Source organism: Xanthobacter sp. 91, from assembly GCF_000702385.1.
Lineage (GTDB): Bacteria > Pseudomonadota > Alphaproteobacteria > Rhizobiales > Xanthobacteraceae > Xanthobacter > Xanthobacter aminoxidans.
Genome location: NZ_JNIB01000001.1, coordinates 4,338,930 through 5,237,539, shown reverse-complemented (window position 1 = coordinate 5,237,539; position 898,610 = coordinate 4,338,930). Strand labels below are relative to the sequence as shown.

The 898,610-nt window shown below is 67.9% G+C and carries 824 protein-coding genes, 15 tRNA genes, 5 pseudogenes and 3 riboswitches (2 of these 847 cut by a window edge); of the genes and pseudogenes, 433 read left to right on the top strand and 411 right to left on the bottom strand.

Annotated features, from left to right (window positions below; genetic code table 11):
• The 6 genes from A37E_RS0124485 to A37E_RS0124460 form a co-directional block, all read left to right on the top strand.
• Positions 1 to 38: the final stretch of a HupE/UreJ family protein gene (locus A37E_RS0124485; RefSeq protein ID WP_024278378.1), read on the top strand. 574 nt of this gene lie to the left of the window's left edge; 38 of the gene's 612 nt are visible here — the last part of the coding sequence; the start codon falls outside the window, past its left edge; it ends in the stop codon at positions 36 to 38.
• Positions 35 to 700, top strand: a complete 666-nt coding sequence (locus A37E_RS0124480) for a HupE/UreJ family protein (protein ID WP_051679311.1) — start codon at positions 35 to 37, stop codon at positions 698 to 700. Before A37E_RS0124485 ends, A37E_RS0124480 begins: the two co-directional genes overlap by 4 nt.
• A 140-nt stretch (positions 701 to 840) precedes the next feature.
• Positions 841 to 2,424 (top strand): Do family serine endopeptidase, encoded by a 1,584-nt coding sequence (locus tag A37E_RS0124475; RefSeq protein WP_029559009.1) that lies wholly within the window; start codon positions 841 to 843, stop codon positions 2,422 to 2,424.
• Between the two features lie 209 nt (positions 2,425 to 2,633).
• A complete protein-coding gene (locus A37E_RS0124470; RefSeq protein ID WP_024278381.1) occupies positions 2,634 to 3,353 on the top strand; it encodes a response regulator transcription factor in 720 nt (239 codons plus the stop codon).
• A gap of 74 nt (positions 3,354 to 3,427) precedes the next feature.
• The gene (locus A37E_RS0124465) at positions 3,428 to 4,807 is read left to right on the top strand and encodes an ATP-binding protein (RefSeq protein WP_029559008.1); all 1,380 of its coding nucleotides are present in this window, start codon (positions 3,428 to 3,430) and stop codon (positions 4,805 to 4,807) included.
• A gap of 156 nt (positions 4,808 to 4,963) precedes the next feature.
• Positions 4,964 to 7,927 (top strand): bifunctional [glutamine synthetase] adenylyltransferase/[glutamine synthetase]-adenylyl-L-tyrosine phosphorylase, encoded by a 2,964-nt coding sequence (locus tag A37E_RS0124460; protein ID WP_029559007.1) that lies wholly within the window; start codon positions 4,964 to 4,966, stop codon positions 7,925 to 7,927.
• 160 nt (positions 7,928 to 8,087) lie between these two features.
• Here A37E_RS0124460 and pepN read toward each other — a convergent pair whose 3' ends face one another.
• Positions 8,088 to 10,718: an aminopeptidase N gene (pepN, locus tag A37E_RS0124455; RefSeq protein ID WP_029559006.1), complete on the bottom strand. Its 2,631-nt coding sequence runs from the start codon at positions 10,716 to 10,718 to the stop codon at positions 8,088 to 8,090.
• Positions 10,719 to 10,820: 102 nt separating this feature from the next.
• Positions 10,821 to 11,642: a sulfite exporter TauE/SafE family protein gene (locus A37E_RS0124450; RefSeq protein WP_029559005.1), complete on the bottom strand. Its 822-nt coding sequence runs from the start codon at positions 11,640 to 11,642 to the stop codon at positions 10,821 to 10,823.
• Positions 11,643 to 11,849: 207 nt separating this feature from the next.
• Here A37E_RS0124450 and A37E_RS0124445 point away from each other — a divergent pair, with 207 nt between their 5' ends.
• On the top strand, positions 11,850 to 12,122 hold the full coding sequence (locus tag A37E_RS0124445; RefSeq protein ID WP_029559004.1) for a hypothetical protein: 273 nt from the start codon (positions 11,850 to 11,852) through the stop codon (positions 12,120 to 12,122).
• Positions 12,123 to 12,179: 57 nt separating this feature from the next.
• Here A37E_RS0124445 and hisG read toward each other — a convergent pair whose 3' ends face one another.
• Together hisG and A37E_RS0124435 are read right to left on the bottom strand one after the other, a co-directional pair.
• A complete protein-coding gene (hisG, locus tag A37E_RS0124440) occupies positions 12,180 to 13,157 on the bottom strand; it encodes an ATP phosphoribosyltransferase (protein WP_029559003.1) in 978 nt (325 codons plus the stop codon).
• Positions 13,154 to 14,317, bottom strand: a complete 1,164-nt coding sequence (locus A37E_RS0124435) for an ATP phosphoribosyltransferase regulatory subunit (protein ID WP_029559002.1) — start codon at positions 14,315 to 14,317, stop codon at positions 13,154 to 13,156. The genes hisG and A37E_RS0124435 overlap by 4 nt, the downstream gene beginning before the upstream one ends.
• A gap of 161 nt (positions 14,318 to 14,478) precedes the next feature.
• On the opposite strand from A37E_RS0124435, the gene A37E_RS0124430 reads away from it, so the two are divergent.
• Positions 14,479 to 14,754, top strand: coding sequence for an exodeoxyribonuclease VII small subunit (locus A37E_RS0124430; protein ID WP_029559001.1), 276 nt, complete (start codon positions 14,479 to 14,481; stop codon positions 14,752 to 14,754).
• 96 nt (positions 14,755 to 14,850) lie between these two features.
• Here A37E_RS0124430 and A37E_RS0124425 read toward each other — a convergent pair whose 3' ends face one another.
• Positions 14,851 to 15,441, bottom strand: coding sequence for a protein-S-isoprenylcysteine O-methyltransferase (locus A37E_RS0124425; RefSeq protein WP_029559000.1), 591 nt, complete (start codon positions 15,439 to 15,441; stop codon positions 14,851 to 14,853).
• Entirely contained in the window at positions 15,438 to 16,814 is a 1,377-nt protein-coding gene (locus A37E_RS0124420; RefSeq protein WP_029558999.1) for a hypothetical protein, read from the bottom strand. The genes A37E_RS0124425 and A37E_RS0124420 overlap by 4 nt, the downstream gene beginning before the upstream one ends.
• Positions 16,815 to 16,945: 131 nt before the next feature.
• On the opposite strand from A37E_RS0124420, the gene A37E_RS0124415 reads away from it, so the two are divergent.
• The 3 genes from A37E_RS0124415 (at position 16,946) to dxs (ending at position 21,205) form a co-directional block, all read left to right on the top strand.
• Positions 16,946 to 18,217, top strand: coding sequence for a glycosyltransferase family 9 protein (locus A37E_RS0124415; RefSeq protein WP_029558998.1), 1,272 nt, complete (start codon positions 16,946 to 16,948; stop codon positions 18,215 to 18,217).
• A gap of 7 nt (positions 18,218 to 18,224) precedes the next feature.
• On the top strand, positions 18,225 to 19,142 hold the full coding sequence (locus A37E_RS0124410; RefSeq protein ID WP_051679310.1) for a glycosyltransferase family 2 protein: 918 nt from the start codon (positions 18,225 to 18,227) through the stop codon (positions 19,140 to 19,142).
• A 119-nt stretch (positions 19,143 to 19,261) separates the two neighbouring features.
• Positions 19,262 to 21,205 carry a 1-deoxy-D-xylulose-5-phosphate synthase gene (dxs, locus tag A37E_RS0124405; RefSeq protein WP_029558996.1) on the top strand — a complete coding sequence of 648 codons (1,944 nt, stop codon included), beginning with the start codon at positions 19,262 to 19,264 and terminating at the stop codon, positions 21,203 to 21,205.
• A gap of 213 nt (positions 21,206 to 21,418) precedes the next feature.
• On the opposite strand, the gene A37E_RS0124400 is transcribed toward dxs, so the two are convergent.
• From A37E_RS0124400 to A37E_RS0124355, 10 genes are read right to left on the bottom strand one after another with little or no spacing between them, the layout of a single operon-like run.
• The gene (locus tag A37E_RS0124400; RefSeq protein WP_029558995.1) at positions 21,419 to 23,044 is read right to left on the bottom strand and encodes a gamma-glutamyltransferase family protein; all 1,626 of its coding nucleotides are present in this window, start codon (positions 23,042 to 23,044) and stop codon (positions 21,419 to 21,421) included.
• A gap of 25 nt (positions 23,045 to 23,069) precedes the next feature.
• Positions 23,070 to 24,152 (bottom strand): PLP-dependent cysteine synthase family protein, encoded by a 1,083-nt coding sequence (locus A37E_RS0124395; protein ID WP_029558994.1) that lies wholly within the window; start codon positions 24,150 to 24,152, stop codon positions 23,070 to 23,072.
• Complete coding sequence (locus A37E_RS0124390) at positions 24,149 to 25,690, bottom strand: class I adenylate-forming enzyme family protein (protein WP_038193674.1); 1,542 nt, start codon at positions 25,688 to 25,690, stop codon at positions 24,149 to 24,151. Before A37E_RS0124390 ends, A37E_RS0124395 begins: the two co-directional genes overlap by 4 nt.
• Complete coding sequence (locus A37E_RS25640; RefSeq protein WP_245279415.1) at positions 25,687 to 26,469, bottom strand: VOC family protein; 783 nt, start codon at positions 26,467 to 26,469, stop codon at positions 25,687 to 25,689. The genes A37E_RS0124390 and A37E_RS25640 overlap by 4 nt, the downstream gene beginning before the upstream one ends.
• Before the next feature lie 11 nt (positions 26,470 to 26,480).
• A complete protein-coding gene (locus A37E_RS0124380) occupies positions 26,481 to 26,900 on the bottom strand; it encodes a PaaI family thioesterase (protein ID WP_029558991.1) in 420 nt (139 codons plus the stop codon).
• A gap of 11 nt (positions 26,901 to 26,911) precedes the next feature.
• Positions 26,912 to 27,928, bottom strand: coding sequence for a zinc-binding dehydrogenase (locus A37E_RS0124375; RefSeq protein ID WP_029558990.1), 1,017 nt, complete (start codon positions 27,926 to 27,928; stop codon positions 26,912 to 26,914).
• Positions 27,929 to 27,977: 49 nt separating this feature from the next.
• Entirely contained in the window at positions 27,978 to 28,955 is a 978-nt protein-coding gene (locus A37E_RS0124370) for an ABC transporter substrate-binding protein (RefSeq protein ID WP_029558989.1), read from the bottom strand.
• 50 nt (positions 28,956 to 29,005) lie between these two features.
• Positions 29,006 to 29,797, bottom strand: coding sequence for an ABC transporter permease (locus tag A37E_RS0124365; protein WP_197023041.1), 792 nt, complete (start codon positions 29,795 to 29,797; stop codon positions 29,006 to 29,008).
• Between the two features lie 56 nt (positions 29,798 to 29,853).
• Positions 29,854 to 30,600 (bottom strand): ABC transporter ATP-binding protein, encoded by a 747-nt coding sequence (locus A37E_RS0124360; protein WP_029558987.1) that lies wholly within the window; start codon positions 30,598 to 30,600, stop codon positions 29,854 to 29,856.
• Entirely contained in the window at positions 30,597 to 31,367 is a 771-nt protein-coding gene (locus tag A37E_RS0124355) for a GntR family transcriptional regulator (RefSeq protein WP_051679309.1), read from the bottom strand. The genes A37E_RS0124360 and A37E_RS0124355 overlap by 4 nt, the downstream gene beginning before the upstream one ends.
• A gap of 345 nt (positions 31,368 to 31,712) precedes the next feature.
• Between A37E_RS0124355 and A37E_RS0124350 the strand changes: the two genes are divergently transcribed.
• The 6 genes from A37E_RS0124350 to A37E_RS0124325 all read left to right on the top strand — a co-directional run bounded on the left by A37E_RS0124350 (position 31,713) and on the right by A37E_RS0124325 (position 37,632).
• A complete protein-coding gene (locus A37E_RS0124350) occupies positions 31,713 to 32,216 on the top strand; it encodes a MarR family winged helix-turn-helix transcriptional regulator (protein WP_051679308.1) in 504 nt (167 codons plus the stop codon).
• Positions 32,217 to 32,652: 436 nt separating this feature from the next.
• Positions 32,653 to 34,257: a UbiD family decarboxylase gene (locus A37E_RS0124345; RefSeq protein WP_029558984.1), complete on the top strand. Its 1,605-nt coding sequence runs from the start codon at positions 32,653 to 32,655 to the stop codon at positions 34,255 to 34,257.
• Between the two features lie 214 nt (positions 34,258 to 34,471).
• Complete coding sequence (locus tag A37E_RS26215) at positions 34,472 to 35,443, top strand: ABC transporter substrate-binding protein (protein ID WP_024278408.1); 972 nt, start codon at positions 34,472 to 34,474, stop codon at positions 35,441 to 35,443.
• 8 nt (positions 35,444 to 35,451) lie between these two features.
• The gene (locus A37E_RS0124335) at positions 35,452 to 36,261 is read left to right on the top strand and encodes an ABC transporter permease (protein ID WP_197023040.1); all 810 of its coding nucleotides are present in this window, start codon (positions 35,452 to 35,454) and stop codon (positions 36,259 to 36,261) included.
• On the top strand, positions 36,252 to 37,055 hold the full coding sequence (locus tag A37E_RS0124330) for an ABC transporter ATP-binding protein (protein ID WP_029558981.1): 804 nt from the start codon (positions 36,252 to 36,254) through the stop codon (positions 37,053 to 37,055). The genes A37E_RS0124335 and A37E_RS0124330 overlap by 10 nt, the downstream gene beginning before the upstream one ends.
• A gap of 4 nt (positions 37,056 to 37,059) precedes the next feature.
• Positions 37,060 to 37,632: a UbiX family flavin prenyltransferase gene (locus tag A37E_RS0124325; RefSeq protein ID WP_029558980.1), complete on the top strand. Its 573-nt coding sequence runs from the start codon at positions 37,060 to 37,062 to the stop codon at positions 37,630 to 37,632.
• 10 nt (positions 37,633 to 37,642) lie between these two features.
• Here the strand turns inward: A37E_RS0124325 and A37E_RS0124320 are convergent, their stop codons facing one another.
• The 7 genes from A37E_RS0124320 to A37E_RS0124285 all read right to left on the bottom strand — a co-directional run bounded on the left by A37E_RS0124320 (position 37,643) and on the right by A37E_RS0124285 (position 48,422).
• The gene (locus A37E_RS0124320; RefSeq protein WP_029558979.1) at positions 37,643 to 38,536 is read right to left on the bottom strand and encodes an MBL fold metallo-hydrolase; all 894 of its coding nucleotides are present in this window, start codon (positions 38,534 to 38,536) and stop codon (positions 37,643 to 37,645) included.
• Positions 38,533 to 40,689 (bottom strand): methylmalonyl-CoA mutase, encoded by a 2,157-nt coding sequence (scpA, locus tag A37E_RS0124315; RefSeq protein WP_029558978.1) that lies wholly within the window; start codon positions 40,687 to 40,689, stop codon positions 38,533 to 38,535. Before scpA ends, A37E_RS0124320 begins: the two co-directional genes overlap by 4 nt.
• Before the next feature lie 15 nt (positions 40,690 to 40,704).
• A complete protein-coding gene (locus A37E_RS0124310; protein ID WP_029558977.1) occupies positions 40,705 to 41,088 on the bottom strand; it encodes a hypothetical protein in 384 nt (127 codons plus the stop codon).
• 36 nt (positions 41,089 to 41,124) lie between these two features.
• Positions 41,125 to 42,966 carry a methylmalonyl-CoA mutase subunit beta gene (locus A37E_RS0124305; RefSeq protein ID WP_029558976.1) on the bottom strand — a complete coding sequence of 614 codons (1,842 nt, stop codon included), beginning with the start codon at positions 42,964 to 42,966 and terminating at the stop codon, positions 41,125 to 41,127.
• Positions 42,967 to 43,183: 217 nt separating this feature from the next.
• Positions 43,184 to 44,413: a cyclopropane-fatty-acyl-phospholipid synthase family protein gene (locus A37E_RS0124300; protein WP_029558975.1), complete on the bottom strand. Its 1,230-nt coding sequence runs from the start codon at positions 44,411 to 44,413 to the stop codon at positions 43,184 to 43,186.
• A gap of 191 nt (positions 44,414 to 44,604) precedes the next feature.
• Positions 44,605 to 46,632 carry an acetyl/propionyl/methylcrotonyl-CoA carboxylase subunit alpha gene (locus tag A37E_RS0124290; protein WP_029558973.1) on the bottom strand — a complete coding sequence of 676 codons (2,028 nt, stop codon included), beginning with the start codon at positions 46,630 to 46,632 and terminating at the stop codon, positions 44,605 to 44,607.
• Between the two features lie 257 nt (positions 46,633 to 46,889).
• Positions 46,890 to 48,422 (bottom strand): acyl-CoA carboxylase subunit beta, encoded by a 1,533-nt coding sequence (locus tag A37E_RS0124285; protein WP_029558972.1) that lies wholly within the window; start codon positions 48,420 to 48,422, stop codon positions 46,890 to 46,892.
• A 273-nt stretch (positions 48,423 to 48,695) separates the two neighbouring features.
• On the opposite strand from A37E_RS0124285, the gene A37E_RS0124280 reads away from it, so the two are divergent.
• Positions 48,696 to 50,120, top strand: coding sequence for a short-chain fatty acyl-CoA regulator family protein (locus tag A37E_RS0124280; protein ID WP_029558971.1), 1,425 nt, complete (start codon positions 48,696 to 48,698; stop codon positions 50,118 to 50,120).
• An 87-nt stretch (positions 50,121 to 50,207) separates the two neighbouring features.
• Here the strand turns inward: A37E_RS0124280 and A37E_RS27675 are convergent, their stop codons facing one another.
• A complete protein-coding gene (locus A37E_RS27675) occupies positions 50,208 to 52,100 on the bottom strand; it encodes a hypothetical protein (RefSeq protein WP_280938451.1) in 1,893 nt (630 codons plus the stop codon).
• 19 nt (positions 52,101 to 52,119) lie between these two features.
• On the opposite strand from A37E_RS27675, the gene A37E_RS0124265 reads away from it, so the two are divergent.
• The gene (locus A37E_RS0124265; RefSeq protein WP_029558968.1) at positions 52,120 to 53,514 is read left to right on the top strand and encodes a glutamate--tRNA ligase; all 1,395 of its coding nucleotides are present in this window, start codon (positions 52,120 to 52,122) and stop codon (positions 53,512 to 53,514) included.
• A gap of 223 nt (positions 53,515 to 53,737) precedes the next feature.
• Here the strand turns inward: A37E_RS0124265 and A37E_RS0124260 are convergent, their stop codons facing one another.
• The 6 genes from A37E_RS0124260 to A37E_RS26675 all read right to left on the bottom strand — a co-directional run bounded on the left by A37E_RS0124260 (position 53,738) and on the right by A37E_RS26675 (position 58,575).
• Positions 53,738 to 55,228 carry a DegQ family serine endoprotease gene (locus tag A37E_RS0124260; protein ID WP_029558967.1) on the bottom strand — a complete coding sequence of 497 codons (1,491 nt, stop codon included), beginning with the start codon at positions 55,226 to 55,228 and terminating at the stop codon, positions 53,738 to 53,740.
• Positions 55,229 to 55,580: 352 nt separating this feature from the next.
• The gene (locus A37E_RS0124255; protein ID WP_024278426.1) at positions 55,581 to 55,769 is read right to left on the bottom strand and encodes a DUF2065 domain-containing protein; all 189 of its coding nucleotides are present in this window, start codon (positions 55,767 to 55,769) and stop codon (positions 55,581 to 55,583) included.
• A gap of 17 nt (positions 55,770 to 55,786) precedes the next feature.
• Positions 55,787 to 56,701, bottom strand: a complete 915-nt coding sequence (gene hflC, locus A37E_RS0124250; protein WP_029558966.1) for a protease modulator HflC — start codon at positions 56,699 to 56,701, stop codon at positions 55,787 to 55,789.
• Positions 56,698 to 57,831: an FtsH protease activity modulator HflK gene (gene hflK / locus A37E_RS0124245; RefSeq protein WP_029558965.1), complete on the bottom strand. Its 1,134-nt coding sequence runs from the start codon at positions 57,829 to 57,831 to the stop codon at positions 56,698 to 56,700. The genes hflC and hflK overlap by 4 nt, the downstream gene beginning before the upstream one ends.
• A gap of 290 nt (positions 57,832 to 58,121) precedes the next feature.
• Positions 58,122 to 58,400, bottom strand: coding sequence for a ribbon-helix-helix domain-containing protein (locus A37E_RS0124240; protein WP_024278429.1), 279 nt, complete (start codon positions 58,398 to 58,400; stop codon positions 58,122 to 58,124).
• Positions 58,381 to 58,575 (bottom strand): DUF4169 family protein, encoded by a 195-nt coding sequence (locus A37E_RS26675; protein WP_229647000.1) that lies wholly within the window; start codon positions 58,573 to 58,575, stop codon positions 58,381 to 58,383. The genes A37E_RS0124240 and A37E_RS26675 overlap by 20 nt, the downstream gene beginning before the upstream one ends.
• Before the next feature lie 266 nt (positions 58,576 to 58,841).
• Here A37E_RS26675 and fumC point away from each other — a divergent pair, with 266 nt between their 5' ends.
• From fumC to rplQ, 39 genes and pseudogenes are all read left to right on the top strand, one after another.
• A complete protein-coding gene (gene fumC / locus A37E_RS0124230; RefSeq protein ID WP_029558964.1) occupies positions 58,842 to 60,230 on the top strand; it encodes a class II fumarate hydratase in 1,389 nt (462 codons plus the stop codon).
• 105 nt (positions 60,231 to 60,335) lie between these two features.
• Complete coding sequence (locus tag A37E_RS0124225) at positions 60,336 to 60,935, top strand: ParB-like protein (protein WP_051679306.1); 600 nt, start codon at positions 60,336 to 60,338, stop codon at positions 60,933 to 60,935.
• Positions 60,936 to 61,028: 93 nt separating this feature from the next.
• The gene (locus tag A37E_RS0124220) at positions 61,029 to 61,640 is read left to right on the top strand and encodes a LemA family protein (RefSeq protein WP_024278433.1); all 612 of its coding nucleotides are present in this window, start codon (positions 61,029 to 61,031) and stop codon (positions 61,638 to 61,640) included.
• A 28-nt stretch (positions 61,641 to 61,668) separates the two neighbouring features.
• A pseudogene (locus tag A37E_RS25630) lies at positions 61,669 to 62,513 on the top strand (TPM domain-containing protein).
• A gap of 316 nt (positions 62,514 to 62,829) precedes the next feature.
• Complete coding sequence (locus A37E_RS27730; protein ID WP_348550901.1) at positions 62,830 to 63,258, top strand: TPM domain-containing protein; 429 nt, start codon at positions 62,830 to 62,832, stop codon at positions 63,256 to 63,258.
• A 92-nt stretch (positions 63,259 to 63,350) separates the two neighbouring features.
• A complete protein-coding gene (locus tag A37E_RS27105) occupies positions 63,351 to 63,734 on the top strand; it encodes a hypothetical protein (RefSeq protein ID WP_156026415.1) in 384 nt (127 codons plus the stop codon).
• A gap of 149 nt (positions 63,735 to 63,883) precedes the next feature.
• Entirely contained in the window at positions 63,884 to 64,867 is a 984-nt protein-coding gene (locus A37E_RS0124200) for a malate dehydrogenase (protein ID WP_024278436.1), read from the top strand.
• 540 nt (positions 64,868 to 65,407) lie between these two features.
• Positions 65,408 to 65,779 (top strand): 30S ribosomal protein S12, encoded by a 372-nt coding sequence (rpsL, locus tag A37E_RS0124195; protein ID WP_012113697.1) that lies wholly within the window; start codon positions 65,408 to 65,410, stop codon positions 65,777 to 65,779.
• 17 nt (positions 65,780 to 65,796) lie between these two features.
• Complete coding sequence (gene rpsG, locus A37E_RS0124190; protein WP_024278437.1) at positions 65,797 to 66,267, top strand: 30S ribosomal protein S7; 471 nt, start codon at positions 65,797 to 65,799, stop codon at positions 66,265 to 66,267.
• 17 nt (positions 66,268 to 66,284) lie between these two features.
• Positions 66,285 to 68,360: an elongation factor G gene (fusA, locus tag A37E_RS0124185; RefSeq protein ID WP_024278438.1), complete on the top strand. Its 2,076-nt coding sequence runs from the start codon at positions 66,285 to 66,287 to the stop codon at positions 68,358 to 68,360.
• Positions 68,361 to 68,425: 65 nt separating this feature from the next.
• Complete coding sequence (gene tuf / locus A37E_RS0124180; RefSeq protein WP_029557786.1) at positions 68,426 to 69,616, top strand: elongation factor Tu; 1,191 nt, start codon at positions 68,426 to 68,428, stop codon at positions 69,614 to 69,616.
• A 65-nt stretch (positions 69,617 to 69,681) separates the two neighbouring features.
• Positions 69,682 to 69,990, top strand: a complete 309-nt coding sequence (rpsJ, locus tag A37E_RS0124175) for a 30S ribosomal protein S10 (RefSeq protein ID WP_012113701.1) — start codon at positions 69,682 to 69,684, stop codon at positions 69,988 to 69,990.
• Positions 69,991 to 70,012: 22 nt separating this feature from the next.
• On the top strand, positions 70,013 to 70,741 hold the full coding sequence (gene rplC, locus A37E_RS0124170; RefSeq protein WP_024278440.1) for a 50S ribosomal protein L3: 729 nt from the start codon (positions 70,013 to 70,015) through the stop codon (positions 70,739 to 70,741).
• A complete protein-coding gene (gene rplD, locus A37E_RS0124165) occupies positions 70,741 to 71,361 on the top strand; it encodes a 50S ribosomal protein L4 (protein ID WP_024278441.1) in 621 nt (206 codons plus the stop codon). The genes rplC and rplD overlap by 1 nt, the downstream gene beginning before the upstream one ends.
• Entirely contained in the window at positions 71,358 to 71,663 is a 306-nt protein-coding gene (locus A37E_RS0124160) for a 50S ribosomal protein L23 (protein WP_024278442.1), read from the top strand. The genes rplD and A37E_RS0124160 overlap by 4 nt, the downstream gene beginning before the upstream one ends.
• Before the next feature lie 25 nt (positions 71,664 to 71,688).
• Entirely contained in the window at positions 71,689 to 72,522 is an 834-nt protein-coding gene (rplB, locus tag A37E_RS0124155; protein WP_029558960.1) for a 50S ribosomal protein L2, read from the top strand.
• Between the two features lie 11 nt (positions 72,523 to 72,533).
• Complete coding sequence (rpsS, locus tag A37E_RS0124150; RefSeq protein WP_024278444.1) at positions 72,534 to 72,812, top strand: 30S ribosomal protein S19; 279 nt, start codon at positions 72,534 to 72,536, stop codon at positions 72,810 to 72,812.
• A gap of 6 nt (positions 72,813 to 72,818) precedes the next feature.
• Positions 72,819 to 73,199, top strand: a complete 381-nt coding sequence (gene rplV, locus A37E_RS0124145) for a 50S ribosomal protein L22 (RefSeq protein WP_038193664.1) — start codon at positions 72,819 to 72,821, stop codon at positions 73,197 to 73,199.
• A complete protein-coding gene (rpsC, locus tag A37E_RS0124140) occupies positions 73,199 to 73,951 on the top strand; it encodes a 30S ribosomal protein S3 (protein ID WP_024278446.1) in 753 nt (250 codons plus the stop codon). The genes rplV and rpsC overlap by 1 nt, the downstream gene beginning before the upstream one ends.
• 29 nt (positions 73,952 to 73,980) lie before the next feature.
• Positions 73,981 to 74,394, top strand: coding sequence for a 50S ribosomal protein L16 (gene rplP, locus A37E_RS0124135; RefSeq protein WP_024278447.1), 414 nt, complete (start codon positions 73,981 to 73,983; stop codon positions 74,392 to 74,394).
• Between the two features lie 10 nt (positions 74,395 to 74,404).
• A complete protein-coding gene (gene rpmC / locus A37E_RS0124130) occupies positions 74,405 to 74,617 on the top strand; it encodes a 50S ribosomal protein L29 (protein WP_024278448.1) in 213 nt (70 codons plus the stop codon).
• Between the two features lie 7 nt (positions 74,618 to 74,624).
• Entirely contained in the window at positions 74,625 to 74,873 is a 249-nt protein-coding gene (gene rpsQ / locus A37E_RS0124125; protein ID WP_024278449.1) for a 30S ribosomal protein S17, read from the top strand.
• Between the two features lie 192 nt (positions 74,874 to 75,065).
• A complete protein-coding gene (gene rplN / locus A37E_RS0124120) occupies positions 75,066 to 75,434 on the top strand; it encodes a 50S ribosomal protein L14 (RefSeq protein WP_024278450.1) in 369 nt (122 codons plus the stop codon).
• Positions 75,434 to 75,751: a 50S ribosomal protein L24 gene (rplX, locus tag A37E_RS0124115; protein WP_029558958.1), complete on the top strand. Its 318-nt coding sequence runs from the start codon at positions 75,434 to 75,436 to the stop codon at positions 75,749 to 75,751. Before rplN ends, rplX begins: the two co-directional genes overlap by 1 nt.
• Positions 75,744 to 76,301, top strand: a complete 558-nt coding sequence (gene rplE / locus A37E_RS0124110) for a 50S ribosomal protein L5 (RefSeq protein WP_029558957.1) — start codon at positions 75,744 to 75,746, stop codon at positions 76,299 to 76,301. The genes rplX and rplE overlap by 8 nt, the downstream gene beginning before the upstream one ends.
• 145 nt (positions 76,302 to 76,446) lie before the next feature.
• Positions 76,447 to 76,752, top strand: coding sequence for a 30S ribosomal protein S14 (gene rpsN, locus A37E_RS0124105; RefSeq protein ID WP_024278453.1), 306 nt, complete (start codon positions 76,447 to 76,449; stop codon positions 76,750 to 76,752).
• A gap of 10 nt (positions 76,753 to 76,762) precedes the next feature.
• Positions 76,763 to 77,161, top strand: a complete 399-nt coding sequence (gene rpsH, locus A37E_RS0124100) for a 30S ribosomal protein S8 (protein WP_024278454.1) — start codon at positions 76,763 to 76,765, stop codon at positions 77,159 to 77,161.
• Positions 77,162 to 77,175: 14 nt separating this feature from the next.
• Positions 77,176 to 77,709: a 50S ribosomal protein L6 gene (gene rplF / locus A37E_RS0124095; RefSeq protein ID WP_024278455.1), complete on the top strand. Its 534-nt coding sequence runs from the start codon at positions 77,176 to 77,178 to the stop codon at positions 77,707 to 77,709.
• Positions 77,710 to 77,721: 12 nt separating this feature from the next.
• Positions 77,722 to 78,084, top strand: coding sequence for a 50S ribosomal protein L18 (rplR, locus tag A37E_RS0124090; RefSeq protein WP_024278456.1), 363 nt, complete (start codon positions 77,722 to 77,724; stop codon positions 78,082 to 78,084).
• A 17-nt stretch (positions 78,085 to 78,101) separates the two neighbouring features.
• Positions 78,102 to 78,659, top strand: a complete 558-nt coding sequence (gene rpsE / locus A37E_RS0124085) for a 30S ribosomal protein S5 (protein WP_024278457.1) — start codon at positions 78,102 to 78,104, stop codon at positions 78,657 to 78,659.
• Between the two features lie 30 nt (positions 78,660 to 78,689).
• Positions 78,690 to 78,872, top strand: coding sequence for a 50S ribosomal protein L30 (gene rpmD / locus A37E_RS0124080; RefSeq protein ID WP_024278458.1), 183 nt, complete (start codon positions 78,690 to 78,692; stop codon positions 78,870 to 78,872).
• A gap of 10 nt (positions 78,873 to 78,882) precedes the next feature.
• Complete coding sequence (gene rplO / locus A37E_RS0124075; protein WP_029558956.1) at positions 78,883 to 79,359, top strand: 50S ribosomal protein L15; 477 nt, start codon at positions 78,883 to 78,885, stop codon at positions 79,357 to 79,359.
• Positions 79,360 to 79,874: 515 nt separating this feature from the next.
• Complete coding sequence (gene secY, locus A37E_RS0124070; protein ID WP_029558955.1) at positions 79,875 to 81,209, top strand: preprotein translocase subunit SecY; 1,335 nt, start codon at positions 79,875 to 79,877, stop codon at positions 81,207 to 81,209.
• Position 81,210: 1 nt separating this feature from the next.
• Positions 81,211 to 81,798 carry an adenylate kinase gene (locus A37E_RS0124065; RefSeq protein WP_024278461.1) on the top strand — a complete coding sequence of 196 codons (588 nt, stop codon included), beginning with the start codon at positions 81,211 to 81,213 and terminating at the stop codon, positions 81,796 to 81,798.
• A gap of 149 nt (positions 81,799 to 81,947) precedes the next feature.
• Positions 81,948 to 82,205, top strand: coding sequence for a hypothetical protein (locus A37E_RS0124060; protein WP_051679305.1), 258 nt, complete (start codon positions 81,948 to 81,950; stop codon positions 82,203 to 82,205).
• Between the two features lie 263 nt (positions 82,206 to 82,468).
• Complete coding sequence (gene rpsM, locus A37E_RS0124055; RefSeq protein WP_024278462.1) at positions 82,469 to 82,837, top strand: 30S ribosomal protein S13; 369 nt, start codon at positions 82,469 to 82,471, stop codon at positions 82,835 to 82,837.
• 122 nt (positions 82,838 to 82,959) lie between these two features.
• On the top strand, positions 82,960 to 83,349 hold the full coding sequence (gene rpsK, locus A37E_RS0124050; protein WP_024278463.1) for a 30S ribosomal protein S11: 390 nt from the start codon (positions 82,960 to 82,962) through the stop codon (positions 83,347 to 83,349).
• 156 nt (positions 83,350 to 83,505) lie between these two features.
• Positions 83,506 to 84,522, top strand: a complete 1,017-nt coding sequence (locus A37E_RS0124045) for a DNA-directed RNA polymerase subunit alpha (RefSeq protein ID WP_024278464.1) — start codon at positions 83,506 to 83,508, stop codon at positions 84,520 to 84,522.
• Between the two features lie 103 nt (positions 84,523 to 84,625).
• The gene (rplQ, locus tag A37E_RS0124040; protein WP_024278465.1) at positions 84,626 to 85,042 is read left to right on the top strand and encodes a 50S ribosomal protein L17; all 417 of its coding nucleotides are present in this window, start codon (positions 84,626 to 84,628) and stop codon (positions 85,040 to 85,042) included.
• Between the two features lie 130 nt (positions 85,043 to 85,172).
• Here the strand turns inward: rplQ and A37E_RS0124035 are convergent, their stop codons facing one another.
• Positions 85,173 to 86,768, bottom strand: a complete 1,596-nt coding sequence (locus A37E_RS0124035; protein ID WP_051679304.1) for a DUF2235 domain-containing protein — start codon at positions 86,766 to 86,768, stop codon at positions 85,173 to 85,175.
• A gap of 262 nt (positions 86,769 to 87,030) precedes the next feature.
• Between A37E_RS0124035 and A37E_RS0124030 the strand changes: the two genes are divergently transcribed.
• The 5 genes from A37E_RS0124030 to crcB all read left to right on the top strand — a co-directional run bounded on the left by A37E_RS0124030 (position 87,031) and on the right by crcB (position 90,799).
• Positions 87,031 to 88,482 carry a DegQ family serine endoprotease gene (locus A37E_RS0124030; RefSeq protein ID WP_029558952.1) on the top strand — a complete coding sequence of 484 codons (1,452 nt, stop codon included), beginning with the start codon at positions 87,031 to 87,033 and terminating at the stop codon, positions 88,480 to 88,482.
• Between the two features lie 8 nt (positions 88,483 to 88,490).
• Complete coding sequence (locus A37E_RS0124025) at positions 88,491 to 89,801, top strand: replication-associated recombination protein A (RefSeq protein WP_029558951.1); 1,311 nt, start codon at positions 88,491 to 88,493, stop codon at positions 89,799 to 89,801.
• Positions 89,802 to 89,884: 83 nt separating this feature from the next.
• Positions 89,885 to 90,112, top strand: a complete 228-nt coding sequence (locus A37E_RS0124020; RefSeq protein ID WP_029558950.1) for a hypothetical protein — start codon at positions 89,885 to 89,887, stop codon at positions 90,110 to 90,112.
• A complete protein-coding gene (locus A37E_RS0124015; RefSeq protein ID WP_029558949.1) occupies positions 90,112 to 90,390 on the top strand; it encodes a type II toxin-antitoxin system RelE/ParE family toxin in 279 nt (92 codons plus the stop codon). The genes A37E_RS0124020 and A37E_RS0124015 overlap by 1 nt, the downstream gene beginning before the upstream one ends.
• A gap of 19 nt (positions 90,391 to 90,409) precedes the next feature.
• On the top strand, positions 90,410 to 90,799 hold the full coding sequence (gene crcB / locus A37E_RS0124010; RefSeq protein ID WP_029558948.1) for a fluoride efflux transporter CrcB: 390 nt from the start codon (positions 90,410 to 90,412) through the stop codon (positions 90,797 to 90,799).
• Between the two features lie 10 nt (positions 90,800 to 90,809).
• On the opposite strand, the gene A37E_RS0124005 is transcribed toward crcB, so the two are convergent.
• Positions 90,810 to 91,610 carry a peptidoglycan-binding protein gene (locus tag A37E_RS0124005; protein WP_051679303.1) on the bottom strand — a complete coding sequence of 267 codons (801 nt, stop codon included), beginning with the start codon at positions 91,608 to 91,610 and terminating at the stop codon, positions 90,810 to 90,812.
• A gap of 121 nt (positions 91,611 to 91,731) precedes the next feature.
• On the opposite strand from A37E_RS0124005, the gene A37E_RS0124000 reads away from it, so the two are divergent.
• From A37E_RS0124000 to A37E_RS0123965, 8 genes are all read left to right on the top strand, one after another.
• Positions 91,732 to 92,877 (top strand): RluA family pseudouridine synthase, encoded by a 1,146-nt coding sequence (locus tag A37E_RS0124000; protein WP_245279414.1) that lies wholly within the window; start codon positions 91,732 to 91,734, stop codon positions 92,875 to 92,877.
• On the top strand, positions 92,874 to 93,572 hold the full coding sequence (locus tag A37E_RS0123995) for a hypothetical protein (RefSeq protein WP_029558945.1): 699 nt from the start codon (positions 92,874 to 92,876) through the stop codon (positions 93,570 to 93,572). Before A37E_RS0124000 ends, A37E_RS0123995 begins: the two co-directional genes overlap by 4 nt.
• Before the next feature lie 167 nt (positions 93,573 to 93,739).
• The gene (locus A37E_RS0123990) at positions 93,740 to 94,363 is read left to right on the top strand and encodes a TRAP transporter small permease subunit (protein WP_029558944.1); all 624 of its coding nucleotides are present in this window, start codon (positions 93,740 to 93,742) and stop codon (positions 94,361 to 94,363) included.
• Positions 94,364 to 94,469: 106 nt separating this feature from the next.
• On the top strand, positions 94,470 to 96,326 hold the full coding sequence (locus A37E_RS0123985) for a TRAP transporter large permease subunit (RefSeq protein ID WP_029558943.1): 1,857 nt from the start codon (positions 94,470 to 94,472) through the stop codon (positions 96,324 to 96,326).
• Between the two features lie 247 nt (positions 96,327 to 96,573).
• Entirely contained in the window at positions 96,574 to 97,245 is a 672-nt protein-coding gene (locus A37E_RS0123980; protein ID WP_029558942.1) for a zinc ribbon domain-containing protein, read from the top strand.
• On the top strand, positions 97,242 to 97,961 hold the full coding sequence (locus tag A37E_RS0123975; RefSeq protein WP_029558941.1) for an HAD-IA family hydrolase: 720 nt from the start codon (positions 97,242 to 97,244) through the stop codon (positions 97,959 to 97,961). Before A37E_RS0123980 ends, A37E_RS0123975 begins: the two co-directional genes overlap by 4 nt.
• 12 nt (positions 97,962 to 97,973) lie before the next feature.
• Positions 97,974 to 98,744, top strand: coding sequence for an ATP12 family protein (locus A37E_RS0123970; protein WP_029558940.1), 771 nt, complete (start codon positions 97,974 to 97,976; stop codon positions 98,742 to 98,744).
• 178 nt (positions 98,745 to 98,922) lie between these two features.
• Positions 98,923 to 99,423, top strand: a complete 501-nt coding sequence (locus A37E_RS0123965; RefSeq protein WP_081837753.1) for a TfoX/Sxy family protein — start codon at positions 98,923 to 98,925, stop codon at positions 99,421 to 99,423.
• Positions 99,424 to 99,496: 73 nt separating this feature from the next.
• On the opposite strand, the gene A37E_RS0123960 is transcribed toward A37E_RS0123965, so the two are convergent.
• Positions 99,497 to 101,086 carry a DEAD/DEAH box helicase gene (locus tag A37E_RS0123960; protein ID WP_029558938.1) on the bottom strand — a complete coding sequence of 530 codons (1,590 nt, stop codon included), beginning with the start codon at positions 101,084 to 101,086 and terminating at the stop codon, positions 99,497 to 99,499.
• 339 nt (positions 101,087 to 101,425) lie between these two features.
• Here A37E_RS0123960 and A37E_RS0123955 point away from each other — a divergent pair, with 339 nt between their 5' ends.
• Positions 101,426 to 102,595 carry an MFS transporter gene (locus tag A37E_RS0123955; protein ID WP_038193657.1) on the top strand — a complete coding sequence of 390 codons (1,170 nt, stop codon included), beginning with the start codon at positions 101,426 to 101,428 and terminating at the stop codon, positions 102,593 to 102,595.
• Positions 102,596 to 102,626: 31 nt separating this feature from the next.
• On the opposite strand, the gene A37E_RS0123950 is transcribed toward A37E_RS0123955, so the two are convergent.
• Both A37E_RS0123950 and parE read right to left on the bottom strand, forming a co-directional pair.
• On the bottom strand, positions 102,627 to 102,929 hold the full coding sequence (locus A37E_RS0123950; RefSeq protein WP_156026414.1) for a hypothetical protein: 303 nt from the start codon (positions 102,927 to 102,929) through the stop codon (positions 102,627 to 102,629).
• A gap of 104 nt (positions 102,930 to 103,033) precedes the next feature.
• Positions 103,034 to 105,103 (bottom strand): DNA topoisomerase IV subunit B, encoded by a 2,070-nt coding sequence (gene parE / locus A37E_RS0123945; RefSeq protein WP_029558935.1) that lies wholly within the window; start codon positions 105,101 to 105,103, stop codon positions 103,034 to 103,036.
• A gap of 189 nt (positions 105,104 to 105,292) precedes the next feature.
• On the opposite strand from parE, the gene recJ reads away from it, so the two are divergent.
• Together recJ and A37E_RS0123935 are read left to right on the top strand one after the other, a co-directional pair.
• On the top strand, positions 105,293 to 107,092 hold the full coding sequence (gene recJ, locus A37E_RS0123940) for a single-stranded-DNA-specific exonuclease RecJ (RefSeq protein ID WP_029558934.1): 1,800 nt from the start codon (positions 105,293 to 105,295) through the stop codon (positions 107,090 to 107,092).
• Between the two features lie 10 nt (positions 107,093 to 107,102).
• On the top strand, positions 107,103 to 107,792 hold the full coding sequence (locus tag A37E_RS0123935) for a YoaK family protein (protein ID WP_029558933.1): 690 nt from the start codon (positions 107,103 to 107,105) through the stop codon (positions 107,790 to 107,792).
• Positions 107,793 to 107,801: 9 nt separating this feature from the next.
• On the opposite strand, the gene A37E_RS26205 is transcribed toward A37E_RS0123935, so the two are convergent.
• The 4 genes from A37E_RS26205 to A37E_RS0123915 all read right to left on the bottom strand — a co-directional run bounded on the left by A37E_RS26205 (position 107,802) and on the right by A37E_RS0123915 (position 112,240).
• Positions 107,802 to 108,287 (bottom strand): hypothetical protein, encoded by a 486-nt coding sequence (locus A37E_RS26205; RefSeq protein WP_051679302.1) that lies wholly within the window; start codon positions 108,285 to 108,287, stop codon positions 107,802 to 107,804.
• On the bottom strand, positions 108,280 to 109,203 hold the full coding sequence (locus A37E_RS0123925; protein WP_029558931.1) for an AAA family ATPase: 924 nt from the start codon (positions 109,201 to 109,203) through the stop codon (positions 108,280 to 108,282). Before A37E_RS0123925 ends, A37E_RS26205 begins: the two co-directional genes overlap by 8 nt.
• A 60-nt stretch (positions 109,204 to 109,263) precedes the next feature.
• Positions 109,264 to 110,655 (bottom strand): GntP family permease, encoded by a 1,392-nt coding sequence (locus A37E_RS0123920; protein ID WP_029558930.1) that lies wholly within the window; start codon positions 110,653 to 110,655, stop codon positions 109,264 to 109,266.
• A gap of 193 nt (positions 110,656 to 110,848) precedes the next feature.
• Positions 110,849 to 112,240, bottom strand: a complete 1,392-nt coding sequence (locus A37E_RS0123915) for a GntP family permease (RefSeq protein ID WP_029558929.1) — start codon at positions 112,238 to 112,240, stop codon at positions 110,849 to 110,851.
• 202 nt (positions 112,241 to 112,442) lie between these two features.
• Between A37E_RS0123915 and A37E_RS27550 the strand changes: the two genes are divergently transcribed.
• A complete protein-coding gene (locus A37E_RS27550) occupies positions 112,443 to 112,754 on the top strand; it encodes a metalloregulator ArsR/SmtB family transcription factor (protein ID WP_169124321.1) in 312 nt (103 codons plus the stop codon).
• A 15-nt stretch (positions 112,755 to 112,769) separates the two neighbouring features.
• The gene (locus tag A37E_RS27545; RefSeq protein WP_029558928.1) at positions 112,770 to 113,126 is read left to right on the top strand and encodes a hypothetical protein; all 357 of its coding nucleotides are present in this window, start codon (positions 112,770 to 112,772) and stop codon (positions 113,124 to 113,126) included.
• Positions 113,127 to 113,200: 74 nt separating this feature from the next.
• Here A37E_RS27545 and argC read toward each other — a convergent pair whose 3' ends face one another.
• From argC to A37E_RS0123880, 5 genes are all read right to left on the bottom strand, one after another.
• A complete protein-coding gene (gene argC / locus A37E_RS0123900) occupies positions 113,201 to 114,253 on the bottom strand; it encodes an N-acetyl-gamma-glutamyl-phosphate reductase (protein WP_029558927.1) in 1,053 nt (350 codons plus the stop codon).
• A gap of 328 nt (positions 114,254 to 114,581) precedes the next feature.
• Entirely contained in the window at positions 114,582 to 115,601 is a 1,020-nt protein-coding gene (gene glpX, locus A37E_RS0123895; protein ID WP_051679301.1) for a class II fructose-bisphosphatase, read from the bottom strand.
• A 37-nt stretch (positions 115,602 to 115,638) separates the two neighbouring features.
• Entirely contained in the window at positions 115,639 to 116,934 is a 1,296-nt protein-coding gene (locus A37E_RS0123890; RefSeq protein ID WP_029558925.1) for a homoserine dehydrogenase, read from the bottom strand.
• A 137-nt stretch (positions 116,935 to 117,071) separates the two neighbouring features.
• Positions 117,072 to 118,292, bottom strand: coding sequence for an LL-diaminopimelate aminotransferase (locus A37E_RS0123885; protein WP_024278493.1), 1,221 nt, complete (start codon positions 118,290 to 118,292; stop codon positions 117,072 to 117,074).
• 165 nt (positions 118,293 to 118,457) lie between these two features.
• Entirely contained in the window at positions 118,458 to 118,748 is a 291-nt protein-coding gene (locus tag A37E_RS0123880) for a hypothetical protein (protein WP_029558924.1), read from the bottom strand.
• A gap of 533 nt (positions 118,749 to 119,281) precedes the next feature.
• Here A37E_RS0123880 and phaC point away from each other — a divergent pair.
• The 4 genes from phaC (at position 119,282) to A37E_RS0123860 (ending at position 124,744) form a co-directional block, all read left to right on the top strand.
• Complete coding sequence (gene phaC, locus A37E_RS0123875; protein WP_029558923.1) at positions 119,282 to 121,006, top strand: class I poly(R)-hydroxyalkanoic acid synthase; 1,725 nt, start codon at positions 119,282 to 119,284, stop codon at positions 121,004 to 121,006.
• A 368-nt stretch (positions 121,007 to 121,374) separates the two neighbouring features.
• Positions 121,375 to 122,787: a threonine synthase gene (gene thrC, locus A37E_RS0123870; RefSeq protein WP_029558922.1), complete on the top strand. Its 1,413-nt coding sequence runs from the start codon at positions 121,375 to 121,377 to the stop codon at positions 122,785 to 122,787.
• Positions 122,784 to 124,049 (top strand): pitrilysin family protein, encoded by a 1,266-nt coding sequence (locus A37E_RS0123865; RefSeq protein ID WP_029558921.1) that lies wholly within the window; start codon positions 122,784 to 122,786, stop codon positions 124,047 to 124,049. The genes thrC and A37E_RS0123865 overlap by 4 nt, the downstream gene beginning before the upstream one ends.
• A 41-nt stretch (positions 124,050 to 124,090) precedes the next feature.
• Positions 124,091 to 124,744 (top strand): GNAT family protein, encoded by a 654-nt coding sequence (locus A37E_RS0123860; RefSeq protein WP_029558920.1) that lies wholly within the window; start codon positions 124,091 to 124,093, stop codon positions 124,742 to 124,744.
• Positions 124,745 to 124,980: 236 nt separating this feature from the next.
• On the opposite strand, the gene A37E_RS0123855 is transcribed toward A37E_RS0123860, so the two are convergent.
• The 7 genes from A37E_RS0123855 to A37E_RS0123825 form a co-directional block, all read right to left on the bottom strand.
• Entirely contained in the window at positions 124,981 to 126,783 is a 1,803-nt protein-coding gene (locus A37E_RS0123855; RefSeq protein WP_029558919.1) for a methanol/ethanol family PQQ-dependent dehydrogenase, read from the bottom strand.
• A 268-nt stretch (positions 126,784 to 127,051) separates the two neighbouring features.
• Positions 127,052 to 129,655, bottom strand: coding sequence for a plasma-membrane proton-efflux P-type ATPase (locus A37E_RS0123850; RefSeq protein ID WP_029558918.1), 2,604 nt, complete (start codon positions 129,653 to 129,655; stop codon positions 127,052 to 127,054).
• 14 nt (positions 129,656 to 129,669) lie between these two features.
• Positions 129,670 to 130,851: an acetate/propionate family kinase gene (locus A37E_RS0123845; RefSeq protein ID WP_029558917.1), complete on the bottom strand. Its 1,182-nt coding sequence runs from the start codon at positions 130,849 to 130,851 to the stop codon at positions 129,670 to 129,672.
• Between the two features lie 11 nt (positions 130,852 to 130,862).
• Positions 130,863 to 132,224, bottom strand: coding sequence for a bifunctional enoyl-CoA hydratase/phosphate acetyltransferase (locus tag A37E_RS0123840; protein ID WP_197023037.1), 1,362 nt, complete (start codon positions 132,222 to 132,224; stop codon positions 130,863 to 130,865).
• Between the two features lie 111 nt (positions 132,225 to 132,335).
• Positions 132,336 to 134,663, bottom strand: a complete 2,328-nt coding sequence (locus tag A37E_RS0123835) for a DUF3141 domain-containing protein (protein ID WP_197023036.1) — start codon at positions 134,661 to 134,663, stop codon at positions 132,336 to 132,338.
• Positions 134,664 to 134,979: 316 nt separating this feature from the next.
• Positions 134,980 to 136,236, bottom strand: a complete 1,257-nt coding sequence (locus A37E_RS26200; RefSeq protein WP_051679299.1) for a DUF2778 domain-containing protein — start codon at positions 136,234 to 136,236, stop codon at positions 134,980 to 134,982.
• A gap of 340 nt (positions 136,237 to 136,576) precedes the next feature.
• Positions 136,577 to 137,203, bottom strand: a complete 627-nt coding sequence (locus tag A37E_RS0123825; protein WP_038193646.1) for a TetR/AcrR family transcriptional regulator — start codon at positions 137,201 to 137,203, stop codon at positions 136,577 to 136,579.
• A gap of 396 nt (positions 137,204 to 137,599) precedes the next feature.
• On the opposite strand from A37E_RS0123825, the gene A37E_RS0123820 reads away from it, so the two are divergent.
• The 9 genes from A37E_RS0123820 to A37E_RS0123780 all read left to right on the top strand — a co-directional run bounded on the left by A37E_RS0123820 (position 137,600) and on the right by A37E_RS0123780 (position 146,684).
• Positions 137,600 to 138,460: a xanthine dehydrogenase family protein subunit M gene (locus A37E_RS0123820; protein ID WP_029558912.1), complete on the top strand. Its 861-nt coding sequence runs from the start codon at positions 137,600 to 137,602 to the stop codon at positions 138,458 to 138,460.
• Positions 138,461 to 138,465: 5 nt separating this feature from the next.
• Positions 138,466 to 138,954: a (2Fe-2S)-binding protein gene (locus tag A37E_RS0123815; protein ID WP_029558911.1), complete on the top strand. Its 489-nt coding sequence runs from the start codon at positions 138,466 to 138,468 to the stop codon at positions 138,952 to 138,954.
• Positions 138,951 to 141,344, top strand: coding sequence for a xanthine dehydrogenase family protein molybdopterin-binding subunit (locus A37E_RS0123810; RefSeq protein WP_029558910.1), 2,394 nt, complete (start codon positions 138,951 to 138,953; stop codon positions 141,342 to 141,344). Before A37E_RS0123815 ends, A37E_RS0123810 begins: the two co-directional genes overlap by 4 nt.
• Positions 141,345 to 141,387: 43 nt before the next feature.
• Positions 141,388 to 142,635 (top strand): ABC transporter substrate-binding protein, encoded by a 1,248-nt coding sequence (locus A37E_RS0123805; RefSeq protein ID WP_029558909.1) that lies wholly within the window; start codon positions 141,388 to 141,390, stop codon positions 142,633 to 142,635.
• A gap of 166 nt (positions 142,636 to 142,801) precedes the next feature.
• Complete coding sequence (locus A37E_RS0123800) at positions 142,802 to 143,674, top strand: branched-chain amino acid ABC transporter permease (RefSeq protein ID WP_029558908.1); 873 nt, start codon at positions 142,802 to 142,804, stop codon at positions 143,672 to 143,674.
• Positions 143,675 to 143,705: 31 nt separating this feature from the next.
• Entirely contained in the window at positions 143,706 to 144,713 is a 1,008-nt protein-coding gene (locus A37E_RS0123795; RefSeq protein WP_029558907.1) for a branched-chain amino acid ABC transporter permease, read from the top strand.
• Positions 144,710 to 145,462 carry an ABC transporter ATP-binding protein gene (locus A37E_RS0123790; RefSeq protein ID WP_029558906.1) on the top strand — a complete coding sequence of 251 codons (753 nt, stop codon included), beginning with the start codon at positions 144,710 to 144,712 and terminating at the stop codon, positions 145,460 to 145,462. The genes A37E_RS0123795 and A37E_RS0123790 overlap by 4 nt, the downstream gene beginning before the upstream one ends.
• On the top strand, positions 145,455 to 146,156 hold the full coding sequence (locus A37E_RS0123785; RefSeq protein WP_029558905.1) for an ABC transporter ATP-binding protein: 702 nt from the start codon (positions 145,455 to 145,457) through the stop codon (positions 146,154 to 146,156). Before A37E_RS0123790 ends, A37E_RS0123785 begins: the two co-directional genes overlap by 8 nt.
• 54 nt (positions 146,157 to 146,210) lie before the next feature.
• Positions 146,211 to 146,684: a carbon monoxide dehydrogenase subunit G gene (locus A37E_RS0123780; protein WP_029558904.1), complete on the top strand. Its 474-nt coding sequence runs from the start codon at positions 146,211 to 146,213 to the stop codon at positions 146,682 to 146,684.
• A gap of 67 nt (positions 146,685 to 146,751) precedes the next feature.
• Here A37E_RS0123780 and A37E_RS0123775 read toward each other — a convergent pair whose 3' ends face one another.
• On the bottom strand, positions 146,752 to 147,099 hold the full coding sequence (locus A37E_RS0123775; protein WP_029558903.1) for an ArsC family reductase: 348 nt from the start codon (positions 147,097 to 147,099) through the stop codon (positions 146,752 to 146,754).
• Positions 147,100 to 147,253: 154 nt separating this feature from the next.
• Here A37E_RS0123775 and A37E_RS0123770 point away from each other — a divergent pair, with 154 nt between their 5' ends.
• Positions 147,254 to 147,550: a DUF6166 domain-containing protein gene (locus tag A37E_RS0123770; RefSeq protein ID WP_024278516.1), complete on the top strand. Its 297-nt coding sequence runs from the start codon at positions 147,254 to 147,256 to the stop codon at positions 147,548 to 147,550.
• A 73-nt stretch (positions 147,551 to 147,623) separates the two neighbouring features.
• Complete coding sequence (locus A37E_RS0123765) at positions 147,624 to 148,448, top strand: GntR family transcriptional regulator (RefSeq protein ID WP_024278517.1); 825 nt, start codon at positions 147,624 to 147,626, stop codon at positions 148,446 to 148,448.
• Between the two features lie 48 nt (positions 148,449 to 148,496).
• Here the strand turns inward: A37E_RS0123765 and A37E_RS0123760 are convergent, their stop codons facing one another.
• The 6 genes from A37E_RS0123760 to A37E_RS0123735 are packed head-to-tail and all read right to left on the bottom strand — an operon-like array spanning position 148,497 to position 154,330.
• Positions 148,497 to 149,606, bottom strand: a complete 1,110-nt coding sequence (locus A37E_RS0123760; protein WP_029558901.1) for a Zn-dependent alcohol dehydrogenase — start codon at positions 149,604 to 149,606, stop codon at positions 148,497 to 148,499.
• A 3-nt stretch (positions 149,607 to 149,609) separates the two neighbouring features.
• On the bottom strand, positions 149,610 to 150,332 hold the full coding sequence (locus A37E_RS0123755; RefSeq protein ID WP_029558900.1) for an ATP-binding cassette domain-containing protein: 723 nt from the start codon (positions 150,330 to 150,332) through the stop codon (positions 149,610 to 149,612).
• Positions 150,326 to 151,147 (bottom strand): ABC transporter ATP-binding protein, encoded by an 822-nt coding sequence (locus A37E_RS0123750; RefSeq protein WP_051679298.1) that lies wholly within the window; start codon positions 151,145 to 151,147, stop codon positions 150,326 to 150,328. The genes A37E_RS0123755 and A37E_RS0123750 overlap by 7 nt, the downstream gene beginning before the upstream one ends.
• 3 nt (positions 151,148 to 151,150) lie before the next feature.
• Positions 151,151 to 152,167, bottom strand: a complete 1,017-nt coding sequence (locus tag A37E_RS0123745; protein WP_051679297.1) for a branched-chain amino acid ABC transporter permease — start codon at positions 152,165 to 152,167, stop codon at positions 151,151 to 151,153.
• Positions 152,164 to 153,045 (bottom strand): branched-chain amino acid ABC transporter permease, encoded by an 882-nt coding sequence (locus tag A37E_RS0123740; protein ID WP_024278522.1) that lies wholly within the window; start codon positions 153,043 to 153,045, stop codon positions 152,164 to 152,166. Before A37E_RS0123740 ends, A37E_RS0123745 begins: the two co-directional genes overlap by 4 nt.
• Positions 153,046 to 153,055: 10 nt before the next feature.
• Entirely contained in the window at positions 153,056 to 154,330 is a 1,275-nt protein-coding gene (locus A37E_RS0123735) for an ABC transporter substrate-binding protein (RefSeq protein WP_029558897.1), read from the bottom strand.
• A gap of 420 nt (positions 154,331 to 154,750) precedes the next feature.
• On the opposite strand from A37E_RS0123735, the gene A37E_RS0123730 reads away from it, so the two are divergent.
• From A37E_RS0123730 to A37E_RS0123715, 4 genes are read left to right on the top strand one after another with little or no spacing between them, the layout of a single operon-like run.
• Positions 154,751 to 155,548, top strand: coding sequence for a sterol desaturase family protein (locus A37E_RS0123730; protein ID WP_029558896.1), 798 nt, complete (start codon positions 154,751 to 154,753; stop codon positions 155,546 to 155,548).
• 4 nt (positions 155,549 to 155,552) lie between these two features.
• Positions 155,553 to 155,945, top strand: a complete 393-nt coding sequence (locus A37E_RS0123725) for a hypothetical protein (RefSeq protein ID WP_029558895.1) — start codon at positions 155,553 to 155,555, stop codon at positions 155,943 to 155,945.
• Positions 155,946 to 155,988: 43 nt separating this feature from the next.
• Entirely contained in the window at positions 155,989 to 156,174 is a 186-nt protein-coding gene (locus tag A37E_RS0123720) for a hypothetical protein (RefSeq protein ID WP_024278526.1), read from the top strand.
• A 32-nt stretch (positions 156,175 to 156,206) separates the two neighbouring features.
• Complete coding sequence (locus A37E_RS0123715; RefSeq protein ID WP_029558893.1) at positions 156,207 to 156,581, top strand: antibiotic biosynthesis monooxygenase; 375 nt, start codon at positions 156,207 to 156,209, stop codon at positions 156,579 to 156,581.
• 3 nt (positions 156,582 to 156,584) lie between these two features.
• On the opposite strand, the gene A37E_RS0123710 is transcribed toward A37E_RS0123715, so the two are convergent.
• Genes A37E_RS0123710 through A37E_RS0123695 form a run of 4 tightly spaced genes read right to left on the bottom strand, consistent with a single transcriptional unit; the run spans position 156,585 to position 160,925 of the window.
• Entirely contained in the window at positions 156,585 to 157,745 is a 1,161-nt protein-coding gene (locus tag A37E_RS0123710) for a CaiB/BaiF CoA-transferase family protein (protein WP_029558892.1), read from the bottom strand.
• Positions 157,745 to 158,872: an acyl-CoA dehydrogenase family protein gene (locus tag A37E_RS0123705; protein WP_029558891.1), complete on the bottom strand. Its 1,128-nt coding sequence runs from the start codon at positions 158,870 to 158,872 to the stop codon at positions 157,745 to 157,747. The genes A37E_RS0123710 and A37E_RS0123705 overlap by 1 nt, the downstream gene beginning before the upstream one ends.
• A 49-nt stretch (positions 158,873 to 158,921) precedes the next feature.
• On the bottom strand, positions 158,922 to 160,112 hold the full coding sequence (locus A37E_RS0123700; RefSeq protein ID WP_029558890.1) for an acetyl-CoA C-acyltransferase: 1,191 nt from the start codon (positions 160,110 to 160,112) through the stop codon (positions 158,922 to 158,924).
• A gap of 45 nt (positions 160,113 to 160,157) precedes the next feature.
• Positions 160,158 to 160,925 carry a 3-hydroxyacyl-CoA dehydrogenase gene (locus tag A37E_RS0123695; RefSeq protein ID WP_029558889.1) on the bottom strand — a complete coding sequence of 256 codons (768 nt, stop codon included), beginning with the start codon at positions 160,923 to 160,925 and terminating at the stop codon, positions 160,158 to 160,160.
• A gap of 130 nt (positions 160,926 to 161,055) precedes the next feature.
• Here A37E_RS0123695 and A37E_RS0123690 point away from each other — a divergent pair, with 130 nt between their 5' ends.
• From A37E_RS0123690 to A37E_RS0123640, 11 genes are all read left to right on the top strand, one after another.
• On the top strand, positions 161,056 to 162,042 hold the full coding sequence (locus A37E_RS0123690; protein WP_029558888.1) for an AraC family transcriptional regulator: 987 nt from the start codon (positions 161,056 to 161,058) through the stop codon (positions 162,040 to 162,042).
• 114 nt (positions 162,043 to 162,156) lie between these two features.
• Entirely contained in the window at positions 162,157 to 162,858 is a 702-nt protein-coding gene (locus A37E_RS0123685; protein WP_029558887.1) for a phosphatidylserine decarboxylase, read from the top strand.
• Complete coding sequence (gene pssA, locus A37E_RS0123680; protein ID WP_029558886.1) at positions 162,858 to 163,706, top strand: CDP-diacylglycerol--serine O-phosphatidyltransferase; 849 nt, start codon at positions 162,858 to 162,860, stop codon at positions 163,704 to 163,706. Before A37E_RS0123685 ends, pssA begins: the two co-directional genes overlap by 1 nt.
• Before the next feature lie 241 nt (positions 163,707 to 163,947).
• Entirely contained in the window at positions 163,948 to 165,570 is a 1,623-nt protein-coding gene (locus tag A37E_RS0123675; RefSeq protein ID WP_029558885.1) for an ABC transporter substrate-binding protein, read from the top strand.
• 191 nt (positions 165,571 to 165,761) lie between these two features.
• Positions 165,762 to 166,775 (top strand): ABC transporter permease, encoded by a 1,014-nt coding sequence (locus tag A37E_RS0123670; protein ID WP_029558884.1) that lies wholly within the window; start codon positions 165,762 to 165,764, stop codon positions 166,773 to 166,775.
• Positions 166,772 to 167,659, top strand: a complete 888-nt coding sequence (locus tag A37E_RS0123665) for an ABC transporter permease (protein WP_029558883.1) — start codon at positions 166,772 to 166,774, stop codon at positions 167,657 to 167,659. Before A37E_RS0123670 ends, A37E_RS0123665 begins: the two co-directional genes overlap by 4 nt.
• Before the next feature lie 11 nt (positions 167,660 to 167,670).
• Entirely contained in the window at positions 167,671 to 169,422 is a 1,752-nt protein-coding gene (locus A37E_RS0123660) for an ABC transporter ATP-binding protein (protein WP_051679491.1), read from the top strand.
• 8 nt (positions 169,423 to 169,430) lie between these two features.
• Positions 169,431 to 169,640: an AtzG-like protein gene (locus A37E_RS0123655; protein ID WP_024278539.1), complete on the top strand. Its 210-nt coding sequence runs from the start codon at positions 169,431 to 169,433 to the stop codon at positions 169,638 to 169,640.
• A 7-nt stretch (positions 169,641 to 169,647) separates the two neighbouring features.
• Complete coding sequence (locus tag A37E_RS0123650; RefSeq protein ID WP_051679490.1) at positions 169,648 to 171,081, top strand: AtzE family amidohydrolase; 1,434 nt, start codon at positions 169,648 to 169,650, stop codon at positions 171,079 to 171,081.
• 11 nt (positions 171,082 to 171,092) lie between these two features.
• Complete coding sequence (gene hpxZ, locus A37E_RS0123645; RefSeq protein ID WP_029558880.1) at positions 171,093 to 171,482, top strand: oxalurate catabolism protein HpxZ; 390 nt, start codon at positions 171,093 to 171,095, stop codon at positions 171,480 to 171,482.
• A 105-nt stretch (positions 171,483 to 171,587) separates the two neighbouring features.
• A complete protein-coding gene (locus A37E_RS0123640; protein ID WP_156026477.1) occupies positions 171,588 to 172,280 on the top strand; it encodes a GntR family transcriptional regulator in 693 nt (230 codons plus the stop codon).
• A gap of 14 nt (positions 172,281 to 172,294) precedes the next feature.
• On the opposite strand, the gene A37E_RS0123635 is transcribed toward A37E_RS0123640, so the two are convergent.
• Entirely contained in the window at positions 172,295 to 173,176 is an 882-nt protein-coding gene (locus A37E_RS0123635; protein ID WP_029558878.1) for a LysR substrate-binding domain-containing protein, read from the bottom strand.
• Between the two features lie 277 nt (positions 173,177 to 173,453).
• On the opposite strand from A37E_RS0123635, the gene A37E_RS0123630 reads away from it, so the two are divergent.
• A complete protein-coding gene (locus A37E_RS0123630) occupies positions 173,454 to 173,789 on the top strand; it encodes a DUF1127 domain-containing protein (protein WP_051679296.1) in 336 nt (111 codons plus the stop codon).
• Positions 173,790 to 173,897: 108 nt separating this feature from the next.
• Here A37E_RS0123630 and A37E_RS0123625 read toward each other — a convergent pair whose 3' ends face one another.
• The 3 genes from A37E_RS0123625 to A37E_RS0123615 form a co-directional block, all read right to left on the bottom strand.
• Complete coding sequence (locus A37E_RS0123625; protein WP_029558876.1) at positions 173,898 to 174,953, bottom strand: DUF937 domain-containing protein; 1,056 nt, start codon at positions 174,951 to 174,953, stop codon at positions 173,898 to 173,900.
• A 616-nt stretch (positions 174,954 to 175,569) separates the two neighbouring features.
• A complete protein-coding gene (locus tag A37E_RS0123620; protein ID WP_029558875.1) occupies positions 175,570 to 177,411 on the bottom strand; it encodes a monovalent cation:proton antiporter-2 (CPA2) family protein in 1,842 nt (613 codons plus the stop codon).
• A gap of 195 nt (positions 177,412 to 177,606) precedes the next feature.
• Positions 177,607 to 178,188, bottom strand: a complete 582-nt coding sequence (locus A37E_RS0123615) for an invasion associated locus B family protein (RefSeq protein ID WP_081837751.1) — start codon at positions 178,186 to 178,188, stop codon at positions 177,607 to 177,609.
• Positions 178,189 to 178,747: 559 nt separating this feature from the next.
• Between A37E_RS0123615 and coxB the strand changes: the two genes are divergently transcribed.
• From coxB to A37E_RS0123570, 9 genes are all read left to right on the top strand, one after another.
• Entirely contained in the window at positions 178,748 to 179,602 is an 855-nt protein-coding gene (gene coxB / locus A37E_RS0123610) for a cytochrome c oxidase subunit II (protein WP_038195007.1), read from the top strand.
• Between the two features lie 123 nt (positions 179,603 to 179,725).
• A complete protein-coding gene (gene ctaD / locus A37E_RS0123605; RefSeq protein ID WP_024278549.1) occupies positions 179,726 to 181,351 on the top strand; it encodes a cytochrome c oxidase subunit I in 1,626 nt (541 codons plus the stop codon).
• Positions 181,352 to 181,466: 115 nt separating this feature from the next.
• Positions 181,467 to 182,459, top strand: a complete 993-nt coding sequence (locus A37E_RS0123600; RefSeq protein WP_029558872.1) for a heme o synthase — start codon at positions 181,467 to 181,469, stop codon at positions 182,457 to 182,459.
• Complete coding sequence (locus A37E_RS0123595) at positions 182,456 to 182,644, top strand: hypothetical protein (protein WP_024278551.1); 189 nt, start codon at positions 182,456 to 182,458, stop codon at positions 182,642 to 182,644. The genes A37E_RS0123600 and A37E_RS0123595 overlap by 4 nt, the downstream gene beginning before the upstream one ends.
• A gap of 77 nt (positions 182,645 to 182,721) precedes the next feature.
• Positions 182,722 to 183,363 carry a cytochrome c oxidase assembly protein gene (locus A37E_RS25620; protein WP_051679295.1) on the top strand — a complete coding sequence of 214 codons (642 nt, stop codon included), beginning with the start codon at positions 182,722 to 182,724 and terminating at the stop codon, positions 183,361 to 183,363.
• 127 nt (positions 183,364 to 183,490) lie between these two features.
• The gene (locus A37E_RS0123585; RefSeq protein WP_024278553.1) at positions 183,491 to 184,315 is read left to right on the top strand and encodes a cytochrome c oxidase subunit 3; all 825 of its coding nucleotides are present in this window, start codon (positions 183,491 to 183,493) and stop codon (positions 184,313 to 184,315) included.
• A gap of 87 nt (positions 184,316 to 184,402) precedes the next feature.
• Entirely contained in the window at positions 184,403 to 184,783 is a 381-nt protein-coding gene (locus A37E_RS0123580; RefSeq protein WP_029558870.1) for a DUF983 domain-containing protein, read from the top strand.
• Positions 184,780 to 185,568 (top strand): SURF1 family protein, encoded by a 789-nt coding sequence (locus A37E_RS0123575; protein WP_245279413.1) that lies wholly within the window; start codon positions 184,780 to 184,782, stop codon positions 185,566 to 185,568. The genes A37E_RS0123580 and A37E_RS0123575 overlap by 4 nt, the downstream gene beginning before the upstream one ends.
• Positions 185,569 to 185,807: 239 nt before the next feature.
• Positions 185,808 to 186,662: a MipA/OmpV family protein gene (locus tag A37E_RS0123570; RefSeq protein ID WP_029558868.1), complete on the top strand. Its 855-nt coding sequence runs from the start codon at positions 185,808 to 185,810 to the stop codon at positions 186,660 to 186,662.
• A gap of 144 nt (positions 186,663 to 186,806) precedes the next feature.
• Here A37E_RS0123570 and A37E_RS0123565 read toward each other — a convergent pair whose 3' ends face one another.
• The gene (locus tag A37E_RS0123565) at positions 186,807 to 187,217 is read right to left on the bottom strand and encodes a hypothetical protein (protein WP_029558867.1); all 411 of its coding nucleotides are present in this window, start codon (positions 187,215 to 187,217) and stop codon (positions 186,807 to 186,809) included.
• Between the two features lie 3 nt (positions 187,218 to 187,220).
• A complete protein-coding gene (locus A37E_RS0123560) occupies positions 187,221 to 188,066 on the bottom strand; it encodes a MoxR family ATPase (RefSeq protein WP_029558866.1) in 846 nt (281 codons plus the stop codon).
• Between the two features lie 319 nt (positions 188,067 to 188,385).
• Between A37E_RS0123560 and dksA the strand changes: the two genes are divergently transcribed.
• Positions 188,386 to 188,802, top strand: coding sequence for an RNA polymerase-binding protein DksA (gene dksA / locus A37E_RS0123555; RefSeq protein ID WP_024278561.1), 417 nt, complete (start codon positions 188,386 to 188,388; stop codon positions 188,800 to 188,802).
• A gap of 116 nt (positions 188,803 to 188,918) precedes the next feature.
• On the opposite strand, the gene A37E_RS26195 is transcribed toward dksA, so the two are convergent.
• A complete protein-coding gene (locus A37E_RS26195) occupies positions 188,919 to 190,469 on the bottom strand; it encodes a flagellar biosynthetic protein FliO (protein WP_029558865.1) in 1,551 nt (516 codons plus the stop codon).
• A 294-nt stretch (positions 190,470 to 190,763) separates the two neighbouring features.
• Here A37E_RS26195 and A37E_RS0123545 point away from each other — a divergent pair, with 294 nt between their 5' ends.
• The 20 genes from A37E_RS0123545 (at position 190,764) to A37E_RS0123450 (ending at position 214,102) form a co-directional block, all read left to right on the top strand.
• Positions 190,764 to 193,484 carry a PAS domain-containing sensor histidine kinase gene (locus A37E_RS0123545; RefSeq protein ID WP_051679294.1) on the top strand — a complete coding sequence of 907 codons (2,721 nt, stop codon included), beginning with the start codon at positions 190,764 to 190,766 and terminating at the stop codon, positions 193,482 to 193,484.
• 228 nt (positions 193,485 to 193,712) lie between these two features.
• Entirely contained in the window at positions 193,713 to 195,389 is a 1,677-nt protein-coding gene (locus A37E_RS27670; RefSeq protein ID WP_051679293.1) for a DUF3300 domain-containing protein, read from the top strand.
• Between the two features lie 556 nt (positions 195,390 to 195,945).
• Complete coding sequence (locus A37E_RS0123535) at positions 195,946 to 196,311, top strand: NADH-quinone oxidoreductase subunit A (protein ID WP_024278565.1); 366 nt, start codon at positions 195,946 to 195,948, stop codon at positions 196,309 to 196,311.
• Positions 196,302 to 196,886 (top strand): NADH-quinone oxidoreductase subunit B, encoded by a 585-nt coding sequence (locus A37E_RS0123530; protein ID WP_024278566.1) that lies wholly within the window; start codon positions 196,302 to 196,304, stop codon positions 196,884 to 196,886. The genes A37E_RS0123535 and A37E_RS0123530 overlap by 10 nt, the downstream gene beginning before the upstream one ends.
• Before the next feature lie 15 nt (positions 196,887 to 196,901).
• Positions 196,902 to 197,531, top strand: coding sequence for an NADH-quinone oxidoreductase subunit C (locus tag A37E_RS0123525; protein WP_024278567.1), 630 nt, complete (start codon positions 196,902 to 196,904; stop codon positions 197,529 to 197,531).
• A gap of 32 nt (positions 197,532 to 197,563) precedes the next feature.
• Positions 197,564 to 198,751, top strand: a complete 1,188-nt coding sequence (locus A37E_RS0123520; protein ID WP_029558862.1) for an NADH-quinone oxidoreductase subunit D — start codon at positions 197,564 to 197,566, stop codon at positions 198,749 to 198,751.
• A gap of 74 nt (positions 198,752 to 198,825) precedes the next feature.
• Positions 198,826 to 199,515: an NADH-quinone oxidoreductase subunit NuoE gene (gene nuoE / locus A37E_RS0123515; RefSeq protein ID WP_029558861.1), complete on the top strand. Its 690-nt coding sequence runs from the start codon at positions 198,826 to 198,828 to the stop codon at positions 199,513 to 199,515.
• Between the two features lie 5 nt (positions 199,516 to 199,520).
• Positions 199,521 to 200,825 carry an NADH-quinone oxidoreductase subunit NuoF gene (gene nuoF / locus A37E_RS0123510; RefSeq protein WP_029558860.1) on the top strand — a complete coding sequence of 435 codons (1,305 nt, stop codon included), beginning with the start codon at positions 199,521 to 199,523 and terminating at the stop codon, positions 200,823 to 200,825.
• Positions 200,826 to 200,942: 117 nt separating this feature from the next.
• The gene (nuoG, locus tag A37E_RS0123505; RefSeq protein WP_029558859.1) at positions 200,943 to 203,021 is read left to right on the top strand and encodes an NADH-quinone oxidoreductase subunit NuoG; all 2,079 of its coding nucleotides are present in this window, start codon (positions 200,943 to 200,945) and stop codon (positions 203,019 to 203,021) included.
• A 50-nt stretch (positions 203,022 to 203,071) separates the two neighbouring features.
• Positions 203,072 to 204,091: an NADH-quinone oxidoreductase subunit NuoH gene (nuoH, locus tag A37E_RS0123500; RefSeq protein ID WP_029558858.1), complete on the top strand. Its 1,020-nt coding sequence runs from the start codon at positions 203,072 to 203,074 to the stop codon at positions 204,089 to 204,091.
• A 43-nt stretch (positions 204,092 to 204,134) separates the two neighbouring features.
• Positions 204,135 to 204,623: an NADH-quinone oxidoreductase subunit NuoI gene (gene nuoI / locus A37E_RS0123495; RefSeq protein WP_024278573.1), complete on the top strand. Its 489-nt coding sequence runs from the start codon at positions 204,135 to 204,137 to the stop codon at positions 204,621 to 204,623.
• A 196-nt stretch (positions 204,624 to 204,819) separates the two neighbouring features.
• Positions 204,820 to 205,428, top strand: coding sequence for an NADH-quinone oxidoreductase subunit J (locus A37E_RS0123490; RefSeq protein ID WP_029558857.1), 609 nt, complete (start codon positions 204,820 to 204,822; stop codon positions 205,426 to 205,428).
• A gap of 11 nt (positions 205,429 to 205,439) precedes the next feature.
• Positions 205,440 to 205,748: an NADH-quinone oxidoreductase subunit NuoK gene (gene nuoK / locus A37E_RS0123485; RefSeq protein ID WP_024278575.1), complete on the top strand. Its 309-nt coding sequence runs from the start codon at positions 205,440 to 205,442 to the stop codon at positions 205,746 to 205,748.
• A 4-nt stretch (positions 205,749 to 205,752) separates the two neighbouring features.
• Complete coding sequence (nuoL, locus tag A37E_RS0123480; protein WP_029558856.1) at positions 205,753 to 207,678, top strand: NADH-quinone oxidoreductase subunit L; 1,926 nt, start codon at positions 205,753 to 205,755, stop codon at positions 207,676 to 207,678.
• Positions 207,679 to 207,680: 2 nt separating this feature from the next.
• A complete protein-coding gene (locus tag A37E_RS0123475) occupies positions 207,681 to 209,192 on the top strand; it encodes an NADH-quinone oxidoreductase subunit M (protein ID WP_029558855.1) in 1,512 nt (503 codons plus the stop codon).
• A gap of 16 nt (positions 209,193 to 209,208) precedes the next feature.
• Positions 209,209 to 210,639, top strand: a complete 1,431-nt coding sequence (gene nuoN / locus A37E_RS0123470) for an NADH-quinone oxidoreductase subunit NuoN (RefSeq protein ID WP_029558854.1) — start codon at positions 209,209 to 209,211, stop codon at positions 210,637 to 210,639.
• 3 nt (positions 210,640 to 210,642) lie between these two features.
• Positions 210,643 to 211,410, top strand: coding sequence for a biotin--[acetyl-CoA-carboxylase] ligase (locus A37E_RS0123465; protein ID WP_029558853.1), 768 nt, complete (start codon positions 210,643 to 210,645; stop codon positions 211,408 to 211,410).
• Positions 211,411 to 211,621: 211 nt separating this feature from the next.
• Positions 211,622 to 213,292 (top strand): ribonuclease J, encoded by a 1,671-nt coding sequence (locus A37E_RS0123460; protein ID WP_029558852.1) that lies wholly within the window; start codon positions 211,622 to 211,624, stop codon positions 213,290 to 213,292.
• Positions 213,293 to 213,377: 85 nt separating this feature from the next.
• The gene (gene mce, locus A37E_RS0123455) at positions 213,378 to 213,782 is read left to right on the top strand and encodes a methylmalonyl-CoA epimerase (RefSeq protein ID WP_029558851.1); all 405 of its coding nucleotides are present in this window, start codon (positions 213,378 to 213,380) and stop codon (positions 213,780 to 213,782) included.
• A 50-nt stretch (positions 213,783 to 213,832) separates the two neighbouring features.
• Positions 213,833 to 214,102, top strand: a complete 270-nt coding sequence (locus A37E_RS0123450) for a DUF1467 family protein (RefSeq protein ID WP_029558850.1) — start codon at positions 213,833 to 213,835, stop codon at positions 214,100 to 214,102.
• Between the two features lie 15 nt (positions 214,103 to 214,117).
• On the opposite strand, the gene A37E_RS26190 is transcribed toward A37E_RS0123450, so the two are convergent.
• A complete protein-coding gene (locus tag A37E_RS26190; RefSeq protein ID WP_156026412.1) occupies positions 214,118 to 217,900 on the bottom strand; it encodes a bifunctional diguanylate cyclase/phosphodiesterase in 3,783 nt (1,260 codons plus the stop codon).
• Positions 217,901 to 218,180: 280 nt separating this feature from the next.
• Here A37E_RS26190 and A37E_RS0123440 point away from each other — a divergent pair, with 280 nt between their 5' ends.
• The 7 genes from A37E_RS0123440 to A37E_RS0123410 all read left to right on the top strand — a co-directional run bounded on the left by A37E_RS0123440 (position 218,181) and on the right by A37E_RS0123410 (position 222,970).
• Positions 218,181 to 218,579: an iron-sulfur cluster assembly accessory protein gene (locus A37E_RS0123440; protein WP_024278584.1), complete on the top strand. Its 399-nt coding sequence runs from the start codon at positions 218,181 to 218,183 to the stop codon at positions 218,577 to 218,579.
• Positions 218,580 to 218,713: 134 nt separating this feature from the next.
• Positions 218,714 to 219,139: a DoxX family protein gene (locus tag A37E_RS0123435; protein ID WP_029558848.1), complete on the top strand. Its 426-nt coding sequence runs from the start codon at positions 218,714 to 218,716 to the stop codon at positions 219,137 to 219,139.
• Positions 219,140 to 219,269: 130 nt separating this feature from the next.
• Positions 219,270 to 219,354 (top strand) — tRNA-Leu (locus A37E_RS0123430).
• Between the two features lie 160 nt (positions 219,355 to 219,514).
• A complete protein-coding gene (locus A37E_RS0123425) occupies positions 219,515 to 220,252 on the top strand; it encodes an AzlC family ABC transporter permease (protein ID WP_245272239.1) in 738 nt (245 codons plus the stop codon).
• The gene (locus tag A37E_RS0123420; protein WP_024278587.1) at positions 220,249 to 220,596 is read left to right on the top strand and encodes an AzlD domain-containing protein; all 348 of its coding nucleotides are present in this window, start codon (positions 220,249 to 220,251) and stop codon (positions 220,594 to 220,596) included. Before A37E_RS0123425 ends, A37E_RS0123420 begins: the two co-directional genes overlap by 4 nt.
• A 193-nt stretch (positions 220,597 to 220,789) precedes the next feature.
• Positions 220,790 to 220,866, top strand: a tRNA-Met gene (locus tag A37E_RS0123415).
• Positions 220,867 to 221,083: 217 nt separating this feature from the next.
• Positions 221,084 to 222,970 (top strand): sensor domain-containing phosphodiesterase, encoded by a 1,887-nt coding sequence (locus tag A37E_RS0123410; protein WP_081837748.1) that lies wholly within the window; start codon positions 221,084 to 221,086, stop codon positions 222,968 to 222,970.
• Between the two features lie 7 nt (positions 222,971 to 222,977).
• Here the strand turns inward: A37E_RS0123410 and A37E_RS0123405 are convergent, their stop codons facing one another.
• Positions 222,978 to 223,553: an ABATE domain-containing protein gene (locus A37E_RS0123405; protein ID WP_197023035.1), complete on the bottom strand. Its 576-nt coding sequence runs from the start codon at positions 223,551 to 223,553 to the stop codon at positions 222,978 to 222,980.
• Positions 223,554 to 223,751: 198 nt separating this feature from the next.
• Between A37E_RS0123405 and A37E_RS0123400 the strand changes: the two genes are divergently transcribed.
• The gene (locus A37E_RS0123400; protein ID WP_038193637.1) at positions 223,752 to 224,654 is read left to right on the top strand and encodes an alpha/beta hydrolase; all 903 of its coding nucleotides are present in this window, start codon (positions 223,752 to 223,754) and stop codon (positions 224,652 to 224,654) included.
• Positions 224,655 to 224,727: 73 nt separating this feature from the next.
• Positions 224,728 to 225,759: an alpha/beta hydrolase gene (locus tag A37E_RS0123395; protein ID WP_029558844.1), complete on the top strand. Its 1,032-nt coding sequence runs from the start codon at positions 224,728 to 224,730 to the stop codon at positions 225,757 to 225,759.
• 59 nt (positions 225,760 to 225,818) lie between these two features.
• Here the strand turns inward: A37E_RS0123395 and A37E_RS0123390 are convergent, their stop codons facing one another.
• Both A37E_RS0123390 and A37E_RS0123385 read right to left on the bottom strand, forming a co-directional pair.
• Complete coding sequence (locus tag A37E_RS0123390) at positions 225,819 to 226,457, bottom strand: DUF1109 domain-containing protein (protein WP_029558843.1); 639 nt, start codon at positions 226,455 to 226,457, stop codon at positions 225,819 to 225,821.
• On the bottom strand, positions 226,454 to 227,005 hold the full coding sequence (locus A37E_RS0123385) for a sigma-70 family RNA polymerase sigma factor (protein ID WP_024278687.1): 552 nt from the start codon (positions 227,003 to 227,005) through the stop codon (positions 226,454 to 226,456). Before A37E_RS0123385 ends, A37E_RS0123390 begins: the two co-directional genes overlap by 4 nt.
• A 247-nt stretch (positions 227,006 to 227,252) precedes the next feature.
• Between A37E_RS0123385 and A37E_RS0123380 the strand changes: the two genes are divergently transcribed.
• Complete coding sequence (locus A37E_RS0123380; RefSeq protein WP_029558842.1) at positions 227,253 to 227,522, top strand: hypothetical protein; 270 nt, start codon at positions 227,253 to 227,255, stop codon at positions 227,520 to 227,522.
• Between the two features lie 66 nt (positions 227,523 to 227,588).
• Here A37E_RS0123380 and A37E_RS0123375 read toward each other — a convergent pair whose 3' ends face one another.
• The 3 genes from A37E_RS0123375 to A37E_RS0123365 are packed head-to-tail and all read right to left on the bottom strand — an operon-like array spanning position 227,589 to position 231,080.
• Positions 227,589 to 229,613, bottom strand: a complete 2,025-nt coding sequence (locus A37E_RS0123375) for a hypothetical protein (RefSeq protein ID WP_156026411.1) — start codon at positions 229,611 to 229,613, stop codon at positions 227,589 to 227,591.
• Positions 229,614 to 229,632: 19 nt separating this feature from the next.
• Positions 229,633 to 230,424, bottom strand: a complete 792-nt coding sequence (locus A37E_RS0123370; RefSeq protein ID WP_029558839.1) for a molybdopterin-dependent oxidoreductase — start codon at positions 230,422 to 230,424, stop codon at positions 229,633 to 229,635.
• 14 nt (positions 230,425 to 230,438) lie between these two features.
• Positions 230,439 to 231,080 (bottom strand): cytochrome b/b6 domain-containing protein, encoded by a 642-nt coding sequence (locus A37E_RS0123365; RefSeq protein ID WP_245279412.1) that lies wholly within the window; start codon positions 231,078 to 231,080, stop codon positions 230,439 to 230,441.
• A 140-nt stretch (positions 231,081 to 231,220) separates the two neighbouring features.
• On the opposite strand from A37E_RS0123365, the gene A37E_RS0123360 reads away from it, so the two are divergent.
• Entirely contained in the window at positions 231,221 to 231,691 is a 471-nt protein-coding gene (locus A37E_RS0123360; RefSeq protein WP_029558836.1) for a PRC-barrel domain-containing protein, read from the top strand.
• Positions 231,692 to 231,707: 16 nt separating this feature from the next.
• Here A37E_RS0123360 and mtnK read toward each other — a convergent pair whose 3' ends face one another.
• The 7 genes from mtnK to A37E_RS0123325 all read right to left on the bottom strand — a co-directional run bounded on the left by mtnK (position 231,708) and on the right by A37E_RS0123325 (position 237,965).
• The gene (mtnK, locus tag A37E_RS0123355) at positions 231,708 to 232,970 is read right to left on the bottom strand and encodes an S-methyl-5-thioribose kinase (protein WP_038193635.1); all 1,263 of its coding nucleotides are present in this window, start codon (positions 232,968 to 232,970) and stop codon (positions 231,708 to 231,710) included.
• Between the two features lie 13 nt (positions 232,971 to 232,983).
• Positions 232,984 to 233,874 (bottom strand): nucleoside phosphorylase, encoded by an 891-nt coding sequence (locus A37E_RS0123350; RefSeq protein ID WP_029558834.1) that lies wholly within the window; start codon positions 233,872 to 233,874, stop codon positions 232,984 to 232,986.
• Between the two features lie 9 nt (positions 233,875 to 233,883).
• The gene (locus A37E_RS0123345; protein WP_029558833.1) at positions 233,884 to 234,612 is read right to left on the bottom strand and encodes a glycosyltransferase family 2 protein; all 729 of its coding nucleotides are present in this window, start codon (positions 234,610 to 234,612) and stop codon (positions 233,884 to 233,886) included.
• On the bottom strand, positions 234,613 to 235,680 hold the full coding sequence (locus A37E_RS0123340) for a radical SAM protein (protein WP_029558832.1): 1,068 nt from the start codon (positions 235,678 to 235,680) through the stop codon (positions 234,613 to 234,615). It lies immediately after the preceding gene.
• Between the two features lie 38 nt (positions 235,681 to 235,718).
• A complete protein-coding gene (locus tag A37E_RS0123335) occupies positions 235,719 to 236,537 on the bottom strand; it encodes a TIGR04282 family arsenosugar biosynthesis glycosyltransferase (protein WP_051679289.1) in 819 nt (272 codons plus the stop codon).
• 98 nt (positions 236,538 to 236,635) lie between these two features.
• On the bottom strand, positions 236,636 to 237,283 hold the full coding sequence (locus A37E_RS0123330; protein ID WP_029558830.1) for a pyridoxamine 5'-phosphate oxidase family protein: 648 nt from the start codon (positions 237,281 to 237,283) through the stop codon (positions 236,636 to 236,638).
• 139 nt (positions 237,284 to 237,422) lie between these two features.
• On the bottom strand, positions 237,423 to 237,965 hold the full coding sequence (locus A37E_RS0123325; RefSeq protein WP_348550900.1) for a carboxymuconolactone decarboxylase family protein: 543 nt from the start codon (positions 237,963 to 237,965) through the stop codon (positions 237,423 to 237,425).
• Between the two features lie 152 nt (positions 237,966 to 238,117).
• On the opposite strand from A37E_RS0123325, the gene A37E_RS0123320 reads away from it, so the two are divergent.
• The 5 genes from A37E_RS0123320 to A37E_RS0123300 all read left to right on the top strand — a co-directional run bounded on the left by A37E_RS0123320 (position 238,118) and on the right by A37E_RS0123300 (position 242,195).
• Positions 238,118 to 239,065 carry a LysR family transcriptional regulator gene (locus A37E_RS0123320; RefSeq protein ID WP_029558828.1) on the top strand — a complete coding sequence of 316 codons (948 nt, stop codon included), beginning with the start codon at positions 238,118 to 238,120 and terminating at the stop codon, positions 239,063 to 239,065.
• A 128-nt stretch (positions 239,066 to 239,193) separates the two neighbouring features.
• Positions 239,194 to 240,162, top strand: coding sequence for a metallophosphoesterase (locus A37E_RS0123315; protein ID WP_051679288.1), 969 nt, complete (start codon positions 239,194 to 239,196; stop codon positions 240,160 to 240,162).
• A gap of 68 nt (positions 240,163 to 240,230) precedes the next feature.
• The gene (locus A37E_RS0123310; protein WP_038193634.1) at positions 240,231 to 240,578 is read left to right on the top strand and encodes a cupredoxin family copper-binding protein; all 348 of its coding nucleotides are present in this window, start codon (positions 240,231 to 240,233) and stop codon (positions 240,576 to 240,578) included.
• A gap of 52 nt (positions 240,579 to 240,630) precedes the next feature.
• On the top strand, positions 240,631 to 241,368 hold the full coding sequence (locus A37E_RS25600; protein ID WP_038193632.1) for a sigma-70 family RNA polymerase sigma factor: 738 nt from the start codon (positions 240,631 to 240,633) through the stop codon (positions 241,366 to 241,368).
• Positions 241,365 to 242,195, top strand: a complete 831-nt coding sequence (locus tag A37E_RS0123300) for an anti-sigma factor (protein ID WP_029558823.1) — start codon at positions 241,365 to 241,367, stop codon at positions 242,193 to 242,195. The genes A37E_RS25600 and A37E_RS0123300 overlap by 4 nt, the downstream gene beginning before the upstream one ends.
• Positions 242,196 to 242,206: 11 nt before the next feature.
• Here the strand turns inward: A37E_RS0123300 and A37E_RS0123295 are convergent, their stop codons facing one another.
• Together A37E_RS0123295 and A37E_RS0123290 are read right to left on the bottom strand one after the other, a co-directional pair.
• Positions 242,207 to 242,794 carry a TetR/AcrR family transcriptional regulator gene (locus A37E_RS0123295; protein ID WP_029558822.1) on the bottom strand — a complete coding sequence of 196 codons (588 nt, stop codon included), beginning with the start codon at positions 242,792 to 242,794 and terminating at the stop codon, positions 242,207 to 242,209.
• Between the two features lie 66 nt (positions 242,795 to 242,860).
• On the bottom strand, positions 242,861 to 243,559 hold the full coding sequence (locus A37E_RS0123290) for a glutathione binding-like protein (RefSeq protein WP_029558821.1): 699 nt from the start codon (positions 243,557 to 243,559) through the stop codon (positions 242,861 to 242,863).
• A gap of 163 nt (positions 243,560 to 243,722) precedes the next feature.
• On the opposite strand from A37E_RS0123290, the gene A37E_RS0123285 reads away from it, so the two are divergent.
• From A37E_RS0123285 to A37E_RS0123260, 6 genes are all read left to right on the top strand, one after another.
• Entirely contained in the window at positions 243,723 to 244,430 is a 708-nt protein-coding gene (locus A37E_RS0123285; RefSeq protein ID WP_029558820.1) for a glutathione S-transferase N-terminal domain-containing protein, read from the top strand.
• A gap of 16 nt (positions 244,431 to 244,446) precedes the next feature.
• Entirely contained in the window at positions 244,447 to 245,253 is an 807-nt protein-coding gene (locus tag A37E_RS0123280; protein WP_029558819.1) for an SDR family oxidoreductase, read from the top strand.
• 278 nt (positions 245,254 to 245,531) lie between these two features.
• Positions 245,532 to 246,617, top strand: a complete 1,086-nt coding sequence (gene recA, locus A37E_RS0123275; protein WP_029558818.1) for a recombinase RecA — start codon at positions 245,532 to 245,534, stop codon at positions 246,615 to 246,617.
• A gap of 264 nt (positions 246,618 to 246,881) precedes the next feature.
• On the top strand, positions 246,882 to 249,533 hold the full coding sequence (gene alaS / locus A37E_RS0123270) for an alanine--tRNA ligase (protein ID WP_029558817.1): 2,652 nt from the start codon (positions 246,882 to 246,884) through the stop codon (positions 249,531 to 249,533).
• Positions 249,534 to 249,738: 205 nt separating this feature from the next.
• Complete coding sequence (locus tag A37E_RS0123265) at positions 249,739 to 251,481, top strand: cation:proton antiporter (protein ID WP_051679287.1); 1,743 nt, start codon at positions 249,739 to 249,741, stop codon at positions 251,479 to 251,481.
• Positions 251,482 to 251,488: 7 nt separating this feature from the next.
• A complete protein-coding gene (locus A37E_RS0123260; RefSeq protein ID WP_081837746.1) occupies positions 251,489 to 252,652 on the top strand; it encodes a cyclic nucleotide-gated ion channel in 1,164 nt (387 codons plus the stop codon).
• 88 nt (positions 252,653 to 252,740) lie between these two features.
• Here A37E_RS0123260 and A37E_RS0123255 read toward each other — a convergent pair whose 3' ends face one another.
• Entirely contained in the window at positions 252,741 to 253,955 is a 1,215-nt protein-coding gene (locus A37E_RS0123255) for an NADP-dependent isocitrate dehydrogenase (protein ID WP_029558814.1), read from the bottom strand.
• Between the two features lie 297 nt (positions 253,956 to 254,252).
• On the opposite strand from A37E_RS0123255, the gene A37E_RS25595 reads away from it, so the two are divergent.
• The gene (locus tag A37E_RS25595) at positions 254,253 to 255,071 is read left to right on the top strand and encodes an RNA methyltransferase (RefSeq protein ID WP_245279411.1); all 819 of its coding nucleotides are present in this window, start codon (positions 254,253 to 254,255) and stop codon (positions 255,069 to 255,071) included.
• Between the two features lie 93 nt (positions 255,072 to 255,164).
• On the opposite strand, the gene glnA is transcribed toward A37E_RS25595, so the two are convergent.
• Together glnA and A37E_RS0123240 are read right to left on the bottom strand one after the other, a co-directional pair.
• On the bottom strand, positions 255,165 to 256,580 hold the full coding sequence (gene glnA, locus A37E_RS0123245; RefSeq protein ID WP_024278715.1) for a type I glutamate--ammonia ligase: 1,416 nt from the start codon (positions 256,578 to 256,580) through the stop codon (positions 255,165 to 255,167).
• Positions 256,581 to 256,641: 61 nt separating this feature from the next.
• Positions 256,642 to 256,980, bottom strand: coding sequence for a P-II family nitrogen regulator (locus A37E_RS0123240; protein ID WP_012115561.1), 339 nt, complete (start codon positions 256,978 to 256,980; stop codon positions 256,642 to 256,644).
• A gap of 249 nt (positions 256,981 to 257,229) precedes the next feature.
• On the opposite strand from A37E_RS0123240, the gene A37E_RS0123235 reads away from it, so the two are divergent.
• Positions 257,230 to 258,693 carry a bifunctional ADP-dependent NAD(P)H-hydrate dehydratase/NAD(P)H-hydrate epimerase gene (locus A37E_RS0123235; RefSeq protein ID WP_029558813.1) on the top strand — a complete coding sequence of 488 codons (1,464 nt, stop codon included), beginning with the start codon at positions 257,230 to 257,232 and terminating at the stop codon, positions 258,691 to 258,693.
• Between the two features lie 131 nt (positions 258,694 to 258,824).
• On the opposite strand, the gene A37E_RS0123230 is transcribed toward A37E_RS0123235, so the two are convergent.
• On the bottom strand, positions 258,825 to 260,066 hold the full coding sequence (locus A37E_RS0123230; protein WP_081837745.1) for a multicopper oxidase family protein: 1,242 nt from the start codon (positions 260,064 to 260,066) through the stop codon (positions 258,825 to 258,827).
• A gap of 457 nt (positions 260,067 to 260,523) precedes the next feature.
• Between A37E_RS0123230 and A37E_RS0123225 the strand changes: the two genes are divergently transcribed.
• The 8 genes from A37E_RS0123225 (at position 260,524) to A37E_RS0123190 (ending at position 268,816) form a co-directional block, all read left to right on the top strand.
• A tRNA-Leu gene (locus tag A37E_RS0123225) sits at positions 260,524 to 260,608 on the top strand.
• A 156-nt stretch (positions 260,609 to 260,764) separates the two neighbouring features.
• Positions 260,765 to 262,117: a trigger factor gene (gene tig / locus A37E_RS0123220; protein WP_029558810.1), complete on the top strand. Its 1,353-nt coding sequence runs from the start codon at positions 260,765 to 260,767 to the stop codon at positions 262,115 to 262,117.
• Positions 262,118 to 262,216: 99 nt separating this feature from the next.
• On the top strand, positions 262,217 to 262,852 hold the full coding sequence (gene clpP, locus A37E_RS0123215; protein WP_024278719.1) for an ATP-dependent Clp endopeptidase proteolytic subunit ClpP: 636 nt from the start codon (positions 262,217 to 262,219) through the stop codon (positions 262,850 to 262,852).
• Between the two features lie 477 nt (positions 262,853 to 263,329).
• Positions 263,330 to 264,598 (top strand): ATP-dependent Clp protease ATP-binding subunit ClpX, encoded by a 1,269-nt coding sequence (clpX, locus tag A37E_RS0123210; RefSeq protein ID WP_024278720.1) that lies wholly within the window; start codon positions 263,330 to 263,332, stop codon positions 264,596 to 264,598.
• A gap of 417 nt (positions 264,599 to 265,015) precedes the next feature.
• Complete coding sequence (lon, locus tag A37E_RS0123205; protein ID WP_024278721.1) at positions 265,016 to 267,436, top strand: endopeptidase La; 2,421 nt, start codon at positions 265,016 to 265,018, stop codon at positions 267,434 to 267,436.
• 325 nt (positions 267,437 to 267,761) lie between these two features.
• Entirely contained in the window at positions 267,762 to 268,040 is a 279-nt protein-coding gene (locus A37E_RS0123200) for an HU family DNA-binding protein (RefSeq protein ID WP_024278722.1), read from the top strand.
• A 355-nt stretch (positions 268,041 to 268,395) separates the two neighbouring features.
• Positions 268,396 to 268,471 (top strand) — tRNA-Val (locus A37E_RS0123195).
• 268 nt (positions 268,472 to 268,739) lie between these two features.
• Positions 268,740 to 268,816, top strand: a tRNA-Asp gene (locus tag A37E_RS0123190).
• Between the two features lie 327 nt (positions 268,817 to 269,143).
• On the opposite strand, the gene A37E_RS25590 is transcribed toward A37E_RS0123190, so the two are convergent.
• The 7 genes from A37E_RS25590 to A37E_RS0123155 form a co-directional block, all read right to left on the bottom strand.
• Entirely contained in the window at positions 269,144 to 271,213 is a 2,070-nt protein-coding gene (locus A37E_RS25590; RefSeq protein ID WP_051679285.1) for an EAL domain-containing protein, read from the bottom strand.
• A gap of 100 nt (positions 271,214 to 271,313) precedes the next feature.
• Positions 271,314 to 272,864: a glycosyltransferase family 39 protein gene (locus A37E_RS0123180; protein ID WP_029558807.1), complete on the bottom strand. Its 1,551-nt coding sequence runs from the start codon at positions 272,862 to 272,864 to the stop codon at positions 271,314 to 271,316.
• 8 nt (positions 272,865 to 272,872) lie between these two features.
• A complete protein-coding gene (locus tag A37E_RS0123175) occupies positions 272,873 to 274,075 on the bottom strand; it encodes a glycosyltransferase family 2 protein (RefSeq protein WP_081837743.1) in 1,203 nt (400 codons plus the stop codon).
• A 315-nt stretch (positions 274,076 to 274,390) separates the two neighbouring features.
• Entirely contained in the window at positions 274,391 to 275,998 is a 1,608-nt protein-coding gene (locus A37E_RS0123170) for an acyl-CoA synthetase (RefSeq protein ID WP_029558805.1), read from the bottom strand.
• A 117-nt stretch (positions 275,999 to 276,115) separates the two neighbouring features.
• Positions 276,116 to 277,105 carry a class 1 fructose-bisphosphatase gene (locus tag A37E_RS0123165; RefSeq protein WP_029558804.1) on the bottom strand — a complete coding sequence of 330 codons (990 nt, stop codon included), beginning with the start codon at positions 277,103 to 277,105 and terminating at the stop codon, positions 276,116 to 276,118.
• A 67-nt stretch (positions 277,106 to 277,172) separates the two neighbouring features.
• On the bottom strand, positions 277,173 to 277,637 hold the full coding sequence (folB, locus tag A37E_RS0123160; RefSeq protein WP_245279410.1) for a dihydroneopterin aldolase: 465 nt from the start codon (positions 277,635 to 277,637) through the stop codon (positions 277,173 to 277,175).
• Between the two features lie 55 nt (positions 277,638 to 277,692).
• Entirely contained in the window at positions 277,693 to 278,658 is a 966-nt protein-coding gene (locus tag A37E_RS0123155; protein ID WP_029558801.1) for an ATP-grasp domain-containing protein, read from the bottom strand.
• Positions 278,659 to 278,694: 36 nt separating this feature from the next.
• Between A37E_RS0123155 and A37E_RS0123150 the strand changes: the two genes are divergently transcribed.
• Positions 278,695 to 279,399, top strand: a complete 705-nt coding sequence (locus A37E_RS0123150) for a HisA/HisF-related TIM barrel protein (protein ID WP_029558799.1) — start codon at positions 278,695 to 278,697, stop codon at positions 279,397 to 279,399.
• 184 nt (positions 279,400 to 279,583) lie between these two features.
• Positions 279,584 to 283,054 carry an autotransporter outer membrane beta-barrel domain-containing protein gene (locus tag A37E_RS0123145; protein ID WP_051679284.1) on the top strand — a complete coding sequence of 1,157 codons (3,471 nt, stop codon included), beginning with the start codon at positions 279,584 to 279,586 and terminating at the stop codon, positions 283,052 to 283,054.
• An 88-nt stretch (positions 283,055 to 283,142) separates the two neighbouring features.
• Here A37E_RS0123145 and A37E_RS0123140 read toward each other — a convergent pair whose 3' ends face one another.
• The 8 genes from A37E_RS0123140 to A37E_RS0123105 form a co-directional block, all read right to left on the bottom strand.
• The gene (locus A37E_RS0123140) at positions 283,143 to 283,976 is read right to left on the bottom strand and encodes a triphosphoribosyl-dephospho-CoA synthase (RefSeq protein WP_029558796.1); all 834 of its coding nucleotides are present in this window, start codon (positions 283,974 to 283,976) and stop codon (positions 283,143 to 283,145) included.
• 19 nt (positions 283,977 to 283,995) lie between these two features.
• Positions 283,996 to 285,132, bottom strand: a complete 1,137-nt coding sequence (locus A37E_RS0123135; protein ID WP_024278733.1) for an ATP-grasp domain-containing protein — start codon at positions 285,130 to 285,132, stop codon at positions 283,996 to 283,998.
• Positions 285,133 to 285,239: 107 nt separating this feature from the next.
• A complete protein-coding gene (locus A37E_RS0123130; RefSeq protein ID WP_038193619.1) occupies positions 285,240 to 286,220 on the bottom strand; it encodes a beta-ribofuranosylaminobenzene 5'-phosphate synthase family protein in 981 nt (326 codons plus the stop codon).
• Positions 286,221 to 286,228: 8 nt separating this feature from the next.
• Positions 286,229 to 286,663 carry an HIT family protein gene (locus tag A37E_RS0123125; protein WP_024278735.1) on the bottom strand — a complete coding sequence of 145 codons (435 nt, stop codon included), beginning with the start codon at positions 286,661 to 286,663 and terminating at the stop codon, positions 286,229 to 286,231.
• Between the two features lie 80 nt (positions 286,664 to 286,743).
• Complete coding sequence (gene pstB, locus A37E_RS0123120) at positions 286,744 to 287,595, bottom strand: phosphate ABC transporter ATP-binding protein PstB (protein ID WP_081837742.1); 852 nt, start codon at positions 287,593 to 287,595, stop codon at positions 286,744 to 286,746.
• 170 nt (positions 287,596 to 287,765) lie between these two features.
• Positions 287,766 to 288,605: a transglutaminase family protein gene (locus tag A37E_RS0123115; protein ID WP_029558788.1), complete on the bottom strand. Its 840-nt coding sequence runs from the start codon at positions 288,603 to 288,605 to the stop codon at positions 287,766 to 287,768.
• A gap of 109 nt (positions 288,606 to 288,714) precedes the next feature.
• Positions 288,715 to 289,665, bottom strand: coding sequence for an alpha-E domain-containing protein (locus A37E_RS0123110; protein WP_024278738.1), 951 nt, complete (start codon positions 289,663 to 289,665; stop codon positions 288,715 to 288,717).
• 293 nt (positions 289,666 to 289,958) lie between these two features.
• Positions 289,959 to 291,374 carry a circularly permuted type 2 ATP-grasp protein gene (locus A37E_RS0123105; RefSeq protein ID WP_024278739.1) on the bottom strand — a complete coding sequence of 472 codons (1,416 nt, stop codon included), beginning with the start codon at positions 291,372 to 291,374 and terminating at the stop codon, positions 289,959 to 289,961.
• Between the two features lie 170 nt (positions 291,375 to 291,544).
• On the opposite strand from A37E_RS0123105, the gene A37E_RS0123100 reads away from it, so the two are divergent.
• A complete protein-coding gene (locus tag A37E_RS0123100) occupies positions 291,545 to 292,297 on the top strand; it encodes a molybdopterin-binding protein (protein ID WP_029558784.1) in 753 nt (250 codons plus the stop codon).
• A 6-nt stretch (positions 292,298 to 292,303) separates the two neighbouring features.
• Here A37E_RS0123100 and A37E_RS0123095 read toward each other — a convergent pair whose 3' ends face one another.
• Together A37E_RS0123095 and A37E_RS0123085 are read right to left on the bottom strand one after the other, a co-directional pair.
• Positions 292,304 to 293,344, bottom strand: coding sequence for an NAD-dependent epimerase (locus A37E_RS0123095; protein ID WP_029558782.1), 1,041 nt, complete (start codon positions 293,342 to 293,344; stop codon positions 292,304 to 292,306).
• 733 nt (positions 293,345 to 294,077) lie between these two features.
• Positions 294,078 to 295,646, bottom strand: coding sequence for an undecaprenyl-phosphate glucose phosphotransferase (locus tag A37E_RS0123085; protein WP_156026410.1), 1,569 nt, complete (start codon positions 295,644 to 295,646; stop codon positions 294,078 to 294,080).
• A gap of 811 nt (positions 295,647 to 296,457) precedes the next feature.
• Here A37E_RS0123085 and A37E_RS0123080 point away from each other — a divergent pair.
• From A37E_RS0123080 to A37E_RS0123055, 6 genes are all read left to right on the top strand, one after another.
• The gene (locus A37E_RS0123080) at positions 296,458 to 297,513 is read left to right on the top strand and encodes a DMT family transporter (protein WP_081837741.1); all 1,056 of its coding nucleotides are present in this window, start codon (positions 296,458 to 296,460) and stop codon (positions 297,511 to 297,513) included.
• A 125-nt stretch (positions 297,514 to 297,638) separates the two neighbouring features.
• Positions 297,639 to 297,929: a hypothetical protein gene (locus tag A37E_RS0123075; RefSeq protein ID WP_029558776.1), complete on the top strand. Its 291-nt coding sequence runs from the start codon at positions 297,639 to 297,641 to the stop codon at positions 297,927 to 297,929.
• Positions 297,930 to 298,148: 219 nt separating this feature from the next.
• Positions 298,149 to 300,401 carry a polysaccharide biosynthesis tyrosine autokinase gene (locus A37E_RS0123070; protein WP_029558774.1) on the top strand — a complete coding sequence of 751 codons (2,253 nt, stop codon included), beginning with the start codon at positions 298,149 to 298,151 and terminating at the stop codon, positions 300,399 to 300,401.
• On the top strand, positions 300,385 to 301,254 hold the full coding sequence (locus tag A37E_RS0123065; protein ID WP_029558772.1) for a hypothetical protein: 870 nt from the start codon (positions 300,385 to 300,387) through the stop codon (positions 301,252 to 301,254). The genes A37E_RS0123070 and A37E_RS0123065 overlap by 17 nt, the downstream gene beginning before the upstream one ends.
• On the top strand, positions 301,245 to 302,741 hold the full coding sequence (locus A37E_RS0123060; protein WP_029558770.1) for an O-antigen ligase family protein: 1,497 nt from the start codon (positions 301,245 to 301,247) through the stop codon (positions 302,739 to 302,741). Before A37E_RS0123065 ends, A37E_RS0123060 begins: the two co-directional genes overlap by 10 nt.
• A 174-nt stretch (positions 302,742 to 302,915) precedes the next feature.
• A complete protein-coding gene (locus A37E_RS0123055) occupies positions 302,916 to 303,686 on the top strand; it encodes an SGNH/GDSL hydrolase family protein (protein ID WP_029558769.1) in 771 nt (256 codons plus the stop codon).
• Between the two features lie 12 nt (positions 303,687 to 303,698).
• On the opposite strand, the gene A37E_RS0123050 is transcribed toward A37E_RS0123055, so the two are convergent.
• From A37E_RS0123050 to rfbC, 5 genes are all read right to left on the bottom strand, one after another.
• Complete coding sequence (locus A37E_RS0123050; RefSeq protein ID WP_029558767.1) at positions 303,699 to 304,472, bottom strand: ferredoxin--NADP reductase; 774 nt, start codon at positions 304,470 to 304,472, stop codon at positions 303,699 to 303,701.
• Positions 304,473 to 304,640: 168 nt separating this feature from the next.
• Entirely contained in the window at positions 304,641 to 305,513 is an 873-nt protein-coding gene (rfbA, locus tag A37E_RS0123045) for a glucose-1-phosphate thymidylyltransferase RfbA (protein WP_029558766.1), read from the bottom strand.
• On the bottom strand, positions 305,510 to 306,472 hold the full coding sequence (gene rfbD / locus A37E_RS0123040; protein ID WP_081837740.1) for a dTDP-4-dehydrorhamnose reductase: 963 nt from the start codon (positions 306,470 to 306,472) through the stop codon (positions 305,510 to 305,512). Before rfbD ends, rfbA begins: the two co-directional genes overlap by 4 nt.
• Positions 306,469 to 307,554: a dTDP-glucose 4,6-dehydratase gene (gene rfbB / locus A37E_RS0123035; RefSeq protein ID WP_029558764.1), complete on the bottom strand. Its 1,086-nt coding sequence runs from the start codon at positions 307,552 to 307,554 to the stop codon at positions 306,469 to 306,471. The genes rfbD and rfbB overlap by 4 nt, the downstream gene beginning before the upstream one ends.
• Before the next feature lie 4 nt (positions 307,555 to 307,558).
• Positions 307,559 to 308,143 (bottom strand): dTDP-4-dehydrorhamnose 3,5-epimerase, encoded by a 585-nt coding sequence (rfbC, locus tag A37E_RS0123030; protein WP_029558763.1) that lies wholly within the window; start codon positions 308,141 to 308,143, stop codon positions 307,559 to 307,561.
• A gap of 234 nt (positions 308,144 to 308,377) precedes the next feature.
• Here rfbC and A37E_RS0123025 point away from each other — a divergent pair, with 234 nt between their 5' ends.
• Entirely contained in the window at positions 308,378 to 309,523 is a 1,146-nt protein-coding gene (locus A37E_RS0123025) for an AGE family epimerase/isomerase (protein WP_245279409.1), read from the top strand.
• A gap of 31 nt (positions 309,524 to 309,554) precedes the next feature.
• Here A37E_RS0123025 and A37E_RS0123020 read toward each other — a convergent pair whose 3' ends face one another.
• Both A37E_RS0123020 and A37E_RS0123015 read right to left on the bottom strand, forming a co-directional pair.
• The gene (locus tag A37E_RS0123020) at positions 309,555 to 311,012 is read right to left on the bottom strand and encodes a mannose-1-phosphate guanylyltransferase/mannose-6-phosphate isomerase (protein WP_051679281.1); all 1,458 of its coding nucleotides are present in this window, start codon (positions 311,010 to 311,012) and stop codon (positions 309,555 to 309,557) included.
• A gap of 85 nt (positions 311,013 to 311,097) precedes the next feature.
• The gene (locus A37E_RS0123015) at positions 311,098 to 312,417 is read right to left on the bottom strand and encodes a UDP-glucose/GDP-mannose dehydrogenase family protein (RefSeq protein ID WP_029558760.1); all 1,320 of its coding nucleotides are present in this window, start codon (positions 312,415 to 312,417) and stop codon (positions 311,098 to 311,100) included.
• A 926-nt stretch (positions 312,418 to 313,343) separates the two neighbouring features.
• On the opposite strand from A37E_RS0123015, the gene gmd reads away from it, so the two are divergent.
• The 9 genes from gmd (at position 313,344) to A37E_RS0122970 (ending at position 325,581) form a co-directional block, all read left to right on the top strand.
• Complete coding sequence (gene gmd / locus A37E_RS0123010) at positions 313,344 to 314,426, top strand: GDP-mannose 4,6-dehydratase (protein ID WP_029558759.1); 1,083 nt, start codon at positions 313,344 to 313,346, stop codon at positions 314,424 to 314,426.
• A 1-nt stretch (position 314,427) separates the two neighbouring features.
• Positions 314,428 to 315,384, top strand: a complete 957-nt coding sequence (locus A37E_RS0123005; protein ID WP_029558758.1) for a GDP-L-fucose synthase — start codon at positions 314,428 to 314,430, stop codon at positions 315,382 to 315,384.
• 38 nt (positions 315,385 to 315,422) lie between these two features.
• Positions 315,423 to 316,703 (top strand): WcaI family glycosyltransferase, encoded by a 1,281-nt coding sequence (locus A37E_RS0123000; RefSeq protein ID WP_081837738.1) that lies wholly within the window; start codon positions 315,423 to 315,425, stop codon positions 316,701 to 316,703.
• 246 nt (positions 316,704 to 316,949) lie between these two features.
• Positions 316,950 to 318,434, top strand: a complete 1,485-nt coding sequence (locus tag A37E_RS0122995) for a hypothetical protein (RefSeq protein ID WP_029558756.1) — start codon at positions 316,950 to 316,952, stop codon at positions 318,432 to 318,434.
• Positions 318,435 to 318,489: 55 nt separating this feature from the next.
• Positions 318,490 to 320,244 (top strand): hypothetical protein, encoded by a 1,755-nt coding sequence (locus A37E_RS0122990; protein WP_156026409.1) that lies wholly within the window; start codon positions 318,490 to 318,492, stop codon positions 320,242 to 320,244.
• A gap of 72 nt (positions 320,245 to 320,316) precedes the next feature.
• Positions 320,317 to 321,780: a D-glycero-beta-D-manno-heptose-7-phosphate kinase gene (rfaE1, locus tag A37E_RS0122985; RefSeq protein ID WP_029558754.1), complete on the top strand. Its 1,464-nt coding sequence runs from the start codon at positions 320,317 to 320,319 to the stop codon at positions 321,778 to 321,780.
• A gap of 133 nt (positions 321,781 to 321,913) precedes the next feature.
• Complete coding sequence (locus A37E_RS0122980; RefSeq protein WP_051679280.1) at positions 321,914 to 322,906, top strand: glycosyltransferase family 9 protein; 993 nt, start codon at positions 321,914 to 321,916, stop codon at positions 322,904 to 322,906.
• 73 nt (positions 322,907 to 322,979) lie between these two features.
• Positions 322,980 to 324,266 carry a hypothetical protein gene (locus A37E_RS0122975; RefSeq protein ID WP_051679279.1) on the top strand — a complete coding sequence of 429 codons (1,287 nt, stop codon included), beginning with the start codon at positions 322,980 to 322,982 and terminating at the stop codon, positions 324,264 to 324,266.
• A gap of 115 nt (positions 324,267 to 324,381) precedes the next feature.
• Positions 324,382 to 325,581 (top strand): glycosyltransferase, encoded by a 1,200-nt coding sequence (locus tag A37E_RS0122970; RefSeq protein ID WP_029558751.1) that lies wholly within the window; start codon positions 324,382 to 324,384, stop codon positions 325,579 to 325,581.
• Positions 325,582 to 325,665: 84 nt separating this feature from the next.
• Here the strand turns inward: A37E_RS0122970 and A37E_RS0122965 are convergent, their stop codons facing one another.
• Positions 325,666 to 326,154: a disulfide bond formation protein B gene (locus tag A37E_RS0122965; RefSeq protein WP_029558750.1), complete on the bottom strand. Its 489-nt coding sequence runs from the start codon at positions 326,152 to 326,154 to the stop codon at positions 325,666 to 325,668.
• Between the two features lie 336 nt (positions 326,155 to 326,490).
• Here A37E_RS0122965 and irrA point away from each other — a divergent pair, with 336 nt between their 5' ends.
• Entirely contained in the window at positions 326,491 to 326,976 is a 486-nt protein-coding gene (irrA, locus tag A37E_RS0122960) for an iron response transcriptional regulator IrrA (protein WP_197023077.1), read from the top strand.
• A gap of 66 nt (positions 326,977 to 327,042) precedes the next feature.
• Here the strand turns inward: irrA and A37E_RS0122955 are convergent, their stop codons facing one another.
• The 3 genes from A37E_RS0122955 to acnA all read right to left on the bottom strand — a co-directional run bounded on the left by A37E_RS0122955 (position 327,043) and on the right by acnA (position 331,518).
• Positions 327,043 to 327,414, bottom strand: coding sequence for a DUF2794 domain-containing protein (locus tag A37E_RS0122955; protein WP_024278775.1), 372 nt, complete (start codon positions 327,412 to 327,414; stop codon positions 327,043 to 327,045).
• Between the two features lie 483 nt (positions 327,415 to 327,897).
• Entirely contained in the window at positions 327,898 to 328,629 is a 732-nt protein-coding gene (locus A37E_RS0122950) for a DUF1223 domain-containing protein (RefSeq protein ID WP_051679278.1), read from the bottom strand.
• Between the two features lie 192 nt (positions 328,630 to 328,821).
• The gene (gene acnA / locus A37E_RS0122945; RefSeq protein WP_029558747.1) at positions 328,822 to 331,518 is read right to left on the bottom strand and encodes an aconitate hydratase AcnA; all 2,697 of its coding nucleotides are present in this window, start codon (positions 331,516 to 331,518) and stop codon (positions 328,822 to 328,824) included.
• 176 nt (positions 331,519 to 331,694) lie between these two features.
• Between acnA and ccmA the strand changes: the two genes are divergently transcribed.
• Entirely contained in the window at positions 331,695 to 332,303 is a 609-nt protein-coding gene (gene ccmA / locus A37E_RS0122940; protein WP_029558745.1) for a heme ABC exporter ATP-binding protein CcmA, read from the top strand.
• Positions 332,304 to 332,565: 262 nt separating this feature from the next.
• Positions 332,566 to 333,234 (top strand): heme exporter protein CcmB, encoded by a 669-nt coding sequence (ccmB, locus tag A37E_RS0122935; RefSeq protein WP_029558744.1) that lies wholly within the window; start codon positions 332,566 to 332,568, stop codon positions 333,232 to 333,234.
• Between the two features lie 25 nt (positions 333,235 to 333,259).
• On the opposite strand, the gene A37E_RS0122930 is transcribed toward ccmB, so the two are convergent.
• The gene (locus A37E_RS0122930; RefSeq protein WP_029558743.1) at positions 333,260 to 333,616 is read right to left on the bottom strand and encodes a winged helix-turn-helix domain-containing protein; all 357 of its coding nucleotides are present in this window, start codon (positions 333,614 to 333,616) and stop codon (positions 333,260 to 333,262) included.
• A gap of 142 nt (positions 333,617 to 333,758) precedes the next feature.
• Between A37E_RS0122930 and A37E_RS0122925 the strand changes: the two genes are divergently transcribed.
• The 3 genes from A37E_RS0122925 to A37E_RS0122915 all read left to right on the top strand — a co-directional run bounded on the left by A37E_RS0122925 (position 333,759) and on the right by A37E_RS0122915 (position 336,707).
• Positions 333,759 to 334,679 (top strand): LysR family transcriptional regulator, encoded by a 921-nt coding sequence (locus A37E_RS0122925; protein WP_029558742.1) that lies wholly within the window; start codon positions 333,759 to 333,761, stop codon positions 334,677 to 334,679.
• A 236-nt stretch (positions 334,680 to 334,915) separates the two neighbouring features.
• Positions 334,916 to 336,121, top strand: a complete 1,206-nt coding sequence (locus tag A37E_RS0122920) for an NAD-dependent formate dehydrogenase (RefSeq protein WP_029558741.1) — start codon at positions 334,916 to 334,918, stop codon at positions 336,119 to 336,121.
• 79 nt (positions 336,122 to 336,200) lie between these two features.
• Positions 336,201 to 336,707, top strand: a complete 507-nt coding sequence (locus tag A37E_RS0122915; protein WP_081837737.1) for an HPP family protein — start codon at positions 336,201 to 336,203, stop codon at positions 336,705 to 336,707.
• A 136-nt stretch (positions 336,708 to 336,843) separates the two neighbouring features.
• Here the strand turns inward: A37E_RS0122915 and A37E_RS0122910 are convergent, their stop codons facing one another.
• Complete coding sequence (locus A37E_RS0122910; protein WP_245279408.1) at positions 336,844 to 337,266, bottom strand: hypothetical protein; 423 nt, start codon at positions 337,264 to 337,266, stop codon at positions 336,844 to 336,846.
• Between the two features lie 65 nt (positions 337,267 to 337,331).
• A complete protein-coding gene (locus tag A37E_RS0122905; RefSeq protein ID WP_081837736.1) occupies positions 337,332 to 337,949 on the bottom strand; it encodes a TetR/AcrR family transcriptional regulator in 618 nt (205 codons plus the stop codon).
• 83 nt (positions 337,950 to 338,032) lie between these two features.
• Here A37E_RS0122905 and A37E_RS0122900 point away from each other — a divergent pair, with 83 nt between their 5' ends.
• From A37E_RS0122900 to A37E_RS0122890, 3 genes are all read left to right on the top strand, one after another.
• Entirely contained in the window at positions 338,033 to 338,728 is a 696-nt protein-coding gene (locus A37E_RS0122900; protein WP_029558737.1) for a DUF4336 domain-containing protein, read from the top strand.
• A gap of 120 nt (positions 338,729 to 338,848) precedes the next feature.
• Positions 338,849 to 339,751, top strand: coding sequence for a glutamate racemase (gene murI, locus A37E_RS0122895; protein WP_081837735.1), 903 nt, complete (start codon positions 338,849 to 338,851; stop codon positions 339,749 to 339,751).
• Positions 339,752 to 339,766: 15 nt separating this feature from the next.
• Positions 339,767 to 341,035 (top strand): lytic murein transglycosylase, encoded by a 1,269-nt coding sequence (locus A37E_RS0122890; RefSeq protein WP_029558735.1) that lies wholly within the window; start codon positions 339,767 to 339,769, stop codon positions 341,033 to 341,035.
• A 271-nt stretch (positions 341,036 to 341,306) separates the two neighbouring features.
• On the opposite strand, the gene rpmG is transcribed toward A37E_RS0122890, so the two are convergent.
• The 5 genes from rpmG to rnr form a co-directional block, all read right to left on the bottom strand.
• Positions 341,307 to 341,474, bottom strand: coding sequence for a 50S ribosomal protein L33 (rpmG, locus tag A37E_RS0122885; RefSeq protein WP_012115832.1), 168 nt, complete (start codon positions 341,472 to 341,474; stop codon positions 341,307 to 341,309).
• 165 nt (positions 341,475 to 341,639) lie between these two features.
• Positions 341,640 to 342,785 (bottom strand): MFS transporter, encoded by a 1,146-nt coding sequence (locus A37E_RS0122880; RefSeq protein ID WP_245279407.1) that lies wholly within the window; start codon positions 342,783 to 342,785, stop codon positions 341,640 to 341,642.
• A 41-nt stretch (positions 342,786 to 342,826) separates the two neighbouring features.
• Complete coding sequence (locus A37E_RS0122875; RefSeq protein WP_024278788.1) at positions 342,827 to 343,561, bottom strand: NUDIX hydrolase; 735 nt, start codon at positions 343,559 to 343,561, stop codon at positions 342,827 to 342,829.
• A gap of 5 nt (positions 343,562 to 343,566) precedes the next feature.
• Positions 343,567 to 344,106, bottom strand: a complete 540-nt coding sequence (locus tag A37E_RS25585; RefSeq protein WP_348550891.1) for a DUF983 domain-containing protein — start codon at positions 344,104 to 344,106, stop codon at positions 343,567 to 343,569.
• A gap of 64 nt (positions 344,107 to 344,170) precedes the next feature.
• Complete coding sequence (gene rnr, locus A37E_RS0122865; protein WP_029558731.1) at positions 344,171 to 346,474, bottom strand: ribonuclease R; 2,304 nt, start codon at positions 346,472 to 346,474, stop codon at positions 344,171 to 344,173.
• Between the two features lie 823 nt (positions 346,475 to 347,297).
• Between rnr and A37E_RS0122860 the strand changes: the two genes are divergently transcribed.
• Together A37E_RS0122860 and purB are read left to right on the top strand one after the other, a co-directional pair.
• Entirely contained in the window at positions 347,298 to 348,266 is a 969-nt protein-coding gene (locus A37E_RS0122860) for a hypothetical protein (protein ID WP_029558730.1), read from the top strand.
• A gap of 74 nt (positions 348,267 to 348,340) precedes the next feature.
• Positions 348,341 to 349,648, top strand: coding sequence for an adenylosuccinate lyase (purB, locus tag A37E_RS0122855; RefSeq protein WP_029558729.1), 1,308 nt, complete (start codon positions 348,341 to 348,343; stop codon positions 349,646 to 349,648).
• 482 nt (positions 349,649 to 350,130) lie between these two features.
• On the opposite strand, the gene A37E_RS0122850 is transcribed toward purB, so the two are convergent.
• Positions 350,131 to 351,399, bottom strand: coding sequence for a threonine ammonia-lyase (locus A37E_RS0122850; protein WP_051679277.1), 1,269 nt, complete (start codon positions 351,397 to 351,399; stop codon positions 350,131 to 350,133).
• 22 nt (positions 351,400 to 351,421) lie between these two features.
• Positions 351,422 to 352,468: a porphobilinogen synthase gene (gene hemB / locus A37E_RS0122845; protein ID WP_024278794.1), complete on the bottom strand. Its 1,047-nt coding sequence runs from the start codon at positions 352,466 to 352,468 to the stop codon at positions 351,422 to 351,424.
• A 242-nt stretch (positions 352,469 to 352,710) separates the two neighbouring features.
• Between hemB and A37E_RS0122840 the strand changes: the two genes are divergently transcribed.
• From A37E_RS0122840 to A37E_RS0122830, 3 genes are all read left to right on the top strand, one after another.
• A complete protein-coding gene (locus A37E_RS0122840) occupies positions 352,711 to 353,781 on the top strand; it encodes an enoyl-CoA hydratase/isomerase family protein (protein WP_029558727.1) in 1,071 nt (356 codons plus the stop codon).
• The gene (locus A37E_RS0122835; protein ID WP_024278796.1) at positions 353,778 to 354,209 is read left to right on the top strand and encodes a DUF6163 family protein; all 432 of its coding nucleotides are present in this window, start codon (positions 353,778 to 353,780) and stop codon (positions 354,207 to 354,209) included. Before A37E_RS0122840 ends, A37E_RS0122835 begins: the two co-directional genes overlap by 4 nt.
• A gap of 74 nt (positions 354,210 to 354,283) precedes the next feature.
• The gene (locus tag A37E_RS0122830) at positions 354,284 to 354,949 is read left to right on the top strand and encodes an O-methyltransferase (RefSeq protein WP_029558726.1); all 666 of its coding nucleotides are present in this window, start codon (positions 354,284 to 354,286) and stop codon (positions 354,947 to 354,949) included.
• A gap of 323 nt (positions 354,950 to 355,272) precedes the next feature.
• Here A37E_RS0122830 and A37E_RS0122820 read toward each other — a convergent pair whose 3' ends face one another.
• From A37E_RS0122820 to A37E_RS0122810, 3 genes are all read right to left on the bottom strand, one after another.
• Entirely contained in the window at positions 355,273 to 355,560 is a 288-nt protein-coding gene (locus tag A37E_RS0122820) for a helix-turn-helix transcriptional regulator (RefSeq protein ID WP_051679276.1), read from the bottom strand.
• Between the two features lie 87 nt (positions 355,561 to 355,647).
• The gene (locus A37E_RS0122815; RefSeq protein WP_029558724.1) at positions 355,648 to 356,355 is read right to left on the bottom strand and encodes an SDR family NAD(P)-dependent oxidoreductase; all 708 of its coding nucleotides are present in this window, start codon (positions 356,353 to 356,355) and stop codon (positions 355,648 to 355,650) included.
• Between the two features lie 84 nt (positions 356,356 to 356,439).
• Positions 356,440 to 356,772 (bottom strand): Rieske 2Fe-2S domain-containing protein, encoded by a 333-nt coding sequence (locus A37E_RS0122810; protein WP_024278800.1) that lies wholly within the window; start codon positions 356,770 to 356,772, stop codon positions 356,440 to 356,442.
• A gap of 231 nt (positions 356,773 to 357,003) precedes the next feature.
• On the opposite strand from A37E_RS0122810, the gene A37E_RS0122805 reads away from it, so the two are divergent.
• From A37E_RS0122805 to folD, 6 genes are all read left to right on the top strand, one after another.
• Positions 357,004 to 357,822 (top strand): indole-3-glycerol-phosphate synthase, encoded by an 819-nt coding sequence (locus A37E_RS0122805; RefSeq protein ID WP_029558723.1) that lies wholly within the window; start codon positions 357,004 to 357,006, stop codon positions 357,820 to 357,822.
• Between the two features lie 172 nt (positions 357,823 to 357,994).
• Positions 357,995 to 358,222 (top strand): zinc ribbon domain-containing protein, encoded by a 228-nt coding sequence (locus A37E_RS0122800; RefSeq protein WP_029558722.1) that lies wholly within the window; start codon positions 357,995 to 357,997, stop codon positions 358,220 to 358,222.
• Between the two features lie 152 nt (positions 358,223 to 358,374).
• On the top strand, positions 358,375 to 359,445 hold the full coding sequence (locus A37E_RS0122795; RefSeq protein ID WP_029558721.1) for a hypothetical protein: 1,071 nt from the start codon (positions 358,375 to 358,377) through the stop codon (positions 359,443 to 359,445).
• 142 nt (positions 359,446 to 359,587) lie between these two features.
• A complete protein-coding gene (locus tag A37E_RS0122790) occupies positions 359,588 to 359,935 on the top strand; it encodes an STAS domain-containing protein (protein WP_051679275.1) in 348 nt (115 codons plus the stop codon).
• 357 nt (positions 359,936 to 360,292) lie between these two features.
• Positions 360,293 to 362,500, top strand: coding sequence for an EAL domain-containing protein (locus A37E_RS26185; protein ID WP_051679274.1), 2,208 nt, complete (start codon positions 360,293 to 360,295; stop codon positions 362,498 to 362,500).
• Between the two features lie 202 nt (positions 362,501 to 362,702).
• Positions 362,703 to 363,575, top strand: a complete 873-nt coding sequence (gene folD, locus A37E_RS0122780; protein WP_197023076.1) for a bifunctional methylenetetrahydrofolate dehydrogenase/methenyltetrahydrofolate cyclohydrolase FolD — start codon at positions 362,703 to 362,705, stop codon at positions 363,573 to 363,575.
• A 60-nt stretch (positions 363,576 to 363,635) separates the two neighbouring features.
• Here folD and A37E_RS25580 read toward each other — a convergent pair whose 3' ends face one another.
• The 8 genes from A37E_RS25580 to purC all read right to left on the bottom strand — a co-directional run bounded on the left by A37E_RS25580 (position 363,636) and on the right by purC (position 369,244).
• A complete protein-coding gene (locus tag A37E_RS25580; protein WP_038193580.1) occupies positions 363,636 to 363,950 on the bottom strand; it encodes a hypothetical protein in 315 nt (104 codons plus the stop codon).
• A 43-nt stretch (positions 363,951 to 363,993) separates the two neighbouring features.
• The gene (gene grxD / locus A37E_RS0122770; protein ID WP_024278808.1) at positions 363,994 to 364,332 is read right to left on the bottom strand and encodes a Grx4 family monothiol glutaredoxin; all 339 of its coding nucleotides are present in this window, start codon (positions 364,330 to 364,332) and stop codon (positions 363,994 to 363,996) included.
• A gap of 168 nt (positions 364,333 to 364,500) precedes the next feature.
• The gene (locus A37E_RS0122765; protein WP_024278809.1) at positions 364,501 to 364,737 is read right to left on the bottom strand and encodes a BolA family transcriptional regulator; all 237 of its coding nucleotides are present in this window, start codon (positions 364,735 to 364,737) and stop codon (positions 364,501 to 364,503) included.
• 31 nt (positions 364,738 to 364,768) lie between these two features.
• Positions 364,769 to 366,976 carry a phosphoribosylformylglycinamidine synthase subunit PurL gene (gene purL / locus A37E_RS0122760; protein WP_029558716.1) on the bottom strand — a complete coding sequence of 736 codons (2,208 nt, stop codon included), beginning with the start codon at positions 366,974 to 366,976 and terminating at the stop codon, positions 364,769 to 364,771.
• Between the two features lie 37 nt (positions 366,977 to 367,013).
• Entirely contained in the window at positions 367,014 to 367,712 is a 699-nt protein-coding gene (gene purQ, locus A37E_RS0122755) for a phosphoribosylformylglycinamidine synthase subunit PurQ (RefSeq protein ID WP_024278811.1), read from the bottom strand.
• 6 nt (positions 367,713 to 367,718) lie between these two features.
• Positions 367,719 to 367,982: a hypothetical protein gene (locus tag A37E_RS0122750; RefSeq protein WP_029558715.1), complete on the bottom strand. Its 264-nt coding sequence runs from the start codon at positions 367,980 to 367,982 to the stop codon at positions 367,719 to 367,721.
• A gap of 58 nt (positions 367,983 to 368,040) precedes the next feature.
• Positions 368,041 to 368,283 (bottom strand): phosphoribosylformylglycinamidine synthase subunit PurS, encoded by a 243-nt coding sequence (gene purS, locus A37E_RS0122745; protein WP_024278813.1) that lies wholly within the window; start codon positions 368,281 to 368,283, stop codon positions 368,041 to 368,043.
• A gap of 166 nt (positions 368,284 to 368,449) precedes the next feature.
• Positions 368,450 to 369,244, bottom strand: coding sequence for a phosphoribosylaminoimidazolesuccinocarboxamide synthase (purC, locus tag A37E_RS0122740; RefSeq protein ID WP_024278814.1), 795 nt, complete (start codon positions 369,242 to 369,244; stop codon positions 368,450 to 368,452).
• 384 nt (positions 369,245 to 369,628) lie between these two features.
• Here purC and A37E_RS0122735 point away from each other — a divergent pair, with 384 nt between their 5' ends.
• On the top strand, positions 369,629 to 369,952 hold the full coding sequence (locus A37E_RS0122735) for a DUF1476 domain-containing protein (RefSeq protein ID WP_029558714.1): 324 nt from the start codon (positions 369,629 to 369,631) through the stop codon (positions 369,950 to 369,952).
• Positions 369,953 to 370,049: 97 nt separating this feature from the next.
• Here A37E_RS0122735 and rpsD read toward each other — a convergent pair whose 3' ends face one another.
• Both rpsD and A37E_RS0122725 read right to left on the bottom strand, forming a co-directional pair.
• Entirely contained in the window at positions 370,050 to 370,667 is a 618-nt protein-coding gene (gene rpsD, locus A37E_RS0122730) for a 30S ribosomal protein S4 (protein ID WP_024278816.1), read from the bottom strand.
• 228 nt (positions 370,668 to 370,895) lie between these two features.
• On the bottom strand, positions 370,896 to 371,453 hold the full coding sequence (locus tag A37E_RS0122725) for a manganese efflux pump MntP family protein (protein WP_029558713.1): 558 nt from the start codon (positions 371,451 to 371,453) through the stop codon (positions 370,896 to 370,898).
• Positions 371,454 to 371,830: 377 nt separating this feature from the next.
• On the opposite strand from A37E_RS0122725, the gene A37E_RS0122720 reads away from it, so the two are divergent.
• A complete protein-coding gene (locus A37E_RS0122720) occupies positions 371,831 to 372,538 on the top strand; it encodes a type 1 glutamine amidotransferase (RefSeq protein ID WP_029558712.1) in 708 nt (235 codons plus the stop codon).
• Between the two features lie 207 nt (positions 372,539 to 372,745).
• On the opposite strand, the gene rimO is transcribed toward A37E_RS0122720, so the two are convergent.
• The gene (rimO, locus tag A37E_RS0122715) at positions 372,746 to 374,068 is read right to left on the bottom strand and encodes a 30S ribosomal protein S12 methylthiotransferase RimO (RefSeq protein ID WP_029558711.1); all 1,323 of its coding nucleotides are present in this window, start codon (positions 374,066 to 374,068) and stop codon (positions 372,746 to 372,748) included.
• Between the two features lie 192 nt (positions 374,069 to 374,260).
• Entirely contained in the window at positions 374,261 to 375,511 is a 1,251-nt protein-coding gene (tyrS, locus tag A37E_RS0122710) for a tyrosine--tRNA ligase (protein ID WP_029558709.1), read from the bottom strand.
• 102 nt (positions 375,512 to 375,613) lie between these two features.
• On the opposite strand from tyrS, the gene A37E_RS0122700 reads away from it, so the two are divergent.
• On the top strand, positions 375,614 to 376,723 hold the full coding sequence (locus A37E_RS0122700; protein WP_029558707.1) for an anhydro-N-acetylmuramic acid kinase: 1,110 nt from the start codon (positions 375,614 to 375,616) through the stop codon (positions 376,721 to 376,723).
• 206 nt (positions 376,724 to 376,929) lie between these two features.
• Here the strand turns inward: A37E_RS0122700 and A37E_RS0122695 are convergent, their stop codons facing one another.
• Complete coding sequence (locus A37E_RS0122695) at positions 376,930 to 377,592, bottom strand: alpha/beta hydrolase (protein WP_024278822.1); 663 nt, start codon at positions 377,590 to 377,592, stop codon at positions 376,930 to 376,932.
• A gap of 309 nt (positions 377,593 to 377,901) precedes the next feature.
• On the opposite strand from A37E_RS0122695, the gene A37E_RS0122690 reads away from it, so the two are divergent.
• The 11 genes from A37E_RS0122690 (at position 377,902) to A37E_RS0122640 (ending at position 389,955) form a co-directional block, all read left to right on the top strand.
• Entirely contained in the window at positions 377,902 to 379,152 is a 1,251-nt protein-coding gene (locus A37E_RS0122690) for a cysteine desulfurase family protein (protein ID WP_348550890.1), read from the top strand.
• Between the two features lie 107 nt (positions 379,153 to 379,259).
• On the top strand, positions 379,260 to 380,732 hold the full coding sequence (gene sufB, locus A37E_RS0122685; RefSeq protein WP_029558703.1) for a Fe-S cluster assembly protein SufB: 1,473 nt from the start codon (positions 379,260 to 379,262) through the stop codon (positions 380,730 to 380,732).
• A 92-nt stretch (positions 380,733 to 380,824) separates the two neighbouring features.
• Complete coding sequence (gene sufC / locus A37E_RS0122680) at positions 380,825 to 381,574, top strand: Fe-S cluster assembly ATPase SufC (RefSeq protein ID WP_029558702.1); 750 nt, start codon at positions 380,825 to 380,827, stop codon at positions 381,572 to 381,574.
• Positions 381,575 to 381,585: 11 nt separating this feature from the next.
• Complete coding sequence (gene sufD, locus A37E_RS0122675; protein WP_029558700.1) at positions 381,586 to 382,914, top strand: Fe-S cluster assembly protein SufD; 1,329 nt, start codon at positions 381,586 to 381,588, stop codon at positions 382,912 to 382,914.
• 205 nt (positions 382,915 to 383,119) lie between these two features.
• A complete protein-coding gene (locus A37E_RS0122670; RefSeq protein WP_029558699.1) occupies positions 383,120 to 384,367 on the top strand; it encodes a cysteine desulfurase in 1,248 nt (415 codons plus the stop codon).
• Entirely contained in the window at positions 384,364 to 384,738 is a 375-nt protein-coding gene (locus A37E_RS0122665) for an SUF system Fe-S cluster assembly protein (RefSeq protein WP_024278828.1), read from the top strand. Before A37E_RS0122670 ends, A37E_RS0122665 begins: the two co-directional genes overlap by 4 nt.
• Before the next feature lie 9 nt (positions 384,739 to 384,747).
• Complete coding sequence (locus A37E_RS0122660) at positions 384,748 to 385,191, top strand: VOC family protein (protein WP_029558698.1); 444 nt, start codon at positions 384,748 to 384,750, stop codon at positions 385,189 to 385,191.
• A 575-nt stretch (positions 385,192 to 385,766) separates the two neighbouring features.
• Positions 385,767 to 387,089 carry a proline--tRNA ligase gene (gene proS, locus A37E_RS0122655; protein ID WP_029558697.1) on the top strand — a complete coding sequence of 441 codons (1,323 nt, stop codon included), beginning with the start codon at positions 385,767 to 385,769 and terminating at the stop codon, positions 387,087 to 387,089.
• Positions 387,086 to 388,387 (top strand): lipoprotein-releasing ABC transporter permease subunit, encoded by a 1,302-nt coding sequence (locus tag A37E_RS0122650; protein WP_051679273.1) that lies wholly within the window; start codon positions 387,086 to 387,088, stop codon positions 388,385 to 388,387. Before proS ends, A37E_RS0122650 begins: the two co-directional genes overlap by 4 nt.
• Before the next feature lie 85 nt (positions 388,388 to 388,472).
• Positions 388,473 to 389,123 (top strand): ABC transporter ATP-binding protein, encoded by a 651-nt coding sequence (locus A37E_RS0122645; RefSeq protein WP_348550889.1) that lies wholly within the window; start codon positions 388,473 to 388,475, stop codon positions 389,121 to 389,123.
• Positions 389,124 to 389,154: 31 nt separating this feature from the next.
• Positions 389,155 to 389,955: a YdcF family protein gene (locus tag A37E_RS0122640; protein WP_029558694.1), complete on the top strand. Its 801-nt coding sequence runs from the start codon at positions 389,155 to 389,157 to the stop codon at positions 389,953 to 389,955.
• A gap of 14 nt (positions 389,956 to 389,969) precedes the next feature.
• On the opposite strand, the gene A37E_RS0122635 is transcribed toward A37E_RS0122640, so the two are convergent.
• On the bottom strand, positions 389,970 to 390,272 hold the full coding sequence (locus A37E_RS0122635) for a DUF3253 domain-containing protein (protein ID WP_029558693.1): 303 nt from the start codon (positions 390,270 to 390,272) through the stop codon (positions 389,970 to 389,972).
• Positions 390,273 to 390,492: 220 nt separating this feature from the next.
• Here A37E_RS0122635 and A37E_RS27270 point away from each other — a divergent pair, with 220 nt between their 5' ends.
• The 4 genes from A37E_RS27270 to A37E_RS0122615 all read left to right on the top strand — a co-directional run bounded on the left by A37E_RS27270 (position 390,493) and on the right by A37E_RS0122615 (position 393,570).
• Entirely contained in the window at positions 390,493 to 390,630 is a 138-nt protein-coding gene (locus A37E_RS27270; RefSeq protein WP_197023034.1) for a hypothetical protein, read from the top strand.
• A gap of 219 nt (positions 390,631 to 390,849) precedes the next feature.
• Positions 390,850 to 391,863, top strand: a complete 1,014-nt coding sequence (locus tag A37E_RS27665; protein WP_029558692.1) for a hypothetical protein — start codon at positions 390,850 to 390,852, stop codon at positions 391,861 to 391,863.
• 10 nt (positions 391,864 to 391,873) lie between these two features.
• Positions 391,874 to 392,308, top strand: a complete 435-nt coding sequence (locus A37E_RS0122620) for a DUF1489 family protein (protein WP_029558691.1) — start codon at positions 391,874 to 391,876, stop codon at positions 392,306 to 392,308.
• 104 nt (positions 392,309 to 392,412) lie between these two features.
• Positions 392,413 to 393,570, top strand: a complete 1,158-nt coding sequence (locus tag A37E_RS0122615; protein ID WP_029558690.1) for a hypothetical protein — start codon at positions 392,413 to 392,415, stop codon at positions 393,568 to 393,570.
• Between the two features lie 34 nt (positions 393,571 to 393,604).
• Here A37E_RS0122615 and A37E_RS0122610 read toward each other — a convergent pair whose 3' ends face one another.
• Together A37E_RS0122610 and thiD are read right to left on the bottom strand one after the other, a co-directional pair.
• Positions 393,605 to 394,219, bottom strand: coding sequence for an XRE family transcriptional regulator (locus A37E_RS0122610; RefSeq protein ID WP_024278838.1), 615 nt, complete (start codon positions 394,217 to 394,219; stop codon positions 393,605 to 393,607).
• A gap of 105 nt (positions 394,220 to 394,324) precedes the next feature.
• Positions 394,325 to 395,137 (bottom strand): bifunctional hydroxymethylpyrimidine kinase/phosphomethylpyrimidine kinase, encoded by an 813-nt coding sequence (gene thiD, locus A37E_RS0122605; RefSeq protein WP_029558689.1) that lies wholly within the window; start codon positions 395,135 to 395,137, stop codon positions 394,325 to 394,327.
• A gap of 124 nt (positions 395,138 to 395,261) precedes the next feature.
• Here thiD and A37E_RS0122600 point away from each other — a divergent pair, with 124 nt between their 5' ends.
• From A37E_RS0122600 to A37E_RS0122575, 6 genes are all read left to right on the top strand, one after another.
• Positions 395,262 to 395,498, top strand: a complete 237-nt coding sequence (locus tag A37E_RS0122600) for an Lrp/AsnC ligand binding domain-containing protein (protein ID WP_024278840.1) — start codon at positions 395,262 to 395,264, stop codon at positions 395,496 to 395,498.
• 237 nt (positions 395,499 to 395,735) lie between these two features.
• A complete protein-coding gene (locus tag A37E_RS27530) occupies positions 395,736 to 395,960 on the top strand; it encodes a hemin uptake protein HemP (protein WP_024278841.1) in 225 nt (74 codons plus the stop codon).
• Between the two features lie 195 nt (positions 395,961 to 396,155).
• On the top strand, positions 396,156 to 397,889 hold the full coding sequence (locus tag A37E_RS0122590; protein WP_051679271.1) for a glycosyltransferase family 39 protein: 1,734 nt from the start codon (positions 396,156 to 396,158) through the stop codon (positions 397,887 to 397,889).
• Positions 397,886 to 398,848 carry a phosphatase PAP2 family protein gene (locus tag A37E_RS26180; RefSeq protein WP_051679270.1) on the top strand — a complete coding sequence of 321 codons (963 nt, stop codon included), beginning with the start codon at positions 397,886 to 397,888 and terminating at the stop codon, positions 398,846 to 398,848. The genes A37E_RS0122590 and A37E_RS26180 overlap by 4 nt, the downstream gene beginning before the upstream one ends.
• A complete protein-coding gene (locus A37E_RS0122580; protein WP_029558686.1) occupies positions 398,845 to 399,591 on the top strand; it encodes a glycosyltransferase in 747 nt (248 codons plus the stop codon). Before A37E_RS26180 ends, A37E_RS0122580 begins: the two co-directional genes overlap by 4 nt.
• Entirely contained in the window at positions 399,591 to 399,920 is a 330-nt protein-coding gene (locus tag A37E_RS0122575) for a lipid-A-disaccharide synthase N-terminal domain-containing protein (protein WP_029558685.1), read from the top strand. The genes A37E_RS0122580 and A37E_RS0122575 overlap by 1 nt, the downstream gene beginning before the upstream one ends.
• Positions 399,921 to 400,026: 106 nt before the next feature.
• Here the strand turns inward: A37E_RS0122575 and A37E_RS0122570 are convergent, their stop codons facing one another.
• The 4 genes from A37E_RS0122570 to A37E_RS0122555 all read right to left on the bottom strand — a co-directional run bounded on the left by A37E_RS0122570 (position 400,027) and on the right by A37E_RS0122555 (position 404,663).
• On the bottom strand, positions 400,027 to 400,743 hold the full coding sequence (locus A37E_RS0122570; RefSeq protein ID WP_155982441.1) for an amino acid ABC transporter ATP-binding protein: 717 nt from the start codon (positions 400,741 to 400,743) through the stop codon (positions 400,027 to 400,029).
• Positions 400,744 to 400,817: 74 nt separating this feature from the next.
• On the bottom strand, positions 400,818 to 402,227 hold the full coding sequence (locus tag A37E_RS0122565; RefSeq protein ID WP_029558683.1) for an amino acid ABC transporter permease: 1,410 nt from the start codon (positions 402,225 to 402,227) through the stop codon (positions 400,818 to 400,820).
• A gap of 1 nt (position 402,228) precedes the next feature.
• The gene (locus A37E_RS0122560) at positions 402,229 to 403,524 is read right to left on the bottom strand and encodes an amino acid ABC transporter permease (RefSeq protein ID WP_029558682.1); all 1,296 of its coding nucleotides are present in this window, start codon (positions 403,522 to 403,524) and stop codon (positions 402,229 to 402,231) included.
• A gap of 128 nt (positions 403,525 to 403,652) precedes the next feature.
• On the bottom strand, positions 403,653 to 404,663 hold the full coding sequence (locus tag A37E_RS0122555) for an amino acid ABC transporter substrate-binding protein (protein WP_024278849.1): 1,011 nt from the start codon (positions 404,661 to 404,663) through the stop codon (positions 403,653 to 403,655).
• 178 nt (positions 404,664 to 404,841) lie between these two features.
• Between A37E_RS0122555 and metC the strand changes: the two genes are divergently transcribed.
• Both metC and A37E_RS0122545 read left to right on the top strand, forming a co-directional pair.
• Positions 404,842 to 406,056: a cystathionine beta-lyase gene (metC, locus tag A37E_RS0122550; RefSeq protein ID WP_029558681.1), complete on the top strand. Its 1,215-nt coding sequence runs from the start codon at positions 404,842 to 404,844 to the stop codon at positions 406,054 to 406,056.
• Positions 406,057 to 406,138: 82 nt separating this feature from the next.
• A complete protein-coding gene (locus A37E_RS0122545; RefSeq protein WP_029558680.1) occupies positions 406,139 to 406,333 on the top strand; it encodes a hypothetical protein in 195 nt (64 codons plus the stop codon).
• A 16-nt stretch (positions 406,334 to 406,349) separates the two neighbouring features.
• Here the strand turns inward: A37E_RS0122545 and panC are convergent, their stop codons facing one another.
• Positions 406,350 to 407,195, bottom strand: a complete 846-nt coding sequence (panC, locus tag A37E_RS0122540) for a pantoate--beta-alanine ligase (RefSeq protein ID WP_029558679.1) — start codon at positions 407,193 to 407,195, stop codon at positions 406,350 to 406,352.
• 153 nt (positions 407,196 to 407,348) lie between these two features.
• Between panC and A37E_RS0122535 the strand changes: the two genes are divergently transcribed.
• Both A37E_RS0122535 and A37E_RS0122530 read left to right on the top strand, forming a co-directional pair.
• Positions 407,349 to 408,083, top strand: a complete 735-nt coding sequence (locus A37E_RS0122535; protein WP_051679269.1) for a hypothetical protein — start codon at positions 407,349 to 407,351, stop codon at positions 408,081 to 408,083.
• A gap of 74 nt (positions 408,084 to 408,157) precedes the next feature.
• Positions 408,158 to 408,877 carry a DnaJ domain-containing protein gene (locus A37E_RS0122530; RefSeq protein WP_245279406.1) on the top strand — a complete coding sequence of 240 codons (720 nt, stop codon included), beginning with the start codon at positions 408,158 to 408,160 and terminating at the stop codon, positions 408,875 to 408,877.
• A 15-nt stretch (positions 408,878 to 408,892) separates the two neighbouring features.
• Here A37E_RS0122530 and A37E_RS0122525 read toward each other — a convergent pair whose 3' ends face one another.
• Positions 408,893 to 410,929, bottom strand: a complete 2,037-nt coding sequence (locus A37E_RS0122525; RefSeq protein ID WP_038193558.1) for a D-alanyl-D-alanine carboxypeptidase — start codon at positions 410,927 to 410,929, stop codon at positions 408,893 to 408,895.
• Between the two features lie 295 nt (positions 410,930 to 411,224).
• Here A37E_RS0122525 and A37E_RS0122520 point away from each other — a divergent pair, with 295 nt between their 5' ends.
• The 3 genes from A37E_RS0122520 to clpA all read left to right on the top strand — a co-directional run bounded on the left by A37E_RS0122520 (position 411,225) and on the right by clpA (position 415,077).
• Positions 411,225 to 411,557, top strand: coding sequence for a phasin family protein (locus A37E_RS0122520; protein ID WP_024278856.1), 333 nt, complete (start codon positions 411,225 to 411,227; stop codon positions 411,555 to 411,557).
• 497 nt (positions 411,558 to 412,054) lie between these two features.
• Complete coding sequence (gene clpS / locus A37E_RS0122515; protein ID WP_169121436.1) at positions 412,055 to 412,381, top strand: ATP-dependent Clp protease adapter ClpS; 327 nt, start codon at positions 412,055 to 412,057, stop codon at positions 412,379 to 412,381.
• 245 nt (positions 412,382 to 412,626) lie between these two features.
• On the top strand, positions 412,627 to 415,077 hold the full coding sequence (clpA, locus tag A37E_RS0122510; protein ID WP_029558674.1) for an ATP-dependent Clp protease ATP-binding subunit ClpA: 2,451 nt from the start codon (positions 412,627 to 412,629) through the stop codon (positions 415,075 to 415,077).
• Positions 415,078 to 415,150: 73 nt separating this feature from the next.
• Here clpA and A37E_RS0122505 read toward each other — a convergent pair whose 3' ends face one another.
• Positions 415,151 to 415,657 (bottom strand): sterol desaturase family protein, encoded by a 507-nt coding sequence (locus tag A37E_RS0122505; protein ID WP_024278859.1) that lies wholly within the window; start codon positions 415,655 to 415,657, stop codon positions 415,151 to 415,153.
• A gap of 148 nt (positions 415,658 to 415,805) precedes the next feature.
• Between A37E_RS0122505 and A37E_RS0122500 the strand changes: the two genes are divergently transcribed.
• Together A37E_RS0122500 and A37E_RS0122495 are read left to right on the top strand one after the other, a co-directional pair.
• Positions 415,806 to 416,186 (top strand): 4a-hydroxytetrahydrobiopterin dehydratase, encoded by a 381-nt coding sequence (locus A37E_RS0122500; RefSeq protein ID WP_029558673.1) that lies wholly within the window; start codon positions 415,806 to 415,808, stop codon positions 416,184 to 416,186.
• 42 nt (positions 416,187 to 416,228) lie between these two features.
• The gene (locus A37E_RS0122495) at positions 416,229 to 417,284 is read left to right on the top strand and encodes an aminotransferase class III-fold pyridoxal phosphate-dependent enzyme (protein ID WP_197023033.1); all 1,056 of its coding nucleotides are present in this window, start codon (positions 416,229 to 416,231) and stop codon (positions 417,282 to 417,284) included.
• A 6-nt stretch (positions 417,285 to 417,290) separates the two neighbouring features.
• On the opposite strand, the gene A37E_RS0122490 is transcribed toward A37E_RS0122495, so the two are convergent.
• From A37E_RS0122490 to A37E_RS0122470, 5 genes are read right to left on the bottom strand one after another with little or no spacing between them, the layout of a single operon-like run.
• Entirely contained in the window at positions 417,291 to 418,010 is a 720-nt protein-coding gene (locus A37E_RS0122490) for a (5-formylfuran-3-yl)methyl phosphate synthase (protein WP_029558671.1), read from the bottom strand.
• Positions 418,007 to 418,576: a DUF447 domain-containing protein gene (locus A37E_RS0122485; RefSeq protein ID WP_029558670.1), complete on the bottom strand. Its 570-nt coding sequence runs from the start codon at positions 418,574 to 418,576 to the stop codon at positions 418,007 to 418,009. The genes A37E_RS0122490 and A37E_RS0122485 overlap by 4 nt, the downstream gene beginning before the upstream one ends.
• Positions 418,573 to 419,991 carry a DUF6513 domain-containing protein gene (locus tag A37E_RS0122480; protein WP_029558669.1) on the bottom strand — a complete coding sequence of 473 codons (1,419 nt, stop codon included), beginning with the start codon at positions 419,989 to 419,991 and terminating at the stop codon, positions 418,573 to 418,575. Before A37E_RS0122480 ends, A37E_RS0122485 begins: the two co-directional genes overlap by 4 nt.
• Before the next feature lie 3 nt (positions 419,992 to 419,994).
• Complete coding sequence (locus A37E_RS0122475) at positions 419,995 to 420,573, bottom strand: flavoprotein (RefSeq protein WP_029558668.1); 579 nt, start codon at positions 420,571 to 420,573, stop codon at positions 419,995 to 419,997.
• Positions 420,570 to 421,208 (bottom strand): aspartate kinase, encoded by a 639-nt coding sequence (locus tag A37E_RS0122470; protein WP_245279469.1) that lies wholly within the window; start codon positions 421,206 to 421,208, stop codon positions 420,570 to 420,572. The genes A37E_RS0122475 and A37E_RS0122470 overlap by 4 nt, the downstream gene beginning before the upstream one ends.
• A 214-nt stretch (positions 421,209 to 421,422) precedes the next feature.
• Between A37E_RS0122470 and A37E_RS0122465 the strand changes: the two genes are divergently transcribed.
• The 6 genes from A37E_RS0122465 (at position 421,423) to A37E_RS0122440 (ending at position 429,029) form a co-directional block, all read left to right on the top strand.
• Positions 421,423 to 421,815: a cytochrome c family protein gene (locus A37E_RS0122465; RefSeq protein WP_024278867.1), complete on the top strand. Its 393-nt coding sequence runs from the start codon at positions 421,423 to 421,425 to the stop codon at positions 421,813 to 421,815.
• A 289-nt stretch (positions 421,816 to 422,104) separates the two neighbouring features.
• Positions 422,105 to 422,830 (top strand): 16S rRNA (uracil(1498)-N(3))-methyltransferase, encoded by a 726-nt coding sequence (locus A37E_RS0122460; RefSeq protein WP_029558666.1) that lies wholly within the window; start codon positions 422,105 to 422,107, stop codon positions 422,828 to 422,830.
• 251 nt (positions 422,831 to 423,081) lie between these two features.
• On the top strand, positions 423,082 to 424,203 hold the full coding sequence (locus A37E_RS0122455; RefSeq protein WP_245279405.1) for a carboxylate-amine ligase: 1,122 nt from the start codon (positions 423,082 to 423,084) through the stop codon (positions 424,201 to 424,203).
• A 116-nt stretch (positions 424,204 to 424,319) separates the two neighbouring features.
• Positions 424,320 to 426,938, top strand: a complete 2,619-nt coding sequence (gene mgtA / locus A37E_RS0122450) for a magnesium-translocating P-type ATPase (RefSeq protein ID WP_051679482.1) — start codon at positions 424,320 to 424,322, stop codon at positions 426,936 to 426,938.
• A 29-nt stretch (positions 426,939 to 426,967) separates the two neighbouring features.
• The gene (locus A37E_RS0122445; RefSeq protein WP_081837861.1) at positions 426,968 to 427,375 is read left to right on the top strand and encodes a DCC1-like thiol-disulfide oxidoreductase family protein; all 408 of its coding nucleotides are present in this window, start codon (positions 426,968 to 426,970) and stop codon (positions 427,373 to 427,375) included.
• On the top strand, positions 427,368 to 429,029 hold the full coding sequence (locus A37E_RS0122440) for an SDR family oxidoreductase (RefSeq protein ID WP_029558661.1): 1,662 nt from the start codon (positions 427,368 to 427,370) through the stop codon (positions 429,027 to 429,029). Before A37E_RS0122445 ends, A37E_RS0122440 begins: the two co-directional genes overlap by 8 nt.
• Positions 429,030 to 429,063: 34 nt before the next feature.
• Here A37E_RS0122440 and A37E_RS0122435 read toward each other — a convergent pair whose 3' ends face one another.
• The gene (locus A37E_RS0122435) at positions 429,064 to 429,912 is read right to left on the bottom strand and encodes a fumarylacetoacetate hydrolase family protein (protein WP_029558660.1); all 849 of its coding nucleotides are present in this window, start codon (positions 429,910 to 429,912) and stop codon (positions 429,064 to 429,066) included.
• A gap of 617 nt (positions 429,913 to 430,529) precedes the next feature.
• On the opposite strand from A37E_RS0122435, the gene A37E_RS0122430 reads away from it, so the two are divergent.
• Genes A37E_RS0122430 through A37E_RS0122415 form a run of 4 tightly spaced genes read left to right on the top strand, consistent with a single transcriptional unit; the run spans position 430,530 to position 434,615 of the window.
• Positions 430,530 to 431,342 carry a UDP-2,3-diacylglucosamine diphosphatase gene (locus A37E_RS0122430; protein ID WP_024278874.1) on the top strand — a complete coding sequence of 271 codons (813 nt, stop codon included), beginning with the start codon at positions 430,530 to 430,532 and terminating at the stop codon, positions 431,340 to 431,342.
• Positions 431,342 to 432,409, top strand: a complete 1,068-nt coding sequence (locus tag A37E_RS0122425; RefSeq protein WP_029558659.1) for a glycosyltransferase family 1 protein — start codon at positions 431,342 to 431,344, stop codon at positions 432,407 to 432,409. The genes A37E_RS0122430 and A37E_RS0122425 overlap by 1 nt, the downstream gene beginning before the upstream one ends.
• Positions 432,406 to 433,407 (top strand): threonine/serine dehydratase, encoded by a 1,002-nt coding sequence (locus A37E_RS0122420; RefSeq protein WP_029558658.1) that lies wholly within the window; start codon positions 432,406 to 432,408, stop codon positions 433,405 to 433,407. The genes A37E_RS0122425 and A37E_RS0122420 overlap by 4 nt, the downstream gene beginning before the upstream one ends.
• Before the next feature lie 5 nt (positions 433,408 to 433,412).
• Positions 433,413 to 434,615: an MFS transporter gene (locus A37E_RS0122415; RefSeq protein WP_051679264.1), complete on the top strand. Its 1,203-nt coding sequence runs from the start codon at positions 433,413 to 433,415 to the stop codon at positions 434,613 to 434,615.
• On the opposite strand, the gene dgcA is transcribed toward A37E_RS0122415, so the two are convergent.
• Positions 434,567 to 435,547, bottom strand: a complete 981-nt coding sequence (gene dgcA, locus A37E_RS0122410; protein ID WP_029558656.1) for an N-acetyl-D-Glu racemase DgcA — start codon at positions 435,545 to 435,547, stop codon at positions 434,567 to 434,569. The two genes, A37E_RS0122415 and dgcA, sit on opposite strands and share 49 nt — an antisense overlap.
• A gap of 313 nt (positions 435,548 to 435,860) precedes the next feature.
• On the opposite strand from dgcA, the gene A37E_RS0122405 reads away from it, so the two are divergent.
• The 4 genes from A37E_RS0122405 (at position 435,861) to A37E_RS0122390 (ending at position 439,448) form a co-directional block, all read left to right on the top strand.
• Positions 435,861 to 436,973, top strand: a complete 1,113-nt coding sequence (locus A37E_RS0122405) for an MlaE family lipid ABC transporter permease subunit (protein WP_280938303.1) — start codon at positions 435,861 to 435,863, stop codon at positions 436,971 to 436,973.
• A gap of 6 nt (positions 436,974 to 436,979) precedes the next feature.
• A complete protein-coding gene (locus A37E_RS0122400) occupies positions 436,980 to 437,786 on the top strand; it encodes an ABC transporter ATP-binding protein (protein ID WP_024278880.1) in 807 nt (268 codons plus the stop codon).
• A gap of 92 nt (positions 437,787 to 437,878) precedes the next feature.
• The gene (locus A37E_RS0122395) at positions 437,879 to 438,802 is read left to right on the top strand and encodes an MlaD family protein (protein WP_029558655.1); all 924 of its coding nucleotides are present in this window, start codon (positions 437,879 to 437,881) and stop codon (positions 438,800 to 438,802) included.
• Positions 438,803 to 438,809: 7 nt separating this feature from the next.
• Positions 438,810 to 439,448, top strand: a complete 639-nt coding sequence (locus A37E_RS0122390) for an ABC-type transport auxiliary lipoprotein family protein (protein WP_024278882.1) — start codon at positions 438,810 to 438,812, stop codon at positions 439,446 to 439,448.
• A gap of 45 nt (positions 439,449 to 439,493) precedes the next feature.
• Here the strand turns inward: A37E_RS0122390 and A37E_RS0122385 are convergent, their stop codons facing one another.
• Positions 439,494 to 440,960, bottom strand: a complete 1,467-nt coding sequence (locus A37E_RS0122385) for a YcjX family protein (protein ID WP_029558654.1) — start codon at positions 440,958 to 440,960, stop codon at positions 439,494 to 439,496.
• Between the two features lie 2 nt (positions 440,961 to 440,962).
• Complete coding sequence (locus A37E_RS0122380; RefSeq protein WP_024278884.1) at positions 440,963 to 441,484, bottom strand: histidine phosphatase family protein; 522 nt, start codon at positions 441,482 to 441,484, stop codon at positions 440,963 to 440,965.
• 190 nt (positions 441,485 to 441,674) lie between these two features.
• Here A37E_RS0122380 and A37E_RS0122375 point away from each other — a divergent pair, with 190 nt between their 5' ends.
• Positions 441,675 to 443,195 (top strand): FAD-dependent oxidoreductase, encoded by a 1,521-nt coding sequence (locus A37E_RS0122375; protein WP_081837732.1) that lies wholly within the window; start codon positions 441,675 to 441,677, stop codon positions 443,193 to 443,195.
• On the opposite strand, the gene A37E_RS0122370 is transcribed toward A37E_RS0122375, so the two are convergent.
• The 3 genes from A37E_RS0122370 to A37E_RS0122360 form a co-directional block, all read right to left on the bottom strand.
• Positions 443,183 to 443,707 carry a hypothetical protein gene (locus A37E_RS0122370; protein WP_029558652.1) on the bottom strand — a complete coding sequence of 175 codons (525 nt, stop codon included), beginning with the start codon at positions 443,705 to 443,707 and terminating at the stop codon, positions 443,183 to 443,185. The two genes, A37E_RS0122375 and A37E_RS0122370, sit on opposite strands and share 13 nt — an antisense overlap.
• An 84-nt stretch (positions 443,708 to 443,791) precedes the next feature.
• Entirely contained in the window at positions 443,792 to 444,784 is a 993-nt protein-coding gene (locus A37E_RS0122365) for a P1 family peptidase (protein ID WP_029558651.1), read from the bottom strand.
• 131 nt (positions 444,785 to 444,915) lie between these two features.
• Positions 444,916 to 449,286 carry a hypothetical protein gene (locus A37E_RS0122360; RefSeq protein WP_029558650.1) on the bottom strand — a complete coding sequence of 1,457 codons (4,371 nt, stop codon included), beginning with the start codon at positions 449,284 to 449,286 and terminating at the stop codon, positions 444,916 to 444,918.
• Between the two features lie 382 nt (positions 449,287 to 449,668).
• On the opposite strand from A37E_RS0122360, the gene A37E_RS0122355 reads away from it, so the two are divergent.
• Entirely contained in the window at positions 449,669 to 449,989 is a 321-nt protein-coding gene (locus tag A37E_RS0122355; protein ID WP_024278889.1) for a 2Fe-2S iron-sulfur cluster-binding protein, read from the top strand.
• A gap of 31 nt (positions 449,990 to 450,020) precedes the next feature.
• Here A37E_RS0122355 and A37E_RS0122350 read toward each other — a convergent pair whose 3' ends face one another.
• On the bottom strand, positions 450,021 to 450,569 hold the full coding sequence (locus tag A37E_RS0122350) for an SH3 domain-containing protein (protein ID WP_024278890.1): 549 nt from the start codon (positions 450,567 to 450,569) through the stop codon (positions 450,021 to 450,023).
• Positions 450,570 to 450,725: 156 nt separating this feature from the next.
• On the opposite strand from A37E_RS0122350, the gene A37E_RS0122345 reads away from it, so the two are divergent.
• A complete protein-coding gene (locus A37E_RS0122345; RefSeq protein WP_024278891.1) occupies positions 450,726 to 451,727 on the top strand; it encodes a D-glycerate dehydrogenase in 1,002 nt (333 codons plus the stop codon).
• 12 nt (positions 451,728 to 451,739) lie between these two features.
• On the opposite strand, the gene A37E_RS0122340 is transcribed toward A37E_RS0122345, so the two are convergent.
• From A37E_RS0122340 to A37E_RS0122305, 8 genes are all read right to left on the bottom strand, one after another.
• Positions 451,740 to 452,687, bottom strand: a complete 948-nt coding sequence (locus tag A37E_RS0122340; protein WP_051679263.1) for a glycosyltransferase domain-containing protein — start codon at positions 452,685 to 452,687, stop codon at positions 451,740 to 451,742.
• Positions 452,688 to 452,690: 3 nt separating this feature from the next.
• The gene (locus A37E_RS0122335) at positions 452,691 to 453,509 is read right to left on the bottom strand and encodes a HesA/MoeB/ThiF family protein (protein WP_081837731.1); all 819 of its coding nucleotides are present in this window, start codon (positions 453,507 to 453,509) and stop codon (positions 452,691 to 452,693) included.
• Between the two features lie 33 nt (positions 453,510 to 453,542).
• A complete protein-coding gene (locus A37E_RS0122330) occupies positions 453,543 to 454,139 on the bottom strand; it encodes a DsbE family thiol:disulfide interchange protein (protein WP_029558647.1) in 597 nt (198 codons plus the stop codon).
• Entirely contained in the window at positions 454,136 to 454,306 is a 171-nt protein-coding gene (gene ccmD / locus A37E_RS0122325; protein WP_029558646.1) for a heme exporter protein CcmD, read from the bottom strand. The genes A37E_RS0122330 and ccmD overlap by 4 nt, the downstream gene beginning before the upstream one ends.
• Positions 454,307 to 454,316: 10 nt before the next feature.
• Entirely contained in the window at positions 454,317 to 455,048 is a 732-nt protein-coding gene (locus tag A37E_RS0122320; RefSeq protein ID WP_029558645.1) for a heme ABC transporter permease, read from the bottom strand.
• Between the two features lie 77 nt (positions 455,049 to 455,125).
• The gene (locus tag A37E_RS0122315; RefSeq protein ID WP_038193546.1) at positions 455,126 to 456,316 is read right to left on the bottom strand and encodes an ABC transporter permease; all 1,191 of its coding nucleotides are present in this window, start codon (positions 456,314 to 456,316) and stop codon (positions 455,126 to 455,128) included.
• Positions 456,313 to 457,287: an ABC transporter ATP-binding protein gene (locus A37E_RS0122310; protein WP_051679262.1), complete on the bottom strand. Its 975-nt coding sequence runs from the start codon at positions 457,285 to 457,287 to the stop codon at positions 456,313 to 456,315. The genes A37E_RS0122315 and A37E_RS0122310 overlap by 4 nt, the downstream gene beginning before the upstream one ends.
• Positions 457,284 to 458,333: a polyprenyl synthetase family protein gene (locus tag A37E_RS0122305; protein ID WP_051679261.1), complete on the bottom strand. Its 1,050-nt coding sequence runs from the start codon at positions 458,331 to 458,333 to the stop codon at positions 457,284 to 457,286. The genes A37E_RS0122310 and A37E_RS0122305 overlap by 4 nt, the downstream gene beginning before the upstream one ends.
• 225 nt (positions 458,334 to 458,558) lie before the next feature.
• Between A37E_RS0122305 and fni the strand changes: the two genes are divergently transcribed.
• Positions 458,559 to 459,590, top strand: coding sequence for a type 2 isopentenyl-diphosphate Delta-isomerase (gene fni / locus A37E_RS0122300; protein WP_029558640.1), 1,032 nt, complete (start codon positions 458,559 to 458,561; stop codon positions 459,588 to 459,590).
• A gap of 153 nt (positions 459,591 to 459,743) precedes the next feature.
• Here fni and A37E_RS0122295 read toward each other — a convergent pair whose 3' ends face one another.
• Together A37E_RS0122295 and ribB are read right to left on the bottom strand one after the other, a co-directional pair.
• Positions 459,744 to 460,586 carry a DUF1194 domain-containing protein gene (locus A37E_RS0122295; RefSeq protein ID WP_029558639.1) on the bottom strand — a complete coding sequence of 281 codons (843 nt, stop codon included), beginning with the start codon at positions 460,584 to 460,586 and terminating at the stop codon, positions 459,744 to 459,746.
• 212 nt (positions 460,587 to 460,798) lie between these two features.
• Complete coding sequence (ribB, locus tag A37E_RS0122290) at positions 460,799 to 462,106, bottom strand: 3,4-dihydroxy-2-butanone-4-phosphate synthase (protein ID WP_029558638.1); 1,308 nt, start codon at positions 462,104 to 462,106, stop codon at positions 460,799 to 460,801.
• Between the two features lie 345 nt (positions 462,107 to 462,451).
• Here ribB and A37E_RS25575 point away from each other — a divergent pair, with 345 nt between their 5' ends.
• A complete protein-coding gene (locus tag A37E_RS25575; protein WP_156026402.1) occupies positions 462,452 to 462,919 on the top strand; it encodes a hypothetical protein in 468 nt (155 codons plus the stop codon).
• Positions 462,920 to 463,032: 113 nt separating this feature from the next.
• Here the strand turns inward: A37E_RS25575 and A37E_RS0122280 are convergent.
• Positions 463,033 to 463,108 (bottom strand) — tRNA-Lys (locus tag A37E_RS0122280).
• Positions 463,109 to 463,260: 152 nt separating this feature from the next.
• Here A37E_RS0122280 and A37E_RS0122275 point away from each other — a divergent pair.
• On the top strand, positions 463,261 to 464,427 hold the full coding sequence (locus A37E_RS0122275; protein WP_029558637.1) for a M20 aminoacylase family protein: 1,167 nt from the start codon (positions 463,261 to 463,263) through the stop codon (positions 464,425 to 464,427).
• Between the two features lie 196 nt (positions 464,428 to 464,623).
• Here the strand turns inward: A37E_RS0122275 and A37E_RS0122270 are convergent, their stop codons facing one another.
• Positions 464,624 to 464,863, bottom strand: a complete 240-nt coding sequence (locus A37E_RS0122270) for a sulfurtransferase TusA family protein (protein WP_029558636.1) — start codon at positions 464,861 to 464,863, stop codon at positions 464,624 to 464,626.
• Positions 464,860 to 466,275 carry a glutamate--tRNA ligase gene (gltX, locus tag A37E_RS0122265; RefSeq protein ID WP_029558635.1) on the bottom strand — a complete coding sequence of 472 codons (1,416 nt, stop codon included), beginning with the start codon at positions 466,273 to 466,275 and terminating at the stop codon, positions 464,860 to 464,862. The genes A37E_RS0122270 and gltX overlap by 4 nt, the downstream gene beginning before the upstream one ends.
• A 236-nt stretch (positions 466,276 to 466,511) precedes the next feature.
• On the opposite strand from gltX, the gene A37E_RS0122260 reads away from it, so the two are divergent.
• On the top strand, positions 466,512 to 468,686 hold the full coding sequence (locus A37E_RS0122260; protein WP_051679260.1) for a ComEC/Rec2 family competence protein: 2,175 nt from the start codon (positions 466,512 to 466,514) through the stop codon (positions 468,684 to 468,686).
• Between the two features lie 120 nt (positions 468,687 to 468,806).
• On the opposite strand, the gene lexA is transcribed toward A37E_RS0122260, so the two are convergent.
• The 9 genes from lexA to A37E_RS0122215 form a co-directional block, all read right to left on the bottom strand.
• Positions 468,807 to 469,517: a transcriptional repressor LexA gene (gene lexA / locus A37E_RS0122255; RefSeq protein ID WP_024278908.1), complete on the bottom strand. Its 711-nt coding sequence runs from the start codon at positions 469,515 to 469,517 to the stop codon at positions 468,807 to 468,809.
• Between the two features lie 158 nt (positions 469,518 to 469,675).
• Positions 469,676 to 470,890 (bottom strand): gephyrin-like molybdotransferase Glp, encoded by a 1,215-nt coding sequence (gene glp / locus A37E_RS0122250; RefSeq protein WP_029558633.1) that lies wholly within the window; start codon positions 470,888 to 470,890, stop codon positions 469,676 to 469,678.
• A gap of 55 nt (positions 470,891 to 470,945) precedes the next feature.
• Positions 470,946 to 471,431 (bottom strand): cyclic pyranopterin monophosphate synthase MoaC, encoded by a 486-nt coding sequence (gene moaC / locus A37E_RS0122245; RefSeq protein ID WP_029558632.1) that lies wholly within the window; start codon positions 471,429 to 471,431, stop codon positions 470,946 to 470,948.
• Between the two features lie 117 nt (positions 471,432 to 471,548).
• Positions 471,549 to 471,962 (bottom strand): DUF2147 domain-containing protein, encoded by a 414-nt coding sequence (locus A37E_RS0122240; protein ID WP_029558631.1) that lies wholly within the window; start codon positions 471,960 to 471,962, stop codon positions 471,549 to 471,551.
• Between the two features lie 89 nt (positions 471,963 to 472,051).
• On the bottom strand, positions 472,052 to 472,843 hold the full coding sequence (gene trpC / locus A37E_RS0122235) for an indole-3-glycerol phosphate synthase TrpC (protein ID WP_029558630.1): 792 nt from the start codon (positions 472,841 to 472,843) through the stop codon (positions 472,052 to 472,054).
• The gene (trpD, locus tag A37E_RS0122230) at positions 472,840 to 473,874 is read right to left on the bottom strand and encodes an anthranilate phosphoribosyltransferase (protein ID WP_029558629.1); all 1,035 of its coding nucleotides are present in this window, start codon (positions 473,872 to 473,874) and stop codon (positions 472,840 to 472,842) included. The genes trpC and trpD overlap by 4 nt, the downstream gene beginning before the upstream one ends.
• A gap of 20 nt (positions 473,875 to 473,894) precedes the next feature.
• Entirely contained in the window at positions 473,895 to 474,527 is a 633-nt protein-coding gene (locus A37E_RS0122225) for an aminodeoxychorismate/anthranilate synthase component II (protein WP_051679259.1), read from the bottom strand.
• 1,288 nt (positions 474,528 to 475,815) lie between these two features.
• The gene (gene trpE, locus A37E_RS0122220) at positions 475,816 to 477,327 is read right to left on the bottom strand and encodes an anthranilate synthase component I (RefSeq protein ID WP_029558627.1); all 1,512 of its coding nucleotides are present in this window, start codon (positions 477,325 to 477,327) and stop codon (positions 475,816 to 475,818) included.
• A gap of 12 nt (positions 477,328 to 477,339) precedes the next feature.
• On the bottom strand, positions 477,340 to 479,232 hold the full coding sequence (locus tag A37E_RS0122215; RefSeq protein WP_029558626.1) for a peptidylprolyl isomerase: 1,893 nt from the start codon (positions 479,230 to 479,232) through the stop codon (positions 477,340 to 477,342).
• A 175-nt stretch (positions 479,233 to 479,407) separates the two neighbouring features.
• On the opposite strand from A37E_RS0122215, the gene tpiA reads away from it, so the two are divergent.
• From tpiA to A37E_RS0122185, 6 genes are all read left to right on the top strand, one after another.
• A complete protein-coding gene (gene tpiA, locus A37E_RS0122210; protein WP_029558625.1) occupies positions 479,408 to 480,157 on the top strand; it encodes a triose-phosphate isomerase in 750 nt (249 codons plus the stop codon).
• A gap of 226 nt (positions 480,158 to 480,383) precedes the next feature.
• On the top strand, positions 480,384 to 480,680 hold the full coding sequence (locus tag A37E_RS0122205) for a succinate dehydrogenase assembly factor 2 (protein ID WP_029558624.1): 297 nt from the start codon (positions 480,384 to 480,386) through the stop codon (positions 480,678 to 480,680).
• Between the two features lie 63 nt (positions 480,681 to 480,743).
• Positions 480,744 to 484,253, top strand: coding sequence for a transcription-repair coupling factor (gene mfd, locus A37E_RS0122200; protein ID WP_029558623.1), 3,510 nt, complete (start codon positions 480,744 to 480,746; stop codon positions 484,251 to 484,253).
• Between the two features lie 136 nt (positions 484,254 to 484,389).
• Positions 484,390 to 485,895: an EAL domain-containing protein gene (locus A37E_RS0122195; RefSeq protein ID WP_038193544.1), complete on the top strand. Its 1,506-nt coding sequence runs from the start codon at positions 484,390 to 484,392 to the stop codon at positions 485,893 to 485,895.
• 58 nt (positions 485,896 to 485,953) lie between these two features.
• Positions 485,954 to 486,886, top strand: coding sequence for a MoxR family ATPase (locus A37E_RS0122190; RefSeq protein WP_029558621.1), 933 nt, complete (start codon positions 485,954 to 485,956; stop codon positions 486,884 to 486,886).
• Positions 486,883 to 488,094 carry a VWA domain-containing protein gene (locus A37E_RS0122185; protein ID WP_029558620.1) on the top strand — a complete coding sequence of 404 codons (1,212 nt, stop codon included), beginning with the start codon at positions 486,883 to 486,885 and terminating at the stop codon, positions 488,092 to 488,094. The genes A37E_RS0122190 and A37E_RS0122185 overlap by 4 nt, the downstream gene beginning before the upstream one ends.
• Here the strand turns inward: A37E_RS0122185 and A37E_RS0122180 are convergent.
• Entirely contained in the window at positions 488,057 to 488,923 is an 867-nt protein-coding gene (locus tag A37E_RS0122180) for a DUF296 domain-containing protein (protein WP_051679258.1), read from the bottom strand. The genes A37E_RS0122185 and A37E_RS0122180 overlap by 38 nt on opposite strands.
• Entirely contained in the window at positions 488,916 to 490,010 is a 1,095-nt protein-coding gene (locus A37E_RS0122175) for a lysine-2,3-aminomutase-like protein (RefSeq protein WP_051679257.1), read from the bottom strand. The genes A37E_RS0122180 and A37E_RS0122175 overlap by 8 nt, the downstream gene beginning before the upstream one ends.
• 62 nt (positions 490,011 to 490,072) lie before the next feature.
• On the opposite strand from A37E_RS0122175, the gene A37E_RS0122170 reads away from it, so the two are divergent.
• The 3 genes from A37E_RS0122170 to A37E_RS0122160 all read left to right on the top strand — a co-directional run bounded on the left by A37E_RS0122170 (position 490,073) and on the right by A37E_RS0122160 (position 492,826).
• On the top strand, positions 490,073 to 490,396 hold the full coding sequence (locus tag A37E_RS0122170) for an XdhC family protein (RefSeq protein WP_029558617.1): 324 nt from the start codon (positions 490,073 to 490,075) through the stop codon (positions 490,394 to 490,396).
• 82 nt (positions 490,397 to 490,478) lie between these two features.
• Positions 490,479 to 491,177 (top strand): XdhC family protein, encoded by a 699-nt coding sequence (locus A37E_RS0122165; protein ID WP_029558616.1) that lies wholly within the window; start codon positions 490,479 to 490,481, stop codon positions 491,175 to 491,177.
• On the top strand, positions 491,174 to 492,826 hold the full coding sequence (locus A37E_RS0122160) for a molybdopterin-binding/glycosyltransferase family 2 protein (protein ID WP_038193542.1): 1,653 nt from the start codon (positions 491,174 to 491,176) through the stop codon (positions 492,824 to 492,826). The genes A37E_RS0122165 and A37E_RS0122160 overlap by 4 nt, the downstream gene beginning before the upstream one ends.
• On the opposite strand, the gene A37E_RS0122155 is transcribed toward A37E_RS0122160, so the two are convergent.
• A complete protein-coding gene (locus tag A37E_RS0122155) occupies positions 492,798 to 493,265 on the bottom strand; it encodes a DUF488 domain-containing protein (RefSeq protein ID WP_029558614.1) in 468 nt (155 codons plus the stop codon). The two genes, A37E_RS0122160 and A37E_RS0122155, sit on opposite strands and share 29 nt — an antisense overlap.
• Before the next feature lie 205 nt (positions 493,266 to 493,470).
• Here A37E_RS0122155 and A37E_RS0122150 point away from each other — a divergent pair, with 205 nt between their 5' ends.
• Both A37E_RS0122150 and A37E_RS0122145 read left to right on the top strand, forming a co-directional pair.
• Complete coding sequence (locus tag A37E_RS0122150; protein ID WP_029558613.1) at positions 493,471 to 494,643, top strand: putative zinc-binding peptidase; 1,173 nt, start codon at positions 493,471 to 493,473, stop codon at positions 494,641 to 494,643.
• Between the two features lie 140 nt (positions 494,644 to 494,783).
• Positions 494,784 to 496,283 (top strand): MDR family MFS transporter, encoded by a 1,500-nt coding sequence (locus tag A37E_RS0122145; RefSeq protein WP_029558612.1) that lies wholly within the window; start codon positions 494,784 to 494,786, stop codon positions 496,281 to 496,283.
• A 28-nt stretch (positions 496,284 to 496,311) separates the two neighbouring features.
• Here the strand turns inward: A37E_RS0122145 and topA are convergent, their stop codons facing one another.
• Complete coding sequence (topA, locus tag A37E_RS0122140; RefSeq protein WP_029558610.1) at positions 496,312 to 498,999, bottom strand: type I DNA topoisomerase; 2,688 nt, start codon at positions 498,997 to 498,999, stop codon at positions 496,312 to 496,314.
• 328 nt (positions 499,000 to 499,327) lie between these two features.
• On the opposite strand from topA, the gene A37E_RS0122135 reads away from it, so the two are divergent.
• A complete protein-coding gene (locus tag A37E_RS0122135; RefSeq protein WP_024278933.1) occupies positions 499,328 to 499,540 on the top strand; it encodes a hypothetical protein in 213 nt (70 codons plus the stop codon).
• Between the two features lie 12 nt (positions 499,541 to 499,552).
• Here A37E_RS0122135 and dprA read toward each other — a convergent pair whose 3' ends face one another.
• From dprA to A37E_RS0122115, 4 genes are read right to left on the bottom strand one after another with little or no spacing between them, the layout of a single operon-like run.
• Complete coding sequence (gene dprA / locus A37E_RS0122130) at positions 499,553 to 500,701, bottom strand: DNA-processing protein DprA (RefSeq protein ID WP_051679256.1); 1,149 nt, start codon at positions 500,699 to 500,701, stop codon at positions 499,553 to 499,555.
• A gap of 6 nt (positions 500,702 to 500,707) precedes the next feature.
• Positions 500,708 to 501,313: a glycerol-3-phosphate 1-O-acyltransferase PlsY gene (plsY, locus tag A37E_RS0122125; RefSeq protein WP_029558608.1), complete on the bottom strand. Its 606-nt coding sequence runs from the start codon at positions 501,311 to 501,313 to the stop codon at positions 500,708 to 500,710.
• 58 nt (positions 501,314 to 501,371) lie between these two features.
• Positions 501,372 to 502,688, bottom strand: coding sequence for a dihydroorotase (locus A37E_RS0122120; protein WP_029558607.1), 1,317 nt, complete (start codon positions 502,686 to 502,688; stop codon positions 501,372 to 501,374).
• A complete protein-coding gene (locus A37E_RS0122115; protein ID WP_024278937.1) occupies positions 502,681 to 503,628 on the bottom strand; it encodes an aspartate carbamoyltransferase catalytic subunit in 948 nt (315 codons plus the stop codon). The genes A37E_RS0122120 and A37E_RS0122115 overlap by 8 nt, the downstream gene beginning before the upstream one ends.
• Positions 503,629 to 503,873: 245 nt before the next feature.
• Here A37E_RS0122115 and A37E_RS25570 point away from each other — a divergent pair, with 245 nt between their 5' ends.
• On the top strand, positions 503,874 to 504,299 hold the full coding sequence (locus tag A37E_RS25570) for a hypothetical protein (protein WP_038193539.1): 426 nt from the start codon (positions 503,874 to 503,876) through the stop codon (positions 504,297 to 504,299).
• A gap of 67 nt (positions 504,300 to 504,366) precedes the next feature.
• Here A37E_RS25570 and A37E_RS0122105 read toward each other — a convergent pair whose 3' ends face one another.
• A complete protein-coding gene (locus A37E_RS0122105) occupies positions 504,367 to 505,302 on the bottom strand; it encodes an AEC family transporter (RefSeq protein ID WP_024278939.1) in 936 nt (311 codons plus the stop codon).
• 178 nt (positions 505,303 to 505,480) lie between these two features.
• Entirely contained in the window at positions 505,481 to 505,999 is a 519-nt protein-coding gene (ruvX, locus tag A37E_RS0122100) for a Holliday junction resolvase RuvX (protein WP_024278940.1), read from the bottom strand.
• A 91-nt stretch (positions 506,000 to 506,090) separates the two neighbouring features.
• Here ruvX and A37E_RS0122095 point away from each other — a divergent pair, with 91 nt between their 5' ends.
• From A37E_RS0122095 to gatA, 4 genes are all read left to right on the top strand, one after another.
• On the top strand, positions 506,091 to 506,333 hold the full coding sequence (locus A37E_RS0122095) for a type II toxin-antitoxin system ParD family antitoxin (RefSeq protein WP_029558606.1): 243 nt from the start codon (positions 506,091 to 506,093) through the stop codon (positions 506,331 to 506,333).
• 6 nt (positions 506,334 to 506,339) lie between these two features.
• On the top strand, positions 506,340 to 506,639 hold the full coding sequence (locus A37E_RS0122090) for a type II toxin-antitoxin system RelE/ParE family toxin (protein WP_029558605.1): 300 nt from the start codon (positions 506,340 to 506,342) through the stop codon (positions 506,637 to 506,639).
• A 79-nt stretch (positions 506,640 to 506,718) separates the two neighbouring features.
• A complete protein-coding gene (gatC, locus tag A37E_RS0122085) occupies positions 506,719 to 507,006 on the top strand; it encodes an Asp-tRNA(Asn)/Glu-tRNA(Gln) amidotransferase subunit GatC (protein WP_029558604.1) in 288 nt (95 codons plus the stop codon).
• On the top strand, positions 507,003 to 508,487 hold the full coding sequence (gene gatA, locus A37E_RS0122080; protein WP_029558603.1) for an Asp-tRNA(Asn)/Glu-tRNA(Gln) amidotransferase subunit GatA: 1,485 nt from the start codon (positions 507,003 to 507,005) through the stop codon (positions 508,485 to 508,487). Before gatC ends, gatA begins: the two co-directional genes overlap by 4 nt.
• A gap of 132 nt (positions 508,488 to 508,619) precedes the next feature.
• On the opposite strand, the gene A37E_RS26175 is transcribed toward gatA, so the two are convergent.
• Complete coding sequence (locus A37E_RS26175) at positions 508,620 to 509,681, bottom strand: glycosyltransferase family 2 protein (protein WP_081837729.1); 1,062 nt, start codon at positions 509,679 to 509,681, stop codon at positions 508,620 to 508,622.
• 258 nt (positions 509,682 to 509,939) lie between these two features.
• Here A37E_RS26175 and gatB point away from each other — a divergent pair, with 258 nt between their 5' ends.
• On the top strand, positions 509,940 to 511,430 hold the full coding sequence (gene gatB, locus A37E_RS0122070; RefSeq protein WP_029558601.1) for an Asp-tRNA(Asn)/Glu-tRNA(Gln) amidotransferase subunit GatB: 1,491 nt from the start codon (positions 509,940 to 509,942) through the stop codon (positions 511,428 to 511,430).
• A 231-nt stretch (positions 511,431 to 511,661) separates the two neighbouring features.
• On the opposite strand, the gene lipB is transcribed toward gatB, so the two are convergent.
• The gene (gene lipB, locus A37E_RS0122065; RefSeq protein ID WP_081837728.1) at positions 511,662 to 512,390 is read right to left on the bottom strand and encodes a lipoyl(octanoyl) transferase LipB; all 729 of its coding nucleotides are present in this window, start codon (positions 512,388 to 512,390) and stop codon (positions 511,662 to 511,664) included.
• Between the two features lie 203 nt (positions 512,391 to 512,593).
• Here lipB and A37E_RS0122060 point away from each other — a divergent pair.
• Positions 512,594 to 512,678: transfer RNA gene (locus A37E_RS0122060), tRNA-Leu, on the top strand.
• 75 nt (positions 512,679 to 512,753) lie between these two features.
• Here the strand turns inward: A37E_RS0122060 and A37E_RS0122055 are convergent.
• The 3 genes from A37E_RS0122055 to aroC all read right to left on the bottom strand — a co-directional run bounded on the left by A37E_RS0122055 (position 512,754) and on the right by aroC (position 515,413).
• Complete coding sequence (locus A37E_RS0122055; protein ID WP_029558599.1) at positions 512,754 to 513,410, bottom strand: LysE family transporter; 657 nt, start codon at positions 513,408 to 513,410, stop codon at positions 512,754 to 512,756.
• Positions 513,411 to 513,515: 105 nt separating this feature from the next.
• Complete coding sequence (locus A37E_RS0122050; RefSeq protein ID WP_051679254.1) at positions 513,516 to 514,283, bottom strand: polysaccharide deacetylase family protein; 768 nt, start codon at positions 514,281 to 514,283, stop codon at positions 513,516 to 513,518.
• A gap of 14 nt (positions 514,284 to 514,297) precedes the next feature.
• A complete protein-coding gene (gene aroC / locus A37E_RS0122045) occupies positions 514,298 to 515,413 on the bottom strand; it encodes a chorismate synthase (RefSeq protein ID WP_029558597.1) in 1,116 nt (371 codons plus the stop codon).
• A 163-nt stretch (positions 515,414 to 515,576) separates the two neighbouring features.
• On the opposite strand from aroC, the gene A37E_RS0122040 reads away from it, so the two are divergent.
• Positions 515,577 to 516,905, top strand: a complete 1,329-nt coding sequence (locus A37E_RS0122040) for a hemolysin family protein (protein WP_029558596.1) — start codon at positions 515,577 to 515,579, stop codon at positions 516,903 to 516,905.
• Between the two features lie 33 nt (positions 516,906 to 516,938).
• Here A37E_RS0122040 and A37E_RS0122035 read toward each other — a convergent pair whose 3' ends face one another.
• From A37E_RS0122035 to fabI, 4 genes are all read right to left on the bottom strand, one after another.
• Positions 516,939 to 517,691, bottom strand: coding sequence for a hypothetical protein (locus A37E_RS0122035; RefSeq protein ID WP_029558595.1), 753 nt, complete (start codon positions 517,689 to 517,691; stop codon positions 516,939 to 516,941).
• A 142-nt stretch (positions 517,692 to 517,833) separates the two neighbouring features.
• Positions 517,834 to 518,421 (bottom strand): histidine phosphatase family protein, encoded by a 588-nt coding sequence (locus tag A37E_RS0122030; protein WP_024278952.1) that lies wholly within the window; start codon positions 518,419 to 518,421, stop codon positions 517,834 to 517,836.
• 35 nt (positions 518,422 to 518,456) lie between these two features.
• Positions 518,457 to 518,969, bottom strand: a complete 513-nt coding sequence (locus A37E_RS0122025; protein WP_051679253.1) for a hypothetical protein — start codon at positions 518,967 to 518,969, stop codon at positions 518,457 to 518,459.
• Between the two features lie 31 nt (positions 518,970 to 519,000).
• Positions 519,001 to 519,828, bottom strand: a complete 828-nt coding sequence (fabI, locus tag A37E_RS0122020) for an enoyl-ACP reductase FabI (protein WP_024278954.1) — start codon at positions 519,826 to 519,828, stop codon at positions 519,001 to 519,003.
• A 166-nt stretch (positions 519,829 to 519,994) separates the two neighbouring features.
• On the opposite strand from fabI, the gene A37E_RS0122015 reads away from it, so the two are divergent.
• Both A37E_RS0122015 and A37E_RS0122010 read left to right on the top strand, forming a co-directional pair.
• Positions 519,995 to 520,071 (top strand) — tRNA-Pro (locus A37E_RS0122015).
• 210 nt (positions 520,072 to 520,281) lie between these two features.
• Entirely contained in the window at positions 520,282 to 520,944 is a 663-nt protein-coding gene (locus tag A37E_RS0122010; RefSeq protein WP_197023032.1) for a DUF1796 family putative cysteine peptidase, read from the top strand.
• A 13-nt stretch (positions 520,945 to 520,957) separates the two neighbouring features.
• Here the strand turns inward: A37E_RS0122010 and A37E_RS0122005 are convergent, their stop codons facing one another.
• Both A37E_RS0122005 and A37E_RS0122000 read right to left on the bottom strand, forming a co-directional pair.
• On the bottom strand, positions 520,958 to 522,130 hold the full coding sequence (locus A37E_RS0122005; RefSeq protein ID WP_347881303.1) for an MFS transporter: 1,173 nt from the start codon (positions 522,128 to 522,130) through the stop codon (positions 520,958 to 520,960).
• Positions 522,127 to 523,494 carry a protease gene (locus A37E_RS0122000; protein ID WP_197023031.1) on the bottom strand — a complete coding sequence of 456 codons (1,368 nt, stop codon included), beginning with the start codon at positions 523,492 to 523,494 and terminating at the stop codon, positions 522,127 to 522,129. The genes A37E_RS0122005 and A37E_RS0122000 overlap by 4 nt, the downstream gene beginning before the upstream one ends.
• A 155-nt stretch (positions 523,495 to 523,649) precedes the next feature.
• Here A37E_RS0122000 and A37E_RS0121995 point away from each other — a divergent pair, with 155 nt between their 5' ends.
• Positions 523,650 to 523,910, top strand: a complete 261-nt coding sequence (locus A37E_RS0121995) for a hypothetical protein (RefSeq protein ID WP_029558590.1) — start codon at positions 523,650 to 523,652, stop codon at positions 523,908 to 523,910.
• 4 nt (positions 523,911 to 523,914) lie between these two features.
• Here A37E_RS0121995 and mgtE (A37E_RS0121990) read toward each other — a convergent pair whose 3' ends face one another.
• Together mgtE (A37E_RS0121990) and A37E_RS0121985 are read right to left on the bottom strand one after the other, a co-directional pair.
• On the bottom strand, positions 523,915 to 525,255 hold the full coding sequence (gene mgtE, locus A37E_RS0121990) for a magnesium transporter (protein WP_029558589.1): 1,341 nt from the start codon (positions 525,253 to 525,255) through the stop codon (positions 523,915 to 523,917).
• Positions 525,256 to 525,457: 202 nt separating this feature from the next.
• Positions 525,458 to 526,069, bottom strand: a complete 612-nt coding sequence (locus tag A37E_RS0121985) for a carbonic anhydrase (protein WP_024278960.1) — start codon at positions 526,067 to 526,069, stop codon at positions 525,458 to 525,460.
• Between the two features lie 618 nt (positions 526,070 to 526,687).
• Here A37E_RS0121985 and urtA point away from each other — a divergent pair.
• The 13 genes from urtA (at position 526,688) to ureG (ending at position 538,890) form a co-directional block, all read left to right on the top strand.
• Positions 526,688 to 527,998 (top strand): urea ABC transporter substrate-binding protein, encoded by a 1,311-nt coding sequence (gene urtA / locus A37E_RS0121980; protein ID WP_029558588.1) that lies wholly within the window; start codon positions 526,688 to 526,690, stop codon positions 527,996 to 527,998.
• Between the two features lie 187 nt (positions 527,999 to 528,185).
• A complete protein-coding gene (urtB, locus tag A37E_RS0121975) occupies positions 528,186 to 529,844 on the top strand; it encodes an urea ABC transporter permease subunit UrtB (protein WP_081837727.1) in 1,659 nt (552 codons plus the stop codon).
• Positions 529,841 to 530,974, top strand: coding sequence for an urea ABC transporter permease subunit UrtC (urtC, locus tag A37E_RS0121970; protein WP_029558586.1), 1,134 nt, complete (start codon positions 529,841 to 529,843; stop codon positions 530,972 to 530,974). Before urtB ends, urtC begins: the two co-directional genes overlap by 4 nt.
• Before the next feature lie 116 nt (positions 530,975 to 531,090).
• A complete protein-coding gene (gene urtD, locus A37E_RS0121965; protein ID WP_029558585.1) occupies positions 531,091 to 531,837 on the top strand; it encodes an urea ABC transporter ATP-binding protein UrtD in 747 nt (248 codons plus the stop codon).
• Positions 531,838 to 531,841: 4 nt separating this feature from the next.
• Positions 531,842 to 532,537: an urea ABC transporter ATP-binding subunit UrtE gene (gene urtE, locus A37E_RS0121960; RefSeq protein ID WP_029558584.1), complete on the top strand. Its 696-nt coding sequence runs from the start codon at positions 531,842 to 531,844 to the stop codon at positions 532,535 to 532,537.
• Positions 532,503 to 533,360 (top strand): urease accessory protein UreD, encoded by an 858-nt coding sequence (locus A37E_RS0121955; protein ID WP_348550888.1) that lies wholly within the window; start codon positions 532,503 to 532,505, stop codon positions 533,358 to 533,360. The genes urtE and A37E_RS0121955 overlap by 35 nt, the downstream gene beginning before the upstream one ends.
• Before the next feature lie 22 nt (positions 533,361 to 533,382).
• Positions 533,383 to 534,003 carry an urease subunit gamma gene (locus tag A37E_RS0121950; RefSeq protein WP_081837726.1) on the top strand — a complete coding sequence of 207 codons (621 nt, stop codon included), beginning with the start codon at positions 533,383 to 533,385 and terminating at the stop codon, positions 534,001 to 534,003.
• A gap of 1 nt (position 534,004) precedes the next feature.
• On the top strand, positions 534,005 to 534,361 hold the full coding sequence (locus tag A37E_RS0121945; protein ID WP_024278968.1) for a GFA family protein: 357 nt from the start codon (positions 534,005 to 534,007) through the stop codon (positions 534,359 to 534,361).
• A gap of 38 nt (positions 534,362 to 534,399) precedes the next feature.
• Complete coding sequence (gene ureC, locus A37E_RS0121940; protein ID WP_029558581.1) at positions 534,400 to 536,112, top strand: urease subunit alpha; 1,713 nt, start codon at positions 534,400 to 534,402, stop codon at positions 536,110 to 536,112.
• Positions 536,113 to 536,219: 107 nt separating this feature from the next.
• Positions 536,220 to 536,741, top strand: coding sequence for a DNA starvation/stationary phase protection protein (locus A37E_RS0121935; RefSeq protein WP_029558580.1), 522 nt, complete (start codon positions 536,220 to 536,222; stop codon positions 536,739 to 536,741).
• Positions 536,742 to 536,805: 64 nt separating this feature from the next.
• Entirely contained in the window at positions 536,806 to 537,594 is a 789-nt protein-coding gene (locus tag A37E_RS0121930) for an urease accessory protein UreE (RefSeq protein ID WP_029558579.1), read from the top strand.
• Entirely contained in the window at positions 537,587 to 538,270 is a 684-nt protein-coding gene (locus A37E_RS0121925; RefSeq protein ID WP_029558578.1) for an urease accessory protein UreF, read from the top strand. Before A37E_RS0121930 ends, A37E_RS0121925 begins: the two co-directional genes overlap by 8 nt.
• Positions 538,267 to 538,890: an urease accessory protein UreG gene (gene ureG / locus A37E_RS0121920; protein WP_029558577.1), complete on the top strand. Its 624-nt coding sequence runs from the start codon at positions 538,267 to 538,269 to the stop codon at positions 538,888 to 538,890. Before A37E_RS0121925 ends, ureG begins: the two co-directional genes overlap by 4 nt.
• 37 nt (positions 538,891 to 538,927) lie before the next feature.
• Here the strand turns inward: ureG and A37E_RS0121915 are convergent, their stop codons facing one another.
• Positions 538,928 to 539,416: a hypothetical protein gene (locus A37E_RS0121915; protein ID WP_038193536.1), complete on the bottom strand. Its 489-nt coding sequence runs from the start codon at positions 539,414 to 539,416 to the stop codon at positions 538,928 to 538,930.
• Positions 539,417 to 539,489: 73 nt separating this feature from the next.
• Entirely contained in the window at positions 539,490 to 540,062 is a 573-nt protein-coding gene (locus tag A37E_RS0121910) for a hypothetical protein (protein ID WP_156026401.1), read from the bottom strand.
• Positions 540,063 to 540,289: 227 nt separating this feature from the next.
• Between A37E_RS0121910 and A37E_RS0121905 the strand changes: the two genes are divergently transcribed.
• The 3 genes from A37E_RS0121905 to A37E_RS0121895 all read left to right on the top strand — a co-directional run bounded on the left by A37E_RS0121905 (position 540,290) and on the right by A37E_RS0121895 (position 543,083).
• Positions 540,290 to 541,009 (top strand): TlyA family RNA methyltransferase, encoded by a 720-nt coding sequence (locus A37E_RS0121905; protein WP_245279404.1) that lies wholly within the window; start codon positions 540,290 to 540,292, stop codon positions 541,007 to 541,009.
• Complete coding sequence (locus A37E_RS0121900; RefSeq protein WP_245279403.1) at positions 541,006 to 542,226, top strand: RNA methyltransferase; 1,221 nt, start codon at positions 541,006 to 541,008, stop codon at positions 542,224 to 542,226. Before A37E_RS0121905 ends, A37E_RS0121900 begins: the two co-directional genes overlap by 4 nt.
• Before the next feature lie 83 nt (positions 542,227 to 542,309).
• Entirely contained in the window at positions 542,310 to 543,083 is a 774-nt protein-coding gene (locus A37E_RS0121895; RefSeq protein WP_024278978.1) for a queuosine precursor transporter, read from the top strand.
• A 48-nt stretch (positions 543,084 to 543,131) separates the two neighbouring features.
• Here A37E_RS0121895 and A37E_RS0121890 read toward each other — a convergent pair whose 3' ends face one another.
• The 4 genes from A37E_RS0121890 to A37E_RS0121875 form a co-directional block, all read right to left on the bottom strand.
• Positions 543,132 to 543,458 (bottom strand): hypothetical protein, encoded by a 327-nt coding sequence (locus A37E_RS0121890; protein ID WP_029558571.1) that lies wholly within the window; start codon positions 543,456 to 543,458, stop codon positions 543,132 to 543,134.
• A 23-nt stretch (positions 543,459 to 543,481) separates the two neighbouring features.
• Positions 543,482 to 544,600 (bottom strand): trypsin-like serine protease, encoded by a 1,119-nt coding sequence (locus tag A37E_RS0121885; RefSeq protein WP_197023029.1) that lies wholly within the window; start codon positions 544,598 to 544,600, stop codon positions 543,482 to 543,484.
• 289 nt (positions 544,601 to 544,889) lie between these two features.
• Positions 544,890 to 544,964 (bottom strand) — tRNA-Glu (locus tag A37E_RS0121880).
• A gap of 185 nt (positions 544,965 to 545,149) precedes the next feature.
• Positions 545,150 to 545,572 carry a VOC family protein gene (locus A37E_RS0121875; RefSeq protein ID WP_024278979.1) on the bottom strand — a complete coding sequence of 141 codons (423 nt, stop codon included), beginning with the start codon at positions 545,570 to 545,572 and terminating at the stop codon, positions 545,150 to 545,152.
• 65 nt (positions 545,573 to 545,637) lie between these two features.
• On the opposite strand from A37E_RS0121875, the gene A37E_RS0121870 reads away from it, so the two are divergent.
• The 3 genes from A37E_RS0121870 (at position 545,638) to A37E_RS0121860 (ending at position 547,604) form a co-directional block, all read left to right on the top strand.
• A complete protein-coding gene (locus A37E_RS0121870) occupies positions 545,638 to 546,408 on the top strand; it encodes a Sir2 family NAD-dependent protein deacetylase (protein ID WP_029558569.1) in 771 nt (256 codons plus the stop codon).
• A 99-nt stretch (positions 546,409 to 546,507) separates the two neighbouring features.
• Positions 546,508 to 547,083, top strand: coding sequence for a cold-shock protein (locus A37E_RS0121865; protein ID WP_024278981.1), 576 nt, complete (start codon positions 546,508 to 546,510; stop codon positions 547,081 to 547,083).
• The gene (locus A37E_RS0121860; protein WP_029558568.1) at positions 547,083 to 547,604 is read left to right on the top strand and encodes a DUF192 domain-containing protein; all 522 of its coding nucleotides are present in this window, start codon (positions 547,083 to 547,085) and stop codon (positions 547,602 to 547,604) included. Before A37E_RS0121865 ends, A37E_RS0121860 begins: the two co-directional genes overlap by 1 nt.
• 42 nt (positions 547,605 to 547,646) lie before the next feature.
• Here A37E_RS0121860 and A37E_RS0121855 read toward each other — a convergent pair whose 3' ends face one another.
• From A37E_RS0121855 to A37E_RS0121845, 3 genes are read right to left on the bottom strand one after another with little or no spacing between them, the layout of a single operon-like run.
• Positions 547,647 to 548,195 carry a chromate transporter gene (locus A37E_RS0121855; RefSeq protein WP_029558567.1) on the bottom strand — a complete coding sequence of 183 codons (549 nt, stop codon included), beginning with the start codon at positions 548,193 to 548,195 and terminating at the stop codon, positions 547,647 to 547,649.
• Positions 548,192 to 548,809 (bottom strand): chromate transporter, encoded by a 618-nt coding sequence (locus A37E_RS0121850; RefSeq protein ID WP_029558566.1) that lies wholly within the window; start codon positions 548,807 to 548,809, stop codon positions 548,192 to 548,194. The genes A37E_RS0121855 and A37E_RS0121850 overlap by 4 nt, the downstream gene beginning before the upstream one ends.
• Positions 548,810 to 548,863: 54 nt before the next feature.
• Positions 548,864 to 549,700 carry a hypothetical protein gene (locus A37E_RS0121845; RefSeq protein WP_029558565.1) on the bottom strand — a complete coding sequence of 279 codons (837 nt, stop codon included), beginning with the start codon at positions 549,698 to 549,700 and terminating at the stop codon, positions 548,864 to 548,866.
• Positions 549,701 to 550,257: 557 nt separating this feature from the next.
• Between A37E_RS0121845 and A37E_RS0121840 the strand changes: the two genes are divergently transcribed.
• Positions 550,258 to 551,112: a transporter gene (locus tag A37E_RS0121840; protein ID WP_024278986.1), complete on the top strand. Its 855-nt coding sequence runs from the start codon at positions 550,258 to 550,260 to the stop codon at positions 551,110 to 551,112.
• Positions 551,113 to 551,303: 191 nt separating this feature from the next.
• Here A37E_RS0121840 and A37E_RS0121835 read toward each other — a convergent pair whose 3' ends face one another.
• Positions 551,304 to 551,588: a hypothetical protein gene (locus A37E_RS0121835; RefSeq protein WP_024278987.1), complete on the bottom strand. Its 285-nt coding sequence runs from the start codon at positions 551,586 to 551,588 to the stop codon at positions 551,304 to 551,306.
• Positions 551,589 to 551,799: 211 nt separating this feature from the next.
• Between A37E_RS0121835 and A37E_RS27260 the strand changes: the two genes are divergently transcribed.
• Complete coding sequence (locus A37E_RS27260; RefSeq protein ID WP_197023028.1) at positions 551,800 to 551,946, top strand: hypothetical protein; 147 nt, start codon at positions 551,800 to 551,802, stop codon at positions 551,944 to 551,946.
• A gap of 28 nt (positions 551,947 to 551,974) precedes the next feature.
• Here the strand turns inward: A37E_RS27260 and A37E_RS0121825 are convergent.
• The 5 genes from A37E_RS0121825 to A37E_RS0121805 all read right to left on the bottom strand — a co-directional run bounded on the left by A37E_RS0121825 (position 551,975) and on the right by A37E_RS0121805 (position 555,650).
• A tRNA-Pro gene (locus tag A37E_RS0121825) sits at positions 551,975 to 552,051 on the bottom strand.
• Positions 552,052 to 552,293: 242 nt separating this feature from the next.
• A tRNA-Asn gene (locus A37E_RS0121820) sits at positions 552,294 to 552,369 on the bottom strand.
• Positions 552,370 to 552,492: 123 nt separating this feature from the next.
• Positions 552,493 to 554,343, bottom strand: a complete 1,851-nt coding sequence (locus A37E_RS0121815; protein ID WP_051679479.1) for an ABC transporter ATP-binding protein — start codon at positions 554,341 to 554,343, stop codon at positions 552,493 to 552,495.
• A gap of 169 nt (positions 554,344 to 554,512) precedes the next feature.
• Positions 554,513 to 554,586: transfer RNA gene (locus tag A37E_RS0121810), tRNA-Cys, on the bottom strand.
• 83 nt (positions 554,587 to 554,669) lie between these two features.
• On the bottom strand, positions 554,670 to 555,650 hold the full coding sequence (locus tag A37E_RS0121805; protein ID WP_081837723.1) for a glycosyltransferase family A protein: 981 nt from the start codon (positions 555,648 to 555,650) through the stop codon (positions 554,670 to 554,672).
• A 418-nt stretch (positions 555,651 to 556,068) separates the two neighbouring features.
• Here A37E_RS0121805 and A37E_RS0121800 point away from each other — a divergent pair, with 418 nt between their 5' ends.
• Positions 556,069 to 557,754 (top strand): fibronectin type III domain-containing protein, encoded by a 1,686-nt coding sequence (locus A37E_RS0121800; protein WP_081837722.1) that lies wholly within the window; start codon positions 556,069 to 556,071, stop codon positions 557,752 to 557,754.
• Positions 557,755 to 557,805: 51 nt separating this feature from the next.
• On the opposite strand, the gene A37E_RS0121795 is transcribed toward A37E_RS0121800, so the two are convergent.
• Positions 557,806 to 558,261 (bottom strand): group III truncated hemoglobin, encoded by a 456-nt coding sequence (locus A37E_RS0121795; RefSeq protein ID WP_029558561.1) that lies wholly within the window; start codon positions 558,259 to 558,261, stop codon positions 557,806 to 557,808.
• 243 nt (positions 558,262 to 558,504) lie between these two features.
• Here A37E_RS0121795 and A37E_RS0121790 point away from each other — a divergent pair, with 243 nt between their 5' ends.
• The 5 genes from A37E_RS0121790 (at position 558,505) to A37E_RS0121770 (ending at position 566,076) form a co-directional block, all read left to right on the top strand.
• Positions 558,505 to 559,167, top strand: a complete 663-nt coding sequence (locus A37E_RS0121790) for a protein-L-isoaspartate O-methyltransferase (protein WP_029558560.1) — start codon at positions 558,505 to 558,507, stop codon at positions 559,165 to 559,167.
• A gap of 157 nt (positions 559,168 to 559,324) precedes the next feature.
• Positions 559,325 to 560,713: a TolC family outer membrane protein gene (locus A37E_RS0121785; protein WP_029558559.1), complete on the top strand. Its 1,389-nt coding sequence runs from the start codon at positions 559,325 to 559,327 to the stop codon at positions 560,711 to 560,713.
• Between the two features lie 149 nt (positions 560,714 to 560,862).
• On the top strand, positions 560,863 to 561,717 hold the full coding sequence (locus A37E_RS27660; protein WP_081837721.1) for a DUF2497 domain-containing protein: 855 nt from the start codon (positions 560,863 to 560,865) through the stop codon (positions 561,715 to 561,717).
• Between the two features lie 172 nt (positions 561,718 to 561,889).
• Positions 561,890 to 564,679, top strand: coding sequence for a valine--tRNA ligase (locus A37E_RS0121775; RefSeq protein WP_029558557.1), 2,790 nt, complete (start codon positions 561,890 to 561,892; stop codon positions 564,677 to 564,679).
• Between the two features lie 491 nt (positions 564,680 to 565,170).
• Complete coding sequence (locus A37E_RS0121770) at positions 565,171 to 566,076, top strand: tetratricopeptide repeat protein (protein ID WP_051679249.1); 906 nt, start codon at positions 565,171 to 565,173, stop codon at positions 566,074 to 566,076.
• Between the two features lie 3 nt (positions 566,077 to 566,079).
• On the opposite strand, the gene A37E_RS26650 is transcribed toward A37E_RS0121770, so the two are convergent.
• Together A37E_RS26650 and xth are read right to left on the bottom strand one after the other, a co-directional pair.
• The gene (locus A37E_RS26650; RefSeq protein ID WP_029558555.1) at positions 566,080 to 566,496 is read right to left on the bottom strand and encodes a GFA family protein; all 417 of its coding nucleotides are present in this window, start codon (positions 566,494 to 566,496) and stop codon (positions 566,080 to 566,082) included.
• 7 nt (positions 566,497 to 566,503) lie between these two features.
• Positions 566,504 to 567,292 (bottom strand): exodeoxyribonuclease III, encoded by a 789-nt coding sequence (xth, locus tag A37E_RS0121760; protein ID WP_029558554.1) that lies wholly within the window; start codon positions 567,290 to 567,292, stop codon positions 566,504 to 566,506.
• Between the two features lie 122 nt (positions 567,293 to 567,414).
• On the opposite strand from xth, the gene A37E_RS0121755 reads away from it, so the two are divergent.
• Together A37E_RS0121755 and A37E_RS0121750 are read left to right on the top strand one after the other, a co-directional pair.
• Entirely contained in the window at positions 567,415 to 568,863 is a 1,449-nt protein-coding gene (locus A37E_RS0121755; protein ID WP_245279402.1) for an MBOAT family O-acyltransferase, read from the top strand.
• A gap of 10 nt (positions 568,864 to 568,873) precedes the next feature.
• A complete protein-coding gene (locus A37E_RS0121750; protein ID WP_029558552.1) occupies positions 568,874 to 570,040 on the top strand; it encodes a hypothetical protein in 1,167 nt (388 codons plus the stop codon).
• A 43-nt stretch (positions 570,041 to 570,083) separates the two neighbouring features.
• Here A37E_RS0121750 and erpA read toward each other — a convergent pair whose 3' ends face one another.
• Positions 570,084 to 570,461: an iron-sulfur cluster insertion protein ErpA gene (erpA, locus tag A37E_RS0121745; RefSeq protein WP_081837719.1), complete on the bottom strand. Its 378-nt coding sequence runs from the start codon at positions 570,459 to 570,461 to the stop codon at positions 570,084 to 570,086.
• Positions 570,462 to 570,606: 145 nt separating this feature from the next.
• Between erpA and A37E_RS0121740 the strand changes: the two genes are divergently transcribed.
• From A37E_RS0121740 to A37E_RS26165, 3 genes are all read left to right on the top strand, one after another.
• The gene (locus tag A37E_RS0121740) at positions 570,607 to 571,812 is read left to right on the top strand and encodes a deoxyguanosinetriphosphate triphosphohydrolase (protein WP_029558550.1); all 1,206 of its coding nucleotides are present in this window, start codon (positions 570,607 to 570,609) and stop codon (positions 571,810 to 571,812) included.
• Positions 571,813 to 571,848: 36 nt separating this feature from the next.
• Positions 571,849 to 573,609 (top strand): arginine--tRNA ligase, encoded by a 1,761-nt coding sequence (argS, locus tag A37E_RS0121735; RefSeq protein WP_029558549.1) that lies wholly within the window; start codon positions 571,849 to 571,851, stop codon positions 573,607 to 573,609.
• A gap of 258 nt (positions 573,610 to 573,867) precedes the next feature.
• The gene (locus A37E_RS26165; protein ID WP_029558548.1) at positions 573,868 to 575,589 is read left to right on the top strand and encodes an SPOR domain-containing protein; all 1,722 of its coding nucleotides are present in this window, start codon (positions 573,868 to 573,870) and stop codon (positions 575,587 to 575,589) included.
• 53 nt (positions 575,590 to 575,642) lie between these two features.
• On the opposite strand, the gene A37E_RS0121725 is transcribed toward A37E_RS26165, so the two are convergent.
• Together A37E_RS0121725 and A37E_RS0121720 are read right to left on the bottom strand one after the other, a co-directional pair.
• On the bottom strand, positions 575,643 to 576,131 hold the full coding sequence (locus A37E_RS0121725) for a nicotinamide-nucleotide amidohydrolase family protein (RefSeq protein WP_029558547.1): 489 nt from the start codon (positions 576,129 to 576,131) through the stop codon (positions 575,643 to 575,645).
• Positions 576,132 to 576,133: 2 nt separating this feature from the next.
• On the bottom strand, positions 576,134 to 577,330 hold the full coding sequence (locus A37E_RS0121720; RefSeq protein WP_029558546.1) for a bifunctional 2-C-methyl-D-erythritol 4-phosphate cytidylyltransferase/2-C-methyl-D-erythritol 2,4-cyclodiphosphate synthase: 1,197 nt from the start codon (positions 577,328 to 577,330) through the stop codon (positions 576,134 to 576,136).
• Between the two features lie 169 nt (positions 577,331 to 577,499).
• Between A37E_RS0121720 and dusB the strand changes: the two genes are divergently transcribed.
• The 11 genes from dusB (at position 577,500) to hflX (ending at position 591,765) form a co-directional block, all read left to right on the top strand.
• The gene (gene dusB / locus A37E_RS0121715) at positions 577,500 to 578,519 is read left to right on the top strand and encodes a tRNA dihydrouridine synthase DusB (protein WP_280938450.1); all 1,020 of its coding nucleotides are present in this window, start codon (positions 577,500 to 577,502) and stop codon (positions 578,517 to 578,519) included.
• 182 nt (positions 578,520 to 578,701) lie between these two features.
• Positions 578,702 to 579,787, top strand: a complete 1,086-nt coding sequence (locus A37E_RS0121710; RefSeq protein WP_156026471.1) for a nitrogen regulation protein NR(II) — start codon at positions 578,702 to 578,704, stop codon at positions 579,785 to 579,787.
• 7 nt (positions 579,788 to 579,794) lie between these two features.
• The gene (gene ntrC / locus A37E_RS0121705; RefSeq protein WP_029558543.1) at positions 579,795 to 581,237 is read left to right on the top strand and encodes a nitrogen regulation protein NR(I); all 1,443 of its coding nucleotides are present in this window, start codon (positions 579,795 to 579,797) and stop codon (positions 581,235 to 581,237) included.
• Between the two features lie 119 nt (positions 581,238 to 581,356).
• Positions 581,357 to 582,172 (top strand): substrate-binding domain-containing protein, encoded by an 816-nt coding sequence (locus A37E_RS0121700; protein WP_029558542.1) that lies wholly within the window; start codon positions 581,357 to 581,359, stop codon positions 582,170 to 582,172.
• Between the two features lie 308 nt (positions 582,173 to 582,480).
• Entirely contained in the window at positions 582,481 to 584,646 is a 2,166-nt protein-coding gene (locus A37E_RS0121695) for a PAS domain-containing sensor histidine kinase (protein ID WP_245279401.1), read from the top strand.
• Between the two features lie 3 nt (positions 584,647 to 584,649).
• A complete protein-coding gene (locus A37E_RS0121690) occupies positions 584,650 to 586,017 on the top strand; it encodes a sigma-54 dependent transcriptional regulator (RefSeq protein WP_024279012.1) in 1,368 nt (455 codons plus the stop codon).
• A gap of 108 nt (positions 586,018 to 586,125) precedes the next feature.
• The gene (trkA, locus tag A37E_RS0121685) at positions 586,126 to 587,502 is read left to right on the top strand and encodes a Trk system potassium transporter TrkA (RefSeq protein WP_029558540.1); all 1,377 of its coding nucleotides are present in this window, start codon (positions 586,126 to 586,128) and stop codon (positions 587,500 to 587,502) included.
• 24 nt (positions 587,503 to 587,526) lie between these two features.
• Positions 587,527 to 588,939, top strand: coding sequence for a hypothetical protein (locus tag A37E_RS0121680; protein ID WP_029558539.1), 1,413 nt, complete (start codon positions 587,527 to 587,529; stop codon positions 588,937 to 588,939).
• 14 nt (positions 588,940 to 588,953) lie between these two features.
• The gene (locus A37E_RS0121675; RefSeq protein ID WP_029558538.1) at positions 588,954 to 589,811 is read left to right on the top strand and encodes a D-amino-acid transaminase; all 858 of its coding nucleotides are present in this window, start codon (positions 588,954 to 588,956) and stop codon (positions 589,809 to 589,811) included.
• 149 nt (positions 589,812 to 589,960) lie between these two features.
• Positions 589,961 to 590,215, top strand: coding sequence for an RNA chaperone Hfq (hfq, locus tag A37E_RS0121670; protein WP_024279016.1), 255 nt, complete (start codon positions 589,961 to 589,963; stop codon positions 590,213 to 590,215).
• 170 nt (positions 590,216 to 590,385) lie between these two features.
• Entirely contained in the window at positions 590,386 to 591,765 is a 1,380-nt protein-coding gene (hflX, locus tag A37E_RS0121665; protein ID WP_029877129.1) for a GTPase HflX, read from the top strand.
• A gap of 15 nt (positions 591,766 to 591,780) precedes the next feature.
• Here the strand turns inward: hflX and mazG are convergent, their stop codons facing one another.
• The gene (gene mazG / locus A37E_RS0121660; RefSeq protein WP_029558536.1) at positions 591,781 to 592,629 is read right to left on the bottom strand and encodes a nucleoside triphosphate pyrophosphohydrolase; all 849 of its coding nucleotides are present in this window, start codon (positions 592,627 to 592,629) and stop codon (positions 591,781 to 591,783) included.
• A gap of 126 nt (positions 592,630 to 592,755) precedes the next feature.
• On the opposite strand from mazG, the gene A37E_RS0121655 reads away from it, so the two are divergent.
• Entirely contained in the window at positions 592,756 to 593,220 is a 465-nt protein-coding gene (locus A37E_RS0121655) for an SAM-dependent methyltransferase (protein WP_038193521.1), read from the top strand.
• A 187-nt stretch (positions 593,221 to 593,407) separates the two neighbouring features.
• On the opposite strand, the gene A37E_RS0121650 is transcribed toward A37E_RS0121655, so the two are convergent.
• The gene (locus A37E_RS0121650; protein ID WP_029558534.1) at positions 593,408 to 594,271 is read right to left on the bottom strand and encodes an MBL fold metallo-hydrolase; all 864 of its coding nucleotides are present in this window, start codon (positions 594,269 to 594,271) and stop codon (positions 593,408 to 593,410) included.
• Positions 594,272 to 594,701: 430 nt separating this feature from the next.
• Positions 594,702 to 594,779: transfer RNA gene (locus tag A37E_RS0121645), tRNA-Pro, on the bottom strand.
• A gap of 328 nt (positions 594,780 to 595,107) precedes the next feature.
• Here A37E_RS0121645 and A37E_RS0121640 point away from each other — a divergent pair.
• Positions 595,108 to 595,401 carry a septal ring lytic transglycosylase RlpA family protein gene (locus A37E_RS0121640; RefSeq protein WP_245272375.1) on the top strand — a complete coding sequence of 98 codons (294 nt, stop codon included), beginning with the start codon at positions 595,108 to 595,110 and terminating at the stop codon, positions 595,399 to 595,401.
• Between the two features lie 2,338 nt (positions 595,402 to 597,739).
• Here A37E_RS0121640 and A37E_RS27515 read toward each other — a convergent pair.
• The 6 genes and pseudogenes from A37E_RS27515 to A37E_RS0121605 form a co-directional block, all read right to left on the bottom strand.
• Positions 597,740 to 598,012, bottom strand: a pseudogene (locus A37E_RS27515) (MerR family transcriptional regulator); the annotation flags it as partial.
• A 159-nt stretch (positions 598,013 to 598,171) separates the two neighbouring features.
• The gene (locus A37E_RS0121625) at positions 598,172 to 598,489 is read right to left on the bottom strand and encodes an integration host factor subunit alpha (RefSeq protein ID WP_024279023.1); all 318 of its coding nucleotides are present in this window, start codon (positions 598,487 to 598,489) and stop codon (positions 598,172 to 598,174) included.
• A 208-nt stretch (positions 598,490 to 598,697) separates the two neighbouring features.
• Complete coding sequence (locus tag A37E_RS0121620; protein ID WP_029558531.1) at positions 598,698 to 599,672, bottom strand: beta-ketoacyl-ACP synthase III; 975 nt, start codon at positions 599,670 to 599,672, stop codon at positions 598,698 to 598,700.
• Positions 599,669 to 600,739, bottom strand: a complete 1,071-nt coding sequence (gene plsX, locus A37E_RS0121615) for a phosphate acyltransferase PlsX (protein ID WP_024279025.1) — start codon at positions 600,737 to 600,739, stop codon at positions 599,669 to 599,671. Before plsX ends, A37E_RS0121620 begins: the two co-directional genes overlap by 4 nt.
• 175 nt (positions 600,740 to 600,914) lie before the next feature.
• Complete coding sequence (locus A37E_RS0121610) at positions 600,915 to 601,421, bottom strand: DUF177 domain-containing protein (protein WP_024279026.1); 507 nt, start codon at positions 601,419 to 601,421, stop codon at positions 600,915 to 600,917.
• A complete protein-coding gene (locus A37E_RS0121605; RefSeq protein ID WP_029558530.1) occupies positions 601,418 to 601,981 on the bottom strand; it encodes a ubiquinol-cytochrome C chaperone family protein in 564 nt (187 codons plus the stop codon). The genes A37E_RS0121610 and A37E_RS0121605 overlap by 4 nt, the downstream gene beginning before the upstream one ends.
• Before the next feature lie 224 nt (positions 601,982 to 602,205).
• On the opposite strand from A37E_RS0121605, the gene A37E_RS0121600 reads away from it, so the two are divergent.
• The 5 genes from A37E_RS0121600 to A37E_RS0121580 all read left to right on the top strand — a co-directional run bounded on the left by A37E_RS0121600 (position 602,206) and on the right by A37E_RS0121580 (position 605,586).
• Positions 602,206 to 602,637, top strand: coding sequence for an outer membrane protein assembly factor BamE (locus A37E_RS0121600; RefSeq protein ID WP_038193518.1), 432 nt, complete (start codon positions 602,206 to 602,208; stop codon positions 602,635 to 602,637).
• 160 nt (positions 602,638 to 602,797) lie between these two features.
• A complete protein-coding gene (gene cobS, locus A37E_RS0121595; protein ID WP_029558528.1) occupies positions 602,798 to 603,586 on the top strand; it encodes an adenosylcobinamide-GDP ribazoletransferase in 789 nt (262 codons plus the stop codon).
• A gap of 105 nt (positions 603,587 to 603,691) precedes the next feature.
• The gene (locus A37E_RS0121590) at positions 603,692 to 603,883 is read left to right on the top strand and encodes a DUF1289 domain-containing protein (protein WP_024279030.1); all 192 of its coding nucleotides are present in this window, start codon (positions 603,692 to 603,694) and stop codon (positions 603,881 to 603,883) included.
• 6 nt (positions 603,884 to 603,889) lie between these two features.
• A complete protein-coding gene (locus tag A37E_RS0121585) occupies positions 603,890 to 604,606 on the top strand; it encodes a TIGR02281 family clan AA aspartic protease (RefSeq protein ID WP_024279031.1) in 717 nt (238 codons plus the stop codon).
• 68 nt (positions 604,607 to 604,674) lie between these two features.
• On the top strand, positions 604,675 to 605,586 hold the full coding sequence (locus tag A37E_RS0121580; RefSeq protein ID WP_029558527.1) for a cation transporter: 912 nt from the start codon (positions 604,675 to 604,677) through the stop codon (positions 605,584 to 605,586).
• A 49-nt stretch (positions 605,587 to 605,635) separates the two neighbouring features.
• On the opposite strand, the gene A37E_RS0121575 is transcribed toward A37E_RS0121580, so the two are convergent.
• The gene (locus tag A37E_RS0121575) at positions 605,636 to 606,472 is read right to left on the bottom strand and encodes an aldo/keto reductase (RefSeq protein WP_029558526.1); all 837 of its coding nucleotides are present in this window, start codon (positions 606,470 to 606,472) and stop codon (positions 605,636 to 605,638) included.
• A 147-nt stretch (positions 606,473 to 606,619) separates the two neighbouring features.
• Here A37E_RS0121575 and A37E_RS26160 point away from each other — a divergent pair, with 147 nt between their 5' ends.
• Both A37E_RS26160 and A37E_RS26155 read left to right on the top strand, forming a co-directional pair.
• Complete coding sequence (locus A37E_RS26160; protein WP_051679246.1) at positions 606,620 to 606,997, top strand: hypothetical protein; 378 nt, start codon at positions 606,620 to 606,622, stop codon at positions 606,995 to 606,997.
• A 77-nt stretch (positions 606,998 to 607,074) separates the two neighbouring features.
• A complete protein-coding gene (locus A37E_RS26155; RefSeq protein WP_197023026.1) occupies positions 607,075 to 607,659 on the top strand; it encodes a DUF983 domain-containing protein in 585 nt (194 codons plus the stop codon).
• Between the two features lie 60 nt (positions 607,660 to 607,719).
• On the opposite strand, the gene A37E_RS0121560 is transcribed toward A37E_RS26155, so the two are convergent.
• The 11 genes from A37E_RS0121560 to A37E_RS0121505 all read right to left on the bottom strand — a co-directional run bounded on the left by A37E_RS0121560 (position 607,720) and on the right by A37E_RS0121505 (position 628,111).
• On the bottom strand, positions 607,720 to 608,403 hold the full coding sequence (locus A37E_RS0121560) for an energy-coupling factor ABC transporter permease (protein ID WP_029558523.1): 684 nt from the start codon (positions 608,401 to 608,403) through the stop codon (positions 607,720 to 607,722).
• Positions 608,404 to 608,439: 36 nt separating this feature from the next.
• Positions 608,440 to 608,683: riboswitch (cobalamin riboswitch) on the bottom strand.
• A 91-nt stretch (positions 608,684 to 608,774) separates the two neighbouring features.
• Positions 608,775 to 609,266 carry a copper chaperone PCu(A)C gene (locus tag A37E_RS0121555; RefSeq protein WP_029558522.1) on the bottom strand — a complete coding sequence of 164 codons (492 nt, stop codon included), beginning with the start codon at positions 609,264 to 609,266 and terminating at the stop codon, positions 608,775 to 608,777.
• A 152-nt stretch (positions 609,267 to 609,418) separates the two neighbouring features.
• Positions 609,419 to 609,868 carry a hypothetical protein gene (locus A37E_RS0121550; protein ID WP_029558521.1) on the bottom strand — a complete coding sequence of 150 codons (450 nt, stop codon included), beginning with the start codon at positions 609,866 to 609,868 and terminating at the stop codon, positions 609,419 to 609,421.
• Between the two features lie 15 nt (positions 609,869 to 609,883).
• Complete coding sequence (locus tag A37E_RS25545) at positions 609,884 to 618,931, bottom strand: autotransporter outer membrane beta-barrel domain-containing protein (RefSeq protein WP_038193513.1); 9,048 nt, start codon at positions 618,929 to 618,931, stop codon at positions 609,884 to 609,886.
• Positions 618,932 to 620,196: 1,265 nt separating this feature from the next.
• Positions 620,197 to 620,991, bottom strand: coding sequence for a TIGR03084 family metal-binding protein (locus A37E_RS0121535; RefSeq protein WP_029558519.1), 795 nt, complete (start codon positions 620,989 to 620,991; stop codon positions 620,197 to 620,199).
• The gene (locus tag A37E_RS0121530) at positions 620,988 to 622,184 is read right to left on the bottom strand and encodes a CoA transferase (protein ID WP_029558518.1); all 1,197 of its coding nucleotides are present in this window, start codon (positions 622,182 to 622,184) and stop codon (positions 620,988 to 620,990) included. The genes A37E_RS0121535 and A37E_RS0121530 overlap by 4 nt, the downstream gene beginning before the upstream one ends.
• Positions 622,185 to 622,233: 49 nt before the next feature.
• Entirely contained in the window at positions 622,234 to 623,214 is a 981-nt protein-coding gene (locus tag A37E_RS0121525; RefSeq protein WP_197023025.1) for a tripartite tricarboxylate transporter substrate binding protein, read from the bottom strand.
• 480 nt (positions 623,215 to 623,694) lie between these two features.
• Positions 623,695 to 624,561, bottom strand: a complete 867-nt coding sequence (locus tag A37E_RS0121520; protein WP_051679243.1) for an NADPH-dependent oxidoreductase — start codon at positions 624,559 to 624,561, stop codon at positions 623,695 to 623,697.
• Positions 624,562 to 624,606: 45 nt separating this feature from the next.
• On the bottom strand, positions 624,607 to 626,019 hold the full coding sequence (locus A37E_RS0121515) for an LLM class flavin-dependent oxidoreductase (RefSeq protein ID WP_029558515.1): 1,413 nt from the start codon (positions 626,017 to 626,019) through the stop codon (positions 624,607 to 624,609).
• A gap of 11 nt (positions 626,020 to 626,030) precedes the next feature.
• Positions 626,031 to 627,242, bottom strand: a complete 1,212-nt coding sequence (locus A37E_RS0121510) for an acyl-CoA dehydrogenase family protein (RefSeq protein WP_029558514.1) — start codon at positions 627,240 to 627,242, stop codon at positions 626,031 to 626,033.
• A 35-nt stretch (positions 627,243 to 627,277) separates the two neighbouring features.
• Positions 627,278 to 628,111 (bottom strand): MetQ/NlpA family ABC transporter substrate-binding protein, encoded by an 834-nt coding sequence (locus tag A37E_RS0121505; RefSeq protein WP_029558513.1) that lies wholly within the window; start codon positions 628,109 to 628,111, stop codon positions 627,278 to 627,280.
• 226 nt (positions 628,112 to 628,337) lie between these two features.
• On the opposite strand from A37E_RS0121505, the gene A37E_RS0121500 reads away from it, so the two are divergent.
• A complete protein-coding gene (locus A37E_RS0121500) occupies positions 628,338 to 629,567 on the top strand; it encodes an acyl-CoA dehydrogenase family protein (RefSeq protein ID WP_029558512.1) in 1,230 nt (409 codons plus the stop codon).
• Between the two features lie 64 nt (positions 629,568 to 629,631).
• Here A37E_RS0121500 and A37E_RS0121495 read toward each other — a convergent pair whose 3' ends face one another.
• From A37E_RS0121495 to A37E_RS0121455, 9 genes are all read right to left on the bottom strand, one after another.
• Positions 629,632 to 630,234, bottom strand: a complete 603-nt coding sequence (locus A37E_RS0121495; protein ID WP_029558511.1) for a nitroreductase family protein — start codon at positions 630,232 to 630,234, stop codon at positions 629,632 to 629,634.
• 25 nt (positions 630,235 to 630,259) lie between these two features.
• Positions 630,260 to 631,429 (bottom strand): LLM class flavin-dependent oxidoreductase, encoded by a 1,170-nt coding sequence (locus tag A37E_RS0121490; protein ID WP_029558510.1) that lies wholly within the window; start codon positions 631,427 to 631,429, stop codon positions 630,260 to 630,262.
• 115 nt (positions 631,430 to 631,544) lie between these two features.
• Positions 631,545 to 632,909 (bottom strand): LLM class flavin-dependent oxidoreductase, encoded by a 1,365-nt coding sequence (locus A37E_RS0121485; RefSeq protein WP_029558509.1) that lies wholly within the window; start codon positions 632,907 to 632,909, stop codon positions 631,545 to 631,547.
• Positions 632,910 to 632,964: 55 nt separating this feature from the next.
• Positions 632,965 to 634,101: an aldo/keto reductase gene (locus A37E_RS0121480; RefSeq protein ID WP_051679242.1), complete on the bottom strand. Its 1,137-nt coding sequence runs from the start codon at positions 634,099 to 634,101 to the stop codon at positions 632,965 to 632,967.
• Positions 634,102 to 634,112: 11 nt separating this feature from the next.
• Complete coding sequence (locus A37E_RS0121475; RefSeq protein WP_029558507.1) at positions 634,113 to 635,063, bottom strand: oligopeptide/dipeptide ABC transporter ATP-binding protein; 951 nt, start codon at positions 635,061 to 635,063, stop codon at positions 634,113 to 634,115.
• On the bottom strand, positions 635,044 to 636,060 hold the full coding sequence (locus A37E_RS0121470; RefSeq protein WP_029558506.1) for an ABC transporter ATP-binding protein: 1,017 nt from the start codon (positions 636,058 to 636,060) through the stop codon (positions 635,044 to 635,046). Before A37E_RS0121470 ends, A37E_RS0121475 begins: the two co-directional genes overlap by 20 nt.
• Positions 636,061 to 637,101, bottom strand: coding sequence for an ABC transporter permease (locus A37E_RS0121465; RefSeq protein WP_081837715.1), 1,041 nt, complete (start codon positions 637,099 to 637,101; stop codon positions 636,061 to 636,063).
• On the bottom strand, positions 637,101 to 638,087 hold the full coding sequence (locus A37E_RS0121460) for an ABC transporter permease (RefSeq protein WP_029558504.1): 987 nt from the start codon (positions 638,085 to 638,087) through the stop codon (positions 637,101 to 637,103). The genes A37E_RS0121465 and A37E_RS0121460 overlap by 1 nt, the downstream gene beginning before the upstream one ends.
• Positions 638,088 to 638,089: 2 nt before the next feature.
• Entirely contained in the window at positions 638,090 to 639,736 is a 1,647-nt protein-coding gene (locus tag A37E_RS0121455; RefSeq protein WP_051679241.1) for an ABC transporter substrate-binding protein, read from the bottom strand.
• Positions 639,737 to 639,939: 203 nt separating this feature from the next.
• On the opposite strand from A37E_RS0121455, the gene A37E_RS0121450 reads away from it, so the two are divergent.
• The 4 genes from A37E_RS0121450 to A37E_RS26635 all read left to right on the top strand — a co-directional run bounded on the left by A37E_RS0121450 (position 639,940) and on the right by A37E_RS26635 (position 642,915).
• The gene (locus A37E_RS0121450; RefSeq protein ID WP_081837714.1) at positions 639,940 to 640,914 is read left to right on the top strand and encodes a TauD/TfdA family dioxygenase; all 975 of its coding nucleotides are present in this window, start codon (positions 639,940 to 639,942) and stop codon (positions 640,912 to 640,914) included.
• A 104-nt stretch (positions 640,915 to 641,018) separates the two neighbouring features.
• Complete coding sequence (locus tag A37E_RS0121445) at positions 641,019 to 641,363, top strand: DUF3088 domain-containing protein (RefSeq protein WP_029558501.1); 345 nt, start codon at positions 641,019 to 641,021, stop codon at positions 641,361 to 641,363.
• A gap of 60 nt (positions 641,364 to 641,423) precedes the next feature.
• Positions 641,424 to 642,479 carry an aldo/keto reductase gene (locus tag A37E_RS0121440; RefSeq protein WP_029558500.1) on the top strand — a complete coding sequence of 352 codons (1,056 nt, stop codon included), beginning with the start codon at positions 641,424 to 641,426 and terminating at the stop codon, positions 642,477 to 642,479.
• A 121-nt stretch (positions 642,480 to 642,600) separates the two neighbouring features.
• The gene (locus A37E_RS26635; RefSeq protein ID WP_348550887.1) at positions 642,601 to 642,915 is read left to right on the top strand and encodes a cysteine-rich CWC family protein; all 315 of its coding nucleotides are present in this window, start codon (positions 642,601 to 642,603) and stop codon (positions 642,913 to 642,915) included.
• 215 nt (positions 642,916 to 643,130) lie between these two features.
• Here A37E_RS26635 and metE read toward each other — a convergent pair.
• The 3 genes and pseudogenes from metE to A37E_RS27510 all read right to left on the bottom strand — a co-directional run bounded on the left by metE (position 643,131) and on the right by A37E_RS27510 (position 646,593).
• Positions 643,131 to 645,487 (bottom strand): annotated as a pseudogene (gene metE / locus A37E_RS25540) (5-methyltetrahydropteroyltriglutamate--homocysteine S-methyltransferase).
• A 116-nt stretch (positions 645,488 to 645,603) separates the two neighbouring features.
• Positions 645,604 to 645,802: riboswitch (cobalamin riboswitch) on the bottom strand.
• Positions 645,803 to 645,820: 18 nt separating this feature from the next.
• A complete protein-coding gene (locus tag A37E_RS27095) occupies positions 645,821 to 646,336 on the bottom strand; it encodes a hypothetical protein (RefSeq protein WP_156026398.1) in 516 nt (171 codons plus the stop codon).
• A gap of 152 nt (positions 646,337 to 646,488) precedes the next feature.
• Positions 646,489 to 646,593, bottom strand: coding sequence for a short-chain fatty acyl-CoA regulator family protein (locus A37E_RS27510; protein WP_245279400.1), 105 nt, complete (start codon positions 646,591 to 646,593; stop codon positions 646,489 to 646,491).
• Between the two features lie 3 nt (positions 646,594 to 646,596).
• Between A37E_RS27510 and A37E_RS0121430 the strand changes: the two are divergent.
• From A37E_RS0121430 to A37E_RS0121395, 7 genes and pseudogenes are all read left to right on the top strand, one after another.
• A pseudogene (locus tag A37E_RS0121430) lies at positions 646,597 to 647,394 on the top strand (citrate/2-methylcitrate synthase); the annotation flags it as partial.
• An 11-nt stretch (positions 647,395 to 647,405) separates the two neighbouring features.
• The gene (gene prpB, locus A37E_RS0121425) at positions 647,406 to 648,323 is read left to right on the top strand and encodes a methylisocitrate lyase (protein WP_029558498.1); all 918 of its coding nucleotides are present in this window, start codon (positions 647,406 to 647,408) and stop codon (positions 648,321 to 648,323) included.
• A gap of 130 nt (positions 648,324 to 648,453) precedes the next feature.
• Positions 648,454 to 648,653, top strand: a riboswitch (cobalamin riboswitch).
• Between the two features lie 101 nt (positions 648,654 to 648,754).
• Positions 648,755 to 650,737 carry a TonB-dependent receptor gene (locus tag A37E_RS0121420; protein ID WP_029558497.1) on the top strand — a complete coding sequence of 661 codons (1,983 nt, stop codon included), beginning with the start codon at positions 648,755 to 648,757 and terminating at the stop codon, positions 650,735 to 650,737.
• Positions 650,731 to 651,651: an ABC transporter substrate-binding protein gene (locus A37E_RS0121415; RefSeq protein ID WP_081837713.1), complete on the top strand. Its 921-nt coding sequence runs from the start codon at positions 650,731 to 650,733 to the stop codon at positions 651,649 to 651,651. The genes A37E_RS0121420 and A37E_RS0121415 overlap by 7 nt, the downstream gene beginning before the upstream one ends.
• A gap of 269 nt (positions 651,652 to 651,920) precedes the next feature.
• A complete protein-coding gene (locus tag A37E_RS0121405) occupies positions 651,921 to 652,664 on the top strand; it encodes a hypothetical protein (protein WP_051679240.1) in 744 nt (247 codons plus the stop codon).
• Between the two features lie 295 nt (positions 652,665 to 652,959).
• Positions 652,960 to 653,952 (top strand): tRNA dihydrouridine(20/20a) synthase DusA, encoded by a 993-nt coding sequence (gene dusA, locus A37E_RS0121400; protein WP_081837712.1) that lies wholly within the window; start codon positions 652,960 to 652,962, stop codon positions 653,950 to 653,952.
• Between the two features lie 134 nt (positions 653,953 to 654,086).
• Positions 654,087 to 654,923 (top strand): sulfite exporter TauE/SafE family protein, encoded by an 837-nt coding sequence (locus tag A37E_RS0121395; protein ID WP_024279065.1) that lies wholly within the window; start codon positions 654,087 to 654,089, stop codon positions 654,921 to 654,923.
• A 9-nt stretch (positions 654,924 to 654,932) separates the two neighbouring features.
• On the opposite strand, the gene A37E_RS0121390 is transcribed toward A37E_RS0121395, so the two are convergent.
• Positions 654,933 to 655,586, bottom strand: coding sequence for a hypothetical protein (locus A37E_RS0121390; protein WP_029558492.1), 654 nt, complete (start codon positions 655,584 to 655,586; stop codon positions 654,933 to 654,935).
• Between the two features lie 234 nt (positions 655,587 to 655,820).
• On the opposite strand from A37E_RS0121390, the gene A37E_RS0121385 reads away from it, so the two are divergent.
• Positions 655,821 to 656,705 carry an ATP-binding protein gene (locus tag A37E_RS0121385; protein ID WP_029558491.1) on the top strand — a complete coding sequence of 295 codons (885 nt, stop codon included), beginning with the start codon at positions 655,821 to 655,823 and terminating at the stop codon, positions 656,703 to 656,705.
• A gap of 69 nt (positions 656,706 to 656,774) precedes the next feature.
• On the opposite strand, the gene recQ is transcribed toward A37E_RS0121385, so the two are convergent.
• The 4 genes from recQ to ssb form a co-directional block, all read right to left on the bottom strand.
• Positions 656,775 to 658,592 carry a DNA helicase RecQ gene (gene recQ / locus A37E_RS0121380; RefSeq protein ID WP_029558490.1) on the bottom strand — a complete coding sequence of 606 codons (1,818 nt, stop codon included), beginning with the start codon at positions 658,590 to 658,592 and terminating at the stop codon, positions 656,775 to 656,777.
• Between the two features lie 55 nt (positions 658,593 to 658,647).
• Complete coding sequence (locus tag A37E_RS0121375) at positions 658,648 to 659,259, bottom strand: LysE family translocator (protein WP_029558489.1); 612 nt, start codon at positions 659,257 to 659,259, stop codon at positions 658,648 to 658,650.
• A 39-nt stretch (positions 659,260 to 659,298) separates the two neighbouring features.
• Positions 659,299 to 662,058: a DNA gyrase subunit A gene (gene gyrA, locus A37E_RS0121370; protein WP_029558488.1), complete on the bottom strand. Its 2,760-nt coding sequence runs from the start codon at positions 662,056 to 662,058 to the stop codon at positions 659,299 to 659,301.
• 337 nt (positions 662,059 to 662,395) lie between these two features.
• On the bottom strand, positions 662,396 to 662,956 hold the full coding sequence (gene ssb / locus A37E_RS0121365) for a single-stranded DNA-binding protein (protein ID WP_029558487.1): 561 nt from the start codon (positions 662,954 to 662,956) through the stop codon (positions 662,396 to 662,398).
• Positions 662,957 to 663,399: 443 nt separating this feature from the next.
• Here ssb and uvrA point away from each other — a divergent pair, with 443 nt between their 5' ends.
• A complete protein-coding gene (uvrA, locus tag A37E_RS0121360) occupies positions 663,400 to 666,525 on the top strand; it encodes an excinuclease ABC subunit UvrA (protein WP_029558486.1) in 3,126 nt (1,041 codons plus the stop codon).
• Between the two features lie 30 nt (positions 666,526 to 666,555).
• Here uvrA and A37E_RS26150 read toward each other — a convergent pair whose 3' ends face one another.
• Positions 666,556 to 667,272: an FkbM family methyltransferase gene (locus A37E_RS26150; protein ID WP_051679239.1), complete on the bottom strand. Its 717-nt coding sequence runs from the start codon at positions 667,270 to 667,272 to the stop codon at positions 666,556 to 666,558.
• Between the two features lie 311 nt (positions 667,273 to 667,583).
• Here A37E_RS26150 and A37E_RS26625 point away from each other — a divergent pair, with 311 nt between their 5' ends.
• From A37E_RS26625 to A37E_RS25535, 5 genes are all read left to right on the top strand, one after another.
• Entirely contained in the window at positions 667,584 to 667,745 is a 162-nt protein-coding gene (locus tag A37E_RS26625; RefSeq protein ID WP_081762634.1) for a DUF1127 domain-containing protein, read from the top strand.
• A gap of 194 nt (positions 667,746 to 667,939) precedes the next feature.
• Entirely contained in the window at positions 667,940 to 669,385 is a 1,446-nt protein-coding gene (gene trmFO / locus A37E_RS0121345) for a methylenetetrahydrofolate--tRNA-(uracil(54)-C(5))-methyltransferase (FADH(2)-oxidizing) TrmFO (RefSeq protein WP_051679238.1), read from the top strand.
• 9 nt (positions 669,386 to 669,394) lie between these two features.
• On the top strand, positions 669,395 to 670,498 hold the full coding sequence (locus tag A37E_RS0121340; protein ID WP_051679237.1) for a serine/threonine protein kinase: 1,104 nt from the start codon (positions 669,395 to 669,397) through the stop codon (positions 670,496 to 670,498).
• 129 nt (positions 670,499 to 670,627) lie between these two features.
• Positions 670,628 to 671,800, top strand: a complete 1,173-nt coding sequence (locus A37E_RS0121335) for an isovaleryl-CoA dehydrogenase (RefSeq protein WP_029558482.1) — start codon at positions 670,628 to 670,630, stop codon at positions 671,798 to 671,800.
• Between the two features lie 167 nt (positions 671,801 to 671,967).
• Positions 671,968 to 672,309: a hypothetical protein gene (locus A37E_RS25535; protein WP_197023024.1), complete on the top strand. Its 342-nt coding sequence runs from the start codon at positions 671,968 to 671,970 to the stop codon at positions 672,307 to 672,309.
• An 83-nt stretch (positions 672,310 to 672,392) separates the two neighbouring features.
• Here A37E_RS25535 and A37E_RS0121325 read toward each other — a convergent pair whose 3' ends face one another.
• Complete coding sequence (locus A37E_RS0121325; RefSeq protein WP_051679236.1) at positions 672,393 to 673,001, bottom strand: TMEM175 family protein; 609 nt, start codon at positions 672,999 to 673,001, stop codon at positions 672,393 to 672,395.
• Positions 673,002 to 673,267: 266 nt separating this feature from the next.
• Here A37E_RS0121325 and A37E_RS0121320 point away from each other — a divergent pair, with 266 nt between their 5' ends.
• A complete protein-coding gene (locus A37E_RS0121320) occupies positions 673,268 to 674,797 on the top strand; it encodes an EAL domain-containing protein (RefSeq protein WP_029558479.1) in 1,530 nt (509 codons plus the stop codon).
• 12 nt (positions 674,798 to 674,809) lie between these two features.
• On the opposite strand, the gene A37E_RS0121315 is transcribed toward A37E_RS0121320, so the two are convergent.
• From A37E_RS0121315 to A37E_RS0121300, 4 genes are all read right to left on the bottom strand, one after another.
• Positions 674,810 to 675,610: a xanthine dehydrogenase family protein subunit M gene (locus A37E_RS0121315; protein ID WP_029558478.1), complete on the bottom strand. Its 801-nt coding sequence runs from the start codon at positions 675,608 to 675,610 to the stop codon at positions 674,810 to 674,812.
• 9 nt (positions 675,611 to 675,619) lie between these two features.
• Positions 675,620 to 677,998, bottom strand: a complete 2,379-nt coding sequence (locus A37E_RS0121310) for a xanthine dehydrogenase family protein molybdopterin-binding subunit (RefSeq protein ID WP_029558477.1) — start codon at positions 677,996 to 677,998, stop codon at positions 675,620 to 675,622.
• A gap of 76 nt (positions 677,999 to 678,074) precedes the next feature.
• Complete coding sequence (locus tag A37E_RS0121305; protein ID WP_029558476.1) at positions 678,075 to 678,593, bottom strand: (2Fe-2S)-binding protein; 519 nt, start codon at positions 678,591 to 678,593, stop codon at positions 678,075 to 678,077.
• A 145-nt stretch (positions 678,594 to 678,738) separates the two neighbouring features.
• Positions 678,739 to 679,803: a bile acid:sodium symporter family protein gene (locus A37E_RS0121300; RefSeq protein WP_245279399.1), complete on the bottom strand. Its 1,065-nt coding sequence runs from the start codon at positions 679,801 to 679,803 to the stop codon at positions 678,739 to 678,741.
• A 364-nt stretch (positions 679,804 to 680,167) separates the two neighbouring features.
• Here A37E_RS0121300 and A37E_RS0121295 point away from each other — a divergent pair, with 364 nt between their 5' ends.
• The 8 genes from A37E_RS0121295 to A37E_RS0121260 all read left to right on the top strand — a co-directional run bounded on the left by A37E_RS0121295 (position 680,168) and on the right by A37E_RS0121260 (position 687,839).
• Positions 680,168 to 681,085: a branched-chain amino acid ABC transporter permease gene (locus A37E_RS0121295; RefSeq protein WP_029558474.1), complete on the top strand. Its 918-nt coding sequence runs from the start codon at positions 680,168 to 680,170 to the stop codon at positions 681,083 to 681,085.
• Positions 681,085 to 682,539: a high-affinity branched-chain amino acid ABC transporter permease LivM gene (gene livM / locus A37E_RS0121290; RefSeq protein ID WP_029558472.1), complete on the top strand. Its 1,455-nt coding sequence runs from the start codon at positions 681,085 to 681,087 to the stop codon at positions 682,537 to 682,539. The genes A37E_RS0121295 and livM overlap by 1 nt, the downstream gene beginning before the upstream one ends.
• Entirely contained in the window at positions 682,539 to 683,474 is a 936-nt protein-coding gene (locus A37E_RS0121285) for an ABC transporter ATP-binding protein (RefSeq protein WP_029558471.1), read from the top strand. The genes livM and A37E_RS0121285 overlap by 1 nt, the downstream gene beginning before the upstream one ends.
• A complete protein-coding gene (locus A37E_RS0121280) occupies positions 683,471 to 684,244 on the top strand; it encodes an ABC transporter ATP-binding protein (protein ID WP_029558470.1) in 774 nt (257 codons plus the stop codon). Before A37E_RS0121285 ends, A37E_RS0121280 begins: the two co-directional genes overlap by 4 nt.
• A gap of 1 nt (position 684,245) precedes the next feature.
• Positions 684,246 to 684,704 carry a DUF6867 family protein gene (locus tag A37E_RS25530; RefSeq protein ID WP_029558469.1) on the top strand — a complete coding sequence of 153 codons (459 nt, stop codon included), beginning with the start codon at positions 684,246 to 684,248 and terminating at the stop codon, positions 684,702 to 684,704.
• A gap of 124 nt (positions 684,705 to 684,828) precedes the next feature.
• Positions 684,829 to 685,929: a branched-chain amino acid ABC transporter substrate-binding protein gene (locus tag A37E_RS0121270; RefSeq protein ID WP_029558468.1), complete on the top strand. Its 1,101-nt coding sequence runs from the start codon at positions 684,829 to 684,831 to the stop codon at positions 685,927 to 685,929.
• Between the two features lie 239 nt (positions 685,930 to 686,168).
• Positions 686,169 to 687,269, top strand: coding sequence for a branched-chain amino acid ABC transporter substrate-binding protein (locus A37E_RS0121265; RefSeq protein WP_029558467.1), 1,101 nt, complete (start codon positions 686,169 to 686,171; stop codon positions 687,267 to 687,269).
• Between the two features lie 156 nt (positions 687,270 to 687,425).
• On the top strand, positions 687,426 to 687,839 hold the full coding sequence (locus tag A37E_RS0121260) for a rhodanese-like domain-containing protein (RefSeq protein ID WP_029558466.1): 414 nt from the start codon (positions 687,426 to 687,428) through the stop codon (positions 687,837 to 687,839).
• Here the strand turns inward: A37E_RS0121260 and A37E_RS0121255 are convergent.
• The 12 genes from A37E_RS0121255 to A37E_RS0121200 form a co-directional block, all read right to left on the bottom strand.
• On the bottom strand, positions 687,821 to 688,279 hold the full coding sequence (locus A37E_RS0121255; protein WP_029558465.1) for a type II toxin-antitoxin system RatA family toxin: 459 nt from the start codon (positions 688,277 to 688,279) through the stop codon (positions 687,821 to 687,823). The two genes, A37E_RS0121260 and A37E_RS0121255, sit on opposite strands and share 19 nt — an antisense overlap.
• Position 688,280: 1 nt before the next feature.
• A complete protein-coding gene (gene lipA, locus A37E_RS0121250; protein ID WP_024279093.1) occupies positions 688,281 to 689,234 on the bottom strand; it encodes a lipoyl synthase in 954 nt (317 codons plus the stop codon).
• Between the two features lie 124 nt (positions 689,235 to 689,358).
• Entirely contained in the window at positions 689,359 to 689,637 is a 279-nt protein-coding gene (locus A37E_RS0121245; protein WP_029558464.1) for a GlsB/YeaQ/YmgE family stress response membrane protein, read from the bottom strand.
• 269 nt (positions 689,638 to 689,906) lie between these two features.
• A complete protein-coding gene (gene lpdA, locus A37E_RS0121240; RefSeq protein WP_024279095.1) occupies positions 689,907 to 691,322 on the bottom strand; it encodes a dihydrolipoyl dehydrogenase in 1,416 nt (471 codons plus the stop codon).
• The gene (locus tag A37E_RS0121235; protein ID WP_081837711.1) at positions 691,315 to 691,950 is read right to left on the bottom strand and encodes a nucleoside 2-deoxyribosyltransferase; all 636 of its coding nucleotides are present in this window, start codon (positions 691,948 to 691,950) and stop codon (positions 691,315 to 691,317) included. Before A37E_RS0121235 ends, lpdA begins: the two co-directional genes overlap by 8 nt.
• Positions 691,951 to 692,048: 98 nt before the next feature.
• A complete protein-coding gene (locus A37E_RS0121230; protein ID WP_024279097.1) occupies positions 692,049 to 692,285 on the bottom strand; it encodes a DUF465 domain-containing protein in 237 nt (78 codons plus the stop codon).
• 147 nt (positions 692,286 to 692,432) lie between these two features.
• Positions 692,433 to 693,797: a pyruvate dehydrogenase complex dihydrolipoamide acetyltransferase gene (locus A37E_RS0121225; RefSeq protein WP_029558462.1), complete on the bottom strand. Its 1,365-nt coding sequence runs from the start codon at positions 693,795 to 693,797 to the stop codon at positions 692,433 to 692,435.
• Positions 693,798 to 693,827: 30 nt separating this feature from the next.
• Positions 693,828 to 694,535, bottom strand: coding sequence for a class I SAM-dependent methyltransferase (locus tag A37E_RS26145; protein ID WP_051679235.1), 708 nt, complete (start codon positions 694,533 to 694,535; stop codon positions 693,828 to 693,830).
• Positions 694,532 to 695,911 carry a pyruvate dehydrogenase complex E1 component subunit beta gene (locus tag A37E_RS0121215; RefSeq protein WP_029558460.1) on the bottom strand — a complete coding sequence of 460 codons (1,380 nt, stop codon included), beginning with the start codon at positions 695,909 to 695,911 and terminating at the stop codon, positions 694,532 to 694,534. Before A37E_RS0121215 ends, A37E_RS26145 begins: the two co-directional genes overlap by 4 nt.
• Before the next feature lie 5 nt (positions 695,912 to 695,916).
• Complete coding sequence (locus tag A37E_RS0121210; protein ID WP_024279101.1) at positions 695,917 to 696,273, bottom strand: hypothetical protein; 357 nt, start codon at positions 696,271 to 696,273, stop codon at positions 695,917 to 695,919.
• 10 nt (positions 696,274 to 696,283) lie between these two features.
• Positions 696,284 to 697,294, bottom strand: a complete 1,011-nt coding sequence (gene pdhA / locus A37E_RS0121205; protein ID WP_024279102.1) for a pyruvate dehydrogenase (acetyl-transferring) E1 component subunit alpha — start codon at positions 697,292 to 697,294, stop codon at positions 696,284 to 696,286.
• 161 nt (positions 697,295 to 697,455) lie between these two features.
• Positions 697,456 to 697,770, bottom strand: a complete 315-nt coding sequence (locus A37E_RS0121200; protein ID WP_029558459.1) for a septum formation initiator family protein — start codon at positions 697,768 to 697,770, stop codon at positions 697,456 to 697,458.
• Positions 697,771 to 697,895: 125 nt separating this feature from the next.
• Here A37E_RS0121200 and recO point away from each other — a divergent pair, with 125 nt between their 5' ends.
• Positions 697,896 to 698,627: a DNA repair protein RecO gene (recO, locus tag A37E_RS0121195; RefSeq protein ID WP_029558458.1), complete on the top strand. Its 732-nt coding sequence runs from the start codon at positions 697,896 to 697,898 to the stop codon at positions 698,625 to 698,627.
• On the opposite strand, the gene A37E_RS27085 is transcribed toward recO, so the two are convergent.
• Positions 698,615 to 698,866 (bottom strand): hypothetical protein, encoded by a 252-nt coding sequence (locus A37E_RS27085; protein ID WP_156026397.1) that lies wholly within the window; start codon positions 698,864 to 698,866, stop codon positions 698,615 to 698,617. The genes recO and A37E_RS27085 overlap by 13 nt on opposite strands.
• A 293-nt stretch (positions 698,867 to 699,159) precedes the next feature.
• On the opposite strand from A37E_RS27085, the gene parC reads away from it, so the two are divergent.
• Together parC and A37E_RS0121180 are read left to right on the top strand one after the other, a co-directional pair.
• The gene (gene parC / locus A37E_RS0121185) at positions 699,160 to 701,397 is read left to right on the top strand and encodes a DNA topoisomerase IV subunit A (RefSeq protein WP_029558457.1); all 2,238 of its coding nucleotides are present in this window, start codon (positions 699,160 to 699,162) and stop codon (positions 701,395 to 701,397) included.
• Between the two features lie 3 nt (positions 701,398 to 701,400).
• Complete coding sequence (locus tag A37E_RS0121180; protein WP_038193507.1) at positions 701,401 to 703,197, top strand: chloride channel protein; 1,797 nt, start codon at positions 701,401 to 701,403, stop codon at positions 703,195 to 703,197.
• Positions 703,198 to 703,212: 15 nt separating this feature from the next.
• Here the strand turns inward: A37E_RS0121180 and A37E_RS0121175 are convergent, their stop codons facing one another.
• Both A37E_RS0121175 and A37E_RS0121170 read right to left on the bottom strand, forming a co-directional pair.
• Positions 703,213 to 704,700, bottom strand: a complete 1,488-nt coding sequence (locus A37E_RS0121175; RefSeq protein ID WP_051679234.1) for a sensor domain-containing diguanylate cyclase — start codon at positions 704,698 to 704,700, stop codon at positions 703,213 to 703,215.
• A 72-nt stretch (positions 704,701 to 704,772) separates the two neighbouring features.
• Entirely contained in the window at positions 704,773 to 705,915 is a 1,143-nt protein-coding gene (locus A37E_RS0121170) for an AI-2E family transporter (RefSeq protein WP_051679233.1), read from the bottom strand.
• A gap of 244 nt (positions 705,916 to 706,159) precedes the next feature.
• On the opposite strand from A37E_RS0121170, the gene A37E_RS0121165 reads away from it, so the two are divergent.
• Complete coding sequence (locus tag A37E_RS0121165; protein WP_024279109.1) at positions 706,160 to 706,351, top strand: hypothetical protein; 192 nt, start codon at positions 706,160 to 706,162, stop codon at positions 706,349 to 706,351.
• A 102-nt stretch (positions 706,352 to 706,453) separates the two neighbouring features.
• Here A37E_RS0121165 and A37E_RS0121160 read toward each other — a convergent pair whose 3' ends face one another.
• Positions 706,454 to 707,251, bottom strand: a complete 798-nt coding sequence (locus A37E_RS0121160; protein ID WP_024279110.1) for a hypothetical protein — start codon at positions 707,249 to 707,251, stop codon at positions 706,454 to 706,456.
• Between the two features lie 183 nt (positions 707,252 to 707,434).
• Here A37E_RS0121160 and A37E_RS0121155 point away from each other — a divergent pair, with 183 nt between their 5' ends.
• Both A37E_RS0121155 and A37E_RS0121150 read left to right on the top strand, forming a co-directional pair.
• Entirely contained in the window at positions 707,435 to 707,758 is a 324-nt protein-coding gene (locus A37E_RS0121155) for a hypothetical protein (RefSeq protein ID WP_155982306.1), read from the top strand.
• Positions 707,759 to 707,948: 190 nt separating this feature from the next.
• Entirely contained in the window at positions 707,949 to 708,299 is a 351-nt protein-coding gene (locus tag A37E_RS0121150) for a cupin domain-containing protein (RefSeq protein WP_029558452.1), read from the top strand.
• An 82-nt stretch (positions 708,300 to 708,381) separates the two neighbouring features.
• On the opposite strand, the gene rpsI is transcribed toward A37E_RS0121150, so the two are convergent.
• The 3 genes from rpsI to A37E_RS0121135 form a co-directional block, all read right to left on the bottom strand.
• Positions 708,382 to 708,861 (bottom strand): 30S ribosomal protein S9, encoded by a 480-nt coding sequence (gene rpsI / locus A37E_RS0121145; protein ID WP_038193505.1) that lies wholly within the window; start codon positions 708,859 to 708,861, stop codon positions 708,382 to 708,384.
• A 1-nt stretch (position 708,862) separates the two neighbouring features.
• Entirely contained in the window at positions 708,863 to 709,324 is a 462-nt protein-coding gene (rplM, locus tag A37E_RS0121140; RefSeq protein ID WP_024279114.1) for a 50S ribosomal protein L13, read from the bottom strand.
• A gap of 198 nt (positions 709,325 to 709,522) precedes the next feature.
• Positions 709,523 to 709,969: a PaaI family thioesterase gene (locus A37E_RS0121135; protein WP_029558450.1), complete on the bottom strand. Its 447-nt coding sequence runs from the start codon at positions 709,967 to 709,969 to the stop codon at positions 709,523 to 709,525.
• A 99-nt stretch (positions 709,970 to 710,068) separates the two neighbouring features.
• Between A37E_RS0121135 and A37E_RS0121130 the strand changes: the two genes are divergently transcribed.
• Together A37E_RS0121130 and A37E_RS26140 are read left to right on the top strand one after the other, a co-directional pair.
• Positions 710,069 to 710,893, top strand: coding sequence for an enoyl-CoA hydratase (locus tag A37E_RS0121130; protein ID WP_038193504.1), 825 nt, complete (start codon positions 710,069 to 710,071; stop codon positions 710,891 to 710,893).
• A gap of 83 nt (positions 710,894 to 710,976) precedes the next feature.
• Positions 710,977 to 712,446: a hypothetical protein gene (locus A37E_RS26140; protein WP_156026396.1), complete on the top strand. Its 1,470-nt coding sequence runs from the start codon at positions 710,977 to 710,979 to the stop codon at positions 712,444 to 712,446.
• Positions 712,447 to 712,571: 125 nt separating this feature from the next.
• Here the strand turns inward: A37E_RS26140 and A37E_RS0121120 are convergent, their stop codons facing one another.
• Positions 712,572 to 712,781 carry a DUF2842 domain-containing protein gene (locus A37E_RS0121120; RefSeq protein WP_024279119.1) on the bottom strand — a complete coding sequence of 70 codons (210 nt, stop codon included), beginning with the start codon at positions 712,779 to 712,781 and terminating at the stop codon, positions 712,572 to 712,574.
• Between the two features lie 145 nt (positions 712,782 to 712,926).
• On the opposite strand from A37E_RS0121120, the gene A37E_RS0121115 reads away from it, so the two are divergent.
• The gene (locus tag A37E_RS0121115) at positions 712,927 to 714,006 is read left to right on the top strand and encodes a COX15/CtaA family protein (RefSeq protein WP_029558447.1); all 1,080 of its coding nucleotides are present in this window, start codon (positions 712,927 to 712,929) and stop codon (positions 714,004 to 714,006) included.
• Here A37E_RS0121115 and A37E_RS0121110 read toward each other — a convergent pair.
• On the bottom strand, positions 714,003 to 714,698 hold the full coding sequence (locus A37E_RS0121110; RefSeq protein WP_029558446.1) for an LrgB family protein: 696 nt from the start codon (positions 714,696 to 714,698) through the stop codon (positions 714,003 to 714,005). The genes A37E_RS0121115 and A37E_RS0121110 overlap by 4 nt on opposite strands.
• The gene (locus A37E_RS0121105; protein WP_029558445.1) at positions 714,685 to 715,125 is read right to left on the bottom strand and encodes a CidA/LrgA family protein; all 441 of its coding nucleotides are present in this window, start codon (positions 715,123 to 715,125) and stop codon (positions 714,685 to 714,687) included. The genes A37E_RS0121110 and A37E_RS0121105 overlap by 14 nt, the downstream gene beginning before the upstream one ends.
• A gap of 97 nt (positions 715,126 to 715,222) precedes the next feature.
• Here A37E_RS0121105 and A37E_RS0121100 point away from each other — a divergent pair, with 97 nt between their 5' ends.
• Entirely contained in the window at positions 715,223 to 716,122 is a 900-nt protein-coding gene (locus tag A37E_RS0121100) for a LysR family transcriptional regulator (protein WP_029558444.1), read from the top strand.
• Between the two features lie 74 nt (positions 716,123 to 716,196).
• Here the strand turns inward: A37E_RS0121100 and A37E_RS0121095 are convergent, their stop codons facing one another.
• From A37E_RS0121095 to A37E_RS0121085, 3 genes are all read right to left on the bottom strand, one after another.
• Positions 716,197 to 717,501 carry an O-acetylhomoserine aminocarboxypropyltransferase gene (locus tag A37E_RS0121095; protein ID WP_029558443.1) on the bottom strand — a complete coding sequence of 435 codons (1,305 nt, stop codon included), beginning with the start codon at positions 717,499 to 717,501 and terminating at the stop codon, positions 716,197 to 716,199.
• A gap of 71 nt (positions 717,502 to 717,572) precedes the next feature.
• A complete protein-coding gene (locus tag A37E_RS0121090; protein WP_029558442.1) occupies positions 717,573 to 718,112 on the bottom strand; it encodes a CoA-binding protein in 540 nt (179 codons plus the stop codon).
• Positions 718,113 to 718,144: 32 nt separating this feature from the next.
• Positions 718,145 to 718,921: a TatD family hydrolase gene (locus A37E_RS0121085; RefSeq protein WP_029558441.1), complete on the bottom strand. Its 777-nt coding sequence runs from the start codon at positions 718,919 to 718,921 to the stop codon at positions 718,145 to 718,147.
• 151 nt (positions 718,922 to 719,072) lie between these two features.
• Between A37E_RS0121085 and A37E_RS0121080 the strand changes: the two genes are divergently transcribed.
• A complete protein-coding gene (locus A37E_RS0121080) occupies positions 719,073 to 719,669 on the top strand; it encodes a biotin transporter BioY (protein ID WP_210165121.1) in 597 nt (198 codons plus the stop codon).
• A 9-nt stretch (positions 719,670 to 719,678) separates the two neighbouring features.
• Here A37E_RS0121080 and A37E_RS0121075 read toward each other — a convergent pair whose 3' ends face one another.
• The 6 genes from A37E_RS0121075 to A37E_RS0121050 form a co-directional block, all read right to left on the bottom strand.
• Positions 719,679 to 720,188, bottom strand: a complete 510-nt coding sequence (locus tag A37E_RS0121075) for a hypothetical protein (RefSeq protein ID WP_029558439.1) — start codon at positions 720,186 to 720,188, stop codon at positions 719,679 to 719,681.
• Positions 720,189 to 720,280: 92 nt separating this feature from the next.
• Complete coding sequence (gene metG / locus A37E_RS0121070; protein ID WP_029558438.1) at positions 720,281 to 721,834, bottom strand: methionine--tRNA ligase; 1,554 nt, start codon at positions 721,832 to 721,834, stop codon at positions 720,281 to 720,283.
• A 58-nt stretch (positions 721,835 to 721,892) separates the two neighbouring features.
• Positions 721,893 to 722,924 (bottom strand): DNA polymerase III subunit delta', encoded by a 1,032-nt coding sequence (locus A37E_RS0121065; RefSeq protein ID WP_029558437.1) that lies wholly within the window; start codon positions 722,922 to 722,924, stop codon positions 721,893 to 721,895.
• Positions 722,921 to 723,619, bottom strand: coding sequence for a dTMP kinase (tmk, locus tag A37E_RS0121060; RefSeq protein ID WP_038193488.1), 699 nt, complete (start codon positions 723,617 to 723,619; stop codon positions 722,921 to 722,923). Before tmk ends, A37E_RS0121065 begins: the two co-directional genes overlap by 4 nt.
• Positions 723,616 to 724,854: a D-alanyl-D-alanine carboxypeptidase family protein gene (locus A37E_RS0121055; protein WP_029558435.1), complete on the bottom strand. Its 1,239-nt coding sequence runs from the start codon at positions 724,852 to 724,854 to the stop codon at positions 723,616 to 723,618. The genes tmk and A37E_RS0121055 overlap by 4 nt, the downstream gene beginning before the upstream one ends.
• A gap of 168 nt (positions 724,855 to 725,022) precedes the next feature.
• A complete protein-coding gene (locus A37E_RS0121050; RefSeq protein ID WP_081837709.1) occupies positions 725,023 to 725,883 on the bottom strand; it encodes a septal ring lytic transglycosylase RlpA family protein in 861 nt (286 codons plus the stop codon).
• A gap of 351 nt (positions 725,884 to 726,234) precedes the next feature.
• On the opposite strand from A37E_RS0121050, the gene A37E_RS0121045 reads away from it, so the two are divergent.
• Together A37E_RS0121045 and A37E_RS27080 are read left to right on the top strand one after the other, a co-directional pair.
• Positions 726,235 to 726,324 (top strand) — tRNA-Ser (locus tag A37E_RS0121045).
• Between the two features lie 262 nt (positions 726,325 to 726,586).
• On the top strand, positions 726,587 to 727,240 hold the full coding sequence (locus tag A37E_RS27080; RefSeq protein ID WP_156026394.1) for a hypothetical protein: 654 nt from the start codon (positions 726,587 to 726,589) through the stop codon (positions 727,238 to 727,240).
• 59 nt (positions 727,241 to 727,299) lie between these two features.
• On the opposite strand, the gene A37E_RS0121040 is transcribed toward A37E_RS27080, so the two are convergent.
• The 3 genes from A37E_RS0121040 to A37E_RS0121030 all read right to left on the bottom strand — a co-directional run bounded on the left by A37E_RS0121040 (position 727,300) and on the right by A37E_RS0121030 (position 730,406).
• Complete coding sequence (locus A37E_RS0121040; RefSeq protein ID WP_029558433.1) at positions 727,300 to 728,379, bottom strand: TIGR03032 family protein; 1,080 nt, start codon at positions 728,377 to 728,379, stop codon at positions 727,300 to 727,302.
• Positions 728,380 to 728,516: 137 nt separating this feature from the next.
• Complete coding sequence (locus tag A37E_RS0121035) at positions 728,517 to 729,320, bottom strand: SDR family oxidoreductase (RefSeq protein WP_029558432.1); 804 nt, start codon at positions 729,318 to 729,320, stop codon at positions 728,517 to 728,519.
• A gap of 99 nt (positions 729,321 to 729,419) precedes the next feature.
• Entirely contained in the window at positions 729,420 to 730,406 is a 987-nt protein-coding gene (locus A37E_RS0121030; RefSeq protein WP_029558431.1) for a GlxA family transcriptional regulator, read from the bottom strand.
• A gap of 230 nt (positions 730,407 to 730,636) precedes the next feature.
• Here A37E_RS0121030 and A37E_RS0121025 point away from each other — a divergent pair, with 230 nt between their 5' ends.
• From A37E_RS0121025 to A37E_RS0121005, 5 genes are all read left to right on the top strand, one after another.
• Complete coding sequence (locus A37E_RS0121025; protein ID WP_024279139.1) at positions 730,637 to 731,038, top strand: MarR family winged helix-turn-helix transcriptional regulator; 402 nt, start codon at positions 730,637 to 730,639, stop codon at positions 731,036 to 731,038.
• Positions 731,039 to 731,173: 135 nt separating this feature from the next.
• Complete coding sequence (locus A37E_RS0121020; RefSeq protein ID WP_029558430.1) at positions 731,174 to 732,355, top strand: thiolase family protein; 1,182 nt, start codon at positions 731,174 to 731,176, stop codon at positions 732,353 to 732,355.
• Positions 732,356 to 732,363: 8 nt separating this feature from the next.
• Positions 732,364 to 733,761 carry an MATE family efflux transporter gene (locus tag A37E_RS0121015; RefSeq protein WP_029558429.1) on the top strand — a complete coding sequence of 466 codons (1,398 nt, stop codon included), beginning with the start codon at positions 732,364 to 732,366 and terminating at the stop codon, positions 733,759 to 733,761.
• Positions 733,762 to 734,238: 477 nt separating this feature from the next.
• Positions 734,239 to 735,927: an L-lactate permease gene (gene lldP / locus A37E_RS0121010; RefSeq protein ID WP_156026393.1), complete on the top strand. Its 1,689-nt coding sequence runs from the start codon at positions 734,239 to 734,241 to the stop codon at positions 735,925 to 735,927.
• Between the two features lie 212 nt (positions 735,928 to 736,139).
• Positions 736,140 to 736,886, top strand: coding sequence for an FCD domain-containing protein (locus A37E_RS0121005; protein WP_038194848.1), 747 nt, complete (start codon positions 736,140 to 736,142; stop codon positions 736,884 to 736,886).
• On the opposite strand, the gene A37E_RS0121000 is transcribed toward A37E_RS0121005, so the two are convergent.
• The 23 genes from A37E_RS0121000 to A37E_RS0120890 all read right to left on the bottom strand — a co-directional run bounded on the left by A37E_RS0121000 (position 736,883) and on the right by A37E_RS0120890 (position 759,206).
• A complete protein-coding gene (locus A37E_RS0121000; RefSeq protein WP_029558426.1) occupies positions 736,883 to 737,512 on the bottom strand; it encodes a 2-dehydro-3-deoxy-6-phosphogalactonate aldolase in 630 nt (209 codons plus the stop codon). The two genes, A37E_RS0121005 and A37E_RS0121000, sit on opposite strands and share 4 nt — an antisense overlap.
• A gap of 17 nt (positions 737,513 to 737,529) precedes the next feature.
• The gene (locus tag A37E_RS0120995) at positions 737,530 to 738,435 is read right to left on the bottom strand and encodes a 2-dehydro-3-deoxygalactonokinase (protein WP_029558425.1); all 906 of its coding nucleotides are present in this window, start codon (positions 738,433 to 738,435) and stop codon (positions 737,530 to 737,532) included.
• Positions 738,436 to 738,441: 6 nt separating this feature from the next.
• Entirely contained in the window at positions 738,442 to 739,224 is a 783-nt protein-coding gene (locus A37E_RS0120990) for an amino acid ABC transporter ATP-binding protein (protein WP_280938449.1), read from the bottom strand.
• Between the two features lie 205 nt (positions 739,225 to 739,429).
• On the bottom strand, positions 739,430 to 740,299 hold the full coding sequence (locus A37E_RS0120985) for a transporter substrate-binding domain-containing protein (protein WP_348550886.1): 870 nt from the start codon (positions 740,297 to 740,299) through the stop codon (positions 739,430 to 739,432).
• Positions 740,300 to 740,308: 9 nt separating this feature from the next.
• Positions 740,309 to 740,962: an amino acid ABC transporter permease gene (locus A37E_RS0120980; protein WP_029558422.1), complete on the bottom strand. Its 654-nt coding sequence runs from the start codon at positions 740,960 to 740,962 to the stop codon at positions 740,309 to 740,311.
• Positions 740,963 to 740,975: 13 nt separating this feature from the next.
• Complete coding sequence (locus A37E_RS0120975) at positions 740,976 to 741,650, bottom strand: amino acid ABC transporter permease (RefSeq protein WP_024279149.1); 675 nt, start codon at positions 741,648 to 741,650, stop codon at positions 740,976 to 740,978.
• Positions 741,647 to 742,825 carry a LacI family DNA-binding transcriptional regulator gene (locus tag A37E_RS0120970; protein WP_197023023.1) on the bottom strand — a complete coding sequence of 393 codons (1,179 nt, stop codon included), beginning with the start codon at positions 742,823 to 742,825 and terminating at the stop codon, positions 741,647 to 741,649. Before A37E_RS0120970 ends, A37E_RS0120975 begins: the two co-directional genes overlap by 4 nt.
• Before the next feature lie 152 nt (positions 742,826 to 742,977).
• Positions 742,978 to 743,454: a transcription elongation factor GreA gene (greA, locus tag A37E_RS0120965; RefSeq protein WP_024279151.1), complete on the bottom strand. Its 477-nt coding sequence runs from the start codon at positions 743,452 to 743,454 to the stop codon at positions 742,978 to 742,980.
• 117 nt (positions 743,455 to 743,571) lie between these two features.
• The gene (locus A37E_RS0120960) at positions 743,572 to 744,069 is read right to left on the bottom strand and encodes a heme-binding protein (protein WP_347881306.1); all 498 of its coding nucleotides are present in this window, start codon (positions 744,067 to 744,069) and stop codon (positions 743,572 to 743,574) included.
• A 104-nt stretch (positions 744,070 to 744,173) separates the two neighbouring features.
• Positions 744,174 to 744,794 (bottom strand): response regulator, encoded by a 621-nt coding sequence (locus tag A37E_RS0120955; RefSeq protein WP_029558420.1) that lies wholly within the window; start codon positions 744,792 to 744,794, stop codon positions 744,174 to 744,176.
• On the bottom strand, positions 744,791 to 746,368 hold the full coding sequence (locus A37E_RS0120950) for an ATP-binding protein (protein WP_029558419.1): 1,578 nt from the start codon (positions 746,366 to 746,368) through the stop codon (positions 744,791 to 744,793). The genes A37E_RS0120955 and A37E_RS0120950 overlap by 4 nt, the downstream gene beginning before the upstream one ends.
• Positions 746,369 to 746,522: 154 nt before the next feature.
• The gene (locus A37E_RS0120945; RefSeq protein ID WP_029558418.1) at positions 746,523 to 747,431 is read right to left on the bottom strand and encodes a LysR substrate-binding domain-containing protein; all 909 of its coding nucleotides are present in this window, start codon (positions 747,429 to 747,431) and stop codon (positions 746,523 to 746,525) included.
• 38 nt (positions 747,432 to 747,469) lie between these two features.
• On the bottom strand, positions 747,470 to 749,059 hold the full coding sequence (gene ahpF / locus A37E_RS0120940) for an alkyl hydroperoxide reductase subunit F (protein ID WP_029558417.1): 1,590 nt from the start codon (positions 749,057 to 749,059) through the stop codon (positions 747,470 to 747,472).
• A 167-nt stretch (positions 749,060 to 749,226) separates the two neighbouring features.
• Positions 749,227 to 749,790 carry an alkyl hydroperoxide reductase subunit C gene (gene ahpC, locus A37E_RS0120935; RefSeq protein ID WP_024279157.1) on the bottom strand — a complete coding sequence of 188 codons (564 nt, stop codon included), beginning with the start codon at positions 749,788 to 749,790 and terminating at the stop codon, positions 749,227 to 749,229.
• Between the two features lie 304 nt (positions 749,791 to 750,094).
• A complete protein-coding gene (locus A37E_RS0120930) occupies positions 750,095 to 750,544 on the bottom strand; it encodes a MarR family transcriptional regulator (RefSeq protein ID WP_051679473.1) in 450 nt (149 codons plus the stop codon).
• 117 nt (positions 750,545 to 750,661) lie between these two features.
• The gene (locus tag A37E_RS0120925) at positions 750,662 to 751,366 is read right to left on the bottom strand and encodes an ABC transporter ATP-binding protein (RefSeq protein ID WP_024279159.1); all 705 of its coding nucleotides are present in this window, start codon (positions 751,364 to 751,366) and stop codon (positions 750,662 to 750,664) included.
• Positions 751,363 to 752,145, bottom strand: coding sequence for an ABC transporter ATP-binding protein (locus A37E_RS0120920; protein ID WP_029558415.1), 783 nt, complete (start codon positions 752,143 to 752,145; stop codon positions 751,363 to 751,365). Before A37E_RS0120920 ends, A37E_RS0120925 begins: the two co-directional genes overlap by 4 nt.
• Positions 752,145 to 754,028: an ABC transporter permease gene (locus tag A37E_RS0120915; protein ID WP_029558414.1), complete on the bottom strand. Its 1,884-nt coding sequence runs from the start codon at positions 754,026 to 754,028 to the stop codon at positions 752,145 to 752,147. The genes A37E_RS0120920 and A37E_RS0120915 overlap by 1 nt, the downstream gene beginning before the upstream one ends.
• Before the next feature lie 310 nt (positions 754,029 to 754,338).
• The gene (locus A37E_RS0120910) at positions 754,339 to 755,535 is read right to left on the bottom strand and encodes an ABC transporter substrate-binding protein (protein WP_029558413.1); all 1,197 of its coding nucleotides are present in this window, start codon (positions 755,533 to 755,535) and stop codon (positions 754,339 to 754,341) included.
• A gap of 52 nt (positions 755,536 to 755,587) precedes the next feature.
• Entirely contained in the window at positions 755,588 to 756,172 is a 585-nt protein-coding gene (locus tag A37E_RS0120905; RefSeq protein ID WP_029558412.1) for an amino acid synthesis family protein, read from the bottom strand.
• Positions 756,169 to 756,753: an amino acid synthesis family protein gene (locus A37E_RS0120900; RefSeq protein ID WP_029558411.1), complete on the bottom strand. Its 585-nt coding sequence runs from the start codon at positions 756,751 to 756,753 to the stop codon at positions 756,169 to 756,171. The genes A37E_RS0120905 and A37E_RS0120900 overlap by 4 nt, the downstream gene beginning before the upstream one ends.
• A complete protein-coding gene (locus A37E_RS0120895; RefSeq protein WP_038194831.1) occupies positions 756,746 to 757,666 on the bottom strand; it encodes a UPF0280 family protein in 921 nt (306 codons plus the stop codon). The genes A37E_RS0120900 and A37E_RS0120895 overlap by 8 nt, the downstream gene beginning before the upstream one ends.
• A gap of 58 nt (positions 757,667 to 757,724) precedes the next feature.
• On the bottom strand, positions 757,725 to 759,206 hold the full coding sequence (locus A37E_RS0120890; RefSeq protein ID WP_029558409.1) for a 6-hydroxynicotinate reductase: 1,482 nt from the start codon (positions 759,204 to 759,206) through the stop codon (positions 757,725 to 757,727).
• Positions 759,207 to 759,511: 305 nt separating this feature from the next.
• On the opposite strand from A37E_RS0120890, the gene A37E_RS0120885 reads away from it, so the two are divergent.
• From A37E_RS0120885 to A37E_RS0120865, 5 genes are all read left to right on the top strand, one after another.
• On the top strand, positions 759,512 to 759,997 hold the full coding sequence (locus A37E_RS0120885) for a (2Fe-2S)-binding protein (protein WP_029558408.1): 486 nt from the start codon (positions 759,512 to 759,514) through the stop codon (positions 759,995 to 759,997).
• Positions 759,994 to 763,542, top strand: a complete 3,549-nt coding sequence (locus tag A37E_RS0120880; protein WP_029558407.1) for a molybdopterin cofactor-binding domain-containing protein — start codon at positions 759,994 to 759,996, stop codon at positions 763,540 to 763,542. The genes A37E_RS0120885 and A37E_RS0120880 overlap by 4 nt, the downstream gene beginning before the upstream one ends.
• 264 nt (positions 763,543 to 763,806) lie before the next feature.
• Positions 763,807 to 764,139 (top strand): ferredoxin FdxA, encoded by a 333-nt coding sequence (gene fdxA, locus A37E_RS0120875; RefSeq protein WP_029558406.1) that lies wholly within the window; start codon positions 763,807 to 763,809, stop codon positions 764,137 to 764,139.
• A gap of 18 nt (positions 764,140 to 764,157) precedes the next feature.
• Positions 764,158 to 764,931 (top strand): ferredoxin--NADP reductase, encoded by a 774-nt coding sequence (locus tag A37E_RS0120870; protein ID WP_029558405.1) that lies wholly within the window; start codon positions 764,158 to 764,160, stop codon positions 764,929 to 764,931.
• Between the two features lie 103 nt (positions 764,932 to 765,034).
• Positions 765,035 to 766,234, top strand: a complete 1,200-nt coding sequence (locus A37E_RS0120865) for an amidohydrolase family protein (RefSeq protein ID WP_029558404.1) — start codon at positions 765,035 to 765,037, stop codon at positions 766,232 to 766,234.
• A gap of 6 nt (positions 766,235 to 766,240) precedes the next feature.
• On the opposite strand, the gene A37E_RS0120860 is transcribed toward A37E_RS0120865, so the two are convergent.
• The 7 genes from A37E_RS0120860 to secG all read right to left on the bottom strand — a co-directional run bounded on the left by A37E_RS0120860 (position 766,241) and on the right by secG (position 773,724).
• Positions 766,241 to 767,167: a DMT family transporter gene (locus A37E_RS0120860; RefSeq protein WP_051679231.1), complete on the bottom strand. Its 927-nt coding sequence runs from the start codon at positions 767,165 to 767,167 to the stop codon at positions 766,241 to 766,243.
• Positions 767,168 to 767,360: 193 nt separating this feature from the next.
• Entirely contained in the window at positions 767,361 to 768,731 is a 1,371-nt protein-coding gene (locus A37E_RS0120855; protein WP_029558402.1) for a glutamate--cysteine ligase, read from the bottom strand.
• Positions 768,732 to 768,905: 174 nt separating this feature from the next.
• The gene (gene kdsA / locus A37E_RS0120850) at positions 768,906 to 769,772 is read right to left on the bottom strand and encodes a 3-deoxy-8-phosphooctulonate synthase (protein ID WP_029558401.1); all 867 of its coding nucleotides are present in this window, start codon (positions 769,770 to 769,772) and stop codon (positions 768,906 to 768,908) included.
• Positions 769,773 to 769,985: 213 nt separating this feature from the next.
• Entirely contained in the window at positions 769,986 to 770,303 is a 318-nt protein-coding gene (sugE, locus tag A37E_RS0120845; RefSeq protein WP_029558400.1) for a quaternary ammonium compound efflux SMR transporter SugE, read from the bottom strand.
• Between the two features lie 133 nt (positions 770,304 to 770,436).
• Complete coding sequence (locus tag A37E_RS0120840) at positions 770,437 to 771,309, bottom strand: VOC family protein (protein ID WP_029558399.1); 873 nt, start codon at positions 771,307 to 771,309, stop codon at positions 770,437 to 770,439.
• Positions 771,310 to 771,533: 224 nt separating this feature from the next.
• A complete protein-coding gene (locus tag A37E_RS0120835) occupies positions 771,534 to 773,162 on the bottom strand; it encodes a CTP synthase (RefSeq protein ID WP_029558398.1) in 1,629 nt (542 codons plus the stop codon).
• Between the two features lie 127 nt (positions 773,163 to 773,289).
• Positions 773,290 to 773,724, bottom strand: a complete 435-nt coding sequence (gene secG, locus A37E_RS0120830) for a preprotein translocase subunit SecG (protein WP_029558396.1) — start codon at positions 773,722 to 773,724, stop codon at positions 773,290 to 773,292.
• A gap of 376 nt (positions 773,725 to 774,100) precedes the next feature.
• On the opposite strand from secG, the gene A37E_RS0120825 reads away from it, so the two are divergent.
• Positions 774,101 to 774,916, top strand: a complete 816-nt coding sequence (locus A37E_RS0120825; RefSeq protein WP_029558394.1) for an FkbM family methyltransferase — start codon at positions 774,101 to 774,103, stop codon at positions 774,914 to 774,916.
• Between the two features lie 37 nt (positions 774,917 to 774,953).
• Here A37E_RS0120825 and A37E_RS0120820 read toward each other — a convergent pair whose 3' ends face one another.
• The 4 genes from A37E_RS0120820 to A37E_RS0120805 form a co-directional block, all read right to left on the bottom strand.
• On the bottom strand, positions 774,954 to 776,252 hold the full coding sequence (locus A37E_RS0120820) for an NCS2 family permease (RefSeq protein ID WP_197023022.1): 1,299 nt from the start codon (positions 776,250 to 776,252) through the stop codon (positions 774,954 to 774,956).
• Between the two features lie 62 nt (positions 776,253 to 776,314).
• Positions 776,315 to 776,944: a trimeric intracellular cation channel family protein gene (locus tag A37E_RS0120815; protein ID WP_038193482.1), complete on the bottom strand. Its 630-nt coding sequence runs from the start codon at positions 776,942 to 776,944 to the stop codon at positions 776,315 to 776,317.
• A gap of 91 nt (positions 776,945 to 777,035) precedes the next feature.
• The gene (locus tag A37E_RS0120810) at positions 777,036 to 779,177 is read right to left on the bottom strand and encodes a sodium-translocating pyrophosphatase (protein WP_029558390.1); all 2,142 of its coding nucleotides are present in this window, start codon (positions 779,175 to 779,177) and stop codon (positions 777,036 to 777,038) included.
• Between the two features lie 193 nt (positions 779,178 to 779,370).
• Positions 779,371 to 782,874 (bottom strand): DUF3971 domain-containing protein, encoded by a 3,504-nt coding sequence (locus tag A37E_RS0120805; protein ID WP_051679230.1) that lies wholly within the window; start codon positions 782,872 to 782,874, stop codon positions 779,371 to 779,373.
• Between the two features lie 259 nt (positions 782,875 to 783,133).
• On the opposite strand from A37E_RS0120805, the gene A37E_RS0120800 reads away from it, so the two are divergent.
• Positions 783,134 to 783,607: a peroxiredoxin gene (locus A37E_RS0120800; RefSeq protein ID WP_029558388.1), complete on the top strand. Its 474-nt coding sequence runs from the start codon at positions 783,134 to 783,136 to the stop codon at positions 783,605 to 783,607.
• A gap of 61 nt (positions 783,608 to 783,668) precedes the next feature.
• On the opposite strand, the gene A37E_RS0120795 is transcribed toward A37E_RS0120800, so the two are convergent.
• The 3 genes from A37E_RS0120795 to A37E_RS0120785 are packed head-to-tail and all read right to left on the bottom strand — an operon-like array spanning position 783,669 to position 786,423.
• Positions 783,669 to 784,445, bottom strand: a complete 777-nt coding sequence (locus tag A37E_RS0120795; RefSeq protein ID WP_029558387.1) for a heme ABC transporter ATP-binding protein — start codon at positions 784,443 to 784,445, stop codon at positions 783,669 to 783,671.
• Positions 784,446 to 784,447: 2 nt separating this feature from the next.
• Complete coding sequence (locus A37E_RS0120790; RefSeq protein ID WP_029558386.1) at positions 784,448 to 785,533, bottom strand: iron ABC transporter permease; 1,086 nt, start codon at positions 785,531 to 785,533, stop codon at positions 784,448 to 784,450.
• Positions 785,530 to 786,423: an ABC transporter substrate-binding protein gene (locus tag A37E_RS0120785; RefSeq protein WP_245279397.1), complete on the bottom strand. Its 894-nt coding sequence runs from the start codon at positions 786,421 to 786,423 to the stop codon at positions 785,530 to 785,532. The genes A37E_RS0120790 and A37E_RS0120785 overlap by 4 nt, the downstream gene beginning before the upstream one ends.
• 393 nt (positions 786,424 to 786,816) lie before the next feature.
• On the opposite strand from A37E_RS0120785, the gene A37E_RS0120780 reads away from it, so the two are divergent.
• From A37E_RS0120780 to A37E_RS0120770, 3 genes are all read left to right on the top strand, one after another.
• Positions 786,817 to 789,024 carry a TonB-dependent hemoglobin/transferrin/lactoferrin family receptor gene (locus tag A37E_RS0120780; RefSeq protein ID WP_081837707.1) on the top strand — a complete coding sequence of 736 codons (2,208 nt, stop codon included), beginning with the start codon at positions 786,817 to 786,819 and terminating at the stop codon, positions 789,022 to 789,024.
• 41 nt (positions 789,025 to 789,065) lie between these two features.
• Positions 789,066 to 789,401 carry an antibiotic biosynthesis monooxygenase gene (locus A37E_RS0120775; RefSeq protein ID WP_029558383.1) on the top strand — a complete coding sequence of 112 codons (336 nt, stop codon included), beginning with the start codon at positions 789,066 to 789,068 and terminating at the stop codon, positions 789,399 to 789,401.
• Positions 789,402 to 789,584: 183 nt separating this feature from the next.
• Entirely contained in the window at positions 789,585 to 791,090 is a 1,506-nt protein-coding gene (locus A37E_RS0120770) for a carboxypeptidase M32 (protein ID WP_029558382.1), read from the top strand.
• A gap of 66 nt (positions 791,091 to 791,156) precedes the next feature.
• Here the strand turns inward: A37E_RS0120770 and A37E_RS0120765 are convergent, their stop codons facing one another.
• From A37E_RS0120765 to A37E_RS0120755, 3 genes are all read right to left on the bottom strand, one after another.
• A complete protein-coding gene (locus A37E_RS0120765) occupies positions 791,157 to 792,332 on the bottom strand; it encodes a M23 family metallopeptidase (protein ID WP_245279396.1) in 1,176 nt (391 codons plus the stop codon).
• 218 nt (positions 792,333 to 792,550) lie between these two features.
• The gene (locus tag A37E_RS0120760; RefSeq protein ID WP_038193479.1) at positions 792,551 to 793,825 is read right to left on the bottom strand and encodes an alpha/beta hydrolase; all 1,275 of its coding nucleotides are present in this window, start codon (positions 793,823 to 793,825) and stop codon (positions 792,551 to 792,553) included.
• 101 nt (positions 793,826 to 793,926) lie between these two features.
• Positions 793,927 to 794,586, bottom strand: coding sequence for a protein-L-isoaspartate(D-aspartate) O-methyltransferase (locus A37E_RS0120755; protein ID WP_024279193.1), 660 nt, complete (start codon positions 794,584 to 794,586; stop codon positions 793,927 to 793,929).
• Between the two features lie 143 nt (positions 794,587 to 794,729).
• On the opposite strand from A37E_RS0120755, the gene recG reads away from it, so the two are divergent.
• The gene (gene recG, locus A37E_RS0120750; protein ID WP_029558379.1) at positions 794,730 to 796,823 is read left to right on the top strand and encodes an ATP-dependent DNA helicase RecG; all 2,094 of its coding nucleotides are present in this window, start codon (positions 794,730 to 794,732) and stop codon (positions 796,821 to 796,823) included.
• Positions 796,824 to 796,915: 92 nt separating this feature from the next.
• A complete protein-coding gene (locus A37E_RS0120745) occupies positions 796,916 to 797,305 on the top strand; it encodes a YbaN family protein (RefSeq protein WP_245279395.1) in 390 nt (129 codons plus the stop codon).
• Between the two features lie 11 nt (positions 797,306 to 797,316).
• Here A37E_RS0120745 and A37E_RS26135 read toward each other — a convergent pair whose 3' ends face one another.
• The 13 genes from A37E_RS26135 to A37E_RS0120680 form a co-directional block, all read right to left on the bottom strand.
• Positions 797,317 to 798,495, bottom strand: coding sequence for a GGDEF domain-containing protein (locus tag A37E_RS26135; protein WP_051679226.1), 1,179 nt, complete (start codon positions 798,493 to 798,495; stop codon positions 797,317 to 797,319).
• Between the two features lie 153 nt (positions 798,496 to 798,648).
• Positions 798,649 to 800,472 (bottom strand): glutamine--fructose-6-phosphate transaminase (isomerizing), encoded by a 1,824-nt coding sequence (gene glmS, locus A37E_RS0120735; protein ID WP_029558375.1) that lies wholly within the window; start codon positions 800,470 to 800,472, stop codon positions 798,649 to 798,651.
• Positions 800,473 to 800,635: 163 nt separating this feature from the next.
• Entirely contained in the window at positions 800,636 to 801,985 is a 1,350-nt protein-coding gene (gene glmU, locus A37E_RS0120730) for a bifunctional UDP-N-acetylglucosamine diphosphorylase/glucosamine-1-phosphate N-acetyltransferase GlmU (protein ID WP_029558374.1), read from the bottom strand.
• A gap of 104 nt (positions 801,986 to 802,089) precedes the next feature.
• Positions 802,090 to 802,668, bottom strand: a complete 579-nt coding sequence (locus A37E_RS0120725) for a flavodoxin family protein (protein WP_029558373.1) — start codon at positions 802,666 to 802,668, stop codon at positions 802,090 to 802,092.
• A gap of 122 nt (positions 802,669 to 802,790) precedes the next feature.
• Positions 802,791 to 803,927, bottom strand: a complete 1,137-nt coding sequence (gene era / locus A37E_RS0120720; RefSeq protein WP_245279394.1) for a GTPase Era — start codon at positions 803,925 to 803,927, stop codon at positions 802,791 to 802,793.
• On the bottom strand, positions 803,927 to 804,664 hold the full coding sequence (gene rnc, locus A37E_RS0120715; protein ID WP_051460874.1) for a ribonuclease III: 738 nt from the start codon (positions 804,662 to 804,664) through the stop codon (positions 803,927 to 803,929). The genes era and rnc overlap by 1 nt, the downstream gene beginning before the upstream one ends.
• On the bottom strand, positions 804,634 to 805,386 hold the full coding sequence (lepB, locus tag A37E_RS0120710; protein ID WP_029558371.1) for a signal peptidase I: 753 nt from the start codon (positions 805,384 to 805,386) through the stop codon (positions 804,634 to 804,636). Before lepB ends, rnc begins: the two co-directional genes overlap by 31 nt.
• Positions 805,387 to 805,543: 157 nt before the next feature.
• Complete coding sequence (gene acpS, locus A37E_RS0120705; RefSeq protein WP_029558370.1) at positions 805,544 to 805,951, bottom strand: holo-ACP synthase; 408 nt, start codon at positions 805,949 to 805,951, stop codon at positions 805,544 to 805,546.
• Complete coding sequence (locus tag A37E_RS0120700) at positions 805,948 to 806,718, bottom strand: pyridoxine 5'-phosphate synthase (RefSeq protein ID WP_029558369.1); 771 nt, start codon at positions 806,716 to 806,718, stop codon at positions 805,948 to 805,950. The genes acpS and A37E_RS0120700 overlap by 4 nt, the downstream gene beginning before the upstream one ends.
• Positions 806,719 to 806,744: 26 nt before the next feature.
• Positions 806,745 to 808,955, bottom strand: coding sequence for a bifunctional (p)ppGpp synthetase/guanosine-3',5'-bis(diphosphate) 3'-pyrophosphohydrolase (locus A37E_RS0120695; protein WP_024279205.1), 2,211 nt, complete (start codon positions 808,953 to 808,955; stop codon positions 806,745 to 806,747).
• Between the two features lie 187 nt (positions 808,956 to 809,142).
• A complete protein-coding gene (locus tag A37E_RS0120690) occupies positions 809,143 to 810,117 on the bottom strand; it encodes a quinone oxidoreductase (protein WP_029558368.1) in 975 nt (324 codons plus the stop codon).
• Between the two features lie 68 nt (positions 810,118 to 810,185).
• Positions 810,186 to 810,941, bottom strand: a complete 756-nt coding sequence (locus A37E_RS0120685; protein ID WP_029558367.1) for an SDR family oxidoreductase — start codon at positions 810,939 to 810,941, stop codon at positions 810,186 to 810,188.
• Entirely contained in the window at positions 810,938 to 811,693 is a 756-nt protein-coding gene (locus A37E_RS0120680) for a TerC family protein (protein ID WP_029558366.1), read from the bottom strand. The genes A37E_RS0120685 and A37E_RS0120680 overlap by 4 nt, the downstream gene beginning before the upstream one ends.
• 172 nt (positions 811,694 to 811,865) lie before the next feature.
• On the opposite strand from A37E_RS0120680, the gene A37E_RS0120675 reads away from it, so the two are divergent.
• Positions 811,866 to 813,044, top strand: coding sequence for a UbiH/UbiF family hydroxylase (locus A37E_RS0120675; RefSeq protein WP_029558365.1), 1,179 nt, complete (start codon positions 811,866 to 811,868; stop codon positions 813,042 to 813,044).
• A gap of 17 nt (positions 813,045 to 813,061) precedes the next feature.
• Here the strand turns inward: A37E_RS0120675 and A37E_RS0120670 are convergent, their stop codons facing one another.
• Positions 813,062 to 814,018 carry an AEC family transporter gene (locus A37E_RS0120670; RefSeq protein ID WP_024279210.1) on the bottom strand — a complete coding sequence of 319 codons (957 nt, stop codon included), beginning with the start codon at positions 814,016 to 814,018 and terminating at the stop codon, positions 813,062 to 813,064.
• Between the two features lie 95 nt (positions 814,019 to 814,113).
• Entirely contained in the window at positions 814,114 to 814,929 is an 816-nt protein-coding gene (locus A37E_RS0120665; protein WP_245279393.1) for a gamma-glutamylcyclotransferase family protein, read from the bottom strand.
• A 142-nt stretch (positions 814,930 to 815,071) separates the two neighbouring features.
• Here A37E_RS0120665 and A37E_RS0120660 point away from each other — a divergent pair, with 142 nt between their 5' ends.
• Together A37E_RS0120660 and hspQ are read left to right on the top strand one after the other, a co-directional pair.
• Complete coding sequence (locus A37E_RS0120660) at positions 815,072 to 816,112, top strand: CoA ester lyase (RefSeq protein ID WP_029558363.1); 1,041 nt, start codon at positions 815,072 to 815,074, stop codon at positions 816,110 to 816,112.
• A gap of 200 nt (positions 816,113 to 816,312) precedes the next feature.
• Positions 816,313 to 816,636, top strand: a complete 324-nt coding sequence (gene hspQ, locus A37E_RS0120655; protein ID WP_024279213.1) for a heat shock protein HspQ — start codon at positions 816,313 to 816,315, stop codon at positions 816,634 to 816,636.
• Between the two features lie 96 nt (positions 816,637 to 816,732).
• Here hspQ and A37E_RS0120650 read toward each other — a convergent pair whose 3' ends face one another.
• On the bottom strand, positions 816,733 to 817,668 hold the full coding sequence (locus A37E_RS0120650) for a peptidylprolyl isomerase (protein WP_029558362.1): 936 nt from the start codon (positions 817,666 to 817,668) through the stop codon (positions 816,733 to 816,735).
• Positions 817,669 to 818,051: 383 nt separating this feature from the next.
• Between A37E_RS0120650 and rpmF the strand changes: the two genes are divergently transcribed.
• Both rpmF and A37E_RS0120640 read left to right on the top strand, forming a co-directional pair.
• Complete coding sequence (gene rpmF / locus A37E_RS0120645; RefSeq protein WP_024279215.1) at positions 818,052 to 818,237, top strand: 50S ribosomal protein L32; 186 nt, start codon at positions 818,052 to 818,054, stop codon at positions 818,235 to 818,237.
• Between the two features lie 406 nt (positions 818,238 to 818,643).
• The gene (locus A37E_RS0120640; RefSeq protein ID WP_024279216.1) at positions 818,644 to 819,051 is read left to right on the top strand and encodes a hypothetical protein; all 408 of its coding nucleotides are present in this window, start codon (positions 818,644 to 818,646) and stop codon (positions 819,049 to 819,051) included.
• Positions 819,052 to 819,144: 93 nt separating this feature from the next.
• Here the strand turns inward: A37E_RS0120640 and phaR are convergent, their stop codons facing one another.
• Positions 819,145 to 819,834, bottom strand: a complete 690-nt coding sequence (gene phaR / locus A37E_RS0120635) for a polyhydroxyalkanoate synthesis repressor PhaR (protein WP_024279217.1) — start codon at positions 819,832 to 819,834, stop codon at positions 819,145 to 819,147.
• A 298-nt stretch (positions 819,835 to 820,132) separates the two neighbouring features.
• On the opposite strand from phaR, the gene A37E_RS0120630 reads away from it, so the two are divergent.
• On the top strand, positions 820,133 to 821,311 hold the full coding sequence (locus A37E_RS0120630) for an acetyl-CoA C-acetyltransferase (protein WP_029558360.1): 1,179 nt from the start codon (positions 820,133 to 820,135) through the stop codon (positions 821,309 to 821,311).
• A 225-nt stretch (positions 821,312 to 821,536) separates the two neighbouring features.
• Entirely contained in the window at positions 821,537 to 822,259 is a 723-nt protein-coding gene (phbB, locus tag A37E_RS0120625; RefSeq protein WP_029558359.1) for an acetoacetyl-CoA reductase, read from the top strand.
• 59 nt (positions 822,260 to 822,318) lie between these two features.
• Here the strand turns inward: phbB and A37E_RS0120620 are convergent, their stop codons facing one another.
• Together A37E_RS0120620 and A37E_RS0120615 are read right to left on the bottom strand one after the other, a co-directional pair.
• Entirely contained in the window at positions 822,319 to 822,792 is a 474-nt protein-coding gene (locus A37E_RS0120620) for a thioesterase family protein (protein WP_051679225.1), read from the bottom strand.
• Between the two features lie 87 nt (positions 822,793 to 822,879).
• Positions 822,880 to 823,791: a methyltransferase domain-containing protein gene (locus A37E_RS0120615; RefSeq protein WP_029558357.1), complete on the bottom strand. Its 912-nt coding sequence runs from the start codon at positions 823,789 to 823,791 to the stop codon at positions 822,880 to 822,882.
• Between the two features lie 163 nt (positions 823,792 to 823,954).
• Between A37E_RS0120615 and A37E_RS0120610 the strand changes: the two genes are divergently transcribed.
• Together A37E_RS0120610 and A37E_RS0120605 are read left to right on the top strand one after the other, a co-directional pair.
• Positions 823,955 to 825,250, top strand: coding sequence for a glycerate kinase (locus tag A37E_RS0120610; protein WP_051679224.1), 1,296 nt, complete (start codon positions 823,955 to 823,957; stop codon positions 825,248 to 825,250).
• A 261-nt stretch (positions 825,251 to 825,511) separates the two neighbouring features.
• Positions 825,512 to 826,132: a GNAT family N-acetyltransferase gene (locus A37E_RS0120605; protein ID WP_024279223.1), complete on the top strand. Its 621-nt coding sequence runs from the start codon at positions 825,512 to 825,514 to the stop codon at positions 826,130 to 826,132.
• A 153-nt stretch (positions 826,133 to 826,285) separates the two neighbouring features.
• Here the strand turns inward: A37E_RS0120605 and A37E_RS0120600 are convergent, their stop codons facing one another.
• Entirely contained in the window at positions 826,286 to 827,080 is a 795-nt protein-coding gene (locus tag A37E_RS0120600) for an invasion associated locus B family protein (protein ID WP_051679223.1), read from the bottom strand.
• A gap of 320 nt (positions 827,081 to 827,400) precedes the next feature.
• Here A37E_RS0120600 and A37E_RS0120595 point away from each other — a divergent pair, with 320 nt between their 5' ends.
• Positions 827,401 to 829,236 carry an extracellular solute-binding protein gene (locus A37E_RS0120595; protein WP_245279392.1) on the top strand — a complete coding sequence of 612 codons (1,836 nt, stop codon included), beginning with the start codon at positions 827,401 to 827,403 and terminating at the stop codon, positions 829,234 to 829,236.
• A gap of 4 nt (positions 829,237 to 829,240) precedes the next feature.
• On the opposite strand, the gene A37E_RS0120590 is transcribed toward A37E_RS0120595, so the two are convergent.
• Positions 829,241 to 829,729, bottom strand: a complete 489-nt coding sequence (locus A37E_RS0120590) for a hypothetical protein (RefSeq protein WP_029558352.1) — start codon at positions 829,727 to 829,729, stop codon at positions 829,241 to 829,243.
• Positions 829,730 to 830,167: 438 nt separating this feature from the next.
• Here A37E_RS0120590 and A37E_RS26620 point away from each other — a divergent pair, with 438 nt between their 5' ends.
• Complete coding sequence (locus A37E_RS26620) at positions 830,168 to 831,013, top strand: SH3 domain-containing protein (protein ID WP_197023021.1); 846 nt, start codon at positions 830,168 to 830,170, stop codon at positions 831,011 to 831,013.
• Positions 831,014 to 831,200: 187 nt separating this feature from the next.
• Here the strand turns inward: A37E_RS26620 and A37E_RS0120580 are convergent, their stop codons facing one another.
• Positions 831,201 to 832,502 carry a DNA polymerase IV gene (locus A37E_RS0120580; protein WP_038193475.1) on the bottom strand — a complete coding sequence of 434 codons (1,302 nt, stop codon included), beginning with the start codon at positions 832,500 to 832,502 and terminating at the stop codon, positions 831,201 to 831,203.
• Between the two features lie 27 nt (positions 832,503 to 832,529).
• Positions 832,530 to 832,856 carry a DUF3572 domain-containing protein gene (locus A37E_RS0120575; protein WP_029558349.1) on the bottom strand — a complete coding sequence of 109 codons (327 nt, stop codon included), beginning with the start codon at positions 832,854 to 832,856 and terminating at the stop codon, positions 832,530 to 832,532.
• Positions 832,857 to 832,969: 113 nt separating this feature from the next.
• Between A37E_RS0120575 and A37E_RS0120570 the strand changes: the two genes are divergently transcribed.
• The 5 genes from A37E_RS0120570 (at position 832,970) to A37E_RS0120550 (ending at position 836,875) form a co-directional block, all read left to right on the top strand.
• On the top strand, positions 832,970 to 833,338 hold the full coding sequence (locus tag A37E_RS0120570) for a response regulator (RefSeq protein WP_024279231.1): 369 nt from the start codon (positions 832,970 to 832,972) through the stop codon (positions 833,336 to 833,338).
• 324 nt (positions 833,339 to 833,662) lie between these two features.
• On the top strand, positions 833,663 to 834,202 hold the full coding sequence (locus A37E_RS0120565) for an RDD family protein (RefSeq protein ID WP_156026392.1): 540 nt from the start codon (positions 833,663 to 833,665) through the stop codon (positions 834,200 to 834,202).
• A gap of 79 nt (positions 834,203 to 834,281) precedes the next feature.
• On the top strand, positions 834,282 to 835,031 hold the full coding sequence (locus A37E_RS0120560; protein WP_029558347.1) for an arginyltransferase: 750 nt from the start codon (positions 834,282 to 834,284) through the stop codon (positions 835,029 to 835,031).
• A gap of 32 nt (positions 835,032 to 835,063) precedes the next feature.
• Positions 835,064 to 835,735: a MarC family protein gene (locus tag A37E_RS0120555; RefSeq protein WP_029558346.1), complete on the top strand. Its 672-nt coding sequence runs from the start codon at positions 835,064 to 835,066 to the stop codon at positions 835,733 to 835,735.
• A 102-nt stretch (positions 835,736 to 835,837) separates the two neighbouring features.
• On the top strand, positions 835,838 to 836,875 hold the full coding sequence (locus tag A37E_RS0120550) for a 3-hydroxyacyl-CoA dehydrogenase NAD-binding domain-containing protein (protein ID WP_029558345.1): 1,038 nt from the start codon (positions 835,838 to 835,840) through the stop codon (positions 836,873 to 836,875).
• Between the two features lie 91 nt (positions 836,876 to 836,966).
• Here A37E_RS0120550 and eno read toward each other — a convergent pair whose 3' ends face one another.
• A complete protein-coding gene (gene eno / locus A37E_RS0120545; RefSeq protein ID WP_029558344.1) occupies positions 836,967 to 838,250 on the bottom strand; it encodes a phosphopyruvate hydratase in 1,284 nt (427 codons plus the stop codon).
• A 284-nt stretch (positions 838,251 to 838,534) separates the two neighbouring features.
• Between eno and queF the strand changes: the two genes are divergently transcribed.
• Entirely contained in the window at positions 838,535 to 838,987 is a 453-nt protein-coding gene (gene queF / locus A37E_RS0120540; protein ID WP_029558343.1) for a preQ(1) synthase, read from the top strand.
• 93 nt (positions 838,988 to 839,080) lie between these two features.
• Positions 839,081 to 840,091, top strand: a complete 1,011-nt coding sequence (locus A37E_RS0120535; RefSeq protein WP_038193471.1) for a DUF1835 domain-containing protein — start codon at positions 839,081 to 839,083, stop codon at positions 840,089 to 840,091.
• Between the two features lie 18 nt (positions 840,092 to 840,109).
• Here the strand turns inward: A37E_RS0120535 and A37E_RS0120530 are convergent, their stop codons facing one another.
• The 3 genes from A37E_RS0120530 to dnaE all read right to left on the bottom strand — a co-directional run bounded on the left by A37E_RS0120530 (position 840,110) and on the right by dnaE (position 845,558).
• Positions 840,110 to 841,105, bottom strand: coding sequence for an AI-2E family transporter (locus A37E_RS0120530; protein WP_197023020.1), 996 nt, complete (start codon positions 841,103 to 841,105; stop codon positions 840,110 to 840,112).
• 97 nt (positions 841,106 to 841,202) lie between these two features.
• On the bottom strand, positions 841,203 to 842,027 hold the full coding sequence (locus A37E_RS0120525; protein ID WP_051679221.1) for a sulfotransferase family protein: 825 nt from the start codon (positions 842,025 to 842,027) through the stop codon (positions 841,203 to 841,205).
• Positions 842,028 to 842,093: 66 nt separating this feature from the next.
• Positions 842,094 to 845,558, bottom strand: coding sequence for a DNA polymerase III subunit alpha (gene dnaE, locus A37E_RS0120520; RefSeq protein ID WP_029558338.1), 3,465 nt, complete (start codon positions 845,556 to 845,558; stop codon positions 842,094 to 842,096).
• Between the two features lie 149 nt (positions 845,559 to 845,707).
• Here dnaE and A37E_RS0120515 point away from each other — a divergent pair, with 149 nt between their 5' ends.
• A complete protein-coding gene (locus A37E_RS0120515; RefSeq protein WP_029558337.1) occupies positions 845,708 to 846,145 on the top strand; it encodes an EamA family transporter in 438 nt (145 codons plus the stop codon).
• 9 nt (positions 846,146 to 846,154) lie between these two features.
• On the opposite strand, the gene thiL is transcribed toward A37E_RS0120515, so the two are convergent.
• The 12 genes from thiL to groES all read right to left on the bottom strand — a co-directional run bounded on the left by thiL (position 846,155) and on the right by groES (position 856,911).
• The gene (thiL, locus tag A37E_RS0120510; RefSeq protein ID WP_029558336.1) at positions 846,155 to 847,150 is read right to left on the bottom strand and encodes a thiamine-phosphate kinase; all 996 of its coding nucleotides are present in this window, start codon (positions 847,148 to 847,150) and stop codon (positions 846,155 to 846,157) included.
• A gap of 2 nt (positions 847,151 to 847,152) precedes the next feature.
• Positions 847,153 to 847,662: a transcription antitermination factor NusB gene (gene nusB, locus A37E_RS0120505; RefSeq protein ID WP_029558335.1), complete on the bottom strand. Its 510-nt coding sequence runs from the start codon at positions 847,660 to 847,662 to the stop codon at positions 847,153 to 847,155.
• A 5-nt stretch (positions 847,663 to 847,667) separates the two neighbouring features.
• Entirely contained in the window at positions 847,668 to 848,159 is a 492-nt protein-coding gene (ribH, locus tag A37E_RS0120500) for a 6,7-dimethyl-8-ribityllumazine synthase (protein ID WP_029558334.1), read from the bottom strand.
• A 52-nt stretch (positions 848,160 to 848,211) separates the two neighbouring features.
• Complete coding sequence (locus tag A37E_RS0120495; RefSeq protein ID WP_029558333.1) at positions 848,212 to 848,826, bottom strand: riboflavin synthase; 615 nt, start codon at positions 848,824 to 848,826, stop codon at positions 848,212 to 848,214.
• Position 848,827: 1 nt separating this feature from the next.
• On the bottom strand, positions 848,828 to 849,976 hold the full coding sequence (gene ribD, locus A37E_RS0120490; RefSeq protein ID WP_029558332.1) for a bifunctional diaminohydroxyphosphoribosylaminopyrimidine deaminase/5-amino-6-(5-phosphoribosylamino)uracil reductase RibD: 1,149 nt from the start codon (positions 849,974 to 849,976) through the stop codon (positions 848,828 to 848,830).
• A complete protein-coding gene (gene nrdR / locus A37E_RS0120485; protein ID WP_029558331.1) occupies positions 849,973 to 850,503 on the bottom strand; it encodes a transcriptional regulator NrdR in 531 nt (176 codons plus the stop codon). The genes ribD and nrdR overlap by 4 nt, the downstream gene beginning before the upstream one ends.
• Before the next feature lie 27 nt (positions 850,504 to 850,530).
• Complete coding sequence (gene glyA / locus A37E_RS0120480; protein WP_081837705.1) at positions 850,531 to 851,844, bottom strand: serine hydroxymethyltransferase; 1,314 nt, start codon at positions 851,842 to 851,844, stop codon at positions 850,531 to 850,533.
• A gap of 284 nt (positions 851,845 to 852,128) precedes the next feature.
• Positions 852,129 to 852,968 (bottom strand): TonB family protein, encoded by an 840-nt coding sequence (locus tag A37E_RS0120475; RefSeq protein ID WP_051679220.1) that lies wholly within the window; start codon positions 852,966 to 852,968, stop codon positions 852,129 to 852,131.
• Positions 852,965 to 853,471, bottom strand: a complete 507-nt coding sequence (gene exbD / locus A37E_RS0120470; protein WP_038193467.1) for a TonB system transport protein ExbD — start codon at positions 853,469 to 853,471, stop codon at positions 852,965 to 852,967. The genes A37E_RS0120475 and exbD overlap by 4 nt, the downstream gene beginning before the upstream one ends.
• A 6-nt stretch (positions 853,472 to 853,477) precedes the next feature.
• Positions 853,478 to 854,572: a tonB-system energizer ExbB gene (gene exbB, locus A37E_RS0120465; protein ID WP_029558326.1), complete on the bottom strand. Its 1,095-nt coding sequence runs from the start codon at positions 854,570 to 854,572 to the stop codon at positions 853,478 to 853,480.
• 285 nt (positions 854,573 to 854,857) lie between these two features.
• Positions 854,858 to 856,489, bottom strand: a complete 1,632-nt coding sequence (groL, locus tag A37E_RS0120460; protein ID WP_029558325.1) for a chaperonin GroEL — start codon at positions 856,487 to 856,489, stop codon at positions 854,858 to 854,860.
• A gap of 107 nt (positions 856,490 to 856,596) precedes the next feature.
• A complete protein-coding gene (groES, locus tag A37E_RS0120455; RefSeq protein ID WP_029558324.1) occupies positions 856,597 to 856,911 on the bottom strand; it encodes a co-chaperone GroES in 315 nt (104 codons plus the stop codon).
• Between the two features lie 396 nt (positions 856,912 to 857,307).
• Between groES and A37E_RS0120450 the strand changes: the two genes are divergently transcribed.
• The 4 genes from A37E_RS0120450 (at position 857,308) to tgt (ending at position 860,679) form a co-directional block, all read left to right on the top strand.
• Positions 857,308 to 857,586, top strand: a complete 279-nt coding sequence (locus A37E_RS0120450; RefSeq protein ID WP_029558323.1) for an usg protein — start codon at positions 857,308 to 857,310, stop codon at positions 857,584 to 857,586.
• A 236-nt stretch (positions 857,587 to 857,822) separates the two neighbouring features.
• The gene (locus A37E_RS0120445) at positions 857,823 to 858,425 is read left to right on the top strand and encodes an exopolysaccharide biosynthesis protein (RefSeq protein ID WP_029558322.1); all 603 of its coding nucleotides are present in this window, start codon (positions 857,823 to 857,825) and stop codon (positions 858,423 to 858,425) included.
• A 14-nt stretch (positions 858,426 to 858,439) separates the two neighbouring features.
• Positions 858,440 to 859,528: a tRNA preQ1(34) S-adenosylmethionine ribosyltransferase-isomerase QueA gene (queA, locus tag A37E_RS0120440; protein WP_029558321.1), complete on the top strand. Its 1,089-nt coding sequence runs from the start codon at positions 858,440 to 858,442 to the stop codon at positions 859,526 to 859,528.
• Positions 859,525 to 860,679: a tRNA guanosine(34) transglycosylase Tgt gene (tgt, locus tag A37E_RS0120435; RefSeq protein ID WP_029558320.1), complete on the top strand. Its 1,155-nt coding sequence runs from the start codon at positions 859,525 to 859,527 to the stop codon at positions 860,677 to 860,679. The genes queA and tgt overlap by 4 nt, the downstream gene beginning before the upstream one ends.
• 51 nt (positions 860,680 to 860,730) lie before the next feature.
• Here tgt and A37E_RS0120430 read toward each other — a convergent pair whose 3' ends face one another.
• The 14 genes from A37E_RS0120430 to nagZ all read right to left on the bottom strand — a co-directional run bounded on the left by A37E_RS0120430 (position 860,731) and on the right by nagZ (position 873,364).
• Positions 860,731 to 861,621, bottom strand: coding sequence for a phytoene/squalene synthase family protein (locus tag A37E_RS0120430; RefSeq protein WP_029558319.1), 891 nt, complete (start codon positions 861,619 to 861,621; stop codon positions 860,731 to 860,733).
• Between the two features lie 3 nt (positions 861,622 to 861,624).
• On the bottom strand, positions 861,625 to 862,005 hold the full coding sequence (locus tag A37E_RS0120425; protein WP_029558318.1) for an Mth938-like domain-containing protein: 381 nt from the start codon (positions 862,003 to 862,005) through the stop codon (positions 861,625 to 861,627).
• Positions 862,006 to 862,014: 9 nt separating this feature from the next.
• On the bottom strand, positions 862,015 to 863,109 hold the full coding sequence (gene secF / locus A37E_RS0120420) for a protein translocase subunit SecF (protein WP_029558317.1): 1,095 nt from the start codon (positions 863,107 to 863,109) through the stop codon (positions 862,015 to 862,017).
• Between the two features lie 13 nt (positions 863,110 to 863,122).
• Positions 863,123 to 864,730, bottom strand: a complete 1,608-nt coding sequence (gene secD, locus A37E_RS0120415) for a protein translocase subunit SecD (RefSeq protein ID WP_029558316.1) — start codon at positions 864,728 to 864,730, stop codon at positions 863,123 to 863,125.
• 38 nt (positions 864,731 to 864,768) lie between these two features.
• Positions 864,769 to 865,119, bottom strand: a complete 351-nt coding sequence (yajC, locus tag A37E_RS0120410; protein WP_024279263.1) for a preprotein translocase subunit YajC — start codon at positions 865,117 to 865,119, stop codon at positions 864,769 to 864,771.
• A gap of 154 nt (positions 865,120 to 865,273) precedes the next feature.
• On the bottom strand, positions 865,274 to 866,041 hold the full coding sequence (gene surE / locus A37E_RS0120405; RefSeq protein ID WP_029558315.1) for a 5'/3'-nucleotidase SurE: 768 nt from the start codon (positions 866,039 to 866,041) through the stop codon (positions 865,274 to 865,276).
• A 190-nt stretch (positions 866,042 to 866,231) separates the two neighbouring features.
• Positions 866,232 to 867,734: a serine--tRNA ligase gene (gene serS, locus A37E_RS0120400; protein WP_029558314.1), complete on the bottom strand. Its 1,503-nt coding sequence runs from the start codon at positions 867,732 to 867,734 to the stop codon at positions 866,232 to 866,234.
• A 212-nt stretch (positions 867,735 to 867,946) separates the two neighbouring features.
• Positions 867,947 to 868,756, bottom strand: coding sequence for a twin-arginine translocase subunit TatC (tatC, locus tag A37E_RS0120395; RefSeq protein ID WP_029558313.1), 810 nt, complete (start codon positions 868,754 to 868,756; stop codon positions 867,947 to 867,949).
• Entirely contained in the window at positions 868,756 to 869,265 is a 510-nt protein-coding gene (tatB, locus tag A37E_RS0120390) for a Sec-independent protein translocase protein TatB (protein WP_051679219.1), read from the bottom strand. The genes tatC and tatB overlap by 1 nt, the downstream gene beginning before the upstream one ends.
• 60 nt (positions 869,266 to 869,325) lie before the next feature.
• Positions 869,326 to 869,562: a twin-arginine translocase TatA/TatE family subunit gene (locus tag A37E_RS0120385; protein WP_029558311.1), complete on the bottom strand. Its 237-nt coding sequence runs from the start codon at positions 869,560 to 869,562 to the stop codon at positions 869,326 to 869,328.
• Between the two features lie 67 nt (positions 869,563 to 869,629).
• On the bottom strand, positions 869,630 to 870,754 hold the full coding sequence (locus tag A37E_RS0120380; RefSeq protein ID WP_245279391.1) for an ABC transporter ATP-binding protein: 1,125 nt from the start codon (positions 870,752 to 870,754) through the stop codon (positions 869,630 to 869,632).
• Positions 870,738 to 871,481 carry an SMC-Scp complex subunit ScpB gene (gene scpB, locus A37E_RS0120375; protein WP_029558309.1) on the bottom strand — a complete coding sequence of 248 codons (744 nt, stop codon included), beginning with the start codon at positions 871,479 to 871,481 and terminating at the stop codon, positions 870,738 to 870,740. Before scpB ends, A37E_RS0120380 begins: the two co-directional genes overlap by 17 nt.
• Positions 871,478 to 872,302 carry a ScpA family protein gene (locus tag A37E_RS0120370; protein ID WP_029558308.1) on the bottom strand — a complete coding sequence of 275 codons (825 nt, stop codon included), beginning with the start codon at positions 872,300 to 872,302 and terminating at the stop codon, positions 871,478 to 871,480. Before A37E_RS0120370 ends, scpB begins: the two co-directional genes overlap by 4 nt.
• Before the next feature lie 48 nt (positions 872,303 to 872,350).
• Positions 872,351 to 873,364: a beta-N-acetylhexosaminidase gene (gene nagZ, locus A37E_RS0120365; RefSeq protein ID WP_029558307.1), complete on the bottom strand. Its 1,014-nt coding sequence runs from the start codon at positions 873,362 to 873,364 to the stop codon at positions 872,351 to 872,353.
• Between the two features lie 142 nt (positions 873,365 to 873,506).
• On the opposite strand from nagZ, the gene A37E_RS0120360 reads away from it, so the two are divergent.
• The 3 genes from A37E_RS0120360 to A37E_RS0120350 all read left to right on the top strand — a co-directional run bounded on the left by A37E_RS0120360 (position 873,507) and on the right by A37E_RS0120350 (position 875,664).
• Positions 873,507 to 873,893 carry a YciI family protein gene (locus A37E_RS0120360; protein ID WP_029558306.1) on the top strand — a complete coding sequence of 129 codons (387 nt, stop codon included), beginning with the start codon at positions 873,507 to 873,509 and terminating at the stop codon, positions 873,891 to 873,893.
• Entirely contained in the window at positions 873,890 to 875,143 is a 1,254-nt protein-coding gene (locus A37E_RS0120355) for an RNA polymerase sigma factor (RefSeq protein WP_029558305.1), read from the top strand. Before A37E_RS0120360 ends, A37E_RS0120355 begins: the two co-directional genes overlap by 4 nt.
• Before the next feature lie 83 nt (positions 875,144 to 875,226).
• Positions 875,227 to 875,664: a VOC family protein gene (locus tag A37E_RS0120350; protein WP_051679218.1), complete on the top strand. Its 438-nt coding sequence runs from the start codon at positions 875,227 to 875,229 to the stop codon at positions 875,662 to 875,664.
• 18 nt (positions 875,665 to 875,682) lie between these two features.
• Here A37E_RS0120350 and A37E_RS0120345 read toward each other — a convergent pair whose 3' ends face one another.
• Complete coding sequence (locus A37E_RS0120345) at positions 875,683 to 877,638, bottom strand: ABC transporter ATP-binding protein/permease (RefSeq protein ID WP_029558303.1); 1,956 nt, start codon at positions 877,636 to 877,638, stop codon at positions 875,683 to 875,685.
• Between the two features lie 6 nt (positions 877,639 to 877,644).
• Complete coding sequence (locus A37E_RS0120340) at positions 877,645 to 878,022, bottom strand: metalloregulator ArsR/SmtB family transcription factor (RefSeq protein WP_029558302.1); 378 nt, start codon at positions 878,020 to 878,022, stop codon at positions 877,645 to 877,647.
• 149 nt (positions 878,023 to 878,171) lie between these two features.
• Between A37E_RS0120340 and A37E_RS0120335 the strand changes: the two genes are divergently transcribed.
• Positions 878,172 to 878,780: a TIGR00730 family Rossman fold protein gene (locus A37E_RS0120335; RefSeq protein ID WP_029558301.1), complete on the top strand. Its 609-nt coding sequence runs from the start codon at positions 878,172 to 878,174 to the stop codon at positions 878,778 to 878,780.
• Between the two features lie 610 nt (positions 878,781 to 879,390).
• A complete protein-coding gene (locus A37E_RS0120325) occupies positions 879,391 to 880,188 on the top strand; it encodes a hypothetical protein (RefSeq protein ID WP_029558300.1) in 798 nt (265 codons plus the stop codon).
• Positions 880,189 to 880,388: 200 nt separating this feature from the next.
• Here A37E_RS0120325 and A37E_RS26615 read toward each other — a convergent pair whose 3' ends face one another.
• The gene (locus A37E_RS26615) at positions 880,389 to 881,561 is read right to left on the bottom strand and encodes a glycosyltransferase family 4 protein (RefSeq protein WP_081837704.1); all 1,173 of its coding nucleotides are present in this window, start codon (positions 881,559 to 881,561) and stop codon (positions 880,389 to 880,391) included.
• A gap of 514 nt (positions 881,562 to 882,075) precedes the next feature.
• Here A37E_RS26615 and A37E_RS0120320 point away from each other — a divergent pair.
• The 5 genes and pseudogenes from A37E_RS0120320 (at position 882,076) to A37E_RS0120300 (ending at position 888,388) form a co-directional block, all read left to right on the top strand.
• Positions 882,076 to 883,002 (top strand): LysR family transcriptional regulator, encoded by a 927-nt coding sequence (locus tag A37E_RS0120320; RefSeq protein WP_348550885.1) that lies wholly within the window; start codon positions 882,076 to 882,078, stop codon positions 883,000 to 883,002.
• 146 nt (positions 883,003 to 883,148) lie between these two features.
• Positions 883,149 to 884,036, top strand: a pseudogene (locus A37E_RS0120315) (NAD(P)-dependent oxidoreductase); the annotation flags it as partial.
• The gene (locus A37E_RS0120310) at positions 884,036 to 885,574 is read left to right on the top strand and encodes an aldehyde dehydrogenase family protein (RefSeq protein WP_029558297.1); all 1,539 of its coding nucleotides are present in this window, start codon (positions 884,036 to 884,038) and stop codon (positions 885,572 to 885,574) included. The pseudogene A37E_RS0120315 and the gene A37E_RS0120310, both read left to right, overlap by 1 nt.
• A gap of 204 nt (positions 885,575 to 885,778) precedes the next feature.
• Positions 885,779 to 887,146, top strand: a complete 1,368-nt coding sequence (locus A37E_RS0120305; protein ID WP_081837703.1) for a DUF3100 domain-containing protein — start codon at positions 885,779 to 885,781, stop codon at positions 887,144 to 887,146.
• An 81-nt stretch (positions 887,147 to 887,227) separates the two neighbouring features.
• Positions 887,228 to 888,388, top strand: coding sequence for a M20 aminoacylase family protein (locus A37E_RS0120300; protein ID WP_029558295.1), 1,161 nt, complete (start codon positions 887,228 to 887,230; stop codon positions 888,386 to 888,388).
• Between the two features lie 261 nt (positions 888,389 to 888,649).
• On the opposite strand, the gene A37E_RS0120295 is transcribed toward A37E_RS0120300, so the two are convergent.
• The 4 genes from A37E_RS0120295 to mgtE (A37E_RS0120280) form a co-directional block, all read right to left on the bottom strand.
• Positions 888,650 to 888,726, bottom strand: a tRNA-Arg gene (locus tag A37E_RS0120295).
• Between the two features lie 73 nt (positions 888,727 to 888,799).
• Positions 888,800 to 889,105 carry an ETC complex I subunit gene (locus tag A37E_RS0120290; RefSeq protein WP_029558294.1) on the bottom strand — a complete coding sequence of 102 codons (306 nt, stop codon included), beginning with the start codon at positions 889,103 to 889,105 and terminating at the stop codon, positions 888,800 to 888,802.
• A 114-nt stretch (positions 889,106 to 889,219) separates the two neighbouring features.
• A complete protein-coding gene (locus A37E_RS0120285; protein ID WP_024279282.1) occupies positions 889,220 to 889,474 on the bottom strand; it encodes a hypothetical protein in 255 nt (84 codons plus the stop codon).
• 118 nt (positions 889,475 to 889,592) lie between these two features.
• Positions 889,593 to 891,023, bottom strand: a complete 1,431-nt coding sequence (gene mgtE, locus A37E_RS0120280) for a magnesium transporter (protein WP_029558293.1) — start codon at positions 891,021 to 891,023, stop codon at positions 889,593 to 889,595.
• 242 nt (positions 891,024 to 891,265) lie between these two features.
• Here mgtE (A37E_RS0120280) and A37E_RS0120275 point away from each other — a divergent pair, with 242 nt between their 5' ends.
• Positions 891,266 to 891,664 (top strand): hypothetical protein, encoded by a 399-nt coding sequence (locus A37E_RS0120275; RefSeq protein ID WP_024279284.1) that lies wholly within the window; start codon positions 891,266 to 891,268, stop codon positions 891,662 to 891,664.
• On the opposite strand, the gene A37E_RS0120270 is transcribed toward A37E_RS0120275, so the two are convergent.
• Complete coding sequence (locus A37E_RS0120270) at positions 891,624 to 893,249, bottom strand: glycosyl hydrolase family 17 protein (protein ID WP_197023019.1); 1,626 nt, start codon at positions 893,247 to 893,249, stop codon at positions 891,624 to 891,626. The two genes, A37E_RS0120275 and A37E_RS0120270, sit on opposite strands and share 41 nt — an antisense overlap.
• A 137-nt stretch (positions 893,250 to 893,386) precedes the next feature.
• On the opposite strand from A37E_RS0120270, the gene A37E_RS25520 reads away from it, so the two are divergent.
• The 4 genes from A37E_RS25520 to gltA form a co-directional block, all read left to right on the top strand.
• The gene (locus A37E_RS25520; protein ID WP_245279390.1) at positions 893,387 to 893,953 is read left to right on the top strand and encodes a hypothetical protein; all 567 of its coding nucleotides are present in this window, start codon (positions 893,387 to 893,389) and stop codon (positions 893,951 to 893,953) included.
• Between the two features lie 404 nt (positions 893,954 to 894,357).
• The gene (locus A37E_RS0120260; protein WP_245279389.1) at positions 894,358 to 896,982 is read left to right on the top strand and encodes a glycosyltransferase; all 2,625 of its coding nucleotides are present in this window, start codon (positions 894,358 to 894,360) and stop codon (positions 896,980 to 896,982) included.
• Positions 896,983 to 897,080: 98 nt separating this feature from the next.
• The gene (gene mobA, locus A37E_RS0120255; RefSeq protein WP_029558289.1) at positions 897,081 to 897,731 is read left to right on the top strand and encodes a molybdenum cofactor guanylyltransferase MobA; all 651 of its coding nucleotides are present in this window, start codon (positions 897,081 to 897,083) and stop codon (positions 897,729 to 897,731) included.
• Positions 897,732 to 897,900: 169 nt separating this feature from the next.
• Positions 897,901 to 898,610 carry the 5' portion of a citrate synthase gene (gene gltA / locus A37E_RS0120250; RefSeq protein WP_024279289.1) on the top strand. It continues 601 nt past the right edge of the window, so 710 of the gene's 1,311 nt are visible here — the first part of the coding sequence; its start codon is at positions 897,901 to 897,903; the stop codon falls past the right edge of the window.

The following is an 898,610-nucleotide window of genomic DNA, read 5'->3' as shown; positions in this document are numbered from 1 at the left end:
TCTACTTCCTGCTCGGTGCCATCGGGATCATCGAATGACACGCCTTGCCCGTCGCGCCGGCATTGCCGGCGCGGTTGCCCTGGTTCGTCGCGCCGGCTCCGTCGGCGCGCTTGCTCTCGTCTTCGCGCTCACCCCCGGCCTCGCCCATGCCCATCTCGTGGACACGCGGCTCGGCGATTTCTATTCCGGCGCGCTGCACCCGCTGACGGATTTCGAGCAGGTGCTGCCCTGGCTTGCGCTGGCGGTGCTCGCCGCCTTCCAGGGGCCGCGCACGGCGCGCTGGGTGGTTCTGGTCTTCCCGCTGGCGCTGGCCGCCGGTGGCGCGCTGTCGCTGGTGCTGCCGCCGCCGCCGTTCGCGCCGGTGGCGGGCGTGACGCTGGTGGCGCTCACCGGCCTTGCAGTTGCCGCGCAGCTGAGGCTGCCGCTCGTCGCGCTGCTGGTGCTGGCGGTAGGCCTTGGCCTGCTGGACGGATACCAGAACGGCGCCGCCATGGTCGCTACCACGGACCAGTTCCTGTTCCTGTCCGGCGTGACGGTCATCGGCTACGCCTTCGTCACCCTCGCGCTCGGCTGCGCCATCGCCTTCCTCGCTGGCGTCGGCGGCTGGCGGCCCATCGCGCTCCGGGCGGCGGGAAGCTGGGTCGCGGCGGTGGGCATCATGGTGCTCGGCCTGCATCTGGTGTCGCGCGGGGTCGGCTGATCCCGCGCCGGAGCGTGGTTCACGGCATCGCGAGCGACATTACGGAAGCTTAATCCGGCCGCCAGATTGCCGTAACGATCCAACGCATAGGTTGCGTCTCGAACCTGCCCGGCATGGCAGGCAACAGAGAGACGCGACGCATGACCCGCTCCCCCTCCACCCCTTCCGTGACGAAGCGCAACCGCCGTGCCATGCTCGCGAGCGTTTTCGGTCTCGCCCTCGCCGGCGTCGTTGCCGGCCAGTTCATCCCGCCTGCCAATACGCCTGCCCTCGCGCAGATCACCACCAGCCAGCCGGCCAACACCTTCTCCTTCGCCGACATCGTCGAGAAGGTCTCGCCCGCCGTCGTCTCGGTGAAGGTGAAGAAGGACATCGGCGACCAGCAGATGGCCATGGGTGGCGAGGGCCTCGGCGGCAACGTCCCGCCCCAGATCGAGGAATTCCTGAAGCGCTTCGGCTTCGGCCAGGGCGGTCCCGGCATGGGTCCCGGCGGCCCGGGTGGTCCCGGCATGGGCCCGCGCGGCGGCATGGGTCCGAAGGGTGAGCGTCCCGTGGTGGGCCAGGGCTCCGGCTTCATCATCTCGGCTGACGGTTATGTGGTCACGAACAACCATGTGGTGGACGGCGCCGACGAGGTGGACGTGACCACCACCGACGGCAAAGAATACGTCGCCAAGGTGATCGGCACCGATCCGCGCACCGACGTGGCCCTGCTCAAGATCGACAACGTCACCAACATGCCGTGGGTGAAGCTCGCGGATGGCGCCCCGCGCGTCGGCGACTGGGTGATCGCGGTCGGCAACCCGTTCGGCCTCGGCGGCACCGTGACCGCCGGCATCGTCTCGGCCCGCGGCCGCGACATCGGCTCCGGCCCCTATGACGACTTCATCCAGATCGACGCCCCCATCAACCGGGGCAACTCGGGCGGCCCGACCTTCTCGCTGAACGGCGAGGTGATCGGCATGAACACCGCCATCGTCTCCCCCTCGGGCGGCAACGTGGGCATCGCCTTCGCCATCCCCTCCGAGACGGTGAAGACCGTGGTGACCCAGCTGCGTGACAAGGGCTCGGTGGCCCGCGGCTACATCGGCGTCCAGATCCAGCCGGTGACGGAGGATCTCGCGTCCGGCCTCGGCATCAAGAGCGCCGAAGGCGCCCTCGTCGCCCAGGTTCAGCCCAACACCGCCGGCGCCAAGGCTGGCCTCAAGGCCGGTGACGTGGTGGTCAAGGTGAACGGCGAGCCGATCAAGGAAGCCCGTGAGCTGTCCCGCAAGGTGGGCATGATGAAGCCCGGCGCCGAGGTCCAGCTCTCGGTGATCCGCGACACCAAGCCCATGGACATCAAGGTGGTGCTCGATCAGCTGCCCAATGAGCAGGTGGCCTCCCGCACCAACACCCCGCAGGGTGAGGACGACAGCGCCGGCAACAAGGACATGCCGCGCCTCGGTCTGCAGCTCGCCCCTTCCAAGAGCGTGCAGGGTGCTGGCGGCGAGGGCGTGGTGGTCACCGGCGTCGAGCCCAACGGCCCGGCGGCCCAGCGCGGCCTGAAGACCGGCGACGTGATCCTGAAGGTCGGCGACAAGACCGTCGCCACCCCCAAGGACGTGCGCGACGGCCTTGCCGCCGCCAAGGCCGAGAACCGCAAGGCAGTGCTCATCCAGGTGAAGAGCGGCGAGGGCGTGCGCTTCGTCGCCATCTCGCTGGAAGGCAAGGCCAAAGGCTGAGCCCGCTCAGCCGGCCTGAGACAAGGCCCGACCGCATGACACGCCGGGGGCAATCCCCCGGCGACGGGCCTCCGGACCGAGGTGGATATCGCCATCGCCCCTGATGCCGCTTCGGCTCCGCAGGCGCGGGAAGCTCCAGAGGGCTTCCCGCGCCACTTTTTTCGGTGCGCACCCCTCGCATGGACCTGCCTGAAAGGTGAGCTAGAGTGATGACAACGAATCTCGATCCGGGTCCGCTCTCCGCCATGCGCCTTCTCCTGGTCGAGGACGACCGCGACGCCGCCGAATATCTGCGCAAGGCCTTCCGCGAGGCCGGTCACGTGGTGGACCATGCCGCAGACGGCGAGGAGGGACTCGCCCTCGCGCTCGACGGCAAATACGACGTGATGGTGGTGGACCGGATGCTCCCTGCCCGCGACGGCCTCTCCCTCGTCACCGAGCTGCGCGGGCGCGGGCACACGACGCCGGTGCTGATCCTCTCGGCGCTGGGGCAAGTGGACGACCGGGTGCAGGGCCTGCGCGCCGGCGGCGATGACTATCTGCCCAAGCCCTACGCCTTCACCGAGCTTCTGGCGCGCGTCGAAGCCCTCTCCCGGCGCGGCGTCAGCCAGGGCGCGGAAACGGTCTACAAGGTGGCGGACCTCGAACTCGACCGCCTTGCCCATCGCGTCACCCGCTCTGGCAAGGAGATCCCGCTCCAGCCGCGCGAGTTCCGGCTGCTGGAATATCTGATGCGCCACGCCGGGCAGGTGGTGACGCGCACCATGCTGCTCGAAAACGTCTGGGACTATCATTTCGACCCCCAGACCAACGTCATCGACGTCCACGTCTCCCGCCTCCGGTCCAAGATCGACAAGGGCTTCGACGTGCCGCTGATCCACACCGTCCGCGGCGCCGGCTACATGGTGCGGGCGGGGCTGGTGGCGTGAAGGGGGAAGGCGCCCCGGCGGGTGCGGGTCCGCTCGGCAACGGGGGGAGGGCGCACGGCGCGATCGCCAGCCCCATCGCCCACGCGGCGCGCCTGGTGCGCACCACCGCGTTCAAGCTGCTCGCCGCCTATCTCGTCGTCTTCGCGCTGTTTGCGGTCTCCGTCATCGTCTACACCGCGTGGCACACCCGCGCCCTGATCCAGGGGCAGGTGGCGGACGACCTCGACCGCGAGGTCGTGGGGCTCTCCGACCAGTACCGCATCGGCGGCATCCAGCGGCTGGTCTATGTCATCGACCGGCGGACGCGGCGGCCGGGCTCGTCCATCTACGTGCTCTCCAATTTCCAGGGCGAGGTGCTGGCCGCCAACGTGACGGACCTGCCCATCGGCCTCCTCGACAAGGAGGGCACCCGCTTCACCACCTACAACCGGCCGGACGATCCCGTGGCCAAGAGCCATGTGGCCTTCGTGCAGACCATGTTCCTGCCCGGCGGCTATCGCCTGCTCGTCGGCCGCGACATCGAGGAGCGCGATACCCTGCGCGATCTCGTGGCGCGGCCGGCTCAATGGGCGGTGGTGCTGATCGTGGTGCTGGGCCTCGCCGGCGGCGTGTTCGTGACGCGGCGGGTGCTGAAGCGCATCGATTCTATGACAGCGACGGCCGAAACCATCATGGCCGGCAACCTCTCTGGCCGGCTGGCGCTGGCCGGCACCGAGGATGAGTTCGACCGCCTCGCCCACTCCCTCAACGCCATGCTCGATCGCATCGAGGGGCTGATGGTGGGGCTGAAGGAAGTCTCCGACAACATCGCCCACGATCTGAAGACCCCGCTCACCCGCCTGCGCAACCGCGCCGAGGAGGCGCTGCGCACCGCCCGCACCGAGGAAGCCTGGCGGGCGGCTCTGGAGGCCACCATCGAGGAGAGCGCCGGCCTCATCCGCACCTTCGATGCCCTCCTCATGATCGCCCGCGCCGAGGCGGGGCAGGGGCGGGCGACCATGGGCGATGTGGATCTCGCCGAGATCGCCGAGGCGGTGTCCGAGCTTTACGAGCCGCTGGCGGACGAGCAGGGGCTCGACCTCACCGTCAGCGCCGTGCCGGCCACCGTCCACGGGGTGAAGGAACTGCTGGCGCAGGCCCTCTCCAACCTCATCGACAATGCCATCAAATACGGCCGCCCGGCCGATGGGGGCCGGGGGCGCATCGCCGTGACGCTGACGCGCGACGGGGCAGAGGCGGTGCTGGCGGTGGCGGACACCGGTCCGGGCATCCCGGCCGCCGACCGGGAGCGGGTGGTGGAGCGATTCGTGCGGCTGGAGGCGAGCCGCACCCGTCCCGGCTCCGGCCTCGGCCTGTCGCTGGTGGGGGCGGTGGCGCGGCTGCACGGGGGTACGCTGGCCTTTTCCGACAACAAGCCGGGGCTCGTGGCGACCTTCCGTTTGCCGACAAAATGACAGCGGGGCGTGAACCAAGCCGTCGGCGCGGGCGTTAACCTCCGTAATGACCTCTTCATTCCCCACTCACTATGATGCGTGCCGTGCCTCCCGCTGCGGCACTTCGATGAAAGAAGGCTTGCGCGCGGCAAGTCGCTGGTGCCTTTAGACCTGACCATGCGTTGGCCCACGGAACCGGATTCGGCGGACCGGCCGCCCCTCGCCCTGCAGATGCGGGAAGCGCCCGTCGTGGCGGATGCGAAGGCGGCAAAGATTAAGCTTTCCCACGCCATCGAACGGCTGGCGCCGGAGGCGCGCGCCGCCCTTGATGCGCTGTTCGCTGAGGCGCCCTGTGCCGAACAGGTCTGTCTCGGGATCGCCGAAAGTTCGCCCTTCCTCACCGAAGTGGTCCGCGCCGAGCCGGAGCGGCTGTTGCGCGTGCTCGGACGCTCGCCACACGCCCACCTCGATGCGCTCATCGCCGAATGCGCGGCAGTCGAAGGCTCGGAAGCCGATGTGATGCGCGCGCTGCGGCGGATGCGCAGCGAGGCCGCCCTGCTGATCGCCATCGCCGACATGGGTGGCGTGTTCGGCCTCGTGGAGGTGACGGCGGCGCTGACCGACGTGGCCGACGCGGCGGTGCGCAAGGCACTGTCCTTCCTCCTCGGCGAGGCGGTGAAGGCGGGGCGGCTCATGGTACCCGATCCCGCCGATCCGCAGGCCGGCTCCGGCCTCGCGGCGATTGCCATGGGCAAGCACGGCGCGCGGGAACTCAACTATTCCAGCGATATCGACCTCGTTGTGGTCTACGACCGCGAGAAGGCGCAGCTCTCCGACAGCGTGTCCGCCTCGCCCTTCTTTGTGAAGATCACGCAGGGGCTGGTGCGGCTGCTGCAGGAGCGCTCCGCCGACGGCTATGTGCTGCGCGTGGACCTGCGCCTGCGCCCCGATCCCGGCTCGACGCAGGTCGCCCTCTCCACCGTCTCGGCCCTCGACTATTACGAGCGCGAAGGCGCCACCTGGGAGCGCGCCGCCTACATCAAGGCGCGCCCCGTGGCGGGCGATGCGGAGGTGGGGCGGCAGTTCCTCGCCGATCTCTCGCCCTTCGTCTGGCGCCGCGTGCTGGACTTCCAGGCCATCGCCGACGTCCATGCCATGAAGCGCGAGATCCACGCCTTCCGCGGCCATGACGTGGTGGCGGTGGAGGGGCACAATGTGAAGCTCGGCCGCGGCGGCATCCGCGAGATCGAGTTCTTCGTCCAGACCCAGCAACTCATCGCCGGCGGGCGCGATCCCCTGCTGCGCACCAGCCGCACGCTGGACGCCCTCGATGCGCTCACTGCCCATCGCTGGATCGAGCCCAAGGTGCGGGACGACCTTGCCGAGGCCTATCTCTTCCTGCGCCGGGTGGAGCACCGCATCCAGATGGTGGCGGATGCGCAGACCCATTCCCTACCGGAAAGCCGCGAGGCCATGGAGGGCTTCGCCCGCTTCATGGGCTATCCCGACCGGGACGCCTTCGCTGCCGCCCTCGTCCAGCGCCTGACGACGGTTCAGGGCCACTATGCCCATCTGTTCGAGGATGCGCCGCCGCCGGCCGTGCTCGACGCCGACCTGCTCTTTCCGCCGGACGAGAACGACCGGCCGACGCTCGCCGCCCTTTCGCGCCTCGGTTTCAAGGACCCGGCGGCGGCGAGCGGCATCGTCCGGCGCTGGCTTGCCGGAGGGCCGCGCGCGCTGAAGACCGAGCCCGCCCGCGCCCATCTCGCCCGCATCGTGCCGCTGATGCTGGAGGCGCTCTCGCGCGGCGGCGACCCGGACGGCGCGCTGATCGCGGCCGACCGTTTCCTCACCGAGCTGCCGGGACCGCTCCTGCTCACTGCTTTGGACCGCCACCCGGACCTCGTGCGGCTGCTCGCCACCATCCTCACCGCCGCCCCGCGCCTCGCCGAGACCCTGGCCCGCCGCCCCTCCCTCACCGACGCACTGCTCGATCCCGCCTTCTTCGACGTGCTGCCCGACGAGGCGAGCCTCTCCGAGCATCTCGAACTGCTGCTGGACACGGCCGAGACCGATGAGGAGCAGTTCGACCGCGCCCGCCGCTTCCGGCAGGAGCAGCATGTGCTCATCGGCGTGCGCATCGCCTCCGGCACGCTGCCGGCGGCGCGGGCGGGCGAGGCCTATGCGACGCTCGCCGAGGTCATCATCCGCGCCCTGCACCGGCGCGTGTGGGAGCGCTTCTGCGAGGCCCACGGCCGCATTGCCGGCGCCGAGACGGCCGTGCTCGCCATGGGCAAGCTCGGCGGCCGCGAGATGACGGCGGGGTCCGACCTCGACCTCATCGTGCTCTACGATTTCGATCCCGAGGCCGATCCCACCTCGGACGGTCCGCGCCCGCTCACCGGCGCGCAGTATTTTGCCCGCTTCACCCAGCGCCTCGTCACGGCGCTGACCTCCCTGACCAATGCCGGCAAGCTCTATGACGTGGACCTGCGGCTGCGCCCCTCGGGCCGCTCGGGTCCGCTGGCGACGCGGCTCTCCTCCTTCGCCACCTACCAGCAGGCGGATGCCTGGACGTGGGAGCACATGGCGCTGACCCGCGCCCGCGTGATCGCCGCCACGCCGGAGTTCGGCGCCATCGTGCGCGACGTCATCGGCGGCATCATGGGCCAGGCGCGCGACCAGCGCCGGCTGGCGGGCGACATCCTCGACATGCGCGGCGCCATCGCCGCCGAGAAGGGCGCGGATGACCGCTGGAACCTGAAGCACGCGGCCGGCGGGCAGGTGGATGTGGAGTTCCTCGCCCAATATCTCGTGCTGGCCCATGCCCACGATCATCCCGAGATCGTGGACACGGCCACCGCCCGGGTGCTCGCCACCGCCGAGCGGCTGGCCTTGCTTGAGCCGGAAGACGCGCACGTGCTGCTGCGCGCCTGCCGGCTCTACCAGAACCTGACGCAGGTGCTGCGCCTGTCGGTGGACGCCCACGTGGTGCCGCAGGACGCGAGCCCGGCGCTGCGCGCACTCCTCGCCCGTGCCGGCGAAATGCCGGACTTCGCCACGCTGGAAGCCGATCTGTTCGAGACCGAGCAGAAGGTCCGCGCCATCTTCGAGCGTGTGCTGGAGATGGCGGCGGAGTAGGGGCGGCGGCGCCAAAAATGACCGTCATCCCCCGGCTTGTCCGGGGGATCCACCGTTCCGCCCGCGCGTTGCCCGGAAACCCCAACCCGCCCAACCGTGGATCGCCCGGACATGCCGGGCGATGACCATGCCGAAGGTTTGCGGGCCCGAAGCCCCGCTTTCACCCCAGCGCGCGGGTGGCGATGTCGGCCACATCAGGCGAGAGGCCGGGCGTCTCCGCAACCTTGCGCAGGGCCCGCTCCGCGCTGGCGCGGCGCGTCGGCTCCAATTGGCGGAAGGTCTTGAACGAGGCGAGGAGACGGGCCGCCACCTGGGGGTTCTTGCTGTCGAGCGTCAGCACCACGTCGGTGACGAAGTCGTGCCCGGCGCCGTCCGCCCGGTTGAACTGGGTGGGGTTGGTGGCCGCGAAGGCGCCCACCAGCGAGCGCACCCGGTTGGGATTGCCCAGCGAGAAGGCGGGATGCAGCATCAGGTCCTTGATGCGCTCAAGGGTGCCGGGAGCTGCGATCTGCGCCTGCAGGGTAAACCACTTGTCGATGACCAGCGCATCCCGCTCGAAACGGTCGTAGAAGGCCTGAAGCGCCGCTTCGCGCTCCGGCACCTCGTGCTGCGTCAGAACGGCGAGGGCGGTGATGCGGTCGGTCATGTTGTCCGCCGCCTCGAACTGCGCCTTGGCCCGCGCAATGCCCTCCGCCGCGCCGGTGACGGCGAGGAAATCCAGTGACAGGTTGCGCAGCGCGCGCCGCCCGGCGGAGGCCGCATCTGGCGAGAAGGGGCCGGTGGCGGCCATGGCCGCATAGGTGGTGGCGAAGGCGCCTTCCAGCGCGGTGCCCACGGCGAGGCGCAGCGCCTTGCGGGCGGCGAACACGGCGTCCGGGTCCACGTCCTTCGCCAACTCCCGGGCCACCTCGCCCTCGCCGGGCAGGGCCAGCGCCTGCGCCTTGAAGGCGGCGTCGAGCGTGGTGTCGGCGAGGATGGCGCGGGCGGCCGTCACCAGCGCCTCGGTCGCCGGAAGGCTGCCGGTGCGGGCACCGGTCTTCAGCATTTCCAGTGCGATGCGCTGGATGGCGTCGAAGCGGTTGAACGGATCCGCATCATGGGCGGCGAGGAACACCCGGTCGGCCTCGGTGAGGTCGCTCACGAGGTTCACCGGGGCCGAGAAGCCGCGGTTGAGCGAGGGCACGGGCCGCGCGTCGAGGCCGGTGAAGAGGAAGCTCTGGCGCGCCTCGCTCACCTCCACCACGCCGTTCCCCACCGGCACGTTGCCGAGCGTCAGCGGCTGGTCGCGCCCGTCCGGGCCGACGAGGCCGAGGGCGAGGGGAATGAGCATGGGCTTCTTGGTGGGCTGGCCCGGTGTGGGCGGCACCTCCTGCGCCACGTCGAGGCGATAGGTGCCGGCCTCGGCATCCCACGCGCCGCTCACGGTGAGCACCGGCGTGCCGGACTGCGCGTACCACAGTGCGAACTGCGAGAGGTCGCGGCCGGTGGCATCGGCGAACGAGGCGACGAAATCCTCGATGGTCGCGGCCTCGCCGTCATGGCGCTCGAAATAGAGGTCCATGCCCGCCCGGAACCCGGCTTCGCCGAGCAGGGTCTTCAGCATGCGCACGACCTCGGCGCCCTTCTCGTAGACGGTCGCCGTGTAGAAGTTGTTGATCTCGCGATAGGTTTCCGGCCGCACGGGGTGCGCCAGCGGGCCCTGGTCCTCGGTGAACTGGGCGGCCTTGAGCGCCCGCACGTCGGCGATGCGCTTCACCGGGCGGGAGCGCTCGTCGGAGGAGAATTCCTGGTCGCGGAAGACGGTGAGGCCTTCCTTCAGGCACAGCTGGAACCAGTCGCGACAGGTGATGCGGTTGCCGGTCCAGTTGTGAAAGTATTCATGGGCGATGACGCCCTCGATCCCCGAATAATCCGCGTCGGTTGCGGTCTCCGGGGTGGCGAGGACGTACTTGTCGTTGAAGACGTTGAGGCCCTTGTTCTCCATGGCCCCCATGTTGAAGTCCGACACGGCGACGATGTTGAACACGTCGAGGTCGTACTCGCGGCCGAAGGCCTCCTCGTCCCAGCGCATGGAGCGCTTCAGCGCGTCCATGGCATAGCCGGCGCGGGCCTCCTTGCCGTGCTCCACATAGATGCCCAGCTCCACCTCGCGCCCCGAGCGCGTGAGGAAGCTGTCCGAGATCTTGGCGAGGCGCCCGCCCACGAGGGCGAACAAATAGGACGGCTTCGGCCACGGATCATGCCACACGGCATAATGGCGGCTGGTGTCGTCCACCTTCCCGCTTTCCACCAGATTGCCGTTGCCGAGCAGCACGGGCGCCTCGGCCTCATCCGCCTCGACGCGGGTGGTGAAGACGGAGAGCACGTCCGGCCGGTCGGGATAATAGGTGATGCGGCGGAAGCCCTCGGGCTCGCACTGGGTGCAATAGTTGCTGGAGGTGCGATAGAGCCCCATCAACTGGGTGTTGGCGGTGGGGTCCACCAGCGTCTCCACCTCCAGCACGAAGGCGTCGGCCGGGGGATGGGCGAGGGTGAGGCGGTCCGGCGTCGCCTCGAAGCTCGGGCCGGCCACCGGCTTGCCGTCGATGGCGAGGCGCACGAGCGTGAGACCGTCGCCATTGAGCACCACCGGCGCGCCGGGGGCGCCCGCCGGGTTGCGGCGCAGGGACAGCTTCGACGTGACGCGGGTCTGCGAGGGGTGCAGGGAGAAATCAAGGTCCACCTTGTCCACCAGCCAGTCCGAGGCGCGGTAGTCGGAAAGGTGGATGGCCTTGGGTTCGGCATCACGCATGAACATGAACTCCCCGCGCGCCGCCGCATTGGGCGCGTCGCCTTGTGCGATGTGATCTTGGGCGGAGAGTAAGGCCCGGCGCGCCGGGAGGGAAGCGCGCCGCTATGCGCCCGAGGCCGAGCCGTGCCGCCAGATCTTCCATGCCGACATCACCAGGATGGCCCCGAGCAGCGGCAGCAGCATGGAGGCCGGCACGACGCCGAGCACCTGCCCGCCGAGAAACGCGCCCAGCATGGAGGCGGCCGTCATCACCCCGAGAAACGTGAGGTTCTCCCGCACGACGCCGAGGGTGTTGTCGCGGCCGAAACGGGCGAAGCCGACGATGAGGGTGGGCAGGCTCACCGCCAGCGCGACGCTGCCCGCGAGCTTCACCGGCAGGGCGAAGAGCAGAACCAGCGTCGGCACCAGCAATTCCCCGCCCGAAACCCCCATGAGCGCCACCGCGAGCCCGATGATGAAGCCCGCCAGCACCCCGACCACCAGCCGCACGGTGCCGTCGATGGCCATGTGCTTGAGATCGGGATCGTCCCCCAGCACCAGCAGGATGGCGGTGAAGACGAGCATGGCCGCAATGGTGCGGAACAGGGTGCGCGAGGCGAACCGGGTGGCGTAGGTCGCCCCCATCCAGGCCCCCGCGAGACTTCCGGCCAGTAGGGTCGCGATCACCCGCCAGTGCTCGGCCACCTCGGCGAAGGGAATGGTCGCGGCGCGGGACGGCAGGGCGAAGGCCACCACCACGAGGCTGAGAACCCGATTGATGATGATGGCGGGCAGCGCCTCGAACCCCAGCGCGATCAGCACCGGCAGCCGTATTTCCGCGCCACCGAGGCCGATGAGGCCGCCGACGGTCCCGATGGCCAGCCCAGCCAGTGATCCGTGCATCAGGCGACGCCGCAGGGACGTTGCGGAAGGCTCGAAAGACATGCCGATCACGCTCCCTTGAACGGGCCGCTTCGCACCGTCACCTCGGCCTCAGAATAGGACGTGAGCCGTTGAGATCAAAGAATTCTCGTCGATTGTCCAGAAATCCCCACCGATTGTTTCGCTAAGGGAGCCTTATCGAATTTTGCGGCGCACCCTAGCTCCTAGCCATCAAAGGGCGTGGTGGGGTTGGTATTTAAGGAGATCAACATGCGTAATCTGACTTTTAGCGCCGTCGCGCTCGCCGCCCTCCTTGCTTCCGGCGCGGCCTTCGCGGGTGACGAACCGTCCCTCTCCGCTGCCGATGCTGAGGCGCAGGCCGCTGCGACCCTCCATTCGCAGGTGCAGCCGCTCGGCTATGCGACGCCCCGCGCCGGCCATCCGGCCTTCGTGGCGCTCTCCGCCGGTCAGGAGCGGAGCTCGCTCTCGGAAGCCGACCGCCTGTTCCTGGCGCAGGGTGACCGCGGCCTCGGCACCAACTGACGAAAACCCCCGGCCGGCGTCCTGTGCCGGCCGGGGGCATTCACGAAGGTCAGCTGTTCAGCCGTTCAGCCGCGCGTCCAGCGCCTCGTAGAGCGGATTGTCGGCGGCGAAGACGTATTCGATGGGGCCGACCGTCACCATGCTGGCGCCGCGCTGGCGCAGGAAGGTGGCGAGAGCGTGCAGCGTGTCCGGCGGGCAGTGCAGGGTCAGCATGCCGGACGATGTCGGGCCGCCGAAGGGCGCAACGCAACGATAGGCCGCCACCGCCTCGTCCACCAGCGAGGCATCGCAATCGGCAAAGCGCGTGCGCACCTCCCGCATGGTCCGGGCGCGCTTCTCGGCTCCCAGCCGGTCGAACATGGCGCGGGCCGCCGCGAGGGGGCCGCCGCTCCAGTTGGCGGTGAGGGAGGCGACGAGGTTCGCCTCGGACTTCAGGATGATGCCGTCGTCCACCACCTTCAGCGCATTGGCGGCGAGCGTCGCCCCTGTGGTGGTGATGTCGACGATCAGCTCCGCCGTGCCGGCGGCGGGCGTGCCCTCGGTGGCGCCGGCGCTCTCCACGATGCGGTAGTCGATGATGCCGTGGCGGGCGAAGTAGCCGCGCGTCAGGTTCACATATTTGGTGGCGACGCGGATGCGCCGGCCGGTGCGGCCATGGAAGTGGCTCGCTACGTCGTCGAGATCGTCCATGGTGCGCACGTCGATCCAAGCCTGCGGCACCGCGACCACCACATTGGCATGGCCGAAGCCGAGCTTCTCCAGCAGCGCCACGCGGCTGTCCGCCTCATGGATGTTCTCGCGCACCAGATCCTCGCCGGTGACCCCAAGATGGGCGGTACCGGAGGCCAGCGCCGCGGCGATTTCCGAGGCGGAGAGATAGGCGACCTCCACCCCTTCCACCCCGCCCAGCGCGCCGCGATAGTCGCGGGCACCGCGGGCCTGCGTCAGCGGCATGCCGGCGCGGGAGAAGAAGGCGTGGACATTTTCCTGAAGCCGCCCCTTGGACGGCACGGCGAGGATGAGCGGCGTGGTCATCGGGCGTCCTCCGCGGCACCTGAGAGGCCGGCGAGGCGCTCCACCCAGGCGGCAAGCCCGACGCCGGGGATGGCACCTTCCGCACCGAGCCGTGACAGCAGCCGGTCATAGCGCCCGCCCGCCACCAGCGGGCCGGCGCCGGGACGGGCTGGGTCGTGCAGCTCGAACACCATGCCGCTGTAATAATCGAGCGGCCGCCCGAAGGCGGTGGAGAAGCGCACGGACGACAGGTTCACCGCATAGGCGGTGAAGAAGCCGGTGCGGCGGTCGAACAGATCGAGGGCGGCGTTGAGGTCGATGCCCGCATCTGTCGCCAGCGCCCGCATCCGGGCCGAGGCGTCGTCCGGCGTGCCGGAGATGGCGAGGTAGCGCGAGAGGATTTCCGAGGTTTCCGTCGAAAGCCCGCCGCCTGCGTCGAGGGAGGACTGCTCCAGGAACCGCTCGGCAATTTCCGACACGCTGCGCCCGCCCACCGTCGAAATGCCGGCGATGGAGAGCAAGTCGGTAATGAGCGCGCGCGCCGCCGCCGGGTCCGCGCCATCGAGCGCGGCCAGCACGCCGGCATGGGCGGGGGCGCCCTCGCGGCTCTTGTCGTTGAGCTGGGCGAGATCGAGGTTCACCCGTCCCTGGCCGAAATCCTTCAGCAGCCGGCGGCGCATGGCCGGCGCCAGCGGCAGGGCATCGAGCAGCGCCGTGAACAGGCCCACATCGCCGAGCCGGATGTCCGGCTGGGGCAGGCCGTAGAGCGCGCAGGCATTGAGGCCGAGGGACAGGATTTCCGCGTCCGCCGCCTCGATGTCGGTGCGGCCGAAGGATTCCACGCCGGCCTGCCGGAACTCGCCGGGGCCTTCGCCACGGAAGCGGAAGACGGGGCCGAGATAGCTCACCCGTGCCGGCATCGCCATGCCCTCGGCCAGCACCGCGCGGGCGACCGGGATGGTGAGGTCCGGCCGCAGGCACAGCTCGTGGCCTTCGGCGTCCGCCGTCAGATACATGCGGCGGCGGATGGATTCGCCCGAAAGGTCGAGGAATACGTCGGCCGGCTGGAGGATGGGCGGATCGAGGCGCGCGAAGCCGGCGGCCGCGAAGGTGGCGACCAGCGCCTCCTCGAGGCTCGGGGACGTGCGGGAGGTGAGGGGCGCGGGCGCCGCGGGCGACATGGGTGCAAGGTTTCCGTGAGGTCTTGCGGGCTTCTAGCAAAGCCGGCGCCTTACGGCCACCCCGGCGCCGACTTCGCCCGCCTCCCGGGGACTGAAGCGCCGCGCTTCGGGTGGCGGCGGGTGTCGTCTATGGTGAGCGCCTGTCGAATCAGGAGGCGGCCATGGCAGGCGCGAGCGGAGCAAAGGGCGGCACGGCGGTGGCCGGCGTCGAAAATCTCTCGTTCGAGCAGGCGCTTGCCGAGCTGGAGGCCATCGTCGCCAATCTCGAACGGGGCAACGTGCCGCTGGAGGAATCCATCGCCATCTACGAGCGCGGCGAAGCCTTGAAGCAGAGGTGCGAGGCCTTGCTGAAGGCCGCCGAGGCGCGGGTGGAGACCATCACCCGCGACGCCGCCGGCCGCCCTGCGGGCACCCAGCCGCTTGATCCGGACGCCTGACAAGCGTCCCGAAACGGGACGGTTGCAGGATTTGTCGAGGACAGTGGGGGAACGCAGCGGGACCGAATCGCTGCCGTGCCCGTTTTCCCGGTCTGTTCAGTAGATGCCCGGAATGACGCGCCTGGTGCGCCGGGCATAGGCGTCATACTCGGCGCCAAAGACTTCCCGCATCATCTGCTCCTCGCGCCCGACGCGGAAGAAAAAAAGGATGCCGAAGCCGATCAGGCCGGCTGGTCCGGCGATGAAGTTCGGCAGGAGCAGCGCCTGCGCCAGAGCCCACAGAAAGAAGGCCGAATACATGGGGTGGCGTACCTTCTGATACACCCCCGAGGTGATGAGCTCGTGCTTGTCCTTGATCTCCAGCGTCACCGACCAATACTTTCCAAGCTGCCGGTGGGTGCGCCAGAACAGCAGGAGGGAGCCGGCGAACACCACCACGCCCGCCACCACCTGAAGCACGGTCGGCGGGTAGGAGGCGAACCTGGGGAAGCCCGTCGCCGCATAGATCGCGGGGATGATTCCAAGCCCCAGCGTGGAGATGGACAGAAGGATCATCTCCCGCAGATTGCGGTGCCGCGCATCCGCCACGCGCTGGCGTTTTGCCTTTCGCTCGAAAGGGATACGCAGGACGTACCAGGATACAACGCCCACGGCCCAGGCGATCTTGGCGAAGGTCAGGAGGCTCATGCGGCGGTCTCGGGTTCCGGGAGGGCGAGGATGCAGCCGGCGTCGTCATAGACGAGCGGGCGCAGGGTTCCGTCGGGCAGCAGATAGGCCCGTAAGCTGTTGGTATGCGAGGCCAAAACGTCGAACGACAGGGGCCCGCACACATAGGCGTAGAAATCGTGGGTGGAGCGGATGTCGCCGGCGAGGAAGCACTGGCAGTGCAGGCGCATTACGTCGAACCAGTGGCGGCGGTAGATGGCCGGCGAGATCATCTGCCGGATTTCCACATGCCGGATCAATGGCTTGAGGGAATAGTCGCCGGGCGGCAGCAGCACGGGGGCGAAGCTCGCGGGGCCGAGGGTGACCGGGTTCACCTTGTAGAAGGAGACGATGTCGTCGCGCGACTGCACCTCCACCCAGCCGATCTGCTCGGCCGCCGCAACCCGTTCTGCTGCCTCGCGAAAACGTCCGCCGGCCGGGTGCAGGGCAAACTTGGCGGTGGTCGAGCCGAGGGTGAGGATGCGCACCCGGGCGCGGGTGCCGAAGGCGGGATCGGCGGCCAGCGCCGCGGCCACGGCGCTGACCGCGAGCATGGCGCCAAGGCTATGGCCTGCAACGATAATCTCGTCGACACCCTGCGCCGCCGCCTCCGCTTCCACCGCCCGCAGGCGATCGGCGAAGGCGCGGATGCGGGATTCCACCTCGGGATGCCGCCCGCGGACGAAATCCACTGAGAATTCAGCGAGATCCAGCGATTGCTTCAGCCGGAAGCGGCGCCCCGGCCAGCGCATCAGGAGGAGCCCGCCGGCGAGGGTTACGGCAAGACCGGCGATCGTCGCCACCACAGCGCCGAATGGCGCAAGCCATTGATGAACAAGGAAACCTGCTGCCGCCGCCACCCCCCAGAACAGGGCGAGCAGCATGTAGGTGAAGAGGAAGAACAGGCCGTAGCGCCGGCTGGAGCGGAAGTAGTTGGCGATGGTGCCGCTCGACACCATGTCCGCTATGGCCCGTACCGAGCCCTTCATGTGGCTCCAGACTGAACGGCCCATGTCAGCCCGAGTCAGGTCATGCCACCCCAGGTTTTCGAACTTGGTTTCGGTATGCCAGTTGGGGCCGTCAGCTTCGGTTCGCCAGAATCCGCCCGTGGCGGTCGGCACGGGTGCCGAGTCGCGGCAGTGGGTCCGCACATTCCACACGTCGCCGAAGCGTTTTAGCTCGCGCACGAAGATGCGGTGGTGCCCCTCCACCGCCATGGGGTCGAAGCCGGCGATGAAGAAGACGTGGCGGCGGCGGACCCGGGCGCGCGCGTCCGCGTCCTGGGGCGGGATACCGCGCGCTTCGGCGTCGGTCCCGGCGGTGGGGCCTGCGAGCGTTCCCTCGGCGTCGTGCATGGGGCGCCTTCTAGCGAAGATGGCCGGGCGTGGCTAGTTGCGGCAACGGCAGGCGCCGGGATAATGGAGCCGTCCCACCTCGGCAGGGCAGGGGGCGGCGGGCCCCTCATCGCGGCGGGCATGGAGAGGGCATGGCGAGGCTGCGGGATCTGCTGACCGCCATGTGGAAGCCATCGGCGCCCGTGGGTGGCGACGCGGCCGCTCCCTTGGTGTCCGAGCCTCCGGCGCTGCCCCAGGCCGAGGCGGAGCCGGTACAGCCCGTCCTGCAAACTTCCCCCAGCTTCGCGCCCGGCCTTTGGGATAGCCCCCTGTCCCGCCTCGCCGCGCTGGGTCCGGCGCCGTCGCTGCTGGTGGTGAAGCTCGATCATGCGGGGGATTTCGTCACCGCGCTGCCGGCGATCCGGCGGCTCCGGGAGGCGTTTCCCGCATCGCGCCTGACGCTGCTGTGCGCGCCCTTCATGTGCGATTTCGCCGCCGCGACCGGCCTCTTCGATGCGGTGCACGGCTTCGATTATTATCCGGCGCGGGGCCATCCGCCCGCTGCCGTGCCGGACGCGGCGCTGGCGGCGGTCGCGGCGCTGGATCTGCCGCCCGTGGACATCGCCATCGACCTGCGCCACGCCGACGATTCCCGCGCGCTGCTGGCGGCGCTGCCGGTGCGGTTTCGCGTCGGCTTCGCCGGGCTCGGCGCCCGCCATGCTCTCGACCTCGCCTTGCCGGAGATGGAGGCCTCGGCCCGCGCAGGCGGCCTGCTGGCGCCGCTGCCGGCGGGGGCGCGCCTCTGCGCCCTTGCCGAGGTGCTGGCCAGCGCCTTTCGGGCCGTCCACGGCCAAGGGGCGCCCATCCCTCTCGGTGCCCCGCCGGCTCTGCCGGATTTTCCCGAGGGCTATGTGGTGCTCGCCCCCGGCGCCCGCCTCGCCATCAAGCTCTGGCCCGTGGAGAACTGGCGGGTGCTGGCGGAGCGGCTGCTGGACGCCGGCGCCCTCGGCCTCGTGCTCACCGGCACGGCGGAAGAGGAGCCGCTGTGCGCCGCCATCGCCGCCGGGCTGCCGGCGGATCGCGTGGTCAACCTGGCGGGAAGGCAGGATCTCGCCGGGCTCGCCGCCATCATCGGCGGGGCACGGGCCGTGGTGGCGCTAGATTCCGCCCCGGCCCACCTTGCGGCGGCGCTCGGACGACCGACGCTGTGCCTGTTCTCAGGCCTTGCGGATATCCATAGCTGGGCGCCTGCCGGCCCGCGCGTGGCGGTGCTGAGCGCCCATGCGAGCTGCGCGCCGTGCTTCCTGAACGATGTGGCCGACTGCACCCACGGCCACGGCTGTATGACGCGCCTCACGCCGGACCATGCGCTGGCGGGGCTCGCCGCCCTCGGCCTTGAGTTTGCCGGCGTTCCGCTGCACTAGAGCGCCCATGATGCGCCCCTTTCCGACCGTGGCGGAGGCCCCGTCCGATGAGGACGGCCCACGGCCCGCTCCCGCCGACGTGACGGTCGTGTTCGTCACCTACAACAGCTCGGCCGTCATCGGCCGTGCGGTGGCGAGCGTGCCGGCGGAATGCCCGGTGGTGGTGGTGGACAATGCGAGCCCCGAGGGCACGGCGTGGGCGGCGGCCCTCGCGCGGCCGGTCGATTTCGTCGCCATGCCTGCCAATGCCGGCTTCGGCACGGCCTGCAATGCCGGCGCCCGGCGGGCGGCGACGCCCTATGTCCTCTTTCTCAATCCCGATGCGGTGCTGGGGCCGGATACCATTCTCCGTCTGCTGGCGGCGGCCCGGCTCTATGGCGAGCCGTCCATCCTCATGCCGGCCATCATGGGCGAGAACGGCCGGCTCATGCGCAAGGAAGGCTCCATTCTGGAGAAGGTCCCGCGCAGCGCCCGCCTCGCGCCGGAGGAGATCGCGGGGGATTATTGCACCCGCTTCGTCCACGGCGCCGCCTTCATGGTGTCCCGCGCCGCCTTCCTCGATCTCGGCGGCTTCGACGAGGCCATATTCCTCTACCACGAGGACGATGACCTCTCGCTCCGCGTGCTGGCCCGCCGCATCCCCATCGTGGTGGTGACGGAAGCACGGGTGACCCATGCGGGCGGGCGCTCCAGCACGCCCTCCTTCGGCCAGACCTTCCGCATCAACCGCGCCAAGATGCACTCGGAACTCTATGTGCGGGAGAAGTACGGCGCCGCCGGCGGGCGGGCCTCTCGGCTCCTCTGGCTGGGGGCCGGCTGCGCGCTGGCGCTGGCGTTGTTCGACCTCCACAGGGTGGCCATCCGGGCGGGAAAATTCGCCGGCTGCCTCGATGGAGTGCGCCGGAATGCCCCGCCGCACGTATAGGTTTCAGGTGTAGACGAAGGTCGCCCGAGCGTCGCCGCAAGGTCAGCCTTTGTACGTTGCATACCAGCGAGCCCGTGTGTAAGGCTCGGTTTCCCGGTTCGTTCCGGTCGGAGTGGTCCGTGACTTTGCTGAAGACCCCGTTGCTCGATACCATCCGCGAACCCGCAGATGTGCGGCGGCTGCCCCAAGAGAAGCTGGCCCAGCTTGCGGCCGAGCTGCGCGCCGAGACCATCGATGCGGTTTCCGTCACCGGCGGGCATCTGGGCGCGGGCCTCGGCGTGGTCGAGCTGACGGTGGCATTGCACCACGTCTTCAACACCCCCCACGACCGGCTGATCTGGGACGTGGGCCACCAGTGCTATCCCCACAAGATTCTCACCGGGCGGCGCGAGCGCATCCGCACGCTGCGCACCGGCGGCGGCCTCTCCGGTTTCACCAACCGGGCCGAGAGCGAATACGACCCCTTCGGCGCCGGCCATTCCTCCACCTCCATCTCGGCCGGCCTCGGCATGGCGGTGGCGCGCGACCTCGGCGGTGGCGAGCGGAACGTGGTGGCGGTGATCGGCGACGGCGCCATGTCGGCGGGCATGGCTTATGAGGCCATGAACAATGCCGGCGCCATGGATTCGCGCCTCATCGTCATCCTCAACGACAACGACATGTCCATCGCCCCGCCCACGGGCGCCATGTCGGCCTATCTGGCGCGGCTCATTTCCGGCCAGACCTACCGTTCGCTGCGCGAGATCGGCAAGCAGATCGCCGGCCACCTGCCCAAGTTCGTGGAGCGCGGCGCCCAGCGGGCCGAGGAGTTCGCGCGCGGCTTCTGGACCGGCGGCACGCTGTTCGAGGAGCTGGGCTTCTATTATGTGGGCCCCATCGACGGGCACAATCTCGACCACCTTCTGCCCGTTCTGAAGAACGTGCGGGACGCCAAGACGGGGCCGATCCTCGTCCATGTGGTCACCCAGAAGGGCAAGGGCTACGGCCCGGCCGAGCAGAGCGCGGACAAGTACCACGGCGTCGTGAAGTTCGACGTGGTGACGGGCGCGCAGGTGAAGGCCAAGTCCAACGCCCCGTCCTACACCCGCGTGTTCGCCGAGAGCCTGATCTCCGAGGCGCGGCGCGATCCCAAGATCGTCGCCATCACCGCCGCTATGCCCTCGGGCACGGGCATCGACCTGTTCGGGCAGGCCTATCCCGACCGCACCTTCGACGTGGGCATCGCCGAGCAGCATGCGGTGACGTTCGCGGGCGGCCTCGCGGCGGAGGGCTTCAAGCCCTTCTGCGCGCTCTATTCCACCTTCCTCCAGCGGGCCTATGACCAGGTGATCCACGACGTGGCGCTGCAGGGCCTGCCCGTGCGCTTCATCGTCGACCGCGCCGGCCTCGTGGGGGCGGACGGGGCGACCCATGCGGGCGCCTATGATCTTGCCTATCTCGGCTGCCTGCCCGGCATGGTGCTGATGTCGCCCGCCGACGAGGCGGAGCTGATGCACATGATCGCCACCGCCGTCGCCTATGACGACGGTCCCTCCGCCGTGCGCTTCCCGCGCGGCGAGGGCGTGGGCGTGGAGCGGCCGGACCGGGGCGAGGCGCTGCCCATCGGCAAGGGGCGCATCGTGCGCGGAACCGGGGAGGGCGATGTCGCCATCCTCTCGCTGGGCACCCGCCTTGCCGCCGCGCTGGACGCCGCCGAGCGGCTGGAGGCGGCCGGCTTTGCCGTGACCGTGGCCGACGCCCGCTTCGCCAAGCCCATCGACCGCGGTCTCGCGCTGAAGCTGGCCTCCGGCCATGCCGCGCTGGTGACGGTGGAAGAGGGCTCGATCGGCGGCTTCGGCAGCCAGGTGCTGCAATTCCTCACCGACGAGGGCGTTCTGGATCGCGGCACCGTCAAGGTGCGCTCCATGGTGCTGCCGGACATCTACATCGACCACGACACCCAGGCCCGCCAGATCGCCGAAGCCGGCCTCGACGCCAACGCCATCGTGGCGAAGGTGGAGGGGCTGCTGGGCACGGCCAAGGCGGCGGGGCTCTCCGGGCGCGAGCTGTCGCGGGCGGGGTGAGGGGCGGGGGCTCCTTGGGGCCGTCCAGATCGGCGCATTCCGCCCTCACAGGTGTCATGGCCGGGCTTGTCCCGGCCATCCACGTCGTGACGCTAGCATCAACGTCCGAATGCCGGTCCCGGCCTAACCACGTGGATGCCCGGCACGAGGCCGGGCATGACGGGTGTTATGGTGGCGCGGCCTACTCGGGTCTCCGGTTCGGCTCGCTCCCTCTCAGCTCACCGCCGCCTGACCATCCCGGCGCGGGTCGCTCGCCGCCGCATAGCCTTCCACCGCCGGATTGCCCATGCGCCAGATGAACTGGCCGGCGCCGAAATCCTGATAGGTGTCGTTGAGCACGGCCACCTCGTGGCCCAGCGCCGCGAGGCCGTCCAGAAGCTCCGGCGTGTTGCCCGGTTCGAGGTTGATGGAGAGGCCCTCGTCGAAGCGCCAGCGCGGGGCGTCGCAGGCGGCCTGGGGGTTCTGGGCGAAGTCGAGCATCCGCACCAGCGTCTGCACATGGCCCTGCGGCTGCATGTTGCCGCCCATCACGCCGAAGCTCATCACCGGCTGACCGTCCCTGGTGAGGAAGCCGGGAATGATGGTCTGGAACGGCCGCTTGCGCGGCGCCACCACGTTGGCGCGCTCCGGGTTGAGGCTGAAGCCGAAGCCGCGGTTCTGGAGCGACACGCCCCAGTCCGGCAGCACCACGCCGGAGCCGAAGCCCTGATAATTGCTCTGGATGAAGCTCACCATCATGCCCGACGCATCCGCCGCCGTGAGGTAGATGGTGCCGCCGCGCACCGGATTGCCCGGCGCGAACCGCTGGGCGCGGCGCGGGTCGATGAGGCGGGCGCGGCCGGCGATATAATCCTTGTCCAGCATGTCCGCCGGGCTGATCTCCATGGCCCGGGGATCGGCCACGTAGCGATAGACGTCGGCGAAGGCGAGCTTGATGGCTTCGATCTGGAGGTGCTGCGCCTCCACGCTGTCCGCCGACAGGCCCGAAAGATCGAAATGGGAGAGGATGCCCAGCGCCATCAGCGCGGTGATGCCCTGCCCATTGGGCGGAATCTCGTGCACCGTATAGCCGCGATAGTCCTGCGCCACGGGCGTCACCCAGTCCGGCGCATAGGCCGCCATGTCGGCGGCGGTGAGGGCGCCGCCGTTGGCCTTGGCATTCGCTTCCAGCGCGTCGGCGATCTCGCCGCGATAAAAGGCCTCGCCCTTGGTCTCGCCGATCAGCCGCAGCGCGCGGGCGGCGCCCGGCATGGTCACGTGCTCGCCCACGAAGGGCGCGCGGCCCTTGTGTAGGAACACTTCTTTGAAGCCCGGCTGGCTCGTGAGCTGGGGCAGCGTCGCGGCGGCGGCCCACTTGTGCTGCACGTTGGTGGAGACGAGGAAGCCGCGCTCGGCGATGGCGATGGCCGGCTCCAGCAGGTCCGCGAACGGCAGCTTGCCGAAGCGCTCGGAGAGGGCGACCCAGCTCGCCACGGCGCCGGGCACCGTCACCGCGTCCCAGCCGCGCTGGGGCAGGGTCTTGGCATCGGCGCCGTACTTGGCGCGGAAGTATTCGGGCGTCCAGGCGGCGGGAGAGAAGCCCGAGGCGTTGAGGCCGTGCAGGCCCTTGCCGTCCCACAGGATGCAGAAGGCGTCCGAGCCGAGGCCGTTGCTGCACGGCTCCACGATGGCCATGACGGCGGCGGCGGCGATGGCGGCGTCCACCGCATTGCCGCCCCGCCCGATCATGGAGAGCCCCGCCTGCGCCGCCCGGGGATGGGAGGTGGAGACCACATTGTTGCCGAACACGGGCAGGCGCCGCGAGGGATAGCCGGCGGACCAATCGAACGACGCAGTCATGGTGCAGTCCCGCAAGAAGAGAAGCTCAGCGCTCAGGGCCGAACACGGCATCGAGCCGTGCGATGTGGGGCTTAAGGTCGATGCCGTGCTCGGCGAGCCAGGCATCGTCATACAGGGTGGAGCGGTAGCGCGCGCCGGAATCGCACAGCAGGGTCACGATGGACCCGCCTTTCCCCTCTGCCGCCATCTCCTCGATGAGATCGACGCAGGCAGAGATGTTGGTGCCGGTGGAGCCGCCGCAGGCGCGGCCGATGACGGCGCTGATCCGGCGGGCGGCGGCGATGCTCGCCGCGTCGGAAATGACCGCCATGCGGTCCACCACCGAGGGGATGAAGGAGGGCTCCACCACCGTGCGCCCGATGCCCTCGATGACGCTCTTGCAGGCGTCCACCTGCATCACCGAACGGTCGGCATAGTGGCGGTGGAAGACGGACGCCTCCGGGTCCGCCACGCACAGCCGCGTGGGGAACTTGCGGTAGCGGATGAAGCGCCCGATGGTCGCCGCCGTGCCGCCCGTGCCGGCGCTGCACACCACCCAGTCGGGGATCGGATACGGCTCCCACGCCATCTGCGAGAAGATGCTCTCGGCGATGTTGTTGTTGCCGCGCCAGTCGGTGGCCCGCTCGGCGAAGGTGAACTGGTCCATGTAATGGCCGTCCAGCTCCTCGGCGAGGCGACGGGCTTCTTCCGACGTGTTCCAGCCGTCGATGAGGTGGGGCTCGCCGCCCTCGAAGGCGATGGCCGCCACCTTCTCCGCCGAGGTGCGCCGGGGCATCACCGCGATGAAGCGCAGGCCCAGCAGCCGGGCGAAATAGGCTTCCGAAATGGCGGTGGAGCCGGACGAGGATTCGATGATGGTCGTGTCCGGCCCGATCCAGCCGTTGCACAGGGCATAGAGGAAGAGCGAGCGCGCCAGCCGATGCTTGAGGCTGCCGGTGGGGTGGCTCGATTCGTCCTTGAGATAGAGCGTGATGCCGGGCACGCGCGGCAGGGGGATGCGGATGAGGTGGGTGTCGGCCGAGCGGTTGATGTCCGCCTCGATGCGCGCGATGGCCTCGGCCACCCACGCCTGATCGGGGACCGCGCGGGGCGGGGCAATGACGTTCATGCCGGGCTCCCTGCGGGGCTCATCTCGGCCGCGCTCACATCGGCGATCGCGCGCCGCTTCAGCGCACTGCGGTCGATCTTGTTGGTGGTGGCGAGCGGCATCTGGTCGAGGAACCAGATGCGGCGGGGATGCTGGTAGGCGGGGGCGTTGGCGAGCATGAACTGCTTCAAGGCCTCCTCCCCGATGTCGGCGCCCGCGCGGCGCACCACGAAGGCCACGGGCTTCTCGCCCTTGATGTCGTCGGGCACCGGCACGACGCAGGATTGAAGCACCTGCGGGTGCTTGTCGAGCACCGCTTCCACCTCGCCGGGGAAGATGTTCTCACCGCCGCAGACGAACATGTCGTCGGTGCGGCCGAGGAAATAATAGAAGCCGTCCGCATCGCGCCGGAACACGTCGCCGGTGCGGTAGAAGCCGTCCGCCGTGAGGGGCGAGCGCACGTCCGGGCGGTTGTGATAGCCGAGCATCACCGCCGGGCTCTTCATCTCCAGCTCCCCGCTCTCCGGCGCCTCCGGTCCCACGAGGCGTACGGCGACCTGAGGATGGGGATAGCCTACCGAGCCCATGGGCACGGGCCGCCCGTCCGGATGGCCGGAGAACACGATGGGGCCGCCCTCGGTGGTGCCATAGGCGTTGATGATGGCGGCGTTGGGCAGCAGCTGGCGGATCTGCTGGGCCAGCGAATCCGTCACCGGCGCCGAGCCCATGCGCAGCATGCGTACGCCGGAGAGGTCGGCCTTCGCCAGCGCCGCCTTTTCCCGCAGCATCATGGCGATCATGGGCGGCACGGCGGTGAGGAAGGTGCAGCCGTGGCTGGCGATGGCCTCGATATAGGGCACCGCGCGGAACTGGGGCAGCAGCACCGCCGTGCTGCCGGACGCGCAGGTGAGCAGCGCCAGCGCCAGCGCGTTCATGTGGTAGAGCGGCGCGGCAATGAGCATCCGTTCGCGGGAGAGATCGGTCTCGGTGCGGCGGGTGTCCGCCACCCACCGGTGCGCGGCGTGGGAGAGCAGCACGCCCTTGGGCCGTCCGGTGGAGCCGGAGGTGTAGAGGCTGAGCGCCGGTTCGTCGGGCACGGGCACCACCGGCTCGAACGCGCCGGGATCGAGGAGGGCGGCGAGCGTGCCCGGTCCGGTGCCGTCGAAATCCACGAAGGCGACGCCCTCGGGCGGTTCGGCGGGCAGGAGCGCGCGGCGCTCGGCGTCGTGGACCACGAGGCGCGCGCCGCAATCGGCGATCACGTCGGCGATGGTCGCGGCCGGGAACTTGAAGTTCACCGGCACCGGCACGATGCCGGCGCGCATGGCCCCCATCACCACCGCCACATAATCCGGCCGGTTGGCGGCGAGGATGGCGATGCGGTCGCCGCGCACGAGGCCGTGGGCGAGCAGGCCACGGGCCACGGCGTCGGCGAGGGCATCGAAGGCGGCGCGGGTGAGCACGGTGGTGCCGCCGTCGAAATCGAGGCCGATGAACAGGGGATGGTCCGACGCGTTGGTGCGGCAGACGAAATCCCCGAGGTTCGCGGGCAAGCTCATCGGCTGCTCCTGCAGGTCAGGTTCAGGTCAAAGGCGGGCAGGCTGAGCAGGCCCGCATCGGGGGAAAGGGGCTGCCAGCCGGCATCGTCGCGCGCGGCGGCGCGGGCCGCGATGTCGTCGAGGCTGGCGAAACGCAGCGTCGCGGTGCGGAAGGCGGCTGTCTCGCCCGGCACCACCAGCACGTCGGCATCGTCCAGCGGCACGCGCCAGCCCTCGGCGTGGGGCATTGCGGTGCTGTCGAAGGCCGTGGCGAGGCGGCGTGCCTCGGCGTCCGGGTCGGTCGAGGCGATGGTGAAGGCGTCGATGGCGACGAAGCCGTTGGGATGGGTCATCCATTCCGGCCGCCAGACCAGTTCCGGCGTCAGGTGCTCGCAGAAATAGACGCGCCCTGCCGGGAAGGTTTCCGGCGGCAGGCGCACGGTGCGGAAGCGGGCGTCGTGCTCGACGCCCTCCACGTCCACCGGCCGCGAGAAGGCCACCGGTCCGGTCGGGGCGAATCCAGCGGCCGCGAGGCGGTCGCGGGTGGCGTCGGCGTCGAAGGTGCGCAGCACGAGGCCGTTGAGGCCGAAGGGACTGTCCAGCACCTCCTGGCGCTGGCGGCCGGTGTCCGGCACCCCCACCAGCTCCAGATAGGCGCCGGGCGTCATCATCAGATGGTTGATGGACCCGAGCGAATGGTACCCCCGCGGCGTGAGCGTGAAGCCCAGCGCCGCAAAGAGGTCCGCGGCCGCGTCCATGGACTTGAGGGTGTTGATCACCACATGGTCGAGCGCGGCCACGGGTTTCCTCCTCAGGCCTTGGGCGGGATCATGTAGACCCCGCGCCCGGAGGCGAGCAGCTTGCCGTCCTCGTCCAGGACCTGCGCCTCGGAGACGCAGAGCTGGCCGCCGAACTTGATGACCTTGCCCACGCAGATGAGGTCGTGCTGCATGGCGGCGCGGTGGTAGTCCACCCGCAGGTCCACGGTGGGCACACCGCGCCCGGTCTTGGACACCAGCGCCCAGTCGGCGGTGAGATCCACCAGCGTGGCGAGGATGCCGCCGTGGGCATAGCCCTTGTCGGCGTTCACCACCCATTCCGGGCGCCACTTGGCGCGCAGGCGGATGGTGCCCTCGCCCACGTCCTCGACAGTGAGGCCGAGCCACTGGTGGAAGGGGCCCTTCAGCAGAAGAGCCTGGACCTGTTCCTTGGTCAGGGGAGCGTCAGACATGGTGCGGCCTCTCAGGGGGTGACGACGATCTTGCCCATGACCTCGCGGTCGCGGATCATGCGCAGGCCCTCGGCGGCCTCTTCGAGGGGGAGAACCTTGTCCACCACCGGCTTCAGCTCGCCCTTCTGGATCATGTCCATGAGGGCGGAGAGGTTCTCGTGGTAGAAGCTGTTGGAGCCGATGACCTTCAGCTCGAAGCTCCAGATGTAGCGAAGATCTTCCTTCGGATCGTGGCCGGCGGTGGCGCCGCACACGAGGATGGTGCCGCCGCGCTTCACGCAGCGGAGCGAGGGCACCCAGGTGTCGCCGCCGGTGAAGTTCACCACCACGTCCACGCCGCCCTCATAGGTGCGGCGCTGGGGCTTGCCGTACTTCTCGACTGCCCATTTGGAGAAGTCGGTGGTGCGGTAGTTCACGACGTGATCCGCGCCGAGTTCCTTCAGGCGGGCCATCTTGTCGTCGGAACCGGCGCAGGCGATCACCTCGCAGCCCATCTGCTTGGCGAGCATCACGCAGCCCGTGCCCACGCCGCCCGAAGCGCCGAGGATGAGCACCTTGTCGCCCGCCTTCACCGTGTTGTGGGTGACGAGCATGCGGTGGGCGGTGCCGTAGGCGACCGGCAGGGAGGCGGCGTCGGTGAAGCTCACGCCGTCGGGCATCTTGATGAGCTGGCCGGCGGTGACGGCGCAGTATTCCGCCATGCCGCCGTCCATCATCTCGCCCATCAGCCCCACCTTGGGGTTGAGCGGGTTCACCAGCACTCGGTCGCCCACCGACCAGCCGGTGACGCCCTCGCCCAGCTCCACGATCTCGCCGGCCATGTCGAGGCCGATGATGACGGGCAGCGGCACCTTGATGCCGGGCATGCCCTTCACCGTGAACACGTCGTGATAATTGAAGGACGACGCACCGACCCGGATCACCACCTCGCCCGGCTTCGCGCTGGGGACGGGATAGTCGTTGACGACCACGAGATCGCTCACGTCGCCATGTTGCTTCAGCAGCAGGGCCTTCATGGTTTTTGTCATTTCACTTCTCTCTGCTTGGAACGTTTCGGCGGCTTGAGCGCCAGGGCGACTACTTGATGGCCTTGGAAGCCTGGTAGGGGGCGGGGTCCAGAGCCGCGTCGGGCAGGTCGCCCTTTACTGCGCCGACGCTTTTGAAGACTTCGAACTCCGCCTTCATCGACGCGATGTCGGCGGGTTCCATGGAGACGGTGTAGATGCCGTCCCAAAGGGCGGCGTAGGCCTTGGCGTCGTCTTCCGGGATGTTGCCGGCGGCCATCAGGGCCTTGGCGACGGCGGCCTTGTCGGCCTTGCCGGCCTCGTAGGCGCCGCGCATGCCCGCGATGACCTTGGCGGCGCCCTCGGGATTTTCCTTCATCCACGCGTTGCGCATGAGGCCGACGCCGAGCACGGGCGGGGCCTCCTTGCCGGTGACTTTCGCCCACTCGCCACGGAAGGAGGCGAGCTTGCGCAGCTTCACGTCGGGCAGGAGGGCGATGGTGACGGTGCGCAGCGCCGCGGCGTCGATGTTCTTCTGCACCAGGAACTGCGCGAGGCGCGGATCAGCGCCCGGCACGGCCTCGAAATCCGAGGCGGTCATGCCGTAATTCTTGATGAGGATGGCCGCGCTGATGGCCGCCGTGGCGCTGCCCGACGGCGACATGCCGATCTTCTTGCCCTTCAGCTCCTCCATCTTGGTGATGGGGGAATCCGCCATCACCACGAAGTCGAGATCGGCCACCTGCGTTGCGAGCACGATGGTCACGGGCAGGCCATCGGCGGCGACCGAGAAGGCGCTGCCGGCGCTGGCGCCGATGGCGAAGTCGATGGCGCCGGCGGCCATGGCCTTGGTGGGGGCGTTCACATCCGGAAACTTCACGAACTCGGCTTCGAGCCCCTGCTTTTCCATGAACTTGCCGGCTTCCAGAAAGGAGCCGAAGCCGAGGCTGACGCCGGAGCTCCAGTATCCGATCCGCACTTTCGCGGCCTCGGCGGGAAGAGATGACAGGCCGATTGCGACTGCGGCGGCCAGTAAAGCAAGACGCTTCATATCGAAATCCCCGTGATGGAAGGTTGTATTGTTTTTTTGCTTTATGGGTTTCAGGCCGGGCGCGGCTTGCGCCAGGCGAAGAGATGCGTTTCGAGGGGCTTCAGCAGGACCGCCTCGATGAAGATCATCAGGATGACGAGGGTGAGGGTCCAGGCGAACACCTGGTCCGTCTGCACGAGGTCTGCCGCCTGCCGCAGCCGGTAGCCGATGCCGCTCGACGCGCCGAGGGCCTCCGCCACGATGGAGACGCGGGCCCCGAAGCCGAAGGCGAGGCGGGCGCCGGCGAAGAACTGGGGCAGGATGGTGGGCAGGTAGATCTTCAGAAGAACCTGCAGCCGCGACATGCGGAACGTCTGCGCCAGCTCGATGAAATCGCGGTTCACCGTGCTCGTGCCCTGCCAGACATTGGTGAGGATGAGCGGCATCGCGGTCATGAACACCACGAAGATGGTCGACCAGTTGGACAGGCCGAACCAGATGAGCGCGAAGATCGCCCAGATTGACGAGGACACCGTGTTGATGACCACCAGCAAAGGCTGGAAGAAGTCGCCCAGCGTGCGGCTCGCCCCGAGCAGGAGGCCCAGCACCACGCCCACCACGGTGGCGAAGATGAACCCCATGGCGATGCGGTAGAAGGTGATGCCGAAATCCGCCCAGAAGCCGGGCGTGACCACGAGCTGCGTCCACACCCCGAACACCCGGCGCGGGCTCGGCAGGATGAAGGCGGGCGCGCCCAGCGAGCCGATGCCCCAGAGGCCGACCACGATGATGATGAGCAGCAGCCTGAGGCCGATGAGGCGCAGCCGGCGGTCCTGGGTCATCTGGAGGGGGGAGCGCTTCATCTGGCTCGGCTTCTGCGAAGGAGGACGGACGCGGCGGAACGCGGCAGGGAACGTATTCACAGGCTGAGGCGCAGCAGGCGCACCTCTTCGGCGACCTCGGGCGAGAGCGGATTGCGGGGGTAGGGCAGGGCGATCTCGCGGGTTTCCTTCACCCGTCCGGGGCGCGGCATCAGCACCACGATCTTGTTGGCGAGGACCACCGCCTCCTCCACGTCGTGGGTGACGAACAGCACCGACATCTGCCGCAGGCCGGCGATGCGCAGCACCTCGTCGTGCATCTGCGTGCGGATGGAGGGATCGAGCTTGGAGAAGGGCTCGTCCATGAGCAGGATCGACGGCTCGGTGACGAGGCTGCGGCCCAATGCGGCGCGCGAGCGCATGCCGCCGGACAGCTCGTGGGGGAAGGAGTCGGCGAACTTCTCCAGCCCCACCAGCTCCAGCACCTGCATCACCCGATCGCGCCGCTCCTTGCGCGGCATGCCGGCGGCTTCGAGGCCGAGGGCGACGTTCTGGGCCGTGGTGCGCCAGGGGAACAGACGGTCCTCCTGGAACATGTAGGTCATGGTGCGCCAATCCTTGAAGGCGCTGGATTTCTGGCCGTTCAGGAACACCGTGCCCTGATCCGGCGGGATGAGGCCGGCGACGATGTTGAGCAGAGTGCTCTTGCCACAGCCCGAGGCGCCGACGAGGGCGACGATGGAGCGCTCCGGCACGTCGAGATCGATGTTGCGCAGCACTTCGAGCTGCTCGCCGTCGCGGCGCATGAAGCTCTTGCCGACGCTTTCCAGTTGGACGACGCTCACCGCTCCCTCCCGCTCAGGCTGGAGAGCGGGGCGACGGGAACCACCGCGGCGGAATCCCGGAGCGAGGCGATGACCTTCTCCATGGTCATCTCGCGGAACGTCTCCACATGCCGCCGCGCCACTTCGGCGGCGGCCGCGGCATCGCCGGCGGAGAGATAGTCGATAAGCAGGACGTGATCGTTGGCGATGTTGGGGCGCACGCCCTGCACGCCGAAGCCGAGCGCCACGAGGCGCGTCATCTCGTCGAGGAGGCCGGAGAGCGAGCGGCACAGGCGCTGGTTGCCGGCGGCCTCGGCGATGGCCATGTGGAAGCTGCGGTTGGCTTCGAGGAAGAAGTCGATCTGGTTGCCCACATCGGTCGTCAGCTTTACCCGGCAGGCCTCTTCGAGCCGCTCCAGATGCGCCCTGTTGACCCGCCCGGCGGCGCCGCGCGCGGCCAGCGGCTCCAGCACCAGCCGGAGCGCAAAGACCTCTTCCACATCCTTCACGGTGATGGGCGTGACGCGGTAGCCGTGGCGCGGCATGGAGGCGACGAAGCCGTCCTGGATGAGCCGCTGGAGGGCGATGCGGCAGCTGGCCTTGCCGATTTCCAGCCGCTCCATCAGCTCCGCCTCGGTGAAGCGGGTGCCCGGCAGGATGCGGCAGGAGACGATCTCGCGCCGGAGCAGGTCGTAGGCCTGCCGGCCTTTCAGGGTCGCGCTCGGAATTTCGAGGACATGCCCCGCATCCGATCCCCGGTCGCTGTCGCGCTCCTCGGTCACGCTCATCACCTCTCGGCTGACTGGTGAGAAGCCTACAGAACGACCTGGCTGGGGAGAAGGCTAAATAGATAGCACGCTATGAAAAAATTTATCGGTGTAAATCAACCATATGGTGTCCATCTGTCGCAAAAGCGGGCGGTTTTGGTGGGAGGCTCACAGGGCGCTGCCCAAGAAAGGGCCAGTCCCGGCCCCGGCGGTTGGCTCTGGAGGGGGCGTGAGCGTGGGGCCTTGGAAACTTGGCGTCTCTCCCTCTAAAACCGAAAGGGGTTCGCGGCCCGGAGGGTTGCGGAAGATGGTGCGCGGCGCTCGACGCCCGCCCGGACGGGTCTGCAGGCGAGCGGAGGGGTGGTGATGGCGGCCAAGAGCAAGCATCAGGCGCAGGAGATGGCGGCGCCGGAGAGCTTCGAGGTCGCCCCGCTGCACCGGATGACCCTCGGCTATCTCATCAGCCTGCTGGCGCGGCTGCTTGCCCAGTCCCTGAAGGTCCGCAACGGGCCGGATGGAATCCTCCCTGGCCAGTATCCCATCGCCGTGGAACTGCTCGCCCAGGACGGCATGAGCCAGCGCGATCTGTGCGAGGTGGTGCGCATCGAGCAGGCCACCATGGCCAACACCCTGAAGCGCATGGAGCGCGACGGCCTCATCACCCGCCGCCAGAGCGCCGAGGATGGCCGGCTCGCCACCATCCATCTCACCGAGGCGGGCGTGCGGCTCGCCCGCGATGCCGTCCGCAACGCCGCCGAAGTCAACAGCGTGGCGCTGGAAGGGCTCGATCCGGTGGCGCAGAAGGCTCTGCGGGACATGCTGATCGATCTCACGGAGCGGCTGGAGGCCGATATCCAGCAGCGCGACTAGGGCTTTGCCTAAAATTAGCGCATGACCATTCTGTAGACTTGCATACCAAGCTATGTATTATGTCTTCCGTGGTCGCTGGGCTCCGGCGTGTCCGCCCCAACGTGACAGTGTGTTGATGGTGTAGAGCACAGCACCTCTCGAGGCCATTCGGCATCGGAAGGTGAACGGCTCGCCATGGGCGGCGTTTCCGAGGGGTTCCGTATCATGAATGATGCGATAACTGCCGTAGGGTTAGAGTTCAGCAGCTCGAATTGGCTGCGAGTGCCCTGAACAACTGCAAATAAGCTTGGCATTTCTGTCGCGGCATCCGGCGCGCGTGTGGCCGATGTTCGCGATGGCGGCGTGAAAAAGTCCATCAAATCGGGAGGGGCGCGGCGTCATGCCGTGCCTGTTCAGTGGCGTGGCCACGGCACGTGGCGCGCGTGGAGCGTGACAGATGCGGCACGATACCGAGACGTTTCGCGAGTTCCTGGGCCGGCTTCGCGATCAGGGCGAATTGATCGACCTGCATCAGCCGATCGACATCCGCCACATCGCCACGCTCGTGGACCAGTCCGACAAGGCGTTGTTCTTCCATGACGTCATCGGCTACGACGTGCCCGTCGTCTCCGGCATCATCCGCTCGCAGAGGCGGGCGATCATGTCGCTCGGCTGCACCGCCTATCCCGAAATCGAGATGAAGCTGAGGGCCGCCATCGACCGGCCCGTCAGCCCCAACATCGTCAACACCTCGCCCACGCAGGAAGTGGTGATGGAGGGCGATGCGGTCGACCTCTACAAGCTGCCCATCCCCATGAGTTCCATCTATGACGGCGGCCCGATGATCACCGCCGGGGTGGTGATCGCGCGTGATCCGGAATTCGGCCTCAACGCGGGCATCTACCGCTTCATCGTCAAGGAAAAGAACCTCACCGGCATCGACATCGTCACGCCCAACAACATGCGCCTGTTCGCGCAGCGGGCCTACGAGGCGGGCCGGCCGTGCCCCATCTCCATCTCCATCGGCACCCATCCCTACGAGATCATGGGCTCGGGCTTCCGCGCCCCTCTCGGCGTGGACGAGATGGCCATTTCCGGTGGCCTGCGCGGTGGCCCCGTGGACCTGGCGCCGTGCCGCACCATCGACGTGCCCTACATCGCCGACGCCGAGATCGTGCTGGAGGCGGAGATCCTGCCCCACGGCTGGATCTATCCGGAAGGCCGCTTCGGCGAGTTCACCCGGCTCATGGGCGGGCTGCACTGGAACCCCATCGTGCGCATCAAGTCGGTCTCCATGCGCAAGGATGCGGTCTATTACGCGCTCCACATGCCGTGGGAGAACACCTGGCTCGCCGCGCCCACCCGCTACGCCCTCATCCGGCAGGCGCTGAAGACCGCCGGCGTGCAGGTGAAGGACATCAACGTCACCCTCGGCGGCTGCGCCTTCTGGCACGCCGTCATCTCCATCAAGAAGCAGCCGGGGGAGGGCAAGAACGCTTTGCTCGCCGCCCTCTCGGTGATGGACCTGAAGCATGTGGTGGTCGTGGACGACGACATCGACGTCTTCAATCCCATGGACGTGGAATGGGCCATCGCCACGCGCGTGCAGGGTGACAAGGACATCATGATCGTCACCGGCGCGCGCGGAAAGCCGCTGGACCCGAGCCTGCGGCCGACTCCGCCCGGCGTGGTGCCCACCACCGCGAAGGTGGGCATCGATGCAACCATCTCCGAGGGCATCCCGAAGGAGCGCTACGAGCGCATCGCCTATGCCTATGCCGACACGGCCAAGATCGGCGACTACGTGTCCGGCAAGGCGGATGAGCCCGGTGCGGTGGCGGGCGAGGAAGATGTCGCCGAGCTGGCCGAGAAAATCGCGCAGATGATCGGCGAGGCGCCGCGCTATTACACGGATATCGCGGAAGCGTTCAGCGACTACAACTTCGCCATTGTCGCCCGTGCCCTCGGCCATCTGCACGCCACTGAACGCCTGTGGCAGGACGCGAAGGGCGCCATGTGCCTGCGCGGCTCGCGCTTTGCCGCCAAGCCGCCGGGCGCGTGAGCCGGGCGGGCGAGACGATGGGCGTGGTGGCTGCGGGGACATCACGCCCATCGTTTTCAGATCGGAAAAGACCAGCTTTCCGGCAAGTCCGGTCCGAAGAACGTCCGGCCCGAAGAAAGCCCGGCCCGAAGAAAAAACATCGCCCGGAAAAGAGAAGCGGCGAGAGCGTTTGAGGTTGGTGAAGCATTCTTCCACTCTTCCAGAGGGTGAACACATGCGTCGCAGGTTCCAGTCTCTTCTTTTCGCGGCGGCGCTTCTGCCGCTGGCCGGCCTGTCGTCCATGGCCGCCTCCGCCGAGACGCTGCTCAAGATCGGCGTCGCCCAGCTCTCGGCCGGCGGCCTGCCGGTCCTTGTGGCGGACCAGAAAGGCTTCTTCGCCGAAGAGGGCCTCAAATATGAGCGCCTCGACTTCAAGGGCGGCGGGCCGGTGGCGCAGGCCCTCGCCTCCGGCAGCATCGATCTGTGCATCTGCGCCGCCGACCATGCGGTCCATCTCCAGGATCGCGGGCTCGGCGGAAAGGTGCTGGTGGCGCTTGCCGAGCAGCACAGCTACGCGCTGATCGGCAAGGCGGATTCCACCGCCAAGAGCATCGCCGACCTCAAGGGTGAGAAGATCGGCATCACCACGGCCGGCAGCCTCACCGACACCACGGTGCGCTATGCCATCCGCAAGGCTGGGCTCGATCCGGACAAGGACTTCGTGCTGCTCTCGGTGGGCCGGGCGGGCGCGCAGAAGGCGGCGCTGCAGGCCGGCGCCATCGCCGGCGGCATGTTCTCGACGCCGGACATCCAGATCGTCATGGCCGAGAAGGGCGCCTACCGGATCATCGAGGATTTCCGCAAGCTGCCCTATCCGGCGCAGGATCTCATCGCCACCGATACCTGGCTGAAGGCCCACCCGGAAGATGCGCGCAAGGTGGCGCGGGCGGTGGTGAAGGCGCTGCGCCTCATCCAGCAGGACAAGACGGTGCTCTATCCCGCCATCAAGTCCCTGTTCCCCGAGATGAAGGACGACGCCATGGTCGCCCAGCTCGCCGATGACCTGGCCGCCGGCTATCTCTCCAAGGACGGCGTCATGTCGCCGGAGAGCTTCAACTTCCTCATGGCCATGATGACGATCGCCGAGCCGAAGCTGAAGCCGATGCCCTACGCCGACATCGTGGCCCTCTCCTATCTGCCCAAATGAGGCGCCGCATGAGCGACAGCATCACCACGCGCGGGCCGGCCTTCGCCCGGCCGGGACGGCGGAGCTTTTCCTTCGGGATCGGCGCGACGGGGCTGCGGCAGATCGGCCTCATCGCCGTCCTGCTCGGCCTGTGGGAACTCGCCTCCCATACCCTCTTCAATCCGTTCTGGAGCAGCCGGCCGAGCCTGATCGCGGCGCGGCTGTGGGAGCTCGCCCTCAACGGCGAATTGTGGCTGCACACCAGCACCACGTTGCAGGAGGCGGGCGCCGGGCTCGTGCTCGCGGCGGTGATCGGCATCCCGCTCGGCATTGTGCTGGCCCGCGCGCCGGAAGTCGCCCGCACCCTCGATCCGGTCATCATGGGGCTCTACGGCCTGCCGCGCGTGGCGCTGGCGCCGCTGTTCATCCTGTGGTTCGGCATCGGCCTGTTTTCCAAGATCATGATGGCCTTCACCATGGTGGTGTTCATCTTCCTGATGAACGTCATGGAGGGCATCCGCACCATCGATCCCGACCATCTGGACCTCATGCGGTCCATGCGCGCCGGGCGGTTCTATCTGGTGCGCCGGGTGCTGCTGCCGGCGGTGACGCCGTGGATCCTCGCCTCGTTCCGCATCGGCATCGGCCTCGCCCTCATCGGCGCGGTGGTGGGCGAGCTGATCGGCGCCAATCGCGGCCTCGGATGGTACGTGGAAAGCCGCGGCGGCCAGCTCGACACAACAGGCGTGTTCACCGGCCTCATCGTGCTGATGGTGCTGGCCATGCTGGCCAATCAGCTTGTCGGCTTCGTCGAGCGGAGGATGATCACATGGCGCTGACCAATCTGGCGCTGACCGCCGAAACGCCGAGGCCCCGTGCCGCACTGAAAGACCTCTGCATCTCCTTCCCCCGGCCGGACCTGCCGCCGCTGGAGGTGGTCTCGGGCATCTCGCTTGATGTGGCGGAGGGCGAGTTCGTCGCCGTGGTGGGGCCGTCGGGCTCGGGCAAGTCCACCATCCTGCGCGCCATCAGCGGGCTGCTGAAGCCCTCCGGCGGGCGGGTCGAGGTGGATGGGGTGGCGGTCACGTCGCCGCCGCCCAAGGTCGGCTTCATGTTCCAGAAGGACGCGCTGCTGCCGTGGCGGACGGTGGCCGAGAACATCCGCGTCGGCGCCGAGCTGGGTGGCACGCCCTCCGGCGAGCAGGCGGCGCAGGTGGCGAGGCTCATCAAGCTGCTGCGGCTCGACGGCTTCGAGAATGCCTGGCCGAAGCAGCTTTCGGGCGGGATGCGCCAGCGCGTGTCGCTGGGGCGCCTCCTGGCCTATCGCCCGTCCCTCATGCTGATGGACGAGCCCTTCGGCGCGCTCGACTACCAGACCAAGATCGCCATGGGCCTCGAACTGCTGAGGGTGTGGGAGGCGGAGCGCCGCTCCATCATCTTCGTCACCCACGACATCGAGGAGGCGGTGGCGCTGGCCGATCGCGTGGTGGTGTTCAGCGCGCGCCCGGCCCGCATCCTCGCCGAATACAAGGTCCACCTGCCGCGGCCCCGGCACATGCGCACCATGCGCAGCGATCCCGCCTTCACGGACCTGACCGAGGCGATCTGGTCGGATCTGGCGCTGCCGGATTGATGACATGAAACGTCTCGTGGTGGCCATCACCGGCGCGTCGGGCGCCATCTACGGCATCCGCGCGCTCCAGCTTCTGCGCGAGCGGGGCGGGGTCGAGACCCATCTCGTGCTCTCCGCCTCCGGGGCGCGCACCATCATCGCCGAAACCGACTTCACGCCGGATGCGGTGCGCGCCCTCGCCCACCACGTCCACAATCCGAAGGACATCGGCGCCTGCGTGTCCTCGGGCTCGTTCGTCACCGAGGGGATGCTGGTCGCGCCCTGCTCCATCAAGACGCTGAGCGGCATCGCCCATTGCTACAATGACGAGCTGGTGGTGCGCGCCGCCGACGTGTGCCTGAAGGAGCGGCGCCGCGTGGTGCTGCTGCTGCGCGAAACCCCGCTCCACGCCGGCCATGTGGAGCTGATGGCGCAGGCCACCCGCAACGGCGCCATCCTCATGCCCCCCGTGCCGGCCTTCTACCACCGGCCGACTTCCATCCTGGAGATCGTGGACCAGACCGTCGCCCGCGCCCTCGACCTGTTCGGCCTCGACCTGCCGACGACGAAGCGCTGGAACGGGAAGGGCGTGGATTGAGCGGGGGCGCTCAGTCGAGCGTCATCACCGCCTCAACGTTGCGCCGGTGCACGGCCTCATAGGGCTCGAAGTACGAGATCGCCCCGGTAGCGAACGCCTCTGCCGCGAACGCGCGCAGGTCGAGCCCCGCCAGCGCCGGCTCGTCCTTCAGCCTGAGCAGCTTCTCCACATAGAGCCGCGTCGCGTCGATGAGCGCCGGGCCGTAGCCGCCGTCGGCGATCACGTCGGGGGCGCCGTGGCAGGGCAGGATGCGTGTGGCGCCCAGCGCCGCGAGGCGCTCAAGGCCAATCAGGTGCGCGGCGAGGCGGTCGGGCTCGTCCACATAGGTGATGGGGTCTTCCAGCGTGTCGCCGGCGAGGAGGATGCCGCCGGGCAGCAGCGCGACGGTGCCGTCGCGGCTGTGGATGTCCACATGGACCAGCTCGACGGGCAGGCTGCCGACCATCAGCGACAGCCGGTCCTCGAACAGAAGGTTGGGCAGGATGAGCGGATTGATGGGCGGGTCCGCCGCCTCCAGCCGGTTGCGGTTGGCGCGGAGCAGCGCGTCGGTCTCGCGATTGGCGATGATCTCGCAATCGGCGAACACTTCGTTGCCGGCCACGTGGTCGTCGTGCCAGTGGCTGAGCACCACGCGGATGCGCCGCGCGCCCCGCTCTTCCAGCATCGCGCGGATAAGGCGGGCGTGGGCGAGGGTGATGTGGGTGTCGTAGACGAGGGCGTCGTCCCCATCGATCACCGCATAGGAGGCAATGCCGAGGGCGAAGGCGCCATCATCCAGCCAGTTCTCCTGCGACCCATGCAACCGCACGCCGGGGATGCGCCCGTCATAGAAGGCGAGCACGCCGGGCGCGGGCTCCAGCACCTTGAGGGTGGAGCCCGGCGCGATGGCCTGCGCCCCGTTCACTCCGCCGCTTCGAGAGTGTGCCCCAGCCGGTGGGAGAGCGTGTGCAGCAGCTCCTTCGCCGCGTCGGCGATGACGGTGCCGGGCGGGAAGATGGCTTCGGCGCCGAAGGCCTTCAGGGCTTCATAGTCCTGCGGGGGCACGACGCCGCCCACCACCACCATGATGTCGCCGCGCCCTTCCGCCTCCAGCGCCGCCTTCAGCGCCGGCACGAGGGTGAGGTGGCCGGCGGCCAGCGAGGAGATGCCGACGACATGCACGTCGTTCTCCACCGCCTGCCGGGCGGCTTCCTCGGGGGTGGCGAAGAGGGGGCCGATGTCCACGTCGAAGCCGAGGTCGGCGAAGGCGGAGGCGATGACCTTCTGGCCGCGGTCGTGGCCGTCCTGGCCCACCTTGGCGACGAGGATGCGCGGGCGGCGGCCTTCGGCGGTCTCGAAGGCTTCCACCAGCTTCTGCACCTTGCCCACCTTGTCCGTCATGGCGGAAGCCTCGCGCTTGTAGACGCCGGAGATGGCGCGGATCTCCGCGCGGTGGCGGCCGAACACTTTCTCCAGCGCGTCGGAAATCTCGCCCACAGTGGCCTTGGCCCGCGCCGCCTCGATGGCGAGTGCCAAAAGGTTGCCGTTGCCGGCGGCGCCGTTGGTGAGGGCTTCGAGCTTGGAAGCCACCTCGGCCGGGTTCCGCTCGGCCTTGAGGCGGTTCAGCTTGTCGATCTGCGCGGCGCGCACGGTGGCGTTCTCCACCTTCAGCACGTCGATGAGGCGGTCCTTGAGCGGCTTGAACTTGTTGACGCCCACCACGGTCTGCGCCCCGCCGTCGATGCGGGCCTGGGTGGTGGCGGCGGCCTCCTCGATGCGCAGCTTGGGGATGCCGGCCTCGATGGCCTTGGCCATGCCGCCCAGCGCCTCGACTTCCTGGATGTGCGCCCACGCCTTGGCGGCGAGATCGGCGGTGAGCTTTTCCACGAAATAGGAGCCGCCCCACAAATCGATCTGGCGGGTGGTGCCGCTCTCCTGCTGGAGCAGGATCTGGGTATTGCGGGCGATGCGGGCGCTGAAGTCGGTGGGCAGCGCCAGCGCCTCGTCAAGCGCATTGGTGTGCAGAGACTGGGTCTGGCCCTGGGTGGCCGCCATGGCCTCGATGGCCGTGCGCATGACGTTGTTGAACACGTCCTGCGCGGTGAGCGACCAGCCGGAGGTCTGGGAATGGGTGCGGAGCGGCAGGGACTTGGGGTTCTTGGCCCCGAGGTCGGTCATCAGGCGCGTCCACAGGAGGCGGGCGGCGCGCAGCTTCGCCACCTCCATGTAGAAGTTCATGCCGATGGCCCAGAAGAAGGAGAGGCGCGGCGCGAACACGTCGATGGGCAGGCCGGCGGCGGCACCGGCGCGGCCGTATTCCACGCCGTCCGCCAGCGTGTAGGCCAGCTCCAGGTCCTGCGTCGCGCCGGCTTCCTGCATGTGGTAGCCGGAAATGGAGATGGAGTTGAAGCGCGGCATCTCCTTCGAGGTGAAGGCGAAGATGTCCGAGATGATGCGCATGGAGGGTGCGGGCGGATAGATATAGGTGTTCCGCACCATGAATTCTTTGAGAATGTCGTTCTGGATGGTGCCCGAAAGCTTGGAGGCCGCCACCCCCTGTTCTTCCGCCGCCACCACATAGAGCGCGAGGATCGGCAGCACCGCGCCGTTCATGGTCATGGACACGCTCATCTGGTCCAGCGGGATGCCGGAGAACAGGGTGCGCATGTCGTAGATGCTGTCGATGGCGACGCCCGCCATGCCCACGTCGCCGGCGACGCGGGGGTGGTCCGAGTCATAGCCGCGATGGGTGGCGAGGTCGAAGGCCACAGAGAGGCCCTTCTGGCCGGCGGCGAGGTTGCGCCGGTAGAAGGCGTTGGAATCCTCCGCCGTGGAGAATCCCGCATATTGGCGGATGGTCCAGGGCTGGGTGGCGTACATGGGCGCATACGGCCCGCGCAGGAAGGGCGCGATGCCGGGGTAGGTGTCGATGTAGCCGAGCCCCTCGATGTCCGCCGGGCCGTAGAGCGGCTTCACCGGAATACCCTCGGGCGTCGTCCACGCCTCGGCGGCGGCGGACGGGACGGCGGGGGCGGCGGCGCGCCAGTCGATCTCGGCGAAATTGGGGATCCGGCTCATGGCATCCATCCTAGCTCAAATGGACTCGGGTCGCGACGGCGCAGGCCTGAGCGGCGACCGGGTCCGGGATTTCATCTCGTCCAGAATGTCCTGCATCTCGCACAGCGCCAGATGCAGCCGGATGCGCGGCAGGCGTGACACCACATCCGCAAGGGAGGTGTTGGCGGCGAAGGCGGAGAGCAGGATCTCCAGCTCCTCCGCGCTGCTGCCGCGCACCATGGCCCAGAACAGATAGGCGCGCGGGTGACGCACCGGGCCGCGCCAGCGCGGCGAGGTGCGGATCGTTCCGCGGTCGTCCTGCATCTGATCCACATCGGCCCAGATGGCGTCGCACCTTTGCGCCAGCTCCGCATCGGTGAGCCGGGCCAGATCGAACCTGAGATTCAAGGCCAGTGTCATTGCGTCCCTGCCCTGAGGGGATGAATGCCAGTGGAGTCATTCTAGGCCGGCCGCAACCTGTGCGCGAGTCAGTGTTTCCAGCGCGTCGCAGCCGGCGAAGATGAAGTCGGTGACGCCCGCGGGCGCAAGCGTCGCCTGAAGCTCTGCGGCGGGCTTGCCAGCGAGCCAGACGGCGGTGGCGCCGGCGGCCTTCAGCGCCTCGGCCGCCGCCACGCCCTCGGCGCCGTAGACCTCATCGGAGGAGACGAGGCATGCGAAGGGCGTGCCCGACGCCTTGAAGGCGGCGACCAGCGCGTCGCGGTCGGCGAAGCCGTCCGGCACCGGGGCGGCAATGCCGCCGGCCTCGAAGAAATTCTTGGCGAAGGTGGCACGGGCGGTGAAAGCGGCCACCGGGCCGAGGGCCGCGAGGAACACCACCGGCGCCTTGGGTGCGGCCTCGGCAGCATCGCGCAGGGCCTCGAAGGCCTCGGCGATGCGGGTGGGGGCAAGCGCGCCATCCGCCACCGGAGCGGTGGGCGGCAGCGGCGCCAGCACCTCCGGCACCTCCTGCACCAGAATGGGGAATTCCGAGGTGCCGGTGATGGGGGCCTTGCGGGTGGCGACGTCGGCGTCGCGCTTGGCCTTCACCTCGGCGATCTCGGCCTTGAACCAGCGGTCCTCCAGCACGTCGGCCATGCCGCCGCGCTTCTCGATGGTGCGGAACAGGTCCCACGCTTTGGCCGCGAGGCCATCCGTGTGCGCCTCCATGGCGCCGGCGCCGGCGGCGGGATCGGCAACGCGGTGGACGTTGCTCTCCTCCAGCAGCATCACCTGCGTGTTGCGGGCGAGGCGGCGGGCGAAGGCATCCGGAAGGCCCAGCGCCTGGGTGAAGGGCAGCACCGTCACGCTGTCCGCCCCGCCGACGCCGGCGGCAAAGGCGGCGACCGTGTTGCGCAGCAGGTTCACGTAAGGATCACGGCGGGTGAGGGAGCGCCACGCGGTGGTGCCGTGCAGCTTCAGCGGCCTTTCCGGCAGGCCGCATTCGCGCAGCACGGCGGCCCAGAGCAGGCGAATGGCGCGGAACTTGGCGATGGTGGCGGTCTGGTTCACGTCGGCCACCAAAGCTGCCTCGATGCGGCCAGAGGCCTCTTCCAGCGCGATGCCGGCCTCGGCATAGGCCTTGAGGTAGGCGACCATGGTGGCCAGCACCGCCGCCAGCTCCTGCGCATCGGACGCGCCGGCCGCGTGATAGACGCCGCCATCCGCCCGGGCGAAGGGGCCGGCGAAGCCGCGGGCTTTGAGGATGGCCGAGGTTTCCGCGAAGCGCTTGGCGAGCAGCGGCCATGCCATGGGCAGGGTGCCGTGGGCGGCGAAATCGCTCAGGGGATCGAGGCCGAAGGAGACGGAGACGCCCTCCGGCTTGAAGCCGCGCGCCTCCACGAGGTCGGCGAAGGCGAGGGCATCCTCGCGCCCCTGGAAATTGCCGCTCTCGATGCGCACGTCGATGAGGTCGAGCAGCACGTCCTTCAGGACGAGCGAGAGGTCGGCGCCCTCCGGCAGGCCGAAGCCGTGGGCTGAGGGGGACGCAGAGAAGACGAGGGACAGGCCGGAGGCGCCGCCATCGAGGTCTTCCAGCGCCTGCGCATTGGCCTCGGCCGCATCCGGCTGGTCCACCCGCATGGAGATGACCCAGGGCGCGCCAGCCGGCCGGCCGGCGACGATGGGCGCATCGGCCTTGCGCTCCGGCAGGGCATCGAGCGCCAGCCCCTCATAGGTGCGCGTCACCAGCCGCTTGTCATAGGGCGCGCCCTTCAGCACGCCTTCCACCAGCTTCAGCCAGTCCGCGCGGGTGACGGGAGCGATGTCGGTTGCGAAGGGGAGGGCGGTGGCGTCGGTCATGTCAGGACCTCGGGAGGGAAGGGGTCGGTCGCATCCCGGCCGACTGGAGCGGAGCAAAGCGGAGCGGAAGGAGAGCCGGGATCCAGCGCGAGACTGCGCCGAAGGCGGCCTGCCCCTTGCCGCGCGGGGGAATGGACCGCTGCGCGGGAGCTGTGCGCTGGGCCCCGGATCAGCACTCCGGCTGCGCCGTCGCTTGTCCGGGGCACGGGAGTTTCCATCACCGCCGCTCCCGCGCGGCGAGCGCGCGCTCGGCGTCCACGATGTAGTCGCGGATCACCGGCACGTCGTCGCGCTTCTCGGAGAGGAGGAGCTGGAACACCATGTTGGAGCCGTGCAGGAAGCCCAGCTCCACGGCGGCGAGGTAGAATTCCCACATGCGGCCGAAGCGCTCGCCCATCATGGCATCGGCTTCCGCGCGACGGGCCATGAAGTTCCGGCGCCAGGCGCGGATGGTCCAGTAATAGTGCAGCCGCAGCACCTCGCAGTCGTCCACCCACAGGTGGGTGCGCTCGGTGGAGGCGAACACCTCGGAGAGCGCCGGCACATAGCCGCCGGGGAAGATGTATTTGCGGATGAAGGGCGCCGTGGTGCCGGGAGGCGACATGCGGCCGATGGCGTGGATGAGCGCGAAGCCGCCCGTGTCCAGCAGGTTGCGGATGGTGGTGAAATATTCGTCGAAATGGGCGACGCCCACATGCTCCATCATGCCGATGGAGACCACGCGGTCATACTTGCCCGTGAGGTTGCGGTAATCCACCTCGCGGAAGTCGATGGAGTCCGCCACGCCCGCCGCCTCCGCAAGCCGCCGGCTCTCGGCCAGCTGCTCGGGCGAGACGTTGATGGCGGTGACGTGCGCGCCGCATTCCTTCGCCATGTAGATGGCGAGGCCGCCCCAGCCGGAGCCGATCTCGGCCACCCGCATGCCGGGGGAGATGTTCAGCTTGGCCGCGATATGGCGGAACTTGTTGCGCTGGGCGTCAGCCAGCGGCTCGTCGGGATGGGTGAAGTAGGCGCAGGAATACGCCATCGTCTCGTCCAGCCACAGCCGGTAGAAGTCCGCCGGGTGGTCGTAGTGGGAGGAGACGTTCTCCTTCGCCTTGGAAACGGGGTTGGCCTGCTGGAACCGCCGCACCGAGCGCCACGCCTTGCGCAGCGCCTGCTGCACCGGGTGGGAGCCGAGGCCCTTGCGGTTCACCGAGAACAGGTTGAGCAGCTCGAACGCGCCGGCCCCATCCTCGAAGGAGAGGCGGCCGTCCATATAGGCCTCCGCCGCCACCAGCTCCGGATTGAAGAACAGGTCGCGCTCCAGCTTCTTGTCGTGCATCCGCACCGTGACGGACGGGCCGTCCTTGCCCGAGCCGAACACGTGGCGCTTGCCATCGGCCGTGATGACCGTGAGCTGGCCTTTTTCCACGAAGCGGCTGAGGAGGTGGGAGAGGAGGCGCATTCAGAGATCTTTCCGGGCGATCGCCATAATGAAGGAACCGTCATGGCCGGGCTTGTCCCGGCCATCCACGTGGATGGTCCGGGAGCATACCCGAGCACAGTGCGCCAGCGACGCGACGTGGATGCCCGGGACAAGCCCGGGCATGACGATCCCCTGACGCAGGCCGAAAATAGCCTGACGCCCGCCCGGCATCACGCGAATTCCAGGATCACCGCATCCACCGCGAGGCTGTCGCCCGCCTTGGCGTGGACGGCCTTGATCATGCCGTCGCGCTCGGCGCGCAGCACGTTCTCCATCTTCATGGCTTCGACGATGGCGAGGATCTCGCCGTTCTTCACCTCCTGGCCGGGCACCACGGCGACGGAGACCACGAGGCCGGGCATGGGGCAGAGCAGCTCCTTGCCGCCGCCGGCATTCTCCTTCTTCGGCATCAGCGCCGCCAGCGAGGCGGACAGCTCGGTGTAGACCTGCGCCTTGGTGGAGATGCCGCGATGGGCGAGCACGTAGCCGTTGGGGATGGGGCGCACCTGCACCGCCACCTGATCGGCATCGATGGTGCCGGTCCACACCACGTCGCCGGGCTTCCAGGTGGAGCGCAGCAGGTGGATGTGGCCGGGGGTGCCGTCCGCCTCGAAGATCTGCACCTTGAAGCCGCCGTCCACCGCCTCGACCTCGCACGGGGTGGAGATCGTCGCCTCGCCGGCCGAGAGGTTCACGATGCGGCGCTTGGCGATGCGCCACGTCACGCCGGAGGTCTGGCCGGAGATCTGGCGCTTGCGGGTGTTCTGGATGTGGTCGATCACCGCCGCCACGGCCGAAAGCGTGTGCGTCAGCTCGCCTTCCGGGGCGCGGGCGACGAAGCCCTCGGGATATTCCTCGGCGATGAAGCCGGTGGAGAGGTTGCCCGACTGCCAGCGCGGATGGGACATCAGCGCCGAGAGGAACGGGATGTTGTGGCCGATGCCGTCGATGGCGAAGGCATCCAGCGCATCCGCCTGCGCCTCGATGGCGATGGCGCGGGTGGGGGCGTGGGTGACGAGCTTCGCGATCATCGGATCGTAGAAGATGGAAATCTCCCCGCCCTCATAGACGCCCGTGTCGTTGCGCACGGTGATGGGGCCATCCTTGCCTTCCGCCGGGGGCCGGTAGCGCACGAGGCGGCCGGTGGAGGGCAGGAAGTTGCGGTAGGGGTCTTCCGCATAGATGCGGCTTTCCACCGCCCAGCCGGTGAGCTTCACGTCGTCCTGAGTGATAGTCAGCGGCTCGCCGGCGGCGACGCGGATCATCTGCTCCACAAGGTCGATGCCGGTGATGAGCTCGGTGACGGGATGTTCCACCTGCAGGCGGGTGTTCATCTCCAGGAAGAAGAAGCTCTTGTCCTGCCCGGCGACGAACTCCACCGTGCCGGCGCTGTCGTAGCCCACCGCCTTGGCGAGGGCGACGGCCTGCTCGCCCATCTTCTTGCGGGTGGCTTCATCGAGCAGCGGGGAGGGGGCTTCCTCGACCACCTTCTGGTTGCGGCGCTGGATGGAGCACTCGCGCTCGCCGAGATAGATGACGTTGCCGTGCTTGTCGCCCAGCACCTGGATCTCGATGTGGCGCGGATCGACGATGAACTTCTCCACGAACACGCGGTCGTCGCCGAAGGAGGACTTCGCCTCCGAGCGGGCGCGGTCGAAGCCGTCCTGCACCTCGTCGCGGGAATAGGCGATGCGCATGCCCTTGCCGCCGCCGCCGGCGGAGGCCTTGATCATCACGGGATAGCCGATCTCGTCGGCGATCTTGGCCGCTTCCTCGCCAGTCGCGATCTCGCCGAGATAGCCGGGCACGGTGGAGACCCTGGCCGCGGCGGCCGCCTTCTTGGACTCGATCTTGTCGCCCATGGCCTCGATGGCATGGGGGTTCGGGCCGATGAAGACGATGCCGTGCTCGGCCAGCAGCTTGGGGAAGGAGGCGCGCTCGGAGAGGAAGCCGTAGCCGGGATGCACCGCCTCGGCCCCGGTCTTCTTGCACGCCTCCACGATCTTCTCGGCGATGAGATAGGACTGGGCGGCCTGCGGCGGGCCGATATGCACCGCCTCGTCCGCCATCTCCACATGGAGGGCGTCCTTGTCGGCGTCGGAATAGACGGCGACGGTCTTGATGCCCATCTTGCGCGCCGTCTTGATGACGCGGCAGGCGATCTCACCCCGGTTCGCGATCAGGATCTTCGAGAACATGGCGTTCGTTCCTTTGCGCCAGCGGCGCTGAATTCTTTGCGGTCCTCTCCGGGTTTCCCCTCTCCCCAACGAAGTCGGCTTTTGCCGTCTTCGTCATTTCTGACCGATCTCGGCGGCTGCCGTGATCGGGCGGGAGAGGGTGCCGGAGCGCAGCGGAGGCGGGTGAGGGGGCTGCCCGGCGCCTGGCGCAGCGGCGCGATACCCCTCACCCCGGCCCTCTCCCGCAAGGGGAGAGGGAGATCACCGAAATCCCGGCCTCACACCGGCATGTTGTCGTGCTTGCGCGGGGGCTGCTCCAGCTTCTTGGTGCGGAGCATGGCGAGCGCGCGGGCGAGGCGTCGGCGGGTGGAGCGGGGGGTGATCACCTCGTCGATGAAGCCCCGCTCGGCGGCGACGAAGGGCGAGAGGAAGCGCTCTTCGTAATTCTTGGTCTGGGCGGCGATCTTGTCCGGGTCGCCCATGTCCTGGCGGAAGATGATCTCCACCGCGCCCTTGGCGCCCATCACCGCGATCTGGGCGGTGGGCCAGGCATAGTTCACGTCGGCGCCCACATGCTTGGAGGCCATCACGTCATAGGCGCCGCCGAACGCCTTGCGGGTGATGACGGTGACGAGGGGAACCGTCGCCTGCGAATAGGCGAACAGCAGCTTGGCGCCGTGCTTGATGAGGCCGCCATACTCCTGCGCGGTGCCGGGCAGGAAGCCGGGCACGTCCACGAAGGTGACGATCGGGATCTCGAAGGCGTCGCAGAAGCGCACGAAGCGGGCCGCCTTGCGGGAGGCGTCACTGTCGAGCACGCCGGCGAGCACCATGGGCTGGTTGGCGACGAAGCCCACCGTGCGCCCTTCGATGCGGCCGAAACCGGTGAGGATGTTCTTGGCGTAGGCCGCCTGGATCTCGAAGAAATCGCCCTCGTCCACGACCTTCAGGATCAGCTCCTTCATGTCGTAGGGCTTGTTCGGATTGTCCGGCACCAGCGTGTCGAGGCTGGCGTCGGTGCGGCCCGGATCGTCGAAGGAGGGCCACTCGGGCACGCCGTCGATATTGTTGGCGGGCAGGAAGTCGATGAGGCGCCGGGTCTCCAGCAGCATCTCCACGTCGTTCTCGAACGAGCCGTCGGCCACCGAGGACTTGGAGGTGTGCACCTTGGCGCCGCCCAGCTCCTCGGCGGTGACGGTCTCGTTGGTCACCGTCTTCACCACGTCGGGGCCGGTGACGAACATGTAGGAGGTGTCGCGCACCATGAAGATGAAATCGGTCATGGCGGGGGAGTAGACGTCGCCGCCGGCGCAGGGGCCCATGATGAGCGAGATCTGCGGGATGACGCCCGAGGAAATCACATTGCGCTTGAAGACCTCGCCGTAGCCGCCGAGCGCCGCCACGCCTTCCTGGATGCGGGCGCCGCCGGCATCGAACAGGCCGATGATGGGGGCGCGGGTCTTCAGCGCCATGTCCTGGATCTTGGTGATCTTGCGCGCATGCTCCTCGGAGAGGGAGCCGCCGAACACCGTGAAGTCCTTGGCGAAGATGAAGACCTTGCGGCCGTTGACGGTGCCCCAGCCGGTGACGACGCCGTCGCCGGGGACCTTCTGGTCCTCCATGCCGAAGTCGACGCAGCGGTGCTGCACGAAGGTGTCGTATTCCTCGAACGTGCCGCGATCGAGCAGCAGGCTGATGCGCTCGCGGGCGGTGAGCTTGCCGCGGGCATGCTGCGCCTCGATGCGCTTGATGCCACCGCCGAGGCGGGCGACACCCCGCCGGCTCTCGAGCTCCTCAAGGATGTCCTTCATGCCGAGCGCCTTTCAATGAGGCCAGAGGTAAATTTGAGACTAGCGGGTTCCCGCGCGCTCGCCAGCGCTTTCGCGCCGGCTTTCCCGCAAGGCCCGCAGGCGTTTCCCGCAAGTGCGTCGCAACTCGGCTAACAGGAGTTGCGATGCATTGGAATATGTGAAAAATTGACATTGCGAATTGTAAATCATTCACATTCCGGAACTCGAAGCTCTGGCGGTACAGGACGTTAGGTCAGTCGCGGCCGACGACCGCTGAGAGGTGCGGGAGGGGACATGCGCCAGAAGGTGTTTGCCGGCCACGCGGTGCGCCGGCTGCGCGAGAAGCTGGGGCTGAAGCAGGGCGAGCTGGCCCAGCGCCTCGCCGTCTCGCCCTCCTACATCAACCAGATCGAGAGCAACCAGCGTCCGCTCACCGCCTCGGTGCTGATCGCCATCTCGCGCACCTTCGCGGTGGACATCACCTCCTTCGGCGCGGAAGACCTCGACCGGTTGGTGGCCGACCTGCGCGAGACGGCGGCCGACCCCCTGTTCAAGGATCTCGACCTCGGCCTTCAGGACATGAAGGCTGTGGCGAACCTCTCGCCCGCCTTCGCCCACGCCTTCCTGCGGATGCACGTCGCGCTGCGCCGCACGGCGGAATGGCGGGCGTCCCTCGACGATATGATCACGGCCGGCGTCACGCCGGGCGCGGACGAGTCCAAGCTGATCCCCTATGAGGAGGTCCGCGACTTCTTCCATTACATTGACAATTACGTGGATGGCCTTGATCGCGCGGCAGAAAATGCCGCAACGTCACTCGGCATCATGGAAGGGGGCGAACCCGGCGCGGCCATCGCCGCCCATCTCGCCCGCCGCCATCAGGTGCAGGTGGAGATCGGCCCGGCCGACCCCGACGCGCCCCTCTCCCGCTACGATCCGCGGGCGCGGCGGCTGGTGCTCTCCGGCGTGCTGCCGGCGGCGACGCGGGCCTTCCGCATGGCCGTCACCATGGCCCAGCTGGAGCATGGGGCGCTGGTGGAGCACACGGTGTCCTCCGGCGCTTTCCGCAGCCAGACGGCGGGAGAGATCTGCCGGCTGGCGCTGCAGAACTATTTCGCAGGTGCGTTGATACTTCCTTATCGCCGCTTCCTCGAACTCGCCCGCCGCCTGCGGCACGACCTCGACCGCATGGCGCTGGAGACCGGGGCGAGCCTGGAGCAGGTGTGTCACCGCCTCTCCACCCTCCAGCGGCCGGGGGCGAAGGGCGTGCCCTTCTATTTCGCCAAGGTCGACCGGGCCGGCAACATCACCAAGCGGCATTCGGCGACGCGCTTCCAGTTCGCCCGCCACGGCGGGGCCTGCGCGGCGTGGAACGTGCACGAGGCGTTCGAGGTGGCGGGCCGCACTTTGGTGCAGGTGGGCGAGATGCCGGACGGCGCCCGCTACATCTGCCTCGCCCGCGCTGTGTCGAGCCCGGCGCTGCGCCATGGCCAGCCGGCGCGGGCCTATGCCTTCGGCCTCGGCTGCGAGGTCTCTTTCGCCCACGATATCGTCTATGCGGACGGGCTGGACCTGAAGGCGGCGCCGGTGGCGAAGCTCGGCGTGTCCTGCCGCATCTGCCCGCGCCGGGACTGCGATCTCCGGGCCTTTCCGCCCCTCGACCGCGACATCCGCATCGACGAGAACGTGCGCGATATCGTCCCGTTCACCATCTCCTGACGCAATTCGGCCGCGCCTGCGCTTGCGAAACGCCTTGCCTGCGCACACGAAACGCCATGAGGGCGGGTTTAAAGTATCCTCATCGGCTCAATGCGAGTCGCATGGGAGTGGTCCATGAGGGTGCTGAAGCTGACCGGCTGGGTAGCCGGGTTGGCCATGGCGGGGATCGTTTCGGCGCAGGCCGCGCCGGCCTTCTCCACGGCAAACGTCAACATCCGGACGGGGCCGGATACCGAATTCCCCAGCCTCGGCGTCATCCCCGATGGCTCGCCCATCGAGGTGGAAGGCTGCCTCCAGGACGAGTCCTGGTGCGATGTGATCTGGCAGGATTTCCGTGGCTGGGTGTACAGCGAGTACATCGGCTACGAGCAGCAAGGCCGCACCGCCGTGCTGCCTGACTGGGGCGTCGCCGCCATCGGCGTGCCGGTGGTGGCTTTCGCCGCCTCCCAATACTGGAACACCTATTACGTCAACCGGCCCATCTATGTGAACCAGCCCTGGTATGCGGATCGCTACCGCTGGGAGGTCTATAACCCGCGGCCGCGTCCCGGCTGGGGCCCGCCGCCTCCCGGCCCGCGTCCGCCCGGCTGGTGGCGCACCGGCTACGTACCGCCTCCCGGCATGCGGCCGCCGCCGGATGCCCCGCGCCCGCCGCCCAATTGGGGCCAGCCCGGCTACCCCGGCAGCCCCGGCTATCCCCCCGGACGTCCCGGCTATCCCGGTGGACCGGGCGGTCCCGGCTATCCCGGTGGTCCCGGTGGTCCGGGTGGTCCGGGTGGTCCCGGCTACCCCGGTGGTGCCGGTCAGCCCGGCGGTCCTGGCGGTCCCGGTCATCCCGGTGGTCCCGGTGGACCGGGTGGTCCCGGCTATCCCGGCGGCCCGGGCCAGCCCGGTGGTCCTGGCGGTCCCGGTCATCCCGGTGGTCCCGGTGGACCGGGTGGTCCCGGCTATCCCGGTGGTCCCGGTCAGCCCGGCGGTCCGGGCGGTCCTGGCAATCCGGGAGCTCCCGGCCAGCCCGGTGGTCCGGGACAGGTGCAGCCCGGCCAGCCCGGTCAACCCGGCGGTCGACCGGGTCAGCCCGGTGTGCCTCCGGGACAGGTCCAGCCCGGCCAGCCTGGTCAGCCCGGCGGTCGTCCGGGGCAGCCCGGTGTGCCTCCGGGACAGGTCCAGCCCGGCCAGCCCGGCCAGCCCGGCGGTCGCCCGGGTCAGCCCGGTGTGCCTCCGGGACAGGTCCAGCCCGGCCAGCCTGGTCAGCCCGGCGGTCGCCCGGGTCAGCCCGGTGTGCCTCCGGGGCAGGTCCAGCCCGGCCAGCCCGGTCAGCCCGGCGGTCGTCCGGGGCAGCCCGGCGTGCCTCCGGGGCAGGTCCAGCCGGGGCAGCCCGGCCAGCCGGGTGCGCGTCCGGGGCAGCCGTCGCCGGCCGAGCGCCAGCAGCAGCTGCGCCAGCAACAGCAGGAACTGAACCAGCAGCGCCAGCAGCAGCAACAGCAGTTGAAGCAGCAACAGCAGGAGCAGATCCAGCAGCGTCAGCAGCAGATGCAGCAGCGTCAGCAGGAACAGATCCAGCAGCGCCAGCAGCAGCAACAGCGCCAGCAGGAACAGGTCCAGCAACGCCAGCAGCAGCAACAGCAGATGCAGCAGCGCCAGCAGGAGCAGATCCAGCAGCGCCAGCAGCAGATGCAGCAGCAGCGTCAGCAACAGCAGCAGCAGATTCAGCAGATGAATCAGCAGCGTCAGCAGGAGATGCAGCAGCAGCGTCAGCAGTACCAGCAGCAGCGCCAGCAGCTGATCCAGCAGCAGCAACAGCAGCGCCCGCCGCAGCAACAGGCGCAACCTCCGCAGCAGCGGCCGCAGCCGCAGCAGGGCGGCGGCAACCGGTGCCAGGGCCCGGACTGCCCGCAACCGCGCTGAACGAACAGGAGAGCCCGGCCGCAAGGCCGGGCTCTTCGCTTTCGGGGCCCCGCCCATCGACGCGCGCCGCAAGGCGGGTTATGGGCTCCTCATGTCCGCTCCCCTGCGAAATCCCGCGCCCGTGCTGCGCTTCGCCCCGTCGCCCACCGGCCTGATCCATGTGGGCAATGCCCGCACCGCGCTCCTCAATGCGCTGATCGCCCGCCGCGCCGGCGGCACGTTCATCCTGCGCTTCGACGACACGGACGCCGCCCGCTCCCGGGCCGAATATGCGGATGCCATCGCCGCCGACCTCGCATGGCTCGGCATCGCGCCGGATGTCACCGTGCGCCAGTCGGACCGGCTCGCGGACTATGCGGCGGCGGCGGAGCGGCTGAAGGCCATGGGCCGCCTCTATCCCGCCTACGAGACCGAGGAGGAGCTGGACCTCAAGCGTGGCCTCCAGCGCGCCCGCGGCCTGCCGCCGGTCTATGACCGCGCCGCCCTCGCGCTCTCGCCCGAAGATCGCGCGCGGCTGGAGGCCGAGGGCCGCCGCCCGCACTGGCGGTTCCGGCTCGACCATCGCGTGGTGGCATGGGACGACGGCGTGCGCGGCCCGCAGCAGGTGGACACCACCACCCTCTCGGACCCCGTGCTGGTGCGCGCCGACGGCAGCTTCCTCTACACGCTCCCCTCGGTGGTGGACGATCTGGCGCTGGGCGTCACGCAGGTGATCCGGGGCGAGGACCACGTGACCAACACGGCGGTGCAGATCGAGATTTTCGAGGCGCTGGGCGGCCCGGTGCCCGGCTTCGCGCACCACAATCTGCTGACCCTTCCGTCCGGCGAAGGCCTCTCCAAGCGGCTCGGCCACCTCTCCTTGTCGGCGTTGCGCGAGGCGGGGCAAGAGGCGCTGGCGGTGGCCGCGCTCTCGGTGCTGGTGGGCACCTCCCATGCGGTGGAGGCTGTCGAAAGCCTCGATGCGCTGGCGGCGATGGTGGACCTTGCCGCCATCTCCCGCGCGCCCGCCCGCTTTGATCCGGCGGATCTCGACGCGCTGACCGCCCGCACCCTGCACCTCATGCCCTTCGCCGCCGCCGCCGCGCGGCTTGAGGCGGAAGGCATAGGCGGCGGAACGCAGTTTTGGCACGCCATGCGGACAAACCTTGCCCGCTTCGATGATGCAAGGGTGTGGTGGGAGATCGTGTCCACGCCGCAGGCGGGTGTTATCGCGGACGCCGATCGCGCCTTCCTCGTTGAGGCCGCCACTCTCTTGCCGCCTGCGCCCTGGGATGGTGGCCCGTGGCAGGCGATCCCTTGGGAAGGCAGTCTCTGGAAGGCGTGGACGGGTGCCGTAAAGGCCGCCACTGGCCGCTCGGGCCGGGGCCTCTTCCACCCGCTGCGCCTTGCGCTGACCGGCCGCGAGACCGGCCCCGAGCTCGCCGCTTTGCTGCCGCTGATGGGCCGGGCGCGGGCTGAGGCACGGCTCAAGGGCGACGTGGGGTGAGGGGGCGCCGAGACTAAAGAACCGCCGTCATGGCCGGGCTTGTGCCGGGCATCCACGTCGGGCCGATGGCGCCAAAGGCGGAAAGCTATTCCCAGCCGATCCACGTGGATGCCCGGGACAAGCCCGGGCATGACGATGCATCGGAATGGAGGGGATCGCTCCCGTCCCCTGACGCCGTGATGGGCACCCGGGTCGAGGGCGCCAAAGTCGGGACAGTGCCCCCTCAGTTCAGCGGCACCGTCACGAACTCCTGCTTGCCCTCGCCATCGGAGACGAGGAACAGGGCGGAGCGCTTGCCGGCCTTGCGCAGGGCGTCGATCTGCTTCTCCACGTCGGCGGGGCTCGCCACCGCTTCCTGGCCCACCTGCACGATGACCTGACCCGCCTTCAGCCCCTTGTCTGAGGCCGGCGAAGAGCGGTCCACGTCGGTGATGACCACGCCGGAAATCTCGCTCTTGATCTTGAAGCGCTTGCGCAGGTCGTCGCTCATGGCGGAGAGCTCGATGCCGAGCGCCTTCTTCGGCGGCACCTTCTGCGCCTCGGGGGCAGGCTTCGAGGCCTCCGGCTTGTCGTCCTCCGGCATGCGGGCGACCTTGACGCGCAAGGTCTCCTCCTTGCCCCTGCGGATCACCACCACCTCCACCTCGCTGTCGGCCATGGTGTCGGCCACCGTGCGGGTGAGGTCGCGCACTTCCTTGACGTCGCGGCTGTTGAACTTGACGATCACGTCGCCGGCCTTGATGCCGCCCTGGGCGGCCGGGCTGTTCTCCGTCACCACGCCGATGAGCGCGCCGCGCGGCTTGCCGAGGCCGAGGCTCTCGGCGATGTCCTCGGTGACGGGCTGGATGCGCACGCCGATCCAGCCGCGCCGCACTTCCTTGAACTGCTCGATCTGGGCGATCACCGGCTGGGCGGTGGCCGAGGGCACGGCGAAGCCGATGCCGATGGAGCCGCCTGAGGGGGAGATGATGGCGGTGTTGATGCCGATCACCTCGCCATTCATGTTGAACAGCGGGCCGCCGGAATTGCCCCGGTTGATGGCCGCATCCGTCTGGATGAAGTTGTCGTAGGGGCCGGAATTGATATCGCGGTTGCGAGCGGAGACGACGCCCACCGTCAGCGTGCCGCCGAGGCCGAACGGGTTGCCGATGGCCATCACCCAGTCGCCCACGCGCAGCTTCTCGCTGTCACCGAACTTCACCGCCACGAGGGGCTTGGGCGGGTTCACCTTGAGCAAGGCGAGGTCGGTCTTGGTGTCGCGCCCGACCACCTCGGCCTTCAGCTTCGAGCCGTCGTTGAAATTGGCGAAGATCTCGTCGGCATCCGAGATGACGTGGTTGTTGGTGACGATGAAGCCGGACGGATCGATGACGAAGCCGGAGCCCAGCGAGGAGACGCGGCGCGAACGCTGCTCGCTGCCATCCTCCGGGCGGCGCTTGAAGAATTCGTCGAAGAAATCCTCGTAGGGCGAGCCGGGCGGCAGTTGCGGGGCGGGCACCGAGCGGGAGGGGGCGACGTTCTGCGAGGTGGAGATGTTCACCACCGCGTCCATCACCTTCTCGGCCACGTCCGCCACCGTATCCGGCCCCTTGCCGGGCGCGGCATGGAGCGGCGCGCTGCCGATGCCGGTGAAGGCCACCGCCGCCGCCAGCAGCAGCGCGGGCAGCCGGGACAGGCCGGGAAGGAGACGGGAAGGCACGAACGGTGCAGGCATGGCTGTCCTCGAGATCATCCCCAGAGGCTGCGACGCCAGCGCTCCGGGCGCAAGCCCCGCGATGCTCACGATCCGGCGGGGGAGGGCGCACAGTCAGGGACGATTGCGGCAATCTCACCGCCGGCAGCCTGCAACAGGGGCCGCCATGCCGACCCTGGTCGTTTCCCGTTCAGTTGCCGGGCGTCTGCGTTCCTCACCTTTCGTCATCCCCCGGCTTGTTCGGGGGATCCACGGCGCCGCGTGAGTGCTCCCGGCCAGCGGGCACACCTGCGGCCCGAAAGTGGATCGCCCGGACAAGCCGGGCGATCCCGTGGATGGATGGATTGGAAAACGGGGCCGGAAAGCCCCGCCTTCAGAAGCTGCGCACCAGAAACACCACCAGCACCCCCAGCGCGCCGACGCCGAGGCCGGCGAGGCGCATGGGGGTTTCCGGCGCGTGGAGGACCGCCCGCATGGCCTTGCGCCACGCCCCCGGGAAGGCGGCGAGGCACAGGCCCTCGATGGCCAGCATGAGGCCGAGGGCGGCCAGGAGGTCCTTCATGCCGCCTGCCGGGCCGGTCAGTTGCCGGCCGCCGGCAGGGCGACGGGCGCACCTGCCGCGGACACTCCGGTGGGGCTCTGGAAGAAGCGGAAGAAGTTCGAATCCGGCGCCAGCAGCATGCGGGTGTCAGACGACTTCATGCTCGCCTCATAGGCCTGCATGGAGCGGTAGAAGGCGAAGAAGTCCGGGTCGCGCTGGTAGGCATCGGCGAAGATGCGGTTGCGCTCCGCGTCGCCTTCGCCGCGCAGCTGCTCGCCCTTGGAGGTCGCCTCCGCCACCACGATGGTGACCTCGCGATCGGCGCGGGCACGCAGGCGCTGGGCGGCCTCGTTGCCCTGGGCGCGGATTTCCGCCGCTTCCCGCTGACGCTCGGTCTGCATGCGCTGGAACACCGCCTGGCTGTTGGCTTCCGGCAGATCGGCGCGGCGAATGCGGACATCCACCACGGTGATGCCGAAGTTGGCGGCCTCGCGGTTCACCTGCTCATTGATCTGCCGCATCAGCCCTTCGCGCTGGTCGCGCACCACGCTGATGAAGGTGTTCTCGCCGAGCACCCGGCGCAGCGCCGAGTTGAGCACCGTGGAGAGGCGGGAATTGGCGCCCTGCACCGTGCCCACCGACTGGTAGAAGCGCAGCGGGTTGGTGATGCGGTAGCGCGCGAAGGCGTCCACCACGAGGCGCTTCTGGTCCGCCGCGATCACTTCCTGCTGGGGGTTTTCCAGGTCGAGGATGCGGTTGTCGATATAGACCACGCTGTCGATGAACGGCACCTTCCAGTGCAGTCCGGGCGAGGTCACGGGCGCCAGCGGCTCGCCGAGGCGCAGCACCAGCGCCTGCTGGGTCTGGCTGACGATGAAGGCGGACGAATAGACGAGGACGAGGGCGATGACGCCGAGGACGGCGAGGACGCCGCCGAAGACCGGATTTCTCATCGGGCGGCTCCCTGGGGCTGCGTGGCCGGCGCCGGGGCGCGGCGGATCGTGTCGGTCAGGGGCAGGACGGGCACGACGCCGCTGCCGCCCTGTCGGGCCGCGGAGGGATCGACCAGCACCTTGTCCACGCTGCCGAGCACGCGCTCCATGGTTTCGAGGTACATGCGCTGGCGCGTGACCTCCTTCGCCTTCTGGTACTCGTCATAGACCTTGAGGAAGCGGGCGGCCTGGCCGCGAGCCTCCACCACGGTCCGCTCGCGATAGGCCTGGGCCGCATTCTCGATGCGGGAGGCCTCGCCGCGGGCCTCGGGCAGCACGCGGTTGGCGTAGGTCTGCGCCTCGTTCTGGGCGCGCTCGGCGTCGGCGCGGGCGGCCTGCACGTCGCGGAAGGCGTCGATGACCTGGCTCGGCGGATCAACCTTCTGCATCTGCACCTGGGTGACCTGCACGCCGGCCTTGTAGCCGTTGAGCACCTGCTGCATCAGCTCCTGCACGCCGGTCTCGATGCCCTGGCGGGCGCCGGTGAGGATGGGCTGGATGTTGGTGCGGCCGATCACCTCGCGCATGGCGCTCTCGGCCACGGCCTTGATGGTGCCCTCGGGGTTCTGCACGTTGAACAGGTATTCCTCGGCGTTGTTGATGACCCAGAACACCGAGAAGTCCACGTCGACGATGTTCTCGTCGCCGGTGAGCATCAGGCTCTCCTCGGCCACATCGGTGGTCCGGGTGCCGTTGCGGCGGGGGTCTTCGCTCACCCGCATGCCGATGTCGATGCGGTTGACGAACGTCACCTTGGGGGTGAGCACGGTCTCGACGGGATAGGGCCAGTGATAGTTGAGGCCCGGCTGGGTGATGCCGACGAACTTGCCGAAGCGCAGCACCACGCCCTGCTCGTCGGGCAGCACGCGATAGAAGCCGGAGAGGAACCAGCCGGCCACCACGAGCGCGATGACGAGGATGATGCCGTTGGTCCCGAAGGATCCGGGCATGATGGAGCGCAGGCGGTCCTGGCTGCGGCGGATCAGGTCTTCAAGGTCTGGCGGCGTCGGTCCCGATGAAGAGGGTCCCGAACCCCAGGGACCCCGCGGCCCATTACCCCATGGGCCGCCACTCTGATTCTTCCACGACATCCGTCGTCTCCCGTGGGCGGTGCCGCCACCGGCACCCGCGTCGCTGATCCTGCCACCGGCGCGGATGCGGACTGGCCGCACGCTAGCACGCCGCCCGCAGCGGGTCGCCCGAGGCAAACGACTCCTCTGGGGAGCACATCTGCCGGACAAACCCGTTCGGCGGGAAGGACCTGGACGTGGCACGCCGCGTCAGGCCTGCCCCGCCGGGCCAGGTGGTTATAGGAAACCGCGCACCGCCTTTCAACGCGATGCGCGGTCAGCTCAGTCCGCAGATAAGGTTGACCTCGCGCTTACGCAACGGGAGGGCTGGAGACCTGGAGACGTTCTCCTGCGGCCTGGGCGCGCGCCTGGGTGGCGGCGCCGCGATAATGGTCGAGCACGAACAGGCGGATGGCGGAGGAGAGATTCCCCTGCGAACGGCCGGAATCGATGGTCGCCACGAGATCGGACAGGGTAAGCCGGCGGCCGCTCGCAATCTCCTTCAGAGCCTCCCAGAAGGCATCCTCGAGACTGACGCTGGTCTTGTGCCCGGCAATGACGATGGATCTTTTAACCACGGGGCTTTTCATGTTCATCCCTCTCGGTCAGGGCGTGGCCCTCAAGGTGGCGCTCTTGCCGCGCGTGCTCGTCCGCTTGTTGCTGACGCTCAGCCTTGGTCCGACCGAATCGGATCCGATTCTGGCTGGCTGCCGCATCAGCCGCCTGACGGGCCCGCGCCTTGCGCGCCCGGTGAAGATTGACCACGTCGCCCAACGCTTGCCTCACCTTGCCGTCGGATTCCTCCGCGCCGACGGCAGATGATCTTCTGTACGGCCGGCGTCACGCGTCAGGCCACTTAGCCCGCAGAGGAATTTTACCTCATTGAGCACGGTCAAGATATGGCTAAATTCCAAGGAGGTAACATCCCTCCGCTACCTCTCTGGAACTATTTTAGGGTGGAGGTCCGCCTCCCCCAGCGGGCGTGAGCTGTGCTAAGAGCCGCGCGCCCGCGTCTTAAGGAAAGGCCCGCCATGACCACCCGCACAGAGACCGACACATTCGGTCCCATCGAGGTTGAATCCGACCGCTACTGGGGCGCGCAGGCGCAGCGCTCGCTCGGCAACTTCAAGATCGGCTGGGAGAAGCAGCCGCTGCCGGTGGTGCGCGCCCTCGGCATCGTCAAGCGCGCCGCGGCGGAAGTGAACCGCGATCTCGGCCGCCTCGATCCCAAGCTCGCCGACGCCATCGTCGCCGCCGCCCAGGAAGTGATCGAGGGCAAGCTCGACGCCCACTTCCCGCTGGCCGTCTGGCAGACCGGCTCCGGCACCCAGTCCAACATGAATGCCAACGAGGTGATCTCGAACCGGGCCATCGAGATGCTCGGCGGGGAGATGGGCTCCAAGAAGCCCGTGCATCCCAACGATCACGTCAATATGAGCCAGTCGTCCAACGACACCTACCCCACCGCCATGCACATCGCCTGCGCGGAGGAGATCGTCCACCGTCTGCTGCCGGCGCTGAAGCACCTGCACGGCGCGCTCGCCGCCAAGTCGGCCGAGTGGAAGGACATCATCAAGATCGGCCGCACCCACACCCAGGATGCGACGCCCCTGACGCTGGGCCAGGAATTCTCCGGCTACACCCAGCAGGTCGAGAACGGCATCAAGCGCATCGAGATGACCCTGCCGGCCCTCATGGAGCTGGCGCAGGGCGGCACCGCGGTGGGCACCGGCCTCAACGCCCCGGTCGGCTTCGCCGAGAAGGTGGCGGCGCAGATCGCCGGCATCACCGGCCTGCCCTTCACCTCGGCGCCCAACAAGTTCGAGGCGCTCGCCGCCCACGACGCCATGGTGTTCTCGCACAGCGCCATCAACACGGTGGCGGCCTCCCTGTTCAAGATCGCCAACGACATCCGCCTGCTCGGCTCCGGCCCGCGCTCCGGCCTCGGCGAGCTGTCGCTGCCGGAGAACGAGCCCGGCTCCTCCATCATGCCGGGCAAGGTGAACCCCACCCAGTGCGAGGCGCTGACCCAGGTCTGCGTGCAGATCTTCGGCAACAACGCCGCGCTCACCTTCGCCGGCAGCCAGGGCCATTTCGAGCTCAACGTCTACAATCCGGTGATGGCCTACAACTTCCTCCAGTCGGTGCGCCTGATGGCCGATGCGGCCATCAGCTTCACCGACAATTGCGTGGTCGGCATCGAGGCCCGCGAGGACAACATCAAGGCGGCGCTGGAGCGCTCGCTGATGCTCGTCACCGCGCTCGCCCCGAAGATCGGCTACGACAACGCCGCCAAGATCGCCAAGACCGCGCACAAGAAGGGCACGACCCTGCGCGAGGAGGCCGTGGGCGGCGGCTATGTGACCAACGAGGAATTCGACGCGGTGGTGCGGCCGGAGAAGATGATCTCCCCCGGCTGATCGCTCCCCGGTCGTTGAAGCTTGGCGGCGGCACCCGGCATGGGTTGCCGCCGCCTTCGTTTTCGGGCCTGCTCCAGCCGTCGCGCAGGCAGGGCAGGGAATCGAATGGCGGACCTCACCGAGATCGACATCGCGGCGCTCAATCCCACCCAGCTGACGCTGGGCTTGCAGGAGGTGGAGCGGCGGGCCGCGCTGATGCGCAAGCTCTCCCGTCGCGAGCTGAGGACGCTCAAGGAGAGCCGGCCGGTGCCCTACGTGGTGGGGCCGAAGCGCCGGCTCTACATCATCGATCATCACCATCTGTGCCGGGCGCTCCTCGCCGTCGGCGACGAGACCGTGCTGCTCGGCGAGGCGCGGGCCGACTGGTCCAGCCTCGACCTCAAGGCCTTCTGGCACCGCATGGAGACCGAGGGCCTGTGCTGGCCCATCGACGTGGACGGCAACCGCCGTCCCTGCCTGAAGATTCCTGGCCATGTGAGCGAGCTCACCGACAATCCCTGGCGCACGCTCGCCCGCGGCGTGCGCGGGAAGGCCTATGCCAACGAGGACACCCCGTTCCAGGAATTCATGTGGGGCAATTACTACCGCTCCTTCATGACCACGCGGCTGCTGGAGACCGATATCGCGCTGGCCGAGAAGCTGGCGGTGAAGGTGTCTCTGCTGGACGAGGCGCAGGATTTGCCGGGGTATCTGGGCAAGGCGTGAGCAGGGCATCCGGATTGTCCCGGAACCTTTCTCGACCTTTGCCGTGTTATAAGCACGCCGCTGCCGGGATGCGGCGACAGGGGAGGGGCCACCATGTCCATCGTTCTTCGTGAATTTGCCCGCCTGCGGGCGCCGCTCTTCGCCATGCTGGCCGCGCTGACGCTGGCGGGCTGCGGCATCAATGTGATTCCCACCGAGGAGGAGCGCGCCAAGGCGGCGTGGAGCGAGGTGCTGAACCAGTACCAGCGCCGCTCCGACCTCATTCCCAATCTCGTCGAGACCGTGAAGGGCTACGCCGCCCAGGAGAAGGACGTGCTGACCTCGGTGATCGAGGCGCGCGCCAAGGCCACCTCCATCAAGGTCGATGCCTCCACCGTCACCGACCCGGCCCAGTTCAAGCAGTTCCAGGATGCGCAGGCGGGCCTGTCCTCCGCGCTGGGGCGGCTGATCGCGGTGTCGGAGGCCTATCCGGACCTGAAGTCCAACGCCAACTTCCTCGCCCTGCAATCGCAGATCGAGGGCACGGAGAACCGCATCGCGGTGGCGCGGCGCGATTATATCGAGGCGGTGCGGGTCTATAACACCGAGCTGAAGACCTTCCCGGGCGCCCTGTGGGCCGCCACCCTCTATCGCGCCTACAAGCCCATGGAGACCTTCACCATCTCCGAGCAGCAGATGCAGGTACCGAAGGTGAAGTTCAACTGAGCGGGGAGCGACGGCGATGGGCCACCAGATGGGCCGGCCGCGCGCCTTTGCGGTCCACAGACCGGTCGCGGGCTTCGCGCTCGTGCTGGCCGGCCTTCTGGCGCTGTGTCTCGCCGTCGCGCCCGTAGGCGTCGCCCCCGCCTGGGCGGAACTGACCTTCCCGCCCCTCACCGGGCGGGTGGTGGACGCCGCCCATGTGCTCGACCCCGCCACCCTTGCCGCGCTCGATGCCAAGCTGGCGGCGCAGGAGGCGAAGGCCACCGACCAGCTGGTCGTGGCCACCGTTCCTTCGCTGCAGGGCACCTCCATCGAGGATTACGCCAACCGCCTGTTCCGCACCTGGCAGATCGGGCAGGCGAAGAAGAACAATGGCGTGCTCCTCCTCGTCGCCCCCGCGGAGCGCAAGGTGCGCATCGAGGTGGGTTACGGCCTCGAAGGCATCCTGACCGACGCGGTGTCGGCCACCATCATCCGCAACGCCATCGTGCCCGCCTTCAAGTCCGGCGACATGGCGGCGGGCATCGTGAAGGGCACGGACGCCATCCTCGAAATCCTGAACCTCGACCCGGACGAGGCGAAGGCGCGGGCGAAACAGCTGGAATCCTCCGACTGGACCGAGGAGGAGGTGGACAACCTCATCTTCTTCGCGGTGATGGTCATCTTCATGGGCTTCATCATCTGGCGCGTCATGCGCGGCGGCGGGCCGGGCGGCCCTGCGGCCCGCAGGCGGCGCGGCGGCGCGGTGGCTGGCGGTCCGATCTCGTGGGAATGGGGCACCGGCAGCGGCTCCGGCTGGTCCGGCGGTTCCTCCGGCGGGGCTGGTCGGGCGGCGGCGGCTCCTCCGGTGGCGGCGGCGCGTCTGGGGATTGGTAGGCCCGCCCTTGCGATTTTACCGCGCACCTGCAAACTTCGGGCGCGCCAGTGCAGGGGAGGGGCTCGCGTGAACCAGCAATCCGCCACGACCGCCACGAGCACGACGACCACCACCCAGGATGCGGGCCGCTACGGCCTGCCGCAGCACGCGCTCCAGCGCATCGCCGAGGCGGTGACGCTGGCCGAGGGGAAGACATCGGCCGAGATCCGCGTGGTGGTGACGCGGGCGCCGCTGGTGCAGCACCCCTTCTTCTCCATCCTGTGGGCCTCGCTGGCGGCGCTGGTGCTGCCGTGGCTCATCGTCCTGGCCTATCCCATGCCGGCGCTCTCGGCGCTGGCGCTGCAAGCCACGCTGTTCGTCATTCTCGCCGCCGCGCTCCTCATGCCCGGAATGGCCGAGAAGGCGGTGCCCCGCCTCGCGCTCAAGGCGGCCGCCCGCAACGCGGCCATCGAGACCTTCCTGAGCTACGGCATCCCGCAGACCAAGGGCCGCACCGGCATCCTCATCTTCGCCGCCGCGCGCGAGCGCCTGGTGGAGGTGGTGGCGGACGATGCCGCGCACGGCCCGCTGGGCGCCGCCGCGTGGCGCGACATCTGCGATGCGGTGGCCGCCCGCGCCCGGCAGGGGAGCCTCGCCGAAGGGCTGGTCGCCGGCGTCGAGAAGGCCGGCGACCTCCTCGCCGGCCCCCTCCCGCGCAAGCCCGACGACCGCAACGAGATGCCCAATCACGTGGTGGTGCTGTAACAGCGGCGCCCTCGTCGGTTGTTTTATTTCTCGACGCTCTTTTTGGTTGTATTGTCCGGCCTGGCCGCCTTGAGGTGGTGGGGGAGGACATCATGCTGGTTACAGTCAATCCAGTGGACGCCAAGGGTCAGCGCTACAGCATCACGCTGGAGAAGACGGCGGGCGACAAGGGCTTCATCCGCATCGATCCCGATGGGCCCAAGGACGTGACCATCATCAAGCTCTACGACCTGAGGGCCAGCGGGCCTGCCGCCATTCTCTGCCGGGGTGATGTGTCGGGTCCCGACGTCACCGTCGCCTGCCGCCTGCTGCCCGCAGGGACGGACACGCCGCCGAAGCTCCATGTGGAGATCAGCGGCAGCCTCTTCGGGCTGTATGACGGCGTCTACGACTACGCGGTGACGCCGGAAGAGCTTGAGAGCACGCTCGCCTTTCTCAAGGCCGCCGCCTTTCCGCCGGTCCCGGCCAACGTCTGAAAGGGAAGCCCCGGCCCCGAGGCGCTTAGCCGAAGGTCGTGCGGCATGGCCGATTGAGGGGCCCGCGAGCGCCTTTCCATCGGCCGCGCCGCAGCATAGATTGCGCGCCCGAGCCTTCGGGGCTCATCCAAGGCAAAGGGCTTCTTCTCATGACCAAACCCGCCGTTCGCGTCGCAGTCACGGGCGCCGCCGGTCAGATTTGCTATTCTCTCCTTTTCCGCATCGCCAACGGCGACCTGTTCGGCAAGGATCAGCCGGTCATCCTCCAGCTTCTCGACCTCCCGCAGGCGCAGGGTGCCGTGAAGGGCGTGGTGATGGAGATCGAGGATTGCGCCTTCCCGAATTTCGCGGGCGTGGTCATCACCGATGATCCCAAGGTCGCCTTCAAGGACATCGACGCCGCGATTCTCGTGGGCGCCCGTCCCCGCTCGAAGGGCATGGAGCGCGCCGACCTCCTCTCCGCCAACGCCGAGATCTTCAAGGTCCAGGGCAAGGCGCTGAACGAGGTGGCCAAGCGCGACGTGAAGGTGCTGGTGGTCGGCAACCCGGCCAACACCAACGCCTACATCACCGCCAAGAGCGCCCCGGACCTGCCGGCCCGCAACATCACCGCCATGCTCCGCCTCGACCACAACCGCGCGCTGTCGCAGTTCGCGGCCAAGGCCGGCGTCGAGAGCAAGGACATCGAGAAGGTGGCGGTGTGGGGCAACCACTCCCCGACCATGTATGCCGACTACCGCTTCGCCACCGTGAAGGGCAAGCCGCTGCCGGAGCTCATCAACGACGAGACCTGGTATCGCGAGACCCTGCTGCCGACCGTCGGCAAGCGCGGCGCCGCCATCATCGAGGCCCGTGGCCTGTCGTCCGCGGCCTCCGCGGCCAATGCCGCCATCGACCACATGCATGACTGGATCCACGGCACCGCCGGCAAGTGGGTGTCCATGGGCGTGGCCTCCGATGGCTCCTACGGCGTGCCCGAGGGCATCGTTTTCGGCATGCCTGCCATCTGCACCGCGGGCGAGTACGAAGTGGTCCAGGGCCTGCCCATGGACGACTTCTCCAAGACCCAGTTCGACAAGACCCTCAAGGAGCTGCTGGAAGAGCGCGACGGCGTCGCCGCCCTCCTGGCCTGATTCCTTTCAGATCGCCCCCTCCCGCGCCGCGGGCGGGGGCATTTGTTAAAAAAACATGAATTGCCGGCAGGGTGGCGGCGATTTATGACGGCGGTCACGGCTTCGTAAGCCTCAAAGCCGCGTAATTACGGGAAAGTCGGCGCGTTCCTTATTGACGTTCGGCGACTCTCCGGTTAGAAGCAGCCCACTTTCGCGGCAGGCGGTCGGCGTCTGAGTGATTGTTCCCTTCGAAATCAGCGCTTCCAAGTGCTTGAAGGGCCAATCTTGAAGCCGAAACGCTGCCAGGAACAGCACTGCGATAACTTCAGGTGCATGATCGCGGCGCCGGCCGGGAAAAAAGCCCCGGTATAGCGCGTTGTGATCCTCTGTCGCGAGAAAGGCGTGTCTGCCCCCTTTTGGGCGGTGGACGGCGCCTTTCGTGTTCGTTGGTGCGAAGGGAATTCAGGCCCTTTCGGGGCCAGTCGTGGCGATCCTTCAAAAGGGTCGTCGAAATGAAGGAATGCGGCCGAGGCCGCAGATCAGGACGAGGCGAAGGCGTACATGCCGACGATCAACCAGCTGATCCGTAAGCCGCGCGAAGCGCAGAAGGCGCGCGACAAGGCGCCGGCGCTCCAGGCGAGCCCGCAGAAGCGCGGTGTTTGCACGCGCGTTTACACGACGACCCCGAAGAAGCCGAACTCGGCTCTTCGTAAGGTCGCCAAGGTGCGGCTCACCAACAGCTACGAAGTGATCGGCTACATCCCCGGTGAAGGTCACAACCTTCAGGAGCACTCCGTGGTGATGATCCGTGGCGGCCGCGTGAAGGATCTTCCCGGCGTGCGCTACCACATCCTGCGTGGCGTGCTGGATACCCAGGGCGTGAAGAACCGCAAGCAGCGCCGTTCGAAGTACGGCGCGAAGCGGCCGAAGTGATAGTGAGGATCTGAACGATGTCCCGTCGTCACAAGGCCGAGCGCCGCGAAGTCATCCCGGACGCCAAGTATGGCTCCACCACCCTGTCGCGCTTCATGAATTCCGTCATGCGCGACGGCAAGAAGTCGGTCGCCGAAGGCATCGTCTACGGCGCTCTCGACGTGGTTGAGGCCAAGGCGAAGCACGATCCGGTCGAGGTCTTCATCCAGGCGCTCGAGAACGTTGCTCCCGCGGTGGAAGTTCGCTCCCGCCGCGTCGGTGGCGCGACCTACCAGGTTCCGGTCGAGGTGCGCACCGAGCGTCGCCAGACCCTCGCGATCCGCTGGCTCATCGCCTCGGCCCGCGCCCGCAACGAGAAGACCATGGTGGAGCGTCTCTCCGCCGAGCTGCTCGATGCTGCCAACAATCGCGGCTCCGCCGTGAAGAAGCGCGAAGACACGCACCGGATGGCCGAAGCCAACCGCGCGTTCTCGCATTACCGCTGGTGATCGGAGAGGACTGAGCGATGCCCCGTACTCACGCGATCGAGGACTACCGCAACTTCGGCATCATGGCCCACATTGATGCCGGCAAGACCACGACCACCGAGCGGATCCTCTATTACACCGGCAAGAGCCACAAGATCGGTGAAGTCCATGATGGCGCTGCCACCATGGACTGGATGACCCAGGAGCAGGAACGCGGCATCACCATCACGTCTGCCGCGACGACCGCTATCTGGCAGGGCAAGCGCCTGAACATCATCGACACCCCCGGGCACGTGGACTTCACCATCGAGGTGGAGCGTTCGCTCCGCGTGCTCGACGGCGCCGTGTGCGTGCTGGACGGCAACCAGGGCGTCGAGCCGCAGACCGAGACCGTGTGGCGCCAGGCAGACAAGTACAACGTGCCGCGCGTCGTGTTCGTCAACAAGATGGACAAGATCGGCGCCGACTTCTACCGCTGCGTCGAGATGATCGTGGACCGAGTCGCCGGCAACCCGGTGTGCTGCCAGCTCCCGATCGGTTCCGAGAGCAACTTCAAGGGTATCATCGACCTCGTCCGCATGAAGGCGGTCGTGTGGGAAGATGAAGCCCTCGGCGCGAAGTACCATGACGAGGAGATCCCCGCGGATCTCGCCGACAAGGCCGCCGAATACCGCAACAAGCTGGTGGAAGCCGCCGTCGAGCTCGACGACGACGCCATGGCTGCCTATCTCGACGGCACCGAGCCGGACGAGGCGACCCTCAAGCGCCTGATCCGCCTCGCCGTCATCGGCCGCAAGTTCAATCCCGTGTTCTGCGGCTCTGCCTTCAAGAACAAGGGCGTGCAGCCCCTGCTCGACGCGGTGGTGGACTATCTGCCGTCGCCGATCGATCGCGGCGCGATCAAGGGCATCGACTTCAAGACCGAGGAAGACACCGTGCGTCTTCCCTCGGACGACGAGCCGACCTCCGTCCTCGCGTTCAAGATCATGGACGACCCGTTCGTCGGCACCATCACCTTCTGCCGCGTCTACGCCGGCAAGATGGAAACCGGCATGGGCCTGCTCAACTCCACCCGCGACAAGCGTGAGCGCGTCGGCCGGATGCTGCTGATGCACGCCAACAACCGGGAAGACATCAAGGAAGCCTATGCGGGCGACATCGTCGCCCTCGCCGGCCTCAAGGATGTGCGCACGGGTGATACCCTCTGCGATCCGGCCAAGGCCGTGATCCTGGAGAAGATGGAATTCCCCGAGCCGGTCATCGAGATCGCGATCGAGCCGAAGTCCAAGGCCGACCAGGAGAAGCTGGGCATCGCCCTGTCGAAGCTGGCTGCCGAGGATCCGTCCTTCCGCGTGTCGACCGACTTCGAGAGCGGCCAGACCATCCTCAAGGGGATGGGCGAACTGCACCTCGACATCAAGGTCGACATCCTGAAGCGCACCTACAAGGTGGACGCCAACATCGGCGCTCCGCAGGTCGCCTATCGTGAGACCCTCACGAAGAAGACCGAGGTGGACTACACCCACAAGAAGCAGACCGGTGGTACCGGCCAGTTCGCGCGGGTGAAGTTCACGGTGGAGCCGAACGAGGCCGGCAAGGGCTTCGCCTTCGAGAGCGCCATCGTCGGTGGCGCGGTGCCGAAGGAGTACATCCCGGGCGTCCAGAAGGGCCTCGAGAGCGTGCTTGGCGCCGGCGTGCTGGCGGGCTTCCCGGTGGTGGACGTCAAGGTGACGCTCACCGACGGCGCGTTCCACGAAGTGGACTCGTCGGCCCTGGCGTTCGAGATCGCGTCCCGCGCGGCGTTCCGTGAGGCCCTGCAGAAGGGCACCTCGGTGCTGCTGGAGCCGATCATGAAGGTCGAGGTGGTGACCCCGGAAGACTACACCGGCTCGGTCATCGGCGACCTGAATTCCCGTCGTGGCCAGATCCAGGGCCAGGACATGCGTGGCAATGCGAACGTCATCAACGCGATGGTGCCGCTGGCCAACATGTTCGGCTACGTGAACACCCTGCGCTCCTTCAGCCAGGGCCGCGCCACCTTCACCATGCAGTTCGACCACTACGAGCAGGTGCCGTCGAACGTCGCTCAGGAGGTCCAGGCCAAATACGCTTGAGCGTAGAGGCCTGAACCCCACCTCACCCTTTCGGATCCCGCCAGCGAGACCCAACGGAGAGTCCCATGGCCAAAGAGAAGTTCAACCGCTCGAAGCCGCACTGCAACATCGGCACGATCGGTCACGTTGATCACGGCAAGACGTCGCTGACGGCAGCGATCACGAAGATCCTTGCGGAGTCTGGCGGCGCGACGTTCACGGCGTACGACCAGATCGACAAGGCGCCGGAAGAGAAGGCGCGCGGCATCACGATCTCGACCGCTCACGTTGAGTACGAGACCAACAACCGCCATTACGCGCACGTCGACTGCCCCGGGCACGCCGACTATGTGAAGAACATGATCACCGGCGCGGCGCAGATGGACGGCGCGATCCTGGTGGTTTCGGCCGCCGACGGCCCGATGCCGCAGACCCGCGAGCACATTCTGCTCGCCCGTCAGGTCGGCGTTCCGGCGCTGGTGGTGTTCCTGAACAAGTGCGACATGGTCGACGATCCGGAGCTCCTGGAGCTCGTGGAGATGGAGGTGCGCGAGCTCCTCTCGAAGTACGACTTCCCCGGCGATGACATCCCGATCATCCGCGGCTCGGCGCTGGTTGCGCTGGAGAACGGCGATCCGGAGCTGGGCAAGAACGCGGTGCTGAAGCTGATGGAGGCGGTCGACGCCTACATCCCGCAGCCCGAGCGTCCCATCGACCTGCCGTTCCTGATGCCCATCGAGGACGTGTTCTCGATCTCCGGCCGTGGCACCGTGGTGACCGGCCGTGTCGAGCGCGGCATCATCAAGGTCGGCGAGGAAGTCGAGATCGTCGGCATTCGCCCGACCGTGAAGACGACCGTGACCGGCGTCGAGATGTTCCGCAAGCTGCTCGACCAGGGCCAGGCTGGCGACAACGTCGGCATCCTGCTGCGCGGCACCAAGCGCGAGGACGTGGAGCGTGGCCAGGTCGTGTGCAAGCCGGGTTCGGTGAAGCCGCACACCAAGTTCAAGGCCGAGGCCTACATCCTGACGAAGGAAGAGGGTGGTCGTCACACCCCTTTCTTCACCAACTACCGCCCGCAGTTCTACTTCCGCACGACGGACGTGACCGGCGTGTGCACGCTGCCCGAAGGCACCGAGATGGTGATGCCGGGCGACAACGTGTCGATGGACGTGCACCTGATCGTTCCGATCGCCATGGAGGAGAAGCTGCGCTTCGCCATCCGTGAAGGCGGCCGCACCGTCGGCGCCGGCGTCGTCGCTGCCATCATCGAGTGATCAACAAGAACGAAACGCGCTGCGCACCGGCGTGCGCGTTTCCTCTTCCTGGAGCCAATTGAGCCATGAACGGCCAGAACATTCGAATTCGCCTGAAGGCGTTCGATCACCGCATCCTCGATGCGTCGACGCGCGAGATCGTCGCCACGGCCAAGCGCACGGGCGCGCAGGTGCGCGGCCCGATCCCGCTGCCCACGCGGATCGAGAAGTTCACCGTCAACCGTTCGCCTCACATCGACAAGAAGTCGCGTGAGCAGTTCGAGATGCGCACCCACAAGCGCCTGCTCGATATCGTCGATCCGACGCCCCAGACGGTGGACGCGCTGATGAAGCTCGACCTCGCCGCCGGCGTTGACGTCGAAATCAAGCTCTGACGTGGTGCGAGGAGACACGACCATGCGGTCAGGCGTCATCGCACAGAAGGTCGGCATGACCCGCATCTTCACCGATGCTGGCGAGCACGTGCCGGTCACTGTGCTGAAGGTTGAGAGCTGCCAGGTGGTTGCCCACCGCACGCTCGACAAGAATGGCTACGTTGCGGTCCAGCTTGGTGCTGGCCGTCGCAAGCCCAAGAACGTGACCCGCGCCGAGCGCGGCCACTTCGCCGTGGCTCAGGTCGAGCCCAAGCGGAAGATGGCCGAGTTCCGCGTGCCGGAAGACGGGCTCATCCCCGTCGGTGCCGAGATCACCGCTGACCACTTCGTCGTGGGCCAGTATGTGGACGTCACCGGCACCACCATCGGCAAGGGTTTCGCCGGCGGCATGAAGCGCCACAACTTCGGTGGTCTTCGCGCGACGCACGGCGTTTCTATCTCGCATCGTTCGATCGGTTCGACCGGCGGTCGTCAGGACCCCGGCAAGACCTTCAAGAACAAGAAGATGCCCGGCCACATGGGTGACGTCACCGTCACCACCCAGAACCTGAAGGTCGTGATGACCGACGTCGAGCGCGGCCTCATCGCCGTCGAAGGCGCCGTTCCCGGCCATGCGGGTGGCTGGATCACCGTTCGCGACGCCGTGAAGAAGAGGTTGCCCGCCGAGGCCCCCAAGCCCGGCGCGTTCAAGCTCGGCAACGGTTCGGACGCGGCCCCCGCCGCCGAAGCCGCCAATGAGGAGGGCGCGTGATGGAACTCACCGTCAAGACGCTCGACGGCTCCGAAGCCGGCTCCGTGACCCTGTCGGACGCGATCTTCGGCCTCGAGCCGCGCGCCGACATCCTGCACCGTTGCGTCACCTGGCAGCTCTCGCGCCGCCAGGCCGGCACGCACCGCACCAAGGGCCGTTCGGAAATCAACCGCACGTCCAAGAAGCTGTACAAGCAGAAGGGCACCGGCAACGCCCGTCACGGCGCCGCGTCCGCTCCGCAGTTCCGCGGCGGCGGTCGTGCCTTCGGCCCGGTGGTGCGCTCGCACGCCATCGACCTGCCGAAGAAGGTCCGTGCCCTCGCGCTGAAGCATGCGCTCTCGTCGAAGGCGAAGGCCGAGCAGATCATCGTGCTCGACACCGCCAACCTCGCCGATCCCAAGACCAAGGCGCTCAAGGAGCGGCTTGAGAAGCTCGGCATCTCGTCCGTGCTGTTCGTGGACGGCGCCCAGGTGGAGCAGAACATCGCGCTCGCGGCGCGCAACCTGCCCTACGTGGACGTGCTGCCAATCCAGGGCATCAACGTCTATGACATCCTGCGCCGCGACACCCTGGTCCTGACCAAGGCCGCCGTGGATGCGCTGGAGGCGCGCTTCAAATGAGCTCGCGCAATATCGAACCGCGTCATTACGACGTGATCGTCTCGCCCGTCATCACCGAGAAGGCGACGACCGCGAGCGAGCAGAACAAGGTTGTCTTCAACGTCGCGAAGACTGCCACCAAGCCTTCCATCAAGGAGGCCGTGGAGAAGCTTTTCGACGTGAAGGTGAAGAGCGTGAATACGCTGGTCCGCAAGGGCAAGACGAAGATCTTCAAGGGCCGCAAGGGCGTCCAGAGCGACGTCAAGAAGGCGGTCGTGACCCTCGAAGAGGGCCAGAAGATCGACATCACCACGGGCCTCTGAGAGCCGAGGGGAACGGAATAAGACCATGGCGCTGAAGCATTTCAAGCCGGTCACGCCGAGCCTTCGCCAGCTCGTGATCGTGGACCGCTCCGGCCTCTACAAGGGCAAGCCGGTCAAGACCCTGACCGAGGGCAAGAGCTCCTCGGGCGGACGCAACAACAATGGTCGCATCACCGTCCGCTTCCGCGGCGGCGGCCACAAGCAGACCTACCGTCTGGTCGACTTCAAGCGCCTCAAGCGCGGGATGCCGGCGACGGTGGAGCGGCTGGAATACGATCCGAACCGCACCTCGTTCATCGCCCTCCTCAAGTACGAGGACGGTGAGCTCGCCTACATCCTGGCGCCGCAGCGTCTGGCGGTGGGCGATCAGGTGATCGCCGGCGACAGCGTGGACGTGAAGCCCGGCAATGCCGGCCCGCTGTCCTCGCTCCCGGTGGGCACGATCGTGCACAACGTCGAGCTGAAGATCGGCAAGGGTGGCCAGATCGCCCGCTCCGCCGGCACCTACGCGCAGATCGTGGGTCGCGACGAGGGCTACGTGATCGTGCGCCTGAACTCCGGCGAGCAGCGCCTCGTGCACGGTGCGTGCTACGCCACCGTGGGCGCGGTCTCCAACCCGGACCACATGAACATCTCGCTGGGCAAGGCGGGTCGCAGCCGCTGGCTCGGGCGGATGCCGCATAACCGCGGTGTCGTCATGAACCCGGTCGATCACCCGCACGGCGGCGGCGAAGGCCGTACCTCGGGCGGCCGTCATCCGGTCACGCCCTGGGGTATCCCGACCAAGGGCAAGAAGACCCGCAGCAACAAGGCGACGGACAAGTTCATCGTGTCCAGCCGCCACAAGCGCAAGAAGTGAGGGCCTGAGCTATGTCTCGCTCTGTCTGGAAGGGCCCGTTCGTCGACGGCTACATGCTGAAGAAGGCGGAAGCTGCCGCGGGCTCGGGCCGCCGCGATGTGATCAAGATCTGGAGCCGGCGCTCCACCATTCTGCCCCAGTTCGTGGGCTTAACCTTCGGCGTCTACAACGGTCACAAGCACGTGCCCGTGAATGTCACCGAGGACATGATCGGCCAGAAGTTCGGCGAGTTCGCTCCGACGCGGACTTACTACGGGCACGCGGCCGACAAGAAGTCGAAGCGGCGGTGATCGGTCATGGGTAAGCAGGCAAAGCCCCGCGCGCTCGCGGACAACGAAGCCAAGGCGGTGGCGCGCAACCTGCGCGTCTCGCCCCAGAAGCTCAACCTGGTCGCGGGCCTGATCCGCGGCAAGAAGGTGGCAACGGCGCTCGCCGATCTCGAGTTCTCTCACAAGCGGATCGCCCGCGACGTGAAGAAGTGCCTCGAGAGCGCGATCGCCAACGCCGAGAACAACCACGAGCTGGATGTCGACGATCTCATCGTCGCCGAGGCCCACGTGGGCAAGGGACTGGTCATGAAGCGGTTCTCGCCGCGGGCGCGCGGTCGCGCCTCGCGCATCGAGAAGCCCTTTGCCCACATCACCATCGTGGTGCGGGAAGTCGAGGAGCGGGCCTGATGGGTCAAAAGGTCAATCCGGTCGGGCTCCGGCTCGGCATCAACCGCACGTGGGACAGCCGCTGGTTCGCCAACAAGGGCGAGTACGGCAAGCTGCTCCACGAGGACATCAAGATCCGCGAGATGCTGATGAAGCAGCTCAAGCAGGCGGCGGTGTCCAAGGTGGTGATCGAGCGCCCGCACAAGAAGTGCCGCGTGACCATCTACTCGGGTCGTCCGGGCGTGGTCATCGGCAAGAAGGGCGCGGACATCGACAAGCTGCGCAAGAAGGTCTCCGAGATGACCAACTCGGAAGTCTTCATCAACATCGTCGAGATCCGGAAGCCGGAAATCGACGCGCGCCTTGTCGCCGAGTCCATCGCCCAGCAGCTGGAGCGCCGCGTGGCCTTCCGTCGCGCCATGAAGCGCGCCGTGCAGTCCGCCATGCGCCTCGGCGCGGAGGGCATCCGCATCAATTGCTCGGGCCGTCTCGGCGGCGCTGAGATCGCGCGCCTCGAATGGTACCGCGAAGGCCGCGTTCCGTTGCACACCCTGCGTGCGGACGTGGACTACGGCACCGCCACCGCCTTCACCACCTACGGCACCTGCGGTGTCAAGGTGTGGGTGTTCAAGGGCGAGATCCTCGAGCACGACCCCATGGCGCAGGACAAGCGCCAGGCCGAACAGGAAGCTGGTCCGTCGTCGCGTCCCCAGCGTCGCGAGCGCGGTGACCGCGATCGTGGCGACCGCGGCGACCGCGGCTCCCGGGCTTGACGGCCGGCTAGAGAGAAGGCGATCAAGCCATGCTGCAACCCAAGCGCACCAAGTTCCGCAAGCAGTTCAAGGGACGCATTCACGGCGTTGCCAAGGGCGGCACGGAATTGAACTTCGGCGAGTTCGGCCTCAAGGCCGTCGAGCCGGAGCGCGTGACTGCCCGCCAGATCGAGGCGGCCCGCCGCGCGCTCACCCGCCACATGAAGCGCGCCGGACGCGTCTGGATCCGGGTGTTCCCCGACGTCCCGGTGTCGGCCAAGCCCACGGAAGTCCGTATGGGCAAGGGCAAGGGCGCGCCCGAGTATTGGGCGGCCCGCGTCAAGCCGGGCCGTATCATGTTCGAGATCGATGGGGTAAGCGTCGAGCTCGCTCGCGAGGCGTTGACCCTCGCGGCGGCCAAGCTGCCCATCAAGACGCGCTTCATCCAGCGCATCGCCGAGTGAGGAGAGGCTCATGAAAGCCGAGGACGTTCGGGCCCTCAGCCCCGATCAGCTCGCTGATGAGCTGCTGAAGCTGAAGAAGGAGCAGTTCAACCTGCGCTTCCAGAAGGCGACAGGCCAGCTCGAGAATACCGCGCGGTCCAAGCAGATCCGCCGCGACATCGCGCGGATCAAGACCGTGCAGACCGACAAGCGCACCGGTTCGCCGGTGCAGAAGGCGAAGTGAGGAAGCGATGCCGAAGCGCGTGCTCCAGGGCGTCGTGGTGAGCGACAAGACTGACAAGACCGTGGTGGTCCGGGTGGAGCGGCGCTTCACCCACCCGCTGCTCAAGAAGACCGTGCGCCGGTCCAAGAAGTATCATGCCCACGATGAGGCCAATAACTGGCACGTGGGCGATACGGTGTGGATCGAGGAGCACCGTCCGATCTCGAAGCTGAAGAACTGGATCGTGATCCAGGGCGAAAAGCGCGCCGAGGTCTGATAAGAGAATTTCCCGTCCGGATGGATCGTCCGGCCGGGAGGGCTCCGGTGCCGGGTCCGTCGATCGTCCCAAGGGGGGATCGAGTGGAGACCGCACCGCGGCAACACCGTGTTCCGATGAGCGGGCACGGCGAACAAGGGTTGAGGCAATGCCGGTGCGCCGGCGGCGCTGGATGACGAGAACAGGTGCGTCATGATCCAGATGCAGACCAATCTCGACGTGGCGGACAATTCCGGCGCCCGTCGCGTCATGTGCATCAAGGTACTTGGCGGCTCGAAGCGGAAGTATGCCCACGTCGGCGACATCATCGTGGTGTCCGTCAAGGAGGCGATCCCGCGCGGCCGCGTGAAGAAGGGCGACGTGATGAAGGCCGTGGTGGTTCGCACCGCCAAGGACATCCGTCGCGTGGACGGCTCGGTCATCCGCTTCGACAAGAACGCGGCCGTGCTGATCAACAACAACAAGGAGCCGGTGGGCACCCGCATCTTCGGACCGGTTCCGCGCGAGCTGCGCTCCAAGAACCACATGAAGATCATCTCGCTGGCGCCGGAGGTGCTGTGATGGCCGCGAAGATCAAGAAGGGCGACAAGGTCGTCGTCCTCGCCGGCCGCGACAAGGGCCGCACCGGCGAGGTCATTCAGGTGATGCCGAAGGACGAGAAGGCTCTCGTGCGCGGCGTGAATATCGTGAAGCGTCACCAGCGCCAGTCGGCGAACCAGGAAGGCGGGATCATCTCCAAGGAGGCTCCCATCCACCTGTCGAACGTCGCCATTGCCGACCCCAAGGACGGCAAGCCGACCCGCGTCGGCTTCGAGGTGCTGGATGACGGACGCAAGGTCCGCGTGGCCAAGCGTTCCGGGGAGAGGATCGATGGCTGAGGCGACCTACAACGCGCGGCTGCGCACCTTCTATGAAGAGGTGGTGCGGCCGAAGATGATCGAGCAGTTCGGCTACAAGAACCCCATGGAAGTGCCGGTCATCGACAAGATCGTCATCAACATGGGCGTGGGCGAAGCCACCGCCGACACCAAGAAGGTGACGACCGCCGCTGCGGACCTCGCCCAGATCGCCGGCCAGAAGCCGGTCATCACCCGGGCCCGCAAGGCGATCTCGAACTTCAAGCTGCGCGAGAACCAGCCGGTCGGCGCGAAGGTCACCCTTCGCAAGACCCGCATGTACGAGTTCATGGACCGGCTCGTGACCGTGGCTCTGCCCCGCGTCCGCGACTTCCGCGGCCTGAACCCGAAGAGCTTCGACGGCCGCGGCAACTATGCCATGGGCGTGAAGGAGCACATCGTGTTCCCCGAGATCAACTACGACCGCGTCGAGCAGATCTGGGGCATGGACATCATCGTGTGCACCACGGCGAAGACCGATGAGGAAGCCCGCGCGCTTCTGAAGGCCTTCAACTTCCCCTTCCGCCAGTGAGCGGGTATGAGAGGCGCTTCGCTCGAAGCGCCTCTTCGGTTCCGGCTCATGGCCGGGGCCGGACGACGAGACGAGTGAGGATGTGATTTTCCGGCCGTGAGGGGCTCAGGTCGAGCTGCTCAGACGCGGAGAACAGGAGCTTAAGATGGCGAAGAAAAGCGCGATCGAGACGAACGAGCGCCGCCGCAAGCTGGCCACTGGCCAGGCGGCGAAGCGCGCGCGTCTGAAGGCGATCGTGAATGACAAGACCCTGCCGATCGAGGAGCGCTTCCAGGCGACCCTCAAGCTGGCGGAAATGCCGCGCAACGGCGCGAAGATCCGGATCCGCAACCGCTGCGAGGTGACTGGCCGTCCGCGTGCCTTCTACCGCAAGCTCAAGATGAGCCGTATCGCGCTGCGCGAGCTGGGTAACCAGGGCATGGTTCCTGGCCTCGTGAAGTCGAGCTGGTGAGGAGGGAACGATGGCTGTAACTGATCCCATCGGCGATCTGATCACCCGCATCCGCAACGCCCAGATGCGCCGCAAGGACAAGACCTCGACCCCCGGCTCGCGTCTGCGCGCCTCGGTCCTCGATGTCCTGCGCGACGAGGGCTACATCCGCGGCTACACCTCGACCGATCACGGCAATGGCCGGACCGAGTTCGAGATCGAGCTGAAGTATTTCGACGGAACGCCGGTGATCCGCGAGATCTCCCGCGTGTCGAAGCCCGGCCGTCGCGTCTATGCGGCGGTCAAGAACCTTCCCCGCGTCGCCAACGGTCTCGGCATCGCCGTCGTCTCCACGCCCCAGGGCGTGATGGCCGACCACGAAGCCCGCGACAAGAACGTCGGCGGCGAAGTGCTCTTCACCGTGTTCTGACGACGGAGGACAAGATGTCGAAGATCGGCAAGCTGCCCGTCGCCATTCCGGCCGGCGTCACCGCCAGCCTGGACGGACAGACGGTGAAGGTAAAGGGCCCCAAGGGCGCCCTGGAAGTGATCCTGGTGGAAGAGATCGCCGCCAAGATCGAGGGCTCGGAAATCAAGCTCTCGATGAACGGCGAGACCTCCCGTCACAAGGCCATGTGGGGCATGTCCCGCACGCTGGTCTCCAACCTGGTCGAAGGCGTGACCAAGGGCTTCGAGAAGAAGCTCGAGATCACCGGCGTCGGCTACAAGGCGGCGGTGCAGGGCAAGAACCTGAACCTCTCGCTCGGCTACAGCCACGACGTGATCTACGCGATCCCCGAGGGCATCCAGATCGTCACCCCCAAGCCCACCGAAGTGGTGGTCACGGGCATCGACCGCCAGAAGGTCGGCCAGGTGGCGGCGGAGATCCGCGAGTTCCGTGGCCCCGAGCCCTACAAGGGCAAGGGCGTCAAGTATGCCGGCGAATTCATCTTCCGCAAGGAAGGCAAGAAGAAGTGACGGAGGCGAACCATGGCTAAGGATTTGGAGGCGCAGGCGCGCCGCAAGGCCAAGGTGCGCCGTGCGATCCGCGTTGCTGCGAACGGGCGTCCGCGCCTGTCGGTGCACCGGACCTCGCAGCACATCTATGCGCAGGTCATCGACGATGCGAAAGGCGAGACTCTCGCCGCCGCGTCGAGCCTTGAGAAGGACCTGCGCGGGTCGCTGAAGACCGGTGCGGACACCGAGGCCGCCAAGACGATCGGCAAGCTTGTTGCCGAGCGGGCGATGGCCAAGGGCGTGACTGCGGTCGTCTTCGATCGTGGCGCATACATCTATCATGGGCGCGTCAAGGCGCTCGCTGAGGGCGCCCGCGAAGGCGGCCTTCAGTTCTGACGCAAGGACGAGCGAACATGGCCCGTGAACGGGAACAGCGCCACGAGCGCGAGGACCGCGACAATACGTTCGTGGACAAGCTGGTCCACATCAACCGCGTCGCCAAGGTGGTGAAGGGCGGCCGTCGTTTCGGCTTCGCTGCCCTGGTGGTGGTGGGTGACCAGAAGGGCCGCGTCGGCTTCGGCCACGGCAAGGCCCGTGAGGTGCCGGAGGCGATCCGCAAGGCCACCGAGAGCGCCAAGCGCGCTCTCATCCGCGTGCCGCTGCGCGAAGGCCGGACCCTGCATCACGACGTGCATGGTCACCACGGCGCCGGCAAGGTGGTGCTTCGCGCCGCCCCGGCGGGTACCGGCATCATCGCCGGCGGCCCGATGCGCGCGGTGTTCGAAACCCTCGGCATGCACGATGTGGTGGCGAAGTCCTTCGGGTCTTCCAACCCCTACAACATGGTGCGCGCCACCTTCGACGCCCTGAAGAACCAGGACTCGCCGCGCTCCGTCGCTGCGCGTCGCGGCATCAAGGTCTCCCAGCTCCAGTCCCGCCGCCGCGTCGAAGACGCGGAAGCGACCGACTGAGCGGCGCAGGCCGAAGGATAGGATTGCGCCATGAGCGACAAGACCATCACCGTGGAGCAGATCGGCTCGCCGATCCGCCGCCCGTTCGACCAGGAGGCCACTCTCGTCGGTCTCGGGCTGAACAAGCGGCACCGCCGCTCCACTCTCAAGGATACCCCGGCCGTCCGCGGCATGATCGCCAAGGTCGCCCACCTCGTCCGTGTGGTCGAGTGAGGAGCGGGACATGAAGCTCGACGAAATCAGGGACAATCCCGGCGCCCGCAAGAAGCGGATGCGCGTGGGCCGGGGCATCGGCTCCGGCAAGGGCAAGACCGCAGGTCGCGGCGTGAAGGGCCAGAAGGCCCGGACCGGCGTCGCCATCAAGGGCTTCGAGGGCGGCCAGATGCCGCTGCATCGTCGCCTGCCGAAGCGCGGCTTCCACAACATCTTCCGTCTGGACTACAACGAGGTCTCCCTCGCCAAGATCCAGGCTGCGGTCGATGCCGGCCGTCTCGACGCGGGCCAGCCCGTGACCGAGGCCGCCCTCGTCACCGCCGGCGTGCTGCGCCGGGTGAAGGATGGTGTGCGCGTGCTCGGCACCGGTGAGCTCTCCGCCAAGGTGACGCTGGAGGTGGCCTACGCCACCAAGTCCGCCGTCGCCGCCGTGGAGAAGGCCGGTGGCTCGGTGAGCATGCTCGCGGCGGCCGTCGAGGCCGAGTGAGCCGAGGCTGATCCGGAACAGGGGACGGCGCGGGGCTTCATGCCGCCGCGCCGAACCCATGTTCGGACCAACCTCTTGCGGATGCCCGGCACAAGGCCGGGTCTTCGCGTCTCGGGCGTCCGTTCTGGCGCTCGGGTTCAGGTGACGCTCCGGTGCCGCCGAAGGTGTGACGGGCGCGATGGCCCTCTTGGCCTCAAGCGCCCGAGTCGGGATCGCTCCCGCGCGCCCGGGTGGCGCGCCACCGGGCGGAACCGGCTTTCCTGCCGGCCTGCGGCCTTCCGTCGCGCCGGCCCCAGTTTGCCCCAACGCTCCGTTCCGGACCTTCCGTCCAGGACGCGCCCGGGCAGCGGCCCATGGCACTCCCGCCAAGGGTCCAGCGCCTCGGCAAGGGAGCCTGGTACCGGACCGTCGGCGGGGAGCCCTTGTCCCTCCGCCTGGCCCCTCTGCCTTGGCACCCGAGCGTTGCGCCCTCATATAAGGGCCGCCCACCAGGGTGGCGTCCATCGGAGCAAGGCATGGTCTCGGCGGCGGAACAACTCGCGGCGAACCTCAATTTCGGTGCCCTCGGCAAGGCCGAGGAGCTGAAGAAGCGCATCTGGTTCACCCTCGGCGCGCTTCTCGTCTATCGGCTCGGCACCTACATCCCCATGCCCGGCATCAATCCGGACGCGCTGGCGGACGTCTTCAAGAACGCCCAGCAGGGAATCATCGGCCTCTTCAACATGTTCTCGGGCGGCGCCGTGCAGCGCATGGCCATCTTCGCCCTGAACATCATGCCGTACATCTCCGCCTCCATCATCATCCAGCTCCTCACCAGCGTCTCGCCGACGCTGGAGGCGCTGAAGAAGGAAGGCGAGGCGGGCCGCAAGCAGCTTAACCAGTACACCCGCTACCTCACCGTCGTGCTGGCCCTGTTCCAGGCCTACGGCATCGCCGTCGGCCTCGAGGGTTCGGGCAGCGTGGTGGCGGAGCCCGGCTGGTTCTTCCGCATCTCCACGGTCCTGACGCTCACCGGCGGCACCATGTTCCTGATGTGGCTGGGTGAGCAGATCACCTCGCGCGGCATCGGCAACGGCACCTCGCTCATCATCTTCGCCGGCATCGTCGCCGAGCTGCCAGGCGCGTTCGTGCGCACGCTGGAACTCGGCCGCGAGGGCGCCATCTCCACGGTGGTGATTCTCGGCATGCTGGTGATGGCCGTGGTGGTCATCGCCTTCATCGTGTTCATGGAGCGCGCCCAGCGCCGGCTGCTGATCCAGTATCCCAAGCGCCAGGTGGGCAACCGCATCTACGAGGGCCAGTCCTCGCATCTGCCGCTGAAGCTGAACACGTCGGGCGTCATCCCGCCGATCTTCGCCTCCTCGCTGCTGCTCATTCCCACCACCATCGCCAGCTTCATGCAGGGCTCGGGGCCGGAGTGGCTGCAGACCGTCACGACCTACATCGGCCACGGGCGCCCGCTCTACATGGTGCTGTATGTGGCGCTGATCGTGTTCTTCTGCTTCTTCTACACCGCGATCGTGTTCAATCCGGTGGAGACGGCGGACAATCTGAAGAAGCACGGCGGCTTCATTCCGGGCATCCGTCCGGGCGAGCGCACGGCCGAATACATCGACTATGTGCTCACCCGCATCACCGTCGTGGGCGCCGCCTACATTGCGGCGGTTTGCCTCTTCCCCGAACTGCTGATTTCCTACGCCTCTCTTCCGTTCTATTTCGGAGGAACGTCGCTTCTGATCGTGGTCAGCGTGACCATGGACACCGTGTCCCAGATCCAGGGACATCTGTTGGCCCACCAGTACGAAGGACTGGTCAAGAAGGCCAAGCTGCGCGGGGGGAGGAGGAAGTAATATGAGGCTGGTGCTGTTGGGCCCGCCCGGGGCAGGCAAGGGAACTCAGGCACAGCGGCTGGTGGCCCGTCACGGCATCGTCCAGCTTTCCACCGGAGACATGCTGCGCGCGGCGGTTGCCGCGGGTACGCCGGTGGGGCTGAAGGCGAAGGCGGTGATGGATGCCGGCGGGCTGGTCTCCGACGAGATCGTCATCGGCATCATCGCCGAGCGCATCGGCGAGGCGGACGCGAAGAATGGTTTCATCCTCGACGGCTTCCCGCGCACGGTGGCGCAGGCCGAGGCGCTGGACCATCTGCTCACCGAGAAGGGCCTCAAGCTCGACGCGGTGATCGAGCTGGTGGTGGACCAGGAAAAGCTGGTCAACCGCATCCTCAACCGTGCCGCAGAGGCCGCCGCCAAGGGCGAGCCGGTGCGCAAGGATGATGATCCGGTGGTCTTCAAGACCCGCCTGGAAGCCTACAATCGCGACACCGCTGTCGTGGCGCCCTACTACAAGGCGCGCGGCCAGCTGAAGCAGATCGACGGCATGGCGCCCATCGATCAGGTCACCGCCGCCATCGACGGGGTGCTCGCCGAGGCGGTGTGAGGGCAGGGGGGTCCTGCCCTCGTGTCATGGATCAAGCTGTCATGGATCAGGGCCCCTTCCGCCGGACGGCGGGAGGGGCCTTTCCGTTTGGCGGGCTTGTCGGGGCAAGGGCGAAGGGGCACCTTGCCTGCCGGCGCGAGGGTATGGTTATGGACGGCGTGAAAGCCGTGATGGGCTCGATCCGGCAGATCCTGATCGAAGTTTGGGACCCGATCGGCGTGCGAGGCATCCCGCAGGCGCGCGACGAATACGACGGCTATGTCGGCGTGGTCGCCCGGGCGTGGACGGAAGGGGCGGACGTGGCCGCCCTGCGGGCGCTGCTCGAGGGCATCACCGAACGCGAGATCGGGCTTCCGGCCGGTTCCGGCGATGCGCAAGGGGCGGCCGAGCAAATCGCGGCTCTCTGACTCGGCAGGTCCTCACGGACTTGGCAGGGCTGGAGCGGGGCCGAAGCGCCTTACGCCCTTGACCCATCGTGGAATCTCCGCTATGGGCACTCCCTCGCTTCGGAACAGGTGCCGTTCGGTCCACCCGGAAGGGTCGGACAGGGCGGTAGCTTTGTCGTATCCGGGGCAGCTTTCGTCAATATCCCGCATGGGCCGGCCTCCACCGGACGCGGGGACAACAACCGGCCGGCGGTCTTCGGGCTCCGGCGCACATGGAGAGCGCAGTGGCTCGTATTGCAGGCGTCAACATCCCGACCAACAAGCGCGTCGTCATCGCGCTCCAGTACATCCACGGCATCGGCCCCAAGAAGGCTGAAGAGATCGTCGAGAAGGTGGGCATTCCCGCCGAGCGTCGCGTGAACCAGCTGACCGACCAGGAAGTGCTGCAGATCCGCGAGACCATCGACCGCGACTACATCGTGGAAGGCGACCTGCGCCGCGAAGTGGCGATGAACATCAAGCGCCTCATGGACCTCGGCTGCTACCGCGGCCTGCGTCATCGCCGCGGCCTGCCCGTGCGCGGCCAGCGCACCCACACCAACGCCCGTACCCGCAAGGGTCCGGCGAAGCCGATCGCCGGCAAGAAGAAGTGATCGGCCGCAAGGCTTGAGAATTGGGGAGGCCGGCCAAGCCGGCCTTTCCCCGTTGACCGGCCCGTCAAGGGCCATCCCGAGCGCCTGGAGTTACGGGCGCGCCTGAAGGATCTGAGAGACAGATGGCTAAAGAAGCAACACGCGTGAAGCGCCGCGAGCGCAAGAACATCGCCTCCGGCGTGGCGCATGTGAACGCCTCGTTCAACAACACCATGATCACCATCACCGACGCCCAGGGCAACACCATCTCCTGGTCTTCGGCCGGCGCCATGGGCTTCAAGGGTTCGCGCAAGTCCACCCCGTACGCCGCGCAGGTCGCGGCCGAGGATGCGGCCCGCAAGGCGGCCGAGCACGGCATGCGCACCCTGGAAGTGGAAGTCTGCGGTCCGGGTTCCGGCCGTGAGTCCGCTCTTCGCGCGCTGCAGGCGGCGGGCTTCCTCGTCACCTCCATCCGCGACGTGACGCCGATCCCGCACAACGGCTGCCGTCCGCGCAAGCGCCGTCGCGTCTGATCCGCTCTTCGTTCCTCCGCGGACCCGGTCCGCGGGGATCAAGCCCGGTTTCTCCTCCCCCGAGCGGGACGGGCCAGGCTTCTGGTGGACGGCCTCCGGTTGAGGCTCACCACCCCGGCAGCTGCCGTGGCCCGGCGAGAAAGCAAGGTGAAGCAAGTGATTCAGAAGAACTGGCAAGAGCTGATCAAGCCCGAGAAGCTGCAGGTCAATCCGGGCCACGATCCCAAGCGCCTGGCGACCGTCGTCGCCGAGCCGCTGGAGCGTGGCTTCGGCATGACCCTCGGCAACGCCCTGCGCCGCATCCTCCTGTCGTCGCTGCAGGGCGCGGCGGTGACCTCGATCCACATCGACGGCGTGCTGCACGAGTTCTCGTCGATCCCCGGCGTGCGTGAGGACGTGACGGACATCATCCTCAACGTGAAGGATGTGGCCATCAAGATGCAGGGCGATGGCCCCAAGCGCATGGTGGCCAAGAAGACCGGCCCCGGCGTGCTGGTGGCCGGCGACATCCAGACCGTCGGCGACGTGCAGATCCTGAACCCGCATCTGCCCATCTGCACCCTCGACGAGGGCGCGGAGCTGCGCATCGAGTTCACGGTCGACACCGGCAAGGGCTACGTGGCCGCCGACCGCAATCGTCCCGAGGACGCTCCGATCGGCCTGATCCCGATCGACAGCCTCTACTCGCCGGTGCGCAAGGTCTCCTACAAGGTCGAGAACACCCGTGAGGGCCAGATTCTCGACTATGACAAGCTGACGCTCCAGATCGAGACCAACGGCTCGATCACGGCCGAGGACGCGCTGGCCTATGCCGCGCGCATCCTGCAGGACCAGCTGGAGATCTTCGTCAACTTCGAGGAGCCCAAGCGCGAGAGCGAGGCGACCGCGATCCAGACGCTGCCGTTCTCTCCGGCGCTGCTGAAGAAGGTGGACGAGCTCGAGCTCTCCGTCCGTTCGGCCAACTGCCTGAAGAACGACAACATCGTCTACATCGGCGACCTGATCCAGAAGAGCGAGACGGAGATGCTCCGCACGCCGAACTTCGGCCGGAAGTCGCTCAACGAGATCAAGGAGGTGCTCGCCTCCCTCGGCCTGCATCTCGGCATGGAAGTGCCCGGCTGGCCGCCCGAGAACATCGAAGAGCTGGCCAAGCGCTTCGAGGAGCACTACTGATCCGCAATCCGGGGCGGCCCGCCGCCCCGACCCCTTTCGAGCGGCCCGAGCCGCGCAACCCATCGACCGGCTCGTCCGTCGCCATCTTCAGGAGTTCGCCGTCATGCGTCACGGCAAGGTACACCGCAAGTTCAACCGCACCTGGGAGCATCGCAAGGCGATGTTCTCCAACCTCGCGGGCGCCCTCATCACCCACGAGCAGATCGTGACCACCCTGCCCAAGGCGAAGGATCTTCGCCCGGTGGTGGAGAAGCTCGTGACCCTCGCCCGTCGCGGCGACCTGCACGCCCGCCGCCAGGCGATCGCCGAGCTGAAGGACCAGGCCGTGGTCAAGAAGCTGTTCGACGTGCTGGCGCCCCGTTATGCGGCCCGTCCGGGTGGCTACACCCGCATCGTCAAGGCCGGCTTCCGCTATGGCGACAACACCGCCGTCGCGGTGATCGAGTTCGTGGATCGTGACGTGGACGCCAAGGGCGCCGCCGACCACGCCCGCACCGCCGCTGCCGCGGAAGCTGCGTGAGCTTCAGCTGATTTGAGGCTATGAAAAAGGGCGGTCCTCGGACCGCCCTTTTTTCGTTCGAAGCACCCTACCCGAGGGAGAGCCGCACACCTATCGGCCAGTGGGGCTGGACGTGCTCGTGGCCCACAATTCAGAGGCCTTTGCGCGACAGCCGGTGTTCTGGTGGCCGGACCTTCCGCGCCTTGGGGCGTGGAGGATAAATTTTGCGCGGGGTCGGATTGGAAGAGGCATTGGGCAGGGCCCAGGCCTGCGATCGCGTAGCTTTCGGCGGGACGCTCGACTTGGTGTCGAGATAGAGGTGGGCAACGTCGATGTGGCCCGCTAGTGCCGCTGGTCTGTAGGGCTCGATCCGATCGTAAATTGGAACGCCAGCGGCGTCGAAGCGGTCGTATACCGAGGGATGGAGGATGGCAGCGGGGGGTGGATCGCGTCGTCCGAGTGGGTATGTGAAGCCAAGCTTGCGCGTGACCCACGGAAACCCGTCCTTGCGAGCGTCGTGTTGATAGCCGTGCGGGTCGGGATAGGTGCGGAGGAGGCCTGGGTCGCACTTCAATCCATTCGGAATGTCCGTGGCACAATCCACCATCCACTTCAGTGCGATGTCGGAGAGGCGGGATTCTTGCTCCTCATAGCTGCCACCGATGTCGGAATGGACGCCGCTGAACCAAATCTGCTCGAATCGGATCCGGCCCTGATCGTCTCTTTCGCCGTGGACGGGCTGCTCGCTCGGATCCCACTTGACCCGGGCGAAGGGCTTGCGATTCTCGTCAATTGAAAGGGCGTGCTTGGCATAGGCGACATGGGAATCGAGCGACTTGTCGTCGAAGGTAAGGAAGAGGTCGGTGAAGTGGATGGTCCTGAGACTGTCCTTGCAATCGTACCCCGGGACCCGGAAGTCGAACTTCAAATGGGTGTACACGAGAGCGATGAAGGCGATCGCGGTACCGATGAGGCTCGCTACCAGCAGAGCAAGTGTCCATGACAGGGCGAACAACCAGACGCCGGCTCCTGCGGCAGCCACTATGGCGATTATGACGGCCGGTATGAACAGTGCGAACTTGGCTGGATCGATCAGCGAGGCCACGGTGTCGAAGACGCCGATGAAGTAGGGCGCGACGTTGGGGCGGTCGGGCAACTCCAGATGTTGCGAACCGTGCTCCGCACGGAAGCGAGCTGCGATGGCCGAGCGTGTATCCAGCAGGAACTTCTGGCGCTCGTCCGCTCGCTCCTTAGTCCTCGATGTGGTGAACTGGTAGACGTGCTTGACGGCATAAGTGGCCAGTTCGCGGGTGGAATAACCGTCGAGCGGGACGGGTGAGCCGTCCGGCATGCGGGTTGGGATTCCGCACTGTCGGATGACGCCAGACAGGCAGCGAACGGTGTACGCGCCGCGGCTGAAGCCAAAGAGGAAGATGCGATCACCCGGGCGCCAGAGGCGGATGAGTGCTGCGTAGCAATCGATGATATTGGCGGTGATGCCGAAGCCGGTCGCTTGGCTCACAAATTTGTAGAGCCATCTCATCGGGCCGCCATAATGGCTCGCACCATCCAGTTCGGAGCCAAGCCCCGGATCGTAGAACGCAGCCTGATCGTTCGGATCGACCGAAGTGTCGGGCCCGCAGCGCATGGCTCGGTACATCTTGTAGATATTGGATCGGCGCTCGTCGAAATGAACGCCGCTACCTTGGCCAGTGCCGTCGGAAAAAATGATGATGTTCCGGCCCATCGCCCGCCCCCGACGTGATCCCGCGCCCAATGCGCAGGTTCAGTTTACAAGGGATAGTTTTGAGTTCAATTCAGGGTTGTCGATTTTGAAATTCAAAGCTCCTGCGAGCCTGTCGCTTGGTCATGCTGGCCATCACGTGAGCTATGACTATGTAGGTAAGGCGCCAGATTATCGCCCGGTTCGGAATGCCATCTATTCACGGTGCAAACGGATGATCGCTTCTTCCCACTTCCGCGTCTGGATAATCGCGCTCAAGGGCACGATGCGCAGGGGTGTTCCGGTAGTCGGCGTCGTAAGCCTCGTCCTCCTCGCCACGGGCGCCTTCGCCCAGCCGGCGGCGCAGCAGCGTGTTCCGGCGTCCCAGGCGGAGGTGACCCTCACCTTCGCGCCTGTGGTGGCGAAGACGGCGCCGGCGGTGGTGAACGTCTATGCGCTCAAGACGGCGCAGCAGCGCGTGAACCCGATCTTCGACGATCCCTTCTTCCGCCGCTTCTTCGGCATGCCCGGCCCCGGAGGTCCCGGTGGCCCCGGAGACGGACCGGGGCTGCGCGCGCCGGAGCGGGTGCAGCGCTCGCTGGGCTCGGGCGTGATCGTCGATCCCTCGGGGCTGGTGCTCACCAATTACCATGTCATCGAGGGGGCGGACGAAATCCGCATCGCTCTCAATGACCGGCGCGAATACGAGGCCGAGGTGCTGCTGCGCGACCAGCGCACGGACCTCGCCGTGCTGCGCATCAAGACCGAGGCGAAGGAGCGCTTCCCCTTCCTGGAGCTGGGCGATTCGGACGGGCTCGCGGTGGGCGACCTCGTGCTCGCCATCGGCGATCCCTTCGGCGTCGGCCAGACGGTGACGCAGGGCATCGTCTCGGCGCTGGCCCGCACGCAGGTGGGCGTCTCCGACTATCAGTTCTTCATCCAGACCGATGCCGCCATCAATCCCGGCAATTCGGGCGGCCCGCTGGTGGATATGGCGGGGCGCGTGGTGGGCATCAATTCCGCCATCTATTCGCGGTCCGGGGGCTCCCACGGCATCGGCTTCGCCATTCCCGCCAACATGGGCCGAGTGGTGGTGGAGCAGGCCAAGAGCGGGTCCAAGTCCGTGCGCCGGCCGTGGCTGGGCGCCCGGCTCCAGCGCGTGACGCCGGACATCGCCGAAAGCCTCGGCCTGCCGCGCCCCACCGGCGTGCTGGTGCAGAGCGTCACCGCCGGGAGCCCCGCCGCCAAGGCCGGGCTCAAGACCGGCGACCTCGTGGTGTCGGTGGAAGGGCAGGGGATCGATGATCCCGAATCCCTCAACTACCGCCTCGCCACCCGCCCCATCGGCGGCAAGGCGGCGCTGCTGGTGAACCGCTCCGGCAAGGAGCAGACCCTCGTGGTGGTGCTGGAGGTGGCGCCGGAGACGGTGCCGCGCGAGGAGCTGCTGCTGCGCGGCCGCTCGCCCTTCGCCGGGGCGACCATCGTGAATCTCTCCCCCGCCGTGGCGGAGGAGCTGAAGGTGGACGCCAACGCCACCGGCGTCGTGGTCTATGACGTTCAGGACAATTCCCCCGCCGCCGCGGCGGGCTTCCGCCCCGGCGACGTGATCGTCGAGGTGAACAACGAGAAGGTGGGACGCACCGGCGATCTCGGCCAGCTTTCCGCCGTGCCCCAGCGCGGCTGGCGGGTCACGGTCCTGCGCGGCGGGCGCAGCATCACCGCCGTCCTGCGCGGCTGAGGGCTCCGATGGGCGATCTGTTCGAGGTAGCGGGACTGGGAGAGGGAGTGGCACGGCCACTCGCCGACCGGCTGCGCCCGTCGCGCCTGTCCGAGGTGGTGGGGCAGGATCATCTGGTGGGGCCGGATGGCGTTCTCTCGCGCATGCTGGAGACGCGCTCCCTCGGCTCGCTGATCCTGTGGGGGCCGCCGGGCACCGGCAAGACCACCGTGGCGCGCCTGCTCGCCTCGGCGACCGACCTGCATTTCGAGCAGATCTCCGCCATCTTCTCCGGCGTCGCGGACCTCAAGAAGGTGTTCGAGCAGGCTCGCGGCCGCCGCCTATCGGGCACGGCGACGCTCTTGTTCGTGGACGAGATCCATCGCTTCAACCGCGCCCAGCAGGACAGCTTCCTGCCCGTCATGGAGGACGGCACGGTGACGCTGGTGGGCGCCACCACGGAAAACCCCTCCTTCGAGCTGAATGCGGCGCTTCTCTCCCGCGCGCGGGTGCTGGTGTTCCGCTCCCTCGATGCCGAGGCTGTCGCCAAGCTGCTTTCCCGCGCCGAGGAGGTGGAGGGCCGGGAGCTGCCGCTCACCGAGGACGCGCGCGTGGCGCTGGTGAACATGGCCGATGGCGACGGCCGCGCCTCCCTCACGCTCGCGGAAGAGGTGTGGCGCGCCGCGCGGCCGGGCGAGGTGTTCGACGTGGCGGGCCTGAGCGAGGTGGTGCAGCGCCGCGCGCCCATCTACGACAAGAGCGAGGACGGCCACTACAACCTCATCTCCGCCCTGCACAAGGCGGTGCGCGGCTCCGACCCGGACGCCGCCCTCTATTATCTCGCGCGGATGCTGGATGCGGGGGAGAGCCCGCTCTTCCTCGCCCGGCGCATCGTGCGCATGGCCATCGAGGACATCGGCAATGCCGATCCGCAGGCGCTTGTCGTCGCCAATGCGGCCAAGGAGGCCTACGACTTCCTGGGCTCCCCCGAGGGCGAGCTGGCACTGGCGCAGGCGGTCGTCTATGTGGCCACCGCGCCGAAATCCAATGCCGTCTACACCGCCTTCAAGGCCGCCATGCGCGTCGCCAAGGAGGGCGGCTCGCTGGTGCCGCCCAAGGTCATCCTGAACGCGCCGACCAAGCTGATGAAGGCCGAAGGCTATGGCACCGGCTATCGCTACGACCACGACGAGCCGGACGCCTTCTCCGGCCAGAACTATTTCCCCGAGGCGTTGGGCCGCCAGAATTTCTACCGCCCGGTGGAGCGCGGCTTCGAGCGCGAGATCAGGAAGCGCCTGGAATATTGGGCGCGCCTGAGGGCCGAGCGGGGCGGGAAATAGCGGGGCAGATAGCGTGGGCAAATAGCGTGGGTTTGGGCCTTCGTATATGATCCGCCCACAGGCTGGCACCGACGAAGACCACCATGACCCGGCTGATGCGCGAACTCATCGAGAAGCTCGAAGCCCTGCCCGAGGCGGAGCAGGACGCGCTCGCCCGCGAATTCCTCCATGTGATCGAGGCCGGCGCTGCGGAAGGCGATGTCTATGTCCTCACCCCCGAGCAGGAGGAGGAGGTCCGCCGCGCGCTGGAGGACGGGGAGCCGAACGCGTCCCCTGAGGAGGTCGAAGCCTTTTTTGCCCGCTTCCGGTGATGAAGGTCACCTTCCGTGCCCGCGCCCTTGGGCACCTCAGGCAGATCGAGCGCTACGTCGCCGCCGACATCCCCGCGGCCGCGGGCCGCCTTGTCGCACGCATCGAGCGCGCGATCCTCAATCTGGCAGACCACCCTTTGTCCGCGCCTGCGGGTATCGTGCCGGGCACGCGGCAACTCGCCATCGCCGATACCCCCTACCTTGTCATCTATCGTGTGGATGCGGATGGCATCACCATCCTCGCCGTTCTCCATGCCGCGCGCCGTGCGCGATCCTGATCTGCTGCGGAACCTGCCCATGATCCTGCCCCCCGCCCTCATCGTCTTCCTCGGCGCCGGTCTCGGCGGCACCATCCGGCATTTCGTGAACATGGCGGTGCCGCGGCTGCTGGGGACGGGCTTTCCCTTCGCCACCTTTCTCATCAACGTGTCGGGCAGCCTCATCATGGGGCTGATGGCGGGCTATCTCGCTTTCAAGGACGGGGAAGGATGGACACAGCCGGTGCGGCTGTTCCTCACCACCGGGGTTCTGGGCGGCTACACCACCTTCTCCGCCTTCTCGCTGGATTTCCTCTATCTCGCCGAGCGGGGCGAACTGGGGATGGCGCTGGCCTATGCCCTCGGCTCGGTGCTGCTCGGCTTCGGCGGCGTCTGGGCCGGCATCATGCTGGTGCGCAGCCTGACGTGATCCGTGCGCCTTAGCTGGCCGAGCCTTCCAGCGCCTCGCGCGTCGCGGCATCGGCTTCACCCGTGAGGGGCAGGCCCTTGCGGCGCTGAAACTCCAGCACGGCGGCGCGGGTCTGCGCGCCGAATATGCCGTCGGTATCGAGATCGAACGCGAGCGCGAGGTTCAGCGCCACCTGCAACTCCTCGATCGCCTTCCCCCGGTCGCCGAAGGTCAGGGTGGCACCGAGCGAGGGGATGCGGCCCGCCGCCTTGCCGAAGGCGCCATCCTTGGCCCATTGGCGCATCAGCTCGTCGGACGCCTCGAAATGCATGGAGTCCTCGGTGGGGAAAGCGGCGCCCCAGAAGAAGCCATGGGCATTGAAGATGGAGTAGATCTCCAGCAGCCCTGCCTGGGTCTTTCCATCGCCGCGCGTGTCCAACTTGCCCTCAAGTGTGAGGTCGATGGCCGTGCCCCATGAGTGATTGCTGATGGCGCTCCGGCTGCCGCGCACGAACCGCGCGCACAGCATGCCCTCGTGGCCGAGCACCGCATGGATCTGGGGAACCGACGACTTGATCTCGTTGAGGATCTTCTCCAGCGCGTCGACCGCTGGCCGAAGACCGGTGACGTTTTCGAGCGGCCCGAGGGTCGTGCGCCGGACGAGCAACTCCGTGATGCGCGGGTTGTTGGGCCATTGGCATTCGTCGCTGTAACTCCCGCGCGGATTGCCGAGCAGGGACAGCATGGTGGCGTTGCGCGCGCCGGACAGGTTCGGTCCGTTGATCGCGTAGCGGCTGGTGGGGAAGGGGACGGGAGTGGAGAGCCTGGACATGCATCGCCTCCAATGGCCACAGCTTGGCCTTGTAGAAAGCAATCACATGGACCTAAAGTTGTAAATGGTCATCGACGCTCTTTAAGGTCGTGCGCGGGTGACGTTGCCTTCAGCTTCCATTATGTGTCTGGCCTCAACGCGAAACCCGAGAGGCTCTGCGACCATGGCTGTCGTGACCAGAACCGTGGCCGAGGACGAGGCGGGCATGCGCCTCGACCGCTGGTTCAAGGTGCATTATCCGGACCTCTCCTTCGGGCACCTGCAGAAGCTGGTGCGCACCGGGCAGGTGCGGGTGGACGGCGGCCGGGTGAAGACCTCTTCCCGCGTCGAGCCCGGCCAGAGCGTGCGCATTCCTCCGCTCGGCATGGAAGAGCCCGAGGCGGCGCACGCCCCCGCGAAGGGGGCGCGCGGCGAGGCCGGCAAGGAGGGCGCCCGCACGGCCTCCGTCGAGCCAGGCGCCAATCCGTCGGCCAGTCCGCCGGCAAAGCCCCGCGCGTCGAAAGACCCTGCGGTACGCAAGCTGGAGGAGGACCGGGCCTTCATCAAATCCATCACCCTGTTCGAGGACAAGGACGTGATGGTGCTGAACAAGCCCTTCGGCCTTGCTGTGCAGGGCGGCTCCGGCACCTATCGCCATGTGGACGGGCTCCTGGAGGCACTGAAGGACAGGGACGGGCAGAAGCCGCGCCTCGTCCACCGCATCGACAAGGACACCTCCGGCTGCCTGCTCATCGCCAAGTCGCGGCTTGCCGCCTCGGTGCTGGCCAAGAGCTTCCGCTCGCGCGAGGCGCGCAAGGTCTATTGGGCCGTGGTGCCCGGCGTGCCGAAGCCCCGGCAGGGGCGCATCTCCACCTATCTCGCCCGCGACGAGGACGAGGAGAAGATGCGCGTCGCCCGCCATGGCGAGGACGAGGCGAGCCACGCCATCACCTATTATGCGGTGGTGGACCAGGCCGCGCAGAAGATGAGCTGGCTGTCGCTGAAGCCGGTCACGGGCCGCACCCACCAGCTGCGCGCCCATCTCGCCCACATCCACCACCCCATCCTCGGCGACCCCAAGTATTTCGACATCGAGAACTGGGAACTGCCCGGCGGCCTGCAGAATCGCCTGCACCTGCTGGCGCGGCGGCTCGTCATTCCACATCCGCGCGGGCAGGGGGTGATCGACGTGTCCGCGCCGCTGCCGCAGCACATGGCGCAGACTTTCGCCGTGCTCGGCTTCGACGCCTCCCAGTACGATCCGATCCTGGAAGCGCCCGAGGGATGAGGCGCACCGCCCTGCTGTGGCTTGTTGCGGCGGCATTGGCCGTCGCGCCGGCGGCGGCGGGCGGTACAGGGGCCGGGCGGGACGGCGTGCTCTACTGGTTCCGTGATCTCCAGATCGCCCAGGCGACCGGCTTTCCCGACTATGAGATCAGCGGGGAGGGCGTCGGCGCCACGGCCTCGGGCGGCCGCCTTTACGGGCCGCGGGCGCGGGTGACGCTCACCCTTGATGTTCCGCACGGATATCTGCGCATCGACGACCGGGGCGATGGCGACGGGGCGGCGCACTTCGTCACCGAAGTCGCCGTGTGGTTCGACCGGGAGGGGTTTCCGCTGCTCGGCCTCAGCGAGCGCGCGCTGCGTGGCGGCGTGCCGTTCGGCGGGCGGGTGCGCTTCTATTCCCATGCGTCCGGGCGGTGGAATCTGGTCACGGACGCGGTGATGCCGTCGCAGGACCAAAGCCTCTGCCGCACTGAGCCGCAGGAGGTGGAGGAGAGCACGGCCGCGTTCGAGGGCCTCGGCCGCGCCATCACCCTGCTGCCACGCCAGGGCACCGACCTTGCGGTGTGGTGCGTGGCGCCCAGCCCCGTCGCGGGAACCGGCCGGGTGCTGGAATGGGATCAGGCCACGGCCCGCTTCACGCAAGGGCAGCTTTTGCCCGGTCCGCCGCCCTGGCCGGATGCGCCCACGCCGCGCTGAAGCCGGCGTCTTCGACTTTGGTCTGAGCCTTGCCGCATTCGGCAGTCTGGTAACCGCCTCCGGCTTGAAGTCACGTCATCTTCCCCTATGGTGCGCGCCAAGGCCTGAAGGCCAAAGAAGAAGCAATCCGGAGCCATCTCCGGCCGCGCCCGAGGGAATTGATCTCGATGACAGCCCTTCTCGCCCTCTCGCGGGGGATCGATGCCGTCAACACCCGCATCGGCAAGGCCGCCGCGTGGCTGATCCTCCTGTCCATCCTTGTGTCGGCGCTCAATGCGATCATCCGCAAGCTGTTCGACATGAGCTCCAATTCGTGGCTGGAGCTGCAATGGGTGCTGTTCGCCGCGGTGTTCCTGCTGTGCGCGTCCTGGACGCTCATCGACAACGAGCACATCCGCATCGACATCGTGAATTCCCGGCTGCCCAAGCGTACCCGCGACGGCATCGACATCTTCGGCCACATCTTCTTCCTGCTGCCGTTCTCGATCCTGTTGCTGTGGACCTCGTGGCCCTTCTTCCTCGCCTCCTTCGAGATCAACGAGCAGTCGCTGAACGCCGGCGGCCTGCCCCAGTGGCCGGCGAAGCTGCTGGTGCCGGTGGGCTTCTTCTTCCTGACGCTCCAGGGCATCTCGGAGCTCATCAAGCGCGTCGCCATCTTCACCGGAAAGATGGAGGACCCCCACGAGGGCGCGGGCGGCAGCCACGCGGCGCTGGCGGCCGAGGCCGAGCGCCTGCTGGCCGAGGCCGAACTTCCCGATGGGGCGCCCGGCGTCTCCGCGGTCAAGAAGTAGGAGCGCGTTCATGTCCTTCGTCCGCACGCTCCTGAAGCGCCGCCCCCTCGCCGCGCTCGCCGTCGCGCTCCTTGCCGTCCTGCTCATCGCCCTGCCCGACGTGGCGATGGCGGCGGAGCCCGGCTTCCGCGGCTGGTTCATCCACAACATGGCGCCGATCATGTTCGGCGCGCTGGTGCTGTTCCTGCTGCTCGGCTACCCGGTGGCCTTCTCGCTGGCGGCCAACGGCCTGATCTTCGGCCTCATCGGCATCTGGCTCGGCCTGTTCGAGCCCAAGTTCCTGCAGGCGCTGCCCGAGCGCGTGTACGGCACCATGAATAACGAAGTGCTCCTCGCGGTGCCCTTCTTCACCTTCATGGGCCTCATCCTCGAGCGCTCCGGAATGGCCGAGGACCTGCTCGACACCATCGGCCAGGTGTTCGGCTCTATCCGCGGCGGCCTCGCCTATGCGGTGATCTTCGTGGGCGCGCTGCTCGCGGCGACCACCGGCGTGGTGGCGGCCTCGGTGATCTCCATGGGCCTCATCTCGCTGCCCATCATGCTGCGCTACGGCTACGACCGGCGGGTCGCCTCGGGCGTCATCGCGGCGTCGGGCACGCTGGCGCAGATCATCCCGCCTTCCCTCGTGCTCATCGTCATGGCCGACCAGCTGAACCGCTCGGTGGGCGACATGTACGAGGGCGCGTTCGTGCCCGGGCTGCTGCTCGCCGGCCTCTACGCGGTCTACATCTTCATCGTCTCCTCGATCTTCCCGAGCGCCGCGCCCGGCCTGCCGCTGGAGGCGCAGACCCTGCGCGACCCCGAGCAGAAGATGATGCCCTCGCGCATTCTCGGCGCGGTGGCGGCGGCGGGCTTCGCCTACCTCATCGCCACCGGCTCCCTGCCGGGCCTCACGGCCGGCGCCATTCCCGGCGTCGCCAACGTGGCGGTGTGGGGCATCGTGGCGTTCGTGCTGCTCTATTTCGTCATGTCGGGCACGGCGAAGCTGCTGACGCCGTCCCTCTTCATCGCGCTCGCCTTCTCCATCGCCGGCGGCATCGTGCTGATGGAGCGCAGCCATGTGAAGTTCGGCGCGGACTATGTGGTGCTCACCATGTCGGCCACGGTGGGCATTGCCTTCGTGGTGGCGGTCATCAACCGCCTGTTCCGGCTGAAGCTGATGTCCAAGCTCGCCGAGCAGGTGGTGTTTGTGATGGTGCCGCCGCTGGCGCTCATCTTCCTCGTGCTCGGAACCATCTTCATCGGCGTCGCGACGCCGACGGAGGGTGGCGCCATGGGCTCGCTCGGCGCGGTCATCCTCGCCTTCGCCCGCGGCCGGCTGAAGTTCGACCTGCTGCGGCAGGCGACCTATTCCACCGCCAAGCTTTCCGCCTTCGTGCTGTTCATCCTGCTCGGCGCGCGCGTGTTCTCGCTCACCTTCTACGGGGTGGACGGGCACAAGTGGGTGGAGGAGCTGCTGGTGTCGCTGCCCGGCGGGCAGACCGGCTTCCTCATCGCGGTGAACGCGCTGGTGTTCGTGCTGGCCTTCTTCCTCGATTATTTCGAGCTGGCCTTCATCATCATCCCGCTGCTGGGGCCTGCGGCGGACAAGATGGGCATCGACCTCATCTGGTTCGGCGTGATGCTGGCGGTGAACATGCAGACCTCGTTCATGCATCCGCCGTTCGGCTTCGCCCTGTTCTTCCTGCGCTCGGTGGCGGCCAAGGTGCCCTATGTGGACCGGGTGACGGGCAAGATGATGCAGCCTGTGACCACGGGCCAGATCTACTGGGGCGCGGTGCCGTTCGTGTTCATCCAGCTCATCATGGTGGCGCTCATCCTGATCTTCCCGGGCATGGTGACCCACTACAAGAGCGGCGGCATCCAGCTGGACCAGAAGCAGATCCAGCAGCAGTTCGAGAACCTTTCGCCGGGCCTCGATGCCGCGCCGCCGCCCCCCCTCGACCTCGGCTTCGGGAAATAGCGGGCGCCGGCGGGCTGGCCTTGCCCTCCTAAGGGCGCATTCGGAATGGAGATGACGGGGTGGAGGGCTTCAGTTCCTCCGCCCCGTCGTGCATTCGTGGTGACGGGGGAGGCCTTGCGATTCGCGGCGCGCCGCGGGACCCAGGGCCCATCGATCGATCAAGGTGCTGGACCGGCCGGGGCGACCGCCAGCGTGGCGCAGCCAGGCGACCGAAACGGACTCGGCCGAGCGTGCGGAGGTGATTGCGATGAACCCGAGGCCCGACTTCTGTCCCGGCTGCGGGGCGCAGGTCTATCCCGAGGAGGCCCATTGCCCCTTCTGCGGCCGCAAGCTCCATACGAGCTATGTAATGCCCTTCCTCGTGGGTCTGGGCGGCACCGTGGTGGCGCTGATCTCGGGCGGCCTCGTCTGGTGGGTCATGTCGGCCGAGCCGGGCGAGACGTCCGATGCGCAGCCGCAGGTTCAGGCCACGGCTCCCGCCCCCGCGACCCCCGCCCCGCAACAGCCTGCGCCCGCGCAGCCTGCCCCTGCCCAGCCTCCGGCGCAGGCCGCTGCACCGAGCCCGACCGAGCCGCCCGCGGCCGCGCCGGGACAGGAAGCCTCCCTGCCGCTGCCCACGGTGAACACCCCCGTCGCGGCTCCGGCGGCGGATGCCGCCGCGCGCCGGGCCTTCGCCAAGAGCAAGCAGGACAGCTTCGCCCAGAACGGCCTCGACCTCACCGTGACGGCCGGCGGCAACGACGCGACGCTCCTCACCATCAAGTTCAACTTCCCGGCAAAGGAGGCGGCCGAGCTGATCGTCGGCGGCCCCTTCCCCAAGCAGTGCGAGCAGCGCGGCTTCCGGCAGGTGTTTTTCGTCGATCCGTCCGGCACCACATGGGTTTATGATATCGCCACCCAGCAGATGACGCAGAAATGAGCGCAGCAGGCGACACCGATCCTTCCCCCGCCGCCGGCCTGAAGCTGGTGCTGTTCGATTGCGACGGCACGCTGGTGGACAGCCAGCACCTCATCGTCTCCGCCATGCACGATGTCCACGCCGCCTACGGCGTGCCGGTGCCCGACCGGGAGAAGCTGCTCTCGGTGGTGGGGCTCTCGCTGCCGCAGGCGTTCGCCGTGCTGTCGCAGGGGGATGCGTCCTATCCCATTCAGGCGATGGTCGATGCCTACAAGGTCGCCTTCAACCGCATGCTGAATGCCGATGCCCCCGAGCCCATGTTCGACGGCGCCCGCGAGGTGCTGGAGGGGCTGCGCCAGCGCGAGGACGTGGTGCTGGGCATCGTCACCGGCAAGTCGCGGCGGGGGGTGAACCGCATCCTCGCTGTGCAGGGCATGGAAGGCTGGTTCTCCACCATCCAGACCGCCGACGATGCGCCGTCCAAGCCCCATCCGGCCATGGTGTTCCAGGCCATGGGCGAGGTTGGTGCGCGGCCGGAGGACACGGTGGTGATCGGCGATACCACCTACGACATCTCCATGGCCCTGCAGGCCGGGGCCTCGGCGCTCGGCGTCGCCTGGGGCTATCATGAGGTTCCGGCACTGGAGCGGGCGGGCGCGGACCGGATCATCCGGCATTTCAGCGAGGTGCCCGAGGCCATCGCCGAGCTTCTGGCCCGCCGCCGCGTCGTGATCTGAGGACAGCTCGATATGCGTGAGTTCCTGGAAGATGTGGAGAGCGGCGATCCGGGCGATCCCGTCGCCCGCGCCCGCGCCGCCCAGAAGGCGCCTCTGCCCAAGCGCTTCTACAAGGAAGTCAGCGTGGGCGAGGGGGAGGGCGGTTTCACCATCCTCCTCGACGGCCGCCCCGTGCGTACCCCCGCGCGCGGCCTGCTGAAGGCGCCGAGCCGCGCGCTGGCCGAGGCCATGGCGGCCGAATGGGCGGCTCAGCAGACCGAGATCGACCCTTTCAGCATGCCGCTCACCCGGCTCGTCAACGTCGCCCTCGACCGGGTGACGCCGGAGGCGCAGGCGGTGGCGGACGAGGTGGTGAACTACGCCGGCACCGACATGCTCTTCTATCGCGCCGACGGCCCGCAGAAGCTGCTGGACCGGCAGGCGAAGCACTGGGATGCCGTGCTGGACTGGATGGGCGCCACCCACGGTGCGCGCTTCTTCCTTGCCGAGGGCATCACCCATGTGAAGCAGCCGGAGGAGGCGCTGGCGAAGGTGCGGGCGCTGGTGCCGGCCGATCCGCTGCGCCTCGCGGCCGTGCATTCCATCACCACGCTCACCGGCTCGGCCCTCCTCGCCCTTGCGGTGGCCGAGGGCGCGCTCTCCGCCGACGCGGCGTGGACAGCGGCCCATGTGGACGAGGATTTCAACCGCGAGCAATGGGGCGAGGACGAACTCGCCACCGCCCGCCGCGCCGCCCGCCGCACCGAGATGGACGCGGCGGCACAGGTGCTGGCGCTGGGCTGAGCCGCCTTTCAAGCCCCCGCGGCGTCTGAGCGGAGCGACGCGAGAAATCCGCGCGGCGTTTGAGAGAGGCAACGGGCAAAGCCCGCGCGGCGCTTGAGCGAAGCAACGCGGGACTCCCGCGCGGCGTCTGAGCGAAGCAACGCGGGACTTCCGCGCGGCGCTGGAACGGGGAGGGGGAATGGACGAGGACGCGATTGCCGATCTCTTCGCTGCCTTCGGCCCGGTGGCGGTGAAGCGCATGTTCGGCGGGGCCGGGCTCTATGCGGACGGGCTGATGTTCGCCTTGTGGGCGGGTGAGACCTTCTACCTCAAGGCCGATGCGGCGCTCGCCGAGGATCTGAAGGGGCGGGGCTCGGTCCCCTTCAGCTACGAGGCCAAGGGCGTCGTGCGCACCATGGGCGGCTACTGGTCCGTGCCCGAGGCGGCACTCGACGACGCCGAAGACCTCGCCGCCCTCGCCCGCCGTGCCCTCTTCGTGGCGCACGCGGCCAGCGAGGCCAAAGCCAAAGCCCGGCCGGCAGGCCGGGCGTCCGCGAACAAAGCGAAGCCGGCAGGCCGGGCGTCTGCGAACAAAGCGAAGCCGACAGGCGGAGCGCCTGCGAAAATGCCGAAGCCGACAGGCGGAGCGGGCGGGAAGACGCCCGCCGCCAAAAAGAAAAGCGCGCCGGCCCAAGATTGAGCGGCGCGCTGATCCATCAGAACATTTGACAGGATGCGCCGGCCCGGAGGTCGGCGCAGACTTCAGCCTGCCATCACGCGCCGGCCTTCACACGCACGGGGCGCAGAAGGAAGGCGGGGAGGTGGGACATGTCGGCCGGCTCGTTGGCGGGCGCCCGCTCGCGGCGCGGGGGACGCGCCTCGGCAGCATCCTCGCGGGCGGGACGGCGGTTGCGCTCGGGGCGGTCGCCACGCTCGGCGGTCCGTTCCGGACGTGCGGCGCGTTCCCGCTCCTGACGCTCGGGACGTTCGGTGCGCTCGGGACGCTCCGTGCGCTCGGGACGATCGGCGCGTTCGGGACGCTCCGCCCGTTCAGCCCGCGGCTGACGCTCGGCACGCTCCGCGCCTTCGGCCCGGGGCTCGCGCTCACGGCGCGGCTCGCGCTCGCCGCGACCTTCGCGATCACCACGGCCCTCGCGGGGCTCCTTGTCCATGCGGCGCTTGCCGCGCAGACGGCCATCCTCGCGCCCGCGGCGCTCGGAGGCCGGCGGGGCGTCGCCCAGGGGCGCGCCATGCCAGGGGATCGGATTGCCGATCAGCTTCTCGATGGCCGAGAGGGACTTGGCATCGAGGTGCGTGACCATGGTGTAGGCCGTGCCGGCGCGGCCGGCGCGGCCCGTGCGGCCGATGCGGTGGACGTAATCCTCGGCGTGGTGCGGCACGTCATAGTTGAAGACGTGGCTCACCGCCGGAATGTCGAGGCCGCGTGCGGCCACGTCGGAGGCAACCAGCAGGGTCGCCTCGCCATTGCGGAACTCGTCCAGCGCCTTGATGCGGGCGTGCTGGTCCATGTCGCCGTGCAGGGCGACGGCATTGAAGCCGTGCTTCTGCAGCGAGCGGTGGAGCACCGCCACGTCGCGCTTGCGGTTGCAGAAGATGATGCCGTTCTGCAAATTCTCGCAGCCTCGGATCAGCTCCCGCAGGACGTCGCGCTTCTCGTAGTCCTCGCGGCCGGAGGCGACCAGTTCCTGCGTCACCGTGGTAGCGGTGGACGCGGGCTTGGAGACCTCCACCCGAACCGGGTTGGAGAGGAACTGCGAGACGAGGCGCTGGATCTCCGGCGGCATGGTGGCCGAGAAGAACAGCGTCTGGCGGGTGAAGGGCACGAGCTTGCAGATGCGCTCGATGTCCGGGATGAAGCCCATGTCCAGCATACGGTCGGCTTCGTCGATGACGAGCACTTCGATGCCGGAGAGGAGCAGGCGGCCGCGCTCCACATGGTCGAGCAGGCGGCCGGGGGTGGCGATCAGCACATCCACGCCGCGAACGAGCTTGGTGTCCTGGTCGCCGAAGGAAACGCCGCCAATGAGCAGGGCGACGTTGAGCTTGCTGTACTTGCCGTAGCGCGTGAAATTCTCTTCCACCTGGGCCGCGAGCTCGCGGGTGGGTTCCAGGATGAGAGTGCGCGGCATGCGGGCACGGGCGCGGCCCTGCTCCAGCAGCGTCAGCATGGGGAGCGTGAAGGCGGCGGTCTTGCCGGTACCTGTCTGCGCGAGGCCGAGAACATCCCGGCGCGCGAGAACATGGGGGATGGCCTGGGCCTGGATGGGGGTCGGGGTCGTGTAGCCAGTATCGGCGACAGCCGCGAGAACCTTATCGCTCAGGCCGAGCTCGGAAAATGACATTGCATCTTTTGGATGCGGCGGCGCGCCGCTGATCGAACGTCCCGTGCCGTACGGGGTCAGACGAGTGGTCGTCGGTCGGCGCGCTTGGATTCGACATATCTCGGACGACGCATAGCAACATAAGAAAATGATGCGCCGTGTCAATGTTTTCCGCCCGGTCTCGCCGATTCGGAGGGCATAAAGCGCCGTTCTTCCGGCGCTGGCGCGGAAATGCACGCTTTGCGGGCAGTCGCCATGCGCGCGGCGAATGAGTGTGCGCTGCACCCATGCGGCCTTGTCGGGTTGACCCGATCCGGCCGACGCCGCACGGATGGCATTCCTGTCGCCGTTCCGGATCCCATGCCTTTCCTTCTCGTCCTCGGCCTCGCGGCGTTCGCGAGCGCGTTTTCCATGCGCGTCGTCGATCCCATGCTGAACATCCTGGCGAGCGAGCTTCAGGTGACGTTGCAGCAGGTGGCGATGCTCGCCAGCGCCTTCACCTTTCCCTATGCGCTGATGCAGCTGGTGTTCGGCCCCATCGGCGATGCGGTGGGCAAGGTGCGGCTCATCCGCGTGAACCTCGCCATGCTCTCCATCGGCCTCGTGGTCTCGGCGACCGCCACCAGCCACGAGATGCTGCTCGCCTCCCGCGTCTTCTGCGGTGCCTTCGCCGGCGGCATCATTCCGGTGGTGCTGGCGACGGTGGGCGACCGGGTACCGTTCGAGCGGCGGCCCCTGGCCCTCAGCCGCGTGCTGCTCGCTTTGGTGCTGGGGCAGCTCTCCGGCTCGGCGCTGGCCGGCTTCATCGCCGAGCTGGTGGGGTGGCGCGAGGTGTTCTGGTGCGCCCTCGCCGTCGCGGCGCTGGCGGCGCTCGCGACCACCTTCGGCCTGACAGAGGAGGGCGAGCGCAAGCCTTTGTCCTTCGCCGCCTCCATCGCCCGCTATGGGCTGGTGCTGCGCAACCCGCTGTCCATCAAGGTCTACGGCGTGGTCGCGATCGAGGGTGCGCTGAGCTTCGGGGTGTTCCCACTGGTGGCGCCGCTGATGGTCCATCAGGGCATCGGCAATGCCAAGGAGGCCGGCATCGCGCTCGCGGCCTTCGCCATCGGCGGCGCCGTCTATACCTTCGCCGTGCCGCTGCTGGTCCGCTATCTCGGCCTCAGCGGCATGGTGCGCTGGGGCGCGGCGGGGGTGGGCGTGCTGCTCATTCTCGCCACCCGCGCCCATGGGCTGGTGCTCATGGCGGCGATCTTCGCCGGGGCGGGCTTCGCCTTCTACATGATCCACAACGTGCTGCAGATCCTCGCCACGGAACTGGCTCCCGAGGCGCGCGGATCGGCGCTGGCGCTGTTCGCCTCCTCCTTCTTCATCGGCCAGGCGTTGGGCGCGCTGGGGCTGACGCAGGCGGCGGGTTTCGCCGGGGTGGTGGCCATGTTCATCACCGCCGGCATCGGCATGCTGCTGCTCGCCGGCCCCGCCGGGCTGCTCCAGCCGAGGCGGGGCCAGATCTCACCCCCCGAGACGCTTTGAGATGCGGACCTCGTGAGGGCGGCGGCTCCCGTCAGATGTTGATCCTCACCGACGCGCCCTGCTTGGCGCAGCGGGCGGTGACGCCGTTGCGGTGGACCTGCGGCGCCCTGGACATGGATTGCGCCGACTGGCCCATGCACCATTTGGTGTGGCGCATGGGGTCGATCAATTCGTTGGCGCGCCTCCAGTCGCAGCCCTGGCTCGCCGCCAGATAGATGACGGACACCGCCCAATAGCCATAAGAGACGCAGGACTGCTCGTCATTGCCGAACGACTGCGCCCGCGCCGCCCCCGGCAGCAGGGTGGCAAGCGCAAGGCCAGTAGCCAGAGTCATCCGCATGCCGCGCCCCGCGCGTGTCACTCTCGTTTCATCCCCCATGATCTTCCCCCTCCGGTGCCGCGATGGCGGCGTTAATCGCCCGCCGCCCCCGCGCCGGCTCAGATGTCCAGCATCTCCTCGCCGGCGAAGGCGGCGCGCTCGGAGATGAAGGCAAAGCGGGCTTCCGGCTTGTTGCCCATGAGGCGTTCCACGAGATCCACGGTGGCGGCGCGCTCTGCGTCCTCCACGGAGACGCGCTGCAGGGTGCGCGTCCTCGGGTCCATGGTGGTTTCCTTGAGCTGCGCCGGCATCATCTCGCCGAGGCCCTTGAAGCGGCCCACGTCCACCTTGCCCTTGCCGTTGAATTCCTTCTTCAGCAGCCGCTCGCGGTGGGCGTCGTCGCGCGCATAGAGGGTCTTGGCCCCCTGCGTGATGCGGTAGAGCGGCGGCACGGCGAGGAAGAGGTGGCCCTCCTCGATCAGCTTCGGCATCTGGCGGAAGAAATAGGTGACGAGGAGGGAGGCGATGTGCGCCCCGTCAACGTCGGCGTCGGTCATGATGATGACCTTCTCGTAGCGAAGGTCCGTCTCGCGGTAGTGGGCGAGGGTGCCGCAGCCCAGCGCCTGGCCGAGGTCGGCGAGCTGCTGGTTGGCGGCGAGCTTGTCGCGGGTGGCGTTGGCGACGTTGAGGATCTTGCCGCGCAAAGGCAGCACGGCCTGCGTCTTGCGGTCCCGCGCCTGCTTGGCCGAGCCGCCGGCCGAGTCGCCCTCGACGATGAAGATCTCGGAGCCAGCCGCCTCGGTGTTGGAGCAGTCGGCGAGCTTGCCGGGCAGGCGCAGCTTGCGCACGGCGGTCTTGCGGGAGACCTCCTTCTCCTGCTTGCGGCGCAGCCGCTCCTCGGCGCGGTCGATCACATGGTCGAGCAGGCGGCTCGCCTGCACCGGATTGGCGGCGAGCCAGTGGTCGAACGGGTCGCGCAGCGCCTGCTCGACGATGCGGGCGGCCTCAGCGGTGGCGAGGCGGTCCTTGGTCTGGCCCTGGAATTCCGGCTCGCGCACGAACACGGAGAGCATGGCGGCGCAGCCGGTGATCACGTCGTCGCCGGTGATGACGGAGCCGCGCTTGCCCTGTCCGGCACGCTCCGAATAGTCCTTCAGGCCCTTGAGCAGAACCGCCTTGAGGCCGTTCTCATGGGTGCCGCCATCGGGGGTGGGGATGGTGTTGCAATAGGAGGAAATGCTGCCATCGGCATCCGCCACCCACGCCACCGCCCATTCCACCGAGCCGTGCCCGCCGGTCTTCTGGATGCGGCCAGCGAAGATGTCGGGATGGACCAGCGTGTTGCCTTCGAGGTCCGCCGCCAGATAGTCCTTCAGGCCGCCGGGGAAGCGGAAGACCGTCTTCTCCGGGATGTTCTCGCCGGCCTTCAGCAACTCGGGGTCGCACGACCAGCGGATTTCCACGCCGCCGAACAGGTACGCCTTGGAGCGGGCCATGCGGAACACGCGGGCCGGCTCGAAATGCGCGCCGGCGCCGAAGATTTCCGGATCGGGATGGAAGCGCACGCGGGTGCCGCGCCGGTTGGTGATGCGGCCGACTTCCTTGAGCGGCCCCTGCGGCACGCCCTTGGAGAAGCTCTGACGATAGAGGGTCTGGTTGCGCGCGATCTCCACCTCCAGATCGTCGGAGAGCGCGTTCACCACCGAGACGCCGACGCCGTGCAGGCCGCCGGAGGTCTCGTAGACCTTGCTGTCGAACTTACCGCCGGCGTGCAGCGTGGTCATGATGACCTCCAGCGCCGACTTGCCGGGAAACTTGGGGTGCTCCTCCACCGGGATGCCGCGGCCATTGTCCGAGACGGTGAGGTAGCCGTCGGCGCCGAGCTGCACTTCGATGAAGGTGGCGTGGCCGGCCACGGCCTCGTCCATCGAATTGTCCACCACTTCGGCGAAGAGGTGGTGCAGCGCCTTGGAATCGGTGCCGCCGATATACATGCCCGGGCGGCGCCGCACCGGCTCCAGCCCTTCCAGCACCTCGATATGGGCGGCGGTATAATCGCCCGCCATGGCGGGCACGACGGCGGCCTTGCCGCGCGCGCTCTCCCTGCCGGTCGATTCCCGCGCAGGCGACTTGCTGGCACCGCGCGGGCGGGCGGCGAAGAGATCGTCGGAATTATCGCTGTCGGACATGGGTCTCTGAGGTCGGAGGTTTGGGCGCCAGATAGCAGAACGGCAGGGCCGGCGCGAATCGGGACGGCGCCGCGGCCCCTGATTTCCCCATAGTGACAGAGCCGGAGGGCGAGGGGAACAGAATGGCAACAATTGAGCCATGCCCGGCCCGTGCTCGACGCCGCGCCTCTCCTCTGGCTTCATGCGCGCGTGAACATCGCCGTGCCGAATCGCCTCTTCCTCGACGTCGCCCGCTCCGCCACCGGCCGCACCTGGCGGGAACGGCTGGACGTGCGCGGGGGGCAGACGGCGCTCGCCATGGCCCAGCGCTTCGGCATCAGCGAGCTTCTGGCCCGCGTGCTCGCCGCCCGCAACGTGCAGCTGGACGAGGTGGAGCGTTATCTCGACCCCTCCATCCGCACCCTTCTGCCCGATCCCGACACGCTCACTGACATGCCCGCCGCCGTGGCGCGCCTCGCCCGCGCGGTCACGACCGGCGAGCAGGTGGCGGTGTTCGGCGACTATGACGTGGACGGCGCCTGCTCCACCGCCCTCATGGTGGGCGTGCTCCAGGCCGGCGGGCTCGATCCCTTCTTCCACATTCCCGACCGCATCTTCGAGGGCTACGGGCCGAACGTTCCGGCCATCGAGCAGCTCGCCGCGCGCGGCGTGACCCTGCTGGTGACGGTGGATTGCGGCACCACCTCCCTCGAACCGCTGGTGGCCGCGAAAAGGCTCGGCATGGACGTGGTGGTCATCGACCATCATCAGGCGGGGGAGACCCTGCCGCCCGCCACCGCCATCGTGAACCCGAACCGGGAGGACGACCTCTCCGGCCTCGGCCATGTCTGCGCGGCGGGGCTCGCCTTCGTGGTGGCGGTGGGGCTGGTGCGGGCGCTGCGCCAGAGCGGGCATTTCAATGCCGAACGGCCCGCGCCGGACCTGCTGGAAGCCCTCGACATCGTGGCGCTGGCCACCGTGGCGGACGTGGTGCCGCTCATCGGCCTCAACCGCGCCTTCGTGGCGAAGGGGCTCCTCGCCATGCGCCGGCGCACCCGCATCGGCCTCACCGCGCTGATGGACGCGGCGCGGCTCGATGGGCCGCCCCGGCCGTTCCATCTCGGCTTTCTCATCGGCCCGCGCATCAATGCCGGCGGGCGCATCGGCGAGGCGACGCTGGGGGCGCGCCTGCTGCTGACCCAGGACCCCGCCGAGGCGCGCGGCATCGCCGCCGAGCTGGACCGTCTCAATGCCGAGCGGCAGGAGGTGGAACGCGCCATCCTCGCCGCCGCCGAGGCGGAGGCGCAAGCGGCGCTGGGCATCTCGGAGGAGGGCGCCGTGGTGGTGGTGAGCGGCGAGGGCTGGCACCCCGGCGTCGTCGGCCTGGTCGCGGCGCGGCTGAAGGAGCGCTTCCAGCGCCCGGCCTTCGCCATCGCCTTCAATGGCGAGACCGGCACCGGCTCCGGCCGCTCCATTCCCGGCGTGGACATCGGCCGCGCGGTGCGCGGGGCGGTGGAGAGCGGGCTCCTTGTGAAGGGGGGCGGCCATGCCATGGCGGCCGGCCTCACGGTGGAGCGCCGCCAGCTCGGGGCGCTACGCGCGGAACTGGAGCAGCGCCTCGCGCCGGACGTGGAGCGCGCCCGCGCCGAGGGCACCCTTTCCATCGACGGAGCGATGACCGCGCGCGGGGCAACGGTGGACATGGTGGAGACCGTTTCCCGCGCCGGCCCGTTCGGCGCCGGCAATCCCGAGCCGGTGTTCGCCTTTCCCGGCCACCGCATCAGCTATGTCGAGAGCTTCGGCGCCGGCCATGTGCGCGCCCGCATCTCCTCGCCGGACGGCACGACATTGAAGGCCACCGCCTTCCGCTGCGCCGAGGAGCCGCTGGGCCGGGCGCTCTTGGCCGGGCGCGGGCGCAATCTGCACGTGGCCGGGTGCCTCGACATCGACACCTGGCAGGGCGAGACGCGCGTGGCGCTGCGCATCCGCGATGTGGCCGAGGCTGGATGAGGTCGCCGCTGTGAAGGTCCTGCTCGCCGTCCTCCTCTGCTTCAACGCCGGCTTCGTGGATGCGGCGGGCTTCGTCGCGCTCGGCGGGCTGTTCGCGGCCCATGTCACCGGCAATTTCGTCACCATCGCCGCCTCGCTGGCCCACGGGGATACGCCTTCGCTGACGAAGGTCCTGGCGCTGCCCGTGTTCGCCATCGTGGTGTTGTGCGCGCGGGAGCTGAGCCTGTTTCTCGCCCGGCGGGGGCGGGACGATTTCCGCATCCTGATGGCGACAAAGCTCGTGCTGCTCGCCCATGCGGCGCTGGTGGCGGTGCAGAACGGGCCGTTCTACGACCACGACTCTCCCGCTGCCGTGATGATGGGCATGACGCTGGTGGCGGCCATGGCGCTGCAGAACGCGCTCCACCGCACCCACCTCACCGACTCGCCGCCCTCCACCGTGATGACCGGCACGTTCACGCAGGTGCTGGTGGACATCGCCAATCTCTTGCGACCGTTGGAAGGCACCAACATTCCCGCCACCCGCGCCCGTCTCGGCCGGATGAGCGCGTACCTCGCCGCCTTCCTCTTCGGCTGCCTTTCGGCCGCGCTGCTCTATCGCGCGGTGGGCATGTGGTGCCTGTTCGTGCCCACCTTCGTGGCGGTGGCGGAAATCTTCACGCTGGGGCCGGACCCGGCGCCGCAGAAGGACAAGGCGTAATCCTGCGCCTCAGCGCTCTTCCGACACCCGCAGCGCCGTCCGCCCGGTGATCTTGCGCTTGCGCGGCGCGGGCTTCCCATCGGTCGGCGCGGTCTCTACGGGGGCGGCGGGCGCTGGAGCTGCCGCCTTGCGCGAAGACGCCTTCTTCGCCGGCTTCGCGGCCGGTGCGGCCGGGGCGCGGCTGCCATCGGCGAGGGCAAGCAGCGCCTTCACCCGGTCGCCGGGCTGGGTGAGGGCAGGGGCGTTCGGATCGATGCGTGTCAGCAGCGCCTTGGTCTTGGGCGCCGGCACACCATCCAGCGCCTCGGCGAAGGCGGCGGGACCGAGCAGAGCGCGGATGGCGCGCAGGGCCTCAAAGTCCGTGCCCTCCGCCACCAGTTGCGCGCGGACGATCTCGTTCACTGCCTTGCGCGCGAGATTGCCGCCGGCCGGAAACAGGCCGGCCTTGCCGCCGATGGCCGCGAGCAAAGCGAAGAAATCCGAAGCCTCAGCCATTAAGCCGCCTCCGCGTCTCGTTCACCAGATCGCGCACAGCATCCACCGCGTTGTACCATTTCTGCTCGAAAGAGGGCGCGTAGGGAAAGTTTTCCGGGTCCATGGCCCGCTCGATGGCGGCCTGATTGCGGACTTCCGTGTCGAACATCTCATAGACCGCATCGGCGTCCTCCGCCTCGTCCCGCAGGCTGATGAGCGTATCGCGGTGCTGGATCTTCTGCGCATGCACCCGGCTCGCCAGCACCAGCGGCCGGCGCTTCGGCTGGGGCAAGGCGGAGCGCGTGACGTGGGCGTTCTCCCACACCGAGGCGCGGAAGGCGTCGAAGCCGAGGGTGGAGAGATAGTCGGGAATGGTGGGCACGATCACCATGTCGGCGAGGCGGATGGCCACCTCGGTGAAGGCGGAGATGCCGGGCGCGCAGTCGAACAGCACCACGTCATAGTGCGCGCGCAGGTAGCCGAGCGCCTCGTCCAGCACCTTCAGGGACTGGCCCTCCAGAGAGCGCAGCCCGTAATTCTTCTCTGCCAGCCGCAGCACGATCTCGCGCTCCAGCAGGCGCAGGCGGGGGCTCGCCACCACCATGTCGATGGCCAGTTCCTCGCCCGCCTTCATCACATGGCAGATGCTCGGCGAGATGTACTGGGCGATGGAGGTGCGGTCGCCATAGAGGAGCCGGTCGGCGAGGAAGGATGTCACGGACTGGCGGCGGTCGAGGATCGCGCGCAGCTCGTCGTCATGGGCGAAGCAGTAGGAGGCGTTGGCCTGGGCGTCGAGATCGACCACCACCACCCGCGCGCCCTGTTCCGCAAAGCCTTCCGCCAGCATGACCACGGTGGTGGTCTTGCCCACGCCGCCCTTCATGTTGGCGACAGCGATCACCCGCCCCCCGGCGTCGGCCTCCCCCACTTCGGCCATGTCCGCACCACCCCTCGCAGCCCATGTTGCGCCGCAACCTAAAGGCGATGCTGCACCTGCTCAATAGAGGCCGGTCAAATAATAGAAGCCGATCACGACGAAGGCGGCGGTGGTCTTGATGATGGTGACGGCGAAAATGTCACCGTAGGACTGACGATGCGTCAGCCCGGTCACAGTGAGGAGGGTGATGACCGCGCCGTTGTGGGGCAGCGTGTCCATGCCGCCGGCGGCCATGGAGGCGACGCGGTGCATCACCTCCAGCGGGATGCCATAGGCCTGCGCCTCGGCGATGAATTGCTGCGCCATGGCCCCCAGCGCGATGGAGAGGCCGCCCGAGGCCGAGCCGGTGATGCCGGCCAGCGTCGTCACCGTGATCGCCTCATTGATGAGGGGATTGGGGATGGAGGTGAGCGCCGCCTTGATGACGAGGAAGCCCGGCAGCGCCGCGATGACCGCGCCGAAGCCGTATTCCGTCGCCGTATTCAGGCCGGCGAGCAGCGCGCCGCCCACCGCTTCCTTGGAGCCGCCGGCAAAATGGCCGGCGATGGCCCGGTAGCCGAACGCCACCACCGTGAGGATGCCGAGCAACAGCGCCGCTTCCACCGCCCAGATGCCGGCCCAGACGTGGGTCTCAACGCTCACCGCCGTGCCGCCCTCCACAAGCGTCGCGCTCGCCTGCGGTCCGAACCAGCCGGGGATGTGCCAGGCGAAGAACAGGTTCGCGAGGCCCACCACAACCAGCGGCATCACCGCGAGCAGCGGCGGCACGGGGGGAACGGCGTCGTCCGGCAGGCTCTCGTTGAGGTGGCCGGTGCCGTAGCCCTCGCCGGCGCGGTGGGCCTGCATCCGGCGGAATTCCAGATAGGTGATGCCCACCACGAAGATGAAGATGGAGCCGACGATGCCGAGGATGGGCGCCGCATAGGCCGTCGTGCCGAAGAAGGCGGTGGGGATGATGTTCTGCAATTGCGGCGTGCCGGGCAGCGTATCCGCGGTGAAGGAGAAGGCGCCGAGCGCGATCACCGCCGGCAGCAGGCGCTTGGGGATGCCCACCTGCCGGAACATCTCGGCGCCGAAGGGATAGAGCGCGAACACCACCACGAACAGCGAGACGCCGCCATAGGTGAGCACCGCGCCCACCAGCACGATGGAGACGATGGCCCGCCTCGGCCCCAGCAGGTTCACCACCGCCGAGACGATGGAGCGCGAGAAGCCGGCCAGCTCGATGAGCTTGCCGAAGATGGCGCCCAGCAGGAACACCGGGAAGTAGAGCTTGATGAAGCCCACCATCTTTTCCATGAACAGGCCGGAAAAGATCACCGGCACCGCCGCCGGATCGGTCAGCAGCACCGCGCCGATGGCGGCGACGGGCGCGAACAGGATGACGCTGAAGCCGCGATAGGCCACGAGCATCAGGAAGAAGAGCGCGGCGAGGCAGACGACGAAGCTCATGGCGGTCAATCCGGCGCAGGTAGGGCGGTCCCTCAAGCGGGACAGTAGTGCGCCCTACGGCCGAGCACCAGCTTCGGAATTCATAAGAGTTGTTGCACTGCAATGGCTTGCCGCCGCCCCGGCATCCGCCGGGTCGGCCTCATTCCCTGCCAGCCCCTATGGCGCCGCGATCTGCGCGCGACGCTGCACCCGCTCAATAGAGCCCGGTGAGATAATAGAAGCCGATCACGAAGAACACCGCGGCGGTCTTCACCAGCGTGATGGCGAAGATGTCGCCATAGGCCTGCCGGTGGCTCAGGCCGGTCACGGCGAGCAGGGTGATGACGGCGCCGTTGTGGGGCAGCGTGTCCATGCCGCCGGAGGCCATGGAGGCGACGCGGTGCAGCACCTCCATGGGGATGCCGGCGGCATTGGCCTGGGCGATGAACTGCTCCGACATGGCCGCGAGCGCGATGGACAGGCCGCCCGAGGCCGAGCCGGTGATGCCGGCCAGCGTGGTCACGGTGATGGCCTCGTTGACCAGCGGATTGGGGATGGCCGACAGCGCCGACTTGATGAGAAGGAAGCCGGGCAGCGCCGCGATGACCGCGCCGAAGCCGTACTCGGTGGCGGTGTTGAGGCCCGCGAGCAGCGCGCCTGACACGGCATCCTTGGAGCCGGTGGAGAACTTGCCGGCGATGGATTTGAAGCCGAACACCGCGACCGTGAAAATGCCGAGAAGCAGCGCGGCTTCCACGGCCCAGATCGCCGCCCAGGTGCTGGTCGGCACGCTGACGGGGGCCGCGCCCGGAACCAGCGTGGCGGTCGCGGTGGCCCCGAACCATTGAGGGATGAGGCGGGCGAAGATCAGGTTGGCGATGCCCACCACCACCAGCGGCAGCAAGGCGAGAATCGGGGAGACGAGCGGCACGGTCTCGTCCACCACCACCTCGTTGAGGTGGCCGGTGCCGTAGCCCTCGCCGGCCTTCGCCGCCTGGCGGCGGCGGAACTCGAGGTAGGACAGCCCCACCGCGAGGATGAAAGCGGTTCCCACCAGGCCCAGGATGGGCGCGGCATAGGCGGTGGTGTGGAAGAAGGTGGTGGGGATGATGTTCTGGATCTGCGGCGTGCCGGGCAGCGTGTCCATGGTGAAGGAGAACGCCCCGAGCGCCACCACCGCCGGCAGGAGCCGTTTGGGGATGCCCACCTGACGGAACATTTCCGCGCCGAAGGGATAGACGGCGAACACCACCACGAACAGCGAGACGCCGCCGTAGGTCAGCAGGGCGCCCACCAGGACGATGGACAGGATGGCGCGGCCCGGCCCCAAAAGCTTCACCACCGAAGCGACGATGGACCGCGAAAAGCCCGACAGCTCGATGAGCTTGCCGAAGACGGCGCCCAGCAGGAACACCGGGAAGTAGAGCTTGATGAAGCCCACCATCTTTTCCATGAAAAGTCCGGAAAAGACGACCGGCACCGCGGCCGGATCGGTGAGCAGCACCGCGCCGATGGCGGCGACGGGGGCGAACAGGATGACGCTGAAGCCCCGATAGGCCACGAGCATCAGGAAGAAGAGCGCCGCAAGGCAGACGACAAAGCTCATGGGACGAATCCGGCGGAGGTAAGAATGCGATCGGGCCGGACACTAGTGCGGCCCGCGACCGGACACAGCTTGTCCTTTGGTATGGGGGACCTGACGGACCTTGCGGTAGCCGGCAGAAGGCGCACGATGAAGCCTGGGCCGAGTCGAAAAGGTCCCCGATACCTCTTGACTTTAACACTTCAACGATTGATAGAGTGTTCACATGAGTTTCGACGCGCAGCGTTCGCTCACGGGCCGGCAGGTGGATGAGGCGGCGGGGATGTTCTCCGCGTTGGCCGACCCCCAGCGCCTGCGGCTGCTGATCCTGCTGGCCGGTCGCGAGGCTTCGGTGACGGAGCTGGCGGAGGCCCAGGGGGAGAAGCTCTCGACGGTGTCGGTGCGGCTGAAGGTGCTTCACGCCGCGCGCCTCGTCGGGCGGCGGCGCGAGGGCAAGTCGATCCTCTATCATCTGGCGGACGACCATGTGCTCGCCCTCGTGGCGAGCGCGGTGGAGCACGCCTGCGAGAATCATTGAAGTGAGGAGCAAGCCATGTCCGGGACCTGCAAGATCCATCCGAACCACGACCACCAGCACGGCCCCGGCTGCGGCCACACCGCCATCCGCCATGATGGGCATGTGGACTATCTCCACGGCGGCCACCTGCACCACATGCACGGCGACCATGTGGATGAGCACGTGATCGCGGTGAGCGAGACCAATCCCGACCGCTGCACCCCCAACCACACCTGCGCGGGCCACGAGCCCGGCCATGTCCACGGCCCCGGCTGCGGCCATGAGGCGGTGCCCCACGGCGACCATGTCGACTATCTGGTGGACGGCCACCTGCACCACCCGCACGGCGGCCATTGCGACGACCATGGCCCGGTCGAGGTGGTTCGCGGCTGATCCTCGGGATCGGGATCGCAGATACAAAAAGGCCGCGCCTGATGAGGGCGCGGCCTTTTCGCGTCAGGTCGGGATCACGGCATCAGCGCGATCTGCTCCAGGCCCTCGGTCTCGGGGAAGCCCATGACGAGGTTCATGTTCTGCACCGCCGAGCCGGACGCGCCCTTCACGAGGTTGTCCAGCGTGGAGATGATGACGGCCCGGCCGGGCACGCGGTCGGCCACCACGCCGAGGAACACCATGTTGGACCCGCGCACATGGCGCGACTGCGGGACCTGGCCGAACGGCAGAACGTGGACGAAGGCCGCGCCTTTGTAGAAGTCGGTCAGGATGCGGTGCAGGTCCTCGGCGGTGGCGCCGGTGGTGCGCACGTAGATGGTGGCGTAGATGCCCCGGTTCATGGGCGAGAGCACCGGCACGAACATGGGCTTCACCGGCCGGCCGGCGGCCTTGGAGAATTCCTGGTCCAGCTCGCCCATGTGGCGATGGCCGGAGACCGCATAGGCGTGGATGCCCTCCGACACCTCGGAGAACAGCATCGCCTCCTTGGCCGAGCGCCCGGCGCCGGACATGCCGGTCTTGGAATCCACGACGATGCTCTCCGGCTCCAGCGCGCCGGCTTCCAGCAGCGGCACGATGGGCAGGATGGCGGTGGAGGAATGGCAGCCGGGATTGGCGACGAGCCGGGCCTTGCGGATCTCGTCGCGATAGATCTCGGCGATGCCGTAGGCCGCCTCCTTCTGGAGGTCGAGCGCCTGGTGGGGATGGCCGTACCATTCCTCGTAAGCGCCGGGATCGGACAGGCGGAAGTCGGCGGAAAGGTCGACGACCTTCACGTTGGGCGCCGCGTCGAAGACTTTCTTTATGACGAGCTGGGTGGTGGCGTGCGGCAGGGCGCAGAACACCACGTCGACGGCGGTGAAATCCACCTCGTCGATGGTCACGAGCTTGGGCAGCGCGAAGGGCGCGAACTGGGGGAATACGTCGGCCATGGACTGGCCGGCCTTGCGGTCCGCGGTGAGCGCGACGATCTCGACGCGCGGATGGCGCAGCAGCAGGCGCACCAGCTCGGAGCCGGTGTAGCCCGAGGCGCCCAATACCGCGATCCTTGCCTTTGCGTCAGACATCTTGCTCTCCCGAAGGGTCTCCCGCCGCCCGGCCGCAGCCGGCGAACGGGGCCAAGGTGCTTACACCCAATCACACGTCAGGGAAAAGACAGGGGGGCGCATGGCCGTTCCACGTTTCGTGGAAGAACTGGCGATGCCACCCCTCCGCCGCACGGGAGAGGGGAGAACCGGGACCGTCATTGCCCGGCTCGTCCGGGCAATCCACGGCTGGACCGGGGCAAGTCTTCGTACATCCAGGCTGCGGACGGGTGGATCGCCCGGACGAGCCGGGCGATGACACCGATAACCAGCACCGGCCTCTTCTCCCTAAAAAGGGAGAAGGGTGCGCTCACGCCAGCCGGAACTTGGAGAAGTCGCGGTGCTCGGTGGCGATGCGGCGGACGGTGCCGGTGGCGGCGCGCATCACGATGGTGTCAGTCAGGATCACGTCCCGGCCGAAGCGCACGCCCTTCAGCAGCGCGCCGTCCGTGACGCCGGTGGCGGCGAACAGGCAGTCGCCGCGCACCATCTCGTCCAGCTTGTAGACCTTGGAGAAGTCGGTGATGCCCAGCGCCTTGGCCTGGGCGCGCTTCTTCTCGGTGTCGAGCACGAGACGGCCCTCCATCTGCCCGCCGATGCAGCGCAGCGCCGCGGCGGCCAGCACGCCCTCGGCGGCGCCGCCGAGGCCGAGATAGATGTCGATGCCGCTCTCATGCGGGTTGGCGGTGTGCACCACGCCCGCCACGTCGCCGTCGGTGATGAGCTTGATGGCCGCGCCGGTCTTGCGCACGGCGTCGATCAGCGGGCCATGGCGGGGCCGGTCGAGGATGAGGGCGGTGACGTCGGACGGCGGCACGCCCTTGGCCTCGGCCAAAGCGCGGATGTTGTCCTGGGGGCTCTGGGAGAGGGAGACGATGCCCTCGGGATAGCCCGGCCCGATGGCGATCTTCTCCATGTAGCAGGGCGGCATCTTCAGCAGCGTGTCATGCTCGGCGAGCACGAGCACGCAGAGCGAGCCCTCCATGTTCTTGGCGCAGAGCGTGGTGCCTTCCAGCGCGTCCACCGCGAGGTCCACCTCGGCCCCGCCGCGCCCCAGCTTCTCGCCGACGAACAGCTGGTCGCAATCGCCCTCGATGCCTTCGCCGATCACCAGGGTGCCGGAGACCGGAATCTCGTTCACCTCGCGGTGGCAGACGGTCATGGCGGCGATGTCGGCGGCCTGCTCGTCGCCGTGGCCGCGCAGGCGGGCGGCGGCGACGGCGCAGCGTTCCATGGCCTGGGCCATGTCGAGGGCAAGGCGGCGGTCGAGCACCTGCTCGGCTCGCTGGGCAGACTTCTCAGGCGTCCTCTGGGTCCGGGCACCGCTCATGACGTCGGTCCTTCTGGTTCTGTTGCCGCGCTCCGGATCAGTCCTTCTCGATCCGGATGACCTGGGGCAGGGAGGCGACCACGCCGTCCGCCTCGATGGCGGCGATGGCGCGGCGCACGGCGGCCTCGGTCGTGGCATAGGTGATGAGAATCACATGCGCCGTATCGGACGGCATCGCGCCGCCCGGCTGCCGCTGGACGATGGATTCCAGCGAGATCTGCTCGTCCGCCATGCGGCGGGTGATGGTGGCGGCAGTGCCCGGCTTGTTCACCACGGCGAGGCGGATGTAGTAGCCGCCCTCGTGGCGCTGCATGGCGGCGCGCTCGGCCTTGGCGAGGCGGTCCACCGGCAGGCCGAAGGCATAGCCCCTGGCGCCGCGCGCCACATCGAAAAGATCGCCCACCACCGCCGAGGCGGTGGCATCGCCGCCGGCGCCGGGGCCGACCAGCGTCAGCGTCACCGCATCGCCGTCCACCGCCACCGCATTGGTGACGCCGGAGACCTGGGCGATGGGCCAGTGCTTCGGCACCATGGTGGGATGCACGCGCTGCTCGATGCCGGTGTCGGTCTTCACCGCCACGCCGAGCAGCTTCACCCGGTAGCCGAGATCATCCGCCGCCTCGAGGTCGGCGAGGGTGAGCTGGCGGATGCCCTCCACATAGATGGCGTCCGCATCCACCTGCGTGCCGAAGGCCAGCGAGGTGAGGATGGCGAGCTTGTGGGCGGTGTCGAAACCGTCGATGTCGAAGGTCGGGTCCGCCTCCGCATAGCCGAGCCGCTGCGCCTCGGTGAGGCAGACGTGGAAGGACAGCTTCTCGTCCGCCATGCGGGTGAGGATGTAGTTGCAGGTGCCGTTGAGGATGCCCGACACGCGCTCGATGGCATTGCCGGCGAGCGCCTCGCGCAGCGTCTTCACGATGGGGATGCCGCCCGCCACCGCCGCCTCGAAATGCAGGCCCGCACCGGAGGCCTCGGCCCGGCGGGCGAGCTCCACGCCGCACTTGGCGAGCAGCGCCTTGTTGGCGGTGACGACCGGGATGCCCCGGTCCAGCGCGGCAGCCACGGCCGCCTTGGCCGGGTCGCCGTCGCCACCCATCAGCTCCACGAACACGTCGATGTCGCCGTCGCGGGCGAGCGCCACCGGATCCTCGAACCAGGCCACGCTTGAGAGATCGAGGCCGCGGTCGCGGCTGCGGTCGCGGGCGGCCACCGCCGTCACCTTCACGGTGCGACCGGTGCGCGCCTCAAGCTCGCCGGCGCGGCGCTCGAGCATGCGGAAGACCGCGGCCCCGACGGTGCCGAGGCCGGCGAGGCCCACTTTCAAATCGCTCATCTGTCAGTCCGGTTCCTGTCCTCGGCTGGCGTCATACCACAGCCCGCCCGGCGCGAGGTTCCGGCTGTCGCCGGAACCGGTCAATGCTCGATCGCCAACCCGTTCGGCCCCGGTGTCAGAGGGGCGGGGGCGTCGGCTCAGCGCGCGGCGCTGAGCGGAACCACGTTGTGCAGCGTGGTGCCGGCCTGCTCGAAGAAGCGGCGGACGTTGCGCGCCGCCTGGCGGATGCGCTGCTCGTTCTCCACCACGGCGATGCGGACGTATTCGTCGCCATGCTCGCCGAAGCCCACGCCCGGCGACACCGCCACCTCCGCCTTCTCGATGAGGAGCTTGGCGAATTCCACCGAGCCCATGGCCCGGAAGGGCTCCGGGATGGGCGACCACGCGAACATGGTGGCGCGGGGCACCGGGATGTTCCAGCCGGCGCGGCCGAAGCTCTCCACCAGGGCGTCGCGGCGCTTCTTGTAGGTCTCGCGCATCTCGGCGATGCACTCCTGCGGGCCGTTCAGCGCCGCGGTGGCCGCCACCTGGATGGGGGTATAGGCGCCGTAGTCGAGATAGGACTTCACCCGCGAGAGCGCGGCGATGAGCCGCTCGTTGCCCACGGCGAAGCCCATGCGCCAGCCGGCCATGGAATAGGTCTTGGACATGGAGGTGAATTCCACCGCCACGTCCATGGCGCCCGGCACCTGCAGCACTGAGGGGGGCGGGTTGCCGTCGAAATAAAGCTCGGCATAGGCGAGGTCGGAGAGAACGATGAGGTCGTTCTTCTTCGCGAAGGCCACCACGTCCTTGTAGAACTCGAGGTCCGCCACGCAGGCCGTGGGGTTCGAGGGATAGCACAGCACCACCGCGATGGGCTTGGGGATGGAGTGCTGGACCGCCCGCTCCATGGCGTGGAAGAACTCCGGCCCCGGCTCGGCCGGAACCGAGCGGATGACGCCGCCGGCCATCAGGAAGCCGAAGGCGTGGATGGGGTAGGAGGGATTGGGGGTCAGGATCACGTCGCCGGGGGCGGTGATGGCCTGCGCCATGTTGGCGAAGCCTTCCTTGGAGCCCAGCGTGGCGACGACCTGCCGGTCGGGGTCCAGCTTCACGCCGAATCGCCGCTCGTAATAGGCCGCCTGCGCCTTGCGCAGGCCGGGGATGCCCTTGGAGGCGGAATAGCGGTCGGTGCGCGGCTTGCCGATGGTCTCTTTGAGCTTCTCGTAGACATGCGCCGGCGCGTCGAGGTCCGGGTTGCCCATGCCGAGGTCGACGATGTCCACCCCGGCATTGCGGGCGGCGGCCTTCACACGGTTCACTTGCTCGAACACGTAGGGCGGCAGCCGGCGAATGCGGTGGAAATCGGTCGTCATCTCAATGGCTCCAGAGGCCGCGCATGTTGTCTCCCGGCGCGGCAGTCGGGCTTTGTAGCACTGTTCGGTGAATGAAAAAGCCTTGATTGCGGTGGCGATGGGGCGGTGGCCGCCATATCGCACCGCACAATGACGCGAAACGCCCGCAGGCGCCGCGCGCGCGGCTCACTGCGCCTGCGGCACCTGCTTGGCCTGCTGCTGGCGGGCGAGGCGCTCAAGGTCGCGCTGCAGCTTCTGCTGTTGCTCGGCGGTGAGCGGGTCTCGGCGCTCGGCGGGTGGGGCGCCCAGCGTGGGGAAGTGGGTGGCGTCCACCTCGGGCACCGAGGTCTGCGGCGGGGCGAGGCCCGGAATGCCCGAGCCGGCGCAGGCGGAGAGGCTCGCGGCGAGCGCGAGGAGAAGCGCGGCGCGCAGCGTCGGGACGGCACGGCCTCGCGCCGTCGGGGAGAAAAGGTCCATTGTCCGTTCCGGATGGCTCCCGGTCCCGGCGGTGACGATACCGGGGCGAGATACCTCCTGAGGGGCCGGTGCCGTGCGGGCGTACCGCAGACTCGACCAAGGAGGTGTGTCTAAGGGCGCCTGCGGCGTGGCCGCGAGGCTCGATCCTGTCACTTTCACACTCTAGAGTATGAAGGAAGCGCAGGCAGCGATAAAGATGGGCTACGTTTCGTAACGGCCCGCGAGCAAGACCCGCGAGAGGAAACGCGCATGTCCCGTGTTGAGGAAACGCCGAACGTATCCGCCGCCCCCATGATGTCGGTGGAATCGCCGGTTGCGGCGGGTGGCCCCGCGCATCTCAGCGTCGTCCCCCCCGCGGCCCAGACCCCCCGAATCCCGCGCCCGAATCGGCGCCCCCCGCGGCCAAGGCGGACGCGCCGAAGGCTGGCGCCGGGCCCAGGGCTGACGGCAGGAGCGATAGCAAAGGTGAGGGCAAGGGCGACGGCGCCCGCCCCGGCCTCAACATCGAGGCCTTCTCCCAGAATCTCGCGCAGATGGTGGACGAGGGCGGCAAGGCGCTCGCCGCCTATCTCGGCCCGCGCACCCAGGCCAAGACCGACGACCTCGCCGACGAGATCGCCGACGCCCTCAAGACCGTGGGGCAGGTCGCCGAATACTGGATGACCGATCCCCAGCGCACGCTGGAGGCGCAGACCCGCCTCATGGCCGGCTATCTCTCGGTGTGGACCAACACGCTGAAGCGCCTCGGCGGCGAACAGGTGGAGCCGGTGACGGCGCCGGACGCGCGCGACGCCCGCTTCAAGGACGAGGGCTGGCGCGAAAGCCCCATCTTCGATGCGCTCAAGCAGGCCTATCTCGTCACCACCCGCTGGGCCGAGGACATGGTGGAGGAGGCCGAGGGCCTCGACGCCCACACGAAGCACAAGGCCGGCTTCCTGGTGAAGCAGGTGACGAACGCCATCTCGCCCTCCAACTTCGTGATGACCAATCCGGAGCTGATCCGCGAGACCTTCTCCTCGTCCGGCGAGAATCTCGTGAAGGGGATGAAGAACCTCACGGAGGACCTCGTCGCCGGCAAGGGCTCGCTCAAGATCCGCCAATCGGACCTGAGCGCGTTCGAGGTGGGGCGCAACCTCGCCACCACGCCGGGCAAGGTGATCTACGAAAACGATCTGATGCAGCTCATCCAGTACGAGGCCACGACCGGCAGCGTGAAGAAGATGCCGCTGCTCGTCGTGCCGCCGTGGATCAACAAGTTCTACATCCTCGACCTGACGGCGGAGAAGTCCTTCATCAAGTGGCTGGTGGACCAGGGCATCAGCGTCTTCGTCATCTCCTGGGTCAATCCCGATGCCCGGCTCGCCGAGAAGGGCTTCGACGATTACATGCGCGAGGGCATCATGACCGCCCTCGACAAGGTGGCCGTCGCCACCGGCGAGCGGCAGGCGCACGCCATGGGCTATTGCGTCGGCGGCACGCTGCTCGCCACGACGCTCGCCTACATGGCCGCCACTGGGGACGACCGCATCGCCTCCGCCACCTTCCTCACCACCCAGATCGACTTCACCCACGCGGGCGATCTGAAGGTGTTCGTGGACGAGGACCAGCTCGCCGCCATCGAACGGAAGATGAAGCAGACGGGATATCTCGAAGGCAGCAAGATGGCCTCCGCCTTCAACATGCTGCGCTCGAACGACCTGATCTGGCCCTATGTTGTGAACAACTACATGAAGGGCAAGGCGCCGTTCCCGTTCGACCTGCTGTTCTGGAACTCCGATTCCACAAGGATGCCGGCGGCGAACCATTCCTATTACCTGCGCAACTGCTACCTCACCAACAACATCGCCCGCGGCCTCGCCGAGCTTTCCGGCGTGCGCATCGACATGACCAAGGTGAATGTGCCCGTCTATTCGCTGGCGACGCGGGAAGACCACATCGCCCCGCCCAATTCGGTGTTCATCGGCGCCAACATGCTCTCCGGCCCGGTGCGCTACGTGCTGGCCGGCTCGGGCCACATCGCCGGCGTGGTCAATCCGCCGGCCAAGATGAAGTACCAGTACTGGGCCGACGGCCCCACCGGGCCGAGCTACGACCTGTGGCTTCAGGGCGCGCAGGAGCACAAGGGCTCCTGGTGGCCGGACTGGCTGAACTGGTTCTCCGGCTACTACCCCGAGGACGTGCCCGCCCGCCCCATCGGCGGCGGCCACTTCACCCCCATCGAAGACGCCCCCGGCCGCTACGTGCGCGAAAAGAGCTGAGGGGAGGGGGCGCGCCTTCTGTCGTGGCGATGCCGCCGCGCTGACCCGCTCTCGACGTGGATTGCCCATCCCTCACCACCGTCATGCCCGGGCTTGTCCCGGGCATCCACGTCGTGCCGACCGGACGATGGCCGAAGATGTATTCCCGGCCCGCCCACGTGGATGGCCGGGACAAGCCCGGCCATGACGGCCTGTGAGTGGCGGCCCGCGCTTCCCGGGGGGCGGCGCCAGCGCTTGGTCTCCCTTGTCCGTCCTCGCCTCTGCCGGCCTTTGACTCGACCCTCTCCCGTCCGCCTTTCCCGCGAGGCCGCTTGCGGTTAGTTTGGCGGAAGGCCCGCTTTGGGCCTCTCAAGACCTGTCGAGGGCCCGTGCGTTACGTTTCCACCCGGGGCGAAGCTCCTGTCCTGTCGTTTTCCGATGCGCTGCTGGCCGGTCTGGCGCGCGACGGCGGCCTCTATGTGCCGGAGGCGTTCCCCACCCTGAGCGCGGACGAGATCGCCGCGCTGGCGGGAAAACCCTATCCGGCGGTGGCCAAGGCGGTGATTTCCCCCTTCGTCGGCGATGCGCTGCCCGAGCGCGTGCTCGACCTGATGATCGCCGACGCCTACGCCTCCTTCCGCCATCCGGCGGTGACGCCGCTGACGCAGATCGGCCCCAACCGCTTCCTGCTGGAGCTGTTCCACGGTCCGACCTTGGCCTTCAAGGACGTGGCGATGCAATTGCTCGCCCGCATGATGGACCATGTGCTCGCCGCCCGCGGCGCCCGCGCCACCATCGTCGGCGCCACCTCGGGCGATACCGGCAGCGCGGCCATCGAGGCGTTTCGCCATTCCGATGCGGTGGACGTGTTCATCCTCTACCCGCACAAGCGGGTGTCCGAGGTGCAGCGCCGGCAGATGACCACCGTGAACGCGCACAACGTCCACGCCATCGCCGTGGAAGGCACGTTCGACGACTGCCAGGCCCATGTGAAGGCCATGTTCAACCACCACGCCTTCCGCGATTCCCTCGCGCTGGCGGGCGTGAACTCCATCAACTGGGCGCGCATCGTCGCCCAGGTGGTCTATTATTTCTATGCCGCCACCGCGCTGGGCGCGCCGCACCGCGAGGTGTCGTTCGTGGTGCCCACCGGCAATTTCGGCGACATCTTTGCCGGCTACGTGGCCAAGCGCATGGGCCTGCCCATCCGCGACCTCTCCATCGCCACCAACGTCAACGACATCCTGGCCCGCACGCTGGAGACGGGGCGCTATGAGGTGAAGGGGGTGCATCCCTCCTCCTCGCCGTCCATGGACATCCAGGTGTCGTCGAATTTCGAGCGCCTGCTGTTCGAGGCGGTGGACCGGGACAGTGCGCAGGTGCGCCAGCTCATGGCCTCGCTCGGCCAGTCCGGCGCCTTCACCGTGCCGCGCGACGCGCTCGCCGCCATCTGCAGCGATTTCTCCGCCGGCCGCGCCGACGAGCCGGAGACGGCGCAGACCATCGCGCGGCTCTACCAGTCCGCCGGCTATCTGGCCGACCCGCACACCGCCGTGGCTCTGGCGGTGGCGGACAAGGTGGAGCACGCGGCCAAGGTGCCGCAGGTGGTGCTCTCCACCGCCCATCCCGCCAAGTTCCCCGATGCGGTGGAAGCCGCCACCGGCCACCGGCCCGGCCTGCCGCCGCACATGGCGGACCTTCTGACCCGCAAGGAAAGCGTGAGCGTGCTGCCCAACGACCTCGTGGCCATCGAAACCTTCATCCGCACCCATGCGCGGGTCGGACGGGGCGCCGCGGCATGAGCGTGAAGATCTCGACCCTCGACAACGGCATCACCGTCATCTCCGACGAGATGAGCCACCTCGGCACCGCCTCCCTCGGCATCTGGGTGGGCGCCGGCGCGCGGCACGAGATGGGCGACGAGCACGGCATCTCGCACCTTCTGGAGCACATGGCCTTCAAGGGCACCCGCCGCCGCTCCGCCCGCCGCATCGCCGAGGAGATCGAGCAGGTGGGCGGCGACATCAACGCCGCGACCTCGGTGGAGCAGACCACCTACAACGTCCGCGTGCTGGGCGAGGACGTGGGCCTCGGCATCGACATCCTCGCCGACATCCTCACCGAGCCGGCCTTCGCCCCCGACGAGCTGGAGCGGGAGAAGAACGTGATCGTGCAGGAGATCGGCGCGGTCATGGACACGCCCGACGACCTGGTGTTCGACCTGTTCCAGGAGCAGGCCTTCCCCGGCCAGAGCGTCGGCCGCTCCATCCTCGGCACGCCGGAGACGGTGCGCGGCTTCAGCCGCGACCAGCTCGGCGCCTATCTCGGGCGCACCTATCGCGGCCCGCGCATGGTGGTCTCCGCCGCCGGCGCGGTGGAGCATGACCGGCTCGTGGACGAGGCCGCCGCCCGCCTCTCCGGCGTCGGCAACGGCGCGGCCCCGGAGCTGTCGCCCGCAACTTACGCCGGCGGCACGCGGCTGACCGCGCGCGACCTTGAGCAGGTGCACGTGCTGATGGGGCTGGAGGGCTGCTCCTACAAGGATGCGGACTACCACGCCCTTCAGGTGCTCTCGAACGTGCTGGGCGGGGGCATGTCCTCCCGCCTGTTCCAGGATGTGCGGGAGGAGCGGGGGCTCTGCTACTCCATCTATGCCTTCCACTGGAGCTATCAGGACACCGGCCTGTTCGGCATCTATGCCGGCACCGACACCGGCGACGTGGAGGAGCTCTCCAACGCGGTGGTGGACCAGATCTTCGACACGGCCGAGACCGTGACCGAGCTGGAGGTGGCCCGCGCCAAGGCGCAGATGAAGGTGGGGCTGCTCGCGGCGCTGGAAAGCTCCGGTGCCCGCGCCGACCAGCTCGCCCGGCAGATCCTCGGCTTCGGCCGGGTGATCCCGGTGGAGGAGATCGTCGCCCGGGTGGAGGCGGTGGATGTCGCCGCCGTGCGCGCCGCCGCGTCCCGCCTCATCGGCCGCGGCCGGCCGACGCTCAGCGTCATCGGGCCGAAGGGCGGGCTTGAACCGGCTGCACGGGTGGTGCAGCGTCTTGGGGGTCACTAACCGGCTGCGCCGGCAACGGAGTTTGGCTCGGGCGCAACGTGATGTGGCTGTCCGCACTCTTTCCCTTCCCCGCCGAGCCCCTCCCCACCATCGAGGGCAAGGGCGTCTATCTGCGCGTGCCGCAGATGAAGGACTTCGTGGCGTGGCGGACCCTGCGCGACATCAGCCGCGGCTTCCTCACGCCCTGGGAGCCCCTGTGGCCGGCCGATGACCTCACCCGCGGCGCCTTCCGGCGGCGGCTCAGGCGCTACGCCCGCGACATGGTGACGGACGAGGCCTATCCGCTGTTCATCTTCCGCCGCGCGGACGACGAACTCGTCGGCGGCCTCACCCTCTCCAACGTGCGGCGCGGCGTGTGCCAAGCGGCGAGCCTCGGCTACTGGATGGGCGCGCCCTATGCCGGGCAGGGCTACATGCGGGCGGCGGTGACGGCGCTGCTGCCGGTGGCCCACGACGTGCTCCATTTGCGCCGGGTGGAGGCGGCCTGCATGCCCCACAACCAGGCCTCCATCCGCCTTCTGGAAAGCTGCGGCTTCACCCGTGAGGGCTATTCCCGGGAATATCTGTGCATCAACGGGACGTGGGAGGACCACATCCTCTTCGCCCGCCTGAAGAGCGACCCCATCGCCCGGCTCGTGCCGCGCGGGGACACCCTCGCCACTCGCCTGAGCCGCGTGCCGCCGGCGGCACAGTAGGGAGCACGCGCGTTTCTTCGCGACGGGGACGCGATGAACCACCCTCGCGCCCCGGACGCATGCAGCGACAGCGGAATGCGAGCCGGGGCCCAGCGCAAGAGTTCGCCGCAGGCGCTTCCTGACCCCACCGCCCTCGGGTTTTGCCCCGCTGCGCGGGGACTCTTGCGCTGGACCCCGGATCCGCGCTCCGGCTGCGCCGTCGCTTGTCAGGGGAACGGGGGCGCTTCGCGCCCCCGTCACTCCCCCTTGGGCAGGGCGAACACCGTGAGCTGCCCGCCCAGCGCCGTATACTGGTTCAGCGCCGCATAGGCCTCGTTGGCGCCCGAGCCGTCGCCGGGGTCGCTGAGGCCGGCGGCGAGGCCGATGCCGGCCCAGCCGCCGACGCCGGAGAGCACGGCCACATATTGCCGGCCGCCCTGCAGGAAGGTGGTGACGTTGCCGACGATGCCGGAGGGGGTCTTGAAGCGGTACAGCTCCTTCCCCGTCTTCGCGTCCACCGCCTTCAGCCAGCCTTCCAGCGTGCCGTAGAAGACGATGCCGCCCGCCGTCGCCAGCGCCCCCGACCAGACGGAGAACTGCTCCGGCTTCGACCACACCGCCTCGCCCTTCAGCGCATCCCAGGCGAGGAAGGCGCCGGTGCTGCCCGCGGTGCCAGGGGCGGGATGAATGGAGAGGGTGGCGCCCACATAGGGCTGGCCCGGCACGTAATCCACGTGGAACGGCTCGTAATCCATGCACATGCGGGTGACGGGCACGTAGAACAGCCGCGTCTGCGGCGAGAAGGCCGCCGGCTGCTGGTTCTTGGCGCCCAGCGACGAGGGGCAGATGCCGGTGTAGGTGACATCCTCGCCCTCCCGCTCGGTGGAGAAGGCGGGGTCGCGCTTGGGGCGGCCATAGGTGGGGCTTTTGGGGTCGAGATCGATGCCGCTCGCCCAGTTGGCCGTGGTCTCGTATTTCCCCGCGCGGAGCAGGGCGCCGGTCTCGCGGTTCAGCGTGTAGGCGAAGCCGTTGCGGTCGAAATGGGTGAGGAGCGGGGTGGGTTTCCCGTCCACCTCCTGCTCGGTCAGGATCATCTCGTTGACGCCGTCATAGTCCCACTCGTCGTGGGGGGTCATCTGGTAGACCCAGCGGGCGACGCCCGTGTCCGCGTCGCGGGCGATGATGGTGTCGGACCAGCGGTTGTCCCCCGGCCGCTGGCTGGGGTTCCAGGTAGCCGGGTTGGCGGTGCCGTAATAGACGAGGTTGAGCTTGGGGTCGTAGGCGAACCAGCCCCAGGTGGCGCCGCCGCCGATCTTCCACTGGTCGCCGGACCAGCTCTTGAGCGACGAATCCTTGCCCAACGGCTTGCCCAGCTCGGTGGTCTTTTCCGGGTCGAACAGCATGTCCGCATCCGGCCCGGTGCTGTAGGCGCGCCAGACGAGGTGGCCGTCCTTGAGGTCATAGGCGGAGAGGTGCCCGCGCACGCCGGCCTCGGCGCCGGAAATGCCGACGATGAGCTTGTCCTTCACCGGCATCACGGTGGCGGTGTTGGAGGCGCCGAGCGCCGGATCGCCGTTGGCCACCGACCAGCGCTTCGCCCCGGTCTTCGCGTCGAGCGCGACGATGGTGGTGTCCGCCTGATGCAGGAAGACGAGGCCGTCCGCATAGGCGAGGCCGCGATTGACGAGATCGCAGCACATCACCGCGGCCACGTCCTTCTTCTGGCGCGGCTCGTATTTCCAGAGGATGCGACCCTCGTTCTTGAGGTCGAGGGCATAGACCACATTGGGGAAAGGGGTGTGGACATACATCACGTCCCCCACCACCAAAGGCGCGCCCTCGTGCCCGCGCAGCACGCCGGTGGAGAAGGTCCACGCCACCCGGAGGCGCCCCACGTTGCCGGCATCGATCTGCTTCAGCGGGGAATAGCGCGTGTTGGCGTAGTCCACCGTCTGCAACACCTGCTCCGCGCCGGTGGCGGTGCGCGTCAGCACGTCGTCATTGGCGAGGGCGGCGGCCGGGAGGAGGGCGAGGAGGAGGGCGGGGAGGAGGCGTGTCATCGGCAGCAACGGTCCGGGTATCGTGACGCAAACAGGCGCGAAGGTCTCCCCCGCGCCCGCAGCATCCTCGCCGCACGCCGGCGACGCAACCGCGCCGCAAGGGCAGCCGTGGTGCGGCCCATCTCCCCTCTCCCGTTGCGGGAGAGGGGCCGGGGGTGAGGGGGCGGGTCTGCCCGTTAGTCCCAGATGCCGGTTCTGCCGGAGGCATACCCCTCACCCCAACCCTCTCCCGCAAGGGGAGAGGGGGCACCGCTGGTTTCGGGGAGGCTCAGCCCGGAACGACCGGGCCGATGGAGGCGTCGATCAGGCTCATGCGCCGCTCCCGCGCATTCACGAAGCGGAAGTAGATGACCTTCACGAGGTCCATCACCAGCGTCCATACCAGGCAATAGGCCCAGACCACGCCGATGAGCAGCCACGGCAAAGCCGGCATGAACCAGCCGAAGGCGCACATGAAGATGGCGAAGATCTGCGTGCCCATCACCGCCGCCAGCACGGGCAGGCTGGGATAGGGCGGGCGGAACAGCGTGCCCTGCACCCGCGAGACGAAGAACAGCAGGTGCCCGCCGGCGCACAATTGCAGGAACAGCATGGTCTGGATGTGGGAGAGGTCCATGGGCAGCCGCGCCATGAGTTCCGGGCTCTTCATCCAGAACATGCCGAGCATGACGATGCCGAAGCTCTGCACCAGCGCCATGATGCCCATGATGGTGGAGAAGGAGAGGATGCGGTGCATGTTCCAGCGCACCGGTGAGTCCTGCACCTTCACGTTGTCGTAGGCGATGGTCATGATCGGGATGTCGTCAAGCAACGCCATGACGACGATCATGATCGCGGTGAGCGGCATGAAGTCGTAGACCAGATAAACCAGCACCACCACCAGCATGATGTTCAGCGTCATGGCGATGCGGTAGTATATGTAGCTGGTGATCCGCTCGAAGATCGCCCGCGCCTCCATGATGGCGTTGATGATGGTGGAGAGCCCCGGCGCGGTGAGAATGAGCGCCGCGGCGCTGCGGGCCGCATCGGTTGCCCCGGAGACCGCCACGCCGCAATCGGCCTGCTTCAGGGCGGGGGCGTCGTTCACGCCGTCGCCGGTCATGGCGACGATGTGGCCGCGCTCCTGCAAGGCCTTCACGATCTGGAACTTGTGCTCGGGGAAGACGCGGCCGAAGCCGTCCGCCACCTCCACCGCGCGGGCGGCGTCGATGGCGATGTGCTCGGGGCCGGAATCCTGGCCGAACACGTCGCTCGCCACGAGGAGATGATCGCCGAGGCCGAGCTGGCGGGAAATCTCGCCGCCGATGGCCACGTCGTCGCCCGTCACCATCTTCACCGAGACGCCGAGCGCCTTGGCCTTGGCGATGGTCTCGGCGGCGTCCGGCCGGGGCGGGTCGAGCATGGGCAGGAGGCCGAGCAGCGTCCAGGTCTTGCCGTCGTCGGAGCGGGCGACGCCGAGCGCGCGGGTGCCGCTGCGGGCGAGGGTTTCCACCGCGTCGAAATAGCCCTTCGCATCGGCCTCCGAGAGGCCGCACTGGGCGGCGATGGCCTGCGGCGCGCCCTTGGCGAAATGCACGGTCTTGCCGTCCGGGCCGGTGACGCTCGCCACCGTCTTCTTGCTGACGGGATCGAAGGGCGTGAAGTCCACGCTCTTGTAGCCGTCGAGCACCTTCGGGTCCTTCACCGCGGCGATCACCGCCTTGTCGATGGCGTCGTCGCTCTGGCGCTGGGAGGCGAGCGCGGCGCCGAGGATGAGATCGTCCGGCTTGGCGCTGCCCCACGGGATGGGCGTCTGGAGGGTGAGCTGGTTCAGGGTCAGCGTGCCGGTCTTGTCGGAGCACAGCACGTCCACGCCTGCCAGCTCCTCGATGGCCGAGAGGCGGGAGACGATGGCCTGCTGCTTGGAGAGCGCCAGCGCGCCCAGCGCCATGGTCACGGACATGACCGCCGGCGTCGCCACCGGCACCGAGGCCACCAGCAGCACCAGCACGATCTGCACGATGGCGCCGGCATGCTGCCATTCCCAATGCCCGTCGGCGATGATGTCGCGGTGGACCTGCGCCACCACCAGCACCAGCGCCAGCGCGGCGGAGAGGATGATGAGGAAGTCACCCATCTGGATGACCGCCTTCTCCGCATGGGACTTGGCGCCGGCGGAGGCGACGAGCTTCGCCGTGCGGCCGAAGAAGGTGGCATTGCCGGTGGCGGTGACGAGGGCCGTCATGGTGCCCTGCCGCACGATGGAGCCGGAATAGCCGCTGTCGCCCACCGCCTTGGAGACGGGGAGCGATTCACCGGTCAGCGCCGCCTGATCGACGGAGAGATACTTGCCCTCGATCAGCAGCAGGTCGGCGGGCAGGGTCTCGCCGCCGGCGACGCTCACCACGTCGCCGGGCACGAGGGCGGCGGTGTCTACCGTCATCCACTTGTTGTCGCGCAGCACGCGGGCCTTGAGCGCGAGGCCCTTCTTCAGCGCGGCCAGCGCGCTCGCGGCCTTGCTGTCCTGCCAGAAGCCGACGATGGCGTTGTAGATGAGCAGGCCCATGACGACGATGAAGTCGGGCCAGTCCTGGCGGATGAGGGAGAGGAGCGCCGCCGCCTCGATCATCCAGGGGATGGGCCCCCAGAAATAGCCGACCAGCTTCTCCCACCGGCTGTCCTCATGGGCGACGATGGCGTTGGGGCCGTATTTCGCCTGCCGTTCGGCCGCCTCGGCGGCGGTGAGGCCCTTGGGGGAGGCGCCGAGTTCGGTGAACTTGGCGGCGATGGCCGCCGCATCCAGCCGGACGGAGCCGGAGGACGATCCCGCCGCCGGCTTCGCGGCGGGGACCTCGGTGGGAGCTGCGGCGGCGAGGGCTGCGCTCTGTGCCATTGGACTTCTCCCGGTCAGGCGGAACGGGTGAGCGCCAGCGTGTGCTGGGCGATCATCAGTTCTTCGTTGGTGGGGATGACGAAGGCCGCGACGGCGCTGTCCGCCGTAGTGATGCGCGGCCCGTTGGCGGCATTGGCCGCCGGATCGAGGGTGAGGCCGAAGGCGGCGAGGCGCTCCAGCACGGCGGCGCGCACCTTGGCCGAGTTCTCGCCGATGCCGGCGGTGAAGACGAGCGCGTCGAGCCCGCCCAGCACCGCCGCATAGGCGCCGATGAACTTCACGAGGCTATAGACGAAATAGTCCACGGCCAGCCTGTCGTCGGCCGCCGCGCTGTCCTGCAGCACCCGCATGTCGGCGCTGTCGCCGGAGAGGCCGAGGAGGCCGGACTGGCCGTAGAGCAGCTTTTCCAGCGCCTCCGCCGTGTAGCCGGCCGAGCGCAGCAGATAGAAGATCACGTCGGCCGGCACGTCGCCGGAGCGGGTGGCCATGGGCAGGCCGGTGAGGCCGGCGAAGGCCATGGATGTCTCGACGCTTTTCCCGTCCAGCATGGCGCAGACCGAGGCGCCGCCGCCGAGATGGGCGGCGATGACCCGCCGCGCGCCGGGGGCGACCTTGGGCACCTGCCGGCTGATATAGTCGTAGGAGATGCCGTGATAGCCCCAGTGCCGCACGCCGGTGTCGCGCACGGCCTTGGGCAAGGCGTAGATCTGCGCCACCTCCGGCATGGTGCGGTGGAAGGAGGTGTCGAACACCGCCACCTGCGGCAGGCCGGGGAAGGCCTCGGCGATGGCCCGCGCGCCGCGCACGTTGAACGGCTGGTGCGAGGGCTCCATGGCGGCGAGGCCATCGAGATAGTCCAGCACCTCGGGCGTGATCTGCGCCGGTCCCTCAAAGCGCGTGCCGCCGAGCACCACACGGTGGCCGGCCGCCACCACCTTGATGTTGGCCTCGTGCTGCTCCAGCCACGTCACGATGTAGCCCAGCGCCTCCTTGTGGCTCAGGGCATGGCCGGAGCCCCATTCGTGGGCATCGATGGGCTTGCCGTCCGGCTCCTTGGCGATGAAGTGCGGATCCCCCGCCATGCTGTCGATGCCGCCCCGGCAGAGCAAAGGCGGGTCTTCCGCGTTCGACGTCCCATAGGCGCCGAATTTGAGGCTGGTGGAGCCGGAATTGACGACCAGAACGGCGTCGGTCATGGCAGCCTCGCTCAGTCGGCGGTATGGGGAAGGATGGCGTCGGGGGTGCGCTTGAGCGCATCGGCGTAGATCACCGCCGCGGCGGCGGAGAAGCGCCGGGCTTCCGCACTGTCGGCGCGGCTCGTCAGCATCACCGGCACGCGGGCGCCGACCACGAGGCCGGCGGACTGGGCATCGGCCATGAAGCCGAGGTTCTTGTAGACCATGTTGCCGGCCTCGATGTTGGGCACCAGCAGCACGTCCGCCGTGCCCGCGACGGGGGAGACGATGTGCTTCACCTGCGCCGCTTCGGCATCCACCGCCGCGTCGAGGTCGAGCGGCCCGTCCACGATGCCGCCGACGATCTGGCCCCGGTCGGCCATCTTGGAGAGGATGGCGCCGTCGAGGGTGGCGGGCATCTTGGTGTGCACCATCTCCACCGCCGCCAGCACCGCCACCTTGGGCGTCTCGATGCCCAGCGCCTTCGCGAGGCCGATGGCGTTCTGGCAGATGTCGCGCTTCTGGTCTGTGTCGGGGGCGATGTTGAGCGCCACATCCGTCACCAGCACGCGGCGGGCATAGGTGGGCACTGACATGATGGCGCAATGGCTGAGCAGCCGGCCGGTGCGCAGCCCCGCCTCCTTCGCCATCACCGCATGGAGCAGCACGTCGGTGTGGAGGCTGCCCTTCATGAGCGCTCCCACCTCGCCCGCGCCGGCGGCGGCCGCGGCCTTGGCGGCGGAGTCTTCCTCGCTCGCGGTGGAGACGATGCGGGCGCCGGAAAGGTCGAGCCCGCCGGATGCGGCGATGCGGCGGATGTCCGCCTCCGGCCCGAACAGCACCGGCGTGATGAGCCCGGCAGCTGCCGCATCAAGCGCGCCGGACAGGGCATCGAGGCTTAAGGGATGGACCACGCCGGTGGGCAGGGGATCGAGCCTCTTGCAGCGCTCCAGCAGCGCCTCCAGCCGGTGCTCGGGCACGCTGACGCTGATGGCCTTCTCGGGCGCGGCCACGGTGATCTGAGCGGTAGCGACCACGGCGCCGGAGGGCGCCGCGATCGCGCCGTCGAGGCCGATCGTGCGGTCCGCCGCGTTCGTTTCGCGGACCGAAAGGGAAACGGTGAGCGGCACGTCGGCCGGCAGCGGCGCGGCGATGCTCACGCTGGAGGCGCGGATGGTTGAGCCGGGGCCGGGCAGGGCGGTGCCCACCAGAGCGGCGAACAGGGAGGCGGCAAGGCCGGCATCCGCCTGACCCGCCCCGACGCCGGCGATGATTCCGGCATCGCCGAAGGCGGCGCCCCAGGCGCGCAGGTCCGGCGTGCGGATGGTGCGGATGGCGGACGCACTGTCGCCCGCTTTGATGTCCTCGAACAGACGATTGGCGATGGTGGGCACGAACATGCCTCCTCGGGCGCGTCACTGGGAGGGAAGGCGAGGAACAGGCGGGCCGGGGAAAAGAGAAGTCCGGGCGCGGCGCGGGGGATGCGCCGCGCCCGTCTTCCCGGCTCAGACGGCTGCGGGGAGGTTCTGGCCGGGCACGGGGGCCGGCGCGGTCTTCACCGCTGCCAGCGCCACGGTCTTCGGCGCCGAGACGCCGAGGATTTCGGCCAGGCGTTCCACCAGGGCCCGCTCGCCGGGGGTGTAGGTGCCATCCGCCGTGGCGACGCCGACCACCTTGTTCACCAGATCCTGCCGCTGGCCCGGATCTGTGACCAGACGGGCGATGGCCTCCACCGCCTTCTCCCGTTCCAGGAGCAGGATGTAGAACTGGTCGCGCACCAGCGTCTTGAACTCGGGCAGCGAGAGCTGCATCAGCTTCTGCCGCGTCTCGTTGAGCGAGCTGGCGGCCGCCTCGTCCAGCGCGCGTGTCACCGAGAGCACGTAGAGCGAGGCGCGCACCAGCGCCTCGTTGAAGCCGCCTTCGGCCACGCGGTCGCGGAACTCGGCGATCTTGCGGTCGCGGAAGGCTTCCTTCTGCGGGCTGTTGGCCGGCAGCTCGCGGACCTTCCCGTCGAGGTTGAGGCCCAGAAGGCCGTGCAGCACCGGCGAGCCGTAGACGGCGAAGAAGGACTGCTCCACGGCCCGGTCGCGCATGTCCCGCCAGCCGTCGAGGGCGGCGTTGATCTGGTCGGACCAGAAGTTCTGCGCCGTGACGAAGGGATTGGAGGCGTCCGCCGGCTTGCGGGCCGTGGTGACGTCGGCGGCGAGCTTCTCCACCCCCTTCATGAGCGGGTTGGTATCCGCGAACAGGGAGTAGGAGAGCCGCAGCGGATTGAAGCGGAACAGCGCATCCGCGAGCTGCGGCGTCGCCATCGCCTTCACGACGGGCTGGAGGAAGGTGCGATAGAGCGAGTGGTTGATCTCCGACACCCGCCGCGCGGCGGCGAAGGCGCGATCATCCTCCACGCTGTTGCGGCCATAGGCGCGGATGTCGTCCAGCGAGCGCAGCTCGAAGCGGGAATGCCAGGCCGGGCCGCCGGCCTTCACCTGCTCTTCCGACGCCGGCTCGATGACCAGCTCGTAGAGGCCGGGGGGCAGGCAGTCGATGAGGTCCATGAGGCGCACCAGCTCCTCGTCCTCCTTCGCTCCGACCTTGGCGGAGACGAAGATGGCGAGGTGGCCCACCTTCTGGTTCATGCAATAGACGATGGTGCGGCCCTCGGCGCGGATGTCGTCCACGTCCCTGTAGAGGTCGAGGATCCAGCCCAGCGTCTGCGGCGGCGGGGAGATGTTGTCGCCCTGAGAGGTGAAGACGATGACCGGCGAGGAGATGTTGCGCAGGTCGAACACCTTGCCATCGGTGGAGCGCACCTCGTTGCGGGTGAGCTTGTCGCCGATGAAGAATTCATCGACCAGGAACTGGATCTCGTCGCCGTTCAGCTTGATGAAGTCGCCCCACCACTTCTCGAACTCGAGATAGCGCGGGCCTTCGGTGTCCACCTTCGACCAGACGTCATACTGCTTGCCCCACAGCCAGTTGGCCGGGTTCAGATTGTCGAAGTTCAGGATCAGCCAGGTGCCGTCGAACTTGCCGCCGCCGAGGTCGCTGACGAGGTTGGTCAGCCACGAGCCGCCGAGCAGGCCGCCGGAATAGCGCATGGGGTTCTTGCCGTGCACGCCCTGCCAGTAGGACATGGGCGAGCCCGCCACCATGCAGGGGCCGAACAGGTCCGGCCGCAGCATCGCTACCATCAGCGTCTGGTAGCCGGCCTGGCAATTGCCGATGGCGAAGGTGGGCGGGGCCTCCGGATGCATCTGCCGGATCCGCTCGAAGAAGGAGACCTGACCTTCCACCACGTCGAGGAAGGTCTGCCCCGGCTCCGGCTCGGCGGCGAAGCCGATGAAGTAGACCGGATGCCCGGTGCCCAGCGCCTCGCCGATCTCGCTCTCGGTCTTGAACCCGCCGATGCCCGGCCCCTGCCCGGCGCGCGGGTCCACCACCACCACCGGCCGCTTCCGCGGGTCCACCACCACTCCGGCGGGCGGGACGATGCGGGACAGGGAGTAGTTGATCGGCCGCGGCAGCGCCCGCCCGCTCACCAGCACCTCATGGTCGAAGGAGAGCACCGTCGCCATGGGTCGTGAGGTAATATCGTGCTGCTCGTTCCCCCTCCGGCGGAGGAGGTCGAGGAAGAGGACCTGGCGCTGGGCGGCGTCCACGAGGTAGGCGCCGAGAGGTCCGGCCTGACTCGCACCTGAACCCATGCCGAACTGTGGGTTGAATGCCGGTGAAAGTCCCTTCTGGAATGCCGACATCGCGGCGTTCGGGTCGAACGGCAGCAGGTTCTGGAAGGGGGAAAGGACAGGGGAGGGGGCAGGCGTATCGGCGGCCATGACGGGCTCCCGTCTCTCGCCGGCCCAACGATTGCGACAGGCCGGACGTTGCTTTCGCACGTGCGAATGGCCGCAGCTAAGGTCCCGTCTCTCCCTCGGGTCAATTCCGTTGATCTACGGGTGCGGGAGCATCCGTATCTATCCGGAAAGCCAGCGAAATTTGATGTGGCGCAAGAATGGCGTGCATTCTGCTGCACTGCAGCCAGAATTGAGGTTGGCCGCTACCGAAAGCCGGCGTGCACCCTTGCCATTGCTGGATTGTCGAAATGGCGCCGAGAGCAAAGTTTGCCCTGCAGCGGTAGGGCGCCCCGGCGCCCTACTGGTCCTTGGGCTTCAGGAAGGACAGGAGGAAGTTCTCTTCCTTCTTGGGACCATGCTTCAGCTCGGCCACCACCACCATCTTCTTCACTTCACCGCGTTTGAAGGCGGCAAGGAACTTGTCGTAGTCCTTGACCGACACGCAGCCGTTGGAATCTCCACGCGGACCAAGGAGATAGGGGTGGGCGAGGATGCCGGCGCGGCCGTACATCCGGCCGGTTCCGATGGGATTGAGGCGCACCGCCTCGATGCCGTGGAACAGGGATTCGCGCATGGTCAGCTGGTAGGTGTTGGGCGGGGTCGGGCCCACCATGCGCTTGTTGACGGCACGCACGTCGTCGAAGGTATCGCCGTAGCCAGAATGGGCTTCCAGCCGATCCCCGTTCGGCATGTAGACGACCTTGGCCTTGATGTCGTAGATGGCATAGCCGCTGCCGGGCGTGGGCAGCGCCGGCTCATCCTCTGAGAGCGTCGGCGTCTCTGGAGCCGGGGCCTGGCTGCCGGGGACGGCAGAGGGCGTGTCCGTCAGGGAGGCGTCGGGCAGGGACGCGTAGGCGAGGCGCTGGTTCGGCATGGCCGGCTTGCGCAGGGGCAGAGGCACCGCGCCCTGGTCAAACTGTTCCAGCGCCTTGATTCCGTCCGCGGCAGCCACCTGGTTCCGGTTCAGCGGATTGGCCATGGGCAGCGGCACGACGCGGCCGGTGAGGCGCGCGGAATTGTCCGACGGTCCAGGCCCGGCGGCAAAGGACCGGCCATCAATGGCCACGTTGGTCAGGTAGATGCTGCCCGGATCGACGCCCAGCGCGCCGGAGCCGACGACGAGCGAAATCTCGGTCACGGTCGTTCCCGCGGCCGCCATGCTGAGCTCGCGGACGAGGGGGCGGTTGACGATCTGGGGCGGCGGTGCGGAGACGCCGAACGCGAACGAGCCTTGCGTGTACCAGACGGCCCCTGCGGCAACCATCAGGCCGGCAACGACGCCCGTGCCGATGCCGACGAGGGTGCCGCGGCGGGACGTGCTGCGCGGCCGGGGATCCGAGGCGTGGGGGTCGTAGTCGGAGGCATCGACCTCCTCCTCGTGGACATGCGGCGTCCAGTGCCAGTCGGCCCGGTCATGCCAGTCGGCATGGGGATCAGCGTCGTCGCGGTCCCATTCACCGTGGTCGCGCAAGCCTGCGTCATGGCCCGCGCGCGCGTCATGCTCGCTCGCGTCGTCCTGCCAAGCCGCGTATTCCTGCCGGTCCGAGTGCCTCATGGTCCCCGCTATCAGCGCTGCCGGTCGGTACCGGCTCCGTTCGTCCATCGCAGGGTCCCTCGGTCTAACGCATCGCACAAACCTTGCCCGGTTCGGATCTTCTCCGACCGACCACCGGCTCTGAACGCTGCGCCCGCGCGGCCCCGCCGCACATTCCCGCCAGCCCTGCAACCTTGCCGAAATTCGGTTTCTTTTCCCTTTACGCCCCACGCTAGACCAGATCACGACGGCGAGAACAAGGCCGTTCGCACGGAAACTTTACCAAGGGAAGGCCGTCTTGGCGAGGGGCGAACATGACGTAACGTCATATGGGCAACCCCCTCCCGAGGCCCTTCATTCTTCAGGCTCCGGCTTGCGCCAGGATGTCCTTCAGCACGGGTGCGACACCGGCGCGGAAGGCGCGAACTGCGTCGCGGACGATGGGGTCGAGATCCTCCGGCGTCGTGGTGCGGTACACGTAGCGGCGGATCGCAAGGTAGAAAATGCGCCCGTGCAGACCCCAGAACAGCTCGGCCTCGCGTTCGCTGACCGGAATTTCGCCGGGGGCCGGCAGCTTCAGCTCTGCCCTGAGCTCGGCGCAGGCGGGCAGGATGATCTGGTCGCGGACGATCATGAGGTAGCGGCTGGTGATGTCGAACGACTTGAGGCCGGAAAAGGCGAAGATTCGCACCCAGTGGTAGTCGAAAACCTGTTCGACATATTCGAGATAGAATTGCGTGAGCCGCGCCTCCAACGGCTTGGATCGGTCGGTCACGAGAGGCGCCCAGTCTGCCTTCCAGCGGCTGAGATAGACGTGCTCGTAGACCCGCTCGATGAGCGCTTCCTTGGAAGGGATGTAGCGGTAAATGGCGGAATGGGTGATTCCCATCCGCTTCGCCAGCTCGCGCGTCTGTCCCTCGAATCCGTGCTCGGCGAAGAAGCGCACGGCTTCCTCGATGATCGCCTGTTCGCGATCCGCCGCGCGCATGTGCTGGCGACGGGGGCGGGTGGGCGGCGTCGGCTTCTGGTCGGGAGTGGGCTTCAAGGCGAGTCCGTTCGGCGCATGGGCCGGGCGCCCACCGTCCTGCGATAGCGCAACCTTCCCGCGCCACCAAGGGTCTCCGAGCGCGGCGACGCCCGCTCCCACGTCGCGGCGGCAGCTCCTGTGGCGAGTGAAGTCGAGGAAAAGATGAAGGAAGGCAATAATCATATATCCGGACGGGAATAGCGTCGCGCTGCACTGCAATGATTTGCCTGCCCGCGCTTTTCCCAAGCTCTTCGCCAATGGTCGCGCAGCACTATTGACAGGCACACCGGCCTGAGATCATGTTGTGACCAAGTGGTCACTAAAATGAAGCCACGCTCGACCGGGAGGAGCCTGCCCTTGAAAGCCCGCGCTTTCGCCTATGCGCGTCCGTCGAGCCTTGCCGAGGCGCATGCCGCCTTTGCCGGGGCCGATGGGGATGCGAGCTACATCTCCGGCGGGCAGAGCCTCGTGCCGGCGCTGGCGATGCGGCTGCAGGCGCCGCAGGTGCTGATCGACCTCTGCGCGATTCCCGAGATGCGCGGCGTCCGGCTGGACGGGGAAACCCTGCGCATCGGCGCGCTCACCCGCCATGCCGAAACGCTGACCGAGCCGCTGATCCGGACCCATGCGCCGTTGCTCACGGCCGCCGCGCCTTTCGTCGCCCATCCCGCCATCCGCAATCGCGGCACGGTCGGCGGCAGCGTGGCGCTGGCCGATCCGGCGTCCGAATTCCCAGCCATGATGCTGGCGATGGGCGCCGAGATGGAAATCTCCGGGGTCGACGGCATGCGCCGCGTTGCCGCCGATGACTTCTTTCAGGACCTCTACCAGACCGCCATCGAGCCCGGAGAAATCCTCGTGGCGCTGCATGTGCCCGCCGCCGGGCCGCGCCATGTCTGTGCCTTCGACGAGATGGCGCGGCGTCGCGGCGACTACGCCATGGTCGGCGGCGGCATCCTCGCGGAGCGAGACGGGGCCATTATCGACAACCCGCGCATCGCCCTCTTTTCTGTCGGCCCGACGGCGGTGCGCGCCCGCAACGCCGAGGCCGAGATCGCCGGCAAGGCGCTCGATGCCGACACCATCGCCGCCGCCCAGCGCGCGCTGGATACGGACATCGATCCGCTGGACGACGTCGAGATTCCCGCCGCCATGCGCCGCCACCTCGCGCGCGTCCTGCTCGGGCGTCTGCTGCGCAAGCTGGAGACCTGCTCATGAATATGATGGCGGGCGCAGTCCCCCTCTCCCTCACCGTCAATGGTGAACAGATCGCCCGCATGGTCGCGCCGCGGACCACGCTGGCGGATTTCCTGCGCACGGACCTCGAGCTCACCGCCACCCATGTGGGCTGCGAGATGGGGGCATGCGGCGCCTGCATCGTGCTGCTGGATGGGGTGCCAGTGCATTCCTGCCTCGTCTTCGCTGTGCAGGCGCAGGGGCAGCGCGTCGAGACGGTGGAGGGACTTGTCGCCAGCGGCGCGCTGGCGCCGCTCCAGCACGCGTTCCATGAGCGCAACGCGCTGCAATGCGGCTTCTGCACGCCGGGCATGCTGGTGAACGCCCACGCCCTGATCGCGAACGGTGGCGTGCCGGATCGCGAGGAGATTCGCGACGCCATCTCCGGCAATTACTGCCGCTGCACCGGCTACGAGGCCATCGTGGACGCCATCGAGGCCGCCGCCCGCAAGGCGAACGGGGAGGGTGCAGAATGAACGCCCCGTTCGACCGTCCGCTCGGCGCGGCGCCCCATCTTGAGCCGGGCGTTCATGTGGGCCGCCCGCTGCCGCGCCCCAATGCCAAGCGGCTGGTGGCGGGGCGGGGCAACTATGTCACCGACATGAAGCTGCCGCGCATGCTGCATGCGGCCTTCGTGCGCTCGCCCTTCGCCCATGCCCGCATCGTCAGCATCGACGTGGAGGCCGCCCGCGCGGCGCCCGGCGTTGCTCTGGTGGCGACGGGGGAGGACCTTGCGAAGCTGTGTACGCCGTGGGTGGGCACGCTCGACCATTTCAAGGGCATGAAGTCCGAGCCCCAGCTTCCGCTGCCCCTCGACCGCGTGACATGGAGCGGGCAGGCGGTGGTGGCCGTGGTGGCGGAAAGCCGTGCCGCCGCCGAGGATGCCTGCGAGCTGGTGGAGATCGAGTATGAGGACCTGCCCGTCCTCGCCGATCTCGACACGGCGCTGGCGCCCGATGCGCCCCGCCTCGTGGAGGGCTTCGCCGACAATCTGTGCTTCCGCTCGGCGCTGGAGAGCGGCGCGGTGGATGATCTGTTCGCGTCTGCCGCGCATGTGGTGGAAGCGGACCTCGCCTTCGGCCGCCACACCGGCGTGACGCTGGAGCCGCGCGCGCTCATCGCCGATTACGACGCGAGCGAACATGCGCTGACCGTCCATCACGGCACCCAGACACCGTTCCAGTTCCAGGACCTCTATTCCCGCCACTACGGCATTCCCGAAGCCCGCGTGCGGGTGGCGGCGCCGGATGTGGGCGGCTCCTTCGGCGTGAAGCTGCACGTCTATCACGAGGACATGGCGGTCATCGGCCTGTCCATGCTCGCCGGCCGGCCAGTGAAATATGTGGTCGATCGGCTGGAGGCCTTCGTCTCCGACATCCATGCCCGCGACCATCGCGTGAAGGCGAAGGCGGCAGTGGGCGCGGACGGCCGCATCCTCGCCATGGCGGTGGAGGACGAGACCGCCATCGGCGCCTTCTCCACCTATCCCCGCACCAGCGCGGTGGAGGGCAACCAGGTCATCCGCCTCATCGGCGCGCCCTACCTGCTAGAGGCCTACCGCGCCGATCTGAAGGTGGTGTTCCAGAACAAGACGCAGACGAGCCAGTATCGTGCCGTGGGCCATCCCATCGCCTGCGCCGTGACCGAGCATCTGATGGAGAAGGCCGCTGCCGCGACCGGGCTCGACCCGTTCGAGGTGCGCGCGCGTAACCTCATTCCGGACGACGCCTATCCCTGCCAGTCGCTCACCGGCTTCAAGTTCGAGCAGCTCTCCCACGAAGCCTGTCTCGCGAAGCTCAAGACGCTGATGGACTATGACCGCCTGCGCGCCGAGCAGGCGGAGCTGCGTGCCCGCGGCATCCATCGCGGCATCGGCATCGCGGCCTTCGTCGAGATCACCAATCCCACGCCCGCCTTCTACGGCATCGGCGGGGCGCGCATCTCTGCGCAGGATGGGGCGGTCATCAAGATCACCCCGTCCGGCGAGGTGCGCTGCCTGATTTCGGTGACGGAGCAGGGGCAGGGGACCGAGGCCATCATCGGCCAGATCGTCGCTGACTATCTCGGTGTCTCCCGGGACATCGTGCGCGTCATCACCGGTGACACCGAGGTGACGCCCCACGGCGGTGCCACATGGGCCTGCCGCGGTGCCGGGATCGGCGGCGAGACGGCCCTTCAGGCGGCGAAGAAGCTCAAGGCCAACGTGCTGAACGTAGCCGCCGCCATCCTCCAGGCGCAGCCGGGCGACCTTGATCTCGTCGATGCCGAGGTGGTGGACAAGGCGGGGGGCGCCGCGCGCCTTAGCCTCGCCGAGGTCGCACGCATCGCCTATTTCCGCTCCGACACGCTGCCGCCGGGCACCGATGCACAGCTCACGGTGGCGCACCATTATGCGCCGTCCGGCTATCCGTTCGCCTTCACCAACGGCATCCACGGCTGCCATGTGGAGGTGGATGCGGAGACAGGGCTCGTCAAAATCCTCAAGCACTTCGTGGTGGAGGATTGCGGCCGCATCATCAACCCGCTCCTCGTGGAGGAGCAGGTGCGCGGCGGCGTGGTGCAGGGGCTCGGCGCCGCCTTCTTCGAAGAATGCCGCTACGACGAGGCCGGCCAGCTCGTGAACGGCTCGCTCGCCGATTATCTCGTGCCCATGTCCTGCGAGATGCCGGACATCGTGATCGCCCACATGGAAACGCCGACCCGCGATACAGAGCTTGGTGCCAAGGGCTGCGGCGAGGCGGGCACCGCCGCTTCGTCCGCCGCCGCGCTCAACGCGGTCAACGACGCCCTCGCACCGCTCAACGCCGAGCTGACCCAGATCCCCATGACCCCCGCGCGCATCCTCAAAGCGCTCGGTGCCTACTGACGACCGCCCACAGCCAAAAAACAAGACACACCGGGAGGATTTCATGACCAAGCGGACCGACCATCCCCTCTCCAGCGTATCCCGCCGCACCGTGCTCGCCGGCCTCGGCGCCGCGGGCGTCGGCCTCATCGCGTCGCCGGCCATTGTGCGGGCGCAGGCGGAGACCATCCGCATCGGCTTCCCCACCCCGCTCACCGGCCCCTTCGGCGCCGAGGCAAAGGACCAAGTGAAGAGCGCGGAACTCGCCGTGAAGCTCGTCAACGACAATGGCGGCATCGCCGGCCGCAAGGTCGAGCTGCTGGTCCGCGACGACAAGCTGAATGCCGGCGAGGCAGCGACCCGCACCCTTGAGCTGATCGAGAAGGACAAGGTCCACGCGGTGGTCGGCGCGCTCTCCAGCGCCGTTCAGCTCGCGGTGAACGAAGTGACGCGCGCCCGTGGCGTCATCTACGTCTCCATCAGCCAGTCCGACACCATCAACGAGGTCAAAGACTTCTCGAAGTACACCTTCCACGAGGCGCTCAATCCGCACATGACTACGGCCGCCGTGGCGCGGGCGACCTTCAAGAAGGGCTCGAAGGTGGCGCTGCTCGGCGCCGACTACGCCTACGGCCACGAAATGATGCGCGGCTTCAAGCGCGCCGCCGGCGAACTCGGCGCCGAGATCGTCGGCGAAATCCTCCACCCCTTCGGCGCGGCGGACTATTCCACGCTGATGCCCCGCATCCGCGCCCTGAAGCCGGACATCCTCGCCATCTGCAACTTCGGTCGTGACCAGGCCAATTCCATCAAGCAGGCCAACGACTTCGGCATGAAGAAGCAGATGCAGATCGTGGTGCCCGTGCTGCTGCACAACCAGCGCATCGCCGTGGCGCCCGACGTGTTCGAGGGCATCATCGGCGGCGCCAACTATTATTGGGCGCTGGAGAGCACCATCCCCTCCGCCAAGGCGTTCAACGATGCCTACAAGGCGGCGTACGGCTCGCTTCCGACCGATTACGGCGCGTACGGGTTCACCGGTGTCTCTGCGCTGCTCCTGGCCATGGCGAAGGCCGGCGGGACGGACACGGACAAGGTGGTCGAGGCCCTGGAAGGCCTCAAGTATGACGTGGCCAAGGGCCCGCAATACTTCCGCAAGTGCGACCACCAGTCGGTGCAGTCGGTGCTGGTCCTGAAGTCCAAGGCCAAGGCCGACATGAAGAGTGAGCAGGACCTGTTCGACATCGTCGAGAACCTCCCCGGCTCCGAGCAGATGCTGCGCTCCTGCGGCGAACTGGGCTTCCCGACCTGAGACCTGATCCCTTCTCCCCTTGCGGGAGAAGGTGGATCGCGGCTCAGCCGCGAGACGGATGAGGGGAAGGCAGCAACAGAGCGCGATCCAACCCCTCACCCCCGGCCCCTCTCCCGCAAGGGGAGAGGGGAGAAGCGCTCCGCAAGTCCGCCCCGAGAGACGCCCGATGGACCTTGAACTCATCCTCATGCAGCTGTTCTCCGGGCTCGCGCTCGGGGCGATCCTGGTGATGGTCGCCCTCGGGCTCACCATCGTGTTCGGCATGCTGGGCATCGTGAATTTCGCCCATGGCGCCCTGTTCATGGTGGGGGCCTATGCGGGGCTGTGGGTCGCCGCGCAGACCGGCAGCTTCTGGTGGGCGCTCATCGTCGCTCCCCTTGCGGTCGGCGTGCTGGGCATGCTCATCGAGCGCTTCCTTATCCGCCCGCTCTATGGCCGCACGCCGGATGATCCGCTGCTGCTCACCTTCGGCCTTGGCTATGTGCTGGTGGAGGCCGTGCGCATCACCTTCGGCACGGACGGCATTCCCTTCTCGGCGCCCGACGCGCTTCAGGGCGTGGTGGATCTCGGCGTCGGCTATTTCCCCATCTATCGCCTGTTCGTCATGGGCGTGGTGGCAGTCGTCCTGCTGCTGCTCTGGGTGGCGCTGGAGAAGACCCGCTTCGGCCTCATCGTGCGGGCTGGCGCGCGCGATCCGCTCATCATGAAAGTGCTGGGGGTGGACGTGAGCCGGCTGTGGCTGCTGGTGTTCGGCCTCGGCGTCGGCCTCACCGCGCTGGGCGGCGTGCTGGCCGCGCCCATGCGCAACGTGAGCCCGGAGATGGGCACGCTGGTGCTGGCGGAGGCCTTCGTCGTCACCGTCATCGGCGGCATGGGATCGCTGCTCGGGGCCGTGGTGGCGGGGCTGCTCGTGGGCGTCGCCGTGAGCATGACCGCGCTATTCGCTCCCGAGATGGCGACCATCGTCATGTTCGGCCTGATGGCTCTCATCCTCCTCGTCCGACCGCAGGGCCTGTTTGGCCGGCCGGCCGGCGCCTGACGGAACCCGGCGCGTGAACGGAGACGACACCATGACCACAACCGACCTCGCCGCCGGGCAGGGCGTGGCGCCGCGCACCCTGCCGAGGGCCGGCGCCGCGCTGGATCGCTGGCGCGTGCCGCTCACCATTGCCGTGCTGGCGGTGCTGCCCTTCGTGTTGCCGTCGCAGGCGCTGGCGGTGAACGTGCTGATCTACGGCCTGTTCACCGTGGGCTTCAACCTGCTGTTCGGCTACACGGGCCTTCTCTCCTTCGGCCATGCCGCCTTCTTCGGCACGGGGGCTTACCTGACAGGAATGGCCATCGCCCTTCTCGGCTTCGGCTGGTTTCCGGCCATGCTCACGGGCATCGTCGGCGCAAGCCTGCTCTCGGTGGTGATCGGCGCGCTCTCCATCCGTACGCGCGGCATCTATTTCTGCATGGTCACTTTGGCGCTCGCGCAGCTCGTCTATTACGTCGCCCTCCAGGCATCCGGCTGGACCGGCGGCGAGAACGGCCTGCGCGGCTTCACCGTGGCCAAGGCCGACCTGATCGGCGGCTTCTCGGTGAACCTGCTGAACCCGCTGGCCAAATACTACTTCATCATGTTCTTCGCCGCGCTGGCGCTGTGGTTCGTGTCGCGGGTGCTGAACTCCCCCTTCGGCGCGGCCATCGAGGCGGTGCGCGAGAACGAAACCCGCGCCCGCGCCTGCGGCTTCGACGTGGAGCGCACCAAGCTCCTGTCCTTTGTCCTCTCCGGCGCCCTGTGCGGCCTCGCCGGCACGCTTTCCGCGCTTCATCTCTCCATTGTACCGCTCGATGCGCTGGGCGTTCACACCTCGTCCATCGTGGTGATGATGACCATGCTGGGCGGCGCCGGCTCCTTCTTCGGGCCGTTCGTGGGGGCGCTGGTGTTCCTGCTCATCGAGGATGTAGCCTCGCTGTGGACCACCCACTGGCAGCTCATCGTCGGCATCGTCTTCATCCTGTTCGTGCTGTTCCTGCCCAAGGGCATCTGGGGCAGCCTGATCCAGGTCGTGCGCCGCAGGAGGGCGTCATGAGCGCGCTGATGGAAGTGACGGACGTGGGCCGCTCATTCGGCGGCTTCGTGGCCCTCGCTGGCATCTCGGCCAGCTTCGAGCGCAACAAGGTGACGGCAGTGATCGGCCCGAACGGCGCCGGCAAGAGCACCTTCTTCAACGTGCTGTCCGGCGTGCTCCGGCCCTCCACCGGCTCCATCCGGTTCAAGGGGCAGGAGTTGAAGGGACTGAAGCAGCACCGCTTCGCCCATCTCGGCATTGCCCGCTCCTACCAGATCACCAACCTCTTTCCCGAGCTGTCGGTGGAGGAGAACGTGCGTGTGGCGGCGCAGGCGCTGAAGACGCGCTACGACGTCTTCAGCCATCGCGATCGCTATCCCGAGCTGACGCAGAAAGCAGAGGCGGCGCTGGCCGAGGTGGGCCTCACCCATCGTCGCGCCCGCCGCGCCCGAGACCTCGCCCATGGCGAGCAGCGGGCGCTGGAGATCGCCATCGCGCTGGTGGCGAACCCCGAGCTTCTGCTGCTCGACGAGCCCACGGCCGGCATGGGGCCGGAAGAGACCAAGGAGATGGTGGCGCTCATCGAGCGCCTCGCGGCGGACCGCACCATTCTCCTGGTCGAGCACAAGATGAAGATGATCCTCGGCCTGTCGGACCGCATCCTGGTGCTGCATCACGGCCGCCTCATCGCCGACGGCGCGCCGGCGGCGGTGCAGGCCGATCCGGAAGTCCGCCGCGTCTATCTGGGGCAGAACGATGGCTATGCTTGAGGTCGAAAAGCTCAATGCCTGGTACGGGCCGAGCCACGTCGTCCACGATCTGACGTTCAGGATCGAACAGGGCGAAATCGTCGCCCTCGTCGGTCGCAACGGCGCCGGCAAGACGTCCACCCTGCGCGCCATCATGGGGCTCATGCCGCGGGCGGAAGGCCGGGTGACGTTCGACGGCAAGGACTTGCTGCCGCTCGGCGCGCACGCCCGCTTCCGCCTCGGTCTCGGCTACGTGCCGGAGGAGCGGCGCATCGTCTCCGGCCTTACGGTGCGGGAAAACCTGCAGCTCGGCCTCGTCGCCGCCGCGCGCACGGACGAGCGCGCGGCCATCGACGAGATCGCCAAGAGCTTCCCGCGCCTGAAAGAGCGGCTGGAGCAGCAGGGGACCACCATGTCCGGCGGCGAGCAGCAGATGCTCGCCATCGCCCGCGCCATCATCTCCAAGCCGAAGATGGTGCTGCTGGACGAGCCCTCCGAAGGCATCATGCCGGTGCTGGTGGAGGAGATGGGCGTGCTCTTCCGGCGGCTGCGCGACCAGGGCACGACGCTGCTTCTGGTGGAGCAGAACGTGGAATGGGCGCTCAATCTCGCGAGCCGCGCCATCATCATCGATCAGGGCGAGCTGGTGCATCAATCGAGCGCTGCTGCACTGCTCGCCGACAAGGACATCCAGGATCGCTATTGTGCGGTCTGAGCGCCATCGCCGAAGAGCGGCACGCGCGAACGAGAACAAGGGGAGGACCATCCCGTGGAACTGACCGGCGAATATCGCATCAGCGCCCCGCGCGAGACCGTGTGGAAGGCGATCCTTGATCCTGAGATGCTCAAGCGCTGCATTCCCGGCTGCAAGGAGCTGGAGCAGACGGGCGACAACGCCTATGCCGCCAAGGTGCAGGTGAAGGTGGGGCCGGTCTCGGCCACCTTCTCCGGCTCGGTGGAACTCACCGACATGGAGGCCCCTGCCGGTTGCCGCATCGTCGGGCAGGGCAATGGGGGCATCGCCGGCTTCGCCAAGGGCGAGGCCAAGGTGTCGCTGGCCGAGGATGGCGCCGACACCATCCTGACCTACATGGCGGACGCCCAGATCGGCGGCAAGCTCGCCTCTCTTGGCGGGCGCCTCGTGCAGGCGACAGCCAAGAAGCTCTCCGACCAGTTCTTCACCAGCTTCGCCGAAGCGCTGAACGCGCCGGCCGAGGTGCCTCCGGCGGCCGAGGCGTCCTGACCATCACACTGGTCCCGAGGCCGGCGCAGGTCTGCTGTAGCTTACGTCGGCCTCACTTCACCCGGGTTCACTTTATCCGCGCCGCATAATCCTCCGGCTTGAAGCCGACGATCAGATCGCGCCCGTGCTCCAGCACAGGGCGCTTGATCATGGAGGGGTGCGCCAGCATCAGCGCCACAGCCTTTGCCTCGTCGATGTCGGCCTTGTCGGCATCCGGCAGCTTCCTGAAGGTGGTGCCGGCCCTGTTGAGCAGCTTTTCCCAGCCGACCTGTTTCGCCCAGCCCTCAAGCGTCTTCGCGTCTATGCCGGCCGACTTGTAGTCGTGGAAGGCATAGGCGATGCCCTCCTCGTCGAGCCAGGCGCGCGCCTTCTTCATGGTGTCGCAGGCCTTGATGCCGTAGATCGTCGTCGTCATCGCAATCCCCCGTCTGAAAGCACCGACCTTACCCGAGGGCGCGCCGCCGCGCGCGCGGCTTTCGCGTCGCAGGGCCGTTGAACGGCGCCTGCTGCTCATGTAACATATCAGTGCAATCCCAATTGGACGGGCAATAAAAGGCAGGGCAGGACGCATGAAGACCTATCGGGGAGACCGCACCATCGACGGCATCGCGGTGACGGTGGACGGCAAGCCGCTGCCGCAGCGCACCGACATCGCCAAACTAAGCAGCGACGGCTTCGAGTGGAGCTATGAGGGGCAGGCCCCCGCCCAGCTCGCCCTCGCCTTGCTCGCCGACCACCTCGGCGACGACCGGCGCGCCTATTCGCTGCACGACCAGTTCATGCGCGACGTGGTCGCCAATTTCGCCAACGAGTGGGAGATGACCTCCGACGATATCGATGCCGCGCTCCACCGCGTCGCAGCCTGATCGGCATCCGCCCGAGGCTTGACGGCAGGAGACGAATCCGTCGTCTCAGAGACAAGGCAGGGGAGCAAGCGGCATGGCGAAGGCGGGGTCCAAGGCAGGGGCCATTGCGGGCTCCGTGGCGCCGGTGCGGCGCCAGAAGCGGCAATCCGCGCTGGCCGGAGGCGAAGGCGCGCTTGATCTCCTGTTGGAGCCGCTCCGCGAAACCCGCAAGGAGCCTCGCACCCCCGCTCGCCGCGCCCGCAAGGATGAGCCGGTGACGGAAGATGCGAGCCTCACCGATCGCGCCTATCGCATCCTTGAGGAACTGATCGCGACCCTGCAACTGCCCCCGGGCGCGGTGCTTTCGGAACTCACGCTTTCCGACCGGCTGAAGATCGGCCGCACGCCCATCCGCGAGGCACTGCAACGCCTTGCCCGCGACGGGCTGGTCGTAGTGCTGCCGCGGCGCGGCGTGCTGGTGTCGGATATCAATCTGCGCACCCAGCTTCGCCTGCTGGAGGTGCGGCGCGTGCTGGAAGTGCTGATGGCCGGCCTCGCCGCCGAGCGCGCCACGTCAGAGGAGCGGGACGCCTTCGCCGAGATCGCCGGCTCCATGCGGCAGGCGGCGGAGGTGGAGGACGACCTCGCTTTCATGCGCCTTGATCGGCGCTTCAACCTTTTGATGGCGCAGGCGTCGCGCAACGAGTTCGCGGTGCGCTCCATGGGCCTCATGAACGCCCTGTCGCGTCGCTTCTGGTACCAGCATTACCGGGAGGTCGCCGACCTGCCGCTCGCCGCCCGGCTCCACGCCGAGGTGGCCGAGGCGGTGGCCCGCCGCGACCGCAAAGGGGCCGAGACCGCGGCCGCCAACCTCGTGGATTATATCGAGGATTTCGCCCGCAAGACGCTGGATGCGTGAGGGGTGATGCTCCCTTCTCCCGCAAAGGGGAGAGGGAGCCTCGAGCCCTCAGAAGATCACGACGCTGCGAATGGTCTCGCCGGCCTTCAGGGCGGCGAAGCCGTCGTTGATTTCCTCCAGCGCGATCCGTCGGGAGATGAGGCCCTTGAGGTCCAGCCGTCCGGCAAGCGCGGCTCGAGCGAGGAAGGGGAAGTCGCGGGCAGGGCGGGCGCCGCCATAGGAGACGCGGCGGATGCGCTTTTCCGCCATCAGCGAGCCCCAGCGGAAGGACACGTCCTTCGTCACGTCGATCTTGCCGAGCCAGATCACCTCGCCGCCCGGCCGCACCGCCTCCACCGTCGCGCGGAAGGCAATCGGGCTGCCGGCCGATTCCAGCACCACGTCGGCCCCCCGGCCATGGGTGAGCGCGCGGGCCGCCTCCACCACGTCGCCCGTGCGGGCGTTCACCGTGTGGGTGGCCCCCATGGCGCGGGCGAGAGCGAGCTTGGCATCATCGAGATCGGCGGCAAGGATGGTCTCTGCGCCTGCCAGCCTCGCCCCCTGCACCGCGGCGAGGCCCACGGCGCCGCAGCCGATGACGAGGGCCGTATCGCCAGGCCCGATGTGCGCCACGTTCAGCGCGGCGCCGACGCCGGTCATGATCCCGCAGCCGATGAGGCAGGCTTCCTCGAACGGAAGTTCTTTGGGCACGGGCACGGCCTGCTGGTCCGTGACGATGCAGTATTCGCCGAAGGCGCCGAGGAACATGAGGTTCCCCAGCTCCCGCCCGTCCGCGAGCCGCGCCTTGGCGGTGCCGTCGAAGGCACGGGCCTTCGGACCTTCCGCGAGATAGCCCTCGCACAGGATGGGTAGCGCGCGGTCGCAATAGAAGCAGTGGCCGCAATGGGGGTTCCAGGAGAGCACCACATGGTCGCCCTTGCGGACGCCCTTGGCCTCCCGCCCCACGTCTTCGACGACGCCCGCCGCCTCGTGGCCGAGCACGATGGGCATGGGATAGACGAGCCCGCCCTCGATCACCTCGAGATCGGTATGGCACAGCCCGGCCGCCTTGATGCGGACCAGCACGTCGGAGGGGCCGAGCGGGGCCGCCTCCACCGTCTCGATGGCGAGCGGCGTCTGCGGCGCGTGGAGCACCGCGGCACGATAGGTGAGGGGCATGGGTCAGGCGTGCTCCAGCTCCACCTCGCCGGCGATGACGCGCATGACCGCCTTGTCGCGGTACGCCTCCGCCAGCGTGCCGGAGAAGATCATCTCGCCGCGCTCCAGCACGTAGAGGCGATCCACATAATCCGGCAGGTGGTGCACATTGGATTCCGCCATCAGCACGGCCTGTCCCATGGCGCGGATGGAGGCGATGCCCTCCGAGATCACCGGGATGATGGCCGGCGACAGCCCCTCGAACGGCTCGTCGAGCAGGAGAAGGCTCGGGTCGAGGGCGAGGGCCCGCGCCACCGACACCATCTTGCGCTCGCCGCCGGAGAGCTGCGCTCCGCCCCGATGCAGATACTGCCGGAGCTTGGGGAAGACATTCAGGGAGCGCTCGACGCGGTCCTTCTCCGACATCTTCGAGCGGCGCGTCCAGGTCGGCAGCTCCAGATTCTCGGCGACCGTGAGGTCGGCATAGACCTCCGATTCCTCCGGCGAGAAGCCCACGCCCATCTGCGCGATCTCATGCGGGGCGCGGCCGATCAGCTCCTTGCCGGCGAAGCGGATGGAGCCTGCGACGGGCTTGCGATAGCCCATGATGGAGCGGAACGTGGTGGTCTTGCCCGCGCCGTTGCGGCCGATGAGGCAGACGAGTTCGCCCGGCTCCACGGCGAGGTCGATACCGGACAGGATGCGGCTGCCGGCGATATCCACCTTGAGGCCCGAAATGCTCAGCATGGGCGGCTCTCCTGAACGGCGGCTTTCGGGGCCATTTCTCTGGGGGGCACCTTGGGCGGGCGCGTACCCACCACGGCGGCGATGAGGGCGGGATCCTTGAAGAAGGTTTCCGGCTTCTCATCGGCGAGAACGGTACCCGCCTGGAGCGCGACGATGCGGTCCGAGTAGCGGGCCACGAGGTCCATGTCGTGCTCCACCTGGATGATGCCGCGCACGCCGGCCTTGCGGGACGCCGCGACCAGCAGCTCCATGATGGCGTGCTTGTCGCCGGTGGAAACGCCGGAGGTGGGTTCGTCGATGAGGATCAGTTCCGGCTTGAGCGCGAAGGCGCTCGCCACGTCCAGCAGCTTCTTCTCGCCCTGGGAGAGGGCGCTCGCCTGCTGGTCCAGCCGGTGGCGCAGGTTGAAGATGTCGGCCACCTCCTCCACGGCATCGCGGATCTCGCGATCAGCGCCGAGGCTGCGGAAGGGATTGCCGATGCGCCTGAGGCGTGACGAAGCGGCGACACCCAGCGTCTCCCGCACCGTAAGCTCGGGGAAGATGTTCACCAGCTGGAATCCCCGCGCCATGCCACGGCGGGAGAGTTCCACCGGGCCGATGCCGGCGATGTCCTGCCCGCGGAAATGGACGTTGCCAGACGTCGGCTTCAGCAGTCCCGTCAGCACGTTGACGAGGGTGGACTTGCCGGCGCCGTTGGGGCCGACGATGGAGATGAATTCACCATCGTCCACATGCACCGAGACATTCCGGAGCGCATGGAAATCGCCATAGCTCTTGGAGACCTGATGGGCGGAGAGAAGGGCGCGTGAGGCCATGGGTCAGCTCCCGCGCTTGAGGCGGGCGAAGGCGTCGCCGAACAGGCCGGCGATCCCCCGCGGGAAGAAGATGACGATGAGCACCAGCACCGCGCCCATCACGAACCGCCAGTACTGGGTGGCGGACATCACCGTGTCCTGCAGCAGCACGAAGGCGAGGCCGCCCACGACGGGGCCGGCGAAGGCGCCGGAGCCGCCCAGCACTGCCATGAAGACGAGGTTGCCGGATTGCGTCCAGTAGACGATCTCAGGGTCCGCAAGGCCGATGGTGACGGCCAGGATCACCCCGCCGATGGCGCCGTAGACGCCGGAGATGACGTAGGCCGCCAGCCGCATCCGCGAGACGGTGACGCCGAGATAGGCCGCCTTCTGCGCGTTCTCCCGAATGGCCGTGAGGTGCAGCCCGAAGGGCGAACGCACGATCCGCCACATGGCGCAGCCGAGCAGCGTGAGGAGGCCGAGAGCGTAGTAGTAGAACGGCCCGGTGATGAAGGCCGTCTTGCCGCCCTCGAACGCCATGCCGAACAGCAGCGGGCGCATCACCCGCATGCCCTGGTCGCCGCCGGTGAGGCCGTAGAACTTGAACAGGATGGAGTGGAACAGCATGCCGAAGGCCAGCGTCAGCATGCCGAAGAAGATGCGCGTGTAGCGCACGCACAGGAAGCCCACCGGCACCGCGATGACCACGGCAGCCGCCACCGCGACGAGCAGGATCAACTCCAGCGACTGGACGCCGAGCTTCGAGGTCATCACCGCCGCCGCATAGGCGCCGATGCCGAGGAACATGGCGTGGCCGAAGGAGAGCAGGCCCGTGTAGCCGAACAGCAGGTTGAACCCGAGAAGAGCGATGGCGAAGCCGAAGAACGGCACCATCAGGGTGAGCATGTAGGTGGAGGCGACGAGCGGCAGCCCTGCCATGGCGGCGATGATGACCAGGAAGGAGATGAGGCCCGAAGGTCGCCAGAGGCTGGGGGACACGGCCGGCGCCACCGTGGCCGGGGCGGAGGTCGGGGTGCTCATGCCATTGCCTTTCCGAAAAGCCCGGCCGGCCGCAGGATGAGCACGGCGATGACGACCAGATAGATGGAGAGAATTTCGGCCTCGGGCAGCACCATGATGGCCGCAGCCCGGATCAGGCCGACGATGAGCGCACCGGCGAGCGCGCCGCGCATGGAGCCCAGCCCGCCGATGACCACCACGGCGAACGCTTCCACCACCAGCTCCACGGCCATTTCAAGCGAGGAGGCCGAGGCCGGCACCACCAGCGCGCCGCCCACCGTGCCGAGCATGCAGCCGACCGTGAACACGGCCGCGAACACGCGGGAGGAATTGACACCGAGACCCTCGCTCATGTCCCGGTTTTCCGCCGTGGCGCGGATGATGCGCCCGGTGCGGGTCTTCTGCAGGAAGGCGCCGAGCGCCACCGCGATGGCGATGGAGGCGGCGATCACGAGGAGATTGTAGGTGGGCACCCGAAGGCCCATGAACTCGGCCGTGCCGTAGGCGAGATAGGCGTTGTCCAGCGTCCGGGGCGTGGCGCCCCAGAAGAAGCGGAACACGTCCTGGAACATCAGCAGCAGGCCGAAGGTGAGGAGCAATTGATAGCTCTCGTCCCGCCGGTAGACCGTGCGCAGGATGCGTTCCACCGGCAGGCCGACGAGGCCGATCGCCAGCCCCGCGAGGATGAGCACCGGCAGCACCGTCCAGGCTGGAAAACCGGCGGCCGAGGCGAGGCCGACGGCCGTGATGCCGAAATAGGCGCCCAGTGCGTAGAACGAGCCGCAAGCGAGGTTGATGACCTTCTGCACGCCGAACACCAGCTGGAGCCCGGCGGCCACGAGGAAGAGAATGGCGGCGTGAAACACGCCGCCGAGGAGGACGTCGAGGAAGACGGTCACGCGGCGCTCCTCACACGGGAAGCTTGGAGGTCTTGAGCCATTCCCAGAAGTCCACGCCCGGCGGCTTCTGGAGCTGATCGGCGGTGAAGCTGTCCACCGTCTTCAGCGTCGGGAAATCGTAGGAGTTCTGGTTGGTGGAAAGGCCCTGGTAGAAGGTCTGCTCCGCGATCTTGTCGGCGCGGAACTGCCCCGGCCCCCCCAGGCTCTCGATCTTCTGCTTGGGGATGGATTCGATGATCTCCGTGAGCTTCGGCCAGCGCCCCGTGGCCTTGGCCGCGGCTTCGACGCCCGCCTTGTATGCGGCCAGGGCGAAATAGGCGCGGTCGGCCTCCCAGCTCGGAGCCTCCTTGTACCGGCCCATGTAGTCTTCCACGAACGCCTTCTGGAGCGGGGAGGCATTGGGCAGCGCGAAGTAGAGCGTGTTGTGCCCGAACACGATGTTCTCGGGCATGAACTCCTTCTTCAGCTGGTTGATCTGCCAGCCGGCGGCGGGCAAAGCGAGGTTCACGCCCTCGAACAGGCCGGCGGCGGAGCCCTGCTTCATGAAGACGGGCAGGTCGGCGAACAGCATCGACGAGAAGATGAAGTCGGGTTTGGCCGCCTTCAGCGCTGCGACGTGGGACGTGAGGTCCATGGTGCCGACCTTCGGCCACTGCTCGGCCACCACCTCCACTTCCACGCCGGCGCGCTTGAGGATCTGCTGGAAAGCCTCCCAGTTGTTGCGGCCGTAGGAATAGTCCGGGTTGATGCCGGCAATGCGCTTGATCTTGCCCTTGAAGTATTTGATCGAGAGCAGGGAGGCCATTACGGCCTCGCATTCATTGTCGGTGGAGCGGAAGACGTACTGCGACTTGGGCATCGCCTCCTTCACGCCGTCCTGCGTGGTGCCGTCCCACATGATGAGGAGCGCCTGCTCCTCCTCCGCCACGGGCGCGACGCCCAGCGACACGCCGGTGGAGATGAGGCCCTGGACGCAATCCACCTTCTCCTGCAGCACTAGGCGGCGGAAGCGCTCGATCGTGTCCTTGGGAGAAGTTTCCTCTTCGATGACGAGCTCGATGGGGCGCCCGGCGATGCCGCCGTCCTTGTTCATGCGCTCCGTCGCCCACTGCACCGCGCGGATGCCGCATTCGCCCACCGTGCCCATGGCCCCGGAGCGCGGCGCGAGAATGCCGATGCGAACCGGCTTCGACTGGGCGATGGCGGGGGAAAAGATCCCCGGAGCGGCGGCAGCGAGACCGGCAGCACCGATCCCCCGCATCAAAGTGCGGCGAGAAATGTTCATTGGCGTCCTCCCCTAGGCGGGTCTCGTGCCCGCCTTCGTGAACTGACATATCATAGATATGCCAAAAGAATGTCTGCAAGAAGCTTTTTTGATCTGGATCATTTTTAAGGAAGAATGGTTGGAAAAATTGAATTGAATCAAACATTTAAATTGTTGAACTTTCGTCGCATTCGCGGAGCGGCAGGCCTTTGGCGGGGCCGGATCGGCGCCTTGCATATGATGTGTGGCTGACATATTAGTGGTGCATCCGCTGTCGCGGAGCATCCTTCCCCCGTCCGGGCGCGAGGGAGCTGGGGCGGGCGACGGCTCCCGGCACCGGCGCGTTCAGCAGCCGGGGTCTTCAGGAGCCGGCGCCTCCAGACGCGGCGCCGAGAGAATCAAGACAATGGCGCGCACCAACAGCGCGCAAGGGAGAGAGCGATGGAACTCACCTCGAGCCCCATGACGGATCGGCAGCGCAAATACCGCGCGACCTACCGCGAGCGTGTCACCGGCTGGTATAACGGATGGCTGCACATCGCCATCATCTACACGATCGGCTTCACCGCCCTCTACATCTATGTCTCGAACATGCACGCGATCCGCTGGTGGGAGTTTTTGACCATTCCCGTCGTGTTCCTGTTCTGCAATTTCTTCGAGTGGTGGCTGCACCGCTACGTGATGCACCGGCCGTCGAGCTTTCCGCTGTTCCGCGCGGTCTATAACCGCCACACGCTGATGCACCACCAGTTCTTCACCGAAGAAGAGATGCGCTTCGCCGGGCATCACGACTGGCGCGTCACCTTCTTCCCGCCCTACGCGCTGGTGACGTTCACGCTCATGTCCATTCCCGGCGCCATCGTGTTCGGGTGGCTGATCTCGCCGAACGTGGGCTGGCTGTTCATCGCCACCACCACCTCGGTCTACCTGCTCTACGAGTTCATGCACTTCACCACGCACATCGACGAAAACTGGTTCGTGCGGAACGTGCCCTTCATCAACACCAACCGCCGCCACCACGCCGCGCACCACAACCAGTCGCTCATGATGGAGCGCAACATGAACCTCACCTTCCCCATCATGGACTGGGCGTTCGGCACCTCGGATCTCAACCGCGGGCTCATCGGCCATCTCTTCAACGGCTATGACACCCGCCATCTGAAGACCGACATGCGCCGCACCGCGCGTACGCCGAAAGGCAAGGCAAGCCCGTCCGGCCACGTCGCTCCGGCGGAGTGAGGCGATGGCGTCGATCGAACCCAATATCGCCGGGCTCGCGATTTTCGCGGGCCTGTGGACCGCGGCCTGCATGGGTTTTCTGGTGCTCTCCGGCATGTTCCCGGCGAGCACCCGGCCGGCGGGGGCGCGACAGGCGGGGGGGCGCGCCCTCGTCCTGGTGAACTGCCTGCTGTGGCTCGCGCTGGCGGCTGCGGCGCTGGTCTATGGCTACGCCAACCTGCGCCTCACCAGCCTGATCGTCGTCGGCGGCCTCGTCCTGCTGTTCGCCCCGGCACCGTTCGATCTGCTGCCGACATCGTTCCGCGACGGCCGGCGGGGCCTTGCCGCCCTGGTCGCTCTCCAGGGCGCGGCGCTCGCCGTCTGGGCCGCGCTTCCCGGCGGCGGCGCACTCATCTGAAGGTCAGCGCCGGCGCAGTCCGGCCAGCAAGAGGGGACATCCCATGCCCACCCACATCAAGCTCATCCTCTCCCTCATCGTCCTCGCCGTGGCTGCGGCCGGCTATGCCTTCCAGGCAGCGCTGGGGCAGGAGGGACCCAAATATGCGGTCGCCTTCCTCGGCATCTTCATGGTCGTCGCCATGTGGGTGTTCCCCGAGGTGCAGCGCCGGCCGGGCGACAAGGTCTAGTCCGACAAGAAACAAGAAGGGGAAGAGGGGGCATGATCGCCATCATTTTCGAGGTGTGGCCGGCCGAGGGCCAGCGCGACACCTATCTCGATCTTGCCGCGCGCCTGCGCGTGGAACTGGAGAAGATGGACGGCTTCATCTCGGTAGAGCGGTTCGAGAGCCTTACCAATCCGGGCAAGATGCTCTCGCTCTCCATGTGGCGCGATGAGGAGGCGGTGAAGGCCTGGCGCAACCTCACCTCCCATCGCAAGACGCAGGCGGCGGGGCGGGCAGGGGTGTTCCGCGACTATCGCCTGCGCGTCGCTGCCGTGGTGCGCGACTATGGCATGTTCGAGCGCGACGAGGCGCCGGACGACAGCCGCGCTATGCACAAGCCGAAGGCCGCCGCGGCCGATCCCGCCTTCTGAGGCTCAGCGCAGCTCCGGCGGCCAGTCGAGGCCGGAGCGACCGGCCGGATCGGATGCCACCGCTGCGGCGGCGATCTCATCGTCGCTGAGGCCGGCCTCCCGCAGCACCTGCGCCGTGCAATCGCTGAGATCGAGCGGGTGGGCCTGCGCTGGAGTGCGCGAGAGGCGCGGGACGGCGGGCACGCGGTTCGGCCCGCTGTCCGGATGCCGGGCTGCGATGTGGGGATCACTCCACACCTCGTCCGGCGCCAGCACAGGCGCGACGCAGGCGTCCGTGCCGGTAAACAGGGCGGTCCAGTGATCGCGCGATTGTCCCGCGAAGGTCGCTTCCAGCGTCCGTTCGATTTCTGGCCACAGGTCGCGTCGCATGTGGTCCGGCGGTTCGCCGAGATCGAGACGCCGCCACAGTGTTTCAAAGAAGCCCCGCTCCAGCGCACCCACCGCGATGAAGCCGCCATCCGCGCAGCGATAGGAGCGATAGAACGGCGCGCCGCCACCCAGCAGTCCGTCGCCCCGTGCCGGCCAATGGGGTGTCTTCCAGAGCGGCCAGTGCATGGCCATCAGTGACAGCGCGCCGTCCACCATGGCGGCGTCGATCTTCTGGCCCTGTCCGGTTGTCTTGGCTTCGATCACCGCAGCGAGGATGCCCAGCGCGGCGATCAGGCTGCCGCCGGCGAAATCCGCGACGAGATTGAGCGGCGCCTCGGGCGGCCCATCCTTCGGTCCCATGGACCCGAGCACGCCGGCGAGCGCGAGATAGGTGATGTCGTGGCCCGCCTCCAGCGCGCGGGGGCCGTCCTGCCCAAAGCCGGTGAGCGAGCAGTAGACGAGCCGCGGGTTGAGCGCCGCCAGCGTCTCGTATCCCGCGCCGATCCGGTCGGCGACGCCGGGGCGGAAACCCTCGACCAGCACGTCGGCGGTCTTCACCAGCGCATGGAGCGCGGCACGGCCGGCGGGGGCTTTCAGGTCGAGGGAGATATGCCGCTTGCCGCGCGAGAATTCCGGGATGGCGACGCCGGCCCGTCCGCCGCCCACGACGATCACCTCCGCCCCGAAATCCGCCAGCAGCATGGTGCAATAGGGGCCGGGGGCAAGCCGCGAGAGATCGACGACACGGATGCCGGCGAGGGGACCGCGCGGGGCGGGGGAGGAGGCCTCCACCATCACAGCCCCCGCGCGATGACGATGCGCTGAACGTCGCTGGTGCCCTCATAAATCTGGCACACGCGCACATCGCGATAGATGCGTTCCACCGGGATGTCCGCGAGATAGCCGTAGCCGCCGAAGGTCTGGATGGCGGCCGAACACACCTGCTCCGCCATCTCGGAGGCGAACAGCTTCGCCATGGACGCCTCGGTGAGGCAGGGCAGGCCGGCCTCGCGCAGGGCGGCGGCGTGCAGCACCATCTGGCGCGCCGCCTCGATGCGGGTCGCCATGTCGGCGAGGCGGAAGGCGACGGCCTGATGCTCCATGATGGGCTTGCCGAAGGTCACGCGCTCCTTCGCATAGGTCCGGGCCGCCTCGAACGCGGCGCGCGCCATGCCCACGCATTGCGAGGCGATGCCGATGCGCCCGCCTTCAAGATTGGACAGCGCGATCTTCAACCCCTCGCCCTCGGCCCCGAGCCGGAGGTCGGCGGGAAGGCGCATGTCGTTGAAGGCGAGCTGGCAGGTGTCGGAGGAATGCTGGCCGAGCTTTTCCTCCACCCGCACCACCTCGTAGCCGGGCGTGTCGGTGGGCACGATGAAGGCGGAGATGCCCTTCTTGCCTGCGTCCGGGTCGGTCACGGCGAAGACGATGATGACATCGCCGTTCTTGCCGGAGGTGATGAACTGCTTGGCGCCGGAGAGCACATAATGGTCGCCGTCCCGCCGGGCGCGCGTGCGCAGGGCGGCGGCGTCCGATCCCGCCTGCGGCTCGGTGAGGGCGAAGCCGCCGATCCATTCGCCGCTCGCCAGCTTGGGCAGGAAGCGCTCCTTCTGCGCCTGCGTGCCGAACTTCACGATGGGCATGCAGCCGACGGAGGAATGCACGCTGACGATGGTGGAGCAGGCGCCGTCCGCCGCCGCGATCTCTTCCAGCGCGAGGGCATAGGAGACGAGATCGGTGGCGGAACCGCCATGGTCCTCGGGCACCAGCATGCCGAGGAAGCCGAGGGAGCCCAGCTCCTTCAGTTCCGCGCCGGGGAAGCGGTGCTCCCTGTCCCGTGCCGCGGCTCCGGGCGCGAGGCGTTCGGAGGCGAAGGCGCGTACCGCGTCGCGGATGGCAACCTGAGTTTCGGTGAGGATCATGGCAGGTTCCTCCGGTTCTTGTTGTTAGGTTTCCTTGGCGGTCTCTGCCTCAGCTCAGACGCTCGATGGCGACCGCCGTCGCCTCGCCGCCGCCGATGCAGAGCGAGGCGATGCCACGCTTGAGCCCGTAGCGCTCCAGCGCCGCCAGCAGCGTCACCATCACCCGAGCGCCAGATGCCCCGATGGGGTGGCCGAGGGCGCAGGCGCCGCCGTGGACGTTCACCTTGTCCTCCGGCAGGCCGAGATCACGCATGGCGGCCATGGGCACCACGGCGAACGCCTCGTTGATCTCGAACAGGTCCACGTCCTTGAGATCCCAGCCGGTCTTCCCGGCGAGCTTCTGAACCGCGCCGATGGGAGCCGTGGTGAAAAGGTTCGGTGCCTGGGCGTGGGTGGAGTGGCCGACGATGGCGGCAAGCGGCGTGAGGCCGCGCTTCTCCGCTTCGGAGCGGCGCATGAGCACGAGAGCCGCCGCGCCGTCGGAGATGGAAGAGGAGTTCGCCGCCGTCACCGTGCCGCCGTCGCGGAAGGCGGGCTTCAGAGTCGGGATCTTGTCCAGCTTCGCCTTGGGCGGCTGCTCGTCTGATGTCACCACGCGCTCGGTCTTGCCGGCTTTCACGGTGACGGGGGTGATCTCCTTGTCGAAGGCGCCCCCGGCCATGGCCTTCTGCGCCTTGGTGAGGGAGGCGATGGCGAAGGCGTCCTGTGCCTCGCGGGTGAACTGGTAGGCCTCGGCGCATTCCTCGGCGAAGGTGCCCATGAGGCGGCCCTTGTCGTAGGCATCTTCAAGGCCGTCGAAGAACATGTGGTCGATGACCCTGCCGTGCCCCATGCGGTAGCCGCCACGGGCGCGGTCCAGCAGATAGGGGGCGTTGGTCATGCTCTCCATGCCACCCGCAACCGCGACGGAGGCCGAGCCGGCGGCGAGGAGGTCATGGGCGAACATGGCCGCCTTCATGCCGGAACCGCACATCTTGTTGACGGTGGTGGCGCCGGTGGAGAGCGGAAGGCCCGCGCCCAGCGCGGCCTGGCGGGCCGGAGCCTGGCCGAGGCCGGCCGGCAGCACGCAGCCGAACACCACTTCCTCCACCTGATCCGGCGCGAGGCCGGCGCGGGCGAGGGCGGCGCCGATGGCCGCGGAGCCGAGCGCGGGCGCAGCCACATCCTTGAGGTCGCCCTGGAAGCCGCCCATGGGCGTGCGGGCGGTGCCGACGATGACGATGGGGTCGGAAGCCGTCATGTTGCGTGTCTCCGGTCGCGGGAGGAAGTCGTCAGCGGTGAGGGCTCAGCGCGGCGCCATCCGCAGCGCGCCGTCGAGGCGGATGACCTCGCCGTTCAGCATGTTGTTCTCGCAGATGTGCTTGACGAGGGCGGCGTATTCGGACGGCCGTCCGAGGCGCGAGGGGAAGGGCACGCTCTTGCCCAGGCTGTCCTGCACGTCCTGCGGCAGGCCGGCCATCATCGGCGTCTCGAAGATGCCGGGGGCGATGGTGACGACGCGGATGCCGAACCGCGCCAGCTCTCGCGCTACCGGCAGGGTGAGCGCTGCAACACCGCCCTTGGAGGCGGCATAGGCGGCCTGGCCGATCTGCCCATCGAAGGCGGCGACGGAGGCGGTGTTGACGATGACGCCACGCTCGCCCTCGGCGTCCGGCGCCTCTTTCACCATGGCGTCGGCGGCGAGCCGCAGCATGTTGAAGGTGCCGATGAGGTTGACGGTGATGCCGCGCACGAAGCTTTCGAGCCGGTGCGGGCCATCGCGGCCGACCACCTTCTCGCCGGGGGCGACGCCGGCGCAATTCACGAGACCGTGAACGTGGCCGAAGCTGTCGAGGGCGAGCTGCACGGCGGCCTTGCCATCGGCCTCGTTGCTTACGTCTGCGCGCTGGAAGCGGGCGGCGTCGCCGAGTTCGGCGGCCATGGCGGCGCCGGCATCGGCGTTGATGTCGACGAGGACCACGCGGCCCCCATTGTCCACCACCATTCGCGACACCGCCGCGCCCAGGCCCGAGCCGCCGCCGGTGACGAGAAAGACGCGCCCTTCAATCTTCATGGTGCCCCTCCCAGGGAGACATGCCGCCGCTTTGGCGGCCGTTGCCTCTCGTCTAGCAGAAAAGCCGAGTGACATTCGATGACGCTAGCGATCTATTCAGGTGAGCGTTTTTGCCATTCGGGAGCGTGCCTTGGAACGGCGCATGATCTCCGGGACTTTCGTGGAAGATGCCCTGGGCTGCCTGACGGCGCGGGGTATCGACGCCGGCCCGGTGCTGGCGCGGGCGGGGCTCGCGCTGCCGGTGACGGAGGCTGTCTCGGCCGAGCAGTATGGGGCGCTGTGGACGGCTGCCGCCGAGGCGCTGGACGACGAGTTCTTCGGCCTCGCCGCCCGCCCCATGCGCTGCGGCAGCTTCACCCTGCTCTGCCATGCACTGATGGGCGCACAGACGCTGGAACAGGCGCTGCGGCGGGCGCTGCGCTTCCTGCGGGTGGTGCTGGATGACCCGAGCGGCGAGCTTGTCGTCGGCGACGGCCTCGCGTCCGTCGTACTCTCGGACAAGGGCGCCGCGCGCTCGGCCTTCGCCTACCGCACCTACTGGATCATCCTTCATGGCATCACCTGCTGGCTGGTCGGCCGGCGCATTCCGATCCGGCAGGTGGATTTCCGCTGCGGTCCGCCGGAGCATGGGGCGGACTATCGCCTGTTCTTCGGCGCGCCCGTGCGGTTTGACGCGCCGGAGAGCCGGCTCGCCTTCGATGCGGCCTTCCTGAAGCTGCCGGCCCACCGCAGCGAGCGGGCGCTGCGGGACTTCCTGCGCGGTGCGCCGGCCAACATCCTCGTGCGCTACCGGCACGACGAAGGGCTAGCCGCCCGTGTCCGCGCCCGGCTCCGGGAGCAGTCGGCCACGGTGTGGCCGTCGTTCGACGAACTCGCCCGACAGTTGCGCCTCCCGGCCTCCACCCTGCGGCGGCGGCTGGCGGAGGAGGGGGCCGCCTATCGCGACATCAAGGACGAACTGCGCCGGCTGCGGGCCGAGGATCTGCTGCGAGGCACCGACCGGCCCGTGGGCGAGATCGCGGCGGAGCTTGGCTTTTCCGAGCCAAGCGCCTTCCATCGCGCGTTCCGCAAGTGGACGGATCTGAGCCCGGGTGCCTTCCGCCGCGCCGGGGCCTGAGGGAGAGCGGCGTTCCGCCATTTGACGGCGGGGCGGCGGCTGACTACCTGTGCGCAGTCTATGCCCGTGCGGCGCCATCCGGGGCGTCCTGCCGGGCGACCGTGGAGACACCTGTTGTCGATCATTGCCAGCATCCGCAAGACCCTCGTCCCGATCCACCGGGAGGGCTATCCGTTCATCGCCATCGCGGTGGTGATCGCGCTCGTGCTGTTCATGTTCTCCACCTTCTTCGGCATGATCGGCTTCGGCCTCGCCATCTGGACGGCGCTGTTCTTCCGGGATCCCGAGCGGGTGACGCCGGTGCGCGAGGGCCTCGTCATCGCGCCAGCGGACGGGCGGGTGTCGCAGGTGGGGCTGGCGCGGCCGCCGCGGGAGCTGGACCTCTCCGACGATCCGCTGCTGCGCGTCTCCATCTTCATGAACGTGTTCAACGTCCACGTGAACCGCGCGCCGGTGACGGGACGCATTGAGCGCATCGCCTACAAGCCGGGCCTCTTCCTCAACGCCGACCTCGACAAGGCGAGCGAGGACAATGAGCGCAACGGCCTCATCATCTCCACGCCCTACTGCCGGGTGGGCTGCGTGCAGATCGCCGGCCTCGTGGCGCGCCGCATCGTGTCGTTCGTGCGCGAGGGCGAATCCATCGGTTCCGGCGAGCGCTTCGGCCTGATCCGCTTCGGCTCTCGCGTGGACGTCTATCTGCCCGTCGGCTCGCGCGTGCTGGTCAGCGAAGGGCAGTTGACGGTGGCGGGCGAGACGGTCCTGTGCGATCTCTCCCAGCCGCAGCAGCGCGAGACCGCCTATCGGGTGAGCTGATGGAAACCCCCTTTCCCCCGTTCGATCCTGAAGGCCGGCCCCGGCCGCGCCTCGGCGGCAGCATCGGCAAGGTGCCGATCCGCGTGCTCCTGCCCAATCTTGTGACGTTGCTCGCGCTGTGCTCCGGCCTCACCGCCGTGCGGCTCGCCATCGAGGAGCGGATCGAACTGGCGCTGGCGGCCATCGTGTTCGCGGCCATCCTCGACGGGGTGGACGGGCGGCTGGCGCGGGCGCTGAAGGGCACCTCGCGGTTCGGCGCGGAGCTGGACAGCCTCGCGGACTTCGTCAACTTCGGCTGCGTGCCGGCGCTGATGCTCTATTTCTGGGGCCTCAACGAAGCCGGTTCGTTCGGCTGGATCGCCGCGCTGGCCTATGCCATCTGCGCGGCCCTGCGCCTCGCCCGTTTCAACGTGATGCTGGACGATCCGAACAAGCCGCCCTTCGCCGGCGACTATTTCACCGGCATTCCGGCCCCGGCGGGCGCCATCACGGTGCTGCTGCCGATCTATCTGGAACTGATCGGCCTGCCGCACGGGCGGGTGAGCGCCATCATCGCCCTCGTCTATTGCCTCGCCATCGCTTTCCTCATGATCTCCACGGTTCCGGCCTGGTCCGGCAAGACGCTGGGGCGGCGGGTGCGGCGGGACATGGTGCTGCCGCTGTTCGTGGCGGTGGCGATCTATTTCGCGCTGCTGGCGAGCTATCCATGGGTGGTGCTTTCGGTCTGCACCATGCTGTATCTGGCTCTCCTGCCTGTCTCGACCCTGCGCTACAGGCGCCAGATGAAGGCCTGGAAGGCCGAGCGTGCCGCTGCGGCGCCGGTCCCCTCCGAAGTTTTGCCCTCCTGATCTCTACGCGATGGCGGCATGGCGCCTCGCTGGGCAAGCCTTGCCGAAGCGTTGCGCATTGAATTGCATACAATACGCACGAAGTTGATTAAATTATGGTCATAAACGTGGGGCGACCCTCAGCGTTGTAGGGCGTTGGTTTGACATAAATATCTAATAAATAATGACATTTAAAAAACTGTATGCAATTGGCACGCAGCTTGAATGGCATTTGGCGACCGCCACCACAGGGACGTCGCCGATGAACCGCCGCGAATTCATGAAGTCCGCCTCAGCCACTGCTGTTGCTACCGGCACGGGCGTTGCCGCCCCGGCGGTATTTTCCCCGGCGAAGGCGCAGGCCCGGAACGAAACGCTGCTGATCGTCTCCGAGAGCGGTCCCAACAATCTCGACATTCACGGTGTCGGCACCAACGTGCCTGGCTACGAGGCGAGCTGGAACACCTATGACCGGCTCATCACCCACGAGATGACCGAGAAGGACGGCGTGCGCTACTATGACCGCGACAAGCTCAAGGGTGAGCTTGCCGAGGACATGAACATCGGCGACATGTCCGTCACCTTCAAGCTGAAGAAGAACGCGACCTTCCAGGACGGCAGCCCCGTCACCGCCAAGGACGTGAAGTGGTCGCTGGATCGCGCCGTCTCCGTGGGCGGCTTCCCGACCTTCCAGATGAAGGCCGGCTCGCTGGAGAAGCCCGAGCAGTTCGTGGTGGTGGACGACCACACCGTGCGCGTGGACTTCCTGCGCAAGGATCGACTGACCATCCCCGACCTCGCCGTCATCGTGCCGTGCGTCATCAATTCCGAGCTGGTGAAGAAGAACGCTACCGAGAAGGACCCCTGGGGCCTCGAATACACCAAGCAGAACACGGCCGGCTCCGGCGCCTATCGCGTCACCAAGTGGACGCCCGGCACCGAGGTCATCTTCGAGCGCTTCGACGATTGGAAGGGTGGCCCGCTGCCCAAGATCAAGCGCGTGATCTGGCGCATGGTGCCCTCCGCCGGCAACCGCCGGGCGCTCCTGGAGCGCGGCGACGCGGACATCTCCTATGATCTGCCCAACAAGGATTTCGTTGAGCTGAAGCAGGCCGGCAAGCTCAACATCACGTCGGTGCCGTACTCCAACGGCGTGCAGTACATCGGCATGAACGTGAAGAACCCGCCCTTCGACAATCCGAAGGTGCGCGAGGCTGTCGCCTACGCCATTCCCTACGAGAAGATCATGGAGGCCGTGCTCTATGGTCTCGGCAAGCCCATGTTCGGCGCGCCAGCCGATGCCGTCACAAAGGTCGCCTGGCCGCAGCCCACCAAGTTCAAGACCGACCTCGCCAAGGCCAAGCAGCTGATGGCCGAGGCGGGCTATGCCGGCGGTATCGACACCACGCTCTCCTTCGACCTCGGCTTCGCCGGCGTCAACGAGCCCATCTGCGTGCTGCTGCAGGAAAATCTGGCGCAGATCGGCATCAAGACCACCATCAACAAGATCCCCGGCGCCAACTGGCGCACGGAGCTGAACAAGAAGGTTCTGCCGCTCTACACCAACGTGTTCTCGGGCTGGCTCGACTATCCGGAATACTTTTTCTTCTGGTGCTACCACGGCTCCAATTCGGTCTTCAACACCATGAGCTATCAGTCGGCGGCCATGGACACCTTCATCGACGGCGCCCGCGCAGCGGCGGCGAGCGGCGACAAAGCGGCTTACGATACGGACGTGAAGGGCATGGTGGACCTCGCCTTCGCCGACGTGCCACGCATTCCGCTCTACCAGCCGTTCGTCAACGTCGCGATGCAGAAGAACATCACCGGCTACGAATACTGGTTCCACCGCCGGCTCGACTATCGCGCCTTCCAGAAGGGCTGAGGCATCCCTCTTCCTCTTCAGGGAGGAAGCGGCGTGAGGGGTGGCGCCGGGGGCGGAAGCCGGCGCCTGGGTTCTCCCGGATGCCGGCATCGGTGCTGCCCCTCACACCACAAGCCGGCGCCCCGCCGGAGACGAGAAAAGCTGCGGCGCCCGATGGCCCCGCAGCGCGGTTCGCACACAGGGATATCGCCATGCTGAAGCTCCTAGGCAGTCGTCTCGTCACAGCCGTGCCCAGCCTGATCGGCGTGGTGATCGTGACCTTCCTGCTCACCCGCGTGCTGCCCGGCGACACGGCAGCCTATTTCGCAGGCCCTGCCGCGACGCCGCAGGCCATCGCCGAGATCCGCACCAAGCTGGGCCTCGACAAGCCCTTGCCGGTTCAGTTCGCCGATTATGTCTCGGCGCTGGCGAAGGGCGACCTCGGCTCCTCGCTTTCCACCGGCCAGCCGGTCGCCACCGAGATCGCAGCTCGCCTCCCGGCCTCGGCCGAACTGACGCTCGCGGGGCTGGTGCTGGCGCTGCTGATCGCGGTGCCGTTCGGCATCATGGCGGCGGTGCGACAGGGATCATGGATCGACCACGCCTGCCGCATCATCACCACCGCCGGCGTCTCGCTGCCGGTGTTCTTCACCGGGCTTTTGCTGGTCTATGTCTTCTACTTCAAGCTGGGATGGGCGCCGGCGCCGCTGGGGCGGCTCGACGTGTTCTTCTCGGCGCCAGAGACGGTGACGGGCTTCTACCTCATCGACAGCCTGATCGCGCGCGACTTCGAGACCTTCCGCGCCGCGCTGGCGCAACTGGCGGTGCCCGCCATCACGCTGGCCATCTTCGCCCTCGCGCCCATCGCCCGCATGACGCGCGCCTCCATGCTGGCGGTGCTCTCCTCGGAATTCGTGCGCACGGCGAAGGCGGCGGGCCTGACGGACTACACCGTCATCATCACCTACGCCTTCCGCAATGCCATGCTGCCGGTGGTGACGACGCTGGGCATGGTGTTCTCCTTCCTCCTGGGCGCCAACGTGCTGGTGGAGAAGGTGTTCGCCTGGCCGGGCATCGGCTCCTATGCGGTCGAGGCGCTCATCACCTCGGACTACGCGCCGGTGCAGGGCTTCGTGCTCGCCATGGCGATCCTCTACGTCATCCTCAACCTCCTGATCGACCTTGCCTATGGCATTATCGATCCCCGCGCGCGGAGCGAAGCATGACCCTCGCCACGGCCGACACCCAGAAGGCCCCGGGCGGCCTTGCCGCCACGCTCGCCCACGCCCGCTACGTAATCTCGGATAACCCGGTCACGGGCATCGCCTTCGGCATGTTCCTGGTGCTGGTGGTGTGCGCAGCGCTCGGGCCGTTCATCGTGCCCTATGACCCGCTGGCCTCCGACACGGCCGCCGCGTTGCAGCCGCCCTCGGCGGCGCACTGGTTCGGCACCGACAACCTCGGCCGGGATATTTTCTCCCGCGTGGTGGTAGCGAGCCGGCTGGACATGGCCATCGCCATCTTCTCGGTGGCGCTGGTGTTCGCGGTGGGCGGCATCGCCGGCATCGCTTCCGGCTTCTTCGGCGGCTGGACGGACCGGATCATTGGCCGCATCTCCGACACCATCATGGCCTTCCCGCTGTTCGTGCTGGCCATGGGCATCGTTGCGGCGCTGGGCAACACGGTGACGAACATCGTCATCGCCACCGCCATCATCAACTTCCCGCTCTATGTGCGCGTGGCGAAATCCGAAGCCGCCATCCGCCGCAATGCCGGCTACGTGCAGGCGGCGCGGCTCACCGGCAATTCGGAATGGCGCATCCTGCTGACGACGATCCTGCCCAACATCCTGCCCATCATGATGGTGCAGATGTCGCTCACCATGGGCTACGCCATTCTCAACGCCGCCGGCCTCTCCTTCATCGGCCTTGGCGTGCGCCCGCCGACGCCGGAGTGGGGCATCATGGTGGCCGAAGGCTCGGCCTACATCGTCTCCGGCGAATGGTGGATCGCGCTGTTCCCCGGCCTTGCGCTCATGTTCGCGGTCTTCTGCTTCAACCTCCTGGGCGACGGTCTGCGCGACATCGTCGATCCCCAGCGCCGCACCTGATGGAGGCCGCCATGCATGGAGTTGTGGACGTGAAGGACCACGCCGCCAAGTCCTCCGAAACGCCGAGCGGCCCGCTGCTTCAGGTACGCGATCTCACCGTCGAGTTCGCCACCCGCCGCGGCATCGTCACGGCGGTGAGCAAGGTGGATCTCACCCTCGGCAAGGGCGAGACGCTCGGCATCGTGGGGGAATCGGGCTCGGGCAAGTCCGTCACCTCCTACACGGTGATGCGCATCCTCGACCGCGCCGGCCGCATCGCGGAAGGCTCCATCACCTTCTCCGGCATCGACGTCGCCCATGCGCCCGAGAGCGAGATGCGCGACCTGCGCGGCCGCGAAATGTCGATGATCTTCCAGAACCCGCGGGCGGCGCTGAACCCGATCCGCACCGTGGGCGCGCAGATCGGCGACGTGCTGCTCCAGCATGTGCAGGCCGACCCGCGGAACGTGAAGCACAAGGTCATCGACATCCTCAAGCAGGTGCGCATCGCCCGCCCCGAGGATCGCTACCACGCCTATCCGTTCGAGCTGTCCGGCGGCATGTGCCAGCGCATCGTCATCGCGCTGGCACTCGCCTGCCGGCCGCAGCTGATGATCGCGGACGAGCCCACCACGGGCCTCGACGTGACCACCCAGAAGGCGGTGATGGACCTCGTGACGGAGCTGACGCGCGAGCGCGGCATGTCCACCATCCTCATCACCCACGACCTCGGCCTCGCCGCCGCCTATTGCGATACGGTGATGGTGATGGAGAAGGGCAAGGTGGTGGAGACGGCGCCCGCCGAGCGCATCTTCCGCGATCCCCAGCACCCCTACACCCGCAAGCTCATGCGTGCGACGCCCCGCCCGGGCATCACGCTGAAGGACCTTCTCCCGGAGGGCGAGGCGCCGGCCACTACGGCAGCAAAGCCGGCGCCGGCGACTGGTGCCGGTGAAACCTTGCTCACCGTGGAAAACCTCGTCCGCGAATATCCCCGCCAGGGCGCCCCCTCGGCCTTCCTCGCCAAGCTCAAGGGCAAGCCCCTGACGCCGGAGGAGACCATCTTCCGTGCCGTGGACGGCATCTCCTTCGAGGTGAAGCGCGGCGAGAGCGTCGGCCTCGTGGGCGAAAGCGGCTGCGGCAAGTCCACCACCTCCACCATGGTGATGCGCCTCATCGATCCCACGGCGGGCAAGATCACCTTCGCCAGCGAGGACATCGGCGCCATCCCGGCCAAGGATTTCGCCCACCACCCCATGCGCAAGCGCATCCAGATGGTGTTCCAGGACCCGACCGAGAGCCTCAATCCCCGCTTCAGCGCCTCCCGGGCCATTGCCGATCCGCTGCTGCGCATGGGCGGTTATTCCGGCGGCGCGAGGCTCAATGCCCGCGTGGCGGAACTCGCCGAGATGGTGGGCCTGCCGCAGAACCTGCTGGAGCGTTTCCCGCACCAGCTTTCCGGTGGCCAGAAGGCCCGCATCGGCATCGCACGTGCCATCGCCCTCGATCCCGATCTCGTCATCCTCGACGAGCCGACGGCGGCGCTGGACGTGTCGGTGCAGGCCGTGGTCCTGAACCTGCTGGAGGAACTGAAGCAGAGGCTCGGCATGAGCTATCTCTTCGTCTCCCACGACCTCCAGGTGGTGGGCCTTCTGTGCGACCGGGTGATCGTTATGCGGCAAGGCCGGATCGTGGAGGAGGGCACCGCGCAGGCGGTTCTGGAAGCACCCAAGGACGCCTATACCCGCGAACTGATCGCCGCCATTCCCCATCCCCCGGTCTGAGGCAAACCATGGCCAGCGAAACCACCCTGCCCAAGGTCGAGGATGCCGCCCTCGTGCAACTTCTCGACGGGGCGCTCTCCGCCCACGGCATCACCGCGCGCCCCGAATGGCGCACGGAGGCGCTTGCCTATCTGCGCAGCATCGCCGATGCAGCGACCCTAGTCCGGAGCCTGGACCTCGGCGACGCCGAGGAGCCGGCCCCCGTGTATCGTCCGTGAGGTGGTCATGAACGCGCCCGTCCCCGTTCCCGACGCCACCCGCCTCGCCGGCGCGACCGCCGCCGAGATCGCAGCCGCCGTTGCTTCCGGCACCGTCACCGCGCGCGCCGTCATCGAGGCGACGCTGGCCCGCATTGCGGCGCTTGATCCGGCCATCAACGCCTTCACCGATCTCACGGCGGAGCGCGCCCGCGCCCAGGCGGACGGGATCGACGCCGCCCGCGCCGCCGGCAAACCGCTGGGCCCGCTCGCCGGCGTGCCGTTCGCGGTGAAGAACCTGTTCGACATCGCCGGCCTGCCCACCCGCGCCGGCTCCAAGATCAACCGGGATCGTGCCCCGTCCGCTCAGGATTCCTTCCTGGTGGAGAAGCTGGAGGCGGCCGGCGCCATCCTTGTCGGCGGGCTCAACATGGGCGAATACGCCTATGACTTCACCGGCGAGAACGTCCATGACGGCGCCTCGCGCAACCCGCACGATCTCACCCGCATGTCGGGGGGCTCCTCCGGTGGTTCCGGGGCGGCGGTGGCGGCGGCCATGGTGCCGCTCGCGCTCGGCTCCGACACCAACGGCTCCATCCGCGTGCCGTCCTCTTTGTGCGGCACGTTCGGGCTGAAGCCCACCTATGGCCGGCTGGGGCGGGGCGGCAGCTTTCCCTTCGTGACGGCTCTGGACCACCTCGGGCCGCTCGCCCGCTCGGTCGCCGATCTCGCGCTCTCCTATGACGCCATGCAGGGCGAGGACGCCCGCGATCCCGGCCAGACGTCGCGCCCCTTCGAGCCTGTGTCCGGGGTGATCGGGGAGGGGATCGGCGGGCTGCGCATCGCCATCGCCGGGGGCTGGTTCCGCGCCAAGGCGCATCCGGAAGCGTTCGCCGCCGTGGACAAGGTGGCGGCTGCGCTCGGTGCACGCGACATGGTGGACATCCCCGACGCCGCCCGCGCCCGCGCCTCGGCCTACATCATCACCGCGGCCGAAGGGGCGAGCCTCCACGCCCGGCGCCTCGCCGTGCGGGCGGAGGATTTTGATCCCGCCGTGCGCGACCGGTTGCTGGCCGGCCTCGCCATTCCCGCCTCGTGGGTCGATGCCGCCCAGCGCTTCCGCCGGCACTTCCGGGGTGAGATGCTGAAGCTGTTCGAGACTCACGACGTGCTCCTCGCCCCCGCCACGCCCTGTCGGGCGCCGAAGCTGGGGCAGAAGACCTTCGTGCTCGATGGCGAAGAGATGCTGGTGCGGCCGAACCTCGGCCTGTTCACCCAGCCCATTTCCTTCATCGGCCTGCCCGTGGTGGCCGTGCCGGTGCGGGTGAATGTGGGTGACACACCTGAATTGCCCGTCGCCGTGCAGGTCATCGCGCCGCCGTGGCGGGAAGACATGGCATTGCGCGTGGCCGCGGAGCTGGAGCGGCAGGGCGTCGCCGCCGCCCCTGCGGCAGCTTTTTGAAGGAGGACCTGTTGGAAATCGACATTCCCGAGGTGAAGGCCGAGGTCGAAGAGGCGTTCGCGGCTTACGAGGCCGCGCTCGTCGGCAACGATGTGGAGACGCTGGAGGCCCTGTTTCAGGACGATCCGCGCACCATCCGCTTTGGCGGCGGCGAGAACCTCTACGGCATGGACGCCATTCGCGCCTTCCGCCGTGCCCGCTCGCCGGTGGGCCTCGCGCGCAACCTGGCGCAGACGGTCATCACCACGTACGGCCGGGACTTTGCCGTGGCATCCACCCTGTTCTACCGCGACAACGCGCCGGGCAAGGTGGGGCGCCAGCAGCAGACCTGGGTGCGGACCTCGCAAGGCTGGCGTGTGGTGGCCGCCCACGTCTCCATGATCGACGAGCCGACAGCATGACGCGCCGGCGTATGACTTGCCATCCACTTGCGACGTTTCACGGATTTCGCCGCAGGCGGGAATCCCGGTAAAATCGTGCACATGACCCTGTTCGCGCCACCCAGCATGAAGACGTCGGCCCCGACCCCGCGCGTGCGCAAGCGCCGGACGGTCGGTCGCCCCGTGACGCGCACCGAGGAACTGCGTCTGCAGATCGCCGACGACATCGTGCGCGGCCGCCTCGCACCCGGCACTGCGCTGGAAGAGGTCGATATCGCAAAGCGTTACGGCGTATCCCGCACGCCGGTGCGGGAGGCGTTGCGCGACCTTGCCGCGTCCGGCCTCGTGGAGGCGCGCCCCCATCGCAGCGCTTTGGTGGCCCAGCCGTCCCTCGAACGTCTGCGCGGCATGTTCGACGTGATGGCGGAGCTGGAAGCCCTGTGCGCCGGCCTGTGCGCGGTGAACATGACGCCGGCCGAACGGGCAGGGCTCGAATCCATCCACGCGGAGCTGGCCGACCTCACCCGGCGGGGTGACGAGGGCAGTTACACGGTCTTGAACGAGCGGTTCCACACAACGCTCTATGCCGGCAGCCACAACGACTACCTGACCGAACTGACGCTCGCCACCCGCGCCCGGCTGCAACCGTTCCGCCGCGCCCAGTTCCGCACCCTCGGCCGCCTTGCCCGTTCCTACGAGGAGCACGACCGGGTGGTGACCGCCATCCTGCGGGGCGACAAGGCGGAGGCGGCGCAGGCCATGCGCTCGCATATCCTCACGGTCGAGGACGCCTACGAGCGCTACGCCGAGACGGTGTGACGGAACGCGCCGACCTACTCCGCCGCGTCCACTTCAGTGAGGTTGTCGAGGCCCTGCACGATGTGCTGGGCGAGCGCATCCGCGAGCGGGGAGGGCTCATGGCGATTGCGCAAAAGCCCGATATCGCAAGGGGGTAGGGGCGGGTAGCCCTCCGACGCGCCGAGCACGCGCATGCCGGTGCGCAGCGCTGATTCCGGCAGCACGGACACCGCGAGACCGGAGAGAACCGCCGCGACCACGGCGCCGCAATTGGGGCTGGTGTAGAGGATGCGGTGCCCGCGACCGGCGCCGGCCAGCCGCGATACGGCGATCTCCCGCCACTGGCAGGTGGGCCGCCCCAAAGCCAGCGGCACCGGGGTTTCCAGATGCGCCGCATGGCGGGCGGAGGAGACCCACAGCAGGCGCTCGCGGCGGATCACATGGGCGTTGCGCGAGGTGATCTCGGTGGCGGTGATGATGGCGAGATCGATGGTGCCGGAGGCGATGTATTGCACCAGCTCGGCGGTCGGCTCGCAGATCACCGTGAGCTCGACGGACGGATGCGTGCGCGAAAATCGCGCCATGATATCAGGTAGATAGCGGTCCGCGTAATCGTCCGGCACCCCCAGGCACACCCGCCCCGAAAGCTCGGCGTCGGCGAAGCTGGAGACCGCTTCCATGTTCAGCTTCACGATGCGCCGGGCGTAGTCGAGGAGGCGTTCGCCGTCTTCGGTGAGGCGGGAGGCGCGGCCGTCGCGGACGAAGATGGGGCGGTCGACCCGCTCTTCCAGCCGCTTCATCTGCATGGAGACCGCCGACTGGGTCTTGTGGACCACCTCCGCCGCCTTCGTGAAACTGCCGGTTTCGGCAATGGCCACAAAGGTTCTCAGCTGGTCGGGGTCGAGCATGGCCGTCATCGTCGCGCTCCTGTGGGGCAGCCCTGCGCCAGCCGCATGGGCCGGCCGCCCCGTCGCCGCAATCATCACACAAAACGATACGAGAGATGAAAAACATTCGCTAGCGTGATTTGTGCGAAGCATCCAGAAAGGTCCTGCCGATTGGATGCGGCGCGAAATCGGGTGGTTTCACCGGGGTGTCAGGGCCAGTTTCAGGCCCGTTCAGCACATGCCGGGTGTGTTCAGACCATCACGGCCCCGGAAAGGAGGGTCGGCGGAGCGCATCCAGGCAACGGAGATGATGATGACGTACCATGGTGAAACCCGCAGGACCCCCTTCGCCCCCGCGGGCGAGCTGGTCGCCGCCTTGTGCCTCTCGGCCGTCGGCGCTGCCGTCAAGGGCCTGCGTCAGGTGCAGACCATCGGCCGCGTCATCGAGCGACGGCAGGTGATGGCCGAGATCGCCCATCTCGATGACCACATGCTGCGCGATATCGGGGTGACGCGGGCGGATGTGCGCGATGCCGTCTCCGCGCCGCTGTTCGAAGACCCGACCCAGCTTCTGGTGGTCCGCGCCAAGGAGCGCCGGGCCGCGGCGCGGCTTGCCGCCTGGCGCGGCTATCCGGCCGACTGAATACAGGAATCCGGCGGAAGCGCCCCTCGACTCCGCCGTGCCTCGACCCGCGCCGTCCGCAACCGGCGCGGGTCGATTTTTATCTGGCCATCAATTCATTGGGCTCAATTACTTGCCGCCGGAGAAGCGGTCCGCCGCGGGCTTGTCGCCATCGGCGCGGCCGAGGCGGGGGCGGTCGGGGGGCAGGGTCTCGGCTTCCTGCACAGTCTGCCCGTTCTGGGTGACCGCATTCATGCTCTGGGTGGCGGCCGCCATGGACGCTGCGGCCGAGCGCATGATGTTGAGCCAGAATTCCGGCACCGCATAAGCCTGCCGGCTCGCATCGGGCGCGCCGGGCTGGGTCGGCGGCGGGAAGGGCGGCGGAAAGCCCTGGGCGAACATCTGCGCGAAGAAGTTCTGGAACGGCAGCAGCGGCGCGGGCGGCGGCTCCGGCGGCTTCTCGCGGGTGGGCGGCACGCCGGCCTGCATCATGGTCTTGGACATGGCGTTCACCACGTCCTGCCATGCGTTGGCCGGATTGCGCTGGGGCGCAGGGGCCGGGGCGGCGCGCTGGAACATCATCTGGGCATAGGCATCCGCCCACGGATTGCCCGTGCTGTAGGACCGGCCGCCCTGTTCGGTGGCGGTGCTGGTGAAGGCCAGGAAGGCGTCGATCCAGGGATTGCCCGAGGAGATGGGCGCGATCTTCTGCTCGGTCTGCCCCGGCATCCGGCTGAGCATGGCGGCCAGCATCTGCTGCAGCGCGCCGGAAGCGGCGAGCGACTTGGCGAGCCCGCCCACCACCAGCGTGGCGTAGGTGGGCATCACCTGCTTCACCATGGCCATGCCGAGGCCGGTGGAGGAGGCGACGTGGGCGGCCACGGCGCGGCTGACCTCGGACGAGCCGAACACGGTATCAAGCGCCTCGGAGCCGGCGCGGGTCAGCTCGGCGGGGGGCGCGGGCTGCGAATAGAAGGCGCCATAGGGGCCGCTCGTCATCAGCGTCATCAACGCGGCAAGGGATTCGGGAGATTGCGAGGCCTGCTTGAACGCCTCCCCGAAGGCGGGCATCACCGCCTCGGCCACCTGCTGGGCCTGCTGCGCGGAAAGGCCGTACATGCGGCCGATATTCTCCATCGCCTGCCCGCCCTGGGCCGCGCGCAGCATCTCCACGAACTGATCCATACGCGAACTCCGTCGGATCGCGGGCGTGCGAGGGGAGAAGGCGTCCCGCTCCGGCTTCTGCCCGAAATCTTGGCAGCAAGCTTACGCCATCGTCCTGCCGAAATCACGAAATGGTTCGGTTCCGTTACGGGAATTGACAGGGGATGGTGGAAGCGATGCTTCCAGCTCGGATGACGGTACCGGGCGCTGGTCCCCCGGACAAGCGACACCGCAGGTGGAGCGCCGATCCGGGGGCCAGCGCAAGATTCCCGCGCAGCGGGCAATGCCTGAGAGCGCTGACGTTCGGAAGCGCCTTCGGCCGTCTTTTGCGCCCGGCCCCGGCTCGCAGTCCGCTGACGCTCCATGCGTCTGGGGCGCGAGATGGCTCGCCGCACCCGCCGGCCGCGCTTGGAGCCAAGGGTGTCCCCGTGCTCGAACAGCTGTTCCCTCTGCTTACCACTGTCATGCCCGGGATTGTCCCGGGGATCCACGTCGGGCCGCAGGCGCGATGTCTGGACGGGTGTTCCCGGCCCACCCACGGGATGGCCGGGACAAGCCCGGCCATGACGGCGGTGCCGGTCCGGATACACTGCCCCGACGCCTCTTTACCCGGACAAGCGGCGGCGCCCCCGCCCGATCAGCCCGAGAATTCGGTCTCGTGGGTGAGGATGTCCTGCGCCTCCGGGTTGAGCGGACGGGCACGGTGTTCGGGTTCGGTGAGGGGCTCCGGCTCCACCTTGGGACGGGTGAAGGGATCGGCACCGGCGAACAGGCCGTCCTGCATCTGCCGCTCCAGCCGGGCGCGGTCGCGCTCGCGCACGTCGGCGATGCGGGCTTCGGCGGCGCTCTCGCTCACGCCCAGCGCCTCCAGGGTGCGGGCGCCGAAGGAGAGGGCCGATTCGAGGGTCTCGCGCAGTTCGAAATCCACGCCGAGGCGCACCAGCTCCATGGAATGCACGCGATCGAAGCTGCGCACGAACAGGCGCGGTCCCTGGATGGAGGTGCGCACGATCTCGACGATGCGGTTGGCGTCTTCCTTGTTGTCCACGCAGATGCAGATGACCTCCATGGTCTCCGCCCCCGCGGCGCGCAGCACATCGAGCCTTGTGCCGTCGCCATAATAGATGTGCACGCCGAACCGGCCGGCGCTCTGGATCATCTCCACGTCCTTGTCGATGATCGTCACGCTCACGTCCTGTGCCAGAAGGCACTGGGACACGATCTGCCCGAACCGGCCGAAGCCGATGACCAGCACCGAGCCGTCGGCATCGGTGAAATCGTCGGCGGGCGGCTCCGGCGCCGGCGGGGTGAAGCGCGGCAGGAAGCGCGAGACGCCGGCGAACAGCAGGGGGCCGAGCACCATGGTGAGCGCCGCGAGGGCGATGAGCAGGTCCGTCTGCTCGGTGCGCAGGATGTTGTTGGCGAGGCCAAGCGGGAACAGCACGAAGGCGAATTCGCCCGCCGCCATCAGCGCCACCGAGGCGCGCAGGGAATCGCCGGGGGCGATGTTGTCGGCCCGGAACACCAGATAGACCACCACCGACTTGATGACCGCCACCGCCAGCGCACCCACCACGAGGCGCGGGATGTGGTGGAGGATCACGTCGATGTTCAGCGTCATGCCGATGCTCATGAAGAAGATGGCGAGCAGCAGGCCGCGGAAGGCATCCACATTGGCTTCGAGTTCGTGCCGGAAGGTGCTTTCCGAGAGCAGGAGGCCGGCGAGGAACGCGCCCATGGCCGCCGACATGCCGGCGATCTCCATCAGGCCAGCGGCGCCGAGCACCACCATCAGCGCCGCTGCCGTCATCGCTTCGCGCGCGCCGGAACGGGCCAGCACCCGGAACAGGGGATTGAGCAGGTAACGGCCGGCCACGACGATGACCGCGATGGCGCCCACCGCCATGCCAGCCTGCATCAGCGTGGCCTTCGGATCGTGGATCTCGGTCTCGCTGCCGGGGGCGAGCAGCGGCACCAGCGCCAGCAGCGGCACCACCGCGATGTCCTGGAACAGAAGAATGGAGAAGGTGCGCTGCCCGTAGGGACTGCCGAGGTCGCCGCGCTCGCCGACGAGCTGCAGGGCGATGGCGGTACCCGACACCGACAGCGCGAGGCCGGAGACCACCGCCGCCGCCACGCCGAAGCCGAGGCCGAAATAGGCCAGCAGCGCGAACGCCAGCGAGGTGAGCACCAGTTGCGCCGTGCCCAGCCCGAAGATGTAGTGCCCCATGGAGAGGAGGTGGGACGGCTTCAGCTCCAGTCCGACGAGGAACAGGAGCATGACCACACCCAGCTCGGCGACGGTGTGCACCACCGAGGGGTCGGCCACATTGAGTCCAATGGGGCCGATGGCGATGCCCACCAGGAGGTAGCCGACGATGGGTGAGAAACCGATGCGCTTGGCGACGAGGACCGCGATGACGGCGGCGCACATGAAGGCCAGCGCCCCACCGAACAAGGCGTGTTCATCGACTGGCATGCGCGACGTCCTCCCCCGGTCCCGATCCCTGACGGATCAGAACGCCTTCCGCAAGGGCTGCTTCCAAGCAACTTCGGCGCCACCCATCCCCAGTGGCCCCTGCTCTTCGCTCATGACGGGCGAGCGTGTCGAAACCATGCCGTCGACGCGGCGTGGTGGTGGCCGTCCGCCGAAGCGTGAAGACGGCCCACGACCTTACTTCAGGGCATCAAATCCCGGACCGAATCCGTTGAGGCTGAGCGGGACGCCGATGCCCTCTTCCGGGGTCTGGAAGATGATGAAGGTGGCGGTCTTGCCGGACTTGAGGCGGCCGACGAGGGTTTCGTCCATCACCACCTCGGCGACGCAGCCATTGGGCAGGCAGCGCACGAATCCGGCGCGGCCGATGTCCTGGTCGTCGATCTTGAGGCCGAGGCCGGCGGGCAGCAGCACGCCGAGCGGCGCCAGCACGCGCAGCAGGCGGCTCTTCTGGTCCGAGGTCTTCAGCACGATGACGGTGAGGCCGACATTGGGCCGGTCCTCCGCCTGCACCGACTGGAGCAGCACGCACTGCTCGCTCTGCGCGCCGGGCGGGGTGTCGCAGCGAATCTGCCATTCGCCGAACACCGACTTCACCACGCCCTGCGCCGCCGCCGGGGCCGCCGCCGAGAGCAGTGCGGCCACGAAGGTCCCGAGGAACAGCGCCAGCGCGCGCCCCCCGGCGCGAGGCGTCCGCGTGCCGGGCGTTTCGGCGCGATCGGTCTCAATGGCGGGAAAAGGTCGGAACGACAGGACCATCGCAAGCTCCGGCAGGGTCCGGCGGGGGAGGCCGGGCGATCCTGCCTTATCTGATTTCGTGAACCAATGCCTTAATGCCCAAGGCATCGCGTCAACAATGGGGCAGGACCCACTTTCCCCCGTCGGCATTCCGACCCGGCGCCCTTGCGTAAACCACGGACGGGGTGCGCGGTATTTTGTCTCTTGCGCCCCGTTTCAAACCCCGTGCGACTCGCTCGAGGAGGTGTGTGGGGCTGGCTAAAGTGGAGTTAGAACAATTGGTTACTAAAACGATCGGCGCGCCCTCCGGCGCCGGCCGGAGCGGGCTTGGACGTTTTGTCCAATTGGGCAAACCCCGGGCGATTGCAAGGCGCCCCCAATTGTGTTTGATGAATCTTAGGGAGAGTGCCTGCCCAAAAACAACGCAGTTGCATGCGGCTGCAGAACGCGGTCTCGCACTCGAATAAGGGCCCCGTGGCGCGCCCCTTCGGCGCACCGGCGGCAGGGAAATTTCCGGCGGTTCTCCGCCGGCCAGGGAGATGGGTAGAAGATGATGTCGCTCATTCGCACCGCGACCCGTATGCGCGATGCTGCCCTCGCCGTCGGCGCTTTCGCCGCGGTGATGTTCGCGAGCGCGGCGGCCCATGCCCAGATGGGCCAGCCGGCCCCGTGGCAGATCAATCTGCAGGACGCCGCCACCCCGGTGATGGAGAACATCCACACCTTCAACGTCCTGCTCATCAGCATCATCACCGCCATCGTGCTGTTCGTGCTGGTGCTGCTGGTGATCGTGGTGGTGCGGTTCAACGAGCGCGCCAATCCGGTGCCCTCCAAGACCAGCCACAACACCATGATCGAAGTGGCCTGGACGGTGGTGCCGGTGCTGATCCTGGTGGCCATCGCCATCCCCTCGTTCCGGCTGCTGCACCTGGAACTGAACATTCCCAAGCCCGACCTCACCGTGAAGGTGACGGGCCACCAGTGGTACTGGTCCTACGAATATCCGGACAATGGCGGCTTCGGCTTTGACTCCTACCTCGTCGCCGAGAAGGACCTGAAGCCCGGCCAGCCTCGCCTGCTCGCGGTGGACAACGAAGTCGTTGTTCCGATCAACAAGAACATCCGTATCCAGGTGACGGCGGCGGACGTGATCCACTCCTTCGCGGTGCCCTCCTTCGGCGTGAAGATCGACGCCATGCCGGGCCGCCTGAACGAGAGCTGGTTCAAGATCACCCGCGAGGGCGTCTATTACGGCCAGTGCTCCGAGCTGTGCGGCCGCGACCATGCCTTCATGCCCATCGCCGTGCGCGCCGTGAGCGAAGCCGACTTCAACGCCTGGGTCGCCCAGGCCAAGGCCAAGTTCGCTTCCGCCAGGGATGCCGAGGGCAAGTTCGCCGACGCCAGCACCCTCGAGGGTGCCGCGACCGCGCGCTGACGGTTTCGGGCCCGCTCTGGCGGGTCCTTGAGGTTTCCCCGCGCGGCGGACGGCCGGGCGGTTTCCAGGGTAGATGCGGCGCGGCGGGACGGGGCCGGCGCCGGGAACACGAGGAAAGCGGGAATGGCCACCGAGGCAGTCACCCACAGCCATCACGACGATCACGACACCCACGATGCGCACATCCCCACGGGCTGGAAGCGCTGGGTGTTCTCGACCAACCACAAGGACATCGGCGTGATGTACCTGATCTTCGCCATCGTGGCGGGGATCGTGGGCGGCGCCCTCTCCATCGCGATCCGCATGGAGCTGCAGCAGCCGGGTCTCCAGATCTTCAAGGATCCGCAGACCTTCAACGTCTTCACCACCGGCCACGGCCTCATCATGATCTTCTTCATGGTGATGCCCGCGCTCATCGGCGGTTACGGCAACTACTTCGCCCCGCTGATGATCGGCGCGCCGGACACCGCGTTCCCGCGCATCAACAACATCGCCTTCTGGCTGCTGCCGCCCGCGTTCATCCTCGCGCTCTCCTCGCTGTTCGTGGAAGGCGCGCCGGGCACCAACGGCTTCGGCGGCGGCTGGACCATCTATCCCCCGCTCTCGTCCAAGCTCGGTCATCCCGGCCCGGCCATGGATCTGCTGATCTTCTCGCTGCACCTTGCCGGCGCGTCGTCGCTGCTCGGCGCCATCAACCTCATCACCACCATCTTCAACATGCGCGCCCCGGGCATGACGCTGCACAAGATGCCGCTGTTCGCCTGGTCGCAGCTCATCACCGGCTTCCTGCTGCTGCTGTCGCTCCCCGTGCTGGCCGGCGCCATCACCATGCTGCTGACGGACCGCAACTTCGGCACTACCTTCTTCGACCCGGCCGGCGGCGGTGATCCGATCCTGTTCCAGCACCTCTTCTGGTTCTTCGGCCATCCCGAGGTGTACATCCTGATCCTGCCCGGCTTCGGGCTGATCTCCCACATCATCTCCACCTTCTCGCGCAAGCCCGTGTTCGGCTATCTCGGCATGGCCTACGCGATGGTCGCCATCGGCGTGGTGGGCTTCGTGGTGTGGGCGCACCACATGTATACGGTGGGCCTGTCCTCCTCGACCCAGTCCTACTTCGTCGCCGCGACCATGATCATCGCGGTGCCCACGGGCGTGAAGATCTTCTCGTGGATCGCTACCATGTGGGGCGGCTCCATCCAGTTCCGCACGCCCATGCTGTGGGCCATCGGCTTCATCTTCCTGTTCACCGTGGGCGGCGTCACCGGCGTGGTGCTCTCCAACGCCGGCATCGACCGCTCGCTGCACGACACCTATTACGTGGTGGCGCACTTCCACTACGTGCTGTCGCTCGGCGCCGTGTTCGCCATCTTCGCCGGCTGGTACTACTGGTTCCCGAAGATGTTCGGCTACATGATCCCGGAATTCTGGGGCAAGCTGCACTTCTGGGTCACCTTCGTCGGCGTGAACCTGGTGTTCTTCCCGCAGCACTTCCTGGGTCTCGCTGGCATGCCGCGCCGCTATGCGGACTATCCGGACGCGTTCGCCCACTGGAACTTCGTCTCCTCGATCGGTTCCTACATCTCCGGCGTCGCGGTGCTGATCTTCATCACCGGCACCACGCTCGCCTTCCTGCGCAAGGAGAAGGCGGGGGACAATCCGTGGGGCGAGGGTGCGACCACCCTGGAGTGGACCCTGCCGTCCCCGCCGCCCTACCACCAGTTCGAGGTCCTGCCCCGCATCAAGTGAGGCCGGAACCCAGGCTCCGGGGCCGCGGGCGACCGCGGCTCCCGCCGCCCTCCGGGGCGGGTGTTTCCGAAATGAAGTCTCGAACGTCGCGTTCAAGGATGTCCGGAGTTTGGAAATGAGTGACGAGCGTGCCAGCCTGACCGGACCCGACCCGTACGCCATGGCGTCGGGCGGCGTTATGGCGGGCGGGGCTGCGTCGGCCGGCGTCGCCGCCGCGGGCGAGGGCCTCGCCGCGCCGCGCGACTATTTCGAGCTCCTGAAGCCCCGCGTCATGTCGCTGGTGATCTTCACCGCGCTGGTCGGCCTCGTGCGTGCGCCGGGCGACGTGCACCCCGTCATTGCCTTCACCGCCTTGCTGTGCATCGCCGTGGGCGCGGGCGCCTCGGGCGCGCTCAACATGTGGTGGGACGCCGACATCGATGCCGTGATGACCCGCACGCGTGGCCGTCCGGTGCCCTCCGGCCGCGTCACAGGCCACGAGGCGCTGGCCTTCGGCCTCACCCTTTCGGCCTTCTCGGTGGTGGTGCTCGGCCTTCTGGTCAATGCGCTCGCCGGCGCCCTGCTCGCCTTCACCATCTTCTTCTACGTGGTGATCTACACCATGTGGCTGAAGCGCTCGACCTCGCAGAACATCGTCATCGGCGGTGCCGCCGGCGCCTTCCCGCCGCTGGTCGCCTGGGCCGCCGCCTCCGGCACGGTGTCGCTGGAGCCGGTGCTGCTGTTCGCCATCATCTTCTTCTGGACGCCGCCCCACTTCTGGGCGCTGGCGCTCTACCGGGCCGACGACTACGCCCGCGCCGGCGTGCCCATGCTGCCGGTGACGGCGGGGCCGGACGAAACCCGCCTCCAGATTCTCCTCTACACCCTGTTCCTGGTGCCGCTTGCCGCCAGCCCCGCTTTCCTCGGCTATGCCGGCCTCGCCTATGGCGCGGTCTCGGTGCTGGCCGGGGCCTGGATGATCGTCCTTGCGGTGCGCGTCTTCCGCGTCCGGCAGGGCGAGGCGGCGGTGAAGGCGGCCAAGGTCCTGTTTGGATTTTCCATCGTGTATCTGTTTGCATTGTTCGCGACGCTGCTCGGCGAGGCGGTCATTGGTGGCCTGCTGCGATGAGCGGTGAGAAGAAGGAAAAGCCGCGTCCTCCGCAGGAGGACGGTGTCGTGCTGACGCCCGAGCAGCTCAAGAGGCAGCGCGCGCGCAGCATCGCCATCGCCTCCGTGCTGGGGTTCCTGGCGCTGCTGTTCTACGTGGTGACGATCGTGAAGCTCGGTCCCAACGTGCTCAACCGCCCGCTCTAGTGCAGGGCAGGGGATCGGCGGAACGGGCAGGATCAGACGGAAGAGGGTCCGGGGGGCTCCGGACGCGAGGACGAGGAATGGCCGAGGCGAACGACAAGATGGCTGAGAGCGCTCCCCGCGCCGCCCGACACTGGGTGGTGGCGGCCGCGTGCGTCGGCTTCATCGCCGCCATGGTGGGCGTCACCTACGCCTCGGTGCCGCTCTACGCCATGTTCTGCTCGCTCACCGGCTTCGGCGGCGCCACCCGCGTCGGCTCGACGCCCACCGCTGCGCCGCTCGATCGCGAGATCACCATCCGCTTCGACGCCAACGTCTCGCCCGGCCTTCCGTGGGCCTTCGCGCCCGTGCAGCGGGAAATGACGGTGAAGATCGGCGCCACCAGCCTTGCCCATTACACGGCGCAGAACCGCTCCGCCGACGATACCCGCGCCAACGCCACCTACAACGTGTCGCCGCCCCAGGCCGGCGCCTATTTCGTGAAGCTGCAGTGCTTCTGCTTCGAGGAGCAGACGCTGGCCGGCCGCGAGAAGATGGACATGCCGGTGGTGTTCTACGTCGATCCGTCCATCGCCGACGACCCGGACCTGAAGACGCTGAAGGACATCACGTTGTCCTACACCTTCTTCCCGGCGAAGGCGGACAAGCCGCAGGTCCGCGCCAACGCGGACACGCTGGACAAGGTCCGCGCCGACGCGGAGGGCGCGCGAAAGCCGCTCTAGGCACAACGATCACCGCCCCGACCGGGGCATGACATTCGGGCGGCATCGCCGTCCAGAACGCAAACGGCCCCCCGGCGTGAAGCCGGGTGGGCTCGACGAGACTGGGAAAAGGGGAGGCCGGTTCGCCATGGCCGACATACACGTCAAGCACGATTACCACGTCGTCGACCCGAGCCCGTGGCCGATCATCGGCTCGGTCGCGGCGCTGATCCTCACCTCGGGCGCCGTGGTGTGGATGCACGGCGGCACCTCGCTCGTCATGATCGTCGGCTTCCTCGGCGTGCTCTACACCATGTTCGGATGGTGGCGGGACGTGATCCGCGAGAGCCGCGCCGGCTTCCATACCCGCGTGGTGGTGCTCGGCCTGCGCTACGGCATGATCCTGTTCATCGCCTCCGAGGTGATGTTCTTCGTCGCCTGGTTCTGGGCGTTCTTCGATGCCTCCCTGTTCTCGGGTGAGGCCATCAACTTCATGCGCATGGACTTCACCGGCGGCGTCTGGCCGCCCAAGGGCATCGAGAGCCTCGATCCCTGGCACCTGCCGCTGCTCAACACGCTGATCCTGCTCACCTCGGGCACGACGGTGACCTGGGCGCACCATGCGCTGGTGCACGGCGACCGTCAGGGCCTCAAGTGGGGCCTGTGGTGCACGGTGGTGCTCGGCGTCCTGTTCTCCATGTGCCAGGCGTACGAGTACATCCACGCGCACTTCCACTTCGCCGGCAACATCTACGGCGCGACCTTCTTCATGGCGACCGGCTTCCACGGCTTCCATGTGATCGTCGGCACCATCTTCCTCGCCGTGTGCCTGATGCGCACCTACATGGGCGACTTCACCCCCCAGAAGCATTTCGGCTTCGAGGCGGCCGCCTGGTACTGGCACTTCGTGGACGTGGTGTGGCTGTTCCTGTTCACCTTCATCTATGTGTGGGCGCAGGGCGGACACGCCTGATCCGCGCGGGTCTTACCGCGCCAGAGACAAGCCTCAGGCCGGCGCACCCACGCGCCGGCCTTCTCATTTCGGCACCGGAGGTGCCCCGTGTCGCTCGATCCCTATCACGCCCCAGTCTCCCCCTTCGCGGCGGGCCTCTCCTGCCGCTGCCCGCGCTGCGGCCGCGGCCCGCTGTTCAAGGGCTTCCTCGACCTTGCGCCCAAGTGCACCTCCTGCGACCTCGACTATGATTTCGCCGACGCCGGCGACGGGCCGGCGGTGTTCGTCATCTTGTTCGCCGGCTTCATCGTGGTCGCGCTCGCCTTCTGGGTGGAGGCGAAGTTCGAGCCGCCCATGTGGGTGCACGCGCTGCTGTGGATCCCGGCCATCCTCGTCGTCACCCTCGGCCTGCTGCGGCCGCTGAAGGCGCTGATGGTGGCGCTGCAGTATCGCAACAAGGCCTCCGAGGGCCGGCTGGACGGCCAGTGACCGGCAAAGCGCCGTCCCCGGTGCCGCCTGCCACCGCGCCGTCTCCCGCGCGGCGCGGCCGCGGGCTTCTCCTGCTCGTCCTCGCCTGCATCGCCTTCGCGGTGCTCATCAGCCTCGGGACGTGGCAGCTCAATCGCCTCGCCTGGAAGGAGGCGCTGCTCGCCCGCGTCGAGGCGCGCGTCCACGCCGCCCCGCAGGATGTGCCGCCCCTCGCCCGCTGGTCCGCGCTGACCCGCGAGGAGGACGAATACCGCCGGGTGAAGGTGCGCGGCACCTTCGACCATGCGAAGGAAGCCCTCGTCTACACCGTGCGCGGGGACGATGCCGCCGGCCCGGTGAAGGGGCAGGGGTTCCTGGTGGTGACGCCGCTGATTCGCGCCGACGGCCCGCCCATCCTCATCAATCGTGGCTTCGTCCCGTCCGACCGGCGCGATCCCGCGACGCGGGCGGAAGGTGAGGTGAAGGGCGAGGTGGAGGTGGTCGGCCTGCTGCGCTTCCCCGAGGAGGCGAGCTGGTTCGTGCCGGCCAATGATCCCGCCCACGGCAGCTTCTACCGCATGGAGCCGGCCGAGATCGCCGCCGCCCGCGGCATTTCCGGCGCCGCGCCCTTCCTCATCGATGCCGATGCGACGCCGGTGCCGGGCGGACTGCCCATCGGCGGCGGCACGCGCATCGCCTTTCCCAACCGGCATCTGGAATATGCGCTCACCTGGTACGGCCTCGCGGCCTCGCTGGTGGGCGTGGGGCTCGCGGTCTTCATCAGCCGGCGCCGCCGCGCCTCCTGACGCGCCTTCCTGACGCGCCTTCGTGACGCGCCTTCCTGGCCGGCCGCGCCGGGCAGGCGTTGCCGATCTGCAACGCGGGGCCGGGATCGTCCCGGCGGCCTTGACCCAACGCTTGGTTAACCCTCACCTTGCACAAGCGGATTTGCCGGCTTTATTGCCGTGCACCAGCCGTGCGGTTTTGGCATTTCGTAAAGCCGCCCGGCCACAGGATGGCCGCAGGTTTTGACAGAGGTCTCCCGATGGTCGTGTTCCGCAAGCTGCGTTCCCTCCTCCTCGCCACGGTACTCGCCGGGGGAGCGTGCGGCGTCGCGCAGGCGGCCGACCTGTTCACGCCGCCGCCGCCCACCCCGGTTCCGCCCTCGGCCAACGAGGACTGGTACCTGACCATCGGCGCGTCCGTCTCGGCGGACCCGAGCTATCCCGGCGCGGACAATTATTCCTTCCGGCCCGGCCTCATCTTCTCCGTCCGCAAGGCGAGCCAGCTCAACGTCTTCCGCAGCGTGGACGACAACCCGTCCCTGGCCCTCTTCGACACCGGCAATTTCCGCATCGGCGCCGTTGGCCGTATCGACTGGGGCCGCGACTCCGGCGATTCCTATCGCCTCACCGGCCTCGGCAACATCGATCCGGCGCTGGAAGCCGGCGCCTTCGCCGAGTGGTACATCACCGACTGGCTGCGCACCCGCGCGGAACTGCGCTACGGCGTCGGCGGCTTCGAGGGCATCCGCGGCCTGCTCGGTGCAGACGTGATCCTGCCCTACGGCCAGTGGCGCTTCGCCGTCGGCCCCCGCCTCACCTATGGCGGCTCGGGCTACATGAGCACCTATTTCGGCGTCACGCCGGTGCAGGCCGTCGTCGCCAATGCGTTCGGCAATCCGCTGCCGGTCTACAACGCATCCGCCGGCTTCGACATGGTGGGCGCCATGGCGCAGCTCACCTACAATTTCCGCAACGGCTTCGAGACCGGCGTGTTCGGCGGCTATGGCCGCCTCCTCGGCGATGCGGCCTCCTCGCCGCTCACCACCGATGCCAACCAGTTCACCGCCGGCGTCTCGCTGAGCTACACCTTCAACATCGGCAAGGCCTGGTGGTGAAGGGAGCCGGTCCCCGGACGGGCGCGCTGAGCCTGTGAGCCGGGGCGCGGAGCGTCCGGCACCTTCCGTTCGATCGTCGCTGCCGTTCGTCGGCTGAAGCGCGCGTGGTCGCATCCGTCGGATCGAGACGGGCGGACGAGGACCCTATTCGCCGCCGCCGTCCCCGTCGCCCGAGCCGCCGCTGTCACCGGAATCGGGGCCGCCGCCGCTGTGGCCCACATGGGGGGATTCGCCCCCCGCCTCGCCCGAATGGTGATGGGCCGCATAGCCCGCCGCGATGATGAGTGCGCCGCCGGCTGCCGCAGCCGCGGCTGCCCGCTGCGCATTGGCAGTGTCCGGCTCGCTGCTCGCGGCCGATGCGGCGGGGGAGGGGGAATCCTCCCGGCCGAGCCCGTAGTCCGCCGGCGGCTTCGCCCGGTTCGGCGCGGCGTCCGGCTTCGCGGCGGCAGCCTTCTCGTCCCCGCCGCTCCCCTTGCCGCTGCCGCGCAGGCTGAGGAACAGCGCCAGCGGCGCGCCGATGACGAGGAGGGCGACGAGGATCTGCGTCGCGTCCATGGATCAGCGCTGCTCCCGCCGGGCGAGGAAGGCGAGGCGCTCGAACATGTGCACGTCCTGCTCGTTCTTGAGCAGCGCGCCGGCGAGCGGGGGAATGGCCTTGCGCACGTCCTTCTCGCGCAGGGTTTCCAGCTCGATGTCCTCGGCCATCAGCAGCTTCAGCCAGTCGATCAGCTCGGAGGTGGAAGGCTTCTTCTTCAGGCCCGGCACGTCGCGCAGCTCGTAGAAGATGCGCAGTGCCTCGCCCACGAGGCGCTGCTTGATGCCGGGGAAGTGCACCTCGACGATGGCCCGCATGGTCTCGGGATCGGGGAAGCGGATGTAGTGGAAGAAGCAGCGGCGCAGGAAGGCGTCCGGCAGCTCCTTCTCATTGTTGGAGGTGATGATGACGAGGGGGCGCTGCTCCGCCTTCACCTGCTCGCCGGTCTCGTAGACATGGAACTCCATGCGGTCGAGTTCCTGCAGCAGATCGTTGGGAAACTCGATGTCCGCCTTGTCCACCTCGTCGATCAGCAGCACCGGCCGCACGGGGGAGGAGAAGGCCGTCCACAACTTTCCCTTGCGGATGTAGTTGGCGATGTCGTGGACCTTGGGGTCGCCGAGCTGGCTGTCACGCAGGCGGGCCACGGCGTCATACTCGTAGAGGCCCTGCTGCGCCTTGGTGGTGGACTTCACGTGCCACTCGATCAGCGGCGCCCCGAGGGCTTCGGCAACTTCCTGTGCCAGAACGGTTTTTCCCGTTCCGGGCTCGCCCTTGATGAGCAGGGGGCGTTCGAGGACGAGGGCCGCATTGACGGCGACCTTGAGGTCGTCGGTGGCCACATAGCTCTTCGTGCCCTCGAACCGCATGAGACTTGATCCCTTCCGCCGCCTGTCGCGCCGCAGCAAGGTCGGCACCCGGCGCCCATCCGTCAAGGGGCGGCGCCCGCTGGACAAGGACATGCCGGTTGTCGGAACCCGAAGGCGTCGATATAAGCGCGGCGACCATGGGGCGTCCTCCTGGCCGAAAGGTCGGCTCCGCCGGCCCGGACGCTGGGGCGGCAGCCCTTGAGTTCCGTGACGGGGAGTTCGTTGTCGGTGCTTGGCTCCACGCAAGGCCGGATGGGCATGATCCGCCTTGCAGCGTCTTGCTTCGACGGCAGAGCGACGCATATCGAGGACCTTGCTGATGTCGATCCAAATCGACGAGGACTATCGGCCCCGTGAGGATGAGCCCTTCATGAACGACAGGCAGCGCGAGTATTTTCGCCTCAAGCTGCTGCGTTGGAAGGACGACATCCTGAAGGAGGCCCGCGAGACCCTGCAGCACCTTCAGGACGAGAACCAGAATCACCCGGACCTGGCGGATCGGGCGTCGTCCGAGACCGACCGCTCCATCGAGCTGCGCGCCCGCGATCGCCAGCGCAAGCTGATCGCCAAGATCGACGCGGCGCTGCTGCGGATCGAGGACGGTTCCTACGGCTATTGCGAGGACACCGGCGAGCCCATCTCGCTGAAGCGCCTTGAGGCCCGGCCCATCGCCACCCTCTCGGTGGAGGCGCAGGAGCGCCACGAGCGGCGCGAGCGGGTCTACCGCGACGACTGAGCCGCTGTTTCCGGCTGCCAATTTCGGCAGAGCGATTTCAAATGTGAAGAAGGCCGGCGGAGCCATCGCCCCGCCGGCCTTCTTGCGTCCGGGACCGGCCGAAGCCGGCGGAAGGGTCAGCGGCTGCGCGCGTTGGTGCGGCCGAGCAGGTTCGCCATTTCGGCGTCGAAATCGTCCAGCGGGTCGCGCGGCGCTTCCGGCTCGACGGCGGGAGCCTCCTCGGCGTGGGGCACGCTCGGGGGAGCGGCCACCGGCGGCGCCGCGTAAGGCGAGGCGTGAGGCGCTGATTGGGTCGGTGCCGGGGCATGGATCACCGGAGCGGAGACCTCCGCGGACGCCGGCGGCGTCACCGTCGGGGACGGGGCGCGCAGCAGCGGGCTCGCCGTCTCGGGCCGCAGGGAGGCGTCTTCGCGGCTCACGTTGCGCAAGGCGAGGGGCTCGCGGCGCGGCTGCTCCGGCGTCGGCAGCGGACGGTTTTCCCCGGTCGGGCGGAAGGCGAACTCGCGCGGGCGCAGAGGCGCCTCGATGCGGGGGCTCTCGGTGCGCGGCGTGACGTCGGGGCGGGGGCGCACCTCGGCCGGGCGGGCCTCCGTCGAGCGGTTCCGTGACTGGGACAGGAAGCGCGTCAGCGGGCCTTCGCTGCGCGGCGGCGGGGGCTCGATCACCGGCTCGGGCCTCACGGCAGCCGGGGCCGGCTCGGCGGGCGCTGCGGGCTCGTCGCCGAGGAGATCGGAAAGACTGATCTGGGGCGCGGCGGCGGCCGGCTGCGGGTGGACGAGGGCGGCGTCGAGACGGTGGGTGAGATCCTCCAGCTCCGCAGCGACCTCGCTGACGGCGGGGGGCGCGTCCTCGGGCTCGGTCCTCGATGCCTCCACCTTGGGGGCCTCGATCTTGGGGGCCTCGATCTTCACGGCCTCGGCCCGGGCCGGCTCGGTGCGCGGGGCATCAATCTTGGGCGCGTCGATCTTGGGCGTGCTGGCGGCGAACTCGGCCTTCAGGGCGTCGAGCCGGGCCTGGTCGGGGCGCGGCGCCTCAACCCGAACAGCGTCCCGTGCCGGCTCCTTGGCCACCTCCCTGGGGGCGGCGGGCTCGGGCGCGGCGTCCGCCCCGCGCGTCGCGGGACGGCCGGAGAGGGTGCCGTCGCCGCGCATCAGCGGCCGGCGCGCCAGAGCGGAGCGACGATCTTCGCGGGTTTCGGCCGCAGGCGCTTCGGGGGCGACGGGCTCGGGCGCCGGAAGGCTGGCGGCTGCGGTCTCGGCGGCCAGCACCGGCGCGGCGGGGGTAGCGGAAAGGGAACGGCGCGGCGTGGGCCGCTGCAGGGTCGGTGCCTCGCGCGGCGGCGGCACGGCGGCGGGTGCGGTTTCCACCGCCTCGGCCGCGCCGATGTTCTGCTCGATGACGAGGTCGCTGTTGCCGCCGACCAGCAGCAGGTGTTCCACCTCGTCCCGGCGCACGAGCACGAGGCGGCGGCGCTGATCCACGGAAACGCTGTCGAGAACGGACAGGCGGGGACCCGCCCGGCCGCGGCGGTCGCCTCCGGCGGCGCGGCCGGCGAGGCGGCGCATCACCAGCACCGTCAAGCCCAGCAGCGCGGCGATCACGATGGCGGCGATGGCCACCCGAATCGGAAACGCGAGCTGGGTACCGAACAACTGCTGTAGCATCATGCCTCCGCTTTACTCGAACCGGGTGCCTCCCCGGGCCATGGCCCGTCGGCTGCCTCCCTCCGGCATCCACATCCGGAACGCGCGATGCCCTTTGGACCCTCACGCCGTCAATATCACGAAATGCCTGGACGCCCGCTCGCGCCAATAGCCGCGCCGGTCGCGCATCGTGAGCCTCAGGGCCTAAGGTTTTGTTGATAATCGTGGCAGGATTTAAGTCACCGGCGATTCTCTCCCTTAAATCCGTGCGAATGGTGCACGCATCAGGGCGGCAGATCGCCTGAACGGATCGCCGGAATGGTAAAAGAGCGCATGCGGGGTCGCCAGACGAAGGACCAGGGAACCGCCGTCCGGCGCAGGAAAAGCCGCGGGGCGGGGCCGCTGGGAACCCGGCTTTTCATCGTCGTCTTCGCGCTGGCCGGTGGCTTCGTGGGCGCGACCATCCTCGGGCGGGACGGGGGCGGCGTGCCCTCGGCCATCATTGCGGCGCTGGCCGTGGTGGGGGTGGTGGAACTGTTCCTGGCCGCCCGCCGCGCCTTCAAGGGCGTCGAGCCGGAGGACCCGCTGGGCGCGATTGCCCTTGCGGCATCCGGCGACGCCATGGCCGTGGTCGAGGATGGCGAGCGCATCGTCGAGACCAACCCCGCCTATCTGCGCATGTGCCGTAGCGGCACCGCCGAGCCGCCGCTGCCCGAGCGTTTCCTCTCCCGCATTCCCGGCAGCCAGACGACCGTGGGCGAGCTGCTCAACGCCGTTGCCGGATCGACGGCCCACCTGAGCACCATGCCCTTCGGGGGCGGAGCGCGCGGGCGGCAGCTCGAGGTCTCGGTGCACCCCGTGGGCGGCCCCCGGCGCGTGCTGTGGACGCTGCGCATGGTCGATACCGCCGAGGCCGAGGCGGCGCCGGCCTTCGCTCCCGCGCCGGTGCCTGCTCCCGCGGCGCATCCGGTCGCGCCTTTCCCGGCCGCGCCTCTGCCTGTTGCGCCTCTCCCTGTGGCTCCGGTCGTGGCGAAGCCGCTGCCGGTCGCGCCCGCCGTGCGTCCGCCCGATCCGGTCGTGGTGGCGCCCGCGCCGGCCGTTGCCGCTCCTGTTCCCGTGTCCGAAGCCCGGGCGCCTGCACCGTCGCCGACGGCCCCCGAAGGCTATGCCGGGCCGGACCTCGTGGCATCGTGGGAAGAACTGCCGGCCGGCCTGCTGCGCATCGTCGGCGGGCGGGTGGTGGACCCCAACCTCACCTTCTGCCGCATGCTCGGCTACGCCCTCGCCGACTGGGGGCCGGACGGCATGCCGCTCAGCCGCATCGTCGCCCCGGAAAGCATGCCGGCGCTGGCCGCGGCGCAGGCCAATGGCGGCCGCGCCTCGCTGGTTGCCTCGCTCAAGCGCAAGGATGGCACGGCGCTCCCCGTCCTGCTGCGCATCGCCGCCGCCCCCGATGGCACCGGGGCCGTTGCTTTGCCGCTCGATGCGGTGGAAGGCGCCCTCGGCGCCTCTGCCCGGACTACGGCTCCCCAGGCCCCGAAGAGCGACAGCACCGAGGTTCTCGGCGACCTGTTCTTCCGCCGGGCACCGCTGGCCATGGCGCTGGTGGATCGTTCCGGCGGGGTGCGCGCCGCCAATGCGGCGTTCGAGCGCCTGTTCGGCCGCGATGCCGCCGGCCGCCCGCTGACCGCTCTGGTGGCGGACGCCTCCGGCACCGAGGCGCTGCTCGCCGCTGCCGCTGGCGCCAGCGAGCCGCCCGCGCCTTGCGACGTGACGCTGGCCGGCGGCAGCGCCCGCTCCGTCCGCTTCTATGCGGCGCCCCTCGACGTGAGCGGCGACATCGCGCTCTGCGCCATCGACATGACCGAGCAGCGGGCGCTGGAGGTGCAGTTCGCCCAGTCGCAGAAGCTGCAGGCGGTGGGGCACCTCGCCGGTGGCGTGGCGCACGACTTCAACAACGTGCTCACCGCCATCATCGGCTATTGCGACCTGCTGCTCGCCAAGCACCGGCCGAGCGATCCGTCCTTCCCGGACATCATGCAGATCAAGCAGAACGCGAACCGCGCCGCCGGCCTCGTGCGGCAGCTGCTCGCCTTCTCCCGCCGCCAGACCCTGCGCCCGCAGGTGATCGAGCTCGGCGACGTGATCTCGGATGCCGCCGCCTTGCTGCGCCGCCTCATCGGCGAGCGCATCACGCTCGACGTGGAGCACGCCCGCGATTTGTGGCCGGTGAAGGTGGACGTGAACCAGTTCGAGCAGGTGATCGTGAACCTCGCGGTCAATGCCCGCGACGCCATGCCCGACGGCGGCACCCTGACCATCCGCACCGGCAACGTGCCGGCCGCCGGCTGCGCCGCCTACGGGCAGGGCCTGCCGGAGGGCGATTATGTGATGGTGGAGGTGGCGGACACCGGCACCGGCATCCCGCCCGACATCATGGACAAGATCTTCGAGCCCTTCTTCTCCACCAAGGAGGTGGGCAAGGGCACGGGGCTCGGCCTCTCCACCGTCTACGGCATCGTGCAGCAGACCGGTGGCACCATCCTCGCCGACAGCGAGATGGGCCACGGCACCACCTTCCGCGTCTTCCTGCCCCGCCATCTCGCGGGCATCGAGCCGGAGGAGGCCCCGAGGCCCGCCGAGCCGGAGCCGAAGGCCGGCGACACCACGGGGCAGGGGCGCCGCGTGCTGCTGGTGGAGGACGAGGACGCGGTGCGGGCCTTCGCCAGCCGGGCGCTCGCCAATCGCGGCTACGAGGTGCTGGCCGCCGCCAGCGGCGTCGAGGCGCTGGAACTGATCGAGCGCGAGGGCAAGGTCGATCTCGTCATCTCCGACGTGGTGATGCCGGAGATGGACGGCCCGACCCTGCTGCGGGAATTGCGCAGCCGCGAGCCGGGGCTGAAGGTGATCTTCATTTCCGGCTATGCCGAGGAGGCCTTTGCCCGCAACCTGCCGCCGAGCGAGCACTTCTCCTTCCTGCCCAAGCCCTTCTCCCTGAAGCAGCTGGTGGCCGCCGTGAGCGAGACCCTGCGCGCCTGAACCCGCCCGCCGGGCGCGGCCTTTCTCTAACGTAATGAGAGAGAAGGGATATCACCCCTCGCGGTGGCGCTTCATCAGGCGCGGCGCGCTCTAGACGGGCGGGCCGCGTTTGCGCATTGTCAAGGCGCGGCCCGCCCGGCGGTCGCCAGATCAGGCCACCGCGCCCGATCTGCGGTCGGGCTGGCCGGCGAGGGGGAGGACCCTGACTTGACACCAAGACGCACGAACATGCGGCGCCGGGAGCTGGCGGGCTGGTCCCGCATCGCCGTGGCGCTGGCCTTCGGCTGGACCACGAGCCTCTATCCGGCCTTCGCCCAGCAAAGCCCGCCCGACACCGGCGCGGCAGCAACGCAGGCGCCGGTCCCGCCACCCACGACGCCGCCCGCGGCCGCGCCGCAAGTGGCGCCCGAGGCGGCGCCGCCTGTTGCGCCTCCTGCGGCTCCGCCCGCCACCACGGCCGTCGCGCCGCCACCGGCCGCGCCCGCACCTGTCGCGCCTGCTGGCGTTGCTCCTGCTGGCGTTGCTCCTGCGGGCGTCGCGCCCGCGCCGGTCGTTCCGGCCGGGGCGCCCCCCGCCGATGCGCCGCCGGCGTCCGCGCTCTACGCCCTCGCCGAGCTGGAAACCCTGCTCGCGCCCTATGCGCTCTATCCCGACACGCTGCTCGCGCAGATGCTGCCGGCCACCGCCTATCCGCTGGAACTGGTGCAGGCCCAGCGCTGGCTGGACTCCCACAAGAGCGCGGTGAAGAAGGGCGATTTCTCCGGCGCCGATGCCCAGAAGTGGGACCCCTCGGTGAAGGCGCTGACGCGCTTCCCCACCGTGATCGCCAAGCTGAACGAAAACCTCGATGCCACCCAGTCCATCGGCTACGCCTTCGTCAGCCAGCCGGAGGACGTGTCGGTCGCCATCCAGGCCCTGCGCGCCAAGGCCGAGGCGGCCGGCTCGCTGAAGACCAACGACAAGCAGGTCGTGACCACCCGGCAGGAGGACGGCCGGAACGTGGTCTACATCACCTCGGCCGACCCGACGATGGTCTATGTGCCGACCTACGATTCCTCCACCATCTACACTGCGGCCGGCGTCGGCCTGCTGGCCTTCGGCGCCGGCGTGCTCGTGGGCAGTGCCTGGAGCAACCCGTGGAACTGGGGCCGCGGCTGGGTCTATCCGCCGCCGTGGCCGGGCTATCCCGGCTGGCGCCCGCCGCCGCCCCGCCCGCCGGGCGGCTGGCCCGGTGGTCCGGGCCATCCCGGCTGGCCGCCGCCTCCTGGCTATCCCGGAGGCCCGGGTTATCCCGGCTACCCGGGCAAGCCCGGCGGTCCCGGCTATCCCGGCAAGCCGGGTGGCCCCGGTTATCCCGGTGGCCCCGGCGGCCCGGTTGGTCCGTGGAAGCCGAATCCCGCCAAGCCTCTTCCCGGCAAGCCCGGCTATCCCGGCGGCCCCGGCGGCGTGGGTGGCCCGGGTTATCCCGGGGGCCCTGGTGGCCCCGGCAAGCCCGGCGGACCGGGTTATCCCGGTGGTCCCGGTGGTCCCGGTGGTCCTGGCGGCCCGGGCAAGCCGGGTGGACCGGGCACTCCGGGAGGCCCCGGTGGTCCCGGCGCTCCCGGCAAGCCGGGCGGACCCGGTGCTCCCGGACAGCCTGGTGGGGCCGGTGGTGCCGGCAAGCCGGGCAGCGCGGGCAAGCCGGGCGGCGCGGCCACCACGGCAAAGCCGGTCAAGCCCTCCGGCGGGTCGCAGCAGCTCAAGAAGGGCGGCGGCGGCAAGTCGAGCGTGAAACCTGCCGCCCGGCCGGCCGGGCCGCCGAAGCAGTACCGCAGCGGTGGCGGCGGTGGTGCCAAGCTCCAGGGTGGCGGCGGACGCGTCGGCGGCGGCGGTGGCCGCGCGGGCGGCGCACGTCCCCATCGCTGAACCGGTGCCGGGCACGCCCCGGCACCGACCTCACGCAGAATCGCCGCGGCGGATTCGCCCCGGCACTGCGGTCGCTCCCGGTGCGACTCGCTCGCGCCGGGAGGCCGGCTGATGGATTGGCTGGGGCCTTCGCCGCTCCGCGGGGCCGGGGAAGGCTGGAAGATGCACACGGCATTGTGTCGCACGGATGCAACAGTCGCCCGCAACTGCATCTTGCACAGAATTGAGGCCCTCCCGATCTACCTCCCGTGAGAGAACCGCAAGCCGGCTCCGGCCCAGCTTTCGCGGCGCTGCGAAAGGGGCGGCGCGGCGGTCGCGGACGGGCTGCACCGGGCACACCCGCGATCCGCTACCAAAGGCATGACACCTTGGCCGATCCGCGCACTTGCCTCCCTTCTGGCGCTGCGATAAGGCTCTCGCGTCGTTTCGAACTTCTCTAGCCGGACGGCGCGGTAACGCTTCAGGCGATCAGCCGTTTCAAGCTCCTTTTGACCCTGATGGGTGAGCCAAGCGCGCTGCCCACGGCACCGACCGAGCGCTCCGAGGTGCGAGCAAGATGAACGCGTTGCTCATGGACTATCTGCCGGTGGTGATCTTCATCGGCGTTTCCGCGGTGATCGGCCTGGCCCTGCTGGTGTCGCCCTTCATCGTCGCCTACCAGAATCCGGACCCGGAGAAGCTGTCCGCGTACGAGTGCGGCTTCAACGCATTCGACGACGCGCGCATGACGTTCGACGTGCGCTTCTATCTGGTGTCCATCCTCTTCATCATCTTCGACCTCGAGGTCGCCTTCCTCTTCCCGTGGGCGATCAGCTTCGGTGGCCTCGGCGACCTCGGCTTCTGGTCGATGATGATCTTCCTCGGCGTGCTCACCGTCGGGTTCATCTACGAATGGCGCAAGGGAGCTCTGGAATGGGACTGACCCCTTCGGCCACCAAGCCCGAGATCGCACGCGCCTCCACCGGCATCGTCGATCCCTCCACCGGCCGTCCCGTCGGCGCTGATGATCCCTTCTTCAAGGAGATCAACAACGAACTGGCGGACAAGGGCTTCCTCCTCACCACCGCCGATGACCTCATCACCTGGGCGCGCACCGGCTCGCTCATGTGGATGACCTTCGGTCTCGCATGCTGCGCGGTGGAGATGATGCAGGCCTCCATGCCGCGCTACGACGTGGAGCGCTTCGGCTTCGCGCCGCGCGCCTCGCCGCGCCAGTCGGACGTGATGATCGTCGCCGGCACGCTGACCAACAAGATGGCCCCCGCGCTCCGCAAGGTCTACGACCAGATGCCGGAGCCGCGCTACGTCATCTCCATGGGCTCCTGCGCCAATGGCGGCGGCTACTACCACTTCTCCTATTCGGTGGTGCGCGGCTGCGATCGCATCGTGCCGGTGGACATCTACGTGCCGGGCTGCCCGCCCACCGCGGAGGCGCTGCTCTACGGCATCCTGCTGCTGCAGAAGAAGATCCGCCGCATCGGCACCATCGAGCGCTGATCGGGAGCCGGTGTGATGGACGAGACCCTCAACGACCTCGCCGCCCACGTATCGGGCGCCCTGCCGGGCGTGGTGACCGGCACCGAGATCGCCTATGGCGAGCTGGCGCTCTTCATCGAGCCGTCGCAGATCGTCAAGGCCGTGACTTTCCTCCGGGATGATCCGGCCTGCCAGTTCACCTGCATCGTGGACGTGTGCGGCGTGGACTATCCGGCCCGCGAGAAGCGGTTCGACGTGGTCTACCACCTGCTCTCCGTGAAGCAGAACGCCCGCATCCGCCTCAAGGTCGCCACCGACGAGGACACCCCGGTGCCCTCCATCACCGGCGTCTTCCCCGGTGCCAACTGGTTCGAGCGGGAGGCCTACGACATGTACGGCATCCTGTTCACCGGCCACCCGGAGCTGCGCCGCCTGCTGACCGACTACGGCTTCGACGGCCACCCCCTGCGCAAGGACTTCCCGACCACGGGCTTCGTGGAGGTGCGCTACGACGACGCCCAGAAGCGCGTGGTGTACGAGCCGGTCCGCCTGCCGCAGGAGTTCCGGAACTTCGACTTCCTCTCGCCGTGGGAGGGCGTCGAATACGTCCTGCCCGGTGACGAGAAGGCCTCGGGCCAGCCGCCCGCGCCGCCCAAGGCCGGGTGAGGGAGCGTCTCATGGTTGATGTCGCCGACGAGATGAAGCCCGCGGACAAGGTCCGCAACTTCCAGATCAATTTCGGCCCGCAGCATCCTGCGGCGCACGGCGTGCTGCGCCTTGTGCTGGAGCTGGACGGCGAGGTGGTGGAGCGGGTGGACCCGCACATCGGCCTCCTGCACCGCGGCACCGAGAAGCTGATCGAGGCCAAGACCTATCTTCAGGCCGTGCCCTATTTCGACCGGCTCGACTATTGCGCGCCGATGAACCAGGAGCACGCCTACTGCCTCGCGGTGGAGAAGCTGCTGGGCATCGAGGTGCCCAAGCGCGGCCAGCTCATCCGCGTGCTCTATTCCGAGATCGGGCGCCTGCTCTCCCACCTCCTCAACGTCACCACGTTCGCCATGGACGTGGGCGCGCTGACCCCGCCTTTGTGGGGCTTCGAGGAGCGCGAGAAGCTCATGATCTTCTATGAGCGCGCCTCCGGCAGCCGCATGCACGCGGCCTTCTTCCGGCCCGGCGGTGTCCACCAGGACCTGCCGCGCGCTCTGGTGGAAGACATCGGCGCCTTCTGCGACCCGTTCCTGAAGCTGGTGGCGGACCTCGACGCCCTCGTCACCAACAACCGCATCTTCAAGCAGCGCACCGTGGACATCGGCATCGTCTCGGTTGACGAAGCGCTGTCCTGGGGCTTCTCCGGCCCGGTGCTGCGCGGCTCCGGCGCGGCGTGGGACCTGCGCCGCGCGCAGCCCTACGAGTGCTATTCGGAACTCGATTTCGACATTCCGGTGGGCAAGCACGGCGACTGCTACGACCGCTACCTCGTCCGCATGGAGGAGATGCGCCAGTCCACCGCCATCATGAAGCAGTGCGTCGAGCGCCTGCTGAAGGAGAGCGGCCCGGTCCACACCCAGGACCACAAGGTCGCGCCGCCGAAGCGGGCCGAGATGAAGCGCTCCATGGAAGCGCTCATCCACCACTTCAAGCTCTACACCGAGGGCTTCCACGTGCCGGAAGGCGACGTGTATGCCGCGGTGGAAGCGCCCAAGGGCGAGTTCGGCGTCTATCTCGTCTCGGACGGCACCAACAAGCCGTACCGTTGCAAGATCCGCGCTCCGGGCTTCGCGCACCTTCAGGCGATGGACTTCCTCAATCGCGGCCACATGCTGGCCGACGTCTCCGCGGTGCTCGGCTCGCTCGACATCGTGTTCGGGGAGGTGGACCGCTGATGGCCCGCCTTCCTCTCGCCCTTTGCCCGATGCTCGCGCGCGGCCTGCGCGCGGCTTCTTCCGGGATCTGAACCATGTCCGTCCGCCGCCTCGCCGCCGAGCAGCCCGAGAGCTTCAGCTTCACGCCGGAGCTGGAGGCCATCGCGCAGAAGCTGATCGCCAAGTATCCGGAAGGCCGGCAGGCCAGCGCCGTGGTGCCCTTGCTGTGGGAAACCCAGAAGGCCGCCGGCGGCTGGTTGCCCGAGCCCGCCATCCGCGCGGTCGCCGAGCGCCTCAGCATGGCGAACATCCGCGTGCTGGAGATCGCCACCTTCTACACCATGTTCAACCTTGAGCCGGTGGGGAAGTATTTCGTCCAGCTGTGCGGCACCACGCCCTGCATGCTGCGCGGCGCGGAAGCCATCAAGCACGTCTGCGAGAAGAAGATCGGCCACGAGCGGCACGTTTCCGCCGACGGCACCTTCTCCTGGCTTGAGGTGGAGTGCCTCGGCGCCTGCACCAACGCGCCCATGGTGCAGATCAACGACGATTATTACGAAGACCTGACCCCCGAGAACTTCGAGAAGCTGCTCGACGATCTCGCCGCCGGCCGTCCGGTGAAGGTGGGTCCGCAGAATTCGCGCAAGGGCTCGGAGCCCGAGGGCGGCCCGCGTGTGCTGCTCGATCCCGCGCTGTATGCGCACGACGTGAAGATCGGCCAGGAAGCGGCACCCGCGGACGAGGCCCCCACATCCGGCGCGCCCGCGCCGACTTCCGGGGAGTGACGCCCATGCTCGCCGACAAGGACCGCATCTTCACCAATCTCTACGGCTTCCACGACTTCGGTCTGCAGGGCGCCCTCAAGCGCGGCAACTGGGACGGCACCAAGGCCATCCTGGAAAAGGGCCGCGACTGGATCATCAACGAGATGAAGGCGTCGGGCCTGCGCGGCCGCGGCGGCGCCGGCTTCTCCACTGGCATGAAGTGGTCCTTCATGCCCAAGCAGTCCGATGGCCGCCCCCACTATCTCGTGGTGAACGCCGACGAATCCGAACCCGGCACCTGCAAGGACCGGGAGATCATGCGCAACGATCCGCATACGCTGATCGAGGGCTGCCTGATCGCCTCCTTCGCCATGGGCGCCCATGCGGCCTACATCTACATCCGCGGCGAATACATCTTCGAGCGCGAGCGCCTGCAGGCGGCGGTGGATCAGGCCTACGAGGCCCGGCTCATCGGCAAGGACAACGTCCACGGCTATCCCTTCGACCTCTATGTGCACCACGGTGCCGGCGCCTATATCTGCGGCGAGGAAACCGCGCTGCTGGAGAGCCTCGAGGGCAAGAAGGGCATGCCGCGCCTGAAGCCCCCGTTCCCCGCGAACATGGGTCTTTATGGCTGCCCCACCACGGTGAACAACGTGGAGAGCATCGCGGTCGCGCCCACCATCCTGCGGCGCGGCGCGGCCTGGTTCTCCTCCATCGGCCGCCCCAACAATGTGGGCACCAAGCTGTTCTCCCTCGCCGGCCATGTGAACACGCCCTGCGTGATCGAGGAGGCCATGAGCATCCCCTTCAAGGAGCTCGTGGAGAAGCACGGCGGCGGCATTCGCGGCGGCTGGGACAACCTGCTCGGCATCATCCCCGGCGGCGCGTCCTGCCCGGTGATCCCCGGCGAGCAGTGCGAAGACCTCATCATGGACTTCGACGGCACCCGCGCGGTGAAGTCGTCCTTCGGCACGGCCGGCGTGCTGGTGATGGACAAGTCCACGGACATCATCAAGGCCATCGCCCGCATCTCGGCCTTCTTCAAGCACGAGAGCTGCGGCCAGTGCACGCCGTGCCGCGAGGGCACCGGCTGGATGTGGCGCGTGGTGAACCGCATGGCCGAGGGCCGCGCCCAGAAGCGCGAGATCGACCTGCTGCTGGAAGTCACCACCCAGATCGAGGGCCACACCATCTGCGCGCTCGGCGATGCCGCCGCGTGGCCGGTGCAGGGCCTCATCCGGCACTATCGTCATGTGATCGAGGCGCGCATCGACCAGTATGCCGCCAACCCGCATCCGGAGCCGGTGGTTCCGGTCGCGGCGGAGTGAAGAGCACCCCGCCGGGCGCGCTGACGCGACGGGCGGGGAGGGGAGTTGTCTCAGGGAGCGGACGCCATGCGTCCGGCTCCGGCCGCGCCCGGCGCGGTTCAAGGTGAGGTGGAAGTGATGGCGAAGATCGTCGTCGACGGAACCGAGGTCGATGTACCTGCCGAATACACGCTGCTTCAGGCGTGCGAGGCGGCGGGCGTCGAGATTCCGCGCTTCTGCTTCCATGAGCGGCTGTCCATCGCCGGCAATTGCCGCATGTGCCTTGTGGAAGTGAAGGGCGGTCCGCCCAAGCCCACGGCGTCCTGCGCCATGGCGGTGAAGGACCTGCGCCCCGGCCCCAACGGCGAGCCGCCCGTGGTGCTCACCAAGAGCCCCATGGTGAAGAAGGCCCGTGAAGGGGTGATGGAGTTCCTGCTCATCAACCACCCGCTGGATTGCCCGATCTGCGATCAGGGTGGCGAGTGCGACCTGCAGGACCAGGCCATGGCTTATGGCGCGGATACCTCGCGCTTCGCCGAGAACAAGCGCGCCGTGGAAGACAAGTACATCGGCCCGCTGGTCAAGACCTCCATGAACCGGTGCATCCAGTGCACCCGCTGCGTGCGCTTCTCGACGGAAGTCGCCGGCGTGCCGGACCTCGGCGCCATCGGCCGCGGCGAGGACATGGAGATCACCACCTATCTCGAGCACGCCATGCGCTCGGAGATGCAGGGCAACGTGGCGGATCTCTGCCCGGTGGGTGCGCTTACCCACAAGCCCTACCAGTTCCACGCCCGGCCGTGGGAGCTGATCAAGACCGAGTCCATCGACGTGATGGATGCCGTTGGCTCCAACATCCGCATCGACACCCGTGGCCGCGAGGTCATGCGCTTCCTGCCGCGCAACAACGACGCGGTGAACGAGGAGTGGATCTCCGACAAGTCCCGCTATGTCTGGGACGGCCTGAAGGTCCAGCGGCTCGATCGCCCCTATGTGCGCAAGGACGGCCGGCTCGTGCCCGCCACCTGGAGCGAGGCGTTCGCCGCCATCGCCGCCAAGGTGAAGGGCACCGCCCCCGCGAAGGTCGGCGCGCTCATCGGCGATCTCGCGAGCGTGGAAGAGGTGTTCGCCCTCAAGACGCTGATCGGCAAGCTCGGCTCCGCCAATATCGACGCCCGCCAGGACGGCGCCAAGCTCGATCCGGCGCTCGGCCGCGCGTCCTACGTGTTCAATCCCACCATCGCCGGCATCGAGCAGGCCGACGCCATCCTCCTCGTGGGCACCGACCCCAGGCATGAGGCGTCCGTCATCAATGCGCGCATCCGCAAGCGCTGGCGCCAGGGCGGGCTGAAGATCGGCCTCATCGGCACCAAGGTGGACCTCACCTATAGCTACGACTATCTCGGCGCCGGCCCCGACAGCCTGGCCGACCTCGCCGGCTCTTCCGCGTTTGGGGATATCCTGCGCAAGGCTGAGCGGCCGCTGGTCATCGTCGGCCAGGGCGCGCTGGCGCGGCCGGATGGCGCCGCGGTGCTCTCGCTGGCCGCCCGCGTGGCGGTGGCGGTGGGTGCGGTGAAGGATGGCTGGAACGGCTTCGGCGTGCTGCACACGGCCGCCGCCCGCGTCGGCGCCCTCGATGTGGGCGCGGTGCCCGGCCCCGGCGGGCTGGACGTGGCTGGAATGACCGCTCCAGGCGCGCTGGACGTGGCCTTCCTGATGGGCGCGGACGAGGTTGAAGTCGCCCCCGGCGCCTTCGTCGTCTATCTCGGCACCCATGGTGATCGCGGCGCCCACCGGGCGGACGTGATCCTGCCCGGCGCCGCTTATCCCGAGAAGAGCGGCATCTATGTGAATACGGAAGGCCGGGTGCAGTTCGCCAACCGCGCCGCCTTCCCGCCCGGCGAGGCGCGCGAGGATTGGGCGATCCTGCGGGCGCTCTCCGAGGTGCTGGGCCAGACGCTGCCCTTCGACAACATGCAGGCGCTGCGCGCCCAGCTCGTCTCCGCCTATCCCCACCTCGGCCATATCGACGAGGCGGCGGTGGCGGACGCGGGCGCCGTGTCGACCCTCGCGGGGGTGGGCGGCAGCGTGGACAAGGCGGCGTTCGCGCCGGTGATCGAGGACTTCTTCCTCACCAACCCCATCGCGCGGGCTTCCGCCGTGATGGCCGAATGCTCCGCGCTGCGCCTTGCGGCGGCGGCGGAAGCGGCGGAGTAGGCGATGGGCACGGTGAACCGGACGGCTGCGAGCTTCACGGAAACGCGGACATGAACTGGCAGGACACCCTCATCCAGGTGCTCATCATCCTCGGGCAGAGCCTTGCTCTGCTCGTGGCGCTGTTGATCTTCATCGCCTTCATCCTGCTGGCGGACCGCAAGATCTGGGCGGCGGTGCAATTGCGCCGCGGGCCCAACGTGGTGGGGCCGTTCGGCCTCTTCCAGTCCTTCGCCGACCTTCTGAAGTTCGTGCTGAAGGAGCCGACCATCCCGTCGGGCTCCAACAAGGCGATCTTCCTGCTCGCGCCGCTCGTCACCTGCGTGCTCGCGCTCGCCGCCTGGGCGGTGGTGCCCATCGCGCAGGGCTGGGTCATCGCCGATCTCAACGTCGGCGTGCTCTACATCTTCGCCATCTCGTCGCTCGGCGTGTACGGCATCATCATGGGCGGCTGGGCTTCGAACTCGAAGTATCCCTTCCTCGCCGCGCTCCGCTCGGCGGCGCAGATGGTGTCCTACGAAGTCTCCATCGGCTTCGTCATCATCACCGTGCTGATGTGCGCGGGCTCGCTGAACCTGACCGAGATCGTCGAGGCGCAGAACGGCCGCTTCGGCTTCCTCGGCTGGTACTGGCTGCCGCTGCTGCCCATGTTCGTCATCTTCTTCGTGTCGGCGCTCGCCGAGACGAACCGCCCGCCCTTCGACCTCGTGGAAGCGGAGTCGGAGCTGGTGGCGGGCTTCATGACCGAATACGGCTCGACGCCCTACCTGCTGTTCATGCTCGGCGAGTACGTGGCGATCATGACCATGTGCGCCATGGGGACCATCCTGTTCCTCGGCGGCTGGCTCTCGCCCATCCCGTTCGCGCCCTTCACCTGGGTGCCGGGGCTGGTGTGGTTCGTCATCAAGCTCTGCTTCATGTTCTTCCTGTTCGCGATGGCCAAGGCCATGGTGCCCCGCTATCGCTACGACCAGCTCATGCGGCTCGGCTGGAAGGTGTTCCTGCCGATCTCCCTCGTCGCCGTCGTGGTGGTCGCGGGCGTGCTGCACTTCACCGGGACGGCGCCGCAATGACCGTTCCTTCCGCCCTTTCGCACAGCCTTCGGGGAGAGCGCCTGTGAAGCTCGATCAGGCCGCGCGCGCCATCTTTCTCACCGAGCTCGTCTCGGGCTTCTTCCTCGCCATGCGCTACTTCTTCAAGCCCAAGGCGACGCTGAACTATCCCTTCGAGAAGGGCCCGCTCTCGCCGCGCTTCCGCGGCGAGCATGCCCTGCGTCGCTATCCCAACGGGGAAGAGCGCTGCATCGCCTGCAAGCTGTGCGAGGCCATCTGCCCGGCGCAGGCCATCACCATCGAGGCCGGCCCGCGCCGCAACGACGGCACGCGCCGCACGACGCGTTACGACATCGACATGGTGAAGTGCATCTATTGCGGCTTCTGCCAGGAGGCGTGCCCGGTGGATGCCATCGTCGAGGGACCGAACTTCGAGTTCGCCACCGAGACGCGCGAAGAACTCTACTACGACAAGGAAAAGCTGCTCGCGAACGGCGACCGGTGGGAGCGCGAGATCGCGCGGTCCATCGCGCTCGATGCGCCGTACCGCTGAGGGGCGTGAGACATCGGCCGGCATCCTGCCGGCCTTCTGAAACGGGACCGGCGACGCGCCATGCGCGCGGCGCCATAGATCGGACTTTCGGGATGCGTCGGGTTTTCGGGATGCGTCAGGACATCAGAGGGGCCGGCCGCCTTGCGGGGCCGGACATGACCGGCGCGGACGCGCCGCGGGCAGGGGGGCTACGCGCATGAGCGTCGCGGCAGCGTTTTTCTATCTCTTCGCCTTCGTGCTGGTGGCGTCCGCCTTCATGGTGATCTCCTCCCGCAACCCGGTGCAGTCGGTTCTGTTCCTCATCCTCGCGTTCGTGAACGCGGCGGGCCTCTTCATCCTCATCGGCGCCGAGTTCCTCGCGCTGATCCTGGTGGTGGTCTATGTGGGCGCGGTGGCGGTGCTCTTCCTCTTCGTCGTGATGATGCTCGACGTGGACTTCGTGGAGCTGCGCCAGGGCTTCCTGCAATACCTGCCGGTGGGCGTGGTGGTCGGCATGATCTTCCTCGCCGAGCTGGTGCTGGTGGTCGGCGCATGGGCGACCGGCCCCGGGGTCGCCTCCGCGGTGCAGTCCGCGCCGGGAGGCATCGCCACCGAGAGCAACGTGCGCGCCATCGCGGCCGTGCTCTACACGGACTACATCTACTTCTTCCAGGCCGCCGGCTTCGTGCTGCTCGTCGCCATGATCGGCGCCATCGTGCTCACGCTGCGCCACAAGGTGAACGTGCGCCGGCAGAACATCACGGCTCAGGTGACGCGCTCCTCCACCATCGAGGTGGTGAAGGTGCGTCCCGGCCAGGGCCTTTGAGGGGGATGGGCATGGACATCGGTCTCTCCCACTATCTGACCGTCGCGGCGATCCTGTTCACGCTCGGGACGCTCGGCATCTTCCTCAACCGGAAGAACGTCATCGTCATCCTCATGTCGGTGGAGCTGATCCTGCTCGCCGTGAACATCAACCTCGTCTCGTTCTCCGCCTTCCTCGGGAACCTGACGGGACAGGTGTTCGCGCTGCTCGTGCTCACCGTCGCCGCAGCCGAGGCGGCCATCGGCCTCGCCATCCTCGTGGTGTTCTACCGCAACCGCGGTTCGATCGCCGTCGAGGACATCAACGCCATGAAGGGCTGAGGCCATGTATCAGGCGATTGTCTTCCTCCCCCTTCTCGGCTTTCTCATCGCCGGCCTGTTCGGCAAGAAGATCGGTGACCGCGCCAGCGAGGTGGTGACCACTTCGTTCCTGTTCGTCGCGTGCCTGCTCGCCTGGATCGCGTTCTTCTCGGTCGGCTTCGGCGACCACGACACGCGCGTGCAGGTGATGAAGTGGATCTACGTGGGCGACCTCAAGGTCGACTGGGCGTTCCGCATCGACACCATGACGGTGATCATGCTGATCGTCGTCACCACCGTGTCCTCGCTCGTCCATCTCTACTCCATCGGCTACATGCACGAGGACCCGAGCCGGCCGCGCTTCTTCGCCTATCTCTCGCTGTTCACCTTCGCCATGCTCATGCTGGTGACGGCGGACAATCTGCTCCAGCTGTTCTTCGGCTGGGAGGGCGTGGGCCTCGCCTCCTATCTGCTCATCGGCTTCTGGTACGAGAAGCCTTCGGCGAACGCGGCGGCCATGAAGGCCTTCGTGGTGAACCGCGTGGGCGACTTCGGCTTCATGCTGGGCATCTTCGCCCTCTTCGTGATGACCAACTCGGTGAGCTTCGAGCAGGTGTTCGCGGCCGCCCCGGGCCTTGCCGGCAAGACCATTCCCTTCCTCGGCCACCACTGGGACGCGCCGACCGTGATCGCCCTGCTGCTGTTCGTCGGGGCGTGCGGCAAGTCGGCCCAGTTCCTGCTGCACACCTGGCTGCCGGACGCGATGGAAGGCCCGACCCCGGTCTCCGCCCTCATCCACGCCGCCACCATGGTGACCGCCGGCGTGTTCATGGTGGCGCGCATGTCGCCCATCTTCGAGCTGTCGCAGACCGCGCTCAACGTGGTGATGCTGGTGGGCGCCACCACCGCATTCTTCGCCGCCACCGTCGGCCTGGTGCAGAACGACATCAAGAAGGTGATCGCCTACTCCACCTGTTCCCAGCTCGGCTACATGTTCGTGGCGATGGGCGCGGGCGCCTATTCCATCGGCATGTTCCACCTGCTGACGCACGCCTTCTTCAAGGCGCTGCTGTTCCTCGGTGCCGGCTCGGTCATCCACGCCATGCACCACGAGCAGGACATGCGGCACATGGGCGGCCTTCGGAAGAAGATCCCCTACACCTACTGGACCATGGTGATCGGCACGCTGGCCATCACCGGCTTCCCGTTCCTCGCCGGCTATTACTCGAAGGACGCCATCATCGAGGCGGCCTATGCGAGCCACAACTACTTCCGCACCTACGGCTACTGGATGACCGTGATCGCCGCGGCGCTCACCGCCTTCTATTCCTGGCGCCTGATCTTCCTCACCTTCTGGGGTCACCCGCACGACCATCATCATTATGAGGCCGCGCACGAGAGCCCGCTGGTGATGACCATTCCGCTTGGCGTGCTGTCCCTCGGCGCGATCTTCGCGGGCTGGGCCTTCCACGGCATCTTCGTGGGCGAGGGTGTGCACGACTTCTTCCGCCATTCCATCTTCATGGGCGCGGAGAACCACATTCTCCACGCCATGCATGACATCCCCGGCTGGGCGGCCTTCGCCCCCACGGTGATGATGGTGGTGGGATCGCTGATCGCCATCTGGTTCTATCTCGTGAACCCGAAGATCCCGCCGGCGCTCGCGAAGTCGCAGGACGCGCTGTACCAGTTCCTCCTGAACAAGTGGTACTTCGACGAGATCTACAACTTCCTCTTTGTGCGCCCGGCCCTCTGGCTCGGCCGCACCCTGTGGAAGCGCGGTGACGGCACCATCATCGATGGGCTGGGACCGGATGGTGTCTCCGCCCGTGTGCTCGACATCACCCGCGGGGTGGTGCGGCTGCAGACCGGCTACCTCTACCACTACGCCTTCGTGATGCTGATCGGCGTCGCGGCCCTCATCACCTGGTTCATGTTCGCCGGAGTGTGACGATGACCGACTGGCCCATCCTCTCCGTCGTCACCTTCCTGCCGCTGGTCGGGGCGCTCTTCATCCTCGTGGTGCGGGGCGACGACGACGTCTCCGCGCGCAACGCCCGCTGGGTGGCGCTGTGGACCACGCTCGTCACCTTCCTGGTGTCGCTGCTGCTGCTGCCGGGCTTCGACGCCTCGGCTCCCGGCTTCCAGTTCGTGGAAAAGAAGGCGTGGCTCGGCGATCTCGCCTCCTACCACATGGGCGTGGACGGCATCTCGCTGCCCTTCGTCATCCTCACCACCTTCCTCATGCCCTTCTGCATTCTCGCCTCCTGGGAGAGCGTGCATAAGCGGGTGAAGGAATACATGATCGCCTTCCTGGTGCTCGAGACCATGATGCTCGGCACCTTCACGGCCCTCGACCTCGTCCTCTTCTACTTCTTCTTCGAGGGCGGCCTCATCCCGATGTTCCTCATCATCGGCGTGTGGGGCGGACCGCGCCGCATCTACGCGGCCTTCAAGTTCTTCCTCTACACGTTGGCCGGCTCCGTGCTGATGATGCTCGCCATCATGGCCATGTACTGGAAGGCCGGCACCACCGACGTGCCCACCCTGATGCAGTTCGGCTTCCCGTCGGGCATGCAGTACTGGCTCTGGTTGGCCTTCTTCGCCTCCTTCGCGGTGAAGATGCCCATGTGGCCGGTGCACACCTGGCTGCCTGACGCGCACGTGGAGGCGCCCACCGCCGGCTCCGTCATTCTGGCCGGCGTGCTCCTGAAGATGGGCGGCTACGGCTTCCTGCGCTTCTCCCTGCCCATGTTCCCGGAGGCGAGCCACTATTTCGCGCCTCTGGTGTTCACCCTCTCGGTGGTGGCCATCATCTACACCTCGCTCGTCGCGCTGGTGCAGGAGGACATCAAGAAGCTGATCGCCTATTCGTCCATCGCCCACATGGGCTTCGTGACCATGGGCATCTTCGCGATGAACGAGGCAGGCCTGCAGGGCGCCATGTTCCTCATGATCTCCCACGGCTTCGTCTCGGCTGCGCTGTTCCTGTGCGTCGGCGTGATCTACGACCGGCTGCACACCCGCGAGATCGCCGCCTATGGCGGCCTCGTGAAGCGCATGCCGCTCTACGCGACGGTGCTGATGGTGTTCACCATGGCCAATGTGGGCCTGCCGGGCACGTCGGGCTTCATCGGCGAGTTCCTCACCATGCTCGCCGCCTTCGAGCGCAACACCTGGGTCGCCTTCTTCGCGGCCACCGGCGTGATCCTCTCCGCGGCCTACGCTTTGTGGCTCTACTGGCGCGTGGTGTTCGGCCCGCTGGAGAAGGAGAAGCTGAAGTCCATGATGGATCTCTCGCCCCGCGAGATCGCCATCATGGTCCCGCTGGTGATCCTCACCATCCTGTTCGGCGTGTGGCCCGCGCCCATCCTCAACATGACATCCCATGCGGTGAACGCGGTCGTCGCGCGCACCGATTCCGTGGCCGGCGCGGTGAAGACCGCCCTGCTGCTGAGCTTCTGATTTTCGAGGACGCCTCATGTCGCAGCTCCTGCCTCCCCTCGGCGCGGTCCTGCCGGAACTGGTGCTCGCCGTCTCGGCCATCGCGCTGATCCTCATCGGCGCGTTCCGCGGAGAGGGCTCGGCCAATCTGGTCACGGGCCTTGCCATCGCGGTGCTCGCCGCGGCGGGCGTGCTGGTGCTGCTTCAGCCGGGCGCCGAAGTCTCCGCCTTCAACGGTTCGCTGGTGATCGACCCCTTCGGCCGCTTCATGAAGGCGCTGGTCTCCATCGGCGCGCTGGTCTCCCTCATCATGTCGGTAGACTGGCAGGCGCGGGAGAAGCAGGCGAAGTTCGAATATGCGGTGCTGGTGGTGATCGCCACGCTCGGCATGTTCATGCTGGTGTCGGCCGGCGACCTCATCGCCCTCTATCTCGGCCTCGAGCTGATGAGCCTCTCGCTCTATGTGGTGGCCGCCATCAACCGCGACTCGGTGCGCTCCACCGAGGCGGGCCTGAAGTATTTCGTCCTCGGCGCGCTCTCCTCGGGCATGCTGCTCTACGGCGCCTCGCTGATCTACGGCTTCACCGGCTCGGTGAATTTCCTGCAGATCGCGTCGATCGCGAAGGAGCCGAGCATCGGCCTCATCTTCGGCCTCGTCTTCCTGGTCGCAGGCCTGTGCTTCAAGGTGTCGGCGGTGCCGTTCCACATGTGGACGCCGGACGTCTATGAAGGCGCGCCCACGCCTGTCACCGCCTTCTTCGCCTCCGCCCCGAAGGTCGCCGGCATGGCCATCTTCGTGCGGGTGCTGATCGAGGCGTTCCCGCACGTCTCGCACCAGTGGCAGCAGATCGTCGCCTTCGTCTCGCTCGCCTCCATGGTGCTCGGCGCCTTCGCCGCCATCGGCCAGCGCAACATCAAGCGACTGCTCGCCTACTCCTCCATCGGCCACATGGGCTTCGCCCTCGTCGGCCTCGCCGCCGGCACCGCCGAGGGCGTGCGCGGCGTGCTGTTGTACATGGCCATCTACCTGATGATGACGCTCGGCACCTTCGCCTGCGTGCTCACCATGCGCCGCAAGGGCCAGGCGGTGGAGACGGTGGATGATCTCGCCGGCCTTGCCCGTCGCAATCCGCTGATGGCGCTGATGCTGGGCGCGCTCATGTTCTCGCTGGCCGGCATCCCGCCGCTCGCGGGCTTCCTCGCCAAGTACTACGTCTTCGTCGCCGCCATCCAGGCGGGGCTCTATGGCCTCTCCGTGGTGGGCGTGCTCGCCTCGGTGGTGGGCGCCTTCTACTACCTGCGCGTCGTCAAGATCATGTATTTCGACGAGCCGGTGGACGCCTTCGACCCCATGCCGACCGAGCTGAAGGCGGTGCTGGCGGTGAGCGGGCTTTTCACCATCTTCTATTTCGTCTATCCCGCTCCTCTCATTGAGGCAGCGAGTGTCGCCGCCCGTTCGCTTTTCTGAACGATGGCTCATTACGAATTCCAGGGTTCCACGGTTCCCATCGTCCGCTTCACCCAGATCGGCTCCACCAACGCCGAGGGGATGGCACGCCTGCAGCGGGGCGAGACCTTCCCGGTGTGGCTGGTCGCCGACATCCAGACGGCCGGGCGGGGACGCCGTGGCCGTCCGTGGACATCTGAGCTCGGCAATCTCTTCGCCACCCTCGTGCTGCCCAATCCGGCGCCGGTGGCGAACCTTGCACAGCTCTGCTTCGTCGCCGGCCTTGCGCTGCGGGACGCGGTGATCTCCGCCGCGCCGCAAATCGCGACGGACAACATGAAGCTCAAGTGGCCGAACGACCTCCTGATCGACGGCGGCAAGGTGGCCGGCATCCTGGTGGAGGGTGGCACCGATCCGCACGGCCGCCCGGCCGCGGTCATCGGCTTCGGCGTCAACTGCCTGCACCATCCCGAGGACCTGCCCTACAAGGCGACCAGCCTCGAGGCGCAGGGCGCGCCCACCGCGCCCGACCGGATGCTGGAAGCGCTCGACCTCGCCATGGCGGTTCGCCTCAACCAGTGGAACGCCGGCGCCGGCTTTCCCGCCATTCGCTCGGACTGGATGCGTCACGCCCTGGGCATGGGCGATCAGGTGAGCGTCAAGATCGGCGAGCGCGAGGTGGTGGGCCGCTTCGAGAATATCGACACCCGCGGCGCCATGATGCTGCGGCGTCGCGACGGCGTGGCCGAGATCATCACCGCGGGCGATGTCTCCCTCGGCAAGCCGGACTGATTTGCCCGCACACGTGCGTATCGTCGCGCGCGTGTGCTGAAGGCTTGCATTGCGGCGGCGCGCCTCCATCATGCGGCCGCCCGCCTTTTCATGAGCCCCGCGCCGTGGGGCTGCTTGTGTTTGGCGCGCCACGCGCTGTCGGTGCGTCCCGGGGCAGACGCGCTCCGGGGCAGCCGGCATTGCGGGCGCCGCGTTTGGAAGTGACCCTTTGATGGCACCCTCGGAAGAACTGGTCTTCGCGCCTCTCGGCGGCGTGGGCGAGATCGGAATGAACCTCGGCCTCTACGGCTTCGGCCCGAAGAAGGCGCGGGAATGGCTTATTGTCGACCTCGGCATGAGCTTTGCCGGGGATGAGGCGCCCGGCGTCGACCTTGTGCTGCCCGACATCCGCTTCCTGGAATCCGAGCGCAAGAAGATCGCCGGCCTCGTGCTGACCCATGGTCACGAGGACCATATCGGCGCGGTGCTGGACCTCTGGCCGCGCCTCAAGTGCCCCATCTACACCACCCGCTTCACCGCCGGCCTCCTGGAAGCGAAGCGGGCAGGGGAGCCGGGCGCCCCCTCCGAACTGCCCATCGAGGTGGTGCGCGCGCGCCAGCCGGTGCAGATCGGCCCGTTCAGCGTCGAATTCGTGCCGGTGTCGCACTCCATCCCCGACAGCCATGCACTCGCCATCCGCACCAGGGCCGGGCTGGTGGTTCATACCGGCGACTGGAAGCTCGACCCGACGCCCCTCGTGGGCGAGGCCACCGACATCGCGCGGCTGAAGGCGCTGGGCGATGAGGGCGTGCGCGCCATCATCTGCGATTCCACCAATGCCATCCGCGACGGCATCTCCCCGTCCGAGGCGGACGTGGGGGCCTCGCTGAAGGCCATCGTTGCCAAGGCGAAACACCGCATCGCCTTCACCACCTTCTCCTCCAACGTGGCCCGCATCCGCGGCATCGCCGAGGCGGCCTATGCCAATGGCCGCGAGGTGGTGCTGGTGGGCCGGGCGCTGGAGCGCGTCATCGGCGTCGCCCGCGAGCAGGGGCTGCTGGACGGCATTCCCGCCTTCCGCGGCGCCGACGCCTATGGGTATCTGCCGCGCGAGCGGGTGGTGGCCATCCTCACCGGCAGCCAGGGCGAGCCGCGCGCCGCGCTGCGCCGCATCGCCGATGACGACCATCCCGAGATCGCCCTGTCGCCCGGCGATCAGGTGGTGTTCTCCTCGCGCACCATTCCCGGCAACGAGAAGGTGGTGAACCACATCGTCAACGCGCTCATCAAGCGCGGGGTGGAGGTCATCACCGATCGCACCGCCCTCGTCCACGTCTCCGGCCATCCCCGCCGCGGCGAGCTGGAGGAGATGTACCGCATGATCCGCCCGCAGGTGGCGATCCCGGTGCATGGCGAGGCGCTGCACCTGCACGAGCACGCTCTGCTTGCCCGCCGGCTTGGCGTGCCGGAGGTGCTGAACTGCTACGACGGCAACGTCATCCGCCTCGCGCCCGGCCCGGCCGAGCGGGTGGACGACGTGCCCTTCGGCCGCCTCTACAAGGACGGACGCCTGCTGCTGGCCGAAGGTGCGCGCGCCATTCCCGAGCGGCGCAAGCTGAGCTTCGTGGGCGCCATCTCCATCGCCGTCGCGGTGAACAAGCAGGGCGGCCTTGCCGGCGATCCCTCCGTCGAGATCACCGGCGTGCCGGAGCGCGGGGAAGGGGGCTTGGACATGCTCGACCACGTGCTCGACACGGTGGTCGCCACCCTCGACAATCTGCCCAAGGCCCGCCGCCGCGACCCGGAAGCGCTGGCGGAGAGCCTGGAGCGGGCCGTGCGTTCGGCGGTGAACGCGGTGTGGGGCAAAAAGCCGGTCTGCCACGTCCACGTGCTGGAGGTGTGAGTTCTCTCCACCTTCTCTCCTGCGGAGGTCGTGTTTCTCGACCCGCCCCGTTGCGCTATGGATCGGTGACGAACCGGAGGGAAACATGATCGGACGGCTCAACCACGTGGCCATCGCGGTGCGCGACATCGCGGCCGCCTCGGCGCTCTATCGCGATACGCTCGGCGCGGAGGTCTCCGCCGCCGTGCCCCAGGTGGAGCACGGCGTGACCACGGTGTTCGTGACCCTGCCCAACACCAAGATCGAGTTCCTGGAGCCGCTCGGCGCGGATTCGCCCATCGCCAAGTTCCTGGAGCGCAATCCGGACGGCGGCATCCACCATCTGTGCTACGAGGTGGACGACATCATCGTCGCCCGCGACCAGCTCAAGGCCAAGGGCGCGCGCGTGCTCGGCTCCGGCGAGCCGAAGATCGGCGCCCACGGCAAGCCGGTGCTGTTCCTTCACCCGAAGGACTTCAACGGCACGCTGGTCGAGCTGGAGCAGGCCTGATCCCCCCTCGCGGCGCCGGGACCCCGGCGCCGCCAGTCAAGGAAGACGCCGTGTCGGTCGGTGCCGTCGTCGCCATCTATTTCATCGTGTGGTGGACCAGCCTGTTCGCCGTGCTGCCATGGGGCGTGCGCTCCCAGGCCGAGAGCGCGGACGTAACGCCGGGCACCGATCCCGGCGCGCCGGTGCGGCCGCTGATGCTTTACAAGGTGATCGCCACCAGCCTCATCGCGCTCGTGGTCACCGCCGGCATCGTCTACATCATGACCAGCGGCATCATCGCGCTGGAAGACATTCCGCTGCCCTTCAAGACCGCGGAATAGGCCCACCTACCGGCATCAGTGCAGGGAGGTGCTGCCGATCAGGCCCGCGCCGCGCGGCGCGCCCGGGGCAGGCCCCGGCGCCAGAGGGCCACTCAGCGCAAGGCGCAGCAGGCGGTCGCCCGTGACCGCGCGGCTGAACAGGTGGCCCTGGCCGAAGTCGCAGCCCCGCGCCTTCAGGAAGTCGTGCTGCCGCGGGTCCTCGATCCCCTCCGCCACCACCGAGAAGCCCAGCGCGCGGGCGATGGAGATGATCGCCGTGGCGATCTCCGCGTCGGCGGCGCGCGGCAGGTCGCGCACGAAGCTCCGGTCGATCTTCAGCTTGGAGATGGGGAAGCGCTTGAGATAGGCGAGCGAGGAATAGCCGGTGCCGAAATCGTCCAGGGCGATGCGCACGCCGGTGTCCTTCAGCTGGCGCAGCTTGCGCTCGGCCGCCGCGCGGGCGTCGAACAGCAGGCTCTCGGTGATCTCCACCTCCAGCTTGTGCGCCGGCAGGCCGGTGCGGCGCAGAACGTCGTCCACGAACTCGCACAGGGCGCCGCGCTGGAACTGGCGCGGCGACAGGTTCACCGCGATGAAGTCGAGGTCGGCACCCTTGTCGAGCCATTCGGCCATCTGCCGGCAGGCGGCTTCCATCACCCAATTGCCCAATGGCTCGATGAGACCGGTCTCTTCGGCGAGCGGGATGAAGCGGTTGGGGGTGACGAGGCCGTGGGTCGGGCTCTGCCAGCGCACCAGCGCCTCGGTGCCGGTGATGCGGCCGGTGGCGAGGTTCACCACCGGCTGGAAGTTGAGGATGAACTCGTCACGGGCGAGGGCGCGCCGCAGGTCCGCTTCCATCTCCATCCGCACGCGGGCGCCGCGGGTGAGCGCCTGGGTATAGAAGGCGTAGCCGCCACGGCCGTGGGACTTCGCCTCCGCCAGCGCTGAATCCGCGTGCTGGAGCAGGCTCGCCGGCGTCTCGGCATCCTCCGGGAACAGGCTGATGCCGACGCTGGCGCCAAGGTAGATTTCCCCGCCTCCGGGCATGGAGAAGGGGCGCCCCATCTCCTGGATGACGTGGTTGGCGAGGGTGGCGGCATCCTCCGGCCCGGAGATGCCCTCGAGGATGATGACGAACTCGTCGCCGCCATGACGCCCAAGCGTGGCGCCTGCCTCCAGCTCATCCTGAATGCGGCGGGCGGCCATCTGCAGCACGGCGTCGCCGGCCATGTGGCCGAGGCTGTCATTGACGGTCTTGAAGCGGTCGAGGTCCACGAACAGCACCGCGCAGCGCGATCCGGGCCGGCTCAGCGCGAGGTCGAGGAGCGAGGCGAGGAGCGTGCGGTTCGGCAGATCGGTGAGCGGGTCGTAGTGGGCGATACGGTCCAGCTCGAACTCGGAATGCTTGGCCTGGGTGATGTCCTGGAAGGCGCCGACGAAATTCTGGGCCGCGCCGCTGTCGTCATACACCGTGGTGATGTTGAGCTGCTGGAGGAAAATCTCGCCGTTCTTGCGGCGGTTCCAGATCTCGCCCTGCCAGGAGCCGGCGGTGGTCAGCTCGCTCCACAGGCTGCGGTAGAAGTCGCGGTCGTGCCGGCCGGAATGAAGGAGGCGCATGTTCTGGCCGAGGATTTCCTCCTCGCTGTAGCCGGTGATCCGCGAGAAGGCCGGATTGACGGCGGACACCTCGGACTTGAGATTCGTCACCACCAGCCCGTCATAGGAATTGGCGAACACGGCCGCGGCGAGCCGCAGGTGGCGCTCGGTGTGCTTCGATCTGGTGATGTCGGCGAGGAGGCCGACGGCGCGGCTGAGGGCGCCGGCGGCGTCGCGGGCGGCGAGGCCGTGCCAGCGGAAGTCGTGATAGCTGCCGTCCGGCCGGCGCAGGCGGATGTCCAGCTCCAGCGTGGGTGCCCCGCCGCGCAGGAAGGCCTTCCACGCCGCCGCCACCTTGCGGCGGTCGTCCGGGTGGAGCAATTCGTGCCACGGCCGCCTGATGTCCACGGCCTCGTCGGCGCCCACGCCGAGCATCTCCCGTGCCCGCTGCGAGAGATAGAGGCTGCCGGTGCGGATGTTGAGATCCCACACGCCCTGGTCCGAGCCCTTCACCGCGAGGCCGAAGCGCTCCTCGCTCTCGCGCAGCGCGGCCTCGGCGGCGCGACGGGCGGAGATGTCCTGCGCCACCAGCAGGAGGTGGTCAGCTGCGCCATCCGCGTTGCGCACCAGAGAGAACGTGAAGGCCAGCCAGACGGCCGAGCCGTCCGGGCGCACGAGGCTTTCCTCCGTCTCGATCTCGGCCGACCGGCCGTCGAGGAGCGGGCCGATCACATCGGCGCCGCCGGAGGCGGGGTCCGGCTCCCGCAAGTGCCACATGCGCTCGCCGATCAGCGCGCTCGCCGGCCGGCCGAGCATGCGGCAGGCCTTGCCGTTGGCCCGCAGGATGGTGCCGTCGAGGTCGAGGTGGAGGATGCCGGTCGCGGCCTGGTCGAAGGCGGCGCGGAAGCGCGCTTCGGCCTCGCCCACCGCGCGGGCGGCCGAAAGCTCGCGCGCCGCCTCGCGCATCCGCGACTTCTGCAGCAGGCCACGCCCCACCGCCACTGCGAGCAGCAGTAGCACGCAGGCGAGCGCCGCGGAGAAGAAGGCGGAGGTGCGAGCGCCGCCCAGAACCTCGTCGCGGTCCACCTTCAGCACGAGGGAGGACTGGTCGCCGGGGATGGGCGCGCGCACCGCCAGAACGGCGCGGCCGGAGGGATCGGCGCCGGCGCCGGTCGCGCCGGGGCTGTCGGTGCCGGCGGCGAAGGGATAGGGGTCGGCCACGAAGGTCCGTGGCAGCGGGGCGGCCTGATCGCGCGAGACCGCCGAGGTGACGCGCACGCCGCCGCGCGGGTCCGGCGCCACCAGCAGCGCCTCGGCGCTGCGGGCGGTGCGGAACACGGCCGAGAGCATGGGATGGGCTTCCGGCCGCACCGCCGACTGCAGGAACAGGACGCAGCAGGGATCATGCTCGGCCCCGCGCACCGGCACGTTGACGAGGAAGGCGAAGCCCCCTGTGCGCGTGGTGTCGCGCGGCGGCGGGGCTTCCGCCATCTGGCCAGTGGCCGCGACCTCCCGCACCATCTCCGCCATGTCGGGCCGGCCCGGCTCCGGCCCGGAGGACAAGATGAAAGCGCCGTTGTTGGCCCACAGCTCGGCGCCGGTGAAGCCGAAGGCGCGCGCGCTCTCGCCCAGCAGCAGGCGCAGGCGCGCGCGGCGCTCGGAGGAGGGCTCGGCGTGCCAGCCGGCCACGTCGTCGGCGAGGAAGCGGCTCGATCCCAGCGCCAGTGCGCCCGTCTCCAGCCGCTGGCGCTCCTGGGCGAGGTTGCGCACCTGCACTTCCGCAAGGGTGCCGAGGAGCCGCCGCGTGTCGGAGATCGCCGACTGCACGCTCGCCTGATAGACGAGCACCGTCACCACGAGAAGGATGGCGCCGAGGCCCAGCAGCAGGAGCACGGCGCGCATGGCGCCGATGGAGTTCGGCACAGTGGAGGCCACACCGACCGTGCCGGTCCTGCGCGGGGTGGGAGCCACGTCGGTGGTGGTCCGGGCCATCGCCGCGGCCGCCGCCCGGCGCCGGGCGACGAGGAGCGTCGCCATGAACGCTGCGGTGCCGATCACGGCTGCGGCGACGAGGGCGATGAGGGTGGTCTTGAGGGTCGGCGCGCCGCCGAAGCCGCCGGTGGCGAGGGAGGGCTGCGCTTCGGCCGCACGGCTCCACAGCGCTGCCACCGCCGTGAGCACGGTCGCCGCGCGGAACCGCCCTCTGGCCGGTTGCGCCCTCATGATGCCTCGTCCTGCTGCCCTCGATCCGGCAGTCAAGCCGCCGCCGCTTCGAGACCTATATCTTGGCCGTTGGTGGGAAAAAGCGAAATCGCGGAATTTCCCTTCGATAAGGTTGTAAAATACCTGCCAAATGCCGGCAAAGCCACTGCCCGGCGGCCAGGGCCTTCCGCCGATACCTTATCGCGAGACTCGATCCTGAGACTTGCTCCTGCCGCGATCATCCACCATTTGTAGGGAGCTGGCCCGCCGACCTTGAATCGGCCGGGTCTGGAGGTCTGCCATGAGTGTCGCTGAAACACCCCCCGTGCGCCCCGCCCGGCGCAGCCCACCGCCGGTCATCCGCATCACCGACATCGCCGCCGAGCGCCTGCGCGAGATTCTCGCCGATGCCGAGCCGGGCACCGCGGTTCGGGTGGGCATCGAGAACGGCGGTTGCGCCGGCATGTCCTACAAGCTCGATTTCACCACCGATGTGGCCCCGCTCGACTCCGTGGTCGAAGACAAGGGCGTGAAGGTCGTGGTGGATTCCAAGGCGGTGCTCTTCCTCATCGGCACCGAGATGGATTTCAAGACGGACAAGGTCTCGTCCCAGTTCGTCTTCAACAATCCCAATCAGACATCTTCCTGCGGCTGCGGCGAATCCGTCGCCATCACGCCGGCGGCTGCCGACGCGTCCTGAGCGGCGCTTCGGCGCCGAACGGGGCAGGGCGGTTCAGCCGCCGTTCAGTTTGGCCGCGGCAAGAGTGGCACATCGTGCGGATGCCGGCTCCGGCCGGCGGTCGCGCGCCGCCATAACTGCCCATAGGTGCCATCTTGACCCCTCGTCCCATCGCCGCCCTCCTGTCGAGCCCCGCATTCGGCATCGTCGCCCGTGCCCTGCTCACCTTCATCTTCTGGGGCGCGGGCCTGGACAAGCTGTTCAACTTCGGCGAGGCGCTGGCGCTGTTCGACTTCTTCGGCGTGAAACCCGCGCTGTTCTTCGTGCCGCTGGCCATCGTCGTGCTGCTCGGCGGCTCGGCCATGGTCATTGCCAACCGAATGGCCTGGCTCGGCTTCGGGATGCTGGCGGTGTTCACCGCCCTGACCATCCCCATCGCTCACCCCTTCTGGACCATGCAGGGCGAGCAGCGCCTGTTCGAGTTCCATGTGGTGGTGGAGCACATCAGCCTGATCGGCGGCCTGATGATCGGCGCCATCCTGTGCTGGCGCCTGGAGCGCGAAGCGCGACCCCGCGCCTGACGGCACGAGCCCATCGGTACGTGCCCATCGGCCCGTGCCGGGTCACGGTGGAAGCCGGGGCGTCAGGAGGTACACTCCCGCCGCGAAACATGCTCTAAGACACGTCCGCCGGGCCCCCGCGCCCGGCATAGCGGACGTGGCGAAACCGGTAGACGCACGAGACTTAAAATCTTGCGCCGCAAGGCGTGCGGGTTCGAGTCCCGCCGTCCGCACCAGCCGTAGAGTCTCGCACCAGTCGTTCCGTTCCCGCATGGCCGGCGCCGGCGCCCTGCGGCGGGATCACTCCCCGGCTTCGGGCGAAGCTGCTATTTGGAGGCATTCGCCTGCTACGGGCGACCCGTGCGCCCATCTGCCCCTCGCCCCGGATCCTCCCTCGTGAACGCCCCGCCTTCCCTTCACCATGCGCATCATGCGCCACCGGTGTATTTCCTCCAGGGCATGCGCAAGGCCGTGTCGGTGCCCGCGCTGGTGCTGTTCGCGAGCTATCTGGGCTTCGGCGCAGTGCTGCATGGGGTGGGTTTTCCCCTCGGGGCCGGTATCGCCTCGACCTTGCTCGTGTGGGCCCTGCCGGCACAATTGATCCTCATCGGCGGCCTCGCGGCGGGCACAGCGTTGCCGGCCATCGCACTCGCTGTCGGGCTCTCCTCCATGCGCCTCCTGCCCATGGTGGTCTCGGTGGCACCCTACATGCGCGGGCCGCGCCGCAGTCTCTTCTGGGAGCTGGTCTGTGCCCATTTCGTCGCGATGACGGTCTGGCTCGAAGGGCTCCGCATGCTGCCGCACCTGCCCGGTGAGGCGCGCGTGCCCTTCACCCTCGGGCTCGGCCTCTCGCTGATCGGCGTGAGCTGCCTCGGCACGGTGACGGGCTACACCATGGCCGGCGAGGTGCCGGGCTGGATCGCGGCCGGGCTGCTGCTGCTCACGCCCCTGTCCTTCACCGTGCTGATGGTGCGCAACGCCGTGTCCGCCACCGATTGGCTGGCGCTCGCCGCCGGCCTCATCCTGATGCCGCTGACGCTGAACCTTGGGGGCGGGCTCGATCTGATGATCTCCGGCATCGGCGGCGGTACGCTCGCCTTCATCGCCGGCCGCCTGCTGGAGCGACGCCGATGATCGCCCCGATGAGCGAGGGCACCGCCCTGCTGCTGGTGATTCTCCTCGGCTTCCTGCCGACGGAGGTGTGGCGCACCCTCGCGGTCATTGCCGGTCGCCGCGTGGAGGAGGGCAGCACCGTCTTTCACTGGGTGCGGGCGGTGGCCACCGCCCTCCTGGCCGCCGTGATCGCGCGGCTCCTGTTCGCGCCGGCCGGCGTCCTCGCCGAGGTTCCGCTGGCGCTGCGCCTCGGGGCCGTGCTCGCGGGGGTGGCGGGCTTCCTCGTGGTGCGCCGCTCCGTGTTCGCCGGGGTGGTGGTGGGCGAGATCGTGCTCATGGGCGGCGCTTATTTTCTCCACGGCTGAAGCGTGGCGATCTCCGCACTGCACCTTGCGGGGCAAGGCTTTGATGCGGGGCGAGTGGTATCGCGAGGCATGCGTCGTCCACAGGGCAGGGGGGCGGGACCACAAATTATCGCCCGTGCCCTTTCCATCGGGGGCGGGGGTTGCTACATACGCCTCGCCGAACACCGGTTCGCCGGCAAACTCTCGGTTCTGACGCGGGGTGGAGCAGCCCGGTAGCTCGTCAGGCTCATAACCTGAAGGTCGCAGGTTCAAATCCTGCCCCCGCAACCAAAACCTTGGTTTCAAGGTCTCAAAAGGGTCGCCGCAAGGCGGCCCTTTTGCGTTTTGGCCGCTGAGGGCGGGAGCCGGGTAGGCACACGGTTACGCATCAATCCGGAGACGGCGCAGGACACCCCTAGCTCGCGTTCAAGGTCGCGTCGTGCTACTTTGAGGCGAATAAATGCCCGATTTCGCTTGGCCTAAGCTGCTGACGAAAGGGGGAAAAGGGATGAAGTGCCCTCCAATACCTCCGCACGAGAAAGATCGTCTCGCGGCGCTTGATAGCTATGTCCTGGCCGGCCAGGGGTCCGTCGCCGACCTCACGCCATTGGTCGAGATAGCCCTGCGCATCTTCAACGTGCCGATGGCGGCCGTGAACATGATCGGCACCGACAGCGTGTTCTTCGCGGCGAGCGCTGGGTTCGGCGATGATGTTGACAAGCGCCGGGAGGTCTCCTTCTGCGCCCACACCATCCTACAGGGCGCCACCATGGTCGTGCCGGACGCGACCCACGACGAGCGCTTCCACGACAATCCGCTGGTTTCCGGCGCCACCAACATCCGCTTCTATGCCGGCGCACCGCTGCTCTCGGCGGACGGCCACGCCATCGGCGTGCTCTGCATCCTCGATACGGTGCCCTATGACGGCTTCGGCGCCGAGGATCGTGTCCGCCTGAGCGATCTGGCCCACATGGTGATGGATCGGCTGGAGATCCGCCGCCTCGCCTTGGCCGCGTCGGCGGGCCGAACGGCGGTGCCCAAGCGGGTGGTGGGGCCGGAGCACCTCGCGCACCTCGCCCAGATCGACGCCTTGACAGGTCTGCCCAATCGCCGCCAGTTCTACCGGGCGGTCGAGGCGGCGCTTCTCACCGGCCGGGCCTGCGGACTGCTGATGGTGGACGTGGATGGCTTCAAGGACATCAACAACATCCTCGGCCCTGCCGCGGGCGACGATGTGTTGAGAGCGATCGGCCAGCTTCTGGTCGCCGAAGCATCGAGCGGCACCGCCGTCGCGCGCATCGGCGGAGACGAGTTCGCCATGCGGGTCTGCGGGCTGACGGCCGAGGCGGCCAAGCCCTTCGCCCGCCAGCTCCTCGCCAAGATATCCGAGCTCGCCCCCATGGGGCATGAAGACATGCGGATTAGTGCAAGCTGCGGCATCGCGCTGTTCCCTCGTGATGCGCAGGAACCGGTGGAGCTGATCGGCGATGCCGACCTCGCGCTCCACGCCGCCAAGGCCCAGGCGACGGCAAACGTCGCGCTCTATTCTCCAGCGCTGCGCACCGATGCGCTGGACCGTCGCCTCTCCAGCATCGATTTGCACCGGGCAGTGGCGAACGGGGAGTTCGTGCTTTTCTATCAGCCGCAGGTGCGCCTGTCGGATGGGGCGCTGGTCGGCGCGGAAGCGCTCATCCGATGGCTGCATCCCAGCCGCGGCCTGCTGTCTCCGGCCGCCTTTCTGCCGGCGCTGGAGGGGAGCGCGCTGGCGCCCCAGGTCGGGCGTTGGGTCATCGAGGAGGGCTGCGCCCAGGCAGCCCGCTGGCGACGGCAGGGGGCCGCCGATTTCCGCATGGCCGTCAATCTCTTCGCCTCGCAGTTTCGCACCGGCGATCTGCCCCGCGAGGTGGAGGAGTCGCTGGCGCGGCATGGGTTGCCGCCGGAGGCGCTGGAGCTTGAGATCACCGAGAATATCGTGCTCTCGGACCATTCCACCTCCATCGACGCGTTGACACGGCTGCGGCAGATGGGTGTCCACATCGCCTTCGACGATTTCGGCACCGGCTATGCGTCGCTCAGCCTGCTGACCCGGTTTCCGGTGAGCTGCATCAAGCTCGATCGCAGCTTCGTTCAGGCCATGCTGCAAGCGCCGCGGGAGGCGGCGGTCATCGCCGCCATCCTGGAGATGGGGCGGGCTCTCGACATGGACGTGATCGCCGAGGGCATCGAGACCGAGGCCGAGCGTGCCTATCTCGCCGCGCGCCATTGTCCGGAAGGGCAGGGCTATCTGTTCGGCCGGCCGATGCCTGCGGAGGAGTTCGAGGCGCGCCTTGGCCAGGCGACAGCCTTCGTGCCGCAGGGGGCGGCAGAACGGGACGCAGGCCCGCGGGCCTGCTGAACGGGGACTATCCCTCAGTGACCGCCGAAGCGCGCAAGCGGTGGCTGCGCACCTTGCTGCGATTGCCGCAGGCGGCCATGGAGCACCAGCGCCGGGTGCCGTTGCGGGCGGTGTCGTAGAAGACGAGGCTGCACTCGGGATTGGCGCAGTGCCGGAGCCGCGCCGGCTCGTGGCGGGCGGCGAAATCGGCAAAATCTGCGGCGATGGCGGGGAGGGGACCCGCGCTTTCGGGCGGGTGTTCCTCCACCACAAGCGCGCCGCCCCGCCACGCAAGGTGCGGCTGGGGTGCGCCCGCCGCCAGCAGGGCGTTGACCAAATCAAGGTCGGCCGGCTTGGGCTTGCTGCCGGTCCTGAGGCATTCGAACAGGCGGGCGAGCGCCTCACGCAATGCGAGGGCCTGCGGCCGCAATGCGGGAGCGGCGTCGGCATCAAGCCCCGCCGCCTTGAGCCAGCGTTGCCAGCCATCCTCGGTGGCCAGGAAATCCCCCAGCGCAGCGGGGGCGGAATTGACGAGATCGATCCACAGGCGACTGCCGAGGAAGGGCATCCCGTCGCGGAAGTCGCTCTCCTGCGGTGTGTTCACACGAACCTCTTCTCTGTCTGCCGCCGGATCCTGCCCGCTGCCGGCGCCGCGTCGGCGGGCGTGTAACCGGAAAGATAGGCGATTACCGGGTGGACACAAGCGCGCACCGTCGACGTAACCTCTTAAAATGATATTGACAGGTTATTCGTGGCGTGTAACCCCATAAGTGGCTTTAAGCCAGTTACGTGGAGACATCCCATGCATGCCGTCAACACCGCCGCGCGCCCCGGCGCCGGGACCGAGGTCGCCTATCACCGTGCCGCCATCCGGGGGCTCGACATCTTCTACCGGGAGGCCGGCCCGGCCGACGCGCCGGTGGTCGTGCTGCTGCACGGCTTTCCCTCCTCCTCGCACATGTTCCGCAACCTCATTCCCGCGCTCGCTGATCGCTACCGGGTGATCGCCCCCGACTATCCGGGCTTCGGCCAGTCCAGCGCGCCGGCGCCCGAGGCGTTCGCCTACAGCTTCGACACCCTCGCCGACGTGGTCGAGGCGCTGCTCGAAGGCCTCGGCATCCGCCGCTATGCGCTCTACATGCAGGATTACGGCGGTCCGGTGGGCTTCCGGCTCGCGGCCCGGCATCCCGAGCGGGTGACGGGGCTCATCGTGCAGAATGCGGTGGCGAACCTCGAAGGCTTCCACGCCAATGCCGCCGCCGCCTTCGGCCCCTATTGGACTGACCGCAACGCGGAGACTGAAAAGCCGGTCCGCAGCTTCCTGGCCGCCGAGACCACGCGCTTCCAGTACGAGCATGGCTCGTCCACCCGCGCCGACCGCCTCTCGCCCGACACCTGGACCCACGACCAGGCGCTGCTCGACCGCCCCGGCAACGACCGCATCCAGCTGGAGCTGCTTTATCGCTACCAGGACAATGTGGGCTCCTATCCCGCCTTCCAAGCCTATCTGAAGGACCGCCAGCCCAACATTCTGGTGGTGTGGGGCGACAACGATCCCTTCTTCACCGCCGAGGGCCGCGACCTGTTCAAGGCGCTGGTGCCCGCGACCGAGGTGCATGCCTACGACGCCGGCCATTTCGCGCTGGAAACCCACCTGCCGGAGATCTCCGGCGCCATCCGCGGCTTCCTCGCCCGCGTCGCCTGACATCGTTCCCGACAGCGCCGCGCCGGACCATCCGGCGCGGCCGCCCTCCAATGGAGCCAGCCTCGTGCCCCTGATGCTTTCCCCAACTTCGGTGTCGGGACGGATTTCGCTCGCCGCGATGGCCGTCCTCGTCGCCCTGTCGCTGCCGACCCCCACTTCTGCCGCCTCGCCGCCCGCGCCCGCCGCCACGGCGACGGTGCCGGCCGCCCTCTCGCCTACGGTGCATTACCGCTCGAAGAGCATCGCCGGCGTCGAGATCTTCTATCGCGAGGCGGGGCCGGTGGACGCGCCGGTTCTCCTGCTGCTGCACGGCTTTCCGTCCTCCTCGCACATGTTCCGAAACCTCATCCCACTGCTCGCCGACCGCTACCGGGTGATCGCGCCGGACTATCCCGGCTTCGGCCACAGCGGCGTGCCGGATCGCGCGCAGTTCACGTATGGCTTTGCCGCCTTCGCCGATCTTGTCGACGGCCTCATGGGCACGCTCGGGGCCGGTCGATATGCGCTCTATGTGATGGATTACGGTGCGCCGGTGGGTTACCGGCTGGCGCTCAAGCACCCAGAGCGGGTGACCGCGCTGGTGGTGCAGAACGGCAATGCCTATGAGGAGGGGCTGAGCCCGTTCTGGTCGCCGCTCAAGGCCTATTGGGCGGACGGATCACAGGCCAACCGCGAGGCGCTGCGCGCGGGCCTGACCCCTGAGGCGACCCGCTCGCAATATGTGAACGGGGTTGCCAATGTCTCCCGCATCGATCCCGACACCTGGCTGGTGGATCAGGCGCTGCTCGACCGGCCCGGCGTGGACGAGATCATGCTCGATCTGTTCAAGGATTATGCGAACAACATCGCCCTCTACCCGCAGTTCCACGCCTTCTTCCGGGAGAAGAAGCCGCCGACGCTCATCGTCTGGGGCGCCAATGACGAAATCTTCCCGGCTGCTGGCGCGCGGGCCTATCTGAGGGATCTACCGAAGGCGGAACTGCACCTCCTGAACAGCGGCCACTTCGCCCTGGAAGACAGGGGCGCCGAGATCGCCGTCCTGATGCGCGACTTCCTCGCCCGCTCGCTCCCCGCCACCGCGCCGGGCAAGCCTGACGCGCGTTGAGGGGAACATGACCCGGCCGCTGTCCGCCTTTTCCGCGCGGGCAGCGGCCGGGGCCGGGCTCACCACTTGAGGAAACGCGGTCCCGTCAGCCAGCCGAAGCCGGTGACGATGGCGAGGCCCGCCGCGTACCAGATGCCCACATAGACCGGCGCATCATTCACGCAGAAGGACGCATAGGCGAGGGCGCCGATGCCGCCGGCCACGAGGCCGAGCAGCGCCCCGCAATAGTGCAGGTCCGTCGGCGCCGTCTCGCGCAGCACCAGCGTGAGCACCACGAGCGGAATGACCGACAGGAGCGGGATGGCGAGCACGCAGACGAACCAGTCGTTGAACATGGTCGCCATGCCGCTGGTCGCGGGCGTGGCGACGATCTGCATAACCGCGGCGAACCACACCAGCGCCAGCGGAAGGAGGGCGAGGCGGAGCAGCTTGCCGCTCGCCCGGCCGGCCCGCGCCGCCCGGCGCAGCCCGTGCGCGGCGATGGCGACCATCGCGGCGAGGAAGCCGACCTTCAGCACGAAATCGAATGAGCCCATCGCTCGCAACAGGTCCGGCCGCACCCCCAGCGCGAAGATGCAGGCGAGAGCCGCGAGGCAGAGCGAGCCGGCCATGGCGAGCGTCAGCAGGCGATCCTGCCGGCCCGGGTCCACCGCCTCGACGCGGGTGGCGAGGAAATCGATGAGGTCGTCGGTGTTCATGGGCGTGCCTCCGACAAAAGGGCAGCAAGCTTCTTCATGCCGCGATGGATTCCGATTTTCACCGCGGCATCGGTCATGCCGATGCGGGCCGCGGCCTCGGCAATGCTGAGGCCCTCGATTTTCACGTATTCGATGGGCAGCCGGAAATGCCGGGGTAGCGTATCCAGCGCCCGGTGCAGTTCCCGCGATGTATCCACCGCTTCATATCTGTCCACGTCGGCGAGATCGTCCATCTCGTCGATCTGCACGTTGCGTAGCGCCCGCGCGTTGAGGCGCAGGTGGTCGATGAGCTTGTAGCGGGCGATGCCGTAGGTCCAGGCGAGGACGGGCGAGGAGCCATCATAGGTGTGGCGCTTGGTGTGCAGCACCAGAAGGGTGTCCTGCACTAGATCCTCCGCATCGTCCGTCCCGGCACCGCTGCGGCGCAGGCGGTTGCGGAAATAGCTGCGCAGTCGCACGGACACATGCTGCAGAAGCGCCCGGTGCGCCTCGGCATCGCCGGACTGGCTCGCGCGCATCAGCGCTTCCAGGTCGGGTTCTCGGCTCATGAAATTCCCCCTCATGAGCCCGAATTCGCGGGGCGGTGCTGAAAGGTTACACGCGGCGCGATCACGAGGATGCGAGGGTGCCGGGACGTGCCGCGGAGACCTTGGTCCCGACAGTGTTTCGGCAGCGTTGCGTGGAGGATTATCGTGATCTCAAAATCTGTTGAACAGGTCTTTCGAACTGATTGTAACCTGAGAGGTTCGACTTGCGGAATATCCAGCATCAACGCTTCGATACTGGAGAAAATACATGCGTAAGTCGATCCTCTCCCTCGCCGTCCTCGCCTCTGCTCTGGCCCTGGGCACTGCCGCCTTCGCGGACGAGACCGAGACCGCCGTGAACCGCGAGAGCGTGCGCGTCGCCGCCGGCATCACCCACACCGATCCCGCGCCGCTCGGTTATGGTGCGGATACCGGGGTGCACCACGGCTTTGCCGGGGCGCAGAAGCCCGAGCACACCCTTTCCGATGCCGACCGCGCGCTGTTCAAGCTCGGTGATCGCGGCCTCGGCAACAGCTGATCGGGCCTCACAAAAGCCGGCCGCGGTGGTTCTCCATCGCGGCCGGCTTTTCGCGTTTCAGAGGGATCAGCGGGCGACCGTGCTCGCCACATAGATGCGCCACCGCCCGTCCTCTTCCTCTGCCAGCCGATAGAGCGGGCTCAAGGCGAAAGGATCGGCACTCCAGGCGCCATCCTGCGCGGTGACGACGATGGCGCCGCAGCCCAAGGTCCGGCGCAAGGTTGCCACGTCCTCCGCCGTTCCGGTGCCGGCAAAAACCCGGTCGAAGAGCATTGCCGCGTCCACACGCTCGGATGCGGAGAGCGGCGCAAAGGCGAGCGCCATCTCTTGCCCGCCGAAGCAGGAGCGGCGGCGCGACAGGAGCGCCCATGACAGGTTGATGGGCCAGGGCGTCAGCTTCTCCAGCCGCGCCGGATTGCTGGCGATCCGCACCTCCGGCCCAACCGCCCGCCGCACCGCCCGCCACAGCGCCGGATCACCGGCGAAGACGCGGCCGTCCGCGCTCGGTTCACCCGTGATGTTGCGGTGGCCGAGGGCGATTGTGTCCGGCAGTCCGAGGGCGACAAGAGCGAGGCCCGCGGCGAGAAGGACACGGCCCTCCCGAGCGCGCCGTGTCTGCATGGCCCAGAGCAGCGCCATCGACAGCGCCTCCGCGAGAGCAGCGCCCGCGAAGGCCGCCAGCACCAGAACGGCGGGCAGCACCGCGCGCCAGCCCAGATCGTTGTTCTCCCCTGCCGTGCTTTGTAGGGTGGCGCTCACCGCCAGAGCCGCGACGGCCAGCGCCGCCAGCGGGTGCGCGATCTGCCGGGCCGCCCGACCGCCCATGCGCCCGGCGAACACCAGCGCAAGCCCCGCGACGCCAGCGAAGACAATGCCCGGAAACTCCACCGGCAGCAGCACCAGCCAGTAGGCGAGCGGATCGAGCACCGCGCGTGCCGCATCCGGCCATCCCGGCCCCAACACGGGCAGCGGCGTGAGCTGGACGGGAGTTCCACCGCCCCGCGTTGCCGCCGCATGGATTTGCGCCATCAGCAGTGGCGCGACGAGCGCCAGCGCCACCAGCGCCGCACCAGCCAGCGTCGCGAGGAAGCGCAGGCGGCCCTTTGTCGGCCCGGAGAAGGCCACAACCAGCGCCGCCGCCGTCCCAGCCAGCGCGAAGGTGACGCCTCCCACCCACAGGGAGCTGCCGAAGGCCGCTGCTGCGGTGAGCCCGATCATCGCCGCCAGCACTGCCCCTTGCCCGGCACCGGACCCCGCGCGCAACCGCGCCATCAGCAGGACCGCGATCACGCAGGCCGTGGCCGAGGCGACGTGATGCGGGCTCCAGCTCGTCTGGTAGAGGAGCCCGGCGAGGCCCGATGCGGGTTCGAGCGCAAGATCCACCCGCGCCCCGCCGAAGAGCGCCGCCAATACCGGCCGCAGCGAGCCCGCCGATGCGGCGAGGAGCGAGAGGAACGGGGCGGATGAACCGGGGCGCAGGCGGAAGGCGAGCCCAGCGACGAGCGCGAGCGCCGCGAAGCCGGTGAACCAGGTGGCGGCTGCATCTGCCGCCCAGCCGTGTGCGCCGGACAGGAGGGCGAGTTCCGCTGCGCCGAAGTGCCAGAGATAATAATAGGCCACCGTCCCCGCCGCGCCGCCCGCCCCGAACACCGGATTGGCGGGCGGGACGGTGACGTTCTGCGCGATCTCGTCGATGAGGATGATCTTGGCGTGGTCGTAGATGGGGGAGGCGAGCGCGATGGCGCCATCCGGCATCATCTTCGGCAGCACACCCAGCATCGGCACCAGCGCCAGCAGCCCGGCGACCACGAGCGCGAGGAGCGGAAAGCGCCCACCGGCCGACGCGCGGGGAAGGGCGAGCGCGCACAGGCTCAGCAGCGCCGTCGATCCGATGATGACGACCGGAGAGAGGCCGAACAGATGGGCCACGGCGAGGGCAGCCGGTGTCTGCGTGGCCCATCCGAGCGCAGGCGCCAACGCCAGCGCCGCCGTCCGGCCTTGCCCCAGTCCGCGCGCCAGAAACCAGCCGGGTATTCCCCACAGGACAAGCGCCAGCGGGATGCATAAGAGAAGGCTCGGGAGGGACACCATCAGCGGGCGGCGCCGGCCGTCACAGGCCGGCGAACCAGTTGAAGCCCTGCTTCTCCCAGAAGCCGAGGGGATAGGTGTTGGTGACTTCTATGGCGCGGATCCATTTGGGATTCTTGAAGCCGAGCTTCACCGCCGTGCGCAGCCGCATGGGTGCGCCGAACGGGTCCGTGATGGGCTCGCCGGCATAGTGCGTGGCAAGGATCGTCTGCGGGTGGAGCGCCGAGGCCATGTCGATGCTCTCCATGTAATCGTCATTGCCGTAGAAGGCGATGTACTTCGCCGTGAGGTCCGCGCCGATGCGGGTGAGAAAGTCCCTGAGGTTCGGGCCGGACCACTGGCCGATATAGTCCCAGCCTTCCACGCAGATGTGGCGGATGATCACTTCCTGCTGCGGTAGCGCATTGACGCGGTCCAGCGTCCACGGCCGCTTGTCCTTGACGAGGCCGGAGAGTTCCAGTTGCCAGGTGGAGAGGTCCACCGGCTTCACCTCGTCGATCTCGTAATAGGCGTTGAAGCGCGGCGGCTTCACCACGAGGTCGCGGGAATAGGTGGGGGCGAGCCGCTTCGGGTCGAACAGGGCCGCCTGCACGCCGTCGTTGAAGTCGGAGACGGTTCGAAGAACCCCTTGAACCTCCTCGCGATTGGAGATGTCGCAGCCGGCGAGGAGCGACATCGCGCCCAGACTCAGCGAACCGCGCAGCAGCTTGCGGCGGTCGATGCGCTCGAGGAGGGCGCGGTTCTCCACGAGGAGGCTCTGGTCGGGTCGCGTGATGGAGGCCCGGTTCGGCCGGAAGAAGGAGCGGAGGGACATGGGCTTGCCTCAGGTCAGCGCGAGGGATCGGGCGCGGACGCGCCATCGGCAGGGAGGGTGTCGGGATCGGCAAGACGCGGGCCGCCGGTGAACATGGCGACGAGCGTCTTCGGCACTAGCAATGCGAGGGCCACGTGCACCACCATGAACAGCACGATGGCCGCCATGCCGAGGAAGTGGATCAGCCGCGCCGACTGGAAGCCGCCGAACATCGAGACGAGCCCGGAAAACTGCACCGGCTTCCAGATGGCGAGGCCGGAGGCCACCTGCACCACGATGATGGTGATGACCCCCACATAGAGCAGCTTCTGCACCGCGTTGTAGTGGGTGAGATCCTGGTGCTTCAGGCGAAAGGTCAGGGCGGCGACAGCCTCGGCGATCACCTCGCGGGGGCGGATGGGGAAGAACAGGCGGGCAAAACGGCCCGTCGCGATGCCGTAGGCGAGATAGGCGAGGCCGTTCAGCACCAGCACCCACATGCCGAAGAAGTGCCATTGCAAGGCGTGCTGCGCCCACACGCCGAGCACGATCGCCTGCGGGAAGTGCAGGAAGCCGAAGATCACCTCGTCATTGTAGATCTTCCAGCCGCTGCCGATCATGACGATCATGGCGATGGCGTTGGTCCAGTGCATGATCCGCAAGGCAAGCGGATGCATGCGTCTTGATGTGTGTTCTTTCATGTGCATCGCTTTCGTTCCGGATTTTGCGTATTTATTTTTGTATCTTGTAATAAATATTGACCGAGATTCGTATATGACGATGTATATCGTCAGATAAAAACTCTTGGAGTCTTTGCATGAACCCCATTCGTCCTGTTCTGGCGCTCGCCCTCGTCCTCGGTGCGACCGGCATCGGCGCGCCGGCCTTCGCGGGCGGTCCGCCCCACGCCAACACCCAGACCGCGCCGGGGGACGATGACCTCACCCCCGCCGAGCGGATGGCCGAGCGCTTTCCCCAGAAGGTGCGGGTGGGCGATCTCGTGGGCCTGCCGCTGCTCGATTTCGACGACCGCACGCTGGGCTTCGTCACCGAGGTGGCGCGCACGCCGGAGGGCGGCATCGTGCTCGTGGTGCCGGTGGGCGGCTGGTTCGGCCACGGCGGCCGGCCAGTGCCGGTGCCCCTCGAGACGGTGGCGATCCTCGGCCGGCAGATCGCGCTTCTGGACATCCCGCGCGACGACCTGCCGAAGCTCGCCTCCTGGACGCCCGCTGCCGGCCAGAGCGTGCCGCCGGACGACATCATCCGCATCGCCATCACCCGGCGCTGATTGGGAAGGGGCGCGGTCATGGCCGCGCCCTTTGCGTTTCCGCCAGCAGGTTCGCCGCCTCGATGGACGGGATCTGCCGCCGGTTCAGCGCCAGGTGCCGGCCGAAGGCGAGGGTGCGGCGTTCCAGCCGCCCGCGCAGGCCGATGTCCGCGATCGTCTCGAACTCGGCAATATGGGCAAGGCCCAGAATACGGCGGCTGATCTCCATGCCGGCGAAGCCAAGAGCATCCTGCCACACGGAAGCCAGATGGGTCGCAAGCGCCACCTTCGTGCCGGCCTCGTCCCCCTGAGCATCGAACAGGTCGGAGCCGCCGAGGATGCCGGTGCGCTCGTGCGCCCAGAGGCGAGAGAATTCCGCCTCGAAGGTCCGCCACAGGATGCCGGCGGTGGCCAGCAGGAATTCGCAATAGGCGCCCGCCGCCCGCGCATCGGCGCGGTGGCCCTCCTGCGCGAAGGCGGCCATCCAGAGGTTGGCCAGGCACACGCCCACATCGAAGCCCATGGGGCCGTAGAGGGCGAACTCGGCGTCGATCACCCGCGTGTCGGTGGGCGTCGCCATCACCGATCCGGTGTGCAGGTCGCCGTGCAGCAGTGTCTCGGCGCAGGTCGCAAAGCGCGCCTTCATCTCCACAGCCGCGAGCTTCAACGGGCGGTCGGCGCGGAAGGCGCTCGCGATGTCGTCGAGCCCCGGCGTGTGCCGGTTGAGGGGGGCGGCTTTGAACGGGTCGGAGAAGACCAGTTCCTCGGTAATGCCGGCGAGTTCCGCATTGCCCGCGAACAGGGCGAGGTCGGCCTTGCGCGCCGTCGTGGGCATGGACCAGTCCGAGCCCCGGAAGAGCGTGCGGGCGAGGTAGAGCCCGAGGTGGGTGCCGAGCAGGGGCAGTTCCTCCCCCGCCATGAAGGCGCGGCGGGCCACCTTGTGCGGGGTCAGGTGCTCCATGGCGAGCATCGCCTGGGCGGGATCGAAGAAGAGGAGCTCCGGCGTCCGGCCGGGATCGCGCGCGCCGAGACGCGACAGCGCCTCGTGCTCGAAGAAGGCGCGGTCGAGGGACATGGGCCAGCTCTCGCCCACCACGCGGGCATAGGGCAGCGCCTGCTTCACCACGACGGAGCCCTTCGGCCCCTCGACGATGAAGACGAGGTTCAGGTTGCCGTCCCCCACTTCCCGCACCTGCCAGGCCTCGGCCGGGCCGAGCCGGTCCAGAAGCTCCGGCCGTCCGCCGAGGCGGCGCGGCAGGCTCGATGCGTCGAGGGCGAGATAGGCGGTGCGGTCGAGCATCGGGGCCGGCCTCTCAGCGGGGGTGAACGGTTTGGGCGCAGTGCGCCATCCAGGCGGTGGCGAAGCCGGCGGCGAGGGCGATGGAGCGGGAGGCGCCGTTGTGGTCGCCCTTCTCGAAGTCGCCATGTACCCGGCCGAGCTGGTTGGTGACGTGGGCGAGGCACAGCACCGGCTTTCCTTGCGCGTGGGCGAAGGCGTAGAGCGCGGCCGCCTCCATCTCCACCGCCAGCAGGCCCTCGGCCTTGCGGCGGGCGATGGCCGTCTCGGTCTCGCGGAAGGGGGCGTCGGTGGTCCAGGTGGCGCCGGTCAGCACCGGTCCTACCGCCTCGCTGCAGGCGGCGCGGGCGATGGTGATCACCTCCGGGTTCGCCGGGGCGAAGGGGGCGGGCGGCAGATAGTGGTAGCTCGTGCCCTCGTCGCGCAGGGCCCGGTCGATGATGATGTGGTAGGAGGGCGGCGCGTGCTCGGCGATCTGCCCGGCGGAGGCCACCGAGATCAAAAGCTCGCAGCCGCAGACGAAGGCCTGCTCCGCCACCAGCACGGAGAAGGACGCCCCCACCGCATAGCCGACGATGCCGAAGGAGAGGCCCTCCGCCTCCCACGTCCACATGTCCGTGTGGTAGCAGGCCCAGTAGGGCGAGCGGACGGCGCCGAAATGTGCGCGCACATAGTCCACCATGTCGCCGTCGGGATCGAGCAGCACCACGCGCGGCACCGGGCCAGCGTCGAGCCCTTTCTGGCGGCGGGCCTCGCGCATCATGTTCTCGGGCCGGAACACCGATGGCGCGCGATGGTCCGCCCGCTCGATCAGTGGCAGGAAACCGGAAGGCAGGAAACCGGAGGGTACAGGCACGGCGCGCATGCGCGAGATGTCGTCGGCTTCGTCGAGAGGCTGCAGCAGCATGGCGATCACTCACATCTTGTTCGGCGCGACGGCGGGCGCGGCGCTCTGGGTCGCGACCCGCAGGAAGGTGGAGACGATGCGGGTGCCGGCGGTCAGGGTGGTGGAGAGGTTGCCGGCGACCTTGGAGACGCCGCCTCTGCGGCGGCGATAGGCGACGGGAATCTCGACGATGGCGAGCCCGGCGCGAGCGGCGCGCATCTGCATCTCGATGTTCCAGCCATAGGTCAGTTCGCGCATGCCGAGCCCGACCAGCGCCTCGCGGCGGATGGCGCGGAAGGTGCACATGTCCGAATAGGCGACGCCGTAGAGCGCGCGGATGCCGAAGCCCGCCGCGCGCCCCGCCGCCACCTGGTGCCAGGCCATGGCGCCGGGCTCGCGCACGCCGCGGGTGCGGGACGCGATGGCGAAGTCGGCCTTGCCCTCGGCGAGCGGCCTGAGCAGCGCCGGCAGGAAAGCCGGATCATCCGCGCCGTCCGCATCCATGAAGGCGATGATGTCGGCGTCGCGGGCCTCGCACACGCCTTCAAGGCAGGCGCGGCCGAAGCCGCGGCCTGAGGCGAGCACGGTGGCCCCCGCCGCCGCCGCGATTTCCTGCGTGCCGTCGGTGGAGCCGCCATCGGCGACCACCACGAGATCAACAACGCCGGTGGGAATCTCCGCGAGCGTCGCGGCGATGGCCTCGGCCTCGTTCAGCGTCGGGATGACGAGGGCGACCCTCGGAGCGCCTGCGCGGGCCATCTACAGGCTCCAGCGCAGGCCGCAATTGGCACAGGCGGCCGGCGGCGTTTCGGAGAGGAGGCCGGCGCGGAACGCCTTGTAGGCGTCGCCGTGCCAGATGTCGGACAGGGACTGGGTCGTCGCGTCGCCCAGCGTGTAGTTCTCGTAGCCGCGCTGGGAGAAGGGCGCGATGCAGCAGGGCAGGGCCCGTCCGTTGGCGGTGAAGTACATCACGGTCCACGGCCGCCGGCACATGGACCAGGGCGAGCCTTCTTCCGGCCGCTTCAGGCTCATGCCCGGCTCGGAGGCCGCGCCGGAGGCGGAGAAGACCATCCCCAGCTCTGCCGCCACCCGCGCCGCCTCGGCGATATAGGCGGCTTCATCGGTGTTGATCTGCTCGTAGAGCGCCTGATCCGGGCGGGCGCGGCCGATGGCCTCCTGCTCGAAGAAGACGAGGCGCTGCAGATAGACTTCCCGCACCCCCAGCTCCGCCGCCACGCGCACGAAGTCCGGCAGTTCGGAGATGGTCTCCTTGAGGCCCGTCAGCCAGGCGGAGACGCGGGGATTGGTGTGGCCCTCGCGCTCCTGAAGCTCGCGGAAGGCGCGCACGTTCTTCAGGATGCGGTCGAAGTAGTTCTTGCCGCGGATGGCGCGGTAGGAATGGGCGTTGGCGGCATCGAGGGAGACGCGCAGTTCGTCGAGGCCGGCGGCGATCATGGCGCGGCCGTTCTTCTCGGTCAGCACCGTACCGTTGGTGTTGAACAGCACATAGGTGCCGCGATCCTTGAGGTAGCGGACCATGCGGTCGAGGTCGGGCACCAGCATGGGTTCGCCGACGCCGTGCAGCACGCAGCGTTCGAGATCGGGGATCTGGTCCACGATGGAGGTGAACAGCTCCCAGCTCATGTCCGCTGGCGGCTCAAGCTCCTCATAGGTGCGCGGGCAGGTGGTGCAGAGCAGGTTGCAGCGGTTCGTGGTCTCCAGATAGAGGCACACCGGCTTTCGGACCGGCACGCTGGTGCGGTCCGTTTCCGCCCGCTCGAAATAGCGGCGGGAGACGGCGGGCGCGCCGGGGGTGAGAGCGTTCATCGTCAAGATCCGTTGCTGGAAGGGGGAGGCGGCCGCGATCAGGACGCGCGACGGCAGGGAGGATCGATGTCGGCCACGGGCAGGCCGAGCCGTTCCGCGAGGCGTCCGTGGGCGAGAAGGCGCCGGAGCAGGTCCGCGCTGTTGCGTGCCGCGCCGCGGGCGAGGGGCGCGGTGCCGAAGGGCACGCCGGCGATCAGCTCGCCGTGAAGCAGGCGCAGCGCATGCGCGTCGTCCACGTCGTACCAGGGCGGCAGCACATGGACGGGAAGGTCGATCTCGGCGGCGCGCGCCAGCGTCTGCTCGAAGACGCGCTCGGTGCTCCAGTCGATGTCCGCGAACAGGTGCCAGTGCGGCGCCTTCAGGCCGAGCACGTAATAGCCGCCGTCCGTGGACGGGCCGAGCACGGCGCGGTCGCCGGGGTGGGCGAGCACGTCGGCAAGTTCCGCGAGCAGGGCAGGGGGCAGCGTCGGGCTGTCAGCATTCAGCACCGCTGCCGCCGGATGTCCGAGGGCGAAGAGGTGGGCGAGGGTCATCGTCAGGCAGGCGCCGAAGCCGGGGGCTACCGCCTCCATCCGCCCGACGCCCGGCGGCAGCACGGCATCGAAGAAGTGCGCGGCTCCTGCGGGCCCATAGGCGACATAGGCAGAGACCGGCGCCATTCGACCGGCGGCGAGGATGTTGCCAACGATGTCCTGGATGAAGGCGGTGTTGAACGCCGCCGCCTCCGTGGGATCGAGCGGCGGGCAGAGCCGCGTCTTGGTACGTCCGGGCGCCGACGCCTTCGCCATCACAGCGATGGCGCACAGGTCTCCAGACCCCGGGGCGCGTGTGCGCACGCCCTCGCGCAGGTCGATCATGGCTCGTCCCCGTTCCGGTTTTGCTTGTCTGTGAGTGAATTCGCGGCGGAAGCGGCCCCCGTTACGCCGTTCACGAACGAGTGAACGGGGGATTTGCTTCACACGCCTGCGGCGTCGTCCGCGCCGGTGAGGCCGCGCAGGCGCGCGACCTCCATCTCCAGCGCAGCGATGCGCGCCTCACGCTCCTGCAAGGCGGCGGCGACGAGCGCGGCGTCGATCTTTTGCGGGATGTGCTGCGGGCAGTTGATGTCCCATGCGGTTACGTGAAACAGCAGGGCACGCTCGGGAATGGCGCCGTAGTCCTCCGGCATCAGGCGCGCCACGAGGTCCGTATCTCCCTCCACCATGGAGAGTTCGCCCCACACCTTGATGCGGCGGCGGTGGGTGTAATCCATCAGGAACAGGAAGGCCTTCGGGTTCTCCGAGACATTGCCGACCGTGATGTACTGCCGGTTGCCGCTGAAATCCGCCATGCCGAGGGTGCGCGCGTCCAGCACGCGGATGAAGCCCTTCGGCCCGCCGCGATGCTGCACATAGGGCTGGCCGGCGGCATTCGCGGTGGCGAGGAAGGCGGTGTCGATCCCGCCGAGGAACTGCACGAAATCCGGCGTCAGCTCCGTGCGGAAGCCGCCGCGCGCCTCGACGCGGGCATAGGCCTGGCGCGAGCCGCGCGCCTGCTGCGCCGCCTTCACCGCCGCCGTGAAGGCGACATCGCTGGAGGGCGTGATTGCAAGGGGTTCGGACATGGCAGCCTCCTTCGGGAAACACGAGGTGCCGGGCCCCCGGAGGGGCCCGGCTGTGAGGCTTCGGCTGGCACTCGCCTGCGCTTCGCCGTTTGAGGGGCGGTTCGTCCGGCGGAGCGCGTTCGGATGCCGGCCGCAGGCCTCAGGCGGCCCGCGGCGTGCCGGAGCGCACCACGGGAAAGTCGATCTCGGTGCCGGCGACGTTGTTGAGGTAGTTGGTGAAGATGTTCACGGCGACATGCGCCACCACCTCCACCAGCGCGCCATCATCGAGGCCGGCGGCGCGGGCAGCGGAAAGGTCCGCATCGCTCACCTGGCCGCGCTTGGCGACCACCGCGCGGGCGAAGGCGAGGGCGCCTTCCGCCTTGCTGTCCGCCGCGCGACCGGCGCGGGCGAGGGTGATATCGGCGTCGGAGAGGCCGGCGCCCTTGCCGATGAGGCTGTGGGCGGAGAGGCAATAGTCGCAGCCGTTCACCTCGGCGACGGCGATCGCGAGGCTTTCGCGCGTCTTCGCCGGCAGTGCGCCAGAGCCCAGCGCGCCGGACAGGCCGATGAGGCCCTCCAGAGCGGCGGGCGCGTTGGCGGCGACCTTGAACAGGTTCGGCGTGGCGCCGAACTTCGCCTGGACGGCGGAGAGCAGGTCCTTCGCCTTGCCGGTGGTGGTGGCGGGGTCGAGGGCCGGGATGCGGCTGGAAGAGTGGTTCACGGGGGCGCCTTTCGCGTTTCGCTTCGGGCCGGCGTTTGTTCGCGGCTCGGTGAGGAATAGCTAGGGCTTCCCGTTCTTGTGCAGAATGGCTATAATCTGAAAGCTATTGTTTCACTTTCTGAAATCGAACGATGGACCGCATCGACGCCATGACCGCCTTCGTCGCCGCGCTGGACGAAGGGAGCCTTGCCGGCGCGGCGCGGCGCCTCGGGCGCTCGCCGGCGGCCATCACGCGGGCTGTGGCGCTGCTGGAGGAACGGCTGGGCACGCGCCTCCTCCACCGCACCACGCGCGCGCTGCACCTCACCAAGGCGGGCGAACGCTATCTCGCCGCCTGCCGCGCCATTCTCGCCGAGCTCGCCGAGGCGGATCAGCTTGCTGCGGGGGAACGGACCGATCCGCGCGGCCTCCTCTCCATCACAGCGCCCGTCACCTTCGGCCGGCTGCATGTGGCGCCGCTGGTGGAGGACCTCCTGGAGGCAAACCCGAAGCTGGAGGCGCGGCTGCTGCTGGTGGATCGCGTGGTGAGCCTGATCGACGAAGGCCACGACGCGGCGGTGCGCATCGGCCATCTGCCGGATTCCAGCCTCGTCGCGACACGGGTGGGGGAGGTGCGCCGCGTGGTCTGCGCCAGTCCCGCCTATCTCGCCGCCCATGGCGTGCCGCAGGTGCCGGCGGACCTCGCCGGCCACCGGATCGTCTCCTTCTCCCAGATCACCGACAATTCCATCTGGAGCTTCGCGCCCGGTCCCGGCGGCGGCTCGCGCAAGCAGGTGACGGTGCGCCCGCATTATGTGGTGAACGGCGCAGAGGCGGCCATCGATGCCGCCGTGCGTGGCCGCGGCATCACGCGCGTGCTCTCCTATCAGGTGGAGGAGGCGGTGGCCGCCGGGCGCCTCGCCTTGCTGCTGGAGGAGTATGAAGGCCCGCCCTTGCCGGTGGCCATCGTCTATCCCGAGGCGCGCCTGCCGGCCGCGAAGCTGCGGGCCTTCGTGACGTTCACCGTGCCCCGGCTGCGAAACCGGCTCGCCGCTTTGCCGGTGTCGTCAGCCGCAAAAAATCTCTCCGGTCGGGAATAAACCGGCGCGCTCTCCGGTCTTGGCCCATGTGGGACGCCCTGAGGCGACGCCCACGCCTCGGCCGGCGCCGCCCCTAACGGGCGCGCGGTCGCAGCGCCGGCAGCGCCCGGCGCCATGCGGAGAGATCCATGAGCAGACACGAACGGCCGTCGTCCGAGACCGCCCCCCGCCCTGACGCCGACGGCATTGACCGGCGCGGCTTCCTTGAGTGCATGACCTGGGCCGGCACCGGCATTCTGTGGTCCATGTCCGGCGGCGTCGCGAGCGGCGTCGGTCTCGGGCGCGCGCTCGCGACCGAGCCGGTGAAGACGCTGACCTTCCTGCAGATTTCCGACAGCCATGTGGGCTTCGACAAGGCCGCCAATCCGGACGCGCTGGGCACGCTGCGGGAGGCGGTGGCCCGCATCCGCACACTGAAGGAGAAGCCCGCCTTCATGATCCACACCGGCGACATCAGCCACCTGTCCAAGGACAAGGAATTCGACGACGCCGACCAGATCATCAAGGAGGCCGGCATCCCCGTCTTCTACGTGCCGGGCGAGCACGACCTGCTCGATGACGGCCAGGGCAAGGCCTATCTCGACCGCTACGGCAAGGGCGCGAAGGGCGCTGGCTGGTACAGCTACGACCATGCCGGCGTGCATTTCATCGCGCTCGTGAACGTGGTGAACCTGAAGGCTGGCGGCCTCGGCAATCTCGGCACCGAGCAGCTGGAATGGCTGGAGAATGACATCGCCGGCCTGCCGTCCTCGATGCCCCTCGTGGTGTTCGCCCACATTCCGCTCTGGACCGTCTATCCCGAATGGGGCTGGGGCACCGCCGATGGGCTGGAGGCCCTGTCCTATCTGAAAAGGTTCGGCTCCGTGACGGTGCTCAACGGGCACATCCATCAGGTGATGCGGAAGGTGGAGGGCAACGTCTCCTTCCACACCGCACGGTCCACGGCCTTCCCGCAGCCCGCCCCCGGCACCGCGCCTTCGCCTGGGCCGCTGAAGCTGCCGGCGGGCGAGCTGAAGAAAAATCTCGGTATCGCGACGGTCAACTTCGTCCGCGGCTCCGAGCCGCTCGCCATCATCGACACGCCGCTCGAAGGCTGAGCCGCCCCCGTCGCCCTTCATCCGTCATGGCCGGCTGCGGCCGGCGTCATCCGCCAGGAGCTTCATCCGTGAAACGACCGCGTCTTCCCCTTCCGCCGCAGGTTGCGGCGCTCGCCATCTGTCTTGCCCTCGGTGCCCTCGCGACGCCGGCCGCTGCCGAGGAGGTCACAGTCAGCATCGACAATTTTACCTTCACGCCGGCCGAAGTCACCGTCACGCCGGGCACCACTGTGACCTGGATCAACAACGACGATATTCCCCACACGGTGGTGGATAAAAAGCAGGCCTTCCGGTCGAAGGCTCTCGATACGGAAGGCAAATTCTCCTTCACCTTCACGAATGCGGGAGATTACTCGTATTTCTGTTCCCTTCACCCGCACATGGTCGGAAAGGTCATCGTGAAAGCGGGCGGCTGATGCCCGGTCCGGGGCGGCTGCGGCCGCCCCCTCCATCCGGAACGGACATGGAATGATCTCGATTGCGACCTTCCCGCTTGCAGGCGGGTGGCGGGGCGCCGGCGCGGGCGGCAGGCGCGGCGTCATCGCCGCTGTCGCCGACGCTGTGCGCGCGCTCTTCGCCGTGGCTGCGGCATCGGTGGAGGGCGCCGCCGGGCGCACCGAGGAGGCGCGGCCCGGTCGTCCGCTGACCGCGACGGAGGCGGCGCACTTCCGCGCCAGCATGCTGCCGCATCTCGACGCCGCCTATACGCTGGCCCGCTATCTCACCCGCGATGCGGATGCCGCGCAGGATATCGTGCAGGACGCCTATCTGCGCGCCTATCGCGCTTTCGCCGATTTCAAGGGCGGCAGCGCCCGGGCCTGGCTGCTCGCCATCGTGCGCAACTGCCACCTCACCTGGCGCGACCACCGACGCCGCGAGATGCAGCGCCGCGCGCCGGACGCGGTGGCCACAGAAGACGGCGGCGACGCGGACGACGCGCTCGATCTGCTGGTGGACGGCGAGACGCCGGAAACCATCCTGCTGCGCCGTTCGCAGGCGGATCGGGTGCGCGGCACGCTCGAACTGTTGCCCGAGCCCCTGCGCGAGGTGCTGGTGCTGCGCGAGCTGGATGAACTCTCCTATCGCGAGATCGCCGACGTCGCGGGCGTGCCGGTGGGCACCGTCATGTCGCGCCTGTCCCGCGCGCGGCGCCATTTCGCCGATCTGTGGGAGCGCGTCGCCGCCGGGCCGGAGGCGCTACGATGAGCGAAGGTCCGGATCGCACACCGGAGCCCTGCGCCGACTGGGACACGCGGCTCAATTCCTACCTCGACGGAGAACTCGACGCCGTCCACGTCCTGGAGGTGGAGCGGCATCTTGCATCCTGTCTGGCCTGCGCCGCGCACCTGCGGGGGCTGGAAAACACGCACACGCTCCTCGCCTCCGGGCAGGCCCGCTGGCCGGTGCCGGAGGGGCTGCGCGAGAGCGTGGTCGCTGCCCTCGCGGGGGAGGCGGCCCATGCCGCGCCGGCGGCGGGCTGGAGCCCGGCGGCGCTGTGGCGCCGCCTGTGGGGCGATGCGGGGCGCACCGTGATACGCGAACGGGTCGCGCGGTGGAGCCTCGTGCCCTCCCTCGCGGTGCTGGCCGTGGCTCTCGTCATCGCCGTGCTGCCACCGCGCGGGGGCGCCCTGGAGGACGAACTGGTCGCTGGCCATGTCCGATCCCTGCTCGCCGATCATCTCACTGACGTGGCCTCGTCCAACCAGCACACGGTGAAGCCGTGGTTCGGCGGCCGCATCGATTTCTCCCCACCGGTGGTGGACCTTGCTGCGCGTGGGTTTCCGCTGGTGGGTGGGCGGCTCGATTATGTGGGGGGACGGGTGGTCGCGGCGCTCGTCTATCGCCGCAATGGCCATGTCATCAACGTCTTCGTCTGGCCGGGCGCATCCGGCGCACACACGGTGAAGGGCCGCGACGGCTACACGCTCATGGGCTGGAGCGAGGCGGGGCTGTCCTATTGGGCGGTGTCTGACCTTAATCCGGTGGAGCTGAAGGAGTTTCAGGAGGACTTCACCGAGGCGCTGCCGAAATAGCGCGCGCGTCCTCACGGATCGAGGGCTGCAAGAGCCGGCTTCACCACCCCTTCCAGCAGCTCACGACCGGGCTGCAGGCGCGCCAGCACCCGGAGACCAAGGTGGACGCCGAGGAGCATCCGCGCCAGTTCCTGCGCGGTCTCCCGGCTCTGGATCGTGCCGGCCGTGCGGCCGGCCTCGATGCGGCGGGTGAGGAAGGCCTCCACCTCGCCGAGGGAGGCGAGCGCGGCGGCGCGCAATTCGGGGTCGTGCGGCCCCATCTCCACCGCCGCGTTCACCACGAAACAGCCCTTCATCTCGGGGTCGTCGAGCGCCCGCTCCAGCGTCTCCCGGAAGAAGGTGGCGATGGCGTCGCGCGGGGCCATGTCGGGCGCCTCCAGCCGGCGGATGCGTTCCGCCATGCTGTGGCTGGCGTAGCGCTCCAGCGCTTTCTCATAGAGCGTGCGCTTGTCGCCGAAGGCGTTGTAGAGGCTGGCGCCGGTGAGGCCCATGGAGGAGGCGAGATCGCGCACGGAGGTCGCCTCGTAGCCGCGGGTCCAGAAGCAGCGCAGCGCCGCGTCCAATACCTCGCCCTCGTTGAACGCCCTCGGCCGCGCCATGATACCCCGTCTTTCCCGCGTCTTTCCGCGACGCCCGGCGCAGCGTAACCCGCGCCGGGCGAGGCGTCATCCGGCCTGCCGTGCGGTCTGGCCGAAGAGGATCTTCTTGCCTTCCTCGGTCACCGTCGGGCGCTTGGTGAAGGGCTCGCCCTTGGCATAGGCGGCAATGGTGGCCGGACGCGCTGCCACCGCCTCGAACCAGCGCTTCAGGTGCGGGAAGGTGTCGAGGTCTTGCTGCTGGCGCTGGTGCGGCACGATCCAGGGGTAGATGGCCATGTCGGCGATGGAATAATCCTCGCTCGCCACGTTCGCGCTCTTGCCGAGGCGCGTGTTGAGCACGCCGTAGAGACGGTTCGTCTCCTTCACGTAGCGCTCCATGGCGTAGGGAATGCGCTCCGGCGCGTACTGGACGAAATGGTGGTTCTGCCCGGCCATGGGGCCCAGCCCGCCCACCTGCCAGAACAGCCATTCCAGCACGCTCTTGCGCCCGCGCACGTCGGCGGGAATGAAGCGGCCCGTCTTCTCCGCGAGATAGAGCAGGATTGCGCCGGATTCGAACACCGGGATAGGCGCGCCACCATCGGCAGGGGCATGATCGACGATGGCCGGCATACGGTTGTTGGGGGCGATGGCCAGAAAATCCGGCTTGAACTGGTCGCCTGCGCTGATGTCCACGGGAATGATGGTGTAGTCGATGCCCGTTTCTTCGAGAAACATCGTGATCTTTTGGCCGTTCGGGGTCGGCCAATAATGCAGGTCGATCATTCGGGATCATCCATGACATGTCGCGCCGCCGCCGAGATCTGGCATGCGGCAGTATTTTGCGATGCGGACAGCTTGCGCAGGTGTCCGATGCGTGCATTCTATATCAGTCGTTCTAAAACGCAAACGTGCCCGCTTCGGCGGCTGCCAGCGAAGGGTGATCCCGTTGATCCGCTTCTATTTCCATCCCACGCCCAACCCGGCCAAGGTCGCGCTCTTCCTGGAAGAGACGGGCCTTCCCTACGAGATTGTCCCGGTGGACACCGCCAAGGGCGAGCAGCACCTGCCGGCGTTCCGCGCCATCAATCCCAACGGCAAGGTGCCGGCCATCGTCGATACGGACGGGCCGGGCGGCGGCGAGGCGCGGGTGTTCGATTCCACCGCGATCCTCATTTATCTCGCGGAGAAGACCAGCCGTTTCGGCGGTGATCCCAAGGACCGGCCGGAGCTGCTCTCCTGGCTGCTGTTCCTCGCCAGCGGCCTCGGGCCGTTCTCCGGACAGGCGGTGCACTTCCAGCACGCCGCGCCCGAGGGGCTCGGCTATGCCGTGAACCGGTACCGGCGCGAGGCGGAACGGCACTATCAGGTGCTCGACGACCTGCTCGCCACCCGCCCCTACATCACCGGCAAGGACTATACCATCGCTGACATGTCGGCCTGGGGGTGGGTCCTTCGCGCGTCCCGGGTGCTGAAGGGCGAGGACGATCCCCTGGCGCGCTTCCCGCACATCAAGCGCTGGTTCGCCGAGATCGACGCCCGCCCCGCCGCCGCCCGCGCCCGCGCGGTGGGCACCGATCACGCCTTCAAGCCCATGGGCGATGAGGAATCCCGCAAGGCGCTCTTCCCCTCCAACTATCCGCCGGCTGCGGAGTGAAGGGGCAGGCAACGCCATGAAGATCAAGGGAAAACGAATCCTCCTTACCGGCGGATCGAGCGGCATCGGCCGTGCCATCGCCACCGCTCTGGCGGCAGACGGCGCGCGCCTTGTGCTCACCGGCCGCCGGCCAGAGGTGCTGGCGGAGGCGGTCGGCGGGCTCAAGGCGTCCGGCGCCGAGGTCCACGGTATCCCCGGCGACGTGACCGATCCTGCGGACCGTGGGGCCATGCTGGACGGCGCGGTGGCGGCTCTGGGCGGCCTCGACATCCTCATTAACAATGCCGGTGGCGTGCGCGCTGGCCGGCTGGAGGAGACGAGCGAGGCCGACATCCGCACCATGATCGAGGTGGACCTGATTGCGCCCATCCTCCTCACCCGCGCCGCGCTACCGGCGCTGCGGGCGAGCGGGGAGGGGCTGATCGTGGACATCACCTCCGCCATCGCGCTCATCGGCATGCCGTTCTACGCCACCTATGCGGCGGCGAAGGCTGGCCTCGCGCGCTTCGACGAGGCGCTTCGGCGGGAACTGGCGGGAGAAGGCGTGCGCATCCTCACTGTCTATCCCGGCGCCACCGACACGCCGATGATGCGCAGCAGCCGCGCCGGACCGGAGGTCGGTTTCAGCCGCGAACCTGCCGAGGCGGTGGCCGAAGCGGTTGTCGCCGGCATCGCGGCCGATGCCTTCGAGGTGGTGCGGGGCGGCGAGGCGCGGGCGCAGATGATCGCGCTCAACCGCACCGACCCGCTCGCCCTCGACGCCCGCTTCGCCACCCTCAAGGATGCCCTCGGCGAAGCCGTGCGCGACCACGCCGCCCTCTAGGCGCTCACGCCTCCACGCCGATGCCACGTCGCCCTGCCGGTCGATCCCCGACAGGGCGGCGGTGGTGCCAACCCGCTCCGGTTATGAGCGTGTCGAGGTCGTTCAATGCCCGGCGTCAGCGACATTTAATTCCGGCATCCTGTTGGTGCTCGGCGACAAAGAGCGATCGCGCTTCCACCACACGCGAGGGACCAAAGAGAACATATTGCGAACCGAGAACAAAAAGAGTACAAATACAACGTTCTTAATTCCCCTTGCACCCGCACCGGAGCGCGGCGATGACTCAGGCGACACTCCGACTCGTCGAAGGTTCTTCCATGGACAAGACCAAGGCGCTGGATGCCGCGCTCTCGCAGATCGAGCGGCATTTCGGCAAGGGCTCCATCATGCGGCTCGGCAAGGGCGGGAAAGCCCTTGAGATTGAGAGCATTCCCACCGGTTCGCTGGGGCTCGACATCGCACTGGGCATCGGCGGCCTGCCCAAGGGACGCGTCGTGGAGATTTACGGGCCCGAATCCTCGGGCAAGACCACGCTCGCGCTTCACACGATCGCCGAATCGCAGAAGCGCGGGGGCACCTGCGCCTTCATCGACGCCGAGCACGCGCTGGACCCGATCTATGCCCGCAAGCTGGGCGTGAACCTCGACGACCTGCTTATCTCCCAGCCCGACGCCGGCGAGCAGGCGCTGGAGATCGCCGACACGCTGGTGCGCTCCGGCGCGGTCGACGTGCTGGTGGTCGATTCGGTGGCGGCCCTCACCCCCCGGGCCGAACTCGACGGCGAGATGGGCGACAACCAGCCGGGCCTTCAGGCCCGCCTCATGAGCCAGGCACTGCGCAAGCTCACGGCCTCCATCTCCAAGTCCAACACCATGGTCATCTTCATCAACCAGATCCGGATGAAGATCGGCGTGATGTACGGCTCGCCGGAGACCACCACGGGTGGCAACGCGCTGAAGTTCTATGCCTCGATCCGCCTCGACATCCGCCGCATCGGCGCCATCAAGGAACGCGACGAGGTGGTGGGCAACCAGACCCGCGTGAAGGTGGTGAAGAACAAGCTGGCGCCGCCGTTCAAGCAGGTCGAGTTCGACATCATGTATGGCGAGGGCGTCTCCAAGACGGGCGAGTTGCTCGATCTCGGCGTCAAGGCCGGCGTGGTGGAGAAGTCCGGAGCCTGGTTCTCCCACGACAGCCAGCGCCTGGGGCAGGGTCGCGAGAACGCCAAGACCTTCCTGAAGCAGAACCAGGAGATCGCCGGGCGCATCGAGGCCGCTATCCGCCAGAATGCCGGCCTCATCGCCGAGAAGATCCTCGCCGGCGATCCGGAGGAGGACGCCGAAGGCTCCGCCGCCGACGCCTGATGCGCCGGGCGCGGACGTCGCCTTGACGGATTTCGGTGCGGGCGGGGGCCGGATGGTCTCCGCCCGTTTCGTCTTGCGCCCTCGCGTTTCTGGACAAGCGGCGGGCCCATCGTTAAACGAACCCGGTTCCGCCGGCCGCATCGGTCGAGGGAACCGCGCGACACCCGAGGGATGGCCCCAAGCTCGGCCCGAGGCGCTGGCGCGCGCAGCGATCACCAGAGCCGGCCGCCGCAAGGCCCGGCCTCCGAGGGACAGTGCCGGCACATGAGCGGCGTCAACGAGATCCGGTCGAGCTTCATCGACTACTTCGTCAAGGAGGGCCACGAGGCCGTCGCCTCGTCGCCCCTCGTGCCGCATAACGACCCCACGCTCATGTTCACCAATGCGGGCATGGTGCAGTTCAAGAACGTCTTCACCGGCGTCGAGAAGCGGCCCTATTCGCGGGCTGCGACGTCGCAGAAGTGCGTCAGGGCCGGCGGCAAGCACAACGACCTCGACAATGTGGGCTACACCGCGCGGCACCACACCTTCTTCGAGATGCTCGGCAACTTTTCGTTCGGCGACTATTTCAAGGATCGCGCGATCGAGCTCGCCTGGAACCTCGTGACCCGCACCTTCGATTTGCCGAAGGACCGCCTGCTCGTCACCGTCTACAGCGAGGACGAGGAAGCCTACGGCCTGTGGAAGAAGATCGCCGGCCTGTCCGACGACCGCATTATCCGCATCGCGTCCTCGGACAATTTCTGGTCCATGGGCGACACCGGCCCGTGCGGCCCCTGCTCGGAAATCTTCTTCGACCACGGCCCGCACATCTTCGGTGGCCCGCCCGGCTCGGCGGACCAGGACGGCGACCGCTTCATCGAGATCTGGAATCTCGTGTTCATGCAGTACGAGCAGCTGCCGGGCGGCGAGCGCGTCGGCCTGCCGCGGCCGTCCATCGACACCGGCATGGGCCTCGAGCGCATCTCGGCCGTGCTGCAGGGCACGCATGACAATTACGAGACCGACCTCATGCGCGCCCTCATCGCCGAGGTCGCGGAATTCACCGGCGTCGATCCCGAAGGGCCGCAGAAGGCCAGCCACCGGGTGATCGCCGATCACCTGCGCGCGTCGGTCTTCCTCACCGCCGACGGCGTGCTGCCCTCCAACGAGGGGCGCGGCTACGTCCTGCGCCGCATCATGCGCCGCGCCATGCGCCACGCGCAGCTGCTCGGCGCCAAGGACCCGCTGATGCACCGCCTCGTGCCCATCCTGGTGCGCGAGATGGGCCGGGCCTATCCCGAGATCGTGCGCGCCGAGCCGCTGGCGGAAGAGACGCTGCTGCTCGAGGAGACGCGCTTCCGCCGCACGCTGGAGCGCGGCCTCTCCATCCTCGAGGAGGAGAGCCAGGGCCTCGTTTCCGGCGCGAACTTCCCGGGTGAGGTAGCGTTCAAGCTCTACGACACCTACGGCTTCCCGCTCGATCTGACCCAGGACGCCCTGCGCGCCCGCGGCATCAGCGTCGACACCGACGCGTTCGACGCCGCCATGGCCCGTCAGAAGGCGGAAGCCCGTGCCAACTGGGCCGGCTCCGGCGAGGCGGCGACCGACACGCTGTGGTTCTCTGTTCGTGACAAGGTGGGCGCCACAGACTTCCTCGGCTACGACACCGAGAAGGCCGAAGGCGTTGTCACCGCCCTCGTGCGCGACGGCGCTGAGGTTGCGGCCCTCAATGCCGGCGAGACCGGCCTCGTGGTGCTGAACCAGACGCCCTTCTATGCCGAATCCGGCGGCCAGGTGGGCGACACCGGCCGCATGACCGGCGAGGGCGGCATCGTCGTGGAGGTCCGGGCGACCCAGAAGAAGCTGGGCGACCTGTTCCTGCACGATGTGAAGGTCGACACCGGCACGCTCAAGCCCGGCACCGCTCTCGTGCTGGAGGTCAATCACGACCGCCGCGCCGCGGTGCGCGCCAACCATTCCGCCACCCATCTCCTGCACGAGGCGCTCCGCCGGGTGCTCGGCGAGCATGTGGCGCAGAAGGGGTCGCTGGTCGCCCCCGACCGCCTGCGCTTCGATTTCTCCCACCCCAAGCCCCTCAGCGAGGCCGAGGTGGCGGAAGTGGAGGAGATCGCCAACCGCTTCGTGCTGCGCAACGAGCCGGTGGAGACCCGCATCCTCGCGGTGGACGACGCCATCAAGTCCGGCGCCCGCGCGCTGTTCGGCGAGAAGTATGGCGATGAGGTGCGTGTCGTCTCCATGGGTACCGACGACGGCAACGGCGCGCCCTATTCGGTGGAGCTGTGCGGCGGCACCCATGTGAAGCGCACCGGCGACATCGGCCTCATCTCGGTGGTTTCCGAGGGCGCGGTGGCGTCCGGCGTCCGCCGCATCGAGGCGCTCACAGCCCGCTCGGCCCGCAAGCATCTCAACGGCGCCAACGCCGCGCTCATCGCCACCGCCTCCGCGCTCAAGGCGCCGGTGGCGGAGGTTGAGGCGCGTGTCGCCGCGCTGGTGGAGGAGCGGCGCAAGCTGGAGCGCGAGCTGGCCGAGACCCGCAAGAAGCTCGCCATGGGCGGCAACCAGGGCGCGGCCGACGCCGTGCGCACGGTCGGCGACATCAAGCTCCTGGCGCGGCAGGTGGAAGGCATCGAGATCAAGGATCTCAAGGGCCTCGTGGACGAGGGCAAGAAGCAGATCGGCTCGGGCGTGGTGGCCATCGTCGGCGTCACGTCCGATGGCAAGGCCGGCATCGTGGTGGGCGTCACCGCCGACCTCACCGCCCGCGTGGATGCCGTTGCGCTGGTGCGGCGGGGTGCCGAGGCGCTGGGCGGCAAGGGCGGCGGTGGCCGTCCCGACATGGCCCAGGCCGGCGGCCCCGACGGCGACAAGGCGGAGGCTGCCCTCTCCGCCATCGAGGCGGCCCTCGCGGGCTGAACGGCCGGGCGGTTCGCCGCTCCGCCGTACCGCGGCATCGGAGGACACAGCCGCCGATGGGCCGAGCCTGGTCCGGCAAGGGCAAGGTTCGGAGACATTCTCCGACGTATTGGGGGCTGATTTGATCCAGGCCCCTTGCGCAGCGTCAGTCATTCTTGCCACACAGGGAAGGGGCGCGGGCTAACGGTAGCGGAGTGGCGGTGCGTTGAACGACAGCTTCCTCAAGGATGCGTTCGTCTATCTCCTCGCCGCCGGGGTGCTGGTGCCGCTCTTCCACCGCGCCCGTATCGGTGCCGTGGTGGGCTTCATCGCCGTGGGTGCGCTCTTGGGCCCCCACGGGCTCGGGCACCTCGCCGATACGCTGCCGCTGGTGCGTTTCGTCACCATTTCCAGTCCCGAACGGGCGGCGCCGTTCGGCGAACTGGGCATCGTCTTCCTGCTGTTTCTGCTCGGGCTTGAATTCTCCACCGCGCGCCTGTGGGCGCTGCGGCGCGAGGTGTTCGGCGTCGGCTGCCTGCAGGTGGTGTTCTGCGGTGTCCCGCTGGCGCTGGGTGCGGTGCTCATCGGATACCCGCCGGGTGTGGCGCTGGTGCTGGGCTCGGCGCTCGCTTTGTCGTCCACGGCGGTCGTGAGCCAGCTGCTCATCGATCAGCATCGCGCCCTTGCCCCGCTCGGCCAGCTCGTCATCGCCGTCCTGCTGTTTCAGGACCTGATGGTGGTGCCGATCCTGCTGGCGGCGGAGCTTCTCACCGGCAATGCGCCGGACGTGCTGACGTTGGCCGCCCTTGCGCTTGTCAAGGCGGTGGGCGCCGTCGCGCTGATTCTGGTGGCGGGACGCTTCGTGCTGGCGCCGCTGGTCGCGGCGGCGGCTTCCACCCGGTCGCGCGATCTCATCATGGCGATCACGCTGGTGGTGGTGGTGGGCTCGGCGGCGATCACCCATCGGGCGGGCCTGTCCAGCGCGCTCGGGGCCTTCCTCGCCGGGATGCTGCTGTCGGAAACGGCCTACCGGCACCAGATCGAGGTGGACCTCGAGCCGTTCAAGGGCCTGCTCATCGGCGTGTTCTTTGTCACCGTGGGCATGAGCATCGATTTCGCCGTGGTGCTGCCGCGGCTCGGCTGGGTGCTGGGCGGTGTCGCCTGCATCCTCGCCGTGAAGATCGTCTTCACCTATGCCGCCGGCCGCCTGATGAAAGTCGCGCCACCGGCTGCGGCGGAGGCGGCCGTGCTGCTGGCGCAGACGGGGGAATTCGCCCTCGTGGTGCTGGCGCTCCTGGCGGCGAACGGGGCGCTGCCGCGGGCCGATGCCGGCGTCCTTATCGCCATGGTCGGCCTCAGCCTCGCGGCAACGCCGTTCCTCGCGCGGCTGGGCCGGCGGCTGGGGCGGACGCTGGATGCCCGCCTCAACGACAGCCTCGCCGCGCCTGCGCAGAGCAGCGCAGAGGGCCACGTGGTCATTGGTGGCTTCGGGCGGGTGGGCCGCATGGTAGCGGACGCGCTGGAGGAAGAGGGCGTCGCCTATGTGGCGCTCGACAACGATCCCCGCCGGGTGGCCGAGGCGCGGGGTGCCGGCCTGCCGGTCTATTTCGGCGATGCCGGGCGCGCGGAGATGCTGGCGCGCCTGGGTGCCGAGCGCGCGACCGTGTTCGTGGTGACACTCGATGCGCCCAATGCGGCCGAACGCATGGCGGGTGCCGTGCGCCAGCACTGGCCGTCGGCCGCGATCATCGCCCGTGCCAAGGATACAGAGCATGCCCACCGGCTGTCGGCGCTCGGGGTGGCGGGCGTGATACCGGAGGCGCAGGAAGCAAGCCTGCAACTCGCCGCCCGCCTCTTGACGCAGCTCGGTCTGCCGGACGAGGTGGTGGTGGCGCGCACCGAGCGCGCCCGGGCCCGCATCGAGACAGCGCTCGGTCGCGCGCGAAGCCAAGGCGGGCAGGGGATTTGAGGACGAGATGAAGGAGCAATCGGCCCGGCGACGTGTGTTCGACATCCTGGAGCGAGACCTTCCCGGCGACCGGACAGCGGATTTCGTCCATTATTTCCTGATCGGCACGGTGCTGCTGTCGGTGACGGGCGCGGTGCTGGCAACCGTGCAATCCCTGGAAATTCGCGATGCGTGGTGGTTCAGGGTCGGCGAGTTCTGCGGGCTGCTGATCTTCACGGTGGAATACGGGTTCCGGCTGTGGGTGGCGCCGGAACACCCGCTCCGGCGCGGCATGTCGAATACGCGCGCGCGGCTCAGCTACATGCTGACCGTGCCGGCGTTGATCGACCTCATCGCCATCCTGCCGTGGTTCGTGGCGCTGGCCACCGATTTCGATCCCCACGCCCTGCTGGTGCTGCGCCTCGTGCGCTTCCTCAAGCTGGCGCGCTATTCCTCCGGCTTCAATGCGCTCTATCTCGCCATCCGACGCGAGCGCTACGCGCTGCTCTCCTGCCTCATCATCCTGTGCTCGGGCGTGCTGATGTCGGCGACCGCCATGTATCTGACCGAGCGGAATGTGCAGCCGGACAAGTTCGGGTCCATCCCGCTCGCCATGTGGTGGTCCATTACCACCCTCACCACGGTGGGGTATGGCGACGTGGTGCCGGTGACCAATCTCGGCCGTGTCATCGGCGGCCTCACCATGATCTCTGGCCTCATGATGCTGGCGCTGCCCATCGCCATTATCGCCGGCTCCTTTGCCGAGGTGATCTCGAAGCACAACTTCGTCGTCACCTTCTCCATGATCGCGCGGCTGCCGCCCTTTTCCGATCTCGATGCGCCCGTGCTGGGCGACATCCTGCCCGTTCTGCATTCCCGCAGCTACGACCGCGGCCACCACGTGGTGCGGCGTGGCGAGGAGGCGGCCCACCTGTTCGTGGTGCTGGAGGGCAGGGTGGAGATGGAAAGCCCCGACGGTATCCGCTCGCTGGGGCCGGGCGAGGTGTTCGGGCTCCTGCCCGGTCACACGAAGCCAGATCCGGCGACGGTGCGGGCGGTGGCGAAGACCAAGATCCTCTCCATCGAGGAGAACGAGCTGTACATGCTCGCCTTGCGCCATCCCGACGTGATCGGCCGGCTCTCGGAACTGCATCCGGACGTGAAGCCCGAGACCGACGCCCCCGCCGCCTGACGCCTCCCGCCAAAAGAAAAGGGGCCGCACGTGGCGACCCCTTCGGGATTGTGGCGGCAGCCTGGGCTGCCGCCAAATGTCGTCTGCCTCAGGCCGCCATGGCCTTGGTGAGGTTCTCCGACACCTTGTCGAGGAAGCCGGTGGTGGAGAGCCACTTCTGGTCGGCACCGACGAGGAGCGCGAGGTCCTTGGTCATGTCGCCGGCCTCGACCGTGTCCACGCACACCTTCTCCAGCGTCGCGGCGAACTTGGCGAGGTCCTCGTTGCCGTCGAGCTTGGCGCGATGGGCAAGGCCGCGGGTCCAGGCGAAGATGGAGGCGATGGAGTTGGTGGAGGTCTCCTTGCCCTTCTGGTGCTCGCGATAGTGGCGGGTGACGGTGCCGTGGGCGGCTTCCGCCTCCACCGTCTTGCCATCGGGCGTCATCAGCACGGAGGTCATCAGGCCGAGCGAGCCGAAGCCCTGGGCCACGATGTCGGACTGCACGTCGCCGTCATAGTTCTTGCAGGCCCACACATAGCCGCCGGACCACTTGAGGGCCGAGGCCACCATGTCGTCGATGAGGCGGTGCTCGTAGGTGAGGCCGCGCTTCTCGAACTCCGCCTTGAACTCGGCCTCGTACACTTCCTGGAAGATGTCCTTGAAGCGGCCGTCATAGGCCTTGAGGATCGTGTTCTTGGTGGAGAGGTAGACGGGGTAGTTGCGCAGCAGGCCGTAGTTGAGCGAGGCGCGGGCGAACTCGCGGATCGACTCATCCAAGTTGTACATGGCCATGGCCACGCCGGCGCCGGGGAAGCTGTAGACTTCCTTCTCGATCTTCGTGCCGTCCTCGCCCACGAAGGAGATGGTCAGCTTGCCCTTGCCGGGCACCTTGAAGTCGGTGGCGCGATACTGGTCGCCGAAGGCGTGACGGCCGACGACGATGGGCTGGGTCCAGCCCGGCACCAGGCGCGGCACGTTCTTGCAGATGATGGGCTCGCGGAAGATCACGCCGCCGAGGATGTTGCGGATGGTGCCGTTGGGCGACTTCCACATTTCCTTGAGGTTGAATTCCTTCACGCGGGCCTCGTCCGGCGTGATGGTGGCGCACTTCACGCCCACGCCGTGCTTCTTGATGGCCTCGGCGGCGGCGATCGTGACCTGATCGTTGGTGGCGTCGCGGTTCTCGACGGAAAGGTCGTAATACTCGAGGTCGAGGTCGAGATAGGGGTGGATCAGCTTGTCCTTGATGTACTGCCAGATGATCCGGGTCATCTCGTCGCCGTCGAGCTCGACGACCGGATTTGCCACCTTGATCTTCGCCATGGGACGGCCTTTCGCGACTGCTCAATGAGCCTTGGTAAATCGGGGGAGGCGATGGCGGCGTTGCGGCGCCACCGGCCTCCGGCACGGGCCGCTATAGCACCGGTGCAGTGCGGCGCAAGACGGAAACCCGGCTAATGCCGTGAGATCGTTTCCCACGCCCGCCCGCTCTGGCGGTCGGGCCATCGGCATCGCCTGGCCCGTCTTTCGTCCGGGTATCGACACGTCCGGGCGCCGTATGCGACCAAGGCGCGGACAAGGAGACCACATGCCGGGTTCGGGTACCGACAGCACCAAGCCGTGGACGGCGGGGGACCGCTCATCATCCTGGTGGAGCCGCAACTTGGGGACAACATCGGCTCGGCGGCGCGCGCCATGGGCAATTTCGGCCTGTCGCGCCTGCGCATCGTGAACCCGCGCCAGGGCTGGCCGAACGACCGGGCGCGCACCTTCGCCGCCGGAGCCGACCGCATCCTCGACGAGGCGCAGCTCTTCCCGGACCTGCGCGCGGCGCTGCATGACGTGAAGTTCGCCTTCGCCACCACCGCCCGCGAGCGTGGCATGGCGAAGCGGGTGCTCGGAGCGGATGAAGCCGTGGCCGAGGCCCGCAGCCGCATGGCCGCCGGCGAGGAAGTGGCGCTGGTGTTCGGCCGCGAGCGCACCGGCCTCTACACGGAGGAGGTATCTTTATGTGATGCCATCCTCACCCTTCCGGTGAACCCGGCCTTCGCCTCCCTGAACCTCGCCACCTGCGTGGCGGTGGCGGGATATGAATGGTCGAAGGCGGAAAGCGGCGGCGCCCTGCCGTTCGCCCCGCCGGACCGCTCGCCGCTTGCCGACAAGGGCGATCTCTTCGCCTTCTTCGACCATCTGGAGACGGCGCTCCAGACCTCCGGCTTCTTTCGCTCGCCGGAGAAGGCGCCCTCCACCATCCGCAACCTGCGCAACATCTTCCACCGGCTGGGTCTCACCCGGCAGGACCTCGCCACCCTGCATGGCGCGGTGACGGCGCTGGAGGAGGGCAGGGAAGGGCGCGAGGCGCGCAAGGCCGAGAACAACGCCCGCGCCGCCGCCCGCAAGGCCGGTAGCGGGACCACGGGGAGCGGCGAGGCCGGCTGAGCCGGGCGACCGGCTGGCCGAGCACGCAGAGACCGCCACAAACGAAAACGGGCGCCCCGAAGGGCGCCCGTTCTGCTTTGGGAGGAAGGTCGATCAGACCGAGTAGTACATCTCGAACTCGACCGGGTGCGGCGTCATCTCGAAGCGCATCACCTCGGCCATCTTCAGGTCGATGTAGGACTCGATGAAGTCCTTCTGGAACACGTCGCCCTTCAGCAGGTACTCGTGATCCGCCTCGAGGGAGGCGAGCGCCTCGCGGAGCGAGCCGCAGACGGTCGGGATCTGCTTCAGCTCGGCCGGGGGCAGGTCGTAGAGATCCTTGTCCATGGCCTGGCCGGGGTCGATCCGGTTCAGGATGCCGTCCATGCCCGCCATGAACAGGGCCGCGAAGGCGAGGTAGGGGTTCGCGCCGGGATCGGGGAAGCGAACCTCGACGCGCTTGGCCTTCGGGTTGTTGGTGTAGGGGATGCGGCAGGACGCCGAACGGTTGCGCGCCGAATAGGCGAGCAGCACGGGGGCCTCATAGCCCGGGACCAGACGCTTGTAGGAGTTGGTCAGCGGGTTGGTGAAGGCGTTCAGCGACTTGGCGTGCTTGATGATGCCGCCGATGTACCACAGGCAGTACTCGGAGAGGTCGGCATACTTGTCGCCGGCGAAGAGGGGCTTGCCCTCCTTCCAGATCGACTGGTGCACGTGCATGCCCGAGCCGTTGTCGCCGAACACCGGCTTCGGCATGAAGGTCGCCGTCTTGCCGTAGATGTTGGCCACCTGGTGGATGCAGTACTTGTAGACCTGCAGGTGGTCGGCCATCGTCACGAGCGAGCCGAACTTGAGGCCGAGCTCGTGCTGGGCGGAAGCCACCTCGTGGTGGTGCTTCTCGACCTTGGCGCCCATCTTGGCCATGGCGGCCAGCATCTCGGAGCGCATGTCCTGCGCCGAGTCGATGGGGGGCACGGGGAAGTAGCCGCCCTTGGTCTTCACGCGGTGGCCGAGGTTGCCGCCCTCATACTCGGTGTCGCCGTTCGTCGGCAGCTCGATGGAGTCGAGCTTGAAGCCGGTGTTGTACGGGTCCGCCTTGAAGCGCACGTCGTCGAAGATGAAAAACTCGGCCTCGGGGCCGAAATACACCGCGTCGCCCACGCCGGTGGACTTGGCATAGGCCTCGGCCTTCCGGGCGATGGAGCGGGGGTCGCGGCCGTAGGGCTGGCCCGTGGTGGGCTCCAGCACGTCGCAGACGATGGAGAGCGTGGTCTCCGAGAAGAAGGGGTCGATGCAGGTGGTCGTCGGATCCGGCATGAGCAGCATGTCGGACTCGTTGATGGCCTTCCAGCCGGCGATGGACGAACCGTCGAAGGCGGTGCCTTCGGTCAGGAATTCCTCGTCGACCATGCTGATGTCGAACGTGACATGCTGCCACTTGCCGCGCGGATCGGTGAAGCGCAGGTCGACATATTTCACGTCCTCGCTCTTGATGAGGTCGAGGACGTCCTTGGCCGTCTTGGTCGTCATGGGGATTGCTACCTTTCTGCTGGCCTGCAGTTCGTTTCTTGGACGGTTTGTTTTGGACGCGTCAGATCGCGTCGAGGCCGGATTCGCCGGTCCGGATACGGATCGCCTCTTCGATGGACGACACGAAGATCTTCCCGTCTCCGATCCGCCCGGTCTGGGCCGCGCGGCGAATGGCATCGACGGCTCGATCTACCATATCGTCGGAGAGGACAACCTCGATTTTCACCTTAGGCAGGAAATCGACCACATATTCGGCACCGCGGTAGAGCTCCGTATGGCCCTTCTGGCGGCCGAATCCCTTGGCCTCCGTAACGGTAATGCCTTGCAGGCCGACGTCCTGGAGGGCTTCCTTCACCTCATCGAGCTTGAAGGGCTTGATGATTGCCTCGATCTTCTTCATCCGCTCCGTCTCCCTGACCCGATCCGCCGCCGTACGGTCGAGACGCCATTTGTAAGCATGATATGTGCCATGCCTTGCGTCATTTGCCCATGCAGAAGACAGGCAGCGTTGGTCGGATGATGTGCATAATTCTTAGTCGTTGTGATGAAATATTGGGCTTACTTGCGGGTTTTCAGTTCGCCGACGTGAGCATGATCTGAGCATCTGAGGACGGGGGCATCGGTGTACGCACTGCTTGATCCACACGAAATGGCGCGCGCGGACAAGTTCGCCGTCGAATTGGGCACGCCGTCCATGACGCTGATGGACCGCGCGGGCACCGCCGTGGCCGATGCGGTCGCGCGCTACCCCTATCCCACGCGCATCCTCGTGCTCTGCGGGCCGGGGAATAACGGCGGCGACGGATTCGTCGCCGCGCGGGTGCTGGCGCAGCGGGGCTTCAAGGTGCGCCTCGCCCTGCTGGGGGACCGCGACAAGCTCACCGGCGACGCGCGCCGCGCCGCCGAGCGCTGGCGGGGCGCGGTGGAGGAGCCGGCGGCCGTCGATCTCGACGAGGCGGGCGTCATCGTGGATGCCCTGTTCGGCGCCGGCCTCGCCCGCGACCTCGATGGCGCGGCGCGGGCGCTGGTGGAGCGCATGGCGCAGTCCGGCAAGCCCATCGTCGCCGTGGACCTGCCATCGGGCCTCGATGGCGCCACCGGCAAGGTGCGCGGCGCAGCGGCGCAGGCGGTGGAGACGGTCACCTTCTTTCGCCGCAAGCCGGGGCATCTGCTGGAGCCGGGGCGCAGCCTGTGTGGCCGGGTGCGGGTGGCGGACATCGGCATTCCCGACGAGGCGCTGGAGGCGATTCGCCCGCAGACGTTCGTCGACATGCCGGCCCTCTGGCGCGACGCCTTCCTCGTTCCCGCCGCCGGCGGGCACAAATATTCCCGCGGCCATGCCGTCGTGGTGAGCGGACCGGCCTGGACCTCCGGCGCCGCCCGCCTCTCCGCCCGTGGGGCGCTGCGGGCTGGCGCCGGGCTCGTCACCATCGCCCTGCCCCGTGATGCCCTGCCGCTGCAGGCCGCCTCCTATGCCGCCATCATGCCCCGCCCGGTGGATGGGGCAGGGGAGTTGGCGGAGCTGCTGGCCGACCGGCGCTTGAACACGGTGGTGCTCGGGCCGGGCCTCGGCGGTGGGGAGCAGACGCGAGCGAAGATCGACGTGGCTGCCCCGGGGCGGCGCCTGGTGCTCGATGCCGATGCCTTGACCAGCTACGAGGGTGTGCCCTGGGCGCTGGCAGCCGTGGCGGCGTGCAGCGACGGTCTCATCGTCACGCCGCATGAGGGGGAGTTTGCCCGCATGTTCCGTGGCGACGGGGAGGTGCTGGAGGCGCCCTCCAAGCTCGCCCGCACGCGTGCCGCCGCGCGCAGGCTTGGGGCCGTGGTGGTGCTGAAAGGCGCCGACACGGTGATCGCCCATCCCGACGGCCGTGCCGCCATCGCCGAGAATGCGCCGGCCTATCTGGCGACAGCCGGGGCAGGGGATGTGCTGGCCGGCATCGCAGGCGGCCTGCTGGCGCAGGGCATGCCGCCCTTCGAGGCGGCGTGCGCTGCCGTGTGGCTTCACGGAGAGGCCGCCCGCGAGGCGGGGCCGGGGCTCATCGCAGACGATCTGCCCGAGGGGCTGCGTGGGGTCTATAGCCGGCTATATGCTGCCATCGAAAAAGCTTGACGTCCGAAAACGAATCAGAGCGAGACGCCTTGTCTGGCCCGTGACGTCCTCGCGCGCCAAAGCGGAGCGCATGCGCCCCGCCGCCGGGTGGTCCCGGCGGGATAGATCTGTGATTCGACAGGGAAAACCGGTCAGGCCGTGACCTGATAGGTGGCCGAGGCGACCACCTCGCCATCGCCGCCCCGCTGCGCCGTGACGCTCCATGTCCCGGTCGCCTGGGCCAGAAGGGCCACCCTTACTGTCGCTTTAGCCGGCACAGGAACTGTGTCGTGCCACCACGGCTTCCAGCCATCGTCGAGGCTATCAAGCAGCCGGACCGCATGGCCGGCGACATGGACCGAAACCGGAGCGTCGAGGCTGTTGGCCAGGGTCAGAACCATTGCCTTGCCTGACTTCACGGTGCCGAGCGAGGCCGGGGCGCCGCTCTTCCCCCCGATGGGCAGTTCCACACGAACGGCGTCCTTGAGGGGAATATCAGCCGGCAAATCATTTGCCGGGAGCGGCGCTGGCGGGCCGGAGGGCATCGGGCCGGCGGGGCCGACGGGCGTGACCACCGCGAGCCGGATCGGCTCCTGGGCGGTCTCGACCTCGATGATGGTGGCATCCGCGTCGTCGATGGTGGCGGCGACATCCATCCGCCCGCCCGGCGGCATCTGGAGACGGCCATCCTTCAATTCGAACGGCTGGGCGACCGGCTGCCCGTCGATGGCGATGGCGTAGGCCGCCGGGCCCTTCAGGCGCAGGCGCAGGAACAGGGGCGTGGCGTTGACGAGCCGCAGCCGGCTGCGGCCGCTGGCCGGGCCCTGAAAGGTCGGCGAGAACTCGCCGTTCACCGGGAAGATCGGCACCCCGCTCTCGGGCGGAAACGACTGGATGAACAGGAGATTGTCCGAAGCGTAGGCCGGGGTTCCGGGCTCGGCCACGATGAGCGCGCCGGAGAGCGCGCGGCGGGCGAGGGCCGGGGATGTCGCGTGGTACCAGAAGGTGCCGGCATCCTTGGGCGTGAGCCGGATGAGCTTGTTCTGCCCGCCCGCGACGGCAGCGGAGGCGGCGGTCGCGGCATCCGTCGGCATCCGCACGCCCTGCCACGTGAGGGCCACGCTCTCCTTGAGCGCATTGGCGAACTGGACCTGAAGCTCGCTCCCCTTCGTCACGCGAAGGACAGGACCCGGCAGAGAATCGTTGAAGAGCGCAAGGTTGCCCTGGCCGGCGATCTCCGGCCGGCTGCCTTCCGCGGCCGCGAGCGCCACGGGGCTAGCGCCCTGGCCCTGCGCCAACGCCCAGTCCGGCAACAAGGTACCGGCAGCGCCGGCGAACGACAGGGCCGCAGCCCCCTTGAGAACGTTGCGACGAGAGGGAATCGACGGGCTCACGCTGCATCTCCTGGCGGGGTGGGTGGACCATGTTACGCGGCCGGAAAAAGGGCAAGCGGCTTTGCTCGCGCTCTCCCCAGCGCCGCGGCACGGACCGCGCCGTCGGCGCCACGCGTGCGTTGATCGCGTCTGCGAGCGGGAGCTTGGCAGCTCTCAATCTTCCGTCCGCCGGGCCATACGCTCCGCCGGCCTGCTTCGCGGGCGGAGATGCGGCGTCGTGCCGTGAGGCGAGCGCCATGGGGAGCGCGCGGTTGCGGGCGCCATTTTCTTGCTGCGCGACCGCACGGGCATGATATAAGCCGCGACCCGAACGGCGCGTGCGGCCTCGTGCGCGAGCGGTGGAGCTGTGCCCGGAGGCGTCGTGCGCTCAAGCGCGTCGGTGCCGTTCCCGTGCCCGGCGACACCTCGCAGGCATGACGGGCCTTTGGGCGCGACGGGCCTTTGGCGAGACGGGGCCGCGGGCGTGGCGGAACTGGTAGACGCGCGGGATTTAGGTTCCCGTGACGCAAGTCGTGGGGGTTCGAAACCCTCCGCCCGCACCAATGCCGCCGCAAGCCCGCGCGTCGGTCGCCGCAAGGCGGTCCGGTCGGGGCAGGTCCACCGTGCCGCGCGGCCTCCGGCGATTGCCGCGGGATGCCGGTGACAGCGCTGAATTCAAGTTAACGCGCCTGGCGCGATGAGGATGTGAAGGCAAGACGATGCAGGTGACCGAGACCGGGGCCGAGGGCCTCAAGCGCGCTTTCCGTGTGGTGGTGTCCGCCGCCGACCTCGACGCCCGGGCCGACGCCCGGCTCAACGAGCTCAAGGGTCAGGTGAAGCTGAACGGCTTCCGCCCCGGCAAGGTGCCCGTGGCCCATCTCAAGCGCGTCTACGGCAAGTCCGTGATGTCCGAGATCATCGAGCAGACCGTCAACGAGACCAACGGCAAGATCGTCGAGGAGCACGGCTTCAAGCTCGCGCTCCAGCCCCGGATCAAGGGTCCCGAGGAGGACCCGCAGTTCCAGACCCTGCTCGATGGCGGCAAGGACCTCGCCTACGACGTGGAGCTGGAGATCCTGCCGAAGATCGAGCTCGGCAACTTCAAGGACATCTCCGTCGAGAAGCCGGTGGTTGAAGTGACCGAGGCCGAGGTGGACGAGGCCGTGCAGCGCATCGCCGACGCCAACCGCCCCTTCGCCACGAAGGAAGGCCCGGCCGCCGACGGCGACCGCCTGACCATCGACTTTACCGGCTATGTGGACGGCGAGAAGTTCCAGGGCGGCGAGGGCCAGGACATCGACGTTCTGCTCGGCTCCAAGGGCTTCATTCCCGGCTTCGAGGAGCAGCTCGTCGGCGCCTCCGCCGGTGAGAACCGCACCCTCAACGTGACCTTCCCGGAGGGCTACGCCGCCAAGGAACTCGCCGGCAAGGCCGCGACCTTCGAGGTCACCGTGAAGTCCGTCGACGCGCCCGGCGCCATCGCGCTCGATGACGCCTTCGCCGCGACCCTCGGCCAGGAGAGCCTTGAGAAGCTCCGCGAGACCGTGAAGGCCCGCATCGCGCAGGAATATGCCGGCGCCGCCCGCCAGAAGGTGAAGCGCGCTTTGCTCGACGGCCTCGACGCGACTCACAAGTTCGACGTGCCGGAAGGCCTCGTGGAGCAGGAATTCTACGGCGTGTGGAGCCGGGTGAACGAGGATCTCGCCGCCCAGAACCGCACCTTCGCCGATGAAGGCACCACCGAGGACGAGGCCCGCCAGGACTACCGTCGCATCGCCGAGCGTCGCGTGCGCCTCGGCCTAGTGCTTGCGGAAATCGGGGAGCGCAACAATATCCAGGTTTCCGACGACGAGGTGACGCGCGCGGTGGTCGAACGGGCCCGCCAGTTCCCCGGCCAGGAGCAGCAGGTGTGGGACTATTACCGCCGCACCCCCGAGGCTCTGGCGTCCGTGCGCGCTCCCCTGTTCGAGGAGAAGGTCGTCGACTTCCTCCTGGAGCTTGCCAACGTGACCGAGAAGACGGTCACCAAGGAAGAGCTCTTCAAGGATGACGAGGACGAGAAGGCGGCCTGAGGCTCGGGTCGCGATCCGTCCTGCGACGAATTCGCGCGGCACGCCGGCAGCGGCGTGCCTCTACCCGCGCCCTCCCTATGCGCCCCCGGGGGTCTTAAGATGCGTGATCCAGTCGATACTTATATGAATTACCTGATCCCCATGGTGGTCGAGCAGACCAACCGTGGCGAGCGGTCCTACGACATCTTTTCCCGCCTCCTGAAGGAGCGCATCCTTTTCCTGACCGGCCCGGTCGAGGACGGCATGGCCACCCTTGCGGTGGCGCAGCTGCTGTTCCTCGAGGCGGACAATCCGAAGAAGGAAATCTCGATGTACATCAACTCCCCCGGGGGAGTGGTGACGTCGGGCCTCGCCATCTACGACACCATGCAGTTCATCAAGCCGGCGGTGTCGACGCTCTGCATCGGCCAGGCGGCCTCCATGGGCTCGCTGCTGCTGACCGCGGGCGAGAAGGGGATGCGATTCGCGCTGCCGAACGCCCGAATCATGGTCCACCAGCCGTCCGGCGGCTTCCAGGGCCAGGTGACGGACATCATGCTTCACGCGCAGGAAATCCTCAGCCTCAAGAAGCGGCTGAATGAAATCTATGTGAAGCACACCGGCCAGCCGTTCGAGGCCATCGAGAACGCCCTCGAGCGCGACAACTTCATGACCTCCGAGGCCGCCAAGGAGTTCGGGCTCATCGATTCCGTGATCGACAAGCGCCCGACCGACGAGGCCGCCAAGGCCGCCTGAGGTCGAGCACGAGCTTGGCCGCAAGGCCGGGCGGGGCGATAGCGATAGTTGGGCAACACGTCCGGCGTTCTCGCATTGCCCCACTTGCGTGCGGTGCAAGATCGCGCTTGCATGTCGTTAAGCCGGCATCGGATGCCGCGTTGTCGGCCCCCGCCTGATGGTGGGGGCCTTCGCGTTTCAGGGCCATGAACCATCGGGGTCCGGAGTTCGTAATGAGTTCCGGGTTCAGATTTGCGAAAGGTCGTGGGCAGACGATCGGCGGACGGCGCGACCCTAGGGTCGGCGGCGGTGCATCCCTTGGTCTGGGGAATGTCGCCGGCCTGCCTTGATCGCGTCGCCTCAGGGTGATTGGCTTTTGCAAAGTCGATCACCACATTCGGGTTTGGCGAGGTTTTTGCTTCGTGCAAAACCCATAAGAGGCCCTGACGGGACGGCCGGTCCAAATGTCCGGTTCGTGAGGGCGTTAGGAGACGTGAGATGAGCAAGACCGGCGGCAGCGACAGCAAGAACACGCTTTATTGCTCGTTCTGCGGCAAAAGCCAGCATGAGGTCAGGAAGCTCATCGCCGGACCCACCGTGTTCATCTGCGACGAATGCGTCGAGTTGTGCATGGACATCATCCGGGAAGAGTCGAAGTCCTCTCTGGTGAAGTCGCGGGATGGCATCCCGACCCCGAAGGAAATCCGCAAGGTCCTCGATGACTATGTCATCGGCCAGGATCACGCGAAGAAGGTCCTCTCCGTCGCGGTGCACAACCACTACAAGCGTCTCAACCACGCCACCAAGCATGGCGACGTGGAACTCGCGAAGTCCAACATCCTGCTGATCGGGCCCACCGGCTCCGGCAAGACGCTGCTCGCGCAGACGCTGGCGCGTATCCTCGACGTGCCCTTCACCATGGCCGACGCCACCACGCTGACCGAGGCCGGCTACGTGGGCGAGGACGTGGAGAACATCATCCTCAAGCTGCTCCAGGCTGCCGACTACAACGTCGAGCGGGCGCAGCGCGGCATCGTCTACATCGACGAGATCGACAAGATCAGTCGCAAATCCGACAATCCGTCCATCACCCGCGATGTCTCGGGCGAGGGCGTGCAGCAGGCCCTGCTGAAGATCATGGAAGGCACGGTCGCGTCCGTTCCTCCCCAGGGCGGCCGCAAGCATCCCCAGCAGGAATTCCTGCAGGTGGACACCACCAACATCCTCTTCATCTGCGGCGGCGCCTTCGCCGGCCTCGACAAGATCATCTCCTCCCGCTCCAAGGGCTCCACCTCCATCGGCTTCCAGGCCAAGGTGGCGCCGCCCGAGGATCGTCGGCCCGGCGAGGTGTTCCGCGAGGTCGAGCCCGAGGATCTGCTGAAGTACGGCCTCATCCCCGAGTTCATCGGCCGCCTGCCCGTGCTGGCGACGCTGGGTGATCTCGACGAGGAGGCGCTGAAGAAGATCCTCTCCGAGCCGAAGAACGCCCTGGTCAAGCAGTACCAGCGGCTGTTCGAGATGGAGAGTGTCGACCTCACCATCCACGAGGAGGCCCTCGGCGCCATCGCCCGCAAGGCGATCGAGCGCAAGACCGGTGCCCGTGGCCTCAGGTCCATCATGGAAGGCATCCTGCTGGACACCATGTTCGATCTCCCCGGTCTGGAGGGGGTCGAGGAAGTGGTGATCAGCCGGGAAGTCGTCGAGCAGAATGCGCGCCCGCTCTACATCTACGCCGATCGCGTCGGCGATGCAGGCGCCAGTGCGTGACGTGTCGGGCCCCGCGCCTCTCCCCAGACCTTGCGGTTTCGGGAGAGGGCGGGACGCGACCGGAGTTCAACCGGCCCGGACCCTTTCCGGCCGGCGGATGGTCCCGGTTCGGGTCAGGGCCCGGGGCATGAGGCGGGAGATGACGGCCGGGGCCGTGGCGCCGGTCCGCCCTCTTCTCGGGGCGTTTGCCCGGAAGGGCCAATCCTCCAAAGAGGTCAATGGTGTGCCCTTGAAACGGGCAGGTTGCGTGTCCATCTACTTTTCGAAAGTTCCGGTCTCGGGGGTCGGACCTCGTGCCTCCTGCGGCGAAAGCCGCTTCAGCATTGAAAATCCACACCCGTCTCCGGCCGCGTGCACGCGCGGCAACGCAGTTCTGCGCCCAAATCCAGCGCGTGCACTTCTTGAAAGGATTGCGTCATGACGAGCCAGAAGCCGCGCCCGCCGCTCGTTGCCGGAGTGTCCCAGACCTTCCCGGTCCTCCCGCTTCGCGACATCGTGGTGTTTCCCCACATGATCGTCCCCCTGTTCGTGGGTCGCGAGAAGTCCATTCGCGCCCTCGAAGAGGTCATGCGCGGCGATACCTATATCCTGCTCGCCACCCAGGAAAATGCGTCGGATGACGATCCGGCCCCCGAGGCCATTTTCCCGGTGGGCACGCTCGCGACCGTGCTGCAGCTGCTGAAGCTGCCCGACGGCACCGTGAAGGTGCTGGTCGAGGGCGTCAGCCGCGCCCAGGTTACCCGCTACACCGAGCGGACCGACCTCTACGAGGCCGAGGCCATCACGCTCGACGACGAGGTCGGCGACCGCGTCGAAGGCGAGGCGCTCGCGCGCTCGGTGGTCACCGAGTTCGAGAACTATGTGAAGCTCAACAAGAAGGTGTCGCCCGAGGTGGTCGGCGTCGTCAGCCAGATCGACGACCATTCCAAGCTCGCCGACACGGTGGCCTCGCATCTCGCGGTGAAGATTCCCGAGAAGCAGGGCGTGCTCGAAACCCTGAAGGTTCCCGATCGCCTCGAGAAGGTGCTCGGCCTGATGGAGAGCGAGATCTCCGTGCTCCAGGTGGAGAAGCGCATCCGGACCCGCGTGAAGCGGCAGATGGAGAAGACCCAGCGCGAGTACTACCTGAACGAGCAGATGAAGGCGATCCAGAAGGAGCTGGGCGACGAGGACGGCAAGGACGACCTGCAGGAGCTGGAGGACCGCATCAAGCGGACCAAGCTCACCAAGGAAGCCCGCGAGAAGGCGACGCACGAGCTGAAGAAGCTCCGCCAGATGTCGCCCATGTCGGCCGAAGCCACCGTCGTGCGCAACTATCTGGACTGGCTGCTCTCCATCCCGTGGGGCGTGAAGAGCAAGGTCAAGAAGGATCTGAACTACGCCCAGGAGATCCTCGACAGCGATCACCACGGCCTCGACAAGGTCAAGGAGCGCATCGTCGAGTACCTGGCGGTCCAAAGCCGCGCTAACAAGCTCACGGGGCCCATCCTGTGCCTTGTCGGCCCTCCGGGCGTCGGCAAGACCTCGCTCGGCAAGTCCATCGCCAAGGCGACGGGCCGTGAGTTCGTGCGCGTGGCCCTCGGCGGCGTGCGCGACGAGGCGGAGATCCGTGGCCACCGGCGGACCTACATCGGGTCCATGCCGGGCAAGATCATCCAGTCCATGCGCAAGGCCAAGAAGTCCAACCCGCTGTTCCTGCTGGACGAGATCGACAAGATGGGCGCCGACTTCCGCGGCGATCCGTCCTCGGCCCTGCTCGAGGTTCTCGACCCCGAGCAGAACCACACCTTCAACGACCACTATCTTGAGGTGGATTACGACCTCTCGAACGTCATGTTCGTGACCACGGCGAACACGCTGAACATCCCGCCGGCCCTTCTGGACCGCATGGAGGTGATCCGCATCGCCGGCTACACGGAAGACGAGAAGGTGGAGATCGCGCGCAAGCACCTGATCCCCAACTCGCTCCAGAAGCACGGCATGACCGAGAAGGAGTGGACCATCGACAACGAGGCCCTGCTCCTGCTCATCCGCCGCTACACGCGGGAAGCGGGCGTGCGCAACCTCGAGCGTGAGATCTCCACCCTCGCCCGCAAGGCGGTGAAGGAGCTCATGCTCTCCAAGAAGAAGTCGGTGAAGGTCACGGGCAAGAATCTCGAGGACTTCATCGGCGCCCCGCGCTTCCGCTACGGCGAGGTGGAGAGCGAGGACCAGGTGGGTGTCGTCACCGGCCTCGCCTGGACCGAGGTGGGCGGCGAGCTGCTGACCATCGAGGGCCTCATGATGCCCGGCAAGGGCAAGATGACGGTCACGGGCAACCTGCGTGACGTGATGAAGGAGAGCATCTCCGCGGCGGCGTCCTACGTCCGCTCGCGGGCGGTGGACTTCGGCATCGAGCCGCCCCTGTTCGAGCGGCGCGACATCCACGTCCACGTTCCCGAGGGGGCGACCCCGAAGGACGGTCCGTCCGCCGGCGTTGCGATGGCCACGGCCATCGTGTCGGTCATCACCGGCATCCCCGTCCGTCGCGACGTGGCGATGACCGGCGAGATCACCCTGCGCGGCCGGGTGCTGCCCATCGGCGGTCTCAAGGAGAAGCTCCTTGCGGCGCTCCGCGGCGGCATCAAGAAGGTGCTGATCCCCGAGGAGAACGCCAAGGATCTGGCGGATATCCCGGCCAACGTGAAGAACGCGCTGGAGATCGTGCCGGTGTCGCGCATGGACGAGGTACTGGCCAACGCGCTGGTTCGCCCGCCCGAGCCCATCACCTGGGAAGAGCGTCCGGTGAACAACCCGCCGGTCGCTGACGAGGACAACGCGGGCGTGGTCGCCCACTGACGCGAAAAACAGGCCGGATTGTCCGCAACCCGGCCTGTTTCAACAGTTTCTGAAACTTTTTCAGAGGGCGTGTCGCCGCCATCCCCGGACGTTCGGGGAGCGCGGGGCGCGCCCTCAGTTTTTTCAATGACTTAAACGGGATTCCGGCGTGTCGCCGCGTGTGGCCTGCGCCCAGGCTCTTCGCAGGCGCACAGCGCAAAATCGTGCATTGGTGCGGGTTTGGCGCCAATCGCGCTTGCAAAAGCCTTATTTTCCGTGATGCTCGCGCCGTTCGTCAGGGCTAGCCCTGCACGATTCGCGTTCTGACAACGGAAGGAAAGGTCAGATGACCACCAAGAACGAACTGATCGCCGCCGTGGCCGAAGAGGCGAAGCTGACGAAGACCGCTGCGGCTGCGGCTGTGGACGCGACCTTCGACATCATCGCCAAGGCGCTCAAGGATGGCGAGGAAGTCAAGCTGATCGGTTTCGGCAGCTTCTCCGTGGTGACGCGCGCTGCCCGTGAAGGCCGCAACCCGCGCACCGGCAAGCCGGTGAAGATCAAGGCTTCCAAGGCGCCGAAGTTCACCCCCGGCAAGGGTCTCAAGGAAGCCGTCAACGACTGATCCGGCTCTCGGCCCGGGCGCACGCTGCGCCGGCCGTGATGCCGTTGCATGTGCCTCTCCGGATCGATGTCCGGGGGGCTATCCGGACGCTCCCGGCCCGGCCGTACCGGGCGGAGCGTCCCCGATCCGACGAGCCCCAGCCTCGCGGATTCAGGGCGCACGAAGCGCCTGCGCGCCAGGCGCGAGATCCGGCCATCGCGCCCACGTTTCCCAAAACCATTTTTCCCGAAGGCGTCCGGCGGACGGGCACGCGCGCCATGCCGGCGCGCAGCCGCTGTTCCACGCCCCAGCCGCATTCCCGCCCTTGCCGCTGCGGCCTGGGCGGATTATAGCGCCGGAAGGTCCTGCGACGACCGGGCGGTTAGCTCAGTTGGTAGAGCATCTCGTTTACACCGAGAGGGTCGGCGGTTCGAGCCCGTCACCGCCCACCATGTCCAGCTCCATCCTCTCCCCACGTCGGCATCCGCGATTCCACCCATGCGGACGTGGGCCGTTCGCGCCTCCGCGCGCGCTGCGAATCCCCGCAAACATCGGTCAGAACCCGCAATGCCGGCAGTGCCGCAAAGCGTTGCCAGCGCTCAATCTTAAGGGGGCTGTGGACAACTTCCCGGCAAAAAATGCGCGGCTTGCTTGACTTGGGCGGAGGGGTGCCGTACCACGCCGCTCTCCTCGGCGGTCGGCAAGACCTTCCGCCGGTCCGGGGGTGTAGCTCAGTTGGTTAGAGCGCCGGCCTGTCACGCCGGAGGTCGCGGGTTCGAGCCCCGTCACTCCCGCCATTTATCATCCCAAAACAATCGGTTCTTTGCCCCGCTCACAATGTGAGTGCGAGGGTGGTTGCCGTCTCGAAGCCTCGACTGGGCAGACGTCTTCTGGCCCGTCGTCGTCGGCCGCCTGTGATCGGCCTGCGCAGCCCGCCCTCGGACTTTATCTGATCAAGCATGGAACTGGCCCACGAGCCCCTAACGGGCGCCTCTGAGGCGGGGAATGCGTTTCCCGTGGCTCTCGCGGGGCCGCCTTCCGCCCGGCCGCCTACGCGCGGTTTGTGTTGGCTGCGGGACAGCGAGGCCAGAGTTGCCTCGCCCGTCTTTCCCGTCTTTCCCGCCTCAGCCGTGCTGCGCCGCGCCGCGGAGATAGGCGGCGAAGGCATCGGCGGGCAGGGGCCGGGAAAACAGGAAGCCCTGGCCGAGCCGGCAACCCGCCGTGACCAGCAGTGCGCACTGGTCTTCGGTCTCGATGCCCTCGGCGACCACTTCGATGCCGAGCTTCTGCGCCATCACGATGATGGCCTCGCACAAGGCGAGATCGTCGGAGCCGCGCTCGACGCCCTGCACGAAGGCGCGGTCGATCTTGAGGAAATCGACGTCGAACTTCCTGAGATAGGCGAGGGATGAGTACCCGGTGCCGAAATCGTCGAGGGAGAGGGCGATCCCCATTCCCTGCAGCCGCTCGAACTGGTCGCGTACCGTGTCGCTCAGTTCCACCAGCAGCCCCTCGGTGATCTCCACCAGGATGCGCCGGCCGGACAGTCCATGCTCCGCGAGGCGCTCGGCCCAGGCGTCCAGCACGTCAGCGGACTGGCGGAACTCCACCGGGGAGCGGTTGACGCCGATGCGGATGGGCGGCAGGCCGGCGGCGTCCCAGGCGGTGATCTGGCGCAGCACGTCCTCGAACACCCACTGGCCGATGGCGATGATCTCGCCGGTCTGCTCGGCCACCGGGATGAACTCTGCGGGGCTGACGAGCCCCATCTGCGGATGCTGCCAGCGCAGCAGCGCCTCCGCCTTCACCACCTCGCCCGTCCCAAGGTCGATGATGGGCTGGTAGAACAGGCGGAACTGGTCGCCGGCGATGGCGCCGCGCAATTCGTTGGCGATGCGGCCGCGCCGTGTCGCCTCCTCTTGCAGCGCGCTGCGGAAGAAGCGGCAGCGGTTGCGGCCCAGCCCCTTGGCCTCGTACATGGCCTGGTCGGCATGGCGGACCAGCGCTTCGGCGTTCTCGCCATCCTGCGGGAACACGGCGATGCCGATGCTGACCGAGGAATAGGCGAGGTCTGCCCCCAGACGGTAGGGGGCACTGAGTGCCTGCCTCAGGTCGTCCGCCAGTTCGCGCAGCCGCCGGATGTCGTCTTCGGCGGCGACGATCATGAATTCGTCCCCGTTCAGCCGGCCGACCGTATCGCCCGCGCTCAGGCGCTCTGCGAGGCGCCGCGCGGCTTCCTTCAACAGCATGTCGCCCTTGTCGTGGCCGAAGGCGTCGTTGATCTCCTTGAAGCGGTCGAAGTCGATGAACAGCAGCGCCATGCGCCGGCCGGTCCCGCGCGCCCGCGCGATCTCCTCCTCCAGCCGCTGGTAGACCAGGCGCCGATTGGGGAGCGCGGTGATGTCGTCGAAATTGGCATGATACCAGACCGCCTCCTGCGCCTTCTTCTGGGCGGAGATGTCCTCGACGATGGACCAGATGTAGGACCCGCCGTCGCTGGCATGGAGCCGCACGCCGGTGAGGCGCAGCGGCACGAGACTGCCATCCTTGCGGATGTATTCCTTCTCGTAAGGGCCGTAATGGCCTTGGGTCAGCAGGGCATCGAGCTGCTCGCGCTCCTGCGAGGCGTATTTCGTCGGCGTCAGTGCCCAATAGTCCAGCCGCCGCAGCTCGTCCGGGCTGTAGCCGCAGATGGCGCAGAATGCGGAATTGAACTCGAGGTAGCTGCCGTCCATTCCGTTCAGCACGATGCCGAGGGGGGAAAGTTCGAACAGGCCGCGCAGCTTCTCCTCACTGTCGCGCAGGGCAGGCTCGGTACGCCTGATGTCGGTGATGTCGACGGACACGCCCACGAGGGAACACGTCCGCCCGACCTGATCACGGATGGCGCGCCGCAGCGTGTGCAGGGTGCGATCCTGGCCGAGGGCGACGTTGCGCATCACCTCGTCGCACGCGACGGCAGAGCCCTCCAGCGCGCGGCGATCGTTCTCCATGAGGCGCATCACCTGTTCTGGCGGGAAGATGCCTTCCCCCGTGCCGCCCACCACCTCGGTGCGCGGGATGCCCCACTGTTCCTCGCAACGCCGGTTGATGAGGATGAACCGGCTGTCCGGGTCCTTGACGAACACTGGCACGGGGATGGCGTCGAGCACCGCCGGCATTCCCTTTTCGAGCCAGTCGAAAATCCCGGACATGCCGCTTCCCGCCCCCACTCGCGACGCTCAAGGTCAAGCTATCATGGACCGGGTCCGTGAACAGGAGGTACCGGGGCGGCCAAAAGTAGCCCCCGCAGTCCTATCGCGTCGAGGGATCGCCGAGATAGCCATGCCCGGTCGCGAGCACCGCCAGCGCGACCATCGTGCCGGCGTGGCGGATTTCCACCGTTTCCAGCCGTTCGACGCTCTGGAAGCGCCGGCGCATGGCGTTCATCTGGGCTTCCGATCCGGCGACATCGAGCACGAGCACTGCGTCGGCGCCTTGGCGGCCGTGCTGGATGTCGCTCATGAGGAAGCCGCGGCAGTCGTCGCCCATGCAGGCGACCGGCCAGGACGGGCCGAGGGCGTAGCCCACCTTTCCGCCCATATGCCAGACGGGCGTCGCCACGAAGGCATAGGGGCCGGGTGTCAGGCCGTGGCGCCGCACGGCGGCGTCGAGGTCGCTCCAGGTCGCGAGTTCCCGCAGCGGGTCGCCCCCGGTGCCGGAGACCGCCGTGCCGAGGGAGGGCACCATGGAGACCGTGGCGATCACGGCCACGCCCGCTGCCGTGAAACCCGCGGACCAGACCGTCCAGCCCCGGATCGCGGCGTTGACGGCCCAGCGCTGCGCGGTGGCCCGGCCGAGCAGGGGGAAGAGCATGAGATAGCCCGGCGCGGCCCAGTGGAAGAAGGGCTTGGCGCCCGACCAGGCCGCCACCATCGGAAACACCAGCACCGGCCCGGCCGCGAGGCACAGGAGCAGGAGGGCGCGCGGGTTGACGGGCCGGGCCCTGAGCGCACGCACCGCCGCCGCCACGAGGCCGACCCAGATCCACGGCGTCAGGAACAGGGCGATGCCGCCCACCACCATCAACGCCATCAGCGGGTGGAAGCCCGCCGCCGACGCCCGCGCGCTCTGGAAGGCGAGGGAGGCAAAGCCGTTGCCGACGTTCCAGGCAATCACCGGCGAGAACAGGACGAGGGCGACCACGCCGCCCGCATAGGGCCACACGGTGCCGAGCCATTTCCGCTGCCGCGGGCACAGCAGCAGGAACAGGAGGGTTCCGGCGAACAGGAAGACGCCGTGATACTTGGAGAGCAGCGCCAGCCCACCCAGGGCTCCGGCCAGAAGCCACAGGGCAGGGTGGGCCCGCTCGTCGAACAGAACGTGGGCGATCGCCAGCGTTCCCGCGAGCAGGAAGGCGATGAGCGGTCCGTCCGGCAGTACCCAGGTGGCGCTGGTCAGGCCCAGCACGGGCGCGCACGCCATCAGCAGCGCCGCCCACACCCCGGCCCAGCGGCCGAACAGCCGGGCCGTGAGCAGATACATGAGCACGGTCGAGAGGGTGGAGAGCAGCAGGAACGGCGCGCGCACCGCGAGCGGCGCCTCCGAGCCGAAGAGAACGGCGGAATAATGCGCCAGCCACCATGCCATGGGCGGATGGTCGAAATAGCTCAGCGCCGGGATGCGGCTGGTGACGACGGTGTAGGATTCATCGTTGCCGAGGCCGGTGGTGGCGGCGAACAGGAGACGCACGGCCAGTGCGAAAACGAGCACGGCGGCAAGGGCCGAGGCGGGGGAAATCCGGTCCTGCAGCGTCTTGAGGCCTGCAGGCCGGTCGCCGACGCCAGGCCTTGCGAGACCTGGCATGGAGACGCTCACTTGGACGGTCCCCAGACGAACAGGGAGGTCATGGCGAAGTTCCAGACCGCGCCGATCACGGAGCCCGCAACGCCCGCGAGCCACCAGCGCCATCCGCCCTCGAACACCCAGCTGGCGACGCCCACATTGGCCACCGCGCCGGCGCCGCAGATCAGGTAGAACTTGAGCAGGGCCGGCAGCATGGCGAGGCCGCTCACCCGCCGGTCGCGATAGGTGAAGACGTTGTTCATGGCGAAGTTCGACGTCATGGCGCCGATGGTCGCGATGGACTGGGCCACGGCGAAGCCGAGCCCGACGAGCAGTCCGCCCTTCAGCATCAGCAGGTGCAGCACCAGCCCTGCGCCGCCCACGGCCGAGAACCAGACGAAACGGGGCGAGATGGTGCCGCCGCTGACCTTGAAGATCAGGAGGGTGACGAAATCGAGCATCGTGCGGCTGTCGAGCTTGCTGTCACCCTCGTCACGGGCGGCGAAGGCCATGGGCACTTCCACGACCCGCATTGGTTCCTTGCTTGCTGTCATGATGTCCAGGAGGATCTTGAAGCCGTTGGGCGAGAGGGCGGGCGCGAGGCGTTCCACCAGCGCACGGCGGATGAGGAAGCAGCCGCTCATGGGGTCGGACGTCTTGATGCCGAGGATGCGGCGCGCCATGCCGGTGGCCGTGCGGCTCATGGCGCCGCGGCGGCGGTTCAGCCCGTCGGCGCTGCCGCCATCCACATAGCGGCTGGCAACCACGAGGTCTGCATCGGGGGACCGATCGAGCATGGTCCGCAGCACGTTCACATCGTGCTGGAGATCACCGTCGATGACGGCGACGAGTGGCGCCTGGGCAGCCAGCATCCCCTCGATGCAGGCGCCGGCGAGGCCGCGCCGGCCGATCCTGCGGATGCAGCGGACGCGGGGATCCCGCTCGCCGATCTGCCGCACGGTGTCTGCCGTACCGTCAGGCGAATCGTCGTCGACGAAGATCACCTCGTAGGGGACGCCCTTCAGCGCGCCGTCGATGCCGACGAGCATCCGCTCGACGTTGCCGCGTTCATTGAAGGTGGGGACGATGACGGACAGCCGCGGCACCGCGGGCAGCGCGCCGGCGGTCACGCCGTCCGTCGCATCGGATTCGGGCTCGGCGCTGCTCGGCCGGATGGCGCCGGGGCCGCGGGGAGACGAGGAACCGAAGGGAGCAGGCGCGGAATCCGGCATTCTTTGTGCGTTATCCTACGGCCTTGCGAAACGATGGGTCGAAGGTACGGTCGCGCTGGGGCAGCCGGCGCAGATCCTTCCGGGAACGTGGGGGAGAGTGCCGCAAGCCTCCCCCATGTCGAATGTCACTACCTGTCCGGCTGACCAGCCAGCCCAAGGATGTCAGGCAGCCTCTCCCGTAAGCGATGGGGGCGCGCACCGCAAGCCTCCCCCTCGTTTGGCAAGGACACTAGGAAGCCAAGCTTACAGCCGGCTTACGGCTTTGAGGCGCGTTCCGCCGCAGTCTTTCCGGGGAATGCGGGGCTCGCTCCCCGGCTACCCCCTTGCGCGCAGCTCGCGGCGGAGAATCTTGCCGGTGGCGGTCATGGGCAGGGCATCGGTGAAGGAGACGAGGCGAGGATATTCGTGGGCGGAGAGGCGGGTCTTCACGAAGTCCTGGATGTCCTTCGCCAGCGCCTCGGAGGGAGCAACGCCCGGCTTCAGCACGATCCACGCCTTCACCGCCTCCGTGCGGAGCGCATCAGGAACGCCCACCACCGCCACCAGCGCCACCGCCGGGTGCTTGAGGATGCAGTCCTCGATCTCTCCGGGGCCGATGCGGTATCCGGCTGAGGTAATCACGTCATCGGCGCGGCCGACATACCAGAGATAGCCCTCCTCATCCTGCCGGCCCATGTCGCCGGTCAGGAGGAAATCGCCGGCATATTTCTGCGCGGTGGCCTCGGGATTCTTCCAGTATTCCAGCATCATCACCGGATCGCCGCGACGGATGCCGATGTGGCCTTCCGTTCCGCAGGGAAGCTCGTGGCCCGCGTCATCCACGATGCGCACGTCATGGCCAGGGATGGCCTTGCCCATGGAGCCGGGGCGGATGGGGAAAAAGCTGGAGTTGGAGCCGACCACGAGATTGCATTCAGTCTGCCCGTAGATCTCCCGCGCCTCGACACCCAGCCGCTCCTCGACGAAGGCGCCCAGCTCGGCCCCCAGCGTCTCGCCGCCGGTGAGGAGGGAGCGCAGCTTCAGGCCGCTGTGCTTCACGTCCGCCTGCCGCAGCAGCTTTAGCGCGGTGGGGGGCAGGAAGACGTTGCGCACATGATGGTCCGCCATCAGCGCCATGGCCGCGTCGGGATCGAACTTCTTGGCCCGGTGGGCGAGCACCGGCACGCCGAAATAGAGCGAGGGGAAGAGCACGTCGAACAGCCCGCCGATCCACGCCCAGTCGGCCGGCGTCCAGTGCAGATCGCCCGGCTGCGGCATGTATTGGTGGACGAACTCGATGCAGGGCAGGTGCCCCAGCAGCACCCGATGGCCGTGCAGCGCTCCCTTCGGGTTTCCAGTGGTGCCAGAGGTGAAGATGATGATGCCGGGATCGTCCGGCCCCGTATCCACCGGCGTGAACCGGTCCGAGCCCTGCGCCAGCGCCGCGTCGAAGGAGAGGGCGCCGCCACTGTCGGGGCCGATGACGAAGACATAGGCGAGGTCGGGCAGGTGGTCCCGCACCCGCATCAGCTTGGCGAGGCCGCCCAGATCCGTCACCAGCACCTTCGCGCCCGAGGCGGCGAGCCGGAATTCCAGCGCCTCGTCGCCGAACAGGGTGAACAGCGGCACCGAGATCATTCCCGCCTTGAAGGCGGCGATGTGGGCGATGGCCGTCTCCGGCGCCTGCGGCAGGAACACCGCCACGCGGTCGCCACGCTGGAGGCCCTTGGCGACGAGGACGTTGGCGAAACGGTTGGTGAGGGCTGTCAGCTCGTCGAAGCTGTAGGAGCGGACCGCGCCCGTCTCCTCCACGAAGATCAGCGCCGGCTTGCCTGATCCGTCCGCATGGGCATCGGCACAGGCGACACCCATGTTGAAGCGGGCCGGCACCTGCCAGGAAAAGGCGCGCTTGAGCCCCGCATAGTCATCGGCCGGAACGAGCATCGTCACCTCCCTCGGCGCCGCTCTGCCGGCGGCTGCGCTTTAAGGAAACGATCGAACGTTTTTTTCCGGGGGAGGTCAAGGCTCTCCCGCGCGCCACAGGCGCGCGGGACGCACGCGTCAGTAGTAGGAGGCGATGGCTTCCACTTCGGCCTTCGAGCCGAACACCAGCGGGATGCGCTGGTGGATGTGGTGGGGCTGGATGTCGAGGATGCGCGTCGTGCCGTCGGTGGCGGCGCCCTTGGCCTGCTCCACCAGGAAGGCGAGGGGGAAGGCCTCGTAGATCAGGCGCAGGCGGCCGTTGTCGTAGCCCTTGCGCTTGTCGCGCGGGTACACGTAGACGCCGCCGCGGGTGAAGATGCGGAAGGCATCGGCCACCATGGAGCCGACCCAGCGCATGTTGAAGTCCTTGCCCCGCGGGCCTTCCTTGCCGGCGAGGCAATCGGCGAGATAGCGCTGCATGGGCGCGTCCCAGTGCCGGACGTTGGACTGGTTGATCCCGTATTCCTTGGTCTCGGCGGGGATTTCCACATCGGTGCGCGCCAGCAGGAACTCGCCGGTGCGGCGGTCGTGCACGAACACCTGCGTGCCTTCGCCGAACGTGGCGACGAGGATGGTCGCCGGGCCATAGGCGAGGAAGCCGGCCGCCACCTGCGCCGAGCCCGGCCGCATCACCGCGTCCTCGGGCTTCGAAAATGCCGAAGCGTCATAGGGCATGATGGAATAGATGGTGCCCACGGACACGTTGGTGTCGATGTTGGACGAGCCGTCCAGCGGGTCCACCGCCACCACGAGGCGGCCTTCGGGATTGAGCGGGATCAGCTCCTCGCTCTCCTCGGAGGCGAGGAAGGCGGTAGGGGTGGGCAGGAGCTTCTCGCGGATCAGCTCCTCGGCCACCACGTCGAGTTCCTTCTGGGCGTCGCCGCCGGCGTTGGGATCGACGCCACGGATGTTGGCGAGCCCCTCCTCCAGCGGGCCGCGGGCCACGAGGTCGGCGATGCCGAACCCGGCCTCGGCGATGGCGGTCACGGTGGCGGCCACGGCCTGCCGCGACGCGTCGCTCCCTGCCCAGTCCGTGAGATAGGTCTTGAGGCTCACAGCAACGCTCACCTTGTGCTCTCCTTCGATCCGCCGGCTGGGCCGACGGCAGTCCGATCGGGTTTCGTCTTGCCCCGCCTCAGCGGGTGCGGACGATCTCTATACCGACATCGCCAAACACGCCGGTGACAGGCGCGCCCGGCTTGTGCACCACCACACGCACCTGCTCGACCATCTCGAAATGGTCCAGAAGGCGCGTGGAGATGCGCTCCGCCAGCGTCTCGATAAGGTGGACGGGATCGTCCCCCACCACCGCGGCGACCTGCTCATAGATGCCCTGGTAGGACACCGTGAGGGCCGCATCATCCGCCCAGGCGGCGGGGCGTGTATCGAACCAGCAGTCCACGTCGATGATGAAGCGCTGACCCAGCTCCCGCTCCGCGTCGTACACGCCGTGACGCGCATAGAAGGGCAGTTGCCGCAGGAACAGCCGGTCGGTGTTGTGGGGCCGGGTACGGGGCGCGGGGTTCGCGTCGGCCTGCGTGTCCGCAAGGGCGGTGGGATCTTCGGAGGTCATCTCATCCTCGCGCGGAGGCGCCGCCATGGGCGCGCTCCCTGCCTCAAACTCGATGCCTTCCTATTGGTTTCGCCGCCTGCTTTCAACGGATCTTCACCTCGACCGGAGTCGGACGCGGCAGCCGCGGCATGGAGGGCGGCACGCCCTCGCGGATCAGTTCGGGCACGAAGGCGAGCGGATTGACGCCGAGTGCCGCGTGCAGTCCGGCATAGGACGCGGTGACGCGCGGGTTCACCTCCGCCACGACAGGGCCTTCCGGCGTCAGGATCACGTCGATGCAGACGATGCCCGAGAGGCCGGGAATGGCTTCCACCACCCGTCTCGCCGTCTCGGCAAGGCGTCCGTCCTCATCCGCGATGCCGCCGACCTGCACGCCCTCGAAGGCGAACACGCCCACAAGGTGGCTGATGCTGAGGCGGTTCGCCGCGAGCAATGTCACCCCGTCCGGCCGCACCAGCACGCTGAGGCTGGCGAGGTTGCCGTTGAGGAAGGGCTGGACGACGAGGCCACCGGCGCGGGGCAGGGCAGCCCTGTTCGGCCAGGCGCGGGCGGCGGACCAGCCCGTGCCGTCCTCAGGCCGTGTCACCAGATCGCCGTCGAGCCCGGAGGGCAGGGCATCGAGCGGGTAGGTCGGGACGTGCGGAATGCCGTACTCCGCGAGGCGGCGGGCCAATGCCAGCCGGTTCGAGGTGAGGATGACGGCCTCGCCGGAACTCGCGAGCGTGCGGGCCCCGCCCTCGCGCATCAGGCGGGCAAGGCGCGCCAGTAGGCCGCCGGCCTCGGGGGCGATGGGCCACACCACGTCGGCATCCTGGGCGAGGCCGGACCAGATGATCCAGGGATCGTCGCCCTTGCGCACCGGCACCGCCTCCTCGTTGGGCGGCGGCAGGCGGTCGTCATAGGCCAGCACCACGTTGATGCCGACAAGTTCCTGGAGATCGGTGACGATGGCGTCGCGGATCAGGCGCCCCTCCGCCAGGGCCGCCTCGGGCAGGGGCTTGTCGCGCATGCCGCCGGATGTCACGTACTCGCAGATGAAGACGCGCATGGGGCTCCTCTCGCCAACGCTCAGCCGGACCTCGACATGCAGCTTATCCCCGTCGTTGACCTGAAGGGAGGGGTGGTCGTGCGTGCCCACAGGGGCGAGCGCGAGGCCTATCGTCCCATCGTCACGCCGCTTTCCCCCTCGGCCCGGCCGCGGGACGTGGTGGCGGGGCTGCTCTCGCTCGCCCCGTTCCGCACCCTCTATGTGGCTGATATCGATGCCATAACCGGGGCAGGCCGCAACGATGACGCGATCGCGGAACTCGTCCGCGACTTCCCCGGCCTCGACCTGTGGGTGGATGCCGGGGAGTGCGATCCGGCCCAGATCGTCGCCCGCGCCAGATCCCGGCTCGGCACCAGCATCGTCGGAACCGAAGTCCTCGGCGAGGCCGACGTGGAGGCTGCGCTCGCCGTGGACGGAGTGATTCTCTCCCTGGACCACGATGCCGCTGGACCGCGCGGGCCGGCGCGTGCGCACCGCGATGCGCGCCTCTGGCCGGCCCGCGTGATCGTCATGACGCTCGCCCGCGTCGGCAGCGGCGAGGGGCCGGACATGGCCGCGCTGGAGCGCACCGGCCGGCTGGCCGAGGGGCAGGGGGCGGCGCCCGCGCTCTATGCCGCCGGCGGCGTGCGGGGGCCAGCGGATCTCGAAGCCCTCGCTCGGGCCGGCGTTGCTGGTGCGCTGGTGGCGAGCGCCCTCCACGACGGGCGGATCGATGCGGAATCCGCACGCCGGTGGGCCTGAGGCGCAGGCCGCCATTGGGCTTGCCTGCCGGGGCATCTGCTTAGCCTTGAGCCCGGTTCACTGTTACCTTCTCGCCACACTTGCAAATGGAGATGCCGCAAGGGTGCCCCGTGTCACGGAACTGTAGCACGGCCCCCCTAGGCAGGGCTGAGCCTCACGATCCTCGCGCCCGGAATTGCCCTCCATGATGATCCGTCTGCCGCTGCTCCATTCGTCCGCGAGCCGCATCGTCCTGGCCCTCGTCTGCACCGGCTCTGCGGTGCCCGCCCTTGCCGGATCGTTCACCGTGCCGCCAGCCACGGGCCAGCAGACCGTCTCCGGCAGCGACACCGGCAAGATCGACGCCGATGCGATCATGAATACGGGCTCGTCCGCCTCCATCGTGTGGAACGGCAACGCCACCGCCTCCCCGGGCGTGGTCATCACCAATTCCGGCACCATCACCTCCACCAACCGGACCATCGACACCACGGGCGCCTTCACCGGGACCTTCACGCTCGACAACAAGGCCGGCGGCAAGGTCACGTCGAAGGATGATGCCTTCCGCATCAACGGGCCGCTCGCCAACGGCACGGTGGTCGTCAACAACGCCGGCGTCATCACCTCGCAGACCGGGCAGGCGCTGGACTTCGACAAGGCGACCGCGGCCACGGCCACCATCACCATCGGCAACACCGGCACCATCTCCTCGGCCGGCTCGGACGCCATCCGCCTCGGCGGCGGCACCATCGGCATCACCAATTCCGGGACGATCGCGACCACCTCGTCCGGCAAGCGCGCCATCAAGTTCGACACGGCCTCGAACTTCGACACGCTGAAGAGCCTCACCATCATCAACGAGGCGGGCGGCGTCATCACCGGCACCGACGACGCCATCAAGATCTCGTCCACCACCGGCAGCACCGCGGCACCGGTGATCTCCATCACCAATGCGGGGACGATCCAGTCGAAGTCGGGTGGTCAGGGCATCGACCTCGGCGACATCTACTCCACCAACGCCACGATCACGATCACCAACCAGAAGACCGGCCTGATTACCGCCGCCGACAATGACGGCATCCAGGGCACCAACGGCGTCACCATCAACAATTACGGGACCATCTCGTCCTATTACGCGGCCGGCACCGCCGACACGCAGAACAATTCCGCCGTCAAGGTGAGCGGCGACGACCAGGGCCACGCCATCACCCTCAAGGTGAACAATTATGCCGGCGCCCTCATCACCGGCGCCTATCACGGCATCAAGGCCACCGGCGCCGACGACAACCTGATCGTAACCAACAACGGCACCATCGAGGGCCGCAACGGCTCGGGCGTGAATTCCAACGGCACCGGCACGCTGACCAATTACGGCACGATCTCTGGCACCTTCGATCCGGCGGCGAGCTTCGGCGATGGCGACGGCGTGGACTTCGACCACGCCGGCACGGTCCTGAACTACGGCACCATCCAGGGCCTCGGCTCCAAGGGTATCAAGCCGGGCGAGACCAAGCCGAGCACCTCCGAGGGCATCGCCATCGGCGGCGGCCTGATGGTCAACGGCGACGCGGCCCACACCTCGGCGCTGATCTCCGGCGCCAACAACGGCATCCTCATCGACGACAGCAACAGCGGCGATGCCTACGCCGCCGCGACCGTCACGAACTACGGCACCATCCGGGGCCTCGACGGCTACGGCATCCGCTACGTGAACTCGGGCGTCGATCCCACCAAGTCGCTGACCGTCACCAATTACGGCACCATCTCCGGCACCACCTATGCGGTGCAGATGGGCAACGGCAACGACCTGTTCGTGGTCGGCGCGGGCAGCAAGGTGGTTGGCATCGTGGATGCGGAGGGCGGCTACGACACGCTTTCGCTCAAGACCATGAGCGGGGCGCTCGACTTCGATCTCGGCCAAGTGGGGAACGCCGCGACCTATCGCCATTTCGAGGAAGTGGTCACCGACGGGTCGGTCTACCTCTCCGGCACCAGCACCTTCTCCGGCACCTTGAACATGGGCAAGAGCGGGAGCTTCGGTCTGAATGACCTCTATGCCCCCGACGCCCATTTCAAGAGCGAGGCCGGCTCCACCGGGCCGCGCGGAATCTGGGGCCATGGCACCATCGGCAGCCTCGATGCGGTGGACATCATCATCGACCCGTCAAGCGGCCCGTCCAACGCGACGGGCACCATCGCCGTGAAGGGCGATGTTTCCCTGACCAACACCAGTTACTGGGCCAACATCAATCCCGATGGCTCCTCCGACCTGATCAAGGTCGATGGAAAGACGACCCTCAACGGGGCGGACAATCGGGTCTTCGTCGCAGGTCAACTCGAGTGGGGCGCGCGCTACACCCTCCTGTCGTCCGCAGGCGGGATCAGCGGGACGTTCGGAACACTCGACACCTACGGCCCCACGTATCTCTTCATCGCTCCGGAACTGAGCTACGACGCGACCCACGTCTATCTGGAACTGGAGCGCAACGGCATCGCCTTCGCCACCTACGCCACGACCCAGAACCAGCGTTCGGTGGCCGGCGCGCTGGAGCGCGCGGGCATCGGGCCGACGAAGACGTCCGCGCTCTACACCGCGTTCGTCACCCAGTCGCTGGGCGACAGCCCCCACCTCGCCCTCTCCCAGCTCTCCGGCGACCTCTACGCCACGCTGCCCGGCCAGTTGGCCAACGAGAACATGATGGTCAACGACCTCATCCTCGGCCGCCTGCGGCAGGCGGGCTACAGCGGCGCCAAGGGGGTGGAAGCCGCGCTCGGCGCGGGCGGGCCGGCCCAGGCCTATGCCGACCCGGCGACGCCGGGTGCGCAGGCCTTCAAGGCCATCAAGGCGCCCGAGCCCGGTCCGGTGTGGACCACCTGGGCGCAGGGCTACGGCCAGTGGCTCTCCACCTCGGCCAATGGCAATGCCGCGGCGGCCGACACCAATCTGGGCGGCCTGCTGATCGGTGCGGACGTTTCGGCCAGCAACTGGGTGATGGGCCTCGCCGCCGGCTATTCCTCCGCCTCCACCAGCGCGGACGCGGCGTCGGCGAACACCGAGACCTGGCGCATCGCCGCCTACGGTGGCGCGACCTTAGACGCGATCAAGCTCCGCGCCGGCGCCAGCTACGGCTGGAGCAGCATCGACCAGAGCCGCTTCGTCGCCCTCACCGGCGAAAGCCCGAAGGCGAGCTACACCGGCACCGCCGGCAACCTCTTCGCCGAAGCCGGCTACACCTTCGCGTTCAGCGGCGTGGCGCTGGAGCCCTTCGCCGGTATCGGCTGGACCAGCGTGGATCTCGGCAGCTTCATCGAAAACAACGCGCCTGTCGCCGGCCTGTCCTCCACCGGCACGTCGTTCGACACCGCCTATTCCACACTGGGCCTGCGCGTCGCCACCAGCTTCAACGCCTCCGGCATCGTCGTGACGCCCCACGCCTCCGCCGGCTGGCGCCACGCCTTCGGCGATGTGACGCCGCAGACGGTGCTGAGCTTCATCAACACCGGCACGGCCTTCGGCATCGATGGCCTCGCCATCGCCGAAGACAGCATCGTCGGCTCGGTGGGCATCGACTTCACCTTCGCCACCGGCGCCACCTTCTCGCTGGGCTACGAGGGCATGGCGGGTGACGGCACCAGCTACAACGCCGGCAAGGCGACGCTGGCGGTGAAGTTCTGAGGAGATCGGGCGCGCGGGCAGGGCTGAGCGCCCCCGCATCGCGCGCCCGTCTCGTCGGCCAGGGGGAGCAAGGGACGCGCCTGAGGCTTCAGCCCTTGGCCTGCTGCTCGATCAGCGCGGCGAAGATGCTCGCCACGGTGAGGTCGGCGCTGGTGCCCGGGTTGAGGCCGCGGGCCTTCAGGCTCGTGTCGAAGGCGAGAAGCGCGTCGTGACGTTCGGCCGGTGACAGGCCGGAGAGCCCGCCACGCAGCGCCACAGCCTCCTGCCGCACCACCTCCGCCTGCTCCGGCCCGAACTTGCGGGCAATGTGGCTGTCTGGAAGCGTCGCCAGGAAGGCGAGGTAGGCGTCCTCAATGCGCCGCCGCTCCAGCGGCCTGACGGCAAGCGCGGGAACGCCGAGCGCGAAGAGGTCGGCATATCCGGTCACATACTGGCGGGCGATGGTGTCGCGATCGGCGGCGAGCGCCATGGCTTCCTTGAGCGTGACGCTGGCCGGGGCGCGCACATCCGCTTCGGCCGATGCGCCGAGGCCGCCCGGCGACGCAGCCGCGATGGCGCGGAAGGCGTTTCCGGCGTCGGCGAGATTGAGCCCGTCGAGCACCCGTACCAGCTGATCCCGAAGCGGGGCGCCGCCCTCGGCCGCCACCGCCAGAGGGGCGCAGAGCAGGATGATGCCGAGATTGGTGTTGCAGCCGGCGACTGCAAGCGAGGCTTCCACCGCTGCCAGCACCCGCGCGCCGACGGAAGCGCCAGCGCGGGCGATGGCAGGGGCCGCGGCCGCGGCCGCCGCCTCGAACTGAGTGGTTTCCATGCCGTGCCCCGCGGCGAAGACATGGACGTTGCCGGGCTTCAGCGCCGACAGCTCTGCAAGGCAGGCGGCGCGGAAGGCTTCCGCCACCTCGGCGGGCGCAAGAGCCCTCATGCGGTGACGCAGGCGGTGCTCATGGGGCCGGTTCCATCACCGCGCCGAGGCCGAAGTCGCGCAGCAGGGCCTGCGTGCGCTCGCGCATGCGCGCCTCGGCGACTTCCGGCGTGGGGCCGGTGGCGCGCACGGTGCAGAGCGGGGCACCCTTCAGCACCGAGGCGCCTGCGGGCGGCCGGTCGGCCACGAATTCGGGCCATGCATCCTGCGGCACCACCATGTCGTGCGCGGCGTAGATGACGCCGGCGGCGTGCGCCTGCGCGGGCACGGGCAGCACTTCCGGCAGCCTGCCGCCGCAGGCCGCCAGATGCAGGCCGAGTAGGGGGGGCAGGGGATCGGTGTCGAAGATGTCGAGGGTGGCACCGGGGCGAGGGTTCACCTCCACCAGGCACCAGCCGTCATCGTTCACCACGAAGTCGAGCGAGACCAGCCCCACCAGCCCGCAGGCGAGCGTGACGCTGAGCGCGCCCTTCAGCATCTCCCCGGCGAACGCTTCCGGCAGGGCGACAGGCCCCGCGGCGCCGCCATAGCGGAAGGGATGTTCCTCGTCCTGCGCATGCCATTGCCGCGAGGCGCCGATCACCCGGGCGGCGCTGCCGTTGGACAGGAGAAGCAGAGAGAGGGACTGCCCGTCGACCTCGCGCTGGAGATAGTGGCCCGGCGCGGGCGGGGAGAGGTCGCCGGGCGCACGCCGCCGGATGTGGGCGCCACCCGCCCCGCCGATCTTCTTCTCCAGCACCGGAGCGTCGCCGAAGGTCTCGGCGGTAGGCGCTTCGAGCGAAACGGCGGGGAAGGGAATGCCGAGATGGGCCGCGAGGGCGGCAAGCGCGATGGGGTCCTTCAGCACGCGCACGATGGCCGGCGCGTTGCCAAGGATGGGGTTGCGCTCGGCGATGCGGGTCATGAGGGCGGTGTCGTCTTCCAGCCCGCCACCCAGCACCACCGGCAGCCCGGTGGGCGCGAGGGAGTGGAGCGCCTGGATCAGGTCGTCGCCATCGAAGGCGCAGCCGTTCTTCTTGTGCACGCGCACGCAGCGCGCAGTGTGAGCACAGGTATCGAGATCAGCGAACAGGTCGAACGAGAGCGCGGCGAAGCCGGCACGGGCGGCGCTGGCCGCCAGCGGCCGGGCGGAAATGGCGATCAGAGCAATATCCATATGGATCCCAGCCTGTTGGTTCGGAGCCCACTTTCGGGGCCTTTTGTGCGGCGCGGCCCTTTGGGGCGCGCCTCCTCCCGTCCTGTCCGGTGCCGCGCCGGAGGTACTCAGAGAGCGATGATGTCCGCGCCCTGATTGTTTCCTCGCACGCAATCGAATGACAGGTTTGTGAACGATGCGAAGCGGTCGCGCAAGGTGGCGGCCAGTCGCGTCGCCGCCTCCTCGCCATCGACGATGGCGAATCCGGTCGGCCCCCAGGAGCTTTGGCCGACGCCGGGGACGCCCTCGGCCTCGATTGCGGCGATGGCTTCCGCAACCTGCGGGCTCAGGAAGCGCCCGCCGCCCTGAGCTGCGGCATAATGATCGCCGAGCACGCGCTGCCAGTGGCCGATGACCCGGCCGAAGCCGTCCGCATCCGCGGCCGCGAGCGCCGGCAGCGCCTGAAGCAGCATCATGTGGCAGAGCTCGGCCGCCTGCTCCGCCGGGAAGGGCGGAAGGGTGGCCATGGCCGCCGTCTCCTGCGGGCCGCTCAGTCCTTCGCGGGCGGTGTCGAAGACGAGGAGGATGCGCCAGCTCTCGGGAACCTTGAAGCGCGCAAGCAGGGGGGGGGGGGCGCTGGCCTCAGGGCCGGCGAGCGCCTTGCCGCCGTCGAGGATCACGCCACCGGCCGCAAACGCCTCCATGCCGATGGCCGAGCGTCTGCCACGCCCGAGCACGGTCGCGACCGCGCGGGGCGACAAATCATGCCCGGAGAGACGCGCCACCGCGACTCCCACCGCCAGCGCCAGTTGGGTGCCGGAGCCGAGCCCGCCATGGGCCGGCAAGGCGGCGTCCACGTCGATGGCGAAACGCTCTTCAATGCCGAGCTTGTCGCGCACCAGATCCCGCGCGCGGGCGGCACGGTCGCTGTCCGGTCCTTCGGCGGCATCCGTGGTGCTGCGGCGGACGCTCACCTCGGTGGCCGGCCGTTCCAGCGCGATGCCGAGCGAGCCGAAGCGGCGGCCGAGCGAGCCGCCAAGATCGAGAAAGCCGAGATGCAACCGCGCCGGCGCGCGCACCTTCACCCCGGCCGCGTTGCGCAGATCCACGCGGCGGCTCAGCCGGCGAGGGCGGCGCGCAGCCGCTCCGCATGGGCGGCGAGCACGTCGGGCTTCTCCATCTCGCTCGCCGGCGGCTTCATGGGCACACCCGAATGGCGCGGGATGACGTGGACATGGAGGTGGAACACCACCTGCCCTCCGGCCTCCTCGTTGAACTGCTGGATGGTGATTCCGTCCGCCGCGAAGGCCTTCATGCCGGCGATGGCCACCTTCTTGGCGATGGTCGCCACATAGGCGAGGTCCTCGGGCGTGATGTCGAGGATGTTGCGGGCCGGCGCCTTGGGGATCACCAGCGTATGGCCGGGGCAGCGCGGCATGATGTCGAGGAAGGCGAGGGCCTTGTCATCCTCATAGACCTTGTGCGCCGGCAGCTCGCCGCGAAGGATGCGGGCGAAGATGTTCTGCGGATCGTAAGCCGGCGTTGCGGTCATGCGCGTGTCTCCCTGTTGGGGGAGGAGATTGCAGGGCGCGGGCGGGGGGTCAAGTCCGCACCGGTGCGGCGCGGACGACCTCAGCCGAACCGGCCTGTGACGTAATCCTGCGTCCGCCGGTCCCGCGGGTGGGTGAACAGGTCCTGCGTGGGGCCGAACTCCACCATCTCGCCGAGATACATGAAGCCGGTGAAATCGGAGATGCGCGCCGCCTGCTGGAGATTGTGGGTGACGATGGCGAAGGTGTAGTGCGCCTTCAGTTCCTCGATGGTCTCCTCGATGCGTGCCGTGGTGATGGGGTCGAGGGCCGAGCAGGGTTCGTCGAGCAGGATCACCTCCGGCTTGAGGGCGATGGTGCGGGCGATGCACAGGCGCTGCTGCTGGCCGCCGGAGAGGCTGAGGCCGCTCTGGGGCAGGATGTCCTTCACCTCGTCCCACAGGGCCGCCTTGCGCAGCGCCTCCTCGACGCGCAGGTCGAGATCGGCCGGCTTCAGGTCTTCGTTGATGCGCAGGCCGATGGCCACGTTGTCGTAGATCGACATGGGGAACGGCGTCGGCTTCTGGAACACCATGCCGATGCGGGCCCTGACGCTGGCAGGGTCCATGGCGTCGCCGAGAATGCTCACGCCGTCGAGCAGCACGTCGCCCTCCACCCGCTGGTCCGGGTAAAGCTCGTACATGCGGTTGAATATGCGCAGCAGCGTCGATTTTCCGCAGCCCGACGGGCCGATGAAGGCGGTGACGCAGTTGGCCCGCAGGTCCACCGAGATGTTCCTGAGGGCGATGGCGTCGCCGTAATAGAAGCTCAGGTTTCGGACGGAGAGCTTGACCGGAGGCAGGGTCGCCTGCCGGCTGGCGAAGACCGTCGGCGCGGGCAGGCCGGCGTGGGCCGAGCCGTCCGGGGGCAGCGACGACGGGGTGTGGATGGACATGGCGACCGATCCTCGGCAGGAGCTGATGTATCCTGCCTAGATCGTCTGCGGCGGGGCGTCCTTGCGCCAGCTCATGCGGCGCGCTCGGAATGGGAAAAATCGAGCGACGGCGCCGCTTTTCCGGGACGCCGGGCAGGACCATATCCTGCGCCGGCTCAGCGTCCCTCCGCTCAGTTCTGGCTTTGGCTCTGGGCCTGCGCCAGCTTCTGCGGCGCGCGGCCGTCGAGGGCGCTGATGCGCTCCTCCACGTCGAGACCGGTGCTGCGCAGCGCCTGCACGCCCACGGCGTCGAGGCCCACGGCGAGGCGGACGTAGTTCTCCGTGCCGCAGATGTTGCGGCCGGCATCGAACGAGACCCAGCCGATCTTGGGCACATGCGCCTCGGCCCAGTGGCGTGCCTCGCCCTCACCCTCCTCGCCGTCCTCGGGCGCGACATAGCCGGAGATGTGGCGCGCCGGCAGGCCGAGGTGCCGGGCGGCGGCGGTGAAGACATGGGCGATGCTGCCGGCGCAGGCGGTGCCCGCCTTCACGGCCTCGGCCGCGCTCAGGGGATCAGCGAGGGTCGGCCCCTCCTGCTCCTCCACCGTCTCGTGGACCTTGACCATGAGGGCGTGAAGCTGGGCCAGCGGGTCGTCGGCCGGCGCCTCGATGTCCGCCGCGAGGGCGGCGAGGGCGGCGTCGACCTCGGTGAGGTCGGTCTGGCGCAGGAACAGGGACGGCGGGAAGCGCTCCACCGTGCCGCGCACGATGCCGGTGGTGTCCTGCGTCTCGATCTCGCCCTCGGCGCAGACGGTGAGGTGATCGGCCGGCCCGTCCACGGAGAAGGTGTGGCACAGGTTGCCGAAGGCATCTTCCTGGGGGTGCAGGCGGCAGTCGGAATTGAGGTCCAGCGCCCAGCGCAGGATGAACTGGCCCTCGTGGGCGCGCGGGGTCATGCGCACGGTCACGGCCATGTTGCGGGTGCCGGGCTCGAAGCGCTGGGTGATCTCGTGGCGGATGCGGATGCGCATTGCGGGCGTCCCTGGTGACGATGCGGCGCGCGCGCCGCGACTGACATTCCCCCGGCGCGAGCCAGCCGCGCCGACGGGGAAGCTGATGGGGCCGCGAACGGCCCCGGGGTCAGGTCAGATACTGCTCGGTGATCTCGGCGCCGAGCTTGTTGTTGTCCGAGATGAACTCGGAAATGAACTCGTGCAGGCCGGTCTGGAAGATGTCGTCGATGGACTTGTTGGTGAGCCGCGCCAGCATGGCACGGGCCTGCCGCTGGGACGGCCCCTGCCGACCATAGACCGAGGCGATGTCGTCCAGATTGCGGGCGAGGCTGTCGTAGCAGGCGGCCAGCGAGCGCGGCATCTGCCGGTTCAGAATGAGCAGGTCCGCCACCAGCCAGGGCTTCACGCTGTCGCGATAGACCCAGTGGAAAGCGGTAAGCGCCGAGACCGAGCGCAGGATGGAGGCCCACTGGAAATAGTCGAGCGGGCCGCCGATGTGCTCCTTCTCCGGCAGCAGCACGTGATACTTCACGTCCAGGATGCGGGCGGTGTTGTCGGCGCGCTCCAGCTGGGCACCGGAGCGGGCGAACCAGTAGCCGTCGTTGCGCAGCATGGTGCGGAAGGTCGCGCCGTCGAAGCGCAGCGACGTTTCCTTCACGAAGGCGAGGAAGCGCGAGAGCTCGTCGCGCGTCAGCGCACGGTTGGGGAAGTTGCGCAGCTCGATCCAGGCCGAGTTGATGACGTCCCACATCTCCGAGGTCAGCGCCGTGCGCACCGAACGGGCGTTGGTGCGGGCCACTTCGAAGCAGTTGCGGATGGAGGAGGGGTTCTCCGACTCGAAGGCGAGGAACGACACCACGTTCTCCTCCTTCGCCTCCTCCAGCGGACCATAGCGCGCGACGAACTCGTCGGCGCAGCCTGCGGTGAGCACGGCCGAACTCCACTCGTTGGTGGAGCCGCCGTAGGTCACGGGCGTGTAGGCGAGGCGCTGGGAGACGTCGAGGATGCGGGCCAGGCAGTCGGCGCGTTCGACGTAGCGGGTCAGCCAGTAGAGGTTGTCGGCGGTGCGGGAAAGCATGGGGAGCCCGTTGCGGAAGGAGAGGGTGCGCGGCGCGGTTCATCCGCGCTCAGGCGTCCTGCACCCGGATGGCGTGGTGCCTCCGGGGGCGGTTCAGGCGGCGGAACCGGGCGGGGCCCCGGCTCCGGCAATGGCACGGGCCGGGATGCCCGTGCGCGGGGAGAAACCTGCATCAACGATAGCGCTCACGCGCCGAAAAGCGAGAGCGCGCGTGCCCGCGCCCATGCGTCCAGCACCCGAAGCATGAGCGCCGCCGCTCATGCGTCCAGTACCCAAAGCATGAGCGCCCCCGCTCATGCGTCCAGCACCCAGGTGTCCTTGGTGCCGCCGCCCTGGCTGGAGTTCACCACGAGGGAGCCCTCCTTCATGGCGACGCGGGTGAGGCCGCCGGGGACGATGCGCACCTTGTCGGAGCCGGACAGGATGAACGGGCGCAGGTCCACGTGGCGCGGCGCGATGCCCTTTTCCACCAGCGTCGGGCAGGTGGAGAGCGCCAGCGTGGGCTGGGCGATGAAGTTCGCCGGGTCCGCCTTGAGCTTGTCGCGGAACTTCTCGATCTGCGCCTTGTCGGAGGCGGGGCCGACCAGCATGCCGTAGCCGCCGGAGCCGTGCACTTCCTTCACCACCAGTTCGGGCAGGTGCTCAAGAACGTACTTCAGGTGGTCCGCCTCGCGGCAGCGCCAGGTCGGCACGTTGGGGAGCAGGGGCTCCTCGCCGAGGTAGAACTTGATGATATCAGGCATGTAGGAATAGACGGCCTTGTCGTCGGCGACGCCCGTTCCGACCGCGTTGGTCAGGGTGACGTTTCCGGCCTGATAGGCGCTCATCAGCCCCGGGACGCCGAGCACGCTGTCGCGGCGGAAGGCGAGGGGGTCGAGGAAGTCGTCGTCGAGGCGGCGGTAGATCACGTCCACCCGCTTCGGCCCCTCGGTGGTGCGCATGTAGACCACCGCATCCTTCACGAACAGGTCGCGGCCCTCGACGAGGTCGACGCCCAGCTTGTCCGCGAGGAACGAGTGCTCGTAATAGGCCGAATTGTGGATGCCGGGGGTGAGGATCACCACGTTCGGCTCATGCCCGCCATGGGGCGAGAGCGAGCGCAGGGTGGCGAGCAGGTCGTCAGCGTAGTTCTCCACCGGCGCGACGCGGTGCATGGAGAACAGCTCCGGGAACAGCCGCAGCATGATCTCCCGGTTCTCCAGCATGTAGGAGACGCCGGACGGGGTGCGCGCATTGTCCTCAAGCACGTAGAATTTGTCGGGGTCGGTGCGGACGATGTCGATGCCGGCGATGTGGACATAGAGATCGTGCGGCACGCGCTGCCCGTTCATCTCCGGGCGGAAGGCGGGGTTCTGGTAGACGAGGTTCTCCGGAACGATGCCGGCTTTCAGAATCTCCCGCTTGGAGTACACGTCCTTGATGTACATGTTCAGCGCCTTGACGCGCTGCTCCAGCCCGCGCGAGAGGCGGGTCCACTCGTCCTTGGTAAGGATGCGGGGCACGATGTCGAACGGGATCAGGCGTTCCTGCGCGTTCTGCTCGCCATAGACCGCGAAGGTAATGCCGATTCTCCGGAAGATGAACTCGGCCTCCTTGCGCCGGTGGTCCAGCACATCTTGGGGCACCTCGGCGAGCCAGCGCTGGAGGGTCTCGTAGGCCGGCCGTACCGCACCGTCGGTACTGGACATTTCATCGAACGCATGCGGCATTGGGATCGACACTCCACGCCCCGGGGAAGCTCCCCATGAACTTAACAAACATCGTGCCAAAGAAGTGCTAAACGGGAAAGCGGAGCGAAGGCGCCGCTCACGCTTTATATATGCCTAGATTTTGGGCGGTTTTACCCCGGCTGACGCCGGCAAGGGCAGGGATCTGAGACATGGGTGAGGCAGGCGACGCGCGATCGGTCACGGCTGCGCTGATCGTGATTGGCGACGAGGTTCTCTCCGGCCGGACCAAGGACAAGAACATCGGCCACATCGCCGAGCGGCTGACCGACGTGGGCATCGACCTGCGGGAGGTCCGGGTGGTGGCGGACGTGGAGGGGGACATCGTCGCGGCGGTCAACGCGCTGCGTGCCCGCTTCGACTACGTCTTCACCACCGGCGGCATCGGCCCGACCCATGACGACATCACCGCAGACGCCATCGCCAAGGCCTTCGGTGTCTCCATCGATGTGGATCCGCGCGCCCGCGCCATGCTGCTCGAATACATCGCCGAGAAGGACCTGAACGAGGCGCGCCTGCGCATGGCGCGGATTCCCGCCGGGGCCAGCCTCGTGGTGAACGAGGTGTCCAAGGCGCCGGGCTTCCGGATCGAGAACGTCATCGTCATGGCCGGCGTGCCGCGCATCATGCAATCGATGCTGGAGGCGGTGCTGCCGGAGCTGCGCAAGGGCCGGCCCATGCTCTCGCGCACCATCCTCGCCGAGGCGAAGGAGGGCGACATCGCCGCCCCGCTGCGCAGGATCGCCGAGACCTATCCCGACGCCATCATCGGCTCCTACCCGTTCCGCGACGAGGTGGACGGGCGCTACAAGACCAACCTTGTGGTGCGCGCCCGCGAGCCGGAACTTCTCGCCGCCGCCGGAGACGCGGTCGCCCGGATGGTGGAAGACAATGCGGGCGGCTGAGGCCGCCTAGTCGTTCTTCGCGATCTGGCCGAGCCAGACCTCGCGATACCAAGTGGCAAAGCGGGCGACGCCCTCCTTCAGGGGAGTGCGCGGCGCGAAGTCCACCGCCTGGGCGAGGCTGGTGACGTCGGCGAAGGTGGCCTGCACGTCGCCGGCCTGCATGGGCTGGAAGTCCAGCTCCGCCTTGCGGCCCAGCGCCGCCTCGATATGGCCGATCAGCGCCATCAGCGGCTCAGGGCTGTGGTTGCCCACGTTGTAGATGCGATACGGCGCATTCGAGGTGGCGGGGTCCGGGTCCGCCCCGGTCCAGGCGGGATCGGGCGTCGCCGGCCTGGGGAGCAGCGCGACCACGGCGTCCACCACATCGTCGATGAAGGTGAAGTCGCGCTGCATGTCGCCGTTGTTGAACACCTTGATGGGCCGGCCGTGCCAGATAGCGTCCGTGAACAGGAACACCGCCATGTCCGGGCGTCCCCACGGGCCGTAGACGGTGAAAAAGCGCAGCCCGCTCACCGGCAACCTGTAGAGGTGGGAATAAGCGTGGGCCATCAGCTCGTTCGCCTTCTTGGTGGCGGCGTAGAGGCTGATGGGGTGGTCCACCGTCTGGTCCACCCGGAAGGGCAGGTCAGTGTTGGCGCCGTAGACCGAGCTCGACGAGGCATAGACGAGATGCGCGACGCCGCCATGGCGGCAGCCTTCCAGCACATTGCCGAAGCCGACGAGGTTGGAGTCGATATAGGTCTCGGGATGCTCGATGGAGTAGCGTACGCCAGCCTGCGCCGCGAGATGGACCACATGGCTCGGCCGGTGGCGGGCGAAGATATCAGCGGTAGCAGCGCGATCGGCCAGGGTCAGGCGCTCGAAGCTGAAGCCGGGATGGCCGAGGAGCCGGGCGAGGCGGGCCTCCTTGAGGCGCACGTCATAATAGGCGTTGAGGTCGTCGATACCGACGACTTGCTGTCCCATCGCAAGCAGCCGCTCGGCGACGGCGGCACCGATGAAGCCGGCCGCGCCGGTAACGAAGATGGGAGCAGTGGTGAAGGTCAAGAACGGTCCCCGGACAGAACGCGCCGGACGGCGGAAGCTTCGCCGGGGTCGCCCGCATTCTTAGATCAGCGCTCCCGCGGCATCAACGCGCTCAAAGGGGAGGGGGTGCAAGGCTGCCGGCCGTGACGGAGCGAGCTGCCCGTTCAAAACGGCGCTGGAAGGGGAACACGACACGACCGGGAGACATCTCCCTCGCGCCAGCCTTGGTCCGGAGTTGGTCCAGGCTATGAGGGGCGGGGTGAACTGCGGGCGGGCACTTGGCGCCTCGCGTTCTCACCTCAGCTCACGCGGACCATAAAGATGATGTAGGCCGAGCAGCACAGCATGCCCCACAGGGCCAGGACGGATTCGGCTATCATTTTATCTGCCCCCCAGCAGTCGTTAGCGCGATTGTTGCGCTGCATTTACTCAAATGGTTGGGGAGGGCGCGATGGAAAACGGTCCGACGTCCGCTTTGATCAAACGGTAGGGTTAATCAAATATTGCCGGGGATCTGGGACGACATTGCGCGCTCGGACGGGCGAACGGCAATGGCGGCCGCAGGAGGAACTGAGGTGAAGGCTCCCGACCGCTGGCAGGAGCGCTCCGGCGGTCCTTCAACGATCCAGCCGATTGGTGCGGGAAGCAAGATGCACAGCCGCCGAGCGAACGACGATCCCTTTCAGTCTCGCATCCGGACGTCTCATATGGAGGCAGGAGAGTAGGCCATGCCGCCGGGCTCCCCCACAGGGCCTCAGTAGGCCTCCTTGCGCAGGACCTCGAGGAAGGTCTTCAGGATGATCTTGATATCGATCCAGACCGACCAGTTGTTGATGTACCAGAGGTCCATCTCGATCCGGCGCTCCATCTGCTCAAGCTCCGCCGTCTCGCCGCGGAAGCCCTGCACCTGGGCCCAGCCGGTGATTCCCGGCTTGACGTGGTGGCGGAACGCATAGCCGGAAATCAGCTTCGAATATTCGTCGTCATGGGCGATGGCATGGGGCCGCGGCCCGACGATGGACATCTGCCCGAACAGCACGTTCAGCACCTGCGGCAGCTCGTCGAGGCTCGACGCGCGCAGGAAACGGCCGACGCGCGTGACGCGCTTGTCGTTGCGCTGCGCCTGCACCACCTTCGAACCATCCTCCATCACCGTCATGGAGCGGAACTTGTAGATGGTGAATTCGCGGCCGCCGAAGCCGTTGCGGCGCTGGCGGAAAATCACCGGGCCACGGCTGTCGAGCTTGATCGCGGTAGCGATGATGGCGAACAGGGGCAGCAACAGGAGAACGGCGCAGCTGGCGACCGCGATGTCCAGAAGGCGCTTCTGCGCCAGTTCGAAGCGCGACAGGGGCGCGCGCTGGACCTCGATGGCGATGGACGAGCCGAAATCGACGCGCGGCGCGTCGAGCAGCTCGCTCACGATCTCGTCCGGAAGAAGCTTTACCGGAAGCGGCACCGAGCGCAGCCGGGCGCGCACGGCATCAAGCCGATCCACGTCGCTCCAGGGCATGGCGAGGACGATTTCCTCGACGCGGTGCTGCCGGGCGAACTGGAGCGCCGCCTTCAGAGCATCCTTGTCGGACGCGGAGAGCAGCTCCTTCGCCGAACCGTCAGGCGTGGAAAGGCTGAAGCGCCGCACCTCGTTCAGGCCGAGGCGCACCAGCATGTGGGCCGGTACCACCTTGGCGAGTTCGTCCGCGTCGCCGACCAGAATAGTCGCGCGTCCCTTCACGGCGCCGCTCGCGATGGCCCGGCGCAGCCAGACACCCATCGCCCAACGCGACACCGGAAGCGCGACAAAGCCGAGAACGGCAAAAGTCCCGGTCGAGATGCGCGACGTGCTTCCCGCCACCTTCAGACAAAAGATCACCGTTGCGACGACGAGGATCGCGAAGGTCCAACTGACCATCGTCGCACGCACCTCCTCGACCACACGCACCATGCGCCACGGCTTGTACAGGCCGCGCGAGATGGTGGTCAGCACGAAGGCGACCGCCGCGAGAATTCCGATGCCAATGGGTTGAGTGACCTCGAACCCGCCGCTTGCTTGCGCCGAGAACAGGAAATCCACGAGGACGCTCAGTCCCAGGATAAGGACGACGTCGGCCACAACGAAGAGCGGCGGCATCGACGCGTAGTCGAGCGTGGGGGTGACCCCCGACCGATGCGCTTCGCTCGCCCGTTCAACCCGCATGTTGTCCGTGGAAAGCGACATTCGTCCCTCAATCGGCAGATGGCTACCGTAAGGAAGATTGAAATTATAGGGGCAACATAGCACTCGGTGCTCGAATCGACAAGCGAGTAAAAGATGTGGCCGCAAGCGTATATTCCAGTGTCACAAGTCTGAAATATTTCAGTTTCACAAGTTAACGCGGGATTATTTTGGAAACGTGCTCAATCTATGGTGGCGACGGGTGGGCGCGGCGAGTTGATTGCCCAAAAAGCCGAAGATGGCATGCGGTTTTTAGCCTGACGTCATATGGCTTGGATTGGGAAGTTGATTCAGATCAAGTTGGAGGCCTGAGTTTTAGGCATTGCTGCACTGCAAAATAAATTCTAAGTGCATGTGGGGGCGATGAAAGCCCTGCAATTTGGCAGTGTGCTGCTTCCGTTGCCACGCATCGAAGTCGCGTTCAGATCGTTTGTCGAATGCCCCATTTCGCGGGGGAAATCAACCATTTATGCAATCTCGCGCCAAGCCCGATCGGGAGGCGTGTCTCGAGCTGCCCTGAAATCAAATGGTCGCGACATTGCGTCGCGGTGAGCTTGATGGCGCTGTTTCGCCACCGCTCCGGCGCAAATTTCCAATCCGGGATAACGCTCTGAGCTAGCAGGCGGAAAGGGGGCAGATCGGACCGGTTGAGAGTTGCATTCTGCGAAAACAGTCGCTGCAGTGCACAAGTGCCAAGCTCTGCACCGTATGGCCTACGCTTAATATCCCGCGGAATCCGTTTCTCGGCGCCCCAAAAGCGCGTCCCGCAGGGCGCCATTTGTCAGCAAATCCGGGCGCCTGGTTCGTCCATGGGCGGGGCCCCTCTTCCAGACGCAGGGCTGACGCCCTTCACCTGCGCGCTTTGCATGCCCATCCAGCCGGCAAGGCGCTATAGGGAGCGCTCACCGGACTTTTGCTCATGAATGCCCCAGCAGGCATCGCCCTGCAAATCAGCGCCACGTTCTTCTTTGCCATCATGTCCGCGCTCGTGCGCTTCGTGGCGGACGACGTGCCGAGCGGGCAGGTCGTGTTCGCGCGCAGCGCCTTCGGTCTCGTCCCGCTCGTCATCTGGCTGTTGTGGAGGCGGCGGATGACAAGCGCGCTCGTGACGCGCCAGCCGTTCGGCCATGTTGTTCGCGGGCTGGTGGGCGTGAGCGCCATGTGGCTCAGCTTCGCAGCGCTTGCCTTCATCCCGCTCGCCGAGGCCGTTGCCTTTACCTATGTGACGCCGCTGGTCGCCGTGCTTCTCGCAGCCGTTCTTCTGGGAGAGCGTGTGCCCGCCTATCGCTGGGTGGTGCTCGGTGTCGGCTTTGCCGGTATCCTGCTCATGCTGTGGCCCTCCTTCACCCATGCCTCGCTGGGGAGCGGACCGGGGCCGCTGATTGGGGCGGCCATGGCCCTGGTCGGGGCCGTGATCGCCGGGCTCGCAGTGACACAGGTCCGGCACCTGACGCGGACGGAGACGAGCGAAGCGATCGTTTTCTACTTCTCCACCGTCGCGTCTCTGGCGGGCCTCGCCACCTTGCCGCTGGGGTGGGTGGTTCCCGACCTGCGCACCAGTCTCGTTCTCATTGCAACGGGCATCGCCGGCGGTCTCGGCCAGATCCTGATGACCTCGGCGACGCGCTACGCGCCTGCGTCCGTCGTGGCCCCTCTGAACTATGCGACCTTGATCTGGGCCACCCTGTTCGGGGTGCTCGCTTTCGGCGAATGGCCCGATTCTCTGGTGCTGATCGGGGCGGGAGCGGTCGTTTCAGCAGGTCTTGTGCTGGTGTGGCGAGAGCGCCACGGCCTGAAGGTGCCGGCGCCGGGCGTGCGTCAGGCGGTCGGGCCAGCCGGTGACACTGTCAAGTTGGCGGCCGTTACATCTCAACGTACTAGACTGGATGATCCGGTCGTTGCCCACCCTGAATCTTACGTTGTGGAAGATGAAGGCGAGCAGGAACTTCCGGTTCGCTGCGCGAGTTCTAGGTAGCAAGGTAGGTCGTTCCCGGTGAAACTCCAGTAGATTTCCCGTCTGGCGTGCATCGGTCTTTCGGCGATTGTTGCGGCGCCACAGAGCTTGTGGTAAACATGGCTCACCTAATCGGAGTGCGGGCGATGGCGAAAGTTTCCAAGATCAAGGCGGCGCTGACGGGCGCTGCTGTTGCGGGTCTGGTCCTCGGGGCGGTCATGCCGTCGCAGGCCGCTGGCCTGTGGGGTGAGCGTTTTGCTGCTCTGCGCAGCAATGCCAACTTCCAGCCGGCCAACCGTTTCGGCGCCCAGGCTGCTTCCAATAGCTTTGGTGGCTGGAAGTGGTCGCTCATCCAGTATCGCGCTTACAAGTACGACCAGCGCATCAGCAAGTTCCTCGGCCGTCCGGTTTCGCCGTTCTGCCGCTTCGGCTGCTGATCTGCCTTACAAGCCCAATCAGGTGGCCCACTTCCTGTGTTCCTTGACCGTCACGATAGCGTTGGTCAGGGGATGCGTGAGGCGGGCCACTTTCGTTTGAAGCGCCCGGTCGCGCGGGTGTACACGGCAGGAATCCTTTCGGGGCGTCAGATTGCCGGGCTTTTGCTTGGGTGGTGCGTGTGCTTCGACTGCATCTGATGTTAGCGGGGCTTTAGCGGCATGCTTCGTATCGACAAGTCTGGGCCGGGGAAGTCTCTGAATATCCAGACCGAGGGCGAACTCGATCTGGTCAATTTGCTTCAGGTGGTCCGTCGTCAGAAGTGGGTCATCGCAGCCGTCGCCGGCGCGGTAGCAAGTCTGGCGGCTCTCTATTGTTTTGTTGCAACGCCGCAATATACGGCAACCGCCGAGTTGCTGATCGACACGCAGCAGGCCCGTGGCCTGGAAGTCATGCCTCAGCTTACGGGCGTGATGGATTCCAGCGGCATCGACAGCCAGGTCCAGATTCTTCAGTCCGAGCGTATCGCCAAGGCGGTCATCAAGGAGCTGAAGCTCGTCGAGGCGAAGAAGAAGGAACTCGAAGAGAGCGCCAATTCGGTGTTTAACACCGTGGCTGGTTTCGTTGTTCCGTTTCTCGTCAGCAGCTCTCCTATGAGCGACTACGAGATCGAGCGCACTCAGATCATCGATTTCGGCAAGCGTCTGCGCGTCAAACGCGTTGGTCTGAGCTACGTTATCAGCATCGAATACAAGGCGATCGACGCCGTCCTCTCGGCAGATGTGGCGAACCAGCTCGCCGAGGCGTACATCGTCGATCAGCTTGAGGCCAAGTACCAGGCGACCCGTCGCGCCAGTGTCTGGCTGCAGGACCGCATCGCCGAGCTGCGTGACCAGGCGCTTGCGGCCGACCGCGCGGTGCAGGACTTCAAAGCCAAGAACAACATCATTGATACGCAGCGTGGCCTCATTTCCGATCAGCAGCTGTCGGAACTGAACACGCAGCTGATCACGGCCAGGACCGCGGTGGCCGAGGCGCAGGCGCGTTATGAGCGCGTCAACAACATCATCAAGCAGGGCGGCGTGACGGGCACGAGCGACGAAGTCGTGTCGGACGTGCTCAACAATCAGGTCATCAGCCTCCTGCGCACCCAGTATCTCGACGCCGTGAAGCGCGAGGCGGACTGGTCCAAGCGCTACGGCCCGGACCATATCGCGGTCGTCAATCTCAATAACGAGATCAGGGGCCTTCAGCGCTCGCTCTTCACCGAGCTGTCACGCATCGCCGAGACCTACAAGTCCGATCTGGAAATCGCCCGTGCCCGCGAGGCAAGCCTTTCATCCAGCCTTGAGCAGCTGATGGTCCAGGCCAAGCTGACGGGGCAGGCGCAGGTTGAATTGCGTGAGCTCGAGAGCAACGCCCAGTCCTATCGCGCCCTTTACGACAACTTCCTGCAGCGCTTCATGCAGGCCACCCAGCAGCAGTCCTTCCCGATCACCGAGGCGCGGCTCATCACTGATGCGTCCACCCCGCTTCGGGCCTCATCCCCGCGGACGACGCTTATCGTCGCCGGCGGCCTCTTTCTCGGACTGTTGATGGGGTTCGGCGTCGGCATGTGGCGCGAGCGCATGAACAGGACCTTCCGGCTGCCGGCGGATGTGGAGCGCTATCTGGGGCTCGACTGCCTCGGTGTGCTTCCGCTCCTGCCGTCTTCCGTCGCGACGCCGGTTCCGGCGGGGCAGAGCGCGTTCGACAGCTCGACCGGCATCATGCGCCAGGTTACCTCCGATCCGTTCTCCCGCTTCTCGGAGACGCTGCGCTCGGTGAAGGTTTCCGCGGACGTATCGATCCACAGCCGCGCGGTGAAGGTCATCGGCATCGTCTCGACCTTGCCGAAGGAGGGCAAGTCGACCGTTTCCGCCAACTTCGCCCAGCTGATCGCCCATAGCGGCCAGCGTTGCGTGCTCATCGATGGCGACCTGCGCAATCCGACGCTGACACGGCGCCTCGCGCCGGGCCGCAGTGCGGGCCTCCTTGAGCTGGTCTTCGGCAAGGCGACGCTTGAGGAAGTGAGCATCGTCGACCGGATGACGGGGCTCCGCTTCATTCCGGCGGTGGTGCCGGGCGATATCGTCCACACCAACGAGATTCTCGCGTCCGAGCAGATGGCGGCGGTGATCGATGCGCTGAAGCGGGATGTCGATTACATCGTCATCGATTTCCCGCCGCTTGCTCCGGTGGTCGACGTCATGGCATCGACGCATATCGTCGATGGCTATGTTTATGTGCTCGACTGGGGCTCATCCAACCGGGATCTCGTCGCCAATACGCTGCAGAACGCACCAACAGTCTACGAGAAGGTGCTTGGCTGCCTGCTGAACAAGGCTGACCTGAAGGCGCTCCGCAGCCTCGAGGATTACGGAAGCAAGTATTATTACCACAAATACTACGCGAGCTATGGCCGAGAGTCCTGATCCGGCCCGGGGCGTCGACGCGGCGTCCGGTGCGCCGGTCGGCTCCGGCAATGATGGTAATGGCGGGGATGGTGGTCGGTCTCCCGGTCCGAGCAAGGCTGCGAAGATCACGGCACGCCTCGCCGGGCTCGCCATCGCAATCGGTGCGGTGATCTGGCTGTCGACCTCTACGGGCATCCGGCGCTTCGATTCAGGGCTGTTCCTGCGCCCTGTCGCCACCCGCATGATGGCCGGAGAGCCTTACGATCCGGATCTGATCGCGGCGATGGATCGTGACATGTCCGTGGTGCTTTCCGATCGTGTCTGCGATTATCAGGCGCTTCAAGACCTTGCGATCGTTCGCTCCGCGCTCGCCGAGACCGCGTTCCAGGCAGATGATGCCGATCTCGCGGATACGCGGCTTACCGCAGCCGAGCAGGCGGCCAAGGCCAGCATTGTCTGCAGCCCGGGCTCGCCACGTGCCTGGACGATTTTGGCGTGGATCGAGCACATCCGGCACGAGGACACACCGCTGCTGCGGACGTATCTGCGACAGTCCTTTCGCTCCGGGCCCTATGAGGGGTGGCCCCTTCTCCGCCGCACGGAGATTCTTCTGGCGCTCTATCCAAAGCTCGATCAGAGCGAATTGGCGGATCTGAAGCAGTCGGTGAATTGGCTGGCCGTCAAGAACCTGTCCGAATACATTGGAGAACAATACGTTGCGGCCAAGCCGGAAGCGCGGCTGGCCCTGCGGGACATCCTCGCCGAGGCGCCGGAAAGGGTCCAGAAGCGGGCGGCGGAGATCATCCGCAACGGCGGCGAGGATATCGACCTCCCGGCGGTCGAACCTCTGGGGAGCCGGCCGTGGAAGTGACCGCAGAGAAGCCGGCCGAAGCCCCGGCGGATACACGGGTTCGTCGGCGCCGCGTGCGAAGCCTCCCGGACCGCATCGGCTTCTGGTTCTTCCTGGCCATGGTGATCCTTGCCCCGGTGCCGGACGGATCGGTCGCGCTCCTTTGGATCCAGGTGTGGACGGGCTTCGCCACCGTCGCGGTGCTCCTCATCAGCTATCGTGATGTATCCCGCGGCGCCGCACTCCTGCTGGGCGGCCTTCTCGTCGTCCTCGCGGCCTACGGTCTTGTGGCGTACCTCCAGTCCATCTCGCCGGGCCCGGCGCCGCTTGCCATGTGGTCGGAGGCTGGCAAGATTCTGGGCATCGAGATTGCACCCCTATCCGGGTCGGTCCGGCACTCGCCGCTCCTCTTCCTCGGCCGGCCCCTGCTCGCGGCGCTGGTCTTGACGGCGGCTATCGTGATCGGCCCCGATCGGCAGCGGGCAGGGCAGGTGCTGCGGGCCATCGTCGGGGCCGCGTGCCTATACGGGTTCATCGGGTTTGTCGGCTTCGTCTCCGATTCCGACAGTCTCAGGCCCTACGACCAGGAAGGCGCGCTGACCACCTTCTTTCTGAACAAGAATACCTCGGCGATCTACCTAGGCTCGGCAGTCCTGATCGTGCTGGCCATGCTGCTCCCAAGCGCTCTTGCCGCGGCGCGGGAGAACAAGCCATTGTCGAGCCTCTTCCGCGGGGAAGGGAGCCGCCGCCGCGTCATTGCAGCCGCCGCCGGTTTGTTCGTGCTCGTCCTTCTCCCGCTGACGCTCTCGCGCGCGGGGCTGATATTGACCGTCCTTGTGGGTCTGGGCGCTGTCGTATCCAAGCTTCGCCTGCGCAAGCGCGCATCCATCTGGAAGGTCGCATTCGCGATCTTCGTTCTGTTCTCCCTCATCTACGGCCTGTCGGGCGGCGCCTGGCGCGAGCGTCAGATACGCATCGGCTTCGATACCTTGGGGCGCCTGGATGCCTATGGGATGATGCTCGGCGCAGTCGCGGAGCGTCCGCTCATCGGATACGGGCTCGGCAGTTTCGCCGAAAGCTTCCCGAAGTTTCGGACTGAGGATCTCGGGACTTCCGCGGTGTTCGACATCGGCCATAGCACGCCCGTCGAGTTGATCTTCGAGGGTGGGTATCCGCTTGCCTTCGTCGTCTTCGCCTATGTGCTGGCCTGCGGCGCCCTGCTGGTGCGGGGCGCGCTGCGCCGGCCCAATGATCCCTTCATCCTCGCCGGACTCCTCGTCGGCATCGCGGGCCTCGTGCACACGAGCTTCGACTTTCCGTTGCAGATTCCGGGCTTTCTCATCATCTACCTTGCCGTTGTCGGCATGGCCCTGGGGCGCTCCTTCCTTCCGGCTGAGGAGCGCAAGGTGGTGAGGAAACGGATGTCGCGGCGTCCCGTCGGATCGGCAACCGCCGAGGCGCCGGTTGCCGGCCCAGCAAGCGGTCCCGAAGCAAGCCCTGCCAAGTGACCTGAATTGCTGGTGATGGGACTTGGGGGCCGCGCCGGCTCAGGGCGCTGGCCCGAATGGATGGGGTTCCGTGCCGGTCGTGCGGCGCTCGCCACGGCCTTAGGCCACGGTGCCAAAGCTCCCGCTGGCGGATGTCCAAACTCTCTCAGGTCCTAGAGCAGGCGGACGACACTGATGAACTGGCCCGCAGCAGGTTTCGGTGTGTTGGGCTTGCTTTGCCTGCTGCTCGCCGGGGCGCTCGCAACGGCCGTCATGGGCGCAAGGTCGTTTTTCCATGACAGATCCGAGCTTCGCCTCCGGCCCATCGATCCCGACCGGTTCGCCGATGAGAACGCAAGCCTGCCGGCGACCGGCCAGCCCCGTATCGTGATATTCGGCGATTCCCGCGCGCACCAGATTGCGGTGAACGGGAAGGCTGCTGCGGACTGGCAGGTCGTCAACCGAGGCGTATCGGGGGAAAGCTCGGTCCAATCGGCCTACCGCTTCAAGAGCGACGTCATCGATCTCAAGCCGGAGGCGGTGATCATCGTCACGGGGATCAACGATGTGGTGGCGGCCGCCAATCTTCCGGCCATGGAGCGGGCCGCAGTGACCAACCTCAAGGCCAACCTGTCTCGGTTCGCCCTGGAGGTTTCTGGGTCCGGCGCGGGCGCCATCATATCCACGATCATCCGTCCCACCACGCCGAGGCTGATCCGCCGGCCGTTCTGGTCGGATCGGGTCTACGGGATCACCGAAGAGGTGAACGCCCACATCCGCGGCCTCGCGTCGCGCGATGTGCTCGTCCTTGATGCAGACGCGATCCTGGTCGGGAACAAGGCAACCCTGCCGGCCCGGTTCGCGACCGACGAGATCCACCTGTCGAAAGAGGCGCACGACATTCTGGCGGTGCACCTCGACGAGATGCTGCGACACCGCCTGTCCGGCGCTGCCGCAGCGCGGTGACGGGACCGGACGTCAGCGCTCCACGAACGCCTTCTCGATGACGTAGTGGCCGGGTGCCGACTGGCTGCCCTCGGTGAAGCCGCGGGATTCCAGAAGCTCCACCACGTCCTTCAGCATTGCCGGGCTTCCGCAGAGCATCAGGCGGTCCTCTTCCGGCGACATGACCGGCATGCCGAGATCGGCGAAGAGCTTTCCGGAGGTGATGAGGTCCGTGATGCGGCCCTGATTGCGGAAAGGTTCGCGGGTCACGGTCGGGTAGTAGACGAGCTTCGCCTTGACTTCCTCGCCGAGGATCTCGTCGTCGGGCAGGGTCTTGGTCAGATACTCGTCATAGGCCAGCTCGGCCACCGTGCGGGTGCCGTGGATGAGGATGACCTTCTCGAACCGGTCATAGGCCTCCGGGTCCTTCACCACCGACAGGAAGGGCGCGAGGCCGGTGCCGGTGGAGAGGAGGTAGAGCCGCTTGCCGGGCAGCAGGCTGTCCTGCACCAGCGTCCCGGTGGGCTTGCGGCCGACGAGGATCTTGTCGCCGACCTTGAGGTGCTGGAGGCGGGAGGTGAGGGGGCCGTTCTGCACCTTGATGGAGAAGAACTGCAGCTCTTCCTCGTAGTTTGCGCTCGCCATGGAATAGGCGCGCAGCAGCGGCTTGCCGTCCACCCGAAGGCCGATCATCGTGAACTGGCCGTTGAGGAAGCGGAGGCCGGGATCGCGGGTGCAGGTGAAGGAGAAGAGGTTGTCGGTCCAGTGGTGGACGCTGGTGACGGTCTCTTCGTTGAAATTGCTCATCTCGAAAGTCCGGTCTCGACAAAGGGCGGCGCGCCGGAACGGCGAGAACCCCGCAAAGCTCAAGGGAAGACAGCCCCCACCCTACAGGATGCGGCCGCGCTTCAAAAGTGCGGCGGGTGTCCGCAGGCCGCGCGGGCCTTCCACCCGTCCCCTCAACCCGTCCCTTGGTCAGGCGGTGCCGGCGGCCACGCGCGCCAGATACTGGCCGTAGCTCGATTTGGCGAGGTCGTGCGCCCGCGCCTCCAGACCGGCCCGGTCGATGAAGCCGGCGCGGTAGGCCACTTCTTCGGGGGAGGAGATACGCAGGCCCTGCCGCTTTTCCAGGATCTGGACGAACTGGGCGGCCTCCACGAGGGAATCCGGCGTACCGGTGTCGAGCCAGGCAAAGCCTCGGCCCATCATGGCCACGCGCAGCTCGCCGAGTTCGAGATAGGCCTTGTTGACGTCGGTGATCTCGATCTCGCCACGCGGGGAGGGGGCGAGGTTCGCGGCGATGTCCACCACGCGGTTGTCGTAGAAATAAAGGCCCGTCACCGCGAGGTTGGATTTCGGAGCCTTCGGCTTCTCCTCCAGCGACAGAACCTTGCCGGAAGCGTCCATCTCGGCCACGCCATAGCGCTCGGGGTCCTGGACCGGATAGCCGAACACGGTGGCCCCCGTCTCCCGCCGCGCCGCGTCGGCCAGAAGCTCGGGCAGGCCATGGCCGAAGAAGAGGTTGTCGCCGAGCACCAGGGCCACGCGGTCGTTGCCCACGAACTCGCGGCCGACGATGAAGGCGTCGGCGAGGCCGCGCGGATGCTCCTGCACCGCATAGGTGAGGTTGATGCCGAACTGGCTGCCGTCCTTCAGCAGTGCCTGGAACAGCGCGGCATCGTGCGGCGTGGTGATGATCAGGATGTCCCGGATGCCCGCCATCATCAGCGTGCAGAGGGGATAATAGATCATCGGCTTGTCGTAGACCGGCAGCAACTGCTTCGAGACGACGAGCGTGATGGGATGAAGCCGGGTGCCGGAACCGCCGGCCAGAATAATACCCTTCACGATGCTTCCTCGGATTGCGGCGCGGGAATTGCGGATGAGGGGGCGGCCGCCTTCTCGGGCTCCGAAGCCTCCGGTTGGGGGGCTTTGGCGAGAAGCGCATCCACCACCTCGCGGGCGCGCTGCTCCCACGGGGCGGCACGCACGCCAAAGGTGCGCTCGAACAGGTCGCTGGCCAGTTCCGAATTCTTCGGGCGGCTGGCGGGCGTGGGATAATCGGCCGTGGTGATGGGGGTCACCTCCGGCCTGCGGCCGGTGTGGGGTTCGGCCGCCGCCACGATGGCGCTGGCGAAGCCGTGCCAGGTGGTCACGCCGCGTCCGGCGAAATGGTAGGTGCCCCAGCGGGCATCGCCCTGGGCGGCCGCAAGCGCCGCGGCGAGCACCGCCTCGGCGAGGTCGCGCGTGGCGGTGGGGCAGCCGCGCTGGTCGGCCACCACCCGTAACTGGTCGCGCTCGCCGGCGAGGCGCAGCATGGTTTTCAGGAAATTGTTGCCGTGAGCGCCGTAGACCCACGAGGTGCGCACGATCACATGGCGTTCGTGCGCGGCGCGCACCGCCGCCTCACCGGCCGCCTTGGTGCGGCCGTAGACACCGAGCGGCGCCACCGGGTCCGCCTCCACATAGGCGCCGCGCTTGGTACCGTCGAACACGTAGTCCGTGGAGATATGGATGAAGGGCGTGCGATAGCGGGCGCACCGCTCGGCGATGAGGCCGGGCGCGAAGGCGTTGATGCGGGCGGCGAGGTCCGGCTCGCTCTCGGCCTTGTCTACGGCGGTGTAGGCCGCCGCATTGACGAGCGCATCCGGCCGCGCGGCCTCGAGCGCACGCGCGACGGCGACCGGATCGGAAATGTCGAGGTCGGCATGGCCGAGGGCGATAAGATCGATCCCCCGCTCACCGGCCAGCGTAGCCGTTTCGCGTCCGAGCTGCCCCCCGGCACCGAACAGAAGAATGCGCGTCAAGATGCGAGCCCCAGTTTCGTGCCGGCCGCCGGTGCCTTGTCTAGCCCCAGCCGCTGGCCCTGATAGCGCTGGCGCAGCGGTTCCCACCACGGACGGTTGGCGAGATACCAGCGGATGGTCTTTTCGAGACCCGTCTCGAACGTCTCCCGCGGCGACCAGCCGAGTTCGGCCTTCAGCTTGGAGAAGTCGATGGCGTAGCGCGCATCATGGCCGGGCCGGTCGGTGACGAAGCGGATCAGCCCCTCACGCTTTCCGATGGCGGCATCCGGCACGATATCGTCGAGGATGGCGCAGATGGTGCGCACCACGTCGATGTTCCGCCGCTCGCAGGCGCCGCCCACATTGTAGCTCTCGCCCGGACGGCCCTTGGTGGCGATGAGGAACAGGGCCTCCGCGTGGTCCTCCACGAACAGCCAGTCCCGCACATTCTCGCCCGTGCCGTAGACGGGCAGCTCCGCGCCTTCCAGCGCGTTCAGCGTGACGAGGGGGATGAGCTTCTCGGGGAAGTGGTACGGCCCGTAATTGTTCGAGCAGTTCGACATCACCGCCGGCAGGCCATAGGTGTGGAACCACGCCCGGACCAGATGGTCGGAGGCCGCCTTGGAGGCGGAGTAGGGGGAGTTGGGCTGGTAGGGGGTGTCCTCCCGGAACAGCCCCTCTGCGCCGAGGCTGCCGAACACCTCGTCGGTGGAGATGTGGTGGAAGCGGAAGGCCTCCTTCTGCGGTCCCGGCAGCGTCCGCCAGTAGCGCAGGGCCTCCTGCAGCATGGTGTAGGTGCCCACCACGTTGGTGGAGATGAAGTCACCCGGCCCGTCGATGGAGCGGTCCACGTGGGACTCCGCGGCGAGGTGCATCACGAGGTCGGGCTTGAAACCTTCCAGCGCGGCACGCACGGCACCGGCATCGCAGATGTCGGCCTGCACGAAGGCGTAGCGCGGATTTTCGGCCACCGGCGCGAGGGAGGCGAGGTTGCCGGCATAGGTCAGCTTGTCGAAGTTCAGGACGTCGTGCCCGAGCCCCACAAGGTGTCGCACCACCGCCGAGCCGATGAAGCCCGCGCCACCCGTCACCAGCACCCGCATGAAGCTACCTTTCGTTCGCCGCCGTCCCCTGATAGGCGAACGGGCTGTCGAAATCCTTGAGGCGGGGCAAGACGCGATCCTTGTCCGAGAGGATCTTCTCGCCGTCACCCAGGGTCCAGTCGATGGCAAGGTCGGGATCGTCCCAGATGATCCCGCATTCGCTCGCCCGGTCGTAGACCGCGTCCACCTTATAGGCGACGCGTGTGTCCGGCGCGAGGGTGCAAAAGCCGTGGGCAAAACCCTGAGGTATGTAGAGCTGCTCGCCACCCTCGGCGGTAAGGCGCGCGCCGGCCCAGCGGCCGTAGGTAAGAGAGCCCTTCCGCACGTCCACCGCCACGTCGTAGATGGCACCGGAGAGCACCCGCACCAGCTTCGCCTGGGCGAAGGGGGGAGCCTGCATGTGCAGTCCACGGATGGTGCCGACCTGCGCCGAAAGGGACTCGTTATCCTGCACGAAATCCGCGCCGATCCCGTTCGCCGCATATAGGGGCTTCACATAGGTCTCGCAGAAATAGCCCCGCGCATCGCCGAAGCGGCGCGGCTGGACGAGGATGACGTCGGGCAGGCCAAGCGGGAGGAATGCCGTCACAAGCGTATCCACCTTTCCAACGACCGGATGGAATCGGGCTCGCCTCGCGACAAGGCCGCATCGGCGCGTGCTCTAGCACAAGGGCCGGGCCGTGAGAACACGAGGCCCCGGCCCGGTTCCGACGCCTGAGGGCAAGAGGAGATACAATTTGTCGCTGCAGTGCGATAAGGGCAGAAATGGCGACGTCCGGATCGGGGCGTCAAGATCAGCCACTGCGGACATTGGGGAATCGCAATGATGCTTGAGGCCGAAGCTCGCTGGGCGCGTGAATGGCTGTTCGATGCCGCACTGCCGCTCTGGTGGCAGGTGGGGGCGGACCCGGCAGGCGGCTTCTTCGAAAAGATCGCGCTTGATGGAAAGCCGGTCATCGCGCCGCGCCGCCTCAGGGTTCAGACCCGACAGACCTACGCCTTCATCGAAGGCGGACGGCTGGGCTGGCAGGGGCCGTGGCGTGAGGCGGCAGAGCATGGCCTCTCCTTCTTCATGAGCTATTACCGGCGCGCGGACGGACTCTTTCGCTGCCTCGTGGCGCCGGATGGTCGTCCTCTGGACGACACGGCCGACCTCTACGATCAGGCATTCGTGCTGTTCGCCCTTGCCCATGCCCGAGGGGCCGGATTGGGTGACGCCGATCTGCTCGCGGCGGCGCGCGCGCTGCAGGGGGAATTGACCGCACAGCGTGCGCATCCCCTGTTGGGTTTCGAGGAAGCAAGCCCCCGCGTCCTGCCGCTGCGCTCCAATCCGCACATGCACCTTCTGGAAGCCCAGCTCGCGTGGGTCGCGGAGGGGATCACCGAGCCCTTCGAAGGTGTCGCGCGTGCGATCGTCGAACTCGGCGCGACCCGCCTCCTGGACCCGCAGACCGGCGCGATCGGCGAATATTACGACGGGGACTGGAAGTTCGCGGAAGGCGCGCCGGGCGCCGTGCGCGAGCCGGGACACCAGTTCGAGTGGGCCTATCTGTTCCGCCACGCCGGCGATCTGCTCGGCGTCGATCACCGTGCCGCTTCGGACCGGCTCTATGCCTTCGGTAGCCGCTTCGGCATCGCCCCGGATCGCCGCGCGGCGATCTTCGCCGTGGATGCGGCGGGAACGCCGACCGATCCGCGCGCCCGCCTGTGGGCACAGACGGAGCGCCTGCGGACCGCGCTGGTGTTTGCGGCGGCGACCTCGGATGCGCAGGCGCGGGAGGCCTTCGTTGCCGATGCCCGCGAGGCGTTCGAGGTTCTGAAGGTCTATCTCGACGTGCCAGTGACCGGGCTGTGGCGCGATCAGTGGCTGGCTGATGGCGCCTTCCTGGAAGAGCCGGCGCCCGCCTCGTCCTTCTACCACATCCTCTCGGCCTTCGTGGTGCTGCTGAAGGCGGGCGGTCTGGCCTAAGCCGGGCCGCCACCGCTCTTGGGACCAGCGCTCAGGCGCGCTGGTAGATGTCCTCGAAGCGGGTGATGTCGTCCTCGCCGAGATAGGAGCCGGTCTGGACCTCGATGAGTTCCAGCGGGATCTTGCCCGGATTCCTGAGGCGATGGACGGTGCCGATGGGCAGGTAGGTGGATTCGTTCTCGTGCACCATGAAGGTGCGGTCCTCCAGCGTGACCTCGGCTGTGCCGTGCACCACGACCCAATGCTCGGACCGGTGGTAGTGCTTCTGCAGCGAGAGCACGCCGCCGGGCTCGACCACGATCTTCTTCACCTGGAAGCGTTCGCCTTCGCACACGCTCTCCAGTGTGCCCCAAGGCCGGTGCACCGTGAGGTGCTCGTCGACCTCCCGGGGATTGCGTGTCTTCAGCAGGTTGACGAGGTGCTTGACGTCCTGGCTGCGGCTGGAGGGCATGACCAGCACGGCGTCATAGGTCGCGATGACGGACAGGCCATCGATCCCGATGGCGGTCACCAACGGGCCGTCGGAACGGACATAGGAATTGGAACTGTCCAGCAACTGGACCGACCCCACGGTGACGTTGCCGCTCTGGTCCTGTGCGCCGATCTCGTACAGTGCGTCCCATGCCCCCACGTCCGACCAGCCGAAGCTGCCGCGCACCACCGCCGCAAGGCGCGTGCGCTCCATCACGGCGAAGTCGATGGACTTGGCGGGGGCCGACTTGAAGGCCACCGGATCAAGCCTCAGGAAGCCGACGAGGTCCATCTTGGCGTTCGCCACGGCCGAGTTGACGGCCGCCGCGATGGCCGGCTCGTAGCGCTCGGCCTCCTCCAGAAGGAGACCGGCGGGGAAGAGGAAATTTCCCGAGTTCCAGAGGTAGCCCGCCTGGACATAAAGCTCAGCGGTGGCGCGATCCGGCTTCTCGACGAACGAATCCACCTCATAGGCGCCGAGCGGGTCCAACTCAGTGCCCAGCCGGATGTAGCCGTAGCTGGTGCGCGGTTCGGAGGGGGAGATGCCGAACGTCACGATGCGGCCGAGGCGCGCGATCCGCGCCCCGAGTTGCACGGCTTCCCGGAAGGCGGCCGTGTCCTGCACCACGTGATCCGAGGCAAGGGCAAGGACCAGCGTCTCGGGCCCATGCGTCTCGGCCACATGACGCGCGGCCGCCAGAAGAGCCGGCGCGCTGTCGCGCCGGGCAGGCTCCAGCATGACGGTGGCATCGATGCCGATCTCGCGCGCCTGACGTTGCGCGAAGAAGCGAAACTCCTCGTTGGCCACCACCACCGGAGGGCCGAAGAGGTCGTCGGGCGCCGACCGCAGCAGGGTATCCTGGTAGAGCGTGTGGTTGGACGCCAGCGGCAGGAACTGCTTCGGCAGGCTGTTGCGCGACAGCGGCCAGAGGCGTGTTCCCGATCCTCCGGCCAGGACGACCGGAATGATCTTCCCGGCGGCTGCGTGGGGGGGCTCGGGTTGGGCTTGGCTTGTCATGGAAGGCGCCTGATGTTGAATCGAGGCAGTTTACCGCAAGGTGGCCGCCCGGTGCACAAAGAGTGCGACCGGGCGCCAATGCTGCTCAGGCGTCCGCGACGGTACGGCGTCCGATGCTGGAATAGCGGAAACCAAGGCTTTCCATCTCGTCCGGGCGATAGATGTTGCGCAGGTCGATCACCACCGGCTGCGCCATCATGCCGTGGATCCGCTTCAGGTCGAGGGCGCGGAAGGCGTCCCACTCGGTGACGATGACCAGGGCGTCGGCGCCCTCGGCAGCATGATAGGGGTTGTCCACGTAGGTGACGTTGTCGAGGACGAGCTTGGCCTGCTCGATGCCCTCGGGATCATGCGCCTTGATGACCGCGCCGCCGTCCTGGAGCGCGGTGATGATGGCGATGGAGGGGGCATCGCGCATGTCGTCGGTGTTGGGCTTGAAGGTGAGGCCCAGCACGCCGACGGTCTTGCCGCGCACCGAGCCGCCCAAAGCCTCGGTGACCTTGCGGGCCATGGCGCGCTTGCGCTGGTCGTTCACCGCAACGACGGTCTCGACGATCCGCACGGGCGCGCCATAGTCCTGCGCCGTCTTCATGAGGGCGAGGGTATCCTTCGGGAAGCAGGAGCCGCCATAGCCCGGGCCCGCATGGAGGAACTTCGAGCCGATGCGGTTGTCGAGGCCGATGCCGCGGGCCACGTCCTGCACATTGCCGCCCACCTGCTCACAGAGATCGGCGATTTCGTTGATGAAGGTGATCTTGGTGGCGAGGAAGGCATTGGCCGCATACTTGGTCAGCTCGGCGGTGCGGCGCGAGGTGAAGAGCAGCGGCGACTGGTTCAGGAAGAGCGGACGGTAGAGCTCGGTCATCACCTGGCGGGCGCGCTCGTCCTCGGTGCCCACGACGATGCGGTCGGGGCGCTTGAAATCGGTGATGGCGGCGCCTTCGCGCAGGAACTCCGGGTTGGAGACGACCGCGAATTCCGCCTCTGCGCGCGTTTCGCGGATGATGCGCTCCACCTCGTCACCGGTGCCCACCGGCACCGTGGATTTGGTCACAACGACCGTATAGCGGCTGATGGCGCCGGCAATGTCGCGCGCGGCCTGATAGACGTAGGAGAGGTCGGCATGACCGTCACCGCGGCGCGAGGGCGTACCGACCGCGATGAAGACGGCATCGGCCTCCGCGACGCCCTCCGCCAGGCTGGTTGTGAAATCGAGCCGCTCAGCCTTCACGTTGCTTGCGACAAGCTCGGCGAGGCCGGGTTCATAGATCGGAATCTCACCCTGTTTCAGGGCCTGAATCTTGCCGGCATGGGTGTCGACGCAGGTGACGGTATGGCCGAAATCCGCAAAACACGCACCCGAGACCAAGCCGACATACCCTGCCCCAATCATCGCAATACGCATGATGAGTCTTCCCGATCAGGATTTCGCTTGCCTAAACAGCGGCGCTTTATGCTGATTACGTTCATTGCAGTGAATTCTCAATGACGTTTTTGCAGCGCGGGATAAGCTCTGGGTTCGGGCGGTCGGTGGAGGCCGCTTCTCCTCGCGCTAGCCGGCGACTTCAAGTGCTCGGCCATCACGGCATCGCGGCGATCCGCTCCGCGAAGAGCGGGGCGGCGCACATGCTGCGGATATTGTGACGGCAACCTTTTTCCGCATTTTGCGAGAAGAGGCCGACCATGGGTTGCCGGATGGCAGACTGGTATAATTTGCCGGCTACTGACGCATTGCGTGGCAGTTCGGCCGGCCGCGCGAATCGTGACCCAGATCAAATTTTGCGTTGCAATAAGGGGGGATGCTTTGTATTGCATTGCATAGCTAGGACTGTCACGACGCAGGGAGATTTTCCGCTGCCTTAAGTTGTGGGCGTCGCCTTTTGTACTCCTGAGATGGGTGTTGCAAGCTTTGGGCGTGTGAAGCTCGCCTACCGCTGGTATTGCAAGGTCGAACTCGGCTGCCGAAGGCGATGGGGGCGATTTTGTCTTGAGTTTTCTTTGTCTCGGATACTCCTCGCGGGATGTCGTTCCCATAGGGCGCTTTTGGCTTCCTCGCAGCCTCCGCTCTCTGCGGCCTCGCCTGCATCGCGCTCGCGTGTTTTCGAGGTCTTGTCGGTATTGGTGGCTTGGTATCGGCCAGGCGAGTTCGGTCGTTGCTGCCGCAAACCGTTAAAGTGATTTGTTGAATGCGGCCCGCAGGCGCAGTCGCGCTGCGAGGGGCCGGGACGGGGCTTCATCCTGCGGATTTGGGTGGGGTTTTGTGGTGTGGGGCGGATGGGGTTGAGCGGCTTCGTCCTGCTTCGGGGGTGACGCTAGTTTATGAGGCGATTCATGTCTGTGCAGGTTCCGTCGAACGGAAAAGTTGCTCTTATCACCGGCGTGACGGGTCAGGATGGGGCCTATCTATCGGAATTGCTGCTGTCCCAGGGCTATGTCGTTCACGGCATCAAGCGGCGCTCGTCGTCCTTCAACACCGGCCGCATCGAGCACATCTACCAGGACCCCCACGAGGGCGACGCCCGCTTCATCCTGCACTACGGGGACATGACCGACTCCACCAACCTGATCCGGGTGGTGCAGCAATGTCAGCCGGACGAGATCTACAATCTTGCCGCGCAGAGCCATGTGCAGGTGTCGTTCGAGACGCCGGAATACACCGCGAACGCCGACGCCATCGGCGCGCTGCGCCTGCTGGAGGCGATCCGCATCCTGGGGCTCGAAAAGAAGACTCGCTTCTATCAGGCCTCCACGTCCGAGCTGTATGGGCTGGTGCAGGAAGTGCCGCAGTCCGAGACCACACCCTTCTATCCCCGCAGTCCTTATGCGGCGGCCAAGCTCTACGCCTACTGGATCGTGGTAAACTACCGCGAGGCCTATGGCATGCATGCCTCCAACGGCATCCTGTTCAACCATGAGAGCCCGCTGCGCGGTGAGACCTTCGTCACCCGCAAGATCACCCGCGCGGTCGCAGCGATCAGCCACGGGAAGCAGCAGAAGCTCTATCTCGGCAATCTCGACGCCAAGCGCGACTGGGGCCATGCGCGCGAGTATGTCCGCGGCATGTGGCTGATCCTCCAGCAGGAAACCGCGGACGACTATGTGCTTGCCACCGGCGAGACCACGGAGGTCCGCAAGTTCGTGGAATGGGCGTTCGAGGACGTGGGTCTCCATCTGGAATGGCGTGGCAGCGGCGTCGATGAGAAGGGCTACGACAAGGCGTCCGGCCGCTGCCTCGTGGAGGTGGACCCGCGCTACTTCCGCCCGACCGAGGTGGACCTGCTCATCGGCAACCCCAAGAAGGCCCATGAGAAGCTCGGTTGGACCCACGAAACCTCCGTGCGCGACCTGTGCCGCGAGATGGTCCAGGAGGACCTGAAGGTGATGCAGACGGCGACCGTCATGAAGGAAGCCTGACATGGCATCCTACGCGCTCCAGGGGAAAAACGTCTGGGTGGCCGGCCATCGGGGCATGGTGGGGTCGGCGATCGTTCGGCGGCTCGCTTCGGAGGGGTGCAACATCATCACCGCGTCGCGCGCCGACGTGGATCTGAAGGATCAGGCCGCCGTTCGCGCCTTCGTCGAGCGAGTCCGGCCGGACGCCGTATTCCTTGCCGCGGCGAAGGTGGGGGGCATCCTCGCCAACGACACCTATCCGGCCGATTTCCTCTACGACAACCTGATGATCGAGGCGAACATCATCGAGGCGTCCCATCGTTTCGGTGTCGAGAAGCTGCTGTTTCTCGGCTCGTCGTGCATCTACCCGAAGATGGCGCCACAGCCTATCACCGAGGACTCGCTGCTGACTGGTCCGCTGGAGCCGACCAACGAATGGTATGCGGTCGCCAAGATCGCCGGCATCAAGCTGGCGCAGGCCTATCGTCGCCAGCACGGCAGCGACTTCATCTCGGCCATGCCCACCAATCTCTACGGGCCTGGCGACAATTTCGATCTCAATTCCAGCCATGTGATGCCGGCCCTCATCCGCAAGGCGCACGAGGCGAAGCTGCGCGGCGACAAGGAGATCGTCATGTGGGGCACGGGCACGCCCCGCCGCGAGTTCCTCCACGTCGACGATTGCGCGGACGCCTGCGTGCTGCTGATGAAGACGTATTCGGGCGACACCCACATCAACGTGGGCTCTGGAGAGGACGTGACCATCCTCGAGCTGACCCGCACGGTCTGCGACGTCGTCGGCTTCACCGGAGAGATCGTTCACGACCTGTCCAAGCCTGATGGCACGCCGCGCAAGCTGATGAGCGCGGACAGCCTCCGGGCGTTGGGATGGACGCCGTCTATCCCTCTGCGAGAGGGCATCGCGGCGAGCTATCGCTGGTTCCTGGAGAATCAAGGCGAGCTCAGGGCCGCGAGCTGAAGCGGCGGCGAGCGGCGCAGGTCATGGACGGATTTTGAATGGGCAAGCTTCTCGTCTCGGCCATGAACCACGCACCGGAACTCACCGGCTGCGGCAAATACACCGGAGAGCTGGTGGCGCTCATGGTCCGCCGTGGCCATGAGGTTGAGGTGGTGACCGCGCCGCCCCATTATCCCGGCTGGACGGTCAAGGCGCCGTATCGCAACCGCTACTCCACCGAAGTGTTGGACGGCGCGCGCCTCTATCGCTGCCCTGTCCTGGTGCGCGCCGCCATGGGCGGCGTGTGGCGGCTGATCGCGCCGATGTCGTTCGCGCTCACTTCGGCTCCCGTGACGCTGTGGCGGGCCCTGAGCCTTAGGCCGGATACCGTTCTGTCTATCGAGCCGACCCTGTTTGCGGCTCCGTTCGTGCTGCTTTCGGCTTGGCTCGCCGGCGCGCGCACCGTGCTCCATGTCCAGGATCTCGAGGTGGACGCGGCCTTTGCCGTCGGGCACCTCGGCGGGGCAGGGGGGCTGAAGCGCCTCGCTGCCGCCTTCGAGCGGTTCTGCCTGTCGCGGTTCGACACCATCGTCACGATCTCCCAGCGCATGGCGGAGAAGATCGCCGAGAAGGGCATTCCCGAGGAGCGCATTGCGTTGGTGCGCAACTGGGTGGATCTCGGTCACATCCGCCCGTCGCCGACGGATCTTGCCTATCGCGAGGAACTGGGCCTGCCGCGTGATGCCTTCGTGGCGCTCTACTCCGGCAACGTCGGACCCAAGCAGGGGCTCGACGTGGTGGTCGAGGCGGCGCGGCTGCTGGCGGACCGGAACGACATCATCTTCGCCATCGCTGGCGAGGGGCCTTCCCTGGAGGGCTTGCGGCGTCAGGCCGCGGACCTCCCCAATGTGCGTTTCCTGCCCTTCCAGCCCTATGCACGCCTGTCGCAGTTCCTGAGCGTGTGCGACCTGCATCTTCTGCCTCAGCAAGCGAGCGCGGCGGATCTGGTGCTGCCGTCCAAGCTCGGCGGCATGCTGGCGAGCGGGCGGCCGATCCTGGTCACCGCGGAGCCCGGCACCGAACTGGCAGACTTCCTCGCTGGGGCCGCGACCCTCGTGAGCCCGGGAGACGCCGGGGCGATGGCCGATGCCGTGCGGCGCCATCAGTCGGGCAGCCTGCCCGACACGAGCGTGCGGTGTGGTCAGCTTGCCGCGACATTGTCCGAACAGAGCGCGATGGATAAACTCGAAGACCTGTTGATGCCGGCAGGAACCGGCGATCGTCAACGTGATGCCCGTAGCGAACGGGATAGCCCGCAACGCAGCCCGCACAGCGCGTGAAGCAGCCGTGCTGCTGCACGTGCGGGGCCAAGACAGGTTGCGTGATTTCGGCCGGTGCACGGCCCTACGGTTGCATTAAGGCATCGCGCGTTGCCATGCCTCGGTTTGGGACACTTTCGGGGTAGGTGTGTGATAATATTGGATGTTGTGTCTCGTTTCGTAAGTGGTGCTTGTCTCGGCTCCATGCAGGGCGTTGCAATCATCTACTGAGTGTTCTGCACCGACGGTAAGGATGGAAGGAAAATAATGAGCGCCTTTTTGCGGACGTCCTATTGGCTCGTGCTGATAGCCGGCGCGATCGCCCAGGCGTTCCTGGGGGCGGATCCGGTCGTCCTTGGCGTTATGGTGGTCATATGCTGCTTCGAGCCGGCCATCGTTCGCGGCCAGCCGATGCGCTCGTCCGACGTCATGATGCTCGGACTGATCATGTATTCCGGGTACTTTCCCATCCTCATCAAGACTGCGCTTGGACAGGCCGTTGACGAAAATCTCACCGATCCGGTCAATTCAAGCATCGTGCATTTCCTGGGATTTGCCTCGGTTTTTGTCGGATATCTGCTTTCGTATCGGTTTACTGCGGTTTCCCCCTTCATATCCAACTTGGCGGCCGTGCTGACGGACGACAAGAAGTTGAAGGCGTGTGCGGTCGTCTGTTTCCCGATCGGTGCGGCCGTCACTGTCGCGCATATCATCTTGCGGCCGGCCGCCTCGCAGGTCTCGGTTGATGCGGGCGACTCCGTTGGCTTTCTCGGGAATTTCTCGTTTATCGCGAACTTCGCCCTTATCTGCCAGGCCGCCTACGCCTTCGGTCTGGGCGGAGGCCGGCGTCGAGGCATGGTATTTTTAAGCTTCATGTTGCTCACCTTCATGGTTTTGTCTGTGTTGGGTAACGTGAAATACATCTTTGTTTCTTGTATATTGTCGATTATTTTCATAATTATATTTTCGCGCCATACCGTAAATGTCGCGAAAGAGGCGGTCGTCGGAGCGATTATATTCTTCGTTCTCGCCTTTTATATTTCTCCTATCATCCATCTGTCGAGAGATGCGTCTACCACGCAGACGATCAGTGAACGCGTTGAGCTCGCGCTGGGCTGGCTGGATCGCGTGGACTACAATCCGTTCGAGCTGCAGGAGAGGGCGGAAGCGAAGCTGGCCGTGTATGGCTCCTTCCGCGATCCGTCACTGAACTATCTGTTTCCGAGCACGGCCAATCTGGATCGCTTCTGCATCATCCAGCCGGTGGATCAGGTCGTCTCCCGCTCCGAGTTTTTCGGCATCCAGGGCTTTGAATCCTTCCAGGGCCTGGCGTCGTCGATCCTGCCCTCCTTCCTCGTGGACAAGCTCGCCGCATCCAGCCCGGATTTCATCGCGTGGTATTACGGAATAAGAACTCCGGGCGTGGTCGGGCGCCCCGTCATCGGACTGACGGCGAGTTCTTTTGCCGTCGGGGGATATCCGGCTGCGATATTCCTGCCCGGGTTGATCATGTTCGGCGCCTTCTACCTGGTCAATCGCTTCTCCGGGCCGTTGAAGGGCAACGTCGTCGGCGTCTTCATGCTGGGTGTGTGCCTGGGCCTCATCGAGAAGGAGGCGGCTGAGATCATCGCCTTTTTTGCCCGTCAGTTTTTGATCGTGCTGGCATTTCTGTTCATCGTCCGGCAAGCGCTGGGCCTTGTGACGGCGCAGTCCGTGTCTGCAATGCCCATCCGGGTCTCCTTGAAACGCTGAGGGCGGTGCGGTGGCCTTTGGATCGGCAAAGCCGGGGATGGCGAGGAACGCTCAGATGTCGCTGATGAACCGGCGCGCTGCCTTGGCTCTGTTGGGTGCTGGGGGGGTCCATCTCGGCCTCCGTCCGAGCCCAGCCGCTGCGTCGGATGAAATGGCGGAATGGGGCGGCATCGATCAATGGGGACCGCGCTTCCGCTGGGACGAGACCGCCGGGCTGCTGATCACCAAGGGCGGGGGACCGGGCTACGCCACCCGCACGACCAGCGCGATGATGGTCCATCCGACCCGCGAAAGCGCGACCTATGCCGTCGCGCTCGCGGACTACGGGCATCCGCGCGCGGTGGAGCGGATCAACCGGATCGTGATGCGGCTCGCCGACGAGCAGGATACCAATCCCTTCAGCCTGACGTTCGGCACGTGGCCCTGGTATGTCGAGGAACCGCTCTCGGAAATGCGGCCCCCCGACCTCAACTGGGCCAATTTCATCGGAGCGCGGCTGTGCGAGCTGCTGTGGGACCACGGCGGGCTGCTCACCCCTGAAGCTCGCTCCAAGGCGAATTTCGTCCTGCTCAACGCCTGTGCGTCCATCATGCGGCGGAACGTTGGCCTCGACTATACCAACGTCGCGGTGATGGCGATCCGGGTGACCGGTATGGCAGGGCACCTGCTGAATATGCCGGAACTGACCAGCTATGCCGTCACGCAGATGCAGCGCTTCAGTGCCTATACGCGGCAGCAGGGCGGCCTGACTGAATACAACAGCCCAGTCTACACGGTCCTTGCGCTGACGGAGCTGGAGGCGATCGTCTACTACCTTTCTGACGAGCGGATCCATCGCGACGCGTCCGCCCTTTGGCGCGAAACGTGGGAAACCGTCGCCTTCCATTTCCATCCACCGACTCAACAGTGGGCCGGGCCGCACAGCCGGGCCTATATGGACCTTCTCGCCACCGAGGGCTGGCCCATGGTGGAGGAACGGATCGGGCGCGATGTCCCCGCGCGGTTGCGCGCATTGCAGCGCCCCCCCAAATACTCGATCCCCTGCCCGGAGGATTTGAAGGTCTATTTCACCGATGCGGCGCCGCTCCCCCGCACCGTGCGAGAGCGCTACCGTCGCTTCGCCGACAATGGCGACGAGATCTGGGGCACCACATGGCTGGCGCCGGAAGCCTGCCTCGGCAGCGCATCCATCGCCATGTGCTGGGCGCAGGCCCACCCGGTGATCGGATATTGGAAGGGCGGCGCCAAGCCAGTCGTCTTCCGCGCCCGGGTCATGAAGGACAAGTTCGATTTCGCCTCCTTCGGCATGCGCGCGGCCCAGAGCGAAGGCCGGGTGCTCGTGGCGGCCTATCCGCTCGTCGACGCTGGTGATCGATTTCCCAACATGTTCCGGTCGAAGGACGGATACGAGGGCTCCGAGCTGCGGTTCCGCTTCACCGTGCAGGGGGCAGGGGCCCAGGCGCGGCGGATCGCCGACGACAAGATCGAGCTGAGCGCCGGCGGTTGGAAGGCCGTGGTCTCCACCGGACCTTGTCGCTATGACGGGCGCGATGTCACCGGCCAGTGGACCGCCCGAACCGAGGGAGATATCGCCCTCGCCGAAGTGCCGGTGCCGCTTGCGGGGCGGATCAAGCCCGAAGAGCTTAAGGATACGCTGTTTTCTGCGGGGGTGTCCGTCGTGCCGGTCGCCGAGGTCGCCAATCCGCCGGCCGTTACGGTCGGCGAGGCGCACGACGCGCGGGTGGCTTCCAAATCGCTGAGCTGGGGGGATTTGCGGCTGGTCTCGCCTGCCGTTCCGGTATCGAGATGATCCGTCCCGACCGCCGAATGCAGATCGGGATTGCATCTTCTGAAATGGTTCTAATCGCCGTGAGGAGGCGAGATGTCCGTTATTGATCAATTCGCGGGCGTGCGTGTGCTGTGTCTCGGTGACGTCATGCTTGATCGCTTCGTCATGGGGGCCGCGCGCCGCATTTCGCCGGAAAGCCCGGTGCCGGTGCTGTCGGTGACAGGCAGCACCACCATCGCCGGCGGCTCGGCAAACGTGGCGCGTAACATCGCCTCCCTGGGGGGGCGGTGCACGCTGGTCGGCGTCATCGGGGCTGATTCCTGCGGCGCGGAACTCAAGCGCATCCTCGATGAGACGCCGGGTGTCGCGTCGACCTTCGTGGAGGTGCCGCAACGTCCCACCACCGAGAAGATCCGCTTCGTCGCCCAGGGCCAGCACATGCTGCGCTCGGATAGCGAGGACAATTCGCCCGTCGCGCCGGACGTGGAGGAGGCGATCGTCGCCCGGATCGCAGCGGCGCTGCCGGAGCACGATGTGGTGGTGCTCTCGGACTACGCGAAGGGCGTCCTGACGACGGACGTGATCCGGCGGGTGGTCGAGTTGGCGACACGGCGCGGGGCCCCCGTCATTGTCGATCCCAAGAGTTCGGACCTGGCGCGCTATGACGGGGCGACCCTGGTCACGCCCAATCTGCACGAGACTTACCTTGCGACCGGCATCCAGGGGGACGACGATGCGTCGGCCGTGGCGGCGGCCCGCAAAGTGCTGGCCGGCACCACGATCGGGGCGGTCCTCGTGACCCGCTCGGAAAAGGGCATGACGCTGGTGCAGCGCACCGCCGAGCCAGTCCACATCCCCACGGCCGCCCGCGAGGTGGCCGACGTGGTGGGTGCCGGCGATACAGTCATCGCGGCCCTCTCGCTGGTGGTCGGTGCCGGCGGGGACCTGCAGGAAGCGGCCTATATCGCGAATGCCGCTGCCGGCGTGGTGGTGGGCAAGCGCGGCACTGCCACCGTCTCGCGCGATGAACTCCTCGCCGAGCTGGACCGGCAGAGCTACACGGACGGGAACCCGTCCTCAGCCAAGGTCGTCTCGCGCGCGGAGGCGGCGGCGCAGGTCGCGGCCTGGCAGCGCCACGGGCTGGCGGTTGGCTTCACCAATGGCTGCTTCGACATCGTCCATGTGGGGCATGTGGGCATCATCGAATTCTCCCGGGCCCATTGCGACCGCCTCGTGGTCGCTGTGAATTCGGACGCTTCGGTGAAGCGGCTCAAGGGGCCGAGCCGCCCGGTCAACGGCGAAATGGATCGGGCGCAGGTGATTGCGGCCCTCGGAGCCGTCGACCTGGTGGTGGTGTTCGACGAGGACACGCCCAAGGAGATCATCGAGGAACTCCAGCCGGATGTTCTCGTGAAGGGGGCAGACTATCAGGTCTCCGAGATTGTCGGCGCCGACAGCGTGCTCGCGCGAGGAGGCCGGGTGCTGCGCTTCGAGCTCGTTCCCGGGCGCAGCACCACCAAGGTCATCAGCCGCATGACCGAGGGCGTCAGCGCCTGAACGGCTCATTCCCGCTCGGCCCGCCGGTTCGCCGCGCGGGCCGGCGCCTTCCCCCTTCCGCCCGCGACATCGGCATCTCGCTCGCCGCCCGGCTCAAGTGGCCGCCTCAATTCTCGACAGGGTCACGTCTTCGATGAAGCGCCTGATCATCTACCGGCTCGGAAGTCTCGGCGACACCATCATCGCCTTACCCTTCTTCCGGCGTGTCGCCGAACTCTATCCCGACCACGAGCGCATCGTGCTGACCAATGTGCCGGTCTCGTCCAAGGCGGCCCCGCTGCTGTCGGTTCTGGGGACCGAAATCGTGCATGGCGCGCTGTCCTATCCGGTGGGCACGCGCAGCCCGGCCGCCTTGTGGGACTTGCGCCGTCGGCTGATGGCACTCGGCGCGGATACAATGATCTACATGATGCCTTCACGCGGGGTCGTGAACGTCTACCGAGACCTGCTGTTCTTCAAGCTGTGTGGCTTCCGCAGCATCATCGGGGTTCCCTACACTCGCGACCTCGACACCTGCCGCATCTCCCCGCAGACCGGTGAGGAGGAGCCGGAATGCGAGCGCGTCGGCCGCGCGCTCGCAGCGCTCGGTCCGGTGGATCTGCACGATCCCGCCAATTGGGATCTGGCGCTGTCGCCCGCCGAGCTCGCCGCGGGCCGCGGGATCGTGGCGCCCATCGCAGGCGTGCCATCCATCGCGATCAATATGGGCGGCAAGGCGGCGCAGAAGGACTGGGGCGTCGACAATTGGCGCAGCCTGCTCGGCGCGATCAGCCAGAAGCATCCAGGACATGGTTTGCTGGTGGTGGGGGCCGCCGAGGACTCGGCGCGCGTGGACGCGATACGCGACGTCTGGCGCGGGCCGCTGATCGACGCCTGCGGCGCTCTCGCTCCCCGTGAATCGGCGGCGGCGATGCAGACCGCGCAGCTTTTCATCGGGCACGATTCAGGGCCGCTGCACCTTGCCTCCGCGGCCGGCGTGCCCTGTATCGGGCTGTTCGGCGATTTCAACCGGCCGCGCAAGTGGCATCCCTATGTGGGCCGGAACCGCACGATCCATGACATGCGGGGGGTGAGGGCGATCACCGTCGATCAGGTGGTTGCTGCGGTGGCGGAGCAAATTGGCTGATGCACCAGACTTCGCACTTCCGGTCCCCAGCGTCTTTCCCGGTGCCGAGCGGCTGCGGGAGGCTCTTTCAGGCATGAGCCGTATTCTGTCGTTCCGGCGGGTCGGGCTGACCTTCTCCGCCCAGATCTACAACCAGATTGTGATACTCGGCGTGCAACTGGTGCAGGTGCCGTTCCTGCTCGCTGCATGGGGTTCCGAGCGTTACGGCGGCTGGCTCGTGCTTTACGCGGTGCCAAGCTACCTGACGCTGACCGACCTCGGTTTCACCTCGGTTGCCAAGAACCAGATGGTGATCCACGCGGCGAAAGCGGACCGAACCGGCGTGCTGCGCGTGTACCACAGCGTGTTCGCCCTTCTGCTGGTGGCGACGGCCGTCATTCTCGGCGCCTGCATTCTGGGCGTGGAATCGGTCTCGCTCACGACGACTTTCGCCCTTGGGCCGCTGAGCGAGAGTGAGGCGAAGCAGACCATCCTGTTCCTCGTCGGGAGTGTGGTCTGCTACCAGTTCCTGCTGCTGTTGGGCTCTGGCGTGCGCGCCAGCGGCAGGCCGGCTGCCGAAGTTATCGCGGCAGCGACGGCGCGCCTGCTCGAGGGCGTCGCGACCGTGGCGGTCGCGCTGGTGACGACGCGTGTGGAACTGGCGGCACTCGCCGTGCTGATCACGCGGATCGGAATGGTCATTGGCGTGTGGACATGGCTCAGGATCGTCGCGCCGGAAATCCGGCTTGGCCTGAAGAACGCACGCTTGGACGAGATCCGGCGCATGGCGAATCCCTCCTTCAGCTACATGCTGCTCGGGCTCGCGCAGGCCATTGCCATCCAGGGACCTATCGTTCTCCTCGGCGCGCTGGCGACCACGCAGGAGACCGTGCTCTTTTCCACCTCGCGCACGCTGGCGCGCATGGGCACGTCTGCGGCGAACCTCGTCAACTTTTCCTTCGCGCCGGAGTATTCGCGCATGCACGGCGAGGGCAACCGATCCGCCTTCGCCCGCCTGCGCAAGATTCACGTGCTCATCGGCTTGGTGGGCATTCCCGCCTACGGCATCGGGCTGTGGGCGCTCGGCCCCTTCATCATGGCGCTGTGGACCCACGGCCATGTGGCCGTGGTCTATCCTTTCTTTGCGCTGATGAACGGGGCTGTGGCGGCAGAAATGCTGTGGGGCTGCCTGTTCACGCCCATCGCCGCCATCAACCGCCATGTGCGGCTGTCCTACATCTTTGTCGGCTTGACGATGGTTTGCGCGGTGCTGGCCTACAGCTGGGCCGTGTCGTGGGGCGCGACCGGGGTGGCCGCAGCCTTGTTGCTGTTGCATGTCGCCATGTCGGTGCTCGTGTTGCTGCTGCGGCCGCGGGGATGAATGCGTGCCTCATGACGCGGCCTTTGCACGGGTGCGGCGGCGATGGGGATATCGGGATTGCCGGCAGCCGCGTCGTGCGCGGCGCCGGCTCCAAACACGAGGGGTCGGGGGCTCCATGAAAAAGCGGCTGAGAATCATCGCGGGAGTCAATCCGAGCGAGGGCGGCCCCATCGAGGGCATCCGGCAGCAGGCTCCGTTCCACGCGGCGGCGGGCATCGAGGAGCATGTGGTGTCCCTCGACCCGCCGGATGCGCCATGGGTGCAGAACTTCCCCCTCACCGTGTTCGGCCTCGGCGAGCCCCTTGGTTCAGTGCCGGAATGGAAGCGGCGCCTGCCCTGGCGCCGGTACGGCTATCGCCCCGCACTGCTGCCGTGGCTGAAGGCCCATGTGCGGGACTATGACGTGGTGACGGTCCATGGGCTGTGGAACTACTCCACCATGGCGGCACGCTTGGCGCTCGTCGGCTCGGGCGTTCCCTATCTGGCCCAGACGCACGGCATGCTCGACCCGTGGTTCAAGCACAATTTCCCGGTCAAGGCCGCGGGCAAGCAGGCGTTCTGGCTGTTCAACGAGGGCCCGCTCCTGAACAATGCGGGCTTCGTGCTGTTCACCACCGAGGAGGAGAAGATCCTCGCCCGCGAGTCGTTCGGTCCCTATCGGGTGAACGAGCGCGTGATCGCCTATGGCACGTCCGACCCTGGCCCGTTCAAGCCCGAGCACGCGGAGGCCTTCCGCGCGGCGGCACCGGGGCTGAAGAAGCCCTATCTCCTGTTCCTCAGCCGGGTTCACCCGAAGAAGGGTTGCGACCTGCTCATCGATGCCTTCGCGGATGTCTGCCGCGACCGTGACGACCTGGATCTCGTCATGGCGGGGCCGGCCTCGGACGAGTATCTCGCCGAGTTGAAGGCCCAGGCCGCGCAGAAGGGCATTGGTGACCGGATCCACTGGCCCGGCCTGCTACGGGGGGATGCCAAGTGGGGTGCGTTCCATCAGGCGGAGGCATTCGTGATGCCCTCCCATCAGGAGAATTTCGGCATCGTCGTCGCCGAGGCGATGGCTTGCTCGAGGCCGGTGCTCATCACCAACAAGGTGAACATCTGGCGCGAAGTCACCGCCAGTGGCGGCGGCCTCGCGGAAAACGACGATCTGGCAGGCACCGCCCGTTGCCTTGCCGCATTTCTTGAGATGCCGCCCGAGGCCCGCGCCCTCATGGGCGCCCGCGCGCGGGAGGCATTCCTGCGGCATTTCCAGGTCAGTCAGTCAGCCAAGGATGTCAACGCGGCGTGCCTCGACGCCATCGCCGGCCGCACCTGAGGTCCCGGAGCTGGCCTACTGCCGCAGAATGCCGACAGCATTCCCCGCCTTCGTGAAACGGGGACTGCTCATTTCGAGGCCCGGTCAGGCCTTGCGACGGGTCGTCGCGCCGCCAAACCCGACCACCGCCAGCCCCAGCGCGATCAGCGCATTCCACCCCGCCATGGACAGCCCGAACATCCGCCACGCCGCTTCGTCGCAGCGGGGCACGCGGGCGCCCTTGAGGGCGGAGAGGACATTGGTCGTCGCCACCGGGGCGCCGGTGCAGGCCGTGGGGCCGGTCCAGAACTGCCACTCGATGCCGGCGTGGTAGATCGCCAGACCGGCGTTCGCCAGCATGGCCGCACCCAGCAGGGCGAGCAGTACCCGCGCCGGTCCGGACCGGCCGGTTCGGGCGAGGAAGAAGGCAATCAGTCCCAAGGGAATAGCGGCATAATAGGCGATGCGCTGGTCGAGGCAGAGGGGGCAGGGCGCCAGCCCCACGACCAGCTGGAAATACCAGGCAGCGCTGAGGGCCATGACAGAGCCCGCCACCAGCAGCAGGGACGCGGTTTCCTTCGTGGTCGGATACAAGGCAGGCTCCGTTCTCGGTCGGCGGCAAGGTCCCGCGATAGCTTGGGCGAGGCGTCATTGTCCATGCGCTGTGCGTTGATTGACGCTCATGTGACCGGGCATGACGCAAGGTTCGATGGTGCGCCCCTACCTTGGAAATATTCTTACTCACCCCCTCCCGTATGGCGCTGCTGTGCAGCATGGGGTATAAATTTGCTAGTCGTCTTCGGAGGCATTCGCATTGCGTTTCCCTCGGCGGCGCATATTTTGGTTTTAGCTACGAAGATTGCAGCCGAAATGACCGAGATGCCCCGCGCCCGTACCACCTTCAGCACCTCCTTCTCCCAGGGCGGTGACATGCAGGTTGAACCGATCCTTCCCGTTGCACAGCTTCGGGATGTGAATACGGCGCGTCGCACCGGCTGCCCCTTCCATGACGTCCGCGAGATGCTGAAGGAAGTCGGCTTGCGGCCGACCCGCCAGCGTCTGGCACTCGGCTGGCTGCTGTTCGCCAAAGGCGACCGGCATGTGACGGCTGAAATCCTGCATGAGGAAGCCATCAAGGCGCGCTTCCCTGTCTCGCTCGCCACCGTCTACAACACGCTGCACCAGTTCACGGAAGTGAGCCTGCTGCGCGAGGTGGCGGTGGATGGCTCGAAGACCTATTTCGACACCAACGCCTCCGACCACCACCATTTCTTCGTCGAGGGCCAGAACGACCTCGTGGATATCCCGGCCGCGGACGTGGCTGTGAACCTGCTGCCCGAGCCGCCGGAAGGTTATGAGGTCGCCCGCGTTGACGTGGTCGTCCGCCTGCGCCGCAAGGGCACGAATCGCGCCTGATTCGCTTCTCTATCGCTGAGGGTCAGGCCGGGCATGTCCCGGCCTTTTTTGCGTCCGGACGCCGGCTCAGATGGTGCGCAGCGGCTTTTCCAGTACCGCCAGCACGCGGGGCAGTTCGTGGCCGCGCTTCAGGATGAGGCCAGTCTGCGAGACCACGCTGTAGATGCCCTGCTTGCGGGCGAGTCGGGGGTCCTTCTCGATGCGGTAGAGAGGGACGTCCATGGCGCGGCGAAAGATGCTGAACACGGCCTTGTCGCGTTGGAAATCAATGGCGTAGTCGCGCCATTCCCCCTGGGCGACCATGCGGCCGTAGAGGTCGAGAATCCGGTCCAGCTCGCGGCGGTCGAAGGTGACGCGGAGGGGAGCGGGGGACGGCGTGGAGGGCTGGACCGGCGAGGCGCCGCGCCGCTGCAGGACTATGGGTTCGATGTCTCCCATCGGGCCTCCTTGTCCTTGTCTGGCATCACTTTCCGGCGGGGCTGCCGGGGTTCGGGACGCTTGCATTCCTTCATGATCCCTCCACCGGCGACCCCTTTCAAGGGCAATCCGTAGCCGGCTGCTCCCGATCGCTGGACGGCATCCGGATACCCATCACGCCAACGTCAATGGAATCACAGTGTCGCCGGAATTCGGCCAATCGCGTGCCGCGGCCGGGCGCGATCTTTCTTCGCGTAGCAGGGCCGGTTCGTGAAGCGCTCCGGTCTATCCCAGCCCCCCAGCCCCCCGGGGTGCATCCGAACCGGCCACTGCTACGCACCGACTTCAGACCCCCGATGTAGGCCATCCCCCGCGGATGGCCTTTTTTTTGGCCGACGCGGCGACGCGGTTCGTGTGTCGAATCGACACTCGAGTCAGGAGCAGTTCAGGGGGGTAAAAGGGGCCGTTCAGGCCGGTTCGACGGCAGTTCGGTCCAATGCCGGTTCAGTCGAGCGGGAAGAGGGTCGCGCCGACGATCTGACCGGGCGTGGCCGGGGTGCCGGTCTGCACCATCACCGCCACCGCATCCATGCCATCGCGATGGATGTCCTTCAGCGGCACCCGGAAGGTACGGGCGTCGCCCTGCCAGCGGGCCACCCGGGTCCAGCCGCGCACCACATTGGCGTAGGTGACGTTGCGTCCACCGTTCTCGCCGCGGCCGATGGAGACCGACTGGGTGCGGGCGACGGGGCAGGCCCACAGCTCGGCACCATCCTCGATGGCGAGGGGCTGGGGCAGGGTGATCTCAATGGCATCGCCGTCCCGCTTCACCTCCACCGGGAGGGAGAGGCCGCCGGAGGCGCGGGCGGTCATGACGGCGCGCTGCACGGCGGCGCGGTCGCTGCCCTTGGCGGCGATCTGGCCGTCGATGACCATCTGGGGGGTGTAGATCTTCTTGTCCGGCCGCTGCTCGGCATAGGCCTTCTGGCGCAGGGAATGGCCGTGGAGGGCGAGGGTGTCCTTCCAGCCCACATAGTCCCAGTAATCCACCGAGAGGGTGAGCGCGAGCACCTGCGGATCCTTGGCGAGATCGTTCAGCAGCGCGTCGGCGGGTGGGCAGGAGGCGCAGCCCTGGCTCGTGAACAGCTCCACCACCACCTTCGGCTGGCTCTGCGCCAGCGCCGGCGAAGCGGCGAGGGCGAGGACAAGCGTGAGGGTGGAGCGGTTCAACATCATGGAGCGCAATGCGTTGTTGGAATGTGTCTCCGCAATAGCGGACGGCGGCACCGCACTCCAGTCACAAAGGGGTGCGGGGCGGTATCTTTGAGCCGCTCCAGACGCGCAAACGCCGGCCCGACAGGCATCGGGCCGGCGTTCATCACGGTTCCGTCAGCACCCTGGCGGGCGCCGCAAAATCAGGCCGAAAGATCAGGCCGCGAGCGAGCGCAGCACGTAGGGCAGGATGCCGCCGTTGCGGAAGTAATCGAGCTCGTCCAGCGTATCGATACGGCAGATCAGCTCGACATTCTTCACGGTGCCGTCGGCGAACTTGATCTCGGCGGTGAGCGTCTGGCGGGGCTTGAGGTCGCCCTCGATGCCCTTGAGGGTGACAACCTCGTCGCCCTTGATGCCGAGGCTCTGCCAGCTCTCGCCGTCCTTGAACACCAGCGGCACGATGCCCATGCCGACCAGGTTCGAGCGGTGGATGCGCTCGAAGGACTGGGCCACCACGGCGCGCACGCCGAGCAGCTTGGTGCCCTTCGCCGCCCAGTCGCGGGAGGAGCCGGTGCCGTATTCCTTGCCGGCGAACACCACCAGCGGCACGCCTTCGGCGCGGTACTTCATGGCCGCGTCGTAGATGGGAAGCTGGGCGCCGTCCGGATAGTGGATGGTCACGCCGCCTTCCACGCCCGGCACCATCTGGTTCTTGATGCGGATGTTGGCGAAGGTGCCGCGCATCATCACTTCATGGTTGCCGCGGCGGGTGCCGTATTGGTTGAAGTCCACGGGGCGCACCTGATGGTCGATCAGGTACTGGCCCGCCGGGGACGCCTGCTTGATGGAGCCGGCCGGCGAGATGTGGTCGGTGGTGATGCTGTCGAGGAACAGGCCCATGATCCGGGCATCGATGATGTCCTTGACCGGCTCCGGCTCCTTCTGCATCCCGACGAAATAGGGCGGGTTCTGCACGTAGGTGGAGGCATCCTGCCAGGCGTAGGTCTGGCCGGTGGGCACGGCGATCTTCTGCCAGTGCTCGTCGCCCTTGAAGACGTCGGAATACTTTTCCTTGAACATCTTCTTGGTGACGTTCTCGCGGATGTACTGGGCCACTTCCTTGTTGGAGGGCCAGATGTCCTTGAGATAGACCGGGTTGCCGTCCTTGTCCGTGCCGAGGGGCTCGGTGGTCAGGTCGATCTGGAGCGAGCCGGCGATCGCATAGGCGACGACCAGGGGCGGGGAGGCGAGGTAGTTCGCCTTCACGTCCGGGTTCACGCGGCCTTCGAAGTTGCGGTTGCCGGAGATCACGGCGCCGGCCACGAGGTCGTTGGTGTTGATGGCCTCGGAGATGGCTTCCGGCAGCGGGCCGGAATTGCCGATGCAGGTGGTGCAGCCGAAGCCGACCAGGTTGAAGCCGAGCTTGTCGAGGTCGTCCTGCAGGTCGGCGGCCTTGAGATAGCCTTCCACCACCTGCGAGCCGGGCGCCAGCGAGGTCTTCACCCACGGCTTGGAGCGCAGGCCCTTCTTCACGGCCGCCTTGGCGAGGAGGCCGGCGGCGATGAGCACCGAGGGGTTGGAGGTATTGGTGCAGGAGGTGATGGCAGCGATCACCACGTCGCCATGGCCGAGTGTGTAGTCGGCGCCGGAGACGGGCACGCGCCTGGCGGCCTCACCGGGCTTCTTGAACTCGCCTTCCAGCGCGGCCTGGAAGCCGGCCTTGGATTCGGAGAGCAGCACGCGGTCCTGCGGGCGCTTGGGGCCGGCCATGGACGGCAGGACGGTGTCGAGGTCCAGCTCCAGCGTATCGGTGAACACCGGATCCGGGGTGTCCTTCTTGCGCCACATGCCCTGGGCCTTGGAGTACTTCTCCACCAGCTCCACGCGGCTGTCCTTGCGGCCGGTCTCGTCGAGATAGTCGATGGTCTCGCGGTCCACCGGGAAGAAGCCGCAGGTGGCGCCGTATTCCGGGGCCATGTTGGCGATGGTGGCGCGGTCGGCGAGGGAGAGGTGCTCGAGGCCGGGGCCGTAGAACTCGACGAACTTGCCCACCACGCCCTTCTTGCGGAGCATCTGGGTGACGGTGAGCACGAGGTCGGTGGCGGTGATGCCTTCCTTCAGCTTGCCGGAGAGCTTGAAGCCGATCACCTCGGGGATGAGCATGGAGATGGGCTGGCCGAGCATGGCCGCCTCGGCCTCGATGCCGCCCACGCCCCAGCCGAGCACGCCCAGGCCGTTGACCATGGTGGTGTGCGAGTCGGTGCCCACCAGCGTGTCGGGATAGGCCACCTCGACCTTCTTGCCGTTGATCTCTTCCTTGCGGGTCCAGACGGTCTGGGCGAGGTATTCGAGGTTCACCTGATGGCAGATGCCGGTGCCGGGCGGGACGACGCGGAAGTTGTCGAACGCGTTCTGGCCCCACTTCAGGAAGCGGTAGCGCTCCTGGTTCTGCTTGTATTCTTCCTCGACGTTCTTGCCGAACGCCTTGTTGTCACCGAAGAAGTTCACGATCACTGAGTGATCGATGACCAGATCCACGGGAACCAACGGGTTGATGCGCTCGGGATCGCCGCCGAGGGCCACCATGGCGTCACGCATGGCGGCGAGGTCCACCACCGCGGGAACGCCGGTGAAGTCCTGCATCAGCACGCGGGCGGGGCGATAGGCGATTTCCTTTTCCGCCTTGCCGCGGTTGTTCACCCAGTCGGCGACGGAGATCACGTCTTCCTTCGTGACGGAGCGACCATCCTCGAAGCGCAGCAGGTTCTCGAGCAGCACCTTCATGGAGAAGGGAAGCGCGGAAATGCCCGGAAGGCCATTCTTCTCCGCCAGCTCGAGATCGTAATAGACGTACTCTTTGTCGTCTACCGTCAGGGTTGTGCGGCACTTGAAGCTGTCGAGGGAGGTCACGGCTGGAAAACTCCGGTTCGATGATCGACCGAAACAGCACCTCCTTTGACGGTGGAGGTCTTTTCTCCACCACCTTGGACGGCGCGGCTGCGGGCTTTATAGAGCCATTTCAAAGCGCGGTCATGCGATAACAGCGTTGAATGTGCAATGCACCAAAAGGCAGGGGTCGGCAACGCATGACTGTCAAGGCGCTGGTAGGAGATAACCTTTCCTGCCGAAGAGGATTCAAGCTCCTGTTCGAGGGCCTCGCCGTGTCGGCGGCGGCCGGGCGGGCGCTCGTGGTGGTCGGGCCGAACGGGGCCGGCAAGTCCTCTCTGCTGCGCATCCTCGCCGGTCTGCTGGCCCCCACCGCCGGGACGGTCCGCCTGGATGGGGGCGGGGAGAGTGTCGGCGAGCATCTGCATTATCTCGGGCATGAGGATGCGGTGAAGGGCGCGCTCACGGTGGCCGCCAACCTCGCCTTCTGGCGCACCGTACTGGGCGGCGGCGGGCTGGAGGTGGAAGAGGCGCTGGAGGAGGTGGGCCTCGGCGGCCTCGGCCGGCTGCGCGCGCAGGTGCTCTCCGCCGGCCAGAAGCGCCGCCTCGCCATCGCTCGCCTGCTTGTCGCCAAGCGTCCGGTATGGGTGCTGGACGAACCGACCACGGCGCTCGACGTGAAGGCGCAGGCCCGTTTTGCCGCCTTCGGCCGCGCGCACCTCGCCGCCGGCGGCCTCCTCATCGCCGCCACCCACGCGCCGCTCGACCTCGGCGAGACGGACGAACTCCGGCTGGGAGGGGTGGGGTGATGGCTGTTTTATTTCTCGGTCTCGCGCCTCGCGTTCGCTTGCTCGCTCTCGTCGCCTCTGCCCCATTCCTCCCCTCTCCCCTTGCGGGAGACGGGCCGGGGGTGAGGGGGAGGGGCCTTTCCAAGTCCGCCGGCCCTGGCATTCTCGGAGACGCACCCCTCACCCCAGCCCTCTCCCGCAAGGGGAGAGGGAGCACGGCCGGCGCGACGGGATTGCGTCAGCCTCCCGATTTCAGTCATTCCCCGGCCGGAGGCCGCCCATGATCGCCGCCTTCCTTGCCATCGTGCGCCGGGATCTGGCGCTGTCGCTGGGGTCCGGCGGGGGCGCGGGGCTGGGCGTGGTGTTCTTCCTCTCCGTGGTGACGGTGGTGCCGTTCGCGGTGGGGCCTGACCTCGTGCTCCTGGCGCGCATCGGCCCGGCCATCCTGTGGATCGGCGCGCTGCTGGCGAGCCTGATCGGGCTGGAGCGCCTGTTCGCTTCCGATGCGGAGGATGGCTCCCTCGATGCGCTCACCCTTTCCGCGCTGCCGCTGGAACTCACCGCCGCCGCCAAGGGCCTCGCCCACTGGCTCGCCACCGGCCTGCCGCTGGTGCTCGCCGCCCCCGTGCTGGCGCTGATGCTGAATCTGGAGCCGGCCGCCATCGGAGCGGTGGTGCTGACGCTGCTGGTGGGCACGCCGGCCGTGACCTTCCTCGGCCTCATCGGCGCGGCCTTTGCCGGGGCGTTCCGGCGGGGCGGGCTTTTGATCGCGGTGCTGGTGATTCCCCTCACCATCCCGGTGCTGATCTTCGCCGTCTCGGCGACTCAGGCGGCGGTGGTCGGGCCGGTGCCGTTCGGCACGCCGTTCCGCGTGCTGGCGGGGCTCGCCCTGTTCGCGCTGGTGCTGGGGCCGGTGGCGGCTGCCGCGGCGCTGCGGGCGGCGCGGGCTTAGGGCCGGCCGCGCGGAGGTTGCGGGATTATTCGGCGGCGGTGGGCGTGGCGGCGAGTTCCGCCTCCAGCTCCGCCACGGCCGCGCGCGTCGCCGCATCGGCGGCCTTCTCGATGGCACGATAATTGGCGACGACCGCCTGCCCCAGCGCCGTGAGCGCCGTGCCGCCGCCGTGCTTGCCGCCGGAGCGGGCGGAAACGAGCGGGGCGGGGAAGAGCGTGTTCAGCTCCTCCACCAGCTCCCACGCCCGGCGATAGGACATGTCCATCTCGCGCCCCGCCGCCGAGATGGAGCCGAGCGCCTCGATCTTCTCCAGAAGCTCGATCTTGCCGGGGCCGAGCCGGCCTCCGGGAGCAAGGTCGATTCTCACGCTCAGCGACGCCATGGAACCTCACACACGCAATCGCGCATCGGAACGCCCGGCGCTGCGCTGTATCCGCCGCGCGCAGCTTATCAAACCGGACGGCGCCTTGTCGTTATTCCCTTCGATATATAAGATCGACTCGCAGAACAGGAAGGGCACACACATGTTCATGCGCCAGCTCGAATATCTGGTGGCGGTGGCGCGCGAGGGGCATTTCGGGCGGGCGGCGGAGGCCTGCCGGGTGTCGCAGCCGGGCCTGTCCGCCGGCATCCGCAAGCTGGAGGAGGAGCTGGGCCTGCCGCTGGTCATCCGCTCCCACCGCTTCCTCGGGCTGACGCTGGAGGGCGAGAGGGTGCTCGCCTGGGCGCAGCGCATGGTGGCGGACTATAACGGCATGCGGCAGGACCTCTCGGATGCCGCCACCGGCCTGTCCGGCACGCTGCGCATCGGCGCCATTCCCGCCGCCATCCCCGCCTTGCCCGCGCTGGTGAACGGCTTCTGCGCCCGCTATCCTAATGTGCGGGTGCAACTGCTGTCGCTCGCCTCCACCGCCATCCAGCGCGGGCTCGACACGCTCGATATCGATGCCGGCGTCACCTATTCCGAGAACGAGCCGCTGACCCGCGTGCGCTCCCTGCCGCTCTATGACGAGACCTATGTCTTCGTCGCCGCCGCCGGCGCCTTCTCCGGACGCAATTCCATCGGCTGGTCGGAGGCGGCGGCGCATCCTTTGTGCCTGCTCACCAGCGACATGCAGAACCGGCGCATCGTGGACCGCATCCTCGCCGAGGCGGGAGTCGCCTCCAATCCCCGCATCGAGGCGAACAGCTTCCTCGGCGTGTGGTCGCTGGTGCGCTCCGGCGCGTGGTCCGGCATCGTGCCCCACACCTATCTCGAAACCTTCGACGCGCCGGACCATCTCGTCGCCGTGCCGCTGGTGGACCCGGTGCACAGCCAGAGCGTCGGTGTCGTGACCTCGGACCGCGACCCGCAATCGCCGCTGGCCGGCGCCTTCATGCGCCACGCGGCGCGCCGGATGGGCGAGAGCGTCGCCCGTCCGCCGGCCCTCACCGCCTGCGCCTGAGGGGGCTTATCGCAGGCGGCTATCAATCGTTGCCGCCAAACGATTGGACCGGCCGCCGCCCCCGTCCTTAACTCGCAAAAGCCGGACGCGACCTGCGCCGGCCTCAAGATGGAAGCGCGGCGCGGTGGCCTCAGGCCGCCCCGCGGATCGTCCCAAATGCGTCCCGTTCCCACCGGCGCCGGCCTCCCCACCCGGCGATCGCGGACGCGCGCCTCCATCGCCTCAAGGAGGAAACCATGGCCAAGGTTCTCTGCGTTCTCTACGACGATCCCATCGGCGGCCTGCCGAAGACCTATGCCCGCGACGACCTGCCGAAGATCGATCATTATCCCGGCGGCCAGACCCTGCCGACGCCGAAGGCCATCGACTTCATCCCCGGCACCATGCTCGGCAGCGTCTCCGGCGAACTGGGGCTGCGCAAATATCTCGAAGCCAACGGTCACACGCTGGTCGTCACCGCCGACAAGGACGGCCCGGATTCGGTGTTCGAGCGCGAGCTGGTGGATGCGGACATCGTCATCTCCCAGCCGTTCTGGCCGGCCTATCTGACGCCCGAGCGATTCGCCAAGGCCAAGAACCTCAAGCTCGCGCTCACCGCCGGCATCGGCTCGGACCATGTGGATCTGCAGTCGGCCATCGACCGGGGCGTCACCGTCGCCGAAGTCACCTATTGCAACTCCATCAGCGTCGCCGAGCACGTGGTGATGATGATCCTCGGCCTGGTGCGCAACTATCTCCCCGCCCATGACTGGGCACGCAAGGGCGGCTGGAACATCGCCGACTGCGTGCAGCACTCCTACGATCTGGAAGCCATGAGCGTCGGCACCGTGGCTGCCGGCCGCATCGGCCTCGCCGTGCTGCGCCGCCTCGCGCCGTTCGACGTGAAGCTGCACTACACCGACCGCCACCGCCTGCCGGAAGCCATCGAGAAGGAGCTGAACCTCACCTTCCACGCCACCCGCGAGGAGATGTACCCCCATTGCGATGTGGTGACGCTGAACTGCCCGCTGCATCCCGAGACCGAGCACATGGTGAACGAGGAGACGCTGAAGCTGTTCAAGCGCGGCGCCTACATCGTCAACACCGCGCGCGGCAAGCTGTGCGACCGCGACGCCATTGCCCGCGCGCTGGAGAGCGGCCGGCTCGCCGGCTATGCCGGCGACGTGTGGTTCCCGCAGCCGGCGCCGGCCGATCACCCCTGGCGCACCATGGCGTGGAACGGCATGACCCCGCACATGTCCGGCACCTCGCTCACCGCCCAGGCCCGCTATGCGGCCGGCACCCGTGAAATCCTCGAATGCTTCTTCGAGGGGCGCCCCATCCGCGACGAATATCTCATTGTTGAGGGCGGCAAACTCGCCGGCGTCGGCGCGCACTCCTATTCCAAGGGCAATGCCACCGGCGGCTCGGAGGAGGCGGCGAAGTTCAAAAAGGCGGGCTGATCCACCGGCGCGGCGGCGGCTCTCCGGGGGCGCCGCCGTGCCATCGCCGTCATCCTCCCGCTTCTCGGGTGCTTGTCCCATGACGTTCCTTTTTTCCGGATCAGGAGCCTCCGGCCAGGGGGCGCCGCTGGCCCGGCGCGCGCTTGACGCCGGCCTTGCCGGGTTCGGGGCCTTTCTGGCGATTCTCCTTCTCGGCCTCGCTCAGGATGGGTCCGGCGTGCTGCTGCTGATCGCGCCCTTCGGCGCAAGCTGCGTCCTCGTCTTCGCGCTCCCCCAAAGCCCGTTGGCGCGGCCGCGCAATGTCGTTGGCGGGCATGTGCTGTCCACGGCCGTTGGCGTTGTCGTGCTGTCCTTTTGCGGCGCGGCGCCGTGGGCGGTGGCCATGGGCGTTGGTGTCGCCATCGCCGTGATGCTGCTGACCGACACCCTGCATCCACCGGCCGGGGCCGATCCCATCGTCGCCATGCTCATGGGGGCGTCCTGGACGTTCGCCCTGATGCCGGTTGCGGTGGGTGCCATGGCCATCGTGCTGCTCGCGACCGGCTTCCACCGATACGTGACGCGGCGTCCCTATCCGATCCGCTGACGGGCCAAAAAATTGGCACCGGGGGCCTTTCGGCTCCCGGTGCCTCCGTTGCGAGATGCCACACGAGAGATGGGAAAACGGGGTCGGAAAAACAAACGGATCAGGTGGGGTCGGTCGCTCGGCAAAAAAGGGGGGATCAGTTGAAGACGGGTGCCGCCTCGCTGGTGCGGCGGATGCTGGCGTGGGCGGCGGCCAGCGTCTGGAGCTGGCGACCGCCAAGGGCAAACGACACCTCGAAGCCGTCGGGCGTGGCGAGGGTGAGGATCAGGGTGGAAGGCTCGGACGCCTGCTCCACCCGCACCATGTGCGCGGGATAGACGAGGCGCAGGCTCTCGTCCTTGTATTGGGCGCGCAGCACCTCGGCCATCATCTTGGGCAGGGTCATCACCAGCGCGCGCAGGCAGTCCGACGGCAGGTTGAGCGACGCGCTGGAGCCGTCCGGCTGGCTGAAGCTCATGCGGAATCGGCTGCCGTCCACCGCGACGTCGAACGACAGGAGATCCTGCCCGATGATGTCATCCTGCTGGAGGCTCTCGTCCGTCATGGCGTCGGTCTTCATGGCGTCGATCCAGCCCCGCTTGTGCAATAGAGCTATATTCGTTCAGATATAGCGCATGTCAAGCGTCAACGGCGCTGACGTTTCGGTGGGGCGGGGACATCCTGATCCGTTCTGGCGCGCCCGATGCCCTCCACCACGATCCGGATCAGGCGCACAATGTCTTTCGCGTCGAACGGTCCGCCGGCCAATGCCGTCAGCATCGCCTGACCGTAGACGCCCAGCAGCACCAGGCTCATGAAGTTGGCGTCCTCATCCGCGCGGATCACGGCCTGGCGCTGACCGAGCAGCAGCACATCCCGAACCAACCCTTGAAAGGACGACCGATCCGCGGGCGGCTCCAGGCGCGGCCGCTCCGCTGGCGCCAGCGCCAGTCGGGCGAGTGAAGGATTGGCGAGGCACCAGTCGGCGCTGTCCAACAGGATCGTCTCCAGCAGGCCCAGCGCATCCTCGCCTGCCGCCATACGGGCGCGATAGCCCTGATCCTGCGCTTCGGCCCGCGCGATCAGGTGGTGCGCGATCTCCTCCTTGGAACCGAACAGGTTGTAGACCGTCTTGCGGGTCAGCCCCGCGCGGGAGGCGATCTCCTCCACCGATGCCGCCGCGAAGCCCTTTTCGCGGAACACGCGGTCAGCGGCATCGAGGATAAGGCCGCGCGACCGGTCGGTTCGCTTGACGCTGGGCATAATTATACTCATGTGTAATTTTATACAGGCGTGTATGCTAATTTGCGCGCGCTTACGCGCCCTCGCAATCGAAAGGTCGCCGCATGACGGCTTTGCAGGCTTTAGGACCGAACCTCTGGATCGCCGACGGGCCGGTCGTCACGGCCGGCGGCGGCTTCCACTATCCCACCCGCATGGCGGTGGTCCGGCTGACGGAAGGATCGCTGTTCATCTGGTCGCCCGTCGCGCTGTCCGATGCGCTGCGGCGCGAGGTCGACGCCCTCGGTCCCGTGCGGTACCTGATCGCTCCGAACACCCTGCACGACCGGTTTCTCGGCGAATGGCAGGCGACCTATCCCGCCGCCCGCATCCATGCCGCCCCAGGGCTTCGCCAACGTCGCCCTGACCTCCATATCGCGGTCGACCTCGGCGAAGAGCCCCCCTCGGACTGGGCTGCCGACATCGACCAGACGCCGATGCATGGCAATCTGATCACCACCGAGGTGCTCTTCTTCCATCGTCCCAGCGCCACGCTCCTCGTCACTGACCTCATCCAGCACTTTGCTCCGACCTGGTTCACCGGCTGGCGTGCCTGGGTCGCCAAGATGGACCTGATGACCGCGCCCGAGCCGCAGGTTCCGAGGAAATTCCGTGTCGCCTTCGTGGACCGCGCCGCCGCCAGAAGGGGGCTTGAACGCATCCTGGAATGGCCGGTCGAGCGCGTGGTGATGGCGCATGCTGATCCCGTCCATGCCGATGGCCGCGCCTTTGTCCGGCGCGCTTTTGGTTGGCTTGCTTGAGCGCGGCTTCCCGTCTTCAGGTCGTGCGCGAGCAGCAGGCGTCATCCCAACCGCCTCCACGCTCACCCTTCCTTTACGATGGCGCGGTCACAATCTCGCCTGCGCTATTGAGGATAAGCCATGGCACACGCTGCCATCGAGAGTTCCGCCGTGACCTCCCTCGCCGCCCCGCTGACCGCGACCGCGACCGCGTCCCATCCCGGCGTCGCGCCGACCATTCTTGTGTTCGATTCGGGGGTGGGCGGGCTGTCCGTCTTCCGCGAGGTGGCCAAGGCCCGGCCGGATGCGCGGCTCGTCTATGCGGCGGATGACGCGGCCTTTCCCTATGGCGCCCTCACTGACGACGTGATGCTGGAGCGTGTCGGCCATGTGGTGGACCGGCTGATCGCGGACGTTTCGCCCGATCTGGTGGTCATCGCGTGCAACACGATTTCCACGCTGGCGCTGCCGAGCCTGCGCGCGCGCCATGCGCTGCCCTTCATCGGCACGGTCCCAGCCATCAAGCCGGCCTGCATGGCCTCCCGCACGAAACGGGTCAGCGTGCTCGCCACCCCCGGCACCGTGCGGCGGGACTATACGGCGGGGCTGGTGCGCGAGTTCGCGCAGGGCTGCGACGTGGCCCTCGTGCCCAGCGACCGGCTCGCCGGCCTCGCCGAGGCAGCCATATCGGGCGATCCGGTGGACGACGAGGACATCGCCGCTGAGATCGCGCCCTGCTTCGTCTCCGCCGGCGGCCGGCGCACCGACACGGTGGTGCTGGCCTGCACCCATTATCCGCTGCTGGTGGACCGCTTCGAGCGCCTCGCGCCGTGGCCCGTCACCTGGATCGATCCCGCGCCCGCCATCGCCCGGCGGGTGACGCAGCTCATCGGCCCGGCCGTGGCGCCGCCCGATACGGCGCCCGTGCGCCTTATCTCCACGCTGCGGCCGTTCGAGCCGGAGCGTGTCACCGCCATCGTCGGCCGCACCGTGGCCGATCCCGAGGTGCTGGCCTCCGCCCGGCCGTTCGCCTCCCCCAGCTGATCCCGCCGAGGAACCATGACCGACGACCGATCCCGCCTCCTCATCGGCCGCCGCGCCTTCACCCTCGGTCTCGCGGGGAGCGCATTTCTGGCAGGTGCCGGGCTTCTCGCCCCGCCCGTCTTCGCCCAGCAGGCGGCGCAGCCCTTTCCCAAATGGGTCGAGACCTTCCGCGCCCGGGCCCGCGCCCGCGGCGTGTCGGATGCCACCTACAACAAGGTGTTCGGCGGCCTGAAGCCGGACACCTCGGTCTATGCGCAGGACCGCAACCAGGAAGAGTTCACCGAGCAGTCCTGGCAATATCTCAACCGCCGCGTCTCCGACTGGCGCATCGCCACCGGCAAGCAGAAGGCGCGGCAATATTCCGGCCTGTTTGATCGAATCGAGCAGGCGTTCGGCGTCGATCGCCGGGTGATGCTCGGCTATTGGGGCATGGAGAGCGCCTATGGCGAGGTGCTCGACAATCCCAAGCACATGAAGCCCATCTTCAATTCGCTGGCGGCGCTGGCGTGGGGCGATGCGCGGCGGCGCAAATACTGGGAGGCGGAGCTTCTCAACGCCCTCGTCATCGTCGAGCGCGGCTGGGGCACGCCGCAGGAGATGACCGGCTCGTGGGCCGGCGCCATGGGCCACACCCAGTGGATGCCCGAGGTGTGGCTCAACATGGGCGTGGATTTCGACGGCGACGGGCGCATCTCGCCCTTCGGCAAGCCGGACGACGCGCTGGCCGGCACCGCCAACTATCTGGTGAAGCGCGGCAAGTACCGGCGCGGCGAGCCGTGGGGCTTCGAGGCGAAGCTGCCCGGCAATTTCAATTCCGACCTCGCCGACAACAAGACGCGCCGCCCGCTCTCCCAGTGGGGCGAACTCGGCCTCACCACCATCGAGGGACAGTCGCTCTCCGCCTATGACGAGCCGGCGCGGCTCTGGCTGCCGGGCGGTCCCGGCGGGCCGGCGCTGCTGCTGCTCCACAATTTCTATGCGGTGCGCTCCTACAACCCCTCGTCCAACTATGCGCTGGCGGTGGTGCATCTGGGCGACCGGGTGATGGGGGAGGGGCCGTTCGTCGCCTCCTGGCCCGGCGGCGAGCGGGCGCTGACGCTGGCGGAGATCCAGGAGATCCAGCAGCGCCTCACGGCGGCGGGCTTCAACACCGGCGGCTCCGACGGGCGCGTGGGCGCCGACACCATGCGGGCGGTGCGCGCCTTCCAGCAGAAGGCGGGAATCACGCCGGCAGACGGCTACGCCTCGCTCACCGTCCTCAACGCACTGCGGCAGGGACGGTAGACGTCGCTGCGAACGTCCTCCCGGGATGGATTGCAGGCCTTCAGTCTCGCTGTCATCCCCCGCCTCGTGCGGGGGATCCACCCTTCCGCCGATCGCGCGTCAGGTTCTGAGCGCCGGCCAAATGGCGAAGTGGATGCCCCGGACAAGCCGGAGCATGACGCACAAAGCGACTCGCCCAAAAGAAAAGGGCACCCGGAGGGTGCCCTGTCCAGTCACGATGAACCTTGGATTGTAAGCCGCGCGGCGCCGTTGTCCAGCGCCGCAGCGCGGATCACTTGATCTTGGTCTCGCGGAACTCGACGTGCTTGCGCACCACCGGGTCGTACTTCTTGAGCACGATCTTGTCGGTCTTGGTGCGGGAATTCTTCTTGGTGACGTAGAACACGCCCGTGTCCGCCGAGGACAGGAGCTTGATCTTGATGGTTGCAGCCTTGGCCATGTCTTGATCCCTGGGTGCCGCGTGCGGCGTGCGACCGTCTGGTTTTTGCAAACCGTGAGGTGGCGAAAAGAAGAACGGACGCGCTGCCGGTCTCCGGCGGCTCGTGGGCGCGGAAACTCTCTCAATGCGCCCCTAATGTCAAGGGTGGGCGACCCTTCCGCTGGATCACGCCTCCCTCCGACCGCGCATCATCAGCCGCACGGCGACGATGGCCGCATAGACGGCCAGCATGGTGGAGATGACGAAGGCGAAGCCATAGGGGTTGTAGAGGTCCATGCCGGCGCCGGCCAGCGGCGGGCCGGCGATGAGGCCCACGGAATAGAGCATCACGAACGCCGCATTGGCCGCTGCGAGGTCCGCGCCATGGAATCGCTCGCCGAGATGGGCGAGGCCGACCGTGTAGAGCGAGCCCACCACGCCCGTGGCGAGGAAGATCATGGCCAGGAACCACGGGCTCGACACCGGCACGAACGGCAAAGTGAAGGCGCCCGCCGCGCCCGCCAGCGAGCAGCAGAGCAGCAGCACCCGCCGGTCCACCTTGTCGCTGATGAGGCCGATGGGGATCTGGAAGGCGACGTTGCCCAGCACCGCCGCCGTCAGCAGCAGCGCCGCGCTGGTCTCGGCGAGGCCGAGGCGCAGGCCGTAGAGCGGCAGGAAGGTCATCACCGCCGTCTCGATGGCGCCGAACACCAGTGCCGCCAGCACCGCCGAGGGCGATCGCCGCACGAAGGTGAGCACGCCGTGATGGCTGTCGTCATGGATGCGGGGGGTGATTCCCCGCGCCAGCAGGATGGGAATGGCGCCCAGCAGCAGCACGACCGCGCCGGCGAGGTAGGGCGCCCAGCCGGAGGCGCCGAGCACGCTGAGCATGGTCGGCCCCAGCGCCGCGCCCAGCGACAGCGCGGTGGCGTAGATGCCCATGATGAGCCCGCGCCGGTTGGGCGGGGCGAGGGCATTGATCCAGAATTCCGAGACCGCGAACAGGATGCACAAGGCCGCGCCGAAGGCGAAGCGCAGCGGGAACCACATGAGGAAGGACGGCGCCGCCTTGAATCCCACGAGGCTCGCCGCGGCGAGCACGATGGCGCCGACCAGCAGCGCGCGCAGCCCGATCTTGCGCACCATGAGCGGCACGAAGGGCGCGGTGAAGATGGTGGCGATGCCGGCCACCGCCGTGTTGATGCCGATCCACTTGCCGGTGACGCCGCGCGATTCCAGCTCCAGCGCCAGCAGGGGAATGGACAGGCTGATGCCGACGCCCACCACCGTGATGGCGGAGATGGCGGCCGCGATGGAGGCCGTCCGGCTCATGTGGCCGAGGGACCCGTGGGGAGCATGCATCGCGTTCGGCTTCAATCCAGGAGGGTGCGGACGAAGCGTCCGCGGACCATGGCGTAGGAGGGCACCGGCAGCCGCGGGCCGAAGCCGGCATCGATGCGGGCGGCCAGTTCCTCAAGCACCACGCGGGTGATGGTGGGAAGCTCCTGCTTCTCCGTCTCCGCGAAGGTCAGCCATGCAAGGTCGATGAGTTCGGACTCCTCGCCCACCAGCCCCTTCACCTCGTCGCAGACGGCCGTGGCGTCGGCGATGAAGAAGCGGGTGTCGAAGCGCCGGGGGCGCCGGGGCGGTGTGATGGCGCGGGCGACGAAGGTGAGGGCGCCAAGATCGGGGAACACCCCGCGCTCCTCGAACGCGCGCCAGTCGTCACCGGGGGATTCGGGGGCGCCGCACTCCTTGGTGCCCACTAGGAGACCGGTTTCCTCATACATCTCACGGATGGCGGCGGCGGCGAGGCCGCGCGCGCGGCCGAGGCTCGGGCGCTGCACGTGGGCCATCAGCCGGCGTTCACTGTCCGGATCGAGGCAGCCATAGACCGGCATGGCCTTGTCGGACTTCTCCAGCCTGCCGCCGGGAAACACGTAGACGCCCGGCAGGAACTTGAGCTTGGGATGCCGCCGGCCCATCAGCACGCGGGGCTTCTTGCCCTTGCTGTCGAGCAGGATGAGGGTGGCGGCGTCGCGCGGGCGCACGTTGGGAGAAGCCTGAAGGCGCTCGGCTTCGGTCAGGCGGGTAGCAAAATCGTTCATGATGCTCAGAGTATCGGACGGACGGCACGGATGACGGGGCGGACGGCACCCTCGGGGGGCGCCTCCCGTTCCTCACTGCCGGAATCGAAGCCGTGCATGCGCAGCGCCCATTGCAGGTTCACCAGCATGCCCTTCAGCGGCGGTAGCAGGGCGAGGCAGAGCACCAGCGTCAGCGGCAGCCAGAGGGAGAGGTGCACCCACAGCTCCGGCCGGTACAATTCCTCCACCAGCACCATCAGCGGCACCACGATGTGGCCCACCACGAAGATCACCGCATAAGGCGGCGCGTCGTCGGCGCGGTGGTGGTACAGCTCCTCGCCGCAGGTGGCGCAGAAGGGCGAGACCTTCAGATAGCTGGAAAACATGCGGCCGGCGCCGCAGGCGGGGCACAGGCCGCGCGCGCCGCGCATCAGGGCACCGGGCACCTCGCGGCGGGGCGGGGGAAGCTCGAACGCGCCGCCGGGCGCGCCCGCGGCCTCGCTGGCCGCCGCCTCTTCGGGCGTCGCCAGCTTCTGGGTCACGGTCATGCCGGTCGGCGTGGTCACGGTCCTGAACCTCTCGGTCGCCCCTGAGGAGCGCGCTTCTCCAACGTTTTATCGGCCGGACGCCTCAGCGCCGGCCGGGTCCCGGCTTGGCCTTGCCAGAGCCGGCCTTTCCGGAACCTGCCTTGCCCGCTTTCGCACGGCCCGGCGCGGATCTCCCCGGCCGGCCCGCGAACCCGGAGGGCGCGCCGCGGCGCTGGGGGCCACCCCCGCGCGGGCCCTTTACATAGGAGCCTTCGCTCAGAAGCTCAAACCGCAGTGCTCCGGCGACCGGCGCGGCCTCCACCAGCTTGACCTCCACCCGGTCGCCGATGCGGTGCATCTCGCCGGTACGGTCTCCCACCAGCGCCTGCCGCACTTCGTCGTACCGGTAATAGTCCTGGCCCAGGGTTGAGGCGGGAATGAAGCCGTCCGCCCCGGTGATGTCGAGCGCGACGAAGAGTCCCGCCTTGGTCGCCCCGGTGATGCGGGCGTTGAAGGTGGCGCCGATCTGGTCCGCCAGATGATGGGCGATGAGCCGGTCCACCGTCTCCCGCTCCGCCGCCATGGCGCGACGTTCCGTAACGGAAATGGCAGCCGCCACCTCGCCGAGGCTCTCGACGGTCGCGTCTTCCGGCAGCCCGTCCTTGCCCACACCCAGCGCCCGCACGAGGCCGCGATGGACGATGAGGTCCGCATAGCGGCGGATGGGCGAGGTGAAATGCGCGTAGCGGCGGAGATTCAGGCCGAAATGGCCGTAATTCTCGGAGGCATATTCCGCCTGGCTCTGGCTGCGCAGGATCACCTGATTCACCAGCGGGGCGGCGTCCGTGTCCTTCACCTCGTCCAGGATGCGGTTGAAGTGGGAGGGGCGCACCTGGTCTGTCTTGGGCAGGCCGATGTCCAGCGTCTTCAGGAAGTCGCGCAGGGCCGAGAGCTTGGCCAGCGTCGGGCCGTCATGGACGCGGTAGATGAGGGGGGTCTTCTTCTCCTCCAGCGTCTCGGCGGCGGCGACGTTGGCGAGGATCATGAATTCCTCGATGAGCCGGTGAGCATCGAGGCGCTCCGGCACCACCACCCGGTCCACCGTGCCGTCGGGCTTGAGGATGATCTTGCGCTCGGGCAAATCGAGATCGAGCGGCTGGCGGGCGTCGCGGGCCTTCTTCACGCAGGCATAGGCCGCATAGAGCGGCTTGAGCACGCCCTCCACCAGCGGATCGGTGATGTCGTCGGTGCGGCCTTCGATGGCGTTCTGCGCCTGCGCATAGGCGAGCTTGCCGGCCGAGCGCATGAGGATACGGTGGAAGCTGTGGCTGCGCTTGCGCCCATCCGCGCCGATGACGAGGCGCACCGCCAGCGCCGGCCGGTCCTCGCTGGGGCGCAGGGAGCACAGGTCGTTGGAGATGCGCTCCGGCAGCATGGGCACGACGCGATCGGGGAAATAGACCGAATTGCCGCGAATGAGCGCCTCGCGGTCCAGCGCCGTGCCGGGACGCACATAGGCCGAGACGTCGGCAATGGCGACGGTGACGATATAGCCGCCATCCTCGTCCGCCGCCGCATGCACGGCGTCGTCATGGTCCTTGGCGTCGGGCGGGTCGATGGTGACGAGGGGCAGGTCGCGCCAGTCCTCGCGGCCGCGCACGGTGATCTGCTTCGCCGCCTCGGCTTCCTTCACCACCACGTCCGGGAAGGCGTTGGGGATGCCGTGGGCGTGGATGGCGATGAGGCTCACCGCCTTCTCGGAGTTCAGCGAGCCGAGCTTTTCCTTCACCCGCGCGGTGGGCAGGCCGAACACGCGCTGGCGCATCAATTCGACGGTGACGAGATCGCCGTCCTGCGCCTCATGCTCGGCGCCGGGGGGCACCTGCAATTCGCGGCCGAGCTGCTTCTTGTCGATGGGGATGATGCGCCCGCCGCCGCCCTGCGGGGCCGCGCGGAAGATGCCCATGGTCTGCTTGCGGGCCTTCTCCAGCACCTTGATGACGCGGCCCACATGGGGGACCGCATGCTCGATGGAGCCTTCCACGATGCGCAGCAGCACCCGGTCCGCCAGTCCCGGCGCGGGGCCGGAGGCGCGGCGCGGCACCTGGACGAGAATGGGCGGCGCCTCGCCCTGGGCCTCGGAGTCCCATTCCACCGGAATGGCCACCAGCTCGCCGTCGCCGTCGCGGGAGACGATGTCGGCCAGCACCACCGCCGGCAGCGCGCCGGGCACATGCAGGCGCCGCCGCTCGCGGCTCACCGTGCCTTCTTCCGAGAGGTCGCGCAGCAGCTGCTTCAGTTCCACCTTCTGCGCCGGCGAGAGGCCGAAGGCGCGGGCAATCTCGCGTTTGCCCACCTCGCCGTTCTGGGAGGCGATGAAGGCCAGCACCTGCGCCTTTGTCGGCATCTCGCCGGTGGCCAGCGGCGCAACGGCAAGCGCCGCCGCCTCATGGGCCGCGGCGGCCTGCTTGCGCGCGGCACGGGATTTCGTCGCGCGCAGCGGCTTTTCCGCGCGCGATGTCTTGTCTGCGCGCGCTATCCTGGCGGCGTGGCCGTCCTTGCTGGAATGGCGGGTGGGCGGCTTGGTGGGGCGCTTCGGCAATGGGTCTTTCCGGTTTCCTGCGGACGCTACCCGGAACACGCCCCGGCCGCCAGTGGTGGGTTTCCGTGGGGCTGCGGCCCCCGGGCCTCAAGCACTCCGTTGCCCGGACAAGCGACGGCGCAGCGGGAGCGCCGATCCGGAGTCCAGCGCAATCATATCCGCTTGTCATCGCCCGGCTGGTCCGGGCGATCCACCGAGCCGCTGGAGCAATGTCCGAAGGATTTTCCGGGCCGAACCGTGGATCGCCCGGACCAGCCGGGCGATGACGGCTACGCGGGAACTCTTGCGCTGGGCCTCGGATCAGCGCTTCGGCTGCGCTTCGTGCGTCCGGAGCGCGAGAGCGGGGCGGGCCGCTCGTTCCCCCCCTCTCCCCTTGCGGGAGAGGGGTTGGGGGTGAGGGGGCCGGTGCCGCCATCCCGGTGGCTGAGCGGGGGGAGACGCACCCCTCACCCCAGCCCTCTCCCGCAAGGGGAGAGGGGGCTTGGCCGGTTCGTGTGGGAGGCACATGCACTCCATTCGGTGCACCGCACCTTCGCTCAGCGGCCGGGAAGGGTTCCCTTGAGTACCGGCTGGGGCTAGAACGGCTTGTGTCCCGCGCGATGCCGTTTTCCCCCGCAAGAACTGCCCCATGAACCCCGGCCTCCTGCCCGCGGTCGCATGTGCGCGCCTTCTGGCGTGGCTCGGTCGGCGGAGCGCGCCGGCGGTGGCGGTGAGCGTGTTCATCGGGCTGGCCGTGCCGCCGTTCGCGGCGCTGGCGAAGCCGCTGGTGGTGCCCACCATCCTCGCGCTGCTGGTGCTGGCATTCGTGCGCACCTCCATGGCCGGGGCCTTCACCGCACGTCGTGCAGGCATCGCAGTGCTGGCCTGCGCCTGGGTCATGCTGGTGCTGCCGCTGGCGATGGGGCTGGCGACGCGGCTTCTGGGCGAGCCCAACGCCATCGTCCTCGCCCTCATCATGCAGGCCTCGGCCCCGCCCATCATGTCCGCCCCCGCCTTCGCGGCCCTGCTCGGCCTCGATGCCCGGCTGGTGCTCGTGACCATGCTCGGCGGCATGGCGCTGACGCCGCTCACCGCGCCGGGGCTGGTGTTCCACTTCTCCGGCGGCGCGCTGGCGCTCGATCCGCTGGCGCTGGCGCTGCGGCTCGCCGCGGTGGTGGGCGGGACGATGGGGGCCGGCCTCCTCATTCGTCGGCTCTTGGGCCTGAAATGGGTGGAAGCCATTTCCGCCCATCTCGACGGGCTCAACGTGGTGCTGCTGGGCCTTCTTGCCGTGGGGCTGATGGACGGCGTGACCCACGCCTTCCTCGACCAGCCCGCCTTCATGGCGGGGCTGGTGGCGCTGGCTTTCTGCGTCTCGCTGCTGGGCTTCGGCGCGACCGCGCTCGTCTTCCGCGCCGTCGATCCGGGCGATGCGATGATGCTCGGCTTCTGCGGCGGCCATCGCAACATGGCGGTGGTGATCGCCGCCACCGGCGCTGTCCTGCCGCACGAGACTTGGCTTTACGTTGCGGCAGCGCAATTCCCCATCTACCTCCTGCCGGTGGTGATGCTGCCGCTGGCGCGGCGTGTGAGCGCCGCCGGCCGCCGCAAGGCGTGACCCTCGCGGCTACCCCCCGCCGCCGTCATCTGCTAGACGAGCCGCCTGCCTGACATTTTGACGAGCACCGCCCCATGATCCCGCGTTACAGCCGGCCGGAAATGGCCTCCATCTGGTCCCCCGAGGCCCGCTTCCGCATCTGGTTCGAGATCGAGGCCCATGCTGCCGACGCCATGGCCGAGCTTGGCATCGTCCCGAAGGAGGCCGCAGCCAAGATCTGGGAGCTGGGCGGCAAGGCCGAGTTCGACGTGGAGCGCATCGACGCCATCGAGCGCGAGGTGAAGCACGATGTCATCGCCTTCCTCACTCACCTCGCCGAGTTCGTGGGGCCGGAAGCGCGCTTCGTCCATCAGGGCATGACCTCGTCCGACGTGCTGGACACCTGCCTCGCCGTGCAGCTCGCCCGGGCCGCCGACCTGCTCATCGCCGACGTGGACAAGCTGCTGGCGGTGCTCGAACGCCGGGCGTTCGAGTTCAAGCTGACGCCCACGGTGGGTCGCTCTCACGGCATCCATGCCGAGCCGACCACCTTCGGCGTGAAGCTCGCCATCGCGGCGGCCGAGTTCCAGCGTTCGCGCGCCCGCCTCGTGGCGGCGCGGGAGGAGATCGCCACCTGCGCCATCTCCGGCGCGGTGGGCACCTTCGCCCATATCGATCCGGCCGTTGAGGCCCATGTGGCGGAAAAGATGGGGCTGAAGGTGGAGACGGTCTCCACCCAGGTCATCCCGCGCGACCGGCACGCCATGTTCTTCGCCGTGCTCGGCGTGGTTGCCTCCTCCGTGGAGCGCCTCGCCACCGAGGTGCGGCATCTCCAGCGCACCGAGGTGCTGGAGGCGGAGGAGTATTTCTCCCCCGAGCAGAAGGGCTCCTCGGCCATGCCGCACAAGCGCAACCCGGTGCTCACCGAGAACCTCACCGGCCTTGCCCGCATGGTGCGCGCCTATGTGACCCCGGCGCTGGAGAATGTGGCCCTGTGGCACGAGCGGGACATCTCCCACTCCTCCGTCGAGCGCATGATCGGCCCCGACTCCACCGTGACGCTGGACTTCGCTTTGTCGCGCCTCACCGGCGTGATGGACAAGCTGGTCGTCCATACCGACAACATGCAGAAGAACATGGACAAGCTGGGTGGTCTCATCCACTCCCAGCGCGTGCTGCTGGCCCTCACCCAGAAGGGCGCCAGCCGCGAAGACAGCTATCGCCTCGTGCAGCGCAACGCCATGCGCGTCTGGCGCGGCGAGGGCGACTTCCGCACCTTCCTTCTGGAAGACGCGGATGTGCGCAAGTACCTGTCCGAGGAGGACATCAACGAGAAGTTCGACCTCGGCTACCACTTCAAGAACGTGGACAACATCTTCAAGCGGGTGTTCGGCCGGGCTTGAGGGAGCGCGCAAAGAGGGCGTGCAGGGCACGCCCCTGAGCCCCGGACAAGCGACGGCGATAGCCGGAGCGCTGATCCGGGGCCCAGCGCAAGGGTCCGCCGAAGGCGCTTCGTGATCTGAGGCTCTCGGGAGTTGACCGCTTCGCGGGCGTGCTTGCGCTGGGTCCCGGCTCTCCTTCCGCTGCCGCTCCAGTCGGCCGGGATGCGAGATTGGCTCCCACGCGAGCACGCGGCGCCGGCACAAGAACCGCCGTCATGGCCGGGCTTGTCCCGGAAGTCGGCTGTTGCCGACTTCCGTCCCCAAGAACGAAACCCGCAAACATGCGGGTTTCGGCCATCCACGTGGTGCGGCCGGGAAAAAGTCTGCGGACGGGAGCGCCATCGGCCCGACGTGGATACCCGGGACAAGCCCGGGCATGACGTTAAGAGCTGAGCGAAAGCGCCGTTGCCCATAAGGGCGGCGGAACGCGCCCGACACGCCCCCTACCAGTCCGCCCCGCCGGCCCCCAGCCGCTGCACCGGCAGCCCCTCACCCTCCAGCGCCTTCTGGATCAGCTCCGCGTGCGCCTGATCGCGCGTTTCCACCGTGAGGTCGAGGCGGGTGCCCTTGGCGGGGACGTCGAGGAAGGTGCGGCGGTGGTGCACCTCCAGAATGTTGGCGCCGAGCTTGCCGAGCAAAGTGGCGATGCGCCCCAGCATGCCCGGCCGGTCGAGGATGGTGAGGCGGAAGGAGACGATGCGCTCTTCCCGCTCCAGCTCGCGCAGCAGGATGCCGGCGATCATGCGCGGGTCGATGTTGCCGCCCGAGACGACGAGGCCCACCGTCTTGCCCCGGAAGCGCTCGGGCTCGGCGATGAGGGCGGCGAGGCCCGCGGCGCCGGCGCCTTCGGCCAGTGTCTTCTGGTGCATGAGGAAGGCGTTCACCGCCCGCTCCAGCGCGGTTTCGTCCACCAGCACCACATGGGGCACGAGGCGCCGCACGATCTGCGCGGTGATCTCCCCCACATTGCGCACGGCGATGCCCTCGGCCAGCGTCGGCCCGCCGCAGGGGCGGGCCTCGCCGGTCATGGCGGTCCACATGGCGGGATAGAGCTGGGTCTCGACGCCCACCACCTGCGTCTGTGGCGAGCGGCCGGCGAAGGCCACGGCCATGCCGGCGATGAGCCCGCCGCCGCCGATGGGCACCAGCACGGCATCGAAGGCCGGTCCGTCCTCGATCATCTCCAGCGCCACTGAGCCCTGCCCGGCGATCACGTCCACATCGTCATAGGGATGGACGAAGACGCGGCCCTGCGCCTTGGAGATGCGCTCGGCCTCCTCGTAGGCGTCGGCCACCGTCTCGCCGAACAGCACCACCTCGGCGCCGAACGCCTCGGTGGCGGCCACCTTCACCTGCGGCGTCGTCTCCGGCATCACGATGAGGGTGGAGATGCCGAGCCGCGTGCCGTGATAGGCCACCGCCTGCGCATGGTTGCCGGCCGACATGGCCACGGCGCCGCGCCGGGCCTCGTCCGGCGTGAGGCGCGAGAGCTTCACCAGCGCGCCGCGCTCTTTGAACGAGGCGGTGGCCTGAAGGTTCTCGTACTTCACATAGACCTCGGCGCCGGTGAAGGCGGAGAGGCGCGGCGCGCGCAGGGTCGGCGTGCGCAGCACGGAGGCGCGGACCAGCGGCCACGCGCCCTCCACGTCCGCCAGCGTGACGGGCAGATCCTTTTCCCGGTCGATTTCCAGCGCCGTCGCGGGCACGGTCATAAGTCTTCTCCCGCGAGGGGCCTCAGCCCCGTTCGGCCAGAGCCTGCGCCACGCGCGGCGCGAAATAGGTGAGGATACCGTCGGCGCCGGCGCGCTTGAAGGCGAGCAGGCTCTCCGGGACGATGCGATCGCCGTCCACCCAGCCGTTGCGGATGGCGCCCTCGATCATCGCGTACTCGCCGGACACCTGATAGGCGAAGGTCGGCAGGCCGAAGGTCTCCTTCAGACGCCACACGATGTCGAGATAGGGCAGGCCGGGCTTCACCATCAGCATGTCCGCGCCTTCCTCGACATCGAGGGCCGCCTCGCGGATGGCTTCCAGCCCGTTGCCGGGGTCCATCTGGTAGGTGCGCTTGTCGCCCGAGAGGGTCTTGGCGGTGCCGATGGCGTCGCGGAACGGGCCGTAGAAGGCGGAGGCGTACTTCGCCGCATAGGACATGATCTGCACGTCCTCGAAGCCGTTGGCGTCGAGCCCGGCGCGGATGGCGCCGACGCGGCCGTCCATCATGTCCGAGGGGGCGATGACGTCCGCCCCGGCTTCGGCCTGCACCAGCGCCTGACGCACGAGGAGTTCCACCGTCTCGTCATTGAGGATGCGGCCATCCTCCAGCAGGCCGTCATGGCCGTGGCTGGTGAAGGGGTCCAACGCCACGTCGGTGATGAGGCCGAGATTGGGGATCTCCGCCTTGATGGCGCGCAGCGTCTGGCAGACGAGGTTGTTGTCGTTGAGCGCCTCGCTGCCGGTGGGGTCGCGGCGGGAGGGGTCGATATAGGGGAAGATGGCGAGGGCCGGGATCTTCAGCTTGGCCGCCATCTCGGCCGCGCGCACCGCCTCGTCCACCGTCAGGCGCTCGACGCCGGGCATGGAGGGAATGGGGGTGCGGGTGGCCTGGCCGTTCATGACGAAGATCGGCCAGATCAGATCATCGACCGTCAGCGTCGCCTCGCGCACCAGCCGGCGCGCCCAGTCCGTCTTCCGGTTCCGCCGGGGGCGGTGGACGAGGCCGAGCCGGCTGGCGGTGGCCTCGGCTTCGGAAACGGCATGCAGGCGGGGCTGGGAGAGGGGCATGATGCGCTCGTTCTTCGTTCGCCCGCGAACGGGCACCGAGCGGACCTTATAGACCCCCGGCCTGCCGCCCGCGAGTGGCGCGCGGCAGAGGGTCACGGCAAGTTCAGCGTGTGCGCCGCCGCACGGCCCAAGGTGCGCCCGCGCACAACCACGGTGCGCCGGCCCGCGTTGACGCTCCCTCCGGCCGCGTCTAACCCTGCCGGCGGGCGTTCGCCGCTCAGCGGCGGCAAGGGAGGGATGGAATGACCACGGAGCCTGAAGTCCTGCTCGAGGTGAAGGGCGAAGCCGGAGTCATCACCCTCAACCGTCCGAAGGCGCTGAATGCGCTCAACCTCTCCATGGTGCGCGAGATACTGCCGCGCCTGCGGCAATGGGCGCAGGACCCGGCCGTCACCCGCGTGGTCATCAAGGCGGCGGGCGAGAAGGCCTTCTGCGCCGGCGGCGACGTGCGCACGCTCTATGACCTCGGCCGCGCCGGCAACACCGCCGAATCGCTCGCCTTCTGGCGCGAGGAATATGTCCTCAACGACTATATAGGCAGCTTCCCCAAGCCCTATGTGGCGCTCATCGACGGCATCTGCATGGGCGGCGGCTTCGGCCTCTCGGCCCATGGCGCGCATCGCGTGGCGGGCGACAAATATCTGTTCGCCATGCCGGAGGTGAATATCGGCCTGTTCCCGGATGTGGGCGGAACCCATGTGCTGCCGCGCCTGCCCGGCGCCTTCGGCGTGTTTCTGGCGCTGACCGGCACGCGCATCCGCGCCGCCGAAGCCTTCGCCTGCGGCCTTGCGACCGACGTGGTGCCGAGCGCCGCCTTCCCGGCGCTGGAAGAGGCCCTGTGCGCGGGCGGCGACGTGGAGCGCATCATCGCCGATCACCGCATCGAGCCCGGCCCCGGCGCGTTCGCCGACCGCGCGGACTTCATCGCCGACGCCTTCGGGCGGGGCCATCTCGCCGGCATCCTCGGCGCGCTGCAGGCGGCGGCGGAAAGCGAGGGCCCCCATGCGGCGTTCGCCACCACGCTCCTCACCGACATCGCCGGCAAGTCGCCCACCAGCCTCTCCATCACCATGGAGCAGATGCGGCGCGGGCCGGCCCTCGACCTTGGGGACTGTCTGAAGCTGGAATTCCGGGTGGTGAACCGCGTCGCGGCGGGGCATGATTTCTACGAAGGGGTGCGCGCGGTGCTCGTCGATCGCGACAACGCGCCCCAATGGCAGCCGGCGACCCTCGCGGAGGTGGACCCGGCCGTCATCGCGGCGCATTTCGATCCCATACCCGACGAACTGGAACTTCTGGCCCCCGGCACATGAGTCATTACGATCCCATCGACGCCAGCGCCCGCGCCCAATGGGAAAATCTCTCGCCCTGGCGGCGGCGGCTGTTCCTGTTCCTGCGCGGGGTCGCGGCCTTCCTGCTGCTGGAAGGCATCATCCACTGGGCGGTGATCCTCGGCATCGGCGACGGGCCGGCGAGCCGGTTCGAGGCCATGCCCATGGCCGCCCAGGCGGCGGTGATCTGGGCGGCGATCATCGATCCCATCGCCGGCGTCGGCCTGTGGCTGCGCGCCGGCTGGGCGATCGTGCTCTGGCTCCTGGCGACGCTGACGCAGGTGGTGCTCGGCATCTGGGCGCCGGCCGGCATGACGCGGCTGATGCTGTTCACGCTGGTGGAGCTGGCGCTGGTGGTGGCCTATGCCGTTCTCTCCATCCGCGCCGCGCGGGAGAGCGACCAGGACTGAGCGTCCGGACCTGACGCATTTCCTTCACGCAAACGGTATTCCTTGCGCCGGCAAATGCTGTGACGGAGGCGGGAATGGACGAAGCGCTCTGGAACGAGATGGACGGCTTCATCGTCGAGAAGCTGCTGCCGGCGGACCCGGTGCTCGACGCCGTGCAGGCCGCGTCGGAGGCCGCCGGCCTTCCGGCTATCAGCGTCTCGGCGGCGCAGGGGCAGATGCTCCACATCTTCGCGAAGATGATGGGTGCGAAGCGCATCCTCGAAATCGGCACGCTGGGGGGCTACAGCACGCTCTTTTTCGCCCGCGCGCTGCCCGAAGGTGGCACGGTGGTGACGCTGGAGGCGGACGCCCACCATGCCGAAGTCGCCCGCGCCAATTTCGCCCGCGCGGGACTTTCTGACCGCATCGACCTGCGCGTCGCCCCGGCTATCGAGACGCTGCCGGTGCTGGAGGCGGAAGGGGCGGGGCCGTTCGACCTCATCTTCATCGACGCCGACAAGCCGAGCAATCCCGCCTATCTCGATTGGGCGCTGCGCCTGTCGCGGCCGGGCACGCTCATCGTCTGCGACAACGTGGTGCGCGCCGGGCGGGTGCTCGATGCGGCGAGCACGGACGCCTCGGTCATCGGCATCCGCCGCACCTACGAGATCGCGGGCGCAGAGCCCCGCCTCACCGCCACGGCGGTGCAGACCGTCGGCGCCAAGGGCTATGATGGGTTTGCGTTGCTGCTGGTGGGGTGAGGGCGGGAGCCGTTTCTCGTCGCCCTTACGCTCTCGCCTGACCTATCCGGCCGTCATGCCCGGGCTTGTCCCGGGCAATCCACGTGGTGAGGCTGGGGATAGTCATCCGACCAATGCGCGGTCGGCCCGACGTGGATGGCCGGGACAAGCCCGGCCATGACGGCGCGACTGGGTGAAGGAGCACTGTGCCCGCCCTTTCGAGCGGATGTCCGGACGAGCGCTTTACGACCAGCTGCCGAGATACGCCAGCGTTGCGATGACGAGGATGATCGCCACGATGATCCAGTGGCGGGCGGCGAATTTGTGCAGGATCATGGGTCTCGTCAGTCGTCGTTGGAGGCGTTGAGGTCCTGGGCGCGGATGCCTTCGTCCCTGGGGACGATCTGCACGCCCATGCTGCCGCCGTTCAGGAAGGCGATGCCTTCGGCCTCCAGCGTGGCGCACAGGCGGGTGCGCGTGGAGGAGAGGGCTTCCAGCGTGACGGCATCCTGCTCCACCACTTTCACGGTGTCGGCGGTCACGCCGGTGCGCTCGGCCAGATCCTTGCGCGACCAGCCGAGCAGGGCGCGGCCGGCCTTGATCTGGCGGCCGTTGACCATGGAATGCGGCACGAAATCCTCCCGTCGTTGGGACCGGAAGATGGCACGCCGCCCCGCCCGCCACAATGCACGGGCGGCGGCAGGCTTAACGCGTGCGCCTCAGAACTTCTCCACCCAGGGCCGCAGGTCCAGCTCGCAGGTCCAGGCCGAGCGGTGCTGGCGGTGGACGGCAAGATAGGTCTCGGCGATGGCGTCGGGATCGAGCCACTTGTCCGCCGGCCCCGGCTCCCCCGCCGTCGCCCACGACGAGGCGATGCCGCCGTCGAGGATGAAGTGCGCCACATGGATGCCGCGCGGCCCGAGTTCGCGGGCGAGGCCCTGCGCCAGCGCGCGCAAGGCGAACTTGGCCATGGAGAAGGGCACCGAATGGGGCATGGCCTTCACGCTGGCGGTGGCGCCGGTGAAGAAGAGCGAGCCCTTGCCCCGCGCCAGCATCCGCCGCGCCGCCGCCTGCGCGGTGAGGAAGCCGGCGAAGGCGCCGACGGAATAGGCGTCCATCACGTCGGCCGGGTCCAGCACTTCCACCGGGCCGCGATAGCGCATGGCGGCGTTGAACACGACGAGGTCGGGCGGGCCGAAGGCCTTTTCCACCTCGGCGAATACGCCTTCGATGGCGGCCGCATCCTGGGCATCGGCCGCCCAGGCGCGGGCGCCGGTCTCGGCGATGAGGGGCGCGAGCTTCTCCACGTCGCGCGCCACGAGGGCGATGCGGAAGCCCTCGCGGGCGAGCCGGCGGGCGAGGGAGGCGGACAGCCCCTTGCCTGCGCCGACGATGATGGCGGTCTGGGCGGCGGTCTCATCTGTCACGGGTCGAACTCCGGCTTCGGCCGCACCCCGGCAATGCACCCGGCGCGGCGCCTCGACTGATTATTGGGGCGGGCTGCGGCGCTCTCAGGGCGCGGCGAACAGGGGCTCTATGCCTTCCGTGTCGATATAGACGACGCCATCTTCCACCTTCACCGGATATTCCGCGAGCGCGCTTTCCTGCGGCTCGACGGGGGCGCCGGAATTCAGGTCCCAGGTCCAGTGATGGAGCGGGCAGGTGAGGACAGTACCGTCGAACTCGGCCTCGTTGAGCGGCGTGTTCGAATGGGGACAGACGCCCTGAAAGGCGCGGATCTCCCCATTGTCGGGCCAGGCGAGGACGATGAGGTGGCTGTCGGCGATCACCAGCCGCATGCCGCCTTCGGCAACGGTTTCCGCTTTGCAGACGCGCGTGAACATCTTCAAAAACTCGATCGGCTAAGAATGGGCGGATCATCGCGCGTTGCGGTGCAAGAGGAAAGAGCCAACCGCGCCGCCGCCTCTGCCGCGGTGCGAAAGCGGCATGGCCAAAGCGCGCGAAATCTGTGAAGCTGTAGGTGCTTATTCATCGGGAGCGTTTTGCTCCGTTCGCGTGCCTGTCTCCTTTCGCCTGCCCCTTTGCCTTTCACCTTTGCCTCTGGACGTTCTTTCATGATCCTGCCCGAAAACAGCCGGCTGAAGCCGTTCCTCCTCCAGCGCCGCGACCAGCTCGCCAAGGCTAAGGCCCGCCGCTCGCTGGGCCAGATCCAGGGCAAGGTGGGCGAGATGCCCATGACGCGCGGCTTCCACGGCGCGCTGGCCGCCGCCTTCCGGGCCACCGGCAAGCCCGGCATCATCTGCGAGCTGAAGGGCGGATCACCGTTCGAGCCGGCGTTGAAGACCATGGTGCCCTACAAGGCGCTGGCCGAGGATTTCGAGGCGGTGGGCGCGGCGGCCCTTTCGGTGGCGGTGGAGCGGCAGTCCTTCCGCGGCTCCTATTCGGACCTCGCCACCGTGCGCGGCGCGGTGGACCTCACCATCCTCGCGCAGGACATCATCTACGACGTCTACCAGATCCTGGAGGCGCGCCTCGCCGGGGCGGATGCGGTGGTGCTGTCGGCTGCGCTGCTCGGGCCGGACCTTGCCGCCTATCGCGAGCGCGCATCCTCCATCGCCCTCGACGTGCTGGTTCAGGTGCATACCCCGGCGGACGTGGAAACGGCGCTGGCGGCGGGGGCGGATTTCATCTGCGTCACCAACCGCAACATCCACACCTTCGAGCTTGTGCCCGGCACCTGCGAGGCGCTGATCCCGCTCATCCCGCCAGAGAAGGCGTTCGTGGTGGCGGAAGGCGGCCTCGGCACCGCCGAGGATCGCGCGCGGCTCGGCGCGGCCGGCGCCAAGGCGCTGATGATGGGCACCGCCCTGATGGGGGATGAAGACCCCGCCGGAGTGCTGGAGAAAGTGCTCGGCATCGAGACGGTAGGCTGACGGACGCCTCCCCGCCATCTGGCCCGCTTCCTGCTTGGGAGAGACCGGCGCGTGCTCCGGGCGACGGCGGAAGCGCGGCGCCGCAGCACGTCGGCAGCGGCTTGCGCGTGGTCTTTCAAGGACTTGCGCCGGACGCGCGGACGTGCCCCCGGAACAGGACAGGAGGCTCGGCGTGCCGCTCTACAATTTCCATTGTCCCGATTGCGACAAGGAGTTCGAACTCCTCATCTCGTCGTCCGACACGCCCGTCTGCCCCTCGTGCGGCAGCACCCGCGCCGAGCAGATGGTGTCGCGCATCGCGCCCGACCAGAAGCTGAAGGCGGTGGCCAAGGCGTGGCGCGCCCAGGCGACGAAGGAAGGCCACACCAGCAATTTCGGCAGCGGCGGCCCCAAGCGCTGACGCCGGAGGTCAGAAGGACGGGCGGGCGATCCCGAAGAGGCGGCCGGGGCACGGTAAATGCTTCAGGCTTCTCCATCTGGATCGTTGGCCGAAACCCGCCGGGATCGAGGGCGGCCGGAAGGCGGTCCATGCTCTCGCCCCGGGTGCCCCCTATGACCCAGCAGCCTTCCGCCCAGAAGTTCGCCGCAGCGCCGTTCGCGCTCGCCCTCGATAGCGACGGCGATTACGTCTCGCCGGCCCATCTGCGGACGCCGTTCCGTTCCTTCCTCGTGAGCTGCGATCGCGGCGTCTACTGGCTCCGCATGCCGGGCGGCGCCGGGAAGACCCAGTTCGTGCGCGGCATCATCGCGCGCCGGACGGGCAAGGAAGGCAGCCTGGAGGGGATCGACAGCGCCATCTCCAGCGGTGCCCGCGCCATCGCGGCGGGCCTCACGGCGCAGGCGAGCCCCGCCGCGCTCGTGGAGGCCCTGAAGGCGGCCTTCGAGGCTGAGCACGGCCTGCCCGCGCCCGAGGCTTCGGGCGCATCGGAAAGCCCGGAGGCCTTTGCCGGCTGGCTCGCGGCCCTCGCCGTCGTGGCGGCAGGGCAGGGGGCGAAGCGTCTCGTTGTGTGCATCGACGGGATCGAGGCGGCGGACGACCTCACCCTCTCCCTCCTGCCGGCCGCTGCGGCGCTGCCGGGGGGCGTCGTCCTTCTGCTCACGTCCCGCGCCGCCGCGGACTGGCCGGCGGAGCCCTTCGCAGCCGCCGCGGAGCGGTTCGCTCCGGGGCCGGGGGTGGTCATCCATGAGATCGGCCTCGCCGATGCCGAATACGTGGGCTGGTTGCGCCGTCTGTTCGTGGAGCGGCTCCGGCCGCTGCTGCGGAGCCGGGCGAATGCGCTGCTGCTGTCGTTGATGGAAACCCGCGCGAGCTACGAGCGCGGCGGCCGCGATGCGCGCCTCACGGCCGATCCCGTGCTGCGCGACGGATTGAAAGACGACTGGAAGAAGCTGACCAACAAGTTCCCGCGCTATTCCGGCCAGCAGCTTCCCGTGGAGCCGCTAGCGCCGGTGCTCGATACGTTCGACAGGCTCTGGGTGGACACTCTCGCCAGGAGCGAAGGCCGCGCCGACCGCTTCTTCCTCATGGTGCGCCATCTCGCGGCGGGTGGCCTCACCGTGGAAGCGGTGTCGGACCTGCCCGAAGGGGAGGCGCTGGACGCCCGCCTTGCCGCCCTCGGCTGACCGCGCGGCAGACGCCGCCGGGGCGGGAAGCTGGTCCGGGCCGTTGTCACAAAACTGTAAAGACAGGGTGGGAAGAGGAGCCGGATAACCCGGAACCGCATTGGTTCCGGGTGCACGGCCCAGCGAACCACGGCGGACCGCCATGAAACTCGAATCCACTCCGCTCGATTCCGGGCAGATCCTCGTTTCCCTCGCCGGCCGCATGGACATCGCCGGCGCCGCGGAAATCGAGAACACCTTCAGCGCCCTGGTGAGCCACGCCCATGTGGCCCTGGTGGACATGGCGGGCGTGACCTTCCTCGCCTCCATCGGCATCCGGCTGATCCTCGCCAACGCCAAGTCGCTGCACAAGCGCGGCGGCACGCTGGTGCTGTTCAACTGCGATCCGCAGGTGGAGCGCGTGCTGCTCACGACAGGTGTCAACGAACTCACCGAGATCGTCGCCACCCGCGCCGATGCCGACCGCTTCCTGGTGCCCGCGGCCAGCTGAGCGCCGCCGGGGCTTAACCTTGGGGAATACTTCGCCGCCCGGCTGAGACATCATCAGCCGGGCGGCCTTGCTTTGTGCCGCCGGTGCCCGGTGCGTGCAGTGCAAGGTGCTGCACTGCAAGGTGAATGCCTGAGGGGCAAGGCCGTCCCGCCGGCTGGGGGGCGCCAGTATTCGTGGCGCCGCAACGGAATGACGTCCCCCTGGTTGAGCCCTGATGGTTGCTCGCTCGCCGGTCGGCTGCGCAGATTGGAGAAGGTCGAAACGACCTTGCGCAAGGTGCAAATCTATCGGACATAGAGATAAATCCGGCAGACACCGCCGCATTTTCTGCCGAGCGGCGCCATCTGCGGCTCTGCGGTGGAGCAACGTTTCTGGACCGCGTTCCAGGGAGGCATCGCCATTTCTCGCCCGTCCGGCCGTCACGTCCACCGTTCGCTCCTGGCCGGGCTCGGCGCGCTCGCGCTCCTGGTGGCCGGGCTCGTGGGCGTCTTCGTCTATGCCGGCATGAAGCAGGACGAGAAGGCGGGGATGCGCGAGCGGCTGGCGCTGCTTGCCGCGCTCCACGCCCACGAGGAACTCATCCAGCAGGCCATGTCGACCTCGGAGGACGAGCGGCAGGTGCTCGGCCAGCTCGCCAGCGGCGACATCGCGCGCCTGCACGAGCGCTTCGGGCGGCGGCTGAATGACGGGTTCGGGCTGGAGTTCGTCTACATCATCGATGCCAAGGGGAACCTCCTCTATTCGTCCGAGAACGGGAAGACGGGGGAGCAGAAGGCCTTTGCGTGGATCCGCCCGGCCATCACGCGGGCGCTGGCGGAGGGCCGCGCCGGCCGTGCCGGCCTCGTCGCCAGCAAGGACGGCGCGGGCATCCTCGTGGTGCGCCCCTTCTCGGAGCGTGCGGACGACATCAAGGCCCCGCAGCCGCTGGCGGCGGTGACGGTGGACCTGCTGGACGATTCGCTGCTGCAAAGCCTCGCCGCGCCCGCCCACCTGCACGACGTGCAGCTGCGCACCGGCCGTACCGCCACCAACCATCCCGACCGCGTCGGCACGGCGGTCCCCAATCTCTTCGACGGCACCGAGGCGGAACTGGCCTGGCGTGGCGCGCAGCCCGGCCGGAGCCTGCTGCGCAATGCCCTGCCGGCGCTCGCGGTGCTCACCACGCTGCTCTCCGTAACCTTCCTCGTCATGATGTTCCGCGCGCTGCGGGTTGCCGCGGCGCTGGCCGCGAGCGAGGCGCAGGCCCGCGAGATGGCCTCCCGCGACTACCTAACCGGCCTCTTCAACCGCGGCTATTTCATCGAGGCGCTGGAATCCGCCCTTGCCGGCCGCGCTCCCGATGCGCGGCTGGTGCTGCTGTTCATCGACCTCGACGACTTCAAGCTCATCAACGACACCGCCGGCCACGGCGCCGGCGACCTGCTGCTGAAGGCGGTGGCGACCCGCGTTGCCCTGACCATCGGCGATCGCGGCGTGGTGGGGCGGTTCGGCGGGGATGAGTTCGTCGCGTTCTTTCCGGCCGCGAATGCGGGCGAGATCGACGCGCTGCTCGATCGCCTTCAGGCGGCGCTGAGGCCTCCGGTGCCGGACGGGGCGGGCGAACTGCGCGTCTCCGCCTCCATCGGCGTCGCCGAGGCGCCACAGGATGCCGCCACGGCCAGCGATCTCATGCGCCGGGCGGACATCGCCCTCTATCGGGCGAAGGACAGCGGCGGCGATACCCTCTGCCGCTTCGAGACCCAGCTCGAGAGCGAGCGCAACGCCCGCCGCGAGATCGAGACGGCCCTCGGCGGGGCACTGGAGCGGGGCGAGCTGGTCATCACCTACCAGCCGCAGGTGGACGTGGCGAGCGGGCGCGTGGTCGGCTTCGAGACCCTGCTGCGGTGGGACCACCCCAAGCTGGGCCGCCTGTTGCCGGCCCAGTTCATCGCCATGGCCGAGGAGATGCACATCATCGGCGGGCTCGACCTGTATGGCCTGCGCCGCGCCTGCATGGAGGCCGCGGCGCTGCCGGGCATGTCCATCTCGGTCAACATCGCGCCCTCCACCATGCGGTCGGCGGATTTCGCCCAGCAGATCGGCGCCATCCTCAAGGAGACGGGCTTCGATCCCGCACGGCTGGAGATCGAGGTGCCGGAAACCATCGTGCTCAACAGCTCGGCGGAGCTGAGCCGCACGTTCGAGGCGCTGCGGGAGCAGGGGGTTGGCGTCGCGCTCGACGATTACGGCACCGGCTATGCCTCCCTGCACCATGTCAGCCGCTTTCCGGTCACCCGCATCAAGATCGACCGCTCCTTCATGCTGAAGGCCTGCAGCGATCCGGACGTGGCAGCGGTGATCGAGCACAAGCTCAAGCTCGCCCAGTCGCTGCGCATCAACGTGACGGCGGAAGGGGTGGAGACGCGGGAGCAGCTGCGCTTCCTGCGCGAGATCGGCATGCCGACCGCGCAAGGCTACCTGTTCGCCCCGCCGCTGCCCATTGCCGCCGCCATCGACATGCTGCGCCGGCAGGATGAGGCGCTGCCGGACGGGATGGTTCGGGCCAAGGCGGGCGGCGCGGGGTAGGTCCAGTCTTTCCGTCAGATAAGACAATTTTCTTTACAAGAAACATATGCGCGCTGTAAGCACCACAGCTGCGGCGTTCCGGCATGCTTTTGCTCTTGCCTCAGCCGCCCCGCCTGCCGACAAGGACGGGGAATTGCCGAACAGCGAGCGGAGCCGCGCCGCCCAGCGCCGGGCTCCCGATGATTTCTGGGGGTGCTTCGTGATCGAGACCAAACCCATCGACGGCAAGGCCTTCGCGGCCGGCCTGCGCGCCCGCATCGCCGAGGAGGTCGCCGGCCTCAAGGCCAGCGCCGGCCTCACCCCCGGCCTCGCCGTGGTTCTGGTGGGCGAGGACCCCGCCAGCCAGGTCTATGTGCGCAACAAGGCGGCCCAGACGGCCGAGGCCGGCATGGCCTCCTTCGAGTACAAGCTCGCCGCCGACACCCCCGAGGCGGACGTTCTCGCCCTGGTGGCGAAGCTGAACGCCGATCCTGCCGTGCATGGCATCCTCGTCCAGCTGCCTCTGCCGGCGCAGATCGACGCCAACAAGGTCATCTCCGCCATCGATCCCGCCAAGGATGTGGACGGCTTCCATGTGGTGAATGCCGGCCGCCTCGCGGTGGGCCTCGACGCGCTGGTGCCCTGCACGCCGCTCGGCTGCATCATGCTGCTCAAGCACCACCTCGGCAGCCTCGCCGGGCTCAAGGCGGTGGTCGTCGGCCGCTCGAACATCGTCGGCAAGCCGGCGGCGCAGCTGCTGCTGAAGGAAGACTGCACCGTCACCATCGCCCATTCCCGCACCCGCGACCTGCCGGGCGAATGCCGCACGGCGGACATCCTGGTGGCGGCGGTGGGCCGGCCGGAAATGGTGCGTGGCGACTGGATCAAGCCCGGCGCCACGGTGATCGACGTGGGCATCAACCGGGTGCCGAAGGACGACGGCAAGACCCGCCTCGTGGGCGACGTGGCCTATGCGGAAGCGCAGGGCATCGCCGGCCTCATCACCCCGGTTCCCGGCGGTGTCGGACCCATGACCATCGCCTGCCTGCTGCAGAACACGCTGACGGCGGCCAAGCGGCAGAAGGGCCTCGCCTGAGACTCGCAAGCAAAAGCGCCGGCGGTGTCGTGCCCCGGCTTTTGGCCGGGGCAGGGGGATTTAGAGCAGCCCGAAGGCCAAGGCGGCCAGTGCCGCGAGCGGCGGAAGCCATGCGAGCGCAACGCCCACATCGGGCCGGCCGCGCCGCCAGAACCAGAGACCGAGCGCAGGTGGAATGACGAAGGTCGCCACCGCACCGGCCCATCCCATCACGGCGTTAATCTCGCCACGCGCACCTTCCGGCCCGCCGAAGACGAAGCCGGAAATGGCGATGAGCAGGATGACCACGCCGGCATCCGCCAGCAGTCCGAAGGCCATGGCGACCTTGAGCCCCCAGCCCACCGCTTGCGGCGGCGGGAGTGGGGTGGGCGGCACGGCCGCCTCAGGTGCCGATGGCGGTGCGCTCACGCGGCCAGAATCAGCCGATGGCGCGGTCGCGGATGGCGACGCCCTTCTCTTCCAGCAGGGGGATCAGCTCGCCCGACTGGAACATCTCTCGGACGATGTCGCAGCCGCCCACGAACTCGCCCTTGATGTAGAGCTGGGGAATGGTCGGCCAGTTGGCGTAGTCCTTGATGCCCTGGCGGATCATGTCGTTCTCGAGCACGTTCACGCCCTTGAAGGGGACGCCCACGTGGTCGAGAATCTGCACCACCTGGCCGGAGAAGCCGCACTGCGGGAACTGCGGCGTGCCCTTCATGAACAGCACCACATCGCCGGACTTCACGATGGCGTCGATATCGTCACGAATGCCCATGGTCTCAAATCCAATGTCTGCGGCCAGAACAGCGGCCTTCCGCCCATAAAGATCGGCCCAAGCGGCCCAAAGCGCAAGGGCACCGGGGGCGACACGCTTGCACAGGCGCGTGTTGGGACGCCGCAATGGTGCGGCGTACGCGAGGCGCGGAGAGGGGAGGAGGCCCGCCTATTCGGCGGGTGCGGAGGTCTGCAGGGCGAGCGCGTGCAGCACGCCGCCCATGTTCCCCTTGAGGGCGGCATAGACCATCTGGTGCTGCTGCACCCGGCTCTTGCCGCGGAACGAGGCCGAGACGATGCGGGCGGCGTAGTGGTCGCCATCCCCGGCCAGATCCTCGATCACCACGGTCGCGTCGGGCAGCGCATCCTTGATGAGCTGCTCGATGTCGCGGGCATTCATGGGCATGGTCGAAACGTCCTTGCTGTGCACGAAAGCGTCAGGACGAAGCGCCCATATAGATGGGCAGCCACGTCTCGTGCCGATCCTTCAGCGATTCCACGACTATCGAGCGGTCGTCCGGAACGATCAAGCGGTCGCCGCCGGTCTTGCCGATCTTCATGATCGGCACGCCCGCCATCTCCGCCTTGTGGATCACCTCGGCGCCCTGGCCGGACGCGACCGTGACCACGTAGCGCGCCTGATCCTCGCCGAACCACCACGCATAGGGGTCCATGCCGTCCGGGGCGTCTTCCAGCGAGACGCCGATGCCGCTGGCCATGGCCATCTCGGCCAACGCCACCAGCAGGCCGCCGTCGGAGACGTCATGCACGGCGGTGGCGACGCCATCGCGGATGAGGTTGCGGACGAAGTCGCCGTTGCGCTTCTCGGCGATGAGGTCGACCGGGGGCGGGGCCCCTTCCTCGCGCTCGCACACGGTGGCGAGAAAAGCGGAAGCGCCCAGCCAGCCCTTGGTCTTGCCGATGAGCAGCACCGGCTCGCCCGCCGCCTTGAAGTTCAAGGTCATGGTCTGGTCGAGATCCTCGATCAGGCCGACGCCGCCGATGGTCGGGGTGGGCAGGATCGCCTTGCCGTTGGTCTCGTTGTAGAGGCTGACGTTGCCGGAGACGACCGGGAAGTCCAGCGCCTCGCAGGCCGCGCCGATGCCTTTCACGCAGGCCACGAACTGGCCCATGATCTCCGGCTTCTCGGGATTGCCGAAGTTCAGGTTGTCCGTCACCGCGATGGGGGTGGCGCCAACGGCGGTCAGGTTGCGCCACGCCTCGGCCACCGCCTGCTTGCCGCCCTCGAAGGGGCCGGCCTCGCAATAGCGGGGCGTCACGTCGGTGGTCATGGCGAGGGCCTTCGGCCCGTCATTCACGCGCACCACCGCTGCGTCGCCGCCGGGGCGCTGCACGGTGTTGCCGAGGATGAGGTGGTCGTACTGCTCCCAAACCCAGCGCTTGGAGCACAGGTCCGGCGAGGCGATTAGCCGCTCCAGCGCGTCCGCCACCGAGGCGGTGGTGCGCACGTCCGAAGGCAGGATCTCGGGGCGCGGGGCCGGCTCCTCATACGGGCGGCGGTATTCCGGCGCCTCGTCGCCCAACTCCTTGATGGGGAGGTCGGCTTCCACGAGGCCCTTGTGCTTCACCACGAAGCGCAGGGTGTCGGTGGTGTGGCCGACGATGGCGAAGTCGAGGCCCCATTTCTTGAAGATGGCCTCGGCCTCGGCTTCCTTGCCGTCGGCGATCACCATGAGCATGCGCTCCTGGCTCTCCGACAGCATCATCTCATAGGCCGTCATGCCGGTTTCGCGGCAGGGCACGGCGTCGAGGTTCAGCTCCACGCCCAGGTCGCCCTTGGCGCCCATCTCGACGGCGGAGCAGGTGAGGCCGGCGGCGCCCATGTCCTGGATCGCCACCACGCAGCCCGCCTGCATGATCTCGAGGCAGGCTTCCAGCAGCAGCTTCTCGGCGAAGGGGTCGCCCACCTGCACGGTCGGGCGCTTCTCCTCGGCGTCGGCACCGAACTCGGCCGAGGCCATGGTGGCGCCGTGGATGCCGTCGCGGCCGGTCTTGGAGCCGAGATAGACGATGGCCCGGCCGACGCCGGTGGCCGCCGCGTAGAAGATCTCGTCCGTCTTCGCGAGGCCGACGGCCATGGCGTTGACGAGGATGTTGCCGTTGTAGCGCTTGTGGAAGCCCACCGAGCCGCCCACCGTGGGCACGCCGAAGGAATTGCCATAGCCACCGATGCCGGCCACCACGCCGGCCAAAAGGCGGCGGGTCTTCAGGTTGTGGCAGTCGCCGAAGCGCAGGGCATTGAGCGCCGCGATGGGTCGCGCGCCCATGGTGAACACGTCGCGCAGGATGCCGCCCACGCCCGTCCCCGCGCCCTGATAGGGCTCGATGAAGGAGGGGTGGTTGTGGCTCTCCATCTTGAACACGACGGCAAGACCGTCGCCGATGTCCACCACGCCGGCATTCTCGCCCGGCCCCTGGATGACGCGCTTGCCGGTGGTGGGCAAGGTGCGCAGCCAGACCTTGGAGGATTTGTACGAGCAGTGCTCGTTCCACATGGCGGAGACGATGCCGAGCTCCGTGATGGTCGGCTCACGGCCGATCAGCTTCACGAAGTGATCGTACTCCTCCGGCTTCAGGCCGTGCTCGGCGACGAGTTCCGGCGTGATGCGGGGGGTGTTGGGAATGAGGTTCACGGGCGTCGATCCGAATTGAGGCCGCGGCTCACGCCGCCTTGAGGGCGCCGGCGAGGCTCTCGAAGAGGCCGCGTCCGTCGGTGGGGCCGATCTCCGGCTCGATGTAGTTTTCCGGGTGGGGCATCATGCCGAGCACGTTGAACTTCTCGGAATAGATGCCGGCGATCCCGTTGATGGCGCCGTTGGGGCCGTCCGTCTCGTCGATCCGGCTGTCGGGCCGGGCGTAGCGGAAGGCGACGCGGCCTTCGCCCTCGATGCGGGCGATGGTGGCCTCGTCGGCGGTATAATTGCCTTCACCGTGGGCCACCGGGATGCGGATCAGCTCGCCCTTGCGATAGGCCTTGGTGAAGGGGGTGTCGGCCCGCTCCACGCGCAGCAGCACCTCGCGGCAGACGAAGCGCAGGCGGGCGTTGCGCACCAGCACGCCGGGCAGCAGCCCCGCCTCGCACAGGATCTGGAAGCCGTTGCAGATGCCGAGCACCAGACCGCCGCGAGCGGCATGGGCGCGCACGGCCTCCATGATGTTCGCCCGCGCGGCGATGGCGCCGCAGCGCAGGTAATCGCCGTAGGAGAAGCCACCGGGCAGGACCACGAGGTCGGTGCCCTTGGGCAGCTCGTGCTCGGCGTGCCAGACCACCTGGGGCTTGGCGCCGGAGACGAGCCGCAGCGCGCGCACGGCGTCCTGCTCACGATTGGAGCCGGGGAAGAGGATGACGGCTGGTTTCATGATCTCTCAGTGGATGCCGACGAGGCCGAGCCTGCGTTCGATGCGAGCGAGCCGCGCGTCACGGCCCGCGTGCATGCCGTATATGGTGTTCATGTCCTGCCCGAAGGCCTGTCGGGGATCGCGCCGGGCGATCACCTCTTCGCGAGCCTCAAGCCTTTGGCGAGCCCCAAGCCCCTTGCGAGCCTCAAGGACCCGCGCGCCGAGGGCCGCGCCCTGCGGGATCGACTTCGGAACCTCGATGAGAAGCTCGTTGGTGATCTCGGCCATCATGCCCTCTCGGCGGCCTTGCTCCCTGAAGCGGCCGCCAGACTATAACATCCTTCGCCCGTCACTCGGCGAATTCGACCTTGTAGGTCTCGATCACGGTGTTGGCGAGGAGCTTGTCGCAGGCTTCCTTGAGGGCGCCCTCGGCGGCGGCGCGGTCGTTGCCGGCCAGCTCCACGTCGAACACCTTCCCCTGCCGCACGCTCTGCACGCCGGCCACACCCAGCGACCGCAGCGCGCCTTCGATGGCCTTGCCCTGCGGGTCGAGCACCGCCGACTTGAGGGTGACGATCACTCGGGCCTTCATGGAAACCTCGCCTTCATGGCACGCGCTTGCGCCCGCGCCGTTGCTTGCCCGCCGCCGGGCACCGCCTGGCCCGTACAGGGCCCGGCAACGCAAAACGGGGGCCGATCCGGCCCCCGCCTAGCACTTTTCGGGTATGGGAAACAACGCCCCCACCCGAATTGACACGTCACTTCACGAGGACGGGGCCCTTGCCCTGCGTCGGATCGTTCTCCATCAGGATTCCGAGCCGGCGCGCAACCTCGGTGTAGGCCTCCACGAGGCCGCCCATGTCGCGGCGGAAGCGGTCCTTGTCCATCTTGTCGTTCGACTTGATGTCCCAGAGCCGGCACGAATCGGGGCTGATCTCGTCAGCGACCACGATCCGCATCATGTCGTTCTCCCACAGGCGGCCGCATTCCATCTTGAAGTCGATGAGACGGATGCCGGCGCCGAGGAAGAGGCCGGACAGGAAGTCGTTGACGCGGATCGCGAGCGCGATGATGTCGTCGATTTCCTGGGTGGTGGCCCAGCCGAACGCGGTGATGTGCTCTTCCGACACCATCGGGTCGTTGAGCGCGTCGTTCTTGTAATAGAACTCGATGATCGAGCGCGGCAGCTGGGTGCCCTCCTCGATCCCGAGGCGGGTCGAGATGGAGCCGGCGGCGACGTTGCGCACCACGATCTCGAGGGGGATGATCTCCACTTCCCGGATGAGCTGCTCGCGCATGTTCAAGCGGCGGATGAAGTGGGTCGGCACCCCGATGTCGTTCAGCCGGGAGAAGATGTACTCCGAAATCCGGTTGTTCAGCACACCTTTGCCGTCGATGACATCGTGCTTCTTCGCATTGAAGGCCGTGGCATCGTCCTTGAAGTGCTGAATGAGTGTGCCGGGCTCGGGTCCTTCATAGAGGACTTTCGCCTTGCCTTCGTAGATTCGGCGGCGGCGGCTCATGGGAATATACCGCTGATTGAGGAAATCCATGGGTTTGCCAAGGCTCCGTTCGGGTGACGCTCCTCGGCTGGACCGGGGATGTCTGTTTCAAGGACATCCCAAGCCCGATCGGACACTAGCCGATTGGACGGCTGGATACAACGCGCGTCCCGATGCGCCCACCCGTGCCATCCCCTTGAAGAGGCCGGGCGGCCATCAGGTCGCATGGCCGGGAGGGGGCACGGCGCCTCACTGCCGTTGATCTAATATGAGGCGGGGGATATTCAAGGCGCGCGTGCGGACGGCGCGTGCGGAGCTTCGGCTGCCCTTGCGTGAGCGCAGCGGCAACCCAAATCAGCAGGGTCCGCGCAAACGCAGTCCGCGCAAACAGATCAGGCCGGCCGCCGGCCGCCCATTCGCAGGAAGAGGGGTGCCATGACCACGTTCGACAAGCGCGAGGAAGGTTTCGAAAAGGCTTTCGCGCTCGACGAGGAGACGCGGTTCCGGGCGCTCGCCCGCCGGAACAAGAAGCTCGGCCTGTGGGCCGCCGAGAAGCTCGGTCTCGCCGGCGAGGAGGCTCTTGCCTACGCCAAGTCCGTCGTCGAGGCCGACCTGCAGGAAGCCGGTGACGAGGACGTGTTCCGCAAGCTGCGCGCCGATTTCGACGCCAAGCAGGTGGACGTCTCCGACCACCAGATCCGCCGCAACATGGACGAGTTCCTCGCCGCCGCCGCGGCCGAGGTGAAGTCCGGCAGCTGAGCCCGCACAGGGTTTCCCGCCGCGTCCCGTGACGCGGCGGCCCAAACAAAAAGGCCGCCCACCGGGCGGCCTTTTCTTTTTCGGGTCCCGCGCCGGATCAGCGCGAGTAGAACTCGACCACGAGGTTCGGTTCCATCTGAACCGGGTAGGGCACCTCGTTCAGCTCCGGGATGCGGGCGAAGCGCGCGGTGAGCTTGTGGGTGTCGAGCTCGATGTAGTCGGGCACGTCACGCTCGGCGAGCTGCTGCGCCTCGATCACGATGGCGAGCTGGCGGGAGGCTTCCTTCACCTCGATCACGTCATCCACCTTGACGAGGTAGGACGGGATGTTCACGCGCTTGCCGTTCACCTTCACGTGGCCGTGGGAGACGAACTGGCGGGCGGCGAAGATGGTGGGCACGAACTTGGCGCGGTAGACCACCGCGTCCAGGCGGCGCTCCAGCAGGCCGATGAGGTTGGCGCCGGTGTCGCCCTTGAGGCGCGAGGCCTCGACATACACCTTGTGGAACTGCTTCTCGCCGATGGAGCCGTAATAGCCCTTCAGCTTCTGCTTGGCGCGCAGCTGCACGCCGAAGTCGGACAGCTTGCCCTTGCGGCGCTGGCCGTGCTGGCCGGGACCGTACTCACGACGGTTGACCGGGCTCTTGGGGCGGCCCCAGATGTTCTCGCCCATACGGCGATCGATCTTGTGCTTGGCCGCAATGCGCTTGCTCATGTAACGCGAATCCCTGTTGGTTCGTTCGGGTTTGGATCGCGCCCCTCCTCTGCGAAATGGCTTGGGAACCAAGAGGTTCCGGACCGTTCCGCCGACAGGCTCGCCCGGCGCGCTGCCTTGCGAAGCCACGGGTGCGTGAAACGCCAAGCGGGCCACTTCCGGCCCGCGAGGTGGCGGGTTCTTAGTCGCGAAAGCGTGTCGAGTCAACGCCGGGGGCGCTTTTCGCCCTCAGGCGGAGAGGTGCTCGACGAGAATCGTCGCGCCGAGGGCGACCAGGGCGAGGCCTGCGACCACCTCCGCCACCCGCCCGAGACGCTCGCCCACGAGGCGCCCGATCAGCATGCCGCCCGACGACATGATGAAGGTGGTGAGGCCGATGGCGGCGGCGGTGATCCAGATGTTCACATCGAGGAAGGCGAGCGAGACGCCCACCGCCATGGCATCGATGCTGGTGCCGAAGGCCGTGGCCAGCAGCACAGGCAGAGAGCGCCCGCGCGGCGCCGCCTCGTCCCGCGTGGAGAAGGCGGAGGCCAGCATGTGCAGGCCGACACCACCGAGCAATGCGAAGGCGATCCAGTGATCCACCGCTTCCACATAGCTGCTGGCGGCAAGCCCGGCCGCCCAGCCGATCACCGGCGTGGCGGCCTCCACGAGGCCGAACACCATGCCGGTGCGCAGGGCCTCGGCGAATCGCGGGCGGCCCATGGCGGCGCCGCGGCCGACGCTGACGGCGAAGGCATCGACGGACATGCTCAGGGCGAGCACGAGGATCGTGGCGGGTGACATGGATATATCCGGCGGAAGGGGAGGCTCGAGAACCCTGGCGCATCCGGCCCGTCCGCGCGCGAACCGGTGCGTCACGGTCTCGCCGGGCCGAAAATTTCGGCTGGTCGCGCCATGCGCACTCTCGCGCAAGCCTGTTGGCACGACCCCGCCCCGGTGCATCTCCCAGGCGGTGGCTACTCCCCGATCGCGCCTCTGATAGCGGCTTCGCAGGAGCGCGGTAAACCCGCGGGCCGAACTCTTTAGCGCAACTAACTCGCAATCGCGATTTGCCTGGGGGGAAAACCTGTTGCTCCGCCTTGGCGCGACTGTTCTTATCGGGGCACCAGCCACCGCACGCGCGATCATCGCCACAGCCGCGTCGTCCATGGAGAACGTCCGTGAAAGTCCTGGTCTTCCAGCATGTCGCCTGCGAGCACCCCGGCCGCTTCCGCGACTTCATGCGCGCTGATGGCGTCCAATGGGATGCCGTGGAGCTGGATGAGGGCGAGACCATCCCGGCATTCGACGACTATGCCGCCCTGATGGTGTTCGGCGGCCCCATGGACGTGTGGCAGGAGGAGGAACTGCCCTGGCTCATTGCCGAGAAGGCGGCGATCCGCGATTGGATGGCCACCGGAAAGCCCTATCTCGGCGTCTGCCTCGGCCACCAGCTCCTCGCTGATGCGCTCGGCGGCAAGGTGGGCCTCATGCCTCGGCCGGAAGTGGGCGTCACCGACGTGTCGCTGACGGCGGCCGGGCACGAATCCCCCCTGTTCAAGGGGCTCGCCCCCACCTTCCCGACCCTCCAGTGGCACGGCGCCGCCGTGCTGGCCCTGCCGCAGGGCGGAGTGGTGCTCGCCGAGAACGAGCATTGCGCCATTCAGGCGCTGCAGGTGGGGGAAAGGGCGTTCGGCATCCAGTATCATGTGGAGCTGACCGACGCGACGGTGCCCGAATGGGGCGTGATTCCCGAATACCGCTGCGCGCTGGAGGCCATCACCGGCGCGGACGGGCAGGCGCTGCTGGAGGCCGCAACCAAGGAGCGGATGCCGGTTTTCGCGCAAGCGGCGGAGCGGCTCTACCGGAACTTCAAGGCGACGTGGTGAGGGGCGGCCCTCTCGCCTCTCCCCCTCGCGGGAGAGGGTAGATCGCGGCTTAATACCGTCATCGCCCGGCTCGTCCGGGCGATCCACGGTTGGGCCGGGTCGGTTCTTCGGGCAGCGCGCAAGCGAATGGGTGGATCGCCCGGACGAGCCGGGCGATGACGTGCGGATGGGGGAGGGGCTTGGTCGCTATGCGCGCGCAGGCTGCGCTCAGAACCCCACGGCCGTGCCGGTGAGGTCGTACGGCCCGGCGGCCTCGATCTTGACCGTGGCGATCTCACCCACGCGCAGCGGGCGGCGGGAGAAGACCTTCACCGTGCCGTCGATCTCCGGCGCATCGCCCTTGGTGCGGCCGATGGCGCCTTCGGGCGACACGGAGTCGATGATGACCTGCTGACGGGTGCCGACCTTCTTCTTCAGGCGCCGCGCCGAGACCTTCTGCTGGGTGCGCATGAAGCGGTCGTAGCGGTCCTGCTTCACCTCGTCCGGCACCGGATCGGGAAGGGCATTGGCATCCGCCCCGCGCACCGGCTCGAACTTGAAGGCGCCCGCGCGGTCGATCTCGGCCTCTTCCATGAAGGCCAGAAGCTCCTCGAACTCCGCTTCGGTCTCGCCGGGGAAGCCGACGATGAAGGTGGAGCGGAGCGTCAGGTCCGGCACCGCCGCCCGCCACGCCTGGATGCGGGCGAGGGTCTTTTCCTGGGAGGCCGGGCGCTTCATGCGCCTCAGCACGGTGGGGCTTGCGTGCTGGAAGGGAATGTCGAGATAGGGCAGCACCTTGCCGGCGGCCATCAGCTCCATCACCGCATCCACATGCGGGTAGGGATAGACATAATGCAGGCGCACCCAGGCGCCGAGGTCACCCAGCGCGGACGCGAGGTCGAGGAAGCGGGTCGCCACTTCCTTGTCGCCCCACTGGCTCGGCGCATAGCGCAGGTCCACGCCATAGGCGGAGGTGTCTTGCGAGATGACGAGCAGTTCCTTCACCCCCGCCTTCACCAGCTTCTCGGCCTCGCGCAGCACGTCGGCGGCCGGGCGGGAGACGAGGTCGCCGCGCAGCTTGGGGATGATGCAGAAGGTGCAGCGGTTGGAGCAGCCTTCGGAGATCTTGAGATAGGCATAGTGCCGGGGCGTGAGCTTCACGCCCTGCTCGGGCACGAGATCGAGGAAGGGATCGTGCTGCGGCGGCACCGCCTCGTGGACGGCGGCGAGCACGCTCTCGTACTGCTGCGGGCCGGTGATGGCGAGGACGCTGGGATGCACCTCGCGGATCTGCTCGGGCTCGGCGCCCATGCACCCGGTGACGACCACCTTGCCGTTCTCCGCCAGCGCCTCGCCGATGGCGGACAGGCTTTCCGCCTTGGCGCTGTCGAGGAAGCCGCAGGTGTTGACGATGACGAGGTCCGCGCCCTGGTGGGTCTTCGTCAGCTCGTAACCCTCGGCGCGCAGGCGCGTGACGATGCGCTCACTGTCCACCAGCGCCTTCGGGCAGCCGAGGGAAACGAAGGAGATGCGCGGCGCGGGCTCGGCCATGGGGAGGCAGGTTCTTTCTGAAGCATTTTCCAGCGAAGGGGGTACCGGTTCGCATGAAGAAAATGCGTTGAAACAGGTGGCTGTGCGAAGGGCGTGCGCTTACGGCAGCGCGACGGGGCCGTCAACGCCGGGTCTTTGGCGGGCCTTTGTGGCCGAAGGAGGGAGGAGGGGGCCGGACGCCGACCCAGCGTCTCACACCGGCTTCAGCAGCACGTGCTTCTTCTTGCCCATGGAGAGCTTCACCACGCCCTCGGGGGTCAGCGCCGCGAGGTCGAGCGTTGCCTTCTCGTCGGTCACAACGGCGTCGTTCACGCGAAGGCCCCCGCCCTTGATCTGGCGGCGGGCCTCGCTGGTGGAGGCGACAAGGCCGGCCTCCACGAAGGCGTTGGCGACGGGCAGGCCCGCCTCCAGCTTCGCGCGCGGAAGCTCCACGGTGGGCAGGTCCACGGCCAGCGCGCCCTGCTCGAAGGTGGTGCGGGCGGTCTCCTTCGCCTTCTCGGCGGCCTCGCGGCCGTGCAGGAGCGCGGTCGCCTCGGTGGCGAGCACCTCCTTGGCGAGGTTGATCTCCTGGCCTTGAAGGGCGGCGAGGCGGGCGATCTCATCCAGCGGCAGCTCGGTGAAGAGCTTGAGGAAGCGCTCAACGTCCGCATCGCCGGCATTGCGCCAGTACTGCCAGTACTCGTAAGGCGAGAGCAGGTCGGCATCGAGCCACACGGCGCCGCCGGCGGTCTTGCCCATCTTGGCACCGGAAGAGGTGGTCAGCAGTGGCGTCGTCAGCGCGAACAGGTCCGCGCCGTGCATGCGGCGGCCGAGCTCCATGCCGTTGACGATGTTGCCCCACTGGTCGGAGCCGCCCATCTGCAGCATGCAGCCATGGCGCCGGTTCAGCTCCACGAAGTCATAGGCCTGCAGGATCATGTAGTTGAATTCGAGGAAGGTGAGCGGCTGCTCGCGCTCCAGGCGCAGCTTCACCGAATCGAACGTCAGCATCCGGTTGATGGTGAAATGCGGCCCCACCTCGCGCAGGAGGGGGATGTATTTCAGCTCGTCGAGCCAGCCCGCATTGTTCTCCATGATCGCGCCGCCGTCGAAATCGAGGAAGCGCGCGAAGACCTTGCGGATGGAGGCGATGTTGGCGTTGATCTGCTCATCGGTGAGCATCTGGCGCTGTGTGTCCTTGCCGGACGGGTCGCCGATCTTGGTGGTGCCGCCGCCCATGAGCGCAATCGGCCGGTGGCCGGTGCGCTGGAGGGTGCGCAGCATCATGATGGAGAGCAGGTGCCCAGCATGCAGGCTCGATGCGGTGGCGTCGAAGCCGATATAGGCGGTGATGGGCCCTTCCGCGGCCTTGGCGTCGAGGCGCTCAAGGTCCGAGCACTGGTGGATATAGCCGCGCTCATGGAGGGTGCGCAGGAAATCGGAGCGGAAGGAGGGAGAAGTCATCACACAAATCGAGGCTTGAGGCTGGCGCTCACGCGCCGGAAAGGAGCGGTGGTGTATCAGGTCCGGCGCAAGAATGCATGTGCGTGAGGCGAGGGGGCTTTAATGCGTGTCGTCGGGCTGATGAGCGGCACCTCCATGGACGGCATCGACGCCGCCCTGATCGAGACCGACGGGGAAAGCGTCGCCTGGCTCGGCCCCGCGCTCACCCGCCCCATCGACGCCAAAACCCGCGCGCTCCTCGTGACCGCCATGGAGGATGCGCGGGGCGTGAACCATCGGGACGATAGGCCGGGCGCGCTGGCGGAAGCCGAACGGCGCATCACCGATCTTCATGCCGAAGCCGTGCGGGCGCTGCTGGAGCCGCTGCGGCTCACCCCTGGCGACATCGACCTCGTGGGCTTCCACGGCCAGACGGTCATCCACCGGCCCGATGCGCGCCTCACCGTCCAGATCGGCGAGGGGCAGCGGCTCGCCTCGGCGCTGGGCATCCCGGTGGTGGCGGATTTCCGCGCAGCGGATGTGGCGGCGGGCGGGCAGGGGGCGCCGCTGGTGCCGGTGTTCCATCAGGCGCTGGTGCGGCGGCTCACGCTGTCGCAACCGGTGGCGGTGCTGAATGTGGGCGGGGTCGCCAATGTCACGGTTATCGATGGCGATGCCTCGCCCATCGCCTGCGACACTGGGCCCGGCAATGCCCTGATCGACGATTTCCTGAAGGAGCGCACCGGCGTCCCCTTCGACGCAGATGGCCGCGCGGCTGCCGCCGGACGAGTGGACGAGGAGCGCGTCGCGGCTGTTCTGGCCGACCCCTTCTTCCAACAGCCGCCGCCCAAGTCTCTGGATCGCAACGCCTTTCGGCGGGCGGTCGGGGAGCGGATGGGGCTGGCGGGCCTGTCTCTGGAGGATGGCGCGGCGACGCTGACGGCGCTCACGGCGGCGACTGTCGCGGCCATCGTGCCGTTCCTGCCCCGGCCTCCGGCGGTGTGGATCGTCGCGGGGGGCGGTGCGCGCAATCCGACTTTGCTCGCCATGTTGGCGGAGCGCTTGGGGGCAGAGGTGCGCACGGCCGATCGAGTGGGGTGGTCCGGCGATGCGCTGGAGGCCCACGCCTTCGGATTCCTCGCCGCGCGCTCCGTGCGGGGCCTGCCGCTGACGTTTCCGACCACCACCGGGGTGGCCGCGCCGATGACGGGTGGGGTGCTGTTCCGGCCGTGAGGGGCCTATGCCTCCCCTCTCCCCTTGCGGGAGAGGGGTTGGGGGTGAGGGGGCTGGTGCCGGTCCTCACGGTGTTGGGCGAGCGGAGAAATACCCCTCGTCCCAGCCCTCTCCCGCAAGGGGAGAGGGAGCACGGTTGGCTCCAGACCCACCCCCAAACGAAAACGGCGCGCCGAAGCGCGCCGTTCAAGCGGAATGAGCCGAAATCAGGCGGCGCTGTCCTTGCGGGTGCCGGGGAGGCGCTTGTCGAGATAGGTGCCGACCACGCCCATCAGATCCTCGGTCTTGCCGTCGAAGAAGTGGTTGGCGCCGGGCACCACCTGCTGCTCGATGACGATGCCCTTCTGGGTCTTCAGCTTCTCCACCAGCGTCTGCACCGCAGAGGTGGGCACCACCGCATCCTTGTCGCCATGCACGAACAGGCCGGAGGAGGGGCAGGGGGCGAGGAAGGAGAAGTCGTAGAGGTTCGCCGGCGCGGCGATGGAGATAAAGCCCTCGACCTCCGGGCGGCGCATCAGTAACTGCATGCCGATCCATGCGCCGAAGGAGAAGCCGGCGATCCAGCAGGCGCGGGCGTCCGGGTTCACCGACTGCGCCCAGTCGAGCGCGGCGGCGGCGTCCGAAAGTTCGCCCTGGCCGTGGTCGAACGAGCCCTGCGAGCGGCCAACGCCCCGGAAGTTGAAGCGCAGCACCGAGAAGCCGCGGTTCACGAACTGGTAGTACAGATTGTACACGACCGGATTGTTCATCGTCCCGCCGAACTGCGGGTGCGGATGAAGAATGATGGCGATGGGCGCGTTGCGGGTCTTGGCGGGCTGGTAGCGGCCTTCGAGGCGCCCCTTTTCGCCGGGGAAGATCACTTCTGGCATGGAAGTCTGCAACCTCTGGGTAGCAATGACGCGCGGCGCGCCCGTTCCGTCCTATAGGACGACGGGTCCGGCGCGGGAACCCGTCAGCATGACCCCTGTCGACTTGACGCCGGAACGGTAATGCTTGACTAACGGACGCGCGAGACCTATCTATTTAGAATAATTCTAATTTGTTCCCGGCGGCTGCGCGAACCGAGGGGCGCTGCGTTGTGAGAACGGGTGAAGTTTGACCTATGACGGAGATCGCCGGCAATTGCAAGCCTGGCACGGGTCGCGGGTGCGTTTGGCATATGCGGCCGGGAGGCGGAGATGAGCGCGGGCGACGCGTCGCGGCAGATGGGTACCATCGCGGGCACGGTTGAGGCGACCATCGCTTCCCGCCCGTCGGTGCCTCGCCGCGCCTATCTCGATCACAACGCCACGAGCCCCCTTCGGCCCGAGGCCCGCGCCGCGCTGGTCGCCGCGCTGGATGCCGGCGGCAATGCGTCTTCCGTCCACGCCGAAGGCCGCGCCGCGCGCGCCCGCATTGAGGCTGCCCGCGCGGCCGTCGCTGCGCTGGCGGGTGCGCCCGTCCGGGGCGTAGTCTTCACCTCCGGCGCCACCGAGGCGGCGGCGCTGGCGCTGCATCCCGCTGTCGAGATCGCCGGACGGGCCAAGCGCTGCGACGTGCTGCTGGCGAGCGCGGTGGAACATCCGGCCGTGCTCAAGGGCCATCGTTTCCCCTCCGACGCGCTGGAAATCCTGCCGGTGGACGGCGAGGGGCGGCTCGATCTCGCCGCGCTGGACGAGGCGCTCGCCCGCCATCGCGCCGCCGGCCGGCGCGCGATGCTGGCGGTGATGGCGGCGAACAACGAGACCGGCGTGATCCAGCCCGTGGCCGAGGCGGCGCGGCTGGTGCACGAGGCGGACGGCATCGTCTTCTGCGACGCGGTGCAGGCCGCCGGGCGCATCCCGCTGGATATGGCGGCGCTCGGCGCCGACTTCCTGGCCCTCTCCGCCCACAAGATCGGCGGTCCCCCCGGCGTTGGTGCGCTGGTGGCGGCGGGGCCGGACCATCGCACCGCGCCGCTGCTCTCCGGCGGCGGGCAGGAGCGCAACCGGCGCGCGGGCACCGAGAACGGGCCGGCCATCGTCGGCTTCGGTGCGGCTGCAAATGCCGTGAATGCAGTGCTTGCCGCCGAGGCGGAGCGGCTTGCCGTGCTGCGCGACCGTCTGGAACGGGTGGTGCTGGAAGGCGTTCCGGGTACAAGGGTTGTGGGCGCGGGCGCCGATCGCTTGCCTAACACCACTATGGTCACATTTGCCGGACTTCGGGCCGAGACACTGGTGATCGCGCTGGACCTCGCCCACGTAAGCATCAGTGCCGGCTCGGCCTGCTCGTCAGGCAAGGTCGGCGCCTCGCAGGTGCTCCTCGCCATGGGACTGCCCGAGGACGAGGCGGCGGGCGCCATTCGCCTGTCACTCGGCTGGTCGAGCACCATCGAGGATGTGGATGCCGCGGTCGAAGCCTTGAAAAAGGCCGTGCCGCAGCTGAGAAGCCGCGCTTCACGCGCGGCATAGCGGATTAAGCCGCGCTTTGCGCGGTTAGGGGAATTACGCCGCGCATCATGCGCGGCACACGGACTTGACCCGCGGGCCTTGACCCCGCGTGGGAGAGGAGAAGAGAGATGCCTGCGGTTCAGGAGACCGTCGAACGCGTCCGCGCGATCGACGTGGATCAGTACAAGTACGGTTTCGTCACCGACATCGAGAGCGAGAAGGCCCCCAAGGGCCTGTCGGAAGACACCGTTCGCTATATCTCCGCCCGGAAGAACGAACCCGAGTGGATGCTGGAATGGCGGCTCGACGCCTACCGGCGCTGGCTCACCATGGAAGAGCCCACCTGGGCGCGGGTGAGCTACCCGAAGATCGATTTCCAGGACTATTATTATTACTCGGCCCCCAAGGCGGCGCCGAAGTCCATCGACGAGATCGACCCGGAAATCCTCAAGACCTACGAGAAGCTCGGCATCCCCCTGCGCGAGCGCGACGCGCTGCTCGGCATCCAGCGCGAGGGCGGCTCCAAAGTGGCGGTGGACGCGGTGTTCGACAGTGTGTCGGTCGCCACCACCTTCAAGGAGGAGCTAGCCAAGGCGGGCGTGATCTTCATGCCCATCTCGGAGGCCATCCGCGAGCATCCCGAGCTGGTGAAGAAGTATCTCGGCTCGGTGGTCCCCGTGTCCGACAATTTCTACGCCACGCTCAATTCGGCGGTCTTCTCCGACGGCTCCTTCGTCTATGTGCCGAAGGGCGTGCGCTGCCCCATGGAGCTGTCCACCTATTTCCGCATCAACGAGCGCAACACCGGACAGTTCGAGCGCACCCTCATCATCGCCGATGAAGGTGCCTATGTGAGCTATCTGGAAGGCTGCACCGCCCCCCAGCGTGACGAGAACCAGCTGCATGCGGCGGTCGTCGAGCTGGTGGCGCTGAAGGATGCGGAGATCAAGTATTCCACCGTCCAGAACTGGTATCCCGGCGACAAGGACGGCAAGGGCGGCATCTACAATTTCGTCACCAAGCGCGGCGACTGCCGGGGTGACAATTCCAAGATCTCCTGGACGCAGGTGGAGACCGGCTCGGCCATCACCTGGAAGTACCCGAGCTGCATCCTGCGCGGCGACAACTCGCAGGGCGAGTTCTATTCCATCGCCATCTCCAACGGCCACCAGCAGGTGGATTCGGGGACGAAGATGATCCACCTCGGCAAGAACACGTCGAGCCGGATCATCTCCAAGGGCATCGCCGCCGGGCACTCGGACAACACCTATCGCGGACTGGTGTCCGCCCATCGCAAGGCCACCGGCGCGCGCAACTTCACCAACTGCGACTCGCTCCTCATCGGCGATCTCTGCGGGGCGCACACCGTGCCCTACATGGAGGCCAAGAACGCCTCGGCCCAGTTCGAGCACGAGGCGACCACCTCCAAGATCTCCGAGGACCAGCTGTTCTACTGCCTCCAGCGCGGGCTTTCGCAGGAGGAGGCGGTGGCGCTCATCGTCAACGGCTTCGTGCGCGACGTGCTCCAGCAGCTGCCCATGGAGTTCGCGGTCGAGGCGCAGAAGCTGATCGCCGTGAGCCTGGAAGGCTCGGTGGGCTGACGAACCGGCCGGCGCGCCGCCGGCTCCATCCCTTCTCGCGCAGCGCGTTCTTCGGGGCGCAGCCGCGCGGATCGACATTTCAAGGACCGACCATGCTCGAAATCCGCAATCTCCACGCCCGCATCGGCGAGAACGAGATTCTCAAGGGCCTCGACCTCACCATCCCGGATGGCGAGGTGCATGCCATCATGGGGCCAAACGGCTCCGGCAAGTCCACGCTCTCCTACGTCCTCTCCGGCAAGCCCGATTATGAGGTGACGGACGGCAGCGTGAGCTTCGACGGCGCGGACCTGCTCGCGCTCGACGCCAGCGCGCGGGCGGCGGCGGGTGTCTTCCTCGCCTTCCAGTATCCCATCGAAATCCCCGGCGTTGCCAACATGACCTTCCTGCGGGCGGCCATGAACGCCCAGCGCAAGGCGCGCGGCGAGGAGGAAATCTCCACCCCCGACTTCCTGAAGCTGGTGCGCGCCAAGGCGCCGGACCTCGGCATCTCGCAGGACATGCTCCGGCGCGGCGTCAATGTCGGCTTTTCGGGCGGCGAGAAGAAGCGCAACGAAATCCTCCAGATGACCCTGCTGGAGCCCAAGCTCTGCATTCTGGATGAGACCGATTCCGGCCTCGACATCGACGCGCTCAAGGTGGTGTCCCAGGGCGTGAATGCGCTGCGCAGCCCCAAGCGCTCCATGCTGGTCATCACCCATTATCAGCGCCTGCTCGACCATATCGTGCCGGATGTGGTGCACGTGATGCACAAGGGCCGCATCGTCCGCTCCGGCGGGCCGGAGCTGGCGCTGGAGCTGGAAGAGTCGGGCTACGCGGCCTACGCGCAGGACGCGGCGTGAAGGACGGCACCATGACCATCAACGTCCGACCCGCCCGAACGGCGGCGGAAGAGGCCATCGCCGCCGCGCTCGAAGCGTCGATCGCCACCGAGGCGGGGCAGGGGCGCATCGCCGAGCTGCGCCGCGCCGCCCGCGACGCTTTCCTCTCTCACGGCCTGCCCAGCCGCCGTGTGGAGGAGTGGAAGTACACCGATCTGCGTGCCGCCATCCGCGACGTCCCCAATCGCGCCCCCGCGCCGGGCACGGTGGAGGATCTGGAAGCTGCGCCATTCGTGCCGGCGGTGCCCAATGCCGGGCGCATCCTGTTCGTGAACGGCGTGCTCTCCCGCGCCGGCTCGGACTTCGCGGCGCTGTCGGAAGGCGTCACCGCCTTGCCGCTGGACACCGCCATCGCTGCCGGCGATCCGCTCGCGGACCGCATCAATGCCCTGTCGCCGAGCCGCTATGACGGGCCGCTGGCCCTCAACACCGGCTTCCTCGGGGAGGGCGTCGCGCTCCGCGTCGATGCCGGGGTGAAGGCGGCGCGGCCGGTGCATATCGCCCACGCTTTTCCGGGTAGCGAAGCCGTCTCCGGCTTCACCCGCACCGTCGTGGTGGTGGGCGAAGGCGCCGAGGTGACGCTGGTGGAGACCTTCGCCGGGCGTGATGGCGTCGCCTACCAGTCCAACCACGCGGTGGAGCTGGTGGTGGGCGATGGTGCGGTCGTGAATCTCGTGCGCATTCAGGAGGAGGGCGACGCCGCCTTCCACTTCGGCACCCTCATGCTGGAGCTGGGCCGCGAGGCGAAGCTGAACCTGTTCGCCCTCGCCCAGGGCGCGGCGCTGGCGCGCTACAACGTCTATGGCCGCTTCGAGGGCACAGGCGCCCATGCCGGTATCCGCGGCGCGACCCTCGCCCGTGGCCGCCAGCATTCGGACACGACCCTTGTCATCGATCATGCGGTGGCGGGGGGCGAGAGCCGCGAGCTGTTCAAGACCGTGCTCGCCGACGACGCCCACGGCGTGTTCCAGGGCAAGATCGTGGTGCGCCGCGCCGCCCAGAAGACCGACGGGCGGATGATGAGCCAGTCGCTCCTCCTCTCCGACCGCGCCGAGATGGACAACAAGCCGGAGCTGGAAATCTTCGCGGACGATGTCCAGTGCGGCCACGGTGCCACCGCCGGAGCCCTCGACCGCTCCATGCTGTTCTACCTGCGCTCGCGCGGCCTGCCGGAGAAGGAAGCCGAGATGCTCCTCATCCAGGCCTTCCTCGGCGAGGCGGTGGAATATGTGGAGAATGCGGACCTGCGCGACCTGCTGATCGAGCGGATCAGCGGGTGGCTGGAGAAGCGGGCGGCGTAGGCCGTCGCTGCTGAAACCGCCTCCGCGCCCCGCCATCCCCCGCCTTGTGCGGGGGATCCACCCCGCCGCCGGGACCAGCGGATGAGTGGACCCTCCGGACAAGCCGGAGGGTGACAGCGACAAAAGGTTCGTGCGCCCCAGGCTCCCGTTGGCCGATGAGGGCGATACGCCGTTTCATTGAGAGTGTTGCCAGAAGGATTTGGCCATGACCCAGCCCCACCCCGCCGTCGCCAATGGCTCCTTCGACGTGGAGCGGGTGCGCGCGGACTTTCCGGCCCTGTCGCTGGAGGTGAACGGCCATCCGCTCACCTATCTCGACAATGCCGCCTCGGCGCAGAAGCCGCGGCAGGTCATCGACCGCATGGTGACCGCCTATGAGCGGGAATATTCCAACGTCCATCGCGGCCTCCACTATCTCGCCAACGCCGCCACCGAGGCGTTCGAGCATGCCCGCGAGACGGCGCGTGCCTTCCTGAACGCTGGCAGCATCGACGAGATCATCTTCACCCGTTCCGGCACCGGCGCCATCAACACGGTGGCCTCCTCCCTCGGCCAGTCCATCGAGGCGGACGACGAGATCGTGCTCTCCATCATGGAGCACCATTCCAACATCGTGCCGTGGCACTTCCTGCGCGAGCGCAAGGGCGCCGTCATCAAGTGGGCGCCGGTGCGGGAGGATGGCTCCTTCGACCTCGACGCCTTCAAGGCGCTGCTCGGTCCGCGCACCAAGATCGTCGCCATCACCCACATGTCCAACGTGCTGGGCACGGTGACGCCCATCAAGGAGATCGCGGCGGCGGCCCATGCGGTGGGCGCCAAGGTGGTGGTGGATGGCTGCCAGGCCATCGTCCACATGCCCGTGGACGTGCGCGACCTCGACGTCGATTTCTACGCCGTCACCGGCCACAAGCTCTATGCCCCCACCGGCATCGGCCTGCTCTACGGCAGGAAGGAACTGCTGGAGGCGATGCCGCCCTATGAGGGCGGCGGCGAGATGATCCGCGAGGTGACGGAGGAGGCCGTCACATACGGGGTACCTCCGCACCGTTTCGAGGCTGGAACACCTCCAATCGTTCAGGCCATCGGCCTTGGCGCTGCAATGGAATATGTCCAGTCCATCGGCCGAGAGCGCATCGCCGCCCACGAGCACGATCTCTCGGCCTATGCCCACGAGCGCTTGAGGGCGTTGAATTCCCTGCGGATCATCGGCACGGCGGCGGACAAGGGCGCCATCATTTCCTTCGAGATGAAGGGCGCCCATCCCCACGACGTGGCCACCATCATCGACCGCTACGGTGTCGCGGTACGGGCCGGCACCCATTGCGCACAGCCGCTTTTGGCCCGATATGGTGCGACAGCGACATGCCGCGCATCGTTTGCCCTTTACAACACGCGCGCCGACGTGGACCGTCTCTTTGACGCCCTCGTCAAGGCGCAGGATTTGTTCGCATGACCGATACCAAGTCGATCGAGGCGCCGAACCAGCCGCAGATTCAGTCTCCGATCCCGGAGGCGGAGCTTGCGCGGCTCACCGACGACATCGTGATCGCCCTCAAGACGGTCTACGATCCCGAAATCCCGGTGGACATCTACGAGCTTGGCCTGATCTACAAGGTCGATATCTCGGATGCCCGCACCGTTGCTGTCGAGATGACGCTCACCACGCCGAACTGCCCCGCCGCCGCCGAGCTGCCCGGCATGGTGGAGAGCGCCGTCGCGGCCGTGCCCGGCATCTCGGACGTGAAGGTGGACATCACCTTCGATCCGCCCTGGGACCAGGGCCGCATGTCCGAGGAAGCCCGCGCCACGCTCAACTTGTGGTGAGCCCGCGTCATGCCTGACGGGCAGGGGACCGCGCGCACTGCGCCGCCCCTCGGCCGGGTGCTGGAAACCGGCCTCTACGTGGACGACCTAGCCCGGGCGCGCGGCTTCTACGAAGGCGTGCTCGGCCTCGTGCCCATGCTGGCCGATGCGCGTTTCGCCGCCTATCCGGTCGGCGGCACCGTGCTTCTGCTGTTCCTGCGCGGATCGGCCGACACGGCCATCGCGTTGCCCTTCGGCGGCGCGATTCCCCCGCACGATGGCGCCGGCCGCCTGCACTTCGCCTTTTCCGCCGAAGCCGCCGACATGGACCGCTGGCGCGACCACCTCATGGCGCACGGCGTCGCCATCGAGGGCGAGGTGCATTGGCCGAAGGGCTCCACCAGCCTCTATTTCCGCGATCCCGATGGGAATCTCGCCGAGATCGCGAGCCCTGGGCTCTGGAAGAATTATTAGCGCACAGATTCGCCGTCATCGCCCGGCTCGTCCGGGCGATCCACCTTGCCGTTCGTCCGGTTTCCCAGTTGAAAGACCCTGCCGGGTCGAACCGTGGAACCCCCGCACAAAGCGCGGGATGACGATCAGTGATGCGGAGGGGTCTCGTCGTGCGACCGCCAAGCGGCAAAAGAAAAAGGCGAGGCCCCGAGCGGGCCTCGCCTTTTTTAATCCACGGCTCCAGCGCTGCCTGCAGATCTAAGTCCGCTTTGGGGGCTGCGCGGCCAATCCGTGATGCCGATTCCGTATGCGCCATTAAAGGCGGCCGTCGGTCGGCTTTTTCTTACCTCTCCTCCCGAGACCTGAACCGCATTCACCGCCGTCTGGCCGGCCGGTGACGGTCCCCTTTCTTGTGCGGGGGAAAATAGAACAAGAATCTGTCGTTTGTCATCCTTGCGCCGCAATAAGTCGTTCGCTGCGTCGCAATATGGTTGCATGGCACCGCATTCGCGCCACTGCCCTTGTGTTTTGGCCGCCCTTCCGCTTTCACTCCCGCCAGCCTGATTTCCCTCCGCACGAAAAGTCCGAGCCACCCGATGCGACTGTCCCGCTATTTCCTTCCCATTCTGCGCGAGGTGCCCAAGGAGGCGGAGATCGTCTCGCACCGGCTGATGCTGCGCGCCGGCATGATCCGGCAGGAATCGGCCGGCATCTACGCCTGGCTGCCGTTCGGCCTGCGCGTGCTGAACAAGGTCTGCAACATCATCCGCGAGGAGCAGAATCGCGCCGGCGCCATCGAGATGCTGATGCCGACCATCCAGTCGGCGGACCTCTGGCGCGAGAGCGGCCGCTATGACGACTACGGCAAGGAGATGCTGCGCATCCGCGACCGGCACGACCGCGAGATGCTGTTCGGCCCCACCAACGAGGAGATGATCACCGAGATCGTCCGCGCCTATGTGAAGTCCTACAAGGCGCTGCCCCTCAACCTCTACCACATCCAGTGGAAGTTCCGGGACGAGGTGCGCCCGCGCTTCGGCGTCTACCGCTCGCGCGAGTTCCTGATGAAGGACGCCTATTCCTTCGATCTCGACGCGGCCGGCGCCCGCCATTCCTACAACAAGATGTTCGTCGCTTATCTGCGCACCTTCGCCCGCATGGGCCTGAAAGCGATTCCGATGGTGGCGGACACGGGACCGATCGGCGGCAACCTCTCCCACGAGTTCATCATCCTCGCCTCCACCGGCGAGAGCGAGGTGTTCTGCCATGGCGACTATCTCGACATGGCGCCGCCCCCCGCCGATGTGAACTTCGACGATCCCGCCGGCCTGCAAAGCGTGTTCGACCGCTGGACGCAGCTTTATGCCGCGACCTCCGAGAAGCACGACACGGCCGCCTTCGATGCCATCCCGGAAGACCGCCGCCTCGCCGCGCGCGGCATCGAGGTGGGCCACATCTTCTATTTCGGCACCAAATATTCCGAGCCCTTCGGCGCCAAGGTGCTCGGCCCGGACGGCAAGGAGCACACCATCCACATGGGCTCCTACGGCATCGGCCCCTCGCGCCTCGTGGCGGCCATGATCGAGGCGTCTCACGATGAGAACGGCATCATCTGGCCGGACGCGGTCGCGCCCTTCCAGGTGGGCATCCTGAACCTCAAGGTCGGGGACAGCGCGACCGAGGCGGCCTGCGGCGCCCTTTACGCGGAATTGACCGCTGCCGGCTACGACGTGCTGTACGACGACACCGAGGAGCGCGCCGGCGCCAAGTTTGCCACTGCCGATCTCATCGGCCTGCCGTGGCAGATCCTGGTCGGGCCCAAGAGCCTCGCCGAGGGCAAGGTGGAACTGAAGCGCCGGGTGGACGGCTCGCGCGAGCTGATCGCCCCGAGCGACATTGTGGAGAGGCTGAAGGCATGACGGCAACCCATGCGGCGGCGGCGAGGGCAGGCGGGGACACCACCGGTACGCGCCCCTTCGCGCCGTTCGAGTGGATGCTGTCGTTGCGTTATCTCAGGGCCCGCCGCAAGGAGGGCTTCATCTCCGTCATCGCCGGCTTCTCCTTCCTCGGCATCATGCTGGGGGTGGCGACGCTCATCATCGTCATGGCGGTGATGAACGGCTTCCGGCAGGAGCTGCTGGGCAAGATTCTCGGCCTCAACGGCCATGTGCTGGTGCAGCCGCTGGAATCGCCGCTCACCGATTACAAGGCGGTGGCCCAGCGCATTGCCGCACTCAACGGCATCCGCATCGCCGTGCCTCTGGTGGAGGGGCAGGCGCTCGCCTCCTCGCCCTTCGGCGCCTCGGGCGTGCTGGTGCGCGGCATGGCGGAGAAGGACCTGCGCGGCCTGCCGTCTGTCGCCCATAACATCCGCCAGGGCACGCTGGAGAATTTCGACCAGGGGCAGGGCATCGCCATCGGCAAGCGCCTCGCCGACCAATTGTCCCTGCGTGCCGGCGACAACATCACCCTCGTCGCCCCGCGCGGTGCGGTGACGCCCATGGGCACCTCTCCCCGCATCAAGGTCTACAAGATCGCCGCGGTGTTCGAGGTGGGCATGTCGGAATACGACAGCGCCTTCGTGTTCATGCCGCTGCCGGAGGCGCAGGCCTATTTCAACCGCAACGGCGACGTGAACGCCATCGAGGTCTACCTCGACAATCCCGACGACGTGGGCGAACTGCGTGCCGCCATCCAGAGCGCGGCGGAGCGGCCGGTCTATCTCGTGGACTGGCGGGTGCGGAACGCCACCTTCTTCGGCGCGCTGCAGGTGGAGCGGAACGTGATGTTCCTGATCCTCACGCTGATCGTGCTGGTGGCGGCGCTCAACATCGTCTCCGGCCTCATCATGCTCGTGAAGGACAAGGGGCACGACATCGCCATCCTGCGCACCATGGGCGCGACGCAGGGCTCCATCATGCGCATCTTCTTCATCACCGGCGCCTCCATCGGCGTGGTGGGGACGCTCTCGGGCCTGCTGCTCGGCGTGATCGTGTGCCTCAACATCGAGAGCATCCGCCAGTTCATCTCCTGGCTCACCGCCACGGAGCTGTTCTCGCCCGAGCTCTATTATTTGTCCCGCCTTCCGGCGCAGATGAATTTCGGCGAAACCTCCTCCGTGGTGCTGATGGCAATGGCGCTCTCGTTCCTGGCCACGCTCTATCCGTCCTGGCGGGCCGCCCGGCTCGATCCGGTGGAAGCCCTGAGGTACGAGTGATGGACATGCCCACCCCGCCCGAAGGTCGCGGCCGCGGCCCGGCACCGGCTCCCGTCCCCAGTTCGCGCTGGCTTTGGCCGGCGTCGTGCGGCGCTATGCGCAGGGGCAGGGGGCGCTGGAAATCCTGCGCGGCGCCGACCTCGGCATTGCCCAGGGGCAGTCGGTGGCCCTCGTGGCGCCGTCCGGCTCCGGCAAATCCACCCTGCTGCACATCGCCGGGCTGCTGGAGCATTCGGACGCCGGAGAGGTGTTCATCGACGGCGCGCCCACCGCCCGCCTGCCGGATGCCGAGCGCACGCGCATCCGCCGGCTCTCCATCGGCTTCGTCTACCAGTTCCATCATCTCCTGCCCGAGTTCACGGCGCTGGAGAATGTGGCCATGCCGCAGATGATCCGCGGCCTCACCAAGAAGGAATCGGAGACGCGGGCCAAGGAGCTGCTCTCCTATCTCGGCCTCGGCGCCCGCCTCACCCATCGGCCGTCCGAGCTGTCGGGCGGCGAGCAGCAGCGCGTCGCCATCGCCCGCGCGCTCGCCAACGCGCCGCGGCTGCTGCTGGCGGACGAACCCACCGGCAACCTCGATCCCAAGACGTCCGACCACGTGTTCGGCGCCATGTCGGAGCTGGTGCGTGCCACCGGGGTCGCCGCCTTGATCGCCACCCACAATCTCGACCTCGCCGCCCGCATGGACCGGCGCGTCACCCTGCGCGAAGGCAAGGTGGTGGAGCTGGCCTGACTGGCGCCACGGGGCGCTCCCAGAGGGTGGAATGGATTCGTTTTTCGCCGCCTCCAAGATGTTCTGGTTCCTCGTCGCGCCGTCCAACCTGCTGATGCTGCTTGGCGGCTTTGGCCTCTTTCTGGCGCTCGCCAGCGGGCGGCGGTGGGGACTGGGGCTTCTCGCCGTTTCCATCGTCGGCTGGGGGGTGCTGGGCTTCTCGCCGGTGTCCAATTATCTCCTCAACCCGCTGGAGGAGCGCTTTCCCATCTACCGGGGCGATGAGCCGATCACCGGCGTGGTCCTCCTGGGCGGGGCGGAGGTGCCGGAGGTGGGGCTGGCGCGCGGCGTCCCCGCCTTCGCCAATGCCGGGGAGCGGGCCATTGCTTTCGGCGCCCTGGCGCGGAAGCACCCGGAGGCGCGCCTCGCATTCATCGGCGGCAGCGGACAGCTGTTCTCCGACGGCGTCGCCTCGGAGGCGCGGATGATGCAGATGACGCTGCCGGACCTCGGCATCGCCCCGGACCGTGTGGAATACGAGGTGAAATCCCGCAACACCGCGGAAAATGCGGAGTTTGCCAAGGAATTGCTGAAGCCCAAGCCGGGCGAGCGCTGGCTGCTGGTGACGAGCGCGTTCCACATGCCGCGTGCGGTCGGCTGCTTCCGCAAGGTGGGCTTCGACGTGATCCCCTATCCGGTCGATTTCCGCACCGCCGGCCCGAACCAGCTCAACGAGACCTTCTCGCGCACGGCGGTCGGGCTCGACATGGCGGATGTGTCGATCAAGGAGTGGGTGGGCCTCGTCGCCTACTATCTTTCGGGCAAGACCAGCGCGCTGTTTCCGGCGCCCTGAGCGTTTCGTCGGCTTCAGTCGTCCCGCGGCAGGCCGATGCGGTAGACGCCGCGGAAATCGGCCGGGTCCACCGCCTTGCCCTTGCGATAGATCATCAGCCGGCCCTCCAGCGCGAGGCGGACGGCCACGCGGCGCACCACCGGCAGTGCCCGCTGCCATTCGTCCTTCGGCATCAGCGCCAGCGCCGCATCCATGGGGCCGATGCTCTTGCCCGGCCCGGCCTCGCCCGCGAGACGCAGGAGCAGCGCCGCGGCCGCCTCATCGTCGGGTAGAGGGGAAGGGCTGGCGGTCGAATCGGAGGGGCGGCTCTCGGTCATGGGGAAGTCCTACCCCATCCGCGCGGATTTTCGCATGGGCAAACCCGGCGCCCCCCGATCCGGCGGCCTGTGGATTGCGGCAGTCCCGGCTCTCGCATGCGAGCCGTTCGCAGGAAGCATGACGCAGGGCTTGCCGGGGCGTTCATAAATTCTTAATGAATGTTGCGTTGCGGGACGCTCGTCGTGCCGCGGGGACTCGTCGAAAGAGCCGCTATCCATCATGGATCTCAGCCAAGGTTATGCCCATCGCCGCTCCTGCTGGGGCGTCGCGCGCACTGCGCTTGCTGTCTTTCTGGTCGCCGTCGCGGTGATCTATCTCTACGGAGGCTTCGACGCCTCCGCGCTTCGGCCCCACTGAACGCAGCCGCCGGGAACACCGGGCGGCTTCGCGGCCGGGGGGAACGGGTTTTCCTTTACCATGGGAATTGCGCGCCGGTGCGCCGCGTTGCCTTTGTGCGGCGGACCGGACAATGATCCGCGCCCCGACCGGCAGCCGTAGGCGTATCGTGGGGGCGGGAACCGGAACAGGGACGCAGGCGTTCGCCCGCGTCCCAAGGGCTGCGTCGCGGAGGGCGCCATGCTGGAATGGATGAACCGGACGCTCAGCATTCTGAACAGCAATTTCGATGTGCCGGGTTGGGTCGTGCTCGCGGCCATGGTCATCGGGGCGGTGTTCGTCTTCGTGCTGTTCGTGCGGTCGGAGCCCAATGAAAACCCGCTGACGCTGCTCGTGCTCATCGGCATCCTGCTGGGTGGCCTGTCGGTGGGCAGCGCCATGGTCAAGCAGATCATCCAGGCTGCCGCCATCTCGGAAGCGCGCTCGCTGGAATCCCGCGCCGCCGGCCTTGATTCCGCGGCCGCGCAGGCGCCGGCCCTCGGCTGCATCGGCGCCGATCCGTCCCTGACGGGGGTGTGCGAGGCGGTGTTGTTCGAGCGGCCGGACACGGTGGCCGCCGCCCGCGCCATGGTGCGCGCGCGCATGGCGCTGGTCGAGGACGCCTTCGAGTTCGTGCGCCGCCGCAAGGCCGACTACCTGACCGAGCGGATCATCGCCTGGCGTCGGCCGCTGGAGCAGGACCCCTACGGCCTCGTCGCTTCCGCGCTGGTGGATTTCTCCGGCTGCACGGTGAGCTATTGTCCGCAGGCCGCGATCTTCGGCGATCCGACGCACATCATCGCCAACATGAACGAGGGGCGCTATGCCAGCCTCGTCAGCAAATATACCCCGGTGTGGGAGCGCAACGCGCGCAACCGGGGCATGACCGGGGGACCGCCGCCGCGCACCGGCCCCTTCGGCATGCTGGTGACCCAGCCTGATCCGGCCCATGCGGCCCAGCCCGGTGCCCCGGGCGTTCCCGCTCCGGCCGCGGCGGCGCCAGCCCCGGCGGCGGAAGAACCTGACGTGATCGCGCCGCCTCCCAGCGCGCCGCTGCCGCCCGCCCGCCCGGCGCGCACCCCGGCCGCGCAGGCGACGCCCCCGGCCAATCCGGCCCCGCGTCCCGCCGCGCCCCGTCCGCGGCCCCAGCCTGCGGCGCCGGCCGAAGCGGAACCCGCTGCCGAGGGCGCACCCGCCGCCCCGAACGGCCAATAGCGCGGGCGCGATGGCGCTCCACCTCATCAAGCTATGCGTCGGCGCGACCTCCATCGCCGACCTCGAAGGCTGGATCGCCGACCGTGCCGATACCGCCCGGCGGGCCGGCGTCCCGTTCGAGCAGATCCACGTCACCCGCATGGTGCCGAGCCGCAAGGACGAACTGATCGACGGCGGCTCGCTCTATTGGGTCATCAAGGGCGAAGTGGCGGCACGCCAGCGCCTGCTCGAGCTGCGGACCGTGGTCGATCCGGACGGGGTGCGCCGCTGCGGCCTCGTGCTCGATCCCGCCGTCATCCGCGTGGAGCCGCGTCCCTCGCGTCCCTTCCAGGGCTGGCGCTACCTCGCCGACCGGGAGGCGCCGCGCGATCTCGGCACCAGCACCGGCACCGCCGATCTGCCCGAAGCCCTCAGCCGGGAGCTGCGCGATCTGGGCCTTCTCTGAACGGAGTTGATGACGTTCGGTCATCTGCCGTTCAGGAAGCCTTCGCCATGGTCCGCCCCGAAACGCCAGGTGCCCCGCGCCCGGTGCCATCGAGGGAGATCCACATGACCATCCGCTTCGCGCCGGCCATATTCGCCTGTGCCGCCGGCCTGTGCGCGGCCAGCCTGACGGCGCCGGGCGCCGCGATGGCGCAGCAGAGCCAGGCGCTGAAGGAGATTCCCGCCGACAAGGCGAAGCTCACCGGCGCCATGACGGTGGACTACAACTCCCGCTCCCTGCGCTCCACCAGCGGCACCGATCTCTACGAGATCAGCGACCTCTCGGTGGCCGACCTGATGATCCTGAAGGGCTCGGTTCAGCGCACGCCGGGCAAGAGCCTCGTCTATTCCGTGAAGTTCGACGTCATCAATCCGTCCAACCCGTCCCAGGTGGCGCGGGAGGTGGCGATCCTGCGCGGTGACCTGCAGATCGACGCCAACGGCCGCTACATCCCCGATGCCGGCCGGCTGCGCATCGACGTGGTGAAGGGCAACCAGACCTCCTCGCCCTTCGGCGGCTCCATCCAGGGTCGCAACGTGACGCGCTGGTGGGAAGTGGCCGAGCAGTTCCGCCGGGCGCAGAAGGAGGCGGACAAGATCTATTCCCGCATGGTCGACGGCAAGGTGGTGTCGATCCAGGTGAAGAACCCCGATCCGCTGCGCTTCGAGCGCACCCAGCTGGCGGCCGGCCCCTTCTCCTTCCTTCCGGACGTACGCGTCTCCGGCAACCTCGATTACGACTACGAGCTGGGCAACTGGCTAACCGACGCCAATGGCGTGACCTTCGCCTACACCGTGGCCGACAAGTCCTTCACCGACCGCGTGTCCGGCTCGATCCGCTATGTGGAGGAGAACGGCAACTTCACCGACAAGGCCGGCAAGAAGAAGCCCTATACCGGTTATTACGAGTACAACCTGCGCTGGAACGAGCAGGCGGTGAACACCGACCAGTCCTTCTTCGACGCCAGCGCGGCGCAGGCGCAGTCCGACGCCTTCTTCTCGTCCGCCGACCAGTCGAAGCCCGGCCTCTACGGCCGCGTCTTTTACAATGACAGTGAGGACGCCTGCAAAAGGGTGAAGGGCGACAACGGCCGCGACAAGTGCGTCGGTCCCACCCGCTCGGAAGTCACCTGGGACCTCAAGGCCGAGAAGCTGACCTATGCGCAGCTCGCCAACTGGGTGAAGCTGGAGATGCTCATCCTCGGCCCGCTGACCGACGAGTGAGCTTGCGTGAAGGGGAGGGGGCTCCCCTCCCCAATCACTCCAGAACCGCAGCCTTGAGCAGGCACACCATGAAGGCGCGGGCAGGCGCGCCGCTTCGGTTGCGGATGACATGGCGGCGGTCGCAGCGGTAGCGCACCGTCTCGCCTTCCTTCACCGTCTCCACCTGCCCGGCCACGTCCACTTCCAGCGTGCCGGCTATGACGGTGAGGCATTCCACGGACCCGCGCTGGTGCCCGTCCGAATCGAGCTCCCCGCCGGGCGCGGCCTCCATGTCGTAATACTGGAGCCACTCCACCGTCTTGATCCAGCCGATGATGGACAGGCGCACCAGCCCGTCCTCGGAGAGCAGGATCGGCGTGTCGGCGCGGGAGAGCTTCTCCACGAAAGGCGCATCGTCGGAGGAGGCGAGCACCCGCTCCACCGACATGTCCAGCGCCTGCGACAGGCGCCACACCGTGGCCAGCGTCGGATTGGTCTCGTTGCGCTCGATCTGGCTGATGATGGACTTCGCCACGCCGGACTGCTCGGCGAGGTCCGACAAGGAGAGGTTGTAGGCCTTGCGCAGGCGCTGGATGGTCTTGCCCAGCTGCCCGGTAATCACCTGCGCGCCGGTTTCGAGAGAGCTGCCCCCGCGTTCCCTGACGGCCATACCCCAATATCCTTTCAACCGAACGAGCGTTCGCTTCAGCGGACGTTACCGTCCGGGCGCGCGGGAGGGAAGGGGACGTAAGGCAAAGGAGCGTTTTTCCGCGTTCTAGTTGCGCCAGAGCCGGAAGAAGTGATGCACCGGGCCGTGGCCGGCGCCCACATCGAGGCGGTCGGCGGCGGCGATGGCGCCGGTGATGTAGGCCTTGGCCTTCTCCACCGCATCAGGCAGGTCGAGTCCGGCGGCGAGCCCCGCGGCGATGGCGGACGAAAGGGTGCAGCCGGTGCCGTGGGTGTTGCGGGTGGCATGGCGCGGGGCGGTGAAGCGCTGCGTGCCGGCTGGCGTGACGAGGAGGTCCACGCTCTCCGGTCCCTCGCCGTGTCCACCCTTCATGAGAACGGCACGGGTGCCGAGCGCCAGCAGGGCCGCCCCCTGGCGCTGCATCTCCTCTTCCGTGTGCGCGGCCTCAAGGCCGAGCAGCGCACCGGCCTCCGGCAGGTTCGGCGTGATGAGATCGGCGGCGGGAATGAGGATGGTGCGCAGGTCGTTCAGCGAATCGTCGCTCAGGAGCCGCGCCCCGGATGCCGCGACCATGACCGGATCGAGCACCACCGGCCGCGCCTTGTGGCGCGCCAGCCCCTCCGCCACCGTGCGGATAGCGCCGGGGCGCGACAGCATGCCGATCTTCACCGCCTTCACCGCGAGGTCGGAAAACACGGCATCCATCTGCGCGGCGATGAAATCGTCCGGCACGTCGTGGATGGCGCTGACGCCCGTCGTGTTCTGCGCCGTGAGCGCGGTGATGACGCTGGCGCCGTAGACCCCCAGCGCGGAGAAGGTCTTCAGGTCCGCCTGGATGCCGGCGCCGCCGCTGGAATCCGAGCCGGCGATGGTGAGGGCGATGGGAATGGGCCGGCTCATGGACGACGTGAGGCTCCGGTGGGGCAGGGATGATCGAGCCGCCACCCTTGCCAGTCCCGGCGGATTTGTCCACCTTGGCGCGGCCCGCGAGGGCCTTCCGATCCCGCCGCCAGCGGAGCACGCCGTGGTTCCCTTCTTCGTCCAGATCAAATGCCAGCTCGGGAAGTCCTACGAGGTGGCTGATGCCCTCGCCAATGCGGAGATCGCCTCCGAGATCTATTCCACGGCCGGTGAGTTCGACCTGCTGGTGAAGTTCTATGTGGAGCCCGGCACCGACATCGGCCACTACGTGAACCAGAAGGTGCAGACCATTCCGGGTATCCAGGACACCCGCACCATCATCACCTTCAAGGCCTTCTGACGCGCCTTCGCGCACCGTTTCCAAGCCATCATTCGGGCCGGCCGGAACGAACGCAGCGGAAGCTGCGGGCGCGAAGCCGCGCGTCCAGTACATCACGCGCTTCGCGGGGATTGATCGCGGAGGCCGCATGCATTACTCAAGGATAAGTCGGTGGTATTCAAGTATTGAATGCTTCTAAAGTGAGCCGCGACCCTCAGCATTGGTCGTGGCCCGCGCCCGGATCTGGAGCGATTCAAAATGAACAGGTACGAACACGGGAGCGCTCATCTCGATAACGACAAGGCCGGTGGCGAGTGGACCTATCGTCCCGCGGATGAAACCTGCCGGACCATCCCCATGGTGGACGCGCAGCTCGACAGCCGGGACCTGTTCGCGGCCGGGCGGCTGGTGACGATCGCCCACGGCGAGCACACGTATCAGTTGCGGCTTACGGCGCAGAACAAGCTGATCCTGACCAAATAGCGCAGCCCAAGCTTCGATCCCATCTGACGCTGCGGTCCGCCTTGAGCCAGGCCGGTGCCATTCCTTCGCCGCGTTTGCTCTTCATGAGAAGGCGCCCCGGCGGAAGGCGGCTTTCGCGCACGACCGTCCGGTCCTTTTCGGCACGGGCGTTTCTGCTATTGTCCGCGCCCAATTCGAGCGGATCCAGACCGAAGCATGGCCATCTCACAGCCCGCATCCGACGACCGGCGGGCGTTCGATCTTGACCTGCCGCAGCGCCTCGTGGGGATCCTCGACACGGCGTCGGCGTGTCATGGCCGTGCCGTGCTGCTGCTGGTGGTGGTCGCTCTCATCACGTTTCTGCCGGGCTTCTTCAGCCTCCCGCCCGTCGATCGCGACGAGGCGCGCTTCGCCCAGGCGACGAAGCAGATGCTGGAGAGCGGCAATTACGTCGATATCCGCTTCCACACCCAGGTCCGCTACAAGAAGCCGATCGGCATCTACTGGTTGCAAGCCGCGACGGTGAAAGCCGGTGAGGCGGTGATCGGGCCGTCCGCCCGCACCTCCATCTGGCTCTATCGCCTGCCGTCGTTGGTCGCCGCCATCGGCGCCGTGCTGCTCACCTATTGGACGGCCCTCGTCTTCCTCTCCCGCCGCGGCGCGTTGTTCGCATCCCTCATGATGGCGGGATGCGTGCTGCTGGGGGTGGAAGCGCGGCTTGCCAAGACCGACGCGGTTTTGCTCTTCACCATTCTCGCCTGCTTCGGGGCGCTGGCGCGGGCCTATGTCCGCCCGCCCGAGGCGCGTCAGGGCGACTGGACCCTCGCCTTGATCTTCTGGACCGCCCTTGCGGCGGGAATCCTCGTGAAGGGGCCGGTGGCTCCGCTGTTCATCGGCCCCGCCATCGCCGCGCTCGCCGTCGCGGACCGCTCCGGCGCCTTCCTGCGGCCGCTGAAGCCCCTTGCGGGCCTGCTGTGGTGCCTGTTGCTGGTGCTGCCGTGGTTTGTCGCCATCTACCTCCTCACCAACGGCGCCTTCTACCAGCTGGCCGTCGGCGTCGACATGATGGGCAAGGTGGCCGAGGGCGCGGAAGGCCACTGGGGCCCGCCGGGCACCTATTTCCTCGCTGCATGGGGCACGTTCTGGCCGTCCATCGTGGTTGCCGCAATGGCGGCGCCCTATGTCTGGCGCCACCGGCGCGGGCGGGCGGAGCGCTTTCTCCTGTGCTGGCTGGTGCCAAGCTGGGTGGTGTTCGAGATCGCCGTCACCAAGCTCCCGCACTATGTGCTGCCAGTCTATCCGGCGCTGGCGATCCTCTCGGCCCTCGTCGTCGAGCGGGGCGGGCTGGTTCAGGCGGGCTCGCGACTGGCCGGGCTGGTGTGGATCTGGCCGGGGCTCGCCATCGTGGTCACGCTTGGGCTGGGCGGAGCCTACCTCTATTTCGGCAGCGGCTTCGGCCTCGCTGCGTGGCCGCTGCTGCTGCTGGGCGCCATGCTTCTGTGGTGGGCGGCGAGGGCGTTCCCGCGGGTCGGCATCGAGGGGGCGTTCCTCACTGCCCTGGCCGGCGCCATGGTGCTCTATCTCGCCGTCTGGCAGACCATGCTGCCGCAGATGCGGGCGCTGTGGATTTCCGAGCGCCTCGCTGCCGTGGTGAAGCAGCAGGGCTGCCCGGCCGCCAAGGTCGCGTCCTTCCCCTATCAGGAGCCGAGCCTCGTCTTCCTGGTGGGGACGCAGATCAACTACGTCCTGCCCAACGAGGCGGCGGCGCTGCTGAAGAAGGGCGGCTGCGCCCTCGCCTTCATGGATGCGCGCTTTACCCCCGCCTTCGAGCGGCACGCGGGCCTGCTCGCCCTGAAGTATCACGCGGTCGCGACCATCTCCGGCTTCACCTACAACGGCGGGCGACCCACCTCCATCACGGTATTCCGCTCCGATGAGGCCGCCCCGTGAGCCCGGAGGCCGGCACCGGCGCGGCTCCGTCCGGTTCGTTCGCCGCAGGCTTGCGGTGGGTGGGAGAAGCCGTGCGCCTGCTCCTCATCTCCATCGGACGCGCGCTCGCCTATCTGCGCGGGCGCCGCATCGGCGTGCCGCGCCCGCACCTCGGCTTTCTCGGGCGCTGGGAGGCGCTGGCGCTCGCGGCGCTGACGGTCGGCGTGGTCGCCGCACTGATGCTGCTGGTTGACCCGCTCACCCTCGGCCTCAGGCTCAAGGCCCCGTCCTGGCTCGTCGTCATGAGCGATCGTGTCACCGACCTCGGCTTTAGCGGGGTGGTGCTGTGGCCGCTCGGCATCGGCCTCGCCTATGCGTTGATGCTCACCCACGCGGGTGACGAGATGACCCGGCGGATCGCCGCCAGCGTCGCCGCGCGCCTCGGCTTCCTGTTCCTCGCCATTGCGCCGGTGGGGCTGCTGGTGGCCATCGTCAAGCACAGCCTCGGCCGGGCCCGCCCGCACGCCGCCATGCACATCAAGGGGCCGAGCCCGGAGATGACGTTCGATGTCATGATCTGGAAATCGAGCTTCGCCTCATTCCCTTCGGGCCATGCCACCACCACCTTCGCGGCCGCGGTAGCGTTCGCCGCATTGTTCCCGCGGGCGCGGACGATCCTCCTCGTGGCGGCCTTTCCCATTGCCGCCACCCGCATCGTGCTCAGCTCCCATTATCCGAGCGACGTGGTGGCCGGCGCGGTGCTGGGGACCGCCGCCGCCTTGTGGACGGTCAAGCTGTTCGCTGCCCGCCGCGTCGTCTTCGCGGTTGACGCGGGCGGGACGATCGTGCCCATGGCGGGGCCGTCCGCGCGACGGCTCGCGCGGCTCCTCGCTCCCGTCAATCCCGCGCGGGCTGGAGCATCCCTCCCGCCGCCGCAAGACATGAGCACAGCCGTTCCAGCCCAAGAGGCGAGACCTTGACTTCCCTTTCTTCCGAAACCCCTTCGGCCCCGCGGCTGTCGGTGGTGATCGCCGTCAAGGACGAGGCGGACAACGTGCTGCCGCTGATCGAAGAGATCGATGCGGCGCTGTCGTTCGAACCGTTCGAGCTGATCTTCGTGGATGACGGCTCCACCGACGCAACCCTCGCCAATCTTCGGCTGGCGCAGCAGACGCGGCCCTATCTGCGAATCGTGGTGCATGCGAAGGCCTGCGGGAAGTCGGCCGGCGTCGAAACCGGCGCGTGGGCGGCCAGGGGCGACCTTCTCCTGCTGCTCGACGGCGACGGCCAGAACGACCCCGCCTATCTGCCCGAGATGGTCCGCGTCATGGACGCGGGCGGGCCAAGCATCGGCATGGTGCAGGGCGAGCGTCAGGGGCGCAAGGACACCGGCTTCAAGCGCTTCCAGTCGCGCCTCGCCAACCGGGTCCGCCGCTCTCTGCTCAACGACGGCTCGCGCGATACCGGCTGCGGCCTCAAGGTGGTGCGACGGGAGGTGCAGCTGCGCCTGCCCATGTTCGACGGCCAGCATCGCTTCATGGCGGCGCTGGTGCGGCGCGACGGCCATGAGATCCTCACCGTGAAGGTGGTGGATCGCGAGCGCTGGCACGGCGTATCGAAGTACGGGTTCTGGAACCGCCTGGGGGTCGGCATCATCGACATGTTCGGCGTGTTCTGGCTGGTCCGCCGTCGCCGCCCGCCGAAAGTGGTGGAGCGCGGCTGATGGTCTATTACCTGTCGCAGATCGGTCGCTACATGACCGAGGTGTTCATCGACCAGTTCGACTGGTGGGTGGCGCTGGGCCTGGTGGCGCAGTTCATGTTCACCATGCGCTTCGTGGTGCAGTGGATCGCCAGCGAGCGCGCGCAGCGCTCGGTTATCCCCTTTGCGTTCTGGACCTTTTCCCTTGGCGGCGGCTCGCTGCTGCTGGTCTATGCCATCTACCGTAAGGACCCGGTGTTCATCGCCGGGCAGGCGCTCTCCACCTTCATCTACATCCGCAATCTGCAGTTCGCCCTGCGCGAGCGGCGGGCGAACCGGGCGGTGACGTAGGCCGCGTCTTTCCAAGCCGCAGCAGGGCCGAAATCGCAACCGACCCAAGCTCCGGCCCTCCGGTGAGGCCGGAGGGCCGCGGCATATCGCGGGAAGTGCCTTCGCCTCAGTGCAGGATCTGGCTGAGGAAGAGCTTGGTGCGCTCGTGCTGCGGGTTGGAGAAGAAGGCGTTGGGCTCGTTCATCTCCACGATCTGCCCGGCATCCATGAAGATCACCCGGTTCGCCACCTGGCGGGCAAAGCCCATCTCATGGGTCACGCACAGCATGGTCATGCCGTCCTGGGCGAGGGAGACCATGGTGTCCAGCACCTCCTTCACCATTTCAGGGTCGAGGGCGGAGGTGGGCTCGTCGAACAGCATGATGCGGGGGCGCATGCAGAGCGCGCGGGCGATGGCCACGCGCTGCTGCTGGCCGCCGGAGAGCTGGCCGGGATATTTGTGGGCCTGGTGCGGGATCTTCACCTTCTCGAGGAAGTGCATCGCCAGATCCTCGGCCTCCTTCTTCGGCATCTTGCGCACCCACATGGGGGCAAGCGTGCAGTTCTCGAGGATGGTGAGGTGCGGGAACAGGTTGAAGTGCTGGAAGCACATGCCCACCTCGCGGCGCACCTCGTCGATGCGCTTGAGGTCGTCGGTCAGCTCGATGCCGTCCACCACGATACGGCCCTTCTGGTGCTCCTCCAGACGGTTGATGCAGCGGATGAGGGTGGACTTGCCCGAGCCGGACGGGCCGCAGATGACGAGGCGCTCGCCCCGCTCCACGGTCAGGTTCACGTCCCTGAGGACGTGGAAGTCGCCGTACCATTTGTTCACGCCGGTCATCTCGACGGCGATCTTGGGGGCGGTGGCCTCGTCGGCGGCGATGATGGGATCTGCGCTCACGTGTGTTGCCCCTCTCAGTGCCGGTGCGCCCGGTCGAGGCGCTTTTCCAGCGCCATCGAGTACCGGGACATGCCGAAGCAGAAGACGAAATAGATGATTCCGGCGAAGCCGAAGCCAGTGAACAGGGTGGTGGGCGAGGCCCAGTTGGGATCGGTGAAGGCCGCCCGCATGGAGCCGAGCAGGTCGAAGATCGAGACGATCAGCACCAGCGTCGTATCCTTGAACAAGCCGATGAAGTTGTTGACGATGCCGGGGATCACCAGCTTCAGCGCCTGCGGCAGCACGACGAGGCGCATCATCAGCCCCGACCTGAGGCCCACCGCCATGGCGCCCTCATACTGGCCCTTGGGAATGGCCTGCAGGCCGCCGCGCACCACCTCCGCCATGTAGGCCGAGGCGAACAAAGCGACACCCACCAGCGCCCGCAGCAGTCCGTCGATGGTGAAGCGGCCGGGCAGGAACAACGGCAGCATGTAGGTGGCGAAGAACAGCACGGTGATGAGCGGCACGCCGCGCCAGAACTCGATAAAGATGATGCACAGCCACTTCACCAGCGGCAGGCGCGAGCGCCGGCCGAGGGCGAGGAGGATGCCGAAGGGCAGGGACACGGTGATGCCGGTGACGGCGATCACCAGCGTCACCAGCAGGCCGCCCCACAAGCGGGTCTCGACCTGCGGCAGGCCGGTGTCGATGTCCACCGCCAGCAGCACCACGGCAAGGACGCCGAGCACGCTGAGCGTCGTTTGCGCCGCCGAGCGTCCGCCCTCCGGCCCCGCAAGGAAGCGGGAGATGCCGTAGGCGATGGCCGTCAGTAGGACGGTGGAGAGGACGTAATCGATCCAGAAGCCGATCCGCAGGCCCTGCGCGCCGCCGATGGTGGAGAAATCGACGCCGAGCCAGCCGAGGACGAAGCGCTGGAGATCGAGGTTGCCGCCGGTGAGCAGCACGAAGGCCACCACCGGATAGACGCCGAAGAAGAGAATCGCGTTGAGCCTCTTGTAGGGCAGGCTCTGGATCAGCAGCGGCAGCAGCAGGATGGCGCCGAGCCAGTAGACCACGTTCACCCGCCAGCGCTCGCTGGCCGGGTAGAAGCCGTAGATGAGCTGGTCGAGCTTGGCCCAGATGAAGGGCCAGCAAGCGCCCACCGGCCGCCCGAGCTTCTCGGCGAGGCAGGCATCTCGGTTCGTGCCGGTCCACACCGCATCGATGAGGAAGAATTTGATGAGCGGCGGCACCGTCACATAGAGCAGCCAGATGCCGAACAGGGTGAGCAGCACCTGCGGCACCGAACCGAACAGATGCTGGCGGGCCCACAGGATGGGGCCGCGGGTCGCGACCGGGGCCGGCTGCGGCTCGTGGAACGCCGTCGAGACGAAGGGCGTCGCGGGGGTGATGGACGGGCGGGGGGCGGAGATGTCCGTCATGTCACCGCTCCACCAGCGCGACGCGCTTGTTGTACCAGCCCATGATCGTCGAGGTGACGATGGAGATGGTGAGATAGACCGCCATGATGATGGCGATGATCTCAATGGCCTGGCCGGTCTGGTTCAGCGTGGTGCCGGCGAACACGGCGAACAGGTCAGGATAGCCCACCGCGACGCCCAGCGACGAGTTCTTGGTGAGGTTGAGATACTGGCTGGTCAAAGGCGGCACGATCACCCGCATGGCCTGCGGGATGATGACGAGGCGCAGCGTCGGCCCGTTGCGCAGGCCGAGCGAATGGGCCGCCTCGGTCTGGCCCTTGGACACGGCAAGGATGCCCGAGCGCACGATCTCGGCGATGAAGCCGCCGGTGTAGATGGACAGCGCCAGCAGCAGCGACACGAATTCGGGGATGACGCGCAGCCCGCCGACGAAGTTGAAGCCGCGCAGCTCCGGCTTCTCGACGCCGACCGGGAAGCCCATCGCGGCGGAGGCGAGGAGCGGCAGCACGATGATGAGGCCGAGCGAGGTCCAGAAGACGGGGAAGAAATGCCCGGTCGCCTCCCGCCGCTTCTTTGCCCAGCGGCCGAGCAGGAAGCTCAAGATCAAGGCGGCGATGAGGGCGTAGAGGATGGCCATGGAGCCGTCCTCGAAGATCGGGCGCGGCACCACGAGGCCGCGGTTGTTCACGAACACGCCCGGTGCGGCGAGGGTGGCGGCATAGGTCGAGAGCGGGCCGCCGAGGAAGCCGAGGCCGATGGAGGACAGGCCCGAGCCGATGGCGCCGAGCAGCGGTTGCAGCCCGAAGCCCCAGCTTTGGCGCGGGCCGGGCAGGGTGGCCAGCACGGCGAGGTACCAGAACATGATCTGGAACAGCGGCGGCAGGTTGCGGGTGATCTCCACATAAGCGGAGGCCAGCGCCTTGATGACCACGTTCTTCGACAGCCGGGCCACACCCATCAGGAAGCCGATGAGGGTCGCGAGGATGATGCCGAGGAAGGCCACCAGCAACGTGTTGAGCAGCCCCACCAGGAAGGCGCGGCCGTAGGACATGGATTCGTTGTAGGGGACCAGCGACTGGCTGATGGCGAAGCCGGCGCGATTGTCGAGGAAGCCGAAGCCTGAGGCGATGCCGAGCCTGGAGAGGTTGGACTGGGCGTTGGAATAGAACGACCACAGCAACCAGAGGAGAATGACCGCGACGGTGATCTGGATCACCTGGGACCGCAGCTTGGGATCCGTCCAGGACCAGCGACGGCCCCGTGGCCGCGGCGGCGCGGCAGGGCTGACTTCAGACATGAAACCCCCGAAAGCTCAGGCCTTTGGCCTGTGTTCTTGGTGGCGGAGGGCACGATGCCCGCGTCCTCCGCCCCGTCTTCAAGCCAAGTTCTCAAGCAAGGCGTGGGCCATCAGGCCCCGGGGTGCGCTCAGCGCACCGGCGGGCCGTACTGGATGCCACCCTTGGTCCAGAGGTTGTTGAGGCCGCGCTCGATACCGAGCGGGGTGGCGGGGCCGACATTGCGGTCGTAGATCTCGCCGTAATTGCCGGTCGCCTTGATGATGCGCACCACCCAGTCGGGGGTGAGGCCGATGCCCTCGCCATACTTGCCGTCGGTGCCGAGCAGGCGCTTGATGTCCGGATTCTCGGACTTCACCATCTCGTCGACGTTCTTCTGGGTGATGCCCAGCTCTTCCGAGTTCAGCAGCGCGAAGTAGGTCCACTTCACGAGGTCGAACCACTGGTCGTCGCCGTGGCGCACCAGCGGGCCGAGGGGCTCCTTGGAGATGGTCTCGGGCAGCAGCACGTGGTCGGCCGGGTTGGTGAGCTTAAGGCGCACGGCGGCGAGCTGGGACTTGTCCGAGGTGAACACGTCGCAGCGGCCGGATTCATAGGCCTTCACCGTCTCGTCGAGGGTCGCGAAGGCGATGACCTCGCGGTACTTCATGTTGTTGGCGCGGAAGTAGTCGCCCACATTCAGCTCGTTCGACGTGCCGGTCTGCACGCAGATGGAGGCTTCCTGCAGCTCCTTCGCGGATTTCAGGCCCACCGACTTGCGGATGAGGAAGCCCTGGCCATCGTAATACATCACGCCGGCGAAGTTGAAGCCGAGGGTGGTGTCGCGCGACATGGTCCAGGTGGTGTTGCGCGACAGCACGTCGATGGCGCCGGAGGTCAACGCCGTGAAGCGGTCCTTGGCGGAGAGGGGGGTGAACTTCACCTTGGTGGGATCGTTGAAGATGCCGGCGGCGATGGCGCGGCAGAAGTCCACGTCGAGCCCGCTCCATTCATTCTTGTCGTTGGGGCTGGAGAAGCCGGGCAGGCCCTGCGTCACGCCGCAGTTGAGGGCGCCTCTCGCCTTCACGTCGTCGAGGGTCGCGGCCTGCACGGCACCGGCCAGCGACAGAAGTCCTGCTGCTGCGAGGAGGATGCGTTTCACGGAAGGTTCCTTTTTTCGCGACGACGAGCCCTGCCGCGGCCGCCTCCCGCCGCGATCCGGCACGAGATGGCTCGACGGACGGATCAAGGCCGTCTATCCCGCCCATCACAACCCCTCACAGCGGAGCGGTCAATAGCGGCCGGCCGGTCGCAAGCTGCCGTGACCACAGGAGATGCGCATGTCGGACGCAAGCAGGGATGACCACGGGGCAGACGGAGCGTCAGGCGAGGGGCGGGGCACGGCCACCAAGATCGTCCATGCCGGCCGCGATCCCCGCCGCTTCGACGGATTCGTGAACACCCCGGTGGTGCGCGGCTCTACCGTGCTCTACCCGAATTACGACGACCTCATTCACCATCGCGCGCGCTACACCTACGGTCGCCACGGCAACCCCACCAGCGAGAGCCTGCAGGTGGCGCTCACCGCGCTGGAAGGCGGTGACGGCGTGGTGCTCACCCCGTCCGGCCTGTCGGCGGTGACGACGGCGCTGCTCGCGGTTGCCGTCAGCGGCGATCACGTGCTCGTGGTGGACAGCGTCTACCGGCCCACCCGCAATTTCTGCGACGGGCTCTTCGCTCGCCTCGGCGTCGAGACCACCTATTACGATCCGCTGATCGGCGCGGGCATCGCGGCGCTGATCCGGCCGAACACCAAGGCCATCTTCCTGGAGGCGCCCGGCTCCCAGAGCTTCGAGATGCAGGATGTGCCGGCCATCGTCGCGGTGGCGAAGGCGCGCGGAATCACCACCCTTATCGACAACACCTGGGCGACCCCGGTCTTCTTCAAGCCCCATGCCTTCGGCGTGGATATCTCCATCCAGTCCGGCACCAAATATATCTGCGGCCACGCGGATGTGAGCATCGGCACCATCTCCGCCGTCGGCTCCGCCCTCGGCAAGGTGCGCTCCACCTACAGCGCGCTGGGCATGACGGTCGGTCCCGACGACATCGCGCTCGCCGCCCGCGGCCTGCGCACGCTGGCGGTGCGGCTCGCCCACCACCAGAAGGCGGGGCTGGAGATGGCCGAGTGGCTCGCCACGCGGCCGGAAGTCTCGCGCGTGCTGCATCCCGCCCTGCCGTCCGATCCCGGCCATGCCATCTGGAAGCGGGACTTCAGCGGCGCCAGCGGCCTGTTCAGCCTCATCCTGAAGCCGGTGCCCGAGAAGGCGGTCGCGGCCTTCTTCGATGCGCTGACGCTGTTCGGGATGGGCTATTCCTGGGGCGGCTACGAGAGCCTCGCCATCCCCTTCGACTGCAAGGACTACCGCACCGCGACGCGGTGGGAGGTGGAAGGGCCGGCGGTGCGCGTGCACATCGGGCTCGAGGACACCGCCGACCTCAAGGCCGACCTCGACCATGCCTTCGCCCGGATGCGAGAGGTGGCCGCCGGCTAGAAGCCTTTGCCGGCGCCACGGGGAAACCCATGGCGCCGGGAAGCGTTCTCCTTACGGAACACAACACCGTCAGGAGAGCCCCATGCAAGATCCGAAGGAAGCCCGAGAGGACGTGGAATTCCACCGCACCGATGGCCGCACGGTGGACGGGGCGCCGGTGAAGACGGCAGCCAAGGCCAGGCAGGGCGTCACATCCGGACGCATGCTCATGGTCCTTTCCGTCGGCCTCGCGCTGGTGGTGATCGGCTTTGCGGCGAGCTACATGGGCGCGGTGTAGACCGCCCCCATGGGCGTCACACCGGGATGTTGTCGATCAGGCGGGTCTGGCCGAGCCATGCGGCGGCGAGCAGGCGGATGGGCTCCTTGGCATCCTTGAGCGGCGCCAGGGTCTCCGCGTTGCGGGCCGCCACATAGTCGACCTTGAGGCCGAGCGCGGAGATCATGCCGGAGGCGGTATCCACCGCCGCCTGCGGCTCCGTTCCCGCGCGAATCTGCTCGGCGGCGCGCGTGAGCGCGGCATAGATCACCGGCGCGATCTTGCGCTGTTCCTCGTCGAGATAGGCGTTACGGGAGGAGAGGGCGAGGCCATCCTCCTCGCGGATGGTCGGCACCGGCACCACCTCGACGCCGAGATCGAGATCCCTCGACAGCCGCGTCACCACCTTGAGCTGCTGGTAGTCCTTCTCACCGAACATGGCGTAGTCGGGCGCGCACTGGATGAAGAGCTTGCCCACCACGGTCGCCACGCCGCCGAAGAAGTGGGGCCGGAAATCCGTCTCCAGCCCTTCGGAGGGGCCGCCCACGCTGATGCGGGTGGCAAAGCCCGCCGGATACATCTCGGTCGATGTGGGCGCATAGACGAGATCGACCCCGACTTCGGCGAGCTTGGTGAGGTCCGCCTCCAGCGCGCGGGGATATTTGTCGAAATCCTCGTTCGGGGCGAACTGGGCGGGATTGACGAAGATCGACACGACGGTGCGGCCGGCGCGTTCCCGCGCCTTCTCGGCGAGCGCCATGTGGCCCACATGGAGCGCGCCCATGGTTGGCACCAGCGCCACCTTGGAGCCCTCGGCCCGGAAGCCGGCCACCGCCGACCTCAGTTCGCGCACCCGGCCCACAACCCTCGGCAAAGTCGCCATCGTCCCATCCCCTCGATACGGCGCCCGGCCGCTGGGGGGTGCAGATAGGCCCTGGGCCGGTCCGCTTCAAGCCATTGCCGCCGTGCGGACGGTCGGGCGAGGGCCTTGGTGCGCCGTTCGATGCGGCTTATGTGTGGGAACAGAGAGGAACGCATGGCCACGCGCGACGACAGCAAGGGGAAACTGGCGGAAACCAAAGCCGCCGGATCGGTTCCTGTTTCCGGTTCGGCCGAGGTGGAGGCGTTCCTGGCCGCGGCCCGCAGCATGCCGCCGGCCCGACCTGCGGATGGCCGCGGTCGGCTGTCCTTCGCGCTCGATGCCACAGGTTCGCGCCAGCCCACTTGGACGCTCGCATGCGACATCCAGGCGGACATGTTCGCCTCTGCCGCCGCCCATGGCGGGCTCGACATGCAGATCGTCTATTATCGCGGACAGGATGAGTGCCGCGCCTCCCCCTTCGTGCGCGATGCCGCGACGCTGGGCGGGCTGATGCGGCGCATCTCCTGCATGGGCGGCCTCACCCAGATCAACCGCATCCTGGGCCATCTCGGCAAGGAAGCCGAGCGCTCGGGGCTGCGCGCCGCGGTCTTCGTCGGCGACGCGGTGGAGGAAGACCCGGCGGTGCTGAAGGAGGCCGCGGGGCAGCTCGCCCTGCGCGGCGTGAAGCTGTTCATGTTCCAGGAAGGCCACGATGCGCGCGTGGAAGACGTCTTCCGCGGCCTTGCGCAGGTCACAGGTGGCGCGTGGTGCCGGTTCGACCCCTCGGCCCCCGGCGAGCTTCGCCAATTGCTCGCGGCGGTCGCCGCCTATGCGGCCGGCGGCCAGATGGCGCTGACGTCCCGCCGCGACGACGGCGCCCGGCGCCTCATCGCCGCCATGGGCCGCTGACCGGTGGCGTTTCGCCCGTCTTTCGAAACCATCCCGCCGGCGCAGGGGCGCGGCGACCCGATCCGGAGTTCCGCGTGATTAGTCTTGTCGCCGGTGCGTTGCTGTTGCTGATCGGCCTCTATGGCCTTTCGGTCTGGACCAAAGCCGATCCGAAGGCCCTCATCGCCGCCATGATGCGGACGCTGGCCTATGCCGCCCTTCTCGGCGCCGCAGGCGCTCTGGTGACAGGGCGGATCGGCATCGCGATTCCGCTCGGGGCGGTGGGCATCGCCCTCCTGGGGCGGCTCGATCCGCAGGGGATCGGCGGTTATCTCGGCGGGCTATTCAAACGGCGGGGCGCACCGAAAACCTCGGGCGTGCGCACCGCGATGATCGAGATGGAACTGGACCATTCCACCGGAGACATGCGGGGAACGGTGCTTGCCGGGGTCCATGCCGGGCGGCGTCTGGAGGAGCTGGACATCCCCTCCCTGGTCGCGCTGCGCCCGCAGTGCGATGCGCAGTCGCTCGCCTTACTCGAAGCTTATCTCGACCGCCGGGCGCCCGCCTGGCGTGAGAACGCACAGGGAAACGCGGGTGCGGGGGATATGGGCGGAGGCGGTGGCCTGGACGCTGCGATGCCCGAGGAGGAGGCCTATCAGATCCTTGGCCTTCAGCCGGGCGCGAGCGCGGAAGCTGTCCGCGCGGCGCACCGCTCCCTCATGAAGAAGCTCCACCCCGATCATGGGGGCTCCGATTATCTCGCGGCGAGGATCAACCGAGCGAAGGACGTGATCTTGCGCAAGCATCGCTGATTCTCTGTCAGAACTTCAATTCCTGATAGGCATGCAGTCGAAATCGTTACGCTTGAGTAAACGACAAGCTTCCTTGGCCGACTTCTCATCGAACCCGGCAAAGCGGGCGCGGTAGAGTTCGGTAGAACCCTTGGTCACCTTCTCGGTGTAGGGGTCGGCGCCGGCCAGCGCCGACTTCACCCGGGTGCGGGCGGCATCGAGCTTGGTGCGGGCCGCACGCTCGGCATCGAACGCGCCGATCTGGATGCTCCAGCCGGTCTTGGCGGAAGCCGGCACGTGGCTGCGCTGGGAGGGGGCAGCGGCAGGCGCGGGCTGGGGCTCGGCCACCGGGGCGAGGGAGGCCGTGCGCACCGGCTTTGCGGCCTGCTGGACCGCCTGCGGGTTGGCGCGGTTGTCCACCACGCCTTCACGGGCGGCGCGCAGGGCGCGGGCATAGGGATCATCCGGCTCCATGGCGGCGATGCGCGCGGCGCGCATGGCCTGCTCGGCCGCGGCATCGTGCGCGCCGAGCCGGGAATTGTCCTTGCCGGACGGCGGGGCGGTCGGAGCGGGCACATCGGTACGCGCGGCGACCTGCTGCGGCTTGGCGTGGGCCCGGCCCTCGGCCGCGGCGGTCGCGGCGGCGGCGGCCGGCGACTGCGCAAGGCGGGAGGGGCCGAGATAGCCGAGGACGCCCGAGGGAGCGGAGGTGAACTGGGTGTTGGAGGCCACCTGGACCGGGGCGGGGGCGGCGGCCAGCGCCGCAGCCACGTTGGCGGCGATGGGCTTCTGGATGGCGACGGTCTTCACGGCCACCGGCTTGATGGGCTCGGCCGAGCCGGGCTTCACCTGGGGCAGGGGGGCCGAAGGCGCTGCGGCGGCGACGGTCTGATTGGCCGTGCGCGTGGCGGGCTTGGCGGGGATGGAGGCGGTGGTGGTCGGCTCGGCGTTGGCCTCGACCACGGCCGGCTTCGGCAGCGGCGCCACCGCATGGGGCTGGACGTCGTCACGGGCGGCGACGATGGGCATGGGCGCGTTGAAGGTGCCGGGCTTGCTGATGGAGAAGGCGTTGTCCGCCACTTCGGTGATCTTCGGCGCGATGCGGCCGCCGGCATAGGCGGTGGGCAGATTCTGGCTGATGAGGCTGGTCATCCGCGCATCGCGCGAACCGCCACTGGAGCCACCGAGCACGACGCCGACCAGATAGCGTCCGTCCCGCTTCACCGAGGTGACGAGATTGTAGCCCGAGGCATTGGTGTAGCCGGTCTTGATGCCGTCCACGCCGTCGATCCGGCCGAGCAGGCGGTTGTGATTGCCGATGGCTTGACCGCGATAATAGAAGGTGCGGGTGGCGAAGTACTTGTATTGCTTGGGAAAGCGCTCCTGGATGGCGCGGCCGAGGATGGACAGGTCGCGGGCCGTCGTCACCTGGTTCACGTTCGGCAGGCCGGAGGCATTGCGATAGACCGTGCGGCTCATGCCGAGGGCGTGGGCCTTCTCGGTCATCGCTTCGGCGAAGGCGGACTCGGAGCCGGCGAGATTTTCCGCGATCACCACCGCCACGTCGTTGGCCGAGCGGGTGACGATCGCCTTGATGGCGTCTTCCACTTCAATGGTCTGGCCGGGCTTCATGCCGAGCTTGGAGGGCTGCTGCGACGCCGCCTTCGCGGATACCTCCAACTTGCTGTCGAGGCGAAGATTTCCGGCCTCCAGCTGCTCGAACAGGAGGTAAAGCGTCATGATCTTGGTGACTGAGGCAGGATGTCGCAGGGCGTCCGGATTTTCCTCGTACAGCACCTTGCCGGTATTCCCGTCCACGATGATGGCGGCGGAGCCGTAGCGCCAGCGACCACCGTCCGGGTCCGCAGCGGCAGCGGTCTTGGTATTGGGGGACGGCTTCGACTTGGATGCGGACTTCGACGCGGACTTGGAGGACGACTTCGCGCTGCGCTCCACCTGCGTCTTCTTGCGCGGCTTCGCGTCGGCCACCGTTGCCGTCAGGGAGAAGGCCGCAAGCACCGCAAGGGCAAGGGCTTTCGAGCAATGTGGCAGACCGCCGCGAGCGTAACGCATGTACTTTTGTCCCGTGTCGCTGGTCGCAGACGCCGCCCCTTTTCCGGAAAGACCGATGTGACAGGGAAGCCTTGTGAGAGGCTTGTGCGTCGCACCGGAGGTCCAGGGAAGCGACCAGTGCCTGACCCTAAAAACGCGGAGTTACCAAGGCGTAAACCGGGCGCCTCTGCCATATTGTGCGGTGCACCATATCGCTTGACTTTCGTTGTGCAGTGCATAATATCCACAACTGAGCGGAGGCATAATCCACTCGACGCTAGGCCGGCGCGTTTGCTGGCGCGAAAGGGGACATCCAATGGTTCAGGGCGCTGAAGAGCTCCAGAAGCTCAGCAAGGACAATGTCGAAGCCGCGATGAAGAGCTTCGGCACGCTTTCCAAGAGCGCGCAGGCGATCGCGGTGGAAATCGCCGATTACACCAAGGCTTCCTTCGAGCAGGGCACCGCTGCCCTCGAGAAGCTGCTCGGTGCCAAGACCCTCGAGCAGGCCATCGAGATCCAGCAGTCTTACCTCAAGACCGCCTACGAGGGCGCCGTCGCCCAAGCGACCAAGCTCGGCGAGCTCTACACGGAGCTGGCGAAGGAGAGCTACAAGCCCTTCGAGACCTCCTTCGGCAAGTTCGGCCGCTGAGGCAAATTCCTCGGGCTTGCGGCCTGAGGCTCGCCCCGTCCGGCGCGCAGCACTGCGTGCCGGGGGCTGGATGATCCCGCGAGGCCGGCCCGTCAGGGATGGCCTCCCGGTTCCGCGCCGGGGGCTCGTATCGCGTCGCGCCCCGGCGCCCCCATCTGTGACGATCCGGTCGCGCCCGCTCCCTGACCGCGCATCAATGCGCCGCACGCGGGATATGCGCACCTGACCTTGCGCTCGTCAGCATTGCTCCCGACATAGAAGCCGACCGAACGTCCATGCGGTCGCATGCGCTTGGTGTCCTCCTTGCGCACTGCGGTACTGGCGCGGACGCATCGATTTTTCTATGATTGCCAGCCGTCAGGGGCTGCGCCGAGGCTCCGGCTTGCCTCCGGGGATCGCGACAGGGCGCGAGGATCATGAAGCACGTTTTCCATCCGTCTCATCCGGCTGGCGCCCATTCGGCCCGCGTGATGCCCGCGCGCACGCTGCCGCGCGCCATGGCGGGCGAGCCGCCGCGCAAGGGCGACGGACCGGGCACGGCCGTCATCACCCGCACCAAGCCCCAGACCAAGCGGCCGAGCCTTTATCGCGTGCTGCTGCTCAACGACGACTACACGCCCATGGAGTTCGTGGTGCACGTGCTTGAGCGGTTCTTCAGCAAGAACCGGGACGAGGCGAACCGCATCATGCTCCACGTCCACCATCACGGCGTCGGCGAATGCGGCGTTTTCACCTACGAGGTCGCCGAGACCAAGGTGACTCAGGTGATGGATTTCGCCCGCAAGCATCAGCACCCGCTTCAGTGCGTGATGGAAAAGAAGTGAGCCGCAACAGGCGGCGTTCAGATTTCCCGCAGAAAAAGTGATCGTGCCCGACCCGGGCGGAAGTTCGGGCCGGCGGGGCGTTGTGCCGTCGTCAAGCGGAATTCGGCGACAGGCCCGCGCGCTTTCCTTTCGCCGAGGGACTTGCGCACTGCGGCATCCAGTACGAAGTTTGTGTGAATGGTGCACGTGCTCCGGATCTGGGGGAAGATTCCGAAAGTCCGGTGCGACGCGCGAAAGAGGTGTCGATGCCTACATTCTCACGCAGCCTCGAACAGTCGCTCCATCGCGCTCTGGCCCTCGCGAACGAACGCCACCACGAATACGCGACTCTCGAGCACCTGCTTCTCTCGCTCGTCGACGATCAGGATGCGGCCGCCGTCATGCGCGCCTGCAACGTCGACATGGAGAAGCTCCGTCGCAACCTCATCGAATATGTCGACACCGAGCTGGAAAATCTCGTCCAGTCCGGCTCCGACGATTCAAAGCCCACGGCCGGTTTCCAGCGCGTTATCCAGCGCGCAGTCATCCATGTCCAGTCCTCGGGCCGCGAGGAGGTGACGGGCGCCAACGTGCTCGTCGCCATCTTCGCCGAGCGCGAGAGCCATGCCGCCTATTTCCTGCAGGAGCAGGACATGACGCGGTACGACGCGGTCAACTACATCTCCCACGGCATCGCAAAGCGCTCCGGCATGTCCGAGAGCCGGCCCGTGCGCGGCGCCGAGGAGGAGACCGAGACCAAGTCCGGCGACGACAAGCAGAAGAAGGCCGACGCGCTCGACGCCTACTGCATCAACCTCAACAAGAAGGCGCATGAGGGCAAGATCGATCCCCTCATCGGCCGCGACAGCGAGATCACCCGCACCATCCAGGTGCTCTGCCGCCGGCAGAAGAACAACCCGCTGTTCGTGGGCGATCCGGGCGTAGGCAAGACCGCCATCGCCGAGGGTCTCGCCAAGCGCATCAACGACGGCGAGGTGCCGGAGGTGCTGGCCACCGCCACCGTCTTCGCCCTCGATATGGGCGCGCTGCTCGCCGGCACCCGCTATCGCGGCGACTTCGAGGAGCGCCTCAAGCAGGTGGTGAAGGAGATCGAGGCCTATCCCAACGCGATCATGTTCATCGACGAGATTCACACGGTCATCGGTGCCGGTGCGACCTCGGGCGGCGCCATGGATGCGTCCAACCTGCTGAAGCCGGCGCTGGCCTCCGGCTCGCTCCGCTGCATGGGCTCGACCACCTACAAGGAATACCGCCAGTATTTCGAGAAGGACCGCGCCCTCGTCCGTCGCTTCCAGAAGATCGACGTAGCCGAGCCCACCGTGCCGGACGCCATCGAGATCCTGAAGGGGCTGAAGCCTTACTTCGAGGACTACCACAAGCTGCGCTACACCAACGACGCCATCAAGGCAGCGGTGGAGCTGTCGGCCCGCTACATCCACGACCGCAAGCTGCCGGACAAGGCGATCGACGTGATCGACGAGTCGGGTGCGGCCCAGATGCTGCTGCCCGAGGCCAAGCGCAAGAAGACCATCGGCCTGAAGGAGATCGAGGCGACCATCGCCACCATGGCGCGGATTCCGCCCAAGACCGTCTCCAAGGACGATGCCGAGGTGCTGGCCAACCTGCAGACGACCCTCAAGCGAGTGGTCTATGGGCAGAACAAGGCCATCGAGGCGCTCTCCGCCTCCATCAAGCTGGCCCGTGCCGGCCTGCGCGAGCCGGAGAAGCCCATCGGCTGCTACCTGTTCTCCGGCCCCACCGGCGTCGGCAAGACCGAGGTTGCCAAGCAGCTCGCCTCCATCCTGGGCGTGCAGCTCCTGCGCTTCGACATGTCGGAGTACATGGAGCGCCACACCGTGAGCCGCCTCATCGGCGCGCCTCCCGGCTATGTGGGCTTCGACCAGGGCGGCCTGCTGACGGACGGCGTGGACCAGAACCCGCACTGCGTGCTGCTGCTGGACGAGATCGAGAAGGCCCATCCGGACCTCTTCAACATCCTCCTGCAGGTGATGGACCACGGGAAGCTGACCGACCACAACGGCAAGCAGATCGACTTCCGCAACGTGATTCTCATCATGACCACGAATGCGGGTGCGGCGGATCTGGCCAAGGCCGCCTACGGCTTCACCCGCAGCAAGCGCGAGGGCGACGATTCGGAGGCCATCAACCGGACCTTCGCGCCGGAGTTCCGCAACCGCCTCGACGCGGTGATCCCGTTCGGCCACCTGCCGCCCGAGGTCATCACCCAGGTGGTGGAGAAGTTCGTGCTCCAGCTGGAGGCCCAGCTCGCCGACCGCAACGTCACCATCGAGCTCTCCGACGAGGCGGGCGCGTGGCTGGTGGAGCGCGGCTACGACGAGCAGATGGGGGCGCGGCCCATGGCCCGCGTCATCCAGGAGTTCATCAAGACCCCGCTGGCGGACCTCGTGCTGTTCGGCGCGCTCAAGAATGGCGGCCACGTGCGCGTGGTGGTGGAAGGCGAGGGCAAGGACTCGAAGCTCGGCTTCGAATTCCCCGAAGGCCCCGTCACCCCCAAGCCGGAAAAGATCGTCCCGGCCCCCGCCAAGCGTCGCAAGCCGGCGGCCAAGTCCAAGGCCAAGCCCACCCCCAAGGGCAAGGGCCCGAAGGGCGGGCCGGCCGGTGGTCCGGGACGCTCCGGCAGCCCGGTGCCCAAGCTGCCGCTGGTCAAGGCCTGACGGCTTCCCGATCAAAAAGAAAGAGGCGGCTCTCGGGCCGCCTCTTTTCGTTTCAGGATCAGGAATTGCGCGGCTATTCCGCCGCCTCGCCGTTCTTGAGGCTGCCGCCGTGCAGCTTCTTCAGCTTGGCCTTCAGCGCGGCCGGCGGCGGCGCGTAGATGAAGCCGAAGGAGACGCAGCCCTCCTTGCCCTCCACCGCATGATGCAGCCGGTGCGCCTGCACGAGGCGCTTGAGATAGCCGTTGCGCGGCACGTAGCGGAACGGCCAGCGCTGGTGCGTGATGCCGTCGTGGACGAAGAAATAGAGGAAGCCGTAGACGGTCATCCCCACGCCCACCCACAGCAGCGGGCCGCCATTCCGGTAGAAGTAGATGAGCAGGATAGCGATGCCGGCGAACACGACGGCGTAGAGGTCGTTGCGCTCGAACACGCCTTCGCGCGGCTCGTGGTGCGACTTGTGCCAGCCCCAGCCCCAGCCGTGCATCACATATTTATGCGCCGCCCACGCCACGCCTTCCATGGCGGCGACGGTGAGGAGCACGATCGACGTGTTGACGAGGAAGGCGAGCGCGTTCGACATGGTTCTCCATCCGCTGCGGCAGAACGGGATATGCCCGGGGCTGCCGCGGGCCTCGTCCTTATACAGCATCACCCGCGGCGTGGCGCACTGTGCAAGATCAACTGGCAAGATCAACTGCGCGCGCCCGGGCCCTGCCGCGGAGCCGACCATGACCGTCGATCGCAAGAAGACCTTCACGCCGGATGAGGTGGCGGCCCACCTCGCCGCCGATCTGCCCCATTGGCGCTACGAGGACGGCTGGATCAAGCGCACCTACAAGACCAACAGCTGGAAGGGCACGCTGATGGTCATCAACACCGTCGGCCATCTGGCGGAGGCGGCGTGGCACCATCCCGACCTCACCGCCTCCTACGCATGGGTGGAGGTTCGGCTCCAGTCCCACGACGCCAAAGGCATCACCGTGCGCGATCTCGCCCTCGCGAAGAAGATCGAGGAGGTGGTGCAGTGGCAGCCCGGTGCCGGCGAGGATGCGCCGCTGGAGGGCACGCCCCAGCACGATCTGCGCTTTTCCTACATCAAGTACGACTGATCCCGGCGCGCTCCTTGCTTCATCCGAGGGATGGAGGAGAGCGTGTCGGTAACCGCCCCAGACGCCGACGGCATTGAAGCGCCGCCCGACGATGCAGCCGCCGTTGCGGCGCCGTCGCTCGATTTCTCGGGCGCCGTCCGCTTCGATTCCGCGCGGATCATGGAAGGAGAGGTGGGCGAAGGGGAGGGCGCTTCCGCATTCACCAGATGCGCTGCCCTCCTGACGCAGCATTCCTTCGGCGACGTGGCCCGCTTCTTTGCCGATCGCGCGACGGCGTGGCGCGCGGCGGTCGATGCCATCCGTCTCCACCACCGCACGGCGGGGCGGCCCAAGCGGCGGGAGATCATCGTGGTCTCCGACGACCCGCGGCTTGCCCCGGCGCTGGCGCAGGATGCGGGCGTGCGGCGCATCGCGGAGGACGAAGCGGCCATCGAGGCCGCCATGGGGCCGAACGTGGCGGCGCTGCTGCTCGCACCTGCCTCCATCGATACCGGCCTGCGCTTTCTGCCGGGCTTCCTCCTCGCGGCGGCACGGCAGGCGGCGGATGAGTATGGCATCGTGCTGATGTTCGACGAAACCGATGCCGGCCTCGGCCGCACCGGCATGGCCTTCGCCCACGAATGGCGCGGCGTGGCGCCGGATGTGATGGTCATCGATGGGCTGCCGGGCAAGGCCGAGGAGGGGGAGGGGGCTTCGGCACTGGTGCTCAGCGCCCGTCTGGCCCGCAGCCTGCCCTCCGGCCTGCCGCTGTTGGACGAGGATGCAGCCGCCGGCCTGCTGCCGGTCCTCGCGACCGCTTTTGCGCCCGGCTTCGAGACGCGGGTGCAGGAGATAGGCTGGAAGCTGGAGGACCGTCTCGCCACCCTGCGCTGGCGCCGGCCGGACCTTTTCAGTGACACCACTGGCACCGGCCTCGTTCAGGGGCTGGTCTGCTCCGGGCCGGCCGCTTCGCTGACCGAGGATCTGGCCGAGCGGGGCCTTTTCGCCCGGCCGCTCGGCAATGTGCTCGCCGTGCTGCCGCCGCTGACCGTGACCGAGGCGGAGATTGCAGCGGCGGGCGATATCCTCGACGCGGTGGCGGCGATCCCGCCCGCCTGACCGGCCTCAGGCGAGGATGCGCCCCGCCAGCATATCGCGCACGGCGGACAGACGCGCCGGATCGAGGGCACTGGTCCGCCCCTCGGCGCATAGGGCTCCACGGAAGCCGAGATAATGCGGCCGCAGCGCCGCCAGCGGGGCGATATCTGCCATCTTCAGCGAGCCCGCGAGGCCGGTCAGCAGCCCTTCAGCGCGGGCGGCCGCGACGAAGCGGGCGAGGGTTTCCACCGGCAGGTGGGCGAGCAGGCCGCCGGCCGCCTTGTCCGCCGTGTCCAGCATAACGCCATGGAAGCCGGCACCGGCGAACAGCGGCACGGCGGCGAGGTCCGGCGCCTGATCGGCGAAGAGCACGGCGATCAGGCGCGTTTCGCGGGCGAGGGGGCGAAGGGCTTCGAGTACGGGCGGGAGGGCGGCGCCATCGCCGAGGGCGAAGCCGATCTTCACCAGCGGCACGCCGGTGGCGGCGGTGCGCTCGGCGGCGGCGCGCAGCACGTCGGGCTCCAGCGGGTGGTCGCCCACCGTGGCGCTGAGGCTGCCCGGTGCGCCGGCGACGCGCCACAGGGCCACGGCGTCCAGCAGCGCTTCCGGCGCCCACGCGCCCAGCGCGCCCTCGGAGGGGTTCTTGAGATCCAGGATATCGACGCCCGCCGCCAGCGCCGTGCGCATCTCGTCGAGGGTCGCCACCGATGCAAGGAGGCCCGGCCGGGCCGGAACGTGCGCCGTCATGACGCTGCCCGCGCCCGGTGGTCGGCGATGGTCTCGCACAGCCAGTCCCACGCCTCGCGTTCGGCCGGACCGGCGGTCTTGTCGATGGCGATGGAGAGATAGTTCATCTCCCGGTCCACCCGGTCCGTGTCCATCATGTGCAGGCGCGAGACGAGGATGGCGCCTTCCAGCACAGCGGCCACCGCCCGGTTCAGGCCGAGGAAGGGCGCGTGGGTCTCGCGGTGGATGGTGCGGCAGAAGAAGCGGGGGCGGGTGGGGTCGTCCTCCATGCGCACCACCTCCACCTCGTCATGGGCGAGGCAGTCGGCGAGGCGTGCCGCGCCCTTGAGAAGGGTGGCGGGAACGGTGGGCCAGGAGCGGTGCCGGCCGGTGATGCAGCCGGCGAAGATGCGGGCATCATCCGAGAAGTTCACTACGCAGCTCTTCGCCGCTGCCAGATTGTCCAGCGTGCGCGAGGGGCGGAAAGGCTGGAGCAGATAGCCGCCCTCCACCACGGTCGCGCCCATGGGGGCGATATGCGCCTCCCCGGCGGCCGAGACGGTGGTGACGATGGTCTCCCGGATCACGCGCTTTCGCCTTTCTTCTTCGATGAAAGCGTCGAGCCCGCTTCCTTGAATGTCAACCGATGGGCCTCCTCGGCGCTGCCGCCGGTCTCGCCCGCGACGCCCCATTTCAAGGGCTCGTCCTGGGCATAGCGCTTGCCGAGGTGGTGGGCGATCTCCGCCCGCGCCGTCTCCACGCCGAGATAGAAAGCGTGGGCGCCGTCGTCCTCCACCTTGAGATGGGGGAAGAGGGCGAAGGGGTCCACCGCCACATGGTGGCCGTCGCGGTTGTAGACGTGGATGCCCTGCTCCGTCACCTCGATGCGGAAATTGCGGTCGGCCACCGTGGATGCGAGCCGCTCCACCTCCTCGGGGCTGGTGGACCAGGGCCGCCGGTCGCGCAGGGCCATCAGCCCGCCGCCGAAGCCCTGCGGCAGGGCGCCGGCCTCGCGCGCGGCGTAATATTCTCGCCGCGCCCGGTCGAACTCGCGCACCGCCGTGCGGCAATGGGGGCTCACCTGAACCGCCAGGACGGCATTGAGGCGCAGCTCGGAGATGATGCCCATCAGCAGCGCGTTCATGCCGGTGGTGTCGGCGTCCGTCAGCTCGGTGACATTGCCGATGCCCATCAGGATGGGAATGTCCGGCTTCAGCCGCCGCAGCTCCGCATAGCGCACGAGCGAGGCGGTGAAGCCGAGATGGATGGGATCGAGGATGGGATCGGCAAGGAAGGGCCGCCCCGCCGCCTCGCACGCCTCGACGGCCCGGATAAGGGACGCAAGGTCGCCCGCCTGCGCCGGCACCAGCACCGGCACGGCCGCGCCTTCATCGGCGATAGCGAGGTTGGTCTCGTTGAGGCTGAGCAGATAGTCCGCCCCGGCGCGGGTGCCGCGGCGCAGTTCCTCCGGATCGAAGCTGTCCACACTCACCTTGAAGCCCTCGCCCTTGAGGGCGGCGATGGCTTCTTCCAGATGCGGAAACGGATTGTCGGGCAAGGCGCCGAGGTCGATCACTTCCGCGCCCTCGCCCCTCAGGAAGCGGGCACGGTCCAGCAATTGCGGGATGGTGAGGCGGGTCGCGTCCACGATCTCGGCGAACAGCGTCACATCGTGGCGGTCGAGGGGCACATTGCGGCCCTTGCCGCGGCCGAAATAGCTGGGCAGGTCCGCCGCCTCCTCCGGCCCGCGCTCGAACGGCAGGCCGAAGCGGGCGGCGAGGCGCTCCAAGTCGCCCCGGAAGCGGCCGGGCATCAGCACCTTGTCCGTGCCTTCGGGCAGCTTGAGGCGGCGCTCCACGATCTCCGCCGTCATCAGCGCCGCCACCTTCACCCCGATGTTCACCACCACCGGATCGAGCGTGCCGTCCGCAAGCTCCTCCGCGATGCGGCGGATGCGCGGCTCGGCCAGCGAGCCGGTGACGAGGGCGACGCGCTTGGCCATGGCTCAGGCCGGGACGGGATAGAGGGTGGCAAGCTCGGCCCGGCGACGGGCGACGGCGAGGCGCAGTTCCTCCAGCGTCTCGGCCACCACGGTCGCCTCGAAGGTCTTGAGCTTCGCGGTGTTGTCCAGATCGATGCGGCGCGGATAGACCGGCACCGGGCCTTCCGGTGCCATGGTGATCATCTCCGGCTGGCTGTCGCAGGCGAACACGATGCAGGCCACCCGGCACTTGCCGGCTTGGGCGAAGCAATTGGTGACGAGCGTATCCGAGATACCGTGCACGGCCTTCGCCACCGTGTTGGAGGAGGCTGGGGAGACGACGAGGGTGTGATACTCGCCGTGATAGAATCGCCCGACGGAGGCGGAGGACGCCGAATTGTCGCGGAACACCTGGGTCTGGGCCGGCAGGGGTTCCTTGTCCTGCTTGTACATGCGCAGCACTTCGTCCGCCGCGTCCGAGATGAACAGGTCCACGTCCTGAAGCTCGCGGATGATCTCGATGCTCTCGGTGAAATAGTGCCCGGAGCCGGTGAGGGCCCAGGCCCAGCGGGGCGGCTTCTTGCTGGAACGGGTCTCGCTCATGATCGGCGCGGGCCTTCTCTCGTTTCCTCGATGCTCTGCGGTGCAAGCGGTTTGAGCGCCTGCTCCATCAGCGCCCCGTCGTCGGCGGGGACGAGGACAATATCGCCAGAATATCCCCGTGCCATGGTCGCAAAAGCCGCATCCACCAGACCGGCCGCAGTCCAGGCCGCAATATCGCTCGCGCGGTCGCCGGTCTGAGGGATCGTCACGCCCGGCGCCTTCACCAGTACCAGCCGTGGGGCCGGAAGCTGCGCGGCGAGCCACAAGGCGAGGCTGTCGGATGTCACGTCCCAGCCCTGGGGAATGTCTGGCGCGTCGAGGGTCATGGTGGCGGGAAGCCACAGGGCGGCGCCGGTCGCGACGGCGGACGTCAGTTCGGCCGGCGTCCGCGCGGGGCGCAGGCCCGGGGCCATGTCGAGGAACGCGTGGGCCATCTGCTCCATGGCGAGGATCGCCATGCGGTGGGCTGCCCCATCGGAAAGCCCCATCTGCGGCTGAATCACGCGAACCTGATCGGCCAAGGCTCCGCCTCCCGGCACGAGCACCAGGCCCTTCCGGCCCGCGAGGCGATCGAGCAGAATCCGGGGCGGCGCGCCCCGCGTCAGGCTTCCACCAATTTTGACAACAAGGGTCACGCTCAAGCCGTCGTTCCGGGTGGTCTCAAGGTCGCATCGAAGGCCGGGTTGGAAACATGCTAAGGAACCCGACCCCTCCGCCGGGGGTATATGTCGTGTCCTAGGTGGAGGCGTCTGCCCGGTAAAGCATCCAAGCTGGCTTCCGCGAAACTGCAGGTGCGAACACCACCGCCATGCACAGCCGGGGCCCGGCCGACAGAGAGGATATAGCTCAATGCGTCTTGTTCTGGCTTCTGCCCTTGTCCTCGCCGCCGCCACCGGTTCGGCCTATGCCGACCCCGACGTCGCCAAGGGCGAGACCGTATTCAAGAAGTGCATGGCCTGCCATGCCATCGGCCCCGACGCCAAGGTGAAGGTCGGCCCGCCGCTGAACGGCATCGTCGGCGCCAAGTGGGCGCACTTCGAGGGCTATGCCTATTCCCAGGACATCAAGGACGGCGCCGCCGCCGGCAAGGTGTGGGACGAGGCGACCCTCAACGACTACATCGAGAATCCCAAGCACCTCGTGCCCAAGGGCAAGATGGCCTTCGCCGGCGTCAAGAACGAGGACGAGCGCAAGGACCTCATCGCCTTCCTCGCCCAGTTCAAGCCCGACGGCTCCAAGTAAGCTCTGACAGGGAGGCGTCGATACCGAGCCTTGAGGGGCTCCGGGCGACGCCTTGCCGCCTCTGACACGGTATCTGCGTCCCTCGCATCCTCCATTCGGGGGATGCAACCAAAGGCTGCCCTTGTGGATAATACCTGAGCGCCGGTCAGGGCGTTGTCTCCCGAGGGGCGTTCGGGGGGTGAGACAGGCGGGGCCCTTCGGGTCTCCGCCTGTTTTCGTTTTCGGGGTCGGAACCGCAAGCTTGCAACGCGCGCCGATGCGTGGTGTCCCTCCGGCGAGAGGAGCCGCCATGCCCGAGCACGATTTCCACGCCCAACGCCTGCACGTCGCCGCCGATCTGGCCGAGGGCGCCGAGATCGTGCTGCAGCGCGAGGCGGCGCATTACGTGGCCAACGTCATCCGCCTTGGGGTCGGCGAGGACATCCTCCTGTTCAACGGCCGGGACGGGGAGTGGCGAGCGACACGGATCGCCGGCGGCAAGCGCGAGGTGCGCCTCGAAGTTCTGCGCGAGACCCGCGCCCAGCCGCCCGCGCCGACGCTGGAATATGCGTTCGCGCCGCTGAAGCATGCGCGGCTCGATTATATGGTTCAGAAGGCGGTGGAGATGGGCGCGGGCATCCTCAGCCCGGTCATCACCCGCTACACCCAGGTCTCCCGCGTCAATGTCGAGCGCATGACGGCCAATGCCGTCGAGGCCGCCGAACAGTGCGGCATCCTCAGTCTGCCCCATGTGGAGGAGCCGCGCCCGCTCGACAGCTGGCTTGCGTCCCTCGCCGAGCACCGCCTTTTGGTGTTCTGCGATGAGGCCTCGGCCGACGAAGACCCCATTGCCGCGCTGAAGCAGGCCCGTCCGGGACCGGTGAGCGTACTGATCGGCCCGGAGGGGGGATTCAGCCCCGAGGAGCGCACGCGCATCGCCCCCAGAGGCCTCACCCTCAGCCTCGGTCCGCGCATCCTGCGCGCCGATACGGCAGCCGTGGCCGCCCTTGCTCTGGTGAATGCGGCGCGCCGGTGAGGCTGTGAGAACGCCAATAGGGGGCTTTTGTTCCATCGTGGGAAATAAAATAGTTCTTGCGATTCGTTTGCGAACTACTTTGGATTTTGTCCATCTCGCGTGCATCGCGGGAAGACATTGAACCTTAACGTGCATTCTGGCGCGTGAATCAGTGCCCAAATTTGGACTGATTTCGCGTCAGTCTCCCCGGAACTTCGCAATAAGGCGGGCGTTACTGGCTCGCCGTGACGCCAGGTTCTGTGGAGGGCTCCGTGTCGAACGATTACAGCTTCGGAATCGAAGAGGAGTTCTTCGTCGTCGACGCCCAGACGAAGGCGGTGCAAAGGCGCATGCCGGCAGGCTTTTTCGACGAGCTGAAGGACCGGCTGGGCGACGCCGTCTCGGTGGAGATGCTCCAGTCGCAGCTGGAGATCGCGACCCGCCCGGTCACCGGCATCGGCAGCGCGCTGGATGAAATACGCGGACTACGCCACGCCGTCTCGCAGGTCGCGGGCGAGCACGGCCTCGCCGTCATCGCCTCCGGCACCCACCCCACCGCCACCTGGGACGGCGTGCGCGCCACGCGGGCGAACCGCTACGACGGCGTGATGAACGACCTCAAGATGCTGGGCGAGCGCAACATGGTGTGCGGCCTGCACGTGCATGTGGAACTGCCCGACCCGGACGAGCGGGTGGACGTGATGCGCCGCATCGTCCCCTATATCCCGCACTTCATCGCCCTCTCCACCTCCTCGCCCTTCTGGGGCGCCAAGCAGACCGGGCTCATGGGCTACCGGCTTGCCGCCTATGACGAGCTGCCGCGCACCGGCCTGCCGGAGATGTTCGAGAACAGCGCCGCCTATGAGCGCTATGTGGAAGCCATGGTTGCGGCGCGGGCCATCACCGATTCGAGTTATGTGTGGTGGGCCATCCGCCCCTCCCGCCAGTTGCCGACGCTGGAACTGCGCGCGCCGGACAGCTGCACCCGCTCGACCGACACGGTGGCCATCGCCGCCCTCTACCGCTCGCTGGTGCGCTTCCTCGTGCGCAATCCCCACCACAACCGCGATGTGGGTCCGGTGGACCGGGCCATTGCCGACGAGAACAAGTGGCGCGCCCAGCGCTATGGCGTGCACGGGTCATTCGTGGACCTTGCCCAGCGCCGCGCCGTGGCTGTGCGGGATGCGGTGGATGGGCTCGTCAACCTCGTGGCCTCGGACGCGGAGGCGCTGGGTTGCCTCGACGCCCTCATGCGCGTGCGGACCATTGCAGAGGAGGGCACCAGCGCCGACGTGCAGCTCGCCGTCTTCCAGGAGGCCCAGCACCGCACCGGCAACCGCACTGAGGCCTTGGGCGCAGTGAAGAGCTGGCTGGCCACGACCACGATGCAATGAGACCGCTGCGGAAGGTCGCCTTCGCCGCCATTTCTTGATCGAGGCCGGTACCCGCTGGCCGCAAATGTGCTCTAGGCTCCCGGCGGCTCGAACAGCGCCGGAGGCCGCCCGTGGAGATCGCCGGACAGGGTTCGCAGGACAAGGCTTCTCCCGTCGGGGGCGCACCTGTCGATGCGGGGACGGCGGCCTTCTGGACAGAGGCGCCGGACGCCCTCTGCCGGCGCCTCACCTGCGGCACCACCGGACTGTCCTCCACCGAGGCGGCCGAGCGGCTTGATCGCTTCGGCCCCAACCTCGACAAGCCGCCGAGCCGGAGCGGACCGATCCGCGCCCTGCTGCGCCGCCTGCTGGAACCGCTGATCCTCATGCTGCTCGTGGCCGCCGGCGTTTCCGCCGCGACGGGAGATGCGGCGAGCGCGGCCATCATCATCCTCGTCATCGTCGCATCCATCGGTCTCGACACGGTGCAGGAGGCGCGAGCCTCCAACGCTGCGGCGGCCCTGCGCGAGCAGGTCGCGCTGACGGCCGAGGTGTGCCGCGATGGCGTTTTCTGCACGCTCCCCACGGACCGGATCGTGCCCGGCGACGTGTTCCGCGTGCGCACAGGTGACATCATCCCGGCGGATGCGGTGATCCTCTCCTCCGATGGCTTCGCCGCGAACGAGGCGGCGCTCACGGGCGAGCCCTATGCGGTGGAGAAGCGACCCGGCGCCGTCTCGTCCACGGTGGCGGCGGAGGCGACGAACGCGCTGTTTCGTGGCGCGGTGGCGCAGAGCGGCGAGGCGGTGGCGCTCGCGGTCGCCACCGGCCGCTCGACCCTGTTCGGCGCCGCTGCTGCCCTGCTCGCGGAAGATTCCGCATTGTCGCCTTTCCAGCGCGACCTGCGGGCCCTCGGCTTCGTCATCGCCCGCGCCGCTGGCGTCTTGTCGGTGGCGGTGCTGGCGGTGAATCTCGTGCTGGGGCGGCCGCTGCTGGAATCGCTCATGTTCGCGGTGGCGCTTGCGGTAGGCCTCACGCCCGAGCTGCTGCCCATGATCACCACCGTCACCCTCTCGCGCGGGGCGGTGCGCATGGCGCAGCGCAAGGTGATCGTGAAACGCCTCACCGCCATCCACGACCTCGGCGCCATGACGGTGCTCTGCACGGACAAGACCGGTACGCTCACCTCCGCCGAGATCGTCCTCGCCGGCAGCGAGGACGCAAGCGGGCAGGCGACGCATCGGCCAGCCGAACTCGCAGCACTGTGCGCGGAGCTGGCGGGCGATCGCAGCTGGATGGATACGGCCCTTGCCGCCGCCGCGCCAGATGCGGCGGACGGCTGGTCGGCCCCCTCCCGCCTCGGCTTCGGCTACGAGCGCCGACGTGGTTCGGTGCTGGCGGAGCGGGCAGGGGACGGCGCCGGCGAGCGCCTCCTCGTCTGCAAGGGCGCGCCGGAAGCGGTGATGGACGTGTGCACCAGCCGCCGGATTGGGGACGCAATCGTCGAACTGGACGCTGAGGCCCGTGCCGCCATCGCGACCCAGCTCAAGCGGCACGCGGAGCAGGGTCTGCGCGCGATCGCCATCGCCACGCGCGCCGGCACGCCGGACGGCATGGCCCGCACCGGTAGCCTGGAGCCGGAGGACGAATCCGGTCTCGTGCTGGAAGGCTTCTGCCTGTTCGAGGACCCGCCCAAGCCCACCGCCGCCCATGCGCTGGCCCGGTTGAGGGGGGCAGGGGTCAGGGTGAAGGTGCTGTCGGGGGATGACCCAACGGTGGTCGCCCGCGTCGCCGGGGAACTCGGCATCGATGCAGCGGACATGCTCTCCGGCGCCGAAGTGGCGCACCTGTCCGACGACGCCCTGAGGGTGCGCGTGCGCAGCGTGAACGTCTTCGGCCGCATGACGCCGAACCAGAAGGTGCGGGTGGTGAGGGCCTTGATGGCCGATGGCGAGACCGTCGGCTTCCTCGGCGACGGGGTGAACGACGCGCCCGGCCTGAAGCTCGCCGATGTCGGCCTGTCGGTGGATGGAGCGACGGGCGTGGCCCGCGCCGCCGCCGACATGATCCTGCTCGCACCCGACCTCGACGTGGTGGCCGACGGGGTGGAGGAGGGGCGGCGGACCTTCGCCAACATCCTGAAATATGTGCGGATGGGCGCCAGCTCCAACTTCGGCAACATGCTGTCCATGGCGGCGGCCAGCCTGTTCCTGCCGTTCCTGCCGCTGCTCGCCACGCAGATCCTGCTCAATAACCTGCTCTACGACCTTTCCGAGGTCGGCATCCCCTTCGATGCCGTGGATGAGGCGGACCTCGCCACGCCACAGCAGTGGGACATGAAGGGGCTGGTGCGGTTCGCGGCGGTGATGGGGCCGCTCTCCTCGCTGTTCGATTTCCTCACCTTCGCCGTGCTGCTGCTGGTGCTCGGCGCAGGTGTGGAGGCGTTCCGCACGGCGTGGTTCCTGGAATCCATCGCCACGCAGGTGCTGGTGGTCTTCCTCATCCGCACCCGCCTGCCGCTCGGCGAGACGCCGCCGGACCGGACGCTGATCATCTCCGCGCTGGGCGCGCTGGCCGTCGCCTTCGTGGTGCCTCTGAGCGGGATTGGCGGCTGGTTCGGCTTCGTGCCGCTTCCGGCAACCACCCTCGCCGCCGTCGCCGGCATCACCCTCGTCTATCTCGCCTGCGCGCAGAGGGTGAAGCGCTATGCGGTCGGGGTGGCGCTGACCCATGGACGGGCCGGCGGCGTCGGATAGGATGGATGCCCCGGAGACAGGCGATGTCCATGGATTCCATTCCGCCCACCCAGAACCTCATCGTCTTCGACGGTGCCTGCGTCTTCTGCTCGGGTTTCGCGCGCTTTATCGCCCGCCATGATCGCAAGCGCCGCTTCCTGTTCGTCACAGCCCAGTCGGCACCCGGGCGGGCACTCTATGCGCAGCACGGCCTCGATGCGGACCTGATGGAGACCAACATCGTCATCGTCTCCGGCCGCCCGTATGTGCGTTTGCAAGCATTCGCGGTAGCGATGGGGGCGCTCGGCTGGCCATGGGCTGTCTTGGCTCCGCTCGGGTGGATTCCCAAAACGATCGCCGACCCCTTGTATGATTTCGTCGCCCGCAACCGCTATCGCTTCGGCCGGCAGGCCTGCCCGGCCCCTTCGGCGGAGCTGAAGGCGCGTCTCATTGCGTGAGACTGTCCTCGTCCTCGGCGGCTACGGCGTCTTCGGCTCTCGTATCTGCATGGCGCTTGCGCGGGACGAGCGGGTTGACCTCGTCGTCGCCGGACGGGACAGGAACGCCGCATCCGCCTTCTGCTCCGTCCACGGCGGCCGGCCCGAGGTCATCGATCGGGAGGACCCGGCGCTGGCGGATCGCGTTGCGCTCCTGTCGCCCTTTCTCGTCATCGATGCCGCAGGTCCGTTCCAGTCCTACGGTGCGCGGCCCTACCGGGTTGCCAAGGCGGCGATCGCGGCCGGGGCGCACTATCTCGATCTGTCCGACGACCCGGCCTTCACGATCGGCATCGCCATGCTGGACGCCGCCGCGCGTCAGGCCGGCCTCGCCATTCTCTCCGGCGTTTCGAGCGTCCCGGCGCTGTCCTCTGCCGCCGTGGCGGAGCTCGCGTCGGACATGGCCGATATCCATCTGATCGACACGGTCATCGTGCCGGGCAACCGCGCTCCGCGCGGCCTCTCCGTGGTACGCGCCATCGTCGGACAGGCAGGCCGGCCGACGCGCATGTGGCGGGGCGGCCGCCCCGAGCTGGTGCCGGGATGGAGCGGCCTATCGCGCGTGTCGTTGCGTGTGCCGGGCAAAAGCCCGGTTGCCGGACGCTGGGCGAGCTTCAACGCGGCACCCGATCCCGCGCTTCTGCCAAGCCATTTCAAGGCGCGGTCGGTTCTGTTCCGCGCGGGCCTTGAGCTGAAAATCATGCAGGGGGGACTGCTGCTCCTGTCCCTGCCCGTGCGCTGGGGATGGGTGCGGACCCTCGCGACCCTCGCGCCTGCGCTGAAATGGGTGGCGGAGCAGCTGGAGCCGTTCGGCTCGGACACGGGCGGCATGCGCGTGCGCGTGGCCGGCCTCACGGGCGAGGGGGCCATGGAGTTGCGTGACTGGGTTCTTGTCGCAGGCGCCGGTGATGGCCCCCACGTGCCCGCTATCCCAGCCCGGGTCATGCTCGGCAGACTGCGGGCAGGCGCGGTCTTCGCCGGTGCGCGGCCTTGCGTGGCGGCATTCGCGCTGGGCGAGGCGGAGCAGGCCATGGCGAATTTGAATATTGCCACGGACCGCACGACCAAGGCCTTTCCGCTCGTATTCGCCGAAGTGCTTGGGCCGGCGTTCGGACTGCTCCCGCCCGCCCTGCGCGATCTGCACACGGTCATGGATGTGCGGCGGTGGCGGGGGGAGGCGCATATCGAGACCGGCCACGGCCGCATGGCGCGGCTGATCCGGGTGCTGATGGGATTTCCAACAGGAGGAAGGCGTGTCCCTGTAACGGTCCGGATGGAGCGGCACGAGGGGAGCGAGGTCTGGGAGCGCCGCTTCGGCGGCCGTACGCTCCGCTCGCGGCTCTCTCCGGGCGGTGGCGGAGTGATGCGGGAAAGGTTCGGGCCGCTCAGCTTCGACATCGCGCTTAGGGTAGAGGCTGGTCGGCTCACATATCCCGTCGTCGCCGGCCGCTGCTGCGGCCTTCCACTGCCGCGCATGCTTCTGCCGATGAGCCGGACGGCCGAGAGCGTAGATGCCGAGGGCCGCGCGGTGTTCGATGTGGAGGTGTCTCTTCCGGGGCTCGGCCGGGTCGTCCACTACCGGGGATGGCTGGTGCCCGACGATGCGATGGCGTGAAGCGGCGGGACCAATGCCCCGCCGCCATCTCCGTTCAGAGCTTGAACGGAACCACGGTCTGCAGCTGCTCGCCGAGGCCCTCGATTCCGACGCTCATCACGTCGCCGGCCTTCAGGAAGCGCGGCGGCTTGAAGCCGAGGCCGACGCCGGGCGGGGTGCCGGTGGTGATGACGTCGCCGGCATCCAGCACCATGAACTGGCTGATGTAGTGCACCAGGAACGGGATGCGGAAGATCATGGTCTTCATGGAGCCGTTCTGGACGCGCTCACCGTTCACTTCCAGCCACATGGCGAGGGTGGAGGTGTCGGGGATCTCATCGGTGGTGACGAGCCAGGGGCCGAGCGGGCCGAAGGTCTCGCAGCCCTTGCCCTTCATCCACTGGCCGGAGCGCTCGATCTGGAAATGGCGCTCGGAGACGTCATTGCAGATGCAGTAGCCGGCCACGTAGTCGAGGGCGTCCTTCTCCTCGACATAGCGGGCGCGCTTGCCCATGACGAAGGCGAACTCCACCTCCCAGTCGAGCTTCAGCGAGCCCTTGGGGATCATCACGTCGTCGTTGGGGCCGACGATGCAGTTCGGCGCCTTGTTGAAAAGCACCGGCTCCTCGGGAATGGGATTGTTGGTCTCGGCGGCGTGGTCCGCGAAATTCAGGCCCACCGCGACGAAATTGCCCGGACGGGCGACGCAGGCGCCGAGGCGGGCGCCTTCCGGCGCGAGCGGCAGGGACGCGGGGTCGAGGGCGGCGATCTTCTTCAGGCTCTCGGGCGCGAGCGTCTCGCCGTTGAGATCCGCGATGACGCCAGACAGGTCGCGGACCTTGCCGTCTGAATCGATTAGACCCGGCTTCTCTCGTCCAAAATCGCCGAAGCGGACCAGCTTCATCGGGGGAGCTCCTGATGGAATTGTATGGCGTTGTTCTGGTGTGGGCGGTGCAGGATCAGCTCCGTCCAAGGCGGGCGCACGCTGGCGCGGTCTTCGGCCAAGGTCAATGGTGGAACGGATAATTTTCGCCGGCAGGAGCCGAGGCGGCGCGCCCCAAGGCGACGCACGCCGCATGCGACGAAAGGCGTGGGGCGAATATGCCGCGCCCCGGGATGCGTCCCTCAACGGTGAGCGTTGGTCGCGCGCGCCCGCCGGCAGAGATGAGATGTTGCGATTTGACAGGTCGCCCGACCGGGCGCGGGAGGGAATGACTTGGACGATTCGACCCTCGACTGTTAGCCGCCTTCCCGAGGTAACAATGATCTGCATCTAATCTGTGCAAGTCGCAGGATTGGGCAGGTGGCCTTCCTTTTCGCGGGCGGACGTCATAAAAGGGATACACGACTCCGGCTAAGTCCGAAGCGTCGAAAGCAAGCGCGCCGGCCCCTCGGGAAGGTCAATGGGCCAGCCTGCCGGCGAACTTGAGCGGGGCGCCTTACCGGTGCCACGATGGCGCCTTAGCCGGGGCTGGCTGTTACGGTCGCACCGGTGGGCCGCGGAAGGTGGAGGTATCGGGCGTGAGCGACAGTCCTGAAACGCGCCGCTATCGCGCCCTCTTCATCTCGGACGTGCATCTCGGCACCAAGGGCTGCCAGGCCGAACTGCTCCTCGATTTCCTCAAGTACAATGAAGCCGATACCGTCTATCTCGTCGGCGACATCGTCGATGGCTGGCGGCTGAAGGCCAACTGGTACTGGCCGCAGAAACACAACGACGTGGTGCAGAAGCTGCTGCGCAAGGGCCGCAAGGGCGCGCGCATGCTCTACCTGCCGGGCAACCACGATGAGTTCCTTCGTGATTATTACGGCACCCACTTCGGCGGGATCGAGGTGGTGGAGACCGCCATCCATGAGGCGGCCGACGGCAAGCGCTACCTGGTGATCCACGGCGACGTGTTCGATCTGGTCGTGCGCCACGCCAAGTGGCTCGCCTTCCTGGGCGACTGGGCCTACACCGCGGCCCTCGGCATCAATACCTACCTCAACAAGATCCGCCGCCGCCTCGGGCTCACCTACTGGTCGCTGAGCCAGTGGGCCAAGCTCAAGGTGAAGAACGCGGTCAACTATATCGGCAAGTTCGAGGAGGCGGTGGCCGAGGAGGCCAAGCGCCATCAGGTCGATGGTGTGATCTGCGGCCACATCCATCACGCCACCATCCACGACCAGTTCGGCGTCCGCTACGTCAATTGCGGCGACTGGGTGGAGAGCTGCACCGCCGTTGCCGAGCATGAGGACGGCCGCCTCGAGATCATTTCCTGGACGCGCAAGCTGGAAAAGAATGCGCCGGCCCAGGAAGGCGAGGTCGTCGAGGGGGCGCGCGCGGCGGCCTGATGCGGGTTCTCGTGGCCACCGATGCGTGGCATCCCCAGATCAATGGCGTGGTGCGATCCCTGGAGCATACCGCCCGCGAGGCCGAGAACCTCGGGGCGGACATGCAGTTCCTGACCCCGCAGGGCTTCCGCACCGTCCCGCTGCCCACCTACAACGAGATCAGGCTCGCCCTCGCCACGCCTCGCATGATCATGCGGCGCATCGAGGCGCTGCAGCCGGACTTCGTGCATATCGCGACCGAAGGGCCCATCGGCATCCTGGTGCGCCGGGCGTGCATCGCCTCGCGCCGCACCTTCACCACGTCCTACCACACGAAATTTCCGGAATACCTCGCCGCCCGCGCGCCGGTGCCGGAGCGGCTGACCTATGCGTGGTTGCGCTCCTTCCATAATGCTGGCGGCGGCGTCATGGTCTCCACCGCCACGCTGGAGCGGGATCTCGAGGCGCGCGGCTTCAAGCGGCTGATGCGCTGGTCGCGCGGCGTGGATGCCGACCTGTTCCGTCCGCGCCCCGAGGCGACGCTGAACCTGCCGCGCCCGGTCTATCTGTTCGTCGGCCGCGTGGCGGTTGAGAAGAATATCGAGGCGTTCCTCAATCTCGATCTGCCCGGCTCCAAGGTGGTGGTGGGCAACGGCCCGGCCCTCGCCAGCCTGAAGGAGCGCTTCCCCGCCGTGCACTTCCTCGGCTCGAAGGAAGGCGAGGACCTGGCGCAGGTCTATTCTGCCTGCGACGTCTTCTGCTTCCCGAGCCGCACCGACACCTTCGGCATCGTGCTCCTGGAAGCGCTGGCGAGCGGCCTTCCCGTTGCTGCCTATCCCGTCACAGGCCCGACCGACGTGCTGGCCGATGCGACGGAGCAGGTGGGCATCCTGGACGAAGATCTGCGCACCGCCTGCCTCAAGGCGCTGGAGCTGTCGCCCGCCGCCGCCCGCCGCTTCGCACTGCGCTATACGTGGCGGGAGAGTGCCCGGCAGTTCCTCGACAACGTGCTGATCGCGCATGACATTGGACCCATCGCGCGGCGCTATCGCCTTCGGCGGCGGCGTCGGGTAGCTTCCGGCGCATGAGCGCCTCCCAGATTCAGCCCGCCCCGCTTCCCACCGCCGAAGATGTCGATGCCGCCGCCGCGCGCCTCCTCGGCTTTGCCGTCCGCACGCCGCTGGTGTTCTCGCCGGTGCTGAGTGAGCGCATGGGCGCCGACGTATTCCTGAAGCCGGAGACGTTGCAGCGCACCGGTTCCTTCAAGTTTCGCGGTGCCTTCAACCGCATGGTGCAGATCCCCGAAGAGGCGCGCGCTGCCGGCGTCGTCGCCTGCTCGTCGGGCAACCATGCCCAGGGTGTCGCCGCCGCGGCGAAGATCCTCGGCATGCCGGCGGTCATCGTCATGCCCCACGACGCGCCGGCGCTGAAGCGCGACCGCACCCGGGCGCTCGGTGCGGAAGTGGTGGGCTACGACCGCCGCACCGAAGACCGCGACGCCATCGCCCGCGCCATTGCAGCGGAGCGCGGCGCCATCATGGTGCCGCCCTATGACGATCCCCACATCATCGCCGGGCAGGGCACGGTGGGCCTTGAGATCGTGCAGGACCTCGCCGCCCTCGGCCGCGTGCCGGACCTCGTGGCGGCCAATGCCTCCGGCGGTGGCCTCGTGGCCGGCATCGCGCTCGCCGTGAAGCGGGTTGCGCCGCAGGCGCGGGTGGTGGTCTGCGAGCCGGCGGGCTTCGACGACCACGCCCGCTCCTTCCGCTCCGGCGTGCGCGAGCGCAATGCCCAGCCCGATGGCTCCTTCTGCGACGCGCTGCTGGCGCCGACCCCCGGCGCCATCACCTTCGAAATCACCCGCCGCATCGTCGGCGAGGCGGCGTCCGTGACCGACGCCGAGGTGGCACGGGCGGTGGAATACGCCTTCCGCGAACTCAAGCTCGTGGTGGAGCCGGGCGGCGCCGTGGCGCTGGCGAGCCTGCTGGAGGGGCGGCTCAACGTTTCCGGCGGCACGGCTGTCATCGTGCTCTCCGGCGGCAATGTGGATGCGGAAACCTTCACCCGCTGCCTCGCCGCCGCCTGACGATCGTGGACGAGGCCGGGGAGAACGGGCAGGGGCATCTGCCGCCGCGCGCGCTCGCGCTGCGGCTGGGGGCGGCCTACGGCACCTTCTTCATTGCCCTCGGCATCTTCCAGCCCTATCTGCCGCTCTGGTTGCAGGCGCGGGGACTGGGACCGGAGGCCATGGGTCTCGTGCTGGCCGTGCCCATGCTCAGCCGGCTTGCCGCGACACCCCTGCTCGGCCTGCTCTCGGACCGTCTGGGACGGCCGAGGGCGCTGCTCACCCTCTTGGGCATGGCCACGGTCGCGGCCATGGTGCTTCTGGCCTTCACCTCCAGCCTCCCGGCGATCCTCCTGATCCTCGGCGCCATGTCGGCGGCGTGGTTCCCCGGCTTCTCGCTGCTGGATTCCTACACCTCGCGCCTCGCCCGGGCGGGACGGGCGGAATATGGCCGTGCGCGGCAGTGGGGCTCGGCGAGCTTCCTCGCGGCCAATCTCGCCGGCGGCGTGATTGTCGGCGCGCTGGGGGCGGATTCGGTGGTCCTGCTCATGGTCGCCGGCCACGTGACCTATGTACTCGCGACCTTCGCCTTGCCGGAACTGCCGCGGGCCGAGCCCATGCCGTCTCCGCTCACGGGCCGGCGGGCGCGGCTCGGCTTCCTCGCCGGCATCGTCGCCGCCGGGCTGGTGCAGGCGAGCCATGCGGTGCTCTACCTCTTCGCCACCGTCCACTGGCGGTCGGAGGGCATTTCGCTGACGGTCATCGGTGTCCTGTGGGCGGTGGGTGTCGCGGCCGAGATGGTGCTGTTCCGCTTCGGTCGGCCACTGCTGGGCCGCTTCGGCGCCTATGGAATGATCGCCCTCGGCGGCGCGGCGGCTGTGGTGCGCTTCGCAATGATGGCGAGCGATCCGCCCCTCGCCGTGCTGCTGCCGCTGCAGATGCTGCACGCCCTGACCTTCGCTGCGACCTATCTCGCCATGGTCGATCTTGTGACCCGCGGTGTGAGCGAGCATCGCTCCGGCACCGGGCAGACCACCGCCGCCTGGACATCGAGCCTCATGTCGTCCGCTGCGAACGTGGCCGCCGGGCCGCTCTGGGCCGCGTTCGGGCCCATGGCCTTTCTGGCGGGCTGCGCGCTGGGTCTGGCGGGGGCGGGCGTGGCCCTCGCCGCCGCGCGGCTTCAGCCCCAGAGCAGGGGCTCGGGCGGGGAGACGACAGCGCCCTCGTAGTGAAGCCCGGGGATGCGGTCGCGGGCGAGCAGCAGTGGCCCGTCGAGGTCCACCCACTTCGCGCCCTGGGCCACCAGAAGGGCAGGGGCCATGGCCAGCGATGATGCCAGCATGCACCCCACCATGACTGAGAAGCCGAGCCCGTGCGCCGCCTCCGCCAATGCCAGCGCCTCGGTGAGGCCGCCCGCCTTGTCGAGCTTCACGTTGATGGCGTCGTAGCGCGTGCGCAGATCCGCGAGCCCGGCCCGGTCGTGGACGCTCTCGTCGGCGCAGACCGGCACCGGCCGGTCGATCCGGGCGAGGCGGCGGTCGTTGTCGGCCGGCAACGGCTGCTCGATGAGTTCGACGCCGACGGCAGCGCAGGCATCGAACAAGGTGGGCAAATCGGCGGCCTTCCAGCCCTCGTTGGCATCGACAATGAGCCGCTTGTCCGGTGCCGCCTCGCGCACGGCGGCGAGGCGCTCGCGGTCGCCGGGGGCGCCGAGCTTCAGCTTGAGCAACGGGCGGTCCGTGGCGGTGGCCGCCGCGCGGGCCATGGCCTCGGGCGTATCGAGGCTCAGGGTATAGGCCGTGACCACCGGCCGCAGGGGCGGCAGGCCGGCCAGTTCAGCGCAGCCGAGGCCGGAGGATTTCGCCTCCAGATCCCACAGGGCGCAGTCGACGGCATTGCGGGCGGCACCGGCGGGCAGGCGGTGCAGCAGCATTTCCCGGCTGAGGCCGGCGGCAAGGTCCGCCCTGAGCTGCTCGATGGCCGCGACCACGCCTTCCACGGTCTCGCCGTAGCGGGCATAGGGCACGCACTCACCGCGACCGGTGATGCCGCCTACGGTGAGGCGCACTTCCACCACCACGGCCTCCGTCTTGGAGCCACGGGCGATGGTGAAGGTGCCGGCGATGGGAAAGCGCTCGACGCTGAGAGACAGTTCGGCCATGGGTTAAGCTTAATAGCCGATTCCGCGCCGCCCATCGCGGGGCAGGTGACGATGGTGGCGAGGTGTGTCCTGGCTGATCTCGACGCCGCCTCCGCTCATCTGTATGGCTAGATTGCGTTCTTGCCTTGCGGGGCGGGAGCGTGTTCGGCAAGGGCTTGGGCTGCTGCCGAATGTAAAGCGGGGCGACGGTTTGACCGCGGCAGGTGTCGTGGTAGGGCTGCGGACGGTAAGGTCCGAAGTCAGTTCTGGGGTTGAGACCATCCGGCGTGTCGCGCCGGTCGCCTTTGGAGACGCCGCGTTGCCGCACGCCTCGTTGATTTCCGTGCACAGCCAGGACGACCGCCTGACCGTGGCCGGCCGCGGTGCGTGGACGTCTGAATATGCTGACGAGCTGGAACAGGCGGTCAACGATACCGCCCATTCCTATGCCAAGCCCAAGGACGTCGAGATCGATCTCGCCTCCGTCGAGCGCATGGATACCTTCGGCGCCCTGCTGCTGGAGCGGCTGCGCCGCTCGTGGGTGGGCGCCGGCATCGAGCCCAAGGTCGTCGGGCTGGCGCCGCGCTACAGGGTGCTCCTGGACGAACTCGCCCGCATGGGGCACGAGCCGGTGCCGCCCAAGCGCCGGCATGAAGGCATTCTGGAGCGCTTCGGCCACGAGGTCGTCAATGCTGCCAAGGACGCGCTGTCGCTTCTGAACTTCGTCGGTGCCACTGTGGCCGCCTTGCTGCGGGTGGTGGCGCGCCCGCGCAGCTTCCGCTTCACCTCCATGGTGAACCAGGTCGACCGGGTGGGCTTCCGCGCCGTCCCCATCATCCTGCTCATCACCTTCCTCATCGGCTGCATCCTGGCGCAGCAGGGCATCTTCAATTTCCGCCGGTTCGGCGCCGACATCTATGTCGTGGACATGGTCGGCGTGCTGGTGCTGCGCGAACTGGGCGTGCTCATCGTCTCCATCATGATCGCCGGCCGCTCGGGCAGCGCCTACACGGCGGAGCTCGGCTCCATGCGCATGCGCGAGGAGATCGACGCGCTGCGCGTGATGGGATTCGATCCCATCGAGGTGCTGGTGGTGCCGCGCATCCTGGCGCTCGTCATCGCTTTGCCGCTGCTCACCTTCATCGGCTCCATGTCCGCCATTTTCGGCGCCGGACTGGTGTCCTGGGGCTATGGCGGCATCACGCCCGACGTGTTCCTCGATCGGCTGAAGCTTGCCATCGACCTCGATCAGTTCAAGGTCGGCATGTACAAGGCGCCCTTCATGGCCGCGACGATCGGCCTTGTCGCCTGCATGGAAGGCCTGAGGGTGGGCGGCAGCGCCGAATCCCTCGGCGAGCACACCACCGCCTCGGTGGTGAAGGCCATCTTCCTCGTGATCGTCATGGACGGTGTGTTCGCCATGTTCTTCGCCGCGATCGACATGTGAGCGGCCATGGACGCGCAGACCTCCCCCTCCACACTCCAGACCAGCGGCCGGGAAGCCATCATCCGGGTCCACGACATCGTCGTGGGATTCGGCGACCGGGTGGTGCTGAACCACCTCAATCTCGACGTCTACCGCGGCGAGATCCTTGGTTTCGTCGGCACGTCGGGCGGCGGCAAGTCGGTGCTGACGCGCACCATCCTCGGCCTCGTTCCGAAGACCTCGGGCACGGTGGAGGTGTTCGGGCAGAATCTCGACGACCTCTCCGAGCGCGAGCGCTCGGCGCTGGAGCGCCGCTGGGGCGTGCTGTTCCAGCAGGGCGCGCTGTTCTCCTCGCTCACGGTGAAGCAGAACATCCAGTTCCCGCTTCGGGAAAATCTCAAGCTGTCCCAGCGGCTTCTGGACGAGATTGCCTTCACCAAGATCGAGATGGTCGGCCTGAAATGCGATGTGGCCGAAAAGTTACCCTCCGAGCTTTCCGGCGGCATGATAAAACGCGCGGCACTTGCCCGTTCGCTGGCGCTCGACCCTGAAATCCTCTTTCTCGACGAGCCCACATCGGGCCTTGATCCGATCGGCGCGGGCGACTTCGACGAGCTGATCCGGACGCTGCAACAGACTTTGGGGCTTACGGTTTTCATGGTAACGCACGATCTCGACAGCCTGCACACGGTGTGCGACCGGATCGCGGCGCTCGCTGACGGCAAGGTGATCGCGGCGGGGACGATCGAGGACATGATGGCGGAACAGCACCCTTGGCTGCGGGCCTATTTCCACGGCACGCGGGCACGGGCTGTTCAGAGCGCGCGCCGTTAGGCGCGATCGAGGCAATTGCGCGCCTTTCGGCGCGTCAGGACAAGGAGCGGGCCGGTAAAGCGGGGCAGGCTGCAACGGAACCGGGATGAGGCATGGAAACACGGGCCAACTACACCATCATCGGAGCCTTCACGCTCGCCGTCATCGCGGCCGCGTTCGGCTTCGTGTACTGGTTCGCCGGACCGCACGATTCCACGGCCCGCAAGGTCTATGAGATCGTCTTCGACGGCTCGGTCGCCGGCCTGCGCCAGGGCAACTCGGTGCTGTTCAACGGCATTCCTGTCGGCCAGGTGACGAGCCTCGGCCTCGTGCCGGGGCAGCCGGGGCAGGTTCTGGTCCAGATCGGCATCGACAACAAGGTCCCGGTGCTCTCCGACGCCCGCGCGGGGTTGGAGTCGCAAGGCCTCACCGGCATCATCGCGGTGTCGATCCGTGGCGGAAAACCGGGCGCTCCCCCGCTGCCGCCGGGCCCGAACGGCTATCCCCGCATCGCATCCGATGGCGGGGCCGGCATGTCGGGCCTGATCAATACCGCGCAGGGAGCCGCGAAGAAGATCGAGGTTCTTCTCGACGCGATCAATCCTGACGAGATCAAGAACATCATCCACAACATCGACACCTTCGCCCAGGCGGTCGCCTCCAAGTCGGACGATGTGACGAGCGTGATCGAGCAGTCGAACGCGCTGGTTAAGCAGCTTAACGGTGTGGCCGAGCGGGTGGACAAGGTGGTTTCCAGTCTCCAGGCTGCCACTGAGGACAAGAACGGCCTGCTCAACCAGGCCACCGAGGCTGCCACGTCCGTGCGCAAGCTGGCGGACAATCTCGATCAGCGGACCGCGCTCCTCACCACCGAGATCAGCCGCTTCACCGGGCCCGGCCTGAAGCAGTTCGAGGCGCTGGCCACCGACGGACGCCGCACCCTCGGCGAGATCGACCGCGTGCTCAAGGGCATCGAGCGCAACCCTCAGCAATTCATCCTGGGCGGCGGCAACTCCATTCCGAAATACGGGCGATGAGCCGATCATGAGCGACGTTCCCGTCTCCCGTACCGCTGTGCTGACCCAGGCCGCTTCCCTGGCGCGCCGCCTGCTTGCCGCGTCCCTGTTCGTCGGTGCCGCGCTCTCTCTCGCCGCCTGTGGTTCGACCCCGACTCCCACCTACAACCTCTCGGCGCCCGGCGGCTTCACGGCCGGCGGCAGCGGCAACGGGCAACTGGTGGTGGTGGCGCCGACGGCGCTTGCCGTGCTCAACACCGACAAGATCATGGTGGAGCCCGGAGCTGGGCAGGTCGCCTATCTCGCCGATGCCCAGTGGAGCGACAATCTCCCGGCGCTGCTGCACGCCCGCACCATCCAGGCGTTCGAGAATGCCAGCAAGCTGCGCCGCGTCGCCCGTCCCGGCGACGGCGTGAATGCCGACTACACGCTGGTGACGGACATCCGCACCTTCGCGCTGCGCATTACCGATCAGGGGCCGGTGGCCGTGGTGGAGATTTCCGCCAAGCTCATCGGAACGCAGAGCGGGCGCATTCTGGCGGCGCAGGTGTTCCGCGCCGCCGTGCCGGCCGCCTCATCGGCCGGTCCCGCCGCCACCGCCGCCCTCGATCAGGCGCAGGAGCAGGTGCTGGTGCAGATGGTGCGCTGGGCTTCGACCAAGTTCTGAACGGAAGGCGTGTCCGAACCGAAGGCGTCTGAACCGGCCGCCGGTTCAGACGAGCCGGTCGGCCAGCAGGAACTGAAGCGCCCGATCGAGCCGGATGTGCGGGATCGGGGCGTCGCCGATGCCCGCAGGCGGGCGGAAGCGCAGGAAGCGGAAATCCACGTCGTCCTGCCCGTCGCCTGCCATGGATGAGGCGAGGCCCCGGAAACCTGCACCGGACGGATCGAAAAGGGCATCCGGGTCCGCCGGCAGCTCGCCCGGAAACACCGCCACCTCCTCCTCGCCATCGAACACGTGGCCGCCCGCCTCCTGTCCGGCCTCGGGCGTGCCGACGATGGCATCCAGCTCGTGTCCGCCCCGCCGCACGCGGGCCTCGCGGGTGGCGCGGATGGCGGCGAGCGCCACCACGTCGAGGGTTGCGCCACGGTCCTGCGCCCGCTCGCGCGCCCGCTCCACGAGACGGCCCAAGACGGCCTCCAGCCGGTCATGGCTCGCCCGATGCAGGTGGTCCGCCTTGGTGGCGGCGAACAGCACCTTTTCGATGCGGGGGCGGAAAAGGGTGCTCACCAGACTGTTCCGCCCGGTGCGGAATGCGGCGAGGATGCCATCCAGCGCCCGCTCCAGGTCGGCGAGGGCGGCGGGCCCGGCATTCAGCGCCGAGAGCGTATCCACCAGCACGATTTGCCGGTCGAGCCGCGCGAAGTGGTTGCGGAAGAACGGCCGCACCACGGCGTGCTTGTAGGCCTCGAAACGCCGCTCCATCATCCCGCCCAGCGTGTCGGCGCGAGAGGGCGCGTCCTCCACCTCCAGCGGGGCGAAGGTGAGGGCAGGCGATCCCTCGAGGTCGCCGGGCATGAGGAAGCGGCCGGGCGGCAGCAGGCTCATGGCCAGCCGCTCGCTGCGACAGGCGGCGAGATATGTGGTGAACCGCGCCGCCACCTCCCGCGCCCGCGCCTCGTCGGCTGGCCCGCTTGCGGGGGCGTCGGCCACCGCCGCGAGGAAGGGCGCGGCCACCTCCGCCCGGGCCTGCGCCCGCGCGAGGGCAAGGCTCTGCCGGGCAAAGTCGGCGTAGGACATGGTCAACAGCGGCAGGTCCAGCAGCCACTCGCCGGGATAGTCCACGATGTCGAGGGTCAGCGTCTTGAGGCTGCCGCGCCGGGTGGCATAGCGGATGGCGAGGCGCAGCTCGCTGACGCGGGTGGTGGAGGACGGCCAGCGCCGCTCCGCCCCCAGCATCTCCAGATGGCCCTCATAGGCAAAGCGCGGCACCGCGTCGTCCGGCTGGGGCTGAAGCTCCGCCCGGGCGATGCGGCCGGACTGGTACGGCTCGAAGACGGGCATCCGCGCGCCCTTGGTGAGGGCGTGGATGAGGGCCGTGGTGAAGATGGTCTTTCCCGCCCGCGACAGGCCGGTCACGCCGAGGCGCAGGGTGGGATGGGCGATGCCCTCCACCCGATCCGCCAGGGCCTGAAGCGCGATGCGCGCATCGTCCACGGCGTCCGTGAAGAACGCCATCGTCAGTCGTTTCCGCCGAGATCGCGGGGGGTGACGAAACGGTCGAGGCGGCCGATGCCGGGCGCTGTCGCGCTCCACTCGTCCACGGGAAGGTCGATGACGGCGAGGCCGCCGGTCGGGAATTTCTCTGCCATGCTGGCAAGATGGGGCGCCGGACCCGAAGCCACAAGCAGCTCGGCCAGGTCTTCGAGGCCGGGATTGTGGCCCACCAGCATCACGCTGTGGGCGTCCTTGGGTTGTTCGCGCAGCACAGTCATGAGGCGGGCGGCGGACGCGTCGTAGACGCGGGGCTCGCTCGCCACCACTTTCGGCGGCGGCAGGCGGGCGGCCACAAGATCCCACGTCTCACGCGTCCGACGGGCGGGCGACACCAGGATGCGATCAGCCAGCAGGTGTTCCTGCGCGATATAGGCACCGATGCGGGGCGCCGCGTTCCGGCCACGGGCTGCAAGGGGGCGTTCCGGGTCGGCGATGCCGTCCGGCCAGTCCGACTTCGCGTGGCGCAGCAAAATGAGACGGCGCATGGTTACTAACCGATCAACGAATTGCGGCTCCTTATGAGGCACACGGCCTGTGCAGCGCAATGACCGCTGCCGCGCCGCAGCGTCACGCCCCCCCGGCGCAATAGCCGGCCAAACGCCATTAGAGCGCCGCAAATAAACGCTTTCTCAAGCTGGCGGCGTCAGCATTGCCCATCTCTTATTGGACCAATTCATGAGCCAGACGTCTGCGCCCCGGCCCCCCGCGCACGATGCGATGGTGCCCGAGCGCTCCGCCGCGGGCCCCAAGCGGATCATCGACTGCGACGTCTGCGTGGTCGGCGGCGATGTTGCCGGCCTCGTTCTGGCGGCGGATCTCGCCCGGCGCGGGCGCGACGTGGTGTTGCTGGCCATGTCCGGCCCTTCGGCGGCCGTGCCCTCCTGGCCGCTCGACAGCGTCGTGGCTCCCGGCTTTCCGCTCTCGACCCTCGAGCTTTCCAGCCGGGTTGGCCGCGACGATGCGCAGGAGCTGCTCATTCTCTCCGCCCAAGCTGCGGAGGCGGGGCTGGCCCTCGCCGAGCGTCTCGGCGTCGAGATCGGCCCGCGCGGGCGGCTCACCGTGGCGCGTGCCCACGCGGCCGAAGACCTTTATCGCGAGCACGAGCTGCACCACGAACTGGCGCCCGATACCACAGTCTTCGTCGGCGCGGACGATCTGGCGGCGCTGCTCGGCACGGAGACCTTTGCCGCCGGCCTCGGCGTCGTGCCGGCCGAACGCGTGCGCACGGCTTCCCTCGTCGCGGCGCTGGAAGACGCGGCCCGGGCGGCCGGCGTGCGTTTCGTCAATGTGGAGGGCGCGCTTTCCGTCGATCTGAAGGGCGTCCGCAAGTATCTCGATATGGCGAACCAGCGGGTCCGCGCCTTTCAGGTCGCCGTGTGCGGACCGGCGGCGTTTGCCCGCCTCGGCTCGGGCGTCGCCCGGTTGCCACGGGCGCCGTGGGTTTCGGGCGGCTTCCGGCTGCCGGGCAGCAACGTGCCCTATGCCGGCATCGTCGAGGAGTTTGGCCTCACCGGGCTCGCATATCATTTGGACGGCGACCGGCTGGCGCTCGCCGCCCAATCGGCCCTGCCTGTGATGACGCGCGTCGGTGCGGCGCGCGTGCTCCGCCGACACGCGGCCGAGGTCTATCCGGTCGGCAGCGGGCTGGTGGAAGGCGCGCGGGCGCGAAGCCTGCCCGATCCGGGCGGCATGCCGATGCTGTATGAGGGCGAGCGCGGCGTCTGGTACGCGCTTGCGCCCGGTGCGGGGTCGCTGGGGCTCGATTTCCTCGCTGCGCGCATGATCGTGGGCGCGATCGCCGAGCGGGACGACAGGATCGCCTTGCTCCAGCCCTTCGCCACGGGCGGCCTTTCGGGATGGACCGGACGGGTGGCGCGCTTTGCGGCCTTCTGGCATGTGCGCCTCGCCGCGCGCCTGCATATGGAGAAGGGCGCGCCAGCCCTCGCACCGGCGCAGGAGCCGGACGTTCCCGCCCCCCTTCCGGCACCGTCGACGGCCGGTGCGCTGGCCCGGCGGAGCGTCGCTTCGGCGGCGTCGGCCTCCCGCCATGCGGCGCGGGCCGCGCTCCATGCCGCCTCGGGCTGGGCATCTGGCCTTGCCACCCGCGCTGCATCCGAAAACGGCCGCCGGCGCAGGCGGCTGCCGGTGGAGCCGCACGGCGAGCTGGAAGACGAGGCGCCGCCTCAGCGGCGGTAGAAGCTCTGCGGCCGCGCGCCTTCCCGGAAATAGCCGAAGAAGGCTGCGACGCCCGCCGCCTGCGCGAGGAGCCCCGGCATCAGCGCGGCGAACGCGCCGAGATCGGCGCCATCCGGGGCAATGGCGTCGCGAATGGCGAACTGGCTGTAGCCTGTCGTCGCCAGCCAGAGCACCAGCACCCACGGCAGCACGAGAAGCGCGATGCGCGCGCGGGCCACGGTGAGCACCACCATGGCCACTGCCCAGCAGAACAAGACCACCTGCGGCATCAGCCCCAGCCGCAGCACCTGCTGCGCCACGCCCGCACCCGCGAAGGAATCGAACAAGGCGGAGCGCGCGCCGGTGAGGCCCAGTGCAGAGATCAGCGTGAACAGCCCGGCCAGCGGCAATGCGGCGATGCCGCAGGCGCACCAGAACAGGAAGGCCAGTGCCCCGCCGAGGCGCGGCGCGCCTTCGGGCTTGCCGGGGGTGGGGCTGCGGAGGGGGACTTGGGGCGTGGAGGGTGCGGTCATGGGGATCCTCGGATCCCCGGGCTTATAGCCGATCCCGCGCGCCGTGCATCCGGCTAACGCCGGCCCGACGTCGGACGAACGGCGTCAGCGTCCGAAATGATCGTGCCAGCTCTTCTGGCAGTCCGGGAAGGGCAGGCGGCGCGCCTCATAGACCGCGCGTGCCACCGCGCGCGCCAGCACGATGGAGGCGAGGGCGCCGAGCCGGGCGAGGTCCGGCAGCGGCGCCGCCAGATGCTTGCGGCCGGTCGCCATGGCGAACACCACGTCGCCGTCGAGCGGCGTGTGGACGGGAAAGAGCGAGAGTGCGAGGCCGTTCTGCGCCATGATGGCAAGCCGGCGCGCCTGCACCGTGGTCAAGATTGCATCGGTCGCAACGACGGCGATGGTGGTGGCGAAACGCGAGACGCCGCCCTTGAGCCGGGGATCGCTCGCCTCATCCGGAACATGCGTCGGCGCGCCGAGCCCGCCGAACTCGCCGCCCCGCTCATAGTGGCCAGCCCGGAAATGCGGGCCGTCGCCGAACAGCGGGCTTCCGGCGGCGTTGACCGCGACGATGGCGCCGACCACATGGCCGGTCGCGGTCATGGCCGAGGCCGAACCGAGCCCGCCCTTCACGGTCGCCGTCGTGCAGCCCGTGCCGGCCCCCACCGAGCCGAGGTGGAAATCCACGTCTGCCGCGTCCAGCGCATCGCGGCCGAGCTGCAGGTAGGGCGGATGGCCCTCCCAGCCCTTGTCCCCGCCATTGAGCAGGTCGAACAGGATGGCGCCGGGCACGATGGGCACGCGCGCGGTGCCCACCGCAAAGCCCCGCCCCCGCGCGGCGAGCCCCGCCATGACACCGGAGGCCGCATCAAGGCCGAAGGCCGAGCCGCCGGAAAGGGTGATGGCATCGACGCGCTCCACCGTCGCCGCCGGGTCGAGCAGATCGGTCTCCCGCGTGCCCGGCCCCCCGCCGCGCACGTCCACCGCCGCCACCGCCGGTTCCTCCGCGAGGATGACGGTGGCGCCCGTGCCGATGTGCGGTTCGGTGGCGTTCCCGACCAGGAGGCCGGGCACGTCGGTGATGAGGTTGCGCATCTCGCTCTTCCCTACCGGTTTCCCCGGCCCTGCAAGCAAGCCCCGAAAATGGAAAGACCGCGCCGGGGGCTTTGGCCCGGCGCGGTCCTTGTTGCGTCCGGCCTCGTCGACGAGACCCGATCCGTCCTGCCTCAGTCGAGGCGCCCGGAGGCGTGGGCGAGCATGGTGTAGACCTTGCCCGTGTCGGAGGTGAGGTAGGTGCGCGCCAGCGTGCTGCCGCGATCGTCGCCGGACACCTGATCGATGAGCCGCTCGAATTCGGCGACGTAGCGATCGACGGTCTCGCGGAAGCCTGCATCGGCGCGGTAGCGGCGCTTCAGGGCGTCGAAGGTCTGCTGGCCCTGCAGGGTGTAGAGCCGGCGGGAGAAGACATGGCTCTCGCCGTTATTGTGGCGGTCCCACATCTCCACGGCTGCCTGATGATCCACCATGCGGGCGATGTCGGCGGAGAGGTCGTCGAGGCTCTCCGGGGCCGCCACGGGGGCGGGGGCCGCCGGGCGGGAGCGCGGCGTGTCTTCATTGAGCTCGCCGGAGGCGCGGGCGAGAAGCTCGGTCAGCCAGCTGTCGCGTTCCTCGCCGTTGGTCTCGGTGCGGGCGGCGGGCCGGGAAGCGGGACGCTCGGCCGGTTCAGCGCGGCGGTTGGCGGGGGCACGGCGCAGCTCCGACTGGAGCAGGCTTGCGCCTTCGCTGCGGGCCGGCTCGGAACGGCCGGTCTCGCTGCGGCTGATGTCGGCGCGGGTCAGCTCCTGCCGGCCGATATCTTGCCGGCCGGTATCCTGGCGGCTCGCCTCGGCGCGGGCCGGCTCGGAGCGCTGGAGTTCCGAGCGGGGACTCTCGGCGCGGGGCTCGCGCTCGGGGCGGCTGCGCAGGGCGGAGGGGGCCTCACGCGATGCCTCGCGGGAGGCGCGGGCCGTCTCCTGCTGCGCGGCGCGGGCGGACGCTTCCACCACATCAAGGGCCTGACCCTGCCGGGCGACGATCTCGTTGAGCTCGGCCAGGGCCTTGATCTGCTCGGCGACCGCGCGGCGCATGGTGGCGGCGCTCGCCTCGGTCTCCGCGGGCAGTTCGAGGATGCCGCGCTTCATCTCCTCGCGGGCGAGGGTGATGGCCTGCTGCACATCCTCGGCCACCCGCTTGAGATCGGTGGCGACGGCGGTGAAGCGGTTGCCCGTCTCGCCGAAGAGGGTGTGCACGTCGTTGAGCGCCACCTCGTAGGTTTCGCGCAGGGCTGCGGCGGAACGCTCGCGCTCGGCGTCGGCAGCCGTGCGGACCAGCGCGAGCTGCTGCGCGACCGCCTCCGTGGAGCCGGATGTGGCCGCCGCGATGACGCTGGCGATCTCGCTGGCCTGCTTCTGGGAGGCCGAATAGGTCTCGTCGAGCATGGTGTGGAAGGCGGCAAGGCGGCTCTCCACGTCTCCGACCCGCTGGGCGAGGGAGCGGGCGAGCTGCTCCATCGCTTCGCGACGCGCAGCGAGGGTGCTGTCCACCTGGTCGTGGGTGGAGGCGAGCGTCTGGGTCGCCTCGTCCATGAGACGGCGGTTTTGTTCGAGCCGCTCGGACAGGGAGGACATCTGGGCCAGCGCGGTGGTCGAGACTTCCTTGAGCGAGCCGATCTGGGACTGGAAGCGCTCGGCAGTGGCGTCGGCGCTCAGGGCGATACCGGAGACGGCGCCGCCGAAGCTCTCCACCTGGCGGGCGAAGGTGCCCGCGAATGCGTCGAGGTGGGACACAGCCTGGGTGAGGGCGCCCTGGAAGGTGGAGTTGGCATCATCGAGGCGCTCGATGATGACGCCCACGTCCGTGCGCAGGGCGCTGTTGGTGGCGGTGATCTCCGACACGGCGCGCTGGCTGGTGCGCTCCAGCGCGGACAGGAAGGTGCCGTTCTTGTCGTCGATGAGATGGGCGATCTCGGTCAGGCGGGTGCCGAGGCTATCCGCCACCTTCTCCGAATGCTCGGTGAGGGTACGGCTGACGTTGCTCGACAGCGTGGTGAGCGAGCGCTCCACTTCGCTCGCCTCGGCACGCAGCGAGCCGGAGACGGTTTCGATGCGGCCGACAAGGGCGTCGGCGATGGCGGTGCCCCGCACTTCCAGCGACGTGGCGACGCCATCGAGGCGGCCGAGCACCAGCTCCTCGATGCGATGGACGCGGCCGTCGAGCACGGAGGCGATCTCCTGCGCCCGGACGCCGATATTGCGGTTCACCGCATCGGCACGGTCGGTGAGCACCTCGCCCAGCGCCTTGGAGCGGGTGGCGAAGAAGTTCTCCAGCGTCTCCACCGACTTGTCGAGGGACTCGGTGGCGTTCTTCGTGCCCTCGGCGATGGTGCGCGCGAAGTTGACCGTGCGGGTCGCGAGCGTCTCGGTCAGGCTCTGGGCGCGCTGGTCCAGCGTCTGCTCGATGCGCGAGAAGCGCTGGTCCATGATGGTCGCCACCGTGTCCGTGGTGGCGGACAGGCGCTCGTCCAGCGTCGAGGTGGCGAGACGCAGGTTCTCGTTCACCAGCGCCACCCGGTGGGTGATCTGGTCCACCAGCTCGGGGGCGTGCACCTTCACCGTGGTGTCGAAGTTCTTCACGCCGTCCTGCATGGCGCGGGCAAGGTGGGCGGCATCATGCTGCATGCGGTCGGCGAGCTCGGCGCCGCGCACGGTGATGGTCTCCTCCATCGCCTTGAGGCGGGCGGTGAGCATTTCCTTGATGGCGTCGCTCTTGGTGCCGATGGTCGCCACCAGGATGTCGGCGGTCTCGCGGAACTGTTCGGTCACCTTGGAGCCGCGGGCGCCGATGGCCTGCGTGACCTCGGTGGCGACCCGCGACAGGCGCTCGGTCATGTCCTCGCCGGCACCGTTGAGGGACGCGGTGACCTCGTTGCCCTTGTCCACGAGCGCCGTGACCACCTGGTTGCTGGAGCGGTCGAGCGAGGAGGTGATGCGCTCGCCGGTCTCGGACAGGCGCTGCTGGAGATCCTCGCCGCGCACCGCGACCGCCTCGTAGATGCGGTTGCCGGTGGCTTCGATGCGGTCGGCGAGATCGGTGCCGCGCACGGCCAGCGTCTCGGCGACACGCTCGCCGGTCTCCTCGAGCTTGCGGACGAGTTCGCCGCCGCGGGTGGAGAATTCCACCACCGCGCTCTCGCTGGTGGCGCGGAAGGCGGAGTTCACCTCGGCCACGCGCACGTCGATGTCGTCGGCGAAGCGGCCGACGTTTTCGGCCAGCGTGTCCGTGATGCCCTGCTTGAGGCGGTCGATGTTGTTGTTCACCTCGTCGCCCCAGCGCTCGACCAGCTGCGACACGTCGGTGGTGGTGGCGAGCAGGTTGGAGGCGAGGTCGTCGGTGCGCGACCGCAGGGTCTCCACCAGCAGGTCGCCGGATTCGGACAGATCCTGCCGGATGTCGGAGCCGGTGAGCTGGAGGCGGTCGATCAGCTCGCCGCCCTTGGCGGTGAGGCTGTCGATCATGCTGTCGCCGACGCGGGCGAGGGCGGCGGTGATGTGCTCGCCCTTCTGGCCGAGGATCTCGGTGACCTGCTCGCTCGCTTCCATCATGGTGGTGTGGATGCGCGAGGCGACGTCCTTCACCTCGCTGGAGAGCACGGTCTCGGCGGCGATGATGCCCTCGCGCAGGCGCTCGGTCTCGATCTGGATGTTGTGGCGTTCGGCCTGCAGGTCGTCGATCAGCGTGCGGATGCGCGTCTCGTTCTCCTCATAGGCGCGTTCCAGGGTGGCGACCTCGGCGCGCACCATAGATTCCAGCTCACCGGCGCGGGCGACGGCGCGGTCCATGCCGTCGCCCATGGCGGCGACCTCGCGGCGCACCGCCTGACCGACGGTGACAACGCTTTCCGTGGCAATGGATTCCGGCTGGGCGAGGCGCAGGGCGACCTCGGTCATGGAGCGGGCGATGCCCTGCAGTTCCAGGGACCGGCGCACGATGCTGGCCATGCCGAAGAAGGCGAGCGGGGGAATGAGGATGCCGGCGAAGATGCCGAGCAGGGCCGGGGAGTCGCCGAGCGACTGGAGCCCGTTCGAGCTTGCCATCAGGCTATGATGGACGGTGTATGCGAAGATGATGCCGATGACGATCCACACGAGCGAGGCGCCCGTCGCCCAGTAGAAGGGCACGACCGGTGCCTTCTTCTGCAACTGGCCGAGAAGCTGGCCGATGGGCTGGCGGTCGTCGTTGGCGGCGCGGCGCTCGGCTTCGCTGCGGGGGCGGGGCGCGCCCTCGCGGCGGCCGCCGTCGACGCGAACTTCGCCACCCTCGGGGGGACGCGGCCGGCGGTTGATGGGGCGGCCTTCACGCTGCGGTCCGGGACCGGAGAGAACACGTTCGGGCGCGGGCGGTCGATCCAGCGGGGTCCCGCGATCAGGCGGCAGGGGCGCCTCGCCCCCCTTGGCCGCAGCCGCATTGGCCTCGGCATTGTCGAGCTCGAGCGTCAGAGCCTCCTGGATGGCCGACAGAGCCGCCTCGGTCGGGTCCTGGATCTTCTTCGGGTTCTTCATCTCGCTGTCGCCTCTGCCCGCTTTCGGTGCCCCGGCGTGATGCCGCCCAAGGCTCCGATACCCGTACACGCCCCGTCATCCGGCCATGCCGGACGAAGATGGTTTACCGTTTCTTATCCTAGACAGGCCGCGGCTCCGTTTGAACCGCCCCGGCCGCATTAATGAAGATATCGTTAATATCGAGCGGCTTGGCTTGGGCTTGGCCATTCGGTTCGCACGGGCGGGACGCGCGACAATCGGCGCCCACGCTGGTGCGGCGCGAGGCAAGCCGCTATAGCCAGTGGCCGGAAAGCGGCCCCGCCGCGGCCATCAGGCCGGGGTGCGCGAGCCGTCCGATCAAGCCACCGCCGCCTGCGCGGCGGAAGCCGGGAAGCGACAATCTATGGTTGCCATTACCTTTATCGAACACACGGGCGCGGTCCACAAGGTGGATGGACCGGAAGGTGCTACCGCCATGGAGACGGCGGTGCGCAATGGCGTTCCCGGCATCGTCGCGGAATGCGGCGGCGCCTGTGCCTGCGCCACCTGCCACGTCTATGTGGATGAAGCCTGGATGGACAAGGTCGGCCAGCCCTCCGAGATGGAGGAGGGGATGCTCGATTTTGCAACCGACCTTCGCCCCACCTCCCGCCTCTCCTGCCAGATCAAGCTGACGGCGGCGCTGGACGGGCTGGTGCTGCACACGCCCGAGACGCAGGGCTGAAATCCGGGAGGCTGGGGGAGGGAAGCTCCCCTCAGTCCACCTTCTCGCCGGGATAGACGCCGAACAGCTGGTTCTGCTGCACATAGCCGTCGAAGCCGTCGCCGGTGATGCGGCAGAACTTGCCGTCGCAGGTCTTCACCACGCCGAGCACGCTCGGCTCGAGCTTGGCCACGACCTTGGCGTCGGCATCGGCCGAGCCGCGCAGGGGCACGGTCTCGCCCTTCAGCCAGGGGGCGACGAGGGCGGTCCGCCGCAGCGACAGCATGGAGTGGTACACCCATCCCTCCGCGCCGTCGGCATCGCGGATGCGGCGCCACGTCTCATATTCGGCGGTCACCTCCACCGGCAGGCCGGCGCGGTTGAACACCCAGGCCACATCCTGATCCCGGTTCGGTCCGTTGCGGACGTTCACCTTGTCGGCCTTGAGCGAGACGAAGCGGGGAACCGGCAGGCCGGAGGTGCCGGGCTCGGCGGCGACTGCACCCGCAGCCGTTCCCACCATCATCGCCGCCGCAAGGGCCAGGGCTTTCACCGACCGGCTGTCGAGGCTTCGCTTCAGATGAGTTCGCTTTGCGGGCATGATGGGATCGTCCTTTCGCATCGCACCTAACCGACCGGAGGGGTGCGCCGACGTGGCGGGCACGTCAAGGCCCTGCGTCCCGGCGCGCCTTGTGTTTCCCCGGCTGTCTGATAGACGGGACCAGAACCGTTAAGAAATGGGGAATGGGGAGTAACGATGGTGCGTCGCAAGCCCCTCGTCGTTGTCACGCGCAAGCTGCCCGACTCGGTCGAGACGCGGATGCGCGAGCTTTTCGATGCCAGACTGAACATCGACGACGTGCCCATGGATCAGGCCGCGCTGGTGGAGGCGGTCAAGACCGCGGACGTGCTCGTGCCGACTCTGACCGACCGCATCGATACGTCGGTGCTCTCGCAGGCTGGGGAAAACCTGCGGCTGATCGCCTCCTTCTCCAACGGCGTCGACCACATCGACGTCGCCAGCGCGCTGAATCGGGGCATCACCGTCACCAACACGCCCGGCGTCCTCACCGAGGACACCGCGGACATGACCATGGCGCTGATCCTCTCCGTGCCGCGGCGCCTCGCCGAAGGCGCTCAGGCGATGATTGCGGACAAGGAAGAGTGGACCGGCTGGTCGCCCACCTGGATGCTCGGCCGGCGGATCTGGGGCAAGCGCCTCGGCATCATCGGCATGGGTCGCATCGGCCAGGCGGTGGCGCGGCGCGCCAAGGCATTTGGCCTGCAGATTCATTACCATAACCGCCGCCGCCTCAATTCCGGCATCGAGGAAATGCTCGACGCCACCTATTGGGACAGCCTCGACCAGATGCTGGCGCGCATGGACATCGTGTCCGTGAACTGCCCGCACACCCCCGCGACCTACCACCTGCTCTCCGCCCGTCGTCTTAAGCTCTTGAAGCCAGACGCTTATGTGGTGAACACGGCGCGCGGCGAGGTGATCGACGAGAACGCCTTGACCCGCCTGCTGGAAGCCGGCGAGATCGCCGGTGCGGGGCTCGACGTGTTCGAGCACGAGCCGGCGGTGAATCCCAAGCTGGTGCGCCTCGCCCGGCAGGGAAAAGTCGTGCTTCTCCCGCACCTTGGCTCGGCGACCCTCGAGGGCCGCGTGGACATGGGTGAGAAGGTCATCGTCAACATCAAGACCTTCATGGACGGCCACCGTCCGCCGGATCGCGTGCTGCCGGCGATGCTCTGAGGCGGAAACGCCTCAGCTCCGGCTGCGGCCGGAAAGCCGGCTCACGAGACGCGCGAGCCGGCTGACAGGCCCCGATGTCGGTGACGTTCGGGGGCCATTCGGTACGGGTATCGGCGGGTTCGGGGCGGATTCAGTCCCGACCTTGGTCGACGCATCGGATTGCGCCTGCTCCAGAGCCGCGATCCGCGCCTCCAGCGCCGCACGGTCGCGCCGCCAGTCGTCGGCCAGCAGAGCGGCTGGTATCTGACTATGGGTGGGCGAGAAGGGGAAGGCCCCGCGGTCGCGCGCCTCCGTCACCGGCCAGCGGTGGAACCACGATCCCAGGTTGTCCACCTCGAATCGCGCCACCTCCAGCCCCGACCGCCCCAGCGCGTAGGTGCTGGAGAGCTGATCCCTGCGGGAGTAGCGCAGCACCTGCGCGAGCCACAGGCGCATGGCGGCGATGACCTCCGGATCGTGGTGGCGCCGCAGGAGGATGGCGGACCAGAAGGGCACGGCTTCCAGCCCTGCCGGGTCTGTCATCACGTAATGGTTCAGCTGCTCCAGCACCCGCCCGCCATCGTCGAGGCCCATGCGCAGGACCTCCATGAATTCGTCGCGGACGCTGGCGCGGAAGCTGTGCCCCGGCATGGCCGCAGCCACCCCATCGCTCAGGTAGCGCGCGATCACCTCTTCCGGCGGCGCCGTCAGGATGACGCTGTTGTCGATGTAGAGGGAGACGTCGTAGCCCGGCAGCAGATCGTGCGGGGAGAGCTTGACGATGCGCTGGCTGCGCACCGGGTCGAGCGGGAAGGCCGGGACGTAGGGCACCAGCTGCCACGAGGCGCTGGTGAGGGTCGGATCATCGGTGAAGCAGAGGAAGTCGAGGCCGGAGGCCGCCGCCATGGGCTGCTCGTTCAACGCCTCGTAGCCGCCGATCAGGCAGGTATAGACGCACGCGCGACCGGAGCCCTCCGCCATGCCTCAGGCCGCCGCGCTGCGCTTGTGCGCGGAGAGGTCGGTGATGCGCGCGCCTTCGCCCGTCAGCGGGTTTTCCGGGTCCCAGCCATAGCTCAGCGTCTCGAAGCGCATGGAGCGCGCGTCGATCATCAGCAGGCGCCCCACCAGCGGATCACCGAACCCGACGATGGCGCGGAGCGCCTCCAGGGCCGCGAGCGATCCGGCGACCCCGGCCAGCGCGCCCAGCACCCCGGCCTCGGCGCAGGCAGGGACTGTTCCGGCCGGCGGCGGCTCGGGAAACAGGCAGCGATAGGTGGGATTGGGGGTGCCATCCGGCCCCGTCTCGTGGGCGCGGATGGTGGTGACGGTGGCATCGAAGGCGCCCAGCGCGGCGGTGACGAGCGGCTTCCTCGCCAGCACGCAGGCATCCGAGACCAGATAGCGGGTGGAGAAATTGTCCGAACCGTCCACCACCAGATCGGCCTGGGAGATGAAGTCCAATGCGTTGCCGGCATCGATCCGCACCGGATGCGTCACCAGCTCCACATGGGGGTTGAGGGCGGCCACCGCGTCGCGGGCGCTGTCGGTCTTCAGCCGGTCGATGTCCTGCGTGCGGTGGATCACCTGCCGCTGGAGATTGGACAGGGAGACGACATCGTCCTCCACCAGGATCAGCCGACCGACCCCGGCCGCCGCCAGATAGAGCAGCACCGGCGCGCCGAGCCCGCCCGCGCCGATCACCAGCACGGTCGCGGCCTTCAGCTTCTGTTGGCCCGGTCCACCCACGTCGTGCAGCACGATGTGGCGGGCGTAGCGCTCGATCTCTTCGGGAGAGAAGGCCATCTCTAATCCTCGGGCGACGCCTCGGCTGATGCCTCAGCCGCCGGAGAGGCGTGCCATCATCGGCAGGAGCGTGTTGCTCACCGCCTCGGGGGTCAGCGGCCCCACGAACTTGTGGACGATGGTGCCGTCCTTCGACACCACGAAGGTCTCCGGCACGCCGTAGACGCCCCATTCTATGGCCGCGCGCCCCTTGGGGTCGACCCCCACCGCCTTGTAGGGCAGGCCGAACTGGCCGAGGAAGCGGCGGGCATTGTCCGGCGCGTCCTTGTAGTTGATGCCGACGAGGCTGAAGCGCGGGTCCTTGCCGAGCTGCATCAGGATAGGATGCTCCTCGCGGCAGGGGCCGCACCAGGAGGCCCACACGTTCACCAGCGCCGGCTTGCCGCCCAGCGCGGCGAGATCGATGCCGGGCAGCGGCGCGCCGTCCGGCCCCTTCAGGCCTTCCAGCGGCGGCAGGGAGACGACGGGCGCCTTCTTGCCCACCAGCGCGGAGGGAATGCGCGAGGGATCGCCGCCGGTCTCCAGGCGAGAGAAGAACAGGCCGGCCAGCGCCAGGAACACCACCAGCGGCAGCGCCACCAGCCACAGGCGGCGGCGCGGGCGGGCGGGGGTGATGACGGGATCGCTCATTCCGCCTCTCCCGTGCGATTGGCCCTGCGGCGGCCGACGCCGCGCGCTTCCAGCTCCGACAGGGTGCGCCGCTGGCTGCGATAGTCCAGCACCAGCCAGAGGGCGAGCAGCCCGAGGCCGAGGAGGGAGACGCCGTAGGATGCGGCGATGAAGACGGTATGGGTCATGCGCGGGGGCTCAGGCCATGGCTTCCGCGGCCGCGCGGGCCTCCAGCGCCTGCACGCGGCGGCGGAGGATTTCCGTGCGCATGCCGAGCATGTGCAAAGCGATGAACACCAGCGTGAAGCCGATGGCGCAGATGAGCAGCGGCCACAGCAGGCTGGAATCGATGGTCGAGCCGCCCATGCGGAACACCGAGGCCGGCTGGTGCAGGGTGTTCCACCAGTCCACGGAGAACTTCACGATGGGCACGTTGATGAAGCCCACCAGCGTGAGCACGGCTGCCGCACGGCCGGCGCGGTTGGGATCGTCGATGGCCGCGCGCAGCGCCATCAGGCCGAGATAGAGCAGCAGCAGCACCAGCATGGAGGTGAGGCGGGCATCCCACACCCAGTAGGTGCCCCACATGGGCCGGCCCCACAGGGCGCCGGTGATGAGGCACAGAGCGGTGAAGGTGGCCCCCACGGGCCCGGCGGCCTTGTGCGCCACATCGGCCAAAGGGTGCCGCCAGACCAGGATGCCGATGGAGGAGGCGGCCATCATGGAATAGCCAAACATCCCGAGCCAAGCGAACGGGACATGGATGTACATGATCCGCACCGTCTCGCCCTGCTGGTAGTCGGGCGGCGCCTGGAAGGCGAGGTAGAAGCCGATTGCAAGCGTCACCACCGCCGCGGCGGCGATCCAGGGCAGGATGCGCGCGGACAGGCTGAGGAAGCGGACCGGATTGGCAAGGTCGAGGATCGCCATGAAGGCGTTCTAGTGTGCGCGGGCGCCGGATGGAAGCGCAGACGGTGTTCAGGATTTCGTGTCGCAGGGGCGAGACTTCAGGCCAGCCGGACCTGACGGCGGATGAACCAGAGGGTGACGGCGGCGCCGGCAGCGGCCCAGCCGAGGAGGATCAGGAGGGAGGGCGCCAGCGTCGCTATGCCCTCGCCGCGCCAGAGCGCCCCCTGAAACGCCTCGATGCCCCAGGCCGTGGGGGTGAGAATCCCCGCATGCTGGAGCCATTCGGGCATGAGGAAGCGCGGCACCATGCTGCCGCCCACGGCCGAGAGCAGCAGGACCGCGAAGGTGGAGAGCGTCTGCGCCTGCTGCCGCGTACGGGAGACTGCCGCGAGCGGCAAGGCGACGCCGGCGGCAGCGGCCGAGGCGGCGACGGCGACGGCCGCGAAGGTCCAGAAATTCACGAACACGTTCACGCCATAGACGATCTGCGCCACCGTGAAGAGCACCGCCGAAAGCGCAAGCCCCTGGAGAATCAGGAAGGCGAGCTTGCCCCCCACCAGCGCCAGCACGCCGCCGCGGCTCATGACGATGCGGTCGAACACGCCGGAGCGGCGTTCATCCACCAGGCTGCCGGCGCCCTGCACCGCCGAGAACAGCAGGAACAGCATGGCGATGGCCCCGGCATAATAGCTCACGCCCGGCTCGGAGCGGCGTCGGGTGAGCGGCTGGCGCTCCATCAGCTCGGCGCCGCCGCCCGCGACCAGCTCCGGCGCGCGAGCGATGGATTGCTCCAGCCGTGATGTCTGGTCCTCGGAGAAGGCGCCCACCAGCACCTGGATCTGCGCCGCCACGCGGCGGATGGCGAGGCCGGGGAGATCGTCCGTGAACACCCGCTGGATGCGCGCCGAGAGCAGCGCCGCGGCCACATTGCGGGCGGGATCGGTGATGACGAGCAGCGGCGGCTTGTCGGTGGCGGCGGCCACGTCGCCCCGCACCACCAGCCCCACGTCGGCGCGCCCGTCGGCCACCCGGGCGCGGACCTCCTCGGGAGTCACGAGCACGAGATCGTTGTCGCCGGCGTGGCCGAGCGCGGTGAGAAAGGCCGTGGCCGATGGCGCGTCGGTGGCGCGCGCCGCTGCGATCTTGATGACCGAGGTTTCGCCCCCGGTGCCAGCGAACACCGCGGCGAACAGGATGAACAGCACCGGCGGCAGCACGAACGTCATCATCAGCGCGCCGCGGTCGCGCATCAGGGTCAGCGCCATGGCCCGGACGATGGCGCCGATCATGGATGGCCGCTCCCGGTCACGTCGGCATAGAGGGCATCGAGCCCCGCCGCTTCGAAAGCGATGGTGCGCGGCACGAGGCCGGCTACCTTGAGCGCGGCGATGAGCCCGCCCGCACCTTCCGGCGTATCGGAGACGACGCCGCTGAAGGAGGTACCGCCTTCATCGCCGGTCAGCCCGCGCAGGGCGAGCACTTGCCGGCCGTTCGGCGAGGGGGGCGTGGCGAAGGTCACGGCGGCGCGCCGCTGGTTGGGGAAGCGCGCGGCGATGAGGGCGGCGAGCCGCCCTTCCAGCGCGATCCGCCCCTCGGAGAGGATGGCGACACGCTCGGCCACCTCTTCGGCGAAGGCGAAATCGTGGGTGATGACGAGAACGCCGAGCCCGTCCGCCGCCAGCCGCTGCACCAGCGCGGCGAGGTCGGCGCGGGCGGGGGCGTCGACGCCCACGGTCGGCTCGTCCAGCACCAGCAGGCGCGGATTTCCGACGAGGGCGGCCGCCACGTTGGCGCGGCGCTGCCAGCCGCCGGAGAGCCGGTCGATGCGCTCGTTGGCGCGCTCCTCGATGCCGGTGCGGGCCATCACCCGCGCGACGCAGGCGGCAACGTCCGTGCGGCGGACGCCGGCGAGGCGGGCGAAGACGGCGAGATTTTCGGCGATGGTGAGCGCGCGGTAGAGGGCGATGTCCTGGGGGGCGAGGCCGATGCGGGCGCGGGCCTCACCCTCGGCGGCGGGGATGCCGCAGATGCGGATCACGCCCGTGCGCGGCGGGATGCGCCCGCAGATGGCGCGGACTAAGGTGCTCTTGCCGGCGCCGTTGGGGCCGACGAGGGCCGTGACCGTTCCTGCGCACAGCACGAGGTCCACGCCAGCCAGCACCGTGCGCGCGCCATAGCCTGCGGTGAGGCCGAGAATGGCGAGGGGAGGTGCCGGGCTTTCGTCTTTCGGGTCGTCGTAATGGTGGGCGGCGGCGCTCACGGCGCCAGCGGCCCCATCAGTTCACCGAAGGCAGCGGTCATGAAGTCTCGCAGGGGCTGCTGGCCCTCCTTGTTGGGCCCCAGTTCTTTAGAGGCTGCGAGCGCCCCCGCCAAGTGCTCCGACAACAGCTTGCGCGCGCGTGGCGCGCCGAGGGAGGCGATGACCGTCGCCTTGTTGGCGTCCTTGCCCACATCCTTGCCCAGCGCCGCGGCCGAGCCCGCGTTGTCGAGGATGTCGTCGAGGATCTGGTAGGCGCTGCCCACATGGCCGGCGAGCGCCCGGAGGTGGCCGGCCTGCGCCTCGTCCGCCGCAGCGGCGCGGCCGGCGATCTCCACCGCGGCGGAGAACAGGACGCCGGTCTTGCGGCGGTTCACGTCCTCGGTGGCGGCGAGGGAGCGGCCGGGGCTGGGGCGCAAATCGTCATACTGGCCGCCGCACAGGCCGAGGGAGCCCACCGCCTTCGAGAGGATACACACGGCGTCGAGCCGGACATGATCGCTCGTCCCCGCCGCCGCGCCGGCCACGCCGAGGGCGCGGGACAGGAGCGCCACCGCCGCCAGTACGGCGACATCCTCGCCATACTGGACATGGGTGGTCGGCTGGGCCCGGCGCACCATGGCGTCGTCCATGCACGGCAGGTCGTCGATGATGAGGGACGACGCGTGGATCATCTCCAGCGCGCAGCCGAAATCCAGCACCGCATGTTCGGAGGCGTCGAGCTGCATGGCCGCCGCCATGGTGAGCAGCGGGCGCAGCCGCTTGCCGGGCGCCAGCAGGATGTGCCGCATGGCGGCGTGCAGCACGGCCGGATGGGACGCGGCCGGGGGCACCAGAAGCCCGAGCCGGCGGTCCACCACGGCGCGTAGATAGGAGAGGTCGCGGGAGCGGGGCGGGAAGTCCGGCAGGGCGGTATCGAGGGCGTGCGCGGCCTCCATGTCCGGCGCCGCCGCGGCGAGCACGACACTGCCGGCAGCCGCCGACAGCGCTTCCCGCGAGGCCGTCGCCGAAGCATCGGTCCGCCGGTCTCGTCCGCCCTTCTGCCCCATACGCCCCCTCACTCTGTTCTTGGCCGCGCTCTTGGCCACCTTGGGCGACCATCCCCCTGCAACAGGCACATACGTTGCCTTGAATGACTTTAGATCACCGCTTACACAATGATGCCAGTGCGTGCGTTCCGCCGCGTCGCACATTTTGCCGGCGTGTGGCGCCAGCGCCGCGGCGCGGAATGCGCGACGCCAAAAGGCATGGACTTAAGGAACGCCGGGAGAGGCATGGACGAGAACGCAGCCGGTCGCCGCAAGGAAGACCATATCGACATCGTTCTCTCCGGCGATCGCGTGGCCTCCCGCGTGGATGCGGGATTCGACCGCTGGCGCTTCGTCCACTGCGCGCTGCCGGAGCTGAGCCTCGATGCGGTGGACCTCTCCACCAGCCTGCTCGGCCGCCGGCTGAAGGCGCCGCTCCTCATCTCCGCCATGACCGGCGGGCCGGCGCGCTCCGAGGCCATCAACGCGCATCTGGCCGAGGCGGCGCAGGCGCTGGGCATCGCCCTCGGCGTCGGCTCGCAGCGCATTGCGGTGGAGACCGGCGCGGCCGGAGGACTCGGCGGCGAACTGCGCAAGCGGGCGCCAGATGTTCTGCTTCTTGCCAATCTCGGCGCCGCGCAGCTCCTCGCCGCCGATGGCCGCGACCATGCCCGCCGCGCGGTGGACATGATCGGCGCGGATGCGCTCGTCATCCACCTCAATCCCTTGCAGGAAGCCATTCAGGAAGGCGGCGACCGCGACTGGCGCGGCGTGCTCCACGCCATCGCCGGCTTGTGCACGTACCTGCATGTGCCGGTCGTGGTGAAGGAAGTGGGCTTCGGCCTCTCCGCCCCCGTCGCGCGCCGGCTGGTGAAGTGCGGGGTGGCCGCGCTGGATGTCGCGGGGGCCGGCGGCACCAATTGGGCGCTGGTGGAAGGCGCGCGCGGCACCGGCCGCACGCAGGCGCTGGCCGCCGCCTTCGCCGGCTGGGGCATTCCCACCGCCGATGCGGTGGTCGAGGTGCGCGCGGCGCTGCCGGATGTGCCGATCATCGCGTCCGGCGGCATCCGCGACGGCGTGGACGCCGCCAAGGCCATCCGCCTCGGCGCCGATCTCGTCGGGCAGGCGGCGGCGACGCTGAAGGCGGCCGTCACCTCCACCGAGGCGGTCGTCGCCCATTTCGAGCTGCTCGCGGAGCAGTTGCGTATCGCGGCTTTCGCGGCGGGGGCCGGCAGCCTCGCGGACCTGCGGGCGGTGCCGCTGGTGGAGGCGCGCTGAAGCGACCGTTCTGCGTCGTCCTCCGGCTCGACCGGAGGACCCATGGCGCCGTTTACCCGGCCGCCGAAGGCTTGCCCCTGCGGAGGAATGGGCCCTCCGGTCGAGCCGGAGGGCGACGGCGGTGCCGAGACGGGCGCCTATCCCGCCCATACCTCAATTGGCCCAGTGATCCATCCAGATCTTCTCGCCGATGGTGCAGGAGATGCGGGGCTGTTGGGCTGAGGCGTGCTGGATCAGGCCCGGTCCGGGCTTTGGCACCACGCCGGCCACCTCCAGCACCAGCTTGGTGCGGATGGCGCGGGAGAACTCGGCCATCGTCTCGACCGGGATGACGAAGGCGCCGGGGCCGCCGATGACGCAATCCTCGTAATAGACATCGAGTTCGGGGATATCGAGCGCGGACGAAGCGGAGCGCTTCATCAGCAGCGGCAGGCCGTTTACCGTGATGCCCCGGCGGACCACCGCATCCCGCGCCAGCGCCACGGGCGGCCCCTGATTGTTCACGCCGTCGCCCGACACGTCGATGACCTTGCGCAGGCCACGGAAGCCGTTGAGGTCAAACTGGTCGGCCGCGAACAGCAGGGCGCCGGAGATGGAGGTGCGGTAGATGCGCCGGATGGGCGCGGACCGCACCGCATCGGAAAACGCCTTCGCGCTGTCCGGTCCGTCGATGATGCGCCACTCCACCACGATCTTCTGCTCGTTCTCGCCGGCCCACTCCACATACTCGACCGCGATCCGGCCGTTGGGGCCGAGTCTCAGCGCATCGAGGAATTCGGGGGAGGTGATGGCGGAGGCGTAGCCCTCGCGTTGCAGGGCCAGCTCGTCGGCGTCCATGGAATAGGAGACATCGACCGCGAGCACCAGTTCCACATCCACGGCGAGCTTGCCGGAGCCGCCGGCTTCAGCCGGCGCGTGGGGGAAAAGGCCGAGGGCGAGGAGAGACGCGGCCAGCAGGCCGGAAGCACGAGACCAGAGGCGGCGGCGCGAGGACATGGACGGCTTCCTCCCGGGGAAGGAACGGTGCGGCATCACGTCCGTGAAATGCTGACACCGTTCCCCGGCGGGGAGAAGAGATTTGCCGCCTCAGGGCCTGTCACGTTTTGCGGCGGAACCGTTGCAATGGCGTGCGTTGCGGGTGTCACGCCATTGTCTTTGAACCCTCACAAGGGGTTAGAGGCGGCGGCAATGCCGCCGCCGTGCGGGACTCAATCGAGCGTTTCGGTACCGAGGATCTCGATGCCGAAGCCGGCGAGGCCCACATAGGTTCGGGTCTTGGAGGACAGAAGACGGATCGACTGGATGCCGAGATCGCGCAGGATCTGCGCGCCCAGCCCCACCTCGCGCCAGTGCCGATCGCGCTCCAGCTCGCTGGTGCTCTTCTCGGAATTCTGGCCCATGGCCACGGCCGGCACGCCGCTGGTGCCGTCGCGCAGATAGACCAGCACGCCGCGGCCCTCGGCCTCGATGCGTTCCAGGCTCTTCTGCAGCACCTTGCCGCCGCTGAAGGCGTCGGCGATGGCATCCGCCCGGTGCAGGCGCACCAGCACCTTTTCGCCGTCGCCGATGCGGCCCTTCACGAGGGCGAGGTGGTTCACCGGATCGAAGGGCGTCACGTAGGAATAGCCCTGCAACTCGCCGACGATGGTGGGCACCGGGAATTCCGCCGCCCGCGTCACCAGCTTCTCCCGCGCCTGACGATAGGCGATGATCTCCGCCACCGAGATGCGGGTGAGGTTGTGCTTCTCGGAGAAGGCGGTCACCTGCGGCCCGCGCTGCACCGTGCCGTCGTCGTTCACCAGCTCGGCGATGACGCCGATGGGCGGCAGGCCGGCGAGGCGGCAGAGATCCACCGCCGCTTCGGTATGGCCGGAGCGGATGAGCACGCCACCCTCGCGGGCGATCAGCGGGAAGACATGGCCCGGCCGCACGAAATCACCGGCGCCCATGTTGGGGTTGGCCAGCGCTCGCACGGTGTTGGTGCGCTCCTCGGCCGAAATGCCGGTGGTGGTGCCGTGGCGCACGTCGATGGAGACGGTGAAGGCCGTGCCCATGGGCGCGTCGTTGTTCGACACCATGGGATCGAGCCGCAGCCGCTTCGCCTCGGACGGGGGCAAAGGCGTGCAGACGATGCCGGAGGTGTTGCGGATGACGAAGGCCATCTTCTCCGGCGTCGCCAGCGAGGCGGCGAGGATGAGGTCGCCTTCGTTCTCGCGGTCGTCGTCGTCGGTGACGACGATGATCTCTCCCCGCGCGATGGCTTCGATGGCGGACTGGACGCGGGCCTGGGTGGTATCGGTCACGGGCAAACCTCGGATGTGCGGGACGAGGCCGAGGAAATCGTTGGGCGTCACTTGCTGCCCGGTCGCCTCGGCGATCTTTTCGGCCGTCTCGCGGGAGATCCAGGCGCGCTCGTCATTGCACAGGGCCGTCACGCTGGCCGGGGACATGCCCACCTGCCGCGCGAACGCGCTGCGCTTCGTACCGGTTGCCGAGAGCCATTCCGCGAGCTTCATGGGGCGAGCATAGCAAAGCGAATTTCAGTGACAATGAAAATGTGCGGCAAGTCACTTTGGCGCCATGTTTGCTAAGGCTGAATTCGTCTATTCCGGCAAGAACGGCCAGCGTGGGCGCCCAATAGAGGTGAGGGCGGCTGTTCCGGGAGGACAAGGGCGATGGCGTAGTATCGCCAAAGCTGCCAGACTCCTGCTACCTATGGGTGTGCAGCCAATTGAAGCCTCAGGTCCACGCTGATGAAATGCCACCAGTGCGAAAGGCCGGCCTTCTACGAAGTGGAGGGGGTAGCGCTATGTCTCCACTGCTACGGAATCCTTTCTCGGATTCACGCGCAAGAGTTTTTGATGAACGCGGCAATGGCCAATCGGGCATTGGACGACATGGATGCAGTGATGTGGCCCCTTATTCCAGGTGGTCGAATACCCCTTGAGCCGCTCGCTCGCGCAATACAAGGATCGCCTACGTTGAACCATTTCAATTTGACCAACAGCCAAGTCGGTATCATCAACACCGGCAGCATCCAAAAAATAGATACAGCCATAACGCAGACCCAAGGGTCGGATGCTGAGGGTATTGGAAAAATAATTCAAACACTCACTGCGGTAGTTCTCGCGGCTCACGAGCTTACGGCGGATGAGCAGGCAAAAATGGTGGAATTGATCGAGGCACTCTCGCAACAGGTAATTGAAGGGCGGAAGCCTGCGGTAATTTCAGCTCTGATGAAGTCGCTCAAGGATGGGCTCATTGGTGTGTCGGCAGCGGTTCCTCTTGTCCAGAAGCTTTGGGAGGCCCTTCAAGCGCTGGGCTCCTGAGTCGCGATCGGCGGGAGCTGGTCTAGGTTTAGTGCACCTTCTAAGGCATAAAACCAAATTGCCGCATCTCTAACCCATTGATAATACAGCAATAAAAATATGTCGAGGTGAGGTGGTGAGCCCGTCGGGATTCGAACCCGAGACCCCATGATTAAAAGTCACGTGCTCTACCGGCTGAGCTACGGGCTCACTTGACGCGTTGGTTAGGGTGCGAAGGCGGCGGGGTCAAGGCCGGGCGGGCGGGATGTCCCGGCATTTCGGCAGGGGGCGGCGCGGTCGCGGGCATTGACCGGGCAGGATGGGTTCCGCACCATGGCCGTTCAATTGCTTCTGGAATTGCCATGCCGGTCAACAACCACATCGCTGCCCGCGCCGACGAGATCGCGGCCTGGCGGCAGGATTTCCACCGTAACCCCGAGCTCATGTACGACCTCGAGCGCACCAGCGCCGCGGTGGCGGAGAAGCTGCGCGCCTTCGGCTGCGACGAGGTCATCACCGGCATCGGCTGCACCGGCGTGGTGGGTCTAGTGCGTGGGAAGGGCGATGGCCCGCTCATCGGCCTGCGCGCCGACATGGACGCGCTGCCCATTCTGGAAAAGACCGGCGCGGCCTATGCCTCGCAGACGCCCGGCAAGATGCACGCCTGCGGCCATGACGGCCATACCGCCATGCTGCTCGGCGCCGCGCGCCACCTCGCCGAGACCCGCGCCTTCTCCGGCACCGCCGTGCTCATCTTCCAGCCGGCGGAAGAGGGCGGGGCCGGCGCCAAGGCGATGATCGACGACGGCCTGTTCGCGCGCTTCCCCGTGCGCGAAGTCTACGGCATGCACAATCTGCCGGGGCTGGAGGTGGGCCGCTTCGCCATGCGGCCGGGCGGCATCATGGCCTCGGCCGACCATATCGAGATCGTGGTGGACGGGCGCGGCGCCCATGCCGCGCGGCCGAACCAGGGCGTGGACGTGGTGCTCACCGGCGCCGCCATCGTCATGGCGCTACAGCAGATCGTCTCGCGCAATGTCGACCCGCTGGAAGCGGCGGTGGTCTCCATCGCCATGTTCCATGCGGGCGAGGCGGACAATGTGCTGCCGCCTTCGGCCACCCTCGTCGGCACCGCCCGCACGCTGGACCAGGGGGTGCGCGCCCAATTGCGCGAGCGCATCCGGCAGGTGGCGGAAGGCGTGGCGGCGGCTTATGGCGCCACCGCGACGGTGAGCTTCAAGGAAGGCTATCCCGTCACCAGCAACCACGCCGATCAGGTGGCCTTCGCCGCCGAGGTGGCGAGCGAGGTGGCCGGCGCCTCCGAGGTGGATGCCGCCGCGCCGCCGCTGATGGCGGCCGAGGACTTCGCCTACATGCTGGAGGAGAAGCCCGGCGCCTACATCTTCATCGGCAATGGCCCGTCCGCCGGACTGCACCATCCGCAGTACGACTTCGCCGACGCGGCCATTCCCTTCGGCGCGTCCTATTGGGTGCGGCTGGTGGAGCGGGCGCTGCCGCTGACGGCGTGAGTTCAAGCCCGCGCGGCGCCTGAGCGAGACGCACCCAAAGCCCGCGTGGCGCCTGAGCGAGACGCACCCAAAGCCCGCGTGGCGCCTGAGCGAGACGCGCTAGAAGCCCGCGCGGCGCTTGAGCGAGACGCACCCAAAAAAGCCCGCGCGGCGCCTGAGCGAGACGCACTAGAAGCCTGCGCGGCGCAAAGCTCTCTCAGGCCGGCTTCACCAGCACGAAGGTCAGGAGGCCGGTCTCGACCTCCTGCTTTTCCAGCACCGCGCCCGTCTCGTGCGCGAGGTGGGGAATGTCGATCACCGCCATGGGGTCCGTGCAGGTGACGACGAGCCGGGTGCCCGCCGCCGCCTGCACCAGCGCCTTGCGGGTGCGCAAGGCGGGCAGGGGGCATTTCAGCCCCTTCAGATCCAGCGCGACGGTAACGGCGGCCGGCTTCAAATCGCCTGATCCCGCAGCCGGCCGAGGCTCTCCTCGCGGCCGAGCACGGCCAGCACATCGAACACCGGCGGGGAGGTGGACTTGCCGGTGAGTGCGGCGCGCAGGGGCTGGGCCACGGCGCCGAGCTTCACGCCCTGCGCCTCGGCATAGCGGCGCACCACCTCCTCGGTGGCGGCGGCGCTCCAGTCCACGGCTTCCAGCAGCGGCACGAGGCGGCCGAGATGGGCGCGGGCCTCGGGCGAGAGCAGCGTGGTCGCCTTCTCGTCCAGCGGGATGGGCCGCTCGACGAAGATGAACTCGGCATTGTCCAGCAGTTCGACCAACGTCTTCGCCCGCTCCTTGAGCCCCGGCATGGCGGCGGCGAGCTGGGCGCGGCGGGTGTCGGTCATGCGCGGCAAGCGGTGCTCCGCATCCGGCAGGTAGGGCACGAGCGCATCGATGGCGGCCAAAAGCTCGGCATCGCTGGAGGCGCGCATATAGTGGCCGTTGAGGCTTTCGAGCTTGGCAAAGTCGAAGCGCGCGGCCGAGCGGCCCACCTTGTCGAGGTCGAAAAATTCGACCATCTCGTCGGTGGAGAACACCTCCTGGTCGCCATGGCTCCAGCCGAGGCGCACGAGATAGTTGCGCAGTGCCGCCGGCAGATAGCCCATGTCGCGATAGGCATCGACGCCCAGCGCCCCGTGGCGCTTGGAGAGCTTGGCGCCATCCGGCCCGTGGATGAGCGGGATGTGCGCCATGCGCGGCACGTCCCAGCCGAGCGCGCGATAGATCTGCGTCTGGCGGGCGGCGTTGGTGAGGTGGTCGTCGCCGCGGATGATGTGGGTGACGCCCATGTCGTGGTCGTCCACCACCACCGCCAGCATGTAGGTGGGCGTGCCGTCGGACCGAAGCAGCACGAGGTCGTCGAGGTCCTTGTTGGGGAAAGTCACGGTGCCCTGCACCATGTCGTCGATCACCGTCTCGCCCTCCTGCGGGGCGCGCAGGCGGATGACGGGCGCGCGATCGGCCGGCGCCTCGGAGGGGTCGCGGTCGCGCCAGCGGCCGTCATAGCGCGGCGGGCGGCCCTCCTTGCGGGCCAGCTCGCGCATCTCGTCCAGCTCCTGGGGCGTGGCGTAGCAGCGATAGGCATTGCCCTTCGCCAGCATCTCCGCCACCGCGGCCTGATGCCGCTCGGCGCGGGCAAACTGGTAGATGGGCTCGCCCTCCCAGTCGATGCCGAGCCAGGAGAGCCCCTCGATGATGGCGTCGATGGCCTCCTTGGTGGAGCGCTGGCGGTCCGTGTCCTCGATGCGCAGCAGCATCTTGCCGCCGGTGTGGCGGGCATAGAGCCAGTTGAACAGCGCCGTGCGCGCCCCGCCGATATGCAGGAAGCCGGTGGGCGAGGGGGCGAAGCGGGTGACGATCTGCGACATCGGGCGGGGCTCGGCGGGATTGGGTCCGCTTGGACGGGAGACGCGCGGGCGGCCCTGCGGAACGCAAACCGAACCACATGGCGCGCGGGAGGCGCCCGTGTAGCATAGAGGCGGGGCACAAGGAACATGGGGCGGGGACGGGCGCGACCCGGCCCGGCCCCCGGCGGGCGGGGATGGACGAGCGGGCTTCAGGCGGCGCGCGGGCAGGGGGGCGGGGAGCTGCGGGCGCGCTCCCGGTGTTCTCCGCGCGCGGGCTTTCACGCCTCGCCGACGCGCTGAAGGCCCGCATCGCCCATGACGTGGCGGCCGAGGCAGCATCCGGCCGGCTGATCCTGTGGCTGCCGGCCGCCTTCACCGCCGGCATCCTGCTCTATTTCGGCGCCTCCGCCGAACCTTCGCTCACCGCGAGCCTCGTGCTCGTGGCCCTGTTCGCGGCGGCGGCCTGGGGGGCGCGGGCGCGGCCGGTGATGTTCGGGGCCGCGGCGGTGCTCCTCGCCACCATGGCCGGCTTCGCGGCCGGCGGGGTGCGCACCGCGTTCATCGCCCACGAGATGGTGGTGCCGCCCAAGACCCCGGTGCGCCTGTCCGGCTTCATCGAGCGGGTGGAGCGGCGGACCACCGGCGACCGCATCCTGCTGCGGCTCGATGGCGACGCCGTGCGCGGGCTGAAAAACGCGCCGGCGCTGGTGCGCCTCTCGCTCCGCAAGGGATGGGCGCCGCCGGTGGGCAGCCATGTGACCCAGCTGGCGCAATTGCTGCCGCCCTCCGGCCCGGCCATGCCGGGTGCCCATGACTTCGGCCGCACGCCGTGGTTCCAGGGCATCGGCGCCATCGGCTACGGGCTCGGCCGGCCCAAGGCGGCGGCGCCGCGCGATCCGCCTTTGTCCGTGCGCCTCGCCATGGCGCTGGACGGGGTGCGCCAGAGCCTGTCGGACCGCATCCGCGCCTCGCTTTCCGGCGTACCGGCGGAGGTGGCGGTGGCGCTGGTGGCTGGCGACCGCTCCGGCATTCCGCGCGCGGTGGAGGAGAGCATGCGGGTGTCCGGCCTCTCGCATATCCTCTCCATCTCCGGCCTGCACATGGCGCTGGTGGCCGGCACCCTGTTCGGGCTGGCGCGGGGCCTGCTGGCGCTGGTGCCGGGGCTGGCTTTGTCGTGGCCCATCAAGTCCATGGCGGCGCTGATCGCGCTGTCGGGCAGCGCCTTCTATCTCGTGCTGTCGGGCAACGACGTGCCGGCGCAGCGCTCCTTCGTGATGACGGGGCTGGTGCTGGCCGGCGTGCTGGTGGGGCGGCCGTCCCTGTCGCTGCGCTCGGTGGGTGTGGCGGCGGTGGTGGTGCTGGCGCTGACGCCGGAGGCGGCGCTGGACCCGGGCACGCAGATGTCGTTCGCCGCCACCCTCGCCCTCGTCGCCGCCTATGAGCGGCTCCAGCCTTTGCGAGCGATACCCCGGCCGGATGGCATCGCCGGAGCCGTAATCTCCTGGGTGGCCGTGCTGGTGGCTGGCACGGCGCTCACCTCTCTGGTGGCGGGGCTGGCGACGGCGCCGTATGGCATCTTCCACTTCCAGCGGGTGGCGCCCTACGGCCTGCTCGCCAATCTCGCGGCGATGCCGGCCGTCTCATTCCTCGTGATGCCGGCCGGGCTTGCGGGCGTGCTGCTGATGCCGTTTGGCTGGGATCATCTGGCCTGGCCGGTCATGGGGCGGGGCATCGAGATCATGACGGCGGTGTCCGACTGGGTGGGCACGCTGCCGGGGGCAGACATCCGCGCCGCCTTCGTCGGTGCCGGAACGCTGCTCTGGCTCTCCCTCGCGCTGCTGGCCCTCTGCCTGCTGCGGGGCGTGCTCACCCTCGCAGCGCTGGTGCCCCTCGGCCTCGCCGCGCTGGTGGCGGGAACGCCGCTGAAGCCGGACCTCCTCATCGCGCCCGATGCGCAGACGGTGGCGGTGCGGATGCCGGATGGACGGCTTTCCGTGCTCGGTGCCTCGGGCCAGAAACTGGTGGTGGAGCAATGGCTGACGCGGGAGGGCGACCGCCGGACGGCCGGCACCAAGGACCTCGCCTCCGCCTTCCTGTGCGACCCGCTCGGCTGCACCGCGCCGCTGCCCGGCGGCGGCACCATCGCTGTCTCCCGGCGCGCCGAGAGCCTGGAGGCGGACTGCCTGAATGCCCGCATGGTCGTGACCCGCGATGCCCCTCCCCGGGCCTGCCCGGCCGAGGTGCTGACGCCGGAAAAACTCGCGCGGACCGGAACGCTCGCCTTCACCCTGCGCGAGGGCGCCCTCGTGGCCGAGCGAAGCCGCAGCCCCTCAGTGTCCCGGCCGTGGATGGCACCGCTGCCGCCGGACCTCGCACCGGAGCGGGAGGCGGTCGATGCGGGCGATCCGCAGACCGATGCCACCGCCCCCTGACACGACAATTGCCAGGCGTCGGGGTGAGGGGCAACGCCTTCAAAAAAGCGCAGGCGCCCGTTGAGCGTGGACCACCGCGCCCCTCACCCCGTTCCGGATCTCCCGCGGGAGAAATAAGGATCAGTAGCGGCGCATGAGGCCGATCAGGCGGCCCTGGATGCGCACGCGGTCGGGACCGAAGATCCGGGTCTCGTAGGCCGGATTGGCGGCCTCCAGCGCGATGGACGCCCCCTTCTTGCGCAGGCGCTTGAGGGTGGCTTCCTCGTCGTCCACCAGCGCGACGATGATGTCGCCGGTGTCGGCGGAATCGCACTTGCGGATCAGCACCGTGTCGCCGTCGAGGATGCCGGCCTCGATCATGCTGTCGCCGCGCACCTCAAGGGCGAAATGCTCGCCGGAGCCCAGCATTTCGGGCGGGATGTTCAGCGTATGGCTGCGGCTCTGAATGGCGGAGATGGGCGAGCCGGCGGCGATGCGGCCCATGACCGGCACCGAGACCACCTGTCCCGCCTCGTCATCCTCCGCCACGGGGCGGACCTTGCCGAGGCTGCCCTCGATGACCGAGGGCGAGAAACCCCGCCCTGCGGACCGGGCGGAGGCGAGGCCCGGCGCCACGCTGTCGGGCAGGCGGACCACCTCCAGCGCGCGGGCGCGATTGGGCAGGCGGCGGATGAAGCCGCGCTCTTCCAGAGCGGTGATGAGGCGGTGGATACCGGACTTGGAGCGCAAGTCCAGCGCTTCCTTCATCTCGTCGAAGGAGGGGGGAACACCGGTCTCCTTCAGCCGCTCATGGATGAAGCGCAGAAGGTCATATTGCTTCCGAGTGAGCATTCCCTGGCCCCGTTCCTTGCACGCACCGCCGCGGAACAGGCGCTCTCGGCCGGTCCCGATTCAAGGCGCATCCCGCCCGGTGCGCCGCGAAACAAATCATGAACAGTCTTTATCTGTTCCTTTTGTGTTCCGCAAGTGGTGAAGGCTCCGTTAAGGGCTCAATCCGCGAAGGGAATAATCTCGCAGGGGTCTCCGACGCGGCCCGCCGGGGCGAAAGGCGGGCGCACCAGAAGGCAGTCGGCGGCGGAAAGAATGCTCAGCATGGCGCTGTCCTGCGAGGTGCAGGGGATGGCGTGGATCGAGCCATCCGCCCGGCGCTCGAGGGTCGCGCGCATGAAATCGCGCCGCACGTCATTGGGCGGCAGGTCCGCCGCGAGGCGCGCCGGCACCGTCTCGGGGCCGGGGCGGGAATCGCCCTGCAGGGCGCGGATGAGGGGGACGAGGTAGACCATCCCGCAGACGTGGGACGACACCGGGTTGCCTGGCAGCCCCAGCACCCGCACGGTGCCGCGATGGCCGAACATCAGCGGCTTGCCGGGCCTGAGCGCGATCTTGTGGACCGAGAGATCGACCCCTTCCGCCTTCAGCGCCGGGGCCATGAGGTCATGATCGCCCACCGAAGCGCCACCGGAGGAGACGACGAGATCGAACTCGCCGGAGAGCGCCCGCGCCACCACGGCGCGGATGGCGGCGAGGTCGTCCTTGATGAGGCCGAGGTCGGTCACATCGGCGCCGGCGCGGCGGGCCAGTTCCGCGAGGCCGAAGGCGTTGGAGACGACGATTTCGCTGTCGTTGCCGGTGCCCTGGCCCGGCAGCACCAGCTCGTCGCCGGTCTGAAGCAGCGCGACGCGCGGGCGGCGGGCGACCGGCACGGTCGCATGGTCCATGGCGGCGGCCAGCATGATGTCGCGGCCGGTCAGCCGCCGGCCCGCGAAGAGGCCGGGCGCGTCGGCGGAAAAATCGCAGCCGCGCTTGCGCACGTTGCGGAGCGCAGCGGTCGGGGCCGTGGTGGTGATGGTGTCGCCCTCGCGGGAGACGTTCTCCTGAATCACCACCGTGTCGGTGCCTTCCGGCACCACGGCGCCGGTGAAGATGCGCACGGCCTGCCCGGCGCCCACGGTGCCAGCGAAGGGCCGCCCGGCGGCGGATTCGCCGATGACGGCGAGGCGGGCAGGCGTCTGCGCGATATCGGCGCCGCGCACGGCATAGCCGTCCATGGCCGACATGTCGGCGGGCGGCTGGGTGCGGCGGGCCGCCAGATCGCGCGCCAGCACGCGGCCGGCCGCGGCCTGCACCGGCACATCCTCCACACCGAGCGCAGACACGCCGGACGTGATGAGCGCGGTGGCCTCCTCGACGGTCATGAGCGCCATGGCGCGGCTCCCTCACTCTGCCTGAACGCAGGTCTTGTCATGGTGGCGGGCCGGCTCAGGCCGCGTCGGTGGCGCGGAAGTGGCCGCTGCGGCCGCCGGATTTCTCCAGCAGGCGAATGCCTTCAATGCGCATGCCACGGTCGGCGGCCTTGGCCATGTCGTAGATGGTGAGGCAGGACACGGAGACGGCGGTGAGCGCCTCCATCTCCACCCCGGTCTGGCCCGTCACCTTGGCGCGGGCCGTCACATGAAGGCCGGGCAATGCAGGATCGGGGGCAACCTCCACCTCCACCTTGGTCAGCATCAGCGGATGGCAGAGGGGAATCAGCTCATGGGTGCGCTTGGCGGCCATGATGCCGGCGATGCGCGCCACGCCCAGCACGTCGCCCTTCTTGGCGTTGCCGGAGAGGATGAGATCCAGCGTCTCGCGCGCCATCACCACCTGCCCCTCGGCCAGCGCCTCGCGGGTGGTCGCGTCCTTGTCGGACACGTCCACCATGCGGGCGGCGCCCTGTTCGTCGAGATGGGTGAGGCTGGCCATGGCCGTCGCGGTCTTCCCGGATTCGATGTCGGGGGGAAGATGGCGTCCGCGGCGGCGCCTGTCCACCGCCGCAGGAGCAATGCGGCGGAAAGGCAGTGTTGCCGGCTTGGGTTCAGGTCAGCGCAGGCGGGTCCACACCTGCGTCTTGCAGAGCGGGACGACCACGCAGCCGCGCAGCTTCAGCGTGTTGTCGCCATCCATGGTGATGGTGCCGGAATAGGTCTTGCCGTCCTCGGCATTGTAGATGCTGCCGCCGCTCCATTCCTGCGGGCCGCCGGAGAAGCCGGTGAGGATGGTGAGGCCCTTCAGCGCCCGGCCGCGCAGCGAGGCGTTGGAATTGTTCACATCCTTCAGCGCCGGATCGGCCTTCAGACCCTCGGAGGAAACGAGGCGGCCGCACAGGCCCGCGCCGCACTTGGAGATTTCCACCTGCCCGCTGCGGGTGGGGGTCTGCCACAGGCCGGTCGGGTCCGCGGCGAAAACAGGCGTGGCGAGAAGGGCGGCAAGGCCGGCAATCGCAAACGTCTTCATGAAGCTCCTCCCTTGCGTGCGGCCTCTTGCGGACCGCCTCACGTATTAAAGAGTAACTTCACGTATACGGCAAGCCGAGGTGGCGAGGCCTATGTGGCCAACAGCTGGCACGTGGCGGACGCGACATCCTTCTGCCGCATCAGGCTCTCGCCCACGAGGATGGTGCCGATGCCCACCTGCGCCAGCCGGGCCACATCCTGCGGGGTGAAGATGCCGCTCTCGCCGATGACGATGCGGTCCTTCGGCACGCGCGGGGCGAGGCGCTCGCAGGTTTCCAGCGTGGTCTCGAAGGTCCGCAAGTTGCGGTTGTTGATGCCGATGAGCCGGCAGGGCAGCGCCAGCGCGCGGTCCAGCTCGGCGTCGTCATGCACCTCCACGATGGCATCCATGCCGTGGGCCGCCGCCGCGTCCGCGAGGTCGCGGGCGAGGGCGTCGTCCACCCCGGCCATGATGATCAGGATGCAGTCCGCACCCCAGGCGCGGGCCTCCGCCACCTGATAGGTGTCGTACATGAAATCCTTGCGCAGCACGGGCAGGCTCACTGCCGTGCGGGCGGCCTTCAGATAGTCCGGCGCGCCCTGGAAGGAGGGCGTGTCCGTGAGCACCGAGAGGCAGGTGGCGCCGCCGCGCTGGTAGGCGCGGGCGAGGGAGGGCGGGTCGAAATCCGCGCGGATCAGGCCCTTGGAGGGGCTCGCCTTCTTGATCTCGGCGATGAGCGCGGTGCGGCCTTCGGACAGGCTCTGCTCGATGGCCCCGGCGAAGGGACGCACGCGGGGCGCGCAGCGGGCGGCGGCCTCGATTTCGTTGAGCGGCCGGGCCTTCTTGGCGGCGGCGATTTCCTCGCGCTTGTAGGCCTCGATCTTGGTGAGAATGTCGCTCATTGCGCGGCCTCCGGGGCGAGTGAGGCGGAAAGGGTGACGAGCCGTTCAAGCCGCGCGCGGGCGGAGCCGGTGTCGAGGCTGGTCTGCGCCATGCCGACGCCGGCGGTCAGGTCCTTGGCGCGGCCGGCCACCACGAGGGCGGCGGCGGCGTTCAGCACCGCCACGTCGCGATAGGCGCCGGGGGCGCCGTCCAGCACGGCGCGCAGGGCTTCGGCATTCTGGGCGGCATCGCCCCCCTTCAGCGCCTCGGCCGGGGCGCGGGCGAGGCCCACATCCTCCGGGTTGAGGGTGAAGGTGTGGATGCGGCCGTCTTCCAGCACGGCGATGTCGGTGCCGCCGGAGATGGTGATCTCGTCCAGCCCGTCCGAGCCGTGGACCACGAACGCCTTCTCCGAGCCCAGCGCCTTCAGCACCTCGGCCAGCGGCACGATCCAGGATTTCGCGAACACGCCCACCATCTGCCGCTTCACGCCGGCCGGATTGGAGAGCGGGCCGAGCAGGTTGAAGATGGTGCGCGTGCCCATCTCCACCCGTGTCGGGCCCACATGCTTCATGGCGGGATGGTGGGAGGGGGCGAACATGAAGCCGATGCCGGCCTCGCCGATGCAGCGGGAGATGCCGGCGGGATCAAGATCGAGCCGCACGCCCAGCGCCGCGAGCACATCCGCCGCGCCGGACTTGGAGGAAAGCGCCCGGTTGCCGTGCTTCGCCACCGGCACGCCGGCGCCGGCGACGATGAAGCTGGCGCAGGTGGAAATGTTGTAGGAGCCGGAGGCATCGCCGCCGGTGCCCACCACGTCCACCGCCTCATCCGGGGCGTCCACGGTGAGCATCTTGGCGCGCATGACGGAGACCGCGCCGGCGATCTCCTCCACCGTCTCGCCGCGCACGCGCAGGCCCATGAGCAGCGCGCCCATCTGGGAGGGCGTCGCCTCGCCGGACATCATGCGGTCGAACACGAAGGCGGCTTCGTCGCGGCTGAGGCTCGCGCCGGTGGCCACCTTGCCGAGCAGGGGTTTGAACTGGTCCATGGTGTGTCCTCGCCCCCGTCTCAGCCCTTGGCCTTCTCAGCGTTGAAGGCGGCGGCGATCTCGAGAAAATTGCGGATCAGCGCGTGCCCGTTCTCCGAGGCGATGCTCTCGGGGTGAAACTGCACGCCGTGGATGGGCAGGCTCTTGTGGGCAAGGCCCATGATGAGGCCGTCTTCGGTGTGGGCCGTCACCTCCAGCGCGTCCGGCAGGGTGTCCCGCTCGACGATCAGGGAATGATAGCGCGTCGCCTGGAAGGAATGGTTGAGGCCGCGGAAGACGCTTTTGCCCTCGTGCAGGATCTCGCTCATCTTGCCGTGCATGGGGGAGGGCGCGCGCACCACGTCGCCGCCGAACACCTGCCCGATGGCCTGATGGCCGAGGCAGACGCCGAACAGCGGCACCTTGTCCCCCGCCTTGGCGATGAGATCGAGGCAGATGCCGGCCTCGTTGGGCGTACAGGGGCCGGGGGACAGCACGATGGCGTCGGGCTTCTCGGCCAGCACCTCTTCCACGCTGACCTTGTCATTGCGGTGGACGGTCACGGTGGCGCCGAGCTCGCCGAGATAATGGACGAGGTTGTAGGTGAAGCTGTCGTAATTATCGATCAGCGTGACCTTCGGGGAGGGATTGGCCGAAACCTGTGTGGCGGACATCTGGAACTCCGGCCCCGCGCCGCGCTGTGCGGGAATGGCGGGTGTTAAGGCGAGGAATGACGGGCGGTCAATGGTGATGCGCCGCGAAGCGGTTCCCCGGACAAGCTCCAGCGGAGCTGGAGCGCCGATCCGGGGTCCAGCGCAGGGACAACCGCGAAGCGGGCGATGCCGGAGAGCGCTGGATCAGGAAGCGCCTGCGGCGGCCTCCTTGCGCTGGGCTCCGGCTCGCATTCCGCTGACGCTGCATGCGTCCGGGGCGCGAGGCTGCTCCCGCTTCACCATCGCTCGCGACGTGTCATCTCAATCCTAGCCCCGTGCCGCATTCTGAGGGAATTGCCTCAGGTTAAAGACCCGCAGCAGCCTTGGGGTCAAGCAACGCCTTCCGGCGCGACAGATCGCGAATGGCACCACACCGCGAGCAGGGCGCGCGCAATCGCTGCCGGAAGGCCGAGAAGTTGTCATCTTACGGCAAGCTGCGGCCAAAGGGGAGCTAGGAACTCTGTCACGATCGTGTCCGGCGAATTAAGGAAGGCGTTACGAGTATGTCTGCTTTGGGAGAGGGAGTCTGACGACGGCCCTTCCGGCGACGTTAGCGGCGTCCCTAGCGTCTTGGAGGGCTTTCCTCGCCTGTCGAAAGGCCGCACCGAGACCATCGCAGTCTGCCAATCGCTCTACCCAATTCTCGTTACGAAGCGCATAGGCAATATCCGCCCATGAGCGATTTCGGCTCTTATCGTCTAAATAGTTTCGATAACTACCAGTGTATATTTTCAATCTCATCATTTCTTCATATTCGGCCTTTTTGCTTCTTGCGGCAAAATTCGAAAAATATGCATCAACGAGAGGTGCGCAGATGGCCTTTAACTCATTCAATTTCAGGTTCTCATATTCCATCGCGCGGCGAGAATCATTTTCTGTTTTAATATCAACAAGAAAACCATACGAAATGCGCCATCTTGATATACATACACTGCATTCAATGTAATGAGTTATGTCGGCTCCGCTCCAAGGATTGTCCTGCGTTGTAATGCTCTCTATAACCTTTCCAGAGCCACATGGACAGGATCCCAATTCGAACGTTACTGTCTCAGATGTGCTCATTACGTTAGTCCTCTGAGTTATAATTTCATGATGTAGAGGCCTAAGTGTTGCCGGAAATTTTTGTACATTCTCATGTATTCTATCAAAATCGCATTGGGAGACAGCGTAGGCACCAGCCGGCAGCCAGCCTACCAAATCGTGTCAACTTGATCGGGACATTCAGGAACGGACGGCGGCCCCCATCCCCTCACTGTCCCTTCCCGGCGCGGGCGGCGAAGCGGACGGCTTCCTCGCCGGCGCGGAACAGGGCCTTGGCCTTGTTCACGCACTCCTGGTGCTCGCTCTCGGGCACCGAGTCGTAGACGATGCCAGCGCCGGCCTGGACGAACATGCGCCCGTCCTTCACCACCGCCGTGCGCAGGACGATGCAGGTGTCCATCTCGCCATTGGCGCCGAAATAGCCGATGGCGCCGGCATAGATGCCGCGCTTGTCCTTCTCCAGCTCGTCGATGATCTCCATGGCCCGCACCTTGGGCGCGCCGGACACCGTGCCGGCCGGAAAGCCCGCCGCCAGAGCGTCCACCGCGTCGAAGCGCCGGTCGATGGCGCCTTCCACGTTGGAGACGATGTGCATGACCTGGCTGTAGCGCTCGATGAAGAACGAGTCCGTCACCTTCACCGTGCCGACGCGCGAGACGCGGCCGGCATCGTTGCGGCCGAGGTCGAGCAGCATCAGATGCTCGGCGCGCTCCTTGGGATCGGCGAGCAGCTCCTGCGCCAGCGCCTCGTCCTCGGCATGGGTGGCGCCGCGCTTGCGGGTGCCGGCGATGGGGCGGATCGTGACCTTGCCGTCGCGCACCCGCACGAGGATTTCCGGCGAGGAGCACACCACCGAGAAGCCGTCGAAGTTGAGATAGACGAGGAACGGCGCCGGGTTCACCCGCCTGAGCGCCCGGTAGAGGGCGAAGGGCGGCAGGGTGAACGCGCTCTCGAAGCGCTGGGAGAGCACCACCTGGAAGATGTCGCCGGCGCGGATGTAGTCCTTCGCCTTCTCCACCATGGCGCAAAAGTCCGCTGCGCTGGTGTTGGAGGCCTGCGAGACCTCGCCGTGGAACGGATCGGGCGCCGGGTGGGCGATGGCGCGGTCGAGGTCCGCCACCACCTGGTCAAGGCGCTCGATCGCCGCCTCCCAGGCGGCCCGAGGCGTGACGCCCTCCTTCGCCCGCACGGGGGTGACGGCGGTCAGCTCGTCCTTCACCGCGTCGAACACCACCATGATGGTGGGGCGGATGAGCAGCGCCTCTGGCACGCCGATGGGATCGGGCTTGGCCGGGCCAAGCTTCTCCATCTGCCGCACCATGTCGTAGCCGAGATAGCCGAACACGCCCGCCGCCATGGGCGGGGCGCCCTCCGGCAGCTCGATGGCGGATTCGGCCAGAAGGGTGCGCAGGGCCTTCAGCGGCGGCTCGGCGCAGGGCACGAAGGCGGTCTTGTCGGCATCCGGCGTCCGGTTGATCTCGGCGACATCGCCGGAGGCGCGGAAGATGAGGTCGGGCTTCATCCCAATCATGGAATAGCGCCCGCGCGCCTGCCCGCCCTCGACGGATTCGAGCAGGAAGGCGTTGGGCTGGTCGCCGGCGAGCTTGAGGAAGGCCGAGACCGGCGTCTCAAGATCGGCGACGAGGGTGGTCGAGACCACCTGTGCCTCGCCCCTGAGGTAGCGCGAGGCGAAGAGGTCGAAGTCGGTGGGTGCGTTCACGGGCGCCGGCCTTCAGTTCGCCGGGTTGGTGCCGACCGCCTGGGCGAACAGGCGCTCGTTGATCTTCACGCCCAGCTCCTTCTGGATGGCGGCGAGGTATTGGACCAGCACGTCATTCTCCAGCTGGCGCGACAGCTCCTGGCTGACGCGGCTGGTGTCGGGCATCTGCTGCGGCACCTCCACCTTCGTCACCTGGAACACGATGCGGTCCGGCTCGGGCGCGCCGAGGGCGATGCCGAAGCCGCCCTCCTTCACGTCGAACACGGAGGTGACGCTCTCGGCGCTGAACGGGCCTTCCGCGCGGCCGCGGTGCAGGCCCTCGGCGATCTGGAGCGGAATGTCCGCCTCGGCGGAGACCTGGGCGAGGGGCGTTCCGGCCTTCGCCTTGTCCATCAGCTCCTTGGCCTTGGCTTCCACCGCCTTTTCCGTCTCCGCCTCGGTGTAGCGGGCAGTCACGGCGTCCTTGGCCTCCTCGAAGGTGCGGTCGCGGGCGGGGGTGATGGCGGCGGTCTCGTACCACACGAAGCCGCCGCCCTGGGGCAGCTGCACCGTGTCGGTCTCGACGCCCGGCTGGGCGGCGAAGGCGCCGGAGATCACGTCCGCTCCGCCGGGCACGTCCACCGAAGCGCCCGCCGTGTCGTGGCCGGAACGGTCCACGTCGAAGCTCTGGACCTTGAGGCCCAGCTTCTGCGCGGCTTCCTGGAGGGTGGCGCCGGAGGCGCGCTCGTCCTCCACCTTGTCGTGCATGTCGAGGATGATGCGCTTGGCCTTGTCCAGCTGCAGCTCGGAGACGATCTGCGGCTTCACCAGCTCGAACGGCTGGTAGGCGCCCGGCACGATCTTGGTGACATGCACCAGCGCCGTGCCGAAGCGCCCTTCCACCGGGCCGCTCACCGCGCCGTCCGCGAGGGAGAAGGCGGCATCGGCGATCTTCGGATCGAGGATGGCGGACTTGGCGACGAGGCCGAGGTCGGTGTCCTTCGGCGTCAGACCGCGCGCCGTGGCGATGTCGGCGAAGGTCGCGCCGGCCTTGATCTTCTCTTCCGCGGCCGCCGCATCGGCGGCGCTGGTGAAGACGATCTGCTGTACTTCGCGCGTCTCCGGCTTGCCGAAGCGGGCGATGGTGCGGTCGTAGTCGGCCTTGGCGTCCGCGTCGGTCACGGTGATGGCGGCGGAAAGGGTCGCGGGCGTCAGCGCGAGCACGCTGATCTTGCGGTATTCGGGGGCGCGGAACGCCAGCTTGTGCGCATCGAAATAGGCGCGCAGCGCCTCCTCGGTGGGCGCGGGCAGGGTGCCGGCGGCGGCCGGGGTCACGCGGATATAGGAGGCGGTGCGGGTCTCACCCTCGAAGCGGTTGACCGCCTCCAGCAGCACCTGCGGTACCGAGACGCCGGCGCCGAGCGACTGCAGGAGCTGGTCACGCACCTGGCGCTGCTTCTCGCTGGCGACGAAGCGCTGCTCCGTCAGGCCGTTGGAGCGCAGAATCTGCTGGAAATAGCCAGGGTCGAACGCCTTGGCGCCGGGGGCGCGGAAGTTCGGGTTTTCCGCGATCTCGCGGGCGATCTGCGCGTCGGACACGGCGAGCGAGAGGCGGGCGGCCTCGGCGTCCAGCGTCGCGTCGGCGATCATCTGATTCAGCACCTGCCGGTCGAGCCCGAAGGCGCGCGCCTGCTCGGGCGTGATGGCACGGCCGGCCTGCCGGCTGATCCGCTGGAGCTGGTCGAGATACTGCTGGCGGAACACCTGCGCCGAAATCTCGGTGCCGCCGACGCTCGCGACAGATGACGCGCCCATGCCGCGGAACACGTCGGCGATGCCCCAGACCACGAAGCTGAGGGTGAGCACGACGAGGAAAATCTTGGCGATCCAGCCGGAGGCGCCCTTGCGGAGTGTCTGAAGGACCATCGTTCATTCGTTCGAAGAGCGCCGGGGGCCCCGGCGCGGAAGCGGCGCATCATAGGGAGGGGGAGGGGGCCTCGCAACGGCGCATGGTCGCACCCCTTTCCAGCGGGCGCGCCGCTCTGGTACGTGAGGCCCCTACGTGAGCCTTGCTACTGCTGCAAAACCCGGAGGAACCGCTATGACGGCCGAACGCCGCCCCCTGATCGCAGGCAACTGGAAGATGAACGGCCTGCGGGCGGCCAAGTCCGAGTTGCGGACCGTGGCGGCCGGCCTTGCCGGTCTTTCGGCGGAAACCATGATCTGCCCGCCCTTCACCCTCATCGGCGCCTTCGCCGCCGACGTCGCGGGCACCCAGCTGATGATCGGCGGGCAGGATTGCCACCCGGCCGAGAGCGGCGCCCATACCGGCGACATCTCCGCCGAGATGCTGCGCGACGCGGGCGCGGTGGCGGTGATTCTCGGCCATTCCGAGCGCCGCATCGACCACCAGGAGGGCGATGCCATCGTCAAGGCCAAGGTCAAGGCGGCATGGCGGGCCGGGCTGCTCCCGGTCGTCTGCGTGGGCGAGACGCTGGTGGAGCGTGATGCCGGGGAAGCCGCCGCCGTGGTGACGCGTCAGGTGCGCCAGTCGGTACCGGACGGGGCGACGGCGGCGAACCTTGTTGTCGCGTACGAGCCCATCTGGGCCATCGGCACCGGCCGCACCCCCACCACCGACGATGTGGCCGAGGTGCATGGCGCCATCCGCCACATTCTCGGCGAGCGCTTCGGCGCCGAGGCGAACGGCATCCGCATCCTCTACGGCGGCTCGGTCAAGCCGGACAACGCCGCGGCCCTGCTCGCCACCGCCGATGTGGACGGCGCGCTGGTGGGCGGCGCCAGCCTCAAGGCGGCCGATTTCCTCGCCATCGCCCGGGCGGTGGGCTGATTTCCCCTCTCCCGCCCGCACTGGGCTTTTGCCGAGTGCGGCTCGCGAAGGTCGAAGTCGGCAACAGCCGACTTCGAGGGGAGAGGGGCTTGGCCAGTGTCGCGAATCCAGCCGCGACCAGCCGCCATCCCCCGTCCCCACTGGCCAAGACGGGGGACAAGCCCCTATATGCCGGTGTCGGACGGGCCGCAGGGCCCGGCCGTCGCCTTGCTTTGGAGGTCCCCTCATGTCCGGCATCATCAGGTCTAGCGACGGCCTCGACGAGCGGCGCCGCCGCGTCCTGTTCCGGGCCCGCCATCGCGGGATGCGCGAGATGGACCTCATTCTCGGCGGCTTCGCCGATGCCGAGATCACCGCGCTGTCGGACGCGGAACTCGCTGATTTCGAGGAACTGCTGGAGCCCGAGGACCAGAAGGTCTTCGGCTGGGTGAGCGGCACCGAGCCGATCCCGCCGGAATTCGACACCGAGCTGTTCCGCAAGATCTGCGCCTTCCATTTCTCGGGCCGCGGGCTGCCGGGCTGATCTTGCTGGGCTGATCTTGCCGGGCTGATCTTCCGCCCCCGCCGTCCTTCCGGAGTTCCTGTCTTGAAGCGTCCCCTGCCCATCGCCGACGTGCTGGCCGAAGGCCGGCCGCTGACCCTCTCGCGCGTCGCCGACGGCATGGAGGGCATGGTGGTCGCGGACCTCGCGCGCTCCATCGCGGCGGGCAAGAATGCACCCTGGCCGAGCCTGACGGTGGTCTGCCGCGACGGCCAGCGCATGGCGGCGCTCGAACGGGGCCTCGCCTTCTTCGCCCCCGAGCTGGAGGTGATCTCCTTCCCCTCGTGGGATTGCCTGCCCTATGACCGGGCCTCGCCCAACGCCTCCATCGTGGCGCGGCGCATGGCGGCGCTGGCGAAGCTCGCCCGCATCAAGGGCGGGGCGGCCAGCGTGCTCCTCACCACCGTCAACGCCACGGTGCAGCGCGTGCCGGCCAAGGGGCTGGTGGCGTCGCAGTCGCTGGTGGCGGCGCCGGGCAACGCCATCGCGCTGGACGGCATCACCGAATGGGCCGAGCAGAACGGCTTCCTGCGCACCCCCACCGTGCGCGACACCGGCGAATATGCGGTGCGCGGCGGCCTCATCGACCTGTTCCCGCCCGGACTCGACGCGCCCATCCGGCTCGATTTCTTCGGCGACACGCTGGAGAGCATCCGCGCCTTCGATCCCGAGACCCAGCGCACCACCTCCCAGCTCAGATCGCTGGAGCTGGTGCCCATGGCCGAGTTCCAGCTGACCACCGACACCATGCGCCGCTTCCGCATGGCCTACATCGCCCAGTTCGGCGCTGCCCAGAAAGGCGACACCCTCTATGAGGCCGTGAGCGAGGGCCGCCGCCACGCCGGCATGGAGCACTGGCTGCCGCTGTTCCATGAGCGCATGGACACGCTGTTCGACTATCTCGAAGGCGGCACTTTGCTGCTCGATCCGCTGGCCGAGGAAGCTGGCGGCGAGCGCATCGCCCAGATCGCCGACTATTACGACGCCCGCCGGCAGGCGCAGGACCTCAGCGGCGGACCGATCTACAATCCGCTGCCGCCGGACCGGCTCTATCTGCAAGGCCCGGAATGGTCCAAGGCCCTCGCCGGCATGCGCCTCGCGCGCCTCTCGCCGTTCGCCGTGCCGGAAGGCGGGGCGGGCAAGGTCATCGATCTCGGCGGTGTGCAGGGCCGCTCCTTCGCGGCCGAGCGGGCGGACCAGGACGCCAACGTCTTCGACGCCGCCATCGCCCATGTCAGGGACATGCAGAAGTCCAAGAAGGTCATCCTCGCCGGCTGGTCGGAAGGCTCGCGCGAGCGCCTCGGCACGGTGCTCGCCGACCATGGCCTGAAGGGCTGCGCCGCCATCTCCCGCTTCGACAGCCTCGCCGCCCTGCCGAAGAACCAGGCGGCGCTCGCCGTGTTCGGCGTGGAAGCTGGCTTCGAGACGCCGGACTTCGCCGTCATCGGCGAGCAGGACATCCTCGGCGATCGCCTCGTGCGCCCCAAGCGCAAGGCGCGCCGCCCGCAGGATGTGCTCACGGAGCTGACCGCGCTCACCGCCGGCGACCTCGTGGTGCATGTGGACCACGGCATCGGCCGCTTCATCGGCCTGAAGACCGTCGAGGCCATGGGCGCGCCCCATGACTGCCTGGAGCTGCACTATGCGGGCGGCGACAAGCTGTTCCTGCCGGTGGAGAATCTCGAACTCCTGAGCCGCTACGGCTCGGAGGAGACGGAAGCCCAGCTGGACAAGCTGGGCGGCGGCGCCTGGCAGCAGCGCAAGGCGCGGATGAAGAAGCGCATCCGCGAGATGGCGTCCGAACTCATCAAGATCGCCGCCCAGCGCCAGCTCGGCGAGGCACCCAAGCTGGTGCCGGCCATGGGCCTCTACGACGAATTCCGCGCCCGCTTCCCCTACGAGGAGACGGACGACCAGGAAGCCGCCATCGACTCGGTGCTGGACGACCTCGCCTCCGGCCACCCCATGGACCGGCTGATCTGCGGCGACGTGGGCTTCGGCAAGACGGAAGTGGCCTTGCGCGCTGCCTTCGCGGTGGCGCTCTCCGGCAAGCAGGTGGCGGTGGTGGTGCCCACCACGCTCCTCGCCCGCCAGCATTTCAAGACCTTCTCCGACCGCTTCAAGGGCCTGCCGGTTCAGGTGGGGCAGGCCTCCCGCATGGTGACGGGCAAGGACCTCACCGCTGTCAAGAAGGGCATTGCCGACGGCACGCTGGATATCGTGGTCGGCACCCACGCGCTGCTGGGCAAGGGCATCGCCTTCAAGGATCTCGGCCTCGTCATCGTGGACGAGGAGCAGCATTTCGGCGTCGCCCACAAGGAGCGGCTGAAGCAGCTGCGCGCCGAGGTGCATGTGCTGACGCTGACCGCCACGCCCATTCCCCGCACCCTGCAACTGGCCATGACCGGGGTGCGCGAACTCTCCATCATCGCCACCCCGCCGGTGGACCGCCTCGCGGTGCGCACCTTCATCACGCCGTTCGATCCGCTGGTGGTGCGCGAGGCGCTGCTGCGCGAGCGCTATCGCGGCGGCCAGAGCTTCTATGTGGTGCCGCGCATCGAGGACCTCGCCGAGGTGCGGGAGTTTCTGGCCGCCTCGGTGCCCGAGGTGAAGGTGGCGGTGGCCCACGGCCAGCTCGCCGCCGGCGCGCTCGAAGACATCATGACCGCCTTCTACGATGGGCAGTATGACGTGCTGCTCTCCACCACCATCGTGGAGTCCGGCCTCGACGTCCCCAACGCCAACACGCTCATCGTCCACCGGGCGGACATGTTCGGCCTCGCCCAGCTCTACCAGCTGCGCGGCCGCGTCGGCCGGGCCAAGGCGCGCGCCTATGCCATCTTCACCGTGCCGGCCACCAAGCCCGTGACGGTGCAGGCGGAACGCCGGCTGAAGGTGCTGCAATCCCTGGAGACGCTGGGCGCCGGCTTCCAGCTGGCGAGCCACGACCTCGACATCCGCGGCGCCGGCAACCTCTTGGGCGACGAGCAGTCCGGCCACATCAAGGAAGTGGGCTACGAGCTGTACCAGGAGATGCTCCAGGAGGCGATCGCCCACATCAAGGCCGGCATCACCGACTATGTGGACGACAAGTGGTCGCCCAACATCACCATCGGCATGCCGGTGCTGATCCCCGAGGATTACGTGGCCGACCTCCACGTCCGCCTCGCCCTCTACCGTCGCCTCGCCGATATCCAGGACGATGCCGAGATCGACTCCTTCGGCGCCGAACTGGTGGATCGCTTCGGCCCCACGCCGGAGGAGGTGGGCCAGCTCCTGAAGCTCACCCAGATCAAGGCGCTGGCCCGCAAGGCCAATGTGGAGAAGGTGGACGCCGGCCCCAAGGGCGTGGTGCTCACCTTCCGCAGCAACGAGTTCTCGGACCCCTCGGGCCTCGTGAAGCTCATCGCCAACGAGGGCTCGCAGGCCAAGGTGCGCCCCGACTTCAAGGTCGTGTTCCTGCGCGACTGGCCGAACGCCGAGCACCGGCTGAAGGGCACCCTCACCGTGTTGAAGAAGCTCGCAGATCTTTCCGCACGGAAAGGATTAGCGTAGTTTCAGGTGTTCTGGTACATCCCGGATCAATTACAACGTGGCCTTGGTTTGGAGAAACAAGTTCCACTAGGGGTGGTGATGCGGGATGGGGGACGTGCAGTCTTGGCGCCGGCGCCTCTGGCCGAAACATCTCGAGATGATGGTGCCTGTCGTGTTCGTCGCGACTGTCTGCCTCGTCGCGGCCGTCTATCTCATGCTCGACTTCCAGAGGATGAGATCGGGGGTCGTCCAGCGCTACCACACGCAGGCTCTCAACCTCGCCCAATGGACCGACCGCAACCTCGACCGCCTTGCGGGTCTGGTGCGTGATGCCGCCGGCCACTCCAAAGATCTGTGCAGCCCGGAAGGTGTTCGCGGCCTAAGGCAGCAATTGGGCACGGCGCCCCTGCTGAATGTTGAGTTCCAGGGGCGGCAGGGCGACGCCTGTACGGTGCGGTCGGCGGTTTCCCTGGACGAGTTGTGCGCCGGAATGTCGGATCGGGACCCGGTGCAGATACCTCTGGATCTCGGTGACGGTCGCAGGCTGCTGCTCGATCTCAACGGGGCCTGCCTCCTTGAAGCGGTGGTCCCGCCGGAGGCGGACGAGGGCGTCCGCCATCGCCTGCTCTCCGTCCAGTTGGGCCGGTCCATGCCAGCGACGCCGCAGGACACGGGCGACGCGACCGTTGCCGGTGTCCTGTCCATGTTCGTCTCGCCCGTGGAGCTCAAGGCTCAATCACACAAGTGGCCGGTGGTGGTTGTCATCAACGTGCCGGAATCCAGCCTGGTCCACCAGTGGCTGGCCACCGTGCCGCTACAGCTCAGCCTGATCTCGGGGTTGGGGATCGCACTGTGGTTCGGACCCATGTCGCTGGTGCGGCGGCGTCTTTCGGTGGAGGGGCAGGTGCGCAATGCCCTGCGGCGCGGGGACTTCTTCCTCGCCTACCTGCCTTTGGTGGATGTGGCGTCGCGCAACTGGGTGGGAGCTGAAGCGCTGTTGCGCTGGCGGCATGCCCGCCACGGCGTGCTGATGCCGAACTCTTTCATCCCCTGGATCGAGACCAGCCCCCTCATCCATGACACCACGCGGTGGGTGTTGCTGCAGGCGGCGCGGGATCTCTCCCATATGTCGCAGAAGGTTCCCGATTTCTCGCTCGCCGTGAACGTGCCGCCCGTCCAGTTCAGCGACACGCGCCTCGTGCAGATGGCGGACGAGGCCTTCGGCACGCGCCCGCTGGCGCTCTGCCAGGTGGTGTTCGAGCTGACCGAGCGCCAGGCGCTCGATTACGACGCGCCGGCCCTCGGCGAGGTGCTGCGCAGCCTGCGCCATCGCGGCGCGCAGATCGCGGTCGATGATTTCGGCGTCGGCTTCTCCAATCTCGCTTTGCTCGGCATGATCGAGGTCGATTTCGTCAAGATCGATCGCTCCTTCCTGCGCGAGGAGGCGTGGACCGAGCCGCACATGCTGGAGGCCATGGTGCCGCTGCTGCGCGACCTCGGCGTCCTCATCATCGCCGAAGGCATCGAGACCGAGCGTCAGCTTGAACGCGTCCGCAATTGCGGCATCCGCTTCGCGCAGGGCTTCCTGTTCTCCCGCCCGATCGAGCTTGAGGCGCTGCTCGACGGGCTGCCGGCGCTGCCGGCGCCAGCCCATCCGGCCTGACAGAGAGTGGGGCTTACCCCCGCTTGGCCGGTTTCCCGCCCCATGCTCTACTCGCCCCATGACCGCAGACGCGACACGGGGCGCCTTGCCCGGCTCCATCGATGACACCGGCCGGCTGCTGGCCGGGCAGGGCTATGTGGCCGACCGGGCGCTGTCCACCGTCGTCTTCCTCGCGCTGCGCATGGGCCGCCCGCTGCTGCTGGAGGGTGAGGCCGGCGTCGGCAAGACCGAGGTGGCGAAGGCGCTGGCCGCGGCCCTCGGGCGCCGGCTGATCCGCCTGCAATGCTATGAAGGGCTGGACCTCGCCGCTGCCGTCTATGAGTGGAACCACGCCGCCCAGATGATCGCCATCCGCCTCGCGGAAGCGGCCGGGGAGAGCGACAAGGGCGCCATCGCCGCCGACATCTTCTCCGACCGCTATCTGCTGCGCCGCCCCCTTCTGGAGGCGCTGGAGCCGCACACGGAAGGCCCGCCCGTTCTGCTGGTGGACGAGCTGGACCGCACGGATGAAGCCTTCGAGGCCTTCCTGCTGGAAGTGCTCTCCGACCATCAGGTGACGATCCCGGAGCTGGGCACCATCAAGGCCGCCGCGCCGCCCATCGTGCTGCTCACCTCCAACCGCACGCGGGAAATCCACGACGCCCTCAAGCGGCGCTGCCTCTATCACTGGGTGGACTATCCCGACGCTACTCGTGAGATGGCGATCCTGCGCACCCGCCTGCCGGACGCGCCCGCGCGGCTCTCGGCCGAGGTGGTGGCCTTCGTGCAGGCGCTGCGCAAGGAAGACCTGTTCAAGGTGCCCGGCGTCGCCGAGACGCTGGACTGGGCGTCCGCGCTGGTGGAGCTGAACGCGGTTTCGCTCGATCCGGGCCTCGTGGGCGACACGCTGGGCGTGCTGCTCAAATATCAGGACGACATCGCCCGCACCGACGCGCCCCGCATCGAGCGCCTCATCGAGGAGGCGCGGCAGGCCTCGCGCGCGGCGGAGTGAACACCGCGAGCGCGACCGCCGCCGAAGACGGGCGGCTCGCCGAGAACATCGCCTGGTTCGGCCGCGCTTTGCGCGCCGCCGGCTTGAAGGTGGGGCCGGGCCGCATCCTTGATGCGGTGGCGGCGGTGGAGATGGCGGGCGTCGGCGCCCGCGAGGATTTCTACTGGACACTCCACGCCCTCTTCGTGTCGCGCCACGAGGACAGCGTGGTGTTCGATCAGGCCTTCCGCCTGTTCTGGCGCCACCGGGCGCATCAGGAGCGGCTCATCGCCATGCTCTCGCCGGTGGCCGTGCCGCAGCGCGAGCAGAAGCGCGAGAGCGTGCTCCGGCGGGTGGAGGAGGCGCTGTTCGCCGGAGTCGGCACCGAGCGGCAGGTGGAAAAGCCCCGCGTGGAGGTGGAGGCGCGCCTCTCCGCCTCCGTCGAGGACGTGCTGCGCACCAAGGATTTCGCCCAGATGTCTGCCGCCGAACTCGCCGAGGCGCGCCGCCGCATCGCGCAATTGCGGATGCCGGACGACTATGCCCGCACCCGCCGCCTCATCCCCGATCCCAAGGGCCGCCGGCTCGATCTGCGCGCCTCCCTGCGCGCGGCCGTGGCGACGGGCGGTGATCTCGTGCTGCTGAAGCATCGCGGCCCGAAGGAGAAGCCGCCCCCGGTGGTGGCGCTGGTGGATATCTCGGGCTCCATGGCCGACTATTCCCGGCACATCCTGTCTTTCCTTCACGCGCTCGGCGGGCGACGGAAGGTCTCCGTCTTCCTGTTCGGCACGCGCCTCACCAATGTCACCCGGCAGCTGGCGCGGCGCGATCCCGATGCGGCGCTGGCGGCGGTTTCCGCCTCGGCGCGCGACTGGGCGGGGGGCACCCGCATCGCCGCCTCCCTGCGCGCGTTCAATGTGGAGTGGTCGCGCCGGGTGACGGCGCAGAACCCTGTCGTTCTGCTGTTCACCGACGGGCTGGAGCGGGAGGTGGACGATACGCTGCCCGGCGAGATGGCGCGCCTCAAGCGCTCCTGCCGCCGGCTCGTCTGGCTCAATCCGCTGCTGCGCTACGAAGGGTTCGAGCCGAAGGCGCAGGGCGTCGCCGCCATGCTGCCGCAGGTGGACGAGATGCGTCCCGTCCACGATCTCAAAAGCCTGGAAAGCCTTGTGGCGGCCCTGTCCGGCCCGCTCAGCCGGCGGTCTCTTCCACCGCCAGCTCGAAGGTGATGAGAACAGGGTTCTCCCCCCGCACCAGCCGCCCCTCGGCGAGCACGCCGGAAAGGCCGACGAGGGAGAGGGAGATGTCGGCGACCAGCGCGCCCGTCGCATCGGGGGCGATCACGCCGTTGGTCACGAAGACCTCGGTGGCATAGTCCTCCACCTCCGGCGCATCATGGAAGCGCGCGCCGATGATGCTGCCCACCCCGCCGCGCAGCCGCCCGCCCTTGAAGCCGTGGCGGCGGCAGATGTCTTCCACCGCGCCGAACAGCTCGGTGTTGGGCCGCACCCGCGCGAAGGCGATGCGGGGGCCATCGGCCGGCGCATTCACCGCGTGGGGGGTGAAGAGGGGGAAGTTGGTCTCGGGGTCGTAATCGGCTGATGTCTCCACCTCGGCCGCACCATAGGCGCGGGCGCGGATGGGCGCGGCGACGACTGCCTCGTGGGGCATCACATGGCCGCCGTGGCGGCTGCCGTCCGGCTCGATCCAGAAGGCATGGCAATGGATGAAGGGCGCGCCCTCCTTCCGGCCGAAGGTGACGTTGCCGCGCTCCAGCTTGGTCACGCCCTCGGGCGAGAAGGCGCGGCTGTACCAGGCGGCGTGGGTGTCGTCGGGCGAGGCGGCGGGCATCACATAGGTGAAGGGGCCGAAGGCGCCGCCGGAAATCTCCACCTGCGCCGCGCCCATGCCCGCTTCCAGCAGCGGCCCGCAGATGGCGGCGTTGATGGTGAGGCCGGGCTCAAGCGTGAAGTCGAGCACCTTCAGCGCACCCACCGCGCTCTCTATGCGCTGGGGGGCGACCGGCCCCGGCTGGGTGATGCGACGAAGCTCAGCCATTTGTTCCCTCATCAGCATAGGCGTGCAGGCCGCCGCAATTGTCGCTCACCTGATAGCCGCCCTCGGTCGCGGCCAGATGGCCCGGCGTGAGCGGCACTTTCCCGGCCCCGCCGGGGATATCGAGCACGTAGGTCGGCTGGGCGATGCCGGAAAGGCGCCCGCGCAGTGCCCGCACCAGCGCCTGACCTTCGGCGATGGGCAGGCGGAAATGGCCGGTGCCGGGGGCGAGGTCGGGATGGTGCAGGTAATAGGGCTTCACCCGGCATTCCACGAGGGCGCGGAACAGCTCGGCCAGCGTCTCCGCGCTGTCGTTCACCCCCCGCAGCAGCACCGTCTGCGACAAGAGGGGAATGCCGGCATCGGCGAGCCGCGCCAGAGCCGCGCGGGCGGCGGGTGTCAGCTCCCGCGCATGGTTCACATGCACCGCCACATAGGGCGTGATGCCCGGCGCCTTGAGCGCGGAGACGAAGGCCGGCGTCACCCGTTCCGGCGCGGCGATGGGCACGCGGGTATGGTGGCGCACGATCTTCACATGGGGGATGGCCGCAAGCCGCCCCACCACCTCGCCCATGCGCCGCGCCGAGAGCATGAAGGGGTCGCCGCCGGTGAGGATGACCTCCCAGATCTCCGGATGCCCGGCGAAATAGGCGAAGGCCTGCTCCAGCGCATCGTCGGAGAGGAGAGAGGCCGCGCCCGGCCCCACCATCTCGCGGCGGAAGCAGAAGCGGCAATAGACGGCACAGACGCCGACGATCTTCAGCAATGCCCGGTCGGGATAGCGATGCACCACGCCCGGCACGGGGCTATGGGCGTCGTCGCCGATGGGGTCGGCCAGTTCCTGCGGACGCACCTCCAGCTCGGCCACATCGGGCACGAACTGGCGGGCGATAGGGTCGGCGGCGTCCGTCGTGTCGATGGCGGCGGCCAGCGTAGGCGTCACCGCCACGGCATAGCGGGCGGCCACCTGTTCCAGCCCGGCGCGCGCGTCCGGCGCGGCGAGGCCGGCGCCGATCAGGTCGTCGGCGGTGCGCAGCGTCCCTTGATCGCTGGCGGCCAAGGACACAAGTTTGTTGAGAGGGTTCGGCATCGGCTCGGCGGACAGCTATATGGGAAGCCTGCCGGGATGCCAAATCGATACGGGAGCCGCCCATGGACGTGACCGACAGCGATGTTCTCGCCGCCGCCGAGCGCTGGCGCCGCGAGGGCCGGGGGGTGGCCATCGCCACCGTGCTGGAAACCTGGGGCTCGGCACCGCGCCCGGTGGGCAGCCGCCTTGTCATCGATGCGGAGGGCAATTTCCTCGGCTCGGTGTCCGGCGGCTGCGTGGAAGGCGCGGTGGTGAGCGAGGCGGCGGAGGTGATCGCGGCAGGCAGGCCCCGCACTCTGGAGTTCGGCGTCGCCGACGAGACCGCCTGGAAGGTCGGCCTCTCCTGCGGCGGCAAAATCGCCGTCTATGTGGAGCCGGTGGACTGAGCACACCGGGCGGTGACGCAGGCCGCCAAGCGTTATATTCAGTGGGGAAGATGATCCGGATGCTCCCTGAGGGAGGACCACCATGCGTCTCGACCTGCTCGCGGCCCTGAATGCGGAGCGCGCCGCCCGCCGCGCGGCGGTCGTCGTGACCGAGCTTGCCACCGGCGCCCAAAGGCTCGCCACTGCCGCGACCCTCGCCTCCGACCCGCTGGCGCCGGAGATCGCGGCGGCGCTGACGGCACGCCGTAGCGGGAAGGCCGGGGAGGGCAGCGTCTTCCTCGCGGTAGATGTGCCGCCGCCGCGCATGCTGGTGATCGGCGCCGTCCACATCTCGCAGGCGCTGGCGCCCATGGCGCGGCTCGCCGGCTTCGACCTGACCATCCTCGATCCGCGCACCGCCTTCGCCACCCCCGAGCGCTTCCCGGATGTGCCGGTGATCGCCGATTGGCCGGAGGAGACGCTGCCGGCCTACGGGCTCGATCCCTTCACCGCTTTGGTGGCGCTCACCCACGATCCCAAGATCGACGAGCCGGCCATCGCCGCCGCCCTTCGGGCCGAGTGCTTCTATGTGGGCGCGCTCGGTTCGCGGCGTACCCATGCTAAGCGCGTGGAACGGCTCGCGGCGGCGGGGCTGTCCCAGCAGGCCATCAGCCGAATCCACGCCCCCATCGGCATGGATATCGGCGCCTCCAGCCCGGCGGAGATTGCGGTCGCGGTGCTGGCCGAGGTGATCCGCGCCCTGCGCACCGGCGCCAGCGCCACGGCGGGAGCGGCGGCGTGAGATTTGGCCCCCTGCCGCTCGCCGAGGCCGAAGGCGCCGTCGCCGCCCATTCCGTGCGGCTGCCGGGCGGCACCATCAAGAAGGGCACGCGCCTGACGGCGGCCGACATCGCCCGTCTCGCGGCGGCAGGCATCGCCGAGGTGGTCGCCGCCCGCATGGAGCCGGGGGATGTGGCCGAGGATGCCGCCGCGCGTCGCCTCGCCGATGCGGCGGCTGGCGCCAACGTGCGGCCCGACACGGCCTTCACCGGCCGCGCCAATCTCTATGCCGCCACCTCCGGCGTCCTGCGGATTTCGGATGCCGCGCTGGACGCTTTCAACGCGGTGGACGAAGCCATCACCCTCGCCACCCTGCGCGACTTCAGCGCGGTGGCGGCCGGCGACATGGTGGGGACGGTGAAGATCATCCCCTATGCCGTTCCGGGTGCGCTCGTGGAGGCAGCCGCCGCGGCGGCGCAGGGCGTGATCGCCATTGCGCCGTTCCGCCTGAAGCGCGTGGCGGTGCTTTCCACCCTGCTGCCGGGCCTCGCCGACAAAGTGGTGGCGAAGACGCTGGCCGTCACCCGCGCCCGCCTCGCGATCGCCGGGGCCGAGGTGATCGCCCACCGCACCCTGCCGCACGAGGCCGCGCCGCTCGCCGTCGCGCTCACGGACGCGGTGGCGGCCGGTGCGGAACTGGTCATCGTCTTCGGCGCCTCGGCCATCGCCGACCGCAACGACGTGATCCCCGCCGGGCTCGTGGCGGCTGGGGGCGAGGTCCAGCGCCTGGGCATGCCGGTGGACCCCGGCAACCTCCTCATGCTGGGGCGGCTCGGCGCCGTGCCGGTGCTGGGCGCGCCGGGTTGCGCGCGCAGCCCGAAGGAGAACGGCTTCGACTTCATCCTCCATCGCCTCCTCGCCGGGTTGGAGGTGAGCGCCCGCGACATCGCCCGGCTCGGCGCCGGCGGGCTGTTGCAGGACATCGCCGCCCGCCCCCATCCCCGAGCCGAGAGCGACGAGGCGGAGGACGGGTTCGCCGCCGTCATCCTCGCCGCCGGCCGCTCGTCGCGAATGGGGGAAGGCATCAATAAGTTGCTCGCGGAGGTGGGCGGCCAGCCGGTGATCCGCCGCGTGGCGGAAGCGGCGCTGGCGTCTCGCGCGCGTCCGGTCATCGTCGTGACCGGACACGAGCGCGGCCGCGTGGAGGCGGCGCTGGCGGGGCTGGACGTGCTCTTCGTCCACAATCCCGATCACGCGACAGGCATGGCCTCCTCGTTGCGCGCCGGCATTGCCGCGGTGCCGGAGACGGCGGCCGGCGCGCTGGTGGTGCTCGGCGACATGCCGCTCCTTGCGCCCGGTCTGCTGGATCGCCTGATGGCGGCCTATGCGCCTGCGTCCGGCCGGCTCATCGCGGCTCCGGTGGAGGGCGGGCAGCGGGGGCATCCGGTGTTGTGGTCGCGCCGCTTCTTCGCCGAACTGGCGGCGCTGGAGGGGGATGTGGGTGCCCGCGCCATTCTCGCCGCCAATGCCGAGCTGGTGGCGGAAGTGCCTGTCGCGGCGGAGGAGGGCGCCTTCCTCGACGTGGACACGCCGCGCCTCCTCGCCGAGGCGCGCGAGGCCGCCGCCAAAGGTGAGCGGCAGCTCAGAACGGCGCCGGCTGAAGGTGCGTGACGCCGATGTCCAGCCGCTCGCACAGGAATTGCGCGAGCCGCAGCCGGTGGCACCCCTCCACATGGCGCTCGAAGCACATGAGGCAGATGCGCCGGCCCTGCGCCAGCTCGGCCAATTCCTCCAGCGCCGCCTTGGCGGGATCGGTGGCGAGGTGGGCGTCATAGATGCGCATCAGCGCGTCATGGTCGCCGCTGCGTGCCGCGAGCCGCCCCTCCTTGGGCGTGCCCAGCGTCCTGAGGTGGACATAGGCGACGCCATGCTCGGCAATGCCCGCCGCCAGCGCCGTCTTGGAGAAACCCGGCCGGCGTGACGCCGCGACGGCGCGCACGTCCACCAGCAGGCCCACCTTCGCCTCATCCAGCGCCGACTGGAAAGCGGAGGGAGTCGATTGCTCGTAGCCGATGGTGAAGAGGGCGGTGGGGTCTTTGCGGCTGCTCATGAGGGGATCATGCCGCGCGGCGGACGACCCGTCATCCCCGCCCGGAGCGCGTTTCGCAGGCGCGAAATGGACTTGAGCCGGGGAAAGGCTCACTTTCTTGCCTGAGCCAGCGGTGAACGGGGAACCGCGCGGCGCTTCTCGGGTTCAAGAGCCACCCGGGCGGGCGTCGTACAAGGACGGCCGCTGGCTTGGGGGGAGACCCATCATGCGCCTGTTTCGCTGTGCCGCCTGCGATCAGCTCCTGTATTTCGAAAACCGCCGCTGCGAGAAGTGCGGCCACGATCTCGGCTACATCCCGCAAGCCAACGCCCTCGTGCCGCTGGAGCGCGAAGGGGATGCCGAGAGCAGCGTGTGGCGCGCCATCGGTCGCGGCGGCGAGCAGCGCTATCGCTTCTGCGCCAATGCGGCGTTCGATGCCTGCAACTGGCTGATGCCGGCGGAGGAGGAAGGCGAATTCTGCCTCGCCTGCCGCCACAACCGCACGGTGCCGGACCTCACGGTGCCCGAAAACCTGCGCAAGTGGCGCAAGGTGGAGGTGGCAAAGCACCGGCTCATCTATTCCCTCCTGCGCCTCAACCTGCCGCTGGAGAACAACGAGGACCGCGAGGGCGGCCTCTGCTTCGACTTCCTCGCCGACGATCCGGACGGCTCGGCCCCGAAAATCATGACCGGCCACGACGAGGGCCTCATCACCATCGCCCTCGCGGAGGCGGACGACGCCGAGCGCGAGCATCGCAAGGGCGAGCTTGGCGAGCTTTACCGTACCCTGCTCGGCCATTTCCGCCACGAGACGGGGCATTATTACTGGAATCGGCTGGTGCGCGACGCGGGTCGCCTCCAGGCCTTCCGCGCCCTCTTCGGCGACGAGACGGTGGATTATGGCGAGGCGCTGCAGGCCTATTACGCCAACGGTCCCAAGCCCGACTGGCAGATGAACTATGTCTCGGCCTACGCCACCGCCCACCCGTGGGAGGACTTCGCCGAGACGTTCAAGCACTACATCCACATCGTGGATACGCTGGAGATGGCGGGCGCCTTCGGCATGCGCGTGCAGCCGCGGCTCGACCGGACCGGCGAGCTGGGGGCGGAGGTGGATTTCAACCCCTACCGCGCCTGCGCCATCCAGCAGATGGTGGATTCCTGGCTGCCCATCTCCTTCGCGCTCAACAATCTCAACCGCTGCCTCGGCATGTCCGATGCCTATCCGTTCATCCTCGGCCCGGGCGTCATCGAGAAGGTCGGCTTCATCCACAGCCTGGTCCATCGGCAGGTGGAAGCCGATCCGGTGCCGGAGACCGTCACCGAGGAGGTGCCGCCGGGCCGTGGCGAGAATGCCGCCGATGCGCCGGAGGGCAGCCCGATCGCCGCAGTCGCGTAAGGCGTCGGCGGGGTGCGCCATCACGCACTCGTGAAGCTGGGCGGGAGCGGATGGGGGTGCCCCTTCCGTCCCGTCGGCCTTGCAATCGGATGGCAACGGGCGACCCATGGTCGTCCCTCCGCCGTCGTTCGATTCCCCCGATGAACCAGATCGATCCCCAGTCGCCCCACGCTTCGTCAGGGGCGAAGACCCCACCCAGCCACGCCGAGATCCGCCGCATCATCTTCGGCCTGATGCTGGCCATGCTGCTGGGCGCGCTGGACCAGACCATCGTGGCCACGGCCCTGCCGACCATCGGCGATGCGTTCGGCGACTTCGCCAACCTCTCTTGGGTGGTCACCGCCTATCTCCTGACCGCGACGGTGGCGACCCCGCTTTACGGCAAGCTGAGCGACATCCACGGGCGGCGGGTGATGCTGCTGACGGCCGTCGCCGTATTCTCGGCGGCCTCCGTGGCCTGCGCGCTGGCACCGAACCTGCTCGCCCTCATCATCGCGCGGGCGGTGCAGGGGCTGGGCGGCGGGGGCCTCATCTCTTTGTCCCAGACCATCATCGCCGATCTGGTCTCGCCGCGGGAGCGCGGGCGCTATCAGGCGCAGATCGCCGGCGTGTTCGCCGCCTCCAGCATCGCCGGTCCGGTTCTGGGCGGTCTCTTTGCCCAGTATCTCAGCTGGACCCTCATCTTCTGGGTCAACCTGCCCATTGGCCTTGTGGCGCTGCTCATCACCGAGCGGCGGCTGCGCGATTTGCCGCGCCACGAGCGCCGCCATGCCATGGACTATCTGGGCGCGGCGCTGATGGCGGTGGCGAGCCTGATGCTGCTCCTCGCCCTCGGCTGGGGTGGCGTGCGCCTGCCCTGGGGCTCGCCGCTCATCCTCGGCCTGTTCGCCGGCGCGGCGGTTTTCGTTGCCCTGTTCATCTGGCGGATGCGGTGGGCGGAGGAACCGTTCCTGCCCCTCGGCCTCCTCGCCGACAAGGTGGTGGGCTGGGGCATGATCGCCTCGTTCCTCGCATTCGGGGGAATGGTCGGCCTGTCCATCTTCGTGCCGCTCTATTTCGAGACGGCGCGCGGCCTCTCCGCCACCCAGTCGGGCCTGGGGCTCATTCCCTTCATGGGCGGCGTGGTGATGGGGGCCGTGCTCTCCGGGCGCTCCATGGCGCGCCTTGCCCATTACAAGCGTCCCGCCCTCGCCGGGCTGACGCTCGCGACCGCCGGGCTCCTCGCGATCGGCCTGGTTCCGGCCATGCCGCTGGCGCTGGCCCTGGCGCTGTTCGTCGTCATCGGCCTGGGCTTGGGCACGGCGCTGCCGGTCTGCACGGTGTCCATCCAGAACGCAGTGCAGCCGCATCTGATGGGCACGACGACCGGCGTCATGACCTTCTTCCGCCAGCTCGGCGGCGCGCTGGCCGTGGCCGTGCTTGGCGCCGTGCTTCTCGCCGCGCTGGCCACGGGCGGGGCGGCGGATATCGAGACCCTGGCGCGCAGCGCGGACCCGGCGCGCCTCGCAAGCGCGTTCAGCCGGGTGTTCCTCACCATGACGGTGGTGGCGGCGCTGGCGGCCGTGGCGCTGGCGTTCCTGCCGGAGCGGCCGCTGCGCACGTCGGTCCACGCCAGCGAGGGCGAGGGCAGCATCGTGTGATGCTGCCCCGGCCGGAACGGCGCGGCGCCTATTCGGCCGCGTCGGGCTTGCTTGCGGCTGCCTTCTTGGCAGCGGGCTTCTTGGTCGCCGCGGCTTTCGTCGCCGGCTTTTTGGCCGCGGGCTTCTTCGCGGCAGCCTTCTTCGGCGTGGCCTTCTCGCCATCCGCCGAAGCCGCCTTGCGGGCGCCGCCACGCGCGGGCTTGGCCGGCGAAGACGCCGCCTTGGCGTCGATGAGCTGCACCGCCTGTTCCAGCGTCAGCGTTTCGGGATCGGTGGACTTGGGCAGGGTCGCGTTGACCTTGCCGTGGTTCACGTAAGGCCCGAAGCGGCCCGGACGCACGGTGATCGGCCCGCCCAGCGTCGGATGGTCGCCGACGACCCGCCCGGCCGGGGTGCCGCCGCGCCCGCCACGACCCTTGGACTGCTTCTCCGCGATCAGCGCCACCGCCCGGTTGAGGCCGATGGCGAGGATGTCGTCGCCGTCCTCGATGTTGGCGTAGGTGCGCCCGTGCTGGACATAGGGTCCATAGCGTCCGATGCCGGCGAGGATGGGCTCGCGATCCTCCGGATGGAGGCCGATCTCGCGCGGGAGGGCCAGCAGCTTCAGCGCGGTTTCAAGGTCCACGTCCGCCGGGGCAAGGCCCTTGGGCAGCGACGAGCGCTTGGGCTTCTCGCCTTCCTTGCCCTCTCCGAGCTGGAGATAGGTGCCGAAGCGGCCCGAACGGATGGTGACTTCCTCGCCCGAATCCGGATCGAGGCCGAGCACGCGGGTGCCGTCGCCTTCCTGCGCATTGTCGCCGGTGAGCGGACGGGTGTGGCGGCACTCGGGGTAGTTGGAGCAGCCGATGAAGGCGCCGAACTTGCCCATCTTCAGCGAGAGCCGGCCGGTGCCGCAGGTGGGGCACAGGCGCGGGTCTGTCCCGTCCTCGGTGGGCGGGAAGATGTGGGCGGTCAGCATCTCGTCGAGGGCGTCCAGCACCTGCGACACGCGCAGATCCTTGGTGGCCTCGATGGCGGCGTGGAAATCCTGCCAGAAGGCGCGCAGCACCTCCTTCCAGTCGAGTTCGGCCGCGGAAACCTCGTCGAGCTTCTCTTCGAGGTCGGCGGTGAAATCGTATTCCACGTAACGCTTGAAGAAGCTTTCGAGGAAGGCCGTGACGAGCCGGCCCTTGTCCTCCGGCACCAGCTTCTTCTTGTCGAGCTTCACATATTCGCGGTCGCGCAGCACGGCGAGCACGGCGGCATAGGTGGAGGGGCGGCCGATGCCCAGTTCCTCCATGCGCTTCACCAGCGAGGCTTCCGAATAGCGCGGCGGCGGCTCGGTGAAGTGCTGGGTGGTGTTGATGTCGCGCTTGGCCAGCGCCTCGTTGGCGCTCATGGCCGGAAGGCGGCGGCCCTCCTCGTCGTCATCCTCATCGTCCTTGCCCTCGCGGTAGAGGGTGAGGAAGCCGTCGAACTTCACCACGGTGCCGGTGGCGGTGAGGTCCAGCGTGCGGGCGCCGGCTTTCGCCTCGATGTCCGCCGTGGTGCGCTCCAGCTCGGCCGATTCCATCTGGCTCGCGACCGTGCGGATCCAGATCAGCTCATAGAGCTTGGCCTGCTCGCCATCGAGATAGCGGGCCACATCGCGCGGATGACGCGACGGGTCGGTGGGGCGGATGGCCTCGTGGGCCTCCTGCGCGTTCTTGGCCTTGGTGGTGTACTTGCGCGGCACGCCGGGCAGGTACTTCGGGCCGAACTGCTTGCCGATGGCATCGCGGGTGGCGGCAACGGCCTCGGGGGCCATGTCCACGCCGTCGGTTCGCATATAGGTGATGAGACCCACCGTCTCGCCGCCGACGTCCACGCCTTCATAGAGGCGCTGGGCGATCTGCATGGTGCGGGCCGGCGCGAGGCCGAGCTTGCGGCTCGCCTCCTGCTGCAGGGTGGAGGTGGTGAAGGGCGGCTGGGGATGCCGCTTCATGGGCTTGGCTTCGACCGAGCGCACCCGGAACGCGGCGCTGTCTAGCGCTTCGCGGAAGGCCTTCGCCTCCTCCGCCGTGCCCACCGAGAGGCGGGTGATCTTCTTGCCGTCGGCGCCGGAAAGACGGGCCTCGAACTCCTCGTTCCGCGGCGTCGCGAGCCGGGCGAGGATGGACCAGTATTCCTTGCGGACGAAGGTCTCGATCTCCCGCTCGCGGTCGCAGACGAGGCGCAGCGCCACCGACTGCACGCGGCCGGCGGACCGCGCGCCGGGCAGCTTGCGCCACAGCACGGGGGAGAGGGTGAAGCCCACGAGATAATCGAGGGCGCGGCGGGCGAGATAGGCGTCCACCAGCGCCACGTCGATATCGCGCGGCGCCTTCATGGCCTCCAGCACCGCCTGCTTGGTGATGGCGTTGAAGACCACGCGCTCGACCTTCTGGCCCTTGAGCGCCTTCTTCTGCCGCAGCACCTCCAGCACGTGCCAGGAGATGGCCTCACCTTCCCGATCCGGGTCGGTGGCGAGGATCAGGCCATCGGCCCCCTTCACGGCGGCGGCGATCTCGTTGAGCCGCTTCTGCGCCTTGGGGTCCACGTCCCACAGCATGCGGAAGTCGGCGTCCGGATCCACCGACCCGTCCTTCGACGGGAGGTCGCGAACGTGGCCGTAGGAGGCGATGACCTCGTAGCCGGGACCGAGATATTTGTTGATCGTCTTCGCCTTGGCCGGCGATTCGACGATGACGACCTGCATGACGAACCGTGTCTCAATCAAGGGCCGCCGCCCCATTGCGCGGCCTTGGAAAGGGGAGGGAGCATCCCGCGATACCGTTTGGCATCCCGGGAGCGAAGCGTGAAGCTCCGGCTCCGATGCCCGGCGTCTGATCGCGATCGCTCACCCCAGCAAGAGGATCGCGACGCCGAGAGCGCCGCAACATGGGGAGCCAAGGGGCGCCTGTCAAATGGTGCCCCCCTTCAGGCTCAGCCGCCGGGTTTGATGAAAGTACAACCCAGAGTATGTTTCAATATCGAACTCAATCTTTAAGACCAGTCTCAGATACCAACCGGGGCTTGGAACCGACATGACCGAACGGTCTCCCGTCGACATCGCCGACGATGCGGCCGCGACGGCTGCCTATGTCGCCGCCATTACCGCCGAATTGTCACGTCTCGCCCGCAACCACGGGTTCAGTACCCTCGCCTATGTGCTCGATATGGCGCGTCAGGAGGCGCGCGCGTTGGCCGACAATGTATCGTCCCGCGGACCGGGGAGCACCGACGCCGAGCGGCGGTGAGCCGCTCCGCCCCTATTTGAGCGCAACCCGCCCGGTGCCCGGGCGGTCGAGGCGTCCGGCAAGCTCAAGCTCCAGCAGCACGATCTGGACCTCCGCGACCGTGCAACCGGACAGGCGCACCAGATCGTCGGTCGGCGTCGGCACCGGGCCGAGCAGCGAGATCACGCGGGCGCGCGCATCGTCGCCCGGCGTGACCGGCCCCGCCGGCACGAACGGCGCCTCCGCCTCGACCACCGGATCCTCGCGCCGCCCGGCGATGGGGGTGAGCACCTCGATCACGTCGGCTGCCTCGGTGACGAGGGTCGCCCCGCGCTTCAGCAGGCGGTTGGTGCCGCCCGCACGGGGATCGAGCGGCGAGCCGGGCACGGCGAACACCTCGCGCCCCTGCTCGGCGGCGAGCCGCGCGGTGATGAGCGAGCCGGAGCGCTCCGCCGCCTCCACCACCACCACCCCGAGGCTCATGCCCGAAACCAGACGGTTGCGGCGGGGAAAGTCGCGGGCGCGCGGCTCCCAGCCGATGGGCATTTCGGAGACGAGCGCGCCGGTCGCGGCCACTTTCTCCATCAGGCCGAGGTTTTCGGGTGGGTAGGGCTTGGCCAGTCCGCCAGCGAACACGCCCACCGTGCCGCCGTCGAGGCTCGCCTCGTGGGCGGCGGCATCGATGCCGCGCGCGAGGCCGGACACCACAACCCATCCCCCCGCCGCGAGATCCCGCGCGAGGCGCGCCGCGAAGGTGCGGCCTGCGGCAGAGGCATTGCGGGCTCCGACGATGCCGACCATGGGCCGGCGCAAGACCTCGGCCTCGCCGCGCACGGAGATCAGCGGCGGCGCATCGTCGAGGGCGGCGAGGGCAGGGGGGTAGTCACGCTCGCCGAGCGCGACCAGCCGGGCGCCCATGCGGGCGTGCGCCTCCATCTCGGCGTCAGCCTCGGCGATGGTGGGCGTGTGCGGCGGCATCAGCCGTCCGCCGCGCCGGGCGAGGGAGGGCAGGGCCTCCAGCGCCGCACCGGCACCGCCGAACTGGTTGATGAGGGCGCGGAAGGTGCGCGGGCCGACATTCTCGGTGCGGATCAGCCGCAGCCAGTCGCGGCGCTGCTCCGGCCCGAGCAATTCGCCCTTCGACGGCCCGCTGGCGGGACCCTGTGCCCTGCCCCGCGCCATGTCGCCTCAGCCCTTCGCGCCGATCTTGCCCTCGGTGCCTTCCAGCAGCCGGCGGATGTTCTCGTGGTGCTTCAGCCACAGCAGGATGGCGAGCACGGCGAGCAGCACGGCGAGATTGTTGTGCCCGAGGCCCATGGCCGCGATGACCGTGGCAACCGACGCCATGAGCGCGGACAAAGAGGAATAGCGCGTGAAATAGGCCGCCCCCAGCCACACCACCGCGAAGGCGATGGCGGCGGGCCAGAACAGGCCGATGGTGACGCCCAGGAAGGTCGCGACGCCCTTGCCGCCCTTGAAGCGCAGCCACACCGGCGCGATGTGGCCGAGGAAGGCGCCGACCGCCGCCGCCATGGCGGCCGTCTCTCCGGCGAAATGTCGGGCGAGGAGGACGGCCGCGGTGCCTTTCAACGCATCGAGCAGAAGGGTTGCGGCGGCGAGATCCTTGCGGCCGGTCCGCAGCACGTTGGTGGCGCCGATGTTGCCGGAGCCGATGGTGCGCAGGTCCTTGGTGCCGGCAAAGCGCGTGAGGAGGAGCCCGAACGGGACCGAGCCGAGCAGGTAGCCGAACGCGAGCGCGATCAGCAGCACGAGCGCGGGCGGGGTATCAGGCATGCGCACCTCGAACGATCTCGCCGCGCCGCCGCGGCGGGACGGCACAGGTCACGGTGGGTCAAACGTATTCGTAGACGGTGCGCCCGGCAACGACGGTCCGCAGCACCCGCCCGTCGAGGCGCGCCTCGTCGAACGGCGTGTTCCGGCAGCGCGACTTAAGGGAGCGGGGATCGAGCACATAGGGCATGCCGGGATCGAACACGATCACGTCCCCCGCCGCGCCGGGCCGAAGCGTGCCGGCATCCAGACCCAGAATCTGCGCCGGCCGGGTGGAGAGGGCGGCGAGCAGGTTCACGAGGTCCACCTGATCGGAATGGACGAGACGCAGCGCGGCGGAGAGCAGCGTCTCCAGCCCGATGGCACCGGGCTCGGCTTCCGAGAAGGGCAGGCGCTTGCCCTCGACGTCCTGCGGCAGATGGTCGGAGACCACCACGTCCAGCAGGCCGGAGGCCAGCGCGCGGATCAGCGCCTGCCGGTCCTCCTCCCCGCGCAGGGGCGGGGCGAGGCGGAAATAGGTGCGGTAGGCGCCGATATCCAGCTCGTTGAACGAGAGGTGGTTGATGCTGACCGAGGCGGTGACCGGCAGCCCGGCGGCCTTGGCCCGCTCCAGCACCTCCAGCGATTCGGCGCAGGTGAGCGCCGCCGCGTGGTAGCGCGAGCGCGCCGCGCCCACGAGCCGCACGTCGCGTTCGAGGATGATGGTCTCGGCCGCCTTCGGATTGCCGGAGAGGCCGAGGCGGGAGGCAAACGCCCCCTCGTTCATCGCCCCCTGCGACATTGAGGCGTCCTCGGTGTGGTGCACCAGGAGGGCGTCGAAATCGCGGGCATAGGTGAGCGCGCGGCGCAGCACCTGCGCGTTCATGATGGATTTGTGGCCATCGGTGAAAGCGACAGCACCGGCGGCCTGCAGCAGGCCGATCTCGGTCATCTCGTGGCCTTCGAGGCCCTTGGTGATGGCCGCCATGGGATGCACCCGCACCACCGCCGTGTCCCGCGCCCGGCGCAGGATGAAGTCCACGATGGCCGGATCGTCCACCGCCGGGTCCGTATCCGGCTGGCAGATGATGGTGGTGACACCGCCCGCCGCCGCGGCGTGGCTCGCCGAGGCGAGCGTCTCGCGATGCTCGGCGCCGGGCTCGCCCACGAAGGCGCGCATGTCCACAAGGCCGGGCGCGACCACCGCCCCGGCGCACTCCACCACCTCGGCACCATCGGGAATGCCGGCGGCGGCGATGCCGAAGCCGGCGTCCTTCACCACGCCGTCGGCGAGGAAGACGTCGCCATGGAAGTCCGCGCCGCGCGAGGGGTCGATGACCCGCGCATTGGCGAGCAGCAGCGGCCGGGAATCGTTGGAATGGGAGCGGCCGTTACGCATTGGGAAGCTTCCGCGCGAGGGAATCGAGCACCGCCATGCGCACGGCGACGCCCATCTCCACCTGCTCACGAATGAGGGACTGCGCCCCGTCCGCGATGGCAGAGTCGATCTCCACACCGCGGTTCATGGGGCCGGGGTGCATCACCAGCGCGTCGGGCGCGGCGTAGCGCAGCTTGGCCTCGTCGAGGCCGAAATAGTGGAAATACTCCTTCACCGAGGGGATGAAGGAGCCGGCCATGCGCTCGCGCTGGAGGCGCAGCATCATCACGATATCCGCCCCTTCCAGCCCCGCCTCCATGGTGCGGAACACCTCGACGCCGAGGCTCTCCACGCCGGAAGGCAGGAGGGTGGAGGGCGCCACCACGCGCACCTTGGCGCCCATGGTGTTCAGGAGCGCGATGTTGGAGCGCGCCACGCGCGAATGGAGCACATCCCCGCAGATGGCGACCGTCAGTCCTTGGATGCGCCCCTTGTTGCGGCGGATGGTCAGGGCGTCGAGCAGCGCCTGGGTGGGGTGCTCGTGGGCGCCGTCGCCGGCATTCACCACGCAGCAATCCACCTTGCGCGCCAGAAGCGCCACCGCGCCGGAGGCGTGATGCCGGACGACGAGGATGTCCGGGTGCATGGCGTTCAGCGTGATGGCGGTGTCGATGAGCGTCTCGCCCTTCTTCACCGAAGAGGAGGCGACCGACATGTTCATCACGTCGGCGCCGAGCCGCTTGCCCGCGATCTCGAACGAGGACTGGGTGCGGGTGGAGGCCTCGAAGAACAGGTTGATCTGGGTGCGTCCGCGCAGCGTCGTGCGCTTCTTCTCGATCTGCCGGTTGAGTTCGACGAACTCCTCGGCGAGGTCGAGCAGACCCGTGATCTCGCCGGCGGAAAGCCCTTCGATGCCGATGAGGTCTCGGCCGGAGAGCGTGAAGGCGGAAGGATCTTGCATGGCAGGCGGGAGGCATAGCGGCCAAGCGCGGCCCCGGCAAGGGAAGCCTGTGAATGAAGCTTGGCGCGGCAAGGCATCGATCGCCGTGATTTACCGGCCGTTCACCATCCGTGAAGGGCGGTCCCGGTGATTCCCCGGCGTCGCCACACTTTGGAACGAAGTCTCATCGAGCCTTTTCGCAGCCGGATCGGACGGGCTGTTGCGAGCCGCCAGACCGTCGCCCCGGAGGTTGGGAGTTACTCGTCATGTCCATTCTGATGCGGACGAACCTCATGGCGCTCGGCGTCGCCGTGGTGCTCACCGGCAGTGCCGGAACGGGCAACGCCGCCGCCATCGGCACCGGCGCGTTGGCCATGGCGCCGGCCAAGGCCGCGAGCGTCACCGATGTCGGCTACTGGTATCGCGGCCGCTGGTACCGCGGCGGCTGCTGGAACTGCGGCAATGGCGCAGCGCTCGGCGCGGGCGTCGCCATCGGCGTGCTGGGCGCGGCGGCCATCGCCGGCGCTGTGGCTGCGCCCCCGCCGCCCCCGGTCGTCTATTACGAGCAGCCGCCGGTTGTTTATTACCAACCCGCGCCGCGCGTCTATCTGGAGCCGGTGCCCCCGCCGCGCCCGCGCAGCTGCTGGGTGACCACCGGCCCCGGCGGGCAGGGCTATTTCTCGCCCTGCTGAGTCGCGGGGAGACGAGGTTCGTCAGGGCGGCTTCGGCCGCCCTTTCGTTTGGGTCAGGCCAGCATCGTCAGGCCAGCATTTTGGCGATGGTCACCACCAGCGGCAGCGTGATGGCGGCGCCGATAATCTGGATGGTCAGGATCTCCGCAAGGAGCGGCGCGTCTCCGCCCATCTGCCGCGCCAGCACATAGCCGTTGGGCGCGGACGGCACGGCGGCGGTGATCGCCACCACCACAAGCTCCGTGCCGCTCAGCCCGAACGCCAGCGCCAGGGCGATCGCGATGGCCGGCTTCACCAGCAGCTTCAGTGCGAGGCTGGCGAACACGATGGCGCGCGGCCGCTTCAGCCGGTCGAGGATCAGGCCGCCGCCGACCACCAGAAGCCCCAGCGCCAGCGAGGCCTTGCCGAGGATATCGCCGAACTCCACCAGGACGGGCGGCACCGGGACGTGCGTGACATTGAGCAGGGCACCCGCCGAGCAGGCCCAGATGTAGGGATTGCGCGCCAACTGCTCGGCCACATAGGCGAAGGTGGGCGGGTGGCGGCCGGAGAAGGAGGCGAGCACCAGCACGGCGATGATGTTCACCACCGGGATCATCGCCACCAGCGCCAGCGCGGCGATGGTGATTCCCGCCGCGCCATAGAGGCCGCCTGCCACCGCCAGCACGATGTACGTGTTCCAGCGCACCGCCCCCTGGAACAGGGAGGTGAAGCCGGGCCCGTCCGCCGCCAGCGCCGCGATCAGCGGCTTGTGCAGGAGAACGATCAGGCCCGAGAGGATCACAACGGTCCCGATGAGCGCGCCGGCAACCGCCACGACATTCACGGTGCTGAGGTCCGCCTTCACCGCGGAGACCACCAGAAGCGCCGGGAACAGCACGAAATAGGTCAGCTTCTCCAGCGCCGCCCAATGGGCCGCGTCCTTCAGGAGGATGCGTCGCAGCACGGCGCCGAGGGCGATGACGAGGAAGACCGGCACGAGGGCCGTGAAGATGAGGCTCATGGGGCAGACGCTTACCGTGCCGGCCGTTCGGCGGCAGGCAATTACTCCTACACGGCGGTGCGAATTCGCCGCGCGCCCGCTTTAGGCCCGGAGCCGGGATAAGAAAAGCGCCATTGTCCCGAAATGGGGCAGGGCCGGCGGCTCGCGAAGAACCTGCCAGGAACAGGAGGGGGCCGAATCAGTCTTCGAAGTCGGTTCCCGCCTCGTTCTGCGCGAGGCGGTCGAGGAAGCCGAGCGCCCCGTCGAGGATGAAGGCCGCCGCGTGCTGGTCCACCACCTCGGCCCGTCGCGACCGGCTCATGTCCGCCGAGATCAGCGCCCGCTCGACCGCGACAGTGGACAGCCGCTCGTCCCACAGGGCGATGGGCCGCCCCGCCAGCCGGGCGAAATTGCGGGCGAAGGCCCGGCTCGCCTGCGCGCGGGGACCTTCGGTGCCGTCCATGTTGAGCGGCAGTCCCAGCACGAAGGCCACCGCCCGCCGCTCGTCGGCGAGGGCCACCAGACGCAGGGCCTCGGCGGTGAACTTGGTGCGCTTCACCGTCTCGATCACGGTCGCGATGCGGCGGTCCGGGTCGGAGCCCGCGACGCCGATGGTCTTGGTGCCGAGATCAAGCCCGATCAGCGCCCCGCGCGGCGGCAAAAGGGCGGCGATGTCCGCGAGCGGACCGACGGGGGCGGGGAGGGGCGCGTCTACCATGCGTGAGGGGTAGAGGATTTGTGGAGCGGAGCAAGGGGGTAGCCTACCAACCTGTACCAATCCTTGGTATTCTTCGGGGAGGAGCTAACCCATGTCGCGCAACACGTCCGTTTCCCTCGGCGACCATTTCGCCAGTTTCGTCGATCGCCAAGTGGAGGCGGGACGCTATAGTTCGGCCAGCGATGTGGTGCGCGCCGGCCTGCGGTTGCTGGAGGAGCATGAGGCGCGACTCGATGCGCTCCGGTCGGCTCTGGCCGAGGGCGAGGCGAGCGGGCCGGGTGAGCCCTTCGATGTCGAATCTTTCCTCGCCGAGAAGCGGTCCGGCGCGGCCTGACCGCATATGGCGCGCCTTCTCCTGATCCTTACTCCCAAGGCGCGGCAGGATCTCGATTCCATCTGGACGTTCTCGCAAGACCGCTGGGGCACGGCGCAGGCCGAAACCTACGTGAGGCTGATCGCCGGCGCGCTGGATTGCCTCGCCCGAGGAACCGTCGTCGGCCGTGATGCAAGCGCGGCGAAGGCCGGCTATCTGCGCCACGCCGTTGGATCGCACGTGGTCTTTTTCCGGCTCGCAGGCAAAGAAACGCTGGAGGTCGTCCGAATTCTGCACCAACGGATGGACCTGCCACGCCACCTCTGACGGGCCGCCCCCGCGCCCAAACCCTTCCACCGCGGCATACCCCTTGCTATAGCGGCAGGCAGCTTTTGGGAGCCTACTCATGTCCGTCGATCAGGCGACAGTCCGCCGGGTGGCCCATCTCGCACGCATCGCCGTGCGGGAGGAGGAACTCGGCCATCTTCAGAACGAGCTCAACGCCATTCTCGATTTCGTCGAGCAACTGGCGGATCTCGATGTCTCCGGGGTCGAGCCGCTGACCAGCGTTGTCCCCATGGAGCTGCCCATGCGGGAAGACGCCGTGACCGACGGGAACTGCCCGGAGAAGGTGCTCGCCAATGCCCCCGATGCCGAGGGTGGCTTCTTTACCGTGCCGAAGGTGGTGGAATGACCAAGCTCACCAAGCTCACCCTCACCCAGGCGCGCGAGGGGCTTGCCCAGGGCGAGTTCACCTCCGTCGAGCTCACCGAGGCCTATCTGAAGGCCATGGAAGAGGCGCGCCCGCTCAACGCCTATGTGCTTGAGACGCCGGAGATCGCCCTTGAGATGGCGAAGGAGAGCGACAAGCGCATCGCTTCCGGCGACACCGGGCATCTGGAGGGCATCCCCCTCGGCATCAAGGACATGTTCGCCACCGAGGGCGTGCGCACCACGGCCTGCTCGAAGATCCTCGAAAATTTCGTGCCGCAGTACGAATCCACCGTCACCTCCCACCTGTGGCGGGACGGGGCGGTGATGCTCGGCAAGCTGAACAACGACGAGTTCGCCATGGGCTCGTCCAACGAGACCTCGGCCTTCGGTCCTGTCGTGTCACCCTGGCAGCGCGACGGCGACACGACCCCCATCGTGCCCGGCGGCTCGTCCGGCGGCTCGGCGGCGGCGGTGGCGGCCTTCCTGTGCGCCGGCGCGACGGGCACCGATACCGGCGGCTCCATCCGCCAGCCGGCGGCCTTCACCGGCACGGTCGGCATCAAGCCCACCTATGGCCGCTGCTCGCGCTGGGGCATCGTCGCCTTCGCCTCGTCCCTCGACCAGGCCGGCCCCTTCGCCCGCACGGTGAACGATGCGGCGATCCTGCTGCGCTCCATGGCCGGCTACGACCCGAAGGATTCCACCTGCGTCAACCGGCCGGTGCCGGACTATGAGGAGGCTGTCGGCGCCTCCATCAAGGGCAAGAAGATCGGCATTCCGCGCGAATACCGCATGGACGGCATGGCCGACGAGATCGACACCCTCTGGCGCGAGGGCGCCAAGTGGCTGGAAGAGGCCGGCGCCGAGATCGTCGACATCTCCCTGCCCCATACCCAGTACGCTTTGCCGGCCTATTACATCGTGGCGCCCGCGGAAGCCTCGTCCAACCTCGCCCGCTATGATGGCGTGCGCTACGGCGCCCGCGTGCCGGGCAAGGACGTGGTGGAGATGTATGAGAACACCCGCGCCGCCGGCTTCGGCCCCGAGGTGCGCCGGCGCATCATGATCGGCACCTATGTGCTCTCCGCCGGCTATTATGATGCCTATTACCTGCGCGCCCAGAAGGTCCGCAGCCTCATCAAGCGGGACTTCGACCTCGCCTTCGCGCAGGGCGTTGACGCGGTGCTGACCCCGGCGACCCCGTCGCCCGCCTTCGGCATTGGCGAGAAGCTGAAGGCCGATCCGGTGGAGATGTATCTCAACGACGTCTTCACGGTGACGGTGAACATGGCCGGCCTGCCCGGCATCTCCGTCCCCGCCGGCCTCTCGGCCGACGGCCTGCCGCTGGGCCTTCAGCTCATCGGCCGCCCGTTCGAGGAAGAGACGCTGTTCTCCCTCGCCGAAGTGATCGAGGAAGCGGCCGGCCGTTTCCCGGTCGAAGATCTGTGGTGGAAGTCCTGAGAGACACCCTCCGGCGCTGCGAAACCCCGGCCTTGCCCGGGTTTCGCGGTCCGAATGGGTTCAGGCCGGCAAGCCGGCGCCATCGGGGGGCATCATCCAGCTCTGAGGCCAAGCCCCCCGGCAATCGCGCCCTCAATAGTACCCGAGTGGCGCCTTCGGCACGTCCTGGGCATGACGCAGGGCGGTGAGCCGCTTGAGCAGCGACTTCTGGCGCCGGGAAAACAGCGCGATCAGGCGTGACCGGAAGGTGGCGCCCACCTGCCGCAGCTCGCGGTTCTCGTCCAGGGCCGCCTTGAAGGCGTGGACGAGATCGTCCGTCGCCGACAGCACGCGACGATAGGGAAAGATGCGGGCCAGCTCGGGATAGCGCACTTCGCCCCGGCGCTCGACGAACGGCTGGAGCCGCGCATGGTGTCCGCCGCGATCCGGGCCGAGAACCTCCGCCAGCCGATCCAGCGCGCGCACCCGGATGTCCGATTCCTCTTTGAGGATGCCCACCCCTGCCAGGATCCGGTCCGGAGCGCCTTCCGAGAAGTCGGTCCGGGCGGTCCAGCGCAGATAGCCGGCGATTCCCTTGCTCACCAGTTGCGCCTCCGACCGGGCCGGGAAATGGGCGAGCTGGACGTTGGGCAGCATCATGGACGGCAGCGTGACGTCCCACTTGGTTGCCCGGTGGTTGCCGTCGATGATGGCAAAGCCCCGCTCGCAGGCGAGGGGGCCGGGTACCACCACCTTGAAGATGTAGGGGTCGTGCACCGCCACGTGGCGCAGGCGGGTCAGGGGGCAGGGCTCGTCCGGGTCGTCCTCTTCGGTCATGAGATAATGACGCGGGTTCAGCCCGCCGAGGCGATATCCGCCGATGGCGGCGAGGTCCGTCTCCAGGGCCGCGCGATCCTCCGCGACGATGAATTCATCGCCATCCAGAGGAAAGATGAAATCCCACGATGAAGCGTTCATGGCGTGCGTGATCAGGGCCGTAGTGCGCTCGCCCTGATGATAAGCCGCCAGTGATTTTTCAGAAGTCACCGATATGGGAAGACCTTCCTCGACGAGAATTTCGAGGATGCGAGTTGTCTGGTCGGTACTGCCATCATCTACAATGTAAAGATGATCTAAGAAAAATAGATTATGGCGTACCCACGCTTCGATTATGTCCGCTTCATCGCGGACGATGGAGACCCCCGCCAGCCTCATCAGCCCTACTCCTACTAGCCCCCGGTGCACAATCTAAAGGCGGGCTGAGCAGAATTTGGGTACGGCGGTAGCGGGACCGCGGCGGTTTTGCGGGCGAAATGAGGCGCAGATAACTTGGTGTAACAAAGTGTTTCGAGACGTTGCGGCATCGCATGGCCGTTGCCTGCAATGTCGCCTAGGGGTACGACACGGCCAGATGGCGGCGCTGCCGCAAGGACCAGACAGTGCGGACCATCCGCGCACGACGATAGGACGACCATGACCCTTCACACCCGGCCCGCGGAGGCCAAGAAGCTGATTTCCGGCGCCACCGGTGATTGGGAGGTGGTGATCGGCATGGAGGTGCACGCCCAGGTCGCTTCCAATGCCAAGCTGTTCTCCGGCGCCTCCACCGCCTTCGGCGGCGAGCCCAACGACCACGTATCGCTGGTGGATGCGGCCATGCCGGGCATGCTGCCCGTCATCAACAAGGAGTGCGTCGCGCAGGCCGTGCGCACCGGGCTCGGCCTGAAGGCGGAGATCAACCTGCATTCGGTGTTCGACCGGAAGAACTATTTCTACCCGGACCTGCCGCAGGGCTACCAGATCAGCCAGTTCAAGCAGCCCGTGGTGGGCGAGGGCGAGGTGATCGTCGATCTGCTGGACGGCGAGAGCTTCACCGTGGGCATCGAGCGCCTGCATCTGGAGCAGGACGCCGGCAAGTCCATCCACGACCTGTCGCCGACCCTCTCCTTCGTGGACCTCAACCGCTCCGGCGTGGCGCTGATGGAGATCGTCTCCCGCCCCGACCTGCGCTCGGCGGATGAGGCGAAGGCCTATGTGACCAAGCTGCGCACCATCCTGCGCTATCTCGGCACCTGCGACGGCGACATGGAAAAGGGCAACCTGCGCGCCGACGTGAACGTCTCCGTGCGCCGGCCCGGTGAGCCGCTCGGCACGCGCTGCGAGATCAAGAACGTCAATTCCATCCGCTTCATCGGCCAGGCCATCGAGGTGGAGGCGCGGCGCCAGATCGAGATCCTCGAGGACGGCGGCAAGATCGATCAGGAAACGCGCCTGTTCGACCCGAACAAGGGCGAGACGCGGTCCATGCGCTCCAAGGAGGAGGCGCACGACTACCGCTATTTCCCCGACCCGGACCTCCTGCCCCTCGACATCAAGCCCGAGTGGGTGGAGGAGCTGAAAGAGAATCTTCCCGAGCTGCCGGACGAGAAGAAGGCCCGCTTCATCGCCGAATACGGCCTCTCGCCCTACGACGCCGGCGTGCTGGTGGCCGAGCGCGAGACCGCCGACTATTTCGAGCAGGTGGTGGAAGGCGGCGGCGCCAAGCGCGACGGCAAGGCGGCGGCCAATTTCGTCATCAACGAGCTGTTCGGCCGGCTGAACAAGGAGGGGAAGGACATCACCTCCTCGCCCGTCACGCCCCAGCAGATCGGCGCCATCCTCGACCTGATCGGGGAGGGCACCATCTCCTCCAAGATCGCCAAGGATCTGTTCGAGATCATCTTCACCGAGGGCGGCGACCCGCGCGTGGTGGTGGAAGCCCGCGGCATGAAGCAGGTGACGGACACCGGCGCCATCGAGAAGGTGGTGGACGAGATCATCGCCGCCAATCCGGACAAGGTGGCCCAGGTGCAGGCCAAGCCCACCATGCTCGGCTGGTTCGTCGGCCAGGCCATGAAGGCCTCCGGCGGCAAGGCGAACCCGCAGGCGCTGAACGATATTCTGAAGGCGAAGCTGGGGATCTAAGGGGGATGACGGTCCGGGGCACGCTCTCGCGCCCCGGACGCATGCAGCGAAAGCGGAATGCGAGCTGGGGCCCAGCGCAGGGGCCCGCCGCAGGCGCTTCCTGACCCAGCGTCCTCAGGCTTTGTCCCGCTGCGCGGGAACTCTTGCGCTGGTCCCCGGATCGGCGCTCCGGCTGCGCCGTCGCTTGTCCGGGGAACGCTGGCGCGCCGGGGCCTTTTCTCCGGGTTCAGGTCAGACGAGCGGTTCGCCCACCACCGTCGGCCCGAACACCTCCTCGAACGCCACCCGCATCACCGCATCCACCTCGGCCATCGTCACCGGCAGGCCGAGGTCGGCGAGGCTGGTCACGCCGTGCTCGCGCACGCCGCAGGGGACGATGCCGCCGAAGTGGCTGAGGTCCGGCTCCACGTTCAGCGAGATGCCGTGGAATGTCACCCAGCGGCGCACGCGGATGCCGATGGCGGCGATCTTGTCCTCTCCGCCGCCCTTGCGCCGCACCCAGACGCCCACCCGGTCCTCCCGCCGCTCACCGGTGACGTTGAAGGCGGAAAGAGTGCCGATGATCCAGGCTTCCAGGGCGCTCACATAGCGCCGCACGTCCGCCGAGCGGCGCTTGAGGTCGAGCATCACATAGGCCACCCGCTGGCCGGGGCCGTGATAGGTGAACTGGCCGCCCCGGCCGGTCTCGTAGACCGGGAATCGTGCGTCCACGAGGTCTTCCGGCCGCGCGCTGGTGCCGGCGGTATAGAGCGGGGGATGCTCCAGCAGCCACACGCATTCCGCCGCCGTGCCCTCGGCGATGGCGGCCGCGCGTGCCTCCATCGCCGCGAGGGCCTCCGGATAGGGCACGAGAGCGTCGCTCACCACCCACTCCACCGGGGGAGCGGAAGAATCGAGCGGGCGGAAGTCGGTTTCCAGGCTGGCGCGGGTAACGGCGGGGGTGGGGGCGCTGGCGTTCATGCGAACTGCTTTAATCCATCCGCACGGTGGGTCCAGCCCCCGCCGTGTCAGGGTTCGCGGAACCGTCATCCACAGGCCGCAGCACGAGCGGCGCGTTACCTTTGCCGGGCACTTGTGGCGGCACATTCGATCTGTTAGACGATGGCCCCCGGCCGGAAGCGGTCCTCTCCCGAGGAACCTTGAGGCCGGTGCCATCCCTGACTGCGGTCGTGGCGGAATTGGTAGACGCGCTAGCTTGAGGTGCTAGTGGGGAGACCCGTGGAGGTTCGAGTCCTCTCGTCCGCACCAGGTTGATCTGGCTTTTGAAAAAGGCCCTTGCCGGATTTCGGCGAGGGCCTTTTTCGTTTTCGGGCCTGTCGCCGGTCAGAGCCGGGAGACCACCCGCAGCAGCACGAGGCCGCTCGCGACGATGAGGAGCGCGCCGATGCACGTGTCGGCGGCAGATCGCATCTTCAGATAGAGGCGGCGGGCGGGCGGGGCGGAAAAGAGGAAGGCGAGCAGGCCGAACCATCCGGCCGCCACCGAAAACACCAGCACCGGACTGGCGAACATCGCGCCCCGGCCGGCCGCGGCGGCGAGCAGCCCGCCCGAGGCCAGGAAGAACGACAGCGATACGGGGTTGGTGACCGCTGTGAGGAAGCCGAGGCGAAAGGCCTCGCGTCCGGTCCGGTGGATGGTGGCCTGGGGCGTTGAGCCCGAACGGCCGCGTAGCGTCCACACCTCAAGCAGGCAGCTGATTCCGGCGCGCAGCAGAAGGACGGCGTAGAGCAGGCAGAACACCAGCTGCAGCCGGCCGAGATCGCCCGAAGGGTCAATCCCGCTCAACAGGCCGAGACAGATGACCACGGTGGTGACGTTGACCGTTGCACCAGCGGAGACACCGAGCGCGGCGGCCAGTCCAACGGGCCAGCCGGCGAGGCTGGCGCGGCTGACCACCAGGAAGTTCGCACCCGGGACCAGAACCATGGCCGCGTAGGTGCCTGCGAAGACCAGAAGGGCAGAGGGAATTTCGTCGGACATGCCGTCGTCTCCGCAGTTCGTGCGGAGGCATATGCACACCCCGGTGCCACAAGCGCTTCCCTCAAACGCTGGATGCGGCTGCGATGGGCGAAGCGCGCGTTACTCTCAGGCCTTCGGCACCATGTGCACGACGCTGTAGCCGTTCTGCTTCAAGGCCTTGAGGAAGGCGGGAATCATCGCCGCTGTATAGGGCTTGGTGTCGTGAAACAGCACGATGCCGCCGCCGGCCGCATCGAGCCGCTTCATCACGAGATCCAGCTCGGCCTCCGGCGTCATCACGTTCCAGTCGCTGGCCCACAGGTCCGCGCCGAACACGGCGATGCCCTTTCGCTCGAGATATTCGAGGAGCTGCGGCGTCGAGGCGAATCCCGGGAATCGGAAGAAGGGCACGCGGGGCGCCGCCCCGGCGGCGCCGTAGGCAGCGGTGTCGTCGGCGGCGATGCCGCGCTCGATCTCCTTCACCGCCGCGTCGAAGGGGATCTTCGCCAGGGTCGCGGCGGGATGGGTCATGGTGTGGTGGGCGACGGTGTGGCCCTCCGCCAGTTCCCGCTTCACCAGTTGCGGTCGGGCGCGGGCATTCTCGCCGATGAGGAAGAAGGTGGCGCGCACGCATTCCGCCTTCAGCGCATCCAGCACGGCGGCGGTGGTGGTCGGCCATGGCCCATCGTCGAAGGTGAGCACGACCTCCTTGGGCGCCAGCGGCAAGGTATCCGGGAAGGACTTCTTGCCGACGCGCAGGCCGTTGGGGTCGATCTCCATCACCCGCGCCGTCCCCAGCGCCTCCGGCCCGCAGGCGAGGGCAGGGCCGGGCGCGCAGAGGAGGAGCGCGGCCACAGCCAGAAGAAGGCGCCGTGCGTGGGGCGGCTGCTTCATTCCCGCCTCCCGCGTCAGCCTTGGGGGAACGGCCAGGCCGGGCTCTGGCCCACCTGCCCGCGATGGCGGATGAGATGGTCGGCCAGCACGCACCACACCATGGCCTCGCCCACCGGCACGGCGCGAATGCCCACGCACGGGTCGTGCCGGCCCTTGGTGAAGATCTCGGTCTCGTGGCCAGCGCGGTCCACGGTCTGGCGCGGCGTGAGGATGGAGGAGGTGGGCTTCACCGCGAAGCGCGCGACGATGGGGGCGCCGGTGGAGATGCCGCCAAGGATGCCGCCCGCGTGGTTGGCGAGGAAGTGCGGCCGCCCCTCGTTGCCGAGGCGCATCTCGTCCGCATTCTGCTCGCCGGTGAGGCGGGCGGCGTTGAAGCCCTCGCCGATTTCCACGCCTTTGGCGGCGTTGATGCCCATGAGGGCGGCGGCCAAGTCGCCATCGAGCTTGGCATAGAGCGGCGCGCCGAGGCCGGGCGGAACGCCCTCCGCCACCAGCTCCACCACCGCGCCCACCGAGGAGCCGGCCTTGCGGATGCCGTCGAGGTATTCCTCGAACAGCGGCACGGTGCCGGGGTCCGGGCAGAAGAACGGGTTGTTGCCCACCTCGTCCCAGTCCCAGCGGGACCGGTCGATCTCGATCTCGCCGATGCGCACCACGGCCCCGCGCACGGTGACGCCGGGCAGCACTTTCGCCGCGATGGCGCCGGCGGCGACCCGCGTCGCCGTCTCCCGCGCCGAGGACCGTCCGCCGCCGCGATGGTCGCGGATGCCGTATTTGATGTCGTAGGTGAAATCCGCATGGCCGGGGCGGTAGGCGCCGGCGATGTCGGCGTAATCCTTGGACCTCTGGTCCACGTTCTCGATCAGCAGCGCGATGGGCGTGCCGGTGGTGACGAGGCCGCCCTCGGGATGGGGCAGGGTGCCGGACAGCACCTTCACCTCGTCCGGCTCGCGGCGCTGGGTGGTGAAGCGCGACTGGCCGGGGCGCCGCCGGTCGAGGGCCGCCTGCACTTCCTCGATGGAGAAGCGCACGTTGGGCGGGCAGCCATCCACCACGCAGCCGATGGCGACCCCGTGGCTTTCGCCGAAGGTGGTCACGCGGAACATGTGGCCGAAGGTGTTGAACGACATGGCGCCTTTAGTCCTCGTACTGCTCCGGGCTCAATAAACGAGGACGGCCGGCAAGGGAACGAGGAAGGGTCGGCGCCGCCCACCGCGCATTTGTGGCTCCGGCGTCACACAGGAAGGGCATCCTGTGCTATGACGTGCGCCGACGGAGCACCACACCCCCGCCATGCCTCTACTCGAAATCCTGATCGTCCTCGTCCTCGTTCTCATCAACGCCGTTCTCGCAGCAGCGGAATTGTCGATCGTCTCGTCTCGCCCCGCGCGGCTGAAGACGCTGGCCGATCGCGGGAACAAGGGGGCCAAGGCGGCCATGCGGCTGGCGGAAGACCCCGGCCGCTTCCTCTCCACCGTCCAGATCGGAATCACCCTCATCGGCATCCTGGCCGGCGCCTTCTCCGGCGCCAGCCTCGGCGATCTCCTGGGCGAGACGCTCCGGGAGGCCGGACTGCCCACCAGTGTCGCGCACCCGCTGGGCTATACGGCGGTGGTGGTGGCCATCACCTATGTGTCGCTGGTGATCGGCGAGCTCATCCCCAAGCGGCTCGCGCTTCAGAATGCGGAGCCGCTGGCCTGCATTCTCGCGCCCCTCATGATCGGGCTTTCCAAGGTGTCGGCGCCCATGGTGTGGCTGCTCGATGCCTCGACCCGCGCGGTGCTGACCCTGCTCGGCCGGGGCGGTAGCCGCTCCAGCTCGGTCACGGACGAGGAAATCCGCGCCATCATCACCGAGGCCGAGACGGCGGGCGTCATCGACCCCGCCGAGCGGCGCATGATCTCCGGAGTGATGCGCCTCGCCGACCGCCCGGTGACGGCCATCATGACGCCCCGGCCGGACGTGGAGTGGGTGGATATCTCCAAGGATGCGGAGGAGGTGCGCCACGTTCTCCTCACCACGCCCCACTCGCGCCTGCCGGCCTGCGACGGATCGCCAGAGGAGACCATCGGCGTCATCCAGGCCAAGCGCGTGCTGGACGCCTATCTGAAGGGCGAGCGGCCTGACCCGCGGCAATATGTGCAGACGGTGCCCTTCATCGTGGAAAACGTGGGCGCGCTGGAGGCCATGCGCGTGCTGCGCGGCGCCGAGGTGCCCATGGCCATCGTGGTGGACGAGTACGGCGACATGGCCGGCGTGGTGACGGGCTACGACCTGCTCCTCGCCATCACCGGATCGGTTGAGGCCAGCCATGAGCCGGGCGATGCGCATGTGGAGCGCAACGTGGTCGAGCGCCACGACGGCAGCTATCTGGTGGCCGGCGACACGCCGGTGGACGAACTGCGCGACCTGCTGGACGTCGCCCTCCCGATCGACGAGGGCTTCCACACGGTCGCCGGCTTCGCCCTCTCCCACCTCAAGGAACTCCCCGAGGAGGGCGAGGTCTTCACGGCGCTGGGATGGCGGTTCGAGATCGTCGACATGGACGGCCGCCGCATCGACAAGCTGCTGGTGTCGCGGCCCCACGTGCTGCACCGGCAGGAAGTGGCGGGGCAGGGCTGAGGCCCCGCCCGCGCCGGCCCTTCAGCCTCTCGATTAATCCCGCCGGGCGAGGGAGCGCAGGAAGCCCTCGTATTCCTCGGTCAGCTCCATATCCACGCCGAACGCGTTCTTCAGCAGGATGTTGGCGATGAAGGGCTGATCGTTGCGCTTCTCTTCGAGCGTTTCGCGCAGGACCGGCACCGTATCCTCGATGTGCTTGAGGAAGGCGATGCCCTTCTCCAGCGTCTCGGTCCATTTGGCGCGGTGCCACAGGGCCAGCGGGTACATGATCTCGTGGACGAAGTTGGACTTGCGGGCCTTCTCGAAGAAGCGCAGGCCCGCGCTCCAGTTCTCCTTGGCGCGCAGCGGCGGGGGCGGGATGTCGCCCAGCAGCATCTTCTTGCCGGCCTGTCCCACGAAATCCTCGAGCGTGATGAGCGTCTCGATGTTGGTGCGGAAGTGCCAGAGGGCGAAGTTGCCCGGATACTCCTTCCCCCAGGCGTCGATGAAGGCGGCCTCCACCTTGTCGACCGCCGCCTTGTCGCCTTTCAGCGCGGCCGTCATGCAGAAGGCGAACATGGCGTCGTTGGCGACATTGTGCACGCCGCCATTGGCAAGGTCGGCCGGGCTGAGGGTGGGGGTCTTGCCATCAGCCGGAACCGTCGCATCGCCGGCGCGCAGGGCGGTGATGAATTTGGTGATTTCCAGCCAGCCCATGTAGTGGGCGATGAAGGCGTCCGGATCCACATGGACGATGGCGAGGTTGAGCGGCATCTTCCGCTTCTGCAGTTCGGCCATGTCGGTCATGAAAAGTCCCCCCGGGGCTCGGGTGAAAAGGCGTCAACAAACGACCCTGCCCGTCGCGTTCGCGACACGGGTGCCGGGCCTACCGGTTTGACGCAGCAAGAAAAATGCCAAGGGAAAATGTGTGGACGGACAGCGCGGAAGCTCAGTCCGCGACCTCGAAGCCGCCGCGGGAGACCACATAGACCGCCCCCTGCCGCACGGGCAGATTGGAGGCTTCGGCTTCCGGCATCCCGGCCTTCACGTGCAGCAGCGCGCGGATGACGCCGCCGTGGGTAACGATGACGGCGTCATCCTCGATCTCGGCGCAGGCCGCGCCGACGCGCTCGCACAGGGTGCGATAGCTTTCGCCGCCGGGGGGCGCGAAGTTCCAGGGATCGAGATCGCGCCGGCGCACGGCGTCATGGTCGCGGCGGCGCAGCTCGGGCCAGGTCTGGCCCTCCCATATGCCGAAGGAGATTTCAGCGAAGCGGATGTCGGTCTTGAAATCGCTGACAGGCAGATCGAGGCCGGTGCGCAGGATGCGCATGGTCTCCACGGCCCGCGACAGGGGGCTGGAGACATAGGCCAAGGCGCGCGTGTCTCCGGCCAGCTGGGCGAGCACGCGTCCGACCTGGCCCGCCTGGATACGGCCGAGCGTGTTCAGCGGCACGTCGCGGCGCCCCTGGAGCCGGCCCACCACATTCCAGTCGGTCTCGCCATGGCGGACGAGGAAAAAGCGTCGCGTCGTCATCTCTCTCCGGCCCGCCCTGTCGGGCGCGGCGTCGCTCACCGCGGCGGAATCGTGATTACGTGGTCGTACCACTCGCCGCGCGGCGGGTAGGTCACGCGCAGCTTGATGGTCGAGCCCGGCGCCGCCTTGCCCTTGTAGCTCACGATGAGCCCCTTGGCCGGCTGGCCGATGCACTTGGTGGTGCGCCCGCCATCGATTCCCGTGGCGACGAAGCGGCCATACTGGATGCTGACCTTGCCGCCGGGCGGGGCGGAGAGGACTTGGATGGTCGGAATCTGCGTCTGCTGGCAGTTGTAGTCGGAGGTGCCGGCGGCGAAGAGCGCGCTGCGGCTGCCGCCGCCCCCGATCATGAAGCTGACGCCGCTCTCGTAGGGCGTCACATAGTCCGGGAAGATCGCGCCGCCCGGGCCGAACACGCGGTCGCGGAACGGATACTGCTCGAAGGTCGGCGGGCTCTGCGCCAGCGCCGCACCGGCAGACACGAGCAGTCCCGCGGAGACGGCAACGGCGAGGGCGAAACGGGAGGCCCGGGAATCAAGCGCCGTCATGGTTGGTCTCCTTTGTGGGCGCGCGCCGTATTCAATCGCGGACGAGGGCGAGGTCCGGCGCGTCGGGATGCTTCATGCCCACAATATGATACCCGGCATCCACATGATGCACCTCGCCGGTCACACCACGCGACAAATCGGAGAGGAGATAGACGCCCGCGTCGCCAACCTCATCGGTGGTGACGGTGCGGCGCAGCGGCGAGTTCAGCTCGTTCCACTTCAGGATGTAGCGGAAGTCGCCGATGCCCGAGGCGGCCAACGTCTTGATGGGGCCGGCGGAGATGGCGTTCACGCGGATCGCCTTGGGGCCGAGGTCAGCGGCCAGATACCGCACGCTGGCCTCCAGCGCCGCCTTGGCCACGCCCATGACGTTGTAGTGGGGCATCCACTTTTCCGCGCCGTAATAGGTGAGCGTGATGAGGGAGCCGCCATTGGTCATCAGCTTCTCCGCCCGCTGTGCGACCGCGGTAAAGGAGTAGCAGGAGATGAGCATGGTCTTGGTGAAATTGTCCGCCGTGGTTTCCACATAGCGGCCGTCCAGCTCGTCCTTGTTCGAGAAGGCGATGCAATGGATGACGAAATCGAGGGTGCCGAACAGGCGCTCGGTCTCGGCGAAGACGGCATCCAGCGTCTCGGGCTCGGTGACGTCGCAGTGGCCGACCAGATGACCGCCCAGTTCCGCCGCCAGCGGCTCCACCCGCTTCCTCAGCGCCTCGCCCTGATAGGTGAGGGCGAGCTCGGCGCCATGGGCCCGCGCGGACTTGGCGATTCCATAGGCGATGGATCGGTTGTTGGCGACACCGAGAATCAGCCCGCGCTTGCCCTTCAGAAGACCGCTCGCGAAACCGTCCGTCGCCATAGACCCCACTCCACATGCTCAAGCTATTGAAACCCATGACGCCGGCCAGTGGACGCACCATGGGCGCGCTTCCTATGGCATGGGGCCATCCACCGTTCAAGCGAAGCTGGCGCGTCGCCCCCCTTGCATCGCCCGAGAGCGGATGCTAGATGCGGCGCCTCTGGATCGGAGTGTAGCGCAGTCTGGTAGCGCACCACGTTCGGGACGTGGGGGTCGCAGGTTCAAATCCTGCCACTCCGACCAGATGAAAATCCGGCTACGCCGGAAACCCTGTCCCCCCATCATATCGATGATTGTTCGCCGCCCCCGGGCGCGCCGAAGCACGCGTCACGCCTCGTCGATTCTTTCTGCGGCGTGAGGTTGCGTAGGGCATCTTTTACCGTCTCATGGTAGACGGGTGCCATGTTGTCCCGCCTTCTCCGCCGCACTCCCGCGCTCGTTCCGGACCGAATCGTGAGTCTCGGCGCGCTTTGCGAAGTGGCCTATCAGGTGCGCCGCCTCTCTCGGTCCGAGCGTGCCTATCCGTTCGATTGGTGGGTGACGCCGCTCGGCAGCGTGATGAAGGTGCTCGACGCCGGCGCGCCGGCTGTGTTCGAGGCAGCGCAGCTCATGAAGGTGCCGGATTACGGTGGCCACCCCGCGCTGTATTCCCACCTCTCGGGCACCATCCACCTCCACGAATTCCCCGCGGGAGAGGATTTCCTCGCCCTCGAAGAGGCGGAGATGGCGCGGCGCCTGATCCCGAAATACCAGGCCCTTCAGGCGCGGTTCCTGGGGGATTGCGCGCAGGGAATCACTCTGTTCGTCCGGCAGTGCCTCCCGGAGCACGATCCCAGGGAAGAGGCGCTGGAGGTGGCGATCGATAGCCTCCATGCGAAGCTGTGCACCATGGCCGCCGATCCCCGGCTGCTGCTGCTCGACTATGCGCCGGTGCGCCCCCGCCCGTGGCTGCTGACCGCAACCGTTCCTCGCCTGAAGGACTGCACCGATGTCGGCTCTCCCCGCGGGTGGGATCGCACATTTCGGTCCATGCGCATTTCCTGTCGGGGAGGCGATGCGTTCCGATTCGACGATCTGAAGGAGACGTTGGTGCCGCCTGGAGAGCCCGCTCCCTGATTCGCCTGCCCCGTCACGCGCTCCCGCGCAGTCGCCAGGCGGCGAGGGCAAAGAGGGTGCAGGAGAGGGCGGCGAACAGGGCCAGGCCATGCGGGTGGATCTGCATGGCGAATCCCGCCCCCAGAGGGCCGACGAGCGCGCCGAGGCCCCAGAACAGGCCGGAGACCGCGTAGATGCCCACGAGGTCGCCGCCCTTGAACCGGCTGCCCACCAGCGTGATCATGATGGTGTAGATGCCGACGAAGGCGCCGCCCCAGACGAACAGCAGGGCACAGGTCGCCACCACGTTGCCGAGCGCCAGCGGCCAGATCGCCGCTCCGACCGCCGAGATGACCGCGAGCAGGATCACCAGCCTGCGGCGGTCCATGATGTCGCCGAGCCAGCCGATAGGCAGTTGCAGCAGGATGGCGCCGATCATCATCACCGACATCAGCCGTGTCGCATGCTCCTCCGCCCAGCCGAGCCCCACCGCATAAAGCGCGAGGAAGGAGAGGCCGGCGGTCTCGATGGTGGCATTCAGCATGGTCGCCGACAGGGCCAGCGGCGCGAGTCGCACGAAGCGCAGCGGATTGCTGATGGTCGGCTCGTCGAAATGCGGCGCGATCACCCTGGGCGATGCCACGAACAGCGCCGCGACCAGCGCCACGCCGGCTCCCAGCAGATAGGGCAACGCCCCTTCGGTGCCGACCAGGGAGAGAATCATCGGACCAAGGGCAAGGCCGACCGACATGGCGGCGGTGTAGGCCGCCATGGAGCGGGCGCGGGTGTTCTCGGTCGAGAGCGCGTTGATCCAGGTCTCGGAGGTGACGAACAGCGCTTCCGCCGCCATGCCGAGGAACAGGCGGAGCACGAACCAGAGCCAAATGGCCGGCATGACCGGGAAGGCGGCGAGCGCCAGCGCCGAGACAGCGATGGCGAGGAGAATCAGCCGGCGGGGGCCGAGCAGGGCCACCATCCGCGGCAGGATGACCGCCGTCGCCAGCACCCCGACGGCGTGCATGGCGGCATTGGCACCGATCACGGTTTCACTGAGGCCGCGGGCGGCCAGATCGAACGCGATGAGCGGCGCGGTCAGGGAATAGGTGAGGCCGAAGACCATGGCCGTCGCGATCACCGCGCCGCGCGCGAGCACGGTGGATGTGTCGGGAAGGGCTGGGGGAATCGGCTCGCTGCTTTCGTGGGTCACGGATGGGCTGGCCCCGCAGCCTCTGCGCGTTGGCGCACCGGAGGGGTGACGCCGGCGCGTCCCGCTGCGAAGCGGCGCAGGAAATCCCTCAGCCGGTCCGCGAAGGGCGGCGGCGCCGGCTCGACGATCCGCTTCATCGTGAGGGCGTAGTCGAGCACGAGGCCGGGCGTCCAGCTCATGGCCTCCGCCCGCGAGCGGATGTAGGCGGCCGCCCAGACGTCCGGATTGAACATGAGGGAGGCCACCCGCAGCCAGGGCATCCGGGTCGCGAGGCACCCTTCCAGCGCCGAATCGAGCGCGGCGGCCACCGCGACCGAACAATTGCGGTCGGTGAGGTTGTAGGTGTCCACCTGACGGTAGCCGGCCCAGAAGGCCATGAGCCGCCGCGTATCGAATCGGGTGAACTCCACCTTCTGGTCGGCCTCGCACCAGTTGGCGCATTCGTAGGCGTAGGACGGCTGGAAGCGGCCCTTCACGTCGTTCTCCGCCGTGGCGCGCAGGATGCGGGCGAATTCATCCGGCGGATGCTCGATCTCCTCCGCCGGATAATGGCTGATGTAGAGATCCGGCTTCAGCTCGAGCGAGGCGTGACCGGTGGAAATCGCACCGTTGCGATCCACCGCCGCGATGTAGCGGTCGAACACCGGGTGGTGGTCCTTCACGTCGGCAGAGCCGGTGGGGGTCCACACGCGCACGGTCATGGGGCCTTCCCAAGGGGGGAGGGGGCCTGTGTCGTCCACGATCACCGGCGCGTTCTCGTACCAGTCGCGCCCGCCATAGATGGGCAGGCTCAGGATGGCCACTTCGGCGAGGTGGGCTCTGAGCATCAGGCTTGCCCGCAGCATGATCCAGCCGGACATCAGCGTGAGCATGGCCACCGCGAGCGGCACCTTGAGTTCATGCGCGAGGGGCCAGTGGCTGCCGATGAACAGCGCCAGAAAAAGTTCAACACCCCCCACCGCCGCGGTCGAACGCCACATGCGGAACCGGACCACCGCCGCGGTGGCGATGCGGGCCGCTCCGTCCACGAGAAAGGCGGTGCCGAACAGAAGGGACAACGCCATTCCGTTATGGGAGGGGTAATCGAGGATGAAGGTGCCCAGGAACACAAGCGCGGCCGCGCGGCCGAGCGCCAGCAGCCGGCTGCGCGTGCCCGAGAAGGCGAAGGCCGTCAGGAGCCCCAGCAGGCCCTCGAACACGAAGACGCCCCCGAACACCTGAGTCGCCACCGACATGGTGCCGTCCATGGCGTCGATCAGGATCAGGGAGGCGACGAGGAACAGCGCGGCCGCGAGCAAGGTGAGCACCCACCAGCGGTCGCGCAATGCACGGGCTCCCACAAGCAGGAAGGCAAGCTTAACCATGGCGGGGCGGGGATCACTCAGCGGAAACCGCCGCAGGATGACGGTAAAGGGATCAAGAACGCAAGTCGTCCGCGCCGGTCGCGGGAAGGCTTTCGGAACTTCGCGGTGGGTCTCGTGTTCCGCTTAAGGACGCAAAACCATCGAGAGGTATTTCAATGACGAACGCCGACATGGATCGACTGAAGTCCGATGCGTCGGGCAACACGGGCCTCAGCGCCGTCCTCGCAGAGGCGGTGGAGGGCTTCTCCTCCACCGACGATGCGGTGCGCTTCCTTGCCTCTCGCGGGTTCGACGTGACAGCATCCGACCTCGCCGCCGCCGCCAGCGACGCTGAGACGCCGGCGGAAGCGGAGGAATTCGAAGACGCGGGGGAGGACGGCTACGTCGCGCTGATGCGCTTCGTCCGGCAGTCCTGAGGCATCACAGGATGGTGCCGTGGAGGAACAGCCAAGCCACGGAGAAATAGATCACGATGCCGGTCACATCGACCAGCGTCGCGATGAAGGGCGCGGAAGCGGAGGCGGGGTCGAAGCCGAGGCGCTTCAGCAGGAACGGCATCAGCGATCCCGCCAGCGAGCCGAAGGTGACGATGCCGATCAGCGCGGCGCCGATGGTGACGGCCAGGAGCTTCCAGTACTCGCCGTAGTCGAACAGCCCGGTCTGCTGCCAGACGACGATGCGGATGATGCCGATCACACCCAGGATGGTGCCGAGCGTGATGCCTGTCGGCAGTTCGCGCAGGGCGACGCGCCACCAGTCGCGCAGCCGCACTTGATGCAGGGCGAGGGCGCGGATGATGAGGGAGGTGGCCTGCGAGCCCGAATTGCCGCCCGAGCTCATCACCAGCGGGATGAACAGGGCCAGCACGATGGCCTTCTCCAGTTCATCGGAGAAGAACTGCATCGCGCTCGCCGTGAACATCTCGGAGATGAACAGGATGCACAGCCAGCCCGCGCGCTTCTTGATCATCTCCTTGAAGGAGATTTCGAGATAGGGCTCGTCGATGGCCTCCATGCCGCCCATGCGCTGGACGTCCTCGGTCTGCTCCTCGATCATGGCGTCGATCACATCGTCGACGGTCACGATGCCGAGGACGTGGCCGGTCGTGTCCACCACGGGCACGGCGAGGAAGTCGTATTTGGAGATGGTGCGCGCCACCTCCTCCTGCGGCAGGTTCGGCGGCACGGTGATCGGGGTGTAGGGGTTTGCGACCGACAGGATCGAATCGCCGGGATTGCCCGAGATCAGCCGACGCAGCGACACCGTGTTCACCAGCCGCCGGGTGCCGGGGGAGAGCACGTAGATGGCGTAGACGGTCTCGCGGCTGCGCTCCACCTCGCGGATATGGTCGAGGGTCTGCTGCACGGTCCAGTTGGACGGCACCGAGACGAACTCTGTTGTCATCAGCGCGCCGGCCGTGCCCTCGGGATAGGTGAGCAGGTGGTCGATGGCCACCTGCGCCTCGGGGCTAAGCGCGTCCCGAAGGCGCCCCTTGGCCGGCTCCTCGATCCAGCGCAGCACATCGGCGGCGCGGTCGGCGGACATACCTTCGAGAATGCCGACTGCCTTCTCCTGCGGCAGCGCCTCGATGACCTCGCAGGCATCGTGAAACTGCGGCTGGTCCAGCACCTCAACCGCCCATTTTAGCGGCATATGCGAAACCACGCCGGTCGCTTCCTCGGCGGTCTTGCCGTTCAGGAATTCGACGATGTCAGCGACGTGCTCGTGCCCGAGCCGCGATGCGATAGCCGCGTCGGTCATATGGGTGTGTCCCGGTTCGAGGGGATGTGCAAGCTGGATCGGCCCTGTCAGAAGCAAGGTGCCGGTCGAGCCGACCCATATCGGATAATCGCCATTTGATACAAGGGGATGAAACGCGGCCGGGACAACCGGCCACGTTGCCCTTTCGGCACGCCTTTACGTCACCTGCTACGTCACCTGCCGCGCCGGGGCGAAGGCCGCCTCAGGTGGGGGCGAAGGTGCCGTCGTCGCCGAGAAGCTCGAGGCGCCCCGTCGCCACGCCGAAATAGGCGCCATGCAACTTGAGGTCGCCTTCCGCAACCCGCTCGGCGACCCAGGGGAAGCCGGCGAGGTTGGCGAGGGAGAGCTTGACGCAGCATTGCTCGCAGAAGCGCTGGCGCTCGTCCGGCGGAAGCCTGGCGTCTTCGGCCATGAGCCGCGCCGGCTCGGCGATCTTCATCCAGTCGGCGACGAAATCCTCTGCGCCGGGAGGGGCGCCGTCGAGCAGGGCATGGATGCCGCCGCACTGGGCGTGGCCGAGCACCACCACCTGCTTCACCTTCAGCACCCGCACCGCGAACTCGATAGCCGCCGAAGTACCGTGATAATTGGCGTCGGGCATGAACGGCGGGACGAGGTTGGCGACGTTGCGCACCACGAACATCTCGCCCGGGCCGGCGTCGAAGATCATCTGCGGATCGACGCGGCTGTCCGAGCAGGCGATGACAAGCGTTTCCGGCTTCTGGCCGCGCGCCGCCAGCCGCTCGAACAGCAGCTTGCGTTCGGGCCATGCCACTTCCCGAAACCGTTTGTAGCCGGAGATCAGATCGTCCACGCCATCGCTCCCTTCGCTTACTCGGCCACGGAAGTCTGAGCGCGCCTGACAAGTCAAGAGCATGCCGCGCGGAACCGGAGTTCGCCTTGCCACGTTCTCATCGCGACGCCTTGAAAACGTGTGGAGCCAAGGACATGCGTGGAATTCTACTTTGGATCATGGGTGTTCCGATCTCGGTTATCGTCCTCCTGTACCTCTTCAACTTCCTCTGAGGCTGGAGCTGGGCGTGGAGATTGTTGCGCCCGGCGTTTCCAGGATGCCGCGCAGGGTCGGGAAGGGCGTGCGCTTCGCCGGCCCGCTGATTAATCGCTGCGCAGACGGCTTCGGAAGAGTGTCTTGTCGTGGCGGGGCGCGGGGGCACGCACTGAAGTACTAAATTACCCTTTCGAGCCCTTGCATGCATCGTGCGCCGTTGTTGGCGTAAATTTAGTCATTTGCAATTCGCTCTCCTGCCTAATCGATGGGCATTCACTCCAGCCACGCTCTCGTGGGCCGAGGCCGGACTGGAGCGAGGTATTGCGCGGCGCCTGCCTGTCTGGCGCCGCCTGCCTTGGCACGCGCCTTGCTCATTCTCCACTGGTCGGCCCGCTCGGGCCGTCGGAATAGGGGAGAGAGCGCATGCTCGGTTTGCTGGGACGGACGACCAGGAGGGGATTCGGAGCGCTTGCCGCTGCCGCCGTCGTCGCGGGCACGATGGGTGTGGGCGCGGCACGGGCCGAGGACACCATCAAGGTCGGCATCCTGCATTCACTGTCGGGCACCATGGCCATCAGCGAGACCACGCTGAAGGACGTGATGCTCATGCTCATCGAAGAGCAGAACAAGAAGGGCGGCCTCCTCGGCAAGAAGCTCGAGGCCGTGGTGGTGGACCCGGCTTCCAACTGGCCGTTGTTCGCCGAGAAGGCCCGTGAGCTGATCACCAAGGACAAGGTCGCGGCCGTGTTCGGCTGCTGGACCTCGGTGTCCCGCAAGTCCGTGCTCCCGGTGTTCAAGGAGCTGAACAACATCCTCTTCTACCCCGTGCAGTACGAGGGTGAGGAGAGCGAGCGCAACGTGTTCTACACCGGCGCCGCGCCGAACCAGCAGGCCATCCCGGCGGTGGACTACCTCGCCAACGAGGAAAAGGTCGAGCGCTGGGTGCTCGCGGGCACGGACTACGTCTATCCCCGCACCACCAACAAGATCCTCGAAGCCTATCTGAAGTCCCGCGGCGTGAAGGCCGAGGACATCATGATCAACTACACGCCGTTCGGACATTCCGACTGGCAGACCATCGTCTCCGACATCAAGAAGTTCGGCTCCGCCGGCAAGAAGACCGCCGTGGTGTCCACCATCAATGGTGACGCCAACGTGCCCTTCTACAAGGAACTGGCCAACCAGGGCATCAAGGCGACCGACATCCCGGTCGTGGCCTTCTCGGTGGGCGAGGAAGAGCTCGCCGGCATCGACACCAAGCCGCTCCTCGGCCACCTCGCGGCCTGGAACTACTTCATGTCCATCGATACGCCCGAGAACAAGGCGTTCATCGAGAAGTGGCACGCCTTCACCAAGAACCCGAAGCGCGTCACCAACGACCCGATGGAAGCCCACTACATCGGCTTCAACATGTGGGTGAAGGCGGTGGAGAAGGCCGGCACGACCGATCCGGACAAGGTGATCGCGGCGCTGCCCGGCATCAAGCAGGCCAACCTCACGGGCGGCACCTCCGAGATGCTGCCGAACCACCACATCACCAAGCCGGTCTTCATTGGCGAGATCAAGGACAACGGCCAGTTCGACGTGGTTTGGAAGACCAAGGACCTGATCCCCGGCGAAGCCTGGTCCAAGTACCTCGAAGGTTCCAAGAACCTCGTTGCCGACTGGGTCAAGTACAATTGCGGCAACTACGACACCACCACGAACAAGTGCCTGGGCGCCGCCGCGAAGTAAGCGGCTGCCATTGCGCGGGGATCGATGATCCCCGCGGCTTTCCCAAGGCTCTTCACGGTTTTCATCTCGACCTCTCGTACCGTCCCTCGGGGCGCCTCTCCCTCTCCCCGCAAGGGGAGGGGGAGCCCTGCTGCACTCCCGATAAGGGCCGCCGGCTTGTCCGGCCGTGCCGGAGCGGATGACCTGAATGATGCGGCTGCCCCCTTCCGTACCGCAGGCGAAAACCTCGCCCAGCACGCTGCGGACCCTGTTTCTTTCCCTTCTTGCCGTGCTGCTGGCCGGGCTTGTGGCGTCGGTCCCCGCCCGCGCGCAGAGCCAGCCGGATATCTCCGGCATCATCGCCAAGTTCGGCAACGACAGCTATTCCGACACCTCCGATGCGATCGCCGCGCTCGCCACCTCGGGCAGCCCGCAGGCGGCCGCCGTGGTCGAGGCGCTGGCCGCCGGCAACCTGCTTTATGATCCGGCGAGCAAGGCCGTCTTCATCCGCACCCCCAGCGGCATGGTCGATCCGGCCTCGGGCGCCATCGTCGGCAGCGCGCCGGCCAACCTCTCGCCGGTGCGGGCCAACAACCGCGTCCGCCGCGCGCTCGATGCCGCGGCCGGGGCGCTCACGCTGCTCAATGCTGATCCGGCGAAGCGGCTCGATGCCGCCGCCGCCGTGTTCAAGTCCCGCGATGCTGCGGCGCTGCCCACGGTCGAGGCGGCCATCGCCAAGGAAACCGTGCCGGCCGTGAAGGCCGCGCTGGCGCAGGCCCGCGCCGCCATCCTCATCGGCAAGGCCGACGCGCCGGAGCCGGATCGCCGCGCCGCCATCCAGCTCATCGCCGCGCGTGGCGATCAGGACTCCATCAGCCTGCTGCGCAGCCTGCCGGCGAATTCGTCTCCGGCCCTAAAGGCCGCGGCCGAGGCCGGCATCACGAAGGCCGAGGAGAGCCTCAAGTTCTGGGCCGTGGTGCAGAATGTCTGGTACGGCCTCTCGCTCGGCTCCGTGCTGCTGCTGGCGGCCATCGGCCTCGCCATCACCTTCGGCGTCATGGGCGTCATCAACATGGCCCATGGCGAGATGGTGATGCTGGGCGCCTACACCACCTTCGTGGTGCAGGAGCTGATCCGCCAGAAGGCGCCCTATCTGTTCGACTGGTCGCTCACCATCGCCTTGCCGCTGGCCTTCCTGTTCACCGCTCTGGTGGGCATTCTCATCGAACGCACGGTGATCCGCTTCCTCTATGGCCGGCCGCTTGAAACCCTGCTCGCCACCTGGGGTGTCTCGCTCATCCTGCAGCAGGCGGTGCGGTCCGTGTTCGGCCCGACCAACCAGGAGGTGGGCGCGCCTTCGTGGATGTCCGGCGCGTTCCAGATCGGGCAATTGTCCATCACCTACAACCGGCTCTGGATCATCTGCTTCGCGCTGATCGTGTTCTTCACCCTGCTGCTGGTGCTGCGGCGAACGCCGCTCGGTCTTTATGTGCGAGCAGTGACGCAGAACCGGCGCATGGCGGCGGCCATGGGCATCCGCACCGGCCGCATCGATGCGCTGACCTTCGGCCTCGGCTCCGGTATTGCCGGCATCGCGGGCGTGGCGCTCTCGCAGATCGACAATGTGAGCCCCAACCTCGGCCAGGGCTACATCATCGACAGCTTCATGGTGGTGGTGTTCGGGGGCGTCGGGAACCTCTGGGGCACGCTGGTCGGCGCCTTCACGCTGGGCGTGGCCAACAAGCTGCTGGAGCCGTTCGCCGGCGCCGTGCTGGGCAAGATCCTGCTGCTCGTCTTCATCATCCTGTTCATCCAGAAGCGCCCGCGCGGCCTGTTCGCGCTCAAGGGCCGGGCGGTGGAATCATGAACCGCACCCGCATCATCGACCGCACCGGCGGCATCTTCCTCATCGTGGTGCTGGCGGCGGGCGTGCTCATCCCCGCCTCCAACCTGCTGCTCCCCGCCGGCAATCCCCTGCACGTGCCGGACTACATGATCCCGCTACTCGGCAAATATCTGTGCTACGCGCTGCTCGCCGTGGCGGTGGATCTGGTGTGGGGCTATTGCGGCGTGCTCTCGCTCGGCCACGGCGCCTTCTTCGCCCTCGGCGGGTACGCCATGGGCATGTATCTGATGCGGCAGATCGGCTCGCGCGGCGTCTACGGCAATCCGGTGCTGCCCGATTTCATGGTGTTCCTGAACTACAAGGAGCTGCCCTGGTTCTGGGAAGGCTTCAACATCTTCCCGTTCGCCATGCTGATGGTGCTTGTGGTGCCGGGGGCGCTGGCCTTCGTGTTCGGCTGGTTCGCCTTCCGCTCGCGCGTCACCGGCGTCTACCTCTCCATCATCACGCAGGCGATGACCTTCGCGCTGATGCTCGCTTTCTTCCGCAATGACATGGGCTTCGGCGGAAACAACGGCCTCACCGATTTCAAGGACATCCTGGGCTTCCCCATCTCCGCGCCCTCGACACGCCTGACCCTGTTCTTCCTTTCCGCATTGGCCTTGGCGGCGGGCTATCTGCTCTGCCGGGCGCTCGTCACCTCCAAGTATGGCAAGGTGCTGGTGGCGGTGCGCGACGCGGAGAGCCGCACAAGGTTCCTCGGCTACCGGGTGGAGAACTACAAGCTCGTCGCCTGGGTGCTCTCGGCCATGCTGGCCGGTGTCGCCGGGGCGCTCTACGTGCCGCAGGTGGGCATCATCAATCCGTCCGAATTCGCCCCCGCCCAGTCCATCGAGATGGTGATCTGGGTGGCGGTGGGCGGGCGCGGCACGCTGGTCGGTGCCGCGCTCGGCGCACTCATCGTCAATGCGGGCAAGACCTGGTTCACCGGTGTGCTGCCGGAGGCCTGGCTGTTCGCCCTCGGCGCGCTGTTCGTGCTGGTGACGCTTTTCCTGCCCAAGGGCGTGCTTGGCCTCGCGGCCAGCCTCTCCGAGAAGTGGAAGGCCCGCCGGCCGTCCTCGGCCCCCACCCCCAGCGCGACCCCGGCGGAGTGAGCCCCATGAGCATGCTGACTCCCTCTGCCGACCCCTATGCCGTCAAGTCGCAGGGCGCGCTCTCGCTGGAGGCCGAACTCGGCTTCCTGAAGGAGGAGCAGCCCGCCCCGGACCGAATGGCCCTGACCTCGGCGCTGCTCTATCTCGACAACATCACCGTCTCCTTCGACGGCTTTCGGGCGCTGAACGCGCTCTCCCTCGTCATCGGCGAGGCGGAGATGCGGGCCATCATCGGCCCCAACGGCGCCGGCAAGACGACGATGATGGATGTGATTACCGGCAAGACCCGCCCCAATCAGGGCGTCGCCCTGTTCGCCGGCACCAACGACCTCACCAGCCTGGACGAGGCCGCCATCGCCCAGCTCGGCATCGGCCGCAAGTTCCAGACGCCGACTGTGTTCGACATGCATTCAGTGGAGGACAACATCCTCCTCGCGGTGAAGGCCGACCGTCGCCCCTTCTCCAATATGGAGTGGAACCCGAGCCGCCACGAGCGCGAGCGGGTGGAGGAACTGCTGGAGCGCGTGCGCCTGAAAGACAGCCGCTATCGCCGGGCCGGTGACCTCTCCCACGGGCAGAAGCAGTGGCTGGAAATCGGCATGCTGCTGGCGCAGGAGCCGCGCCTGCTGCTGGTGGATGAGCCCGCAGCCGGCATGACCGACCAAGAGACGGCGGACACCGCCGTGCTGCTGAAGGAAATCGCCAAGACCCGCTCGGTGGTGGTGGTGGAGCACGACATGCAGTTCGTGCGCGACCTCGACGTGAAGGTCACGGTGCTGCACGAGGGCTCGGTGCTGGCCGAGGGACCGCTCGACCAGGTGAGCGCCGACGAGCGCGTCATCGAAGTGTATCTGGGGAGGTGAGGCCATGCTGAAGGTGGAAAACCTCGACCTCTATTACGGCGCCGCCCACACCCTGAAGAAGGTGTCGGTCTCCGCCGAAGCGGGCAAGGTGACATGCGTGCTCGGCCGCAACGGCGTGGGCAAGACCTCGCTCCTGCGTGCCATCGTCGGCCAGCGGCCCATTGCCGGCGGCTCCATCACGCTGGACGGCAAAGAGATTTCGAAGCTCTCGACGCCCGACCGCGCGGCGATGGGCATCGGCTTCGTTCCGCAGGGACGGGAGGTGTTCCCGCTGCTCTCGGTGAAGGAAAATCTGGAGACGGGATACGCCCGCCTGTCCAGCAAGGAGAAGTATGTGCCGCAGGAGGTGTTCGACCTCTTCCCGGTGCTGAAATCCATGCTGCGCCGCCGCGGCGGCGACCTCTCCGGCGGGCAGCAGCAGCAGCTCGCCATTGGCCGCGCCCTCGTCACCCGCCCGCGCCTGCTGGTGCTGGACGAGCCGACGGAGGGCATCCAGCCCTCCATCATCAAGGACATCGGCCGCGCGATCTCCTACCTCAGGGACAAGGGCGACATGGCCATCGTGCTGGTGGAGCAGTATTTCGAGTTCGCCCGCGACCTCGCCGACAGCTTCATCCTGATGGACCGGGGCGAGGTGGTGGCAAGCGGTGACAGGAGTGGGCTGGATGGCGACGATGTTCGCCGCCTCATGGCGATCTGACGCCACGTCGGCTCCCCTCCCGCCCCAGCGCCAGCGCAGCGAAGGCCGTGTCCGCATCGCCGGTGCGCGGTTCGGCGCGGTGACGCGCGTCGCCGACCTTGCGGAGGGCGGGGCCATGCGCGTGCGGGTCCCGCGCGGCGGGCCGGGGCTGGAAGCCGTCCTCGTCAACACCGCCGGCGGGGTCTGCTGCGGCGACCGTTTCACGATCGAAGCCTCGGCCGGGCCGGGCGCGCACCTCACCGTTGCGACCCCGGCCGCCGAGAAGGTCTATCGTTCCGATGGGCCTTTGGCGGAGATTTCCGTGTCGCTGGCAGCGCAGCAGGGCGCGCGGCTGGAATGGTTGCCTCAGGAAACCATCCTGTTCGACCGCGCCCGCCTCAAGCGCCGCTACGCGGTGGACCTCGCGCCGGACGCCACCTTCCTCTCCTTCGAGGCGCTCATGCTGGGCCGCCTCGCCCATGGCGACGTGATGGGGGAGGGGCATCTTGAGGACCACTGGCGCATCCGACGCGGCGGCGCCCTGGTGTTCGCCGATGCCTTCCGCCTGTCCGGCCCCATCGGCGCGCTGCTGGAGCGGCCGGCCGTCGCGGGCGGCGCCCGTGCACTGGCGACGCTCCTCTTCATCGCGCCCGACGCCGAGGCGCGGCTGGAGGAGGCGCGCGCCCTCATGGAGAACGTGCCCTGCGAGGCCGGGGCCAGCGCCTGGAACGGCATTCTCGCCGTGCGCTGGCTCGCCCCCGACATCGGGACGTTGCGCCGCGCCGCAACCTCGTTTCTGATGGCTTTCCGAAAGGCCCCGCTCCCCCGCGTGTGGGCCACCTGATGCTCGTTCGAGGAGAGATGCCGTGCTGCTGACGCCGCGCGAGAAGGACAAGCTCCTGGTCGCCATGGCCGCCGAGGTGGCGCGCAAGCGCCTCGCCCGCGGCGTGAAGCTGAATCACCCGGAGGCGGTCGCGCTCATCACCGACTTCGTGGTGGAGGGCGCGCGCGACGGGCGCACCGTCGCCGAGCTGATGGAGGCCGGCGCCAAGGTGCTCACCTCGGATCAGGTGATGGAAGGCATCGCGGAGATGATCCACGACATCCAGGTGGAGGCGACCTTTCCGGACGGCACCAAGCTCGTCACGGTCCACCACCCCATCCGCGGCACCCCCTCCGAGACGGTCCCCGGCGAATTGCTGCCGCAGGAAGGCGACATCCACTTCAACGAGGGCGCCGAGCGGGTCCACCTCACCGTCGCCAACACCGGCGACCGGCCGATCCAGGTGGGCAGCCACTACCATTTCTTCGAGACCAACCCGGCGCTCGACTTCGACCGGGACAAGGCGCGCGGCATGCGCCTCGACATCGCCCCCGGCACCGCCGTGCGCTTCGAGCCCGGCGCGACGCGGGACGTGACGCTGGTGCCGTTCGGCGGCAAGCGCGAGGTCTACGGCTTCCGCGCGGCAGTTCAGGGAGGACTGTGACATGGCGGTTCAGCACTATTCCGGCGGATGCCAGTGCGGCGCTGTCCACTATGAAGTGGATGTCGATCTCGATCGCACGGTGACCTGCAACTGTTCCCGCTGCCGGCGCGTCGGCGGCATCCTTGCTTTCGCCCCGGCGAGCGCCTTCACCCTCACGTCGGGGGAGGGCAAGACCACCGAATATCTCTTCAACACCGGCAAGATCCATCACCTGTTCTGCACCACCTGCGGCATCGAATCCTTCGCCCGCGGCACGGCGCCGGATGGCACAGAGACGGTGGCGGTGAACGCGCGCTGCCTCGACGGCGTGGATGTGAAGAGCCTTCACCCCATCGAATACGACGGCGCCAGCAAGTAATCCCCGGCCCGCATGCGCGAGATTTCAGGAGCGAGACCATGACCACCGGCCGCATGCCCCGTGCCGCCTACGCCCACATGTTCGGCCCCACCACGGGCGACCGGGTGCGGCTCGCCGACACTTCGCTGGTGATCGAGATCGAGAAGGATTTCACCGTCCATGGCGAGGAGGTGAAGTTCGGCGGCGGCAAGGTGATCCGCGACGGCATGGGCCAGTCGCAGGTGACCAATGCCGACGGGGCGATGGACACGGTCATCACCAATGCGGTCATCCTCGACCACTGGGGGGTGGTGAAGGCGGACGTGGGCCTGAAGAACGGGCGCATCGCCCGCATCGGCAAGGCCGGCAACCCGGACGTGCAGGCCGGCGTGGACATCATCATCGGCCCCGGCACCGAGATCATCGCGGGCGAGGGGAAGATCCTCACCGCCGGGGGCTTCGACAGCCACATCCATTTTATCTGCCCGCAGCAGATCGAGGAGGCGCTGGCCTCCGGCGTCACCACCATGCTCGGCGGCGGCACGGGGCCGGCCACCGGCACCTTTGCCACCACCTGCACGCCAGGGCCGTGGCACATCGCCCGCATGATCGAGGCAGCGGACGCCTTCCCCATGAACCTCGCCTTCGCCGGCAAGGGCAACGCCTCCCTGCCCGGCGCGCTGGAGGAGATGGTGCTGGCCGGTGCTGCGGCGCTCAAGCTGCACGAGGACTGGGGCACCACGCCGGCCGCCATCGACTGCTGCCTCACGGTGGCGGACGCGCTGGACGTTCAGGTGATGATCCACTCCGACACGCTGAACGAGTCGGGCTTTGTCGAGGACACCATCGCCGCCTTCAAGGGCCGCACCATCCATGCCTTCCACACGGAAGGGGCGGGCGGGGGCCACGCGCCTGACATCATCAAGGTGGCGGGCCTGCCGAACGTGCTGCCCTCGTCCACCAACCCGACGCGGCCTTACACCCGAAACACCATCGACGAGCATCTCGACATGCTCATGGTGTGCCACCACCTCGACCCCGACATCGCCGAGGATCTCGCCTTCGCGGAAAGCCGCATCCGCAAGGAGACCATCGCCGCCGAGGATATCCTCCACGACATCGGCGCGCTCTCCATGATGAGTTCGGATAGCCAGGCCATGGGCCGGGTGGGCGAGGTCATCATCCGCACGTGGCAGACGGCGGACAAGATGAAGCGCCAGCGCGGCCCGCTGCCGGGCGAGACCGACAGCGACAACGTCCGCGCCCGCCGCTACATCGCGAAATACACGATCAACCCGGCCATCGCCCACGGTATGTCCCGTCACATCGGGTCGGTGGAGGCGGGCAAGCTCGCCGATCTCGTGCTGTGGACGCCGGCCTTCTTCGGCGTGAAGCCGGATCTCGTCATCAAGGGCGGCGCCATCGCCATCGCGCAGATGGGCGATCCCAATGCCTCCATCCCCACGCCCCAGCCGGTGCATTACCGCCCCATGTTCGGCGCTTTTGGGCGGGCACGGACCCACACCTCGCTCACCTTCGTCTCGAAGGTGGCCATCGAGGATGGGCTCGCCGGGCGCCTGGGCATCGCCAAGGAGCTGGTGGCGGTGGAGAACACCCGCTCCGGCATCTCCAAGAAGAGCATGATCAACAACGACGCCACGCCCCACATCGAGGTCGATCCCGAGACCTACGACGTGCGCGCGGACGGCGAGCTGCTGGTGTGCGAGCCGGCCGAAGTCCTGCCCATGGCGCAGCGTTACTTCCTGTTCTGAGCGAATATCGCCACGGCGCGGCGGAACCTTCGCCGTGGCTCCTCGTTGCAGCGGGTGTTGCAACCCGCTTCGTTTGAGGAGCCACACCCATGGCCGTCGTTCGTTCATTGACCAAGAAGCCTGCGAAGACCGCCGCCCTCGCGACCCCCACCGATCTCGACAGCGCCAAGGCACAGAAGGTGGCGGATGCCATCAATCGCGTTCTGGCCGACAGCTTCGTGCTGTACCTCAAGACCAAGAACTTCCACTGGCACGTCAGCGGCAAGCATTTCCGCGACTACCACCTGCTGCTGGATGAGCAGGCCGCGACCATCGAGGCCACCATCGACCCGCTGGCCGAGCGCGTGCGCAAGATCGGCTGCCGGACGGTGCATTCCTACGGGGAGATCCTGAAGCTCACCGGCCTCAAGGAGAACAACGAGCCCTACGTCTCGCCCGAGGCCATGTTCGCGGAGCTGATCGCCGACAACAAGGCGGCCATCAAGACCATGCGCGAGGCCCACGAGATCTGCGACGAGGCGGAGGACATTGCCACCGCTAGCCTGCTGGAAGAATATGTGGACGAGGCCGAGAAGCGCCTGTGGTTCCTGTTCGAGACCAACCAGAATCGGCAGGACAGCGCCACCTGAGCGCAGCCGGAACCCGCGAAGGCGGTGGGGCAGGGCGCACGGGTGGCTGTACCGGAGTAACCCGATGATCCGCGCCACCACCGTCGTCCGCCGTCCCGCCGTCCGCCCGGAAAAGGTGGTGGACGAGATCACCCTCGATCACCACGCGCGCCACCGCCGCCGCTTCGCCTTTACGGCGGACGGCGGCCTCTCCTTCCTGCTCGACCTCGACAAGGCGACGGTTCTGGACGACGGCGACGCGGTGAAGCTGGAGGACGGGCGCCTCGTCCGTATCAAGGCGGCCGCCGAGGACCTGGTGGAGGTCACCACCGCCAATCCGCTGCGGCTGATGAAGGTGGCTTGGCACCTCGGGAACCGGCATGTGCCGGCGGAGATCACCGAAACTGCCGTCTATTTCGTGGACGACCATGTGCTGACCGAGATGGTGCGTGGCCTGGGCGCCGGCGTCGCCAAGGTGACGCGCCCGTTCCGCCCGGAGAAGGGCGCCTACGAGGCGGCGGAAGCCCATGGCGGGCACGGCCACGCGCACGAGCCTCACGGGCACGAGCACCATGGACATGAACACCATGGTCACGAGCATCATGGGCATGAGCACGGCCGTGAGCACCACGGTCACGAGCATCATGGGCATGAGCACGGCCATGAGCACCACGGTCACGAGCATCATGACCATGACCACGCTCACGGCGACGCGTGCGGGTGCGGCCACGATCATGCGCACCATGATCATTCCCATCATGACCATGCCCATCACGACCATAAGCACGAGCACGGCCACGAGCACGGCCATGACCATGCCGCCGAAGGTCATGTCCACGGCCCGGGCTGCGGGCACGACCACAAGCATGGCTGACCAGCCCGACCTGCTGCCCCTCTTCGCGTGGCTCTCGCCGTCGTTTCCGGTGGGGGCCTATGCCTACTCTCACGCCCTGGAATGGGCGGTGGAGGCCGGCGAGGTGAAGGACGAGGCAAGCCTCGCGGCGCAGGTGTCGGACCTGATGCGCCTCGGGTTCGGCCGTTCAGACGGCATCCTCTTGGCCCATGCTTGGCGGGCGGCCATGGCGGGAGACGGGGCGGCCCTCGGCGAGGTGAACGCACTCGCCGTCTGCCTCGCACCATCCGCCGAACTCAGGCTGGAAACCTGCCAGCAGGGCCGGTCCTTCCTCGATGCCGTTCGCGCGGCCTGGCCTTGCCCCGCGCTCGAGACCGCGGCGGGCGCCCTCTCCGGCGAGGTCGCCTATCCCGTCGCGGTGGGGCTGGCGGTGGGGGCGCATGGCATTCCGCTCGGCCCGACGCTCGAAGGCTTTCTTCTGGCGCTGGTGCAGGCGCTGGTGTCGTCGGGCATCCGCCTCGCCCCGGTGGGGCAGACGGCGGGCACCCGTGTCGTCGCCGGCCTTGCGCCGGCCTTGCGGGCGCTTGCGGCGGACATTCCCGCTCTGACGCTGGATGATCTCGGCACGGCCACCTTCCGCGCCGATCTCGGCAGCTTTCGCCACGAAACCCAATATACGAGGCTGTTCCGCTCATGAGTTCCGGCAAGAATCCCCTGCGCGTCGGTGTCGGCGGCCCCGTCGGCTCGGGCAAGACGGCGCTGATGGAGGCGCTGTGCAAGGCCTTCCGCGAGCGCTACGACCTCTGCGCCATCACCAACGACATCTACACCAAGGAAGATGCGCGCCTCCTGACCGTGGCCGGAGCGCTGCCGCCCGAGCGCATCCTCGGTGTCGAGACGGGCGGTTGCCCGCACACGGCGATCCGTGAGGACGCCTCCATCAACCTGCGCGCGGTGGCGGACATGAACGCCCGCTTCCCCAACCTCGATCTGGTGCTGATCGAATCCGGCGGCGACAACCTCGCCGCGACCTTCTCGCCCGAGCTGGCCGACATCACCATCTACGTCATCGACGTGGCGGGGGGAGAGAAGATCCCGCGCAAGGGCGGGCCGGGCATCACCCGGTCGGACCTGCTGGTGGTCAACAAGACCGACCTCGCGCCCATGGTTGGTGCCGATCTCAAGGTGATGGAAGCGGACACCATCCGGATGCGGGCGGGCCGGCCCTACGTCTTCTCCTCCATCCGCAATGGCGTGGGCGTGGAGGTGGTGGCGGCCTTCATCGAGAAGGCCGGGGGCCTCGCCGGAAACGGCTGAGCCGGCGGCTTCAGGCCGCCAGCTTCCTGAGGGCTTCTCAGCTCTTGGGCTTGCAGGCGGTCTCGAACTTGGTGACGGCCGGGCCGATGCCGGAGAGCGGGATGGCCTGCTTGGCGCCCTTCACTTCGATGGTGAGGGTGCCGGAGGCCTTGGTGAGCGCCTTGACATCCGCCATCTGGGTCGGCGCCTCCACATTCACCGCGTCGCCTTCCTCCATGGCCACCGCCTTGCCGGGGAAGCTCTTCTTCACGCTGCCCGCGCTCAGCACGATGGCGGTCTGGGCGCCGCGCGTCAGATCCTTCGAGCCGATCATGGACTGGACGGTGATCGCAGACCCGTCCTTCTGGCAGAGGAAGAAGATCGCGGCCTTGTCGCTGTCGGGCACGCCATACACCAGGGCGGCGGTGTCCTCGCTGTCCTGGATGTGCCAGATCATCTTCTCCGCCGGCTTCTCCTGCGCGGGAGCGGCGATGGCGGGGGCCGAGATGGCAACCAGGGCGGCGGCGGCGAGCACGGAACGAAGCATGTCAGGGTCCCTTTTGCGGCGGCGGATCATACCGGCTCGATCCAAAAGGGAAAGATGCCAGCCTGCCGTAAAGTTACCTGCGATCGGCCGGCGCGGGCATGGCGGTGAGGCAGGCGCGGCGGAAGTCCGGCAGCTTGGGCTTGGCTCCGGCGAGCGGATAAGTCTCGGTGGCGCCGGGCAGGCGCACGACGAGATTGTCCGCGTCCGAGAAGAGGTCGAGAACGCGGCCGTCCAGCGCGACAGCCGCCTCCACCACCACCTTGCCTTCGGCTGACCCCCGGAAGGCGGACGCTGCCAGCTCCAGATGTCGCTTGCCGGCGGCGAGGGAGAGGGCGACGCCGTCGCCCGCCTTCACCTTGCCGGAGGCCACTTCCGCGGTGAACTGGATCAGCTGCGCGCCCGGCTGGCAGGAGACGGCGAACACCGGGTCGGCGGTGCGGGGCAGGCCGAAGCGCAGCACATAGGTCTCATCGACCTTGACGACCAGCCAGATCCGGGGGTCCGCCTTGGCCTCAGCCTTTTTGGAATCGGATTTTCCGCCGGTCTTGCCGGTGGATTTGGGGGCAGCCTCGCCCGAGACCGGCGCGAGCACACACGCTGCGGCTATCGCCAGGATCGCGCACCGGCCGTAGAACCATCCACCCATCACCACCGGGTCCTCGCCCCTCGCCGCACGATCGACAGGCTTGGTGACCGGCGGACGGACCTCCGATCTCCGAATCACAACTGTCGACTGGTGTTTGCTTCCCCCGCAGCCATCGCATATCACGGCCTCCGGCCGCCCGCGACATCGGGCAGGGAGCCCTGCGGCAAAAAATGTTGAAACCCCATTCCCATATGGCGCGTGACGGCGAACAGGACGCTGGCCGCCGCATGCGGCTCGACCGCCTGCTGGTGGAGCGCGGCCTGTTCGACAGCCGCGCCCGCGCCCAGGCGGCGCTGGCCGCCGGGCTGGTGAAGGTGGATGGGCTCGTGGTGGCCAAGGCCTCGGCGGAGGTCAGCGTCGGTGCGCGCATCGAGGCGGAAGACGTCCACGACTACGTGTCGCGCGGCGCGCTCAAGCTCGCGGCGGGCCTCGACGCCTTCGCCATCGATCCCGCCGGGGCCGAGGCGCTGGATGTCGGCTCCTCCACCGGCGGCTTCACCGAGGTGCTGCTGCGACGCGGCGCGCGACGGGTGCACGCGGTGGATGTGGGGCGCGACCAGTTCCATGCGCGGCTGAGGGACGATCCGCGCGTCCGCCTGTTCGAGGAAACGGACATCCGCACCTTCGATCCCGCCTTGGTGCCGGGCGGCTTCGACCTCATCGTCATCGACGTCAGCTTCATTCCGCTCGCGCTGGTATTGCCGGCCGCGCTCGCGCTCGCCGCGCCCGCCTCCCGGCTGGTCGCACTGGTGAAGCCGCAGTTCGAGGCGGGGCGCGCCTTCGTCCGCAAGGGCGTGGTGCGCGACGCGGCGGTGCGGGACGAGGTCTGCGCCAGGGTGGAGCAGGAGATCGCGGCGCTGGGCTGGCGCCTTCTCGGCCGCATCCCGTCGCCCATCGCGGGCGGCGACGGCAATCAGGAATATCTCGTGGGGGCGATCCGACCGTGACCGAGTTCCGCATCGAGCGCATGGGCGCGCAGGGCGATGGCATCGTCCGCGGCCCTTCCGGCCCCCTGTTCGCGCCCCTCACCCTCGCCGGGGAGCTGGTGCGCGGGGAGGCGGAGGGCGAGCGCATCCTCCTCGATGCCATCGTCGAGCCCAGCCCCGAGCGGGTGGAGCCCCCGTGTCCGCATTTCGGCCGCTGCGGCGGCTGCCTGCTCCAGCATTGGGAGCGCGCGCCCTATCTCGCCTGGAAGCGGCAGATGGTGGTGGATGCCCTCGCCCGCGAGGGGATCGAGGCGGACGTGGCCCCCGCCATCGATGCCCATGGGGCAGGGCGGCGGCGGGTGATCTTCCACGCCCGCCAGTATGGGGCGCGCACCGTGGTCGGCTTTGCCGAGCGGAAGTCCCACGCCATGGTGGCCATCGACGCCTGCCCCGTCCTGGCGCCGGGCCTCGACCAGGCGCTGCCCGCCGCCCGCGCAGTGGCCGAGGCGCTGGCGCCGCTGAAAAAGCCGCTCGATCTCCAGATCATCGCCACCGATACCGGGCTGGACATGGATGTGCGCGGCTCCGGCCCGCTGCCGCCCGCGCTCCTCACCGACCTCGCGGTCATCGCCGACCGCTTCCGCCTTGCGCGGCTGACGCGGCACGGCGAACTCGTCATCCAGCGTGAGCCGCCGCGCCTCGCCATGGGCCGGGCGCGGGTGGACCTGCCGCCGGCGGCCTTCCTGCAAGCGACGGCCGAGGGCGAGCGCGTGCTGGCGGATCATGTCACGGCGGGCACGGTCGGTGCCCGCAAGGTGGCGGATCTGTTCGCCGGGGTCGGTACATTCGCGCTGCGCCTCGCCGAGACCGCCCGCGTGTTCGCCGCCGAAAGCCATGCGGGTGCGCTCGCCGCTCTGCTCAAAGCCGGCCACACGCCGGGCCTGAAGGGCGTGGACGGCGAGGCACGCGACCTGTTCCGACGCCCGCTGATGGCGGCCGAGCTTGCCGCCTTCGATGCCGTGGTGATCGACCCGCCCCGGCAGGGCGCGGAGGCGCAGGCGCGCGAGCTTGCGGCCTCGCGGCTCCCGCGGCTCGTCTATGTCTCCTGCAACGCTGCCACCCTCGCCCGGGATGCGGCGCTGCTCGTCGCGGGCGGGATACGGCTGGAGGGCGTGGTGCCAGTGGACCAGTTCCGCTATTCCGCGCATGTGGAGCTGGTGGCGACCTTCTCGCGCTGATTGTGGTCCGGCTTTCCGTAGCGCAAGCTGGGCTTGGACCGCGCTTTGGGGTCTAATGCGGTGCAGCATCGAGGCTGCCCCACATGCTTTCCGACAACACCCCCTTCGGCGTCGATGGCGTCGAGACCCGCGCCGGCATCACGCCGGTGGAGGCGCGCGCCCTCGAAGGCAAGCGCCTGCGCTATTACGATTATTGCATGGTGGCCTTCGCGGTCATCCTGATCTGCTCGAACCTCGTCGGCGCCGCCAAGGTGTCGGTGGTCGAACTCCCGCTCATCGGCCCATTCGTGTTCGGCTCGGCGGTGCTGTTCTTTCCCCTGTCCTACGTGCTCGGCGACGTGCTCACCGAGGTCTACGGCTATGCCCGTGCCCGCCGCATCGTGTGGGTGGGCTTCGCCGCCTCCGTCTATGCGGCGCTGATGACGGCCATCGTCGTAGCCATCCCGCCCGCGCCGGGCTGGACGGGGCAGGACGCCGTCACCAGCGTGTTCGGCCAGACACCCCGGATCTTCTTCGCCTCCATTCTTGCCTTCTGGTGCGGCGAGTTCGCCAACGCCTTCGTGCTGGCCTGGATGAAGGTGCTCACCGGCGGCCGGATGCTCTGGACCCGCACCATCGGCTCCACCATCGTCGGGCAGGCCGTCGACAGCCTCATCTTCTACCCGCTCGCCTTCCTCGGCGTGTGGGACACCCACCTCGTGCTGACGGTGATGGTCTCCAACTACCTGCTCAAGGTGGGCTGGGAAGCGGTGCTCACCCCCGTCACCTACAAGATCGTCGGCTTCATGAAGCGGCGCGAGGGGGTGGACGTCTATGACGTGGGTACAGACTTCACGCCGTTTCGGGTGAAGGTGTGAGGGAAGGCCGGAGGGACACTCCGGCCTGAAGCATCTCGCGATCCGAGGTCAGCGCGAGACCTCGCCGTGGCTGAGGATGTTCCGGTCACCGGCGCAGCCTTCGATGAAACCGGTGAAGGTCTTGCCCGCGGTGAAGGCCGTCAGCATCACCGCCGTCACTTCCTTGAAATTGGCCTTGGTGCGTTGGATGTGGAAATACTTCGAGCCGCAACGGCCGGCTTTGTCCATTTCCACGACGAAATCGGATGGGTCCGCGAAGACATTGAGAACCGTTCCTGCCGTCACGGTCAGTTGTTGAGCGCCGGCGGGCTGGCCGAGGCCGAAGCTGCAGGCGAGCACGATTGCGCAGCGCCAGACGTTTGCATGGGTCGTCATCTCGGTTTCTCCCTGGTTCAGGATTACTCGTCGCTGGTGAGATAATGGGTGATGGTGGTCAGGCTCGCGGTGGCGGCCGGCGCGGCATCGGCGAGGACGTAGTCGAGGATGAGTGGCAAGGTCGTGGACGCGCATTCCGCGTCTGTCTTGCAGACAGGTGCACGCACCACGGCCTCGCCAATTTCGCGCACCAGCGGCTCCACCGAGACGTATTGGCAGCCGGAGATGCCCGTCGCCCATTCCCAGCCCGGATTGGACGCGCCCGCCGGGAGTGGTGCGTGCGGCACGTGGCCCGTCGCGCTGCAGGTGGACTGCACGCCAGCCACCGCAAGCCCGCGACCGTCGCGCCGCCCGACCAGGGTGGGGCCGCCGCTGTCACCGCCCTGTCCGACCTGAGCAGCCGAGTTCAAGGTCAGCGTGTATCCGGTCGTGCTGATGTCGGAGGGGGTGAACTGGCCGCTGCGGTATGTTCCAAGGCCGGTCGCCTGCTGCGGCGGATTGCGCGGGTCCGCTTGCCCATTGGCGAGAAAGGCGCCGCTCGCAAATGTGCCGAAGCCTTGGCCATTCTGGATGATTTGGTCCGTTGTCTGAAGCCGCACGCCCGTCCAGCGATCCGGCGCCGTGCCCTCCGGCTCCGCGATGTAGGGCAGTATTCCCGCCACCGGGCCGAGATCGCCCAGGCCGAGATAGACCATCACGATGTCGCGGGCGGGCAGGGCGCCGGCGGCCAGGTTCCGGTTGACGGCGAACTCATAATAGTCGGACGCCTGCGCACTGAGCGTCGGATCCCAGGCGGCCGTGATCGTGACCTGATTGGCGGGAAACGCCGGCGAGCCGATATCGACGCCAGCGGTCGCACCGGCTGGCTCGTTTGTAATGCAGTGGCGGGCGGTGAGAACCCAGTAGCGGTTCAGTAGAATGCCGCTGCATCCGCCGTTGACGATGACGAGCCCCCGCGCCTTGCGGGTCGCCTCATCGAGCGGGTCGCCGTTCACGAGGGGCTGGGTTATCTCGCAGACGCGACCGTCCGATGTGTTCCAGCAGTTTTCGCCCCCCTGCGCATCAGCCCTGGGACACCCGATGAGGAGGATTAGAAGTATCGAGGCCGCTGTCGCCGTGATCTGGATCGATTTGGACAACATGGATCCCATCCTTCGCTGCCGTCTCGGGCGCGAATCCGGAGCGTTGCTTGCAAAATAGAGCAGAGAGTCAGGCCGCTTTTGCCCAAAAGACATTTTTGAACAAACGATGGCGCTCTGATCTGTCTTGACTGTCACCCCGCGCGGGATCATCCGCATACCGCAAATAGGGGACACCTTGCGTCATGTCAGAAACGCTAGGCGCGAAGATGCGACCGGAGGGAGATGCTTAGGATCAAAGATGGGTCGTGGGATCGCGACTGAGGGATAGCGTTCGCCGGCCGTGCGAAGCTGGCGCGCCCTAGGGGAGTCGAACCCCTCTCTCCACCGTGAAAGGGTGGCGTCCTAACCGATAGACGAAGGGCGCGCGGCCGTTCCGGGGTTTTGGCCACCGGAGAGGGCGTCCTTATAGGGGGCGGGCGGCTTGGCTGCAAGCCTGTGGGGAAATTATCCAAAGCCGCGCGCTCCTGCCCTGTGGGCAGAGGGCGCGGCCCGGGATCAGGTGGCCGCCGGCGGGAGGTTGCGGCGGCTCAAAAGCGGCGTGTCAGGCGCTCACCATTTGCCGGTGTTGGGCATGGAGGCCCACGGCTCGGCCGGGGGCTTGGGGCCGCCCTTCTGCAGCAGCTCGACGGAGACGTTGTCCGGGGAGCGCACGAAAGCCATGTAGCCGTCGCGGGGCGGGCGATTGATGGTGACGCCGGAGGCCATCAGGCGCTCGCACAGGCCGTAGATGTCCTCGACCTCGAAAGCGAGGTGGCCGAAATTGCGGCCCTCGCCATAGGGCTCCTTGTCCCAATTGTAGGTCAGCTCGATCTCGGCCACGTTCTCCTGGCCGGGAGGGGCGAGGAAGACGAGCGTGTAGCGGCCCTGCGGCACCTCCTTGCGGCGCACCTCCTTGAGCCCCAGCTTGTTGCAGTAGAAGTCCAGCGACTGGTCGATGTCGGTCACGCGGACCATGGTGTGCAGGAAGCGCATCGGGGGTCTCGTCCGTATGAGGGCGCAAGCCGGCGGGCCGGCCGGAGTGAAGTAGCAGGTGACGTATGATCTATGAAGGCGATCTCAAGGGGGCGCAGCAGCGCCTCCGCGAACTTCTGGACGGGTCGGCGCGCGCGGTCGCCTTTACCGGAGCGGGCATCTCCACCGAATGCGGCATTCCGGATTTTCGATCCCCCGGCGGATTGTGGACGCAGAACAAGCCCATCCCCTTCGACGTGTTCGTCGCCCACAAGGCCGCGCGCAACGAGGCGTGGCGGCGCAAGTTCGCCATGGAGGAGGCCTTCGCCGGGGCGCGGCCCGGCCGGGGCCACAGGGCGCTCGCCCGGCTGCTGGGGCGCGGAAGGATCGCCGGCGTCATCACCCAGAACATCGACGGCCTGCACCAGGCCTCCGGCGTACCGGATGACGCGCTGGTGGAACTGCACGGCAACGGCACCTATGCCACCTGCCTTGATTGCGGCGCGCGCTACGAGCTCGCCTGGGTGAAGGCGCGGTTCGATGCTGCCGGGGGCATCGCCCCCGATTGCCCGGAATGCGGCGGGCCGGTGAAGGCGGCCACCATCTCCTTCGGCCAGGCCATGCCCGAGCGCGAGATGGCGCGGGCGGATGCGCTGGCCAGGGTGAGCGACCTGTTCATCGTGATCGGCTCATCGCTGGTGGTGTTTCCGGCGGCGGGTTTCCCGCTCAAGGCGCGGCAGAAGGGGGCCCGGTTGATCATCCTCAACCGGGAGCCCACGGAATTCGACGACATGGCCGAACTGGTGGTCCGCGACGAGATCGGCGACGTGCTCGCGCCCTTTGCCGGTGACGGGTGACAATGGCGCGCGAAGAGGGTGGGCGTTGCGCCATTCAGTTGCTATCCTACCTTCTCCGCGGCAACGGGTGCGCCGCCGCGCGTTAGTTTCGGGGTGGTCATGGGGTCTGACGCACTGGGGCTGGGGCCACGGACCGCCGGCTCGGAGGAGGGGACCGAGGAGCCTGCCGGGCTCGTCGAAGTCACCGGCTCCATCAAATGGTTCGACGCGTCGAAAGGCTACGGATTCATCGTGCCGGACGACGGAGGTCCCGACGTCCTCGTTCATGTGACATGCCTGCGCCGCGACGGCTTCCAGACCGCCATGGAAGGCGCCCGCGTGGTATGCGAGGCCATCGAGCGCACCAAGGGGCGGCAGGCCTTCCGCGTGCTCTCCCTCGACCTGTCGACCGCGGTCCACACCGCGCCGGCCTTGCCCCGGACCCGCGCCGTGGTGGAGCCCACCAGCGGCTTCGAGCGGGCCACGGTGAAGTGGTTCAACCGGCTGCGCGGCTTCGGCTTCCTCACCCAGGGCGACGGCACGCCCGACATCTTCGTCCATATGGAAACCCTGCGCCGTCACGGCCTCACCGAGCTGCGCCCCGGCCAGAGCGTGCTGGTGCGCTACGGCGACGGGTCCAAGGGCCTGATGGCCGCGGAAGTGAAGGCCGACGGCGGCCCCAGCGGGAACAATTGATGAGCTACATTCCGTCGCGGGCTGCCCTGGCGGCCAAATTCGCGCTTGCGTTCACCCTCGCGCTTCCGCTCGCAGGGCTGCCGAGCCTCGCCCGCGCGGCCGAGGCCGAGTGCGCCCAGATCAAGATCGATCCCAACCCGGTGCTGGACCCGCTGGAGATCGTCACCGCCAAGGGCGTGCTGGCCTTCCAGGTGGAGGTCGCGCGCACCAACGAGCAGCGCACCCAGGGCCTCATGTGCCGCAAGACGCTGCCCGAGCGGGGCGGCATGCTGTTCGACTTCAAGGTGGACCAGCCGGTCTACATGTGGATGAAGAACACCCTCATCCCGCTGGACATGGTGTTCATCCGTGCCGACGGCTCCATCGCCCGGATCGCCGCCATGACCACCCCGCTCTCCACCGAGACCATCTCCTCCGGAGAGCCGGTGCGGGCGGTGCTGGAGATCGGCGGGGGCGAGGCGCGCAGGCAGGGCTTGAAGGCCGGCGACAAGATTGCCCACCCCATGTTCCCTGCCAAATAGATTTCCGGCCAAACAGGTTCACGGCGAAATAGGGGGGCGCCCCTAGTTCAGCGTCAGATAGCCCAGCAGCCCTCCGGCGAAGATGTAGAGGGCCGGGTTGACCTTTTTCCCGATCATCTTCGGCCCGAAATAGACGAGGACGAACACCGCCACGGCGATCAGCGTCGTCTCGGTGCCCGTGATGGCGGTGCGCGCCACCGCCACCGTGCCGGCAGCCATCAGCCCGACGACGATGGGCGCCAGCGCCATCTGCAAAGCGAGCCGCCAGGGCGAGCCGTCGAAATGATTCCACAGGCGGGAGGAGCCGAGCGCCAGAACGGACGCCGGCAGGAAGAAGCCGGTGAAGGCGAGGAACGCCCCCAGCGTGCCGGCGACGTGATAGCCGATGACGATCACCATCAGCATGTTCGGCCCCGGCGCCACCTGCCCGAGGCTGTAGATGTCGCGGAACTGGCTGTCGGTCAGCCAGTGGTGGGCATCGATGGTCAGCGCCTTCATCTCCGGCAGCACCGCCGTGCCGCCGCCGATGGCGAGAAGCGACAGGAGCGAGAAGACGCCGAGGACGCTGAGGTCGGTGTGCGGATTGTTCATGGCTCGTCGACCTCTCCGCGGCCGGGACGGTAGATGAAGAGGGCCAGGGGCAGCACGGTGAGCAGCACCAGCACCAGCGAGACGTGGAGGAAGCTCACCATCACCACGGTGATGAGGATGAGCAGGATCTCCCGCAGGTGCTCCAGCTGCTTGTGCCCGATCTGCACCGTCACCGCCGCGAGCAGCCCCACGGCGGCGGCACCGATGCCGGCGAGGATGGCGTGCATGGCCGGATTGCCGTGGTTCGACACGTAGAAGATGCCGAGCGCGAACACGAGCAGGCCGCCCGGCAGCGTCATGCCGAGGAAGCCGGCGATCGCGCCCACCGGACCACGCAGCCGGTCACCGACGATGACACTCATGTTGGTCGCGTTGAGGCCGGGAAGGGCCTGGGAGATCTCCAGCGCCGTGAGGAACTCCTCCTCGTCCAGCCAGCCCTTTTCCACCACCAGCGCGTTGCGCAGATAGGCGACCACGCCGCCGCCAAAGCTGATGCCGCCGATGATGAGGAACGTGATGAAGATTTCCAGGATGGAAACCTGCGTTGCGGCCGCGCCTTGCGGGGCGCCGGGCTCGGGAGGTGGTGCTGGGATCGGCGGATCTTTGACGCTCATGGATTTTCGCCGGAAGGGTGAAGGTGAGCGGGCCGGTTCGGCCCGCCATGATCCCTATTCGGAGTGCGCGACTTCCTTGGCACCGATGCCATAGACCATGGCGGTCTTGGTGGTGCCGAGCTGCACCCATTCGGGCGCCATGTTCTGAACGTCGCGGAAGAAGTCCTCGGAGAGGCGCTTCGCCTTGTCGTTGACCTCGCTGTAGTGATCGAACTTCGCTTGGAAGGCGAATTCCCCCACCAGCGACTGCTCGGACGCGCGATTGCGCCAGATGGCGATAGTCGCCTTCGCCTCGTAGCCGTGGCCGAAATCGAAGTGGCCGGGGTCCACCTGGATTTCCTCCACAGCCATGCTGTTCACGAGGTCGATCTGGGAATCCCCGTCCGCATCCACCGCCGACATGGAGGGGAATATGGACATGATGTTCTTCAATGCCGGGCTCAGCACGGCACCGAGCGACGTAATGATGCAATTGTGCGAATAGAGCGAGCGGATGCCGCCCAACTCTTCCTTCAGGGGAAGAATTTCTTCCTTGAACTTCACCTGGACCGCGCCGGTGATGCGAGGAGCCATCTCCACGGCCGTGGCCTTGTCGCGATCCGGGCTGCGGTACTTCAGGGCAAGTTCATGCTCCGGGCGCGGCCAGCCGTCGTCGTAGAAGGTGCGCTTCCGCAGGATGAAGGAGTTGCGGTAGAGGTCGAAGTCCGGGGTATCATAGAACAGCACTTCGCGGACCTGCCGGTGAAAGGCGTCCTTGTTGGTGACCACGCCCACCCCGTGCTTCTTGGCGACCGCCTTCACTTCATTCCAGTAATCCTCGAAACGCTTGGGCGAGTAGAATTGCTGCGGCCGGAGCAGAATCTTGTATTCACGATAGTGGATGTCGAGCATGGCGTCGTGCTCACTTTGCGTAACGTCGGATTCGTTGGGACCCCAGAATCCGATAAGGCGCACACCTTCCGTCGCCTGCGACCGGATGTCTACTGCCTCGCCATGTCCTGCCCGCAACCGGGCACCGGCGACGTTCCGAAACTGTTGCGCGAACGTCACATTGCACGCGTTTGCGTCCGATTTGGGCGGATGGATCGCTCGAATAGTATTGCGTGCCCTTAAATTGGGCTAACGTTGACGCCGCTTCGGCTTCAAGGACCCGGACAAGGGATACCGGTCATCCTCGAAGGTCCCGAGCGGCGCCTGGGATTGATCCCCGCACCGCTAAGGTCGTGACACGCTGCCGTTAGCATTCCCCAGTTGATGCCTCTGCACTCCGGGCCGTTGTCCGAAGTGTCCACGATGCACGCGCCCGTTCGCGGGCCGTGCAGTGATCTCGTCCAGGGCCTCGACGCCTTGGGCCGAAAAGAGAGCGGCGCATTAGCGCCTGAGGAAGCGCCAGCGATGAGCCCCGCCGTTGGGACGGCGGTCGTGGGCTCCGCCTTTCGGAGGAAAAAATGACGACATTCGCAAGAATGGCGGCCGTAGCCGCTTTGTCTGCGGCAGCCTTGCTGCCCGAATCCCTGCCCGCACACGCCGGCTCCGTGACCCAGCCAGGTGAAACGGTTGGTCTGGCTGCCGGCGCGCCGCTGCCGGAAGGCGTATATGCCGTGAATACGGCTGACTATGGCTGCCGCAATACATCCCCCGACAGCACCTGCGTCGGCGTGGATATTCCCGTGCTGGCCTGGGCTACTCCGGTATTCCTGTTCGGCGGGCGGCTACAGCTTCTGACTGCCGTGCCGGTTGTCGGCGTCGGCGTGCAGAACGGAGACTATACTTCCGGTTTTTATAATCCGTTCTTCGCCGCTCAGGTCGCCTGGGATCTGGGGAACGGCTTCGGCTTCAGCTACATGGCCGGGTTCTATCTCGGCGTGAATACGGGGGTGGCCTTCGATTCAACCTCGTTCAACCAGCGTTTTGCCCTCAGCTACACGGCGGATGGCTGGAATCTGACGGCGAACGCCATCTGGGGCATCCAGGCGAACGGCGTGAGCAATACGATCAACCCGAACTTCCTGAACGTCGATCTGACCGCCACCAAGAAATTCGGCAAGTTCGAGATCGGCCCGGTGGCCTATTACTCCACCGACCTGAACAATCCCATCCCATTTTACCAGAAACAGAGCCAGTTCGCGATCGGTGGCCTTGTCGGCTACGATTTTGGTCCTGTGATCCTACAAGCTTATCTCACCACCGACGTCTATGAACAGAACTACGGTGGCAACGATACACGCCTGTGGGGCCGCATCATCGTTCCGCTCTGGAACCCGCCTGCGTCGACCCAGCAGACCGCGCTGCTGCACAAATAGAGCTCGTGAAGCGGCCAGGCCTCCTCACGAGGGAGGTCTGGCCATCAGCGAGGCCGGGCCTCCCATCCAAGGTCGGCGCGGCCGATCCGCCTCCGTGACCCGAGACGCCGACCCCCTTCGTCGCAGAACGGTCGGCGAGCCCTTGCGCGCGGAGGCGGGGTCGTGCCTGTGCCCCACCTGGTCCCGGCGACCTATTTGGGCTCCAGCGTCTTGCCGATGGAGGTGAAGAACGTCTCCGCGTACCAGCGCATCTCGGCTTCGATGTCCGGCTTGCCCGCAAGCTCGCACTGATCGACGAGCCCGCTCACGCGCTCGAACATGTCGGCGATGAAGCCATCCGGGCGGTCCTGCTGCCCGGCGAGCTGGGTGACGATATCGCGCAGGATGTAATGCTGCACCATGGTGTGGGCCTGCGTGGTGCCCACCGCCTTGAGCATCGAGCCGAGCCACTCGGCAAGCTCCGTATCCGAAGCCATTGCAATCGTCCTTTCCCAAAATCCCGCCCGGCGGCGCAATCCTGCCGCCTGAGCCTGATGCCGCGAGACCATCCCGGAGCCGGGTGAGTCGCATCCACCCGGTGCCGTCACACCGCCCGGGAAGATTAGTCTTCACCCGGCTTTAGCGGAACAATCGGGAAAGCGGTGGCGTTGCAGCTCCAGTCAGCGAAGCAGCGACAGGAGCACACAGATGCCGCGCAATGTCCTCTACGGCGTGATCGCGATTCTCGTCGTGGTTGGTGGGGTGTTCGCCTATCAGGCCTATGAGCGCGACCGGAACACCATGCAGATCGAGATCGGCCCCAACGGGGTGAAGGTCGATCCGCCCGGCCGCTGAGCCTGCGGCGGGGAAGGGCGGCGGAGGGTGGTCGGAGCAGCAGGATTTGAACCTGCGACCCTCTGCTCCCAAAGCAGATGCGCTACCAGGCTGCGCTATGCTCCGACATTCCGCCGAACGGCTTCGTTGCTACATTTTCAGGACGGGGGGCGCAAGGGGCGGGGGACACGTTACGAGAACACATGGTGGACGAACGGGGAGGTTCGTGACGCAAAGTCCCGAAGAAGTCCCGGAGGTCATTCCGGCCCGGATCCAGCAGCGCCACGGAGCGTCCGAAGATCACGCTCCGCGTGCAATCGCCTGTTGAGGCCTCGCGGGCGATGGGTTTTCCGAGGTGGAGGTAGAAGTGGCTCCCTGAGCAGGACTCGAACCTGCGACCATTCGATTAACAGTCGAACGCTCTACCAACTGAGCTATCAGGGACCGTGGGTCTCGCGACCGAGGCCGGCGATATAGCAACCACATCGCCGCTTGTGAAGCCGTAACACGCGCTTTTCCGGGGGAAGTTGCCGCACCGGCGCGCAAAGTGGCGCCGGTGCTGGATTTTCAAGCGCGCAGCAAATCGCCTTCCGGACCGGACTCTGCCGTGCCGCTCACGCTGGAGCCGGCATTTTCGCTCTCGTGGGCGAACTGGGCGAAATAGAATCCGTAGTAGCGACCGCGACGGGCGATCAGGTCGTCGTGGGTGCCGCTCTCCACCACGCGGCCGCCCTCGATCACGCAGATGCGGTCGGCACGCACCACGGTTTGAAGACGGTGGGCGATGACGATGGTGGTGCGCTCGTGAGCGAGTTCCGCCAGCGCCTTCTGCACCTCGGCCTCCGATTCGGAATCGAGGGCCGCGGTGGCCTCGTCGAGGAGCAGGATGGGCGCGTTCTTCAGGAAGGCGCGGGCGATGGCGATGCGCTGGCGCTGCCCGCCGGAGAGCTGCGCCCCGTGCTCGCCCACGAACGTGTCGTAGCCGTGCTCGAAGCCCATGATGAAGGGATGGGCATGGGCCGCCTTGGCCGCCGCGACGATCTCCTCCTCCGATGCGCCCGGTCGGCCGAAGCCGATGTTCTCCCGGACGGTGCCCGAGAACAGGTAGACGTCCTGGCTCACCAGGGCCACCGAGGCCCGCACGGAGGTGCGGGAGACGGTGCGGGTGTCCACGCCGTCGATCAGCACGGCGCCGGACTGGGGGTCGTAGAAGCGCTCGATCAGATTGATGATGGTGGTCTTGCCGCCGCCGGACTGGCCGACCAGCGCCGTCGTCCGGCCGGGCTCCGCCACCAGATCGAGGCTGCGCAGCACGTTCTCGCCGGGGCGATAGGCGAACACCACGTCCTTGAACTCCACCCGGCCGCGAGGGCGGGGCAGGGCGCCGACACCGGGGGAGTCGGCGTCGGGGGCGGGCGCGTCCAGCAGATCGAACAGCATGCGCGCGCCCATCACGTGGCTGACCAGCTCCACATGCAGGCGCGACAGCCGCTTGGCGGGCTCATAGGCCAGCAGCAGGGCGGTGAGCACCGAGAAGAACTGGCCCGGCGAACGGCCGAGCTCGATCACATTGTATCCCGCGTAGAGAATCACGCCGCCGATGGCGAGGCCGCCCAGCGTCTCCATCAGGGGGCTGGACTTGGCCTGGGTGCGCACGAGGCGGTTGGCGTTGATCTCCACGTCGTCGATGAACTTGTGGGTGCGCTCCCGCATCACCGGCTCAAGCGTATAGGCCTTCACCGTCCGGATGCCCTGGAACACCTCCATGACGATGGAGGACAGCTTCACGCCCGAGGTGAAGCCGGTGGTGAAGATGGTCTTGGCCTTCTTGATGAGCTTGCGCGTGCCCAGCACCGCCGCCGGCATCACCACGAGGGCGATGATGGCCAGGAAGGGATCCTGCACGAAGGCGACGCCGGCCAGCATCACCAGCGAGAGGAAGTCGCGGCCGATGCTGGTGACGATCAGGTCCAGCGCGCCGCGCGCGCCCGCGGCGCCGGCGGTGAAGCGGGTGGTGATTTCCGCCGTGTGGCGATGGCCGAAATAGGCGGCGTCCTGAAGCATCAGCCGGTCGAAGGCGCGCTTCTGGTTGTCCGCCACCACCCGGTTGCCGATGCGGGCCATGGTGATGCTCTGCCCGTAGGCCGAGGCGCCCTTGATGATGGAAAGCACCATCACGATACCGGACACTGCCCACACCGCCGCAGGGGTGGGATGCACGAAGATGGCGTTGACGGCATCGTTCATCAGATAGGCGAGGCCGGCCGTGCAGGCGGCCATGGTGCCCATGAAGACGAAGGCCAGCACATAGCCCTTCCAGTGCTTGCGGCCATCGGACAGGAGGAGGCGCCGCAGGACGGCATTGGTCTCGTCCGAAGAGGGCGGAGGCCCGTGGCGCTGGGCGGCTTTCGCGTTCATGTACATCTCCGGCGGCGTCCGGATGCGGGACCGCTTCGGTGTCCCCATGAACTGCCAGCAAGAGGCTAAGTCAACTTTCCGGCCCGAGAGCATGCTGCAGCGCAGCGCCGCATATGGGGCAGAAGCTCGGTCATTCCAGGAGCTTCCATTCCGGGAGCTTCGCGGGAACTGGAGGCCACGGAGGGAATCGAACCCCCGTACACGGATTTGCAGTCCGCTGCGTAACCACTCCGCCACGTGGCCTCACGAGCGCGTGTTCTTAAGGCGTTCGCCCAGACCGCGCAAGCACCGGTTCGGATTGTCCCCGTCTTCGCAAACGTGGTGGGTCAGCGCAGGGCGTGCCGCAGGAGCCGGCGGGCGACACTGGTCAACGGCCCGGCGAGCGTCGCCTCGATCAGCGGTCCCACAAGCCTGATCCGCATCTGCACACTTTTCTTCATGTGGGGCGCTACCGTTTTCAGGTCGTCCCAGGCGCGCAGGGCGCGGGCGAAGTCGGCGGCCTTCGAGGCCTGCAGAAACTCGCTGCGCAGGATGCTGGTGAAGCGGGGAGCAATCACATCCCGGCCCCAGAAGAGCCCGAGGCGGGGTTCGTCCGGATGAGCCTCAATGAGCTTGTGGAAATAGATCATCCGCGAGCGCCCCATGCGGGCGCTGAAGGACGTCGATTCCGGATAGATGCGCCACATGGTGACGGACTTGTCGAGATAGCAGCTCTTCACGCCCATGGAGTACAGGCGGACGAACAGGTCGTCGTCCTCGTAGCCGGACAGGCGCTCGTCGAACAGGCCGGCGTCAAGCATGGCCTGCCGGTCCACCAGCGAAGCGCCCGGCAGGATGAACATGTCGTGTTGCAGGCACTGCATCAGGGACCGCTTGGGATGCGGCGTGGGGACCTGATCCAGGCAATGCTCTGTAATGAGACGGCCGTTCCGGTCGATCTGGTCGAGGTTGCCGTAAACCAGACCGAGTCGACGAATCTCGGCGTCGGCGAACGGCTGGTGAAGCGCCGCCAGATGATCCTCGTACCAGATGTCGTCCTGATCCAGCAGCGCGATGTGGGAACACGTGGTCGAGCGAATGGCCAGATTGCGCGCGGACGACTGCCCGCCATTCGGCTTGTGCAGCAGGCGCACGGGATGATGACGCGCGATCTCCTCGACGATGGCGGGGCCCTCGTCGGTGGAGCCGTCGTTGACGACGATCACTTCATCAGCCGGTCGGGTCTGGCCCAGTACGCTGTGGAGCGCCGCTTCAATGAACGGCGCGCCATTATAGAGTGGAATGACCGCAGCAATCCTAATCGACAATCGGCGGCTTCCTCGTCAGCGCTCGCATCGGCGAACCATTGGCCCACCGCCCCTTTTACCCAAGGGAAGAATGTGCGTCGAGGGGGGCAGGTGGTTCCGAGTACCGCATCGGCCGGTTTCGTCGGGTTCAAAGTGCTTTCCAGCACGTCCCGGAAAAGGGGCGCGCCGTCACAAAATGGAATCACCACCGCTGCGGTTGCGGCGAGGCTCCGCACATGACGCAACTTCCAATTGAGCATATAGATCGCAGCGTCCGAAGGTATCGAAAGTGGTAAATGGCGGCCAAAGCACATAAATCTGAGGCGAAATCTCTCCAGCGCGCCGGGCGTTACTAAGTCGCAACATTTTCAGCTATCGACACAAGCGTGGAGTGCCCTATACCGGTACCGCCCAAAGGGCTGTCAAATCGGGGGCTGCCATGAGGATTCTTCACGCCACGTCCATCGCACTGGTGTCCGCCTTCACCCCATGGCTAGCAGGATCGGCATGGGCCCAGTCCTGCCCCGCAGCCTGGAACTCGTCATCGGTCTACACGGCGGGCGCGCAGGCCAGCGAAAACGGCATCATCTACCGCGCCAATTGGTGGACCCAGAATCAGGACCCCGCCACCAACAATGGGGGATCAGGCACCGGGCAGCCGTGGACCCAGTCCGGATCGTGCTCCAGTTGCACCGCTGTGCCGCCGGTCCCCAAGGGCCTTGCCGCGTCCGGCACCACCGGCAACGCGACGACGCTGACATGGACCCCGGTGACGGTCGCGAACTGCACCATATCGGGGTACCAGATCTATATGAATGGCACCCTGACGACGACCTCGTCCGGCGCCAGCGTGACGGTGTCGGGCCTGACGCCGCTCACCTCCTACAGCTTTGCCATTGCAGCGGTGGATTCGGTCGGTGCGTCGGCCAAATCGGCGCCGGTCACCGTCACCACCCTCAGCGGCCCGCCGCCCAGCACGGCCAGCACAGGGACGATCAATTTCCATCTGCTGCTGGGTGTCGGGACCGCCCAGGACTCGCTCACCCTCACGGGTGGGAATTACGACGACCTGATCATGTCGAATATCGTCGCCGGCGTGCTGCTGGGCCACCTCATCGATGAAGGCTTTCCCGGCATCCAGTACAACAAGGATTATCTCTACGGATCGATCTTCGCCCAGCTGCTTCAGGAAAATATCGCGACCCAATACTATAAGTCGAGCAGCGACCTCATTGATCCGAATGCAAACCAGCAGGCGGTCATGGGCGTCGGCCAGGGCGGCCCGTACCAGATCAACAACTATGCCGCCGACATGGTCTCCGGCAGCTATCAGCCCAAGGGCCATTCGCTCATAAATTATGTGGCGATCCAGAAGAACATCGGCTTCACCATGGCCAATGCGGCCACACAATACACCAAGGCGACGCCGGCCTCCTTCAACAACAAATACTATGGCCCGGCCCTGGTGGCGTACTTCCACTACAACGACCTGGTTGCCCTGAACGTCACCGGAAAGGGCGCGGGAGGGTGGACCACCCCGTGGGAGCCGGCCTTCGATACGGCGCTGAAGAACTTCACGACGCTGCCGAACAGCTTCCTCGATGTGATCCTGAACGTCGCCTACAATCAGGGCTTCTACGGACCGCTCGTGTCCCGCTACAGCAATCTCGGCGCCACGGCGACGGCCGCGACCGTGACATCGGTGAACAGCTATAGTTCGGCCTGGGGAAGCTCGGATACCTACGTTCAGTATCCGTATCAGGTTCATTATTACCTGGACCAGCTCTACAACAACCCGGTCCCGACCACGAGTCCGACCCTGAAGACAACGCCCACCAACAGCGTCGTCTTCAACATCAGCGCGCTGGCCAACGTTTTCTCGAGGGTTGCCCAGACCCTGTCCTATTCCAACGGCACCAACCCCGCGCAGTTCTACACCGCAGCGCAGGCGAACGCGGCGTTCTCGTCGGCACTGACCAAGCTCAAGGTCGCAAGCTCGGCCAAGCTTGACCTGAGCAAGGCAACCGCCCGGGCGACCATCTTCTCGGTCATCGACGCGGCGCTTGCCAACCTCGAAGCCGCGAGCGGCATGAAGTTCATCAGCACCACTGACAAGCAACTCTGATGCACGCCGGGAAGGCGGGGGGCGGGTTCTCCCGCAGGCTCCGCCTTCCGCTCAGCTGTTGCCGTAGGGGATGATGCGCGTGGTGTCCTCGCCCTTGTGGAAGGCGATGGCGAGGCGGAAGCTGTGCGCCATCCGCTCGGCATGGGCGATGGCCTGCTGGGCCGCATCGGGTGGCAGCACCTCAAGGGCGGTCGGGCGGAACAGGGCGAGCCAGCGCGCGAATTGCGGTTCGCCCGCATCGCTGCCGAGCGCCAGGTGCGGCGGCAGGGGGCGGCCTTCGTAGCGGCCGGACTTCAGCAGCACCGAGGACCAGAAGTCGCACATCTTGGCGAGATGGACCGGCCAGGCCTCGTCGGCGATGCGACCGCCGAAGATCGGGCCGAGCAGGGCGTCCTTTTGCACGCGCGCATAGAAGGTATGGACCAGACGACGGACCGCTGCTTCGTCGAGCCCCTCGGGCTGCGGTTCCTGCGATGCAGGCGGGGAGGGGGTGTTGGTTGCCGTCATGCGTCGCGCCTCCTCGGCTGCGGCCGGTGCGCGGGTCGATCCGCGCGTTCGTCAGGGTTGAGGACACTCCCGCCGCTGCCGGCCGGGAACCATGCGACTTGCGGCCACATGAGCCCGTCCGCGCAGCCGCCGTTCCCGAGGGGCGCCTTGCAAAAGGGGCGGCAATATGGCTCTTGAGCCCGACGGCACGGGACACGCCTCCGCTGAGCGCCCCGGGCCAAGGGGATGGCCGGAGACGGGAAAATGATCGATTACGTCGAGCTGCGCCGCGGCATGGTGGATAGCCAGGTGCGCACCAACAACGTCACCGACCCGGGCATCGTCGGTGCGATGCTGGAAATCCCCCGCGAGCTTTTCGTTCCGGCTCAGCTCAAGTCGCTCGCTTATATCGACGACGACCTCGCTCTGACCTCCGGCAGCCCGACCCGCTACCTCGTCGAGCCCATGATCCTCGCGCGCCTCATCCAGGAGGCGGACGTGCAGGAGCATGACCATGTGCTCGATATCGGCGGCGGCACCGGCTATTCGGCCGCCGTTCTCTCCCGGCTCGCCCAGCAGGTGGTGGCCGTGGAAGAAGATGCCGGCCTCGCGGCCACAGCCACAGCCACGCTCGCCGAGATCGGCGTCGCCAACGTCGCGGTGATGCAGGGCCCGCTGAACGCGGGATGGAAGGCGGAAGCCCCCTACGACCTCATCCTCCTCAACGGCTCGGTGGACGAGGTGCCGGTCGCCCTGTTCGATCAGGTCAAGGAAGGCGGACGCCTTGTCGCCGTCGTTGGTCACGGCGGGGCGGGCAAGGCCTGCGTGTTTACCAAGGTGGCGGGTTCCGTGAGCGAGCGGGTCGCCTTCAACGCCGCCGTTCCCGCGCTTCCCGGCTTCAAGGCCGCGCCCCGCTTCACTTTCTGACCACTGTGGCGCGTTTGCCGCGGTAGGCCGAAAACGCCGCTTCCATCGAACCGATCGGTTTCGGATCGGGAGCGGGACCGATATCTTACCGAAAAGTTACCGCGCGGCAGAGTCGGTGCGGCGAGTCTGCATGGCCGTGTCGGATCGGGAGATTGGGATGTCGGTTGCAAAGCGCATTCGCCGAAGCGGTGTTGCATGTTTGGCGGGCGTCAGTGTCTTTGCTTTGGCTATGGGTGTCGCGTCTGCCCAGTCGCTGGATCAGGCGCTGGCCATGGCCTACACAAACAACCCCACGCTGAACGCCCAGCGCGCAGGAACCCGCGCCACGGACGAAACCGTGCCGCAGGCTCTGTCCGGCTATCGCCCGACCCTGAACGCCACTGCGCAGGCCGGGCCGGAATTTGCCAAGCAGCAGGCTTCCGGCGTCAAGACGAGCGGGTGGCTCTGGCCGCGCGCGTTCGCGCTCAATGCGGCCTACACGCTGTTCAACGGCTTCGTCACCGCCAACCAGACCCGCAACGCCGAGTCGCAGGTGCGCGGATCGCGCGAGACGCTGCGCAACACCGAGCAGACGGTGATGCTGAATGGCGTCACGGCCTACATGAACGTCATTCAGGCCATCGCCCTTCTGGAACTGCAAAAGCAGAGTCTGGCCGCGTTCCAGCAGGAATTGCGCGCGACGCGCGACCGCTTCAACGTCGGCGAGGTGACCCGTACCGACGTGGCCCAGGCCGAAGCCCGGGTGGCGGATGCGCAGTATCAGGTGAGCCAGGCGGTCGCGAACCTTTCCACAGCCCGCGCGAACTATCGGCAGGTGATCGGCGTCGAGCCGGGCAAGCTCACCACGCCGCGCTCGATTGAGGCCACGCTGCCGGGATCCGTGGACAAGGTGATCTCCACCGGACTCAGCAACCACCCGGCCGTCAAGGCGTCCGAATTCGCCGTGGACGCGGCGATGTTCCAGGTGAAAGTCGCGGAGGGCGGCTTGGCGCCGAACCTTTCGCTTCAGGGCCAGCTCTCCCAGTCCTACGACCAGAACTTCTCGGTCGACTCCCAGTCCGGCGCTGCGGTGACGCTCAATCTCTCGGTGCCGATCTACCAGGGCGGCGTCGAGTACGCGAACATCCGTCAGGCCAAGGAATTGCTGACGCAGGCGCGCATCGAGGTGGACGTGAACCGCGACACCATCCGCGCCCAGGCCGTGCAGTACTGGGGTGCGCTTGAGGCCGCGAAGGCACAGATCCAGGCGGCTCAGGCGTCGGTCGCCGCCAACACGCTCGCCCTTGAGGGCGTCCGTGAGGAATGGCGGGTCGGCCAGCGCACCACCACCGACGTGTTGAACGCCCAGCGCGACCTCACCAACTCGCAGTCGTCCCTGGTCGTCGCCCAGCGCGACCGGGTGGTGGCCGCTTATGCGCTGATCTCCACCATCGGCCGGCTGGATGCCCTGTCGCTGGGTCTGAAGGTGAATTATTACGACCCTCGCGTGCATTACAATCAGGTGCGCGACAGCTGGGCCGGTGTTCGCACGCCTGACGGCAAATAATCCCCAAGACGCCCCTGCAACAGTTGTTGCTGCCAACTGAGGCGGTGCCATACTCCCTCTACAACTGGCGATTCTCTCCGTCGGCTTCCGGGTGCGGATAGTTTCCGCATCCGGAAGTCCGCCGGTTCGTCTTCGGCCGAGGTCGGGACATGGCTGCGAGCCCCAAGGTGCAGGAACCGTCGATGGAAGAAATCCTGGCCTCCATTCGCCGCATCATGGCGGATGACGAGCAGCCGGCGGCGCACGCCGAGGCTGCTCCCCGCCGCGGCGAAAATCCGCCGTCCGGTGATGGGCGCCCCCGTCGTCCGCCGGAGCCCCGCGTGGTGGCGCAGCGGCAGGCGCCGCCCGAGCCGCCGCCCATTCCCCGCCGTCCCGCTCCGCGTGATGCAACGCCGGTTGCCGGTGCCTATGCGGCGGCGCCGCGCCCCGCGTCACGTCCGGCAGCGCCTGTGCGTCCCGCCGGCGAGCGTCCTGCCGCAGATGCGCCCGCAAGGCAGCAACGTCCGTGGCTGGATGAACAGGATGAAGCGGTCTTCGCCGAGGCCGCCGCTGCCCTGCGTCAAGCCCGCCACGAGCCTCCTCCCGCGTCACAGCGCGCAGAACCGCGCCCGGTGCAGCAGCCGACCTATCCCGACCGTCCGGTGGAGGAAATGGAAGATCGCCACGAGCCTGCCGCGGCCCAGCCCCAGCCGCGGCCCCTGCGCCCGCAGCCGGCGTCTTCCGCTTTCGAGGACCATCGTCCGGCGCAGCCTGCCGGCGATGGCCACCCCGCGGAGAGCGTGCACCGTCGCGACCTGCTCTCTGCCAATGCGGATGCTGCGGTGATGGCCGCCTTCCGCAATCTCGGCGACGTTCTGCTGCCGCAGAAGGAGCGCACGGTGGAAGATCTCGTGAAAGAGATTCTGCGCCCCATGCTCAAGGACTGGCTGGACGCCAACCTGCCGACCATCGTCGAGGATCTGGTGCGGGCCGAGATCGAGCGCGTCGCCCGCCGCCAGCGTTAGGCCCGCGGGCCTCGCCACACACCTCTCTTTCCATTCCCGAGCGGCCGGCGTGTTGACGCCGGACCGCGCGTCCGGCTTAAACGCCGGCTGACCCGTTCCGACCACAGCGGACGCGGAGCCGGCCCGGCGCGCTGCGTCGGCGACGGCCGAGCGGCTCCGCGGAGTCCCGTTCATGCTGGAAAAAGTCTTCGATCCCGCCGCCGTTGAAGATCGCATCGCCGATCGCTGGGAAAATGCCGGCGCGTTCCGCTGCGGCCGTCCCGAGCGCAAGGACGCGGAAGGCTTCTCCATCGTCATCCCGCCGCCGAACGTCACCGGCTCCCTGCACATGGGCCACGCGCTCAACAACACGTTGCAGGACGTGCTGGCGCGGTTCGAGCGCATGCGTGGCAAGGACGTGCTCTGGCAACCCGGTACAGACCATGCCGGCATCGCCACCCAGATGGTGGTGGAACGCCAGCTTGCCGCCCAGAAGCTGCCCGGCCGCCGCGACCTCGGCCGTGAGGCCTTCATCGAGAAGGTGTGGGCGTGGAAGGCCGAATCGGGCGGCACCATCGTTAACCAGCTGAAGAAGCTCGGCGCCTCCTGCGACTGGTCGCGCGAGCGCTTCACCATGGACGAGGGGCTGTCCCGCGCCGTCCTCAAGGTGTTCGTGCAGCTCTATCGCGAAGGGCTGATCTACAAGGACAAGCGCCTCGTCAACTGGGACCCCAAGCTCATCACCGCCATCTCGGACCTCGAGGTGCTGCAGGTGGAGGTGAAGGGCAATCTCTGGCACCTGCGCTATCCCATCGAGGGCGAGAAGGACCGCTTCATCGTCGTCGCCACCACGCGTCCCGAGACCATGCTCGGCGACACGGCAGTGGCGGTGCACCCGGATGACGAGCGCTATCGCGACCTCATCGGCAAGCATGTCATCCTGCCACTGATGGGTCGGCGCATCCCGATCGTGGCGGATGAGTATTCCGATCCCGAGAAGGGCTCCGGCGCGGTGAAGATCACCCCGGCGCACGATTTCAACGATTTCGACGTGGGTCGGCGGCACGACCTGCCGATGATCAACGTGCTCGATGCCGAGGCGCGGATCGACCCGCAGGGCATCCAGGACGATTACGCTGAGCGGCCCGAGGCTTATGTGGACCTGCCGGACGCGGCCGGCGTGCTCACCCATCTGGCGGGCATGGACCGCTTCGCCGCGCGCAAGCACATCGTTGAGCTGCTCACCTCGCTGGAGCTGCTGGAGACCATCGAGCCGCACACCCACATGGTGCCCCACGGTGACCGCTCCAACGTGGTCATCGAGCCGTGGCTGACCGACCAGTGGTACGTGGACGCCAAGACCCTCGCCCAGCCGGCGCTGGCGGCGGTGCGGGAGGGGCGCACCACCTTCGTGCCGAAGAACTGGGAAAAGACCTATTTCGAGTGGCTGGAGAACATCCAGCCGTGGTGCATCTCGCGCCAGCTCTGGTGGGGCCACCAAATTCCGGCCTGGTACGACCCGTTCGGCAACGTCTTCGTCGCCGAGGACGAGGATCAGGCTTTCGAGGAGGCGCTGGCCCACAATGTCGGCAACGAGAGCCTTTCGCCCGAGGAGGCGCAGGCGCTGATCGACGACGCGGACAAGCGGGCAGGGTTCCTCACCCGCGACGAGGACGTGCTGGACACGTGGTTCTCGTCCGCCCTGTGGCCCTTCTCCACCATGGGCTGGCCGGACGAGACGGCTGAGCTGAAGAAGTTCTATCCCACCAGCGTGCTGGTGACGGGCTTTGACATCATCTTCTTCTGGGTCGCCCGGATGATGATGATGGGCCTGCACTTCATGGACGGCGAAGTGCCGTTCAAGGACGTCTACATCCACGCCCTCGTCCGCGACGAGAAGGGGGCGAAGATGTCGAAGTCCAAGGGCAACGTCATCGACCCGCTCGACCTCGTGGAGAAATACGGCGCGGACGCCCTGCGCTTCACGCTTGCCGCCATGGCGGCGCAGGGGCGCGACATCAAGCTCGCCACCTCCCGCGTCGAGGGCTATCGCAACTTCGCGACCAAGCTCTGGAATGCGGTGCGGTTCGCCCAGATGAACGGCTGCGTGCGCGCGGACGGGTTCGATCCGGCGAAGGTGGAGGGCACCCTCAACCGCTGGATCATCGGCGAGGCCGCGCGTGCGTCGTCAGAGGTGAGCGAGGCGATCCTCGCCTATCGCTTCAACGAGGCGGCCGGCGCGGTCTACCGCTTCATCTGGAATGTCGTGTGCGACTGGCACCTGGAACTGGCGAAGCCCGTGCTCTCCGGCCCCGATGGCGCGGCCAAGGACGAGACCCGCGCCGCCACCGCCTATGTGCTCGACGTGGCCATGGGCCTGCTGCACCCGTTCATGCCCTTCCTCACCGAGGAATTGTGGTCGGAGACCGGCAAGGAGGGGCCGGCGCGCACCAGCCTGCTCGCGCTGGCGCCGTGGCCGGACCTGACGGGCCTCGAGGCGCCCGACGCCGAGGCCGAGGTGGGCTGGGTGGTGGACCTCATCACCGAGATCCGCTCCGTGCGGGCGGAGATGAACGTGCCGGCCGGCGCCCAGGTGCCCCTCGTGCTGGTTCAGCCCGGCGCGGAGACGACCGCGCGTGTGGCCGCCTGGGACGACGCCATCCGCCGCCTCGCCCGCCTGTCCGACGTTTCGGTGTCCGATCAGGTGCCCGCCAGCTCGGTGCAGATGGTGGTCCGGGGCGAAGTGGTGGCCCTGCCGCTCGCCGGCGTGGTCGACCTCGGCGCGGAGCTCGCCCGCCTGCGCAAGGAAGAGGGCAAGCTCGACCAGGAGGTCGCCCGCATCGACGCCAAGCTCGGCAACGAGAGCTTCGTCGCCCGCGCGCCGGAAGAGGTGGTGGAAGCCGAGCGCGAGAAGCGCGAGGAATACGTCCTGCGCAAGGAGAAGGTCCGGGCTGCCATCAGCCAGCTCTCCGCTGGTGCGTGAGGGCGCGGCTTTCCGACGCGTCAATGGCGAGTGGCCGAGGCGCGGGGGCAAGTGTTGCCGCCGCGCCTCAGTTTTTGCCGACCGTCTTGATCATGGTTAAGACTTGAACTTTCCGGCCGCCTTCTTGCAGGGTCTTGGCGCCTGTTATTGTGACAGAGAAGACACACTCCCGATCCTTTGAACGTGCTGGGTTCCCGTAGGGGCCTTACGCCGCGAACTCGCCACAAAACGACATGAAATCGAACCTCAACGCGCTGCGGTGAGCGTAACCCGGAATGTGTTTCCGGCCGCCGCGCCTGAGGTGGGTCCTGATGGACGGTCGTTGCACATGGCGAGAGGATGCCCCGGCGGGCGGCGCCGGGCTTCGCCCGAAAGGTCGCCTCAGAGGTGCCGCTGCTCGGCCTTTCCTCGGCCCCGATATTGCCGCCGCGTCAGTTCACCTTCCGTCCATCATGAATTCGGTTGCGACACACGGGACATTTCGGGGCGCGATGAACGGGACGGCGAGCGCGTCGCGCCGCCGCCCGCGCCGGGTGCGCGTGCCCGCCGCGATTACCGGCGTGCTCTTCCTCGCCGTGGCCGGTCTTGCGGCCGGACGCGCCCATGCCTTCGACGGCACCGCGCAGACCCTCCAGCCTTACGAGATGCAGCCGCTGACGCCGCCGGCCAACGTGCCGCTGGCGCCGCAGGTTCGCCCCGTGGACGAAGCCTTCCGCACCGGGGCGCAGGCACTCCGCGCCGGCCAGACCGCCAAGGGCATCGACGCTCTCGGCTATGCGGCCGCGCAGGGCCACGCCATGGCCCAGTGGAAGCTCGGCCGCATCTATATGGACGGCGACGGCGTCAAGCGCGACGACGCCAAGGCGTTCGAATATTTCCAGAAGATCGCCAGCAGCCACGCCGAGGACTATCCCGGCACCGCTCAGTCGCGCTTCGTCGCCAATGCCTTCGTGGCGCTGGGCTCCTATTATCTCGTGGGCATCCCCTCTGCCGGGGTGAAGCGCGATCCCTCCCGGGCGCGGGACATGTTCTCCTATGCCGCCTCCTACTTCGGCGACGCGGACGGGCAGTACCAGCTCGGCAAGCTCTATCTTGAAGGCGTCGGCGGCCCCCGCGACGCGCGCAACGCCGGCCGCTGGCTGACGCTCGCTTCTCAGAAGGGCCAGTACGAGGCCCAGGCGACTCTCGGCGTGCTGCTCTTCCGCGGTGACGAGGGCGTGCCCCGCCAGCGGGCCCGTGGCCTGATGTGGCTGACGTTGGCCCGCGATTCCGCCGTTCGTCCTGAGGACAAGTGGGTGGTGAACGCCCACGAGCAGGCTTTCGCCGAGGCGACGCCGGACGAGCGCGAGAAGGCGCTCGGCTATCTGGAAGTGTGGCTGAAGACGGCGAAGCGCTGAGGTCTACGGATCGGAGGGGCGTTCGCCGTCGTAGCGCGGCAATCCTTCTCCGAGATCACGCGCCATGTGCAGCGCCGAGCTGACCCAGATGTGATGGGTCGGCGATACGCGGTCGGGATCGTCCAGCGTACCGATGGTCACGTCCACATCAGCTTCCCGCGCCATGTCGAACACGATGGGGCTGCCGCAATGGCCGCAGAAGCGCCGGGTGACGCCGGGGCTTGATTCGAAGATGGCAGGCTCACCCGAGATGAAGGCGACATCCTCCCGCGCCACGGAAACCCACGGCAGGGCCGCGGAGCCGGAGGCGCGGCGGCACATGGTGCAGTGGCACCAATAGGCGCTTTTCACCCGCTCAAGCCGGTAGCGCAGGCGGCCACACAGGCAGCCACCTTCTAAGCTCGTCGTGTCCCCCGCCATTTTGTCCTCACGCCGCGATGGAGAAGTCGGCCCACACCGGCACATGGTCGGACGGCTTCTCCCAGGCGCGCACATGCTTGTCGACGCCGGTGGCAATCAGCCGGTCGGCCGCCTGCGGCGACAGCAGAAGGTGGTCGATGCGGATGCCGTTGTCCCGCTGCCAGGCGCCGGCCTGGTAATCCCAGAAGGTGAACAGCCGGCCGGCATCGGACGTGGCGCGCAGGGCATCCGTGAAGCCGAGATTGAGCAGGGAGCGGAACGCCTGCCGGGTGCGCGGCAGGAACAGGGCGTCGCCCGTCCAGGCCGCGGGGTCGGCGGCGTCGCGCGGCTCGGGAATCACATTGAAGTCGCCGGCGAGCACCAGCGGCTCCTCCAGCTTCAGCCGGTCGGCGGCGAAGGCGGACAGGCGCTCCATGAAGCCGAGCTTGTAGGGGTATTTCTCGGTCTCCGGCGGGTTGCCGTTGGGCAGATAGATGCAGGCCACCCGCACCACGCCGCCCTTCACCGACACCACCGCCTCGATGAAGCGGGCCTGCTCGTCGCCATCATCGCCGGCGAGGCCGTGGGTCACGTCCTCCAGCGGCAGGCGGGAGAGGAGGGCGACGCCATTGAACCCCTTCTGCCCATGCACGCTCACATTATAGCCCAGCGCCTCGAACGCCTCCTTCGGGAAGGCCTCGGTCTGGCACTTGATCTCCTGGATGCAGACCACGTCCGGCCGGGTCTCGCCCAGCCAGCGGACCGCGTGGTCGAGACGCTGGCGGATGGAATTCACGTTCCAGGTGGCGATGCGCATGGGATGGCGGCTCCTTCGCGGCGGAGGATACGCCGGCCCGGCGGGGAGGCAATGGGGCGGAGCGCCTTACCTATCGCCACACCTCTCACGACCCGCCAAAGGGTTGCGGCAGGGAGCAAAGAGTGGCAGGAACGCCGGATGACAATCTCTGGCGGCCCGGCGGCATGACCTTCGCGTCCATCGAATTCCTGTTCTATTTTTTCCCGCTCTTTCTGGTCGCCTATTTCTCCGCGAAGACCATTACCACGCGGAACTACATCTTTCTGGCCTTCTCGCTCGTCTTCTATTCGGCGGGCTATACGCCGCACATCCTGATCCTTCTCGCTTCCGTCGCGGCCAACTTCTTCCTCGCCAAGGCCATCGAGGTGCGCGAAGGCGCGGCGCGCAAGCGCGTGCTGGCGCTGGGCGTGACGCTGAACCTCCTCCTGCTCGGGGTATTCAAATACACCGGCTTCCTGGCGGAGAACCTCAACGCCCTCATCGAGCCAGCCGGACTGTTGCTGCCGGTGCCGCAGATCTCGCTGCCGCTGGGCATCTCCTTCTATTCGTTCCACGCGATTTCCTACCTCGCGGACATCTACAAGAAGAAGGTCCACGCCAACCGCGATCCGGCGCAGTTCGCTCTCTACATGTGCATGTTCCCGCAGCTGGTCGCCGGCCCGATCGTGCGCTACGCCACCGTGGCGCGGCAGCTCTCGCAGCGGCGGGTCACGCTCGGGCGGTTCTCGGCGGGCGCGCGGCTGTTCGTGATCGGTCTCGCCTGGAAGGTGCTGATCGCCGACGAGGTGGCGCGGCTGGTAGACGGGGTGTTCGACACCACCACCCACCCGACCTTCGTGGAGGCCTGGCTCGGCCTCTATTCCTATACGGTGCAGATCTATTTCGACTTCGCCGGCTATTCCACCATGGCGGTGGGCCTCGGCATTATGGTGGGCTTCGTGCTGCCGCGGAACTTCCGCCTGCCCTACACCGCCCATTCGATCACCGATTTCTGGCGGCGCTGGCATATGAGCCTGTCGGCCTTCCTGCGCGATTACCTCTACATCCCGCTGGGCGGAAACCGGCGCGGAGAGATGCGCACCTACATCAATCTCTCCGTGGTCTTCCTGCTGTGCGGCCTGTGGCACGGGGCAAGCTGGACCTTCGTGATCTGGGGTGCGCACCACGGCGCCTTCCTCATCATCGAGCGCGCCTTCCTCGGTCGCTGGCTGAAGCGGATGCCCGGCGTCGTCAGCCACCTCTACACGGTGCTGGTGGTGATGATCGGCTGGGTCTGGTTCCGCGCCGACAGCCTGCCGGGCGCCATCGACATGTTCCACGGCCTCGCGGGGCTCAACGGCTTCAGCCGTGCCTCCATGGCGCTGGGCTTCGGCCTGACGCCGCTCGCCATCATGGCCCTCGTCGTGGGCGGGCTGATCGGCTTCTTCCGCTGGCCGCGCTGGAAAATCCTGTCGGGGGAGGGGGCCATGGCGCGGGTGGCGGATTTCGCGCTGATCGCGGTGCTGATGCTGGCGAGCGTCGCCTGGGTGGGCGGCACCAACGGCACGCCCTTCCTCTATTACCGGTTCTGAGGAGCGCCCGATGACCCTGCTCTCCCGGCATCGCCGCTATCTGGGCGTCCTCGTCGCCGGCCTGTTCGGCTTCCTGCTGCTGTCGAACCTCATTCCCGACCCGCTCGCGAGCATGCAGTGGCGGGTGAAGGTGGCGCCCGAATGGGAGTTCAGCCGCAAACTGGACCTGTGGTTCCGCAACATCGGCATCTTCATCCAGGACAATTTCGGCTTCCGCGCCACCCTGCCGGTTCTGCGCCGGGAGCTTCGGGCGGAGCTGGACTCCCCCGACAGCAAGCCCTTCTACGCCGGCCGCGACGGCCAGCTGTTCTGGGGCCGGGAGCAGACCCCCGCGCAATCCGCCGGTGCGCTGGTGCGGACGGCCAACGTGGAGCGCTTCGTCGACATGCTCGGCGAGATGCAGCGCATCCTTGCACCCCTCGGCACAAAGATCGTCGTCGCCCTCCCGCCCAACGCCCAGTCGGTGGAAACTGAGGCGCTGCCGCTGTGGAACGATGCGCTCACTTACCCCACGACGGAATACGACCTCGCGCTGGCGGGGCTGAAGGCCCGGGGCGTCACCACCGTGGACCTGCGCCCGGTGCTGAAGGCAAGCCCGGCGCCGCGCTATCTCCTCACCGACACCCATTGGAATGCCCGCTCGAGCATTCTCGCCTTCAATGCGGTGATGGTCGCCGCCGGTCATCCCGACTGGCAGGTGGACCTGGCGCAGGTGGTGGGCCAGCTGGAGCCGGCCGCGCGGGGCGACCTGCTGCGCGCCATGCGCATGCCGCCGGAGGTGAAGGAGGAGGATTTTCGCCTCAACCTGCCGGCCAAGGCGTCAAAGCCGCGCTTCGACCCCGTGCTGCGCAGCCTCAACGAGCACATCGCCTTCAAGTCGGTGGTGCGGGACTATGCGCCGGAGGGGCTCAAGGTCCTGATCATGGGCGATTCCTTCACCGCCCTGGCGTGGCCGCGCCTGTTCGCCAATGCACCGGTGAAGGAGGTGGCCTGGATGCACGCCTCCGCCCGGGTGACGGGCAATTGCGACTTCAGCTTCGACGACGTGAAGCGCTACGCGCCGGACCTCATCATCTATGCCCGCACGGAGCGCTTCTTCCCCTGCTACGGCGACGACTGGCCAAAGGGCTTGCCGCGCCTGTGGCGCAGCGCCGTGCCGCGCAACGTGGCGCCTTAGCGGACCTGCGGCGTTCCAGCCGCGAAGCTGGAACGAGAGCGGATCAGACCGCGAAGCTGGACCCGCAGCCGCACTTGGCGGTGGCCATGGGGTTCGAGATCTTGAAGGCGGAGCCCATGAGGTCGGCCTTGTAGTCGAGCTGGGAGCCCTTGAAATAGTCGAGCGACATGCGATCGACCACGATCTTGGCGCCTTCCTTCTCGATGACGAGGTCATCGTCCGACTGTTCCTGCGTCACATCATACTTGTAGGAAAAGCCGGAACAGCCGCCGCCTTCCACGCTGATGCGCAGGAACGTGCCGGCAGGCTCGGGAGAAAGAATCTGGCAGATGCGGCGCGCGGCCGCGTCGGTCACCGTAAAATCCACTTCCGTCACCGGAGCATCGGCGGGAGCGGTCGTCGGGGCGAGGGAGGTTTCCATGGTATCGACTTTACGAATTGAAGCTGGCAATGGCTTCTAAGGTAAGTCCATCCGCCCCCGATTTAAAGGGCGGGCGGTGCAAAAGGGTTTTGTGCGTCGCCGCAGGTTCTTGTGCCGCGCCGGCCGGAACGGGGGAGGGGCGGTCATGGCGGTGAGCGGCGCAACGCCCCGCGTGGCCTGGGCCTGCGAAGCCGAACGGTCCCGCGGCCGGTTGGTCCCGGAACCCGAGATGCCGCCGCGCAGCCCGTTCCGGCGCGATTGCGACCGCATCATCCATTCCACGGCCTTCCGCCGCCTGAAGCAGAAGACGCAGGTCTTTGTCTTCAACGAGGGCGACCATTACCGCACGCGCCTCACCCACACGCTGGAGGTGGTACAGGTGGCCCGCTCCATCGCCCGTGCGCTGGGGCTGGATGAGGACCTCGCCGAGGCGCTGGCGCTGGCGCACGATCTCGGCCACCCGCCCTTCGCCCATGCCGGCGAGCGGGCGCTGGACGCCTGCATGGCGGGGCAGGGGGGCTTCGACCACAACGCTCAGTCCCTGCGCGTCGTCACCCGCATCGAGGGCCGCTATGCCGCCTTCGACGGCCTCAACCTGACGTGGGAGACGCTGGAGGGCATCGCCAAGCACAATGGTCCGCTGACCGACCGCGAGGGCAACGGCATCGGCCGCTATCGCGACGGGCTGCCCCACGCCATCCGCGTGCATTCGGCCCAGCAGGATCTCGAATTGTGGAGCCACGCCTCTGCGGAGGCGCAGGTCGCCGCCATCTCCGACGACATCGCCTACGACGTGCACGACCTCGATGACGGTCTGCGCGCCCGCATGTTCACGCTGGACGACATCGCCGGCCTGCCGCTGGTGGGCGAGGCGCTGGCCAGCGTGCGCGGGCGCTATCCCGGCCTGGACGTGCCGCGCACGGTGAACGAGGTGCTGAGGCTGGTCATCACCCTGCTCATCGAGGACGTGGTGGCGGAAAGCACCCGCCGCGCACTGGCCGCCGGCGTGGCCTCGGCGGAGGATGTCCGGGCGCTCGGCGCGCCCATCGTCGCCTTCTCGGATGCCATGCGGCAGAAGGAGAAGGCGCTGAAGGGCTTTCTCTTTCCGCGCATGTACCGGCACGAGCGGGTCAACCGCATCATGGCCGAGGCGCAGGGGGTCATCCGCGATCTGTTCGCCTATTTCATCAACCGCCCGAAGGACCTGCCGCCCTCCTGGCAGGACGGTATCGAGACGCTGGAAGGCGAGCGCCTCGCCCGCCGCGTCTGCGACTACATTGCGGGCATGACCGACCGCTACGCCCTCGACCAGCACGCCCGCTTCTTTGACTCGACACCGGACTTGCGTTAGGCGCGCCGGCAACCGAACCCGATTGGACCCCATTCCATGAACGTCTACGCGATCTTCGCCGATCACGTCCGCGAAGCCGTCGCCGCCCTTTCCGCCGAGGGCCTCGTCAAATCCGGTCTCGACCTCGCCCGCGTGGTGGTGGAGCCGCCCCGCGATGCGACCCATGGCGACCTCGCCACCAATGCGGCCATGGTATTGTCCAAGGACGCCGGCCTGAAGCCGCGCGACCTGGCCGAGAAGATCGCGGGCAAGCTCAAGGCGGTGCCAGGCGTGGCGCGGGTGGACGTGGCCGGTCCCGGCTTCATCAACATCGCCCTCGATGCCGCCTTCTGGCCCAAGGTGCTCGCCGCCGCGCTCACAAAGGGCCTCGATTTCGGCCGCTCAAGGCTCGGCGCGGGCGAGAAGGTGAATGTGGAGTACGTCTCCGCCAACCCCACCGGCCCCATGCATGTGGGCCATTGTCGGGGCGCGGTGTTCGGCGACGCCATGGCGCGCCTGCTGGCCTTCGCCGGCTTCGCCGTGACCAAGGAATATTACATCAACGACGCCGGCGCCCAGGTGGACGTGCTCGGCCGCTCCGTCTTCCTGCGCTATCGCGAGGCGGTGACGGGCGAGAAGGCGGACATTCCGGACGGACTCTATCCCGGTGACTACCTCATCGCCGTCGGCCAGCAGCTCGCCGAGATGCACGGCGGCGAGTACATGGCCGCGCCGGAGAGCGAGTGGCTGCCGGTGTTCCGCTCCTTCGCCATCGGCTGCATGATGGAGATGATCCGCGACGACCTCACCGCCCTCGGCATCGAGTTCGACGTGTTCTTCTCCGAGCGCTCGCTGGCCTTCGGCGCGGTGGACAAGGTAGGCGCCACCATCGAGGCGCTGCGCGCGTCTGGCGAGGTCTATGAGGGCCGCCTGCCGCCGCCCAAGGGCGCGCCTATCGAGGATTGGGAGGATCGCGAGCAGACCCTGTTCCGCTCCACCGACTTCGGCGACGACGTGGACCGCCCGCTGAAGAAGTCGGACGGCAGCTACACCTATTTCGCCGGCGACATCGCCTACCACAAGGACAAGGTGGAGCGCGGCTTCCTCAAGATGATCGACGTCTGGGGCGCCGACCATGGCGGCTACGTGAAGCGCATGCAGGCGGCGGTGAAGGCCGTATCGGGCGGCAAGGGCAGCCTCGATGTCGAGCTGATCCAGCTGGTGCGCCTGTTCCGCAATGGCGAGCCGGTGCGTATGTCGAAGCGCGCAGGCTCGTTCGTCACCCTGCGCGAGGTGGTGGACGAGGTGGGCCGCGATGCGGTGCGCTTCATGATGCTGTTCCGAAAGAATGATGCGCCGCTCGACTTCGACCTCGGCAAGGTGATCGAGCAGTCGCGCGAGAATCCCGTCTTCTACGTGCAGTATGCCCACGCCCGGGCCAAATCGATCCTGCGCAATGCAAGCGAGCAGTTCTCCGATCTGCCCGCCGAACCTGCCGCCTTCGCCGGGGCCGCCTTGTCGCGACTCGACGACGAAGGCGAGCTGACGCTGCTGCGGCGCATCGCCTCCTGGCCGCGCCTCGTCGAACAGGCGGCAACGGCGCGCGAGCCGCACCGCATTTCGTTCTTCCTGCATGATCTGGCGAGCGAGTTCCACGCCCAGTGGAACCGGGGAAAAGACTTGCCACATTTACGCTTCATTATCGAGAATGATCGAGATTTGACCTCGGCTCGCCTCGCATTGGTGCATGGCGTTGCCACGGTACTCGCTTCCGGTCTCAAGGTGCTCGGGGTGGAGGCCGTTGACGAGATGAAATAATCGCTCGTCCGGTTGCGGTCCGGCGTATGCTGGCCGAGGTGCGGGCGGGGCTTTGTGGCCGGTTCGCGAAGATCCATTTCGCGAGGATCCGGCCGGGTGGGCGGCGCAACACATCGAGGCGACATGGGCGACGAAAGCAGGTACCGCTACCGGCGTGACGATGCTGCCACGGGAAGCGGCCCCGGCTCCCGGCCGGCGCAGGCCGCCAGTGGCGATCGCGCGGGTGGACGTGATCCCCTCGCCGAGCTTGCTCGGCTCATGGATCACGATCCCTTCGACGATTTCGACGGGCTCCAGCCCGAACAGCAGTCCCGTTCGGGCGCGCCCCAGCAGAGCGCGCCCCAGCAGGCGGCCCCTCGCCCGGCCCCCGCGCAGCGTTATGCGCCACCGGCAGCTCCCGCCCCGGCACAGCGTCTGGCGCCGCCTCAGCCAACGCGCGCTGCACTCCAGCCGCCGCCCCGTCCGGCCGCTGTCGAACCCGATTATGATGAGGACGACGACGCCGAGGCGTGGAACACCGCCCCCTCACGCCAGCCCGCCGTTCCGGCGCGCGCCGCGCCCTCTTATGCGCCGGAGCCCCAGTCCCGCGCCCCGCAGGGCTATGGGCAGTCCGGCTATGCCCAGCCGGCCCCGTCCTACGCCCCGGCGCCCCGCCCGGCGGACCCGCGCGCGGCTGACGTTCGCCTGGGTTACGGCTCGCTCGCCCGCGATGCCGCCGCTGCCCGCGCCGTGCCACCGCAGCAGCCGCCAGCTCAGGGTTATGACGATTACGACGACGACTATGACGACGGCGTAGACGATCCTCGCCAGCCCGATCCTCGCCAGACCGATCCGCGCGCTCGGGCCTCCGGCTACGGGCAGGGTCAGGCCCCGCAGGCGCAGCAGGCTTACGGCCGGGCGGATGCCCAGGGATATCGCCAGGACGCGCGCTCTCAAGATGCCCGGTATCAGGACGCGCGTTACCCGGACGACCGTCGTCCCGCCTCCGGCCAGCCGGCCCACCAGTCGGCGCGCTACGACGACGAGACGGACGAGGCGGGCTACGCCTATTCCGCCGCGCGCCGTGACGAAGACTACGATTACGACGACTACGACGACCGCTACGATCCCGAATATGCCGATGACGGCTACATGCCGCCCCACGGCGATGAGATGTACGAGCCCGAGCCGCGCCGCCGCCGTGGTCGCACGGCGCTTCTGCTCGGCGTCTCGCTGGTGGGTCTCCTGGTCGCGGGTGTTGCCGGCGTGTTCGCCTACAACATGGCTGTGGGCCGCTCCGGCCTGATGTCATCGTCCAGCGCGCCGCCGGTCATCAAGGCAGATTCCGCCCCGGCCAAGACCACGACGCCGGCCACGGCAGACGCCCAGAAATCGATCTATGACCGCGTGGGCGGCCCCGTGACCGCCGGGAACGAGAAGATGGTGCCCCGCGAGGAGCAGCCGGTGGACGTGACGTCTGCCGCCCGCGCCCCGGCGGACAGCGCCCCGGCTGCGACCCAGCAGCCCATGCAGGCGACACAGAACCTCACCGAGCCCAAGCGCGTGCGCACCATGACCGTGCGCGCCGACGGCAGCGTGACGCCCGGCGTGCCCTCCAGCGCTGTCTCGGCCTATGCGCCGAGCCAGAACCCGATCCCGGTGGGGCTGCCGCAGCCCAATCCCGTCACCACCGTGCCCGCCTCCGCCCCTGCGGATGCGACGGCAAGCACGTCTCCCGCGCCCACGGCGGCCGGCACCTACGTAGTGCAGGTGGCTTCCCAGCGGTCCGAGAGCGATGCGCTCGGCTCGTGGAAGGCGCTGCAGGCCAAGTATCCGAACCTGCTCGGCAGCTACAAGGCAACGGTCAAGAAGGCGGACCTTGGCGACAAGGGCATCTATTACCGCGCCCAGGTCGGTCCTTTCGCCGGCCGCGACCAGGCCAACGAACTCTGTCAGTCCCTGCGCGCGCAGGGGGGCGATTGCGTCGTGACCAAGAACTGACGGGCGATCGCCTTTCAGGACAGAAAAGCCGCCTTCGGGCGGCTTTTTCGTTTTCAGGACGCTGCGCTGCGCAGCAGGTCGAGGGCTTCGAGAACCGACAGCCGGCGGACTTCTGCGCGGCCGATCTCGCCGAATCGCTTCTCTCGGTGGACGACCTTGCCGTCGCGGCGGGCACAGGCGAAGTGGACGAGGCCCACGGGCTTGGCCGCCGAGCCTCCGCCCGGCCCGGCCACGCCGGTGATGGCCACCGCCGCATCCACGCCGGCCGTCTTACATGCCCCCTCGGCCATGGCGCGGGCGGTTGCCTCGCTCACGGCGCCGTGGGCGGCAAGGGTCGCTTCGGGCACGCCGATCATCGCCATCTTGGCGGCGTTGGAATAGGTGACGAAGCCGCGGTCCACCACATCCGACGATCCCGGCACCTCGGTGAGGGCGCCGGCCACGAGCCCGCCGGTGCAGGATTCCGCCGTTGCCAGCGTCCAGCCGCGGGCGCGGAAGGCGTCGAGGACGGCGACGGCGCGGGCGTAGGTTTCCTCGTCCATCGTCAGATCTCCTCTCCCGCCGGCAGGCGGATGGTGGCGCTGGCCATGGCGGCGATGCCCTCGCGCCGGCCGGTGAAGCCGAGCTTCTCCGTGGTGGTGGCCTTCACCGAGATGCGGGCGACCGGAACGCCGGTGATGCGCGCGATCTCGGCACGGATGGCATCACGATGGGGCCCGACCTTCGGCGCCTCGCAGATGAGGGTGAGATCGAGATGGGCGATACGCCCGCCGCGCGCCTTCACCTTTTCCACCGCATGGGTGAGGAAGCGGTCGGAGGACGCGCCCTTCCACTGCGGGTCCGAGGGCGGGAAATGCGCACCGATGTCGCCGTCGCAGAGCGCGCCCAGCAGGGCGTCGGTGAGGGCGTGGAGGCCCACGTCGGCATCCGAATGGCCAACCAGCCCGAAACCGTGGGGCACCGCGACACCGCCGAGCATCACGTGGTCGCCGGGACCGAAGGCATGGACGTCGAAGCCGGTGCCGGTGCGCACGTCCGGGAGTTCGGCGAAGGTCGCGGCGGCGCGGGACATGTCTTCGGCTGTGGTCAATTTGATGTTCCCTGTCTCTCCGGCAAAGGTCGCGACCCTGTACCCGGCCCATTCCATCACCGAGGCGTCGTCGGTCAGCGTCGTGACGCCACTGTCCGCCGCCGCCCGATGGGCGGCGACAAGCGGGGCATAGCGAAAGGCCTGGGGCGTCTGCACCGCCCGCAGCACCGCGCGATCCAGCGTCTCCGCCACGACGCCGGTCGCATCGACGCGCTTCACCGTATCGGTCACCGCAAGCACCGGGATCGCGGCATCGCCGTCCCCTGCCGCTGCGATGGCCCGGCTGATGAGATCGGGCGTCGCATAGGGGCGGGCGGCGTCATGCACCAACACGACCGCCGGCGCCTCGACGCCGGCCAGCGCCTCGAGCCCCGCGCGCACCGAGTCCTGACGCGTCGCGCCACCGGAAACCGGTGCCAGAATCTTGGGCAGGCCTTCCGCGGCGTCCGCAAAGAGGCCTGAATCATCGCTATGGATGACCGCAAGCACGGCCGTGACGGCCGGATGCTCGCAAAAAAGGCGCAGCGTGCGGCGCAGCACCGGCTCGCCGCCCATTTGCTGGTACTGCTTCGGCAAAGGCCCGCCCGCGCGGCTTCCGCGCCCGGCAGCCACCACGATCGCCACGCAGTTCGTGGCCGACGTTCCGGTCACGGCCGACCCTCCTTTTTGGGCGAAGGCGGCAGGTCAGGCTGGCAGCGCGAGTAGGGACCGGACATGCTGCGGTGCAGCGGTGCGCACACTGCCCTTGCGTGCCGCGCACATTTGTCTAAGATGTAGGCAGAACACAGCTGGCCTAAATTCTGTGCAAGAGACTGTCCCATTGTCCATTCCGGCGTTGCGCCTCGGCGCCGTGACCCTGCCCAATCCGGTCATCCTCGCCCCCATGGCGGGAATCACCGATGCGCCGGTGCGGCGGATGGCTGTCCGCCATGGCGCGGGGCTCGTCATATCAGAAATGCTGGCCAGCGAGGCGCTTCTCGAGGGGCATCCCGAGATGCTGCTGCGCGCTGAAGGGGAGGGCGTGTCGTTTCATGCCGTCCAGATCGCCGGCAACGATCCGCGACTCATGGGTGAGGCCGCGCGCGTGGCCGAGGCAGCCGGTGCCGGACTCATCGACATCAACATGGGCTGCCCCGCCAAGCGCGTGACCACCGGCGCCGCCGGCGCGGCCCTGCTGCGCGATCTGCCTCTGGCGCGCGCCATCTTCGAGGAGGTGCGCGGGGCGGTCAGCGTTCCGGTCACGGTGAAGACCCGCCTCGGCTGGGACGATGGCTCGCCCACCGCCGTCGCCCTCGCCGAAATGGCGGAGGCGTGCGGGCTTTCCATGGTGACGATCCACGGCCGCACCCGCTGCCAGTTCTACACCGGCCGGGCGGACTGGAGCGCCATCCGGGCGGTCAAGGAAGCCGTATCGATCCCGGTGATCGCCAACGGCGACGTGACGAGCCTTTCCGACGGTCCGGCCATTCTCGCGGCATCCGGAGCCGACGGTCTCATGATCGGCCGGGGCGCGCAGGGCCGGCCCTGGTTTCCGGGCCGGGTGGCGCAGGGGCTCGCCGGCCGCATGGTCGAGGAGGATCCGCCGCTCGATCTGCAGCGGGACATCCTGCTGGAACTCTACGAGGGTTGGCTCTCGCTCTATGGCACCACCCTCGGCGTCCGGCAGGCGCGCAAGCATATCGGCTGGGCGCTCGATGCCGCGGCAACAGGGCAGGGGAATGCACGCGCCGCCTTCGTGGAGCGCTGGCGCAAGGCGCTGCTGGTGCTCGACGAGCCCGGCCGCGTGAAGGCCGGGATCACGGCGGCCTACGACGAACTCATGTGGAGGGCCGCGGCATGACGGCCGAAGCCAGAAAGCAAGACACACGGAAGATGGAAAAAAAGGCCAAGGGCAGTTCGAAGGCCGCGACCAAGGCTGCGGGCAAGGAGGTTGCCAACGAGGCGGCGAAGATGGAGGCGGCGCAGGAAGCCGTCAGCCCGCCCGTTCACCCTGTCGCCAAGGCCGGCAACGCCGAGCCCGGCATGACGCGCGCCATTCTCGATGCCGTGCCGCATCCGCTGTTCACCATCGCCGGCAACGGCCATGTGGTGGAGGCCAATGTGGCGGCTGAAGCCTTCTTCGAGGTCAGCGCCCCGCTTCTGCGCCGGCGACCCCTGACCGAGTTCGTGCCGTTCGGCACGCCGCTCCTCGGCCTCATCGATCAGGTGCGCCAGCGCGGCGCGCCGGTGAATGAATATCGGGTGGACCTCGGCACGCCCCGCAACGGCGGCGAGCGCATCGTGGACATCCACGTGGCGCCGGTGAACGAGCAGCCGGACCATGTGGTGGTGATGCTCCAGGAGCGGACCATCGCCGACAAAATGGACCGCCAGCTTACCCATCGCGGCGCCGCCCGCTCGGTGAGCGCGCTGGCCTCCATGCTGGCCCACGAGATCAAGAACCCGCTCTCCGGCATCCGCGGCGCGGCGCAGCTTCTGGAGCAGTCCGCCGACGACGAGGACCGGGCGCTCACCCGCCTCATCTGCGACGAGGCGGACCGCATCGTGAAGCTGGTGGACCGGATGGAGGTGTTCTCCGACGAGCGCCCGGTGGAGCGCGAGCCGGTGAACATCCATGCGGTTCTGGAGCATGTGCGCACGCTCGCGGCCTCGGGCTTTGCCCGCCATATCCGCTTCGTGGAGGAGTACGACCCCTCCTTGCCGCCGGTGCTCGCCAACCGCGACCAGCTCATCCAGGTGTTCCTGAACCTGGTGAAGAATGCGGCGGAAGCCATCGACAGCGATCAGGATGGCGAGATTCTGCTCTCCACCGCTTTCCGCCCCGGCGTGCGGCTGATGGTGCCGGGCGCCTCCACGCGCGTCAGCCTGCCGCTTGAGTTCTGCGTGCGGGACAACGGCAAGGGCGTGCCGGACGACCTCGTGCCCCACCTATTCGACCCGTTCGTGACCACCAAGCCCACCGGCTCTGGCCTCGGTCTTGCTTTGGTGGCGAAGATCATCGGCGACCACGGCGGCATCGTCGAATGCGACAGCCAGCCCCGCCGCACCACGTTCCGCGTGCTCCTGCCCATGTATCGCGGCAAGAGCCCTGTTCGAGAGGACAATTGAGGTGTCGATGCCATCCGGAAGCATCCTGGTCGCCGACGACGATGCCGCGATCCGCACCGTGCTCAACCAGGCGCTCTCGCGCGCGGGATATGAGGTGCGTTCCTGCGGCAACGCCGCCACGCTATGGCGCTGGGTGAGCCAGGGCGATGGCGATCTCGTCATCACCGACGTGGTGATGCCCGACGAGAACGCCTTCGACCTCCTGCCGCGCATCAAGAAGGCGCGGCCGGATCTGCCGGTCATCGTCATGAGCGCGCAGAACACCTTCATGACCGCCATCCGCGCCTCCGAGCGCGGGGCCTATGAATATCTGCCCAAGCCCTTCGACCTGAAGGAGCTGATCTCCATCGTCGGGCGCGCCTTGTCGGAGCCCAAGAAGGGGGACGGTCACCACCACGCCCCCGAGGAGCAGGACAACATCCCGCTGGTGGGCCGCTCGCCCGCCATGCAGGAGATCTACCGCCTCCTCGCCCGCCTGATGCAGACCGACCTCACCGTGATGATCGCGGGCGAGAGCGGCACCGGCAAGGAACTGGTGGCGCGAGCGCTGCACGATTACGGCAAGCGCCGCACCGGACCGTTCGTCGCCATCAACATGGCGGCCATCCCGCGCGACCTCATCGAATCCGAGCTGTTCGGCCACGAGAAGGGCTCCTTCACCGGCGCCACCACCCGCAATCCCGGGCGCTTCGAGCAGGCGGAGGGCGGCACGCTCTTCCTCGACGAGATTGGCGACATGCCCATGGAGGCGCAGACGCGCCTTCTGCGCGTGCTCCAGCAGGGCGAATACACGACCGTGGGCGGGCGCACGCCCATCAAGACCGACGTGCGCATCATCGCCGCCACCAACAAGGATCTGCGTACGCTGATCCAGCAGGGCCTGTTCCGCGAGGATCTGTTCTTCCGCCTGAACGTGGTGCCCCTGCGCCTGCCGCCCCTGCGCGAGCGCTCGGAGGACGTGCCGGACCTCGTTCGCCACTTCTTCCTGCAGGCGGAGCGGGAAGGCTTGCCCGCCAAGCAGATCGACGCCGCCGCCCTCGACCGCTTGAAGCGCTATCGCTGGCCGGGCAACGTGCGAGAGCTGGAAAACCTGGTCCGCCGCCTGGCCGCGCTCTACCCGCAGGAGGTCATCACCCCCGCCATCATCGAGGCCGAGCTCTCCGAGCCCATGCCGAACATGCTGTCGGAAGAGGGCCCGGTGGACGCGACGCTCGCCGCTTCGGTGGAGCGCCACCTCAACACCTATTTCTCCGGCTTCGGCGAGAACCTGCCCCCGCCTGGGCTCTATCACCGCATCTTGAAGGACGTGGAATATCCGCTCCTCTCCGCTGCGCTCGCCGCCACCCGCGGCAACCAGATCAAGGCGGCGGAACTGCTCGGGCTCAACCGCAACACGTTGCGCAAGAAGATTCGCGATCTCGATATCCAGGTGATCCGCACGTCGCGGTGATCCCCACGTCTTGAGACGACGCACATGCCCCGCGGGTGTCCCATCCGCGGGGTTTATTGACGGCCACGATATGTCCGAGTGAATATAGCTCATTCGCTTGTTCATTTCGGAGCCTTGCCATGCGCGCCCGCATTTGCGCCGTTGTTTTTCTTTGCCTTTCCGCCGCAACGTCCCGCGCCGAGGATATCCGCCTCGTCGCGGCGGGCAGCCTCACCGGCGCTTTCAACGCGATGATCTCGGACTATGGCCGGAGCCACCCGAGGGATCACGTCTCCACCAAATGGGGCCCGTCCGGGGTGCTCAGGACCGAGCTGGAAAACGGCGGCGCCTTCGACATCTTCGCGTCCGCCGCTCTGCCCCACGCGCAGGCGCTGACGGACAAGGGCCTTGCCAGCGACAGTGTCCTGTTCGCCCGCAACGCATTGTGCGCCATCGCTCTGGCCGATGGCCCGGCGCTCGCGTCCGACACGCTGGTGGAGACCCTGCTGAAGCCGGACATCCGCCTCGCCACCTCGACCCCCAAGGCCGATCCGGGCGGTGACTATACGTGGGAGCTGTTCGCGCTGATCGACAAACAGCACCCGGGCGCGTTCGCCACGTTGAGCGGAAAGGCCCAGCAGGTATTCGGCGGCGCGGCCACGACCGGACCGCTCAACGGCCGCCACCGGCTGGCCGTGGCCCTCGGCGACAAAAGCGCGGACGTGGCGATCTACTACTGCTCAGGCACTCAGGAGATGAGCAAGACGGAACCCGGCAGGTACAAGGTGGTGGCGCTGCCGCGCGACCTCGCGGTCGGGCCGGAATATGGGCTGACGCTCGCCAACACGGCATCTCTAGCGGCGGCCGACTTCGCCATGTACATCCTCTCCCCGTCCGGCCAGAAGACCCTGTCGGATTTTGGCTTCATTCCGGTCACGTTGCCAGCCGCGCGCTGATTCGATCGCGGCCGGGCGCCGCCCTCCCGCAGGGGACGGACTCTTGCGGGGCCTCATCTTTCGGATGGACAGAAAGGGCCGGGTCGTTCGTTGACCCGGCTACCTGCGTTTTGCTCCCTCACCGCAAATACGGTGGAAGGGGGATGCGTCTGTCACATTTTTGCACCAGTGTCGTTCCACTGCATCACTCTGGACTGCGCGAGTCGTCGCGCGGCCGGTAGCGTTGGGACGGTCAGGCACACATGAGCGATGAGCCGGTCAGGTACGCCGCAAGAGACGTGAGGCCGCGGCGCAGTCTGTTCGCCCGCATGTTCGCGCCCGTCGTGGTGGTGCTGTCGCTGGCTCTGGCGGTGGCGACCTTCGCCATCATCATGGGCCTCACTTCCATCGTGCCGACGCCGACGGTGACGCTTGAGGCCTTGGCGGCATCTGCAATCGCCGCGGTCGCGCTGCTCGCCATCATCGGCCGGGAAGTCTGGCGCATCTGGCAGGCGCGGGCCCGCGGCCGAGCCGCCTCGCGGCTCCATGTGCGCATCATCGGCCTGTTCGCCATTGTCGCCGTGGTGCCGGCGGTCGTGGTGGCGCTGGTGGCAAGCTTCACCCTGGACCGGACCCTCGACCGCTATTTCTCCGAGCGCACGCAGGAGATTGTCGGCTCGGCCTCCTCGGTGGCGCAGACCTATGTGCGCGAGCATGCGCTCTCCATCCGCGGCGACGCGCTGGCCATGGCCAACGACCTGTCGCAGCAGAAGGCCCTCTACGACACGGACATCGAAAAGTTCCGCCAGGTGCTGACGGCCCAGGCGGCCCTGCGCAATGTGCCGGGCGCCCAGATCATCCACCGCGACCTCTCCGTGGTGGAGCGGGCGAACCTGCGCACCGGCCGGGAATACCTCGTCCCCGCCAACATCGCCATCAACGAGGCCACGGCCGAGCAGCCCATCATCTATGTGGATGCCGACTATGTGGGCGCCGTGGTGCCGCTCACCGGCTTCGACGATCTCTTCCTCTACGTGGCCCGCCCCATCGATCCGCGCGTGCTGGGCTACCTGAAGGTGACGAGCGACACGCTCGCGGACTACCGTGCGCTGGAGCAGAGGCGGTTCAGCGTCCAGCTCGCCTTTGCCGCCATGTATTCGATCGTCACGCTGATCGTGCTCCTGTCGGCGGTGTGGCTGGGCGTGACCTTCTCCAAATGGCTGGTCGCGCCCATCCGCCGGCTGATGTGGGCGGCGGATCGCGTGGCCAAGGGCAATCTCGACATCCAGGTGCCGGTGAACCGTGCGGAAGGCGACCTCGCCACCCTCGGCGAGACCTTCAACAAGATGACCGGCGAGCTGAAGACCCAGCGCAACGCCCTGGTCAGCGCCCGCGACCAGATGGACAGCCGCCGCCGCTTCACCGAGGCCGTGCTGTCAGGCGTCGGCGCGGGCGTGATCGGCCTTGATGCTGAGGCGCGCGTCACCATCCTCAACCTCTCCGCCGAACGCCTTCTCGGTGTCACCGAGGCCGAGGGCCTCGGCCGCCCGCTCGCCGAGGTGGTGCCGGAGACGGCCTCACTGCTGGAGGAGGCGCGGGGCGCCGGGCAGCGGGCGGTGCAGGGCAACATCACGGTCCAGCGCGACGGTCGCGAGCGCATCTTCGCCATGCGCGTCACCACCGAGCAGTCGGGAGCCGAGGCGCACGGCTGGGTGGTGACGCTCGACGACATCACCGCCCTCATCACCGCCCAGCGCACCTCGGCATGGGCGGACGTGGCGCGGCGCATCGCCCACGAGATCAAGAACCCGCTCACGCCCATCCAGCTGTCCGCCGAGCGGCTGAAGCGCAAGTACGGCCGCCACATCACCCAGGATCGCGATGTGTTCGACCAGTGCACCGACACCATCATCCGGCAGGTGGGCGACATCGGCCGCATGGTGGATGAGTTCTCCTCCTTCGCCCGCATGCCCAAGCCCGTGGTGGATGCGCAGGATCTCGCCGAGACGGTCCGGCAGGCGGTGTTCCTCATGCGCGTCGGACACCCCGACGTCACCTTCGAGGCCGAGCTGCCGGCCGCACAGCCGGCCCGTTTCGATCGCCGGCTCATCAGCCAGGCACTCACCAACATTCTCAAGAACGCTGCGGAAGCCATCGAGGCTGTCCCGGACGCCGATCGCGGCAAGGGCCGCATCCGCGTCCGCGTCTCCGCGACGGGGGAGGATCTCCTGATCGACGTCATCGACAACGGCGCGGGCCTACCGCGCGAAAAACGCAGCCGCCTGCTGGAGCCTTATGTGACCACGCGCGAGAAGGGGACGGGGCTCGGCCTCGCCATCGTCGGCAAGATCATGGAAGAGCATGGCGGCGGTATTGAACTCAACGATTCGCCCGAGGGTCGCGGCGCCTGGATCAGGCTCCGGATGCGGGCGGATGGTCTACCACCGGCCGGCGCGGGCGGGGCGCAACCGGTCCCTCAAGCAGGGAGGGCCTGATCCATGGCCATGGACATCCTCATCGTCGACGACGAGGCCGACATCGGCGAGCTGGTTGCCGGCATTCTGGAGGACGAGGGCTATTCCGCCCGCACCGCCCGGGATGCCGACGGCGCGCTCGGTGCCATCGCATCGCGGCGGCCGAATCTCGTGTTCCTCGACATCTGGCTGCAGGGCAGCCGCCTCGATGGCCTGGAACTGCTCAACGAGATCAAGTCTCAGCATCCGGACCTGCCGGTGGTGATGATCTCCGGCCACGGCAACATCGAGACCGCGGTCGCCGCCATCAAGCGCGGTGCCTACGACTTCATCGAGAAGCCGTTCAATGCCGACCGGCTGGTGATGGTCACAGAGCGGGCGCTGGAGACCCTGCGTCTCAAGCGCGAGCTGAAGGAGCTGAAGCAGCTCACGCCGCACGGGCGCATCCTCGTCGGCCGCTCCAGCGCCATCCAGCAGCTCAAGGGCACCATCGAACGGGTCGGCCCTACCAACAGCCGCATCCTCATTGTCGGCCCCTCCGGCTCGGGCAAGGAACTCACCGCGCGGCTCGTTCACAGCGTCTCCGGGCGCGCGCAGGGGCCGTTCGTGGTGCTGAATTCCGCGGCCATGACGCCGGAGCGGCTGGAGTTCGAGCTGTTCGGCGTCGCGGACGGGGAGGGCAGGGAGCAGAAGCGCGGGGCGCTCGAAGAGGCGCACGGCGGCACGCTCTTCCTCGACGAGATCGCCGACATGCCGCGGGAGACGCAGAACCGCGTGCTGCGGGTGCTCGTGGAACAGACCTTCACCCGCGTCGGCTCCAACGACAAGGTGACGGTGGACGTGCGCATCATCTCCTCCACCGGGCGCAACCTGGAGGAGGAGATCGCCAAGGGCCGTTTCCGCGAGGATCTCTACCACCGCCTCTCGGTGGTGCCGATCCGCGTGCCGCCGCTCGCCGAGCGGCGCGAGGACATTCCCGATCTCGTGGACTTCTTCCTCGACAGCATCTCCCAGACCACCGGTCTGCCGCGCCGGCCCATCGGCGAGGACGCCATGGCGGTGCTGCAATCCCACGACTGGCCGGGCAACGTGCGCCAGCTGCGCAACAATGTGGAGCGCCTGCTCATTCTCGCCGGCGGCGATCCGGAGGCGACCATCACCGCCGCCATGCTGCCGCCGGACGTGGGCGCGCTGGTGCCGACCCTGCCCAACGGCAATGGCGGCGAGCATCTGATGGGCCTACCGCTGCGTGAGGCGCGCGAGGTGTTCGAGCGCGAATATCTCGCCGCCCAGATCAACCGCTTCGGCGGCAACATCTCGCGCACCGCCGAATTCGTCGGCATGGAGCGCTCGGCCCTTCATCGAAAGCTTAAGGCTCTCGGCGTAGGGTGAAGGGCCCCGGACGTGACCGGGGCGGGTTGACGGGGTGCCCGAAAAGGGGGCTGCATCGGTGCGTTCTGTCCGCTGACCTGCGGGGGCCGAACGCCGGGGGGAGGGTTCATGAAGGTCGTGATCTGCGGCGCGGGCCAGGTGGGGTTCGGCATCGCCGAGCGCCTCGCCGGTGAGCAGAACGACGTGTCCATCATCGACACGTCCCCGCGCCGCATCCAGATGGTGACGGAACAGCTCGACGTGCGCGGCGTGGTGGGGCAGGGGTCCCATCCGGACGTGCTCGCCCGCGCGGGCATCGAGCAGGCGGACATGCTCATCGCCGTGACCCTCCACGACGAGGTGAACATGGTGGCCTGCCAGGTGGGCCACGCCCTGTTCAACGTGCCGACCAAGCTCGCCCGCATCCGCGCCCAGACCTATCTCGCCTCCGAATGGCGCGACCTGTTCTCCCGCGACCAGCTGCCCATCGACGTCATCATCTCTCCCGAGGTGGAGGTGGGCGAGATGGTGCTGCGCCGCCTTTCCCTGCCCGGCGCCTCCGACACGGTGAGTTTCGCTGACGGCGCGGTGGTGATCGTCGGCGTTTCCTGCACCGAGGACTGCCCGGTGGTGGACACGCCGCTGAAGCAGCTGACCGAGCTTTTCCCGGACATCCAGGCGACCATCGTCGCGGTGAGCCGGGCCGGGCGCACTTTCGTGCCCCGCTCCAACGACCAGATTCTCACCGGCGATCTCGTCTATTTCGTCGCGCAGGCCGACCATGTGCAGCGCACGCTCTCCCTGTTCGGGCACGACGAGGTGCCGGCCCAGCGCATCGTCATCGCTGGCGGTGGCAACATCGGCTACTACGTCGCGACCGAGCTGGAGAAGCGCAACGCCGCCGCCCGCGTGAAGCTGATCGAGGCCTCCCGCGAGCGCTCGCAGACCATCGCCGAAGAACTGCGCCGCACCGTCGTGCTCAATGGCGACGCGCTGGAACGCGCCATTCTCGACGAGGCGGGGGTGGGGGAGGCGGACACCATGATCGCCCTCACCAACGACGACCGGATCAACATCCTCTCCTGCCTTCTTTCCAAGCAGGTGGGGGCGAAGCGCATTCTCGCGCTGCTGAACGAGCAGGGCTACGCCACCTTCGCCCGCGGCCTCGGCATCGACGCCCATGTGAACCCGCGCCAGATCACGGTTTCCAAGGTGCTCCAGCATGTGCGGCGCGGCCGCATCCGCGGCGTCCATGCGCTGCTCGACGGCTCGGGCGAGATGATCGAGGCGGAAGCGCTGGAAACGTCGCCGCTGGTGGGCAAGCCGCTGCGCGATCTCAGCCTGCTGGACGGGCTGCGCATCGGCGCCGTGGTGCGCAACGGGCAGGTGCTGCTGCCGCGCGGCGATTTCGTCGTGCGCGCCCACGACCGGGTGGTGCTGTTCGCCCTCGCCGATCGCATCAAGCGCGTGGAGCAGCTGTTCCGCGTGGCGCTCGAATTCTTCTGACCCGATCCCGGGACGCGAAATCCTATGGCCAACGCCGCCCGCCCGCTTGCCGCCGGCATCGCCGCCATCGGGGCGCTCGCGCTCCTGCCGATGGCGGTCGCCGCGCGCTCCGGCACGGGCCCCGTGGCGGTGTGGCTCGCCACGTCCGGCTTCTGCCTGTTCCTCGCCGGCCTGCTGCGCTTCACCACCCATGGGCTCGAGACCCGGCTGACGCGGACGGGTGCCGTGGCGCTGGTGGCCTGCATGTGGCTTGTGCTGCCGCTGATGGCGACGCCGGCGGTCGCCATCGTCTCCGGCCTGTCGCCGCTTCAGGCCTGGTTCGAGGCGCTTTCCGCCTTCACCGCGACCGGTCTCACTGCGCTCCATCAGGGACCGGCGAGCCTCTATGTCTTCCTCGGACTGCTGCAATGGGCGGGCGGTCTCTTGACCGTGGTCACGGCGGTCGCCGTGCTGGCGCCGGCGGGCCTCGGCGGATTGCCGGACCGCACGCCGCGCGGCGGCACCGCGCTCGACGTGGTGGATCTGGTGAAGGTCCTGCGCGAGATCAGCCCCGCCTATCTGGCGGCGACCGCGCTGGCGATGATCGTCCTGCTCGCGTCCGGCGAGACCCTGTATGTGGCCTTCACGTTGGCCACCGCCGTCGTCTCCGCCGGCGCCCATCTGCCGCCGGAGGCCCAGCTGGCGCTGGCGCTCGATGAGACGCCCAAGTGGCTGCTGCTGCCCTTCCTCATCTTCAGCGCCACCAGCGTGCGCTGGCACCGGGCACTGATCACCCGCCGCCTCAATGCCGCGCCGGAGCAGGTGGAAAGCCTCGTCATCATCGGCTGGTGGGCGGTGCTCGGCATCATCCTCGGCGCCCTGCTGTTCCGGACGGACGAGATGTCGTCGCTCGATGCGGTGCGTGACGGCCTGTTCACCGCCGCCTCATTGATCTCGACCAGCGGCATCGGCCCGCATGAAGGCACCTATGCCAACCTGCCGCTCGGCCTCGTCATCCTCGTGGTTCTACTGGGCGGCGGCGCGCTCTCGGTGGCGGGCGGGCTGAAGATGCTGCGGCTGCGCGCCATCCTGCTGCGCACGCGGGGCGATCTCCTGCGCCTCGTCTATCCCCACATCGTCCTGCCCTCGGCGCTGGAGGGCGGTGTCGGTTCCGCCATGCGGGGCGTCTGGGCGGGGGCGGCGAGCCTCGCTTTCCTGTACGGCCTGTGCGTGATCGCGCTCAGCCCCGGCCTGCCCTCGCTCGATGCGGCACTGGCGGCAGCGGCGGCGGTCGTCACCAATACCGGCCCGGTCTACGACGCCGCGGGCGGCGGCTGGCCGGCCATCTCCTCCCTGCCCTGGGGCTCGGTGCTGGTCGCCGGCATCGGCATGGTCGCGGGGCGGCTGGAGATCATCGGGCTTTTCGTCTTCATCCATCTCGCCATCTGGCGCACCTGAGGGCCGACGCAGTCATGTCGCGCATCGCCTACGTCAACGGACGCTATCTCCCCCATCGCGACGCCAGCGTGCATGTGGAGGATCGCGGCTATCAGTTCGCCGACGGCGTCTATGAAGTCTGCGAGGTGCTCGGCGGCCGCCTGGTGGACGAACGCCGCCATCTCGACCGGCTCGATCGCTCCCTGCGTGAGCTGTTCATTGCAGCGCCCATGTCACGGGCGGCGCTGTCCGCAGTGCTCAGGGAAGTGGTGCGCCGCAACCACGTGCGCAACGGCATGGTCTACCTGCAGGTGTCCCGGGGCGTCGCGCGTCGCGACCACGCCTTTCCTGCGCCGGATACCGCCCCCTCCATTGTCGTGACCGCGCGCCGCACCGACCGGGAGGCGCAGGAGGCGCTGGCGCGCAAGGGCGTCGCCGTCATCACCGTGCCGGAGAATCGTTGGCCGCGGGTCGACATCAAGAGCGTCTCCCTGCTGCCCAACGTGCTGGCCAAGCAGTTGGCGAAGGAGGCCGGCGCGCGCGAGGCGTGGTTCGTCGATGCCGACGGCTATGTGACCGAAGGCGCCTCCACCAACGCCTGGATCGTGACCGCCGGCCGCACCATCGTCACGCGCCCCGCAGACAGCGGCATCCTCAGGGGAATCACCCGCACCGTGGCATTCGAGGTGGCGGCGAACCTCGGCTATACCGTTGAGGAACGGCCATTCACGGTTGCGGAGGCCCACGCAGCGGACGAGGCGTTCATCTCGGCCGCGACCACGGTCATCATGCCGGTCGTGATGATCGATGGCACCGCGGTGGGATCAGGTGTCCCCGGCCCTGTCGCCAAGGCTTTGCGATTGAAATTCCACGATTTTTCGGAAGTCGCCTGAGTTTGTCCCAGACCGGATCATGTTGCGGAGCAAAATAATATTGCGCCGCCATCGGGCTGTGCCATTCTAGCAGCCCAACTCTCACGGGGGTGTACACTCCAGACGTGCGCTTGCCCGTGGGCCTCAACGCCGAAACAATGGATACGAAAATGGCGGCGGAACGGACACAAAATCTCCAAGACACTTTTCTCAATCACGTCCGCAAGAACAAGACTCCCCTCACGATTTTCCTGGTGAACGGGGTGAAATTGCAGGGCGTCGTTACCTGGTTCGATAATTTCTGCGTGCTCCTGCGCCGGGACGGGCATTCCCAGCTGGTTTACAAGCACGCCATTTCCACCATCATGCCGGGTCACCCGGTTCAGTTGTTCGATCCCACGGACGATGGGGGAGAAAAGGCTTAAGCGTGCAGCATCAAAGCGGGAAGAAGGCGGGCGGACGTTCAAAGTCCAAGGCAGATACCTCGAAGACGGCAACGTCCAAGCTCGCAGGCCGCAAGGTTGAAGGTGCAATTGACGTCGGGGAGGATATTCCGGTCCCCGGCGAGCATGAGGCGCTGCTGCCCGAATCCGGGATGGATTCCGAAAGCCCCACCCACGACACGACGCACGAGCCCACGCGCGGCGGTATCGACCGTCGCGCGCCGGCCGTGCGCTGTGCTGTCGTCACGCCCGTCGTCAGCCGGCGGGGCAGGGGAGGCGCGCCGGAACGGCGCAGCCCCGAGGCGCGGCTCGACGAGGCTGTGGGCCTTGCAGCCGCCATCGAGCTGAACGTCGTCTTCTCCGGCCTCGTGTCGCTGTCCGAGATCCGCCCCGCAACCTATCTCGGTACCGGCAAGGTGGAAGAGCTGGCGGCGATCGTGGAGGCCGAGCATGTGGATCTCGTCTTCTTCGACGCCGCTCTGTCTCCCGTGCAGCAGCGCAATCTGGAGAAGGCCTGGTCCACCAAGGTGGTGGACCGCACCGCGTTGATTCTCGAAATCTTCGGCATGCGCGCCCGGACCAAGGAAGGCGCGTTGCAGGTGGAACTGGCCCACCTCAATTACCAGCGTTCCCGGCTGGTGCGTTCCTGGACCCATCTGGAACGCCAGCGCGGCGGCTTCGGCTTCCTCGGCGGCCCCGGCGAGACGCAGATCGAGGCCGACCGCCGTCTCATCGGCGATCGTATCATCCGCATCGAGAAGGAACTGGAGCAGGTGAAGCGCACGCGCGGCCTGCACCGGGCGAGCCGCAAGCGCGTGCCGTATCCCATCGTTGCGCTGGTGGGCTACACCAATGCCGGCAAATCCACGCTGTTCAACCGGCTGACCCGCGCCGAGGTGATGGCCAAGGACCTGCTGTTCGCCACCCTCGACCCGACCCTTCGGGCGGTGGACCTGCCGCACGGCACCCGCATCATCCTCTCCGACACGGTGGGCTTCATCTCCGAACTGCCGACCCAGCTCGTCGCCGCCTTCCGGGCCACGCTGGAAGAGGTGCTGGAGGCGGACCTCATCCTCCATGTCCGCGACATCTCCCACCCCGATACCGAGGCGCAGGCGGCGGATGTGGCCGACGTGCTCGAAGACCTCGGCGTGGAGGTGAAGGACGGCGGCCGCGTCATCGAGGTTTGGAACAAGATCGACCGGCTTTCTCCCGAGGCCCGCGAGCAGGTGCAGAACCAGACCTTGCGTGCGGGGGCCGAGGCGCCCGTTGCCGTCTCGGCCCTGACCGGGGAGGGGACGGACGATCTGCTGGGCGTCATCGAGCGTCGCATCACCTCCGGGCGCGTGACGCTTTCGGTCATCCTTGCGGCGGAGGACGGCGAGGGGCTCGGCTGGCTGTATCGCCATGGCGAGGTACTGGAGCGCACCACCGGCGAGGACGGTGTGCTGCAGGTGGCCCTGCGCATCCCGCCGGAGCGCGCCGGCCTTGTCGCCCGCCGCTTCGGGGCGCGACGGGTCCACACCATGTAGGCGGCGTGCGGGCGGCTATTCGGCCGCGCGCTCGCTCTGCTTCTCCAGCCGCTTGGCGTCCTGCCAGAGGGCTTCCATCTCGTCGAGGCTGGCATCGTTGGGCCGGCGGCCATCCGCCGCGAGCTGCGTCTCCACGTGGTCGAAGCGCCGGGTGAACTTCTCGTTGGTGCCGCGCAGCGCCGTCTCGGGATCGACGTCCGCATGGCGGGCGAGGTTCACCACGGCAAACAGCAGGTCGCCGATCTCGTCGCGGATGGCCTCCGTGCCGCCGGCGTCGAGGGCCTGCGAGACTTCCTCGGTCTCCTCGCGGATCTTGGCCAGCACCTGCCGCGCATCATTCCAGTCGAAGCCCACGCGGCTGGCTTTCTCCTGAAGCTTCAGGGCGCGGGTGAGGGCAGGGAGGGGCAGGGCGACGCCCGAGAGGGTGCCCTTTCCGCCCTCCTCCGGCGCCAGCCCGGCAGCGGCGCGGGCGGCGGCGCGCTCGGCCTTCTCCTGTGCCTTGATCTCGGCCCACATCCCCTTCACCGCTTCCGGCGACAGATCGCGCGCGTCGCCGAACACATGGGGGTGCCGCCGCACCAGCTTGGTGGTGATGGCCTCCACCACATCAGGGAAGGCGAAGGCGCCTTCCTCCTCCGCCAGGCGGGCGTGGAACACCACCTGCAGCAGCAGGTCGCCCAGCTCTTCCTTCAGGTCCGGCAAGTCGGCGCGGGCGATGGCATCCGCCACCTCATAGGCCTCTTCCAGCGTGTACGGCGCGATGGTCGCGAAGGTCTGCTCCAGATCCCACGGGCAACCGGTGCCCGGCGTGCGCAGGGCCGCCATGATCTCGATGAGGCGCGCAATATCGCGGGAGGGCTGCATGGGGGGCTCCGGAGGGATGGGACACCATCCTAATGCGCGGGCACGCCGCGCGCGACTGCGCCCGATGCCGCCTTTGAGCCCAGGGCTGCGACGCCTATGCTGTCGGCGTCCAACGGATTCCCGCCCATGATCGAAATCGCGCCCGCCGGCCCCATCGACGACGACATCCGGCCCGGCGAGACGAGCGTCGCGCTGCCGGAGCGCTTCGACGCGGGGCTCTATTTCATCGGCCGCATCCGCACGCCGTGGACGGTGCGCGGGACCTGTCCGCGCCGCGGCGATCCGGAGGAGGGGCCGGTCTGCACGCTGGAGATCGATCCGCGCTGGGCGGACGCGCTGACGGGCGTCGTCGACTGCCCGCGCCTTCAGGTGCTCTACTGGATGGACCGGGCCCGGCGCGATCTCGTGCTCCAAAGCCCGCGCGACGGCGGCACCCGCGGCACCTTCGCACTGCGCTCGCCGGTGCGGCCGAACCCCATCGCGTCCTCGGTCGTCACGCTCGTGGGCGTGGAGGGGCTCAAGGTGATGGTGCGCGGCCTGGACTGCCTAGACGGCACGCCGCTGGTCGACCTGAAGGTGCAGCACGCGTGAGGCTGGGCGATCGCGTCTCCCCCGAAAACAATAATCGCAGAAGAGATATTATGGAATTTAAAGAGCGAGGGGCAACCTTCGCTGCGCCGGGCGCCACGGTTCGGTACCGCCGAAATTCACAATTTTATCCATCCAAGACAACGACTTAAGTGAGATTTTAAAAGCAAAATCAGAATCACCTGAGCTGCTAGCCTGCCGCCCCAGTCCGCTCGTGGACGGTCGCACCGGATCGGATGCCTGACGTGAACTGCATGCCGTCATAGGCAGGAATCACCCCCTCCGGTAGGCGCGCCGCCAGGGTGGAATAATCAAGGTCCGTGTGCAGGTTGGTCAGGATCGCGAGATTGGGCTTGAGCAGCGCCACGTGGTCCAGCGCTTCCTGAAGCGTGAAATGCGAGGGGTGCGGCGCCTCCCGCAGGGCGTCGATGATCCAGACGTCGAGATTGTGCAGATGCATCAGGCTGTTTTCGGGAAACCCATTCACGTCGCTTGAATAGGCCACGCCGCCAAACCGGAAGCCGAAGGCGTCGATGTCGCCGTGCCGCTGGCGGAACGGCAGCGCCGCGATCGGGCCGCCCGCGCCATCGATGACGATCTCGCGGCCTTCCCGATACCGATGGTCGTTCAGGATCGGCGGATAGGCGCTGCCTGGGGGCGTGGCGAAGCAATAGCCGAAGCGCTGATGCAGGATGCGGGCGGTATCTTCGTCCGCATAGATGTCGACCCGCTTGCGGTTGTGAATGGCCAGCGGCCGCAGATCATCGATCCCGTGGGTGTGGTCGGCGTGCTCGTGGGTGAACAGCACGGCGTCCAGATGGGTCACGTTCACGCCGAGCAATTGCTCCCGCAGGTCCGGCGAAGCATCGACGAGAACGCTGGTTTTGCCGCCCGGCCCGACGCGCTCCACCAGCATCGAGCAACGGCGGCGGCGATTGCGCGGATTGGCGGGATCGCAGGCGCCCCACCCCTGCCCCACCCGCGGTACGCCGCCCGAGGAGCCGCAGCCGAGGATGGTGAAGGTCAGGGTCGCGGCGTCGCTGGAGGGGGGCATCACGTCTCTCCCGGCGGCCGGGATCGCCCGGCGCAGAATCTGCCGCAGGGTGCTCCAAATCGCGCCCGGAGTCACACCGCACCACCTTGTAGGGCGGCGTTTTCATCGTGACTGAAGCGGTCCTTGGCCCCGAAAGCCCGCGGACTTGCCACCGCGCCGACCCTTCGAGGTTGGATGAGGTTCTGGCAGAAAATCACATGTCAGCAAAGAGATGCGAATCGCGATTCGCCTGAAGCATCAGGTAAGCAATGGGCGACACCCGGTGCAAGCGCTCAGCTGCAGCAGCACGCGCACGTCAACGGCTCCCCCATTCGGGGGCTCAGCAGCAATTCAGACAGGATGGAGAAAATGGCCGCGCTCCAAGGCGGCTCAAGCCCAGGCATCACACAGATCGAAAATGGGAGGGGATACTGCGGATGCCGGGATGGAGTGGTCGGAGCGAGAGGATTTGAACCTCCGACCCCTAGTCCCCCAGACTAGTGCGCTAACCGGGCTGCGCTACGCTCCGACGTGGAGGGGAGGCTTAGACCATCACCGGGGCCCCGACAAGCCCCTCCGGAACCGAATGTGCAAAGCGCGCGCCGCTCTCCCCAGGGATCATTCAAACGGGATAAAGATACCATCGTAGACTGCGCTATTCGGCGTCACATCGCGGCGAGATTGTGGCAGAGGAGAACGAATCGCCACTCTTTCGCCGGCGAACCGTGTCAATGTGGCCTGATTGCGCGGTCATTCGGCGATCTTCTTCAACAACACGGAAGATTGAACGGATGAAGATACGTGTGGTCCTGTCCTGCGCCGCCCTGTCCCTGCCGGCCTCCATGGCCGTTCCGAACATGGCGAATGCGGACACCTCCACCGGCATCGCCTCCTACTATTGGCAAGGCCGCAGCACCGCGAGTGGTGAACGTTTCAACCCGACGGCCTACACGGCCGCCCATCGTTCCCTGCCCTTCGGCACCAAGGTGCGTGTCACCAATCTTCGCAATGGAAAAGCCGTCGTGGTCCGCATCAACGATCGCGGGCCGTTCGTCCGTGGCCGGGTGATCGACGTGTCCAAGGCGGCAGCGTCGGAGCTCGGCTTTACCGGCTCTGGCGTCACCCGCGTTTCCCTCTCCGTCGTCGAGTGACCGGACGGAATTGAAGGCAGGCCGGGCGTGCCTGGGGATCGCCTCGCGCCCGGCCTTGCTCGCTCCCGATGATGGCTGGTCAGTCGGCCGCTCTGGCCTCGCCCCGCCGTCCGGTCAGCCCTTCCATCAGCCGACGGCATTCCCCCAGCTCATAGAGTGCCGACTGCATCCGGTGCACGTCGTCGCGGGAGAGCACCGGGGCCGCCATGGGCGGCTGGCCCACCACGCGCGGCTCCGACCGAAGATGCGGCGGCAGATACTGCTCCGGCGGTCCGGGACGCAAAGGCTCACGGGGGAGCCTCTGGTTCGGCTCCGCCTGCTGGCTGACGACAACCTCCTCGACCGGAACGGCCGGTGCCGCCCTGGTCCGCTCGGCCGCCGGCCGCGTCGGTTGAACCGACGCCGCATGGGCCTGCGCGGGTGCGGCGGGCTGAGGCGCCAAGCCCCGGCTGGCCATGCGCTCCGCCAGAAGCCGCTGTTCGGACTCCGGCATGGGAAACCCGCCCTCGCCTTCTTCGCTGATGGGGCCGATGAGCGGCCCGACGCGCGTGGCGCGGGGAAGGGCCTGCGGGGCCCCCTCGCCCCATTCCTCGTCGATCGCGCGACGCATGGCCTCGCCCTGCCAACTGCCCGGCGACCGGGGCAGGCGGGCCGACACCTCTCCCGGACCGTACGATTCCGTTGGGTAGGGTTCACGCCTCATGGGGTGTTCCGCGCCTGCGCGTGGCGCAGGGGCGGGTGCGACGCCTAGCGACGGCTCGCGCCGCGCCTCACTGGCGCGCGGGTCCGGCCGGCGTGGGCGGTCCATGGGCCGCTCGAAGACACGCCGGTCCGACGGCCGATCGGCGTAACGATCCTCGGACCGATCATGGGGCCGATCCTGGTCGTTCATGGAATACTCCGGCTCGGCGGCTCTCGGGTTCGGTCGGTAAGGGGCGGGCGCCTCGGCAGGCAATGGCGCGGCCTGGGGCCATTCGTCATCGGCCGGACGGGCGGAGGGGGCATGGAATGCGCGGGGCGGTTCGGAAGGTGCGTCAGCCGCCCAGCGACCGTCGTCCCGCCACTCCTCGTCCCTCCGATCCTCGTCCTGACGGCCCCTGGCCTGCCAGTCGGTGCCCCGATCGGCGTCCGAGGCTGTCGGTTCAACGGTCGCGCTTTCCACCCAATCGGTCTGGCGCCAATCGCCGTCACGCAGCAGCCGGCCTTCGCGCGTATCGCGGTCACGCGGAGGGGGCGGCTCCGCCTCGAGCCAGTCGCGATTTTCGGCCGCCGGCCGCCGGGCGTGGCGGGGGATGAAATCCTCGGGCGGGCCCGGATATTCCTCCGGCTCGCGGGGCAAGGGCGCGGAGCGATCGGGGCGGCTTGGCTCCAGCGCGCGCGGGGCCTCGTCGCGGGCGTCGTGGCGAGCCTCATGGTGGGTGTCGTACTCGGGGACTTCATGCGGGCGCGGCGGACGTCGATCCTGCGCTTTGAGGCGGCGGATGCGATCCTCGATGGGCTCGGACACCTGCGGTGCGGGCGGAAAATCATCCAGGAACGGCAGCAGCGGGTCGTCGAGCTCGGGCGAATGGGGCGCCTGATCGTCGGCCGGCATGGCGAGACGCGACGCCGGCCCGCGGCTCGGCCGCTGCATGGGGCGCAGCTGAGGCTCGAGCCGTTCGCCCGGATGCCCCTCCGGCGCGACCCGGCGGGGCGGAGGCGGCTCTGCGCGTCGGCTCGCCATCTCGTCCGCCTCGATGTCCGCTTGGGAACGATCGCGACGCATATGACGCTCGACGCCCGGCTCCAGCCTCGGTTCCAATCCCGGATCACTCCGACGCATCGGAGCGGCGTCGCGATCCATATCCGCATCGTGCCGCGGGACCGGGCGCCGGGCGGGAAAGTCGTCCGCCTCGAACGAGGGCTCGCGGCGGTCGTCCTCTGCGGGGCGACGGCGGTCCGGGGGAGCCTTGTCGCGATCAGGCGCGCGGCTCGATCCGTCAAATTCGGGTTTGTCGCGAAGCGGCTGATTGCGCAGGGGCATTTCCCGCTGCGGGGCATCGAATGCGGGATCGAGCCGCTCCGAGCGGCCGCCACGGGGGCTGCCTTCACGCAGGGGCCTCGGGGGGGCGGCTGGCTCGGAGGCCAGATCCCGGTCGGCCTCGGCATCGGGGAAGGGGAGCGGCAGCTCGGCGCTTTCGGGCAGCTCGGGAAGGACATCCTCCTCCCCTCCCCGCCCCTTGCCGCGCCGGCGCGGCAGCAGACCGAGCAGGCCGCCGAAGGTCACGCCCTCCCCGCTTGCGGCGCGGGCCGGACGCGCGGATCGCATGGAGGCCACCTCACGCTCGATGCCGAGATCCTGGACGTAGCGCACGCCCTGGTCCTTCAGCACGCGCTGGGCGCCCTTGATGGTGAAACCGTCGGTGTAGAGCAGGTGACGGATGCCACGCAGGAGGTCCACGTCCTCCGGCCGGTAGAATCGCCGGCCGCCTGCGCGCTTCACCGGCTTGATCTGGGTGAAGCGGCTTTCCCAGAAGCGCAGGACGTGTTGCGGGAGCTCAAGCTCGTCCGCCACCTCGCTGATGGTCCGGAAGGCGTCCGGAGCTTTCTCCGTCTCGCGCGCGTCGCCCACCTTGTCTCCCGCTTCGTTCGACCGAATCGCCCAGAGCCCGTGCGGGAATCATAGGTGCGATTGGCGCATGCGGAAAGGCGGACAAGCCACGGCAAGGGCTTGTCCCCGGTTGTTCGCGCGATCGGTTACGAAATCCTGTCCGTGGGCAGGCGACGGGGATCAGTCCTCGTCGGCGCCGTCCGGCTCGGTGCCGTTGATGCGGTGCTTCAGGATGCTCGAGGGCTTGAACACCATGACCCGGCGGGGCTCGATGGGCACTTCCTGGCCGGTCTTGGGATTGCGCCCGATGCGCTCGCCCTTGTCGCGCACGACAAAGGAACCGAACGAAGACAGCTTGACCGTCTCGCCGCGGGCGAGGCAGTCCGCAATCTCCTTCAGAACCATCTCGACGAGCTGGGCAGACTCGGTGCGAGAAAGTCCAACCTGCTGATAGACGGCCTCACACAGATCCGCCCGCGTTACGGTCCGACCAGCCATATGTCTCCCCGACCCCTGAAAGCGCGCTCGGACCGGCCGCCAACGCCCTGCGACCGCCCAGCCTTGCAAACGCAGCAATTCTTAACAGTTGAGGCTGCACGAATGTGACGGATACGACGCCGCACCTCCCACAGACCCCAGCGCCTGCGGGCAACGGCGTCCGGCAAACTAGCCGCGCCAGCCGAGCAAGGTCAACGCATTATGTGGTCTACCAGCGGATCAGTGCCGACCCCCAGGTGAATCCGCCGCCCATTGCCTCGAGCAACACCAGATCACCTTTGGTAATCCGCCCATCCCGCACTGCGACATCAAGTGCCAGGGGGATGGAGGCCGCGGAGGTGTTTCCGTGGAGATCCACGGTCGTCACCACCTTTTCCGGTGCAATGCCCAGCTTCAGCGCGCTGGCGTCGATGATGCGGCGGTTCGCCTGATGGGGCACGAACCAGTCGATGCTGGCGGCGCTCTCGCCGGTGGCGGCGAAGGCGTCCTCGATCACGTCGGTGATCATGCCCACCGCGTGCTTGAACACTTCCTTGCCTTCCATGCGCAGATGGCCGGCCGTGCCCGTGGTAGACGGCCCGCCGTCCACATAGAGCTTGGCGCGATGGCGGCCATCCGAGCGCAGATGGGACGTCAGGAGACCGGAATCGCCGGCTGTCGCCGCGTCCACGCCTTCGAGCACGAGCGCGCCGGCGCCGTCGCCGAACAGGACGCAGGTGCCGCGATCCTCCCAATCGAGGATGCGCGAGAAGGTCTCGGCGCCGATCACCAGCGCCCGCTTGAAGGCGCCGGTCTTCAGATAGGCGTCGGCTGTGGCGAGGGCGAAGACGAAGCCGGAGCACACCGCCTGGACATCGAAGGCGGCGCCACGGGTGATGCCAAGCTCGGCCTGTACCGTCACCGAGGTGGCCGGAAAGGTCAGATCTGGCGTCGCGGTGCCGAGGATGATCAGGTCGATGTCGGCGGCGGTGAGGCCGGACGCATCCAGCGCGCGCTGGGCCGCCTTGATGGCGAGGTGGGAAGTGAATTCACCTTCCGCAGCGATGTGCCGCTGGCGGATGCCGGTGCGCTGGACGATCCACTCGTCGGACGTGTCCATGCGCGACGCGAGCTCGGCGTTGCTGAGAACCCGCTCGGGAAGATAGGACCCGGTGCCCCGGGCGACGGACCTGATACCGCTCACGATTGTCCTTCCGCCCCTGCGGCCTCCGGCCGGCGCTCGGAAATCTCCGGAGGCCTGCGGCTGGTGAGGCTCTGTTCGATGTGCGCCAGCAATTGGTGGCGCACCATGTCATAGGCGAGGTCGACGGCGGCGGCGAAGCCCTCCGCGTCGGTGCCGCCGTGGCTCTTGATGACGACGCCGTTGAGGCCGAGGAACACGCCGCCATTGGCCCGGCGCGGGTCCATCTTCTCCTTCAGCACGCGGAAGGCGTCGCGCGCGAAGAGATAGCCGATCCTCGCCCGCAGCGTCCGGCTCATGGCCGAGCGCAGGTAGGAGGCGAGCTGCTTGGCCGTGCCCTCGGCGGTCTTCAAGGCGATGTTGCCGGAAAAGCCCTCGGTCACGACCACGTCCACCGTGCCGGCGCCGATGTCGTTGCCCTCGACGAAGCCGTGATAGTTCACCGACACCCCCTCCTCCCGGAGGATGCGAGCGGCTTCCTTCACTTCCTCGACGCCCTTGATCTCCTCGACGCCCACGTTGAGGAGGCCGACGGTCGGCTTCTCGATGTCGAACAGCACCCGCGCCATGGCCGAGCCCATGATCGCCATCTCGACGAGGCTCTTGGCGGTGGCGCCGATGGAGGCGCCCACGTCGAGCACCACCGTCTCGCCGCGCAACGTCGGCCAGATGGCGGCGATGGCGGGGCGGCTGATGCCCGGCATGGTGCGCAGGTTGAAATTGGCCATGGCCATCAGCGCGCCGGTGTTGCCGGCGGACACGGCAACGTCGGCCTCGTGGACCTTCACCGCGTCGATGGCCTTCCACATGGACGACTTGTAGCGGCCCCGGCGCAGCGCCTGGCTCGGCTTGTCGTCCATGCCGACCACAACGTCGGTGTGGATGATGCGGGACGCGGCAGCGAGCTTGGGGTGGCTCTTCAGAACCTCGCGGACCCGCGCCTCATCGCCATAGAGGAGGAAGCTTGTGTCGGGATGGCGCCCCAGCGAGATTTCCGCCCCGGCAAGGACCGTCTCGGGTCCATGGTCGCCGCCCATGGCGTCGACGGCGATGCGGACGGGTACGGTCATCTCCGGCGTAAATCCCTGCTTCGATCGAATGGCGGCGGGCTCTGCCCTGGCGGAAAAGGTGAGGGATCCAAGAAAATCCCGGCAAGCATGTCCCGTCGTTACCGTCGCCGTTGCGGCGGGCGGACAATAGCGTGTCGCGGCGCCATCGCAACTGCTCCGGGGCGGCGAGGTGCGCTCACTCCTTGTCCTTCAGGCGGGAGAGTGCGGAGAAGGGCGAAATGGCGGGATCCTCCGCCGGCGGCTCGAACACCGCCCCGGGCTTGCGCGGGTAGGGATCGACGCCGAGGGCCAGGAACTCGCACACCAGCGCGCCCACATCGATCCGCCCGTCCACGATCTCGTCCGGCGGGTCGATCTCGTTCTCCTCGTCCTCTTCGGAGGGCTTGTAGGTGCCGGCGGGGGCGAAGTGGACGTCGATTTCCTCCTCGAGCGGCGCGTCGAACGCCTCCAGCGTCACCCCGCACGTCTGGCGGACAGTCGCCGTGAGTCGGCCCGAGACGCGCACGCCCTCCCTGCCTTCCGGCACAAGGTGAAGCGTCGCCAGAATCCCTTCGGCGTGGAGCACGCCCGCATAGCGCGCAAGCGCCGCCGTGGCGGCTGCATCGGGCGCGAGCTTCAGGTGAAGGCCGAGCGGCGGGAGGTCGGCGACGGAGATCATGTGGGAATAAGGAAGGTCGCTCATTGTCCCGCCTCCGGAGCAGGCCTGAGTTGGGGCGCCGGCAGCACCAGCACGCCGCGGGCGAAGGTTTCAAAGGGCGTTGCCGCAAGGCTGTCCGCGGCGGCACGAACGTAGGCCGCGAAGGGGGCTGCCGTGGGCACCGTCTCTTCCGTACCGAGAACATTGCGGGCAAGAGCTTGCGCCAGTAGCGCATTGCCGCCGTCGGCCAGTGCGGTATCATATGCCGCAACACGGCCGTAAAAGGCCTCGCCGATCTTCTTCATCTTCTTCGGAACGGTGAGGTCGCCGACGCCCAGCTCACGCATGGTGCTGTCCATGTCGGCGGCGAAGGCGTCGAAAATCTCCTGCGACATAGCGCGCGCGGTATCGTCGCCGTCCTTCAGGCGGTGGCAGACCAGCACGGTGTGGAGCACCACCATCTCGAAGCGTCCCTCCAGCGTATCGGGAACGCCGAAGTCGGTGTAGAACTCCGCCCGCCGCGACTGTGCCACGATCACGCCATACAGGCGCTCGATGGTCTCGCGGGACTTGGCACGCTTTGACGAGCGGAACAGGTTGAGCATTTCGGCTTCCGGGCCAAGGTCCGGCGAGGAGTTGAACGGGCAAGCGGCGTAACGCGCCCTCGCCCGCATGGCAAGGGGCGGTAGCCGAGGCGGCGCGCCGGGGCGCCGTTCACTGGACAAAAATGGGGATGCGTGTGGCGTCACGAGACAAGAGGCATGAACGCACGGGGAACGCGCCGACCACCAGGAACCGGAGGCTCGGCCTTGCGGGGACCGCCGGCCTCTTGCTCGCCGGGATGGCGCTCGCGGGCTGCGACCAGGTGATCGTGAACGGCACGGGCGGCCAGCTCTCCGGCGTGGTTCGCACCTATCAGCGCGGCTACGTGCTGGCCGATGGCGCGCTGGATCAGATCCCGGTCGGATCGAGCCAGGAACAGGTGCTGCTGGTGCTCGGCACGCCGTCCACCGTCGCGACGCTGAACGGCGACGCCTTCTTCTACATCTCCCAGACCCAGCAGCGCGTCGCCTTCCTGAAGCCGGAGATCACCGAGCAGAAGGTGCTCGCGGTCTATTTCGACAAGAACAAGCGCGTGACGCGCATCGCCCAGTACGGACTGAAGGACGGCAAGGTGTTCGACTTCGTGTCGCAGACCACGCCCACCAGCGGCGAGGAACTGAGCCTCATCCGCCAGATGATCGGCCTCATCACCTTCTGATCGGGGATTTGGGCAGGCCCGCCGTGCGCATCGCGTGCGCCGGGCCGTGACCTACGCGGGTCTTGACCTGCGCGGTACTTGACCTGCGCCGCAAATGGCGCTCCCAAGGGCGGCGGGGCCCCCGCCCCTTCGCAACGCCCGGAGCGACGAGCCCCAACCGATGGCCAGAACACTCGGACAGGACCTCGCTGCCGCGCTGCGCTTCTATTCCCGCCTGCCGCTGCCGGCCCGGGATGACACCGCCTTCGCGCCGCCCGACATCGACCGCATCGCCTATGCGATCCCCATCGCCGGTGCAGTGCTCGGCCTGATCGGGGCGCTGGTCCTTATCCTCGCCATGGCCGTGAAGCTGCCGGCGTTCCTCGCCGCGGTGCTGGCGGTGACGGCGCTGGCGCTGGCCACCGGATGCTTCCACGAGGACGGGCTGGCCGACACCGCGGATGGGCTGGGCGGCGGCCGCGACCGTGCGCACAAGCTCGCCATCATGCGCGACAGCCGCATCGGCACCTATGGCGGGACAGCGCTCCTGTTGGGGCTGCTGCTGCGGATCGGCGCGCTGGAGGCGCTCGCCATGTCGGTCGGCCCGCTGCGCGCCGGGCTTGCCCTCATCGCCGGCGAAGCGGCCTCCCGTGCCGCCGGGGTACTGCTCATTGCCGCTTTGCCCCCGGCCCGCACCGATGGCGCCGGCGCGTCCGTCGGCCGGCCCTCGGAAGCGGCGGCGCTGTCCTGTGCGCTGGTCGCCGCGCTCCTCGTCTGCGTGCTGATGGTGGCGGCGTTCGGCATCGGCGCGGCCTTTGCCGGCCTGATCGGGCCGGTGCTGGCGCTGCTGGTGATGATGCGCCTGTCGAGCCGCCTTATCGGCGGGCAGACCGGCGACGTGGCGGGCGCCACCCAGCAGGTGGCGGTGATTGTGTTCCTCCTCGGCGTGCTTATCTTCGGCGGACGGTAGGCGAGCGGCGATTCCCGCCCCGCCTCAGCCGGAAGGAGCCGAGGGCCCGCCCGCGCAACCATGACCGAGCCGTCAGAAACCCGGACCGTTTCCCGCACCGGCACCATCGTCACGCCCTGCATCAAGGTGTGTGCGGTGGAGCCCTTGAGCGGGCTGTGCATCGGCTGCGGGCGGACGCTGCGCGAGATCGGCGGCTGGGCCTCCTTCTCCCCGGATGCGCGCGACCGGATCATGGCCGTCCTCCCCGACCGTCTGGCGCGTCTCCGGCAGACGGCGCCGGACGCCTTCATGGAATAGGCCGCCATGCGCAGCGACCGTCTCCTCTGGCTCCTCCTGATCGGCCTGTTCGCCGGCGGCGTCATCCTCGCGGTGAACCACGAGCAGGGCGAAGTGGCGGGCATCGACATCAACAAGTTCGGTGCGCTGGTGGGGCAGCTTTCCATCGCCGTGTTCGTGGGCGCGGCGGCGTGGTCCATCATTCGCGGCCGGATCGCCGAATCGCTCATGGCCGCCGCCTTCTGGCTCGTGCTCGCGGTGCTGCTGGCCCTCGGCTACACCTATCGTGACCCCCTCGCCCAGGTCGGCCGCAAGGTGCTGGCCGAAGTGGCGCCGGGCTATGCGGTCAATCTCGCGCAGACCGGCACGAGCATCGTGGAGGTAACGCGCGGCGCGGGCGGCGACTTCGCCGTGCGTGCCGGCATCAACGGCTCCGGGGTGAGCATGCTGGTCGACACCGGAGCCTCCTCCGTCGTGCTGACCCACGAGGCGGCGCAGGCGGTGGGCCTGCCGGTGGATTTCCTGAAGTACGACGTACCCGTCGACACCGCCGCCGGCCGGACGCGCGCCGCCGCCGTGGTGCTGGACACCATGACCATCGGCAGCATCGTCGAACGGCACGTGCCCGCCCTCGTCTCTCCCGCCGGCGCACTGCGCACCAGCCTCCTCGGCATGAGCTTCCTGTCGCGGCTGGACGCCTTCGAGTTCCGCGGCGACAAGCTCGTCATGCGTGGCGGAAAATGATTGTATTTCCGCCTCCTGCTCGTCTCGGTTAGGGTCGCGCGTTCCTCATGCCTGAACGGCGAAGCTTGATGCGCGTGCCCACAGCGACCGATCTCCAGAAGGAACGGGCGATCCTGTTCGCCATCCTTCTCGATTTCAGCGTTTTCGTGCCCTACCTCATCACCGTGTCGCGGATCGGTTCGCTGGCCATGCTGGCGGAACTCCTGCGCGGCGGCCTGCTGCTTCTGGTGGAAGGCCTCGCGCTGGTGACGCTGCGCGCCGCCCATCGCGGCCGCATGTATTTCTACGATTTCGGCATCGGCAAGCTCGAGCGCATGTTCGCGGCCGCCATCGGCGTGCTGCTGCTGCTCGCGGCGGTGTTCATCCTCATCAAGGTGATGGACTCGACCGAATCCGAGCCGCTGCCGCCATTCTGGGTGGCCGCCGCCCTGGGGCTTGTCGTCTACAACCTGTTCACGAATCTGGCGCCGCTGGTTCCGCTGTGGCGGGCGACGCGCGCGGGCACCTCTATCATCGTGCTCAGCCAGTTCCGCGCCCGCATCGCCAAGGCAGTCGCCTCGGTGACGGTCGTGGTGTGCGTCGCCCTCGACGTGCTGCTGCCGCATACCGAGGTGGGGCTGGCCGCCGACGATATCGGCGGGCTTATCGGCGCCGCCTTCATGCTGGTCATCGGCGGCGCCATGATCTCGGAAGCCCTGCCGGACCTTCTCGACCGGGCGCTGGCCGAGCCGCTCCAGATGAAGGTCAACGCCGCACTCGCCGCCTACTTCGATCGCTACGAGCAGCTCATCGGCGTTCGGACCCGCAAGTCCGGCAATGTCGCCCATGTGGAGATCACGGTGGGCTTTGCGCCCGGGCGCACCATCGCCGACGTCAGCTCGGTGACGCAGGGCCTGCGCCAGACACTGACCGCCGCCATACCCGACGCCGACGTGGTGGTCATCGCCGCGCCCTACGATCCGGACGCGCGAACGGCCTAGAGCATCTGCATTTTCACGCGAACCGGCATCCACTTCGCTTGAAAGTGCTTCAGAGCATCTCCAGCCCCACCTTGCGGCGCGGCGGGGGAAAGGCCTTGTCGATGGCGGCAAGGTCTTCGGCGTCCAGCACCAGATCGCGCGCGGCGGCATTCATCTCCACATGCTCGACGCGGCTCGCCTTGGGGATGGCGATGACGTCCCCGCTGCGCATCACCCAGGCGAGCGCCACCTGGAACGGGTCCACGCCGTGCTTCTTCGCCACGGCGCCCAGCGCCCCGCCACGCGGCAGGCGGGCCTGCTCGATGGGGCTGTAGGCCATGACCGGGATGCGCGCGGCCCGCAGCTCCGGGAACAGGTCGAATTCCGGCCCGCGGCGGCCCGGGTTGTAGAGCACCTGGTTGGCAGCGCAGGCAGTGCCACCCTTGGTCGCGAGCAGTTCCTCCATGTCGTCCGTGTCGAGGTTGCTCACGCCCCAGAGGCGGATCTTGCCGGCTTTCTGGAGCGCCTCGAAGCCGGCGATGGTCTCGGACAGGGGATGGTTGCCGCGCCAGTGGAGGAGATAAAGGTCGATCACGTCGGTCTTCATCCGCTTCAGGCTGCGCTCGCAGGCGGCGGCGACGCCGGTCCGGCTGGCGTTGTGGGGATAGACCTTGCTGACGAGGAACACCTCGTCCCGACGCCCGGCAATGGCCTCCCCCACCACCTCCTCGGCACCGCCGTCGGCATACATCTCCGCCGTATCGATCAGGGTGAGGCCGAGGTCGATGCCGCGCTGCAAGGCCTTCGCCTCGGCGGAGCGGGCGGTGGAACGCTCGCCCATGTACCAGGTGCCCTGGCCGAGGGCGGGCACCGTCTCGCCATTGGGAAGGGTCACGGTCTTGGTCATGGGCGGTTCCTCGGGCTTCGTTCCGCTGGCTGGTTGCGGGCGACCATAACGGCTGCTTCGGGCAGGTCCAGAGCCGGCCTGCGGCAGGGAGACGCTGCGTAGATTCACGCGCTTGACCCCTTCTGCCGCGTTGCACACAAGCGGAGCATGGGCATCGGGTTGGGATTCAAGGGCTTGCGGGTGGCGGCTGCCGCACTTTTCGTGCTGGCGCAGCTGACGCTCGGGTTCGCCCATCAGCCTGTCGCCCTGCCCTCCTCCGAGGCTCCCGTCGATCTTGCGGCCTATGCGCTGCCGGACGGCACGCTGCCGGACCTCTGCCTCAATGGCGCAGACACCGGAACGGTTCTCAAGGCCCATCCCTGCGACGCCTGCGTGCTGACCTCGGCGCCCGGCCTTGCGGTGGCGCCGCAACCCTCGCTCGCGGCGCCCGATGGCCGGCGCATCGCGCACCTCCCCGCGGGCTGCGAACGTCGGCCGGCCGAGCAAGCCCGCGGCGCCCAGGCGCGTGGCCCTCCTGTGACCTGACCCAAAGCTGAACCGGCGCGGGAGCCTCCCGACGCCTCCGGTCCCTGCCGCCCATGCGGCCCTTCGGGTTTTCGTTCATGTCAGACACGCAATCTCACGCGTCTTCGGAGGCGCTCGCGCGCGCCCGCGCCGCCATGTCGGCGGAATTCGGCACCGTCACCCGCACCGCGTTCGATCCGGCGCGCCGCGCGCCGCGGCGGCTCTATCACACCAACGGCTTCAACCCACCCCGCCCCATCGAGGCGGCGGCGCGGCGTGGCTGGTCCGGGCGTTGCCCGGCCTGCGGCGAAGGTGCCCTGTTCGGGCGCTGGATGCAGGTTTCGGAATCCTGCGCGCACTGCGGCGAGGCGCTGGGCCATGCCCGCGTCACCAACGCCGTGCCGGTCCTCGCAATCCCTCTTGCGCTGCTGGCCGGATCGCTGGTGGGCGGCATCCTTGAACTGCTCAGCGACCTCCCGCTGGCGCTCGAGCTTGCGGCCAGCGAACTGGTGGCGGTGGCGGCCGCCTTCCATGTGCTGCCCCGCGCCAAGGGCCTCGCCGTCGGCCTTGCCTGGGCGAACCATGTGGGCGGCTTCGATCCGCTCCGCCATCTGGTGCCGGACCCGGAAGCCCCAGCCGCCCTGCCCTCTCCCGCCCTGCCCCCACAGGTCGAAGTCCCCTGAAACGCAGAACGCCGGCGGGAGCACCGCCGGCGTTCTGTTATCCGAGGGTTGCGGGCGCGATCAGGCCGCGTCGTAGAGCCGGCGCTCCAGCAGCGGGTTGCCGCCCTTGAAGGCGCCATGCAGCGCCTTCGCGGCCGCGAGCACCGCAAGGTCCACCAGCGGCTCGACGATGATGACGAGCATGTAGGCGCCGCCGAAGGTCGCCACCGAGGCGATGTTCTCGGAGGCGAAGCCCTGGCCATAGACGGCCCAGAACGCCACCCAGCCGACGATGCCGGCCTGATAAGTGGTGGAGAGCGCGAGCGCCTGCCTGTACTTCAGTTCCACATAGGGCGTGCCCGGCGCCACGATGCGGCGCGCGACGGCGGCGACGCCGAACAGCGGCACCAGCAGGGTCGTCACGTTCATCCCGTACTGGGGCAGGTCGAACGGTGCGAAGAACAGGCCCTGGACGAGCAGGCCGAAGGCGAGGCCGAGGGCCGCCGGAGCCGCGCCGAACATCAGGAACAGGGTCGAGCCGAGAATGAGGTGCACTTCCGAGACGCCCACCGGATAGTGCGGCAGTACCTCGAAGAAGCTGAACACGAGAGCGGTGGTGGCGAGGGTGCGGCCGGCCAGCGAGAGGACGCCGCGCTCGCGCGCCGCCTCATAGGCAAGCTTCAGGGCATAGCCGCCGGCGGCGGCCGCCGTGACATAGCTGAGGCCGATCTTGGCCCCGTCCACGAGTCCGGGTTCGATATGCATGCTGGTCTCCGTTGCCGTCTCACCCGACGGCCCGAGGGTTGTCATCATGCGATCGGCCGGTCTCCTGACTCGCGGGTCTACGCTCACCCCCGCCTTCCCGGCCGGCCCTAGGGGCTGTGGCCAGTGGCATACTGGAAGATCGCTCGCCGCTCACAGTCGCGGGGGCGGTTGGGGCTTCGGGCCAACCCCGGCGGATATCCGCGCAGGTTCAGGCCCTACCCCATTCCCGTTTCACTCCGGATGCCGTGGCAACCGGAGCACCGTTCGCACGCGCAGCAGGCACCGAACACCTCCGCGCTGTCAAGCGATCCCGGAGGCGAAACGCGCCGGTACCTTCCGGACCGGCGCGTCGTGCGCGTGTGTTTCCCGCCTCAGTGGCCGGGATGGGCGCTGCCGGAGGCGCCGAGGCCCTCCACCTGGAACTTCACGGGCACGCTGCCGGCCTTCTCGAAGGTCAGCGTGCCGTCCACAGAGGTGCCTTCCTTGAGCGGGGACTTCAGGTCCATGAACATGATGTGGTAGCCGCCCGGCTTCAGCTCGACGCTGCCGCCGGCCGGGATGGTGAGACCGTCCGGGATGGGCCGCATCACCATGACGCCGTCCTTCATGGCCATCTCGTGGATCTCGACCCGGCCGGCGAACGGCACGGTGGCGGAGATCAGGCGATCGGGCGCGGCGCCGGTGTTCTTCACCACCAGATAGCCGGCGGCGACGCTGGCGCCGCCCGGCGTCGCCCGCGACCAGGGATGGTCGATCTGCAGCGAGCCGGCCTTGTAGTCGTGCGCCACGGCAGCGCCCGACAAGGCCACGGTGGCGGCGGCAGCGGCCATCACGGCACGGCGGGTGAGATGGAAAATGGACATGGGTGCTCCTTGGTTGCGCCAATGGGGCTTCTGCCCCATTGGCGGGATGAACCTGCTTGGTTGGATTGGATGACACGCCCGCCACCCGAGCCGGACACGCGATGGCGTGGCCGCGCAGGCGGGGCAGATTCGGCCTTCGAAGGCACCAGGGGTCAGGCGTCGAGGGGAGGCCCCTGCGAGGACCGCGGCTCGCGGCGGTCGCGACCACTTCCCTCTGCGGCGGCAACGGCTGCCCGCTCGGAAATCGCGGGGGTCGCGACAGGACGTCCGGCGTCGGCGGCAACCGGGAGGATCGGCGCCAGAGAATGGAAGGCGCAAAGGGCGCAGCAGACGGAATGGTCTGCCTGCGGCGACTCCGGGGTGTTGTCCGGAACTCCGGTGCTGCGGGCGCACAGGGCACCGCCGCCGGATGCGCTGGCCATGGCCGTGCCGGCGGAGCGCTCGAGCGCGATGCCCGCGACGAACAACTGCAGCACGAAGGCATAGGCAAGCCAGACGCAAAACGCGCCGCGCCCCCACCCTGCCTCACGCCACCTCGCCACCCGCTGCTCCCGGACCTCGATCACCGGCCGGCATGTTAACCGCCCGGCGGAGAAAGTCATCCGGTGCCGCCGCCCTCAGAAGTGGACGGCGAAGCGCGCCATGCCGCGCTGGGACAGGAAATCCTGGCCGACGTTCAGGCCGTACTCCACCTTGATCTCCAGATTGTCGCGGGTGACGGCCTGCAATCCGAGGTCGAGATTGCCCAGAACGTCCGGCAGCGGCGTGGAGGTGACGAAGCTGCCGGCCGACAGCGGCGCCCACAGGAAGCGGGCCGTCGTCTGCCAGGCATCGTTGGAGGCGAAGGACGCGCCGAGCGTCATGTAGGGCCGCAGCACCACCCCGTCTGGCAGGTCCATCCGGCCGCCGAACTCCACCGCCGGCGTGGCGACGAAGGTGGTGAGGCTCGATCCCTGCAACGCCAGCTCCGCGCCCGTGCGGCCGAGTTCGCTGAAGCCCGGCATCTCCACGTGAATGAGGTCGAGGTCCACCCTCGGCCGCACATAGTAGTTGGCGAACGAGAATTCGTAGGACGCCCGCAGCCGACCGGTGACGTTGTAGACATCGGAATTGCTGGTGGCCTGGCCTCCGGCGATGCCGATGGTCCGGGTGTTGTCGTAGGAGACCCAGCCGGCATCCACGGCGGCGGAGAACAGCCAGGGGCCCCACTGCCGCTTCAGGGCGACGCCGATATCGCCGCCGTTGCCGCTCGCCGAGAACCAGCCGCTGGGGCTGGACACCGACGACTGCTGGTAGGCGCCCGACAAGGCGAGGAACCAGTCCGTGGCCAGCTCGTGCTGGACCCCCGCCTGGAAGATCAGGCTGTCGGAGGCATAGCCCTGCATCTGCGAGGTGGTCGTCTGGCCGGTGTGGTCGTAGATGATCCGCGCCCAGGCGCAATTGTCCTCCCGCAGCTGGGTGCTCGATGCCACGAACACGGGGCAGCTCAAGGTGCGGTCGAGGAAGGCCTGACTCTCGCCGATGCGCAGCCCCGCCGGGGCCTGGAGCAGTTGCGGGGAGAGCTGGCCCAGCGCGCCCTGGTAGGCCAGTGCCGAATTGATATCGAAGAGGCCGTTGAACACCTTGGACATGCCGCCGACATCGCCGGTGTCCCACACCCTTTGCAGGCTTCCGCCGACGGACGCCTCGTTGCCCGACAGCCACACGCCCTTGGGCAGGAAGTGGGCGATGGGGCTGATGGTCAGCGAGGTATCGTCGGCATGCACCGCCCAGCTGTAGGCAAGGCCGCTGTCCTTCGCCACCGCCGTGCTGGTCAGCTGATCCGCGACGAAGATGGTGTAGGAGTCCTTCGGCGCGATGCTGGTCGCCCTCGGATCGATGGTGCCGCTGAGGGTGGCCCCGCCGACGACGCGGATCTGGTCGTTGCGCGCAGAGGCGGAATCCACATCCACCTGCAGAACGCCGTCGGAGCCGAGGCCCCCGGCGATGCTGGTGGTGGCGATCACGCCCAGCCCGCCGGGATTGACCGTGCCGTGGTTGATGAAGCCCGGAGCGCCCGGCCCCGCACCGAAAGTGGCGGCGAAGGTGGAGGTGTCCCCCGCGGTCTTGACGACCGTGCCGGAATTGAACGTCGCGCCCGCCTCGTTGACGAGCCCGTTGGTGCCGCCGCCGAGATCGACGCTGCCGTTCAGCGTGCCCCTGTTGATGACGCTGTCGTCGCCGACGCCGGCCGCGATGGCCATGCCGCTGAGCCCGGAGACCACCGCGCCTTGCGCGATGGTGACGGTGTTCTCGGTGCCACCCGACAGGACGATGGCAGCGGTGCCGGTGCCGCCCCGCACCACGCCGCCATCGGCGATGAGGATCTGGATCTGGCCGTTTCCGCTCGCCCCGAGGCTCTGCGCGAAGATGGCCGGCGAATTGTCGCCGGTGGCGATGGCACTGCCGGAGACCAGCACGGTGACAGGCCCACCGGTGCCCGCGCCTCCGGCCGTGCCGAGGCCGACGCCTCCGGCAGTCGCCGCAAGGCCGCCACCGCCGCCGATGGACTGGGCCACGATCACCGGCGCGTTGTCGCCCCGTGTCGTGGCCGTGCCGGTGAGGGAGACGTAGATGGCGCCGCCGTTGCCCGAGCCGCCGCCGCTGCCCTGGATGCCGTCCTGGTTCGAGAACACCGCGCTCGCCGCCGAGCCGCCGATGCCGCCGCCGCCGCCCACCGACTGGGCGAAGATGGCCGATGCGCCGGTGCCGGAGGTGACGATGGTTCCCGCGGCGAGGGCGTAGATGTTGCCGCCATTCCCGCCCTGCCCGGCCGACCCGCCGAACGCGACGGCGCCGGTGGCATCGGCCGAAGACGTGCCGCCGATGCCGCCGCCGCCGCCGATGGACTGGGCGAGCACGCCGAACGCATTGTCGCCCGAGGTGCGGATCACCGAGCCGGCGTCGAGATCCAAGGTGACGGTGCCGCCCTCACTGCTGCTGCCGCCATCGCCGCCCAGGGTCAGGGCGAGCGAGTGGCTGCCCGATGTCTTGGTGGAGCTGGTCGCGGCGATGCCGCCGCCGCCGCCGATGGACTGCGCCAGAACGCCGATGGAGGCATCGCCCGACGTCTGGATGGTGCCGTACACGTTGCCATAGACCTTGCCACCGGCGCCGCCCGCACCGCCCGAGGCTCCGAGGCCCACGGTCGCGGAGAAAATGCCGTTGCCGGAATCGGTGGCCACGGTCGAGGCCCGCCCGCCACCGCCGCCGATGGACTGAAGCACCATGCCGTTGGCGAGGTCGCCGCTGGTGACGATGGTGCCCTGCTGCGTGACGTTGACGGTATCGCCCTTGCCCGCCACGCCACCGGCACCACCGAGGGAAAATGTGGCGGTGATGGTGTTCTGCCCGCCGTTGGCGACGCTGTTGGCGATGGATGCATTGCCGCCGCCGCCGCCGATGGACTGGGCCAGAACGCCGTCCGAGCCGTCACCCAGCGTCTGGATCGCGCCGTTGATGCCAATGGTGACGTTGCCGCCATTGCCACCGCCGCCGCCCGAACCGCCGAGGCTGGCGGCCACGCTCGCCTTGCCGCCGGTGTCGCCGCCGGAGGACGAGGCGACGGAGGCCTTGCCGCCGCCACCGCCGATGGATTGGGCGAGGATGCCCGCGGAATCGTGCCCCTTCGTGACGAGATGGGACGTGTCCCCGCTGCCGAACAGGACCTCGACTTTGCCGCCATATCCGCCGCTGCCACCGCTGCCGCCCACGGTCGCGGACAGGTCGAAGCTGTTGCCGCCCTTGCCGTCCGCTGTGGATTTGCCGGCACCGCCCACGCCGCCCGACCCGCCGATGGACTGGGCGACGATGGCATCCGCCGCATCGCCCGTCGTGGCGATGGTCACGGCCCCCGTGGCAGTCACGGAGACCTCGCCGCCATGACCGCCTGCCCCGCCCGTTCCGCCGACGATGGTCCCCACCGCGATCTTGCCACTGGTGGCATTCTGGGCGCTGCCGGCCGCGCCGCCGCCGCCGCCGATGGACTGCGCCAGGATGGCGCTCGCCCCGGTGCCGGCGGTGAAGATGTCGCCCGTATTGGAGACCGACACCGTGTTGCCGTAGCCGCCCTGGCCGCCGCTGCCGCTGAGGGACAGGGTGACGGCCGCCGTGCCGCCGGTGCCGCTGTTTCCCGTCACCGCGGCCGAGCCGCCGCCGCCGCCGATGGACTGCGCCAGGATGCCGTGGCCGAAATCGCCGCTGGTGACGAGCGTGCCGGAATTGTTCACGGTGGTCAGGCCGCCGTTGCCCCCGCCCTTGCCGCTGCCGCCGAGGCTGGCACCGAGATCGAGCTGCGCGCTCTGGCCCGATGCGGTCGAGACGGCTGACACCGCATTGCCGCCGCCGCCGCCGATGGATTGCGCGACGATGGCGCTGGCGTGGTCGCCGGAGGTCTGCACCCGTCCGGCGTTGACCACGGTGGCCGCGCCGCCGTTGCCACCGGTTGCGCCGCTCCCGCCGAGCGTGGCAGAAACATTGGCCGCGTCCGCGCCCGAGGTGGTGGAGGAGGCCGCGCCGCCCTTGCCGCCGCCGCCGCCGATGGACTGCGCGACCAGGCCGTTGGAGCCGGTGCCCACGGTCACGATGGCGAAGGCGGTGGCGCTCGGCTCGGCCCCGGTGCCGTTGGTGATAATGGCGGAATAGCCGTTTCCGGCGCTGCCGCCCCCACCGCCGATGTCCACCGACAGGCCGAGGCCGTTGCCGCCCTTGCCGTCGGCCTTGCCCGTACCCGAGCCGGCCGAACCGCCGCCGCCACCGATGGACTGCACGAGAACGGCATCCGCCGCGTCGCCGGTGGTGATGATCCTGCCGCTGCCGCCGGACGCGGACAGGGTGGCGGTGGCTTGCCCGCCATTGCCGCCCCCGCCGCCGGCACCGCCCAGCGCGGCGCCGATGCTGATCTTGCCGGAAGCGGCATTGTCGGCGCTGCCGGCTGCGCCGCCGCCACCGCCGATGGATTGCACGAGGATGCCGGTGGCGCCCTGCCCGGTCGTGTAGATGCTGCCGGAGGTGGAGACCGAGGCCAACTCGCCGTCGCCGCCGCTGCCGCCCGACCCCGCCAGGGTCAGGTTGACGCCTGCCGTGCCGCCATTGGCGGCTCCAGCCGAAGTGCCCGACTTGCCGCCGCCGCCACCGATGGACTGAGCCAGAATGCCGTAGCTGAAATTGCCGAGAGTGAGGATGGTTGCGCCGTTCTCAACGGTGGCGGTGCCGCCCGTGTTGCCGGAGCCGCCACTTCCGCCCAGCGTGGCAGTCACGGTCGCGTCGGCCTTGGTGCCGTCCGCCGCAGTATGGGAGGCGAGCGCGATGCCGCCGCCGCCGCCGATGGACTGCGCCACGATGCCGGAGGCATGGTCGCCGCCGGTCACGATGGTGCCGCCGACGGTGGTCACATAGGCGCCGCCGCCAGAATTCCCGGAACCGCCGTTGCCGCCAATCCCGACCGTCAGGCCGACGGTGGACGAAGAGCCTTTCGCGGCGCTCGACGAGGTCGTAGCGCCACCTTTACCGCCACCGCCGCCGATGGACTGCGCGACGAGACCGTTGGAGCCGGTGCCGAGCGTGGTGATGGCGGCGCCCTGGGTGGTCGCGCTGCCGTTATTCACGTTCACCGTTTCACCGTGGCCGCCGGAGCCCCCGCCACCGCCCACCGTGACGTCAAGGCTGGCGCTGTTGCCGCCGGCCCCGTCCGCCTTGCCCGAGCCGGCCCCGCCGTTGCCGCCACTGCCGCCGATGGACTGGGCCAGCACGCCGTCCGAACCGTTGCCGGTGGTGACAAGGCTGCCGAGCTTGGCATTGTACAGGTCGACGGTCACGGCTCCGCCGTTGCCGCCGCCGCCGCCGGTTCCGCCGATCGCCGAGCCGATGGCGAACTTGCCGGTGGCCGCATTGGTGGAACTGCCCGCATTGCCACCGCCACCACCGATGGACTGGGCCAGGATGCCGACGCCGTCCTGCCCCTCGGTGCGGATATCGCCGGTGCTCGTGACCGTCACCGCTCCGCCGTAGGCCCCCGTCCCGCCCGTGCCGGCGAGGGCGAAGGAGAGGCTCGCGGTCTTGGCCGCGCTGGCCGCGGCGCTCGCGCCCGCCGTGCCGCCACCGCCGCCCACCGACTGGGCGAGGATGGCATTGGAATGGTCGCCAGTGACAAGGATGGTTCCCGAATTCGTCACGCTCACCTTGCCGCCCTCGGAGCCGGCGCCGCCCGCGCCGCCGAGGGTTGCGGTGATGGAATAGCTGCCGCCGGAGCCCTTGGCGGTGGATGAGCCGCCCTTGCCGCCACCGCCGCCCACCGACTGGGCGAGGATGCCGTTGGCCATGTCACCGCTCGTCCTGATGGCGGCGGAATTGGTCACATAGACATTGCCGCCGTTGGAGCCGGTCCCCCCCGCCCCACCGAGGGTCAGCGTCGCCGAGACGGACTGGCCGCCGGAGGCATGGGAATCCGCCCCCACCGATCCGCCCACGCCGCCGCCGCCGCCCACCGACTGGGCCAGGATGGCATCCGAGAGCTTGCCGGATGTGGTGATCTGACCCGCGGTGGTCACTGTGACGGTGCCGCCGGAATAACCCAGGCCGCCCCCTCCCGCGAGGGATGCGCCGAGCGAGATCTTCGACGAGGCGGCCGCGTTGGAGTTGCCGCCGATGCCACCGCCGCCACCCACAGATTGGGCCAGGATGGCGACGGAATCCTCGCCCTTGGTCTCGATGATGGCGTCGGTATTCACCGTGACGTTGCCGCCCGTGCCGCCGCTACCGCCCGTCGCGCCGAGGGTGAGGGTGAGGCCAGCCTGCCCGCCGCTCGCGGAGCCCGCCGCAGCGCCGCCCTTGCCACCGCCGCCCCCGATGGATTGCGCCACGATGGCCGAGGCGTGATCTCCGGAGGTCTGGATGTGGATCGGCTGGGCTGAACTGGGCGCGAGGGCCGTGACCGTGACGCTTCCGCCGTTGCCGCCCTTGCCGCCCTTGCCGCCGAGGTCTGCGGAGAGGGTGAAGGACGTGTTGGAGCCCCCTGAAAGGTCGGAGGCTTTGGTGCTGCTCTTGCCCGAGGCGGAGCCGCCGGTGCCGCCACCGCCGCCCACCGACTGGGCGAGAATGGCATCCGCATCGGCACCGGTCGTCGCGATCTGCCCGGTGTCGGTCACAGTGACGTCGCCGCCCTTGCCGCCACCACCGCCCTTGCCGCCCAGCCCGACGCTCAGGTCGACGGAGCCGCCTGCGGCATCGGCCGTACCGCCGCCCGCGGTGCCGCCGCCGCCGCCCACCGATTGCGCAAGGATGCCCCGCGCGCTGGTGCCGGACGTGGTGATGGTGCCGGACTGGATCACCGTCACCGCATAGGCGTTGCCCGCGACATTGCCGCTTCCCCCGGCGCCGAGCCCGAGCGACACGGAGGTCTTGCCGGAAAGCGATGCGGCATTGGACGAGGTGGAGCCCACGCCGCCATTGCCACCGCCGCCGCCGACGGCCTGGGCGATGATGCCGTCGGCGAAATCGCCGGACGTGGCGATGGAGCCGGAATTGTTCACCGTCACCGTGCCGGAATTCTGGCCCGCTCCGCCCTGCCCACCCAGCGTCGCCGACACCGTCAGGGCGACGCCGCTGGACACGCTGACGCCGAGCGCGCTCGCATCTCCGCCGGTTCCGCCGCCCCCGCCGATGGACTGCGCCAGGATGCCGGTCGAGCCGGCGCCGGAGGTCTTGATGGAGCCGGTATTGGTGGCGCTGGCGGCCATGCCGATGCCGCCGTCCCCGCCCGAGCCGCCCACGCTGGCGTTGACAGTGACCGACCCTTCGACGCCTGCGGAAATGGCGTTGGCGGCGGAAGAACCGCCATTGCCGCCGCCGCCGCCGATGGACTGCACCACCATGCCCATGGAATCGAGGCCGCTGGTGACGATCTGCCCGGAATTGGTGACGGTGACGTTGCCGCCGTTTCCACCGCTGCCGCCCGAGCCGCCCACCGCCGCCGCAACCGCGACATACAGGCCGCCGCTCTGCGACAGCCCGCTGCCGCCCGAACCGCCACCGCCCCCCACCGACTGGGCGAGAATGGCGGACGCGCGGTCGCCCGTGGTGACGATGCCCGCTGAGTTCGTGACGGTGACCGTGCCGCCGGAGCCACCGGAACCGCCGGAGCCGCCGATGGTCAGGGCCGCGCCTTCGACGGTGTCGGCCACCGCCTTCCCGCCCGCGCCGCCGCCGCCGCCGATGGACTGGGCCAGCAGGGCCGTGGAATAGCTGCCAGACGTGACGATGGTGACGGTGCCCGGCGCCGCCCCGGAATTCGTCACATAGACGTTTCCGCCATTGCCGCCGCTGCCGCCGCCGCCGCCGATGGCTGCGGACACGCCGACACCGACGCTCATGGTGCCGCCGCCGCGCCCGCCGCCGCCGCCCACGGACTGCGCGACCACACCGAGTGAATTGTCGCCGCTGGTGACGATCGTTCCCGAATTGTAGAGCGTGGTCTTCCCGCCGTCTCCGCCCGACGCACCCTGTCCGCCGAGGGATGCGACACCGCCCGCGCCCCCGCCGTTGCCCCCGCCGCCGCCGATGGACTGGGCCAGAACGCCGTCCGAGAACTTGCCGCTGGTGGTGATGACGCCGTAATTCTTGGCGGTCGCTTCCGCACTGCCGCCGGTGCCGGACGTGCCTGAATTGCCGACGGAGCCGCCGACGGCGACACACCCCGCGGCGCTGTTTGAACATCCGCCCACGATGAGGTTGCCGCCACCGCCGCCCACCGACTGCACGAGCATTCCGTGGGCGTAATTCCCGGTGGTGGTGACCGTCCCGGTGTTGATGCCCGTGGCGTTCGCGCCCGCGCCGCTGACGGCGCCGTTCCCGCCCATGGAGACGAACACCGCATCCGCCGAGCCGCCGTTGCCGCCACCGCCCGCGACAGACTGCACCACGATGCCGACCGAGCCGTTGCCGCCGGTTGAGACCGCGCCGCCGGAGTTCAGATAGACGTTGCCCGCGGCGCCACCCGGGCCGGCGACGCCGCCCGAGCTGCTGATGAACCCGCCCACGGACGCGCCGTTCGCGCCGGTGCCGCCGAGGCTCTGCGCGACGATGGCGTTCGAGGCGTAGCCCGAGGTCTGAACCTTCGCGCCGCTCGCGACGATCACGTTGACGGCGGTGCCGCTGGCGGCGCTGCCACCGGTGCCGCCAGCGCCGCCGGTCTCTTTGAGCGATTTGTCCGCGGGCGCGCCATTGCCGCCCGCCCCGCCATTGGCGGCCACGATGATGCCGTGGGCCGTATCGCCGCTGGTGGTGATGGTGACGCCACCCTGGACCGTGAGGGAGGCCGTGCCGCCGGTGCCGCCCGTTCCGCCATTGCCACCGTAAGCATGGGTAATGGAAGACGCGCTTCCTCCAAAACCGCCTGCCCCGCCATTGGCATAGACGGCAACGGCCGGGGCGGACGATCCTGTGGTGGTGATCGCGGATTTTGACCCGACGGTGAGGGAGATGTTTCCGCCGTTTCCGCCGTTTCCGCCGTTTCCGCCGTATCCATCTGAGACACCGCCGTCAGCCCCTCCGCCCTTTCCTCCTTCGCCGCCATCGGCTTTGGCCAGGATGGCCACCTGGGAAGAGGTTATGGTTCCGGAGACCTGCATATTGACGGTCCCAGCGTCGCCGCCAGTACCTCCGTTCGCTCCGGTCGCGTTGACAACAGCTGAGTCGCCATTCGCACCCGCGCCACCCTTCCCTCCGCGCGATGCGGCGTAGACTGCACCGCCGTTTGCACTGGATACGGTCACGCCCGACAAAATCACCGTGACCGCGCCGCCCGCGCCGCCCGTTCCGCCGATCCCGCCATCACCGGGGTGCTCGTTGGCGTGCCCATAGCCGCCCTTGCCACCTGTTCCGCCCGTTGAGATGAGGCTGATGGCAGGTCCGGAGGCGCTTGAGATAGCCGACGACGTCGCGGAAATGGAGACCGCCCCACCGGCTCCTCCGGTACCGCCCGCGCCCCCCGTCGACGTTTCCCAGCCACCGCTTCCCTCGCCGCCGCGGCCGCCATCACCGCCGCGGGAGGTGATGACGATCCCGCTGGCGGCAGATGACAGGTTGGAGCCAGAGATCACTAGGGAGAGAACCCCTCCCGCTCCCCCCATTCCCCCGGCGCCGCCAACTCCGCTTCCATGGTCGCTATAGCCCTCTCCGCCCTTGCCGCCTGATCCGCCAACCGAGCGAAGGGAGAGCAGCCGGTCGCCGGACTGAGCGACGGTCACATCGGAAATGGTTGCGGTGAAATCCCCTCCCGAACCGCCAGTGCCCCCATTTCCGCCCCAGCCGTGACCCGTGCCGTGTTCGACCTTTGCGTTTCCACCTTTGCCGCCGTCTCCGCCGACGGTGGTGCTGTCGATGACGAATGTGTTGCTTGTTCCGCCCGAAATGATGATCGAGGTCGCGGCGATCGAGCCACCTTCTTGGCCGTCGCCGGCGTTGGCGTGCTCGAACCAATGGGTCTTGTTGGCCCCGTGGGCTCCCTCTGTCCCCTGGGGCGGATTGTAGGAGAAGGGGATCGTCACCACGGTCTGCGCCGCTGCCGACCGGACCGCGACGGGCGCGGCGACCAATGCGAGGCTGCATAGGGTTGTCGTGAGCGCGGTGGACAGAAGCATCCGCGCCGTGGAGGCGCCATACACGTTCGATGCCGTCGCCCGCGGACCACGGTTCAGCGCAATCCCATCCCCAGGCATTCCCGCCCCCAGCAAAGCCTACGGTAGGATATTGTTGTCCCGGGGTTGAAAGCGCAACCATTGGAGATGGCTCGCCCACCGAAAAGCCGCCGCCAGAGGTTGCGCGGCTAAAGGACCGAAAGGGACGGCTAAGGGACTATTACGACCACGCAGGCGCCGTTCTCTGTGCGGTGCGCTCATATCCGAAACCTGGTTCCGGGCGGGGGAGAATCCTGCGGCGCGCCCGCGAAGCACTGGGCTTTCTCCATCCACGTCTGCGCCACGTCCCCCACCACGTTGAGGCGAACATCCCTGATGTTGCGCACCTGCGTGACAACTTGGCAGAACGCCTCCGCGGAGCCGGATATGATTTCCGAATGAGACTGAGGTCCCCACCGCCAGATCTCACCGGACGGGCTTGTCAGGGCAACATGAGGAACGATGGCCGGAACCTCCATCTTGCGAACGCGGAAACTCCAGCCGAACGTGCTGACCCCAAGCGCCGCAATGCCCTTGATCCTGTCCCGGCTTATTCTGTCCACGCCCAATATGTCGTACACGGCCTGCGCATGTGCCCAGGTTTCCATCAGGCGGGACGTTATCAGGGAGCGGACGCTCATTTCCCGCCCCGCCCAGACCGCTCTGATGGACGGATCGAGATCCGACCAGCGCGCGCTGATCGCGGTCGCTCTCGCCAGCCACTCGGCCCGCAACCGATCGCCCGTGAGGTGGCTGAGACGAACGTCCGTCGCACGGACGAGCGAGCTGCCGCCAGCGCGTAATGCGTTTAGGGCGCCGTACTCCGTCTCGAAGGCAGCCCTGTCGAAAATCGCGTGATCTGCCAAGGCATTGAAATAATGGATATGTTGAACAACGTCGTTTATTGACCACGATTTGAACTGCGTGATCATGCCGAAATGTTCTTCATTCTTCTCGAGCAATTTGTTGAAGCACTCGCTTTCCGCACGGAGCGCATCGGCCTCCGGTATCATGAGGCGGCCCCAGGTTCAGCTCGCGGTCGCTGAACAGCCGATCCATCGGAGAGTGCCTTGTCGATTTGCTCAGGGGAAAAACCCCAGCCAAGCAACAGCTCCTTCGTGTGTTCTCCAAGATGGGGCGCGTCCATGGCCTGAAGATGCCCAGGGTCAACACCCGGTGGCAGCGAGTATGGGATCGGATGATCCATGCCACCTTGCTGAACCCGCGCGATGTATCCGCTGTGCATGATGTCTTCGTCTTTCAGGACGTCGTCGTAGTCCCAGACCGGAGCATGCAATATTTCGTGCGCAACGAATATGTCGATCCATTCACGCGTTGTCTTTTCTTTCAACATGCGCGCGCAGGACGCATTGATCTCGTCCTTGTATTCTCGTCTCCCGTCTTTCGTTGCGTATAACGGCTCATCTTGCAGCTCAGGAAGATTCACGGCTTTTGAAAACCGCTCAAAGGCATCGTCTTCATTGACCGAAAGCGTCATGTAGCCGTCGGCGGTTTCATACACGCCGAGAGGGGCGTAAAGGGACTGCCCGCCACCGTCCAGCTCGTGTTCCGCGAGCTTGCACGCCTGGAGGGCAAGGGCCGATTGGAGCAGGCTGCAATCGATGTAATGGCCGGACGTATTCCCGGAATACCGATGTATGACCGACGTCAGGATGGATTGGTAAGCGTATAGACCGGTGACGATATCCATGATGACCATGTCGACCTTCACAGGCCGGCCGTTTGCGTCTTTGCTCAGGCTTATGAAGCCGGAGTAGCCCTGGGCCACGGAATCAACGCCCGGAAGCCTGCTTCGACGGCCATTCTGACCAAACCCGCTGATCGAAACATATATGGCTTTCGGGTTGAGCGCGCGGACGGAGGCATAGTCCAAGCCGAGCTTCGCCATCACTCCGGGCCGGAACGACTCCACGACAACGTCCGCATTGGCTGCCGCGGACAATGCGATCTTGCGGCCTTCTTCCGTTTTCAGATCAATGACGATCGATTTCTTGCCGCGATTGTAGATGGCAAAATATGTGCTTGCATCGCCATGTCGACGCCCGAGGCTTCTGGCCCAGTCGCCGTGGCGCGGCTCGATTTTGGTTACGTTCGCACCATGCTGTGCGCAGAGCGCTGTCGCGTAAGGCCCGGCGACGCCCATCGAAAAATCGACAATGTTCAACCCACTCAAAGCCAACGACATGGAGCCGTCTCCCCCTGGCGACACCCGTTATTTTTGGAGTTTCAGATGTTCATTCGGGTTGGAAATTCGTACTCTTGACGAGCTTTTCCCACGCAACTTCATCTTGTTGAATGAATGCGCGAAAATCTGCGCCGAAGAGTGTCCCAGGGCGATATCCTGCGGCTTCAATCTTGGGTCGAGCAGGCCCCTGCAGCACAGACCGGGCGAGCTCGATGATCTCATTCTGGATATCGACAGGTGTTTTGCTTGGAGCGAACAAGCCGTTCCATCCCACGCGCTCTTCAATCGGCAGGCCCAATTCCCTGAGAGACGGAATGTCGGGCGCCTGCGGCAGCCTTTCGCGCGTGCTGACTGCGATGGCACGCACCGCGCCGGAGCGAATGGAAGACGTCCAAGTCGGAAGCACATCCAGGGCGAAATCGACGCGTCCGGCCAGAATGTCAGGCGCAGCAGCTGTGGAGCCTCGATAATATATGGGGGAAGCCTGCAGGCCAGACAGGTTGACCACACGTTCGGTGAAGAACTGAACGGCGCTGCCGACTCCGGGCGATGCGTAGTTCATACGATCCCCCTTCTCCTTGCCGGCCTTCAGAAAGTCCTGCCACGTAGATACAGGCGAGCTCGCGGGGACGATGAGCACCATCGGGTAGTCGAGAATCATCGCCAGTGGCGCAAAATCCGAAAGTGCATATGGCGGCGCGCGGCGAATGCTCTTGAGCATCGTCGTCTCGTTGCTGGTCCCCACGAACAATGTATAGCCGTCGGGATTTGAACGCAGCGTCGCACCCGCAGCCAAGGTGCCGGCAGCCCCGGCACGGTTCTCAACGACGAAAGGGACGGATGTGAAGGCCCGCGCCCCGTCGGAGAATATGCGCGCGCCGAAATCCGTCGCTCCGCCAGATGGATAGCCAACCTGCAACGTCACCGCCCGAGTGGGCCACTTGGCCTGCGCAAAAACGCGGTGCGGCGCACCGGCGATTGCCGCGGTCAATGTAGCAAGGACGGTTCTGCGTGTGACATGCATGCCCATGTTGCTCTCTTGGAAACGATCTGTGTCGATGGAGTTTCGTGCGCGCCGGCTGCTCAAGCGCCGTTGCATTTCCGGTCCTGATCGGCGCGGAGGTTTCCTGCCCTGCGCGATTTTGCCCCCGCGGGCACCACAGGGCGTTCCCGTCGTCCGGGCGCGCTCGCAGGCGTGATGTGAGGTCGCGCGCTGCTCCCGAGCCCTTCCGAAACGCGACGGCCGGAGCCAATGGCGCGCTGGATAAATGAATGGATTATCAAATTTGCTCCACCCATCCCATTAAGCCATAAGAATGGTGCATGCCCTGCTCGCCGAGGTCTGAAGCCAAGCTACACGAAAAAAGTCGAATGAGGAGTCATTTTTTATTTGTCGTTCTGTGACGGGAAGGGGCAGCTGGCTCTCCCCGCCGGAGGAAGCGACGAGGGTCCACGCCGCGCGGGCGCGCCGCCCTGGACGGTCGCCCACGCCTGCAGGTGGCCTTTGCCCTCAGCGCAGGCCGAAACCGAGCGCAGTCAGCGCATCGCGGATGCGGTCGCGGCCGGCGAGGGACGAGGCGCCGCGTACGCGCGGAAGGGCGGCGGCGATCCAGCCGATCTCGGGGATGTTCTGGCCCTTCTGGAACGCCTTCAGCGCCGCCTCGTAATGGTCCAGCGCCTCCTGCGGCAGGCTCGCGTCATAGCGCTCGCGGTGGAGCACGAGGCGCTGGGAGATGCGCGGCTTCACGTCCGCCGGGCGGGCGGGGTCGGGATGGCCGATGGCGAGGCCGAACACGCCCACCACGTTGGGCGGCAGGCCGAGGAGTTCGGCGAGTTCCACCGGCCGGTTGCGCAGCGCGCCGAGATAGACGCCGCCGAGGCCCAAGGATTCCAGCGCCACCAGCGCGTTCTGCGCCGCGAGTGCGGCGTCGATAAAGCCGACGAACAGGGTTTCCAGAAAGCCCAGCGCATCGGTGGGATGGTTGTTGCGACGGCCGATCTCCTCCAGCCGCGCGAGGTCGGCGAGCCACACCAGCACCAGCGGCGCCTCGATGACGTGCTTCTGCCCGCCGGCGATCTCGGCAAGGCGCGCCTTGGTGGCCGGGTTCTCCACCGCGACCACGCTAAAGGTCTGGAGGTTGGAGGAGGACGGAGCCGATTGCGCCGCCGCCACCAGCGTCTCGATCAGCCCTTCGGGTAGAGGCTCCTTGGTGAAGGCGCGCACGGTGCGGTAGTTCAGCAGGCCGGCGATGGTGTCGTTGAGAAGGATTGAGGCCGGCGCCTCGGCCGCGCCGTAGCGGGCCTCCAGCAAAGCGCGGGCGGCGGCGGCTTCATCGGGCGCCAGGGTGGCGCCGGAGGTGTCGGCAGTCTCGGTCATCGGCGGGCAAACTCCATGGGACGGCGCGCGAACGCCCTCGAGCAATCAGGCCGTGGCGCGCGGCTTCTCGGCGACGGCCCCCGCATTCCGGCGGAAGCCGGCGGCGGGGTGGGTGTCGGGCAGGAGGGGACCGCGGCGGAACAGCTTCTCGCGCAGGGTACCCTCATCGTAGGACGTCTTGTAGACGCCGCGATCCTGAAGCTCCGGCACCACGAGATCCACGAACGACGCCAGCGTCTCATGAGAGACGAGGCGGTTGAGGTTGAAGCCGTCCACGTCCGTGTCGCGTACCCAGGAGATGATCTCGTCCGCCACCTCGCCGGGTGCGCCGACGATGAAGGGCGCGCGGGCGCCCGTGGCGGAGAGGGTGGCGAGGTCCTTCACCTTCAGCGGCTCGGCGCTGCGCAGGGTGAGATTTTCCAGCGTGGACTGGATGGCATTGCTCTTCACGTAGGAGATGGCCTCCTCCGGATCGAGGGTGGAGAGGTCCACGCCGGTCCAGCCGGAAAGCAGTGCCAGTTGCCCGGCCGTGTTCACATACTGGGCATATTCGGCCAGCCGGTCGAAGGCCTCGGCGCGGGTGGGGGCGACGATCACCGTCGCGCCGGGGAACATGCGGATGTCATAGGGGTCGCGGCCGAAGCTCGCGGCCGCCGTGCGCACCGCGCGCACCGCCTCGGCGAGGATGGGGCGGGTCTGGCCATTGAGGAAGATGGCCTCCGAATGCTTCGCCGCGAACAGCCGCCCGCGCCCCGAGGTGCCGGCCTGGTAGAGCACCGGCGTGCGCTGGGGCGAGGGCTCGGCGAGCTGGATGCCGTCCACCTGATAGTAGGGCCCGTTGTGGCGGATGCGGTGGACCTTGGCGGGATCGGTGAAGATGCGGGCGGCGCGATCACGGCGCACGGCCCCCTCCTCCCAACTGCCTTCCCACAGCTTGTAGACGGCGGCGAGGAAATCCTCCGCCGCCTCATAGCGCGCATCATGGTCGCGGTTGGCCTTGTCGCCCATGCCGCGCGCGCCGCTGTCGAGATAGCCGGTGACGATGTTCCAGCCCACGCGTCCCTGGGTGAGATGGTCCAGCGTCGCGAAGCGGCGGGCGAACTGGTAGGGGTGCTCGTAGGTGAGATTGGCGGTGACGCCGAAGCCGATGTGCTTGGTCGCGTGCGCCATGCTCGGCACCACCAGAGCGGGGTCGATGTCCGGCGTCTGCGCGGCGGAGATCAGCGCCGCGTCCGGGCTGTTGCCATAGACGTCGTAGACGCCGAACACGTCGGCGATGAACACGCCGTCGAACAGGCCGCGCTCGGCGGTCACCGCAAGGTCGATCCAGTAATCGAGGCTGTTGTAGTCGAAAGCGCGGTCGCGCGGATGCGCCCACAGGCCCGCCCAGACGTGGCCGGGCGAGGCCATGTTGAAGGCGTTGAAACGGATGTCGCGGTTAAGGGGTTTCGTCGTCATGTCAGCCTCGCTCAGCTGTAGAGCGGGGTCGGCGTGATGACGCCGTTGAGGGCGTAATTGCCCACCTCGCGGGATTTGTAGACCACCGGATCGTGCAGAGTGTGGGTACGGATGTTGCGCCAGAAGCGGTCGTAGCCGTAATGGCCGGCGGTGGCTCGGGCGCCCATCAGCTCGAAGATGCGGGAGGTGATCTCCAGCGCCGTGCGGCTGGAATGCACCTTGGCCGCATAGATGGCCGCGGCGGCGACGTTGCGATCGTCGGGGGTGATTGAATTGCCCAGCGCGGTCGCCGCCTCGAAGCGCACGCCGGCCACATCCGCCAGCGCGGTGGAGGCGCGCAGCTCCACGTCGAGATTGCCGTAATGCTCGAGAATGTAGGGATCGAGCCGCGCCTTCTCCACGCCGGAGGCCTGCCACGGGCGGGAGACCTCGCGGATGTAGCGGTTCGCCTCGGCGAGGGCGCCCTTGGCGATGCCGATGTAGAAATTGACGATGAGCAGCTGGTGGAACGGCACCACCAGGCTGGTGCGCGGCGGCGGCGGGGCGGCGGGATCGCCGAGGATCTCGTCGCGCCCCACCTTCACGTCGGCGAAGGTGATGGTGCCGCTCTCCGACAGGCGCTGGCCGAAGGCGTCCCAGTCGTTGCCGTGGGTCACGCCCTCCCGGTCGCCGGGCACGACGAGCACGGCGAAGCCGTCGCCCAGCTGCGCGCGCAGGGTGATGCGATCGGCGAGCGCCGCATTGGAGGCGAAGGTCTTGCGGCCGGTGAGGCGATAGAAATCCTCCACCGGCACGAGGCGCGATTCCGGATCGCGCGGGTTGGAGGCACCGCCCCAGAACCAGCGCCCGGCCACCGAAGTCCGCGCCAGCGCCGCCGCCTGCTCCGGGCGCGCCCGCCACAAGGCGTTGGTGAGGTGGAGATAGTGATAGGCGAGCAACTGGGCGATGGAGGCATCCACCCGCCCGATCACCCGCACGGCGAGGAGCGCGTCGGTGAACGATCCGCCGCCCCCGCCGTGTTCGGGGGAAAAGAGCAGTTCGAGCAGCCCCGCCTCACGCAGCAGCGCGAGTTCGCGCCGGGGCGAGGCGCCGATGCGGTCGCGCTCGGCGGCGTCTGGGGTGAGCGCGTCAGCGACGCTCTGGGCGCGGGCGGTCCAGTCGGGCCGCGCGGGCGCAGACGGGGCGAGAGACAAATGGGACGGACGGGCGGCAGGCGGGGTCATGGGTCACACTCCTCGATGGGGTTCGGCAGGGGCGCTCACCAGGTGGGGATGAGGCTGCCGTTGAACTTGGCGAGGGTGAAGTCCTTCACCGGCTGCGAGCGGTAGACCGCGATGAACTTGGCGATGCGCGGGTCATCCTTGCGATCCTCGCGGGCGGCGAAGACGAGAGTGAAATAGGGCTTGGCCTCCTCCAGCGTGGTCTCGGCCAGAAGCGCGCTCTTCAGCTGGAGCCCGGCGAGATAGGCATAGTTGGAGGAGACAAAGGCGGCGGCCACGTCGTCCAGCGAGCGCGGCAGCTGGGCGGCATCGATCTCCACGATCTTCAGGTTCTTCGGGTTCTCCGCCACGTCGAGCACGCTGGCATAGAGGCCCGAGCCCGGCTTCAGCTTGATGAGGCCGGCCTTCTGGAACAGCAGCAGCGCCCGTCCGCCATTGGTAGGATCGTTGGGAATGGCGATTTTGGAGCCGGCCGGGATGTCGGCGAAGCTCGTGTACTTCTTGGAATAGAGGCCGGCGGGCACGAGGATCGACTCGTCGAGGGCGACGATGGTGTATCCGCGCGTCTTCACCTGATTGGCGAGATAGGGCCGGTTCTGGAAATTGTTGAGGTCGATGTCGCCGGCCTGCAGCGCCGCATTGGGCTGGTTCCAGTCGGTGAACTCGATGATCTCCGCCTTCACCCCCTGCTCGGCCGAGAGCTTCGCCGCCTCGCGCAGGATGTCGCCATAGGGACCCGCCGAGACGCCGATCTTCAGGGGCTTGTCGGAGGCGGCGGCCGGAGCCTGCGCGTTCGCGCCCGTTGCGAGCGTGAACAGGGCGAGGCTGGAGACGACGAGGGCCGCGAGGGAGGAGCGGAAGCGGGAGGTCATGGATCTGTCCTCGGTCAGGATCTGGCGGAAGGGCGCACGAACCCACGCGTCCCCGCGCAGGCGGAGCCGCTGTGAAGATGTCGTCGGGTCTGCGCGCCGGTGAGGATCGGATCTGCCTGGAAGCTGGCCCGACCTTTATTCTATAAAATTAATAGAATTAGTTTGCACACGGGAGCCGCAGTGTCTATCCCTTTTCGTCATGCCCCTTTCGACGCCGGGAACCGCCATGAACAAACCCGTCATCCCCCTCCCCCCTGTCGCGCCCACGAAGCTCCGCTCAGCCGATCCCGCCGACTGGCGCGACCTGTTCGCGGAGATCGGCGCCGGCTCCAGCGTGCGCGAGCGCGATCGGGTGCTGCCGTTCGAGGCGGTGGATCTTCTGAAGCAGGCCGGCTTCGGCGCGCTGCGGCTGGCAGAGGCCGATGGCGGGGCGGGCGCGACCTTCCGCCAGACCTACAAGCTTGCGCTGGACCTCGCGGCGGCCGACGCCAACGTGGCGCACATCTTCCGCAACCACTTCACCGTGGCCGAGCAATTCGCTCGCCGGCCCTATGATGCGAAGGGCCGGGCGTGGCAGGCGGAGGTGGCGGCCGGGACCCTCTTCGGTCTCGCCTCCACCGAAGCGGGCTCGAACCCTGCCGGCGGCTTCGCGCCCGACACGAAGCTTGATCCCGATGGCGACGGCTTCCGCCTCAGCGGCGTCAAATATTACAGCACGGGCACTCTCTTCGCCGATTCCATGCTCATCCGCGCGGCGACGGCGGACGGGCGGCTGGCGGCGGTCATCATTCCCACGCGGCGCGAGGGCATCGAGATCGTCGACGACTGGGATGGCGCCGGCCAGCGCCTCACCGCATCCGGCACCACGCGCTTCCACAATGTGCGGGTGGAGGCGGACGAAGCAGTGTTTGACACGCCCAGCCGGGGCTACGGCCTCGCCTATTCCAACACGCAGGCGCAGCTCTTCCTCACCACCGTGGTGGCCGGCATTACGCGCGGCGCGCTGGAGGATGCCATCGCGCTGGTGAAGCGGCGCAAGCGCAGCTTCTATTATGCGCCGGTGCCCACCCCCGCCGACGACCCCTTCCTGCAACAGGCGGTGGGCCAGCTCGCGGCCCATGCGTTCGCGGCCGAGGCGGTGATACTCGCGGCAGCCGAAGCGCTGGACCGCGTGAGCGATGCCCGCGACCGGGACGAGAGCGCCGAGGTCCTCGCCGCCGAGGCCGCGAAGGCGGCGGCGCAGGCGAAGCTGGTGGTGGATGATCTCGCGCTGAAGTCCGGCGCGCTGCTGTTCGAGACCGGCGGCGCCTCGGCCACCGAACGGGCCGTCAACCTCGACCGCCACTGGCGCAACGCCCGCACCATCGCCTCGCACAATCCGGCGAGCTACAAGGCTAAGGCCATCGGCGAACTGCTGGTGAAGGGCACGCCGCTGCCAGCCAAAGGCTTCTTCTGATCCGGCGTCTTGTGCTGCCAGACGATGGCCCCGCCGCACCGGCGGGGCCATTGTTTTTTACGGGTCACGCCGTCGGGAAGGCGCCCTCGAACACCGTCTCGGCGAGCGGGCGGCGGCCGCTTGGCGTTTCGCCCTTGTGGAAGCTCTCCGGCAGCAGGGACTTGTCGCCGCGACGGCCCAGCGCGACGGCGATCTCCACCTCGTAGTCCTCAGGCACCTTCAGCTCCGTGCGGGCCTTCTCCACATCGAAGCCGCCCATGCCGTGGGCGCGCCAGCCGAGCTTCGTCGCCTGCAAGGCGAGGTTCGCCCAGGCCGCGCCGGTATCGAAGGAATGGCTGCGCGCCGGCACCGGCTCGCTCGTCCCGGGCCGCACGAAGCTGCGGGCCGAAACGACGAAGACGAGCACCGCCGCATTCTGCGCCCACTGCTGGTTGAACGGCACGAGCAGGCTGAGGAAGGTGTCGAACGCGGGCGTGCCCCGGCGGGCATAGAGGAAGCGCCAGGGCTGCGAATTGAAGCTGGAAGGCGCCCAGCGCGCCGCTTCGAAGATGGAGTTGAGTTCGGCCTGCGGAATCTCCTCGCTGGTGAAGGCGCGGGGCGACCAGCGCTCCAGGAACAGCGGCTCGACGGGATGCTCGCTCTGGCGCGGCGGGACGGCAACGGTCATGGCAAATCCTCTGGTGCGGAAAGGGTCACAGCCTTAGGCCGGCCTGCTTCAGCAACGGCAGGATGGCCGTGGCGAAATGGTCGAGGTCGGCGGCGAAGTCATAGAAGTTGAGCTGCACGCCGTCGATGCCGGTGCGCTTCAGTGCGGCGAGCTGGTCTACGACTTCTTCCGGCGAGCCGATGATCTCGATATTGCCACCGAGATTGAGCCCCTGCTTGTGCGTCGCATCGCGCCGGCCGAGCCAGGCCACCGCATCGCTGTCATAGCCGCGATGGCCGAAGGACGTGTGGGTCGGCGCCGGCACCCCGGCGGCGATGGCGCGGGCATAGTCGTGTGCTTCCGCCGAGGTGGGGCGGCTCACGATGATGGGGTTGATGATGGCCTTCACCTCCCGCCCCTTTGCCCGCGCCCGCGCCTTGATGGCGGCGACGTGGGCCGGCAGCGTCTCCAGCGCGCTGTCGATGTGCGCGCCGCCCGGCGAGGTGATGAACAGCAGGTCCGAATGGCCAGCCGCGAAGTCGATGCCGGCGTCCGAGCCCGTCGCCGTGACGAGGATGGGCCGGCCATAGAGCGGCTTCGGCGTGATGTAGCCGTTGACGATCTTCCACGGGTTCAGCCGGCCTTCGACGGAATAGTTCTCGCTGTCGCTCCACAGGCGGTGGAGCACGTCGAACAGCTCGCCCGTCATGTCGTAGCGGCGGTCATGCTCGATGCGGTTCCAGCCGAACATCTCATGCTCGATGGCGCGATGCCCGGTGACGATGTTGATGCCCCAGCGCCCCTTGGAGATGTGATCGAAGGTGGCGCCGATCTTGGCGATGTGCAGCGGGTGCCACGGGCCGTAGAGCACATGGAGCGTGGAGATGAGCAGGATGTTCTTCGTGGTCGCGGCCATGGCGCCGAGGGCCACGAAGCTGTCCAGCGAGGCTTCCCCGTCATAGCCGCCCTTGGGCAGCCACTGGGTGCGGGAGAAGGCGATGTCGAAGCCCAGCGCGTCGGCCTTCTCCACGAGGGCGGAATTGTAGTCGTAGGTCCAGCTGTTGCTGGTGGGATGGTCGGAGAAGTGGATGTCCTGAAGGTTCAGGAACAGCCCCAGCATCAAGGGCTGGCGGGCCGAGCGGGAGAGCGGGCTGTCGGGAAAGTCGAGCGGGCCGCGCAGGAGAGGAGCGGCGGCAACGGACGGAAGTGCGGACATGACGGACCTCGCGGGAGAACGGAAATAGCCCCGGCCCCTTCCCCGAGCGACCGGGGAAGGGGCCGGATCCGTGTCGTCGCCAGGGGAGCGCCGGCACGAAGGGATCGGGAATGCCTCAGGCGGTGGCGCGCGCCGCCTCGGCGAACTGGCTCTGCGGCCGCGGCAGGCCGTAATGCTCGCGCAGCGTCCGGCCGGTGTATTCCGTGCGGAACAGGCCACGCTTGCGCAGGATGGGCACCACCTGCGAGGCGAAGAGATCGAAGCCGGCGGCGTACCAGGGCGGCATTACGTTGAAGCCATCCGCCGCACCGCTCTCGAACCAGAGCTGGATCTCGTCGGCGATCTTCTCCGGCGTGCCCACCACCACATAATGGCCGCGCGCCCCGGCGAGGCGATCGATGAGCTGGCGGAGCGTCGGCTTCTCCCGCCGCACGATGTCCACCACCAATTGGAAGCGGCTGGCCACGAGCTTTGCGGGGCCGGCATCCTTGAAGGCGTCCAGCTCCACCACCGCACCGAGGGGATGGCCGGAGAAGTCCACGCCGGTGATCTGCTTCAGCTGGGAGATGGAATATTCCGGCTGGATGAGGTCGCTGAACGCCTCGTGCAGCTGGCGCGCTTCCGCCTCGGTGGAGCCGATATAGGGGCTGATGCCGGGCAGGATCTTCACATGGTCCGGATTGCGCCCCAGCCCCGCCGCCTGCTTCTTGATGTCGGCGTAGAAGGCCTTGGCGCTCTCCACCGTCTGGTGGGCGGTGAAGATGGCTTCCGCATAGCGCGCGGCAAACGAGCGCCCGTCGTCCGAGGAGCCCGCCTGCACATAGACCGGACGACCCTGCGGCGGGCGCGGGGTGTTGAGCGCGCCCTTCACCCGATAGTGCCGGCCCACATGCTCGATGGGGTGGATCTTGGCATCGTCCGCGAACAGGCCGGAGACGGGATCGGCCACAAGGGCGTCATCCTCCCAGCTGTCCCAGAGCTTGGTCACCACGTCCACGAATTCGGCCGCGCGGGCATAGCGCTCGGCATGGCTCGGGGTCTCGGCGAGGCCGAAATTGGCGGACGCCTGGGGGACGGCGGTGGTGACGATGTTCCAGCCCGCGCGCCCGCCGGAGAGATGGTCGAGGGAGGCATAGAGCCGGGCGAGATTGTAGGGCTCGTAATAGGTTGTGGATGCCGTGCCGATGAGGCCGATATGGGTGGTGGCGGCGGCGATGGCCGAGAGCCAGGTCAGGGGCTCCAGGCGGAAGCGCGAGGCGTAGCGGATGTTGTCCACCTGCGCCGGGCCATCGGCGAAGAACACCGCATCCAGCTTCGCTGCCTCGGCCGAGCGGGCGAGGTCCTGGTAGAAGGTGATGTCCAGCAGCCGCTCCGGCCGCGCGCCGGGATAGCGCCAGCCGGCCTCGTGATGGCCGCCGGGATAGATGAACAGGTTGAGGACGAGCTGCCGCCGCGTGGCGTGGGACGATGGGACTGCCATTGGGATCTCTCCTTTGATCGCTCAAGGCGTGAAGGGGCAGAACATTTCGGTTGGCTCAGCTGACGCGGGCGGCGACGCGCGAAGCAACGCGTTCTTGCGCGCGCTGCTGCACCCGCGCCGCCGCATCGCCGCCGCCGGTGCGGGGCGCGCGGCCTTCCACGGGGTGGCTGGGGTCGGTGTAGAATTTCGTGGAGACGTGACCGTCCGGCACGAGCGAAGCCACCAGTGACTCATCGGCGGCGGTGAAGCCGTAGTCGAGGGCGGCGACGTAATCGTCCCACTGGGCTTCCGTGCGCGGCCCGGCAATGGCCGAGGTGACGAGGCTGTTGTTCAGCACCCAGGACAGGGCAAAGGTCGCCGCCGGAATGCCGGCCTCGGCCGCATGGCGGGCGATGGCCTCTGCGATGTCGATGGATTCCGCGCGCCACTCGGTCTCCAGAATGCGCCGGTCGCCCCGCCCTGCCCGACTGTCCGCCGCCGGAGCCGCGCCGGGCGCGTATTTGCCGGTGAGCACGCCGCGCGCCAGCGGCGAATAGGTGACGACGCCGAGGCCGTAATGGTGGGCGGCGGGAAGCTGCTCCACCTCCGCCGTGCGGTCCACGATGTTGTAGAGGGGCTGGCTGGCGACGGGCCGGTCGATACCGAACTGGTCGGCGAGATGCGCCACCTCGGCGATGCGCCAACCGCGGAAGTTGGAGACGCCGAAATAGCGCACCTTCCCCGCCTTCACGAGGTCCGCCACCGCCCGCACCGCCTCGCCGAGCGGCGCGTCGAAGATGGCGCGGTGGAAATAGAGGATATCGATATAGTCCGTGCCGAGGCGCCTGAGGCTCGCCTCCGCCGCCTCGATGATCCACTTGCGGGAAATGCCCTGCCGGTTCGGCCCCGCGCCGCCGGGATTGGCGAACTTGGTGGCGAGCACATAGGCGTCCCGATCGCCCTTCACCGCGCGGCCGACGATCTCCTCGGTGCGCCCGTTCTGGTAGGCGTCCGCCGTGTCGAGGAAGAAGAAGCCCTGCTCCCGCGCCTTGTGGATGATGCGGTGAGAGGTGGCCTCGTCGGTCGGCCCGCCGAACATCATGGTGCCCAGCGCCAGCTTGGGCACCTTCAGGCCGCTCCTGCCGAGATAGCGATACTCCGGCGGCGTCACGGGGGCTTTCGGAAAGGCGTGCGCGGTCACATGGGCGGTCATTGGCGAAATCCTCAGTGAAGCGCGTCTTCAGGCGCGTGATGGCAGGCGACGGCACGGCCGGCCCCGAGGGGGCGCAGCGCGGGGTCGGATTGGGTGCAGAGGGGCGTCGCCAGCGGGCAGCGCGGATGGAAGCGGCAGCCGGGCGGCACGTTGCGCGCGCTCGGCAGATCGCCGGAGAGCGGGGCGGCATGGCGCCGCCGCCCAGGCGTCGGCACGGCCTCGATCAGCGCGCGGGTGTACGGATGGAGCGGGCGGGCGAAGATGGACTGCCAGGAGCCCGTCTCCACGATGCGGCCGAGATACATCACCAGCACCCGGTCGGCGAAATAGCGCACCACCGACAGATCGTGGGAGATGAAGAGATAGGAGAGCCCCAGCTCCGCCTTCAGCCGCGCCAAGAGGTTCAGGATCTGCGCCTGGATGGAGAGGTCGAGGGCCGACACCGGCTCGTCGCAGATGACGAGGCGCGGTGCGAGAATGAGCGCGCGGGCGATGCCGAGGCGCTGGCGCTGGCCGCCGGAGAATTCGTGCGGATAACGCTGGAGCGCCTCGCGCGGCAGCCCCACCCGCTCCAGCGCGTCCCCCGCCGCCTTGAGCCGCTCGCGGCGCGGCACGAGGCCGTGCACCGCCAGAGGCGCGGTGAGGATGTCGGCGATGGACTGGCGCGGGTTGAGCGAGGCGAACGGGTCCTGAAACACGATCTGCGCCTGCCGGCGATAGGCCTTCAGCGGCGCGCCTTGAAGGCCGCCCACGTCCACCCCGTCGAACACCACCCGCCCGGAGGCGGGGGACACGAGGCGCATGATGACCTTGGCGAGGGAGGACTTGCCGCAGCCGCTCTCCCCCACGAGGCCCACCGTCTCCCCCGGTGCCACGGCGAAGGAGACGCCATCCACGGCGCGCAGCACGCGCCCGCCGGACTCGTAGCCGGCGTGCAGGTTTTCAACCGACAGCAAGGGCATGGCGCGCCTCCCTTTGCGCTTCCGACGTGGTGACGGGGCAGGCGACGAGATGGCCGGGCGCGACCGCATCAAGGGCCGGCACGGCGGCGCGGCACAGTGCCCGCGCGTTCGGGCAGCGCGGGGCGAAGGCGCAGCCCTCCTCCCCCGCCGCCGAGGCGATGGAGCCGGCGATCTCCGCGAGCGCGCCGGCCGAATAGTGCTGGCCGGCATCAAGCCGGGGCGAGGCCGCGAGCAGGCCGCGCGTGTAGGGATGGAGCGGCGCGCCGAACAGGGTCTCGAAGGGCGCGTCCTCCACCTTCCGGCCGGCATACATCACCGCCACCCGGTCGGCCCATTCGGCCACCACGCCGAGATCGTGGGTGATGAGCAGGAGGCCCATGGAAAGGTCGCGGCGCAGGGCGTCGAGCAGGTCCAACACCTGCGCCTGAATGGTCACGTCCAGCGCCGTGGTGGGCTCGTCGGCGATGAGAAGGCGCGGCGCGCAGGCGACCGCGATGGCGATCATCACCCTCTGGCGCATGCCGCCGGAGAGTTCGTGGGGATAGTCCCCCGCGCGCCGTGCGGGCTCAGGGATGCGCACGAGGTCGAGCAGTTCCACCGCACGGGCGAAGGCGGCGCGGCGGGAGAGGCCCTCGTGCAGGCGCACCACCTCGGCCACCTGCTGGCCGACGGAGAGCACCGGGTTCAGCGAGGTCATGGGCTCCTGAAACACCATGGCGATGTCCCGCCCGCGCACCCGGCGCAGCGCGCGATCCTCCAGCCGGGCGAGGTCGGTCACGGCGCCATCGCGGCCCCGGAACAGGATTTCGCCGGAGGCGATGCGCGCGGCGTCGGGCAGCAGGCGCATCAAGGCGAGGGCGGTGAGCGACTTGCCGGACCCGCTCTCCCCCACCAGCGCCACCGTCTCCCCCGCCGCCACCGTGAGCGAGAGGCTGCGCACCGGGGTGGCGCGCGGGAAGGCGATGGAGAGGTCGCGCACGTCGATGAGCGGTGCCATTCACCCCTCCCTGCCGCGGCGCGGATTGAGCGCCTCGTTGAGACCGTCGCCGATCAGGTTCAGCGACAGCACGGTGAGCACGATGGCGACGCCGGGGATGGCGCTGAGGAACCAGGCGGTGCGCAGGAGGTCGCGGCCGGTACCGATCATGGAGCCCCAGCTCACCACGTTGGGATCGCCGAGCCCCATGAAGGAAAGCGCGCTTTCCATGAGGATGGCGGTAGCGACGGTGACCGAGGCGAGCACGATGACCGGCGGCAGCGCATTGGGCAGGATCTCGCGGAAGATGATGCGCCCATGCCCGAAGCCCAGCGCCCGCGCGGCGGCGACGAAATCCTTCTCCTTGATGGCGCGGAACTGCGCCCGCACCAGCCGCGCCACCTGCGGCCACGACACCGCCGCGATGGCGAGCGCGATAGCTGGCACCGAGGGCTGGGCGATGGCCACCAGCACGATGAGCAGGATGAAGCCCGGCACCGTTTGGAAAATCTCGATGAGCTTGGAGAGCACATCGTCCACCACGCCGCCGAAATAGCCCGCCGTGGCGCCCACCAGAATGCCAGCAAGGAGCCCCGCCAGTGTCGCGCAGGCGCCAACCAGCAGGCTCACGCGGGCGCCGTGGACGAGCCCGGCCAGCACGTCGCGCCCCAGCGCGTCGGTGCCCAGCGGAAAGCGCGGGTTCTGTCCCGGCCACTGCAAGGGCCGCCCCGCCATCTCCAGCGGATCGTCGGGGAAGAGCACGGGGGCAGCCAGCGCCGCCCCCACCACGACAGCGAGGATGAGGAGACCCGCCACCGCCGTGGGATTGGAGAGGAACACGAGCAGCGCATGGCGCCGGCCCACGGGCGCCAGCCGCGCCACGTCCGCCGTCACCGTGCGCGCGGCGTCCGGCGCATGGACGTTGGGCCAAAAATCCGGCTCGGGCGGCCGGGTGGGCGCGTGCTCGGCGCCCAGCGCCGCGGCCGCCGCGCGGTCCTCGGCGTCGGATGCGCGGGGGTTTGCGGCGAGGCCGCCGGTGGGGAGGGTGCCGGTGCCGTGCATCAGCGCACCTCGATGCGCGGATCGAGCCACGCCTGCAGGATGTCGATGGCCGCGTTCACCGCCACCACCAGCAGTGACGACAGAAGCAGGATGCCGAGCAGCACATGGAAGTCCCGCCCCATCACCGCCTCATAGGCGAGCCGGCCGAGGCCGGGCCAGCTGAACACCGTCTCCACCACCACCGCCCCGCCCATGAGGCCGGCGAGGTGGATGCCGGCCATGGTGGTGACGGGGATGAGCGCGTTCCGCAGCACGTGATCGCGGGTGACGGCGAAGGGCGAGAGGCCCTTGGCGCGGGCGGTGCGCACATGGTCCTGCGTGCGCACCTCGATCATGTCGTCGCGGGTGAGGCGGGCGTAGATGGCCACATAAAAGAGGGCCAGGGAGAGCGCCGGCAGGATCTGGTAGCGCGCCCGGTCCAGCACGGCGTCCCAGCCGGTGAGGTTCGCGCCGATGGTCTCGGCCCCGCCCGTGGGCAGCCAGCCGAGTTTCACCGAGAACAGGACGATGAGCATCAGCCCGATCCAGAAGCTCGGGATGGAATAGAACAGCAACGCGAGGACGCTCAGAACCCGGTCCGTGGGCCGCCCGGCGAACGTCGCCATGAGCGCCCCGAGCGTGATGCCGATGAGGAGCGCGAAGACGAGGGCGAGGCCCATCAGGCTCAGTGTGTTGGGCAGCCGCGCGGCGATCAGCTCCGCCACCGGCTGGTTGTAGCGCGGCGAGACGCCGAGGCTGAAATGGGCGAGGTTCCAGAGATAGCCGCCGAGCTGTTCCGCCACCGGCAGATCCAGCCCGAACTTGGATTTCAGCGCGGCAAGCGTCTCCACCGTCGCCGCGCCCGCTTCGCCGGCCAATGCGTCGGCCGCATCGCCCGGCGTCAGCCGCAACAGGAAGAAGTTGAGGATGAGGATGCCGATGACGGTCGGCACCGCCTGCAGCGCGGTGCGCCGCACGGCTTTCAGGATGCGGGGCAGACGGCGCATGGTCATTTCTCGATCCACACGTCGGCGAAGGAGGCATCGACGCCGGTGACGCCGATGGTGTGGTTCTTCACCTTCCGGTTGAAGATGGTGACGCCATCGACGGCGATGAGGCCGAGGGCGGCGACATCCGCATAGACCACCTTCTGGAAATCGAGCCACAACTGGCGGCGCTTGGCCGGGTCGGGCTCGACGGCCGCTGCCTCCAGCAGCCGGTCCACCTCCGGGTTGGCGTAGTGGGAGGCGTTGGAGAAGGGCAGGCCCACGCGGAAGTTCTTCGACCAGAGCGTGCGCTGTACGCCAAGGGTGGGGTCGAACAGGTTCTGCAAGGATTCGAGCGTGAGATCGAAGTCTCGGCCGGTATAGGCCTTCTGGATGTAGGTGGAGAAATCGAAGAACTGGAAGTCCACGGCGATGCCGACCTTCGCCAGCGCCTGCTTCACGAAATCGCCCGCCGCCTGAGTGTTGAAGGGGTTGGCGTAAAGCTTCAGCGCAAAGCGTGTGCCGTCCGCCTTACGGAGATAGCCGGCCTCGTCCAGCAGGCGGTTCGCAGCCTTGAGATCAAAGCCGTAGGGTTCGAGCGCGGGGTCGTAGAAGGCCTTCAGCTTGGGGCTGATGACCGAGGGCGCCACCGCGCCATAGCCGTAATAGACCACATCCAGCAACTTCTGCTGATCGATGGCGTGGGCGATGGCGAGGCGTACCCGCTTGTCCTGAAGGATGGGCCGCTCGAAGTTGAAATAGAGCTGGGTCATCCGCCCGGCGTATTCATAGCCGCGCGTCTCGGCGCCGAGCCCCGGCAAGGCGGAAACGCGGGCGAGGTCCGCATAGGGCACGGGCGGGCCGCCGGCGAGATCGAGCTCGCCCGCCTCGAACGCCGCCGAGCGCGCGCTCTGGTCGGCGATGAAGCGCACCACGATGCGGTCCAGATACGGCTTGCCCTTGTCCCAGTAATCGGGATTGCGCTCCAGGATGATGTGGCTGCCGCGCACCCATTCCTTGAAGATGAACGGGCCGGTGCCGATGGGCGCCGCGCCGTTCTTGTTGGTGAGCGGATCGGTGCCCTCGTAGATGTGCTTCGCCACGATGGGCGATTCGTTGGCGTCGAGAGCAGTGAGGAGATAGGGCGCCGGCTTCGATAGGCGGATGATGGCGGTATGCGGATCGGGCGTCTCCACCGCCGTCACCGAGGCGAAGGTGGCGCGGCCGCGCGGGTGGCCTTCCTTCAGGAGCTGGATGGAATAGGCCACATCATCGGCGGTGAAGTCCCGCCCGTCGTGCCACTTCACCCCCTCGCGCAGCTTGAAAATGTAGGTCAGCCCGTCGGGGCTCACGCTCCATTCCGTCGCCAGCGCGGGCTTGGGGTTGAAGTCGAGATCGTAGGTGAGGAGGCCCTCCGTCACCTTGGGCGAGACGCGCTGGGTGGGCCCGGCGGTGTGGGCGATGGTCACCAGCGTCGAGGGTTCGTGCTCCACCAGAAAGCGCAGCACGCCGCCGCGCACCGGCTGGGGCGCGGCCTCCGTCTCCGCAGCGAATGACGGCGTCCCGGCCGACGCCGCGATCACGCACGCCGCCGCCAGAAGCCCCTTCAGAACCGCCCGACGCGGAGGCGGGGCGAGGAACGGGAATGCGTCTGCGGGCGGCGGGGCCATGCCGGGTCTCCTTGGCTGCGGGAAGCGCGATGGGGGCATCACGCGACCCAACGATATGGCCCGGCTCCGGGGCGTCAATTATTTTTAGATAAAATCGATGAAAAAGATAGATTATAGTCGAGCTACCGGCGTCGGGAACCATCCGGCGCGCCGGCGCGTGCGGCCACCGCCCGCGTCAAACGCCTGTCAGGAAAGGAAAACCGATGCCCAGCGCCGCGCCCATCTCCTCCAGCGAAGGCGGTTTTGCCGACCTGCCGCCGCGCCACATCGCCGTGCATCCGCTCACCGGCCACATCGGCGCGGAGATCGAGGCGCCGGACCTCTCCCGCTCGCTTTCGCCGGAGGTGGTGGACGAAATCCGCGCCGCGCTGCTCAAGTGGAAGGTGGTGTTCTTCCGCGACCAGCCGCTGAGCCATGCCGAGCATGTGGCGCTGGCCTCGGCCTTCGGCGCGCCCACCATCGGCCATCCCGTGTTCGGCTTCGTAGAAGGCTATCCGCAGGTCTATTCCGTCGGCCGCGACCGTTTCGCGACGCGCCACACCGGCGAGCCACTGATCCGCCCGTGGACCGGCTGGCATACGGACGTGACCGCCGCGGTGAACCCGCCCGCCGCCTCCATCCTGCGCGGCGTCACCATCCCGCCCTATGGCGGCGACACCTTCTGGACCAACCTCGCCGTCGCCTATGAGGCGCTGTCGCCCACTTTGCGCGGCTTCGTCGATACCCTGCGCGGCATCCACGCCTTCGCCCCGCCCGAGGGGCAGGCCGGCACCGCCGACTTCAAGGAGAAGAACCGCCGCCGTCCGCTGGTGAGCGAGCACCCGCTGGTGCGCGTCATCCCCGAGACCGGCGAGCGGGTGCTGTTCGTCAGCCCCTCCTTCCTCAAGAGCGTCACCGGCCTCACCCCGCGCGAGAGCCAGCAGTTGCTGGACCTGCTGTTCGAGCACATCACCCGACCGGAATTCACCGTGCGCTTCCGCTGGCGGCCGGGCTCCATCGCCTTCTGGGACAACCGCGCCACCGCGCACCTCGCCCCGCGCGACATCTATACGCTCGACTTCGACCGCCAGCTCTACCGCATCACGCTCAAGGGCGACGTGCCGGTGGGCGTGGATGGGCGCCCCTCCGCCATCATAGACGGCGAGCCGCTGGAGGCCTTCACCGCCGGCACCGCCTGACGCCCTTTTTCCCTTCCTCCCCGCCTTCCGGGCCTGCGCCTCACCCGCGTGGGCCCGCCTTTTTCATCAGCCCAGGTTTTCCCTGCCACCGGACGCCCCACCCCATGAGCCGCGACTTCCTCATCCTCCTCGCCCCCGGCTTCACTGATCCGCAGAAGCCCGGCCGGCGCTACTTTTGCCCCGACTGCAACCAGATCGAGGGGGTGCTTGCGAGCAATCCGGGCCTCGCCAGCCGCATCACCGTGAAGCGCGTCTCCTTCCTGCGGCCGCGGGCCGAGGTGGTGGCGCTGCTCGGGCCGGACAATCAGGGCCTGCCCGTCCTCATCCTCGGCGACGCGGCGCCCCTCCCGGCGGATGCGCAGGCCTATGGCACCTACCGTTTCGTCACCGACATCCGCCGCATCCTGGAGCTGATCGCCGAGCGCCACGGCGTCCCGTTCCCGCATTGACGTGGCCAGCCCGCGCAGCCACCCTCCGCGCCGTTCCCTCCTGTGGATTTCCATTTCCCCATGCTTGATTATCGCCCCCTCGGGCGCACCGGCATCACGGTGTCGTCCATCGCGCTCGGCACCATGACGTTCGGCGAGCAGAACACCGAGGCCGAGGGCCACGCCCAGCTCGACATCGCCCGCGACCGCGGCATCAATCTCATCGACGCCGCCGAGCTTTATCCCATCCCGCCCAAGGCCGAGACACAGGGCGCCACCGAGCGCATCATCGGCTCCTGGCTGAATGCGCGCGGCGGCCGCGACAAGGTGGTGATCGCCACCAAGGTGGTGGGCCGCTCGGACGCCACCTATTTCCGCGCCGATGGCAGCACCACGCGGCTCGATGCGAAGAACATCAACGAAGCCATCGAGGGCTCGCTGAAGCGCCTCGGCACCGATTACATCGACCTCTACCAGCTCCACTGGCCCGACCGCGCCGTGCCCCTGTTCGGCCAGCGCGCCACCACCCGCGCGCGCGGCGGCGGCGACGGACCGGAGGTGGCGGTGGAGGAGACGCTGGCCGCCCTCGATGCCTTGGTGAAGGCCGGGAAGGTGCGCCATATCGGCCTCTCCAACGAGACCGCCTGGGGCCTATCCGCCTTCCTCGCCGCAGCGGAAAAGGGCATCGGCCCGCGCGTCGCCTCGGTGCAGAACGCCTACAACCTCGTGAACCGCACCTATGAGACCGGCCTTGCCGAATTCCACCAGCGCGAGGACGTGGGCCTGCTCGCCTATTCGCCGCTGGCGCAGGGCTTTCTGACCGGCAAATATCTCGACGGCGCCTTGCCCGCCGGTGCCCGCAAAACGCTGTTCAACCGCACCCAGCGTTACGAGAAGCCCGGCACGGAAGAGGCGGTGCGCGCCTACGTGGCCCTCGCCCGCGAGCTGGGCCTGACGCCCGCCCAGCTCGCCCTCGCCTTCGTCACCAGCCGGCCGTTCGTGACCTCCAACATCATCGGCGCCACCACCCTCGCGCAGCTGGAGGAAGATCTCGGCGCGCTCGACGTGACCCTGACGCCGGAGATCGAAGACCGCATCGACGCCCTGCACCAACTGCACGGAAACCCCGCACCCTGAACGGTTTCGTACCGCCGTCCGCAGCTGGGCGGCGGTGCATCCGGGGCGTTCAGGCAGAAGCCGCACAGCGCCCGGCCCATCGGCCTGACCACGTTCAGAGATAGAGCTTCCATCTTCCAGAATGGGAAGCAATATGATCGTCTGCGGGTTACACCGGTCCCAGTTTCAAGAGGCTGTCAGCGCTGGGACGCCGATCCGCGATCAAGCGCGAGGCGATGCCGTGCCTGTTGTCGTTCCGATCCGTCGGCTGCTCTGCGAAAGATGCGGCGCTGAATTCACGTGCGGATCGGCGTCCTCGGTTTCCGATTCATGGTGCTGGTGCCAGGATCTGCCAAAACTGGAGGTCAGGCAGGCCGAAGGGGATTGCCTTTGCCCTGAGTGTCTGCAACGCGAGATCAGGCAGCAGCAGCCCGGACGAAACCCCTGCAAATCCTGACTACCCTTTCGAACGCTCACCTGCTGCAGAGCACGGACCCTTTAGGTATGCTCCGCCGCCCGGCTGGCGGATTTGAACGACGCGGGCTGTGAAAATCCGTGGAGCGCGCCCACGAGAGACAGCGAGCCGGTGACGCCACGCGCGCTCCAACCCGTGGGCAGGCCGGCGCCTTCATGGCGGGCGCAGGCTGTCCGCCCGCGCCTGCCTGCTTCGGATCAGTTCGTGGCTGACCTGATAGCCCGCGCGGCGGCGACCATGTTGACGAGCGCTGGCTTCACCTCCTCCCACTTGCGTGTCTTCAGGCCGCAATCGGGATTGATCCAGATCTGGCTGTCATCCAGCCGCTGGCGGGCACGGGACAGCAGATCCGTCATTTCGGAGACGGCGGGCACGCGGGGGGAATGGATGTCGTAGACGCCGGGCCCGATCTCGTTCGGGTACTTGTAGCTGCGGAAAGCATCGAGCAGCTCCATCTTCGAGCGCGAGGTCTCGATGGAGATGACGTCCGCGTCCATGGCACCGATAGCATCGATAATGTCGTTGAACTCGGAATAGCACATGTGGGTGTGGATCTGCGTCTGGTCGCCGACGCCGGACGAGCACAGACGGAAGCACTCCACCGCCCACCGGAGATATTCACCCCACTGGCTCCGGCGCAGCGGCAGTCCCTCGCGCAGGGCCGCCTCGTCGATCTGGATCATGGCGGCGCCCGCCTGCTCCAGATCTTCCACCTCGTCGCGATGGCGAGGGCGATCTGCCGGCATGCAGCGCTGCGCGGAAGGTCATCGCGCACAAACGACCAGTTGAGGATGGTGACCGGCCCGGTGAGCATCCCCTTGAGCGGCTTCTGCGTCAGCGACTGGGCGTAGCGCCACCACTCCACGGTCATGGGCGCCGGGCGGGCGACGTCGCCGAACAGGATGGGCGGCCGTACATAGCGCGAGCCGTAGCTCTGGACCCAGCCGTGCTTGGTGAAGGCGAAACCGGAGAGCTGCTCGCCGAAATACTGAACCATGTCGTTACGTTCGAACTCGCCGTGGACCAGCACGTCGAGGCCGATGTCCTCCTGCCAGCGCACCGCACGCGCGGTCTCCTCGCGCAGGAATTGGGTGTAAGCGTCATCGCTGAGCGCACCCTTGGCATGAGCTGAACGGGCCTGGCGCACTTCGGCAGTCTGCGGAAATGAGCCGATGGTCGTGGTGGGAAAGGCGGGAAGGCCGAAGCGCTTGTGCTGGAGTTCGGCACGCGTGCTGAACGGGCTCGTGCGGCGGGCCATGGCGGCCGTGACCGCGCCGGTTCGCGCCGCGACTGCCGCGTTGTGCACCTTGGGCGACGTCCGACGCGCTTCAGCTGCCGCAGCGGAGGCATCCAGCGCGTCCTTCACCCGCGCGCTGTCGCCCGAAAGCGCGGCCGAGAGCACGGCAAGCTCGTCCATTTTCTGCAGCGAGAAGGCGAGCCAGGACTTCAGGTCCGGATCGAGATCGGTCTCCTGATCGAGATCCACCGGTACGTGGAGAAGCGAGCATGAGGGAGCAAGCTGCACATGATCGGTGCCGCGCCGGGCGACCACTGCCTTCAGACGCTCCGCGAGCGCGGACAGGTTGGCACGCCAGATGTTGCGACCATCGATCGCCCCAAGCGACAGCACGAGGCCCGGACGGGCTTTCTCCACCACCGCCTCAAGCTGTTCCGGCGCACGAACCAGGTCCACATGGAGTCCGGCGACCGGAAGGGACAGGGTCGCATCGAGATTGTCGCCGAGCGCGCCGAAATAGGTGGCGAGCATGATCTTGAGTTTGGGCAGAGCGTGCGCGATGGAGGCATAGGCACGCCGCAGGGCGTCACGCGCAGCATTGTCGAGATCGAGCACGAGACAGGGCTCGTCGATCTGCACCCACTCGGCGCCGTTGGCGGACAGGCGGCGGAGCACATCCACATAGACCGGCAGGATGTTGCCGAGGAGGCTCAGGGGATCGAAGCCCGCCTCCTTGCTCTTGCCGAGCTTCAGGAAGGTGACAGGCCCGAGCAGCACCGGCCGGGTTTCATAGCCGAGGGCTTTGGCCTCGCGATACTCGTCCACCGCCTTCAGGCTGGCGAGCTGAAAGGTCTGGTTCGGAGCGAATTCCGGCACCATGTAATGATAATTGGTGTCGAACCACTTCGTCATTTCCTGCGCCGGCGCCCCCTGCCCTGCACTTCCGTCCCCGTGATGGGAATGGCCACAGGAGGCCTCGGACGCCGCGCCATCAGCGCCCCGGGCCATGGCGAAATAGACCGAGAGCGGGACTTTTCCACCGCGCCAGCCATAGACTTCCGGAATGGCGCCGACCATCACGCTGGTGTCCAACACCTGATCGTAGAGGGAGAAGTCGTTGGACGGGATCACGGTCACGCCGCGCGCCTTCTGGCGGGCCCAGTTCGCGGCCCGCAGGGCAGCGGAGATGTCCAGCAGCTCCGCGTCGCCGGTCTTCCCGGCCCAATAGCTTTCAAGCGCAGCCTTCAGCTCCCGGCGTGGACCGATGCGGGGAGTCCCGAGCGTGGCCACGGGAATGGCGGGGGGTGGTGTGGTGATCGTCGTCACGGCTCTTCAACCCTTCCGTTGAATGGGCGAAGGCCATGGCAGCCGCGACAGGGCGCGGTGGGCGCGAGCCAACCGAGACCCAAGCGCACCACCAGGACACCCCGCCCGAGTACGTATGTTGTCGGGGCAGGTCTCCTGGCTCACGGGTCTCGGCCGGTCGTCCGTCTTCCCAGGATTGCTCCCAGTGACATGAATGGACGTCAGCTCGCCGCTTACAGTTGCGGGGGCAGCGCCGGCATTAAACCGGCTTCCCTCTTAGCTCCGGTGCCACAAACGGCCCAGAGAACCACGACGCCGTCTACGTACGCGCCAAACGCCAGTGCGTCAACGGCATATAAGGACATCTTTATATCGGAAAATGGTGATCGAATGCTGTGTGGACATCGGTCTCGGCTGGGGGTTCGCCTGGATGCTGGCGATATTTGCAAATGGAAACATAGGGAACTGAATTGTGCGGTCGCCATGGTCGGTTTTTTCCCGGCCGCAGGTGGGAAGGCGCCCATCCTTGTACCAACGAATGCGCTCTCTGGGAGTGATGCCAAGAGCCCTGTCAACGGCTTTCGGGGTAAGCGGGGCGAACAGTATCTCGCCGATACGAGTCTCCATCCGCTTGGTAAACGCCTCAAGCCGGCGCTCTCCGGGATCGGGAACCCTGAACGACATCCATCCTTCGCCAACCGCATAATCACCGCCGTCGAGCTTTCGCGCCATAAGCCTCGCGAGGCCTTCCGATGCCCTGATGCGGCGGTCTCGATCGATGGGTGGGAGATCATTCCATGTGAGGCGAACCAACACATGTGCACCCTCATTTTCCGTCGTCATTCTGCCGGGCTGACCCATGTAAAACCTCGACAAAAGCTTGCACGAGACAACAACTTCGCTGTTACGAAAGAAATTTGAGCCTTGGGGGGCTCCATGCCCGTGGAACGCGGCAGATTTGGGCGATTTAGATTGCTGTCACGCTTAAATCCTAGACCACGTGCGATCATATCCTAGCCAGCGGCATAGGGCGTGAACACGCTCAGAGTCTCGTCCACGGCAATAGGTCTGCCGATCATCGGGAAAGCACGCTGCGGGCACGCCGGGCGATCACACACCTTGCACGGGACATCGCCGACCGGCTGATGGCCTCCCTCGGCTCCATGCTGCTCTACTGGTTCCACTTCTCCCAGAACGGCCGGCGCATCGAGGTGGAGACGGACGACGACACCATCGGCGGGCATTTCCTCCATCTTCTGCACGGTCGCGCGCCGAGCGCGAGCCATGTGCGAGCGATGCACACCTCGCTGATCCTCTATGCGGAGCACGAATTCAACGCTTCCACCTTCACCGCCCGCTCCATCGCCGGCACGGGGGCGGATTTCTACTCGGCCATCACCGGCGCCATCGGCGCCCTGCGCGGGCCGAAGCACGGCGGCGCCAACGAAGTCGCCTTCGAAATCCAGAAGCGCTACGCCGACCCGGACGAGGCGGAGGCGGACATTCGCCGCCGGATCGCCGCCAAGGAAGTGGTGATCGGCTTCGGCCACCCGGTCTACACCGTGGCCGACCCGCGCAACGTGGTCATCCGCGAGGTGGCGCGGCGGCTGTCCATCGAGGCGGGCGCGCTCCGCATGTTCGAGATCGCCAGCCGCATCGAGCAGGTGATGGGCGAGACCAAGAAGATGTTCGCCAATCTCGATTGGTTCAGCGCGGTCTCCTACCACATGATGGGGATACCCACGGCTCTGTTCACGCCACTCTTCGTCATCGCCCGCACGTCGGGCTGGAGCGCGCACATTCTGGAGCAGCGCGCCGACAACAAGATCATCCGCCCATCGGCCAATTATGTGGGGCCGGAGCACCAGGTGTTCGTGCCGCTGGAAGCGCGCGGTCGCGCCGCCGTCCGCGCGGCCTGAAAGAGAGACACATGCCCTATCTCGTCGCATCCGATCGCCCCGCCGCGCCTGCCGGCACCCGCTTCCGGGCCCTCGTGGAGGCCAATGGGATCCTGAAGATTCCCGGCACGCACAACGGCATGGCTGCGCTGCAGGCGAAGGCAGCCGGCTTCAATGCCCTCTATCTCTCCGGCGCCGCCATGACGGCGTCCATGGGCCTGCCGGACCTCGGCATCATCACCGTGGATGAAGTTGCTTTCTTCATCCGTCAGGTGGCCCGCGCGAGCGGCCTGCCGGTGCTGGTGGACGGCGACACCGGCTATGGCGAAGCGCTCAACGTGATGCACATGGTGCGCACTTTCGAGGAGGCTGGCGCCGGGGCGGTCCACATCGAGGATCAGCTTCTTCCGAAGAAATGCGGCCACCTGAACGACAAGAAGCTGGCGGACGCCCGCGACATGGCTGCCAAGGTAGCCGCCGCCGCCAAAGCCCGGCGCCACCTCTACCTCATCGCGCGGACCGACGCGGCGGCCAGCGAGGGGATCGACGGGGCGGTGGCCCGCGCCAAGCTCTACGTTGAAGCGGGAGCCGACGCCATCTTCCCCGAGGCGCTCAACGATGCGGAGATGTTCCGCGAATTCGCACGGCGCATGCCCGGCGTGCCGCTGCTCGCCAACATGACCGAGTTTGGCCGAACCCCCTTCTTCACCGCTTCCGAGTTCGAGGCTATGGGCTATCGTCTGGTGATCTGGCCCGTGTCATCGCTGCGGGTGGCCAACAAGGCACAGGAAACGCTCTACGCGACGCTTGCGCGCGATGGCTCCACGCAGGCAATGGTCGGCGAAATGCAGACGCGGGCCGAGCTCTACGATCTCATCGGCCTCAAGACCTTCGAGGCACTCGATGCGTCGATCGTTGCAACCGTGGTTCCGACGCTCGCGGCAGAGTGACGTCAACGGGTCAGGATTCAGAGCGCCCGGGAGCCGCGACGCTGACGATGCCACATTGTGGCATTTTCGCAGCAACTCGGGCGCTTTCCGTCTTTATCGTGGCGAGCCATTGACGCACCGCAAAATCTATCCGTATCGTTAAAGTGACGGTTCCCGAAAGGGATCAAAAGGGAACACGGTGATTCGGTGAGTCCGAAAATGCCGTGGCTGCCCCCGCAACTGTAAGCGGCGAGTCCTCTGCCATCAGCCACTGGGTCGCGAGATCTGGGAAGGCGGCAGACGGGCGGTGACCCGTGAGCCAGGAGACCTGCCGTCGATCGTGGTCACACGCGAGCTCATTGGGCGGGGTGTCCTGGTGGCGGTTTTCCAGCCTTTCTCGGCCGGGCGACCTCGTTCGCGGTGACGGACCACCCGCGCCGCCGAGTGTCTTCATGTCGTCCGTTCTGCTGTCCTTCCCCCGCCGCCCCGGTCGGGCCACGGCCCTCGTTGCCTTCCTTTCCGTCGCATCCGCTCCGTGTGCCTTTGCCCAGACGGCGGACGACCAAAATGCCGGTGACCTGCCCACCCTCGTTGTCAGCGCCACCGGCATTCCGACGCCCGAGACCGAGGTGGCGAGTTCGGTCAGCATCGTCACCGCCGACGACATCGCCCGGGCCCAGCAGCGCACACTCCCGGACGTGCTGCAGTCCCTGCCCGGCCTCAACGTGGTGCAGACGGGCGGCCCCGGAGGGCAGACCTCGGTTTTCATCCGGGGCACAAACTCCAATCATGTGAAGGTGTTGATTGACGGCATTGACGCCGGAAATCCCTCCACGCCCAACGGCGCCTTCGACTTCGGACAGCTCATGGCCTCCGATCTCGAGCGGGTGGAGGTGCTGCGCGGCCCGCAGTCGGGCCTCTATGGCTCGGACGCCATCGGCGGCGTCATTGCGGTCACCACAAAGAAGGGCGAAGGTCCGCCCAAGGTCACGGCCTATGTGGAGGGCGGAGCGCTCGGCACCTTCAACCAGTATGCAAGCCTCTCCGGTTCGACGGAAAAACTGTCGTATTCGTTCAACGTCACCCACTTCTCGTCCACCGACATTCCGGTGACGCCCCAGAACATCGCGCCCCCCTTCTGGCCGCTCAATCCCAACGCTTACGACAACTGGACGTATTCGACGCGTCTCGACTGGCAGGCGGCGGACAATTTCGCGGTCAACTTCGTTGCGCGCTACATCGACTCGAGCCTCGCCTTCACGCCGGACACCTATCCCCCGCCCACCTATTCCGGCGTGCCGGCCGCGCAGCGTTCCACGTCCTATGCCAGCATGTTCTTCACCAAGGGCGAAGGGGTGTGGAAGGCTTTCGATGATCGCCTCATAACCACCTTCGGTGTGAGCGAGCTTTCAACGTCCAATCCCACCGTCGGGCCGAACACGTCAGTGAACGGCACCTATGAGGGCGACCGGCAGATCTATTACCTGCGGTCCAACTACGCCTTCGCGCCGGGACAGAACCTGCTGGTGGGTGCTGAGCGGCGCAACGAGAGCATGACCTCCTCCACCGCCTACACATCCATCGACGCCGCGACAGGAGACACGGGCGTGTATGCGGAGTATCAGGGCAATCTCTGGAACCGGCTCTTCTTTGCCGCCAACGTGCGCTACGACAGCGACGACAGCTTCGGCGACCACACCACCTTCCGTCTCGCCCCTGCTCTTCTGTTCGACGAGACCGGCACCAAGCTGAAAGCGAGCTACGGCACGGGCTTTAAGGCCCCCACGCTCTACCAGCTTTATGCGCCCTATTACGGCAACCTGAACCTGCTGCCGGAAGAAAGCACCGGATGGGACGCAGGCTTTGAGCAGAAAGCATTCGGGGACCGGGTGCTGTTCGGCGTGACCTACTTCCACAACAACATCACCAACCTCATCAGCTACGATCCGGTGACGTATCAGAACATCAACATTTCAAATGCCGTGTCGCAGGGTGTTGAGGCGTTCATCGCCGTCAAGGTCACCGACAGCATTGATGCGCGCGTGGACTATACCTACACCGACGTGGTCGGATATGTGCCCCCTGGCCTGCCGTTTGGCGCCGCCTGTGCGCCCATCGACGCCACGTCCTGCAATCCCCTGCGGCGGCCCAACAACAAGGTGAGCCTTACCCTCGGCTGGCGGCCGACCGACGAACTCGACCTCACGGCGAGCCTCGTCTACGCGTCCTCCTGGTGGGACATCGTGCGTCTCACCTCGAACTACATCGACCAGCCCGGCTATACGGTGGTCAACGTTGCCGCCAACTATAAGTTGAACGCCAACGCCACGCTTTTTGGGCGCATCGACAACCTGTTCGACCAGACCTACGAAAATCCCAACGGCTTTCTTGCTCCCGGCTTCGGCGCCTATGGCGGTGTGAAGCTCACATGGTGAGGGAAGCTGCGCGGCGCCTTGCGAGCGTGCTCGTCGCCGTGTGGCACCTTCTGCTGACGCAGGGGGCGTTTGCCGAAGCTGGGCGCACAGCCGCCCTGCTTCGCGTCGTCTCGCTCAACCTGTGCGCGGATGAACTGGTGTTGCGCCTTGCCGATCCGGGACAGGTCGCATCCGTCACGTTTCTCGCCCGCGACCCCCGCGCCTCTAACGTCGCGGACCTTGCCCGCACCGTGCCGATGAACCGGGGTTTGGCCGAGGAGATCGTCCCCCTGAAGCCGGATCTGGTCATTGTCGGGGCCTATACCACGCGCACCACCACGGCCATGCTGCGCCGACTTGGCTTCGAGGTGCTGGAACTGGATATTCCCCGAACTCTGGGTGAGGCGTATGCCCAGATCCGTATGGTGGCCGCGCGGCTTGGCGTGCCGGAGCGGGGCGAGCAGACGGTGCGGGAGATGGAGGTCGGGTTCGCCCGGCTGCCGGCCGTCGCAGAGAACCACCCCACAGCGGTGGTCCTGCGGCCCAATGGCTTCACGGTCGGCCGGGGCTCGATCTCTGACGAGGTGATGCAGAAGGCCGGTCTATCGAACCTTGCCGCCCGCCTGTCCACCGACAGGAAGGGACAACTGACACTTGAGGAGATCGTGCGCGCGAACCCCGACCTCCTCATCATCAATGCGGAGAAGGACGCGCCTCCCTCACTCGCCGATGGGCTCCTGCGCCACCCGGTATTGGCCGCATTTGCAACCGCCGGACGGTCCGTCGCACTGCCGCCCCGGCTTTGGACGTGTGCCGGTCCCGCGCTCACCGAGGCCGCGGCGCGTCTCGCCACCGCCCGGCTGAGCCTTTCCGGTGTCGGTGCGTCTGGAGAAGATCGGCCGGCCGCTCACCTCGGCGGGGGCACCCTACGTTGATTCCCGAACGCCGCATTCTGCTCCGGCGCGACGCTGCGGTGATCGCCATGATTCACGACCTTCCGGCCTCCGCCCGCTTCTGTGATCGGGTCGCCTTGATGAAGGATGGGGCCTTATCGCCGAAGGTGTCCCAAGGCCGGTGCTGGACGAAGAACGGATCGCAGAGGCGTTGTCGGTCGATGGCCTGCGGTTCGAACATGCGGGCGAGAGTGTCGTCCTGCCATGGTCCCGACCCAGGCGCGAAAACAGCAGGCAGGAGGCCAGCCAGCATGAGCGATAACGTCTTCGACGCGACCGCAGCACATATCCGGGACCCTTATTGCGGCTTCAGCCTCGGCATTTTCGGGGCCATCGCGGAATTCATGCGAGACCCCGCCGAGGCGGCGGAGGTGTGGGAGGGGCCCGATAGCCTTTCGTTACTGACGACCCGCGGCGGGCTGCGCTTTCACGACCATCCGCAAGCCGTCCTCGTCGACTATCGCATGCCTTCGCGCCATGTTGAGCGCCGGATTCCGGCTCGCGCCGTGTGCCTGCCCACCACCTTGGCCGGCCGCGCTGGCCGCGGCGTCCTCACTGAGGTGGGGACCGATGCCGATGCCCTTCGGGAAGAGGATCGCGATGCCGTTCTGTTCGACCTCGGCATTGGACTTGGGTCCGTCGAGGCGTGCATACGGACCGGTGCTCCGGACCTCCTGGCGATCCTGCGCGCTGGGGAGGGCCGTCCGGTTTTCGAGGTTCCCGGCCTTATGCCCGCCTTGGTCGCGCACGGGCCGCACCGCGTGTTCATCTCAGCGCTCGCGCGCATTGAAGTTTTCTCGCCCATCCCGCCGCCCGACGGCCGGAGCCCCGACGGCCCGCACACGCACGTTCTGCCGAGGCTTCTGGCACACCAGCGCACCCACGCCGCCAATGTTCCAATCCCCGAGGGGTGGGTGCCGTGCTTCTCCATCCACCCTCCTGCCGCTCCGGATGCGGATGGGGTCGCTGACACCGAGACTGGCGCTTGCTTCTAAAGGTTCTTGGTAGAGCGCAGCGCCGCCCGCTGCGCTGGCGCAGTTGACCAATTCCGCAAGCGGCAGGCCATCGAGGGTGGGCCGTCGCCGAGACATGCTGCCTGACCGCCTCGGACGCAATCCGAGCCACGGCTCCCTGGCGATCGATGCGGCGCAGGAACGTCTGCGTTCACGTTCTGCCCCTTCCGACGGTTCCGGGCTCTCCAGAAGCCGGATTTTAGTTTAGTGAAGGAGGCCAATCCGTGTGCGCACCACGTGCACACGGTACGGCGAAATGTTATCCAACTACCGAATAATGCTTAAAAATCAGAACATTGTACTGTCCGTGGCGCCCATGATGGACTGGACGGACCGGCATTGCCGGGCCTTCCATCGCACCTTCTCGCGCCATGCGCTGCTCTATACGGAGATGGTGACGGCGCCTGCCGTGATCCATGGCGACCGGGCCCGGCTGCTCGGGTTTTCGGAGGTCGAGCATCCGGTGGCCGTGCAACTCGGCGGCAGTGATCCGGCGCTTTTGGCCCAGGCGGCGCGTATCTGCGCCGATTTCGGCTATGACGAGATCAACCTCAACGTGGGCTGCCCCTCCGACCGGGTTCAGGGCGGTAATTTCGGCGCGTGTCTCATGCGCGAGCCGCAGGTGGTGGCCGAGTGCGTCGCCGCCATGAAGGGCGCCGTATCCCTCCCCGTCACCGTGAAATGCCGCATCGGCGTGGACGACCAGGACCCCGAGGAAGCCCTCGACACCCTGGCCGACGCCGTGCTGGCGGCCGGTTGCGACGGGCTCATCGTCCATGCCCGCAAGGCGTGGCTGAACGGCCTTTCCCCGCGCGAGAACCGGGACATCCCGCCCCTCGACTATGACCGCGTGCGACGCCTCAAGGCCCGCCTGCCACACGTTCCGGTGTCCCTCAACGGCGGTCTCGAAAGCCTCGCGCAGGGGCTCGCCGAGGCGGAGGGGCTCGACGGCATCATGTTCGGCCGCGCCGCCTATCACACGCCGGAACTGCTGGCGGATGTGGACCTCACCCTCCACGGCGTCCCGGCCCCGCACGAGGATACGTTCGCGGCCATCGAGGCGTTCGAGCCCTATATCGCCCGCCACCTCGAAGCCGGCGGCCGGCTGTCCGACATCACCCGCCACATGCTGGGCCTGTTCGGCGGCAAGAAGGGCGCGCGCATCTTCCGCCGCCGCCTCTCCACCGAGGCCATCATCCCCGGTGCCGGGCTCGAGGTGCTGCGCAGTGCGGTGGACGAGGTGCGCCGCCGCGACCTGCAGGCGGCCTGACGAGGCGGCAATTCCTGCGGAGTTGCGTGAATAGCGCAGCTCTCGCCGGCGTCATGCGGCCGGCACAGTGGACATATGCCGAATTCCGGGCCACTCCTCGTCGCCTATCCGCCCGCAAGCCTTCGGTTCCGCTCATGTTTTCCAACGTTCCCGTGCAGGAGCTCGTCCTGCTCGTCGCCGCCATGCTGGCCGGTGGCCTGCTCACGGGCCTGCTCGCCGGTCTCTTCGGCATTGGCGGCGGCGGCGTCATCGTGCCGGTGCTGTACGAGGTCTTCGGCTTCCTCGGGGTGGACGACAGCGTGCGGATGCAATTGTGCGTCGGCACCTCCCTCGCCATCATCATCCCCACCGCCATGGCCTCCCACCGCACCCACATCGCCAAGGGCGCATCGCTGCCCGGCGTGCTGGCGAAATGGCGCATCCCGGCCATCATCGGCATCATAGCGGGCAGCGCCATTGCGGCGGTGGCGGCGGGTTGGGTGCTACAGGCGGTTTTCGTGGCGGTGGTGTCGCTGCTGGGGCTGAAGAGCCTCATCGGCCGCAACGACATCCGTATCTCCGACCACCTGCCCTCTTCCGCGGTGATGCGCTTCTACGGCTTCTTTATCGGCCTCGCGTCGTCGCTGGTGGGCATCTCGGGTGGGGGCATCTCCACCAACATCCTGCTGCTCTACGGCGTGCCGATCCACGCCGCCGTTGCGACCTCGGCCGGCATCGGCGTCATCATCCCCATACCGGGAGTGATCGGCTATGCCATCGCCGGCTGGCCGCACCTCTCCGAGCTGCCGCCGCTATCGATCGGCTATGTCTCGGTGATCGGCTTTCTGTGCATCGCCCCGGTGGCGACGCTGGTGGCGCCTTATGGGGCTCGGCTCGCGCACCGGCTGAGCCGCCGCCATCTGGAGATCGGCTTCGGCCTGTTCCTGCTGCTGATCGGCGCGCGCTTCCTCATCGCCATCATAAAAGGCTGAGGCGGCGCCTCACCAGCGGTGGGTGAAGCCGGCGGTGATGCTCTTGTTCAGCGTCGAGCCGGTATCGGCCACGGAGGTGGTCACCGTGAGGTCCGGCGCGAGCTGCTGCTGGGCGCTCACGGTGGGCAGAAGCTGGGATGAATTGCTCGTCGCCTTGGTCGAGACGGCGAAAGTGGTGCCCATGTCTGTCAGCTTGAGGCTGAGCGACTTGTCCGTCTCCCACGCCTGCGACCCGGCCTTCACTTGATAGGTATCCGCCAGCGTCGCCGCGAGACCGCTGGTCAGGGGAATGGTGCGCTCGAAGGTGGTGGCGAGCTTGCTCGCCGCATCGTTGGGATCGACGGAGACGTTCAACGTGCCCTTCTCCCACACCATCCAGTCCGGCAGCCGGGAGACGGTGACTTTCGCATAGGCGGTGCCGCCGAGGCCGTCCGCGCTCTGGCCAACGGTGGGCGCCACGCTCGATCCCGTGGCGGAGAGGTCGAGGCCGACCACCGCGCCATAGTCCTGCACGGGCGTCGAATAGGTGAGCGAGGTCGAGCCGTCGGCCTTCAGGGCCGTCTTCGCCTCCGTCCCGTCGGCAAGCGCCGGCGCGGCGGCGAAGAACGGAGAAAGCAGCGCCGGCAGAAGCGCGGAGCGCGTGAGGGGGCGGCGGATCGCCATGGGTCTCGACCTCCCGGGGCAGAGGGTGGGGCACCGGAACGGGGACCGCGCACGCGGCTACCGTTCCTCTCGGCTTGCTTGGTCGAGGATGGATGGGGAGAAGTTAAGGCGGAATTGTTGCACTGCGGCGTCGTCCCCATCATGCGCGCGCCGCATGGCTTTTGCGCCACACGCGCGCCGGGCCGCCTTGCCGCCGGGCCAGCCGCGTCCTAATCCCCGCGCGGGAGGATGATAATGACACAGCCGGATCTTTCGAGCGCGACCCTCGATCTGCTCACCCGCATTGCCGGGGCGCTGGAGCGCCTGGCGCCGCCTGCGGTACCCACACCGGATTTCGAGGCGGCCGACGCCTTCGTCTGGCACACCGACCCGATCCGCTTCGAGCCTGTGCCGCGGGTGAACCGGGTGGAAATGGACCTCTTGCAGGGCATCGACCGGGTGCGCGACCAGCTCGTGGAGAACACCGAGCGCTTCGCCCGCGGCCTGCCGGCCAACAATGCGCTGCTCTGGGGCGCGCGCGGCATGGGGAAAAGCTCGCTGGTGAAGGCCTCCCACGCCGCCATCAACCGGTCTCTGGCCGATGATGGCGCGCGCCTGAAGCTGGTGGAGATCCACCGCGAGGACATCGAGACCCTGCCGGCCCTGATGGGCCTGGTGCGCGGCTCCCATCACCGCTTCATTGTCTTCTGCGACGATCTCTCGTTCGATTCCGACGATACGTCCTACAAGTCGCTGAAGGCGGTGCTGGAAGGCGGCATCGAGGGGCGGCCGGACAATGTGATCTTCTACGCCACGTCCAACCGTCGCCACCTGCTGCCGCGCGACATGATGGACAATGAGCGCTCCACCGCCATCAATCCGGGCGAGGCGGTGGAAGAGAAGGTCTCCCTCTCCGACCGGTTCGGCCTGTGGCTCGGCTTCCACAAGTGCAGCCAGGACGAATACCTCGCCATGGTCGCCGCCTATGTGGACCACCACGGCATTCCCGCGACGGAAGAGGAGTGGCGGCCGAAGGCGCTCGAATGGGCCACCACCCGTGGCGCCCGTTCCGGCCGCACCGCCTACCAGTTCGTGCAGGATCTCGCCGGACGGCTTGGGGTGGCGCTGAAGGCGGCGTAAGGCGCCGGCCTGCGCTAGGGCGACGTCTGACTTGCCTCCTCTCCCGCAAGGGAGAGGGGAGCCTCCACTTCACCCCTCGGCGATAACCGCCAGGAATTGCTGGCCGTAGCGCATCAGCTTGGCCTCGCCGATGCCTGAGATCATGCCCAGCGCCTTCATGGTGGTGGGCTTCAGCTCGGCGATGGCCATCAAGGTGGTGTCGTGGAAGATGACGTAGGGCGGCACGCCCTGCGCCCGCGCCAGCTCCAGCCTGAGCTTCTTCAATTTCTGGAACAGGGCCTCGTCGGCCGGATCGGCCAGAGCGGCGGAGGGGCCGCGTCCGCCGCCGGTGACGCGGGCGGCGCGGGGGCGCGCCTCGGCCTTCAGCTCCACCCGCTCCTCGCCGCGCAGCACGGGGCGGCATTTCTCGGTGAGGCCGAGGCTGCCGTGGCCCTCCACATCCACCCAGAGATAGCCCATGGCCACCAGCTGGCGGACCACGGCCCGCCATTCATCGCGCGAGAAATTGCCGCCGATGCCGAAGGTGGAGAGCTTGTCGTGGCCGAACTTGGTCACCTTGTCGTTGGCCTCGCCGCGCAGCACGTCGATGACATGGCCGGCGCCGAACCGCTCCCCGGTGCGGTAGACGCAGGAGAGCAGCTTCTGCGCGGCCTCGGTGCCGTCGAAGGTGCGGGGCGGATCGAGGCAGGTATCGCAATTGCCGCACGGTTGCGGCAGGTCTTCCTCGAAATATTTCAGCAGCACCTGCCGCCGGCAGGAGGCGGTCTCGGCGAGCCCCAGCAGCGCATCGAGCTTGCTGCGCTCCACCCGCTTCCTTGCCTCGGGTGCATCCGAGCCGTCCACGAACTGGATCAGCTTGGCCACGTCCTCCACGCCGTACAGCAGCAGCGTCTCGGAGGGCAGGCCGTCGCGGCCGGCGCGGCCGGTTTCCTGATAATAGGCCTCGATGCTTTTCGGCAGGTCGAGATGGACGACGAAGCGCACGTCCGGCTTGTCGATGCCCATGCCGAAGGCGATGGTCGCCACCATCACCACGCCTTCCTCCTTCAGGAAGCGGTCCTGGTGGCGGGCGCGCGTGTCGGCGTCGAGGCCGGCATGATAGGGCAGCGCCGTGCGGCCCTCGGTGGAGAGCATCTCGGCGGTCGCCTCCACCTTCGCCCGGCTCATGCAATAGATGATGCCCGCCTCGCCATCATGGGCGTCGAGGAAGGCCTTCAGCTGCACGCGGGGATTGGCCTTCGGCGCGATGCGGTAGCGGATGTTCGGCCGGTCGAAGGAGGACAGGAACACCTGCCCCTCCTCCAGATTCAGCCGCTCCACGATCTCCCGGCGGGTCGGCCCGTCGGCCGTGGCGGTGAGCGCCATGCGCGGCACGCCGGGATAGCGCTCGTGCAGAATGGTGAGCTGGCGATATTCGGGCCGAAAATCGTGCCCCCACTGGGAGACGCAATGGGCCTCGTCGATGGCGAACAGAGAGATGCGCGCGCCGTCCAGCAGATGGAGGAAGCCGTCCGTCAGCAGCCGCTCGGGCGCCACGTAAAGGAGGTCGAGGTCGCCCATGGCGAGCGCCCGCTCCACCTGCCGCCCCTCGCCGGGGGCAAGCGACGAATTGAGCATGGCCGCCTTCACGCCGAGCTGGCGCAGCGCCTGCACCTGATCGTGCATCAGCGCGATCAGCGGCGAGACCACGATGCCCGTGCCCGGCCGCACCAGGGCCGGCACCTGATAACACAGGGATTTTCCGCCGCCCGTGGGCATGAGCACAAGGGCATCGCCCCCGGCGACCACATGCTCCACGATATCCCGCTGCCGCCCGCGGAACGCCTCGTAGCCAAAGACGTGGCGCAGGACCTCAAGCGGAGCGGAATCATGAAGGGTAGCGAGCATGGGGCCTTATAGCCCCCTGCCCTCGCCGGGCAATGCGGGATGGAGCCGCGCTTGCCTATCGACGCCCCGCCGCAAGCAGCAGGGCCGCACCGCCGACGAGGATGCCGGCGGACACGCGGTCCGCCACCAGCGTGAAGCGCCCCTTCAGCGCGGCGCGCGCCTTGTCTGCCACCACCGCCCACAGCATGTCGCCCACCAGTGCGATGACCGCGAAGATCGCCGCCAGAAGCGCGATCTGAGGCACGGGATCAGCCGTGTTGGTGACGAATTGCGGCAGGAAGGCCGCGTGGAACAGGAGCGTCTTGGGATTGGCGAAGGCCACCGCGAGCCCGCGCCCGAAGGCGGCATGGGCGGAAGGTGTGGGCGCGTCCACCGCCTTGCCGGCACTGCGCCACTGCATCACCGCAAGCCAAACGAGGTAGGTGGCCCCGGCATAGCGCACGAGATCGAAGTGGCGGGAGAAGGCCTCCACCACATAAGCGAGGCCCCCCGCTACCAGAGCCAATTGGGCGATGAGGCCCACATTGACGCCCATGGCGGTGAGAATGCCCGCCTGTCGCCCGTGCTTGAGGCTGGTGCCGACGATGAGCGCCACGTTCGGCCCCGGCGTCGCCCCCAGGGCGATGCAGGCGAGCACGAACAGGGCGAGGCTTTCGGCCGAGATCATCACTTGCGCTCCTCCGGCCGAAAGCCCCCGCTCGCGGGATCAGGCCTCCGGCGTGTCGTCTCCGGCGGCTTCCGCGCCGCCTTCGCCCGCCTCGCCTTCGGCGCCGGTGTCCTCGCTGATGTGCTCCACCGAGACCACGCGCTCGCCTTCCGCCGTGTCGAACACGATGACGCCCTGGCTGGCGCGGCCGACGATGCGGATGCCATCCACGGGGCAGCGGATGAGCTGGCCGCCGTCGGTGACGAGCATGATCTGGTCGGCATCCTCCACGGGGAAGGAGGCGACGAGGCGGCCGTTGCGCTCGTTCACCGCCATGGCGACGATGCCCTTACCGCCGCGCCCGGTGACACGATATTCGTAGGACGAGGTGCGCTTGCCGTAGCCGTTCTCGGACACGGTAAGGATGAACTGCTCCTTCGCGCCCATCTCGGCGTAGCGCTCCTGGCTGAGCTGGCCGGAGCCGCTCGCGCCCTCCTCCTGCTCCACCTCGGCGCTCTCGCCCGCCTCGCCGCGCAGGGCGCGGCGCATCTTGATGTAGGCGAGCCGCTGCTCGGCATCGGCATCCACATGGCGGATGATGGCCATGGAGATGACGCTGTCGCCATCCTCCAGCCGGATGCCGCGCACGCCCACGCTGTCGCGGCCCTTGAACAGGCGCACCTCGGTGGCGGGGAAGCGGATGCAGGCGCCGGCCGCCGTGGTGAGGAGCACGTCGTCCTCCTCCGTGCACAGGCCGACATCCGCGATGGCCTCGCCCTCGGCGAGCTTCATGGCGATCTTGCCGTTGCGGTTCACCTGCTGGAAATCGGTGAGCGCATTGCGCCGCACAGTGCCGCCGGTGGTGGCGAACATGATCTGCAGGCGCTGGTTCTCGCCCTCGTCCTCCGGCAGGAGAACGACGGACGTGATGCGCTCGTCCTGCTCCAGCGGCAGGATGTTGATGAGGGCCTTGCCGCGGGCCTGCGGCGCCGCCAGCGGCAGGCGCCACACCTTCATCTTGTAGACCTGCCCCTTGGAGGAGAAGAACAGCACCGGCGCGTGGGTCGAGGCCACGAACAGGCGGGTGACGAAATCCTCGTCCCGCGTCTGCATGGCCGAGCGGCCCTTGCCGCCGCGCCGCTGCGCCCGATAGGTGGAGAGCGGCACGCGCTTGATGTAGCCGGCATGGGAGACGGTGACGACCATCTCCTCGCGCTGGATCAGATCCTCGTCCTCCAGATCGCCGAAGCCCTCGACGATCTCGGTCTTCCGGGGCGTGCCGAACTCCGCCTTGATGGCGAGAAGCTCGTCCCGGATGATCGCGCGCATGCGCGGCCGGCTGGCGAGGATTTCGAGATAATCGGCGATCTCGGCGGCGAGCTTGTCCAGCTCGTCGGCGATTTCATCGCGGCCGAGAGCGGTGAGCCGCTGGAGCCTGAGGTCGAGGATCGCGCGGGCCTGCACCTCGGAGAGGCGATAGGTGCCGTCCTCCTTCAGCTTGTGACGCGGATCGGCGATGAGGGCGATGAGCGGCGCCATGTCCTTCGCCGGCCAGTCGCGGCCCATCAGGGATTCGCGGGCGCTCGCCGGGTCCGGCGCGGTGCGGATGAGGCGGATCACCTCGTCGATGTTGGCGACGGCGATGGCGAGGCCCACCAACACGTGGGCGCGATCGCGCGCCTTGCGCAGCAGGAATTTGGTGCGCCGGCTGATGACCTCCTCGCGGAAGGCGATGAAGGCGGTCAGCACGTCGTGCAGGGTGAGCAGGCCCGGCTTGCCGCCGGACAGCGCCACCATGTTCACGCCGAAGGAGGTCTGCAGCAGCGTGAGCCGGTAGAGGTTGTTCAGCACCACGTCGGCCTGGGCGTCGCGCTTGATCTCGATGACCACGCGCATGCCGTCGCGATCACTCTCATCGCGGATCTCGGAGATGCCCTCCACCCGCTTGTCACGCACCAGCTCCGCGATCTTCTCGATCATCGTCGCCTTGTTCACCTGATAGGGAATCTCGGTGACGATGAGGGCTTCGCGGTCCTTGCGGATGTTCTCGATGGCGACCTTCGCGCGCATCAAGATGGAGCCGCGGCCGGTGAGATAGGCCTGGCGGATGCCGGTGCGGCCGAGGATCAGCGCGCCGGTGGGGAAGTCCGGGCCGGGCAGCAGGTCGAGCAGCGCCTCGGGCTCAAGCAGCGGGTCGTCCAGCAGCGCGACGGTGACGTCGATGATCTCGCCGAGGTTGTGCGGCGGGATGTTGGTGGCCATGCCGACCGCGATGCCGCCGGCGCCATTGACCAGGAGGTTCGGGAACTTGGCCGGGAGAACGGTCGGCTCCCGCTCGGAATTGTCGTAATTCTCCTGGAAATCGACGGTTTCCTTGTCGAGGTCGTCGAGAAGGGTGTTGGTCACCTTCTCGAGGCGCACCTCGGTGTATCGCATGGCCGCCGGGGCATCGCCGTCCACCGAGCCGAAATTGCCCTGGCCGTCCACCAGCGGGAGCCGCATGGCGAAGGTCTGCGCCATGCGCACCAGCGCGTCATAGACCGACTGGTCGCCGTGGGGATGGTATTTACCGATCACGTCGCCGACCACGCGGGCCGACTTGCGGTACTGCTTGTTCCACTCGTACCCGTTCTCGTGCATGGAGAACAGGATGCGCCGATGCACGGGCTTGAGGCCGTCGCGCACGTCGGGCAGGGCCCGGGCGACGATGACGCTCATGGCATAATCGAGATAGGAGCGGGACAGCTCCTCCGTGATGGAAACGGGCCGGATGTCGGACGGCGGCTCGCCACCAGTCTTCGGCGTTTCGGAATCGGCCAAAAGTCAGCACTCGCATGGATTGGTGAGGTGCTTCCTTCTAGCCGATTCACCCCTGCGACGCCAGCAAAACCCCTCTGGCGGACGTAAATTTATACTATATAAATCAATGGGTTGTGCGGACCATCTCGCAGGTCTCCGGACAATTTGTCGGTTTTGCGTCAGATGGGCCCGCGAACGCCGCCTGAAGCGGCCGGAAACGGGGCCTGCGACCGCACAACAAAAGCCCGCCCGCGCCATGCGCAGGCGGCGACTTTCCGTGAGCCGACCGGCACCAAAGCGGGGACGGCCAGCACCAAGACCGGCCGCGGCGCCCCGTCCTCAAATCCGAAGGCGCGCCTCAGAACGGGATTTCGTCGTCGAGATCGGCCGCGGGGCGTCCGCCACCCGAACCGCCGCCCATTCCGCCGCCAGCCGGTGCCGGACGGCGCCCGCCGCCGGAACCGCCGCCGCTGTAGCCGCCGAAGCTGCCGCCTCCGCCGCCCATGGGGCTGGCCGAGCCGAAGTCGGAGCCGCCGCCATATTCGTCCGCGCCGGAGCCGGCGCCGCCCTCACGACCGTCGAGCAGGGTCAGCTCGCCGCGATAGGGGCGCAGCACAACCTCGGTGGTGTAGGTCTCGCGACCGTCCTTCTCATACTTGCGGGTCTCGAGCTGGCCCTCGATGTAGACCTTGGAGCCCTTCTTCAGGAAACGCTCGGCCACGCCGACCAGGTTCTCGTTGAAGATCACCACCCGGTGCCACTCGGTGCGCTCGCGGCGCTCGCCGGAGGCCTTGTCGCGCCAGTTCTCGGACGTGGCGATGGACAGGTTGCAGACGCGGCCGCCGTTCTGGAACGACTTGACCTCCGGGTCGCGGCCCAGATTGCCGACCAGGATCACCTTGTTGACGCTGCCGGCCATCCCGCTCTCCCTCGTGCCGTGTTCCGCCGTTCCGCAGGCCGCCATTGCGACGCGCCGCGAATCCCGCACCCTACCGTCCCCGCCGGGTCATGCGACCCCCGGCGCGGCTTTATCCCCATGATGAACCGCCGCTGGCCGCCGTGCGTAACAGCTCATGGCTTAAATGTTCACGTTGTGTTCCTAACCGACTTCCCCCAGACTGGCAAGAGCATCGGCGCGCTCGATCCGAGTCGCCCCGCTCTTTTTGGGTGGCGCCCTTCGGAGTTCGTATTATGTTCTCTTCCGCATCGCACAAGGTTCACTACATTTCCGAGAGTTCATGAGCACGTTCCCCGGCGCGCTGCGCGGCTTTCCGGCCGCTGGCGTGCTCGCCGCTGCAAGGGCGGCACGATCGTTTCTCAGGCCCCGACCCCTTTTTGCGCCGCAGGCGCCAGCGGATGTCCATGTCTGATCGCGCAGCCTCCCCGCGTCCCATCCCGCGCCGCGATGCCCGTACCCTTTCGGTGCGCGGCGCGCGCGAGCACAATCTCAAGAACGTGGACCTCGAAATCCCCCGCGACAGCCTGGTGGTGTTCACCGGCCTGTCCGGCTCGGGCAAGAGCTCTCTGGCCTTCGACACCATCTATGCGGAAGGCCAGCGGCGCTATGTGGAAAGCCTCTCCGCCTATGCCCGCCAGTTCCTGGAGATGATGCAGAAGCCGGACGTGGACCAGATTGACGGTCTCTCGCCGGCCATCTCCATCGAGCAGAAGACCACCTCGAAGAATCCACGCTCCACGGTCGGCACCGTCACCGAGATCTACGACTACATGCGCCTTCTGTGGGCGCGCACCGGCGTGCCCTACTCCCCGGCCACGGGGCTGCCCATCGAGAGCCAGACCGTCTCGCAGATGGTTGACCGCACCCTCGCGCTGCCGGAAGGCACGCGGCTCTTCCTGCTCGCGCCGGTGGTGCGCGGGCGCAAGGGCGAGTACCGCAAGGAACTCGCCGAGTGGATGAAGAAGGGTTTCCAGCGGGTCAAAATCGACGGCACCTTCCACGAGATCGCCGACGCGCCGGCCCTCGACAAGAAGTTCAAGCACGACATCGACGTGGTGGTGGACCGCATCGTGGTGCGCGCGGACCTCGCCCAGCGGCTCGCCGACAGCTTCGAGACCGCGCTCGGCCTCGCCGACGGGATCGCGGTGGCCGAGTTCGCCGACGAGAAGGACGAGGCGGGCGATCCGCGGCGCATCATCTTTTCCGAGAAGTTCGCCTGCCCGGTGTCCGGCTTCACGATTTCCGAGATCGAGCCGCGGCTGTTCTCCTTCAACAATCCCTTCGGCGCCTGCCCGGCCTGCGACGGCCTCGGCGTGGAGCAGACCATCGACCCGGACCTCGTGGTGCCGGACAAGGCGCGCTCTCTGAAGCAGGGCGCCATCGCCCCCTGGGCCAAGTCCACCTCACCCTATTACGGGCAGACGCTGGATGCGCTGGCGAAGCACTACCACTTCAAGCTGAATGTCCCCTTCGCCGATCTGCCGGAGCAGGCGCGCGACGTGCTCCTCTTCGGCTCTGGGACCGAGAAGATCACCTTCCACTATGACGACGGCATGCGCGCCTACGAGACATCGAAGACCTTCGAGGGCGTGGTGCGCAACCTCGACCGGCGCTGGAAGGAGACCGACAGCGACTGGGCGCGGGAGGAGATTTCCAAATACTTCTCCACCGTCCCCTGCAAGGTCTGCAACGGCTATCGGCTGAAGCCCGAGGCTCTGGCGGTGAAGATCGCCGGGCGGCACATCGGCGAAATCGGCGAGCTCTCGGTGCGCGCCGCGGCGGGATGGTTCGAGAGCCTGCCGGCCCAGCTCACCGACAAGCAGAACGAGATCGCCGGGCGCATCCTGAAGGAGATCCGCGAGCGGCTGCGCTTCCTCTTGGACGTGGGGCTGGAATACCTCACGCTGGCGCGGTCCTCGGGCACGCTTTCCGGCGGCGAGAGCCAGCGCATCCGCCTCGCCTCGCAGATCGGCTCCGGCCTCACCGGCGTGCTCTATGTGCTGGACGAGCCCTCCATCGGCCTCCACCAGCGGGACAACGAGCGGCTGCTCGGCACGCTGAAGCACCTGCGCGACCTCGGCAACACGGTGATCGTGGTGGAGCATGACGAGGACGCCATCCTCGCCGCCGACCATGTGGTGGACGTGGGGCCCGGCGCCGGCATTCACGGCGGGAAGATCGTGGCGCAGGGCACGCCGGCGGAAATCCTCGCCAATCCCGCGTCCCTCACCGGCCGCTATCTCACCGGCGAATTGAGCGTGGGCGTGCCGGCGCGGCGCAAGCCGAACCCCAAGCGCATGCTCAAGCTCTCGGGCGCGCGCGGCAACAATCTGAAGAATGTCACGGCGGAAATCCCGCTCGGCCTGTTCACCTGCATCACCGGCGTGTCGGGCGGCGGCAAGTCCACGCTGCTCATCGATACGCTCTACAAGGCGGTGGCGCGCCGGCTGAACGGCGCCTCGGAGGCCCCTGCCCCGTTCGACAAGCTGGAGGGGCTGGAGCACCTCGACAAGGTGATCGACATCGACCAGTCGCCCATCGGCCGCACCCCGCGGTCCAATCCGGCGACCTATACCGGCGCCTTCACCCCCATCCGCGAATGGTTCGCCGGCCTGCCGGAGGCCAAGGCACGAGGCTATGGCGCCGGGCGCTTCTCCTTCAACGTGAAGGGCGGGCGGTGCGAGGCCTGCCAGGGCGACGGCGTCATCAAGATCGAGATGCACTTTCTGCCGGACGTGTACGTCACCTGCGACGTCTGCAAGGGCAAGCGCTACAATCGTGAGACGCTGGAAGTCACCTTCAAGAACAAGTCCATCGCCGACGTGCTCGACATGACGGTGGAAGAGGGCGCGCAGTTCTTCAAGGCGGTGCCCTCGGTGCGCGAGAAGCTGGAGACGCTGCACCGCGTCGGCCTCGACTACGTGAAGGTCGGCCAGCAGGCGACCACGCTCTCGGGCGGCGAGGCGCAGCGGGTGAAGCTCTCCAAGGAGCTGTCGCGGCGGGCCACCGGACGCACCCTCTATATCCTGGACGAGCCGACCACCGGCCTGCACTTCCACGACGTGAAAAAACTGCTGGAGGTGCTGCACGAGCTGGTGGAGCAGGGCAATTCGGTGGTGGTGATCGAGCACAATCTGGAGGTCATCAAGACCGCCGACTGGATCCTCGACCTCGGCCCCGAAGGTGGCGACGGCGGCGGCGAGATCGTGGTCGCGGGCACGCCCGAGACTGTGGCGCGGGACAAGCGCTCCCACACCGGCCACTTCCTCGCCGAGGTGCTGGCCCGCCGTCCGTTCGCGGACAGCCGGAAGGCGCTTGCCGACAAGGACGCTGAAAAGGAAGCCAAGCCGGCCGGGTCCGCGCGCGGGAAAGCCGCGCGCCGTCCGACCGCCGGAGAAGAGGCGGAGGACGGAGCGCCGGCCTCCGTGGCGGACGCCCCTGCCGTCGTGATGGAAGAAGCCGCCCCGGCGGAAGCGTCCGATGCGCCGCGTGTCGCGCGCGGACGCCGGCGTCGGCAGGCCGCCGAGTAGGAAGGGCTCCCGCGCCTTTCGCCCGCCGGCTCATGCCGAGCGGGCGGCGCCTGGGCGCATGCGGCGGCGGAGCAGGCGACCGATGCCGTAGGTCCACATCAGCTGTGCCCGGGCCCGCACGCTCAGGTGTCGGGCGGTCGCCTGCGGCACGAACCACGCATTGTGGCCGGTGCGCCGGACGAGATGATAGTTGCCCTGGCGCATCACGGCGCAGGTCTCGCCGAACCGCTCGCGGTCGTCCACCACCACGAGCTTCGGCTGGAAGCGGCTGAGCGTCACGCCCTTCAGGACGTCGGGCTCTGCCCCCTCCACATCCACCGAGAGGAAGTCGATGGTGGAAAGGCCGGCGCCCTCAAGAACGGCGTCGAGGGTCGCGGCCGGTACCTCGATCACCATGTCCTCCGGCCGCACCTTGCGCGGATTGAAGACGATGGTGCTGCTGCCCCGGCGTTCCAGCAGGGTCACGCGCCCGGTCCCCGCCGCCGCGGGTGCGACACAGGCGCACTGAACCACCTGGGCCTGACGCGCGCGACGCAGGTTTTCGGCGAATTCCGGTACCGGCTCAACCAGCAGGCCGGTCCAGCCGGTGAGTTCCAGATGCAGCGTCTGGCTCTGAAAGACCGGGTCGTACGCCCCCACCTCCACAAAGACCCCGGTCGGCCCGAGGAAGCGGGACGTCAGTCCGCGTTCTTCCTGAGCAGTATAGATCGCCTGCCCGGTGAGACCGGTGGCGTTCGCCATGTTCATTGCATGCCCCCATGCGACTTACGCACACGCAGCGCACCATCGCTGACGGCGCGCTGAGAGGGCCCCCGCCCGCTCACGTTGGATATAGCATTCGGGCGGCAGATGAGTACCGCCCATAACGCGTGCTCGCTCAAGGACCTGCAATGCAGCATTGCAACACGCTCCTTCAGGTTAACGAGCAGTGGCTCGCTCCATGCACGGGTTGCATTGCTGCAATGCATCGACGCTTCTATGGCGATGCAGCATGAGGGCATATGTTGCTGTCAGCAAGTGGAGTCGCCGCAAGGTGGACCCGCAAGAGGAGAAGTAACATGTTGCTCTGGGGTATCCTGGCTCGCCAGTTCCGCCGCTGGCAGGTCTACAACCGCACGGTTGCCGAGCTGTCCAGCCTCGACGATCGTTCTCTCGCCGACATCAACGTGTCGCGCAGCGAAATCCGGGCCGTCGCCCGCCACGCTTCGGCTGCCGCCTGATTTCAGGCGCCGCTGCCATGGCTGAGCCGGCCTTCGGGCCGGCACCGGAGAATGGTCCCTCAGGGGACCATTTTCGTTTTTGGGCCCGCTCCACGGGCGCGACAGGCGCTGAGGGTTGAAGTCCCGGCGGCGCGTGTGGCACACCGCTTGTCCCGCCGGGTGCCCCCGATTGCCGGCGGCACACTGGAGCCGCGATGCCTGACACTTTTTGGCCCGATCGTCCGAACGGCGACAATGTCGCACCCGTCCATGTGGTCGGCGGAGGGCTCGCGGGCTCGGAGGCGAGCTGGCAGCTGGCCACGCGGGGCATTCCCGTGGTGCTTCATGAGATGCGGCCCGTGCGCGGCACCGAGGCGCACCTCACAGACGGCCTCGCCGAGCTGGTCTGCTCCAATTCCTTCCGCTCGGATGATCCGCAAGGCAATGCGGTCGGCGTGCTCCATGCGGAGATGCGCCGCGCCGGCTCGCTGATCCTCAAGGCGGCGGATGCCAATCAGGTGCCGGCCGGCGGCGCGCTGGCGGTGGACCGGGAGGGCTTCTCCCGCGCCGTCACCGCCGCACTGGAGCAGCACCCGCTCATCGAGATCCGTCGCGAGGAGATCACCGGCCTGCCCCCGGCCGAGTGGGACAACGTGATCCTCGCCACCGGCCCCCTCACCTCCCCGGCCTTGGCCGAGGCGATCCTCGGCCTCACCGGCGAAAGCGCCCTCGCCTTCTTCGATGCCATCGCGCCCATCGTGCATTTCGACAGCATCGACATGGGCAAGGCCTGGTTCCAGTCGCGCTACGACAAGGCGGGGCCGGGCGGCACGGGCGCGGACTACATCAACTGCCCCATGGACGAGGCGCAGTACAACGCCTTCGTCGACGCGCTGATCGCTGGCGACAAGGCGCCGCTGCGCGACTTCGAGGCCAAGACCCCCTATTTCGACGGCTGCCTGCCCATCGAGGTGATGGCCGAGCGCGGCCGTGAAACTCTGCGCTTCGGCCCCATGAAGCCGGTGGGCCTCACCAATCCCCACGCGCCTGATGTGAAGGCCTATGCCATCGTCCAGCTGCGGCAGGACAACAAGCTGGGCACGCTCTACAACATGGTGGGCTTCCAGACGAAGCTGCGCCATGGCGAGCAGGCCCGCGTGTTCCGCACCATCCCGGGGCTGGAGAATGCGGAGTTCGCCCGGCTCGGCGGCCTCCACCGCAACACCTATCTCAATTCCCCGCGCCTGCTGGATGGCACGCTGCGCCTGAAGGCCGATCCGCGCCTGCGCTTCGCCGGCCAGATCACCGGCTGCGAGGGCTATGTGGAGAGCGCGGCGGTCGGCCTCATGGCCGGGCGTTTCGCCGCCGCCGAGCGGCTTGGGCTGGACGCGCCGCTGCCGCCGCTGACCACGGCCCACGGGGCACTGCTCGCCCACATCACCGGCGGCCATATCGAGGCGGAGGCCGAGGGCGGCCCCCGTTCCTTCCAGCCCATGAACGTGAATTTCGGCCTGTTCCCCCCGCTCACCGAAGCCCCCAAGGGCGAGGCCGGCAAGCGCCTGCGCGGAGCGGAGAAGACGCTTGCCAAGAAGAAGGCGCTCGCCGCGCGGGCGCTCGCCGACATCATGGGCTGGCTCGACAGTCCGCCAGAGGCGGCTTAAGAGGCCCGGATGCCGCGCCAGTCCGTCACGCCGCCGCCTTTGGAATATGATGCCGACCCGGCCCGCTTCGCCGTGGACACGGTGCTGAAGCGCGATGTCTTCTCCACCGTGGAGCGCGGCACCTGGACCGACCGTCATGGCCGGGAATGGCCCGCCGTGCGCCGGCGCTGGAACGACGTCTCGCTGTGGTTCGCGCCCATCGCATACCAGCTCGCCGCCCACGAGATTCACGCGCTGGAGAAGGTGACGCGCACCGGCGTCACCACCCCGCTGCTCGCCGTCGGCAAGCGCTTCCTGGTGCGTGGCTGGATCGACGGGGCGCCGCTGCAGATCGCCCGGCCGGCCGGCGACATGCACTTCTTCCACTCCGCCCGCTCCGCGCTGCTGACGCTGCATCGCGCAGGCTACGTCCATAACGACCTCGCCAAGCAGCAGAACTGGCTGCGCGGGGCGGACGGCGAGGCGTGGCTGATGGATTTCCAGCTCGCGCTGCCCTTCAGCCGGCGGTCCAAGCTCGGCCGCGTGCTGGCCTATGAGGATCTGCGCCACCTGCTCAAGCACAAGCGCACCTATTGCCCGGACCAACTGACCCCGCGCGAGAAGAAGGTGCTGGCCACCAAGAGCCTGCCCACCCGCGTGTGGATGGCCACCGGCAAGAAGGTCTACCGCTTCGTCACGCGGCGGCTGATGTCCTATTCCGACACCGAGGGCCGCGGCCCGCGGGTGACGCAGGTGGGGCCGCGCATCGCCGAAGCCCTCGCCAGCCATCCGGCGGTGGCGGAGGTTCACATGTCGGACTTCCAGACGCTGGGCGGCAAGGTGGGCCTCTACGCCTTCGTCGCGTCTTCCACGCCGGTGACGGCGGATGCCCTGCGCGCCCATCTCGGAACCGCCTTGCCCGACCGGCCGCACCTCGATCACCTCCAGATCGTCCCCGCGCTCCCAAAGGGCCCGGACGGGGCGGTGCGCGACGACCTGCTGCTGCTGATTGCCCGCAACCAGATCGAGATGCTGGACCAGCTCGCCGGTTCCGAGGCCGTGCGCCTTCAGGTGGCGGAGATCGCCCGCGGCCGGCTCAACCTCACCGATCGCATCACCCGACCCGCCGCCTGACGAAAGTTGTGCGGCGCGGACCCTGCACGGCCCATTGATTAAACGGACAACCGTTTTATTCTAGGCCCCGCTTCCCGGCGGCGGCCGCGACCGCGCATGAGAATCCGGGGAGCGAGGGAGGATGTGACCATGCTGCCGAACGCCCCCGGGGGTTTCGATTTCGACCTCGGCGAAACCGCCGACATGCTGCGCGACACCGTGCGAAACTTCTCCCAGGCCGAGATCGCCCCGCGCGCCGCCGAGATCGACAAGAGCAACCTTTTCCCCCGCGACCTGTGGCCCAAGCTCGGCGCGCTGGGCCTGCTCGGCGTGACGGCGGAGGAGGAGTACGGCGGCTCCGGCCTCGGCTACCTTGAGCATGTGATCGCCATGGAGGAGATTTCCCGCGCCTCCGCCTCGGTGGGCCTCTCCTACGGCGCGCACTCCAACCTGTGCGTGAACCAGATCAGCCGCAACGGCACGCCGGAGCAGAAGGCGAAGTACCTTCCCAAGCTCATTTCCGGCGAGCATGTGGGCGCGCTCGCCATGTCCGAGCCGGGCGCCGGCTCGGATGTGGTCTCCATGCGCACGCGCGCGGAGAAGAAGGGCGACCGCTACGTCCTCAACGGCTCCAAGATGTGGATCACCAACGGCCCCATCGCCGAGACGCTGGTGGTCTACGCCAAGACCGACCCCGCCGCCGGCCCGAAGGGCATGACCGCCTTCCTCGTCGAGAAGGGCTTCAAGGGCTTCTCCACCGCCCAGAAGCTGGACAAGCTGGGCATGCGCGGCTCCGACACTGGCGAACTTGTGTTCGAGGATTGCGAGGTGCCGGAGGAGAACGTGCTGGGCGCCGTGGGCAAGGGCGTCAACGTGCTCATGAGCGGGCTCGACTATGAGCGCGCGGTGTTGGCGGGCGGCCCCACCGGCATCATGCAGGCCTGCATGGACGTGGTGCTGCCCTATGTCCACGAGCGCAAGCAGTTCGGCCAGCCCATCGGCACCTTCCAGCTGATGCAGGGCAAGATCGCCGACATGTACGTGACCATGAACGCCACCAAGGCCTACGTCTACGCCGTGGCCAAGGCCTGTGACCGCGGCGCCACCACCCGCGAGGATGCGGCTGGCGCCATTCTCTACGCGGCGGAAAAGGCCACCTGGATGGCGCTCGAAGCCATCCAGACCCTCGGCGGCAACGGCTACATCAACGATTATCCCACCGGCCGCCTGCTGCGCGACGCCAAGCTCTACGAGATCGGCGCCGGCACCAGCGAAATCCGGCGGATGCTCATCGGCCGCCAGCTTTTCGACAAGACCGCCTGATACCACCGCTGCGGCGAAGCTCCCGTCAGCGTGTCTGGCGGGAGGTCGACCGGCGGATTATCGTAGGGGCGGGTCTGCGCACCACGACGCCCCACGGTCGCGCGCTCGGCGGCGGAAGCAACGGCTCCCGTCGCCTGTCGAAGTGACGAACCGAAGGATGGAATGCCATGAAGAAGATCATTCTGGCCGCTACCGCTCTCTCTCTGGCTCTGGCCCCCGCCGCCGCTTTCGCGCAGGGCGTGGTGAAGGGTGCCGAGCAGGGCGCCAATGCCGGCGCTTCGGCCGGTGACAAGGCGGCTGGCCCGGTGGGCGCCGGCGTCGGCGGCACGGTCGGCGGTGTGGGCGGTGCGGTCGCGGGCGGTGTCGCCGGCGGCGTCAAGGGCACCGGCACCGGCGCCGAGAAGGGCGCGAAGGAAGGCGAGAAGGCCGCCGGCCCCGTGGGCGCGGTGGTCGGTGGCGCGGTCGGCGCAGTCGGCGGTGCCGTGGGCGGCGTCATCGGCGTCAAGTGACCGCGCGTGACGTGATCGCCAATTGATTGAATGAGAGGCCGGCGCGAGGCATCCCCTGCGCCGGCCTTTCTTTTTCTGCTCGCTCAGTCCGGTTCGCCGTAGCCGCCGCGCGGCCAGAAGGGCAGCCGCGCCAGCGCGTTGAGCAGGTAGGCGTACATCCCCTGCCCCGGCGCGACGAGACTGATGAGCACCGAGAGAATCGCGGTCGCGATGAACAGCGGTAGCACCCCGCCGGCGGCACTGCGCAGCGAACGGCGGCGCGGCTCCACGTCCAGATAGCGGATGGCGATGGTCAGAACAGCCAGCATGGTCATGTTGCCCGCATAGACCACCACCGCCGGCGCCAGCCCGCCATAGCGTCCCACCAGCCCCGACGAGAACGGCACGGTGGTGACGAAGAACAGGAACAGCAGCGCAAGGCGCACCGTGTGCCGGTCCACGGTCTCGCTGGAGGGGCGGATCTCGATGCCGCTGCGCCAGAAGGCGCCGAGGACGAAGAAGGAAATCACATAGGTCAGCATCTGGTGCGACAGCGAGACCAAGTGCGCCGTCAGGTCCGCCGCCGAGGTGAGCGGAAGGTCGTCCGGCAGGCGGATGTCCAGCACTAGCAGGGTCATGGCGAAGGCGAAGATGCCGTCGCTCAGGGCGTCCACGCGCGCCTTGGGGAAGAGGCTCCTGCCGCTGGGTTGCATGCTAGGTGCTCCGGGCCGCCGGCGTGACACATGCGGAAACTCGACCGGGCGGAACGGTCGTCATCGGGCGTCTCACCCGCCGCAACGCCCCAGGACGGCCCCGAAATGCACGTGTCGGCATCATTTGCGCCAATGACATTTTGCCATTATTGAAACAATCACAACGCGTAGGCGTAAGATAATCCTCTTATCATGTGAGCATGTAGCACGATACCGACAGGAGTTCTCTGGTCGATACGATTGCTGCACATTTTTGGGCAGCCAAGATGAGCCGGCGGTTGACCTGGGCGTTGGTCGTTCTTGCAACCGTTATCGGCACGGTGGTGCCGCTCGCGCCGACCCTCTACGTTTCATGGCGGCTTGCTCTTTCCGCGCAGCAAGAACAACTCGATGCCTATGCATCGCGTGTCCTTGATCATATCGACGCGGTCTACGCCAACGCCGAGTCTGCGCTGCGGACCATTGCTGCGACGCCGTTCCCGCCCTGCTCGCCACAGCAGATTAGCGCCATGTTGCAGATCACCGAAGAGGCGCTGTCTGTTGTCAACATCGGCTATGGCTCGGGAGACGTGGTCGAGTGCAATTCGTGGGGGCCTCTGACCTACAGGTTGGAGCGCGCCCAGACCCAGGTCGAGCAGCCGGATGGCATCGGCCTCAGCCTGAACTGGCGGCCGACAAATTTCGGCACCGACCGGGCGCTCCTCATCCTGCGCCTCCATGGCTACAGCGTGCTCGTGGACCAGCGGCAGTTCTTCAATGCGTGGGAGACCCCGAACCCGTACACGATCTCGGGAGTCCGCACCCGCGGCGGCCTACCCATCTATGCGAGCTATCGTGACCAGGACCGGCCCGCGCCGCCCGAAGCAGGGGATGCGAGCGTCGAGAGGGTCTCGCGCAACTGGGCGGTGACCGTCCGTCAGCCGCGCATCACATTCCAGGAACACTTGCAGGCCAATCGGGCGGTCCTCCTGCCCCTTTCGGCCGCGATCGCGCTGCTGTCGGCTGCATCCGGGCTTCTGGTGCTGCGCCAGCAGCGCTCTCCCCGCGGCGAGCTGGCGAGGGCGCTGAAGAACGGCGAACTGGTCGCGCACTATCAGCCCATCATCGAACTGGCCACGGGGCGCTGCATCGGCGCCGAGGCGCTGGTGCGCTGGCCGCGTGCGGACGGCAGCCAGACGCCACCGGACATGTTCATCCCCCTCGCCGAGGAAACCGGCCTGATCGGGCGCGTGACCGACCGGATGCTCGCCGCAGTCGTCGAGGATCTCGGCGACCTGCTGCGCAATGATCCCCACGCGCATGTCAGCATCAACCTCAGCGCCGCCGACATCACCACCGGGCGCATCCTGCCGGTGCTGGAGCGCGTGCTGGATGGCTCCGGCATTCAGCCGAGGCAGATATGGCTCGAAGCGACGGAGCGCAGCTTCATCGATGTGGCCGGGGCACGCACCACGCTCCTGGAGCTGCGCCGCCGCGGCCACAGGACCGCCATCGACGATTTCGGCACCGGATATTCCGGCCTCAACTACGTCCAGAACCTGCCGATCGATCTTCTTAAGATCGACCGGTCCTTCATCACCGCCATCAATACAGAGGCGCCCACGCGCGACGTGACCCCCTATATCATCGCCATGGGGCACGAACTGAAACTGCAGATCATCGCCGAGGGTGTGGAGACCGAGAACCAGGCCGAATACCTGCGTACCCAGGGCGTGAGCTTCGCCCAGGGCTGGCTTTACTCGAAAGCCCTTCCGGCCGCCGCATTTATCGTCTTCTGGGCAGCCAGACGTCGATAGGGCCGGCCACGCTCAGCCCGTGATCGAGGCCAGCGCCCGCTTCAGCATCACCTTGGCCAGCTGCGCCCGGTATTCGGCGCTGCCGTGCAGGTCGCTCATGAGGTTGGACGGATCGAGCGCGAGGCCCGACACCGCCTGAACCGAGAAATCGGAGGAGAGAATGTCCCCCGCCTCGGTCCACAGGAACACGCCGGACTGCCCGGCCCCGGTCACCGCCACCCGCACCTCGGCAGCCGTCTTGGCCACGAACACGCCGGCCATCGCATAGCGCGAAGCCGGGTTGCGGAACTTGGCGTAGCCGGCCTTCTCCACCTTGGGGAAGTCCACGCGGGTGATGATCTCCCCCTCCCTCAGCGCCGTCTCGAACAGGCCGCGGAAGAAATCGGACGCACCGATGGAGCGGCGGTCCGTCACCACGGTGGCGTTGAGCGCGAGGACGGCGGCGGGATAGTCGGCGGTCGGGTCGTCATTGGCGAGGGAACCGCCGATGGTGCCCCGGTTGCGCACCGCCACGTCGCCGATCATGCCCGCAAGGTCAGCCAGCGCCGGAATGGCGGCCCGCACCAGTTCGGAAGCGGCGACATCCGCATGGCGGGTCATGGCGCCGATGGAGACGCCTTCCGTCGTGGCGCAGATGCCGGACAGCTCCGGGATGCGGGAGAGGTCCACCAGCGCGGTCGGCTGGGCGAGGCGCTGCTTCAGGGTCGGCAGCAGGGTCTGCCCGCCGGCCAGCGCCTTGGCCTCCGGATCGGCGGAGAGCAGCGCGGCGGCGGCGGCGATGGCGTCGGGACGCTGATAGTCGAAGGCGTACATGGCGTCCTCCTATTCCGCAGCAAGACGGGAAGCGCGCGCCTGCGCAATGGCCCACATCCTGGAGGGCGTCGCGGGCATGGGCACGTCCTCGGTGCCGAGCGCGTTGGTGAGCGCATTGATGACAGCGGGCGGCGCACCGATCGCCCCGGCCTCACCGCAGCCCTTGATGCCGAGCGGGTTGGAGGGGCAGCGGGTCTGCGTCATGCCCACGGTGAAGGAGGGCAGGTCGCCGGCGCGGGGCATGGTGTAGTCCATGTAGGAGCCGGTCACGAGCTGGCCGTCTTCGTCATAGGTGACGCCTTCCATCAGCGCCTGGCCGATGCCCTGCCCAATGCCGCCGTGCACCTGCCCTTCCACGATCATCGGATTGATGATCTCGCCGAAATCGTCGATGGCGACGAAGGACTTGATCTCGACGACGCCGGTCTCCGGGTCCACCTCCAGCTCGCAGATGTGGCAGCCGGCGGGGAAGGTGAAGTTGGTGGGATCGTAGAACGCCCCCTCCTTCAGTCCCGGCTCGATCTCGGAGGTGGGGAATTTGTGCGCCACATAGGCGTTCAGCGCCACCTCGGCGAAGGCCAGCGAGCGGTCCGTGCCGGCGACGGTGAATTTGCCGTCCTTGAACTCGATGTCCCCTTCCGAGGCTTCCAGCATGTGGGCGGCGATCTTCTTCGCCTTGGCCTCCACCTTGTCGAGCGCCTTCACGATGGCCGACATGCCGACGGCGCCGGAGCGCGAGCCGTAGGTGCCCATGCCGAACTGCACCTTGTCGGTGTCGCCGTGCACCACGCTCACCTGATCGATGGGGATACCGAGGCGGGCGGAGACGAGCTGGGCGAAGGTGGTCTCGTGCCCCTGCCCATGGCTGTGGGAGCCGGTGAGCACCTCCACATTGCCCGTGGGGTTCACGCGCACTTCCGCGCTTTCCCACAGGCCGACGCCGGCGCCGAGCGAGCCCACCGCCGCCGAGGGGGCGATGCCGCAGGCCTCGATATAAGCGGACAGGCCGATGCCGCGCAGCTTGCCGTTGCGCTCGGATTCGGCGCGGCGGGCCGGGAAGCCCTTGTAGTCCGCCACCTCCAGCGCCTTGTCGAGGGAGGCGACGTAGTCGCCCGCGTCGTAGCACATGATGACGGGCGTCTGGTGCGGGAAGGACTTGATGAAGTTGCGGCGGCGGAACTCGGCCGGGTCCTCCCCGCGCTCCCGCGCCGCCTTCTCCACGATGCGCTCCAGAAGGAACGTCGCCTCCGGCCGCCCGGCGCCGCGATAGGCGTCCACCGGGGCGGTGGTGGTGTAGACGGCATCCACCTCACAATAGATGGCGGGAATGGCGTACTGGCCCGACAGAAGCGTCGCGTAGAGATAGGTCGGGATGGAGGAGGCGAAGGTGGAGAGATAAGCGCCCATGTTGGCGCGGGTGTGCACCCGGAAGCCGATGATGTGCCCGGCCTCGTCCATCGCCAGCTCGGCATGGGTGATGTGATCGCGGCCGTGGGCGTCGGAGAGGAAGGCCTCGGAGCGATCCCCCGTCCACTTCACCGGCCGGCCCACCTTCTTCGCCGCCCAGGTGCAGACCGTCTCCTCCGCATAGATGAAGATCTTGGAGCCGAAGCCACCGCCCACATCGGGGGCGATGACGCGCAGCTTGTTCTCCGGCGCGATGCCGACGAAGGCGGAGAGCACGAGGCGGGCGACGTGCGGGTTCTGGCTGGTGGTCCAGAGCGTGAAGGCCTCGTCGCCGGAATCATATTCACCGATGGCCGCGCGCGGCTCGATGGCGTTGGGGGCGAGGCGGTTGTTGACGATGTCGATGCTCGTCACCTTCGCCGCGCGGGCGAACGCCGCCTCGGTGGCAGCCTTGTCGCCCAGCTCCCACTCGAAGGCGGTGTTGCGCGGGGCGCAATCGTGAATCTGCTCGCCGTCCGTGGCCGTGGCGAGGTCCGCGACGGCTGGGAGAAGCTCGTATTCCACCTCCACCGCGAGCGCGGCGTCCTTCGCCTGGTTCAGCGTCTCGGCGATGACGACGGCCACGTGGTCGCCCACATAGCGCACCTTCTCCTTCGCCAACGCTGGGTGGGAGCCCATATTCATGGGGCTGCCGTCCTTGGAATGGATCATCCAGCCGCAGATGAGGTCGCCAAGGCCGTCGGCCGCGAGGTCAGCGCCGGTGAGCACGTCCACCACGCCGGGCATGGCCTTGGCCGCGGTGGCGTCGATGTGGCGGATGCGGGCGTGGGCGTAGGGCGAGCGGACGAAATAGGCAAAGGCCTGCCCGGGACGGTCCATGTCGTCCGTGTACCGGCCCTTGCCGGTGATGAAGCGGTGGTCTTCCTTGCGCCGGACCGCGGCGCCGATGGGCGTGACGGAGCTGGAAACGCTGGCGTTCATCGGGATCCTCCCGGCGCCGCCCTTTGCGGGCGCGCAATGTCTGCGAAATGCGTGGCGGACGGGGTGCGGCAGCCGCCTATTCAGCGGCGCGCGGCGCCTCGGCGGAGCCCATGGCGGCGGCACCCGCGGCCACCGACTTGACGATGTTGTGATAGCCCGTGCAGCGGCAGATATTGCCGTCCAGGTTCTCGCGGATGGTCGCCTCGTCGAGGTTCGGGCCGAAGCGGGCCACGAGATCCACCGCGCTCATGATCATGCCCGGCGTGCAGAAGCCGCACTGCAGGCCATGGTTTTCGCGGAAGGCTTCCTGCATGGGATGCAGCTTTCCGCCGGTCGCCAGCCCCTCGATGGTGGTGACGGACGCGCCGTCCGCCTGCACGGCGAGCGTGGTGCAGGACTTCACCGCCACCCCGTCGAGATGGACGACGCAGGCCCCGCACTGGCTGGTGTCGCAGCCCACGTGCGTTCCCGTCAGGTCCAGCGTCTCGCGCAGGAACTGCACCAGGAGAGTGCGCGGATCGATCTCGGCTGAGACGGACTTGCCGTTCACGGTCAGACGGACGGGGACGCGAACGATGGTCGTCGCCTCGGACATGCCTCACCTCCCTGAGCCGGCGCCTCTCCGGCGCGGGGTTCGTCCCCGCGTCCGGCTATCACGGCGGCCGGCCGTTTTTCATTCCTCCAATGTGGGACCGCGCCGGTGACGCGGTCAAGACGGGGGTGCTCCGATGGGGAACCCGTCACGCTCTCGTGCGCGCGGGCTCCGGCAGGGGCAAGGCGTCGTCCTCGGCGATCAGCGAGGGCTCGCTCTCCTCGGCCTCGATCATCGCCAGCGCATCGGTCCGGGAGGCGAAGCGGTTGGCGATGACGCCGACAATGACCAGCTGGAGGAAGTGATAGAGCATGATGGGCGTGATGATGAGCGACAGGGCCGGCGCCGCGCCGAACATCACGTGCGCCATGGGCAGGCCCGTCGCCAGCGATTTCTTGGAGGCGCAGAAGGCCACCGCCACCGTGTCCGGCGCGGAAAACCCCATCAGCCGGCAGACGCCGCGCGTCAGCGCGTAGACCACCGCGAACAGGCCGACGACGGCGACGATCACTTCGGCCAGCAGCAGCGGGCTCAGGCCGTTCCACACGCCGGAGACCACGCTGTCGCAGAAGGAATTGTAGACGATGGCGAGGATCACCACCCGGTCCGCCGCCTTCACGAAAGCCCGATGCCGCTCCACCGTCTTGAGCAGGAGCGGGCGTAGCGCCTGCCCGATGGCCAGCGGCAGGAGAACCAGCGTCACCAGCTTCAGGATGACCGCGCCGAGATCCATCCCGCCCCCCACCGCGTGGAGATACCACGCCATCAGGGCCGGAGTGGCGAACACGCCGATGAGGCTGGAGATGGAGGCGTTGAAGATGGCGACGGGCACGTTGCCCCGCGCCAGCGAGGTCATCGCCACCGAGGATGACACCGTGGAGGGCAACGCCGCGAGGAAGAAGAAGCCGATGGCGAGCGGCTCGGGAAACAGCCCGCCGGCCAGCGCTAGCGCGCCCGCCACCACGGCCGGGAAGACGAGGAAGGTGGTGGCCTGCACCACAAGGTGCAGGTCCCAGCGCGCGGCGCTCTCGATCAGTCGCCGTGGAGACAGCGAGACGCCGTAGAGCAGGAAGATGACCGCCACGCCCCACGTCGCCGCCTTGTCGGCGTGGAGGATGCCGCCGGTGACGCCGGGTTTAGGCCAGGCGAGGGCAAGGACGACGGTGGTGGCGAGGGCGACGAGAAAGGGATCGAGCTTCAGTCGTGACAACATGAGCCGTGTGACGAGGCGTGGGGATGATGTCCCCTCCCCGCGGCCGCTTCCCGTCCCCATCGGAACCCGCTGCGCCTGAGGCGCGGAAAGGCTCCGCTTCTTCCGCCACCTAAGCATCTGAGATGCCCGGCTACGGCTGCGCCGATCTTGGTGTCGACAATATACCAGAAAGGTATCCACCTGCGCCCGCCCCTGCAAGAGCGAAATAAAGGCAGACGAAGCTTGGCAGAAAGCTCCCGTTGACGGGCTTCGCGACGCAATTGTGTCGGCCGAGGGGCCGGGTTATGACTCTCCAATACGGCAGCGCACAATCATCGGGCACGATGAGATAAGAGGCGCCCGAACAGAGGGGTTCAAGCGGCGGATGGATGTCTTCCTCCAGCAGCTCATCAACGGATTGACCCTCGGGTCGATCTACGGACTGATCGCCATCGGCTACACGATGGTCTTCGGCATCATCGGAATGGTGAACTTCGCCCACGGCGACGTGTTCATGGTTAGCGCCTTCATCGCGCTCATCTGTGTTCTGGTGCTGACCACCCTCGTCGGGCTGAGTTCCATTTTCGTCATTCTCGCCATCACCCTCGTGGTGGCGATGCTGTTCACCGGCCTCGTGAGCTGGACCATCGAGCGGGTGGCTTACCGGCCGCTGCGCGGTTCGTTCCGGCTGGCGCCGATGATCTCGGCCATCGGCATGTCCATCCTGCTCTCCAATTTCGTGCAGGTGGCACAGGGCCCGCGCAACAAGCCGCTGCCGCCCATGGTGACGGACGTGATCGTCGTCATGGAGAACGACGGCTATCAGGTCACGCTCGCCTACAAGCAGATCATCATCATGGTGGTGACGGCGGTGCTGCTGGCGGGCTTCTGGTATCTCGTCCAGAAGACCTCCCTCGGCCGCGCCCAGCGGGCCTGCGAGCAGGACCGCAAGATGGCGGCGCTGCTGGGCGTGAACGTGGACCAGACCATCGCCCTCACCTTCGTCATCGGCGCCGCGCTCGCTGCCGTCGCGGGCGTGATGTACCTCATGTACTACGGCGTCGTGAACTTCGCGGACGGCTTCGTTCCGGGCGTGAAGGCCTTCACCGCTGCGGTTCTGGGCGGCATCGGCTCGCTGCCGGGCGCGGTGTTGGGCGGCATCCTCATCGGCCTCATCGAGACCTTCTGGTCCGCCTATTTCTCCATTGAATACAAGGATGTGGCGGCGTTCTCCATCCTTGTGGTCACGCTCATCTTCCTGCCGCAGGGCCTGCTCGGCCGGCCGGAAGTGGAGAAGGTGTGATGGCGTCCGATCCGGCCGCCGAAACCACCGCGCCGCCTGCGGACGCGCGCCCCTCCGCTGTGGCCGGCGCCCTCAAGGACGCCATCGTCAGCGGCCTGCTGACCGCGCTCCTGCTGACGCCTCTGGTGGGCTTCCGCGCCAGCGAATCGGGCACCGGTTCGCTGGTCCTCACCTACCGGTTCGGCCTCGTCGCCATCTTCGCCGGCATCGTGATGGTGGGCCGTTTCCTGCTCATGGTCACGGTATGGAACCCGAACCGGCCGCCCCGCCGCGTCTCCACCACGCCCGGCGCTATGGCCCGGATCGGCGCGATGGCCGCGCCGGCGGTGAAGCCGGTGTTCTTCAGCTTCGCCATCCTCTACCCGTTCCTGTCCATCCTCATGGCCGGCGGGCTGAGCCCGAGCCGCTACTGGGTGGACCTCGGCATCTATGTGCTCACCTACGTGATGCTCGGCTGGGGCCTCAACATCGTGGTGGGCCTCGCAGGCCTGCTCGACCTTGGCTACGTCGCCTTCTACGCGGTGGGCGCCTACACTTTCGCTTTGCTCTCCACCAGCGTGCCCATCAACGACTTCTTCGCCGGCACGCTGGGCGATGGATTCTGGACGGCCTGGGCGTTCTGGATCTGCCTGCCGCTCTCCGGCATCCTCGCCGCCATGTGGGGCGTCATTCTCGGCTTCCCGGTGCTGCGGCTGCGGGGCGACTATCTCGCCATCGTTACCTTGGCCTTCGGCGAGATCATCCGCCTCGTGCTCATCAACTGGGTGTCGCTGACCAACGGCGGCGCGGGCATCTCCTCCATCCCGCCCATCACCTTCTTCGGCGTGCCGTTCGATTCCTCCGACACCGGGTTCGCGAGCATTTTCGGGCTGGAGTTCAACTCCATGCACCGGATGATCTTCCTCTATTTCGTCATCCTGGGCCTCGCCGCGCTCACCGCCGTCGTCACCATCCGCCTCCGGAAGATGCCGGTGGGCCGGGCATGGGAAGCGCTGCGCGAGGATGAGATCGCCTGCCGCTCGCTCGGCATCAACACCACGCTGACCAAGCTCACCGCCTTCGCCACCGGCGCCATGTTCGGCGGCTTCGCCGGCGCGTTCTTCGCGGTGCGCATCCGCTTCGTCTCGCCCGAGAGCTTCACCTTCATGGAATCGGCCGTGATCCTCGCCATCGTGGTGCTGGGCGGCATGGGATCGCAGATGGGGGTCGCCGGCGCGGCGATCCTGCTCATCGGCGGCATGGAGCTTCTGCGCAACCTCTCCTTCCTCAAGGCCGACTTCCTGTTCGGTCCGGACTTCGACCCCTCCCTCTACCGCATGCTCATCTTCGGCTTCGCCATGGTGGCGGTGATGGTGTGGCGTCCGCGCGGCCTCGTCTCCAGCCGCATGCCCACCGTTTTCCTGAAACAGCGCAAGGCGGTGTCGGGGTCGCTGGTGAAGGAAGGGCACGGCTGATGGTCGGCGAGCCCCTCTCCCCGGCGCGGACCTGGGAAACCAACCAGATCCTGAGGGTCGATCACCTCTCCATGCGTTTCGGCGGCCTCGTCGCGGTCAACGATGTCTCCTTCGTCGCCGGGCGCGGTGAGGTGACGGCGGTGATCGGCCCCAACGGCGCGGGCAAGACCACGGTCTTCAACTGCATCACCGGCTTCTACAAGCCCACCACCGGCCGCCTCGCCCTGTTCCATGGCGGCCCGGCGAGTGCCGCGGAAGTGGACGGCGTCACCGCCTCGGGCCTTCCCTGGGGCAAGTCGCAGGCCGGCGCGCTCTATCTGCTGGAGCGCCTGCCGGACCACAAGGTCGCCTCCTGGGCACGGGTGGCGCGCACCTTCCAGAACATCCGCCTGTTCTCGGGCATGACCATCCTGGAAAACCTGCTGGTAGCGCAGCACATGTCGCTGACCACCTCCGGCCTCATGAATCCCGTCGCCATCCTGAACCTGCCGTCCTGGCAACGGAAGCAGAAGGGCGCCGTGGACCGCGCGCTCTACTGGCTCAACAAGATCGGCCTCGTCGACCGCGCCGACGATCCGGCCGGCGACCTGCCCTATGGCGACCAGCGGCGCCTCGAGATCGCCCGTGCCATGTGCACGGACCCGGTGCTGCTCTGCCTCGACGAGCCCGCCGCCGGCCTCAACCCGCGCGAATCCGCGGCGCTGAACGAGCTGCTGCTCTCCATCCGGCGCGAGCACCAGGCGTCCATCCTGCTCATCGAGCATGACATGTCGGTGGTGATGGAAATCTCGGACCACGTGGTCGTGCTGGAATACGGCTCCAAGATCGCCGACGGCACGCCCGACGAGGTGCGCAACGACCCGCGCGTCATCGCCTCCTACCTCGGCGTCGAAGACGAGGAAGAGGCCGTCGCCGTGGTGGAGGCCGGGGCATGAGCGCGCAGACAGCGACGGAAACCGCCGCCGCCCCCGCTCCTGCCGCGCGCAAGGCGCCGCTGCTGAGCGTATCGGGCGTCACCGCCTACTACGGCAATATCATCGCGCTGAAGGGCGTGGACATCGAGGTGAACGAGGGCGAGATCGTTACCCTCATCGGCGCCAACGGGGCCGGCAAGTCCACTTTGATGATGACCATCTGCGGCAGCCCCCGCGCCCGCGACGGCCGCATCATCTATGCCGGGCGGGACATCACCAGCCTGCCAACCCACGAGATCATGCGGCTCAAGATCGCCCAGTCTCCGGAAGGCCGGCGCATCTTTCCGCGCATGACCGTCTACGAGAATTTGCAGATGGGCGCCGCCATCGACGGCAACGCCCATTTCGCCGAGGATCTGGAGCGCATGTTCACGCTGTTCCCGCGCCTCAAGGAGCGCATCGAGCAGCGCGGCGGCACGCTCTCCGGCGGCGAGCAGCAGATGCTGGCCATCGCCCGCGCCCTCATGAGCCGGCCGCGCCTGCTGCTGCTCGACGAGCCCTCCCTCGGCCTCGCGCCCCTGGTGGTGCGGCAGATCTTCGACGCCATCCGCATGCTCAACCGCACCGAGGGGCTGACCGTGTTCCTGGTGGAGCAGAACGCCTTCCATGCGCTGAAGCTCGCCCACCGCGGCTATGTGATGGTGAACGGCCTCGTCACCATGTCCGGCACCGGCGCGGAGCTGCTCGCCCGGCCGGAGGTGCGCGCCGCCTATCTGGAAGGGGGGCGCTGACGTGACCGCACACGACGCCGCGCGCGATCCCGGCCGCGTCACCTCCCCCATGCTCATCGGTCCGCTGGTGGCCTTGGTGGTACTACTGGCGGCCCTGTTCATCTGGCCCCATGAGTTGATCGGCGCCTCGCTGGGCGATTTCCTGCTGGTGACGCTGTTTCTCGGCGGCGGGGCAGCCTGGCTCACCGGCAAGGCGGTGGCGCGTTCCTGGGAATCCTACGTCCATCTCGTCGCCTATTGCGCCTTGCTCGCCTGCGCGGTGCGCTTCTGCCACTTCGCGCTGTTCCAGGCGACGCTGTTCGATCTGGAGCCGCTGGTGGTGGAATTCGTGCTGCTCGCCTCCATCGCGACGCTGGGCTTCCGTGCCATGCGGCAGCGGCAGATGACGGTGCAATACGGCTGGATGTACGAGCGCGAGGGCCATGTGGCATGGCGTCCGCGCCGGCCTGACGGAGACTGAACGGCGGGCGCGGTTGCCCTCATGAGAGGGATCGACTCGACCCGTGATTGCGGCACAATGCGCCGCCAACGGATTCACCCCGGCCGGTCGTGATGCCGGCGGGGTGCAGAAGGGGAGACAAGGCATGAAGAAGCTTTTGATGGCGTCGCTGGCGCTCGGCGCCGGCCTCGCCCTGGCGGCGCCGGCCCAGGCGCAGGTGAAGATCGCCGTCGCCGGCCCCATCACCGGCGATCTCGCCGCCGTGGGCGCCCAGCTGAAGAACGGCACCGAGCAGGCCATCGTCGACATCAACGCGTCCGGCGGCATCCTCGGCCAGAAGATCGAGTTCCTGGTGGGTGACGACGGCGGCAAGCCGGAGCAGGGCAAGTCGGCGGCCAACAAGCTGATCACCGACGGCGCCAAGTTCGTCATCGGCCACTACAATTCCGGCGTCTCGATCCCGACCTCGCAGGACTATGAAGAGGCCGGCGTGCTGCAGATCAGCCCCGCCTCCACCAACCCGACCTTCACCGAGCGCAAGATGTGGAACACTTTCCGCACCTGCGGTCGCGACGACCAGCAGGGCGCGGTGGCCGGCGCCTACATCCTGAAGAACTTCAAGGGCAAGAAGATCGCCGTCGTCCACGACAAGACGCCCTACGGCAAGGGCCTCGCCGACGAGACCCAGAAGGCCCTCAACAAGGGCGGCATGAAGGAAGTTCTCTACGAGGGTATCAACCCGAAGGAGAAGGACTATTCGGCCCTGGTCTCCAAGATCAAGGCGACCGGCGCCGACCTCGTCTATTTCGGCGGCCTCTATCCGGAAGCTGGCCTGATCGTGCGCCAGATGCGCGACCAGGGCATGAAGACCGTCCTCATGGGCGGCGACGGCATGATCGACAAGGAGTTCTGGTCCATCGCCGGCGACGGCGCCACCGGCACCCTGACCACCTTCGGTCCCGACCCGCGCAAGAACCCGGCCGCCAAGGCCATCGTGGACAAGTTCAAGGCCAAGGGCATCGATCCCGAGGGCTACGTGCTCTACTCCTACGCCGGCGTGCAGGTCATCAAGCAGGCGGCCGAGGCGGCCAAGTCCCTCGACCCCAAGAAGGTGGCCGAGAAGATCCACTCGGGCATGAAGTTCGACACCGTGCTCGGCCCGCTCACCTTCGACAAGAAGGGCGACATCACCAAGCTCGACTACGTGGTCTACGTCTGGAAGGACGGCACCTACAGCGAGCTGTGATGCCCTGTACTTCAATCGACGCGTAAAAAATCCGAAGCCTGCGCCCCCCGGCGCAGGCTTCTTCGTTTGAGCCAAACTTCGGCATCGCGCCGTGCCGTGGCGCGCTTGTCTTCGGACCCCGCTTTGGCAATCATGCTGCCACAAGGGCAAGGCGCGTCCCATGCGCCCGAAGCCCGGCGTGCGAAGGCCGGATCAACGGCCCCGCGCCAGACTTTCACACTCATTTCGAGGGGATCGGGATGAACAGGCTTTCCTTCGCCGCGCTTGCCGTCTGCGCCGGCCTCGTCCTCGCGCCCGCCGTGCGGGCCGATGTGAAGATCGCGGCCGCCGGGCCGCTCACCGGCTCCATCGCCGCCTTCGGCGCACAGATGAAGACCGGCGTCGAGCAGGCGGTGAACGACATCAACGCCGCTGGTGGCATCAACGGGCAGAAGATCGAGCTTCTGGTGGCCGACGACGGCGGCAAGCCCGAGCAGGGCGTGGCGGCGGCCAACAAGCTCATCACCGACGGCGCGACCTTCGTCATCGGCCACGTCAATTCCGGCATCTCCATCGCCGCGTCATCGGATTATGCCGATGCCGGCGTGCTGCAGATCAGCCCCGCCTCCACCAATCCCGCCTACACCGAGCGCAAGCTGTGGAACACGTTCCGCACTGCCGGCCGCGACGACCAGCAGGGGCCGGTGGCAGGCGCCTTCCTCGCCGAGAAGTTCAAGACCGGCAAGATCGCCATCGTCCACGACAAGTCGCCCTACGGAAAAGGCCTCGCCGACGAGACGCAGAAGGCCCTCAACAAGGCCGGCGTAAAGGAAGTGATGTATGAGGGCATCAACCCCGGCGAGAAGGACTATTCCGCCCTCGTCTCCAAGATGAAGGCGGCCGGCGTCGACGTGATCTACTACGGCGGCCTGCACCCCGAGGCCGGGCTGATCGTCCGCCAGATGCGCGACCAGGGCCTGAAGACCGTGCTCATGGGCGGCGACGCTCTGGCCGACAAGGAATTCTGGTCCATCGCCGGCACCGGCGGCACCGGCACGCTGATGACCTTCGGTCCCGACCCGCGCAAGAACCCGGCGGCCAAGGGCATCGTGGCAGCCATGACCGCGAAGGGCATCGATGCCGAGGGCTACGTGCTCTATTCCTATGCTGCCGTGCAGGTCATCAAGCAGGCGGCCGAGGCGGCAAAATCCCTCGATCCGCAGAAGGTGGCCGCTCAGATCCACACCGGCATGACCTTCCAGACGGTGCTTGGCCCGCTCTCCTTCGACAAGAAGGGCGATATCACCAAGCCCGACTTCGTGGTCTATGAGTGGAAGGACGGCGGCTACAGCGAGCTGTAGGCCGCCTGCTCCCTTCTCCCCTCGCGGGAGACGGTGGATCTCGGCGCACGCCGCGAGCCGGATGAGGGGCTCACCGCCCCCTCCCCCTCACCCCCGTCCCCTCTCCCACGAGGGGAGTGGGGAGCACACCGTGCGGGACTTAGCCGGAGGACGCCCATGCCCCAGACCATCACCCGCGGCTACAAGGCCCTCCTCGCCGAGGCGAATGCGAAGGTCGAGACGGTGACGCCGCAGGAGGCGCTGCGCCGCGCTGCCGAGGGCGCGCTGCTGGTGGACCTGCGCGACCCGCGCGAGCTGGAGCGCGAGGGCCGCTTGCCGGGCGCCTTCCATTGCCCGCGCGGAATGCTGGAATTCTGGATCGACCCGGAAAGCCCCTATTTCAAACCCGTGTTCGGCGAGGACCGGGCGTTCGTCTTCTTCTGCGCCGGCGGCTGGCGCTCCGCACTCTCGGCCGCAACGGCGCAGGACATGGGGCTGAAGCCGGTCGCCCATGTGGAAGGCGGCTTCAAGGCGTTGCGCGAGGCCGGTGCGCCGTTGGAGGCGCCGTCCGCCTACCCGACCGTCCTGTAGACCTCGTCCGCCCGCTTCTCGAAGGCATCGGCGAAGCGGCGGAAGGCGGCATCGAACATGGCGCCCATGAGCATGCCGAGCGTGCGCGAGCGGAATTCGTAGGAGATGAAGAACTTCACGTCGCACGCGCCATCGCCCTGGGGCACGAACTCCCAGCGGTTGTCGAGGCGGCTGAAGGGGCCGTCGAGATATTCCACGTGGATGACGAGGCGGGGCCGGTCCAGCGTCACGCGCGAGGTGAAGGTCTCGCGGATGAGCTTGTAGGCGACCGTCATGTCCGCCACGAGGATTTCCACGCCCTCGTCCGACTTGGTACGGCGCTTCACGCGGAGCGCCTGGCAGAGCGGCACGAACTTGGGATAGTGCTCCACGTCCGCCACCAGGTCGAACATGTCTGCGGCGGAATGCCTGACGCGCCGGCTGTTGGAGAAAGATGGCACGTCAGGCCCGTCCGAGCCGCGCCGCGCGGTTGGCGCGCAGCTTCTCGAAATCGTCGCCCGCGTGGTGGGACGAGCGGGTGAGCGGGCTCGCCGAGACCATCAGGAAGCCCTTGGCGTAGGCCACCGTTTCATAGGCCTTGAACTCGTCCGGCGTCACGAAGCGCTCCACCTTGTGGTGCTTGCGGGTGGGCTGGAGATACTGGCCGATGGTGATGAAATCCACATCCGCCGAGCGCAGGTCGTCCATGAGCTGGAGCACTTCCGGCCGCTCCTCGCCGAGGCCGACCATGATGCCGGACTTGGTGAAGATGGACGGGTCCAGCTCCTTCACCTTCTGCAGCAGGCGCAGGGAATGGAAATAGCGCGCGCCCGGACGAACGGAGAGGTAGCGCGAGGGCACCGTCTCCAGATTGTGGTTGAACACGTCCGGCCGCGCCGCGACCACCACCTCCAGCGCCCCGTCCTTGCGCAGGAAGTCGGGGGTGAGGATCTCGATGGTCGTCTTCGGGCTCGCCTTGCGGATGGCGGCGATGGTGCGGGCGAAATGCTCGGCACCGCCGTCGGCGAGGTCGTCGCGGTCCACCGAGGTGATGACGGCGTGGGAGAGGCCGAGCTTGGCGATGGAATCCGCCACCTTCTGCGGCTCGTCGCGGTCGAGGGCATCGGGCAGGCCGGTGCGCACGTTGCAGAAGGCGCAGGCGCGGGTGCAGGTGTCGCCCATGATCATGAAGGTGGCGTGCTTCTTTTCCCAGCACTCACCGATGTTGGGGCAGCCCGCCTCCTCGCACACGGTGACGAGGCCATGCTCCTTCACGATGCCGGCGGTCTTCGACCAGCCGGCCGAGCCCGGCGCCTTCACCCGGATCCACTCCGGCTTGCGCAGCACCTCGGTTTCCGGCCGATGCGCCTTCTCCGGATGGCGGGGCCGTTCCCGCGTGTCGATCACCGTGACCATGTGCGAACTTCCATACCCGGCAGGTCGCCATGACGGCGCCTGCGATCCTGCAACATAATATCCTGCGCGGCGCCCCGGAAGGGAGGCCGCCGCAGGGCCGGCATACCCCGGCGTGGGCCGTTCGTCAGCGCGACCTGATCGCCCGCCACACCCACAGCAGGATGATGGCGCCGCCGATGGCGGCAATCAGCGTGCGGAAGAAGCCGTGCACCGGCACGTTCAGCACGCCGGCCAGCTTGTCGCCGATGAAGGCGCCGGCCACGCCGACGAGGAGGTTCGTCAGCAGGCCGTGATTGCTGGCCGTCACCCGCTCCGCCACCCAGCCGGCGATGATGCCGATGATGATGAGCGAGAAGAAGCCGACACCCGGCTGGCTCAGGAACGCGTAGGTCTGCTGGTCCATGATGGCCCCCTTGGACACGCCCACAGAAGCGCGGGCGCGTCTGGATCATGCCGCCAACGGCTCCGCGTGGCGAGCGGTACCGCTCCGGTTCCCCGGACCAGCGACGGCGCAGCCGGAGCGCCGAGCCGGGGTCCAGCGCAAGACTCCCGCGCAGCGGACACAAGCGTGGGCGGCAGGAAAGAGCCGCCTTCGGCGAAGTCCTTGCGCTGGATCCCGGCTCTCGCTCCTCGGCACTCACGTGCCGTTGCGCTCGGCCGGGATACGCTCCCTCACACGTGGATCGCGCGCCCGTAGGCCGCCATGACGCTCTCGTGCATCATCTCGGACAGGGTCGGGTGCGGGAACACGGCGTGGATGAGGTCTTCCTCGGTGGTCTCGAGGTTCATGGCGATGACGAAGCCCTGGATCAGCTCGGTCACTTCCGCGCCCACCATGTGGGCGCCGAGCAGTTCGCCGGTCTTGGCATCGAAGATGGTCTTCACGAGGCCGTCCGGCTCGCCGAGGGCGATGGCCTTGCCGTTGCCGATGAAGGGGAAGCGGCCGACCTTGATCTCGCGGCCGGCCTCCTTGGCCTTCTTCTCGGTGAGACCCACGGAGGCGATCTGCGGCGTGCAATAGGTGCAGCCGGGGATCTTCAGCTTGTCCATGGGGTGCGTATGGAGACCCTTGATGGTCTCGACGCAGATCACGCCCTCATGCTCGGCCTTGTGCGCCAGCATGGGCGGGCCGGCGATGTCGCCGATGGCATAGACGCCGGGCACGCTGGTGCGGCCATAGCCGTCGGCGACGATGATGCCGCGCTCGATCTTCACGCCGATGGCCTCCAGTCCGAGGCCCTCCACATTGCCCACCACGCCTACGGCCGAGATCATCCGGTCCACGGTGATGTCGTGCTTGGCGCCCTTGGAATCCTCCACATGGGCGGTGAGGCTGTCCGCGTGCTTGGTCACGCCCGTGACCTTGGCGCCGGACATGATCTTCATGCCCAGCTTCTCGAAGCGCTTGCGGGCGATGGCAGCGATTTCCTCGTCCTCGACGGGCAGGATCTGCGGCAGCACCTCCACCACGGTCACGTCCACGCCCATGGTGCGGTAGAAGGAGGCGAACTCGATGCCGATGGCGCCGGAGCCCATGACCAGCAGGCTCTTGGGCATCTTCTCGGGCACCATGGCCTCGAAATAGGTCCAGATCAGCTTCTTGTCGGGCTCAAGGCCCGGCAGGGCGCGCGGGCGGGCGCCGGTGGCGACGATGATGTGCTTGGCGGTGTAGTCGCCGCCGCCCTTGGCGTTCTTGGGCGGGTTCGGGCTGGCCTCGACCTTGAGCTTGCCGGGGGCGGTGAAGGTGGCCTTGCCCCAGATCACGTCCACCTTGTTCTTGTTGAGCAGGAAGCCGACGCCCGTGGCGAGCTGGGAGGAGACGCCGCGCGAGCGCTTCACCACGGCCGCCGCATCGAAGCCGATCTTCTCGGCGGAGAGGCCGTAGTCCTTGGCGTGCTCCATGTAGTGGTAGATCTCGGCGGACCGCAGCAGCGCCTTGGTGGGGATGCAGCCCCAGTTCAGGCAGATGCCGCCGAGGTGGCTCTTCTCCACCACCGCGGTCTTGAAGCCGAGCTGCGCCGCGCGGATGGCGGCCACATAGCCGCCCGGCCCGCCGCCGATGACGATGATGTCGTAGGTATCAGCCATGGAAGGTCTCCTCGCCGCGCGCTGTTGCGGCGGGCTCTGGTCGTGATGGGGATCGGGGCGTCCCGAGGCGGCCGCCGGCGTGGGCTTCGGCGAGGCGCAAAAGCGCCTCCTCGAACAGGGAAAGGTCGCGGAAGGGGTCCTCGGCCGGGGCGTCGGCCTGGATCACCGGCAGGCAGCAGGCATGGAGCGCCTCGGCCAGCATGAGATTGTCGAAATGGCCGAAGTCCTCCACATGGAGGCCATCCGCCATCAGGCTGTCCGGCCCCTCCAGCGCGGCGCCGATGGTGGCGCGGGCGCGGTGCTTCAGCTCGCCGGGATGATTGGAATAGGCCGCCACCGGCTTGCCGAGGGCGAAGGCGAAACCCACCTCGAATGCGGTGCCGGGATCGGCACTGATGCCGCGAAAGGGCGTGAGGTTGGCGAGCACCGCGTCGGCGGTCCGCATCATGTTCACATTGGCGCAGAAGATCGCGGTGGCGGAAATTCCGCCCGCCGCATCAAGGGCGATCTCGCCATCGAGGGGAAACAGGCCCGTGAACCCGTGGCGGGCGCACAGCTCCACCTTGCGCCGGCCGATCTCGCGCGCATCGTCGAGGAACACCTCCGGGCCGGCGAGATAGAGCTTCATCGGGTGGGCTTGTCCTTCCGTTCCCCGTTCGATCCCTCCCCCGCAAGCGGGAGAGGGGTCAGGCTGCACCGGGGCGGGAACCCTGCCCCCTCAGCCCCTCACTTGGTCAGGATGGCGAAAAGCTCATCCTTGAGGCGCATGCGCTCGCGGCGCATGGCTTCCATCTCCTCGTCGCCCGTGGGCTCCACGTCGGTCTCGGCCCGGTGCACCTGACGGTTCACCTCGTGATAGGCCTCGTGGAGCTTGGCGAAATGAGCATCGGAGAGCTTCAGCGCCTGGATCTTCTCGGCATATTCCGGGAAGTCGGCGGCGAGCTCGTGGGGCGTGTGGCTCATTGTTGTTCCTTTCTGGGGTCGAACGGCGCCGGGCGCCGCTGCCCCGCAGCTACACTGCTCCGCTGCGGCAGGATTTGATCTGCCGCAGCCCGGTCCGGCCGGCGGAGGCGCAGGCCTCGCGCCAGCGAAGTCGCGTCAGCTGCGACCTCAGACCAGCATCGCCATGGGCTTCTCGATGAAGCCCTTGAACGCGCTGAGGAGTTCGGCGCCAAGCGCGCCGTCCATCACCCGGTGGTCGCAGGTCATGGTGACGGTCATCTGGGTGACGATCTTCACCTCGCCGCCCTTCACCACGGCCCGCTGCTCCGAGGCACCCACCGCGAGGATGGAGGACTGCGGCGCGTTGATGATGGCGGTGAAGTTGCGCATCCCCATCATGCCGAGGTTCGACACGGAGGTGGAGCCGCCGGAATATTCCTCCGGCTTCAGCTTCTTGGTGCGGGCGCGGGCGGCCAGATCCCGCATCTCGTTGGAGATGGTGGAAAGGGTCTTCTGCTCGGCCTTCTTTACGATGGGGGCATAGAGGCCGCCGTCGATGGCGACCGCAACGCCCACGTCCGAGTGCTTCATGCGCAGGATGCGATCCTCGGCCCACACGGCATTGGCCGCCGGCACCTTCTGGAGCGCCAGCGCCAGCGCCTTGATGATGAAGTCGTTGACCGAGACGCGGTAGGACGGCTTGCCGTCCTTGTCCTTCGACGCATTGGAATTGACCTGCTCGCGCAGGGCCATGAGGTCGTCGAGGTCGCAATCCACCGTCAGGTAGAAGTGCGGGGTGAGCTGCTCGCTCTCCACCAGACGGCGCGCGATGGTCTTGCGCATGCCGTCGAGCTGCACTTCCTCGTAGGTGCCGGCCTCGAACATGGCCTTCACCTGATCCGCGGTGGGACCTGTGAGAGCAGCCGTCGCCTTGGGCGCGGGAGCCGCAGCCGCAGGGGCCGCAGCAGCCGCAGCCGGGGCGGGCGCCGCGGCCGGCTTCGCGCCGGGCTGTGCACCTTCCAGGTCGCGGGCGACGATGCGGCCATGCGGGCCGGAGCCCGACAGGCTGCCAAGGTCGATGCCCTTGTCCTTGGCGATCCGGCGGGCGAGCGGCGAGGCGAACACACGACCGCCCTGCCCGTTCGACGCCGGGGCCGACGCAGCCGCCACAGGAGCGGGCGCGGCCGCAGGCGCCGGGCTCGCGGCAGGCGCAGCAGCGGCAGGCGCGGGAGCCGCGGCGGGGGCCGGGGCGGCAGCGCCCTTGCCGGCGGCAGCGGTCGCCACGTCCTCACCCTCGCCGGCGAGGATGGCGATGAGCTGGTTCACCGGCACGTCCTGCGCGCCTTCCGGCACCAGGATCTTGGCAAGCACACCCTCGTCGATGGACTCGACTTCCATGGTGGCCTTGTCGGTCTCGATCTCGGCCAGCACGTCGCCGGACTTGACCGTGTCGCCTTCCTTCTTGAGCCACTTGGCGAGGTTGCCCTTCTCCATGGTGGGAGACAGGGCCGGCATCAGGATTTCGATGGGCATCTTCTTGGCCTTTCGAAAAGACAAAAACCCTCAGCGACGCCGGACGAAGGCGAGCATCTGCTGCTGGCGGGGATGGGACCAGTCGCCGATGATCTTCATCTCCCAATTGGGATCGCCGGCGAGCGCCGTGGAAAGCTGTGCCTGGGTATAGTGGTACGGGTCCTTGTCCGGGAACGTCACCACCCCACCCTTGCCCTGCTTTACCTGCTGCCCGAACTTGCCGTCGGGCACGAGGAAGCAGGTCACGAAGAAGATACCTCCGGGCACGAAATGGGGGGCGATCCGGGCGAGGCAGTCGACCAGATACGGCATCGGCAGGTGACTGAAGACTGACTGGGCGATACCCATGTCAAACTGCACACCGAACCCACCGATATCGAAGCTGTCAGACACACTCAGGTTGTCGCGCGGCAGCTTGGCGTCGAGCCCGGCCGGGACGATCTCCTGGGCGTAGCCCGCCTCCAGCAGGTCGCCGCTGAGGTCGATCCCGTAATACCGGTCGGCATCGAGATAAGCGACGAACTTGACCCCGCCGCGCAGGCTGCCGCAGCCGATGTCCACCAGCCGGTGGTGCGGCTTAAGCCCCTGCTTCACAAGGAAATCCCGCTGCAGCCGGCCGACCTCTTCCCAGAGGCCGCCGATGACTTCGCGGTGCTGTCCCTGCTGCACGTGGCGCGCCACGTGATCGAGATCGTAATAGGTGGTCGGAGCGGTCTCCGACCTCTTTCCGGCGGTCATTTGTAGGTCACCGCCTTGACCGCCTCGATCACCTCCGCAACCGACGGCAGCGCCAGCTTTTCGAGGTTCGCGGCATACGGCATCGGCACGTCCTTGCCGGTGACGCGTAGGACCGGAGCGTCAAGGAAATCAAAGGCCTTGTCCATGAGCTGGGCTGCGATCTCGGCGCCGATGCCGGACTGCGGCCAGCCCTCTTCCACCGTGACGCAGCGGCCGGTCTTCTTCACCGAGGCGACGATGGCATCCACGTCCATGGGGCGGATGGTGCGCAGGTCGATGACCTCGGCGTCGATGCCCTGCTTCGCCAGTTCCTCTGCCGCCTTAAGGGCATAGGTCATGCCGATGGAGAAGGAGACGATCGTCACATCCTTGCCCGACCGCGCGATCCGCGCCTTGCCGATGGGCAGGACGTAATCGTCGAGCTTCGGCACCTCGAACGAGTGGCCGTAAAGGATCTCGTTCTCAAGGAAAATGATGGGGTTGGGGTCGCGGATGGCGGCCTTCAGCAGGCCCTTGGCATCGGCGGCCGAATAGGGCGCGATCACCTTCAGGCCGGGCACGTTGGAGTACCAGGCGGTGTAATCCTGGCTGTGCTGGGCGGCGACGCGGGCAGCGGCGCCGTTGGGGCCGCGGAACACGATGGAGCAGTGGACCTGACCGCCGGACATGTAGAGCGTCTTGGCGGCGGAGTTGATGATCTGGTCGATCGCCTGCATGGCGAAGTTGAAGGTCATGAACTCCACGATGGGCTTCAGTCCCGCCATGGCCGCGCCGACGCCGACACCGGCAAAGCCGTGCTCGGTGATCGGAGTATCGATCACGCGGCGGGCGCCGAATTCCTGCAGCAGGCCCTGGGTGATCTTATAGGCACCCTGATACTCAGCCACTTCCTCGCCCATGACGAAGACATCGCCGTCGCGGCGCATCTCCTCGGCCATGGCGTCACGCAGGGCCTCGCGGACCGTCTGGGTCACGAACTCGGTGCCGGCCGGCACTTCCGGATCGGGCTGCACGGTCACCTGCGGCGGAGCCGCGACAGCCGAAGGGGCCGGAGAGACGGGCGCCGCAGCGACCGGAGGCGGTGCGCTCTCGGCGGCCTTGGCGGCGGGAGCGGGGGCGGCGCTCGCGTCCTCGCCTTCGGCCAGGATGGTCGCGATGGGCGTGTTCACCGCCACGTCCTGCGCGCCTTCCGGCACCAGGATCTTGCCGAGGATGCCCTCGTCGACGGCCTCCACCTCCATGGTGGCCTTGTCGGTCTCGATCTCGGCGAGCACGTCGCCGGACTTGACCGTGTCACCTTCCTTTTTCACCCACTTGGTGAGGTTGCCCTTCTCCATGGTGGGAGACAGGGCCGGCATGAGGACTTCGATGGCCATGGCTGTCAGCTCTTGCTCGGCGCGGGAGCGGGGACGGACGGCGTGGCGCCGGCCGGGGCCGCGTGATCGCGCTTGAAGGTGAGGTTGGTGTAGGCGGAGATGGCCGCGATCGCGATGGTCACGGAAACGAAGAAGGCGATGGCCGCCTTGCCGGAGCGCACCCGGTCCGCATCCTCGGCGGCGCCGGAGCGGCCGACTGCGAAGGGCCAGAGCGCCAGCAGAAGGTAGCTCCCGGTGCCGACGGGGCGCCCCGCCGCCCGCTCGGCGGCGAGGGCGGAGCGGCCGCCGCGCACGGCGACGACCCAGGCGCCGATGGCGGCCAGCAGCGCCGCCCCGGCGATCACATGGAAGAGTTCGGCCACGAGCCGGGCCTCAGCGCAGGATGTCCGTGTAGAGCTCGGCGACATCGGGCTCCGGATCGCTGCTGGCGAAGTCGGCAGCCGCGTTGACGATCTCGCGGACGTCGGCATCGATCTTCTTGAGATCGTCTTCGGTCACCTTGTGGCCGTCGAGGAGACGGGTGCGCACCTGCTCGATGGGATCGTGCTCGGTCCGCATCTTCTGCACCTCCTCCTTGGACCGGTACTTTGCCGGGTCCGACATGGAGTGGCCGCGATAGCGGTAGGTCTGCATCTCGAGGATGTAGGGGCCGTTGCCCTCACGGGCGAAGGCGAGGGCCCGTTCGCCAGCAGCCTTCACCGCCTGCACGTCCATGCCATCCACCTGCTCGCCGGGGATGTTGAAGGAGGTGCCGCGCTTGGAGAAGTCCTGCTGGGCGGAGGCGCGGGAGACCGCGGTGCCCATGGCGTACTTGTTGTTCTCGATTACGTACACGACCGGCAGCTTCCACAGCTCGGCCATGTTGAAGCTCTCGTAGACCTGGCCCTGGTTGGCCGCGCCGTCGCCGAAATAGGTGACGGAGACGTTGCCGTTCTCCCGGTAGCGGTCGGCGAAGGCGAGGCCGGTACCCAGCGACACCTGCGCGCCGACGATGCCGTGGCCACCGAAGAACTGCTTCTCGATGCTGAACATGTGCATCGAGCCGCCCTTGCCCTTGGACAGGCCGCCGCGGCGGCCGGTCAGCTCGGCCATGACGCCCCTGGCATCCATGCCGGTGGACAGCATGTGGCCGTGGTCACGGTAGCCGGTGATGACCTGATCGCCCGGTTTCATCGCCATCTGCATGCCGACGACGACGGCTTCCTGGCCGATATAGAGGTGGCAGAAGCCGCCGATGAGGCCCATGCCGTACATCTGGCCGGCCTTCTCCTCGAAGCGGCGGATGAGCAGCATCTCGCGATAGGCTTCGAGGTCCTGATCCTTGGTGAAGGGTACCGGGCCGGACGGCACGGCGGTCCGGGGGGAAGTCTTCTTGGCGGCCATCGGCATCCTCAGGAAGCTCTGGAACTGCGCCTCTCTAACGCACAGCCGAGCCACCTGAAAGCGGGAAATTTTCGATGCTGCAACGCAACACGTTGCAAACTCTTATGGATCAAGGGTTGAACTTGAATATGGTTCAAATGCCTCATGAACCAGTTTATAGTTCATTTGGTGCGAAGCAGCACAAGATCTTTGGTATTTATGAAGTTCAACTGCCGCCGCGCCTCCTCGTCCAGCAGGTCCGGATCGAGCTGGCTGGGGGCGAGAAGGGACACCTTGTTCTCTATCGCCTGCCGCTGCGCCTTGAGGCCGGCGAGCTCGGATTCGAGTGCCTTGGTTTCCTGCTCGTAGTTGCGACGCGCGAGGAGCCCGTGGTCGCCGATATAGGCATGATAGGCGAAGTATCCGATAAGCGCCGCAGCCCCCACGTGGAGAGCGAGCGTCGCAAGGATGGTCTGGAGGCGCGAGCGGCTTTGCATGGGCGCATCCTGCCGATTTTAGGTTTCCGCCCTGTTAAGGCTGGCGTGCCGGAGCGCCGGAGTTGCGCCCGGAGCCGTCCGCGCCTCAACTGGGGGAAGGAAACGCCACACGGGAGCGGACATCGTTGGAGTGGACGGACGAGGGTATCGTGCTTGGGGTCAGGCGGCACGGCGAAGGCAATGCCATCGTCGAGTTGCTGACGCGCCATCGCGGCCGTCATCTCGGCATGGTGCGGGGTGGTGGATCGCGCCGGCTTGCACCCGTCCTCCAGCCCGGCAATTCGGTCAGCGCCACATGGCGTGCCCGACTGGATGAGCACATGGGCAATTATGCTCTGGAGGCCTCAGTCGTCCGCGCCGGGATGCTGATGGAGGCGCCCCATGCGGCCTTCGGGTTCACCCACATGGCGCAATTGCTTCACCTGCTGCCGGAGAGAGATCCCCACGAGGAGCTTTTCCTCACTCTCGGGGCCATTCTCGATGCGTTCAGCGAGGCAGACACGGCCGGTATGCTGGTGGCGCGGTTTGAGCTGGCCATGCTGTCGGAGCTGGGATTCGGATTGGAATTGGAGACGTGCGCGGCAACCGGCCAGCGCGACGATCTCATCTATGTCTCGCCGAAGAGCGGGCGGGCGGTTTGCCGCGAAGCCGGGGCGCCCTACAAGGATCGCCTCTTTCCCCTGCCGCCCTTTCTCCGGACCGGCACACCACCCGCCAGCGAGGACGTAGAATCGGCGCTGGCGATCACCGGCCATTTCCTGCTGGTGCGGGCTTTGGAGCCACGCGGGCTCGGCTTTTCCGAAGCCCGCGCGGCGTTCCTGGCATCGTGGCGGCGAAGCGCCGATCACCAGCGGTAGTAACGGGGCGCCACCCAGACGTTGCGGCAGCGCGTCACCCAATGGGGGCGGCCATTCCACCAGCGGCGCACCTGCCAGCAGCGCCGGACCCAGCGCACATCCTCGACCTTCGCCTGTTCATGGGCGGCGCCGGCAAAACTTCCCGCGCTACCGGCAAGTGATCCGGCCGATGCAGAAGGGGCCGTACCAAGAAGCGCCAACGCAACGACTCCCCCCGCCGCAAGAGTTGCAATCTTCATGGACCTTCTCCTCTTGACGCGAACGTAGAGAAATGTTCGCGGATCGATGCTGAAACGTCGCAGGGGCGGGATTTTGTTCCGGGAGTGACATCTTAAGCGCGTGCTTTGCCGCAGATTATGGCCTTCTCCGGTACATGCGTGCCGTATTACGCAGCAGCACGCCCCAGACTTGACGATCCATTCAGTCTTGCGGCGAGATCGCGGCTTGCGCGGCTGCGGATCGCAGGGGACCGGACGCGGCCGGGCCGGTGGCGCGGGCTTGTCGCGCGCCTGCGCGCGAGGTACTGCGGGGCATGGCCACCCGCACACTTCCGCCCGGCGACGGGAACATCGAGAAAGTTACGCTGAAGGAGGCGCTGGAAGAGCGCTACCTCGCGTACGCCCTCTCGACCATCATGCACCGCGCGCTGCCCGACGCGCGCGACGGACTGAAGCCTGTCCACCGGCGCATCCTCCACGCCATGCGACAGTTGCGGCTGGATCCCGGGCAGGGCTTCAAGAAGTCCGCCCGCGTGGTCGGCGACGTCATCGGCAAGTTCCACCCGCACGGCGACCAGTCGGTCTATGACGCGCTGGTGCGCCTCGCCCAGGACTTCGCCCAGCGGTATCCGCTGGTGGATGGCCAGGGCAATTTCGGCAATGTGGACGGCGATAACGCCGCCGCCATGCGATACACCGAGGCCCGCCTCACCGAGACCGCCCGGCTGCTGCTGGATGGCATCGACGAGGACGCGGTGGATTTCCGCCCGACCTATGACGGGTCGGAGGAAGAGCCGGCAGTCCTGCCCGCCGCCTTCCCGAACCTACTGGCGAACGGCTCGCAAGGCATCGCCGTGGGCATGGCCACCTCCATCCCGCCCCACAATGCGGCGGAGTTGCTGGATGCCGCGCTCCACCTCATCGACCATCCGGACGCGCTCGCGTTCGACCTGCTGAAGTTCGTGCCCGGCCCGGACTTCCCCACCGGCGGCGTGCTGGTGGAGGACCCGGTCGGCGTGGCGGAGGCCTATGCGACCGGCCGCGGCTCGTTCCGGGTCCGCGCGCGCTGGGAGAAGGAGGACACCGGCCGCGGCGGCTATGTGGTGGTGGTGACGGAGATCCCCTACGGCGTCGCCAAATCCCGTCTCGTGGAGAAGATCGCCGAGCTGCTCACCGACAAAAAGCTGCCGCTGCTCGCCGACGTTCGTGACGAGAGCGCCGAGGACATCCGCCTGGTGCTGGAGCCGCGCACCCGCACCGTGGATGCCGAGGTGCTCATGGAGAGCCTCTTCAAGCTCACCGAGCTTGAGGCGCGCATTCCGCTCAACATGAACGTACTGGTCAAGGGCCAGATCCCCAAGGTGCTGTCGCTGGCGGAGGCGCTGCGCGAGTGGCTGGACCACCGCCGCGACGTGCTGCTCCGCCGCTCGCGCTACCGGCTCGACCAGATTGCCCACCGGCTTGAGGTGCTGGGCGGCTACCTCATCGCCTATCTCAACCTCGACGAGGTGATCCGCATCATCCGCGAGGAGGACGAGCCGAAGGTCTCGCTGATGCAGACCTTCGAGCTGACGGACGTTCAGGCGGAAGCCATCCTCAACATGCGGCTGCGCTCCTTGCGCCGCCTGGAAGAGATGGAAATCCGCAAGGAGCACGACGTCCTTTCCAAGGAGCAGGACGGGCTCAACCGCCTCGTCGCCTCCGAGACGGCCCAGTGGAAGGCGATTTCCAAGGAAATCCGCGAGACCCGCAAGACCTACGGCCCCGAGACCGAACTGGGCCGGCGCCGCACCACCTTTGCCGCCGCGCCGACCGTGCACGAGGACGCCTTCACCGAGGCGCTGGTGGAGCGTGAGCCGATCACCGTCGTCGTCTCCGCCAAGGGCTGGATCCGCGCGCTGAAGGGCCATGTGGCTGACGTCTCGAACCTGCAGTTCAAGGGCGACGACAGCCACGGCCACGCCTTCTTCGCGGAGACCACCTCCAAGGTCATGGTGTTCGCCTCCAACGGCCGGTTCTACACGCTGGATGCCTCCAAGCTCCCCGGCGGGCGCGGCCATGGAGAGCCGGTGCGCCTGATGATCGATCTTGAGCAGGAGGCGGAGATCGTCTCCGTCTTCGCCTATCAGGCCGGGCGGAAGCTGCTGGTGGCGTCGAAGCAGGGCCGCGGCTTCGTGGTGCCGGAGGACGATTGCCTCGCCAATACCCGCAAGGGCAAGCAGGTGCTCGTCACCGACCCGCCGGACGCCGCGCTGGCGGTGCGCTTCGTCGATGGCGACTGGGTCGCGGTGATCGGCGAGAACCGCAAGATGCTGGTCTTCCCGCTGAACCAGATTCCCGAGATGTCGCGCGGCCGCGGCGTGCGCCTGCAACGCTACAAGGACGGCGGCCTCAGCGACCTCAAGGTGTTCCCCATGGCCACCGGCCTGACCTGGGAGGACACCTCCGGGCGGACCTGGACGGTCACCGATCTCATCGAGTGGCAGGGCGAGCGCGCTTCGGCGGGCCGCCTGCCGCCCAAGGGGTTCCCCCGCACCAACACGTTCGGCTGAGGCATGGACGCGCCCTCCCCCGAGACCGGGCGCGCACCGGCTCTTGACGAACGGGCGGCGCTCCGGCGCCTCGTCGATCAGGCGCAGTCCATCGTCCGGGCGCGGGAGACCTCGCTCGTCCTCATCGCCGCCGTCATGGGCGTGCTGGCCGGGGTTGCGGCCAGCCTCATGAGCGCCACCACCCAGTGGATGCATGAGGTTCTCTACTGGCTGGCACCGGGCGAGCGACTGTCCTCCTCCCCTGCCCTCGCCTCGCCCTGGCTGATCCTCGTCCCAGCCGTGGGCGGCGCGGCGATGGGCGTGATCGCCCTGGCGCTGAAGCGCTGGCGCAGGCACCCTTTCGTCGACCCCATCGAGGCGAATGCGCTGCATGGCGGGCGCATGTCGCTCACCGACAGCATCATCGTCGCCCTGCAGACCATGGTGTCCAACGGCTTCGGCGCATCGCTGGGGCTTGAGGCCGGCTATTCGCAGATCGGCTCGGGCATCGCTTCCCGGCTGGGGCTGACCTTCAAGCTCCGGCGCAACGATCTGCGCATTCTCGTGGGCGCGGGCGCTGCGGCGGGCATCGGCGCGGCGTTTGATGCCCCGCTGATGGGCGCCTTCTACGGCTTCGAGATCGTCATCGGCTCCTATTCCATCCCCGCGGCGGCTCCGGTGCTCGCCGGGACGGTCTCGGCGGTGATGACGGCGCGGCTGCTCGGCGCCCATGTGGAGCCGCTGCACATGCCCCTCGACCCGAACCTCGGGCCGGTGGACATCCTGCCAATCCTCTTCCTCGGCCTCGCCGCTGCGGCGGTCGCCATCGTCATCATGCGGCTCGTGACGACGGTGGAGACGCTGTTCGGCATGAGCCGCATTCCCGCGCCGCTGCGGCCCATGGTGGCCGGCATAGGCATCGGTGCGCTGGCGCTCTACAGCCCGCAGGTGCTCTCCGATGGCCACGGCGCGCTCCATACCCAGGTGGGCAGCGCGGTGACGGCGTCCGTCGCCATCGTGTTCGGCCTGAAGATCCTCGCCTCCGCCCTCTCCATCGGCTCCGGCTTCCGCGGCGGCCTGTTCTTCGCCTCGCTGTTCCTCGGCGCTCTGATGGGCAAGCTCTATGGCGGGCTGCTGGCCGTCGCCTTCCCGGGCTTCCACCTCGACCCGTCAGTGGCGGCAGTGGTCGGCATGGGCGCGCTGGCGGTGGGCGTCATCGGCGGGCCGCTCACCATGAGCTTCCTCGTGCTGGAGATGACGCGGGACATCTCCCTCTCCGGCTTCGTGATGGCGGCGGCGGTCGTCACCTCCCTGACCGTGCGGGAAACGTTCGGCTACTCCTTCTCCACCTGGCGCCTGCATTTGCGCGGCGAAACCATCCGCGGTGCGCAGGACGTGGGCTGGATGCGCGACCTGACGGTGGCCAAGATGATGCGCACCGACTTCCCCACTTTCCCGCAGGATGGCACCCTGGACGCCCTGCGCGCCCGCTACGCGCTGGGCTCAACCCGCATCGTCGTGCTGGTGGACGCGGCCGGCGGCTATGGCGGGCTGCTGCGCCTGTCCGAGGCCTACGCCAGTCTGGAGCCCGGCGAAACGGCGGTGTCGGGGTTGGCGACCCAACGCGACCACATCTTGCTCCCGGCCATGAACGTCAAGGAAGCCGCCCTCGCCTTCGACGCCGCAAAGGCGGAAGACCTCGCGGTGGTGGACGACCGCGACAACCGCCATCTCCTGGGGCTGTTGGGCGAATCCCACGTCCTGAAGCGCTATGCCGCCGAGCTGGAGCGGGCACGGCGGGGCCTCGGCGCGGAAGACTGACGCGCCAGACCGGCCTCAGGCGGCAAAAGCCTCCAGCCGGGCCACGCGGTTTCGTCCGGCCCTCTTCGCCGTATAGAGGGCGGTATCGCTCCGTGCGATCAACTCCCCCGGCCCGTCGTCCGCCCTCTGGACGGCGATGCCGACGCTGACCGTGATTTCGATGGCCAAACCATGGGTCACGATAGCGTTGGCCGCGACGCCCGCCCGAATGCGCTCGGCCACCAGCTCCGCCCCCGCCGACGGCGTCTCCGGCAGGACGACGACAAATTCCTCCCCGCCATAGCGACAGACGAAATCCCCCGGCCGGCACGCCGCACGCTGGACGCGGTGGGCGACCTCGGCGAGCACGGCGTCGCCCATGGCGTGGCCGTGCGTGTCGTTCACCCGCTTGAAGTGGTCGATATCGATCATCAGCACAGCAAGCTCACGCTGCTCACGCCGGGAGCGCAGCATTTCCACCTCCAGCGTGAGGTCGAGCGCCCGTCGGTTGGGCAGGCCGGTGAGGGAGTCCGTAATGGCCATCCGCTCCAGCTGGCGCTCCATCTCCCGGCTGCGGCGCAGGGAGGTGGAGAGCGCCGCGACGGTCAGCGCCAGCAGCAGCGATATCGTGAGCGTGAGCGCAAGAGTGATGGCTGCTCGCAGATACCACCCGCCGAACTGCTGGCGCGCTGAAACGCCAACGGTCACGGAGAGCGGATACCCCTTGACCAACACAGTCCGCAGGAACCTGCGCTGGCCATCGATCTGTGATGTTTCCACCCTCCAGTCGTCCGGCATCGCTGACGCCTGCCGCTGGAGGACGTCGGGCGTCACCTCATCTCCCGCATTGCCCCGGCCATCGGTAGAGGGGTAGCGCAGGACGACGGTGCCGTCGGTCCGGGTCAGCCGGACGATGCCGCCGGGCGGCAGCTTCACCCGCTCGAACATCTGCTGGAAATAGACGAGGCGAATAGAGGCCACCACGACACCCGCGAATGACCCGTCCGATCCATTTATCCGCCGGCTGATTCCAATGGCACGCTCGGGGCTCGAGAGCCGGGACAGGAAGGGCCGGCTGACGTAGACGCCGGCGTTCGGGTTGTCCCTCTGCACACGAAAGTAGTCCCGATCGGCGAAATTGATGCCGCTCAGGTCCTCTTCGGAATCGTCGAACAGGACATTGCCCTGCGCATCCAGCACGAGCATGACACCGAAATCATTGGCATCGCCCGCACGGCGAAACAGGACGCGTTGCCGCAGCGCCGCAGGAAGCGCCATCAGCGTCGGCTCGCGCAGTGCTTCGGCGAGACCGGTCAGGCTGGATTCAACCAGAAGGAAGTCGCGTTCGATCGCTCCCGCGAGCACAGAGATTGTGTTCGCGGTATAGCGTTCGCCGTCGTGCCAAGTTTCCTGGTAGGAGCGCCACAGAGCAAAGGACTGCATCCCCACGATGGCGAGGATGAGTGCACTCGTGACAAACCGGAGCAGACGGCCGGAGGAGAGGTGTTTGAGAACCTTGTCCATCAGCCTTACCTGGGCCGCATCTATACCATCCCAGCCGTCACGTTATCAGCCAGAATCACCATTTCGCGACTTTTATTCCGCAGCCGGCCTTTCGATGCGGCGTTCCTCCACCTCCGCGGAGCGGACAGGCTCCGCCTCGAGCCAGTGCAGGATGAGCGTGTAGCCCAGCGCCAGCACCACGGGGCCGACGAACAGGCCCAGCACCCCGGAGGACAGGAGCCCGCCGATCGCGCCGATGAAGACCACCAGCATCGGCACGTCCACGCCGCGCCCCAGCATGATGGGACGCAGGACGTGCTCTATGAGCGACACGCCCGTACACCAGACGGCGAAGATCACCGCCGGCACCGGATCAAGCAGTGTGAAGGCGTAGATCGCCACCGGCACCAGAACGATGGCCAGCGGCAACTGCACGATCGCAATGATGAGACAGAGTAGTGCGAGGAGCCCGGCGGCCGGAATATCGGCGGCGAGAAAGCCCAGCCCCGCCAGCAGCGACTGGATCAGCGCGACGCCGATGATGCCCTTGCTGACACTGCGAATGGTGCGCACCGCGAGGTCGGCATAGCCCAGCCCCCCGGAGCCGGCGAGGCGGGTGACGACATCGCCCGCAATGCGCTGGCCGCTGGTCGCATTGGCCATCAGAACCGCGGCCACGAAGATGGCGACGATGAATTCCAGTATCCCGAGCAGCACACCGGTCGCCGACCCGAGCATCCATTTGCCGGCCCAGGTGAGTTCGGAGGCGATCGAACTGATCGCCTGATCGAGGTTGGTCGAGGCGAGCATCCAGAAGCTGTAGAGCGGATCGCCCACGAGAAACCACCCGCGGACAGCCTCCGGCGGCGGCGGCAGGCGCAGCGTGCCATCCGCCATGTGGTGGGCCAGAAGCTTCAGGCTGTTCACGAGGGTGTCGGTCAGCAGCATCGCCGGCAGCACCAGCAAGGTCAGCGCGAGCAGGACGAAAAGCGTGGCGGCCGCCGCCGTCCGGCCTTTGAGGGCCGCGCACAGGCGGAGGAACAGCGGGTGGGAGGCGATGGCGATGATGAGCCCCCACAGGATGGAGGTCAGGAACGGCTGGACGATGGTGAAGCACCAGCCGAACAGCAATGCCAGCGTGCCGAACCTCAGCGCCAGCTGAAGGACGGGCCCGAACGTTTCGCTGCCGTCCCTGGCGGGGGGGCGATCCTGACGCCTGTCGTGGGGTCGTTCCATGATCCTGTCCAGATGGACTCTCCCTGCCACAGAACCCGCTCCAGCCTAGCCTGAGAGAACCCCTTATGCGCCTGGCTTGCAATGGCAGCCAGCCGACATTTGCCCTTCGTGTCGCGGTACGGACGCTACGTCAAGTCGCCTGCCTCTTCCGCATGGCAGGCCAATTGCATCGTGGATTCAGGGCCACGGTCTGCCTGTTCTGGCTGTAGCCCCCGAAGCAACAAGGACAAGGCGAGGACACAGCATGTCCGACCACAAGGTTACGGTCGAGCAACTGCCGAGCGGCAAGTGGGCGTGTTTTCTTCACGTGGAAGGACACGATGAACCCATCAATCTCGGCCGAGAATTCAAGAACGACGAGCAGGCGGAAAACTGGCTCAACGTGTCGGAATCCGTCACTGCGATCGAGATGATGCTGCGGAAGGTCAAGAAGTAGGACCTTCCGACGACGACAAGCCGACGCCGGCTTGGCTCGAAGGCGACAGGGCTGTCGCGGTTCACACAGCCTGTCGGGGCTCGAGCATGCAATCCGCCGGCTTCACTTGGTGCAGCCGGCGGACGCGGAAATATTCTCCGGCGTGCCCCAATCGTTCTGGGGCAGGTTCTCATACGGCGGGCCGAACTCCTGCTTGATCATGGTGAAGGCCGAGGGCAGCCCGGTCTGCTGATCGAAATCGATGATCCAGAAGTAGTCGTAGGTGTCGCCCGGCCAGTCGTCCGGCATCTTGATGCCGGCGAGGTCCATGAGGTCGAAGAGGGTCGTGGCCTTGGTGGGCACCGGCCTGCCCGGGTGCTTCTCTTGCACCTTCGCCCGCTGCGCCGGCGTCAGCTCGATATCGAGGCGCGGGCGGGCGATGTGGTCGTGCTCCCAGTCCATGATCAGCGTGCCGCCGGCCCATTCCGGCTTGGTGAACACGTCATGCACCGCCTGCCGGTTGCGCTCCGCGAGCTTGTCCTGGCGGATGATCAATTTACCGTCCACCATCTCCGGCATCACCGAATAGAAGACGACCGGCTGCTTCCACGAATCGGCGACCGGATAGATGGTTTCCAGCGTGTGCAGCGAGAGCCCGAGGATCGCGGTCGGCACCTCTCCCGGCCGCAGGAGCGACTTCTTGGCGTCCTTGCCGAGGTAATAATCCACCAGGGCGCGGGCGCGTTCCTGGCCGACGCTGCAGAGCTGGAGTGGCCCGCCCTTCTCTCCGTGCCGCAGGAGAATGACCCGCGCCGGAACCGCGGCTGCCGGCAGCGCCGACAGAAGGCTGGTGGAAAACACGGCCGCGAGCGCAAGGCCGCCAGCCAAGATCGTCCGTTTGAGGGATTTGATCGTCTGCATCACTGCCTCTCCCAATACGGCGACGCTAGCCGAGTCCACCCGCGTTCGCCATGTGACCGGGTGCCGGACCTTGCGCGCCACGAGCGCCGATCGAGCCCCTTCACACGCCGCCTCGAACATGCTTCAAGGCGGCAGCCGGGAGATTTTGGGGTCCGGCCGATGCGGGGCGCTGCAATGGCAGAGATGAGCTTGGGGACGAATGGGCTGGCGGGCGGCGTGTTGCTCGCGCTCATCGCCATGGCCGGCGTCCAGGCGGTGGCCCAGAGCTCGCAGCAGCGCATCGTGGTGACGCCCCGCGTGATCCAGCTGCCTGTCATCCCCCAGGGCAATTATCTCGACCCCGGCCCCGGCCCCGCCATTCGCCCGGACGTCAAGATCGGCGACGACCGCAACGAAGACTACGTGTTCCCGCCCGACCTGACCGGCGGCTACGGCTCCGGCCCTCCCGGCGACCCGACCAACAACGGTCAGTGGAGCCCGCTGGATGGCGACACCCCGAGCTTCTGAGACGTATCGCGATTTTTGAGACGATGGCCGGGCCTCAACCCGGCCATTTCCGTTTGCGGCACCCGAGCGTTCGTCGGCCGCCGGGTTTGACGACGAGGGACGGCGCCACGTATCCCTGAAGGCAGAAGGCTGCATCGGCAGCCCCCGGCGGCAACTTAAGCCGCACGGCATGTGCTTCAGGGAGCCGCCAATGACCGCCGCGCCGAACTACATGATCTCTCGCCTGGACGAGATCCCAGCCGTGCCCTGCCCCTGCGGTTTCGCACGCCGCGCGTTCGCGACGGACGACAACAAGCTGGCGACCGTGCACCTCACCGACATCACCGAGGATGCGCGGGTGCACTACCACAAGCACATGACCGAGATTTACGTGATCCTCGAAGGCGAAGGGGAGATGGAGCTCGACGGCGAGCGCGTGCCGGTTTCGCCGCTCACGTCCATCTTCATCAAGCCGGGCTGCCGGCATCGCGCCATCGGCCGCCTGCGCATCCTGAACATCCCGATCCCCGCCTTCGACCCGGAGGACGAGTGGTTCGACTGAACCGGGACCGTGAGGCCAAAAAGAAAGCGGCGGGGACTGGCCCCGCCGCTCTCGAAAAACCTCGAACCGTGAACCGAAGCGATCAACGCTTCGAGAACTGGAACGAACGGCGGGCCTTGGCGCGGCCGTACTTCTTGCGCTCGACCACGCGGCTGTCGCGGGTCAGGAAGCCGCCCTTCTTGAGGGGGCTGCGCAGCTCGGGCTCGTAATAGGTGAGCGCCTTGGAGAGGCCGTGACGCAGCGCGCCGGCCTGGCCGGACAGACCGCCGCCGGAAACGGTGGCGACCACGTCGTACTGGCCTTCGCGGGCGGCGACCTGGAACGGCTGGTTGATCATCAGGCGCAGCACGGGACGGGCGAAATACACCTCGATGTCCCGGTCATTGACGGTGATCTTGCCGGTGCCGGGGCGAACCCACACGCGGGCCACGGCGTCCTTGCGCTTGCCGGTGGCATAGGCGCGGCCGAACTTGTCCAGCTTCTGGACATGAACGGGGGCTTCGGGCTGGGCCGAGACGGTCGCTGCGCCGAGAGCGTCGAGGGACTGGAGAACCTCGGCCATGTCAGTTCCTCACGTTCTTGCGGTTGAGAGCCGCCACGTCGAGGGCGACCGGCTGCTGGGCCTCGTGCGGGTGGGCAGGGCCCTTGTAGACGCGCAGGTTGCCCATGATCTTGCGGCCGAGCGGGCCGCGGGCGAGCATGCGCTCCACCGCCTTCTCGATGACGCGCTCCGGGAAGCGGCCCTCGAGAATGAACTTCGCGGTGCGTTCCTTGATGCCGCCCGCATAGCCGGTGTGATGGTAGTAGACCTTCTGGTCCTTCTTGCGGCCCGTGAACACCGCCTTCTCGGCGTTGACCACGACGACGTTGTCGCCGCAATCCACGTGGGGGGTGTAGATGGGCAGGTGCTTGCCCTTCAGGCGCATGGCGATGATGGTCGCGAGCCGGCCGACAACAAGGCCGCTGGCGTCGATCACCACCCACTTCTTCTCGATTTCGGCGGGCTTGGCCGAATACGTCGTCATGGGATCATTCCGAATGAGAAGTCGGACGGCCCAGCCCATGAGGACCGAACGGCGTCCGACGATGGGGTGCTTCTAGAGGAGCACAGCGCGCACGTCAACGCATCCAAGGCGACAAAACATATGCGAAAACAAACGGTTATAAAAATGGTGTAATAGCACCATCAAAATTCCCGCGTTTTCGCATTGCCTTGGCGTCGATCAGGCCTTCGGCCGATCCGGGATCGAATAGGTGGCGACGCAGTGAGCGACCAGTTCGTCGTCCCCCGGCCCCCGAATGCCCACCTCCCCGACCGCGAGACGCTTGCCCAGCTTGATGATGCGGGCGTCGCCGAAGAGCGGCCCCGGGGCCGGCTTGCGCAGGAAGTTGATGGAAAGATTCGTCGTGACCGCGAGCGCGACGGGCCCGATCTGCGCCAGGAGCGCCACATAGACCGCCACATCTGCCAGCGCCATCATGGCCGGACCGGAAATGGTGCCGCCCGGCCGCAGATGGCTCTCGTCGGCATCGAGCCGCACCGTCGCGGTCTTCAGGCCCACGCACTCCACATGGTGCGCTCGGCCCGGGCCGAAGGCTTGCGGGAATTCGGCCGCGAGGAAGGTCTCCAGATCCTTCACAGTCATCACCGCATCGCGCGCCGCAGTCATCCCGTCCATTCCCCGTCCCTGCCCCGGCTCGCGCCGGCCGACGCTTGTGAATAGGATAGCGGCCGGAACGTCAAATCCGGAAACACCAAGGGAAATACCGTGCCCGCAACTGCCGCCGCCGTGAACGCCCCGCTCCCCGCCCCGGTCTCCCGCTCCGACGACGCGGGCGTGGTGACGCTCACCCTGTCGCGGCCGGCGCAGCGCAATTCCCTGTCCGAGGCGATGATGGCGGCGCTCACGGCCGCGCTGGGCGAGGTCGCGGCGGACTCCTCCGCGCGCGCCGTGGTGCTGGCGGCGGAAGGGCCAGTCTATTCCGCAGGGCATGATCTGAAGGAGATCCAGTCCCATCGCTCCGACGCGGACCGCGGCCGCGCCTATTTCGAGGATGTGCTGAAGCGCTGCGCCACGCTGATGACGGCCATCGTTCGCCTACCCCAGCCGGTGATCGCGGCGGTCGAGGGCATGGCGACGGCGGCCGGTTGCCAACTGGTGGCGAGCTGCGACCTCGCGGTCGCCGGAGACAAGGCGCGCTTCTGCACGCCGGGCGTCAATATCGGCCTATTCTGCCACACGCCCATGGTGGCGCTCTCGCGCAACCTTTCGCGCAAGCACGCCATGGAGATGCTTCTGCTCGGCGACTGGACCGAGGCGGACGACGCTTTGCGCATGGGCCTCGTCAACCGCGTCGTGCCGGCCGGCGACGCTCTTGCTACAGCGCAGGCCCTCGCCCGCAAGATCGCGGACAAGTCGCAGGTGCCGGTGAAGCTCGGCAAGGCCGCCTTCTACGCGCAGGTGGAGCTGGGCCTCGACGACGCCTATGCCTACGCCTCGCGCGTCATGGCGGAGAACATGCTGGCGCGCGATGCGGACGAAGGCATCTCGGCGGTCCTCGCAAAGCGTGCAGCCGTGTGGGAAGACAGGTAGCCCCGTTTACACTCCATAAACCATGATCTGGCTCTCTGGGTGAGACTGGCGCGTCTTGCGTCCGAGTCGCGGGAGGGCCGCGCATGTCTCATCTGGAGACGACGCACCTTGGAATGACGCAGACCGACACGGCGGGGCCCGATGTCGGGCTTCGGCGTGCGCGGCTGGCGTGGCGCCCGGGCATCTGGCAGGCCGCGTGGATCGTCTTCGCCCTCATCGCCCTCGCCAGCTTCCTGCCGCTGCGTTTCTCCGCCACCACCACCCTCGCGTTCGAGGTGGGCACCCAACCGCCCGCCGGCGCCATGCGCGGCGTGGCGCAGATGCTGGGCTCGCGGGAATTGGCCTATGACGCCGTGCGCCAACTGCCGGATGATGACGTGCGCCGCATCGCCGCCGGGGGCCTGACAGGATGGCTGGGCATCACCCACGCTGGCACCGAAGGACGCTCCGAGAGCGTCGCCGCCGCGTGGCGCCTCATGGAAAATCTGGAGGTGTCGCCGACCCAGGGCGGGCGCGCGTTGCGCCTTACCGTCACCGCGGCAACGCCCGGCCTCGCCGTGCGGGCGGCCGATGCCTACGTCTCCGCCTTCCTCTCCCTCGATCGCGCCACGCGCGAGGCGCAGGAGGAGCCCTCCCTGCTGCCGGCGGCACGCCGGGGCGAGGCCGGGCGTGCCTCCTTCGTGCCCCAGCCGCCCGGGCCACTCGCCCTCGGGTTGCTCGCGGCCATCGCTGCCCTGCTGGTCATTGCGCGACGCACCGTGAACCGCCCGGCAGAAGCCGAAGGCGTTGTGGATGGCGCCGTCCTTCCGGTCGAGCTCAATGACAGCCACCGCATCACCTGGATCGGCGGCCCGGAAGGCGCCGGCCTCGATGCGGATGCGGCGGTCGCGCGCCTCGCCGCCCATCTTGCGACGTCGCGCGGGTCGACGCGCCTGATTCTGCTCACCTCCGACGACCTGCCCGAGGCCTCCGCCACCTGCGCCGTCTCCCTGGCCCGTCGCCTCTCTGAGGATGCCGGGGTGGCTCTGGTGGCGTTGGATGGCAGCGCCGAGAGCCTTGCCGCCCTCGTGTCGGACCCATGGGCGCCGGGCATGAGCGAGCTCCTGTTCGGCGTCGCAGGCTTCGGCGAGACCATCCATCGGGACGCCCGCTCCCGGGCCCACGTGATCCCGCCTGGCCGGGACGTGCTCTCCGGCTCTGCCGTGGTGGGCGCGGAACGGCTCGCTTTGGTGCTGGAAGCTCTCAAGCGGACCTACGATTACGTGGTGGTCGCCGCCCCCAGCCTGTCGGCGGCCCGCGGCGGGCGACGCATCGCCGGCCTCGATCCCCTCGTCGTCTGCCTGAATGCGGATGATGCGCCGCCGACAGCCGCCGTCGAAACGTTCGACGCCCTCGCGGAGAAGAAATTCGGTCGGGTGGTGATGCTCTGCCTCGCCTCCGGCCGGACCGTGGAAGAGGCGCCGGAGAGCGAGGATCACCTCGCCGTGCCATCCCTTGACGCCCAGGAAATCGAGCCGCCGCAAATGCCCGAACGGCTCGCCGGCGCGGCCTGATCCACCCGTCGCTATCGCGCGACAGAGGCCCGGCCCAGCCGGGCCTTTTTGCGTTTCGCCCTCAACCAAGCGGGGCGAATGCTCGCCTGAAACCTAAAGAAACCGGCGCAAGAGACTATGTTGCCTCATTTTTTGTCCGGACGTTCCATCCAGCGAATGATGAGAGCCGCCGGGAGAACCCACAGGCTTCCCAGAAGCACGTAGCAGACGGTCTGAAGCGCCCAGTGCAGCTCGGTCACCCGGCCCTGAGCCAACGCCATGGCCATCAGCGCCCAGACGACGACCAGCACCAGCATCAGGACGGTACCGATAAGCTTGCGCAGGCGTTGGGGCATTCGCGATCACTCCCTGGCCGCCGGGGCTGCCTGCGTGCCGAAGCGGCATGCGGCACCCGCTCCCTTGCGCGGCACACAGGCTCTCTATAACGGATCGATCCTGGGGGGCCACGCAGCAAGACCGCGCACGCGGAGCCGAAAACACATGTCGCACGTCGAAGCCGCACCCCTGATCGCCGACCGCCCCCGCCCCGGGATCAAGGCCGTCCGCATCTGGCTCTATTTCGTCGCGGCGCTGATCGTGGCCATGGTCGTCGTGGGCGGCGCGACGCGCCTCACCGAATCCGGCCTCTCCATCACGGAATGGAAGCCAGTCACCGGCGCCCTGCCGCCCATGTCGCAGGGCGACTGGCAGGCGGAATTCGACCGCTACAAGGCCATCCCCCAGTATGAGATCCTCAACAAGGGCATGGGGCTGGAGGCGTTCAAGCGCATCTATTGGTGGGAATGGGGGCACCGGCTGCTCGGCCGTGTCATCGGCTTCGCCTTCCTCCTGCCCTTCCTCTATTTCGCCTTCCGCGGCGTGCTGCGCGGATCATTGCTGGCGAAGTGCCTCGGGCTGTTCGCCCTCGGCGGGCTGCAGGGTGCCGTCGGCTGGTGGATGGTGGCGTCGGGGCTCACGGAGCGGGTCTCCGTCAGTCAATATCGCCTCGCGGTCCATCTCACCCTCGCCTGCATCATCCTCGCCGCCATCGTCGCCGTCGCGCGATCGCTCGCCGGCGAGGCGCGGCAGGCGGTGACGGGCCGCGCGCGGCTGACGGCGCGTGTGCTGGTGACCCTCGTGCTGGTGCAGATCTTCGCCGGCGGACTGGTGGCGGGTCTCGACGCCGGCATGGCCTACAACACCTGGCCCCTCATGGACGGCCACTTCATCCCCGCTGCCGAACAGCTCGGCGCCATGTCGCCGTTCTGGCGCAACCTGTTCGAGAATGCGCTGACGGTGCAGTTCGATCACCGCATGGCGGCCTACGCCCTCTGGGCGCTGGCGCTCATCCACGCGCTCGATGCCATGCGGGACGGCGGGCGGGCGGCGAAGCGGGCCTGGATTCTGTTCGCTCTGGTGACGGCGCAGGCGACGCTGGGCATCCTGACGCTGATCCATCAGGTGCCCATCGACATCGCTTTGGCGCATCAGTTCGGAGCGACCATCGTCCTGATCTTCGCCGTGGTGCATGTGAGCGGCCTCGGTGCCCCCGACGCCAAGGCCGTCACAGCGACCGCCTAGACCAGCGCCGCGACGAGCGGCGCGATCATCACATTGAACAGGCCCGCCAGCACCATCACGAGACCGGCGATGGAGCCTTCCTCCCCGCCGATCTGGTGCGCCCGGGCGACGCCGGCGCCATGGGCGCCCATGCCGAACAGGGCGCCGCGGGCCAGCGAGGAGCGCAGCGGCATCACCTTCAGAACCACCTCGCCCAAGGCCGCACCGCAGATGCCGGTGAGGATGACGAACACGGCGGTGAGGTCCGGCACGCCGCCGATATCGCCGGAGACCACCATGGCGAAGGGGGTGGAGGTGGAGCGCGGCATCAGGCTGAGGCCGATGGAATCGCTCAGGCCCAGAAGATGCGCCAGGGCCAGCGCCGTCCCCATGGCCAGGGTGCTCCCCACCGCGACACCGACCAGCAGCACCGGCCAATAGCGGCGGATGAGCGCGCGCTGCTCATAGATGGGGATGGCGAAAGCCACCGTCGCCGGCCCCATCATCAGCAGCAGCCAGCGGGTGCCAGCGATGTACTCGCCGTAGCCGGCATGCAGGCTGAGCGCCACGGCACCGACGCCGATGGGCGTCAGCAACAGCGGCGAGGTCCACCAGAACCGCCAGCGCCGGCCGATGGCCCGCGCCGCAAGATACGAGCCGATGGTGACGGCCGACCAGAATAGTGCAGCGAACAGGGGGTTATGCATCCACATGGCGCGCCTCCCCCGACAGGCGCTGGGTCCAGCGCCAGCACAGGTCGACGGCAAGCGCGGTGCCACCCATGACCGTGACCGTGCCGAGCAGGATCACCGCGGCGATCTTCAGTCCGTCGAGGCCGATGAGTTCCTTGTGGTCGAGCACGGCCATGACGGCGGGCACGAAGAACAGCAGCATCTCCGCCAGCAGCCAGGACGCCCCGCGCCGCACGCTCGCCGGACGCAGCCAGCCGCTCGCCAGAAGCGCCAGCACCACCACCATCCCCACGATGCCACCCGGCACCGGCAGCTTCACCAGCCGCACCACGCCCTCTCCCGCCATCCAGAAACCGGCGAGCACGGCGAGTTGAGCAATCATGCTGCGATGCAGCGCGAGGCGGACGGTACGAAGCAAGTGATTGGGGGCAGAGCGATTCTGGGACATGGCAGGCACCTCCAGTGCCGATGCCAGTAAGATAGTATGCACCGCAGCATGATGAAAATGAATTGATTGCATAAAGACCATTCCATATAGGCATCATATGGAACTTCGGACGCTCAGGGCCTTCGTGGAGGTGGTGCGGCAGGGCGGCTTCTCGCCGGCCGCCAAGGTGCTCAATGCCACCCAACCCACCATTTCCAAGGCTGTGAAGCAGCTGGAGGACGAACTCGGCGTTCCCCTGCTCGACCGCATCGGCCATCGCAGCCAGCTCACCGCCGCGGGCGAGATCGTCTACCGCCGCGCATTGACCCTGCTCGCGGAGCGCGAAGGCCTCGTCGCCGAGCTGGAAGATCTGAGAGGCCTCAGACGCGGCAGCCTGCGCCTCGGCCTGCCGCCGCTGGGGGCGAGCACGCTGTTTGCGCCCTTGTTCGCCGTCTTCCGCTCCCGCTATCCCGGCATCGAGATCCGGCTGACCGAGCATGGCTCCAAGCGGCTGGAGGAAATGCTGATCGAGGGCGAGGTGGAGCTGGCAGGCTCCCTGCTCCCCGCCAAGGAGGGGTTCGACGGGCAGGGCGTGCGGTGCGAGCCGCTGATGGCTGTCTTGCCGGTGAGCCACCCTCTGGCGGGGCGGGAGCGGGTGACCATGGCCGATCTCGCGGGCTTCCCCTTCATCCTGTTCGAGGGCGGGTTCGCGCTCAATCAGGTGCTGGAGGATGCCTGCGCCCGCAACGGCTTCGCGCCGCAGATCGCCGCGCGCAGCGGGCAGATCGACTTCATCGTGGAGATTGCGGGCGCGGGCCTCGGGGTGGCGTTCCTGCCGAAGACCATCGCCTACCAGCGCCGCACGCCGGCGGTGCGCTTGTCGGAACTCGCCGAGCCCGGCACCGAATGGCACATGGCCATCGTCTGGCGGAAGGGCAGCTATCTCTCCAACGCCGCCCGCGCCTGGCTGGAGCTGACGCGGGAGGTCTATGGCGACGGGGACGGTCCGTCCGGATGAACGTCATCGCCCTAAAAAAACCGCGCGGGCCCATCGGAGCCCCGCGCGGATGAAAGATCAGATCTTCGCCCAGATCAGATCTTGGCCAGCGCCTGATCAAGGTCGCCGATGATGTCCGCCACGTCCTCGATGCCGATGGACAGGCGCACCACCTCCGGCCCGGCCCCCGCCGCCGTCTTGCCGTCGTCGGTCAGCTGGCGATGGGTCGTGGAAGCGGGATGGATGATGAGCGAGCGGGTGTCGCCGATGTTGGCGAGGTGCGAGAACAGCTCGACGTTCGACACCAGCTTCACGCCCGCCTCATAGCCGCCCTTGAGGCCGAAGGTGAACACCGCGCCGGCGCCCTTGGGCAGGTATTTCTGCGCCAGCGCATGATACTTGTCGCTCGCGAGGCCGGGATAGCTCACCCAGGACACCTTGGGGTGCGCGGCCAGCCACTGCGCCACCTTCAGCGCATTCTCGCTATGCCGCTGCATGCGCAGGGCGAGCGTCTCGATGCCGGTGAGGATCAGGAAGGCATTGAAAGGCGACAGCGCCGGCCCGAGGTCGCGCAGGCCCAGCACGCGGGCGGCGATGGCGAAGGCGAAATTGCCGAAGGTCTCGTGCAGCACCATGCCGGAATATTCCGGCCGCGGCTCGGTCAGGAAGGGGTAGCGGCCCGAGGCCGACCAGTCGAACGTGCCCGCATCCACGATCACGCCGCCGATGGAATTTCCATGGCCGCCCAGGAACTTGGTGGCCGAATGCACGACGATGTCGGCACCGTCCTTGATGGGCTGCCAGAGGTAGGGCGTCGCCAGGGTATTGTCGACGATGAGCGGCACGCCCGCCTTCTTGGCGATGGCGGAGATGGCCGCGACATCGGTCACCACGCCGCCGGGATTGGCGATGGATTCGATGAAGATCGCCTTGGTCTTCGGCGTCACCGCCCGCTCGAACGAGGACACATCGTCCGGGTCCGCCCACACCACGTTCCAGCCGAAGCTCTTGAAGGCGTGGGAGAACTGGTTGATCGAGCCGCCATAGAGCTTGCGCGAGGCGATGAACTCGTCACCCGGCGTCAGAAGCGTGTGGAACACCAGATGCTGGGCCGCATGGCCGGACGCGACCGCAAGGGCCGCCGTGCCGCCCTCCAGCGCCGCGACGCGCTCTTCCAGCACCGCATTGGTCGGGTTGGTGATGCGGGTGTAGATGTTGCCGAACGCCTGCAGGCCGAACAAAGAGGCCGCATGGTCCACGTCGTCGAACACGAACGAGGTGGTCTGGTAGATCGGCGTCGCCCGCGCGCCCGTGGTGGGGTCCGGCTGGGCGCCGGCGTGGATCGCGAGTGTCGCGAAACCCGGCTCGTGCGGGGCGGCGGGGGTCTTGTCGTCGGACATGGGCGCTTTCTCCGTCAGTGCCAACCTTCTATGCCGGCGGGCTTCGATAGATAATTCCGTACTTCTACCGATTAGATTGATTTCGGTCCACGCGGTGCGATGGAAAGCCGCTGCACCCCGCTGCCCAGCCGCTGGGGGCGGCGGGCGGAGATGGTGCGGGAATTGACGCCGGTCCAGCCGATCTCGCCGGAAAGGCGGCCATATTCGATCTTCGGGCAGCGGTTCATCACCACCTTGAGACCGGCGGCCTCGGCGCGGGCGGCGGCCTCGTCGTTGCGGACGCCAAGCTGGGTCCAGAACACCTTTGGCAGGGGATCGAGCGCCAGCACCTCGTCGAGAACGGCGGGCACATGCTCGGGCGCGCGGAACACGTCCACCATGTCGATGGCCTCAGGCACATCCTTCAGCGACGCGACGAAGGTGAGCCCCACCACGGTCTTGCCCGCCTGCCCCGGATTGACCGGATAGACGCGATAACCGCGCTCGGACAGGTACTTCATCACGAAATAGGACGGCCGCGCCGCATTGGCGCTGGCGCCGACGATGGCGATCGTCTTCACCTCGGAGAGGACCGAGCGGATATAGGCGTCGTCGTAGCGATCGTGGTTCACCACGTCTCCTCCCTCGTTCAGCGCCGGACGATTCAGCGCCTGGCCTTGGAAAACAAGGTGTAGAAATTCTGGGTGGTTGCGGCGGCGAAGGTCTCGAAGGGCTCGCCCCGCGCCTCGGCCAGCACCCTCGCCGTCTCGCGCACGAAGGAGGGCTCGTTGCGCTTGCCGCGATGGGGAATCGGCGCGAGGAACGGGGAATCGGTCTCCACCAGAATGCGGTCGGCCGGCACATCGCAGGCGATGGCGCGCAGATCCTCGCTCTTCTTGAAGGTCACGACGCCGGAGAAGGAGATGTAGCCGCCCAACGCCAGCGCCCGGCGGGCAAGCTGCGGCCCGGCGGTGAAGCAATGCAGCAGGAAGGGAAAGGCGCCCCTCGCGCTCTCCTCCTCGAGAATGGCGGCCACGTCCTCATCCGCTTCGCGGGCGTGAATCACCAGCGGCAGGCCGGTCTCGCGCGACGCTGCGATATGGGTGCGGAAGCCCTGCTCCTGCGCCTCGCGCGGCCCGAGGTCGTAGTGATAGTCCAGCCCCACCTCGCCGATGGCCACCACCTTGGGATGGCGGGAGAGATCCACCAGGTCCTTCACCGTGACATCGGTTTCCTCGCCCGCCTGATGGGGGTGGGTCCCCACGGAGCAGCTCACGCTGTCGAACCGCTCGGCGATGGCGAGGATCTCGTTGAAGCGGCGCACCCGCGTGGAAATGGTGACGAGATGGGTGACGCCAGCCGCCTCGGCGCGCGCCACCACGTCCGGCAGCTCGGCGGCGAAATCGGGGAAATCGAGATGGCAGTGGCTGTCGACGAGCATGATGATCCTACGGACGTTCCGCGCTTCACATAAGCGCATCGGCCCTCCCCGTCGAGGCGCCGGGCCATGCGCACAGCGCACGGCCGGGCCTTGCCGGACTGCTCCGGCAAAGGTATCGCGGGGGCCGACACGGGCCGGGCCGGCTCGTCCCATGGCGAGACCCTTCATGCTCAAGACCCAGCCCCCGTTCCGCCCTGCGCTCGCCCGGCTCGCCGATGCGTCCAACGTCTGGGCGATCGCTTTGCTCGTCGTAGGAGTAGCCCTGCTGGCCTGGAGCGCCCAGCTGTCTATCCCCATCCAGCCGGTGCCCATCACGCTGCAGAGCTATGTGCTCATCTCGCTTGCGGCGCTCATGGGCTGGCAGTTCGGCGGGCTCACCGTCGCGATCTATCTGCTGGCCGGATTGATGGGACTGCCGGTGTTCTCGGGGGGGCGGAGCGGGCTCGCCATGCTCACCGGCACCTCCGGCGGCTTCGTCGTCGGCTTTCTCGTCACGGCGCTGCTGGTGGGCTGGCTGCAGGAAAACTGGGCGCGGCTTCGGCCGCTGCCGCTCTTCGGCGCGCTCGCCCTTGGGCATCTGGTGCTGATGGTCATGGGCGCCGGGTGGCTCGCCACCAAGGTCGGCCCCATGCTGGCGCTGGAGAAGGGCTTCCTGCCCTTCATCCCCGGTGCCGTGGTGAAGACCATCGCGGCGCTCGCCACCGTCATCGCCATGGAGCGCCTCGCCGGCACCCCGCGCCAGCAGTGAGTCGCGCGGCTACTGGGCCGCGCTGATCTCTTCCTTGAGCGCATCCGCGTCCGGGGCGGGCATGGTGATGGGCTGCACACGCTCGCCGGGTCGGCCGGGATTGGTGACGATGGAGGCTTCCAGCGACACCGTGACGTTCCCGCCAGAGGTATTGAAGATGTAGTCCAGCCGGAAGGCCGCATCCTGGCTCTGGCCGTTGGTGCGCTTCATCGCCTCATCAGGCGGAAGGCGTTTTTCGGCAATGAGTTGGGCCGGCTGATCGACCGTGATGTTGTACTGGCGGGCACGCCGTGACGTCGCGATGCGGGCGCGCACGAGGGTGGCGTCGGCACCGGCGAGCTTCACCTCGATACGCGGCACGGCGGGGCCCTCCGGCACCGGCGGGGGCATCTGAGTCGGCATGGCCGGGGGGATGGGATCATAGTTGGGAGAAGGCGCCGGAGCGCGGTCGTAGCTGCTGGAGCAGCCGGCCAGTGCCAGCGCCACCGCGGCCACCGAAACCCATCTCACGCCCGTCATTCCCACCGCTCCAGTTCCCCCAGCCCCGCCTGCTGTAAACTACAAAACCCTAGCAAGGTTAAGATATTTCCGGTTCCCGCCCATTCCGGGGCTCAGGTGGCGGCTTCCGGCTCCACATAGCGCGGGAACACGCCGACAGGGGTCGGCAGGGCCAGGCCGGCGGGCAGGCGGAAGGCCGGAGCGAGCCGGTCGAACCCCCGCTCCGCGGCGGGAATCGCCACCAGATCCAACAACTTGGCGGCGCTCTCCGGCATCACCGGCTGGACCATGATGCCCACCTGCCGGATCACCTCGGCGGTGACCCAGAGCACCGTCTCCATGCGGGCGGGATCGGTCTTGCGCAGGGCCCAGGGGGCCTGGGCGGCGAAGTAGCGGTTGGCTTCCGCGACCACGGCCCAAACTGCGTTGAGATACAAGTGGATAGCCTGCGCCTCCATGGCCTCGCGGCTCTTTTCGAGCATCCCGCCGGCGAGGGAGAGCATGGCCTCGTCCTCCGGGGACAGGGGGCCGGGAGTTGGCACCAAGCCATTGAGATTCTTGGAGATCATCGACAGCGAGCGCTGGGCGAGGTTGCCCAGGTCGTTGGCGAGGTCGGCGTTGATGCGGTTGACGATGGCCTCGTGGCTGTAGGAGCCATCCTGGCCGAACGCCACCTCCCGCAGGAAGAAATATCTAATGGCATCAACACCATAGGTGGTCGCGAGGTCGAACGGGTCGATCACGTTGCCGACCGACTTCGACATCTTCTCTCCGCGATTGAAGAGAAAGCCATGACCGAACACGCGCTTGGGCGCCTCCAGCCCGGCGGACCAGAGAAATGCCGGCCAGTACACCGCATGGAAGCGAATGATGTCCTTGCCGATGACATGAACGTCCGCCGGCCAGTACTTCGCGAAGTCGCCGTCCACGTTCGGATACCCGAGCGCGGTGATGTAGTTCGTCAGCGCATCCACCCACACATACATGATGTGCTTGGGATCACCTGGAACGGGGATGCCCCAGTCGAAGGTGGTGCGGGAGATGGAGAGGTCCTGAAGGCCACCCGACACGAAACTGACAACCTCGTTTCGGCGGGTGTCAGGCGCTATAAACCCCGGGTTTTCGGCATAGTAAGTGAGCAGTCGGTCCTGATAGGCCGAGAGGCGGAAGAAGTAGCTCTCCTCCTCCACCCATTCCACGGGCGTTCCCTGTGGGCCGAGCCGAACACCGGCGTCGTTCAGTGTTGTCTCACTTTCCGCGTAATAGGCTTCATCCCGGATGGAATACCAGCCCGCATACGTGGATTTATAGATATCCCCGTTCGCCGCCATCTTTTCCCAGATGGCCTGCGTGGAAATGCGGTGCCGCTCCTCCGTGGTGCGGATGAAGTCGTCGTTGGAGAGGTTGAAGGTCTCCACCATCGCCTGGAAGCGGGGAACGTTTCGCTCGAGCAGCTCGCGGGTGGTCACGCCGGCGCGCTGCGCGGTCTGCAGCATCTTGATGCCGTGTTCGTCCGTGCCCGTGAGGAAGCGTACGTCATAGCCGTCGAGCCGCTTGAACCGCGCCATGCAGTCGGTCGCGATCGCCTCGTAGGCATGGCCCATGTGGGGCACGCCATTGGGGTAGGAGATGGCGGTGGTGATGTAGAACGGCGGCTTGACGGACATCGGAAGGCTCGGACGATTTCCCCGACCCCCGGGACTGCGGCTTCAGCTTGCGGCAGCTTCAGCGCACGGCCTCGGCCAGATCGGCAAAGATGCGGAACACCAGCGCCTTGCGATCGAGATTGAAGACATCCGCCTCGGTCGCGCTGCGCCGCACCTTCTCCCACACCTCGCCGAGGCGGACAAGGCGATGGCGGGGCACGTCCGCGTGCGTGGCCTGCGCGGCCACATAGTCGCTCACCGCCTCGACGAAGAGATCGAGCCCGTCGGCCCGGTCGCCCTGAAGCCGCGTGCCCAGCGCGTGCAGGTCTTCCGGGCGGGGCCGGGGCAGCTGATCCAGCGCCTTGAGGGTGGCGAGGCGCACCTCCATCCCCTCCCCCCGCGCCAGCGTCAAAGCGCGCCGCACGCTGCCGCCGGAGGCCTGCGCGGCGGCCGGAAGCTCGGCGGCGTTGAGGTCGCCGATCTCGGTGGAGAGATGGTCCAGCGCCGCCAGCACGTCGCCCTCTCCCAGCGCCCGCAGCCGCAGCAGGCGCGAGCGCGAGCGGATGGTGGCCAGCACCTTGCCGGGAGCGTGGGTGATGAGCAGGAACAGCGCGCGCGGCGGCGGCTCCTCCAGCGTCTTCAGCAAGGCATTGGCGCCAAAGGCATTCAGCTCGTCCACCGCATCGACGATGCACACCCGCCAGCCGCCGGCCGCTGCCGTGGCGCCGAAGAAGCTGCGCACCCGGCGCACCATCTCGGCCGGGATGATGGTGGGGATCTTCTCTTCCCCCGCCTCCGGCGCGCGGCGCAGCACCAGCATGTCGGGATGGCTCATGGAGGCCACCTGCCGGAACACCGGGTGGCTCGGCGACAGGCTCAAATCATGGGCGCCAGCCTCCGGCCCGCCGGCCAGCACCACGCGGGCGAGGCGATAGGCGAGCGTCGCCTTGCCGATGCCCTCCGGCCCGCCGATGAGCAGGGCATGGGGCAGGCGCCCGGCGCGGAAGTCGCCGAGCAGGTCCGCCTCCACCGCCGCATGGCCGAACAGGCGGTCCTGCTCACGCGGATGCGGCGCACCGGGCAGAACGTCGCCGGCGATCTCCGTGCTCATGCGCCCGCGCCTGCGATCGCTTGGGGCCCTGCGAGGTCTTGGGCACCTGCGAGGTCTTGGGCACCCAGCCCGAGGCGGGCCGCCACCACGTCGGCGATGGCGGCGGCGACCGCATCGGCATCGGCCGAGGCATCGATGAGGGCGCAGCGCGCCGGCTCCGCCTGTGCCCGCGCAAGGAAGGCAGCGCGCACCGCGGCGTGATAATCGCCGCCCTCTTTCTCGAACCGGTCCGCCGCCGCGCCCGCCGCGCGGCGGGCCGCGCGGGCCAGGCCGATCTCGGGCGGCACGTCGAGCACGAGGGTGAGATCCGGCCGGACGGTGCCTACGGACAGGCCTTCAAGCGAATCGAGAAGGCTGGGGTCCACGGCGCCGACCGCGCCCTGATAGACGCGGGTGGAATCGATGAAGCGGTCGCACACCACGATCTTGCCCGCCGCCAGCGCGGGAGCGATCAGGCCGGCCACATGGTCGGCCCGCGCGGCGGCGAACAGCAGCGCCTCCGCCGCAGGCCCGAGCGGCTCGGCCGCGCCGGAGAGGATGACATGGCGCAGCGCTTCCGCACCGGGCGTGCCGCCGGGCTCGCGCGTCTCCACCACATCGAGCCCGAGGCCGCGCAGATGCTGCGCGAGCCGCCGCGCCTGGGTGGACTTGCCGGTGCCCTCCCCGCCTTCGAGGGTGATGAAGCGTCCGCTCATTTGCCGACCTTCGCCAGCACCTTCTTGAAGAGATCGCGCACGCCATCGCCCATCAGCGTCATGCCGCCATCAAGGGCGCGATCCGTCAGCGAGCCCACGGGCACGTCCTCGGCGGTGTAGAGCGGAATTTCCAGCGCCTTCACCTGCCCACGCGTGACCTGCATGCGGCCCACCTCCGTGCCCTTCGCCACCGGTGCGCGCAGCGGCCCGGTGTAGACCACCTTTGCGGTGACGCGCTCATTGCCCGAACGCGGGGTGAGGATGGAAACCGCCCCCTTCGCCACGAGCCCGACCGAGCCTTGCGTGCCGCCGAACACCTGCGCGCGGCCGATCTCCTGATCCGCCGTGAAGATCTGCCGCTGGCGGAAGGACTGGAAGCCCCATTCCAGCAGCTTGCGCGTCTCCTCCAGCCGCTCCTTCTCGCTCTTCGCGCCGAGGGTGGCGACGATGAGGCGCTGGCCGTTCTGCACCGCCGAGCCGAGGGCGTGGTAGCCCACATCCTTCACCCAGCCCACCTGAAGGCCATCAGCGCCGATGCCCGCGTCCAGCAGCACATTGCGATTGCGCTGCTTGATGCGGCTCCACTCGATGTTGGGACGGGCGAACACGGGGTAATAGGTGGGATAGGTGTGGATGACATGGGCGGCGAGCAGACCGAGGTCGCGCGCCGTGGACACCTGGCCGGGATCGGCGAAGCCCGTGGCGTTGTGGAACTCGGAATTCGCCATGCCGATGGCCTTCGCCTCGGCATTCATCATCTGGGAAAACTCGCTCTCGGTGTTGGCGACGCCCTCGGCCAGGGCGATGGCCGCGTCATTGCCCGAGACCACCAGCGCGCCGGCGAGCAGCTCGCCCACGGGCGCCGGCTTGTTCACCTCGGCGAACATGGCCGCCCCGCCCGAGGGTCCGCCGCCGCGCTTCCAGGCGTTCACGCTCACCGTGAAGGGCGTGTCGAGGGCGATCTTGCCGGCCTTGAGCTGGGAGAAGACCACATCCGCCGTCATCACCTTCACCAGCGTGCCGGGGGCGAAGCGCTTGTCGGCGTCCTTCTCGTAGAGAATCGTGCCGGTCTCGAAATCGATCAGCACGGCGGACGGAACGGAGGTCTGGAAGCCCTGCGCCGGCTGGGCGGCGGCTGGACGGGGGGCGGTCAGCACGCCGAGCAGCGCCAGCGCGATAGCCGGAAAAGCGAGAGCGCGAACAAGACGGGAGGCGAAGCGGGAGGACACGGACATCTGGCTCCACCGGATACGGCACGCGGACGGCGCCGTTCCCTGCCGCGGCGCGGCTTCGGGGCACGACGTCCCATTCGGCCGGATCATCGCGAAGCGCCGGCTCCGGGTAAAGCCCTTGGGGAATCGAGTTGGGGGGATATCTTCAGCTCGGGTGTGCGCCGGGCCGGATCAACGTTCTCCCGGCACCCCGGCGAAGCCGAGGCCGGAAACGGGGGCGGCGCCCTGCGACCAGCCCGCGCTGGCCACCACCTGACCCGAACCGCTGGTCTGGCCGAGATCATAGGGCCGCGACGGCGGCACCGGCGCCTCGTCCGACGGCGGCGCCGAAGCGGCGACACGACGCAGCGGCGGACCTTCCGGCACGAACGGCTTTGCTGAGGCGACGCGCACCGGCGAGCCCTCGATCAGGTCCGCCGGGGTGCCGTCGGTGCGCAGGGTGGAGGCGAGCTTGATGTCGTCGTCGTCATCCAGCGGCGCGCGGCCGAGATACTGCACGCGGACCTTGGTCATGCCCTTCTGGGCGAAGCCGAGCAGCTCGGCCGTTTTGTAGGACACGTCGATCAGGCGATCGCCCACATAGGGCCCGCGATTGTTGATGCGCACCACGATGGAGCGGTCGTTGGACAGGTTCGTGACCCGCACATAGGACGGCATGGGCAGCGTCTTGTGGGCGGCGGAGATGGAGCCCATGTCGAAGATCTCGCCATTGGCGGTCTTGCGGCCGTGGAAATCCTTGCCGTACCAGGAGGCCGTGCCCTCGGCCATGTAATTGGGGTTCTCGGCCGGCACATAGGTGCGCCCGCCGATGGTGTAGGGCTTGCCCACCTTGTAGTTGCCGCCGCCGCGCGGCACGGGATCACCCTCCGCAACCACGCGCGGGCTGGTGGAGACGCCCCAGATGGGATCGATCTTGCTGCCGAGGGATTCGACCGAGCCGCAGCCGGCGATAGCGATCAGGGAGGAGAGAACCGCCACGGTCCGCACGCCCCGGATGGATGGCGCTGCCCCCGCGCCGGTGACGGCGCGCATGAGGTGACCGATCCTGTTCCGCTGCGTCCTCGCCGATCCCGTCATCATCCGTGCCCGGTTCCCCGCTTTTGCTGCCGCCGGCAGAGACAGAACGCACCCTGCCGCGATCGGCATGGACCCCGGCAGATTCCGTCAACAGGGGGTCCAATGACGGCAAAAATGGGGCGCAGCTGCGGCCATGGTTAACAAACGGCAACATTGCCGCCCATCATGATACCTTAAACAGCCCCATCCGGCGCCCCGCAGGCGGTCTCGCGCCCCCTGTCCCCTCCTCCCGCGCCCACCCCTCTCGACGCGCCCGCGCACGTGTTCTAGATGGGACCATCAGGCGTCCGCCCCGCGAGCGGGCCTGGAAGGGTGGCCGAGTGGTTTAAGGCAGCGGTCTTGAAAACCGCCGTGGGGGCAACTCCACCGTGGGTTCGAATCCCACCCCTTCCGCCAGCCAGACCGACATGCTGACGAACGCCTCGGCTATCGAGGCAACAAGCATGTACGGATACTTTTGGCGTGTGCCAGCTTAAAATAGCTAGTTCGCTTTCGGATCGCTGCCGCTGAAAGGCTAACTTACGCGCTTTCGAAAATCAGGCCACCACTTCCACTGTCCGCCACATTTAGCGACATTTGTTACGGATTTCCTCCTGGACACTCGGTAGTTGCCGCAAGATAAAATGTCGCACGATCTAGCGATAAGACGAGATTGGCGATGGATTTAGCAAAATTTCGCAGAGATTCTTTTAGACACGCACAAAGCCCAACTTTTTGGTTGCGGACAGCATACTCACTGCGCGACGCTGCGGAAGTCGTTCTAGCCGCGGAACGTAGCAAGGAACCGGCATACCTCGCGGCATACAAACGCGCATCAGAAGCAGCTGAGACGCAGATGACGTTAACCGGAAAGACTGCACACGCAGAAATCGAAGCCGACGAACCAAATTACATACACGGTGAATTGCTTTACGCATTTGCTTTTGAAAATGCCCTTAAAGGCATTCATGTCGCTAGCGGATTGGCGCAGACAGACCACAATCGCATAGATAAAAACATTTCAACACACGACATTGCAGCACTTGCGCGGAGCACCAGCTTGTCGTTGTCAACAGACGAATTCGCGCTACTTGAAGGATTATCGCAAATTGCGATTTGGTGCGGGAGATACCCCGTCGCGCTTAAATTTTCTGATTTTGACAAAATGTTGCCAAACTGCCTATCGCCCAACTCGATAATGGATTTCGGAAGCCGCCATCCCCTATTGCGGGCACTCTTTGATCATTGCGCGACCGAACTTCTAACTTTAGCCAAGTACTCGCCCGCAAAATTTGGGGTGGTGGTTGTTCCTGCGCCTCCGGGCTTTGAATAACAACGCGCACTGAGGCACTTAGTAAGCGTTTTTATCTTCTGATAAACGCCCCCTCCCCCTCACCCCAGCACCCCATCCGGCGCTTCAATCGTCAGCAGGCTCGAAAGATCCGCCCCGCTCTCCGGGGCGGCCATGGGGCAGGTGGTGCCGGGGAGGACGGCCACGTCGAACAGCTCGCGGATGGCGCCTTCCAGGCGGATCCATTCCACCACGTCGCCGGTGGCGAGCTTGATGATCTGGACGCCGCACCAGGGCGTGCCGCCGCGGCGGGCGATCTCGTCATCGATGGGCATGCCGTTGAACGACAGGTGCCGCGGTAGAGAGAGCGTCACCACCGCGTGCCCGGCGTGGATGGAAAGGCCGCGCAGGAAGCCCGGGCAGAAGGCCACATCCTCCTTCGCGCCGGTCACGGGATCGACGCGCACCAGATAGCCCCGCGCGGAATCCAGCATCCAGATCCACCCGCCATGCACGCGCGGCGAATGGGGCATGGAGAAGCCGTCGGCGATCACCTCGTGGTCGTCCACCCGGATGAGCAGGCCCCCGCCGACCCGGTGCTCGCGCCAGCCGTCCACCACGTCGGTGGCGGAGACGGCCGTCACGTAGCGCACCCGCCCATCCTCCAGCGCGAGGCCGTTGAGGTGGCAGCGATCCTCGGCGGCGAGGCGGGAGATGAATTTCGGCTTCCACACCGGCTTGAAGGAGTGGCGGTGGCTGATCGTGGCGAGGCAGCTGAACTTGGTGTTCACGAAGACGATGCGTCCGCTCGCCTCCACCGCGATCTCGTGGGCGTCCACGTCGCCGGTGACGAAGGCGGTGCGCGGCACGTAGAGGCGGTCGAAATGCCCGTTCGCCCGCTCGTCCGGGCCGAGCACGTTGGCGAAGCGCCAGATCTGGTTCAGCGAGGCGAGATATAGCTCGTCGCCGCGCGGGGCGAGGCCCATGGCCCGCACGAAATTGCGCTGATGGAACGAGAGGTTCTCGTTGCCGAACTGGCCGACGAGAAAGAGCTGCCCGCTCTGGTAGGAGGAGAAAGCGAGGCTCACCCGGTGCTGCGCCAGCCACGCGGCGAAGGTGCGCGAACAGGTGATCTGGGTCTGGTCTGCCTCGACAGGAGCTGCCTCTCGCGCCTGACCCATTGTATCCACCCGCTCCGGCCGTGGGATCTGTGCGTTCCCGTGGCCGGAGAGTGAAGCCGGTTTTTCCAGCTGAGGCCAGACCGCAGCACCGCAGCGCACAGCTTAGAAATGCACGCGCCCCGTGGCGCCGCGCCGCATCAGGCGGCGCGATAGCGCGGGGCCGGGGCGGAGCCGCCCAGATGCTGGGCCATGGCGCGGCGGGCCGCCTCATAGGCCAGCCATTCGCCGCCATCCTGAAGGGCCGGGATGGTGACGACCTCGCCGGCATCGAGGCCCGCGAGCGCGGCGTCCACCATTTCCTCGGCGGACATCACGATCTCCTTCGGCAGGTTCGCGTGGCCGCCGACGCCGGGGATGTTCCAGAACTCGGTGGCCGTCGCCCCCGGCAGCACCGCCTGCACGCGCAGGCCGCGCGCGCCCAGTTCGTGCTGGAGCGACTGGGTGAACGCCAGCACATAGGCCTTGCTCGCCCCATAGACGCCGTTGAGCACCTCCGGCGCCAGCGCCACGATGGAGGAGATGTTGATGATGGTGCCCCCGCCCCGCGCCACGAAGGCGGGCGCCGCCGCGTAGGTCAGGCGGGTCAGGGCGGTGACGTTGATGGCGATCATCTCCTCCATGCGCGCGACATCGCTGTCGAGAAGCGGCGTCGCGGCGCCGAAGCCGGCATTGTTGACCAGCAGGGTGATGCCGGCCTCCTCGCGCAGCAGCGCCTCGATGCGGTGGAGGTCGGCGGCAGCGTTGAGGTCGGCGGTGATGGTCTGCACCGTGCGGCCGGTCGCGCTCCCGATGCGCGCCGCCACCGCCTCCAGCCGCACCGCGTTGCGGGCGACGAGGATGAGGTCGTAGCCGCGGCGCGCCAGCCGCTCCGCATAGATGGCACCGATGCCGCCGGAAGCGCCGGTGATCAGCGCGATGCCCTTGTTGTGTTCCGTGTTCATGGCCGATCCCCGGTCGTTGGTGCGAGACAGAGGGAGCCTAGGCGTCGTGCGCTATGTCTTGAATGTCGAAGAAGCGGCAATTCAGGACATAACCGGCCGTCAAGCGGGGGCGACGTCGGCGGGTGCGCCATGCGCCGCCCCGTCCTTCTCCCCTTCGATGTAGCGCAGGCTGCGGCGCAGGCTCTGGGGCGGATGGCCGAAGTGGCGGAGGAAGGCGCGACGCATGCGGTCGCGGTCGTCGAAGCCGGTGTCGCGCGCCACCACGTCCATGGCGTGGCGCCCCTCCTCCAGCATGGCTTTTGCCGCCTCGAGGCGCAGCCGCTCCACCGCCTTGGCGGGAGATTCGCCGGTCTCCTCGCGGAACACGCGGCTGAACTGGCGCGGGCTGAGGCTCGCGGCCTCGGCCAGTTCTTCCACGGTGAGGGGATTGCGCAGGTTTTCCTTGGCGTAGGTCAGCGCGCGGCGGACGCGATCGGAGCGCGGCTCCAGCTCCAGCAGGGTCGAGAACTGCGCCTGCCCGCCGGGCCGGCGATGGTAGACCACCAGCTTGCGGGCGATGGCGCGGGCGAGCGCGGCGTCGTGGTCGTCCTCCACCAATGCGAGGGCGAGATCGATGCCCGCGCTCATGCCGGCCGAGGTCCAGATGTTGCCGTCGCGGATGAAGATGCGGTCGTCGTCCACCCGGATGGCGGGGAAGCGCTCCTGTAGCGCCCGCGCGTGCGCCCAGTGGGTGGTGGCCGCCCTACCATCCAGCAGGCCGGCCTCGGCGAGGCGGAAGGCGCCGGTGCAGATGCCGGCCACGCGGCGCGATTGCGCGCCCGCTTCGGCGATGTAGGCGCGCAGCCGCTCGGGCGTCGGGGTGGGCACCAGTTCGCCCAGCACCACGAGCGTATCGGGAAATGGACCGAGCGGCTGCGTGGTGACCGAGACCCCGAGCGAGGAGGACACGCCGCCGCCCCTCTCCGACATGAGCGTGAGCGAATAGGCCGGCCGCTCCAGCACGGTGTTGGCGAACTCGAAGGCCGACACGGCGGCCAGCCCCATGACCTGGAACCCGTCCTCGACGATGAAGCCGATGTGCCGCATGCCCTGCTCCCACGTCCCGTTTCGCCGCTTAAGGCAATCTGGGACATGGAGACCCGAATGCAAGCGGCCCTGCCCGGCCGGTCGGACCAAACGGGGCAGATGACCGGAATCGCCGCGTTTTCGTCCGTCTCCTCCGGGCTCAGGCCCCGAGCTTCGTCTTCGCCAGGGCAAGGTTCGGATGCGGCGGCGGAGGCTGGACGAGGTGTCAGAGCGGGTATATACACGCATTCATGGACACCCCCTGCCACTGCGCCCGCCTGCGCCGGGCGACGCGCCGTATCAGCGCCATCTACGACGAAGGCTTCGCGCCGCTCGGCATCAACGTGGCGCAGTATTCGCTGCTGCGTTCCGTCCGCGACAAGGGCGAGGTCAGCATGACCGAGCTGGGCCGGATGCTGGAACTGGACCGCTCCACGGTGGGCCGCAACGTGCGGGTGCTGTCCAAGCACGGACTGGTGGAGATGCGGCGCGGCAAGGACGACCAGCGCGAGGCCTGCATCGCCCTCACCCCACAGGGCACCGAACTCCTCAAGACCGCCGCCGAGGCCTGGCGCCGGAGCCAGAAGACGATCGAGGACCGGCTGGGCAAGGACCGGCTCGAACAGCTGCGCGATCTCCTCGCCGCCCTCTGAGGCGAAGGGGTCGCCCAGTTTCTCCGCGCTTTATACGGGTATGTACCCACGTCTCGTTGATCGCCCGGCCCTGCCGGTCGCCTGAAATCCCGCGATGCCGGCCGGCCCGCGCATCGTCCATTGGAGGAGGTCGTCATGACCACGGACATCGTCATCGCCCATCCCGTGCGCACCGCCATCGGCGCCTACAACGGCACGCTGAAGGGCACGCCGGCCACCGAACTGGGCGCCGTCGCCGTGCGTGAGACCGTGCGCCGCTCCGGGCTCGATCCCGCATCCATTGGCACGGTGGTGATGGGCAACGTCATCCAGGCCGGCAACCGCATGAACCCCGCACGGCAGGCGGCGATCCATGGTGGCCTGCCGGTGGAGGTGCCCGCCATGACGGTCAACCGCGTCTGCGGCTCCGGCGCGCAGGCTGTCGTCACCGCGGCGCTGGAGATCGCCGCGGGCGTGCATGAGGTCGCCATCGCTGGCGGCATGGAGAACATGGACCGCGCACCCTATCTGATGGACGGCGGGCGCTGGGGCTATCGCATGGGTCCGGCGCAGATCCTCGACAGCATGCTCACGGACGGGCTCGACGACGCCTTCTCCGGCAAGCATTCCGGCTGGCATACGGAAGATCTGGTCGAAAAGCTCCAGATCACCCGCACCGATCAGGACGCCTTCGCCGCCCGTTCGCAGCAGCGCTTTTCAGCCGCGCAGAAGGACGGGCGGTTCGCCGAGGAGATCGTCGCGGTGGAGGTGAAGGGCCGCAAGGGCACGGAATCCTTCTCCACGGACGAGGCGCCCCGCCCCGACACCACATTGGAGACGCTGGCGAAGCTGCGCCCGGCCTTTCGCCCCGAGGGCACCATCACCGCCGGCAACGCGCCGGGTCTCAACAGCGCGGCCTCCGCCATGATCGTCGCCGAGCGCGGCTTCGCGGAGGCGAAGGGCATCGCGCCGCTCGGCCGGCTGGCGGGCTATGGCGTCGCCGGGGTCGAGCCGGGCCTGTTCGGTCTCGGTCCCGTGCCCGCCGTGCGCAAGGCGCTGGCGCGCGCCGGCTGGTCCCTCGGCGACATCGAGCGCATCGAGATCAACGAGGCGTTCGCCGCCGTGCCCATCGCCGTCGCGCGCGAGCTGGGCCTGCCCGAGGACATGGTGAACGTGGAGGGCGGCGCGGTGGCGCATGGCCATCCCATCGGCGCCACCGGGGCCATCCTCATCACCCGCCTGCTCCATGCCATGCGGCGGGACGGGCTGAAGCGCGGCGTCGTCACCCTCTGCATCGGCGGCGGACAGGGCATCGCCCTCGCCCTCGAAGCGCTCTGAGGCCAGCCATGTACCGCGCCCCGACAGACGAAGCGGCACCCGCCGTGCAAGACCCCGAGCCCCCGGCCGCCGATGCCAGAACCCGGCGGCTGGTGGAAGCGCCCATCGTGCCGCTTCTGATCAAGCTGGCGTGGCCCAACGTGCTCATCATGCTGGCGCAGGCCTCGGCCGGGCTCATCGAGACCTTCTTCGTGGCCAAGCTCGGCACGGCGGCGCTGGCGGCCATGGCGCTGGTGTTTCCCGCGGTCATGCTGATGACCACCCTGTCGGCCGGCGCCCTGGGCGGCAGCATCTCTTCCGCCGTGGCACGGGCGCTCGGCTCCGGGCGGCAGGCGGCGGCGGATGCGCTGGTGCTGCACGCGCTGGCCGTGAGCCTCGCCTTCGGGTTCGCCTTCGCCGCGCTGTTCCTGCTGTTCGGCCGGCAGATCTACGGCGCCATGGGCGGTTCGGGGCCGGAGCTTGAGGCGGCGCTCATCTATTCCAACATCGTCTTCCTCGGCACGCCGCTGACCTGGGCCATGAACGGGCTCGCCAGCGCGGTGCGCGGCACCGGCAACATGCTGCTACCGGCCTTTGTCATCTGCGTCGGCGTCGCGCTGCTCGTCCCGGTCTCGCCGCTGCTGATCTTCGGGTTCGGCGCCATCCCCGGCTTCGGCATCGCCGGCGGCGGGCTGGCGCTGATCGCCTATTACCTCGGCGGAACGCTGGTGCTGGCCGCCTACATCCTGTCCGGGCGCAACCCGGCCCGCTTCCGCTGGGTGCGGCTCGACTGGCGGGTGATCGGATCGGTCATGCGGGTCGGCGCGCTGTCGTCGCTGCAGTCGATCCAGACCAACGTCATCGTCGGTGGCGCGACGGCCCTCGTCGCCTTGCAGGGCGGCGTCGATGCGGTCGCCGGCTTCGGCACGGGCGTGCGGCTGGAGTATCTGCTCATCCCGCTCATCTTCGGCATCGGCGCGCCGATGGTGGCGCTGGTGGGAACCAATCTCGGCGCCGGCCGCGGCGATCGCGCGCTCCATATTGCGCTGGCCGGCGCTGGCCTTGCCTTCGTGGTGACGGAGACCGTGGGGCTCGCCGCCGCATTCTTCCCGGAGGCGTGGCTGTCCCTGTTCAGCGCCGAACCGGCCATGGTCGCCACCGGCAGCGCCTATCTGCGCATCGTCGGGCCGTTCTACGGCTTCTTCGGCATCGGGCTCGCGCTCTATTTCGCGGCGCAGGGCACGGGGCGGCTGTTCTGGCCGGTGGTGGCCGGCTTCCTGCGCGTCGCCATCGCCCTCGGCGGCGGGCTGATCGCCCTGCGGCTCACCGGCTCCATCGAGGCACTGTTTGCCGCCCTCTCCGTGGCGCTAATCGTCTACGCCGCAACCGTCCTGACGGCGGTGAAGACGGGGGCGTGGCTCCGGTAGGGGCTTGCCCCTCACCGCACCGTCCGAACCGTCGCCCGCGCAGAGGAGGCCGCGAGACGGCCGCGATCCGCCAGGAGCCCGCTTGAACAGTGAGCCAGCCTGACTAGGGGCGGGCCGATGCCGCCTGCCGTGGCGGCGCGGATCATCGCCACCCTCGCGTCGGGTGACGGCGGTCAGCCCTCCCCGCCCCAGACCTTTCCCCACTGCCCCGCGCCCGTCTTGTCCAGATGCGCCGCGCGCTCCTCTCCCGGAAGGGAAGGTCTCCGCGCGCGATCCAGCCCGTCCACCCCCTGAACGGCTCCCCCGTCCGGGCCGACGGCGCGCGGCCGCCGCACCCTGAAACCTCTCGCGTTTGGCTATTTTGGTTGGACCAAAATATTCGATTACAATTCCATTTGACTTCCATTTCTGAATTAGGCAGTACCAATTCAAACTATCGGCAATTTTGGTAGTACCAAATAACAAGAGGGGGATAACGTGGGGGCCTGGAACCAGATTTATGACCCGATGGGGAACATGTGGCTGTCGAGCCTCGGCGCCGCGATCCCGATCATCTTCTTTTTCGTCGCCCTGACCCGGCTCAAGCTGAAAGGTTATGTGGCGGGAACCATCACGGTTCTTCTTGCGCTCGGCGTGGCGATCCTGCTCTACGGCATGCCGGTGCAGATGGCCCTGGCCGCTGGCGTATTCGGTTTCTTCTACGGATTGTGGCCGATCGCGTGGATCATCATCGGCGCGGTCTTTCTCTACAAGATTTCCGTTGAGACAGGCCAGTTCGAGATCATCCGGCGCTCCATCCTCTCCGTTACGGAAGACCAGCGCCTGCAACTGCTCCTCGTGGGCTTCGCCTTCGGTGCCTTCCTTGAAGGTGCGGCGGGCTTCGGGGCGCCGGTGGCCATCACCGCCGCCCTGCTCGTGGGCCTCGGCTTCAGGCCGCTCTATGCCGCCGGCCTCTGCCTGATCGCCAATACAGCGCCGGTCGCCTTCGGTGCCATGGGCATCCCGATCATCGTCGCCGGGCAGGTCACGGGGCTCGACCCCTTCCACATCGGCCAGATGGCCGGCCGCCAGCTTCCCTTCCTCTCGGTGCTGGTGCCGTTCTGGCTCATCCTCATCATGGACGGCACACGCGGCGTGCGTGAGACGTGGCCCGCGATCCTCGTCGCCGGCGGCTCCTTCGCCACCGTGCAGTTCCTCACCGCCAACTTCGTCGGTCCGGAGCTGCCCGACATCACCGCCGCGCTCGCCACCCTCATCACCCTGCCGCTGTTCCTGCGCTTCTGGCAGCCCCGCCGCATCTTCCGCTTCGAGACGGAAGCGAAAAGCAAGGGCGGGCTGGATCACGGCGCCGCGCCGGCACCCGTCGCCGCCATCGAGCCGGTCGTGACCTACACCGCCGGCCAGATCGCCCGCGCCTGGTCGCCGTTCCTGATCCTCACGGTGTTCGTGACCATCTGGAGCATCCCGCCCTTCAAGGCCCTGTTCGCTGCGGGCGGCGCCCTGGACGCGATGGTCGCCCATGTCAGCGTGCCGTTCCTGCACAACATGGTGGTCAAGCTGCCGCCCATCGTCACCGCCGCGAAGCCGTTTGCCGCCGACTACAAGTTCGACTGGCTCTCGGCCACCGGCACGGCGATCTTCCTGTCCGCCATCGTGTCGGTCGTCTTCCTCGGCATGAAGCCGTCGCGGGCGGTGGCGACCTTCGCCTCGACCATCAAGGGCCTGCTGATCCCGATCTACTCCATCGGCATGGTGCTGGCCTTCGCCTTCATCGCCAACTATTCGGGGCTGTCCTCCACCCTCGGCCTCGCGCTGTCGGAGACCGGGCCGAGCTTCACCTTCTTCTCGCCCTTCCTCGGCTGGCTGGGCGTGTTCCTCACCGGCTCGGACACCTCGGCCAACGCGCTGTTCGCCTCGCTACAGGCCACCACCGCGCACCAGATCGGGGTGAGCGACGTGCTCCTCGTGGCGGTCAACACCACGGGCGGCGTCACCGGCAAGATGATCTCGCCCCAGTCCATCGCCATCGCCTGCGCGGCGGCCGGGCTGATCGGCCGGGAGTCGAACCTGTTCCGCTTCACCGTCAAGCACAGCCTCGCGCTGGCGGCCATCGTCGGCATCATGACCACCATTCAGGCCTACCTGACACCGTGGATGATCCCCTAGGCCGCGAGGAGCGGAAGACTTCGACTGCCTGGGCCATCGTCCCGGTGCCCCGCAGCACCGGGACGATGCGCGTTGCGGGCTGGAAGTCCGTGCGGCGGTCCGACATAGTGGGCGCGATCGTAGCCGGCTGGTCCGGCCCGATCCTCATCTGATCGGACCAAGGCAGGCTTTCACCGATGGCGTCGGCCCCCTCCCCTTCCTCTGCGCAGCGCGTGGCCGACCGGGTCGAACTCGCCATCGAGGCGCTGATCGAGGCGCGCGGCCTTGGCGTGGGCGACCGGCTTCCCTCCGAGCGCGCCCTCTCCGAAATGCTGGGCGCCTCGCGCAACACCCTGCGCGAAGCCCTGATGCGCCTTGGCGCGCGCGGGCGCATCACCATCCGCAAGGGCGGCAACATCATCGCCGAGCCGGCTGAGGCGCGCTGGACGGCCGCCGCCATCGCCGATCCGCTGGCCTCGGTGGTGGCCGGCAATCCGGGCTTCGGCCATGACGTTCTGGAAGTGCGCCGGGGGCTGGAGGGGCAAGCCGCCTACCACGCCGCGCTCCGGGCGACGCCGGACGATCTCGACGCCATCCGGCGCTGCATGGACCAGCTCGCGGCCAATCACGAGAAGGGCGACGCGGTGGCCGAGGCCCATGCGGACGCCGCCTTCCACCTCGCCATTGCCGACGCCTCGCACAACGCGGTGCTGCGCTCGGTCATGTCGAGCATGTTCGGGCTGCTCCAGAGCAGCATCTCCGAGAGCCTCGACAAGCTCTATATCGTGCCCCGCACGTATGAGCGGCTCTCTGCCCAGCACCAGACGCTGATGGACACCATCGCCGCCGGCGAAGCCGACGCCGCCCGCCGGGCCTCCGACGACCATCTCGCCTTCGTCGCCCAGACTATCCGCACCATCGACGAGGAGCGCGCCCGCCGCGAACGCGCCGACACCCTGCGCCGGACGGCAGGGATCTAGCGGCCGAACACGTCGCGCGCCGTGGCCACCAGCGCGTGCGCGTCCGCCGCGATCGCTTCCACCGCCTTGCCCGGCTTGAACAGCGCTGAGCCGATGCCGAAGCCTTCGGCCCCGGCTGCGCGGTAGGCGGCCATGTTGGTGGTGTCGATGCCGCCGACGGGCAGAAGAGGGATGTCGGTGAGCACCGCGCGCCACGCCTTCACGAGGTGGGGCGGGATGCCTTCCGCCGGAAACAGCTTCAGCGCGTCGGCCCCGGCGGCGCGGGCGGCGAAGGCTTCGGTGGGGGTGGCGACGCCGGGCGTGCAGACCAGGCCGGCGGCCTTGGCGGCGCGGATCACGGCGAGGTCGGCATGGGGCATCACGATGAGCCGGCCACCCGCCGCCCTCACCGCGTCCACGTCCTGCGGCGTCAGCACCGTGCCGGCGCCGATCAGTGCGCGGTCGCCGAAGGCATCGGCGAGGATGCGGATGGACTCCAGCGGCTGCGGCGAATTGAGAGGCACCTCGATGATGGTGAAGCCCGCCCCCACCAGCGCCGCGCCGATGTCCAGCGCCTCGTCCGGCTTCAGCCCGCGCAGGATGGCGACGAGGGGGCAGGCGGCAAGGGCATCCTTGAAAGCGGGCATGGATCGCACTCCTGAAATCAGATGAAGCCGGCCGCTTTGGCCACCGCGTGCTGTCCGGCCGGGCCGCAGCCCTCCGGCGCGCAAGCGTGGGGCAGGCCGAGAAGGGTCGCGGCTTCGGCATAGCGCGCGGAAAGGGCGGGGTTTGCCACCAGTGTGAACGGCTCGCCGGCCGAGGCATCGCGCAGTTCAGCACCGATGAGAAGGCCGGAGAGCATGTCCGCGCTGTCCGCCCCTTCGAGCCGCCCGGTGAGGCCCAGCGCGCGCAGCGAGAACAGCCGGCCGAGCAGGGCCCCCGGCCCTTCGAGTTCCGCCGCCGCGTCCACACCCCGGCGGAAGCCTTCGGTGGAAAAGGCCCCCTCCTCCATCATGCGGCCGAGGATGGTATGGCCCCGGAGCGCGGCGAACACCTCGCCCGTCATGTAGGTGGCGAAGGTGGTGATGCGGCCCGCCTCCACCCGCACCCATTTCGAATGCGTACCGGGCAGCACGAACAGACCGTCCGCGACGCCGAGGCGTGCGAGGGCGCCGAGCACTTCAACCTCCTCACCGCGGATCACGTCCGGCGTTGTCTCGTCATCCTTCAGCACGCCGGGCACGATGGCGATGCGGCCGAAGCCGGGCTGAGCCGGCACCGCGGCGAGCGCGGCGGCGAGGTCCGGCAGGCCGGCGGGACAGCGCGCATAGGGCGCTTCCACCCAGCCCTGCCGGCTGCCCACCATGCCGGAGAGCAGCACCGGCAGCGGGCCGTGGTCGCGCGCCCACTCGCCGGCGATGGCCGCGAGCACATCGGGAAAGCTCAAGCCGCCCAACGCCATGATGCCCTGCCCGCTCGCCCGGCTGGCAAGCACCTGTCCGTCCGCCGCCATGAGATAGGCGCGGAGCGAGGAGGTGCCCCAGTCGCAGGTGATGAGCGCGGGTGTCATCTGGCGTCAGTGATGCAGGATCTGGCCGAGGAAGGTGCGCGTGCGCTCGCTCTTCGGGTTGGCGAAGAAGGTGGCGGGCGGCCCCTCCTCCACGATCTCGCCCTTGTCCATGAAGATCACCCGGTCGGCCACCTGCCGCGCGAAGCCCATCTCGTGGGTCACGCAGATCATGGTCATGCCGTCCTGGGCCAGCGAAATCATGGTGTCCAGCACCTCCTTCACCATCTCGGGGTCGAGGGCGGAGGTGGGCTCGTCGAACAGCATCACCTTGGGCGCCATGCACAAAGCGCGGGCGATGGCCACGCGCTGCTGCTGGCCGCCGGAGAGCTGGCCGGGATATTTGTTCGCCTGCTCCGGAATGCGCACGCGCTCCAGATATTTCATGGCGATGGCCTCGGCCTCCTTGGGCGCGAGGCCGCGCACCTTGCGCGGCGCCAGCGTGCAGTTCTGCAGCACGGTGAGGTGCGGAAACAGGTTGAAGCTCTGGAACACCATGCCCACCTCGGCGCGCACCTTGTCGAGCCCGCGCGAGGATTTGCCGACCTGCGTCCCGTCCACCACGATCTCGCCGCCCTGGTGATGCTCCAGCGCGTTGATGCAGCGGATGAGCGTGGACTTGCCGGAGCCGGATGGCCCGCAGATGACGATGCGCTCGCCCTGGTGCACGTCGAGGTTCACGGCCTTCAGCGCGTGGTAGGTGCCATAATATTTCTCCACGCCCGCCATGCGGATCATGACGGGGCGCGCGTCGCCGGCGGGCGTGCTGTCAGCAGGGGCGGGAGTGAGCATGGCTAGGCCCTTCTCGTGTCTGTCGATGTCCGCTTCGGACGCCGGTCTTATATGTGCTGTCATGCCTCGGCTTGTCCGGGGCATCCACGGCCCCGCCTGTCGGGTGGCCGAAGTCCCGAAAGCCAGCCCGGCCGCAGGGTGGATCCCCCGGACAAGCCGGGGGATGACGGTTGCGTAGGCCGGGGATGACGACGGCTGAGGACGTTCAGAACGTCGGCATCGTCGGCAGCGGCACCTTGAACCACTTCTGGTTGATGGCGTCGAGCTCGCCATTGTTCTTCACGAAGTAGAGGAAGGTGTTGATCCACTGCAGGAAATCGGTGGAGCCCCGGCGCACGGTGATGCCGTTGTACTGGCTGCGCAGGGTGATCTTCTTCTCGATGCCCATGTCCGGGTTCGCCTCGGCGAGCTGGGTGCCGACGAGGTTGTTGGCGCCGAGCAGGTCCACCTGGCCGGAGAGGAAGGCCTGGGCGGCGGTGGCATCGTCGTCGAAGCGCATGATGGTGGCGCCCTTGGGCACGGCGGCGGTGAGCGCCGTATCCTGGGTGGAGGCGCGGGCCACCGCGATCTTCTTGCCCACCGTCTGGTCCATGCTCTTGATCTCGGTCTTCTTGGGACCGATCAGCTGGATCTCGATGGTGGAATAGGGGATGGAGAACATCACCTGCTTGGCGCGCTCGGGCGTGATGCCGAACACCGCCACCAGCACGTCCACCTTGTTGGTGAGCAGGTACGGGATGCGGTTCGGGCCGGTCACGGGCACCAGCTCCACCTCGACGCCGAGATACTTGCCCATGAGGCGGGCGACGTCGGCGTCATAGCCTTCCGGCTTGCCCTGGGTGTCGAGCAGGCCGAAGGGGGCCACGTCCACCAGCATGCCGACGGTGAGCTTCTTCTTCGACAGGATGTCGTCGATGCTCTGCGCCGAGGCGCCGTGGGAGAGGCCGGTGGCGGCGAGCGCCGCGAGGCCCAGCGCCGCGACGGCGCCGCGCGCGCTCTTCAGGATGGTGCCGAAAGTCATCGTCTCTTCCTCCATCTGCGCCGCATGCGGGGCGGCCTTGGTCTTGAGGGTCAACCTGAACCGTCACCGCGACACGGTGCCGAAACGCTTTTCGAGGTGGCGGGCATAAAGCGAGAGCGGCCAGCACAGCGCGAAGTAGATGGCCGCGACGATTCCGAACACGAGGAACGGCCGGAAGGTCGCGTTGTTCACGATCTGCCCGGCGCGGGTCAGCTCCACGAAGCCGATGATGGAGGCGAGCGACGTGCTCTTCACCAGCATCACCAGGAAGCCGACAGTGGGGGCCACCGCGATCTTCGCTGCCTGCGGCAGGATGATCTCGCGCATCCGCGTCACATAATGCAGGCCGAGCGCGGTGGAGGCCTCCCACTGGCCCTTCGGGATGGCCTGGATGCAGCCGCGCCAGATCTCGCCGAGGAAGGCGGCGGCATTCAGCGTGAGGCCGATGGCGGCGGCGGCCAGCGGGTCTACCGAGGCGCCGACCATGGTGGCGCCGAAGAACACGAGGAACAGCTGCATCAGCAGCGGCGTGCCCTGGAAGACGAGGATATAGGCCCCGGCCGTCGCCCTGAGCCATTGCCACGGCGCGGTGCGCGCCAGCGCCACGATGAGCCCCAATGCCGCCCCGCCCGCGAAGGCGATGGCGGAGAGCAGCAGCGTCCAGCGCACGGCGGAGAGGAGGAAGAAGAATTCGGCGGAGGTGAACTGGCGGATCATGTCGCTCCCCTCCTCAGCGTGCGGCGTCAGTGCGCGCGAACACCGCGCGGTAGATGAGCGCGAACGCGCCGGCGAACATCAGCGACATGGCGAAATACATGCCCGTCACCACGATGTAGATCTCGAACGAGCGGAAGGTCTGCGATTGCAGGTTGTTCGCCACCGCCGTCAATTCCTCGGCCGAGATGGCGGAGACGACCGAGGAGGTCAGCATCAAAAGGATGAACTGGCTGGTGAGGGAGGGGTAGATCGCCTTCAGCGCCGGGAACAGCACCACATAGAGGAAGATCTGAAGGCGCTTGAGGCCCAGCGCCAGCCCGGCCTCGATCTGCCCCTTGTGGATGGTCTCGATGCCGGCGCGCACGATCTCGGTGCAATAGGCGCCGGCGTTGATGACCATAGCCAGCAGCGCCGCCTCGTTGGCGTCGAGCCGGATGCCGGCACGCGGCAGGCCGAAGAAGATGATGAAGATCTGCACCAGGAAGGGCGTGTTGCGGATGACTTCCACATAGACATCCACCAGCCAGCGCACCGGGCGCGGCCCCTGCGTCTTGCCCAGCGCGCAGAGCACCGCCACGGCGAGCCCGAGCAGCATGGCGAGGCCCGAGAGGCGGATCGTCAGCCACGCGCCGAGCAGCAGCTCGGGCCAGGCATTGAAAACGTCTCCGAACTGGAAGACGTAGTTCATCTTGCGCCTCCTGTCGGGCGATGGGCGGGCGTGCGGCGGACGGCGGGTGTATCGGCAGCTTTCCCCGCGCCGCACGACTGGCGGATGACGAGGCGCGGCGGCACGATGATTTCTTCCCGCGGGCGCTCGGGATGGGCGATGCGGCGCAGCAGCAGCCGCGCGGCCTCGCGCCCGACCACGCGGGGATCGGTGGTGAAGGTGGTGAGCGCGGGGCGGTGCAGGCCCGCCTCGTCCACGTCGTCGCAGCCCACCACGGCCACGTCTCGGCCCGGCACGAGACCGTGCTCGTCGAGGGCGAGCATGACGCCGAAGGCCACCACGTCGTTGTAGCAGACGATGGCCGAGGGGATGTCGCCCTTGGCCAGAAGTTCACGGGCCAGGAACTCGCGCGCGGCGGCATAGCCGGAGGAGCGGTCGATCACCGCGCAGGGCACCACCGGCCCGCTCTTCAGCTTGTGGCGGCGCAGGGCGCGGTGGAAGCCGGCCATGCGCTCGGTGAGGGGCGCGATGCGGCGCACGCCGCCGATGAAGGCGATGTTGCGATGCCCGAGCGCAATCAGGTGCTCGGTGATGAGCTCCATGCCGGCGCCGTAGTCCGGGCCGACATAATCGGCGGGAAAGCCTTCCACGCGGCGCTGCGCGAGGACACAGGGCATGCGCGCGCAGGCCCCCTCCTCCAGCGCATCGGCGCGGGTGTTCTCCGATGCGACCACCACCAGCCCGTCCACGCCGTGCTCCTGCATCCGCAGCAGCACCTCGCGCTGGCGGGTGGCATCTTCCGCGGCGTTGCCGATGAAGGCCATATAGCCTTCGGTGCCGAGCACCTCGTCGATGCCGGCGGTGAACTGCGCGAAGTTGGGGGTGATGATCTCGCACAGCACGAGCCCCACGGTGCGCGAGGCGCCCGAGCGCAAATTGGCGGCGCTGCGATTGTAGACATAGCCGAGGCCGGCCATGGCCTCCTCGACCTTGGCGCGGGTTTCCGCCTTCACCAGCGGGCTTTTGCGCAGGACGAGGGAGACGGTGGCGCGGGAGACGCCGGCATGGACCGCCACATCCTTCAGCCGCACGCGCAGGCCACCGGCGAGCGGCGCCTCTTCCGGCAGATCGGCCGGCTCGGCAGCATCGCGGGCGGCCGGCAAGCGGCGGCCCTGTGGCCCCTTGGCACCCTCCACGCGCAGCCTCCTCGCCGGTAACGAGTTCTTAACGAACTTCTCGACGGCCCATGTCTAGGAGACTGCGCAGGGTGCGGTCAACGAAAATTTAGATCGATCTAAATGCTGCGCCGCAATGCTCGCGGCCGGCGCGCCGAAGCGTTGCGGGCGGGTCAGGCGATGGCGATGACTTCCACCTCGCGCCCGGCCACCAGCGCCACATCGCCCACGGCCTTGCCCATCACGGCAGCAGCGAGCGGCGAGACGTAGGACACGGAGCCCTTGGCCGGATCGGCCTCATCCTCGCCGACGATACGGAAGGTCTGGCGGCGGCCGTCCTCGCGGTCGAGGGTCACGGTGGTGCCGAACTGGACGGTCTCGGGATTGGGAGGAGTCTCGATGAGCTGGGCGGTGGCCCGGCGGGCGCCGTAATAGCGCAGGTCGCGGGTGGCGCGGGCCATGGCCATGCGGTCGGCCTGCACGTCGCCCATCTGCGCCTCGGAATAGGCGGCGCGCGCCTCCGCCAGCGCCGCGTCGAGCGCGGCAAGGCCGCTCGCCGTCACAAGGTTCGGATGCGGCGAGATGGGCCGGTCCGGCAGGTCGGCGGCGGTGGCTTCGAGGTCGGTCTCACGCGTGAAGGCAACGGACATTCAAAAGCAAATCCCGGAGCTTGAGGCATCGTCCCCCAAAGTCAGGAGGACCATTGACCTAAGCATCCGGGACCAGGCTTGCAACCGGCCGCCGTCGCAGGCAGCCGGCGGTGCCACTCACTTGAGCTGGGATTCGACCTTCGCGATGGCGGCGAGCGCGCAGGCCTCGTCGAGGTTGCCGCCGGGGGCGCCGCCGATGCCGACCGCGCCGATGGTCTCGTTGCCCACCTTCACCGGCACGCCTCCACCCAGCACCAGAAAGCCGTCGATGGCCACGAGCTGCGCAGAGGCGGGGTTCTTCTGCACGTTCTCGACGATCACCGTGGTCGGGGTGCGGGTGGAGGCGGAGGTGAAGGCCTTGCGGCGCGCCGCCTCGACCGTGTGCGGGCCGGCATTGTCGGCGCGGGCGAAGGCCCTCAGGACGCCGGCGCGATCCACCACCGCCACCGACACGTTGTAGCCCTGCGCCGCGCAGGCCGCGACACCCTCGCGGGCAATGTCGAGGGCGATCGCCAGCGGCATGTTCCGCTCCTGCAGCGCCTGGGCCGCGACGGGGCCGGCGAGCGTGGCGAAGGTGGCGGAGGCAGCGGCGGCGAGGAGGAGGCGTTTCATCATCGGCCCTTTCTTGGCGGCCGCGCGAGCGACCGGAGATTTTTCCGCGCCGGGCGGTGGCGCTGAGCCTCTCTAGGCCGGGAGAGCCGCGCGCTGAATCCGTCACCTCACCGGGCGGGATCGGTAGAACTACCTAGGACGCGGGCGTTGAGGGTCATCCGCACGAGATCCGCCACGGAGGAGGTGCCGAGCTTTTCGGCGATGTTCGCCCGATGGGCGTCGATGGTGCGCGGGGAAACGCTGAGCGCGGCAGCGACTTCCTTGGTCGCCCAGCCGCGGCACACCATGTCCAGCACCTCGCGCTCGCGCTCGGTGAGGCTGGCGAGGAGGGAAGCCGCCTCGCGCCGCTCCATGAGGGCGTCGAGTGCGCGGGCGGCGGTGCCGAGGGCATCGAGCAGCACCTGCTCGTCCACCGGCTTGGTCAGGAAGTCCACCATCCCGGCGCGGAAGGCCCGGCGGCAGGCGTTCACGTCGCCATGGCCGGTAATCATCACCGCCGGCCAGTCGATGCCCCGCGCGGCCAGCTTCTCCTTGAGCTGGATGCCGGAGATCATGGGCATCCTCAGGTCGAGCAGGAGGCAGCCGGGGCGCTCCGGGTCCACATGGGCGAGGAAGGTCTCGGGATCGGCGAAGGCTTCCACCGTCATGCCGTAGGTGGAGAGCAGCAGCGTGAGGGCCTGCCGCACGGCGGCATCGTCATCGACGAGATAGATGCGGGGAGCGCTCACTGCGCCGCCAGCCGGCGTTCGGCCAAAGCGGGAAGGCTGATGAGGAAGGATGCCCCCTCCCCCGGCCGCGCCTCGGCCTCGATGGTGCCGCTCGCCCGCTCCACCAGCGTGGCGCACAGGGAGAGGCCCAGCCCCATGCCCTCGCTCTTGGTGGTGAAGAAAGGCTCGAACAACCGGGGCAGCACCTCCGCCGAAATGCCCTTGCCGGTATCGCTGACGCGGATCGCCACCGTCTCGCCGGCATCGAAGGTGCGGATCAGGATGCGCTTGTCCGATCCGTCACGCTCCTCGAGGCTGTCCGCCGCGTTGCGGATGAGATTGTGCAGCACCTGCTCCAGCTCCACCGGGTCCGCGTTGGCCAGCGGCATGGGGCGTTCCAGGTCCAGTTCCAGCGTGATGCCGCGGCGGGCGAGATCGGCGCGGGCGAGGGTCGCGGCGTCGTCCACCACGTCGCTGATGTCCACCGCCGTGCGCTCGCTGGCCCGGCGGGCGATGTAGTCGCGCATCCGCCGGAGGATCTCACCGGCCCGGCGCGCCTCCCGCACATTGGCGTCGAGCGCCTCGGAGAGACGCACGGGGTCGCCCTCTGGACCGGACAGGCGCAGCGCCGCCTGGCTCTGGCTCAACAGGGCGGTCAGCGGCTGGGTGAGCTCGTGGGCGATGCCGGAGGCGAGCTCGCCCAGCGAGTTGACCCGCGCGGCATGGGCGAGCTGCGTCTCGCGCTCCAGCAGGCGGCTGCGCTCCTCCGCCAGCGCGGCGAGCTGCTGGGAATGGCGCGCCTCGTGCCGCTGGATCAGCGTGTACCGCCCGGCGAACAAGGCGAGGAGCGAGAACAGGGCGAAGGCCGCGACCGGCACCGGGGCGACGGCCCTGTAGAAGGAGACCGGCCGCTCGATGCCGAGATTGACCGGCTGGGTGGTGCTGTCCGCCGGGCGGAAGAAGGTGAGCGTCGCGAAGGCGCCGGGCTCGGCCACGGGCGGGCGACCGGTCAGCGCGTACGGCCCAAGGCTCAGGCTGATGCGGTCGCTGGAGAGCCGCTCCTCCGGCGTCAGCAGGCCGTTGGGATCGATCTCCAGGATGATGGCGAGGCGCCTGTCGCTGCCCGCGCGCTTGCCGAGGAAATAGTGCTCGGGGTGATCGGCTTCCACATAATAGCGCGCCTCCCCCGCCCTCTGGCCGAAGACGAGCTGGGCGAACCGGGGCATCACCGTGCCCTCCATCTCGCCCGGCACGGCGACCAGCGTCTCGATGACCTGATCGGGGGTCATCTCCAGCACCCGGATGGACAGGATGCGGCGGTAATAGCGCATGATGCCCGTGGCCACCTGCCGGACCGTCTCGGCCGGCGGCGGATCGCTCGCCTGCACCAGCGCGGCGAGGCTGGTGAGATGGGCGTCGTGTTGGGCGACCCGCTGGGACAGGAGCCGATGCAGGGCGACTCCCTCGGCCTCGACCTCCGCATCGGCACGCGAAAGGTTGCTCCGGATCATCAACATCGCGAAAACCGCGACGAGGCCGATCCAGACCAGAAGGAGAGCAGCGACGGACCTGAACGCGAAGGTACGCCGGATCACTGCTTCGACCTCCCTCCCCCTGGGGGCTGATTTGCCGGCTCGAACTTCAGCCTTCTAGCACCGGTTGAAGGGCGCGGAAATCGACGAGGGGCGTGCGCGCGGAAATTTCAATACGGCCGGTAAGGGGTGCCGCAACGGCACAATCGAGGGCCGCTCAGTGGCGCAGGGTCAGCAGGTCTTCCGGCAGCCCGCGGCAGATGTCGGCCACCTGATGCAGCAATTGCCCCAGCGCCGAGGTCTTGCGCCAGAGCAGCGCGATCTGCCGGCTGGGGCGGGAATCCGAGAAGGCGAGCAGGTGGATATTCTGCGCCGGAGGCACCGGATTGCGCGTCGCGAGCATGGGCAGAAGCGTGATGCCGACGCCCGCCGCCACCATCTGGCGCAGGGTTTCCAGGCTGGTGGCGCGGAACTCGGACTTCTCCCGCGCGCCGGACTGGTGGCACACGTCCAGCGCCTGGTCGCGCAGGCAGTGGCCCTCTTCCAGCAGCATCAGGTTCTGGCCAGCAAGCTCCGCGACCCCCAGCGTGTCCCGCCCGGCGAGGCTGTGACTGCCCGGGACCGCGAGGAGAAACGGCTCCTCGAACAGGAATTCACTGTGGAAATGGCTGTCATGCACCGGCAGCGCGAGGAATGCGGCATCCAGCGTGCCGAGGTTCAGCCGCTGGATGAGGTTGGCGCTTTTCTCCTCGAACAGCAGCAGTTCCAGCTCGGGAAACCGCTGGCGGATCAGCGGCACCACATGGGGAAGCAGGTAGGGGCCGAGGGTGGGGAACACGCCGAGCTTCAGCGCCCCGCCCTCCGCATGGCGGCTGCGGTGGGCCGCCTCCTTGAGCTGCTCCACCTCGGTGAGGATGCGCCGCGCGCGTTCCACTGCGTCGCGGCCGGCGGGGGTGAGCATGGCCTTGCGCGGCGTGCGCTCGATGAGGGCAACGCCCAGCTCCTCCTCCAGCTTGCGGATCTGGGTGGAGAGGGTGGGCTGGCTGACACTGCACAGCTCCGCCGCCCGGCGGAAGCTGCGGGTGTCGGCGAGGGCGAGGAGATATTGCAGCTCGCGCAGGGTCATGGTGTCCGGCCCGCCGCCGGTCTGGTCATGCGGCCCAATCAGGCGGCCCTGACGGCCGCCTCCTTGTCCTCGGCGGGGGCGCTGGTGCGGATCAGGTGATCGAAGGCGGAGAGCGAGGCCTTCGCCCCTTCGCCCAGCGCGATCACGATCTGCTTGTAGGGCACGGTGGTGCAATCGCCGGCCGCGAACACGCCGGGCACCGAGGTCTGGCCATGGGCATCCACGACGATTTCGCCGCGGGGAGAGAGGTTCACCACGCCCTTCAGCCACTCGGTGTTGGGCAGGAGGCCGATCTGCACGAAGATGCCTTCCAGCTCCACCGTGTGGATGTCGCCGGTGTTGCGGTTCTCGTAGGTGAGGCCGCTCACCTTCTGGCCGTCGCCGAGCACCTCGGTGGTGCGGGCGGAGGTGAGGATGGTGACGTTGGCGAGGCTCTTGAGCTTGCGCTGGAGCACATCGTCGGCGCGCAGCTGGCTGTCGAACTCGATCAGCGTGACATGGGAAACGATGCCGGCGAGGTCGATGGCCGCTTCCACGCCGGAATTGCCGCCGCCGATGACCGCCACGCGCTTGCCCTTGAACAGCGGGCCGTCGCAGTGGGGGCAGTAGGCCACGCCCTTGTTGCGATAGGCGTCCTCGCCGGGCACGTTCATCTGCCGCCAGCGGGCGCCGGTGGCGAGGATGACGGTGCGCGAGCGCAGGCTGGCGCCGTTGGCGAACTCCACCTCCACCACGTCCTTGCCCGGAACGAGCTTGACGGCGCGCTGGAGGTTCAGGATCTCCACCTCATACTCGCGCACATGCTGCTCCAGCGCGGCGGCGAGCTTCGGCCCCTCGGTGTAGGGAACGGAGATGAAGTTCTCGATGGCCATGGTGTCCAGCACCTGCCCGCCGAAGCGCTCGGCGGCAACGCCGGTGCGGATGCCCTTGCGGGCGGCATAGATGGCGGCCGTCGCGCCGGCCGGGCCACCGCCCACCACCAGCACGTCGAAGCGGTTCATCTCGCCCATGCGCTTGGCGTCGCGGGCGGCCGCGCCGGTGTCGAGCTTGGCGACGATCTCCTCGATGCCCATGCGGCCCTGTCCGAAGACCTCGCCGTTGAGATAGACGGTGGGCACGCTCATCACCTGCCGCGCGTCCACCTCCGCCTGGAACAGGGCGCCGTCGACGGCCACATGCTTCACCCGCGGGTTCAGCACGGCCATGAGGTTCAGCGCCTGCACCACGTCCGGGCAGTTCTGGCAGGACTGGGAGAAATAGGTCTCGAACACGAAGTCGCCGTCGAGCGCCTTCACCTGCTCGATCACCGCCTCCTCCACCTTGGGTGGATAGCCGCCCACCTGGAGCAGCGCCAGCACGAGGGAGGTGAATTCGTGGCCCATGGGCAGGCCGGCGAAGGTGAGGGAAATGTCGTGACCGGGGCTCGACAGGGAGAAGGACGGCACGCGCGCCCCCGGCTCCTGGTGCTCCCGCACGGTGATCTTGTCGGACAGCTCGGCGATATCGGCCAGAAGCTCGCTCATTTCCTTCGACTTCGGCCCGCCATCCACCGCGGCGGTGATTTCGACGGGGCGGACCACGCGCTCCAGATAGGCCTTGAGCTGGGTCTTCATGGCAGAGTCGAGCATGGCAATCCTCCGGCAGAAAAACACGCCGGATCAATGAGCCGGCGGGGTACAAAAGGGCCACGTCCGCCGCTGGCCAAAGGCCGCGGCGGACGGTCGGGGCGCCTCCCTTTCGGGAGCCGGTGTGGCCTCAAGGCAAACGCCTCAAGGCCGGATCGGGTCGTAAAACCTCAGATCTTGCCGACGAGATCGAGGGAGGGCGCCAGCGTCTTCTCGCCTTCCTGCCACTTGGCAGGGCAGACCTCGCCAGGATGGGAGGCGACGTACTGGGCAGCCTTGATCTTCCGCAACAGGTCGGCGGCGTCACGGCCGATGCCCTCGGCGGTGACTTCCACGGCCTGGATGACGCCGTTCGGGTCCACCACGAAGGTGCCGCGGTCGGCGAGGCCCTGACCTTCGCGCATGACGCCGAAGTTGTTGGTGATCACGCCGGCCGGGTCGCCGAGCATGGTGTACTTCACCTTGCCGATGGTCTCGGAGGAATCGTGCCACGCCTTGTGGGTGAAGTGGGTGTCGGTGGAGACCGAGTAGATCTCGACGCCGAGCTTCTGGAACTCGCCATAATGATCGGCCAGATCGCCCAGCTCGGTCGGGCAGACGAAGGTGAAGTCGGCCGGATAGAAGAAGAAGACGGCCCACTTGCCGGCAAGATCGGTGTCCGAAACCTGGATGAACTTGCCATCCTTGAAAGCCTGCGTCGTGAAAGGCTTGATCTTAGTATTGACGAGCGACATGGCAATTCCTCGATGGGGTGTTTGCGCTACGACGGGCCGAAGCCATCGCAGTGCAACATATGGGGGCGGATGCCATATGTGAAATAGATAAGTTACGCGATATCGATAGTCTCACTCTATCAATCAGACCGCAGGAACCCTGATTTCGCGCGGGAAACAAGAGGTTGGCTGCCGAGGGCCGCACGGCCCGGCTGACGTTGACGCGCTGCGACAGAAGCGCGCATTTTACCATCGGCCCTGAGGGAGCGCGGCCGTGCTCGCGCGGATCGAAAGGCGCGTGCCGAATCCCGCCGTTGGAGGGCGCCTACCGCAGCCGGTCCAGCAGCTTCAGCAGCATGGCGCGCTCGGCGGCATCCAGCGGCGCCAGCGTCTCTTCGGTGATGGCGAAGGCGTTCACGCTGGCGCGGGCAACCGCCTCCTCGCCGGCAGCGGTGAGCACCGCCACCAGCAGCCGGCCGTCCTCGGTGTCCGGGCGAGTCTCCACGAAGCCGCGGCGCACGAGGCGGTCCACCACGCCCTTGATGGTGGCGGCATCCATGGCGGTCAAACGCCCGAGCAGATTCTGCGAGCAGGGGCCGGTCTCGGCCAGCTTCGACAGGGCCGCCCACTGGGTCATGGTCAGGTCGTCGCCGATGCGCGCGGCGAAGATGGCGGCATGGCGCTGGCCCACCTGACGCAGGATGAAGCCCACCTGCTCGTCCAGCACATAGGGCGCGTTCGCCCGCGAGCGGCGCACGGGGCGGCGCACCTGCATGGGGGGTGTGGATTTGGGGGGCGTGGCTTTCGGGGGCGTGGCATCGGCCACCTCGGGCGTTGCCACCTTCCGGGGCGCGCGGGACGTCCGCAGGGCCTTGGGCTCCGACGCCATGGCTCAGACCGCCAGATAGGCGTCGCGGATTTCCGGATTGGCCTCCAGATCCGCGATGGTGCCGGAAAAGCGGATGCGCCCCTTCTCGATGATGTAGGCCCGATCCGAGATCAGCTTGGCGAAATGCAAATTCTGCTCGGAGATGACCACCGAGAGCCCCTCCCCCTTCATGGCGAGGATGGCGTCGGCCATCTGCTCCACGATCTTGGGCGCGAGGCCCTCGGACGGCTCGTCCAGCAGCACGAGGGAGGGGTTGCCCATCAGGGTGCGCCCGATGGTGAGCATCTGCTGCTCGCCGCCGCTCATCTGCCCGCCGGGGCGCTTGCGCATCTCGCCGAGGTTCGGGAACAGCTTGTAGAGCATGTCCGGCGTCCAGGTGGCGACGCCGGGGCGCGGCGCCTGCCGGCCCACCTCGAAATTCTCCTCCACCGTGAGATGGCTGAAGATGCGCCGGTCCTCCGGCACGTAGCCGAGGCCGCGCCGCACGATCTCGTAGGTCGGCAGGCGCGAGACGTCGGCGCCGTCGAACATCACCGTACCCGCACGCTGGGGCACGAGGCCGACGATGGAGCGGAAGGTCGTGCTCTTGCCCGCCCCGTTGCGGCCGAGCAGCGCCACCACCTCACCGGCGCCGATCTCGAGGCCCACGTCGTAGAGGATGTGGGCGGGGCCGTAGTGGCTGTTGAGGTTCGAGACCTGAAGTTTCATGCCGCAGTCCCCTCGCGGTGCCGTGCGTCGTAGAGCAGCCCTTCGCCGAGATAGATGGCGCGGACCTGCGGGTCGCGCCGCACCTCGGCCGGGGTGCCGCGGGCGATGAGCTGGCCGCGGTTGAGCACCATCACCTCGTCGGCGTGCTCGAACACCACGTCCATGTCGTGCTCGGTGAAGAGCACGCCGATGCCCTTGGCGCGGGCGATCTCGGCGGTGAGGCGCATCAGCTCCACCCGCTCGCGCGGCGCCATGCCGGCGGTGGGCTCGTCCATGAGGAGGAGGCGCGGCTCATTGGCCAGCGCCACCGCCAATTCCAAGCGCTTCAGGTCGCCATAGGCCAGCTCGCCGCACGGCCGCTCCGCCTGCGTGGTGAGGCCGACAAGGGCGAGCAGCGCATCCGCCTCCGCCCGGCAGGCCGCGCCGGCGAAGCCGAACACGCGGGAGATGCGCCCGTGGAAGGACAGGAGCGCCACCTGCACGTTCTCGCGCACCGTCATGGAGGCGAAGGTGGCGGTGATCTGGAAGGTGCGGCCGACGCCGAGACGCCACACGGCGCGCGGCGGCAGGCCCTTGATGTCCCGGCCCTCGATCAGCACCGTGCCGGCATCGGGCGGGATCTGGCCGTTCAGCATGTTGAAGCAGGTGCTCTTGCCCGCCCCGTTGGGGCCGATGAGGGCGAGCATCTGCCCCGCTTCCACCGTGAAGGACACGCCCCGCACGGCGTGGACGCCGCCATAGGACTTCATCAGGTCTTTGACTTCGAGCAGCGGGCTCATCACGCGGCCTCCGCTTTGGTGGCGCCAACGGTTGCGCCGTTGCCCTTGCGGGGCCAGCGGTGGCGCAGATCCTCGATGAAGCCCACGACCCCCTTGGGAAACGCGAGCACGATGACGACGATGACGCCGCCCAGCACCAGCTTGGAGAGGTCGGTCTGGCTCATCAGCCAGATGGCCAGCGCCTTGTAGAGCACCGCGCCCACCACCGCGCCGGAGACGGTTTCCACGCCGCCGAGCAGCACCATCACCAGACCGTCCACCGAGGTGGGAATGGCCATGTAGTCGGGGAAGACCGAGCCCTTGAGGAAGGCGAACAGCGCACCCGCGAGCCCGGCGAAGGTGCCGGCGACGATGAAGGCCGCCCATTGCATCCGCTGCCGGTTAAGGCCGATGGCCTCCGAGCGCAGCGCGCTGTCGCGCACCGCCCTCAGCCCATAGCCGAACGGCGAGAACACCAGCATCCTGAGCACGCCGACACCCACAACCGCGATGCCCAGCGCAAGCCAGAAGAAGCCGGCCGGACGCGATGCCCACGTCGCCGGCCAGATGCCGAGCAGGCCGTTGTCGCCGCCGGTCACGTCCACCCATTGGAAGGCGATGGACCAGGCGATCTGCGCGAAGGCCAGCGTCAGCATGGCGAAATAGACGCCCGAGAGCCGCACGCAGAACCAGCCGAACAGCACCGCCCCGGCGAGGCCCAGCAGCGGCCCGACGATGAGCGCCGCCTCCATGGGCGCGCCCATGTATTTCACCAGGAAGGCCGCGCCATAGGCGCCTAGGCCGAAATAGGCGGCGTGGCCGAAGGAGGCGAGGCCGCCCACCGTCATCATGAAGTGCAGGCTGGCCGCGAACAGCACGTAGATGAGGATTTCCGCACCAACCGTCAGGGCATAGTTGCCCAGGAAGAAGGGCAGCGCAGCCACCGCGACCACCACCAGCACCACGCCGGCCCGCTCAACTTGCGTGAACGGCCGCCACGGCCGGATGGTGAGGCCGGCTGCGGCGCGGGGCGCGCTCTCCGGCTTGCCGAACAGGCCCCAGGGCCGCACCACCAGCACCACCGCCATCACCAGGAACACGGTGATGAGCGAGATCTGCGGCAGGATGAGAATGCCGAAGGCGTTCAGCTCCGCGACGATGATGGCCGCCACGAAGGCGCCGAACACCGAGCCGAGGCCGCCGATGACCACCACCACGAACACCTCCACGATGATGGAGAGGTCCATGGCGTGGGTCACGGTGGTGCGCGGGATCTGCAGCGCGCCACCCAGCGCGGCGAGGAAGACGCCCAGCGCGAACACGCCGGTGAACAGCCATTTCTGGTTCACGCCCAGCGCCGCGACCATCTCGCGGTCCTGGGTCGCCGCGCGCACCAGCACGCCCCAGCGGGTCTTGTGGAACAGCAGCCAGAGGATGCCGAGCACCACCGGGCCGAGGGTCATCATGAAGAGATCGTAGGTGGGCACCATGCGGCCGAACAGGCTGATGGCGCCGGTGAAGCCGGGGGCGCGGGGGCCGAGCAGGTCTTCCGGCCCCCAGATGACAACAACGAGGTCCTGCACCATGAGCGTCACGCCGAAGGTGGCGAGGAGCTGGAAGAGTTCGGGCGCCTGATAGATGCGCCGTAGCAGCACCATCTCCATCAGTGCGCCGAGCAAAGCGACGATGATCGCCGCGGCGACGATGGCGCCCCAGAAGCCCAGCGGGCCGGCAAAGCGCGTTGTCAGCGTGTAGGCCACATAGGCGCCCAGCATGTAGAAGGCGCCATGGGCGAAGTTCACGATGCGCGTGACGCCGAAGATGATCGACAGTCCCGACGCCACCAGAAACAGCGACGCGGCGCTGGCGAGCCCACTCAGGGCCTGGACCAGAAGAAATTCCACGGCTTCAGCCTCTCGTTCACCTGCTGGAAGTTTTGATCTTTTTGGGCCGCCCGCCGTCGAGGGCCGGGGCCGGATGCGGGGGCGGCTGACTGGCGCCGCCCGCGCTTTGTTCAAGCATTCGGTACGTCATGCCCGGGCTTGTCCCGGGCATCCACGTCGGGCCGCAGGAATAATCCTGCGAAGGAAATACCCGGCCGGACCACGTGGATGGCCGGAACCCGCATGTTTGCGGGTTCCGTTTTTGAGGGCGGAAGTCGGCAACAGCCGACTTCCGGGACAAGCCCGGCCATGACGGGCGGAAAAATCCGCCTCAGTTCGCCGGGCGCAGCTTCGCGGCTTCGGCCTCGGGCGGCAGGTAGTCGGCGCCGGGACGGAACTGGAAGTTCACCATGATGCCCTGCCCGTCCTTCTGCGAGGTCGTGCCGATATAGGCGCCCATGGTCGACTGGTGGTCGGCCGCCCGGTAGACCACATCGCCGAAGGGGGTGGAGACCTTGAGGTTCTTCATCGCCTTGAGAAGGCCGGCGGTGGAGTAGTCGTCGGTCGCCTTCAGCGCCGCGGCGATGGACTTCACGGTCGAGTAGCCGACGATGGAGCCGAGGCGCGGATAGTCCTTGTGGAGCTGCTGGTAGGCGTCGAGGAAGGCCTGATGCTCGGCGGTCTTGATGCCGTACCAGGGATAGCCGGTCACGATCCAGCCCTCGGGGGTCTCGGTCTTCAGTGGGTCGAGATATTCCGGCTCGCCGGTGAGATAGCTGACCACCACGCGGTTCTTGAAGATGCCGCGGGTGTTGCCCTCACGCACCAGCTTCACGAGATCGCCGGCGAAGGTGGCGTTGAGGATGGCCTCGGGATTGGCGGCGTCGATGGCCTGGAGCACCGGGCCGGCGTCGATCTTGTTCAGCGGCGGCCACTGCTCGGCCACGAACTCCACGTCCGGCTTGCGCTTCTTCAGGAGTTCCTTGAACACCGCGACGAAGGACTGGCCGAACTCGTAGTTGGGGGCGATGGTCGCCCAGCGCTTGGCCGGGAGCTTCGCCGCCTCTTCCGCCAGCATGGCGGCCTGCATGTAGTTCGAGGTGCGCAGGCGGAAGGTGTAGTCGTTGCCCTTGGACCAGACGAGCGCGTCGGTGAGCGGCTCGGCGGCCAAGTACATCACCTGCTTCTGCTTGGCGAAGTCGGCGAGCGCGAGGCCGACATTGGAGAGGAAGCCGCCGGCGATCATCACCACGCCGTCGCGCGAGACCAGCTCGTTGGCGGCGGTGAGCGCATCGGCCGGCTTGCCGCCATCGTCCTTGGAGATGATGACGAGCTTCTTGCCCTTGATGCCGCCGGCATCGTTCACTTCCTTCAGCGCCAGATCCATCCCCTTGCGATAGGGATCGAGGAAGGCGGGCAGCGCCGAATAGGAATTGATTTCGCCTACCTTGATCTCGCCCTGCTGCGCCCGCGCCCCGCCTGCGGCGAGGAGGAGAGCGGCGAGGGATGCCGCGACCAGCTTCTTCATGTCCATTCCCCTTTTATGATGTCCCGTGAACCGTCCGCGCGCGGGGCGTGGCCTATCTCAGCCCGTCCTCGCCTGTGATCTCGTCCTTCTTCAGCCCGCCGACGCGCGGCAGCGGCCGTCCGGAATCCGTGACCGCCACGGCGACCACGATCTCGTTGGCGCGCGGGGCATCCGACACGCTCACGATCATGCCGTCGAAATGGCTGCGCACGAAGGCCGCATCCTTGTGGCCGAGCGGAATGTCCAGCTCCGCCCCAAGGCCACCGCGCCGCTTGGACGAGGGGATGAGCGCCGCGCCCTTGCCCAGCACCGCGCGCACCGGCGCGCCCATCTTGGGGTGCAGGAGGGCGGCGGCGTGCTCCAGCTCGCCATTCTCGCCCACCAGCGCCGCCTTGCCGTAGCTCTCGGCGGAAGGCCCCTCGATGCCGAGGGCCTCCACCGCCTTGTTCGTCAGAAGCCCGCCCAGCTCCTCGCCCATGGCGATGAGGTCGGAGAGGTCTTCCACATAGCGGCCGGCGAACGGATTCTCGATCACCGCGATGGCCGCCGCGCGCCGGGTGGGCGGGGAGACGGGGCGGCCCATCTCGGTCTGCGTCTCCTCGACGATGGTGACGATCTTGCGGATGTTCGCGCTCATCGCAGGCCGTCCTCGCCCTTGATGGCTTCCGCCGCGAGGCCACCGACGCGGGCATGGACGCGCGGGCCGCAGGTCATGACCAGCACGAGGGCGATCTCGTCGGCCTTGGGGGCGTCGGACACGCCCACTTCCATGGCGTCGAAATGCGAGCGCACGTAGGAGGCGTTCACATGGGTCACCGGCACGTCGAGCCGGGTGCCCGGCCCGCCCACCTTCTTGGTGGAGGGCACGATGGCCTTGGCATCGCCCAGCGCCTCGCGCATGGCGTAGCCGCCCGGCACGTGCCAGAGCGCGCCGTGCTCGATCTCGCCGGCGGCGCCGACGATGGCGCCCTTGCCGTAGCCGTCGATGGCCTTGGCGTCGCCGCCGAGGGCCGCCAGCAGTTCCTTGGCCATGGCGGCGCCCAGCGGCTTCAGGTCTTCCATGAAGCCGGCGATGTCTTCCACATAGCGGCCGGCGAAGGGGTTCTCGATCACCGTCACGATGGCGCCGCGCTTGCGCGGGGTGGCGGCGGCGGGGCCGCCCTCGTGGAAGATCTCCTCCAGAATGCGGACCTGCTTGCGGATCTTGACCTCAGGCATGGGCGACGCCTCTTTCTTGTTCTGCGGCAAGGGAAATCGGACGGGATGACAGGGGTGCATCCCCCACCGGACAGGTGGAGACGCTGGCGCCCTGCAGGTGCAGCGCGGCGGCGGTGATGAGGCCGCGCGCCACCAGCGCGCCGGCGCAGGCGAGGCCTTCGGCCAGCGCCTCGTCCCGCTCGGCGGGCGTCAGTTCAGGCACGTGGCGCGTCACCTTGAGCAGGCCAAGGTCACTGTCGGGCAGCACCTCGCGCGCCGGGACGCGGACGATACCGGGATGGCCCGGCAGGTTCACCGCATTGGCGATGACGGTCGCCGCCGCATCCGCCGCCGCCGCGCTGGGCGCGAGCACGGTCACGGCATCGGCGATGCCGAGGGAAAAGCTGCGCCCGCGCCAGCCCGAGGTGGCGATGCCGCGCACCGGGCCATCGGCGGCGATACGGGCGGAGCCCACCACGCGCGGCCGGTCCGGCCGGTCCACGATGCCCGCCACCAGCTCGGCGCCGGGCGAGAGATAGAGCGCGATGTCGCCGCCATTGTTGACGAAGGCGCGGGTGAGGCCCGGCCGCACCATGGCGGCGAGCACTTCCTCCGCCACGGCGCCTGCGACGGCGGCCATGGGGGTGATGAAACCAGCGCGCGCATGGGGCGACACCGCCGCCCACATGCGTCGCGCCACCGGACCCTGAAGGGGGCAGGACCCGGGATAGGCAGGCCGGCGGAGCAGGGAGAGTTCGCCGCACAACGTGTCCAGAAGGCCCGCGAGGCGTTCGGTCGCCGCGCCATAGGCGGCGGCCACCACATCCGCCGGGCCATCGGCCTCGATCACGAGGTCGATGGGGCCGTCGTTCAGATGCAGACGACGCCCGTCCGCCAGCAGCCCCGCCTGCGGCAGGCGCCGCTGCACCGGCATCGCGGGCGTCGCGACGCGGGGCGCTGGAGCGGGGATGTCGACGGGGCGCAGCATCATCTCAGCCCTGCGACCGGGCCGAAAGCGGCCACGGAATATCGGAGAAGGGCGCCATCTCGCGCACCGCCTCGCGCTCGATCACGGAGGCAGCAGGGCGCACATGGTCCATGTGGCCGCCGAGCGCCTCATAGGCGGCGAGGGGCAGGGTGAACTCGATGGGCGCCACCAGCGCCGGGGTCGGCACATAGCCGAAGCCGTTCTCCGGCACGTGGGTCACATCCACCATGAAGGTGATGCCGCCGCCCGGCCAGACATAGACCGGCGCCCCGCCGCAGGTGACGCGGGTGATGGAATCCTTCACCGAGCGGGTGAGCCGCACCGGATTTTCCGTCACCCCCGCGCGCAGCGAACCGCCGGCCCCGGCCATGAACAGCACGGAGGAGAGCGCCGGCTCGCAATTCTCGCGGATGCGCTCCACGGAGGGATAGAGATCGGCGGGGACCTCGGTCTCCACGGGCACCAGATGCTCGTCAAGCACGTAATAGCCATAGTGCTCGCCGGTGGTGGACACGAGCAGCAGCCGCAGGCCCGGCCACGCCAGCTTGGCGTCGAACGCGCCGAGGATGGAGAGCGGATCGGAAATGTTGGTGCCGCCCCAACCGAGGCCCGGCTCGGCTACCTGGAAGTAGCGGCCGGGGGTGGAGCGGCGCCCCTTCATGCGGATGCCCGTGTCGCGGATACCCAGCAGCTTGCCGGCCTGATGCTCGGAGAGAACGCCGGTGATGTGGTCGTCCACCACCACCACCTCGTCCACCTTGCCGTGCCACTGCTTGGCGAACATGCCGATGGTGGCGGAGCCGCAGCCCACCCGCATCCGCGCCTCTGCCGCGCCGTTGACGATGGGTGCCTTGCCGGCCTGCACCACGAGGGTGGCGCCCCCGTCGATGGCGAGTTCCACCGCCTTGCCGTTGCACAGCTCCAGCAGCGCCTCGCAGGTGACGCGACCTTCCTTCTTGGAGCCGCCGGTGAGGTGATGCACGCCGCCGAGCGACAGCATCTGCGAGCCGTATTCGGAGGTGGTGACATGGCCCACGGCCTCACCGTCCACACGTACGGCCGACTGCTCGGGGCCGATGAAGCGGTCGGTGTCGATCTTCACCTTGGCGCCGGCGTAGCTGAAGATGCCTTCGGTGACGACCGTCACCATGTCCACGCCGTTCACTTCGGCCGAGACGATGAAGGGCGCGGGCTTGTAGTCGGGATAGGTGGTGCCGGAGCCCACCGCCGTGACGAAAGCTTCTCCGCCGGCCACGAGCCGGCCGTCCCAGTCGCCGCCACGATCGAAGGGCACCACCTTGCCGCCCTGCGCCAGCGTGCGATCGAGGACGATGTGGGGATCGACGCGGATCAGCTCGCCGTCGCGGTTGGCGTAGCGGTCGCAGGCGCCGGTGAGGCCGGGCCGGATGTAGCACATGACCGGGCACGCATCGCAACGGATCTTGTCATCCTCGGCGCGGGCGGTGATGGTGGACTCTTCGGCCATGGAACCCCGGCTCCGGCCCCGCAGCGGGGGCATCCGATTTCATATGTACACTAATGAAAATCGGGACAGCCCCGAGTGTCAAGCACAAGGAACGGGCAGGCCGCACGAAGAGGCAGCATCGCTTCCATTCTTTTGCACCTGCAGCATTTTCCCGCCGTCTTCGCGCTTCGGGCAGCCGCCGGGAGCCTGCGTTTTGAGCGTCCCCCGCGCTTGACGCTCGATCATTAGTATAGAAACAATCCACTCTGTGGCGGGCCGGTCCCGGTCCCGGTTTCTTGCGGCAAAGGCTGAGCGGTCCCTTCGAGATGTCCGCCCCCATCCTACTCCAGGTCAACGGCGAAACCCACGCCTTCGCGCTGCCGCGCGAGACGCCGCTGATCTACGTGCTGCGCAACGACCTCGGGCTGAACGGCCCCAAGTTCGGCTGCGGGCTCGGGGAGTGCGGCGCCTGCACGGTGCTGATGGACGGCCGCGCCACGCGCTCGTGCGTGACCACGCTGGGCACGGCGGAGGGGCGCGCGGTGACGACGCTGGAGGGGCTCGCGACGCAGGGCACGCTGCACCCGGTGCAGGCCGCCTTCATCGCCGAGCAGGCGGCCCAGTGCGGCTATTGTCTCAACGGCATGATCATGACCACCGTCGCCTTCCTCGCCCGCAATCCTTCCCCCACCGAAGCCGAGGCCCGCGCGGCGTTGCGCTACAATCTGTGCCGCTGCGGGACGCATGTGGAGATCCTGCGCGCTGTGCTGCGGGCCGCCGCCCGCACGGGTGAAGCGGAGGCGCAGCCGTGAGCGAGCCGCGTCCCGATCCCGCGGCGCTTCTCGCCGCCTCCGGCAATCTCGCCATCCTGCGCCCGGCGCAGGTGGTGCACGGCCTCGTGCCCAGCGCCGTGCCGAAGGAAGGCGCGCTCGACCTGTTCCTGCTGGTGGACGACACCGGCGCCGTTACCGCCTTCAACGGTCATGTGGACCTCGGCACCGGCATCCGCACGGCGCTGGCCCAGATCGTCGCCGAAGAGCTGGATGTGACGCTCGATCGCGTCACCATGGTGCTTGGCCACACCGGCGTCGCGCCCAACCAGGGCGGCACCATCGCCTCCGATTCCATTCAGGTCTCCGCGCGCCCGCTGCGCCATGCGGCCGCGCAGGCGCGCGCCCATCTGGTGGCGCTCGCCGCCGAGGCTCTGGGCATTCCGGCGGACGAGCTGGAGGTTGAGGAAGGCATCGTCCGCCCCAGGGATGGGCGCAACACCGGCCTTTCCTATACCGACCTCCTCAGGGGTCGCGCCGACCGGTTGATGCTGCATCAGGAAACGGCGGTTAAGCCGACGAGCGAGCACCGTATCGTCGGCCGCCGCGTGCCGCGGGTGGACATCCCCGCCAAGGCCACGGGCACCTTCACCTATGTCCACGACGTGCGCGTGCCGGGGATGCTGCACGGCCGCGTGGTGCGCCCGCCCTATGCCGGCATCGATGCCGGCCCGTTCGTGGGCAAGAGCCTGATCCGGGTGGACGAGCACTCCGTCGCCCATATTCCGGGCGTGGTGGCGGTCGTCACCATGGGCGACTTCATCGGCGTCGTCGCCGAGCGGGAGGAACAGGCCGCCGAGGCCGCCCGCGTGCTGAAGGCCGAATGGCGCGACACCCCTGCCCTGCCCGACCTCTCCCGCACCGAGGAGGCCCTGCGCGGGGCCGAGAAGGCCAAGACCCGCCTCCTCCACGAGCAGGGCAACCTCGACACCGCCCGCGCGGACGCCGCGCAGGTGCTCGAGGCGACCTATGTCTGGCCCTACCAGATGCACGCCTCCATCGGCCCCTCCTGCGCCGTCGCCGACGTGCGCGAGGACAGCGCGACCATCTGGGCGGGCACGCAGAACCCCTATTGGCTGCGCACGGATATTTCCCTCCTGCTCGGCCTGCCGGAAGAGGACATCGAGATCGTCCGCTTCGAGGCGGCCGGCTGCTATGGCCGCAACTGCGCGGACGATGTGGCGGCCGACGCCGCCTTGCTCTCCCGCGCCGTGGGCCGGCCGGTGCGCGTACAGCTCACCCGCGAGCAGGAGCATGCCTGGGAGCCCAAGGGCGCCGGCCAGCTCATGGAGGTGAAGGGCGGCATCAACGCGGACGGCACGCCCGCCTTCTACGATTTCCTCACCCGCTACCCCTCCAACGCCGCCGTCACGCTGGCGCTGCTGCTCACCGGCCGCGTGCCGGCGGACAATCCCGTCTATGAGATGGGCGACCGCACGGCGATCCCGCCCTATGCCTATGACGTGATGCGCGTGGCGGTGGACGATGTGGCGCCCATCGTGCGCGCCTCCTGGCTGCGCGGCGTCTCGGCCCTGCCCAACAGCTTTGCCCACGAGAGCTATGTGGACGAGCTGGCCGCCGCCGCCGATGTCGATCCGGTGGATTATCGCCTGCGCCATCTCCACGATCCGCGCGCGGTGGACCTCGTGAAGGCCACCGCCGAGCGCGCCGGCTGGCAGAAGCGCACTGGTCCCCGGCAGGAGGTGGTGGAGGGCGACATCGTGCGCGGGCAGGGCTTCGCCTATGCCCTCTATGTCCATTCCAAATTCCCCGGTTACGGCGCCGCCTGGTCCGCCTGGGTGGCGGATGTGGAGGTGAACAAAGCGACCGGCGACGTTGCGGTGAAGCGCGTCACGGTGGGCCAGGATTCCGGGCTGATGATCAACCCGGCCGGCATCGAGCACCAGATCCACGGCAACGTCATCCAGTCCACCTCCCGCGCGCTCAAGGAGCAGGTGACCTTCGACGAGCAGGCGGTGACAAGCCGGGAGTGGGGCGCCTACCCCATCCTCACCTTCCCGGAAGTGCCCGTCATCAACGTGGTGCTGATGCCCCGGCCGGACGATCCGCCTTTGGGCTCGGGCGAATCCGCCTCGGTGCCCAGCGCGGCGGCCATCGCCAATGCCATCTTCGACGCCACCGGCGTGCGCCTGCGCGAACCGCCCTTCACGCCGGACCGCGTGCGCGCGGCTTTGGCCGGCGAGGCGCCACCCCGGCCGGTGAAGGAGAAGACGCGCAAGCCGTGGCTCGCCATGGCGGGCGCCGCGCTCGCAGGTGCGCTCGGAATGGCGACGCTGGCGCTCCCCATCCGGGGCGCCATCGCACCCATCGCCCCGCCCGATCCTTCGGCTTTCTCCGCCGACATGATCGCGCGCGGCAAGGTGCTGGCTGCGCTGGGGGATTGCGCGGTGTGCCATACGGCGGACGGCGGCATCGCCAATGCCGGAGGACGGCCGCTGCACACGCCGTTCGGCATGGTCTATTCCACCAATCTCACGCCGGATGTGGAGACGGGCATCGGCGCATGGTCCTATGCCGCCTTCGAGCGCGCCATGCGCGAGGGCATCGGGCGGGACGGGCGGCATCTCTACCCCGCCTTTCCCTACACTGCCTTCAGCCGTATCAGCGATGCCGACATGCAGGCGCTGTACGCGTTCCTCATGTCCCAGCCGGCGGTGACGGCGGCGGCGCCCGCAAACCGCATGACCTTCCCCTTCAACATCCGCCCGCTGATGTCCGGCTGGAACATGCTGTTCCATCGCCCCGGCCAGCTTCAGGCGGAGCCGGCGCAGTCTCCGCAGTGGAACCGGGGGCGCTACCTCGTGGAAGGCCTCGGCCATTGCGGCGCCTGCCACACCCCACGCAATGCGCTGGGCGCGGAAAAGGGCGGCGCGGCCTACCTTGCCGGCGGCGTCGCCGATGGCTGGGAGGCGCCGGCACTGACGGAGCTGTCCAAGGCGCCCATTCCGTGGACCGAGGACGAGCTGTTCACCTATCTGCGCACGGGCTTCTCCCGTTTCCACGGCACCGCCGCCGGCCCCATGGCGCCTGTGGTGCATACACTGTCCGAAGTGCCGGATGCCGACGTGCGCGCCATGGCGGTCTATCTCGCCTCGCTATCAGGCCCCGCCATCGCCGATCCGGTCGCAGCGGCGGCGACGCTGGAGGCGAAGGCCGAAGCCTCGCTCCGCCCCATGGACACGGTGGGCGGCCGCCTGTTCGCCGGCGCCTGCGCCGCCTGCCATGCGCCGGAGGGGCCGACCCTGTTCGGCGCGCGGCCGGCGCTGGCGCTGAATACCAATGTCCATGCGGCGCGGCCGGACAATCTCATCCGCGTCATCCTCGAAGGCATCCCCAAGCCCGCCGCCCCGGAGCTGGGCGACATGCCCGCCTTCCGCGACAGCCTCAATGATGCGCAGGTGGCCGACCTCGTCCGCTACATGCGCGCCAAGTTCGCGCCGGATGCGCCCGCGTGGGAAGGTCTGGAGGGAACGGTGGCGCGGCTGAGGGCGGCGCCGACGCACTAAAACGAAGGCACCCGGCCTTTTTTCACTGCCGTCATGCCCCGGTTCATCCGGGGCATCCACTTCGCCACACGCACGGTGCCTGCCCTGAAGGACCGACCCGTCCCACGGTGGATCCCCCGGACAAGCCGGATGCCCCTCCCCTGCCCAAAATATCCCGCCCCGCTGCCCAAAAGAGCCGCATCCTGCCCATGACAAGCCGTTGACAGCGTTCGTAGCCCGACTCTATTTTCATTTGTACACAAACAATATGCCGAGGGCGCTCCCATGGCCTATGTCGTCACCGAGGGCTGCATCCGCTGCACCTACATGGATTGCGTCGCGGTGTGCCCGGTGGATTGCTTCTATGCCGGCGCGAACATGCTGGTGATCCACCCGGACGAGTGCATCGACTGCGGCGTCTGCGAGCCGGAATGCCCGGCGGCGGCCATCTTCCCGGACAGCGACCCCCGCGCCGCCGAATGGGCCGCCCTCAATGCCCAATACGCGGCAGTGTGGCCCAACATCACCGAGAAGGGTCCGCCACCGGCCGATGCCGATGCCTGGAAGGACACGCCGGACAAGCGCGCCCTCCTCTCCGCCGATCCTGCCAGCCTCTAGAACCGCCCCGAGATCCCCATGAGCAATTTCTTCGAGGAGCAGGTGCTCAGCGTCCATCACTGGACCGACCGCCTGTTCAGCTTCACCACCACCCGCGATCCCGGCTTCCGCTTCCGCACCGGGGAATTCACCATGATCGGCCTGAAGGTGGACGGCCGTCCCCTGCTGCGCGCCTATTCGGTGGTGAGCCCGGCCTGGGCGGAGACGCTGGAATTCTTCTCCATCAAGGTGCCCAACGGCCCCCTCACCTCCCGCCTCCAGCACATCCAGGTGGGCGACGCCATCACGGTGGGCCGCAAGGCCACCGGCACGCTGGTGATGGACAATTTGCTTCCCGGCAAGAACCTCTATCTGCTCGGCACGGGCACCGGCCTTGCTCCCTTCCTCTCGGTGATCCGCGATCCCGAGACCTACGAGCGCTTCGAGAAGGTGGTGCTGGTGCACGGCTGCCGGCATGTGGCCGACCTCGCCTACGAGGATCTGATCACCAAGGAACTGCCGGCCCACGAATTCCTCGGCGAGGAGATCGCCGCCAAGCTGCTCTATTACCCCACAGTGACCCGCGAGCCCTTCCGCAATACGGGCCGAATCTCCACCCTGCTGGAGAGCGGCAAGCTCTGCGCGGATGTGGGCCTGCCGCCCCTCGACGCCGCTGCCGACCGGGTGATGATCTGCGGCTCACCGGCCATGATGGTGGACCTCAAGACGCTGCTGGAATCCCGCGGCTTCACCGAGGGCTCCGGCAGCGAGCCCGGTCATTTCGTGATCGAAAAGGCTTTCGCCGAGCGGTGAAATCCGCCCCGCGCCCGGTTTTCAGGGGCGTGGAGCAAGCGTAATCTCATATGCCTACAAACAGAAAGGCGCGCGTCGCCGCGCCGCCTCCGGAGACGAGAGCATGGCCCACGACGCGCCAACCGGTCCCGCCGGCCCGACCAAGCTGGTGATCCGCAACATCGGCCTCCTCCTCAGCGGCGACCTGTCGAAGCCCATTCTGGACGCCGACACGGTGGTGGCCGAGGACGGGCGCATCACCGCCATCGGCCGCGAGAAGGACGTGGACACCGAGGGCGCGACCACCCTCATCGACGCCAACGGCACCACCCTCACCCCCGGCCTCATCGACAGCCACGTCCACCCCGTGGCCGGCGACTGGACGCCCCGCCAGAGCCAGATCAACTGGATCGATTCCTCCCTCCACGGCGGCGTCACCACCATGATCTCCGCCGGCGAGGTGCATTATCCCGGCCGCGCCCGCGACGTGGTGGGGGTGAAGGCCCTCGCCATCACCGCCCAGCGCGCCTTCTCCGCCTTTCGCCCCTCCGGCGTGAAGGTGCATGCCGGCGCCCCGGTCATCGAGAACGAGATGGTGGAGGACGATTTCAAGGAGCTGGCCGCCGCCGGCGTGAAGCTTCTGGGCGAGGTTGGCCTCGGCGGCGTGAAGGATGGCCCCACCGCCCGCAAGATGGTGGGATGGGCGCGCAAGTACGGCATCCAGTCCACCATCCATACCGGCGGCCCCTCCATCCCCGGCTCCGGCCTCATCGACAAGGACGTGGTGCTGGAAGCCGACACCGACGTGGTGGGCCATATCAACGGCGGCCACACCGCGCTGCCGGACAACCAGATCCGCTGCATCTGCGAGGGCTGCAAGCGCGGCCTGGAGATCGTCCATAACGGCAACGAGCGATCGGCCCTCTACACGCTGCGCCTCGCCCGCGAGCTGGGCGAGCTCCAGCGCGTCATCCTCGGCACCGACGGGCCGGCCGGCTCCGGCGTGCAGCCGCTCGGCATCCTGCGCATGGTGTCCATGCTCTCCTCCCTCGGCGAACTGCCGGCGGAAGAGGCCTTCTGCCTCGCCACCGGCAACACGGCGCGGATGCGGGCGCTCGATTCCGGCCTGATCGAAGTGGGACGCGCGGCGGATTTCGTGCTGATGGACAAGGCGCAGCATTCCCCCGGCACCACGCTGCTCGACAGCGTGCGCCTCGGCGACCTGCCGGGCGTTTGCATGACCATCATCGACGGCATCGTGCGCACCCAGCGCTCGCGCAACACGCCGCCCGCCACGCGCATGCCCATTGTCGTGAGAGGCTGAGGCGCCTCACACCACGGGCGGCGCCGGGTTCGGCCGCAGCACCAGCAGCACGCCGGCGAGCACCAGCGCGATGCCGCCGGCGGACACCAGCGTCCAGTGGTAGTCCTCGAACACGGTGGAGATGGCGAGCGCCACCAGCGGGAACACCACCGTGCCATAGCCGGCGCGGTTGGGCCCGATGCGCCGCACCAGCGTGTTGTAGACGGCGAACCCCGCCAGCGTCTGCACGAGGATGAGGCAGGCAAGGGAGCCCACATAGACGGGGCTCCAGTCGAAGATGAACGGCACGCCGTGGATGAGGGCGATCACCAGCAGGATGATCATGCCGTAGAAGAAACCCCAGGTGGTCAGCGAGGCGATGGGATATTGCCGCCGCCCGGCGATGCCTGTCAGCAGGCTGCCCACCGAGAAGGAGAGCGTTCCGGCGAGCCCCAGCGCCAGCCCTTCCCCAGCCCCGTCGATGCCCCGTCCGTCGGCGAGGCTCGGACCGAACACCAGCGCCAGCCCCACGACGCCGGCCAGCGCCCCGCCGATGATCTGGCGGCGCAGCGGCACGCGCAGGAACAGCGCGGAGAGCACGGGAATGATGATGGCGGAGAGGGCGAAGATGACGGACATCAGCCCTGAGGGCAGATGATAGCCGGCATAGTAGAAGCTGACGAAATTCAGCGAGAACAGCGTCGCACCGAGCCCCGCGAACAGCAGATGGTCGCGCCAGCCGAAGGCGAGCCTCCCGCCGGTGACGAGCACGTAGACCAGCATCACCGAACCCGCGACCAGGAAGCGCCAGACGCCGGAAACCTCCGGCGCGACCACACCGAGTTGCAGCTTCAGCGGCAGCCAGCCCGTGCCGAAGATGAGCACGCAGACCGCGTAAAGCAGAAGCTCGCGCGGGCCGAGCGGTCCGTCGGTGCGGGGCGGTGGGGCATGCATGGAGGGGAATCCGGAGGATGATGCACCCTATGCGGTCGCCCTGCCCCCGGCAACGCGCGGTGGGCGATGGGGAAAGCGTGAGCCGGGCCTTGCCGATCGAGGCCCTGCAAGCCCCGGTGGGCCAAGTGAAGCCCTTAGCATCAGCCATGCCCGGAACGCATGGCAGCCCTGCGCATCGGCTGCGCGACGCGCCTCAGTAGGCGAGCGCGTCGAAAGCCGGCTCCACGGAGCCGTTCCACGGGCCGTGGTACAGCTCCAGCAGCTCCTCGGCCGGCACGCGGCCGGAGAGCAGCGTCTGCTCCAGCGGCTCCAGGAAACGCGTCTCGTCGCGGCCGAGCCGGTCATGGAAGCCGCGCCGCTTCAGGCCGGCCTGCGAGAGCTTGAGCACGTCTTTCGCCACGTCGCGCAATGCGCGTCCGCGGATCTCGGCCTTGAGGGCGAGACGGGGCACGTCGTCCCGCAGGGTCTGGCGCTCCTCGGCGGTCCAGTCCTTCACCAGATCCCAGGCGGCATCGAGGCTCTGCTGGTCGTAGAGCAGGCCCACCCAGAAGGCCGGCAGGGCGCAGAGGTTGATGGAGGGGCCGGCGTCCGCGCCGCGCATCTCCAGAAAGCGCTTCAGGCGCACTTCGGGGAAGATGGTGGAGAGGTGGTTGATCCAGTCGGAGAGCGTCGCCGTCTCACCCGGCAACAGCGGATTGCGGCCGGCGAGCAGGTCGCGGAAGGAGGAGCCGGCCACATCAATGTAATGGTCGCCGCGCTTCACGAAATACATGGGCACGTCGAGTGCGTAGTCCACATAGCGCTCGAAGCCGAACCCCTCCTCGAAGGCGAAGGGCAGCATGCCGGAGCGGGCATTGTCGGTGTCGCGCCAGATCTCGGAGCGGAAGGAAAGGAAGCCGTTGGGCTTGCCCTCGGTGAAGGGCGAGTTGGCGAAGAGGGCGGTGGCCACCGGCTGGAGCGCCAGGCCCACCCGCATCTTCTTCACCATGTCGGCTTCGGAGGAGAAGTCGAGGTTCACCTGCACGGTGCAGGTGCGGAACATCATGTCGAGGCCGAGGGTGCCCACCTTCGGCATGTAGTTGGACATGATCTTGTAGCGGCCCTTGGGCATCACCGGCGTCTCGGAGCGCGACCACTTGGGGCTCATGCCGATGGCGAGGAAGCCGATGCCGAGGGGCGTCGCCACTTCGCGCACCTGGGCGAGGTGGGCGTTCAGCTCCGAGCAGGTCTCGTGAATGGTGCGCAGCGGCGCACCGGACAGCTCGAACTGGCCGCCGGGCTCCAGCGAGATGGCCCCGCCGCCGGTCACATCCGCGAGGCCGATGATGGTCTCGCCTTCCATGATCGGCTCCCAGCCGAGCAGGGAGCGCATGCCCTCCAGAAGCTTCCGGATGCCCTTCGGCCCCTCATAGGGCACGGGCTCGTGACGGCCCATGGTGAAGGGGATCTTCTCGTGCTCGGTGCCGATCCGGAAGGACCGCTCGGGTTTCGCGCCCTCTTCCATCCAGGCGACGAGTTCGCCGCGGTCGGAAATCGGGGTCGCGTCGAGCGTGTCGCGGGCCATCAGGAAGCTCTTCAAGCGGAGGGGCGCGAGACCATACACGGCACCTCGGTCAAGGCAAGCGCATGGGGTCGGCACGGAAGGTGGCGGGGAAAGGCGGAACTTCAGGCAGGCAAAAAGGCAGGGCCGGCCCCGTTCCGCGCGCCGCACCGCACGGAAGGAAGGCCAAGGTTCCGCTCAGATGGTGACGGGATTTGCTTTCGCAACCGCGTCGAACGCCTGAAGGGTGGTAATCAACGCCTCCAGCTTCGCCAGGGGCACCATGTTCGGCCCGTCGGAGGGGGCCTTGTCCGGGTCCGGATGGGTCTCGATGAACACCGCCGCCACGCCGACGGCCACCGCCGCGCGGGCCAGAACCGGCACGAACTCGCGCTGACCGCCGGAGGATGTCCCCTGCCCGCCCGGCTGCTGAACGGAATGGGTGGCGTCGAACACCACAGGCGCGCCGGTGGTCTTGGCCAGGATCGGCAGGCCGCGCATGTCGGAAACGAGGGTGTTGTAGCCAAAGGAGACGCCCCGCTCCGTCACCAGCACGCGGCCATTGCCGGCGCCGGTGAGCTTGTTGACCACGTTCGCCATGTCCCACGGCGCGAGGAACTGCCCCTTCTTCACGTTCACCACCCGGCCCGTGCGGGCGGCGGCCACGAGAAGGTCGGTCTGGCGGCAGAGGAAGGCGGGAATCTGCAGCACGTCCACCACCTCGGCGGCGGCGGCGCACTGGTCGATTTCGTGCACGTCGGTGAGCACCGGCAGGCCGAGGCTCTCCTTGATCTCGCCGAATACCGGCAGCGCCGCCTGGAGCCCGAGACCGCGCGCGGCCGAGAGGGACGTGCGGTTCGCCTTGTCGAAGGAGGTCTTGAAGACGAGGCCGATGTTGCGGCGCGTCGCGATCTCCTTGAGCGCGGCGGCGACCTCCAGCGCGTGGGCGCGGCTTTCCATCTGGCAGGGGCCGGCGATGAGCGTCAGCGGCAGGGCATTGCCGAAGCGCACGGAGCCGGCCTCGACGATGCTCTGCGGGGCGACGGGCGGCGGGGCGACGGTCATGGGCGATCCCTCAACGGCTCCGGGGATCGCCACCAGAAGGTCGGAAGCGTCCTTAAGCCTCAGAATAAATTCAGCTTTCCGGCCGCCACACGGGGCGACGCTGCCGGAGCGCGCCCTTGATAGAGCATTTTCCCCATTTCGCTAAATCGCGAATGCGCGTGGTCCGGCGCTGCGAGCAGGCCGGACCACGCGAAAGCCGATCGGGAAGGCCGTTCAGGGCGTGACCAGCTTGAGCCCGACGATACCGGCGGCGATGAGGCCGATGGAGGCAAGACGCAGCAGATCGGTCGATTCGGAGAAGAACAAGATGCCGGCGACCGCCGTCCCCACCGTGCCGATTCCCGCCCACACCGCATAGGCGGTCCCGATGGGGATGCCCCGGAGCGCGAGGGACAGGAGCAGCAGGCTCACCCCGATGGCACCGAGCGTGAACAGGCTCGGCCACAGCCGGGTAAAGCCTTCCGATTGCTTCATTCCGATGGCCCACGCGATTTCGGTGAGGCCGGCGATGAACAGATAGACCCATGCCATGGGCAGACACCACGAGAGGCGAGGTCGTCCCCGCCGCGCGACAAGAAGGGAGCACGGTCGTCCGTGCCCGGGGGCGGAGACCTCCGCCCGATCCGATGTAATGGATTTTTCCTGAGAGTAAAACCGATGCGGTTCAGCCCGGTGTCAACTCGAACACCAGCGTGGCGCCCAGCGCAGCGCGGGGCGGCACGACGACGATGCCCTCGATGGTCTCTTCCACCATGCGGCGCGCGGCCAGCGAGCGGCGCAGCTCCGGCGCGCCGGGGGTGGAGAAGCGCACGGCAGCGAGGCGCAGGCCCGGGCCACCCGGCGCCGGTACGCCATAGCGCTCGGTGAACAGTTCGCGGGACATGACGTCGATGGAGCCGCGCGGCGTCTGCGCCACGTACCAGGCATCGAGCGCGCGCTGAACCTGACAGCCGGAGAAGGTTTCGAGAAACGCCTGATGCTCGGCCGGCGCATCGGCCACCAGCACCACGCCGGCGACGCCCGTCACCTGGTTGGAATGGCGCTGAAGGTCCGGCGACCAGAAATTCTCGGGATTGAGCTGGGTGCAGGCGAAGGCGCCGAAGTCCGGGCTGGCCGGATCGCGGGCGAAAGCGAGGCGGAAGCCCACGTCCACTTCCTGCCCGTCCGGCCGGCGCGCCTTGCGGGCGAAATCGAAGATGTCGAACCCGCCGAAGCCGTCCGCATCGAAGGCGGCCTTCTCGTGGGTCGCGTCCGAGCCCTCCAGCACCAGCATGGAGAGGCCTTCGCCCATGCGGGCGAGGAAATCCTGATTGAAGGCGCCGAAGGAGAAGGCCTCGCCCTGCGTGGCGGGAATCTTGTCGGGCTCGACGATCTGCAGCAGCTCGATGAAGAAGCCCGGCGTCTGGATGATACGGTTTTCCGTGCCCCACGGGTGGCGATTGCGGGCACCCACGGTGAAGCCCAGGAGGTCGTAGATTTCGCCAGCTGCGTCGAGATCGCGGACGAGGTGCACAACGTGGTCGAGGCCGCGTCGCATGGCTTCTCCTCTCATCGGGCCGATGCTGCGACCCCATCGGGCGCGCATTCCGCAACGGCAGAATCATGGGAAGGAACGCTACGGCAAGGGGCCGCGCGTCGCCTGGTTGGCGGGCGCATCCCCCCGGCGGCCCGGCCGGAGCTTAGTGCGTTTTGACGCGACGTGGCTACCGCCCGGAGGAAGAAATCCCGGGACGGCGCCCTAAGCCATTGCAAAGAAACGGCTCAGACGAGCCGGCTCTGATCCTTGGCGGCACGGATGAAGGAGGCGAACAGCGGGTGCGGGTCGAACGGCCGCGACTTCAGCTCCGGGTGGAACTGCACGCCGATGAACCAGGGGTGGCTCGGATATTCCACGATCTCCGGCAGCAGCCCATCCGGCGACATGCCGGAGAACTTCAGCCCGTGCTGCTCCAGCCGCTCGCGATAGGCGGTATTCACCTCGTAGCGGTGGCGGTGGCGCTCGGAGATGTCCCGCCGGCCGTAGACGCCTTCCACCTTGGTGTCCGGCTCCAGCACCGCATGGTAGGCACCAAGGCGCATGGTGCCGCCGAGGTCGCCGGCGGCGTTGCGCCGCTCCAGCTCGTTGCCGCGCAGCCATTCGGTGAGCAGGCCCACCACCGGCTCGGAGGTGGCACCGAACTCGGTGGAATTGGCCTTCTCGATGCCCGCGAGGTTCCGCGCCGCCTCGATGACCGCCATCTGCATGCCGAAGCAGATGCCGAAATAGGGCACCTGCCGCTCGCGGGCGAACTGGGCCGCGCGAATCTTGCCCTCGGCACCGCGCTGGCCGAAGCCGCCGGGCACGAGAATGCCGTGGACGTGCTCCAAGAAGGGCGCGGGGTCCTCGCGCTCGAAGGTCTCGCTCTCGATCCAGTCGAGATTGACCTTCACCTTGTTGGCGATGCCGCCGTGGGCGAGGGCCTCGATCAGCGACTTGTAGGCGTCCTTCAGGCCCGTGTACTTGCCGACGATGGCGATGGTGACTTCGCCCTCGGGGTTGCGCACGCGGGTCTCGATGTCGGTCCAGCGCTTGAGGTTGGGCGCGGGGGCCGGCTCGATGTTGAAGGCGGCGAGCACTTCCTTGTCGAGGCCTTCCGCGTGATAGGCGGAGGGCACGGCGTAGATGTTGTCCACGTCCCGCGCCTCGATCACCGCCGTCTCGCGCACATTGCAGAACAGCGAGAGCTTGCGGCGCTCCTCGCGCGGGATCTCGCGGTCGGTGCGGCAGAGCAGGATGTCCGGCTGGATGCCGATGGAGCGCAGCTCCTTCACCGAATGCTGGGTCGGCTTGGTCTTCAGCTCACCGGCCGAGGGGATGTACGGCATCAGGGTGAGGTGAATGAAGATGGCGTGGCCGCGGGGCAGCTCGTTCTTGAGCTGGCGGGTGGCCTCGAAGAAGGGCAGGCCCTCGATGTCGCCCACCGTGCCGCCCACCTCGATCAGCACGAAATCGAAGCCCTCGTTGCCTTCCAGCACGAAGTCCTTGATCGCGTTGGTGACGTGGGGAATCACCTGGATGGTGGCGCCGAGATAGTCGCCACGGCGCTCCTTGGCCAGGATGTCCTGGTAGATGCGGCCGGTGGTGATGTTGTCCTGCTTGGTCGCCGGATGACCGGTGAACCGCTCGTAGTGGCCGAGGTCGAGGTCCGTTTCGGCCCCGTCATCGGTCACGAACACCTCGCCATGCTGATACGGGCTCATGGTGCCCGGATCGACGTTCAGATAGGGGTCGAGCTTGCGCAGGCGGACGGTGTATCCGCGCGCCTGGAGAAGAGCGCCGAGTGCTGCGGAGGCGAGGCCCTTGCCCAGGGAAGACACGACGCCGCCGGTGATGAAGATGTAGCGCGCCATGGGCCTCGACCTTACCTAATGCAAACGCGATTCGGCGAGGGCGAAACCGGGATCGGCCTCGCCTCGCCTGTGGAGAAGAAACGGCGCGGCCGAAGCCGCGTCGCGTCAATGGATCACTAGAACAGGATCACTTGGACTGCGGAACCTGGGGACCGGACGGCGCCGCCGGCTCGGCCGGGGTGGCAGGAACCGGAGTGGCAGGCGCCGGGGCAGAGGTACCCTGCGGGGCCTGCTGGCGCAGCTGGTCGAGAATCGACCCGCCGCTCTGCGGCACCTGCGGCCCGCCCTGGTTCTGCTGCGCCGGCGGCAGGATGGAGCGCGGGGCGCGACCCCAGCCGGCCACGATGGTCAGCGACAGCGAAGTGATGAAGAAGATCAGTGCGAGAATCGCGGTGGCGCGGGTGAGCACGTTGGCCGTGCCGCGCGCCGTGAAGAAGCCGCCGCCCGAACCGCCGCCGCCCCCGCCGATGCCGAGGCCGCCGCCTTCCGAGCGCTGGATGAGCACCACGCCAATGAGCGCGAGCACCACCATCAGGTGAATTACGATGAGAACCGTCTGCATGGAATCCATCACGTTCGCGCCAGAGCGGTGCCCCGGCGCGCAGGTCGCGGGTTCCCTACACGATCGGGCGGCAGGAGGGAAGAGCGGGAGGGCGGCGGCCTTCCCTATCCCCCCATCGCGGTGAGGCCTGCCGCGACCAGCGGCAAGGCGTCGCGCCGGGCGCGCCATCGGGGCCCCAATGCCGGGCTGAAGATTTTTCTTGTTCGCTGCGGTAGGCGGTTCGTCTAGAATTGCTGCAGTGCCCTCGCTCGGTTTGGGTTCGCAGACGGGTTCCCTTCGCCGGGGGCGTCGTCGCGGTCCCCCAAGATTGTCCCATCAGGACCTTAATCCTATTATTCTCGCCTGCCTCAGCAGGCTCGCGCCGGAGGCGATACGCATGGACCTGTCCCGCAAGTTGCATAATTCGAAGGCTGGTCTTCGCGCGATCATGCACTTCGATAATCGCTGGGAGGTTGTGGCCACGAGATTGCTGTTCCGTGGTACCGGCATGATTACCTACCGGAAGAACGGTATGGAATTCGTGATCGACCACCATGGCGGTGACGAGACCGGGACGCGAGCCTGTCTTACCAGTCCGATGTACCGTCTCCTGATCCCCCAGATGGCGCTCAAGGGTCCCCTGACGCTGGTCGATATTGGCTCGAACGGTGGTGGATTCCCCATTCTTCTTTCCGACATGGGTTTCGCGCTCCGGAAGATTGTTGCCGTGGAAATGAACCCACGGGTGTTCGCGCGAATGCAGCTCAATCTCGTTCAGAACTTCGACGCCGAGCTCAAACTGTTCAATTGCGCCATCTCCGGCCAGGCTGGAACGATCAACGCGGACTTCGGAAGGGGAAGCACGGGTGAATCGATCTCCGGATCCCTCGGGCACAGCTCTCATGGCGTGCGGCGCCATGCGGCGATCGAGGCAATTACCTTCGATGACCTGATCGGACGGTCGCTGTCCGAGAACGAGGTGGTCGATCTTTGCAAGATCGATATCGAAGGGTCCGAATACGAGATCTTCGCCTCGGGCAGTTGCTCATCGTTGCGGCGTTGCCGCAATCTGGTCATCGAAATCCACGCTGTGGCCGGCAAGAAGCCCGAGCAGGTCGTATCCGCGATCTGCGATCTCGGATTTGCGGAAATCCCCCGGCCCGCGGGCGGCGAACTGGACGTTTACTGCTTCCGTAACCTTCAGCTTAGCTGACGTCTGGGCGGCCCGGACGCGCCCTGCCCCGTGCCGCCTATTCGATCGCCAGCAGCACTGCCGACGCGATCGCGATTACCCACACCGCGCCGCTGATGCGCTGCCAGCGGCCGGCGATGAGGTTAACCGCCACATAGGTGATGAAGCCGAGGCCGATGCCGGTGGCGATGGAGAAGGTGAAGACCACCGCCAGCGCCGTCGCGGCAGCAGGGAAGGCTTCGGCGGCGTCATCCCACGGCAGGTCGCCCATGGCGCCGATCATGGCGAGGGCGACCACCAGCAGCGCCGGCGCGGTCGCGTAGCCCGGCACCGCCAGCGCCAGAGGCGCGAACAGCAGGCAGGCGAGGAACATGAGCGCCACAACCACGGCGGTAAGCCCGGTGCGCCCGCCCGCCTCGATGCCGGCGGCGCTCTCGATGTAGGAGGTGAGCGTGGAGGTGCCGAGCGCCGAGCCGACGATGGCGCCACCCGAATCGGCGATCAGCACCCGGCCGAGGCGCGGCACGGAGCCGTCCTCCCGCATCAGACCGCCCTTGTAGAGGGTGGCGATGAGCGTGCCCATGTTGTCCAGCAGCACGAGCAGGAACAGCGCCGCGATCACCCCGGTCATGGACAGCCGCAGCACGCCGGCGATGTCGAGCTGGAGCAGCGTCGGCGCCAGCGAGGGCGGAGCCGAGACGATGCCCGAGAAGGAGACGAGGCCGAACGGCACGCCGGCCAATGTCGCCACCGCGATCCCGATGAGGATAGCCCCCGGCACGCCCCGCGCCGCAAGGCCGCTCATGAGCAGGAATCCGCCGCAGGCGATGAAGGTGGAGGGCGAGGCGAGGTTGCCCAGCGCCACCAGAGTCACCGGGCTCGCCACCACCACGCCCATGCCCTTGAGGCCGAGCAGCGCGAGGAACAGGCCGATGCCCGTGCCCATGCCGAGCTTGAGCGACATGGGGATGGAATTGAGCAGCCACTCCCGCACCTTGAACAGGCTGAGCGCCAGGAACAGCACGCCCGAGACGAACACCGCCCCCAGCGCCTGCTGCCACGGCACGCCCATGCCCAGCACCACGGTGAAGGTGAAATAGGCGTTGATGCCCATGGCCGGCGCCACGGCGATGGGATAGTTCGCGATGATCCCCATCATGGCCGAGCCGAACGCCGCCGAGAGGCAGGTGGCGGTGAAGGCCGCGCCGGCGTCGATGCCCGCCTGCGCCATGATCTGCGGGTTCACCACCACAATATAGGCCATGGTGAGAAACGTGGTGATGCCCGCCACCACCTCGGTCGGGATGGTGGTGCCGTGCGCCTCCAGCTGGAAGACGCGCTCGATCAGTCCGCGCATGTGAAGCTTGCCCTGCCCGTATCGGGGAAGAGGCTAGCAGCAACGTTCGCGCCGTGCAGGCGCTAATGCAGATCCTGCGTGTAGACGAATTTCGGCATGCTCCAGCCGAAGCGCAGGGCCAGCAGGCGCAGGGTCAGGCCGGCGGCCATGGCGATGGCCATGGTGAGCGGCTGCGGCAGCCCGGCCAGCGGCCCGGCCACGTAGAGCAGCCCCGTCAGGATCGAGACGGTGGCGTAAAGCTCGGCGCGGAACAGCAGCGGCACCTCGTTGCACAGCACGTCCCGCAGCACGCCGCCGACGCAGCCGGTGATCATGCCCGCCGCGATCACCACGATGACGGGCAATCCCAACCCGATGGCCACGTTGCAGCCGATGACGGTGAACACCACGAGGCCCACCGCGTCCAGAAACAGGAACACCTGCCGCAGATGGTCCATGACCCGCGCGAGGAAGACCGTGCCCAGCGCCGCCCCGCCGGTGACGATGAGGTAGGAGGGGTGCGCCACCCACGAGAGCGGGTAGTTGCCGAGCAGCACGTCCCGCACCGAGCCGCCGCCCAGCGCGGTGACGCAGCCGAGCAGGAACACGCCCACCCAGTCCATCTCCCGCCGTCCGGCGGCAAGCGCGGCCGTCATGGCCTCGGCCACGATGGCGACGAGATAGAGGATGTGGAGCAGGGTCTGCGGCGTGATGTAGGAACCCAGGATAGCCCCCGCGCAAAAACGCCGCCTGCCCCGGCAGGGACAGGCGGCCTTGGTGTTAACCCCGGCGAACCGGGGCGGTTCAGTGCCCCAGCACCGCCAGCAGCAGCAGCGCGACGATGTTGGTGATCTTGATCATGGGGTTCACGGCGGGACCCGCCGTGTCCTTGTAGGGATCGCCGACGGTGTCGCCGGTGACGGACGCCTTGTGGGCTTCCGAGCCCTTCATGTGGCGCACGCCGTCCTTGTCCACGAAGCCGTCCTCGAACGATTTCTTGGCATTGTCCCAGGCGCCGCCGCCCGACGTCATGGAGATGGCGACGAACAGGCCGGTGACGATGACGCCCAGCAGCATCGCCCCCACCGCCGAGAAGGCCGCCGACTTGCCTGCCACGCCGCCGCCCGCCACGAAGTAGATGGCGAAGTAGCAGAAGATGGGCGAGAGCACCGGCAGCAGCGAGGGGATGATCATCTCCTTGATGGCCGCCTTGGTCAGCATGTCGACGGCGCGGGAATAGTCCGGCTTCTCCGTGCCGGCCATGATGCCCGGCTTTTCGCGGAACTGCCGGCGCACCTCCTCCACGATGGCGCCCGCCGCGCGGCCCACCGCCGTCATGCCCATGGCGGCGAACAGGAAGGGCAAGAGGCCGCCGAACAGCAGGCCCACCACCACGTAAGGGTTCTCCAGCGAGAAGTTGGGCGTGACGCCGGCGAAGTAGGAGCCCGGCGCCGCCTGCGTGATGAAGAACTTGAGGTCCTGGCTGTAGGCGGCGAACAGCACCAGCGCCCCGAGGCCGGCGGAGCCGATGGCGTAGCCCTTCGTCACCGCCTTGGTGGTGTTGCCCACCGCGTCGAGCGCGTCGGTGGACTGGCGCACTTCCTTGGGCAGGCCCGCCATCTCGGCGATGCCGCCGGCATTGTCCGTCACCGGGCCGAAGGCATCGAGAGCCACGATCATGCCGGCGACGCCGAGCATGGTGGTGGCGGCGATGGCGATGCCGAACAGGCCGGCAAGGCCGTAGGCGCACAGGATGCCGGCGATGATGACGATGGTCGGCAGCGCCGTCGATTCCAGCGAGACGGCGAGGCCCTGAATGATGTTGGTGCCGTGGCCCGTGACCGACGCCTGGGCGATGGACACCACCGGGCGATAGCCGGTGCCGGTGTAATACTCGGTGATGACCACGATGGCCCCCGTCACCGCGAGGCCGACGAGGCCGCACAGGAACAGGCTCGTGCCCGAATAGGCCACTCCCTGGATCGGCCCGAAGCCGGGCAGCAGCCATGTCACCACGGCAAGCGCGATGATGGAGAAGCCCGCCGTCGCCATGAGGCCCTTGTAAAGAGCGCCCATGATGGAGGAGTTCGCCCCCAGCCGCACGAAATAGGTGCCGGCGATGGAGGTGAGGATGCACGCCCCGCCGATGGCCAGCGGATAGACGATCATGGTGGCGAGCGTCGCCGGATTGGCGGCGAAGAAGATGGCCGCGAGCACCATGGTGGCGACCACCGTCACCGCATAGGTCTCGAACAGGTCGGCCGCCATGCCGGCGCAGTCGCCGACGTTGTCGCCCACGTTGTCGGCGATGGTGGCCGGGTTGCGCGGGTCGTCCTCGGGAATGCCGGCTTCCACCTTGCCGACGAGGTCGCCGCCCACGTCCGCGCCCTTGGTGAAGATGCCGCCTCCGAGACGGGCGAAGATGGAGATGAGCGAGGCGCCGAAGCCCAGCGCCACCAGCGCATCCACCACCGTGCGGCTGTTCGGCGCGAAACCAAGGAAGCCGGTGAGGATGAGGTAGTAGACGCTGACGCCGAGCAGCGCGAGGCCGGCCACCAGAAGGCCGGTGACGGCACCCGCCTTGAAGGCGAGGTCGAGGCCGCCGGCCAGCGAGAGCGTCGCCGCCTGCGCGGTACGCACGTTCGCCCGCACCGACACATTCATGCCGATGAAGCCGGCAAGGCCGGAGAGGATGGCCCCCAGCGCGAAGCCGATGGCCACCAGCCAGCCAAGGAACACGCCCACGAGGATGAAGATGACGGCACCCACGATGCCGATGGTGGTGTATTGCCGGCGCAGATAGGCCTGCGCGCCTTCAGCGATGGCGGATGCGATCTCCTGCATCCTGGCGGTTCCCGGGTCCGCCTCCATCAACCCCTTGATCGTCCATACGCCGTACGCCACGGCCAAGAGGCCGCAGGCGATGATGAGCACCAGAGCCAGCATCTATCCCACCCTCAATTCGTTTCCTGCCAATTATGTTTATGGGCCGGGAGTGTGAGGGGTGCCGTGGGCCATCGCAAGGGGCGTTTGGGCAAAGCGTCGCACCTTGGGGCGGTTTCATGAGACCGTCGCACGATTGCCCCATGGGCGGGGCTTCCACTTTCGCCTCCCCCGTCCCGCCGGGGCATCGGAAGGGCTATCGCGTCGGTGGCGTTCCGGTCGAATCGCGGAATTCGAAGATCTTGCGCAGGAAGCCCGGCGCCACGGCCGAGATGGGGTTGATCCGCAGGGTCGGACCGGTGGACAGCGGGCCGACGACCTCGAAGGTCACGCCCACCAGGCCCTCGTTGGGCCCGCCGCCGAGGAACAGGCCGATGACCGGCAGCTTGGAGAAGATGTTGTTGAGCGCGTAGGCCGGCACGAAGGTGCCGCGCATGTTGATGCGGTCGGCGGCGAAATCCAGCGAACCGTCGAAGGTCGCGCCCACGGAGGGGCCCCAGATGGCCCCTTCCTTAAAGACGATCTTGCCGGTGGAGCGGGAGAACTGGGCCTGCGCCTTCTCGAAAGCGGCGGTGCCGTTCTCGATGCGGCCGGAGCTGTCGCGGGCGGCGCTGGAGAGGCGCTCCAGGCCGGGCTCGCCCTTGATGGAGAAGTCGCTCAGGTGCAGCACGCCCTCCTGCGGCGTGTTGTCGCTGCGCGGGGGATCGACCACCAGCCACGCCTCGCCGCCCTGCATCTTGGCGTAGATGTCGAGGAAGCGGAACAGCGCGCCGGCGTCCGAGGTGGTGATCTGCAGCGCCCGCTCGCGGCCCTGCCAGGTGCGCATCTCGCCGGCCACCGTGCCGTCCCGGCCCGTCTTGGCGGTGAGGGTGAAATCCCGCATCTCGACGCCGCGCCGCGTGGTGGAGAGATCGAACTGGCGCAGCACCTCGCCGTTGTTGCCGGTGAGCGCGCCGATGCGCGCCTCCACGTCCACGTCCTGCGACTTGCGCTTGTCGGTGGGGGGGCCGCTGACGAGGCTCTTCATGATGCCACGGGCATCCATCACCTCGCCGGTGATGCGGATCTTCAGTACCGAGCCGACCCGCTCCGCCTTGGCCGAGGCCTTGTCGCCGTCGGAGAGCTGGAAGGTCGGGAAGTTCGCGCCCATCAGGTCGCCGCTGTCGGCCAGCTCGATATTGCCCTTCAGCAGGGTGCCCGAACCGTCGATCACCATGTCGTCGAGGCGGACGGAGTTGCCCTTGTCGTTCACCGTGAAGCGCGCCTTGAGCGGCTTGCCGGCGGGCTTGCTGAGGCCGGGAATGAGATCGGCGATCCGCGCCTGGGTCAGGTCGCCTTCGATGCTCGCCCGCGTGTCCTTGTTGTTGGTGGTGCCCACCACCCGTACGCCCACCGGGCCGCTGACGCCGGGAATGTCCACGCCCAGCTTGCCGCGGGCGGCATCGTCGAGGGTCGCGGAGACGCGGATGTCCGAATCGGCCACGTCCTTCTTCTTCTCGTACTCGAAGGCGAGCGGCGCCCCGGCGAGCTTGCCCTCGCCACGCAGGACGATGCCGGCGGGCGAGGCGAAGGCCTTCACCGTCGCGCCCTCCAGCCTCTGGCCGCGGAACACCTTGTCCACGCCGAAGTCGGTGAGGTTCGCCTCCAGCGAATAGTCGAGATCTTCCGGCAGCGGCACCTTGCGGAAGATCATGTTCACCTGCAGCAGCGCCGAGAGGCGGCCGCGCGTGGTGGAGGGATCGAAGGCGGTGCCCTGCGGCCCCTTCAGGGGCTCCATGCCCAGCACCTCGATGCCGGCGTCGGCGGGGCCGTTGAAATTCACCCGGATCTGCGCGGAGGGCTCGCGCGGGAAATAGTCGGGAATCAGCATCACGCCGTCGCTCACAGCGATCTTGCGGTTCTGCGGCGTCACCACTGTGCCGTCGGGCATGGTGATGCGCACCGAGCGGCCGGTGACGAGGATGGCGAGGCTGGAATTGGTGATGGGCGGCAGTCCCTTCACCGGCCGGATCGTCACGCCCTTGCCGGTGATGGTGAAGCGCACGCCGTCCTCAGGCAGCGGCACCTGCTTCTGGCCGATGAGGTCGAGCGGCAGCTTCACCGCGACCGCGATGCCTTCCGCCGTGCCGCCGGAGACGTTCTCCACCGCGAACTGACGGGCGGGAGGCGCAATGTTCACCGGCCAGAAGCGCTTCACCGTCGCCACCGGCATGGGAGAAGCGACGCCGTCGAACTTCAGGTAAGGGATCGGCACGCCGAAATCGAACAGCGCCGTGAAGCTGAAGCTCGCGGTGGAGGCGCCCAGCAGGCCCTGGTCCACCACGATCTGGCGGCTGGGCGGATCGAACCGGCCGGACACGTCCACCTTGGTGATGACGAGGGGCGGCTCGGGCATCTCCGGCCCCTGAAACACGACCTGCTTCGGCCCCATCTGGAACGGCCACGGCTCCTGCGCCTTGGCCGGCACGCGGATCTCACCCGCCAGCTCGATGATGTTCTGGCTCTTCACCGCCTCGATGGGAGCGACCACGATCACACGCCGCGCCACATCCAGCTTGGCCACGATGCGGGCGCGGTCGATGACGAAGCGCTCTTCCGGGTCCTCCCCACTGCCGAGCGCGCCGGCGCCGAGATCGAGGCTCGCATCCGCGGACGTGAGCGCGCCGTCGAGGGCGAGGCGGGCGGAGAAGGAGGCGTTGAGGGGGGTGTCGATATAGAAGCGCCGCTGGTCCTGCACGAAGGCGTGCAGCAGGTCGCGGGTCGAGACGTTCCGGATGGCCACGTCCATGGCGCGCTCGCCATTGCTGACCGGGCTGATGCGCGCGACAGCGGTGGCGACGCCCTGCGGCGACTGGGTGGTGAAGGTCAGCACCGCACCGCCACCCGGCGGCCGCGCGAGCCGGACGCTCATGTGCTGGAAGACGATTCGGCGGCCGGCGCCCTCGTTCTCCACGATCACGGTGCCGTCCTTGAGGCCCACGTCCGCAAGAGCGCCGCCGTCGAAGCCTGCGGTTTCGAGGTCCGCCATCCAGCGGGCAAGCGCGACGGGCTTGAGCGGATCGAAATCCGCGCCAGCGGCATCGGCGGCCTGTTGCGCCTTGTCTGGCGACGAGGCGGGAGCGGAGGCCGGGGTCGCAGTCTGGGATGCAGCGGGCGCCACCGCGGAGCGGGCGGTGGGGCTGGCGGGGATCGCCTTGGCGCCACGGCCGGTGGCCACCGCCACCTGACCGGTCGGGGCGATTCGCACCGTCATTTCCGCGCCCACGAGGTCGATGCGCCGCGCCTTGGGCATGAGGGAGAGAATGGAGCCTTCCAGTTCCACCTCGGCGCTCGGCGCGCTGGCGACGAGCTGGCCGTCGGGGCCGGTGACGCGGATGTCGTGGACCACCACGGCGGTGGCGCCGTGGCCTACCGTCTCCATGGTGGTGGCGCCGATGCTGACCTGGTGGCCGCCGCCGATGCGCTCCTCCAGCGCCCGCTCGATATAGGGCGTGGCGAGGTTGGCGGTGACCATGCCGGTGGCAATGAGCGCGTAAAGGGTGACGGCAGCGACGCCGCCGAGGGCGATCAGGACGAGGCACAGGCCGGTAAAAAGGCGCGCGGCACGGCTGCGCGGCGTCAGCGCACCGACAATGCCCCGGAAGCGGGACCGCTTAGGCTCGCGCCGCGCCCCCGCCGGCCTCTCCTGCCGAAACTCCATTCCGTCTGGACCTTCCCTCTACCGCTTCGGCCGTTCCCGGCCGTTCGTCCGCAACCCGGCGATGGTCCCGCGGTGCCCTCCGGAGTGCGCTTCGATTCGCCTCCGGCCCGCAAGAAATGACCCTAACCTGCCCTTGTCTCGTAAAGATGAGGTGGATCAACTCCCTTGATGATACCATCTGGCCCAAGAACGCGGCCATCTTGTGGGCTTGCATTTGAGCAGCCCCGTATGGCGCCGAACACGTCGAAAGGAAGGCGGAATGTCCAGTTTCCCGGAGGTTGGCGCCAAGGCGCCCGCTTTCTCGCTCACCCGTGATGGGGGCGGTACCGTTTCATTGAAGGATTTCAAGGGCCGCAAGCTGGTGGTCTATTTCTACCCCAAGGCTGACACGCCCGGCTGCACCAAGGAAGCCATTGCCTTCAACGGCCTGAAGGCGGAATTCGCCGCTGCCGACACCGACATCCTCGGTGTCTCCGCCGACGAGGTGAAGGCGCAGGACAAGTTCCGCGACAAGTACAGCCTCGGCTTCGCGCTGGGCTCCGACCCCGACAAGGTCATGCTGGAGGCCTATGGCGTGTGGGTGGAAAAAAGCATGTACGGGCGCAAGTACATGGGCGTCGAGCGCGCCACCCTCCTCATCGGCCGCGACGGCAAGGTGGCGAAGACCTGGCCCAAGGTGAAAGTGGACGGCCACGCCACCGAGGTGCTGAAGGCCGCTCAAGAACTGGGCTAAGCCCAGTTCAAAGCTTCAACCGCGCTGGGCTGAGCCCGGCTCACTCTCCCCCTGCCTGCCCCTACCCCGCCGCCCGCACGTTCTGCGGCAGGATGAAGGGGCCGGGCGGGGACACCCCGATTCGCAGGCGAATGCCGAAGGCCTCCGCCAGCACCGGCTCTGTCAGCACCTCCGCCACCGGCCCCGCCGCGCGGACCCGCCCTCCCGCCAGCACCACGATCTCGTCGGCCACCATGGCGGCGAGGTTCAGGTCGTGCAGCACCGCCAGCACGCCTCCGCCCGCATCCGCATGGGCACGGGCAATGTTGAGCACCGTGAGCTGGTGGGCGAGATCGAGGCTGGCGGTGGGCTCGTCGAGGAAGAGATAGCCCGGTGCATCCGGCTTTCCCGCATCCAGCTGGGCGAGAATGCGGGCAAGTTGCACCCGCTGCCGCTCGCCGCCGGACAGGCTGTCATAGCGCCGGTCGGCGAAGCCGGGCAGGTCCACCCGCGCCAGCAGGCGCAGGATGCGGGCGCGGTCGTGCCCCTCCCCCGCCATGAGGCCGGCGGTGATGACCTCGGCGGCGGTGAAGGGAAAGGCCACCTCCGCCGCCTGCGGCAGCACCGCCCGGCGCCGCGCCAGTTCCAGCGGCCGCATGTCATGGATGGAGATACCGTCCAGCGTCACCCGCCCGGTGGCGAGCCGATGCTCGCCGGACATGACCTTGAGCAGGGTGGACTTGCCGGCGCCGTTCGGCCCCACCAGCACGGTGACGCGCCCCGGCCGAACGGTGAGGCTCGCGCCATCCACGAGGCGACGACCGGAGGCCGTGACGGTGACATTCTCTGCGCGATACATGCTCACCCCACGAAGGCGCGACGCTTCAGCAGCAGCCACAGGAAGAAGGGCGCGCCGACCAAAGCGGTGACGACTCCCAGCGGTAGCTCGGCGGGCGCCGCGATCATGCGGGCGAGGATGTCCGCGCCGAGCAATACCGCCGCGCCGAGCAGCGCCGAGGCCGGCACCAGCGCGCGATGGGACGGCCCGATGACCAGCCGCGCGAGATGCGGCACCACCAGCCCGACGAAGCCGACGACACCGGTGGCCGCCACCGCAGCCCCCACCCCCGCCGCGACGGCGACGACGGCGGTGCGCTTCAGCCGCTCCACGCTGACGCCAGCGTGAAATGCCTCCGCCTCGCCCAGCGCCAGCGCATCGAGCCCGCGGGCGAGGCCGACGGCGATGGCCAGCAGCCCCAGCACGAAGGGGGCGGCAAGCAGCGCCTTCATCCACGTCGCGCCGCCGAGGCTGCCGAGCGTCCAGAACAGGAAGTCCCGCGTCTGCTGCTCGGAGGCGAGGAAAACCATCACCCCCGTGCCGGCGCTCGCCAGCGCCCCGAGGGCAAGGCCGGCGAAGAGGAGCGTCGCCACCGAAGTGCGCCCGTCGTGTTCCGCGAGGCGGGCGATGACGAGGGTGGTGACGAGCCCTCCTGCAAACGCGGCGAGCGGCAGCCCCACCACGTGCAACGGCTGCGGCAACAGGCCGACGAGCGGCGCGCCGAACACGACGAACGCCACCGCCGCCAGCGCGGCCCCCGGCGCCACGCCCACGAGGCTGGGATCGGCGAGCGGATTGCGGAACACGCCCTGCATCAGCGCCCCCGCCACGGCCATGCCCGAGCCGGCCAGCGCGCCGACAAGCGCGCGGGGCAGGCGCACGTCCAGCACCACGATGCGCTCGCGCAGGGGGCCGGCCGGCGCCGCACCGGTGATCCAGTCCCACAGCACGGCGAATACCCGGCCGGGGGCGATGGTGAAGGGGCCGATGGCGAGCGCGCCCACGAAGGCCGCAACCGCCAGAACAGCGAACAGGGTCAGCCCCGCCGTCACCGGACGCCCGCGCGTTCCCGCCTCCGCCGTGGCCATGGCAACGCCTTCCATGCTCATTGGTCCGGCTCCGCGTTCCAGGGTCGGGCCGGCAGCTCCGGCAGCTTCGCGCCCGGATGCAGCGCCGCCGCGAGATCGCGCGCCGCGCGCGGCGTGCGGGGGCCGAATCCGAGCAGATAGGAGCCGGGAAGCGCCACGAAGCGCTTGTCCCGCGCGGCGGGCGTTCCGGCGAAGGCGGGCAGCGCGAAGACGGTCGCGACATCGAGCACCTGCCCGCCGCCGCGCATCACCACCACCGCCTCCGGCTCCGCCGACATTGCCGCCTCGTCCAGCGCCGGCTTGAAGCCCTTGATCTCAGCCATGGCATTGGTGAGGCCCGCGAGTTTCAGGATGGCATCGGCGCTGGTGTCCGCGCCGCCCACCACCGCCGCGCCGCCCGAGGCGGAGAGCACGAACACGGCGCGCGGCCGCTCCGGCAACGCCTTCACCATGGCATCGAGGGCGGCGAAGTCGTCGGAGACCTCTGCGGCGAGCGCCCTGCCCTTTTCCTCCGCGCCCACAGCCTTGGCCACAGCGGCGATCTTGTGCAGCACCGCCTCCCTGTCGTGCCCGTCCGGGATGACGACCACGGGCACCGAGGCCTGCTTCAGCACCTCCATGGTGGAGGGCGGCCCGGCGCCTTCCATGGCGAGGATCAGCGTGGGCCCCACCGAGAGCACGCCCTCCGGCGACAAGGCGCGGGCATAGCCCACATCCGGCAGGGCGCGGGCGGCGGCGGGGTAGCGGCTGGTCTGGTCCACCGCCACCACGCGATCGCCCATGCCGAGCGCGAACAGGATCTCGGTGACTGCGCCGCCGATGGAGACGATGCGCGGCGGCGAAGCCTGCGGCTGGGCCGCAGCAACACGCGGCGCGAGGCCGGCGACGGCAAGAAGGGCAGCGACGACCACGCCAAGGCTGACAAGACGCGCCGCAACACGGCACGCGCGGATATCTTTCTGACGCCGGATCAACATGGAATTAGAGCAACTCCATTTTCTGATGGCGAGTCTTCATGAGACCGATTCGCCTCTATTTTATTTATTCCAATATCGAACGGGCACATATCTACGTGCCAGACACGCAACAGTCTCTGACGTTATTTCAGTTCATTGGCAAGTTGGATGTATTCTTCTTGACGCTTCCGTGGCGTGACGGTAGCCAAATCGTGTCAGGCAAGAAGCCTGCGTAGGAAATCACCCGCGCAGGAAATCGCCTGCTCAGGCAGCACGCCTGCGGCCCGCCACGTCCCCGGCTTCCGGATCGACGCCAGCCAGCCTCCGAACATCAGCCGGGAGAGGATTATGGCGGGAGAACCGCAGCGCATTGCCGTGTTCAAGGGCGAAAGGCATCGCCGCGGGAAAGAGGCGCTGCTCGCGGGCGTCGCGCTCTGCGCCGTCCTCATGGCCACGCCGCTGCGCGCCCAGAGCGCGCCTGAGGCCGGCGCGACCGACGACACGACGACCATCTCTCTCGACACCATCACGGTGGCCGCCAGCTTCACGGAAGAGCGCGCCATCGATGCGCTGGCCGCCATCAGCGTGGTGCGCCCGGACGATCTCGAACAGCTGATGCCGTCGCGGACGCAGGACGTCTTCTTCGGCATGCCGGGCACCACCGTCATCCAGAACGGCAATTCCACGCAGGCCTCCATCAACATCCGCGGCATGGAGGATTACGGCCGCGTCGCGGTGTTCATCGACGGCGCGCGGCAGAACTTCACCCAGCTCGGCCACGGCACCGGCGCCGGCTCCTTCTTCCTTGAGCCCGGCCTGCTGGCGGACGTGGACGTGGTGCGCGGCCCGGTGGCCAACATCTACGGCTCCGGCGCCATCGGCGGCGTGGTGACTTTCCGCACCAAGGACGCCGCCGACATCATCAGGCCCGGCCAGACCTGGGGTGTGGAATCCGCCGGCGAGTTCGGCTCCAACGGGCCGATGGGCTACGCCGCCCTATTCGCGGCGGCGAAGGTGAACCCGAACATCGACCTGTTCTTCGGCGGCACCTACCGCTCGCAGGGCGACTATACGGACGGCAACGGCAACGAGGTGCCCGGCACCGGCTCTGACATCTGGACCGGCGTCGCCAAGCTCACCTTCCGCCCCGCCGACCACCACGAGGTGAAGATCACCGGCCTCAATTATGACGCCGACTACACCACCTACAACGCCGCGCTGGTGAACAACGCGCTTCCCGCCAACTCGACGCAGTACGGCACCACCGTTCTTAACCAGACCCTGACGGCGAGCTGGAACTACACCAACCCCGACGACAACATTTTCGACTGGCGCAGCCAGATCTACTGGAACCGGGTGAAGCAGAGCCAGCTCAAGGTGGCGGGTACGCCCAGCTCCATCACCGGCTCCATCGGCGACCCCCGCTATTTCACCATCGACACGCTGGGCTTCGACCTCAACAACACCTCGCGCTTCACCTTCGCCGACATCCGCAACGCCATCACCATCGGCGGCGACTATTTCCACGACGACGTGGACAATATCGACAATTACGGCTTCGGCGACGGTTACAACCCGTCCGGCGAGCGGGGTGTGGGTGGTGCCTTCATCCAGTGGAAGGCCAATTATTCCACCTGGTTCGAGGCCATCGGCGCGCTGCGCTACGACACCTACAATCTCAGCGGAGACGGCGTTTCCACCAGCGGCGACCACCTCTCGCCTAAGATCACGGTAGGCCTCACGCCCTGGCAGTGGGTGACGCTCTACGGCACCTTCGCGGAAGGCTATCGGGCGCCGGCCGTCACCGAGACGCTGGTGAACGGCGCGCACCCGCCGAACATTCCGCTCGTCTTCTGCCCGGATGGCAGCTTCGGCGTGTTCTGCTTCGTGCCGAACCCGTATCTCCGGCCGGAAATCGGCAAGAACAAGGAAATCGGCCTGAACTTGCGGTTCGACGACATCTTCACCAAGGGCGACAAGTTCCGCGCCAAGGCCAACGTCTACCAGAATGACGTGGAGGACTATATCGAGCTGGTGGGCTACGACCGGACGCCGTTCGGCACCTTCGCCAACTACCAGTATCAGAACATCGCCAACGCCCGCCTGCGCGGCTTCGAGTTCGAGAGCAATTACGACGCCGGTCTCTGGTTCGCGGGCTTCAATGCCACCGTGTCCGAGGGCGAGAATACCAACAACGGCCAGCCCCTCGCCAACGTGATGCCCAACAACATCGCCGCGACGCTGGGCGCCCGCTTCTTCGAGAACAAGCTCACGGTTTCGGTGCGCTGGCAGTGGGTGGCGGCCAAGGCCGCGGCCGACCTGCCCGCCGATTCCCCCTACGAGCCGACGCCGAGCTTCAACCTCGTGAACGTCTATCTCGGCTACCAGCCGGACCCGAACGTGCTGGCCCAGCTCTCCGTTGAGAACCTCTTCAACGAGCAGTACGTTCAGTACCAGCAGTTCCTGCCGAGCGCCGGCATCACCGCGAAGGCCGGCCTCAAGTTCAAGATCGGCGCCGACACCATCGCGGCGGCGACGCCCTATCCGGTGAAATAGGCTGCCACCAGCCCATCCCTTTGCCAACTCGGAGTGTCGAAATGTTCATTGCTACCAACAGGTTCAAGGTGAAGCACGGGTCCGAGGCCGAGTTCGAGCGGGTCTGGCGCGAACGCGACACCTACATTGCCGCCGTGCCCGGCTTCGTCGCCTTCGACCTGTGCCGCGGGCCGGAGAAGGAGGAATACACCCTCTACATCTCCCACACCGTCTGGGCCGGGAAGGCCGATTTCGAGGCCTGGACCAAGTCCGAGGCCTTCCGCCTCGCCCACCGCGACGCGGGTGCGTCATCCAACCGCGTGAACTATATCGGCGGTCCGGAGTTTGAAGGATTTGAGTCGGTGCTCTCGCTCACCCCCGGCGAGAAGGCGGCCTGACGGCCCACTGACCCGAACCACGGTGTTACCTCCAGCCCGGCCGGACCAAATGTCCGCGCCGGGCTTTTCTTTGCGACCGGCGCCGCATGCCCCGCCCTTTCCATGCCCGCTCCGCTTGGCTACCGTCTTGGCCCTTTTCCCGGCCCTTGAATTCTCCGGCCCCAGAGCCAACAGGATCGCGCCATGACGGCCTATTCCGACCTCGCCGCCCATTTCGACCGTGCCGCGGCGCTCGCCAACGGCATCGGCATCCTCCAGTGGGACAGCGACACCATGATGCCCAAGGGCGCCGCCTCCACCCGCGCGGAGAGCCTCGCCCTGTTGCGCGTGCTCCACCACAACATGGCGACCGACCCGCGCATCGGCGACTGGATCGCCAATGCGGAGAATGAGGATCTGGGCCCGTGGGAGCGCGCCAACGTGCGCGAGATCACCCGCAGCTTCACCGTGGATACGGCCGTGCCTGCCGACCTCGTGGAAGCCTCCAGCCGCGCCTCCTCCCGCTGCGAGATGGCCTGGCGCAAGGCGCGTGCGGACGCGGACTTCCCGGCCCTCCTGCCTTCTCTGGAGGAGGTGCTGCGGCTCCAGCGCGAGATCGGCCGGGTGAAGGGCGAGAAGCTCGGCCTCTCCCCCTATGATGCCCTCCTGAACGGCTACGAGCCCGGCGGCCGCTCGGCCCGCATCGACGCGCTATTCGACGACCTCGCCCAGTTCCTGCCCGGCTTCACCGAGAAAGTGCTGGAAATCCAGGCCCGCCGTCCCGCTATGCCCCCGCTCGAAGGCCCCTTCGCCGTGGAGGCGCAGCGCGCGCTTGGGCTGGAGATGATGAAGGTGGTCGGCTTCGATTTCGAGCGCGGCCGGCTCGATGTCTCCACCCATCCCTTCTGCGGTGGCGCCGACAACGACGTGCGCATCACCACCCGCTACGACGAGAGCGACTTCTCCCGCGCCCTCATGGGGGTGCTGCACGAGACCGGCCATGCGCTCTATGAGCAGGGTCGCCCACAGGACTTCATCCACCAGCCGGTGGGGCAGGCCCGCTCCATGAGCATCCATGAGAGCCAGTCTCTGCTCATGGAGATGCAGGCCTGCCGCAGCCGGGAATTCCTCACTTTCGCCGCCCCGCGCATGCGCGCCGCCTTCAACGGCTCCGGCCCGGCCTGGGAGGCGGATGCGTTGTGGCGGCTCTACACCAGGGTGGAGCGGGGCTTCATCCGGGTGGATGCGGACGAGGTGACCTATCCCGCCCATGTCATCCTGCGCTACCGGCTGGAAAAGGCGCTGATCGGCGGAGATATGAAGCTCGCCGACCTGCCCGGGGCCTGGGCCGAGGGCATGAAGTCCCTGCTCGGCGTGACGCCGCCCGACGACCGGCTGGGCTGCCTTCAGGACATTCACTGGCCGGGCGGCGGCTGGGGTTATTTCCCCACCTACACGCTGGGCGCGATGACGGGGGCGCAGCTGTTCGATGCCGCCTGCCGCGCCGATCCCGGCATCCTGCCCGGCATTGCCAAGGGGGATTTCGCGCCCCTGCTGGCGTGGCTGCGCGTCAATGTCCACGGCCAAGCCTCGCTGCTGGAGACGGACGAGCTTCTGACCCGCGCCACCGGCCGGCCGCTCGATGCCTCCGTGTTCAAGGCCCACCTGCGCCGCCGCTATGGCGGCGAGATGGAGCATTCGGCGGCCTGATCGACCGTCCCAACGCAAAACGGCCGGGCAGATGCCCGGCCGTTTTCGTTTGAGATAAAGTTGCTATCAGAGACCGGCGACGTAGCGGCTCGGATCGACGGGCGTCGACCCCTTGCGGATCTCGAAGTGCAGCTGGGGCGAGGAGACGTTGCCGCTCTGGCCGGCCTTGGCAACGATCTGGCCGCGCCGCACGGTATCGCCGCGCTTCACCGTCAGCTCGCTGTTGTTGGCATAGGCGGTCACGTAGCCGTCGGCATGCTTGATGAGCACGAGATTGCCGTACCCCTTCAGCTCGTTGCCGGCATAGGCGACGGTGCCGTCCTCGGCAGCGCGCACCGCAGTGCCTTCGGGGACCGCGAAGTTCACGCCGTCATTGTGGGCACCGCCGGGCTTGGGACCGTAGGAGGCGATCACGCGGCCGCGCACCGGGGCGCGGAACTGGGGACCGGAGCCACCGGCGCGCGGGGCGTCGTCGGCATCGATCACCGGCGACACCTTCGCGGCGGTCTCGACCTTCGGCTCGGGTGCGGCCGACTTGGACACAGCCGCAGTCGGCGCGGAACCGGCGGGCTTGGCCGCAGCGGTCTGGGTGGGCTTCGCCGCGGGGGCGGCAGCCGGTGCCGGAGCCGGCGTGGCGGCGATCGTCGCGGGCTTGGCCGAGCCGGGAACCTGCAGCGTGCTGGCGACCGGAGCCGCCGCGGCAAGCTGCGGCGGCTTGGCGGCAGCGGTGGACTGGGCAGCAGCCTGCGCGGCCTTGGCCTGCGACGCGCCATTGCCGCCGGGCGGGATGATGAGCGTCTGGCCCGTGCGGACGGTGCCGCCGGCGGGAATATTGTTGGCGATGGTCAGCGAGGCCACCGAGACGTTGTACATGCGCGAGATGGACCCGAGGGTCTCGCCGGCCACCACCACATGGGTTCCGGCAGCCGGACCGCGGGCGGCCGGAGCCGCAGCGGGCGTCGCCGCCGCATAGCCGGGCGCTCCGTACAGCGGCTGACCGCCACCGGTTGAGGCATAGGATGAGGCCGGGTAGGCGGGCGCCGCCGCCTGCCCCGGTGGCGGGGCCGGCATGGCCTCCACCCGACCGGAGCCCAGCGAGCCGGTGACGTCCCCGTTGCCGGCGGGCGGATAGCCGCCCGGATGCCCCTGGTAGCCCGCGACGGGCGCCCCGGCCGGTGGCTGGGGCGAGTCGGCGGCGAAGCGGATCGTATCCGAACTACAGCCTGCAACCGTTCCGGACACGAGCCCGATCAGTGCCAGCCGCGCGAAGACGTTACGCCCGTGAGTCCCGCAGGAAGTACGCATGTGACCGAACTCGCACGCAAACATTACGGCCCGCAGTTAAGGGTCCCATGCGTAAACGGCGGCTTAAATGACGTATCTTCGGCATGGTGCTGCCGAACTTTCGACTCCCACGTGACAAACCTGCAACAGGTCGGCGACCCCGACCTGCCGTTTCGTCAGTTGCCCTTGGGGAGGGCGACCACGCTGGCGCCGCTCTCGGCGGTGTCCGACACCGAGCGGCCCAGCTGGTTCACATGCTGGTTGTAGTGGGAGCGGGTGTTCTCATCCACCACGGCGACGGGCGCGGCGATGACGAGACCGGCGGCGGTGCCGACGGTCGCGGCGGCGTCCGAAGTCGCCTTGATGATGTGCTCGCCGACGCCGACGCGGGAGTCGGTCATGGTCTGCCCCTCCGCAAGGCGGGCGCCAATGGCCTGCACCACCTTCGGGCTGGCGGCGAACTTGCCGTGGGCGAGAGGATCGTTGGTCCTGAGCTTGGTCAGGTCCACCACGTTGATGTTGTTCTTCTCGAACTCGGTGCGGAACGGCTCCTGCTCCGGATCGACCGCACCGACACGCGGGACGTCACCCCACACCCGGCGGGAGACGGCGAGCGCCTTGTCGTCCTGCGAGACAAACAGGGTGAAGGCCGGGCGCTGGCTGGTCTTGCCGATCTCGTTGAAGAAGGTGGAGAAGACATCCACGTCCACGTCCGGCGCCGCAAGCATCACATACTTGATCTTGGGCAGGATGCGCCCGTTGCGGATCGCCATCTGCCGCAGGGCTTCCAGCGTCACGACGTTGCCCATGGAATGGGCGAGGATGGAAATCTCACCCACGTTCGGGTCCTTGGCCATGAAGGTCAGCAGCCGCTCAAGGGAATCCCTGGAGAAGGACGTGCTTTCGCGGTCATAGCCGTAGGCGAGCAGGCTGCCGCGCGAGGGCCAGGTGAACAGCACCGGCGTCACCGGCGCCTCGGAATCGTGGATGATCTGGGCGAAGCGGAACACCGCGTCGTCGAAGCGCTGGTTGTAGCCGTGCACGAACACCAGGGCCTGCCGGCCGGGCGTGCGGCTGATGCGGTTATGGAACCACACGGTCGCCTGATCCTGCGTCAGGTCGACGAGCTTGGTGGTGACGAAGTCCGTCGCCGGATTGCCCGGAATGCTCCGCGGCCACTGCACGTCGCCGATCTTGCGGGCGCCGTCGGGCGGTATGGAAACCTCGATCTCGGCATAGCTCGGCGTGCGGGCGCGCTCGCCATTGAAGATGTCCGGGCCATCGGACCGCTCGCGGACGGTGGCGACCACCATGTCCACGCGGGACGTGCCGGGAATTGTATCGGGCACGGGAATGAGCGCGCCATCGGGGCGCCCGGCGCAGCCTGTCAGCAGGCCGAGCAGCAGCGCACACGCCAGTAACTGCCGCCCGCGGCCGGAAACGCCCTTCAATTCTCGATCCCCCGGAACGCAACTCCCGATCCCGATAGCCGAGGGATCGGGCCCCCGCAACGGGCTTCGGCACCAGGGTACGGTTAAAGCGATGCTTTCGCTCAGAGTGTGGCCGCGGCGCCCGGAACGAGCGGTACAAAGCGCACCTTCATCAGGTCGGTGCGGCTGCGGCCCGACTGCTCCTTGACGATGCGGACGAGCGTCTGCACCTCCTCCGGCGCGCCGAGGGGCGCGACGATGACGCCGCCGAGCTTGAGCTGATCCATCAGCGCCGGGGGGATGTCGGGTGCCGCGGCGGTGACGAGGATGCGGTCGAACGGCGCGCGGGCCGGCATGCCGTTCATACCGTCGCCCACATAGGCGGTGACGTTGCGCAGGCCGAGCACCTCGAAACGCGTCTGCGCCTCGCTGACGAGGGAGCGATAGCGGTCCACCGTCACCACGCGGGCGGCGAGATGGGACAGCACGGCGGCCTGATAGCCCGAGCCGGTGCCCACCTCCAGCACGGTCTGGTCTGCCGTGACGCCGAGCGCTTCCGTCATGGCGGCGACGAGGCTCGGCTGCGACATGGTCTGGCCGCAGGCGATGGGCAGCGCCACGTCGTCATAGGCGTGGCGGCGCATCATGGGATCCACGAACAGGGGCCGCGGCACCAGCTCGATGGCGCGCAGCACCGCGAGATCCCTGATCCCACGCTGGCGCAGCCGGAGGATGAAGGCCGCACGTTCCGCCTGCTCGCCGTCGCCCTCGCCGGTACTCATCCCGGTGTCCATCTCCGCCTAACTGTTGAAACCTATAGCAGATTGCCGCCGATCTCCAGCCGGTGCCTTTCCACCATCTTCCCAGCCGCCGCGCGCCACCCCGGCTTGCGCCGCAACGGCCGATCGGACACCCTCGCGCCGCCATGCGCCCCGACGTCCTGTCTCCCCTCTTCGCAACCCTCGACAGCCTCTCCGGCATCGGCCCCAAGCTGATGAAGCCGTATGCGCGCCTGCTGGGCCGGGACATGCCGCGGGTGATTGACCTGCTGTTCCACATGCCGTCCGGCTTCGTGGACCGCCGCGCCCGCCCCTTGCTCGCAGAGGCCGTTCCCGAGACCGACGTGACGGTGGAAGTGACGGTGGATGCCCACCAGCCGCCCCCGCCCGGCAGCCGGGCGCCGCACCGCACCTATGTGTCCGATGCCAGCGGCGACATGGTGGTGGTGCATTTCAAGATCGAGCCCGCGCGCATCGAGCGGATGCTGCCGGTCGGAGCCAAGCGCTGGCTGTGCGGCCGCATCTCCATCTATGACGGGATGCGGCAGATGACCCACCCGGACCGCATCCTCGATGCCGCCGGAGTCGAGCGGCTGCCGGCGGTGGAGCAGGTCTATCCGCTGGTGGAGGGCCTCGCCTCCGGGCATCTGCGCCGGGCCATCGAGGCGGCGCTCCAGCGCGTGCCGGACCTGCCCGAATGGATTCCGGACGAATTTCGCGCGGCGCGGGGCTGGCCGTCCTTCCGGGAGGCGCTGATGCGCCTGCACAAGCCGACCTCCCCCCACGAGGCGACGCCGGCCGGCGGGCCGTGGCGCCGGCTCGCCTTCGATGAGTTGCTCGCCCACCAGCTCACCCTCGCCCTCGTCCGGGCGCAGGAGGAGAAGGCCGGCGGGCGCGCCACCATCGGGGATGGACACATCTCGGCGCGGCTCGCCGCCGCCCTCCCCTTCACGCTCACCGGCGCGCAGGAGCAGGCCATCGCCGCCATTCGCGCAGATTTGGCCGCCGACACGCGGATGCTGCGCCTGCTCCAGGGCGACGTGGGTTCCGGCAAGACCGTGGTCGCCCTGATGGCCGCCGCCACGGTGGCCGAGGCTGGGCGGCAGACCGCGCTGATGGCACCCACCGAGATCCTCGCCCGCCAGCATCACGAGACCATCGCGCCGCTGGCCACCGCGGCCGGCCTGTCCACCGCCATCCTCACCGGCCGGGAGAAGGGGCGGGCCCGCGAAGCAGTTCTCACGGAGCTGGCCTTCGGCCGCACCGATCTGGTGGTGGGCACCCATGCACTCATCCAGGACGATGTGATCTTCCGCGACCTCGCCCTCGCCGTGGTGGACGAGCAGCATCGCTTCGGCGTCGAGCAGCGCCTGACGCTGGCCCGCAAGGGCGAGGCGGTGGACATGCTGGTGATGACGGCGACCCCCATCCCCCGCACCCTCGTCCTCACCCTGTTCGGCGACATGGAGTCCAGCGAGCTGCGAGAGAAGCCGCCGGGGCGGCAGGCCATCGACACCCGCGCCTTGCCCCTCGACCGGCTGGACGAGGTGGTGGCAGGCGTCGGGCGCGCACTCGCCTCGGGCGCGCGGGCCTACTGGATCTGCCCGCTGGTGGAGGAGACCGACACCTCCGACCTCGCCGCCGCCACAGAGCGCTACGAGACGCTGCAAGCCGTCTTCGGCGCATCGGTGGGGCTGGTGCACGGGCGCATGTCCGGCGCCGCCAAGGACGAGGCCATGGCCCGCTTCGCCCGCGGGGAGACGCGGCTGCTCGTCGCCACGACGGTGATCGAGGTGGGCGTGAATGTGCCGGAGGCCACCGTCATGGTCATCGAGCATGCCGAGCGCTTCGGCCTCGCCCAGCTGCACCAGTTGCGCGGGCGGGTTGGGCGCGGCGACAAGCCGTCCGTGTGCCTGCTGCTCTACCGTCACCCGCTGGGCGAAACGGCGAAAGCTCGCCTCGCCATCCTGCGCGAGAGCCAGGACGGGTTCCGCCTCGCCGAGGAGGATCTGCGACTGCGCGGCGAGGGTGACGTGCTGGGCACGCGGCAAAGTGGCCTGCCCGGCTTCCGCCTCGCCCGCATGGAATGGCACGGCGGCGAGGTGGAGGCCGCCCGCAACGCGGCGGCGGCGCAGGTGCGGGCCGATCCCGACCTTGTCGCCCCCGGCGCGCGGGTGCTGCACACGCTGCTGCACCTGCAGGAGCGGGATGCGGCCGTGCGCTTGCTCTCCGCCGGATGAGGCGCCATGGTCCCGCGATGGCCGCCGACGACGATGCATCCGCCCCTCCTCCGCCTGCCCCGACGGCGCAGAGGGAGCTGACGCAGAGTGAGATGCTGGCCGCAGGGCGCTGGAGCCGCGACGCCATCTATCGCAAGCTGCTGTTCGCGGCGGGGTTCGTCTTCCTGGTCATCGGCGCCATCGGCATGGTGGTGCCCATGCTGCCGGGCACGGTCTTCCTGATCCTCGCCGCCTGGTGCTTCACCCGCTCGTCGCCCAAGTTCGAGGCGTGGCTCCTCAATCACCGCTGGCTCGGCCCCGGCGTGGTCCGGTGGCGGGAGACCGGGGCCATCCCGCCCCTGGTGAAGCTGTTCGCGCTGGCGAGCTTCGTCGGCACCTTCACCGGCAGCTGGTATCTCGGCGCGCCGACCTTCGTGCTCGCGTTCCTCGGCGTGCTGTTCATCCTGCTTGCGATCTTCATCGCGACCCGGCCGAACCGGTAGCGCGAGGTCCCTCAACGACGCAGGGGCACCACGTTGTCGGGCAGGAATTCCTCTTCCGCGCAGCAGACCCGATTGCGGCCCGACCGCTTCGCCTCGTAGAGGGCGGCATCCGCCCGCTCGAACGTCGCCGGGAGCGGCTCGACCCGCGAAGCCAGCGCGACGCCGATGCTGACGGTGAAGGGCGGCACGTCCGTCTCCTCATGGCCGATGATGGCGAGGCGCACCGATTCCGCCTGCAGCCGCGCCATCTCGGGCGAGGCGCGCTCCAGCAGGATGGCGAACTCCTCGCCCCCCACCCGGCCGATGAGCGCCGACTGCGGCAGCGTGTGCTGCAGCATGCCGCCGAAGCCGCGGATGGTCTGGTCGCCCACGCCGTGGCCGAACGTGTCGTTGATGGCCTTGAAGTGGTCGATATCGATGAGCAGCAGCGCGAATGGCGCCGCCCCGGCCTGCCTGTGCACCAGATCTGATGCGCGCTGCTCGAACCCGCGGCGGTTCAGGAGGCCGGACAGGGCGTCCGTATCCGCCACCTCCTGCGTCTCCCGCACCAGTTCCAGCACGGAGATCACCAGAATCAGGAATCCCGTCGCCACCATCAGGAGGCCTGTGCTGACCTGGGCCACCACTGCGAACGGCGTGTCCATGTAGTTGATCTGGTGCGGCCCGGTATGCAGGCTGACGGCCAGCGCGGCCTTGAGCGGCACGTGCATGCACAGCAGCGCGAACAGGCCGGCGAGCAGGAGATCACGCAGCCGGCGCGGGCTGTCCCGCAGAACCACCCAGCAGCTTGCTGCCGTCGCGACCACGAACGGCAGCTGATAGCTGACCACCCGGACGAACATGTTCACGGTCAGTTGCAGCGCCAGCGCGGCGCTGAGCACCGTCACGACGCCAAGGACAGCGACCAGCCCCAACGGGATGGGCTTGCGGTAGAGCACGGCCAGCCCCGGCACCATCAGGATGAGGCACGTCGCGAAGGAGAGGTAGATCACCGGCGCGAACAGGACGATCCAGCCGGTGTAGGACTGCGCCAGCATCGCCAGCGGCGTGATGACGATGGCGCCGAAGCTGGCGGCGAACCAGAGCGGCGCCGTGTAGCCGCGATGAAGCAGCGCCAACGCGAGATAGCTCGCGGCGAACAGAGCCGCCACCACGGCATTCATGAAGATAGGGAACGTCGCAGCAGGCATTGACCGGCGTCCGCACCCAGGCTCGAGCGTTGGTTGTGTCGGAAAATGAAGGACCCGAATCGATATCGGCGCAACAGATTTCAAGGGGCACGGGTGGATTGTGCCACCCGCGCCGGACCAGGCCACCGTCGCCGACTATTCCACCGTGACTGCCTATTCCACCGTCACGGACTTGGCGAGGTTGCGCGGCTGGTCCACGTCCGTGCCCATGATGACCGCCGTATGGTAGGCGATCAGCTGGACCGGGATGGAATAGACCATCGGGCACACGGTCGCCGGCATCTCGGGCAGGATCAGCTTCTGCACCGCATTCACCGGCGCCGCCTCGGCCCCCTTGGGGTCGGTGACGAGGATGATCTTGCCGCCGCGCGCCGCCACCTCCTCCATGTTGGAGACGGTCTTGTCGAAGATGCGGTCGTGGGGGGCGATCACCACCACCGGCATCTTCTCGTCGATGAGGGCGATGGGGCCGTGCTTCAGCTCGCCGCCGGCATAGCCCTCGGCGTGGATGTAGGAGATTTCCTTGAGCTTCAGCGCCCCTTCCAGCGACAGCGGATAGTTCGTCCCGCGGCCGAGATAGAGCACGTCCCGGGCCTTCGCGAGGGTGCGGGCCAGCACCTCGATCTCCGGCGAGAGCTTCAGCGCCTCCGTCATGAGGCGCGGCACTTCCATGAATGCGCGCACCAGCTTGTGCTCGTCATCCGCCGACAGCACGCCCTTGGCGCGGCCGAACGCGACGGACAGGCAGGCCAGCGTCGCCAGCTGGCAGGTGAAGGCCTTGGTGGAGGCGACGCCGATTTCAGGGCCGGCGAGAATGGGCAGCACAACGTCCGCCTCGCGGGCGATGGTGGAGGTGGGCACGTTCACCACGGCCACCACCTTCTGCCCGCACTCCTTGGCGTAGCGCAGGGAGGCCAGCGTGTCCGCCGTCTCGCCCGACTGGGAAATGACGATGGTGACGCCGCCCGGCGCCAGCGGCGTCTCGCGGTAGCGGAACTCGGATGCGATGTCGGTGGAGACCGGCACGCGGCCGAACCGCTCCAGCCAGTATTCCGCCACTGCGCCGGCATAGAGCGCGGTGCCGCAGGCGGTGATGGAGATGTGTTGCACCTCCTTCGGGTCGAACGGCAGCTCGGGCAGGCAGACGGTCTCGGTGTCGAGATCGAGATAATGGCCGAAGGTGTGGGAGATGACCTCGGGCTGCTCGTAGATCTCCTTCGCCATGAAGTGGCGATGGTTGCCCTTGTCCACGAGCAGGGCGCCAGCCGGCACCTTCTGCACCGCGCGCTCCACGATGCGCCCCGTCTCGTCGCGGATTTCCGCGCCCTCGCGGGTCAGCACCGCCCAGTCGCCCTCTTCCAGATAGGCAATGCGATCGGTGAACGGGCCGAGAGCGATGGCGTCCGAGCCGAGGAACATCTCGCCATTGCCGTAGCCGATGGCGAGGGGAGAACCGCGGCGGGCGGCGATCAACAGGTCGGTCTTGCCGTCGAACAGGAAACCGAGGGCGAAGGCGCCCTTGAGGCGCGGCAGCACGGCCGCCACCGCCGCCACCGGCTCCTTGCCGGAGAGCAGCTCGCGGTCCACCAGCTGGGCGACGACCTCGGTGTCCGTGTCGCTCCTGAAGGTGACGCCGGCGGCCTTCAGCTCTTCCTTCAGCTCGCGGAAATTCTCGATGATGCCGTTGTGGACCACCGCCACGCGCTTGGTGCCGTGGGGATGGGCATTGCGCTCGGAGGGCTTGCCGTGGGTCGCCCAGCGGGTGTGTCCGATGCCGGCGTGGCCCTTGAGCGGGTGCTTGTCGAGCTTTGTCTCGAGATTGCGCAGCTTGCCTTCGGCGCGGCAGATCTCGAGGTGCCCGTTCTCCAGTGTCGCGATGCCGGCGGAATCATAGCCGCGGTATTCCAGGCGCCGGAGGGATTCGACCACCTTGTCCGCGACGGCGCTCTTCCCCAGAATGCCGACGATCCCGCACATGCGATCTAGCTCCGATGTTGGCGGCGCCCCGGTTGGGCCCGGCTGATTGTCGCGTCCAAGGTGCACTGCAAAAACTGAATGGACCGTTCCTAACCCGCAAGTCCTACCCCCCACGGGGCCGGAGCCGGAATCACATCGCCTTTCCGTTGGTGTCAGGCGAAGGCTACTTCTTCTTCGCGTCGGCCCGGGCGGCGCGGAAATCCTTGGCCCAGCCGTCCTTCACCACCTGCCGGCTGCGGGCGATGGCGAGGGCATCCTCCGGCACATCCGAGGTGATGACGGCGCCGGTGCCCACATAGGCCCCCGCCCCGATCGTCACCGGGGCCACCAGCGCCGAATTGACGCCGATGAAGGCACCCGCGCCGATCTCGGTGCGATACTTGGAGAAGCCATCATAGTTGCAGGTGATGGTGCCGGCGCCGAGATTGGCGCCCGCGCCCACGTGGGCATCGCCGACGTAGGAGAGGTGGTTCACCTTGGCGCCGCTCTCGATATGGGCGGCCTTGGTCTCCACGAAATTACCGATGCGCACGCCCTCATCCAGCCGCGTGCCCGGCCGCAGCCGCGCATAGGGACCGATGGAGACGCCGGGCGCGAGCTGCGCGCCTTCGAGGTGGCAGAAGGCGTGGATCACCACATCGTCACCGACGGTCACGCCCGGCCCGAACACCACGTTGGGCTCCACGATCACGTCGCGGCCGAGCACGGTGTCGGCGGAAAAGAACACCGTCTCCGGCGCGATCAGCGTGGCGCCCTCGGCCATGGCGGCGAGCCGCAGGCGCTTCTGCAGGATGGCCTCGGCCTCGGCGAGCTGGATGCGGCTGTTGACGCCGGCCACCTCGTCCACATCCGCCTTCGCCGCGACCGCGGCGCGCCCGTCAGCGCGGGCGATCTCGACGGCGTCGGTGAGGTAATATTCGCCCTTGGAATTGGCGTTGCCGATCCGGTCGAGGATGGAGAGCGCATCCTTGCCCGAGAGCGCCATCAGCCCGGCGTTGCAGAAGCGAACCGCCTTCTCGGCGGCGGTCGCGTCCTTCTCCTCGCGGATGGCGACGAGTTCGTCGCCGGAGGTGACGAGACGGCCGTAGCCGGTGGGGTCTTCCGGCTCGAAGCCGAGCGCGGCGACGGCAGCGCCCTCGGCCAGCGGGGCCCGCAGGCGGGCGAGGGTTTCGGGGCGCACCAGCGGGGTGTCGGCATAGAGCACGAGCACGTCGTCGGCGCCCTGTTCCAGCGCGGCGCGGGCGGCGAGCACGGCGTGGGCGGTGCCGAGCCGCTCGGTCTGCACGAACACCTGCGCGTCCGGCACGATGCGCGTCGCCTCGGCGGCGACATCCTCGCGGCCGGGGCCGACCACCACGGCGGTGCGGGTGGCGCCGGCGGCACGGGTCGCCGCCAGCACATGGTGGAGCATGGTGCGGCCGGCGACCTTGTGGAGCACCTTGGGGAGGCGCGACTTCATGCGCGTCCCTTCCCCGGCGGCGAGCACCACCACGAGCAGGCTCCGGTCACTCATCGCGATTCCTCCGCGGCGCTAACGTTCCGCCCCCATTACCCCGCCGCCGCAGCAAGCGGAAGCGGGGAGGACGCGAGACGCTGGCGCGCCGCAGATGGCGATTTTCAGGCGCCGCGAGTCCAGCGCACGGTCGCCTCGGCGACGCGGCGGCCGAGATGGGCGGCGGTGCGGCGGTCGGTGGCGGGCGGCACCACGTCCGGGCCTTCATCGATGTTGGACTGGGCATAGGCGCCGGCGAAGCCGCCGAGGCGGTTCAGGTCGTCCAGCGAGCCCTTGGAATTGTTGTTGCCGGGATGGAGGCCAAGGCCCACCCAGACCATGCCGTGCTGCTGCGACAGGCCGAACATCGCGTGGATGCCCTGGTGCTTGTCGCCGTTCTGCGCGCCGGAATTGACGAAGCCGGCGGCCAGCTTGTCCTTCCACTTCATCTCGAACCAGCGCTTGGACGACTTCTCGGCGAACGCCTGGAAGGCAGCGGAGACGTTGCCCATGTAGATCGGCGCGCCGAAGATGATGGCGGCGGCGCCGTCCAGCACGTCCCACTTCTCGTCCACTTCGTCCACGGAGACGAGGACGCCCTCGACCGCATCGACTTCCTTGATGCCGGCGAGCACGGATTCAGCCACCACCTTGGTGTGGCCATAGCCCGAGTGATACACGATCGCGACGACTGGCTTCGACATGACACGTCTCCCCGTTGGGTTCGCCACCGGTTATGCCGTGCATGAATGCCTACATCCAGCCGTAAGATCGCAATCCAGCCTTGCGTTTTCGCAAACGCACGACGGCGTGCTCAGCCGCACGTTCAGCCGCCTTTGGGGAACTCCAGCCCCATCTCGCGATAGCGCTCGGGATCATCCGCCCAGCTCTCGCGCACCTTCACGAACAGGAAGAGATGCACGGGCTGCTCGATGATCTCGGAGATCTCCTTCCGGGATTCGGACGAGATGGTCTTGATGGTGTTGCCGCCCTTGCCGAGCACGATCTTCCTCTGGCTTTCGCGCTCCACGAAGATCGTCTGCTCGATGCGCACGGAGCCGTTGCGCAATTCCTTCCAGCTCTCGGTTTCCACCGTGGAGCGGTAAGGCAGTTCGTCGTGCAGGCGCAGGAACATCTTCTCGCGGGTGATCTCGGCCGCGAGCATGCGCATGGGCGCATCCGAAACCTGATCCTCGGGATAGAGCCAGGGGCCTTCCGGCACCGTCTCGGCGAACCAGCGGCGGACGTCGTTCACGCCGTCGCCGGTGAGCGCGGAGACCATGAACACCCGGTCGAACGGCGCCCGCTCGGTGATCGCGGCGGCGAGCGCCAGCAGGCTGTCGCGGCGGATCAGGTCGATCTTGTTGAGGATGAGCGCGCGCGGCTTGCGGATGTCCTTCAGCTGACCGAGCAGCGCCTCGATGTCTTCGTCGAGTCCGCGGTTGGCATCCACCAGCAATGCGATCACGTCGGCGTCGGCGGCATGGGTCCAGGCGCTCGACACCATCGCCCGCTCCAGCCGGCGCTTGGGCGCGAAGATGCCGGGTGTGTCCACCAGCACCACCTGCGCCGCGCCGTCCAGCGCGATACCGCGCACGATGGAGCGCGTCGTTTGCACCTTGTGCGAGACGATAGACACCTTGGTGCCCACCAGCGCATTGGTCAGCGTGGACTTGCCGGCATTGGGCGCGCCGAGCAGAGCCACGAAGCCACAGCGCGTCGGGCCTTGGAGCGGCGCAAGAGGAGCGCGCTCGGCGCGATCCAGCTCGTCGTCGAAATCGTCGTCCTCATCGTCCTCCGGAAGATCGTCGTCCGGAAGATCATCGGAGAGTTCATCCTCCGCGATATCCTCTTCGGCGACATCCTCGTGCGGCGCGGCGGCGGCGAGGGCTTCCTCTTCCGCAACGGCAGGATGTTGATCCGGGGCGGCCGTGTCGGCGCCCGCCTTCTTCCTCGGTGCCATCAGGCCTCGTCCTTCTCCCAAACGCCCTCACGGACGAGGAAAGCGGCGGCAGCCGCCTTCTGTGCATTCTGCTTGGAGGCGCCATCCGCCTGCGCCGAAGCGAGGCCGGGCAGGTCCACCGCCACGGTGAATCGGGGCGCGTGGTCCGGGCCGGAGCGCATCACCTCGCGATAGACGGGCGGCGGCAGGCCACGGGCCTGGGCCCATTCCTGCAGCACAGTCTTGGCATCGCGCAGCGGCCGGCGCGGGGCCTCCAGCCGCGGACGCCAGAACCGCTCCACCAGCGCGTGGGCCGCCTCATACCCACCGTCGAGGAACACCGCCGCGACCACACCCTCGGCCACGTCGGCGAGGATGGCGCGGCGCTTGTGCGCGCCGGACTGGCTTTCGCCGGGACCGAGGCGGATGAACGGGCCGAGGTCCATGTCCTCGGCGACCTCGGCGCAGGCTTCCTCACGCACCAGCTCAGCGAGCCGGCGCGACAATTCCCCCTCCTCGCCTTCCGGGAAGGCGAGATAGAGCATGTGCGACACCACCGAGCCGAGCACGTGGTCGCCCAGGAATTCCACCCGCTGGTAGGAGCGCAGGCGCGGCGCCTCGCCCTTCACGGCACTGATGTGGGACAGGGCCAGCTCAAGCATCGAGCGATCGCGGAAGCGGTAGCCGATCCGCTCCTCGAGATGGGCGAGATCCTGCCCCGCCCCGTTCAATGCACCCGTGTGAACAGCCGATCCCATCGCACCGTCCAAGGCCATGTCCAAACCTGCCACGCAGAAGCGCCCTCGTCGATCGAGAAGAAGATCAGCTGCGCCTTGCCGATGAGATTCTCGAACGGAACATAGCCCACCTGGCTCAGCACGCGGCTGTCGGCGGAATTGTCCCGGTTGTCGCCCATCATGAAGAAGTGCCCGAGCGGCACTTCATAGACGGGTGTGTTGTCGTAGAAGCCGTTGTCCACCAGGTCCAGCGTCTCGTAAGAGACGCCGTTCGGCAGCGTCTCGCGCCAGCGCTTCACCGGCACCTTTCGGCCGGAGCCGTCGTCCTCGCTCACGTCCGACAGGCGCTCGCGCTGCACCGGCACGCCGTTGATGTGCAGGAGACCGTTGATCATCTGGATCTTGTCGCCGGGCATGCCGACCACGCGCTTGATGTAGTCGGTCTCGTTGTCCTTGGGCAGCTTGAACACCACCACGTCGCCGCGCGTCGGCTCGGACCCGAAGATGCGGCCGGAGAACAGGTTGGGCGAGAAGGGAATCGAGAAGTGGGAATAGCCGTAGCTGTACTTGGAGACGAACAAATAGTCGCCGATCAGCAGCGTGTCCTTCATCGACCCGGAGGGGATGTTGAACGGCTGGAAGAGGAAGGTCCGGATCACCAGCGCGATCAGCAGCGCGTGGACAATCACCCGGACGGTTTCGAGAAAGCCGCCGTCCTTCTTGGAATCGCTGGTCGCGGTCATCGGGTGTCCAAGGTTTCCCAAATGAGGCGCAGGGTACGACAAACTGCGCCGAAACTGAGGAGATACCGGCAGATGCGCGCCGGTCTCGACAGGCAAGACCGCCCCTATAGAGGCTTCGCGGCCTCCCGGCAACGCACGCCCTCGACCTCCTCCAGCGTCAGGCGCCGGAGCGGGGCACCGCCGAGATGATGACATAGGCGGCCGTCAGCGGCCCCTCGTCGGTGAGGGAGAGGTGGATGTGCGGCTCGTACCCCTGCGGCACCATCTGCGCGAGCCGCAGCGCGGCCCCGCCCGTCAGCACCAGCGTCGGCTGGCCGGATGGCAGGTTGACGACGCCCATGTCGCGCCAGAACACGCCCCCGCTCAGCCCGGTGCCGAGCGCCTTGGCGCAGGCCTCCTTGGCGGCGAAGCGCTTGGCATAGGTCTCCGCCCTCAGCTTGCGCCGGTCCGCCTTCGCCCGCTCCACGGGCGTGAAGACGCGGTTCAGGAACCGGTCGCCGAACCGCTCGATGGATTTGGCGATGCGACGCGCATCCGAGAAGTCGGAGCCGATGCCGAGGATCATGCCGCCTCGCCCGTTGCGGCCGCGCGCCCGGCGGCGATGGCCGCCCGCATGGTGCGGATCGCCGCCTCCAGCCCGACGAAGATGGCCTCGCCGATCAGGAAATGGCCGATGTTCAGCTCCACGATCTCGGGAAAGGCCGCGATGCGCTCAGCCGTGGCGTAATCGAGCCCGTGGCCGGCATGGACTTCGAGCCCCAGCGCATTGGCTTGCCGCGCCCCGGCCTTGAGGCGCGCGAACTCGGCTTCCGCCTCGGCCGTGCGGCCTTCCGCAACCGCGTCGCACCATCCCCCCGTGTGCAGTTCCACGATATCGGCGCCGAGCGCGGCCGCCGCGGCGATCTGCCTCTCCTCAGCCGCGATGAAGAGCGAGACGCGGATGCCCGCCGCCTTCAGCCGGGCGATGCGCGGGCCGAGTTCGGTCGCAAGCCCCGCCGCATCGAGCCCGCCCTCGGTGGTGCGCTCCTCCCGCCGCTCGGGCACGAGGCAGCAGGCATTGGGGCGGACGGAGACGGCGATGCCCACCATCTCCTCGGTGGCGGCCATCTCGAAATTGAGCGGCAGGTCGATCTCGGCCTTCAGCCGCGTCATGTCGGCATCGCGGATATGGCGCCGGTCCTCGCGCAGATGGGCGGTGATTCCATCGGCGCCCGCCGTGGCGGCGAGACGGGCGGCGCGCACCGGATCCGGCAGCAGGCCGCCCCGCGCGTTGCGCACGGTCGCCACGTGGTCGACGTTCACCCCGAGCCGCACCGGCTTCAGCACCGCCATTTCGCTTGCTCCCGTCCGCGCCGGCCTCAGCCGTTCACGCGCTCCACCTGCGAGACCACCTCGCGGGCCTTGAGATCGGCGATGATGGCGTTGAGGTGCCTGAGGTCGAACACCTCCACGTCGATCACCATCTCGTGGAAATCCGCCGAGCGGGCATGCATCTGCAGCCCGTCGATATTGCCGCCCCGGTCACCGATGGCACCGGCGATCTGCGCCAGCGAGCCGGGTTCGTTGCGGGCGGTGACGATGATGCGGGCGGGGAAGCGCCCGTCGGACAGCTCGTCCACGTCCCACCGCACGTCCAGCCAGCGTTCGGGCGCGTCCTCGAACCCCTGCAGCGACGCCGACTGGATGGGATAGATGGTGATGCCCTCACCCGGCGTGAGAATGCCGACGATGCGATCGCCCGGCACGGCGCCGCCATCCGGCGCGAAGCGCACGGGCAGGTCGCCGTTGATGCCGCGGATGGGAATGGCGTCGAGCCGTTCCGACGTGGCGCCCTCGGGGATCTTGAACTTGAGGTTGTGGCCGCGCTTCAGCTCGAACCAGCCTTCGCCACTGGCGGCGCGCTCCGCCCGCTCCTCGGGGCGGGGCGGCACCCAGTCGGGATAGACGGCGCGGATCACGTCGTCGGTCTTGATCTCGCCCCGGCCAATGGCGGCGAACACATCCTCCGCCGATGCGCGGGCGAGCCGGGGCGTGGCCTTGGCCACCCCATCCTCGGTAAAGGGTTTGCCGACGCGGGTGAAGGCGCGTTCGGTGATCTTGCGGCCGAGGCCGGCATATTGCGCGCGCACGGCGGCACGGGTGGCACGGCGCACGGCGGCGCGGGCCTTGCCGGTGACGGCGATGGTCTCCCACGCGCCCGGCGGCGTCTGCGCCTTGGAGGTGATGATCTCCACCTCGTCGCCGTTCTTCAGCTCCGACACCAGCGGCGCGATGGTGCCATTGATCTTGCAACCCACGGCGGTATTGCCCACGTCGGTATGCACGGCATAGGCGAAATCGATGGGCGTCGCCTTGCGCGGCAAAGCGATGAGTCGCCCCTTGGGGGTGAAGCAGAACACCTGATCGTGGAACAGCTCGAGCTTGGTGTGCTCCAGGAATTCCTCGGGCGAGAGCCCCTGCGACAGGTTCTCGATGGTCTTGCGCAGCCAGGCATAGGCGCGGCTTTCGTGGGAGAGCATCTCCCCTGGCGCGCCCGAGGCATCCTTGTAGAGGGCATGGGCGGCGATGCCGTATTCGGCGATCTCTTCCATGTCCTTGGTGCGGATCTGCATCTCGACGCGCTGGCGGCGCGGGCCGACCACGGTCGTGTGCAGGGAGCGGTAGTCGTTGGGCTTGGGGGTGGAGATGTAGTCCTTGAAGCGGCCCGGCACGATGGCCCACTTGGTGTGGACGACGCCCAGCGCCCGGTAGCAGTCCTCCACCGAGGAGACGAGCACGCGGAAGCCGTACAGGTCCGACAATTGCTCGAAGCCGATGGCCTTGCGCTCCATCTTGCCCCAGATGGAAAAGGGCCGCTTCTCCCGCCCCTTGACCTCGGCGACGATGCCGCGCCGCTCGAGTTCGTCCTTCAGCTCCCGCTCGATCTCCTGCACCACCGGGCCGTTGAACTGCCTCAGCTCGGAGACGCGGGTGGTGATGCTCTCATAGGCTTCCGGGGAGAGCTGGCGGAAGGCGAGATCCTCCAGCTCCTCGCGCATGTCCTGCATGCCCATGCGGGCGGCGAGCGGCGCGTAGATGTCCAGCGTTTCCTGCGCCACCCGGTCCCGCTTCTCCGGCGGCACCCATTTCAGGGTGCGCATGTTGTGGAGGCGGTCGGCGAGCTTGACGAGGAGCACCCGCACGTCGTCGGCGATGGCGAGCAGCAGCTTCCTGAGATTCTCGGCCTGCTTCGCCTGCTTGGAGACGAGGTCGAGCTTCTTGATCTTGGTCAGCCCCTCCACCAGCGTCGCGATCTGGTGGCCGAACAGCCGCTCGATCTCCGCCTTGGTGGCGCTGGTGTCCTCGATGGTGTCGTGCAGCAGGGCCGAGACGATGGTGGCATCGTCCAGCTTGAGATCGGTGAGGATCGCCGCGACTTCGAGCGGGTGGGAGAAATAGGGATCGCCGGACGCACGCAGCTGACTGCCGTGCGCCCTCATGGCGTAGACATAGGCGCGGTCGAGCAGCGCCTCGTCGGTGTTGGGATTATACCGTCGAACGCGCTCGACGAGTTCGTATTGGCGCATCATGGCCGGAACGATCCGTCGCAGCACGGCGGAGCAGGCTCAGCGCGCCCGCCCCATCCTTGTTGAACCGTAGATATCATGCGGAGGGGCGGGATACGCAAGTCATTGTCACTGCATGGGTGTGGGAATGTCGCGCATGCCTTGAGCCGCCTCGCTCCCCCTCCCCATACGGAAGAGGGAGGCGCCAGTCTCACGGCAGAAGCAGCGTCGCCCCGGTGGTGTTGCGGCCTTCGAGGTCGCGGTGCGCCTTCTGCGCGTCCTTCAGCGCGTAGGTCTGGTGGATCGGGATCTTCACCGCGCCGGTCAGCACCGCCTCGAACAAATCGTTGGCGGTGGCGATGAGATCGGCGCGCTTGGCGACGAAGGTGGCGAGCGTCGGGCGGGTGGCGAACAGCGAGCCCTTGGCCGACAGGTGCAGCAGGTCGAAGTTCTTGATGGCGCCAGAGGCGTTGCCGAAGCTCACGAACAGGCCGAGCGGCTTCAGGCAGTCGAGGGAGGCGGGATAGGTCGCCTGACCGACGCCGTCATAGACCACGTCGCACAGCTTGCCGGAGGTGATCTCCTTCACCCGGTGAACGAAATCCTCGTCCCGGTAGAGAATCGCCTCGTCGCAGCCGTTGGCGAGGGCAAGCTCGGCCTTGTCCTTGGAACCCACGGTGCCGATCACGGTGGCGCCCAGATGCTTCGCCCACTGGCACAGGATGAGGCCGACGCCGCCGGCGGCGGCCTGCACGAGGATCACGTCGCCCGGCTTGATGTGGTGGGTACGGCGCACGAGATACTGCGCCGTCATGCCCTTGAGCATCATGGCCGCTGCGGTGCGGTCATCGATGGCGGCGGGCAGGTGGACGAGCGTGGCGGCGGGGACGTTCCGCACCTCGGCATAGGCGCCGATGGTCATGGCATAGGCCACGCGGTCGCCAGGGTGGAAGTCGGTCACGTCGGGACCGACCGCCTCCACGACGCCAGCACCCTCATTGCCGGGAATGAAGGGCATCGTCGCGGCCTTGTAGAGGCCGGTGCGGAAATAGACGTCTATGAAGTTGAGGCCGATGGCGGTGTGGCGCACCTGCACCTGACCGGGCCCGGGCGGGGGAACCACCACCTCTTCATAGGTGAGCACCTCGGGACCGCCCGTCTGATGCACCTGAACCGCATGGACCATGACCACCAACCCCTATCCTCCCGAGATGGCCCGGATCATAGGGCGGGCCGGGTCGGCTGCAAGCGGCGTCAGCGGCCTCCCGAGATCTTGAGCACCGCGCCCGTGGTATAGCTCGCGGCCTCCGACAGCAGGAACAGCACCGCCTCGGCCACCTCCTCGGCCGTGCCGGGCCGGCCGATGGGGATGGAGGGCGCGAGTCGCTCCAGCCGCCCGACGACGCCGCTCGTGTCGTGGATGTCGGTAGCGATGAGGCCCGGGGCGATCGCATTCACCCGGATGCCCTCGCGCGCCACCTCGCGTCCGAGACCCAGGGTGAAGCTGTCGATGGCCCCCTTGCTGGCGGCGTACCAGACATATTCCCCCGCCGAGCCCAGCGTCGCCGCCATGGAGGAGATGTTGACGATGGCGCCGCCCTTGCCGCCCCGCGCGGTCGACATGCGGCGCACGGCCTGCTGCGCCACGAGGATCGCGCCGGTGACGTTGAGATCGATGACGCGGGCCATCTCGGCCGGGTCGGCATCGGCGAAGGGACCGGCGCGGCCGGTGATGCCGGCGTTGTTCACGAGGTCGGTGACGGCACCGAGATTGGCGTCCACCTCCTCATAGAGACGCGTGATGTCCTTCGGCCGGGCCATGTCGCCCTTGACGACCAGCACCTGCGCCCCGAGCGCCCGCGCCTCGGCGGCCACATCGTCCGCCGCCGCCGCGTCACGGGTGTAGTTGATGGCGATGCGCCCGTAGCCGGCTTCCGCCGCACGCCGCACGCAGGCCGCACCGATGCCCCGGCTGCCGCCCGTGACCAGCAGAACCTTGTCCGCGTTCATTGCTCGCCTCCCCTGTGCAGCACGATCCGCCTCTTGCGCCTGCCGGCGGCGGCGACGTTCAGCACCTCCACCATCACCGAGAAGGCCATGGCCGCATAGATGTAGCCCTTGGAGATGTGGGCGCCGAAGCCGTCGGCCACCAGCGTCACGCCGATCAGCACGAGGAAGGCGAGCGCCAGCATCTTCGTGGTGGGGTGGGTGGCGATGAAGGCGGAGAGCGGCCCGGAGGCCACGAACATGATGCCGACCGCGATGATGACGGCCAGCACCATGATGGCGAGATGCTCCGCCATGCCGATGGCGGTGAGGATGGAATCCACCGAGAAGACGAGATCGAGCAGGATCACCTGCACGACGATCCCGGCGAACGCCCGCTTGGCCGCTCCGGCGATGGCCTCCTCGCTCGGTTCGTCCTCGCCTTCGAGGGCGCCGTGCATCTCGGACGTCGCCTTGGCGATCAGGAAGGCGCCGCCGCCGATAAGGATGAGGTCGCGCCAGGAAAATTCGTGGCCGAATGCCGTGAAGAGCGACTGCCGAAGCCCGATCAGCCAGGAGAGGGCGAACAGCAGCCCGATGCGCAGCAGCAGCGCCGCGGAAAGGCCGATCTGCCGCGCCCGCAGCGCCTCGGCCGGCGGAAGGCGCTGCACCACCAGCGAGATGAACACGACATTGTCGATGCCGAGAACGATCTCCATCGCCGTCAGCGTCACCAGCGCCGCCCAGGCTTCCGGCGACGTGATCCAGTCCAACATCGGCGCACTCCCCTGCCCCAGATTCGCGAAGGCTGATCGCAACGCGGCGGGACCGCAAGTGCACCTGCACTGGTCCGGGGCCTCATCCCGCACGTATCCGCGGCATCTCCGCAGCTTTCGCCGCGGCAGACTCGGCTCTAGTGTCCCGTGATCCGACCATGAGGAGGCAGCGATGGAACACGACGTGATGCACGAGGTGGTCGTCGTCGGCGCGGGTCCCGCCGGGCTTGCCACCGCCATCGGCCTCGCCGCGCGTGGCGTCTCGACCGCGCTCGTCACCGGCCCCGATCGCGGCGCGGATCACCGCACCACGGCGCTGCTGGAAGGCTCGGTGCGCATTCTGGAGGAGTTCGGCGTGTGGTCGCAGATCGCGCCCCGTGCCGCGCCGCTGCGCGACATGCGCATCGCGGATGCCACGCGCCGGCTGGTCCGCGCGCCGGAAGTGACCTTCCGCTCCGCCGAGATCGGCCTCGACGCCTTCGGCTACAACATCGAGAACGACGCCCTGCGCAACGGTCTCCTCGCCGTCGCGATGGAGATGCCGAACCTCCACATCGCCCGCACCTCCGTGGAGCGCATCGATTTTGGGCCGGATGCCGTGACACTGAACCTTGCCGACGGCACCCGCCTCGCCGCCCGGCTCGTCGCCGGAGCAGACGGGCGGCAATCGACCGTGCGTGCCGCCGCCGGCATCAAGATGCGCAACCGCGCCTATCCGCAGGTGGCCTTCACCGCCACGGTGCAGCACACGCGGCCCCATGAGGACACCTCCACCGAATTTCACACCGAGAGCGGCCCCTTCACTCTGGTGCCGCTGACGGGCGACCGCTCCTCCATCGTCTGCGTGGTCACCGAGCGCGAGGCCATCCGCCTGCTCGGCCTCAGCGATGAAGCCCTGGCGCGGGAGCTGGAGGCGCGGGCCTCCTCCGTGCTCGGCCGGTTCGAGATGGAAGGCGGCCGCGGCGCCTTCCCGCTGGCGGCGGAGACGGCGGAAAGCCTGGTCGGCGACCGCATCGCGCTCTTGAGCGAAGCCGCCCACATCATGCCGCCCATCGGCGCGCAGGGGCTCAATCTCGGCCTCAGGGATGCGGCGGCATTGGTCGCTCTCGCGGCGGACGCGGTGGCGACGGGGCGCGATCCCGGCAGCCGCGAGGTGCTCGCGCGCTATGCGGACAAGCGCCAGCGCGACATCAGCGGCCGCATGACGGCCGTCGATCTCCTCAACCGTTCGCTGCTGTCCGATCTCGTGCCGGTACAGAGCGTGCGCGGCTTCGGCCTGTACCTGCTCGATCGCGTCGGCCCGCTGCGGCGGAGGCTGATGCGCCTCGGCATCGGCGACAAGGCTGCATAAGGCGGGCCGCGTGAGGCTCAGAACAGGCTGAGCGGGATGAGGTGCTCGCGCAGCAGATAGAGCATCAGCGTCACCGTGACGACCGACGACAGGGTGCCGAGGAGGACGGCGGTGGACGCCTCCTCCACGAACACATGGTATTGCCGCGCCAGCACGAACACGTTCAGCGCCGGCGGCAGCGCGGCCATGAGCAGCAGAGTCTGCTCCCACACCGGCGAGAACGGCCCGAACACAGAGAGCGAGACCAGCGCCACGAACGGATGGACGAACAGCTTCAGGCTCAGGAGCGGCGCGAGTTCCACCGGCACCCGTTTCAGCGGCCGCAGCGCCACGGTCACGCCAAGGGTGAACAGGGCGCAGGGCGCGGCCGCGTTCTTCAGATAGTCGAGCATCCGCGAGAGGGCGTCCGGCTCCTTGAACTCGAACGCCGCCGCCAGCACGCCCAGCAGGGTGGCGATGTTGAAGGGGTGGGTCAGCACCCTTTTGGCGATGAGCACGAAGGTGTGCCCGAGGCTCTCCCCCCGCCCCCGCGTCGCCATCAGCAGCGGCACGACGGTGAAGAAGAACATGCTGTCGGTGGCGAAGATAAGCGCCGCGGGGCTGGCGGCGGCTTGCCCGAAGGCGGCGAGCGTCAGGCCCGGCCCCATGTAGCCCACATTGGCATAGGCGCCGGCCGTGAGCGCGATGGCCGCCTCGCCGATATTCCCCTTGCGAAACCACAGGCCGACGCCCAGCGCCAGCAGGGACATGGTGGCGGTGGAGGCCAGCACGGCGAGTATGAAGGCCGGATTCGCCAGCTCGTGGAACGGCGTCTGCGCCACGATGCGATAGAACAGCGCCGGCAGCGCCACATAGATGATGAAGAAGGAGAGCCAGGCGAGCCCCGCCTCCGGCAGCTTCACCCTGCGGCCGCAGAAATAGCCGAGGAGAATCAGGCCGAAGAACGGAAAGGCGAGGCCGAAGAGGTCGCTCATGATCGCCGGAGGCTGGCCGGAAGGCGGAGAAAGGAGGCAGCGGGTACCCCCTTCCTACAAATCCCTGCGAAGGATGGAAAGCGCGGGCGCGCCGATCAGCGCGGCGGCGTCGCTGCCTTGCCCATCAGATGCCGCACCGCATAAAGCTCCGGATAGAGCCGGTTGCGGAACTGGCTCGCCGCCGGCTCCACCGTCGCAAGCAGGCGATCGATGGCACCCGAGCGGGGCGTGTCGGCCCAGGCGCGGCGGGCGATGGGGCGGTCGTCGAGCCAGAAGGGGCTCCAGTCGAGCGTGGTCTCGATGAGTTCGCGGGCGAAGTCCGGCCCTTCGTCGAGAGAGCCCTGCATCACCACGTCGATATAGGACTGGAGCAGCGGAAAGTTCACGTCCGGCCGCTGGAGGTCATCAGGCCCCTTGCCGGCGGATTCCTTGGGCACATAGACCCAGATCTTGCCGACGCGCGGTAGGCCTTCCCAGTCGATGGCCTCCACATGGGCCTGGTCCAGCTCTACCCGGTCATAGCCGCCCTCACGGGCGTCGAAGGACGCAAGCTCGGCTTCGTCCTTCACCGGGAAGATGACGCCGTTGATGCTGCCCGGCTCCTCGCCCGGCATCCGCGGCCGGATGCCGAGGGCGGTGAACCCCGCCGTGCCTTCTCGCGGAGTGAAGCGCGAGGCCCACGAGCGCACATAGCCGAAGCTGCCCGCGATTCGGGCGGCAATGGCTGGCACAGGGCGGCCGGACGTCGCGGTCCGGGACGGCCCGCTGATGAGGGAGCCGTAGCCGAACAGGAACTCGCGCGGGGCATTGGCGAGGCGCTGGCCCCAGAAGTCCTTTGCCGTCGCCGGCAGGGTGGAAGAAGCCGCCAGCCCGGCGAGACCGCCGAGCACACCGCGCCGCGTAAGTGTCATGCCTCGATTCCCCCTGCCCGACGGGCGCCAGCCCGGTCGCCCTGAAGTCGTGTTGCGCAGGCCGGCCACCTATGCTGCATTGCAATCAACAGGTTCTGCGGGGGGTTATATGCCCCCTGCCTGCATCCACACGGGGGGACTCATGAAGCTGCCGCGCCAATTCTTCAAGCCGCTCGCCATCGGCGCGCCCGCACCATATCGCGAGCTGCCGGTGCGGCTTGAGCGCATGATCCATTTCGTGCCGCCGCACCTGGAGAAGATGCGCGCCAAGGTGCCGGATATTGCCAAGCAGGTGGACGTGGTTCTCGGCAATCTGGAGGACGCGATTCCCTCCGATGCCAAGGAAGCCGCCCGCAAGGGCTTCATCGAGATGGCCAAGGCCACCGATTTTGGCTCCACCGGCCTGTGGACCCGCATCAACTGCCTCAACAGCCCGTGGGTGCTGGACGACATCATCGAGATCGTCAGCGAGATCGGCAACAAGCTGGACGTCATCATGCTGCCCAAGGTCGAGGGCGCCTGGGACATCCACTATCTCGACCAGCTCCTCGCCCAGCTCGAGGCGCGCCATTCCATCCAGAAGCCCATTCTCATCCACGCCATTCTTGAGACCGCCGAGGGCGTGAAGAATGTGGAGGAGATCGCCGCCGCCTCTCCGCGCATGCACGGCATGAGCCTCGGCCCGGCCGACCTTGCCGCCTCGCGCGCCATGAAGACCACCCGCGTCGGCGGCGGCCACCCGGACTACAAGGTGCTGGCCGACCCGGACGGCGACAAGCCGCGCATCGGCTACCAGCAGGACCTTTGGCATTACACCGTCGGCAAGATGGTGGACGCCTGCGCCGCCAACGGCATCAAGCCCTTCTACGGCCCGTTCGGCGACTTCGCGGACCTCGCCGCGTGCGAGAGCCAGTTCCGCAATGCCTTCCTCCAGGGCTGCGTCGGCGCCTGGTCGCTGCACCCCACGCAGATCGAGATCGCCAAGCGCGTCTTCTCGCCGGATCCGGGCGAGGTGGCGTTCGCGCTCAAGATTCTCGAAGCCATGCCGGACGGCGCCGGTGCGGTGATGATCGACGGCAAGATGCAGGACGATGCCACCTGGAAGCAGGCCAAGGTGATCGTCGACCTTGCCCGCATTGTCGCAGCCAAGGACCCGGAAATGGGCAAAGCCTACGGATTGTGAGAGAATTGATTAACCAACGGCCGCGGCGAAGGTCGCCGCGGCTCTTCCACCCGGTGTCGGGCGGAGCGGAAAAAGTCAGGAAGAGGCGGGATATGGCCAGCCAGGACAAAGCGCGCGCAAAGCCCGCAATCGTTGCTCCCATTGGCGACGGCATCCCCGAAGACCCCACGCATTACGCTGCGTCAGAACTCGGTGCCGGCATGCGGCAGGCGAAATTCCGCATTGGCGAGGTGGTGCGCCACAAGCACTTCCCCTTCCGGGGCGTGGTGTTTGATGTGGACCCGGTGTTCGACAATACCGAGGAGTGGTGGCTCTCCATTCCCGAGGACATCCGCCCCCACAAGGACCAGCCGTTCTACCATCTGCTCGCCGAAAACGCGGACAGCGAATACGTCGCCTATGTCTCCGAGCAGAATCTGGAGCGCGACCCCTCCGAGGAGCCGGTGCGCCACCCCAAGGTCACCGAGGCGCTTTCCGAGGACGGCGCCGGCGGCTGGCGGGTGCGGCCCGATCTGGTGAACTGACGAGCAGTTCACGCGGCGCTTGAGCCAATAAAAAACCCCCGGCCACAAGCCGGGGGTTTTTCTTTTGGAGAGAAAGCGACGGCGTCTGCCGCCGGCTCACTTCTTGGCGGGATCGGCCGCAGGCGCCGCCGGGGCGGGTGCGGCAGGAGCCGCGGGAGCGGCCGGGGCGGCGGTCTTCTCGATCTTCGCGTCGGCGCGCAGCTTCGTCACCATGTCGGCCTGCGCCTTGCGGACGAGATACTGCTCAACCTGGTCCTCGACCTGCTCATAGGACGGCACGGCCTTCTGGCGCTTGTCCTCGACCTTGATGACGTGCCAGCCGAACTGGGTCTTCACCGGATCGGAGACCTGACCCTTCTCCAGCTTGAACGCCGCCGCGGCGAATTCCGGCACCATCTGGTCCTTGGTGAAATAGCCGAGGTCGCCGCCGTCCTCGGCGCTGTCCTTGGAATTTTCCTTGGCGAGCTTGGCGAAGTCCTCGCCGGCCTTGGCCCGCTTGGCGATATCCTTGGCCTTGGCCTCGTCGTCCACCAGGATGTGACGGGCGTGGACTTCCATGTCGGCGGGCGCCGACTTCACCAGCTCGTCGTAGGTCTTGCGCTTGAGCTCGGCGGAAACGGCCTTCTTGGCCTCCTGCATCATGAGCGCTTCCATCAGCGCCTTCATGCGGGCGTAGGCGAGGCGATTCTGGAACTCGGGGGTCTGGTCGACCTTCTGCGCCTCGGCGGCCTTGGCGATGAGGGTCATGTCGGTCAGGAACGACAGGACGTATTCGTCGCGGGCCGGGCCGCGCACTTCGGGCGGCAGGCCGGAGCCGATGTCCTCGATGGCGATGTTCAGCTCGCTCTGGCGGATTGGCGTACCGTTGACGGTGACGAGGACCGGATCGGCGGCGGGCGCCGCCGCAGGGGCCGCTGCGGGTGCAGCCGCAGGTGCCGGGGCCCCCTGCGCCAACGCCGCCCCGACGGAAGCCGCGGAAACCGAGGCCGCGAGCAGGGCGGCGAAGAGGGAAAGCTGAGCGGAACGCTTCATGGGGCCGTTTTCCTCGGATATGTGTCGTCGGATGCGCCGATGCGCGCGCAACCTTGCTCACGTGTCCTCCTCTGACAAGAGGGCATTGTTGCGGCATACCCGCGACCGGAAAACGCACGGCGGGGCTTTCGTTCCCGCGCGCGAGCCTGTATAAGGCGCGCCTTCAATCGGGAATGCTGGCCCACGGGCGAGCCCCGCGCACTGCCCTCACGCAGTTCGCAACCGGGCTCGAGACGAACGCGTACAGGCTTCGTCATCCGTCTTCGGGCTCGGCGCGCACCGATCACAAGTTCGAAAAGCCGCAAGGGCGCCAGCCGGCGCGCTCGCATGTTGCGCCAGTTGGCAGTTCAGTTGGCTCGTTACGCCGTTCAGGAGTTTGGACAATGGCTGTCCCGAAGAGAAAGACCTCGCCGTCCCGTCGCGGCATGCGCCGTTCGGCCGACGCGCTGAAGCAGCCCACCTATGTGGAAGACAAGGATTCGGGCGAGCTGCGCCGTCCGCACCACGTCGACCTGAAGACCGGCATGTATCGCGGCCGGCAGATCCTGAAGCCCAAGGCCGAGGCCTGAGCTTCACGTCGCGGTGGCCCTCACGGCCGCCCGCTGCAGCGCCGGCGCACGCCGCCGGCGCGCCTACCCTCTTCAGGGGTGATTCCCGCCGCCGCAACCGCTGAGCGATTCGCTTTTCCCTGCGGGCGGGCCAACTGAATCCCATCATCATTCATTAACGCTGACCGGCGCGCGACATCGCGCCCGTGCCGTTGCGTTCGCGATGCGGCCGCCCCGTCGCGGCCCTGCCCGGCGCTTGATTCTCCCGGCATCGGCCCGAGGCGGACGGCCGGCAGGCGAAATCCCCCGATGCCTCCGCATTCGTGACATTCGGCGCCCGATGTGTCATCGCATCGGCGGAGCCGGGATGGCGCCATGGGCGAAGGCCCTGGGCATTTTCCCGGCTGAGCGGCCCCGAGGAGCACCAATGCTGACGCCCGTCCCGTTGCTGATCGTCCCCCTCGCCCTCTACAACATCATGGTCTTTCTGATGCCCGGCACGGAATGGACCACCGTGCTCACCACGGTCGAGATGATGTCGGGCGCCCACTGGACGATCACCCTCGCGGAAGGGTTCATCGCTCTGAGCCTGTTCTTCCTGTTCTTCGAGATTCTGAAGTCGACGCGCATCAGCTCGCGCTCGATCATCGATCACATGCTGTCGATGCTGGTGTTCGCGGCAGGCCTGGCCGAGTTCCTGCTGGTGCGCCCGGCCGGCAACTCGGTATTCGCAATCCTGCTGTGCATCATGCTGCTGGATGTGGTGGCCGGCTTCTCGGTCTCGATCCGCGTCGCCCAGCGCGATTTCACGGTCGACCCGCGCGGGCAGCAGTAAAAACCCCGGCACCGCGGCCGGACTTGAACCGGCACTCGCGAATCCTTCGGTCCAAACCGCCGGCCCCCGCAATGGGCGGCCGGCGTCGGTTTCTCAGCTCCCGCTGCCTTCCTTCGGGCTGCGGATCTCGCTCGGCGCATCGTTCTTGGCGACGAGCTTGGGCTCGGGCTTCGGAACGAGCTGCTCCAGCTTCGCCTGCATATCGGCCATCTGGCGCTTCAGAGCGTCAAGCTCGTCCACCCGCTCGGGCTGCGGCGCAGGCTGCGCAGGTGCAGCAGCCGGAGTGGTCGCGGTCCCGGCCGGCTCATCCCCCTTGGGGAAGGGTAGGAACATGTGGAAGGCGCGCTCGAACACTTCCATGTTGCGACGCACCGTCTCGTCCAGACCGGCGAACGGCGCGCCCGGCACCGGAAAGGGCGTCCCCGCGAGCGTCTGGGAGAGATGATCGCGGAACTTGCCCTGATCCTTGGTGAAGCTGTCGATGGACGCTTCCAGGTACCGCGGAACCAGCATCTGCATGCTGTCGCCGTAGAAGCGGATGATCTGGCGCAGAAAAGCGATGGGCAGAAGGTTCTGCCCCTTGTTTTCCTGCTCGAAGATAATCTGCGTCAGTACCGAATGGGTGATGTCCTCGCCGTTCTTGGCGTCGTACACCACGAAATCCTCGCCTTCCTTCACCATGTTGGCGAGGTCTTCGAGCGTCACATAGGTGCTCGTCCCCGTGTTGTAGAGACGGCGGTTCGCGTATTTCTTGATGGTGACTGGCTCTTGCGTTTTTGCCATCGTCCGGTCATCCGTTTCCTTGGGCGGAACGGCAGGTTAAGGCGTTTCCAAGTGCAGAGCTACCACTTTGTGTGCGCTGCCCATCCCTCCTTTCGCAGCGCAGACTCCGCCCTTTGCCGAAGCGCGCCGGGCCTGCGGCCGACCAAGGTTGAATAGCTGCTTTTGACCGGCCCCCTTGCCATGCGATGGGTCATTGACACATGGTCCGGCCCGGACACGATAGAGGTCAAGCCTTCCCACTCGCCATTCGGCAAAGAGGCGCGGAGCCACCCGCCCGATCTTCCCAGGAGAGACTTCCATGAAGGACGAGGTCGTCATCGTCGCCGCCGCGCGTACCCCTGTCGGGTCGTTCAACGGCGCGCTCGGCACGCTTCCCGCGCATGAGCTCGGTGCCATCGCCATCAAGGCCGCCCTCGAGCGCGCCGGCGTGGCGCCGGCCGCCGTGAGCGAGGTGATTCTGGGCCAGGTGCTCACCGCCGCCCAGGGCCAGAACCCCGCCCGCCAGGCCTCGATCAAGGCCGGCGTGCCCATCGAGGCGCCCGCCTATGAGGTGCAGATGGTGTGCGGCTCGGGCCTGCGCTCCGTCGCGCTCGGCGCCCAGGCCATCGCCAACGGCGACAGCGAGGTCGTGGTGGCCGGCGGCCAGGAATCCATGAGCCAGTCCACCCACGCCGCGCACCTGCGCAACGGCGTGCGCATGGGCAACGCCGACTTCGCCGACACCATGATCAAGGACGGCCTGTGGGATGCCTTCAACGGCTACCACATGGGTGTGACCGCGGAGAACGTGGCCAAGGAATTCCAGATCACCCGCGCCGAGCAGGACGAGTTCGCGGTCGCCTCCCAGAACAAGGCCGAGGCGGCCCAGAAGGGCGGCAAGTTCAAGGACGAGATCGTCCCCGTCACCATCTCCAGCCGCAAGGGCGACGTGGTGGTGGATCAGGACGAGTACATCCGCCACGGCGCCACCATCGATGCGATGACCAAGCTGAAGCCCGCCTTCGCCAAGGACGGCACCGTGACTGCCGGCAACGCCTCTGGCATCAATGACGGCGCCGCCGCCGTGGTGCTCATGAGCGCCGCCCGCGCCAAGGCCGAGGGCAAGACGCCCCTCGCCCGCATCGTCTCCTGGGCGCAGGCCGGCGTCGATCCGTCCGTCATGGGCACGGGCCCGATCCCGGCCTCCAAGCTGGCGCTGGAGAAGGCCGGCTGGTCCAAGGACGATCTCGACCTCATCGAGGCCAACGAGGCGTTCGCCGCCCAGGCCATCGCCGTCAACAAGGGCCTCGGCTGGGATACCTCCAAGGTCAACGTGAACGGCGGCGCCATCGCCATCGGCCATCCGATCGGCGCCTCGGGCACCCGCATCCTCGTGACCCTGCTGCACGAGATGCAGAAGCGCGATGCCAAGAAGGGCCTCGCCACCCTCTGCATCGGCGGCGGCATGGGCATCGCCATGTGCCTCGCACGCGATTGAGTTGCCTCGCGCGCGACTGAGCGCGCGTCGTTTCAGGCAACCGGACGGGAGGCCACGCCCCAGGCCCCACCGTCCGGAACAGGGCCGCGACCTTCGATCGCGGCCCTCCGTTTCCGAACGGAAATACCGACTTGCTACACACCGCCCGAGCGTGGCTCGACCCGCTTGGGCTGGGTGGGGGAGTCTCCAGGTCGAGCCAATAGAGTGAAGTGAAGGAGGGAAACCATGGGACGCGTCGCATTGGTCACGGGCGGCACGCGCGGTATCGGCGAGGCAATCTCGGTGGCACTGAAGGCTGCCGGAAAGACCGTCGTCGCCAATTTCGCGGGCAATGAAGAGGCCGCGAAGGCCTTCACCGAAAAGACCGGCATTCCCGCTTACAAGTGGGACGTGTCCGATTTCGAGGCCTGCAAGGCGGGGATCGCCAAGGTGGAGGCCGAGGTCGGCCCGATCGAGATCCTCGTCAACAACGCCGGCATCACCCGCGACGGCCAGTTCCACAAGATGTCGCTTGAGCAGTGGAACGCGGTGATCAACACCAACCTCAACTCCGCCTTCAACATGACGCGCAACGTCATCGAGGGCATGCGTGACCGCAAGTTCGGCCGCATCGTCTGCATCTCGTCGATCAACGGCCAGAAGGGCCAGTTCGGCCAGACCAATTATTCGGCCGCCAAGGCCGGCGAGATCGGCTTCGTGAAGGCCCTCGCGCAGGAAACCGCGAAGCTCGGAATCACGGTGAACGCCATCGCCCCCGGCTACATCGCCACCGAGATGGTGCGCGCTGTGCCGGCCGAGGCGCTGGCCAAGATCGTGGCGACCATCCCCGTCGGCCGCCTCGGCGAGCCGGAGGACATCGCCCGCGCGGTGGTCTTCCTCACCGCCGACGACGCCGGCTTCATCACCGGCTCGACCATGACCGTCAACGGCGCGCAGTACATCTGCTGATCGCGCCATCCGGCGACACAAGACGGCCCGTGTCCCCTCGGACGCGGGCCGTTTGCGTTTCAGACCACCAGTGTCTCAAGCAGCGCCCGCACCGGCGCAGGGATCGGCACCGGCCGCTGGGTCGCCCGCTCCACATAGACATGGACGAAATGCCCCTGCGCCGCCGCGCTCGGGTCATCGCCCTGGAACAGGGCGATCTGGTAGCGCACCGAGGACGAACCCAGCTTCGTCACCCGCATGGCGGCCTTGACCGGAGCCGGATAGGTGAGACTGCGGAAATAGATGCAGCGCGTCTCCACCACGAGGCCGATGACCGGGCTCGTCTGCGGGTCCAGCAGTCCGGCCGAGACGAGATGCTCGTTCACCACCGTGTCGAAGTAGGAATAATAGACCACGTTGTTCACGTGCCCGTAGACGTCCACGTCCATCCATCGGGTCGTGATCGGCAGCACATGCCTGAAGCCGTCGATCGTCACGGGCTCCTCGCGCGCCGCCGTGGCCCCTCCTGCGCCCGTCCCTGCCCCACCGCTCATTCCAGCCTCCCAATCGCATCCGCCGCCATTTAGAGGGAGCGGATGGGCGAGGCCAAGGGCGAGAAGCAGGCAATGCAGGCCGGAGCTTCAGCCGGGCTCGTCGCCGGGCCGCAGCGGCTGCTCCGGCACCTTGAGGGCGTCGGCGAGGCGCATGCGCGCGGTGCCGGGGCGCAGCGGCTTCTGCTGGCTCTCATGGGGCGCCCAGCCCGAGAGGAACACGATCTCGAACGTCGCGCGGACCTTGCCGTCGGGGTCCGCGAAGCGCTCGGCATAGACTTCCGCCGCGCGCAGCAGCGTCGCCCGGCGCAGCGGCACGCGGCGGCGTTCGTTGAGCGCGTTTGCCCCGCCCATGCGCCGCAGGTCCGCGAACAGGGTGAAGGGCGAGGAATAGCGAACCACCACGCGATCCACGTCCGTCACCGGCAGGGCGAACCCCGCCCGCTGCAGCAGGGCGCCGAGATCGCGCACGTCGGCGAACGGCGCGACGCGGGGCGAGAGGCCGCCCGTGGTCTCGCTCTCGGCAATGGCGAAGGCCTGCCGCAGTTCGGTGAGGCTGCTCCCGCCCAGCAGCGCGGCCATGAACAGCCCGTCCGGCTTCAGCGCCCGCCGCACCTGCGCCAGCACGCCCGGCAGGTCGTTCACCGACTGGAGCGCCAGCGCCGAAACCACAAGATCGAGGCTTCCGGGGGCGAACGGCAGAGCCTCCTCATCCGCCACCACGGCGGGCAGGACAAGATCTCCGACCAGCGGCGCGGCGCGGATCAGGCGCTCCACGGCCGGGTGCCCGGATAGGGCGGTGGCGAGCGCCGCGGTCGGCGTGCCGAGGTCCACGGCGCTCGCGAAGGTCCGCTTCACGGCCGAAAGCCGATCCGCCACATCCTCCGCCGCGCGCTCCAGCAGGAAGGTCTCCGGCCCCTGCCCGGCGGCGCGGGCGAGGCGTCGGCGCAACAGCGGGCGATCGAAGACGAGATGGGGCGCGGTGTCGGCGGGGGCGGTCATGGCCCGCATATAGGCGCTCGGGCCGGCGGATGCACGCGCCCGGCGTTTCTGCCCGCCCCGGGAAAGCAGCCTTTCCCGCCGCGCTTATTGATCGGCGCCCGGCGAGCCGCTACAGGCCACGGACCTTATAAGACTTTCGCACAAGCGGACGGGAGAGCGCCCCATGGAAACGGCAACCGGCACGACGGCAACCGGCACGGCCACGGCCTCCGACAGGGAAATCCTGCTCGCGCTCTTTGAAACCGCCCTCGCCGCCGCTCTGCCGGAAGGCAAGTTCAAGGACCGCCTCCCCGCCCCGCCCGACGCTGCGAAAGGCGGCCGCACCATCGTCATCGGCGCCGGCAAGGCCTCCGCCCGCATGGCCCGCGCCTTCGAGGAGGAATGGGGCCGCCCCTGTGAGGGCCTCATCGTCACCCGCTACGGCCATGGCTGCGAGACGAAGCACATCGAGATCGTCGAGGCCGCCCATCCGGTGCCGGACCAGGCCGGGCTCGACGCCGCCCGCCGCATCCTGGAGCTGGCGCGCAGCGCGGGGCCGGACGATCTGGTGGTGTGCCTCATGTCCGGCGGCGCCTCCTCGCTGCTCACCCTGCCGGCGGAGAGACTGACGCTCGCCGACAAGCAGGCGCTCAATTCCGCGCTCCTCAAGTCCGGCGCGCCCATCGGCGTGATGAACCGGGTGCGCAAGTCCATGTCCGCCATCAAGGGCGGCCGCCTTGCCGCTGCCATCGCGCCGGCACGGGCCGTCACCTACCTCATCTCCGACGTGCCGGGCGACGACCCCGCCGCCATCGGCTCCGGTCCGACCATTCCCGAGGCATCCGACCCCGAGACGGTGCTCGGCCTGATGCGCACCTGGGGCATCGAGATCACCGACAAGCTGGAGCAGGTCATCCGCGCCAACACGGTTTCGGGCGACGCCATCCCCGGCCAGGAGGTGCACATGATCGCGACGCCGCTCATGGCGCTGAAGGCGGCCGAGGAAAAGGCGAAGGCGCTCGGCCTCACCCCGCTCATCCTCGGCGACGCCATCGAGGGCGAGGCACGGGAGGCGGGCAACGTCTTCGCCGGGATCGCCCGCTCCGCCTCCGAACACGGCCTGCCGGCGGCCGCGCCCTGCGTGCTGCTCTCCGGCGGCGAGACCACGGTGACAGTGCGGGGCAAGGGACGCGGCGGACGCAGCGTGGAATTCCTCCTTGCCCTCGCCATCGCCCTCAAGGGCCGGGCGGGCATCTCCGCCATCTCCTGCGACACGGACGGCGTGGACGGCACCGAGGACAATGCCGGCGCCTGGTTCGACGCGGCGCTGCTCGCCGATGCCGCCGCGCGCGGGCTGAAGCCCGACGATTACCTCGCCAACAATGACGGTTACAGCTTCTTCTCGGCCCTCGACCGACTGGTGATGACCGGCCCGACGCTGACCAACGTCAACGACTTCCGGGCGATTCTGGTGCGCTGACACCGGCGGCACCGATTGCGGCGGGCGTGTGCGTGCACGCGCCTGTTGCAGCGCAGCAGAGCTGCAGCGGACGCATGGCTCATTTAAATTGAGCGATATCAAAATGCTGATCGGTCTGGCCACCAAATCGGCATGGCTTTGCCGTATTGGTCAACGTCAGCCCTATTGACCTTTGCTGCGCTGCACATAGTTTGAGGCACGAACAAGCCGGGGGCGACCGGGAGGAAACCGGAGGTTTTAGACGCCAGTCTGGAGACCACTATGACCGATGAGGTCGCACCGGGGATTATCCGGAAGCTTTGGACCGGAGAGGCCGGACAGTTCCGGGACCATCTCCTCAGGCTCGACACGGAGAGCCGCCGGTTCAGGTTCGGCTCCGCAGTATCCCCTGAATTCATCGAACGCTATGCGTCGCGGGTGTTCCGCACCGGAGCCATCGTACATGGCTGCTTCGTCGACGGCGAGCTGCGTGCCGCCGCCGAGCTCTACCCCATGGGTGACGTGCTGCCTGGTGAGGCGGAAGCCGCCTTCAGCGTCGAGACCGCGTATCAGAACCACGGCCTCGGAACGCTGCTGCTCGACCGGGTGATCCTCTCCGCGCGCAATCGCGGCATCCGCTCGCTGTTCATGAGCTGCCTCGCCCATAATCGGCGCATGCAGCAGATCGCGCGCAAGTACGACGCCGAGCTGAAGTTCGAGCACGACGAGGTCACGGCCGAACTGGTCGCGCCCTTCCCCACCGCACTCTCTCTGGCACAGGAAGCGGCGGCGGATGCCCAGGGCATGGCGGGCGCTGTGCTCCAGGCCCAGCGCCTCGCGACCGGCCGCCTGCTCGACATGTTCCTTCCCGCGGCGCCTGAGCCCGTGCTGGAACCGCACTGACCTGACCCGTCTGCCCCGACGTGAGACCCGGCCCTTCGCAAGGAGGGCCGGCAAACAAAAACCCCCGGCGGTGCCGGGGGTTTTTCGTTTCAGCCAGACAGCGGCCGGGATGGTCCGGCCGGAAATCACTGGCCGGCGATCACTGGCCGGTGATCACTGGCCGGTCTTGGCCTTCTCGAGTTCCTGGCCCTTCTTGAGGAGGGCGGCCTTGCCCTGCTCTTCCTGCTGCTGGGCAGCGGCGCGGGCTTCTTCCATGCGCTTGCGCTCCAGCTCCATGGCGACCTTCGCGTCCATGCCGGGACCGTCATAGGCCTTGCCGAAGTCGGCGTTGGAGATGGGCAGGCTGAGGGTGCGGCCGGTGCCGTTCACCATCTGCAGGTAGACCGCATTGGCCTTGCGCAGCTTGGCGACGAAGGTGCCGTCGACCTCGAGATCGCCGATGCAGGTCGCGCCACCGCCCTGGATGGGCTGGCACAGCACGAACGGGATGTTGACCGGGTCCTTGTCGAGGGTGATGCGCAGGCCGGGCTGGAGGCGCATGCCGAGCGGCACGGAGATGTTGATGTGCTTCTTCGGCTCATCCTGCATCTCGATGATGTCGACCTTGGCGATCGCCTGGCTCTCAACACCGAGCACCTGGGTCAGCACGCAGACCTGCTTCTTCCGCTCGGGCACTTCCTGGCAGATCTTCTGCCACGGCGAGGCGGAGAACTTCACGTCGGGCTCGCCCTGCGGCGCCTGGCCCTGCTGGGGGGCACCGGCCGGAGCCGGGGCAGCGGCGGCGGGAGCGGCCGGCTTGGCGGCAGGCGCGGCGGGCTTGGCGGCGGGCGCAGCCGGCTTGGCCGTGGAGGGCTGGGTCTGGGCAAAGGCCGGACCGGCGAGCGCCACGGTGATCAGCGTGGCGGCGACGGACGCCGTGAGCCGCGCGGTGGAATGGGTCTTCGTCATCGTGGCCTTTCCTGTGGTCTCTGCCGCCGGGCTCCCGCATGCGCAGGCGCACACGCGCGCCGGAGCACCCCGCGCCCCCTCTCGGACACCGGCTCTCTCCTGCCCAATTGAGGCGAGAAGGTGACAAACCGGCCGTCATCTTCACATCTGGCGGCGGGCGCTAGATTGCGGAGGAATGCGGCCAACTGACGGCGCATTCTGCAACCCAAGGGAAATGCTGATACGCGGCCGCCCGCGAGCCCCATATGATGGCACGCGAATCATGGGGCCGCCTTTGCTAGGCTTGGCTTCATATGAAGCCAAGCAGCATCGGAGGCGCCATGATGACCGGCTGCGGAAACGTCGCGCGCCTGACGAGGACGGCTCCCGCGGTCGTCGCGCTCCTGCTGCTGGTTTTCGGCGCCACCAAACCGGCGGTTGCCCAGGCGCTTGACAAGGCGTCCGCCATCGCGATGCGGGGAAAGCCGGCCCTGCCCCCCGGCTTCACCTCCCTCGCCTATGCCAATCCCAACGCGCCCAAGGGCGGGCGGCTCACGCTCTCCCTGCTCGGCACCTTCGACAGCCTGAACCCGTTCATCGTGAAGGGCACGTCGCCCGCCGTCCTGCGCGGCACGGTGACGGAGAGCCTGATGGCGCGTTCGCTCGACGAGCCCTTCACCCTCTATCCCCTGATCGCTCGCACCGTTTCCACGGACGAAAAGCGGTCCTTCGTCGAATTCGGCCTGGACCCGGCCGCCCGCTTCTCCGACGGCAGTGCGCTGACCAGCGCGGACGTGCTGTTCTCGTTCGCCCTCATGCGGGACATGGGTCGGCCGAACCACCGGCTCTATTACGGCAAGATCACCAAGGCGGAGGCGCCGGACGCCCATACCGTGCGCTTCACCTTCGCCGAGCCCGACCCCGAGCTGCCGCTCATCATGGGTCTGATGCCGGTCTTCAGCGAGCAGGCGACCGACCGGTCGCGGTTCGAGGAGACCACCCTGACCCCGCTCCTCGGCTCCGGCCCCTACAGGGTCACCAACGTCAATGCCGGCGCGGCGCTGACGCTGGAGCGCAATCCCGACTATTGGGGGCGGAACGTCGCCTTCAATCGCGGCCTCTACAATTTCGACCGGCTCGACACCGTCTATTTCCGCGATGCCAACAGCGAGTTCGAGGCGTTCCGAAAAGGTCTGATCGACGCCCGGTTCGAAAGCGATCCCGGCCGATGGGAGACGGCCTACGATTTCCCGGCCGTCCGCAGCGGCGAGGTGGTGAAGGAGACCATCCCCACCGGCATTCCCAAGCCCTATTCCGCCTTCGTCTTCAACACGCGCCGCCCGCTGCTGGCGGACATCCGGGTGCGTCGGGCGCTCATTGAGCTGTTCGATTTCGAATGGCTGGACCGCAGCTTCTATCACGGCCTCTACCGCCGCACGGGCAGTTTCTTCGAAGGCTCGGCGCTGTCCAGCCTCGGGCGGCCGGCGGATGCCCGCGAACGCGCGCTGCTCGCCCCGTTCCCCGGTTCCGTGGTGCCCGATGTGCTCGCCGGCACCTATCGGCCGCCGGTCTCCGACGGATCGGGCCGCGACCGCACCCGGCTCAAGGTGGCCCTCGACCTTCTGGAACAGGCCGGCTTCGTACTGCGCAAGGGCGCGCTAGTAGACGCGGGGAACGGACGGCCGTTTGCGCTGGAACTCATGGTGGTCACACGCGACCAGGAGCGCCTCGCCCTCGCCTGGCAGGCGCAGCTGAAGCGGGCGGGCATCACGCTCAATGTGCGCAACGTGGATGCGGTGCAGTTCGACACCCGCCGGCAGGCCTATGATTTCGACATGATGCCCTACGCGTGGTCGCAATCCCTGTCGCCGGGCAACGAGCAGGCCTTCTATTTCGGCGCCGCCGCCGCCGACACGCCGGGCAGCCGCAACTATATGGGCGCGAAGGCACCGGCCATCGACGCCACCATCGTCGCCCTCATCGCCGCGCGGGACGAGGAGGCATATGTCGCCGCCGCGCGGGCGCTGGACCGGGTGCTGATCTCCGGCGCCTATGCGGTGCCGCTGTTCCACACGCCCGGGCAATGGCTCGCGCACTGGACGCGCATCGCCCGGCCCGAGCGGGCTTCCCTCTATGGCACCCTGCCGGAAACGTGGTGGCGCGTGCCGGGCAAATGAGCCCTCAAGCCGGCGCAGAGGCTGGCCGGGCGCGCGCGGCCAGCGTTCCCACGATCACGAAGGCCAGCAGCACCACGCCCTGCGCGATGGCGAACGGCGGCTCCGACTGGGTGGGCGCCAAAGCCGCCAGCGCCGGCACCTTGGCGAACGCCTGCGCGACGGCCACGAACACCAGGAAATAGAGGCTGGCCACGGCAGCGGCCGCATAGACCGGGCGCCACACGCCGGCACGGCCGGCACCGTAGAGCGCATAGGTGGCCACCAGCACCACCAGAAGCGCGATGGCGCCCACCACGTGCGACGGCTTCACCCCCGAGAACGGAAAGAGAAAGCCGGTCGCACTCGTGAGAAAGGCGAGAGCGAGAAAGGCGGCGGTGATCCCCGCCCCGGCCCGTTCGCCCCGCATCAGGGCGAGCGTGACCGGAATCCCGAGAATGATGGCGATCAGGCTGATCCAGGTGTGCAGGCCGGTGAGTGTGGTCGGGTCGAACATGTCTGCCCCCTCGCGGTGCTGGAGCATGATGACGCAGCGTCAGGCTTTCCGCACGCCCGCCTTTGCGGCACGGGCGCAGCCAGTATCCGTTTGCGCAAAAATGACAGGCTTGGGCTGGACAGCGCCGCCGCAACGCAGCAAGTTATGCCGCAAGGGCAAATAACGGCCGCAATTGGCGATGAAGGTCTGCCGCTCTGTTTGCGGTAGTACCTTGCGGCAATACTTCGTACGCTGTACTTGGTCGCAACTACAGAATGGCGTGAGGATGCACGCCGCTCGGCGACGAATGCGTCGGCGATGGCCGCGAGTGCGAAAAGCACGGCCAATACAAGGAGTTCGGCAGGGACCATCGGGTCATGGGATGGTTCGGCCGTGAGTGTCTTCAACGCCGCCACCCGCCAGTGCTGGCACGGGAGGCTCCGTTGGGAGGTGAATTCGATGGCTCGCCCTGGACTTGCGGCACTCAGCCGGGATGATTTCGAGGCCACTCGCCCCGAATACCCGATGCGCTATCGCACAGAAACCGCGCAGAACCAGCGCCCCACCATTCCGGCCCGCATCGGTGCCGGCAGCCGCCCCCGCCGCAGTTCCAAACGCCGCGACGGGCTTATGCTCTGGCGGGTGCTCGGCGTTTCCGCTGCGGTGCTGATCTTCGGCATGGGTGGTTTGCTGGCTTACAATCTTGTTTCTCCGCGTTCCGACACCTCACAGGCCGCAGCCGTTCCCACCCAGCCGACACCAGCTCCCCCCCTCGCCGCCCCTGCCAGCGCAGCCGCAAAGACAGCACCGAAACCCGCGACGCCAGCTCAACCCAAGCGCATCGCAGACGCAGGGCACGGCCAGTCGGCCATCAAGGTGGCCTCCATTCTCGGCGCTGGCGGGGAGACTGCCGCCCCTGTTCCGGCCGAAGCCGGGCCGACGGCCGCCGACTTTTCCCGACCTGCCTTCCTTGAGCCCGTCAACGACACGGATGAGGAGACCCTCCCGGCGAGCGCCGCGGAGACGGTGGCCGAACGCACCCCGCCCGACGCCGCCGCGCCGCTGCCCGCGCCCCGACCTGTGAAGATGGCCTCTGCCGACACCGCGGCGTCCGACGACGACTCCGCCACATCCGCCCGCATCCGCTCGGCGGTCACGCTCCGCTCCGGCCCACGCCGCTCGGCCTCGGCCATCGGCACGCTGGAGGGGGGCACGAAGGTGAAGCTCTATTCGTGCAAGAGCTGGTGCGAGGTCTCGACCGGCGATAAGCGCGGCTGGGTCTACAAGTCGTCGGTGGACCGCTGAACCGCTGCTGCCGGTCCACCGTCACCATCCGCCTGAAGCCCGGGAAAGTCGGGGAAACTCAGTCGAAACCCGCTTTCTGCCTCTCGGATGATACCGATCACGTGGTTCATGGCGCGTCCTCATGAAGAGGAATGCGCCCGGGTGCCTTCCGCGTTCCGCCTTCGCGGTGTCAGCGGCGTGAGAGCCGTCACCGCTTTCTGTCGCGGCGATCGGTCGTGGCATCGAGGAGGATGCCGCGCGAGACCGCGCCGCGGCCGAACTTCGCCCGCAGCGCATCCATGGCGGTCTCGGTGGCCTTGAGGCGCTGGCTGGTGGTGTCCACGAGATCGGCCGGGTCGGCATCGGCGATGGGGCAAAGGTCCGAGACGCCGACGCCGATCAGACGGAACAGCGTTCCGTCCGTCTCCTTCACCAGCAGCTCATGGGCGGCCGCGTTGATGCGGGCGGCAAGGCAGGTCGGGGCCTCCAGCGTGCGCGAGCGGGTGCGCAGGCGGAAATCGGCGCTCTTCAGCTTCAGGGTCACGGAGCGTCCGGCGATGCCGGAGCGCTTCAGGCGGTCGCTCACTTCCTCGGAGAGTGCATAGAGCGTCTGCTCCAGCGGGCGCAGGGCGCCGATGTCGCGGTCGAATGTCGTCTCGGCGGACACGCTCTTCGCCTCCCGCTCCGGCTCCACCTTGCGGGTGTCGAGGCCGAAGGCGAGGCGCGAGAGCCGCAGGCCCTCCGCGCCATAGCGGCGGGCGAGGTCGGCTGGTTCGGCGCGCTGGAGATCGCCGATGGTGGAAAAGCCATCCCTCGCCAGCTTGCCGCCGAAGGCCGCCCCCACCCCCCAGATGAAGGTGACAGGGCGTGGCGCCAGGAATTCCGCCGCCTCGCTCTGGCCGATCACCGAGAAACCGCGCGGCTTGTCGAGGTCGGAGGCGATCTTGGCGAGGAACTTGTTGGCCGCGAGCCCCACCGAGACGGTGATGCCCACCTCCCGCTCCACATCGCGGGCGAAGCGCGCGAGCGTCAGCGCGGGGCTGGCCTGATGCAGGGCCTGCGTGCCCGAGAGATCAAGGAAGGCCTCGTCGATGGAGAGCGGCTCCACCAGCGGGGTCAGCGCCTTCATGCGGGCGCGCACCTCGCGGCCGACCTTCACGTATTTCTCCATGTTGGGCTTCAGCACCACCGCATCCGGGCACAGGGCCAGCGCCTTGAACATGGGCATGGCCGAGCGCACGCCGTGGATGCGGGCGATGTAGCAGGCGGTGGAGACCACCCCGCGCTTGCCGCCGCCGATGATGAGCGGGACGTGCGCGAGGTCGGGATTGTCCCGTTTTTCCACCGCCGCGTAGAAGGCGTCGCAATCCACATGGGCGACGCTGAGGCTGTGCAGTTCGCCATGCCGCACCACCCGCGGGCTGCCGCAGGCGACGCACCGCAGGCCGCGCGACCCGGCAGCGGCGGAAACGTCCGAAAGGCAGTCTCGGCAGAGGCCGGGCGCGGTCATGGCTTTGGGGACGGCCCGCGCCGCCGGCTACATGGGACGGCGGACGATGGCGTCCGGGTCGATGGGCGGCGAGAGGATCTCGTGGGCAGCGGCCACATGGCGCGGATCGAGACCCTTTTCGGCGGCGAAGGCAAGGAGAAGGGGCTCGTCGTTGAGCACGAAGGCGAGCACGCCGGCGCCGAAATCGCGCCGGCCCGCCGCCTCGCGCAGGTTAGCGGGGGTGAGGCCGGTCTCGGCGAGGAATCGCACGAGGCGCTCGCCATCGGCGGCGATGAAGGAGAGGGCGGAAACCGCCACCTCCTGCGCCGCATCACGCTGGGCCTTGAGGCCCCTTGGTTTGTCCTGAATGGGCATTTGCGCTTCCGCAAGGATTGGGGTCTAGCTGTCGGCGGCATTCCAGCACGTTCGCCGCGTGCTGCGAAGGGTGGCAGGATGCGGCGAAGTCGGGCCGGGTTTCGGGGGACGCGATGACCAAGACGGTGATGATCGTGGAGGACAACGAGCTCAACATGAAGCTCTTCCACGATCTCCTGGAGGCGCACGGCTATCGCACGGTAGAGACGCGCTCCGGCGTGGAGGCGGTGGAGCTGGCCCGCGCCAACCGGCCGGACCTCATCATCATGGACATCCAGCTGCCGGAGATTTCCGGCCTCGATGTCACCCGCAAGCTGAAGGCCGATCCCGAACTGCGCGCCATCCCCGTGGTGGCCGTCACCGCCTTCGCCATGAAGGGCGACGAGGAGCGCATCCGCGCCGGCGGCTGCGAGGCCTATCTCTCCAAGCCCATCTCGGTGGCGCGCTTCCTTGAAACGGTGCGACAGTACACGGGCGGATGAGGTGGGGACGGCCGAATCACCGGCTTTTCCTTTCGCCCCGTTGTGCTAGTCTTCGTGGCTTCCAGATGCGAGGCGGAAGGTGCGCGGCCGGCCATGCCGGTCCAGAGGCCCTTTCGCTGCCAGACAACCCTACGGAGTGCTCAGGTCCGCCGCATCTCCTGGGTCCGTGGGGTTTGGCCGGTGGGTGAGCGTCGCGGGAGGCCTCCCCGCCCGCTCCCCGCCGGCCAGCCTATCCTCTCCCCCTCCTGCTCTCCCGGTCATTGCGTCCCCTTGCGTCGCCCGCGCGTCGTCACCACGTTTGCGTGCTGAAGGAGTTGCATTGCCATGAGCACCACCGGCGACACGTCCCGCGAGCCTGCCGACACCGATATCGCCTATCGGCCGCACGCGTTCGATCCGGTGACGCAGCCCGAACTGTTCGAGGGCGTCCTCTCCCGCCGCATCATCGCCTTTCTCGTGGATGCGCTGATGGTCATCGGGCCGGTGGTCCTGTTCGGCGTGTTCGTGTTCGTGTTCGGCATCGTGACGCTGGGCCTCGGCTGGCTGCTGTTCTGGCTGACCGGACCGGTCTTCATCGTGTGGGCCGTGGCCTATTATGCCTTCACCCTCGGCGCGCCCGCCTCCGCCACCCTCGGCATGCGACTCATGGAGATCGAGCTGCGCACCTGGTACGGCGCGCCCTGCTACGCGCTGCTCGGCGGGGTGCGCGCGGTGTGCTTCTGGGTGTCGGTTTCGGTGCTGACCCCGTTCGTGCTGCTGGTGGGCCTGTTCAACGACCGGCGCCGGCTGCTGCACGATTTTCTCTGCGGCACGGTGGTCATCAACAGCGCCGATCGGGCCGAGGCGCTGCGCCGCATCCGCTGAAATTTCACCCTCCCGGCGACTGCGCCTTTGACGGGCCTGCACGCAGGCGCGATGATCCTGGTTCAGAGGCCAGATCCCCGTGAGTGAGCACCCCCGCGACACACCACAATTCTATCTGACGGCGCCCTCCCCCTGCCCCTACCTCCCGGGCAGGGAGGAGCGGAAGGTGTTCACCCACCTCGTCGGCGACCGCGCGGCCGCGCTCAACGACGTGCTGACGCAGGGTGGATTCCGTCGCAGCCAGTCCATCGCCTATCGCCCCGCCTGCGAGGGCTGCAAGGCCTGCGTCTCGGTGCGCATCTGCGTGGCGGATTTCCAGGAGAGCCGCAGCTTCCGGCGGGTGCAGGCGCACAACGCCGACATCGTGGGGCAGGTGAAGCCGCCCACGCCCACCTCCGAGCAATACAGCCTGTTCCGCACCTACGTGACCTCCCGCCACGGCACCGGCGGCATGGCGGACATGAGCGTGCTCGACTACGCCATGATGGTGGAGGACACCCACGTCCACACCCGGCTGGTGGAATACCGCAAGCGCGGGCCGGACAGCCGCATCCTCGAGCGCGGCACCGGAGACCTGATGGCGGTGGCCCTCACCGACATCCTCTCCGATGGCCTCTCCATGGTCTATTCCTTCTACAACCCGCTGGCGCAGGACCGCTCGCTGGGCACCTACCTGATCCTCGATCATGTGACGCGGGCGCGGCAGATGGGCCTGCCTTACGTCTATCTGGGCTATTGGGTGCAGGGGTCGCGGAAGATGGACTACAAGCGCCGCTTCCTGCCGCAGGAGCGCCTCTCGCCCCATGGCTGGGAGCGCATCGAGGACTAGAGCCGGGGCAAGGCACCGCGCAGGGGGGCCGGATGCATCTGACCAACGCGGTCAACATCTTCATCACCGTGTTCGCGGCGCTCTTTCCTATCGTGAACCCGCTCGGCACGGCGCCCATCTTCCTCACCTTCGTGCGCCGCTGCTCGCCACAGGTGCGCGAGCGCATCGCGCGCAGCGTGGCGATCTACGGCTTCCTGCTGCTGTTCGGGTCGCTGGCCATCGGCGCGCAGATTCTCCTGTTCTTCGGCATTTCGCTGCCGGTGCTGCGGGTCGCGGGCGGGCTGGTGGTAGCGGTGGTGGGCTGGAATATCCTGCACGAGGACGAGAACGCCCCCGGCAAGGCGAAGGGCGTGGAACTGGATGAGGCGCACGCGCAGGACCAAGCCTTCTATCCCCTCACGCTCCCCCTGACGGTCGGCCCCGGCTCCATCGCCGCGACGGTGGCACTCGCGGCCGGCCATACGCCCACCTGGAAGACCGATCCTCTCTTTCAGCTTTCCAGCGTGCTCGGCGCGCTGGCCGGGCTCCTGGCGGTGTCGCTGACGGTGTATTTCTCGTTTCGCGAGGCGCCCACGCTGGAGCGGGTGCTGGGCAAGACCGGCACCAACGTGCTGGTGCGCCTGTTCGCCTTCATTCTGTTCGCCATCGGCGTCCAGATCATCTGGATGGGCGTGGAGGCGCTGGTCACGCAGTTGCCGCGCTAAGGGCAAACGTCGGGACAATCCTGGCATACCTCTAGAGCGGTGCAGCGCACATCCGCATGCTGCTAGAACGGTGCATCTCCCCTGCCGCTCCGGAGCCGCACCATGTCCCATCTCAATCCCCCCATCCGCCGCGTCGCCGTGATCGGGGCCGGCACCATCGGGGCCAGCTGGGCCGCGCTCTTCCTCTCGCGCGGGCTGGAAGTGGTGGTGAGCGATCCCGCCCCGGGCGCGCGGGAGGCGACGCAGGCGCTGATTTCCGGGGCCTGGCCGGTGCTGTCCCAGCTCGGCGGCGAGGACTGGATCGACCCCACCGCGTGGCGCTTCGAGCCGGACCCGGTGGCCGCGGTGGAGGGCGCCGATTTCGTGCAGGAGAATGCGCCCGAGCGCTACGAGGTGAAGCAGAAGCTGTTTCCCGCCCTTGATGCAGTATTGCCACCGGAGGTGGTGATCGCCTCATCGTCCTCCGGCCTGCTGGCCAGCCGCATCTCTGAGGGCTGCCGCCACCGCGAGCGCTGCCTCATCGGCCATCCCTTCAACCCGCCCCATCTCATCCCGCTGGTGGAGGTGGTGGGCGGTGCCCATGCGAGCCGCGACGCCATCGCCCGGGCCATGGCCTTCTACCGCTGGCTCGGCAAGCACCCCATCGAGATCCGCAAGGAAGTGCCCGGCCATGTGGCGAACCGCCTGCAGGCGGCCCTGTGGCGCGAGGCGATCCATCTGGTGGCGGAGGGCGTCGCCTCGGTGGAGGATGTGGACGCCGCCGTGTCCGAGGGCCCCGGCCTGCGCTGGGCGCTCATGGGCCAGCACATGACCTTCCATCTCGGCGGCGGCGCGGGCGGGCTCGGACAGTTCATGCACCACCTGCTGCCGGCGGTGGAAACGTGGTGGGACGACCTCGGCGCCCCGGCCATGACACCGGAGCTTCAGGCCGCGCTTGTGGCCGGCGTGGAAGCCGAGGCCGCCGGCCGCTCCATGACGGATCTGGCGCAGCGGCGCGATGCGCTGCTCACCCAGCTCGTCGCCCTCAAGCGCGCCGCCGATGTGCGCGACGAACAGGCCGAGATCAGCGCGCGGCTGGACGAGGCGCTGGAGGAGAGCTTCCCCGACAGCGATCCCATCGCCGTGCGCGGCGACGACTGAGGGGGACAATAAAAAAGGCCGCCGCGAGCCCAAGCCCGCGGCGGCCTTTCGTATTTCCGTCCCGGCCGCGCACGCGCGCGGCACGGAGGGATCAGGCCAGCGACTTGATCGCGGCCTTGCCGGCGTAGCGGGCCGAGTCGCCCAGTTCCTGTTCGATGCGCAGCAGCTGGTTGTACTTGGCGGTGCGGTCCGAGCGGGCGAGCGAGCCGGTCTTGATCTGCCCGCAGTTCGTCGCCACCGCGAGGTCGGCGATGGTGGAATCCTCGGTCTCGCCGGAGCGGTGGGACATGACAGCGCGATAGCCGGCCTTGTGGGCCATTTCCACCGCGTCCAGCGTCTCGGTGAGGGAGCCGATCTGGTTCACCTTCACGAGGATGGCGTTGCCGACGCCGTCCTTGATGCCGCGCGACAGGCGCTCGACATTGGTGACGAACAGGTCGTCGCCCACCAGCTGGCACTTGGAGCCGATGGTGTCGGTGAGCAGCTTCCAGCCGGCCCAGTCGTCCTCGGCCATGCCGTCCTCGATGGTGACGATGGGATAGCCGGCGACGAGCTGGGCCAGGTACTTCACCTGGGCCTCGATGTCGCGCACCTTGCCCTCGCCTTCATAGTGATAGGCGCCGTCCTTGAAGAACTCGGTGGAGGCGCAGTCGAGACCGATGAACACGTCGTCGCCCGGCTTGAAGCCGGCCTTCTCGATGGCGCCCATCACGAAGTCCAGCGCCGCCTCGGCGGAGGCGAGGTTGGGGGCGAAGCCGCCCTCGTCACCCACGTTGGTGTTGTGGCCGGCGCTCTTCAGGCCGCTCTTCAGCGTGTGGAAGATCTCCGCGCCCCAGCGCAGGCCCTCGGCGAAGGAGGAGGCGCCGGCGGGCAGGATCATGAATTCCTGGAAGTCGATGGGGTTGTCCGCATGGGCGCCGCCATTGACGATGTTCATCATGGGCACCGGCAGCACGCGGGCGTTCACGCCGCCCACATAGCGGTAGAGCGACAGGCCGCTCGCCTGCGCGGCGGCCTTGGCCACCGCCAGCGACACGCCGAGGATGGCGTTGGCGCCGAGGCGGGCCTTGTTGGGGGTGCCGTCGAGACCGAGCAGCACGGCGTCGATGTGGGCCTGGTCCTCGGCCTCGTAGCCGCCGACGGCGTCGAAGATCTCGCCGTTCACCGCGTCCACGGCCTTGGACACGCCCTTGCCGAGATAGCGGCTCTTGTCGCCGTCGCGCAGCTCGACCGCCTCGTGGGCGCCGGTCGAGGCACCCGAGGGGACCGCGGCGCGGCCGAGGGAGCCGTCTTCCAGCACCACGTCCACCTCGACGGTGGGATTGCCGCGGCTGTCGAGAATCTCGCGGCCGATGATATCCACGATGGCGGTCATGAAGGTCCCTTCCCTTGGTGTCCCGCGTGGGCGTCCCGCGGCGGCGAGCGGCGGCGGCCTGACGGCTGCCCGCGGGGCCGTGACGGACCCCCTCACCCTTCAACCTCGCCCGCCCCCGGGAGTGGAAGGCGAGGCGCCCTCCAGGCGCCGTGCTTCTAGCGCGAACCTTCGCTGATGCGAAGGGGCTTGATCGCAAAGAGGTGATCGGTCGCAAAACCGCCCGACGGCGGTTGAACATTGCCGGCCCGAAAGCTATGCCGCCGATCCATTCCCAAGGAAGCGTGATGACCGACCGCCCGTTGCAGCTCGGCGCCCAGAGCGCCCTGCCCCCGTCCCCCGAGGAGGCGGTGCTCGACCGCGTGCCCAATCCCCATCCCGATGCCGATTACGTGGCGCGCTTCACCTGCCCCGAGTTCACATCGCTCTGCCCGGTGACGGGCCAGCCTGATTTCGCCCATCTCGTCATCGACTACGTGCCCAATTTGCACCTCGTGGAATCCAAGTCGCTCAAGCTCTATCTGGGCAGCTTCCGCAACCATGGCGCGTTCCACGAGGATTGCACGGTTGCGGTGGGCAAAAGGCTGGTGACGCTGCTGGAGCCGCGCTTCCTGCGCATTGCCGGCTATTGGTATCCGCGCGGCGGCATTCCCATCGACGTGTTCTGGCAAACGGGTAAGCTGCCGGAGGGCGCCTGGCTTCCCGACACGGGGGTTGCGCCCTATCGCGGTCGCGGGTGAAGCTGGGGCTGACGGTCGCGAGAGCCGGCCGACGGGGGGATGAACGAGACGGCTGCGGCGAGACCGCTGCGTCGACAACCCGAGGGCATCAGCATGCCGAAGCTCATCGTGACCAACGGCGACAGCGCGGCCGAGCGCCTGCGCGAGGCGGGGATCAAGGGCCATATCATCCCGTGGCGGGACATGCTGCATGACGGGCCGGTGCCCGCCGCCACCCTGCTCGACGACGTCTCCGACGTCAGGGCCGACTTCCTCTCTTCCGCCCTGGGTCTGCCGTTCGACGAGGTCCGGGCCGATTTCGCCCATCGCGACGCGCAGATGGAGGTGCATTCGGCCTATGGCGAAGTGGAGCTGTGGTTCGAGCACGATCTCTACGACCAGCTCCAGCTGATCCAGATCCTCGACTACCTCGCCCATGAGCCCGAGCGCATGGGGGTGAGCCTGGTCCAGGCCTCCCACTACCTCGCCGTGATGGAGCTTGAGGACCTGCGCGCCCTTGAAGCGCAGCGCACTCCCGTCACCCATGTCCAGATGGAGACCGCGCGACAGGCGTGGGAGGCGTTCACCGCGCCGACGCCGCGCCCGCTGTCCACCTTCCTCGAACGCCCGCACGAGGCGCTGCCCTACCTGTCGCCCGCCCTCTCCCGCCTCGTCTGCGAGCTGCCGGCGCCGGGCAGTGGCCTGTCGCTGACCGAGGAGCGGATGCTGCGGCATCTGGCCGGTGGGCCGATGAAGGTGGCGCACCTCTATGCGGCGGTCCATTCCATGGATCAGGCGCAGTTCCTGGCCGACCTGCCCTTCTTCCTGCGCCTCGACGGCCTCGCCTTCGCCCATGAGCCGCTCGTCACCGGCCTGCCCTTCCGCTCCAGCGAGGCGCCGAGCCTGAGTTTCACGCCCGGCGAGGATGGCGCCGCGGAGCGCAGCTATCGGGCCTATGCTGCGGCCGAGGTCTCCCTCACGGCGGCCGGGTCGGCTGCGCTCAAGGGCGCCTTCGACCACGCGGCCAACAATGGGGTGGAGCGCCATCTCGGCGGCACGCGCATCTGCGCCGGCGCCATGTGGCGCTATGATCGGGCGGCGGGGCGGCTGGTGCTGCCGAACTAAGTGGGGACGGCGGCGACCTCAGGCCGCGGCGTCCTCCTCGGCGACCTGCTCGCTGTGCGCCTTGAAGGCGGCGAAGGCGACCACGGTCAGCGGGGTCGCCAGCACCACGCCCAACGCGCCGAAAATGCTGCCGAACGCCACCACCGCGAACAGCGTCACCGCCGGCGGGAGGGACACCATGCGCTGCTGCAGCAGCGGCGTGATGATGTTGCTCTCCGCCTGCTGCACGCCGACGAAGACCAGAAGCGTCCAAAGCCCGGTGTCCGCGCCCATGGTCAGCGCGATCAGCACCGCCGGGGCGGCCGCCATCACCGGGCCGATCATCGGCACGAATTCGGCGAGACCGGCGAACAGGGCCAAGGCCAGCGAGGAAGGCACGCCCACGATGGTGAGGCCGATGAAGGTGAGCACGCCCACCACCACCATGGCGATGAGCTGCGCCTTGAGGAAGTGCCTGAGGTCCTCCGACACCATCGCGAGCTGCCGCGCCGCCGTCGGACGCTCGGAGGGGCGCCACAGTGACAGGAACATGCGGCGGTAAAGCTCCGGCGAGACGGCGAAATAGATGCCGCCCACCACCACCAGGAACACGCCCAGAACCACCTGGAACAGGTTGGACGTGAAGCCCTGCACGACCGAGAGAAGCGTGTCGCTGGAGGGTGCCGCCGCCTCCGCCCGCTTGAGGAGATCGTCGCCGAGACCTTCCAGATGGAAACGCTGCTCGAATTCGGCCCAGGCCGAGGGCAGCTCATTCACCAGCTGCGTCACCTGCACCTGGATGGTGGAGCCGAACAGGTAGAGCGCGAGCCCGAGCCCGCCGAAGACGAGGATCCCCACGGGGATCACCGCATACCGCTCGGGAAAGCGCGTCCACTTGGCGAAGGGCTCGGCAAGCGCATGGAGCGCCAGGGAGACGAGGCAGGCGGCGAACACCTGGAGGATGACGTCGTAGATCTTCCACGACAGCCATGCGAGCGCGATGACGATGCACGCGATGGCGACACGCCGTGCCACGTCCCGGTCCGAAACCATGGTGCCCCCAGATGCTCGCGGATGTTCGATGCGTTTGCGGCTTCATAGCGCGAAACGCATCCGTCCGCGCACCGGAAAGTCAGAGGGGCCGGAACACCGCCCGGACCAGATCGAGGCGGCGGCAAGCCGCGCGATCCTGCGGATCGACCATCAGCCGCTGCATGGCGTCGAATGTCTGCGCGGCGAGCAGGCCCCGCCAGGTGGTGCGGGAGGGCGGCGGCAGCGCGTGGTGGCGCAGGCTCGGCTTCAGCGTGCCGTCGATCTCGGCGAGGCTTTCCAGCGGAAGCTCGGGCCAGTGTTCGCCCAGTTGGCGCCCGGCGCGATCCATGGTGCCGCGCCAGTCGGCCATCAGACCGTCGAACGAGATGACGGTGCGGGGCATGCCGCGCGTCGCGATCTCGGAATCGAGCGTGTAGCGCAGCCAGATGCCGAGCCCCTTGCCGAGGTCGAAGCCGTCCCGCTTGGTGAGGGAGGCGGCCACCTCCACCGGGTTGCGCAGGGCGAGAAACGGCACGATGCGGTAGCCCGCCTTCTTCAGCACCGGGTCATAGATGGCCATGAGACGGGAAATGCGGGGGTCCTTGAGAACGATGTCGGGCGCATCGCCGTATTCGTCGGCGAGCGCGCGGCGCACCTCATCGAGAAGGCCCGAGCTGCGGGCCGCCGCCATCACGTCCCCGCCCATCACCTTGCGGGAGGACCATTTGTGGCCGCAGGCCTTCAGGATGCGTTCGTCGAGGTCCATGAAGACCTCGCTCTCCCAGAAGCCGGCCTCATTGGCTTCGGTGGCGGCCATGAGGGTCTTCGGGGCCGAAAAGCCCATCAGGTTGATGATGCGGGTGAGCGCCGATGTGCCGCTGCGGTGCATGCCCAGCACCAGAACGGCGCGCTTGTATGTCGTCACGGAAGGCTCCTTGAACGACAGGGCCGCCCGCTCCCGCCGCTTACGGAAGGTCTGATAGACGCACCGTCACGCGGCTTCAACCGCCACGACACCGGGAATGGCCTTGATGGCCCCGGCAATCTGCGGCGACACGGAATATTTGCCGGGCAAACTTACCTCCACCTCGGCATGGGCGTCGTCGACCAGCAGGATCAGACTCACCTCGCCGGCCCCGCTGCCCCCCGTCTTTCCGTCCGACAGGCGGCGCGCGATGCCCTCGATGGGCTCGGGCGAGCGCAGGAAGATGCGCAGGCCCTTCTGGTGCTTCGCCGTGACGGGATCGAGCTTCTCGCAGGAATTGATGCGCACGCGCACATCCTCGCCGTTCATCTCGGCGGCGACCATCATGAGCAGCGGAGTGCCGGGCTCCAGCAGGTCGCGGTAGTGCGCGAGGCCCTCGGAGAAGATCACCGCCTCGTAGTGCCCCGAGGGGTCCGAGAGCCCAACGATGCCCATGCGCGTGCCGGACTTGGTGCGCCGCTCCTGCTTGGAAACCACCGTCGCCGCCAGCCGCCCGGCCGCCGCGCCGGAGCGCACGGCGCGGGAGAAGTCGGCAAAGGACTGCACCCGCATCTTCTTCAGCGCCTCGGCATAGTCGTCCAGCGGATGGCCGGTGAGGAAGAAGCCGATGGAATCATATTCCCGTTGCAACCGCTCCGAGGGCAGCCAGGGCGACGCCTCGGGAATGGGGAGGGAGGCCGCCGCGGCCGGGCCGGAGCCAAACATGTCGTTCTGGCCGGACTGGGCATTGGCCTCCACCCTTTGCGCCTCGGCCACGATGGGCTCGATGGCGGCGAAGGCGCGGGCGCGGTTCTTCTCCAGCACATCGAAGCAGCCGGCAGCCATCAGGCTTTCCAGCGTGCGCTTGTTGACGAGCTTCACCGGCAGCCGCGCCGCGAAGTCGCCGAACGAGCGGAACGGCCGGTCGCCCCGCGCCGCCACCAGCGCGTCCACTGCCGCCTCGCCCACGCCCTTGATGGCGGCCATGGCGTAGATGATCTTGCCGTCCTTCACGCCGAACTCGCGGGCGGACAGGTTGATGTTCGGCGGCACCACCTCGATGCCGAGCCGCTGCGCCTCCTGCCGGAATTCCGCGAGCTTGTCGGTGTTGCCTTTATCGAGCGTCATGGAGGCGGCGAGGAACTCGGTGGGGTAGTTCGCCTTCAGCCATGCCGTCTGGTAGGCCACCAGCGCATAGGCCGCCGCGTGGGACTTGTTGAAGCCGTAGTCGGCGAACTTCGCGAGCAGGTCGAAGATGGTGTCGGCCTGCGCCTTCTCGATGCCCCGCCCGGCGGCGCCAGAGACGAAGCGCTCGCGCTGCTTCTCCATCTCGGCGCGGATCTTCTTGCCCATGGCGCGGCGCAGCAGGTCGGCTTCGCCCAGCGAATAGCCCGCCATGGCCTGGGCGATCTGCATCACCTGTTCCTGATAGATGATGACGCCGAACGTCTCCTTCAGGTACGGCTCCAGCATGGGGTGGAGATAGTCCGGCGTCGCCCGACCGTGCTTGCAGTCGCAATAGACCGGGATGTTGGCCATGGGGCCCGGCCGGTAGAGCGCGACGAGGGCCACGATGTCCTCAATGCGGTCGGCCTTCATGTCCACCAGCGCCCGGCGCATGCCCGCGCTTTCCACCTGGAACACGCCCACCGTCTCGCCCTTGCCGAGCATGTGGTAGGTCTTGGGATCGTCGAGCGGGATCTTGGAGATATCGAGCTCGATGCCCCGCTGGTGCACCAGCTTCACCGCCTTCTCGATGGTGGTGAGCGTCTTGAGGCCGAGGAAGTCGAACTTCACGAGGCCGGCCTGCTCCACCCATTTCATGTTGTACTGGGTGACCGGCATGTCGGATCTGGGATCGCGATAGAGCGGCACCAGCTCATGGAGCTGGCGATCGCCGATCACGATGCCGGCGGCGTGGGTGGAGGCGTGGCGGTTCAGCCCCTCCAGCTTCACCGCGATGTCGAAGGCGCGCTTGACCACCTCTTCCTGGTCGCGCGCCGCCTGAAGGCGCGGCTCGTCCTCGATGGCCTGCTTCAGGGTGACGGGATTGGCCGGGTTCTGCGGGACGAGCTTGCACAGCTTGTCCACTTGCCCATAGGGCATCTCCAGCACGCGCCCCACGTCGCGCAGCACGCCGCGCGCCTGGAGCGTACCGAAGGTGATGATCTGCGCCACCTGCGCGCGGCCGTAGCGCTCCTGCACATAGCGGATCACCTCGTCGCGGCGCTCCTGGCAGAAGTCCACGTCGAAGTCGGGCATGGACACGCGGTCCGGGTTCAGGAAGCGCTCGAAGAGCAGGCCGAACCGGAGTGGATCAAGGTCCGTGATCTGGAGCGAGTAGGCCACCAGCGAGCCGGCGCCCGAGCCACGCCCCGGCCCCACCGGGATGTCGTGCGCCTTGGCCCACTTGATGAAGTCCGACACGATGAGGAAGTAGCCGGGGAACTTCATCTTGGTGATAACCGAGACCTCGTAGGCGAGGCGCTCGTGATAGGCGGCCTCGTCCAGTCCCGGCGCCGGCCCGTGCTTGGCGAGGCGGGCCGCGAGCCCCTCCTCCGCCTGCCGCTTCAATTCTGCGGCCTCTGCCTCCAGCGGGTCGGAGCCCTCGGCCTTCTCATCCGCCGTGGTGAAGCGCGGCAGAATGGGCTTCACCGTGCGCACGCGGTAGGCGCAGCGCTTGGCGATCTCCACCGTGTTGGCGGTCGCCTCGGGCAGGTCCGCGAACAATTCCAGCATCTCGGCGCGGGTCTTGAAGCGGTGCTCCGCCGTCAGCCGCCGCCGGTCGCCTTCCGAGAGCAGACGCCCCTCGGCGATGGCGAGGAGGCCGTCATGGGCCTCGAAGTCGGATTTGGCCGCGAAGAAGGGTTCGTTGGCCGCCACCAGCGGAATGCCCTTGGCATAGGCAAGCTCAAGCAGCGCCGGCTCGGCCAGCCGCTCGGGATCCGCACCGTGGCGCTGCACCTCCACATAGAGCCGGTCGCCGAACAGGGAGGCGAGCAGATCCAGCCGGTCGGCCGCCATCTCCGGATGGCCGCCGACGATGGCGCGGTCTAGCGGGCCGGACGGGCCGCCCGTGAGGCAGATGAGGCCGGTGTTCGCCTCGGCCAGCCATTCGGGCAGGATGCGCGGCTCGTCCTCGCTCGCGGTTTCGAGGAAGGAACGGGAGACGAGGCGCATCAGGTTGCGCCAGCCCGCGTCATCCTTGGCCAGCAGCACCACGCGGGGCTTCTTCGGCCGCAGGCCGCCGCGCGGCCCGGCCGCATCCGGCAGATCGAGCGCCAGCGACACGCCGGGAATGGGCTGTATGCCCGAACCCGACATCTTCTCGGAGAACTCAAGCGCGCCGAACAGGTTGCCGGTGTCGGTGAGCGCGATGGCCGGCTGATAGTCCGCCTTCGCCAGATCCGCCAGCTTGCCGACGGAGAGCGCGCCCTCCAGCAGCGAATAGGAGGAATGGACGTGCAGGTGGATGAAGCCGGGATCGGACATGAGGCTCGGGGCGCCGTTCACTGAGCGGGGGATTCGTTCTCCCTTAAGGTAGCCCCGATTGCCGCCCGCGAAAGAGCGTGCGGCATCCGTGCCCGCTATCCTCCGACCACCGGGGCGCTATTCTCGCGGGAAATCCCATCGGAGCCGGCATGACGCGGTCGCTTCTCGCCAACTGGGTGTTCTGGGCCGTCCTCTCGGCCGCCTTCGCCGCGCTCACGGCCATCTTCGCCAAGGTGGGCGTGGCGGGGGTGGATTCCGACTTCGCCACCCTCATCCGCACCGTCGTCATCCTCGCGCTGGTGGCGGCCATCGCGGGAATGCGCGGGTCGTGGCAGCCGGTCGCCAGCGTGTCGGGGCGGACTTGGCTCTTCCTGCTGCTCTCGGGCCTTGCCACCGGCGCCTCGTGGCTGTGCTACTTCCGCGCGCTAAAGATGGGCGATGCCGCCCGCGTGGCGCCGGTGGACAAGCTCAGCGTCGTGCTGGTGGCGGTGTTCGGGGTGATCTTCCTGGGCGAAAAGCTGTCGGCGGTGGCAGCGCTGGGCGTCGCACTCATCGCGGCGGGGGCGGTGCTGGTGGCGCTCGGCTGAGCTTGTCGGTCAGAAGTGGCTGTAGCTGCCGCTGCCGAGGTCGAGCGGATGGCCACCGGCGTCGGTCACATCAAGGCCGGAGCCTTCCCGCGTCTCGCCGATCAGCGCCACGGGCACGCCGGCCTGCGCCGCCTCGATCGTGAAAGCGGGAACGGCCGCATGGGGCACGCAGGCAAGGATCTCATAATCGTCGCCGCCCGACAGGGCCACCGCGAGCAGGCCCGGATCGGCCTTCACCGCAGCGGCAGCCGCCACTGAGAGGGGTACGCGCCGCGCCTCCACCTTGCCGCCGCAGCCGGAGGCGGCGAGCATCTTGGCGAGGTCGCCGGCGAGCCCGTCCGACACATCCATGGCGGACGCCGCATGCCGCCGCAGGACGCGGGCAAGGGCAAGGCGCGGTTGCGGATTGAGATAGCGGTCGAGGAGATGCGCGCGTTGCTCGCCGGACAGCCCGGCGAAAGCCGGCGCATCGCCGTCCTGCCGCAGCCGGAGGCCCAAGGCGGCGTCGCCGATGGTGCCGGACACGAAGATGGCCATGCCCGCCTGCGCCCCAGTGCGCGGCACGAACTCACCCTTGGGCACGGCCCCCAGCGCCGTGATGGTGATCGTCACCGGGCCGGGGGTGGAGACCGTGTCCCCGCCGAGGATGGGGCAGGAGAAGGCCTCCGCATCGGCCCCGAGGCCGGCGGCGAAGGCTTCCATCCACGCATCGGGCGTGCCCTTGGGCAGGGCGATGGCCATCAAGGCGCCGATCGGCGCGGCGCCCTTGGCGGCGAGGTCGGAGAGGTTCACCCGCAACGCCTTGCGGGCGATGGCGGCGGGCGGATCGTCGGGGAAGAAATGCACCCCCGCGACCACTGCATCCTTGGTCAGCACAAGGTCGCAGCCTTCGGGTGGCGACAGCAGCGCGGCATCGTCCAGAAGGCCGAGCGCGCCCTGCGACCCGGCGATGGGGCGGAAGTAGCGGGCGATGAAGCGATCCTCGCCCGAGCCGCCGCCCTCCATTCTCAGGCGCCCCGGAATTCGTCGGGCCGCAGCTCGTGCGCCAGCGCATCGAGTACGGCATTCACCATGCCGGTCTCGTCGCGGTCGAGGAAGGCGCCGGCCACATTCACATATTCGGTGATGACCACGCGGGCGGGCGGGTCCTTCGCCATCAGCTCGAAGGCGCCGGCGCGCAGCACGGCGCGCAGCACCGCTTCCACCCGCTTCAGCGGCCAGCCCTTGGAGAGGGTGCCGTCCACCAACGGATCGATCTGGCGCTGGGCGTTCAGCACGCCCTCCACCACCGAGCGGAACAGCCGGCGGTCGGCTTCGGGGAATTCGATGCCTTCCACTTCCTGGCCGAGCCAGTGGCTCTCGAACTCGGCGAGCACGTCGTTGAGGGGCGTGGCGGCGAGGTCCATCTGGTAGAGCGCCTGCACCGCGCCGAGGCGGGCTGCGCTCTTCTTCATGGGCTTCTGCGGCGCGGTCTTTTCGGCCTGGCTGCTCGACTGGCTTTTGGCTTGGTCGCTCATGACGGTCACGCTTCCAGCCGGCGTTTCAGCCGCAGCAGGCTGAGCGCGGCCTCGGCGGCGCCGCCGCCCTTGTTGCCCTCGGAGACGCGGGCGCGCTCCCAGGCCTGCGCCTCGGTGTCCACGGTGAGGATGCCGTTGCCCACCGGCAGGGCGTGGGCCATGCCCAGTTCCATCAGTCCGCGCGCGGATTCGCCGGCCACGATGTCGAAATGGAAGGTCTCGCCGCGGATGACCACGCCGAGGCCCACCACCGCGTCCACCGGCTCGCCGCCCTCTTCGTATGCGGCAAGGGCGATCTCGGCGGCGATGGGAATCTCCAGCGCCCCGGGCACGGTGATGACCGCCACCGTGACGCCGGCAGCCTCCAGCGCGGCGCGGGCGCCGGCGAGGAGTTCGTCGGCCAGCGCCTCGTAATAGCGGCCTTCGACGATGACGACGCGGGCGCCTTCAAGCGCGGCATCGGCTTCGACGGCGGTTTCCCTGCGCGTCGTGACCATGGGCATTCTCCGAAATCTGGACGGCGCACCGCGCCGGAATTGGGCCGAAGGCCTAGCTGGCCCGAGGGAACTCCGCAAGCCGGGCGGCATAACGGGCCATCAGGTCGGCCTCGAAATTCACCGTGTCCCCGGCCTTCACCCCACCCCAGGTGGTGACGGAGAGGGTGTGGGGAATGAGCAGGCAGGAGAAGGTGTTGCCGTTCACCTCGTTGACCGTCAGCGAGGTGCCGTCGAGCGCCACCGAGCCCTTGGCCGCGACGAAGCGCGCCAGTCTCTCTGGTACCTCGAACACGAAGCGCGTGGTGGTGCCGAGATCCTCCCGCGACACCACTTTCGCCACGCAATCCACATGGCCGGACACCATGTGGCCGCCCAGTTCGTCACCCATCTTGAGCGAGCGCTCCAGATTGATGCGCCGGCCCTCGTTCCAGCCCGCGACCGTAGTGATGGCCAGCGTCTCGGGCGCCGCATCCACGGTGAAGAGGGTGGCGCGGGGGCCGCCCGCCGTCACCGAGGTGACGGTAAGGCACACGCCCGCATGGGCGATGGAGGCGCCGATATCGATGCCGGCCGCATCGAAGTCGGTGGCGACGGTGAGCGTCTTCACCTCGCCCTTCCGCTCGACCTTCACGAGGTCGCCCATGTCGGTCACGATGCCGGTGAACATCTCAGCGTCTCCACAAGCGGACGAGGTGGTCAGCGCCGAGTTCCGTGCGCTCCACCTCGGCAAATCCCACCGGCTGGGTCAGCCGAATGAGCGGACGGCCGGCCAAGGCGGGGTAAGCGTCCGGCCCCAGAATGACGGGGCTACGGAACACCGCCACCTCGTCCACCACCCCTGCGTCCAGGAACCGGGCGGCGGTGGTCGGCCCCCCCTCCACCATAAGGCGGGTGAGGCCGAGCAGGCCCAGCAGCTTGACCACGGCCGGAATATTGATGTGCCCATCCGCCCCGCGCGGCGCGCGCAGCACTTCGACGCCGCGCTCGTTGAGGGCGGCGGCGCGGTAGGCGGGCGCATCCTCGGCGGCGATCACCCACAAGGGCACATCGCAGGCGGTGCGCACCAGCGCGGCCGTGAGCGGGATGTCCAGCTCGGCATCCAGCACCAGGCGCACCGGCGAGCGGGCCTCGAAGCCCTCCAGCCGGCAGGTCAGCATGGGATCGTCGGCGAGCACGGTGCCGAGGCCGACGAGAATGGCATCCGTATGGGCGCGCATGAGGTGCGCCCGCGCCCGTGCCTCGGCGCCAGTCACGACGGCCGGCTTCGGCCCGGCATGGGCGGCCTTGCCGTCGGCGGAGACCGCCATCTTCACCAGCACATGCGGCCGGCCCTCGGTGACGCGGCGGATATGGCCGGCGTGATCGGACAGGGCCTGCTCCGCCCCGACGCCCACCGTGACCCAGATGCCGGCGGCGCGCAGGCGGGCGACGCCCCTGCCCTTCACCCGGTGGTCGGGGTCCTCAATGGCGGCGACCACGCGGGCGACACCGGCATTGATGACGGCATCGGCGCAAGGCGGCGTGCGGCCGTGGTGGGAGCAGGGCTCCAGGGTGACATAGAGCGTCGAACCGCGCGCCAGCTCACCGGCGGCGGCGAGCGCCTGTGGCTCGGCATGGGGGCGGCCGGTGGCGGCGGTGGCGGCGCTGGAGACGACGCGCGGCACGCCGTCCACATGCTGCACCACCACGGCGCCAACCGAGGGATTGGGCCAGGTGCGGCCGAGGCCGGTCTGGCCGACCTTCAGCGCCTCGGCCATGAACAGCTCGTCCTCGCGCGGCGAAAGGACGGGCGCGGATGGCACCGGACGGCCGCTCATTCCCCGCTCCGCGGGGTCGTGGGCCGGGCGCGCGCCTTTTCCACCGCCGGCTCGGCATCGTCGGCGCGGGGCTCCCCCTCGTGGGAGAGTTCGGCGAGGGCGTTCTCGAAGTCCTTGGCCTCGCGGAAGTTGCGATAGACCGAGGCGAAGCGAACGTAGGCCACGTCGTCGATCTGCTTCAGCCCCTCCATGACCATCTCGCCGATGGTCTCGGAGGTGATGTCGCCCTCGCCGACGCTTTCCAGCTGGCGCACGATGCCGTTGAGCATCCGCTCCACGCGCTCATTGTCCACCGGCCGCTTGCGCAGGGCGACGCTGACGGACTTCTCCAGCTTCTCCCGCTCGAAAGGCACGCGCCGTCCGGAGCGCTTGAGCACCATCAGCTCGCGCAGCTGCACCCGCTCGAACGTGGTGAAGCGGCCGCCGCAATCGGGACAGATGCGGCGGCGCCGGATGGCGGTGTTGTCTTCCGTCGGCCGGGAATCGCGCACCTGCGTCTCAAGGCCGCCGCAATAGGGGCACCGCATCCTTCACGCCTTCCCGGTCGTCAATCCTCAGGGATAGATGGGGAAGCGGGCGAGCAGCGTCGAGACCTTCTCGCGCACGGCTGCCTCGACGAGGCTGTCCTCGTCCGAGCCCTTCTGGGAGAGCACGTCGAGCACCTCGGCGATGAGGTTGCCCACCTGCTGGAACTCCGCCACCCCGAAGCCGCGGGAGGTGCCAGCCGGGGTGCCCAGGCGCACGCCGGAGGTCACGAACGGCTTTTCGGGATCGAACGGGATGCCGTTCTTGTTGCAGGTGATGTGGGCGCGACCCAGCGCGGCCTCGGAGACCTTGCCGGTGAGGCGCTTGGGACGCAGGTCCACCAGCATCAGGTGGGTATCGGTGCCGCCGGAGACGATGGCAAAGCCGTGGCCCTTCAGGGTCTCGGCGAGCGCCTTGGCGTTCTCCACCACGTTCTTCGCATAGAGCTTGAACTCGGGCCGCAGCGCCTCGCCGAAGGCCACCGCCTTGGCGGCGATGACATGCATCAGCGGACCGCCCTGGATGCCGGGGAAGATGGCCGAATTGACCTTCTTGGCGATGTCCTCGTCATTGGTGAGGATCATGCCGCCGCGCGGGCCGCGCAGGGTCTTGTGGGTGGTGGTGGTCACCACATGGGCGTGCGGGAACGGGCTCGGATGGGCGCCGCCAGCCACGAGGCCCGCAAAATGCGCCATGTCCACCATCAGCAGCGCGCCGACGGAATCGGCGATGGCGCGCATCTTGGCGAAGTCGATGACGCGCGGATAGGCGGAGCCGCCGGCCACGATGAGCTTCGGCTTGTGCTGGTCGGCGAGCTGCGCCACCGCCTCATAATCGATGCGCTGGTCGTCCTCGCGCACGGTGTAGGGCACCGGCTTGAACCACTTGCCGGACATGTTCACCGGCGAGCCGTGGGTCAGGTGCCCGCCGGCCGCGAGGTTGAGGCCGAGGAAGGTATCGCCCGGCTGGAGCAGCGCGAAGAACACGCCCTGGTTCGCCTGGCTGCCGGAATTGGGCTGCACGTTGGCGAAGGCGCAGCCGAACAGCTTCTTGGCGCGCTCGATGGCGAGATTCTCGGCCACGTCCACGAACTGGCAGCCGCCGTAGTAGCGCTTGCCCGGATAGCCCTCGGCATACTTGTTGGTGAGCACGGAGCCCTGCGCTTCGAGCACGGCGCGCGAGACGATGTTCTCGGAGGCGATCAGCTCGATCTCGTCCCGCTGGCGACCCAGCTCCGCTTGCACCGCGCCGGCGATCTCGGGATCGGTCTCGGCGAGAGAGGCGGTGAAGAAGCGGTTCATTTCCTCCGTGACGGAGGAGCGGTTCGCGTCCTGCGAGGCCATGGGAAGGTCTCCGGTGATGGCGTGGAGGCTCCGGACAAGGGCGGCAGGCGCCCGGCCGGAGCGGACCCTGCGCTTATCACAGGGCGAAGGTGAAGTCCAAAGCCGGCTGGTGCGGCGTGTGGGCTCGGGGCCGCGGGAAAGGCCGGGCTGGCGGGGGCGGACGGCAGGCGGGAGCAGGGCGAACCGGCACGAAGGAAGGCCAGCTGGCGGGCGGCCCTCCTCGTCCCCTCCCCTTCGTCATGGCCGGTCTTGTCCCGGCCATGACGGAGCGCCCGTTGTCTCCTTCAGTTGCGGAAGTTGATCGCCACACCGAAGCTCATGCCTTTGCCGTCGGGCGGGGCGGGAAAGGGCGAGGCGCGCCGGGCCATGGCCACCGCCTCCTGGTCCAGCACCGAATTGCCGGAGGAGCTCGCCAGAGACACGCCGGTCACCGCGCCCGAGCCGGAAATCGAGATGCTGATCCCCGGCCGCCCCACGTTCGAGCCCTGCGGGCGTTTGAAGCGGTTGAGATGGGCGAAGGCGCGCGATTTCCAGTCCGCCAGCGCAGCCGAGCGGGCGGCCGCGGCACCCGGCGAGGGAGCGGCGGTGGTCTGGGCGGTGGGCGCCTCCGAGCGCGGCGCGGCGGTGGTGGTGGGAGCGGTCCGCCGACGGGTGGGCTTTGCCTCCTTCTTCGGCTTCTCCACCTCCTTGGGCCGGGGCTTCTCCTCCTCCACCTTCTTGGGTTCGGGCTTGGGCAGCACCACCTCGGCCTCCGCCGGTGCGGGCGGGGTCTCCGGCATCTTCTCGACCGTCTCGGTCACCTGCGGCTCGGGCGGCGGCGGCTCGGCCTCCTCCGGCTCTTCCTTGGCATCAGGCACGGGTTCCGGCGCCTGGATCATCTGCGGGCCGGGCGCCACTTCTTCCTGGGACGGCTGACTGACCGCCATGGGCGCCAGCTCGATCATGATGGCGGCGGGCGGCGACTGCTCGCCCGGCGCATCCTTGTTCCAGTTCAGCGCCACATAGACGGCGGCGGCATGGAGCGCGACCACCAGCAGCACACCCGCGGCGAGCCGCAGGATCATGTTGCGCAGGTGGTAGCGGTCGAAATCGTGCCAGTGGTGGTGGTGGTGAACCGCGCTCACCGGGCCGCTCCGGGGGCTCCGGCAGATGCGGGCGGGACGGCAGAGGCCGGGGTGACAGCGGGCGCGGGCTGCGTCGCCGGCGCGGGTTCGCCGCCTTCGAGGCCGACGAGGGCGACCTTGAGATAGCCGGCGGTACGCAGGAGGTTCATCACCTCCATCACATCGCCATAGGGCACCGTCTTGTCGGCGCGCACGAACACGCGCTGCTGTCGGTCGGCATTGGTGCGCCCGTCCAGCATGGCGCCGAGGCCGGTACGGGTGACGGGATCATCACCCAGCGCCAGCGTGAGGTCCTTCTTGACGGAAAGGAACAGCGGCTTGTCCGGGCGGGGCTGGGGCTGGGCGTTGGAGGCGGGCAGGTCCACCTTCACGTCCACCGTGGCGAGGGGCGCCGCCACCATGAAGATGATGAGCAGTACCAGCATCACGTCGATGAACGGCGTGACATTGATCTCGTGGTTTTCGGCGAGGTCGTCCCCGCCATGATCAAGCTTGGCGGCCATGGGGGCTCACTCCGCGGCGGTGCGCAGGCGCGGGGCCTCCACCTCGGCCGCGGCGCGGTCGAGGTCGCGGGAGAGATGGCGCATCACCTCGGCGGACGTGTCGGCGAGGTTCGCCTTGTAGGCGGCGATGGCGCGGGCGAACACGTTGTAGATCACCACCGCCGGGATGGCCGCCACCAGGCCGATGGCGGTGGCGAGCAACGCTTCGGCGATGCCGGGAGCGACCACCGCGAGATTGGTGGTCTGGGCCTTCGAGATGCCGATGAAGGCATTCATGATGCCCCATACCGTACCGAACAGGCCGACGAAGGGCGCCGTGGCGCCGATGGTCGCGAGCACGCCGGTGCCCGCCGTCATGCGCCGGCCGGCCTTGGCCTCGATGCGCGAGAGGGCGACGGCGACGCGCTCCTTGATGCCGTCCACCGGCAGGCCGGCAGAGGCGTGCCACTCGGCGAGCGCGGCGCGCACGGTGGCGGTGGCCGGGCTGTTAGCCTTGGGCATTTCGGCCGCGGCATCGGACAGGGTGACGGCCCCGCGCAGCGCCTTCAGCGTGCGGGAGACGGCACGGCGGGCGAACAGCAGCTCGAGGGATTTCGCGAACCACACGCTCCAGGTGAGGACGGAGGCGAAGGCGAGGCCCAGCATCACCGCCTTCACAACCATATCGGCGGCCATGAACATGCCCCAGGGGGACAGGTCATGGGGCAGACGTGCGTCGGCGACGCTCTCGGGCGCCGGCACGGAGGGGGCAGGCTCAACCGGCTTGGGTGCCCACGGAGCGGGCGCAAACTCGGCTGGAGCGGCGGCAGAAGGAGCGGCGGCGGAAGGGGCCGCCTCGGAAGGCGCGGTCGTCGAGGGGGCGGCCGTGGAGGAAGCGGTCGTGGACGGAATTGCAGCCGGGGTGGGCGCCACCGCGGCAGCAGGCGCCGCGTGCTGGTGCGTCTCGGCGGGAGGAGCCGGCTGCGCCAGAACGGCGGCAGGCCCTGAGGTCACGGCCAGCAACAGGCCCAACGAAAGCACAGCCGCGCCCCTGGGCGTCAGCGAAGAAGCACGGAAAACAGCACGCCCGGCAGACGTGCGCGAGATCAAGCGAACAGGCATCGCGCATCACCAATAATCAAAACGGACAGGCTGGCGATCCCTCCGCCGGGAATAGCTGGCTCGCAACCTTATACTCCCATTCGCTGCAGAAGCTAACCCGTGCCCCCCAACATTGTCGGCAAAGCCCTGTGATATAGAGTTATTTCAATCTGGCGCAGGGGAAATTCATGACGCTGGGGAATGCACTTCACCAGCCCCAAAACGAGAACGGCCGGGCAAAATGCCCGGCCGTTCCGTTGAAATAACCGCCCAAAATCACGGGCGACGTCAGAGGTCCGCTCTACCTCAGAAGTCCATGCCGCCGCCCGGCATGGCCGGGGCCGCGGGAGCGTTCTTCTTCGGCAGCTCGGCGATGAGGGCCTCGGTGGTGATGAGCAGGCCGGACACGGAGGCAGCATCCTGCAGGGCGGTGCGCACGACCTTGGTGGGGTCGATGATGCCCGCCTTCACCATGTCCACATATTCGCCGGTCTGGGCGTTGTAGCCGAAGGTGTAGTCGTTGGACTCGAGGATCTTGCCCACCACGACGGAGCCGTCGTCGCCGGCATTCTGCACGATCTGGCGCGCCGGAGCCTGGATGGCGCGGCGGACGATCTCGATGCCGGTCTTCTGGTCGGCATTGTCGACCTTGAGGCCGTCGAGCACCTTGATGGAGCGCAGCAGGGCCACGCCGCCGCCGGGGACGATGCCTTCTTCCACCGCAGCGCGGGTGGCGTGCAGGGCGTCGTCAACGCGATCCTTCTTCTCCTTGACCTCGACCTCGGTCGAGCCGCCCACGCGCACCACGGCAACGCCGCCGGCGAGCTTGGCGAGGCGCTCCTGGGCCTTCTCGCGGTCATAGTCGGAGGTGGTGGTCTCGATCTGCGCGCGGATCTGGGCGATGCGCGCCTCAATGTCGGCCTTCTCGCCGGCGCCGTCGACGATCGTGGTGTTCTCCTTCTCGATCACCACCTTCTTGGCGCGGCCGAGCATGGAGAGGTTCACGCTGTCGAGCTTGATGCCGACTTCCTCGGAGATCACGGTGCCGCCGGTCAGGATCGCGATGTCCTGCAGCATGGCCTTGCGGCGATCGCCGAAGCCCGGAGCCTTGACCGCAGCCACCTTCAGGCCGCCGCGCAGCTTGTTCACCACGAGGGTGGCGAGAGCCTCGCCTTCCACGTCCTCGGCGATGATCAGCAGCGGACGGGCCGACTGCACCACCGCCTCGAGCACGGGCAGCAGCTCCTGCAGGCCGGCGAGCTTCTTCTCGTTGATGAGGATGTAGGGCTCCTCGAACTCAACGCGCATCTTCTCCGCATTGGTGATGAAGTACGGAGAGAGATAGCCACGGTCGAACTGCATGCCTTCCACGACATCCAGCTCGGTCTCGGCGGTCTTGGCTTCCTCGACGGTGATGACACCCTCGTTGCCGACCTTCTTCATCGCCTCGGCGAGGAACTTGCCGACCTCGGCGTCGCCGTTGGCGGAGATGGTGCCGACCTGGGCGATCTCGTCGTTGGAGGTCACCTTGCGCGAGTTGGCGGCGAGGTCCTTCACGATGGCGTCCACCGCGACGTCGATGCCGCGCTTCAGGTCCATCGGGTTCATGCCGGCGGCAACCGCCTTGGCGCCTTCCTTCACGATGGCCTGGGCCAGCACGGTGGCGGTGGTGGTGCCGTCGCCGGCGAGGTCGTTGGTCTTGGAGGCGACCTCACGCACGAGCTGGGCGCCGAGGTTCTCGAACTTGTCTTCCAGCTCGATCTCCTTGGCCACCGACACACCGTCCTTGGTGATGCGGGGGGCGCCGAAGCTCTTCTCGATGACCACGTTGCGGCCCTTGGGGCCGAGCGTGACCTTCACGGCGTTGGCGAGGATGTCGACGCCGCGCAGAACCTTGTCGCGCGCGTCTACGGAGAATTTCACGTCCTTGGCAGCCATGTGGCGTGCTCCTTCAGATTGGGACGATTAAACGGAATGGCGAATGCCGCGGGACCGGGCGCCTGGGGCTGCCTCGGCCCTGCGACTGAAAATCAGGCCGCCTGAGTTCAGGCCGCTTTCTTGACGCCGGCCGCGTTCTCGATGACGCCGAGGATGTCGCTCTCCTTCATGATGAGGAGATCCTGGCCGTCGATCTTCACTTCGGTGCCGGACCACTTGCCGAACAGCACGATGTCGCCAGCCTTGACGTCGAGCGCCACCAGTTCGCCCTTCTCGTTACGGGCGCCGGGACCGACCGCGACGACTTCGCCCTGCTGCGGCTTCTCCTTGGCGGTGTCGGGGATAATGATGCCGCCGGCCGACTTCTGCTCGGCCTCGATGCGCTTGACGACCACGCGGTCGTGCAGGGGACGGAAACCCATAGGGAGACCTCCGGTTCGATGTTGTCCATCGGGGTTGCCTGTTTTGAAGGCGCCGGGAACCCCTCAACCCGGCCCGACCGCGATCTAAGGGCGGCAAATTGGAGCCGCAAGGGGTCGGCTCAAAAAATTTAGCACTCAAGGGAACTGAGTGCCAGCAGCCCGTCTCCCTTCAGTTTGAGCGGAAGCCGGGCGGCTCGCCGGCTACGCACAGCGCGAGCCCGGGCGCGGCCCGGCGCTGTCAGCAGTCCGGATCGAAGGCTGCTAGAGCATTGTTTTTGCAGACGGAAACCAATCTTTAGCCTTGGCCACGGCAAAGTGCGTAGCCGACAATGAAGTGTCCGGTCCCGTCTTCCCCAGCCCTGTTGGCGGCGGGGCCGCGGATTGGAGGTGTGACCCATGGCTGCCAAGGTGTCGCGTGACTTCGTCCTGCAGATGGAAGGCTACGGCCTCGCCACGGCCGAGATCCTCTATCGCATGCCCGACCACCCCGGCCTGCTCCAGACCTTCCTCTGGCAGGACTACGACCTGTGCCCGCGCTTTCCGGAGCTGAACAAGTTCCTGGAATTCTGGCGACGCGAGATCGAGGGGCCGCTCCATTCCGTGCGCGTCGCCCATTCCGGCCTCATCAAGCCCGCCGAGTTGCGGTCCGTGGACGGAATGTTCCTTTTGAACTGATGTGGAGCAATCTCCCTGCGTCAGGGACTTTCCGTATCAGTCAACGGTCTTTATGGTTTCGATCGGGCGGTGAGGACATGCACGTCCCCGCGGGGGTGGGGCGTGCATGTCCGCTCAATTCCATGTGCGGCGTGATGGGAACAGCGCAGGCCTGACCCAGCGGAATTTTTGCGCCCCAGTGCCCTCCCGCTGCCGTTTTCCGGTTGTAGCTGAAGCGTCCATTCCATGAGGGCGCCTTGGATCACCGCACGCCACGAACATCCGAACTCCTGGCCGCCGTGCTCGCCGCGCAGGAGGCGGATCAGGTCGCCATCGGCGATCTGGTGAACGCGCTGCGCAATCGCGCCTTCGGCATTCTCTTCCTCATCTTCGGCATACCCAACTGCATCCCCATGCCGCCGGGCATCCCCGTGGTGTGCGGCATCATCCTGGGCCTCATCGGCCTGCAGATGATGCTGGGCCGGCAGGAATTGTGGCTGCCGGCGTGGATTGCCCGCCGCACCTTCTCCCGCGCCATGCTGGAATCGATCGTCACCCGCTCCCGGCCGTGGATCGAGCGGTTCGAGCGCGTCTCCCGCCCCCGCTTCGAAGAGTTCGCCGGCCCCACGGCCCGGCGGATCGTGGGCGCGACGGTGGTGGTGCTGGGCTTCATCCTGCTGCTGCCCATCCCCTTCCTCGGCAATCTGCCGCCGGGATTTGCCGTCTGCATCTTCGGCCTCGGCCTCGTGGAGCGGGACGGCCTCGTCATCCTCGCCGGCTTCGGCGCGACGATCCTCGGGCTGATGGTGACAGCGCTGATGAGTTGGGCCATCTACCAGGGCGCCATCGCCATCTTCTGAGACCTTCCCCCTCCATGCGTGTCGACGCCTTCGATTTCCACCTCCCCGAGGAGCGCATCGCCCTGCGCCCCGCCGAGCCGCGCGACACGGCGCGGATGCTCGTCGTCCGCCCCGGCGCCACGCCGGAGCTGGAGGACCGCATCGTGCGCGACCTGCCGGACTTCCTGCGGCCCGGCGATACGGTGGTGGTGAACGACACCCGCGTCATCCCCGCCGCGCTGGAGGGCGTGCGCTCGCGCGAGGGCGGCTCGGACGTGGCGTTGGAGGCGAACCTCATCAAGCGTCTCGCGCCGGACCGCTGGCGCGCCTTCGCCAAGCCGGGCAAGCGCCTGCGGGTCGGCGACCGCATCCGCTTCGGCGGCGAGGGCGGCGCCTGCCTGCTGGGCACGCTCGATGCGACCGTTGCGGCCAAGGAGGACGACGGCTCCATCGTCCTCGCCTTCGATTTCGCCGGAGACGTGCTGGACGAGGCGGTAGCGGCCGTGGGGCACATGCCCATCCCGCCCTATATCGCCGCCCGCCGCCACGAGGATGCGCGGGACAAGGACGACTACCAGACCCTGTTCGCCCGTGTCGCCGGCTCGGTGGCGGCGCCGACCGCGAGCCTGCATTTCACGCCGGACCTTATCACCCGCATGGCCACCGCCGGCGCGGCGCTGCACAAGGTGACGCTGCATGTGGGCGCCGGCACCTTCCTACCGGTGAAGGCCGATGACACCTCCGGCCACACCATGCACGCCGAGTGGGGAGAAGTGACGCGCGAGACGGCCGACGCCCTCAATGCGGTGAAGGCCAAAGGCGGGCGCATCTTCACCATCGGCTCCACCTCCACCCGGCTGATCGAGAGCGCGGCGGGAGAGGACGGCGCCATTCGGCCCTTCGTGGGGGAGACGGACATCTTCATCACCCCCGGCTACCGTTTCCGCGCGGTGGACGGAATGCTCACCAACTTCCACTTGCCGCGCTCGACGCTGGTGATGCTGGTGGCGGCCTTCATCGGCCATGAGGCGCAGAAGCGCGCCTATGCCCATGCGATTGCGGAAAATTACCGCTTCTATTCCTATGGCGATGCGTGCCTGCTTCTGCCACAAGGCGGCGCATGACGTCCGAAACGCCTGCCGACACCTTTTCCTTCACCCTCTCCGCCACCGACGGCGCCGCCCGCACCGGCTTCGTCTCCACCCCGCGCGGGCGCATCCGCACACCGGCTTTCATGCCAGTGGGCACGGCCGCGACGGTGAAGGGGCTCTATTTCGACCAGGTGAAGGCGGCGGGCGCGGATATCGTGCTCGGCAACACCTATCACCTCATGCTGCGCCCCGGCGCCGAGCGGGTGGCGAAGCTCGGCGGCCTGCACAAGTTCATGCGCTGGGACGGGCCGATCCTCACCGATTCCGGCGGCTTCCAGGTGATGAGCCTGTCGAGCCTGCGCAAGATGAGCGAACAGGGCGTCACCTTCCGCTCCCATGTGGACGGCGCCTATCACGAGATGAGCCCGGAACGCTCGGTGGAGATCCAGGGCCTGCTCGGCGCCGACATCCAGATGCAGCTCGACGAGTGCGTGCGCTTGCCCTGCACCGACGAGGAGGCCGAGCGCGCCATGCGCCTGTCGCTCCGCTGGGCGGAGCGTTCCAAGCGCGCGTTCGAGACGCAGCCCAAGGGCCGCGCGCTCTTCGGTATCGTGCAGGGCGGCGCCGTGCCGGCGCTGCGGGTCGAGTCGGCCCGCGCCCTCGCGGACATGGACTTCCCCGGCTATTCCATCGGTGGCCTTGCGGTGGGCGAGCCGCAGGAGGTCATGCTCGCCATGATCGAGACGGTGGCGCCGCACCTGCCGACGACCAAGCCCCGCTACCTCATGGGCGTCGGCACGCCGGACGATCTGCTGGAGAGCGTCGCGCGCGGCATCGACATGTTCGACTGCGTGATGCCCACGCGCTCCGGCCGGCATGCGCTGGCCTTCACCCGCTTCGGCCGCATCAATCTGAAGAACGCCCGCCACGCGGAAGACCCGCGTCCGCTGGACGAGGAGAGCGACTGCCCGGCCTTGCGCGATTATTCCCGCGCCTATCTCCACCACCTCGTGCGCTGCGAGGAGATGCTGGGGGCCATGCTGATCTCCTGGGCCAACATCCACTACTACCAGCAGCTCATGGCCGGCGCCCGCGCCGCCATCGCAGCGGGCCGGTATGGGAACTATGTGGCCGAGACGAAGGAAGGCTGGGCGCGGGGCGACCTGCCGTTGTGGGAAGGCTGAAGGTCGGCGGCGTGGATGCCCCGGATGAACCGGGGCATGACAGCGCAAGCCTCAGAACCAGATGCGTCCGCGCACGGCCTGCTGGGCGGCCCACCACATGGCGAACTGACGGCGGAAGGGGGAGAGGCCGGCGGGCTGGCGGAACGGGTCGCGCACCCTGGCCAACGCCTTGAGATCACCGGCCACCAGCGCCAGCGGCAGGAAAGGTGCGGCGATGGAGGTGGCGGCATAGGTCTGCCCGGCCGCCTCGCGGGCTTCCCACAAATGGCGGGCCGCCGTCTCCCGCAAGTCCGCCAGCGCCGCCAGCAGGCCCGGCGTGACCGAGCCCGACACCGCCTCCTCCCGACCCACGCCATGGCGGGCGAGGACATCCAGCGGGATGTAGCATTGCCCGCGCGCGGCATGGATGGGGAAAGCGCGCATCAGGCCAGTCATGGCGATGGCGACGCCGCCGTGCCCCGCAAGGTCGCCGGAGCGACCCACGTCCGGCAGCAGAATCAAGGCCGAGAGCTGGAGCAGCGCCGAGGCGGTCTCGCCGGCATAGCCTTCGAGATCGCCGACAGTGGGCATGGGATCATCATACAGGTCGAAGACCCGCGCATCGGCCATGGCGATCAGGCTTTGGCGCGGCAGGCGGAAGCGCGCGATGGTGTCGATGAGCGCGGCGGCAATGGGATGCCCGGCCACATCGCCCCTGCCCTCCCCCTCGATCACCTCCCGCCACCAGGCGAGTCGCACCTCGCCGGGCAGCGCCTCGCGCACCACCTCACGCACCCGGGCGACATCCAGATTGTAGGCGTAGAGGGCGAGCAGGTGCTTGCGCTTGTCCTGCGGGGCGAACAAGGCGGCGAGGAAGCGGTCGCGATCCTGCGCCTGCACCTGTGTGGCGCAATAGGCATAGGCTTCGTCGAGCGCCTTGTCGTCGAGCGCCGGGTTTTCCATGGCTCAGACCGCGATCAGCGCCGCACCGACCCGCCGGCCCTCGGCGAGGAGCACGTTGTAGGTGGCGGCGGCGGAGGGCGTGGGCATCAGCTCGAACCGGATGCCGGCCTCGCGCAGGATCTGCTTGAGCGGCTCCTTGAGGTGCGCCGGGTCCTTGCCCGTGCCGATGAGGAGCAGCTCGACGGCCCCGGCATCCACCACCACGGGCGCGAGCGAAGCGGCATCGATCTCGGCCACGCGCACCGGCGCCCAGCCGCGGATGCCGGACGGCAGCGCGAGGATGGAGCCGGCATGGGACATGCCGGCGAAGTGGAAGAAGGTGTCGCCATAACCGTCGATGGCGACCTGCCGCGGCAGGAAGGGCGCGCCGTCCGGGGCGGCCACGTCCGCGCCTCAGGCCTTGGCCGGACGCGCGGGACCGGCCTTGCCGTTGGGCTTTCCGTTCTTGCCCTTGCCGCTCTTGGACGACACACCGGTCGCAGGCGCGGCCTCGGGCGGGACTCCGGCAGCGGCGTCCTTCGCCTCCAGCTTCACCAGCTCGTCCAGCTCCTTCACTTCCGGATCCGCCGCGTCCTTGGTGGGGAGGCTGACCGTGGAGGCACGCAGGCCGAGATGGATGAGGATCGGGGCGGCGACGAAGATGGTGGAATAGGTGCCGATCACCACACCCACCGTCATCGCCAGCGAGAAGCCGCGCAGCACCTCGCCGCCGAAGAAATAGAGCGCGAGGGTGGCGAAGAAGGTGGTGGTGGAGACGATGATGGTTCGCGAGAAGGTCGCGTTCACCGCGATGTCGAGCAGCTCGGGCAGCGGCAGCTTCTTGTAGCGGCGCAGCATCTCGCGGATGCGGTCGTACACCACCACCGTGTCGTTGAGCGAATAGCCCATGATGGTGAGGATAGCGGCAATGGACGTGAGGTCGAAATCCACGCCGAACGCCGAATAGATCATCAGCGTGACGAAGATATCGTGCAGCGTCGTCACGATGGCGCCGACGGCGAACTGCCACTCGAAGCGGAACCACAGATAGGCGAGCACCGCTACCGCGCCGAGCACCAGCGCGAGGATGGACTGACGCACCAGCTCGCCGGACACGCTCGGGCCGACCGTCTCGACGCGCCGGACCGTGTAATCGGTGCCGAGCACGCCGTTCACCTTGGCGAGGATGGCCTGCTGGGCCTCGTCCGTGGTGCCGAAGGCGCCGATGCGGATCAGCACGTCCCGCGGCGAGCCGAACTCCTGGATCTGCACGTCGCCCACGTCGAGGTCGGTCAGGTGCTCGCGCAGCGCGCCGATGTCGGCCTGCTGCTGGCTGGTCTGCGCCTCGATGAGCGTGCCGCCCTTGAAGTCGATGCCGAGGTTGAAGCCGTGGATGGCGAACAACAGGCACGCAACGATGGACAGCGCCGCGGAGAACGGGAACGTCCAGTGCCGCAGGCGCATGAAGTGGATGTTGGTCTGCGCCGGGATGTAATCGATCAATGGCATGTGCGGCGCACCTTCAGATGGGCAGCTTCGCCGGCCGCCGCCACTTCACCCAATAGGCGATCATGAGCCGCGTCAGGGTGTAGGCGGTGAACATGGTGGTCAGAAGGCCGAGGATGTAGGTGACGGCAAAGCCGCGCACCGGACCCGACCCGCCCATGAGGAACAGGATGACCGCCGTGGCGAGCGAGGTGATGTTGGCGTCGAGGATGGTGCCCAGCGCGTTCACGAAGCCCTTGTCGATGGCCGAGATGGCCGACCGGCCTTCCCGCGCCTCGTCGCGCATGCGCTCGAAGATGACGACGTTGGAGTCCACCGCCATGCCGATGGTGAGCACGACGCCGGCGATGCCCGGAAGGGTCAGCGTGGCGCCGAGCACCGACTGGAGCGAGAACATCAGGATGATGTGCACGGCCAGAGCGATGAGCGCGAACAGGCCGAACAGACCGTACACGGCGAGCATGAACACGGTGACCAGGCCGCCGGCCACATAGGCCGCGGTCTTGCCCGCGTGGATCGAGTCGGCGCCGAGGCTCGGGCCGACCGTGCGCTCCTCCACCACCTTCAGCGGGGCCGGCAGGGCGCCGGCGCGCAGCAGGATGGCGAGATCGTTGGCCTGCTGCACGGTGAACGCGCCGGAAATCTGGCCAGCGCCGCCGAGAATCGGCTCGCGGATCACCGGGGCGGAGATCACCTGATTGTCGAGCACGATGGCGAACGGCCGGCCGACCGCTTCCTGCGAGACGGTGGCGAAGCGCTTGGCGCCATTGTTGTTGAAGCGGAAGGAGACGATGGGCTCGCGCGAGTTCTGGTCGAAGCCCGGCTGGGCATCCACCAGATCCTCGCCGGAGACGCGGACCTGCTTTTCCACCAGATAGGGCTGGCCGTCCTGGCCCTTCAGCACTTCCGATTCCGGCGGCGCGCGGCCTTCCAGCGCCTGCTGCGGCGACATGGACTGGTCCACCATGCGGAAGGACAGCTTGGCGGTCTGGCCGAGCAGGTTCTTCAGGCGCTGGGGGTCCTGCAGGCCGGGCACCTGCACCAGGATGCGGTCGAGGCCCTGGCGCTGGATGTTGGGCTCCACCGTGCCGAGCTGGTCGATACGGCGGCGGATGATCTCGATGGACTGCTCCACCGCCGAGCGCATCTTGGCGGAGAGGCCGGCGTCGGTCAGTTGCAGCGTTACGACGCCATCGGCGCCGGACGAGACGGTCATGTCCATCTCGCCGGAAGAATTGCCGAACAGCGCGTTGGTCACGGGCGCGGCGAGCTTCTTCAGCTCGGTGACGGCCTTCTGCGTGTCGTTGGGGTCACGCAGGCGGAGCGTCACGCTGGTGTCGCGCAGCGCGAGGTTCGAATAGCCGATCTTCTGGTCCCGCAGCACGCGGCGCACTTCGTCGCGCAACTGCTCGGTGCGTTCCTTGCGGAGCGCCGGCCCGTCCACCTCGAGGAGGATGTGCGAGCCGCCCTGCAGGTCGAGGCCCAGCGTGACCCGGCTCGACGCCAGCCACGACGGCAGGCGGTCGAGCATGCCCGGGGAGAGCACGTTGGGCAGCGCGAACAGGAACCCGATGGCGATGGTGATGAGGATCGCCGCGGTCTTGAGACGGGAGAAGTGCAGCATGTCGCGCGCGGTCTTTCAGAAAGCGTGAGGCGGCCGGATCAACCGGCCGAGGCCTCGTCCTTGGCCGGTTCGCCCTTGGCGCGGACGGTGACGATCTGCGAGCGCATCTGCCGGATGCGGACGTTGTCCGCGATCTGCAGCTCGACCTCCTCGCCGCCCTCGATCACCTTGGTCACCTTGCCGACCAGACCACCGCCGGTGACGACCACGTCGCCGCGGCGCAGGGAGTTGACCATCTCCTGATGCACCTTGGCCCGCTTCTGCTGCGGCCGCAGGATCAGGAAGTACATGACCACGAAGATCAGCAGGAACGGGGCGAGCTGAATGAGCATGTCAGCCCCGCCGCCGGCTCCCGTGGCGCCTTGGGCGAAAGCGGGCGTGATGAACATCTCGATCCTCGTTCGTCTGTGAAGGGAATCCGCATTCCGCCGGGGTCCGGCGAAGCGGCGGGACTATAGCTGCCGCCCCGTCGAATGCAAACGCGGGGCCTCTTGGTTCACGCAGCTGTTGAAAAGGCAGGGCGGGCTGCCGCCTCCCCGCCCCCTACTTCCCGTCGAACAGCAGCGCGAGGCGGGTCATCCAGGGCTCGTCGGTCTGGTCGAGGCGCAGCGGCGTGACCGAGATGCGACCTTCGTCCAGCGCGCGCAGGTCCGTGCCGGGGGAGGTCTCGTAGATGCGGCGCTCGAAGGCGATCCAGTAATAGGGGTTGTTGCGGCCATCGCGGCGCTCGTCGATGCGCATCAGGCGCTGGTCGCGCTTGCCCTGGGCGGTGGCGGCGATGCCGGTGATCTCCTCCGGCGCGCGGTCCGGGAAGTTCACGTTCATGACGATGCCGGGGGGAATGCCCTCGTCCAGCAGCATCTGGATGATGCGCGGCGCGTGGGTCTCGGCGGTGACGAAATTCGGATTTTCCCGCGTGCGCATCCCGAAGGCCTGAGACAGCGCGATGGAGGGAATGCCGAGGATCGTCCCCTCGATGGCGCCGGCGACGGTACCGGAATAGCTCACGTCCTCGGCGATGTTCTGGCCGCGATTGACGCCGGAGAGCACGAGGTCGGGGGGATTGTCGATGAGAAGATGCCGCACCGCCATGATGACGCAATCGGTGGGCGTGCCCTTCACCGCATAGCGCCGCTCCTCCACCTGCCGCAGCCGCAGCGGATCGGAGAGGGAGAGCGAATGGGCGACGCCCGACTGGTCGAACTCCGGCGCCACCACCCACACGTCGTCCGTGAAGGTGCGCGCGATGGCCGCGCAGCTGTCGAGGCCCGGCGCGTGGATGCCGTCGTCATTGGTGACCAGAATGCGCATGGCGTGTTCCTTTGGCCGGCACTGTCGGCTCTCGCCGTTCCCGGGCCGTCATCCCCCGGCTCGTCCGGGGGATCCACGGTTAGGCCGGGAGCCGATATGCCGAGATCGCTCCGGCGGCGGGGTGGATGCCCCGGACAAGCCGGGGCATGACAACGTCATGGGGCGGAGACGGCCCTGAAGGCCCCTGCCCCTACTTCAGCTTCTCGATCATCTGCAGCCCGCCCATATAGGGCAGCAGCGCGTCCGGCACGGCCACGGAGCCGTTCTCCTGCTGGTACGTCTCCAGCACCGCGACAAGGGCGCGGCCGACCGCCACACCCGAGCCGTTGAGCGTATGGACGTAGCGCGGGCCTTTCCCCTCCGCCGGGCGGTAGCGGGCATTCATGCGCCGGGCCTGGAAATCGCCGCAGACGGAGCAGGAGGAGATTTCGCGATAGGCGTTCTGCCCCGGCAGCCAGACCTCGATGTCGTAGGTCTTCTGCGAGGCGAAGCCCATGTCGCCGGTGCAAAGCGTAACCACGCGATAGGCGAGGTCCAGCTTCTTCAGCACCGCCTCGGCGCAGGCGAGCATGCGCTCGTGCTCCTCGGCGGACTTCTCCGGCGTGGTGATGGAGACCAGCTCCACCTTGGTGAACTGGTGCTGACGGATCATCCCCCTTGTATCCCGCCCCGCCGCGCCGGCCTCGGCCCGGAAGCAGGGCGTGCAGGCGGTGAGGCGCATGGGCAGCTCTTCCTCGGAGAGGATGGACTCGCGCACGAGGTTGGTCAGCGGGACTTCAGCGGTGGGGATGAGCCAGCGAGAATTGTATTCAATGGAGGCATTGTCGAAATCCGGCTTCAGCTTGAATGCGACATACTTCCAAAATGCCGCAGAGCGTTCTGCAGGATTGGTTGGTGGCTCACCGAGATCTGCGTAATTCCAATGAGTTTCTGCAGTCCAGGTCTCAACATCCGCCGGCCACAGTGCAGTGCGAAGCTCTGCTAGTTCAGCTTCGTTCGTCGCGCGGAACTGATCATCTTTAAATTTCGGCAATTGCGCCGTGCCAAACATCGCTTCATCCCGCACCATCAACGGCGGGTTGACCTCCATGTACCCATGCTCCCCCGTATGCACATCGAGGAAGAACTGCCCTAGCGCCCGCTCAAGCCGCGCCAGCGGACCCTTGTTCACCACGAAGCGCGCGCCGGAGAGTTTGGCGGCGGTTTCGAAATCCATCTGGCCGAGGCCTTCGCCCACCTCGAAATGCTGCTTCGGGGGGAAGCTGTAGGTGCGGGGCGTACCGAAGCTGCTCCTCTCCACGTTGTCGTGCTCGTCGGCGCCCTGCGGCACCTCGGCGAGGGGGGCGTTGGGGATGGCGGCGAGTTCGCCGTTCAGCTCCGCCTCGATGCTTTTGGCTTCCGCCTCCAGCGCCGGCACGTCTTCCTTCAGCTTGGCCACCTCGGCCATGAGGGCCGAAGCTGTGGCCTCGTCCTTCTTCGCCTTCGCCTGCCCGATCTCCTTGGAGGCGGCGTTGCGGCGGGCGAGCAGGGTTTCCAGCTTGGTCAGCGTCTCGCGGCGCCGGGTGTCGAGGTCGAGGAGCTTGGCGACGAGGGCTTCCGCTGCCGCCTTGGCCTCAGGGGAATTGTTGCCACGGCGCGCCAGCGCGTCGATGAGGCCGGCCGGTTCCTCGCGGATCCATTTGATGTCGTGCATGGCAAGCTCCGCCTCATGAAGGCGGGACGGCCCCCTCACCACCGTCATGCCCGGCCTTGTGCCGGGCATCCACGTCGGGCCGACAGCGCCAGCGTCCGGCGACCGCGCCCGGCGGCGCGGTGGATGCCCCGGACAAGCCGGGGCATGACGGCGTTTAGGGGAGAGAACCCGTCCGCGCCCAAGAATTCCAACAATCCGGGAAGGCCCCGCCGTCAGTCCGCTGTCGCGGCGTCGGCTGCGTTGCGCGCCGCTTCCGCTATCAGCCGACGCTTCTCGACGACGCCCACCAGATAGACGGACACCTCGTAGAGAAGCAGCGTCGGCAGGGCAAGGGAGAGCTGGCTGATGACATCCGGCGGGGTCAGCACCGCGGCGAGCACGAACACGCCGACGATGGCATAGCGCCGCGCCTTCACCAGCATATCCCGCGTCACCACGCCGATCTGCCCGAGCAGGGTGAGGATGACCGGAAGCTGGAAGCAGATGCCGAAGGCCAGAATCAGCGTCGTGATCAGCGAAAGGTATTCGGAGACCCGCGGCAGCAGGGAAATCTCGGCCTTCCCGTCGCCACCCACCTGCTGCATGCCGAGGAAGTAGGTCATGGCCAGCGGCATGGCGACGAAATAGACGAAGGCTGCGCCAATAAGGAAGCAGATGGGCGTGGCGACGAGATAGGGCCGGAACGCCGCCTTCTCGTGCTTGTAGAGCCCAGGCGCCACGAACATGTAGACCTGCGTCGCCACCACCGGGAAGGAGATGAAGGCGGCGCCGAACATGCCGAGCTTGATCTGGGTGAACAAAAACTCCTGAGGTGCCGTGTAGATGAGCTTCACCCCGGTGCCGAAGCCGGAGGCGAATTCATAGGGCCACAACAGGATGTTGTAGATCTGCTTCGCCAGCATGAAGCAGGCGATGAAGGCCACGAGGAACGCCACCAGCGACTTGATGAGGCGCGAACGCAGCTCGATCAGGTGCTCGATGAGCGGGGCCTTGGAGGCGTCGATCTCGTCCTGATCGCTCATCACGCGCTCTTGGTCTCGCCCGCGGCGGGCAGGCTCTCGGGAGCCGGCTCAACGGCTACGGCAGGCGGCACAACCGGCGCGGGGGGCACGGCGGCCTCCACCGAGCGGCGGATTTCGGCGCGGATGGCGGCCATGGGGTCGGGCAGTTCCACGGGTGGGGGCAGGTCCGGCAATGCCACCGGGGTCGCGGGCGCCGGCGGGGTCGGGTTCGCGCCCTCCACCGTGGAGCGAATCTCCTCGCGGATGGAGCGCAGCGGATCGAACATGTCGGAGGTCGCGAGGGTAGAGCGGGCGGTCTCGGTGACGTCGCTGATTTCCTTGCGCATGTCGGCAAGGTCCGCCTCGCGCAGCGCCTCCTGGAACTGCCCCTGGAACTCGCCGGCCATGCGGCGCAGCTTCGTGACGGTGCGTCCCACGGTGCGCAGCACCGTAGGCAGCTCCTTGGGACCGATGACAATCAGCGCGACAATGCCGATCAGCATCAGCTCGGACCAGCCGATATCGAACATGAGCCCGTCTGTCCGGCGGTGGTGCCGCCGCCCTCTTCAAGAGTTAGAGGCAGAGGTCCGTCAGACGGGCTTCTTCTCGGCTTCGGGGGCGCTCGACGTCTGGTGCGGCAGCGGGCGCGGCGCCTCGGGAGCGGCCGGAGGAGCCTTCGCCGGCTCGTCGTCGTCGGCCATGCCCTTCTTGAAGGACTTGATGCCCTTCGCCACGTCGCCCATCAGATCGGAGATCTTGCCGCGACCGAACAGGAGGAGCACCACGGCCAGCACCACGATCCAGTGCCAGATGCTCATCGAACCCATCTAACCATCCTCCAAGGATATTCTTTGTGCCCCAGCGGCAGGCCGCAGAGCCATTCGGACGGCGACACTAGGCTCCGCCCGCGGCGAAAACAAGGACTTCACCGGGATCGACCAGAAGCCCCGTCTCGTCGCCCTTCTTCACGTTTCCCGCGTCCCGGAGGCGCAGCACCAGCGGGCGCTCCAGCCCGTCCGCGATCACTTCCACGAGATCAAGCTCGCCCAGAAAGCGCCGCTCAAGCACCCGCCCCGGCACGCCGCGCCCGGCCGGCGCGAGCGCAATGCCCTGCGGCCGGATGGCAACGATGGCCGGTCCCTCGGGCAGTCCTGGCGCCGCGAACCCGCCGATGGGCGTGTCCGCCATGCCGCCGACGATTCTGGCCTCGATCTCGTTCAGCTCGCAGAAGAATCGCGCCACACCGAGGTCCGCCGGGTGACGGTAGAGTTCGGCAGGCGCGCCGAGTTGCACCAGTTCGCCCTTGCGCAGCAAGGCGATGCGGTCAGCGAGGCGCATCGCCTCCTCGGGATCGTGGGTGACGATGATGACCGTCGCCCTGGCCTCGCGCAGCACCGCGAGCGTGTCCGCCCGCACCTGGTCGCGCAGGCGACGATCGAGGCCGGAGAAGGGCTCGTCGAGCAGCAGGATGCCCGGCCGCGGCGCCATGGCGCGGGCCAGCGCCACGCGCTGCTGCTGTCCGCCGGACAATTCGTGGGGATAAACATCGGCGAGGTCGGCGAGATCCACCCGCGCCAGCGCCAGCCGCGCCTCCCGCATCGCCTCGGTGCGTTTCAGGCCGTTGAGGCCGAACATCACGTTCTCAAGGTTGGTGAGGTGCGGGAACAGGGCATAGTCCTGGAACACCAGCCCCACCCCGCGCCGCTCGGGCGGCACGAACGCCCCCTGCCCCGCCACCACCTCGCCGTCGATGAGGATTCGGCCCGCGTCCGGCTGCTCGATGCCCGCCGCGAGGCGCAGCAGCGAGGTCTTGCCGCAGCCGGACTGGCCGAGCAGGCACAGCACCTCCCCCGGCTCCACCGCGAGGCTCACCCCGCGCACGGCGGCGACGTCGCCATAAGCGAGTTCAACGGCCTCGAAGGAGAGGCCCTTGGCGAAGGCGGCAGGGGTGCGGCTGCGGGTCATGCCCAGGGTCTCGATCTCGTCAGCCAGAACCGCCTCCTCACGCGTCGCCATCATCTTCGGGCGCGGCCGCGCCCGGCTCCTCGTCCTCCGGCGGGGGCGAGAGGTGGAAATCCAGCATGTCCGGCTCCAGCGCTTCCTCGTCCTCGCGCAGGCCCGGATCGTCGGACGGCAGCGGAATGGCGAAGCCGGCGGGGATGCGTCCGTCGATGAGGCCGGCGCCCTTCAGTTCGTCGAGCCCCGGCAGATCCTGCACCGCATCGAGACCGAACTGGACGAGGAAGGCCGGTGTCGTGCCATAGGTTACGGGCCGGCCCGGCGCCTTGCGGCGGCCGCGCAGGCGCACCCATCCGGTCTCCAGCAGCACGTCCAGCGTGCCCTTGGAGGTGGAGACGCCGCGAATCTCCTCGATTTCGGCGCGCGTGACGGGCTGGTGGTAGGCGACGATGGCCAGCACTTCGATGGCCGCACGCGAGAGCTTGCGCGCCTCCGGCACCGGGCCGGCGACCACGCGGGCGAGGTCCGGCGCCGTGCGCAGCATCCAACCGCCGGCGGCCCGCACGATGTTGACGCCGCGCCGGGCGTAATCGGCAGTCAGGGCCTCCATCAGAGCGGCAATGTCGGCGTCGGCGGAGAGGTGTGGCTTCATGGCCTTGGCGTCCACCGGCAGCGGCGAGGTGAACAGCAACGCCTCGATGGCCCTCAGATCGCGCGCGAAGGCATAGGCGCGCTCGTCCTCCGGACGCACGTCGAACAGGTCGATGCGCGGGACGGGACGGGTCATCTCTCCTCTCCGGGCGCCGCATCGGGCGCGTCGAACGGCAGCAGCGGCTCCGGCTCCACCGCGGGTCGCGGACGCAGCCACAGGGGAGCGAAGGGGGCATCCTGGCGGATATCCAGCATCCCCTCCCGCACCATCTCCAGGCTGGCCGAGAAGCTCGACGCGAGCGCAGTCGCCCGCTGCTCGGGCGTCGTCATGTAATCTAGCAGGAATTGGTCCAGCCGCATCCATTCGCCCACCACCTCCGCCCCGAGCAGCCGCTCCAGCCGGGCGCGGGCCTCGGCGAGCGACCAGACGGTGCGGGTCTTGAGCGTGACGTGGGACAGCGCCTTGGTCTGGCGCTGGCGGGCATAGGCGGAGAGCAGGTCGTAGGTGGTGGCCGTATAAACCGTGTAGAGCGGCTCTTTGGACGGCGGCGGCAGGGCGCGAGCGAAGGCGTCGCGACCCATCTGCGGGCGCGCCATCAATTGCGCGGCGGCGCGGCGGATGCGCTCCAGATGCCTCAGGCGCCGGGCGAAGGCGGCGGCCATCTCCTCCGCGCTCGGCCCCTCCTCCTGTGGCGGAGCCGGCAGCAGCAGGCGCGATTTCAGGTAGGCGAGCCACGCCGCCATCACCAGATAGTCGGCGGCCAGCTCCAGCCGGCCGCGCCGGGCCTCCTCGATGAAGGCGAGGTACTGGTCGGCAAGGGCGAGGATCGAGATCCTGGAGAGATCGACCTTCTGCGTCCGCGCCAGAGCGAGGAGCAGGTCGAGCGGCCCCTCGAACCCGTCCACGTCCACCACGAACGTCTCGTCGGACGTGGCCGGAGCACGATCGGTACCGATCTCGAAGGCGTCCGGACCGGACTCGCCTGAGGTCGGCCCCGTCACGGGTCAGCCCACCATCTTGAGCTGAGCCGCCACGACGGTACGCAATTCCTTCGCATCCACCGGATCAGGCGTCACCCGCAGGGCCAGCGCCTTGGCGGCACGGGCATAGGCCTCGCCGGTCAGCACGGGCGCGGAGGCGGCCACCTTCTCCATCTCCTCCATCTTGCCGTTGCAGTGGAGGAGCATGTCGCAGCCCGCCGCCAGCGCATCGCGGCCACGGGTTTCCATGGTACCGGCGAGCGCGCCCATGGAGAGATCGTCGCTCATCAGCATGCCGTCGAAGCCGATGGAGCCGCGCACCACCTCGGACAGCACCACCGGCGAGGTGGTGGCGGGGCGGTCCGGGTCGATGTCGGCATAGACCACATGGGCGGTCATGCCGAGGGGCAGGTCAGACAGGTCGCGGAAAGCGGCGAAGTCCATGCCCTCCAGCTCGCCCCGCTTGGCGGTAACGACGGGCAGCTTCTCGTGGCTGTCCACTGGCGCGCGACCATGGCCGGGGATGTGCTTCAGCACGGGCAGCACGCCGCCTTCCATCAGTCCCACCGCCGCCGCCCGCGCCAGCGCCGCCACCGCGATGGGCTCGGTGCCGTAGGCGCGATTGCCGATGATGCCGTGGCCATCGGGATGGCGCAGGTCCGCGCAGGGCAGGCAGTCCACGTCGATGCCGAGGGCGTAGAGGTCCGCCGCGATGGCCCGCGAATTGAGCCGCACCGCCTCCAGCGCCGCTGTCGGATCGCAGAGGTACAGGTTGCCGAACGCCTCGGCGGGGGGATCGTCGGTCCAGTGCGGCGGGCGCAGGCGCTGCACGCGGCCGCCTTCCTGGTCGATGAGCACCGGCGCCACCCAGCCCACCGCCTCGCGCAGGTCGGCGACCAGCGCGCGCACCTGGTCGGGGTCCGCCACGTTGCGGGCGAACAGGATGAAGCCCCAGGGCTCCGCATCCCGGAAGAAGCTGCGCTCGGTGGCCGAAAGGTTCGGGCCGGCACAGCCGGCGATGAAGGCGCGCGAGGTCATGTGTCCGGCCTATAAGCGGGCATCGGCGCCGTCAAGCGCGCGTGCAGCTCAGCTCTCGCCTGTCCCCGCGCAGATTTTGCCCCGCTTTGTCGGCCGTGGTCATACTCGTGCGTCCTCGTCGTGATGCCAGGGAGCCCCAGCCATGATGTACGCCATCCTCTGCTACCATGAAGAAGACGTGGTCTGTTCCTGGAGCCAGGAGCAGGACGACGCCGTGATGGCCAAGATCGCGGCGGTGCAGGAACGGCTCACCAAGGCCGGAAAGATGGGCGCATCGCTCCGCCTCCTGCCGACCACCGCCGCCACCACCCTGCGCAAGACGCAGGAGGGGCCCCTCGTCATCGACGGCCCCTTCGCCGAGACCAAGGAGCAGTTGCTGGGGTTCTACCTCGTGGATGCCGCCGACCTCGACGACGTGCTCGCCATCGCCCGGGACCTCGCGACGGTCAATCCCGGCGGCACCTATGAGATTCGCCCGGTTCGCGCCTTCTTCCCCGACCAGCGCACGGACCAGAAGACCGGCACATGACCACTTCCGCCCTCACCGACCCGGACTGGATCAACGGCACCCTCACCGCCGCCCGGCCGCAGGCGGTGGCCGCGCTGCTGCGCTATTTTCGTGATCTCGACACCGCAGAGGAGGCGTTTCAGGAAGCCTGCCTGCGCGCGCTGCGCACCTGGCCGGTGAATGGCCCGCCGCGCGATCCCGCCGCCTGGCTCATCCTCGTCGGCCGCAACGCCGCCCTCGACGGCGTGCGCAAGCGGGCGAAGCACGATCCCCTGCCCCCGGACGACCAGCTCTCCGACCTCGACGACGCCGAGGCGCCGCTGGCCGAGCGGCTGGACAATTCCCACTATCGCGACGACGTGCTGCGCCTGCTCTTCATCTGCTGCCATCCGGAACTGCCGGCGACGCAGCAGATCGCGCTTGCCCTGCGCATCGTCTCCGGCCTCACGGTGAAGGAGATTGCCCGCGCCTTCCTCGTCAGCGAAGCGGCCATGGAGCAGCGCATCACGCGCGCCAAGGGCCGCATCGCCCGCGCCGACGTGCCGTTCGAGGCCCCCGGCCCGGTGGAGCGCGCCGAGCGGCTGGGGACGGTGGCGGCCATGGTCTATCTCGTCTTCAACGAAGGCTATTCGGCCGGCGGCGAGCCCAGCCGCGCGGGGCTGTGCGACGACGCCATCCGCCTCGGCCGGCTGCTGCTGCGCCTCTTCCCCACCGAGCCGGAGATCATGGGGCTGGTGGCTCTTATGCTGCTCCAGCACGCCCGCGCCGCCGCCCGCTTCGATGCGGATGGCCGGGCCATCCTGCTCGACCGGCAGGACCGCTCGAAATGGGACCGCGAGCGCATCGCCGAAGGGCTGGCGCTCATCGACAAGGCCATGCGCCACCGCCGCCCCGGCGCCTACCAGATCCAGGCGGCCGTCGCCGGCCTCCACGCCCGCGCGGCGACGCCGGAGGAGACCGACTGGGCGCAGATCGACACGCTCTATGCGGCGCTCGAATTCCTCCAGCCATCCCCGGTGGTGACGCTCAACCGGGCGGTGGCGGTGAGCAAGGTGAAGGGCGCGGAGGCGGCGCTCGCCATGATCGAGCCCTTGGCGCCGCAGCTCTCCGGCTATTTCCATTTCTTTGGTGCCCGCGGCGCCTTCCTGCTGGAGCTGGGCCGCCATCAGGAGGCGCGCAGCGCCTTCGATAGGGCCATCGCGCTGGCCAACACCCCGGCCGAGGCGGAGCACATCCGCGCGCAGATCGATCTCATCCAGTCACAGGCCTGAGGAAAAATGCGGGCAGGCTGTCGGGATCGGCGCCGCCCACCCGTCATCACAACAGGCGCGCTCCGGCGCCGGAGGAGGAACGCATGTCCGACACTGCCGAGACCACCATGCCGTCCATCGATCCCGCCGCCATGCCCCCGGTGAAGGGCGGCGTCACAGCCTATCTGACGGTAGAGGGCGCCATGAAGGCCGCCGATTTCTACCGCAAGGCGCTGGGGGCCGAACTCGCCTTCGCCATGCCGCCGGACGAGAGCGGACGCACCATGCACGTCCATCTCTACATCAACGGCTCGTCGGTGATGTTGGCCGATCCCTATCCGGAATACTGCTCCGGCCCCGTGGAAAAGCTCGGCGGCTTCAACCTCTCGCTCCATGTGGGCGACACGGATGCCGCCTTCGCCCGCGCGGTGGAAGCCGGCGCGACGCCGGTGATGCCGCCGGAAGACATGTTCTGGGGTGCCCGCTATGCGCAGGTGCGCGACCCGTTCGGCGTGCTCTGGGCCTTCAACCAGCCGCGCTGAGGGTGAGGGAGGCGCGGCTCAGCCCACCGCGCTCACCCGCTCCTCGTCCATGCCCTCCTCGTCGGGATGGCGGGCGGGGAGTATCTCCAGCGCCTCCTCGGCCTGCGCACGGGCGAGGACCGCGGCGGCGTCCTCCGCCTCCCGCTGGCGGTTCCACAGGGCAGCATAAAGCCCGCCCTTGGCCAACAGCTCCGCATGGCAGCCACGCTCGGCCACCTTGCCGTCGGCGAGGACGAGGATCTCGTCCGCGCTCACCACGGTCGACAGGCGGTGGGCGATGACCAGCGTGGTGCGCCCCTCGGACACGCGGTCGAGCGCGTCCTGGATTTCCTTCTCGGTGTGGCTGTCCAGCGCCGAGGTTGCCTCGTCCAGCACCAGGATGGGCGGCGCCTTCAGCAGCGTGCGGGCGATGGCCACGCGCTGCTTCTCGCCGCCGGAGAGCTTCAGGCCCCGCTCCCCCACCTCGGTCTTGAAGCCCTTGGGCGTGGCGCGGATGAAGCCGTCGATGCGGGCAAGGCGCGCGGCCTCCTCCACCTCGGCCTCGCTCGCCGCCGGGCGGCCGTAGCGGATGTTGTAGGCGATGGTGTCGTTGAACAGCACCGTGTCCTGCGGGACCATGCCGATGGCGGCGCGCAGGCTCTCCTGCGAGATGTCCCTGAGATCCTGCCCATCGATGGTGATGCGGCCGCCGGAGACATCGTAGAAGCGGAACAGCAGGCGCGAGAGCGTGGACTTGCCCGCGCCCGAAGGCCCGACGATGGCCACCGTGCGCCCCGCCGGCACCTCGAAGGTGATGCCCTTCAGGATTTCCCGGCCGGCATCATAGGAAAAGCGCACATCCTCGAACCGCACCGTGCCGCCGGAGACCACAAGGTCCGGCGCGCCGGGACGGTCGGTGACTTCCGGAGCCACCTGCAGCACAGCGAACATGGCCTCGATATCGACGATGGCCTGCTTGATCTCGCGATAGATGAAGCCGAGGAAATTCAACGGGATGTAGAACTGGATCATCATGGCGTTGACCATGACGAAGGAGCCTACCGTCTGCCGCCCGGCGCGGATGTCCAGCACGCACATCACCATCACCGCCGCGAGGCCGATGGAGAAGATGAGCGCCTGCCCGGCGTTCAGCCACGCCAGCGAGGTATAGGTGTTCACCGTCGCCTTCTCGTAGCGCGCCATGGAGCGGTCGTAGCGGGCCGTCTCCCAGCGCTCAGCGCCGAAGTACTTCACCGTCTCGTAGTTGAGCAGGCTGTCGATGGCCTTGGTGTTGGCGTCGGTGTCGCTCTCGTTCATCTCCTTGCGGATGGCGAGGCGCCACTCGCTGGCGACATAGGTGAACAGGGAATAGAGCACCACCGTCGCCGAGACGACCGCCACATACCGCCAGTCGAACGCGAACAGCAGCACGCCGAGCACCATCACCAATTCGACGATGGTCGGCGCCAGTTGCAGCGCCAGCATGCGCACGATGGTCTCGATGCCCGAGCGCGCCCGCTCCAGAACGCGCGTCAGCCCGCCCGTCTTGCGCTCCAGATGGAAGCGCAGGGACAAGGCGTGCATGTGCTCGAACGTCTCCATGGCGAGCCGGCGCACGGCATTGAGCGCCACCTTGGCGAACAGACCGTCGCGCAGCTGTGTGACGCCGGCCATGAGGATGCGCCCGAGCCCGTAGGCCAGCGTCAGCGCCACCGGGGCACCGATGACGAGGGCCCAGAAGCCCACGTCCGGCGTCGCGGCCTTGCCGGCGGCCACCTCGGCGGTGAGGGCGTCGGTCGCCCATTTGAACAGGAAGGGCACCGCCATGGTGGCGCCCTTTGAGGCGAACAGCAGGACGAAGGTGACCACGACGCGCGCGCGCAGGTCCGCCCGGTCGGCCGGCCACAGATAGGGCCACAGGCCGCGCAGGGTGGAGAACATGGCGTCGGAGGAAACGGCGGCCCGCCGGGCTGCGGGCTTCTTGGATTGGGACATGATGGCCTAACTTTGGTCCGGTGCGCCGGGTGCACAGCAGCCCGACGGACGGCGGAGCGCCTTGAACAGCGCATCGATCTCTTCAGCCAGCGCATCGAGCGCCGCCGTGTCGAGGCAGTAGCTGGACCGCTGCCCCTCGGTGCGGCCGCGGATCAGCCCGGCATCGAGGAGAACCTTCAGATGTTGCGAGACGGTGGACTGCGCAAGGGGCAGCGCCTTCACGATCTCGCCGCACACGCACCGCTCCTGCCCCGCCAAAGTCTCCAGCATGGCGAGCCGTGCCGGATGGGCGAGCGCGCGGAGCCTTGCCGCGAGATCGGCCCTTGCGGTGCCGGGTTCATCGGCAGCGGCGGGGTCCGGGGTTGGGAAGGCGGGCACATTCATCGTTTATCGACGATAGACGATGAATGACCATCGAACAAGCTCTTTGCCCCCACTCGCGTCACGCCGCCGTCGCGGGTGCGCACTATTCGCGCTCTATTCGCCCTCGGGCGGCCTGCCCTACCGGCCGCCAAGTTTGGTAAAGTGCGCGCATGGCCAGAATCGACAGCGTCTGTGTGTATTGCGGCTCCGCCACCGGCGGCGATCCGGTGTTTGCCGAAGAAGCCCGGCGTTTCGGGCGCATCCTTGCCGCCGAGGGCGTGCGCCTCGTCTATGGCGGCGGCGGCATCGGGCTGATGGGCGAGGTGGCGAGCGCGGTGGCGCTGGCCGGCGGTACCGTCACCGGCATCATCCCCCGCTTCCTCATGACCCGCGAACGCGCCTTCGCCCACGAGGCGGAGATGATCGTCGTGGAGGACATGCACGAGCGCAAGCGGCTGATGTTCGAGCGGGCGGATGCCTTCGTGGCCCTGCCCGGCGGCGTCGGCACGCTGGAGGAACTGGTGGAGCAGCTCACTTGGGCCCAGCTCGGCCGGCACAAGAAGCCGATCCTCATTCTCAACACGGCGGGCTTCTGGGATCCGTTCGTGACGCTGGTGGATCACATGCGCGGCGCCGGCTTCATCCGCTCGGACACGCCGGTGGAGATGCTCACGGCCGACCGCGCCGAGGACATCCTCCCCCGCCTGCGCTCCGCTGCCGAGAAGGTGCCCGAGCGCGCCCTTCACGCGACAGACGGCACCATCGCCGGCCGCATGTAAGCTCCCGTCGGTCCCGCTGCGCGGTCAGCCGTTGGGCTGATCCAGCGCGGCGATGGCGACCATGACCACGGAGCCGATCAGCATGATTGCGACGACGGTCTGCATCTCCTGAACCCTTGCTGCACTGCGGCAGAAGAAGCGTAGCCTCAGAAGAATAGTTGTTGCACTGCACAACGCGCAGGGCACGGATGTGCCACACGCAAGGCAGCGGTAGCATGGGCGGCGAACCCGGCCTCCGCGGCCGCCCGGCCTCGTTCACGGCTTTCGACCGCCGCGCGCGACCACGCCACGCCGTCCTTGAAGAGGTCAGGCAAGAGGCTGTCGCCCAGAGGTATCGTGGCGCCGCTGTGAGACTCGAGCAGCAAGCCGGAATTGTGCGGCTCAACACCGTCGATGTTTCAGCTTGGAAATCGGCGCCTGGACCAGTGTTGGCGCGAAACGGATCGCTGAGCGTCTTGATCCGCAGCAAGGGATCGACGGCGGTATTGTTGTAAAAGTGGACCGACCATCGGGAACGAGGGGTCTATAAACCTGCCAAGAGTGTTCAGGTCTGCTACGAATCCCCCGTGGGGGTCGCGGGCTCCCTAACGGCCAGCCGAAAGGACCGATCATGAAGCGAATTCACGGCGTGTTGCCTGGCGTCTTCGCCGCCGCAGCGCTGGCCGCTGCGATCGCCTGTCCCCCCACGGCACAGGCGCAATCCAAACCAATGGTCAATTTGACCGATCCCTGCCCGATCAAGGCTGAGAACTGGCGCGGCCGGGCCTTTTACGAAATTCTGTTCATGTTCCGGCAACCCGATGGTGGCGGGATCGGCAACTATTTCAACTCGCTCGGCAACGCGCTTCCCGAGCCCAACGACGCGATGGACGTGCGCTTCCGCGCTCTGGATGCGGAGACCCTCAGGAAGGATTACGGGGGCGACGGGGTCTTCTTCAACGGCCCGCGGCGTCTGGTGGCGAACACCGTAACCGGGATGTCCTGGGAAGGCTGCAAGCAGAGAGTGATCGCCGGGATCCCCTTGAACCTGGACGGCGTGTTCGAAGTCCCGAGCTTGGAAAAATTCGTTTCCGGATCCATGCCGCCCTACAGGCCGATGGTCTCGAAACGGACCAGCTCCATGATCTTCAATGCGGGCCAAACGGTGTACGAGCTGATCACGCCCGAGGGCGCCGTCTACACCATGTTCAGTCTGTCCCTGAAGATCGACCCCAAGAACACCATCGAAGACCTGCCCACCCTGGGCGAGCGACTGACCTTGCCGACCGGATGGCAGTTCAGATCACGCAAGCTGGACAACGAGATGGTTCTGACGGCCACCGCCGACTCCAACCCACCCAATACCGTCGTTCTCGACCAGCTTGAGGGCAACTACCAGTACAACGCTGGCGCCAGCGCCAAAAAGTAGCCTGTTCGCCACCCGGCGAAGGCGGCCGGCCGGCCGGAATCCGCCAGCGGTATTCTGCCGCTCACCCGGCCGAACAGGCCAAATCCACCCGCTAGAACGAACGTGACGCTGGATAAAATTTGGGGGCAACGTCAACAGTAACAGTGGCGGTGGAGAATTTGAAAAAGCTTCATCTTCAATTCGTCATCAAACACAATAATTTAAGTGAGAAGATATGACTTCAGGGCAGCGGCATGGTGGCCCCAAGTGCGCCCCTCATCCATGATCCACTGAGCCCCACGGGCTCCAATTTGCTTTCGGGATTCACTATCGGTAAACAACATCTCTAGGGCAGCGACAATTTCCTCTACACTGCTTTCTCCCCAACCTTCTGTGCCGACTGAGCTCGACGTGACGGGAGCCTGAGCGCTGAGAGCGACACAATTGTCGTTGCCAACCAAGTCGCGGGCGCCCGTGTTATTGGCGAGTATCACCGGAATCCCACAAGCCATCGCTTCCTTCGCGGGGAGATTTGTGGCGGCCTCGCATCGCGATACCTGTACTGCGCAGTCCATTTCGCGTAAAATTGATGGGATCAATGGGTTGGGTGTCGGTGGCAATTCTAGAAACTGGCTCTCATCGACCCCGTTCTCAATAACCCATCGCTTCACATCCAGCACGCCTCTGGCATCCATTCGAAGCGGGGCTTTCAGCTTACCCTGAAAGCCCACAGAGCCCTTTGGCCAGGGGGAATGCCAGGCAGCGACCAGAACGGCCTCTTTGTGGCGTGCCGCAAATTCGCGGAATGCCAACAATACCAGATCGTGTCCTTTGCGAAACTCGATCTTTCCACCAGAGAAGACGTAAAATTTACTGGGGTCGAGAACTCCGGATTTGGGTCCCGGGAAAAACTGTGAGCTATCTATCCCCTCATAGATCATCGTCACTGGCTTTCCACTCGTGGCCCTTAAAATATCTGCACTCCAGTTCGAAGCACACAGCACATCGTCGTGGCTAGCTAACAGCTGACGAGCATTGTCGACACGCGTATCCTCCAACACGCACCGAGCGATTGTTCGCCGTCCTTTGAAGTGAGGCGCCGCCGCCGCGCCGAACCGATTGCCGAACCCATTCACGACGATGATGTCCTTTGCGGCGGCGCCGGTCTTGTCCGCGATTAAGCCGGCCAGAAAGGTATTGGATTTAATCACGGCGGGACCCATTGCGAACATGCGCAAAGGATCCATGGCCTGGACATCGGCCGGTCCGATTGGGCGGCCCATCAATGGTTGCACATCTGGATCGACCGCCCAGCGTTGAAAAATATTCAGACCAAGCAGTCCCCATCCAAAATAATTATTAGCCTGCCAATTCAGCATAATTTTCTTGTGCATGTATTTTTCCAAACAAAAAAGAATTTGTCGCACGAAATTAAGATGGCTTCCCTTACGAAACAGGTGTTCTTCCGCGCGTAACCTTTAAGGGTATCTTGGCGGGTATGTATTGAGGTTTCAACCGGAAACTCGCGCATAGGCTGTGGAGTGCATCGCTGCCTGCCGCCGACACCGGCAGGATGTCGCCAGCCTGCATGCCCGCAATCGGGCAGATGCCGACGGCAGCTCCTGGCGCTCTCCGATCGTTCACAAAAGTGCTGATTTTTGCAGCACTCACGCCCCTCCTGATGCGCATCGGATCCGCCTGCGTCTCGACCAACGACCACGACCTGACCCGACACCGCACGGTGCTGCAGGTGGCCGTGCGAGCGCATCTTCGAGGAGAAAGTCAGCGGCGCGGTCCGTGCGCTGAACGGACCGCCAAAGGCAGAACGGCAGCAAGGGCGCGGGGAACCGGTGTCCACGTGACACCGCCCCGCGTGCGACCATCATTCAATTCGTTTTAAGCGTCGGCATGCCTCACTGTGCGACGATGCAGGATAGGGCCCTCCGATATCTCCTTGCCGTCATCCGCGCCGGCTCCGTCCGGGCCGCGGCGGAGACACTAAACGTTGCCGCCTCGGCGGTGAGCCGGCAGATCATCGATCTGGAGGCCGAGGTGGGCCAGCCGCTGATCGAGCGTCTGCCGCGTGGCGTCGTGCCGACCGAGGCTGGCCGCATCGTCGCCGAACATGCCCAGCGCGAGGCCGACGAACGCCTGTTGCTGGAGGACCGGCTGAGCCGCCTTCGGGGCGTGCAGCAGGGCACCGTGCGCATCTGGTGCGGCGGCGGCTTCGTCGCCGACCTGATGGAGCATGGCCTCGCCAGCTTTTCCGAGCATTATGGCGGCGTCGGATACAAGATCACCCTCGGCACCACGGACGGCATCCTCGCGGCCATCGCGCAGGGCGATGCGGATATCGGGATGGCCTACAATCCGCAGGCCCATTCGGATGTGCGCAGCGTGGTCACGGCCCGCCAGCCGCTGTTCGCCATCGTGCCGCCGGACCATCCGCTGAAGTCCGGCGGGGTGCCGGTGCCCCTGCGCACCTTCGCTGCCGAGCCGGTGGCGCTGTTTCCGCCCGATCACGGCCTGCGCCAGATGATCGGCCGGGTGGAGGCGAACGAAGGCTTCCACCTCGGCGGACGGCTGGAGACCGCCTCCTTCGATCTGCACCGCCGGTTCATCGCGCAGGGTCTGGGCGTGGGGTTCCTGCCCCACTTCGTGGTGGCGGACGAGGTGGCATCCGGCGCCATGCGCGCCATCGCGCTGCGTGATGCCCTCCTGTCCGAAGCCCGCAGCCACCTGCTGCTGCGCGCCGGCCGCCGCCTGCCGGAAGCCTCACGGCGGCTGCTCAACCATCTCGCCCAGCACATGCACGCTTTCCAGAACGTGCCGTAGAGCCGGAATCGCGGGCAAGGGCGGGCCCGCGCAATCTCCGCGGAACGCACGATCGGACGAGCGTTGCCTTTTTCCGCACGTAGAGTGCGAAAAGTCATTCTTGTGGCAACGATCCCTCGCGAGGATGCTCGTGGAAATTAACCACGGACATTCTCATGACCATCGAGACAATCGGCGTCATCGGCCTCGGCAACATGGGCTTCGGCATGGCCGCGACCCTTGCCGGCAAGGGCTTCAGAGTGAGTGCCACCGACATCAGCGATGCGCGCGCGCAGGCGGCCGCTGACGCCGGCATCCGCTTCACCACCCTCGCCGATCTGCTGGCCACCAGCGACGCCATCGTCTGCTCCCTCCCTCTGGCGCGCGACGTGGAAGCCGTGGTGACGACGCCCGGCGGACTTCTTGACCGGCGCGACCGCAAGGTCGTGGTCATCGACACCTCTACCTCCGATCCCGGCACCAGCCGCCGCCTCGCCGAGCGCCTCGCCACCGTCGGCCACGGCCTGCTCGATGCCCCGGTGAGCGGCGGTCCGTCCGGTGCGGCGCAGGGCACGCTGACCATGATGGTGGGCGGTTCCGAGGCGGACTTCGCTCGCGCGCTTCCGGTGCTCTCCGCCATGTCCGCCAAGGCAATCCACGTCGGCCCTTCGGGCGCCGGCAACATCGCCAAGCTCGTCAACAACCTGCTGGTGGCTGCCCATCTCGTGACCATGGGCGAGGCGATGCGGCTCGCCGAGGGTGCCGGCCTCTCCGCGCAGGAAGCCATCGCCGTGGTGAACACCGCCAGCGGCCGCAGCGCCGTCAGCGAGGTGATGTTCCCGCGCTGGATCCTCACCAACAGCTTCGACAGCGGCTTCTCCGCCGGGCTGATGCGCAAGGACGTGCGCCTCGCCCTGGAGCTGGCTTCGGAAAGCGCCGTGGACCTGCCGCTCTGCGCCCATGCCGGCGACATCTGGGGCGCCACCCGCGACACCATTCCCGACACGGCCGACTTCACCCGCATGGCCGACTACCGCACGAAGGACGCCGTCTGATGCTCGACACTCCCCACTCTCCGGCGGCCCCGCGCGTCGCCGCACTTCTCGGCGGCTTCCTGCCTGACGGGCGCATCGGCAGCGTCGTCGCCGGCGAGGTTCTGCCCGGCACCGGCGCCGCGCTCGATCTCACCAATCCCGCCGACGGCCGCGTCATCGCCAGCTATGCCGATGCCGGTCAAAGCGTCGTCGACGCCGCCATGGATGCCGCCCGCGCCGGGCAGGCGGCGTGGTGGAAGATGACCGCCGCCGCGCGCGGCCGTGCCATGTGGGAGATCGCCCGCCTGGTGCGCCAGAACGCCGAGGCGCTGGCGGAGCTGGAGACCCTCTCCGCCGGCAAGCCCATCCGCGACACCCGCGGCGAGGTCGCCAAGGTGGCGGAGATGTTCGAGTATTATGCCGGCTGGTGCGACAAGCTCCACGGCGAGGTGATCCCGGTTCCCACCTCCCACCTCAACTACACCCGGCACGAGCCCATCGGGACCGTGGTGCAGATCACGCCCTGGAACGCGCCCATATTCACTGCCGGCTGGCAGATCGCGCCCGCCATCTGCGCCGGAAACGCGGTGGTGCTGAAGCCGTCCGAGCTGACCCCCCTGACCTCGCTCGCCCTCGGCATGCTGTGCGCTCGCGCGGAAGGCGTGCCGGCCGGCCTCGTCAGCGTGCTCGCCGGCAACGGCCCCACCACCGGTGCTGCGGCCGTGGCCCATGCCCAGACCGGCCTCGTGGTGTTCGTCGGCTCGGCGGAAGCCGGGTCGCGCATCGCCGCCGAGGCGGCCCGCAACATCGTGCCGAGCGTGCTGGAGCTGGGTGGCAAGTCCGCCAATATCGTGTTCGCGGACGCTGACATCTCCCGCGCTCTTCTCGGTGCACTGGCCGCCATCTTCGGCGGCGCCGGGCAGAGCTGCGTGGCCGGCTCGCGCCTGCTGGTGCAGCGCGCCCTCCATGGCGAGTTCGTCGCCCGCCTCTCCGAGGCCGCGCGCCGCATTCCCACCGGCCTGCCCACCGATCCGGCGACCCAGATCGGCCCCATCAACAACCGGCGCCAACTGGACAAGATCTCCGGCATGGTGGATGCGGCGGTGGCGGCGGGCGGCCAGCTCGCGGCCGGCGGCGCCTGCCCCGATGCCCTGCGCGAGACCGGCGGCTTCTTCTATGCCCCCACCATCGTGGACGGGGTGACGCCGGCCGCCGACATCGCCCGCGAGGAAGTGTTCGGCCCGGTGCTGGCGGTACTGCCCTTCGACACGGAAGAAGAGGCCATCGCCATCGCCAACGCGACCCCCTACGGCCTGGCCGGCGCGGTGTGGACGCAGGATGTGGGCCGCGCCCACCGGGTGGCCGCCGAGGTGCGGGCCGGCACCTTCTGGGTCAACGGCTACAAGACCATCAACGTGGCCTCGCCCTTCGGCGGCTTCGGCCGCTCCGGCTTCGGCCGCTCGTCCGGCCGCGAGGCACTGATGGCCTACACCCAGACCAAGAGCGTGTGGGTGGAAACCGCGCGCACGCCCGGCGTCGCCTTCGGCTACGTGGGCTGACGCCCGCCCGACGTCCCGGTGCCCTCACCGACACCATGCCACGGCGGCCCCTGCCGCCGTGGCCCGCGAGATCCAAGAAAAACATCCAAGAAAAACATCCAAGAAAAACATCCAAGAAAAACATCCAAGAAAAACATCCAAGAAAAGCACCCAAGAAAAACACCGACCTTTCCAGACACGGCCGCGCAGGCACAGGGGATCACCATGAGCAAGGGCTTAGGACTACAGGACAACGGATTTGCGCCTGCGGATGCAGGGCACGAAGGGCTGGGCATCGCAGGGCCGGTGCGCCTGTTCCTGTTCGCGCTCGCGGCGGTGGTCATCGCCGAGACCATCGGCAACGTCACCATTCCCCTCGGCTCCAACAAGATCGTGCTGCTGCCGCTGCTGTGGGCGTTGCTGTGCGGCGCCGCCCTGGGCCTTGCCGCCCCCCGCATGCCAGGTGTGCTGAAGATGTCGGTCAGCGAGCAGCGGCTCGCCTCCGCCTTCCTGCAGCCGACGCTGCTCATCTTCATCGCCAAGCTCGGCCTTCTGGTGGGCGGCTCGGTGCCGAAGATCCTGTCGGCCGGCTGGTCGCTGGTGTTCCAGGAGTTCGGCCACTTCTTCGGCACCATGGTGTTCGGCCTGCCGGTGGCGCTGCTGCTCGGCATCAAGCGCGAAGCCATCGGCGCCACCTTCTCGGTGGGGCGCGAGCCGAGCCTCGCCATCATCGGCGAGCGCTTCGGCATGGATAGCCCGGAGGGACGCGGCGTGCTGGCGGAATACATCACCGGCACCGTGTTCGGCGCGGTGTTCATCGCCATCCTCGCGAGCTTCATCGCCAGCCTGAACATCTTCAACCCGCTGGCGCTGGCCATGGGCGCGGGAGTCGGCTCCGGCAGCATGATGGCCGCCGCCTCCGGCGCCATCGCCGCGCAGCAGACGCCGGAGATGGCGAAGGACGTGGCCACCTTCGCGGCGGCCAGCAACCTCATCACCACCACCATCGGCACCTATTTCACCCTGTTCCTCTCGCTGCCCTTCACACTCTGGGCCTACAGCAAGCTGGAGCCCATCCTCGGCCGCAGCCGCAAAGCCGCCATCCCCGCCGATGCCGCTCCGGTCGAGGCGCCGCACGCGGAGATGAAGCTCAGCGTCCTCGCCATCGTCGCCGGCTGGGTGCTGATCGGCGCCTATGGCCTCATCGGCAACGCCATCACCTACAAGACCCCGGTGGACGGCAACGTGGTGGCAGGCATGGCCATCATCCTCGGCGTGGTGATGGCGGGCTACGGCCTCTACGGGGTCACCGGCCGTCGCCTGCCGGCGGTGGTGTGGGTCTCTGCCATCGGCATGGCGCTGACCTATCCGGGCGGGCCGGTCGCGGTCGATGTGGCGGCGCTCACGGGCAAGATCAACTTCCTCGCCCTCGCAACCCCCATCCTCGCCTTCGCGGGCCTGTCCATCGCCAAGGACGTTCCGACCTTCCGCCGCCTCGGCTGGCGCATCGTGGTGGTGTCGCTGATGGCCAATGCCGGCACCTTCCTCGGTGCGGCGCTCATCGCGCAGTTCTTCATGCACCCGCCGGTCTGATCCGCCGCGCATCCCGATCACCGGCAAGGCCCGTGCATGAGCACGGGCCTTGTCGCCATATCCCCCCACCCCGAGCACGCCATGACCACCCATGTCCCCCCGGACCTCGCAGCCCGCCTCGTCGCCCTCAGGCATGACCTGCATGCCTTTCCCGAACTCGCGTTCGAGGAGACCCGCACCGCGGACGTGGTGGCGCGCGAGCTGGCAGCCCTCGGCCTCAAGGTGACCACCGGCCTCGCCGGCACCGGGGTGGTGGGCACGCTCCATCGCGGCGGCGGCCCGGCCATCGGCCTTCGGGCGGACATGGACGCGCTGCCGATCCTCGAGGCGAGCGGCGTCGCTTATGCCTCGCGCACACCCGGCACCATGCATGCCTGCGGCCATGACGGGCATGTGGCCATGCTGCTCGGCGCGGCGCATCTGCTGGCGGCGGATCGGGATTTCACCGGCACGGTACATTTCATCTTCCAGCCGGCCGAAGAATGCGCGGGCGGTGGGCGGCGGATGGTCGAGGATGGCCTGTTCACCGCCTTTCCCTGCAAGAGCGTGTGGGGCCTGCACAATTGGCCGGGGCTGCCGCTCGGCACGCTGGCGACGCGGCCCGGCGCCATCATGGCCTCCATGGACACGTTCGAGATCCGTGTCCGCGGCGCGGGCACCCATGCCGCCATGCCGCATCTGGGCATCGATCCGTGCACGGCGGCGGCTGAAATTGTTCTCGCGCTTCAAACCATCGTCAGCCGCCGCCTCTCTCCCCTCGCCCCGGCGGTGGTGAGCGTGACGCAGATGCACGGCGGCGACGCCTGGAACGTCGTCCCCGATCTTGTCACCCTGCGCGGCACGGTGCGCTGCCTCGGGGAAACGGAGCGCCGGACCATCGCCGACCTCATGGCCCGCATGGTGCCGGGCATCGCCGCGAGCCACGGCGCACAGGCGGAGCTGGACTATTTTGAAGGCTATCCGGCCACCGTGAACTGGGCCGATGCGGTGCCCGTGGCACTGGCGGCCGGGGCTCATGTGCCCGCCATCACGCGCAGGGTGGGCGACGTGGAACCGTCCATGGCGGCGGAGGACTTCGCCTACATGCTTCAGGCGTGTCCCGGCGCCTATGTCTGGCTCGGTGTGGATGGTACGCGCCCCTCGAAGCCGCTGCACAATCCCGCCTACGATTTCAACGACGACGCGCTCGCCATCGGCCCGGCCTATTGGGCGGCGCTGGCACGGCAGGCGCTCGCGGCCTAAGCCGGCAGGCGCGGCGATGAAGAGAGCGCCGGCAATGTCACCCGTTCCGGTCTCGACCGCCGTCACCTTGCCCGACGCGCGCCTCAGCCCGCGGATGTCCACGCCGAAGCGGAACGTGACGCCCAGCCAAGTGCGCCTCACCGAACAGGCCATGGCATCGGCCTACGGAATGGAGGGGGAACGAGAAAGTGTCCAACCCGTACCCGAGGCTAGACACCTTAACCACTAACGACTTGGATTATAAGGAGAAAAATACAAGCATGGCGACCCCGGCAGGGCTCGAACCTGCGACCTAGTGCTTAGAAGGCACTTGCTCTATCCAGCTGAGCTACGGGGCCCCGATCCGCCTTTTACGGCGGGCGGCCGCACAGCGGAAGCGCCTTTCCCGGTGGGGATCGGGACGCGGCCGGCTCAGTGGGTCCACTGGCCGTTGCGATTGAAGGCGAAATTGTCGGAATAGGCCATGCGGCGGCGCCCGGCCTCATGCGGCTCGTACACGCGGTACGGGATGCCCCGCTTCTCGCAGTAGGCCACCGCTTCTTCCTTCGTCTCAAAGGACAGGTGGATCTGGCTGCGCATGTCGGCCGAGGAGGTGTAGCCCATCAGGGGCTCCACGCGGCGCGCATGCTCCGGCTCGTAATCGAGCACCCAGTGCTTGGTCTTCGCCACGCCGGACTGCATGGCGTTGCGCGACGGCTTGTAGATGCGAGCGACCATGGTTCGAACCCGTCAGAATGCCGGACAGCCCCTGCCGGGCAGCCCGTTTCGTCTATAGTGAAGCCGCGCGGGCGAGGCAACCGAACACGGCGCCGCGCCCGGTTCCGAGATGCCTCAGCGCAGGACCAGACAGTCGGCGGCCGCCTGAGCCGATTGAGCGGCGGTGAGGTGGCTCACCTTGCCGGAGAGCACCAGCGAGCGGGTCTGCTCGGTGACGACCGCACGGCCATCGGCGCCCTTCACCAGCAGGGGCGCACTGGCCACGTAGATCGCGCGGGCATCGTTGGAAAGCTTGGCCGCGCAGCGTTCGGCGGCGGCCTTGTCGGCAAGAGCGGGAGCCGTCGAGAGGAGCCCTGCGGCCACTGCCATCGCCGCCAACTTCTGCGCCGTCTTCCGCATCCTGCTCACCCTTCACAGCTTCCCGCCGACGCCCCGCGTCGGGCGCACCCTTGTTGAGGAGATCGCAGGCGAATGCAAGCCGGGCCGATCAAGTGGCGAACCACCATGTGGCGAGGCCGAGGAAGGCGAAGAATCCCACCGTGTCCGTCACCATGGTGACGAACACCCCCGAGGCCACCGCTGGATCCAGCTTGAGCTTCGCGATGACGATGGGAATGAGGATGCCGAACAGGCCGGCGGCGACCATGTTCAGGATCAGCGCCGAGGAAATCACCACGCCGAGATGGACGTTGGCGAACCAGAAGCCGGCGATGAGGCCGAGCAGGCACGCGAGCGTCGTGCCGTTCACCAGCCCCACCAGCACCTCGCGCAACACGATGCGGCGGGCGTTGTGGCTGGACAATTCCTTGGTGGCGAGGGCGCGCACCGCCACCGTCATGGTCTGGGTACCGGCATTGCCGCCCATGGAGGCGACGATGGGCATGAGGATGGCAAGCGCCACCATCTTCTCGATCGTGCCCTCGAACAGGCTGATGATGGAGGCCGAGACGAAGGCGGTGCCCAGATTCACCACCAGCCAGGGCAGCCGGCTGCGCGCGGTGAAGGCCACCGTGTCCGACAATTCCTCGTCGCTGCGCACGCCGCCGAGGGCGCGCAGGTCTTCGTCCGCCTCTTCCTGGATCACGTCCACCACGTCGTCGATGGTCATGACGCCCACGAGCCGCCCGGCATCGTCCACGACAGGGGCGGAGACGAGGTTGTAGCGCTCGAACATGCGCGCCACGTCCTCCTGGTCCTCGGACGCCTTCACCACCTTGGCCTGCTCGGCCTTCACCGCGCTCATCAGCACCGGGCGGCGGGTGCGCAGCAGCCGGTCGAGGGGAACGGAGCCGACGAGTCGATAGGCGGGGTCGACGATGAACACCTCATAGAAGGTGTCCGGCAGGTCGGCGGTCTCGCGCATGTAGTCGATGGTGCGGCCGACGGTCCAGAACGGCGGGACGGCGATGAACTCCGTCTGCATGCGCCGGCCGGCGCTTTCTTCCGGATAGTCGAGGGAGCGCTGCAGGGCGACCCGTTCCGGCGCCGGAAGGTGCTCCAGAACCGCCGCCATCTCATCCTCGTCGAGATCCTCGAGGATGTAGACCGCATCGTCCGAATCAAGGTCGCGCATTCCGCGGGCGACGGTGAGCGGCGAGAGGCTGCGCAGGATGGAGAGGCGGACGGTCTCGTCCAGCTCGGTCAGGGCGGTGAAGTCGAAGTCCGGCCCCAGCATCTCGATGAGCCGGCGCCGCTCGTCGGCGTCCAGCTCCTCGATAAGGTCGCCCATATCGGCTTCGTGCAGATCGCTCGCGAGCGCCTTCAGCGCGTCCACGTCGCGGGCGGAGATGGCCTCCTCAACCCGGCTGCGGAAGGCGTCCGAGAGATTGCCCTCCTCGTCGCGCACCGTGAGAGGCACGAGCGCAGCACCGGCCGGGTCGGCAGCCTCGGCGGCGGCCGGATCAGCATCGTCGCGCATAGGCTCCTCCCGGTGGGTCAGGCGGGATGGGCGCCCGCCTCCGGTGCGGAAGCAGGGCACGGGGTCTGGGGATGGCTGGGGGCCGGCCGCTTCGCGCGACGACGAAGGGGCAGGCCCCTCCCGCTGCGTCTAGTGATCCCTGCGGCGTTTGTGAAGCCTTCCGCGGGACATCACCCCTTTTCGCTGGACCGGGCGGTCTCCATGTCACTATGAACACCCCGGCCTGCCGGAGATATCGTCAGATGAACACCCTGCCCTATTCCGAGCGCCCGCTCTTCCGCCCGGGACCGCGCACGCTCAACTGGATGATTCCGCTCGGCATGGGCGCCGTCGGCTGGGCGCTCTACATGCGCTACATGGTGGTGGAGCCGACCCTCGTCTCCCTCGCCTGCGAGGCGGGGCTGGAAAGCGCCGGCTGCTACGGCCGCGCCGCCGTGCTGGCGCTGTCGGCGTGGAACGTGTTCGGCGGCGTGGCGCTGGTGGTGGCGCTGATCCAGCTTCTGGCACCGGGCCTCGCCACCTTCTCGGTGGGCATGGTGTTCGCGAGCTTCGCCCTCGTCTTTCACAACGAGGTCGCCGGTGCACTGGCGGCGATGATGCTCATCCTCTCCTTTGCACGGCCTGGACCCGCCACAGCGTGAAGGCCATGACGAGGCAGAGCGCGCCGAACCAGGCCGCCTGCCAGTTGGCGAGCGTCTCGTTGAGCGGCACATAGAGGCCGGCGACCAGCAGGCCCCACATGGCGATCAGCTCGGCAAGGCCCGCGCCGTCGCGATCCGCCCGCCGCACGAGCAGGGGCGCCGCGACCGCCGCCACCAGCGCGGTGAGCGGGAACACCGGGAAATCCTTGTAGCGCGGATCGAACACCAGCTCGAACGCCACCGATCCCACCGCGATCGTGGCCAGCGCCAGCACCGCAGCGGCCGCGACGGCGGCACCCGAGGTCGCCGTCCAGCGGCGGGAATCGAGCGCCACCGAGAAGGGGGCGAGCCCCTGCCCGCGTATGATCACGGCCGGCATCGTCACCATGGCCGCGACGGCGGCGGCGAGGATGAGCCCGTTGCGCAGCCAGCCGACGAAGCCGAGGCTTTCCAGCGGCAGCGCCGAGAGCGCAGCGCCGAGCGTCGCCCCGCCGAACAGGGCGATGGCGGCGATGGCGTACCATTCCATCGGCCGCACCGGCTCCTCGCGGCGGCGGGCGGCAGCGAGGGCCGAACCGAACACTGCGACGACAGACAGCAGACCGACGGCGATATGCATGCGCCAGCCCGGGAAATCCTCCACCGGCTGGCCCCAGGCGAACTTGGGCAGGCGCGTGTCGGCGTCGATCACGCCCCAGTGGCCGCCCACCGTGCCCTCGCTGCGCCGCTTCCACGGCTGGTCGAAGGCCTCGATGACGTTGACCCGGTAGCCTTGGCGCTTGGCCAGCGCCACCACGTCGTGCATCACCCGCGCCTGATTGGCGGGCGAGGGCAGCGCATCCTCGCGCATGCGGCCGGAACTGGGCCAGCCGGTCTCGCCGATGAGGATCTCCTTGCCGGGAAAGGCCTCGGCCATGCGCTGGCGGATCTCGTCCACATGCGGGCCGGCGTCCTCGGCGGAGACCGGCAGGTCCTCCCAATAGGGCAGGATGTGGATGGTGACGAAATCCAAGTTCTCGGTGAGGCCCTTGTTGCGCTCCCAGAACTCCCACACGTCGGCATAGGTGACGGGCACGGCGCCAACCTCGCGCTTCACGCGGGCGAGCACGTTGGCAAGTTCGGTCGCCGACATCTCACCGCGCAGCAGCACCTCGTTGCCGACGACGACGGCCTTAACCACGTCCGGATTTTCTTTCGCGAGGCGGATGCCGGTCTCAAGCTCGATGCGGTTGCGGTTCGCATCCGGCCCCAGCCAGATGCCGAGAAGCATGGTGAGGCCGTGCTTGCGGGCCAGCGCCGGCGCCTTGTCGAGGCCCATCTCGATGGAATAGGTGCGCACGCAGGACGTGATCTGCGCGAGGCGGACGAAATCCTCCTCGATCTGGGCCTCGGGAATCACCAACCCCTTCTGGAACGGCGACTGGCCATCACGGAACGGGGCATAGGAAACGCAGGGCAGCTTCTCGCCCGCGGCCAGTGGCGACGGGGGCATGTCCACCGGACGTCCGAGATAGGTCCACAGGCCGGCGATGACGCCGCAGACCAGGAGCGCCAGCACCAGAGGCAGCCGCATGGAGGAAGGCATCTCGTCTCCAGAGGTGAAGGTGTTCCCCGCGCCACATAGAGCCTTGGGCGGGCGGTGTGAAGCCTCCGCCTCGACCATGGCGGACGGTAGGCGAAAGCCACGCTCTCCATACGACATGTGCTGAAGGACGCGCCGTCATGCTGACAAATTCTCTCCCTTCTCCTAGGGTGTCGGGCGCGGCGCCCGCCGACCATTTTCTCGAGATCATGATCCTCATGCACCCCTACCGCCTCCCGCTGCTCGCGGCCGCAATCGTTTTCGCGTGCCTCTCGCCGGCCTCGGCCCAGACCCAGCCGGCCGACCAGAAGCCGCCGGCGGAGCTGCCCCCCGAGCAGAAGGCCGCAGCCGAGCAGCGCCGCTCGGTTGAGGAGTTCAACGAGGCGGCAAAGTTGCCCGGCGCGGCCGGCCTGCCCGAATGCGTCTTCACCGGGCGGCGGATCGCCGCACGGATCTGGGACGACGACGTGGACACCGCTCGCCGACACCTCGAGTTCTACGAGCGCTTCGGCTGCCCCACCGAACATCTCAAGCTCGCGGTCCGCTGCCTCGTGCGGCAGGGCAAGATCGACACCAAGGCGCGCGATCGGGTGGACACACGGGCCCAGCAGTGCTGGGTGAACCCGGATTACGTCGCCGCGGCACCGGCCCCCGCAGCCGGCGCAACCCAGGGCACCACCCCCGCTGCCCCTGGCGCTGCGCAATAATTAGATCATTGCGCAGACACCCGGCTGACGCAGCGGCGTCGAAGAGGCGCCACGATCGGGATTTATCTCTCTGCGTGAGAGTGTTAGTGTCTCGATGCATTGCAGCGTAAATTTACCATTAACGCTGCGGTGCCGATCTGGGGGCAGGTCGAAAAGGTGCCCCGATCCGTTCGCGTAATTCCCGGAAACGTCCTCTGGAACCTGTGCCTTAAGCCAGCGTTGGGTTCCGACTTCCCCTATGGGTGGGCATCGCCATGCGTCCCGGTCTTGCTGCTGCGGCAGCGGTCATTGCGGTTGTGACCTCGTTCCACGCCGCGATGTGGCTTTCCATGCGTCCTGAGGCGAGCGCTCCGAACATCCCGGACCGCTTTCAGAGCCTGTCGTTCGCGCCCTTTGCGCGCAACATGAGCCCTGAGGGAGATGCACCCACCACCGAGGCGCAGGTGCGCTCGGACATGGCGGTGGTCGCACCCTACAGCCGCGGCGTGCGCACCTATTCCTCCACCAATGGCAAGGAACTGATTGCCCCCATCGCAGGGGAGCAGGGCCTGCGTGTGACCGCCGGCGCTTGGCTCAACCGGGAAATTTACAAGGATACCGGTAAGCTCATCAACGTCGTCGACAAGACGACCGGCCAGATTGTGCTTAACCCGAAGACCGGCGAACCGCTCACGGTCAAGGAAGGCAACGACCGCGAGATCGAGAACGTGGTCAAGGTCGCCCGCCAGAACCGCAACGTGAACGCGGTGATCGTCGGCAACGAGACCGTCCTGCGCGGGGACATGTCAAAGTCGGAACTCGCCGCCGTCATCCGCAAGGTCAAGCGGCAGGTCAACGTGCCAGTGAGTACGGGCGAGATCTGGAACACTTGGCTGGAGCCCGACGCGCCGGAGCTGGTGGCTTCGGTGGACTTCATCCTCGCCCACATCCTGCCATACTGGGAGGAGGTGCCGGCCGACCAGGTGGTCGACTACGCCATCAACGCCTACAACCGACTGCGCGCCGCCTACCCCGGCAAGCGCATCGTGATCGGCGAGTTCGGCTGGCCCTCGCACGGCTACAACCGCGGCGCCTCCGTGCCTGATCCCATGGAGCAGGCCAAGATCATCCGCAATTTCGTCGCCCGCGCCGACGCGCTGGGCATCGAGTACAACATCATCGAGGCCTTCGACCTGCCCAAGAAGCAGAACGAAGGCTCGGTGGGTCAGTACTGGGGCGTGTTCGATGCGGACCGCACCCTGAAGTTCCCCCTCACCGGCCCGATCTTCGAGAAGACCTACAACCAGACCGCCATCCTGGCGCTGCTCTTGGGCGTGCTCTTCACCCTGCCGCTGCTGCGCATGCGTGACCTCACCGTGACGCAGGGCCTCGTGCTGGCCGCCTCGGCCAACGGCGTCGCAGCATGGCTGGCGCTAGTGGTGGACTACTGGCTCAACCATTACGTTAGCGGCGGTGACTACCTCACCCTTGCCCTCAGCGTCGTGATGCTGGTGCCGCTGGTGTTCGTCCTGCTCTATCGCATCGAGGAACTGGCGGCGGTGGCCTTCGGCAGCGGTCCCAAGCGCCTCGTGGAAGAGCAGAAGCACGCCGCGCCCTCGCGCTTCCCCAAGGTCTCCATCCACGTGCCCGCCTATCGCGAGCCGCCGGAGATGCTGATCCAGACCATCGATGCCCTCGCCCGGCTGGAGTATCCCAACTACGAGGCGATCATCATCGTCAACAATACGCCGGACCCGGCGATGGTGGAGCCGGTGCGCGCCCACTGCGCCACGCTCGGCGACCACATCAAGTTCATCAACGCCGAGAAGGTGGCGGGCTTCAAGGCCGGTGCCCTGCGCATCGCCCTCGATGCGACGGCCCCCGATGCCGAGATCATCGGCGTCATCGACGCCGACTATGTGGTGACGCCCGACTGGCTGAAGGACCTCGTGCCCGCCTTCGACGATCCGACCGTCGGTCTCGTCCAGGCGCCGCAGGATCACCGCGATGCCCATCGCAGCCCGCTGCACGAAGCGATGAACGCCGAATATGCCGGCTTCTTCGACATCGGCATGGTGCAACGCAACGAGGACGACGCCATCGTCGTCCACGGCACCATGTGCCTCATCCGCCGCGCGGCCATGGTGGAGGCTGGCAACTGGTCGTCCGACACCATCTGCGAGGACACCGACCTCGGCCTGTCCATCGCCGAGAACGGCTGGAAGACCCACTACACCCGCAAGCGCTACGGCTATGGCCTGCTGCCCGACTCGTTCGAGGCCTTCAAGAAGCAGCGTCACCGTTGGGCCTACGGCGGCTTCCAGATCATCAAGAAGCACTGGCGCCGGTTCCTGCCGGGCAATTCCCGCCTGACCACGGCGCAGAAGCGGCACTTCGTGCTCGGCTGGATTTCCTGGCTCGGCTCGGAATCGGTGGGCGCCTTCATGGCCGTTGCCTCGCTGCTGTTCGTGCCCTTCGTCGCCTACTTCTCCATCTCGGTGCCGGCCCACGTGCTGACGCTGCCCATCCTCATCACCTTCCTGGTGTATGTGCTGCACTTCATCAGCCTGTACCGCCTCAGGGTGGAGACCACGCCGATGCGCATGCTCGGCGCGGCGGTGGCGGCCAGCGCGGTGCAGTTCACGGTGGCCAAGGCGGTGTTCGACGGGTTCCGCTACAAGGATCTCGCCTTCGCCCGTACCGCCAAGGGCAACAACTGGCTCGCCGGCGCGGCCCGCTCCTTCCCGGCCCTGCCGGAAGCCATCATCGGTGGCCTGCTGATCGCGGCCGGGACCTACATGCTGGTGGCGAACAACCTGCCGGGCTCCACCATCGTGAAGACCTCCAACGACTGGCGCCATATCCGCGAGATCAACCTCTATGGCATCGCCCTGCTGGTGCAGAGCCTGCCGTTCGTGGCCGCGGCGATCATCGGCGCCTTCGAGCCCTCGCGCCTCAATGACTTCGCCACATGGCGGGCCATCGGCGCCAAGCTCTCGGCGGTGCCCCGCCGCCTCGGCCTCAACGCGCGCCGCGCCGTCGTGGACTGACCGGGGCCGCAGACCTGAACCGAACGCCCGGCCCTCGTGCCGGGCGTTTTCGTTTGTCCTCCCCTGCGCCGCCCGGAACGGTGGCGTCCTGAGCCGCGATGCCCGAGCAGCCGACTCCCCCTCCGCCCTCCCCGGCTCCCCCCGCCCTGATCCTCGCCGGGGGCCTCGGCAGGCGGATCAACGCGCCGGCGCTGGGGGTCGCGGAAAAGCCGCTGGTGGCGCTGGGAGGCCGGCCCCTCATCGCGCACGTCATCGAACGTCTGAGGCCGCAGGCCGGCCCCCTCCTCATCAACGCCAACGCCCCCGCCGGGACCTATGAGAGATTCGGCCTCCCGCTGCTGCCGGATACCATCGCAGGCTATCCGGGACCGCTCGCCGGGGTTCTGGCGGGCCTTGACTATCTGGCGCAGATGGCGCCCGCCTCAAGCCTCGTCACTGTCGCCGCCGACACGCCGTTCCTGCCGCACGATCTCGTCGCCCGGCTGACGGAGCGGCACCGGGAAACCGGCACCGTTGTGTGCGCGGCATCGGGTGGACAGCGCCATCCCGTCATCGCCCTGTGGCCGGCAGCGGCTCGCGCCGCGCTGCGGCAAAGCCTTGAGGCGGGACGGCTGAAAGTCGGGCTTCTCCTCGATGCCCTCAATGCCGTAACGGTGTCGTGGGATGGCCTTCCGGATGACCCATTCTTCAACGTGAACACGCCGGAAGACCTTGCCATTGCAGAGAAACGCCTCGCTGCCCGCCAATGAAGCATGGTCATGCTTGCGGCAGGATTGGGGAGGGTTTAGGACTGCAGGACGGCGGCTTCGCATTCGCGAAGATGCCGGAGCGGAGACGGACTTGCCGCTCGGAGACCGGACCGCCACCTCCGGCCCTCCGCCGAAAACGGGGTCTGTCCGCCCAAAGGATGAGGGATCCATGGACGCCACCACCAACACCGGGGCAAAAGCGGCCAAGCTAAGCTTGGGGGAGAAGAGCTGGGACCTTCCGATCCACGAAGGCTCCATCGGACCCGACGTGGTCGACATCTCCAAGCTCTACGGCCAGACGGGGATGTTCACCTACGACCCCGGCTTTACCTCGACCGCTTCCTGCGAAAGCAAGATCACCTACATCGACGGCGACGAAGGCGTGCTGCTCTATCGCGGCTACCCCATCGAGCAGCTCGCCGAGAACGGTGACTTCCTCGAGACCTGTTACCTCCTGCTCTACGGCGAACTCCCCACTGCGGCGCAGAAGGCGGAATTCGACAAGTCCGTGACCAATCACACGATGGTCCACGAGCAGATGACCCGCTTCTTCCAGGGCTTCCGCCGCGACGCCCACCCGATGGCCATCATGGTGGCGTCGGTCGGCGCGCTCTCGGCCTTCTATCACGACTCCACCGACATTTCCGACCCCACCCAGCGCCTGATCGCATCGATCCGCATGATCGCGAAGATGCCGACGCTGGCGGCCATGGCCTACAAGTATTCCATCGGCCAGCCGTTCGTTTATCCGAAGAACGATATCGACTATACGTCGAACTTCCTGCGCATGTGCTTCGCTGTCCCGTGCGAGGAATACAAGGTCAACCCCATTCTCTCGAAGGCGATGGATAAGATCTTTATCCTCCACGCCGATCACGA

What these genes read in the sequence shown, in the direction of transcription:
- A37E_RS0123180 (WP_029558807.1), bottom strand. Translation starts at nt 272,864, where the DNA reads ATGCCAGGTCTCGCAAGGCCTGGCGTCGGCGACCGGCCTGCAGGCCTC.
- A37E_RS0121725 (WP_029558547.1), bottom strand. Translation starts at nt 576,131, where the DNA reads ATGGACGAGGAAACCTACGCCCGCGCCGTCGCCGTCCTCGACGCCTTC.
- A37E_RS0121095 (WP_029558443.1), bottom strand. Translation starts at nt 717,501, where the DNA reads ATGTCCGACGACAAGACCCCCGCCGCCCCGCACGAGCCGGGTTTCGCG.
- A37E_RS0121775 (WP_029558557.1), top strand. Translation starts at nt 561,890, where the DNA reads ATGCTGGAAAAAGTCTTCGATCCCGCCGCCGTTGAAGATCGCATCGCC.
- A37E_RS0123155 (WP_029558801.1), bottom strand. Translation starts at nt 278,658, where the DNA reads ATGCGCGTCTTCATCTGCGAGTACGTGACATCCGGCGGCATGCGCGAC.
- A37E_RS0124290 (WP_029558973.1), bottom strand. Translation starts at nt 46,632, where the DNA reads ATGTTCTCGAAGATCCTGATCGCGAACCGGGGTGAGATCGCCTGCCGC.
- A37E_RS0123255 (WP_029558814.1), bottom strand. Translation starts at nt 253,955, where the DNA reads ATGGCGAAGATCAAGGTGGCAAATCCGGTCGTCGAGCTCGACGGCGAC.
- A37E_RS26215 (WP_024278408.1), top strand. Translation starts at nt 34,472, where the DNA reads ATGCGTCGCAGGTTCCAGTCTCTTCTTTTCGCGGCGGCGCTTCTGCCG.
- parC (WP_029558457.1), top strand. Translation starts at nt 699,160, where the DNA reads ATGGCCACCCGCACACTTCCGCCCGGCGACGGGAACATCGAGAAAGTT.
- tpiA (WP_029558625.1), top strand. Translation starts at nt 479,408, where the DNA reads ATGACGGCCGAACGCCGCCCCCTGATCGCAGGCAACTGGAAGATGAAC.
- A37E_RS0124240 (WP_024278429.1), bottom strand. Translation starts at nt 58,400, where the DNA reads ATGAAAAGCCCCGTGGTTAAAAGATCCATCGTCATTGCCGGGCACAAG.
- A37E_RS0121870 (WP_029558569.1), top strand. Translation starts at nt 545,638, where the DNA reads ATGATCTATGAAGGCGATCTCAAGGGGGCGCAGCAGCGCCTCCGCGAA.
- A37E_RS0123400 (WP_038193637.1), top strand. Translation starts at nt 223,752, where the DNA reads ATGCATGCCGTCAACACCGCCGCGCGCCCCGGCGCCGGGACCGAGGTC.
- lipB (WP_081837728.1), bottom strand. Translation starts at nt 512,390, where the DNA reads ATGAACGCCAGCGCCCCCACCCCCGCCGTTACCCGCGCCAGCCTGGAA.
- A37E_RS0123340 (WP_029558832.1), bottom strand. Translation starts at nt 235,680, where the DNA reads ATGAACGCTCTCACCCCCGGCGCGCCCGCCGTCTCCCGCCGCTATTTC.
- A37E_RS0121080 (WP_210165121.1), top strand. Translation starts at nt 719,073, where the DNA reads ATGGCGAGACCCTTCATGCTCAAGACCCAGCCCCCGTTCCGCCCTGCG.
- A37E_RS0124415 (WP_029558998.1), top strand. Translation starts at nt 16,946, where the DNA reads ATGGCGAGGCTGCGGGATCTGCTGACCGCCATGTGGAAGCCATCGGCG.
- A37E_RS0122035 (WP_029558595.1), bottom strand. Translation starts at nt 517,691, where the DNA reads ATGACCGACATGGCCGAACTGCAGAAGCGGAAGATGCCGCTCAACCTC.
- A37E_RS0124370 (WP_029558989.1), bottom strand. Translation starts at nt 28,955, where the DNA reads ATGAAGCGTCTTGCTTTACTGGCCGCCGCAGTCGCAATCGGCCTGTCA.
- nuoK (WP_024278575.1), top strand. Translation starts at nt 205,440, where the DNA reads ATGGACATCGGTCTCTCCCACTATCTGACCGTCGCGGCGATCCTGTTC.
- A37E_RS0124015 (WP_029558949.1), top strand. Translation starts at nt 90,112, where the DNA reads ATGAAGGTCACCTTCCGTGCCCGCGCCCTTGGGCACCTCAGGCAGATC.
- A37E_RS0123825 (WP_038193646.1), bottom strand. Translation starts at nt 137,203, where the DNA reads ATGCGCGCGGCGGATCGCGAACAGGCGATCATCGAGGAAGCCGTGCGC.
- A37E_RS0121520 (WP_051679243.1), bottom strand. Translation starts at nt 624,561, where the DNA reads ATGACCGAGACTGCCGACACCTCCGGCGCCACCCTGGCGCCCGATGAA.
- A37E_RS26650 (WP_029558555.1), bottom strand. Translation starts at nt 566,496, where the DNA reads ATGGCGGGGGACACGACGAGCTTAGAAGGTGGCTGCCTGTGTGGCCGC.
- tatB (WP_051679219.1), bottom strand. Translation starts at nt 869,265, where the DNA reads ATGTTCGATATCGGCTGGTCCGAGCTGATGCTGATCGGCATTGTCGCG.
- A37E_RS0120895 (WP_038194831.1), bottom strand. Translation starts at nt 757,666, where the DNA reads ATGCCGGTGCAGCGGCGCCTGCCGCAGGCGGGGCTGCTGGCGGACGGG.
- A37E_RS0122650 (WP_051679273.1), top strand. Translation starts at nt 387,086, where the DNA reads ATGACGGCAACCCATGCGGCGGCGGCGAGGGCAGGCGGGGACACCACC.
- A37E_RS0123815 (WP_029558911.1), top strand. Translation starts at nt 138,466, where the DNA reads ATGGCGGGCGCAGTCCCCCTCTCCCTCACCGTCAATGGTGAACAGATC.
- A37E_RS0121800 (WP_081837722.1), top strand. Translation starts at nt 556,069, where the DNA reads ATGAGGATTCTTCACGCCACGTCCATCGCACTGGTGTCCGCCTTCACC.
- A37E_RS0122465 (WP_024278867.1), top strand. Translation starts at nt 421,423, where the DNA reads ATGCGTCTTGTTCTGGCTTCTGCCCTTGTCCTCGCCGCCGCCACCGGT.
- hisG (WP_029559003.1), bottom strand. Translation starts at nt 13,157, where the DNA reads ATGACCACGCCGCTCATCCTCGCCGTGCCGTCCAAGGGGCGGCTTCAG.
- A37E_RS0120550 (WP_029558345.1), top strand. Translation starts at nt 835,838, where the DNA reads ATGTCCCATCTCAATCCCCCCATCCGCCGCGTCGCCGTGATCGGGGCC.
- A37E_RS0123965 (WP_081837753.1), top strand. Translation starts at nt 98,923, where the DNA reads ATGGACGAGGACGCGATTGCCGATCTCTTCGCTGCCTTCGGCCCGGTG.
- A37E_RS0121690 (WP_024279012.1), top strand. Translation starts at nt 584,650, where the DNA reads ATGGCCATGGACATCCTCATCGTCGACGACGAGGCCGACATCGGCGAG.
- A37E_RS0121515 (WP_029558515.1), bottom strand. Translation starts at nt 626,019, where the DNA reads ATGACGACGAAACCCCTTAACCGCGACATCCGTTTCAACGCCTTCAAC.
- A37E_RS0120350 (WP_051679218.1), top strand. Translation starts at nt 875,227, where the DNA reads ATGTCCGACACTGCCGAGACCACCATGCCGTCCATCGATCCCGCCGCC.
- A37E_RS0121390 (WP_029558492.1), bottom strand. Translation starts at nt 655,586, where the DNA reads ATGGCGATCCGCCGCCCCCTCACGCGCTCCGCGCTTCTGCCGGCGCTG.
- rpmG (WP_012115832.1), bottom strand. Translation starts at nt 341,474, where the DNA reads ATGGCCAAGGCTGCAACCATCAAGATCAAGCTCCTGTCCTCGGCGGAC.
- A37E_RS0123290 (WP_029558821.1), bottom strand. Translation starts at nt 243,559, where the DNA reads ATGATCGACCTGCATTATTGGCCGACCCCGAACGGCCAAAAGATCACG.
- hflC (WP_029558966.1), bottom strand. Translation starts at nt 56,701, where the DNA reads ATGAGAAATCCGGTCTTCGGCGGCGTCCTCGCCGTCCTCGGCGTCATC.
- A37E_RS0121175 (WP_051679234.1), bottom strand. Translation starts at nt 704,700, where the DNA reads ATGGACAAGGTTCTCAAACACCTCTCCTCCGGCCGTCTGCTCCGGTTT.
- ssb (WP_029558487.1), bottom strand. Translation starts at nt 662,956, where the DNA reads ATGGCCGGCAGCGTCAACAAGGTGATCCTGGTCGGCAATCTGGGCCGC.
- A37E_RS0122150 (WP_029558613.1), top strand. Translation starts at nt 493,471, where the DNA reads ATGCGCCTGTTTCGCTGTGCCGCCTGCGATCAGCTCCTGTATTTCGAA.
- A37E_RS0122920 (WP_029558741.1), top strand. Translation starts at nt 334,916, where the DNA reads ATGGCCAAGGTTCTCTGCGTTCTCTACGACGATCCCATCGGCGGCCTG.
- A37E_RS0123410 (WP_081837748.1), top strand. Translation starts at nt 221,084, where the DNA reads ATGAAGTGCCCTCCAATACCTCCGCACGAGAAAGATCGTCTCGCGGCG.
- A37E_RS26635 (WP_348550887.1), top strand. Translation starts at nt 642,601, where the DNA reads ATGGGAAGCAATATGATCGTCTGCGGGTTACACCGGTCCCAGTTTCAA.
- A37E_RS0122275 (WP_029558637.1), top strand. Translation starts at nt 463,261, where the DNA reads ATGCCGGTCAACAACCACATCGCTGCCCGCGCCGACGAGATCGCGGCC.
- A37E_RS26205 (WP_051679302.1), bottom strand. Translation starts at nt 108,287, where the DNA reads ATGGCTGAGGCTTCGGATTTCTTCGCTTTGCTCGCGGCCATCGGCGGC.
- dprA (WP_051679256.1), bottom strand. Translation starts at nt 500,701, where the DNA reads ATGGCGCGGGGCAGGGCACAGGGTCCCGCCAGCGGGCCGTCGAAGGGC.
- A37E_RS0122195 (WP_038193544.1), top strand. Translation starts at nt 484,390, where the DNA reads ATGATGGTGCCTGTCGTGTTCGTCGCGACTGTCTGCCTCGTCGCGGCC.
- aroC (WP_029558597.1), bottom strand. Translation starts at nt 515,413, where the DNA reads ATGTCGTTCAACACCTTCGGCCACATGTTCCGCGTGACCACCTTCGGC.
- A37E_RS0123660 (WP_051679491.1), top strand. Translation starts at nt 167,671, where the DNA reads ATGCATGGAGTTGTGGACGTGAAGGACCACGCCGCCAAGTCCTCCGAA.
- A37E_RS0120700 (WP_029558369.1), bottom strand. Translation starts at nt 806,718, where the DNA reads ATGGCGGTGCTGAAGCCGGTGCGGCTCGGGGTGAACGTCGACCACGTG.
- A37E_RS0120385 (WP_029558311.1), bottom strand. Translation starts at nt 869,562, where the DNA reads ATGGGTTCGATGAGCATCTGGCACTGGATCGTGGTGCTGGCCGTGGTG.
- A37E_RS0122700 (WP_029558707.1), top strand. Translation starts at nt 375,614, where the DNA reads ATGCGTGTCGTCGGGCTGATGAGCGGCACCTCCATGGACGGCATCGAC.
- A37E_RS0123570 (WP_029558868.1), top strand. Translation starts at nt 185,808, where the DNA reads ATGGTCGTGTTCCGCAAGCTGCGTTCCCTCCTCCTCGCCACGGTACTC.
- A37E_RS0120605 (WP_024279223.1), top strand. Translation starts at nt 825,512, where the DNA reads ATGACCGATGAGGTCGCACCGGGGATTATCCGGAAGCTTTGGACCGGA.
- A37E_RS0123675 (WP_029558885.1), top strand. Translation starts at nt 163,948, where the DNA reads ATGAACCGCCGCGAATTCATGAAGTCCGCCTCAGCCACTGCTGTTGCT.
- A37E_RS0121700 (WP_029558542.1), top strand. Translation starts at nt 581,357, where the DNA reads ATGCGCGCCCGCATTTGCGCCGTTGTTTTTCTTTGCCTTTCCGCCGCA.
- A37E_RS0123860 (WP_029558920.1), top strand. Translation starts at nt 124,091, where the DNA reads ATGTGGCTGTCCGCACTCTTTCCCTTCCCCGCCGAGCCCCTCCCCACC.
- A37E_RS0123080 (WP_081837741.1), top strand. Translation starts at nt 296,458, where the DNA reads ATGAATGCCCCAGCAGGCATCGCCCTGCAAATCAGCGCCACGTTCTTC.
- A37E_RS0122610 (WP_024278838.1), bottom strand. Translation starts at nt 394,219, where the DNA reads ATGGCCGTCAGGGAACGCGGGGGCAGCTCTCTCGAAACCGGCGCGCAG.
- A37E_RS0123960 (WP_029558938.1), bottom strand. Translation starts at nt 101,086, where the DNA reads ATGTCATTTTCCGAGCTCGGCCTGAGCGATAAGGTTCTCGCGGCTGTC.
- A37E_RS25575 (WP_156026402.1), top strand. Translation starts at nt 462,452, where the DNA reads ATGAACGCGGCAATGGCCAATCGGGCATTGGACGACATGGATGCAGTG.
- A37E_RS27660 (WP_081837721.1), top strand. Translation starts at nt 560,863, where the DNA reads ATGGCTGCGAGCCCCAAGGTGCAGGAACCGTCGATGGAAGAAATCCTG.
- trmFO (WP_051679238.1), top strand. Translation starts at nt 667,940, where the DNA reads ATGCCTGACACTTTTTGGCCCGATCGTCCGAACGGCGACAATGTCGCA.
- A37E_RS0120905 (WP_029558412.1), bottom strand. Translation starts at nt 756,172, where the DNA reads ATGAGCGCGAACATCCGCAAGATCGTCACCATCGTCGAGGAGACGCAG.
- A37E_RS0124390 (WP_038193674.1), bottom strand. Translation starts at nt 25,690, where the DNA reads ATGAGCTTGCCCGCGAACCTCGGGGATTTCGTCTGCCGCACCAACGCG.
- glpX (WP_051679301.1), bottom strand. Translation starts at nt 115,601, where the DNA reads ATGAGCGGTGCCCGGACCCAGAGGACGCCTGAGAAGTCTGCCCAGCGA.
- A37E_RS0123315 (WP_051679288.1), top strand. Translation starts at nt 239,194, where the DNA reads ATGAGCAGACACGAACGGCCGTCGTCCGAGACCGCCCCCCGCCCTGAC.
- rplE (WP_029558957.1), top strand. Translation starts at nt 75,744, where the DNA reads ATGGCTGAGGCGACCTACAACGCGCGGCTGCGCACCTTCTATGAAGAG.
- A37E_RS26175 (WP_081837729.1), bottom strand. Translation starts at nt 509,681, where the DNA reads ATGAGGCTGGCGGGGGTCTCCATCGTCCGCGATGAAGCGGACATAATC.
- hspQ (WP_024279213.1), top strand. Translation starts at nt 816,313, where the DNA reads ATGCGGCAGGCGAAATTCCGCATTGGCGAGGTGGTGCGCCACAAGCAC.
- A37E_RS0123735 (WP_029558897.1), bottom strand. Translation starts at nt 154,330, where the DNA reads ATGAACATTTCTCGCCGCACTTTGATGCGGGGGATCGGTGCTGCCGGT.
- A37E_RS0123920 (WP_029558930.1), bottom strand. Translation starts at nt 110,655, where the DNA reads ATGAGCTTCGTCGTCTGCCTCGCCGCGCTCTTCTTCCTGATGCTCGTG.
- rpsN (WP_024278453.1), top strand. Translation starts at nt 76,447, where the DNA reads ATGGCGAAGAAAAGCGCGATCGAGACGAACGAGCGCCGCCGCAAGCTG.
- nrdR (WP_029558331.1), bottom strand. Translation starts at nt 850,503, where the DNA reads ATGCGGTGCCCCTATTGCGGCGGCCTTGAGACGCAGGTGCGCGATTCC.
- A37E_RS0123850 (WP_029558918.1), bottom strand. Translation starts at nt 129,655, where the DNA reads ATGGCACAGAGCGCAGCCCTCGCCGCCGCAGCTCCCACCGAGGTCCCC.
- A37E_RS0121375 (WP_029558489.1), bottom strand. Translation starts at nt 659,259, where the DNA reads ATGATCTCGGCCGAAAGCCTCGCCCTGTTCGTGCTCGCCTGCATCGCC.
- A37E_RS0121385 (WP_029558491.1), top strand. Translation starts at nt 655,821, where the DNA reads ATGACACAGCCGGATCTTTCGAGCGCGACCCTCGATCTGCTCACCCGC.
- A37E_RS0123650 (WP_051679490.1), top strand. Translation starts at nt 169,648, where the DNA reads ATGAACGCGCCCGTCCCCGTTCCCGACGCCACCCGCCTCGCCGGCGCG.
- A37E_RS0122915 (WP_081837737.1), top strand. Translation starts at nt 336,201, where the DNA reads ATGACGTTCCTTTTTTCCGGATCAGGAGCCTCCGGCCAGGGGGCGCCG.
- rplC (WP_024278440.1), top strand. Translation starts at nt 70,013, where the DNA reads ATGCGGTCAGGCGTCATCGCACAGAAGGTCGGCATGACCCGCATCTTC.
- dnaE (WP_029558338.1), bottom strand. Translation starts at nt 845,558, where the DNA reads ATGTCCGATCCCGGCTTCATCCACCTGCACGTCCATTCCTCCTATTCG.
- A37E_RS0120945 (WP_029558418.1), bottom strand. Translation starts at nt 747,431, where the DNA reads ATGACCCTGCGCGAGCTGCAATATCTCCTCGCCCTCGCCGACACCCGC.
- A37E_RS0122660 (WP_029558698.1), top strand. Translation starts at nt 384,748, where the DNA reads ATGCCTGACGGGCAGGGGACCGCGCGCACTGCGCCGCCCCTCGGCCGG.
- gmd (WP_029558759.1), top strand. Translation starts at nt 313,344, where the DNA reads ATGTCTGTGCAGGTTCCGTCGAACGGAAAAGTTGCTCTTATCACCGGC.
- A37E_RS0122460 (WP_029558666.1), top strand. Translation starts at nt 422,105, where the DNA reads ATGCCCGAGCACGATTTCCACGCCCAACGCCTGCACGTCGCCGCCGAT.
- phbB (WP_029558359.1), top strand. Translation starts at nt 821,537, where the DNA reads ATGGGACGCGTCGCATTGGTCACGGGCGGCACGCGCGGTATCGGCGAG.
- A37E_RS0122295 (WP_029558639.1), bottom strand. Translation starts at nt 460,586, where the DNA reads ATGTCCTCGCGCCGCCGCCTCTGGTCTCGTGCTTCCGGCCTGCTGGCC.
- kdsA (WP_029558401.1), bottom strand. Translation starts at nt 769,772, where the DNA reads ATGACCGTCGCCCCGCCGCCCGTCGCCCCGCAGAGCATCGTCGAGGCC.
- A37E_RS0123630 (WP_051679296.1), top strand. Translation starts at nt 173,454, where the DNA reads ATGATGATGACGTACCATGGTGAAACCCGCAGGACCCCCTTCGCCCCC.
- A37E_RS0122095 (WP_029558606.1), top strand. Translation starts at nt 506,091, where the DNA reads ATGTCGCGCAACACGTCCGTTTCCCTCGGCGACCATTTCGCCAGTTTC.
- A37E_RS0124305 (WP_029558976.1), bottom strand. Translation starts at nt 42,966, where the DNA reads ATGACCGACGCCACCGCCCTCCCCTTCGCAACCGACATCGCTCCCGTC.
- metG (WP_029558438.1), bottom strand. Translation starts at nt 721,834, where the DNA reads ATGTCCGTCAAGCCGCCGTTCTACATCACCACCGCCATCTCCTACCCC.
- A37E_RS0120335 (WP_029558301.1), top strand. Translation starts at nt 878,172, where the DNA reads ATGGCCAGAATCGACAGCGTCTGTGTGTATTGCGGCTCCGCCACCGGC.
- clpX (WP_024278720.1), top strand. Translation starts at nt 263,330, where the DNA reads ATGAGCAAGACCGGCGGCAGCGACAGCAAGAACACGCTTTATTGCTCG.
- A37E_RS0123475 (WP_029558855.1), top strand. Translation starts at nt 207,681, where the DNA reads ATGACCGACTGGCCCATCCTCTCCGTCGTCACCTTCCTGCCGCTGGTC.
- A37E_RS0120910 (WP_029558413.1), bottom strand. Translation starts at nt 755,535, where the DNA reads ATGAAGAAGCTGGTCGCGGCATCCCTCGCCGCTCTCCTCCTCGCCGCA.
- rfbB (WP_029558764.1), bottom strand. Translation starts at nt 307,554, where the DNA reads ATGCGGGTGCTGGTGACGGGTGGCGCGGGCTTCATCGGCTCGGCGGTG.
- ctaD (WP_024278549.1), top strand. Translation starts at nt 179,726, where the DNA reads ATGGCCACCGAGGCAGTCACCCACAGCCATCACGACGATCACGACACC.
- A37E_RS0121605 (WP_029558530.1), bottom strand. Translation starts at nt 601,981, where the DNA reads ATGCTCAACCTGTTCCGCTCGTCAAAGCGTGCCAAGTCCCGCGAGACC.
- A37E_RS0122120 (WP_029558607.1), bottom strand. Translation starts at nt 502,688, where the DNA reads ATGCGTAACGGCCGCTCCCATTCCAACGATTCCCGGCCGCTGCTGCTC.
- rplQ (WP_024278465.1), top strand. Translation starts at nt 84,626, where the DNA reads ATGCGTCACGGCAAGGTACACCGCAAGTTCAACCGCACCTGGGAGCAT.
- gltX (WP_029558635.1), bottom strand. Translation starts at nt 466,275, where the DNA reads ATGTCGCAGATCGTCACCCGCTTCGCCCCCTCGCCCACCGGCTTCCTG.
- A37E_RS0121075 (WP_029558439.1), bottom strand. Translation starts at nt 720,188, where the DNA reads ATGACGGGCGTGAGATGGGTTTCGGTGGCCGCGGTGGCGCTGGCACTG.
- A37E_RS0122240 (WP_029558631.1), bottom strand. Translation starts at nt 471,962, where the DNA reads ATGAAGACGTTTGCGATTGCCGGCCTTGCCGCCCTTCTCGCCACGCCT.
- A37E_RS0123240 (WP_012115561.1), bottom strand. Translation starts at nt 256,980, where the DNA reads ATGAAGAAGATCGAGGCAATCATCAAGCCCTTCAAGCTCGATGAGGTG.
- rplP (WP_024278447.1), top strand. Translation starts at nt 73,981, where the DNA reads ATGCTGCAACCCAAGCGCACCAAGTTCCGCAAGCAGTTCAAGGGACGC.
- A37E_RS0120270 (WP_197023019.1), bottom strand. Translation starts at nt 893,249, where the DNA reads ATGCCTTCCTCCATGCGGCTGCCTCTGGTGCTGGCGCTCCTGGTCTGC.
- A37E_RS0122340 (WP_051679263.1), bottom strand. Translation starts at nt 452,687, where the DNA reads ATGGCGGAGGGCTCCGGTCGCGCGTGCGTCTATACCTGCCTGATCGGC.
- alaS (WP_029558817.1), top strand. Translation starts at nt 246,882, where the DNA reads ATGAGCGGCGTCAACGAGATCCGGTCGAGCTTCATCGACTACTTCGTC.
- A37E_RS0120620 (WP_051679225.1), bottom strand. Translation starts at nt 822,792, where the DNA reads ATGAGCGGTGGGGCAGGGACGGGCGCAGGAGGGGCCACGGCGGCGCGC.
- A37E_RS0121890 (WP_029558571.1), bottom strand. Translation starts at nt 543,458, where the DNA reads ATGACGACCCATGCAAACGTCTGGCGCTGCGCAATCGTGCTCGCCTGC.
- A37E_RS25570 (WP_038193539.1), top strand. Translation starts at nt 503,874, where the DNA reads ATGTCCATTCTGATGCGGACGAACCTCATGGCGCTCGGCGTCGCCGTG.
- A37E_RS0122370 (WP_029558652.1), bottom strand. Translation starts at nt 443,707, where the DNA reads ATGACCGCACCCTCCACGCCCCAAGTCCCCCTCCGCAGCCCCACCCCC.
- A37E_RS0122155 (WP_029558614.1), bottom strand. Translation starts at nt 493,265, where the DNA reads ATGAGCAGCCGCAAAGACCCCACCGCCCTCTTCACCATCGGCTACGAG.
- A37E_RS0124425 (WP_029559000.1), bottom strand. Translation starts at nt 15,441, where the DNA reads ATGAGCCTCCTGACCTTCGCCAAGATCGCCTGGGCCGTGGGCGTTGTA.
- glyA (WP_081837705.1), bottom strand. Translation starts at nt 851,844, where the DNA reads ATGGCCTCGCAGGACGCGAACCGCTCCTCCGTCACGGAGGAAATGAAC.
- rplX (WP_029558958.1), top strand. Translation starts at nt 75,434, where the DNA reads ATGGCCGCGAAGATCAAGAAGGGCGACAAGGTCGTCGTCCTCGCCGGC.
- secY (WP_029558955.1), top strand. Translation starts at nt 79,875, where the DNA reads ATGGTCTCGGCGGCGGAACAACTCGCGGCGAACCTCAATTTCGGTGCC.
- A37E_RS0122030 (WP_024278952.1), bottom strand. Translation starts at nt 518,421, where the DNA reads ATGACGACGCGACGCTTTTTCCTCGTCCGCCATGGCGAGACCGACTGG.
- A37E_RS0123670 (WP_029558884.1), top strand. Translation starts at nt 165,762, where the DNA reads ATGCTGAAGCTCCTAGGCAGTCGTCTCGTCACAGCCGTGCCCAGCCTG.
- A37E_RS0121155 (WP_155982306.1), top strand. Translation starts at nt 707,435, where the DNA reads ATGAGCTTGGGGACGAATGGGCTGGCGGGCGGCGTGTTGCTCGCGCTC.
- lepB (WP_029558371.1), bottom strand. Translation starts at nt 805,386, where the DNA reads ATGACCGCGACCAGCGATTCCAAGAAGGACGGCGGCTTTCTCGAAACC.
- A37E_RS0122910 (WP_245279408.1), bottom strand. Translation starts at nt 337,266, where the DNA reads ATGAAGACCGACGCCATGACGGACGAGAGCCTCCAGCAGGATGACATC.
- A37E_RS0123535 (WP_024278565.1), top strand. Translation starts at nt 195,946, where the DNA reads ATGAACGCGTTGCTCATGGACTATCTGCCGGTGGTGATCTTCATCGGC.
- A37E_RS0122215 (WP_029558626.1), bottom strand. Translation starts at nt 479,232, where the DNA reads ATGGTCCTTCAGACACTCCGCAAGGGCGCCTCCGGCTGGATCGCCAAG.
- scpB (WP_029558309.1), bottom strand. Translation starts at nt 871,481, where the DNA reads ATGACCCGTCCCGTCCCGCGCATCGACCTGTTCGACGTGCGTCCGGAG.
- fabI (WP_024278954.1), bottom strand. Translation starts at nt 519,828, where the DNA reads ATGGCGACGGACGGTTTCGCGAGCGGTCTTCTGAAGGGCAAGCGCGGG.
- A37E_RS0123360 (WP_029558836.1), top strand. Translation starts at nt 231,221, where the DNA reads ATGAACCCCATTCGTCCTGTTCTGGCGCTCGCCCTCGTCCTCGGTGCG.
- A37E_RS0120305 (WP_081837703.1), top strand. Translation starts at nt 885,779, where the DNA reads ATGAGCAAGGGCTTAGGACTACAGGACAACGGATTTGCGCCTGCGGAT.
- A37E_RS0121855 (WP_029558567.1), bottom strand. Translation starts at nt 548,195, where the DNA reads ATGAACAATCCGCACACCGACCTCAGCGTCCTCGGCGTCTTCTCGCTC.
- A37E_RS0122375 (WP_081837732.1), top strand. Translation starts at nt 441,675, where the DNA reads ATGAGCCAGACGTCTGCGCCCCGGCCCCCCGCGCACGATGCGATGGTG.
- secD (WP_029558316.1), bottom strand. Translation starts at nt 864,730, where the DNA reads ATGCTGCACTTCTCCCGTCTCAAGACCGCGGCGATCCTCATCACCATC.
- pssA (WP_029558886.1), top strand. Translation starts at nt 162,858, where the DNA reads ATGGAAACCCCCTTTCCCCCGTTCGATCCTGAAGGCCGGCCCCGGCCG.
- A37E_RS0123560 (WP_029558866.1), bottom strand. Translation starts at nt 188,066, where the DNA reads ATGCGGTTCGAGGGCACGAAGAGCTATGTGGCCACCGACGACCTCAAG.
- A37E_RS0122475 (WP_029558668.1), bottom strand. Translation starts at nt 420,573, where the DNA reads ATGAGCGAGACCCGTTCCAGCAAGAAGCCGCCCCGCTGGGCCTGGGCC.
- A37E_RS0122695 (WP_024278822.1), bottom strand. Translation starts at nt 377,592, where the DNA reads ATGCCAGAAGTGATCTTCCCCGGCGAAAAGGGGCGCCTCGAAGGCCGC.
- A37E_RS0120275 (WP_024279284.1), top strand. Translation starts at nt 891,266, where the DNA reads ATGAACACCCTGCCCTATTCCGAGCGCCCGCTCTTCCGCCCGGGACCG.
- A37E_RS0124035 (WP_051679304.1), bottom strand. Translation starts at nt 86,768, where the DNA reads ATGGGCCGGAACATCATCATTTTTTCCGACGGCACTGGCCAAGGTAGC.
- tyrS (WP_029558709.1), bottom strand. Translation starts at nt 375,511, where the DNA reads ATGACTTCTCCCTCCTTCCGCTCCGATTTCCTGCGCACCCTCCATGAG.
- A37E_RS0121790 (WP_029558560.1), top strand. Translation starts at nt 558,505, where the DNA reads ATGATCGATTACGTCGAGCTGCGCCGCGGCATGGTGGATAGCCAGGTG.
- rpsD (WP_024278816.1), bottom strand. Translation starts at nt 370,667, where the DNA reads ATGAGCAAGCGCATTGCGGCCAAGCACAAGATCGATCGCCGTATGGGC.
- A37E_RS0123390 (WP_029558843.1), bottom strand. Translation starts at nt 226,457, where the DNA reads ATGAACACCGACGACCTCATCGATTTCCTCGCCACCCGCGTCGAGGCG.
- A37E_RS27550 (WP_169124321.1), top strand. Translation starts at nt 112,443, where the DNA reads ATGAGTTTCGACGCGCAGCGTTCGCTCACGGGCCGGCAGGTGGATGAG.
- A37E_RS0122400 (WP_024278880.1), top strand. Translation starts at nt 436,980, where the DNA reads ATGGACGCGCAGACCTCCCCCTCCACACTCCAGACCAGCGGCCGGGAA.
- A37E_RS26160 (WP_051679246.1), top strand. Translation starts at nt 606,620, where the DNA reads ATGGGCATCGGGTTGGGATTCAAGGGCTTGCGGGTGGCGGCTGCCGCA.
- rplO (WP_029558956.1), top strand. Translation starts at nt 78,883, where the DNA reads ATGAAGCTCGACGAAATCAGGGACAATCCCGGCGCCCGCAAGAAGCGG.
- A37E_RS0121550 (WP_029558521.1), bottom strand. Translation starts at nt 609,868, where the DNA reads ATGACTTTCTCCGCCGGGCGGTTAACATGCCGGCCGGTGATCGAGGTC.
- scpA (WP_029558978.1), bottom strand. Translation starts at nt 40,689, where the DNA reads ATGAGCCGGATCCCCAATTTCGCCGAGATCGACTGGCGCGCCGCCGCC.
- A37E_RS0122225 (WP_051679259.1), bottom strand. Translation starts at nt 474,527, where the DNA reads ATGTCCGCCACACAGGTTTCGGCCAATCCCTCCCCGAAGGTCACGCTG.
- A37E_RS0120565 (WP_156026392.1), top strand. Translation starts at nt 833,663, where the DNA reads ATGAGCACCACCGGCGACACGTCCCGCGAGCCTGCCGACACCGATATC.
- A37E_RS0124265 (WP_029558968.1), top strand. Translation starts at nt 52,120, where the DNA reads ATGTCCGCTCCCCTGCGAAATCCCGCGCCCGTGCTGCGCTTCGCCCCG.
- A37E_RS0122545 (WP_029558680.1), top strand. Translation starts at nt 406,139, where the DNA reads ATGCAAGATCCGAAGGAAGCCCGAGAGGACGTGGAATTCCACCGCACC.
- ahpF (WP_029558417.1), bottom strand. Translation starts at nt 749,059, where the DNA reads ATGCTCGACTCTGCCATGAAGACCCAGCTCAAGGCCTATCTGGAGCGC.
- rplB (WP_029558960.1), top strand. Translation starts at nt 71,689, where the DNA reads ATGGCGCTGAAGCATTTCAAGCCGGTCACGCCGAGCCTTCGCCAGCTC.
- crcB (WP_029558948.1), top strand. Translation starts at nt 90,410, where the DNA reads ATGATCCTGCCCCCCGCCCTCATCGTCTTCCTCGGCGCCGGTCTCGGC.
- purQ (WP_024278811.1), bottom strand. Translation starts at nt 367,712, where the DNA reads ATGAAACCAGCCGTCATCCTCTTCCCCGGCTCCAATCGTGAGCAGGAC.
- A37E_RS0121035 (WP_029558432.1), bottom strand. Translation starts at nt 729,320, where the DNA reads ATGAACACGGAACACAACAAGGGCATCGCGCTGATCACCGGCGCTTCC.
- A37E_RS0120755 (WP_024279193.1), bottom strand. Translation starts at nt 794,586, where the DNA reads ATGAGTACCGGCGAGGGCGACGGCGAGCAGGCGGAACGTGCGGCCTTC.
- A37E_RS0123955 (WP_038193657.1), top strand. Translation starts at nt 101,426, where the DNA reads ATGCCTTTCCTTCTCGTCCTCGGCCTCGCGGCGTTCGCGAGCGCGTTT.
- pepN (WP_029559006.1), bottom strand. Translation starts at nt 10,718, where the DNA reads ATGCGTGATGCCGAACCCAAGGCCATCCACCTTTCCGACTACCGCGCC.
- A37E_RS0120870 (WP_029558405.1), top strand. Translation starts at nt 764,158, where the DNA reads ATGAGCAATTTCTTCGAGGAGCAGGTGCTCAGCGTCCATCACTGGACC.
- A37E_RS0122890 (WP_029558735.1), top strand. Translation starts at nt 339,767, where the DNA reads ATGACCGACGACCGATCCCGCCTCCTCATCGGCCGCCGCGCCTTCACC.
- A37E_RS0121100 (WP_029558444.1), top strand. Translation starts at nt 715,223, where the DNA reads ATGGAACTTCGGACGCTCAGGGCCTTCGTGGAGGTGGTGCGGCAGGGC.
- A37E_RS0124475 (WP_029559009.1), top strand. Translation starts at nt 841, where the DNA reads ATGACCCGCTCCCCCTCCACCCCTTCCGTGACGAAGCGCAACCGCCGT.
- rplV (WP_038193664.1), top strand. Translation starts at nt 72,819, where the DNA reads ATGGGTAAGCAGGCAAAGCCCCGCGCGCTCGCGGACAACGAAGCCAAG.
- A37E_RS25545 (WP_038193513.1), bottom strand. Translation starts at nt 618,931, where the DNA reads ATGCAGGTCTCCGGAACCATAACCTCTTCCCAGGTGGCCATCCTGGCC.
- A37E_RS0124375 (WP_029558990.1), bottom strand. Translation starts at nt 27,928, where the DNA reads ATGACAAAAACCATGAAGGCCCTGCTGCTGAAGCAACATGGCGACGTG.
- A37E_RS0124060 (WP_051679305.1), top strand. Translation starts at nt 81,948, where the DNA reads ATGGACGGCGTGAAAGCCGTGATGGGCTCGATCCGGCAGATCCTGATC.
- A37E_RS0121740 (WP_029558550.1), top strand. Translation starts at nt 570,607, where the DNA reads ATGGCGGTGAGCGGCGCAACGCCCCGCGTGGCCTGGGCCTGCGAAGCC.
- queA (WP_029558321.1), top strand. Translation starts at nt 858,440, where the DNA reads ATGCGTGTCGACGCCTTCGATTTCCACCTCCCCGAGGAGCGCATCGCC.
- A37E_RS0122360 (WP_029558650.1), bottom strand. Translation starts at nt 449,286, where the DNA reads ATGAAGAACCCGAAGAAGATCCAGGACCCGACCGAGGCGGCTCTGTCG.
- rpsC (WP_024278446.1), top strand. Translation starts at nt 73,199, where the DNA reads ATGGGTCAAAAGGTCAATCCGGTCGGGCTCCGGCTCGGCATCAACCGC.
- A37E_RS0121120 (WP_024279119.1), bottom strand. Translation starts at nt 712,781, where the DNA reads ATGCCCCAACGCCTGCGCAAGCTTATCGGTACCGTCCTGATGCTGGTG.
- A37E_RS0120575 (WP_029558349.1), bottom strand. Translation starts at nt 832,856, where the DNA reads ATGCCCATTCAGGACAAACCAAGGGGCCTCAAGGCCCAGCGTGATGCG.
- A37E_RS0121530 (WP_029558518.1), bottom strand. Translation starts at nt 622,184, where the DNA reads ATGTCGTTGGCTTTGAGTGGGTTGAACATTGTCGATTTTTCGATGGGC.
- ahpC (WP_024279157.1), bottom strand. Translation starts at nt 749,790, where the DNA reads ATGTCGCTCGTCAATACTAAGATCAAGCCTTTCACGACGCAGGCTTTC.
- metC (WP_029558681.1), top strand. Translation starts at nt 404,842, where the DNA reads ATGTCGGACGCAAGCAGGGATGACCACGGGGCAGACGGAGCGTCAGGC.
- A37E_RS0121750 (WP_029558552.1), top strand. Translation starts at nt 568,874, where the DNA reads ATGACCCTGCTCTCCCGGCATCGCCGCTATCTGGGCGTCCTCGTCGCC.
- sufC (WP_029558702.1), top strand. Translation starts at nt 380,825, where the DNA reads ATGCTCGAAATCCGCAATCTCCACGCCCGCATCGGCGAGAACGAGATT.
- secG (WP_029558396.1), bottom strand. Translation starts at nt 773,724, where the DNA reads ATGCAGACGGTTCTCATCGTAATTCACCTGATGGTGGTGCTCGCGCTC.
- ntrC (WP_029558543.1), top strand. Translation starts at nt 579,795, where the DNA reads ATGCCATCCGGAAGCATCCTGGTCGCCGACGACGATGCCGCGATCCGC.
- A37E_RS0124470 (WP_024278381.1), top strand. Translation starts at nt 2,634, where the DNA reads ATGACAACGAATCTCGATCCGGGTCCGCTCTCCGCCATGCGCCTTCTC.
- A37E_RS0121325 (WP_051679236.1), bottom strand. Translation starts at nt 673,001, where the DNA reads ATGCAACCCAGCGGCAGGAGCCTCTTCCCCAAGGCGCGCGTGGACGCC.
- A37E_RS0120960 (WP_347881306.1), bottom strand. Translation starts at nt 744,069, where the DNA reads ATGATGAAACGCCTCCTCCTCGCCGCCGCTGCCTCCGCCACCTTCGCC.
- rpsE (WP_024278457.1), top strand. Translation starts at nt 78,102, where the DNA reads ATGGCCCGTGAACGGGAACAGCGCCACGAGCGCGAGGACCGCGACAAT.
- A37E_RS0122735 (WP_029558714.1), top strand. Translation starts at nt 369,629, where the DNA reads ATGACCACGTTCGACAAGCGCGAGGAAGGTTTCGAAAAGGCTTTCGCG.
- A37E_RS0123565 (WP_029558867.1), bottom strand. Translation starts at nt 187,217, where the DNA reads ATGGACGCGACGCAGATCCTCGTCGCCCTCCTCGTCATCGGCGCGCCG.
- A37E_RS0123200 (WP_024278722.1), top strand. Translation starts at nt 267,762, where the DNA reads ATGACCACCAAGAACGAACTGATCGCCGCCGTGGCCGAAGAGGCGAAG.
- A37E_RS0123115 (WP_029558788.1), bottom strand. Translation starts at nt 288,605, where the DNA reads ATGCGCATCCGCATCCGCCACGAGATCACCCAGCGCTTCGAGCCCGGC.
- grxD (WP_024278808.1), bottom strand. Translation starts at nt 364,332, where the DNA reads ATGGGCATTCGTGACGATATCGACGCCATCGTGAAGTCCGGCGATGTG.
- A37E_RS0122925 (WP_029558742.1), top strand. Translation starts at nt 333,759, where the DNA reads ATGTTCATGCGCCAGCTCGAATATCTGGTGGCGGTGGCGCGCGAGGGG.
- proS (WP_029558697.1), top strand. Translation starts at nt 385,767, where the DNA reads ATGCGACTGTCCCGCTATTTCCTTCCCATTCTGCGCGAGGTGCCCAAG.
- coxB (WP_038195007.1), top strand. Translation starts at nt 178,748, where the DNA reads ATGCGCGATGCTGCCCTCGCCGTCGGCGCTTTCGCCGCGGTGATGTTC.
- A37E_RS0121305 (WP_029558476.1), bottom strand. Translation starts at nt 678,593, where the DNA reads ATGTCCGAGGCGACGACCATCGTTCGCGTCCCCGTCCGTCTGACCGTG.
- A37E_RS0123175 (WP_081837743.1), bottom strand. Translation starts at nt 274,075, where the DNA reads ATGCCGGATTCCGCGCCTGCTCCCTTCGGTTCCTCGTCTCCCCGCGGC.
- ribH (WP_029558334.1), bottom strand. Translation starts at nt 848,159, where the DNA reads ATGGTCACGACGCGCAGGGAAACCGCCGTCGAAGCCGATGCCGCGCTT.
- gatB (WP_029558601.1), top strand. Translation starts at nt 509,940, where the DNA reads ATGACCCTTCACACCCGGCCCGCGGAGGCCAAGAAGCTGATTTCCGGC.
- A37E_RS0123440 (WP_024278584.1), top strand. Translation starts at nt 218,181, where the DNA reads ATGAGTGTCGCTGAAACACCCCCCGTGCGCCCCGCCCGGCGCAGCCCA.
- topA (WP_029558610.1), bottom strand. Translation starts at nt 498,999, where the DNA reads ATGCAGGTCGTCATCGTCGAATCGCCGGCCAAGGCGAAGACGATCAAC.
- urtE (WP_029558584.1), top strand. Translation starts at nt 531,842, where the DNA reads ATGCTGAAGGTGGAAAACCTCGACCTCTATTACGGCGCCGCCCACACC.
- A37E_RS0121335 (WP_029558482.1), top strand. Translation starts at nt 670,628, where the DNA reads ATGCTGCCGAACGCCCCCGGGGGTTTCGATTTCGACCTCGGCGAAACC.
- A37E_RS0122795 (WP_029558721.1), top strand. Translation starts at nt 358,375, where the DNA reads ATGACCCAGCAGCCTTCCGCCCAGAAGTTCGCCGCAGCGCCGTTCGCG.
- A37E_RS0122435 (WP_029558660.1), bottom strand. Translation starts at nt 429,912, where the DNA reads ATGAAGCTGGTCCGCTTCGGCGATTTTGGACGAGAGAAGCCGGGTCTA.
- A37E_RS0121625 (WP_024279023.1), bottom strand. Translation starts at nt 598,489, where the DNA reads ATGGCTGGTCGGACCGTAACGCGGGCGGATCTGTGTGAGGCCGTCTAT.
- A37E_RS0123810 (WP_029558910.1), top strand. Translation starts at nt 138,951, where the DNA reads ATGAACGCCCCGTTCGACCGTCCGCTCGGCGCGGCGCCCCATCTTGAG.
- A37E_RS0124410 (WP_051679310.1), top strand. Translation starts at nt 18,225, where the DNA reads ATGATGCGCCCCTTTCCGACCGTGGCGGAGGCCCCGTCCGATGAGGAC.
- A37E_RS0121135 (WP_029558450.1), bottom strand. Translation starts at nt 709,969, where the DNA reads ATGACTGCGGCGCGCGATGCGGTGATGACTGTGAAGGATCTGGAGACC.
- rpsQ (WP_024278449.1), top strand. Translation starts at nt 74,625, where the DNA reads ATGCCGAAGCGCGTGCTCCAGGGCGTCGTGGTGAGCGACAAGACTGAC.
- A37E_RS0122750 (WP_029558715.1), bottom strand. Translation starts at nt 367,982, where the DNA reads ATGATGGCCGAGATCACCAACGAGCTTCTCATCGAGGTTCCGAAGTCG.
- mtnK (WP_038193635.1), bottom strand. Translation starts at nt 232,970, where the DNA reads ATGCTCGACCGCACCGCCTATCTCGCCCTCGACGCATCGAGCCTGCCG.
- glmS (WP_029558375.1), bottom strand. Translation starts at nt 800,472, where the DNA reads ATGTGCGGGATCGTCGGCATTCTGGGGAAGAGCGCCGTCGCGGACAAG.
- A37E_RS0122500 (WP_029558673.1), top strand. Translation starts at nt 415,806, where the DNA reads ATGACCGTCGATCGCAAGAAGACCTTCACGCCGGATGAGGTGGCGGCC.
- lipA (WP_024279093.1), bottom strand. Translation starts at nt 689,234, where the DNA reads ATGGTCACGGTGATCGACACGCGGGAACGGCCCCGCCATCCGGAGAAG.
- acpS (WP_029558370.1), bottom strand. Translation starts at nt 805,951, where the DNA reads ATGATCCTCGGCATCGGCTCCGACTTCTCGGATGCGCGTCGCATCGCC.
- A37E_RS0121995 (WP_029558590.1), top strand. Translation starts at nt 523,650, where the DNA reads ATGACGAACGCCGACATGGATCGACTGAAGTCCGATGCGTCGGGCAAC.
- A37E_RS0124430 (WP_029559001.1), top strand. Translation starts at nt 14,479, where the DNA reads ATGGCAGGCGCGAGCGGAGCAAAGGGCGGCACGGCGGTGGCCGGCGTC.
- A37E_RS0122330 (WP_029558647.1), bottom strand. Translation starts at nt 454,139, where the DNA reads ATGAGCGATCCCGTCATCACCCCCGCCCGCCCGCGCCGCCGCCTGTGG.
- A37E_RS0120650 (WP_029558362.1), bottom strand. Translation starts at nt 817,668, where the DNA reads ATGAAGCGTTCCGCTCAGCTTTCCCTCTTCGCCGCCCTGCTCGCGGCC.
- ureC (WP_029558581.1), top strand. Translation starts at nt 534,400, where the DNA reads ATGACCACCGGCCGCATGCCCCGTGCCGCCTACGCCCACATGTTCGGC.
- nusB (WP_029558335.1), bottom strand. Translation starts at nt 847,662, where the DNA reads ATGAGCGACCAAGCCAAAAGCCAGTCGAGCAGCCAGGCCGAAAAGACC.
- A37E_RS0124065 (WP_024278461.1), top strand. Translation starts at nt 81,211, where the DNA reads ATGAGGCTGGTGCTGTTGGGCCCGCCCGGGGCAGGCAAGGGAACTCAG.
- A37E_RS0121170 (WP_051679233.1), bottom strand. Translation starts at nt 705,915, where the DNA reads ATGGAACGACCCCACGACAGGCGTCAGGATCGCCCCCCCGCCAGGGAC.
- A37E_RS0122620 (WP_029558691.1), top strand. Translation starts at nt 391,874, where the DNA reads ATGGCGCTCCACCTCATCAAGCTATGCGTCGGCGCGACCTCCATCGCC.
- A37E_RS0120780 (WP_081837707.1), top strand. Translation starts at nt 786,817, where the DNA reads ATGGCGGGAGAACCGCAGCGCATTGCCGTGTTCAAGGGCGAAAGGCAT.
- A37E_RS0120920 (WP_029558415.1), bottom strand. Translation starts at nt 752,145, where the DNA reads ATGAGCCCGCTGCTCGAAGTCAAAGACCTGATGAAGTCCTATGGCGGC.
- A37E_RS0123760 (WP_029558901.1), bottom strand. Translation starts at nt 149,606, where the DNA reads ATGCCCCTCACCTATCGTGCCGCGGTGCTCCACGCGCCGCAGACGCCG.
- rimO (WP_029558711.1), bottom strand. Translation starts at nt 374,068, where the DNA reads ATGGCCGAGCCCGCGCCGCGCATCTCCTTCGTTTCCCTCGGCTGCCCG.
- A37E_RS0122955 (WP_024278775.1), bottom strand. Translation starts at nt 327,414, where the DNA reads ATGGGAGACATCGAACCCATAGTCCTGCAGCGGCGCGGCGCCTCGCCG.
- A37E_RS0120360 (WP_029558306.1), top strand. Translation starts at nt 873,507, where the DNA reads ATGATGTACGCCATCCTCTGCTACCATGAAGAAGACGTGGTCTGTTCC.
- A37E_RS0124345 (WP_029558984.1), top strand. Translation starts at nt 32,653, where the DNA reads ATGCGGCACGATACCGAGACGTTTCGCGAGTTCCTGGGCCGGCTTCGC.
- surE (WP_029558315.1), bottom strand. Translation starts at nt 866,041, where the DNA reads ATGCGCATTCTGGTCACCAATGACGACGGCATCCACGCGCCGGGCCTC.
- A37E_RS0122490 (WP_029558671.1), bottom strand. Translation starts at nt 418,010, where the DNA reads ATGACGGCGCACGTTCCGGCCCGGCCGGGCCTCCTTGCATCGGTGGCG.
- A37E_RS0122445 (WP_081837861.1), top strand. Translation starts at nt 426,968, where the DNA reads ATGGATTCCATTCCGCCCACCCAGAACCTCATCGTCTTCGACGGTGCC.
- ccmA (WP_029558745.1), top strand. Translation starts at nt 331,695, where the DNA reads ATGACTGTCAAGGCGCTGGTAGGAGATAACCTTTCCTGCCGAAGAGGA.
- A37E_RS0122505 (WP_024278859.1), bottom strand. Translation starts at nt 415,657, where the DNA reads ATGTCGAACGCGCTCGCCTTCCTCGTCAACACGTCGATCGTGCTCCTC.
- A37E_RS0122040 (WP_029558596.1), top strand. Translation starts at nt 515,577, where the DNA reads ATGCCTCTACTCGAAATCCTGATCGTCCTCGTCCTCGTTCTCATCAAC.
- A37E_RS0120615 (WP_029558357.1), bottom strand. Translation starts at nt 823,791, where the DNA reads ATGACCGCCCCCGCCGACACCGCGCCCCATCTCGTCTTCGATCGCCCG.
- A37E_RS25600 (WP_038193632.1), top strand. Translation starts at nt 240,631, where the DNA reads ATGATCTCGATTGCGACCTTCCCGCTTGCAGGCGGGTGGCGGGGCGCC.
- A37E_RS0120340 (WP_029558302.1), bottom strand. Translation starts at nt 878,022, where the DNA reads ATGAATGTGCCCGCCTTCCCAACCCCGGACCCCGCCGCTGCCGATGAA.
- A37E_RS0123775 (WP_029558903.1), bottom strand. Translation starts at nt 147,099, where the DNA reads ATGACGACGACGATCTACGGCATCAAGGCCTGCGACACCATGAAGAAG.
- A37E_RS0122930 (WP_029558743.1), bottom strand. Translation starts at nt 333,616, where the DNA reads ATGGCGTCGCTGAGCGTGAGAATCGACCTTGCTCCCGGAGGCCGGCTC.
- recA (WP_029558818.1), top strand. Translation starts at nt 245,532, where the DNA reads ATGACTCAGGCGACACTCCGACTCGTCGAAGGTTCTTCCATGGACAAG.
- A37E_RS0123765 (WP_024278517.1), top strand. Translation starts at nt 147,624, where the DNA reads ATGGCGAAGGCGGGGTCCAAGGCAGGGGCCATTGCGGGCTCCGTGGCG.
- secF (WP_029558317.1), bottom strand. Translation starts at nt 863,109, where the DNA reads ATGCCATTGATCGATTACATCCCGGCGCAGACCAACATCCACTTCATG.
- A37E_RS0122905 (WP_081837736.1), bottom strand. Translation starts at nt 337,949, where the DNA reads ATGCCCAGCGTCAAGCGAACCGACCGGTCGCGCGGCCTTATCCTCGAT.
- A37E_RS0122805 (WP_029558723.1), top strand. Translation starts at nt 357,004, where the DNA reads ATGATCCTGCCCGAAAACAGCCGGCTGAAGCCGTTCCTCCTCCAGCGC.
- A37E_RS0123705 (WP_029558891.1), bottom strand. Translation starts at nt 158,872, where the DNA reads ATGATCCTCACCGAAACTCAGGTTGCCATCCGCGACGCGGTACGCGCC.
- ribB (WP_029558638.1), bottom strand. Translation starts at nt 462,106, where the DNA reads ATGAAGCTCGCGGAATGGCTCTCGGCAACCGGTACGAAGCGCAGCGCG.
- A37E_RS26145 (WP_051679235.1), bottom strand. Translation starts at nt 694,535, where the DNA reads ATGACCGCCGGAAAGAGGTCGGAGACCGCTCCGACCACCTATTACGAT.
- A37E_RS0121395 (WP_024279065.1), top strand. Translation starts at nt 654,087, where the DNA reads ATGTTTTCCAACGTTCCCGTGCAGGAGCTCGTCCTGCTCGTCGCCGCC.
- A37E_RS0122350 (WP_024278890.1), bottom strand. Translation starts at nt 450,569, where the DNA reads ATGCCCGCAAAGCGAACTCATCTGAAGCGAAGCCTCGACAGCCGGTCG.
- A37E_RS0123105 (WP_024278739.1), bottom strand. Translation starts at nt 291,374, where the DNA reads ATGCCGCATGCGTTCGATGAAATGTCCAGTACCGACGGTGCGGTACGG.
- A37E_RS27260 (WP_197023028.1), top strand. Translation starts at nt 551,800, where the DNA reads ATGCCGCGCAATGTCCTCTACGGCGTGATCGCGATTCTCGTCGTGGTT.
- rfaE1 (WP_029558754.1), top strand. Translation starts at nt 320,317, where the DNA reads ATGTCCGTTATTGATCAATTCGCGGGCGTGCGTGTGCTGTGTCTCGGT.
- A37E_RS0120840 (WP_029558399.1), bottom strand. Translation starts at nt 771,309, where the DNA reads ATGCGACGCGGCCTCGACCACGTTGTGCACCTCGTCCGCGATCTCGAC.
- A37E_RS0121445 (WP_029558501.1), top strand. Translation starts at nt 641,019, where the DNA reads ATGAGCCGCGACTTCCTCATCCTCCTCGCCCCCGGCTTCACTGATCCG.
- A37E_RS0121245 (WP_029558464.1), bottom strand. Translation starts at nt 689,637, where the DNA reads ATGGACCAGCAGACCTACGCGTTCCTGAGCCAGCCGGGTGTCGGCTTC.
- A37E_RS0122425 (WP_029558659.1), top strand. Translation starts at nt 431,342, where the DNA reads ATGCGGGTTCTCGTGGCCACCGATGCGTGGCATCCCCAGATCAATGGC.
- A37E_RS0120580 (WP_038193475.1), bottom strand. Translation starts at nt 832,502, where the DNA reads ATGACCGCGCCCGGCCTCTGCCGAGACTGCCTTTCGGACGTTTCCGCC.
- A37E_RS0124160 (WP_024278442.1), top strand. Translation starts at nt 71,358, where the DNA reads ATGAGCTCGCGCAATATCGAACCGCGTCATTACGACGTGATCGTCTCG.
- A37E_RS0120900 (WP_029558411.1), bottom strand. Translation starts at nt 756,753, where the DNA reads ATGCCTGAGGTCAAGATCCGCAAGCAGGTCCGCATTCTGGAGGAGATC.
- purC (WP_024278814.1), bottom strand. Translation starts at nt 369,244, where the DNA reads ATGGATTTCCTCAATCAGCGGTATATTCCCATGAGCCGCCGCCGCCGA.
- nagZ (WP_029558307.1), bottom strand. Translation starts at nt 873,364, where the DNA reads ATGACCTCGCGCGCCTTCATCGCCGGCTGTGCCGGCCCGAACCTTTCG.
- A37E_RS0123170 (WP_029558805.1), bottom strand. Translation starts at nt 275,998, where the DNA reads ATGCTCGTTCCGGCCGATGACTATGCGGGGCTCAAGCGCGCCTTTTCC.
- A37E_RS0121470 (WP_029558506.1), bottom strand. Translation starts at nt 636,060, where the DNA reads ATGGCACCGCTCATCGACGTGCGCGACCTCTCCATCGCCTTCCCGCGC.
- A37E_RS0121555 (WP_029558522.1), bottom strand. Translation starts at nt 609,266, where the DNA reads ATGTCCATTTTCCATCTCACCCGCCGTGCCGTGATGGCCGCTGCCGCC.
- irrA (WP_197023077.1), top strand. Translation starts at nt 326,491, where the DNA reads ATGCAGGTTGAACCGATCCTTCCCGTTGCACAGCTTCGGGATGTGAAT.
- A37E_RS27105 (WP_156026415.1), top strand. Translation starts at nt 63,351, where the DNA reads ATGCTGGTTACAGTCAATCCAGTGGACGCCAAGGGTCAGCGCTACAGC.
- A37E_RS0124330 (WP_029558981.1), top strand. Translation starts at nt 36,252, where the DNA reads ATGGCGCTGACCAATCTGGCGCTGACCGCCGAAACGCCGAGGCCCCGT.
- A37E_RS0122590 (WP_051679271.1), top strand. Translation starts at nt 396,156, where the DNA reads ATGGCCATCTCACAGCCCGCATCCGACGACCGGCGGGCGTTCGATCTT.
- A37E_RS0122115 (WP_024278937.1), bottom strand. Translation starts at nt 503,628, where the DNA reads ATGCAAGATCCTTCCGCCTTCACGCTCTCCGGCCGAGACCTCATCGGC.
- A37E_RS0120345 (WP_029558303.1), bottom strand. Translation starts at nt 877,638, where the DNA reads ATGTCCCAATCCAAGAAGCCCGCAGCCCGGCGGGCCGCCGTTTCCTCC.
- A37E_RS0120885 (WP_029558408.1), top strand. Translation starts at nt 759,512, where the DNA reads ATGTCCGCCCCCATCCTACTCCAGGTCAACGGCGAAACCCACGCCTTC.
- hflX (WP_029877129.1), top strand. Translation starts at nt 590,386, where the DNA reads ATGGATTCCGAAAGCCCCACCCACGACACGACGCACGAGCCCACGCGC.
- A37E_RS0120680 (WP_029558366.1), bottom strand. Translation starts at nt 811,693, where the DNA reads ATGTTGGACTGGATCACGTCGCCGGAAGCCTGGGCGGCGCTGGTGACG.
- rpsG (WP_024278437.1), top strand. Translation starts at nt 65,797, where the DNA reads ATGTCCCGTCGTCACAAGGCCGAGCGCCGCGAAGTCATCCCGGACGCC.
- A37E_RS0123915 (WP_029558929.1), bottom strand. Translation starts at nt 112,240, where the DNA reads ATGAGCTTTGTCGTCTGCCTTGCGGCGCTCTTCTTCCTGATGCTCGTG.
- A37E_RS0123770 (WP_024278516.1), top strand. Translation starts at nt 147,254, where the DNA reads ATGAAGACCTATCGGGGAGACCGCACCATCGACGGCATCGCGGTGACG.
- rpsI (WP_038193505.1), bottom strand. Translation starts at nt 708,861, where the DNA reads ATGGCCGAGGTTCTCCAGTCCCTCGACGCTCTCGGCGCAGCGACCGTC.
- fdxA (WP_029558406.1), top strand. Translation starts at nt 763,807, where the DNA reads ATGGCCTATGTCGTCACCGAGGGCTGCATCCGCTGCACCTACATGGAT.
- queF (WP_029558343.1), top strand. Translation starts at nt 838,535, where the DNA reads ATGACCGACCGCCCGTTGCAGCTCGGCGCCCAGAGCGCCCTGCCCCCG.
- A37E_RS0120775 (WP_029558383.1), top strand. Translation starts at nt 789,066, where the DNA reads ATGTTCATTGCTACCAACAGGTTCAAGGTGAAGCACGGGTCCGAGGCC.
- mazG (WP_029558536.1), bottom strand. Translation starts at nt 592,629, where the DNA reads ATGCAGCCCTCCCGCGATATTGCGCGCCTCATCGAGATCATGGCGGCC.
- A37E_RS0123970 (WP_029558940.1), top strand. Translation starts at nt 97,974, where the DNA reads ATGCGTGAGTTCCTGGAAGATGTGGAGAGCGGCGATCCGGGCGATCCC.
- A37E_RS0121200 (WP_029558459.1), bottom strand. Translation starts at nt 697,770, where the DNA reads ATGCAAAGCCGCTCGCGCCTCCAGACCATCCTTGCGACGCTCGCTCTC.
- urtC (WP_029558586.1), top strand. Translation starts at nt 529,841, where the DNA reads ATGAACCGCACCCGCATCATCGACCGCACCGGCGGCATCTTCCTCATC.
- uvrA (WP_029558486.1), top strand. Translation starts at nt 663,400, where the DNA reads ATGTCTGATCGCGCAGCCTCCCCGCGTCCCATCCCGCGCCGCGATGCC.
- A37E_RS0121030 (WP_029558431.1), bottom strand. Translation starts at nt 730,406, where the DNA reads ATGCGGCACATCGGCTTCATCGTCGAGGACGGGTTCCAGGTCATGGGG.
- A37E_RS0121495 (WP_029558511.1), bottom strand. Translation starts at nt 630,234, where the DNA reads ATGACCGTTGCCGTCCCGCCGCGCCAGAGCGAGCATCCCGTCGAGCCG.
- recQ (WP_029558490.1), bottom strand. Translation starts at nt 658,592, where the DNA reads ATGCTCGCTACCCTTCATGATTCCGCTCCGCTTGAGGTCCTGCGCCAC.
- rplR (WP_024278456.1), top strand. Translation starts at nt 77,722, where the DNA reads ATGGCTAAGGATTTGGAGGCGCAGGCGCGCCGCAAGGCCAAGGTGCGC.
- argS (WP_029558549.1), top strand. Translation starts at nt 571,849, where the DNA reads ATGAACGTCTACGCGATCTTCGCCGATCACGTCCGCGAAGCCGTCGCC.
- A37E_RS0121265 (WP_029558467.1), top strand. Translation starts at nt 686,169, where the DNA reads ATGAACAGGCTTTCCTTCGCCGCGCTTGCCGTCTGCGCCGGCCTCGTC.
- A37E_RS0121795 (WP_029558561.1), bottom strand. Translation starts at nt 558,261, where the DNA reads ATGACGGCAACCAACACCCCCTCCCCGCCTGCATCGCAGGAACCGCAG.
- A37E_RS0121875 (WP_024278979.1), bottom strand. Translation starts at nt 545,572, where the DNA reads ATGCGCTTCCTGCACACCATGGTCCGCGTGACCGACATCGACCAGTCG.
- A37E_RS0123585 (WP_024278553.1), top strand. Translation starts at nt 183,491, where the DNA reads ATGGCCGACATACACGTCAAGCACGATTACCACGTCGTCGACCCGAGC.
- A37E_RS0121500 (WP_029558512.1), top strand. Translation starts at nt 628,338, where the DNA reads ATGAACAAACCCGTCATCCCCCTCCCCCCTGTCGCGCCCACGAAGCTC.
- A37E_RS0122190 (WP_029558621.1), top strand. Translation starts at nt 485,954, where the DNA reads ATGACCGCAGACGCGACACGGGGCGCCTTGCCCGGCTCCATCGATGAC.
- A37E_RS0124445 (WP_029559004.1), top strand. Translation starts at nt 11,850, where the DNA reads ATGCGTAATCTGACTTTTAGCGCCGTCGCGCTCGCCGCCCTCCTTGCT.
- A37E_RS26620 (WP_197023021.1), top strand. Translation starts at nt 830,168, where the DNA reads ATGGCTCGCCCTGGACTTGCGGCACTCAGCCGGGATGATTTCGAGGCC.
- urtB (WP_081837727.1), top strand. Translation starts at nt 528,186, where the DNA reads ATGATGCGGCTGCCCCCTTCCGTACCGCAGGCGAAAACCTCGCCCAGC.
- A37E_RS0124030 (WP_029558952.1), top strand. Translation starts at nt 87,031, where the DNA reads ATGCGCAGGGGTGTTCCGGTAGTCGGCGTCGTAAGCCTCGTCCTCCTC.
- A37E_RS0123335 (WP_051679289.1), bottom strand. Translation starts at nt 236,537, where the DNA reads ATGATCGACCTGCGCGAGGGCGTGCGCACACGCGCCCCGGGGTCTGGA.
- fumC (WP_029558964.1), top strand. Translation starts at nt 58,842, where the DNA reads ATGACCACCCGCACAGAGACCGACACATTCGGTCCCATCGAGGTTGAA.
- A37E_RS0123620 (WP_029558875.1), bottom strand. Translation starts at nt 177,411, where the DNA reads ATGCCAGTCGATGAACACGCCTTGTTCGGTGGGGCGCTGGCCTTCATG.
- A37E_RS0123025 (WP_245279409.1), top strand. Translation starts at nt 308,378, where the DNA reads ATGATGCTTGAGGCCGAAGCTCGCTGGGCGCGTGAATGGCTGTTCGAT.
- A37E_RS0122840 (WP_029558727.1), top strand. Translation starts at nt 352,711, where the DNA reads ATGACCACGGAGCCTGAAGTCCTGCTCGAGGTGAAGGGCGAAGCCGGA.
- A37E_RS0120660 (WP_029558363.1), top strand. Translation starts at nt 815,072, where the DNA reads ATGAAGCTGCCGCGCCAATTCTTCAAGCCGCTCGCCATCGGCGCGCCC.
- xth (WP_029558554.1), bottom strand. Translation starts at nt 567,292, where the DNA reads ATGCGCATCGCCACCTGGAACGTGAATTCCATCCGCCAGCGTCTCGAC.
- A37E_RS0121260 (WP_029558466.1), top strand. Translation starts at nt 687,426, where the DNA reads ATGCCCCAGACCATCACCCGCGGCTACAAGGCCCTCCTCGCCGAGGCG.
- A37E_RS0121785 (WP_029558559.1), top strand. Translation starts at nt 559,325, where the DNA reads ATGTCGGTTGCAAAGCGCATTCGCCGAAGCGGTGTTGCATGTTTGGCG.
- A37E_RS0121695 (WP_245279401.1), top strand. Translation starts at nt 582,481, where the DNA reads ATGTTCGCGCCCGTCGTGGTGGTGCTGTCGCTGGCTCTGGCGGTGGCG.
- A37E_RS0122980 (WP_051679280.1), top strand. Translation starts at nt 321,914, where the DNA reads ATGAAGCGCCTGATCATCTACCGGCTCGGAAGTCTCGGCGACACCATC.
- A37E_RS0122690 (WP_348550890.1), top strand. Translation starts at nt 377,902, where the DNA reads ATGAGCGCGGGCGACGCGTCGCGGCAGATGGGTACCATCGCGGGCACG.
- A37E_RS0121465 (WP_081837715.1), bottom strand. Translation starts at nt 637,101, where the DNA reads ATGCACGGCACCGGCACCCTCCCCACCGGCGGCCTCGCCGCAAACCCC.
- sufB (WP_029558703.1), top strand. Translation starts at nt 379,260, where the DNA reads ATGCCTGCGGTTCAGGAGACCGTCGAACGCGTCCGCGCGATCGACGTG.
- A37E_RS0122385 (WP_029558654.1), bottom strand. Translation starts at nt 440,960, where the DNA reads ATGGCGTTCTTCACGGACGCCGTGGACGATGCGCGCATCGCGCTTCAG.
- phaR (WP_024279217.1), bottom strand. Translation starts at nt 819,834, where the DNA reads ATGGCAAAAACGCAAGAGCCAGTCACCATCAAGAAATACGCGAACCGC.
- A37E_RS0120690 (WP_029558368.1), bottom strand. Translation starts at nt 810,117, where the DNA reads ATGGTCCATGCGGTTCAGGTGCATCAGACGGGCGGTCCCGAGGTGCTC.
- A37E_RS0120930 (WP_051679473.1), bottom strand. Translation starts at nt 750,544, where the DNA reads ATGCAGGTGCGCCGCCCCGTGCGCCGCTCGCGGGCGAACGCGCCCTAT.
- A37E_RS0122995 (WP_029558756.1), top strand. Translation starts at nt 316,950, where the DNA reads ATGAGCGCCTTTTTGCGGACGTCCTATTGGCTCGTGCTGATAGCCGGC.
- dgcA (WP_029558656.1), bottom strand. Translation starts at nt 435,547, where the DNA reads ATGGCCGAACTGTCTCTCAGCGTCGAGCGCTTTCCCATCGCCGGCACC.
- A37E_RS0122320 (WP_029558645.1), bottom strand. Translation starts at nt 455,048, where the DNA reads ATGGCGATCCTCGACCTTGCCAATCCGGTCCGCTTCCTCAGCCTGTCC.
- A37E_RS0123745 (WP_051679297.1), bottom strand. Translation starts at nt 152,167, where the DNA reads ATGAGCACCCCGACCTCCGCCCCGGCCACGGTGGCGCCGGCCGTGTCC.
- A37E_RS0124005 (WP_051679303.1), bottom strand. Translation starts at nt 91,610, where the DNA reads ATGTCCAGGCTCTCCACTCCCGTCCCCTTCCCCACCAGCCGCTACGCG.
- thiD (WP_029558689.1), bottom strand. Translation starts at nt 395,137, where the DNA reads ATGAGCCGGCCCATTCCCATCGCCCTCACCATCGCCGGCTCGGATTCC.
- A37E_RS0120685 (WP_029558367.1), bottom strand. Translation starts at nt 810,941, where the DNA reads ATGAACGCGGACAAGGTTCTGCTGGTCACGGGCGGCAGCCGGGGCATC.
- A37E_RS0124300 (WP_029558975.1), bottom strand. Translation starts at nt 44,413, where the DNA reads ATGCGCCTCCTCTCCCACCTCCTCAGCCGCTTCGTGGAAAAAGGCCAG.
- A37E_RS0123005 (WP_029558758.1), top strand. Translation starts at nt 314,428, where the DNA reads ATGGCATCCTACGCGCTCCAGGGGAAAAACGTCTGGGTGGCCGGCCAT.
- glnA (WP_024278715.1), bottom strand. Translation starts at nt 256,580, where the DNA reads ATGACGACCAAGACGGCCAAGGACGTCCTCGACCTCATCAAGAGCGAG.
- A37E_RS0123135 (WP_024278733.1), bottom strand. Translation starts at nt 285,132, where the DNA reads ATGGATATTGCTCTGATCGCCATTTCCGCCCGGCCGCTGGCGGCCAGC.
- A37E_RS0120590 (WP_029558352.1), bottom strand. Translation starts at nt 829,729, where the DNA reads ATGTTCGACCCGACCACACTCACCGGCCTGCACACCTGGATCAGCCTG.
- A37E_RS0120995 (WP_029558425.1), bottom strand. Translation starts at nt 738,435, where the DNA reads ATGACACCCGCGCTCATCACCTGCGACTGGGGCACCTCCTCGCTCCGC.
- A37E_RS0120640 (WP_024279216.1), top strand. Translation starts at nt 818,644, where the DNA reads ATGCTGACGCCCGTCCCGTTGCTGATCGTCCCCCTCGCCCTCTACAAC.
- A37E_RS0121055 (WP_029558435.1), bottom strand. Translation starts at nt 724,854, where the DNA reads ATGTCCGTGTCCTCCCGCTTCGCCTCCCGTCTTGTTCGCGCTCTCGCT.
- A37E_RS0120555 (WP_029558346.1), top strand. Translation starts at nt 835,064, where the DNA reads ATGCATCTGACCAACGCGGTCAACATCTTCATCACCGTGTTCGCGGCG.
- A37E_RS0122640 (WP_029558694.1), top strand. Translation starts at nt 389,155, where the DNA reads ATGGATTCGTTTTTCGCCGCCTCCAAGATGTTCTGGTTCCTCGTCGCG.
- A37E_RS0120835 (WP_029558398.1), bottom strand. Translation starts at nt 773,162, where the DNA reads ATGGCGCGCTACATCTTCATCACCGGCGGCGTCGTGTCTTCCCTGGGC.
- ribD (WP_029558332.1), bottom strand. Translation starts at nt 849,976, where the DNA reads ATGAGCGGCCGTCCGGTGCCATCCGCGCCCGTCCTTTCGCCGCGCGAG.
- A37E_RS0124220 (WP_024278433.1), top strand. Translation starts at nt 61,029, where the DNA reads ATGTCCATCGTTCTTCGTGAATTTGCCCGCCTGCGGGCGCCGCTCTTC.
- mgtE (WP_029558293.1), bottom strand. Translation starts at nt 891,023, where the DNA reads ATGCGCGACGATGCTGATCCGGCCGCCGCCGAGGCTGCCGACCCGGCC.
- rplN (WP_024278450.1), top strand. Translation starts at nt 75,066, where the DNA reads ATGATCCAGATGCAGACCAATCTCGACGTGGCGGACAATTCCGGCGCC.
- A37E_RS0123725 (WP_029558895.1), top strand. Translation starts at nt 155,553, where the DNA reads ATGGCGTCGATCGAACCCAATATCGCCGGGCTCGCGATTTTCGCGGGC.
- A37E_RS0123020 (WP_051679281.1), bottom strand. Translation starts at nt 311,012, where the DNA reads ATGACAAGCCAAGCCCAACCCGAGCCCCCCCACGCAGCCGCCGGGAAG.
- A37E_RS0121110 (WP_029558446.1), bottom strand. Translation starts at nt 714,698, where the DNA reads ATGTGGATGCATAACCCCCTGTTCGCTGCACTATTCTGGTCGGCCGTC.
- A37E_RS0123365 (WP_245279412.1), bottom strand. Translation starts at nt 231,080, where the DNA reads ATGCATCCGCTTGCCTTGCGGATCATGCACTGGACCAACGCCATCGCC.
- A37E_RS0121955 (WP_348550888.1), top strand. Translation starts at nt 532,503, where the DNA reads ATGGCGACGATGTTCGCCGCCTCATGGCGATCTGACGCCACGTCGGCT.
- prpB (WP_029558498.1), top strand. Translation starts at nt 647,406, where the DNA reads ATGCCCTATCTCGTCGCATCCGATCGCCCCGCCGCGCCTGCCGGCACC.
- A37E_RS0121280 (WP_029558470.1), top strand. Translation starts at nt 683,471, where the DNA reads ATGAGCGCGCAGACAGCGACGGAAACCGCCGCCGCCCCCGCTCCTGCC.
- A37E_RS0121215 (WP_029558460.1), bottom strand. Translation starts at nt 695,911, where the DNA reads ATGGCCATCGAAGTCCTCATGCCGGCCCTGTCTCCCACCATGGAGAAG.
- clpA (WP_029558674.1), top strand. Translation starts at nt 412,627, where the DNA reads ATGCCTACATTCTCACGCAGCCTCGAACAGTCGCTCCATCGCGCTCTG.
- A37E_RS0122635 (WP_029558693.1), bottom strand. Translation starts at nt 390,272, where the DNA reads ATGACCGAGAGCCGCCCCTCCGATTCGACCGCCAGCCCTTCCCCTCTA.
- A37E_RS0122560 (WP_029558682.1), bottom strand. Translation starts at nt 403,524, where the DNA reads ATGTCTGAAGTCAGCCCTGCCGCGCCGCCGCGGCCACGGGGCCGTCGC.
- A37E_RS0123800 (WP_029558908.1), top strand. Translation starts at nt 142,802, where the DNA reads ATGGACCTTGAACTCATCCTCATGCAGCTGTTCTCCGGGCTCGCGCTC.
- A37E_RS0121525 (WP_197023025.1), bottom strand. Translation starts at nt 623,214, where the DNA reads ATGGGCATGCATGTCACACGCAGAACCGTCCTTGCTACATTGACCGCG.
- A37E_RS0121475 (WP_029558507.1), bottom strand. Translation starts at nt 635,063, where the DNA reads ATGCCCTTGCTGTCGGTTGAAAACCTGCACGCCGGCTACGAGTCCGGC.
- A37E_RS0121490 (WP_029558510.1), bottom strand. Translation starts at nt 631,429, where the DNA reads ATGTCCGCACTTCCGTCCGTTGCCGCCGCTCCTCTCCTGCGCGGCCCG.
- greA (WP_024279151.1), bottom strand. Translation starts at nt 743,454, where the DNA reads ATGTCCGTTGCCTTCACGCGTGAGACCGACCTCGAAGCCACCGCCGCC.
- A37E_RS0120825 (WP_029558394.1), top strand. Translation starts at nt 774,101, where the DNA reads ATGGACCTGTCCCGCAAGTTGCATAATTCGAAGGCTGGTCTTCGCGCG.
- A37E_RS0121905 (WP_245279404.1), top strand. Translation starts at nt 540,290, where the DNA reads ATGCGGCTCGACCGCCTGCTGGTGGAGCGCGGCCTGTTCGACAGCCGC.
- A37E_RS0121300 (WP_245279399.1), bottom strand. Translation starts at nt 679,803, where the DNA reads ATGTTGTCACGACTGAAGCTCGATCCCTTTCTCGTCGCCCTCGCCACC.
- A37E_RS0124450 (WP_029559005.1), bottom strand. Translation starts at nt 11,642, where the DNA reads ATGTCTTTCGAGCCTTCCGCAACGTCCCTGCGGCGTCGCCTGATGCAC.
- A37E_RS0122765 (WP_024278809.1), bottom strand. Translation starts at nt 364,737, where the DNA reads ATGCCCATGAATGCCCGCGACATCGAGCAGCTCATCAAGGATGCGCTG.
- serS (WP_029558314.1), bottom strand. Translation starts at nt 867,734, where the DNA reads ATGCACGACATCAAATGGATCCGCGAGGAACCGGCCGGCCTCATCGAC.
- A37E_RS0120260 (WP_245279389.1), top strand. Translation starts at nt 894,358, where the DNA reads ATGAGCCCTGAGGGAGATGCACCCACCACCGAGGCGCAGGTGCGCTCG.
- yajC (WP_024279263.1), bottom strand. Translation starts at nt 865,119, where the DNA reads ATGTTCATCACGCCCGCTTTCGCCCAAGGCGCCACGGGAGCCGGCGGC.
- A37E_RS0121415 (WP_081837713.1), top strand. Translation starts at nt 650,731, where the DNA reads ATGGTGAGGGAAGCTGCGCGGCGCCTTGCGAGCGTGCTCGTCGCCGTG.
- A37E_RS0122480 (WP_029558669.1), bottom strand. Translation starts at nt 419,991, where the DNA reads ATGGCCAAGCGCGTCGCCCTCGTCACCGGCTCGCTGGCCGAGCCGCGC.
- nuoH (WP_029558858.1), top strand. Translation starts at nt 203,072, where the DNA reads ATGAACTGGCAGGACACCCTCATCCAGGTGCTCATCATCCTCGGGCAG.
- A37E_RS0123110 (WP_024278738.1), bottom strand. Translation starts at nt 289,665, where the DNA reads ATGCTTTCCCGCACCGCCGACAACCTCTACTGGCTGACCCGCTACGTC.
- A37E_RS0123730 (WP_029558896.1), top strand. Translation starts at nt 154,751, where the DNA reads ATGGAACTCACCTCGAGCCCCATGACGGATCGGCAGCGCAAATACCGC.
- A37E_RS0120975 (WP_024279149.1), bottom strand. Translation starts at nt 741,650, where the DNA reads ATGAACTACGTCTTCCAGTTCGGAGACGTTTTCAATGCCTGGCCCGAG.
- thiL (WP_029558336.1), bottom strand. Translation starts at nt 847,150, where the DNA reads ATGGAGGGCGGCGGCTCGGGCGAGGATCGCTTCATCGCCCGCTACTTC.
- rpmC (WP_024278448.1), top strand. Translation starts at nt 74,405, where the DNA reads ATGAAAGCCGAGGACGTTCGGGCCCTCAGCCCCGATCAGCTCGCTGAT.
- A37E_RS0123065 (WP_029558772.1), top strand. Translation starts at nt 300,385, where the DNA reads ATGGCCGAGAGTCCTGATCCGGCCCGGGGCGTCGACGCGGCGTCCGGT.
- A37E_RS0124025 (WP_029558951.1), top strand. Translation starts at nt 88,491, where the DNA reads ATGGGCGATCTGTTCGAGGTAGCGGGACTGGGAGAGGGAGTGGCACGG.
- A37E_RS0123695 (WP_029558889.1), bottom strand. Translation starts at nt 160,925, where the DNA reads ATGAAGATTGAAGGGCGCGTCTTTCTCGTCACCGGCGGCGGCTCGGGC.
- A37E_RS0123125 (WP_024278735.1), bottom strand. Translation starts at nt 286,663, where the DNA reads ATGACCGCAACGCCGGCTTACGATCCGCAGAACATCTTCGCCCGCATC.
- panC (WP_029558679.1), bottom strand. Translation starts at nt 407,195, where the DNA reads ATGGCGACTTTGCCGAGGGTTGTGGGCCGGGTGCGCGAACTGAGGTCG.
- A37E_RS0123460 (WP_029558852.1), top strand. Translation starts at nt 211,622, where the DNA reads ATGGCACCCTCGGAAGAACTGGTCTTCGCGCCTCTCGGCGGCGTGGGC.
- A37E_RS0121420 (WP_029558497.1), top strand. Translation starts at nt 648,755, where the DNA reads ATGTCGTCCGTTCTGCTGTCCTTCCCCCGCCGCCCCGGTCGGGCCACG.
- sugE (WP_029558400.1), bottom strand. Translation starts at nt 770,303, where the DNA reads ATGGCATGGGTCTATCTGTTCATCGCCGGCCTCACCGAAATCGCGTGG.
- A37E_RS0121455 (WP_051679241.1), bottom strand. Translation starts at nt 639,736, where the DNA reads ATGGCCCCGCCGCCCGCAGACGCATTCCCGTTCCTCGCCCCGCCTCCG.
- lon (WP_024278721.1), top strand. Translation starts at nt 265,016, where the DNA reads ATGACGAGCCAGAAGCCGCGCCCGCCGCTCGTTGCCGGAGTGTCCCAG.
- fni (WP_029558640.1), top strand. Translation starts at nt 458,559, where the DNA reads ATGGACGAGAACGCAGCCGGTCGCCGCAAGGAAGACCATATCGACATC.
- A37E_RS0122880 (WP_245279407.1), bottom strand. Translation starts at nt 342,785, where the DNA reads ATGAGCCGGACGGCCTCCATCGCGGCCGCCATCTCCGCCATCACGGTG.
- nuoE (WP_029558861.1), top strand. Translation starts at nt 198,826, where the DNA reads ATGTCCGTCCGCCGCCTCGCCGCCGAGCAGCCCGAGAGCTTCAGCTTC.
- A37E_RS0123375 (WP_156026411.1), bottom strand. Translation starts at nt 229,613, where the DNA reads ATGGTGTCCCTCCCGAGCCTTCTCTTATGCATCCCGCTGGCGCTTGTC.
- A37E_RS26200 (WP_051679299.1), bottom strand. Translation starts at nt 136,236, where the DNA reads ATGAGGCACTCGGACCGGCAGGAATACGCGGCTTGGCAGGACGACGCG.
- A37E_RS25620 (WP_051679295.1), top strand. Translation starts at nt 182,722, where the DNA reads ATGGCCGAGGCGAACGACAAGATGGCTGAGAGCGCTCCCCGCGCCGCC.
- A37E_RS0123595 (WP_024278551.1), top strand. Translation starts at nt 182,456, where the DNA reads ATGAGCGGTGAGAAGAAGGAAAAGCCGCGTCCTCCGCAGGAGGACGGT.
- A37E_RS0121115 (WP_029558447.1), top strand. Translation starts at nt 712,927, where the DNA reads ATGTCGCACGTCGAAGCCGCACCCCTGATCGCCGACCGCCCCCGCCCC.
- gatA (WP_029558603.1), top strand. Translation starts at nt 507,003, where the DNA reads ATGACCAAGCTCACCAAGCTCACCCTCACCCAGGCGCGCGAGGGGCTT.
- pstB (WP_081837742.1), bottom strand. Translation starts at nt 287,595, where the DNA reads ATGTCCATCCACACCCCGTCGTCGCTGCCCCCGGACGGCTCGGCCCAC.
- livM (WP_029558472.1), top strand. Translation starts at nt 681,085, where the DNA reads ATGGCGTCCGATCCGGCCGCCGAAACCACCGCGCCGCCTGCGGACGCG.
- A37E_RS0121065 (WP_029558437.1), bottom strand. Translation starts at nt 722,924, where the DNA reads ATGAGCACGGAGATCGCCGGCGACGTTCTGCCCGGTGCGCCGCATCCG.
- A37E_RS0122365 (WP_029558651.1), bottom strand. Translation starts at nt 444,784, where the DNA reads ATGCGCAACCTCATCACCGACGTGCCCGGCCTCCTGGTCGGGAACGCC.
- rplM (WP_024279114.1), bottom strand. Translation starts at nt 709,324, where the DNA reads ATGACGACGTATTCGGCCAAGCCCGCCGAAATCGAGAAGAAGTGGGTG.
- A37E_RS0121675 (WP_029558538.1), top strand. Translation starts at nt 588,954, where the DNA reads ATGTCGCGCATCGCCTACGTCAACGGACGCTATCTCCCCCATCGCGAC.
- A37E_RS0123715 (WP_029558893.1), top strand. Translation starts at nt 156,207, where the DNA reads ATGATCGCCATCATTTTCGAGGTGTGGCCGGCCGAGGGCCAGCGCGAC.
- rpmD (WP_024278458.1), top strand. Translation starts at nt 78,690, where the DNA reads ATGAGCGACAAGACCATCACCGTGGAGCAGATCGGCTCGCCGATCCGC.
- A37E_RS0123140 (WP_029558796.1), bottom strand. Translation starts at nt 283,976, where the DNA reads ATGAGGGCTCTTGCGCCCGCCGAGGTGGCGGAAGCCTTCCGCGCCGCC.
- A37E_RS0124020 (WP_029558950.1), top strand. Translation starts at nt 89,885, where the DNA reads ATGACCCGGCTGATGCGCGAACTCATCGAGAAGCTCGAAGCCCTGCCC.
- A37E_RS0124285 (WP_029558972.1), bottom strand. Translation starts at nt 48,422, where the DNA reads ATGAAGGACATCCTTGAGGAGCTCGAGAGCCGGCGGGGTGTCGCCCGC.
- A37E_RS0124350 (WP_051679308.1), top strand. Translation starts at nt 31,713, where the DNA reads ATGGCGGCCAAGAGCAAGCATCAGGCGCAGGAGATGGCGGCGCCGGAG.
- pdhA (WP_024279102.1), bottom strand. Translation starts at nt 697,294, where the DNA reads ATGGCCGCCAAGAAGACTTCCCCCCGGACCGCCGTGCCGTCCGGCCCG.
- tgt (WP_029558320.1), top strand. Translation starts at nt 859,525, where the DNA reads ATGACGTCCGAAACGCCTGCCGACACCTTTTCCTTCACCCTCTCCGCC.
- A37E_RS26615 (WP_081837704.1), bottom strand. Translation starts at nt 881,561, where the DNA reads ATGCACAAGAAAATTATGCTGAATTGGCAGGCTAATAATTATTTTGGA.
- A37E_RS0122165 (WP_029558616.1), top strand. Translation starts at nt 490,479, where the DNA reads ATGCGTCTCGACCTGCTCGCGGCCCTGAATGCGGAGCGCGCCGCCCGC.
- A37E_RS0122175 (WP_051679257.1), bottom strand. Translation starts at nt 490,010, where the DNA reads ATGCCGAACCCTCTCAACAAACTTGTGTCCTTGGCCGCCAGCGATCAA.
- A37E_RS0124400 (WP_029558995.1), bottom strand. Translation starts at nt 23,044, where the DNA reads ATGACTGCGTCGTTCGATTGGTCCGCCGGCTATCCCTCGCGGCGCCTG.
- A37E_RS0123320 (WP_029558828.1), top strand. Translation starts at nt 238,118, where the DNA reads ATGGACCGCATCGACGCCATGACCGCCTTCGTCGCCGCGCTGGACGAA.
- era (WP_245279394.1), bottom strand. Translation starts at nt 803,927, where the DNA reads ATGGCACCGAGGAAGAAGGCGGGCGCCGACACGGCCGCCCCGGATCAA.
- A37E_RS26625 (WP_081762634.1), top strand. Translation starts at nt 667,584, where the DNA reads ATGTTGCTCTGGGGTATCCTGGCTCGCCAGTTCCGCCGCTGGCAGGTC.
- glmU (WP_029558374.1), bottom strand. Translation starts at nt 801,985, where the DNA reads ATGAGTGACCGGAGCCTGCTCGTGGTGGTGCTCGCCGCCGGGGAAGGG.
- dksA (WP_024278561.1), top strand. Translation starts at nt 188,386, where the DNA reads ATGTCGATCCAAATCGACGAGGACTATCGGCCCCGTGAGGATGAGCCC.
- A37E_RS0120990 (WP_280938449.1), bottom strand. Translation starts at nt 739,224, where the DNA reads ATGCTCACTCCCGCCCCTGCTGACAGCACGCCCGCCGGCGACGCGCGC.
- hflK (WP_029558965.1), bottom strand. Translation starts at nt 57,831, where the DNA reads ATGTCGTGGAAGAATCAGAGTGGCGGCCCATGGGGTAATGGGCCGCGG.
- A37E_RS0123795 (WP_029558907.1), top strand. Translation starts at nt 143,706, where the DNA reads ATGACCACAACCGACCTCGCCGCCGGGCAGGGCGTGGCGCCGCGCACC.
- A37E_RS0120380 (WP_245279391.1), bottom strand. Translation starts at nt 870,754, where the DNA reads ATGATGGCGACGCGTGAGGAGGCGGTTCTGGCTGACGAGATCGAGACC.
- A37E_RS27670 (WP_051679293.1), top strand. Translation starts at nt 193,713, where the DNA reads ATGCGGCGCCGGGAGCTGGCGGGCTGGTCCCGCATCGCCGTGGCGCTG.
- A37E_RS0121015 (WP_029558429.1), top strand. Translation starts at nt 732,364, where the DNA reads ATGTACCGCGCCCCGACAGACGAAGCGGCACCCGCCGTGCAAGACCCC.
- A37E_RS0122875 (WP_024278788.1), bottom strand. Translation starts at nt 343,561, where the DNA reads ATGAACGATTTTGCTACCCGCCTGACCGAAGCCGAGCGCCTTCAGGCT.
- A37E_RS0122050 (WP_051679254.1), bottom strand. Translation starts at nt 514,283, where the DNA reads ATGAAGCAGCCGCCCCACGCACGGCGCCTTCTTCTGGCTGTGGCCGCG.
- A37E_RS0123720 (WP_024278526.1), top strand. Translation starts at nt 155,989, where the DNA reads ATGCCCACCCACATCAAGCTCATCCTCTCCCTCATCGTCCTCGCCGTG.
- A37E_RS0121585 (WP_024279031.1), top strand. Translation starts at nt 603,890, where the DNA reads ATGCGCAGCGACCGTCTCCTCTGGCTCCTCCTGATCGGCCTGTTCGCC.
- A37E_RS0122315 (WP_038193546.1), bottom strand. Translation starts at nt 456,316, where the DNA reads ATGATCGGCGCCATCGTCCGGGCCATGGCGCTGACCCTGATGCGCGAC.
- A37E_RS0121285 (WP_029558471.1), top strand. Translation starts at nt 682,539, where the DNA reads ATGGTCGGCGAGCCCCTCTCCCCGGCGCGGACCTGGGAAACCAACCAG.
- exbB (WP_029558326.1), bottom strand. Translation starts at nt 854,572, where the DNA reads ATGCCTGTTCGCTTGATCTCGCGCACGTCTGCCGGGCGTGCTGTTTTC.
- A37E_RS0122725 (WP_029558713.1), bottom strand. Translation starts at nt 371,453, where the DNA reads ATGTCACCCGCCACGATCCTCGTGCTCGCCCTGAGCATGTCCGTCGAT.
- moaC (WP_029558632.1), bottom strand. Translation starts at nt 471,431, where the DNA reads ATGGCCAGCCTCACCCATCTCGACGAACAGGGCGCCGCCCGCATGGTG.
- eno (WP_029558344.1), bottom strand. Translation starts at nt 838,250, where the DNA reads ATGACCGCCATCGTGGATATCATCGGCCGCGAGATTCTCGACAGCCGC.
- A37E_RS0123370 (WP_029558839.1), bottom strand. Translation starts at nt 230,424, where the DNA reads ATGTCCCTCCGCTCCTTCTTCCGGCCGAACCGGGCCTCCATCACGCGA.
- A37E_RS0122520 (WP_024278856.1), top strand. Translation starts at nt 411,225, where the DNA reads ATGGTTCAGGGCGCTGAAGAGCTCCAGAAGCTCAGCAAGGACAATGTC.
- recG (WP_029558379.1), top strand. Translation starts at nt 794,730, where the DNA reads ATGCGCCCCGACGTCCTGTCTCCCCTCTTCGCAACCCTCGACAGCCTC.
- A37E_RS0121235 (WP_081837711.1), bottom strand. Translation starts at nt 691,950, where the DNA reads ATGAAGCTCTATCTCGCCGGCCCGGAGGTGTTCCTCGACGATGCGCGC.
- A37E_RS0123345 (WP_029558833.1), bottom strand. Translation starts at nt 234,612, where the DNA reads ATGGCCCGCGCAGGCGCTCCGAGGGTCGCCCTCGTCATCCCGACGCTG.
- A37E_RS25520 (WP_245279390.1), top strand. Translation starts at nt 893,387, where the DNA reads ATGCTGACAAATTCTCTCCCTTCTCCTAGGGTGTCGGGCGCGGCGCCC.
- A37E_RS0121040 (WP_029558433.1), bottom strand. Translation starts at nt 728,379, where the DNA reads ATGGGTCAGGCGCGAGAGGCAGCTCCTGTCGAGGCAGACCAGACCCAG.
- A37E_RS0123330 (WP_029558830.1), bottom strand. Translation starts at nt 237,283, where the DNA reads ATGTCCGAACCCCTTGCAATCACGCCCTCCAGCGATGTCGCCTTCACG.
- A37E_RS0120695 (WP_024279205.1), bottom strand. Translation starts at nt 808,955, where the DNA reads ATGATGCGCCAATACGAACTCGTCGAGCGCGTTCGACGGTATAATCCC.
- A37E_RS0123300 (WP_029558823.1), top strand. Translation starts at nt 241,365, where the DNA reads ATGAGCGAAGGTCCGGATCGCACACCGGAGCCCTGCGCCGACTGGGAC.
- A37E_RS0121225 (WP_029558462.1), bottom strand. Translation starts at nt 693,797, where the DNA reads ATGCCCATCGAAATCCTGATGCCGGCCCTGTCTCCCACCATGGAGAAG.
- nuoF (WP_029558860.1), top strand. Translation starts at nt 199,521, where the DNA reads ATGCTCGCCGACAAGGACCGCATCTTCACCAATCTCTACGGCTTCCAC.
- rpsS (WP_024278444.1), top strand. Translation starts at nt 72,534, where the DNA reads ATGTCTCGCTCTGTCTGGAAGGGCCCGTTCGTCGACGGCTACATGCTG.
- A37E_RS0122305 (WP_051679261.1), bottom strand. Translation starts at nt 458,333, where the DNA reads ATGGGGCAGAAGGGCGGACGAGACCGGCGGACCGATGCTTCGGCGACG.
- A37E_RS0120495 (WP_029558333.1), bottom strand. Translation starts at nt 848,826, where the DNA reads ATGTTCACCGGCATCGTGACCGACATGGGCGACCTCGTGAAGGTCGAG.
- A37E_RS0123465 (WP_029558853.1), top strand. Translation starts at nt 210,643, where the DNA reads ATGGCTCATTACGAATTCCAGGGTTCCACGGTTCCCATCGTCCGCTTC.
- A37E_RS27270 (WP_197023034.1), top strand. Translation starts at nt 390,493, where the DNA reads ATGGATCTCAGCCAAGGTTATGCCCATCGCCGCTCCTGCTGGGGCGTC.
- A37E_RS0121655 (WP_038193521.1), top strand. Translation starts at nt 592,756, where the DNA reads ATGATCGAAATCGCGCCCGCCGGCCCCATCGACGACGACATCCGGCCC.
- A37E_RS0120515 (WP_029558337.1), top strand. Translation starts at nt 845,708, where the DNA reads ATGACGCGGTCGCTTCTCGCCAACTGGGTGTTCTGGGCCGTCCTCTCG.
- cobS (WP_029558528.1), top strand. Translation starts at nt 602,798, where the DNA reads ATGGCCAGAACACTCGGACAGGACCTCGCTGCCGCGCTGCGCTTCTAT.
- A37E_RS0121025 (WP_024279139.1), top strand. Translation starts at nt 730,637, where the DNA reads ATGGACACCCCCTGCCACTGCGCCCGCCTGCGCCGGGCGACGCGCCGT.
- A37E_RS0124225 (WP_051679306.1), top strand. Translation starts at nt 60,336, where the DNA reads ATGGCGGACCTCACCGAGATCGACATCGCGGCGCTCAATCCCACCCAG.
- A37E_RS0122335 (WP_081837731.1), bottom strand. Translation starts at nt 453,509, where the DNA reads ATGGCCTTCTCTCCCGAAGAGATCGAGCGCTACGCCCGCCACATCGTG.
- A37E_RS0121230 (WP_024279097.1), bottom strand. Translation starts at nt 692,285, where the DNA reads ATGAGCCACACGCCCCACGAGCTCGCCGCCGACTTCCCGGAATATGCC.
- A37E_RS0121320 (WP_029558479.1), top strand. Translation starts at nt 673,268, where the DNA reads ATGAGCCGGCGGTTGACCTGGGCGTTGGTCGTTCTTGCAACCGTTATC.
- A37E_RS0123835 (WP_197023036.1), bottom strand. Translation starts at nt 134,663, where the DNA reads ATGGCCGCCGATACGCCTGCCCCCTCCCCTGTCCTTTCCCCCTTCCAG.
- A37E_RS0121865 (WP_024278981.1), top strand. Translation starts at nt 546,508, where the DNA reads ATGGGGTCTGACGCACTGGGGCTGGGGCCACGGACCGCCGGCTCGGAG.
- A37E_RS0120855 (WP_029558402.1), bottom strand. Translation starts at nt 768,731, where the DNA reads ATGGCCCGCGACACGCTCGACGCGACCCCGATTTCCGACCGCGGCGAA.
- A37E_RS0124355 (WP_051679309.1), bottom strand. Translation starts at nt 31,367, where the DNA reads ATGAGCGTGACCGAGGAGCGCGACAGCGACCGGGGATCGGATGCGGGG.
- trpC (WP_029558630.1), bottom strand. Translation starts at nt 472,843, where the DNA reads ATGAGCGACATTCTCACCAAGATCGAGGCCTACAAGCGCGAGGAAATC.
- A37E_RS0122990 (WP_156026409.1), top strand. Translation starts at nt 318,490, where the DNA reads ATGTCGCTGATGAACCGGCGCGCTGCCTTGGCTCTGTTGGGTGCTGGG.
- A37E_RS0120630 (WP_029558360.1), top strand. Translation starts at nt 820,133, where the DNA reads ATGAAGGACGAGGTCGTCATCGTCGCCGCCGCGCGTACCCCTGTCGGG.
- A37E_RS0121180 (WP_038193507.1), top strand. Translation starts at nt 701,401, where the DNA reads ATGGACGCGCCCTCCCCCGAGACCGGGCGCGCACCGGCTCTTGACGAA.
- A37E_RS0122790 (WP_051679275.1), top strand. Translation starts at nt 359,588, where the DNA reads ATGAAACTCGAATCCACTCCGCTCGATTCCGGGCAGATCCTCGTTTCC.
- A37E_RS0120595 (WP_245279392.1), top strand. Translation starts at nt 827,401, where the DNA reads ATGATGACCGGCTGCGGAAACGTCGCGCGCCTGACGAGGACGGCTCCC.
- A37E_RS27665 (WP_029558692.1), top strand. Translation starts at nt 390,850, where the DNA reads ATGCTGGAATGGATGAACCGGACGCTCAGCATTCTGAACAGCAATTTC.
- A37E_RS0121460 (WP_029558504.1), bottom strand. Translation starts at nt 638,087, where the DNA reads ATGCGCCGTCTGCCCCGCATCCTGAAAGCCGTGCGGCGCACCGCGCTG.
- A37E_RS25535 (WP_197023024.1), top strand. Translation starts at nt 671,968, where the DNA reads ATGAAGAAGATCATTCTGGCCGCTACCGCTCTCTCTCTGGCTCTGGCC.
- A37E_RS0122355 (WP_024278889.1), top strand. Translation starts at nt 449,669, where the DNA reads ATGGTTGCCATTACCTTTATCGAACACACGGGCGCGGTCCACAAGGTG.
- A37E_RS0124000 (WP_245279414.1), top strand. Translation starts at nt 91,732, where the DNA reads ATGTGTCTGGCCTCAACGCGAAACCCGAGAGGCTCTGCGACCATGGCT.
- A37E_RS0123600 (WP_029558872.1), top strand. Translation starts at nt 181,467, where the DNA reads ATGAGTGACGAGCGTGCCAGCCTGACCGGACCCGACCCGTACGCCATG.
- argC (WP_029558927.1), bottom strand. Translation starts at nt 114,253, where the DNA reads ATGTCTGACGCAAAGGCAAGGATCGCGGTATTGGGCGCCTCGGGCTAC.
- A37E_RS0121925 (WP_029558578.1), top strand. Translation starts at nt 537,587, where the DNA reads ATGGCTGACCAGCCCGACCTGCTGCCCCTCTTCGCGTGGCTCTCGCCG.
- A37E_RS26195 (WP_029558865.1), bottom strand. Translation starts at nt 190,469, where the DNA reads ATGATGCTACAGCAGTTGTTCGGTACCCAGCTCGCGTTTCCGATTCGG.
- A37E_RS27080 (WP_156026394.1), top strand. Translation starts at nt 726,587, where the DNA reads ATGGATTTAGCAAAATTTCGCAGAGATTCTTTTAGACACGCACAAAGC.
- A37E_RS0122665 (WP_024278828.1), top strand. Translation starts at nt 384,364, where the DNA reads ATGACCGATACCAAGTCGATCGAGGCGCCGAACCAGCCGCAGATTCAG.
- A37E_RS0121295 (WP_029558474.1), top strand. Translation starts at nt 680,168, where the DNA reads ATGGATGTCTTCCTCCAGCAGCTCATCAACGGATTGACCCTCGGGTCG.
- A37E_RS0122135 (WP_024278933.1), top strand. Translation starts at nt 499,328, where the DNA reads ATGACCGAACGGTCTCCCGTCGACATCGCCGACGATGCGGCCGCGACG.
- A37E_RS0122810 (WP_024278800.1), bottom strand. Translation starts at nt 356,772, where the DNA reads ATGTTCACGCGCGTCTGCAAAGCGGAAACCGTTGCCGAAGGCGGCATG.
- A37E_RS0122970 (WP_029558751.1), top strand. Translation starts at nt 324,382, where the DNA reads ATGAAAAAGCGGCTGAGAATCATCGCGGGAGTCAATCCGAGCGAGGGC.
- A37E_RS0121485 (WP_029558509.1), bottom strand. Translation starts at nt 632,909, where the DNA reads ATGGCAGTCCCATCGTCCCACGCCACGCGGCGGCAGCTCGTCCTCAAC.
- A37E_RS0120890 (WP_029558409.1), bottom strand. Translation starts at nt 759,206, where the DNA reads ATGGCCGAAGAGTCCACCATCACCGCCCGCGCCGAGGATGACAAGATC.
- rpmF (WP_024279215.1), top strand. Translation starts at nt 818,052, where the DNA reads ATGGCTGTCCCGAAGAGAAAGACCTCGCCGTCCCGTCGCGGCATGCGC.
- ccmD (WP_029558646.1), bottom strand. Translation starts at nt 454,306, where the DNA reads ATGACCCATACCGTCTTCATCGCCGCATCCTACGGCGTCTCCCTCCTC.
- A37E_RS0123750 (WP_051679298.1), bottom strand. Translation starts at nt 151,147, where the DNA reads ATGGCCTCACGCGCCCTTCTCTCCGCCCATCAGGTCTCCAAGAGCTAT.
- A37E_RS0123950 (WP_156026414.1), bottom strand. Translation starts at nt 102,929, where the DNA reads ATGACTCTGGCTACTGGCCTTGCGCTTGCCACCCTGCTGCCGGGGGCG.
- A37E_RS0122850 (WP_051679277.1), bottom strand. Translation starts at nt 351,399, where the DNA reads ATGACCGTGCCCGCGACGGCGCTGGAAATCGACCGGGAAAAGGATCTG.
- A37E_RS0123530 (WP_024278566.1), top strand. Translation starts at nt 196,302, where the DNA reads ATGGGACTGACCCCTTCGGCCACCAAGCCCGAGATCGCACGCGCCTCC.
- nuoL (WP_029558856.1), top strand. Translation starts at nt 205,753, where the DNA reads ATGTATCAGGCGATTGTCTTCCTCCCCCTTCTCGGCTTTCTCATCGCC.
- A37E_RS0121945 (WP_024278968.1), top strand. Translation starts at nt 534,005, where the DNA reads ATGGCGGTTCAGCACTATTCCGGCGGATGCCAGTGCGGCGCTGTCCAC.
- purB (WP_029558729.1), top strand. Translation starts at nt 348,341, where the DNA reads ATGATCCCGCGTTACAGCCGGCCGGAAATGGCCTCCATCTGGTCCCCC.
- A37E_RS0124200 (WP_024278436.1), top strand. Translation starts at nt 63,884, where the DNA reads ATGACCAAACCCGCCGTTCGCGTCGCAGTCACGGGCGCCGCCGGTCAG.
- A37E_RS0120450 (WP_029558323.1), top strand. Translation starts at nt 857,308, where the DNA reads ATGGCTGCCAAGGTGTCGCGTGACTTCGTCCTGCAGATGGAAGGCTAC.
- A37E_RS0123980 (WP_029558942.1), top strand. Translation starts at nt 96,574, where the DNA reads ATGAACCCGAGGCCCGACTTCTGTCCCGGCTGCGGGGCGCAGGTCTAT.
- A37E_RS0123890 (WP_029558925.1), bottom strand. Translation starts at nt 116,934, where the DNA reads ATGAGCGATTTGAAAGTGGGCCTCGCCGGCCTCGGCACCGTCGGGGCC.
- A37E_RS0123615 (WP_081837751.1), bottom strand. Translation starts at nt 178,188, where the DNA reads ATGGTCCTGTCGTTCCGACCTTTTCCCGCCATTGAGACCGATCGCGCC.
- A37E_RS0121165 (WP_024279109.1), top strand. Translation starts at nt 706,160, where the DNA reads ATGTCCGACCACAAGGTTACGGTCGAGCAACTGCCGAGCGGCAAGTGG.
- parE (WP_029558935.1), bottom strand. Translation starts at nt 105,103, where the DNA reads ATGTCCGACAGCGATAATTCCGACGATCTCTTCGCCGCCCGCCCGCGC.
- A37E_RS0122670 (WP_029558699.1), top strand. Translation starts at nt 383,120, where the DNA reads ATGACCCAGCCCCACCCCGCCGTCGCCAATGGCTCCTTCGACGTGGAG.
- A37E_RS0124435 (WP_029559002.1), bottom strand. Translation starts at nt 14,317, where the DNA reads ATGTCGCCCGCGGCGCCCGCGCCCCTCACCTCCCGCACGTCCCCGAGC.
- A37E_RS0122565 (WP_029558683.1), bottom strand. Translation starts at nt 402,227, where the DNA reads ATGACGGACATCTCCGCCCCCCGCCCGTCCATCACCCCCGCGACGCCC.
- A37E_RS0121440 (WP_029558500.1), top strand. Translation starts at nt 641,424, where the DNA reads ATGCTTGATTATCGCCCCCTCGGGCGCACCGGCATCACGGTGTCGTCC.
- A37E_RS0123395 (WP_029558844.1), top strand. Translation starts at nt 224,728, where the DNA reads ATGCTTTCCCCAACTTCGGTGTCGGGACGGATTTCGCTCGCCGCGATG.
- A37E_RS0123865 (WP_029558921.1), top strand. Translation starts at nt 122,784, where the DNA reads ATGAGCGTGAAGATCTCGACCCTCGACAACGGCATCACCGTCATCTCC.
- A37E_RS0120610 (WP_051679224.1), top strand. Translation starts at nt 823,955, where the DNA reads ATGGAAACGGCAACCGGCACGACGGCAACCGGCACGGCCACGGCCTCC.
- A37E_RS0122345 (WP_024278891.1), top strand. Translation starts at nt 450,726, where the DNA reads ATGGTGCGTCGCAAGCCCCTCGTCGTTGTCACGCGCAAGCTGCCCGAC.
- A37E_RS0123710 (WP_029558892.1), bottom strand. Translation starts at nt 157,745, where the DNA reads ATGGTGGAGGCCTCCTCCCCCGCCCCGCGCGGTCCCCTCGCCGGCATC.
- A37E_RS0121835 (WP_024278987.1), bottom strand. Translation starts at nt 551,588, where the DNA reads ATGGCTTCGGATACGGAGCTTGCCGAGTGGCTCGGCTCGATGCTCAAG.
- A37E_RS0120600 (WP_051679223.1), bottom strand. Translation starts at nt 827,080, where the DNA reads ATGACGAAGACCCATTCCACCGCGCGGCTCACGGCGTCCGTCGCCGCC.
- A37E_RS0123655 (WP_024278539.1), top strand. Translation starts at nt 169,431, where the DNA reads ATGGCCAGCGAAACCACCCTGCCCAAGGTCGAGGATGCCGCCCTCGTG.
- mgtE (WP_029558589.1), bottom strand. Translation starts at nt 525,255, where the DNA reads ATGACCGACGCGGCTATCGCATCGCGGCTCGGGCACGAGCACGTCGCT.
- A37E_RS0123545 (WP_051679294.1), top strand. Translation starts at nt 190,764, where the DNA reads ATGGTAAAAGAGCGCATGCGGGGTCGCCAGACGAAGGACCAGGGAACC.
- A37E_RS0122380 (WP_024278884.1), bottom strand. Translation starts at nt 441,484, where the DNA reads ATGCGCCGTCTCATTTTGCTGCGCCACGCGAAGTCGGACTGGCCGGAC.
- A37E_RS0124335 (WP_197023040.1), top strand. Translation starts at nt 35,452, where the DNA reads ATGAGCGACAGCATCACCACGCGCGGGCCGGCCTTCGCCCGGCCGGGA.
- A37E_RS0121050 (WP_081837709.1), bottom strand. Translation starts at nt 725,883, where the DNA reads ATGCGCGCCGTCACCGGCGCGGGGGCAGCGCCATCCATCCGGGGCGTG.
- A37E_RS0124460 (WP_029559007.1), top strand. Translation starts at nt 4,964, where the DNA reads ATGCGTTGGCCCACGGAACCGGATTCGGCGGACCGGCCGCCCCTCGCC.
- A37E_RS0120320 (WP_348550885.1), top strand. Translation starts at nt 882,076, where the DNA reads ATGCCTCACTGTGCGACGATGCAGGATAGGGCCCTCCGATATCTCCTT.
- rnc (WP_051460874.1), bottom strand. Translation starts at nt 804,664, where the DNA reads ATGGGATCGGCTGTTCACACGGGTGCATTGAACGGGGCGGGGCAGGAT.
- A37E_RS0122950 (WP_051679278.1), bottom strand. Translation starts at nt 328,629, where the DNA reads ATGATGTTGAACCGCTCCACCCTCACGCTTGTCCTCGCCCTCGCCGCT.
- clpS (WP_169121436.1), top strand. Translation starts at nt 412,055, where the DNA reads ATGGCGGGCGAGCCGCCGCGCAAGGGCGACGGACCGGGCACGGCCGTC.
- A37E_RS0123525 (WP_024278567.1), top strand. Translation starts at nt 196,902, where the DNA reads ATGGACGAGACCCTCAACGACCTCGCCGCCCACGTATCGGGCGCCCTG.
- A37E_RS0123050 (WP_029558767.1), bottom strand. Translation starts at nt 304,472, where the DNA reads ATGAGCAATTTCAACGAAGAGACCGTCACCAGCGTCCACCACTGGACC.
- ruvX (WP_024278940.1), bottom strand. Translation starts at nt 505,999, where the DNA reads ATGGTAGACGCGCCCCTCCCCGCCCCCGTCGGTCCGCTCGCGGACATC.
- A37E_RS0123995 (WP_029558945.1), top strand. Translation starts at nt 92,874, where the DNA reads ATGAGGCGCACCGCCCTGCTGTGGCTTGTTGCGGCGGCATTGGCCGTC.
- A37E_RS0123990 (WP_029558944.1), top strand. Translation starts at nt 93,740, where the DNA reads ATGACAGCCCTTCTCGCCCTCTCGCGGGGGATCGATGCCGTCAACACC.
- A37E_RS0120285 (WP_024279282.1), bottom strand. Translation starts at nt 889,474, where the DNA reads ATGGCAGTGGCCGCAGGGCTCCTCTCGACGGCTCCCGCTCTTGCCGAC.
- A37E_RS0120665 (WP_245279393.1), bottom strand. Translation starts at nt 814,929, where the DNA reads ATGACACTTACGCGGCGCGGTGTGCTCGGCGGTCTCGCCGGGCTGGCG.
- A37E_RS0121580 (WP_029558527.1), top strand. Translation starts at nt 604,675, where the DNA reads ATGCGCGTGCCCACAGCGACCGATCTCCAGAAGGAACGGGCGATCCTG.
- A37E_RS0124310 (WP_029558977.1), bottom strand. Translation starts at nt 41,088, where the DNA reads ATGACACTGGCCTTGAATCTCAGGTTCGATCTGGCCCGGCTCACCGAT.
- A37E_RS0123635 (WP_029558878.1), bottom strand. Translation starts at nt 173,176, where the DNA reads ATGACGGCCATGCTCGACCCCGACCAGCTGAGAACCTTTGTGGCCATT.
- A37E_RS27095 (WP_156026398.1), bottom strand. Translation starts at nt 646,336, where the DNA reads ATGGGTCAGCCCGGCAGAATGACGACGGAAAATGAGGGTGCACATGTG.
- plsY (WP_029558608.1), bottom strand. Translation starts at nt 501,313, where the DNA reads ATGCCTGATACCCCGCCCGCGCTCGTGCTGCTGATCGCGCTCGCGTTC.
- A37E_RS0122170 (WP_029558617.1), top strand. Translation starts at nt 490,073, where the DNA reads ATGGACGTGACCGACAGCGATGTTCTCGCCGCCGCCGAGCGCTGGCGC.
- A37E_RS0121085 (WP_029558441.1), bottom strand. Translation starts at nt 718,921, where the DNA reads ATGCTCGTCGACAGCCACTGCCATCTCGATTTCCCCGATTTCGCCGCC.
- A37E_RS0123985 (WP_029558943.1), top strand. Translation starts at nt 94,470, where the DNA reads ATGGCGGCGGAGCCCGGCTTCCGCGGCTGGTTCATCCACAACATGGCG.
- A37E_RS0122000 (WP_197023031.1), bottom strand. Translation starts at nt 523,494, where the DNA reads ATGGTTAAGCTTGCCTTCCTGCTTGTGGGAGCCCGTGCATTGCGCGAC.
- exbD (WP_038193467.1), bottom strand. Translation starts at nt 853,471, where the DNA reads ATGGCCGCCAAGCTTGATCATGGCGGGGACGACCTCGCCGAAAACCAC.
- A37E_RS0124420 (WP_029558999.1), bottom strand. Translation starts at nt 16,814, where the DNA reads ATGCACGACGCCGAGGGAACGCTCGCAGGCCCCACCGCCGGGACCGAC.
- A37E_RS0120820 (WP_197023022.1), bottom strand. Translation starts at nt 776,252, where the DNA reads ATGCGCGGACTGATCGAGCGCGTCTTCCAGCTGGAGGCGCACGGCACC.
- A37E_RS0123055 (WP_029558769.1), top strand. Translation starts at nt 302,916, where the DNA reads ATGAACTGGCCCGCAGCAGGTTTCGGTGTGTTGGGCTTGCTTTGCCTG.
- A37E_RS0121930 (WP_029558579.1), top strand. Translation starts at nt 536,806, where the DNA reads ATGATCCGCGCCACCACCGTCGTCCGCCGTCCCGCCGTCCGCCCGGAA.
- A37E_RS0123925 (WP_029558931.1), bottom strand. Translation starts at nt 109,203, where the DNA reads ATGGCCGAAGTGGGGGAGGCCGACGCCGGGGGGCGGGTGATCGCTGTC.
- A37E_RS0121020 (WP_029558430.1), top strand. Translation starts at nt 731,174, where the DNA reads ATGACCACGGACATCGTCATCGCCCATCCCGTGCGCACCGCCATCGGC.
- A37E_RS0122055 (WP_029558599.1), bottom strand. Translation starts at nt 513,410, where the DNA reads ATGTCCGACGAAATTCCCTCTGCCCTTCTGGTCTTCGCAGGCACCTAC.
- A37E_RS0124280 (WP_029558971.1), top strand. Translation starts at nt 48,696, where the DNA reads ATGCGCCAGAAGGTGTTTGCCGGCCACGCGGTGCGCCGGCTGCGCGAG.
- A37E_RS0120675 (WP_029558365.1), top strand. Translation starts at nt 811,866, where the DNA reads ATGGAACACGACGTGATGCACGAGGTGGTCGTCGTCGGCGCGGGTCCC.
- A37E_RS0123145 (WP_051679284.1), top strand. Translation starts at nt 279,584, where the DNA reads ATGATGATCCGTCTGCCGCTGCTCCATTCGTCCGCGAGCCGCATCGTC.
- A37E_RS0120810 (WP_029558390.1), bottom strand. Translation starts at nt 779,177, where the DNA reads ATGCTGGCTCTGGTGCTCATCATCGCCTGCGGCCTCTTGGCCGTGGCG.
- A37E_RS0122105 (WP_024278939.1), bottom strand. Translation starts at nt 505,302, where the DNA reads ATGAGCCTCATCTTCACGGCCCTCGTGCCGGTCTTCCTCGTCATCGCC.
- A37E_RS0120300 (WP_029558295.1), top strand. Translation starts at nt 887,228, where the DNA reads ATGACCACCCATGTCCCCCCGGACCTCGCAGCCCGCCTCGTCGCCCTC.
- A37E_RS0124395 (WP_029558994.1), bottom strand. Translation starts at nt 24,152, where the DNA reads ATGAACGTCATTGCCCCGCCCCGCGCGGTCCCCGATCAGGCGTGGGTG.
- A37E_RS0121680 (WP_029558539.1), top strand. Translation starts at nt 587,527, where the DNA reads ATGGCCAACGCCGCCCGCCCGCTTGCCGCCGGCATCGCCGCCATCGGG.
- A37E_RS0121510 (WP_029558514.1), bottom strand. Translation starts at nt 627,242, where the DNA reads ATGACCCCGCCTGCCGCCCGTCCGTCCCATTTGTCTCTCGCCCCGTCT.
- A37E_RS0123700 (WP_029558890.1), bottom strand. Translation starts at nt 160,112, where the DNA reads ATGACGGCTTCCGACCCCATCGTCATCGTCGGCACCGCCCGCACGCCC.
- A37E_RS0120290 (WP_029558294.1), bottom strand. Translation starts at nt 889,105, where the DNA reads ATGGTCGCTCGCATCTACAAGCCGTCGCGCAACGCCATGCAGTCCGGC.
- A37E_RS0120430 (WP_029558319.1), bottom strand. Translation starts at nt 861,621, where the DNA reads ATGGAAAACCCGGCGCTCGACGACAAGGCGCTCGACGAAGCCTATGCC.
- A37E_RS0120800 (WP_029558388.1), top strand. Translation starts at nt 783,134, where the DNA reads ATGTCCAGTTTCCCGGAGGTTGGCGCCAAGGCGCCCGCTTTCTCGCTC.
- tig (WP_029558810.1), top strand. Translation starts at nt 260,765, where the DNA reads ATGCAGGTGACCGAGACCGGGGCCGAGGGCCTCAAGCGCGCTTTCCGT.
- phaC (WP_029558923.1), top strand. Translation starts at nt 119,282, where the DNA reads ATGGTGGACGAGGGCGGCAAGGCGCTCGCCGCCTATCTCGGCCCGCGC.
- A37E_RS0120795 (WP_029558387.1), bottom strand. Translation starts at nt 784,445, where the DNA reads ATGTATCGCGCAGAGAATGTCACCGTCACGGCCTCCGGTCGTCGCCTC.
- tmk (WP_038193488.1), bottom strand. Translation starts at nt 723,619, where the DNA reads ATGAGCGGACGCTTCATCACCCTCGAAGGCGGGGAGGGCACCGGCAAG.
- A37E_RS26165 (WP_029558548.1), top strand. Translation starts at nt 573,868, where the DNA reads ATGGATCACGATCCCTTCGACGATTTCGACGGGCTCCAGCCCGAACAG.
- A37E_RS0124380 (WP_029558991.1), bottom strand. Translation starts at nt 26,900, where the DNA reads ATGTCTGACGCTCCCCTGACCAAGGAACAGGTCCAGGCTCTTCTGCTG.
- A37E_RS25590 (WP_051679285.1), bottom strand. Translation starts at nt 271,213, where the DNA reads ATGTCCGGGATTTTCGACTGGCTCGAAAAGGGAATGCCGGCGGTGCTC.
- tuf (WP_029557786.1), top strand. Translation starts at nt 68,426, where the DNA reads ATGGCCAAAGAGAAGTTCAACCGCTCGAAGCCGCACTGCAACATCGGC.
- A37E_RS0121450 (WP_081837714.1), top strand. Translation starts at nt 639,940, where the DNA reads ATGCCCAGCGCCGCGCCCATCTCCTCCAGCGAAGGCGGTTTTGCCGAC.
- erpA (WP_081837719.1), bottom strand. Translation starts at nt 570,461, where the DNA reads ATGGAAACCTCCCTCGCCCCGACGACCGCTCCCGCCGATGCTCCGGTG.
- A37E_RS26155 (WP_197023026.1), top strand. Translation starts at nt 607,075, where the DNA reads ATGTCAGACACGCAATCTCACGCGTCTTCGGAGGCGCTCGCGCGCGCC.
- A37E_RS27530 (WP_024278841.1), top strand. Translation starts at nt 395,736, where the DNA reads ATGAACAGGTACGAACACGGGAGCGCTCATCTCGATAACGACAAGGCC.
- A37E_RS0123855 (WP_029558919.1), bottom strand. Translation starts at nt 126,783, where the DNA reads ATGACACGCCTCCTCCCCGCCCTCCTCCTCGCCCTCCTCCCGGCCGCC.
- A37E_RS0122145 (WP_029558612.1), top strand. Translation starts at nt 494,784, where the DNA reads ATGAACCAGATCGATCCCCAGTCGCCCCACGCTTCGTCAGGGGCGAAG.
- purS (WP_024278813.1), bottom strand. Translation starts at nt 368,283, where the DNA reads ATGAAGGCCCGAGTGATCGTCACCCTCAAGTCGGCGGTGCTCGACCCG.
- groES (WP_029558324.1), bottom strand. Translation starts at nt 856,911, where the DNA reads ATGGGTTTCCGTCCCCTGCACGACCGCGTGGTCGTCAAGCGCATCGAG.
- A37E_RS0120725 (WP_029558373.1), bottom strand. Translation starts at nt 802,668, where the DNA reads ATGTCGAAGCCAGTCGTCGCGATCGTGTATCACTCGGGCTATGGCCAC.
- tatC (WP_029558313.1), bottom strand. Translation starts at nt 868,756, where the DNA reads ATGAGCGATCAGGACGAGATCGACGCCTCCAAGGCCCCGCTCATCGAG.
- A37E_RS0122615 (WP_029558690.1), top strand. Translation starts at nt 392,413, where the DNA reads ATGACCATCCGCTTCGCGCCGGCCATATTCGCCTGTGCCGCCGGCCTG.
- A37E_RS0120570 (WP_024279231.1), top strand. Translation starts at nt 832,970, where the DNA reads ATGACCAAGACGGTGATGATCGTGGAGGACAACGAGCTCAACATGAAG.
- A37E_RS0122535 (WP_051679269.1), top strand. Translation starts at nt 407,349, where the DNA reads ATGGCCACGCGCGACGACAGCAAGGGGAAACTGGCGGAAACCAAAGCC.
- A37E_RS0123070 (WP_029558774.1), top strand. Translation starts at nt 298,149, where the DNA reads ATGCTTCGTATCGACAAGTCTGGGCCGGGGAAGTCTCTGAATATCCAG.
- gatC (WP_029558604.1), top strand. Translation starts at nt 506,719, where the DNA reads ATGTCCGTCGATCAGGCGACAGTCCGCCGGGTGGCCCATCTCGCACGC.
- A37E_RS26135 (WP_051679226.1), bottom strand. Translation starts at nt 798,495, where the DNA reads ATGCCTGCTGCGACGTTCCCTATCTTCATGAATGCCGTGGTGGCGGCT.
- A37E_RS0121405 (WP_051679240.1), top strand. Translation starts at nt 651,921, where the DNA reads ATGAGCGATAACGTCTTCGACGCGACCGCAGCACATATCCGGGACCCT.
- A37E_RS0123790 (WP_029558906.1), top strand. Translation starts at nt 144,710, where the DNA reads ATGAGCGCGCTGATGGAAGTGACGGACGTGGGCCGCTCATTCGGCGGC.
- A37E_RS0122570 (WP_155982441.1), bottom strand. Translation starts at nt 400,743, where the DNA reads ATGACCGGCGTGAACAAATGGTACGGCGACTTCCACGTCCTCAGGGAC.
- A37E_RS0122180 (WP_051679258.1), bottom strand. Translation starts at nt 488,923, where the DNA reads ATGGCTGAGCTTCGTCGCATCACCCAGCCGGGGCCGGTCGCCCCCCAG.
- nuoN (WP_029558854.1), top strand. Translation starts at nt 209,209, where the DNA reads ATGTCGCAGCTCCTGCCTCCCCTCGGCGCGGTCCTGCCGGAACTGGTG.
- A37E_RS0120670 (WP_024279210.1), bottom strand. Translation starts at nt 814,018, where the DNA reads ATGAGCGACCTCTTCGGCCTCGCCTTTCCGTTCTTCGGCCTGATTCTC.
- A37E_RS0123420 (WP_024278587.1), top strand. Translation starts at nt 220,249, where the DNA reads ATGATCGCCCCGATGAGCGAGGGCACCGCCCTGCTGCTGGTGATTCTC.
- A37E_RS0123385 (WP_024278687.1), bottom strand. Translation starts at nt 227,005, where the DNA reads ATGAGCCGAGAACCCGACCTGGAAGCGCTGATGCGCGCGAGCCAGTCC.
- A37E_RS0121770 (WP_051679249.1), top strand. Translation starts at nt 565,171, where the DNA reads ATGAACGGGACGGCGAGCGCGTCGCGCCGCCGCCCGCGCCGGGTGCGC.
- A37E_RS0121845 (WP_029558565.1), bottom strand. Translation starts at nt 549,700, where the DNA reads ATGCTCGACATCCACTATCGTGAATACAAGATTCTGCTCCGGCCGCAG.
- A37E_RS0120925 (WP_024279159.1), bottom strand. Translation starts at nt 751,366, where the DNA reads ATGAAACTTCAGGTCTCGAACCTCAACAGCCACTACGGCCCCGCCCAC.
- A37E_RS0121505 (WP_029558513.1), bottom strand. Translation starts at nt 628,111, where the DNA reads ATGACCTCCCGCTTCCGCTCCTCCCTCGCGGCCCTCGTCGTCTCCAGC.
- A37E_RS0123015 (WP_029558760.1), bottom strand. Translation starts at nt 312,417, where the DNA reads ATGCGTATTGCGATGATTGGGGCAGGGTATGTCGGCTTGGTCTCGGGT.
- A37E_RS0123100 (WP_029558784.1), top strand. Translation starts at nt 291,545, where the DNA reads ATGGGTGAGGCAGGCGACGCGCGATCGGTCACGGCTGCGCTGATCGTG.
- A37E_RS0122395 (WP_029558655.1), top strand. Translation starts at nt 437,879, where the DNA reads ATGGAAACACGGGCCAACTACACCATCATCGGAGCCTTCACGCTCGCC.
- lexA (WP_024278908.1), bottom strand. Translation starts at nt 469,517, where the DNA reads ATGCTCACTCGGAAGCAATATGACCTTCTGCGCTTCATCCATGAGCGG.
- ureG (WP_029558577.1), top strand. Translation starts at nt 538,267, where the DNA reads ATGAGTTCCGGCAAGAATCCCCTGCGCGTCGGTGTCGGCGGCCCCGTC.
- A37E_RS0122525 (WP_038193558.1), bottom strand. Translation starts at nt 410,929, where the DNA reads ATGCGTTACGCTCGCGGCGGTCTGCCACATTGCTCGAAAGCCCTTGCC.
- A37E_RS0121310 (WP_029558477.1), bottom strand. Translation starts at nt 677,998, where the DNA reads ATGAACGCCAGCGTTTCCAGCTCCGTCACGCCCATCGGCGCCGCGGTC.
- A37E_RS0124260 (WP_029558967.1), bottom strand. Translation starts at nt 55,228, where the DNA reads ATGCCTGCACCGTTCGTGCCTTCCCGTCTCCTTCCCGGCCTGTCCCGG.
- groL (WP_029558325.1), bottom strand. Translation starts at nt 856,489, where the DNA reads ATGGCTGCCAAGGACGTGAAATTCTCCGTAGACGCGCGCGACAAGGTT.
- rpsL (WP_012113697.1), top strand. Translation starts at nt 65,408, where the DNA reads ATGCCGACGATCAACCAGCTGATCCGTAAGCCGCGCGAAGCGCAGAAG.
- A37E_RS0120325 (WP_029558300.1), top strand. Translation starts at nt 879,391, where the DNA reads ATGAAGCGAATTCACGGCGTGTTGCCTGGCGTCTTCGCCGCCGCAGCG.
- A37E_RS0121105 (WP_029558445.1), bottom strand. Translation starts at nt 715,125, where the DNA reads ATGTCCCAGAATCGCTCTGCCCCCAATCACTTGCTTCGTACCGTCCGC.
- A37E_RS0121910 (WP_156026401.1), bottom strand. Translation starts at nt 540,062, where the DNA reads ATGGGTGGATGGTTCTACGGCCGGTGCGCGATCCTGGCGATAGCCGCA.
- A37E_RS0122575 (WP_029558685.1), top strand. Translation starts at nt 399,591, where the DNA reads ATGGTCTATTACCTGTCGCAGATCGGTCGCTACATGACCGAGGTGTTC.
- A37E_RS0121315 (WP_029558478.1), bottom strand. Translation starts at nt 675,610, where the DNA reads ATGTACGCCTTCGACTATCAGCGTCCCGACGCCATCGCCGCCGCCGCC.
- mobA (WP_029558289.1), top strand. Translation starts at nt 897,081, where the DNA reads ATGCCCGAGCAGCCGACTCCCCCTCCGCCCTCCCCGGCTCCCCCCGCC.
- A37E_RS0121000 (WP_029558426.1), bottom strand. Translation starts at nt 737,512, where the DNA reads ATGCCCGCTTTCAAGGATGCCCTTGCCGCCTGCCCCCTCGTCGCCATC.
- sufD (WP_029558700.1), top strand. Translation starts at nt 381,586, where the DNA reads ATGACCATCAACGTCCGACCCGCCCGAACGGCGGCGGAAGAGGCCATC.
- A37E_RS0121860 (WP_029558568.1), top strand. Translation starts at nt 547,083, where the DNA reads ATGAGCTACATTCCGTCGCGGGCTGCCCTGGCGGCCAAATTCGCGCTT.
- A37E_RS0124480 (WP_051679311.1), top strand. Translation starts at nt 35, where the DNA reads ATGACACGCCTTGCCCGTCGCGCCGGCATTGCCGGCGCGGTTGCCCTG.
- A37E_RS27545 (WP_029558928.1), top strand. Translation starts at nt 112,770, where the DNA reads ATGTCCGGGACCTGCAAGATCCATCCGAACCACGACCACCAGCACGGC.
- A37E_RS0121850 (WP_029558566.1), bottom strand. Translation starts at nt 548,809, where the DNA reads ATGAGCGTCAAAGATCCGCCGATCCCAGCACCACCTCCCGAGCCCGGC.
- A37E_RS0123785 (WP_029558905.1), top strand. Translation starts at nt 145,455, where the DNA reads ATGCTTGAGGTCGAAAAGCTCAATGCCTGGTACGGGCCGAGCCACGTC.
- A37E_RS0121535 (WP_029558519.1), bottom strand. Translation starts at nt 620,991, where the DNA reads ATGATACCGGAGGCCGATGCGCTCCGTGCGGAAAGCGAGTGCTTCAAC.
- mce (WP_029558851.1), top strand. Translation starts at nt 213,378, where the DNA reads ATGATCGGACGGCTCAACCACGTGGCCATCGCGGTGCGCGACATCGCG.
- A37E_RS0122205 (WP_029558624.1), top strand. Translation starts at nt 480,384, where the DNA reads ATGTCCGGCATCATCAGGTCTAGCGACGGCCTCGACGAGCGGCGCCGC.
- A37E_RS0122900 (WP_029558737.1), top strand. Translation starts at nt 338,033, where the DNA reads ATGACGGCTTTGCAGGCTTTAGGACCGAACCTCTGGATCGCCGACGGG.
- A37E_RS0123490 (WP_029558857.1), top strand. Translation starts at nt 204,820, where the DNA reads ATGAGCGTCGCGGCAGCGTTTTTCTATCTCTTCGCCTTCGTGCTGGTG.
- A37E_RS0121840 (WP_024278986.1), top strand. Translation starts at nt 550,258, where the DNA reads ATGACGACATTCGCAAGAATGGCGGCCGTAGCCGCTTTGTCTGCGGCA.
- rplD (WP_024278441.1), top strand. Translation starts at nt 70,741, where the DNA reads ATGGAACTCACCGTCAAGACGCTCGACGGCTCCGAAGCCGGCTCCGTG.
- A37E_RS0124325 (WP_029558980.1), top strand. Translation starts at nt 37,060, where the DNA reads ATGAAACGTCTCGTGGTGGCCATCACCGGCGCGTCGGGCGCCATCTAC.
- A37E_RS0121575 (WP_029558526.1), bottom strand. Translation starts at nt 606,472, where the DNA reads ATGACCAAGACCGTGACCCTTCCCAATGGCGAGACGGTGCCCGCCCTC.
- A37E_RS0123150 (WP_029558799.1), top strand. Translation starts at nt 278,695, where the DNA reads ATGCAGCTTATCCCCGTCGTTGACCTGAAGGGAGGGGTGGTCGTGCGT.
- folB (WP_245279410.1), bottom strand. Translation starts at nt 277,637, where the DNA reads ATGGCGGCGCCTCCGCGCGAGGATGAGATGACCTCCGAAGATCCCACC.
- A37E_RS0123885 (WP_024278493.1), bottom strand. Translation starts at nt 118,292, where the DNA reads ATGACGACCGATTTCCACCGCATTCGCCGGCTGCCGCCCTACGTGTTC.
- A37E_RS0123805 (WP_029558909.1), top strand. Translation starts at nt 141,388, where the DNA reads ATGACCAAGCGGACCGACCATCCCCTCTCCAGCGTATCCCGCCGCACC.
- A37E_RS0120865 (WP_029558404.1), top strand. Translation starts at nt 765,035, where the DNA reads ATGGCCCACGACGCGCCAACCGGTCCCGCCGGCCCGACCAAGCTGGTG.
- rpsJ (WP_012113701.1), top strand. Translation starts at nt 69,682, where the DNA reads ATGAACGGCCAGAACATTCGAATTCGCCTGAAGGCGTTCGATCACCGC.
- lpdA (WP_024279095.1), bottom strand. Translation starts at nt 691,322, where the DNA reads ATGGCTGATACCTACGACATCATCGTCATCGGCGGCGGGCCGGGCGGC.
- A37E_RS26190 (WP_156026412.1), bottom strand. Translation starts at nt 217,900, where the DNA reads ATGAGGGCGCAACCGGCCAGAGGGCGGTTCCGCGCGGCGACCGTGCTC.
- A37E_RS0121640 (WP_245272375.1), top strand. Translation starts at nt 595,108, where the DNA reads ATGGCGAATGCGGACACCTCCACCGGCATCGCCTCCTACTATTGGCAA.
- urtD (WP_029558585.1), top strand. Translation starts at nt 531,091, where the DNA reads ATGGCCCTGACCTCGGCGCTGCTCTATCTCGACAACATCACCGTCTCC.
- A37E_RS0124255 (WP_024278426.1), bottom strand. Translation starts at nt 55,769, where the DNA reads ATGAAGGACCTCCTGGCCGCCCTCGGCCTCATGCTGGCCATCGAGGGC.
- A37E_RS26150 (WP_051679239.1), bottom strand. Translation starts at nt 667,272, where the DNA reads ATGAACATGGCGAACGCCACCGGTCTCACCGGGCAGGCGATCTATACT.
- A37E_RS0121270 (WP_029558468.1), top strand. Translation starts at nt 684,829, where the DNA reads ATGAAGAAGCTTTTGATGGCGTCGCTGGCGCTCGGCGCCGGCCTCGCC.
- A37E_RS0124365 (WP_197023041.1), bottom strand. Translation starts at nt 29,797, where the DNA reads ATGAAGCGCTCCCCCCTCCAGATGACCCAGGACCGCCGGCTGCGCCTC.
- A37E_RS0120310 (WP_029558297.1), top strand. Translation starts at nt 884,036, where the DNA reads ATGCTCGACACTCCCCACTCTCCGGCGGCCCCGCGCGTCGCCGCACTT.
- A37E_RS0121650 (WP_029558534.1), bottom strand. Translation starts at nt 594,271, where the DNA reads ATGCCCCCCTCCAGCGACGCCGCGACCCTGACCTTCACCATCCTCGGC.
- A37E_RS0120805 (WP_051679230.1), bottom strand. Translation starts at nt 782,874, where the DNA reads ATGGAGTTTCGGCAGGAGAGGCCGGCGGGGGCGCGGCGCGAGCCTAAG.
- A37E_RS0121610 (WP_024279026.1), bottom strand. Translation starts at nt 601,421, where the DNA reads ATGAGCGACCTTCCTTATTCCCACATGATCTCCGTCGCCGACCTCCCG.
- glp (WP_029558633.1), bottom strand. Translation starts at nt 470,890, where the DNA reads ATGGCGCTCATGACCGTCGAGGAGGCCACCGCGCTCATCACGTCCGGC.
- A37E_RS0123845 (WP_029558917.1), bottom strand. Translation starts at nt 130,851, where the DNA reads ATGACCGACGCCGTTCTGGTCGTCAATTCCGGCTCCACCAGCCTCAAA.
- plsX (WP_024279025.1), bottom strand. Translation starts at nt 600,739, where the DNA reads ATGACCGTACCCGTCCGCATCGCCGTCGACGCCATGGGCGGCGACCAT.
- rpsK (WP_024278463.1), top strand. Translation starts at nt 82,960, where the DNA reads ATGGCTAAAGAAGCAACACGCGTGAAGCGCCGCGAGCGCAAGAACATC.
- A37E_RS0122830 (WP_029558726.1), top strand. Translation starts at nt 354,284, where the DNA reads ATGGACGAAGCGCTCTGGAACGAGATGGACGGCTTCATCGTCGAGAAG.
- A37E_RS0121150 (WP_029558452.1), top strand. Translation starts at nt 707,949, where the DNA reads ATGACCGCCGCGCCGAACTACATGATCTCTCGCCTGGACGAGATCCCA.
- clpP (WP_024278719.1), top strand. Translation starts at nt 262,217, where the DNA reads ATGCGTGATCCAGTCGATACTTATATGAATTACCTGATCCCCATGGTG.
- dusA (WP_081837712.1), top strand. Translation starts at nt 652,960, where the DNA reads ATGCTTAAAAATCAGAACATTGTACTGTCCGTGGCGCCCATGATGGAC.
- A37E_RS0122975 (WP_051679279.1), top strand. Translation starts at nt 322,980, where the DNA reads ATGAGCCGTATTCTGTCGTTCCGGCGGGTCGGGCTGACCTTCTCCGCC.
- hemB (WP_024278794.1), bottom strand. Translation starts at nt 352,468, where the DNA reads ATGCCCCTCTCCCAGCCCCGCCTGCATGCCGTTTCCGAAGCCGAGGCC.
- A37E_RS0120980 (WP_029558422.1), bottom strand. Translation starts at nt 740,962, where the DNA reads ATGATCCGCCAGTTCACCTCCGCCGAATTCTTCTTCCTCCTCTCCGCC.
- A37E_RS0121915 (WP_038193536.1), bottom strand. Translation starts at nt 539,416, where the DNA reads ATGCTTCGTTCCGTGCTCGCCGCCGCCGCCCTGGTTGCCATCTCGGCC.
- A37E_RS0123975 (WP_029558941.1), top strand. Translation starts at nt 97,242, where the DNA reads ATGAGCGCAGCAGGCGACACCGATCCTTCCCCCGCCGCCGGCCTGAAG.
- A37E_RS0121340 (WP_051679237.1), top strand. Translation starts at nt 669,395, where the DNA reads ATGCCGCGCCAGTCCGTCACGCCGCCGCCTTTGGAATATGATGCCGAC.
- A37E_RS0120355 (WP_029558305.1), top strand. Translation starts at nt 873,890, where the DNA reads ATGACCACTTCCGCCCTCACCGACCCGGACTGGATCAACGGCACCCTC.
- rplF (WP_024278455.1), top strand. Translation starts at nt 77,176, where the DNA reads ATGTCGAAGATCGGCAAGCTGCCCGTCGCCATTCCGGCCGGCGTCACC.
- A37E_RS0123280 (WP_029558819.1), top strand. Translation starts at nt 244,447, where the DNA reads ATGAAGATCAAGGGAAAACGAATCCTCCTTACCGGCGGATCGAGCGGC.
- A37E_RS27730 (WP_348550901.1), top strand. Translation starts at nt 62,830, where the DNA reads ATGCCGGCGCTCTCGGCGCTGGCGCTGCAAGCCACGCTGTTCGTCATT.
- A37E_RS0121480 (WP_051679242.1), bottom strand. Translation starts at nt 634,101, where the DNA reads ATGACCGCCCATGTGACCGCGCACGCCTTTCCGAAAGCCCCCGTGACG.
- A37E_RS0123260 (WP_081837746.1), top strand. Translation starts at nt 251,489, where the DNA reads ATGAAGGAGCAATCGGCCCGGCGACGTGTGTTCGACATCCTGGAGCGA.
- A37E_RS0123350 (WP_029558834.1), bottom strand. Translation starts at nt 233,874, where the DNA reads ATGCTGCTGCAGCCTCTCGACGAAGCCGACGACATCTCGCGCATGCGC.
- A37E_RS0121710 (WP_156026471.1), top strand. Translation starts at nt 578,702, where the DNA reads ATGACGCGCGCCATTCTCGATGCCGTGCCGCATCCGCTGTTCACCATC.
- A37E_RS0122835 (WP_024278796.1), top strand. Translation starts at nt 353,778, where the DNA reads ATGAGTCATTACGATCCCATCGACGCCAGCGCCCGCGCCCAATGGGAA.
- A37E_RS0122025 (WP_051679253.1), bottom strand. Translation starts at nt 518,969, where the DNA reads ATGACGGCGCTTGATTCCCGGGCCTCCCGTTTCGCCCTCGCCGTTGCC.
- nuoG (WP_029558859.1), top strand. Translation starts at nt 200,943, where the DNA reads ATGGCGAAGATCGTCGTCGACGGAACCGAGGTCGATGTACCTGCCGAA.
- A37E_RS0123625 (WP_029558876.1), bottom strand. Translation starts at nt 174,953, where the DNA reads ATGGATCAGTTCGTGGAGATGCTGCGCGCGGCCCAGGGCGGGCAGGCG.
- A37E_RS0122090 (WP_029558605.1), top strand. Translation starts at nt 506,340, where the DNA reads ATGGCGCGCCTTCTCCTGATCCTTACTCCCAAGGCGCGGCAGGATCTC.
- A37E_RS0121895 (WP_024278978.1), top strand. Translation starts at nt 542,310, where the DNA reads ATGCTTTCCGACAACACCCCCTTCGGCGTCGATGGCGTCGAGACCCGC.
- A37E_RS0120535 (WP_038193471.1), top strand. Translation starts at nt 839,081, where the DNA reads ATGCCGAAGCTCATCGTGACCAACGGCGACAGCGCGGCCGAGCGCCTG.
- A37E_RS0123235 (WP_029558813.1), top strand. Translation starts at nt 257,230, where the DNA reads ATGGCGCGCGCGGACAAGTTCGCCGTCGAATTGGGCACGCCGTCCATG.
- trkA (WP_029558540.1), top strand. Translation starts at nt 586,126, where the DNA reads ATGAAGGTCGTGATCTGCGGCGCGGGCCAGGTGGGGTTCGGCATCGCC.
- A37E_RS0122860 (WP_029558730.1), top strand. Translation starts at nt 347,298, where the DNA reads ATGAACCCCGGCCTCCTGCCCGCGGTCGCATGTGCGCGCCTTCTGGCG.
- A37E_RS0120770 (WP_029558382.1), top strand. Translation starts at nt 789,585, where the DNA reads ATGACGGCCTATTCCGACCTCGCCGCCCATTTCGACCGTGCCGCGGCG.
- rpsH (WP_024278454.1), top strand. Translation starts at nt 76,763, where the DNA reads ATGGCTGTAACTGATCCCATCGGCGATCTGATCACCCGCATCCGCAAC.
- hfq (WP_024279016.1), top strand. Translation starts at nt 589,961, where the DNA reads ATGGCGGCGGAACGGACACAAAATCTCCAAGACACTTTTCTCAATCAC.
- A37E_RS0123295 (WP_029558822.1), bottom strand. Translation starts at nt 242,794, where the DNA reads ATGGCGCGGCCGAGGGCGTTCAACGAGGGCGAGGTATTGGACGCGGCG.
- A37E_RS0120790 (WP_029558386.1), bottom strand. Translation starts at nt 785,533, where the DNA reads ATGAGCATGGAAGGCGTTGCCATGGCCACGGCGGAGGCGGGAACGCGC.
- A37E_RS0123520 (WP_029558862.1), top strand. Translation starts at nt 197,564, where the DNA reads ATGAAGCCCGCGGACAAGGTCCGCAACTTCCAGATCAATTTCGGCCCG.
- A37E_RS0123640 (WP_156026477.1), top strand. Translation starts at nt 171,588, where the DNA reads ATGAAGACGTCGGCCCCGACCCCGCGCGTGCGCAAGCGCCGGACGGTC.
- A37E_RS0123000 (WP_081837738.1), top strand. Translation starts at nt 315,423, where the DNA reads ATGGGCAAGCTTCTCGTCTCGGCCATGAACCACGCACCGGAACTCACC.
- A37E_RS0123880 (WP_029558924.1), bottom strand. Translation starts at nt 118,748, where the DNA reads ATGGACCTTTTCTCCCCGACGGCGCGAGGCCGTGCCGTCCCGACGCTG.
- A37E_RS0122390 (WP_024278882.1), top strand. Translation starts at nt 438,810, where the DNA reads ATGAGCGACGTTCCCGTCTCCCGTACCGCTGTGCTGACCCAGGCCGCT.
- murI (WP_081837735.1), top strand. Translation starts at nt 338,849, where the DNA reads ATGGCACACGCTGCCATCGAGAGTTCCGCCGTGACCTCCCTCGCCGCC.
- A37E_RS0121160 (WP_024279110.1), bottom strand. Translation starts at nt 707,251, where the DNA reads ATGCAGACGATCAAATCCCTCAAACGGACGATCTTGGCTGGCGGCCTT.
- urtA (WP_029558588.1), top strand. Translation starts at nt 526,688, where the DNA reads ATGCTCGGTTTGCTGGGACGGACGACCAGGAGGGGATTCGGAGCGCTT.
- A37E_RS0123075 (WP_029558776.1), top strand. Translation starts at nt 297,639, where the DNA reads ATGGCGAAAGTTTCCAAGATCAAGGCGGCGCTGACGGGCGCTGCTGTT.
- A37E_RS0121815 (WP_051679479.1), bottom strand. Translation starts at nt 554,343, where the DNA reads ATGAACGCGAAAGCCGCCCAGCGCCACGGGCCTCCGCCCTCTTCGGAC.
- A37E_RS0123380 (WP_029558842.1), top strand. Translation starts at nt 227,253, where the DNA reads ATGCGTAAGTCGATCCTCTCCCTCGCCGTCCTCGCCTCTGCTCTGGCC.
- A37E_RS27085 (WP_156026397.1), bottom strand. Translation starts at nt 698,866, where the DNA reads ATGAAGATTGCAACTCTTGCGGCGGGGGGAGTCGTTGCGTTGGCGCTT.
- A37E_RS0121560 (WP_029558523.1), bottom strand. Translation starts at nt 608,403, where the DNA reads ATGCATATCGAACCCGGACTCGTGGACGGGGCCAAGATCGGCCTCAGC.
- A37E_RS26140 (WP_156026396.1), top strand. Translation starts at nt 710,977, where the DNA reads ATGTCTCATCTGGAGACGACGCACCTTGGAATGACGCAGACCGACACG.
- A37E_RS0121885 (WP_197023029.1), bottom strand. Translation starts at nt 544,600, where the DNA reads ATGTTGTCCAAATCGATCCAGATCACGGCGACAGCGGCCTCGATACTT.
- A37E_RS0120860 (WP_051679231.1), bottom strand. Translation starts at nt 767,167, where the DNA reads ATGCATGCCCCACCGCCCCGCACCGACGGACCGCTCGGCCCGCGCGAG.
- A37E_RS0122420 (WP_029558658.1), top strand. Translation starts at nt 432,406, where the DNA reads ATGAGCGCCTCCCAGATTCAGCCCGCCCCGCTTCCCACCGCCGAAGAT.
- rnr (WP_029558731.1), bottom strand. Translation starts at nt 346,474, where the DNA reads ATGCCGACAAAGGCGCAGGTGCTGGCCTTCATCGCCTCCCAGAACGGC.
- fusA (WP_024278438.1), top strand. Translation starts at nt 66,285, where the DNA reads ATGCCCCGTACTCACGCGATCGAGGACTACCGCAACTTCGGCATCATG.
- trpD (WP_029558629.1), bottom strand. Translation starts at nt 473,874, where the DNA reads ATGGACCAGTTCAAACCCCTGCTCGGCAAGGTGGCCACCGGCGCGAGC.
- A37E_RS0123665 (WP_029558883.1), top strand. Translation starts at nt 166,772, where the DNA reads ATGACCCTCGCCACGGCCGACACCCAGAAGGCCCCGGGCGGCCTTGCC.
- A37E_RS0120745 (WP_245279395.1), top strand. Translation starts at nt 796,916, where the DNA reads ATGCTGGCCGCAGGGCGCTGGAGCCGCGACGCCATCTATCGCAAGCTG.
- A37E_RS0123755 (WP_029558900.1), bottom strand. Translation starts at nt 150,332, where the DNA reads ATGCTGAGCATTTCGGGCCTCAAGGTGGATATCGCCGGCAGCCGCATC.